This is a genomic window from Cobetia sp. 5-25-4-2 (assembly GCF_013374075.1).
GTDB classification, from domain to species: Bacteria; Pseudomonadota; Gammaproteobacteria; order Pseudomonadales; family Halomonadaceae; genus Cobetia; species Cobetia marina.
Map to the genome: position 1 here is coordinate 401893 of NZ_BLWK01000001.1, position 712985 is coordinate 1114877.

Sequence of the window (712985 nt, forward strand, 5' to 3'; positions counted from 1 at the left end):
TCGCCGATGGGATGATCGCGCGTGGCGAGGGCAAGGCCCTTGATCAGTTCGCCAATCAGGACAATCCCCTGGCGCACTACCGCACCACCGGACCGGAGCTCTGGCAACAGACTCAGGGACGCATCACGCATTTCGTCTCCTCCATGGGCACGACCGGCACCATCATGGGCACCTCGCGCTATCTCAAGGAGCAGAATCCCGCCATCGAGATCGTGGGACTGCAACCGGCGGACGGCGCCAGCATCGCCGGCATCCGTCGTTGGCCCGAGGCCTATCTGCCACGCATCTTCGATGCCTCGCGCATCGACCGCACCCTGGATATCGCTCAGCGGGACGCCGAAGTCTGCATGCGCCGTCTGGCGCGTGAGGAAGGCATTCTGGCGGGCGTGTCCTCCGGCGGCGCCCTGGCAGGGGCGCTCACGGTGGCGGAGCAGGTCGAGAACGCGGTGATCGTATTCATCGTCTGTGACCGTGGCGACCGCTATCTGTCGACCGGCCTCTACACCCACGGAGATGACCTCTGATGGCACTGCTCGGACAGAAACGCCCAGCGCGCAAACCGACGCGTCGTGAGAAGGAAGTGGCCAGTCGCGAGACGCGCAACGTCAGTGATGCCGACAGCCAATGGCTGACGGTGGAACGTCTGGCGCATGATGGGCGAGGCGTCGCGCATGACGAGAACGGCAAGACCCAGTTCATCGACCAGGCCTTGCCCGGTGAGCGGGTCACGCTGGCCATCCACCGAACTCACAAGCGCTTCAACGAGGCGCATGTGCGCTCGCGGGACAATGCTGCCGAGAGTCGCGTGACGCCGCCGTGTGCGCACTTCGGCACCTGTGGTGGTTGTGATCTCCAGCACATGGCATTGCCGGCCCAGCGCACCCACAAGGTGCAGGTGCTCAGTGAGCATGCACAGCGCAATGGCGTGGCGCTGGCGGATATCCAGCCACTGGGCGAGGACGAGCATCGTTATCGTCGGCGTGCACGCCTCGGGGTGCGCGTCACGGACAGCGGCGAGATCCAGCTGGGCTTCCGCGGCCGTGGCAGCAATCAGCTGGTGGATATCCAGAGCTGCAGCGTGCTGGTGCCGGCGCTGGATCGACTGATCACGCCGCTGCGCGAGCTGATCAATACGCTGGAAGCGCCCAAGCGTCTGGGGCATCTGGAGCTGACGGCCGCGGATGACCAAGTCATCCTGGTGATTCGACAGCTCAAGGCCGTGCCGCGTGATGCCGAGCGCTGGCAGGCCTTTGCCGAACAGCATGGGCTGGTGGTCGGCTGGCGAGTCGGGCGTGATCCGGTGGTGCTGGAATGGCTGGCCGGCACGCCGGACGCCGCCTACTCCGTGCGCGTCGGCGAGCGGACACTGCGTCTCGCCTTCTCGCCGGGTGACTTCGTGCAGGTCAATGCCGCGCTCAATCAGCGCCTGGTGGATACGGCGCTGGACTGGCTGGGCGACGTCAGTGGCCTTGCGGTCATGGACCTCTATGCCGGAGTCGGCAATCTCACGCTGGCCGTGGCGGCAGCGGGGGCCGCGAAGGTAACCGGCATCGAAGGCAGCCAGGGCATGGTGGATCAGCTGATCGCCAATGCCGAGCACAACGCGCTGCCTCAGGTGAGTGCTCGACGCGCCGACCTCAGTCGTGCGCTGCCATCACTCGAGGGTATCGACCTTCTGGTACTGGACCCGCCGCGCGATGGCGCTCAGCCTCTATGCGATGAGCTGGCACGTCACCTGCATGCCGGGAAGGTCTCCCATGCACCCGCACGGGTGCTGTACATCGCCTGTGACCCGACCACGTTGATGCGTGACGTGAAGATGCTCACCGACGCCGGCTATCGTGTCACGCGTGCGCTGATGGCGGACATGTTCGTTCACACGGCACATCTGGAATCGATGCTGCTGCTGGAGCGGATGGAAGACTGAGACGGCGCCCTCGGGCGCTGTCATCAAGATGGCAAGATATTCAAGGACATAGGGTCATGGTCAAGGTGCGCGAAGATCAGCCGCTGACCGATAGCGGTGGTGTGGACATCCCGGTGTGGGTCGCGCGACTGCGCGAGGAAGTCCCGTCGGTGAATGCCGAGGTCATGGTGCGAGCCTGTGAAGTCGCATTGAAGGTGGCGCGTGAGGCGGATGCGCGTGGCGACAAGCCCTGGCGTGAGCCGCTGGTCAGTTTCCGCTTCAGTCTCGAGATGGCGGATATCCTCTCGGAGCTGAAACTCGACCAGCCTGCGCTGGTGGCGGCAGTGCTCTATCGCGCGGTGCGTGAGGGGCACCTGGGGCTTGAGGCCATCGACAAGCACTTCGGTGCCGAGGTGGCACGCCTGATCGAGGGCGTGCTCAACATGGCCGCCATCAGTCAGTTGCAGGCGCCCAGTCATGGCATGGCGCAGCACGATCAACAGGACAACCTGCGCAAGATGCTGGTGTCGATGATCGATGACGTGCGCATCGCGCTGATCAAGATCGCCGAGCGCACCGTCGCCCTGCGTCACGTCAAGGATGCGCCGCGTGAGAAGCGCATGCGGGTCGCCAATGAGGTCTTCGACATCTATGGTCCGCTGGCTCATCGTCTTGGCATCGGTCAGCTCAAGTGGGAGCTGGAGGATCTGTCCTTCCGCTACCGCGAGGAGACCGAGTACAAGAACATCGCCAAGCAGCTGGCCGAGAAGCGTCTGGAGCGCGAGCATTACATCGCCGATCTGCTGGTCGAGATGCGCAGTCTGATGCGCGATCAGGGCATCAAGCACTTCGATGTCGCCGGCCGCGCCAAGCACATCTACTCCATCTGGCGGAAGATGAAGATCAAGCGCATCGCCTTCTCGCAGGTGTATGACGTGCGTGCGGTGCGGATTCTCGTCGGCACCGTCAGTGACTGCTATACGGCATTGGGCATCGTCCACTCGCGCTGGCACCACGTGCCTCACGAGTTCGATGACTACATCGCCAACCCGAAGAAGAATGGCTATCAGTCGCTGCACACCGCAGTGGTCGGGCCCAGCAACAAGGTCATCGAGATCCAGATCCGCACCTTCGACATGCACGAGGAGGCGGAGCTGGGCGTGTGTGCCCACTGGCGTTACAAGGGCCACGACGTCGGCCACAAGAGTCGCAGCTACGAGGACAAGATCGCCTGGTTGCGTCAGGTGCTCGAATGGCAGGACGAGGTCGGCGAGAGCGGAGGACAGGAGTCCATCCGTCAGGGCCTGAGTTCCGACGTGGCACCTGACCGTATCTATGTCTTCACGCCGGAAGGGCACGTCATCGACCTGCCCAAGATCGCCACGCCCATCGACTTCGCCTATCGCGTGCACACCGAGGTGGGGCATCGCTGTCGTGGTGCCAAGGTTGACGGCCGTATCGTGCCGCTGACCTACAAGCTCAAGACCGGCCAGCAGGTCGAGATCCTGACGGCCACCAAGGGCGGGCCGAGTCGTGACTGGCTCAACCCCAATCTGGGCTATGTGCGCACCTCGCGCGCTCGCGCCAAGATCCAGACCTGGTTCAAGCTCCAGGCGCGGGATCAGAACGTCGACGAGGGCAAGGCGCTGCTCGAGAAGGAATTCTCGCGTCTGGCGCTGGAGAACCTTGATCGCGACAAGCTGGCCAACGCCGTCAACTATCCGACACGTGATGACATGTACGCCGCCATCGGCGCGGGGGACCTGCGGGTCGGCCAGGTGCTGCATCAGGCGCAGCAGCTGTTCGGCGACACCGATGATCAGGAGCAGCTCGAGCGCCTGCTGCGTCAGCGCAAGCCGCAGGGCAAGGAGAAGCCGGACGCCGTCATGGTGCTGGGGGTCGGCAACCTGAAGACCACCATGGCCAACTGCTGCCATCCGGTGCCAGGGGATCAGATCGCCGGTTTCATCACCCAGGGGCGTGGCGTGACGGTGCATCGTCAGGACTGCCCGAACCTGATCCAGCTGCGCTCGGACGAGCCGCGGCGCATCGTCGATGTCGACTGGGGCCAGCGGTCACGCAGCCAGTATCCGGTGGATATCGAGATCCAGGCCTGGGACCGCTCGGGGCTCCTGCGCGATGTCACCAATGTGCTCAGTGGCGACAAGGTCAATGTGCTGTCGGTCAATACGCGCACCGACCAGCTCGACAACATCGCCACGCTCAGGATCACGCTGGAGGTCGAGAACCTCGATGTGCTGGGACGCGTGTTCGCACGTATCCAGCAGCTGCCCAACATCATCGACGTCAAGCGCCTGCGGGTCGGTGGCAACAAGTCATGAGTGCCGCAACTCCCCCCGGACGCCATGGCCTTGAGGACCTGCTGACCCTGATGGCCGTGCTGCGTGACCCGCAGTACGGCTGTCCGTGGGATCTGAAGCAGGACTACGCGAGCCTGGTGCCGCACACCCTGGAGGAGGCCTATGAAGTCGCCGACGTGATCGAGCGGGCCGCGGCAGATGCCGAGGTGCTCGACGAGCTGCCGGCGGAGCTGGGCGACCTGCTCTTTCAGGGCGTGTTCTACGCCCAGATCGCCAGCGAGCAGCAGCGTTTCGACTTCCATGACGTCATCCATGTGCTCACCGAGAAGATGCTGCGCCGCCATCCGCATGTCTTCCCGGATGGCACCCTGGCTTCGCGCCGTGAGGGCGTCGCCACGCATGAGGTGGACGAAGGGTCGCTGAATGCCCAGTGGGAGACCCTCAAGCAGCAGGAGTCCGGCGAGCCATCTGCCAGCCAGGCCGCTGACGTCAGCGTGCTGGATGGCGTGCCGCTGGGCCTGCCGGCGCTGACGCGGGCGGCCAAGCTCTCGAAGAAGGCCTCACGTTCGGGCTTTGACTGGCCGGACACTGCCGGTGTGCTGGACAAGATCCGCGAGGAACTCGGCGAGGTCGAGGAAGCGCTGGCCGAGGGCGATGAGGCCCATGCGCGTGAGGAGGTGGGGGATCTGCTGTTCGCGGTGGTCAACCTGGCGCGGACGCTCAAGGCGGACCCGGAACAGCAGCTGCGGGCGACCAATGCCCGTTTCGCGTCCCGGTTCCGTCATGTGGAAGCCGCGATTGCGGCAGAGGGGCGTTCGCTGAAGGAGGCCAGTCTCGCCGAGATGGATGCGCACTGGGATGAGGCCAAGCGCCGGGAGCGGGCGGCCAGACAGTCCGAGAGCCTCGAGGATGGCTCGTCGAACGCGCGTGCGGTGACTCCGCTTGTCAGGTGATGTGATGCCGTCGTCGGGCGGCAGAAAGAAAATGTAGTAAGTTTACGCGATAGTCGGATTGTGGAGCCAAGGCCCGCGGTCGTATGCTGATGGTAAGCGATCAGGGCAAGTGCCTTGTCCTGCTTTCCGGTCTGCTGCGCCGCGGGCCTTTCGTTTGGGGCATGCGTCAGATCTCTGTGCCAGTCTCCGTGTCAGGTGGCGCAGGGCTTGCGACGGGCCGCGAGCCCGTCATGGATCTGTCAACTGAATGCCCCTGATGACAGGGGATGATTCCCGCGGCGGCACCGTCACTCCCAAGGAGGGTTGCATGAGTCACGACCTGCATGAATCGTTGCGCGACAATGTGCGCATTCTCGGGGACAACCTCGGCCAGACCATCGCGGCCGATCTCGGCGATGACTTCGTCGAGCGTATCGAACGCATTCGCGCCCTGGCCAAGAAAGGCCAGCAAGGCGACCTCGCGGCCCGTCGCGAGTTGATCGATTACCTGCGCGACCTTCCCGACAGCGATCTGCTGCCGGTCACCCGCGCCTTCAATCAGTTTCTGAATCTTTCCAACATCGCCGAGCAGCACTACCGCGGCCGCTTCAAGCGTGTCGAGGATTATCGTCCCGGCAGTCAGCCGGATCTGGGCGAGCTGATCACGCGTATCCGTGAGCGTGGCTTCAGTGCCCAGAAGATCGTCGAGGAGCTGTCGGCGATGCGCGTCGAGCTGGTGCTGACGGCCCACCCGACGGAAGTCATCCGCCGTACCCTGATCCAGAAGTACGATGCCATCGAAGGCTGCCTGACCCAGATGGAAGGTGCCTGTGATCGCCCGGAACAGGCGACGCTCGCGCGTGCACGCCTCTCTGAGCTGATCAGCCAGGCCTGGCATACCGACGAGATCCGTCACGAGCGCCCGACCCCGGTGGACGAGGCCAAGTGGGGCTTTGCCACCATCGAGAATTCGCTGTGGCAGGCGGTGCCTGACTTCCATCGTCAGCTGGACGAGATGACGCTGGAGGCGGCCGGCGAGCGTCTGCCGCTGGACGCCGCGCCGCTGCGCTTCGCCTCCTGGATGGGGGGCGACCGCGATGGCAACCCGAATGTCACCGCGCGGGTCACCCGCACCGTGCTGCTGCTGGGTCGCTGGATGGCGGCGGATCTCTACCTGCGGGATCTCGAGCAGCTCAAGTCCGAGCTCTCCATGTGGAAGTGCTCCGCGGCGCTGCGTGCCGAGGCCGGCGACGTGGCGGAACCTTACCGCGAGATCCTGCGGCGTCTGATCCTGCGCATGGAAAGCACCCGTGACTGGGCCAAGGCTGGCCTGGACGGCAAGCGTCACGAGGGGCTCGACATCATCGAGACGCGTGAGCAGCTCTATGCACCGCTGCTGGCCTGCTACCGCTCGCTGTGTGACGTGGGACTGGATACCATCGCCAATGGCGCCTTGCTCGACACGCTGCGCCGCGTGGCCTGTTTCGGCGTGACTCTCACCAAGCTCGACATCCGTCAGGAAAGTACGCGCCACGCCCAGGTGCTCGACGAGCTGACCCAGTCGCTGGGCATGGGCAGCTACTTCGAGTGGGATGAGCAGAAGCGCTGTGAATTCCTCGCCAGGGAGCTGGGCGGTCAGCGTCCCTTGATCCCGCGTCATTGGGAGTGCTCCACCGATACCCGCGAAGTGCTGGATACCTTCAAGGTCATCGCGCGTGAACACCGTGAGGCGCTGGGCACCTACATCATCTCGATGGCGGGCCAGGCCTCCGATGTACTGGCGGTGGCGCTGCTGATGAAGGAGGTGGGCGGTGATGTGCGCCTGCCCATCGCGCCGCTGTTCGAGACCCTGGACGACCTGGATCGCTCCGGCCCGGTCATCGACACGCTGCTGGGCATGCCGATCTATCGCAAGCACGCCGGCAATCGTCAGGAAGTGATGATCGGCTATTCCGACTCCGCCAAGGATGCCGGCCAGCTGGCGGCGGCCTGGGCACAGTATCGTGCTCAGGAGACGCTGGTGGATGTCACCAAGCGGCACGGCGTCGAACTGACACTGTTCCATGGTCGTGGCGGCACGGTGGGTCGCGGGGGCGGTCCGGCACATGCGGCGATCCTCTCGCAGCCGCCGGGCTCGGTGACCGGTTCCCTGCGCGTGACCGAGCAGGGCGAGATGATCCGCTTCAAGTTCGGCCTGCCGGACATCGCCAGCCGCTCGATGGAGATCTATGTCTGTGCGGTGCTCGAGGCCAGCCTGCTGCCGCCGCCCGCCCCGCGTCAGGAATGGCGCGACGAGATGAATCGTCTCGCGGACGTCGCGCACAAGGCCTATGTCGGAGTGGTGCGCGAGGACCCGAACTTCGTGCCTTACTTCCGCTCGGTCACGCCGGAGACGGCACTGGCGCGCCTGCCGCTGGGGTCACGCCCGGCCAAGCGTCGTCAGGATGGCGGTGTCGAGACGCTGCGGGCGATCCCGTGGATCTTCGCCTGGACCCAGATTCGTCTGATGCTGCCGGCGTGGCTTGGCAGTGGCGAAGCCTTCGCCAATCGGCTCGAGGAAGAGGGTGGGCTGGAAATCCTGCGCGAGATGATGAACGACTGGCCGTTCTTCTCCACCTATGTCGACATGCTGGAGATGCTGCTGTCCAAGGCGGATCTCTCGACGGCGGCCTACTACGAGCAACGTCTGGTGGATGAGCCGGCGCTCAAGGAGCTGGGGCAGTCGCTGCGTGATCGTCTCGAGCGTCTGGAGAAGGTGGTGCTGGAGATCCGCGATCAACAGACGCTGCTGGAGCACATGCCGCTGATCCGTCAGGCCATCGATGTGCGCAACCCCTACATCGACCCGCTGCATGGCCTGCAGGCCGAGCTTCTGCAGCGCAACCGGGACGCCGATGGCGCCATCTCCGCCGAGCTGTCGCGCGCCCTGATGGTGACCATGGCCGGTATCTCGGCCGGTCTGCGCAACACCGGCTGAGGCGGCGGCTGACGATATCGCGTCGGCCAGTCTTGAGTCACTGCATGAAAAAGCCCCGACAGGCATGCCTGTCGGGGCTTTTCGTTGTCATGAAGCTAACGGTGGTATCTGATTACAGCAGGCCGCTGGCGCGCTCTCCTACCCATGGCATCAGGAAACGTTCCCGCTGCCAGTCCTCATCCTGATTGAGCGCGACCAGGTGCAGCAGCTTGGTGAAGGCGGCCTCCAGCGTCATGTCATCACCGGACAGTACCCCGATGGTGGCAAGGCCCGCGCCTGCCGCATAGTGGCCGATGCTGACCGGGCCATGCGGACACTGGCTGATGCCGGCCAGCAGCTTGCCTTCGCCGCGCGCATCGGCCAGCACGCCCAGAAGCTCGGCGTCCGCCGGCAGATTGCCGCTGCCCCACAGTTCCAGCACCGCGCCCTTCACTTCGCTGCGCAGCAACTGCACTCGTACGCTCTCGGCGCTGATGCCGGGGTAGAGCGGCAGGCGGATGACGGCATCCTGGCCGAGGCAGGCGTAATCCGGCAATTCGAAGGCCGGCCCCTGGTCATCCATCAGGCGGCCTGGATAGACCACCACACGGTCATCGACCCACTCGCCCAGCAGGGGGGCATTGGGAGTGGTGAAGCCGCGGTGATCCTGGGTATACCACTTGCGGGTGCACACGCCGCGCAGCAGCTGACCGCCGAAGGCGACCACCACCTCATTGAGGGTCGGTTGGGCGGCGGCGGTGAGGGCCAGTTCGACATTGGCAAGAGCATCGCTGCCGTCGGCCTCCAATGGCAGCTGGGCACCACTGACGATCACCGGGCGGGCGGTGCCCTTGAGCTGGAAGGCGAGGCTTGACGCCGTCCAGGCGAGGGTGTCGGTGCCCTGCAGCACCACGAAGCCATCGAAACTGTCATAGGCATCGGCGATCTCGCCCGCGATCTGCTGCCAGTCAGCGGGCGTCGCCGAGGAGGAGTCGATCAGTTGCGGGAATTCGCGCAGGGTGAAGGCGGGCAGACGACCACGACGGCTGGGTGGCAGATCTTCCAGCGCTGCTCGCAGACGCGCATCGAAGTCTCCGGCCGGCACCAGGCCCTGCTCGCTTTCGACCATGCCCAGCGTACCGCCGGTATACAGCACCAGGATGTGTGTCTCGGGAGTCATCGTATCCACCTGCCAGAAATGGGAAAGCCGGCATTGTAACGCATGCCGGCTGGCGGGTGAGACGTGCTGCCAAGGGGATGGCCAGGTCAGCAGCGAGTGCGGTGGTGGCGGAAGGGCTAGCTGATGTTGCCACCGCCTATGCGCACATCCTGCTGATGGGTCATGGCGCTGATGCAGAGGACGCGCACGCCTTCCAGCAGGCTCTCCAGGCTCATGGTCGGCAGTCGGCCATCGAGGCTCTGCTCGGGGAGTGCCGGAATATGCACGAAGCCGGAGCGGATCGGACTGTGTGCCAGATGGCGTTGCACGCCGTAGAACAGATGGTTGCAGACGAAGGTGCCGGCGGTATAGGAGACGCTGGCCGGCAGTCCCGCTGCCTGCAGATCATTGACCATCGCCTTGATGGGCAGAGTCGTGAAGCAGGCATCCGGGCCACCGGTCTCGATGGGTTCATCCACCGGCTGGTGTCCGCCATTGTCCTTGATGCGGTAGTCATCCAGATTGATGGCGACGCGCTCCGGCGTGATGGCGCTGCGACCACTCGCCTGGCCCAGCATGATCACGGTATCGGGGGCGTGACGCTCGATGGCCTCCACCACGCTCTCGATCGCGGCGTAGCGTGTCACCGGCACGCGGCAGGTGCGTATCTCGACACTGTCCGATGAGCCATTCGACAGGGTCAGGGTCTGACCCTCCAGCTGCTCGATGATCTTGAGTGCCGGATTGACGCTGTCGTGGCCGAAGGGCTCGAAACCACAGAGAAGCAGACGGGACATGGGAGACTCCTTGACTGGCATCGATCACCGCAGGCCACTGCTGGCGGTGATCGATGCGCGGGTAAGCATGAGAACGAATCAGAAGGCCAGCAGCAGCATCAGGCTGATGTTGGCCATCAGCATCACCAGCGCCGGAATGATCTGGGCGCGGATGATGTGATAGCGATCATCCAGCTCCAGCAGCGCCGCCGGCACGATGTTGAAATTGGCGGCCATGGGCGTCATCAGCGTGCCGCAATAGCCCGACAGCATCCCCAGCACGCCGACGATGGCGGGATTGCCACCATGCAGGGCGATGACCAGCGGATAGCCGATCCCGGAGGTGATGACGGCGAAGGCGGCGAAGCCGTTGCCCATCAGCATGGTGAACACGGCCATGCCGACACAGTAGGCGATCACGCAGGCGATGAGACTGGTATCGGGAACCACGCTTGAGACCAGCCCCGCGATGGTCTGGCCGACACCGGCCTGATCGAACAGCAGACCGAGCGCGGCCAGGAACTGCGGCAGGATGGCGGCCCAGCCGATGGCATCCGCCAGGCGACGACCTTCCTGCATGCCGGTGCCGGGGCGCTCACGCAGCAGCAGCAGGGCAACGGCAAACGCCAGCACGGTCGCAAGCCCCAGCCCGACCAGTGCGCTCTGCCCGGTGGTGAGGGTGTAGAGGAAGGTGCCGATGGGAATCACCAGTGCCGGAATGAACAGCCGAGACCCCAGACGTTGGCGGCGCTGCTGGCGGGCTTCATCGCTGAGCTGTCCGTAATTGCCGAAGCCGAGCTGACCGGTGGCGGCCAGCAGCGCCATGGCGAGCATGGCGAGGCCGACCACGACATTGGGCAGCCACTGGCCGAAGGCCAGGCTGATCCCGAAGATCATCCAGAAGGCGCTGGTGCCAAGGCGACGCGGATGGTCGCGGTCGGTCAGGGTCAGAAGGGCAAACACCATGACGGCGAAGCCGGTGATCAGGTAAAGGGCATCGATACCGCTCATGAGTGGCTCTCCGTCACGGGAGTGGTGTAGCTGTCAGGGGCTGACGCGGAGGTTGGCTGCGAAGGGGCGGCGGGATACTCCTCGCGCAGCAGTCGATGCTCCTGCTGGATGCGCTTGTCCAGCCGGCGACACAGGATGAAGACCACGACCAGCGAGACGAGTGCGGTAGGAATGGCATAGAGCGCCATGTCCGCGAGACTGACGCTGGTGCCGCTCTTGTCCAGCACGCTCTTGATCAGCAGCAGGCCGCCCGAGGCGACGAAGATCAGCTGACTGAAGAAGTTGCCGAAGTTCTCGCTGACGGCATTGAGTACCCGGATGCGCTGGCTCAGGGTCTTGAAGCGGGGGGAGGCCACGGCTTCCTCGGAGAGGTCGCGCTCGGCGGCACCGACCGACATCGGCGCGACCAGCGGACGGATCATCGCCGGGTGCCCACCCAGCTGCAGCCCGAAGGCGTTGGTCACCTTGCGCAGCAGCAGGTAGCTCAGGGTGATGCGGCCGGCACTGGCGGCACGCAGCTTCTGCACGAGATGCTCGGCCTGGTCACGCAGGCCATTGCGCTCCAGCAGGCCAATGACCGGCAGGGTGATGATGAAAAGTGACACGGCGCGGTTGTCGGTAAAGGCCTGGCCGAGGGCGCCGAGGATCTCGGTGGGCGTCATGCCGGCCACGAGTCCCGAGGCAAAGCCTGCCACCAGGACCACCAGCAGAGCGTTCAAGCGCAGTGCCAGACCGACCACGATGATGGCGACGCCGATCAATGACAACATGTGATATCTCCCGAGCCTGAGGAGGACAGTCTGTTGCGGGGGCAGGACATGGGCTTTCACCTCTGAGTGTGAGCTTGTTGTTGTGAAGTACGTGCCGCGAAGTAGGTACCGTGAAGTACGTTGTTTTACTACGCGAGTTCAGAGGGTAGGGTCAGGCAGGAATAATCCAAATGAGACATTCGGAATATATAAATTAATCGTAATTGTTGAATCGATAGAATCTATCACTTGGAGGTGCATGACAGGTCTGGTCGATATCAGGCAGGCTGACATCAGCACGTCAGCGTGTGAATGCCGGAGCGGGACGCTCGCGTCAACAGGCCTCGCCGGGCGCACGCTCGAACATCACGTCAGCGCGTGCAACCGCTTGGGCAAAAGGGCGGGGCAGGGAAGAGATGAAGAATGCGCAGCATAGGACTCAGCCGTCGATGACCTCGGGGCTTCCATCATCGCGCAGACAGATGCGCTGACGTCTCCCGACCTTGAGACCCAGCGCTGCGGCGGCGATGAGAATCAGCGCGAACAGCGAGGCGATCACGTCAAGGTCATTGGTGAATTCAAGCAGTATGCCCACCGCCAGCGGGCCGAGCGCCGCCAGCATGTAGCCGGTGCCTTGCGCCATTCCCGACAGCGCCCCGGCCAGGCGAGCGTCGTTGCTGCGCAGTACCAGCAAGGTCAGCGCCATCGAGAAGCTGCCTCCTTGACCAAAGCCCAGCAGTACGGCGAACAGCCAGCGCAGTGACAGCGGGCCGACCATCAGGCCGAGCAAGCCGACCGCCGAACAGGCAAGCAGCAGCAGGATGGCGGGACGCTGATCCCGTCCCATGCGCCCGATCACCGGCGCCAGCAGGGCAGTGAGTACCTGGGCCATCACCGAGGCGGCCATCAGCCAGCCGGCCTCGACATCGCTCAAGCCACGTTGTTGCAACAGAAACGGAAGCCAGCCGAAGACGATATACGCCAGTGATGACTGGCAGCCCATGAAGAAGGTGATCTGTCGTGCCAGTGGCAGGTGCCACAGGCGTGGCGCGTCATGTTGGCCGGCCGGCAGGCGCCGAGGCCAGGGGTGCGGCATGCTCAGACGCCAGACCGGTAGGGCGATCACCACCAGCAATGCCCAGCAGCTCAAAGAGGCCTGCCAGCTGTCCAGCCAGTTGGCCAGCGGCACACTGAGCCCTGCGGCAAGGGCGGCGCCAAGGCATAGCGCCATGGTGTAGACACCGGTGAACAGGTCAGCGCGCTCGGGATGTTCGCGCTTGACGATGGCGGGCAACAGGGTGCCCGCGATACCGATACTGCCGCCGCACAGCAAGGTCCCCAGATAGAGAAGGAGAGTCAGGTCGCTGGCACGCAGCCACAAGGCGATTCCCAGGGTGACAAGCGCCAGGCTCAAGGTACGCTCCGCCCCCAGTCGCCCCGCCAGGCGGGGTGCCAGTGGCGCGAACAGTCCCAGGCATATCACCGGCAGAGTCGTCAGCAGGCCGGCGGCCAGTGTGCTCAGGCCAAGGTCCTGCGTGATGCGATCCAGCAGGGGGGCCAGCGAGGACAGCGCCGGTCGTAGATTGAGGGCGACCAGTATCAGGATGAGCAGAAACAGCGGGACGGACATTCGGCGCATGAGGCAGGCCTATCCTGAAGTGAAGGAGAGTCATGAATACGCGGGCGGACAGGGGCAGTGAACCTCCTGAACGCTTGGACAGTTCTGCGAGAATACCGTCATCCTCCGGCACTGTCTTGCGGGTTCCGACCAATATGCAATACCCATGATGCAAGGCACGCCGTGCAATGAACGACCTGCCATTCACGATCTGGCATCCACGACGCAAGACGCCCAGCAGGGGCTGGGCGTCTTGTGAGATAAGGCGGGTTGCAGAGAGGGGCTCAGTATTTCGGCTCGAGCTCCAGCTCGCGAGCCCCGGGGTAGAGCTCAAGCGGTGTCTTGCGTGGCGTGGTGCCAGCTCCCTGCCCTTGCTGCCCGGTACGTGACCTGGTGTCACCGTTGCGCCATGAGGAAAGCGGCGACGTGCGATCAGGCGAGACGCTGCTGGTTGACGAGGCAGCGGGACGACGCAGCGCCTTGGCACGAATCAGGGACATGTCCTCGGTACTCAGCAGCAGGCCCTGCTGGGTACGCTCGATCTTCAACAGGCCCTTGAAGTGCCAGCAGCGCATCGGGGTATGGGCGACGCGGTAGCGGTGGCCCTCCACCTCCAGCGATACGGCTTCCCTGGGACGGCAGCCCCGGGGGTGAAGCTGTACCTCTTCCAGCAACACCAGACGATTGAAGTCCTGGGGGTGAAGGACCTGGTTGCCTTCATGCATGCGCACCGGGAAGGCGTGGTTGTCGCGGGACAGTTCACGTCGCTTGTGGTTGACGCTGCCAGACCCTTCCAGGACACCCACGCCACAGACGTGCAACAGTTCGCCGTCGATCTGCTTGATGACAAGCACCTCGACGTGGCGTTGCTTGAACAGTTGATTACGCAATGAGCTCAAGGGCATGGCGGGAATCCTCTCTGGCAGCTTCTGGCCTCTTTTCAGTGGCGGGTCGCCAGACGGGTTGGATGGCGTTGAAGCGATATCTGTCGACTATATCATACGCCGTCCTGTCGAGGATTTCCTGAATCCAGCGCCCTGGCGCAGTGATCTATGCAACCTGTCGCTGGATTCATGGGCGTCTTTGATGACAAGGGCTGAGGCGTCTGGTGCCAAGTGCTCATGTCACTCGTACTTGCCAAGTGCTCATGTCACTCGTACTTGCCAAGTACCGCCCGGCAGATGTCGGCAAAGCTGCGGGCTTCCGGGGGATGCTCAAGGTGGAGCCCGAGGGCCTGCCCGACACGAGATGCCGCGATCAAACCACGGATGCAGGGGTGGCCATCGCTGTCCTCTTCCGTGACCAGCAGGTGGGATTCTCCGCTCTGACGCAGGGTCTCGACCAGATCGCCCACCCTGGCGCGCTTGAGCACTGACAGGGCAATGCCATGCAGCTCGGCGCGTGGCACCTGCACCATGTCGACGGTGACTTCATCACGCTGCACATCGAAGCGTGTCATGGCTCGCATCACCACGCGCCCGCCCTGCAGCTCGCGGGAGGTGACGACGCCGGTGAAGGTGCCGTCGTGATCATGCACCAGCAGAAGACGCACGCCTGCCTGTTTCATGGTCGCCAGCGCCTGACCGATGGAGGCGCTCCCCTGGATGCTGCGACCCGCGGTCACCGAGAAATCGGTCAGCAGTTCGCTGGCGGGGCTGTCCATGTTGATGTCGCCCAGAGGCTGGAGAGGCAGGCGTGAGGTGGTGACCTGTTCAAGCGGTTTCACTTCGAGGGTGTGATAGGCAGATGGGGCGATGGCATTCATGGAATGACTCCGATACTTGATGAACGATGAGCGTCTGCAAGATGAGAGTCACGCTGATCAAGGGAGTTTCCTGCACCGGGAGTAACGGCTTGTTGCTGTTGTCGCAACCACTGATGCAAGGCCCCGCTCGAGAGGCGGGCGTGTGACTGGCGCGCGGAAAGACGCTGTCTGGCAGCAGACCGGCAGGATGGGACAGAGGCGAAGTGACTAGCGAGAAAGCCGGATGGGGCGGGGGGTGTGAAAGATTCTGTGCTGGATGACAGCCGGATGTGGCAAGGCACGGCGTCCTCCCGGATCAGGAATCACGTCGTGCCTTGTTCATGCAGAGGGCAGTGAGCTCATCACCGCGTCAGCAGGCCCCGCTGTTGTTCCGGATTGGCAACAATGCGCCGCCGGCTCCGTTTCAGAGCCCTCATGTCGAAGTCCTTATGCCAGAGCTCTTATGCCAGGGCTCTTATGCCAGGGCCCTTATGCCAAGCCCTCATGTCAGAGCCCTGATGCCAGCATGCTCACGGCATCACAGCCACTCTTTCAAGTCGCCGCGCACCGAGTCCAGGAAGGTGATGAAGTCCGTCTGACCCTCGCCATCGCAGCGATCGACCTTGCAGGCGAGCTTCATGCGAGTCCCGGCAACGATCTCGTCATAGACCTCCAGCGTCAGCTTCTCCACCTCGGCATCGGCAGGCTCCCGCTCGCCATCTGCCAGACTGAAGGTGGTGATCAGCGTGCCACGCAGACGGGTAGTGCCGCCTTCGGCGACGATACGGCGGACTTTCAGCCAACCTTCGCGCACCAGGACATCCCCCTGGGCATCCTTGTGCTTGTAGATCGTGCGGTAGCAGGCATTTTCCGAGGCACCCTTGGCCGCCATGCTCTGGTAGGCCTGAATCATGCGGGTCGCCATGGTGCCGGCTTCGGCAATCTTGCGACGGGCAGCACGGTGTTCGCGCTCGAGACGATCCTGCTTGGAGAAACGCTGCCACAGGTGGAAATCGCGCGTCAGAGTGGTCGCGTCCATTGAATACTCTCTTGTTGCATGAAGGCCGTTGCCCCCTGGCGGGGGAAACGGACAAGGATGGTGGCGGGAGGCAGGACCTTGTGGTCGTGTTGCTCCGGCCCGGCAGTCAGGCGTATCACTGATGGCCCTCATCATCCCTAATCCGAAGGGCGCTGCCAAGGCAAGCGTCGCCGCGCATGAGCGTCGAGCATTGCGCGGCCCCGTGGCATCCACCGTGGTTGATGCGCCATGCAGCCTCACCGGATAATGGGCCGCATTCGATGCGCGGCCAGGTCATGTCGAGGGGGATGGACATCGTGCGGAAGGGGGATGGACATCGTGCGGAAGAGGGATGGCATTTGAGGTGGGCGGCATCGGATTGCGGCGCCTGTCGGCGAGACGTGATCAGGCTGGCTGTCATGCAGGAGTATCAGGCTGCCATTTGCAGGTGATGGCACCTCACTCACACTCTTGCCTGAAATCTTCTACGAGATGTGGCCCCTGGCACAAACGCCAACAACGAAGACTTGGCACGTCCATATGCCTTTTCCGCGTCAAACGGCGACGTTATGTCACGTTATGCCCCCTTTCCTGCATGCCTTGAATGACGCGCATGGACTGTCGCCATCACGTTTCACACTCGAACGTGAGGTAGACTGGGAGCATTCAGACGGTATGAGATTCTCACACGGGACACATGGAAGGTGTCAGTTCAAAGAGGAAGGAATCATGGCGAAACCTGATCGCCGTCGGGCCGGGGAGAGGACCGGTCTGGCTGGGGTGAAGTGGCGTTGGCCGGCTCCAGGAGGGCTGGCTGAGCGGCATGCCGGGCTATATCAATTGTTCATGTGGTGCTACATCAGTGCGCTGGGTTGCCACATCGGCTATTTCGCCCTGCTCAGCATGCAGCCCTACCCGCAGCCCGTCGTCGCCCAGGTGGTCGGGACCTTGCTCACCGTGGCTTCCATCATCCTGCATCGCAGGGGACACCTGCAGACCGCGTTGCTGCTGCTGGTCGTGCCGGTATCGCTCAAGGCGTCATGGTGGGAACACCAGTTCGGCGTGGGTGCGGGATTCGAGTACTACCACATCCTGTCGATCTTCTTCATCTGCATCGCGCCGATGGCGCGGATCACACGTCTCCTGACCAGTGGCGGCCTGCTGATCTTCTATCTGATCGCCCAATCCCTGCCGGGGCCTGTCTACATCGGCTCCTATGAGTTCATGGCCACGGCCAGCATCGTCAATCTTGTGATCTGTGTCACCTTCATCGGCCTGGTGGCCATCGAGATGGGGTGGGAATCCGAGCGGCGCGAGAAGCGCTATCTGCGGGAGTTGCGCCATGATCAGCTGACGGGGGCCCTCTCGCGGCTTGCGCTCAGGGAGGAGGGCGCACGCATGCTTCAGGAGGACGGATTGGGGGTGTTGATGATCGACGTGGATCACTTCAAGACGATCAATGACACGCATGGGCACGCCAGCGGTGACGATGTGCTGGTGGAGCTGACACGGCGTCTGAGTCATCACCTGCGCGGCAGTGATCTGCTCTGTCGCCAGGGGGGCGAGGAGTTCGTGGCATTGTGCCCCAGCAATGATCGCCAAGGGTTGCGACACGCGGCCGACCGGCTGCTGCAGTCCATCAATGGACGCGCCTTCGTGTTGAACAATGGCAAGCTGCTGCGGGTCACGGTCAGTATCGGCGTGGCCCAGGGAGGGCCGGCCACGGCAGCCGAGTCCTTGCTGCCGGAGCTGATCCGTCGTGCGGACCAGGCGATGTATCGCGCCAAGCGTACCGGTCGCAATCGGGTGGTGACGGCCTGGGACATGCTGGATGAACCCCGCAGCCAGACCGACGCGGCCGATATCCCGGCGACAGCACAAGCCACCGCCCCGATGCCGAGTCCTGCGTCATCCTCGTCAGAGATGCGTCTCTGTGTGGAGGGCTCCCAGCGCGAGACGCGACAGCAGGACACTCACGGCGAAGGTAGCTCCCATGTCGCCGGGACTGGATGCTATGGCTACAAACGTCCTTGAATCGCACCGCTCCCGATGACGGTCGCGCCACTTCCATGGCCGTGCCCGGGCAGCCCGGTGGCAAGACCCTTTCTGCGTATTCCGGAGATTGAGATTGATGATCGATACGAGTGGTGGACGCGCGGGGCGTCTCTGGCAGTGCCTGTTCGTGACCGCAGCCTTGTTGACGGCAGAGATGACACTGGCGGCTCCTGCAACGACGCAGGACGGTGATGTGAATGCCGGCCAGGCCAGTGCCGCCGCGCCAGCTGTGGCGCCGGCCCTGCCAACGGCTGCCAAGGCCGGCAACAGCATCTATCGCTGCATGCTCGACGGTGTCCCCACCTGGCAGCAGCAGCCCTGTCATCAAGGGGATGCGCCGGTGGCGCTGGATGACTCCCTGACGGTGGTACCCGCTGCGCAAGGCGGGCCGGCAGATCTGGAGGAAGACGCCACCGCGGAGCGTCTCGAGCGCGAAAAGCAGCGGACTCTGGCGGCCCGTCAGGAGAGTCAGCGCCAATACCGGATTCGCTCGGCCATCGATGATGGCTATCTGGTGGAAGGCATGAGTGAGTCTCAGGCGGTGTCCTTGCTGGGCAAGCCCAGTGATGTCAGTGAGACCATCGCCGACAACCAGTCATGCCGCCTGCTCAGCTGGTGGGGAGATGTTCGTGTCCAGTTCTGCAATGACGAGGCTGTCTCCATCACCGCGACGCAGCGGGACTGACGACCTGAATCCCTGCTGGAAGGAGGCCGAGCATGCCTGGCTGCTTGCGTCATTCGAATCGGGCCCCGGATATTCAATTGTTTAGAATATTTGCATAATAGAGGCATCTTCTAGCGTCGATATGCCGTTATCGGGCTGGTTGTTGCTTTCTTGAGACAGCCGGGTGGTGAAGTTGCCACATTACCGAGTTTATCGAACAGTGTTAGATTACTCTCCGAACGCAGCGGCACGCCCCTCAAGTGTTATCCAGGGGCATGGCTGACTGGCCGACGAGCCAGGCTGCAACACTATTCGGTGAGGAGAACACGCATGAACAAGTCCATCCTGATTGGCGCGATCGTTGCTGCACTGGGCATTGGTGGTGGAGTGGCGATCGGCAGCTATACGGCCAGCAACTCAGGCCCTGAATACGCCGATATCGTGGCGGTGGATGCGGTGACGGAAACCGTGACCACCCCGCGTCAGGTATGCCACAACGAGACCGTGACCCATCAGGCGCCCAGCAAGGATACCCACAATGTCGTCGGCACTGCCGTCGGTGCGATCGTCGGAGGCGTGGTGGGCAATCAATTCGGCGGTGGCAACGGCAAGAAGGTATTGACCGCCGCGGGTGCCGTGGGTGGCGGCTATGCCGGCAATCAGATCCAGGGACAGATGAAGAAGGGCGATACCTACACCACGACCGAGCAGCGCTGCGAGACAGTGCAGGATGCCAGCGACAAGGTGGTGGGTTATGACGTCAAGGTCGACATGGGCGACGAGACTCGCACCGTGCGTCTTGAAGACAAGCCGGACGTGAAGCGCTTCGAGATTCGTGACGGTGAGCTGGTACTGCCACAGCAGGGCTGAGGCCAGATAGCCGAGCGGTCAGGCGGAGACGAAGAGCGTCGACAGGCGCGGCTCGATGAGTTCTCTCAAACGTTTCCCTCGATCGCTCTGCGCAATAGTCGCCAGACCAGAAGACCCCCGACGGAATCCGTCGGGGGTCTTCTGGTTTCTGGACATCCAGCTCTCTGGGCATCCAGCCGTACCCTGTTTAGTCAGTCTGTCAGACCGTCAGGTTCTCTGGTCGTCAGCTGGCATCCGCTGTGGAGGGCAATGCCTTGGCGATCTCACGTGCCAACTGCTCGCCGGTCACACGCCAGCCTTCGCCCAGGCTGTTGACCAGTGCCGGATAGCCGTCATCCGTCAGGGGAGTCAGCGTCTGGATGTCGCCTTCCTCCAGCACGCTGCCATCCACGCCGCGCAGGCGCCAGCGACCGGTGATGACGGACTGGCCATCATGGCGGCCGATGAAGCGATCCAGGCTGACGCTCAGGCGGGCACCCTTCAATCCGCTCAGGCTGGTATCCGCGATACGGTACTGGCTCAGCGGCTGGGCGGGGCTGGCTTTCAGCTGGTTCAGCAGCTGGCGGGTCAGCATGTCCTGCAGGTCATCGGCCCACAGGTTCTGGCTGGCCTGTACCAGGGTGATGTCGTCCGTCTGATAGACCAGACTGCCGCCTTCCAGATAGCTGGCCAGTTGCACCGGCATCACTTCCAGCAGGGGTGCATCGGCGGCAACGCTGCGCTGGGCAGCGGTCTGTGTCGTCTGTGGCAGCAGGTAAGCGCCACCAGTGGCGGCGGTCGTGCAACCCGCCAGTGTGCCGAGCATCAGCAAACCTGCCATCAGGCCGCCGAAGCGGCCCTTGCGCGACGTTGAAGTGCGCGGTGAGGCAGACGCGCTGCACGCTTGCGGCATGGCTGCCGTGCGGGTCGAGAGACTCATGGCTGTTGTCATCATTGGGCCCTCGGAATCGGATCACGGGTCGTCGGTTTGTCGAAGATCAGGCTTGAGGGATTCTTCTCCAGCGTGTCGAGCAGCGGCTCGGCCTTCTTGAGCACGCGGTCCAGGCGCTCGAGATCTCCCTCCAGCTTGCGATAGGCGGAAGACTCCGGTGTCAGGCCATCCAGGGTGCGATTGAGGTTGTCGATACTGGTGCTGATGTCGCTCGGCAGCTTCTGCACCTCATCGGAACCCAACAGGGCATCGACATGGCCGGCGGTCTTGTCGAGACGCTTCACCAGGCTCTCGGAGGCCGACAGGGTCTTGTTGAGATTGCCCAGCACCGGCTCGATGTCCAGGCCATTGAGCTTGTCGAGCAGCGCATTGAGCTTGGCTTCCATCTGCGCGAGGCCGCCTGACACGCTGGGCATGACCTCGATGTCATCGAAGGTATCGGTCTTGTACGGCGGTGGATTGTCATAGAAGTCCAGGTCGACGAACAAGGCACCGGTCAGCAGGTTGCCGGACTTGAGCGTCGCGCGCAGACCACGCTTGAACAGTCGCTCCAGTCGCTTCTCCCACTGCTTGACGCCTTCATCATCGACCTGACCCTCGAGGCGTTCCGGTTCGATGCGAATCAGCACGGGAATCTCGAAGCTGGAGAGCGTGCGTACCCGCTGATGGGTCAGGCGGTAGGGCACGCTGACCACCGTGCCCAGTCGCACGCCGCGGAATTCCACCGGTGCGCCACGCGACAGGCCGCGCACGGTGTCGTCGACCATGATCACGTAGTCGATGGCCTGATGGAAGCTGCCTTCACGGGCCTCTTCCTGATCGGAATACAGGGTGAAGGAGGTGTTCTCCACCACCGGACGGCCACGCGGCAGGTCCTCGGGGATGCCGAAGGCGACGCCACCGCTCAGTACGCTTTCCAGTGATCCGACATCGACCTGCAAGCCCTGGGAGTCCAGGCGCAGGCTGACCCCGCTGGTGGACCAGAAGCGCGTGGTCGAGGTCACCAGCTCGTTGTAGGGCGAGTCGATGTACAGGGTGTAATGCATTTCCTTCTCGCTGGGGCGGAACTCGCTGGATTCCACGCGCCCCACGACGAAGCCCTCGTAGGTCACGGGGTCGCCATCGGACAGCACGCTGCCATCATTGCTGGTCAGGTCGATGCGCAGCCCCTTGGCGTCCTGGGTCGTGACCGGAGGTTGCTCCAGCGCCACGAAGTGGTCGGCTTCCTCGCGACTGTCGCCGGGCTGCAGCTGGATGTAGGCGCCTGACAGCACGGTATTCAGACCACTGATGCCTTCGCGTCCGATACGCGGCTTGACCACCCACAGACGCGTGTCCTCATTGAGCATGCGCTCGCTGTCCTTGGACATGCGTGCCGTGACGATGGTCTTGTCGAGGTTGTCCGACAGGCGTACGGATTCGACCTTGCCGACCTCGACGTTACGGGTCTTGATCAAGGTCTTGCCGGCCTCGATACCTTCTGCCGTCTCCATCTCGATGGTGATCTGCGGGCCACGGCTGGCGATGTTGTGCCACACCATCCAGGCACCGATCAGCAATGCCACGATCGGGACGATCCAGATCGGCGAAAGACGGCGTCGGCTTTCACGACGCGCACGAGAGTCATCACTCATAGGTCATCCTGTGACGGTGAATCGATAGGGGAGGAAGCGGGGGAGACCTCACGTTCCTTGCTTGCCTGGAGAAGGCCGCTGGTCGCGACTCGCGCCTCCTGTGGCGTATCCCAGACAAGACGTGGATCAAAGCTCTGGGCGGACAGCATCGTGAGCACCACCACGCTGGCAAAGGACAGCGCTGCCGGCCCCGGGTGCACGGACATCAGGGCGCCCAGCTGGATCAATGCCGCCAGCAGCGCCACCACGAAGACGTCGACCATCGACCAGCGGCCGATGTACTCGGTGATGCGATAGAGCGTGACGCGCGCGCGGGCATGCTGGACCTGCGGGCGTTGCGCACTGAGACACAGCCAGGCGATGGCGATCATCTTGGAGGCCGGCACCAGGATGCTGGCAATGAAGATGACCATCGCGATGGGCCAGTCTCCGTGGGACCACAGCACCACGATACCGCCGGCGATGGTCTGCGGGTCGCTCTCGCCCAGACTCACGGTACTCATGATCGGGAAGAGGTTGGCCGGCAGATACAGTATCAGCGCCGCGATCAACCACGCCCAGGTACGTTGCAGACTATGTGTCTTGCGCTGATGGACCGGGTCGCCGCAGCGCCGGCAGTTGACGTGCTGGTCCTGCGTGCATTCATTGATCAACCCGCAGCTGTGACAGCTGCCCAGCCCCTGCAGCGCGGCCCCCAGCCCCGGTCTGGCTGTCTCCGGGGCCGGCGGCTCGCCCGCCAGAGCGAACCACATGCGATCACCGTCGATGCTGGCCAGGGTCTTGGTCATCAGCAGGGCGAAGGCACAGAAGGCCCAGAACGACGGGCCGAAGCTGATATCGGCCATGCCGGCGATCTTGACCAGACTCACCATCACGCCCACAAGGAAGACATCGGCCATCATCCAGGGGCGCAGATGGCTGAGCGTTCTGGCAATGCCGCGAATGCCGGGCAACGCCACCTTCAGGCCGATGGCCGTGTGGGTGTAGATCACCCCGATCAGGTAGAGCGCCGGCAGCAGCACGATGGTCAGAATCAGCAGCACCGCCAGCGAAGGATACGACTCTGCCGTCAGCGCCGCTGGCGTGTCCACCAGACTGAGGCTGGCGGAGATGCCGCGGGTGGCAAAGGCGATGAACTCGAAGGGCAGCGTCAGCCCCAGCATCACCAGGCACGCCGTCGCCAGTGCCAGGGTGCGCTGGACGGAATGGGCGTGGCGTTGGGCGAAGAGATGATCACAGCGTGGGCAGCGCGCCCGCTCGCCGGTCTTGAGCGCCGGAAGGGCCACGACCAGGTCACAGCATTCGCATGCGCGAAGTCGCCGCCGTGAGACGCTGCGCGTGACAGGCGCGAACAGTGTCGGCGGGTCACGTCTTTCCAGGGTATGGCGCGCAAGACGACGCAAGGCAGCTAGAGGACGAGGCATGTCTCTCCTGAATGAAGGGGCGCGTTGGCGCCATGCCGGATGAAGGCGAGTGGCGAGAATGACGAGGGCGAAGTCCGGGTGACTGGCGCCTGCCCCGGCGGCAGGCAAACACTGTTCGATACCTGCATGATGCCGCAAAACTCGCCTCGCACTCAATGCCCGCCAATGCGAAGCATCGCTCACGAGACATCACGGGCACCCGTGCCGTCATCGATCCACCGGACGCATGAACCGACACGCCGCCCGGAGAGGGCGGCGTGCAGGGCCATCACGCGAGGTGACGGCAATGAGGAAGCGTGCGATCAATGCTCAGACAAGATCGTCTTCCTGGCTTGCGGCTTCATGGGCCCGCTTGAGCTCTTTCGGCTCCCCGAACACGCGGCGAACCACCACATAGCAGACCGGCACCAGGAAGATCGCCAGTACCGTGGCCGAGATCATCCCGCCGATCACGCCGTTGCCGATGGCATGACGGCTGGCCGCACCGGCACCGGTCGAGATGGCCAGTGGCACGGCCCCCAGGGTGAAGGCCATGGAGGTCATCAGGATCGGGCGCAGACGCATGCGTACCGCTTCCATGGTGGCGTCGATCAGTGAGCGGCCCTGGACCTCGAGGTCCTTGGCGAATTCGACGATCAGGATCGCATTCTTCGCCGAGAGCCCGATGGTGGTCACCAGGCCGACCTGGAAGTAGACGTCATTGTCCAAGCCACGCAGCCAGGTGGCGAGCAGGGCGCCGAGGACCCCCAGCGGGACGACCAGCATGACGGAGAACGGAATGCTCCAGCTCTCGTAGAGCGCGGCCAGACACAGGAAGACGAAGACCAGCGAGATGGCATACAGATAAGGAGCCATGCCGCCACTCTGGGATTCCTGCAGTGAAATGCCCGTCCATTCCAGCGCGACGCCATTATCGAGCTGGCCGACCATGTCTTCCATGGCCTGCATGGCCTGACCGGTGGAGTAACCCGGTGCCGCCTGACCCAACAGTTCCATCGAGGAGACGCCATTGTAGCGTTCCAGCTGCGGAGACCCATAGGTCCACTCACCGTGGATGAAGGCGTTCAGTGGCACCATCTCACCAGAGGTGTTGCGGACGTACCACTTCTTGAGATCTTCCGGCTGCATGCGTGCGCTGGCTTCTGCCTGCACGTAGACCTTCTTGGTGCGGCCGTTGTCGAGGAAGTCATTGACATAGCTCGAGCCCCACGCCGTGGAGAGAGTCGAGTAGACCTCTGACAACGAGACGCCCATCGCTGTCGCCTTGAGCTCGTCGATGTTGAGCGTGAACTGCGGGCTGTCCTCCAGACCATTGGGACGCAGGCCGGTCACTGCTGGATTCTGAGCTGCCATTCCCAGCAGTTGATTGCGTGCATTGGTCAGCGCTTCATGGCCGATACCACCTCGGTCCACCAGCATCATGTCGAAACCGCTGGCGTTGCCCAGTTCCATGATCGGTGGCGGGTTGATGGCGAAGACCACGGCTTCCTTCAAGGTGTTGAAGTAGCTCTGAGCTTGTCCGACCACGCTGAAGGAGTCACGAGTACGTTCATCCCAGGGTTTGAGGTTGATGAACGCCAGGCCCATGTTCTGGCCTCGGCCAGCGAAACTGAAGCCGGCGACGTCGAACATTTCCTGAACGGCATCTTCCTGATCGACGAGGAAGTGATGCTCGACCTTTTCCAGCGTCTCGAGCGTCTGTTCCTGAGTGGAGCCCACCGGCAGGATGACCTGATTGAACAGATAGCCCTGGTCTTCATCGGGCAGGAAGCCCGTGGAGATGCGAGTGAACAGTACCCCGCAGCCGACCACGATCAAGGCGTAGACCAGCATGGAACGGCCAGTGCGCTTGAGCATGCCACTGACGCCTTTCTGGTAGCGCGCGTTGGAGCGGTCGAAGACCCGGTTGAACAGCCCGAAGAAGCCGGTGGTCTTCTCCTTGGTCGGCTTCAGCAACGTGGCGCACAGGGCCGGTGTCAGGATCAACGCCACCAGCACGGACAACGTCATGGCCGAGACGATGGTCACCGAGAATTGACGGAAGATTGCCCCTGTGGTGCCGGGGAAGAAGGCCATCGGGATGAACACGGAAGACAGCACGAGACCGATGCCGACCAGAGCGCCGGTGATCTGTCCCATTGACTTGCGCGTCGCCTCGAGCGGCGAGAGCTTTTCCTCATGCATCACGCGCTCGACGTTCTCCACCACCACGATCGCATCGTCGACCAGCAGCCCAATCGCCAACACCATGGCGAACATCGTCAGGGTATTGATGGAGAAGCCCATCACTTCCAGCACCCCGAAGGTGCCCAGCAGAACGACCGGGACAGCGATGGTGGGGATAAGCGTGGCACGGAAGTTCTGCAGGAACAGAAGCATTACCAGGAAGACCAGCGCCACGGCTTCCAGCAGCGTCATCACCACTTCTTCAATGGAAATCTTGACGAAGGGCGAGGTGTCGTAAGGTACCTTGAAGCTCATGCCCGGGGGGAAGTAGTCGGACAGCTCACCGAGACGATCCTTGACGGCTTGTACGGTGTCCAGTGCGTTGGCACCCGAGGCGAGCTTGATGCCCAGCCCTGCAGCAGGCTTGCCATTGTAGCGGCTGACGGTGCTGTAGCTTTCCGCCCCTTTCTCGACACGGCCGACATCGCGCAGATAGACCTGAGAGCCATCTTCCTGTGTCTTGAGCAGAATGTTGCCGAACTGTTCCGGTGTCTCGAAGAGTGTCTGAGCCACGATGGTAGCGTTGAGCTGCTGACCCTTCACCGCCGGCAGGTTGCCAAGCTGGCCCGAGGCGATCTGGTTGTTCTGCGTGCTGATGGCCGTGGTGACATCGCTGGTGGTCAGCTTGAAGTTGTTGAGCTTCTGCGGGTCAAGCCAGACGCGCATGGCCCCCGGTGCGCCGAACAGTTGAGTTTCGCCCACGCCCTGAACGCGAGCTACCTCGTCCTGAATATCGGAGGCGACATAGTCGGTCAATTGCTGTTTGGTCATGCTGCCATCGTCAGAGACGAAAGCTGCCACCATCAGAAAGCTACCGGACGATTTGGTGACCGAGACACCCTGGTTCTGGACGGATTGCGGCAGGCGCGGGGTAGCCAGCTGCAGCTTGTTCTGCACCTGCACCTGAGCGATGTCGGGATCGGTGCCAGTGTCAAAGCTCAGCTCGATGCTGGCATTGCCCTGGGAGTCTGAACTCGAACTCATGTACAGCAGATTGTCGATGCCGTTCATCTGCTGCTCGATGACCTGAGTCACCGTATCTTCTACCGTCTGGGCTGAAGCGCCGGAGTAGGTGGCCTGAATGGTAATGCTGGTCGGGGCCAGCGAGGGATATTGCTCGATCGGCAGCTTGAGGATACTGAAGATACCCCCCAGCATCACGATGATGGCGAGCACCCAGGCGAAGATAGGGCGATCGATGAAGAATCTGACCATGACGTTTGAGGCTCCTGGAACGTCGTTCGGGACGTGCCGCCAGTCAGGCGTGATACGCATAGCTCAGTGACTGGCGACAGTGGCGCGAAAAGAGGCGGCAGGCTTACTGGCGATTGCCAGTCCCGGCCGGTTCACTTTCCGAGGAGTCGCTGACCGCAGTCTCGGACTGAGCCGAGCCATTCTGGTCAGTGCTCGTCTCGTTGGCAGCGATCTCGACCGTGGCACCCGGCTTGATCTTCTGCAGTCCGCTGACAATGACCTTGTCATTGTTGTCGAGGCCATTGGTCACCAGCCACTGATTGTCGATGGCCTGACCGATCACTACCTGCTTGGCTTCGACCTTGTTGTCAGCATTGACCGTCATCACGCTCGCATTGCCTTTGCTGTCACGACTCACGGCTTTCTGCGGAACCAGAATGGCATCCCTGGCCACCGTCTCCGTCAGGCGGGCGCGCACGAACATGCCGGGCAACAACAGCTCGTCCTCGTTGGGGAACAGAGCGCGCAGCGTGACCATGCCGGTACCTTCATCGACGGTGATATCCGCAAACTGCAACTTGCCCTGAGTGCCGTATACGCTGCCATCTTCCATTACCAGTTCCACCGATGCTTGAGCCGGTGCTGCGGCGGCATCGCGATTCTCGGCCAATTCACGCTTGAGGCGCAGAACTTCGGTAGCGGACTGGGTCACGTCAACATAGATGGGGTCGAGCCGCTGGACCGTTGCCAGGCTGGTGTCCTGGCTTGCCGTGACCAATGCGCCCTTGGTGACGCTCGACTTGCCGATACGACCGCTGATGGGGGCCTTCACCACGCTGTAATCCAGATTGATCTGGGCGCTGGTTAGGGCAGCCTTGGCAGAGGCGACATCGGCGCGATCCTCGCCGACGGTCGCCACGGCATCATCATAATCCTGTTGGCTGACCATCTTGCGTGCCACGAGGTTCTTGAAGCGCTTGGCCTTGAGGCTGGAGGTGTTGAGGCTCGCCTCGGCACGCGCCAGACTCGCCTTGGCGCTCTCGACATCGGCGCGATAGGTGCGTGAATCAATGTGATAAAGCGCCTGCCCCTCCTTGACGTCACTGCCTTCGGTGAAGTCACGCGATTCGATGATGCCTCCCACCTGCGGACGTACTTCAGCGATCTGATAGGCGCGCGTGCGGCCCGGCAGCTCGGTGGTGATAGGCACATCCTGCGTGGTGACGGTAATGACATCGACCTGAGCGGCCTGGCTTGCACCTGCGGAGGGGCCTTGGGCAGCCTCTTCCTTGTCGCCGCTACAACCGGCCAACAGGGCACCGATCAGCAGCAGGCTTGCCGGAAGCAAGCCAAGGCGGCGGGCATTGACGGCCAAGGGTTGTCTCTGCAGGCGGGGTAGACGGAGGGAAGTCGGGGCCATGGAGCGTCCTTTACGAAGTTCAGGGGCTGAGGTGCGTTTCAATCGTCACACCCTGGCCCGCCGCGGGTGCGGCACGCCAAGGCAATGGTGTCATGATGAGAAAAATATTTAGCCAGCTATTCTATCGGAATGGCGAGGTGGCTGTATGGTTGTTTTGTGCAGTTATTGCGCATCGTGCTGCAACAGATTGTTGCCAGGTGATCAGCACCTTATGTTCAGGCTTGCATGATCCTGGCAATACCTTTCTCTTGCCATCATGTGGATCGTTCTCATGCATTGCCCCACTCTAGCTTCGTGAGACATGAGGCGGTGACAGCCCATCCTATGCGTCAATGGTGCATAAGTTAGCAGATAGAGGTGTATGAATGCTGAACCACTGCGCACCGGGAAGAAATTTTGCCCGAAGGGCGTGGCGCGGTGATCGAGCATCTCATTCAGGGAGGCAGTGCCAGGAAGGTGTCGATGAGGAGTTGTGAGACCACGGGCGGAACGACGAGAGTGCCGTGATCAGGGGACCGAGGCTCTCCCTGTCTTCCGGCAGGCGTGACTGACGTGACAGGCGCAGGCAGGGGCGATCAGCGAAGGCGTCCTCCAGTCTGGCCGCCCACTGGTACTGCTGCTCACGCCAGCTCGTGATCCAGTCGGCCTGTGCTTCCCCGGAGGAGGGCGAGCTTGCGCCCGACACCTCTGACGGGGCATCCGGCAGGCATTGATTGATGATCAGGCCGCCGACGCAGAGCCCATGGCTTTCCAGTGCCTCGCGCGTACGGAGCGTCTCCAGACAGGGCAGCTTCTCTGGCGTACTGACCAGGATGACGCGCGCCCGGCTGGCATCCGTCAGGCACCGACGCAGCGCTTTGTAGCGGGTACGACGTTGCTCCAGCGCTTCGCTGATCGGGTCTTCGGGGGCAGAAGATCCGGTCTCGCTGGCGGTGGCTGTCTGCTGGCTGTCCAGCCACAGGCTGCGCTCCGCGACGGCTCGCCGGCGCTGGCCCAGCATGCCTTCCAGCCAGCCGCCCAGCACCTCCGGCAAGCTCAGCAGTCGGATGGTGTGCCCGCTGGGAGCCGTATCGAACAGGATGTGTCGATACGATGAGCTGTCCGGTGTCAGTGGGGCAGGCGGGGTAAGGATGATCTCGACCAGCGCATCGAAGAGCGCCGCTTCACTGGTGCCCGGTGCATGGCGTGCGAGTGCCAGCTGGCGCATCACCGTGGCGCTGCGCTCTCCGCTGACCAGTGGCGAGATGCGTTGGCGTACCTCCTCGAGATAGCGCTCGCACTCCTGTTCGGGGTCCAGCTCCATCACATCCAGGCAGGCCGCGATGGCGCGCGGTCTGCCTCCCAGATCTCCGAACAGATCGCCCAGATTGTGCGCCGGGTCCGTCGACACCAGCAGTGTCGGCTCGCCTTTCTCTGCCAGCGCCAATGCCTGCGCCGCCGCGCAGCTGGTCTTGCCGACACCGCCCTTGCCACCGAAGAACCAGATCTCGGGGCGGGGGGCGGCGCCTTCCTCTTGCGTATCACGCACCCTGCCGAGGTCGGAGCGGCCTTCGGCTGCATGCGTGCGTCGAGTCCCATCCTGTCGGCGACGCCGCCTGAGCCAGTTCAGCAGCATTTGATCCCTTCCAGCGGTGAATGCTCAAGCCCCTGGCGCAGGTGCCAGTCGTGCATGCGCTCCAGCATCAGCGGCAGCATCTCCAGTGAGACGGCGGGTGCCGGATTGGGGATGCCCATCAGCTCGGCGAAGCTCATCATCATGAAGATGTCTTCCTCCTCGCGGGCGAGCTGCGCCAGGTCACGCTGCTGATTGACGCGCAGCATGGCCTCCCAGCCATCCCGCAGCCCTGCGGCACCTGTCAGCAGGCGCTTCATCATTCCGGGTTGTCGTGGCGAGCGCGCCACGCGGGAGTCGTCATCAGCTCTCATGGGCGCTCACCTGGGCGGGTGCCTTCAGGCTGCGGCTGGCCTCCAGCAGAATCCACAGCGCGAATACCATGATCAGGCTGCCGAAGGTGAACAGCAGCCATTGCGGGTCGTTGCTGCCCATGCCGGACCAGTCCAGGACTACCTGCTGCACCATCGCCCACAGGGTCATGATCATCAGGAAGACCATCGGAGCCAGGGTGTAGATCACCGGGCGTCCCTGACGCTTGAGCCAGACCGAGATCAGCATCAGCGAGATCCCTGCCAGCAGCTGGTTGCTGGTCCCGAACAGCGGCCACAGCAGATAGCCGCCGGAACCGAAGCCCTTGGGCCCCTGCGGCAGGATGACCAGCGCGGCGCTGGAGATGACCGCGATGCTGGTCGCGACGTGCTTGTGGCTGAGTGCCGGCATGCCGTACTCGCTGCCCAGCTCCGCGATGATGTAGCGCATCAGACGTACCGCGGAATCCAGTGTGGTGGCCGCGAAACTCACCACGATGACCGCCACCAGGGTACTGCCGATGCTGGCCGGCAGGCCAAGGTGCGAGATCAGCTGTCCTGCACCCTCCACGAAGCTGGAGAGCCCGTTGGCACCGGCGGCGGCGAAGCTTGAATAGGTGGCGGTGAAATCGGCCTGGGTCCCGAAGAGGGTCGCTACCGCGATGATGGAAATCAGCGCCAGCATGCCTTCGCCCAGTGCGCCGGTGTAGCCGATCATGCGTGCATCCGGCTCATGGGCAAGCTGCTTGGAGGTGGTCCCCGAGGCGACCAGTCCATGGAAGCCCGAGATCGCGCCGCAGGCGATGGTGATGAACAGCAGCGGATAGAAGGACATCTCGGCTTCGGTGTTGTAGGCCGGCGCCGTCAGATGTGGGCCGCCCACGGCGAGCCCCAGATACAGCAGCACCAGCCCGACCACCAGCTGATGGGAATTGATGGTGTCGCGCGGTTGCAGCAGCTTCCACACCGGCAGCACCGAGGCGATGTAGACATAGGCCATCAGCACGACGATCCACACCAGGAAGGCACTGGAGATCGGTGAGAGGCCGAACAGCAAGGTGCCATCCTCGCCGCCTGCCATGGCGGTGAAGGTGCCGGCCAGATCAATCTGCAAGAATTCGTACTGGCCGGCCAGCAGGGCAGCGGCATACATCACCAGCAGCGCCAGTATCGAGGGCAACAGCATCTTGCCGCCACGCCGATAGACACGATGGCCGATCCAGACCGCCAGCGGAATCTGGATGAGCACCGACAGCACGCTGGCCGGGAAGTTGATGAACAGGTTGGCGATCACCCAGGCGAACACCGCGTTCAGCATCAGCACCAGAATCAGGATGATGAACAGGAACAACAGCTTGGCGCGCTTGCCGATCAGCTTGTCCGCCAGCGTGCCGATGGACTGGCCTCGGTGACGCGCCGATAGCGTCAAGGTACCGAAGTCATGGACTCCCGCGGCAAACAGGCTGCCCAGCACGACCCACAGCACCGCCGGCAGCCAACCCCAGTAGACGGCGATCGCCGGCCCGACGATGGGCGCTGCACCGGCGACCGAGGTGAAGTGGTGGCCCCAGAGTATCCAGCGATTGGTCGGCAGGTAGTCGGTGTCATCGCGCAGCGCATGGGCGGGAGTCACGTAATCGGGGTCGAGACGGAAGATGCGTTCCGCCAGAAAGCGCGAGTAGAAGCGATAACCGATGGCAAAGGCGAGACAGCCGAACAGGGCGAGCCAGATGGCGTTCATGAGGCGTTCCAGTAGGCGTGTGAGTGGGGCGACGGCAATGCATGGCGTGTAATCGGCGTGACGCTAACATCTATATTTGCGCATATAACTTCGCCATTAGTCGCCCCGGGCTGACCCGACGTGGCCCCTGTCTGCAAGCGCAGGTAAGCAGGTGGAATGCACGCGGTGCGTGGAGACATCGCGGAAGTCGCCCGGGGCCCTGCCGGCGCTTGTCTGGTGGAACCGCGTAGCCGTTGTTGCACTTCCTCGCCTTGCGACCAAGGAGTATCAGTGGGTTGATCCACGCGACCTTGTGTTCCGCCCAGCTCTTCTATACTCCAAGCAAGTCGGAGCACAGGGAGTCGCTCATTGCCGTCATCCGGATGAGGCTCTCGATAACAATGACAAGGAGGCGCCGATGTCGTGGATCGCGGAATGCCTTTCCCGTGTCACCGCACTCCGGTGGCGGCGCTCGTGGCGCCCGTTGACGGCGGTGTCACTGATGGGGCTCGTTCCCGCGGCATGGGGAGTCGAATACAACATGCCGGTCGGCGTCACGGCCGTCAGTCGCGAGATCCACTCCCTGCACATGATCATCTTCTGGATCTGTGTGGTCATCGGGATCGTGGTGTTCGGTGTGATGGGGTACGCGATGGTCAAGCATCGCAAGTCACGTGGTGCGGTCGCGGCCAGCTTCCACGAGAACACCCGCATCGAGATTCTATGGACCGCCATCCCGTTGCTGATCCTGGTGGTGATGGCAGTCCCCGCCACCGCCACCCTCAAGGACATGTACGACGCCTCCGAATCGGCGCTTGACGTGAAGATCACCGGGCACCAATGGCGCTGGCAATATGAGTATCTGGGCGAGGATGTCGCCTTCACCTCAAGTCTCGCGACCCCCCGCGAGCAGATCAACAACACCGCCGCCAAGGGCGAGCATTACCTGCTGGAAGTCGACAATCCGCTGGTGCTGCCCATCAATCGCAAGGTGCGCTTCCTGACGACGTCCTCCGATGTCATCCACTCCTGGTGGGTGCCGGACTTCGGCGTCAAGAAGGACGCCATCCCCGGCTTCATCAACGAGGCCTGGACCCGCATCGAGACACCCGGCACCTATCGCGGCCAATGCACCGAGCTGTGCGGCAAGGACCACGGTTTCATGCCGGTGGTGGTCGAGGCGCTGCCGGAGGCCGAATTCGACGAGTGGCTGATCGCACGCAAGGCCGAGGCCGAAGCGTCACGCAATGATGCCGGACGCGACTGGAGTCTCGAGGAGTTGATGGAGAAGGGCGAGAAGACCTACGCCACCATCTGCTCCGCCTGCCACCAGCCGGATGGCCAGGGCATGCCCCCGGCATTCCCCTCATTGGTGGGGAGTGCCATCGTCACGCAGGACATGCAGGCGCACATCGATATCGTGGTGAACGGCAAGGCAGGCACGCCCATGGCGGCCTTCGCCGATGTGCTCAGTCCGGTCGAGCTTGCGGCTGTCATCACCTATGAGCGCAATGCCTGGGGCAACGATACCGGCGAGCTGGTACAGCCAGCCGTCATCAAGGAACAACTGTCTCAATAGCGTGCAAGCGACGCATTCAGGAGGCGTGTCATGGCCAGTGAACAGCCACGCAAGGCGGTACTTCAGGCCAGCGAGAGCGAGGGGGCCGCCGGCGGCTATTCCGCAGGCGGCTCCCGTGCGGGAGGAGGCCATGGCACCGCGCCGCGCGGCATGCTGCGCTGGCTATTGACCACCAACCACAAGGATATCGGCACGCTCTATCTGATCTTCTCGCTGAGCATGCTGTTCATCGGCGGCATCATGGCACTGGTGATCCGTACCGAGCTCTTTCAGCCCGGCCTGCAGATGGTGCAGCCGGAGTTCTTCAACCAGATGACCACCATGCATGGGCTGATCATGGTGTTCGGTGCCATCATGCCGGCCTTCACGGGACTGGCCAACTGGATGATTCCGTTGCAGATCGGCGCCCCTGACATGGCGCTTCCGCGTCTCAACAACTTCAGCTTCTGGCTGTTGCCGGTCGCCTTCCTGCTGTTGCTTTCCACCCTGTTGATGGAGGGCGGGGGTCCCAACTTCGGCTGGACCTTCTACGCACCGCTTTCCACCACCTATGCGCCGCCCTCGACCAGCTTCTTCATCTTCTCGCTGCACATCGCCGGCATCAGCTCGATTCTCGGCGCCATCAACATCATCGCCACCATCCTCAATCTGCGTGCGCCGGGCATGCGCCTGATGGACATGCCGCTGTTCGTCTGGACCTGGTTGATCACCGCTTTCCTGCTGATCGCGGTGATGCCGGTGCTGGCGGGTGCCATCACCATGATGCTGTTCGACATCAATTTCGGCACCAGTTACTTCAATGCCGCAGGCGGGGGAGACCCGGTGCTGTTCCAGCATCTGTTCTGGTTCTTCGGCCATCCCGAGGTCTACATCATGATCCTGCCGGCCTTTGGCATCGTGTCCGCCATCGTGCCGACCTTCTCGCGCAAGCGATTGTTCGGCTACGCCTCGATGGTCTACGCCACCGGCTCCATCGCCATCATGTCCTTCCTGGTCTGGGCGCATCACATGTTCGCCGTCGGCCTGCCATTGGTGGCGGAACTGTTCTTCATGTACACGACGATGCTGATCGCGGTGCCGACCGGCGTGAAGGTCTTCAACTGGATCGCCACCATGTTCCGTGGATCCATTAGCTTCGAGCCCCCGATGCTGTTTGCCATCGCCTTCATCGTCCAGTTCACCATCGGCGGCTTCTCGGGGTTGATGCTGGCCATCGCGCCAGCGGATTTCCAGTATCACGACACCTATTTCGTGGTGGCCCATTTCCATTACGTGCTGGTGCCCGGCGCGTTGTTCGCGATTCTCGCCGGGGCCTATTACTGGCTACCCAAGTGGACCGGCTTCTATCCCCACGAGGGGCTCTCGAAATGGCATTTCTGGATGTCGGTCATCGGCGTCAATCTCACCTTCTTCCCGATGCACTTCTCGGGGCTGGCCGGCATGCCACGGCGCATTCCGGATTACGCGCTGCAATTCGCCGACTTCAACATGCTGTCCAGTATCGGGGCCTTCCTGTTCGGTATCTCGCAGCTGCTGTTCCTGGTCGTGATCATCAAGTGCGCGCGCGGCGGTGTCAGGGCGCCAGCCAAGGCCTGGGAAGGGGCGGTGGATCTTGAGTGGAGCGTGCCAAGCCCGGCACCGCTGCATACCTTCGAGATACCGCCGCAGACCCGCGATGGTCAGATCATCCGCTGAGCGATAGCCAGCGGCCAGGAGAGTGACATGTCCTCACGCGATCACGCAGCACAGCAACAGGCGGTGGCACGTACCGTGCGGCGCACGCTGCTGGCGCTGGTCGGGATGCTGGGCTTCGCCTTCGCGCTGGTGCCGCTCTATGACGTCTTCTGCAATCTCACGGGCCTCAATGGCAAGGCCGCCAGTCAGGCCAGGGCTGCGGTGGCCATGGAGATCGACGAGAGCCGTTGGGTCTCGGTGCGCTTCATCACCCAGCAGGGACAGGGTCTGCCCTGGACACTCGAGGCGCTGGATGAGCAGTTCCGCATCCACCCCGGTGGCCAGTACCGCGCACGCTTCGTGTTTACCAATCACGCCGATCATCCGGTGCGTGGTCGTGCGGTCCCCAGCGTCAGTCCTGCCGAGGGATCGCTGCATCTGCGCAAGATCATGTGTTTCTGCTTTCAGGAACAGACGCTGGCGGCGGGAGAGCGGCGTGAGTTGCCGCTGGTCTTCCAGGTGGACCCGGATCTCCCCGAGGGCATTCGCGACCTGACGCTGGCCTATACCCTTTACCCGGTCACGATGCCGTCGATGCCGGCGGGCGACCTGGCAGAGAACTCTGCAGGAGGTGAACGATGAGCGGTGGCAGCTATTACGTTCCGGCACACAGTGCCTGGCCCATCCTCGGTGTGCTGGCCGTGGGTGGGATGATGATCGGCACGGGAATCTGGATGGTGCATGGCAGCGCCGCCTGGTTGTCAGGCATCGGCATGCTGGCCGTGGTGCTGGTGATGGCAGGATGGTTTCGCGATGTCGTTCGCGAGTCGATGGGCGGCCTTTACGACGATCAGATGGACCGCTCGTTTCGTTGGGGCATGGCGTGGTTCATCTTCTCTGAACTGATGTTCTTCGCTGCCTTCTTCGGCGCGTTGTTCTACGTACGAACTTTCGCGTTGCCATGGCTGGATGGTGAGGGTGCCAAGGGCGTGACGGCGCTGTTGTGGCCTGATTTCACGGCCAGCTGGCCCTTGATGAATCCGCCGGATGCCAGCATTGCCGGACCGAAGGAAGTGCTGTCCCCCTGGCAGTTGCCGCTGGCCAATACGCTGCTGCTGGTCAGCTCCAGTGTCACCCTGACGGTGGCCCATGAGGCGCTGAAGATGGGATATCGCCGCACGGCGCGCAACTGGCTGGCGGGTACCGTGACGCTTGGGGTGTGCTTCCTGCTGTTGCAGGGGCTCGAATATTACGAGGCCTGGCATCACCTGGGGCTGACGCTTCAAGCCGGTGTCTATGGCGGTACCTTCTTCCTGCTGACCGGCTTTCATGGCCTGCATGTCACCATCGGCACCGTGATCCTGATCGTGATGCTGGTTCGGGTGATTCGCGGTCATTTTTCCCGCGAGCGCCATTTCGCCTTCGAGGCGGCTGCCTGGTATTGGCACTTCGTCGATGCGGTGTGGATCGGCCTGTTTCTGTTCGTCTACGTGTTCTGAGGCAGGCCGAAGAGCGTCGAGCGCGAGTCAGTTCAGCATTCCGGTGGAGAAGCCCATGACCAGCAGAATCACCAGACAGACCGCCAGGCCCACTCGCCACTTGAGAGACGTCAGCAGGCGTCGACTGCGGCTGCCGTCGTGCAACAGAAAGCCGGCTCCGGCGATGAGACTTGCCAGCATGCCGACGAAGACCAGCGCGATCAGCGATTTGAGCAGCATGTCACCTCCCGGGGCGCAGACGTTGTCAGGCGAGGGCAAGGCTCTCGCTCGCCCCGTATCTGACAGTCGAGCCCATCCGACGGACAAGCGCAAGTCGGCGATGACAGCGCTGGCGTCACCGGAGGCGCCGCAGGAGCGATGTGTCGGGCGAGGCTGGTGGCTGTTCTGGGGATGCCTGATCGTGCTGGGCCTGTGTCTGTGCAGTTGGCAGGTGATGCGTGGCCAGGCGCGAGCCCAGCATCTGGAAGATACGGCCAGTGCGCCGGAACTGGTGATGCCGACGGCACCGCCAGCGAGTGCCAGCCTGATCGAGCTGCAGGGCGAGTGGCTCGCGGAGCACAGCCTGTTGCTGGATAACCGTACGTTGGACAAGCGCCATGGCGTGGCGGTGCTCACGCCTTTCAGGTCCCGGGATGGCCGCTGGTGGCTGGTGGAGCGGGGCTTCGTGGCATCGCCAGCGCCACGCGCGAACCCGGAGTTCACCACCCCTGAAGGCTCTCTGGTGATCAGGGGTCGCTGGCAGTGGTTGAACGGCCAGGGGACCAGCGGTGGGCCACTGTTCGGCCCCAACCGGGAGGGGCAGCGGTTGCAGCAGGTGGATCTGAGTGCCTGGAAGGCGCTTGGTGCTCCGGCGTTTGCCGGCATCGTGCACCAGACCGGCGGTGCGGGAAGGTTCTTGCCCTGGTGGCAGCCGAGCAACATGACGCCTGAGCGCCATTACGCCTATGCCCTGCAGTGGCTGGGGCTCAGTCTCGGTGCGGCGGTGGTGATGATCGTGGGCGCGCGCCGCCAACGACAGGCCGCGCTGCGTCAGCGCCAGGTCTAGCGAGTCAAGGGACGTCTTGCTCTGGAGGAGGTGGTATGACACACGTGATGCGACAGCGTCTGAAACTCGTGGCATTGCTGGGGCTGCTGTCTGCCCCGTTGCCATTGGCGTGGGCCATGCTGAGTGTGCAGGTGGGGATACCCGAAGGGCGGGTGGCGAACGGCGCCTTGCTGCCGGACGTGATGCCGCTGCAGGACTGGTCACTGGAGTATCTCGTGAGTGCATCAGCCCCGCGACAGTCCGGGGATGACAGTGGCATGCCGCCCAGAGCCGCTCAGGGCGCGGATGAGCAGCGCTTCTGGCTCAGCTGGCCGGAGCCGAGTCGGTCGGAGCTGGCCACGGCGCAGGCCGAACGTTGGTGGCGTCTGCACCGCGCCCTTGGCAAGGAGGCGCCGCGGCTGGGGCGTCTGGTGGTGGCCGAGCAGTCCTTTCAGCATCCCCAAGTACCGGGGGAGCAGCGTGCGCTGGGCCATTGGCCCTCGGCGAATGGTGCCGGGGCCTCGCCACAGCCGTTGCGCTTGATCGACCCACAGGGGCGAGTCGTGGTGGCATATGGCCCCGAGATCACACCGCAGGCCGTCATGAAGGATGTGCGCCGATTGCTCAAGCGCAATCCGGCTGCGCCGCGCTGAGCTGAGCGTGTGATGCGTCGATCACTCGCTCGCCCCTAGCTCTCTCCAGCAGGGAGATACGCCATGTCTCGCCTTGTCTCGCACCCGCGCTACCCTCTGCGTCCCCGTGTCAGCGCGCGCGCCCGTCAGCGCGGTGCCGCGCTGATACCCCCGCCACCGTTCCTGCGTCCCTCAGCCTCTGCCACTTCGCTGACAGGGCATCCTTTGCCTGGGAGTGTGCCGGGAATCACACCGCTGACCGCTGCTGATGACTCGATGACCCGGCAGGCAGTCAGTCAGACAGACATCCTGCGTGTGTGGCGGATGGCTCGGCATCTGGTCGCCGGCATGCTGGGACTGGTCATTCTCGTGATCGGCCTCGGGGCCTGGACGCGCCTGGTGGATGCCGGCCTGGGATGCCCCGATTGGCCTGGCTGTTATGGCGCCCTGGTGGTGCCGGATGCGCACACGGCAAGCTTGCATAGTCCTCACCACCCGCTGGAGGGCTACAAGGCATGGGCAGAGATGATTCACCGCTATGCGGCGAGCCTGCTCGGCCTGGCGTCACTGGCATTGCTCGTGCTGGGCTGGCGTGTCCGGCGGCGTGAGCGCCGTCTGCGGCTCGCCCGGTCGGCGGCAGGCATGCGTCATCGGGCGCTGGACATGGCTACCTGTTTCCCGCTGGCAGGGTGCTGGCTGTTGCTGGCGGCATTGCTGATACAAGGTGCCTTCGGCGCCTTTACCGTCACGCTGAAGCTCTGGCCACAGGTGGTGACGTTGCATCTGTTGGGCGGCCTGGGCGTGGCGAGTCTGCTGCTGTTGCTGTGGTTGTCACTGACGCGACGATTGGCGGCGCGTGACGCGAGAGCAACGCTTCCCAAGGCGGCGGACGATCACGGGCATCGTGTCTTGCGTCAGCCGTGGCTGGCCACGCTGGCAGCGGCACTGTTGCTTGGACAGCTGGCATTGGGAGGCTGGACCTCGAGCAATTATGCCGGACTCGCCTGCGAGGGTTTCCCCACCTGCAATGGCTCGCTATGGCCGGCGATGGATTGGGGAGAGGGCTTCCATCTGTCTCAGGATGTCGGCCCGAGCTATCTGCACGGACAGCTGCATGGGGAGGCGCGTACCGCCATCCATCTGGCGCATCGCGGTGGAGCGGTGTTGCTGGGCGCAGTGCTGCTGATGCTCTACTGGCGCCAGCGGCGTCATGTGCAATCCGGGCATCCCGAGGCCGTCCTTCCATCGCGACCTTCCTCTTCACTGGCACGCCCGCTGGCGAGGCTGGCGGGCAATAGGCGCTTCATGTCCACGGGGACGCTCAATCCCTGGGGCTGGGCGCTGGCAGCCTGGGGGCTGCAGGCCGCGCTGGGGATCGCCAATGTGCTGTGGTGGCTGCCACTGGACCTGGCGCTGGCGCACACCCTGGGGGCCGTCATGCTGACATTGGCGATGGTGTGGGCGATGGATCGGATGAGCCAGGCTCACCGGGCTAAGCGGACGGGAATGTGTCAGACGCTGGCCTGAACGGCATGCTGATGACTGTCCCGCTGACGCAACGACGCCGCTCATGAGAGCGGCGTCGTTTTGTTTGCCAAGGCGCACCTCGGGCGGTCTCGAGACTTGCGAGAGTCTCAGGCGGCGCGACCGAAGCGTTCCTGCAGATAGGCATTGATGGTGTCGGATTCGTACATCCATTCCTCGCGGCCATCGTCATGGGTGATCAGCAGGCACGGTACCTTGACGCGACCGCCACCCTGTTCGAGGGCCTGGCGGTGAGTGGCGTTGTGCTGGGTGTCGCGCTGCTCGATGTTCAGGTTCAGCTGATGCATGCGTTTGCGCACCTTGATGCAGAACGGGCAGGTCGAGAATTGATACAGCGCCAGCCTGGCGGTCTCGGCATCGACTTCAGCCTGCTGGGCAGGACTGCGCTCCAGTGCACTGCCACGGGTCAGCTTTTCGCTGATCAGCATGAAGGGGGCCAGTACCAGTCGCAGAGTGCGGAAGAACAGGCGGATGATGGGGCGCATGGAAATACCTCGTGTACAGGCGGATGGTGATATGAGGTGAGTGCTTGCGCGTCGGGCCAAGCCCTGGTGACGGGCTGGACGACGCTTGCACTGCGCTTGCGATCAGTGCTCTCGATCAGGGCTCTTGATCAGCACCCTCGGTCAGCGCTCGCAAAAGCGGTGGGTTGCAGAGTGTGCGGCCATTCTAGTGTTCGTCGGCGGCTGCGTCTGCCCCATGGGCGTTGCGAATGTGGGTCATCAGCGATTGACGCAGCCAGCGATGGCCCGGGTCCTGCTCGTGGCTGGCATGCCAGATGAGGCGATAACTCAGGGCCGGCAGTTTCAGCGGCAGTTCGCGAATGACCAGTCCGTGTTGCTGGCGGCTGGCCTGGGCGAAGCTTCTGGGTGCGCAGAAGATGAGCTCACTGTGCGCGACGATGCTCAAGGCATCCCGGAAGTCCGGCACCAGTACCTTGATGCGACGCGGAGCACCATGCCGTTCGAGCCGCTCATCCAGCGACCAGCGAGAGCGGCCCTCGCAGGTGGCCTGGACATGATCGAGCGTGGCGAACTCCTCGAGAGTCAGCGGCACCGAACGCTCGAGCAGTGGATGGCCGTCGCGCAGCAACATCACGTGATCATCGCGCCACAGGGTGTGCGAGTGGAAGCCTCTCGGTAGCGCCGGGGGCTCGCTTGGCGTGTCGGTCGGATGGTCGTGTGCCCCGAGGCCGATATCCAGCAGGCCTCTTTCCATCAGATTGAGACAGTCGGCCTGCCAGCGACTGATCTCGAGACTGCCGAGCGGGAGGGCCTGGGTGAGGGCGCGGGTACAGGAGGGCATCAGCGTCGCCCAGGCGCTCTCCAGCACGGCCAGCTGGAAGCGTCGGCGACTGGTGGCGGGCGTGAAGGTCGGCGGTGCGCTGAGATGCTCGAGACGCGAGAGCAGCTCGGCAAGCTCACCCCTGAGCCCGAGCGCACGTGGCGTGGGCCGCAGGCCATGACGCTCTCGAATGAAGAGGGGGTCATCGAACATCGCTCTCAGGCGAGCCAGGCTCTTGCTGACGGCCGACTGGGAAAGGTGCAGACGGCCCGCGGCCCGCGTGACGCTGCATTCTTCCAGAAGCACCTGCAATACCTGCAGGAGATTGAGGTCCAGGCGCGGATTGAGGGGGCCGGGTGACCGGATGCCAGCATTGGAGGGAGCATGGCGGGAAGTCGAGGTCATGAATTTCGCCAGTGGAATATCAGGGCTGAAATAATATCATTTTGCAGCATAAGTCACAGGCGCTAGTCTCTGCAGCTTCCGACTCGCTCGCCATTCGCCGCTGAGCTGCCTTCCGACTCCATGAGAGACTCCATGTCCGCGTCTTCCTCCGCTACCGCACGGCCCCTGCCGAGTGCCCGACAACTGCTGCTGCTATTGGTCGGCTGCGTGATGTTCTCGCCGCTGGCGATCGATATCTATCTCCCATCGCTGCCGGCGATGGCGCGCGAGTTTGCGCAGCCCACCGACGTGATGCAGATGACGGTGACCCTGTTTCTCGGTGCGGTGGGGGTCGGCCAGATTCTGGTCGGGCCGCTGACGGACCTCTATGGCCGTCGTCCCGCCTTGCTGGGCGGTGCGCTGGTCTATCTGGCAGGTGCCGTGGTCGCGACGCTGGCCCAGGACATCGGCATGTTGTATGTCGGGCGCATCCTGCAGGGGTTGGGGGCCTGTGCCACCGTCACGGTGGCCTTCGCGGCGGTGCGTGACTGCTATACGCCGGAGCAGGGTGCCAGGATGTACAGCTACCTCAACGGCGCGTTGTGCATCATTCCGGCGTTGGCGCCGGTTCTGGGCGGCCTGCTGGCGGTGCAGTTCGGGTGGCGATCCAACTTCCTGTTCATGGGGTTCTTCGCGCTGTGCGTCGGGTCAGCCGCCTGGCGGCTGTTCGCCGAGACGCGCCCCGCCAACACGGTGGTGGAGCGTCCGCTCTACAATTGGGCGCGGTATCGCCCAGTGCTGACCAGCTGGCGCTTCCTGTATCAGGCGCTGGTGGCCATGTCGGCGATGAGTGCGATCCTGCTGTATGTCTCCTCCTCTTCCGAGTTGCTGGTGGAAACGCTCGGCCATTCCGAGCTTGCCTTCAGTGCGATGTTTGGGGGCAACGCCGTGATCAATATCCTGACGTTCTTCTTCGCACCGCGCGTGATCACCCGGCTGGGACGCCAGCCGACGGTTCGGCTGGGACTGGCGATCATCCTGGTCTCCGGGCTGATGCAAGGGGCCGCCATGGCCTGGTTGCCGTTGTCGGCGGCAGCCTTCATGGTGCCGGTGGGAGTGCTGTCAGTCGGTTTCTCGCTGGCCCTGGGCGCCGCTTCCAGTCTGGCGCTGGAAGCCTTCGGTGAGCGTGCTGGTACGGCGGCGGCGCTGTTGGGCAGTATTCAGCTGGGGGGCTCGGCCATCGTGGCCACCGCGCTGCTCAGTACCCCGCTGGCGCCGCAACAGGGATTGCTCCTGATCAGCGTGGTGATGACTCTTCCCTTGCTGTTGCTGGGCGCGCGCCGTCAGCCGGGGCTTGGCGTCGATGAGACACCTCAGGGCAGCTAACCGATGTGGGCTCGCGTGGGTGGTTCATTCCTGAGGCCTGACGGGAGTATGCTTGTCGCTCGATCCGCATGTCGCCAAGGAGACACCACATGGAATCAGCGGCGCGTGTGCGCGTGATACTCAACGGTGAGAAGGCACAGCAGCCTGAGCTGCGTGATGCCTTGTTCGCCCAGCGTGAGCGCACCCAGGGGTTGGAGATACGTCTGACCTTCGAAGCACAGGATGTCGCGAGGTTGGTGGATGAAGCGATCGCGGAAGGCGTCACACGCCTGATTGCCGGGGGCGGGGATGGCACGCTCAACCTGCTGGCCAATGCGCTGATGACGCATCCGCGGGCTCAACGTCCGGAACTGGCCATTCTTCCGCTGGGGACGGCCAATGACCTGGCGACCTCGCTCGGGATACCGCCCGGTATCTCCGAGGCGCTGGCACTGGCCTGTGAAGGGCAATCACGAGCGGTGGATCTGGTGCAGCTCGATGATGCCTACTTCCTCAATGTCGCCTCGGCCGGTTTCGGAGCGGAGGTGACCCGCTCGACCCCGGCCGGACTCAAGAAGCTGTTCGGGGGTGGGGCCTATTCGCTGATGGGCGTGCTCAAGGCGTGGGATTTCCGTCCCTATCGAGGACGTCTCACGCTCGATGGGGTCGAGGAAGAGCTTGCGCTGTTCGTGCTGGCCATCGGCAATGGTCGGCAGGCCGGTGGCGGGCAGGAGCTGGCGCCACGGGCCTTGCTCGATGATGCCGGTTTCGATGTGCTGGTGATTCGTGATTTCCCCATCGCGCGCATCGGTGAGGTGGTGGAAGAGTTGGAATCCCTGCCTGAGAACGGTCATTTCGTGCGTTATGTGCGTACCGATACGCTGCGCTATCGAGGGGAGCCGCTGCCGGTCAATCTGGACGGCGAGAGTCATCTGATCGAGGACAGCGAGTTCAGTATCGCGCCACAGGCACTGCAACTGGTGGCGCCGGCGGATACCGAGCTGTTGCAGGCGAATCGCTAGCGCTCCTCTCATCATCGATGCCAGTCTGGTACACGAGCGCAGTCTGAGGTTTACTCGGGCTGCGCTCGTGGCATTTTCAGCACGAGATTTCTTCAGTCTCTTGACCGCAATGGACGAGAGAAACGCTTGGGAGAACGATGGCATGACAGGTGTGGCAGCGTGGCATCTCTGGGTCATTCTCGGGTTGATTCTGGCGGGGCTTGAGTTGCTGGGAGCGCAATTCGTGCTGCTGGCGTTGGGGGTCAGTGCGCTGAGTGGCGCTCTGGCATCCGTTCTCGGGGCGGGGCTCAACGTCCAGCTGATCAGCGTGGCCATCACGGCGCTGGTGGTCGTGCCGTTGTTCGTCCGCAAGATCCATCCCTATCTGTTGCCCAAGACGCCCTACGGTACCCTGGGCAGTGGCGCGGAGACCGGCCAGCTGGCCAAGGTGATCATCGGCAACGGCGGCAAACTTGCCGTGCGCGTGTCAGGCAATGAGTATCCGCTACGCTGGGAGGGGGAGACGAAGCCGGCAGCGGGGGACACGGTCAGGATCCTCAGCGTCGAAGGCATCACGCTCTGCGTGGAGCGCGTCGAGTAATCTGTCTCAAGGTCCGTCTCGCCGTCCTGGCGGTCGGACAAGTGGTGATATCACCATTCATTCGGGCGGCAGGAAGCTGCCCAGTTCAAGGGAGTTGAGCAACATGATCATCAGTCCGGGTCTCATCATCATTCTCTTCATCGTGGCGCTTGTCGTCATTCTGCTGGCCAAGGGATTGATGATCGTCCAGCAGTCCGAAGCCGTCGTGATAGAACGGCTCGGCAGCTACAGCCGTACTCTGGAATCCGGTATCAATCTGGTCGTGCCTTTCATCGACAAGCCGCGCTCGATTACCATTCGCCGCTATCGCCAGATCAAGGGCGACAACCTGCCGCTGGTGGTCGAGGAGACGCGCATCGACCGTCGTGAGACGGTGATGGACTTTCCGGGGCAGAGCGTGGTGACGACGGACAACGTGACGGTGACCGTCAATGGCGCTCTCTATTTCCAGATCGTCGACCCCAAGCGCGCGGTCTATGAAGTGGAGAACTTCACCCAGGCCATCGAGGTGCTCGCCAAGACCAGCCTGCGTTCCGAGATCGGACGAATGGAGCTCGACAAGCTGTTCGAGAGTCGCAAGGAAGTGAATGATGCCTTGCAGGTCACCATGGATGAGGTCGGTGACAAGTGGGGCGTCAAGGTCACCCGAGTCGAGATCCAGGACATCAGCATGCCCGATGAAGTCGAGGATGCGATGCGTCTGCAGATGGCGGCCGAGCGCCGGCGTCGTGCCACCGTCACCGAGGCCAATGGTCAGCGCGAGGCGGCCATCGCCACGGCGGAAGGTGAGAAGCAGTCCGCGGTGTTGCGCGCCGAGGGCGACAAGCAGGCCTCCATCCTGCGTGCCGAGGGTGAGCGCCAGGCCATCTACCAGCTGCGTGATGCCATCGGGGCGGAAGATCCGCAGCTGGTGGTGGGCTACATGCTGGGACAGAAATACCTGCAGATGCTGCCGGACATGGCCCGTGACGGTGATCGAGTCTTCATCCCCTATGAAGCCTCGGCGCTGCTCGGTGCGATGGGCAGCTTCCGCGAGCTTGCCAATGAAGTCGGTGAGCCCACCAATGCGGGCAATGAAGGGCTGAGACGAGCCCGTCAGATGATGACAGGGGAAGCGGGACTCGGGTGATGCTCGCCGTTCACGCCAGGTTCGCTCACAGGGGCGTGCCTGCAGGGTGGCCTCCCCATGTCGTCATCGCCGATGTTTCATGACTGAACCCCCTTACTGAATATTCAGGAGCAAGACCATGTCAGCGCAGACTCAGGATCACGAAGGTTTCCTGCAAGCGGCCATCGAGGAGGCCGAGAAAGGCCATGCCGCAGGTGGCGTACCGATCGGCTCGGTACTGGTCCACGATGGCAAGATCATCGGGCGTGGCCACAACCAGCGTCAGCAGAAGGGCAGCACGGTACTGCACGGTGAGATGGATGCGCTGGAGAATGCCGGACGTCTGCCGGCGAAGGTCTATCGCGAGTGCGTGCTCTACACTACCTTGTCACCGTGCCCGATGTGCAGTGGCGCCATCCAGCTCTACGGGATTCCCCATGTCGTCGTGGGGGAGAACAGGACCTTCATGGGTGCGGAAGACCATCTGCGCGCTCAAGGCATCAAGGTGGATGTCGTGGACAATGCGCGTTGTCGGGAGCTGATGGAGACATTCATCCGTGAACAGCCGGAAGTATGGAACGAAGATATCGGAGAGTGATCAGAGAGTCGTCAGAGAAAAGAAATGGTGTTCGTTAACATTTTCATGCTACTGAAAGGGCGATTTGCTTGAAAAGCTGCCAAGCGAGCACCATGTTGAAGTCATCCAAGCGTTTGAACACGCTTTCGCTTGCATGAATACTCGACCTTTGTTGCAATGCTTTGCGCAGGAAACAAGGGGCTGATGACTCCCCACCTATCAAGGAGAAGACGATGAAGCTCAAGCAATGGATGATTCCCGCACTGGCCGCTGGCCTGTCCCTGGCCATCGCCGGTTGTGACAATGGCGATACCGACAAGGCCGCCCAGCAAGCCGAGACGTCTGCAGAGCAAAGCGCAGAGCAGGCTGAGCAGAGTGCCGATCAGGCTGCTGAAGCCGCTGCTGCCGAGATGGACCAGGCTGCAGATGAAGCTGCTGCTGAAATGGACGACGCGGCTGACAAGGCTGACAACATGGCCGATGACGCAGCGCAGTCCGCTGACGCCATGGGTGACGAAGCTGCCGCCGAGAGCGATGATGCCCTCGATGCGACCAAGAACGCCGCCAGCGAGACTTACGAGTCCGCCAAGCAGGGTGTGAACGATGCCGCTGACGCCACCGCCGATGCTGCCAAGAACGCCTACGACTCCACCAAGGAGCAGGCTGCTGAACTGACCAACTCCGCTGAACAGCAGGGTGATGACGCTGCGGCAGAAGCCAACGCCGAGATCAATGAAGCTCAGAAGGCGGCCAACGAATCCGTTGATGACGCTCAGCAGTGATCGTTTGAGGCAATGCCATCACTCACGTGAGTGAATGTCCTGCCTGCAACGCCGCGGCCCCGTGCTGCGGCGTTGTGCGTTTTGCTCTCATGCCGTCCTGAAGCGATGTAGAGCCATCGCTCTGGCGGAGGCAGCGGACACAGAAACGCCCGCCAATAGGCGGGCGTTTCTGTGTCTTGCCATCATCAGGCCACCGATGAGGATGGACTGACCGGAATGATCAGACCGGCTTGATGTTTGCGGCCTGAAGGCCTTTCTTGCCCTGGGTGACGTCGAAGGAAACCTTCTGGCCGTCCTGCAGGGACTTGAAGCCTTCTGCCTGAATTTCAGAGAAGTGCGCGAACAGGTCGTCGCCGCCGTCGTCCGGAGAAATGAAGCCGAAACCTTTGGTGTCGTTAAACCACTTGACTGTGCCAGTTGCCATGATTCTTTCCTTGCTTACGTGATGATGTTGGTGGTCTGCCCATCAGACCGGATTGCGTTGGTGCGGCTAGGGGGAATTCCACCAGAGAGACGCGTTACGTCCTGCGACGACATCCTTTCCTGCTTGACCTACGCCTGCAGTAGAAACTGCACATGTTCGCATCTTGACCGAATAGTCAGTCGTCGTATTGGCGACGTCTGCCTGCTCAAGTAGGATGCGTACACAGAGCCAACATAGATGGAAATGCCATGAAGGTCCAGAACGTAGATTACCGCTCGGCCGATGCTGCCGAAAAATTTGTCGAATCCCTGCGCACGACAGGCTTCGGCGTGATTCGCAATCATCCGATTTCTCATGAATTGGTCGAGAAGATCTACGCTGAATGGGCGGAATTCTTCGCGAGTGCCGACAAGCTGGAGTGGCGCTACGACCCGAAGACCCAGGATGGTCTCTTCCCGGCGGATGTCTCCGAGACCGCCAAGGGGCATACGGCGCGGGACCTCAAGGAGTACTACCACATCTATCCGTGGGGAAAGATTCCGGACAGCCTGCGCGAGAATGCCATGGAGTACTACCGTCAGGCAGAAGCCTTCGCCGCGGAGCTCCTGAGCTGGGTGGAAGCGCATTCGCCCGCTGAAGTGGCCGAGCTCTATCGTGAGCCGCTCTCCAACATGATCAAGGACAGTGGGCAGACGCTCTTGCGCGTCCTGCACTATCCGCCGATGACCGGTTCGGAAGAGCCGGGTGCCGTGCGTGCCGCTGCCCATGAGGACATCAACCTGCTGACCGTGCTGCCTGCCGCCAATGAGCCGGGACTGCAGGTGATGGACGTCGATGGTGAATGGATGGACGTGCCCTGTGATCCGGGCCAGCTGGTCATCAATGTCGGCGACATGCTCCAGGAAGCCAGTGGCGGCTATTTCCCGTCCACCACGCATCGCGTGATCAATCCGACGGGGGAAGGGTGCAGTCAGTCGCGTCTGTCCCTGCCGCTTTTCCTGCATCCGCGTCCACAAGTGGTGCTGTCTGACAAGCACACCGCGGATTCCTATCTCAAGGAACGTCTGCGCGAACTGGGCGTGATCTAGGCTTCGGTGACGACACGACAGGCTTCAACGCCACCCGCGCGGCTGCGTGGGTGGCGTTGTCGCGTCTGGACAGGGCTTGCGGGCACGAGAGGCTTGATTCCCGCCCGCCAAGACCGCATTGACTGTATTCGCAATCATGATCTGCCGTTTCACGGCTAAGGCTTTACAGATGACCGCATCGCCCGTCGTACAGGACACGCACTCCAAGACCATGGGCTATCTGCTGTGGATCTTCGGTTTCCTCGGCGCCCATCGTTTCTACTATGGCAAACCGGTCACCGGCACCATCTGGCTGTTCACCTTCGGCCTGCTGGGGATCGGCTGGCTGATCGACCTGTTCCTGATTCCCGCCATGGACCGCGAGGCGGATTTCCGATTTCGTGAAGGGCCAATCAACTACTCGCTGAGCTGGATTCTGCTCACCTTCCTGGGCGTATTCGGCGTCCATCGCATGTACATGGGCAAGTGGCTGACCGGGTTGATCTATCTGTGTACCGGTGGGCTGTTCTTCATCGGCGTGCTCTATGATTTCTGGACGCTCAACGAGCAGATCTCCCAGGAACAGGCCCGCTGATCCACCTTCGGCAAGCGTCAGTGCCGCATCGGTCCCGGGAGATGGCTCCGGGGCTGTCCGGACGCCGCCGCCCTTCAGTGCAGGCGGCCTCAATCACAAGGATGTTCACATGATCTGGCTCAAGGCTTTCGTGGCGGCTTTTCTGGCGACCCTGATCTTCCATCAAGGGCTGTTCGGGCTCTTCTATCTGGCCGATATCCTGCCCAAGGCGCCCTACAACATGACCCCTGTCGGGCCGCTGGGCGTTCCGTCAGTGCTCTCGTTGGCCTTCTGGGGCGGGTTATGGGGACTGCCGCTATGGGCGCTGGTACGCCGCAGCACCGGCATGAGCCACTGGCTGATCAGTCTGGCATTCGGTGCCGTCGGTCCGACGGCAGTGGCCATGCTGGTCGTCTTCCCGCTCAAGGGCATCGCCGTGGTGCCGATGATGATCATCGGCGGGCTGATTCTCAATGGTGCCTGGGGGCTCGGTACCAGCCTGCTGATGCGCGTGCTGGGTGAACGTCCGGCCCCTGGTGGCCGCCCGGCAGCATGATGGCAGACCTCCCCTGGGAAATGTTGGCAATGGCCTGGGCGGCCGGGTTGTGCATCCCGCTGGGCGGGGTGATCGCGCAACTGGAGCGTAGCCACGAAACCCACGTCAAGCGCAGCTGGTTGGCTGGCATCACGGCGCTGGGGGGAGGCATCCTGCTGGCAGCGGTCGCGTTGGTGCTGGTGCCTCGCGCCATGGAATCCCTGTCCGTCCTGCCTCTGCTCGGGCTGTTTCTGCTCGGGGCGCTCGTCTTCATGCAGCTGGATCGCTGGCTGGCCCGCAGCGGCGACGCCAGGGGACAGCTGCTGGCGATGTTGATGGACTTCATCCCCGAGGCGATCGCTCTCGGGGCCCTGGCATCCGCCTCACCTGCGGCGGCCATGCTGATGGCGCTGTTCATCGCCGTGCAGAACCTGCCAGAAGGTTTCAATGCCTATTGGGAGCTGGAAGGCGCTGGCCTCACCGCGCGACAGGGACTGGGCGCCTTCCTGCTGCTGTCATTGCTCGGTCCGCTGGCGGCCTTCTCCGGCCATCTGTGGTTGGCGGATGCCCCCCGGCTGCTGGGCGGGCTGATGGCCTTCGCGGCGGGAGGCATCCTGTATCTGATCTTTCAGGACATCGCCCCCCAGGCGCGAGTGGTGCATCACTGGTCTCCACCGCTGGGGGCCACGCTGGGATTCATGATCGGCATGCTCGGTGAACGTCTGGTCGGCTGATGGCAGGCGATCCGCTTGCCGACAGCAGGACTGACCGACATCGGTATTGCCATGTGTCTGCTCTTTCTTCCCTGTCACGTCTCACCACGGATATCTCATGAGCGAACACGCCAAGGACAGCGGTCTCACCGCATTGCTGGAAGAGCTGGACCGCGAGATAGAAGGCGACATCTCGCTGGGTGCCATACTGGAACATTTCAATTCACGCGGCTTCGGCCCCTTGCTGGTGTTGCCGGCGCTGCTGGTTCTGCTGCCGACCGGAGCCATTCCGGGCGTGCCGACCACCTGTGCGCTGTTCATCGGGCTGATCGCCTTCCAGCTGTTGCTGGGCCATCGCACTCCCTGGTTGCCCAGACGGCTGGCCAGCTTCAGTTTCGAGCATGAGCGCCTCACCCATGGCGTGCAGCGAGCGCGTCCCTGGACACGGCGCATCGACCGATTGCTCAAGCCGCGGCTCGGTTTCATGACACGTGGCATCGCCTATCGTCTGATCGCTGCACTGGCCATTCTGCTGGCGGCCACCATGGTGCCGCTGGAGCTGGTGCCGTTTGCCTCGGCACTGCCCGCCGCGACGCTGTTGCTGCTCGGGCTGGGGCTGATCGGTGAGGATGGCGTCGTCATTCTGTTGGCATTGGCGGTGCTGCTTGCCGATGTGGTGGCGGGATTGTGGCTGGTCGGTTGAAGGTACTGCCCCTGCGGCGCCTCCCTCGAAGGCATGAGTGAGTCTCAGTGGAAGGGATCACGCCGAGGTGGGGGCGAGGGCGGCAGTTGAGCGATGAGGATGGGCTGGCGGTCTGAAGGTTGTCAGCGATGACTTTTCAGGCTCGCATCCCTCGCTTAGACTGGACATCCGTTCATGCCGCAGGGCGTGGAGAAGTCCGTCACAAGGATATGCGGCATGTTTGACTTCATTCAGTTCGATACCGCGTTCTGGTCATTCGTGGTGGCCATCACGCTGCTCACCGTGACCCCCGGAGTGGACACCCTGCTGGTGATTCGCAACACCCTGCGTGGCGGCCTGCGCGACGGGGTGCTCACCAGTGTTGCCATCTGTGCCGGACTCTTCGTGCATGCCCTGGTGTCGTCGGCGGGGATCTCGCTGATTCTTCTGCAATCCGCCTGGGCCTTCTCGGCACTCAAGCTGGTCGGTGCTGCCTATCTCGTATGGCTGGGGATCAAGAGTCTGCTCAGTGCGCGCCGCACTCGCGGGCTGAATATCCAGGCCGATGTCGCGCGTCAGCGAGTCTCTCTCTGGCAACCGTTGCGCGAAGGCTTCCTCTCCAACGTGCTCAACCCCAAGACCGTCGTCTTCTACATGGCGTTCCTGCCGCAGTTCATCGCACCGACCGACCCGGCCATTCTCAAGTCGCTGTGGCTGGCAGGTGTCCACTTCGTGATCGCCAACCTGTGGCAGATCGGTGTGGCGGTGATGGTGGGCGGTGCCGGGCGCTGGCTGGCTCGACCCCGTGTCGCCAGCTGGATGGAAGGCATCACCGGCACCGTGATGGTGGCACTCGGCGCGCGCCTGGCCCTGAGCCGCTGACGGCGGCGTCTGACATCTGCACGCGGCCCTTTGCGGGCACGAGAGCACTCACTGCGACGGAGAAGCCGGGGATGAACGCCTTATCCCTCACGCCACATGGATCCTGCTACGCTGACCCTTGCCTCCTTCCTCAAGATCGTGACCCATCTTGAGTCTCGTGATATCAGCGATGTCTACGATTCGCGTGTCCAGCAGGTACAGGTGCTCTATCACGGCTACACCGTCGACTTCCGTCATCAGTTGTGGCGTATCCAGGAGGAGTCGGTATGTGCCCGGCTGAGCAAGACCGGCAGCGCGGCGGAGCAACGTGATTGCTCACGCATGGCCAGCCGTCTGTTCGTCGAGACCTGTCACGCCCTGCAGCAGAGGGGGCGTGCTGCCCATCTCGACACTCGCACCATGTATTGCAAGGCGGCCGCCACCTACAAGCCCCTGCGCGACCCCTATGCCGGGATGACACCTGCCCAGCGTGAGGCGCGCAAGGCGCTGGAAGCTGCCCAGAAACGTGCGGAACGCGCCTGCAATCGTTATGTGCTGGATGCGCTGTCGAGCAACTCACTTGAGGTGCTGCGTCTGCGTCAGCGCTACTGTCGTGAAAGTGAGCGTCTGTCCTCGCGACTCAAGGGCCCTTGAGTCCGGACGCTCACCGCTGTCGCGTGGCCGGCCGAGTGTGGAAAGGCCGCGTGAGTGGATGAGGTATGCTGTCGTGAAGATCACGATGGTTCGTGTCGTCATTACATCAAGACCGGCCGCACGTCAGGCTGGCAGAAGCAGGGAATGCTAACCAATGAGTCCTTCCTACACCTTGCGTCGCCGGCTGGCCGGGGCGAGTATCGTCGTCTTGCTGCTCGTGGGGCTGGCGGCCTGGCTGTTTGCCTTCGAAGAGGGGCGCTGGGTGGGCCGTGTCACGTCCCGGCCTGAGACCTTGAACCTGGAAGCCGTCGAACAGGGCAATCTACCGGTCAATCAGTTCGTGTCGCTACGCGATCACTGGGCCGTCTATCGCGAACATGCCGAGACCTTTCGTCTGGATGCGGCTGCCGAAGGTGGGCAGCGAATCGAGACGCTCTATTACCCGGTGATCTCGGACATGAACCCCTATCTGCTGGAGCTGGCAGGATTGTCACGCGCCTTCGGTGGCATCGATGGCATTCCCTCGGACGAGTGGCCGCGCATCGAGCGCATGGGCGTGCTGGTGCGTACCGATTCCGTCCAGAGTCTGAAGAACGTCCCGCCGCTCATCGAGTTCCCGGATGGCCTGTTCGGTACCGTGCTGCATGCCGAGACCGACCTGCCCGGCGATGAGCGCGCTCTGTTGAGTGAACGCTGGCCGGACATCGACCTGTCGCGGGTGATCATCATCAATGCGGGCCATCGTCCCGGCAATGTCTGGAGCATGATCGCCTACGGGCTGCTGGGGAGCGTCAGCTGGGCAGGGGGGCTGATACTGGCCTGGCGCCTGTGGCGCCGCCCTCGCGTCAGCCATTCGGCTCGTCACTCGGATGGGGCTCGCCAGATACCCCATGAGACCTCGCCCTCGACATTTCCCGCGACTCCCTCTCTCGCCCGCAAGGACGAGAACTGGAAGGGCAGTCAGCGCGACAGCGGTGATGGGCGTCCGCTGAGCTATGCCGAGGCGCTGAATCGCTACGCTCCCCAGCATGAGGAAGCCCCCCGACAGGGCGACGGCCAGACGCCACCGCTATCGGGAATCCATGCCCGACGCGATGATTGAGCCGTAGCGGAGACGCACGACGACAACGCCAGCCCTGAGGCTGGCGTTGTCGTGTGTGACGTCACGATTGGTCTGTCAGCGCGTGCGCTGGACGTTCGGCATGACTCTCTTCAGCGGCGGTCCACCAGCGCGGTGGTGTAGGGCTGATTGACCTCGCGCTCACTGACCACTCTGACGCCGTCGCTCGTGCCCTTGGCCAGCGACTCGAAGATGACGCGATACGCCAGTACTGCCTTGACGTACTCACGGGTTTCCTTGAAGGGAATGCGCTCGACGAAGCGGTCATATTCGCGCGGGGTATCGGCCAGCCAGCGATCCACGCGGCCCGGGCCTGCGTTGTAGGCCGCCGCTGCCGCAAGGCGATTGCCGGAGTAGCGGTCCAGCATCTCGCGGATATAGGTGCTGCCGAGGCGGATGTTGGTGTCCGGGTCACCGAGCGCGGCATGGCTGGGCGTGGCAAGCCCCAGGTCACGACTGACCTTGGCCGCCGTGCCCGGCATCAGCTGCATCAGCCCACGGGCACCCACGGGCGAGGTGGCGGTAGGATTGAAGGCACTCTCGCGACGCGCCAGTGCCATCAGCATCCAGGGGTCCACGCCGGCGTTGGCCCCATAGCGCTGGAAGTCCTGCTGCCAGGCGGGCGGGAAGCGCCAGGACAGGCCATCCCACAGCTTGCCGCGAATGGTCGCGAACACGGTCAGGTCATACCACTGCTGCTTGAGGGCGTAAGCCGCCAGGCGACGCGCGCCGGCGTCATCGGCCTGGCTCACGGCATTGAACCATTCCGAACGCGCCAGACCGATCTCATCGATCTCCATCAGCGCCCTGACACGCCTGACGGCCGGGGTGCGGGCAATCTCTGCCAGTTGCGCATCATCGAAGGTCTGGTCATCGCGATTGAGCGAATAGGCCTTGCCGATCCGGTCCGAGGCGAGGAAACCATAGAAGTTGCGTTCGCCACTGGCGCGTGCCCAGGCGGCGCGTGCCTCATCCCGGCGTCCCAGGCTGTCATCCGCACGGCCCAGCCAGTACTGGTATCGGGCTTCGCCACTGAAGCGTTCCGGCATCTTGAGGACCCATTCGCGTACCTCGCCCCAGGCGCCATCGCGAATGGCATTGCGCATGCGCAGGTCGAACAGCTCCTCATCATCGAGCATGGCCAGGCGCTCATCCACCCAGCCCTGGTTGTTGGGAATGTCACGTACCAGGGAATACCAGGCCAGATCACGCTCGACCTCATGACGCTGCTCATCGCTCAGCGGCATGTGCGGGCTGACCTTGCGCCAGGCCTCCAGGGCTGCCTCGGTATCCGCGCGCACGAAGCCATGCATGGCAGCGACACTGAGCGCGGCAAAGGCATGCCCACCGTGACCCAGATCGGTCGGAATCCGGGTAATGGCGGCAAAGTTGCCGTCCAGCTGCTCACGTGCGGCGATGGCCTGCTGCCAGTTGCCCGACAGCTGGCGTTCCAGGTAGCTGACCATGCTGCCCTGACCGGCGGCCCAGGCGAGCATCATGCGTTCCCAGACGGCCTGATCATCGATCACGCCACGTTCGCGCAGCGTCGAGAACAGCGGGTCACAGGCGGAATCCTGCGAGCCCGAGACATGCCAGAGTTTCAGGCCGCCTTGCGAGGCGCTGGCGAAATCATTGTTCAGCTGTGCCGTGTAGTAATGGCACTGACGGCTGGCGCCGGCCGGCACGCCATCGCTGACCTCGAGCAGAGCGTCATGGCGTCCGGTGCGTCCGTAGGCCGAGATGGCCTGGCCGCGCATCCACTCCGCCAGGGGGGAATCGGCGTGACGCTCCATGAAGGACAGGACTTCCGCCGGCGTTGCGTAGGGCAGGCGTGCCTTGAGCTGGTGATATTCGATATAGCCTTCCAGCACATGGCCATTGACGGCGACCTGCTGGATATCCTGGAAGCGCTTGGCTCGGGCATCCTCCAGCGCAGCGCGGAAGCTCTGATCACTGGGAGTGGCCGCTTGCAGCGGCAGGCTGAGGCCCAGCAGCAGACCCAGGCTTGTCAAATGGCGCAACGATGTGAAGCGGCGCATGGCGCGGGCGCCGCGGCCCGATGGGGGAACGAACTTGCCTAGTGTCACCTGGAGACTCCTGCGATGAACGAGGTGAAGAGGGCTGAGGCGTCGCCCGCATCTTGCGTAGACGCCCCAGTGCCCCGATGTCGTGTATCAGGGGTTGCAGAGATAGCACCCATTGAGGGCTATCGTGGCAGCCGATGACGAGGAATGACAGTGTCGATGGATGCTGACAGTCACAATACATGCAATACCTGCGATACAGGCAATATACGAGGAGTGTTCCCATGGGCAAGGCAATGTGGTTGACCCGCCTGTTTGGTCGCCGACACGTATTGGGCAAGGCCGGAGCGGCATTGCGTACACTCGTTCCGCTGTGCCGTGACGTGATCAGTGGACGTTATCGCCCGGTGCCGTGGAAGGCGCTGGGACTGGCCGCAGGTGCGTTGCTCTATCTGGTCTCGCCGCTGGACCTGATCCCCGACATGCTGGTGGGGCTGGGGATTCTGGATGATCTGGTGATCGTGACCTGGTTGCTCGGCAAGCTCGATGATGCGCTGGCCGACTATCGCCTGTGGCGCGGCGAGGTCCCTGACCCCGAGCCTTCCGATCCCTCGGCACCCTGACGGCGCTGGCGGATCATGCGGTGGCAGGGCACTGCCCATTGGCCGCATGGCGGCGATGAGGATCACCTGTCATGCTCGTGAGGGATCATCAAACACCAGTTTGAACCGCGTCGTGCCGGTGACATGCACACGCGCCCTGGCGGACGATGCCTTTCATGACGAGTCTCGAGGAAATCCTGCATGCTGATCTATGCCTGTCTGCTGTTCGCGGCGCTGATGCTGGTGCTGACCAAGGCGCCCGTCGCCTGGGCCCAGCAACGTACCGGACGCTATGACAACCATGACCCCCGCGCGCAGCAGCGCGAACTCACGGGCTTCGGGGCGCGTGCGCTCGCCGCGCATCAGAACAGCAACGAGGCGTTCCCGCTGTTTGCCGCCGGGGTGCTGGTGAGTGTCATCGTCGCGCCCGGCGCGCCGATCGCCACCACTCTGGCGGTGATCTTCGTGCTGGCGCGTCTGGGGTACTGGGGCTGCTATCTGGCGAATATCGCGCTCTTGCGCTCCCTGCTGTGGGGCGTCGGCTATCTGGTCTCCCTCGCGCTGATCGCGATACCGCTATGGATGTAACGGTGACGGCGTCGGAGGCGACGAAAGACGGGCCGCACAGTCTGCTGGGGCTGGCCGTCAATCGCGCTGACGTGCCGGCGGCGGGAGGAGGGCTGGATGACGCCAGCTGGGTGAGGGCGCTGACGGGGTTCGTGAGCTTCATTCCGCATACCGCGAGATTGCAGGTCAGTGTCGATGAGGTCGCCGCGCCGGCCGTGCGCATGACGTTACCCTGGCAGGCGGCACTGGTGGGGGACCCGCATCGCCACCTGGTGCACGGCGGTGTACTGACGATGTTCGCCGACACTCTGTGCGGCAGTGCCGTCCTGACGGGCCTTGAGCGTCCGGAAGTCTGCCCGACGCTGGATCTGCGTCTCGATCATTATCGTCCCGGGGTGGAAGGCATGGCGTTGATCGGCGAGGCACGCGTCCTGCGTGTCACCGAGTCGATGGTCTTCACCGAAGCGCAGATCTGGCAGCAACCGGGAAAGCTTCTGTGTCGCGCCATCGGCAACTTCGTTCGCCTGGGGGCGCGCAATACGCCTCCGGGATTTGGCGAGGCGCTGATGGCCGCCGCGCAGGGTCGCCCATCGGCGAGGGCGGCCGACTCTGTCATCGATGGCCCGCAGAAGACCGCTGACGACGAGGCGCTCCCTGTCGTGTCGCAGCCGGTCGTCAGCCGTCCGGGGGACGGGCTGCAGCATGCCCGGCGTTTCGTCGAAGGCCAGCGCACCCGAGGGGATCTTGCAGACCTGCTGGCAAGCCTGCCCTACGCCAGAGCCATCGGACTGGGCCTGTGCTCCCTGGCGCCCTCCTCGTCGGCAGAGGATGACCCGCTGCCGACCACCCCGCTTCGCTATGCGATGGCCGCCATGCCCGAGAACGTCGGCAACCCCATGTTGCCCGCCGTGCATGGAGGCGTGCTGGCGGCCGCGATGGAGACGGCCGCCACGCTCGAGGTGCTGCGCTTGAATGGCCGTGGAGGGCGTCAGGCGCGTCTGCCCAAGTTGATCGATTTCTCCATCGATTATCTGGCCACGGCGCGGGGTGACAGTGTCACGCGCATCGATTGTGAGGTGCTGCGCGAGGGGCGGCGCATGGCCAACGTGCGCGTCAGTGCCTGGCAGCACTCCAGTCAACGGCCGGTCGCCAGTGCGCGCATGCATTTCGTGCTGGAACCTCTGGCAAGAGATGAAGAGGCCTGATCCTCAGCCACCTTCGTCAGCGACACCCCAGGGCACCCCGCGCGGGTGCCCTGTCGTCTCACGCCTGGCCTGACGGAACCTACTGAAGGAATCAGCGCGACGCCGAGCGCAATATGCTGCCTCTAGTGCCTTGAAATCGTTCATCCTTGCCCCATATCTGGTCCACGAGAGCGTGACTCGACCCGTCCCCGAGAATGACGGGCGAGCCTTCGCCACCACCTTGCAGCGGTGACGCAGGTTGCCGCCGGTTTCCACATCAGGCACAGACATAGAGGGGTCCTTCACGATGACCACCGCCACCCACACCGAAACACATGGCTTCCAGACAGAAGTGAAGCAGCTGCTTCACCTCATGATCCACTCGCTGTACTCCAACCGCGAGATCTTCCTGCGCGAGCTGGTCTCCAATGCCGCGGATGCCTGCGACAAGCTGCGCTACCAGGCGCTGGACAACGATGCCCTCTACGGCAACGACAGCGAGCTGCGCATCGAGATCAAGCACGATGCCGACGCGAAGACCATCACCCTGCGTGACAACGGCATCGGCATGAGCCGCGATGACGTGGTGGCCAATCTGGGCACCATCGCGCGCTCCGGCACCGCCGAGTTCATGAAGAACCTGTCAGGTGACCAGCAGAAGGATTCGCGTCTGATCGGCCAGTTCGGTGTCGGCTTCTATTCCGGCTTCATCGTCGCCGACGAGATCACCGTGCGCACCCGTCGCGCCGACCTCGATGCCGACCAGGGTGTCGAGTGGAAGTCCCGTGGCGAGGGCGAGTTCAGCGTGGCGGACATCGCGCGCGCCGAGCGCGGTACCGAGATCGTGCTGCACCTCAAGGACGATGCCCTCGAGTTCGCCGATGAGCATCGCCTGCGCAACCTGGTCACCAAGTACTCCGATCACATCGAACTGCCGGTGCGCATGCAGCGTGTCGAGAAGGACGAGGAAGGCAACGAGCAGATCCACTGGGAAACCGCCAACTCCGCCACTGCGCTGTGGGTGCGCTCCAAGTCCGAGGTCAGCGACGAGGAGTACAAGAACTTCTACAAGCACGTCTCTCACGACTTCTCCGACCCGCTCAGCTGGAGCCACAACAAGGTCGAGGGCAAGCTCGAGTACACCAGCCTGCTGTTCGTGCCGGGTCGTGCGCCGTTCGACCTCTACCAGCGTGATGCCGCGCGTGGCCTGAAGCTCTACGTGCAGCGCGTCTTCATCATGGACGACGCCGAACAGTTCTTGCCGCTGTACCTGCGCTTCATCAAGGGCGTGCTGGACACCAATGACCTGTCCTTGAACGTCTCGCGTGAGCTGCTGCAGCAGGACCCGCAGGTCGACAAGCTCAAGTCCGCGCTGACCAAGCGTGGCCTGGACATGCTCAAGAAGCTGGCCAAGGACGCCGAGCAGTACCAGATCTTCTGGAACCAGTTCGGCTCCGTGCTCAAGGAAGGCCCGGCGGAAGACTACGCCAACCGCGAGAAGATCGCCGAGCTGCTGCGCTTCTCCACCACGCATACTGACAGCGCCACTCAGGATCAGTCGCTGGCCCAGTACGTCGAGCGCATGAAGGAAGGTCAGAGCAAGATCTACTATCTTGTCGCCGACAGCTTCAACGCCGCCAAGTCCAGCCCGCATCTCGAGATCTTCCGCAAGAAGGGTATCGAGGTTCTGCTGCTGACCGACCGTATCGATGAGTGGCTGATGAGCCACCTCACCGAGTTCGACGGCAAGTCCTTCGCCGACGTCGCCAAGGGCGATCTCGATCTCGGCGATGTCGAGAACGAGGAAGAGAAGAAGGCCCAGGAAGAGACTGCCAAGGCCAAGGAAGATCTGGTCAAGCGTGTCAAGGAAGCGCTGTCTGATAGCGTTCAGGAAGTGCGTATCACGCACCGCCTGACTGATTCCCCGGCCTGCGTGGTGCTGCCGGAGCACGAGATGGGCTACCAGATGCGCAAGATGATGGAAGCCGCTGGCCAGCCGCTGCCGGAAGTGAAGCCGATTCTCGAGCTGAACCCGGAGCACGCCCTGGTCTCGCGTCTGGAAGGCGGCGAAGGCGACTACTTCACTGACCTCGCTCACGTGCTGCTCGATCAGGCCATCATCGCCGAAGGTGGCGCGCTGGAAGACCCGGCCGCCTACGTGCGTCGCCTGAACGGCATGCTCAGCGCCTGAGACGACTGACCGGACACGTCACGTGGAGGCTCGAGTGCCCGTCGTGACAGGTCGTTCGTGACCGGCCATGCTTGACGTGATGCCCCCGCAGCCTCGGCTGCGGGGGCATCATGCGTTTCAGGCATCGTGTATTTCAGCAACCGTGCCTGTCAGCCTGTCAGTCTTTCGTGTCGCTGGCGATGAGATGGGCTTCTCCAGACGGCATTTTTGGGGTTTCATGCAGCCTCATGAGATACGCTGCCAGTGATTATGCGTCTTGGATGTGTCCATTCTCATCACATGTCTCATCACATGAGCGCCGCGCATGACCTACCTGCTTTCCTGTCGACTCCCGAACCGCCGCCAGTCCCTGCAGCCTCTCGCGATGGCTCGTGGCCTGCTGGCCGCCGGCGAGCGACTCCTGCGCCGTTTTGCCAGGTCACGCATGCAATGTCGATCCGGCCTCTGCCTTTTGATGGTGGTGATGGCCGTGTGCTCGGTCGCCGAGGCGGCACGCCTGGATGACGAGCTGCTGGTCAGGGACACCACCCATCAGATGCCGGACCTGCGTGTCCTTGCTGCCGGCAATCCACGCAAGGTCGCCTTCTTCGAGCTGATGATCCCGCTGGTGGTGGCCCAGAATCAGCGTCTTTCGGAGCAGCGTGACTGGCTGCAGGCGATGCGTCGGCGAGCAGGCGAGGCCGGCAGAGACTACAGCGAGCGTGAGCAGGAGCGATTGAATGCCCTGTGCGAGCAGGCGCAGCAGCGCTGCAGCGTCAGCGCCGCGGACATCGGCATTCCCTGGGACGACCTGCTGGCGAGCATCGATACCCTGCCACTGGACATGGTAATGGTACAGGCCATCGAGGAGTCCGGCTGGGGGACGTCCGGTCACGCCCGCAACGCCAACAATCTGTTCGGCATGCGCTGCTTCACCTCCGGCTGCGGTACCGGCCGGGCAGGGCGTGAATATCAGCGCTTCGAGAGTCTGGAGGCGGGGCTGGCCGCCTATTACCAGAACCTCAATGCCAACCCGCGTTATGCCAGGATGCGCCAGCTGCGGGCCCGCCTGCGCAATGCCGGTGAACGGGTGCGCGCCGAGGATCTCATCCCGATGCTGGGCGCCTATTCGACCCGGGGCGAGGCCTACTTCGCGACGCTCAATGAGCTGTTGCGCTGGAATCGCGGCCTGATCCGTACCGTGCGTGAGCGCCTGGCGGCCAATGGTGTCTTGTCGTGAGCCCTGGTGCTGGATATCGTCCTGCGTGAATCGCTTGTCCCACGGTCTGACAGAAGGGATCATGCCCCGATGCATCTGAGCAATGATCAACGGCGGATTCTCGCCCACCCCTTTCCCTCGCGACTGCGCGATCGCACGCCGGCCACCAGTGCCGAGAACAGCGATTGCGTGGTGGTGCGAGCCTGTGCCGGCAGCGGCAAGACCGTCCTGATGGTGGAGCTGGCGCGGACCTATGCCGATGAGATCCTCATCTATACCTCACTCAACCCGGCGGTCGCGGGACGTACGGCCAGCCAGCTGCCGGCCAATGTCCAGTCCCTGTCGTTGCACCAGCTGGCGCGTCAGGCGCTGCAGGAAGAGTACGGCGACAAGCTCAAGCGGCAGCCGGACATCACGCGCCGACTGTCGCCCCAGAGCCTCAACTGGCTGGGCAGCCTGTCCAGTCAGTCGCGCAGCCTGATCGCCCAGGGACTCAATACCTTCTTCACGCTGAGTGATGCCGTGCCCATGCCGGAGCATCTGCCGGAGGGCTGCGCCGACCGCTTGAGCGCCAATGAGCTGCGCCAGCTGGTCGAGAGCATGCGACTGGTGTGGGAGTGCCTGCTGGACCCGGCGGACCATCAGCAGGCGCTGTCCTTCAATGCCTTGCTCAAGCTGTGGTCCCAGCATGGTCAGTCGCTCGATGCCGATCTGGTCATGCTGGATGAGGCCCAGGACGCCACGCCGGCGCTGCTGGCCATGCTGAGACGTCAGCGCTGTGATCTGCTGCTGATCGGCGACCCACACCAGAGTCTGGCACGCCAGGCCGAGGGGCTGAGCTCGCTGGATTCGCCGCTGCTTGGCGATGCCACCGTCTACTCCCTGCCGGGGGCCTGGCGATTCGGGCCGTCACTGGCCGCGCTGGGAACGCGTCTGGCGGCCTGTTCCCCGACCTCGCGCGAGCAGGCCATGAGCGGTCTCGGGCCTGCCACGCGTCTGGCGGCACCGGGTGTGCGTGAGGCCTTGCTGACCGCCGGCGCGCGACATGCCGTGATCAGTGCCGGGCCCATCGCGGCGCTGGGTGAAGCGCTGGCACTGCATCAGCGTGGCATCGCGGTGGCATGGCTGGACGGCATCGAAGGCTATCCGCTGGCGGGTCTGCTGGACCACTGGCGCCTGTGGCGCTGCCACCAGCTGGCGGAGCAGGGCGACAGGCACGAGCAGCAGCAATGGTGGCGTCAGTTGCCGCCAGCACTGACGCGGCTTGGCCAGACCCCGGCACAGGTGCTGGGGGCTCTCGCGCGTCTCGATGATCATCAGGCGCGCAGCCTGCACGAGCTGGCCTCCTGGTACGCGCAGGCGCCGCTGGACCAATGGATCGGTGAGCTGCGCAGGCAGGATGGTGATCTGCAGGCCGCCATCCTGGCCGACCAGACCGTCACGCTGCCTTGCGTCATGCTCGGGACCGTCTTCCGCGCCAAGGGCCTGGAGTTCGATTGCGTCGTGCTGGCGGATGACCTGATGTTGCCCGGTGAACGACAGCAGCTTGCCAATCAGGTGCTGGTCACCAATCTGACCTACACCGCAGCCACGCGGGCACGACAGCTGCTGGTGCTCAACGAACGGCTGAGCCACTGGTGGCAGGCGCAGGCCGAGAGTGAGCGCTTCCCTCTGATCCAGGAGTTGCCCGCCGAGATGCTGGCGATGTGGCGTCCGGCCGCGGGGGGGCAGGCGGCGGGGGCTGCCCATGGCAGCCGTGCCCCTCACCCCTGGTGGGGGCGCGCGCGGCTGGCCGAACTCGCCCTGACGCCCCGCAAGCGTCTGATGCTCAAGCGGACTCATCAGGCCGTCGACGAACCAGTGCGACCGACTCGGGCCGCCGCCGAGCACCGACAGACCGGTGCCGAGCTGGCCCCCGACGTGCAGACCCGGCCTCGTCACGACGACGGCCTCCAGGCGCTGGAGCGTCAGGCACACAGGGACAGCACGGCGCGCAAGCTGTATGACATGGCCAGCCAGTTGCCGCCGGGGCGTCCGCCAGGGGGGCTGCGTAGCCTGTTGACCCCTGAAGTGCCCCCCGCGACAGCCCCTGGGACTGGCCGTGACGAGGAGCGTGGCTCCCGTGAATCCCCGGATGGGGCCGTCACGCCCCCGCGTCCGCGCGACCCGCTTTCCGATGAATGAATCCAGCGAAGACAGCCCGGCTGTCGGAGATAACGTGCCTGATCTGATGTCATTGAGCTTCAACAACCGCTACGCCCGTCTGCCGGAGCACTTCTACAGTCGTGTTGCGCCGCAGCCACGTCAAGGCACTCGCCTGGCCGATGTGAGTCCTGACTGCGCCCGGCTGCTGGGCCTGGACTCGCTGGTGGCGGAAATGGCGTCAAGCCGGGAGGATCGCGAGTCACTTCGCCTGCTGATGGCAGGGGAGCGCCTGCTGCCGGGCATGGACGCGCTGGCCCAGAAGTACACCGGGCACCAGTTCGGTCATTACAACCCGCAGCTGGGCGATGGGCGCGGCATGCTGCTCGGTGAGCTTCAGACCGAGAACGGCAGCGTCTTCGACCTGCATCTCAAGGGAGCCGGGCGTACGCCATATTCCCGCTTCGGTGATGGGCAGGCGGTGGTGCGCTCCAGCGTGCGCGAGTATCTGGCCAGTGAGTACATGGCGGCGCTGGGCATCCCGACCAGTCGCGCGCTGGCATTGGCGGTGAATGCCGAGCAGGTCCAGCGCGAGACGCTCGAGCCCGGTGCCACCGTGCTGCGGGTCTGCGAGAGTCATCTGCGCTTCGGACATTTCGAGTGGCTGGCGCACTCCGGCCGTCACGCCGACCTCAAGACGCTGATCGACCACGCCCTGCGTGAGCACTTCCCGGAGTGTCTGCCCGACACGGAGAAAGGGGCATCGCGCGCAGGTGAAGCGCCGAGCGCGCCGCTGGCGGATGAGACGCGCATCGCCGCCGCGCTTTTGATGTTCGAGACAGTGATCACTCGTACCGCGAAGCTGATCGCGGCCTGGCAGGCGTATGGCTTCGTGCATGCCGTGATGAACACCGACAACATGTCGCTGTTGGGGCTGACCTTCGATTATGGCCCCTATGCCTTCCTCGATGGCTACGAAGAGAATCTGATCCCCAACCATACCGACCAGGCCGGGCGCTATGGGTTTGCCCAGCAGCCGGGCATCGGGCTCTGGAACTTGGAGCGCCTCGGGATTGCGCTGTCCCCGCTGATCGATGTGGAAGCGCTATCCGCCGCGCTGGGCGCCTATGAAGGCGAGTTGCAGCGCGAATATGCTCGCCTGATGCGCGCGCGTCTCGGGCTGCCGGATTCCCGGGATGAGGACATGACACTGGTGCAGCAATGGCGTGAGCTGCTGGCGGCCGGCAAGGTGGATCACACCCACGCCTATCGTCTGCTCAGCCATTGGGATGTCACGCAGGCCGCGCCGGAAGCGCTGGTCGTGCGCCTGGCGGGCGAGCGTGGGCCGTACGGCAACTCGGCACAGGCGCGCGATGAAGCCTCGGCCTGGCTTGCACGCTATCAGACACGTGTCATGGCCATCGGGCTCTCCGCCGATGATGAGCGCCAGCGGCGCCTCGCCATGCTGGGTGTGAACCCGCTCTACGTGCCGCGCACGCATCTGTTGTTGGAAGTGATCGCGCGGGTCGAGCAGGGCGATGACACGACGCTCGAAGCGTTCCGTGAGCGCCTGAGTGCTCCGTTCCATCGTCCTGAAGAGGACAGTCTCGAGGCGGCGCAGGCACTCGGTCAGGCGCAGGGTGTCGAGGCGGAACTCGTCGATGACTGGACACGCCCGCCGGCGGCGAATGCCGCGCCGATCTGCATGAGCTGCTCTTCCTGAGCCGCGCCTGGCGAGAGGGCTGGACCGCTTTCTGACAGTGCAAGCGCTGGCCGAGCATCCGCTGGGCGCAATGCCGGGATCATGCACTGGTACTCACCTCGGCGCCATCACGAGGGGAGGCTGCTTCGGTGGCATCCCGTTTCCCGTGGCAATGGCGGCAACAGCCATAAGCTCGAGATTATGCGATGCATAACACAAAGCTGAGCTATTCTTGGAAGGGCCTGATTCACAAACTCATTGGAAATCAGTCGCTTGGCGAGATGTGGAGTGTCGTTCAGGCATAAGCTCACTGTTATGTCGCGCATAACGTTAGCTTTATGATTGATTTTATTGCCTTTTTTGCAATGCAGCGCTTGACCCTGATACACCGACGAGAAAAGACTGATACTGGACACTCATCGTGTCACAGGGGATGTCAGGCCTCTTGGCCGTGCGTGACCCGCGGCTTGCGATTCCGGCACGCCTCACCTGTGACAGACAATAACGTCGCTGAAAGCGCATCGGGCAGGCAGGGATGACGCGAATCAGCGCTCAACAGGAACGACGCCATGAACCTTTCAAGGCTGGCAGCCTCTGGCATGAACATGGATGTGAAACGAGGTGCGCGATGCTGAATATTCTTGTCGTGCGTGAAATGCGTGCGCCCGATACTGTCTCGCAGGCCGCAGACGGACAGCAGGGCAGCGCAGATCCCACCCTGGCGCGCGGAGAATGTCGTGTCGCGCTGGACCCGGTGACGGCCGGCAAGCTGGCGCGTCATCTGGACAGCGCCATCGCTGACTCCGGCGACGCCATCGTGCACGTGGAGAGCGGCGCCGGGCGCCATGCGCACTTCGATGATGCCGCCTATGCCGAGCAGGCCGGAGTCGCCATCGTCGCCGAGCAGGACATCCCGGCGGCACGTGCCGCGGCGGACCTCATCCTCTGCGTGCGCACGCCCAGCGAGTCCCAGATCAACGACTTCCGTGAGGGTGCGGTCATCGTTGCCCTGATGACGCCGTATCAGAATCCGCAATTGATCCAGACGCTTGCCCAGCGCGGGTTGACCAGCCTGTGCATGGAGTTCGTGCCGCGCATCTCGCGTGCCCAGAGCATGGATGCCCTGTCCTCCCAGGCCGCCGTGGCCGGCTATCATGCCGCACTGCTGGCGGCCAACGAGTCCTCGGTATTCTTCCCGATGCTGACCACCGCTGCCGGCACCGTGCGTCCGGCACGTGTCGTGGTGGTCGGGGCCGGTGTCGCGGGGCTGCAGGCCATCGCCACCGCCAAGCGTCTCGGCGCGCAGGTCTGGGCCTATGATATTCGCGCAGCCGCCCGTGAGCAGGTCGAGTCGCTGGGGGCCAAGATGATCGATACCGGCGTCGATGCCTCCGGTGAGGGTGGTTACGCCCGTGAGCTGACCGATGAGGAGCGCGCCCAGCAGGCCGAGGCACTGGCGCGTCACATGGGCGATGCCCATGTGGTGATCTCCACCGCGGCGATTCCGGGGCGTCCGTCGCCGCGCATCATCAGCCGCGAGATGGTCGAGGGCATGAAGCCCGGCGCCGTGCTGGTGGATCTGGCGGCGGAAGGGGGCGGCAACTGTGAGCTGACCCAGCCCGGTGCCCGGGTCGAACATGGCGGCGTCACGGTGCTCGGCCCGCTGGACATGGCCTCCAGCCTGTCGGTCAATGCCAGCGAGATGTACGCCAAGAATCTCTTCAACCTGCTGACACCCTTCATGAAGGATGGCGAACTGTCGCTGGACTTCGAGGATGCGGTGCTCGGCCCGATGCGCCTGACCGAAGCGGGCCGCATCACCCACGATGACGTACGCGCTCGCGCGGAGGACGCCGCATGATCGAAGGACTCTCAGCCATATACATCCTGATGCTGGCGGCCTTCGTCGGCTACGAGGTCATCTCCCGGGTACCGGTGATCCTGCATACGCCGCTGATGTCCGGTTCCAACTTCATCCATGGCATCGTGCTGGTCGGGGCGATGATCGCCCTGGGCCAGGCCGAGACCGGCATGCAGCAGTTCATCGGCTTCATCGCCGTGTTGCTGGGTGCGGGGAATGCGGTGGGCGGCTACGTCGTCACCGAGCGCATGCTGGAAATGTTCAAGGCCAGTGATCGCAGCAAGGGCGCTGACGCGGCCAACGCCATCAACGACAAGGAGGCTCGCTGATGAACTGGCTGGTCGAAACAGGATATTTCGCCGCGGCGGTGGTCTTCATTCTGGGCCTCAAGCGCATGTCGCACCCCACCACGGCGCGCAGCGGCATCCACTGGGCCGGGATCGCGATGGTCGTGGCCACGCTGCTGACCTTCCTGCACCCGCAGATTGAAGGGCGCTACGGGCTGATGCTGCTGGCCATCGTGATCGGTGGCGGCATTGCCTGGTACTCGGGCAAGAAGGTCGCGATGACCGACATGCCGCAGATGATCGCCATCTACAACGGCATGGGCGGCGGCGCGGCGGCGGCGATCGCCGCGGTCGAGCTGATGCGCATGAGCGACAACCCGGGACTGATCGAGCAGCACGGCTCGCTGGCCCTGTGGCTGGGCGTTCTCGGCGCCTTGATCGGTGCGGTGGCCTTCTCCGGCTCCATCATCGCCTGGGCCAAGCTGGACGGGCGCATCAAGAAGGCTGTCCATTTCCAGAATCAGCAGCTGATCAACATGATCGTGCTGGGCCTGGCGATCTATCTCGGGGTGGTGATCGCGGCGGTGGAGCCGTCAAGCTCGCTGGTGATCGTGTTCTTCGTGCTGGCACTGCTGTTCGGCGCCATGCTGGCACTGCCCATCGGCGGCGCGGACATGCCGGTGATCATCTCGCTGTTCAATGCGCTGACGGGCCTTGCGGTGGCAATGGAAGGTTTCGTGCTGGGCAATGCCGCGATGATCATCGCCGGTACCGTGGTCGGGGCGGCGGGTACGCTGCTGACCCAGCTGATGGCCAAGGCGATGAACCGACCGATCCGCAACGTGCTGTTCAAGCAGTTCGGTGGCGCAAGCGGCGCGGAGCAGGGCGAGATCGAAGGCAGCATGAAGGCTTCTGATCCGATGGACGCTGCCGTGCAGCTGGCCTTCGCCGAGCGCGTCATCATCGTGCCGGGCTATGGTCTGGCGGTGGCCCAGGCGCAGCACAAGGTCTGGGAGATGGTCGAGCTACTGGGCGAGCGTGGAGTGGAAGTGCGCTTCGCGATCCACCCGGTCGCCGGTCGCATGCCGGGCCACATGAACGTGCTGCTGGCGGAAGCCGGGGTGCCCTACGACATGATCGCGGACCTGGACGAGATCAACAACGACTTCGAGAACACCGACGTGACGCTGGTCATCGGCGCCAATGACGTGGTCAATCCGGTCGCCAAGAACGATCCCTCTAGCCCGCTGTACGGCATGCCGATCCTCAATGCCGATCAGTCACGCAACGTGCTGGTGATCAAGCGTGGCCAGGGAGCAGGCTTCTCGGGTGTCGAGAATCACCTGTTCTATCTGGACCACACGCGCATGGTCTATGGCGATGGTCAGAAGGTGGTGGGCGACATGATCACGGCGCTCAAGACACTCTGAACTGACTGCCGGGCGGTGATCGCTGCCTGATGCAAGACGCGATGGCCATCGGCCTTCGTGACGACGCCGGCAACTTCCGGGCTCCTGCCTTGAGAGTTGCCGGCGTTTTCGTGTTCGCCATTCCTCATCAAGGAGAGTTGAATATGACGTCATCGCCACCACTGTCAGGATGTCATCGCCCACGCAGGCTTTGGCTTGCGAGGGCAGCCCGACAGGTGCCGACGACAGGCACTGACTAGAGGTACAATGCGCGACAGTTGCCGAATCCGCCTTTCTTTCTCCTTCTTACGCCACTACCAGGAGTCTTCATGTCTGCCTCTTCACCCGCTCCTCGTCGCGCCATCCGTGATCGCGAGCTTTCGGAAAGTGCACCGCAGGCAGCCGGCTTGAATGTCTGTGTGCTGGGCGGCGGCAGCTTCGGCACCGCGATCGCCTCGATCGCCGCCGACAATGGTGCCAATGTCACCCAGTGGATGCGTGATGCAATCCAGGCCGAAGAGGTCAACACCGAGCACCGCAATTCGGGCTATCTGCCGGATTTCGTCATCAACTCGGCCGTGCGGGCCACCACCGACATGGCAGAGGCCCTCAAGGAGGCGGAACTGGTGTGCGTGGCGATTCCCTCCAAGGCGTTTCGCAGTGTGGTGCGTCAAGCGCGCCCGCATCTGCGCGAGGAGCAGATTCTGGTCGCGACCACCAAGGGGATCGAGAGCGAAGGCTTCACCCTGATGAGCGAGGTGCTGGAAGAGGAAACCGGCTTCTCCCACATCGGCGTGCTCTCCGGCCCCAATCTGGCCAGTGAGATCGCTCAGCGTCAGCTGACCGCGACGGTGATCGCCTCGGATGACCCCTACACCCGCGCACGCGTACAGACGGCCTTCGGCTGTGATTACTTCCGGGTCTATGCCAGCAATGATCGCTACGGGGTGGAGCTGGGCGGGGCGCTGAAGAACATCTACGCCATCGCCGCGGGCATGGCGGCGGCCCTGGGCATGGGGGAGAACACGCGTGCCATGCTGATGACACGGGCGCTGGCCGAGATGAGCCGTTTCGCCGTGGCCAAGGGCGCCAATCCGATGACCTTCCTCGGCCTGGCCGGCGTGGGGGATCTCATCGTCACCTGCTCGTCGCCATTGTCGCGCAACTATCGGGTCGGCTACGCCCTCGGGGAGGGGCGTACTCTGGATCAGGCCGTGGAGGTGCTGGGGCAGGTCGCGGAAGGTGTCAATACGGTGCGACTGGTGCAGGATGAGTCAGAGCGTCTGGAGATCTACATGCCGCTGGTGAATGGCATGGCCAAGGTGCTCTTCGAGGATGTCGATCCTCACCACATGGCCCGCGCCCTGATGGGCGGTGAGCAATCCACGGATGTGGAGTTCGTGCTTTCGCGCGAGTCCGTCAAGCAGGCGCGTCAATTGGAACCTGATGGCTCCTGAAGACTCTCAATTCCATGGCGTGGCATCGGCTGAGTGGTGCCATCCCGTTCCTCGCTCGGCGCTCCGGCCGTGCGAGCACTGTCATCGACCGGCGAGGGCGGATCTTCGTCCCGCGCGGTAGTCACCCTTCAGGAGAAAGCCATGAGTGTATTGATCATGCGTCACGGGGAGGCAAGCTCCGGCTCGCCGGACGCCAGCAGGGAATTGAGCGCCCGAGGGCGTGAAGAAGCCCGCCGCATGGGGCAATGGCTGGCGCATCAGTTGCCCGCGGAACGCCGTGCCCGCCTGACCCTCGTCGTCAGCCCCTTCACCCGTGCCCAGCAGACGGCGCAGGAAGTCTCCTCGGCGCTCAAGCTTGCCGGTGAGCAACAGACGACTCTGGAAATCATCACCCCGGATGACCCGCTCACGCCGGTGCTGGATTGGCTGCAGACCCACGTCCCGCCCTGCAGCGAGGCGCGTGAGCCGCGTGACTGGCTGATCATCAGCCACAACCCGCTGGTGTCGAGCCTGGCCAGTGCGCTGGTGGATGGCCCCGGCAGCACTCAGCTGGCCTTTGCCACCGCGAGTCTGGCGTGGCTGGATGCCGATATCTGGGCGGCAGGTCTGGCGGACCTGCACCACTTCGTCAGCCCGGCGGAGCTTGACTGAACACGCGCAGGCGCGTGCCCGGGACCGGGACCGGGACCGGGACATGAGCTTCAGACGCAAGCGCCCCCGTCAGCCATTCGCTGTCGGGGGCGCTTGCGTTGCGTCATCCGAAAGGTGCTAGACCAATCCGCTCAGCTTGAGGAGGAAGATGCCCAGGGTGATGGTGAGCGCGGCCATCAGGGTGCTGATGGCGATGATGTTGGCGGCGAGGCGATCATTGCCGCCCATGGCCCGCACCATCACGAAGCTTGCCGCCGCCGTCGGTGAGGCGAAGAACAGGAACAGCACGCCAAGTTCCGTGCCGCGAAAGCCCAGCAGCACGGCGAAGGCCGTGGCCACCAGTGGCACGCTGACCATCTTCATCAGGCTGGCACTCAGCGCCAGCTGGCGGCCTTCACGCAGTGAGCGCATCGAGAGGGTGCCGCCGATGCAGATCAGCGCCAGCGGCAACGTCATGCGCGCGAAGTAGTCACCGGAGGTTTCCAGCCACTGTGGCAGCTGCCAGCTGAACGCCGCGAAGGGCAGCGCCGCCAGGACACCGAGAATCAGCGGGTTGGTGATGATGCCGCGCGCGATGGCACTCCAGCTGGTGCGGCCATCGCCCAGATAACTCGATAGCACCACCACTGACAGCATGTTGTAGGACAGGATGACGACGCCCATCAGGATGCCGCCCATCGACAGGCCGAGATCGCCATAGAGGTTGGCTGCCAGTGCCAGCCCGACGATGGCACAGTTGCCACGAAACGCCCCCTGGACGATCTCGCCGCGCTCCTTCAGCGGAATGCGCCAGATGGCCCAGCCCCACAGCAGCAGGAAGGTCCCAAGCGTGGCGCAGGCGAAGTAGAGCAGCATGCCGGGGCGCAGGGCGTGATCGAGGTCCGCTCGCACGATGGACAGAAACACCAGTGCGGGCATGGTGCCCTTGAAGACCAGGGAAGAGGCGGTGCCGATGAAGGTGTCATCGATCCAGCCGAGACGCTTGAGACCCAGTCCCAGAAATACCATCGCGAAGACCGGCACGGTGATGTTGAGTGTCGCGACGAACAGCGCCAGCATGTCATTCATTCCAGTCTCTCGCTCATGTCAGTCTCTCGCTCATGTCAGTCCGCCCTCAGATCAGCCAGAAGCCGGTGATCAATGCTGCCGCCAGCAGTGCCCAGAACAGGCGATTGCGCAGGCGTGTGTCACGCTGCGGGCGCCTGGTCGAGCGCTCGTCCGTGGAAGACTCCAGGTCCTCGGGTGTCGGTGAGGCGTTCGAACGGGAGCCGCAAGAGGGCGAGTTGACGTGCGGATCGGGCATGGGAACTCCTGAAAGGGTGAGCGCGTGGTCCCGGCGCCTCACGGATGTCCGGCGCCTCGCCTTGCGGCAGAATAGCGCCAGCATATCAGGATTTTTCAGCGCAGCAGACTGGAAGGCGCGCGCCCGGCTTGGCGAGCGCAGGCTGTCCGCTTACCCTGTGCTGCAATCTTTCGGGCGCAGGCCCCACATCATCACAAGGAGCGGGTAACTTGCAGGACCCATACGCGACCTCTGCCGCATCGTCTTCCGTGCCCTTGCCCCATCAGCCTGCGCCTGTGCCACTGCTGGCAAGCCGGGGGCTGGGGCGTCAATTCGGCCTTCACCAGGCCGTGTCCGGACTTTCCTTCAAGGCCTTTCGCGGCGAAGTGATCGGTCTGCTGGGGCCCAATGGCGCCGGCAAGACCACCAGTCTGCGCATGCTGGCAGGCACCCTGGCGGCAACCGATGGCGAACTGACGCTCGAGGGAGAGGCCTTCGATGGGCGAGCCGGTCAGCGTCAGCTCAATCGCCTGAAGCGACGGATCGGCTATCTGCCGGAAGGGGCACCATTGTGGCCGCAGCTTACCGTGCGCGAGACGCTCGAGTGCGTCGCGGGCCTGCATGGTCTGTCGCGCAGGACTCGCAAGGAGCGCCTGCCTGCCTTGATGGATCGCCTCGACATCACGCCGTTCGCCAATCAATTGTGCGCCGTGTTATCCAAAGGCTATCGCCGGCGCGTGGCACTGGCGATGGCGCTGACCCATGACCCGGACATCCTGCTGCTGGATGAGCCCACCGATGGGTTGGACCCGCTGCAGAAGGACAGCGTGCGCGCCTTCATTCGCGAGCTGGGGCGCGAGCGCCTGATCATCGTCTCCACTCATCTGCTGGAAGAGGTGCCGCGGATCTGTGATCGCGTGCTGGTCATGGCCAACGGCCAGCTGGGCTTCGATGACACGCCGGCGGCGCTGGCGGCCCTGTCCGTCAGCGAGGCGGTGCCCAGTGCCTATCGTGAGCGACTCGGCGCCGCTCATGGCGGCACGTCGCCCCTGCCGGTGTGGCGGGTGATCCTGAGCCGTGAACTCAGCGAGCTGGAACTGGCCAGCGTCTCGCGGCTGCCCGGTGTCGCGGCCATCACCGCCGTGTCACCCGAGGGCGCCGAGCGAGTGTCCCGTTCAGGGCGACGCCTGATGGCGGACCCGGCCTATCGACTGGTGGGCAGGCCCGGGCAGGACCCGCGCTCCGCGCTGGCGCGGTGGTGCAGCTACATGCAGATACGGCTCGACGAGTGCGTGCATGAGCGGGGGGACATCGAGGTGGCATTCCGTCAGCTGGTGGCGCGCATGGCCGAGCAGCCCGCGCCATTGCCGCGCGTGAAGCGCCCCCTGGATGCGGATCAGGAGGTATCGTCATGAGGGCGATGATGGCGCTGGTGCGGCGTGACCTGCATCAGGCAATGACCCAGGGGGCCAGCTGGTCTCTGCTGGTGGTGATGGCGGTGCTGGCCCCGCTGGGGGCCTTCGAGGTCGGTGATCTTCTGGCACGTGATCGTGCGGACCTGGGAGCGCTGTGGCAGGTATTGCCATGGCTGCTGGTGCTATGGACACCGTTGCTGGCCCTGCGTGGCTGGCCGGAAGAGCGCGCCAATGGCCTGCTTGAATGGCTGTCAGGGCTCGGGCTTGGTCCATGGCGGCTGGCGGGCGCCCGCCTGGCAAGCGCCTGTGTGCTGGGCTGGCTGGGCCTGGCGATGACGGCACCGTTGCTGGTGCTGATCCACTGGCTGGGCGATCCCGATCTCGGCCTTGTGCTCAGCGGGTATCTTGGCATGGCGCTGTTGGTGATGGCACTGGCAAGTCTCGGTCAGGCGCTGGCGGTCCGTGCGCCCTCGGCGCTCTCGGCCTGGCTGGGGGCACTGGTGCTGGGGCTGGCGTTGATGCTGCCGGGCACGCCGGCGGTGACTGCTCAGCTGGCGCGTCATCTGGCGCCACACTGGGTGCAGCTGCTGGATCTGATCAGTCTGCCGGCCCATCTCACGCCCTTCAGCGAAGGGCGCCCCGCGCTGCTGGATGTCGGCTACTTCCTGTCGTTGACCCTGGCCGGTCTGGTGCTGCAGGTGCGTGGCCTCAAGCAGGAGCGCAACACGCGTCGGCAGGCGCCCCAGTGGCTGGTCGCCCTGGCCGTGGCATCAAGTGTCACGGCCGTGCTGCTGGCCGCCCAGCGTCTGCCCGCCATGGTATCCCCGAACGCGTCCAATCCGCTGATCACGGCGCATGATCTCACCGATACCCGCCAGCACAGCCTGAGCCCTGCCAGCCGGGAGCTGCTGTCGCGGCTGACATCCCCCGTGACGCTGACCTTCGCCTACAGCGAGCGCTTTGCCGCGGACCTCCCGCAGCTGCGGGAGCTGGCGACACGTATCGAGACGCGCCTGGGCGCCTTCGCGCGTGAGCCTCAGGTGCGCCTGAAGCGAGTGGACCCGCAGCCGGACAGTGCCGATTTCACGGATCTCGAGGCCCAGGGACTCACGGCGCTTTCGCTACCTGGCGGTGAAAGAATGCTGTTCGGTCTGATCATCGATGGTCCCTATTCCGAGCGCCGTGCGATCCCGATGCTCAAGGCCTCCGATCTCGGCGGACTGGAAGCGCAGGTCGCGCGTCAGATCCAGGAAGTCTCGCGCACCCAGCCACCCCGTCTGGGCGTGATCTCCAGCCTGCCGGTGATGGGTCAGCCGAGCATGGAGCAGGGCCGGGCACTGGGCAGCTGGGGGCTGATGGAGCGTCTCAATGCCCGCCTGCGCATCGACTGGCTGTCCGGCGGGGATGACCCGGCGCGCCCGATCGCCGATCAGGATGCGCTGCTGGTGATCGCCCCGCGCCTGTTGCCGACGGCGACGCTGACGGCGATCCGTGACTATCTGGATCGTGGTGGGCGAGTGCTGATGATGCTGGACCCGCTCCCCGAGATGCTGGATCAGCCAGCCCCGGCCTCCGAGGCTCTGAGCGCCTTGCTGGCCCATGCAGGACTTGAGTCACGTTCGGGCGAGGTGGTGGCGGACACCCGACTTGCCTTGCCGATCGGTCTGCTGGACGGCACGCGCGCCCTCAGTCCGACGCTGCTTGGCATCGGCCCGGACCGTCTGTCGGATGCCTTGCTGAACCAGAATGTCGATCAGCTGGTGATGTCCAGCGCTGGTTGGCTGGCCCCGCGTGAGGAGACGGCGGAGACACCGCCAGCGACCTCGCGGCAGTGGCTGATCCGAGGGGCCGACACCACGCGCCTGCTGCCGGCCGACAAGGTGTACGCCAATCGCATGGACCCGCGGCCGTTGACCGGCCTGCCTGGACAGGGCGTCGAGGAGGGTGGGCTGGCGGTGCTGACCCACTGGCCGGCGCCAGTGGATCAGGGGGCGCGTGACGACGGGCATGAAGACGGGCGTGAGGGCCAGCTGCTGGTGGTCAGCGATGTCGACATGGCCAGTGATCGCCTGTGGCGGCGCAGCGCGGCGGACGGCAGTGAGCGCGAGCTGAATGCCAATGCCCGTTGGCTGGAGAACGCGGTGGATGTGCTGGCGGGCAGCCCGGAGCTGGTGGCGCTGCGTGCCGGTGCCCATCAGGTGCGCGAGCTGACGCGACTGCATCTGCTGGCGGATCGCCAGGCGGCCGAGGAAACCCGTCTGCGCAATGACTGGCAGTCGCGCCTGAGTGCACTGGGGGCTGCCCCGGTGGCCGACAAGACGGAGGCGACACGCCAGCGAACGGCATTGGATGACATGCAACAGGCGTTCGAGAGCGCACTCGCGCGCCAGCAGCGCGCGGCGAATGCCGAGCGTGATGACCTGCATCGCAGGCTTCGTCTCTGGACCTTGCTGGCGCTGCCGGTGTTGCTGGGCCTGTTGGGTGAGCTGATCTGCTGGCGGCGCTATCACGCGAGCCGTCGAGCGGGCTATCGCCCTGCCGGGCGACTGTCCGGCCATCGTCAGCCCGGTCGTCATCGCCTCGGTGGCGGGGGACTGTCCGCGTCCACCAGCGCCGAGACGGCGTCGGCATCCGACAGGCCGGCCTCATCCAGCACGTCTGACCGAGCCGCTGAGGATCATCGCGGTGAGCGCCGCAGGGGAGGTGACGCATGAGTCGCTTCAATCGCGCCGGATGGGCGCTGACAGCACTGGCCTCGTTGCTGGCGATCGGGGCTCTGACGCTCGGCCCGCGTGAGTCGGGCTCGTTTCCGGATGCCGGGCCAGGCGCTCCGCTTCAGGAGGGCGAGGCCTCAAGCGCCATCCTGACACCGCTGCCGGCGTTGTCGCATGTCGCCGCGACGGCGCAGAGAATCGGCATTCGTCGCCATCCCGATGAGGCGCAGGACTGGCTGAGTCTGACGCGAGACCCGAAGGGGGATTGGCAGCTGGCATCACTGGGCAACTGGCCGGCGCGTCAGGACAAGGTGACCGGGCTGCTGCACCAGCTGAACGAGGCACGCCTGCGCACGCGCAAGCCCGCGACTGACCAGGCGCTTCAGGCGCTGGGCCTGGCGGGGCAGTCTCCGGTAGTGAATGTCACCGGCAGTGATGGTGAGGTGAGTCTGCAACTGGGCGGCACGCCGTCGGCTGCCCGCAGTGGTGCTGATGCCTTGCCGGGGCGTTACGTGCGCTGGCTTTCGCTGCCGGATTCGCCGGTGCTGGAACTGTCTCGCGACATCGGCTTGCCGGACTGGCGGGGCGGCCTGGCGGCAAGCGAGGTGCTGGATCTGTCCGCATTGCTGCACGAGATGCAGGGGCCGCCCGCGCTGAGTCGTGTGGAGGTGCGTCTGGCGCCTCATCCGCAGGCATCCCATACCCCGCATACGCGGGGGCTTGCCCCCGACAGCGCGGCGGCCGAGGCCCTCATGGCGGCGCTCTCGCCCCTGAACCAGAACGATCTGCGCCTGCGTGTCGCGCAGGCGGACTGGCAGCCGGCGGTCACGCTGACCCTGAACTGGTCCCACGCCGCGCGGCAGTATCGCCAGCCGCCATCGCGGGATGATCACCTGCAGCTGACGCTGTCCATCGCATCCGGCAGCAAGCCCTGGGCGCGTCTGACCCTGGAGGGCACGCGCTGGCCGGCGGCTCTGGTACGGCGTCTCGCGGCGGTGGAGATCCAGGTCAACGGTGCGCTGCGCGAGCGCTTGATCGGGCTGGGCAAGGTCATCGAGACCCATACCGGGCCTCATCCTGGCGTGTCCGCTGGCTCGGCAGAGGCGGGCGGTGGCCTCGAGGCGGGCAGACTGTCGCCAACGGCGATTCAGGCCGCTCTGCAGGCGGCTTCCCAAGCGAGCGAAGAGGTGGCTTCGACGGCGGATGCCAGGTCTGCCGCGCAAGGTGAGACATTAGGCGAGTAGCGTGGTGGCGGTGGGGCTGGCATGCTGGGAGACTGGGTCAAACGACCGTTTGCTCTGTGGCATCCGGCGACACCGCCACGCAAGGTGAGGAGACTTCATGATGACAGTGCCATCCCGCAATGCCTCATCAGCATCCGCTGGGCAAGCCGCCGTGGCGGGGGCCGTAGAGGTCACGCCGCAAGCGGAGCCTCGGGAGGTGTCCGAGCCGCGAGAGTCACGTCCGCTGCTGGCGTTTGCCCATGCCAATGGCTTCACCGGCGCCTGTTACAACAGCCTGCTGGCCCCGTTGGCCGAGTCGTTCGATCTGCTGCCGGTGGACAGGCTGGCGCATGACCCCGCCTATCCGGTGGGGCGCAATCTGATCGCGTTGCGGGACGAATGGCTGGCCTGTCTGGACACGGCGCTGGGGCCGGTGGGCACGCCGGACAGTCGCAAGGTCATCGGGGTAGGGCATTCGCTGGGAGGCGTGGTCAACTACATGGCCGCGCTCAAGCAGCCGGCGCGTTTCCACTGCGTCATCCTGCTTGACCCGCCCTTGATGCTGGGACGTGATGCCATCGGCCTCAAGATCGCCAAGCGCTTCGGTTTCATCGACCGTGTCACGCCGGCAGGGCGCACGCGTGGGCGGCGCGCCCGCTGGGATTCGCCTCAGGCGATGCATGATTACCTGCGTCGCCGCTCGCTGTTCGCCAACTTCACGCCCCGGGCACTTGCGGACTACATCGAGCATGCCACGCATCGCCACGGCGATGGCAGCCTGTCGCTGAGCTTCGATACGCGTCACGAGGTGGAGATCTTCCGGCATCTGAGTGATCACCTCACGGGCTCCGTGGCCAGGCTCAAGGTACCGGTGAAGATACTGGCAGGTGAGCAGTCGGACCTCTTGACGCCACCGCGCATCGCCAGGCTCCAACGGGCCGGGCTTGAGGTTGCCACGGTGCCGGGCGGACACATGTATCCCTTTGAGCATCCTGATCTGACGCGTGAGGCGCTGCTGGCGACCCTCACGCAATTGGCACCGGAGTTGATGGCATGAATTCCACGACGGGCACATCACGCCCATCCCCTCGTCCCTTGACGTTCACGCGTCGCTGCGGCGGCGAGATAGCGGCGCTGGAGTGGCGCTCCGAGCAGGCCAGCGCTGACGCCCCGGTATGGCTGGCGCTGCACGGCTGGCTTGACAATGCCGCCAGCTTCACGCGCCTGGCACCTCTGCTGTGTGAGCGACTGGGCATCCGGATCGTGGCCATCGACCTGGTCGGGCATGGTCGCTCGAGTCCCCAGGGGCCGGATGGCGACTATGCGGTGTGGGATTATTGTCACGATGTCATCGAAGCGCTGGAAGGGTTGCGAGGCGAGGGCATGTCGGAGGCACCGGTCACCTTGCTGGCGCACTCGCTTGGCGCTGCCGTCGCCGGACAAGTTGCAGCGGCCCTGCCGGAGCATGTCGCCCGACTGGTGCTGATCGACGGTATCGGGGCGCTGGCGACACCGGCTGACCAGGTGGTGGGGCAGTTGCGCCGTGGCCTGCTGGCGCGTCATGCGCGTCCGCTCTCGCGAGAGGCCTCAGGGAGCCAGCCGTCGCGTCGTGCGCACTATCGTGGCATCGAGGAGGCGGTGGCGGCGCGTGTGGCCGGTGGCGTCACGCCCGTGGATGCCGAGACGATACGCCCGGTGGTCGAGCGCAACCTCGAACCCCTCGAAGAGGGCTGGCGGCTGTGCAGTGATCGTCGTCTGCTCAGACCCTCGGTGATGCGCTATACCCCGGAGCAGGTACTGGCGCTGCTGGCCGCCGTCAATCAGCCGGTGCTGCTGATCGAGGGGGAGCAGGGTATCCTGAGGGAGCGGCCCGAAGCGCAGCTGGCGCGAGCGGCCGTGCGCGGGCTGGAGCGTTGCGTCCTGCACGGCGGCCATCACCTGCATCTGGAGCCGGGACATGTCGCGGCGGTCGCGGCACGGATCATCGACTGGACCGTCGCGGGCGAGTAGTCCGTCGCGCCAAGGTCATCCTTCATCATCGTCATCGGGAGACATGCCATGGCCAAGCGCAAGACCATCGCCCTGGCACTGGGGAGTGGCGGGGCACGCGGTTATGCCCATATCGGTGTCATCGAGGAAGTGCTGGCGCGGGGCTACGACATTCGCGCCATCTCCGGCTGCTCCATGGGCGCGCTGGTGGGCGGCATCTATGCCGCCGGTCAGCTCGACGCCTATCGGGACTGGGTGTGCAAGCTGGATTATTTCGATGTGCTGCGACTGGTGGACGTGACCTGGAGCCCGATGGGCGCCATTCGCGCCCGTCGCATCATGGAAGAGCTGGAGGCCCTGATCGGGGATACGCGCATCGAGGACCTGCCGATACCGCTCACCACCGTCGCCACGGACCTGATCGCCCAGAAGGAGGTCTGGTTCCAGAGCGGCAATCTGCTCGAGGCGATCCGGGCCTCCATCGCCGTGCCGGGGGTGATCACGCCGGTGCAGCGCGATCGCAAGATGCTGGTGGATGGTGGCTTGATGAATCCGTTGCCCATCACGCCGCTGGTGGCCGCGCATGTGGATCTGGTGCTGGCGGTGAATGCCACCGCGCACTCGCCGCGCAACCAGACGTTGGAGCAGATGCTGCCCCCGGCGGAGGCGGCCGAAGAGGAAGCACGCGAGGCCGCGCTGCAGGCGCAGGAGGGCGGATTCGGTGACTGGCTGCGTGGCGTGCGCCGCAGTGCCGAGCGCATGTTCTCGGCCGAGCGTGAGGCGACGCAGCCTCCTGAGCTCGCCGAGCCACCGCCATCCTCCACCTCGGCGGTGAGCCCCCTGGGCGGCGTGCCGCTGCCGCCGGGAGGCAGTCTCGCCCCGCCCTTCACGGCCTTGTCGGAGGCGCCGGAGACGGAGCCCGTCACCAGCACGGGCGCGACCCTGAACGATGTGCTGAATCAGGCCGTGAAGGAGGGCCGGGACGACGCTGATCCGCGCGAGGCGCAGGGGCGTCAGAGCGAGAATCGGGAGTCGCGGCGCCTCGCGGAGATCGAGGAGGGAGTCGACGACGACAATTCGCCGGAGCAGGCCTGGGGCAAGCTCGACATGATGATGCGCTCCTTCGATATCACCCAGGCGACACTGGCCAAGTACAAGATCGCCGGGTATCCGCCGGACATTCTGGTCGAGATCCCCAAGACGGTGTGTGGCGCCTACGAATTCCATCGGGCCGAAGGCCTGATCAAGCTGGGCCGTCACCTGGCCGCCGAGGCGCTGGATCGTTACGAGAAGGGGCTGGATGGCTAGGAGGTCGATGAGCACGCGGCAATGACGCAAGCCCCCGCCAAACGAGATTGGCGGGGGCTTATGGCATGTGGCTCAGGCTGACGCTGAGGCGCTGGTTCAGCCCTTGATCCATTTCTCGAAGATGGCGGCCTGCTCGCCGGTGCCCTGCATCTGGGTCAGCCACTGATCCACATAGGCTTTCCAGAGGTTGTCACCCAGCGGCAGCAGATAGCCCTTCTGGGAGAAGGTGAATGGCGCATCAGGATGCACGCTGCACAGCGCCGGGTGACGGCTGGCCTGCAGCTGGGTCTCGATGGCATCCGTCACCATCACGTCGGCGCGGTCTTCGATGATGTTGTTGAAGATGGTGCGGTTGTCGTTATGCGCGACGCGCGTGGCATCGCTCAGGAATTCATTGGCGAAGCGCTCGTTGGTGCCGCCCGGATTGACGGTGATGCGCACGCTCGGCTGATTGATCTGGGCGACGGTCTGGTACTTGTCGACATCTTCACAGCGCACGATGGGCGTCTTGCCGCCGGTCTGGTAGGGCAGGCTGAAGTAGGCCTGTGCCTGACGATCCAGCTTGATCGAGATACCGGACATGGCGATGTCGCACTTGCCGGAGGTGAAGTCTTCCATCAGCGTCGGCCAGCTGGTCGGAACCGTCTCGACGCTTGCGCCCAGGCTTGCGGCCAGCGAGGCGGCCATGTCGAGGTCGATGCCCTCGAACTCGCCGTCGTCTTCACGATGGCTGAAGGGGGCATAGTCACCGGTGGTGCAGACCTTCAGCACCTGAGTGTCCTTCACGCGGGAAAGCGTGCTGTCGGCCAGGGAATCGCTGGCGGCAGCGGGCATGGCAAGCGTCAGTGACAGGGTGGCTGCGGTCACGCCGCTGAAGATGGCGGTGGAGCGTGCGCGGCGTGAGGGCTGGCGTGTGGTGTGTTCAGCGTTGGGTGTCATCGGGGTGTTCCCTTGTCGTTATGGTGGCAGGCTCGGCGTGAGGCCTGCTTCAGATGTTCAGATCGTCAATTTGTCGGCGGCGTGACGACCGAGGGGGCGCTCAGTCCATCAGCGGATCACGGCCCTTGCTGCGCAACAATACATAAACTGCGCCGCTGCCGCCGTCCAGCTCCAGCGCCGAGGTGAAGGCCAGCACGTCCGGCCACTGGCGCAGCCAGGCGTTGACGTGGCTCTTGATGATCGGGTGATCCGCCATGCCGGTCCACGCCTTGCCATGCACGACCAGCACACAGCGTGAGCGCCGCGCGATGGCGTCATCGATGAAGGATTCCAGCTCGCTGCGCGCCTGCTCCAGTGTGTAGCCGTGCAGATCGAGACCGGCTTCCCAGGCGATCTCGCCGCGCTTGAGGCGCTGGCGCTGGCGGTAGGGGAGGTCCGGTACCGCGAAGTCGAGCAGCTGGCTGGGCGTGACCGGTTCGACCTGGCCGTCCGTGGTGCGCGATGGCGTGCCGAGAGAGTCGGTCGAGGCTTCGCTGGCGGCAGCGCGACGCGCGGCCAGTCGGGCCTGCTCGTCACGGCTGAGCGGCTTGCGGCCGGGGTCTGCCCGGTTGCTGGTGATCTTGCGCACGCCGGCCTGTTTGAGGGCGGCGCGGAAGGCGTTGAAATCGTCGCCGTCATCCGAGCTGTCGTCGTGTCGGGGGGGCATGGCTGAGGGCTCCGCAAGCGGTGAATGGCAAGGGGCGCAGTATAGCGTGGCTGTCGGTGCTGTGAAGCACCGCGCCGTGCCGTGCAAGGTCAGTGGCGTCCCATGATGTCGCGCACGTCACGCGCGGTGACCATGGCGCGTGCAAGGGTCGCCGCCACGCCTCGTGAACGCTACAATGCCTGCGCGAGACGCCACCGACGCATCATGACTGGCGGCGCTCGTTGTCCATCTGTCCGCTTACAGGAATCACCGTGTCCACTACTTCCGCGTCCGACCTGCGCCATCCTTCCAGCCTCAGTGAGCCGGATTCCCGTCTCGTCGAGGAGCTGGTGACTCTGCGCGACCTGATTCGCTGGGCGACCAGCGAGTTCCACGCGCACCGTCTGCACTTCGCCCACGGCACCGACTCTGCCTGGGACGAGGCGGTGGCGCTGGTGCTGGGTGCGCTGCATCTGCCGTGGGACACGGACCCCGCCGTGATCGACGCCCGTCTGCTGACCATGGAGCGTGCGCGCATCGTGGCGCTGGTGCGTGAACGCATCACCACCCGCAAGCCGCTGCCGTATCTGCTCGGTGAAGCCTTCTTCACCGGCGTTCCCTTCGATGTCGATGAGCGCGTGCTGATTCCGCGCTCGCCGATCGCCGAACTGATCGAGAGCGGCTTCTCGGCCTGGTTCCCGGAACTGCCGCCGACCCGGGTGCTGGACATGTGCACCGGTTCCGGCTGCATCGGGATCGCCACGGCGCTGGTGATGCCGACCGCCGAGGTCGACCTGGTCGATATCAGCAGCGAGGCGCTGGAAGTCGCGCGTCGCAACATCGAACGTCACGACGTGGCAGGGCGGGTCATCGCCGTGCAGTCGGACCTGTTCGCGGGCGTGGCCGGCAAGCGCTATGACCTGATCGTCTCCAATCCGCCCTACGTGGACAGTTTCGATCTCTCCCACATGCCGCAGGAATTCGGCCATGAGCCGGCGCTGGCGCTGGGCGCCGGTGATGACGGCCTGGATATCGTGCGCCGTATCCTGCGCGAGGCGCGTGACTACCTGACCGACGACGGCGTGCTGATCGTCGAGGTCGGCAACTCCGAGCGCCACCTGATGGACGCGTTCCCGGACGTGCCCTTCATGTGGCTGGAGTTCGAGCGTGGCGGCAACGGCGTCTTCGCCATCGATGCCCAGACACTGGACGTCTGCGCCCCCGAATTCGCCTGAAGACAGGCTCGTCTGGTGCCTTCGCTTCAGCGCCAGACCTGAAAAAGCTCACGACAACTATTATCAGAACGCCGTCGGCCATGACCGGCGGCATCGCCTGAGGACCCCCTGAATGTCCGGAAATACCTTCGGCAAGCTGTTCACTGTCACCACCTTCGGCGAAAGCCATGGCCCGGCGCTGGGCGCCATCATCGATGGTTGCCCGCCGGGCATCGAGATCAGCGAAGCGGATCTGCAGATCGATCTGGACCGCCGCCGTCCCGGTACCTCGCGTCACACCACCCAGCGGCGCGAGCCGGACCAGGTGCGCATTCTCTCGGGCGTGTTCGAGGGCCGCACCACCGGCACGGCCATCGGCCTGATGATCGAGAACACCGATCAGCGCTCCAAGGACTACGGCAAGATCAAGGACCAGTTCCGTCCGGCCCACGCCGACTACACCTATCACCACAAGTATGGTGAGCGTGACTACCGTGGCGGTGGCCGCAGCTCCGCGCGCGAGACTGCCATGCGCGTCGCCGCCGGTGCCATCGCCAAGAAGTATCTGGCGAGCCTGGGCGTGCAGGTGCGTGGCTATCTGTCCCAGCTCGGTCCCATCGAGCTTGAGGTCAAGGACTGGTCGCTGGTCGACACCAATCCGTTCTTCTGTGGCGATGCGGACCGCCTCGAGGAGCTGGAGCAGTACATGGACGCCCTGCGCAAGGAAGGCGATTCCGTGGGCGCCAAGGTCACCGTCGAGGCGACTGGCGTGCCGGTGGGTCTCGGTGAGCCGATCTTCGATCGCATCGATGCCGAGCTGGCCCATGGCCTGATGAGCATCAACGCCGTCAAGGGCGTCGAGATCGGGGACGGGTTCGCCGTGGTCAGCCAGAAGGGCACCGAGCACCGTGACGAGATGACGCCGGAAGGTTTCCTCTCCAATCATGCCGGCGGCATCCTGGGCGGCATCACCAGCGGCCAGACCCTGCGTGCCAGCATCGCGCTCAAGCCGACCTCCAGCCTGCGCCTGCCGGGTCGCAGCATCGACGTCAACGGCGAGGCGGTCGAGGTGATCACCACCGGCCGTCATGATCCGTGTGTCGGCATCCGTGCCACGCCGATTGCCGAGGCGATGGTCGCGCTGACGCTGATGGACCACCTGCTGCGCCATCGTGGCCAGAATGCCGACGTCAAGGTCGACACACCGGTGCTGCGCGAGGTGTAAGCCGCTTGCGGCGCGGCTGAACTGCTGGCGCTGCCCAGCTGTTGAACTTGTAACGCTGCCAAGCTGCTGAACTTTTAGTGAGAAAGAGACGCCCCAGCCGTGGAGTGATGCCCTGCATCCTTCGTGGCTGGGGCGTCTTGCGTGATGGGTTGGCTTGCACAAAGTAAATAAGAAAAGGCGTAAGTAGCAGGCTGCCCCCGTGTCATTCTCGCTGCTAGACTCGAATGGCAAGCATGCCAGCGGACTCGCGCACCACGCCGTGCGCGGGCAGACAACACAAGGACACTGCCATGAAGATCAATGTCGAATTCGACCTGACGCCTCAGGAGTTTCGCCAGGCGATGGGCCTGCCGGATGTGGAAGCCTTTCAACAGGAATTGATGGAGCGCTTTCGTCGTCAGATGGAAGCGGGCGTCGAGGGCTATGATCCGATGAGCCTGCTCAAGCCGCTGATGACACCGGGGGCGGGCACGCCGTTTGCCCGGTTCATGCCGCCGGGGATGGCGGAAGGCATGGCGGGGATGGGCGGCGCGTCAGCGGCCGATTCCCCGGGGGCCTCATCCAACGAGATGGGCGACAGCATGGCCAAGGGCATGGCGGCTTTCCAGCAGTACCAGAAGATGATGCTGGATACCTTGCAGCAGTTCGGTCAGCAGGGCACAGGCAACGCCAGTGGTGGCGACAGTGAGCCCGCAGGGAATGACCCGCATGCGGGAGCTGCGCAGAAGGCGGCCGCTGAGGACAGACCCAAGGCCGCCAGCGCGCGCTCACGCAGTCAGCGTGACTGATGGATGACGAGGGAAGCTGAAGGCATTGCGGTGCAGGATTATCGTCATGGGATTGCAACCGCTTCGGGAGCAGACTAGTCTTTGTGCAGTGCAGCATAATGCTGCGCTCAAAAGATGGCGCAGAGTCTTCTGCGCGCTCTTCCGGTACGGAATCCATGGGAGGAACCGTCATGCAACAGGATCAGATGTTCAACGCCTTTGCCGAGCAGGCCCGCAGCTTCTATCAGCCGATGCGCAAGCTCAACAGCCTGGTGCTCGACCACATGAGCAAGGTGGCCGAGTTCCAGATGGATGCCGCCAAGCGCTATGCCGATACCGGTTTCGAGCGTGCCCGCGCCGCGACGGAAGTGAAGAGTGTCGAGCAGCTCAGCGAATTCGGCAATCGTCAGCTGGAAGTGGCCACCGAGCTGTCCCAGCAGATGATGGACGATTCCCTGAAACTGGCGGAAATGGGCAACGAGATGCGCAGCCAGATGGAACAGGCCTATTCCGATGCGGGCAAGGAAGCCACGGACAAGGCATCTTCCGCTGCCAGCAAGGCGTCTTCCGCCACGGCGGATGCCGCGAAAGACAGCACCAGCAAGCCGGCAAGTGCCACCAGCCGCGCCAAACAGAGCTGAAGAATCATCGAGAGGGCTGGCGCACGCGCCAGCCCTTTTTTTGGCGAGGTCAGGCATTGCCCCCATCACGGCCCGGGTGCATGCTGAGAGTCGCCCCCCCCGAGGCGGCAAGACGACAGATGAGAGGTCTCAGCCGGCTTTCCGTCGTATTCGCGCCTCTGGCATGAATGCGACGGAAAGCGGACTGCAAGGCTCTGGCTTGCCAGAGTGACGCCAGAGTGAAGAGAGTCGGTGCAAGGTGCCAGTGACGGCGCCGCGAACGCCTTTCGAGGGCATTGCACTGCAGAGGTACGGAAGGATTCGGTTCGATGAAATCGTGCATGTCGGCGTTCGTTCGACAGCCATGCTTCGATAGCCAATGACAAGGAGGACGGGCGATATGGTTTCAGCCCAGCAGCAGGCACTTTCTCAGGCATTCTCTCAGGCCTTTTCCCATCTGTTTCCCGATGGCGTCGACGGCGGCGAATGGGCCGGCGTGGTACAGGAAGCCAGCACCCAGTATCAGGCTCTGATGAGTGACATGCTGGAGCGCCTGTGGCCAAGTGCTGCTGCCTCCACCATCTACGACGAGATGGGACGTTGCTTCCAGGCAGGCGCGGAGGCGCTGGCACGTGACCCCCAATTGCTGATTTCCACGCAGACCCGCCTCTTCCAGGACCAGATGGCCCTGATGCAAGGCACGCTGCGCGAGATGAGCGGTGAGAGTGTCGAGCCCGTGATCAGCCCCGCACGCTCTGATCGTCGCTTCCGCGATGAGGCCTGGCAGAGCGAACCGTATTATCACTTCCTCGTGCAGCAATATCTGCTGTTCTCGCGCGCCGTGGATGAGATGCTGGCGGGCATCAAGGGATTGCCAGAGAGCCAGAAGCGCAATCTCGAGTTCTACGCGCGCCAGTACGTCAGTGCCTTCTCGCCCTCCAACTTCGCCTCCACCAACCCGGAAGTGCAGCGGGTGACCCGCGAAACCGGCGGCCAGAATCTGCTCGACGGCTTGAAGCGTCTGCGGGAAGACCTTGCCAACTCCGCCGAAGGCATCAATGTCGCGATGACCGACACCGAAGCCTTCCGTCTCGGCGACAACATCGCCGTCACGCCGGGGGATGTGGTGTTCGAGAATGAGCTGATCCAGCTGATCCAGTATCGCCCGGCGACGGAAAAGGCCTTCAGTACGCCGTTGCTGGTCGTGCCGCCGTGGATCAACAAGTACTACATTCTCGATCTGCGTCAGGACAATTCGATGATGCGCTGGCTGGTGGAGCAGGGGCACACCGTGTTCCTGATCTCCTGGCGCAATCCCGGGCCGGAGCAGAGCGATCTCACCTGGGCCGATTACATGCAGATGGGGCCGCTTGCCGCGATGGATGCCATCGAGCAGGCCACCGGCGAGAAGCAGGTCAATATCCTGTCCTACTGCATCGGCGGCACGCTGACGGCCAGCACCATGGCCTATCTCACGGCCAGGAAACAGGCGGATCGCGTGCGCTCGGTCAGTTACATGGCGACGTTGCAGGACTTCTCCGATCCCGGCGAGATCGGTGTCTTCCTCAACGAGCCGGTACTGCAGGGCCTTGAGAAGCAGATGGCGCAGGACGGCTACCTGGATGGCCGCGTGATGGCGTTCTCCTTCAACCTGCTGCGCGAGAATGACCTCTTCTGGTCGTTCTACGTCTCCAACTATCTCAAGGGCGAAGCGCCGACCGCGTTCGACCTGCTGTACTGGAATACCGACGGCACCAACCTGCCGGCCGGTACCCATGCCTGGTATCTGCGTCACATGTATCTGGAGAACCGCCTTGTGCAGCCCGGCGGTATCGAGCTGGACGGTGTGCCGATCGACCTCTCGCAGATCGAGATTCCCAGCTATTGGGTCTCCGCCCGCGAGGATCACATCGCCAAGTGGCAGACCACCTACAACGGCACCCAGCTGCCCAAGGCTTCCATCAAGCGCTTCGTGCTGGGTGGCTCAGGCCATATCGCGGGTATCGTCAATCCGCCGCACAAGAACAAGTACGGCTACGTCACCAATGACGAGCTGCCGGCGACACCGGATGCCTGGCTTGAAGGCACCGAGGCGCATGAAGGCTCCTGGTGGAATGACTGGCAGGCATGGATGTCCGGCAATGGTTTCGTCGAGCCGGAACCGGAAGTCTCTGCGCGCACGCCGGGTGAGGGCAAGCTCGACGTGATCGAAGCGGCGCCGGGGCGTTATGCGCGCCAGACCATCCCCGAAGTACTCGGCCAGACTGTGCCGGAAGAGATCACCTCAGCCGCACAGGCGCAGCTCAAGACCGTGCGTGATGTGCAGGAGACGGTCGAGAAGCGCATGAATGACGCGCTCAAGCAGGTCACGCTGCCACTGGAAGAGATGGTGTCGGCAATGACAGGGAGCGCGGCGGGCAAGGCGAGCAATGATGCCAGCGACGCGAAGGGCAGCAGCTCGTCCGGTGCCTCCAGGGCGCAAGGCGCCAGCACCGGGCCTGCCGCTTCCAAGGCAGCATCAGCGGCTACTGAGTCAGCAGCGCCGGCAAGCAAGCCCGCCGCGCGCAAACGTGCTGCACCCAAGAGCACGGCTTCCAAGAGCACTGTTGCCAAGAGCACTGCTTCCAAGAGCGCAACGCCCACCAGCAGCACGGCCAGCGACAGCACTGCAAAACAGAGCACGGCAAAACCGAGCACTGCGAGCACGGCTGCCAGCAGTACAGGTAGCTCAGCGGCGAAGACCACCACGGCGAGAAAGACCTCCACGCCGCGCAAGACAGCTGCCAGCAAGACGACTGCCAACAAGACGACCGCGAACAAGACAACTGCGGCCAAGACGACGGCGAGCAAGTCAGCCTCTGACAGCAAGCCGTCAGCGGCCGGCACCTCAACCGGCGGCGCTGCTTCCACTGCCTCGGGCTCCAGCAGCACGGCGACATCGCCCGCTGCCAAGCAGCCTGCGACACAGAGCAAGGCGGCGGCCAGTGCTCCCAAGAGCACCGCGGCAAGCAAGCCGGCGGCCAGTGCTCCCAAGAGCACCGCGGCAAGCAAGCCGGCGGCCTCCAGCAAGACGACAGCCAGCACCACCAAGCGCGCTGCGGCCAGCAAGTCGGTCGCCAGTTCGACGGGGAGTGCGAGCACTGGAAGCACTACCAAGACCGCCAGCAGCACAGGTGCTGGAAGCACTGCCAAGGCTGCTGGATCTACCGCCAAGAGTGACACTGGCAGTGCGGCGGGTGCAGATGCCAAGAGTGATACCGGCAGCGCCGCGCCCAAGCCGCGCCGTGGCCGTCCCTCCAACGCCAGCAAGGCCGCCGCCGTCAAGGCAGCGGAAGAGGCCAAGAAGGACGATGCCAAGCCTGCGGCCAGCAAGACGGATGGCTCATCGGGCAATGACAAGGACACTGGCAAGCGCTGATCAGCGGCACCACCAGCAGGACGTTCTACAGCAACGCCAGCCCTCAGGGCTGGCGTTGTGCTTTCGAAATTCGTCAGCGGTGTCTCGAGGCCGCATCCCTTGCCCCTTCCAGCAGCTCGATCATGGCGCTGGCGGCGTTCGAGAGGGTGCGGTTGTTGTGATAGAGATAGCCGAGCTGGCGCTCGATGGGGCGGTGGTCGATGGGCAGGATCTCGATCTCGTCGTCGATCATGCTTTCCGGCAGCACGCTCCAGCCCAGGCCGATGGCGACCATCATCTTGAGGGTCTCGAGGTAGTTGGTGGACATCGAGACTTCCACCGAGAGGCCGTCACGCGCGAAGGTGTCGATGACGATGCCGCGCGTGAAGGTCAGGTGGCCCGGCAGCACGGCGTCGTGCTGTGAGAGGGCGGCCAGTGGCAACGCCTTGTGTCCCGCCAGCGGGTGATCCCGTCCGCACACGAAGCGCATCTCGTCCAGCCACACCGGTACCACCGTCAGATTGGGATCGCGATGCGGTGCCAGAGTGACGACGGCCAGTTCCAGCTCCCCATCCAGTACGCCCTGATAGGCCTGTTCTGAATCCAGGAAGCGCATGTCCATGCGTACTTCGGGGTGGGACATGGTAAAGGCCTTGAGCAGTGGCGGCAGACGGTGCAGGCCCACATGGTGGCTGGTCGCCATTGTCAGACTGCCTTTTACCTCGCCGGACAGATTGCGCAGCGCGCGCCGCGTGTCATCGTGCATCACCAGAATGGCACGGGCCCGCGGCAGCAGGATGTTGCCGGCCTCCGTCAGGGTGACGCGCCGCCCGATGCGATCAAACAGCCGCGCGCCGTGGAGCTGTTCCAGCTGCGCGATGCGCTTGGAGACAGCGGGTTGTGTCAGGTGCAGCTGCTCGGCCGCCAGCGAGAAGGAGGCGGTTTCCGCGACGGCAACGAAGGCCTGAAGAGAGGGAGTGTCCATGTGAGGCAGCTATCCTGTCATGAGGGCGTTCAGAAGAATGATCTTCCGTGCGATCAGGGGGAATGTCGGCTGAGGCAATGGTATTCCTTTTGGGAATCCAAAGCATGAAAAACATGAATTGCTTTTATTCATCGCCGCCGAGTACTCTTGATGACACAGGACGCGGCGGCGATGCTCGAGCCTCTGGTGGCAAGCCACCTGCGACATGGCTCGCACGACCGCCCCGCCATCAACACTGGACGACACACCTCATCAAGGGGCCGCCACGAGCCCCGAGGCAGCAAGCGCTCTTACCGTAGGGCGCCACGAGGAGACACGACATGGCCAGCCAGACCCTTTATGACAAGTTGTGGGACCAGCATCTGGTCAAGCAACGTGAAGACGGTACTGCACTCATCTACATCGACCGTCACCTGCTGCACGAAGTGACGTCGCCGCAGGCCTTCGAAGGGCTGCGTCTGGCCGGTCGCAAGCCGTGGCGTCTGGATGCCAACCTGGCAACGCCGGACCACAACGTGCCGACCTCTCTCAAGGAGCGCGCTGCCGGTATCGCGGGGATCGAGGATGAAACCTCTCGCATCCAGGTGCAGACCCTCGACGACAACTGCAACAGCTTCAACATCGAGCAGTTCACCATCAATGATGCGCGTCAGGGCATCGTGCACGTGGTCGGGCCGGAGCAGGGCGCAACCCTGCCGGGCATGACCGTGGTGTGTGGCGATTCCCACACCGCGACCCACGGTGCCTTCGCGGCACTCGCTCACGGTATCGGCACCTCCGAGGTCGAGCACGTGCTCGCCACCCAGTGTCTGATCCAGCGCAAGATGAAGAACATGCTGGTGCGCGTCGATGGTCGTCTCGGCACTGGCGTCACCGCCAAGGATGTCGTGCTCGCCATCATCGGTGAGATCGGCACCGCCGGCGGTACCGGCTATGCCATCGAATTCGGCGGCTCCGCCATCCAGGACATCTCCATGGAAGGCCGCATGACCATCTGCAACATGGCCATCGAAGCCGGTGCACGGGTCGGTCTGGTCGGGGTCGATGACATCACCATCGATTACCTGCGCGACCGTCCCTATGCGCCGAACGCCCAGCAGTGGGAAGCGGCCGTGGCCGACTGGCGCAATCTGGTCTCCGATGCAGACGCCGAATTCGACAAGGTCGTCGTGCTCAAGGCCGAGGACATCGCCCCGCAGGTCACCTGGGGCACCAGCCCGGAGCAGGTCACCAGCGTCAATGGCGTGGTGCCGGACCCGGCAGCCGCCAACGATGACACCGAAGCGCGTGGCATCACCCGTGCGCTCGAGTACATGGGCCTCAGCGCTCAGCAGAAGATCACCGACATCAAGCTGGACCGCGTGTTCATCGGCTCCTGCACCAACTCGCGTATCGAGGACTTGCGTGAAGCGGCGCGCGTGGCCGAAGGCCGTACGGTCGCCAAGAGCCTCAAGCAGGCGATGGTCGTGCCGGGCTCTGGCCTGGTGAAGGCACAGGCGGAAGCCGAAGGACTGCACGAGATCTTCCTCGCCGCGGGCTTTGAATGGCGCGAGCCGGGCTGCTCCATGTGTCTGGCGATGAACGCCGACAAGTTGGGCGCCGGCGAGCATTGTGCTTCCACCTCCAACCGCAACTTCGAAGGCCGTCAGGGCTTCGGTGGGCGTACGCACCTCGTCAGCCCGGCCATGGCCGCCGCTGCCGCGATTGCGGGTCACTTCGTTGATGTTCGTGACTTTGCCCCCATTCCTACTTCCGATACCCACGCAGCCTGAGGAGGCCCGACATGGAAAAGTTCATTCGCCAGCAGGGCCTCGTGGCACCGCTCGATCGCGCCAACGTCGATACTGACCTGATCATCCCGAAGCAGTTTCTGAAGTCGATCAAGCGTACCGGCTTCGGCCCGAACCTCTTCGATGAGCTGCGTTATCTCGATGAGGGCTATATCGGACAGGACATCAGCAAGCGTCCGCTGAATCCGGATTTCGTGCTCAATCAGCCGCGTTACTCAGGCGCAAGCGTGCTGCTGGCACGTCGCAACTTCGGTTGCGGCTCCTCGCGGGAGCACGCGCCCTGGGCACTGACCGATTTCGGCTTCCGTGTCGTCATCGCGCCGAGCTTCGCCGATATCTTCTACAACAACTCGTTCAAGAACGGCCTGTTGTTGATCACCCTCGACGAGGGCACGGTGGATCGCCTGTTCAAGGAAGCCGAAGCGGTGGAAGGGTATCGTCTGGATATCGATCTCGAGGCGCAGGCCGTCATCACGCCGTCCGGTGAGTCGATCCCCTTCGAGGTGGACAGCTTCCGCAAGCATTGCCTCATGGAAGGCCTGGATGACATCGGTCTGACCCTCAAGGATCAGGACGCCATCGACAGCTTCGAGACGCGTCATCGCGCCGAGCGTCCTTGGCTGTTCCGCGATGGCAAGACGGCCTGATCTGTCCAGCGTCACGCCAGTCAGCGCCGCAGTCGCAACACATTCGTCATGGCTCGCCGTCCAGAGTGGCAGCGAGCCCAGTCTCAGCACCGGCGGTGAACCGTCGGTCTTGCCGGATGCTCTCCGGCCCAAGGAGTTCCAGATGAGCCGCAATATCCTGATTCTGCCCGGTGATGGCATTGGCCCGGAAATCACGGCCGAAGCCGTGAAGATCCTTGAAGCCGCACGCAGCGAAGGGCTGGACATCACGCTGAGCGAAGGCAAGGTCGGTGGTGCAGGGTATGACGCGGCGGGCCATCCGCTGCCGAAGGACACGCTGGACGCCGCCAAGGCGGCAGACGCCATCCTGCTCGGCGCGGTCGGTGGCCCGCAGTGGGACAAGCTCGAGGACATCTCGCTGCGGCCCGAGCGTGGCCTGCTGGGGCTGCGCAAGGAGCTTGAACTCTTCGCCAACCTGCGCCCGGCAATTCTCTACCCGCAGCTGGCCGAGGCCTCCAGCCTCAAGCCGGAAGTGGTGTCCGGTCTGGACATCATGATCGTGCGTGAGCTGACCGGTGGCATCTACTTCGGCCAGCCGCGTGGCATCGAGACGCGCGACGGACAGCAGGTCGGCTACAACACCTACGTCTACTCAGAATCCGAGATCGAGCGTATCGGCCGCACCGCCTTCGAGATGGCCCAGAAGCGCAACAAGAAGCTGTGCAGTGTCGACAAGGCCAACGTGCTGGAAGTCACCATGCTGTGGCGTGACGTGATGGAGCGCATCTCCGCCGACTACCCGGATGTCGAGCTGTCGCACATGTACGTCGACAACGCCGCCATGCAGCTGGTGCGCGCACCGAAGCAGTTCGACGTGGTGGTCACCGGCAACATGTTTGGCGACATCCTCTCGGATGAAGCCGCGATGTTGACCGGTTCCATCGGCATGCTGCCGTCCGCCTCGCTGAATGCCAGCGGCCAGGGCATGTATGAGCCGTGCCACGGCAGCGCGCCGGACATCGCGGGTCAGGGCATCGCCAACCCGCTGGCGACCATCCTGTCAGTGGCGATGATGCTGCGCTACTCGCTGAATGAAGCGGCGTGGGCCGAGCGTATCGAGAAGGCCGTCGGTGTGGTGCTGGATGAAGGTCTGCGTACCGCCGATATCGCCTACGCCGGCACTCGCAAGGTCTCCACCTCTGAGATGGGCGATGCCGTGCTGGCCGCCTTCAAGGCCCAGGCGTAAGGCAAGACCCGCGTGAACGCCGCTCGTGAGTGGCGTTCACGCGAGATGATCATGAGGAAGCCTGGCGTGCGTCGCTGGGCTTTCGTGTCAGGACCTGCGGCTGGAGCGTTGGGCAAGGCTCACATTGGGTGAGTTGCCTGTGCTCGCTGCGGGTCATTCCTGTGCCGGGAGCTTCGGTGTCTTCCGTGTTCCCGGCCGTGCATGAACAAGGAGAACAAGCATGTTGAAAGTCGGATTTGTCGGTTGGCGTGGCATGGTCGGTTCCGTGCTGATGCAACGCATGCGTGATGACAACGATTTCGCCGGTATCGAGCCGGTATTCTTCTCCACCTCCCAGGTCGGTCAGGCCGGCCCGGACGTGGGCACGCCGGTGCCGGCGCTCAAGGATGCCAATGACATCAATGAGCTGAAGGCGCTGGACGTCATCGTTACCTGTCAGGGTGGCGACTACACCAAGCAGGTGTTCGGCCCGCTGCGTGAAGCCGGCTGGAAGGGCGACTGGATCGATGCGGCCTCCACCCTGCGCATGGAGAAGGATGCCGTGCTGGTGCTGGACCCGGTCAATCGTCACGTGATCGATGAGAAGATCGGTGCCGGTGCCAACACCTTCGTCGGCGGCAACTGCACCGTCAGCCTGATGCTGATGGGTCTGGGTGGCCTGTTCGAGGCCGGCATGGTCGAGTGGATGACTTCCATGAGCTACCAGGCGGCGTCCGGCAGTGGTGCGCGCCACATGCGTGAGCTGCTGACCCAGATGGGCCAGCTCAATGGCAGCGTGGCCTCGGAGCTTGCAGACCCGGCCAGCGCGATTCTGGATATCGACCGCAAGGTGACCGCCACCATGCGCGGCGATGATTTCGCGACCCAGCAGTTCGGTGCGCCGCTGGCCGGCTCGCTGCTGCCGTGGATCGATTCCCCGATGGAATCCGGTCAGACCCGCGAGGAGTGGAAGGCCGGTGTCGAGGCCAACAAGATTCTCGACAGCCAAGGCAACCCGATCATGATCGATGGGCTGTGCGTGCGGATCGGTGCGATGCGCTCCCACTCCCAGGCCTTCACCGTCAAGCTCAAGCAGGACGTGCCGCTGGACGAGATCGAAGACCGCCTGGCCAAGCACAATGACTGGGTCAAGGTCGTCGCCAACACCAAGGAAGACAGCCTCAAGCACCTGACACCGGCTGCTGCTACCGGCACCCTGACCGTTCCGGTCGGCCGTCTGCGCAAGCTGGCGATGGGTGGTGAATACCTGTCTGCCTTCAGCGTGGGTGACCAGCTGCTGTGGGGGGCCGCGGAGCCGCTCAAGCGCATGCTGACCATTCTGCGGGAACATCGCGCCGCCTGATCATCACGATGGCTGGCCCTCGCGGTTGAGTGCCATGGCGTGATGCAAGACGTCGCCCCCGACTCCTCGGAGCCGGGGGCGACTTTTTTGCGCTCGAAAATTCTGCAATCGAAAATCCTGCAATCGAATATCCATGCACTCGAACGTCCCTGACGAATGTCCTAGCGAATGTCCTGGCGGACCATGTCCGGGTTCCCGGTCATGTCCCGAATGCCCAATGAAGGGTGATTGCGATGGTCGGTCGTGCCGATGATCGGCAGTGCCATGGGCATCAGATGACCGGCATGTCATTCCAATGACTGACCGGCTTCATTCCGGCTTGCGCATTTTTTGCGAATTTGGCTGGCGATGTTGATGCATGATGGCATCTCGTATGCATATTTGAGTATCGTGTCAGCCGGATGAGGTGGAGCTGGTCACTCCTGTCATCCGGGGAGCAGGTGGGCTATCAGAGGGGACGACGCCCGCTAGCGTTGAAATTTTTCTGGCTGAGTCGCGCCTTGCCTGAATCATGAGGCGGACTCTCTGGTATCTTATATGTAAGAATACGTAACATAATGCGCCGGCCGGACACTGAATCGGTCGCATACGAAGGGACACTCAATGGGACGCAAGCTTCCTCTCGCACTGGCGATCTCCTTCGCCATCTATAGTGCTCAGGCCTTGGCGGTCGGCATGGAATCGCCGCGATTGCGCTCGAATCTGAATCAACCGCTGGATGCCCGCATCGGCCTGACAGATACCTCCGGGCTTGATAGCAGCCTGATCAAGGCGAACGTCTCCGATGCCGCCGCCTTTGCGCGTGCCGGTGTGGACCGCAGCTATGTCAGTGATGACGTCAAGGTGGCCATCAAGCAGCAGGGCAGCCGCTATTATCTTCAGCTGACCACCAACGGGGCGGTACGTGAGCCCTATGTGGATCTTCTGCTGGACGTCGAGTGGCCCAATGGCAAGCTGCAGCGTCAGGTCACGCTGCTGTTCGATCCGGCGGGCTATTCCAGTCAACCGGCACTGGTGACGCCTTCTGGTGCGCGCTCACGTCCGTTGGCCGACACGGGGTCGACACCCTCGCGTTCCGTGGTCTTCCGTGACAGTGGTCAGTCGTCCTCGGCAAGCGCTGCGCCCGCGGCGGGCGAAACGCCGTCAAGCATCAAGGTACGCAGTGGCGATTCCCTGTGGACCATCGCACGACGCGTGCGGCCGGATGCCGGGGTCAGCATCCGTCAGGCCATGCTGGCGATTCAGGAAGCCAATCCCAGTGCCTTCCCGGGCGGCAACATCAACAAGCTGAGGGCGGGGGTAGTCCTGAGCGTTCCCGATCGCGCCACCATGCTGGGCCGCTCGCGCACGGCGGCCGATCGCGAAGTGCGTGAGCAATATCAGCAGTGGGTCGCGGGGGCGCAAGGCAAGACCATTCCTGCTCCGGCCAGCAAGAAGACGACGTCCGCGTCTCCGAAGGATACCGCCACGGCCAGTGAGACGCCCGCTGCAGCTCCCGCTCCCAGCGGCCCCGCCAGTGCGGGTGCTGACGGCAAGCCGCGCCTGACGCTGATCGATGAAGAGGCCACGCCGGCGAGCAAGGCGGCCGCCAGTACGCAGATTTCCGCGGGCAGCCAGCAGGCCATCGATGAGCTGTCGGATCGCCTCGAATCGCTGGAAGACCAGTTGCTGACCAACCAGCAGCGTCTGGATCAACTGGAGCAGGAGCGTGACGACCTGCGCAGTGAAGTCGCTTCATTGCGCAGTGAAGTCGGTGAACTGCGTGCTTCCCTGGCCGAGCGTACCGAGCAGCTGGAAACGGCCAAGGTATTGCTGGCCAAGCAGAACCGTCTGCTGGTCAACAGCGGCATCACTCCCTTGACGCTACCCGAGAGTCTGGTCGCTGCCGGGGTGGATCTGGGCCAGCCGCGTGATGGTGAAGGCAATCTCGTGTTGCCCAGCCAGCCCTGGCCGCAGGCGACGTGGAAGTGGGTACAGGACAATCTGATGATGGTGGGCGGCGCGGCGGGAGCATTGCTGTTGCTGCTGTTGCTGTTGCTGCGTCGTCGCTCGGGGCCGAAGGATGACTCCAGCATGAGCTTCGCGGATGCCGTGCGTCACAACGACCAGGACCTGCAGGACCCGTCACGGGGTGCCTTTGGAGCTGCAGCGGGTACCGCTGACAGACAGGTCCCGGAAGAGACGTCTGCAGTGGCAAGTCGTGGCTCTCACACTCTTGAGCCTCTGGCCCAGCCTGAGGCCGCTGCCATCAGCGAGGCGGATATCTTCATCGCCTATGGACGCTTCGATCAGGCGCAAGCCCTGCTGGAAACCGGTCTTGCAGACGATGAGAGTCGTCAGGACCTGCGTCTCAAGCTGATGGGAGTACATGGAGAACTTGGCAATCTCGAGGCGCTGAATCACGAAAGCGAGAAGGTATTGGCGGCGGGCAATGCAGAAGAGCGTGAAGAGGCTCAGGCGCTGCTCAACCGTTATGCCGGGATGGGTAGCCCCATGCGTGCTGCCATGGGTGGCGCGGTGGCCGCAAGCAACGTGACGCATCTCTCCGGTGTCGTCAGTCAATATGCCCAGTCCCTGCGTGTGCCATCCTCGGCCAGCGCAGCTTCTGAAAGGCTGGCGGCAGGTGGCGCGAACCTGCAGGACGATGAGCGCGAGCCGGAGGGTGACGTGTCTGACTCTTCAGGCGTAGGGCAGGACAGTGGCTCGTTCGAGGATGACTTGCACGCTGATGCCGCCGTCACGAATGACACTCCGGCAGACGTGGGAGTCGCATTCGAGCCCGGCCTCAAGGGCAAGAGTCCCGAGCACGGAAAAGCGGCACCCGATACCAGTTTCTTCAGTGACAACGTGATCGATTACCAGGCGCCGGAACTGACGCTTGATGACGGTGTGGAGCCTGCGGCAGTGGCAAGTGCCGAGAAGGCGGACGAGGCGCTCAAGGGTGAGGCGGTCGAATTTACCTCCGCCTCCATCGATGAGGAAGGCGAGTCTGCGAAATCCAGTGCACCTTCAGGCGACGAGGTGGCGCCTGCAAGCGCCTTTGCAGCAGCCGACGAGTTGCCGTCGCTGGATAGCATGACGCTGGAAGAGGTGGATGTCCCTCGTCGTGATATCTCGCAATTCGAGGTGGAGGAAGTGGCGTTCGAGTCCGGGGATCAGGATAATGCCTATCCCTCTGTCGGCATGGCAGGGGCAGGGGCTGGCGCCCAGGACAGCGTGGCTTTCCAGCAGCTCGAGGAAGCCCGCCAGTTGCTGGTGGATGGTGAGGATGATCAAGCGGCAGCGCTGCTTGAGCCGCTCGCCTCCGCCAGTGACGGGATGATCCGTGAAGAGGCGCTGGCGTTGATGGAGCGCTTTGGTCTGACCTGATGCCCTTTTTTACACCGCTTGATGATAATGAAAGACGCCCGGGGCGCATCGCTCTGGGCGTCGAGTATGATGGCAGCCGCTATTGCGGTTGGCAGCGCCTCAGCCACGCACCTTCCGTGCAGGAAACGCTTGAAAAGGCGCTTTCCAAGGTGGCTTCCACTCCCATCACCGTCCACTGCAGCGGGCGCACCGATTCAGGTGTGCACGCCGTGCGTCAGGTCGTGCACTTCGATACCCCCGTGGGCCGCAGCCGCAAGGCATGGCGCATGGGCGGCAACGTCAATCTTCCCCCGGATATCGGCATCCATTGGGCGGTCCCCGTTCCCGATGACTTCCATGCCCGATTCAGCGCCATCGCGCGTCGTTATCGCTACATGATCATCAATCAGCCTTTTCGGCCGGTGATGGAGCGTCACAACGCCACCTGGTGTCGTGAACCCCTGAATGTCGCCGACATGCAGGCGGCGGCCACCCATCTGGTAGGGGAGCTGGACTTCTCGGCCTTCCGTGCGGCAGGTTGTCAATCGCGCTCGCCACGACGCCACGTGCATTTCATCGAGGTGAGTCGTCACGGCCAGCTGGTCATGATCGACATCCAGGCGAATGCCTTCCTGCACCACATGGTGCGCAATATCGCCGGTACCTTGATGGCCATCGGGCGTGGCGAGAAGCCTGTCGAGTGGATCGTCGAGCTGATGCGCGGGGGAGATCGCACGCGCTCGAGTGCCACGGCAGCAGCCACGGGACTTCACTTCGTCGACGTCATCTATCCGCCGCGCTATGAGCTGCCCAGGGAGCCGCTCGGGCCTGGTCTGGTGGCCCATCTCGGGGAGTGGACGGGAGAGCGTCCCTTGCCGGATTGCCCGATGGTACGCTCACGCCTGGCCCGTGCCGAAGCCGAGGGTGCCGAAGAGGCTCGGGCGGCAGGCAAGCTCAGTGAAAAGGAAGCCATTCGGCTGGCAAGCGTTGCCCGTGAGGCCGAGCGTCTCAGTCGGGAACATGAACAAGCGATTCCTGCCGCACAGAATGAATCCTCACGTTGAACGGAGTGATCCCATGACCGAGATGAGCGCTCGAGCGAGCCAGCGTACCCGAATCAAGATCTGCGGATTGACACGTGAACAGGATATCGCCGGCGCCGTGGCGGCAGGTGCCGATGCGCTGGGATTCGTGCTGTGGGCGGGCAGCAAGCGGGCGGTGGACGTTGCTCGCCTGGCGGAGCTTTCGCGCCTGGTGCCGGCATTCGTGATGCGTGTCGGATTGTTCGTCGATGCCAGTGAGGCTGAAGTGGCCGCCGCTGCCCCGCATCTCGATCTGCTGCAATTCCATGGCAACGAAACGCCCGAGCAATGCCGCGCCGCTGGCCGCCCCTATATCAAGGCGTTGCGCATGCGTGACGGGATCGACCTGGCGGCAGAGGCAGAACGCTTCCATGACGCACGCGGGCTGCTGCTGGATGCCTATCGTCCCGGTGTCCCCGGTGGCACGGGCGAGACCTTTGACTGGTCGCGCATCCCTCGAGAATTGCCCCTGCCGGTGATCCTGGCGGGCGGGCTCGAGGCCGGCAACGTGACGGAGGCGGTCAGGCAGGTAGCGCCCCACGCGGTCGATGTCTCGGGAGGGGTAGAGTCTGCCCCAGGCGAGAAGTCATGGGAGCGCCTCCAGGCGTTCTGTCAGGCAGTACGAGCCGCCGACTGACTCCACTGATGCCCTGCGCGGCATGCCGCAAGGCCTGCGCGGGGCAGGCGCAACACTGGACTCCACAAGGCAATTGGCATCTCGCACTACCCGCAAGGGGGGCGAAGCCGCTACAATGTTTGCCAGAATCTGGAAAAGGGGCCGTACGACCAATGGGTTGCACGGTCTTTTCCTTTGGCGCCACTGACTTCCTCCAGCGTCCCGAGACAAGGGGGCGAAGAGGGTGTCAGTCGTTGCCCGCCACGTCCTTGCCTCCTGGAGAGGTGGGCGTGTGCCAACTCGCATGGCCGCCGACAGTCGTCGAGCGGTGCCCAGAACAGCAGCAAAACGGAAGCCTCCCCACCATGAGCTGGCTTGACAAGATTGTGCCGTCAATGAGCCGTATCCAACGCAAGGATCGGCGCACCTCCATTCCTGATGGCCTGTGGCGTAAATGCCCCAAGTGCGAAGCAGTCCTGTACCTTCCGGAGCTGACCAAGCACGACAACGTCTGCCCGAAGTGTGACCACCACCTGCGTCTCACTGCGCGTGCCCGTCTGTCCTGGTTCCTCGACAGCGAGGGTCGCGAGGAGATCGCGGCAGATCTGGAGCCGGTCGATCGCCTCAAGTTCCGCGATTCCAAGAAGTACAAGGATCGCCTGAGCGCCGCCCAGAAGCAGACGTCCGAGAAGGATGCGCTGGTCGCCATGCGCGGCACGCTTTCCGGACAGCCTGTCGTGGCCGTTGCCTTCGAATTCAGCTTCATGGGCGGCTCCATGGGGGCCATCGTCGGTGAGAAGTTCGTGCGTGCAGCCGAACTCGCGCTGGCGGAAGAAGTGCCGCTGGTATGCTTCGCGGCCTCCGGTGGCGCGCGCATGCAGGAAGCACTGTTCTCCCTGATGCAGATGGCCAAGACCTCCGCTGCGCTCGAGAAGCTCAAACAGGCAGGCGTACCGTACATCAGCGTGCTGACGGATCCGGTCTTCGGTGGCGTATCGGCATCGCTTGCCATGCTGGGCGACCTGAACGTTGCCGAGCCGAATGCCCTGATCGGCTTCGCTGGCCCGCGTGTCATCGAGCAGACCGTGCGCGAGAAACTGCCGGAAGGCTTCCAGCGTTCAGAGTTCCTGCTCGAGCATGGCGCGGTCGACATGATCATCCACCGTCGCGACATGCGTGAGCGTCTATCCAGCATCCTGCTCAAGCTGCAGGGTCTGCCGGTCAAGGCTGACGTGCAGGCACCGGTGGTAGATGCCACGGAAGTCGTCGTCGAAGGTGAGGCTGTCGAGGCTGCACCGAGCGAGCCGCAGCCTGCAGAGCCGCGCTCCGCGGTTGACAGCGTGCTTGACGAGACATTCTCCGCCGACAAGCCGCAAGGCGATCGTCGCGATGGCTGAGCAGGCCAATGCGCCGGGCCACTGCAGCACCCGAGAGGTGCTGCAGTCCCGTGAGCGGCCTCCGCTGAGCGTTGCTGCCCTGCATGAGGCCGTGCCACGCGAGCTGTCACTGCAAGACTGGCTTTCGCGTCTGGAGCGCCAGCATCCCGTCAGCATCGACATGGGGCTCGCCCGCGTGCAATGCGTGGCTGAGCGTCTGGGGCTTGTCGGCCCCGGGGCTCGTCGCATTGGCGAGCGGGTCATCACCGTGGCCGGTACCAACGGCAAGGGCTCCACGGTCGCCATGCTCGAGGCGCTCGGGCGTGCGCATGGTCTGACGACCGCGACTTACACCTCTCCGCACCTGCTGCATTACAACGAGCGCGTGACCCTCGATGGGCAGCACGCCAGTGATGCCGAGCTGATCACTGCCTTCGAGCAGGTGGATTCGGCGCGTCATTCGGATGCGGGAGATGGGCAGGGCGTGATCAGCCTGACCTACTTCGAGGCCGGCACGCTCGCTGGCCTGTGGTTGATCGCTCAGCGACAGCCACGGTTGGCGATTCTGGAGGTCGGTCTCGGCGGGCGTCTGGATGCCGTCAACATCATCGACTGCGATGTGGCGATGATCACCACCGTGGCACAGGATCATGCTGCCTTCCTGGGCACGGACCTCGAGAACATCGGCTTCGAGAAGGCGGGTATCCTGCGTGCAGGGCGCCCGGCCATCTTCGGCTCCGATCACTTGCCGAGCAGCTGCGCCGAGCACGCCCGCTCGCTGGGTGTGACGCCTCAGGTGCTGTGGCAGGACTTTGTCTGGCAGGACGCCTGCGAGCAGGACCTCGCCTCCCCGGCAAGGTCGTCAGCGGATGGGCTCTGGCGCTGGCAGCGACTGAGCGACCCCGTCATGACCCTCGAGGCACTTCCGGACCCCGGTCTGCCACGCGACAACGCGGCCAGTGCGCTGAATGCGCTCGTCGCGGCCGGTGTGGCGCTTGAGGTGTCATGCGTGCGCCATGCCATGGCCAATGTCCAGCTCAAGGGGCGCATGCAATGGGTCCAGCGTCATGGGCGTGACTGGTGTCTGGATGTGGGGCACAACCCGCATGCGGCAGGTTATTTGGCCAGTCGTCTGGCGGCGCGCGAGCGTTCCGCTCGACCGCGTCTGGTGCTGTTGGCCATGCTGGGAGACAAGGACGCACGAGGCGTGATCGAGGCGCTGTCGCCCGTGGTGGATGGCTTCGTCGTGGCGACACTGGGCGGCGAGCGTGCTCGCCAGGCCAGTGAGCTGGCTGCCGTGGTGCGTGCCTGCCAGGGGACCGTGCTGGCGGAATGTGATTCGGTCGCTGAGGCGGCGGATTGGCTGGTGGAGCATGCCACTGCGGGGGAGGTGCTGGTCTGCGGCTCCTTCTTCACGGTTGGCGAAGCGCTGGCATGGCTTGACGACGAGGATGCCTGAGGTGAAGCAGGACCGCGGTCATTGGAATCCGGGTGCAAGGGAGATGGCACGATGAAATATGGCAAGCGAGAACGGATCAGCGGCGCAGTCATCCTATTGGCCCTGGGCGTGATCTTCATCCCGATGTTGTTTGATGAGCCGCCGGCCCGTGATGAGCGTCCCAGTCCGGTGATGACATTGGGCAAGCCGGTGGATATCGACCGTTCGACGGTGGATGCACCGCAGCCCCCCAGCGAGCTGAAGATTGGTACCGATGTCCCCATCACCTTCGTGGATGGCAATGGCAAGGTGCGTGACAGTGATCCCGGACCCGGCATCGAAAACGCCTCCGAGTCGCGAGCTCGCGTGGCGGAGGCGCAGCAGCTGTCGCCGACCAGGTCCGTGTCCAGCAGCGAGCCGAAGGCTGCGCCGACACCGCAGCCTAAGCCGGCCCCGACGCCCAAGCCAGAGCCCAAACCGGCGCCTGAGCCCAAGCCTGCCGTTGCCGCCAGCGCGCCATCTTCTTCCGCCGGTGGCTGGGCGGTGCAGGTCGGCAGCTTCGGCAAGCCGGCCAACGCCGAGCGACTCCAGAAGGACCTGCAGAGCAAGGGATTCGCGGCCTATCGCGTCGCGCGGGATGGCAATCTGACCGTGGTATTCGTCGGTCCCTACAAATCTTCCGAGATTGGTGAGTCCGCGCGCTCTCGCCTTCAGGAGCAGGTCAATATCAAGGGCCTTCTGGTACGCCGGAAGGAGGGTGAGTGAACGCGCTGGTCTGGATCGATTGGTTGTGTCTGGGGCTGCTGATCATCTCCGTGTTGCTGGGGTTGATGCGTGGTCTGCTCAGCGAGGCGCTGGGACTGGCAGGCTGGCTGGTGGCCCTGGTGGCGGCACGCCAGTTCGGGGCGGAAGCCGGGGCCCTGCTCGACGAGGTGATCCTGTCTCCGGGCATTCGCACCGCGGTCGGCTTCGTGCTGGTGGTACTGGGCACGGTGCTGGTCTGGGGCCTGATGCTGCGTCTGCTCGAACGCCTGGTCCAGGCGGTCGGCATGGGGGGCTTCAATCGCCTGCTGGGGGGTGTCTTCGGCGCGCTTCGGGCGGCGGTGATCCTGGTACTGGTGACGGCTGTCGTCGGCCTGACACCTCTGCGTGACAGTGCGGACTGGCAGGCGGCGCAGCTGCGCCCGACGCTGGAGCAGCTGCGCGACTGGTCGCTGGCACGCTACCGTGAGTGGGACACGGGAGGGGATTGGCAGTTGCCGCAGGACGGGACGGCTCCATCCTCACAGACTGCCGGTTTCCAGCAGCAGGCGAGTGGCCTGCTCGAGCGTGCCCGCCACGAAGGCCGCACGCTGAGTGAAGGCGTCAGTCAGCAGGTCGCCGAGCAGTTCATGCGTCAGCAGCATCAGCAGCGTGATGGTGACACCGCAGCACCTTGAGACGACAAAAGCGCCGGGCATTCTTGCTCGGCGCTTTTGTTTTGTCTGCTCGACCCCCCGAGCAGGTCAGCGCGTCGAGGTGCAGCAAGCATCGTGGTACCGATTGACCCATCGGTCAGGTGTTGCCTGTGGTGTGGGCAGGCCTGACAATTGCGGCATGTGAGCACTCATATTGCCATGTGGAGGCGCGCTGATGATGGCTGGCGCCTCCCTCTCCTAGTGTGTATCAGTGAGGTAATGACGGGATGTGCGGGATTGTAGGTTTGATGGCCAACGCCTCGGTAAACCAGGCGCTGTATGACGCGCTGACCGTATTGCAGCATCGTGGGCAGGATGCCGCGGGGATGATGACCTGGCACGAGGGTCGTTTCCTGCTGCGCAAGAGCAATGGCCTGGTGCGTGATGTTTTCCGCACTCGTCACATGCAGCGACTCAAGGGCAACATGGGCATCGGCCATGTTCGCTATCCGACCGCTGGCTCTTCCAGCGAGGCGGAATCGCAGCCGTTCTACGTCAATTCGCCCTACGGCATCACCCTGGCGCACAACGGCAACCTGACCAACTCCGAGCAGCTCAAGCAGGAGCTCTTCTCCTCCGACCTGCGTCACATCAACACCAGCTCCGATTCCGAAGTGCTGCTCAATGTCTTCGCTCACGAGCTGGGCAAGCAGGGCATGCGTCTGGGCGCGGGTGATGTCTTTGATGCGGTACGTCGTGTGCACCGTCGCTGCAAGGGTGGCTATGCCGCCGTGTCGATCATCAACGGCACCGGCCTGGTCGCCTTCCGTGATCCGCACGGGATTCGTCCGGCCTGCTTCGGCAAGCGCGAGGCTGCTGAAGGTACCGAGTACATGATCGCTTCCGAATCCGTGGCGCTGGACGTCGCCGGTTTCGAGCTGATCCGTGACCTGGCACCGGGGGAAGCCGTCTTCATCGACATGGAGCGTCAGCTTCATACCCTGCAGTGCGCTGATGACCCGGTACTCAAGCCGTGCATCTTCGAGCACGTCTATCTGGCGCGTCCGGACTCCCTGCTGGACGGTGCCTATGTCTACGGCACCCGCATGCGCATGGGGGAGAAGCTGGCCGACAAGATCGTGCGGGAATGGCCGGAGCAGGACATCGATGTCGTCATCCCGATTCCGGATACCTCGCGCACGTCCGCTCTCGAGCTGGCTCAGCATCTGGGAGTGACTTACCGCGAAGGCTTCATGAAGAACCGTTACATCGGCCGTACCTTCATCATGCCGGGGCAGACGCTGCGCAAGAAGTCCGTGCGTCAGAAGCTCAACGCCATCGATATCGAGTTTGCCGGCAAGAACGTGCTGCTGGTGGATGATTCCATCGTGCGTGGCACCACCTGCAACGAGATCATCCAGATGGCCCGTGAGGCGGGCGCGAAGAATGTCTACTTCGCCTCAGCGGCGCCAGCGGTTCGCTATCCCAATGTGTACGGTATCGACATGCCGGCCGCGGAAGAGCTGATCGCCCATGGTCGTACCGAGAAGGAAATCGCGGATCTGATCGGCGCGGATCGTCTGTTCTATCAGGATCTCGATGACCTGAAGGATGCCTGTCGCGAGGTCAATCCTGCCCTCGACGAGTTCGACTGCTCCGTGTTCGATGGCATCTACGTGACCGGCGATATCGATGAGGCCTACCTCAACGACCTGCAGGCCTCACGCAACGATGGTGCCAAGAACGCAGGCGAGACCCACGCGGTCGTGGATCTGCACAACGATTCCGAAGACATCGACTGACCCCATGACCTGTCTCGCGTGACAGGTCATGGCAGGGTGAGTGATTCGCAACGGGCTCCGGAGAAATCCGGGGCCCGTTGCGCGTTCAAAACCGGTAACATTGACCGACAGCTTTCTGCTCTGTTTCCCGGCTCATGAAAGAAGCGCCTGCGGCGCGTTACCTGACAATCCCGTGAGCCACGTCATCCGAGACAGAGATCAGCGGATTCCATCAGTAGAGGTACTGGACACCATGCACGACGACAATCTTTCCCGCGCCGACCTTTCCCGCGATGAGCTGGGACTGGAGACGCTCGCCATCCGCGCCGGTCACTTGCGTGGCGGTGAGCAGGAGCACGGCGAGCCCATCTACACCACGTCCAGCTTCGTCTATGGCAGTGCGGCCGAGGCGGCAGCCAAGTTCGGTGGTGACGAAGCCGGCAACATCTACTCGCGCTTCACCAACCCGACGGTGCGCTTCTTCGAGGAGCGACTGGCGGCAATGGAGGGCGGTGAGCGCTGCGTGGCCACCAGCTCCGGCATGGCCGCGATCATGTCCACCGTGCTGGCCCTTCTGGAAGCCGGGGATGAGATCGTCGCCTCGCGTTCCATCTTCGGCTCCAGTGTGAGCCTGTTCACCAAGTACTTCGGCAAGCTGGGCATCACCACGCGCTTCGTCGAACTGGGGGATCTCGAGGCCTGGCGCGCGGCCATCACACCGTCCACCAAGCTGCTGTTCGCCGAGACACCCTCCAACCCGTTGTCCGAGATCGGTGACATCAAGGCGCTGGCAGCGCTGGCACATGAGCATGATGCATGGCTGGCCATCGACAACTGCTTCTGCACCCCGGCATTGCAGCGTCCGCTGACCCTGGGTGCGGATATCGTCATCCACTCCGCCACCAAGTATCTGGATGGGCAGGGGCGGACTCTGGGCGGGGCAGTGGTCGGCAGCAGCGCGTTGATGGAAGAGGTCTTCGGCGTGGTGCGGACGTGCGGGCCCTGCCTGAGTCCCTTCAATGCCTGGGTCTTCCTCAAGGGACTGGAGACGCTCAACATTCGCATGGAGGCCCACTGTGCACGTGCGCTGGAGCTGGCGCACTGGCTGGAAGCGCATCCTGCGGTCGAGCGCGTCCACTATTCAGGCCTCGAGAGTCATCCGCAGCATGCGCTCGCCAAGACTCAGCAGAAGGCCTTCGGTGCCGTGCTGGGGGTGGTCATCAAGGGAGGTCGTGAAGGGGCCTGGTCGGTCATCGATGCCACGCGCATCCTGTCGATCACCGGCAACCTCGGTGATGTGAAGACCACCATCACGCATCCTGCCACCACCACGCATGGCCGCTTGAGCGATGAGCAGAAAGCGGCCGCCGGTATCGTGGACGGCATGGTGCGCATCGCAGTGGGCCTGGAAGATCTCGATGACATCAAGCGTGATCTGGCGCTTGGGTTGGATCGCCTGGCGTCTGCATGAGTCGACCAGCACTGTCGTGAGGGAACGCCCGGCCATGCCGGGCGTTTCTGCATCTGCTCGGCCGTGACGGTGGCCGGTGTCTCGGGAAGAGAGCGCTCAGCGCCGGCATGGCTGGCGCGGCATGATGAGAAAGGGGTGGGACTATCGCTTGGCGCGTGGCAGGCCAGTGGGTAAGCTGGCAGCCATGGGAAGGCATCATCACGATACGGTGTCGTATCGCGGTTCAGAGCGTCGATCACGGCAGGTGGGCTCACGCTCGGCGCGTTGGATGACAGGACAGGGAGACAAGCATGTGGCGCAATAGTCGTCGGGGGTGGGGCTGGCCCGTCATCGTGATGCACTGGCTGTCGGCGCTGGCCATCATCGGGCTCTTCGCCCTCGGGTGGTGGATGACATCACTTGGCTATTATGATCGCTGGTATCAGCTGGGGCCCTGGTGGCATCGCTCCGTGGGCGTGGTGCTGTTCGTGGTCACGTTGCTGCGCCTTGTCTGGCGAGCCATGCAGCCGACGCCACAGGCGCATGGCTCCCGCATCGAGCAGCGGGCGGCGCGCATCGGGCATGCCTTGCTGTATGCATTGCTGTTGCTGGTGATGATCTCGGGGTATCTGATCTCGACGGCGGATGGACGAGCCATCAGCGTATTCGGGCTGTTTGACGTGCCTGCCCTGCTCAGCGGGATGAAGGATCAGGCGACGTTGGCAGGAGACGTTCACTGGTACGCGGCCTGGGCGCTCGTCATCCTGTCGCTTGGTCACGCCGCTGCCGCCTTCAAGCATCATCTGCTGGAGGGCCAGGACACGTTGCGACGTATGCTCTGGCCGCTGCGCTGAAAGGAATTGCCGGCCACCAAGGCGGCACCATGCATGACGAATCCTCAAGGAGCTAGGACATGAACGACACATCCCTGACACCCAAGGCCTTCTCGCTGGGCAAGACGTTCGCTGGCGGCCTTCTGGCAGCGGCACTCCCCTTGATGGCGGGCCAGGCTCAGGCCTCGGACTATGTCATTGACACCAAGGGCCAGCACGCCTTCATCCAGTTCAAGATCAGCCATCTCGGCTACTCCTACGTCCTGGGTGAGTTCAAGGACTTCACGGGGACCTTCCGCTATGACGAGGGTCAGCCCGAGGCGTCAAGCGTCAAGGTCGAAGTCGATGTCGACAGCCTGGACAGCGCCCACGCCGAGCGAGACAAGCACATCAAGTCCGCTGATTTCCTGGATGCTTCCGAGTACCCGACGGCGTCTTTCGTCTCCACCGGGTTCACCTCTTCCGGTGATGGTGCCGGCAAGCTGACGGGGGATCTGACACTGCATGGCGAGACGCAGCCGATCACCATCGATGTCGATCACATCGGCGGTGGCGAAGACCCCTGGGGCGGCTATCGTCAGGGCTTCGAGGGCACCACCACGCTCAAGCTCGCCGACTATGGCATCGACACCTCCAAGCTTGGGCCAGCGGCCGCGACGGTCGACATGTACCTGGTGGTAGAAGGTATCCGTCAGTAACGGTGCCATCCGTTGCATGACCTGAGCGAATTGCCTCAGTGATCGAAGAGAACGCCCCTGTCATGTGATTGACAGGGGCGTTCTCGTATCGGCGGCCAGACTGGCGCAGGAGGCCGGTGCTCAACCACGCAGTGCGAGGTAGCTGCCGGCACCGATCATCAGGCTGGCAGCACTGCGGTTGAGGCGTCTGACGGCTCGCGTCGAGCGCAGATGGCGACGAATGCGGCCTGCGGCGTAACCGACAGGGACGACCCCGATCAGCAAGGCACTGAGATTGAGAGCGGCCGCGATCACGATATCGCCACCACTCAGGCGGGTGATGTCCATGAAGGTCGGCAGAAAGGCGATGTAGAACAGGATGACCTTGGGGTTGGAGGCCGAGATCAGGAAGCCTTGCAGGAAGCCACGCCACCAGCTTCCGCGTATGTCGGGAATTTCCGTGTCTTCCGGGCTGGGTCGGCAGGTCCAGAGTTTGTACCCCAGGTAGATCAGATAGGCGGCCCCCAGCAGGCGGATGACCAGAAAGAGCTCGCTCCAATGGGTCGCCAGTGCCGAGAGACCGAAGACGGCCGCCAGCATGTAGCAGACGTCACTGAGGCTCATGCCGACGGCCATCGGGACACAGGCATTGCCTCCCTGGCTCATGCCACGCGCCATCAGGGCGAGGATTCCGGGGCCGGGAGTGATCCCGAAGAGGAAGATGGCAAGGAAGAAGGTCAGTCCCGATTCAAGCGTCATGAGGATTTCCTGTCGTGGAAGGCGCATCGTGGGCAACGCCTCTGTCATGAGTCGAGTATATCGCCTGTACATGGCGCGCGGACAATGAAACCGATGCGCTTGGCATGCAGGCGGAAGCCGTTGGCGGGGCTGTTGCAGGAGGGGGCAGGTCGCGATCAGGCTGTGGCCTTCGGGCCAGTCAGGAGTGGCACGCCAGGCCAGCCGGTTGCCCGGCTGGTTCCTCGTGTCGTGCTCAGGTAGCGTGCTGCGACGCTTGAGTGCAGGTCAGGTGGGGAGGCCTCGGAAGCTACCGATCCCCCAGGATGAGATGAGGAAAGCTGTCGTCGAGGCAGTTGTGCGGGCGATGCCCGGACACCGGGTTGCCAGTCTGCTCAGTGGAGTCGAATGGCTTCACTCGCAGTCGTTCAGGACTGCCCCCGGGAAGTGACGACGCAGCATGCGGTTCTGGAACTCATCGATGAATGAGCAGTTGATGATGATGATGAAGCGCTCGAAGTGCTGGCCCGCGTTATCCTGAGTGATGGAGCTGACGCTGTGGAACAGCTGGTCATCATGGATGTGCAGAACCTCTCCCGGTGCCAGCTCGGTGGTCGCCAGCAACTCGCTGCCGGCCTTGTCGCGGTAGAGGGTATTGATGGCACCACTGACGTTCTCGCGATTGAGTACCAGAATGCTCAAGTACTTGCAGCCGTCGGCGTGAATGCCTTGTCCCTGGAGAGGGTCGATGGTGCCGTCGCCGCGGACACCCGTGATCTGCATCAGGATCGGCTCACGCGGCCCGATGCCCCACATGTCGGCCCAGGCCTTGACGAAGGCGCGCACGTCGTCGCGCTCAGTGAACGCCGCTTCCAGCGGATCGTAGTATCTCAGGCGGTCCGCCATGCTGGCAGCATCATTGAAGCGTCCACCCTGTGCCATCGGGCACTCGCCAAGGGTTTCGACTTCCATCTGGTCATTCAGGTGCAGCCAGGACATGCGCTTCCAGCGTGTGTTGACGTAAGGGTCACGGGGAAGGTTGTCCAGGAAACCCTGCCAGGCGTTCAAGTCAATGTGTGGAGTGATCGTTGCCTTGCTCCAGTGCTGACGAGCCAGCTCCTCATGCACGCTTGTCGGCCAGTACTCAGAGATCCTGGGCAGCGAGAGAGCGCTATCCTCTGATGACGTTGCCGGGTAGCGATCGTTGAGAGCGCTCTGGTCCAGAGTGAGTTTACGGGAAGCATCGGCCAGCTGACGTACACCACGGTTTACGATGTTCATGCAAGAATTCCTCGATGTTTCGGCATTTAGCGCCTGTTGGAAGGTGTTGCGTTCGCAACGTCGAGGAGAATGGGAAGATGCATGAGAGAGAGTCAAACCAAGCGCGCGGCTTAGAGCGTTAATCTTGCGTAAGTATCATCAATATGGGCGTCTGGGCGATGGAGGGGTATTAGAGGTCTGATCTCCTGGCATCATGTCAGTCATGAGCGGTATTCTTTGTCGCCTTTCGGCGAAAAACGGCATGGGCAATGCGTGACACACGTGCTGGTAGCGTTGAGAGGAGGCGTGTGTCACGGCGGGTTTGGCACTGTGTTTATGCGAGGCAGACACTTAGACTGCTATTGGCTCCAGTGATGTATATCGCGATAACTCAGCGGATTCAGGCAACGTGCGTGTCCCCGCCGAGCACCGGTCGGTAGACAAGATGGTAGGGGAGGTATCCTGGATCATGGCAGATGGGTCTCGTCAGACCGGAAGAGCGACTGGGATTGCGCTCTTTGGAACAGTGGTCGCTGCCATCGCGATCGGCCTGCTGGTGGGGGTCGTGGCAGTGCAGGACATCATCGGCCGCTGGCCTTCAGCGCTGCTGATGGTGATTATTGGCGCAACTGCGGGCATCATGCTGATTCGTCATCGTCAGATGGCATATCAACAGCACACGCAGGAGGCGGTCATGCAGACTAGTGTTGTTGGCCCCTCGGCCAGCATGGGACTCCCCGCCAGTGACCAGCGCTTTCGCGAATTGCTGGAAAGCCTGCCACGTGTGGCAGTGCAGGGGTACGACAGCCAGCGCCGAGTGATCTATTGGAATGAGGCCAGCGAGCGACTGTATGGTTTCAGCGAGCAGGAAGCTCGAGGGCGTTGTCTTGAAGCCTTGCTGATACCGGATGAAATGGCGGACATCGTGGTGGATGCCCACCACGCGTGGGTCAATCACGGCACCCAGATCCCGGCGAGCGAGCTTGAGCTGAAGCACAAGTCAGGCGCACCGGTGCCGGTGTTCTCTCACCACGTCATGTTGGGTGAGCGGTCGGACAATCCATTGATGTTCTGCATCGACATCGATCTGGCGGGCGAGCGCAAGGTTCAGCGTGAGCTGGACTACATGACGCGATTCGATCCGCTGACCGAACTGCCCAATCGGCAGACGTTCGAGACTGAGCTCGAGAACATGCTCGGGGAGTGTCAGCGTCACGGCGATACCTTGATGGTGCTGTTTCTGGATATCGACCACTTCACCGAGATCAACGATACCCAGGGCTATGAGATGGGGGACCTCGTGATTCGCAGTGTCGCGTCGCGCTTGCAGGGGTTCCAGCGGAGTCAGGATCTACTGTCACGTTTCGGCGGCGATGAATTCGTCATGGCGATGCCGCGCCTGGATTATGAAAGTGATGCCTTGTCGGTCGTGCAGCGGATCCGCGAAGATTTCCAGCGCCCCTTCCAGATAGAAGGGCGTGAGTTGTTGCTGCGTCTGAGCATCGGCGTCAGCCTCTATCCCGAGAATGGCAATGATGCGCCGGAACTGGTGCGCAATGCGGACGTCGCCAAGCACCGAGCGAAGCAGGCCGGGCGTGATGGATATCAGTTCTTCAACCAGGAAGTGCGCGATGCCATGCTGCATCAGCATCATCTGGCGGGGCGCCTTCAGACGCTGCTGAGCGAGGATGGGGGTGGCGAGCTGTTCCTCCACTTCCAGCCTCAGGTCGCGGCGCGCAGTGAGCGTATCGAGTCGGTAGAGGCGCTGATGCGCTGGCATGCGCCCGAGGGGCCCATTCCCCCGACTGACTTCATCAAGGTGGCAGAGCGCACCAATCTGATCGAGCGCCTGGGTGACTGGGTGATTCGCCAGGCATGTCGCCAGCAGGCCGAGTGGCATGCCATGGGGATCAAGGGCTATCGGATCGATATCAATATCTCCGGGCGTCAGGCGATCAACAGCGACGTCTTCCAGCGTCTTGAGGCATGCGTGGCGGAATATGGCCTGACGCCACGGGACATCGGCATCGAGCTGACCGAGAACGTGTTGATCGATGCTGACGTCAAGGTGCGCGATAGCCTGCGTGCCCTGCACGACAGAGGCTACAAGATCGCGATCGATGATTTCGGGACCGGCTACTCCTCGATGAGCTACCTCAAGATGCTGCCGGTGACGGCGCTCAAGATCGATCGCTCCTTCGTGATCGAATGTGCTCAGGAACCCAAGGATCGCGCCATCATGGAAGCGACGGTCTTCCTCGGGCATCGACTGGGGCTGGAGGTGGTGGCCGAGGGGGTGGAGAATATCCAGCAACTCGAGCTGTTGCGCGAAATGCGCTGTGATCTCATTCAGGGGTACTACTTCTACAAGCCCATGGCGGCGGCGGATATCCAGCGGCTGCTGTCCGGGGGCAACAACCCGCCTCATCCTGGCGCCCATCGCCCGTCCAGTGATCCAACCAGTGCATCCAACGGTTGCCATTGAGTCAGCGTTGATCCGGTGCCGTTGTGGCATGGGACTGTTGCTGTGGATCGGCTTTTTAGTTTGCGGGCTAAAAGATATGATGCTGACAGTTGAAGCGGATGGACTGTCATCATCATCGATGAATCTGGGCATTCCTTCCTGACACCTGCGGGTCGAGCATCTCATGCTCCCCGCAGGTGTTTGCCGAGAGTGGCTGCGTCGTTCAATGCGCAGAGCTGTTCGCCCACTCTCGCTTCCTGCCTGCATTGCAGGTTGCGATGGTTCCTTGAGCGGGTTTCACGACCCTTCCGGCGATACCCTTGGGGTATCGATGACCGGACAAGCCAGTCCTTGTGACTGGCTTTTTTTATGCCTGTCATCCGTCCGTCAAGGTTGCCAGTCAGGCGCGGCACCCTCTCAGAACAGCCCCAGCTGTTGCGTCTCTTCGTGGGCCTTGAGTCGGACACCGACTCCCAGCAGGCGCACCGGTCGATGGCCACGTTGCCAGGCTTGCTCCATCAGCAGTGCGAAACTCCTGGCGTCCGGCAATGAGAGGGTGGAGGCGGGGAGGAGGCTTTCCAGCGTGGTGCTGGTGAAGTCGTTGAAGCGTACCTTGACGAACTGCTTGGCCAGCACCGGCTGTTCCTGGCGTGCGTGACGCTCCCCGAGGCGCTCCATCAGCATGGGAAGCTTGGCGAGGCAGGCGGAGAGATCCGGAAGATCCTGATCGAAAGTGCGTTCGACACTGATGGACTTTCGCTCTCTCTCGACCTTGACGGGGCGGTCATCAATGCCATGAGAGAGTTCATGCAGGCGATGTCCGAATTTGCCGAAGTGTTCGACCAGTGTGGTCAGTGGTGTCGTGCGGATGTCATCGCAGGTGGTAATCTCCAGCCGATTGAGGCGGGCCAGCGTGGCCGGGCCGACGCCATGCAGCTTGCCGACGGGCAGCTTACGAATGAAGGCGTCGCTGGACTCTGGCGTGATCACCGTCAGGCCATCGGGTTTCTCCCAATCACTCGCGATCTTGGCCAGGAACTTGTTGGCGGCCACGCCGATCGACAGCGTGATCCCGGTGCGCTTCAGGGCTTCTTCCTTCAGCCAGCGCGCCATCCAGGTCGCGCTTCCCTGAAATTCCTCGATGTCGCTGACGTCCAGGTAGGCTTCGTCCAGCGATAGAGGTTCCACCAGTGGTGTCAGTTCGTGAAACAGTGCCTGGATCTCCTGCGAGACGGCACGGTAGCGCTCGAAGTCGGGGGGGACGAGTATCAGTTGCGGACACAGGCGCAGGGCGCGCGCTGTGGACATCGCAGAGCGGACGCCGAAGGCGCGAGCCGGATAATTGCAGGTGGCGATCACGCCACGTTGCTCGGTGCGGCCACCGATGGCGATGGGCACCTCGCGCCACTCTGGGTGACGAAGCATCTCGACGGCGGCGTAGAAACAATCGCAGTCAGCATGAAGGATCTTGCGCATTCGCGCATCATCCTAAAAGACTGGATGGCTGTCCAGTATCAGGCGACGTGTCGCCTCATTCTTCGCCCAGAGACGACAACGCCCGGCAGACGTGATGCCTGCCGGGCGTTGTCATATCTTCTGTTGCCGTTGCCAGGCTACCCTGGCCGGCGGATTACAGCGTCATCGCCGCCACCCAGCCGAAGACGATCAACGGGATGTTGTAGTGGATGAAGGTCGGCACCACGCTGTCCCAGATATGATCATGCTGTTGATCGACATTCAGGCCTGCCGTCGGGCCGAGCGTGGAGTCAGAGGCGGGGGAGCCAGCATCGCCCAGTGCGGCCGCGGTGCCGATCAAGGCGACGGTCGCCAGAGGGGAAAATCCGAACTGCAGGGCCAGCGGGACATAGATCGCCGCGATGATCGGGATGGTGGAAAAGCTGGAGCCGATGCCCAGCGTGATGAACAGACCGACCATCAGCATGACGAGCGCGGCCAACGGCTTGTTGTCTCCGATGATGTGGAAGGAGGCATCCACCAGGGTCTGGATATCACCCGTGGCTTTCATGACGGAGGCGAAGCCGGCTGCCGAGATCATGATGAAGCCGATCAGTGCCATCATGCGCATGCCGGAGGTGAACAGGTCGTCGGCTTCGTTCCACTTGAACAGGCCACCCAGGGAAAGAATGGCGAAGCCGACCAGGCCGCCCAGGATCATCGAACCGGAATAGAGCTGGATGCCCAGGGCGGCGATGATGGCGACCCCAGCCATGATCAGGCCGCTGCGGGATGGTGCATGCACTGGAGTATGGTGCGGGACGTTGGTCGACTTGATCTCGCGATTGGCGTAGTCACGCGGCTTGCGATAGGAGACGAAGACCGCAGTCAGCAGTCCCAGGAACATGCCGCCTACCGGAATGGCCATCGCCATCGGTACCATGCCGCGGGTGACTTCCAGCCCCATTGCCTGGCCCGCTTCATTGATGTTGGCCAGCAGGATGTCATTGAGGAAGATGGAACCGAAGCCCACCGGCAGCAGCATGTAGGGAGCCGTCAGACCAAAGGTCAGGGCACAGGCGACGGCGCGGCGATCCAGGCGCAGGCGGTTCATGGCCACCAGCAGTGGCGGAATCAGGATCGGAATGAAGGCGATGTGGACAGGAATCAGGTTCTGGGACGAGATCGCCACCAATGTCACGCTGCCCAGCAAGCCGTACTTGATGGCGGTCTGACGGCGAGGGGTGCTCTCTCCATTGAGCATGCCGATCAGGCGTGCGGCAAGGAGATCCGGCAGGCCGGAGCGAGACAGGGCCACGGCAAAGGCACCGAGCGTGGCATAGGCCAGGGCGACCTTGGCACCACCGCCGACGCCGTCGTTGAAGGCGCCGAGAGTGTCAGTCAGAGACAGGCCACTGAACAGGCCGCCGACCAAGGCGCCGGCCACCAGAGCGAAGACGACCGAGACTCGGGCCAGTGACAGGCCGACCATGACCAGAACGGCCAGTATTACCGCATTCATGCGAGTACCTCATTAAGGGAGATGTGCCAATGGAGCGGGGGTTGCAGGTGTGCGCGGCCACCCGATCCCGGGCAATACCTCGCAAGTCGTGCTGATCGCTTACGTCAGGCGGTTTCGTCCTGAAACTGCCAGAAAACGGCGCGTTATCATACCAGAGCGAGGTCCCAAGCTGAATGGCCGATGAATGACCTCATGGAACGCGGCCGCCGGCGGCACGGTTGGCGCAAGGGAAGGGCTTTTTGTAGAATGCCACGCTGCCCGGCGGCTGCAGTCGCAGGCGTTATTCAACAGGAGAGCGCATGCTGGAGCTTGAAAATGCCCGTGTCATCGGCATGGGCAATGATCGCCGTGTCTATCAGGACCCCCGTGATCCTCGGCGCTGCATCAAGGTACCGCGCTATCCCGACAAAGGAAGCCGCCAGAATCAGCGCGAGCAGCGCTACTTCGAAGGGCTCGTGAGGCGAGGTGTGCACGACTGGTCCTACGTGCCTGCCTATCATGGCAGCGTGGCGACCCGAGAGGGCCTCGGGCTGGTCTTCGATCTGATACTCGACGATGACGGCACGACCTCGCGCCGTCTGCGAGAGGTCTGTCATGAAACTCCCGAGCGGGTGGGGGAGGAGGCATTGATGGATGAGCTGGCCAACCTCTATCGCTATCTCGACAAGCGTTGGCTGATACCGTCCGACCTCAATGATCGCAACATCGTGGTCCAGTTTCGCGAGCATCAATCCCCGCGCCTGTGGTTGATCGATGGCATCTCCAATCCGGACTTCATCCCCCTCGCCACCGGTATCGCCTGGTTGGCGCGCCGCAAGATCGCCCGCCGCTATCGTCATTTTCTCAAGAAACTGATGAAGGGCGGGATGCTGACGGCAGATGCACATGCGCGCCTCGAGCGGCGTCTCTGGGGAGATTGAGCGCTTCCGACCGCATTCCCCTGCCGGGAGATGGGCCTCGAATCTCGGCGTTGAGAGAAGAGAGAAGATAGGAGTTGAGAGAAGAGTGAAGGAAGAAAGAAGAGGGGAGTGATGAGGGCGATCGTCACTCTCAGTCACTCCCCGTCAGCCGACAGGCAGCCGAGCAGATCCCTGTCCTGACGTCTTGCCTCAGAGATTGTCGGTAAAGTGACTCTTCATGGCATGCGTGATCTTGCGCAAGTCGTCGTGTGAGGTGATATAAGCCGGCATGGTATAGAGCCAGCGGCCGAAGGGTCGCAACCAGACCCCTTGCTGACGAGCGTGAGCCTGAGCCCCTTCAAGACTTGCTGCATCGTGAACCTCTATCACGGCAGTGGCTCCCAATACGCGTATGTCGCCAATGGCGGGATGTGAGAAATCCGCGAGTTCCTCTCGTAGTACCTGATTGAGGCTGGCGATCTTGCCGAGATAATCGTCTTCCTCGAAAACCTTGAGGCTTTCCAGTGCCACTCGGCAAGCTAATGGGTTGCCCATGAACGTCGGGCCATGCATGAAGGCAGTATTGGCATCCTTGCCATCGAAGGCATGAAAGATATGGCTCTGGGCGAGGGTGGCAGCATGTCCCAGATACCCTCCCGTCAGTCCTTTTGACAGCACCATGATATCGGGCGTCACATCTGCATGCTCACAGGCAAACAGTTTTCCGGTACGTCCGAATCCTGTCGCGACCTCATCGAAGATCAACACCACACCGAACTCGTCACATAAATCACGTGCCGCTTTCAGGTAGTGAGGCGAGTACATGTTGAGGCCGCCGGCTGCCTGGAGCAGCGGCTCCATCAGCAGGGCGGCGATGTCATCATGCGTCTCGAGCTCTCTGCGCAGCGCTGCGATGTCACCGAGGACCTCTTCATATGGCGCCGTGAATCCCGCCGTCGGTGCCGGCGCGAAATGATGTCTGGGCAGGAAGTCGGCAAACAGTGAGTGCATGCCCTCTTCCGGGTCGCAGACCGCCATGCAGCCTGCCGTGTCCCCGTGGTAGGCCTTCATCAACGACAGCATTCGCGTCCGCCCGTGAGTGTCATCACGATCCTGACGCTGTTGCTGGTATTGCACTGCCATCTTCATGGCGACTTCCATGCCGACAGAGCCACTGTCCGAGAAGAACACGTGGTTCAGCCCCTCCGGGGTGATGCGCACCAGTGCCTCGGCCAGCGCCACTGCCGGTTGGTGCCGAATGCCCCCGAGCATCACATGACACAATTGAGCCGCTTGCTGCTGAATCGCGGAGACGAGTCGAGGATGGCCGTAGCCATGGATCATGCACCACCAGGAGCAGGTTGCGTCCAGCAGGGTCTCGCCGTCACTCAGTGTCATGCGCGGCCCGACTCCGCCCACGACCTCAAGCGGGGCAGGCATCGCGTTCATCTGCGTATACGGATGCCAAAGCGCTTGCGGCTGATCGGCATGTGAGGCGGTCTGGGGGTAGGACATGATGTTCTCCATCGACGCTGACGGCAATTGAGCCTCTTTGTTAACCTTGGCCACTTTATCAGGTTGACATGATTTGTGAAGTGTCACTTTCTGGAGGGGGTGATGTCTCTAATATTGCCGGCGGAAATAGTGCTGGGGGATTGGTGGAGCAGAAGCGAAGGTTTACTTTCCTCTGTGTCTGCATGCTTTTGAGGATACGCTCAAGAACGAGAGGGACTCGGAGTGATGATGTGTGATGAAAGAGCTACTGAAAAAGTCACAATATGAATACTTCATGAAAGCTGCGGCTTGCCAGCGAGAGAATTTACCTGCCTGTGATGTCGATGTGATTTTACAATACCGCCTGACGGCCGCTGACGCCCGCCATATAGGGACTCCAGGCTCATGTCGATTCTAATTAACGATATTTGCAGGCAGAGACTATTTTGAATTCACATATCTTTTCGAGTGCCAGCTATTGCATTCCAGAGAGCGCTTGATTAACTTGTCGTTAGTTGATTAGTGCTTCACGGCGTGGACATGCTTGGTCTATAATCCCTTCAGCTTCTGTAGGGTCTTACTGTCCCAAGTCCCTGCGTGAGCCAAATCCAGGAAGCAGCTGTTATTTGTTGATCGGCGAATTCTTTCGCAGCACCTGTTTCCGGAAGTGAATTTCTGACTGTCCCGATACCCTTGGAGAACCCCATGTCCCTGTTGACTGATTTCATGCAGAAAGAACAAGAGCTCAAGAAACTTCAAGAGCAACTGGAAAGCCTGCGCAACGATGATCGCCTGAAGAATGAGCTGGAATTCAAGGACAAGCTTGATTCCCTGATGAGTGAATACGGCAAGTCCACTCGCGACGTGATTGGCCTGCTGGATCCGAAAGCCAGCCAGACGCCGGCAGCTGCCGCGAGCGCGGAAACCAAGGCTGGCGGCGTTCGTCGCAAGCGCAAGCTGAAGGTTTACAAGAACCCGAATACCGGTGAAGTGATCGAGACCCGTGGTGGCAATCACAAGCAGCTGAAAGAGTGGAAGGAAGAGCACGGTGCCGAAACCGTCGAATCCTGGCTCGAGCGTACCGAGAGCTGAGTTGACACTTTCCTTGAGCATCTGCTGAAGAGACGGTTGACCAGACACGAAGAAGCCCCGCCATGGCGGGGCTTCTTCGTGTCTGGCGTTCGTGTCTGGCGCTGATGTTGCCATTGCGCTGACCTTGCTCCCCATGGCCTGGGGGGACCTCCGAGAGCATGGCGCCTCCCGCCCTGCACGGCGAGCCTCTGATGAGAAGGCATGCCGTGGCAGGGCGGGCGAGCCTGGGCAGAGAGTGCTCCCGTCAGCTGTCGATCTGTCCCAGGTTGACCAGGCGGCCGATGGCCAGCACCTTGCCGGTCGGTTTGCCGGTCGGCGAACCACCGCTGGGCTCCAGTGTCATCTCGAGCAACTGGCCCGGACTCATTCGGCCGATCTGTTCGGCGCTCAACTCGATACCTGCCACCGGGTCCACCAGACCCAGCGAACGCGGGCCCTCCGCTGGATCGGTCAGGGTCCAGAGTTCGATGGCGCGATCCGTCGGACGCTCGATAGTGACCTTGGGTGTCAGCTGAAGTCCGCCACCGGCCGTGACACTGGCGACCCAGGTCGGCGTGGCAGGGTCCTCGAGAGTCTGCAGCACCGCGACCATGCGCTGCGCGGATGACTCGGGCACTTCGGTCGCCACTGGCGGGGTGCCATCTTGTGGTGATTGAGGCGCGAAGGGCCCCACCTGCATCGCCAGAGCAAGGGCGAGTCCGGCGCCCAGCCCCAGACCCAGCCCGCCTCCCAGCCAGCGCCACAGCCAGGGGGCTTGCGGAGCAGGAGCGCCACCCGTGTCATTGGCTGGCGTCGGAGTCTGCTTGAGGCGCGTCAGGCTGGCATCGATGCGTTTCCACAGCGAATCGGAGGCCGGTTCCGGCGGCAGGCGATCACTGACGCTCAGCCAGTGCTGCTGCCAGCGAAGTGCCATGCGGGCGGCCTCATCGTCGCGCTCTATCCAGGCGCGCACCTCGGCTTCACGTTCGGGGTCCAGCAGGCCCAGGGTGTGTTCACCCAGCAACAGATTCTGCTCTTGTGGAGATTCGGGGATCGGGGAATGGTTCATCGTGACAGGCACTCCTGCAGTCGCTTGAGTCCGGCACGGATGCGACCCTTGATGGTGCCGAGCGGGGCGCTGAGTTTTTCGGCGATCTGCTCGTGGGTCAGGCCCTTGAAGAATGCCAGCAGAATGGGTTCGCGTCGTGGGGCTTCCAGCTCACCCAGACAATCGCTCAGCTGATGGGCTGTCTGACTGTCGTGTGCTGCCGCTTCCGGGTTGGCGAGCAAGTCGGCGAGGCTGTCGAGCGCCTCGCTGTCACCGCGGGGCGTCCGTCCCTGGGCCCGCAGCTGATCCAGTGCACGATAGCGCAGGATGGTGAACAGCCAGGCGCGGCCATTGCCGAGTTCACGGCGATATTGGCCGGCATTGGACCACAGCTTGATGAAGGCATCGTGGACGGCGTCCTCGGCCTGATCCCGGCTGCCGAGCAGGCGCATGGCAAGTGCCAGCATGCGGCCGGACTCAAGGTCATAGAGGCGACGAAAGGCGGTTTCATCACCGAGCGCACAGGCCTCTATAGCACTGGCGTGGTCAAAGTCGTCCGGGTCTTGCGAACTGACGGGTGTCGTGTGTGCTGGCATCGGGGGCCCGACTCCATTGGCTGGGAATCCATCGTTCAGCTGACGGTAGTCGCCCCATGAGAGGTTGGCAAGTGACATGGAGAGAGCTCCAGAGTCGTGTGAACCCCTCGGCTGTGACATTGATGGAGCACGTCGAGGAGGCATGAAGGTGATTTGATGGCGAGACATGCAGAGCATGGCGTGCTGGTCCGGTCCCGTTGAGTCGCTGTCTGTCACACGCGGGCGTGGACCGGGACAATGTCTTGCGATATGCCTGAACTAACGCGCCATTCAGGCAATTGGATGTGCTGATATCGCCAAGGGTGGGTAGTGGCTTGATGCAGCAACGGAAAATGCAGGTGCATTGCCGCTGGTGAAGGGAGTCCGCATAATGTTCTGCATGACAGCCCGGGAGGCGTGATGAAGCAGCAATTCAATACGATCGGCGTGATTGGTCGACTGGGCAGTGCTCAGGTAGTGGACACGCTCAAGCGCTTGATTCGCTTTCTTGAGGCTCGCCAGCTGGCGATGATCATCGAGGAGCGCACGGCGACGCTGTTGCTTGACCATGGCCTTGAGGTGGCGAGCCGTCGTCAGATGGGCGAGCGCTGTGATCTGGTGATCGTGGTGGGCGGTGATGGAAGCCTGCTGGGCGCGGCGCGTGCATTGTGTCGCAGTGGCACGCCGGTACTGGGCGTCAATCGCGGCCGGCTGGGCTTTCTCACCGACATCCGTCCAGATGAGCTGGAGGAAAAGGTCGCCGAGGTGCTCGAGGGTGACTACCTCAGTGAGCAGCGGTTCCTGCTGGAGGCGGAAGTCTTTCGGGACGGCGAGAAGATAGGCGCGGCGGACGGCCTCAACGATGTCGTGCTGCATCCTGGCAAGGCGGCGCGGATGATCGAGTTCGAGCTGTTCATCGATGGCCAGTTCGTCTATTCCCAGCGCTCCGACGGCTTGATCGTGGCCACTCCGACTGGCTCGACCGCCTATGCGCTCTCCGGCGGCGGGCCGATCGTCCACCCGCGCCTGGAGGCCATCACGCTGGTGCCGATGTTCCCGCATACGCTGTCCAGTCGTCCGATCGTGATCGACGCGGCCAGCGAGATACTCCTGCACATCAGCGCCAGCAACACGACCTATCCCCACATCAGCTGCGATGGCCAGACTCAGGTCGTGGCCAAGCCCGGCGATGTGCTCAAGATTCGTCGCAAGCGCGAACGTCTGACGCTGATCCATCCGCTGGAGCACAACTATTTCGAGATCTGTCGCACCAAGCTCGGCTGGAGCAACCGCCTCGGCGAATGACATCAAGGCAAGCAGCATGAACGCATTCGTGGCGCCACGGGATGGCTATGATCTGATCGGTGATGTGCACGGCTGTGGCGCCACGCTGGCGGCGCTGCTGGAGAAGCTCGGCTATCACCTGAAGGATGGCGTGTATCGTCATGCCACGCGCAAGGTGATCTTTCTTGGTGACATCATCGATCGTGGGCCTCGTATCCGACTGGCCGTCCAGTTGGCCAGCCGGATGGTGGAAGCCGGTGAGGCGTTGATCGTGATGGGCAACCATGAATACAACGCGCTGGCCTATTGCCGGCGTGCACGCCTGCGGGAGAGTGGCGATCACCGTGATTTTCTGCGCCCGCATACCTCACGGCACAATCGCATCATTCGCGAGACGCTCGATCAGTATCAGCATCATCCCGATGAGTGGGATGACGCATTGAGCTGGTTCATGCGCATGCCGCTGTGTCTTGAACTGCCGTCGCTGGGAGAGGGCAAGAGTGGTCTGCGCGTGGTCCACGCCTGTTGGGATGAAGCGCTGGTGCGTCCGTTTCTGGCGCGCTTTCCGGATGGCTGCATCGATGAAGCCTTCCTGCAGGACTCCGTCGACCCCTCGAGCTTTGCCTATCGGGTGCTGGATCGCCTGACTCGGGGGACCAGTCTGCGCTTGCCGGAGGGCGTCGAGATCCACTCGGGGGATGGCTTCACGCGCCGCAGTTTCCGGGCACATTTCTGGGCGCGCGAGCCGCGCACCTATGGCGATGTGGTGTTCCAGCCCGACAATCTGCCGGGAGAGCTGGAGTCGCGCTGGTTGAGCGAGGGCGAGCTCGAGAAATTGCCGTATTACGGACCAGAGCAATTGCCATTGTTCCTGGGGCATTACTGGTGTGAAGGGGTGCCTGCGCTCCCGGCGACCAATATCGCCTGTCTCGATTACAGCGCCGTCAAGTGCGGTCGCCTGGTCGCCTATCGCTTCAGTGGCGAAGCGACGCTGGATGCCGCCAATTTCGTCTGGGTGCCGGTGCCGCGCGAACCCTCGAGTCGTCCACTGCCGGAAGAGTTGCCGGCCGAGGAGTTGTCGGGGCGCGGTGAGATGAGGGGATAGCGTGCTGGGCCATAGTCATACCTGCCGGACTTTTCTCATCGCCATTGTTTTTTTCAATAAGCAGCCAGTGAACCAAAGCGCCATCCCGGACTCAGAGTAAGTGTTCCCTTGAATGATCCCTTGCTCAGTCCGGTGCCCCCCACCGGACTTTTTTTATGCCTGTCAGTTTGTCATCGCCGCCACCGCGGCTCTCCAGACAAGTCCCTATCCAGAGTGGCATCAGCTGGATCTGCCACCGACCGCCCATCGGCGCTCTCGACGTCGGGCTACTGTCGAGAGATGCCATCACGCTGACTTGTCACTGCAAGGACACTGCATGTTCCAGGTTCTGACCTTAGACGACTCCTTCGATACGCTCGCACTGCGTCAGGCGCTGTGGGCGGAGAAGATCGGCCACCAGATCACCTCCGAGCGCGTCTCGACCCCTGACGGGGAGGCGGTGCGTCAGATGCTGTGGCTGGCGGACCCCGAGCAGCTCCCCCGCGTGATCGCGATGCTGGAGCGCCACTCACGCGGAGAGCCGCTGCGCGATGAGGCTACGGAGGCGTCGGGTTTCTCAAGCGGCGCATCGGGCGGTCTCTGGCAGCTCGTCAGACAGACCCCGCTGACATGGCTGGTCGGGCTCGCCTGTTGCCTCACCGTACTCTGTCAGTACGTGCTGGGTCAGGCGGCGGTGTTCGAATGGCTGGCCATCGTGCCCTTTGAGCTGGTGGGCAGTCAGCACATTGCACCGGCGCCGTTATCCACGACACTGGCGGGGGAGTGGTGGCGGCTGTGGTCACCCTCCTTGATGCATTTCGGCATTCTGCATCTGGTCTTCAATCTGCTGTGGCTTTGGGTGTTCGGGCGCCAGATCGAGGCCATCGATGGCGCCTGGCGCTTCGCGCTGGTGGTGCTGGTGAGCGGGGTGGCTGCCAACCTGGCGCAGTACGCCACCGGCAGTGTGCTGTTCGGCGGGCTCTCGGGAATCGATTTCGCCGTGATCGGCTATGTCTTCATCGCGGCTCGTCGACGGCCGATGCTGGGCTATCAGATGCAGCGCTCGCTGATGATCTTCATGTTGATCTATCTGGTGCTGTGCATGACACCGTTATCGAGTGCCATCGGCCTTGGGGCCATCGCCAATGAGGCGCATCTCGGTGGGCTGCTGGCAGGGCTGGTGCTGGGATTCGTGCTGCCGCGCCGCGCACCGGGCACCACGTCATGACAGCCAGGCGGATGACAATGATAGAATGGGCGCATTTTGCACGGCGTGGCGTCACGTTGCCCGCGTGGCGCTGCCCCCGCGCCGTGCTCCAGCATCAGGAGAACCCCCATGAGTGACATGACTTTCGACGGGATGGTCGAACAGATGACCCCGGCCATCTACGAGAGCCTCAAGCAGTCCATGCAGCTGCGCAAATGGCCGGACGGCCGGGTGCTGACCTCGGAGCAGGTCGAGCTGTGCATGGAAGCCGTCATCAAGTACGAGGTCCACAACAACGTGCCTGCCGAGTCACGTGTCGGCTTCATCGACAACGGTACCTGCGGTCCACGTGATGGTGACGACACAGCTTCACGCGATGAGCCGGAGCAGATCAAGTGGGTCAACTGACACTGGATGATGCATTGGACGTCGATGGCGCACCTCAGCCCGCCGTGGAGTCGGTGACCCTGAGAGGAGACATCCGCAAGATGTCCATCGTGCCTGCCGGTGAGGCGCTTGCGATCGATACCTCGGCGGATGCGCAGTCAGTATCGCGTGAGCCGCTGGCGGCCAGCTATGGCCTGCGACTGGGCGAGATCACCCAGCCGCTGAACGCCTATATTGGCCATAAGGTACGCCTGGACTTCACCGGTCAGATCCACTGCAGCCATTGCGGGCGCAAGACCAAGAAGAGCTTCGCGCAGGGGCATTGCTATCCCTGCTTTCGCAAGCTGCCACAGTGTGATGGCTGCATCATGAAGCCGGAGACCTGTCACTTCGCGGAAGGAACCTGTCGTGATCCTCAGTGGGGTGAGGAGCATTGCTTCCAGCCGCATATCGTCTACCTGGCCAACTCCTCCGGCCTCAAGGTCGGTATCACCCGCAAGACCCAGATGCCGACGCGCTGGTTCGATCAGGGTGCCATCCAGGCCTTGCCCATCGTCGAGGTCTCCAATCGTCTGCAGTCAGGGCTGGTCGAGGTGCTGTTCAAGCAGGCACTCAATGACCGCACCAACTGGCGCGCGATGCTCAAGGGCGATGTGGCCGAGCTGGATCTGGAAGCCGAGCGTGATGCACTGCTCGAGCAGATGGCCGAGGGTCTGGCGGCGCTGCAGGCGCATTGCGGTGAAGACGCCATCCGGGTACTGGATACCACGGCATTGGCCTTCGAGTTTCCGGTGCGTACCGCGCCGACCAAGGTCACCTCGTTCAACTTCGACAAGACACCCGTGGTGGAAGGCGTTCTCGAAGGGCTCAAGGGTCAGTATCTGATCCTCGACAGCGGGGTGATCAATCTGCGCAAGTTCACGGGGTATGAGGTCGAGGTCCAGCTCGGCGAATGACATCGTCCCGTGTTGCGAAATAAGCTCAAGGCTAATGACGATGACAACGCCCGCGCTCCCTTCAAGGAGTGCGGGCGTTGTCGTATGGCCTGGGGATATCGAAGAAAGATGCCGGCCCGACTGGTTCAGACTGCGGATTCAGCCGGGGGATTCAGCCGGGGGATTCAGCCGAGCACGGGCTGGCGGCGCGCCTGCATGCGCTCCAGGAAGACCTGCATCACTCGGTGGTAGAGCTCGCGTCCCAGCACGACATCCTCGACCCCCGCATCCAGATTGGGGTTGTCATTGACCTCGATGACCACCACGCGATCCTCGAGCTGTTTGAGGTCAACTCCATAGAGCCCATCACCGATCAGACGTGTCGCCTTGAGAGCCGCCTTGATCACGGCGGGGGGCACATCACTCGGGTCAACGGTGGCAAAGCCGCCGGAGCGGGTGCGGGCGCCGCTGTGGTCATAGATCTGCCAATGGCCACGCGCCATGTAGTAACGGCTGGCGAACAGCACCTTGCCGTCGAGCACGCCGATACGCCAGTCGAACTCGGTTGGGAGCCATTCCTGCAGCAGCAGCAGAGCGGAGTCATGGAACAGTCGCTCGGCTTCACGCACCAGTGTCTCCGGCCCGTCAATCTTGACGATGCCGCGCGAGAAGGCACCATCCGGCACCTTCATCACCAGCGGATAGCGCATGTGCTGTCCGCGTTCGGCCAGCTGGCGCAGTTCGCCGCGATGAATCAGGCGCCCCTGTGGGGCGCTGAGGCCGCGAGCCTTCAGGAGCTCATGCAGGAAGACCTTGTTGGTACAGCGCAGAATCGACTGACTGTCGTCGATCACCACCAGCCCTTCGTGTTCGGCTCGCTTGGCCATGCGGTAGGTATGGTGGTCCAGGCTTGTGGTCTCGCGGATGAACAGCCCATCGAATTCGGCCAGACGTCCCTCGTCACGCTTGGTGATCAGACTGACATCGATGCCCAGGCGGCGTCCCTCGCGGATGAAGTGCTTGAGCGCCGTACGATTGGACGGTGGCAGTGCCTCATTCGGGTCCACCAGCATCGCCAGGTCGAAACGGTAGTGGCGGCGAGCCTTCGGGGTGCGCCAGACCTTGCGTGAATGGCGGTTGAGCGCCTGGGCAAAGCGATCCTCGTCCGTTTCCGCCAGATGACTCAAGGATTGCGGGCGCACTCGCTTGAGGGTCCAGCGCTCGCCACGCGCCTCGAGTCGTACCTCGAGCAACGGGCAGGGCAGTCGCTCGAACAGCTTGCGACCGAGACGTGCCAGTGCGGGGTCATCGCTCTCACCGAAGGTCAGCAGCAGGTCGAGATGCGCATACTTGCCGGTCTCGTGGGGGACTGTCTGCGGGGTGGGCAGGGCGCTCTTGCGCGTCAGCTCCTCAAGCAGCACACGGATGCTGCCCAGTTCCATGTCGATCAGTGACTTGCGCGACAGCTGGTTGAGCGTTTCCACCGACGGCAGGGCTTTCTGTCCGCGCGCCTGTGCCAGCAGCGAGACGTAATAGCCGATCCCGAGGTAATCGAGCCCGCCGCAGAGATTGATGACGTGGGTCGCGGGCTGCGGAGCGTCCTGGTCTGCCCGGGCCGTGGGCACGGAGCTGTCGTGGGAGAGCTCGGACAGAAAGTCGTGGGCGCTGATGACATCATCACTGGGATAGAAGGCGCGCCAGTCACTGACACGGTCAACCACGATACGCAGGCGGGACATTGAGTAGCCTCGAAGGGCGGGCACCGAAGCGGTGCCGAATGCAGCGCATCATGAAAAACAATCTCCGTCATCGCAATAGGCAACAAGATGAAATAATTTCATGCAAATAGGTCGAGACAAGACGTGCCTGCATGCCCAGAATGCAGCGGATTGCTACCGCCCCACGACACCTTGATTTCAGGGCTGCCTCAGGGCGCTGACAGGCGGGAGAGCCTGCATCATGACCCCCATTCTGCGTCCGGCGATCCGGGCCGATCTCGATGCTCTGGTAGAGCTCGAGGAAGTCAGTTTCGATAGCGACTGGTTCAGTCGTCGTCAGCTGTCTCATCTGATTCTGCGTGCCAATGCACGCACTCTCGTCATCATCCAGCCAGAAGGCGATGGCTCGGACGCCCTGCCGGCGGCAGGCAATGCGATGGCCGCACTGTGGCCGGTGGGCAGCGTGGCGCAGGATGACGCCACCCCGCTGCGCAGCGTGCTGGGCTATGGCACCGTGCTGTTCCGACGCAATTCACGCCGGGCACGACTCTATTCCTTCTGTCTGCATCCCGAGGCGCGCGGACGCGGTCTCGCCCAGCGTCTGCTCATCGCGCTCGAGCAGCTGGCCATCGAGCAGGGCTGTGAGCAGTTCGATCTGGAAGTGCATACCGGCAACGGTGCAGCGATCACCCTCTATGAGCGCCACGGCTTTGCCAGGAATGGTCGCCTGCGCGATTACTACGCCGACGGCGCGGCGGCCTGGAAGATGCGCAAGTCACTGGTGATTCCCTCATCAAACCCGCCCGCCAGCAGCAGCGACATCAGGGCTGAGGGGATCTCGACGTGGGGAGATGCGGGCGCTGCCTGACGGCCGGGCATGGCGCGCGTCGCCCCCATGGGCTAGGATGCGCTGTTTATTCTTCATGGCTTCAAAGGAATCGCTCCCATGCCGTCATTCGATATTGTCTCCGAACTCGACAAGCACGAAGTTCAGAACGCCGTCGATCAGGCCAATCGCGAACTTGCGACACGCTTTGATTTCAAGGGCGTGACTGCCGGCTTCGAACTCGAGAAGGAAGAGACCGTCAATCTGGAAGCCGACGCCGATTTCCAGCTGCGTCAGATGATCGAGCTGCTCAAGGGTCGCTTGATCGCGCGTGGCATCGACGTGCGTTGCCTGGAAGAGAAGGACGCCGACACCGGCGGTGTGCGTGCCCGCCAGCAGCTGGTGCTGCGTCAGGGGCTGGACCAGCCGACCGCCAAGAAGATCGTCAAGGCGCTCAAGGATGCCAAGCTCAAGGTCCAGGCCCAGATCCAGGGTGAGAAGGTGCGCGTCACTGGCAAGAAGCGTGATGATCTCCAGGGGGCCATGGCCTTGCTGAAAGGTGACGAGAGCATCGAGCTGCCGCTGCAGTTCAACAACTTCCGCGACTGATCTTCCTCGCGCGCCTGGCGCTCATGTCACGGCTGACCGCTGTCAGCGGCAAATGTCGTCGACAAGTGTCAGGGGCGCCACTCTCAGCACCGTTCGCTCTCGGCGAGCGGTGCTGTGTTCGTTTGAATCGCTTTGAAAGCGTCACGTACCCATTTCAGGCGCTGCGCTCTCAAAGCGTTTCACCATCTTCGTTCGTCATATTCGCGTGACGCTCGCCCCGGGTGGGTCGGGCTGCGCAAAGAGAGGTTACATGTCTGCTCCGCTCGCTATCGGCCAGCGCAATACCCTGACCATCACCAAGCGGGTCGGCTTCGGCGTCTTCCTCGACGGCGGTGACCGCGGTGAAATCCTGCTGCCGACTCCCTTCATTCCTGCCGGTGCCGATATCGGTGATGCGGTGGAAGTCTTCGTGAGTCTTGATGATGAAGACCGCCTGCTGGCCACCACGCGCTATCCGCGCGCCATGGTCGGTGAGTTCGCCGCCCTCAAGGTGGTCGAGGTCAACGACATCGGCACCTTCCTCGACAATGGCCTTGGCAAGGACCTGCTGCTGCCCTACGGCGAGCGCAAGCGTGAGCTCAAGGCGGGCCAATTCGCCATGGTGCACGTGGGGCTCGACAAGCACAGCGATCGCATGGTCGCGTCGATGCGCTTGGATCGCTGGCTGGACAAGACTCCGGCCGAGTACACCGTCGGTCAGGAAATCTCCGGCCTGGTGGCGGCGAAGACCGAATTGGGCATGAAGATCATCATCGACAATGCCCATTGGGGGCTGGTGCACCATGATCGCATCTTCACCCGCCTGCATATCGGCAATCGTCTGCGTCTGTGGGTGCTCAAGAATGATGGCAACGGCAACATCGACCTGACCCCGCAGGCACCGGGCCCTGCAGGCCATCAACAGCTGGCGGACCGCATCCTTGCACGTCTGGAAGCCAACGCCGGGGTGCTGCCGCTGGGTGACAAGAGCGACCCCCAGGCCATCAGCGACGCCTTCGGCGCCAGCAAGGCCAACTTCAAGCGTGCCATCGGCCACCTGAAGCGCGAGGGCAAGGTGACACTGGCCCCCACCGAGACGCGCCTGGTCAAGTGAGGCGCCGGTGATGCGTCGCGCATCGCCCGAGCGGCTTCTGCCGCGCCAGCATCACAAGCTTCCCGTCGGCAATTTCGCTGCCACTCGTCGGTTCTCCGGCGGGTGGCAGTTGCGTTTGTGGGCAGCGCATGGCACCAATGAGCGTCAGGACCCTGCGGACCATGAGTCGCCCTGCGTGTCCATGACGCGCCGTGCGTGCCGTGGCGTCATCCAGCGCATGCCTGATCACGCAGGAGCACCTGAGATCATCCCCACCATTGACAACAAGGATCGTCAGCCAATGTCTCCCGTTACCACTTCCTCCTCTCGTTCGGCGTTGCGTATCCTGCTGGCCCCTGACAGCTACAAGGAGGCGCTGCCTGCGCTGGAGGCTGCTGAGGCAATGGCGAGCGGCATCCGGCGCGTATTGCCCGAGGCCGAGCTCGACCTGTGCCCGTTGGGAGATGGCGGAGAGGGCACCCTGGCGGCACTGTTGGCCGCTGCAAGCGACGCAGATCCCATCGAGGCGCGCAGCGCTCAGGTACGTGATCCGCTGGGGCGCGAGGTCACTGCGCAATGGGGCTGGCAAGCGGATAGCCGCACGGCCATCGTCGAGCTCGCCGAGGCCAGTGGTCTGCACCTGCTCAGCCCCGATGAGCGTGATGCGCGCATCGCCAGTACCTACGGCGTCGGACAGCTGGTGCTTGCCGCGCTGGAGGCCGGTGCCGAGCGCCTGATCGTCACGCTGGGCGGCAGCGCGACCAACGATGGCGGCAGCGGCATGTTGCGTGCACTCGGTCTGCGTCTGCTGGATGAGGCGGGTGACGAACTGCCGGACGGAGGGGCGGCGCTGGCACGATTGGCGCGGCTGGATGCCAGTGGTCTGGACCCGCGGCTGGCGACTCTCAAGGTGTCCGCGGCGGTGGACGTCGACAACCCGCTGTGTGGCCCGCGTGGCGCGACGGCCGTGTTCGGGCCCCAGAAGGGCGCGGATGAGGCGGTGGTCGAGGAGCTGGACGTCGCGCTGGGGCGTTTCGCGCGGATGAGTGCCGAGGTGCTGGGGGAGGACCATCAGCAGCTGCCGGGCACTGGTGCCGCAGGTGGCATGGGCTACGCAGTGGCGGCCTGGCTCACGGGGGAGCTGCGTCCGGGCATCGAGCTTGTGATGGAACGACTGAACGTGGCGCAGCGCCTGGAAGGGTGTGACCTGCTGATCACCGGCGAGGGCGGGCTGGATGGGCAGAGCCTGGGAGGCAAGACGCCCATCGGCGCGGCGCGTGCCGCCCGAGCGGCCGGAGTGCCGGCCATCGTGCTGGCAGGGCGTCTCGCGGATGGCTGGCAGGCTGCGCATGACGAAGGCGTCAGCGCCGTCTTCACCCTGTGTGACGCTGCCATGCCGCTGGAGCAGGCCCTGACACGCACCGCTGAACTGCTGGCGGACCGCTGTGAAGCCATCATGCGCCTCTGGCAGGTGGCGCACAGCGACTGAATGTCGCCTGCACCGCAACCCCGTTCGCCTTTCGTGTCACGGGCAAGCCCGTTACCATGCACGCAGCAGCTATGGGAAAGATAGCCAGAATGCACTTCCCTCGGGAGGCATCTGGCGCTTGACTGGTAGCAGGTGGCACGCGGTGTGCGCCCGATGGTTGAGGGGACCTTGAGATGATGATTTTTCGGCGCATGAAGCGGATCTGCTGGCTGGGGCTGGCCTGGCTGTTCTTCGCGATCGGGTTTGCCGGCATGTTCCTGCCCCTGTTGCCGACGACCGTCTTCATGCTGCTGGCGCTGGCTTGCGCCAGTCGCGGCTCCCCTCGCTTCGCGCGCTACATTCGCGAACACCCCCAGATCGGGCCTCCCCTGATCTCCTGGGAGCGCGAGCGTGCCATCCCGCTGCGTGCACGCATCCTGGCGGTCGGCATGCTGGTGGTCTCGATGCTGATCATTCTCTTCACCGTTTCCGTGATGGCGGTCAAGGTCTCGTTGCTGATCTTCCTTTCCCTGTTGGCCATCTGGCTGGGCACGCGCCCCGAGCCGCGCGGGGGATACGAGGAACTCGCGCCTGCGCCTTCCCCGGCCGAGCCCTTCGATGAGCCCTCCCGACCCGTCAGCGGCGAACGCCTGCAGAACGACTAGTCATTCGCGTGTCCTGCCCCTCCCGTGAGGGGCCATTCATCGCGGGCGCGGTGGCAGGCTGCCATCGCTGCCCGATGTTTTCCTGCCGTGTGGCATCGTCCGCGCGGCGTTGATCGTGGAGTCCTTCATGTCACAACCTGCCGCCATTCATCTTGATGATTATCAAGCGCCGGCCTGGCGCATTCTCAGCACTCGGTTGACGTTCGACCTGGCGCCGTCCGCGACCCGCGTGACGGCCGTGCTGACCCTCGAGGCCAATCCCGATGCCGCCGTGGGCAGTGACGCGACGCCACCGCTGGTGCTCAATGGCGAGCACCTGACGCTGGAATCCGTGCGTGTCGATGGGCGAGCGCTCGCCAGTGATGAATACAAGGTCGACGAGACGCATCTCACCCTCGCGGCGCTGCCGGCCAGCTGTGAGCTCGAGACGGTCGTGCTGATCGACCCGGCGGCCAACACGGCACTGGAAGGGCTCTATGTGTCCTCCGGCATGTTCTGCACCCAGTGCGAGGCCGAGGGCTTCCGCCGTATCACCTATTACCCGGATCGTCCGGACGTGATGTCGGTATTCACGACGACCGTCATCGCGGACAAGGCGAACTACCCGATCCTGCTCTCCAACGGCAATCCCGTCGAGCGTGGCGAGCTGGACGGCGGCCGTCACTTCGTCACCTGGCAGGACCCGCACCTCAAGCCGTGCTACCTGTTCGCGCTGGTGGCGGGGGATCTGGTCAAGCATGCCGACAGCTTCACCACCATGAGCGGGCGTGATGTTGCCCTGGAGATCTGGGTCGAGCCGGAGAATCTCGACAAGACCCAGCACGCCATGAACTCTCTCAAGGCCTCCATGAAGTGGGATGAGGAGGTCTATGGGCGCGAGTATGACCTCGATATCTTCATGATCGTCGCGGTCAATGACTTCAACATGGGCGCGATGGAGAACAAGGGTCTCAACATCTTCAACAGCGCCTGTGTGCTGGCCAATCCCGATACCACCACCGACGCCGCCTTCCAGCGCGTCGAAGGGGTGGTGGCACACGAGTACTTCCACAACTGGTCCGGCAATCGCGTCACCTGCCGTGACTGGTTCCAGCTGTCCCTGAAGGAAGGCTTCACCGTCTATCGTGACCAGACCTTCTCCGCCGACATGAATTCGGCGCCGGTCAAGCGCATCGAAGACGTCGCCATGCTGCGCACCGCGCAGTTCGCGGAAGATGCCGGTCCCACCGCGCATCCGGTGCGCCCGGCGTCCTATATCGAGATTTCCAACTTCTACACCCTGACCATCTACGAGAAGGGGTCCGAAGTGGTGCGCATGGTCGCCAACCTGCTGGGCGAAGAGGCCTTCCGCCGCGGCAGTGACCTCTACTTCGCGCGCAACGATGGCAGCGCCGCCACCATCGAGGATTTCATCAGTGCGATGAGCGAAGCCTCCGGGCGTGACTTCACCCAGTTCATGCGCTGGTACTCTCAGGCGGGGACGCCGGAAATCAGTGCCCGTGGCAACTTCGATGCCGAGACGGGCCGCTATTCCCTGACGCTGCATCAGTCCACGCCGGCGACACCGGGGCAGGCTGAGAAGCTGCCGCTGGTGATCCCGGTACGCATGGGCCTGGTGGGTGCGGATGGCAGTGATCTGGCGCTCACGCTCGACGGCGAGGCGCTGGGCACGGAAACGGTGCTGGAGCTGACCGAGGCCGAGCAGACCTTCGTCTTCACTGGCCTCGAGGCCGGTGCCGACCCCGTGCCGTCGCTGCTGCGCGGCTTCTCGGCGCCGGTCAAGCTGTCCTTCGCCTACAGCCGTGAGCAGCTGGCCTTCCTGATGCAGCATGACAGCGATGGCTTCAACCGCTGGGATGCCGGTCAGCGTCTGGCGCTGGCAGCGCTCGAGGATCTGATGGCCGCCTGGCAGCAGGGCGACACCCAGGCATCACTCGATGCGCGTCTGCTGGCCGCCTATCGCTTCCTGCTCCAGAGCGAGCCGTCCGATCGTGCCGTGCTGGCCGAGATGCTGACCCTGCCGTCGGAGGCCTATATCGCCGAGCAGCAGACTGTCGTCGATGTCGATGCCATCCACTGGGCGCGCAAGACCGCCAAGGCGCAGCTGGCCACGGCACTGCGCGATGATTTCGTCGCGCTCTATCACGCCAATGAGCAGCAGGGCGACTACGCGCCGACCTTCGAGCAGATGGCGCGCCGCAGCCTCAAGAATGCCGCGCTCAGCTATCTGATGAGCATCGAGGACGAGGAGGGCGTGCGTCTGGCCCAGGCTCAGCTGGCAGCGGCGCACAACATGACTGACGTACGCGCGGCATTGACGTTGCTGGTGCACTCCTCACGCACGGAGCTGGGCGATCCGGCCCTCAAGGCCTTCGCCGAGCGCTGGTCACATGATCCGCTGGTGATGGATCAGTGGTTCTCGATCCAGGTCACGCGTCCGCAGGCCGACGTGCTGGATCGCGTGCGCTTCTTGATGGAGCACCCGGCGTTCTCGTTGACCAACCCCAACAAGGTGCGCGCCTTGATCGGCGCCTTCGCCGGCCAGAACCGCGTCAACTTCCATCGCCTCGATGGCGAAGGCTATCGCCTGCTGGCGGATGTGGTCATCGATCTCAATCGCCTGAATCCGGAAATCGCGGCGCGCATCATCACGCCGCTGACGCGCTACAAGCGTTTTGATGCCAAGCGTCAGGCGCTGATGAAGGCTGAGCTCGAGCGTATCCGGGCCGAGAAGCTGTCGCGCAATCTCTACGAGGTCGTGGAGAAGGCGCTGGCCTGATCCGCCGGATCACGTCCTCGCCCCGTCAGTTCGACTGACATGAAAAACCCCCACCCGTCTGTGACGGGTGGGGGTTTTCGTGGTGCTTGCGAACCAGGCCTTGAAGAGAGGCGTCAGTCGCGCACGTTCAGCTCTCGGTCAGTGACAGCAGGATCTTCTTGTAGCTGTCAAAGCGCACGCGGCCTATCTCGCCGCTGTCGACCGCCTGAAGCAGGGCGCAGCCCGGCTCCTTCTCGTGCTTGCAGTCACGGAAGCGGCATAGCCCCAGGTAGTCGTGGAATTCACGGAAGCCATCGGTGACCTGCTCCGGCGTCAGGTGGACCAGGCCGAATTCACGGATACCGGGTGAGTCGATCAGATCACCGCCGTCCGGCATGTGATAGAGCCAGGCCGTGGTGGTGGTGTGCATGCCCTGGCGTGATTCGGTGGAGAGCGGGCCGACACGTATCTCTTCTCGGGGCAGCAGCATGCCGACCAGTGACGACTTGCCGACGCCACTCTGACCGACGAACACCGAGGTGCGATCGCTCAGCTGTGCCTTCAGGGCGTCCAGGCCCGACTCGCCACGCGTGGTGCAGGCGACGACGTCGTAGCCGAGTGCCTCGTAGCGTGCCAGCAGGTCACGCAGCACACCACCGCTCTCGGGCAGGAGGTCAACCTTGTTGAGCACCAGCACTGGCGTGATGCCGGTGGCTTCCGCAGCGATCAGGTAGCGGTCGATCAGATTGGGTTGTGGCGCGGGTTCGGCGGCGAACACGATCATGATCTGGTCGATGTTGGCGGCCACCGGCTTGAGCACCCCCCGCATGTCCGGGCGTTCAAGCTCGGTAGTGCGGGCACCGCGTGCCACCACCACACCCGTGGCATCGCTGGCTTCACGCCAGATCACGCGGTCACCGGTGACCAGCGTTTCCAGGTTGGCGCGCAGGTGGCAGCGATGCAGGCTGCCGGATTCACTTTCGACTTCCAGGCTGCGCCCGTAGTGGGCAATGACACGGCCGTGCTGTTCCGGGCCGTATTCGCCGGCGTCGAGCTTGTCGCGGTCCTGCGTCTCGCGCTTTTCGGCGCGCTTGGTACGCTCGGCCTGGACCTTCTCGATGCGCCATTGTTGCTGGCGGCTTAGCTTGCGTTTGCTCATGCTTGGCTGGTGACTCCGGTCGCCGTTCGTTCGCCAGGGATGGGAGCGTCTTCCCCCCTCTGCGGCGCGATTGTACCCTTTGCGCCCTCGGGTGTCGTGCGACACCCCGGGATGGCGTGTGATACTGCCGTCACAGGCGGATCCTCAGCGTCTTCCCATTCCCCGTTCAGCAAGGAGTGAACCATGGCAAATCCCACCGCGCAGGCCGATCGACTCATCTGGATCGACCTGGAAATGACCGGGCTGGACCCCGCGCGTGAGCGCATCATCGAGGTGGCCACGCTGGTCACCGACGGAGATCTCAACCTGATTGCCGAAGGGCCGGTGCTGGCCGTGCATCAGCCGGACAGCCTGCTGGAGGCGATGGATGAATGGAACACGCGCACCCACGGTGAGTCCGGGCTGGTGACGCGCGTCAAGGAAAGTCAGATCGATACCGCCGAAGCCGAACGTCAGACTCTCGAGTTCCTGGCCCGCCACGTGGCGGCAGGCGCCTCGCCGATGTGCGGCAACAGCGTGCATCAGGACCGCCGTTTCCTGCAGCATGAGATGCCGTTGCTGGAAGCGTTCTTCCATTACCGCAACATCGATGTCTCGACCCTCAAGGAACTCGCCAAGCGCTGGAATCCGGCCGCGCTGGACGGTTTCAAGAAGCGGGCGACTCACCAGGCGATGGATGATATCCGCGAGTCACTGGCGGAGCTTGCGCATTACCGCAAGACCTTCCTCAAGCTGACCCAGCAGGGCATCGTCTGAACGACGCAGCGTGAGAGTCTCAGAGCGCGGTGGCCAGACGGGCGCCGCGCTTGATGGCTTGCTCCTTCAGTGCCCAGCGCACGTGCTCGCGCAGTGGCTCGCTGGGATAGGGCAGGCGGGCACGCAGGACATGCTCGACCTGCTCCGACCAGGGCGCATTGCCCAGTCCGATGGCGATGTTGGAGAGCCACTTCTCATAGCCGATACGCCGGATGGGGCTGCCTTGCGTCTTGTCGAGGAACTCCTGCTCCCCCCAGCAGAACAGCCGGATCAACTCGATGCGATCCAGATCATGGCGTGGCGAGAAATCCGCCTCCTGGGTCGCCTTGGCAAAGCGCGTGAAGGGACAGAACAGCTGGCAGTCGTCGCAGCCATAGATGCGGTTGCCCATGGCACGGCGGAATTCTTCGGGGATGGCGCCATCCAGCTCGATGGTCAGGTAGGAGATGCAGCGGCGTGCATCGACGACCTTGTCCTCGACGATGGCATCCGTCGGGCAGGCGACCTTGCAGGCGTTGCAGCTGCCACAGTGTTCCTTCTCGAAGGGGGCATCCACCGGCAGAGGCAGGTCGGTGTAGAGTTCGCCCAGGAAGAACAGGCAGCCGGCCTGCTGGTTCATCAGCATGGCGTTCTTGCCGAACCAGCCGATACCGGCCTTCTGGGCCAGCGCGCGCTCCATGACCGGGGCGGAGTCGACGAAGGCGCGGTAGCCGAACGTGCCGACTTCCTTCTCTATCTGCTTGGCCAGGTTGGCCAGCCGCTTGCGCATCAGCTTGTGGTAATCGCGTCCCAGCGCGTAGCGTGAGACGTAGGCGCGCTCGGGCTGACTGAGTACCTGGGTGGTCTCGACCTCGGGCGGCAGGTAGTCGAGGCGCACGCTGATGACGCGCAGCGTGCCGGGCACCAGCTCCTCCGGGCGCGTGCGCCTGGTGCCGTGCTTGGCCATGAAGTTCATCTCGCCGTGATGACCATTGGCCAGCCAACGTTCCAGGTAGGCCTCGTGTTCCGAGAGGTCGACATCGGTGATCCCGACCTGCTGAAACCCCAGTTCGCGCCCCCATGTCTTGATGCGGGCTGCCAGTTCCGCCATGGCCTGAGGGTCGGCGACGCGCGAGTCATCACCGGATGTCTCGTCGGGAGAGCTTCCGGCTGCGTCGGCGGGCAGGGGCATGGTGGCGGATGAAGCAGGCATGGGCATTCCAGCTGGACAGGATGTTCAGGAGCATGGTGCACGCTGGCGTCTCACGGCGAGGAGTCGGCGGTGCGTGCGAAAGGGCGCCACCTTAGCGTAACTTGCCGATCAGCCCAAGCGGCATGTGAGGTGTGCGCTACCCAGTATTTCAGGGCGTGCGGCGCCGCTTTTCCAGGGCGCGGGCACGACTCAGTTTATCAGACATGGAGTGTGGGCATGGCCGTGAGCGATTCCTCTAACCCCTGCGATGTGACGTCGGTCTCATCCGCCACTCAAGCCTTGTGGCGTTCGGTCAATTGCCTGTGGCCCATCGCGGCGCTGCGTGACCTCGAGCATTGGCTGCTGGCGGAAGAGACCGTCTCGATGACCAACGGCTTGCCTGAAGCGTCGGTGGACAAGCGTCTGATGGGGCGGGCGGCGCAGTCAGCCTTCGACCTGCTGCGGCAGCGATGGCCCGAGACGCGCAGATTGTGTGTCCTGTGTGGTGGCGGCAACAATGCGGGCGACGGCTATCTGGTGGCGCGTCTTGCCCAGCTGGCGGGGTTCGAGGTGCGCATCATCGCTTTGAAGGATGAGGCGCAATTGACGGGCGATGCCCAGCTGGCCGCGATTGCCGCGCGGGAAGCCGGGGGCGAGCGTCACCCCTGGCCACAAGATACCGCCACGGCAGAATCATTGGTGAAGGGCTGGCCATTGCTGCTGGACGCCCTGACCGGTATCGGTCTGCGCGAGGCGCCCCGCGGCGCGGTCGCCCACGCCATCGAGCTGATCAACCAACGTCACCGGGAGGGCGCGCATGTCATGGCGCTGGATGTGCCCTCGGGGCTTGATGCCGCCACGGGGGCGGTGGCCGGTGTCGCCGTGGAGGCGGATGTCACGCTGACATTTCTGGTCGACAAGCCGGGTCTGCACACCGGGCGCGCCGAGCTGCATGCCGGACACGTCAGTCTGGCGCGGCTTGGTGCGGCTCGGGTGCTGCCGGAGGTGGTCAAGCAGACCCGAACGGCAGCGTTGCTGGCGTGCGAGTCCGTGCAGCGCCTCACGCCGCGCTGGCTGGAGACCGAGCTGGTGCCGCGCTCTCCGCTGGCGCACAAGGGGGATGCCGGCAGCGTGCTGGTCTTTGGCGGCGGGCCGGGGCTTGGCGGCTCCGTTCTGCTGGCCAGTGAAGCCGCCGCGCGTGCCGGTGCCGGCAAGGTGGCGCTGCTTACCGCGCCGGCGCATGTCAGCGCCAGCCTGACACGCTGCCCGGAAGTCATGGTGCGTGGTCTCAAGAGCGGGCCGGAGGGCAGCAGTCACGACGGGTTTGCCGTACTGGAAGCCCAGATGGCACAGGCCAGCGTGACACTGGTCGGCCCCGGCATGGGGACGGAGCCGCTGGAGAGCCTGTTGTGGGGCTGGGGAGGACTGTCTCGCGTGCTCGCGGCCGACCAGCCGCTGGTGGTGGATGCCGACGCCCTGAGCCTGCTGGCCTGGCGAGCCGGTGAAGGTGAGGTGATCCGACGCGACGATTGGGTGTTGACGCCGCATCCCGGAGAGGCGGCGCGCCTGCTGGGCTGCTCGGTGGCACAGGTCGAGCAGGACCGGCCCGGCGCCGTGCGCGCCCTGCAGCAAAGATATGGCGGTAGTGTGGTGCTCAAGGGGGCCGGCAGTCTGATTGCCAGTCCCGCCGGCGTACTGGAAGGGCCAGACGTGGCGCTGTGTCCCTATGGCAATCCCGGCATGGCCAGTGGCGGCATGGGGGACGTGCTGGGCGGCATCATCGCGGGGCTGGCGGCCCAGGCGCTCAATGGTGGCTTCGATGCACGCCAGTCACGCACCCATGAGCAGGGCACGGCACAGGCGGCGCATGTCACGCGTTGCATGGCGCAGGCGGCACGGGTCGGCGTGCTGGTGCACGCCCTGGCCGCCGACCGTGCGGTGCAGGAGCGCGGCGAGCGTGGCCTGCTCGCGGGTGATCTGGCATCCTATATGCATTTATTGCTCAATCCACGGGCCCGAAATGCGCATACTCCTGTCTGATGAAAATGCCCAGGTTGCCTTTGGCAGCCAGCTGGGCGACGTCCTTGCCGGCCGCGGGCTGGTGTTCCTGGAAGGTGAGCTGGGGGCCGGCAAGACGACTCTCACGCGTGGCGTGCTGCGTGCCTACGGGCATGAGGGGGCGGTGAAGAGTCCGACCTATACCCTGGTGGAGCCCTATGTGCTGCCACGTCCCGAGGGCGGCGAATGGCACATCAATCATTTTGATCTCTACCGGCTGGCTGACCCGGAGGAGCTTGAGTTCATCGGCGGGCGAGACCTGCTTGCCGATGACAGCCTGGCGCTGATCGAGTGGCCAAGCTGTGGTCAGGGCTTCCTGCCGGTGCCGGACCTGCGCGTGACGTTGTCCGTCGCCGAGCAGGGCCGCGAGGCCGAGTTGCATGCCCTCACACCGCGAGGAGAGGGTTGGCTTGAGGCACTGGCCGAGCGACGCGCCTCTCAGGCATGATGGCGCCTGACGTGCCGTATCATCTTCGTGGCTGCGTCTGGTCATCCTTCGCTATATTCATCCATGTTCCTTCTGTTCGAGTCACCCTTTCCGATGCCTGAAACTGCGCCCCAATCCTCTCGCCTGCGCATGATGCGCGGTCTACGTCGCTGCCTGGCGGGGGGGGTGATGTGCTCGCTGGCAAGTCTCGCGCTCGCTCCCCAGGCGCTGGCCGCCAAGGTCGAGAATCTGCGGTTGTGGACCGCGCCGGACCACACGCGGCTGGTGTTCGATCTCGATAGCGCAGCCAGTGCCAACATCTTCAGCCTCGACAATCCTCGGCGTCTGGTGATCGACCTCGCGGCAAGCGAGGTGGCCAGCAACGCGGTGAAGCGCAAGCTCGATGCGCTGGATCTGGAAGGCAGTGCCATCAAGGCGATCCGTACCGGACGACAGGACGATGCCCTGCGGGTCGTGCTGGATCTGACGCGCCAGGTCAATCCCAAGGACTTCACGCTGGCGCCGAACGACAAGTACGGCAACCGTCTGGTGGTGGATCTCGAGTTCCCGGGCGAGTCCGCGGTCGAGAATCCCATTGACCCGATCGAAGCCCGTATCCGCGAGCAGGAGCAGGCGGCAGCCAAGCGCAAGCTGAAGGGCGAGCCTGCCGCGCCGCTGCCGAGCAGCAAGGCGGCGACGCATCCCAAGCGCGATATCATCATCGCCATTGACCCCGGTCACGGCGGTGAGGACCCGGGCGCCAGCGGCCCGAGTGGTACCAAGGAGAAGGATGTGGTGCTCAAGATCGGCAAGCGCCTCAAGCGCATGTTCGACGAGCAGCCCGGCTTCAAGGCCATCCTGACCCGCAACAGCGATTACTACATCCCGCTGCGCAAGCGTACCGAGATCGCGCGTGAGCAGAAGGCAGACTTCTTCGTCTCGGTGCACGCCGACGCCTTCAACAGTCCGCGGCCGCATGGCAGCTCGGTCTTTGCGCTTTCCAGCCGTGGCGCCACCTCAGAGACTGCCCGCTGGCTGGCGGCCACCGAGAACCGTGCTGACCTGATCGGTGGCGTGGATGGCAACCTCAGCCTGAATGACAAGGATGAGATGCTGCGCGGCGTGCTGCTGGATCTGACCATGACCGCCACGCTCAATGATTCATTGGCGGCAGGCAGCGGCGTGCTGGCCAATCTGGGCCGCATCAACTCGCTGCACAAGCGTCAGGTGGAGCAGGCCGGGTTCGTGGTGCTCAAGTCGCCGGACATCCCGTCTCTGCTGGTGGAAACGGGCTTCATCTCCAATCCCCAGGAAGAGCGCAACCTCAACAGTGGCGCCTATCAGGAAAAGCTGGCGCGCTCGATCTTCTCGGGTATCCAGAGTCACTTCGAGCGCAATCCGCCGCCTGCCAGTCTGCTGGCATGGCGACGCAGCCAGGCACGAGGCGGCAACGGTGGCGAGTATCGCGTCAAGAGTGGCGATACGCTGTCGGAAGTCGCACAGCGTCACAACGTGAGCATGGCCGCGCTGAAGCAGGCCAATGGCATGAGCGGGGACACGGTCCGCGTCGGTCAGGTGCTCAAGATTCCACGCGGCTGAGTGTCAGGCCGCCTGCTCCTTCGACGTGGCGGCAGGCGGGTGTGGCAGCCCGAGCACGCTATCCACCGGGCATGAAGCCCGTCGACTGTCCGCAGCCCCGGCTCTTGCGTGCTCGCCGCACGAAGAGGCCGGGTCGGCGGGCAGTGTCGTTTTCAGAGAGACGCCCTCTACGCATGCATAATCAGGAGTTCTTCCATGTCCGTCGAGCCATCTGATACGGATGTCGCTGAAACACGTGAGCGGCGTATCCGCATCCTCAATCCGCGTCTTGCCAACCAGATCGCGGCGGGCGAGGTGGTGGAGCGACCGGCCTCCGTGGTCAAGGAGCTGGTCGAGAACGCCATCGATGCCGGCAGTACGCGCATCGAGCTGGAACTGGAAGGCGGCGGTGCGCGGCTGATTCGCGTGCGTGACAACGGCTGCGGCATCACCGAGGAGGATCTGCCGCTGGCCCTGTCACGTCACGCGACCAGCAAGATCGAGAGCCTTGATGACCTGGAGGGTGTGGCGAGTCTCGGCTTTCGGGGGGAGGCATTGGCCTCGATCAGCTCGGTCTCGCGCCTGGAGCTGTTCTCGAACGTCTCGGATGAGCCCGCCAATGGCTGGCGGGTGGTGGCGGAAGGCCGTGAGATGTCGCCACGCGTCTCGCCGGCACCCCATCCGCGTGGCACCAGCGTGGCCGTGCGTGACCTGTTCTTCAATACGCCGGCGCGTCGCAAGTTCATGCGTACCGAGAAGACCGAATTCGGCCATGTCGAGGAAAGCTTCCGGCGTCTCGCGCTGTCGCGTCACGACATCGGCTGGACGTTGCGCCACAACCAGAAGGTGGTGCATCAGCTGCGTGCCGGCGAGGACACGCTGACGGTGGAGCGACGGATCGGCGCACTGCTGGGTCGCAACTTCCTCGAGCATGCGCTGCATCTGGATATCGAGGCCTCCGGCTTGCGTCTCTCCGGCTGGGTCGGCTTGCCGACGCATTCGCGTGCCCAGGCGGACCAGCAGTATTTCTTCGTCAATGGCCGCGTGGTGCGTGACCGTCTGGTCGCGCATGCTGTGCGTCAGGCCTATCGCGACGTGCTGTTCCACGGCCGGCATCCGGTGTTCGTGCTCTATCTGGAGCTGGACCCCACGGTGGTGGATGTCAACGTTCACCCCACCAAGCACGAAGTGCGCTTCCGCGACGGACGCCTGGTGCACGACTTCCTGTTCTCCAGCCTGCACAAGGCACTGGCCGAGGTGCGCCCCGGTGACAACAGCGCCGCGCCCACCGGTATCGAGGGCCAGGAGAAGGAGGAGGATCCCGGCTGGCAGCAGCAGGGCATGCGTCTCGGGCGTCAGGAGCAGGATGCGCAGGAGCATGGTGCGTCAGCGCAGTCATCCCCTGGTGGTGGTGCGTCGGCCGTGAAGGATCAGTCAGCCGCTGCAGGTGAGCCGTCAGGCGCTGCCGCGCCCTGGAAGCCATCGTCACAGCTGCCGCCGGCCGGAGATGGCCGCTCCAGCGAGCGCCTGAGTGCTGAGCGGGTGCGTCAGTTCATGGCCGGCTATCGTGCGTTGCATCCCAGCGAAGACCATCTGCTGACGCCGGGTGGCGGGCCTGCGGGCACGACGCCTGAGCATGGCGCTGCTCGCGACCCTGCCGCCATCGCCAGTGCCGAGCGCGAGGCGCGGCGCGCCCCGCGTGTCACCCTGGGCGAAGGGATGCGCCAAGGTGAGGATGACGCACCGGCCGGTATCAGCGAATCTGCCGCCGGTTGGCAGGTCTCGGCACCGTCAGCGGAGCCATCGTCGGGAGTCCCGGCAGAGAATGTGTCCGCTGACGGCCCCACGCCTGTCGCCTCTGACATCGTGATGCGTGGCCTGCCAGCCCAGAGCGCCGAGGATGATACGCCACCGCTGGGCTACGCCATCGCGCAGCTGCACGGGGTCTACATCCTGTCGCAGACCTCGCGTGGACTGGTGATGGTCGACATGCACGCCGCCCACGAGCGCATCACCTACGAGCGCATGAAGCGCCATGTGCATGGCGGCGGTCATCTGGAGGCCCAGCCGCTGCTGGTGCCGGTGTCACTTGCCGTCAGTTCGCGCGAGATGGGGACCTTCGAGCGCGAATCGGAGGCATTCACGCGTCTTGGCGTCGAACTGGACGCCGCCGGACCGGAAACCCTGCTGGTGCGGCAGGTGCCGGTGGTGCTCGGCAATGCCGATGTCGAGCCACTGGTGCGCGGCATGCTGGAGGATCTCGAGCGTTACGGTCGCAGCGATCGCATGGAAGCTCACATGAATGAGCTGCTCGCGGACATGGCCTGTCGGGGCAGCGTGCGGGCCAATCGTCGCCTGACGGTTCCCGAGATGAATGCCCTGCTGCGAGACATGGAGCGCACCGAGCGCTCCGGTCAGTGCAATCATGGCCGTCCTACCTGGACCGAACTTTCCATGAATGAACTCGACAAGCTGTTCCTGCGTGGGCAGTAAGCCTGCCCGGCAACGGCAGTGGTTCACCCTTGATTCACCTCCTAGCCCAGACAATAGGTCATGACCCAGACGCAATCCCCCGACATTTCCCCCCGTGCCGCGCATGAGCTGGCTGACAAACCGCCCGTCATGCTGTTGATGGGGCCGACAGCCTCCGGCAAGACGGACCTGGCCATCCGCTGGCACGAGGAGCAGGGGGCGGAGCTGGTGAGCGTCGATTCCGCGCTGATCTATCGTGGCATGGACATCGGGACCGCCAAGCCCAGCGCCGAAGAGCTGGCGCGGGCGCCGCACCGGTTGATCGACTTCCTGGACCCGCTGGAGAGCTATTCGGCAGCGGAGTTTCGTCGCGATGCACTGGCGCATATCGCCGAGATCCAGTCCCGCGGCAAGATGCCGCTGCTGGTCGGTGGCACCATGATGTATTTCAAGCGGCTGCTGGAAGGTGTGGCGGAGCTGCCGGCGGCGGATCCCGCGCTGCGTGAACAGCTGGAAGCACGCGCCAGAGACGAAGGGCTGCCGGCGCTGCATGCGCAGCTTGCCAGGCTGGATCCGGCGAGCGCCGAGAGAATTCGGCCCTCGGACCCGCAGCGTCTGACACGTGCGCTGGAAGTCTGTCTGTTGAGCGGGCGATCGATGACGGAGCTGCTCGCGGAGCAGCCGGAAGCCGAGCTTCCGTTCCGGCCGATCCCGATCGCACTGGCGCCCCATGACAGAGCCGTGTTACATGAACGTATCGAGACGCGTTTTGACCAGATGCTGGAACAGGGCCTGATTGGCGAGGTCGAAGCGCTGAAGGCTCGCCCGGAGCTGCACCCCGGGCTGCCCTCGATACGCTGTGTCGGCTATCGTCAGGTGTGGGATTATCTGGAGGGGCATCTGACGCGTGACGAGATGCGTGAGCGTGGCATCATTGCCACCCGCCAGCTCGCCAAGCGTCAATTGACCTGGCTGCGTAGCTGGAAGGGGATTCACCACGTGGATTCCATGGGTGTAAATCCTTACAGTGAAACCTTGAAAATCGTGCGCCAGACCAGCACTTAGCGTAACATGAGCTGTCACGACCCGCGCCCGTGAAGCCCCCCAAAGAGGGCAACCCGGAGCGCTGGCGAACATAACCATACTTGCCTCGAACGAGACATTTTTTACGGAGAGTCACATGTCCAAAGGTCAATCACTCCAGGACCCGTACCTGAACATCCTGCGCAAGGAACGTATTCCGGTCTCGATCTTCCTGGTCAACGGCATCAAGCTGCAGGGCCAGATCGAATCCTTCGATCAATTCGTCATCCTGCTGCGCAATACCGTCTCCCAGATGGTTTACAAGCACGCTATCTCAACCGTGGTGCCCTCGCGCAATGTGCGCCTGCCGGCCCAGGATGCGACCGTGCCCTCCACAGAAAGCTGAAATCCGAGGCGCTGATTGTTCTTCGAACGACCCGAAGCCGGTGAAACGGCCGTCCTGGTCCATGTCAATTTCCGGGACGAAAAAGAACGCGAGGATGCCGGTGAGCTCCTCGAACTCGTACGTTCGGCAGACGCCGTGCCGGCCACCCTCATCGAGGGTAGCCGGCCCCGCCCTGACTCCCGTACGTTCATCGGAGAAGGCAAGCTTGAGGAAGTGCGTGAGGCCCTGGCCGAGCACCAAGCCGAGCTTGTGATCTTCAACCATTCATTGAGCCCTTCCCAGCAGCGTAACCTTGAAGGTTCGCTCCAGTGTCGCGTGATCGACCGCACCGGTCTGATCCTCGACATCTTTGCCCAGCGCGCGCGTACCCACGAGGGCAAGCTGCAGGTGGAGCTCGCTCAGCTCGAGTACATGTCCACCCGCCTGGTGCGTGGCTGGACCCACCTTGAGCGTCAGAAGGGCGGTATCGGTCTGCGTGGCCCGGGGGAAACCCAGCTCGAGACCGACCGTCGTCTGCTGCGTGCCCGGATCAAGTCGATCCACAAGCGGCTCGAGAAGGTGCACAAGCAGCGCGATCAGAACCGCCGTGCTCGGGCACGTGCCGAGATCCCCAGCCTGTCACTGGTCGGCTATACCAACGCCGGCAAGTCGACGCTGTTCAATGCGCTGACCACCTCTGAGGTCTACGCGGCGGATCAGCTGTTCGCCACGCTCGACCCGACGCTGCGCCGTCTGGAGCTGGAAGACGTGGGCCCTGCGGTGCTTGCGGATACCGTCGGCTTCATTCGGCACCTGCCGCACAAGCTGGTGGAAGCGTTCCAGGCCACCCTGCAGGAAGCCGCCGAGGCGGACCTGCTGGTGCACGTCATCGATGCGGCTGACCCGGAAAATGATCGCAATACCGAGCAGGTCAACGAGGTGCTCAACGAGATTGAGGCCGGTGACGTGCCACGCCTGCTGGTCATGAACAAGGTCGATCGCCTCGACATGGCGCCGCGCATAGAGCGCGACGGCTTCGGGCGTCCGCTGGTCGTATGGTTGTCGGCGCGTGACGGCAAGGGGCTGGATCTGCTGATGCAGGCCTTCTCCGAGCTGCTGTCAGACAATGTCATCTCGACCCGTCTGACGCTGGGGCCGGAGAAGTCACGCCTGCGTGCCGGTCTGCATGAGCTGGATGCCGTCAAGAGTGAAGCGTATGACGAGCAGGGCAATGCGTTGATGGACATTCGTCTCGAGAAGCGCGACTTTCTCCAGTTGTTGTCGCATCTTGGGGAATCTCCCGAGGCCTACCTCGGGGGCGAGCATGACGATCGTGAGGCCTGGCAGCGTGAGCTGTCTGCCGAGCGCGCCGAGAAGCATCGCCTCTCGGTGACGCACAAGTCCTGACGCAGTGATTGCGTCATCTGGCATCTGCAGGTACCTGATGCAGATGCCCTTGCACGGATAGTGACGTGCAGCGAGCAACAGGCATTCGACGTGAAGGGATTGTCGGATGCCGCCTGGCAGAGGATGGTTGTCAGGCAGGGCCATGGCCTTCTCCCGCAAGGGGCGCGCCGCCGTGTCATAGCAAAGAACCGGTCATCAATTGCCGGGGACGATTCCCGGCAACGAAAGCCGGCATGGGCGGCGTCATCATAATGACGAGCGGAACATCGACTGAGTGGAGACGACGTATGGCTTGGAATGAGCCGGGTGGCGGCAACCAGCATGACCCCTGGAGTGGCGGTGGCCGCAACGGGGACAAGAAAGGGGGTGGAGGCAACGGCGGTGGCAACGGTGGACCGCCCGACCTCGACGAAGCGCTGAAGAAGTTCCAGGACAAGCTCAACGGCATGCTGGGCAACGGCCGCAAGCGTCGTGGCGGCAGCGGGGGCGGCAACGGCGGCAGTGGTGGCAGCACCAATGCCTTTGCCCTGCCGGGCATCATCGGGGTGGTGCTGGTCGCCATCTGGGCGGCTTCCGGTTTCTATCTGGTCGATCAGTCCGAACGTGGCGTGGTGCTTCGCTTCGGCAAGTACAACGACATCGTCGGCCCGGGTCTGCACTGGAATCCGCCGATCATCGATGACGTTCGCGAGATCAACGTCACCAAGGTGCGCTCGCTCTCCCAGACCAAGTCGATGCTGACGCAGGACGAGAACATCGTCGAAGTGCAGATGTCCGTCCAGTATCAGGTATCCAACCCGCGTGACTTCCTGCTCAATGTGCGTGCTCCCGAGGTCAGCCTCGAGAACGCCATGGACTCTGCATTGCGTCACGAAGTCGGCAGCGCCGACATGAACGACATTCTGACCTCCGGGCGTGAGCTGCTGGCCAGCAACGTCAAGTCGCGTCTGCAGTCCTACCTGGACAACTATGGCGTGGGTCTGACATTGCAGACCATCAACGTCGAGTCCACGTCGGCGCCGGCAGCGGTCCAGGATTCCTTCGATGACGTCATCAAGGCTCGTGAGGATCGTCAGCGCACGATCAACCAGGCATTGGCCTACGAGAACTCGATTCTCCCGGCGGCTCAAGGTCAGGCGCAGCGCATCATCGAGGAAGCCGAAGGGTACAAGGAGTCGGTGGTGGCCAAGTCCCAGGGTGAGGCCAATCGCTTCACTTCCCTGCTGACCGAGTACCAGAAGGCACCGGAGATCATCCGCGAGCGCATGTACCTCGAGACCATGGGGGAAGTGCTCGGCAAGACCAACAAGGTGCTGGTGGATGTCGAGAACGGCAACTCCCTCATGTACCTGCCGTTGGACAAGCTGGCTGGCAAGTCCAATGCCACGTCCGAGGATGCCAGTGGCATGAGTCGCAGTGAGTTGGATCGCGTGTCCCGACAGGCGAGCGACGCTCTCGGCCGCAGCAGCCAGAGCAGCAATGACAGCAGCAACAGCATTCGTCGGGAGGGTCGTCAATGATCAACAATCGCTCACTGATGGCCGTGGCGGGTCTGGCCGTCGTTGCCTGGTTCGCCAGCAACAGCCTCTACACGATCGATGAGACCCAGCGCGCCATCAAGCTCAAGTTTGGTGAGGTGGTGGAAGACAACATCCAGCCGGGCCTGCATTTCAAGTTGCCGGTCTACAACACGATTCGTACCTTCGATACGCGCGTGTTGACACTGGATGCCCAGGCGAGCCGTTATCTGACACGCGAGAAGAAGGCGGTCATCGTCGACTCCTTCGTCAAGTGGAAGATCATCGACCCGAAGCGCTACTACGAGGCGACGTCCGGTGATGAGCAGATGGCAGAGCGTCTGATCGCGCCGCGTGTCGACGAGAGTCTGCGTAACGAGTTCGGCAAGCTCGAGCTGGTGCAGATCATCTCCGAACAGCGTGATGCGCTGATGAAGAAGCCCACCGAAGAGCTCGACGCGGTGATGCGCAAGGAGCTGGGGGTGTCGATTCTCGATATCCGCGTCAAGCGCATCGACCTGCCGGACGAAGTCTCTCAGGCGGTCTATGAGCGCATGAAGACCGAGCGTCAGCGTGAGGCACGTGAATATCGTGCCCAGGGTCAGGAGCAGGCCGAGAAGATCCAGGCCAATGCGGACCGCCGTCGTTCGGTACTGCTTGCACAGGCTGAAGAGCAGGCGCAGACCCTGCGTGGTGAGGGGGACGCATCAGCGGCCGCCATCTACGCTGCGGCCTACGGGGCGGATCTGGAGTTCTTCCGCTTCTATCGCTCGCTGCAGGCCTATCGCGACAGCTTCAAGGGTGATGGCAACATGATGGTCATCCAGCCGGATAGCGAATTCTTCCGCTTCTTCAAGGATTCGCAGGGCGGCTCTCAGTAACGGCTGACCGTCCGCATCGTCATCAGGCGAACAGATGACGATGCCGCGGATGAACCCCGCACGAAGTCTCGTGTGGGGTTCATCCCGAAAGGATTCATGCTAGACTCCTGCAACCGGGCACCGCCCGGTTTTTTTGTGGCCGTTTTTCCTCTATCGACGACGTTCCCACGAAGTCCCGATGGGCCCCGGACAGGCGCTGTCAGCGTGGCAGTCCTTGCTCGCGAAGCCGCCTCAAGGCGCGGCTCGAGCCTGTCTCACGCCGTGTTTCAAGGGCGTTGCCGTCGAGTGTCCAGCGTGTTGCGCGGGTGTTTCGTCACTGAGTTGCAGCGGCATGTCCCTGCACTGACGGCACGCGCGATACGCGCCACTCCTTGTCAAAAATTTCTCGCAGGATAGCGCAATGACCATCGCAGATCGCTGGCTCCTCCCGGATGGCATGGATGAGGTACTGCCGCCTCAGGCAACCCGTATGGAGGCGCTGCGCCGCGCGCTGCTCGACCTCTATCATCGCTTCGGCTATGACCTGGTGCTGCCGCCTCCCGTCGAATTCCTTGATTCCCTGCTGACCGGCACCGGTACCGAGCTTGACCTTCAGACCTTCAAGCTGACAGATCAGATGACCGGGCGCATGATGGGAGCCAGTGCCGATGTCACCCCGCAGGTGGCACGCATGGATGCCCACTCCCTGCATCGTGAAGGGCCGGTGCGTCTGTGCTACTGCGCCAACGTGCTGCGTACCAAGGCGGACAAGCATCAGGGCGGACGCAGCCCGGTGCAGGTCGGTGCCGAGCTGTTCGGTCATGCTGGCCTTGAGGCCGACCACGAGATCCTGCACCTGGCACTGACCAGCCTCGAGCAGGCCGGTGCTGGCGAGCTGCACCTGGCGCTGGGGCATATCGGCATCTATCGTGCCTTGATCGCCGAAGCCGGCATGAGCGACGAGCACGAGCGCGAGCTGTTCGCCGCCATCGAACGCAAGCAGTATTCCGCTCTCGATGCATTGATCGATCGCGTGGTGGGTGACAAGGTGGTGGCGGGCATGCTCAAGACCCTGCCGCACCTGCACGGGGATGAAGAGATTCTTGCCCAGGCCCGGACCGCCTTTGCCGGTGCGCCCGCTGCCGTCGCCGGCGCACTGGATCAGCTTGCCGCCCTCAGTCAGGTCGTGCGTGAGCGTCATCCGCAGGTCACGTTGTACTTCGATCTCGCCGAACTGCGCGGCTATGAATATCACACCGGCATGGTGTTCGCGGCCTATGTGCCGGGCTATGGTCAGGCGCTGGCCAAGGGCGGGCGCTACGACGATACTGGGCGTGCCTTCGGACGTGCGCGTCCGGCCACCGGCTTCTCGATGGACCTGAAGCAGCTGGCGTCGCTCGCCGTGCAGCCTCCGGCCTGCGATGGCATCTGGGCACCGGCACTCAATGACAGCGCGCTGCGCGAGTGTGTCGATCAACTGCGCGCCGACGGCGAGCGTGTCATCGCCGCGCTACCGGGCCAGACCACCGGTGCCGATGCGCACCGTTGCAACCGCGAGCTTGTCCAGGTCGATGGCGCCTGGCAGGTCGTGACGCTGCAGTCGTGATCCGCTGACGGCCATGCGTGCCAGCCAGCAGAACAGCAGGGGCCACCAGGTCCCGAGGTGCAGCTGCCCTTGAGGTGGCTGCACTTGTGAGTGGGTTTTCACCGACGGTTATTCACCGAAAGAGACTAGGAATCATGGGCAAGAATGTAGTCGTGCTCGGCACCCAATGGGGTGATGAAGGCAAGGGCAAGGTCGTTGACCTGCTGACCGAATCCGCCAGCGCCGTCGTGCGCTTCCAGGGTGGCCACAACGCCGGCCATACACTGGTGCTGGATGGCAAGAAGACCGTTCTTCACCTGATCCCGTCCGGTATCCTGCACCCGGGCAAGACCTGCGTCATCGGCAACGGCGTCGTGCTGTCTCCAGAAGCGCTGATCAAGGAGATCCGCGAGCTGGAAGCCAACGACGTGCCGGTACGTGACCGTCTGCGTCTGTCGCCGGCTTGCCCGCTGATCCTGTCCTATCACGTGCGCCTGGATCAGGCGCGTGAGAAGGCGCGTGGTGTCGCCAAGATCGGCACCACGGGTCGTGGCATCGGGCCGGCCTACGAAGACAAGGTCGCGCGTCGTGGCCTGCGTCTGGGTGACATGCTCCACCGTGAGCGTTTCGCCTCCAAGCTGGGCGAAGTGCTGGATTACCACAACTTCGTGCTGCAGCACTATCACGGTGAAGCGCCGGTCGACTTCCAGCAGGTGCTGGACGAAGCCATGGAAATGGCCGAAGAGCTGCGTCCGATGGTCTGCGACACCGTGGATCTGGTCCACTCCGTGCGCAAGGCCAACGAGAACATCCTCTTCGAGGGTGCTCAAGGCTCACTGCTCGACATCGACCACGGTACCTACCCGTACGTCACCAGCTCCAACACCACTGCCGGCGGCACCGCCACCGGTTCCGGTGTCGGCCCGCTGTATCTCGACTACGTGCTGGGCATCACCAAGGCCTACACCACCCGTGTCGGTTCCGGCCCGTTCCCGACCGAGCTGTTCGATGAGTTCGGCCGTCACCTGGCCGAGCGTGGCCACGAATTCGGTGCCACCACCGGTCGTGCGCGTCGTTGTGGCTGGTTCGATGCCGTCGCCCTGCGTCACGCCGTGCAGATCAACTCGGTCAGCGGCATCTGCCTGACCAAGCTGGACGTGCTGGATGGTCTCGAGAACATCCGGGTCTGCATCGGCTATCGCAGCAAGGATGGCGACGTGCTGGACAACCCGGTGGATTCCGAAGGCTATGAAGCCATCGAGCCGCTCTACCAGGACCTGCCGGGCTGGAGCGACTCCACCATCGGCGTGCGTGAAGTCGAGAAGCTGCCGGCCAATGCCCGTGCCTACATCAGCTTCCTGGAAGAGCAGGTCGGCGTGCCGATCGACATCATCTCCACCGGCCCGGATCGCAACGAGACCATCGTGCTGCGCAATCCGTTCCACGACTGATCATGACCACGTCGCTCTCCTGAGTGGCGCGTGATGTCGAGATGATGCAAGACCAAGACACCCCGTCGGGATTTCCCGGCGGGGTGTCTTGCGTTCCAAGGCTGGCAGCAGAAGGTCTTGTACAGTCTTGAGAGTGGCAGGGTGGGGTGGTCAGTAGAAATTTTAAATGGGAATGATTGTTATTTTTGTTGTGATCGGCGGCTATCTTGTCGGCAAACTGGTTGCCCAGGCCGCAATTTGGCGTTTTCGCAGGGTGCTTGGCTTCACATCGTTCTGATACAGGACTAAAATGGTCCCCAATTGATAACCCCGCAGTGGAGGCAAGATGCTGAAGCTTTCCAGAATGACCGATTATGCCGCCGTGGTGATGGCGCGCATCGCTCGCGAGCCGGAGTCGGCCCATGCAGCGATCGATCTCGCGGAAAGCGTTCAGTTGCCGCATCCCACCGTCAGCAAGACCTTGAAGGCGCTGGTACGCGCCGGATTGCTGGAGTCACGTCGTGGGGCGCAGGGGGGCTACCGTCTGGCGCGACCCGCCAGTGACATCACGGCCAGTGACATCATCAGCGCCATCGAAGGTCCGGTGGCCGTCACGGAATGCAGCCACGCCGATGGCGATTGCGAGCTGGTCAACACCTGTGGCGTGGCCGACAACTGGCAGAGAGTCTCGCGCGCCATCGGTGAACTGCTGGGCAGCGTGACGCTGGCACATCTGGCATCCACCGCACCGCTGCGGATGCCGATCCAGTTGCCCATTCAGGCCGTCAGTCTCTACAGCGATGAAGAGGCTGACGGGGGAGCCCCCGACAAGGACAGCAGTGCAGGAAGCGTCGTCAACGGCATGTCCGGGCGCTGAATGCTCAGCCCCACGGTAGCGGGACAGGCATCAGAAATATTCGAATATTCGAGCTTCGCCGCAGTTGAGGCGGGGTGATCAGGAATCTGAACAGACCCGGAGCTTCTCCGGGAGAGGAGACCAGCATGGCGAGCCAGGAGATGGAGCAGCTTGTACAGCGAGAGTACAAGCAGGGCTTCGTGACCGACATCGAGAGCGACACCATTCCGCCGGGACTGGATGAGAGCGTGATTCGCTTCATCTCGGCCAAGAAGGGTGAGCCGGAGTGGATGCTGGAGTGGCGTCTGGATGCCTATCATCAGTGGCTGAAGATGAAGGCGCCGTCCTGGGCACACCTGGATTACCCCGAGATCGACTACCAGGCGATTTCCTATTTCAGCGCCCCGAAGAAGCCGGAAGATCGTCCGCAGAGTCTGGATGAGGTGGACCCCAAGCTGCTGGAGACCTACGAGAAGCTGGGTATCCCGCTGCACGAGCGCGCCGCGCTGGCTGGCGTGGCGGTGGATGCGGTATTCGACTCCGTATCGGTGACCACTACCTTCAAGAAGGAACTGTCCGAGGCGGGCGTGATCTTCTGCTCCATCTCGGAAGCCATCCAGGACTACCCGGAGCTGATCAAGCAGTATCTGGGGACCGTCGTGCCCAAGGCAGACAACTACTTCACCGCGCTGAACGCGGCCGTCTTCACCGATGGCTCCTTCGTGTTCGTGCCGGAAGGCGTGACCTGCCCGATGGAGCTTTCCACCTACTTCCGCATCAACGCCGCCAACACCGGCCAGTTCGAGCGCACCCTGATCATCTGCGAGAAGCAGGCTCAGGTCTCGTATCTGGAAGGCTGCACCGCACCGCAGCGTGATGAGAACCAGCTGCACGCCGCCGTGGTCGAGCTGGTCGCGCTGGAAGATGCCTACATCAAGTACTCCACCGTCCAGAACTGGTATCCGGGCGATGAAGACGGCAAGGGTGGCATCTACAATTTCGTCACCAAGCGCGCCGATTGCCGCGGTGATCGTTCCAAGGTGTCCTGGACCCAGGTCGAGACCGGCTCCGCGATCACCTGGAAGTACCCGTCATGCATCCTGCGTGGCAAGGACAGTGTCGGGGAGTTCTACTCCGTCGCCGTCACCAATGGTCGCCAGCAGGCGGACACCGGTACCAAGATGATCCACATCGGTGAGGGCACCAAGTCCACCATCGTCTCCAAGGGCATCTCGGCGGGCAACTCCGAGCAGTCCTATCGTGGCCTGGTCAAGATCGGTCCACGGGCCAAGGGCGCGCGCAATTTCACCCAGTGTGACTCGCTGTTGATCGGCGATCGCTGTGGTGCGCACACCTTCCCGTATCAGGAGATCGGCAATGCCACCGCTACCGTCGAGCACGAGGCGACGACGTCCAAGATCGGCGAGGATCAGCTGTTCTACTGCCGTCAGCGCGGCATCAGCGAGGAAGATGCGGTCAACATGATCGTCAACGGTTTCTGCAAGGACGTCTTCCAGGAGCTGCCGATGGAGTTCGCCGTCGAGGCCGAGGCGCTGCTCAACGTCACCCTCGAAGGCGCCGTCGGCTAACGCCACAGCCTGTTTCGCATTCATCCCCATTCTTGAGGGCCGCTTGCGGGCGGCCTGTCAGCCAAAGGTATCATCATGCTCGTAGTCAAAGATCTGCACGTCTCGGTGGAAGGCAAGGAAATCCTCAAGGGGCTCGACCTGACCATCAACAAGGGTGAAGTCCACGCCATCATGGGGCCGAACGGTGCGGGCAAGTCCACGCTGTCCTCCGTGATCGCCGGCAAGGACGGTTATGAAGTGACCTCGGGCACCATCACCTATGAAGGCGAGGACGTGCTGGAGATGGAAGTCGAGGAGCGCGCGCGTGCCGGCCTGCTGCTGGGCTTCCAGTACCCGGTGGAGATCCCGGGGGTCAAGAATGTCTACCTGCTCAAGGCGGCGCTGAACGCCAAGCGTGAAGCCGAAGGCCTGGGCGAGATTCCGGCCCCGGAATTCATGAAGCTGATCCGCGAGAAGCTTGCCTTCATGCAGATGGATGCCAGCTTCCTGCAGCGTGCCGTCAACGAAGGCTTCTCCGGTGGCGAGAAGAAGCGCAACGAGATCCTGCAGATGCTGGTGCTGGAACCGAAGCTCGCCATGCTCGACGAGATCGACTCCGGTCTCGACATCGATGCGTTGAAGATCGTCGCCAAGGGCGTCAATTCCCTTCGCAACGAGAACCGTGCCGTACTGATGGTCACGCACTACCAGCGTCTGCTCGAGCACATCGTGCCGGACCACATCCACGTGCTGATGGATGGTCGCATCGTCAAGTCCGGCGACAAGTCGCTGGCCCTCGAACTCGAAGCCCAGGGCTATGACTGGCTGCAGGAGGAAACCGCGTAATGACAGCACTTGCTACCGCGTCCGTCCCCGGCAGCGAAGCCTTCGCCAGCGAATTCGCCGCGCGCAAGGCTCGCTTCGCGGCTGACCCGAGCTGGATGGCGGCGCGCCGTCAGGCCGGCATCGCCCGCTTTGAAGCGCTGGGTCTGCCGACTCGCAAGGTCGAGGCCTGGAAGTACACCGACACCCAGGCGCTGGGTCGCCAGCAATACCGTCTCGCCGACGATGCCCATCTCTCGGCGGCGGTGAAGGACGAGCTGGCGCTCGCCGTCGATGCTTACCGCCTGGTGTTCGTCGATGGTCTCTACAACGCCGAGCTCTCCGATGTCGCGGGCCTGCCGGACACCGTGCGTGTCGTGCCGCTGTCCCAGGCCATCATCGATCAGCCGGAAGTGATCGGCGGCTCGCTGAATCGCCTGACCGGCATCGACTTCACGCCCTTCGTGGCGCTGAACTCCGCCTTCACTGAAGAGGGTGCGGTGATTCAGGTCGGCCCGCGGACGGTGCTCGACAAGCCGGTCTATGCGCTGTTCCTGTCGCGCGCCGCCGTCGAAGGCGAGCCCGTGACCATGAGCCATCCGCGCCTGTTGGTGCAGCTGGGCAGCCGTGCCGAAGCCAGCGTGATCGAGCATCACATCGGCGAGACCGGCGCGACCAACTTCACCAACATGGTCAGCGAAGTGATGCTGGAGCGCGGCGCCGTGCTCAATCACTACAAGCTGGGTGAGGCCGCCACCGGCGAGACGCATATCGCCTCACTGCAGGTCGAGCAGCCGCGTGACAGCCAGTACCGCTCCATCAACCTGAATACCGGTGGTGGTCTGGTACGCAACGACATCGTCTGCGATCTCAACGGCAGCAATGCCCATGCACGCCTCGATGGCCTGTTCTTCGGTCGTGATCGTCAGCACGTGGATACCCACTCGCTGGTCAATCACAACGAGGCTCTGACCTTCTCGGATGAGAACTACAAGGGCATCCTGGCCGACCGCGCACGTGGCGTCTTCAATGGGCGCGTACTGGTCAAGCGTGACAGTCAGAAGATCGAGGCGCATCAGAACAACGCCAACCTGCTGCTGTCGGACCGCGCCGAGATCAATACCAAGCCGGAACTCGAGATCTATGCCGACGACGTCAAGTGCTCCCACGGCACCACGACCGGCCAGCTCGACGAGACGGCTGTCTTCGCACTGCGTGCGCGTGGCATCGATGAGCAGACGGCACGCGGCCTGCTGACCCTGGCCTTCGCCAATGAGGTCATGTCCGGTCTGGGCATCGACGCCATCGCCGAGCGTATCGAGCGCAGCGTCGCGGGTCGCCTGCCGTCACGCTTCCACCTAGATGAGCTGGTGGATCTGAGTGTCGAGCTGGGCGGTGGGGCAGTGGCGGTGGCGCGTGATGAGGACTTCGCATGAGCGCACTCGACAATCTGATGCTCGATGTCGTGCGGGTCCGCGAGGATTTCCCGATCCTCGAGCGTCGCGTGCATGGTGACGTGCCGCTGATCTATCTCGACAGCGCCGCCACCAGCCAGACGCCGACTGCCGTCATCGACGCGATGAGCGATTATTACCGCAACACCAATGCCAATATCCACCGTGGCCTGCACAGCCTGGCGGACGAGGCGACGGCCGCTTACGAAGGGACGCGCGAGAAGGTACGTGCCTTCATCAATGCGCGCCTGACGCGTGAAGTCATCTTCACGCGCGGCACCACCGAGGCGATCAACCTGGTCGCCAACAGCTGGGGGGCCAACTGGCTGAATGCCGGTGATGAAGTGCTGATCTCGGTGATGGAGCATCACGCCAACATCGTGCCCTGGCAGATGCTGGCGGAACGCCTGGATATCGTCATCAAGGTGATTCCGTGTGACGACGATGGCGTGCTCGACATGGCGGCCTACCGTGACCTGCTGGGCGAGAAGACGCGCCTGGTCTGCGTCAATCAGGTCTCCAACGCCCTGGGCAGCATCAACCCGGTGGCCGAGATGGCCAGGTTGGCGCATGCTCACGACGCGCTGATTCTGGTCGATGGCGCCCAGGCGGTGCCGCATCAGCAGGTCGATGTACGCGAGATCGACGCCGACTTCTATGTCTTCTCGGGCCACAAGATGTATGGCCCGACCGGCATCGGCGTGCTCTACGGCAAGGAAGCGCTGCTCGATGCCATGCCACCGTGGCAGGGCGGCGGCGAGATGATCCGCACGGTCTCGTTCGAGAACGGCACCCTGTTCGCGGATCTGCCGCACAAGTTCGAGGCTGGCACGCCGCCCATCGCCGAGGTCATCGGGCTGGGCAAGGCCATCGACTGGCTGGACTGCACCCACATGGCGCTGATCACGCGCTGGGAGCAGCAGCTGATGCGCCATGCCACCGAGCGCATGCGCGAAGTGGACGGGCTGCGCATCATCGGCAACTCGCCCGAGAAGGCCGGCGCGATCTCCTTCGTGGTCGACGGTGCCCACGCCCAGGACATCGGTCTGCTGATCGATCAGCTGGGGGTCGCCATCCGGACCGGTCATCACTGCGCTCAGCCGGTGCTGCGACGTTTCGGTGTCGATGCCACCTGTCGCACCTCCTTCGCGGCCTACAATACGCCGGAGGAGATCGACCTGTTCGTCGAGGCTCTGCAGCGCGTGCTGACCATGGTGCGCTGAGCATCCCCTGCGGTGGCCCTGACGGGCGCTGATCAATGAGGCTCGCGCATGGCGAGCCTCATTGCTATCGGCGCTTGCCAGGGGATGTTGTGACCCGCACATCCTGAGTGAACCCACAGTATTCTTGATCCGCATGGCTGTCATGCGGTTCGGCAAGGAGAGGGCATGAGCCACACTGAAGACCAGCTGGCCAGCCTCGGCAAGGGCCAGAAGATGCCGTTGCAGCGTGACGTGGAAGGTATCTCGGTACCCTTCGGCAAGTCGGTGACCCTGCATGAGGACTCGGTGGTCGAAGTCATGCAGGCCAAGGGCGGCACCGTCAGCGTGGCGTACGAGGGCCGCATGTACCTGATCGAGAGCTTCAGCCTCGATGCACTGGGACTGGACGCCGTGCCGCGCCCGCATCTGCCGGCCGGGCAGAGCGACGCCGAGATAGAGGCCTTCGTCTGGGCGCAGCTGCGCACCTGTTTCGACCCCGAGATCCCGGTGGACATCGTCGAGCTCGGGCTGGTCTATGGCTGTCGTATCGACACCCTGATCAGCGGCGAGAAGATGGTCAATCTGAAGATGACGCTGACGGCGCCGGGCTGCGGCATGGGCAACGTGATCGCCGAGGATGCCAAGCGCAAGATCCTGGGCGCGGAGGATGTCTCCAAGGTTCACGTCGAGATCGTGTTCTCGCCCCCCTGGTCGCGGGAGATGATGAGTGAAGAGGCGCGCCTGGAACTTGGCATGTTCTGACGCTGCGTGTCGCTCGGGCGCAATCGCGCAACGGGCGGCACGGCCGTCTTGACGGAACCTCTCGCGCCAACCGCTTTCCAAGCCGTGCCAAGGACTGCACCATGGCGCCGTCGTTGCGTCATGTGGCGTCGAAGATCGTGATTCTCTGCCAGCAAGGAATATCCCAATGCGCTACCCGACAGCCTTACGTGTCCTGACCGCCAGCCTGATCATGAGTACTGCCGTCAGTGCACAGGCGTCATGGACACTGGACAGCGATGCCTCGCAACTGAATTTCCAGTCCACCAAGATGAGCAAGAACGGTGCCAGCACCGTCGAGCAGCACGCCTTCGATTCCTGGCGTGCTCGCGTCAATGATGCGGGCCAGTTGTCGGTCGAGATTGACCTGGACTCCGCCGATACCGGTATCGAGATCCGTGATCAGCGTGTCAGCGAGAAACTCTTTGAGGCCGGTGACTATCCCCTGGCCGTGCTGACCGCGTCACTGGACATGCCGACGCTCAAGGTCATGGAGCCGGGCGATACCCAGCATGTCAGCCTGGAAGGGCAGCTGACGCTGCATGACAGTACCCAGACCCTGCCGGTGAGCCTGCAGGTGACACGTCTGCAGGGGGAGCGCTGGCTGGTGCAGACGGACGCGCCGGTGATGGTCGATGCCAGCCAGTTCTCGCTGGTGGATGGCATCCGTACCCTGCGTGACCTGGCGGGACTGGGCAACATCGCGACCCAGGTGCCGGTCAGCGTCAAGGCGATCATGACGCAGGAAGAGTGAGCCGACAGGCGTCTGCCCTGACCCCGTGGCCCTCGAGCCTGCAGGCGTCATCCCGCTGGTGTCGTGTGCATGGCTTGGGTAGGCTGGGCGCTCATGCTTGCATGATGCAGTGAATGGCGATATTCGGTAGTGACAGGCAAGGATGGGTGCGGGGAGCAGATGCGACGAGTGATCAAGCGGGCCGTGATGGCCATGATTGGCCTGTTGGTCGTGAGCCTGATGATAGTGGTCGGGCTCAATCTCTGGGTCGTGATGTCGACCCGTGATCGCATCGCGTCTTCCCCGCTGACCTGCGAAAGCCGTGAAGTGGGAATCGTCTTCGGGACCTCCCATGGCCTGGTGGGCGGAGGACGCAACCCGCACTATCAGGCTCGTCTCGACACCGCAGCCCAGCTCTACCGGCTGCATCGAGTGAGCAACCTGCTGCTGTCAGGGGACAATCGTACGCGTTATTACAATGAGCCGATGACCATGTGGCGTGACCTGCGTGATCGCAATGTGCCACAGCAGTTCATGACGCTGGATTACGCCGGATTCTCGACCTTCGATACGCTGGTGCGTGCGCACAAGGTCTTCGGTGTCGATCAGGCGGTGCTGGTCACGCAGCCCTGGCATCTGCCACGGGCACTGTTCATCGCTGACGTGCTGGGGTTGGATGCCGTCGGCTGTCCGGCGGTTTCCGAGCGTCGGCCTGCGGGGCTGCGGCTGATGCTGCGCGAATGGCTGGCGCGTGCCGCCACGGTGGGGGATCTTTACCTGTGGGGCCGCAAGCCGCGTTTCCTGGGGCCGGCGGAGCGACTGCCGACACCGGTATTGCCCGCCGTACCGGCCGTGTCAGGCAGTTGACGACAGCGGCTCAGCGTACCGGCCGGCCAACACGAAAAGCCCCCGTCTTCCGATAGGAAGCGGGGGCTTTTCGTGTCTGCTCGAGGCTTTTTCCGCTGAGCGGGCCCGAGATCAGCCGGCGCGGCGGCGTGCCGCGATGCCGGTCTGGTGACGATAGAGCTCGCGAATCAATTGGCGGCAGTTGTGGAAGCACGCTTCCAGCACCTTCTCCATGCTGTCCGGGAGAGGATGCGTGAAGGCCGTCGAGCAGGCCTGCATCAGCACGCGCTCCTGTTCGAGCAGTTCGTTGATCAGAACCTGATTGTCGTTGCTGACGATGCTCTTCAGGCGACTCCACAGCCACATGTAGTCATCACGCTCGACATCAGCGTCTCGCGGCATCAGGCTCAGATGCTTGCGCGTCTCGACTTCCAGCGCCTGCTTGAGCTCCACGCGCCGGGCATAGAAGGGTTCAAAGGCCTTCAGCAGCCCGGGACGCAGCCGTTCGGCGTTGTCCTCGAAATAATCAAGACTGTCTGCCAGGGCTTCCTGGACGCTATCCATCGCCACCTGGCGATTGTCGAGAAACATGGGCGGTCACCTCCTCCGTCAGGAGAGATTGTGCGGGTGAAAACAGTGTTTTTCTACCCCTGATGTGCAGAAAGTCCTGATATTTCTTCCCGTAGCGTCAATCCACTCATTTTACGACAGTTCGATGACGTTATCGTGACGTCCGACAGTGTCACGGCTGTCCGTGATCAGCGTCATGTCTCCCAGAATGCTCTGGCAAGCCGGCGGCATCTCACCCCTTGGGCTTGGGCGGGATCTTCCTGGCGGGTGCGGCGGACTTGGCGATGTGGTCGATGATCATCCCCGCGATGTCCTTGCCGGTTGCCGTTTCAATACCCTGCAGACCCGGTGAGGAGTTCACTTCCATGATCACCGGACCATGGTTGGCGCGCAGCAGGTCGACACCGGCGACGGCCAGGCCCATGGCCTTGGCGGCGCGGATGGCGGTGGAGCGCTCTTCCGGCGTGATGCGAATCTCGCTCGCGGTGCCGCCACGATGCAGGTTGGAGCGGAACTCGCCATCAGCCGCCTGACGTTTCATGGAGGCCACCACCTTGTCACCCACCACCAGGCAGCGGATGTCGGCGCCGCGCGCTTCCTTGATGTATTCCTGCACCATGATGTTGGCTTTCATGCCCATGAAGGCCTGGATCACGCTCTCGGCGGCCTGATTGGTCTCGGCGAGCACCACGCCGATGCCCTGGGTGCCTTCCAGCAGCTTGATGACCAGCGGCGCGCCCTTGACCATGGTGATCAGGTCGGGGATGTCATCGGGGGAGTGAGCGAAGCCGGTGACCGGCAGGCCCAGTCCCTTGCGCGACAGCAGCTGCAGCGAGCGCAGCTTGTCACGCGAGCGCGCGATGGCCACGGAGTCGTTGACCACGTAGGTACCCATCATCTCGAACTGGCGCAGTACCGCACAGCCATAGAAGGTGACGGAGGCGCCGATGCGCGGCACCACGGCGTCGAAATGCTCGATCTCGGCACCCTTGTAATGGATGGAGGGGCGGTGCGAGGCGATGTTCATGTAGCAGCGCAGCGTGTCCACGACGCGTGCGGTATGCCCGCGGGCTTCGGCTGCCTCGATCAGGCGGCGAGTGGAGTAGAGGCGGGAATTGCGCGACAGGATACCGATATGCATGAAATCCTCCAGAGCCGAAAGGGCCGTCAGGAATGAGAAGGTGGCGAAAGGATGAAAGAGGTGCGTCAGGAGGCGTCTTGCGCGAGCGCCGCGAAGGCGGCGTGCCCGTTCGAGTCATGCCGGGGGCGAGTCTTGCGCAATGTGAAGGTCGTCAGGGCTCGCCATGCAGATAGGCGGCACCCGGTGCCACCAGCAGGCGACGCAGTGCACGGCGCCCCAGCAGGATGGGGTGGCGCATCTGGGAGCGATCGACCAGTGTCATGTCGATGTCGTAGTCGAGCCCGGCGAGCTGCATGCGGGAGCGAATCACGTAGCGCCACTGTGCCTGACCGTTGGAAGACCTGACCCGACGCCGGTCGTGGACCCGTGTCTCGACATCATGGGGCGGAGAATCACTGCCGCCACTGCGCGTGATGAAGCGTACCCACAGGTCTTCATCCTTCTCGAAGACCTCGATGTTCTCTGCGTGCAGTGCGCTCGAGTGCGCGCCAGTGTCGATCTTGGCGTTGAGGTGCAGATGCAGCTCCGGCAGCTCGATCAGTTCACGCCGCCCGACGACGGCTCGCGGCCGAAAGCCGAGCAGATCGTGGTTCAGGGATCTGAGATCCAGAGGCGGTGCCTTGTAAGCGTGATGACGAGCAGGGGTCTTGGAATGCGGCATGTTTCATCCTGAATCAGAGGGCATGACCTGGCCTGGAGGTCGGGTCACGGCATGCAAGGCACCGTGGTGATCGCAATGGCGCGTGGCAGACAGCGGGATTGCGACCAGACGGGCGCGCAGCATAGTCACTTACCGTATCAGCAGCAATCCTTGTTGGCATATCTTTGGCTGCGAGCAGCGCCGCTCCCGTGCCTGGCGCCTTGCAGAGCGCTTTCACCGGGCAGTTCTCGCGCACGATGATCAGGCCTCTCCCAAGTGTCGTGGGTTATGCGCATGATCTCAAGGACTGTGATGCTCACCTGTCGCTTGCGCTGGCGACCACCGGGCAAGGTGCTGGGCCTAGAGCTAGGCATAGGGCTGGGCCTGGGGCCGAACGAGGTACGTGGCGCAGTGCCGGGCACGAGCCGAGAGGAGAGATTGGCCAGGACGGGCCGGCAGGGGATTGGCCATCAGGACCGGCGAGGGCGGCGGGTCCTGATGGCAGGGCTGGCTCAGAGGCTCAGTAATTCAGAGGCTCAGTAATTCAGAGGCTCAGTAATTCAGAGGCTCAGTGGCGTTGCGTCGGCGCCACCGTCCGGCCGGTGAGCGACGCCAGGGCGAGCCCCAGGGCGCTGTCGGGTTCGGCGTTGCGCAGCGTCATCAGTACCGGCAGACGCAGACGCGGAATCAGCGCCAGATCACGGGCGAGAGCCTGGAAGCTGGCCTGCGGGCAGTTGGCCAGTCGCACGAGGAAGGTCGGCAGGCGCTCGGCATCTTCCAGATGGGCATAACCGCGTGCGGCGATCGCGACCAGCACATCCACGCTGGCGGCGCTCTCGTCCGCCAATAGCATATCCAGCCATTCGGCGGCCGCTGGCAGGGGGCTGGCAGCCGCTGCACGCAGGCAGGCGCACAAGGTTTCCAGGTCTCCCAGCTCCCGTGCCGTCTGACCGCGGCGAATCAGACTGTCGAGCAGCTCCGCCTCCAGACTGTCCGTCAGCGGACTGGCCAGCTGCGGATGGGCCGGGGGAGCCTGCTCCAGGCATAGGGCGAGCGCGCGCAGCGGCGTGTCGGGAAGATAGCCGATCCGTTCGATCATCGCCTCGGCAAGTTCATTGGTGAACTCACCGCGACGCGTCAGCCCATCGGCGATGCCCTGCAGGCCAACGCTGGGCCAGTCATCAAGGGGCAGTTGCGCGGCGAGATAGCGTTCCGCCTGTTCATAGTACTGGCTGGCAGGGCGATCACAGTCGATGCTGGCGCGGGCATGCAGCATGGCGCGCAGGCTGTCATCTGGAGTGAAGGCCAGGGGATTGTCCTGCATCAGGTTGTCGATCTTGCCTGCCTCGGCCTGCAACAGGTCAGAACGACCGACGCTCAGTGCCGTCTGGCCGAGTGTGGTCAGCAGGCGTTCGAGGAATGCATCTCGTTGCGGCGGAGAAAGCCGGCCTTCTTCATCCAGCGGCAGGGCCAGAAACCACACCAGTGGATCGTCGATGCCGGCGGGTCGGAAGACGCACGCCAGCCGGGCCTGTCCCTTGAAAGGTTGCGACCACGGCTGTTGCTGGGTCTCGAAGGCTTCCAGCTCTTCAAGGCTCAAGGGGGACAGGATGCGCCCCAGGTGATAGAGGTGCACGTCAGCGCCGGTGCGCTGGAAGAAGTTGCTCAGGGAGGAGAGTGGAGTCATGAGGCTCACCGCTGCGGTTGGGCTCCCCGGACGCAGTGCGCGTCCGGGACGACCTGAGATTGGGCGTGATATCGGCAAGGATACGCCATGAATGGCTGAGACTTTAGCGATTCGCCTCTTGGCATGCCACCCGCGAAGGCTGTCGCGCATTGTCGCAACACCTTGATTGCAGAAGGATTGCCGGCTATGGGGTCTTTGGGAGACGTCCTGGTGACTCGCTGATGAAAATTTGATCAATTTTCTCCTGCCCAGGTCTGGCGCGGCTTGCAGCGAGGAAGCACAAGGTTATCCACAGTATCGTCCACGGAAGACGTGAATAACTGTCATCCTGATGACCTCAGCCTGTCATCGTTAGCCGCTACCCGGTGGCGTGCTCTTGAGAGGGCACACTCAATCCGAGTGGCAGCGGTCGTTGCGCCCGCCGGGACGCCTCGGCGCATGGCTGGTCAGCAGGGGCAGGCATGCTAGAATCTCATCATTGCTCGCGCATGTAGCGTTATTCCTTTTCGTTCTTACCAAAGTGGAGGAAATGTTTGGGAATGCGCGACAGGCTCGTTATTCTATAAAACTAAATCACATATAAATGCTGTCGCTTATGCCTGATTCGTTGCTGTCATGTGCTCGCTGCGTGTGGGACGGTGGATGACGTCTGCACTTCGACACATGCCCTGCCCGCATAAGTCTGCCACCATCGAGGATTTCCGATGCGCCATTCACGTTCACTTGCTGCCGTCTTCTCTGCCACTGCTCTCAAGGGCACCGTGATGGCGGCGGCATTGGGGGCTGCTGCCATGGGCAGCCTGGCCGCTCACGCCGACACCCTGAAGGTCGGCATGTCCGGAGGCTACTTCCCGTTCACCTTCGTCAAGCAGGACAAGCTGCAGGGCTTTGAGGTGGATGTCCTGAATGCCGTGGGCGAGATCACCGGCGACGATGTCGAATTCGTCACCATGAGCTTCTCCGGTCTGATCGGTGCACTGGAAGCGGGTCGTATCGATACCGTGGCCAACCAGATCACCATCACCGATGCGCGCAAGGCCAAGTTTGCCTTCACCCAGCCGTACGTCTATGACGGGGCGCAAGTGGTCAAGCGTCGTGGCAATGACGAGATCACCGGCGTCGAGTCCCTCAAGGGGCACAGCGTGGCGGTCAATCTGGGGTCCAACTACGAAGCGCTGATGAAGGAGCTGCCGTACGCCGACCAGATCGACATCAAGACCTATGAATCCAACATCGAGCAGGACACCGCCCTGGGCCGTGTCGATGCCTTCGTGATGGACCGCGTCAGCGCAAGCCAGGTGATCCAGAAGACACCGTTGCCGCTGGAGCTGGCAGGCACGCCGTTCTCACGTCTCGAGAACGCGCTGCCGTTCCGCAAGGATGCCGAGGGTGAAGCCAAGCGTGACGCGGTGGATGCCGCGCTGACCGAGCTCAAGGAAAATGGTCGTCTGGCCGAGATTTCCAACAAGTGGTTCGGCAATGACATCACCACGCCTTGAACATTGACGGGCGCGCCCTGATACAGGGGGCACCCGTGGACGAGCCTGACGCATGACGGTGTGTCACGTGCAGGCGCGTCAATCGATGTCGTGAGCAAACGGGGTGACGGCACAACCGTCACCCCGTTGCCGTGATGATGCTCCACGTGTCGCCGGGTTATTGCCGTCATCACGTCGATGGGCGTCTTCCGTGAGACTCTCAGCCAAGCCCTCAGCCTGTCCGGATAACGAATGGATACTCTCAATATCGATTACATGCTTGGCCTGCTGCCGGTCATGCTCAAATACCTGCCACTGACACTCAAGATGGCCTGTATCGGCATGGTGGCCGCGCTGGTACTGGCCTCGCTGTTGGCGGTAGTGCGGGTGCTGAAGGTGCCGGTGCTCAACGCGCTGACCGTGGTGTTCATCTCCTTCTTCCGCGGTACGCCGCTGCTGGTGCAGCTGTTCCTGTTCTACTACGGCCTGCCGCAGGTGATGTCGTTCCTCACCCAGATCGATGGCGTGACCGCGACGATTCTGGGCCTGACGCTGCACTTCTCTGCCTACATGGCCGAGTCGATCCGTGCGGCCATCGTCGGCGTCGATCGCAGCCAGACCGAGGCGGCGCTGTCCATCGGCATGACCAATGTCCAGTTGATGCGTCGCATCGTGCTGCCACAGGCAGCCCGTGTGGCGGCTCCCACGCTGATGAACTACTTCGTGGACATGATCAAGTCCACGTCGCTGGCCTTCACGCTGGGGGTGACCGAACTGATGGGCGCGACCCAGAAGGAAGCGGCCAGCAGCTTCCTGTACTTTGAATCCTTCATCATGGTGGCCATCGTCTACTGGGTGATGGTGGAAGGGCTGTCCTTCGTGCAGCGCTGGATGGAGAAACGTCTCAACAAGGCCTATCAGCGATGATTGCAGTCAGAAATCTGATCAAGAAATTCGGCGGGCAGGCCGTACTCGATGGCATCACGCTGGAAGTGAAGCAGGGCGAGATCATCGTCGTCATCGGCCCGTCGGGTACCGGCAAGTCCACCTTGCTGCGTTGCATCAACTTCCTGGAACAACCCGATGACGGGGAAATCCAGATCGGCGAGCACAAGGTCGCGGCCACACGCGCCAGTCGCCATGACATTCTTGCCCTGCGTCGCAACAGTGCCTTCGTGTTCCAGAACTATGCGCTGTTCGCCAACAAGACGGCGCTTGAGAACATTGCCGAGGGCCTGATCGTCGTCAATGGCTGGCCCAAGGCCAAGGCGCATCAACGCGCCCGCGAGATTCTCGAGCGCATCGGCATGAGCGAGAAGGCGGATGCCTTCCCGGCGGCGCTTTCCGGTGGACAGCAGCAGCGAATCGGCATCGGGCGTGCCATGGCGGCCCAGGCCGAGGTCATCCTGTTTGATGAGCCGACCTCGGCGCTCGACCCGGAATGGGTCGACGAAGTGCTGGAGCTGATGAAGCAGCTGGCGGTGGAGCGTCAGACCATGATCGTGGTCACCCACGAGATGCAGTTTGCGCGGGAAGTCGCTGACCGCGTCATCTTCATGGAAGGCGGGCGTATCGTCGAGCAGGGGCCACCGAGTCAGCTGTTCAGCGCGCCGAAGGATGACCGCACCCGCGCCTTCCTGCGCAAGGTGCTCGATGAAGTCCCGCCGCAGGGAGCGGCAGGTATCTGAGCGGCTGCCATCTCAAGGGCAACCCTCATCACGACGGCCCACCTGCCTGCGCAGGTGGGCCGTCGTGATGAGGGTTGCCGTGATTGATGGCGAGCATCGTGATTGCCCGGGCGCATCCCCGCGATGCGCCCGGGGCAGAAGAGGGCGGCGACTAGCTGCGTCGCGGCATGCTGTGCACCCTGGCCACCGCATCATCAAGAGCCAGGGCCACACGCTCTTCCAGCAGCTCCTGTTCGGCAGGGGTCATGTAGAAGGCCATGTCCACATCATGACGGATGTAGCGCGGTGCCAGCTGATTGAGCGCGATGCAGGCGACATCCTCGCGGCTGTCGCCATCCATGCCGCTGGCCGTGGCATGCAGGCGTATGCCATCGAACACCAGCTGCTCCATGTAATTGTGGACGCCCATCGACTGTGGGCTCCCCTGGGTCGAGCAAGACGTTGCGTGCTGTCCGTGCATGATGAGTCTCCCTTGTGACGTGACGAAGGCGGTCATTGCCTGCTGTCGAAAGGCCGGTCTCCTGTGCCCGTCCGACGGGCAGAGCCTCAGCCCGACAACAGACGCGCTTCTGCCTCTTCAATATGATCAGCCAGCCCGGACAATACCAGCGTATCGCCACACGCGAGACGAAGATCACCCGTGGGCTCCTCGATGCAGTCCCCGTTGGCGCGCACGATGCGGGAGATCAGGATACCGCTGCGCTCCGGCAGGGAGATCTCGTCCAGTCGGCGCTCACAGGCCCAGGTACTCTCGGTCAGGGTCACAGGATGGCGTCTCAGCAGCGGGTTGCCACGCTTGTCGGTCAGCTGGGACTGCTGGCCGTGGAAGTAGCCATGCAGCAGACTGTAGCGGGCCTCGCGGGCCTTCTGGATCGAACGCGCCACACGGCGAAATGGCACCTCGAGATTGACCAGCACATGCGAGACCAGCATCAATGAGCCTTCCAGTACCTCCGGGATCACCTCGGTCGCGCCGGCGGCCTTGTAGGTGTCCAGGTCGGCATCATCCTGGGTGCGCACCAGCACCTTGAGCTCGGGGAGCTGCAGCGGCTGGATGGCATGCAGGATGGCCAGTGCATGCGGCAGCTGGTTGACGGTGATCACCACCTGGCGGGCGCGCTCGATGCCCAGTGCGCGCAGAATGTCCTGACGCTGGGCATCACCGAAGACCACCGGTTCACCCGCGCTGGCGGCTTCATGCACGCGGATGGGGTCGGCATCGATGGCGATCCACTGGAGCTTCTCCTGGGTCAGGAAGCGCCCGACCGTCTGACCGACACGCCCGAAGCCGCACACGATGACGTGGTCGTGCAGCGGGGCCGTGGCCTCGCTCAACTGCGCCGTGGTGTGCGGATTTTCCTGGGTGGGGGTATGTGAGCGGCAGGCACGTTGCGACAGATGCTGGTTGTGACGAATGAGCGAGGGCGTGACGACCAGCGAGCCGATGATGATCGCCACCACCAGTCCCACGGTATCGGTGTCCATCAGCTGTTGTTGACTGGCCAGTGCCAGCAGGGCAAACCCGAACTCTCCGCCCTGTGACAGCACCAGGCCGGTGCGCATGGCCGAATCCAGTGGTCGTCCGGAGAGTCTGGCAAGCCCCGTGATCAACAGTGCCTTGGTGGTCAGCAGGCAGATCACGCCGATCACCACCCAGTACCATTGTGCCAGCAGGACATGCGGGTCGAGCAGCATGCCGACCGAGACGAAGAACAGGCCCAGCAGGATGTCCCGGAACGGGCGAATGTCCGCCTCAATCTGATGCCGGTAATGGCTTTCACCGAGCATCATGCCCGCCAGGAAGGCGCCGAGCGCCATCGAAAGGTGCAGGCTATGGGTCAGCCAGGCCGAGAACAGGGCCACCAGCAACACGGTGAGCACGAACAGCTCTTCCGAGCGTGAGCGCGCGACTTCCTGAAAGACCAGTGGCAGCACCCATTTGCCGATGGCCATCATCACCACCACCAGGCCGATGCCCTTGGCCAGCATCACGCCCAGATCGCTGAGCAGCTGGCTGCCATCTCCCGCCATGGCCGGAATCAGGATCAGGAACAGCAGGGCGGCAAGGTCCTGAAACAGCAACACTCCCACCGCGGCATGGCCGTGGGGGCTGTCCAGCTCGTTCCAGCGCGCCAGCTCCCGCGTCACGATGGCCGTGGAAGAAAGTCCCAGTGCGCCGGCCGCGACCAGCGCCGCGGCAGGGGTCAGCCCCAGTGCGCAGCCCAGCGCCCAGAAGAGTCCGCTGCAGACCACCACCTGGGAGGCTCCCAGTCCGAAGACGGTGGTCTTGAGGGCTCGCATGCGGGGCATCGAGAATTCCAATCCCAGCGAGAACAACAGAAAGACCAGGCCGAACTCCGACAGAAAGGCCAGCTCTTCCGGACGGCCTATCCAGCCTGCCAGATGCGGGCCGACCAGAAAGCCCACCGCCAGATAGGCCAGTACCGGTGGCAGGTGCAGGCGTCGGAACAGCGCCGCCGCGACCACCGAGGCCCCCAGCAGGATCATCACGTCATTGAACAGGCTATCTGCCATCTGGCCCTCCTGGCCTTCCAAGCGTATGAACGGGATAATACCGTGAACGCATCATGCATGAATTGACGGAGGTGTCATGAACCCGACCGAAATACCCCAGGACGGCGAACTCGCCGGCAACGCGCATGACGAATTGCGTGACCTGCTGGCACGCCTGGAAGCGACGATGAAAGCGGCGGATCTGTGGCGCATGGAGACACCGACCCCAGAGGCCTTCATGAGCGTGGAGCCCTTCTGCGTGGACCGCATGGACATGGGGCAGTGGCTGCGTTTTGTGTTCATCGCGCGTCTCGAGGCACTGTGTGACGCACGTGGCAGCTTCCCGGTGAAGTGTGACGTGGCGCCTGCCATCGAGGCCTGGTTGAAGGATGCGCGTCCGGAGCGCCGCGTGGCGATGACGGAAGTCGTGCGCGAGATCGATACGCTGATCACCGACAACTGAGTCGTCGCGGTTCACACGGGAGACGGGTATGCCGTACTACTTCGCCTACGGAAGCAACATGAATCCGGCGCGTGTCGCGGCACGCATCGGTGACACGCGTCGTGCCCTGCATGGCTGGCTGGAGGAGCATCGGCTGAGTTTCGACAAGGCGTCGCGTGTTCCGGGGATCGCACATGCCAATGTGCAACCGGCGCGGGGTGAGCGTGTCGAAGGGGTGCTCTACGAGCTGCGCGACCCTGAGCAGATCACCCTGATGGACCCCTACGAGGGGCGCCCACATGAATATGAGCGCTTTCGTCATGCCATCGTGACACGTGACGGTGTCATCGAGGCCTGGGTGTACATCGCCTTGCCGGAGCGCACCGGTCAGGGACTCAAGCCGGCCCGTGAGTATCTCGAGCACCTGCTGGGCGGGCGTGACTTCCTGACCCCGGACTATTTCACGGCATTGGCAGACGTGGAAGCGGTGCACTCGCTGGATGATGACACGCTCGCACGGCTGGGGCTGTCACGCAGCACGCCGCGCTGAGACGCCAGAGACGACAGCCGTGACGAAAAAAGCCCGCCCCTCATCACGAGGGGCGGGCTTTTTCATGGCAACGCCCTGGCAACATCATGCCACCAGGGGAGGGCCGAGGGGCGCTCAGCGTTGCTCGGTCAGTACCGGGTCCAGATTCGTCTGGTCACGACGGCTGGTCAGCATGCCGATGATCAGGCCCGCCAGTGCAGGTGCCAGCCAGCCCAGATTCATGGAGGCCAGCGGCAGCAGCGGCTCGATTCGGTGCGAGATGGCCATCAGGGAATCGATGCCACTGGCTTCGAAGCCATCGAGCAGGCTGACCAGCAGGGTCAGGCCCAGGCTCCAGCCGAATACGCGTGGCGCATCATGCAGGCGCGGGCGCAGGTAGGAGAGCAGCGTCAGCACGAGTACCAGCGGATAGAGCGTGACCAGCACCGGAATCGAGACGCTGATCAGGGTCGAGAGGCCCAGGTTGGCGATCAACGCCGAGGCCACGGCCATCACGATCACCAGCAGACGGTAGGGCACGCTCGGCAGCAAGCGATGGAAGAACTCGCCGCAGGAAGTCAGCAGGCCCACCGCGGTGGTCAGACACGCCAGAGTGATGACCAGCGCCAGGATCAGCTTGCCGGCATCCCCGAACAAGGCCTCGACGTAGACCGGAATCAGTTCGCCCTTGGCGGCTTCCGTCACCAGAGCATGGCTGGTGGCGCCCATGTAGGTCAGCGGCAGATAGACGGCGGCCAGACAGATCGCGGCGATCGCGCCGGCCCACAGGGTGTAGCGCGTCACGTCAGCGGTGGCGGTGATGCCACGCGCCTTGATCGCGGAGACGATCAGAATGCCGAACACCATCGAGGCCAGCGCATCCATGGTCAGGTAGCCCTGCTGGAAGCCGGTCATGAAGGGCGCTTCGGCCCACTCGGGGCTCACCGGGCCCAGCGGCCCCTGCGGGTCGATGATGGTGAACAGCGCGATCAGTGCCAGCAGCGCGATCAACAGCGGGGTCAGCCACTTGCCGACCACGTCCATCAGCTTGCCGGGGCTCAGGGCGATCAGGGTGGCAATGCCGAAGAACACCACCGAGTGCAATGCCAGGCCTGACTCGGGCGTCATGTCGATGAACGGACGCATGCCCATCTCGAAGGCGACGGTACCGGTACGCGGGATGGCGAACATTGGCCCGATGGACAGGTAGATGGCGACGCCGAAGGCCGCTGCCGCCCACTTGGGCAGCGGGGAGGTGATCTTGTCGAGCCCGCCGCCGATCACGGCGACCGCGACGATTCCGGCCAGCGGCATGCCGACACCGGTGGTTAGAAAGCCCAGTGCCGCCGGCCAGAACTCGGCCCCTGCGCCCTGACCTACCTGAGGCGGGAAGATGATGTTGCCAGCGCCAAGGAAGAGCGCAAATGTCATGAAGCCCAGCGCCACGATATCGAGGCTGGAAAGTCGTGTTTTCAAGATGACGTCCTACGGATTCAGCGGATGCGTTGCGGCAGCAGGATGTCGGAGTCGACACGCTGCCGGGAAGCCGTTGGCCAGCGACAGGGGTGAGGTCACCAGCAGACTCGGGCTCGCGGGGTAGTGCGAAGCCCGCGTCTCATGGCGAGAAACAGGCCAACCTGTGAGTCGCCTGAATCTGACGCGGCGCATTATCGTTGATTTCACGCATCAAGACAAAGTGAGTACTCCCTCCCGAGCAGTCCGCTTGCCGGCCTGATCGCGACGTGAGTCGTCAGGTGGGGGAAGCCGGGGGCAGCGGGATGAAGTGAGGCCATCCATCCGGCACCACGAATACCCGCCATTGAGAGGGGGTGTCGTGTCGCGAGTCCAAGGGCCGGTGCGGCGCGCGTTCCAGCCATAGCTGACGCGGATGCTGGGGCGGCGCCTGCCGGGGAGTGCCCGTTGGCGGGTTCGCTTCCCCGTCAGAGGGCGCGAAATAGTCCTCGAGCCAGAGTTGCAGCTCGCGCCACCCGGTCAGTGATTGCGCAGGGGGAGGGGCCAGCCAGGCGGGCTTTTCCCTGAGACAGCCCAGCAGCGGCGCGGTATCCATCGCGGTACTGTCGAGGCTCTGGCAGAAGGCGGCAAACTGGCTCACGGGGACCCACCAGCCAGCCTGCGTCGCGCTTGAAGGATGGCAGTGACGCGGTGGCGGCAGCTGCTCATCGGCAGGTGTCTCCGGCTGCCAGGGGCGAAACAGACCGCCGGGCATGGCCAGGCATTGGCCCGCGAGCCACCCGGGGGCCGAGTCTCCCGTCGCCTCGGCGGCGTCGCACACGGGTAGACCAAGCGCCTGACGAATCGTCTGTTGCCCCCGCTCGCTGAGCGCCAGTGGCAGCTGGTGCGCAAGACTGCGTCGCGTCTTGATGGCGAGACTGTCGGCACCGCCCGGGCCGATCCAGCGCTCCAGGCCATCCGCCGGACCCGGACCTTGTGGCAATCCCAGATAGAACTTGATCGCGACTTCCAGGTGGGTGGGGGTCGTGTCGCCTGCTGCTAGGTACAGCATGTCCAGCTCGCCCAGCGTGATCTTGCCTTCCATGATCCTGAGATTGTGGGCCAACAGTCGGCTGCCCGGGGCGTGGGCCAGCACGAACCGCCACAGCAGCTCGTGATAGAGACCGAGCCGATGGTGGCGACGCTCATCCACCGCGGATTCCAGTGCCTCGGGGGTCTGCTCAAGCTCGCTCAGCCAGCGATGGCGAGCGATGACGTCGCCCAGTCCCAACGCCTCGAGAGCCGGGCGCTGATAAGGGCGCAGTGTCAGCAGGTCCGGGGCACTCAACAGCCAGGCGATATCCCTGACGCGCGGATGCGTATAGCGCTCGCATTCGCCACGCAGGGTCTGCCCGGCAGTCTTCGGCCAGCGGGTGGGAGGGGCCTGAAAAGGCGCATCATTGTCAGGAATCGGTGGCGGGTTGGGCATGTCGCCAGTGTAACGCTCACTCACCCACGCGGCCATTCGTGCCAGAGGGACCCGCGACCTCTGCTGACGGCGTTGGCGAGGGCATCGTCTTTGAGGATTGATTCCTCATGAGAACCAACCCGTGATGGTCAGGCCGGTACTCCACGCGCTGCACGTCTCTCGGCGTGTTCAACAAAGAATGTACGCAACATGCAGACAAGATGCAGGCAATGTGCGCGTGTCTCTTGAGGTCTGAATGCCCCCTTGTCACCTGACCAGGACGGAGCCGTCATCTGACGAGCGCGCCCAGGCAGCGTGCTTGAGCCAGGGCCCCCGGCGATGGTGGAAGCGACCTTCGGCGTACTCGGTGGGTGAGGAACAATTCGGGCGACCGGGGTGAACAATCCTCTGCTCTGCAAGGGAGTTATCCGGCTTCCTGTCGCTGGCCGACAGAAAAATAAACGCATTATTTCTCTTTCTACTGCATCCAGTCTCAAGGCCTTGGCGTATGTCTCATCAGAACATGACGACACACTTCACCGCTGGCGACATGTTTTCCCGAGGGGAGTCTCGAGACAGGGATTTCTCTCGAACACCGAAGGATTCTGCCAGGGCAAGGCGTCAGTCAGATGGCTGACTCGGCACGGAATCAGGAAGTTTCTGCACCATTATAGTTATACAAGAGTTGTTCATGACTCTGACGTGAATTGTCGATCTCGAGGGGCGCGCGGAAGATGCTGGCCCCGGAATCGACAGCCTACCGCGAGTTTGTTGCTCAAGGCGAAACAGTGAGCTTCCAATGGCACGGCTAGTTAGAAAGCGGAATAAAGATTAGTCTGTTAATAATCGAAGCGAAGCACGACCCACAGCCAATGGAGGACGGAGCCCGGACAGGGGCTACTCGCCAGATCCTTCACTCGCTGACAACGACTTCACGCGGAATCATCCGCTACCCAGGACCAGGAGATAGACCATGAAGAACACCACACTGAAGACATTGATCGCCGCCGCCGTCATCGCCACTGCCAGCACGTCCGCCCTTGCCGCTGATGACAGCCCTGCCGCTCTGCGCGTCCAGAATGCGCTGAACAGCCAGCAGATCATCGGCCAGTCCCAGCCGGCAGCCACCAGCCAGCAGAGCTTCGCGGAGACTGGAATGAGCGTTGCCGCCGGACGTGTCGAGCAATCACTCAATGCCGAGCACATTCGTGGCCAGCAGACCGCTGCCGTATCCCGGGCCAATGACACCGTTTCCGAGCAGGGCAAGAGTGTCGCAGCCAGCCGAGTCCAGCAGAGCATCAGCGACAACGCCTGAGCCGACGCAACGCTGAGTCGTCAACGGGTCGCAAGACACGGCCTCTCGGCGCGTCGCTCTCAAGCACTCTGTCTTTCCCTACCTCTTTCGTCAGTGTCATTTCCAGGAGTCACATCATGAAGACCTTCAATGCCCTCATCGCCGCCGCCGTTCTCTCCGTCACCACCGCAGGCGTTGCCAACGCTGATAGCGTTGCCGACCAGCAGATTCGCGCCACCATCAGCGAATCCGTGATCCACGGTCAGGCCCAGCAGGCAGCGACTCAGCCGCTGCACTTCAACGACGCCGGCAAGAGTGTTGCGGCCAGTCGTGTCGAGCAGGCGCTGAACAACCAGAGCGTCAATGGTCAGCAGGCGCAGATCACTCGTGATTCCCGCCAGTACGTCAATGATGCCGGCAAGAGCGTTTCCGCTACCCGCGTCCAGCATGCCCTGAGCGAAAGCGTCTGAGGACAGGGGATCGCATTGGTGGATGGTCTTGGCTACCGCCACCGGGTGGGTCGTCTCTGCGCATGGTATGTGCTGGATGTCGACAAGGTGTTAGAGGATTTTCTTGAGTCTTCGTGAGGCATTCTTGCCAAAATTTACGCCGGTTGGATGCTGATATCTGCGATGTATCATTGGACAGATTTGAGACGATTTCTGGGGCGCAAGGCGTGATAGGCGCTCGAGAATGACAAACCAGTCAGCCCTCGCAAGGAAGGATGATTCATCTGGATAATTGCAGATATTTTCCGCGTTTTTCGTGAAGATTCATCGCCAGTTCATGGTGAGAGTGTCATGATGATTTACGGTGATTAAACGTTGTTGATTGCCGAGCGGCATGCCGGAAATGTCGAGGCCGGATGCCATGATATCGATCAAGTGGAGACGCATGATGGTGCGCGGAAAACTCAAGAAGGTGGCAGGTTCAGTGTTGTTGGGTATCGGCCTGATGTCGGGGAATGCGATGGCGGATGATGTCGTCAATAAGCCCAAGGTGCTCATCTTCGATGTCAATGAAACGCTGTTGGACCTGACCTCGATGCGCAGTTCGGTCGGTGAGGCACTGGGGGGAAGAGAAGACCTGCTGCCCCTGTGGTTCTCGACCATGCTGCATTACTCCCTGGTGTCTACCGTGACCCGGGACTATCACGACTTCGGGCAGATCGGTGTCGCCTCGTTGCTGGTGGTCGCGCAGAACAACGGTGTCGAACTGACGGATGAGCAGGCGAAGAAGGCCATCATCACACCGTTGCTGACACTCCCGCCTCACCCTGATGTCAAGGAAGGTCTGGCCAGGCTCAAGGCCGAAGGCTACAAGATCGTCAGTCTGACCAACTCGTCCAACAAGGGCGTCAAGGCCCAGTTCGAGAACGCGGGACTGCTGCCGTATTTTGATGCTCGCTACAGCATTGAAGATATCCAGATCTACAAGCCGGACCTGCGTTCCTATGAGTGGGTGCTGGACAAGCTCGATGTCGAACCTGAAGAAGCCATGATGGTCGCTGCACATGGTTGGGATGTCGCGGGTGCCAAGGAAGCGGGCTTGCAGACCACCTTCATCGCCCGCCCGGGCAAGGCACTCTTCCCGCTGTCAAAGGCGCCGGATCATGTCGTGAAGGATGTGAACGAACTGGCCGACATTCTGGAGTAATTTCCTTGATTGGCGGGGGCTATCGAGATCCTGTCACCCTGAAGTCCGCGGTATCGGTGGGGCTGGCGAATCTCCTTTGACAGAAATCATATCCTGTCAATCGGGAGGCTGCCGGTCCCATCGCCTGGCAGATTCATCGTGAATACTCCGCAAGTATTCTGGCGATATTGTCGAGATTTCGTGATGGTGGTTCGCTGTCATGCGCTGTATTTCGTTGATGTTGATCGATGGTGCGTGATGATGGAATGGCGCGCTGACAGGTCGCATCGAGGTGGCGTGACAGTCCCCAGGCGATCTCGAGAAGGATGTTCGTCAGAAAGACCCAGAGTGCTTGAGAAAGCCCCCCGCAGGCACGGTTTCTCAAGCGCTTTCCTGTCCTGGGTGTCGCTGTCCCGACATTCATTGCCCGCCCGATTGGCGGGTTTTTTTATGTCTCGCGTCCAGAGGCAGTGTCATGGTGAGGGCGCGCCAGAAGAGGGGGAGCGCAGGCCGAGCAGGCGTGCTGCATCGCGCGGTCGGGGTCTGAGCGAGGGGAGCGCAGGTGGCAGAAACCAATGTCAATGGTAGGCTGGGCGGCATTCCCCTTTTCCAGACAGGAGCGCAGAGATGAACGACGCATCACCCCAGCATGGCCACCGTAGTCCGCAGATCATCGAGCCTCAGGGCCAGGCGGATGCCTGTGTCATCTGGTTGCATGGGCTGGGGGCGGACGGCAGTGATTTCGTGCCCGTGGTGCCGGCGCTGGGATTGCCGGCTGATCACGGCGTGCGTTTCGTATTCCCGCACGCGCGTGAGCTGGCCGTGACCGTCAATGGCGGCATGCGCATGCCGGCCTGGTACGACATTCTCGAGATGAATCTTGGGCGGCGTGTCGATGAAGTGCAGCTGCGCGAGTCCGCGGCTTACGTGCATGCCTTGATCGAGGAGCAGGTCGCGCAGGGGATCGCCAGTGAGCGCATCCTGCTGGCAGGCTTTTCTCAAGGCGGTGCCGTGGTCTACGAGGCGGCGTTGAGCTGTGAGCGGCCGTTGGGTGGGTTGCTGGCGCTCTCCACCTATTTCGCCACCAGCGCGACCATCACGCCGTCAACCGCCAATCAGGGGCTGGCCATCAGTGTCCATCACGGCACCCAGGATGACATCGTGCCGCTGGCACTGGGGGAGGCTGGCGCCGAGAGTGCTCGCGCCCTCGGGCATCCGCTTGAATGGCACACCTGGCCGATGGCGCACGCCGTGTGTCTCGAGGAGATCGAGGCGATCGGCGAATGGTTCACGGCACGCCTGCTGGCCTGATCGGCCGCCAGTCCCACAACGCCGCTGACGGAGTGATTCGTCAGCGGCGTTTTCATGTGCCGGCAGCGCGGGTCACGTTCAGCAGCGATAGCGATAGGCGAGATGTTCATCCTTGCGCGGGCCGGTGATGCGCCAGTCGAGGTCGAAGCCGCAGGGCTTGTCATCCGTATCGCGCACGATGACGAGGGTGGCGGAATAGAGGTCATCGATGCACAGATGTGCCTCGCGGCTGATGAAGTGGTCACCATCGCCTGCGGGAGCCTCGATCAGGTCGAACAGGAAGACCGCCGCATCGCGGCCGCGGCGCTCATGGCTCAGTGACAGGGCCGTGCCGTCGGGGCTCAGTCGCCAGCGATAGCGATTGCTGAACGTGACACTGCTGGCCTGGCCCTCCAGTCGGAACTGCCCCTGTTCATTGAAGAGGATGTCCCATGAGTCTTCCGCCCCAGTCCTGCCGGCCCCATCAGGCATCTCCTTCTCGAGGCGCACTTCACCGCTGCCATGGCCGGACCAGGCGTTGCGTGAGGCAGGCCCTGAGCGTGACGAAAATTCCAGGTGGCGTATCTGCTCAAGCAGCGCGTGGAGGGTTACAATGCCTGTCAACTTTCTCTGCCTAACGGGTTTACTCGTCATGTCCTACCTGATCGGTGTCACGGCCCTGTGGGCCTTCTCGTTTTCCCTGATCGGCGTCTACCTGTCCGGTCAGGTCGATAGCTATCTGGCCGTGCTGACACGCATCGTGCTGGCCAGCCTGATCTTTGCTCCCTTTCTGCGCCCACGGGCGATCAGTGGCCGCATCCGCTGGCAGCTGATGGCCATCGGTGCGGTGCAGCTGGGGCTGATGTACATCTTCTTCTACCGCTCCTTCCTGCTGTTGCCCGTCCCGGAAGTGCTGCTGTTCACGATCTTCACGCCCATCTACATCACCCTCCTGGATGACATGATGAAACGTCGGCTGTCGCCATTCTACCTGCTCACGGCGATGGTGGCGGTCATCGGTGCGGCGATCATTCGCTACGACGGGGTCACCGAGGGCTTCTGGCTCGGCTTTGCCGTCGTTCAGGGGGCCAATCTGTGCTTTGCCATCGGCCAGGTCGCCTATCGTCATCTCTCGCCCCAGCTGCCTGAAGGTGTCGCGCACCGTCATGTGTTCGGCTGGTTCTATCTTGGCGCCCTGGCGCTGGTGGTCGTGATGTTCCTGCTGTTCGGCAATACCGACAAGCTGCCTTCGCAGCCGGTGCACTTCGTGGTGCTGGGCTGGTTGGGCATCGTGGCGTCCGGGATGGGCTACTTCCTGTGGAACAAGGGAGCGACGCGCGTCGATGCCGGTACCCTGGCGATCATGAACAATGCGCTGGTACCGGCGGGACTGCTGGTCAATCTGCTGATCTGGAATCGCGACGCGGACCTACCGCGTCTCGCGCTGGGCGGGGCGGTCATCGTGCTGGCGCTGTTGATCAATCAGTTCTGGGCGCGCCAGCGTGAGCAGCGCGCGCGTGAGGCGCAGAGCGTTCGCTAGGCATCGGCTCCGTGCAGCGCGTTGCGCAGGGTCGTGGTCAATCGTGCGAGGGTCTCATCGTCCTGCAGCTGGGCCGCATTGAGGCGCAGGCCGGGGCTGACCGCCTTGAACAGGTAGCCGGGCAGAGTGGCGATGCCAGCCTCGAGCAGCTCGCGGTGCAGGCGGGAAAGGGCCGCGCCATCGAGTCCCGGCAGGCCGCACCACTGCAGATAGCCACCACTGACACCGGGCAGCCAGACGCCATCGCCGAGAGCAGAGGCAAGCGTCTCGCGCAGCAGTTGCAGGCGCTTCGCGTAGCAGCGGCGCATGCGGTGGACATGGCGCCCGTAATCGCCGCTGGCGATCAGCTCCGCGAGGGCGGCGTGCATCCATGGCATGTCGCCCATGCCATCGGCCCAGCGTGCGCGAATCAGCCCCTGCATGCCCAGCTCGGCGTCAGGTGCCACGCTTTCGGACCGTGGGAGCCACACCCAGCCACAGCGTGCTCGCGGGTCGAGCGTCTTGGACAGCGAGCCCACCGTGATCACGCCGGGTGCCTGTTCCGGTGACATTGTCTGTCCCAGTGGCGTTGTCTGCGCCGGTGACGGTGCCTGACGCTGATGGAGGTCCATCAGCCAGGGCAGGCGGGTGTCGAAGCTCAGTTCCGCGAAGGTGGCATTCTCGATGATCTGTACCCCGTGGCGTTGGGCCAGCTTGAGCAGGCGATCTCGATCCGTCAGGCTCAGCTGGCCACCCAGCGGGTTGTGGCAATCCGGTGAGACGATCAGCGCGTCGAGGGCGGCCTTGCCGTGTCGGTGCCCGGCCGTGGGCGGCATCTCTGGCCGCGTCTTGCCTGCACACGTCTGCCGCCTGTCCATCTGCCTTGCCTCTCCTTCCTCCAGCAGTCTGGCCAATGCCTCGATATCCAGTCCGCTTCCGGCATGTGTCGGCAGGGCAATGGCTTCGTGACCATTGGCTTCCACCGCCGCAAGCACACCGAAATAGCCGGGGGCCTCGATGCCGATGCGACAGCGTCCCCGGCTTGCGCGCCATTGTCGGAGAATCAGCGACATGCCTTGCTGAGCCCCCTGACACAGCAACAGGGTGTCACCGTGACAGTGATGGCCATGGTGGCTGAGGTGAGAGGCAATGGCCTCGCGCAGGGCGGGGGAGCCCGGGGGCAGCGCGTAGGCGCTGGGGGATTCGGCGTGATGCTTGAGCTTCTGGCGCACCAGCCGATAGAGGCGCCGCACGGCGGGCGCATCCAGCTCGGGATGCGCCGCGCCCAGCGGAGCCAGCGCCGGGTCGCTGGCATGTGCCATGGCCTGCCAGGCCGGGTCATCGATGGCCAGTGACGGAGTGGCAAGAGGGGTGCAGCGTGACGGGGCGGCATCGTGATCGCGGCTGGCGGAAGAGGGAGGCGCCGCTGCGGCCGCGACCTGAAATCCCCGGCGCGGGACAGCCACGAGGAAGCCGGCGGATTCCAGCTCGCCATAGGCGCGGATCACGCTGTTGAGTCCCAGCCCTGACAGGGCCGCCTGGCGGCGCAATGAGGGCAGCCGTTGTCCGGGGACGAGTTGCCCCGTGGCCATCTCGGCTTTCAAGCGCGTCGCCAGCTGTTGGTAGCGCGGCGTTGATGGAAGGTCTTGAGTGCCACTCATGCGGACTGTATCCCCTGAAAAAGCCATTCTCTGTATCTTGTATCCCCTGGTGCCTTCGCGGCAAGCTCATGTCACATCACGCCGGCGATGCCTGACGCGCTCGGTGTGAGCGCTCCTCGGGACAGTGAGGTCCCGTCTCTCGTGCTCTGGAGTCAATCTGATGTGGATGCCGTTGACCTTCGTCTTCCTGTTCGCCACCGGGTTCATCGCCGCACGTTTCGGCACCCTGGATGCTGAGCCTTTCACGCTGCTGCTGGTGCGTAGCCTGCTGGTACTGCCGGTGCTGGGGCTGATCCTGTGGATACGCCGCAAGCCGCGCCAGTGGGGGCAGCGCCATGACAAGCTGGCTCAGATGGGCATCGGCATGCTGTTGCACGGCGCCTATCTGGGTGGCGTGTTCGCGGCGGTCAAGGCCGGGCTGCCCGCGGGGCTGACGGCCTTGCTGGTCAGCCTGCACCCTCTGGTGACGGCGGCGCTGTCACTGCCGCTGTTCGGTATCCGTCTGGGCGCCAGGCAGTGGCTGGGGCTGGGGTGTGGCGCGATTGGCGTCAGTCTGGTGCTGGGGGCGGGCGTGCTTCAGGGGGCAGGCGCCGCAAGCGCCACGCTCGAGTGGCCGATGATCGGCCTGCTGTGGTGTCTGGTGGCGCTCATCGGCGTGTCCAGCTCGACGCTGTGGCAGAAGCGTGTCGGTGGTCGGATGGGGCTGGTGGAGGGGCTGGTATTCCAGTATCTGGGAGCGGGCTGTGTCTTCCTCATCGCAGCCAGCAGCGTAGGTAGCTTCGCCTTCGACCCGACGCCTCGTCTGCTGCTGACCCTCGCCTGGCTGGTGATCGCCATCTCGGTGGGTGCCATCTGGTTGCTGATGCTGATGCTCGAACGTGGCGAGGCCCACCAGGTCGCACGTACCTTCTTCCTGGTGCCACCGTGTGCCGCGCTGATGGCCTGGTGGCTGTTCGATGAGCAGTGGACCGCCTTGATGGTGATGGGAGCGGCGCTGGTCGTGCTGGGACTGGTGCTGGATCGCCCCCGTCCGGGCAAGGTAGCCAGGGCGCCGGCTGACGACACGTCGCCGTCAGCGCCCGAGACGTCGGCACCGAGCAGCGGGCAGGCCGCCTCGCGCTGATTCGCCCTGAAAGCACAACGCCCCGCCGGCCCGTGATGGGCTGGCGGGGCGTTGTCGTCAGTGGTCAGTCAGATGCGCGACTCAGAAGCGATAGCTGATACCGGCCATGGTCACGATCGGGTCGATCTCGACCTTGTCGTTGACGCTGCCCGCCACGGTGACATCGGAATCGATATCCAGATACCAGGCAGCGACGTTGGCCGCCCAATGCTCATTGATGACCAGGTCGACACCGATCTGTGCGGCCGCGCCCCAGCTGTCATCCATCTCGAGCTTGGTGCCGTCATCGAGGGTTTCATCGGAGAAGTGGGTGTAATTGACGCCTGCACCGATGTACGGCTGGATGCGGGAGTCGCGTCCACCGAGAGGGTAGTACTGCAGTGTCAGGGTCGGTGGCAGATGATCGACGGAGCCGGCCTTCTGGCCATTCAGTGAGATGTCATGCTCGAAATTCTGCGCGGCCAGCAGCTCGATCCCCAGGGTATCGGTGAAGCGATACCCCAGAGTGAAGGCGAAGGCGCTGTCATCATCGACGTCCACGTCGGCACCGATGGCATCGATGCGACCGTTGTCGCTCTTAGGCGAGACCTTGGCGACACCCGCACGCGTCCAGAACTGGCCGGCACCATAATCGAGGTTCTCGAGGCCTGAGTCAGTCGACGAGAACGGCGCAGCGACAGCCGACGTGGCAGTCAGCGTGAGTGCGGCCGTGATCGCCGCCATGCGCAGCGGGCGTGAAGAGGACCGGCAGAAGGAGAAGGGCAAGAAGGACTGTGCGGCTGACATGTTCGCTCCCGAAGTGACAGGGGGTGAGAAAGGAGATGTCAGTCTAGGAGCTCATGTCGACGAAAAATTGATCCATGACAAGGGTTTGCCGTCATGTCCGACAAGGGTCCGTCACACTTGATTCAAATCAAGTTCCGTCTGTCTCGCCGACTGTCCGCGCATGCAAGAACGCCGCAGGCCCTGAGGCCTGCGGCGTTCTTGTGCGTCGTCAATGAGGCAAGGGGATCACCCCTGATGCGTCATGGCTCGGCGCGGCTCGTCAGTGCGTGTTTCAGCACTTAGAAGCGGTAGGTGACACCGGCACCGACGGTGACCGGGTCCAGCTCGGTGTCGTTCACGTCCTGGCCGTTGATCTTGGTGTCGGCCTTGACGTCAGCGTAACGAGCGAAGCCATTGACGGCCCAGGATTCGTTGATGTTGAGGTCAACACCCAGCTCGGCAGCAGCGCCGTAGCTGTCGTCGATGTCCATGCTCTGGCCACCGGCAGACTCACCGGAGAAGTGGGTGTAGTTCAGGCCGACGCCAGCGTAAGGCTGAACGCGAGCTTCGGTACCGCCCAGCGGGTAGTACTGCAGCATCAGGTTGATCGGCATCTGATCGAAGCCACCGTCGCTGTTTTTCCAGTCGGTGCTGAATGCTTCAGTGGACTGCAGAGCAACTGCCAGGTTGTCGTGGAACATGTAGCCCACGGAGCCGGCGAAACCGGATTCATCCTTGGCGATCAGGCCATTGCCGTTGTTGCTCTTGCCGTCGACCTTGGCAACGCCGCCGCGCAGGAAGATGTCGCCCTTGCCGTAGGCCAGTGCAGATTGTGCACCCATTGCCATGGTGCCGGCGATGACGGTAGCAGTCAGGATCTTGATGGTTTTCATGTGATGTTCTCCTTGAAGCTTGTGGCCTCGGGGGCTTCCTGTCGGCGGTGCCTGGCGAACTCGGGGGATGTACCGAGTGTGGCAAGGCTGCCTTGTTCAGGGGACGAGATGAACTATAAAAAACACTGTTCTTTTTGGCAAGCATTTTTTTAGAACAATGTTTGAAAACATATTTGACGTCTTGTTAGCGGATGTTACCGATTATTTCAGAAAAGGTGCATGTCTCGAGGATGAGACTGGAGGTGGCGCAGGACAGCGACAGAGCCGTTCATTTTCACGACAGATTCATGAGACGTTGGTCGTAGGCGGCTCGTGAGGTGAGCGCATGCTACGCAATGCGTGATGCGCCCACCAGTGTGGGAATTCAGCGACGCTTGCGCTGGGCACGTGCTTCAAGCTCGTTGAGCCATCGACTGACCTCGTCACTCTGCGCGGGACAGTCGAGGTAGACGGCCAGAAACTCTCGCCACTCCGCTGCCTGCCAGGCCTTGAGGCGGCGCCACAACACGTAGAGGTCGCGCTGGCACTCGTGACGGCGCAGCACGAAGCGTCGGGTCTTCTCCAGGTCGATGATGACGGCATCCATCTGTTCCTGCATGGCGCTGGTACCGTCGGCGAGGGGCTGTGGGCGGCTGAGGAACAGATGCTTGGGGAACAGGCAGCCGTGCATCATGCCGGCCTGATGAATCTGTCGCACGAGACGTGCGCTGGCAGTGATGACTTGCGTGCGTCGGGTATCGTCCAGCGCCGGCCAGCGTGCATGCCAGTGGTCCAGATCATCGCGGCCGTCGAGATCGAAGGTGATCAGGATGGCGCGCCACTCCTTGCCGGTGCGGCGCTCGCCATACCAGCCGGCATCCACCGAAGGAATGCCCAGCGCGTGATAGTGGCGGATGGCACGCCACTCGCGCGAGAAGGTCGGCTCGCCCAGTGGGCGTGACAGGCTGCGGCCCAGATGGTTGGTCTGGCGCTTGAGGTAGAGGCGATGTGTCTGGCCCTGCTCGTCCTCGAGAGTGAGCAGCGAGACCGTCGAGATGCCTCCGCGCTCACGGTTAGGGGCATCGACGTCCTGGGCGGCCACGTGCCACAGGGCCTCGAACCGGTTCAGGCCGTGGTAATCCAGCAGATTCCCCAGGGCGGGGTCACAGTAGTCGGCATGGCCACGGGGCGCCGTGGCACGTGGGCCCCGAGAGGCGCTGGACAGGGAGTGGCAGGAAAAGGAGGTCATGGCAAGTTCACGAGCGAAAGAGGGGAGGTGGGTCACGGGCAATCCCTGCCGCAGGACCCAGCGATGGATCGCCCTATGATAGTTAGCCTGCTGGTGAAGTGATAGTCGCTGATCGGCAACTCCTGTGTCTGCGCATTCAACACGCGTCGCAGGATTGTCCGAGCCGTGCATGGCTGCTGTCGTGCAGGCCCGCGCGCTGTGGCGTGTGGTGGAAGGTCGCAGGTGTCGTGCAGGTGCGCGAGGTTAGAGCGTTGAGAGGCCGCTGGCGGTCCACTGCGCGCCAGCCCAGCAATGATGCGGGCCATGGACGTTTTCGCTGTCAGCTCATGGGCTTGCGATCCCCGCAGGCGGCGCTTGCCGGAGTGCGGCTGCGACAACCTGTCATCTGGAGCCTGTCGCGAGAGGGCAGAGAATGTCCGACCAAGGTCTTGGTACCACGGTGCCATTGCCTGTGCGCTTGCCGGCGGGAGTCGGGGGGAGACTGCCCCCGACGTCGGTGGCAAGCGCATGCAGAGACGGCAGTCTGGCCGTTCGTCTTATCGCAAAGGGGTTAGACATGATCTCCGATACCGTAGTGGAGCTGTCGCGGTTCCAGTTTGGCATGACCGCGCTCTATCACTTCCTGTTCGTCCCGTTGACCATCGGCATGGCCTTCCTGCTGGCCATCATGGAATCCCTGTATGTGATGACCGGCAAGCAGGTCTACCAGGACATGACCAAGTTCTGGGGCAAGCTGTTCGGCATCAACTTCGCGCTCGGTGTCGCCACCGGCCTGACGATGGAGTTCCAGTTCGGCACCAACTGGGCCTATTACTCGCATTACGTCGGCGACATCTTCGGTGCGCCGCTGGCCATCGAGGGCCTGGTGGCCTTCTTCCTCGAATCCACCTTCGTCGGGCTGTTCTTCTTCGGCTGGGACCGCCTGAGCAAGCGTCAGCACCTGATGGTGACCTGGCTTGTCGCCTTCGGCTCCAACTTCTCGGCGCTGTGGATCCTGATCGCCAATGGCTGGATGCAGAATCCGGTCGGGGCGGCCTTCAATTTCGAGACCATGCGCATGGAGCTGACCAGCTTCGCGGATGTCATCTTCAATCCGGTCGCCCAGGCCAAGTTCGTGCATACCGTGTCGGCAGGCTACGTGACCGGCGCCATGTTCGTGCTCGGCATCAGTGCCTTCTATCTTCTCAAGGGGCGGGATCTGGGCTTTGCCAAGCGCAGCTTCGCCATCGCCGCGGCCTTCGGACTGTTCTCGGTGGCCTCGGTCATCGTGCTGGGCGATGAGTCCGGTTATGAGGTGGGCGACGTGCAGAAGGCCAAGATGGCCGCCATCGAGGCGATGTGGGAGACCGAGCCGGCGCCAGCGTCATTCACGCTGATCGGTCTACCCAACGAGGAGACCCAGCACACCGATTACGGCATCCACATTCCCTATGTGATGGGACTGATCGGTACGCGCTCGCTGGATACCGAGATTCCGGGCATCAAGGAGCTGACCGAGGAGCACCGCGGACGCATTGTCAATGGCATGCAGGCCTATGATCTGCTCCAGCAGCTGCGGGAGGGTCAGGACGATATCGCGACCCGCAAGGCCTTCGATGCCGTCAAGCAGGATCTCGGTTACGGCATGCTGCTCAAGCGCTATGTCGAGACGCCCTCCGATGCCACGCCGGAGATGATCGACAAGGCCGCGGCCGACTCGATCCCCCCGGTGGCACCGATGTTCTTCTCGTTCCGGATCATGGTCGCCTGTGGCATGGCGATGCTCGCGATCTTCATCGTCGCGGTTTGGATGAGTGCCAAGCATCGCTTCGATGTGCGTCCGTTCCTGTGGATCTGCCTGCTGTCGATCCCGCTGCCGTTCATCGCGGTGGAAACCGGCTGGTTCGTGGCCGAATTCGGGCGTCAGCCCTGGGCGGTCGGAGAGATTCTGCCGACCTTCATGGCGGCCTCGAGCCTGGATGAGTCGGATCTGTGGTGGTCCATCGGTGGCTTCCTGGCCTTCTACAGCCTGTTCTTCGTGATCGAGATGTGGCTGATGTTCCACTTCGCGCGCAAGGGACCCTCTTCCCTGCATACCGGCCGCTATCACTTCGAGCGCGGCGCCCTGCGAGACGACGAGGGCATGTCGCTCAATCCTTCGCTGTCATTCAAGGAGTAATGGATCATGTGGGATTACGAGATCCTCAAGCTGTTCTGGTGGGTGGCGGTGGGTCTGCTGCTGATCGGCTTCGTCATCACCGATGGCATGGACATGGGCGCGGCGATGCTGATGCCGCTGGTCAGTCGCAGTGACAGCGAACGGCGCGTGGTGATCAACACGCTGGCACCGCACTGGGATGGCAATCAGGTATGGCTGGTCACCGCCATCGGTGCCGTCTTCGCGGTGTGGCCGGTGGTCTATGGCGCGGCGTTCTCCAGCTTCTATTTCGCGATGCTGACCATCCTGTTCTCGCTGTTCTTCCGCCCGCTGGGCTTTGACTATCGCTCCAAGCTCGAGAGCCCCCAATGGCGGGGCTGGTGGGACCGTGGCATCGTCGCCGGCAGCCTGATTCCCACTGCCTTCTTCGGCCTCATCTTCGGCAATCTGCTGCAGGGCGTGCCACTGGAAGTCGATCAGTACATGCGTGCCAGCTACGACGGCAGCTATCTCGGGCTGTTCAATCCCTTCGCGTTGCTGTGTGCGGCGCTGTCCGTCGTGATGGTGATGCTGCATGGCGGTACCTGGCTGGTGGCGCGTGCCGATGACGCCGTGGCGGCGCGCAGTGCGCGTCTGGTGCAGCCGCTGGGACTGCTTTCGCTCGGGCTGTTTGGCCTGGGCGGACTGTGGGTGTGGTTGTCCGGCATGGGCTACAGCATCGACCAGATGGGCGATACCGGCACGGCGCTAAAGCTGCTGGACAAGCAGGTCGGTCCCGGCAGCTGGATGGATGTCTACGCGCGTGAGCCGCTGACGTTGCTCGCGCCCTTGGGCGCCGTGGCGGGTATCGTCACCGCGATGTGGCTCTCGGCCAGACGTCAGGGCGGGGCAGCCTTCACGGCCAGTTCCGTCGGGGTCGGCGGTGTGGTCGCCACCGCAGGCATCAGCATGTTCCCGTTCATCGTGCCGTCCTCGCGCATGGGCGAGGCCAGCCTGACGCTGTGGGATTCGGTCTCCAGCGAGCTGACACTGTCCATCGTCACCGTGGCGGGGCTGGTGATGGTGCCGACCATCATCCTCTACACCACCTGGTGCTACGTGAAGATGTGGCGGCGCGTCACGGTGAGTCACGTCGAGCAGGACGGACACAGTCTGTACTGAGGCAGGCAGCCGACGCTGCAACCGCTTTTCCCGTACGCTTCATAACTGCATCATTGGGCGAGGGCGCCGCCCTCGCCGGGAGACGACTTCATGTGGTATTTCGCCTGGATTCTCGGTGTACTGCTGGCCTGCTTCGCGGGCATCATCAATGCATTGTGGCTTGAGCAGACTCACACCTTTGACGATGATTGAGGCAGGCGGCCTCAACGATGCTTCTGCGCCGCCGACCGTTCTGATCAAGGAGAGCTCGATGTCACGACCCTGGTACGCCTCACGACCACCGGCCTGGTGCCGAACTCGCCCTGCCCATCTGGCCTCGCTGCTGCTGTCTGCCATGGTGGCCATCTGGATGCTGCTGGGCCCGGATGCCATTGCCTCGATGGCCACCGGGCCGCGCTATCTGATGCTGCTGATTGCGCTGTGGGGGCTGGGGGCCGGCTTCACGCATGGGGTCGGTCTGGTGCCGCGTCATGCCACGCGCGCCTGGCTGCTGGGCGCACCGCTGAGCTGGTGTCTGCTGCTGATCACCCTGATCGCCCTGAGCATGAGCTAGCCACTGCGATGCCTTGAAAGTCCCGAGAGGGGTCACTCCATGAGTGGCCCCTCTTGCGTTGGGGGGGGCGGCGCGAGAAGTGTCACCGAGGAGGCAAGCGAGCCCTTCTTGAGCGGCAGCGACATGCGATATCGCTTTACATCCCGCCAGTCCGCGCCCTATAACGCCAGTGCAACCGCGTGAGAGGGGGCCTGGAGGTCACCGCGATTCGCTCATGCCCTTGGCCCATGCCCTGGGCTTGTGCATCCGGGCGTGGTGAGCGAGGCGTCATTGCAATCCCTCCTGCGAGCCCCACCTAACACAAGAGACCCCCTGTGCGCCCGAGCGTGCTGTCGTGGGGGTATGGCTGGGCGACCGATATCAACAACAATGGTTCACGAGCGATATCCAGACCGCTCTTCGAGGAGGAAGGCATGCGATCATCCGTTGACTCTGCCCGCGGTTCGGCCCGCGGACCCGAGGGAAGCAGGCCGTCCACGGCGTCTGCAGGTTATATCCCGCGCGACATGACACGGCGCCAATCAGGCGACTGGGTGCTGTCGCTGGTGGTGCCGGTGATGAATGAAGAGGAGACGATCGCGCCGTTTCTTGCCGCCATCGATGCCACCCTGGCAGCGCAGGTACCGCACCTGGAAATCCTGTTCGTCGACGATGGCTCCAGCGATGCCACCCTGGCGCGCCTGGACGCTGCAGCGGCCGATGATTCACGCATTCGTTATCTGAGCCTGACACGCAACTTCGGCAAGGAAGCGGCCATGAGCGCCGGCATCGAGCAGGCGCGAGGCGATGCCATCGTGCCGATGGATGTCGACCTGCAGGACCCGCCCGAGGTGATACTCGAATTCATCACCCAGTGGCAGGCCGGCTACGACATGGTCTATGGCGTTCGCGCCGCGCGTGATGAAGACACCGCCACCAAGCGCAAGACGGCAGGATGGTTCTATCGCATCTTCAATCGCCTGACATTTACCGAGATTCCACGGGACGCCGGGGATTTCCGACTGCTGGATCGTCGGGTCGTCGAGGCGTTGCGCCGCATGCCGGAGCGCAACCGTTTCATGAAGGGACTGTTCTCCTGGCCCGGTTACCGCTCGGTTGGCGTCACCTATCAGCGCCCGGCGCGGACCGCCGGCACGACCAAGTTCAACTACTGGAAGCTGTGGAACTTCGCCCTGGACGGCGTGGTGAGCTTCTCGACCTGGCCGCTGCGGGTCTGGACCTACCTCGGCGCGTGCATCGCGGGGCTGTCCTTCCTCTACATCCTCGTCATCATCAGCAAGACGGTGCTGTTCGGCATTGATGCCCCGGGGTATGCGTCCCTGATGATCGCGGTGCTGTTCTTCGGCGGCATGCAGCTGATTTCCATCGGCGTGCTGGGCGAATATCTCGGGCGCCTGTTCATGGAGACCAAGCAGCGGCCGCTGTATCTGATCGATCACGACAGCCTGCAGGATGGCCCCGGTGGCGCTACCTCGCCGGACAGCGGGCTGGACAGCGGCCTCAGCACGGCGCGGGTCTTGCGCGGACAGCGTGACCGTGAGGCCAGTCGCCGCCGTGAATCCTGTCAGAGTGCCGAGCCTGACATGACGCGAGGAGACTCGCGTGAGGGATGATGCCACGTCACGCCAGACGTCCAGCACCGCAGAGCGGGCACGACAGGAAGCCGGCACCGCCACCCGTTTCGGTCTGGTGGGGCTGGCCGCCACGGGGGTGCACCTCGCGGTCGCCGCGTTGATGCTGTTTCTCTGGCCACCGCTCAATGAATTCATCGCCAATATCGTGGCCTTCTGTGTGGCCTTCCAGGTCTCGCTGGTGGGGCATCGACGTCTGACCTTCAAGCGACAGGGCAGCGCCTGGCGGTTCGCGCTGGTGGCGGCCAGCGGCTTCGCGCTCAACAACGGGCTGCTGGCCGTGCTGATCCAGGGGCTCGGCATGAGCGGCTTCGTGGCCATCGCGATCGCGACGCTCTCGGTACCTGTCGTGACCTATCTGGCATCACGACTCTGGGCCTTCAAGGAATGAGCCTCATGAACGACAGCACTGCCATGAAGGCCGAGCGGATGGGCAAGGGGCGGCTGGCGGCCCTGGGGGCCGCGCTGGTCGCCGAGACGCCATCGCCGAGCGAGGCGCTGGTGCGCGCACGCACCGCCAGCATTCCCTGGGCACATATCCTGCTGACACTGGTGATCACGCGGCTTGCGTGGCTGGCCATCGCCGCCCATGGCGATCAAAGCTACCTGCATGCCATGGCCCAGTTCGATGGCAGCTGGTTCAAGGGCATCATGACCCGTGGCTACGATGTCGAAGCCCGGGGCATGAGCGACGGTGATGCCGCCAACTGGGCCTTCTTTCCGCTCTATCCTGCCCTGTTGTGGCTGGTGACGCTGGGCGGCCAGCTCGACCCGGAGCTGATGGGCGTACTGCTGAGCAATGTGCTGCTGGCGGCGGCCCTGGGGCTGGGGTGTCGCTATCTTGCCATCACGCGCCCTGATGCCTCGCCGCTGCTGTTCGTGTGGCTGGTCGCCAGCATGCCGTACAGCTTCTATTTCAGTGCGCTGTACTCGGAATCGCTGTTCTGGCTGTTGTGTCTCGCGTCCCTGATCGACTGGCGCTGTCAGCGCACCGGACGGGTGATGCTGTGGACGTTGCTGCTGTCGATGACACGGGCCACCGGGGTGTTCTGGGTCATCGCCATGGGCATCGAGCTGCTGGCGCGCCTGCGTCTGGCGGCCTTCGCCGAGCTGTGGCGCCGCCCCGACTGGCTGTTGATCGGCGTGATGGGGCCGCTGGGGCTGTTTCTGTTCATGGCGGTGCTCTACCACCAGACGGGCGATGCGCTGGCCTTCAGTCACGTGCAGATCTCCTGGGGCCGCGAGATGGGCAATCCCATCGTCAATCTGGTGCAGGGGCTGGGGTACTGGTTCACGGCGCCGGAAACGCTCCGGCCCGCCTGGCAGGCCAGCATGGCGCTGATCGGCATCGCGTTGATCGGCTGGCTGGGCCTGCAGCGGCGTTGGCTGGAGATGGGCCTGGCGGCGTTCACCCTGTTCATTCCGCTGGCCACGGGGCTGGATGCCATCCCGCGCTACCTGATCGGCATGCCGGTGTTCGTGCTGGCGCTGCTGGATCTGCTCACGCGCCTCCCGAGCCGACTTGCCTGGGGGCTAGTCGCCCTGGGCGCGCTTTTCAACCTCTGGCTGGTGGAGAACTGGTATGACGCCGCATTCTGGCTCGTCTGATGTGAGTGCGGACCTCTCCGTCACTTCGGGAGGGCGCGCCGACGCGCGTTACGGCGTGCCGACCCGCTTGAGCCGGCGGCGTCTCTGGCTATTGCTGGCGACGGCCGCCGTGCTGGCCTTCGAACTCTGCATGCTGTGGCTGGCACGCACCCCTCAGGTGGATGACCACTACCGACGCTACTTCATCGAACACGCCACCACCTGCTATCGCCCGATGGGCGAGGTACCGGTTCTCGCCTTGGGCGAGCGCTATCCCGTGCGCAAGGGGGAGCCGCTTGGGAACTGCGGCGTGCTGTGGGAAGGATTTTATTCGCCCAAGGAGGATCGGCCGGTCAGTGCACGCCAGGCGCAGGTGGGTCTGCGTCTGAAGGTCACGCCGGGCCTCAGGCAGCCGGTCGTGGTGGCACTCGCGCTGTCACGCTATCCCGATGACGCCGAACCCCGCCCGGTGGAGGTGTGGGGGGAAGGCGAGCTGTTGGCCCGCTGGCCGGTGGGCGGTCGTCAGGCCAGCCACGAGGTGGAGGTGCCGGAGCGGTTGATCCAGCCGGACGGCAGCCTGCATCTGACGCTCAAGGGGCCGCCGCCCATTGCCCCGCGGGATGTCGGGATCGATGGCAACAAGTTTCCCGTTGGCCTGCGCCTGGATAGCGTGATGTTGCGCTCGACCCTGGGGCTGACGCCGCCCGACAGTGCTCCATGACCCTGACCGGCGGCGCGCGATGACACTGACGCGGCGGCGATAGTCAGGTAAATTGTGCGCGCGGCAACGTGAATGATCCGTCCGACCGAGCGGCAGTTCGCCTGATGGTGAACGGCTCGCGTCCTATCAAGAGAAAGCGCCCGGTAGTCAGTGACTGTCATCGCAAGGGGCTTACAAGGAGTTAGTGTGGATTTTCTGAATGCCATTCCCATGGAAACCGACCAGTTGTTCGAGCTGGCGTTGTGGTGGGGCGGGACCCTGTTGTCAGCACTGGCCGTGCTGGTGTTCGGGATGTGGGTGGCCAAGCGTCTGACCCGGTGGGTCACCTCGCTGTTGCAGCGCAAGAGCATGGACGAGGCGGCGGCAGGCTTCGTCGGTCAGATCGCCTACGCGATTCTGGTGGTCATGGTGCTGCTGACCGCGCTGGATCAGGTGGGGGTCGATACCACGTCGATGATCGCGGCGCTGGGTGCGGCGGGTCTGGCCATCGGTCTGGCACTGCAGAGCTCACTGTCCAATCTGGCCTCGGGCTTCCTGCTGGTGACGCTGCGTCCGTTCAAGAAGGGCGATTACATCGAGGCCGCCGGGACGTCCGGCAGCGTCGACCAGATCACCATGCTACAGACTCGTCTGGTGACGCCGGACAATCGCAAGGTCACCGTGCCCAACTCCAGCGTGATGTCCCAGACCATCACCAATTATTCGGCACTGCCGACACGTCGTCTGGATCTGGTGGTCGGGGTCAGCTATGATGACGACATCCGTCAGGTCAAGGCGGTGCTCGAGGAGCTGGTCAACAGCGACGAGCGCATCATGAAGGAGCCGTCCTACCTGATCGCCGTGGCGGAACTGGCCGACAGCTCGGTCAACTTCAACTTCCGCATGTGGTGCCAGGCCTCCGACTACTGGGCACTGAAGTGGGACATGACCGAGCGCATCAAGCTGACCTTCGATGAGCGCGGCATCAGCATCCCCTATCCGCAGCGCGATGTGCATATCCATCAGCCGGGCAGGGCGGCCGAGTAAGCCATCTGTCCTCGCGTGATGGCATGCCATGACATGCCGTGATATGACACAAAAGAACGTCACCTTCGGGTGGCGTTTTTTTGTGGCGCGAGTCAGCTACTCTCGAGTGTGGCAGTGGTTCATCCTCCAGGACCGGGAGTGTCGTCTCTTGTACATGATCATGGATCTGACTCGTCGCCAACGTCGCCAGGCGTGGCGCCTTCTGCTTGCCAGCCTGGCCGTGCTCGGCATCGGGCTCGTGCCGCTGTTAAGCCAGCAGGCCCTCTATCTGGATGACATGAGTCGTACCCTGGATGGCTACTTCGGATGGGGGCTGAATGCCCGGCCGGCCGCGGAAGGCGTGATGCGCCTGCTGGGCTTCGGGGGAGAGCTTGTCAATGTCGCGCCCTTGCCGCAGCTGGCGGCCTGGGGCATCGCGGCCGGTATGGCGCTGGTCTGGTGGCGCCGGGTGCCGGGGCTCTCGCCGGGCGTCTGCGTGCTGGGCAATGCGCTCATCTGGCTGACACCCTTCACGCTGCAGAACTTCAGTTATGCCTACGACAGCCTGCCGATGAGTCTCGGGCTTGCCAGCGCGATGCTGGCCAGCCTGATCCTGCGCCCGGGTGTCCACGGGCCGGGGCAACGTTCGCAGCGCCGCTGGCAACCTTCATTGATGGCGCTGGGATTGCTGCTGCTGGCCCTGTGCTGCTACCAGCCGGCGCTGAACGCCTTTCTGGTACTGAGCCTGCTGGACGCCCTGATGGGGTCGCGCCCGCGCGGGGTCGAAAGGAGAGAGGCTGAAGAGAGAAATACCGAAGAGAGGAAGTTCGAAGAGGGAAAGACCGAACAGAGTGAATCGGTATGGCGCGCCTGGCTTGCGCTGCTGCAGCGCGGCGGACTGGTGCTGGCTGCCTTGCTGCTCTACCTGCCGCTGTCACGACTGCTGGTGGCGGGCGACTACAGCCAGCAGCACGGCGAGATGCTGTCGCTGGGCGATCTCCCGGCGCTGCTGGCCGCCTTGGAGCAGCATCTCGCCCAGGCACTTGCCGCCCTGCGTGGCGGACTGGATCTCGTCAGCGGGGCACTGAGTGGCAGCCTGCTGGTGGTAGCGCTGGGGGCGGCGCTGATGACAGCAGGCCGGCGGCATGGCGCTCGCCAGGTATCCTCGCGCAAGCTGACGCTGGAGCGTCTGAGTCGTCTGCTGTGGGCGCTGCTGCTGATGCCTGCACTGTGGGGGCCGATGCTGATGCTGGCGGAGCCGGTCTTTCACTCGCGCACCCTGGTGGGCTGGGGGGCACTGCTGGGCGGTGCCCTGATGCTGAGCCTGGCGGGCCGGCAGGCGAGAGCCTCCGAGCGTTTCACGCTGCGGCGCTGTCTGCTGGCGGTGGCGGCACTGCTGTTGCTGCGTCACTGGTTGATCTTCGCGGCCTGGAGCAATGCGCTGGCCGCCCAGCAGGCCCATGAGACCCAGCTGGCGCGTGAGATCGTCACCCAGGCACGTGAGCTGGGACTGCCGATCACTTCACCACGTGACCGCGACACCTATCGGCCCGATGACGAGCTGGCGGTGCAGGTGCTGGGGAAGGCGCCGCTGGCACCGCTGGCGCGGGTCGCTGAGCGTCAGGTGCCCGCCGTGCGCCAGAACCTGATCGCCGCCTTCACGCCTGACAACTATTGGGCTGTGGTGAGATTGCGCATGGCCGGTGCCAGTGCGGCGACCCTGCTGCGCGATGATGAGCGCAAGGCCAGTATCAAGGAGCCGCCTGTCTGTGACGAGCGCGCGTCAGTGGATGCCCCGGGAGATGAGGGGGGATCGCCGAGAATCTTCACCCAGACCTTGCAGGAGGGTGTCTGGGTGATCGACTTTCGCACCGCCGAGAACTGTCGCTGAGCAGACGTGAGACCCTGACGTTCGTCCAGACGCTTATCCAGACACGACAACGCCGCCCCTCGGGGCGGCGTTGTCGTGTCTCACGGCAGATCATGCTGCCGAGTTCGATCAGGCGTGGTTCTCGACCTGTTCGAATTCGTCGGTGATCTCATCGCTCGGCGCTGCGGTCATGATGCTGACCACGTAGATGGCGATGTAGGCGAAGATGACGCCCGGCACGATCTCGTAGAGGTCGAAGATGCCACCGGACAGCTGCTTCCAGACCACCACGGTCACGCCACCAACGATGATGCCGGCCAGGGCGCCGAAGCGGTTCATGCGACGCCAGTACAGCGACATGATCAGCGCCGGACCGAAGGCCGCGCCGAAGCCGGCCCAGGCGTAGGACACCAGGCCCAGTACGCTGGAGTTCGGGTCCAGTGCCAGCACCCACGCGATGATGGCGATGCCGATCACGGCGAAGCGACCGACCCACACCAGCTCGGACTGGGTCGCGTCCTTCTTGAACAGCGCCTTGTAGAAGTCATCGGCCAGCGCAGAGGATGACACCAGCAGCTGGGAGTCGGCAGTGGACATCACGGCAGCCAGGATGGCGGCCAGCAGCACGCCGGCGACCGCCGGGTGGAAGATGAAGTTCACCATGACCATGAAGATCTTCTCGCTGTCGGCCAGATCCTTCGGCACGTAGACGAGACCCAGCAGGCCGATGCAGATGGCGGCGAACAGCCCCAGGGCTGACCAGATGACGGCGATGGTGCGTGCGGTGCCGACATCCTTCTCGCTGCGGATGGCCGCGAAGCGCGCCAGGATGTGCGGCTGACCGAAGTAGCCCAGACCCCAGGCCAGTGACGAGATGATGCCGACCAGTGTCAGGGCTTCACCGGTGGAGGCGTCACGGAACCATTCCAGCAGCAGCGGGTTCTCGGCGGTGATGCGCGAGCTCGCTTCTGCCACGCCACCCATGTCGGTGAGCGCGACGATGGGCACCACGATCAGCGCGGCGGCCATCATCAGGCCCTGGATGAGGTCGGTCCACGACACGGCGAGGAAGCCGCCGAAGAAGGTGTAGGACACGATGGCGATGGTGCCGACGGTCACGGCGATGGTGTAGTCGAGGCCGAAGACGGTCTCGAACAGCTTGCCGCCCGCCACCAGACCGGAGCTGGTGTAGAAGAGGAAGAACAGCAGGATGAAGACGGCCGAGATGACACGCAGCATCTTGGAGTTGTCACGGAAGCGCTTCTCGAAGTAATCCGGCAGCGTCAGGGAGTCGCTGGCGACGAAGCTGTAGATACGCAGGCGCTTGGCGACGATCAGCCAGTTGAGCCAGGTACCGGCCAGCAGGCCGATGCCGATCCAGGCAGCGGACAGACCACTGAGGTAGGCCGCACCCGGCAGGCCCAGCAGCAGCCAGCCGGACATGTCAGAGGCGCCGGCGGAAATCGCAGAGGTCCAGGGGCCCAGTGAGCGGCCGCCCAGGATGTAGTCCGACATGTTGGAGGTGCGCTTGTAGGCCAGCAGGCCGATGCCAAGCATCACCGCCAGATAGACGGCAAACGTGATGAGAATTGTGGGGCTATTTTCGACCATCGTGGAGTAAATCCTTTGCATTTATTGTTGTCGGACGTCGAGCGTTCCGATAATCCCGGAGGAGATGGCACCGCCTGGTGCATCACCGCCATGGCCCTGAGCACCTACCGAATGTCACCGTCCTGCAAGGGCTGGTGCCATTCTGTATATGTTCAGACTAGCGCATAAACGAATCATCTGAAGCCTCTCCGTCCCCGCATGTCGCCGTCGAATCAAGCAGGAGAACGGCAACGGACACCGCAGGGCACCTGGCGGGCAGGCCAGTCAATCGGCCTGCCTGCAAGTGGCATCCCTGTCGGTGTCCGAAGCACACCCCCCCGTGCTGCAGAGAGGGTGTGCCAGGCATCGTCCTGATGCCCGTTGCCTGACTACTTCATGCACGTCCGGCATGCAGTCCTCTGTCAGGCGGGACCGATGCTACTCGTCGTGCAGGCCCGTCATGCCGAGCCCGTCACCGGCGATAGCGCCGATCATTCGTCGCCCATGGCCAGAAGAGACGCGTTGCCGCCGAGTGCCGTGGTGTTGATGGTACGGGTCTTCTCGGTGGCGAAACGGTGCAGGTAGTGGGGGCCGCCGGCTTTCGGACCGGTACCGGAGAAGCCCTGACCACCAAACGGCTGTACACCCACCACTGCGCCGATGATATTCCTGTTGACGTAGACATTACCAACACGAATTTTCTGTGCAACTGCATTAGCAAAACTTTCGTTTCGGGAATGCACACCGAAGGTCAGGCCATAGCCCAGGCCATTGATGGTATCGATGACCTTGTCGATATCGCCGCCTTTCCAGGTGGCGATGTGCAGGATCGGCCCGAACTGCTCGCTTTCCAGGCTGTCGATGCCGTCGATGCGCAGCGCGATCGGCGCGACGAAGGTGCCTTCGGCGGTGTGCGCCGGGTCCATGCGGGCTTCCGCCACCACGCGGCCCTGGGCACGATATTCCTCGATGTGCTTGAGCAGACCGGCGCGTGCCTCTTCATCGATGACCGGGCCGACATCAGTGCCCAGATCGCGCGGATCGCCGATCTTCAGCTCATCCATCGCGCCCTTGAGCAGGCCGATGACGCGCTCGGCGACATCTTCCTGGACGTAGAGCACACGCAGGGCGGAACAGCGCTGCCCGGCGCTCTGGAAGGCGGACTGCACCACGTCATTGACGACCTGCTCCGGCAGGGCGGTGGAGTCGACGATCATGGCGTTGAGGCCACCGGTCTCGGCGATCAGGCTCGGCAGCGGGGCATTCTCACGTGCCGCCAGAGAGCGGTTGATGATCTGAGCCGTCTGGGTGGAGCCGGTGAAGCAGACACCGGTGATGCGCGGGTCGCTGGAGAGCACGCTGCCCACGGTCGGGCCATCGCCCGGCAGCAGCTGCACGACATCCCGCGGCATGCCGGCTTCACGCAGCAGCTCGACGACACGGTGCGCGACCAGCGAGGTCTGCTCGGCCGGTTTGGCGACCACGGTGTTGCCGGTGACGGCCGCGGCGACCATCTGACCGCAGAAGATCGCGACCGGGAAGTTCCACGGGCTGATGCAGGCGAACACGCCCTTGCCGCCCAGCACGATCTCGTTGTGCTCACCGGTCGGGCCACGCAGGACGGTGGGGGCACCGAAGTCGGCACGCGCGCGGTTGGCGTAGTAGCGGCAGAAGTCGACGGCTTCGCGAATCTCGGCGATGCCATCGGTCAGAAGCTTGCCGCCCTCGCGGGAGCACAGGGTCATCAGCTCCGCGGTATGGGCTTCCATCAGATCGCCAAAGCGCTCGAGGATGGCAGCACGCTCCTCGACCGGGGTCATCTCCCAGCGCGGGAAGGCGGCCCAGGCGGCGTCGATGGCGCGGGAGGCTTCATCGGCGCTGGTCCACTGCACGTGGCCCACGGTGACGCGGCGATCGAACGGGCAGGTCACGACCTGACGGCGTTCGGCATTGGCATCGACATCGAAGGCCAGCTGCGGACGTACGTCGTAGGTGCTGTCCATGAACCTGGCCATCTCGTCCATCAGCGGCTGGTACTGGCTGTTGATGTTCAGATTGATGCCGCGTGAGTTGCGACGGCCCTCGCCATAGATATGCGGCGGCAGGGCGATACGCGGATTGTGGTAGCTCTTGAACTGGGACAGCGTGGTGACCGGGTGAACGCACAGGCTCTCGACCGGCACGCGCGGGTCGACCAGCTGGTGGACGAACGAGGAGTTGGCACCGTTCTCCAGCAGGCGACGCACCAGGTAGGGGAGCAGGTCCTTGTGGGCACCGACCGGCGCATAGATACGGCACCAGGTCCCTTCGGGAGCGCGCTTGAGGGCGGCGTCGTACAGCGCCTCGCCCATGCCGTGCAGACGCTGGAATTCGAACTGGCGCGTCTCGCCTGAGTTGGCCACGTCCAGAATGGTGCTGATGGTGTGAGCGTTGTGGGTCGCGAACTGCGGATAGATGCGGCCACGGGTGTTCTCGGACAGCAGGAAGCGCACGCAGGCCAGATAGCTGACATCGGTGGAGGCCTTGCGGGTGAAGACCGGATAACCGTCGACCCCCAGCTCCTGGGATTCCTTGATTTCGCTGTCCCAGTAGGCGCCCTTGACCAGGCGCAGCGGGATCTCGTCACCCTGCAGGTCGGCGATGCGATTCAGATACTGAAGCGTCGGCAGAGCGCGGGTGGAGTAGGCCTGCACCACCAGACCGAACTTGCCCCAGCCGCGGCAGGTGTCGCTCTCGTAGACGGCGCGGAAGACTTCCAGCGACAGCTCGAGGCGATCGACCTCTTCGGCATCGATGGTGATGGCGACTTCCAGTTCGCGCGCGATGCTGACCAGTTCGCGCACGCTGGCGACCAGCTCTTCCAGAATCTGCTCGCGACGGCCGAATTCATAGCGCGGGTGCAGGGCGGACAGCTTGATGGAGACCGACGGTGACGGCGTCGTGGCCTTCAGCTTGCGAGAGGTCTCGCCCACGGTGCGAATGGCGCGCGCGTAGTCATCGAAGTAGCCCTTGGCATCGGCACGCGTGCAGGCGGCTTCGCCGAGCATGTCGTAGGAGTAGGTGTAGCCCTTCTCGAACTGCGGCTGGGAGCGCTTGAGCGCTTCCTTGATGTCACGGCCCAGCACGAACTGCTTGCCCATGATCTTCATGGCCTGATACATGGCGCGACGGATGACCGGCTCGCCCATGCGGTTGACCATGCGATTGATGAAGGTCGCCGGCTTGCCGTCATTCTTGGGCAGATCCATCTTGATGACGTTGCCGGTCATCAGAAGGCCCCAGGTGGAGGCATTGACGAACCAGGACTCGCTCTGGCCGAGGTGGGATTTCCAGTCGGCCACGCCCAGCTTGTCCTCGATCAGCGCATCGGCGGTGTCCTTGTCCGGAATGCGCAGCAGCGCCTCGGCCAGGCACATCAGCAGCACGCCTTCCTGGGTGTCGAGGCTGTATTGCTGCAGCAGCTCGTCGATGGAATCGACGGCGGTGTCCATGGTGCGAATCTCGCGGACAAGCTCCGCGGCCTTGTCACCGACACGCTTGATGTCGGCATCGTTGACGTCCAGCAGCTTGACCAGCTCAGCCACGAAACCATCTTCGTCGACCAGATAGTGGTCGCTGACCCGTGAGAACAGCTTGCTCGGATCGCGTTGCCAGGTATTCGGCGCCAGAATCTCGTCGGCACGCAGCACCGTCTCGCCCAGCGGGCAAGCGGTACGCGGCGTTTCCTTGAGGGAATCGGACGGCTGGGTAGTGGCCGGAACGGCCGGAGTGACGGTGGTCATTGAGCAAACCCCCTGCTGCTGGGTGGCATTACGCCAGATAGGATTGCCGGGCACGATGCGCGAAGGTGATGCGAGGCGCATCCGGGCGGGACATCGGCACGTCTTGTTGGATACCGGTGAATGTAGGGTGGTGCAGGGGGGCGGGTCTTTCCAATTTCTCGGCTGCGCGTGTCAAATCCACGGGCGTGGCATGAAACCTGCCGCCATCTGCGACCTTCGTCGAAAAGCATGACGTCAATTGCTGTGAACTTGTTAGACCAAGGTCGGGGTGTCCTGTGTCAGATCCCTGCCGGTCACGCTCTAAGGACAGCGCCCCTGGCCGGGGCTTGCGTTCAGGGCTTTTGTTCAGCGCTGGCGTTCAGGGCTTGTGATCAGCGCTGGCGCTCAGCGCTTGTGGTCAGAGCTTGCGATCGGGAGACGCTGGGTGGGGGCGTTCAGGACTTGCGCAGTGCGGAAGGCGGGAAACCGAGGTGCTTGCGGAAGGCGTGCGAGAGTGCGCTCTGATTCGCGAAGCCGCAGCGCTCGGCAATCTGCGACAGGGAGAGGTCGCTGCTGTCCAGCAGATGGCGCGCTTCGTCCAGGCGGCGGCGCAGCAGGTACTGATAGGGCGAAAGCCCCGTCAACACGCGAAAGCGCTCACTGAAATGCTGTTCGGACAGGTGGGACTGACGTGCCAGATCCGCCACGCTCAATCGGCGATGCAGGTTGGCATCGATGAAGCGGTTCAGGGCGACCAGATCCAGCTGGCGGCCGGTGCCGTTCAGGGCGCTCATCGGCTCGGCGATACGCGAGTTGAGACAGGCGAGGAAGGTGGCAGCCAGCAGGTCGCCGGGGGCCTGCTGATAATCATTGACCTCGGCGAGCATGAATTCCAGATAGCCGCGCAGCCGGGTATCCAGCGTGAAGAAGCGCGGGCGCTCGAACAGACGCTTCAGGTCACGATGCTGACCGGTCAGATAGGGCGCGTCATCCGGCAGGTCCAGAATCAACTGGCGATTCTCGCCGATGCCCGCGTAATAGTGCACGTGGTCTGCTGGCACGATACAGCCGGTCAGGGGGCGAATCTCGCCGCCCTGGCCTTCGATCTCGAATTCGGCCAGCCCATCCAGCCCTATCACCAGCTGGTGGTAGCTGTGATCATGGTGTTCCCGCAGGTTGGAAAGCGGGATCAGGCGCATCTCGCTGTTGACCATCAGGCGCGGGTCTCCGCCACGCCCGTGCGGGCGCGCAGGTGTCCCAGCAGGACGTTGAGTTCCTCACGGCCCTCGCGGGAGAACAGCGCGCCGCCCTGCGCCAGTTGCCAGGGTCTGGCGTGCTTGTCGAAGATGCCCTGACAGCGGCGGCGCAGGCTTTCCAGATATTCGTCATGACGAATCGGGTAGCCGATCACGCTATGCCACTCGTTCTCGTTGATCTCGCCGCTGACCGCCTGATCCAGCACGCGGGCGATATCACTGAAATCGGTACGAAATCGCGGTGTGCGCGACATCATGAGCAGAGCGACAGTGCCGACGCTGACGATCAGGCAGACCACGAAGGTAATGATGAAGATGGTCATGAGCGAACCTTGTGCGGGCAGAGCCGAGGGAATGATGGGGCATTCTAACACGCCTGTCCGGCGCCATCGTCAGTCCGGCGTGTCGGGTAATGTTCTGTCTGGCAGAACGATATGGCATGATTCTCGCGACATCCGCAGGGTCATGAGTGACCCGTCCATCCAAGGGGAATGCCGAATCATGGCCAATCAACGCGTGGAAGCGGTCGAGCGTGCCTTGACCCTGCTGGAAGCCTTCACCCCCGAGACGCCTCGTCTGACGCTCAACGAGCTGGCCCAGGCCAGCGGTTTCTACAAGAGCACGATTCTGCGTCTGATGGGCTCGCTCGAGCATTTCGGCTACGTGACGCGTGACAGCCATGGAATCTATGCCATCGGCGCGGCGCTTGGGCGCTTCGCCGAGCTGGCACCCGGACTCGATGCCCGCGAGACCCTGCAGCGTGGCTGGCTGGCACGCCTGCATGCGGCCAGTGGTGAGACGGCCAGCCTGCTGCTGGTCGAGCATGGCCCGGCTGCGCAGGCGCGTCCCGTCGAGGGGCTGACCCGCCCCCGGCAGGCGATCTGTCGCTATGTTCGCGTCAGTGAGGCGCCGCTGCGCCATCAGCTGGAGGAGGGGGAATGGATCGAGGAGGCGCTATCCGCCTTGCTGCATCACTGCATCGACAGTGGCGAGATCGAGGTCGGTGAGGCTGCGGGGCTGACGGTGGCAGCCCTGGCCGTGAGCGTCGCCCCGCATCACGATGAGGGCTTGGCCCCGGCGGAAGTCATCATGCTCAGCGGCCCATCGGCTCGCCTGACGCCCGGTCAGGCACGGCAGCTGATGCAGGAGTGGCAGCAGAGCGCCAGGTGAAGAGGAGGGCTGGATGACACGACGCCCCCGCCGGTTACCCGGCGGGGGCGTCGTGTGGTTGGCCGTCTTCCCTTTGCAGGAAGCGCTTGCCTCAGGCGTCGGTGGCGGCCTTGGCGGCCCCCATGCGGCGACGCAGGATGGGGCCGACGATCACCGGCAGCAGCAGGCCGGCGATGGCGATGCACCACAGGGTCACGGCCAAGGGGCTGCCGATCAGGATGGTCCAGTCGCCGTCGGACAGCTGCATGGCGTGACGCAGGTTCTTCTCCATCTCCGGGCCCAGCAGCATGCCCAGGATGACCGGTACCAGCGGGATGTCCAGCTTGCGCAGGAAGTAGCCGGCGACCCCGAAGGCGACCATGAAGTACAGGTCGAAGGCGGAGTGGCTGATGGAGTAGATGCCGACGAAGGCGACCATCGTCACCACCGGCAGCAGGTACTTGGGCGGCACGGACAGCAGCTTGACGAAGATGCCGACCATCGGAATGTTCATCAGCAGCAGGATGACGTTGCCGATCAGCAGTGCCGCGATCACGCCCCACACGATGTCACCGTGCTGGGAGAACATCAGCGGTCCCGGGGTGATGTTGAGCGAGATCAGCATCGCCAGCAGTACCGCAGTGGTACCGGAACCGGGCACGCCCAGTGTCAGCATCGGCACCAGGGCACCGGAGGCCGCCCCGTTGTTGCCGGCTTCCGGTGCGGCGACCCCACGCGGGTCCCCTTCACCGAAGTGACCTTTCTTGCCGATGATCTTCTTTTCCAGGGTGTAGCTGATGAAGCTGCCCAGCGAGGCCCCGGCGCCCGGCAACACGCCGGAAATGAAGCCCAGCACCCCGCCACGGAAGGCGGTCGGCAGGATGGCCACGATGTCCTTGAGCTTCAGGGTCATCTTGTTCATCGCGATCATCGCCTTGCCTTCCCCGGCGTGCTGCTCGATGAAGAACAGCAGTTCCGAGATGGCGAACAGACCGACGATGGCGATGATGAAGTCGATGCCTTCATACAGCTCGAGAATGTCGTAGGTGTAGCGCTGGGTGCCGGTGGAGGCATCGATGCCGACGGTGGCGATCATCAGGCCGATGGCCGCCGCCATCAGGGTCTTGACCGGGTTCTTGCCGGTGATGCCACCCAGGGTGGCGAAGGCCAGCACGAACAGCGCGAAGTACTCCGCCGGGCCGAAGGTCAGCGCGAAGCTGGCCAGCCACGGTGCCATCACGATCAGGCCGATGGTGGCGATCAGGCTGCCGATGAAGGAGGCGATCGCCGAGATGGCCATCGCTTCGGCGGCCTTGCCCTTCTGGGCCATCGGATAGCCATCGAGACAGGTCATCATCGCCGGCTCATCGCCCGGGATGTTGAGCAGGATCGAGGAGATGCGCCCGCCGTACATGGCACCGGCGTAGACCGAGGTCAGCAGGATCAGCGACGTCTCCGGGCTCAGGCCCAGGGTGAAGGCCAGCGGAATCAGGATGGCCACGCCATTGGCCGGGCCCAGACCCGGCAGGGCGCCGATCAAGGTACCGAGGAAGGCACCCAGCACGGCAAACATCAGATTTTCTGGCTGCAGGGCGATGCCGAAGCCCTGCATCAAGAAGCCAAGACTTTCCATTACGCCACCTCCAGAATGCCCAGCGGCAGTGGTAGCTCAAGCACGAAATTGAACAGGGCGAAGACGACGATGCCGCCGACCAGCCCCGTGGCATAGGCCTTGAGCGGCGTGGCCCCCATGCGCCAGCACAGGGTGCCGACCGCAGCGGTGGTCGTGACGATGAAGCCCAGCGGCTCCAGCAGCGCGGTGTAGAGGCACAGGATCACGATCGCCAGCACCATCTCGGCGCCGGTGCGGCTCCACGGCCAGTGCTGGTCAGGGTCAGGCCGCAGGATCAGGTACAGACTGCTCAGGCCCAGCACGATGGACAGCACGGTAGGGAAGGTTTCAGGACCGATGGACTCGGCCCCACCGAAGGGTTCGGGGAACTGCTGGGCACCCCAGCCGTACGCGACGGCCAGGGTGAGCATCAGCAGACCAAAGATGCGGTCATTCATCAGCGAATCAGCCCAATGTCCTTGGAGAGCGTCTGGATGTCCTTGATCTGTGCCTTCACGAAGGCATCAAACTCGGCACCCGATTTGTGGAACGGCATCAGGCCGCTCTTGGTCATCACGTCCTTCCATTCATCGCTGGTGTAGACGTTGTCCAATGTCGTGGTCCAGTACTGCTCGGCGTCATCGCTGATGTCGGCCGGCATGTAGAAGCCACGCCAGTTGGGCGCGACGGCATCGATCCCCTGCTCGCGTGCGGTGGGGACGTCAGCCAGCTTGCCCGGCAGGCGCTCTTCGGAGAGCACGGCCAGTACCTTCAGATCACCGGACTCCATGAAGCCCTGGATCTCGGAGATGTCACCGGTGAAGGCCTGCACGTGGCCGCCGACGACCTGGGTAATCGCCTCACCGCCGTTGTTGTAGGACAGGTAGGAGACCTTGGGCAGGTTCTCGACACCGGCTGCCTGGGCGGCGATCAGTACCTTGAGGTGATCCCAGCCGCCTGCCGCACTGCCGCCGGCGAACTTGACGGATTTCGGGTCTTTCTTCAGCGCCTCCATCACCTCGCTCAAGGTGTTGTAGGGCGAGTCCTTGGAGACGGCGATGGCGCCGTAATCCGCGCCCAGTGCGCCGATCCAGTTGACCTGATCCTGATTCATGCCCGGGAACTGACCCTGAGCCAGACGCGTGGTGGTCGCGGTGGACGCGGCCACCAGCAGCTGCTCATCACCGGCGCGCTTGGAGACGGTATGGGCGAAGGCGACGCCACCACCGGCACCGGCCATGTTGATGGTCTGGACGTTGCCCGGCACGTATTCGAGATCAGACAGCAGCTTGCCGACGCTGCGGCAGGTGAAATCCCAGCCGCCGCCCGGGTCTGCCGGTGCGATGCAGTCGACCTTGCCCTTGGGCTCGAAGGCGAGGGCCTGGGCGGACATGGCGGTGACCACCGCGGCGGTCAGGAGTTTGAGAGACAGATGGCGTGTCATGGCGACCTCTGATGTCGTTGAGCTTGTTATTGGTATGCACTCTTTGCGCTGGCAGGACAGTGGCGGGCTTCGTCTCCCGGTTTCCTGTCAGCAACCTTACAGTTCTGTAAGGCAGAACTTTATTCTGTATGGTGAAATTAGTCCCCTCGGCCCTGCCTCGCAAGATCACCATTCGTCGCACCGACCTTGGTCGAAAGACGCCTCCCTGCACCAGGGCGGTGCATCGAAGGGACTTCGACGTTGTCCTGCGGTCGGTCATGACGGCATGGCATGTCGTGAATGAGACCTCATGCGGCGTTGCAGCAACTGCAGCGCCGGCTGGCGAGGGCTAGCGTGTAGCCGAAGCCCGCCATCGCCTGACGACGAGCGAGGGGCAAGGAACAGGAGGCGTCATGGTCAAGGTACTGGGGGGAGTGTGGGCGTTGTTGCTGGGGATCGTGCTGATCATGCTCGGCAACGGCATGCACTTCACGCTGATCGGCCTGCGTGGCGCCATCGAGGGGTTCTCCTCGGCGGAGCTGGCGATCGTCACCTCGGGCTACTTCGTGGGGTTTCTCTCCGGGGCACGTTATACCCCGGTGCTGATCCAGCGGGTCGGACATGTGCGGGTGTTCGCCGCGCTGGGCAGTTTCATCTCGGCGGCACTGATCGCCTTGCCACTGCTCACCGAGCCCTGGGCCTGGACCCTGCTGCGCATGTTGATCGGCTTCTGCATGTCCGGCATCTATGTGACGGCGGAAAGCTGGCTGAACGCGGCGGCCAGCAACGAGACCCGTGGCAAGGTGCTCTCGGCCTACATGATGGCGCAGACCCTGGGCATCATCGGGGCCCAGGGCCTGCTGACGCTGGGAGATGCCGCGACTTCCGTGCTGTTCATCTGCGCCTCCATTCTCGTGTCGGTCTCCTTCGGCCCCATCCTGTTGTCGGCGGTCGTGGCGCCCGTGGTGGAAGTCTCGCGGGCCATGTCATTCGGTCAGCTGTTCCGGGCCTCGCCGCTGGGGGCCATCGGCATCTTTTTGCTCGGTAGCGTCTACGCCACCCAGTCGGGGATGGGCGCGGTATTCGGCACCCAGATCGGCCTCTCGGGGGCACAGATCGCGCTGTTCATCGCCACGCTGTTCGCCGGCGCGCTGGTTCTGCAGACCCCCATCGGCTGGTTGTCGGACCGCATGGATCGCCGAGTGCTGATCGGAATTCTGGCCGCCGCCGGTGCAGCGTCCTGCGCGCTGGGCTGGATGGCGGGAGATGCCCTGTGGCCGTTGATCGCCGCCGCGTTCCTCGCCGGTGGGGTGGCCACGCCGCTGTATGCCCTGCTGCTGGCCTTCACCAATGACTCGCTGTCTGCCGAGGAGATGCCGGGCGCCTCGGGCGGGCTGGTCTTTTCCTTCGGACTCGGTGCCATCCTCGGGCCGCTGGCGGCAGGGGGCGCGATGGAGATGCTCGACCCCCATGCCTTCTGGCTGGTGCTGGCCGTCACCTTCGTGGCCATCTCGCTATATGCGCTCTATCAGGTCACCCAGAAGGCGAGGGTGCCGCTGGAGGACACCGACAGCTATCTGAATATCCTGCCGACGGCGTCACCGATGGCGATGGAAGTGGCGGTGGAGTGGGCGCATGAACATGCCGAGGACGAGCAGGAAGCGCTGGCGGCAGCTGAAGCGGCCGCACAGGAAGAGGCCTTCGAACATGAACTGGAGGAAACTTTCGAGGAGGCGCTGGAAGAGGCTCTCGATGAGGCCTTTGCGGCCAATGAGACGCCAGTGGACGTTCAGGGCGCTGCTGATCAGAGCGCCATTGATCAGAGCGGTATTGATCAAAGCACTATTGATCAGAGCATTATTGATCAGAGAGACGGCAGAAAAACCCCCGCCGCAGTGAAGTCAGATAGGACAGACTCCGCCGCGGCGGGGGGATCAGACGAGCCGGCGTGGCAGACATCTACGTCTCACGATGCGCTCAAGGCCCAGTGGCCGCCGTCCACGCCTTGAGATCCGCTCAGTGAGGGGCGCGTCTCACGCTTATCTGCGACGACAGGCCGTCACAGCAGGCCCAGCTCACGCGACAGTTGCTCCACATCGCTCACCTGGCGGGTGATGAAGGTCTCCAGCGCCTTGCCGGACTTGTGGAAGGGCATCAGGCCGTTGTCCTGCATCACCTGCTGCCACTCGGGCGTATCCGCCATGCGATTGAGGGTCTGCTCCCACCAGGCAAAGGCGGCATCGGAGACGCCACCCGGCAGGTAGAAGCCCCGCCAGTTGGGGGCTACCACGTCGATGCCCTGTTCGCGTGCGGTGGGAATGTCGCCGTACTGGCCGGGCAGGCGCTCTTCGCTGAACACGGCCAGCAGGCGCAGATGGCCTGACTCGACGAAGCCGCGGGCTTCGGTCATGTCGCCGGTGAAGGCCTCCAGGTGGCCGCCCATGACCTGGGTGATGGCCACGGAGCCGGAGTCATAGGCCAGATAGGGCAGGGCACGCAGATTCTCGATTCCCGCCTCGCGTGCGGCCATCAGCACCTTGAGGTGATCAAAGCCGCCCGCGACATCTCCCCCGGCAAAGCGGATTGATTTGGGGTCTGCCTGCATGACGCTCATCAGGTCGCCGAGGGTCTGGTAGGGGGAATCCGCGGCCACCGCGATCACGCCGTAATCCGCGCCCAGCGTCACCAGCCAGCGCACGTCGTCCACCTTGCCGTCCTGATAGGCGTGCTGCCCCAGGCGAGTGGTGGTGGCGCTGGAGGCCGCCACGATGACCTGCTCATCGTCATGGCGTTTTGACTTCACGTGCGCGAAGGCAACACCCCCGCTGGCACCGGGCACATTCAGTGTCTGCATGCCGGCGGGAATCAGATTCTGCTCATCGAGAAGGCGTGCCACGCTACGACAGGTGAAGTCCCAGCCGCCACCGGGCTTGGCGGGGGCGATACATTCTGTCTTGCCCCTGGGGGCAACGTCATCGGCCGCGCTTTCCTCGGCGGAGGCGCTCAATGGTGTCATCAGGCCAAGACTCAGCAGCAGGGCAGCGGGCAGGGCGCCGGCACGATGAGGTGCAACAAGGCGAGAATGCAGGCGGCGCAGCAAGGTGCGGCGGGCAGGCAAGGTGGCGTACATGGCAGGGTGTCCTTGGGTGTTCAGCGTCGATCGTTATGGTTATGTCAGCCAGGGCGGCGTGTCTTCTGCGGCTGGCTTGCGTACTCGCGGGTTCTGGCATGGTGAGTCATTGCGAGAGTACGAATGAACGAAAATAGCCTATTTCGGCGCGCAGCGGAAAGGCGCAGGGCTGAGGCGTCCTGGCAGGAATCGGCATTTCCCCAAGCCTCTCTCCTCAAGGTGGTCCCGGGATTGCTAGAATTGCGCCATCAGGCTGTGATGAACGTTTCGCGATCTCCCAGCCGCCGCCTTTCATTGAGGAGACGGGCCATGACCCTTACCCCGCGCATGCATGACTTTCTCGCCCGCCTGCCCAAGGTGGAGCTGCACCTGCATATCGAGGGCTCGCTGACCCCTGCGCTGATGTTCGAGCTGGCGGCGGAGCAGGGCATCGCCTTGCCCTATGCCACTCTGGAGGAAGTCGAGACGGCCTATGACTTCGCGGATCTTCCCGCCTTCCTCGCGCTCTACTATCAGGGCATGGGCGTGCTGAATGACGAGTCGCATTTCTACCGATTGGCGCAGGACTATTTCCGCCGCGCGAGTGCCGATGGCGTCAAGCATCTGGAGCTGTTCTTCGACCCACAGGCGCATCTGTCACGTGGCGTGAGCCTGGCCACCCAGTTCGCGGGGCTGGAGCGCGCCTGTCGTGAGGCAGTGAAGGAATTCGATATCACCTCGGCCCTGGTGCCGAGCTTCCTGCGTTGCCACTCCGCGCAATCTGCACGCGAACTGTTCGAGGCGCTGATTCCCTTCGAGTCACGCTTCGTGGGGGTCGGGCTGGACAGCGCCGAGATCGGCAACCCGCCGGAGAAGTTCACCGAGGTCTTCCAGCTTGCGGGGGAGCGCGGCTGGCACCGTGTCGCTCACGCCGGCGAAGAGGGGCCGGCTGCGTACATTCGTACCGCGCTTGAGGTGCTGGGGGTGGAGCGTATCGACCACGGCGTGCGCTGCCTGGAAGACCCGGCGCTGGTCGCGGAACTCGCCGAGCGGCGTATCCCGCTGACGGTGTGTCCGCTCTCCAATGTCGCGCTCAAGGTGGTGGAGCGCATGGACGACCACCCGCTGCCCAAGCTGATCGAGGCCGGGCTCAATATCACCCTCAACTCGGATGACCCGGCCTATTTCGGTGGCGGCATGCTCGACAACTTCATCGCCGTGCAGCAGGCGCTGGATCTCAGCGAGACGCAGTGGCTCACCCTGTGTCGCAATGCCATCGATGCCGCCTTCCCGCAGCGCGCCGAAGGCCTCGGCATGAGTGACACTCGCCGTGATGTGCTGCTGGCGCAACTCGATAGCTGCGTGGCGTGACGCAATTAACACTGACGCTTGAATACTGAATGTAATCAACGGCTTGGCCACCAACATCGCCAGCATGACGCCGCCTGCGGCAAGCGCTCCATCAGATGTTGCTTGACCGTGCTAAGTCGTTGAGTACAATGCAGTTCTGGCGTGCGCAATGCACCGCCCTGCGGGTGTAGCTCAATGGTAGAGCAGAAGCTTCCCAAGCTTAAGACGAGGGTTCGATTCCCTTCACCCGCTCCAGATTCTTCAAAAAGCCTCCCGAATGGGAGGCTTTTTTGTGTTTGGGGTATGAGTTGTTTGTTTGTTATTGAATGATTTCTATATTGTGCGCACATTCGAAATGTTCTTGTTAGGTCTTCTTAGGTTGAGCAGCTAATTGAGCGTCATATAGTTTGTTGTTGATTATGGGAATGCTCTTTATCCCTTTTGCAGGGAATTTATTTCTAGTAGATCGTCTTAATCGAAATTTTGGTTTTGTTCTATTTTGAATGAGCGAAGAATGCCCAGTATAATAGTATGCAAATACAAAACCATCATACATCATGTAGTAATATCGAGTTTGCGAATTGTCATCATCAAGTCTAGGTGTTATAATGATTTTTCTAATGGACTCGTCAGTTAAATGGGGGTATTCATTTTTTATTTTTATTATTGATATGGAGATAAGATCTTCTAGATGAATTTTTTGCCACGTCAATTTATTTTCAAGTAAGCAATTTCTCATTAGCTCTAGAAAAGGTAACCCCAGCCGCACTGTAGAAAACTCCCTGTGATTGGTTAGTCCTGCGCGCCACAGTATGCTAATTAGATATAGATAGTATTTTTTAAAGTCTACTTTAAATACTACCAGGTCATCACCTTTTCTCTTTATAAGATTATTATTTATAGTTACATTTGTGCCATATTTTTCATATTTGCATAAAATTTGTTCGCAGTCCCAGCAAAGCATAGGTTCAACGTAATTAAAGTTGCTGTTTTCAGCTTTCGGATGCCGATTATTTGTAATTACTATCGTTTGCCCATTGTTTTTTATACGCTTTGCTATTGAGTTCGGTAGTATGTGTGACTCTTGAAGGACACTTTCTTTGAGGCATAGCTTACATTTATCCACGTGATTACCTCTAGAGTTCAAGTTAATACTTTTGTCATTCTGATGTTTATAGTGAATATGTGCTCTGCTAGTACCATTATATAAGTAAAATTATAGCCTTTAGCGTGATTTTTCTGCGGAAACTACTTCGTATCATGTTGAAATATCTTCCTTGCCAGCTTTGACAAATTTTCGTCAGTCTCACGCGGGCCATCCGCGCTGACGATGTAGCCATCATATTCGACCATGTAGTACTTCATCTTCGAGTGTCTGGCCTGCCATCCGCCTGGCTGGGTGCCATGTAATGGGATGAGTTTGGCGTGCAGGTGGTTGACGCCGTAGCCCTCGAAGATGATGGCGGTACGTGCTGTCCCGAAGTAGGCGTCTAGCTTGCGCGCCACGCCACGCGTGAAACGCATCAGGCCGAGAATCACCTCGTCGTCCTGTTCATACACGCAGCTGCCCAGATGGCGTTTGGGAATGACGACCGTGTTGCCCAGGGTAGAGGGGAAGATAGAGAGGAAGGCCAGGAAGTGCTCATCTTCGGCCACGATATGGCTTTGACTCTGGCCGGTAACGATCTGACAAAATACGCAGTCACTCATGATCCTTCCCTGGTAGTTAAGTGTCGCCAGATTCGTCCTGATTCTGGGTCACAGTGATCAGAGCTCTTGTGAACAGAGCCCTTGTAAAGAGAGCTTGGGAGTCTCCTTGTATGAGTGAAGTTTGATGGAGTCTGGTTGTCAATGCTTGGCAGTTCCCGCAGAAGGGGTTACGGCAGCTGCCTGCTCGATGAAGTGCCACGTGACTGTCTTGCCGAGCCGATCGAAGCGAAAATTGTTGCTGACGCGGCGGAGAGCCGCGATATTGGCAGGTCACCTTTCAGCAGTTCGTCATTCGTTGAACGACAAGGAACCCCAGTGGAACTCACCGTCTGGTTGGCATATGTCAGCGTCATCACCGCCTTGATCACCTTTCCCGGACCGTTTGCGTTGCTGTGCATGGATCATGGCCTGCGCCACGGTCGACGCCGCTCGTTCGCGACGGTGGCGGGCGGAGCGGCGGCGTCACTGGTGTTGATGGCCTTGTCGTCGCTGGGCCTCGGCGCGGCCTTGGCGGCGTCGGAGACGGGGTTTCTGGTGCTGAAGATCGTCGGGGCGCTCTATCTCATCTATCTGGGCATTCAGGCCTGGCGGGCGCCATCCCAGCCGGTGGTGTTCGATGCCGTGGGGGAGGAGGGCCAGACCCGCGCCAAAGCCACGCGTTGGCAACTGTGCCGCAAGGGCTTCGGTATCGGGATCAGCAACCCGAAGGACCTGCTGTTCTTCGGCGCGCTGTTCCCCAACTTCATCGACATGGCCCAGCCGCAGCTGCCCCAGTTCGTGGTGCTGGCGCTGACCTGGCTGGTGGTGGACCTGCTGACGATGAGCACCTACGCCCATGCGGGTTCCAGCATCAGTCGCTGGTTTGATAGCCACCGGCGCGTGCGGCTGTTCAATCGCACCACGGGCAGTCTGTTCGTCGTGGCCGGCGCGGGACTGGCGGCGTCGCATCGGTGAGCCGAGCCTTGGCTGCCATTGCACAAGACGTGAAGCGCACGAAGACGACAACGGCACCCTAGGGTGCCGTTGTCGTGTCTGGAGCCTGTCGATCATCAGTGCTTTAAGGCTCAGCGTTCAGGGCGTGATTCCAGATACTCTTCGAGCAGGTTGCCGTCCTGGCGTGACACCTTCTGCTTCCAGCTATCGAAGACATGCTGGCTGGCGGCTTCCAGGTCACGGTGGAGTGCCGGCGGTGCAGGGGTGATCAGGCGTGCGCCATTGGCTTGCAAGGTGGTATAGGCCTCGGCGAGCACGGCTTCAGCAGATGCCCAGGCGTTTTCTTCCGTTGCCTTCGCGGCAGCGAGCAGTGCCGTCTGCTGGCGCTTGTCGAGACGATCGAAGCTGTCACGATTCATGTGAACGATATTGAGCGGCATGGCGTAGTTGAGCGTCGTGAAATTGGGCATGTACCGGTAGAGCTCCGCGCTGACACCCCCCATGGCGGAGGTGAGGGCGCCGTGGATGCTGCCGGCTTCGAGCAGGGGCTTGAGTTCCCCCCAGCTCATGACACGCGGGTCGGCCCCCAGATTGAGCAGGATACGCTGTGTGTTGCGGTCATAGGTGCGAATCGGCATGTCCTTGAGGTCATCACCATCGGCGATGGGCCGAGTGCTCCACAGGCCGCTTGGGGGCCATGGCAGCGCGAACAGCAGTATCTGGTGGTGGTCCTCGAGCAGCTCGCGATAGCGGGGCTTGGCGAGCTGATAGAGACGGTTCGCTTCCTTGAGGTTGTAGGCGATGGCCGGCAACGACGAGATGCCGAAGAAGGGAATCTCCTCGGCGAGGGCACCGCTCAGCGTCGCGGCAATGTCGATGACGCCGGCGGAAGTGGCCTGCAGGTGACTGGCCGAGCGAATGTCCGAGCGCAGCGTCAGGGCCAGATCACCATCGGACTGCCTGGTGACTTCCTGGCTGAATTCTGCCGCGCGTTGGCCCATCAGGGTATCGGGCTCGTAGTCGCTGCTCATGCTGAGCGTCGTCTGGGCCTGGGCAAGGGGGGTCGTCAACAGCGCGGTGAGCGCCATGAGCGAACGGAATCGGCGCAGAGGAGAGGATGGCGTCATGGAGGGGGCCTTTCTCGTTGTTGTCATTCCGGGTGTCCGGCATCGGGACACTCGAGGGCGCTCCCACGGCCCTCGGCTCGGAGCTGATCCGCCAGACCGAATGGCTCGCGCTTCATGCCCGGGTGTCGCGAGACACCCGGGCGGACTGGAGAGCGTGGGCGGCGCTAGAGCGTGGAGCGCACGTCAAGATAGTGATCCAGCAATTCGTTTTCCTTCGGGCCTACCTTGCTGCGCCAGCTTTCGATCACGCTGATGCTGGCGCGGGAAAGTGACTGCTTGAGATCAGGCGTGAGGGGATTGCGGACAGTCACGCCCGCGTGTTCAAGCTGGGCGTGCGTCTCTTCCAGGATGCCGGCGATGGCGTCCCAGCTGGTATCTTCAATCTCTGCCGCGGCGGTGAGCAGCGCCTCGCGCTGGGGGGCGTCGAGGGCCTCGAATCTCGCCTGGCTCATGTGCACGATATTGAGCGGCATGGCGTATTGCAGGGCGGTGTAGTGATCCAGCGTGCGGTTGAGCTCGGCTGTCAGACCGCCCAATGCCGAGGTCATCACGGCCTCGATGCGGCCTTCGGCCAGTTGCTGTTGCATCGGCTCCCAGCTCAGCACGCTGGCGATGGCGCCGAGGTTCAGCAGCACGCGCTGGGTATTGCGGTCATAGGCACGCACAGTCAGCCCCTGGAGGTCCTGGCGCTCGGCGATCGGCTTGCGTGACCAGAGTCCGCTGGGAGGCCAGGGCAGGGCGTAGAGCAGAATCTGATCATGGCGCGCCAGCAGTGCCTCGTAACTCGGGCGAGCCAGGCGATAGAGCTCTCGGGCCTGGCGCGGATTGTCGACCAGCGCGGGCAGTGAGCTGATGCTGAACAGCGGCATGCTGGTGGCGAGGGCGCCGCTGTGGGAGTCCGCCAGTTGAATGATATCGGCGTTGATGGCTTCAAGATGATTCACTGACCGCAGGCGAGTCAGCGGGCCTTCACCAAAATGGATCACCAGTTCTCCCTCGCTGAGCGAGGCCACCTTCTCGACGAATGCCTGGGCACGCTGCCCCATCATGGTCTGGGGGCCATACTCCCGGCTCATGGTCAGCTCGACCGAGTCAGCCCGGGCGTCCGCGCCCATTGGCGCCAGACCCAGGGCAAGGATCACTCCGAGCACTCTCTTCATGCTTGAGCGCTGTCCAGTTGGCATGTGTCGTCATCCATCCGTTGTGTCTGATACATCCAGTATCTCTCATTCGCGCCTCCCTTGCCGTTGGTGTTTCGGTCAACGCAAGCCGCCGCTCTCCTTCCCCCTGCACCAACGCAGGGTTCAGGGCGGCGCAACGGGCGTTGAACTGCCAGTTGACGCAATGTGGTCTACGCTCAGAACAAGGCCGTGCAACTGCCCTGACACGAATTCCGCGCCGGGACCGCATGACCGGATTGTCGACGACTGTCAACGGGAGGTAGACCACATGCTGACCCACGTATGGGGCTTGATGGCACATCCGCAACGGGAATGGCAGACCATCCGCAAGGAACACGAATCCATCACCCACCTCTACGCACATCATGTGCTGCTCATGGCGCTGGTGCCTGTCATCTGCGCTTACATCGGTACCACCCAGGTCGGCTGGAGCCTGACGGAAGGCCACGCCATCCTGCTGGAACCCCTCGATGCCTTCTATGCCGGTATCGCCTTCTACATCGCCATCCTGACGGCGATCGCCTTCATGGGCACCGTCATACACCTGCTGTCGCAGCGCTTCTCGGGACACCCCAGTCGTCGTCGCTGCATCATCTTCGCAGGCTATGTGGCCACGCCGATGTTCTTGGCAGGCCTGGTGGCGCTGTATCCCATCATCTGGCTGTGCATTCTCGCCGGTACCATCGGCCTGTGTTACAGCGCCTATCTGCTGTATCTGGGCATCCCGCCACTGCTGGACATCTCCAACAAGGAAGGCTTTCTGGTCACCGGCTCCACGCTCGGGATCGGGGTGCTGGTGCTGGAAGGACTGCTGGCGGTGACCGTGCTGCTGTGGGGGTACGGCGCACGCTGGTTCATGTAGCCCCGTGAGGCAACGACCCCGATGTCAGTGACGTGATGCCATCTGCTCTAGAAAACACACCTTCGACGCCTCGCCTTCACCGGCGGGGCGTCGCCGTTTCGTGACCGTGTTGGTCCGTGGCCCTTGTGCTCGGCGGCAGCGGCGTGGAAAGTGTTGGACTCAATAGACAGTGTGGAAGAAAGCGCATGGACAAGTTTGAGCTGAGACTGGAGCAGGCTGCGCGTGCCGCATGGTTGTCCTATGTGGGAGGGCGAACCCAGGATGAGATTGCCACCCAGCTTGGGGTCTCTCGCCCGGGAATACAGCGCCTGCTGTCGCTGGCGCGTCAGGAACGCCTGGTCAAGATCTCCATCGATCACCCCGTGGCCAGCAGCATGGCGCTGTCGGATGCGCTGGTGGAGCGATTCGGTCTGAGCTTCTGCGATGTGGTGCCCTCGGACACCCAGTCGCCGGAAAGCATTGCGGAGTATCTCGCGGTGGCCGGTGCCGAGCGCCTGTCGTTCTATCTCGGCCGACAGCAGCCACAAACCATCTCGTTGAGTACCGGACGCGCGGTACGTGCGGCGGTGGAAGCCCTGAGCCGCAGTGAGCGGCCCCAGCACCGTATCGTGTCGCTGGTTGGCAATGTCGCTCTGAATGGCTCCTCGAACCGCTATGACGGCGTGATGCTGCTGGCGGACAAGATCGGCGCGGACCGCTTTCTGCTGCCTGCACCGGTGGTGGCGGCCAGTGTCGAGGAGAAGGAGTCACTGCTCAGTCAGAGTCTGGTCAAGGCGGTGTTCAGCGTCGCCTGCGAGGCCGATGTGGGCATGATCGGCATCGGGCGACTCGATGCCCAGGCGACCTTGTTCCAGGATCAGTTCATCAGCGCCGCCGAGCGCGATGAGTTGATGGAAGTCGGTGCCGTGGGCGAGTTGATGGGCTGGCCGCTGGACATGAATGGACAGCTGATCGATTGCCCGCTGGCGCAGCGCATCACCAGCGTGCCGCTGACCTCGCTCAAGGCACAGCCGCTGATCGGGCTGGCGGGCGGGCACGACAAGGTGCCGGCCATTCTGAGTGCATTGCGCGGTGGCTGGCTGCAGGGGCTGATCATCGATGAGGTGGCCGCCCAGCGGGTCTGCGCGGTACTCAAGGACTGAGCAGGGGACGGCTGCCTTCGAATGGCTTCAGAGTGATGGGGGCATTCTGATGGCGTTCTGCTGACGGCTTGCGCTCGACGACAGGCTCCCGATGACAGGCTCTCGTGAATAGACGCCGTACAAGGCGCCGGGCGAGTCATCGGGAGCAGGGCGGGGGCAGTGTCTGGCGTTGTCTTGCTGGCGCGATGCCTGGGATATGCACATAACATCGGCCGCCATGTCTGTTCTTTTTCTCCCTCTTATTTCTCACCTTCTTTTCTCTTTCTTTCTCTCTCTCCTTCCTTCGTCTGGCCCACGGCTTTTGCTGCGAAACCTGCCATCTCTTGTCAGACATTTCGGCAGGATTGTTCGACTCAATGGCGGCGGATTTCCGCCTCGATCAAGGGCTGCGTTGTTTCGTTTAACGCTAATATCTGTATAGGCTGATCGGGTCGCAAGCTCAGAGGTCATGCCGGCTATCGGTCTACACCCAAAGGATCAGATCCCAAGGTGGTATAGCCCAAGGTATAGCGCTTCAGAGTTTGCTTTTTCAAAGGTCTGATCCGATCATTTGTTCACTGAATGACGTTTTGATCGAACGTATTTGTGCCGAGATGTCTCGCCAGGACATTCGAGCACCAGACCGGTAGATGGGAAGGTATCGGTGCCTCAGGTGCCGCTACCCTCGAAAAGAACAATGCCAATAACGCCCGATGGAGTGCCCTCATGCGCCTACCTCACATCACCAAGCCCCGCCGTCATCTGCTCACGCTCGCCAGCGTCGCCGCCATCGCGCCGCTCAGCGCACAGGTGAGTGCCGAGACCATCACCGTGGCGACCGTCAACAACGCCGACATGGTGGTCATGCAGAGCCTGACCAGCGAATTCGAGAAGGCGCATCCGGATATCACTCTCGACTGGGTGGTGCTGGAAGAGAACGTGTTGCGTCAGCGCCTGACCACCGATGTCGCGACCCAGGGTGGCCAGTTCGATGTCATGACCATCGGTACCTATGAAGTGCCTATCTGGGCCAAGCACGGCTGGCTGACCAAGCTCGACAATCTGCCGGACGACTATCAGGTCGATGACCTGATCAAGCCGGTGCGTGATGGTCTGAGTCTGACCGAAGGCGAGAACCAGGGCCTCTACGCGCTGCCGTTCTATGGCGAGAGCTCCATGCTCTACTACCGCAAGGACCTCTTCGAGAAGGCCGGTATCGAGATGCCGGAGCAGCCGACCTGGACACAGGTCAACGACTGGGCCGCCAAGCTCAACTCCGCGGATGAAGGTGTCTACGGGATCTGCCTGCGTGGCAAGCCGGGCTGGGGCGAGAACATGGCGGTGCTGGGCACGATGGTCAACAGCTTCGGTGGCCGCTGGTTCAATGAGGAGTGGGAGCCGCAGCTGGACTCGCCGGCCTGGAGCGAGGCCATCAACTTCTACGTCGACATGATGGGCAAGTATGGCCCGCCGGGGGCGACCTCCAACGGCTTCAACGAGAACCTGGCGCTGTTCTCCAGCGGCAAGTGCGGCATGTGGGTCGATGCCACGTCCGCAGCCGGCAAGCTCTACAACCCGAAGGAATCTTCCGTGGCTGACAAGCTGGGCTTCGCGCCGGCGCCGATCGCCAAGACGGAGAAGGGCTCGCATTGGCTGTGGTCCTGGGCACTGGCCATTCCTGAGTCTTCCAAGTCCAAGGATGCCGCCCAGACCTTCATCACCTGGGCCACATCCCAGGAATACGTGAATCTGGTCGGCGAGCGTGAAGGCTGGGCCAGCATTCCGCCGGGCACCCGTGTCTCCACCTACGAGAATCAGTCCTACAAGGACGCCGCCCCCTTCGCCGGCTTCGTGATGGACGCCATCACCAGTGCCGACCCGACCGATCCGACGCTTGAGCCGGTGCCGTATGTCGGCGTGCAGATGGTGACCATTCCGGAATTCCAGTCCATCGGTACCCAGGTGGGTCAGATGATCGCCGCGGCGCTGGCGGGCCAGATGTCGGTCGAGCAGGCGCTGTCCTCCGCCCAGCGTTCCACCGAGCGCACCATGCGCCAGTCGGGCTATTGATCTGATCTCAACGGCTGTGATCTCAAAGGATCTGGTCTGATCTGACCTGAATGTTCCAACGGCCTCCCGCCTTGCCTTGAGCCTCAACACGAATTGACTCGAAGCACGGCGGGAGCCCGTCCGGCACCCGCGGCAACCTCTTCCTCTCGAGACTCCTGCAACGCCCTCGCGGCGTGGCATGGGGAGCCTCGGCCTGAAGCCCACCGCATTGCCGGACTTCCTCACCGTATCGAAGGACTCACCATGCGCACGAGAGCATCCGGACGCACCGTCGGGGGATTGCGAACCCTGTCGCTGCAAGCCCCAGCCGTAAGCCTGTTGTTGATGTGGATGCTGGTACCACTGGTCATGACCCTGTGGTTCTCCTTCCAGCGTTACAACCTGATGATGCCGTCGGTGTCCGGTTTTGCCGGCGTCGACAACTATTACTATCTGCTGACCGATCCGTCCCTGTGGACGGCCATGGGCAATACCCTGCTGCTGGTGGGCTGGGTGCTGGTGGCCACCGTGGTCGGCGGCACGCTGCTGGCGGTATTGCTGCAGCAGGAATTCTTCGGGCGTGGCGTCGCGCGTCTGTTCGTGATCGCGCCGTTCTTCATCATGCCCACCGTGAGTGCACTGGTGTGGAAGAACATGATGATGCACCCGGTCAACGGCATTCTGGCCTGGGTCGCCGGGCTGTTCGGTCTGCCGGCCATCGACTGGTTCGCCAGCCTGCCGCTGACCTCCATCGTGATCATCGTCACCTGGCAGTGGCTGCCGTTCGCGGTGTTGATCCTGCTGACCGCCATCCAGTCACTGGATGACGACCAGGTCGAGGCGGCACGCATGGACGGGGCAGGGCCGGTGGCGATCTTCTTCTACATCACCTTGCCGCACTTGAAGCGTGCCATCAGCGTGGTGGTGATGATCGAGATGATCTTCCTGCTGACCATCTTCGCCGAGATCTTCGTCACCACCTCCGGTGGTCCGGGGCTGGCCTCGACCAACCTGGCGTACCTGATCTACATCCGCGCCCTGCTGGACTTCGATGTAGGGGGTGCCTCCGCCGGTGGCGTGATCGCCATTATCCTGGCCAATATCGTGGCCTTCTTCCTGGTGCGTACCGTCGCCAAGAATCTCGAGAACTGATGACAAGCGCTCAGCACAGGGAGACTCAATGATGTCGACTTCAACTTCCAATTCCGTGGCCGCCGCCAGCGCAGCAGTGAGCGCCAGTCGTGCGCGCCGCAGCGTGATCAACAAGAAACTTGTCCTGACCCTGGTGGCCTGGACCATCGCGCTGGTGATGTTCTTCCCGATCTTCTGGATGATCCTCACCAGCTTCAAGACCGAGGCCGAGGCGATCGCCACGCCGCCGAGCCTGTTCTTCAGGCCCAGCATCGAGGGCTATATCGAGATCCAGGCGCGTGCGGACTACTTCAAGTATGCCCTCAACAGCGTGGTGATCTCGCTGGGTGCCACGCTGCTGGCGCTGCTGATCGCGATTCCGTCCGCCTACTCGATGGCCTTCCTGCCCACCAAGCGCACCCAGGGCACGCTGCTGTGGATGCTCTCCACCAAGATGCTGCCGTCCGTGGGCGTGCTGCTGCCGGTCTATCTGATCTTCCGCGATCTGGGACTGCTGGATAGCCGTACCGGCCTGATCATCATCTACATGCTGATGAACCTGCCGATCGTGGTCTGGATGCTCTACACCTTCTTCAAGGACATTCCCAAGGACATCCTGGAGGCCGGACGCATGGACGGCGCCAGCACCCTGCAGGAGATCTTCCATCTGCTGCTGCCGCTGACCCTGCCGGGCATCGCCTCCACCGGCCTGCTGTGCGTGATCCTGAGCTGGAACGAGGCGTTCTGGAGCCTGAATCTGACCACCTCCAACGCCGCACCGCTGACCGCCTACATCGCCTCCTTCTCCAGTCCTGAAGGGTTGTTCTGGGCCAAGCTCTCCGCGGCTTCCACGCTCGCCATCGCGCCGATCCTGATCTTCGGCTGGATGACCCAGAAGCAGATGGTTCGCGGCCTGACCTTCGGTGCCGTCAAGTAACGGCGCGCCATACGCATGTCGCCTCGATGCCATGCCACCCCAATTTGCCATCACCTGCCCGAGGGCAGGTGCGGATAAGGAAACCTCCCATGTCCACACTCACGCTCAAGAACATCGTCAAGGAATTCACCTCCGGCAGTGGCGCCAGCGCCACGACGACCCAGGTCATCAAGGGGGTCGATCTGGAAGTGAAGGACCAGGAATTCGTGGTCTTCGTCGGCCCGTCCGGCTGCGGCAAGTCCACGCTGATGCGCATGATCGCCGGACTCGAGAACGCGACGTCCGGTGACATCCTGATCGACGGCAATCGCATGAACGATGTCGGCCCGGCCGAGCGCGGCCTGGCGATGGTCTTCCAGAGCTATGCGCTCTACCCGCACATGACGGTGGGCGAGAACATGGGCTTCAGCCTCAAGCTCGCCGGCGTCTCCAAGGAAGAGCGTGCCGAGAAGGTCAATGCGGCCGCCGAGGTGCTGCAACTGGGTCCGCTGCTGGATCGCAAGCCCAAGGCACTGTCCGGTGGCCAGCGTCAGCGTGTCGCCATCGGGCGTGCCATCGTGCGCAACCCGAGCATCTTCCTGTTCGATGAGCCGCTCTCCAACCTGGACGCCGCGCTGCGCGTGCAGATGCGCATCGAGCTGGCGCGCCTGCATGCCGAGCTCAAGGCGACCATGATCTACGTGACCCACGACCAGGTCGAGGCCATGACCATGGCTGACAAGATCGTCGTGCTGCAGGGCGGTGTGGTCGAGCAGGTCGGCTCGCCGATGGAGCTCTACCATCACCCGCGCAATCGCTTCGTGGCCGGTTTCATCGGCTCACCGAAGATGAACTTCCTCGACCTCACCGTTACCTCCGTGGCGGTCGAAGGGGTCACGGTGCGTCTGCCGGATGGCAGTGAGCACCTGATTCCGGTCGTGAGTCAGACGGAAGACGGTGCCTCGGTGTGTGTCGGCGATACCCTGACGCTGGGCGTGCGGCCGGAGCATCTGGTGCTCGACGAGAATGGCCCGTTCACGGGTCAGATTCAGGTCATCGAGCGTCTGGGTGGGGTGACGTCGCTCTATCTGGCGACCCCGGACGGCTCCGGCGATGCGCCGATCGGCGGCCTCAAGTCTGACGAGCAGTCCGACAGCGGCTGGATCCTGATGGCGGATGGCGACGTCGACAGCCGTGTGGGAGACCGCATCCGCTACGGCTTCGAGACCGAGCGTGCGCATCTGTTCACCGCCGCGGGCCTAGCATTGCAGAATCTCAACCGTCACCCGCTGACCAGCCTGACGCGTCAGGACAATTCACTGTCCAGTGCCGGTGCCGCACAGGCAGCCCGCGCATGAACGGGAAGCCCGAGGAGGAGGCCGACATGAGTACACCCTTGCAGCAGGTGATCTTCGATTGTGATGGCGTGCTGGTGGACAGCGAGATACTGGCGGAGGAGGTGCTGTCACGTCAGCTGGGGGAATGGCTGCCGGACCTGGATACCGAGGCGGAGCTGCGTGCGGCGCTGGGCATGACCACTGATGCCATTCTGGGGGATCTGGAGGCCATGAGCGCACACACGCTGCCGCCGCGGGCGATGGAGCGCATCGATCACGCCATCGAGTCGCGTCTGGCCAGTGAGCTTGCGCCCATCCAGGGCATGGCGGAACTGCTGGGCGAGCTGATGACCCGAGGTCTGGCGGTGGCGATCGTCTCCAACAGCGCCGAGCGACGAGTGCGTGCCTCGCTGGCCGCCACGGGTCTGGATCGCTGGTTGGGAAAGGTGCCGCTGTTCACGGCCGAGCAGGTCGCACGCCCGAAACCTGCGCCGGATGTCTATCAGTTGGCACTGCGTCAGCTGGGGCGTGATGTCGAGGAATGCGTGGTGGTCGAGGACAGCCTGGCCGGTGTCAGCGCGGCGGTCGCGGCCGGTCTGCGCGTGATCGGCTTTACCGGTGCCGGACATATTCCGCCGGGGCATGCGCAGCGTCAGCAGGAGGCGGGTGCCTGGCAGAGCTGTGCGACCATGGAAGAGGTCAACGGTCTGATTCGCCAGCTGCATGCTGGACAGGCCAGCGACCTGAGCGCCACATGAGCACCGTCAGGGGGTGACACATGCACATGGCTTCTGGACGCGCTGACAGTGACTCCGTGACGTCGCCGGTGTCCCGCAGTGCAAGGCTCAAGGGCAAGGTGGCCGTGGTCACGGGCGGTGCGGGAGGCATCGGTCTGGCCATCGCCACCCGGTATGTCGCGGAAGGTGCCTATGTGGCATTGGCGGACATCAATGGCGAGGCGGCCGAGCGTGCCGCGAAGCGACTGCGTGCACAGGCCGGGCCGCAGGCGCGGGTGCTGGCGGTGACGCTGGACGTGACCTCCAGCGTCTCGCGTCAGAGCATGCTGGAGTGCGTGCAGGCCCAGCTGGGCCCGATCGACATTCTGGTCAACAATGCGGCCGTCTTCGCCATGGCGCCGGTGCTTGAGGTCAGCGAAGGCATGTTGCGCCACCAGCTGGCGGTCAATGTCGAAGGGCTGTTCTTCACCCTGCAGGCGGTGGCCAGAACAATGGTCGAGCGCGGGCAGGGCGGCAAGATCATCAACATGGCCTCGCAGGCAGGGCGGCGGGGTGAGGCGCTGGTCAGCGCCTATTGCGCCTCCAAGGCGGCGGTGATCAGTCTCACCCAGTCCTGCGGGCTTGATCTCATCCGCCATGGCATCAATGTCAATGGCATCGCGCCGGGCGTGGTGGATACGCCGATGTGGGATCAGGTCGATGCGCTGTTTGCCCATCACGAACAGCGCCCGCTGGGAGAGAAGAAGCGGTTGGTCGGGGAGGCCGTGCCCTATGGGCGCATGGGGCTGCCGGATGACCACGCCGGCGCTGCGGTATTCCTGGCCTGTGAAGACAGCGATTTCGTCGTCGCCCAGACACTCAATGTCGACGGTGGCAACTGGATGAGCTAAGGATGAAAGACACCTTCCGTCCTGCTGCAAGCGGTGTGCATCCATGAATGAGGTAGTCACGTGACATCTTTACCCGATTCTCGCCTGGCCCACATGTCGCCCTCACTGGACGACATGGCCAGCCGTGTGCTGGCGGAACATGCCTCCAGTCAGCGCACACGTACCATCGTGGCCCTCGCCGGTCCGCCGGCGGCGGGCAAGTCGACGCTGTCGGAATCCCTGTGCGAGACCCTCAACGCGCTGGAACCCGGCATCGCCGTGGTGGTGCCGATGGATGGCTATCACTACGACAACGCCGTGCTGGCCCCTCTGGGGCTGCTCTACGTCAAGGGCGCTCCGGAGACCTTCGATGCGCGCGGGCTCTATCACGACCTCGTCAGGGTGCGCGCCGATGATGGCCCGGTGGCCGTGCCGGTGTTCGACCGCCCGCTGGATCTGGCGCGTGCCGGAGGCCGCGTGGTCGAACCCCGTCATCGCATCGTGCTGGTCGAGGGCAACTATCTGCTGCTGCGCCACGCGCCCTGGGATGCATTGCTGGAATTGTTCGATATCCGCATCTTCCTGGACATCGAGGATGAGGTCCTGGTGCCGCGCCTGCTGCATCGCTGGCGCGAGATGGGCCAGGATGCGCGGGGTGCCCATGAGCGTACCCATCACAAGGACATGCTCAATGCGCATCTGATCAAGCAGGACTCGCTCAACGCCGACTGGCGCTGGCGTCTGGCGAACGACCCCATCGGCCCCGACGCGGATGACAGATGAATGATGGATGGCAAGGAGAGCCGCATGTGGGTTGGCGTTGACTGTGGAACCCAGAGCACCAAGGTGGTGATTCTCGACCCGGACTCCGGGCGGATAGTGGCCCAGGGCCAGCGCAGTCAGGCGCTGCAGGAAGGGGCCAACGGGCGCCGTGAGCAGGACCCGCTCGACTGGGTCGCCGCGCTGGAAGGTGCCTTCGATGAGGCACTGACCACCTCGCGGCTGGACCCGCTGCGCATCGAGGCGATCGGGGTGTCCGGTCAGCAGCATGGCATGGTGGTGTTGGATGAGGCGGGCGTGCCCCTTTATCCGGCCAAGCTGTGGTGTGATACCGAGACCCGCGAGCATAACGCCGCGTTGGTCGAGGCGCTGGGAGGAGAGGCGGGCTGTCTGGAGGCATTGGGACTGGTGCTGCAGACCGGTTACACCGCCTCCAAGCTCGCCTGGCTGCGTGAGCAGCATCCCGAGCGCTATCAGCGCATCGCCAGCATCCTGCTGCCGCATGACTATCTCAATTTCTGGCTGACCGGGGAGCATGTCGCCGAATACGGCGACGCCTCGGGCACCGGCTATTTCGATACCCGGCGCCGCTGCTGGCATCAGGATGTCTTCGCGCAGATCGCCCCGGAGCTTGATGCCCGGCGCGTGTTGCCCAGACTCATCGAATCCCATGAGCCCGCCGGGTATATCCGGCCCGAGATCGCCGCGCGCTTCGGGCTGCGCCCGGATGTCGTCGTCTCCAGTGGTGGTGGGGACAACATGATGAGTGCTATCGGGACCGGCAACATCGCGCCGGGGCGCGTCACGCTGAGCATGGGCACCTCCGGCACGGTATGTGCGTGGTCAGCTCAGTATCCCGAGAGCTGTGACTCTCAGGTGGCTGCCTTCAGCGCCAGCGATGGCGGCTGGTTGCCGCTGGTGTGCACCATGAATGTCACCTCTGCCACCACGCGGGTGCGCGAGATGTTCGGCTTCGACATCGATACCTTCTCCGCTCAGGTGGCAAGCGCGCCTCCCGGGGCCGAGGGCGTGCAGATCCTGCCGTTCTTCAATGGCGAGCGCGTGCCGATGCTGCCGCGTGCCCAGGCCAGTTTCCATGGGCTGGACAGCCGCAACACCACCCCGGCCAACCTGTGCCGCGCGACCATGGAAGGCGCAAGCTACGGCCTGCGCTTCGCGCTTGAGTGCATGGGGCCGCTGGGCAGTGCGGCGCGCCAGATTCGGCTGGTGGGGGGAGGTGCCAAGAGCCCGCTGTGGCGTCAGATGCTGGCGGACATTCTCGACCTCGAGGTGGTCTGCCCGCAGGTGACCGAGGCCGCCGCATTGGGCGCCGCCATTCAGGCCGGCTGGTGTCTGTGCCAGCGGGACGCGCAGGGAGAGGGGCAACGCAGCGAGACGCTGAAGGCGCTGTGTGATCGGCTGGTGGCGCTGGACCTGACGACCCACACCCAGCCCCAGCCCGAGGGAGTGGCCGCCTACCGCAAGGGCTATGCCGATTACCGCGCGCTGCTGGCCAGCGAGCACGGCATCCCCACCGGCGGCTGAATTCCTGCCATCAGCGCTTCAAGCCAGACAACATCGCCCCCGACGAGACTCACTCGGCGGGGGCGATGTGTTTCAGGCACTTCACTGCATCAATCGCAGCTCATGCGTACGCTATCAGGCTCTAGATTGCGTGCTTGAGCGAGAACTTGGATGCGAGCTTATGCACGAGCTTAGGCATTGGACGAGCGCGCCCATAGATTGACGCCACCATCGACGGCGTAGCGGTCGATCTCGTCGAGTTCGGCCTGGGTGAAGTCGAGGTGATCCAGCGCCTTGACGCAATCACTGACCTGCTGCGGACGGCTGGCGCCGATCAGTGCGGTGGTGACGCGGTTGCCGCGCAGTGCCCAGGCGAGCGCCATCTGCGCCAGCGACTGGCCACGCCGCTCGGCGATGGCATTGAGGGCGCGCACCCGCTCCAGGTTGTCCTCGGTGAGGTGGTCTTCCTTGATCGCCCCGCCACGTGCCAGGCGGCTGTCCTGTGGCACGCCGCCCAGATACTTGTCGGTCAGCACGCCCTGGGCCAGCGGCGAGAACACGATGGAGCCGATGCCCTCGTCATCGAGGGTGTCGAGCAGGCCGTCTTCCTCGATCCAGCGATTGATCATCGAGTAGCTGGGCTGATGGATGATGCACGGCGTGCCCAGCTCGCGCAGGATGGCGGCCGCTTCACGGGTGCGCTGGGCATTGTAGGAGGAGATGCCCGCATAGAGCGCCTTGCCGGAACGCACGGCGCTGTCCAGCGCCCCCATCGTCTCTTCCAGCGGCGTGTCGGGGTCGAAGCGGTGCGAGTAGAAGATGTCGACGTAATCGAGATCCATGCGCTTGAGACTCTGATCCAGACTCGAGAGCAGGTACTTGCGGCTGCCCCATTCGCCGTAGGGGCCAGGCCACATGTGATAGCCCGCCTTGGTGGAGATCACCATCTCATCGCGATAGCCGGCGAAGTCGCGCTTGAGCATGCGGCCGAACATTTCCTCGGCGCTGCCCGGGGGCGGCCCGTAGTTGTTGGCCAGATCAAAGTGGGTGATGCCCAGATCGAAGGCGGTGTGGCAGATGGCGCGCGCATTGTCTTCATGGGCGTTGTTGCCGAAGTTGTGCCAAAGCCCCAGTGACAGGCGGGGCAGTTTGAGGCCGCTCTTGCCGCAGCGCTGGTATTGCATGCGTTCGTAGCGATCTTCAGCCGGGGTATAGCGCATGGCGGAGTCCTTTCGCGAGTGAAGGCGGGGATGTCTCAGGGAGGAAATGACCTCGGATGACGCCTTCAGTCTAGGTCGCGTCTGTCGGTCTGATAAGTACATGCGAACGAATAGATTGTTCGCCATAGCGCACAATGCTGTGGCAGGCTCGATCACTGAAATCTCGGGTAGCTGGCATGAGGAGCAGGCTGGATGCAGCATCACAAGCAGGTAGAGCGCCTGATGTTGTTCGCTCAGGTGGCGGAATCGCTCAGCTTCACGCAGGCGGCCAGGGTGCTGGGCATCTCGCGCGCCCATCTCTCCGAGCAGGTGCGGCGGCTTGAGCACGATATCGGGGCGCCCTTGCTGATTCGTACCACGCGGGCGGTGCGCCTGACCGAGGAGGGCGAGCGTATCCGCCAGCGCATGCAAGGCGTGCGCAGCGAGCTGCTGGCACTGGAGCGTGACCTCGAGCACGACCTCGAGCATGGGAGGGAGCACCCGCGACAGGGGTTCAGCGGCGTATTGCGCATCACGGCGCCGGTGCTGTTTGCCGAGCGCTATCTGATCGGGGTCTGCAATGACTTCCAGACCCGCCACCCGGCGGTCGAGCTGCGCCTGGACGTCAGTTACGAGAGTCATGATCTGACGCGCGAACCGTTTGACGTGGCGTTTCGCGCCACGCGCACGCCACCGGACAACCTGATCGCGCGGCGCCTGCTGGATTACGTCCACTGTTGCTGTGCCTCGCCCGAGTACCTTGCGGCGCAGGGCACCCCTCACACGGCCGCAGCACTTGCCGACCACCGTTGTCACCGCTGGGCCGGGCAATCCGGCTGGCCGCTGGCCAGTGGTGAGGTAAGCCCCGCTGGCGGACTGGCGATCAATGATCATCGTCTGCTCAAGCAGCAGGCGCTGGATCACGCCGGCATCATCCGGGTCGCTCATTACCTGGTGGATCGTGAGCTGGCCGAGGGGCGTCTGGTGCGTCTGCTGGCGCACGAGGAGGGCGAGCCCAACAGCATCTACATGCTCTATCCCCAGCGCCTGCCGCAGTCGGGCAAGCTGCGCGCCTTCATGGCGGCGGTGGAAGCCGCCATGCCACCTCGCAGTGCGTGACCGAAAGGCACAGACGCAAGAGTGGCGTATGCAAAAAGACCGCCGTGCCCTGATGGGCGCGGCGGTCTTTTTAATCGCCTTTTATTCAGACCGGTGAGGCCTCTTGACCAGACTGGCGGTCTCTCAGAGACCCAGTGCGGCGACCCCGGCCTTGGCGATCTGGGCATCCTGCTCCGGCTTGACGCCGGACACGCCGATGCTGCCGGCGATCTGGCCCTCGACCATCACCGGCACGCCGCCGCCCAGCATGCCTTCCAGCTCCGGCGCTGACAGGAAGGCGGTGCGTCCGCCGTTGATGGAGTCCTCGAACAGTTGCGTCTCGCGGCGCCCCAGGGCAGCGCTCTTGGCCTTTTGCTGAGCGAAGTAACCGGTCATCGCCGGCGTGTCGTCCAGGCGACGCAGGCCCAGCGGGTGGCCGCCATCGTCGGCAACGGCGATGGAAACGGCCCAGCCGTTGGTCTCGGCTTCCTTCTGGGCGGCGTCCAGCATCTGATTGACGTCAGCGAGGGTCAGTACGTGGCGAGTGATCATCGGGCTTCCTTGGCAAGTGGTGCGAGTGAGTGAGAGTACCAGTAACAGTAACGGTGAATCGTCATGCCTGCGGCAGCGTCTCGGGCAGGGCGTCATCCACCAGTTCGATCCAGTGACTTACCGGCGTGCGTCCGGCGCTCGAGAGATGCGTCTGACAGCCGATGTTGGCAGTGGCGATGCGCGCAGGCCCGTTGGCCTCCAGCGCCTCAAGCTTGCGGTCTCGCAGCTGGCGTGACAACTCCGGTTGCGTGATCGAGTAGGTGCCGGCGGAACCGCAGCACAGATGCCCCTCGGCGACCGGGGTCAGGGTGAAGCCCAGCGCGCGCAATATCTTCTCCACTTCACCGCCCAGACCCTGGGCATGTTGCAGGGTGCACGGGCAGTGGAAGGCCAGCGGCTGCGGGTCGGGGGAGGCGGCGGAAAGCGTCGGTCGGTCATCGCGGGCGATCTCCTCACCGAGCACCTCGACGATGTCACGCGCCAGGGCACTGACGCGCGCGGCGCGCTCAGCATAGTCCGGGTCATCGGCCAGCATCTCGCCATATTCCTTGACGAAGGCGCCGCAGCCACTGGCGGTCTGCACGATCGCCTCCGCTCCCGCCTCGATGGCCGGCCACCAGGCATCGATGTTGGCACGCATGCGCGCGCGCCCTGCCTGCTGGGCGTTGAGATGATAGTCGATGGCGCCGCAGCAGCCGGCCTCGCGGATCGGCGTGACGCCGATGCCGAAGCGCGCCAGCACGCGGGCGGTGGCGGCGTTGATGTTGGGAGCCAGGCCCGGTTGCACGCAGCCCTCCAGCATCAGCACCTGGCGCGAAAGCGCCTGATCAGAAGGCGTCGCGGTGACGGGGACGGCCGGGTGCTCAGCGTGACGGTCGTGCTCGCGGGCCAGCGGGATCTTGTCGGCCAGCGCGCCCGGCGCGAGCGGGCGGAAGCGCACCCCGAGTGCCAGCAAGGCCTTGAAGCGAGCAGGCTCGACCAGCGCATGGCGCAGCCCGGCGCGCAGCAGGCGCTCACGCCAGGGGCGTCCGACGCGGCGTTCCAGTTCCTGACGGCCGATATCCAGCAGGGTGTGATATTGCACGCCTGACGGGCAGGTGGTCTCGCAGCTGCGACAGCTCAGGCAGCGATCCAGATGCTGCTGGGTCTCGCGGGTGATCTGCGTTGCCTGCTCGCGAACTGCCTCGTCGGGACTTTCGGGATCGCTTTCCAGCAGCTGCTTGATCAGATAGATGCGTCCACGCGGTCCATCGCGCTCATCGCCCAGCAGCTGATAGGTCGGGCAGGTGGCATTGCAGAAGCCGCAATGTACACAGCTGCGCAGAACCTTGTCGGCTCGCTGGATGTGCGGCCTGGCAAGTGCGGCGTCACTGAAGTGGGTCTGCATTCAGGTGCGTCTCCCGTCATGAAGTGAATCACATCTCGGCATATAGACGACCGGGATTGAGGATGCCGTGAGGATCCAGCTGCTGCTTGAGCTGGAGGTGATAGCGGGCATTGATGGCGGCCAGTGGCATCAGTGGACTGTCCTCGGCAGCGACGGCTCCCGGGGTGTAGCAGATGGCATGGCCACCCAGCCGGCTGGCCAGCGAGCGAACCCTGTCAGCGGGGGCGTCGCTGTAAAGCCAGCGCTGGGCGCCCGCCCAGTCACACAGCAGGTCGGCGTCCTCAAGATGACCCAGCAGCTCGCTGACGGCGGCTTGCCATTCAACGTGATCCAGTGCCAGCGGCAAGGACAGTCGCCACAGGGCCTGATGTGGCGCACGCGCGGTGAAGAAGGGCAGGCGGTGCTCACGCAGCTCAGTCCAGTGCGCCGATGCCTGATCAGGCATCAACACCTCGCCACCCAATTGCTCGCGCCCGGCCTGGACCGAACGCTCGCCCCCTTCCAGGCGCAGGGTGAGGCGACCGTCATGCCAGCTGGTCGCGGTGACCGGCAGCGGCGTGCGCCCCCAGGCATCCAGGCGAGTCAGCGCCTCGGCGAGACTTAGCTCCAGGCACAGCGATTCGCTCGCCACCGGGCGCGGCATCACCTTGAGCGAGACTTCGCTGATCACGCCCAGCGTGCCCTGGGCACCGCACATCAGGCGCGAGAGGTCGTAGCCCGCTACGTTCTTCATCACTTCGCCGCCGAAGCGCAGCGCCTTGCCGTCGGCGCTGATGATGCGCGTGCCCAGCACCAGGTCGCGCAGGCTGCCGCTCCAGGGGCGGCGTGGGCCGCTGAGTCCAGAGGCGAGAGTGCCGCCGACGGTCGCTTCGGGGCCGAAGTGGGGCGGCTCGCAGCTCAGATGCTGGCCTTGTTCGGCGAGCACGGCCTCCAGCGTCGCCAGTTGTGTGCCGGCACGTACCGAGACCATCAGCTCCACGGGGTCATAGTGGGTGATGCCGTGGTGCGTGCGCATGTCCAGGACACCTTCGGCCTCGACATTACGCCCGAGAAAGGCCTTGCTGCCACTGCCGGCGATGCGCAGCGGGCGTCTCGCCTCATGGGCGGCGCGGACCTGCTCGCAAAGTGCCTCACTGGCATCGTGTTCCTGCGTGTGCTGGCTGGCGGCAGGTGTGGCGCACTCGGCATGGCTTGGCACCTGATCCTGGAGCGAATCATCTGGCTCTGGCATGGCATATCTCTATGAAGTGGCGATGAAGTGGCTATGAAGTGGCGATGAAGTGGCGAAAATCAGGTGGCAGAAGGTCTGGTGGCGGCAAATGTGCGAGCTGTCCAGAACCGAGAAAAACCGTCCAGACGCGCGCAAGCTGTCCAGAAATGCGGCAGCTGTCTAGAAACGCGGAAGCTCCGGATGCGGCAGCTGGTTGTGATGCACATGCATGGCACCGAATTCGGCACAGCGCGCCAGCGTCGGGATGTTCTTGCCGGGATTGAGCAGCCCGGTGGGGTCGAAGGCGGCCTTCACGGCATGGAAGACGCTGATCTCCTCGTGATTGAATTGCGCACACATCTGGTTGATCTTCTCGCGGCCCACGCCATGTTCACCGGTGATGCTGCCGCCGGCGGCCACGCAAAGTTCCAGAATCCTGCCGCCGACCTCCTCGGCCAGCTCAAGCTCCCCGGGCTTGTTGGCATCGAACAGGATCAGCGGGTGCATGTTGCCGTCACCGGCATGGAAGACATTGGCCACCGCGAGCCCCGATTGGCGCGAGAGTTCGGCGATACCGTTGAGCACGGCGGGCAGTTCGCGGCGCGGAATGGTGCCATCCATGCAGTAATAATCGGGCGACATGCGGCCCACGGCAGGGAAGGCATTCTTGCGTCCGGCCCAGAAGCGCGCGCGCTCGGCCTCATCACGGGCGAGCCGGATCTCGGTGGCACCGGCGCGTTCCAGCACCTCGCGAACCCGTGCGCAATCATCAACGACATCGGCCTCGGCACCATCCAGCTCGCAGAGCAGGATGGCAGCGGCCTCCACCGGATAGCCCGCGTGGATGAAATCTTCAGCGGCGCGGATGGCGAGGTTGTCCATCATCTCGAGCCCGCCGGGGATGATGCCGCAGGCGATGATGTCGCCCACCGCACGGCCGGCCTTGTCGATATCGGCGAAGCTTGCCATCAGCACCTTGGCCGTCTCGGGGCGGGGCAGCAGACGCACCGTGACTTCCGTGACCACGCCTAGCATGCCTTCGGAGCCTGTCATCAGCGCCAGCAGGTCCAGTCCGGGGGAGTCGAGGCTGTCGGCGCCGATCGTCATCGCCTCGCCCTCGATGGTCAGCACCTCGAGCTTGAGCAGGTTGTGCACGGTGAGGCCGTACTTGAGACAGTGCACACCGCCGGCATTCTCGGCCACGTTGCCGCCGATGGAGCAGGCGATCTGCGAGGAGGGGTCCGGCGCGTAGTAGAGCCCGTATGGGGCGGCAGCTTCTGAAATGGCCAGGTTGCGCACCCCGGGTTGCAGGCGCGCGGTACGCGCATCGGGGTCGATTTCGAGAATGCGCGCCATGCGCGACATCACCAGCAGCACGCCTTGTTCCAGCGGCAGGGCGCCGCCGGAAAGGCCAGTGCCAGCACCGCGCGTGACCACCGGTACCCCCAGCGAGTGGCATTCGCGCAGCAGGGCGGCGACCTGTTCGACATGCTCGGGCAGCGCGACCAGCATCGGCATGACGCGATAGGCCGCCAGTCCATCACATTCGAAGGGATGCAGATCCTCTTCGCGATGCAACAGGGTGAGGTCGGGCAACAGCGTGGTGAGGTGCGCCAGTACCCGGGACTTGTCGTGCTGGGGGAGAGGGCCATCCAGCGTCGGGTCATACAGGATATTCATGCCATGCCTCCAGGAGAGTCCGGTACTCGCGATGCCGTGTCAGGTGTCCATTGCGCCGGTGATGCATGCGGCGTGTCGGGTGTGCAGGTCACGACGCGCGGGTGTGTCTCCAATCTGGCAGTGAGGGCTGCGCCTTGTCCATGCGAAGCCACAGTGGTCTGACCAGACATTCGTCTAGTTCATGTCATCGGGTGTCGCTGGCGACAGGAGAGCTCGCTAGGGTAGAGAGCGTGGTCTGACCAGTGAGAAGGGCGGCAGTCTCCTTGCCGCATGTGGGCAGGCGAGCGGCAGACGAGAGACGAGTACCCCGGGAGAGGCCAGCCGGGCTGGCTCGGCCGGTTCATCAGGGGAGGGGCAGGGATGCAGGTATCAGAGAGAATGGCGTGCGGTGAGCAGCGTGCGCCGGAGCATGCGGCGGCGCGCCTCGAGCAGTTGATACTGGATGGTGTGCTCAAGCCGGGGCAGATGATTCCTTCGGAACGCAGGCTCTGTGAGCGACTGGGTATCTCACGCGCCTCGCTTCGCGAAGGGCTGAGGCTGTTGCGTGGCAAGGGCATCATCGAGACTCGCCACGGCAAGGGCTCCAGCGTCGCTCAGCTGTTGCCGAGCGGCGATATCAGTCCGTTGATGCACCTGTTTCGGGACCAGCCGCGCACCTTGTATGACCTGCTCGAGGTGCGCGCGCTGCTGGAGGGGCAGTCGGCGCGACTGGCCGCCCAGCGGGGCACGCCGGCGGATAGAGTACTGATCCGGCGTCATTACGAGGCAATGGCGGCCTGCGTGCGCGAGTATCCGCCGGACTTCCCGTCCTCAGCCCAGGGCGATGAGGTGCTGCCGGATGCCCAGCAGCTGGCGCGTCACGACCACGCCTTTCACCACGCCATCTGTGAGGCGTCCCACAATCCGGTGCTGGTGCATACGCTCAAGGGCATCAATGACCTGCTGCTCAGCTCGGTGTTCGCCTCGCTGCGCAATCTCTATCATCGGCCGATTCCCCGCGGCCAGATCAATGCTCAGCACACGGCCATCTATCGTGCGGTGATGGACCAGCAGCCGGACGCTGCCGAAAGCGCGGCGCTGGACCACCTGCACGGCATTCGCGACAGTCTGCGTGAGCTGGAAGCGGAAGATGAGCGGCTCATCCGCTCTGCCATGCGTCTGGAAGGCTTCGAGTAGCGCGCAGGGTTTGAGAGCTGGCCTTGAGAGCTGATCTTGAGAACAGGCTTCGAGGTCAGGCGTGTGGCTAGGCGTGTGGCCAGGCTGGCAAGCGGGGCGGACTCAAGGCAAAGTGGTCAGCTCATCATTCAGGACAACGTGCTGCCTTCATGTGGAAACTCTCTTCCGCGAGTGATTGGCTCGACCGCCTCAATCAATCCCGCCACGCCATGCTGTGGCTGTTCATCGCCTCGATGCTGGAAACCCTTTTGATCCCGATTCCCATCGAGGTCATCCTGATCCCGTGGATGCTGCGCCATCCCGAGCGCCGCTGGCGAGTGGCCGCGGTGGCATTGGCCGGCAACCTCACCGCGGCGCTGCTGGGGTTCTATCTCGGGGCCTATGCACTGGCGGCGTGGGGCGATGGGTTGATCAGCTTCTTCGGCGGCCAGCAGGCCTTCGAAGCCTTCCAGCAGCGCTTCAGCGAGCAGGGCTTCCTCGCCATCATGCTGATCGGCATCGTGCCGATTCCCTTTCAGAGCGCCATGCTGGTCGCCGGTGCCAGCGGGTATCCGGTCGGGCTGTTCCTGCTGGCGGCACTGGTCGGGCGCGGGGTGCGCTATTTCGGACTGGCGGCCCTGGTGGCACTGGTCGAGGATCAGGCGATGGCCCTCTGGCAACGCTATTCACGCCCACTGGGCGTGATCGGGCTGACCCTGACGGGCGTGTGGTTATGGCAGGCGTTCATCGCTTGATCTGCCGGCAGTCGCCAGCAACGCCTTGCCACGCTGATAGTCGGCCTGCCAGATCTCATCGGGCACCATGCTGCCGCCGGTGGCCCATATGACATGGGTGGTGTTGGCCTGCACTTCGCCGTCATCCAGCCCGACAGCCGCTCGCCAGGCGTGCCACTCGGGGGCGTCATTGCGCAGCACGCGGATGATGCCGGGCACCCCGGCCAGCGCCGACGGCTCAAGCTTGAGCCCTTCGCTGTCATGCGCCAGCGCCAGCCATTCGAGCATGCTGTCATCCGACAGGGTGTAGATGCCACTGAGCAGCGGTGCCATCACCTGTCCGACGAAGGCCGAGGCGCGCCCCACCGCCAGGCCATCGGCACAGGTGCGATTGTCCAGCCCGATATCCTCCACCGCGATGCCGTCATGCTTCCCGGTCAACATGCCCAGCAGCATGCAGGGGGAATTGACCGGCTCGGCGAAGAAGCAGTGCACGGCGTCACCGAAGACCTGCTTGAGGCCGTAGGCCACGCCGCCCGGGCCGCCGCCGACGCCACACGGCAGGTAGACGCACAGCGGATGGCGGGCATCCACGGCAATCCCCTGATCCTCGAGCTGCCGCGCGAGGCGGCTGGCTGCCGTGGCGTAGCCCATGAACAGATCCCGCGAGCTTTCATCATCGATGAAGTGGGCGTCTGGCTGCTGCGCCTCCCGGCGTCCAGCCTCGACCGCCTTGCTGTAATCGCCGCTGTGCTCCACGACCTCTGCGCCACGCGAGCGCAGCAGATCCTTCTTCCACTGCTTGGCATCCGCCGACATGTGGACGGTGACGCGAAAGCCGAGTCGGGCACTCATGATCCCGATGCTGAGTCCAAGGTTGCCGGTGGAGCCCACCAGTATCCGCTGGTTGGCCAGCAGTGCCTGAATCGCGGGGTGTTCGAAGGTGCGATAGTCGTCATCAAGACGCACAAGCCCTGCGTCAATGGCGAGACGCTCGGCATGCTTGAGCACCTCATGGATGCCACCACGTGCCTTGATGGACCCTGAGATCGGCAGTTGATGGTCACACTTGATCATCAGGCGGCCGGGGAGTGTCTGCCCGGAGGCATGGGAGGTATCAGGCGTGGCAAGGGACTCGCCCAGCGCCTGCTGCAAGCTGGGCGCTGCCACCAGCGGTGATTCGATGCGCCCTGACGCGGCGGCCGTCTCAGGAAAGGCCTCGGCAATCCAGGGCGCGAAACGTGCCAGGCGCGCCTCGGCAGCCTCGATATCCTGTTCGCCCACGCCACTTGCCTGCAATGCCGGCGAGGCCTGCGCTTGCGTGATGTCGAGTCGTTCGGGGTTCAGCCAGCTGATTTCCCGGCGAGCCCTCAGAGTGGCAATTTCCGGATGATGCAGGGTGAGGGCACTCAGATCATGGGGCGTGGCAGACATGCGATGTCCTTGTGATGGGGGGCTCGATTGCGCAGCAATGGGGAACAGGCCTCAGGCTAGCGCGTCCTTGCCCGACATGTCTCGTGATCACTCGGGCCTGCACATGATGCGAGCCGACTCATGCGTCTTCATCAGGCAACGCACGTAGCCCAGCTTTCACATCTGGTAAAGGTCTGTGACAAAAAAGGCCGATTTTTTTGGCCACCCTCGGGATAGAAATGCCAAAGCTGCAGTCATAGTTGGCAAGGACATGATGTTATCGCGATGTTATGTCTGGCTTTAACTGTTCTTATCCACCGCCATGCACTGCCTGGCGGTTTTTTTTGGTCACGAGGGCGTGGTCATCGAGTCAATACTACGGCGTCATTGCCCGAGAGAACGTCATGACTTGCGTTCGCAAGCGCTTTTCCGTCCTGGCGTGACGCTCCAGAGATCATGACCCGTACATGAATGGGTTAGCTGGCAGGTAATCATGTGAGGCAAGGCCTCGCACATCGGATGGTCAAAGAGACAAGAAAAAGCCCGCGCAGACAGGATGTCTGCGCGGGCTTTTTCATGGGCGCTGCATGCTTCTGCATGCTTCTTCATGCGGCGCCATGTCTGGCCAGCGTCGTCAGGCAATCACGCGCCGGATGTCAGTTCAGCAACCCGCCTGCATGGTGAGCAGGGCACTCAGGACATCACGACGTGTCACCACACCGATCAGGCGCCCCTGCTCCACCACCGGATAGACCTTGGGCTGATGACCATTCATGCGCTGTGCAAGGTCGGTGATGCTGTCATTGGGGCCGACACTCAGGACCTCGTGACGCATGAGGTCACCGACCTGTGCGTGTTGGCCGCAGTGATAGGCGCTGTCGAGCAGCTTGCCGAGGATGTCCTGCTCCGAGATGAAACCGACCAGGCGATCCAGGTCATCGACCACAGGCGCGCCCGGCAGACGGTGATGGGTCAGGCCGTGGGCGAATTCCAGGATGCTGGTGCGTGCCTTCACCCGATAACAGTCGCGGGACATGATGTCGCGAAGGGTCGAAGGGACCTTCAGTTGTGTGGCTTTCATGGGCAGGTCTCCTGCTTCGCCGCTGACGACGCCCGGGCAGGGAGTCGTTCGATGGATGTCGGCTACCCGCCAGGCGGTAGCCGACGGCATGTCGACGTCTCGTTCAGAGCATAGAGCATCCCATCGTGAGCTGCCCGACGCCGCTTGTCGCCTTGTCTCGGGGAGTCCGATCGCCAGTGGCCATCAGACTCCCCGAGCGTAGTGCGGCGAGATCAGTCGCCCGGGCCGCACTCCATGCAGCGTTCGACCACGGCCGGCCCCAGCTGCAGGTTGGCATTGAGATCCCGCAGCGCGGTGCGCAGACCTTCCTCGATCACCGGGTGATAGAAGGGCATTTCCAGCATCTGCTCGATGGTCATGCGCTGCTGATGGGACCAGGCCAGCAGGTGGGCGAGGTGCTCGGCACGGGGACCGAAGATCTCGGCACCCAGCAGCAGGCCAGTGCCTTGCTCGCCATAGACGCGCAGCATGCCCTTGTTCATGCGCATCACGCGGGAGCGGCCCTGGCCGGTGAAGTCGACTTCACCCACCGCGTAGCAGTCGCAGGCACCGTAGCGCTGTTCGATCTCGGCGGTGGAGAGGCCGATGGTCGCCATCTGCGGATCGCTGAAGACGACGGCGATGGTGCTCTTGCGGTGACCGGCACGCACCTCGGGGAAGCGACCGGCGTTGTCACCGGCGATACGGCCCTCGTCGGAGGCCTCGTGCAGCAGCGGCAGGTCGTTGTTGGCGTCGCCGGCGATGAAGACATGGCTCGGGGTGTCATCGCCCAGGCGAGTCTGCAGGGTGTGGCGATTGAAGATCGGCACGCCGCGCTCGTCCAGCTTCAGCCCGAGGGCGTCGATATTGAGACGATCGACATTCGGGCGACGACCGGTGGCCGCGAGCAGATAGTCGAAACGTTCGGTCAGGCGAGCTTCGCTGCCACGCTCGATGAAGGTGATCTCGACACCGGCACCGTTCTCGTCCTCGACACGTTCGATCTTCTCGACCTTGGCGTCCGGGTCCAGATAGAACTCCTCGTTGAAGACGCGATCGGCATTGGCACGCAGCTTCTCGTCACGCAGCGGGCCGATGGCGCCGCCGACGCCGAACATGCGGATGCGCACGCCGAGACGCGTGAGCGCCTGGCCCAGCTCCAGCCCGATGACGCCCGGGCCGAAGACGGCGACGGATTCCGGCAGGTCGTCCCACTCGAAGACGTTGTCATTGATGATCAGGCGATCACCGGCATTCTCGAAGAAGCCCGGGTAGCTGGGGCGTGAGCCGGTGGCGATCACGACACGCTCGAAGGTCACGCGGGTCTCGTTGTCGCCGATGATCAGGCTGTTGGCGGTCTCGAAGCGTGCATTGCCGCGCAGCTTGTCCTGCGGCGGGATGCCTTCCACGGACTCGACCACGAAACCGACGAAGCGGTCGCGCTCCCGCTTGACGCGATCCATCACGGCGCGGCCATCCACCTTGACCTCGCCTTCGATATTGATGCCGAACGGTGCGGTATCACGGGCGTGATGCGCGGCTTCCGCCGCACTGATCAAGAGCTTGGAGGGCATGCAGCCGACACGGGCACAGGTGGTGCCGTAGGGGCCGCCCTCGATCATGACCACGGAATCGGTGTGGGCCTTGGCGGCGCGATAGGCGCCGAGTCCTGCACTGCCTGCGCCGATGATGGCGACTTCAACCTGGCGTTCGTTCACGTCGTACTCCTCAAGGTGCGCCAGCGGCGCACCTGACTGAATGGGGTCTCAGGCGCGGGGTGACCCGCGCATGATGAAACGAGATGGCGATGGGGTTACGTCAGCGTGAAGCGCTCAGGCGCTGGTCAGGCTGCCGAAGTAGCGGGCGACTTCATCGCTGCCGCCGACGTGCTCACCGTCGATCCAGACCTGAGGCACGGTGGCCTGGCCGGTCATGGCGCGCAGGGTGCGAGAGGTCACGCCACGGGTGCCGACTTCGATGACTTCGTAGCTGATGCGGGCTTCATCAAGCATCTGCTTGGCACGTGCGCAGTACGGGCAGCCCGGCTTGCTGAACAGGGTGGCGAAGCTGGGACGGCCGGCTTCCGGGTCCAGATAATCCAGCATGGTGTCGGCGTCGGAGACTTCAAAGGGGTCGCCCGGTTTCTGCGGCTCGATGAACTGCTTCTCGACCACGCCGTTGCGCACCAGCATGGAGTAGCGCCAGCTGCGCTTGCCGAAGCCGATATCGCTCTTGTCGACCAGCATGCCCATGCCCTGTGCGAAGTCACCGTTGCCATCGGCGATCAGGCTCAGGTTCTCGGCTTCCTGATGCTCGCCCCAGGATTCCATGACGAAGGCGTCGTTGACCGACAGGCAGACGATCTCGTCGATCCCGACCGCATAGAAACGATCGGCCAGTTCGTTGTAACGCGGCAGGTGGGTGGAAGAGCAGGTCGGGGTGAAGGCACCCGGCAGGGCGAAGACCACCACGTTGCGACCCGAGAAGATCTCCTCGCTGGTGCGCTCGACCAGACGGCCGTCGCGGCGAATCTTGAAGCTGACGTTGGGGACTTGCTGGCCTTCGTGTGACTCGAGTTGCATGAAATTGGCTCCGATCTCGACAAGAGAATGCTGAATGGGTTGGCAGGCGATGAAGACTTCGAAAAGGAAAGCAGGACCTCGAAGAATCAGTGCCTTGCGAAACTGGAGCCAGTCTATGCAGATGCCGGGGTCGGGTGAATTTGATTGCATCAAGCGATGCGATAGCTTTTCTTGATGACGTGAGCCTGGACGACTGAACGTTTGCGGAGTTTTTTGTTCGAAAGCGGTGTGCAGGCTTGATATTGCTCGGTGTCAGCCGCAGGTAGTGGGTAAGTCACAGCATCGTCAGGTTTCGCGCCTGACAAGCGAGGCAGCAGATGAACGCAAGAGAGTACATGGCAAAGCACGGCCTGGATGGCGACAAGGACAAGGAAGAGGACAAGCCTCAGAGTCTGGAAGAACACGCCTGGGCACGTGCACGTGAGTCGGGCAGTCACCGCCCCCGCAGTGGCACGCCACATGACTGGGAGGACTGGGAGCGCTATCACGAGCAACTGGCAGCGGAGTCCGAGTCGCTTGCACAGAAGGTCAATCGTGACTCCCGGGTCAAGTCGCAGGACTCGACAGATGAGGACGAACCGCCACGGAAGCCATGAGTGCGTCATTCGTGTGTCACGCTGCAGGTAGACGTTGGACGAGAGGATCAGGTCACCCAATTCCACCCGCAAGGAGCAAACTATGGATATCATTCGCATCATTCTGGCCATCATCCTTCCGCCGCTGGGCGTACTGATGCAGGTGGGGGTCGCCAACAAGCATTTCTGGATCAACATCATCCTGACCTGTTTCGGCTTCCTGCCGGGGATCATCCACGCCGTGTGGGTCATCACCAAGTTCTGACCCGGTCCGGGCGACCCGGTCCGGGTCCCGTGTGGCGGGTTCGCATCCCGTGAGGCATTGCGAACTTGACCGGCTGATTCGACCGGCTGACATGATCGGTGCCGCCACCTGGCCTGGAAAGTTGAAAGATCTGAGGCCCCGTCTGACATTCGTGCAGGCGGGGCTTTCTAGTGGGCGCTCGCCGGGCAAGGCCCTTGCCCCGTGAGTCCCGCGAGAGAGGTTCGCGGCGGGAAGCAACGTGCTCATAGTCCAATGTTCAGACTTTCGCATAGCCTGCTTTCAACGCTATTCAGCGGGAGTGCCGCTTGTCGCCTTTGGTCTGCCACCGTAGGGTCAAATGGGAGTGAGAGCAGTGATCACGGGGCGGGTGAAGCCCGGTCGATCGCGGGCTTCGCGATAACAACAACATGATGGATACCACGCATGGTCATGACTGCAGAGCCCGACGCGCCGCAGGAGACCAGCTCCTGCTTCGCGATCTTCAATGATGTGCAAAAGAGCTATGACGGCGAAACGCTGGTGGTCAAGGGCTTCAATCTTGAAGTTCGGCGCGGCGAGTTCGTCACCCTGCTGGGGCCGTCCGGTTCCGGCAAGACCACCTGCCTGATGATGATGGCGGGTTTCGAAACGCCGACTCATGGCGACATCCTTCTCGACGGTACCCCCATCAACGACTTGCCACCGCACAAGCGCGGCATCGGCATGGTCTTCCAGAATTACGCCCTGTTTCCGCACATGAGCGTGGCCGAGAACCTGGCATTTCCGCTGGAAGTGCGCGGCATGAGCAAGGAAGAGATTTCCACCAAGGTGGCCAATGCACTGGACATGGTGCGGCTCGGCGAATTCGGGGATCGCCGCCCGGGGCAACTCTCCGGCGGACAGCAACAGCGGGTCGCCCTGGCGCGCGCGCTGGTCTTCGAGCCGGAACTGGTGCTGATGGATGAGCCGCTGGGGGCGCTTGACAAGAATCTGCGTGAAGAGATGCAGTTCGAGATCAAGCGCATCCACCAGCGTCTCGGCGTCACCATGCTCTACGTGACCCATGATCAGACGGAAGCGCTGACCATGTCGGACCGCATCGCGGTCTTCAATGATGGCATCGTCCAGCAGCTGGCGACCCCCGAGGCGCTATATGAAGCGCCGGAGAATGCCTTCGTCGCCTATTTCATCGGCGAGAACAACCGCCTCAACGGGCAGGTCACACAGCTGGTAGCACAAGACGCGCATTGCACCGTGACCCTCGACAGTGGCGAGCAGGTGCGGGCACTCAAGGTCGCCGTCAATGAGATTGGCGAGCGTACCCAGCTGTCGCTCCGCCCGGAGCGGGTGCGTCTGCTGTCCAGCGAAGAGGCAGGTGTTTCATCCCCTCCCGACAATGTCTTTACCGCCGAGGTGCTTGAGGTGATCTATCTTGGAGATCATCTGCGCACGCGAGTGGCGGTATGTGGCAGTGACGAATTCATCATCAAGACACCCAATGCCGAAGGCTATCCACCCTTGCGGCCCGGACAGACATTGCAGGTCGGGTGGGATGCCTGCGATTGCCGAGCACTGGATGCCTGACGACAGCACAGGAGACGAACGCAGGCCTTACCCGAGAGAGCAACAGCACGATTCGCGACAAGAGTGCAGTACAACAACAAGAATTCAGGGAGATTCACCCATGTCAGTGATCAATCGATTCATCTCTTCACGTCGCATCGCCCAGGTGTCGCGTTCCTGCGCAGGGGCCAGCATGCCACTGCGTGCCGCTCTGGTCGTGGCGGTCGCCACGGCAAGCCTTGGCGCCACCGCAGCTCAGGCCGAGACACTCAATATCGTCTCGTGGGGCGGGGCGTACAGTGAAAGCCAGCTCAAGGCCTATCACGAGCCATGGGAAGAGAAGAGCGGCGATACCGTCGTCAATATCGACAAGTCGTCCAATGCGCTCTCGGGGCTGCGTGCCCAGGTACAGGCAGGCAACGTCACCTGGGATCTGGTCGACATGTTGCCCAGCGACGCGCTGATCGCCTGCTCCGAAGGGCTGATCGAGCCGCTGGACCCGGACACCCTGTTCGCGGCAGCGCCGGATGGAACACCGGCCAGTGAGGATTTCATCGAAGGCTCGCTCAGTGAGTGCTTCGTGCCGCAGATCGTCTATTCCAACATCGTGGCCTTCAATACCGAGATGTTCCCCGAGGACAAGCAGCCGGATTCCATCGATGATGTCTTCAATCTCGAGGAGTTCCCCGGCAAGCGTGCGTTGCAGAAGAAGCCGATCAACAACATGGAATGGGCACTGGTCGCTGATGGTGTGGCACCGGAAGAGGTCTACGACATGCTGGAGACCGATGAAGGCATCGAGCGTGCCTTCGCCAAGCTCGATACCATCAAGGACAGCGTCATCTGGTGGGAGGAGGGTGCCCAGCCGCCGCAGCTGCTGGCGGACAAGGAAGTGGCCTTCGCCTCTGCTTACAACGGCCGTATCTTCAATGCCGAGGTCAACGAGAAGCAGCCCTTCGCCATCGTCTGGGATGCTCAGGTGTTCGAGCTGGACGGCTGGGTCGTCCCGACCGGCAAGCTCGACAAGGTCAAGGATTACCTGATGTTTGCCACCGACACCCAGCGTCTGGCGGATCAGGCCAAGTACATCTCCTACGGCCCGGCACGTACCTCGTCTGCGGCGCTGGTCTCGACCCACGCCGATACGGGCATCGACATGAAGCCGCACATGCCGACCTACGGCCCCAACTTCGAGACCGCCATTCCCAAGGATGACGAGTTCTGGGCCGACAACCTCGATGAGCTGAGCCAGCGCTTCAACGCCTGGCTGGCACGCTGATTCCGCACTGACCCGATGGCCCCGGTGGCGTACGACCGCGCGCCGGGGCCTTTTTGATCATGCCTGATCGCCCGGCAGTTCGTGCTCGTCCCCGCCTTCACGTGCGGGAAGCGGCTGACGGCTCAGGCATCCTCGGATAGCCGATCAAGGAGTGCAGGATGAGCGATTCCTCCGCCCCGGCCACGTCCGGAAGCGCAGAACATGACCCCAATGGAGCCCCCGGCGCGGCACTGACCACCGCCGACGGCGTGCCCCTGAAACAGAGTCTCAATCGTGCCATCCGCCGCAGCCGTCTCAAGGCGTTGCTGCTGGTGGCACCGCTGTTGATCTTCATCGGGCTGGCCTTCGTCATGCCCATCTTCGACATGCTGTCGCGCAGTGTCGACAACCCGGAAGTCTCCACCTATCTGCCGCGCACCAGTCAGGCGCTGGTTGACTGGGACGGCGAGGGATTGCCGGATGAGGCTACCTACGCCGCGCTGGCAGATGACCTTGCCGCGGGCCTCAAGGCGCGCAATCTCGGGCGTGTCGCCTCACGTCTCAACTATGAAATGTCGGGCATGCGCTCACTGTTCATGAAGAGTGCACGCAAGGCCGCTCGCATGGAGGCCCCTTACAAGGCGGCATTGATCGAGGCCGATGAGGACTGGCAGGACCCGGACATCTGGCGCTTGATCAAGCGCGAGTCCACGCCTTACACGGCTTCCTACTATCTGGCGGCGGTGGATCGTCAGTTCTCTCCCACTGGCGAGATCGTCGAGAAGCCGGAATATCTGCAGATCCATGTCTCGCTGTTCATCCGGACCTTCTGGATGAGCGCCGCGATCACCGGGCTATGTCTGTTGCTGGCCTATCCGGTGGCCTGGCTGCTGGCGACCCTGCCTGCCGGGCGCGGCAATCTGCTGATGATTCTGGTGTTGCTGCCGTTCTGGACTTCGCTTCTGGTACGCACCACGACATGGATCGCGATCCTGCAGCAGCAGGGGGTGCTCAACGACATGCTGGTGGGCGTCGGGATACTCGCCGAGGAGGCGCGCATCCAGATGATCTACAACAAGACCGGCACCATCATCGCGATGACCCATATCCTGCTGCCCTTCATGATCCTGCCGCTGTACTCGGTGATGAAGACCATTCCGCCCAGCTACATGCACGCGGCGCGCTCGCTGGGTGCCGGGCCGATCACCGCCTTCCGACGCGTCTACTTCCCGCAGACCCTGCCGGGTATCGGAGCAGGCTCGATTCTGGTCTTCATCCTCTCCATCGGCTACTACATCACGCCGGCACTGGTGGGCGGGCAGTCGGGCCGCTTCATCACCAACTTCATCGCCTATCACATGCAGACCTCGCTCAACTGGGGACTGGCAGCGGCCATTGGCTCGATCCTGCTGGTCGTGGTGATCCTCTTCTATCTCGTCTACAACCGCCTGATCGGTGTCGACAAGGTCAAACTGGGGTGACAGATGGCCATACCTTCCTATGCAACACGTGGTGAGCGGATCTGGCATTGGGTGTTCTGCGCACTCTGTGCGCTGATCTTCCTGTTCCTGATCGGGCCGATCCTGGTGATCATTCCGCTCTCGTTCAATGCCGAACCCTACTTCACCTTCTCGGAGAAGATGCTGTCGCTGGACCCGGAGGGTTACTCGCTGCGCTGGTATCAGGAGTTCTTCACGTCGGATGAGTGGATGCGCTCGATCAAGAACAGCATCTTCGTCGCGGTGTGTGCCACGGTGCTGGCCACGGTACTGGGCACGCTTGCCGCGCTTGGGCTTTCGAGTCGCTTCATGCCGTTTCGCAACACCATCATGGCGATCCTGATCTCGCCGATGATCGTGCCATTGATCATCAGTGCCGCGGCGATGTTCTTCTTCTTCTCGAAGCTGGGGCTGACGCAGACCTATCTGGGCGTGATTCTGGCGCACACCGCGCTTGGCATTCCCTTCGTGGTGATCACGGTGACGGCGACGCTGTCCGGATTCGATCACTCTCTGACGCGTGCGGCGCACTCGCTGGGGGCAAGTCCGAGTCGCACCTTCTTCCGCATCATCCTGCCGCTGGTGACGCCGGGCGTGGTGTCCGGTGCGCTGTTCGCCTTCATCACCTCGTTCGATGAAGTCGTGGTGGTGCTGTTCATCGCCGGGCCGGCGCAGACCACCATCCCGATCCAGATGTGGTCCGGTATCCGCGAGGAGATCAGTCCGACGATTCTGGCGGTGGCCACGCTCCTGGTGCTGGTCTCGATCCTGCTGCTGACGACACTGGAGCTGATTCGCCGTCGCAATGAGCGCCTGCGCGGCCTGACGCCGAGCTGACTCCCTGTCCTTGAGTGCTGAGTGTAAGGTGCTTGGTAGCGGTAATAAATGTGAGTCGTGTGAAACGCCCGTGCCCCCGCAGAGTCTGTCTGCGGGGGCACGGGCGTTTCAGGGCCGGGGCTTGAGGAGAAGCCTGCTGCGTCAGGCCGCGCCGAGTCGCTTGTAGAGCGTGGTGCGACTGATGCCCAGCTCCCGAGCGAGACGCGAGACGTTGCCGCCCAGCGCGTCCAGCGCGCTCTGCAGTTCCTCGGCACTGGAGAGATCATGCAGCGAGGGCAGGGGAGGCTTCTCGGGCGGCAGCATGGCGCAATGTTGTGCATGCGATGCGCTGCTGAATTCGCCCGACAGCATCACGTGGCACGCTTCAAGAGACGGTCCATCGCACAGCGCCAGCGCCAGACGCAGCACATTGTCCAGTTCGCGCACGTTGCCGGGCCAGTCATGCCGGGTGAGGCGATCGAGGAAGGCGGGCGTGATGCGCGGCAGCTCACGTTGCTGCTCTCGACACAGCCGTGTCAGCAGGGCATGGCTCAATCCAGCCATGTCCTGGCGTTCGCGCAGTGGCGGCAGGGCGATGCTGGCGCCACACAGGCGGTAGTAGAGGTCCGCCCGGAAGTGACCTGCCTTGACCAGCTCGCAGAGAGGCTGATGGGTGGCGGCCACCAGTTCGAAATCGACCCGCTGCGGCTTGCCGCCGCCCAGCGGGGTGACTTCACGCTCCTGCAGCACGCGCAGCAGACGCGCTTGGACATGCAGTGGCATATCGCCGATCTCATCCAGAAACAGGCGTCCGCCATTGGCCTCGATCAGTCGGCCCTCGCGCCCCGCAGGGTCGGCACCGGTGAAGGCGCCGCGCCGATACCCGAACAGCTCAGCCTCGACCAGCTCATCGGGCAATGCCGCGCAATTGATGGCGACCAGTGGCTGATGGGCGCGATGACTGGCCTGATGCAGCGCCTTGACCACCTCTTCCTTGCCGACACCTGTCTCGCCCTGCAGCAGCAGTGGCAGGCGAGCGTTCACCAGCCGTGCCAGCAGCTCGCAGACTCGGGCCCAGCCGGCATCGCCATGATGCAGGCGCGCAAGGCTCGGATGGCAGGCAGCGGCCTGAGTGGCCAGCGGGCCAGTTCGCTCATCGGTGGGGTGAGTGGCTGGAGCGCGTGCCTGAATGCGTGGCCTGGGCAGGACACCGCACAAGGCGTAGCCCGTGAAATGCGGGTGTTGCGTGAGCGTCAGGCACTCCGCGTCGTCAAGCTGGGCTAGCGGTGCCCAGTCCAGCTGCCAGCGAGCCAGGGGCTGGCCCAGCAACAGATGGAGGTCATCGCGCGTGGCGCAGCTGTCGTTGTCCGCCGGGTGTTCCGCGCAATCTGGCGATGGCGGGAGCTCAAGGTGCGCTGCCAGAAGTTGCAGTCCTCTGCGACTGGCGGCCGCGACCTGGCCCTGCGGCGTGATGGCCAGCAGGGCGGCGCTGGGCGAGTCCAGCTGAGAACGGTTGAGATGCAGGCGCAACAGATGATGATCATGCCCGAGCGCCTCGCCCAGACGGCGTTGTTCGATGTCATCCGCCAGTACGCCGAGCATGCCGAGACTGTACTGGCGGACGCGATAGGGATCACAGATCAGTCCCAGGCAGCCCTCGCAGGCACCGGGGGTCAGCCCGCGGCGGCTGCTCCAGCTGGCGGGCGCCAGCAGGGCGGCACTGGCACTGGCCAGCCCCTTGAGGCATTCGGCGTCATGCGCGTCGAGCGCGATGCGTGCCAGGCGATTGGCGCGCGGCGCATTCAGCGTCTCGGCGATGGCGTTATGCCCCAGCGATTCCTCGCGCCAGCGCGCGCCGGGGCGCAGCAGGGTGGCGTCATTGCCCAGCAGCTGTTGATGGCCGTAGCTTGCCAGCACCACGCCGTCGCGGTCGGTCAGTACCAGACACGCCTGCCAGTGATCGAGCAGGTTAAGGGTATGACCGGCCACCGCTGACGCCACCGTCGCCATCAGGCTGGCGGCCTGACGCTGACGCCAGACGAGCTCTTCCGGCGGACACACCAGTGAGGAATGCTGAAGTGCCACGGGAGCAACGGCGGGATGGGGCGTGGAGTGAGCTGGGGTGGCGGCGGTGTGGTTATCGACGTGGTTATCGACGTGGTTATCGACGTGGCTGGCGGAATGATGGCGTGCTGTCATGAGACATCCCTTGTGCGGCGGGCCTTTCAGGCCTCTGTTGTTATTGATGCTGTTATCGGTCTGGGGGAGTGTTCACGGCAATGTTCACTTGTGCGTGGCGAGTGTTCAGTTCCGAGGACTCCAGTGTTCAGACACTGTTCATCAGAGTAGCGGGAGACGGGGTGGTTGACGGGCTAGACCATGGTCTGCCCCTGCCTTGGTCGCATCTGGCAAGTGACTGAATGATCAACGAAAGAGGGCGATCTGGCGGTATCCGAGGGCTGGCAGAGGGTGTCGGTGGGCACGGGGTTGCGCGCGGCTGGCACAGGGTTCGCTAGATGAGAGTCACCAGGTGGGTATGAACACTCGGCAGTGGTTGGCCGTGTCCCTGCCCCGATGACTTTCACCAGACGAGACAGCGCCATGTCCTTGAGCCTTGAGGCGGTCACCCGCCGGGTTGGCCGCGAGACCCATATCGACAGGGTGGACCTGACCTTCGAGCCCGGCTCCTTCAATGTGCTGCTGGGACGCACCTTGTCCGGCAAGACCTCACTGATGCGCCTGATGGCAGGCCTCGATGTGCCCAGTGATGGGCGAATCGTGATGAACGGCGAGGACGTGACCGGCCGCCCGGTGCGCGAGCGCAACATCTCGATGGTCTATCAGCAGTTCATCAACTACCCGAGTCTGAGCGTCTACGACAACATCGCCTCGCCGCTGAAGCTGGCGCGCATGGCGCCGGAGGAAATCCGTCGCCGCGTGCACGAGATCGCCGAGATGCTGCATATCGAGCAGTTCCTCGCGCGTCAGCCGGCGGAGCTCTCCGGCGGTCAGCAGCAGCGTACGGCCATGGCGCGGGCGCTGGTCAAGGATGCTGACCTGGTGCTGTTCGATGAGCCGCTGGTCAATCTTGATTACAAGCTACGCGAAGAGCTGCGCCACGAGATGCGCAGCCTGTTCGCGACCCGCAACACCATCGCCGTCTACGCCACCACCGAACCCGGTGAGGCGCTGGCGCTCGGTGGCACCACCACCCTGATGCATGAAGGGCGGGTGTTGCAGTCCGGGCCTACCGAGGCCGTCTACCATCATCCGGTGAGTGTCGAGGCGGCGAAGCTCTACTCCGAGCCGCAGATCAATCTGTTCGAGGCCGAGGTGCGTGGGCGTGAACTGGCGTTCTCCGGTGCCGCCAGTGCCGGCGAGCAGGGCAGCCGGTTCGTGCTGCCCACACCACTGGTGGGGCTCGAGAGCGGGGCCTATCGCTTCGGTATCCGTCCCAGTCATCTGGGGTTGGCGCCGCTGGCCGACGATGATCTCGAGTTCGCCGTCACGGTGGATATCGCCGAGATCTCCGGCTCCGAAACCTTCCTGCATGTCAGCAATGACGATCACTCCCTGGTGCTGCACCTGTCCGGTATCCACGACTTCGCCGTGGATGATGCCATCCGGGTCTATGCCCCCGCGCACAAGTTGTTCGTCTTCGCGGATGACAAGGGCCGCGCTGGCGGCGACGGGGCACTGATCCGCTCGCCCGAGCGACCCACCACGACTGGCGGAGGGCTGGCCTGATGGCGGAAATACACCTCAATGATCTGGCGCACAGCTACCTGGCGGCGCCTGCGGCTGACAGTGACTACGCCATCCGGCGCATGAACCATGTCTGGCAGCAGGGCGGTGCCTATGCGCTGCTCGGCCCGTCGGGCTGTGGCAAGAGCACGCTGCTCAACATCATCTCCGGGCTGCTGGCCCCCTCCGAGGGCGAGGTGCGCTTCGATGATCGCGTGGTCAATCGGCTGCCGCCGGAAGAGCGCAACATCGCTCAGGTGTTCCAGTTCCCGGTGGTCTACGACACCATGACGGTCTTCGACAATCTGGCCTTCCCACTGCGCAATCAGCGCCAGCCGGAGCACAAGGTGCAGTCTCGGGTACGTGAGATCGCCCAGGTGCTGGAGCTGGAAGACCTGCTGACGCGGCGTGCCAGCAACCTGACGGCTGACGAGAAGCAGAAGGTCTCGATGGGCCGCGGGCTGGTCCGCGATGACGTGGCCGCCATCCTGTTCGATGAACCGCTGACGGTCATCGACCCCCACCTCAAGTGGAAGCTGCGGCGCAAGCTCAAGCAGATCCATGAGCAGTTCAACATCACCATGGTCTACGTCACCCATGATCAGCTGGAGGCCTCGACCTTCGCCGACAAGATCGCGGTGATGTATGAAGGCCGCATCGTGCAGTTCGGTACCCCGCGCGAGCTGTTCGAGGACCCCGCTCACACCTTCGTGGGCTACTTCATCGGCTCGCCGGGCATGAATCTGGCCAGCATCACGTTGGAATCAGAGGGCGTGCGGCTCGGGACGGGGGAGGACGCGCCCTTGCTGCACCTTCCACGGGCGCTGCTGGCGACGCTTGAGGAGCGCAAGGGCGAACTGAAACTGGGCATCCGGCCGGAATTCGTCGAGCTCGAGGCCAGCGACAGCTCACCCGCTGCGGCGGTTTCCGACACCCGCGAGCATTGGCTCAGTGGTCAGGTCACGCTGGTGCAGGATCTTGGCACCTACAAGGTAGTGGATCTCGACATCGGCGGTGGCTGCATCTTCAAGGCACGTATCGAGGAAGATGCGCCTATCCCTGTCGGGGGTGTGCGGCTGCGGCTACCGGCCCGCTGGCAGCGCTTCTATCTCGATGAGCATCTGCTGGATCTGTCACAGGCCGGCGCGCCCGACAGCGGCGAGGCGGACAGCTTTGCCAGAGGGGAAAGTGGAGAGCAGCCGGGAGGAAACGCCTGATGCAACGCACACACAACAATCGCGCCTGGTGGCTGGTGCTGCCGGTGGTCATCGTGGTGGCGTTCTCGGCCATCATCCCGATGATGACGGTGGTCAACTACTCGGTGCAGGACATCTTCGATCCCTCCACACGCTTCTTCGTGGGGACCGAATGGTATCGCGAGATCCTGCGCGACGAGCGCCTGCACGACTCGCTGGTTCGCCAGTTCGTCTATTCCTTCGCGGTTCTCGCCATCGAGATTCCGCTGGGGATCGCCGTGGCGCTCTCGATGCCGCGCAAGGGCTTCATGGTCTCGCTGTGCATGATCCTGCTGGCCCTGCCGCTGCTGATTCCCTGGAACGTGGTCGGCACCATCTGGCAGATCATCGGGCGTGAGGATATCGGGCTCTATGGCTGGGCGCTGGGACAACTGGGCATCGATTACAACTACGCCTCCAACCCGGCCGATGCCTGGGTGACGGTGCTGGTGATGGATGTCTGGCACTGGACGTCGCTGGTGGCACTGCTGTGCTACTCGGGGCTACGCGCCATTCCCGATGTCTACTATCAGGCTGCGCGCATCGACCGTGCCTCACCTTGGGCCGTGTTCCGCTACATCCAGCTGCCCAAGCTCAAGAGCGTGCTGCTGATCGGCATCATGCTGCGCTTCATGGACAGCTTCATGATCTACACCGAGCCCTTCGTCCTCACCGGTGGCGGGCCGGGTACCACCACGACCTTCCTGTCCCAGACCTTGACCCAGATGGCGATCGGCCAGTTCGATCTCGGACGCGCCGCTGCCTTCTCGCTGATCTACTTCCTCATCATCCTGCTGGTCTCGTGGCTGTTCTATACCGCCATGACCCACCAGGACAGTGACGACGCCTGAGGAGACGAGTGATGAAAACACGCAAGCGTCTGGTAATGACGATCTACCTGCTGTTCCTGCTGGTGCCGATTTACTGGCTGTTGATCATGTCGTTCAAGTCGAATCAGGAGATTCTCGGCGGCCTGACCCTGTGGCCCGAGAACTTCACCTTCGACAACTATCGGGTGATCTTCACTGACCCCAGCTGGTACATGGGCTATGTGAACTCGATGAGCTATGTGGTGCTCAACATGGCCATCTCGCTGACGGTGGCACTGCCGGCGGCCTATGCCTTCTCGCGCTATCGCTTCCTGGGTGACAAGCATCTGTTCTTCTGGCTCTTGACCAATCGAATGGCACCGCCGGCGGTCTTCCTGCTGCCGTTCTTCCAGCTCTACTCCTCGGTGGGACTGTTCGATACTCCGCTGGCGGTGGCACTCGCGCACTGTCTGTTCAACGTGCCGCTGGCGGTCTGGATTCTGGAAGGCTTCATGTCCGGCGTGCCCAAGGAGATCGATGAGACGGCGTATATCGATGGCTACAGTTTTCCGCGCTTCTTCCTGACGCTGTTCATTCCGATGATTCGCCCGGGCATCGGGGTGACCGCCTTCTTCTGCTTCATGTTCTCGTGGGTGGAGCTGTTGCTGGCGCGAACCCTGACCTCGACGGAGGCGAAGCCGATCGCGGCGGTAATGACGCGAACTGTCTCGGCCTCGGGCATCGACTGGGGCGTGCTGGCCGCCGCCGGCGCCCTGACGCTGATTCCCGGCATTCTGGTGATCTACTTCGTGCGCAATCACGTCGCCAAGGGCTTCGCCCTGGGTCGGGTGTGAGCGGCGGCCAGACGAGCGCCGCTGTCATTGCCGCCAGCGAGTCGCTGCTGACGGCCTACAAGAGGACATGATGATGGAATGGATGGCCTGGACACTGCCCACGTCACTCTTCTTTGCCGGTATCGGCACCCTGCTGCTGGGCATGACCGCCTGGCAGTTCGTGACCCCGACGCTGAGTCGTCAGGGCTTTCTGCCCATCGCGACCACGCGGGGCGACAGACTGTTCATCGGCCTGCTCTCCAGCGGCTGGCTGCATCTGCTGTGGCTGGGCTTCACTGATCAGGTGCTGTGGATGATCAGCATCGTCTGTGTCGTCTGGATGCTGGTGTTGATGAAGTGGGGATGAGGTGAGGGTGAAGTGAGGGGGGATGTGGGGATGAGAAGAAACGAGAAGTGAAGAAACGAGAGGTGAAGTGAGATGTGGGAATGGGGTGTGAGCGTTGACGACGGGCAGCGTCGCCTTGTGGCAACAGGGAACCCGAGGTGCTGACAGGAGTCCCAAGCGGTTCTGACTGGCCAAGCCAGTGTCATCTGTCATCGCTCTGGAACCCTGCTGCATGTCGTCTACCGAATCCTCGCGTCATTCGTCTACCACTGACTCTGTTTCTTCCGGCAGGAAAAGCCGTCGTGTCATTCGTGCCGGGCTGACAGGACTGGGCCTCGTCTGTGTCGTTGCCATCGGCTGGTGGGTCACGACTCCCGTGTCGGTGGAGGATCAGCAGGGCGGAGCTGGCGAGGGCCATTCTTCAGAGGGCCATACTGCAAGTGGCGGGCAGCAGGACAAAGGGCAACCCCCCTTGTGGCAGGCGTATCAGCGAGTGTGGCAGGCCAATCAGGCGCTGCCGGCAGACAAGCGCGAGCCGCTGCCCTTGCCGGACTTCTCGCAAGCTGGCTATCACCAGGGAGGAGAACTCCCGGCGGCGTTGGCGACGGGAGCCAATGCACAAGAGGCGCGGAAGCGGGAATCAGAGTCTCGCAGCGTCAGGCGCTTCGATGTCACGGATTATGGCGCTGATGGCACGGACGACGTGAGTGACCGAGATGCGGTACTGCGCGCCCATGCCGCGATGCGTCGTTGGCAGCAGCAGGGCGAGCATGATGCGGACAGTCCTCAGCGCCATGGGGTGCTCTATTTCCCTGCCGGTGACTATGTATTGTTCGGCCCCGCGGAGCGCGACTGGTTCTATGCACGGATGATCGCGCTCAAGGCGGCAGTCCCGGATGAGGCGCGCCAGCAGACGCTGCGCGAGGCATTGCTCAAGATGCAGGGGCTGAGCCTGGCCGGCAGTCATTGGACACTGGCGGGAGACGGAAGCGACAGGACCCGTCTCAAGCAGACCCGACCGATGCTGCCGTTGCACGCCAGCTGGTACTGGAGCACGCCCTGGTTGCTGCATCTTGGCAATCTGGAGGAAGGCAGGACGCTGGCCGAGGGCGGGAGTCAGGAAGCCTGGCAGCCGATCGCCGCGACGGCTCGCGTGCAGCCTGCCGATACGCAGGACACGGTGACACTGGCGGGCGTGGCACAGGCGTCATCGCTCAAGGCGGGGGATGAGGTATTGCTGGAGAGCATCGACAAGCGCCCGCAAGCGGTAGCGCGTGCTCTGGCACCCTATCAGATGGAAAAGGAGGCCAGAACCGGCAAGTCGCGCTGGCTGATCGAGCGGGATGGGGTGGTCAAGCGCGCTCGCTACCGTGTGCTGGCACGAGAAGGCAATCGGCTGACGCTGTCGTTGCCCGTGGTGCACGAGCGCTTCCCCGGTGAGCAGTGGCGTATCGCGCGCATCCATCCGGCGCATGAGGTCGGGGTCGAAGGCATCACGCTCAAGGGCAACTGGCGAGGGCGCTTCAAGCATCATCGCAGCGCCGAGGACGACAGCGGCTTCGGCCTGCTGGATCTCGATGGCATCACCGATGGCTGGGTGCGTGATGTCCGGCTCGACAGTTTCAATCAGGGAGTGAAGGTGCGCCACAGCTCCCAGGTGACGCTCGAGGACGTGAGGATGACCGGCAAGCCGGGGCATATCGCGATGACGATCAGTGACAGCAATCAGGTGCTGGCAAGGCAGGTGGTCGACCAAAGTCATGCCTGGCATGCGCCCGGCGTGGCCCGCTACGCGACCCATAACGTCTACCTTGAACTGGAGCATGGCGGTGACAGTGGGATCGAACTGCATGGTCAGCAGCCGCGGGACAATCTCTTCGACCGCAAGCGAGGCGGCCATGTACGCGACCGCTGGGGCGCCAGTGTCGGCCATCAGCCCAATCATCTGCGCGGGCTGGTGCTGTGGAATCCGGTCAATACCGGCAAGCCGCACGATGCCTGGCCCTTCATGCGCGCCGACTCACACTTCGGCAAGGTGATCATGCCGACGGTAGTGGGCGCCACCGGCCGCGCGCTGGGCATCGCCAGTCGCCATGATTACGAGCGGGTGATGAACGCCAAGGGCGTGACGGACTACCCGCAGCTTGAGGCGCTGGACAAGTTGCAGGCGCGAGTGGAATCCCCCGGCGAGGCCGTTGAGCCAGCTTCGCTCTATCGTGCTCAACGCGCGCTGCTTCGCGAGACGCACCCGTGACCCGGAAAGCTTGAATCCGTCGGGCATCTGGCAGACGGACTGACAGTCAGATGCCCGGCCAGCCGAGCAGCAACGCAGCAAAGGCAAGACAGCGTACCCGGAACGACAGGAGGACAAGCAGTACCGGCAGGAGACACGCGCGGCATATCGCGCCGCGCGACACGTGATTGACGGAAGTGGTTGTTGGACGACGCGACACAACAATAACGCCAATGAAGGGACATCCCATGAGTCAGCACATCATTCGACCCGCACGCCTGCGTTACGCCATCGCCTTCGCCACGGCGGCGGGGCTCGCGGGTCTTTCCAGTCAGGCCATGGCCGATCAGTATCAGGATGCGGCAAGGAAGTGGATCGACCAGGAATTCTCACCCTCCACGCTGAGCAAGGACGAGCAGATGTCCGAGCTCGAGTGGTTCATCAAGGCCGCCGAGCCGCTGCGCGGCATGGAAATCAAGGTGGCCTCGGAAACCCTGACCACCCATGAATACGAGTCCAAGGTGCTGGCCAAGGCCTTCAGCGAGATTACCGGCATCAAGCTGACCCACGACTTGATCCAGGAAGGCGACGTCATCGAGAAACTGCAGACCCAGATGCAGTCCGGGCGCAACATCTACGATGGCTACGTCAATGACTCCGACCTGATCGGCACGCACTTCCGCTATGGCAAGGTCGTGCCGATCAGCGACATGATGGAAGGCGACGGCAAGGCCTTCACCTCGCCGACCCTGGATCTGGATGACTTCATCGGGCTGGATTTCACCACCGGCCCGGATGACAAGCTCTATCAGCTGCCGGACCAGCAGTTTGCCAACCTGTACTGGTTCCGCGCCGACTGGTTCGAGCGTGAAGACTTGAAGAAGCAGTTCAAGGACAAGTACGGCTACGAGCTGGGCGTACCGGTCAACTGGTCAGCCTATGAAGACATCGCCGATTTCTTCACCAATGACGTCAAGGAAATCGACGGCAAGCGGGTCTATGGCCACATGGATTACGGCAAGAAGGACCCGTCACTCGGCTGGCGCTTCACCGATGCCTGGTTCTCCATGGCGGGTGCCGGCGACAAGGGCCTGCCCAACGGCCTGCCGGTAGATGAGTGGGGCATTCGTGTCGAGGAATGTCAGCCGGTGGGTTCCTCGGTGACGCGTGGCGGCGCGGCCAATGGCCCGGCGGCCGTCTATGCCACCACCAAGTACGTCGACTGGCTGGGCAAGTACGCACCGCCGGAAGCTCAGGGCATGACCTTCTCCGAGTCCGGCCCGGTGCCGTCCCAGGGCAACATCGCCCAGCAGATCTTCTGGTACACCGCCTTCACGGCTGACATGACAAGAGATGGTCTGCCGGTGGTCAACGACGACGGCACGCCTAAGTGGCGCATGGCGCCGTCACCGCATGGCCCGTACTGGGAAGAGGGCATGAAGCTTGGCTATCAGGACGTGGGTGCCTGGACCTTCTTCGACTCCACGCCGGAGAAGAATCGTCACGCCGCCTGGCTATATGCGCAGTTCGTGACCGCCAAGACCGTCTCGCTCAAGAAGACCCTGGAAGGCCTGACGCCGATCCGCGAGTCGGATATCCAGTCCCAGGCGATGACCGATGCCGCGCCGAAGCTGGGCGGTCTGGTCGAGTTCTATCGCAGCCCGGCACGGGTGCAGTGGTCGCCGACCGGCACCAACGTGCCGGATTATCCGAAACTGGCCCAGCTGTGGTGGCAGTACATCTCCCAGGCCGCCAGTGGTGAAGCCACGCCGCAGGAAGCGCTTGATGGCCTGGCCAAGGCGCAGGACCGCATTCTCGAGCGTCTCGAGCGCGCCAAGGTGATGGACAACTGTGGGCCGAAGCTCAACGAGGAACGTGATGCGGAGTACTGGTTCGCCCAGCCGGGTGCGCCGAAGGCCAAGCTGGACAATGAGAAGCCCAAGGGCGAGACCATCGCCTATGACGAGCTGCTCAAGAGCTGGAAGGAGTGATCTCGGCTGGCGCGTCATTGCGCCACTGAGCAGGCTCCTGAATGACCGCTGCAACGACAACGCCCCTGCCGGTTACCCGGCAGGGGCGTTTTTTTGCCAGAGCGATCAGCGACAGCGTTTCAACACTGCCTCATTGCTGGCTCTCAATCGAGACTCTCAATCACGGTAGAGGTCGATGCTTGGGCAGGAGCAGATCAACTGGCGATCGCCATGCACGTTGTCGACCCGGTTGACGGCCGGCCACTGCTTGGCCGCCTTGACGTGCTCGCTGGGGAAGGCACCGATCTCGCGGGAATACCCACGGTTCCATTCGGCGTCCATCAGGTCCGCCTGGGTGTGCGGCGCGTGCACCAGCGGGTTGTCTTCCAGGGTCCATTCGCCTTGCTCGACACGGGCGATCTCGGCGCGAATCGCGATCATCGCCTCACAGAAACGGTCGATCTCGTAGAGCGACTCGGACTCGGTGGGCTCGACCATCAGCGTGCCCGCCACCGGGAACGACATGGTTGGGGCGTGGAAGCCGTAGTCGATCAGGCGCTTGGCGATGTCTTCCTCGCTGATGCCGGAAGCGGCCTTCAGCGGGCGGATATCGATGATGCACTCATGCGCCACGGTGCCGTTCTTGCCGCGATAGAGCACCGGATAGTGCCCATCGAGACGCGTGGCGATGTAGTTGGCGTTGAGGATCGCAAGCTCGGTGGCCTCACGCAGCCCCTGCGCACCCATCATCTTGATGTAGGCCCAGGAGATCGGCAGGATCGCCGCGGAACCAAAGGCGGCGGCGGAGACGGCGGTACATTCCGGCTTCACGCCTTCCAGCGGGGTGACCACGTGGTTGGAGACGAAGGGTGCCAGGTGTGACTTGACGCCGATGGGGCCCATGCCCGGTCCGCCGCCACCGTGGGGAATGCAGAAGGTCTTGTGCAGGTTGAGGTGCGAGACATCGCCGCCGAAGTCACCCGGACGGCAGATGCCGACCTGGGCGTTCATGTTGGCGCCGTCGATGTAGACCTGACCGCCGTGATCGTGAACGACCTGACAGGCCTCGCGCACGGTTTCCTCGAACACGCCGTGGGTGGACGGGTAGGTGATCATGATCGCGGACAGCTTGTCGCTGTGCTGCTCGGCCTTGGCGCGCAGGTCATTGATGTCGATGTTGCCGCTGGCATCACACTCGACCACCACCACCTTCATGGCGGCCATCGCGGCGGAGGCCGGATTGGTGCCGTGGGCGGAGCTGGGGATCAGGCAGATGTCGCGCGCACCTTCACCGATGGAGGCCTGGTAGCGACGGATCGCGACCAGTCCCGCATATTCCCCCTGAGCGCCGGAGTTCGGCTGCATGGAGATGGCGTCGTAGCCGGTGATCTCGACCAGGAAGGCCGACAGCTCGTCGATCATCTGCTTGTAGCCGACCACCTGATCCGAGGGCGCAAACGGGTGGACGTTGGCGAATTCGGGCCAGGTGACCGGAATCATCTCGGTGGTGGCGTTGAGTTTCATGGTGCAGCTGCCCAGCGGAATCATCGCGTGGGTCAGCGACAGGTCCTTGTTCTCCAGGCGCTTCAGGTAGCGCAGCATCTCGGTTTCCGAGTGGTAGCGGCTGAAGGTCGGGTGGGTCAGGAAGTCGCTGTCACGCTGACAGGCCGCCGGGATCGCGCTTGCGCCCTTGGCCAGCAGGTCCTGGTCCAGCGCGGCGACGGACAGGCCGTGCTCCTCGCCGAGCAGCACGTCGAACAGCACGCCGACGTCAGCGGCGGTGGTGGTCTCGTCGAGATTGATGGTGATGCGGCCGTCGCCGTGGTGGCGCAGGTTGATCTCGTGGGTCAGCTCGCGACCATGGATCTTGCCGGCATCCACGCCGGTGACGGTGATGGCATCGAACCAGCTGTCGTGGGCCAGTGTCATGCCGCAGCGCGTGACGCCCTCGGCGAGAATGCTGGTCAGGCGATGCACCCGGGTGGCGATGCGCTTGAGGCCTTCGGCGCCGTGATAGACGGCGTAGAAGCCGGCGATGTTGGCCAGCAGCGCCTGGGCGGTGCAGATGTTGGAGGTCGCCTTCTCGCGGCGGATGTGCTGCTCGCGGGTCTGCATCGCCATGCGCAGCGCCGGATTGCCGCGCGAGTCCTTGGAGACCCCGATGATGCGGCCCGGAATCGAGCGCTTGAGCTTGTCGGTGGTGGCGAAGAAGGCGGCGTGCGGGCCGCCGAAGCCCATCGGCACGCCGAAGCGCTGGGAGGTGCCGACGACGATATCGGCACCGAGGCTGCCCGGCGACTTGAGCAGCACCAGGCTCAGCAGGTCGGCGGCCACCACGGTCATCGCGCCATTGGCGCGTGCCGCGTCCAGCAGCGGTGCGAGATCGCGTACCTGACCGGTATTGCCCGGATACTGGAACAGGGCGCCGAAGATGTCGTGCTCACCGACCTTCTCGGCAGCATCGATGACCAGCTCGAAGCCGAAGTAATCGGCACGCGTGCGCATGACGTCCAGCGTCTGGGGCAGGACATCGTCGGCGATGAAGAAGCGATTGCTCTTGTTCTTCTTGTTGCCACGCTGACACAGCGCCATGGCTTCGGCCGCGGCGGTGGCCTCATCCAGCAGGCTGGCATTGGCCAGTTCCATGCCGGTCAGGTCCATCACCGCCTGCTGGAAGTTGAGCAGCCCTTCGAGACGGCCCTGGGCGATTTCCGGCTGGTACGGCGTATACGCGGTATACCAGCCCGGATTCTCCAGCACGTTGCGCTGGATGACCGCCGGCAGGTGGGTGTTGTGATATCCCTGGCCGATATAGGTCTTGAATACCTTGTTCTGACGCGCCAGGCGCTTGAGATAGTCCAGTGCCTCGGATTCCGTGCGCGGCCCTTCGAGGTCCAGCTCGCGTCCCAGACGGATGGCCGCCGGCACGGTGCGGTCAATCAGCGTCTCGATGCTGTCTTCACCCAGTGTCGCCAGCATGCGCGTGACATTGGCGGCAGTCGGGCCATTGTGACGGGAAATGAAATCATCGTGCCCGGCCAGCTGGGCCAGGGTAAGCGTCTCGTGAGCCATGCAAGGAATCCTGTGCTGCAACGGGAACTGCAAGTGACAGTCCGCGGGAGGAACATCGCCTTGCCGGCGCAGGAGGGCGGGCAGGGCGTCGGGAATCGTGAAGCCTCGGCTGGGGGCGCCGAGCCAGCGTACTACCGGGTGAGACGGGCAAGCGGCCTCCAGCCATGTGACAGCGCTGTCTCGGACAGCGGCTGGAGGCCAACCGTGATCAGGCTTCGCTTTCCACCAGCTGGGTGTAGGCGTCCGCGTCGAGGAGTTTTTCCAGCTCGGCGCTGTCAGCGACCTTCATCTTCAGAATCCAGGCATCGTCATAGGGGCTTTCGTTGACGGATTCCGGCGCGTCTTCGAGGCTCTCGTTGACGGCGATGACTTCGCCGGCCAGCGGCGCGTACAGATCAGAGGCCGCCTTGACGGACTCGATGACACCGAACTCTTCTTCCAGCGCCAGTTCGCGACCGATTTCCGGCAATTCGACGAAGACGACGTCGCCCAGCGCTTCCTGAGCGTGGTCGGTGATGCCGATGGTCACGGTACCGTCACCGTTGTCCTGAACCCACTCGTGACTCTCGGTGTACTTAAGCGTGGCAGGAATGTTGCTCATGAGTGTTTTCCTATGTGAAAAGATTTTCTGATTCAGGGAATCGTTGCGCCATTATGCACGAAGGTCTCGACACGTGGCAGTAGCTGAGCGCGGCGTGCCTCTACGACTTTTGGCGAGTGGCAAGCGAGTTGCCCTCTTCATCGTGGTCCGTCGTGCTCCGGGCGTCCAGTGTCTCGCCTTGCCACGCCCGGTCTATCTGCGCCATGGCGCGAAGGTATCAGCGCACAAGGCCCATGAGTGCAGGGTACAGACCGTTTTTTCTCCGCTGGAAGTCAGTTCTCCAGGTCCTCATCCTCTGACGGGAGGTGGGTTTCCAGCGAGAATCTGATGCCACTTTCCTGCGCTTGCGAGCCCTGTTGAGTCGAGGTAGAGTGTCGCCTGTTTCGTATTGGAAACTTGTTTCCCATGTTGTGTCTAGATTCGCGTGCTGTCAATGGTGTCTCAGGCAGGGACACCCACATTCACTGAGAGAAGCTCCTTCACGCTCTGATGATCAGGCGTGTCCTGATGGCAGGCATCCCCGAGCGCCGCCGGAGCGTGCCTGTCGTCACGGGACTGCCCGCGAGAGGTGTGGGGGAAGACCCGGGAGAGGCTCAGGTTGCCGGCACAAGGGAAAGAGATATCCACTGAGTGACGCCCATCAACGGGCTGAATCCCTCAGGCGATTGACACATTTTCATGATTTTTGCGTGACGTTTTGCTCACATTCCAGCGTAAAGCCCTGTTGGGGTAGTGAAGACTGGAAGCTTCCGCTAATGTGAGCTGTCCGTTTGGCGTGCTGGCCGGTTGACCGGCTGGCCAGACGGGATTTCCGATGTGTCTCTCCTCGCATCGAGTCATAACAACAATTCAGCGGAGGAAATCTGCGTGGAAATGATCAGTTCTCTCTTTACCGCCATCAATGGCGTGGTGTGGGGCCCGGTGATGTTGATCCTGCTGCTCGGGGTCGGCTTCTATCTTCAGGCGGGCCTCAAGGGCATGCCGATCCGCAAGTTGGGTACCGGCTTCAAGCTGCTCTGGAGCGGGCGCGCGCCCGGCAAGGATGGCGATGGTGAAATGTCGCCGTTCAATGCCCTCATGACATCACTCTCCGCTACCATCGGTACCGGCAACATCGCGGGTGTGGCGACGGCGATCGCGCTGGGTGGACCGGGGGCGATCTTCTGGATGTGGATCACGGCGCTGGTCGGCATGGCGACCAAGTACGCCGAGGCCGTCTGTGCGGTGCGTTATCGCGAAGTGGATGACAACGGCAACCACGTCGGTGGTCCGATGTACTACATCCGCAACGGACTGGGGGCCAAGTGGGGTTGGCTGGGGGGCGCCTTTGCCTTCTTCGGCTGCTTCGCGGCCTTTGGCATCGGCAATACCGTGCAGTCCAACTCCGTGGCGGATGCCCTGGAAACCTCGTTTGCCATTCCGCACTGGGCCTCCGGTGTCGTGATGATGGTGCTGGCGGGTGCGGTCATTCTGGGTGGCATCAAGCGCATCTCCAGCGTGGCGGGCAAGCTGGTGCCGTTCATGGCGATTGCCTACTTCCTGTCGGGCATCGTCATTCTGGTGATCAATGCTGACCAGATCGGTCACGCCTTCGGCCTCATCTTCACCTACGCCTTCAATCCAGTCGCGGCGACTGGCGGCTTTGCCGGTGCGGCGGTGATGGCGGCCATCCGTTTCGGTGTGGCGCGCGGTATCTTCTCCAATGAAGCCGGCCTGGGCAGTGCGCCCATCGCCCACGCTGCCGCGCAGACCAAGAACCCGGTACGTCAGGGGCTGGTCGCCATGCTGGGCACCTTCATCGATACCATCGTCATCTGCACCATCACCGCGCTGGCCATCATCACCTCCGGCCTGTGGTCTTCCGGTGAGACGGGGGCGGCGCTGACCTCCATGTCCTTTGATCAGGCCCTGCCGGGTGTCGGCAACCATCTGGTCGCGATCGCGCTGGCCGTGTTTGCCTTCACCACCATCCTTGGCTGGTCCTTCTATGGCGAGAAGTGCTTCCAGTACCTGTTCGGTACGCGCGCCATCATGCTGTATCGCATCGTGTTCGTGATCGCGATTCCGGTGGGCGCGATGGCCAAGCTGGATCTCATCTGGCTGATGGCGGATACCTTCAATGCCTTGATGGCGATTCCGAACCTGATTGGTCTGGCGCTGCTGTCGCCGGTGGTCTTCAAGCTGACCCGCGACTACTTTGACGGCAAGGAAGTGCTGGCGGGCGAAGACCGCTGATCGCATCAGGAGCCCCCCGTCGCTGGCAGGCGCGGTGGGGTGAGCCCCCTCAGATTGTCCTATCTCGATCACTAGCCTCCGGCAGCACAGGGCCAGATTCACCTGGCTGTCGGAGAGATGTTGCATGCCACTCTGGAGAATGATGATGTCCGATTCCGCCGCTGTCACCGGTCTCAAGCAGACCGCGCTTCACGACCTGCACGTCGAGCAGGGAGCGAAGATGGTCGAGTTTGCAGGCTATTCCATGCCCGTCCAGTATCCGCTGGGCGTCAAGAAGGAGCACGAGCATACGCGTGCCAAGGCGGGGCTGTTCGATGTCTCGCACATGGGGCAGCTGATCCTGCGCGGAGAGAACGTGCAGGCGGCGCTGGAGACGCTGGTACCGACGGACATCGTCGATCTTCCGGTGGGCATGCAGCGTTACGGACTCTTTACCAGTGATACCGGCGGTATTCTCGATGACCTGATGATCGTCAATGGTGGCGATCACCTCTATGTGGTGGTGAATGCTGCCTGCAAGGATCAGGACGTCGCGCATCTGCGTGTGGGGCTGCCGATGGAGATCGAGCTTGAGGTGCTGGAGGATCGGGCGCTGCTCGCCCTGCAGGGGCCGCTGGCTCACGCGGTCATGCAGCGTCTGTCGCCCGAGGCCTGCGAGCTGACCTTCATGCATCATGCCCATGTCACCATCGATGGCATCGAGTGTTGGGTCAGTCGCAGCGGGTATACCGGTGAAGATGGTTTCGAGATCTCCGTCCCCGATGCTGAGGCGGAGCGCTTCGCGCGTCTGCTGCTGGCGGCGGAAGAGGTGGAGTTCATCGGTCTCGGGGCGCGGGATTCACTGCGTCTCGAGGCTGGCCTGTGCCTGTATGGTCATGATCTGGACACCACGACGTCGCCGGTGGAAGCCAGCCTGATCTGGGCGCTGGGCAAGGTGCGTCGTCAGGGCGGTGCACGTGAAGGCGGCTTCCCGGGGGCGGACGTCATCCTGACCCAGATCGCCAACAAGGATCACACCCGCAAGCGAGTCGGTCTGGTGGCTGAAGGGCGTGCTCCGATTCGCGAAGGTGCCGAGCTCTTCGACGGCGAGGGCAACCGCATCGGTGTCGTGACTTCGGGCAGCTTCGGCCCGAGCTACGGCAAGCCGGTCGCCATGGGCTATGTGGCGATCGCGCACAGCGTGCTGGACACTCAGGTCTTCGCGGACGTACGCGGCAAGCGACTGCCGATGACCGTGACGAAGATGCCCTTCGTCGAGCAGCGCTATTACCGCGGCTGATGATGGGCTGAAGACAGGCAAGGCTGGACGGGAAAGGGGCTGCTTCGGCGGTCCCTTTTTCGTTGCCTGTGACAGGCGTCAGGCGTCAGGCTCGGCTCTGGTCCGGGAGACCTGGATCGTGTCGTGCGCTGCAGGCAAGTGGCGCTGAGGCACGACGGAACTGGCTGGCAGGGGAGGGGCCGTCACGGCTTTCGAGGCAATCTCCAGACGCAGAAAAGCCCGCCGAAGCGGGCTTTTCCGTGGAAAGAGAGGTTAGTCTCTTTCAGCTAACTCATGATCAGTCGATGATCTTGATGTTAGCGGCCTGGAGGCCTTTCTTGCCCTGGGTGACGTCGAAGGAAACCTTCTGACCGTCTTGCAGAGACTTGAAGCCTTCAGCCTGGATTTCGGAGAAGTGTGCGAACAGGTCGTCACCGTTGTCGTCCGGAGAAATGAAGCCGAAACCTTTGGTGTCGTTGAACCACTTGACTGTACCAGTTGCCATGATCGTAATTCCTTACTGATGATATTGCCGGGAGTTACCCGATATACGTGGGTAAAACAAGGAGGATATGCACCAGGTACCGAAGTGTTTCGATCACGACTGACGATATACGACTTGCTAACCAACGAGATCAATACTGCGCTGCCGCGCCTCCAAGGTCAAATGAAATATCAAAAACTTCGCCTTTGGTCGGGTGTCTCGTGAGCAGATTCTTCTCGAATGGACGGCATTGCGCCAGTCAGTTTTCCAGATTTCGCAAGGATTGACAGTGACTTGCTTTTATCCCGTTATCCTGGTTTCTGGTCGGTGTGGAACCTCGCCGTATATCGCCCCGCTTGAGAGGTTGCCAAGGTGAGTCATCGTCGTGGGGATTGGGCGTGCGTGCGGGCTTTCAAGGCAGTGGGCAGCTCCTCGCGAAGGATCCGCCAGGTCGTCATGCTTGGTGAGGGAAAGAGACAAAAAAACCGGCAGCGATGGCAGCGCTGCCGGTGGATGGTCTTGCAACCATCAAGACTCTCGGAGAGCGGCGATGATGCGCCCATCATCGCCGGAGAGATGGAGTGTCAAGCGATGCATCTGGGCCGTCTCAGGCGTCCAGCTGCATCTCGGGGACGTTGTCGGGCACGATGAGCTTGCCTGCGGTCAGGCGCTGTATCTCCTCGACACTGACGCCTGGCGCGCGTTCCAGCAGGTGGAAGGCACCGTCCTTGATCTCGAGGAAGGCCAGGTCGGTCAGGACACGGCGAATGCAGCCGGCACCGGTCAGTGGCAGCTCACACTGGCTGAGCAGCTTGGACTCACCATGCTTGGAGGCGTGGGTCATGGTGCAGATGATGTTCTCGGCACCCGCCACCAGGTCCATGGCGCCGCCCATGCCTTTCACCAGCTTGCCGGGGATCATCCAGCTGGCGATGTTGCCGTTCACGTCCACCTCGAAGGCGCCGAGTACCGTCAGATCGACGTGCCCGCCGCGAATCATCGCGAAGGATTCGGCGGAGTCGAAGATGGCGGCGCCATCGATGGCGGTCACGGTTTCCTTGCCGGCATTGATCATGTCGGCGTCGACCTCGTCGTCATAGGGATAGCGTCCCATGCCAAGCAGGCCGTTCTCGGACTGCAGCATCACGTCGATGCCATCCGGGATGTAGTTGGCGACCAGGGTCGGAATGCCGATGCCCAGATTGACGTAGGAGCCGTCCTGGATTTCCTGTGCCACTCGCTGGGCCATCTGTTCGCGTGTCAAAGCCATGATGTATTCCTTGTCTGAAGCGCCATCGAGGTGACGCCTTGCCGTGTCGGGGAGTGTCGTCGCGAGAAAACGGATGCAGGCGGAGCCTTGGCTCAACGCGAGCGAACGGTCCGTTTCTCGATGCGCTTCTCGAAGCTGCCCTTGATGACGCGGTCGACATAGATGCCCGGAGTGTGGATCTCGGCCGGGTCCAGCTCGCCGGGTTCCACCAGCTCTTCGACTTCGACCACGGTGATCTTGCCTGCGGTTGCGGCCAGCGGGTTGAAGTTGCGTGCCGTGTGACGGTAGACGACATTGCCGTAGCGGTCGGCCTTCCACGCCTTGACGATGGCGAAGTCACCCTTGATGGCTTCCTCGAGAATATAAGGGCGACCGTCGAATTCGCGGACTTCCTTGCCTTCTCCGATGGGCGTCCCGTAGCCGGTCGCGGTGAAGAAGGCGGGGATGCCGGCCCCGGCGGCGCGCATCTTCTCGGCCAGCGTGCCCTGGGGGGTCAGGATGACCTCGAGCTCTCCGTCCAGCAGCTGCCGTTCGAACAGGGCGTTCTCGCCGACGTAGGAGGCGATCATGGTCTTGATCTGGCGATCTTCCAGCAAGATGCCCAACCCGAAGCCGTCCACGCCGCAGTTGTTGGAGACGACGGTCAGGTCCTTCACGCCACGACGCTTGATCTCCTGGATCAGGTTCTCGGGAATACCGCAGAGTCCGAATCCGCCGGCGATCACCGTCATGCCGTCTTCCAGGCCCGCCATGGCATCGGCGTAGCGGGTCACTACCTTGTTGAATCCTGCCATGAAGTTCTCCTTGAGCATCTTGTGTAGTCGTTTTGACGGTGATGAGTCGCTGCTCATCTTCCGTGGCCGGCGCCTGGGGCAGGCGTCTGGCAAAGGCTTGAGTTCATCATTGCCGACAATCTGGTGGCTGTATATATTTGATAAGTTTGTTTTTTCTATCTATTGATAAGTTTTCATGAAGAGTCTCGGGGCAGTACGATATCGCCTTGCCCGCTCGTTTCCTGCACAGATCCGCCTGTGGTGCGGGCCAGCGGCGGATATGCACGACAGGGCTGGACGACTCGCGGTGCAAGGCTGTGCAAGCGGCTCTGGCCACCTTGGACCAATGGTGTAGAGGCCGACGGGTCTCCCGGCGACGGGTTGAGCCTGTTACCCCGAATGTCATCTCAAGGCGCGTCCCCCAGGGACCCCACAGGAAGGAAGCCGCATGACCTTGAAACAGTTGAAAGCCTTTGTCGCAGTGGCCAGAACCCTGTCCTTCGTGGAAGCGGGCACGTTGGTGCATCTTTCCCAGCCGGCATTGTCGCTGGCCGTCAAGAATCTGGAGGAGTCGTTGGGTGGGCGTCTGTTCCAGCGTTCCACTCGACAGGTCAGCCTGACGCCGGAAGGACGGGCCTTCTTCCCGCTGGCTCGCAGGATACTGTCGGATTGGGAGCATGCTGAGGACGAGATGCGCCAGCGATTCAGTCTCGGACGCGGGCGTGTGGCATTGGCTGCCATGCCGACCTTCGCCGGGAATCTGCTGCCAGGAGTACTGGCGGATTTTCGACGGCAGTTCCCGGAGATCACCATCGAGGTCAATGACGTGATCGCCGAGGAAGTCGTGGAGCGTGTCACCGATGGGCGCGTGGAACTGGGGATCTGTTTTGATCCCGGGGTACGCGAGGACCTTGTCTTCGAATCACTCTTCGAGGATCGCTACATCGCGATCATTCCCGAGGGGCACGCCCTGTTGCAGGGCGCTCCCGAGACCATCCATTGGGATCAGCTGCTGGAAGAGGATTTCATCACCCTGCAACGTCCCTCGGGCGTGCGACACATGCTGGAGCGGCGCCTGGCAGAGGCGGGACTCAAGCTCACCGTCGCCTTCGAGACCCATCAGCTGGTGACCTGCGGACGTATGGTGGCAGAGGGACTTGGCGTCAGCGCGGTACCGGCGATGAGCGCCGATCAGATGTCAGCGCTGGGATGTCGGTGCCTGGGGCTGGAAGGGCCGGTCATCGAGCAACGTGTCGGCGTGATTCGCCGCGGCCGTCATGAGCTGTCGGTCGCGGTCCAGGCGATGCTGGACACTCTGCGGGCCCGCTATCCCGTCTCGCCGCCGCCCGTGCCTGATGAGGATCTAGCGTGACGCCGTCAATAGCCGTCGGTAGGTCAGGCTGATGCGCACGCCCTCGAGCTTGCGTGGCGGCAGGGCGTGATGCAGTCGGTCCTGACAGCCGCGCCCCATCACCAGCAATGAGCCATGGGGCAGCCACAGGTTGAAGGCGGGGTCCTGTGCGTAGGGGCTGCGGGGATGTCCCTTGAAGCGCAGGGGCCGCTCTCGTCCCAGTGACAGGGCCAGCACGATGGGGCGGTCGCCAAGCTCCGGTTCATTGTCACTATGCCAGCCCATGCGGTCATTGCCATCGGCGTAGCGATTGGCCAGCAGGCTGTTGAAGTGCTGGTCGATATGGCGTTCCTGCCCCGGCTGCGCGCTCAGCTCGCGGTTGATGGCGTGACGGGCAAGCTCCCCCAGATGCCAGGCCATCGGACGCCAGGGTGCTGGCTCGAACAGGCTGCCGGAATAGCGATAGCGAGCCCCGGCGTCCCCCATCCATACCTGACGGCGAGGGATGGGATGCGTCTTGCCATGCACGCTCAAGCTCGGCCGCTGCCAGTCGAGCGTGGTATCCAGCGTGACCAGTGCCTGGTCGGCCTGCAGGGGAGTCAGAGCGGCTGGCTTGAGATAGAGCGGGTGCAGCGGATGGCGATACCAGCCATGGGCCAGTGTCTGCCAGTCGTCCGGCAGGCCAACAGGTCGCTGTCCGCTTGGCGGGGTGCGGGAAGGGGCGTGTTGAGGATGCGTGGCGAACAGGTCGCCGGCCTCGGAGGATATCGTCATGAGGTGAGCTTGCCAGAGCGAATTGACTGTCGGCAAGTCGAAGGTGGCCTGCCGCCGACAGGGCGTGCACCGGGCTCAGAGTCCTGTCAGGGACTCAAGACTCAGGATGGCCACTTCAGCCAGCCCGAATCCCAGCAGCGCCCCCGCCAGCACGTCACTGACGTAGTGCAGTCCCAGGATCACGCGGGAAAGCGCGATCAACATGGCAAGCGGCGTGACGAGAATGGCCAGTTCCGGTAGCTGCTGAGCCGTCAGGCTGGCAAACAGCACCGCATGCAGTGTATGGCCACTTGGAAAGCTGTAGCGATCCAGCGGTGGCATGGTGCATTGGATGGTCGTGAAGGTGATGAAGGGGCGTTCCCGGCACAGCCGGGTCTTGAGGGCGCGATACAAAAGGGCGCCGGCCCCCGCCGCCAGTCCGAATTCCAGCATCAACCAGCCACCTTGCACGTGATGGAAGGGCAGGCTGAGTGTCAGCAGCAACCAGACGGGCCAGTCACCGAGGCGCGAGACCACGCGAAAGAGGGTCAGGATCGGCCGATACAGCGCCAGACGTGCCACCTGGCGACACAGCCGCCACTCCAGCAGGTCGAGTCGCTCAAAGACGGGAAGGCTGCGATCGTGCATCGGGCTTCTCCTCGGCGAGGCGTAGACAGGCAAGAAAATGCTCGGCGACCTGGCTCCAGGCCATGGGCTCGACGCGTACACGGGCCGCTCTTCCGAGACGTGCGATACGCGCTGGTCGCTGGCAGACTTCCACTGCCTGTTCGATGAATCTGTCCGGCTGGGTGCAGGGGGCCAGCAACCCCTGGTGGTCATCGCGGATCACTTCCGCAGCGGCCGCGTAGTCGAAGGCCACCACGGCCAATCCACTGGCCATGGCTTCCAGTACCACGTTGCCGAAGGTCTCCGACAGCGAGGGGAACAGGAACAGGTCGGCACTGGCGTAATGGGCAGCCAGCGCCTCGCCGGTCTGGAAGCCGGCGAAGATCGCCTCCGGCAGGCGTTGCTCAAGGCGTTCGCGCAGCGGGCCATCGCCCACCAGTACCAGCGCGATATCCGGCTGCACGGCCTGCATGGCCTCGTAGCTGCGAATCAACAGCTCGATGTTCTTTTCCGCCGCCAGGCGGCCGACATGCAGCGCGACGGGCTGCTGAGGGCCGACGCCCCACTGGCGACGCAGCGCTTCACTGCGATGAACGGGCGAGAAGCGCTGACAATCCAGCCCGCGTCCCACGACCCGGACATGCTTGAAACCCTGTTGCGCGAGAGTGGCGGCCTGGGTGCGTGTCGGGACCAGTGTCAGGTTGGCGGCATTGTGGAAGTGCTTCAGCCCCTGACGTACCAGGGGGCGTAATGCCCTGAGATGATAGTGGGTGCTGTACTGGTCGAAATTGGTATGAAAGCCTGCCACCACGGGCACGCCGAGGCGACGCGCGACCATCAGGGCACTGACCCCCAGCGGTCCTTCGGTGGCGATGTAGATGACGGAGGGCGGATGCTGGCGCCACAGGGCCGTCAGCCGTCTCAGGGCAGGGGCGCCGATCTGAACGGTGTCATAGCCCGGAAGACGGAAGCCGCGTACCTGAAGCTCCTGCGCGACTCGTGGTTCATGGCTGCCGTCGCGGGGTGCGGGCCGCACGAGCTGCAGCTCGCAGCCCCGCGTGATGAGTTGATCGCACAGATGGCTCAGCGTGTGAGCCACGCCATTGATTTCCGGGTGCCAGGTTTCACTGACAAAGGCGATACGCTCCATGACGGCTCCTGATGACCTTTGAACGAAGTATCGGCCATGGGAGTGACGCCTGCATAACAGCGAGGTGACGAAGTGATGACACCCCACGCAGGTGTCGTTGCAGCCGCGGTCACTCCAGCGGGCAATCTCCAGCAGGCAATGCTGCCAGGAGGCAGCGGATTCAAGGCGGTCACAGGTCACAGGTCACAGCTCAAAGATCAATCACGCTGGCCGAAACTGACGCGGGGGCGACAGGCGCGGCATGAAGGACGCCGTGGGCGAGGCATGCCCGACGCTCGTTTGGCAAGGCGAGCCCCTAAAGGGCTCGCCAGTGAGGCCGGCAGCCCCAGTTTCAGCGTTTCTCGAGCAGCTCGCGTGGATTGATCGGCTTGCCGCCATGGCGCACGTCGAAGAGCAGTTCAGGCTGACCGTCATTGCGACGTGCCACGCGACACAGCGGGGTGCCCGGCGTGACCTGCTGACCGACCTTGACCAGTATCTCTCCGCACTGCGCCAATACGCTCTGCAGATTGCCTGAATGGTGAAGGATGACCACATTGCCCAATTGCCGCATGTTGTCGGCAAAGCGGACTTCCCCGCTGGCCGGCGCGCTGGCGACCCCATTGCTGGCCGTGCGAATCCGCATCGGGGCCAGTTGGCCATTGCGGTTGGTGCCGAATTCGCTGATGACTTCGCCGGCGGCAGGCCAGCGCCACGATTGACGCGGTTTCTTCAGCGGACCCGGATCCGGGCGTGCCACGAGACTGCCGCCGCTGGCACGCGCATTGGAAGCGCTTCGGCTGGGGCCACCATTGAGGGGAACCGAGATCAGGGTGCCGACTTTCAGGTCATTGGGGGGAAGCCCCGGATTGGCGGTCTGGATGCGCTGAGGATTGGCTCCGAAGTAACGGCCTATCTTCGAGTAGGTGTCCCCGGGGCGCAGCTGATAGCGATAGGGGCCACCGGAGGGGGCACGCTCACGCGCGGTGGGCACCAGGATGCGCTGCCCGACCTTGAGGTCACGGATCTTGACGCCGGGGTTGAAGCGGGTGAGGCGCAACAGGGGAATGTCAGCGTCGCGTGCGATCTGCCCCAGGGTGTCGCCCTTCTGGATCGTGATCCATTGGCCTGCCGGTGAGCCGGAGTAGCTGCCGGTGGCGCAGCCTGTCAGCCACAGTGCCAGGCTCAGCCACGCCAGTCGCCGCAGCGGCGCGCGAGATGTCCTGTGGAGAAATGTCGAGATGGCGCCCACGGTCAGGCGCACAGCGCCCAGCGGCTCGTGGGGCATGTCAGAGTTGTTCAATGTCGTGTCCTGCACGTGACAGTCGGGCATCCTTGTCCTTCCAGACCTGATTGAGCCATTGCTGAAACCGTTCGCGGTAGGCAGCGTCCGCGTGATAATCCCCGTTCAGCATCCAGGGTTCCACCGGGCGTTGCACGATATCCAGATGGATATCTCCCCCCTTGCCACACAGAAACTCCCAGAAGCTCGCGCTGGCGTGACGATAGTCCAGCGTGGCGTCGAGTATGCCTGACAGGCGGTCGCCGAGAATGCTGATCACCTGAGCGCTGCCGCCGGCGCGCGGCCTGAGCAGATGAGTGTACGGGCTTTGCTGTTGATCATGCTTGCCTGACGTGAAGCGCGTGCCTTCCACGAAGTTGAAGATCGACATGGGCGACTGGCCCGCTCGCTCACAGATGCGGCGTGTCGCGGCACGGTCGCGTTCCGCCAGGCGCGGGTCATTGGCCAGCCGTTCCCTGCTGTAGCGGCGCATGAAGGGGAACTCCAGCGCCCACCAGGCCAGGCCGATGACGGGGACCCAGATCAACTCGCGCTTGAGAAAGAACTTGGGCATGGGCGTGCGATGATGCAATGCATACTGCAGCACGAAGATATCCGTCCAGCTGCGGTGGTTGGAGATCACCAGCCACCAGCGTCGCCTGGCGGAGCCATCCTTCAGGGCGTCCGGCACGTTGACCTGCCAATGGGGGCGTATCCAGGCGCGAATCCACAGATTGTTGGTGCCGATCCACCCCATGGCGAGACGGTTCAGCCCTTCGAGAAGATGAAGCTGCAGACGACGGGACGGGCTGAGCAGCTTGAGCAATGCCAGCAGGTACAGCGGTACCGACCAGAACAGAGTATTGATGATCAGAAACAACAGGCTGATGACGCCTCTGATACTCGACATGAACGACTCCTTCAGCAGATCGCGCCATCCTAATTCACCCGTGACAGGAAACCCACCCCGCTTGCGTGGAGGACAGCAACTCGACGTTGCGCAAACCGTACGCATCTGATGTCGAATGGTGGCGGTTCGTGAGCTGTGGTGTCATTCGCGCGCCGACTTTCCTGTCGGCCGGTGCAAGGGAAGGCCGGACATGGCACTCGGCCATCGTCGTGAGCATGCACCGCCACTCGACGTCCTCTCACGAGATGGACGCCCTTTCAGGGAGCAGAGCGACATGTGGTTGCAGGGAGTGTTGGTGGGGCTGGCGATCGGGGCCTTCGTGTTGATCGCCATCGAGGACGTGATTCATCTCAACAAGGCCAAGACGACCTTGTTGCTGGGGACGTTCAGCTGGTTGCTGCTGTTCATCTTCGGCCCCGGTGCGTTGGGAGTCGATGACGTCGGTGAGTCGCTCAACGAGAATCTGCTGGAAATCGCCACCTTGTGGCTGTTTCTGATGGCGGCGATGACCTTCGTGGCGTTTCTCAATGCCAAGGGACTGATCGCCAATCTCATCTATCGATTGCTGCCGGGCCGCATCGGTGAGCGAGGCCTGCTGTATCTGACCGGCACCTTCGCCTTTGCCTTCTCCTCTCTGGCCGACAACATCACCGCTACGCTGGTGTCGTTGACGCTGGTGCTGTCTCTGGGATTGCCGCCGAAGAAGACGCTGCGTTTCGCGGTGCTGGCGGTGTTTGCCGTCAATTCCGGCGGGGTGGCGTTGATCACCGGTGATGTGACCACACTGATGATCTTCCTCGCCGACAAGGTGCGTATCAGTGAGCTGATGCTGCTGGCCATCCCGGCCTTCGTCAGCGTGATGCTGCTGGCGACGCTGCTGCTGCCCGGGCTTGGGGGAGAAGTCCATCTGTCGCGTGAACGCCGTCCCACCCGGCGTCTGGACCGCTTCGTGGCCTGGCTGTTTCTCGCCACCATCCTCTCCACGCTGGGCCTGAACGTGCTGTTCGGTATCCCGCCCTTGCTGACCTTCCTGTTCGGGATGTCGATCATGTTCCTGCTCGGGCATGTGGCCGAGCGACGCAGTGACAGCGAAGAGCGCAGAATTCTTGATTACATCAGGATAATTGAATTCGACACTCTGCTATTCTTCCTCGGCATCCTGCTGATGGTGGGAGCGCTCAAGGAAGCCCGCCTGCTGGAAGGGCTGGCACAGCTCTATGACGTGATGCCTGCCATGCAGGCCAATTATCTGATCGGCCTGTTGTCGGCATTGGTCGACAACGTGCCGTTGACGGCTGCGGTGCTCAAGGCGGATGTCGGCATGAACGATGCTGAGTGGTTGGCGCTGACCTACGCCGCTGGCGTGGGCGGATCACTGCTGATCATCGGGTCGGCCGCTGGAGTGATTGCGCTCTCCAAGGTGCGCGAGGTGACCTTCATGAGCTACCTGCGCTTCTTCCCGGCGCTGCTGCTGGCGTACAGCGTCGGATACGTCGGCGCCTACTGGCTGGGGGGCCAGGTCACCGACACGCCGATGGACCTGGGAGTGGCGCTCACGTCACTGGGCTCATTGCTGCGCTAGGCGAGGTGGTTTCGGAGGCTTTTTCCGTGACAGTCAGGCGCTCAGCGGTGAAGTGGTGAATTTTTGATCAATCTGACATCGGTCGCCAGATCGCGAAGCCGATGAGTGGATGTACAGAGATTCTTCACAGCTTTTTCCACAGCTTCTGTTGATAACCTGCTTGCGACCAACGTATTACGGCTCTGAGCCACCAGCAGACCTCATGGGGCACCCGAGCATGGCGCACGACAGCCAGTGGCTCGCGAGGGGAGCCCCATGGCGGTGAGTCATGACATGGCTTGCCAATGAAAACGCCCCTGGCGCCAGAGGCGTCAGGGGCGGTGCGGCACTACTGCTTGCGAATCTGGCTCGTGAATCTTGTCCGTCAGGCACTCAGCTGGCAGAGCGTGTGCTCTGGCAGCAGTTGCTCGGCGGCACGCTGATGCTGGCCACTGTCGGCCGTCGCCAGCAGGGCCAGCCCTCCCAGCACCACCATGTGCTCATCACCTTCGGCGAATACCATGCGTTGTGCGTGCGCGGGATAGTAGTGGTATTGCAGCTTGGGGTTGATGGGGAGTACGGCATGGTGGCGCCCGCTCTGCGGCGACATGCCGTGCATCAGCATGCCTTCGCAGACAGCTTCAAGCGTTTCTCCCAGCTCGTCGGCGTTGAAGCCCACGTGATGCAGGCGCGGGCCCATCACCGATAGCCATGCCGCCAGCGGGTTGGCTTCCAGCAGACGCTCGAAGGTGGGCCAGTCCGGCATGTCCCATGGGCGGCACGGCGCCAGCAGGTTCTGTCCCTTGCAGTCGTCACGGTGACTCTGGCTGATGAGCGTCTTCAGCAGGTCTCGGTGAAGGGGAGGCAGGCTATTGGCCTGAAGTTCGGCCAGCATGACTGCCGAGCCGCCATCCGGCGGCAGCAGCAGATCCACCAGTAGGCCACGGTCGGCCATGGCGTACTGCTTCACGCGTCGATAGCCCTGATGATAGAGGCTGGGACGCAGTTTCTCGCTGCGAAATGGCCCCTGATCCAGTGTCACGAACATCAGATATTCGGGCCTGATGCCATCCGGCCAGATGTCCAGCGCTCCGATATCCGGATGGCGGTGAACGAAGTCCAGCCATAGCTGTTGTAGAAATTCCTCGCGTTGCATGAAGCCTCCTTGACGGGATATCGGCACCCTGTGCTGGAGCGATTATAGGTACCTGCCAGATAAGGCCATTCAACGACATTGTCCTTTTTTTCTGACCGACTGTTCGGAGTGTGAAAATGCCAGTGCTGGTGGCGTATTGCGTGGTTCTCATGGTGTGGTCAACCACACCGCTGGCGATTTCATGGAGTGCTTCCGGGTGGCTGCCGGCCTGGTCTGCCATGGGGAGAATGTTAATTGCCGCATGTATCGGTTACCCATTGTTACGCATGCTCGGGCTGAAAATGGATTTCGGTCGCGTGGCAATTCGCAGCTACGTGGCGGCTGCACTGGGGATATGGGGTGGGATGTACTTCGCCTATATTGCTGCCGGTTGGTTACCAAGCGGTATCATGTCGTTACTTTTCGGCTTAGCTCCTCTGCTATCAGGACTTTACGCGCGCTGGTGGTTGAAAAGTGCGCCTCTTGACAAGCTGCAATGGTTAGGTTTCGCATTGGCATTGGGCGGACTGGCCATCGCCGTCTCGGACTCGCTGGCGCTACCACCGGGCAGCTGGAAGGGGGTGGTGACCATGTTGCTGGCGGTCAACTGCTTTGCCGCTTCCGGCGTGCTGGTCCAGCGAGAGCGAGCAGGGCTTCATCCGCTGGTGCAGACCGAGGGCGCGCTGCTCGTCTCGCTTCCGCTCTATCTTCTCGCGGCCCTGCTGGTCGATGGTGTGCCGCAGGCATGGCCGACACAGCGCCCGCTGGGGGCGATCGTCTACCTGGGTATCTTCGGCTCGTTGATCGGGTATCTGTGCTATTACTTCGTGCTGGCACGCCTGTCCGCCAGTACCGTGGCATTGGCCACTCTGATCACGCCGATATTCGCCATGAGTCTCGGCGCTGCCCTGAATGGCGAGATAGTCTCCAGCCGCGTGCTGGCGGGGGCGCTCTTCATCGTCGTGGGCCTGTGTGCCTATCTCTTCGGGCCGCAGTGGCGCGCTCGCCTGCGCGGGGGAGCCGTGACTCGCAGCTGAATGGCACGCCAGTGGATGCCAGAACCGAAAACGCCGCCCCGAGAGGGCGGCGTTTTCGGTTCTGGAGCGACAGCAGCTGGCGAGAGTGGACATCAGCCCTTGGTCTGGAACAGGCGCTTGAGCTCTTCCATGGCGCTCTTGGCGCTGGTGACCAGCGCCTCGGGGTCATGGCGGTTCTCGAAATCGCTCTTGAGCATGGTGTCATCCATCTCGCGGAAGGCGCGGACCACTTCGGCGGCACGTGCGCTTGGATAGCCCATGGCAACCAGCAGTTCGTTGCCCATTTCCAGGCTGCTGGCGTAGGTCTCGCGGATCACGTGTTCCACGCCCAGCTCCATCAGCTCCCAGGCATGGTGGCGATTGCGGGCCCGCACGAACAGCTTGAGCTGCGGGAACTGTTGTCGAACGGTACGCACGATCTGGGTGGTCATCCTGGCGTCATCGACCGCCACCAGCATGATCTGTGCGTGCTCGGCGCCAGCCGCTCGCAGCAGCTCCGATCGGCTGGCGTCGGCGTAGAAGATGCGCGAGCCGAACTGACGCACGAACTCGACCTGGGTGATGTTGGGGTCGAGGGCGGTGAAATTGATGCCCTGGGTCTTGAGAATGCGCGCGCTCATCTGACCGAAACGTCCGAAACCGGCAATCAATACCGGCGGCGCCTCCTGGCCGAAGTCTTCATCGTAGGGACGCTTGGCTTCGCGCGCGGCACCGAACTTGCGCGCATAGCGATACAGGAAGGGCGTAGCGGCCATGGACAGCGTCACGGCGCTGATGACCAGACTGGTAAGCGTCTGATCGAAGATGCCAGCGGCCATGCCAGCGGTCAGCAACACGAAGTCGAATTCTCCGCCCTGAGCCAGTACGGCGGCCAGTGGCAGTGCCTCGGCAAGCTTCAGGCGTGCGACGCGGCCCACCAGCGTGATGACCAGCACCTTGCCGACCATCAGCGCCAGTGTCAGGCCCAGCACCGTCAGCGGGCGTTCCATGACCAGCGAGACGTCCACCGACATCCCGACCGCCATGAAGAACAGCCCCAGCAGCAGGCCCTTGAAGGGGTCGATGTTGGCTTCGAGCTCGTGGCGATAGACGGTATCCGCCAGCAGCACCCCGGCGAGGAAGGCCCCCAGTGCCATGGAAAGCCCGACCCATTCCATCAGCAGAGCGGTACTGATCACCACGAACAGTGCCGCGGCAGTGAAGATCTCGTGGATCTCGCTGCGTGCCACCATCTTCAACAGGCGCGGAACGACGAAGCGGCCAACGATGATGACCGCCGCCACCATGCCGATGCCCTTGGCGACACCGGCCCAGCCGGAGCCGGTGGAGGCGTCGAAGTTGTCGGCGAACAGCGGCAGCAGCGCCAGCAGCGGAATCACGGCCAGGTCCTGGAACAGCAGGATGGCGAAGGTTGACTGGCCATGGGGTGTCGCCAGTTGTTGATTCTCGCTGAGCACCTGCAGCGCAAAGGCGGTAGAGGACAGCGCCAGAATCAGGCCCAGCAAGGCGGCGGCCGGCAGTTCAAGGCCCAGCCATAACCCGACGGGCGTCAGCAGCGCTCCGCATAGCAGCATCTGTGCGCTGCCAAGCCCGGCAAGCTTGAGGCGCATGTCCCACAGGCGCTTGGGTTCGAGTTCCAGTCCGATCATGAACAGCAGCATGACCACGCCGAACTCCGCAAAGTGCAGCACCTCGGTCGGTTCCGAGATGAAGCCGATCAATGACGGCCCCAGCAGCACCCCGATCGCCAGATACCCCAGGATGGACCCCAGCCCCAGGCGCTGAAAGAGCGGCACGGCAACCACGGCGCAGCCCAGCAGCACGGCGCCTTCCATCAACATGTTCATGTTTGCTTCCTTGTCCAGCTACGTGCGAAGAAAGGCGAATTGTCGCCGCAGCTTGCAAGCGCCGCAAGCGCTCCGCTGCGTACTTTCCCGTTGCCGTGAGTGGCTGCCCTGAGGGAGGCACGAGTCAAGGCACTGGCGAGAGGTGGGAAGCTTGCCCCTTGATTGACGGCGCGCGTGCCAAGGCATCAGCTGAGCAACTGGCATGCCGGCTGCAAAAAAAAAGCCCCCGCCATGGGCGAGGGCTTTTCAGGATCAGACAGAAGTCGAGGCGATGATCAGGCCTGCGGCATCAGTGCCTCGTCCTGGACGTACTGGTTGAACTCGGTGAAGCCACCGATGTGGGTCTGATCGACGAAGATCTGCGGCACGGTTTCCACCGGCTTGCCGATGGTCTTTTCCATGTCGGCCTTGGTGATGCCCTCGGCGTGGATGTCGATGTAACGGAAATCGAAATCATCGCGCTTGGCGGTAAGTTCTTCCGCGAGTTCCTTGGCGCGGACGCAGAACGGGCAACCCGGACGACCGAAGATGACTGCCAGCATGAGATTCTCCTTGGAGGGTACGTGATACTCGTCAAGCCCACTGTGACGTGATGTTCGTGGGCTTCCGGCAGAACCGGTGAGTCAATGGATGGATGCCATTGTGCTTGAGCCTCACCGGGTTTGCCAATTGAGCGGCGCTAATTGGGTGATTGCGACACTCAATCATTGCCGACGTGTATCACCCCATCAACAGCAGGTTGGCCCCGAAGCCGCCGACCATGAGCAACACGAACAGGATCAGTGCCAGCAGGAAGGGCTTCATGCCCAGTGAGCGCAGGCGATCCATGCGTGTCTCGACCCCGAGTCCCGCCATCGCCATGGTCAGGGCGACGCTCCCCAGCACGGACAGGTTGGCGTGCAGGGCGGCAGGAATCTCGCCGGTGCTGTTGATCCCGGCCATGGCGATGAAACCGAGGGCGAACCAGGGAATGGTCATGCTGCCGCCGGCATCACGGTCATCCCCCTCGCTGCGGCTGCGCATGGCCCACAGCTTGGGCAGCAGGAGCAGGAAGGGGACCAACATCATCACGCGCATCAGCTTGACGATCAGGGCATTGGCCAGGGCGTCCGGACCTACCGCCTCACCTGCCGCCACGACCTGAGCGACCTCGTGAATGGTCGAGCCGATGTAGATGCCGAACAGCCCCTCATGCATGCCGGTCAGCGGGTAGAGCAAGGGGTAGGCCAGCATGGCCAGCGAGCCGAACAGTACCACCGTGGCCACGGCCATGGCGGTGGCTGCCGGGCGTGCCTTGATCATGGATTCCGTCGCCAGCACGGCCGCGGCGCCGCAGATGGCAGAGCCGGCACTGGTCAGCAAGGCGGTATCGCGATCCAGGCCCAGCCAGCGCGTGCCCAGGAAATAGCCGCAGCTCAACACGGCGGCGATGACGATGACATCCAGCACGACCACGCTCCACCCCAGGCCGAGAATCTGCTGCAAGGTGATCGACAGTCCGAACAGGATGATGCCGAGTCGCAGCAGCTTCTTGGTCGCGACATGCAGCCCTGGTGCCAGTACCCGGGCATGGCGGCTGGTGATGGGCAGGTTGCCGACCACGATGCCGCACAGCAGCGCGAAGACCAGCGGACTGACGCCGGTCGCGGCGAGGGTCGGAATGGCGTGCAGCCCCAGCCCCGCCAGTGTCAGCCCGCCGCACAGCGCGAGTCCCGGCACCATTCGGCGCAGCCGTTCCGTGACAGGGGGGGCAGTCAGCGTCTGTGCGTCCATTGGCTTTCTCCTTGGTGGGCGTGTCGGGTCAGGTCTTGTCGCGTGAAGGTCTTGAGTGCTTGTGAGGGCGTTGCATGCTTAGTGCTTCTGGTTTGATGAATAGTTTATGCAGGAATATTATTGGGCAGTTAGTCGATTATTCCTTTACCACTTACCGGAAAAACCGATATGCAGATCCATATCACCCTGCGCCAATTACAGGTCTTCGTCGCCGTGACTCGCCAGGGCTCGGTCAGTGGTGCCGCCCGAGAGATAGGGCTTTCGCAATCGGCGGCGAGCCAGGCGCTTTCAGAGCTGGAGCGCCATCTTGACGTCGCGCTGTTCGAGCGGCTCGGGCGACGGTTGGCCCTCAATGCCAATGGCCGTCGTCTGCTGGCGCGTGCCGAACAGCTGCTGGAACAGACCCATGCACTGGAGCTGGAGGCCCGTGAGCCCGGGCTGGAGGAGGGGTTCCTGCGAGGCGAGCTGGAAATCGCCGCCAGCGCGACCATCGGGACCTGGCTGTTGCCCGGCCTGGCAGGGGCCTTCATGCGTGAAAACCCCGGGACCGAGCTCAACCTGCGCCTGCGCAATACCCATCAGGTGGTGGAGGCGGTGCTCAACTACGATGCCGAGCTGGGGCTGATCGAAGGGGATTGTCACGCGCCACGCCTGATGAGCCAGACCTGGCGTGAGGATGAACTGGTGGTGGTGGCGCCGCCGTCCCACCCGCTGGCGATACGTGCAACGGCACTCGATGACGAGGATCTGGCCAATGCCGACTGGATTCTGCGCGAGGGAGGGTCGGGCACGCGGGCGGTCTTCGAACGTGCACTGCATGGGCGAATCGAGCGTCTCAAGGTGCGCATGGAGCTGGGGCAGCATGAGGCCATCAAGCAGGCTGTATTTGCCGGCCTCGGGCTGGGCTGCCTTTCACGCCTGTCTGTGGATGCGGAGCTGTCCCGCGGGGAGCTGGTCGTGCTGGAGACGCCCCAGCTCAACCTCAAGCGGCATTTTTCCATGCTCTGGCATCCGGAGCGCTATCGAAGCCCCCTGTGGCAGGCGGTCAAGGTCTATCTGGAAGCCAGTCCGCGGTGAGCCGCGCGGCGGCTTGATAGTCTGCTAACATGAGCGTTTTCTGACACTCGGCCACGAGGTTGCCGCTTCGCACTGGCGCGTGCCATCGCGGGCGATGCGTGAGGGTCGGGAGCGTCTGAGGGTCTGTCTAGCGTCCATGGAGATGATGATGAGCACTGCGACAAGCACGACGGTCGAGCTTTTCTACAACGAGAGTGATGCCCGTGAAGCAGCACAGGGCAATGAGGCGGGTGAGCAGGATGCGACGCCGCTGGTGATTCTGCATGGTCTGTTCGGGAGCGCGGACAACTGGCGCTCGCATATCAAGTTCTGGTCGCAGTCGCGTCGCGTCATCGCGGTGGATCTGCGCAATCATGGTCGCAGCCCGCATGTGGCGGGCATGAGCTACCCGGAGCAGGCCGCTGACGTGATCGCTCTGCTCGATCAGCTCGATATCCCCACCTGTGATCTCATGGGGCACTCCATGGGGGGCAAGGTGGCCATGCAGGTCGCACTGCAGGCACCTGAACGACTGCGCAGTCTCGTGGTGGCGGATATCGCGCCCATCGCCTATGGACACGGGCACGATGAGATATTCGCTGCCTTCGAGGCCGTGCGTGAGGCGCGTCCTGCCTCGCGCAAGGACGCTGACAACGTGATGGCACGCCATGTGGAAACGCCGGTTATCCGTCAGTTCCTCGCCACCAACCTGGTGCGCGATGAGGACGGCAGCATGGGCTGGCGAGTCGGGCTCGATCACATCGCGGCGGGTTACCCCCAGATCGTCGAGGCGCCTCAGGCACACGGCGAGGTGGAACTGCCGGCCCTGCTGCTGTGGGGCGAACGTTCCAGTTACGTGCAGGCCGACGGGCTCCAGGCAATGCGCGAGCACTTCCCGCGCCTGGAAGATGCCTCGCTGGATGCCGGCCACTGGCTGCATGCCGAGCGAGCAAGCGAGTTCCAGCAGGCCGTCGAGACGTTTCTTGAACGCGTCGCACGCGCTTGAGCAGCTCACGTCATGCGCCTGCGCCGCTGGCGGCGCCCCGCGTGCCTGACGAAGACGGCACGATACCGGTGACGCGTCACGAGCGTCTGGTGATCGCGCTGGTCACGCTGCTGCAGTTCGCCGTCATCATGGGCTTCACCATGGTGATGGCATTGGGGCCGGATTTCGCGCAGTCGCTGGACATTCCGCTGGACCACCTGGGCTACATCGTCGGCAGCTACCCGCTGGCAGCGGCGGTGGGTACCTTGCTGTGGACGCGGCATGCGGATCGTTTCGATCGTCGCTGGGCCGTGCTGGGCTTTCTGTTCGGTGCCGCGCTGTGTCATCTGATCGCGAGCTTCGCCACCGGATTCGAGACGCTGCTGGCCGCGCGCATGCTGGGCGGGCTGTTCGGTGGGCCGGCGGCGGCCACGGCACTGGCCATCGTGATCGATGTCGTGCCGGGAATCCGGCGTGGGCGTGCCATGGGGATGGTGATGGGGGCCTTCTCGGTGGCCTCGGTGCTGGGGCTGCCCTTCGCGCTGTGGTTGTCCGAAGGCTTTGGCTGGCAGGCGCCATTCCGGGCCGTCGCGCTGCTGGCGTTGCTGGTCTGCGGGTTGCTGGCCTGGGTGCTGCCGCCGATCCGGGGGCATCTGGACAATCCTCGCAGTCGCGCCGGTACCTCCATCGCCACCATTCTCGCGCAGCCGAATCACCGGCTCGGGCTGGCGCTGATCGCCACCGCGATGTTCAGCAACTTCCTGGTGATTCCCAATCTCTCCAGCTATCTGCTGTTCAATCTCGATCTGCCTCGCGAGGATCTCGGCGGGCTCTACATGATCGGAGGCGGACTGTCGCTGGTGGGCATGCAGCTGACCGGGCGGCTGTGTGATCGCTTCGGCAGTGTCTGGCCCGGCACCATTACCTGTCTGCTGACGGCGCTGGTGGGCTGGGCCTTCCTGCTTCATTCGCCGGGGCCGTCGCTGGTGTGGGTGGGGTTTGGTGCCTACATGCTGTTCTCCTCGGCGCGGCGGGTGGCACAGAACACGCTCAACAGCTTCATTCCTGCCGAGCACGAGCGGGCCGCCTTCACCAGCACCCAGAGCGCCGTTCAGCACCTGAGTTCTGCCGCGGGCAGTTATCTCGGGGCGGCGCTGCTGGTCAGCTCGCCGGGTGGCGCCCTTGAGGGCATGCCACTGCTCGTGGCGGTGCTGGTGGTCGCGCTGGTGATCCAGCCTGTGCTGATGGCGTGGCTGGCGCGGCGTCTGGCCAGGCGGGCGTCAGCCGGCAGTCCGGTGGATGGCAGGCGCTGACAGGAAGGTCTCTGGAGGCAAGGGGCGGGGGCATCCTCGCGTCATCTGGCAGAAAGCAAACGACGCCCTGTCGGGAAACCGGCAGGGCGTCGTCGTGTCTGTCATCGGCCGTCTATTCAGGGCGCGTTGACGTCGATGGCCAGGTGGTCGAGTGACTGGCGCTGCTTGATCATGCCGCGCTCGTACAGGAAGTTCTCGAAGTCACGGTAGCGGCCGGCATCCAGTGCGGCCGGACGCAGGGCGAAGCGCGGCAAGGTGGCATACCAGGCTTTCTTGTTGAGCGCGGTATCGAGTGCCGGGTCGGACTCGCGGAACAGCTTCCAGCCCTTGTCAGGGTGGTTGATCATCCAGGCGGTGGCTTCACCGACGGCGGACAGGAAGGCGGCGTACTGCTCGTGCTTGCGAGAATAGCTGTCGCTGTTGGCGACGAAGATCAGTTCGTCATACGTCGGCACGCCTTCTTCCTCGATGTAGAAGGCGCGGCCCTTGACGCCTTCCTGTGCCATCTGGGCGAGTTCGAAGTTGCGGAATGCCCCGGTGACGGCGTCGACCTTGCGGGTCAGCAGTGACGGCGTCAGCGAGAAGTTGACGTTGGTCAGGGTGATGTCATCCAGTGTCAGGCCGCTGTTCTGGAGCATGGTGGACAGCAGGACTTCCTCCACGCCACCGACGGAATAGCCGACACGCTTGCCCTTGAGGTCGGCCATCGACTGGATGTCACTGTCTGCGCGCACGACCACCACGTTGAGCGGGGTGGCCACCAGCGTGCCGATGCGCACCAGCGGCAGCCCTTGATCCACCTGCAGGTGCAGCTGGGGCTGATAGCTGATGGCGATGTCGACGCGCTCCGCTGCGGCAAGCTTGGGGGGGACGCTGGGGTCTGCCGGAGCTATCAGCTCGACGTCCAGACCATGTTGCTTGAACAGGCCCAGTTCCTGAGCCAGCACCAGCGGCCCGTGGCCGGGATTGGTGTACCAGTCGAGCATGACCTTGAGGTGCGTGAGGGGCTTGGCATCGGTGGCGGCCGCTTGCGGGTCCTGCACATCGCCAGCGGCGGGGCGGGTCTGTTGCTCGGTCTCGGCAGCCTGCTTGGCAGAAGCGTCTGGCTCGAGGGTGGCACCGTCCTGCCCGGTCTTGGTGACCGCTGCCGCTGCACTGTCACTGGCGGTCGGGGCCTGGGGCTCGGCGCTGGCGCCAGTCTCGGCTGACAGGGCGAAGGTGCTCAGGCTGAGGGTTGTCAGCAGCGTCGCGAAGAGGCAGGACAGCTTGCCGGAACGGCGGATCGCCGATGGCGAGAATGGCATGGCGGTATTCCTTGTGGTGTCGAGAATGTGAGGCCGTCAGGACATCGCCTGACAGCCGGAAGCGCTCAGTTCAAACGGGTCAGGCGATCCCGATGCCAGGGCATCAGGCGACGCAGCAGGGCATCCAGCGTGAAATACAGCAGCAGCGAAAAGGCGACCAGCACCAGCAGAGCGGCGAACATCAGGTCGATTTCCATGCGGGCATTGGCATTGAGCATCAGATAGCCGAGGCCCTGGCTTGCGCCGGCCCACTCACCGATGACGGCCCCGATGGGAGCGGCTGTCGCTGCCATGCGCACGCCGGAAGCCAATGCCGGCAGCGCGGCGGGCAGTTGGACATGCAGCAGCAGCCGCCACGGGCTGGCACCCAGGGTGTGGGCGAGATCCAGCCAGCCCTGAGGGGTCTGGCGCAGGCCGTCGTAGCCGGTGGAGGCCACGGGGAAATAGATGATCAGCGTGGCCATCACGACCTTGGAGAGCATGTCATAGCCCAGCCACAGCACCAGCAGTGGGGCGATCGCGAACAGCGGAATCACCTGGCTGATCAGCAGCAATGGCAGCAGGGTGCGCCGCAGACGAGGGATGAACGCCAGTGCCAGCGCGGTGCTCAGTCCGAGAAGGACCCCCAGTACCAGCCCGCCAAGAATCTCGGCGAAGGTGATGCCGGCGTGGTGTGCCAGCATCGGGGCCTGACGGACCAGCACCTCCGCGACTGCCAGTGGCGCTGGCAGGATGTAGGGCGGCACGGCCGTGGTGATGATCACCAGTTGCCAGAGTCCCAGCAGGACGGCGGCGCTGATGGCGAGATGACGCAGGGCATGCAGGCGTTTCATGGCGTCTCCTCGCCGTCGCGCAGGCGTGTGATCAATTCGGACTGGGCCTGCTGCAGGGCGGGCAGGTCCAGCGGCACCGGGCGAGGCGGCGAGAGCCCCGGCAAGCGGTCGAGCACTGCCCCCTGCTGGCTGTCGCGGCCCGGACGCAGCACCAGCAGTTGGTCGGCCAGGCGCAGCGCCTCGAGCGGGTCATGCGTGACCATCAACACGGTGCGTCCGTCCAGCAGCCGGCTGGCGAGATCATGCAGTTCGAGTCGCGTGATGGCGTCCACTGCGGAGAAGGGCTCATCCATCATCACCACCGGAGCCTGCTGGTAGAGCGTTCGCGCCAATGCGACGCGTTGGCGTTGCCCGCCGGAGAGGGCGTCTGGCCAGGCCTGCTCGCGCCCCTCCAGACCCACCGCTGCCAGCAGTTCGCGAGCCCGCTCGGTATCGCGAGGGCGACGATGGAGATCATCTCCCAGACACAGGTTGTCCAGCACCCGGCGCCAGGGCAGCAGCAGGTCCTGCTGCGCCATCCAGGCGACGCGACCCGCCAGTGGCTTGCCATCATCGGTGGTGAGTTCCAGCGTGTGATGGTCGGGCATCTCGAGGCCGGCCAGCAGGCGCAGCAGTGAGCTCTTGCCGCAGCCTGAGCGGCCCAGCAAGGCCGTCCAGCTTCCGGCATCCAGACGCGCCGACAGATCACGAAACAGCGTATGGCTGGCGTAATCGATGCGAGCGTTGTTGAGGGAGAGTCCCAGCGACACAGTGTCATCCGTGGTCAGGCGGCATGCCGAGGGGAGGAAGCACGCAGGGCGCCTGACGCTTGGGCAGGTGACCGGAATTCCCTCCGCCGGTATCAACCGGATCAGGTTCCAGGGGTTGCCATGCGACGTGACGCATCGGCTCTCAGCCCACTTTCGGGCACCCCCATCCAGGCCGACAGTGTACCGTCACCTGCCCGCCGGTTGCATCCCTGCCATCGTCGGGGTGGCTGTCGTGTGGCTATGCTGCATGGCCCGGTGTTGGGTATGCTATCGAGGTATCGCAGCCTCAAGGAGATCAACATGCCTGATACCCCGGATCTCTCGACCTGCTCCAGCGGTTATCCCGTGCCACCGCGGCGACCCGTGATGCCAGACGCGACATCCGTGCCCAATGGCTGGCCGGAGGATGCGCTGACTCGCCGTCTTTCCACCTATCTGGGGCATGCGCTGGAGCCGCTGGCACTTGCCTGGCCGGATAGTGCCAACTGGTTGTGGCGACAGCGTGGCGGCACCCCCGGCCTGATCAAGCTGGCGCGGACCGGCCCGGATCACGACCCCTTCTGGCGAGCGATGCGCGGTGTCTTCGGCGCCGATCGCTGGGCGCAACCTGAGGCCCTGACACGGCTGGCGGGCGCGTTGCCGGCGCGTTTGCCCATCCCTCCGCTGCCGCTGACCTATCTGGGACGTCTCGATGGCGCGCCCGTCTGGCATCTGCCGTGGTCCAGCGGTCAGCCCAGTGATCTCAGTGACACCTTCTGTGAGTTGCTGGGAGATCAGGTCGGGCGGCTGCATCAGGACACCGTGTCCGGCTTTGGTCAGCCCCTTGCCCAGCCCATGCCGTTGCTGCATTGGAATGCCCGCGTGACGCGTTTTCTCGCGCGCCATCCCCTGTCCCACGAGCTGGGGGACCTGCCATCACGCACCTTCTCGCATCCCGCTCGCGCCGTCTGGAGTCTGCCGGACCTGCGCGCGGACCAATATCTGTGCGCCGCCACCGGCTGGGTATGGAGCGACTGGGAGGCACTGGTGTGGGCTCCGATCGAGTTCGACTGGGCACTGATCGAGTTGTTGCTGGAGACGCCGAGTCAGCGTGAGGCCTTCCTCGCCGGTTATTCGCGTCATGGGCGCATGGTCGATATCGACGGTCAGCGTGAGCTGTGCCGAGCCCTGTTGTGGGCGATGGAAGCCTTCGGTCCGACCCGCTACGCCGAGCTGGCGGCAGCCCCGGCCTGGGTGTCGCCGAGAAGCCTGACATGTTGATCGCAAGTCCATGAATATTTGAGAAATTTCTCTGCAGCCTCGTCGCTGACATGGAATACTGTCTCTGGGCCGTCGCAGACGTGATTCGAGACTTGGTGCCGGGAATGGCGGGGGAGCACACGTGGTAGAGAATCTGAACTATTACTTCTTGCTGGCGGGCATGCTCATCGCCTTGAGCGTGCTGGCAAGTCGGGTCTCGGCTCGTCTCGGCATGCCCCTGCTGTTGCTGTTCCTGGGACTCGGCATGCTGGCGGGGGAGGATGGCGTGCTCGGCATCCAGTTCGATGATGCCTCTACCGCGTACCTGATCGGCAATCTGGCGTTGGCACTCATTCTGCTCGATGGCGGTCTGCGCACCCGCCTCTCGACCTTCCGTGCGGGTCTCAAGCCGGCATTGGTGCTGGCGACCGTCGGGGTCTTCATGACCAGCGGGCTGGTGGGGCTGCTGGCCATGTGGCTGTTTGACCTGACCTTGATCGAAGGCCTGCTGGTCGGGGCCATCGTCGGCTCCACCGATGCCGCCGCCGTGTTCTCGCTGCTGGGCGGGCAGGGGGTGCACCTCAACGAGCGGGTCGGGGCGACGCTGGAGATCGAGTCCGGTACCAACGACCCGATGGCCATCTTCCTCACCATCACTCTGGCCGAGATACTGACCGGACAGCTGTCGGGGGTCGCCGCCGGACTCATGAGCTTCGCGCTGCAGTTCGGGGTCGGCGCGGGCATGGGGATCGCCGGTGGCTGGTTGATCGCCCGTCTGATGCGCTATCTGGATCTGGCGCCCGGCCTCTATTCCCTGCTGGCGCTGGCGCTGGGCCTGAGCCTGTTCGCGACGACCAATGAGCTCGGTGGCAGTGGCTTCCTGGCCATCTATCTGTGTGGCCTGATGATCGGCAATCATCCGGGGCGCCACCTCGAACACATCCTGCCGGTGCATGATGGACTGGCCCACCTGTCCCAGATCGTGCTGTTCCTGATGCTGGGTCTGCTGGTCTCACCCTCCACGATGCTGCAGTTCGCGCTGCCAGCCGCCATTCTGAGCGTGGCGCTGATCCTGTTCGTGCGCCCCCTGGCCGTGATCCTGTGTCTCAAGCCTTTCTTCCGCTTCCGCTGGCGAGAGCTGTGGTTCATCAGCTGGGTCGGGTTGAGGGGGGCGGTGCCGATCGTGCTGGCGATCTTCCCGGTGATCACCGGGGTCGAGAATGCCGGTGTCTACTTCAATGTCGCCTTCTTCGTGGTGATCATCTCGCTGCTGGTGCAGGGCTCGTCGCTGGCTCCCATGGCGCGCAAGCTCAGGGTGGTGGTGCCGCCGGGTGCACAGCCCAGCCGCCGCAATCTGCTGGGCATCATGCCCGTCAACGATTACGAGATGCTGGTCTACCGGGTCGACAACACGGCGCTGGAAGGCGTGGCATTGCGCATGCTGCGCTTCCCCTCCGGGGCCAAGGTCGGGGCGCTATTCCGCAACAAGGTGCTGATCCATCCCAAGGGCAGCACCTGTCTGCATCAGAAGGACGTGCTGTGCGTCGTCGGGCGCTCCTGCGATGTGCCAAGCCTCAATCGCATGTTCAATGGCGAGAGTCTGCAGCATGAACAGCGCGCCTTCTTCGGCACCTTCACCCTGGAAGGGGATGCCAACATGCAGGATATCGCCGATGTCTACGGACTGACGCTCTCTCAGGGCGAGCAGCACCTGACCATCGCCGAGTTCATCACCCGCAGAGTCGGCGGGGTGCCGGTGGTCGGGGATGATGTCGACTGGCATGGCATTCACTGGGTGGTGAATGAGGTCGAGGGCAATCGCATCACCAAGGTGGGGCTGCGCCTGCATTGACGCGGTTCTTTGCGGCGTGGCCCGGTTCTGCCTGTCGTGACGCCAGACTGGCACGGCGCTTGGTGGCGGGTTTATGCATTGCGTGTAATGTGCTGATCTCCTTTCGACTGAGGGATGACGTACCCTTGGCTCGTCAGGCCTTTACCCGCCTGGTCTGGCTGGCCACGAATGGTGGTCAGCAGCCAAGGAGATAGTCTCATGGGCAGTCCACATCCACACCTTGCGCGCTGGCTGTTGCGATTCGAGGATTTCCCACCAGGCCTCACCGAGGACGAGAAGACCTTCCACGCCACCTTCAATGTGGTGTATGTGCTCGCGATAGCGAGTCACCTGCTGTATGCCGGTCTGATGCTCTGGCTGGGAGAGATGGGCATTCTGGCGCTGGATCTGGGCATGCTGGTGGTGGACCTTGTCTGTCTACAGCTGCATCGCGCGCGCCGAGAGGTACTGGCCGCCAACCTGCTGGCATTGGGTACCTGTGCCCAGATAAGTCTGTCCCTGGGCTATTTCGGTCCAGCCCCCGGTTTCGATTATTTCTATTTCGGTGCGCTGCTGTGCATCTACTGCATTCGCATGCCCTTCACACGCCGCCTGCTGCTGTGTCTCATCTGCCTGAGCATGCCGCTGCTGGCCTATGTCGTGCTGATGTTCCAGGGGGTGGCCAATCCGCTGCCGCCCGGGTGGGCATTCGCGTTCCGACTGATCAATCTCTGCGTTCTGACCGTGTTCTTCACCCTCGTGCTGGTACAGATGGGGTGGTCGGCGGATCGCTTGCGCCAGCGTTTCGAGTCACGCGAGCGGTTCGATGAGTTGACCGGGGCGCTGAGTCGCGCGGAACTGATCGACAAGGGGCGTGAGATGTTGATGGGAACACAGCCCATCAGCGTGATGATGGTGGATGTCGACCACCTGGGGCTGATCAACGAGACCTGGGGACGCGCGGCGGGCGACCAGGTGCTCAAGGAGCTGGTGAAGCGCATGCGCAGTATCCTGCGCGGAGAGGATCTGATCGGTCGCTATGGCGGGGAGGAGTTCGTGCTGCTGAGTCCGCGGCTGCATGGTGAGCGCGCCGACCAGGTGGCGGAGCGTCTGTGCAAGGGGGCCTCGGCATTGCCCTTCGTCATCAATGACGGCATCAACAGTCTCGATGTCAGTCTCTCGATCGGCGTCGCCCAACGCCAGTCCGGGGACAAGGATCTGGAAAGCCTGATCGCCAAGGCGGACGTCAACCTGTTCCGCGCCAAGCGCGAAGGCTGCAATCGTTTCGTCAGCGACAACCAGCTGGGGCCGGTATCGCGCAGCAGCGAATCTCACGGCAGCAGGTCGTGAGGCGGTGATCAGCAGTGAGAGCGACAGTGGAGGAGGTTCCACTGTCGCGGTGTCGCGTACGGTGCGCGAATGGCTCAGCGCTTGCCGGCAGGTCGGCGGCGAGCGCGGGCCGGCTTGCGTGGCAGCGGGTCCATCGTCGAGGCGGGCACGGCGAGTCCGGGCTCGAACCCTTCGATCACCACACGCTCGATGAAGTTGCCCAGATGCTGCTCGATGGCGCACAGGTTGCGGAAATCATCACGCGATACCAGTGAGATGGCTTCACCGCTTGCCCCGGCGCGTCCGGTGCGTCCGATACGGTGCACATAGTTCTCTGCCTCATCCGGCAGGTCATAGTTGACCACCCGCTGCAGGTCATCGATGTCGATGCCGCGCGCCGCGACGCCCGTCGCCACCAGAAATGGCACCTTGCCTGCCTTGAAGTCTGCCAGCAGCTGCTCGCGGACCGCCTGGCTGCGTCCGCTGTGGAAGGATTCGGCGCCAATGCCGCGCTTCTCCAGCTGGCTGACCAGCTTGGCCGCACCGCGCTTGGTCTCGATGAAGATCAGCGCCTGCTGCCACTCGCCACTCTGGATCAGGTGGCTGAGCAGCGCGGATTTGAATTCCTTGTCGACCGTGATCAGGCTCTGGGTGATCTCGGGAGCGCTGGTGTTTTCCGGCGCGATGGAAATCTCCACGGCGTCCGTCACCGCCGTTCTGGCCAGCATGCGTACCTGGGTCGACAGGGTGGCGGAGAACAGCAGATTCTGACGTAGGCTGGGCAGTTTCTCGACGATCTTGTTGATGTCGGCGATGAAGCCCATGTCGAGCATGCGATCAGCTTCATCGATGACGAGGGTGCGTGTCTCGTCGAGATGGATCGCGCGTCGGGTCAACATGTCGAGAAGACGCCCTGGCGTCGCGACCAGAATGTCCACGCCTTCGATCAGACGCTGTTGCTGCGGGGCGATGTCCACGCCGCCATACATCGCCATGGAGCTGAGCGTGAGATGTGCGGCATATTGGCGGATGTTGTCTTCCACCTGGATGGCCAGCTCACGCGTCGGCGTCAGGATGACGGCATGCACTCGCTTGGCGCGAACCTCGGGGGCGTCTATCAGTTGTTGCAGCAGGGGCAGCACGAAGCTTGCCGTCTTGCCGGTGCCTGTCTGCGCGGCGGCAATCAGGTTGTCGCCGGCCAGCACGACGGGAATCGCCTGCGCCTGAATCGGGGTCGGGGTCTGATAACCCTGCTCGGTAACAGCCTTGACGATGGGGTCGCTCAATCCAAGGGCGGAAAATGGCATGGTGTCTCGATTTTTCAAGGGGAGGAGGGATTGTACGACCACGGGGTGTCGCAAGGCGTTGAGTGATCCATTGTACCTCCCCGGGAGGATGTCATGAGGAATGGCCACTGCAGGCAGGTGTGCAATGAAAAAGCCCCGTCTACCTGAAGTAGACGGGGCTTTCGGAATTCAAGGTGGTGGAGGGACAGGGATTCGAACCCTGGGTAGGCTATTAACCTACGCCGGTTTTCAAGACCGGTGCATTCAACCGCTCTGCCATCCCTCCGACTCACGGAGCGAAATACTACCGAAACTGATGAGAATAGCAAGAGGTGGGCGAAGAAAAATCTTGGGAAAAGCCATCGCGGACAATCACTTGCGGTGATCATCAAACGCCTCTTGAGCGCTGCCGGCTGCCAGGCGACAGGGCGAGCACGAAAAAGCCCCGCCTACCTGAAGTAGACGGGGCTTTCGGAATCAAGGTGGTGGAGGGACAGGGATTCGAACCCTGGGTAGGCTATTAACCTACGCCGGTTTTCAAGACCGGTGCATTCAACCGCTCTGCCATCCCTCCGACTCACGGGATGAAATACTACGGATTTCTCTGGCCGCGTCAAGGACTTGGGGTAAATTTCCTTTCCGTTCAGATGCTTGAAAGGTAGCGAGTGCCACACTGTGCAGGGAGAGCGAGGATGAGGTTGCCTTTTGCGCGCTGGATAGTTGCATGAAACGGGCTTTTCATCGTCCTGTCTCTTGATTAGGGAAACCCCGACGGGCATGCTGGGGTCAATTCGATGCATCCATCGTAGCAACCTGAGGATAGACACCATGGCTAACAGCTCCTGGCAGGTCTCGCAGGATACCGCGAGCCGCTCACTCAGTACCCACCGGGTACTGCGCAACACTTACATGATGCTGGCGATGACGCTGCTGTTCTCTGCGCTCACCGCTGGCGTGGCGATGAGCATGGGCGTGGGCCGCATGAACATCTTCGTGCTGCTGATCGGTGCCTACGGTCTGATGTTCCTGGTCCACAAGACCGCGAATTCCACCGCCGGCATCTTCGCGACCTTCGCCTTCACCGGCTTCATGGGCTTCACGCTCGGCCCGGTGCTCAATGCCTACCTGAGCATGCCCAACGGCGCTCAGCTGGTGATGACGGCACTCGGCATGACAGGCATCACCTTTGCCGGTCTGTCCGCGGTCGCACTGGTGACGCGCAAGGACTTCTCGTTCCTTGGCAACTTCCTGTTCGCGGGTGCCATAGTGCTGATTCTGGCGATGCTGGCGGCGATGATCTTCAACATCAGTGGTCTGGCGCTGGCAGTATCGGCCGGCTTCGTGCTGTTCGCCTCCGCGGCGATCCTGTTCGAGACCAGCCAGATCATCCATGGCGGGCAGACCAACTATCTGCTGGCGACGGTCAGTCTGTACGTCTCCATCTACAACATGTTCGTCAGCCTGCTGGCGCTGCTGGGCTTTGCATCCGACGATTGATCGTCAGACGCTATCCCGCAAGCCTTGCATCAACGACCCCGCCTCGGCGGGGTCGTTGCGTTGTGTGGCATGGACACGGCGCGGCGGCAGGGAACGGCGGTACGTCGCGGTGGCGGTGGTGGCGTTGCGGGGCTCTGACAGATGCCACCACTCGCGCTAGAATGTCGCCCTCAATGCGCAGCCGACTCGAGGTTCACATGCGTTACGCTCTGGCCGTCTACGGCGGTCCCTACAGTCAGCAGGCCAGTCATTCGGCCCTGCGCTTCGCCGAGGCGTTGCTGGCCCGCGGGCATCGTCTGAGCACGGTGTTCTTCTATCACGACGGCGTCTACAACGCGGCGACGATGATGGCACCTCCTCAGGATGAGCCACATCTGCGGGACCGCTGGATCGCGCTGGCGGAGCAGGGCGAGACCCGTCTGCAGGTGTGCGTGGCAGCAGGGCTCAGGCGTGGCATGCTCGATGAGCGTGAAGCCGCGCGACACGGCAAGCAGGGGGCGACCCTCGAGGCGCCCTTCGAGTTGACCGGACTCGGGCAGCTGGTGGAAGCCACGCTCGAGAATGACCACCTGATCACCTTCGCCTGAGGAGAGCACCATGAGTGATGCGATGTCACAGACAGCGACGCACGCTGCCGACCTTGGGCAGGTGAGCGATGACCTCGCGCCGGGCGATCTGTTGATCCTGTTGCGTCACGCGCCGCATGGCAGCAGCTGGCTGCGCGAGGGGCTGGAGGCGGCGATGGTCGCGGCGGCCTTCGGGCGCGAGGTCGGGTTGCTGTTCAGTGGGGATGGCGTATTGGCCCTGCTGGAAGGCCAGCAACCGGGCGCGCTGGGGCAGAAGGGCAGTGACAATCTCCTGGCAGCGCTGGACATGTACGATGTCCAGCGCTGTTATGTGGATGCCGCCGCCCTGCGCGCACGGGGCCTGAGCGTCGAGGATATCGCCTTGTTGCCGGTGACCCTGATGGAGCACGACGATATCGTGGTGCTGACCGGCGCCTTCTCGCGGGTCTTGAGCTTCTGAGGCCTGCCTGACGCCCGGGCGTGCGGCTGGTATGCTCCGCCATCATCACCCTCGCGCTCTCGCTTCGGGCGCAAGATCGCACTGGCGGGCGTGCGGCTCACGTCTTTCGCGGGCGCGTCTCTGTCCCGCGCACTCCTGCCTCCCTTGACTGGATAATTGCATGAATCTTCATCTTCTCAATCGCTCGCCATTTTCCAGTCGCATTCTGGATGATGCGCTCAATGCCATGGGACCCGAGGACCAGCTGCTGCTGATCGAGGATGGTGTCAACGGCGCATTGGCTGGCGCGGAGCACTATTTCGTCGGCCTGGAGGGGCGTCTGTTCGCCTTGCGTGAGGATCTCGAGTCACGTGGCCTGTCGGGCCGTTGTAGCGCGAGCGTGATCGTGGTGGACGTGGATGGCTTCGTCGCGCTGACCGAGGCCGCGGACAAGACGATCTCCTGGTTCTGAGCGGCGCGGCGCGAGGTGCCACACCGGCCGGACAGGCATGTCGCATGTCATTTCTTGAGTGGAACGAAACATCAGGATGAGCAATGGCCAGCAGTGAAACGGTACGTACGCTTTCTCTCGACGGACGTGAGATCGGTCTGGATGCCGAGGGGTATCTGGTGGATCTCGAGGACTGGAGCCCTGCGCTTGCCGAGCGGCTGGCGGCGGAAGAAGGCCGTGAGTTGACCCCCGAACACTGGGAGGTCATCGAGGTATTGCGGGATTTCTATCAGCGTTTCTCGCTTTCCCCGGCCATGCGGCCGCTGACCAAGGCGATGACCCAGCGCTTCGGGCCGGAAAAGGGGCGCTCGCTGCATCTGATGCGCCTGTTTCCTGACAGTCCTCCCAAGGTGGGCGCGCGCCTGGCAGGACTGCCCAAGCCGACCAACTGCCTGTGAGGCAGTGCCTTGCCGCGCCGACAATCGCGCCGGGCACATGCACACAACCCTCAAGTCCGCGCCGAGCAGGGCGGCGCGATGGCGACGCAGAGCGCGGTCTGCGTTACTATTCCCTGCAGCAATGCATCGCGGCCAGCTGGCGGCGGTGCATCAGGTCCCGCGACACGATCGCAAGGGCATTTGAATTCAGGCGGACAAGAGTCGACTTGCATGGGAAGAGCATTCCAGAACCGTAAAGAGTCAATGGCGCGTACTTCACTCAACAAGGCGCGCGTATATTCACGCTACGGACGCGAGATCTACGTCTCGGCCAAGAGCGGTGGTGTCGACCCCAACGGTAACCTGAGCCTGCGTCGTCTGATCGAGAAGGCCAAGAAGGATCAGGTGCCGACTCACGTCATCGACAAGGCCATCGACAAGGCCAAGGGCGCCGGCGGTGAAGATTTCGCGCTGGCCCGCTATGAAGGTTTCGGTCCGGGCAATGTCATGGTCATCGTCGATTGCCTGACCGACAACAACAACCGTACCTTCGGTGAAGTGCGTACCTGCTTCAACAAGGGCAAGGGCAAGCTGGGCGCCCAGGGTTCGGTCTCGCACATGTTCGATCACCGCGCCATCCTGTCCTTCAAGGGTGCGGAAGACGACGAGGAGAAGGTGCTCGAGGCACTGATGGAAGCTGACGTCGATGTCAGCGACATCGAGCTGGATGACGGCATCATCACCGTGTTGACGCCGACCACCGAGCACTTCAAGGCCAAGGGCGCACTGACCGATCTCTTCGGGGAAGACCTTGATTTCGAAGTCGACGAGATCAGCTTCATCCCGCAGATCCACACCGAGGTCAGCGGTGACGACGCCGAGCTGCTCAACAAGATGCTCGAGATGCTGGACGATTGCGAAGACGTGCAGCAGGTCCATCACAATGGCGAGTTCGTCTGATCGAGCTGTGCATCAAGGCAGGTCCCGTGGCATGAGCCATTGAGACGATAGCCCGCAAGGCCCCGCCGGTTTCCCCGGCGGGGCCTTTTCATGTCTGCTCTTTCAAGAAGGCGGTACGTTCAAGGAAGCGGTACGTTCAAGAAAGCGAGGCGAGATCGTCGCAAGAGCAGCACGAGGAAAGCGTGAGGGCAGTGCAGACCAAGCCACCATCACGGCGACTGGCTCAGCAGTGCGCGTGATGCTGGGCATGCGGGTCCGTCTCGCGTGGGTCGGCCATGCCTCCCTTGATGCCACGCTTCACCAGCCAGACATTGACGGGCCAGGCGGCGAGCAGGCCAAGGCTCAGCGAGATGACCATCGAATTCCAGAACAGGGCGTCATGCATGCCTGATCTGCCTCCCAGCCACAGGTCGACCGAGATGGCCACCAGCTCCATGACGAAGATCGAGGCGGTCTCGCTTCTGAACGCATCCTGGATGACCTTGCGCTTGTCATCGCTGCCGGCCTGAAGCATCGGGCCGACGGTCAGCAGGAAGCCGAACAGGTAGGCGAAGAGGAAGGTGATGATCGCCGTCGCGAAGTTGCCCAGTGCCAGCAGACCCACCGCCAGCACAACCCCCACGAACTCCCCGAGTCCACAGCCCGAATAGCAGTGCGCGACGCTTCTCAGTCCCTTGCGTGCATCACGGTTGTCCGCGATCTGGCGGCGCCCGGCAAAGCGATAGACGAGAAGGCCCACTATTCCGGAGTACAGCGTGGTCAGCCCCCAGACCCACTTCATCATCGGCGCCAGATGGGCATTGCTGGTCGTCAGGTCACGCAGGACCCAGACCAGTGACGGCAGCATGAGCAGTAACCAGCCGAGAAACAGGCTCCAGTCGGAAAGTAGATCACGTAGCGCGGATTGCATGGGACCTCCTGTCGTATCGGGCATTCTGATGGGATGGCACGGATGGCCCGGCGCCGGTGTTCCTGCAGTGATGACATGGCGCTGATCTCAGCAAGGCGATCTCAGCAAGGCGATCTCAGCGAGGCGATCTCAGCGAGGCAATGCCCGGGCACTCAGTGATACCTGATGGACAAGGCGCGCGAGATCAAGGGAGCACAAACGCAACGTAGCGGCGCGATGACATGTCATGTGGTGCTCTCATGGCTTGTTAACCTTGGTGCAAACCTCCATGGTGAAAGATGTTGGACGTTGCGCTGGCAATGTCGCCACCTTTATCAGGAGTCACGATGTCGAGACACGCTGCTACCTTTCTTTCACGTTCTCTTTCACGCTCTCTTTCGCGCGTCACCCGTCAATTTGCCGGGGCTGCCGGGCTCGGGCTGATCGCCTCGCTGGCATTGCCAACGGCGGCTCAGGCCGAGGAGGACAAGGTCTTCGGCTGGGTGGAGAAGGCGACCATCGAGCCCTGGGGCGTGCTGGTCAAGGCCAAGCTGGACAGCGGCGCGCTGACGTCCTCGATGCACGCCGAGAACATCGAGACGTTCACGCGTGACGACGAGGAATGGGTGCGCTTTGACGTGGAGGTCGAGGATGAGGCCAGCGGCGACATGGTCGAGAATTCCTTCGAGCGCCCGCTCTATCGTGACCTGACCGTCTCCGGTGCCGGCGGACGTGATACGCGCCCGGTGGTCCTGATGACCCTGTGCATGGGGGGCGAACGTTACGAGGAGCAGTTCAGTCTGCGGGATCGTGATGGCATGAATTACCCGGTACTGCTGGGGCGTCGCACCATCCAGAGCCTGGGCGTGCTCGACGTGCGCAAGACCTTCCAGACCACGCCGGACTGTGGCGAGGATGCGCCGCTGCATCGCTATGAAGACAAGCAGTATTCCGAGCGGATCGGCGCGGCTTCCTGAGCCGTGGCCCTGCGCCAGCTCTGATCAGCAGCCCTGATGGCCAGACGCTGACATTCATCCCCCGGAGAGCCAGAGCATGTCGGATTCCGCCCGGCCGCCGTCTCGGGCGGCCCTCAAGGTCTACTACGATGCACGCTGTCCCGTATGTCGGCGTGAGCGTGCACGCTATGAGCGACTGTCGCGCCACGATGCTGGCGTCGAGTGGTGGGATGCGACGGAGCATGCCGAGCGTCTCGCCGCGCGGGGCATTCCCCTGCAGCGCGCGCTGCTGTCATTGCATGTCGAGACGGCCGATGAGCGGATCTGCGATGGCATGCCGGCGTACCGTCTGCTGCTGGCCCGTCTCCCCGGCCTTGCCTGGCTGGGGTGGTTGATCACTCGTCCGCTGGTCGAGCCGACCTTGACCCGTCTCTATGATGCCTGGGTCAGGCGTCGGCTATGCCGGGATGGCAGGCTCTGACGGGCGGCAGGCTTGACGAGAGAGGGAAGACACGCCTGAGGTCCATCACGCTTTTTTGATATGCAAATGCTAATAGTTTTCGTTAGTATGTGAGGCACCGTCCGTCTCCTCATGTCTGCGAGCCTACCGATGATCGACGCGCTTTCCCCGCTCTTTGCCGGTCCGATGGTTGCCTATCGGGACCTGATCACTACCAGCGCTCAGGCGCAGGCAGGTGGCGAGTCATCGCTGGACCGTGTCGTGCCGGCACGTGATGTGCTCAGCCCCGGCTGGCTTTCGGCCTGCATCGCCGCACATGGCATGCAGTACGAGGGGCAGCCGGGCGCGGAGGCACCGGATGAGCGGGCACTGCTTTCCCAGTGGTCCAAGTACCTGTTGTCCTCGATGGTATCGCTGCCGCTGGCGGCCAATCTGCTGCTCGATCATCAACTGCCGCTGGAGCTGCGCCATCTCTCGCTGCGCCTTGGCGAGCATGGTGTGGTCACCCAGCTGATACTCGATGACGCGGCAGGTCAGGGCGTCAGCCTCACGGCGGATATCGCGGCGGCAGAGGAGGAGGCGCGGCTGCAGGTGCGCTTCCAGGGCTATCTGGCACATCTCGAGGCCGTCATTGAGCGCCTCGTGCCGCATACCCCGCTGGGTCCCAAGGTCTTCTGGAGCAACGCGGCACATTACTTCGTGTACATCGTCGGCATGCTGGAGGAGCAGGGGTGGGTCGCGCAGGCCGCGCCGGCACGTCAGCTGATGGCGACCAGGGTGCTGGCGGACGGGCGGCGCAATCCGTTGTATCAGCCGGTCAGCGAGGTGATGGACCGTCATGGCGAACGGCATGTGCCCCGCAAGGTATGCTGCGTGCGTTACCGTATCGAATGCCTTGGCTATTGCAGCAATTGCCCGCTGGCCATCGAGCGTCCCGCGGCACGCCGGGCCCAGGCGCGCCGAGTCGACCAACGTGCCAACGCGCGTGGGGCACTGATCGGCAGTGACCTTGGTTGAGCAAAGCCCCTGGCTGAGCCGCGTCTCGTCTGGCGGGCCTTGGCTTATCGCACTTGTGGCTCTCGCAGCTCTCGCTGCTCCCGCCGGATGGTGGTGAGTTCTCGCCGTGGACGTCCTCCCATGGGTGTTTTCCAAGCACAGGACGTCTGCGGTGGGCAAAGTTGCCCGAGGGTAGCCGCCTGTCACTGCGCCCTCTGGTAAGATGGCGGGCCCCGTCATTGCCTGGTATGTCGTCATGTCCTCCTCTTCGCGCCGCCCACGCGGTGCTTCCCCGTCCAAGTCCGATGCCTCTTCCCGACACGATTCGCCCGCCAGGCGGCAGTCGGCCTCCCGAGGGAAGCCCGCCACCTCCAGCGCGGCGCCCGTCAAGGTGATGCCGGCCCGCAAGGGAGAGCTGCACCCGCGCAATCCCCACCGGGGGCGTTATGACATGTCGGCGCTGACTCGGGTCAGCCCGGAACTGGCGGCCTTTCTCATCACGACACCGGGCGGCAACGCCTCGATCGATTTCTCGGACCCGATGGCCGTCAAGGCCCTCAATCGCGCCTTGCTCCGTCATCACTACGGGGTGAGCGACTGGGACATTCCCGCGGGCTATCTATGTCCGCCGATTCCCGGCCGGGCCGACTATCTGCACTATCTGGCGGACCTGCTGGTCGAGGCCAGCGGGCGGGGGCAGTTGCCCCCGGGGGAGCGAGTCAGGGCGCTGGATGTCGGTGTCGGTGCGAATGTCATCTATCCGTTGCTGGCCAATCGCAGCTTCGGCTGGCAGATGGTCGGCAGTGACATCAGCGCCACGGCGCTGGAATCGGCCCACCGCAACGTGATGGCCAATGTGGTGCTGCGTGGTCAGATCGAGCTGCGTCTGCAACGGGATCGGCGTGCGCTCTTCGCCGGGCTCTGGGGGCAGGCGGAACGCTTCGATCTGGTGCTGTGCAATCCACCATTCCATGCCAGCGAAGCTGACATGGCGCGTGAAGCGCAGCGCAAATGGCGGGGGCTGGACAAGTCGCGCCAGCAGCGCGGCAATGCCTCACGCAAGGGCAGGACTCGCCAGGAGCGGGCTGGTGACGACAGATCCAGGGTCGACAGGACTCGCCGACACAGCGCCCAGTCGGCACCCGCGCTGAATTTCGCAGGTCAGGCGGCCGAACTCTGGTGTCCGGGAGGAGAGGAAGCCTTCGTGACGCGCATGGTCAGCGAGAGTCGTGATGTGGCGTCGCGCTGTCTGTGGTTCAGCTCGCTGGTGGCGCATGCCAGCAGTCTGCCGGGGATCAAGCAGGCATTGGCGGCAAGCGGTGCCAGCGAGGTGCGGGTGATCGAGATGTCCCAGGGACAGAAGATCAGTCGCTGTGTGGTCTGGACCTTCTTGACGCCCGCCGAGCGCCGGCAGTGGGGGCGGGACCACTGGCAGAAACACGACTGACCTTGACGCCGGCTCTCGCCGAGGCCTTTGCAGCACAGTCTCCGGCAGCATCATGGACCCTTGAGGAAGCCCTCGTCGCCCCGCGCGACGGGGGCTTTCTGCATTGGCGGGTGTCATCTGAGCCTCACTTAATGCTGTCTTAATGGTTCGCGCGCAGTCTCTGCTGCAACGCGCGGCCTGCCTGCCCAGATCAACAGGGGCATCGGCAACTGGCCGTCATGTTCTCCGCCCCATCCTCGCCAGGAGCCGTGCCATGCCATCCTCAACCGCAATGCCCACCCCCAGCTCACCGCATGTGTCAGCGCAGGAGGATTCCTCGAGCGAGGGGATTTCGGTGCTGATACCCGGGCGTGATGAGCGAGACAACCTGCCGAAGCTGATCGCCGAGGTGCATGCGGCACTCGCCGGTCGGCGTTACGAGATCATCGTGGTCGATGATGGCTCCAGCGATGACAGCTGGCGCTGGCTCACGCAGGCAGCCCTGGAAGATTCGCGGCTGCGTCCCTATCACCATGACACCAGTTTCGGGCAGAGCACCTCTTTGTGGCAGGCCGCACGTCTGGCGCGTGGCGAATGGCTGGCGACCCTGGATGGCGATGGCCAGAACGACCCGGCAGACCTGCCGGACATGCTGTCACTGGCCAGTCTCGAGGGGCTGGACATGGTGGCGGGGCATCGCACCGAACGCCGCGATGACGCCGTCAAGCGAGTGTCCTCCCGCCTGGCCAATGCCATCCGCCAGGCGCTGCTGCATGACGATACGCCGGATACCGGCTGCGGCATCAAGGTCACACGTCGTGACATCTTCCTGCGTCTGCCGTATTTCGATCACATGCACCGTTTCCTGCCTGCGTTGGTGCGGGCACAGGGCGGCAAGGTGCAGTCCTTGCCGGTACGCCATCGTGAGCGTGTCGCCGGGATTTCCAAGTACGGCTTCTTCGATCGATTGTGGGTCGGCATCAGCGACATCATCGGCGTGATGTGGCTGGTGCGTCGCTCGCGCCTGCCCTCGCCGCTGCAGAATCTCTCCGGCAATGCCGTCAGTGAGACGCTGTCGCCGCTGGAGGTCGCGCTCCATCCCGCCTGCAGAAGTCGCGATGTACCGGAAGTCGGCGAACATGCCGCCAGAGACGTGTCGGGGATCGATACCGGCAGGGCGACTGGGGCGGTCGATCTCTCTGGCATCGCCACACCTCACGCCGGCGTGGCGCGGGGAGCACACTGATGGATGTCAATTCGTGGTGGGTGGCCATCGGCTTCGGTGGTCAGGCGCTGTTCTCGGCGCGCTTCATCATCCAGTGGCTGGCCAGCGAGAAGGCGCGTCGTTCCATCGTGCCGCGCGCCTTCTGGTGGTTCTCGCTGGCAGGCGGCATGACCTTGCTGGCGTATGCCATCCATCGCCAGGACCCGGTGTTCATCGCCGGCCAGGGGGCAGGACTCCTCATCTATCTGCGTAACCTGAGCCTGATCAAGCGGGACCGCGCCTCACGCCAGCAGGCGGCCAGTGACGATGCACCGAGCGTCGAGAAGCCCACCGCTTCCTCAAAGGCCTGCGAGCCGGAGGGCTCACCCCTCGCGGCAGGCGATAGTCGGCTGCGGGCCGAGCACGCTCGACTCGCGGAGGAGAATGCCCGACTCACCCATGAGGTGGCGCGACTCGAGGCACTAAGTGCTCGGCACAAGGCATCGTGCGCATGACGACGATGCTTCAAGCCCGTCTCTATCAACGCCTCGCCCGCCACCCCTGGTGGAGCCTTGCGCTGCTGTATCTGCTGGTGTCGGCCATCGGGCTCGGCATGCGCATGCCCTGGCCGGCGGATGAGCCACGCTTCGCGCTCAACGGTCTCGAGATGTGGGTCACCGGCCACTGGTGGCTGCCGCATCGCGGGGGAGAGCTGTATCCCGACAAGCCGCCGATCTTCATGTGGCTCAGTGGCCTGGCCACCGGCGTGAGTGGCGACATTCGCATCGGCTTCGCCTTGCCGTCGCTGGTCGCCGGGGTGGTGACGCTGGCGCTGAGCGTGGACCTGATCCGTCGCCTGCACGGGAAGCGCGTCGCCTTCATCGCCGGCCTGTGGCTGATCGCCACGCTGCAGTTCGTGCTGCAGGCACGTACCGCGCAGATCGACATGCTGGTCACCGCCTTCATCATGCTCGGCTGCTGGGGGATGCTGCGCCATGCACTGCTCGATGATGGTGTGCGCTACTTCCATCTTGGCTGTTTCGCGATGGGACTGGGCATCATCACCAAGGGAGTCGGCTTCCTGCCGCTCCTGATGTTGCCGTTCTGGCTGCTGGCCATGCACCGAGCGTCGCGCTGGCGCAGTGGTGGCCAGCGTGCCGGTCAGCTGTCCTGGCGTGAGCTGTTGATCGGGCTCTGCTGGTTGCTGGCAGCACCACTGGTCTGGGTCGGGCCGATGCTGGTGATGTCGCTGCTCTCTGCCGACCCGGAGCTGGCAGCCTATCGCGACAACATTCTGCTCAAGCAGACCGCCGAGCGCTACGCCGACAGCTGGCACCACCTCAAGCCCTGGCACTACTTCCTGACCCAGGTGATTCCCTGGGCGTGGATGCCGCTGCTGTTGACGCTGCCCTGGTGGCCGAAGGCTCTCGCCACCCGCTTGTGGCGTCGTGATCTACGCGTCTGGCTGCCGTTGAGCGGTGCGGTCTTGATCGTGGTGTTCTTCTCGCTGTCCCCCGGCAAGCGGGGCGTCTACCTCCTGCCGGCGCTGCCGCTGCTGGTGGTCGGCCTGGCGCCCTTGTTGCCCGGCCTGTCCAGAAAGCGGCATGTCGCCTGGCTGGCCTTCGCGCTGTGCGCGGGACTTGCCGGCATCTTTCTGGGCGCGGCACTGCTGGGGGCCGCTGGACTTCCGGCATTGACGAGGCTTGCCGAGCAGGAAGGCCTGGTGCCCTGGGGATGGTGGGGGCTTCTGGGAGGGGCTGGCGTGGCGCTGTGCGCGTGGTGGAAACCGCGCGGTGGCCTGCTCGCGCTGGGCAGCTGGCTGGTGGTCTTCTGGGTCCTGTGGGGGACCTGGGGCGCGCGACTGATGGACCCGGTGCGCAATCCGGCGGCACTGATGGCTCAGGTCGCCGAGCAAAGTGATCACCAGGCGCTGGCGATCCCTGACTTCCGGGAGCAGTACCTCCTGCAGGCGCGCCAGCCGCTATGGCACTTCGGCTACAAGACGTCGGAGGCGGACCAGTTCTCGCGGCTGTATGCCTGGCTGCAAGCGGCGCCGCAGCATCGCTGGGCCCTGATGACTCCCGGGATGCTCAAGCGGCATGCCTGCCTGGAGGCAGCGCAGGCCATCACGCTGAGTGAACCGGATGAACATTGGGCCCTGCTGCCCGGAGGAGCGGCGCTGGCGTGTCGTGGCGATGCCGATGCCGCGCCGATGTATCTGGCGCCGACCTCGGTCTCCGAGGAGGCGGCGCGGTTGATCGGTCTCCCCGGGCGCCATGACGTGATGACGGAGGCCCGCCCATGAAACGCCAGACACCCCGCTCACGTGTGATCAAGCGCAGCGAGACGGAGCCCGCCACCCGGGCTGGCCGCTGGCGCAAGGCGATGGCGCTGGCCGGAAGCGCCGTCAGCTCAGGCGCCAACCTGTGTGCCAGCGAGCGGCTGTGCTGGGCACTGTGGCTGACCCTGCTGATGGCAGGAGCGCTGGCGCGACCCTATCTGCCCATCGATGAAACCCGCTATGTCTCGGTGGCGTGGGAGATGTGGCATTCCGGTCACTGGTTCGTCTCGAGCATGAATGGCGCTCCCTACGCGGACAAGCCGGTGCTGTTGTTCTGGTTGATCCACGCTGGCTGGGCGGTCTTCGGGGTCAATGAAGTCTGGCCGAAAGTGCTGATGCCGCTGGTCAGTCTGCTGGGGATCTGGCAGCTGGGACGCGTCGCTCGCACCCTGTGTCCGGTGGCCGCGGGGGAGGGCGATGAATGGCAGATGCGTGAGCAGTGGGTCTCTCTGACCCGCTGGACGCTCGCCGGTTGCCTGATGTGGATGCTCTACAGCCAGGCCTTGATGTTCGATGTACTGCTGACCACCTGTCTGCTGGGGGCGCTGCGGCCCTGGTGTTCGCCACAGGGGGCTCAGCCCTTGCCTTGGAAGGCGGTGGCGGAGAGTGGGCTGTGGCTGGGACTTGCCCTGCTGGCCAAGGGGCCGGTGGCGCTGTTGTGGTTTGCTGTGGTGGTCGGCTCGCGCCCCTGGTGGACTCAGGCGAAGGCCCGCCAGGTCTGGGCCGGCGAGTGGCGCGGCTGGGGAATGAGTCTGCTGCTGGGGCTCGTGGTGCTGTGCGTGTGGTTGCTGCCCGCCGTCATCACCGGGCCGGCCAGCTACGTGGAGGACCTGCTGTGGGGGCAGACGGCGCATCGGGTCGTCTCCGCGCAGGATCATGCGCGGCCACTGTGGTGGTATCTGCCATGGCTTGTGGTGTTGATCTTCCCGTTCAGCCTGCGCCCGCGTCTGCTGCTGGAAGGCTTTCTGGCCTCGATTGCCCAGCGGCCGACGGCCGAGCAGCCATTGCTGAGGCTGGGACGCGTCTGGGCGCTGAGTGGCCTGCTGATCTTCTCGCTCATCTCCGGCAAGCAGGTGCATTACCTGATGCCGCTGCTGGTGCCGCTGAGCCTGTTGCTGGCCTGGGCGGCGCTTCGTCAGCCACCGGCTCATGGGGCGCTGCGGTTGCTGGCGATGACAAGCGGTGGATTGGGCGTTGCCAGTCTGGCACTGGCGGTCATCGTGATGCCGTCACTGGCGCCGACAGGCCTTGCACGATGGTCGGCGGACTCTGCACTGGTGGCCTCAAGCAGTGCCAGCCTGTCGAGTTTCCTGGCTGGCGCGGGCTTGCTGGCATTGATGTCAGGCCTGTGGCCGTCCAGCGCGACGTCAGGGGCAATCAGTGCGCGTCAGGTGTCGGGTGTGCAGGCCCGCCACGACGGTGTCCTGAATGCGCAGCGCCGCCTGGTGCTGGGCAGCGTGTTGCTGGTGACCTGTCTGTTGAGTCTGACATTGCGCCCGCTGTGGCCGCATCTGGATCAGACCGCCATCGCGCAATGGATCAATGGCCGACAGCAGGCTGGCCAGCAGGTGGCTGTCGTCGGCTGGGACTATCAAGCGACATGGCAATTCACCGGCCGTCTGACTCGGCCACTGGAGACGCTCACGCGGGATGCGGGGTCGCTTAGCGCCTGGCAGGCGGCGCATCCGGATGGCTGGCTGGTGATCGAGGCGGAGAAGTGTCTGCGTCTGCCAGGCACGCAAGGCCCGCTGGCCGGCATGCGCGACTGGTGTCAGGCGGCAGCGGATGGCAAGGCGGATACCTCACGGATCTTCCATCAGGGACGCCATCGAGTGATGACGATTCCCGCAGCGGCGTTGGGCGGCTTGCCGTCCGTGTCATCAAAGCGGGACATGTCCGCGCAGGAGAGACAATGAGCATGAAGATTCTGGTCACGGGAGCCGCAGGCTTCATCGGCGCCGCGCTGTGCGAGCGCCTTTTGCAGGAAGGCATGCAGGTCGTCGGACTCGACAACCTCAATCCCTATTATCCGCTGGCGCTGAAGAGGCATCGTCTGGCGCGCCTCGAGACGTTGGCCAGCCAGTGTGCGGGAGAGTGCGGCGATGGCCGCCGTCCGGGCAGTTTCCGCTTCGTGCCGCTGGATCTGGTCGAGCGCGAGGCGTTGCTCGCCTTGATGAAGGACGAGGGCTTCGAGGTGGTCGTCAACCTGGCCGCCCAGGCCGGGGTGCGGCATTCCATCAGCCAGCCCTTCGATTACGTCGACAGCAATCTGGTCGGCTTCGTCAACCTTCTCGAGGCGTGCCGTGCCGCGCGTCCGAGTCATCTGCTCTACGCCTCCAGCAGCTCCGTCTACGGGGATGACGCCGCTCAGCCTCTGCAGGAAGCCCAGGTGGGGGAGCGGCCGCTGTCGCTGTATGCCGCCACCAAGCGAGCCAATGAGCTGATGGCCTACAGTTACTCGCACCTCTATGGCATGCCGGTGACGGGGCTGCGTTTCTTCACCGTCTATGGCGCGCGCGGCCGACCGGACATGGCGCCGCTGCGATTCGCGCGCAAGCTGCTGGCCGGTGAGGTGATCGATGTCTACAACCGGGGGCAGATGGCACGTGACTTCACCCATGTCAGTGACATCGTGGAGGGCATCTTCCGTCTCATGCCGCTGCCACCCGCTCAGGTGTCCAGCGCGGCACCGTCACGGGTGCTCAATCTCGGCCGTGGCGAGCCCATCGCGCTGGGAGACTTCATCAACGGATTGGAAGCGGCGCTGTGCATCACGGCCCGCAGACGTCTGCTGCCGATGCAGCCGGGCGATGTCGAGCGCACCTGGGCTGACACCTCGGCACTCCAGGCGCTGACCGGCTTTCGGCCAGTGGTCAGTCTTGCCATGGGGCTTGAGGAGCTGGCCGAGTGGGCGCGGCACTATCCGTCGCTGCTGAGCGAGACGCAGGATGAGCGAGAGCACGAGGCGTCGGAAGCCGCGAGGGGACTGACGGCGCAGCACTTGAGCACCTTGCGCGGCATGACGAGCATCAGGCCGCCGGCATCGGCGGGGCTGGCCTTCAGTGCAGAAGCGCCCTTCAAGGCTTGACGGGTTTCCAACGCAGCGGGCCCCGCCACTGAGTGGCGGGGCCCGCTGCGTCCTGCTTCAGTCTGCCGACATCAGCAGCGACCTTCGCAGTTGGCCGGCTTGTCGTTGGCGATGCGCCAGTCTTCCTCGTTGGCCAGGGTGGCCAATGGAGACAGCATCGCGAAGTCGAAGGGCGTCAGGCAGGTGTCGCGTTTCACGCGCTTGGGCCAGTCGTGATTGGCCAGTGCCGAACGCCCGATCGCGACCAGGTCGGCGTGCTCAAGCGCCGCCACTGCCTTCTCGGGGCTGTCCACGCCGCCATTGGTGATCAGCGTGATGTCTGACTCCAGTGCCTTGCGCGATTGGTCGGCCAGCGCCGTCAGGCTCAGCGAGCGCTCGTCAGCATTCGCTGCCTCGGGGAAGGCGGGCGCGGCGACATCGCCACCCGTCAGGTGCAGGAAGTCCAGGCCAGCCTCGATCAGGTGCGAGAAGCGCGCACGAGCCGCGTCAGGCCCACCGGTCCAGCTGAGGTCCGGCTCGGTCACGGTGCCCTGCGACAGCCGCATGCCGAGTGGGAAGTCGTCGCCGACGGCCTCACGCACACTGCGGATCACCGCGAGCGGGAAGGCCAGCCGGGCAGTGGCATCGCCGCCCCAGGCATCGTCGCGCTGATTGAAGCGCTCACTGATGAACTGGTGGATCAGGTAGCCGTTGGCACCGTGCAGCTCGACCCCGTCAAAGCCAGCTTCCCTGGCCAGGCGAGCACTGGTGGCAAAGCCGGCGATGGCCTCGTGAATCTCCGATTCGCTGATCTCGCGAGCCAGCGGGAAGGGGCCGGAGCCGCCGTAGAAGCTGAGCATCTCGCCACTGGCCCGGCTCTCTGAGGGCGCGACCACCTCATCCTTGAAGCGGTTGTGCTGAGTCTGGGCGCCGGCATGCATCAACTGGGCGATGAGTCGGCCGCCTTGTTGATGCACGGCCTCGACCACCGGGCGCCAGCTGTCCTGCTGGGCCTGAGTGGCCAGTCCCGGCTGGTTGGCGTAGCCCTGGCTGAAGGCCTCATCGGTGTACAGGCCCTCGGTGACCAACAACGAGAAATCGCCGCGCGCGAAATCGCGGTAGTAATCGACCATGTCGAAGTGGACCAGGCCATCCTCCTGGGCGCTGGTACGGGTCATCGGCGCGAGCACCAGGCGATTGCGAAGCTCAAGCTCGCCAAGCGTGTGGGCGGTGAACAGTGACTTGGTGTCTGTCATGCGTAACTCTCCTGCGGAGATGACTCCGCTGTCGTATCCGGTCGTGGGACCTGCACTGACTGCGTACTGAACAAGACGGAAATCGATGCAGTGCTGGCGTCATGCAGACGCCGTGCAGTGGCCTTGAGGGATGATCGACGGATCATCTGTATGCGATATATCGTGCCTGCCGAGGTGGGGTGTCACAAGCGGGATCGCTGGAAGGAGAGTGTTGTCGTTTCGACAACTTGATTGCGTAATTGCTTGAATATCAAGGGATTTTCGTAATCACTTCACGGTTGCTGCATATTGTGGCAACGGTGTACTGCTTTCCATGCACATGCCCTGCACCCACGCATGTGCATGCAACGAAACAGGCCCCGCAACCCAGGGTTGCGGGGCCTGTTTCATCCGCGGGAATCGTGTCTAGGGCGAGGGCTCAGCCCGGGCGATCACTTGCCGTCACATTGGGCAGTCTGCTTGCCGCCGGAAGGTGGGCAGCCGAACCAGTTCTCGGTCGGCTTGGCCTGGCCAGTATTGGCATGTCGTCCCCCCTGGCTTCCGATATCCCCGCCATCGAGGCTTTTCTGTACCTGACGCTTGGCCTCATCCTTGGATTGCTGGTTGGCCTCGGGCTGCTGGTGCTGCTGGTAGTTCGCCCCATTGTCGCGGGAATCATCAGCGGTACGCGTGGAGTGGCTGGTGGTCGGCTCGCCGTTCGAGGAGTGCTGGGAGGCAGCGGCACCACTGACTCCCGTCTCGGTATTCATCTCGTCGAAGGCATAGGCCGGTGACAGGCTCAGGCAGCCCAGCATCACGGCGGCGATGCCGACACCGTAGCGCGTCTTGCGTGAAGCGCCTGCTCGGAAGGGGGAGGGGGTCGTGAATGACATGTCGAGTGCTCCTTTGGGGAAACGGCGTGGAGCATGGGCCAGGCCATTCCGTGAGCAAGTCAATGAGTGCTTGCTCGTTGTGCAAGAGACATCCAGACGTTGCGCTGTACTGGACGCTGATGGAAGAGAGATCGGGGCAGATGACGAGAAATCAACTCTCGCTGACGTTCCTGCATCGCTGGCAGGTGAGGTGGCTTGCGTATCCGGTGGTCAGGGCGGTTATCTGGTGTCGGGCCCTTGAAGTCGTCGCCTGGCATGACAATGTGATGGGGAGAGGGCAACGGCCCCCTGAGAGTTCACCCAGTCAAGGAGACACGCATGACGATCAAGAAAACCGGTTCCGCGCATTGGGAAGGTAGCGTCAAGCAGGGTAAAGGTACCGTCAGCAGTGAAAGCGGCGCCCTCAAGGATCAGCCCTATGGTTTCAATACGCGTTTCGAAGACGGCGCGGGTACCAATCCTGAAGAGCTGATCGGCGCAGCACATGCCAGCTGCTTCTCCATGGCGCTGTCGATGATGCTGGGAGAGGCAGGCCATGAGCCGAGCGCCATCGATACCCGCGCGACCGTGCATCTGGACAAGGATGACAGCGGTTTCAGCGTCACCAGGATCGCACTGGTGACCAAGGCCAAGGTGCCGGGTATCAGTGACGCGGACTTCCAGGCGACCGCCGAGAAGGCCAAGGCCGGCTGCCCGATCTCCAAGCTGTTCACTGCCGAGATCACCCTTGAGGCGTCTCTCGACAGCTGAGACGCTCGCCAGCTGCCCTCGGCTCTTTCGGGTGAGGCAGCTATGGTGTGAAGGCGCATCCCCTCAGCAGGGGGGGGGCGCCAATGAAAAAACCGCCCTGAGGGGCGGTTTTTTGCGTGGTATCTCTCTTTTTTCTCTTTCTTTTTTTCTCTCTCTTTTTCCTAACACTCTATCTCTCTATCTCTCTATCTCTCTATCTCTCTATCTCTCTATCTCTCTATCTCTCTATCTCTCTATCTCTCTATCTCTCTATCTCTCTTTCCATTTCTCTCTAGCCTTATCTCTATCCGCTTCCATTCCGGTCAGCGTTCGTCGGGCCTTTTCGCGTCATCTGGCTCATCGGGTGGCAGTTCCTCTTCGCTGATCGCCCCGGCATGTTGCATGGCGTTGCGACGGGATTGCAGACGCGTCAGAGGGGTACGGCTGGGCGTGCGGTACCAGCGGATGTTCTCGCGTGAGCATTGCTCGAGTTCCGCGATCACCTGAGCGCCAAGCAGCAGGATGATGGCGCCAACCTCCAGGCCCAGCAGCAACACGATCAAGGTGGCCAGCGAGCCATAGATGGCGCCCACGAAGGACAGGTGAGTGAAGTACCAGCTCAGCGCCAGACGTGTCAGCTCCCACAGGGTCGCCGCGACCAGCCCGCCGACCAGTGCACGGCGAGTGGAGACGCGTGTCTGGGGCAGGATCTTGTAGATGGCGCTGAACAGCCCGAACATGCCGACGATGCTGATCAGGTAGATCACTTCACTGCCCGCCTCGCCGAGCGTGACCTCGATACCCGTCAGCAGGGTCAGGGCATCATTCATCGCCGAGGCCAGTGCCACCAGCAGGGTCAGTGCCAGCAGGCCGGCCCCCAGTACCATCACGAAGGCATAGGGCAGCAGGGCCGAGATCCAGGCACTGCGTTTGCGAATCACCGGGTGCTGATGAAAAATCAGCGCGATGGCATCCTCCAGCATGCGAAAGGCCAGCCCGGCGAAGAACAGCAAGCCCCCCATCCCGATCCAGCTGATCACGTCACGGTTGTCCAGCAGCTTGCGCACGGCATCCAGCAGCACGTCTTCCTGCCCGGGTCCCAGATGCTGGACCTGGATGGCGATGATGCTCATCAGACGTGACTCATCGACCAGATGCGTCAGCAATACGCAGCTCAGGGCGAACAACGGCACGCTGGAGAGCAGGATGTTGTAGCCCACTCCCCCCGCCAGCAGTACGCCACGATTGGCGATGAACTGGCCCAGCACCCGCCAGGCGAAGGCGATCAGGCGGGGGAGAAAGCGCAGCAGTCGCGCGCGCCAGGTATCGTCAGCCGTGTCCGGCATCAATGGCCTCCTGGAGAGTCGGTGGACTGGCAAGGCGTCACGAGGTGCCGCCCTTGAGTGCCCGTCGGCTGCGGCTTTCGGCGCGATGTGCCAGCAGGGTCGAGGTCGAATAGAGCGCCAGCCCTGACCATATCAACACGAAGGTGAGCAGCATCGAGGGCTGCAAGGTCTCGTGGAATACCAGCAACGCGATGGCGAACTGCATGCTCGGGTTGATGTACATCAGAAAGCCGACGGTGGCGAGGCGCAGGCGGCGTGCCGCGCCGGCAAAGGCCAGCAGCGGAAGCGCCGTCAGGATACCGCTGGACATCAGCAGCACGCTGGCGGGCAGCTTCAGCGGGCCGATGCCCGTGGCCAGAAAGCGTGACTCGCCTGTCTGCCACAGACCCGCGATCAACAGCAGGGCGAGGGGCGCCAGCATCAGCGTCTCGACGAACAGCCCCGACAGGCCATCCAGCGCGACACGCTTGCGCAGCAGCCCGTAGGTGCCGAAGGACAGCGCCAGCGAGAGGGTGATCCAGGGCAGCTCGGAGAGATTGAGAAACTGCAGGCTCAGGCCCAGCGCCGCCAGCCCCAGCGCCACGCCCTGCAGGCGAGTCAGGCGTTCCTTGAGCACCAGCATGCCCAGTGCCACGTTGACCAATGGCGTCAGGAAGTAGCCGAGGCTTGCCTGCAGCACTTCATGCTGCTCCACCGCGAAGATGTAGATCCCCCAGTTGGCCGCGATCAACAAGGCGCACGCCAGCCCCGGCCATAGTTGCCGTGGCCTGGACAATGCGCTGCGAATCGGTGACCAGCGCTTCAGCAGGCTGATCAGGAGGATGAGAAACACGCAGCTCCACAGGATGCGGTGCAGCAACACCTCCCAGGCGGGGATGCCGGAAAACAGCGCGAAGTACAGCGGAAAGCAGCCCCACATGGCATAGGCCGTCAGGCCGTAGCCGACCCCCTTGAGGCCTTCGCGACGGGCCAGGGCTGCCGCTTCATCGCTCTCGGGCGTGCTCTGCGCCTGGCTCATCGCGAGTCACTCTCGCCATCCTGAGCCAGTGGCTTGCCCGCGATGTAGTAGCCCGAGGGGCTCAGCGCGAGGAAGAAGGTCTCGGCCTCGGGGTAGCCGGCTTCGCGCATTGCCTGGTGGATGGCCTCGCCACAGACGTCTCGGACCTGCTGGCCGCGTTCGAACCACAGCACCTCGACGAAGGGAAAGGCATCCACCGTCTGGCCGTCGAAGACATATTGCGTGCTGATGCACTCCAGCGTGAACTCATCGCGCGGCGTCGCCGTGGCCTCACTGAGCTGGTCGACAAGCGTGCGCGAGACGGGGGCGAGACGGGCGGGGGTAACGCCATGGAAGCGAAGCTGAGGCATGCAGGGCTCCTGGAGCACGAATGGGTGGGGGTGACAGCGCGCGTGGTCGACAGGCGGACCGAGGTCCATGCGCCGAGCTTCATCAGCCGGCGCTGACGGAGCCGGCATCAAGCCCCGCGCAACATCAGCATAAGGGGAAGCGATGGCCTGCGTCGCGCCTTCAGGCCGCGGCAGCATGTCGATGGTCAATATATCATCGGCGACTCATGCACACATCCGCTGGCTGAGCCGCGCGGAGTTGTCGGCCAGTTCCCGCATTGCCTCTCACATCTGAGCGCCACAGACGGTAGAATGGGCGCATTCATGCTCGCGATGGCATGCAGGCCTCACGCCCTCCATCACCCGCAAGGCGTGTCCCGGGAGGGCGGCATGAGGGCAAGATGACCGAGGATCAGGGAGACGGCATGACAGTGACGAATCCATCAGCAACGTGGGAAGACGCAGGCAAGTTGCGTGTCAGCCTGGTGCAGGCCGATCTGCGCTGGGAAGACCCGGCAGAGAACTGTCGCCTGCTGGGCGAGCAGCTGGACGCCGCTGGCCTGACGACCGGCCCTGACGGCCACAATGCCCTGACCGACCTCATCGTGCTGCCCGAGATGTTCGCCACCGGCTTCACCATGAATTCCCGTGAGATGGCCGAGCCGATGGAGACCAGCGAGAGTGTCGCCTGGCTCAAGGCGCAGGCTGTCGCGCGCGGTTGCGTGATGACGGGCAGCATTGCGGTACTCGAGGGAGACGAGTGCTACAACCGCATGCTGTGGGCCACGCCGAGTGGTGAGCTGAGACATTACGACAAGCGCCATCTGTTTCGCATGGCAGGCGAGCATGAGCGTTATGGCATGGGCAATGAGCGGGTGATCGTCGAGCTCAACGGCTTCCGGATCCAGCTGTCCGTCTGCTATGACCTGCGCTTCCCGACCTGGCTGCGTCAACGCCCCGTGATTGGCGGCATGAGCGCGGCGGAGTGTGCCACCGGCAGCGCCTTCGAATATGACCTGCTGCTGTGCGTGGCCAATTGGCCGGGCGTGCGGCGGCATCCGTGGCGCACCCTGCTTCAGGCACGCGCCATCGAGAATCTGGCCTATGTGGTGGGCGTCAACCGAGTGGGTGACGATGCCAACGGGCTGCACTATACCGGCGATTCCATGGTCTGCGATTACAAGGGCGAGCCCATCCTCGACCCCGCGCCAGACCAACCCTTCATCGAGACGGTGACGCTTGAACGCGGCGCCCTCGACGAGTTTCGAACCAAGTTTCCGGCGTGGATGGACGCCGATCATTTCACTCTGGAGGCCTGATGCGCCTGGACAAATTCCTTACCGAAACCACGGATCTCAGCCGCAGCGATGCCAAGAAGGTCGTGCATCGCGGCGATGTCACCGTGGATGGTGAGGTAGTCAAGAACACCGCGCGTGCCGTCAAGGATGGCATGCGCGTCGAATGGAACGGCGAGCACCTGGAACTGATGGGCCTGCGCTATCTGATGCTCCACAAGCCGGCCAATGTCGAATGCACCACCAAGCCGGGCCTGTACGAGCGCGCGCACGACCTGATCGAGCTGCCCAATGTCGAGCGCCTGAGCATCGTCGGGCGTCTCGATGTCGACACCACCGGTCTGGTGTTGATGACGGATGACGGCCAGTGGAACCACCGCGTCACCTCACCCAAGAAAGCCTGTGCCAAGCGTTATCGCGTGACCTTGGCGCGCCCGCTGGAAGGGGATGAGCTGGCGCGTGCGGTGGAAGATTTCGAACACGGCCTGATGCTGGATGGCGAAGAGAAGCCGACGCGTCCGGCACGCCTGGAGATGGAAACGGCCACCGTGGGTCTGCTGTGGATCACCGAAGGCCGCTATCATCAGGTCAAGCGCATGTTCGCGGCCATCGGCAATCATGTCGAAGCCCTGCACCGCGAAGCCATCGGCGACGTGGAGCTGGACCCGGAGCTGGAACCCGGCGAATGTCGCTTCCTGCGTCCGGAAGAGATCGCCAGCTTCTGATCATCAGCGCCATATCGTCATGAAAAGCCCCCGTCAATTTTCCTCAATGGCGGGGGCTTTTTCATGCGCGTCGTTGGCCGCCGAGCCTTGTATCGATCCAACGATCGCGCTTAAGGTAAGCGTTGTCTGCTCGTATTGTGAATTCTTTGCGGGAAGCGCGTTTTGCAGAAGTGAAATTTATACTGAGATCTTCTTCAATCAAACGCTTGTTTCCAGTATTTTCATGACAATGGCGTCTCCATAACAACAACGAGGAAAATCCACTATGTCGTCCCCCTTCACCAAGTCCCACCTGATGAAACCCCTGCCGCTGCGCATGGCGCTGGCGGGCAGTGGCCTGCTGCTGGCGACCCTCTCGGCACCGGCAAGCGCCGCGGAAGATGCCAGTGTGGTATTCGCGGCGCCGCCGTGGCCGGGCGTGACCATGAAGACCGAAATCGCCTCCGAGATCTTCGAGGCGCTGGGCTATTCCCCCACCACGCGTCAGCTGGGCGCGCAGATCACCTATGAAGGCATCTCGCTCGGGGAAGTGGATGTCTACCTGGCCGCCTGGCTGCCGGGGCAGAGCACCATGTACAACGCGGCGATGGAAAAAGGCGCCATGGTCGATCTGGGCAACAACGTGAACGGCGCGCGAGCCAATTTCGCCGTACCGCGTTATGTGGCCGAAGCCGGCGTCACCTCACTGAACGATGTCGACAAGCCGGAATTCGCCGACAAGTTCGAGAAGACCATCTACTCCATCGAGATCGGCTCGGGCTCCAGCGAGATCGCCAACCGTGCCGTCGACGAAGACATCTACGGCCTGGGTGACTGGGACCTCAAGGAATCCTCCACCGCCGGCATGCTGGGGACGGTGGCCAATGCCATCAAGCGCGATGAGTGGGTCATGTTCGTCGGCTGGACCCCGCACTGGATGGGAGTCGAATACGACATGGTCTTCCTGGAGGACCCCAAGGACCTGTGGGGCCCGGGTGGCGGCGCCAGTGACGTGAAGACCCTGGCCAACAAGGCATGGTCGCAAGCGCATCCCAACGCCACCGTCTTCCTGGACCAGATCGCCTTCACCTCCGAGGAGCAGAGCGAGCTGATCTATGGCTTTGGCAAGGAAGAGCGCCCGCAGGAAGAGGTGGCTGGCACCTGGATGAAGGCCAATCCCGCCAAGGTCAAGGGCTGGCTGGAAGGGGTGACCACTCGAGATGGCGAACCCGCCTGGCCTGCCGTGCAGAAAGCGCTTGGCCTGCCGGACGCCTGACGTGTCGATTCCGAACCTGTCACTTCCGCCTGCACGGCTGAACACTCGGTCTTGAAACTCGGTCTTTAAACTCGGTCTTGAAACTCGGCGACACTGGATGACACGGCCTGCGTGCCTGTTGTCGCCGGCAATGTCTGATCAGAACCCCGCTCCTGGAGCGGGGTTCTTGCATTTCTGGCACCTTCTCACTGCCCGTCGAGCCCCATCGCGGCATCGTCATGCAAATCTTGCATGGAAAATCAAAATAAAGAATTGGTCGGACCTGTTCGCGCTGTATCACCATGTCTCCGCATTCTGCGTCGCTTCAACGCGCAGCAAACAACAATGACAAGCAGGGTTTACCTCATGGCTGATACTGATTCGTTCGCCGAGCGCGATTCGCGCACCCCCGGTCCCGTCGCGCGCTTGCTGTCCCCGTGGACAGGCTTGCCGCTCTGGAAACAGATCTTCATTGCACTGGTGTTGGGCCTTGGGCTGGGCATCCTGCTCAACCAGACCGGCCGCGCCGATATCGCCGCCGACATCAAGCCGCTGGGGGATCTGTTCATCCGCGCGATCAAGATGCTGATCGTGCCGCTGGTCTTCGTCTCGCTGGTCACCGGTGTGGCATCACTCGACAACCTTTCCCGCCTGGGGCGATTGAGCCTCAAGACACTGGGGCTGTATCTGGGCATGACGGCGGTGGCGATCACCATCGGCCTGGGGCTGGCGGCTCTCTTCCAGCCGGGCGTGGGTATCGACCTGGGCAGCGCCGCCGGTGTCGAGGTGAGGGAAGCGCCGACCGCCGTCGAGACATTGCTTGGCCTGGTGCCGACCAATGCCGTCGAGGCCTTCGCCGAGGGCAATGTGCTGCAGATCATCGTGTTCGCGATCCTGTTCGGCCTCTCCATCACGCTGGTCGGGGAGAAGGCGCGTCCGGTACGGGTATTCTTCGAATCCGCGGCGGAAATCATCTACCGCATGACCAGCATCGTCATCGCCTTCACGCCCTACGGTGTCTTCGCGCTGATGGCCTGGGTCGCCGGAACCTACGGGCTGGCGATGCTCGCGCCGCTGGCCAAGGTGATCGCCATCGTCTATCTGGGCTGCATCGTGCACGCCGTGGTGGTGTATGGCGGCCTGCTGCGCTTCGTCGCGCGCCTCAATCCCATGCGGTATTTCCAGGGCAGTGTCGAGCCGATCATGCTCGCCTTCACCAGCACCTCAAGCTCCGGCACCCTGCCGGTGACCATGATGGCCGCCGAGCAGAATCTGGGCGTCAAGCGCAGCGTCTCGAGCTTCGTGCTGCCGCTGGGCGCGACCATCAACATGGATGGCACCGCGCTGTATCAGGGTGTCTGCGCGCTGTTCATCGCCCAGGCCTACGGTGTCGATCTGGGCATGACCGAGTACGTCACCATCATCATGACCGCCACCCTGGGCTCCATCGGCACGGCGGGCGTGCCGGGGGCGGGGCTGATCATGCTCTCGCTGGTGCTGACCTCCGTCGGCCTGCCGCTGGAAGGGGTCGCCATCATCGCCGGGGTCGACCGTGTGCTCGACATGGCACGTACCGGGCTGAACGTGGCCGGTGACTGCGCCGTCAGCTGTCTGGTCGCCAAGAGCGAGAAGGCACTCGATGAAGAGGTCTTCAACACCCCGCACGTAATGCGTTCGACCTTGAGCTGAGCGTCGCGCTGATGGAGGGAAGTGGCCTTCACTTCCCACTGACCGGCAGCCAGGAGGTGCTGCCGGTCGTCCTTCCCCAGGAATCTGTCGCCCTCAGGCCGACAGGCATGTCAAAGATGGTCAGGAGAATCGCGCCATGGAAGCGTCTGCCACACGGCTTTCTGTCAATCGGCTTTCTGCGGCTGGACTCGCTGCTGGCGGGCCCCGCAACGCGCCGGACACCGTCACCCGCTACGGTGTGGTCGGCGGGCTCGGAGCGCTGGGCAGCGCGGATGTATTGCTCAAGACCGTGCGAGCGGCCCAGTACTGCAAGCCCCCGCGCCGAGTGGACATCGCCTTCGAACAACGTCACTTCGAGGATGGCCCCGGCATCGCGGAAGAGGGCTATGACCCGCTGCGCCGCAAGTTCTATGTCTACAACGTGCTCAAGGACATGCAGGGCAAGGTCGAGAATGCGCTGGTGCCATGCTTTCTCTCGCATACCTTCCTGGCCGAGATCACCCCGGAAATCAGCGTGAACGTGGTGGATATCTTCGAGGCACTGCAGGACCGCATTCGCCGCGAGTACCCTGACGTTCGCAAGATCGGTGTGCTGACCTCAAGCTACGTGCGCGCCTCTGGCATCTTCACGCGTCGTCTGTCCGGGCCCGTATCCGAGCCCATGACCCGACCGGAAGGTGCCGAGCCCGGCGCGGAGCTCGAGGTGCTCTATCCGGAGGCGCGCGTGCAGCGCGAGGCATTGATGGAGGCCATCTATGGCCCGACGGGCATCAAGAGCGGCCATCATGGCGGTGAATGTCTGCAGCAGCTGATAGAAGCCTGCGATGATCTCATTCGTCAGGGAGCCGAGATCATCGTGCCGGGCCTGAGCGAGATCCCGGTGATGATGGCCTCGCTGCAGCCTCTGATTCCGGTGCCGTTGCTGGATTCCAATCGAATCTACGCCGAGTACGCGCTGGGACATGACCGCGAGCAGGAAGGGCGGCAGTTCAAGCTGGGCGTGCTGGGCGGCGTCGGGCCCGCCGCGACGGTGGACTTCATGCGCAAGGTGGTGGCGCTGACACGCGCCGAGCGCGATCAGGATCACCTCAAGATGGTGGTGGAGCAGAATCCGCAGATTCCCGATCGCACCGCCAATCTGATTGGCAACGGGGAAGACCCGAGCATCCCGATGCTCGCCACCTGTCAGCGACTGGAAGCGGATGGTGCCAATGCCATCGCGATTCCCTGCAATACCGCGCATGCCTTCGTGGCGCGTATCCAGCCCTATATCAACATCCCCATCGTCAACATGCTCGATGCGGTGGTGGAGGATATCGCCGCGCGGGAGACGCCGGTGGCGCGGGTCGGGCTGCTCGCGACCAGTGGCACCGTGGCCAGTCGGGTCTACCACGACATCCTCGAGGCCTCGAGGCGTGAGACGCTGGTGCCGGACGCCTCCCATCAGGCTTGCGTGATGGACGCCATCTACGGACAGCAGGGCGTCAAGGCGGGTCACACCTCAGGCGAATGCAGTCTGATGCTGGAAGCTGCCATCGAGCACCTGCTGGCCCAGGGGGCAGAGGTGGTCATTCTGGGCTGTACGGAACTGCCGTTGATCGAGTTGCCGACGGCGCTGCGTGAGCGCGTGGACTTGCTGGACCCCTCGGAGATACTGGCCCGCCGCTGCATCGCCCTGGCGCAATAGCCCGATGACCTCGTGCCGCTTACCTCGTGCCGATGACGTCGAGGTGGAGAATATGGCGCTGTGAAAACAGCGAGGGAAACAGATAGCACCGCCTTCGCGGAAGGAAGGAAAGAAGGAAGGAGGGCATGCAAGAGGACATGAAGACCAGCCACGCTATACTGCGGCGCTACATGCCTCACTCCAGGAAATCGCTGTGGAAATGAACTGGCTGGAAGACTTCCTCACGCTGGCCGTCACGCGCAATTTCTCGCGCGCGGCTGAGTTGCGCAACGTGACTCAGCCGGCCTTCAGCCGCCGGATACGCAATCTGGAATACTGGGTGGGCGCGACCCTGATTGATCGCAGCCTGTTTCCGGTAGGGCTGACACCGGCCGGCGAGTCCTTCCAGCGGACGGCGCAGGATGCGCTCTCGGTATTGCGGGTCGGGCGGGAAGAAGCACTGGGCTTCGTGCCCAAGATCGAAGAGGTGGTGTCGATCTCGGCCTCCCACACGCTGGCGGTCAGCTTCTTCGTCGACTGGCATGAACAACTCCAGACTCGACTGGGCAAGCTCAAGGCGCGTATCGTGCCGGACCACGTCGCCGGCTGTGTCGATGCGCTGATCAGCGGCAACTGTGATCTGATGCTCGCCTACAACAGCCCACTGCTGCCGACACTCACCGACATGGTGCGCTATCCCTCCATCGTGCTGGAGTCCGAGCGTCTGGTGCCGGTGAGTGCAGTGGATGGGGCAGGGCAGGCGTTGTTCTCGCTGGAAAGCGACACTCCGCAACCGTACCTCTGCTACTCCAGTGACAGCTATCTCGGGCGACTCACCGCGCTGATCCTCAATCGGGAATCCCTCTCGGCACGCCTCAACTTCTGCTACGAATGCTCGATGTCAGACGTGCTCAAGCGCGGAGCCCTGGCCGGCAGCGGTATCGCCTGGGTACCGGAGCGCGCCGTACGGGATGAACTCAACGCCGGTCGCCTGCGCATCGTCGGGGATGACCGCCACACCGCTCCGCTGGATATCTGCCTGTTTCGGCATGCCGAGCACGAACAACAAGTCGCGGAGCGCATCTGGCAAGCCTGCCTGGACACGCAAGCCAGCCGCACAGCCACCTCCGCCACTCAAGGGTGACCTCTCGCCCATAACGCCAGTGGCGGTGAGCGTCATCCGCCCACCGCCACTGATCTTCGCTCTCATCCATCATCTCGCCAGGCTCGCGCAAGGGTATCGCAGACTTACGACAGGCGCCGTGAATTGGCCGTCGTGCGCTTGTGCAGCGGCTTGATGAACTGCGTACCCGTCGTCCACCACGGCACGACCTTGCCACCCGACATCGCGTTCATCCACGCCTTCTGCATCACGAACCACATCTCCCAGCTGGCGGCGATCTTCTCCGACACCATCTTCTGGTTCTCCGCGATCATCTTCGGATCCAGCGGCGACTGCGTCCCCCACAGCTGCGTGCGCGACATGATGGTCGACATCGCCGTCGACCACATCTCCACCGATGTCGTCCCCAGCTTCCAGACATCGAACATCGCAGCAGGTGTCGTCGGGACCAACTCAGACCAGGCAGGTTGTTGAGTCATTGTGCTCTCCACGTAAAGGAACCTCATGACAGTCTTACGCCTGTTGATGCTGCAGTGCAACATTAGTTTTTTATATCCCTGAATGTGAGCGTGAAGCAGAGCCTCCCTTATCACCACTTTCTATGTAAATCAGTAAGTTATAGGTGACGTGGATCGGAAAAGCTGGAATTTTCCGTGCTGAGGCGGAAATTTCCCATGGGGCTGGGGAAAGTGGATTTTTGGGATTGTTGGCAATGTCTTACGTAGGCGTATGAATTACCTGAAGCTCGGTATCAGTTCAGTAAGACAAGGAGCGTAAGCGTTGGCGAATGGGGCGGAAATTTCCGGCGTGAAGCAGGACGCGATAGAGGGGAGGGTGCAGCGAGGTGCGCTGGGGGACCGAGACAGCGTACCGTTCAGGCGACGCAGGATGTCGCATTGAACTGACGATCTATACCCGAAGTGCACCAAGTCAGCTACTATTAGGTTTCATGAAATTTCACATATTCGGGTTTACGATTGTTGACTGACTCAACAGGACGTTGGGTCGTATGATCCCTTGACGGAGCTTGCCCTGATGCAGCGCCGTGCGGTAGCCGTGTGAAGAGATGAGGCAAGCGATACACACCACCAATGAGCACCGCAACTGGGATGCTGGTTTACAACAACCTCGAGATACAATTCATTGGTGATATCCAGATCAATGTGAGCATTAAGGCCAACAAGATGAGGTGCCACGTAAACTAAGCCGTAATTCGCCGCACAACGAGGTGGCTTCTTGGGTTACTCTTTGCGCTATCACGATAGCTGCTTTCCATGATGAGGGGATATACACTCCTGCAGAGTGGCTCTGAATTACAACCTGCCGTTGACGAATCACTAAGTGAGTTTCATCCTCACTGGAATCTTTAATTGTTTTCTTTAGGTATAAATAAAATATTAAAGTATTCTTGAGATATCGTATAGCATCGGGGTTTTATAACATTTGGTTTTGAATTGATTTTTTTTGTGTTATGATTGACAAGTTTTGCTTCTGGGTTGCCGTAAGGCTTGTTATTCCTTAAATATATATGGCTCAATGAATAAGACTGTTGTTGATTTATGTTGCGGTGCAGGTGGCTTTTCCTTGGGAGCGCACCTTGCAGGTTTTTCTACGCTTGCAGCAGTGGATATTGACCAAGATCTTACTTCTAGCTGGCGAATGAACTTCCCTGGTACAAAAGTTCTGCATGCTGATATACAGAAATTAGATGAGAGATTTTGGCAAGTAGTTCTTGATGGCAGACAGCCTGATGGTGTGATAGGAGGTCCCCCTTGCCAAGGATTTAGTAGGATAGGCAAGCGTGACAGTTCTGATCCTAGAAATAGTCTTGTTGTAGCCTTTGCTAACCAAGTTAATATTATATCCCCGTTATTTTTCGTCATGGAAAATGTTGAAGGGATCTTAGATAGTCAGAATAAGAAGTCACTCGATGCTGCTTTGGAAGTGTTCAAAAAGCAATACGTAGTTTTAAAACCTATGGTACTTAATGCAAGTGATTACGGTGTGCCTACAAACAGGAAACGAGTAGTAGTTGTTGGTTATAAGTCTCATAGTGGATTGTCTTTAAAAGAAGCTGATTTTTCGAGTACAGTTGATAGGAAAGTAACTGTTCGATCTGCTATATCAGATCTACCTTCTCCATCCATAGCTGTTTTGAAAGGGGAAGAAGGATTTCATGTGGGGAAGTACCCCCGAACTATAGTACTCAGTGATTATGCATCTTTCTTGAGATCATTGCCCAATGATGAATTAGGCGATCAATATTTTAAAAATAAAATAACCCAAGGTTACGTCACTGGTTTAAATTTCACTAAGCATACACTAGAAGTACAGAATCGGTTCAAAAAAGTTGTACCGGGAAAAGTGGACAGTGTAAGTAGATTTCCAAGATTAAAATGGGATGCACAAGCTCCTACCTTAAGGGCGGGTACAGGGAAAGATAAAGGGAGCTTTCAATCTGTCAGGCCCATTCACCCTGAGCAGCCCAGAGTGATAACTATAAGAGAAGCAGCTAGGATTCAAGGGTTTCCAGATTGGTTTGTATTTCATCCAACCATTTGGCATAGCTTTAGGATGATTGGCAATAGTGTTTCTCCTATCTTTGCGGAAAATGTATTAAATGTGATTTTAAAAAAATTAAATACAGAAAGAGAGCTTGGAAAAGGATAAGGAAAATATGATAAAAGAAGACAAAGGCGATGATGCAATAGTTAATGCCGCCCCAACAAAAAGATTTTTTGTAGAAATGCTAACGAGAGATATAGATTTAAAAGATGCTATTCTAGATCTTCTCGATAACTGTGTGGATGGTATTGCACGAACGATTATGGGGAGTGAAATCTCCGCTGCGGATAGGCCTTATGAAGGTTTTTTTTGCAAGATAAGTTTCGATGAGAATTCATTTATAATATATGATAACTGTGGAGGTATACCATCTAAAACTGCTAAAGAATATGCTTTTAGGATGGGTAGGCCTGATGATAGGGAGGAAGATCTAAGTACTGTAGGTATTTACGGAATAGGCATGAAGCGTGCTATTTTTAAAATGGGGCGTCAGGCCTCAGTTATTTCAAAACATGGCACAGATTCGTACGTTGTAAATATCTCCCCTGAATGGCTTAAAGATACAAATAATTGGGATTTGGGTTTAAGCCAGCCAGAAGAAGCTTTAGATCATGATGGAACTAAAATAATCATAAGTAAACTTGTTCAAACAGTTGCTAATGAGTTTTCAGAAGAACAGCATGATTGGTTCCAAGATCAACTATATGAGCTAATCTCGACACATTATACATATATTATAAAAAAAGGATTTAAAATTACTCTTTCTGGTAAGGTTGTAAGCCCAAAGCCGTTGACTGTAATGGCATCTTCATTTGAAGATTATGAGAATAAGAAAGGCGTGTTGCCATATATTTACGAAGGTGAAATTAACAATGTTAATGTGCGGCTTGTTGTCGGTTTTCTAGCAGAGCCACCGTCCGAGTCAGAACTAGATGAGTGGAATGAGTCCCCTAAACGATCAAGTGAAGAAGCAGGTTGGACCATTATAGCGAACGAGCGCGTTGTACTCTATAAAGATAAAAGTAGATTAACCGGTTGGGGGGTTGCAAAAGTTCCTAATTATCATAATCAATTTATAACCATCTCGGGAGTTGTTGAATTTACATGTAATAATGCTAATAAACTTCCGATAAATACAACGAAGAGAGGCTTAGAAGCTAGTGATGATCTTTATCTACAAGTAAAAGACTACATGATGGAGGGTATGAGGTTATTTACTCAGCATACTAATCACTGGAAACAGTATAAAGAGGAAGAAAAGCAACTCTTCAAGACTTCTGCAATGAAAAGCGTTAGAGATGTTTCTGATGTTATTCCGCACGATAAGTGGGTGAATCCTAGGAAAAATCAAAAAGAGAAGAAATTTATTCCTGAGTTGCCTAGGCCAGCTTCTTCTAGAACCTCCTCTAAGCAGATTAGGTACTCTAAACCTCAACTAGAGATAAATCAAGTTTCTCAGTTTTTATTTGGTGACTCAAATCGTGAACCAAAGGAGGTTGGCGAAGAGTGCTTTAATATTATCCTCAGGGATGCCAAGGAGGAGCTATGAGCGGTGGCTTTATTCCTTACCACCTAAGGCCAGGAAAGGCTGTTGATAGAAAACTTTTCATAGAGTCTTTGCAGATTATGTCTAGGCATTTTTTAATGAAAAAATATACTTATATTGGTTTTGGAGGCCCATTTCTAGAGGATTTTAAACAAATCCATTCTGAGCTTTATGTTGAAAAAATGATAAGTTTAGAGGAAGATGAAAGTGTAATTGAAAGACAAAGGAAGAATCTTCCTTTTGGATGTATTGACTGTAAAAATCAAACTGCAGAAGATTTTATTGATAGTTTTTCTATCGAAAGCAATGTCATCTTTTGGCTTGACTATGCATCCTCCAAAAAAATAGGTGCTCAACTCCAAGAGTTTAGACAACTACTATCGAAGCTCCAAGAAGGGGATGTTGTAAAAATAACCCTTAATGCTAATATCGATACCTTAGGCTCGCATAGTGAGAAAAGCAGACAAGAGCTTAAAAGAGCTAGGCTACAATGCCTAAAAAGTAAGCTAAACGATTATCTTGCTTTTGATATTAGTGAAGAGCAGTTAACCTCTAAGAACTACCCCAAAATTTTATTAGATGCTGTTATTAAGGCAGCTTATCTTGCTTTGCAAGGTAAAAATGTTTCTTTTTGCCCAATTGTTGCATGTACTTACCAAGATACTCATAGAATGGTTACTGTTTCTGGAGTCTTGGTCTCTAGCGAGGAGAAGAGTTGCTTGCTAAGCGATAGGGTCTTCGGAATGTGGCCTTTTTTGTATGATAAAAATGATTCGATTTTAGATGTTAGGGTTCCAGTGCTCTCTCTGAAGGAGCGACTAGAAATAGATGCGACAATGCCTTCTGATGATGCGGCTGCTGTACAAAGTCAACTTGGATTTCTATTTGATTCTAGTGAAGAGAAATCACTAAATATGATTGAAAGCTACCTAAAGTTCTATCGACAGTATCCTCATTTTAGTCGTATAGTTATATAGTTGTATTATGTGCTGATGCTTTAAAATTCTGGTCCGAATGAAAGTCATGACAGGGAAAATTATAGGTTCTGTACGAAAAGTCGGCTCGTAGACAGCGGCGTATGTAAGCTACGTATACGATCGCACAAAAGCTACGGGCCAACCTTTCATATCGCGTCGCAATACGATGGAACTCTTTCAACCAACTGAAAGAGCGCTCCACGATATTTCGCTGACGGTACATGGGTTTATCGAAATCCCGTAGGACCTGGACGGGGTATTCGCTTCATCTTTCGTTGAGCGATGATCGGCTTGATTCGAACGCGGTCGCAGTAACGGTGCAACTCATCACTGTCATAGCCTTTGTATGCCACGATGTAGCGGCAACGCTTTCGTGGCCGGCCACGACACCCCGGTAGATGAACCTTTTCCAGAGTGGGCATGAAGTACCGCGTATCCGATTCTTGCCCCGCCGACAGCGTGAAGTCGATGGACCAACCAAAGCGATAACAGATCAAATGGATTTTGGTCGTGATGCTGCCACAACCCCGGCCCAACGCATGGTCTAAGGATTCTTCAGATCCCCCTTTGTGCCTCCAACAGCGGAGCCGCGTGTTGCACGAACGGCGGTTGAGTCGATCATCCAGGTCTCGAGATCCATCAGGCCATCTTCGCGAAGCCGCAGTTGAAGCCGCGACAAGACTGCCTCAAAGGTACCGTCCTCACGCCATTGTCGAACCTTGGGTAGATAGTGCTCCAAGGGCCATAACATTCGGGAAGGGTCGCGCCACTTGGTACCAGAATAGAGGGCCCAAAAGATGCCGTTCAGTATTTGTCTGTCGTCTTTCCTGGGCCTGCCCACCGATTGAGCCGGTGAAACAATGTCTTCGCTCAACTGCCATTGGCTATCCGAGATTTCGTAGCGTCCTGTCATACCGCACCTATGCTGGATGTTCATGGGTTACATTAGCAAAAATGACTTTTCGTACAATACCTAGCAGGTGAAGTTGATCGGTTCGTCCTCGACCTAGATGGTAATTAGCTTGATCCTCGGGGCGAGATAGCTGGTGACTTCACGGAAACTTGCGAGTTTGGTGGTAACATTATAGCTCGATATATCAGTTCTAGTAAGATTGAGATTTAGTTAAGGCCTGCCTTGAGTAAGGCGTTGAAATGTTACAGATCACCATGCGATAAAGCATCTAAAACAATTAATGCGATTATTTTATTTTGTTGGGTTTTATTTGGGTGTTATTTGATTTACATAATCCATAGTAAGGTTTGCAATGAATTACAACTCTAGATTTATGGCTGCAGTGAAATATACGGAAAGCTTGGGTCTAAATGCTAAAGAGATGCCAGCTGCATTCACTGAAAAATTGAGTCATTCAACTCTTCAAGAGATATTTCAATTATGTGGTGATGCTCTATATCACTATGGTTTTAATGACTCTACAGATCTTGCTTCACAATGTGTGCGTGTTCACTCATTAATCAAGCAGCATTTGAAAGATGATATGGGAATAGATAGTTATATTACCATTGGTGATAGATATTGGGATGATTATATTTATTGTGAGATGAGCCGTACTGCGATAGAACAAGAATTAACTAGTCCTGAGGTTGATCAACCAATAAAAGCACATGTTTGGCTGACTTTAAGTGATGGAGCGATAATTGATTGTACGGCCGAAGCGCATGCCGATATAATATTTGGAAGAGATGTTCATCCCTCTCATCAGTGTATCATGCTGATTACTCCGGATCAGGAGGAAGATGCTAAAGTCGGTTATCACCGTCCTTACCTTGTAGGGGAAGATTTTATCAACAAAACAGGTATGGTAAGAGTTTTTGCTATGTAGGTCAAAAACTGCTTGAGTCTATGAGGATAATTTAAAATATTCAATTAAGTGGAGTTTTGATAACGGCTATGGTGATATTATCTGAGTTACCATGGATTATATAAGCTTTGTTTTCTATCCGTTGTACTGAGGCTGCTATCGACTAGATAGCAGCCAATCCAAGTATTACTACTTAACTCCAGCCAAGCCCCCATACTTCCCCTTGAAATACAACAATGGCCGCGCCGTCCCTGCAACATCCAGATTCAGTCCTTTCACTTCCCCGATCACGATCAGGTGATCACCTGCTGGGTGCTCTGCGTGAATCTTGCAGTCGAGCCAGTGCAGGCTGTCATTGATGACCGGGTTGCCGAGGGGAGAGAGCTGCCAGTCGATGCCTTGCCATTTATCCGCACCGCGCATGGCGAACTGGTTGGAGACATGGCTTTGCGCGCTGGACAGGATATTGACGGCGAAGCGCTCTGCCTGACGAATCTTCGGATAGCTGAAGGAGCTTGCCTTGACGCTGAACGAGACCAGCGGCGGGTTCATCGAGACGCTGTAGAACGACTGGCAGGTGAAGCCGATCGGTTCGTCGTCGACCTGGGTGGTGATGATCGTGATGCCTGAGGCGAAGTGGCCGAGGGCTTCACGGAAACTGGTGGGGTCGATAATGGTGTCAGCTTTGGTGTCGGTATCGGAGAGTGACATGACAGGTCCTGCAAGATTGGGGAGGTGGTAATGATCAGCCGTGGGGGTAGGGCTGCAGCGATAGCGCTGGACTGGGCGCTTGAGTGACAGGGGTGAGAGTGATGAAAAAATGGCCGTCGTGAATTCTTCACGATGGCCATTTTTGTTTGCGGCGGTGTCAGCCGCAGCGGCTTCCACTCTCGAGCACTATCGTCGAGCCAACTCGGTTCGGAACTAGCCTGGCGCTATCTGATCAGTGCTGTGTCCTGCCCCGCGCTGTACTTTGGCCAGTTCAGAGTTTCGCCAAGCGATCAGCGTTGTGCTTCGAGTTCCTTGCGAACGATGGCGGCGCCAGCGCTCAGTGCCTGCAACTTGCCGCGGGCGACTTCACGGGAGAGCGGGGCCATGCCGCAGTTGGTGCAGGGGTAGAGCTTGTCGGCATCCACGAATTGCAGCGCCTTGCGCAGGGTCTCGGCGACTTCTTCCGGCGTCTCGATGGTGTTGTTGGCGACATCGATGGCACCAACCATGACCTTCTTGCCACGGATCAGCTCGATCAGCTCCATCGGCACGTGGGAGTTGTGGCATTCCAGCGAGACGATATCGATGTTGGATTGCTGAAGCTTCGGGAAGGCCTCTTCGTACTGACGCCACTCGGAGCCCAGGGTGTTCTTCCAGTCAGTGTTGGCCTTGATGCCGTAGCCGTAACAGATATGGATGGCGGTCTCGCACTTGAGGCCTTCGATCGCACGCTCCAGCGTGGCGATACCCCATTCATTTACTTCATCGAAGAACACGTTGAAGGCCGGTTCATCGAACTGGATGATGTCGACGCCTGCTGCTTCGAGCTCCTTGGCTTCCTCGTTGAGGATCTTGGCGAATTCCCAGGCCAGCTTCTCGCGGCTCTTGTAATGGCCATCGAAGAGGGTGTCGACCATGGTCATCGGTCCCGGCAGTGCCCACTTGATCGGTTGATCGGTCTGCGAGCGCAGGAACTTGGCATCCTCGACGAACACCGGCTTCTGGCGGGAGACCGGGCCGACCACGGACGGCACGCTGGCTTCGTAGCGATCCCGGATCTTGACGGTTTCGCGCTTCTCGAAATCCACACCATTCAGGTGTTCGATGAAGGTGGTGACGAAGTGCTGACGCGATTGCTCGCCATCGCTGACGATATCGATCCCGGCATGCTGCTGCTCCTGCAGGGAGACGCGCAGGGCATCCTGCTTGCCCGCGATCAGTGCCTCACCTTCGAGTTTCCAGGGGGACCAGAGGACCTCCGGTTCGGCGAGCCAGGACGGTTTCGGCAGGCTGCCAGCGGTGGAGGTCGGGAGTAATCTCGTCATGATGAATAACCTTGTCCTTGGAATGGTTCAGATAGCGAATGTCGTTCGTCGATCAGCGCGCGCTGTTTGCGGATCAGTGAGCTGACCGATGATGGATTTATTTGTTGGCTGACCAGTTGGCGGACCACTGCTCGAGCAGGCTCTGGTAGGGCTTGATGAAGCTCTCTTCCACGAACTTGCCTTGCTCGATGGCGAGCTGGCTGCGCTCTTCGCGGTCGTACACGATGCGCGTCAGTGAATGGTCCTGTTGCTTCAGGCTCGCCTGATAGGATTTACCGGCCACGGAATTGGCGTTGTAGACCTCGGGACGATAGATCTTCTGGAAGGTGTCCATGGTGCTGATGGTGCTGATCAGTTCCAGATTGCTGTAATCGTTGAGCAGGTCGCCGGTGTGATAGAAGGCCAGCGGCGCAACGCTGCCCGGCGGCATGAAGTAACGCACCTTCAGGCCCATCTTGCTGAAGTACGCATCGGTCAGGGAATCATCATCCTGGCGATATTCCACCCCGAGGATCGGGTGCACGTTCTCGGTCTGCTGATAGGTCTTGGTGGTGGAGACGCTGATGCAGATGACCGGCGGCTTCTTGAAGCATTCCTTGTAGGCGGGGGAAGCCACGAAGGCTTGGAACAGATTGCCGTGCAGTACACCGAACTGCTCCGGCACGCTGAAGGACTCCTTGCCCTTGTTGTGCTCCAACAGACGCACGCTGAAGTCATAATCGCGCACGTAGGACGAGAAGTTGTTGCCGGTCACGCCGTCAATGCGCTGATTCGTCTGGTGGTCGACGATGGTGGTCTGCAGGATCTCGATGATCGGCAGGGCATTGTCGGAACGCGCCGCATCGATGTTCAGCTCGACGGAGATGATGTCCAGCTCGACGGAGTAACGGTCGCCCTTGGGGTTGTCCCAGTTGGCCAGCGCATTGAATCGGTTGTTGATCATGTTCAGCGTGCTGCGCAGGTTCTGCTGACGGCTCTCACCACGCGCCAGGTTGGCGAAGTTGGTGGTCAGGCGGGTGTTTTCCGCCGGAACGTAGTTCTCGTCGAAGCGCAGACTCTTGATGCTGAAACCGAATTCGTTGCTCATGGCGTTCACCTTGATCCTGAGAGAGATAATTCACTGTGTCGTCGACATCTTCCCGTGATCTTTCAGGCGTCTCGTGAGCGGGTTGCTCTCTATGAGAATGCATCCATGCCGGGAGAGGCACGCTGCTCGCCATCACGTTCCGTGTGAAGGCTCTGGCGGCGGTGAAGTGCAGCGCCATGGGAAGTCTTCATCAACGATCTGATGCAGGTGAGTATCCATTTCCCAGCTCCATGAGACAAACTGGATTTTTTCATTATCAAAATGAGTAGGATTCATGAAAAGGTGTGTGTCGTTCTTTGTTACGGGAAAGCAGGTGAAACGAGCGTGTGGGAGAAGGGCCTGGTACGTGCGCAACTCGAGCGCCAGAGAAGCTGAAGTGGGGAGGGGCAAATAGGATGGAGAGGAGGAGAGAGGATAGAAAAATACACACGCTGGCTCGAACTTCTGTTCAGGCCAGCGTGTGTGCCCACTCTATAATGCTCCAGATGTGTTTCGATCTCACATGATGCGATACCTTCGATACTCGTCAAAGGCCCCTGACAAGACTTCATCGATCCAACAGGTCGACCGTCAAGCCCTGTCAGGTAGGCTGGCTATCGCGTCAGATCAGATGAGGCAATATTGTCTCACGCTGACTCCGGGCTATCCTGCGTCTTGGGGGATGTCTTGGAGGATATAGCCGGAGCGTTCACAGCAAGCGAAGAAGCCATGGCAAGTAGGTGCTCGTCAGCCCAGCGGTCCGCAATCAACTGTACCCCGATAGGCATACCAGCACTGCCCTTGCCGATGGGTAGGTTGAGACAGGGAACTCCCAGAAGCGTCCAGCCTCGACAGTAGAGCGAGTCACCCGTGGCCTTGATCCCCAGTGGCGCCTCTCCCGTTGCACTGGCCGCAAGTATGGCGTCTACCTGGGTCGCGAATACCTGCGATAGTGACTGGCGAGCCTTGGCAACTGCTCGCATCGCGTCACAATAGCGCCGCCAGCCGATGGTATGTCCTTCCTCGATCAACTCGACCAACTTGGGTCCCATCTGATCGGAAAATTTCTTGTACTCACTGGCCAGTGTCCTTGCAGCCTCGTAGGCCATGACCACCTGCTGTTGCTCGACCAGGCATTCGATATCGTCGCCTAGATCCAGCGATACGATTTCGGCGCCAGCTTGGCTTGCGACTTGCTCAGCCTCGGCGAGTACTCGCTGAACATCAGCGTCCATCATTGTATTGGAGGGCAGGCTGAAGACGCCGATGCGAATACCCGCAAGGCTATCCAATGGCTGGATGTCCTCCGCTCCTGTCAGGCTCGAGAATACTGTAGCAATGTCCTCGACGCTGCGGGCGAACCAGCCAATGGTATCCAGCGAAGGCGCAAAGCCACGCACTCCGCCGGCGCTGAGCGTATTGTATGTCGGTTTGAAGCCAAAGACTCCGCAGTAGCTGGCTGGGCGAATCATGCTGCCGGCTGTCTGTGTACCGAACGCGATCGGTACCATACCGGCGGCCACAGCGGCAGCCGAGCCGCTGGACGAGCCACCAGGGGTGCGCTCGATATCATGAGGATTGCGGGTCTTGCCGGGGGTGTAGTAGGCGAATTCGGTCGATACTGTCTTGCCCATGATGAGTGCGCCTCGCTGCTTGAGCAGCGTCACCAGTGAGGCGTCGACCAGCGAGGTGGATGAACGCAGATACCCCCCAGTGCCCCACATGGTGGGGTGATCCACGGTATCGATGATGTCCTTGATACCGATTGGCACGCCATACAGAGGTTGATCCGCTAGCGTCTTGTCCAGTCTCGGGGGCTCAGTGGCAAGTGCCTCCCATGCGCTCACGTCAGGTTCGAGTTGCTGGATCTGATCGGCGCACTGGTGCCACCAGGTCAGTACATCCATCTGCGATGTTTTGAGACGCTGGTGAAACGAGGTGATAGTACCCGGTTCTGCCGGCATGGCATGTTCCTCAATAGTGTCAAGTTTGTTGTAGAGTCATCAGAAGATCAGCGTGATACCGACAATCAGCATCACGAGAGCGAACAGCTGACGAAGCCGCTCGGGAGGTAGATGGTGCGCGAGTCGAGCACCTATCCTGGCAGCGGGAATACTGAAAATGGCCACGCCGAAGAAGGCCGGCCAGTAGAGGTAACCGGTGCTTCCCGCTGGCAGATCGGCATGCCCAAGGCCAGTGAACATGAACGTCAGGGCGCCGGCGGCGGCAATCGGCAGGCCACAGGCAGAGGAGGTGCCAATTGCGTGTGTGACTCCGGCCCCATTGCGCGCAAGCCAAGGCACACTGAGAACGCCACCTCCCACGCCAAATAGTGCAGAGAAGGTGCCAATGGCGGTACTGGCGACAAACATGACCGGTCTGCCTGCGCGGTGTTCCTCCTTGTTTCTCCCTGATGAGACCAACATGTTCAAGGCGAGTAACAGCATGAAGATGCCGAAATAGCGCTCCAGCTGTTGCCCATCCAGCTGCTCGGCCACCAGTCCTCCGAGCACTGCACCGCACCGCATATCAGTCCAGGTAGCATGCGCGTGAGTAGATCGAGAGACACCGCTCCCTTTTTCCAATGACCAAACGCCGAAGAGGCTCCGGTCACCACGATGATCGCAAGCGAGGTTCCGATCGCAAGATGCATGATGGAGGCCGCATCCACGCCCAGGTACGCCAGTGCCATGGAAAGGGCTGGGACGATGATGACTCCGCCACCGATACCAAAAAGCCCGGCAGCAAGACCCGCCATACCCCCCACCACGCTAAAGAAGACGATAGCCACCAGCATTTCCATTCCTCCGCCATCAATCGCTGGTGGGGCAGAGGCCTTTCCTGCCCCTATAGGTGCTGGTGTTTCTTATCTCACTGCCTTGATGGAAAAGGAGTCATCGACAATATCGTCGTAGTACATCTCACTTTTGATATTGCCTACGAACTGCTGCATTTCGATGGCGTTGGTAAAGGCTTCTTTGGTAATCATCACATCTTTCGGGTAGACATTGTTCTCAATCATGCGCTGAACCGCCGCATCGACTACTTCCCCAGAAAGATCACCGAACTCTTCTCGAGCGACAGCCTTTGCGACGTCTGAATCTGTATGGATCAAGGCCAGTGAATCATTGATGGCATTTACGAAGCGCAAGACAAGATCAGGATTGTTGTCGATCATCTCTTGAGAGGTGTTGATGGTCGAGAAGGCATACTCGGGATAGTCGTCGGTGAAAGCATGAATGATTTTGAGGCCTTGGGAGATCCCTTGCTCTACCTGGGGTTGATAGGTCACGGCGATGTCTCCACGGCCGGACAGTACCGGGCCTAGTTCAGAGCCGTTCTGAACTTCTGTCAGTGTCACGTCACCTTCAAGCCCTGCTTCCTCTATGAGTCGTTTGATCAGTGTATTGGAGGTCCCGGGGGCAAGTCCTACGACCACTTCCTTACCCGCTAAATCCGCCGGCGAAGTATAGTCGAGATCAGGGCGCGCCAGTGCCCATACGGGAGCACTGTTAGCGACTGCACTGATTGCCTTCCCACTACCACCTTGCTCTTGAGCGAAGCCCACGTGCTCTGGCCCATGGACGGAAAACTGTGACTCTCCCGCCAACACCGATGCTAATGCTGCAGGGCCCGAACCAGCAGAGCGTACGACGGGAACCTCGATATCATAGTCATTGAAAATACCTTCATGCTTGGCGACGTAGACTGGTAGATAGAGGAGAGAATGGAATGCTTCATTGATAAGAATAGTATCCATGTCCTTGGCTTGCGCTTGAAAGGGGATCACGCTAACTGCCAACCCGAGACCAATCATCATCTTGCGTAGGGAATGAAGAGCTTTCATATTTTTTCGTTCCTTTTTTGTTGTATTGAAGCAGAGGTCTATCTTTGGATGAAATTGAAATATCCATCGTTCCAGGCGATACATCGGTTTACAGAGTTGTTCACGCCGAGCGTTGTATGGCTGTTTCTGTCTTTTTGATAAAGGTTATTGTGATTTGTCTTTCAAGTGTTTTCTCCCCAAGGGATCAGCCGTTTCTCTACTTTTGATACCACGACGTAAAGTGCGATAGCGACTATCATCAACACGAAGACACCAACCCAGACGACATTGAGGTTGAACAAGTTACCTGCGACAAATATCATTCGGCCCAGTCCGCGGTCCGAGGATATGAATTCCCCACCAATTTCCGCTATCAGTGCAAAGCCTATGTTCAATCGGAAGGCAGAGATGATCCATGGCAATGTCGCAGGTGCGACGACCTTGGTAAAAATCTCACGTCGAGATCCACCCAATGATTTCATCAAGTTGATCATGTTTTTATCGATTTGATGCGTGCCTTGATAGGCAGACAGCAATGCGACGACGAAGGTAGCGACAAAGGCTAGCATCACCTTGGAAAACATGCCTGAGCCAAACCAGATAATGATCATTGGGGCGAGAGCAATCTTTGGAAGGCCATTCAATGCCACCATGAATGGATCGAGAATGCGTGCTGTCGTGCGGGAAAACCATAAGAGCAGACCACAGATCGAGCCGAGTACACTACCGAGTAGAAATCCAGCGATGGTGGCGGAAACTGTCGCCAGAGTATCATCCATGAGCTGGCCGGATTGCAGTAGCCGCCATGCCTCTCCAGCGACTCCGACTGGTGAGCCCATCAGGAAAGGATTGATCCAGCCGATATTGACTCCTACTTGCCACAACACCACCATCAATGCGATACCGGCTCCGCGCCAGAGGTTATCGGTTAACAGCGGCGAGTGTCTGGGCGTTTCGCTGTTCTCCTTATTGCTTCCCGCTTGGATTGTATGGGTATAGGTCTGCACTTCGCTCATGCCGCTCCTCCCGCAACCTGGATATCCAAGTCATCCCATATCTGGTCGAAGAATGTCTGATATCGAGGATCACTACGTGCTTTTAGACAAGAGCCCAGCTCTCGGGAGAGGCCCACGTCATAGACCTTTTTCACCGAGGTGGGTCGTTTGGTCATGACGGCCACTCGGTCAGACATAGCGATCGCCTCACCAATATCATGGGTAATCAACACCACCGTTTTCTTGTGTTCTTTTAGAATAGAGACAATCTCCTCCTCGAGGACCAGTCGTGTCTGATAATCGAGAGCCGAAAAAGGCTCATCGAGAAGTATCAGGTCTGGTTCGGTAATCAGGGTTCTGATCAATGCCACCCGTTGACGCATTCCCCCAGACAATGTGTTGGGATATTGATGTGCAAAGTCGGAGAGGCCATAGCGTGATAACTGGTCTTTTGCCATCTCATAGCGTCGGGATTTTGCTATCCCTTGGACCTCAAGGCCGAGGCACACATTGTCGATGATGGTACGCCATGGGAAAAGCATATCGCGCTGAAGCATATATCCAATCCGTGCACCACAGACTGGATCACTACCCCGCAACGTGATGGTGCCATCTGTGGGTTCAAGAAGACTGGAAATAATATTGAACATGGTACTTTTCCCACATCCACTAGGGCCTACAATGCTGACAAATTCCTCTTCCTTGATATCAAGGGTGATATCCCTGATAACCTCGATACAGTCACTTCCTGGACTGCCAAAGGTCTTTCTCACGCCATCGAGGGAAATGACACTCGATCGTTTCAGCTCTATGACATTAGGAGGTTGTGTGGGAGTAGGATGGATTACTGGTACATTCATTTCGTATCTCCTTATCGATGAAATAAAGTGGAATCCGTGATTCATGTGTTAGCATTACCGGTGCCATGAATTCAAATTCTCTTTTCAATCAACGCAATAACGAGACAATCTCACATTCAGCGGTATTTGTTAGCGTGCTAAACCTTTCCCGGTGGTGCAATAAATCATGGTGCATGCACCAACATGGCCTTCTTGCAGAAGTGCCAGGTGTCTACGACTGAATTTCCTTCGTCGCTCTGGCTTGAGACGACTGACGTACCAGCCTGTCAACAGATCATGCCTGTCGCCTACCTGCCGTTTCACGATCTTTCTCTGACATTTGTGTTCCGACGAGTGATACCCAAGTCTCGGGATCGTCTATTATCATCCGAGCGAGCTGCTCGTCTGAGGTGAGTGATATCACGTCGCTTTCATGTCAGGTCATCATCCTTGCTGTAGTCGGTCTTCGGTTTTGGCAGCGACATGCTCACATGAGGGGAAATTGTCGCTGCCACCATGATCGTTCAAGAGCAAACTCGGCCTCAGAGATACTCTTGGCAGAGCCGTTTTTCCAGTCGTGAAAAGATCCATCAGAGCCAGTGATGAGTGAGGTCATTCTGATGATGTAATCAGCACCATGGTAGCAGCACCGCATTGTCAGGATTCAAGGACGATTCGGCCGACGACACATACCGCTGAACGACAAGGTGGTACTGCTGACAGACGGTGGATGGGGTATCGGCGTGATCCCATCGCTTGGGCGCGTATCCAGAAGAGTCTGCTGCCCCAAGGGATCGGTCAGCTACTGAGAGTATGGGCCCCAGGGATGCCTATATTGCCAAGGCCGAACACGTGACAGGGCAGGCCATCGCCGTGGATAATGGCTTCATGCGGTGAGTTGGCATCGAGTCAGGCGTAGGCGAAAGGGGAATCTCAGTGGTTGCAGGCATCACAACAGCGCCGCCTCCCATCGCTGAGAGGCGGCGCTGTTGTATCTGTCGCTGTTGCGGGGGGGGAGGGGGCAGCTCAGCTTCAAGCTATTGCGAGAAGCCACAGGGGGCCATCAGTACAGGTGAACGGCTTCCAGGCGGGCGCGCGATGCCCCTTGTTCATCCAGCAGCGTCAATGTCTTGCCGTCTATCTGCCAGCCCGACACATCATTGAGTGTCGCGAGGAAAGCGCGTTCGAGTGATTCGGCCTCACCGGGGCATGCCATGCGCGTGGTGGCCAGACGATCGAAGCTGAGTTCGTGCTCGTCATGGTGGTATTCCCCCATCAGGCGATTGCAACCGGTGGAACCGGCCACCCGCGAGTTCTGTGTCGAAGCGTCAGGGGTATGCAAGACGATATGGGCTTCACGTTTGCCTTCCACCACAGGTGTCGGCTGGTCATCTAGTGTCACCAGCTTCCAGTAAGTGTTCTCCAGCGGCTCGTCGACCGCGTGATTGTCGTCAGAGGATTTAGCGCCCGCGCAGCCGCCCAGGGTGAGTGCTGCGCTCATCACGGCGGCGTATGTCATCACTTGAGTCGGTTTCATTCGGTGTCTCCCTCCAATGTCATGGGGCAGATTACGCTATCACGTTGATTGCTGTGAGGTAGAGGCTCTCGGGGATGACTTGGGCGCTATCGGTGGTGACTGTCAGTGAGGGCGAGCGCACAGCCCTGTTCATGGGTTCCTGAAAAGCAGGCAGACAACTGATGCCTAAAAGTGATCTATCAAGATAAATATTAATCGCTTTTTTGGATTTTTTCTCGATGCATACTCGAATGGAGCCCACAGATTGGAGTAGATCATGATTGCGTCTTCGGTAGATTCCGGCATTCCCGCCCTGGCAGATCCCGCTCATATCGAGGCCCTGCGCAACATCGTGACGCCGCACCTGAGCGATAACCTGGATCGCCTGAGTGGTATTCGCGGCCTGACGCCTTATCACGACGGCACCAAATTGGTCGGCACCGCATTCACCGTCAAATGCCGCGCTGGTGACAACCTGTATATCTACCAGGCACTGACGATGTTGCGTCCGGGACATGTGCTGGTGATCGACGGCAGTGGCCATCTGGACAACGCGCTGGTGGGTGAGCTCATCAAGTGTTACGCCCAGCAGCGCGGTTGCGTGGGATTGGTGGTGGACGGCGCCATTCGCGACATCAAGGCATTCGCGGAAGATAGCTTCCCTTGCTATGGCCGCGGCAGCATTCATCGTGGCCCTTACAAGAATGGGCCGGGTGCGCTCAATGTCCCCGTCTGTGTCGGCGGGCAGGTCGTGAATCCGGGCGACATCGTGGTGGGAGATGAAGATGGGCTGGTCACCTTCGCTCAGTCCGAGGCGCCCGCGTTGATCGAGGCTGCCAAGGCCAGTTTCCGGAAAGAGGCCGGCATCATGGAGGAAATCTCGAGCGGCCAGCATTACCAGCACTGGCTGGATGCGGTACTCATCTCCAAAGGCCTTGAATACGGGGAAGCACACGCATGACAGCGATCCTGTTGGCCGACCGTCTCAAGCGCATTCAACCTTCCCCCAGTGTCCAGGCCAATGATCGCGTGGCAGCGCTGCGTGCCGAGGGCAAGGACATCATCAACTTCACCATCGGTGAGCCTGACTTCGACACGCCGGCCCACATCATCGATGCCGCTGTCACCGCGATGAGGCAGGGCGATACGCATTACACGCCGTCAGAGGGAACCCCTGCATTGCGTCAGGCGATTGTCGAGAAGCTCGCTCGGGACAATGCATTGGAGTATCACTTCGACGAGATTGTCGTGGGGGCCGGCGGCAAGCACATCCTCTATCACGTGATGGCAGCGACGCTGAATCCTGGCGATGAGGTCATCGTGCCAGCGCCGTATTGGGTGTCTTATCCCGATATCGCGTTGCTCAATGAGGGAGTGCCGCGTGTCGTCACTTGCGACGCCTCCTGTGGCTTCAAGTTGACACCTCAGGCGCTGATCGAGGCGATCACCGACAAGACACGCTGGTTGGTGCTCAATACGCCGTCCAACCCGACCGGTGCCGTGTACTCTGAATCGGAGCTGCTCGCGCTCGCTCAGGTGCTGCGTGATTATCCTCATGTCGGCATCATCTCCGACGAGATATACGAGCATTTCGTCTACGCCCCGGCGCGCCATCTCTCGCTGATCAATGTGGCGCCAGACCTCAAGTCGCGCACCTTGATCGTCAATGGCGCCTCCAAGGGGTATGCCATGACGGGCTGGCGGATCGGCTTCGGTGCCGGCCCTCGAGACTTGATCCAGGCCATCGTGAAACTGATCTCCCAGACCACGACCTGCCCCAGCTCGATCAGTCAGGCCGGCGCGGTTGCAGCCTTCATCGGTGATCAGGCCCCTGTGCGCGCCATGGCGGAACGCTACACGCAGCGTCGTCAATTGATGCTCGAGGGACTGCAATCGATAGCAGGCGTCAATTGCACTGCCCCCGATGGCGCCTTCTATGTCTATCTCGATGTCAGCGAGCTATTGGGGAAGATGACACCAGAGGGCCAGCGTCTCGTGCGTGATGGTGACGTGGTGCTGTACTGGCTCGATGCCGGTGTTGCGGCAGTCAGTGGTGAAGCCTATGGCTTGTCACCCTACGTCCGGCTGTCCTTTGCCATCGGGGATGAGGCCATCCAGGAAGGCTGTCGGCGTCTACGCGAGGCCTGCCTGGCATTGACGTGAAACTTGTCGCAACGAACAAGACTCACCTCCCGTAATTCACAATGACAATAATGAGGTTCTCATGACACTTACCTTGCGAGGTTCACGGGGGTTACCCGTGCGTATTTTCATCGGCTTCATGCTGGGTATCAGCTGCGGCTTGCTGTTTCAGGATTTCTCAATGGCGATCAAGCCACTGGGCGACGCGTTCATCAATGCCATCAAGATGCTCATCGTACCGATCATCTTCTTCTCCGTGGCGGGTGGTATCGCCAACATGGGGGACGTGCAGCAGCTGAAGCGTGTGGGCGGCAAGACATTGCTGGTGTATGTCGGCATGACCCTCATCGCGGGCATCATCGGACTGGTCGTCGCCTCCATCATCCAGCCGGGCAAAGGGCTTGATGTCCAGATGAGTGCCCCGGTAGAGGCGGTCTCGAGCGGCCTGGACATCGGTCAATTCCTGTTGCAGATGATTCCCAGCAACCCCGTGGCAGCGATGGCCAGTGGCAACGTGATCCAATTGATCGTCTTCACCATTCTGGTCGGGGTGGCCATGGTCATGCTGGGAGAGCGTGTCGCCCGACTGCGTGCCTTGTTCGATGAGGGGGCTGCGGTGTCATTTCGTATTCTGGACATGGTCATGGCGACGTCGCCTATCGGTATCTTTGCCCTGATGGCGTATGCCGTCGCCAACTACGGCATTGATATCTTTGGACAGATCGGCAAGTTCATCCTCGCGGACTATGCCGCTCTGCTGGTGATATGGGCAGTGGTCTCCATTCTGCTGGTCCTGTTCACGCGAATTTCCTATCCGCGCTTGATACGCAAGATGGTGCCTATCTGGCTCATGACGCTGTCGACCACCAGCAGCAATGCCACCTTGCCCGTGACGATGAAGGTCACCCATCGTGATCTCGGTGTGCCGGAATGGCTGTGCTCGTTCATGCTGCCGCTGGGCGCGACGATCAACCTGATGGGGGCCGCTGCGTATCTGTCCGTGCTGGTCGTGTTCGCGGCAGACTTCTATGACCTTTCGCTGAGTTTCTCGCAGATGGTCAACGTGATCTTCATCGGCACCATCCTGTCGATGGCAGCTCCGGGCATTCCCGGCGGCGGGATCGTCATGGGCACCCTGATCCTGCAATTGATGAATCTGCCGTTCGAGCTGGTCGGGCTGATCGCCGGCATTTATCGCATCGTGGATATGGGGCACACCACACTCAATGTTTCCGGTGATGTGGTGGGTGCATTGCTGGTGGCCAAGAGTGAAAACCTGCTCTCGACGGCAAAGGTCGCTTCTCCCACCACGACGCCTGCCACACCGCCCACATCATCCACACCGGCAGTGAGTGTGGATTGAGGCATGTGATGGCCAGTTCATCGCCCTGACAGCATCAGTCTCCTGACAATCCGTGTGTCCTTGTCTCTCACGCGGCTGGCTTCACTGTCATCCAGGCCCCCGACACCTCGTGTCGGGGGCTTTCTGTATCGGAAGGAATGCCGCAGCGGTTGTGCTCAGGCAGACATGGACACCGCCCCCTCGTCATTCTGTCGTCGGCAGGCGATCAAAATACAGTTGATTGAAATTGCAGGTGTTTTCAGCCAGTTCCGCGATGGTCGCCGTCAATCCGGCCTGACGGTCGGCGCGATAGAATGCACTGTATTGCACCAGCGGGAGGCTTTCGGTGGTGGGCAAGATCTGCAGCATCTTGCGGTCGACCAGAAATTGCATGCAGTGACGGGGGAGGTAACTGATACCCGCTCCCGACAGGGTCAGGCCGACCTGCGCCAGCAGGTAATTGCTGACCAGCGTATTTCGCATTCGCGCCCCGTGTTGCAACAGCCACCGCTCGCAGATCAACCCCGTGCCCGAGTGACTTCCTTGAGACAGCACCGTGAGTTCGGTCAGCTCCTGAAGGGTCAGCGTACGGCCCTCCGGCACAGTGCCATGCGCTGCCATCCAGACGTTTTCCACGCTTTTCAGTGGCTGAGAGATGAAGCGCGCGTCTGAAAACACATCGGGCACGATGATCATGTCCAGTTGGTCGTGCTCCAGCTTGCTGTAAAGCTCACTGCTGAGCTCGATCGAGGGCTCGATCTTGAGGCGGGGAAAGCGCTCTCGAATCCGCGCGATTAACTGTGGCAGCCAGGTGATGCCGGTCAATTCGGTCACGCCGATCCGAAACTGACTCTGGATGACGGACTCGTCACTGATGCGCTCGACGAGATGATCGCGGCGTTCCAGCAGGTCCTTGCCCAGTGCCAGCACCTCGAATCCCTTGTCCGTCAGGCGGGCCGTGCGTCGGCTGCGATCAAATAGCGGCACACCAAAGGTTTCTTCCAGCTCCTGAATCCGCTTGGATATTGCAGACTGCGTCGTATGGAGCTTGTTGGCTGCTGCGTCGAAACTGCCAAGTTCACTGACCCAGTAGATCGCGTCGAGCTGCTTGAAGGTGATCATGGGGAGAACCCTCGGCTTTGGATTGGCAGATAATATGCCAAAAAGGAATGGTTTTAGCCGAAAATATATCGCTAAAAATAAATGTTACCTATCCCATAGGATAGGAAATAGACCTGAATACAAAATCAACAAGCGACGCCGATGCAGGCGCGCAACAGGAGAGTACATGTCCCATGTAGCCAGTGAGGCCGCAGTCGCGGCACGCTTAGATGGTCTTCCCGTCGGCCGTTTTCACTACCGCATGATCTTCCTGATAGGTGCAGGCCTGTTTCTGGATTCCTTTGAGATCGCTCTCGCCGCCAGCGTACTGGCTGCCCTGCTTAGCGATGGCTGGAGCACACTGTCGCTCAATTCGCTATTCATCTCCGTCACCTTTGCCGGATTCATCGTCGGCGCCTGGTTCTCGGGCATTCTGGGCGACCGTCTTGGACGCCGGTTCTGTTATCAGATCAATCTAGCCCTGTTCGGGTTCGCTTCGCTAGCAGCAGCATTTATGCCCAACATGGAGCTGCTCATCGCGCTGCGTTTCCTCATGGGTATCGGCATGGGCGGGGAACTGGTACTCGGTTTCGCCACGCTCAGCGAGTTTGTGCCGCCTAACAAGCGAGGGCGGCTGGTGGCACTGCTTTCTTTAATCGCTCAGTCCGCGGTCTTTGTGTGTGCACTGCTGGCGTTATGGGTGATCCCCAACCTGGGCTGGCGTTGGATGTTCGGACTGGTCGGCGTGGCCGCTATCGCTATTTGGCTGGCGCGCAAGAACATGGCGGAATCGCCGCGCTGGCTGGCGTCCAGAGGGCGACACGAAGAGGCCCATGCAATCATCGACGATATTGAACGCCAGTTGGGCGTCGGCGGCCAGGACTCGGAGAGAAAAGCGACACCGATCAGCGCACCGCTCACGCGCTCGTCGGTCACTGACCTGATGCTTCCCGGGAGGCGTCGTGTGCTTGGTGTGGGTATCGCCATTATGGTGATCATCCAGACCTGTCTCTACGGCTTCGTCAGTTGGATCCCGACACTATTGGTTCAGCAGGGTATGGACATCGTTAAGTCGCTGCACTGGAACATGGTGATGACGCTCGGTGGGCCCGCCGGCGGTATTCTTGCGTTGTTGCTAGTCGATCGTGTCGGACGCAAAGGCATTCTTGTTGTCGCGGCGATTATTGCCGCCGCGCTGGGGATGCTTTATCCGCGCTTAGACGTTGAGTCCTGGGTGATGATGACGGGTTTCCTACTGCTGACCGCCATTTACGTTATCGTGGTAGTAGGACAAGCAATCTATTTGTCCGAGCTGTTTCCCACTAGGCTTCGTATGCGTGGTACCGGCGTCTGCAATACCGTGGCACGAATCATCGCTACCTTTATTCCTTTCATTGTACCTGCGCTCTATGCGGCTGGTGGCATGCAGCTCGTTACTAGCGTGCTGTCGGGATGCCTATTGGCGTTTGCTCTCATCGTGGCGTTTGCCGGACATGAAACTCGTAAACGCTCTTTAGAAGAGAGCAGCTCATGAACTTGGCCGAGCGCTACGCCGGCTTCGGTCCGATATTGCATCGTTACGGCAGCGATAGCCTCCTGATCGATCTTGCCGATGGGCCATCGCCCGATCTGGCCCGACAGAAATGCATCTGGTATTTGGATGAAGTGATCGCGACCTGGCCTGATGTGATCGAAACAGTGCCGGCGGTCAATAACTTGCTATTGGTTTGTCGCGACGCAGGCTCGGTCTTACGCGTCAGAGACCGGCTGCGGCGTGGAGAACTTGAAGGTGATGTCGGTACCGCGCCGGGCCGAGACATCGTGATCCCCGTCCGCTACGGCGGAGCTGGCGGGCCCGACCTGATTGCAGTTGCTGAACATTGCGGCCTGAGCGTGGCTGCACTGGTCAAGGCGCATTCGGACGCTGTATATAGTGTGCTGTGCCTTGGCGCGCATCCGGGCTTTGGTTATCTCGCAGGCTTGCCATCTGCGCTAAGCGTGCCGCGGCACGCTTCTCCACGGACTCGTGTCGAAGCTGGGTCGGTAGCTATCGGCGGCAGTCAGGCCGGCGTGATTGCCGCCCCAACGCCTAGTGGCTGGAACCTGATCGGGCACACCGATCTCACGTTTTTCGATCTGCACGCACAGCCGCCGAATCTGCTGCGATCGGGCGATCGACTGCGCTTCGAAATTGAGGACATTCTCTCATGATGGAAATTCTACAGAGTGGCGGGCTAACCACGGTGCAGGATATTGGCCGCCGTGGCCAGGCTCGCCTCGGCATCAGCCGCGCCGGGGCTCTCGATCGTCTAGCGTTGAGGGTGGGCAATCGCTTACTGGGTAACCCGCCGGAGACCGCAGGACTCGAGATATTGCTGCCCCCATTTCGTGCACGGTTCGAAGTTGATACCGATATCGCGGTGACCGGTGCTGGTGCGCGGCTGCATGCGGGGAGGAAGCGCTTGCCGCCGTGGTCGCGGGTCAAGCTGGCTGCGGGAGAGGAATTACGATTGGAAGCGCCGATGCGCGGACAGGCGGTCTATCTCTGCGTGCGATTTGGCATATCGGTACCGACGGTGCTCGGGTCCCGCAGTACCGATCTTAAGTTCGCCTTTGGAGGATACGAGGGGCGTCCGCTCAGCCGCGGCGATCGTCTCGATGTACAGGCATCTTCCAGGCCTTTACTGGCCTGCGCGGTAGCACCGCCGGAGATGCAGGAGCTAGCGGCTTCTGATTTGCCTGCCACCAACTTGGCGACTCCGCTACGGTTTCTTCCGAGCATGGAGTGGTCGCACTTGGGTACCGAACGTCAGCATATGTTGACAACCAGCAAGTGGCGAGTTTCCCGCCAGAGTAACCGGATCGGTTTTCGTCTGGAGGGCGACCCGATACTATTCGAACGACCGATTGAGATGCTCTCCTATGGCGTACTGCCGGGGTTGATTCAACTCCCGCCGGCGGGCGAGCCGATCGTATTGCTTAGCGATGCGCAGACAGTTGGCGGCTATCCCCGATTGGGTGTCGTGATCGAGCAGGATCTGCGCCGCCTGGCTCAGACGCCTGCGGGGCAGGACGTAAGATTCCAGCCTTGTACGCTGGCGGAGGCTGCGGAGGCTGAAGAGAAAGAGCAACGATGGTTCGCTGAGCTTTGCCGTTGGCTGGAGGTGTTTGACTCATGAAGTATGAAGAGTTGCAGTCATTGTGTCGCTCGTTCGGGAAAAGCGGGTTGGCGATACTCGATTGGCAGGCACCGGGGTATCGCGTGAGTTTGATCGCTTCCAGATCTTATATGCAGTGCTCTTCCGCGTTACCGCGGACTGCGACTACCCCTAGTGTTGTGGCGTTGTATTCGGCTACCCACGTCGAAGCCGGCCCACACGTTGTAAAGAGCCCCGGCGTGGGCTGGGTTCGGCTATCGCACCCGTTGATGGAAGGTTCACTGGCCAGGCTCGGCGAAGCGGTCGGCGCCAACGACATTGTTGCACTGATCCAAGTCGGGCCACTGATGCTGCCTGTCCATGCCAGCAGTGACGGTACGATTACGGTGTTGCTCGTTAACGAGGGGGATACCGTCGATTTCGACGCGCCGCTGCTCCACCTGCAATCCTCACCACCAGCATGATTAGGTCGAGAAACATGATGCACAACGGTTCAGGAGACAGAAAATGAAAACGATTGATCTCAATGCCGATATGGGGGAGGGCTTCGGCCGTTGGAAAATGGGCGACGACGCTAGGCTGATGCAGATTATTACCTCGGCCAACATTGCCTGCGGTTTCCATGCCGGGGATCCCGCTATCATGACTGAGACCGTGGCCATGGCACATGAAAGGGGGGTCGGCGTCGGGGCGCATCCCGGCTTCAACGATTTGGCGGGTTTCGGCCGGCGGCGGATTCTCGATATTGGCTACGACGAGCTCAAGGCGATGATGCTCTATCAGATTGGAGCGCTATCGGCGATCGCGCGGAATCAGGGTAGCCGCATCACGCACTTCAAGGCACATGGCGCGTTGGGCAACATGTCGGCGACGGATGAAACACTATCGCGGGCACTCGTCGATGCCGTGCTCGCCTTTGATCCAGCGCTGGTGTTCGTTATCCCGCCGTTCACTGTGACCGAAACGCTGGCCGTCGAGGCTGGCCTGCAGGTCGCACGGGAAGTGTTCGCCGACCGCACCTATGCCGACGACGGCTATCTTCAGCCACGACGATTGTCGGGTGCCGTGATTCACGACGTCAATATCGCGGCGCGTCGCGCGGTGGAAATGGTCGAGACCCAGTCGATCACTACGCTCTCAGGCAAGCGCCTGGAGACGCCGATCGACACGATCTGTGTCCATGGCGACTCGCCCGAGTCTGTGGCGATGGCCTGCGGCGTGCGCGCGGCGCTTGAAGCCGCTGGTTGGTCCCTTGTTAATTTTAATGGGAAGTAGTGGATATTCCCCTTTGTCAGACTAGTTGTCTAGTTGGCGATTTTGCCTAAATCCACATTAGAGTGGGAAGCTATTTTCGCTTTATAACCACAGTGTGGCGTCGGTAGCCGCTGAGGAATGCATATCGGATACAACCCTGTATGGCTGGGTGAAAAAATGTCGCCGACAAGGAGTGCCTTTGCTAGGGAACTGTAAGGTTCGGGATGGCTGGCCAGCTGACGCCAAGCTAGCTGTGGTGATTGAAACGACCTCTTAATCAGAAACCGAACTTGGCACGTATTGCCGAGGAAGAGGCTTATATCCTGAAAAGGTCCAACGCTAGAAAGAGGCCTGCCTCCAGGATGCCGACATGCAGGAGAACCTAGATAAGGCTGCTCAGAAACAGCAGCGCGATGGCCGCCGTATAACCAGGAAGCTCAAGGCCGATGTTCGTTGCAAGGACCGAAGCTTTAGCAGAAACGATTTTGTTACTGGTGGTGTCGAAAAAGCTCGAAGCCTTTTACGGCGAAGCACCGAGCAACGAGGGCGGCTTACATCGTTGAACAAACGCATAAGGCTCTTGATGCACTTTGATGAGACGGTAGCTGGTGGCGCGGCACGCTATAAGGCCGCTGGGGTGGTGGGGCTGAGTCAACGCACCTTAAAACGTTGGCGATAAATCAATGGCGGCGTTGCTATGGATCAACGTCCATACGCTGTGCGTGTTGTGTAGCCTCATCAGCTCACTCCGACGGAAGAAGAGACAATTCTGGATACCTGTGGCAATCCGTGTATCAGAGCTTTTCGAAAGGCCTGCCTAACCTCTTTGCTGCGTAGTCGCTCATCAACGTGATGCCCGACGATTCTACGCGAGTAGGCGTCGGTCACCAGGCTCACATAGCTCATCCCTGTACGAGTTGGCATGTACACGATATCGACGACTCATGCCTGATTGGGGACGGCTTGCAATCACTTGTTCAGGGCTCGCTTTTAGCAGATGGGATGACGATAAAACGGTGATGGCTCAAGGTTGTCTTGTGGTAAGCCCGACGTCGAGTAACCAGAAGTCGTTGAGCGCGCAATAACTGAAACAGAGGGTCACGTCCCAGATGAAGTGCCGGGGCAGGTTGTTCATGTAGCAGATAATGCAGCTTGCGAACGCCGATTCGCGGTTGGCTGCAGCGTATCCCAAACACGAAGCTGACCACGCGCCGCTCTCGCAAAGCCCACACTTTATACGTACGCAATGCCCGGTACCAAGCTTGGCGGCTGATATCGAGAAACCGGTACACCTAGCTGACGGTGAGCCCTGTTACTTGCTCTTGCTCGAAGGTCTGCCTGACGGATTTTTACCGAGATTCCGTAATCCTTTTCCAGCACATTGACGACTGCTTCGAAGAATTGTGCTTTTTGCTGCGAGAACTCCAGCTGTTTCTCTAGCTCTTGGATGTGCTGCTCTGGCGTCGGATGAAGAGCTTTCATTGCATGGCTCTCAGTATATCGACTGCCTCGGGGCCCAATTATAGTTGGAGTTGGGACATCAGCTACTGCCCCTCTTCGGTGCGTGGGCAGCATTAGTATCTCTGTACCTGATCCTGGACAGCTACAGGTGCAAGATTATTGCCGAGGAAGTGCATGACTACGAGTCTGGATACTTGTTAAAACAACTGATTGGGCGTGCGCTGCTGCGTGAGAGTTACCGGCAAGCGCCGCCGGTTCTGTACTCGGATAAAGGCACCCCGATGACCTCTTACATCCTGCGTGCGAGATTGGCAGAGCTGGACATGTTGATGTCCCATAGCTGACCATGCGTAAGCAACGATAATCCCTATTCAGAGGCGCTGTTTTACTGTCCAGTATGGCCAAGAGGTCTTTACCTCGCTAGTCGCCGTTCGAGCACGCCTACAACGAACACTACCTTCATAGTGGTATCAACTTCGTTACGCCTGCCGACCGGCATCGTGGCACGGATACTAAACGCTTGGCGAAGCGAAAAGCGGTATATGAACGTGCAAAGCGCCTAAACCCCAAGCGGGTCTGACAATGTTTGGTGCTGGGAAGCCATCGGAAGTGGATAGTGGCATGATCTGTCACGCTGAGTGACGCGAGTGCAATACTTGGCATAGTACTTCAGGCGCTGTACTCATCATCTCAGAACGAGAACCTCCAAGGAGTTGTCATGCCAGCCACCCGCACGCCCTCGTCCGCCAGGGAGCGGATACATCTGTGGTGGGATTTGTTCATCATCGTGCTCGTGATCGCCAATCTGACATTGCTGCTGTTCGATAGCCTCTTCCTGATCCCCCCGCTGAACACGGCCTTCGAGGCCGTAACACCCGGGTTGCATGCGGCCTATGAGCAGAACATCCACGCCAACTTCCTCTCCATCGACCTGGCGTTCGTCGCCGTCTTCCTGCTCGATGTGCTAGCGGGGTGGGCAGTGGCCATCGCGGAGCGGCGCTACCACCGCTGGTTCTTCTATCCCTTCGTGCACTGGTATGACGTGCTGGGGTGTATCCCGCTGAGCGGTTTCCGCCTGTTGCGTGTGCTGCGTGTGGTCTCGTTATTGTTCCGTCTGCAACGCCTCGGTTTGATTGATGTTCGCCGCTGGTACCTCTACGGAGTGGCAGCCAAGTATCTCGATATATTGCTGGAGGAGCTGACGGACCGTATCTCCCTGCGCATGCTCGATAACGTGCAGCAGCAGTTGCGCGACAGCGATGACCTCTCGTCCTCTGTGATCGAGCGTGTCGTGGAGCCTCGCAAGCAGGCCTTGATCCAGGAGATCAGCCTACGACTCGAGACCATGGCAGGGGATATCTATACCCAGAACCGCGACGATACCCTGCGCTATGTGAGGGGGCTGGTCAGTCGCACCCTGGCGGAGAGCCCGGAGCTCCAGCGTGTCTCGCGCCTGCCCATGGGCACCCAGCTGACGAAAGGGCTGGAAAGCTCGCTGTCGGATCTGGCCTGTCACCTTGTCGATGAAGCCTTGGCGGGCCTGCGCTCCAAGGAGTTCTCGGCGCTGGTGGGGCATCTGGCAGAGAGTGGTTTCGATGCCTGGGCGCGCACTGACCCGAGAACTGAGCAGATCACCGAGCAGGTGCTGATCGACATGCTGGAGCTGCTCAAGGAGCGCATCGCCGTGAAGAGTTGGCAGAAGAAATACGAGTGAAGACAGGTGTGCCTGCAGGGTCATGTCGCGACTGGCCAGCGGGCAGGGCAACTCTCTGCACAGGGCAGCCCCTTGAAAGTCGGTCACGACCTCCCGACATCAGTATCTCGGCAATGGATCTGTAACACCCAAAAGGACGTCTCGATGTCATATGCACCGCAACCCTCAAGCGACACTCACGACCTCGAGCAGGCGAAGACGTGGCTACGTACCTACCAGCGAGTGCGAGCTGCCACCGAAGCGATCTGTGCGCCGCTGCACAAGGAAGACTACATGGTGCAGAGCATGGCGGATGTCAGCCCGCCCAAATGGCACATCGCCCATGTCAGCTGGTTCTTCGAGGCCTTCATCCTGAAGCCGTTCCAGCCCGGCTATCAGACGCTCGATCCCGCCTACGATCACCTCTTCAACTCCTACTACGAGACCCATGGCGTGCCGTTCCCGCGCGCCGAGCGTGGCGCAATCTCGCGCCCGACCGTCGACGATGTCTATTGCTATCGCGCACACGTCGATCAGGCCATGCAGGCCTTGCTGGAGAATCCGCCTGAGGAACATCTGCCGGAGATTCTGCGCCGTCTGGAGCTGGGTCTGCCGCATGAGCAGCAGCATCAGGAGCTGCTGTTGATGGACATCAAGCACATCCTGGCGCAGAACCCGCTGTGCCCGGCCTATCGGGATGATCTGGCGCCTGGCTTGGCACCGACACCGGAGCAGGAGGTGCCGCCGTTGGGGTGGATTGCCTATCCTGCCGGGATTCGCGAGATCGGCCATGATGCCTCTAGAGGCGGCTTCGCCTACGACAACGAGATGGGCCGCCACCGTCAGTTCGTCGAGGCATTCGAGATCGCTGACCGTCCGGTGACCAACGGCGAGTTTCTTGCCTTCATGCAGGACGGTGGATACGCCACTCCCGAGCACTGGCTGGCGGATGGCTGGGCGACGGTCAAGGCGGAAGGCTGGCAGGCGCCGCTTTACTGGGTTGAGCGTGACGGCGTCTGGCATCACTACACCCTCGGCGGCCTGGTGCCGGTGGATCTGAGCGCGCCGGTCTGCCACGTCAGCTTCTTCGAGGCCGATGCCTATGCGCAGTGGGCGGGTGCGCGCCTGCCCACCGAGGCCGAGTGGGAAACGGTGGCCCAGGATGTCCCTCTCTCGGGTAACTTCGTCGATCAGGATCATCTGCAGCCAATCGCAGCCGCGAAAGCCGAAGGCACACCGAGTCAGATGTTCGGCGATGTTTGGGAGTGGACGGGTAGCGCCTATCGTCCGTATCCGGGCTTTCGCAAGCTGCCGGGCAGCCTGGGCGAATACAACGGCAAGTTCATGTCCGGTCAGATGGTGTTGCGCGGAGGCTGTTGTGCCACGCCGGCAGACCACATCCGCGCGACCTATCGCAACTTCTTCCCGCCCGAGGCGCGCTGGGCATTCTCCGGCTTCCGGCTCGCCAGGGACAGTGGGGCATGATGGGCTGACGCCCTGCATGACGCGCCTCCGAGCACCTTCATCTGCTGCTTTCATCTGCCGCTTCTATCTTCCAACCCGTAAAGGAGTGTTCATGGCCGACAATCCCGAACCGCGTATTACCTTGCACCCGCTATCCTCGCGGGTGCGAATCCTGGTCGGTGAGACAGTGATCGCCGACACTGGCGACGCGCTGGAATTGCGCGAGAAGGGCTATCCGCCGAGGCGCTACCTGCCGCGCGACGATGTGGCGATGGCGAAGCTCTCGGTCTCTCACACCGTCACCCATTGCCCCTTCAAGGGCGACAGTACCTATTACTCGCTGCCGGATCTTTCCGACATCGCCTGGAGCTACGATCACCCCATCGAGGAGATGCAGGCGATCGCCGGGCGGCTGGCGTTTGATGGCGACAAGGTCACGTTGGAGATGGAGTGATTCAGGTGAATGACTCGCGGCCAACGTGATTCTCTTGTCGGCGCATAAGGTCCCACCGTGCTCTGCTTCAGAGATAAACCGATAGAGAACAGTGGCTTGGCGTTTGTCAGATAGTTAGAATCCTGCAGTTTGCTGCACCGCGCTCAGCCATCGGGTGCGGTGTAGCCTTACCTTTCCCTTATCCAGACTCAGTACTCCGGTTGGACGAATCACCTCGCTTGATTCCTTTCCGTACAGGCTGCACCAGGAGTCAAGACGGTGGTTGTCCCTTCGAACATTGCGCCAGTGATGAGTGTACTGCTATGCCTCGTGCTGGCCTCCTGCATCAGTCGTTACCTCAAGTCCCCCCGCATGAAAGGCCGCATCGGCGAGTGGCGAGTGCGCTGGATGGCGCGCCGACTCGGCAAGCAGGGCTATCGTGCCGTGCACAATGTCACCCTCAAGACGCCGGACGGCACCACTCAGATCGATCACGTCCTGCTCTCGCCGTATGGGTGCTTCGTGCTGGAAACCAAGCACATGAAAGGGTGGATCTTCGGCAGCGAGAAGCAGGCGCGCTGGACACAGAAGCTTCATCGCCGTTCCTTCAGTTTCCAGAACCCGTTGCGCCAGAACTACAAGCACCTCAAGGCGCTGGAGGCGACGCTCGGCGTGCCTTCCGAGCACCTGCATTCGGTGATCATCTTCGTGGGCAGCGCGATCCTGAAGACCGAGATGCCGCCCAATGTGACGCGTGGCACTGGCTTCGTGTCGTATATCCGCTCTTTCGCGACGCCCGTCTTCAGCGAGGCACAGGTCGAGGCCATGCACGAGGCATTGTTGACGGGGCGCCTGGCACCGACCTTGGCCACGCATCGCGCTCATGTGAAGCATCTCAAGCAGCGCAATGAGTCCCTGGCGACACGTCAGTGCCCGAAATGCGGCAGTGCGATGGTGGTTCGCGTGGTCAAGTCAGGCCCGAAGCAGGGCCAGCAGTTTCTGGGTTGCTCGACCTTCCCTCAATGTCGTGTCACTCAGGCGTTGTGATCTCGGGATGGCATGATTGTGGCCCCCGCATGCCGTCACCTGCCTACGGGGCCGCCACGCCATAGACTGCTGCTGGCGTACATCAATGCTAGACCGAGCGCTGATTCTCGCTTGAACGCTGACAGCTCCTTCACTTCCTTGTCGCGTCCCTCCTGGAGCATGCCGGTCAGCACACCGTGAACCGTACATCACCCATCAGGGGGAAGTCGCCAGGCGGAAGACGCCTGTCATGATCCGTGACGGATACCGTGTCACGGCGCGATCCAGTGGATGCTGGGCGTCATCCCGCTCAAGCAGATTTCGAGAGGGCCGGCTTGCGCCCGCACACAAGGTGAGGCTCAGCTTGTCGCTGACAGGGGAATGGTGCCGAAGTCTTTCGAGAGTGCGGCGATTTCACGGCCATCCTTGTGCAGCAATCGGTCGACGCTGACGTGGCAGCTCACTTCGCAGACCCCACTTTCGGCATCGACGTAACTCCTTATGCTTTTCTTCATGGCACCTTCAATGATGACTTGCTTGAGTTCTCCCTCAAGCAGAAGCGAGATGGGCAGTCGAAGGGTCGCGCCATCGTGAGGGATATCCTGCGTGCTCGCGATGGGGAACCAGTGTGAGTAGGGGGGGCTGCCTTCGGGAACATACTTCATGAGGTTCTGATAGACAGTGCCGCCCGATAACAGGAAATCAAGAAAGTACTTCATGGTGTCCCTCCCGGGAGATGTGCATCGATTCGAGGTGATGAAGGCTCATGACACTGGTTCCTTTAGCATGTCGGGGGAAGGGCGGGCCGGTATCATCAGCTTCAGGTGGTGATGTCCGCCATCCAGAGGCAAGTGGACTTCGCCTGCTTCACACAGGGTGGTGTCCCCATTGAGGTGTGCCTCTGTCAGGGTGAGGTCTTCCAGGGTGGAGTGCTTGATTTCCACGGTGTAGTGAGTCGATAGCATGCTGATGGTGGCCGTGAATCCCGGCCAGCTGGCAGGCAGGTTCGGGGCAATGATCAGCACGTCCCCTTCGCGACGGATGCCCAGGATGCCTTCCAGTCCCGCCCGATACATCCAGCCAGCGGATCCCGTATACCAGGTCCAGCCGCCACGACCCTCATGGGGGGCGATGGAATACACATCGGCAGCCACGACGTAGGGTTCTACCTTGTAGCGTGCCGTGTCCTGTCGAGACAGCGCATGATTGATGGGGTTGAGCAGCGAGAACAACCGAACGGCGTTGTCGCCCTGTCCCAGCTGTGCGTAGGCCAAAATGGCCCACATCGAGGCGTGGCTGTACTGGCTGCCGTTTTCCCGCAGTCCAGGGGGGTATCCGCTGATGTATCCCGGATCTCGCTCGGGATGATCGAAGGGCGGCCAGAACAGCAGTGCCAACCCGGGGTCGTGGCGAATCAGCTCCTCATCCAGCGATTGCATGGCCTGCAGGGCATGGCGTGGGTCAGCGGCTCCGGACAGGACTGCCCAGGACTGGGCTATCGAGTCGATACGACACTCCTCACTCTCCCGAGTGCCAAGCCAGCTTCCGTCGTCGTAGGTCGCGCGCCGGTACCATGCTCCGTCCCAGGCATGCTGTTCGATGGCCTCACGCACCGAGATGGCATGGGCACGCCAGCGTGCCGCTCGACTCGCTTCCCCCTCACGGCGTTCCGCATGAGGGGCGAAGAGGTCCAGGGTGCGAATCAGCAACCATCCCAACCAGACGCTTTCTCCCTTGCCGGCTTCTCCCACTCGATTCATGCCATCGTTCCAGTCCCCGCCGCCGATCAATGGCAGGCCGTGCTCCCCCGTCAGTGTCAGGCATTGATCAAGGCCACGCGCACAGTGTTCATACAGCGTCGCCGCCGTATCCGCGATCATGGGCTGGAAGAAGGCGTCGTGTTCATCACTGCCCAGCAGGGGGCCTTCCAGGAAATTGACGGACTCATCCAGCACCTCGATATCCCCTGATGTCAGGACATACTGGGCGCAGGCATGCGCCAGCCATACGCGGTCGTCGGATATGCGGGTGCGGACGCCCTGGCCTGAATGCGGCAACCACCAGTGCTGCACATCGCCCTGCACGAACTGGCGTGATGCGGCCCGCAGCAGGTGATGGCGTGTGGTGTCTGGACTGGCGAAGGACAGCGCCATGCCATCCTGCAGCTGATCACGGAACCCATAGGCGCCACTGGCCTGATAGAAGGCAGAGCGAGCCATGATCCGGCAGGCCAGGGTCTGATAGAGCAACCAGCCGTTGAGCATGATGTCCATGGCGCGATCCGGGGTGGAGACCTGCACGGCTTCCAGTCGATCCTGCCAATACGCGGTGACGGCGGCGAGCTCGGCATCAAGATCAGCCTGTCGGTACTGATGTATGAGGTGCCTGGCGTCTTCACGTGAATGACTCTGCCCCAGCAACGAGACGATCTCGACACTTTCTCCGGGGGCCAGTTCGATCAGGCACTGGAGTGCCGCACAGGGATCCCAGCCAGCCCCGATGGCACCGGACAGGGGAGTGTTCCCGGTGAGAGCGGCGGGAGCGGCGTGGTGCCCCCCATGCCCCAGGAACTCGCAGCGGTCTGTCGTGAATGACGTCTGCAGGCCACAGAGATCAGCGAAGGCGATGCGCCCGGCAAAGTTCATGCTCCAGGGATTGCTGGTCAGCAGTGCGCCAGTGTCATCATCCTTGCACGAGACGACGAAGGGAGCGGATGTGCCGCGGGCGAGTCCCAGTGCCCATTCGGCATAGGCGGTGACAGAGAGTCTGCGCGACCGATCAGAGCGATTCTCCAGGGTCATGCGCGAGATGCGGAGGGGGTCGTTCAGCGGGACGAAATGTATCAGGTCCACGGCAATACCCTGTGCTTCGTGTTCGAAACGGCTATAACCAAATCCGTGGCGCGCGACGTAACGTCCGTTGTCGTTGATCGGCGAGGCCGTTGCCGTCCACACCGCCAGGCTGTCTTCATCGCGTAGATAGATAGCATCACCGCAAGGATTCATCACGGGGTCATTGGACCAGGGCGTGAGGGGGTTCTCGCGGCTGTTGTCCGCCCATGTGTAGCCCGCCCCTTCTGCCGATACCTGAAAACCGAAGCCTTCATTGGCGATGACGTTGAGCCACGGAGCGGGTGTGGTGCATCCCTGCTCCAGAATCGTCACGTATTCCTTGCCGTGCTTGTCGAAGCCGCCCAGGCCATTGAAGTACTCAAGCGCTGCGGACTCGTCCTGTCGGGTGGCGGTGTGCTGCGCGGTGGGAGGCGTGGCCACCTCGGGGGATGCCGGGACGGGTGCGGGGAGCTGTATCGGCGGTATCAAGGCCAGTTGATCGGCGAGCGGCCCACGCTGAGCCAGCAGCATCACTCTGGCCACGGACTGCAGCAACAGGCGGGAGGCAAGGTTCATCAGGTCCGCACGCAGGACGATGACGGAGCCTTGATCGTGCCCTTCATGGATGCGCGGGCGTGTCTGGCTACTGTTGACGGCCGCCTCGATCGCTTGCTGGAGATCCTGGACGTAGGAAGAGGCACGCTCATTGACGATCACCAGATCGACCCCGAGACGCTTCATTCGCCAGTACTCATGAGCGCGCAGCAGCTGACGCACCTGTGCCATGTCGTCGATGGCATCGATGCGCACCAGCACGATTGGCAGGTCTCCGGAAATGGCCAATGGCCAGAGTGCGGATTGTGGCCCTGCTCCGCGGGCCATGGTGTCTCGTGAGGCCCTGAAGCGCGCGTCGGCATACAGGATCGGCGCGGTCAGGCGCTGGAAGTCCGTCGCTTCTTCCGGCGAGATGCCCAGGTGATGGAGCTGAACCTGAGCCTGGGTCCAGGCCAGTGTCTTGGCTCGTTCGTAGGCACTGCGGTCATGGTGCTTGTCGACGAGATCCAGCAAGGCCTCACGGGTGTCCGCGACCACCGTCCAGAACGCGATCCGGGTGATCTTGCCCGGCGGGACCTTCAGACAATGTCGCAGGGAGAATACCGGGTCCAGCACGGTGCCCGTGGTGTTGGTCAGGGGGTGCTCGGCCTGCAGAGCGGTCGCTGTGCGTACCGTGCGACCCCTGCCGATGAAATGCGCCCGGTCCGTCTCGTACTGGAGGTCGCTGAGGGTCTCGCCTTCCACGACCGCGAAGTGCGCTGCCCAGATTTCATCATCATCCGGACTGCGACGGCGACGTGTCGCGACCAGCGCCGCGTATTCTTCCAGGTACTCGGTGACCACGAACAACTTGGCAAACGCCGGATGGGCGTTCTCGGTCGCGGGCGCCGTCAGGACCAGCTCCGCATAGGAGGTCACGTCAATCTCGCGGGCCGTTCGCCCGCTGTTGATGAGTGAGATGCGCCGGACTTCGCTGTCGTCCTCGCCAGAGACGAGGATATCCAGATGCGTGGTCAGGTTGTCCTGGCGATGGGTATAGCGAACGTAATCCTCGGCAAAGGTGGCTTCGTGATCTGCCGGGGCGAGCGCCTCCTCATTTGTCTCGCTCGGCAGGGAGTCACTGGCCGTCCAGAGGGCTTTCGTCTTGCGGTCGCGCAGGAAGACGAAACTGCCCAGATGATCGCAGGTGGCATCCTCCAGCCAGCGACTGATGGCGATATGCTGCCAGCGGCTATAGCCCGCTCCACTGGCCGTCAGCATGATGCAATAGCGCCCATTGGAGAGGAGATGGGTGAGATGCGCGCCCACCAGACGCTGTGTGACATGGCGGATGGCACGGCTTTCACCGAGCGTCTCGTTCGGGGCCGACGCGACCTCCTCGGCGCGAGGGTGGGTGATCGACATGTCGCGCGGGACACGCTCCTGCAGCAGCAATTCGCAGGCCTGGATGATCGGTTCTCGATGGAAGCGTTCGCGCATGTTCCCGTCGTGAAGCGCGTTGGCAATGGCGACGATCGTCATGCCTTGATGGTGGGCCATGTAACTGCGAATGATCGCGAAGCGCTCGCCTGCGGAGACGTGGGTGAGAGTGAAATCGAGCGCCTCATAGAACCCGTGTCGTCCCTGGGCGCCCATTTCCTGCAGCGACAGGAAGTTCCGGTATGCCCCGACAGCGTCCACCATCGTGGCGAGGGCAGTGGCATAGGGCGCGATGACCAGATTGGCGGACAGACCCCGTTTCAGCCCCAGGCCCGGGACGCCGAAGTTGGTGTACTGATAGGTGAAGTGGCCATCGCGTACGTTGTACGCCGATTCGGAAATCCCCCATGGCACCTTCAATGCGCTGGCATAGGCGACCTGTCTGGCGACGGCCAGACGGTTGCTCTGTTCCAGAAGGCTGCCTGCCGGCGCGCGCATCACCAGCGACGGCATCAGATATTCGAACATCGAACCCGACCAGGAGATCAGCGCCGAGCCATTTTCCAGCGGAGTGGCCGTGCGCCCGAGGCGGAACCAGTGACGTGTCGGGGCATCCCCCTTGGCGATCACGAACAGACTGGCGAGGCGGGCTTCAGACGCGAGCAGGTCATAGCAGCTGCTGTCGAGGATGTTGCCCTCTACCGAGTATCCGATTGACAGCAACTGACGTTCCGGTGCGAGCAGGAACGTGAAATCCATCTCCAGCGCCATGTGTCTGGCAGTGGAGGCAATCTCGTGGAAACGTGCCATCAGGCGTTCACGAGGGTCGGGGTGGTGGATCATTCTTGCATCATGGCAATGTTCGGCAATCGAGGTGCGCATGGCACCGATCCAGTACAGCAGGTCCTCGGCCCAGGGGGCGTGGACGTGTCGCAGCACCTCATGAGCCAGGTGGGTGGCGTGATCCGCAAGAGGATGCAAGGCGGGCAGCTGTTCCATGAATCCTTCGGAGGAGGTCGCCTGCAAGTGGGCTTCCATCGCGGCGATGCCGGGGCGCAGGCGCGTCATCTGCTGAGCATGGGCCGAGGGGGCCTGTGCGAGGCATTCATGTACCAGACTCAAGTGGTCCATGATGCCCTGGTGAAGATTCTCCGATGGCAAGGTCTTCGCCCAGACGTCGCAGGCATTGGCGACGACCAGCAGATGTCCGGCCAGATTGCCGCTATCGACCGATGAGACATATTTCGGGTCCAGCGGCCTGAGATCTCGAGTGTCATACCAGTTGAAGAGATGTCCGCGATGCTTTGCCAGCGACTGCATCACCTTCAACGAGGTGTCCAGACGTTCCGCACTCTTGTTGGCCCCCAGCCAGCCGAAATCCCGGGCGGCCAGAATGGAGATGAGATACAGGCCCATGTTGGTAGGCGAGGTGCGGTGCGCGATGACGGGCTGAGGCGTTTCCTGGAAATTGTCCGGCGGAAGCCAGTTGTCGCGCGCGGTGACGAAGGTTTCAAAGAAGCGCCAGGTCCGGCGAGCGATCAAGCGTAGCTCGCGGTTTTCCTCAAAGGACAAGGCGGCCTGCGGGGCAAGACTTCTTGAGCCGCTGACCCATTGCGCTATCGCCGGGGCGGCGAGCCACAAGGCGGCGAACATCACCACCACCGGCCAGGTCTGTGGGGACTGGCTGAGCACACCGGCAGCGGCGCACAGCGCAAACAATGTCCCCGGCGCCATGCTGCGATAAGCGCCACCCAGTGACAGTCGCGGCTGCCCGGAAGTCTGAGCTGCGGTGGTCCACTCGAGAAGGTGGCGGCGAGTGATCGTCAGGCGCAGCAAGGTGCGCCCGATGGCATCCAGCATTCGCCAGGCCTGGTCTGGCAGGAAGGCAATCCACAGCAGCGTCTGGGAGGCGGCAAGCGTCAGGTCATAGCCCCATTGCTGGAAATAGTGCCGCAGATTGATGCCGGAGCGCATTGGCACAAGCGACAGCACGAGAGGGATCAGCGGCGGGGCGGCAATCACGATCATCACACACAGCGTGCCCAGCAGAGCGGCGGAGAGAGGCAATCCCCAACTGACGACCAGAAACGACAGCAGTAGCGGCGCCAGCAGTGAGCGCCGCAGGTTGTCCATGAGCTTCAGTCGTCCGGTCCATGGCATCTTGCGTGACACGATCCATGGCAGCAGCTGCCAGTCACCACGGGTCCAGCGGTGGGTGCGCTTGGCCGAGACCTCATAGCGGCACGGGAAGTCCTCGATGACCTCGATGTCTGACGCAAGACCGGCGCGCGCGAAGACCCCTTCGAACAGATCATGGCTGAGCACGCGGTTGTCCGGGACGCGCCCCTTGAGGGCTGCCTCGAACGCATCGATCTGATAGATGCCCTTGCCGGCGAAGGACCCCTCGCCCAACAGATCCTGATAAAGATCCGAGGTGGCGGCCGCATAAGGGTCTACCCCGCCGGGTGCCGAGAACAGGCGCTGGAAGAGGGAGCCCTGCCTGCCCATCGGCAGGGACGGCGTGACACGGGGCTGAAGGATGCCATACCCCTCCACGATGCATTGGCGGTGCTTGTCGAACCGGGGATGATTCAAGGGATGCGCCATCTTGGCGATCAGCTTGCTTGCGGCCCCGCGAGGGAGGCGAGTGTCCGCATCCAGCGTGATCACATAGCGTACCCCGGCCGGTATGCGTTCAGTGGGCAGGAAGGTGGTGTCGTCTGCACCGCGCAGCAGGCGATTGAGCTCATGTAGCTTGCCGCGCTTGCGCTCCCACCCCATCCAGCAGTGTTCGCTGTCATTGAAGACTCGGCGACGATGCAAGACGAGGAAGCGGGGAAATCCCTCATTGTCGCCATGGCGCAGATTCAGGTCCGCAATGGCTGCGTTGGCGAACGATAGCAGTCGAGTGTCTTCTGGCATGACGTCATGCGCCGCATCCACGCCATCGGTCAACAGGGCATAGAAGATTGAGCCTCCACCGCTGGCCAGATAGTGCACTTCCAGGCGCTCTATCTGCTCCTGGAGATCAGCCTCGCGGGTCAGCAGGGTCGGCACGGCGATCAGGGTGCGCAAGTCAGGTGGTACGCCCTCGGACAGGTCGAGACTGGGCAATGGCTGCGGTCCGACACAGAAGATGATGAGACGACTGACCAGCAAGGTCGCAAGCTCAGTGGCAGGCAGCAGCCCCAGCAGGCCGAGCAGCCACATCCATCCAGCGCTGAATGCCTCCGAGGACAGTGACGCGATGCCCTGCAAGGCCATCCACAGCAGCGCCGCGGTGGTCAGGACGATCAGGCCGACATAGCCACTGATGCCTCCTGCGATGCACCAGTGGCGAAGGTGTTGGCGCCCTGTACGTTGATATCCGAGGGTGTCTTCAAATGCCTTGCGTCCCGCCGCGATCAGCACATACCCCGGGTCACCTCGTCGCGCTGACTCATTGGCATCCTCGGTGGCACTTGCCGCCTCGCGAGCCGCCACCAGCGCGCATTGCGTGATGTGAAGTTCACTGTGCTCAGAGCCACGTGCCAATTGCTCGATGGCACTTCGATAGCTGTTGCGGGTCGGGAAGTCGAGCGTGGAGAAACGCGGAGCGTCCATGAGGCGAGCATTGACCAGGCTGAGGCTTTCAAAGACATCGGCCCAGTCAATGCTCGAGACGAAGTGCATGCTGGTAATGATATTGCGGACGGTGACGTTGGCGGCGCCCTGACGCTGCTGAGCCCGTTGTACCAACTCATCGATGGAGGAGCCCTGCAGACGGACTCGACGCTCCAGCCAGCTCATCATGGGATGAGTGCGCGTATCGATACCGCGCAAGCGCTTGGCCAGCTGGGCGACGAAAGGTGCCGTCAGCGGTGTCTTGCCCTGAGGCAGGGTGGTGGGGTCCAGGGTGTGATGCTGGCTTTCGGGAATCAACCACTGACTTGCCAGAGTGTCGGCGTCATTGCGTGCCGTCTGTTCATTGACGATCTGCTCGGCAAGCCGGCGAAGGTTCTCGATCAGCACGATGCGCAGCGTGATGGCCACCGCCCATAGCTCACCGATCGTCAGGGGTTGAACACGCTGGTAGGCCTGGATGAAGCCATGAAGCGTGTCGAGGTCGAGATGGCTGTCAGTGTGGACCACAAAGGCCCAGGCAATCCCGAAGACACGGGGGTATCCCGTGAAAGGGCCCTCGGCCAGCTTGGGCAGCTGGCGATAGTAACCGGGTGGCAGGTCATCGCGGATCTCACGTACCTGCGCCTCGATCAGATGATAATTGTCGAGTAGCCAGGTGGCGGCAGGGACGATATCGCGGTCTTCCGCGACTTCCTTTGCACTGGCGCGATACGCTTTCAACAGTACCTTGGCGTTGTCTTCAAGGCGTCTCGACAGTGGCAGGACGCGAGAGGGGGTTTCCGTCACGTTCTGTGCCAGCGCAAGGCTTGAGGCGTGCTGTTCGAGACGCTCGATGCTGAACAGCTCGCCTCGCACCGGAGCAGTGTCATGCCAGGGGGATGTCGGGGGATAAGCGCGGAATATCCTGCCTGAAAAAAGGGTCACGAGCGCTGTCCTGGTCGATGCGCGAGTCCCGGTAGGGCGCGCGGAAATCCATCACCAGACAGTATGCGATAGCCTTGTGCTTTCGTCGGTTCGCTAGCGCACACAACCCCGGTCCCGGATCCGGTCTCGGTCCCGGCTCCGGTCTCGGACTCGGCCAGCCGTCGCATGAGAGCGCAGTGCTCACAGGGAAGGGGTGTCGTCTCCTGAAGAGTCTGTCATCGGCAGTGTCATGGAATAGGGCATCAGGCGATCACTTTCCTTCTTTACCACCGCGTAGCACTCGCAGCAGAGCTGCTCCAGCCTGGGGCGGTCGAGTACCGTGATATGCCCTCGGTGGTATTCGATGACACCTTGCCTGTGCAGTTTTCCTGCGGCTTCCGTGACCCCCTCACGGCGCACCCCGAGCATGTTGGCGATCAATTCCTGCGTCATGTCCAGCTGATCGCCTGGCAGACGGTCCAGCGACAGCAATAACCAGCGACATAGCTGTTGATCGATCGAATGGTGTCGGTTGCAGACGGCTGTCTGGGACATCTGGGTGATGAGGGATTGCGTGTAGCGCAGCAGGAGGTGAAGCATTTCTCCATGCCGGTTGAATTCCGCCTTCAGGTGATGCACCGGCAGTCGCAGCGCCTTGCCTGCGCTTTGCACGATGGCACGGCTGGTAGTGCTTTCGCCGCCCATGAACACCGCAATTCCCACCAGGCCTTCGTTGCCGACGACCGCGATCTCGGCGGATGCGCCATTCTCGGTCACGTAAAGCAGTGACACGATGGCATCAATCGGGAAGTACACGTGGCTCAAGGCACTCCCCGCGGTATACAGCACCTGGCCAAGCGACAGATGGATCGGCTCCAGATGCGCTGCCAGGCGTTGGGTCGTCTCGGCGGACAATCCCGCTAGCAGATGATTCTGTTCATGCGACAACTGATCCGTCATGCATTTTCCTCCCCGAGGAAACCTGTCCCTGATGTGGGCAGGTGTTGGGGGATGGGCAGGGCACGTCTCCCTGTGCCACCCGCGTCTGTCACCTTTTGCAGCCTCCTTCTTCGGCTACCTTGTGCTGCTGTCTTCTGCTGCGATCGCCCGTTGCTGCCTACCTCTTGCGTCGATGGCGCGACAGGGTGTGCGAGGGGCTCTCGCCAAACAGGCGGCGATAGTCCTGCGCGAACTGGCCCAGATGATAGAAGCCCCAGTCGCTGGCGATCTGTCCTATCGTACTCGTTGCCTGAGGTTCACACAGCCGTCGCCGCACCTGGTTGAGGCGATTCAGGCGGATGAACTGCATCGGGCTGATACCGAGAATGCTGGTGAAACTGTTGTGCAGCGTTCGCTGGCTGACATGAGCGATGCCGCAGAGCATGTCGATGCTGATCGGGGCAGGCACTGCGCCGTTCACATGCTCTCGCACCCGCTCTACCACCTGTCGTCGGTGGTGGTAGCTGGGATAGCGGTCGGTGAGAGGTGTCCATTCCTCGAGAATGGCGGTCACGGCCAGTGACAGGATGCCCTGATGCACCTGAACTTCGAACCCCTGACGCTGCCGCTTGAGCAGTCTTTCCATCAGGAAGGTGACCGCTCGGCGAGTCTTCTGCGATACCCCGAGGCGCATCGTGTGTTGCGGGTCACTCTCCAGCAGTGTCAGCGCCGATTCCCCCACCACCGTGAGCAGCCAGTCACGCCGCAGCACGAGACAGTGGATCGCGAAAGTGTCCGGCGTGGTCAGCGCGAAATCATGCCCGCCCGGCTGACACATGATATCGCCTGCCTCAAGCGCGTAGCCATTGATCCGGCAGGGCTGGCGTTCAGCCGGAATACCGATCCACAGCGAATCCGGCCAGACATGACATTGCTGGTCCAATGCCTGGCTGGTGTATTCCTTGAATACCTGCATTCCCGGCAGATGGAGTTCATCGATACGTCCGTAGAAGGCGCCCTGACCGTACTGATCGTAGTGTTGCGACCAGTCGGTCAGGTTATGCGCCTGTTCATTGACGTCCCATGCCTCCCGTGTGCACTTGCCTGGTGCATGCTCGAAAATCCCGTGCTGCCAGGTGGCATCACTGTCGTCCGTTCGTGATACATCTTCGTGCATTTATCAATCAACTCATTGTTCTTGTTGGTATTTTCAGCTTTGCCGGATGCTGATAACGCATCACCTCGCGCTGTCGTTAGTCTGAGTCATGCAACTTTCGCGCACAGAGTCATGCCGTGAGCCAGATCGTGGGTCATGAGATTGGCCATTGGCTTCTGACCGCAGACGAAGTGTGACACCGAGACCGCAAGATCCCCGGTCTTCCCATGTCAGCGAGGTGGTGAGATGTATACGGAAACTCTGATAAATCAAACAAGACACGAGTTGGTCACTTGCCTGGAAAAATGGCACATGGCGGAAACATCGCGGATCTCGCTGCTGACCATGTCAGAGAACGCGACCTTTCTGGCCGAGGACGACGAGGAGGGGCGCAGGATCATCATTCGGGTCCACCGCCCGGACTATCACTGCCGGGAGGAGATCGAGTCCGAGCTGGCCTGGATCGATGACCTGCGCACGACGGCACGGATCAATACGCCGGCCCCGGTCATGACCACGACAGGCAGCCCTGTGTTGAGCATCTCCGCCGGTGGGCAATCCCTGCACGTGGTGGCCTTCGAGCATGTGGTCGGCAGTGAGCCGGATATCGGCGATGACTTGCCGCAGTGGTTTGAACGCCTGGGCGCGATGAATGCCACGCTGCACGAACACAGCCGTCGCTGGCAGCCCCCTGAAGGCTTCGTGCGCAAGCGTTGGGACCTGGAGAGCATGATCTCGCCCCGTGGGCTGTGGGGCGATTGGCGAAATGCGCCGGGCATGACGGTGGAAGAGGCCCAGGCCATCAATGCTGCCATCCCCTATCTCAAGTCGGAAATCGCGCTTTATGGCACGGCACCACAGCAGTTCGGTCTGGTCCATGCCGACCTGCGCTTGACCAACCTGCTGGTGTCACGGGACAGCATGGCGATCATCGACTTCGATGACTGCGGCTTCTGCTGGTATGCCTATGACTTCGCTGCGGCGATCAGCTTCCACGAGACGGATCCGTGCGTCCCGCAGCTGCGCGATGCCTGGATCAAGGGGTACCGCTCGGTGGCCGAGTTCTCGGCGGCAGATGAGGCAATGCTGGATACCTTCATCATGCTGCGTCGCATTCTGCTGTGTGCCTGGCTGGCCACGCATCAGGAAAGCAAGGAAGGCAAGACATTGAGTGATGGTTTCAGCCGGGATACGGCCATCATGGCGCGGCACTATGTTCAGCAACGAGGGGGCCAGTCACGAGAGGGCCAGCAAGGTGTCGTGCAGACACTGGGCGTGCAGACACCGGGCATGCAGGAACACGACGATCAGGCGGATGTTGATCGGACGAGTACTGTTCGGACAGGTACAGATCGGACAATCAATGACAAGGTGAGGATGGCGTGATGGAAAAGGTACGCGGGATTCTGGATCAGAACGCCTTCAGCATGGCGCACATCGACAAGGCAGATGCGCGAATCGGCGCACTGGTGCGCAAGCGGCTGGAAACGGTAGGGCCGACGTCCATGCTCTTCTATGAGGAGCCGCTGCACATCGTACGAGGGGAACGGGTCTGGTTGTTCGATGATCAAGGCAAGCGCTACCTGGATGTCTACAACAATGTGCCGTCCATCGGCCACTGCCATCCTCGCGTGGTCCAGGCGGTCGCCGAACAGATGGGGACCCTCAACGTGCACAACCGCTATCTGCACGAAGGCATCCATCGCTATGCCGAGCGCCTGCTGGACACGCTGCCGCGCACGCTCAATCGACTGGTGATGATGTGTACCGGCAGTGAAAGCAATGACATGGCGCTGAGGCTGGCGCGTGGCTGGACGGGCCGGCAGGGGATCATCGTCACCGAGGCGGCCTATCACGGCAACACGGCCGCCGTGACGGAAGTTTCACCGTCTTCCTACAAGCAGGGAACGCCGCCGGATCACGTACATATCCTGCCGATCTCCCGGATGAGTGAGCAGGCAGACCCAGCCGCCTGGTTCGCCGAGCAGGTGCGGTACGGCATCGAACAGCTGGAGGCGAGGGGTCATGGATGCGCGGCGCTGCTGGTCGACTCCATCTTCTCGAGCGATGGCATCTATGCCGACCCCGCAGGTTTCCTGAAGCCCGCGGTCGAACTCCTGCAGTCCCGGGGCGGCCTGTTCATCTCCGATGAAGTCCAGCCCGGCTTCGGGCGCACGGGACAGGGGATGTGGGGCTTCTCGCGCCACGGCGTGACGCCGGATGTGGTGACCATGGGCAAACCGATGGGCAATGGCTTCCCGATGTCGGGGCTGGCGGCACGTGAGGAGTTGCTGGCGGTGCTGAACGCCGATGTGGGCTACTTCAATACCTTCGGCGGCTCACCGGTGGCCGTGGCGGCGGGCACGGCGGTGCTGGACGTGATCGCCGAGGAAGACCTGATGGCCAATGCCACACGTCAAGGCGAGTACTTCAAGCGACAGCTCCAAGATATTCAGGCACGTTTCGAGGAGGTGAGCGATGTGCGAGGCGCCGGGCTGTTCCTGGGGCTGGATCTCTGTGACCCGACGCGTGACGGAGCGCCGGACGCCCAGCGCACCACGGCGTTGATCAACGACCTCAAGCGCAATGGCGTGTTGATCGGCGGGGCCGGCAAGTCCGGCAGTACGTTAAAGATTCGCCCGCCACTGTGCATCGAACGCTCGGAAGCCGACCTCTTCCTGGACAGGTTCGAGCAATCCTTGAGAACGACTGCCAGGTAACCCACTCGCAATACGTCATGGATCATCGATGAATAACTCCGCTTCGGAGTGGCAGGTTGCAATTGATAAGCAGGGTATTGCACTGGCTCGTGCGGTAATGGCTCACGATGTAATTGCTTGAAGGCGTCTGGTGAGACTTTTCGATGAGGTAATATGCGCGTCTTCCTTGGCCTATTACGTGATTCATCGGCCTGGGGGCAACGCTTGCCAAGGTGCAAGCCTTTCGCGAGTGGTTGCTGGAGGAAAGTGGCAGCGAGTCTCGTGGATCTGATGGAAGCTGCTGATGAAGACACCGGCCTCCATGACTGACGTCTTGTTTTGAAACCATGAGCTGCAATGCATCAAGGGGAGCCTCGGCTCCCCTTGATGCGCAAGCATGAGTGGATCTGGTCGAGGGTCAGAAGTCCATGGTCAGCCCAAGGTTCAACCGGCGGCCATCCAGCACCACGCCGTAGGTGTCATTGGTGACTTCCTTGTCAGCGATGTTGTAGAGGCCAGCCTTGACGCGAGCGCTCTCGTTCAAGGCATAGACGACACCCACATCGAAGAAGGTATAGCTCGGCGTGCCTTCGCTCATGCTGGTACGTGACAGGTAATCACTGGTTTCGCCACGGTAGTTCCCCTGTGCCCACAGGTTGAGGTCGTGAGTGGCTTGCCAGTCCAGCGCCACGTTGAGCATATGTTCCGGGATCTTGTTCAAGGGCTCGCCCTTGAATTCACCACTTTTCTGCTCGGAGTCGGTGTAGGTGTAGCTGGAGCTAAGGTTCACGCTTGGCGTGATGGCATAGTCCAGTGACAGCTCGATGCCCTGCATGACAGCTTCGTCGATGTTGCGGTAGGTGCTGACGAAATAGTAGTCAGTGCCGGCATAGCTGCACTCGCGGAAGGCGGGATCGGAGAAACCTTCATCCGGACCCTGGCAGAGGCGGTCTTCTGAGATCTTGTCCTTGAACTGGGTGTAGAACAGGGTGGCGCCGGCGCTGAGCGTGCCAGACTGGTTCTGGAAGACGGTGCCCAGCTCGTAGTTGGTGCTGGTTTCCGGATCCAGCTCCTCGTTGCCGATGATGATGGCACTGCCCTGGCCAGTTCGACGACCGAAGCCCTCTGTTGCAGCGGATAGACTCGGTTGGCTGTAGCCCGTGGAGACCCCGCCCTTGAGCGTCCATTGTGGATCAAGGTGATAATTGGCATAGACGCGTGGCGAGAGATGTCCGCCAAACAGCTCGTCATCGTCGTAGCGCAAGCCGGTGGTGACGTTGAGGTCCTCGGTCAGACTCCACTCCATCTCGACGAATAGTGCGGCAATCCAGCGATCGACGTTATCAACAGCCCCCGGGACATTTGAGGCCAGCAAGCCATTGGTCTCATCCGTCAGCTGCTCGAATTTGTACTGACCGCCGAAGGTCAGCATATGATCGCCCCAGAAGTATGTGGTCTGGTTGTTGAACGTGGTGACTTCTTCACGCTTTTCGTCATCGGAATCCAGCACGTTCTCCGAAATGTCATGCTGTAGATAGGTGTCCGTGAGGAAGCTGCCGTAACTCCCCTTGTGGCCGAGGGTGTAGACGTCCTTGTCATAGCGATAGCGACTGGTTTCGGAATCATCCGCAATGCTCACGCCGGCATTGTGGGTATATTCCTGCTTGGACGCGGTATAGCCGAGCGTGAACGCATTGTCCTCATCCGGCGTCAGCGTGAATTCGGCCCCCCCTTGACGAATGTCGCTGTCAGGCGTGCTTTCGGCATTGTCATCACTGCCCTGGTAATCGCTTTCTTCATAACCGGTCCAGTTGCCGTGAACCTTGAGCCCGAGCAGGCCTTCGATGAGCGGCCCGCTGGTATAGAAACTCAGCTGCTGCCCGTCGTTGCTGATGTCGTTGAGCGAGTGGGTATATTCCGTCGTGACAGATCCCGACCAATCATCCGCCACCTTCTTGGTGATGATGTTGATGACGCCGCCCATGGCTTGTGAGCCGTACAGCGATGACATCGGTCCGCGAATCACTTCCACTCGCTCGATCATCGAGATCGGGGGGAGGCCAATCTGCTTGCCTTCATCATTGCCATTGGTATTGACGGAGCGGCCAGCCGAGAGCGGGCGGCCATCGATCATGTAAAGCGTGTAGCTATTGTCCATCCCTCGAATACTGATGTCCTGAGAATTCCCGCCCCCCGTAACATAGACGCCAGGCACATTATCCATGGCATCAGTGATATCCGTGTACGACTGCTTGTTGAGCTGCTCGCCGGTAATGACCGAGATACTGGCAGGGGCATCCGAGATCACCTGTTCGTAGCCGGAAGCTGTCACCACCACAGGTTCCAACTGGCTGGATTCGTCAGCCTGTACGCCAGCAGGTAGGCAAGCGGCGGCGATACCGATAGCCAAGGCCGATCGAGCAAAGGGGAGTGCGGGGACTGTCATGTTCCTGGATCCTTGAGGTCGCGATTATGTCGTTATTGAGCCACGAGGTTTTTTAGGGTTGTGGGCCACTGAGCGCTCTGTTGACGTCGACTTCGGGTAGGGAATGCGACAGGCGCTATCGCTTCAATGTCGATCTTTTTTTCGTATTTACGAAAACAAATGATAAACATTCGTATTTTTTAGTTCAGGTGTGTTTCTCTGCTGTCAGAGTTGCGTTTTTCGCAACTCTCGGTAGTGGCATGGGGTTGCTCGTAAATTGCGGGTTGTGCAACGCACAGTTGCATGATTTTGGGGAAGCAGTCGTGCTAGTATCGCAAATACAAATGATATTAATTATTATTCAATAAAAGAGAATGTCGATGAACGTCGCTGGGCTCACCCTGTCTGTCTCTACTCTGTTGTTGGCTGCTTTACCTTTTAGTGCTCAGGCACACGAAGTCGCCGGGGAAGAGCATGGCCCTTCCGTCGTGAGTTTGGACTGGGGCGCTGCCGATACGCTGGATGAGCTGGGATTAGCTGAGCACCTCGTCGGGGTTCCACATCAGTCTGCGCCCGCCTATGTGTCACATCTGGTCAAAGGTCGGGCAGATATCGGCGGGCTCAAGGAGCCTGATGTCGAGGCGATCGCGGGATTGGAGCCGGACCTGATTTTGATCACCGGTCGTCAATCTGGATCACTTGAGGCGCTAAAGGCTGTGGCGGAGACGCGTGATGTCACTCTCGAAGAAGGCAACTACTTCGAAGCACTGAGCGGCAAGGTACTGAGCTTGGCGTCCCCGTATCATGTCGAGGAAAAGGCACGTGAGAAGCTGGCAGTGCTCAAGTTGGATATTGCGACGGCGCGTGAAGGGCTGGCGGAAGATCTTGACGCGTTGGTCGTGACCCATAACGACGGTCGTTATGTTCTGCGCCAGGAGCCGATTGTCACTGAGCTGCTGCAGATCGATCAGCCGGCGCTGCCGAACTCCGTAGAGCCGGTTAGCCGTGGTGAGCGTACTTTCTACCCGCTGACGCCAGCGAATATTGTCGAGATGGCGCCGGATGTTCTGTATGTGGTTGATCGCAGTGCTGCCATTGGCCAGACCCCGATGGATGCTGACGCGCTTAAGGCCGCGCTGGCCGATGCTGGCGGTGCGGACATTGGTGTTATCGTGCTATCCCCGGGGCTTTGGTATCTCTCCGGCAATGGCTTGCAGAGTGTGCGTGCCCAGATGAATGAGATTCTCGAAGGGCTGTAAAGGCCGGGGCACACGGTTTCTTGTCAGACACACGAAGGCCAGGCAGATGCCTGGCCTTCGTGTGTCTGACGGATATGCATCAGGCGATGTTGTCTGATCAGAGGCTTAGCGCTGCTTGAGCTGATCGCGCAGGCCGGTCGGGACCTGTTTGATGATCAGACGGTCACTGGCTTCATCGTATTCCACCGAGTCACCCAGCAGGTGCGAATCAAAGCTGATCGAGACGCCCGCGGCGCGCCCGGTGAAACGCTTGAACTGGTTGAGCGTCTTCTTGTCCGGCGGGATTTCCGGTGACAGCCCATAGTCGCTGTTGCGAATGTGGTCGTAGAAGGCCTGCGGGTGCTCTTCATCGATCAGCTCAGACAGCTGGTCCAGCGTGATCGGCTCGCCGAGCTTGGCCTGGTCGGTGGCGTAATCGACCAGGGTATCGGTCTTTTCGCGGCTGACTTCCTCGGCCATGTCTTCCTTCTCGACATAGTCGCTGAACGCCTTGAGCAGGGTGCGGGTTTCCTGCCCGGCATCCCGCTGCTCCTGTGCACCCAGCGTTTCGGCGAAGGCCTCGGCGAGCTTGGTGCGCCCGCGATCACGCGCCCAGGACAGATAGGGGTGAGAGGTCGAGCTGCCTTGCCACTGACTGATATCCAGTCGCGCGGCCAGTGACATCTGGGTCAGGTTGAGCTGGCGGGCAGGCGTCACCGCAAGGGTCTCGTCGATCGCGAAGCCATCACGATGGTGCAGCAACGCCATGAACAGATGACGCGTCTCGCCCTGTTGGTGATCCACCACCAGCAGATGGCCGCCTGTCGGGAGGTTGTCATCGATCAACGGCATGAGACGACTGGCAAGCGTCTGGGTCAGGCTCGCGAAATCGCTATCACCTGCGAGGAAGGCCGCCAGTTCCGTGGGGAAGGCAGCAGGCGCGTCTTCATTGAAACGGCCCCAGTTCTTGGCCTTGCCGTGGTAGGCATCATTGAGCCCGGACACCAGATCCTCCAGTGCATCGGATGCCGCCAGGGTGGTGGCGGCAGGCACCAGCTGGGCCGGCGTCTCGCTGTTGCCCTTGTCGATACGGTGAATGATGCTGTGCAGGATCGGCATGGGAACCTCCCTCGGCTGCGATGAACGGGCTGGGGATGATACCTGCCACGCCCCATAGCGTCACTCTCCGCGAGGTCTCTTCACGGACAGGTTTCACCCTGGATCAGTCGAGTCGTGAGCAGGCGAGGCGAGGCGGGTTCCAGCCCCAGAATCATTCGCGCGGCAAGGCGGCCTTTCTCGGTACTGTCCTGCTGGACCGTGGTCAGGCGAGGTGAGCGATATTGCCCTTCCTCGATACCATCAAAGCCGGTGATACGCAGGTCTTCGGGAATCCGGATGCCGCGTTGTTCGGCCAGAGTCACGGCGGTCAACGCGATGCGGTCGGACATGCACAGCAGGAGGTCTGGCCGTTCACTGGCCGGAAGATCCAGAATCTCTGCCAGCACCGGCGCGCAGACCTCGTAGGTGTTTTCCTCGATGTTCCACATCGTCACAGAATCGGGGGAGATATCCCGCTCAGCCAGCGCACGATGAAAACCCGCCAGTCGCGAGCGGGTGATGGTTCGACCCGCCGGGAGCAGCGCGTGGGCCTCGGTGATGCGGCCGTTGCAGGCTGTTTCGGTCAGGCGCAGGTTGACGATGCCGATGCGACTGGCGGGTGTCTTCAGGGCATGTTGCGCGATGGCGTAGCAGGCGGGCTCATCATCCACGTGGATGGCGGGGTGATCGCCCAGATCGAAGTCGACCGCCACGATGGGCTTGTGCCCCGCGCTCTGGAGTTCTTCCACCAGCGCCATGCTGGCCATCAGCCCGTAGACGATGAAGCCATCGGCAATGCTGGAAGACCCCGGCACCTGAGAGGCATCCTGGCGACCCGAGAGCAGCAGCAGGGTATGGCCGTGGGCGTCCAGCACTTCGGCGATGCCCGATAACAGCTCGCTGGCGACCGCGTCCTTGAGGCTGTAGGTCAATGTCTCCGCGAGTACCACGGCGATGATCCGTGAGCGCCCCGTACGCAGGCTTCGCGCCTTGGCGTCCGGACCACGATAGCCCAGCCGTTTTGCCTCCTCGAGAATCCGCTCGCGCAATGCAGGCGAGAGCTGGTCGGGGCGGTTGAAGGCGTTGGAGACACTGGCGGTGGAGACGCCCAGTTCTGCGGCTAGCTCCTTGAGAGTGATACGGCGAGGCGATGACACAGGCGTCGGGTTCCTGGAGTAAAGACTGATTCGGTCAAGAGAAATTCAGGATATCGGTCAGTCTGATGAATGCCTAGTCCAGCGTATGAGATTGAAGCCACAGCAGGGGCTGGCCTGCCGGTTGCCATCGGGACGGGAGCTTGGATGAGTGGAGAGGGCACTCAGCTCTGCGTGAGCCAATAGACATCACGCAGAGCCGTTTCTCAAGATGGCGTGTCCTCTTGATGAGGGCAGTTCAGGCTGCCTGGCGTTGCCGGGTCAGGCTCAGCGCACGATCCTGGCTGTCGAACAGATGCACGTGCTCCAGGTCCGGCACCAGTGCGACGCGCTGGCCGATCTTCCACTGACTGGGAGCTTCGCTGCGGTGGATCAGCAGGCTGTCGCCGTCTTTCGGGTCGAGATAGACGTAGACTTCGTTGCCCAGGTACTCGACGTTGACGATCTCGAAGGCATTGTCGCCGCGGGCCTCTTCCAGGCAGAGGTGTTCGGGACGAATCCCCAGCGTCAGACGGCTGCCGGCACGCTCGTCGCCGGCATCGCGAGGCAGCTCCAGCTCGCCGATCCCGGCTGTCGTGATGCGACAGCCATTGCCCTCGCTCCGCAGCAGCTCCGCCGGCAGGAAGTTCATGGTCGGGGAGCCGATGAAGCCGGCCACGAAGCGGGTCGCCGGCGCCTGATAGAGCGTCTGGGGGCTGCCGACCTGCTCGATACGCCCATCACGCAGTACCACGATCTTGTCGGCCAGCGTCATGGCTTCGACCTGGTCGTGGGTGACGTAGACCATGGTGGAGCCCAGGCGGTGGTGCAGGCGGGCGATCTCATTGCGCATCTGCACCCGCAGCGAGGCATCCAGGTTGGAGAGCGGCTCATCGAACAACAGGATCTTCGGCTCACGCGCCATGGCGCGCCCCATGGCGACGCGCTGTCGCTGGCCGCCGGAAAGCGCCTTGGGCTTGCGGTGCAGCAACTCCTCGAGCTGAAGGATGCGTGCCGTCTCCATCACGCGTTGTTCGACGCTTTCCTTGTCGGTCTTGGCAAGCTTGAGGCCGAAGGCCATGTTCTCGTACACCGTCATGTGCGGGTAGAGGGCATAGGACTGGAAGACCATGCCCACGCCACGCTCACGCGGGGGAAGGTCATTGACCAGATCGCCGGCGATATGCATCTCACCGTCGGTGATCGATTCCAGTCCGGCGATCAGGCGCAACAGGGTCGACTTGCCACAGCCAGACGGCCCGACGAAGACCACGAATTCGCCGCTGCCGATCTTGAGATCCAGATCCTTGATGATGTGCGTGCTGCCGAAGGTCTTGTTGATCTTGGAGAGGGTTACGCTTGTCATCTTGCGACTCCCAGCCGGTGCTCGGCACCGGCTTTCGAAAGAAGGTTAGTCGAGTGCCAGGAAGGCAGCCTGATAGGCCGGAAGCACCAGCCGCGCTGCCCGGGGCTGAGCCGTGTCCAGCTCGGCAGTAAAGCCTGTGCCTTCGAGCAGACGCGCGCTGCCGGCGTAGGCTTGCGACAGTGCGGTGACCTGTTCAGCGCCCGTGAGATTGAAGAGGCACAGCATGCGCTTGCCGTCATGCTCGCGCAGGAAGCCCAGCAGCTCGTCCCCCACGTCCACCAGCTGAATGTCCCCCTCACGCAATACCGGATGCTGACGGCGGAAATTCAGCAGGGCGCGGGTGGCATGCAAGACCGAGTTGGCGTCGTCTTCCTGATTGGCCACGGCCAGGGGGAGGTGGCGTTCATCGACCGGCAGCCAGGGCTCGACACTCGAGAAGTCCCCCTGGTCCGTCTGACGCCAGGGCATGGGGGTCCGGCAACCGTCGCGGCCCTTGAATTCCGGCCACAGCACCTTGCCGTAGGGGTCCTGAATGCGCTCGAAGGGCACGTCGGCTTCCGGCAGGCCCAGCTCCTCACCCTGGTAGAGGCAGACGCTGCCGCGCAGTGACAGCACCATGGCCAGAGCGACCTTGGGGTAGGCCACCGGGTCTTCGTCGGCGCCCCAGCGTGTGGCGCTGCGCACGACGTCGTGGTTCGACAGCGCCCAGCACGGCCAGGCATCGCCGGCCAGACGCTGGAAGCGCTCGATGACTTCGCGGAGATAGCCTGCAGAGTGCGGCGCATTGAGCAGATCAAACCCGTAGGCCATGTGCAGCTTGTCGCCCCCGGCGGTGTACTCCGCCATGCGCTCCAGCGGCTTGTCATCACCGATTTCGCCCACCGTGGTGGTGCCGGGGTATTCATCCATCAGGGCGCGTAGCGCTTTCAGGAAGTCGAGGTTTTCCGGACGGCTCAGGTCATAGACGTGTCGCTGCCAGGTATAGGGGTTGGAATCCGGCGCGCCCAGGGTCTTGGCCTCGCCCGCCGGCACCGGCGGATTGTCGCGCAGGGCCTGATCGTGAAAGTAGAAGTTGACGGTATCCAGGCGGAAGCCATCGACGCCGAGTTCCAGCCAGAAGCGCATGTTGTCGAGCTGAGCCTGTCGGGCCTCCGGGTGATGGAAGTTCACGTCGGGCTGGCTGGTCAGAAAGTTGTGCAGGTAATACTGCTGGCGACGCGAGTCGAAGGTCCAGGCCGAGCCGCCGAAGATCGACAGCCAGTTGTTGGGCGGCGTCCCATCGGGCTTGGGATCTGCCCACACGAACCAGTCGGCCTTGTCATTCGTGCGGTCCTGACGGCTCTGCTGGAACCAGGGGTGCTGGTCGGAGGTGTGGCTGATCACCTGGTCGATCATGATCTTCAGGCCCAGGGAATGGGCGCGCTCCAGCAGGGTCTTGAAGTCCTCCAGGGTGCCGAACATCGGGTCGACATCCCGGTAGTCGCTGATGTCATACCCGAAGTCGAGCATCGGGGAGGTGAAGAAGGGCGACAGCCAGATGCCATCCACGCCCAGCGATGCCACGTAATCGAGTCTGGCGGTGATGCCCGGCAGATCGCCGATGCCATCGCCGTTGCTGTCCAGGAAGCTGCGCGGGTAGATCTGGTAGATGACGCCACCGCGCCACCAGCTGGAGGAGGTCTGCATTTGGGCTTCGAGCAATGACATGACGATTATCCTTTGACGGCGCCGGCGGTCAGGCCGGAGACGATGCGGCGCTGGAAGATCATCACCAGGATGACCAGCGGTATGGTGACGGTGACGGAGGCGGCCATGATCGGGCCCCAGGGGAGCTCATGCTGGCTGCCGCCGGAGATCAGGGCGATGGCGACCGGCACGGTGCGTTCGCTGTCGGTCAGCGTGAAGGTCAAGGCGAACAGGAACTCGTTCCAGGCCGCGATGAAGGCGAGCAACCCGGTGGTGGCCATGGCCGGCCACATCAGGGGCAGGAAGACCTTGGTGATGGTTTCCCACGGTGTGGCGCCGTCCATGATCGCGGCCTCTTCCAGTTCCATGGGCAGCTGACGCATGAAGGTCGTCAGTACCCAGACGGTGAAGGGCAGCGTGAAGATGGTGTAACTGAGAATCAGGCCACCGGGGTTGTTGTAGAGATTCAGGCTGCGAATCACCTCGAACAGCCCGGAGAGCACTGCGACCTGAGGGAACATCGAGACCCCGAGGATGATCAGCATCACGGTGGAGCGACCGCGAAAGCGCACGCGTCCCAGCGCATAGGAGGCGGTGATGCCCAGCAGCAGCGCGATCAACACGACGCTCAAGGCGATCAGGATCGAGTTGCCGATCGCCTGCAGGAAACTCTTCTGCGCAAAGATCTGGGCATAGTTGCTGAAGTCCAGCGAGGTCAGCCAGTAGTTGACCTCGAACAGCTCACTGGACGGTTTCAGTGAGGTGATCACCGCGTAATAGAAGGGGAACACGGCGTAGACGATGATGATGGCGATCAAGGCCCATTTGCCGACATGCTTGGCGAGTCGGGTCAGCTGGTAGCGATTCATCGGAGTCTGATTCATTTCTCCACTCCCAGTTGGCGGCGGCCAAGGTAGAGGTAGACCACGACGGCCAGCGCGATGATCAGGAACAGCATCGTGGAGGCGGCACTGCCGTAGCCCACATCCTGGAACTCCACCAGTTGCTGGCGGGCGTAGATGGACATGGTCATGGTGCTCGACGAGTTGGAGGTCAGCACATAGATGACATCGAAGACGCGCAGTGCATCGAGAAGGCGGAAGATCACGGCCACCAGCAGGGCCGGGGTGATCAATGGCAGGGTGACACGGAAGAACACCTTCACCGGGTGGATGCCATCGACCTCGGCGGCCTCATAGCAGTCCTTGGGCAGCATCTGCAGCGCGGCGAGTACCAGCAGTGCCACAAAGGGGATGGTCTTCCAGACATCGACCATGATCACGGCCCACATCGACAGATCGGCATCCGCCGTCCAGGCCAGGGGCGCATCGATCAGCCCCAGCCCCATCAGCAGGTGGTTGATGATTCCGAACTGGTCATTGAGCATCCAGGCCCACATCTTGGCGGAGACGATGGTCGGGATGGCCCAGGGAATCAGCACCGCAGCCCGGACCAGCATGCGTCCCTTGAATTCGGCATTCAGGAGCAGCGCCACGATGATGCCGAAGACGACTTCCAGCGACACCGAGATGACGCTGAAGTAGACGGTGTTCCAGACGGAGTTCCACCACACCGGGTCAGCCAGCAGGCCGTACCAGACGCCGTCGTCCTTCACGAGATAGTTCTCGAAGCCGATGAAGGCGGCACCGGTCGTGTCCGAGAGCGAGGCATCGGTCAGGCTGAGATAGAAGGTTCTCAGCAGGGGCCAGCCGGCCACCAGCGCCAGTGCGACCAGCATCGGGGCGAGATAGGTCCAGGCCGCGCGTACCCGCTGGCGTCTGACCTTGGTGCCGCGTTTGCGAGTCCTGGCCGAGGGCGAGCCCGTTGACACTGACTCATTGAGCGTGGTTGTCATGCGAAACCTCCCGGGTTACCAGCGACGACGTTTGATGCGTGACAGTTCGCTCTTGAGCTGGGCAACCGCCTGGGCACCGCTCTGCTCGCCGCTCAGCACGCTATGGGTCGCGTTGAAGAAGGCATTGCTCACCTGGCCGTAGTTGTCTCCGGTGACGGCTGACGGACGGGCCACGGCATTGGTGAAGGTGTCGTAGAGCGTGCCGAAGAAGGGCACGGCGGTGAGCACCTCCTCGTCCTGATACAGCGCCGTGAGGGTCGGGTTGTAGGCGGCCTGGATGGCTCGGCGTTTCTGCTCGGGTTCACCGGTGAGGAAGGCCACCAGCTGAGAGGCGAGCTCGGGATTCTCGCTGTACTTCGAGACCGCCAGGTTCCAGCCGCCCAGCGCCGCGGCACTCTCGCCCTCGGCGCCATGGGGCAGCTTGACCACCCCGACCTTGCCGGCCACCTTGCTGTCATCGCTCTGGGTCAGCGACCAGGCGTAGGGCCAGTTGCGCATGAAGACGGCGTTGCCGGACTGGAAGATGCCGCGGGCTTCTTCCTCGGAATAATTGAGTGCGCCCTGCGGGGTGATCTCGCCGATCCAGCTGGCGGCCAGGTCGAGTGCAGTGGCCGTGTTGGGGTTGTCGATGGTGATCTCGCCATCGGCATCGACAATGGCGCCGCCGTCATTGCTGGCGACCCACTCCAGGGCGTTGCAGGTCAGGCCCTCATAGGCACGTCCCTGGAAGACGTACCCCCACATCTTCTCGCTGCCGGCCTCACGCTCCTTCGCCTGGATCTGCGTGGCGGTCTCTGTCAATTCCTGCCATGTCTCGGGAGGTGCGAACCCGTACTTCTCCAGCAGGTCCTTGCGGTAGTAGAGCACCCCGGCATCCGTGAACCAGGGCATGGCCACCAGGCGGCCATCCACCGTGTTGTTGTCGACGATGGTCGCGAAGTGGCCCTGCGCCGCCTTTTCGCCGAGCGTCTGGTGCAGATCAAGCAGGTGATTGGCGAGCAGCCCCGGCCAGACCACATCGATCTGCAGGACGTCGATATCCCCGGACTGGGCCGACAGAATCTGCTGGTAGAGCGAGAGGCGTTCCGTCGAGGAATTGGGCGTGGAGACGATGTCGACTTCATGGCCGGTCTTTTCCTCCCAGGCCGCGACGCCCTGTTCACAGAGTTCCAGCTCGGCCCCGACCGCGCCGCAGGAGATGGTCAGGTCCGCGGCCATGGCGGGGGCGGTGGTGGCCACTCCCAGCAGGGCGACGCTTGAGGCGATCAGTGTCTTGCGTTGCATGGCAAATCCTCGTCACTTGTTGTTGTTGGGCATTCATCGGCCATCTGGCGGGGGAGAATCCTGAGGTTGTCCGATGGTACTTCTTAAACGATTAAGACGTGATCACAGTCAAGCGATTGGCGTCGATATCCGCAACCTGAACTTTGGTCTTGCTGTCGCTGATATGTCGCCAGAAATGGGAGTTTTACGCGGTGATCGCTCCCCTTTGGTCGAATTTCGACATAGGTCGTGTGTCTGAGAGGCCAGATTGCCACTAGGGTCTTAAACGATTAAGTGAATATGGCGCCTACGACAACGCCAATGACGAAGGCGCCACTTCGCTGATCATCGCCAAGCGAGTGATTCGTCAACAACAACAAAGGCTCTCTCCAACATGACTACTTCCCCCCAGCGCCCGCTCAAGGCCCCTCTGGCCATGGCTGTTGCCATTGCCATCATGAGTACCAGTGGTCTCGCCACTGCCGACAGCACGGGCGACATCGAGGCGCGGCTCGCAGAGCTGGAGCAGCGCATCAATGACGCCGAACAGCGGGCCAGAGCGGCTGAGCGTCGCGCCGCCGAGGCAGAGCAGGCGATGGCCGTTCAGCGCCGAACGAATGAGACTGATCAACCCGCGCGCGTGACCGCGCAGACCGAGGACCTCGAAGAGCGTCTGGCCGCCGTGGAGCGTCAGGCCAGTGGCGAGGAAGGTTTCTCCTTCAATGCCTATGCCCGCTCAGGTCTCCTGATCGGGGAAGGGGGCAAGAGCATTGACGGCGGCCCCTATCTCACCCCGGCGGGGTCGGTGGGGGGAGCGGTCGGGCGGCTGGGGAACGAGCCCGATACCTATGTCGAGACGGTGCTCAACTACAAGACGCGCTACGACAACGGGGCAAAGGCGCACTACCGCACCATGATTGCCGACGGGGTGGAGACCAGCAACGACTGGACCTCGGACGAGTCCAGCCTGAACGTACGACAGGTCTACGTGGAGTTGAGCGATCTGCCGAGCTTCACTGGCGCCTTCGAGAATTCCGCCATCTGGGCCGGCAAGCGCTTCGATCGGGACAACTTCGACATCCACTGGCTCGACAGTGACTTCATCTTCCTTGCCGGCACCGGCGCGGGTATCTACGACGTCCAGCTCACCGATGATTGGAAAGCCAACTTCTCGGTCTACGGACGCAGTTACAGTGAATATCCGACCGAGGATTCCGACACTGGCGGCGATACCGACAACCTGACCTTCACGATGAACAACTACGTCGGCAACTGGCAGTGGATGGTCAGTGCATTGTCTGCCGCAGACAACGAAGAGCGCGCCATGGACACGGGCGCCACAGCCGCGGATTCCGGGTTCCATACCATGCTGGCCTATCATGGCGACAGCTTCTTTGGTCTCGCCGACGGCAGCTTCAAGGCCGCCGTGCTGCATGGCCGAGGGCTTGGCGCGGAGACGAAGGTCATCGGGGGGGACGGGAATCTGACAGATGACGCGACCTCGACTCGACTCGGCCTTTATGGCACGACCTATCTCGCGCCCAAGTGGCGTCTGGCACCGGCCGTGCTGGCGGAAGTCAGTGAAGACCGTTATGCCGAAGGCGACGAATACTCATGGGCGACGTTCAATGCGCGTCTGGCCAATGAGCTGACGTCGAATTTCGAGATGCAATACGAACTCAGCTATCAATGGATGGATCTTGACCCCGGTGCCTCAGGCACTGCCGTGGAAGGGAGCTATCGAAAATTCACCATCGCGCCGACCTTCAAGCCTGAAGTTGGTGGCTTCTGGAAACGTCCGGAAATCCGCCTGTTCGCGTCCTGGAGTGACTGGGATGAGGAGCTCAATGACTTCTCGGATGAAGATGCGCTCGGGAGTGCAGGTTTCACGGGAGGTGAATGGGCCTTCGGCGTCCAGAGCGAGGTATGGTTCTAGGAGCAGGATGCCAAGCCAGTCATCGCCTGCCAGTGTTTCGATCTTGCCCGCGGTTAGCCGCGGGTTTTTTGTAACGCTAGCGCTGGATGGTTGAGACGCTGACCCCAAGCTGACCAGCGATATCTTTTCTCCGTAATGCTGGAAGGAGCTGCTTGGGAAGTCGGCATGAATTTTCGGTGTCGTTATCCCTTGCTTATGCAGCTTGATAACCATGATGATTTTCCTGTATGAATTACTTGATGCGTTTACGAGAGGCTAATAAAGGATAAATTCGTTGTAAAAATAGATCATCCGGCACCCTACAGTGAGTTGTCGATGAGTTATGCTGAACGTTTTTTCCTATACATTTAATGACGGTTTTTATATTAATTGTTGGGAGTCGGTAAATGACGATATGCCACGGAAAGATGAAGGGAACTTTTTGTCGATGATGTTGTATCGGATTTGCTGGCTCGCGCTATATTTCATTTCAAGTCAATGGCAGCGCCACCAATGAGTTGAAGCGGTAGGGCTGTTGTTGACCACTAATATCTGTGCTAGCTTATATTCGTGGCCTGCCATGAGGCTCAATCACAGCATGTGACGGGTCATTGGTTGATTTTTATTTGTTGCATTACTTGTTTTATTTAGGAGGCTGCCATGAATAGCGATATCGCCGAAGGTAAGTGGAAGCAACTCAAAGGTAAGGTGCGCGAAGGTTGGGGAGAGCTTACCGATGAAGATGTCGACGAAATTGCGGGTCGCAAGGAGCACTTTGTCGGGAAGGTTCAAGAGCGTTATGGCATGAAGAAAGAAGATGCTGAAAAAGAATGGGATAAACTGTCCGATTCGTGAAGTTTTTTAATATATATATTTCATGTTACCGATGCTTGCATTTTGCAGGCATCGGTTTTTTGTGTCTGAGCTCCAACAACAAGAGCAGCACGCATGGCATGCAGGGTTTTAAAATATTTTCTCGAGAATACCTGGGATGGCTATTCGACAGCAGAGGCGTTGTCGGGAATGGTCATTCGGTTTCTCGACGCATCTTGCGTAGCTCAGCTGTACTGACATTCTTGGAGACTGCTCTCTGGAGAAGTACTGCCGTGCCAAGCCATTGATGTGCTCATTGGCCCATTGCCAGGAGGGGGCTATAGGGGCATAGAAACACATCTACTGCCAAAGCCCTTTGCAATATCTTCGTGATCGGCGACCTCCAAGTCGTATCCAAGGTCATCGTCTGGGTGTACCACGACGAGGCTTCAGTAACCGATGCATCGTCTGTTGCGTCAGTTCTACTGTGGTCCTGAGCACTCATGCTGCTAGAGATAGTCGCCAGGGTCGTGTTATCGAAAGGAGGATATTGACTCTCTGGTGGCACACGTCAAAGCCAACGTGATACGGCTGTATCCTTCATCATGTGCCTGCTGCATGCTTGCGTGATCCGCGATATGGTCGGCCAATGATTATCCAATGTGGGGTGGGATGCCTTGATGAGATATTGGGCATTGAGCCTCGTTAGGGAGAGAGCATGAAAAAAACTGACAGCGCACCTGCCACCAAGCGCGTCACCATCACGGATGTGGCCAGAGAGGCCAATGTCTCGATAGCGGCGGTCTCGCGTGCCATGAATCCGGAAGGGAGCAGTTCACCCGAGATGCGCCGTCGTATTCTGGCGGTAGCAGAGCGCCTGGGATACAAGCCGAATCGGTTGGCGAGAGGCATCAAGTCACAGTCCAGCTTGATCGGCATTCTCGTGACGAATTTCGAGAATCCGGTCTATCTGGCGATTCTCAGCGAGTTTTCGGCGGCCATACAACGACACAACTGCCATACGTTGCTGATCAACGTGAACACCGAGAAAAGCATTTCGGAAGCCGTCTCGTTGGTGATGGAGTATCACGTCGATGCACTGATCGTCACGTCGGCCTCTGTCCCTCCTGAGCTGGTCGAAGCCTGTGCTAGGCAGAACACGCCGGTCGCGATCTTTGGGCGTGATGGCGAAGACTCCGGTGCAAGCGTCGTCACCTGTGACGATGTCGAGATGGGCCGAATGGCGGCGGATCATCTCATTGATCATGGCTATCGTCGCCTGGCGTATGTGGGAGCATCGACCAAGGAACAGGCCACGCTGGACAGAAAGCGTGGTTTCATCGAGCGCCTGGAGCAGCGCGGACTCACGCTGCATGGCGTGGGCGAGGGGCATCGTCACAGCTACGACGCAGGATATGAAGCGACCTGTGAGTTGCTCGCTGCCGCCGAGGTCATTCCTGACAGTATCTTCTACTTCGATGACATCATGGCCTGTGGTGGCATGGATGCGATTCGCCACGAATTCTCTCACCGGATTCCGCAGGACATCGGCATCGTCGGGGTGGATGACATCCGCTTTGCCTCAAGCAAATCCTATGATCTGACGACGATTTGCCAGCCCTTCACGGAAATGGTCAACAAGACGGTGTCGTTGTTGTTCGTGCGCATCAAGCAAGGGGATACGGCGCCAGATCGCATCATCATGCCATGTCATATCACCCAGCGCGGCACGACCCAGCACGTCGGCTGAGACCCACTCTCGACGAAACCTGCTCTGGATACGTCTCACTCTGGATGAAGCCTCAGAGGATTCTCTCTGGACTTCGCGCCTGTCTTCCAGCGCTTGCACAGCGGCTACATCTTTCAGGTGCTCATCTTCCAGATGGCATGCGCTGAACCCCAACGGATCACCTGGTTTTCTCCCGTCTCGTCCCTTGGTCTAAATGGCTTTGAAAACATTTTCAAAGCCGGTTTGGCTGCGCTAGGCTGCTCGGTATGCCGCGCACCGACGCCAAGAGGTTCACGACGGTGGTGCGCGAGAAAACAACAATGCCATTCATGCCTGAAGCCGGGATGCACCATGACTCAGCCGACCACAACCGCTTGCGCCGAACGCCTCCAGACCCAGTCTCATGACGAGACTCCACAGATATTGCGTCTGGGGATGATAGGGGGCGGTGTCCAGTCCTTCATCGGTCAGGTCCATCGTGCAGCGGCACAGATGGATGGGCGGTATCGCGTCGTGGCAGGGGCGCTGTCCTCAAATCCTGAGCGCGCACGCCAGCAGGCGGAGCAACTCAACATCGCACGTGGTTATGGCGATGGTGAGTCACTGCTGCGCGAGGAAGCCGCTCGCGAAGATGGGGCTGAGGTCATCGCCATTCTCACGCCCAATGACAGTCACTTCGCCCTGGCCAGATTGGCTCTGGAGCTGGGCTTTCATGTCGTCTGTGAAAAGCCGCTGGTCAATGATCCGGCTCAGGCGAAAGAGCTTGAAGCGATCGCCGAGCGGGCAGGGCTGCGCTTCTGCATGGCCTATGGCTATACCGGCTATCCGATGGTGCGTCAGGCACGCGCCATGATCGAGAACGGGGAACTGGGCGAGATTCGTCAGCTGCAATGTGACTACGTCCAGGGGCATCTGGCGAGCCTGACGGATGCCGAGAAGGCGGGACATGACTGGCACATGGATCCGGCCATCGCGGGAGAATCGATGATTCTCAATGACATCGCGACCCATGCCTTCCATATGCTCGAGTATGTTTCCGGACTTGAGACAAGTGAATTGAGTGCCGATGTCACGGCCAGCGTGGCCGGACGTGACGCTCACGATAACGCCAACGTACTGTTGCGCTATGCCAATGGCGCCCGCGGATTGATGTGGATTACCCAGGCGGCGGCCGGCGCAGAACATGGCCTGAGCTTCCGGATCTTCGGCAGTCTCGGCGGCCTTGAGTGGCACCAGGAAACCCCCAATCAGCTCCTGTTCCGACGGCTCGATGGCGCCCCTTTACTGCTCTCCAAGGGAGCGGCCGGCCTGCATGATGCCTCCACGCGTATCTCGCGAGTGGCCTTTGGACATCCCGAGGGGTATCGCGAAGCCTTTTCCTCGCTGTACAGCGATCTTCATGAAGACATCACGGCCAGCCAGCAGGGCATCCCTGTCGATCCGCTTGCCCTCTGGTACCCCGACATCCGTAGCGGGGTCCGCGGTGTCGAATTCGCCGCCACCGCGCTCGACTCAAGTCGGCGCAATGGTGACTGGGTGTCTTTGCCCTCGCGGCGGGACAGTCAATTGGCGCGCTGATTCGATGGTTCCATTGAGATAGCCAACGCCACTTCATTCAGGAATGACGCAATGACGGGTCGCCCTCGCGGCAGCCGGTGCGGGTTCTGCTACGCCATTGTTCGGTCAATCACGTTGCAAGGAGTACGGGATGAACAGGAAAGGGGTCGACGATCTGCGCAGTAATCGCTGGTTCAAGCAGGATGATCTGCGCTCTTTCGGGCATCGCTCCCGCGTCAAGCAGATGGGCTATTGGGGAGAGGAGTTCGTCGGCAAGCCGGTGATCGCGATCATCAATACCTGGAATGACCTCAATACCTGCCATTCCCACTTCCCTGAGCGGGTCAAGGATATCAAGCGTGGCATCACGGCGGCGGGGGGCTTTGCTGTCGAATTGCCTGCCATGTCACTGGGTGAGCAATTGATGAAGCCCAGCGCCATGATGTATCGCAACATGCTGGCCATGGAAGTCGAGGAACTGCTGCGCAGCTACCCCGTGGATGGTGCCGTGGTCATGGGCGGGTGTGACAAGACCACGCCGGGCGTACTCATGGGCGCGATCTCCATGAATCTGCCGACCATCTATGTGCCGGCCGGCGCCATGCTGCGCGGCAACTATCGTGGTCAGGTATTGGGGAGCGGGACGGATGTCTGGAAGTACTGGGATGAACGGCGTATCGGCAACGTCAGTCAGAGTGACTGGAACGAGATCGAGAACGGTATTGCCCGCTCTCCGGGCACCTGCATGACCATGGGCACGGCCGCGACACTGATGTCGATCGGGGAATCGCTGGGCATGAGCCTGCCGGGGGCCTCGAGCATTCCCGCGGTGGACGCCAATCACAACCGGATGTGCTACGCCAGCGGCAAGCGAGCGGTGGAAATGGTCTGGGAAGATCTCAAGCCGACCGATGTCATGAGCGAGGCATCCTTTGATAACGCGATTGCCGTCGACATGGCGATCGGGGGCTCGACCAACGCCATCATCCACATCGTGGCCATGGCGCGGCGTCTCGGAATCACGCTGCCGATGGAGCGCTTCAACGAGATATCGCGTCGTGTGCCGCTGGTGCTGAACCTCAAGCCTTCCGGCGAATATCTGATGGAAGACTTCTTCTATGCCGGAGGGCTTCCGGCCTTGATGACGAACATCGGCAGTGAGCTGAAGCTCTCCGCCATGACCGTGACCGGCCGTACCCTGGGCGACAACATCGAGGGTGCCAAGGTCTGGCGCCCGGACGTCATTCTCCCGCTGGACAGTCCGGTCAATGCCTCGGGCGGGACTGCCGTGCTGACCGGCAGCCTGGCGCCTAAGGGCGCCATCATCAAACCGACCGCGGCGGACCCTCGCCTGCATGTCCATCAAGGGCCTGCCTATGTGTTCGAGAACATCGCCGACCTCAAGGCACGTATCGATGATGAGGACCTCCCGGTCACGGCCGACAGCATCATCGTGCTCAAGAATGGCGGGCCGGTGGGCGGCCCCGGCATGCCGGAATGGGGCATGATGCCGATTCCGGCCAAGCTGCTGAAACAAGGCGTGCGCGACATGCTGCGGATCTCCGACTCGCGCATGAGCGGCACCAGCTATGGCAGCTGCATTCTGCATGTGGCGCCGGAAGCCGCCGTCGGCGGGCCGCTGGCCATCGTTCAGACCGGTGACATCATCGCGGTCGATGTCCCCAATCGTCGGCTGGACCTGATGGTCGACGAAGAGGAGATCCAGCGCCGACTGGCGGATTGGCAGCCGCCCAGGGATCGGCACCCTCACGGCTATGCCTCTCTCTACAAGGCACATGTCACCCAGGCGGATGAAGGCTGTGACTTCGACTTTGCCAATGGCGCGCCTGGCAGTACCCCTGAACCCGATATCTATTGAGCGTCGCTGTGTGAAGCAGGGAGATGAGGTCGAGGGTATCGGAGCAGGGGTATGGAAGGCGTGCGCGCACGCAGGTGCCATGGCCATCGTCGACGGGAGTCCAGGAAATGGCGGAAATCGAACTGCTGATAGAGGCCCGGGCGGAACTGGGGGAATCCCCGGTCTGGGATGCCAGTGGCAACAGCCTGTTCTGGGCAGACCTTTATGCCCCGGCGATCGAGCGCTACTGCCTGAGTGATGGCAAGCGAGAGCGTCGCGTGCTGCCAGAGACCTTGGGTGCCTTCGGGCGCTGTGCCGATGGGCGTCTGATCGTTGCCATGCGCTCCGGCATCTATTTGCTTGATTTTGATACTGGCGCCCTGGCGTTTCTGGCCTGCCCACCCGGAGAGCCGTTGGCTGGCACGCGCTTCAATGACGGCAAGGTCGCGCCGAATGGACACTTCGTGATCGGCACCATGGATGAGGCGAGTCGTTCACGGCCGCTGGGGCATTTTTATGATGTCGCTCCCACTGGACAGACCCAACGGCTGCAGCCAGGTCTCATCGTCGCCAATGGCCTGGCCTGGAGCGCTGATGGACGGCGCATGATTTTTGCGGATACGCGACGCGACACCATCCATGTCGCGGACTACTGCCCGGAAAGTGGTGTCATGGGCACACCGCGGGTATTCGCCGAGACCCAGCCTGCACTGCACGGCCGCCCCGATGGCGGAGCGATGGATATGGCGGGAGGCTACTGGAGTGCAGGCGTCTTTGGCGGAGTGCTCAATTACTGGGATGCCGAGGGACGTCTGGCGCGCCAGGTCCACCTGCCATGTCCCGGCCCGACCATGCCGTGCTTCGGCGGGGCCGACATGACAACGCTTTACGTGACCACCTTGCGCAAGGGCATGAGCCCTGAGGCGCTGGCCGCGGCCCCGTTGTCCGGCAGCGTCTTCGCGCTGGAGGTCGAAGTGCCGGGCGTCCCCGTCGCCGCCTTTGCCTCTCGCTCTCCAGCATCACCCGACATGCCGAGTGGGGAACGCTCACCCTCCCGGGTCACGATTCGTGAGCCTCACGAGTGACCTGTCCCTTGTGACTTCCACCATTGATGAACTCCAGAGGGAGACCCCATGCGCCTCAATCGCCTCAAGCAACGCGTTGCCCAAAAGGAGGGCGTCGTGAATGGCTGGCTCTCCATGCCGTGTGCCTTCTCGGCAGAGATCATGGCCCATCAGGGCTGGGACAGTCTGACCATCGACCTGCAGCACGGGGTGATCGATTACAGCGATCTGCTGCCGATGCTGACGGCCATCTCCACCACTGACACTGTTCCGCTGGTGCGAGTGCCGAGCCTGGAACCCGGTTTGATCATGAAGGTGCTGGATGCGGGGGCCTATGGCGTGATCGCGCCTTTGATCAACACGGCCGATGACGCCCGGGCACTGGTGGCTGCCTGCCGCTATCCCCCGCTGGGGATGCGCAGCTTCGGCCCTCATCGCGCCATGCTGTATGGCGGTGCGGATTATGCGAAGCATGCCAATGACGAGATGCTGGTGCTGGGCATGATCGAGACCCGTGAAGGTGTGGCGAACCTGGAAGAGATTCTTGCCGTGGAGGGGCTGGATGGCCTCTATATCGGTCCCGCGGATCTGGCGCTCTCTCATGGCCATGCTCCGGGGTTCGATCACGGGGATGGCCCGATGGATACCTTGATCGGTCAGCTCATCGAGCGGGCTCGTCTGCATGACAAGATCGTCGGTATCCACAATGGGGGGGCAGCGCATGCGAAGCGAATGCTGGCACGTGGCTGTGACCTCGTCACCGTCGGGTCAGATACTCGTCTGCTGATGGCAGGGGCCCGCGAGTTGTTGAGTGCCATGGAGCGCGAGACGGATCACCGCGAAGGGTATTGATCGATGCGTGCGTTACCTGCAAGTCACGAACCCGCGATAGGAGAGGAGAGGCAACATGAGTCAATTTGCACGTTATCCGAGTCTTGAGGGGCGACATGTCTTCATCAGTGGGGGCGCGAGTGGCATTGGCGCCACGCTGGTCGAGCATTTCTGCAAGCAACAGGCCTGTGTGAGCTTCGTCGATATCGATGATGCGTCAGGCGAAGCGCTGGTGGAGCAGCTCTCTGGCACAGGTGGGAAGGTACGCTATCAGCATTGTGACGTGACCGATATTACACAGCTTCGTGCTGTCATCTGTGCCGCCGCTGATGAGTTCGGGACGATTGAAGTACTGATCAACAATGCGGCTCGGGATACGCGTGTGCCTTTGTCGGAGTTGGATGTCGAGACATGGGACAACCTGCAGGCCACCAACCTGCGACATGTGGTCTTCGCAAGCCAGGCGGTGTTTGCTGGCATGCAGGCAGCGGGCGGCGGATCGATCATCAACTTCAGCTCTCCCAGTTTCTTGCGGCGTTCGCGTGATATCACGGGCTACTCGAGCGCCAAGGCCGCTACCATCGGCCTGACGCGGACACTGTCGCGTGACATGGGAGACGCCGGAATTCGCGTCAATACGGTCTTGCCGGGATGGGTCATCACCGAGCGCCAGAAAGCCTTGTGGTGGGACCCGGAGCTTGAGCGCCAGGTGCTGGAAAATCAGAGTCTGCATCAACGTGTGCAGCCGGAGGATGTCGCACGGATGGTGCTGTTCCTGGCCGCGGACGATAGCCGGATGATCACCGCGCAGACCTATATCGTGGATGGTGGACTGGTCTAGAGGGACTGGTCTAGATGGACGGGTCTAGAGGGACGGGTCTGTATGGGCTGTGTCGTGGGGAAGAGGGCCGGGGCAAGGCGACGTTGCTGATACGCCTCTCGATAGGTGAAACGTGTCTTTTCTGCCTGTCGGATAGGCCACTTCAATCATGCATGAATGACCTTATTGAACTTTGATCCAAGGCGGGGCCTTTTTTTTGAAATTTGGATGAAAACGTTTTCAAGCACTGCTAGTGTCTTTCCAAACGGTGAAGAATTCAGCGCTGACCATCATTTTCCTGCGTCATGATCACTGAGCTTCAGGTGCCGATTTTTCGACCTGAATGCACACAATAAAACAACGCCATATGCTCGTCGGGAGAGAGGAATGAAAACGATAAAATTGACCGTCTCCGAAGCCATCGCCAGATATCTGGCGGCGCAGAAAATCGATATCGACGATAAGGTCGAGACCTTGTTCGGTTGCGGGTTCGCCATCTTCGGTCACGGCAATGTGACCTGCCTGGGGCAACAACTTCACAACATCCAGGACACCATCCCGATCTGGCGCGGCCAGAATGAGCAATCCATGGCGGTTGCTGCCGTTGCCTACGCCAAGGCCAACAAGCGTCAGCGGATCGGGATCGCGAGCACCTCCATCGGGCCGGGTGCCACCAACATGATCACGGCGGCGGGTATCGCGCATACCAACCGACTGCCGTTGCTGATGTTTGCCGGCGATGCGCATGTCTCGCGCCTGCCGGACCCGGTGCTGCAGCAGGTCGAGCATGCCCATCAGCCCAGCCTGAGCGTCAATGATGCCTTCAAGCCCGTCACTCGTTTTTGGGATCGCATCACTCACCCCGCACAGCTCATGCAGTCCTTGCCGACCGCGATCGCGACCCTGACGGATCCCGCCAATTGCGGCCCGGTCATGATTTCATTGCCTCAGGATATCCAGGGCGTGGCTTATGACTATCCAGAGGCGCTCTTCGAAGAATGCATTCACCATATTCGTCGCCCGGAAGCTGACACACGTTCGATTGAAGCGGCTATTTCTCTGCTGGAAAAGGCCGAGAAGCCGCTGATTATCGCTGGCGGTGGTGTGCATTATTCCGAAGCCAATCAGTTGTTGGCGGAGTTTGCTCAGCGTCGCAATATCCCGGTGGTCGAGACCATCGCAGGGCGTTCTTCCCTGCTGCAATCTCACCCTTGCAATATGGGCCCCATCGGCGTGACTGGATCGAATTCCGCCAATGCCATGGCAGCACAATGTGATGTGCTGGTGGCCATCGGCACACGTCTGCAGGACTTCACCACCGGATCCTGGTCGGTATTTCGCAATCCGGCGGTGAAGATCGTATCCGTCAACGTGGCGCATATGGATGCCATCAAGCATCGCGCCATGGCGGTCATCGGCGATGCTCGTCACACGCTGGTGCGTCTTGATTCAGGGTTGGGTGAATGGCAGGCCGATCAGCGCTGGCTGGAAAAGGGCCAGGCTGAAGTCGCCGAGTGGAAATCCCTGTGCGCCAACCGCGGGGAGATCGTCGCGGGGCAGATGGCGTCCTACGCCCAGGTCATTGCCAGCGTCAATGCGGTGCAGGAGCCCGGTGATACCGTGCTGACGGCCGCCGGTGGCCTGCCGGCAGAACTGAACATGAACTGGCAGAGCAAGCAGCTCGGCAAGTTCGACATCGAGTTCGGCTTCTCCTGCATGGGCTATGAAGTGGCCGGTGGCTGGGGTGCCAAGATCGCCAACCCCGACAACGAGGTCGTGGTCCTGGTCGGCGACGGCTCCTACATGATGATGAATTCCGATATCTACAGCTCGGTACTGACTGGCCACAAGATGATCGTTGTCGTCTGTGACAATGCTGGTTTCGCGGTCATCAACAAGCTGCAGAACAACAGCGGTAATCCTTCCTTCAACAACATGCTGGCCGATTGTCGTAGCCAGGCCGACGAGCTGGTACGCGTCGACTTCCTCCAGCATGCCCAGTCGCAAGGTGCCTACGGTGAGCACCTGAGTGACATCAGTGATTTCCGGGCCGCTTACCAGCGCGCCAAGGAGAGCCCACGTACCTACGTCATCGTGGTGGATATCGATTCCACCAAGTGGTCTTCCTGTGACTGCTGGTGGGATGTGGGGCTACCGGAAGTCGTCCGCGAGGACGTGGATGAAGCGCAGGTGGCCGCCATGAATGCCGGCCGTGTCCATCAGCGCCGCGGGCTTTGATTCTGCGTGAGTCGTGAGGCCGGGCGCACGCAGCAACGGGCCTCATGAACACCTCTGCAATGACAACGCCAATTATCAGCACCCATGCATTTGCCAGGAGAATCTCTGATGTTCAATGAAGAACACAATCTCGCGCCGCTGCGCTGGGCCATGGTCGGTGGTGGCCGTGGCAGTGAAATCGGCCACGCCCATCGTGCTGCTGCCCATCGTGACAACTTGTTCCAGCTGGTCGCCGGTGCCTTCGATCTCGACGCGGAACGCGGTCGTGAATTCGGCACCAACCTGGGGCTCGATCCAGAGCGTTGCTACCCGGATTACGCCAGCCTGTTCGAGGCCGAAGCTGCCCGCGACGATGGCATTCAGGCCGTCAGCATCGCCACACCCAACAGTACCCACCATGCCATCAGCCTGGCGGCGCTCAAGGCTGGCCTGCATGTGATCTGTGAAAAGCCGGTGACCTTCACGGTTGCCGAGGCAGAGGAGCTCAAGGCTGAAGCACAGGCGCGCGGTCTGGTCTTCGGTGTCATGTATGGCTACAGCGGCTATCAGATGCTGCATCAGGCACGTGCCATGGTGCAGTCGGGTGAGCTGGGGCAGGTGCGCATGGTCAACATGCAATTTGCCCATGGCTTCCATAGCCAGCCGGTCGAACAGGTCAGCAGCGGCGCCAAGTGGCGTACCAGTCCTGCCGTTTCCGGGCCGACCTATGTGCTGGGGGATCTCGGGACGCACATCTTCTATGCCGGCCAGTTCATCACCGGACTCAAGGTCGAACGCCTGATGTGCCACCGCCAGAGCTTCGTGGCCTCGCGGGCACCGCTGGAAGACAACGCCCAGGTGTTGCTCCAGTACCAGAACGGCGCGGTGGGATCACTGTGGGCCAGTGCGGTGAATGCGGGATCCATGCATCAGCAGAAGATTCGTGTAGTGGGAGAGAAGGCCAGTATCGAATGGTGGGATGAATATCCCAACCAGCTGCGCTACGAGGTCCAGGGCGAACCGGTACGGATTCTGGAACGTGGCATGGGCTATCTGGCCGAGGGCGACAACGCCGTGAACAGCAATCGCATCGGCGGCGGCCACGCGGAAGGCTTCTTCGAATCCTGGGCCAATGTCTATCACCGTTATGGCCTCGCCATGCAGGGCGCTGAAGCACGCCGGAATGGCACAGGTACTCAACACCTTGGCCTGTCGGAGCAGGAGCTGGAGTCTCTCTGGTTCCCCAATATCGATGCAGGCATCGAAGGCGTGCGGTTGCTGGAGTGCTGTGTGGAATCCTCTGACAACGAGAATCGCTGGGTCGCGTTCTGATCTGACTGCGACATCAGGAGCGCCTCATGTCGGCTCCACCGTTGCCACTCGGTCGGCACCCGATGTGAGGCCTCATTTCCACGTCACTGACGATGGTCATCCCGAAAGACAACGACAACGCCAATAAGAAGGACATCATCATGCACATCAAGCTTTCCAACGCACCGTGTTCCTGGGGTATCGAGTTCGCCGACAACCCCGCCAATCCCAGCTGGCAGACCGTGCTCGACGAAATCGCCGGCGCCGGTTTCAAGGCGACGGAGCTTGGCCCGCTCAATTACCTGCCGACCGAGCAGGCCGCACTGGCGTCCGCGTTGGACAGTCGAGGGCTCGAGCTGATCGCCGGTACCATCTTCAAGCATCTGCACGATGCGTCACGCCGTCAGGAAATCCTGGATTACACCCGCGCGACCTGTGAAGTGCTCAAGCCTCAGCAGGGCAACTACATGGTCATCATCGACCATGTCAGCTCGCCACGTACTGATGAAGCCGGCCAGCAGGAAACCGCGACCCGTCTCGATGATGCGCAGTGGCGCGAGATGATGGTCACTATCCGTCAGGTGGCGGAAATCTGTCAGGAATATGCGGTCACACCGGTGCTGCATCCGCATGCCGGCACCTACATCGAGTATCGCGATGAAGTGGACCGTGCGATGGCTGAGCTGGATGCTGATCTGGTCAAGCTGTGCATCGATACCGGGCACTGCACCTATGCAGGCATCGATCCGGCGGAACTGATTCGCACCTACGGCGAGCGCGTCGCCTATATCCACTTCAAGGATATTCAGGCGCCAGTACTCGAAAGCGTGGTGAAGGATGGCATCGACTTCTATACCGCCATCGGCCAGGGCGTGTTCTGCCCGCTGGGACAGGGCTGTGTGGACTTTGACGCGGTCCGCGAGAGTCTGGATTCCATCGGCTATCAAGGCTGGATCACCGTCGAGCAGGACGTGGACCCGACCAAGGACAACAGTGCGCTGGAAAACGCCCGCGAAAGCCGCGAATTCATCGAACGCAGCATACTGGAGAAAGGGCTGGCCGAAGCCTGATCCGCAAGAAGCCCTGCCGTCATCACGCCAGAAGACGGCAGGGCATGGAAGGTACCGCAATGACTTGTCTCGCCAGCGTGGTCCGTCACGGGCCATGAATGCACGAGCCACATCTGCTTCAGCAGTTCTCGTAATACTATAACAATCGATCACGAGAGGTCGTCATGCCCACTTCACACCCTGGCCGCGAAACCGCTGCCTCTTCAGCCAACTCACCCACATCACTTGCACAAGAGCGTCTCACGCCAACCCAGCTCGTCTTTCTGATCAAGATCATTCTGGTGGCTGCCCTGGGCGGCCTGCTGTTCGGTTATGACACGGGGGTCATCTCCGGGGCCATCGGGCCGATCGCAGAATATTTCGACCTGTCCGCCGCAGAGAAGGGCTGGGCGGTCTCCTCGGTGGTCATCGGCTGCATCGGTGGTGCCCTCATCGCCGGTCGCCTGTCCATCGCCTATGGTCGCAAGGCCGTGTTCATGCTGTCAGCCGTGATGTTCACGGCTTCCGCGTTGGGCTCTGGCCTGGCGGGCTCCTTCGATGCCTATATCTGGTGGCGGATTCTGGGGGGGCTGGCGGTCGGAATGGCCAGCGTCATGGCACCGATGTACATCTCCGAGATGTCACCGGGCTACATGCGTGGGCGCACCGTCAGCCTGTTCCAGCAATCCGTGGTGTTTGGCCAGATGGTGGTGTTCTTCGTGAACTACTTCATCGCCAAGGGCATGGCCGAGACCTGGATCCTGAATCATGGCTGGCGCTGGATGCTGGGATCGGAAGCCATCATCTCGATCCTGTTCGCGGTACTGATTCCCTTCGTACCGGAATCCCCGCGCTGGCTGGTGTTGAAAGGACGTCTGGATGATGCGCGGCGGGTACTGGCGCGCTTCTATCACGCCGATGCCATCGAGCGCACCCTGGGCGAGATCCAGAAATCCTTCCAGCACAACGAGAGCAAACGCCACGCGTCTCTGCGCACCAAGGGAATGTTGGGGCTGGTGGCCATCGGTGTCTTTATCGCCGCCGCCCAACAGCTGACTGGCATCAATGTGGTGATGTATTACGCGCCTGATGTCCTGTCGACGGTGACATCCAGCAATGAAGACGCCTTGCTGCAGACTTCCATCATGGGCGTCACCTTCGTCGCCGGTAACCTGCTGGGCATGCTGCTGATCGACAAGGTCGGGCGCCGTCCGCTGCTGATCGCCGGGAGCCTTGGCAGCATCGTCGGCATGACCTTCCTGGGTGTCGTGATCGGCAATGGCGAACCGGGCATCAGCGCCTTGATCGCCCTGATCGTCTATGTCGTCTCGTTTGCCATCTCCTGGGGCTGTGTCTGCTGGACACTGGTCTCCGAGATATTCCCCAATGCCATCCGCGCACGCGCCATGTCGCTGGCCGTCGCCGCACAGTGGCTGCTCGGCTTCATCGTCACCCAGACCTTCCCGATGATGCGCCAGAGCGACTTCCTCAATGAGTTGGTCGGTGGCGGTTTCAGCTTCTGGCTCTATGCGGTGCTGACCTTCCTCAGTCTGCTGATCGTGCTGCGGTACGTGCCGGAAACCAAGGGCAAGACCCTGGAAGAGCTGGAAGGCATCACCGGGACTCGTCTCAGCAAACGTCGTCGCCGGTTGGCGCGTCAAGGCTTGCCGCTGACAACGGAGTAAAACAGCAGCGCTCAAGGCTTGCCATCACTCTGTTGCGCGACGCTCCCGCTGGCAATCTTCATGCGCCGGCGGGAGCGTATTCTTGTGAAAGCGACATCGTCCTGCCTTGTCATCGGTGGCATGCTCAAGAGACCCCGAGCTGCTTCCAGAGGACACTCCAGAGGACACAGGGATGAAGCATAACGTCGCACGGTATGGCCTGATATTGAATACAGAGCGGTTCGATGAGTGTGTCGCATTCTACCAGGGCCTTTTTGAACTGCCGCTTCTTTTCAACAAGGAAGATGGCGGTTTCAGGCTGACCTGCCTGGCCTATGGAGACGGATATTTGATGATCGAGCAGGGCGGAAGGGCGATTGAGGGAGGCAAGAGTCCCGAGCAAGGTAGCGCCAAGCTGCGCTTCAATGTCAGCGACATCGAAAAGGCCTTGGCGGAGGTCAGGGCATGGGGGATCGAGGCCGAGATCGAAGAGACGCCCTGGGGGAGGACGATCCATCTGCATGACCAGGATGGTAATCGAGTAGGGATTCGAGATGAGGCCGGATTCGTGGGGCAGATGGCGTATTGAGCGCATGTGCAATGCCAGGAGGGTGCCCTGTGCTGTACTGCTGAATTTTCCCCACCCGGGCTCCCTACAGGAAAGCTCCTTGCCAAGGCCACGTGATCAGGTGGTCGGCAAGGAGCTCATGTGGCATGCAGCTCATGTGTCATGCAACTCATGTGGCATGCAACTCATGTGTCATTGGGCACATGGGTCATGATGCCCAGACGACGCTGGGCGTCACCAATCGCCGTCAGCTGCTCAAGCTTGTGCTGGCGAGCGCCCGCCGACGTTTGCTGAGGCGAGTGCCTGTGATGTTCTCAAGCTCTTCCAGGGTCTTGCCCTTGGTTTCCGGCACATAGCGCAATACCACCAGCAGGCTCATCAGCGTCAGCACGGCATAGAGCCAGAAGCTGAAACCGCTGCCAAACAGGTGGTTGAGCCAGTCACTCTCGCGCAGCATCGGGAAGGTCTGCGTGACCATGAAACCCGCGAACCATTGGCCAGCCACGGCCAGCGCCATGGCGCGTCCGCGAATCGCGTTGGGGAAGATTTCCGACAATAGTGTCCAGCAGACACAGCCCCAGGAAATGGCGAAGGACACCACGTAGACGATCAGCGCGAACAGCGCGCCATAGCCCACCGCATCTCGCCCGATGATGATGCCCAATGCACACATGCCGATCATGCTGCCGATACTGCCGGCAATCAGCAGTGGGCGACGCCCGACCTTGTCGATCAGCAACATCCCCAGCAGGTTGCCGCCCACGAAGGTGACACCCATGATCGAGGTCTGCAGCAGGGCATCCTCGCTGCTGGCGGTCACCGAGGACAATACGTCCGGCGCGTAATACATGACGACATTGATGCCGGTCAGTTGCTGGGCACTGGCGATGAAGACACCCAGTATCACCAGCCCCAGCAGGCCGCGCTCACGCAGACTGATGAGATTGTCCCGCGAGGAGTCACGATAGGAGGTGATGATGCTGTTGAGTGTCTGGTCCAGGTCTTCGGCAGGAGTGAAGCGGCTCAGTATGCTGCGGGCTTGCTCGGGACGACCTCTCAGCACCAGCCAGCGTGGCGATTCCGGAATGAAGAACAGCAATGCGCCGAACAGCAAGGCGGGCAAGGCCTCGGACCCGAGCATCCAGCGCCAGCCATGGTCGATCATCCAGTGTTCGGCCATGCCCTTGGCGATGAAGTAGTTCACGAAGAACACCACCATCTGTCCGAAGACGATCGACTGCTGGAACAGGCTGACGGTACGACCTCGCAGATGCCCGGGGGACATTTCAGAGATGTACATCGGCGCGACCACACTGGCCAGCCCCACCGCCATCCCGCCGATGATGCGCCACAGGGTGTAATAGTGGAAATCAGTCGCCGTGGCAGAGCCGATGGCGGAGAGCAGGAACAAGATGGCGGCAATCAGGAAGGCCTTGCGTCGGCCGAATCGGATGGAGATCCAGCCGGCGCTGATGGCCCCTGCGATACAGCCGATGACGACGGAGGACACCGCCCAGCCTTTTTCGGCGGGTGTCAGTTGGAAATATTCAGCGATAGGGCCGATGGCTCCGGAGATGACGCCGGTGTCATAACCGAAGAGCAACCCGCCTAGAGTGGCGATCAGCGTGATACGTATCAGATAGCCGAGTTGCTGACGTGACAGGGAATGTCCGGCCCTGTCGGGCGAGAGCTTGGCAGTCATGTGAAATCTCCAGCGTTGGGACGTGAAGGCGTCCCGCGCAGATGGCAACAGGCAGACGAGTGGGTTGGCGTGACTCGCTGCCCGCGATGTTGTTATGCCCATGCAGGTGATGAGGTATCACTCCATGGGAGGTAAGGCGCCTGAAGGCTCAGGCAGGTACGTCAAGCGCGAAATGTTGGCGAAGCGCCGAGACACTGCGTGACAACTGATCTTCCAGTGTTGTCAGATAATCGCCCGTCTTGACCGGCGTGAAGGGGTCAGGACCCATGGCCGGTGCCTCGACGATGATCGGGCCGGCGTATTGCATGGCCCGCAGCTGGGTGAATTGATCCGCCAGCTGACTATGCCCCTGACCGATACCGCCGCGATTGGAGTCGGCGACGTGATAAAGCCCCAGGTGATCGCCAGTCTCGGCCAGCGCTCGCACGGGGTCAGGCTCTTCGATATTCATGTGGTAGGCATCCAGCAATACCTTGAGCTGGGGAGAACCGATGTCCTGGATGAGCCTGCGACACTGGGCTGCAGTGTTGATGAGGTGGGATTCGTAGCGATTGAGGACTTCATAGACCAAGGGCACACTGCGTTCGGCGGCGTACTCACAGAGTGGTTTCAGTGCCTCGACCAAGTGGCGATATTCGCTGTCTTGATCGCTGCCATCCGCGGGACGGATTCGCCCCACGAGTCCGTGCAGTGAGACTCGCGCGCCGCCGAGCGCCTGGGCAAAGTCGATCAGCTGTCGATAGTAGGTCTCGGCAGCCTCGCGATCCGACGCGTCGGGGGAGGCGGGATCGCAATCTCCCGGCGTGAGTGAGAACACTTCCAGCCCATGCGTTTGGCAAAGGGCGCGGATCATGTCTGGTGTGAAGGCGTCGAGATCCCCATGCAGTTCCACCCCGTCAAATCCCAGGCGTGCGGTCCGCGCGAAGATATCCTCGATCGGCAGCGGGCCGAAGGTCCAGGTACAGACACCCACTTTCATGTTGTGCGTCATGACGTGCCTCCATGGCGGTCATGTGCCTTGCCGGTCTGGCAAGGCGCGATGAAAAGCGGTCGGGCATGACGCTGTCATGCCCGACCCTGAGAGTGGTGGATCAGAGTGTCGGCATGGTGAAGTGGCTGGCTTCACTGCGCAGACCGTCAGGCCAGCGGGTGGTGACGGCTTTCATGCGGGTATAGAAGCGCACGCCATCCGGGCCATGCATGTGAAGCGGGCCAAAGAGAGAGCGCTTCCAGCCGCCAAAGCTGTGGAATGCCATCGGTACAGGAATCGGCACGTTCACGCCGACCATGCCGACCTGGATGCGAGTGGTGTATTGGCGGGCAGCATCACCGTCGCGAGTGAAGATGGCCGTGCCATTGCCATACTCGTGGGCATTGATGAGCGCGATCGCCTCATCGAGTGACTCCTGACGAACCAGACACAGGACCGGTCCGAAGATTTCCTCGGCATAGATGCGCATGTCTGGGCGGACATGATCAAACAGGGTCGCGCCCACGAAATAGCCGTTCTCGTGTCCGGGCACCGTGATGTCACGGCCATCCACGACCAGCTCCGCACCTTGCTCAACACCGCTGTCGATGAACTCGATGACCTTGTCAGCATGTACGCGGGAGATCAGCGGTCCCATGTCATTTTCCTGACCCTCGACTTCGCCGGGGCCGACTCGCAGGGTGGCCATCCGCTCGAGGATCTTGTCGCGCAGTCGCTCTGCGGTCTGCTCGCCGATCGGGACTGCCACCGAGATGGCCATGCAGCGCTCACCGGCACTGCCGTACGCCGCGCCCATCAGGGCATCCGCTGCCTGATCCAGATCAGCATCCGGCATCACGACCATGTGATTCTTCGCCCCGCCCAGGGCCTGGACTCGCTTGCCGTGTGCCGAGGCAGTGGAATAGATGTACTCGGCGATCGGGGTGGAGCCGACAAAGGACACGGCCTCGACGCGCTCATCGGTCAGCAGGACATCGACGGCTTCCTTGTCACCATTGACGATGTTGAACACGCCCGGCGGCAGGCCGGCCTCTGTCAGCAGTTCTGCCATGCGCAGCGGGGCAGAGGGATCTTTCTCGGACGGCTTCATGATGAAGGTATTCCCGGTGGCCAGGGCGATGGGGAACATCCACATCGGCACCATGGCCGGGAAATTGAAGGGAGCGATGCCCGCACACACCCCCAGCGGTTGCATCAGAGAGTGGCTGTCCACCCCGGTGCCCACGTTCAGCGAGTGCTCGCCTTTCTGCAGGTGGGGCATGCCGCAGGCGAATTCGACGACTTCCATGCCGCGAGTCACCTCGCCAAGCGCATCTGAGTGCACCTTGCCGTGCTCGCGGGAGATCAGCGTGGCGAGTTCGTCGCTGTGCTTTTCCAGCAGCGCCTTGAAACGGAACAGGATGCGTGAGCGCTTGAGCGCCGAGGTATTCGACCAGCCAGGGAAGGCGGCGCTGGCGGCCGCGATGGCACTGCGAGTTTCCTCGGCGCTGGCCAGCGCGACACTGGCGGACTGCTCACCGGTCGCAGGATTGAAGACCGCCGCATTGCGACCACTGTCGCCGGGTTGGATCTGACCGTTGATGAAGTGATGTAACTGTTGCATGAGGCATCCTTTGCGTCTTGTTCAGGAGGTGTGGCGATGTCTGAAAAGGGGGAAATCAGTTGATGAGGCCTGCGTCCCGGGCAAGCCGGGAGAGGTTTTGGTAGCCCAGAGTGGCGTAGGTCAGCGGGTCGGCAACGGAGGGATCCTGCTCGGCCTCCACGACCAGCCAGCGCTCTGTATCCTTGCCGTAGCCTTTGCGTGCCAGTACGGCGAACAGCGCGGCGAAGTCGATCCCGCCATCCCCCGGCACGGTGAACACGCCATCGAGTACGGCATCCAGAAAGGACTTGTCACGGTTGATGGCGTTATCCATGACGGCGAGACGAATGTCCTTGCAGTGCACATGGCTGATGCGGTCCGCATGGCGCTCGGCGATGGTGACGGGGTCTCCACCGGCATAGGTCAGGTGGCCGGCGTCCAGCAGCAGTCGTACCTGTGTGGTGGAGGCCATCAACCGTTCAATGTCGGCCTGGCTCTCGATGACGGTACCCATATGGTGGTGATAGGTCATCTCCACGCCCTGGTCTGCCATGTGGCGTGCCACGGCATCCAGCCCGGTGGTCAGTCGTTGCCAATCGGCATCGTTCATGACCGGGCGCCGCGAGACAGGCATGTCCTGGTCACCGTGCACGCAACGACTGACCTCGCAGTACACCATGACTGTCGCGCCGCAGGCTTTCAGTAGCTGGAGGTGGTCATCCAGCGCGGCAATTTCCTCGTCAATGCTGCGTTCCAGCAGGCGGCTGGAATACCAGCCGGAAACGAGTGCCAGATCGTGCGCGCCGAGTGCGCGAGACAGGGCCTGCGCCTCGCGCGGGAACTTGTTGCCCAGCTCGAAGCCTGCGAAACCGGCCTGACGCCCCTCGGCAAGACAGACCTCCAGCGGGGTATCCGCGCCGAGGCTTGGCAGGTCGTCGTTGGTCCAGGTCAGCGGGTTGATGCCCAGGCGAATGCTCATGGCGGTATCCTTCTTCGAGATATTGAGATATTGAGATATTGAGATATCGAGAGTGCAGGGAGGCACGGTGGCCTCCGAGAGATGGCGTATCGTCCAGGCCGGCCAACGGATGTCGCAATGGCGGTTGGCCGGCCCTGAAATGCGTCAGCGAGCTTGCTGGCGTTTGTGCGACAGATAGCCCTGATAGGCGTCGCGGACGGCTTCGCGTTCGCTGACTTCGGGAATGGCGACTTCCCACCAGTGCCCGCCTTCCTGGGTGGAGGGCAATGGATCCGTGTCGAGCGCGATGACGTAGGTCGTCGATGAGGACCGAGCACGCTCGAGCGCGGCGTCCAGTTCGCCAATCCCCGTGACCTGTTCGGCCTGACAACCCAGTGCACGAGCGTGCGCCGCAAAGTCCACCTTGGGAGCGCCTTCCGGAACGGTGCGACAGTCCTTGAGCAGGTTGTTGAAGCCGGCGCCGCCGGTGGCATGTTGCAGGCGATTGATGCAGCCGTAGCCTCGGTTGTCGAGGACCACCACGGTCAGCTTGTGGCCGAGCATCACGGAGGTGGCAAGCTCAGAGTTGAGCATCAGGTAGCTGCCATCGCCGACCACAACCACGACGTCCCGCTCCGGGCGTGCCATCTTGACGCCCATCCCGCCGGCCAGTTCATAGCCCATGCATGAGAAGCCATATTCCACGTGATAACTGCCGGGGACACTGGCTGCCCATAGCTTGTGAAGCTCACCTGGCAAGCCGCCGGCAGCACAGACCACCGTGGTGTCATCTGTCGCTTGACGATTCACGGCCCCGAGCACCTGGGCATCGGTTGGCAGCGAGAGCCCCTGATCAGCCATGACACTCTCGCGGACCGCTTCCCATTCCTGCTTGAGCCCGGATTGGCGTTGCACCCAGCTGTCTGGCGCGCTCCAGTCACCCAGCTCTGCCGTCAAGGCCTCAAGCCCCCGCAGGGCATCGCACTGCAGTTGCCGTGCGCCATGCTTGACGGCGTCGAAGCGACCGACATTGAGGTTGATGAGTGTCTGGCCGGCGGCTTCAAAGAGCGTGCGAGAGCCGCTGGTGAAATCCTGAAGCCGTGATCCGATGGCCATGATGACGTCGGCTTCACGTGCCAGCTGGTTGGCGCTGGCCGCGCCGGTGACACCGATTGCGCCCATGTTGCGAGCGTGGTCCCAGGGCAGGGCGCCCTTGCCTGCCTGTGTCTCGACCACTGGAATGCCGTGTTGCTGGGCAAAGGCGGCGAGGGCCTCGCACGCCTCGCTGTAATGCACGCCACCCCCGGCAATCAGCAGTGGCCGCTTGGCTGTGCGCAGTGTGTCCAGGGCTGCCACCAGCTCTTCCTGGGCGACGGGAGCGCGACGGATGTGATGCACCCGACGGGTGAAGAAGTCTTCCGGCCATTCAAACGCAAGCGTCTGGACATCCTGTGGCAGACACAGGGTGGCAGGGCCACAATCCACGGGGTCCAGCAGCGTGGCCAGCGCCTGGGGCAGGCTGGTCAGCAATTGTTCCGGTCGCGTGATGCGGTCAAAGAAGCGTGACACGGGGCGGAAGCAGTCATTGACGCTCAGGCCCGGGTCATTGAAGTGCTCGACCTGTTGGAGCACCGGGTCCGGTGCGCGGCTGGCGAAGGTATCGCCGGGCAGGAACAGCACCGGTAACCGATTGACATGAGCAAGCCCGGCAGACGTCACCATGTTGGTGGCACCAGGCCCGATGGACGAGGTACACGCCATGATGCGACGGCGATTGTTGGCCTTGGCGTAGGCAATGGCCGCATTGGCCATGCCTTGTTCGTTGTGGGCGCGATAGGTGGGAAAATCATCGCCCGCGGCGTGCAAGGCCTCGCCGAGACCCGCCACGTTGCCGTGGCCGAAGATGGCGAAGCAGCCACCGAACAAGGGGACTTCCTGTCCATGTTGTTCGATATATTGCCGGCTCAGGTAGCGCACCAGTGCCTGGGCGACGGTCAGACGCACGGTACCCGGCGCCGCCGCCGAGTGGAAAACGGGGCTCATTGCAGGACTCCTTCTGCGAGCGATGTGGCAGGACTGACATCCGCTGCGCCGCAATGGGCATCACGCAGTTGCTGCCAATGGGTGATCAAGTCGAGATAGTTGTCAGCGGCCTGACGAATCAGGGTCGCATCGTCAATGCTGCCTGACAGCCAGGCCTGGCTGGGGGCAGTGAACAAGGTGCGCCCGACGGTGAACCCCTTGCAGATCGGGAAACGCGCTGCCTGCTCGAAACCGCGTTTGACCTCTTCGATCGGCGCATCAAGCCCCAGCAGCACGACACCATGACACCAGGCGTCGCGAGCGCTGATGATTCGGCTGACGCGTTCCCAACCTTGCGTCGTCAGAGCGGGCAGTTTCCACCAGTCCGGGCGAATGCCAAGGTTGTAGAGACGCTCCAGGCTACGGGGAACGGTGGTCTCATCACAGGCGGGTGCGTCTGCCTGACGTGGCGGGATGACTTCGATGAGCAACTCATGCCCCGACATGCAGCAGGCGTCATACAGCTGGCGCAGGCGGGCTTCCTGATCGAGGCGCAGCGTGGCCTCATCGTCCGGGTGATAGAACACGAGGCACTTCACGATGTGGTGGCGCGGCCAGCGTCGCAACTGGCTACCGATGTCATCTCCATGCTGGAAGCGCAAAGGCCGCGAGCTTGGGAGCTCGACCGGACGGCCTACCCACCAGTCCAGTGCTGCCGTGTCATTGAGCGCATCCTGTCCCAGGACATCATCACAGAGAATGGCAGGGCGCTGGATACCGGCCTGTTGCGCCGCGCTGCGGGTGGCCTCTACCAGTAGCTGCTTGAGGCGTGGCAGGCGCTCGGGGTCGCCTTCGACATCGCGTGCCATGTCCAGGAATTGGCGACGGTGATCGAATGCCAGCCCCAGCACGCTCTCCCAGTGCGCTACCCGACGAGTGGTGACGCGATGCAGGTGGGTCAGATGATCATCAAGGTCCGGGCGTGGCACGGACTCGCGGCGGCTCAGGTAATCGAACAGTTCCGCTTCCGTGGGCATGGCAGGTGCACATCCATGGCGAGACACGACCAATGCGCCACATGCGTTGGCGTAATGACCGCAAGTGTCCCAGCTTTCATCGCGAAGATAGCCACGCAGGAAGCCACTCATGAAGGCATCACCAGCGCCAAGCACGTTCATGACCTCGACCTTGACGCCCTCGACCAGAATGCCGTCTTCCAGATGTCGTGGGATGTCGCCCTCGAAGATGACGCAGCCGCGTGCCCCTATCTTGCACACGAGCACGGCATCGCTGTGACGGCGAACCTCGCGCAGCGCGTCCAGCGTGTCGGTACTGTTGCCCGCGATATGAAACTCTTCTTCCGTGCCGACGATCAGGTCGAAGTCACCCAGCCAACGGGCCATGTGCTGACTGACACTCTCGTCCGCGACAAAGCGCGTCTCGCCATCCCCGATGCTGGTCAGCCCCCAGAGTACGGGGCGGTAGTCGATATCCAGCACGCGCTTCACGCCAGCCTCGCGTGCGGCATCCAGTGCCTTGCGGGCGGCACGTTGGGTGCGGGGAGTGGAAAGGTGGGTGCCGGTGATCGCCAGGGCGCGGGCTCGAGCGATGAACGCCGGGTCCACATCATCTTCATCAATGGCCATGTCGGCACAGTCGTTGCGTACGAAGAGCAGCGGGAACTGGTCCTTGTCCTTGATGCCCAGAAGCACCAGTCCGGTCAGACGTTCGGGGTCACGTTTGAGATGGCTGACATCGCAGCCGACCGAGGCGAGTTCCTCGCGCAGGAATTCGCCCATCTGCTCATTGCCGACGCGACCCAGCATCGAGGAGTTGAGTCCGAGGCGTGCCGTGCCATACGCCATGTTGCCGGAGCTGCCGCCCAGATATTTCTTGAAGCTGGTGGCGTCTTCGAGGCGCGCACCGATCTGTTCGGCATAGAGGTCGACGGCGACGCGGCCGAGGCAGATGACATCCAGGTCAGGTGAGTGAGGTGAGTGGCGCGTCATTGGCATGTCCCTTGATATAGGCCGGTGATGACCGGCATTGACAGTAATCGGTGCACGTCGAGGCGTTGGAGCAGCCTCGACGTCTCTGCTGCAGCGTGACCGGCGCGATGATGCCGTGTCAGGCCACCGTGGCGGCGTCCATCCGCTGGAATTCCGCCAGTTCCGCATCCAGGCTGGCCATTTCCTCGCCGCCGGCCATCATGTTGAGCACTTCCTCACGTGTGATGTCTTCCTTGCGCCAGCTACCCAGAGAGGTACCGCGCTTGAGCAGGGTGAACGCATCGCCGATGGGATAGGCATGATGAACGTTGTGCGTGATGAAGATGACCCCGAGCCCTCGATTGCGAGCCTGTGCGATATAGCGCAGCACCTTGGACGCCTGCTTGACCCCCAGTGCCGAGGTCGGCTCGTCAAGAATGAGCACCTTGGCACCGAAGTAGACGGCCCTTGCGATCGCCACGCACTGACGCTCACCACCGGACAGGGTACCCACCGGCTGGGACGGATCGCGGACATCGATCCCGATCTTGGCCATTTCCTCCCGCGCGACACGGTCAGCGAATGCCCAGTCGACACGTTTGAAGAGGCCAACCCCCTTGGTGGGCTCACGTCCCATGAAGAAGTTGCGGGTGATCGACATCAGGGGAATCATCGCCAGATCCTGAAAGACCGTCGCGATGCCGGCATCAAGCGCCTGACCTGGTGTCGTGAAGTTGGCAGGGGTGCCCTCGAGCAGCAGCTCACCGTGGGTCGGGGCATGTACCCCTGACAGGGTCTTGATGAGGGTGGACTTGCCGGCGCCATTGTCGCCCAGCAGGCACATGACTTCGCCTGCGTACACTTTCAGCGAAATGTCGGAGAGAGCGACCACATTGCCGAAGTGCTTGTCGACGGCCTGCATCTCGATCAATGGCGTGCGAGTGTCAACGGCTTTCGGGGTGTTACCTCTGGCGCGGTCTGCGGCGGTCGTGGTCTGTTCCGGCGCCTGTTGCAGGTTGGCATTGGCAGTCATCACTTGGCCTCCAGGGCTTTCTTGCGCACGTAGTTGTTGAACAGCACCGCGATCAGGAGCATGGCGCCGAGAAAGACCTTGAACCAGTCAGTGTTGACCCCGGTGTAGAAGATGCCCATCTGGACCGTGCCGAAGATAAGCGCACCGAAGACGGCCCCTACGGCAGACCCATAGCCGCCGGTAAGGAGAGCGCCGCCGATGACCACGGCAATGATGGCTTCCAGTTCCTTGAGCAGTCCGCGCGTCGTGTCAGCCGACCCCGTATCCATCACCTGCAGGCAGGCAAAGATGGTGGCGGCGACAGCCGTGAAGATGAACAGCACGATCTTGACCTTCATGACCGGGACGCCGACGTTGCGAGCGGCATTCACGTCGCCGCCACACGCGAAGATCCAGTTGCCGAATCGCGTGTAGAGCAGCAGCCAGGTCGCGGCGATGGCCAGCACGATCCACCAGACGATGGAGATCGGTACACCCGTGACGCTAGGGTTGCCCGCGAAGTTGGTCGCGATCCAGCCCTGCGCCGCCATCCAGCTGAAGAGGCCGGTGAATACCTCGCCGGAGAAGAGCGGGGCCAGCCAATCGTGATCCGCCAGTTCCTGAATGCCCCCGACTTGAGTGCGGCCGGTCGTCCAGCGCGTCAGGCCAATGGCCAGGCCACGAAGAATGAACAGGAACCCCAGGGTCACGATGAAGGAGGGCAGGCCGGTGCGCATCACCAGATAGCCGTTGATCCAGCCGATCAGCACGGCGCTGGCAAAGGCGAAGGTGATGGCCAACCAGAGTGGCCAACCGTATTGCACGGCAGGGATGGCGATCAGGATGCCGGCAAAGCCGATCATGGAGCCAAGGGAAAGATCGAACTCCCCTCCGATCATCAGCAATGATGCCGCGATGGCCAGGATCCCCAGCTGAGCGGAGACCTCCAGAAAGTTGAGTATGCCTGCCAGGCTGAACATCCCGGTCCCTGAGGCCGCGGCAGAGAAGAAGGCAAATACCAGGATAGTGCCGGCAATGGCACCGAATTCGGGGCGTTTCAGTGCGGCTTTCAAGGGGTGAACGCGGCGGAGGCGCTCGTCATCCGTCTCTGAAACAGCGCTCATGGCGTGATCGGTCATGATGTTCTCTCCTGGCGCCTCCTCGAGGAAGGCGCCATCTCACGGAAATGAAAGTGTTGCCAGATGGGAGAGCTCAGCGAATGCCTTGCTCTGACAGCTCGATGACCTGACCGGCATTCTCGGCGGTGACAAATCCCGGCCCTGTGGCGACATCGCCAGCCGGCATCAGACCGTGAAGGTGGTACTGATGCATGAAGACCACCGGCAGATAGCCCTGCAGGTACTGTTGCTGATCAATGGCAAAGTTCATTTCCCCGGCCTGGACGGCAGCGAGAATGTCGGGAGAGAGATCGAAGGTACCCAGCTGGAATTTCTGGGTGGCACCGGCTTCCTGCATGGCCTTGAGCATGGGTTCAGAGCTGAGGGGCCCCAGAGCCAGGATCGAGTCGATCTCGCTGTGTTGATTGAGATATGCCACCAGGGAATTCTTGATCTCGGTCGGATCGGTACTGGTCGCCAGCTCGTCTGCACTGCCGTCAAACCCCTCGATGAAGCCTGCACAGCGGGCATCCAGCCCCACGTTGCCCTGTTCCTGGTTGATGCACAGGCCGTGCTTGGCACCACTGTCCATCATGCGCTCAGCCGCAGCACGCCCAGCCTCATACTCGCTCTGTCCGATATGCAGGCGAGCACCGACGTCCTTGGATTTGTCGCCACCGGAATTGATGGTGATGACGGGGATCTTCTGGTCCACCGCATTCTTGATGCCCTTGCCCAGTGCATCGGCATCGGTCAATGAAATGATCAGGCCATCGGGCTGAGAGGCCACTGCGGCATCCAGCAATTGCGCCATCTTCGCCATGTCAAAGGTAGAAGGTGCGCGGTACTCGACTTTGACACCAAGCTCTTCAGCCGCATCGTCAGTGCCACGCTTGACGACAGACCAGAAGGGGTCGGAGTTCTGTCCATGGGTGATCATGACATAGCGCTCGGAGTCCGCGGCCCACACGGCATTGGCGGCTGAGGCTGCCAGCAGAGCCGTGACGATGCCGGCGGTGATGCGACGAAAGCGGGACGTTTCGTGGCGGGGCTTTCCGGTACGGGGATGGGCTGGAACTGGATGAGCGTGTGAATTGGCGTGGTTCATCGATGACTCCTGACGTCTCTGATTATTGTCGTTGTCAGTACGGGCTGCCGGATTGGCGTCTCGGCATCCCGTTTCAGTGCCTCTATGGGCGCAAGCAGGATCATTTCATTGTGTGAGGTGGTGTGCCGTCACGGTGGTGCCTGTCACTCAGTGGGCGCCCTGACACAAGGCAGGAACATGGCGTTCCGTTTTGATCTGCTTATGGAATGTAGATTCCAGAATTGGGGAATGCAACAGGAATATTCGATTTATTTTTGTATTGGAATTTTCATTCCATATGCCTACACTGCCAATCATCGCTCACTCGAGGTACGGCCGCTCCGACGCCGCATTGGCAGGTGAGCCGCGACAGGAGTTCCCATGGCTGAGATAACCCCCTTGCAGACGACTGCACGCCAATTGCAGTCATTTGAATCTCTCGAAGCGCATATCACGCAGCAGTATCCGCATCTGTCGCGCCGTCTTCAGCAAAGCGCGCGCTTTTTGCTGGATCACCCCCAGGAGGTGGCTTTCGGCACGGTGGCGGGGCTTGCCGAGAAGGCTGATGTCACTCCCTCGACGCTTATTCGATTCGCGAACGCGCTGGGGTTTTCGGGCTTTTCAGAGATGCAGAAGCTGTTTCGGGCTCGCCTGGTCGAAGCGGAGCCCAGTTATAGTGAGCGCATCAGGGTCGCCCGCGAGGTGACCGGCGAGAGTCCTGGCGCTCACGAGCTGTTGAGAAGTTTCTCGGCCGCCAATCAGCAGGCACTTGGCGAACTGCCAGGACGTATCGCGCCCAAGGATATCGAGCGAGCTCTCGATCTGCTGGAAGCCGCGGAGGCTGTTCACCTTCTGGGAGCACGGCGAAGTTTCGTCGTCTCAAGCTACCTGGCCTACTCATTGCGGCATATCGCCAAACGCGCCTTCCTGATGGATGGCATGGGGGCGATGTATCGCGAGCAGGCAGAAGCGATCTCCCGCCAGGACTGTCTGCTGGTCACCAGCTTCGCGCCCTATGCAGAAGAGGTGCAGTCTGCCGTCCATGTGGCGCGTGAGCGCGGTACCCCCACGATACTCATTACCGACTCTTCCCTGAGCCCACTGACTCACCACGCAGATGTCGTGTTGGTGGTGAACGAAGCCGAAGTGCAAGGCTTCCGAGGCCTGACGTCCACGCTATGCCTGGCCCAGGCACTTGCCATCGGACTGGGCGTTCGCCAGCAGGGCAGCGAGGAAGTGCAGGGCACCACACCGCACGACATCTCATTGCAGGAAGAGGGCGCTGCCAACCTTCGAGGCTGAAGTACGGCAAAGGCGAGCACTACAGGAGGTAGTGCTTGCCGACAATCTCTCTCAATTCGTTCGAGACGCAACAACAACAAACGCCATAGATATGGAGGACGCTTCACATGAAAATCGCTCTGCTGGGCGCCGGTCGCATCGGCCGTGTTCACGCTCGCGCCATCTCTGATCACCCCCTGGCGCAACTGGCATGTGTCAGTGATGCCTTCCCGGAGGCTGCCAATTCACTCGCTGCGGAATATGGTGTGCCGGTGATGACGGCGGAGGACATCTTCGCGTCAGCGGAGATTGATGGCGTTCTGATCGCCTCCTCCACTCCGACTCACTGTGACTTCCTTGAGCGTGCGGCCCGTGCGGGCAAGGCGGTACTTTGCGAGAAGCCGATCGATCTGGATCTTGCGCGAACGCGTCACTGTCTTGGTGTGCTGGCGGAGTACCCCGTGACCTGTGCTCTGGGGTTCAATCGTCGCCATGACCCTCAGTTCTCGGCGCTCAAGCAGGCGCTGGAAGCGGGACGAATCGGCGAACTCGAGATGATCACCATCACCAGCCGTGATCCAGAGCCGCCGCCCGCAGAATATGTGGCAGCCTCGGGAGGACTCTTCCGTGACATGAGCATTCATGATCTGGACATGGCGGTCTGGCTGCTGGGCGAGCCGGTCACGGAGGTGACGGTCAGTGGCAGCTGCCTCGTGGATCCAGCCATCGGTGAAGCGGGAGATCTGGATAGCGCACTCATCAATCTGAAGAGTGCTTCCGGCAAGTTGGTCTCCATCAGCAACTCGCGTCGTGCCTGTTACGGCTATGACCAGCGGATCGAGGTCTTTGGCAGCCAGGGCATGCTGGAGGCGCGCAACGAGACGGATACGCGCCTGCGCTTCACCGGCGTGGAAGGTGTGGTGGAAGAGCGTCCACAGTGGTTCTTCCTCGAGCGTTACGCGCAGGCCTATGTGCGTGAAGTGGGAGATTTCGTCACTGCCTGGCAAGAAGGTCGTGCCCCGCTGGCCGGCGCGCAGGATGGACTCGCCGCGCTTGAACTGGCCGAAGCGGCGTTGATTTCCTATCGCGAAGGGCGCCGGGTACTGCTCAGTGAGATTCGTTGAGCCCACTTCTCCCTGCTGCTGAAAAGGACAAGAACATGACACTTCTCGTGAGACCGCATGCCCCTGGTGAAGATGGAACGCTACTGGAAGTCACTCCGGAATCTGCAGGCTGGACACACGTAGGCTTTCGCGTACATCGCCTGAAACAAGGTGAGCGTTTCGAGCGCCACACCGAGAGTCGCGAACAGTGCCTCGTGCTGCTCTCGGGACGAGCAACCGTGCGTACCGGTGACCAGACGTTCGAGAACATCGGTGAACGCATGAGCGTGTTTGAACACCTGCCGCCGTACTCGGTGTATCTTCCGGACGGGATAGCCTATTCAGTGGAAGCACTGACGGAGCTGGAGATAGCCGTCTGCAGTGCTCCGGGGCATGGCAATCATGCCGCTCGCCTGATTCGCCCCGAGCAGGTGGCCTGTTCGACACGTGGCGAGGGGACCAACACACGTCACGTGCAGGACATTCTTCCCCAGACGGAGCCCGCCGATAGTCTGTTGGTGGTGGAGGTCTATACGCCCCCTGGCAACTGGTCCAGCTACCCTCCGCACAAGCACTGTGCCGACAATCTGCCGGAAGAGTCTTTCCTGGAGGAGACGTACTACCACAAGCTCAATCCGTCACAAGGGTTTGCGTTCCAGCGCGTCTATACCGATGACCGATCCCTGGATGAAACCATGGCGGTGGAAGATGGCTGCTGTGTGATGGTACCGGAGGGGTATCATCCCGCCGCCGCTCCACACGGCTATGAGCTTTATTATCTCAATGTCATGGCTGGCCCCAAGCGGGTCTGGAAATTCAAGAATGACCCCGCGCATGAGTGGATCGTCGACATGAAATGATGCCCGAGCCGCATGATGAGAGCTGCCTCACTGTCGACACTCTCATGAAAACGCCCTGCACAATGTGCAGGGCGTTTTCGTTGTGACGCATCAATCGCAGTCTACTGCGAGGTTGCCGACGATTTGCGTGTGCTCTCCCAGCGTTGGTGGGCCTCCGGGGAGTAACTGCGGGAAGGCGTGTGCTCGAGACCGATCTTGGCGGTACCGATCGACACCAGGCGCAGCAGGGAGGTTGTCGCGACAATCACGATGAACAGCGCCGGGACACCGCCGAGGTTGGAGAGCATCTTGATGCCATCGATCCCGACGAATGCGGTCATGATCCAGGCGACGGCACCGATGGTGCAGCCCCAGATGATCTTCATGAGCAGGCGGTCATTGGTATTTTCATCGCTGTCTCCGGCCATGGCAGCCTGACTGTCGGTGCTGCACAGCTGACTGATCGCTTCGGTATTGGAGTCAGCCGCCGTCACGAAGGACAGGAAGGCGATGATCAGGAAGACGATGCCGACCAGGCCGCTCATCGGAAGCTCATCGAACAGGGCATAGATGACGGAACCGGCACCTGAATCATTCAGCAATTGATACAGCGCGCCGCCGCTCTGCATATCGAATTCGATGGTGGAGCTTGCGAAGACACTGACATAGGTAATCGAGAACAGGGCGGGTGCGACCAGGTTGATCAGCATGAACTGACGCACGGTATAGCCACGGGAGATCTTGCCGAGGAACAGGGCGGAAATCGGTGCCCATGCCATCCAGTTGGCCCAGTAGAAGATGCTCCAGCTCTTCGGCCACGGATCACCATCAAAGGCACCGGTGAACAGGCTTTTCTGCATGAAATTGTTGAAATACTCGCCAGCCGCTTCCGTGCCGTAGCCGAGAATGGTCTGGGTCGGGCCACACAGGAAGACAAAGGCCATGAAGACGAAGAAGGCCTTGGCATTGATGGCGGATAGACGCGCGATGCCTTTCTGCAGACCGCTGGCCGCGGAGGCGGTAAAGCAGGCCACGATGGCGAGAGTCACCAGACCCAGCATCATGGTGCCGGTACCGGTGCCCAGGAAGCGATCCAGGCCGCCGGCAAGCGTCATGGCACCGGTTCCCAGCGAAGATGCCATGCCGCAGACCAGCGCAAACAACGCCAATGCATCCAGCGCACGCCCCTTGCGACCGATCAGCCTGTCACCGATCAATGGCACGAAAAGCGTCCCCAGAGAGAAGGGTTTTCCCAGGTTGTAATGCATCAGGGCAAACAGCAAGGCGGGGACGGTATAGATGGCATACGGCGTGAATGACCAGTGAAGGAACATGGTCGATAGTGCGAATCTGGCAGCCTCAGGCGTATTGGCAGCCACATCCAGTGAACCTGGCGGAGTATGCAGATGATAGAGCGGTTCTGCGGTTGACCAGAACATGATGCCAACGGCCAGGGTGGTACACAGCGTGATGGAGAACCAGCGCCATGGTGTCAGAATCCGACTGGCATTTTCTCCGCCGATTCGCGTGCGTCCCAATGGTGAAAGGTATGTCACCAGGCACGTTACCACCATGGCAAGCGCCGTGATCGAGAACAGCCAACCGAACTTGTCGAGCACCCAGTCATTCAGGGTGGTGGTGGTCGCGAGGAATCCTTCAAGATTGATGAGGCTCGCGGCCACCGCAACCATCAGCAGGATGAACGGTGGCCAGAAGACGAGTGGGCGGACGGATGAACCAAACATGCGCATTCCTATAATTTCTTATGAGGATGCGGATGCTAACTCATAAATTTCTGTTTTGTCAGCGTTGAGATTCGCTCCTCAACGGCGTATATACGCGCGCGTTCATGTAATGCGCTGGCAGGATTTGCGGAAAGTTCTGTCAAAACTTACTCCAGAAGTGCGCGCGTTCTGACCGCCACGCGGACCGCAGGGTCTACGCCACCGTGCGGGCCATGACGCTCAAGAGAAAACCACGACACCCCCGTCGCCTCTCGGCCCGGGGGTGTCGTGGTTTCTCCTTGAGGACTGCAGTATCACGCCATCTCGAGTTGGCTCAGATGGACTGGGAAGATTGCCAACGCTGATGGGCTTCTGCCGAATAACTGCGTGACGGCGTGTGCTCGAGGCCGATCTTGGCGGTACCGATGGAGACCAGTCGAATCAACGAGGCAGTCGCGCCGATGACGATGAACAGCGCCGGCACGCCGCCGAGATTGGAGAGCATCTTGATGCCGTCGATGCCGACGAAGGAGGTCATGATCCAGGCGACGGCGCCGATGGTCGAGCCCCAGATGATCTTCATCATCAGTCGGCCCTTGCTGCGGTCTTCGCTTTCGTTGCCTGCCAGAGCCTCCTGGCTATCCGAGCTGCAGAGTTGGCTGATGGCGTCGGTATTGGAGTCGGCCGCTGTCACGAAGGACAGGAAGGCGATGACCAGGAAGATCCCCCCCACCAGAGAGCTCATCGGTAGCTCATCGAAGAGTGCGTAGATCACCGAGCCCGCGCCGGAATCCGAGAGGATGCCATACAGGGCGCCGCCACTTTCCATATCCAGCTTGATCGTGGTGCTGCTGAACACCGCGACATAGATGATCGAGAAGAGCGAGGGCGCCACCATGTTGATCAGCATGAACTGCCGCACGGTATAGCCCCGCGAGATCTTGCCCAGGAACAGGGCGGAAATCGGTGCCCATGCCATCCAGTTGGCCCAGTAGAAGATGGTCCAGCTCTGTGGCCAGGGGTCATTGTCGAAGGCCCCGGTGAACAGATTCTTGCTCATGAAGTTGGTGAAGTACTCGCCAGCCGCTTCCGTGCCGTAGCCGAGGATGGTCAGCGTCGGACCGAAGGCGAACACGAAGATGAGAAAGGCGAAGAAGGCCTTGGCGTTGATGGCGGACAGGCGTGCGATGCCCTTCTGCAGACCACTGGCCGCTGAAGCGGTGAAACACAGCACGATCGCGAGGGTGACGATGCCCAGCATCAGCGGACCCGAGCCAGTGCCGAGGAAGCGGTCGATGCCGCCTGCCAGGGTCATGGCCCCTGTGCCGAGGGACGACGCCATGCCACAGACCAGGGCGAAGAGCGCGAGTGCATCGAGCACACGTCCCTTGCGACCGATCAGTCGGTCTCCCAGCAGCGGCACGAACAGGGTGCCGAGCGAGAAGGGCTTGCCGAGGTTGTAATGCATCAGGGCAAAGATCAGCGCAGGGACGGTGTAGATCGCATAGGGCGTGAACGACCAGTGCAGGAACATGGTCGAGAGCGCGAACCGCGCGGCTTCCGGGCTATTGGCGGCAATGTCCAGCGAAGTGGGCGGCGAGTGAAGATGATAAAGCGGCTCTGCGGTCGACCAGAACATGATGCCTACGGCCAACGTGGTGCATAACGTGATGGAGAACCAACGCCATGGGGACAACAGTCGCGTCGTGTTCTCGCCGCCGATACGGGTACGGCCCAGTGGCGAAAGATAGGCGATGAGGCAGGCCACCACCATGCTAAGCGCCGTGATGGAAAACAACCAGCCTAACTTGCTGAGTACCTGGTTGTTGAGATTGGTGGTGACAGCCAGAAAGCTGTCCAGATCGATCAAGCTCGCCAATACGGAGGCGAACAGCAGAATGAAAGGTGGCCAGAAGACCAGTGGACGCACGGATGCTCCGAACATGTGAGTTTCCTCGTTCTTGTTGTCGTGTCTTGCGATGTTGCCGGGGAGGGCGCCAGTCGATCAGGGGCATGCAGTGAACTGCCGTGCAGCGTAGGGCAGTGGTAAGAGAAAAATCTTCTCGGCTGTCGTCAATGGATGCGTGGAGGGCGTATTCGGGATAGTGAAAATTCGTGCATAAGCAGCAAGACCGCATGGGCGGCACCTTCTCGCCTCAGGTCTGAGCCTCGTCTCGCAACAATTCGCGAATCATCTCCGCACAGGTATCGAATATCGGGTGCGTCAGGCTAGGGGAGCGATGAAGTTCGATCTCCGCGGTAGGCAGCGTTGGCAGACCCATGTCCTCACCCAGTTCATACCAGTCTTCAGGCAACGAGCGTCGATCTGCCACCGTGATGGCATGGCCCTGATTGACGATGACCCTCAACCCGCTGGGACTCTGGCTGGTGGAATCGATACGCCAACCACGCTCGGCCTGCGTCAGGGCGGACAAGGCCCGTTCGCGATAGATGCATTGCTCAGGGAACAGTGCCAATGGCAGCGGAGCGCCGGGGTCCAGCACGAAGCGTTGATGCGCCGCCCACACCACAGGCTCGCGAGACAGCAACTCCCCCTGGCGTTGTGGGTTGTGACTGACCGCGATGACCAGATCCAGCTGACCGGCATCGAGCTGTTCCAGCAGTTCCGTGGACATCCGGCAGTGGATGTGTGGCCGGATCTGGGGATGACGCTCACTGATCTGTGCCAATAGCTGCGGCAGCCAGGTGGTGGCGTAGTCCTCCGGCAAGCCGAGGCGCAACGTGATCGGGTGGTCGTTTTCGCCAAGGGCAGCCACGGCTTCACGTTGCAGTTGCAGGATGCGGCGTGCGTAGCGCAGAAAGGTTCGGCCGGCATCGGTCAATTCCATATGCCGACTGGTGCGTATCAGCAGTCGGTAGCCGAGCCGTTCCTCGAGGGTGCTGATGCGCAGACTGACGGTGGACTGGGTACGGTGCAGATGGCGTGACGCCTGAGTGAAGCTCCCGCTGTCGGCCACCGTCACGAATGCCAGCAGCAGATCCGTATCCAGCGAAGGCAAGGGGCGAGGGGCGTTCACGCTTGATGTATCGGGTCTGCCGATGGATTTCATTGGAATGACTCGTTTCTCAAATGCATGGATTCTGGCCAGCATAGTGCCTGACCCACGAGCTGTCTTGCCCCCCAGCCCCATGACGTGAGGATACCTCCGTGACTGACCTGACTTCCGCGATGCCCCCGCCATTGGCCGATGCCGAGACCGTCGATCTCTCCGCGTTGGTCGATACCGAGCGTTACCCCCTGCATGACCCCCGATCTCCAGCGCTTGAGGCCACGATCGCCAAGGCGCGTGAAGATCTCGAGCGTGAGGGATGCGCCGTATTGAGAGGTTTTCTGCGTCCGGAGCGCCTGGCGCAGATGCAGGCGGAAACGGCTCGTCTCGCCGAGTGCGCGTTCTTCAACACTCGCGAGGTGAATGCCTATTTCACGGCCGATGACGACCGCTTGCCCCACCAGGATCCGCGTCGCCTGTTCATGACCCGCACCAGTGGCTTCGTGACGCGCGACATGATTCCTGCCGATAGCCTGATGCAGCGGCTGTACGTCTCGCAGGCCATGAAGCAACTGGTGTCGGCCTGTCTTGGGCGCGAGCGGGTGTACGAGTATGCCGACCCCTTTGCCGGGCTCGTGCTCAACGTGCTGCCAGAGGGCACCGAGCAACCCTGGCACTACGACACCAACGAATTCATCGTCACCATGATGACCCAACGGCCCGAAAGCGGTGGTCAGTTCGAGTATTGTCCCGGCATCCGCACCCCCAACGATGAGCATTACGCTGCCGTGGGCGAAGTGATCCGGGGAGAGTCGCGTGAAGCGGTGAAGACCCTGAGTCTCAACCCGGGGGATCTGCAGTTGTTCAAGGGGCGGTTCAGTCTGCACCGCGTCACGCAGGTGTCGGGTGAGGTGCCCCGACTGACGGCGATCTTCGCCTATTCCGAAACGCCGGGAGTGGTGGGGCGACTGGAACGCACGCGCCAGCTGTATGGGCGCGTCTCGGAGCAGCACATTCTGGCGGAAGCCCGATACGTCCAGCGCGCCGACGGTCTGCTCGACTGATCGATGTCCGGTATACCCGTGACGCCTTCTCAACTTGCATGCGCCTTTCGGGCGCTTGATCGAACACTCCCCACAGGGCATCCCACATGAAAATGGACCTGACGGCGATGGGCATCCTCGCTCCGACCCATGCACTGGAAGACTGCGAACCGACGTCGGAAGAGATTGCGCAGATCCAATGTGACCGACTCGCGCGTGTTCGCCAGGAGTTGGCCCGACGCGATATCACGGCGGCAGTCCTGTTCGACCCGGCACATGTCCGCTATGCCACCGGGTCTCGCAACATGCAGGTATACAGTTCGCGCAATCCCGCTCGCTACGTATTCGTCCCCGTGGCAGGGCCGGTCGTGTTGTTCGAGTTCTCGGGATGCGAACACCTGGCCAGCCATCTACCGACCGTGGACGAGATTCGCCCGGCCAAGGCGATTTCCTATTACTTCAACGAGAAGAATACACAAGCCGTCACCAGAGCCTGGGCGGATGAAATCATCGATCTGGTGCGTCAGTGCGGCGGAGGTGAGCGGATCGCCATCGAGAGCGCGACCGCGGAAGCCGCTTTCATGCTCGAGCAGCGAGGCTATCAAGTGCTGGATGCTCAGGAGTCTCTGGAGCAGGCGCGAGCCTTCAAGGTGCCCAACGAGATAAAGATGATTCGCTCCTCGCTGAGAGCGGTCGAGGAGGGAGTGCGCAAACTGGAGGCCTCCATACGGCCTGGGGTCACCGAGAATCACGTCTGGTCCCGACTGCATCAGCACATCATCGAGACAGACGCCGACTTCATCGAGACACGCCTCATGAATTCCGGGCCGCGCACCAATCCCTGGTTCCAGGAATGTTCCGACCGGATCATCCAGGCGGGAGAACTGGTCGCGCTGGATACCGATGTGGTCGGGCGTTATGGGTACTACGCGGATTTCTCGAGAACCTTCCTGTGTGGCACGGGGGAGGCCAGCGCCGAGCAGAAATCGCTCTATCGCATGGCGTATGACCAGATCCAGACCAACATGGAAAATCTCAAGCCGGGGGTCAGCTTCAAGGAGTACGCCGAACGTGCCTGGCGAATCCCTCCCGGCTATCGCGCGCGTCGTTACTTTGCCCTGGCGCATGGTGTCGGGATGAACGGTGAGTATCCCTACATCGTTCATCGCGAGGATATCGAGGACAAGGGCTACGACGGCATCCTCCAACCGGGGATGACACTATGCGTGGAGAGCTATATCGGACATGAGTCCGGCGGCGAAGGCGTCAAGCTCGAAGAGCAGCTGTACATTCGTGACGATGGTCAGGTGGAGCTGTTGTCGGACTATCCCTTCGATGAGCGCCTGCTGAGCCAGGCCGTCTGAGTCAGGCCGGTTGAGTCAGGCCGGCTGAGCCGGGCCCAGGTAGCTTGCCGACGCGCATCGGCATTACGCGGCATGGCGGCTTTGGTAACATGAGGTCAATTGTGCGGGTGGCTGTCAGCGACGGTCACCCGCTTTGCCATTGTCTCATGGCGAAAGAAGGCCAGAGGGCGGCCATGTGCCGTGAACGGGAGAGAGCGTCGAGAACGTCTATCGTTCATGGGTACCGGTTGCTTCCTGCTCGCCTTTCGCCTTTCGTGAGTGTCGTCTATGCCAACCCCTCTGCCACTGCAGAAACTGCCGCCCTTGAGTTCGCTGAAAGGATTTGAAGCGGCTGCGCGTCTGCTGAGTCTCCGCGCGGCTGCCGAGGAGCTGAACCTGACGCATCCGGCCATCGCCAACCAGATTCAGCGTCTCGAAGAGAGTCTGGAGGTGAAACTGTTTGCCCGTGAAGGCCGTCATGTGGTGCTGACGGCGGCTGGCGAGCGTTTCTATCCGGTGGTGCGTGAAGCGCTGGCGGGTCTGGTGCAAGGCGCCGAGTCCCTGCGCCAGATGCAGCATGCCCAGCCGCTGACGATTCAGGTCTATTTGACGACCTCGATTCGCTGGTTGGCACCTCGCTTGTCGCATTTCCAGGCCATGCATCCTGAAGTCGAGCTCAAGCTGATGACGTGCAGTCTCGGCTGGGAGTTCGATGAGGCCAATGCCGATGTCGGTATCGTGTTCCGCGATGCGCCGCTGGCGGATCACCTCCACTGGCAGCCGTTGTTCGAGTCACGCCTCTTCCCGGTCTGCAGCCCCCAGCTGCTGGGCGACGATGCACGCCCGGTCCCCGCCGATGTCTTGAAGACGCTGCCGTTGATCGGGGTCTACACCGAGGGCTGGAATTGGGAGAGTTACTTCGAGGCATTGTCGCTAGGCCCTTGTCCTACCCGCAATTGCATCGTGGTCGACACCCTGGCTGTCGCCCTGGAGATGGCGGCGCGGGGGGAGGGCGTGGCATTGGTCAACGGGCCCTTTGCCGACGATGACCTGGCGAACGGTCGACTCATCAACCCGACCGGGCAGGTGACGACAGGGCGCGGTGAATGGGGTGCTGTCTGTCACCGCGAGCTGGAGCGGGATCCGCGCGTCGCGACCCTCCTTGGCTGGCTGGCGTCGCAGAGTCGCAGCGTGCCTACCTGATCCGCCAGAGCGAGAGCGATTACGTGACAACGCCACCTTCGGGTGGCGTTCTTGTTTCCGACATCTGGTTCTGGGTTCTGGCGCATGAGGCTATGACGTTTGTGGGCGGATCGCGGATCGCTGTTCGAAGGCGCGGGGTCTGGGCGGGTTCACAAAAATTGTTACCAATCGCCAAATTCTTATGAATTGTTGGCAGGCAGGTCGGCCAGTAGGGTGAGCCTCAAGATGACATGGGCCACACTGGACAGGATTCCCCTCCGTCCCGAGCGGCCCTGTGCAGTACACCGGACAGCCAGCAGGCAGACAGCAGAGAGGACAGCACATGAAAGTCGGATTCATCGGTCTCGGTAACGTGGGTGGCAAGCTGGCAGGTAGCCTGCTGCGCAATGGGCATGACGTCACCGTGCGTGACCTTGACCCGGAAGCCGCCAAGCCTTTCCTCGCGCAGGGTGCCAAGTGGGCGGATTCTTCCAAGGAACTCGCCGAAGCCAACGACATGGTCATCACCTGCCTGCCATCTCCGGCTGCCTGCAGCGCCGTGATGGAAAGCGATGACGGCATCATTGCCGGTCTGTGCGAAGGCAAGATCTGGCTCGAGATGAGTACCACCGATGACGGCGAACTGCGTCGCATCGCCGACAAGGTGCTGGCCACCGGTGCCAAGGCACTGGAAGCCCCGGTCTCTGGCGGCTGCCACCGCGCCGCCACTGGCAACATCTCCATCTTTGTCGGCGGTGACCGCGAATCCTTCGAGCAGGTGCTGCCGGTGCTGACCAACCTGGGTCGCCGTGTCCTGCACACCGGTGAACTGGGCACCGCCTCGGTGCTCAAGGTGATGACCAACTACCTGGCCACCGCCAACCTGTGCGCCGTCGCCGAAGCCCTGACCGTCTGCAAGAAGGCCGGCATGGACATGAATACCACCTACGAGGCGATCAAGATTTCCTCTGGCAACTCCTTCGTCCACGAGACCGAGTCCCAAGTCATCCTGAACGGTAGCCGCAACATCAGCTTCACCATGGATCTGGTGCTCAAGGATGTCGGCCTGTTCGACACCCTGGCCAGGAACCTTGACGTGCCGCTGGAAATCTCCCCGATGCTGATGGACATCTTCCGCGATGGTCAGGAACGCTTCGGTCCGCGTGAGTGGTCCTCCAACATCATCCGTCGTCTCGAGGAAGCCGCCGATGTCCGTGTGCTCGGCACCGGCTTCCCGGCAGAGCTGACCGATGACGAGCCGGAAGAAGTCGGCTACGAGGTCGGCGTTACCGGCCGCAGCTGAGCCGTGAAGACTGCCCCGGAGCGCCGTGCGAATGGCCTCCGGGGCATTTGCGTTTGAGACTCACCCTCAGGGAAAGTGTTATCTCCCACCAGCAACGAGAGGTCTGGCATGCAACATCACGACAACTTCTACATCAATGGCCACTGGCAGGCACCCTTCGGGCGCGAGCGCATGGAGGTCATCAATCCGGCCACCGGCGAGCTGTGTGCCAGTGTGCCGCGCGCCGGTGAGCAGGATGTGGAGGCTGCCATCATGGCAGCACGTCAGGCGCTGCCTGCCTGGTCCACGACATCCGCGCAGGAACGCCACGACATCCTGATGGCGGCAGCGGATGAGATGCAGCGTCGCTTCGATGAGCTGCGCGACGTCCAGGTGCTCACCATGGGTTGCCCGGTGCAACTGGCCGGCGCGCTGCACGTGGAAGGCCCCATCGAGGGAATGCGTTACTACGCTGAACGCGCCTTCCAGATGGAAGAGGACGAGCGCAAGGGCGATGTGACGCTGATGCGCGAGCCCATCGGCGTCTGCTCGCTGATCAATCCGTGGAACTATCCGCTGCATCAGTTGATCGGCAAGCTGGCCCCGGCGCTGGCGGCAGGCTGCACCGTGATCGCCAAGCCGGCGGAGCAGACCCCGCTGCAGGACTTCATCATGGCCGAGATCTTCGAGAAGGTCGGTCTGCCTGCAGGTGTCTTCAATGTGGTGACGGGCGAGGGCAGCGAGATCGGTCCGGTGATGTCCGGCCATCCGCAAGTGGACATGGTGTCCTTCACTGGCTCCACCATTGCCGGTAGCAAGGTCGCCGAGAGTGCCGCGCCCACCGTCAAGCGGGTCTGTCAGGAACTGGGCGGCAAGTCGCCGCTGCTGGTGACCGAAGATGCCGACCTGGCCGCGGCCGTGCGCTTGAATGTCGAGAACATCATGGCCAACACCGGCCAGACCTGCGACGCCTTCACTCGCTTGCTGGTGCCGCGTTCGCGACTGGAAGAGGCGACCCGCCTGGCAGTCGAGATCGCCAATGAGCAGGTGGTGGGTGACCCGAACGACCCGGCGACCACCATGGGGCCGCTGGTCTCCGAGCGTCAGCGCGAACGTGTCCTGCATCTGGTGCAGCGTGCCATCGATGATGGTGTCGAGCTGGCGCTCGGTGGCGTCGAGCCGCCCGAAGGGCTCGAGAAGGGCTGCTATGTGCGTCCGACCATCTTCACCAATGTCAGCAATGAAATGGAGATCGCCCGCGAGGAGATCTTTGGCCCGGTGCTGTGCATCCTGCCCTACGACGATGTGAAGCAGGGGATCGCCATCGCCAATGACAGCGTCTATGGCCTGTCATCTGCGGTCTATGCGCGTGACGCCGAGGCAGCATTGCCCATCGCCCGCTGCATGCAGGCAGGGCAATGCTATCTGCAAGGGGCAGAGTTCTCCTTCGATGCCCCCTTCGGTGGCTACAAGCGTTCCGGCAATGGCCGTGAATGGGGTGACGAAGGCCTGGCGGAATATGTCGAGGTCAAGGCACTGCTCGGCGCGCCGGCCATCGCCTGACAGAAGGCGAATGACGCAGCCGTGATGCCACGCAAGATACCCGTGATTCGTGAGGCCAGAGTGGCCCGTGAATCACGGGTATCTTGCATTCGCGCCATGGACAAAAGGCGCCCTCAAGGTGCTTGTCGGCTGTCGCAGCCGCGTTTCGCCATCAGCGCAACACCGATAACGTCTGTCAGATCGCTGAGTGCTGAAAAATACCTATATTGGGCGCTGAAAATACCTATATATAGTGGCAAGACTTTGTGCGGTGCAGCATGACGGGCTCGCCAGGCAACGTTTTCGGCCTCAGATGATGCGCGAGGACAGCTGACGCGCTGCCTGGACCAGATGCTTGGAGTAGGCGCGTGCCTGCTGCGGATTCAGCCAGTCCTGGCTGATGACGGCGCTGATGGCGGCGATGGGCTCATTGCGCATGTTCAGTACAGGCGCGGCGATACAGCTCAATTGTCCCTCGGCATCGCCACTGGACACGGCATACCCGAGGCGTTGCGCACGCTCAAGCTCGGCATCCATCTCGTCACGGCGTTCGGCCAGTTCGGGCGTGATACGCGTGGCAGCCTCCAGGTACAGCTGACGCGAGCTCTCGGGGCGCATGGCAAGAATCGCCTTGCCGGCGGCGCAGGCGTGCTGGGTCATGGTCTTGCCGATATAGAGGTTGTAGCTGCCACTGCCGGAGGCATCGACCTTCGAGATCACCACCACCTGGTCCCCGATGGGGATGCACAGGAAGATCGAGCGGTGAATCTCGTTCTTGAGAATCTCCGCGATGGGGTAGAAGACCGGGATCAGGCTCTGCTTGTTGTAGATCGTCGAGGAGATCTGGAAGATGCGCGAGCCGATGCAGTAGGACTTCTTGCGACCGGGATCGTGAGCGACCAGCTGATGGTGCAGCAGGGAATTGATCACGCGGTGACCGGTAGCGGGTGAGATGCCGGTGGACTCACAGATTTCCGAGAGCGTCAGCGGGTAGGAGGCTGCCGCAAGCAGATCCAGAATCATGACACTGTGGTCGACGGCAGGGGCTTTGGTCTTCTCGTGATTCATGAACGCGGGGTCACTCCGAAACGCGAATCTCGGTCACAGGCGGTTTCTGACCGAAGGCTGTGACACTGTGACGACGGATGGGCGATGCCTCGGGCTGCATCGCCCATCCGTGGAAAGGGGAACGGCCCATAGGGTACCAGACCCATGGGCCGTTCGTGGGGTTGGCGGCTATCCGCCGGGTCAGTCTGCGTGGTCGGCCAGCACCAGATCCGCGCCTTTTTCCGCCACCATCATCACCGGCGCATTCAGGTTGCCGGAGGTGATATTGGGGAAGATGGCGGCATCGATGACCCGCAGCCCCGCCACACCATGTACCTTCAGCCGGCTGTCGACCACGGCGTTCGCCCTGTCCGGCCCCATCGCGCAGGAACCGCACAGGTGGTAGATGGAGCCACCCTGAGAGCGGAAGTACGCAAGCATGCTGTCCTCATCGTGGACCGTCTCGGCTGGGGCGACCTCGCACTCGGTGATGGCCTTGAGAGCGGGCGCGCCCATCAGCTTGCGCACCAGACGACTGCCCTGAATCACCTCATCGATGTCCTTCTGGGTACTGAGGTAGTTGGGGCAGATCGTCGCCGGGTCTGCCGGGTCTGCCGAGGACAGTGAAATGCTGCCACGGCTGGTCGGTCGGCAGGAATTGAAGGCCAGCAGGAAGCCGGAATATGGCTCCGGTGTCAGCTTGGCTCTCGGGTCGTTGGGAATCTGATAGGACATCGGGTTGAAGTAGAGCTGGATGTTCGGCTCTGACTCCGCCTCGCTGCCCCGGAAGAACCCTCCGGCCTGATTCACGCTCATGCCCAGCGGCCCGCTGCGGTTGATCAGGTACTGCAGTCCCGCCTTGGCCTGGCCCCAGAAGGACGCGAAGTCATCATTCAGTGTGGTGCGATTGGCGCGGTAGTAGTAGCTGGCGCACAGGTGGTCCTGCAGATTCTGACCGACGGCCGGCAGGTCTACCTGTGTCTCGATACCATGCGTGGCCAGCGCCTCACGCCCGCCGATCCCCGAAAGCTGCAGCAGCTTCGGGGAGTCCACCGCGCCAGCGCAGAGAATGACTTCGCGACGCGCCGTCACCTCGATGACTTCGTCATCAAGCCGGTAGGCAACACCCGTGGCACGCTTGCCGCCATCGGGCGTCTCTTCCAGCGTCACGCGCTCCACCCGACAGATATGCTTGAGCGTGAGGTTGTCGCGTGACAGTGCCGGCTTCAGGTAGGCGGTATTGCTGGAATCCCGCTGTCCCTTGCGGATGTTGGCCTCATAGATGCCAGCCCCCTCGAAGTGTTCGCCATTGAAATCATCATTGAGCGTGTACCCCAGCTCGCGGGCACCTTCCAGCCACGACTGACAGATCGGGTGCGCGCCATGTTTGAGTGGCGTGATGCCGATCAGGCCCTGGCCGGAGCGATACTCGGTATCGCCTCCCGGGTGGCATTCAAGACGCTTGAAGTAGGGCAGTACCTCGCGATAGGACCAGCCGTCGTTGCCGGCGCGCGCCCAGTCATCGAAGTCCGAGGCCTGACCCCGGACATAGATCATCGCATTGATGGAACCGGAGCCACCCTGCACCTTGCCACGGGGGGTATAGATCTTGCGCCCCCCCATCGCGGCTTCTTCCTTGCTGTAATACATGTAGTTGTAGGCCGGGTTGTAGTAGGTCTTGGCGAACCCGACCGGCACCTTGATCCAGGGCGAGGTGTCCTTGCCGCCGGCCTCCAGCAGCAACACCTTGTGGCGACCGTTGGCGCTCAGCCGGTTGGCGAGGATGCACCCCGCCGACCCGGCACCGACAATGATGAAATCGTATTGCATCGGCGTTACGCCTCCGGCTTGCGCTTCCAGTCGGTGCTGGACTGTTCCTTCACGTCATAGGGACGCGGGTCCATGCTCAGGTGCAGTGTCCGGCCGGTGTAAGGCGAATTGGCCTTGACCACGTCCATGTCCAGCTCGACCCCAAGCCCCGGCTTGGTGGAGGGGATGATGTAGCCATCACGCCACTCGATCTTCTCCTTGAGCACATCGGCGTGGAAGCCATCCCAGGTGCCGATGCTTTCCTGAATCAGGAAGTTGGGCGTGGCGGTCGCCAGCTGGATACTGGCCGCGGCGCCGACCGGGCCGTTGTAGAGATGCGGCGCGATCTGGGCGTAATAGACTTCTGCCAGCGCCGCGATCTTCTTGCCTTCCAGAATGCCGCCGACGCGCCCCAGGTTCATCTGCAGGATGGAGGCCGCGTTGTTCTTGAGCACATCGTGGAATTCGTACTTGGTGGTCAGGCGCTCACCGGTCGCGACCGGAATGGAGGTGTGGTCTGCCACGCGCGCCATGGCTTCGCTCTGCCCCGGTGGTACCGGCTCTTCCAGCCACAGCGGGTCATAGGGCTCGAGATACCTGGCGAGACGAATGGCAGACGCCGGTGTCATCTGGCCGTGGGTGCCGAACAACAGATCACAGCTGTTGCCGACCGCTTCGCGGATGCGGCGGCAGAAGGTGGCGCTCTTGTCCATGCCTTCCAGAGACAGCATCTGACCGGAGTAGGCGGTGTAGGGGCCAGCCGGATCGAACTTCAATGCGGTGAAGCCCTTCTCGCGGTTTTCCAGTGCGCATTCGACGGCCAGCTCGACGTTGTCATAGTCGTAGTTGCCGCGTGCATCCTTGGGGTACAGGTAGGTGTAGGAACGCAGCTTGTCGTGGACCTTGCCACCGATCAGTTCATAGACCGGCAGGCCAGCCGCCTTGCCGACGATGTCCCAGCAGGCCATCTCAAGACCACTCAGCACGCCCATCATGGTGAGATCAGGGCGTTGGGTGAAGCCACTGGAGAAGGCTTCGCGGTACAGGCGTTCAATATGATGCGGGTTCTTGCCTTCCAGATAACGCGAGAAGACATCGGCGATCGCCTTGCTCATGACTTCCGGATGGAAGGTGGCGGCATAGACTTCTCCCACCCCTTCAATGCCGCAAGCGGTACGTAGCTGAACGAAGATCCAGTACATGCCGCCGACGTGGGGCGGCGGAGTGGCGACGATGTGTGTCTCGCAACTGACAACTTTCATGGTGGCAGGCCTTTCAGTGGTCACTGGCTAGCAGGATGGTGTGGGAGCGCACTGCCTGGCATGCCGTCATTCGACGCCAACAGCGCGCTTCCGGAAAGAAATGGGGTAGGGCGTCAGCGCCTCCGGGGAGAGGGCTCCCCGGAGGCGTGACAGGCAAGACGGAATGGCGTGATCAGTAGTTCATCACGACCAGACGGGTCTGGGTGTAGTCGAGCATGCCGTGCTTGCCATCATCACCGCCCAGACCAGAGCGCTTCCAGCCGGCGTGGTAGCCCTGGTAAGGGTCCGCCGGGGTGCGGTTGATGTAGAGCTCGCCGGCTTCGATGTTGTTGGCGACCTTCATGGCAGTGCGATAGTTCTCGGTGAAGACCACGGAGGCCAGGCCGAACTGGTGATCGTTGGCCAGCTCCAGGGCTTCATCGATATCGCGGTAGGTCAGCACTGGCAGCACCGGACCGAAGATCTCTTCCTGCACGATCTCCATGTCCTGACGGCAACCGGTCAGCAGGGTCGGCGGGTAGAAGTGACCCTTGCCCTCGGGGATGTAGCCGCCGATTTCCAGAGTGGCGCCGTCATCGATGGCGCGTTCCACCATCTGATGGATGTTGAGACGCGAATTCTCGTTGATCAGCGGCCCCATCAGGCTGGCATCGTCCAGACGGTTGCCGAACTTGACGCCTTCCATCTGCTGCTTCAGCTGGGCGACGAAATCGTCATAGACGGATTCGTGCACATAGACACGCTCGATGGCGGTGCATAGCTGGCCACAGTTGGTGAGGGTAGAGGCCGCGATCTGTGCCGCTGCCTTGGCCAGATCGGCATCCGGCTCGACGATGGCCGGTGACTTGCCGCCCAGCTCCAACGAGGACTTGGCGATGTTGACCTGGGAATATTCCAGCACCTTGCGACCGGCGCCGACGCTGCCGGTCAGGGTGATCATGCCCACCTTGGGGTGTGTGCAGACGGCTTCCGCGGTGCCGTGGTCCATCGCCAGGATGTTGACGATGCCTGCCGGAATGCCGGCATCCTGGATCGCCTTGGCGATCTCGAAGGCGGAGGTCGGGGTGTTGTTGCTCGGACGCACGACCACGGCATTGCCGGTGATCAGCGCCGGGGCAATCTTGCGCAGCAGGGTGAACACCGGGTAGTTGAACGGAATTAGGCAGGCCACGACGCCGATGGGCTCACGCTGCAGCAGCAGGCTTTCATTGGGGGTGTCGCTGGGGACGATCTCGCCCTCGATACGACGTGCCCACTCGGCGTGGTAGCGCGTGATGTCGGCGGCGTAGACGGCTTCATTGGTGGCGTCTTCCAGGCTCTTGCCCGACTCATCTGCCAATGCCTGGCCGATGGCATCCTTGCGCGCCATCAGGGCCTCGGCAAGCTTGTGCATGTAGCCGGCACGCTCGGTGCTGGTCTTGGCACGCCAGTCCTTTTGAGCCTTGGCCGCAATGCTCACCGCTTCAAGCGCTTCGTCAGTGGTTGCTGCCTGCACCTGACCTACCAGTGCTTCGGTGGCCGGGTTGTAGACCGAAATCATCTCGCCCTGGGATGAGGCGACGAATTCGTTGTTGATGAAGTTCTTGTCAGTGCGCATGCATCACTCCTCCTGAATTTGGCTTACAGGCTATGAAGCGGTGCCAAGACTGTCAAACTGTTTTTCACATACGGAAGTTAAATTCCTTATATGGAATTCTTGATCGGGACTACCTTGATCGTCATGTCTTCCAGGGCTGTTATGCCTGCCTGTGGCGGCGGCCATGCCATCGAGAGATTTCCGCTGGCATCCTGGGGCATGTCCTGTTCAGCGATGTCATCTGCCATGGCAGTGCTTCACGCTACATGCTGCCGGCGAAAAGAGAGTGGGAAAGCCGTTGGTTCTGACACGATGTCATGACGCGCGTGCAGGAATGTCAGGCGAGAATTCCCACATTCGAGTTGCCTCTTTCTGGCCCTTCATGGCGCATCTTTCGCTGGAATTAACGCGCTTTCAGCGTAAGTGTTCACTCTGTTCAGTCATTAACTAAATGAGAGCATTCCTATATGCTGTGCCACCTGATCGAGAGCCAGGGACGGGCCAGTGACCTCAGGCCATCGTCTACGTCAATTGCCAGGGATGCAGAACATGTCAGATTCATGGGTACTCGACGCCTTGCTGTCGTCGTTTGATGTCTCACTGAGCCAGAACGAGCGCCTGCTCACGCTTGAGATGAGTGGCGCGGACTTCATCCCTCATCGCCTGGTGGGGGAAGAGCGTATGTCGCGTCCCTTCGCTTATACCCTCGACTGCATCTCCCAGAACGGCGATATCGAGCTCAAGACCCTGATGGCACAGCCGGCGGCGCTCTCGGTGCGTCAGGCCGATGGCAGTTACCGCAAGCTCTCGGGACTGGTCGAGTCCGCCGCGCTGCTCGGTGAGGACGGTGGCGTCTTCTATTACCAGCTGACGCTGGTGCCGTGGATGGCGATGCTCAAGCTCGGGCGTGACAGCCGCATCTTCCAGGACCTCACCGCGGTCGAGGTCATCGAGTCGGTGTTCTCGAATCACGCCATCGCGCAAGGTGAAGCCCAGGGCGGCTGGCGGCTGGATCTGCGCCGCGAGTATCCGGCGCGCAGCTACTGCGTGCAGTATCGCGAGAGCGATTTCCAGTTCGTCAATCGCCTGATGGAGCAGGAAGGGCTGTTCTACTACTTCGAACACGCCTCTGACGACAGCGACTTCAATGGCCACCGCCTCGTCATCACCGACGATGTCGCGACCTGCGCACCCGTCGAGCCACAGGTGATTCGCTTCCACCGTCAGGATGCCACTGAACTGGAAGACTCCATCACCCAGTGGAGCGGCCGCCGTCAGCAGCAACCGACGCGCGTCAGCCTCGGCACCTTCGATTACAAGCAGCCGGGCCTGGAAAAACGCTCCGGCCAGGACACGCGCAGCGATCAGGGCAACCTCAGCGAGCAGGAAGTCTACGACTACCCCGGCGAGTACTATTTCGACGATCACTCGCGCGGCGAACGACTGACCGTCAATCGCCTCGAAGCCCATGAATCCCGCGCCAAGCGCTTCTACGGCGCCGGGGGCACCCGCCAGTTGAAGGTCGGCCGCTGGTTCGAGCTCAGCCAGCACGCCCGCCATGAAGACGGCGACTCGAGTGAGCGCGAATTCCTCGTGCTGGGCCTGACCGTCTGCGCCGAGAATGCGCTACCGGTGTCGGCACACCTCAAGGCGCTGCCGGGCAGCCTGCAGGCGCGCATGGCCGAGGCGCGCCAGGCGCACGGTCTCAATGAGAGTGCTCATGAGGATTACGCCGATGTCGGCACCGGTCAGTACTTGATCGACTTCGAATCCCAGCGGCTCAGTCAGCCGTATCGTCCGTCTCTCGATCATCCGCGCCCCAACCTGGGTGGCCCGCAGACGGCGATCGTCGTCGGGCCCGCGAATGAAGAGATCCACACCGATTCGCTCAACCGCGTGCGTGTTCAGTTCCACTGGGACCGCAGCGAGAAGGGCGCCGCCGACGCCAGCTGCTGGCTACGTGTCGCGCAGCCCAACGCCGGTGCCGGCTGGGGCAGTGTGTTCGTGCCGCGTATCGGCCAGGAAGTCATCGTCGATTTCCTCGAAGGCGACGTGGATCGTCCGCTGATCACCGGGCGGGTCTACAACGGCGACCAGACGCCGCAATGGCACTCCAACGGCCTGCTCTCGGGCCTCAAGAGCAAGACTTACCGCGGCAACAAGTACAACGAGCTGGTCTTCGATGACGCCACCGATCAGGAGCGTGTGCGCCTGAACTCGGAGCACGAGAAATCCCAGCTCAATCTCGGCTATCTGATCCACCAGCAGGGCAACACACGCGGCAGCTTCCGCGGTACCGGCTTCGAATTGCGCTCGGACGCCTATGGGGCGATTCGTGCCAACAGCGGCCTGATGCTCAGTAGCTGGGGGCAAATCGCGGCCAGTGGCGAACAGCTGGATCTCTCTCCTGCGCATCAGCAGCTCGCCAGCGCCTATCAGCTTGCCAATACGCTCAGCGACAGCGCCACCAGCCACAACGCCGAGGCGCTTGCGGCGCGCACGCAGATCAAGCAGGCCAGCGACGATACCCAAGGCACTTATGGCGCCGATGACAGCGGTAGCCGCTTCGACGGTAGTTCAGCCCAGAGCGCTACCAATGGCGGGCGGGGGCGGGCGGCGCGCCTGAATGCACCCTGGCTGCATCTCACATCCCCCGCCGGCATCGCCACCAGTACGCCGGAATCGACGCACCTGACACAGGGCCGCTCGCTCAGCGTCACCAGCGGCGAAGATATCAACCTGGCCACCGGACGCAGCCTGGTAGGCGCCGTGGTCGAGAAGTTCTCGCTGTTCGTGCAGCGCTCCGGCATCAAGCTGTTTGCCGGCAAGGGCAAGGTCGAAGTTCAAGCGCAAAGCGATGCGATGGACCTGACGGCGGAAAAGGACGTCACCATCACCTCCACCGAGAACGACATCGATATCAATGCCGCCAAGGAGATTCTGCTCACCTGTGGTGGTGCCTACGTCCGCCTCAAGGACGGCAATATCGAACTGCACGCGCCGGGCAAGATTGATGTCAAAGGCGCGCAGCACAGCTTCGGTGGGCCGACGAGTCTGAATGCCGCGATGACGGAATTGCCGGAAGGCGAAGACTTGCTGTGTCCGAGCAAAGGACAAAGCGCTGCCGCCAATGGCGACGGTGTGGTGGAGTCCTGATATGGCCATGCTGGATGAGGCGGAATTCCTGCAGGTGGCAAGACAAGCGGCTACCGAGTCACGCCTATATCGCGTGGTAGATCCGAGCAATACGCCGCAGCGCGCATTGAGTGCGAAGGACCAGAAATCCGTGGGCCTGGTACGCAACGGATTCTATGCCCAGACGCCATCGCAGAAACTCTATCTACAACCGGTGCCGCCAGAAACGCACCTGGGCAAAGAGCTGGAGAAGGAGAGGCAGCAACGCTCTGCAAGCCTCACCACTCCGGTCGCGTTCGGTGGCTGGGTCATCACAGCCCAGCCGCTCTCCAGCGTGGTGTCATATATCCAGCGCCAACTTGAGCAGACGACCCCGGAAGGCAAGAAGGCGCTGCTGCGTTTTCATGACCCCCGAGTATTGGAGCGCCTCGAGGCCATTCTTGACCGCGAGCAGCTATCGGCACTGCTGGGACCTATCGATCAGTGGATCTACCTGGATAACGCCCACGCACTGCAGAGCATCGCACCACACAGTGAGCAGCGTCGCCTCGGGAGATTGAACCTGACATTGCCGCAGTGGTCTGCCATTAGACGGATAGGGATGCTGAACCATTGTCTGGAGCTCTATCGCACGCTGCCGGAAGAGAGCAAGGCAGGTTCTGTGGATGCCGCAACTGCCGATGCGTTATTGGTCGCCGCAAAGGAGTGTGGTCTGGAAGAGCGACAGGATATCTCGGTCTTCGTGCTCCACGGGCTGGTCACAACCCCGATGTTCTATCAGCATCCGATCATGCGCCAGTTACTGAGCGCTAGAGCGACACCTGATTCACGCAGCACTCACAGCTATATCAGCTTGACCAGCAAGCTTGAGAGCGCCGATTGGGACAAGATCATGGAAAGCAGGGAAAAGGTATAACCTCATGTCAGGTCAAATAGTAAATCAGCATGTCGCTTTGAGTGTCGTGAATGGCGAATGTCGTTTCTGCAAGCGTACTGGCTTTCCGATCCTGCCTGTTCGATATGCTGTCTGCCAACGTAATGATGCCAATCAGCAAATCCCTGAATTGTCAGAAGACAGGGTGAAGGCTTTTACTGATATAAAGCTGGACCAGACACTTGAAAACGGTAAGCGCACCACGCGCGTGGTTCCCTCTGAGGTCAAGGAAGAGATAGCTCATAGCACCTCCAGTCAGGTCAATAAATATATCCTGCGCCAATTGCGCAGCGGTTATCTTTACTTGTTCGATAAAGACAACCCCGATGGCATGTATTGGTCTGCGTTTGCGATTACCGCCGATGGTAAATATTACCAGTTCCCTGTCAAGCAGCCCCCATCTCTGGACAAGATGGCGATGCCGTGTACGCTCGAGTCAGCCAATAGAGATGGCGAGAGTGATGAAGAAAAAGTCACACGCGTCAAGAATGAATCGTTACAAGCCTCTCTGGTCACTATCACGACTCCTGACAAGAGCGGTGATGTGTATTATGCCTACACGGAACATGCATGGCCTGAAGGGTTTCTGGATGAGGTGAAATCCAGAATTCTCAGCGGTGATCCCTGGTGTGACAAGTATCTGCAGAAATTCAATGTTACTGACTGGAAAGCAGGGGTAGCACAAGATCATGCTTTCAGCTTGGAAGAGCTGGATCAGGTCGCTGAATATAGTCCCGGTGCAGCAGGGCTGGATGAGCAATTCTGGTCCAGTGGACCAAAGCGTGATCTCTATAGCCCAGAAGAAATGAAGCAGACGATGAGCGAGCGTCTCAGATATGCCTCGACGGACTACGAGGGCAGAGGCTTGATCCTCGCGGTCAATGACGAAATAGGTATTATCCAAGAGCTCAACGCTTATCGTCACCAGGCGCTTGCTGCAATTGATGAATATTTTGATCCTGAGAAAGGAAATGAAGAGCGTCGTAGGATGAAGTTGTGTAGCAATGCTATTAAGGAATTCAAGGATAGTTTTGCTACATCATATAAACTTGTGGATGAAAATCGTCCTAAGGTGACTGGTCCTGCTTCTGTAGCAAAACAAATAGATTATGACATACTGAAGTCTAGGCAGGAGAGCACCCATGAGAACTTTAACGAACAGATTGATAGAATATATGACTCTAAAGCGCTGATAGAGTTTGATAGAAAGTATAAAGATCATACTCGGAAATGTGATTTTTTGATGCGTGTGCATGATGATGATTATGCGCAGTGGTTGTACAAATATTCACAATCCTTAGTTCCAGGGTGTTTTTTCAATAACTTGGAGATTGGAGGGTTATACACAGATATAGTCTCACGGCTAATCAAGGGTGGGATATTGTCACCTGCCAGTGCATCCTGTTGGAAAGAGCTAACGGAAGATGTACTGAAAGATGATTCGTTTGTTATATCTGTCCTTTTCATGTTCGATAAGGATCTGATCGCTGATGCCTCGTTGGATACTTCGCAGCTGAGTGACGGTACCTACTTGGATGAAAGTAAGCTCCTGAAATGGCTTGCAGTCTTCGATGCTATCTTTGAAAGTTGTTCATATCAGACAAAAAATAAAGAAGAATTATACGAGACGATTATCAATTCTCAAGTTTTAAATATCCAATCTATTGGGTATTCGTTTGTCTATTTTCTGCAGCACTCTGTTAACGTTAATCTCTTTAATTCGAATGCTAATCAAACAGTAGAAGAAAAAGCACTTGATAAATTCATGAAGTTAGTGCAAATGTCATGTATGGCAGGAGGAAATGCCTCTTCGAAAGAAGTTTCGTTTATTCTTCTTGAGCGTAAGACGGTGACACTATCAAACTATGAAGAATGGTTGCATGATTATCAGGATAAGATTATAAATAGTTCGAAAAGGAAAGCTGAGAATTTTAAATCAGAACCAGCTAGCAATGGTGGAAAGTCTAATATTCCTCTTCTGAGATGTATGTCTGGTACAAGTAAGTGTATAGAAGTAGTAATTCCAACCCATACGCTTAAACAGAAAGATAATATCAATCAGGCCTATAGCCTATCTAATGATACAGGAAATTATATTGAATATGCAGGGGCTGCGGCCACTGTATTAGAAGGCATAACAGAAGAAAAAATAACCTCTAGTAGCTATGGCAAAATTGTACCTGCTGTACTCGCTATGGCCGGAGTAGCATTATCTGTCAGTAAGAATAAGGTGGAAGGTGAAGAAATAAAGTTTCACGCGATAGTATCAAACATAGCCTCAATAGGTGCTGCATCAATAAAGTTGGCAGAAGGTGTTTCGGCCCATATTCCTGCTAATTCTTGGGCCAGCTTCTCATTGAGTACACGATGGACTGTACTTGGGAATTTTTTAGGGCGTGTTTCTGGTTTGATTGCTCTTTATGATATAGTCGATAAATTTGATCAAGCCAACTCCGATAAACATAATGGCAGAGCTATTAGCGAAGAAAATAATAATATGATGGCTTCAGTAACCGCAAGCGCTACAGCTGTCGGTTTAATTGCAGGCTATCTCATCGCTGGAGTTATGGCAAGTTTGCTCGTAGGGGCTGTAATAGCGTTCGCGGTTATTGCCATCGGTATTAATTGGTATAAGACCTATGTCCCTGGTGCTGTTGAGACTTGGATTAGTAGAAGCTTCATCGGGTATGATACCGGCGGTATTCAGAAGTATGAGAACGCAAGTTCTGAGCTAAACGGATTGAATATGGTGTTTAGTGGTATTGAAATCGAGTTCTACATAAAAGATATATCATCAGACATAGATGAAGATGTGAGAGATCAACTAGCCGTTACATTGGGTGGCGAGTTATCGGTTTATTATATTGTTGAGTTTGTGATCAAAACTCCTGATATGAACGATTCTACCCTGAGTATTCAATACATTTCTTTAGATAAAGCTAAAACTTATGCAAGTATAAATCTTGATTACACTGAGGATGCGATCGAGGAAGTAAAAGGTCATAACAATAGAGTCTTAACTCCAAATAGTAGATCATCTACAGATAATGGTATAAAGGTAGATGTTTCTAATAGTAACAATCGATATGTGATTGGCTCTAAATCTATATATAGTCAGTTAGATGCTCAAGATCTAGCTCTTAGAGTAGTGTTATCACAGGGTGAATCCCAGCTAGAAGATACAATCTATATTAAAAGAGAGGAGCTCTAAGCGATGCTTAAAGTGGCTGTGTCAATTTTTATATTATTGGCTGGTATTAATTGTGCTAAAGCCGATATTCTTTATCAAGATAATTTGTCTGACAGCTTTGGACAAGAATATTCATCTTATAATTACTATCAGCTCATCGATAAAGGTTCAAAGAGAACCCCTAGAGAAGAGTATTTTCTAGCATTTGCGTACTTGATAAACGAAAATAATGTGCTTAAAGAAACTAATGTATGTAAAGCTTTTCATGGTTTTGAAAGCGCATCAAAAAGTGGAATTGTTGATGCGACCTTTAATGTTGCAATAATGTATTATAATGGACAGTGTGTTGAGCGTAACTTAGATAAAACACGTAGTTTCCTAACTCGTGCAGCAGAACAACAGTATGTTCAAGCCCAAGCGCTACTTGGGCGTGCTTATTGGGGAGAGGATGTTGAAGATCTTTATGAAACTGACAATGCAGCGGCCAGAAAATGGCTTGAAAAAGCAGCGAATAATGGCGATGCTCCTTCAGCTATAGGGCTTTCCTATTTATATGAACATGCTTTGGGAGGGAGTGAAAATCCGGAGTTAGCTTTCAAATGGAGACTCAAAGCTTCTAGTTTACCCTATGGTGAATTTGCTATGGGTTATTTTCTCCCTTTGGCCCGTTACTATGAAAATGGTTACGGTACTGAAATCGACTTGATTCAAGCCTATAAGTATTATGATTTAAGCGGTAGTGTCGGAGGCGCAGGACTTTCTCGAGTCTCTAAAAAAATGACCAGTGAGCAGATAGCTGATGCCAGGCAACAATCTAGACACTGGCAAGAAGAAAATCGTCGTTTTAATCCCGGCTATAATGGCCTTCAGCGTCAATCTGACGGTAGCTACCGCTAGTGGACTAATTCCATTTTAGTGTTGTACATAAAGCCCGAGTTTATCTAGGCCTCGGGCTTTTATAGATGCTATATTTTAAGATCATTGGTGATATTGTGACAAAGTTCATACAATATTATCTTGAAAACATATAATTCAACTTATTTTGCGCAGGTTATAGTGAAACTATTCATTTCTATTGTGCTTTTGACGCTATTGTTAGGATGTTCAAACGATATAGAAAATAAAAGTTCAACAGCCGAAAAAATGATCCATGAGCCTTTTGTGGTTCAAATTGATAATACAGGGCCTTCTTTTTTTAAAAACGATAAATTGAGAGATATTGAATACGTAAGAAAGGAATACCTTAGCGGAAATATGGTTAAGGGTTATTTTTATGCGTTACTTTTGCTTCAAAGCAAAAATGACATAGATGAGAAAAAAAAGGGCCTAAAAGTACTTAGAGACGTGTGGGAAAATGGGTTGGTAGATGCGGGGTTTAATTTATTTAACATATACTATCAAGGTGAGTTAGTGGATGAGAACAAGCAAAAAGCTTTATCTTACCTGATTAAGTCAGCTGAGTTAGGGTATTTTGCATCTCAAAGGAAATTAGGCTTGTTATATTCGGGAGATGATACGTATATAGATGATCTATTGAATAAAGATTCAGAAAAAGCTTTTGCATGGTTCGTTAGAGCTGCAAAAAATAATGATAAGTTATCAGCGGTCAATGTTGCTTATATGTTATATAACGGAGTGGGTGTAAAGAAGAGTGATAAAAAAGCCTTTGAATGGCTCCTTAAGGCTACTAAGATGCCAGCAGGTAGTAATACTAGTGTCTATATGGCCATAGGTAGATATTATGAAAAAGGAATCGGTACTAATATTGATCTAGTGCAAGCATATAAGTATTATGACCAATTGCAGCCTGCTAAAGATAAAGATAAAATTAGAATAATGAAAAGCATGACTAATGAAGAAATAGCTATAGCAAAGCGACTATCTTTAGAGCTGCAGGAAGAAACTAATACTTACGTTATGCCTAGGTAGTAAATTATTATTTTAAAGTAAGGGGGCATATCGAATGTGCCCTTCTACTGAGTTACTTGTGATGAATTAAAATTCAATTACTAATACTCTTCAATACTTGAAAGGGTTAGTTTTTGGAACCTAGGTGTAATGTTTTAGCTAACTTGTAGAGTATTGAGCTTATTTTATGCTCATAACTCAATGTTACGGATTATTCTACTATCAGGTTTATTGATAATTTAATTTTAAGTACCAATATATTTTATAGGAGTGACAGTTTTATGAGGCTAGTGATTTGATTGTCAAATATATTGTCTTTTCTATTTGCATTATTTTGTTTAGCGTGAATCCCGCTAGCGCAAAGGTTTACTATCAGACTAATAATGTGAAAGCTTTTAGTGAAGAGTATGCATCCTATAACTATAACGACCTGATTGAAAAAGGGGAGGCAAGGACAGCTAGAGAAGAATATTTCTTATCTTATGCATATCTTAGAAATAAAAATAATGTCTTTGATGATATAGATTATTGCAAGGCGATGGATGGGTTTAAAATTGCTTCAAAAAATGATGTTGCAGATGCCTCTTATGTTGTGGCTATTATGTACTACGATGGATTGTGTGTTGATCGGAATTTAGAGAAAGCTAGAGAGTTTCTAATACTATCAGGAAGTAGTGGTTATGTGCAGGCTCAAGCATTACTAGGTCGAGCATATTGGGGAGAGAATGCCAGAGACCTTTTTGCGAAGGATACTGTAAAAGCCAGGCATTGGCTGGAGAAAGCCGCTAATAATGGTGACGCTCCTTCTGCTATAGGACTTTCCTATTTGTATGAGCATGGCTTAGGTGGAGATGAAAACCCAGAGTTAGCTTTCAAATGGAGACGAAAAGCAAGTAGTCTTCTATATGGTGAATTTGCAATGGCATACTTTCAACCCTTGGCTCGTTATTATGAAAAGGGTTACGGTACTGAAGCCGACTTGATTCAAGCCTATAAGTATTATGATTTAAGCGGTAGTGTCGGTGGCGCAGGACGTTCTCGAGTTTCTAAAAAAATGAGCAATGAGCAGATAGCCGAAGCCAGGCAACAATCTAGACACTGGCAAGAAGAAAATCGTCGCTTCAATTCCGGCTACAACAGCCTTCAGCGTCAATCTGACGGTAGCTACCGTTAGTAGATTAAGTCCACCCTAGCGTTGTACATAAAGCCCGAGTCTATCTAGATCTCGGGCTTTTATAGATGCTATATTTTCTAAGGTCGTTGGTGCATTTATGTCAAAGTTCAGTCGCTGTTGGTTTATATAAAATATTTTGCATCAATTTTCGCGGATAGAGTCATAGGTGGTATATTAATCATATGTTAAAATTTGGTAGAGTAATAAATGAATAGATCAATATGGTGTTTGTTGTTGCTAATTTTTATTAGCTGCGCCACACAAGCAGATGTGCTTCATCAAGACAATGATACTGAAAGCTTTAATGATGACTATAGTTCTTTTGATTATATTTCTCTATCTATGAAAGATATTAGGACGCCTATAGAAAGTTATTATCTTGGGATTGCTTACCTCAGAAACTATGATCATGTCTTGGAAGCAACAAATAATTGCAAAGCGTTTGAGAATTTTGAATTTGCAGCCGATAATTATATTGCAGATGCGATCTTTGTGCTTGGGACTATGTATTATAATGGTGCTTGCGTAAAGAGGGATGTAGATAAGGCCGGTGAGTTGTTTATCGAAGCCGGTAGCAAAGGTTATGTACAAGCCCAGGCTTTATTAGCAAGAGCATACTGGAGGGAGAATACTCGAGATCTATTTGTCACTGATCTTGCTGAGGCGAAGAAGTGGTTGAAAAAGGCTGCTGAAAATGGCGATGCCCCATCTGCAATAGGTTTAGCTTATTTTTATGAACATGGACTAGCGGGTGATGAAAATCCTAGCTTGGCTTTCAAGTGGAGGTTAAAAGCTAGTAGTTTGCCTTACGGTGAATTCAGTTTGGGATATTTTCAACCACTTGGTAGGTATTATGAAAAGGGTTACGGCACTGAAGTCGACTTGATCCAAGCCTATAAGTATTATGATTTAAGCGGTAGTATCGGTGGTGCAGGGCGTTCACGACTCTCTAAAAAAATGACTAATGAACAGATCGCTGAAGCCAGGCAGCAGTCTAGGCAGTGGCAAGAAGAGCATCGCCACTTCAATCCTGGCTATAACGGCCTCCAACGCCAGTCTGATGGCAGTTACCGCTAATCGACTCAGTTGATTTCAGTGTTGTGCAGAAAGCCCGAGTCCTTCCAAGGCTCGGGCTTTTTTCGTGCTTGGGGCTCTAGATGCTGGCAGGCGGTCGAGGTTCAGGCTCGCTGGAAGGGTGGAGGTGTCATCAGGCTGTAGCAGGGAAAGGCGGTCAGGCTAGCCTTCGATGGCATACGGCGAGTAGGGCCTGGCTCTGGGTCTGCAGGTATTACCGTGAGGGGGCAAGTCAAGGAGTCGCATCGGTACAAGTCAAGAATTATAGCCATATGCCATCCATGAATATTCTGCGGTGCAGGTTGCCATCGGCCCAGCCTGTTCATTGAAAGAGCAGTGGGAGTTATTATATTAGGCGGTGCTGTTTTTAAGGTTAAAGGGCAAAATCTTGTCAGCAATCTTCCGACACGAGATTTGTTACCCAATTTTTACGAATACGTAACAGTTCTGTTATCCCAGAGGATTCAGGGAATGTCCTTGAGTTCTCATCCTTCATGGAGGTATTGCATGCTCGGCAATCCAGGCTCGGGTGACGGGTGAGGATTGAGTCTTCACTCCCGCTGTGGCGCGCTTGGTGTCCCATTGTTCTGCAAACTTCGTGAGCCACGATAGAAGCTCATGAGCAGCGCTAGCAAGCGGCAACAACGCGATTAATCGATGCTTAAACGATAGCGGGATTGCGTTTCTTGCTGGAATCTGCAACTGCAATATGTTTCCATATTCGCGTGTGCGATAGAATAAATATACTGAAACACGATAGACGTTGAGCCTGTGCTTGACGCTTTGAATGCCTGCCGTCGGACGCCTTCCATTTATCCTTTTCGGGCACTTTCATCTGAAGGTGGCAGGAGTATGCAACACACTTGATTTATCTGACAGGGAAGCAGATTGATGTCAAGAACTGGTGTCGAGCCCTCACTGCGCGGCGAATCATTCCACCTGCCATCTTTCAGGATCGCGGGTCTGCTCATGGCAGGCTTGCTGTCATTGCTGGCTGGGTGCAGCTCGACACCGGAGCAGGGGCCCACTGATTATGTCCCCCCGCCCATCGAGCGTTTCGTCGGCACGCTTCCCTGCCAGGATTGCCGCCTCATCCGTGCGGATCTGACCCTGCATCGTGATCCCGAAAGTGGCGAGCCCACGGCGTTCTTCCTGCAGGAAGCGCATGTAGATGCCGTGGGTGGAGACTTCGTGACCACGCAGTGGGGCGACTTCGAGGCCGAGACATCCGACAGCACCACCTATCTGCATCTCGAGCGGGATACGCCCTTGAACCTGAAGATGCAGGAGGGCGGCGATACCCTGGAGTTGATGGGGCAGAAGGGCGCTGACAGCGATTACCAGTTCACCCGTGCCGAGCCGCTTGGCTGAGGTTCACCACGCGTTGCGCAGGACCTGCGCACGGAGAGTATCTGACATGGATTCGTCCTTTGACATTGAAGCCTTCATTCGACAGCGCAAGCAGACGCGTGTGGTCAGTGACCTGTTGTATGAGAACGCCTCGGATTATCTGACGACCCTGGGGGCCTTGATTCGCCCGCAGATGATCTTTGGCGAATACCTGCAAGGGGCACCGCGCGGTAGCGGCCGTGAGGCACAGCATGCCTTCAAGGAATTTACCGCCCTCTATGACTCCACGGCCAATGCCGAGCCTTTCCGCTTGCTGCAGGAGCTGGATGTGCCGCTGGAGCTTCTGAGCACGGCCCCGCGTCTCTATCCGCATGAATATGATGTACGTCTCGAGTCCACTGGCAAGGTGATTCGCGTCACCAGCCCGACCCGCTGGGTGGTGGGTTTCGATGGCTTCTCGCTGCAACGCTTCCGTCACATCATCAAGGACCCCAATCGCAGCACCGCCGAGCTGCTGCGCTACGTGGTGCACTATCTGATGCTGTTCTATTGCGTCAATCGTGCCCCGGGCCTCGGGCGACTGTTGCTGGGGCTGCGCTTCCCGGTCAGTTTCGAGAAGCTCGGCGAGTTCGGCAGCATGCCGTTCTGCGTGGTGGGGTCGCCCATCACCTCGCACCTGCCGGAGCAGGACACCATCCTGCGCAGTACCGAAATCGCCGGCAATGACACCTTTGAAGAACTGATCGATGTCGCGGACATCGAGTCAATGGATGACGCCGTCAAGCAGCGGCTGCTCAGGGCGATCGCCGCTGTCTGAGTGGCGTGTCAGCGGCGATGTTCCGGCTGATTCAGCGGGACCCCATTTTTGCTTCGCGCAACCACTTCACAACTGCACATAAGGAAATGCCCCATGGCGGAGAGGGATAGCACACAACACAAGCTGGGACGCATTCGCGCACCCCGTGTCCAGATCACCTACGACGTCGAGATCGGTGACAGCCAGGAGCAGAAGGAACTGCCGTTTGTGGTCGGTGCCGTCGGTGATTACACCGGCAACCCGCTCAGCCCGCCGCCCAAGCTCAAGGACCGCAAGTTCGTCGCCATCGACCGCGACAACTTCAACGGCGTCCTCAAGGGCTTGAAGCCGCGCCTTGCCTATCGCGTCGACAACACGCTGAGCAAGGATGGTACCCAGCTGCCGGTCGAGCTGAACTTCAACTCGCTGGAAGACTTCGAGCCGCAGAATGTCGTCAAGCAGGTCGAGCCGCTGCGCAAGCTTCTGGATGTGCGCAACAAGCTCGCCGATCTGCGCAACAAGATGGGCGGCAATGACAAGCTGGAAGAGCTGCTGATGGACGTGCTGCAGAACAGCGAGAAGCTCAAGACGCTGGGCGACGAGTTCGGTCGCGAGCAAGCCGTGCGCAAAGACGACAACTGATTGCGGAGTCAGACCATGAGTGACAATCGTAGTGAATCAGCAGTGGCACCGCAGGCACAGGATACCGTCTTCGCGCCGCAGTCTTCCTTGCTCGACAGCATCATCTCCGAGAGCCGCGTGGCGCGCTCCGAGACCGAGCGCACCCGTGCACGCGACCTGATCGAAGAGCTGGTCGCCCAGGTGCTGGATGGCGAAGTCATGCCCAGCAAGGACCTCATCGCCGTGCTGGATGCGCGTATCGCCGAGATCGACGCGATGCTCTCCGAGCAGATGAATGAAGTCATGCACGCCAGTGAGTTCCAGAAGCTGGAATCCTCCTGGCGCGGTCTGCGCTATCTGGTCGATCAGACCGAGACCGGCAGCAACATGAAGATCCAGATGCTCAACGCCACCAAGAAGGAATTGGTGCGTGACCTGAAATCGGCGCCGGAATTCGATCAGAGCGCGCTGTTCAAGAAGGTCTACGAGGAAGAGTACGGCACCTTCGGTGGCGCGCCCTTCGGCATGCTGGTCGGCGATTACGAATTCTCGCGCAGCCCGGAAGACATCTATCTGCTGGAGCAGATCTCCCACGTGGCCGCCTCGGCGCACGCTCCCTTCATCTCCGCGGCGTCTCCGGAGCTGTTCGGCTGGGACTCCTTCACCGAGATGAGCGGTCCGCGTGATCTGTCCAAGATCTTCGACACCGTCGAATACGCCAAGTGGAAGTCCTTCCGCAACTCCGAAGATGCGCGCTATGTCGGTCTGACGCTGCCGCACGTGCTGGGCCGTCTGCCGTATGGCCCGGACACCACGCCGGTCGAGGAATTCAACTTCGTCGAGAACGTCGATGGCCGTGAGCACAACAAGTATCTGTGGATGAACGCGGCGTATGCCATGGGCTCTCGCGTGACTGACGCCTTCGCCAACTATGGCTGGTGTGTCGCCATTCGCGGTGTCGAGGGCGGCGGCCTGGTCGAGAACCTGCCGACCCACACCTTCCAGACCGACGATGGTGAAGTGGCGCTGAAGTGCCCGACCGAGATCGCCGTGACCGACCGTCGCGAGAAGGAGCTGGCAGACCTGGGCTTCATCCCGCTGGTGCACTGCAAGGGCACGGACTACGCCGCCTTCTTCGGCACCCAGTCCGCCCAGAAGCAGAAGACGTACAACACCGACGTGGCCAACGCCAACGCGCGGCTGTCCTCGCAGATGCAGTACATCTTCGCCACCTCACGCATCGCGCATTACATGAAGGCGATCATGCGTGACAAGGTCGGCAGCTTCGCCTCGCGCACCAGTGTCGAGCGCTACCTGAACGACTGGCTGTCCCAGTACGTGCTGCTGGACGACAACGCCAGCCAGGAAGCCAAGGCGCAGTTCCCGCTGCGTGAAGCACGTGTCGAAGTCGCGGAAGTCCCGGGCAAGCCGGGTGTCTTCAAGGCCGTGACCTTCCTGCGGCCGCACTACCAGCTGGATGAACTGACCGCCTCGCTGCGCCTGGTCGCAGAGCTGCCGCAGTCCACTCGTAGCTGATGACGTCTCGTCACTGAAGACCCCTCGCTCTTTTCCCTGCGTGTCCTGCACGCCCGCATCGTCAGACTGGCCAACGCCGGCCTGACGGTGCGGCTTATCGCCATGAAGGAGGCGACATGCGCATGAATGGCACCCGCCGCCTCATTCCCACCCTGTGGGATCGGTTGCAGGACGATGCTCCGCATCAGGGAGAAGCCGCGGAGGAGCAACGCTTCGTCAGTCTCGACGAGTACAAGCGCACCATCGTGCGTGACCTCGAGATTCTGGTGAACACGCGCAGCGAATTGCTGGGAGGGCGCTTGAATGACTTTCCCGGGTTGCGCGGCACGGTGCTGGGCTTCGGTCTGCCGGACTTTCTCGGCCGAGGCCTGCACAGCAGTGAAGACCGCCGCTTGATCCAGCGTCAGCTGGAGTACGCCATCGAAAGCAATGACCGTCGCTTTCGCAACGTGCAGGTCAAGCTGCTTGACCAGGACGGTCAGGATCGACTCCTGCGCTTTCGCGTCGAGACGCTCCTCGTCCTCAAGGATGCAACGCGGCAAGTGGCCTTCGATGCCGTGCTGCATGCCGACACTCAGCAATACAAAGTGCAGAACCTTTCCTGATGCTTGATGAACTGCTGCCTTACTACGAACAAGAGATCTCGCACCTGCGCTTTCTGGGCCGGGAGTTCGCTCGTGAGTACCCCAAGATTGCCGCGCGGCTGCAATTGGAAGGCGACCACTGCGAAGACCCGCACACCGAGCGCCTGGTCGAGTCCTTCGCGTTCCTGTCGGCACGGGTTCACAAGAAGCTGGATGATGATCTGCCGGAAATCGTCGAGGCCTTCCTCGATGTGCTCTACCCCCATTACCTGCGACCGACGCCGTCGCTGTCGATCGCCCAGCTCGACCCCGGTGAGCAGACCTCGCTGACCGGGCGCTATCAGGTCGCGCGGCATACCGAGATGTTCTCGCGCCCGGTGGAAGGCGTGGCGTGCCGTTTCCGTACCTGCTATCCGGTGGATGTGTGGCCGCTGCGCGTGGAAAGCGCCGGCTTCTCACTGCTGGAACGCTCGGCCTTCAATGGTCGCGACAAGGACAGCGTCGCGCGACTGGACCTGGCCTTCGAGGCCTTGAATGACCAGTCGGTGGGCAGCTTCGGGATCGACCGCCTGCGCCTGTTCCTGGACGGCGAGGGTGCCTTGATGCACCCGATGTACGAACTGCTGTTCAACAACCTGACTCGCCTGAGCGTCAGCTTCGATGAAGGCGGGCAGCGTCGTGAAGTCTCGCTGCCGACGGATTCGCTCAAGCCGGTCGGGTTCGCGCCCGAGGAAGGATTGATCGATTACCCCGAGCGCTCCTTCCTCGGCTATCGCTTGCTGCACGAGTACTTCACCTTCCCCGACAAGTTCATGTTCTTCGATGTCGAAGGGCTGACACGTCTGTTGGCGCGCGCCAGCGGCACGCGTTTCGAGCTGCACTTCCACTTCGCGGACTATGCGCTGGACGAGCGTCTGTCGCGGCTGTCCCAGAGTCTGGGGCGCAATCATTTCCGCCTCGGCTGCACGCCGGTGATCAACCTGTTCGAGCGACAGGCCGAGCCGATCCTGCTCACCCATACCCAGGCGGAATATCCGGTGGTGGCCGATGTGCGCAATCCGCACGGCGCCGAGGTGATCTCGATCGACCGCGTCACGCGCGTACAGAAGACCGCCGAACGCGATCACGTGCGCTATTGCCCGCCGTTCTTCGAGCCGCAGGGCAGTGCGCCGTCACGCGAGACCAGCTACTGGCTGTCGCGGCGGGTGCCGTCCGCCCGTGAGCGGGATGCCGGCACCGAGCTGCTGCTGCGCCTGGCGGATCGTGAGCTCAATGCCATCGACGCCACCAGTGACGTGCTTAGCCTCAAGCTGACCTGCAGCAATCGTGACCTGCCGCAGCGACTGAGCTTCGGCCATCCGCGCGGTGACTTCACGCTGCCGCGCGAGCAGGTGGTCAAGGCTATCCGCTGCCTGCGCAAGCCCACGCCCTCGGCGCGGCCGCCGATGGGCAAGGGCGTCATCTGGCGCCTGATCTCGCATCTCTCGCTCAACCATCTGTCGCTGGTGGAGCGTGGCCGCGATGTGCTGCTGGAAATGCTCTCGCTCTACAACTATCGCGACCTCGAGGCCACGCGTCGCCAGATCAACGGCATCGCCAGCATCCAGAGCGCACCGGCGATGACACGGATCGGGCATCCTCGCCCGGCCTTCGTGCGCGGTACCGGCATCACGCTGGAGCTGGATGAACAGGAGTTCATCGGCAGCGGCATCTTCGTGTTCGGCATGGTGCTGGATCACTTCTTCGGGCAGTACTGCTCGCTCAACAGTTTCACTCGGCTGACATTGCGCAGCCGCCAGCGCGAAAAGGACGTCGTGACATGGCCCGCCAGAACCGGCACTCAGCCCCTGGTCTGATCGACCAGGCGCGCGCTGAGCCTTACCGGTTCAGCTTCTTTCAGCTGGTGCGATTGCTCCGGCTGCACTACAGCCGTGCCGGACGCCTCGAACCCGAGCTGCGTCCCCACGAGGACCCGCTGCGCTTTCGCAGCCAGCTGTCGCTGAACTTCCCGGCCAGCGAAGTGAGTGACCTCGTGTTCGAGAGCGAGACATCGCGCTCTCCGACCGACCAGCCGCTGACCCAGGTGCAGGTCACCTTCATGGGGCTGGTGGGCCCGTCCGGTGTCCTGCCGCGTCCGTACACCGAGACGCTGATCGACCGCCACGTGCAGCTGCGCGATGACGGGGCTCATGCCTTCTTCGATCTGTTCTCTCACCGCATGACGGCGCTGTTCTATCAGGCGTGGCAGAAGTATCGCTTCCACATCGAGTATGAGCGTCGCGGCGAGACGGACTTCGAGCGCCAGCTGCTCGCGCTCAGCGGTGTCTCCGGGCGCTCCGCGCAGCTGCTGTTCGCGGGGGACGATGCCCTTGTCGACGAGAATCGCGACAACGCGGCACCCAGCCGGGGGCTCGGCAATCAGGACGGCCGAGAACTGCCGCGCGAGCTGTTCTCCTTCTTCGCCGGGCTGCTCGGTCAGCGGCCCCGCAATCAGCAGAACCTGACCACCTTGCTGGGCAGCTTCTTCGGCGTGCCGTGTGAGGTGAAGCCCTTCCAGGGGCGTTGGCTCGAGATCAGCGAGCCGGAGCTGACGCGCCTGGGGCAGGCCAATGCCCGGCTGGGACAGAGCGCCGTGGCCGGCAAGCGCGCCTGGGATTACCAATCCTGCGTGCGTATCGCGGTCGGCCCCTTGCGCCTGGCGGACTTCCGCCGCTTTCTGCACGGCGGTGAGGACCATCTGCGCATGACGGAACTGATCCGTTTCTATGTCGGGCCGGAGCTCGATTTCGAGCTGGAGCTGCAGCTCGAGCCCAGTGAAGTGCCGCCGGCCCGCCTGGGAGGTGCCGGTGGCATCTCGCTGGGCCGCCTGGGCTGGCTGGGCCAGACACCCCGCAGTACCACAGGCAATGTGCTGCTACGAATCCCCTTCGATGGAGTGACCCCGTGAGTCTCAAGACGCTATTCGCCAAGCTCAATGATGTCAGCCGCGGTGCCATGGAAGAGGCCGCTGGCCTGTGCCTTGCCAAGCGCCAGTATGAAGTCGATGTCGAGCATCTGCTGATCAAGCTGCTGGACGGTGACGACAACGACCTGCTGCGCATCGTGCGTCACTACTCGCTGGGGCTGGATCAACTCGCCGATCAGCTGGACCGCTCGCTGGAGCGTCTGAAGACGGGCAGCACCGCGACGCCGGCACTCTCACCGCATATCACGCGGCTGATCGAGAAGGCCTGGTTGATCGCCTCCATCGACCACGAAGTCGCGCATATCCGCAGCGGACACCTGCTGCTGGCCCTGCTGGAAGACCCGGAACTGGCCCAGCGCGCAGGCCTGGGAGCTTCCGCGCTGGAGCGTTCGTTCGAGCCACGTCACGACACTCCGCTGGCGCGTATCGATGCCGCAGACCTGCGCCTGCATTTCACCAGCCTCTTGGCCGCAAGTCCCGAGGCCGAGCGCTCGCAGCCGACGCCATCCGCCGCCAGCAGCGGCGAGCAGACGGCAGGCGAGGGCGGTGGCGCTGCACGCCCGGGCAGCCACAAGACCCCGGCGCTGGATCAATACACCATCGACCTGACCGCCAGTGCGCGCGCCGGCAACATCGACCCGATTCTGGGGCGCGATGACGAAGTGCGCCAGATGATCGACATCCTGACGCGTCGTCGTCAGAACAACCCGATCCTCACCGGTGAGGCGGGGGTCGGCAAGACCGCCGTGGTCGAAGGACTGGCACAGAAGATCGTCGCCGGGGAAGTGCCTGCGCCGCTGGCACGTGTCGAGCTGCGCACCCTGGATCTCGGCCTGCTGCAGGCCGGCGCCAGCGTGAAGGGCGAATTCGAGCAGCGCCTCAAGGACGTGATCGAGGAAGTGAAGCGCAGCCTGCACCCGATCATCCTGTTCATCGATGAAGCCCACACCCTGATCGGCAGTGGCGGTCAGGCGGGCCAGAACGATGCCGCCAACCTGCTCAAGCCGGCGCTGGCGCGTGGCGAGCTGCGCACCATCGCCGCCACCACCTGGGCCGAGTACAAGAAGTACTTCGAGAAGGACGCCGCCCTGGCGCGTCGCTTCCAGGTGATCAAGGTCGAGGAGCCGGCCGAGCCGCAGGCCATCGACATGCTGCGCGGGCTGGCGACGCGCATGCGCGATCACCACAAGGTCGAGATTCTCGATGACGCCATCGTGCAGGCGGTGCGTCTCTCCAGCCGCTACATCACCGGCCGTCAGCTGCCGGACAAGGCGGTCAGCGTGCTGGATACCGCCTGTGCGCGTGTCGCGCTGGGCCAGCAGACCACGCCGGCACCGCTGGAAGATGCCCGTCAGCGCCTGCGCGATCTCGAGGCCGAACGTGCGGCACTGGCTCGCGAGCACGAGCGCGGCGATGACCGCCATGCTCCGCGTCTGGACGAGATTGACAGCGAAGTGCTGGCGATCACCGCGCAGGTGACGGCGCTGGAAGCCGACTGGACACGTCAGCGTGAGGCCGTCGAGGCGGTGCTCAAGGCTGACGCCGCCCTGAGCGCGGCCAACGAATCCGATGATGCCACCGGGCGTGACGCCGCGCTGGCCGAGCTGCGTGCCGCGCGTGAGGTGCTGGAAGCCGCCGGTGGCGAGGCGCCGCTGGTGCACGCCTGTGTCGATGGCAACGCCATCGGTGAGGTCGTCGCCGCCTGGACCGGCATTCCGCTGGGCAAGATGCAGCGTGACGAGATCGACACCGTGCGTCGTCTGCCGGCGCTGTTGGGCGAGCGCGTGCTCGGGCAGGACCACGCCCTGGAAGAGATCGGCCAGCGCATCAGCCTGTCGCGCGCCAGGCTCGAAGACCCCGACAAGCCGATCGGTGTCTTCATGCTGCTCGGCCCGAGCGGGGTCGGCAAGACCGAAACCGCGCTGGCTCTCGCCGACAGCCTGTACGGCGGTGAGCGCAATCTCATCACCATCAACATGTCCGAGTACCAGGAAGCCCACACCGTCTCCTCGCTGAAAGGCTCGCCGCCCGGCTATGTCGGTTACGGGGAGGGCGGTGTGCTGACCGAGGCCGTGCGTCGCAAGCCGTACAGCGTGGTGCTGCTCGATGAGGTCGAGAAGGCGCATCCGGACGTGCTGGAAGTCTTCTTCCAGGTGTTCGACAAGGGCGTGATGGAGGATGGCGAAGGGCGCGAGATCGACTTCCGCAACTGCGTCATCCTGCTGACCTCCAACGTCGGCACCGACGAGATCATGAACCGCTGCCTGGGCGTGGCGACGCCGCCGGCACCGGAAGCGCTGGTCGAGGAGCTGCGCGACACCCTCAATGGCGTCTTCAAGCCGGCCTTCCTCGGCCGCCTCAAGGTCGTGCCGTACTACCCGGTCCACAGCGACATCCTGGCGCGCATCGTCGACCTCAAGCTGTCGCGTCTGGCGGAACGCTTCACGCGCAACCACGGCGCCCACCTGAGCTTCGCCCCGTCGCTGGCGACGCATATCGCCGAGCGCTGCACCCAGACCGACAGCGGTGCGCGCAGCATCGATCACCTGCTGAGTGGCTCGCTGATGCCGCCGCTGGTGGAGTGGGTGCTGGAACGCATGGCCGATCAGCAGCCGGTGGGCGATGTCAGCATCGCGCTGGATGACGCCGGCCAGTTCACCTACGAGATGCAGTGAGGAAGCCCACATGTCATTCCGGGGATATCACGTGAAGGCTGAGCGGCGCACCACGTCTCTGCGTCCGCGCCATTGGCTGCCCGTCATGTTGTGCGCCAGCCTGCTGCTCGGCGGCTGCGGGGTCGGCAGCCGTCTTGGCCAGCAGATGGATGGCACGGTGGGGGACATCCTGTTCCGTCAGGACGAGACGGTCGCCTTCACCCTCGATGCCGATGACTCGCTCAATCCGGATGTCGATGAGGCGTCACTGTCGGTGGTGGTTCGCATCTATCAACTGGATGCGAGTGAGGCCTTTACCAGCGCCTCGCCCGATGGCCTCTGGGATCACGCCGACAAGGTACTGGGCGACTCCCTGCTGGATACCCGCGAAGTGGTGATGGTGCCGGGCGGGCATGTCGTCGATGAGGCGCCGCTGAAGCCGGGCGCGCGGTACGTGGCGGTCGCGGCCTATTTCCGCCAGACCCCGGACGCGCGCTGGCGCGTGCTGTTCGATGCCGATGCGATGCGCAAGGACGGCCTGTTCACCTCACCGGACGGCGTCGAACTGACGCTGGCCGATCACTACATCACGGTGGCGCCCGACAGCGAAGACCTGCTGGCGACGACGACACCGCCATGAGGCGTGAGCCATTCCGCCTGACGGGCGGCACGTCACTGGCGACACCGGACGGACTTTATAAAGGATGGATTCGTGAGCAAGCATAATCGCGTGAGGTGGTCCGAGGGCATGTTCCTGCTGCCCCAGCACTTCCAGTATCAGGACGAATATCACCAGTGGCAGCTCGGCGAGGCCAGCACGCGCAGCGGGCCCTTCGCCTTCGGCGTGCAGCAGCTTGAGATCGATGAAAGCGCGCTGGCCCAGGGCCGCCTGCAGCTCAGCCGCCTCAAACTGGTCTTCCCGGATGGCACGCTGTTCGATGCCCCCCAGCACGATAGTCTGCCGCGGGCGCGTGACCTGGGAGAGCTGGCCGGTCACAGCGAGATCAAGGTGCATGCTGCGCTGAGCCTGGTACAACCCTACGCCGGCAATGTGCAGGAAGATGAGCAGCAGCGCGGTGCCCGTCGTCGCTTCCGTCAGCGCTTCGATTCCCTGCCGGACCTGCTGGACGGCGATGGCGAGAACGAGCTGAGCCTGCTGGAACTCAATGTGCGTCTGTTGCTGGAAGGCGATGACCTGGAGGGCAGCACGCATTGTCCGCTGGCCGTGCTGACGCGCAATGCCGCCGGTGGCTTCTCGGTCTCGCCGCGCTTCGTGCCGCCTGCGCTGCACCTCTCGAGCAGCGAGACACTGATGGCTATGGGCCAGCGCCTGGCCGGCATGCTGCAGGCCAAGCACGAGACCTTGTCAGGCCGTCGCCGCGAGCGCGCCGATCAGGTCGCGGAATTCGGCTCAAGCGACGTGGCGCTGTTCTGGCTGCTGCATACGGTCAACCGTGCCTACCCGGCCCTGGCGCATCTGCTGCAACACCCGCAGCAGCATCCCGAGAAGCTCTACACCTTCCTGTCGGATCTGGTCGCCAGCCTGATGACCTTCTCGATGGATTACCGCCTGAGTGACCTGCCGCCGTACCGCCATGAAGACCCGGTCCAGTCATTGACGACGCTGGAAACCATGGCGCGCGAGCTGCTGGACACCGTGGTGCCCAACCAGTACATCCCCATCGCGCTGGAACAGACCAAGCCGTCCTACTACATCGCTCACCTGCACGATGCGCGTCTGGTGGACGCCGACTTCTACATCAGCGTGCATGCCGACATGCCCGGCGCCAAGTTGCTGGAGCTGGTGCCGCGTGCCTTCAAGGTCGGCTCGCCGGATGACATCGAGGTGGTGGTCAACAGCGCCATGCCCGGCGGCTCGCTGGTACACGCCTCGCGTCTGCCCACCGCGATTCCCTCGCGCCTCGATAACCACTATTTCGCGCTGGAACCCCAGGGCCGCATGTATGAACGCATGATGGCCGCGCAGGCCATCGCCTTCTACGTGCCCGGCGGTTTCCACAACCTCAAGATTGAATTGATGGCGGTGCTGAAATGACCCAGACCACGGCAACCCAGCCGAGCGACACGGCGGCACATCATCCTTCCCGGGCGCCTTCCCAGGGAAGTGGCGGCGCGGGTAGATCCGGCGCATCGGTCCCGGCGGACACGCGTCTGCGCACGCTGTCCCAGGATTTCTTCTCGCTGATCCTGATGATTCGTCGCGGCAGTGAAGCGCGCAACGTCGATGAGTTCCTGACCCGGGTCGCCGACTACTTCCGCGAGCTGGAAGCCCAGGCACTGGCGGTCGGCTACAGCATGGATCAGGTGCGTGACGCCCAGTACGCGCTGTGCGCCTTCCTCGATGAAAGCGTGCTGGGGGCCGGTGCCAGCAACATTCGCCAGCATCTGGAGCTGCATCCGCTGCAGTACACCTACTTCGGCGTGCATCTGGCGGGTGAGGGCTTCTTCGAGCGTCTCGAGGCACTGCGCACCGACGTCAAGGCCAACCTGGATGTGCTGGAGGTCTATCACCTGTGTCTGGCGCTGGGCTTCGAGGGCAAGTTCCGCCTCGAACACCGTGATCAGCTGCGCTACGTGGCCAGCACGCTGGGCCAGGACATCGCGCGCTACCGTCAGACATCCGACGTGCTGGCACCGGGCTGGCAATTGCCGGACCAGGTCGGTCAGCTGCTGCGTTATGAAATTCCGGTCTGGGTCTATCTGCTGGTGATCGCGCTGTGCTGCGGGGCGGTCTATCTGGTGCTCGACAACCTGCTGGATACTCAGGTCACGGCGCTCATCGAGCGACTGTCGTCCCTGTTCGCAACGACATGAGGCGTGACGGAATGAAACGGGTGCTGGGGTTCCTCAAGAGTTTCTGGTTGGCGTCGTCACTGCTGTGGCTGGCCGGTGTCGTGCTGTGCGTCTGGTGGGTGCCACGTCTGGGTGGCTCGCTGGAACGCCTGGCCATCGCCGTGGCGCTGCTGACCGCGGTGTGGCTGCTGGCCATCGTGCTGCGCAAGTATCGCAAGGTGCGCGCCGAGCGGGATCTGGAAGACCTCGTCCAGCTGGAAGTGGACCGCGAAGCCGCGGATGCTGCCACCGAAGCCGGCGATTACGAAGTGCTGCGTGAGCGTCTCAAGTCGGCGCTGCGCATGCTGCGTGCCCAGCGTGGTCTGCACAAGGGTGGCAGTGCCTCGCTCAGCGATCTGCCCTGGTATCTGGTGCTGGGTCTATCGTCCTCCGGCAAGACCTCGCTGCTGACGCGCTCCGGCCTGAGCTCCAGCGTGGCGGGGCTGGGCGGGGATTCCGGCACCCAGTACTGCGACTGGTACTTCGGCAACGACGCCCTGATGATCGACACCGCCGGGCGTTATGTGGCCGAAGAGCAGCCGGCGCGTGCCTTCGCCGACTTCCTGCGTCTGCTGGCACGCCGTCGACGGAGTGCGCCCATCAATGGTCTGGTGGTGGTAGTGGATCTGCCGGCACTGCTGCATGCGCCGCGTGACGAAAATCATGCGCTGGCACGCCAGCTGATCGAGCGCATCAATGACTTCCGTGATGCGCTGGATGCCTCGCCGCCGGTCTATCTGATGTTCACCAAGGCTGATCAGCTGCCGGGCTTCACCGCCGCGTTCAATACGCTGGACAGCGATGCCCGCCATGCGCCGTGGGGCATGACGTTCTCGGTGGCCGAGGCGCGTCGCGAGGGTGTCGTGGCGGCCTTCTCCCGGCATTTCCCCAAGATGGTGGCGGGGCTGCGTGGTCATGTGGAAGCCGCCCTGCGTGAGCGTGGCCAGCAGGCGGACAGCGAGCTTTTGCACTTCCCGGAATATATCGCCGAGATGGAAGGCCTGCTGGCCGACTTCCTGGAGCCCTTCGATCTGCGTCGCAACAGTGCCCGCGGGCCGCTGACGCGTGGCGTCTATTTCACCAGTGCACTGCAGGACGGCAGTGCGATGCCGGCGATTCTCGATGAGCAGGTCCGTCAGGGCTTTGCGCTCAAGGAACCGGCGGGCACCCAGGCGGCGACGCCAGCCTCAGCGACGGCGACGGTCAGTGATCGCCCCTATTTCGTCGGCGGTGTCTTCCGTGACGTGATGATTCCGGACCGCAACCTGGTGCGTCACTACGCGCGCGATGGTCAGCGGCGTTCCCTGAACCCGCTGTTGATCGGCGTAGGCGGGGTGGCAGGTGCGGTGACGCTGGGCCTGCTCGGCAACGCCTATTACCAGAGTCGCACCAGTCTCGAGGCCGTCGATGCGCAGCTGACATCGCTTGATGGCGCCGTGACCCCCAGCGTGCAGCTGGACCTGCTCCACGCTGAGCTGTCGCGTGTGCGTCAGGCCCGCGAAGAGGGCGGTCTGCCCTGGTATCAGCACATGGGACTGGATGGCGGAGAGCGTCTGAGCGCGACGCTTGAAGCACAGTACTTCGCGACGCTCAAGCAGCAGATTCTGGCACCGCTGGCGGAAGATCTCGACGCTCGCCTTCGGGCGGTCGGGCGTCTGGCGGTCTCGCTGGGCATCGTCTCCGAGTCCGCTTCGCGGCGCACCCGTGGCGAGGACGTCGGTGAGGGCGCTGGACCCGGGGGCGATGCCTCGCGGACATTGGCCGCCGATGGCAAGTCACTGCTGACCTCGAGCGGCGAGCGCCTGCGTCAGCGTCTCACCGAGCGCCCGACGCTGGGCAGCGTGCCGCGCTCACCGGGCGAACTGGCCAGTCAGCTCAAGGGCGAGGCGGATTACCGCCTGCGCGGCGGCGTCAATGACGCCTACTGGAGCACCCGACAGCAGGGGCGTGAAGCGCTGCGTGACAAGGCCGAGAATTTCCGTGGCTCGTCCGCGGGACTGGGCGGCGATGGCACCGTGGCGGGTGAGGGGGGCATCCCGGACGGCGGCATGCCGGGCGGTCCGGCCTTCTCCAGTGAAGTGCTCAACCAGCTGACGCCGGAGCAGGTCGCCGGGCTGATCGATGCCTACGATGCGCTCAAGCTGTATCTGATCCTGAGCGAGCCTGCGGAACATCCGGACGTCGCCTTCGTGCGCGAAGCCCTGCCGCGCGCCTGGCATCAGCTGGCGGACAGTCACCGCCGTGTGCCGGGGGGAGATCAACGCATCGCCGACAATGTCGCGCTCTACAGCGAATATCTGGCGCAGGGCAAGGCACCTGCCCTGGTGCGGGATGAGGATCGCGTCGCGCGTTCCCGCCGTGACCTCAAGGCCTTCCTGCTCGACAACTCGCCGGCGGAGCGGGAATACCTGCGTCTGCGTCTGGCGGCCGAAGCCCGTTTCCCGTCGATGACGCTCTCGGTGATGCTGCCCGAAGAGGGCGCACGTGGCTTGCTGTACGCCGGCGAATCCGTGCCGGCCTTCTTCACGCGTCGCGTGTGGGAAGAGTTCGTGCGTCCCGAGTTGCTCAAGACGCTGAGTTCTGACCTGCCGGTGGAGCATGACTGGGTGCTGGAAGACGAGAACCCGGATGCCGAGCAGGGCAAGACCGAATTCGCCGAGGCGATTCTGGCGCATTACAAGCGTGACTATGCCGAGGCCTGGGAGCGCTTCCTGGCCGATGTCGGCGTGCGTCGCTTCGAAGGTCTGGCGCTCTCGCGTCAGCGTCTGGCGCGCTTCAGCGACTATCAGCGCTCACCGCTCAAGACGCTGCTGGCCGTGGTGGATGACAACACCCGCTGGGACAGCCGCGATGCCGAGGCCCGCAAGACGCCTCAGCCACGCGAAGCCGAGGGTGACGCTCCGGCCCCGGCGGCCGAGTCGACGGGCCTGTGGGATCAGGCGCTGGCGTGGGTCGAGGAGGATGGCAGTCAGCTGGCACAGCGTACCGGCGCATTGCAGGGCCTGCCGCACGTGCACGATGGGAAGCTGGCGGACCACTTCGCGCCGGTCGCCAGCCTGTTTGCCCAGGATGAGGGGCAGGATGGCGATGCCTCGGTCATGAATCGCTACCAGCTGCGCCTGCGTCAGCTCAAGGTACGTCTCGACGGACTGGAGCGTGGCGATGTCGGCAAGCGTACCAAGCAGCTGCTGGCGGAGATGATCGGCGGCAAGCCCAATGAGATCTCGGCGGCGCGTGATTATGTGGCCGCCAATGTCGATACCTCGCAGGAACCGCTGGTGCAGTCGCTGCAGCGTCTGTTCCGTGCGCCCATCGATTACTCCGTGGCCAGTCTGCAGGGGCCGGTGGCGTCACAGCTGGCCGCCGCCTGGGGCGAGCAGGTCGTCTCACCCTGGCATCGCATGGTCAGTGGCCGCTATCCGGTCAGCGATTCCGCCAACGAGACCTCGGTGCGTGACCTACGTCAGTTCATCGACCCCGATAGCGGTCTGCTGACCCGCTTCGACAATGAAGAAGTCGGCAACCTGGAAGAGGGTGAGCAGGACGGTACGCCGCTGGTGGACCCCAAGATCACCGCCACCATCACCAAGGGCACGGCAGTGGGCCGAGTGCTGGAGAGTCTGGCGGATGTGGAGAACGGCTTCGAGATCATGATCCGGCCTTCCTCCCGGCTGATCTCGATCCAGCTGACACTGGATGGCCAGCAGCAGGTGTACCGCAATGGTCGTCAACACTGGCAGCGCTTCGTCTGGCCGGGTGATCCGGAAGTCTCCGGCGCCCGACTGGAGGTGGTGACACGTGACGGCCGCCGCATCACCGTCTTCAACTTCCCCAATCGCTGGAGTCTGTTGAAGCTGATCGAATCCGCGGACGTGACCGATCTGGATACCGCCCGTCAGCGCTTCACCTGGTACACCCCGGTCGGCCCGGTGAGCTTCGAGGCGCGCAACTTCGGCGGCGTGAAGCTGACGGATCTCAAGCAGGTGCGCAACCTGTCGATGCCTTCGGTCGCCGGGAGATGACCGCATGATCGGCTTCTTCGGCAAGCTGCCCGGCAGCGCTGACTTCATCGCCCATCACGCGGGCCACAAGGACATCCGGGAACTGGATGGCTGGTGGCAGCGGGCGCTGAATCGCATGGCCGAGCGCGACGAAGACTGGCAGGCACGTTTCGATGCCTTGCCGCTGTGCTTCTTTCACTACCGCGCCAGCGGTGGGGCCTGGTTGATGGGCGCCATGTCACCGTCGCAGGACGCCTCCGGGCGACGCTACCCGCTGCTGGTCTTCCAGCGGCTGGCCGTCTCGCCGGTGGTGGAGGGCAGTGTCGGGGTGCATACCCTCGGCGAGACCTTCGCCGGGCAGGTGCGGGAGTTGCTGCGCGATGTGATGCATTGCGCAGATCCCCAGAAGGCACAGGAGCGTCTGCTCACGGGAATCGAGGCGCTACGCCCGCTGGATGATTCCGATCTCAAGCTGCATCGGCGTCTGTTCGCGCGCTTTCTGGAAGACGTGCGCTATGGGGACCTCACGCGGGCGCTGGCCAGTGGCTTCCCCGACGTGAGCGCCCAGCGACTGACGCAGGACATGCAGGCATCGCGCCGGCAGCTGGCGACAGGGGGCGCGCGTGATGACACCCGGGGGCAGGCGGCATTGCCACTGCCACCGGAGCGCGCGCTGAAGCGTCCCGCAGCGGACCTGTGGCTGCACTGGCTGGAGCATGACAATGGCGCGCCGGGGCAGATCAGCGTGATCGTCGATGACTTCATGCGCCCGACATTGATGCGCTTCACGCGTGACGATCATGACGCACTGCGCATTCTGGCAGGCTCCGCCTTCGAGGTGCTCGGGCCCTGGCGCCTGCTCGGCAGCGGGGAGCCTCACGCTGGCCCGCTGGATGCGTCTCACGCCTCGACACTGGGCATGGGAGCCTACATCGCCGCTCTGTCAGATGACCGGAAAGATGACCCGGGGCCGCAGGGGACAAGGGCGGGCAGTGACGACACGGTATTCGGCGACATACCCAAGGATGAATCGGCACCGACATGAACAAGTTCAAGCTTCACGTTCTCAAGTACTACCTCCTCAAGTACCGCCCGTATTGGTTGGGCGTGCTGTTCTTCCTGGGCATCTTCGTGGTCTGGGGCGCCGGTGTCGGGCTCGGCTTCTCGTCACTGGACAGTCTGCTGGTCGGCATTCTGGCGTTTCTGGTGGCCTCTGCCCTGTATCTGCTGCTGCTCTATCGCGGGGTGGGAGAGCGCAAGGATGTCGAGTCGTTGCTGATCCAGAACGCCGATGACGCCGTGCTCAGCGCCGCACCCCAGGACCGCGAGGAAGTCAGCCTGCTGCGCGAGCGCCTGCTGGCCGCGCTGGATCGCATGCGCAAGAGTGCCAGCGAGAAACGCGGTGGCTGGTTCACTCGTCAGGGTGATCTGCTCTATACGCTGCCCTGGTATCTGGTGATCGGTCAGCCGGCCGTGGGCAAGAGCACGCTGGTGTCGCGCTCCGGACTCGATTTCCCCTTCGCGGAGCGGGAAAGCGCACGTGTCGCGGGCATCGGTGGCACCCGTCACTGTGACTGGTTCTTCAGCAGTGAGGCCGTGCTGCTGGATACCGCGGGGCGTTATGTCAGCTCCGAGGAGGAAGTCGGCAAGTGGCGTGCCTTCCTCGACATGCTGCGTCGCTATCGTCCGCGTCAGCCGCTCAATGGGTTGATCGTCGCGGTCAGCATCGATGAGGTGCTCCAGAACCGCTATGACGTCGAGGCACTGGCCCATCAGCTGCGCGAGCGTATCCAGGAAAGCTACGAGCGTCTGGGCGCCGCGCTGCCCATCTATCTGGTGTTCACCAAGAGTGACCACATCCCGGGCTTTCGCGAGTTCCATGCCCAGCTGGCACCGGCGCAGCGCGATGAAGTGCTGGGCATGAGCTTCCCGCACCAGGGCTATGCCGAGGCGGATTGGCGTACACGGTTCAGTGAGGCGATGACTCGCCTGGTGGCACGTTGCTCGGGTACCGGGGAGCGCTGTCTGGTCGAGGGTGACATCGTGCGCACCCGCGAGGCCCCGGCGGCGGTGGAATTCCCGCGTGAGCTTGAAGCGCTGGCACCGCATCTGACCGATTTCGTCACCGAGCTGCTCAAGGTCAATCCCTATCAGGCAGCGCCGCTGCTGCGCGGGTTCTACTTCACCAGCGCGCTCTCCGAGGGGCAGGCCAGCACGGCAGCCCATGGGCGTAACGTGGCGTCACGCTTTGCCGTCACCGAGCGTCATGCGCCGGGCCATCAGGATGGCAAGCCGCTGTTCGTCTCGGGGCTGTTCTCGCGGGTATTGCTGCCGGATCAGCATCTGGTCGGCCTGTATGGCGGCGCCAACCTGCAGCGTCGGCGTCAGCTGCGCTGGGTGTGGCTGGCGCTGGCACTTGCCGGAGCGATGTGTCTGGCCTGGGCGGTGTCCTTCACCGCCAACACCCGCGAGCTCGGCGCGCTGGATCAGGCATTGGATGCCGCCTACGAGGAAGACGCCGGCGAGCCCGATGCCTATGCCCAGTGGGCGACGCTGGATGCCCTGCGTGACAGCGCGGCCCGCTACGATGCTCGCCATCACGAGCATGGCGTGCCCTGGTCGCTCGGTTTCGGGCTCTATGAAGGCGAGACGCTGGAACCTGAGCTGCGTGATGTCTATTTCGGCGCGCTGCGTCAGACGATGCTGGTGCCGATCGCCAGCAACCTCAACCAGTCGCTGTTCATGCTGCCGACCATCAGCGTGCATGACCGCGAGGATGGCCCGCGCGAGACGGATATCCATGTTCCGGGTGTCGAGGATCACGCCCAGCCGCGTGACAACTCGGCCCAGGCGCTGGCGGACTTCGGCAACAACACCCTGAAGACCTACCTGTCCCTGTCGCGTACGCCGCGCGAGGACATCGAGGCGGACTGGCTGCGTAGCGAGATGCCGGTCTACTGGTATCCGGCCATCACCCAGGGGGAGGATGTGCCGCGCGACAGTCGTGATCTGGAATATGCCAGCCGTCAGGTCAATTTCTATGCCGAGCAGGTCGTGCGCCCGGACGTGCCGCGTCTGGAAGACAACACCTTCCTGGTGTCATCCAGTCGCAACTACATCGATGGCCTGCTGGACCGCTCCCTGAGCACCGTCGAGACCATCACGCTGGAATCCGACACCCTGTTCGCCTTCGGGCGTGCGGATTACTCGGGCCTGCAGGGCGAGGGGCAGCGTCAGCTGAATGCCATCGCCGAGCGGCTTTCCAACACGCTGAATCTGGGGCGCATCACCATCACCGGCCACGCCGACCCGATCGGCTCGGCCGTGGTCAATCGCCAGCTCTCGCTGCAACGTGCCGAGACCGTGCGCACCTATCTGGTGGGCAAGGGGCTGCCGGGTGAGCTGATCGGTGCGGAAGGGGCCGGCAGCGATCGTCCGCTGGTCAAGTGCGATGGCCAGATGTCACGAGCGGAGAGAATCGCCTGTCTGGCGCCCAATCGTCGTGTTGAGATTGAAGTGCGTGCACTGAACTGACCTGAACAGAACACAGCACAACAGAACTGACGGGCAGCGCCCAACCGGATTCATTTTGCCGACTCACGGAGGAGTCGAGCTCTTGGATGACAGGCCTGAAGGCAGGCCCGGCGCAAGAGAGCGGAGAAGCATGGACATACGCAGTGGGGGTGCCTGGATGGCATCTCCTGGCGGTAGCGTGTCCGAACACGCGTTGCAGGTAGCAGCCAGGGAGGGCTGCTACCCGTGATGCCCACCCATCACATGACGGAAATGGAGTTTTACCATGGCTTTTGACGCCTACCTCAAGATCGACGGCATCCCGGGCGAGAGTCTGGATACCAACCACAAGGACTGGATCGAGCTGCTGAGCTTCGAATTCGGCGCCAGCCAGGCGACTTCCGCGACGGCCAGCTCCGCCGGTGGTGCGTCTGCCGAGCGGGTCAACCTGAGTGAGTTCGCGATCAAGAAGTTCATCGACAAGGCTTCTCCGAAGCTGTTCGAAGCTTGCTGCCGCGGTCAGCACATCAAGGAAATCACCCTGCAGGTTCACCGTGCCGGTGGCGAGCAGGTGCGTTACATGGAAGTGAAGCTTGAGGAAGTCATCGTGTCTTCCGTGGACCTGGAAGGCATGGCGTCCTTCTCCCAGGCCGGCGGTGGCGGTGCGACCGATTCCGTGCACGATGCGCGTCACGATCTGCCGTCTGAAGAGATCAAGCTGAACTTCGCACGTATCAAGGTCACCTACACCCAGCAGAAGCGCAGCGATGGCCAGGGTGGCGGCAACATCACCGGTGGTTGGGATCGCACGCGCAACCGCGTCTACTCCTGAGTATCGGCTCATGGCGCGGCGGCGTGAGTCGCCGTCCATGAACAGGAGAGTGGCATCCCGGGGCTTGGCCAGCGTGCTGGCGTGAGCTCGTCTTCAGGGGATATCACGTCCGGGTAGAAGGCATGCCGGGGGAGCGAAAGGCTCTCCCGGCATGTCTGTTTTCCCCTTGCGCATCCCCGTTTGTTTCGATGAGCGCCTGCGAAATCATTGTGCTGTCAGTTCTGTGCCAACAGCTCTTTGCCAACAGCTCTCTGCCAACAGGGTCTGTGCCAATAGCTCTGTACCGATAGCACTGTGCTAACTGGCTCTGACACAACAGCACTGCGCCACAGTGATTTCGCAGGCGTTGCCTCGCAACGCGATCAACACGTGATTCAGGAGAGACAAGATGGCCGACGAATGGGACCGCGACGAACTGCTCGCGCCAATCGGCGCTCATGGGACAGGAGAGGACCTGGGCTTTTCGCTGCTCTTTGACGAGATCAAGGAAGCGCGTCGCGCAGACCCGGCCTACCTCAGTCAGGGCGAATGGCAGGCCGATCTCAAGAAGTCCGACTGGAATGCCGTCATCTCGTTGACTGCCGACGGTCTGGCCGAGCAGAGCAAGGACCTGTCGCTGGCGGGCTGGCTCTGCGAAGGCCTGGCGCACCGGGATCATTTCATGGGTCTGGCCTGGGGGCTGGCGCTGATGACGGCGCTGTGTGAGCAGTACTGGGAGACGCTTTACCCGACGCTCGAGGAAGGTGATGAAGAGCGTGTCGCCCGTCTGACCTGGCTGGATGACACCCTCGCCGGCATGATCGGCACCTTGCCGCTGGTGGAAGGGCAGCTCTACGGGCTCGACCGCTATGAGGAGTCGCGTCAGGTCGAGAACCTGGCACGTACCGACGTGGATGCCATGGAAAGCGCGCTGGCGGATGGCAAGATCAACGCCGATATCTTCCAGCGTTCCGTGGTGCTGACCGAGACGGCGACCTTCCGCGAGCGTCACCAGCAGATCGTCAAGTGCCAGCAGGCGCTGGCCGGTCTGGTGGCGCAGCTCAATGCGCAGCTGGGGGTGAGCGCGCCGACCTTCAGCCAGCTGCAGCGTGGTCTGGCGGATTGCACCCAGTTGATCGAGCGACTGCTGGGCGAGCGCGGGGTCAGCCTGGACGATGAGGCCCAGGCATCCGCCGAGAGCGATGCAGAAGTGACGGACGCCGCAAGTGGCGATGCCTCCACTGGGGATGCGAGTGTCACGCCATCCGCTCAGGCGGGCATGGCGCCGGCGGCACTGCGCACCACGCCGCAGACCCGTGAGGAAGCCTTCGACATGCTCAATGGCGTCGCCCAGTACTTCAAGGGCAGCGAGCCGCACAGCCCGGTACCGTATCTGGTCGAACGCGCCGTGCGCTGGGGCCGCATGCCGCTGGAGGAATGGCTGCGTGATGTCATCCGCGAGGAACATGTCGTCGACGGCATCCGTGAAACCCTGGGCACTCAGCGGCGTGATGATCACTGATGATGTTCAAGAGCTCGATCTATGACCGCCTGCAGCAGGTGCGCCCGGCAGAGCCCGAGGCGCCGGTCGTCAAGGTGCGCAGCGACTACCGCACCGACACCCTGTGTCTGCTGGATGGCGTGGCGCTGACCTCGGCAGGGGCGGTGGCCAAGGGGCAGTTGCCGTCATCGGCGGCGGCCGAGATCTCCGCGACCCTGCGTGGCCCGGATGGCTATGGCCTGCTGGTACACGAAATCGCGCTGGGGCAGGCGGGCGCATCGCCTGCCTCCGGCGAGCAGGTGGCACGCCTCGATCGCCGCCATCAGCGGCTCGAGACCTTGATCCAGGCCCTGATCATCGACGCGCTGCTGATGCTGGAAGCGCTGCCGGAGGGCGCGCCCTTCGATATCGTGCTGAGTGCGCCGATCCGTCATGCCAGCCTGGTGGAGGGGTTCATCGCACGCCTGCGCGAGACGGTGGCGGCCACGCCCTTCGCCGACGCGCTGGGCAGCGTCACGCATCGCGCGGCGGCCGAGCAGGACCTGCATGAACTGCTGGCCGCCGAAGCGTCGGGTGGCATGCCGCATGTCATCTGGCTCAGCGTCGACTCGCTGTTGTTCGACAGCAGCGTCTCGGAGCTGTCGCGATGCGGTCAGCTGGCGTATGCCTCCCGCCCGAGCGGTCTGTTTCCCGGTGAGGCTGTCGCGGCGCTGCTCTTCGAGCGTCTCGCGTCTGACTCATCGGCTCCCTTGCAGGGCTGGCAGGTGCCGCTGGCGGCAACGCTGACCCATCCGGCGCGGGGTAGCCGCGAGCTGCGCCGCTCGCCGGCACCGCTGATGCAGCTGATCGAGCGCCAGTGGCCCGTGCAGGCGGAAAATGACGAGCATGCCTCTACCCGCGAGCCGTTCGAGCCCATGCGTCTGGTGATGGATAGCCTCGGGCTGCCCGGTCGCGCGGTGGAAGCCGGCACCAGCCTGATGAATCGCTGGCCGGGGCTGGACATGATCGAGGACGGCACCACGCTCGACAGTTTCTGCGGCTGGCCGGGAGACGCCTGGCTGGCATTGGCGCTGGTGCTGGCAATCGCGGAACTGGAAGACAACGACAGCGCCCTGGTCGTATCGCTGCGAGACGATACTCAGACTCAGGTACTGGCACTCATGCCCTGTGCCGGTTAGCGCTGACGGCGCTGCATTTGCCCTGTGCTGACTGTGCTCGTCCTGTGTTGACTGTGCTCGTCCTATGTTGACTGTGCTCGTCCTATGTTGCACATCGCTGCGTCTTGAGACGCATGACCCGAACTGAACAAGCCGGTGCACTCGCTTGCCGAGCGAAGAAGCGCGCGCACCGTGAGGATGTTAAGGATGGCAGAGAATTCCTGGCTGGATAGCCTGCTGGAGTCGTTCGAGATTTCACTGGATCAGAACGAGCGCCTGCTCACGCTTGAGATGAGTGGTGCGGACTTCATCCCGCATCGCCTGGTGGGGGAAGAGCGCATGTCGCGTCCCTTTGCCTATACCCTCGACTGCATCTCCCAGAACGGTGATATCGAACTCAAGACCCTGATGGCGCAGCCGGCGGCGCTCTCGGTGCGTCAGGCCGATGGCAGTTACCGCAAGCTCTCGGGGCTGGTCGAGTCGGCCGCACTGCTCGGTGAGGATGGCGGCGTCTTCTATTACCAGCTGACGCTGGTGCCGTGGATGGCGATGCTCAAGCTCGGCCGCGACAGCCGCATCTTCCAGGACCTCACCGCGGTTGAGGTGATCGAGTCGGTGTTCTCGAAGCACGCCATCGCGCAAGGCGAAGCCCAGGGCGGCTGGCGGCTGGATCTGCGCCGCGAGTATCCGGCGCGCAGCTACTGCGTGCAGTATCGCGAGAGCGACTTTCAGTTCGTCAATCGCCTGATGGAGCAGGAAGGGCTGTTCTACTACTTCGAACATGCCACTGACGATAGCGACTTCAATGGCCACCGCCTCGTCATCACCGACGATGTCGCGACCTGCGCACCGGTCGAGCCGCAGGTGATTCGCTTCCACCGTCAGGATGCCACCGAACTGGAAGACTCCATCACCCAGTGGAGCGGCCGCCGTCAGCAGCAACCGACGCGCGTCAGCCTCGGCACCTTCGATTACAAGCAGCCGGGCCTGGAGAAGCGCTCCGGCCAGGACACGCGCAGCGATCAAGGCAACCTCAGCGAGCAGGAAGTCTACGACTACCCCGGCGAGTACTATTTCGACGATCACTCGCGCGGCGAACGCCTGACCGTCAATCGCCTCGAGGCGCATGAATCCCGCGCCAAGCGTTTCTATGGCGCCGGGGGCACCCGCCAGTTGAAGGTCGGCCGCTGGTTCGAACTCAGTCAGCACGCCCGCCATGAAGACGGCGACTCAAGTGAACGCGAATTCCTCGTGCTGGGCCTGACCGTCTGCGCCGAGAACGCGCTGCCGGTCTCCGCGCACCTCAAGGCGCTGCCGGGCAGCCTGCAGACGCGCATGGCCGAGGCACGCAAGGCGCATGGCCTCAATGAAAGCGCTCACGAAGACTACGCCGATGTCGGCACCGGCCAGTACCTGATCGACTTCGAGAGCCAGCGCCTCAGTCAGCCGTACCGTCCGTCTCTCGATCATCCGCGCCCCAATCTGGGTGGCCCGCAGACCGCGATCGTCGTCGGCCCCGCGAATGAAGAGATCCACACCGACTCGCTCAACCGCGTGCGCGTGCAGTTCCATTGGGACCGCAGCGAGAAGGGCGCCGCCGACGCCAGCTGCTGGCTGCGTGTCGCGCAACCCAACGCCGGTGCCGGCTGGGGCAGTGTCTTCGTGCCGCGCATTGGTCAGGAGGTCATCGTCGACTTCCTCGAAGGCGACGTGGATCGCCCGCTGATCACCGGGCGCGTCTACAACGGCGACCAGGCCCCGCAATGGCACTCCAACGGTCTGCTCTCCGGCCTCAAGAGCAAGACCTACCGCGGCAACAAGTACAACGAGCTGGTGTTCGATGACGCCACCGATCAGGAGCGCGTGCGCCTGAACTCGGAGCACGAGAAGTCCCAGCTCAACCTCGGCTATCTGATCCACCAGCAGGGCAACACACGCGGCAGCTTCCGTGGTACCGGCTTCGAGCTGCGCTCGGACGCCTACGGCGCAATCCGCGCGCATCAGGGCCTGCTGTTGACCAGCTGGGGCCAGATCGCCGCCAGTGGCGAGCAGCTCGATCTCACGCCCGCTCAGCAACAATTGGCCAGCGCCTATCAGCTCTCCAATACGCTCAGTGACAGCGCCACCAGCCACAACGCTGAGGCGCTCGAGTCGCGCGCGAACCTCAAGCAGGCCAGTGACGATGCCCAGGGGCGTTACGGTGCGGCAGACAGCGGCACCAACTTCGATGGCAGTTCCGCCGCAAGCGCCAGCGCGGGCGGGCGCGGTGAAGCCGCTCGTCTCGATGCCCCCTGGCTGCATGTCAGCTCACCGGCGGGCATCGCGTTGAGTACGCCGGAATCCACCCATCTGGCCCAGGGCAAGTCACTCAGCATCACCAGCGGCGAAGACATCAATCTGGCTACCGGCCGCAGCCTGATCGCCTCGCTCTCCGAGAAGTTCTCGCTGTTCGTGCAACGTGCCGGCATCAAGCTATTCGCCGCCAAGGGCAAGGTGGAAGTGCAGGCGCAGAGTGACGCGATGGAACTCACGTCCGAGAAGGACATGACCATCACCTCCACCGAAGGCACCGTTACCCTCCAGGCCAAGAACGAGATTCTGCTCACCAGCGGCGGCGGTTATATCCGTCTGAGCGGCGGCAATATCGAAGTGCACGGGCCGGGTAAGGTCGATGTCAAAGGTGCGCAACATAGTTTTGGCGGGCCTGCGAGTCTGGAGGCGACGTTGGGCGAGCTACCGGAGGGTACTACTGATTGTGAAACCAAGCATAAAGGCGCTGCAGGTCGCGGCTCGGCATTGGTCGATGGGTGAGGTCACAGAATGACAAATTGGCTGATTCACGATCATCTGAATGGACCGCTGACACTTGAGGGTGTCGAGTTTGTCGGTGCGTTCCAGCCACGGCGTCGATTGGATCTGCACGCGCTGACACCACATCTTTATCGCATCACTGAGTCGGCGGCAGCTCAAGTCAAAGAGCAAGCAGAGGCGATGTCGCGCCATGAAATGCCACCTTCGCATTGTGCGCTATTGCAGGCAGATGTCGATGCGAGCGCCTTGTTGGATCAATTGAGCCGTTTCTGCCTGGTAGCCACTCCAACGGCAAAGTGGATGTATTGCCGTTTTTTCGACCCTCGAGTCATGACTCATCTGCGATGGATTTTGACACCCCATCAGCTCCAATCTCTGTTGGGTAAAATTGAACGATGGGAGTTTTTGGATTCACGCGCGCAATGGGTTGTATTGAATAGTGCCCCACAATCTAAGTATCAATTGAGGTTGGTATTCGATAAAAATCAGGAGCGTACCTTGTCCGTCTTGCCATTGCTGCGGGACTGCCTGAAACAGTGGCGGCTTCATGACCCACTGGCCCCGCAAGATGACGCACAAGCTGGCGCTCGTGTTGCCGACTGCCTGAATCGCGCACGCGAGCACGGATTGAGGGATGAACGTGATCAAATCGCACTGACTCTGCATGAATTACTGATCCATCCAGATATCTGCCAGCACCCTGACATCAAGAACGCGATTGTTCTGGCGAAGGGTGGCGAGGGCTATCGACACGTGACGGCGGGCTGGTCAGCGGCACGTTGGGAATCTATTCAGATACAATTAACCAATCGGGAAATGACGTAGTATGAGCGCGATTCCGAACATCAACGAAGTGGTGGCAGCTGCTACTGCAAACGCTTCCAGTCAAAGTAACGATGCCTCTTCCGATACAGGAGGCTGCAGCGATTGTCAGATGTGCCAGAAATCCCCAGGGCTGGTCATACTCCCGGTACGTTACGCGGCAATTGCTGAAAGCCACGCTCACGGTATTGATGGACTCGTCCCGATAACAAGTGGAGGGAACTTCGGTGATGGCGTCCTCGACAAGTCGATGCAGAAAGCCAGCTATATTCTGCGGTGCATGCGATTCGGATACTTTTATCTGCACTTTCCGAATGGCGATGCGGACGGTGTCAAATGGCGCAAGTATCGTGTCACCAGTGACAGCAATTTCATTCCTCTTCCGATCGATGGTCTAGCAGCACCTGGTATAGAGAAAACCGTAGCTTGTCGCAGTGGCAGCGATTGGCAGATGGCCCGTTGTGTCACGATCAGCCAGCCGGAGAAGGTGACACAGGCATGGTTGGCATTTTCAGACACTGACTGGGATAACACGGTGCGGGATCAGGTTGCACAGAATCCCTCCCAGCGTATGCAGTTTCTTGACCCTTCTCTTTGTATCTCCCCGGCAACGAGTCAGCCCCACACCGCACCGCTTTCGACAGTGACCAATTGGGTAAGTGAATATCGCCATAATACGGCCCAAAGCTTCAGCAGTACCGTGGCTGACAAGGATGATCAACAAAATACCGCTACCTTCGAATCCGTCTACCCCTATCACTGGCGCGCCTTTGAAGCAGATGATCTGATCGGTACAGCCGAGCGAGCATCGCAGGGGCGGTCCATTCTCTTTGCGACTCATGACCCGCGGGGTATCACCGTTGAGCTCAATGCCGAGCAGATACAGGCAGTATCCGCGTCGTTGCAGCGGTATAGTTGGGTGCTTTCCTCGACTCACGGTATTCGTAGTATACGTGCCGCCGTAGAAGGGGATGCTGAAAGAGATTACAGAGATAGCATTCTTGGTAGAGAGCAAAATAACCTTGATTATACGAATAGTCAGATCGAGGAAATAAATAGTCGGTACGATAATGTCGAAGATCATGAAGAAATACTTAACCGCAGAACCATGCTCGAAGAGAATCGCAATAGAATTCAATATCGTCTCGAATATCTGGAGAAAAACAAGATTGATGAAGCTCGCCTTACGCGCATCCGCCGGCAAGCTTGGAATGATACGAGAGATGGGGATACCTATCTACGCAAAAGTGATGAAGCCATTGATGAGGCATACAATCAGGCGCTCGATAATATACAAAAGGCCGCAAAAAAATGTAGTGATCTCTTGTCGATCGATCATGCTACATGGCTGAAGTCCGAAAGTTTATCTAAAGTATTTAGCACCGACTATGTCACGAATCGTCTAGATTCAGGGGTTGAATATGTCGAGGACTTCATAGAATGCATCGAGGATGCAGCTGATCGTCATGAATGCGCTGAGGTCCTTCAGCAGTGGGTCAGTGCGGGTGATATTTTTGAATCGTCTAATGTTTATTTGCGCTGTCTTGGTCATAATCAAGACAGTCATATATCTTCCATACAAGAGACTTCCTCTCCTGTTACTCTTCAGAACGCAGCCAATGTGTTGGACGGATATCGACGAGTATGGGAAAGTAGCAGAGAAAAAATCTTTTTATCTGATAATGTGGAAAATGCTGCACGCAATGCATATGCACGCCTGATACACCAAAGTGGAGCACCAATAGCCCGCTTTTTATCGAATAAGCTTGACCAAGCTGTCACGCGTACATTCATGGCAGCTTCCATGCTTTCGACCGACCGTATTCTGATACAACGAGATCTTAAAGGCACCTCTGCTCAACATATTGCCATGATGGCCAATCAAAGTCGGGAGTTGATACCGGCCAATAAACGCCCAACTCAGAAACAGATGCAAAAAATAATCAGAGAATGGCTGAAAAAGTCAGGTATCAATTCAGATATGAAGGTACCTCATTTCTTCTATCTGGATAAAGCGATGTTGACTGCCACCGCAGAAGGGCACGGCTCAAGAGGTGAGGCGACATTACGCTTGCTTCGCTCATCAGAAGATATACTTTTGACTCCCAAGAGTATGCGTGAATCAATCTTACCCAACTTCCGAAAAATAATAGATAGTGACGTGAGAATGAGTAGTATTGGGCTCTTTTTCTCCGCTATCTCTGTTTACTATGCCAATAGCGCACTAGACAAAGCTAGTCCTTTTAAGAATAAAGAGATGCAGTGGCGTTTTAATTCATCAATCATTACAATAATAGGAGGTATAAGCGAACTGACCTCCAAGGGCCTCAATGCGATAAAAGTAGGCGGTTACCTAAGGGTAAGGCGTGGATTCGTCGTTACTTTTGATATTTTCGGCCGTGTCTTTGGGGCCATAGGAGCGTGGATTTTAGCGGGGTGGGATGGCATGAATGCTTTAAATGAGGCTAAACGAGGAAATGGCTGGCTTTCGTTTTTATATTTCCTGTCTACACTTTCCGGAATTGGCTTAGGCTTTGCTCTGATAATGGTCTCTCTTGAAGCTATTGCATTCCTTTTTGCCGTTGGTCTTCTGTTGTCTATATTAATCTCAGTCTTCTCTATTGAAGATACCCAGAATTGGTTAAATCACTGCTTGTATGGACAAGCGGATAGGTTCAAAAGTATATCAGCTTCTGATAAAGAACTTTCTAACGTGCTGGAGTAATGTGATGAATATCGAAAAGTATCTTCGTGTTACGGGTATGATAAAAAAAGGTGAGTATCCTGATATTGAAATTCCAGTATTTAAGGAAGGAGAAGGAATTAAATCACCGCCTCAATCAATATTTTATATTGGTAAGAGTCATATGATTCTTGGGGATACTGATTTTAGAGAAAGAGGAAGGCTACTTGGAGCAAGTTTTCTATATGTTCCAGTTATTGTGACACTTTGTTCGATTTTTGCTTATTTTATGTTTTCGGCTCAAGAATACTTCTACGCAGTTTTTTCGTTTTTTTTTGCTATATTTGTATTTCATCCATTTATTTTAGGTGCATGGTTTGAAGTGAAAAAAGACTCAGTCTATCCCGTAGTCTTTAATCGTGAAACTAGTAAAGTCTATTTTTTCAGCAATAAAGATTACCAGCCCAAGGAAATGCCTTGGCAAGATTGTTTGTATGCTGTTGCTTATAAAGGAAGGTCTATTATGGCCTGCCAATATGAGTTGCGTGGATTTTTAATGGACGGACATCGTGTCGAGGATAGTTTTTCCTTCGGTGATACTGTTCTTGAAATGAAAGAAGCCCCCAAGAATGAGGTTTTTTATCTTTTTTATTATATACAAGCATTCATGGAGTATGATGATCAGTTTGAACAACCGCCTAAACTCATGTCTTGGCGACCATCGTTATCTGAATCCGCTCGACATACGATACCCAGGCTCATCACAGATAACTCGACTATAAATTTCCTTTCTACCGTTTTTTATCGCTCTATGTGTGTCTTTTTCTCATGGCAAATACTTGGGCATTATCTCATCTGTCGATATGGTAAGATTCCACAATGGTCACAGGAAATTATCGATGAGTGCGGTGAAGATATAGTTTTAAAATAGCTATATCTTTTTTGAATGCAATCATGGAATACAACACACTTATCAGACCAGGTAGAGAAATTATCCATGTTCAGTTCAGGCGATGGCGTTATCGTGCTCGGTGATAGCACGACACATGGCGGCAAGGTGGTGTCTGCCCAGTCCAACTATCTGCTGGAGGGCAAGCCGGTGGCAGTGGTGGGAGACATGGTGACGTGCCCCAAGGATGGCCACAGCACCTGCAGCATCATCGAGGGGCATCCCACCATCAGCTTGAATGGCAAGCCGGTAGCGTTCCACGGCTGCCATACGGCATGTGGGGCGGCGTTGATCTCTGCGGCGAGTGGCAAGCACGGCCTGGGATAAGGGCGTGAGCTAATCCACGTGGTATCTGTGTTCGATGATCCCGTAGCCTTGGCTGCGGGATTTTTCGTCAGGAACCCATGTGAACTTACCAAGTAGGTATATCTGTGAGGACGCGTAGGCCTGACCGTTATCCTGGATAACGGCCCGGAATTCGCGACCATGAAGCTGTCGCGAAGGCCTTGCCAGCAAAGATATATTTCTGTGACCCCTACTGCTCGGGCCAGCGAGGGGCTAACGAAAACACCAATGGCTTGATACGTCTGTACTTTCCTAAGGGAACGGACTATCGACAGGTCAGCAATGCAGAGCTATGCAACTTGGTCGAGAAGCTGAATGATTATCTCCCGAAAAATACCTCGGCAATCGAACACCAGCGCAAATATTTTGGGGGGAGTGTTCAGGATCTTTGGTGACTGTAGATGCTGTACTCGTTACTTGAGTGTAAGGAATGTTTTAAGCTTTATTGAAGTTGGAGATTATCTCTGGGAGTTGCTGTGGATTTCAAAGGTCTAACTCAAGGTAAGCTTCTTAGATACTCCGTAAATAGGAAGTTGACTGAAGATGAAAAAGTAAGGCAATTAAATCCTAAGCATAAAATTCAATGCCTGCCGAAAGATCTTTTATCGGTTGTCAAAATGAATAATAGATATTTGGAAGTAGTGGATCGTTGGTATTCTCATAAAGGACATTCATTAATATATGCTTTCGGGATGTTGGTTCTATTTTTCTTTACATCAATTGCATTGTTATTAGCTACTATTGATAAAGAAGAATCTGGGGCATGGATCGTTCTTATGGGTATGTTGGTGATTCTATCGCCGCTCGGTTATATTGGATATAAATACTTAAGGTTGGAATCTTTTCAAAAAACGTACTATCCAGTCAGGTTTGACCGAGTGGAGCATAAAGTGTATGCAATTTTACCTAGAGGTAAATTCGTAAGCGAAAACTGGGATGACTTGTTTATTTACATCGAGGCTAACAACATACCCTTTTCTAGCGAAGATTATTATGAAATAAAAGCACATGTGTTGGCTGAAGATAAAGAGACTGTTCTAGAAACATTCTCTTTAGGTTATCCCGCCTGGGGTGATGAAAATGATACATATGCAATTTGGGAGTTTATCAGGAAATACATGGAGGAGCCTGCAGGGTATAATGAGAATTCGAAACTTATAGATATATGCATGCCGATAGATAATAAAAGAGAGGGTTTTTTATTTTGTATCTTCAGAGCAATGCTTTTGACATCCATCAACCCTGTGCTGCAATTTATAACTTCTCCTTTTATGGCAGTTCTAGCTTGGTGTCGTCTCTTCGCGGTGTATACAAGTAAAACACCCGAATGGCCCACTTATATTAAGGAGAAATACGAAAATGTGAGTGTAGATAAATTTAGTAAAAGCTCTGAAAATAATGTCCAATTGAAGTTTGTTGAAGGTACTTGGCCTATCATATGTTTCGTTGTAGGCAGCATTATATCAAGCGCCTTGATTTATATTGGGTGCTATAGTTTAGTGGGGTTGTTATAAGCTATGTTCAGTTCCGGAGATGGCGTCATCGTGCTCGGAGATAGCACCACTCATGGTGGCAAGGTGGTGTCTGCCCAGTCCAATTATCTGTTGGAGGGCAAGCCGGTGGCAGTGGTGGGGGACATGGTGACGTGCCCCAAGGATGGCCACAGCACCTGCAGTATCATCGAGGGGCATCCTACTATCAGCTTGAATGGTAAACCAGTAGCGTTTCATGGCTGCCATACGGCATGTGGGGCGGCGCTGATCTCTGCAGCAAGTGGCAAGCACAGCCTGGGATGAGGGCGTGAGCTTGTCCATGAGGTATCCGTATTCGATGATCCCGTAGCCTTGGCTGCGGGATTTTTAGCAGAGATTTTGTAGTGTCCTCTTTATCGCACTTATGCTGGATATGTATGGATCATAGGAGTAAAAATAACTTTTCGTATAAAATTTAACAAAGGATAGCCCTGTTGTAAAATCAGCACATCATGTATAAACCCCTAAGCCTTATTTATCATAAAGAGTAATTTTATGAGTAAGTTCATAAGCTCAAGAGATTTGAGTTACTTTATAACATGCTATAATGATAAATATATCGAATTGGTTGGGACTATAAATGACATTAGGGGGCGAAATACTTCGCTAGCTTTAATGTTTATTCTGTTTATATCTGGCATGATTTTTTTATCGACTTATTTTCTCGTTAATGGAGGGCCAAATTACCTAATGTGGACTTGTAGTATCGGCCTCATTTTTTGTTTTATTTTTTTAGTTTTTTTATTAAAATCGCTAATGTTTGATGCTTTCAGACTAACGCAATATGCTGTTAGAGTGAATAGGGAGTCGCAGTGTATTTATATATTCAGGCATAATAAATCCTGCGTAAAATGGTCTTGGGAAAATGTAAGATTTACTATTGTATCTTCTACAGGTCAAGAACGAGCTCTTAATGGAGCAATGGCATCCATGTGGGCCAATTTAATTGATAAAGATTCTAATGAAATTATTGATTCAGCCCCCATAGCAAGTGATTCATTAAATCGTCGTGAGCTTTTGGAAAGGTTGCTGCTTGAGATTAGTAATTTTATGGACTACAGAAATAATTTAAATTCTGTAGATCTCGATTTCTGTTCACCAGGATCGACAAGACGTGAAGGGCTTATGTTTGGGATCATCCATGCTTTTTCGGTTATCCATACTGCGGCTTTAAAATTAATTGGCTCGCCTATTATTTCTGCTATAGTATTAGGTAGATGGTTTGCTATCTACACATCCAAGCTTCCTAAGTGGTCTAATGAGGCAAAAAGTGATTGTAGATTAGAAGACGACGAAATGTATATGGATTGGAGCAATAATAAAGTAGATAATTTTTGGATAGGTGCTTGGCCTGTTGTTTGTTTCTTTATTGGCTTTTTTGTGGATGTTGTCGCCTTGCTATATTTTTATAAATCTCTAGTGACATAGCACTATAGGTGATGTCGATTTTTTATGACTTCTAATGCGTTTCATGGAGAAGAGTAATATGTTCAGTTCAGGCGACGGTGTCATCGTGCTCGGAGACAGCACAACACATGGCGGCAAGGTGGTGTCTGCCCAGTCCAACTATCTGCTGGAGGGCAAGCCGGTGGCAGTGGTGGGGGACATGGTGACGTGCCCCAAGGATGGCCACAGCACCTGCAGCATCATCGAGGGGCATCCCACCATCAGCTTGAATGGCAAGCCGGTAGCGTTTCATGGCTGCCATACGGCATGTGGAGCGGCGCTGATCTCTACAGCCAGTGGCAAGCACGGCCTGGGATGAGGACGTGGGCTGGTCGATGAGTTATCTGTATTCGATGATCCCGTAGCCCTGGCTGCGGGATTTTTCGTTCTGGATCTGCGTGAGCGCCGCGGTCTCATGTTTCAAGCGGCGCATTGCTGTGGCGGGGGCTGCATTCACGTTCAAGGTTTCATTGAAAGTCTTTCTCCGTGCCGCGGGTTTTTCAGCCAGGCAGCGAAAGATAGTGTCAGTCACTTCCCGAGACAGAGCTGCTGCCACGTGACGCAGCAGATCTTGCCGTTGGGCCGATGACAACCATTGACTATAAGGGGCATCTCCATGCTCACCTTGATCGTGAAATTTGACGTCAAGCCCGAACAACTCGATACCTTCAAGCAGGCCTTGGCTGACAATAAGCTGGGCTCAGCGGCTGAACCGGGGATGCTGGAAATGCGTTTCTTCGCGGCCAAGGATTCTCCCACCACCATCTTCGCCTACGAGCGCTGGGCAAGCGCCGAAGCGCATCAGGCACATGTGAATCAGCCCTACGCGCAAGCCCTACTGAAACTAGCTGACACGGTGTTGGCATCGCCATTCGAGGTGATGCCCTTGAACGATACTGACCCGGCGCCATTGCATGAGGCGAACCCCAGGCACGTGCAGCCGGAAGATGAGGTATTCAGTATCTTCTTCATCTTCAAGATCAAGGAAGAATATCGCGCTCGGTTGCTGCAGCAATTCACCACGCATGTGGCGAAGACGCGCAGTGAGGAGCCGGGCAATCTCGTGTTTGATCTGTATACCATCGAAGGCCAGGTCGACACGCTGGTGATATACGAGCATTGGCGCACGGAATCAGACCTGTGGGACATTCATTTCCAGCAGCCCTATGCCATCGAGACAGGCAAACTGTTGGAGCAGGCCATGGTTGGTGATATGCAGCAGTACCTGAACATCGTCAGCGAGTTCTGAGCTGACTGGCAGGACATACTCTCTCTACACCTCCATCTTGAAGACAAGGCGCAGCCACCTCGGGCTGCGCCTTGTCTATTTCAGTGGTTTCCAGTCGACATGAGCGTCAGCGTGCCATCCAGCCGCCATCGACCGTCAGAACGGTGCCATGCACATAGTCCGAGGCAGATGATGCGAGGAATACTACCGGGCCCTTGAGGTCGTCTGGTGAGCCCCAGCGCCCGGCGGGGATGCGTGCGAGGATATCGCGGGAGCGCTGTGCATCCTGTCGCAGGGCTTCGGTATTGTCGGTAGCGATATAGCCCGGTGCGATGGCGTTGACGTTGACGCCGTGAGCGGCCCACTCATTGGCGAAAGCCTTGGTGAGCTGAGCGATGCCGCCCTTGCTGGCCGCGTAGCCCGGCACGGTGATGCCGCCCTGGAAGGAGAGCAGTGAGGCGGTGAAGATGATCTTGCCGCTGCCGTGCGCGACCATCTGTTTGCCGATCTCGCGGGTCAGGATGAACGGGGCGGAGAGGTTGGTATCAATGACGCGATCCCATTGCGCGTCCGTGTGCTTGGTGGGCGGGGCGCGCTCGATGGTGCCGGCGTTGTTGATCAGGATATCCACCTGAGTCGAACTCAACTGCACAGCCAGCTGCTGGATGGCGCTGCGGTCGGAAACGTCGCATGCGATGCCCTGGAAGGTGCGCCCGAGGGCGCGGATGCGTTCACCTACATCACCACCGTCGGCGGTCATGCTGGCACTGATGGCAATGATATCGGCGCCGGCCTCGGCGAGGGCGATCGCCATGGCGGCCCCGATACCGCGACTGGCACCGGTCACCACGGCGGTCTGATGACTGAGGTCGAAGGGTTTGACGTCATGCATGTCGCGGCTCCTATATCAGTAAGGTCTCACGCAAGCCTACTGCAGAAAGAGGGCGACCACGAATGCCCGCGGGGGAGCGCTTGCTAGGCGAGCCAGAAAGCCGTGAGGCCAAGCTATGCCCGATCAGTGCGAACCTTGCGAATGTGATAGCGTCTTGGCAAATCCAACTCCTCGGCGGCCCGATGCCCCCAGTACGCCGCAGCTGAAGGCTGGTAACGCACTCTGGCTGGTGACCTTGCCTGATGATGGCTCGCGCTGGTGTCTTCCGCGATCACCTGTCCACTGCCTGGGGACGAGCTGTGCTGACGGCATTCCGTCAGCAAGCGCTTCATCCTTGCCGTCACGTGGGAGCCAGTCTCTGCGAGCTGATGGCGTTTTTCTCGTACAAGGAAGAAGACATGCGTAATCATAATCGCCGCCTGGCTTGCCGCTCACGTCACAGTGTTCAGGCGATGACCCATGCCAGGGGAATCCTGAACGCAATGCGTGTCTCATGAGTTCATTGGCTTTGGGACTCATCCTGATCTCGGTCTGTCTGCATGCCGGCTGGAACCTGCTGGGCAAGGGCCGAGCGCCGTCGCTGGCCTTCTTCATGCTAGCCATGGGCAGTGGGGCGTTGATCTTTGCACCGTTGCTGGCACTGGGGCCGGCGTTCAACGAGCTGCCGGATGAGTTCTGGGGTTGGCTGGTGGCCACGGGGCTGTGTCAGGCGCTCTACATGGGCGGGCTCGCCTGGGCGTATGCGCGCGGCGAGGTCAGTGTGCTATATCCCATCGCGCGTGCCTTGCCCGTGGTGCTGGTGCCGCTGGTCTCCTTGAGCCTGCTGGATAGCCAGGCGCTGACAGTGTCGGATTTCACCGGCATGGGGCTGATCGTGCTCGGTGCGCTCATGTTGCCCTTGAGCAGTCCGCAGGGCTTGCGAACGAGAACCTATCTGACCCCCGCGCTGGGGTTCGCGTTGCTGGCAGCGCTGGGGACCACCGGCTATTCGCTGATCGACAAGCAGGCGCTCGACATCATGCTGAGTGTCGGCTATTCGCCGACGTCTGCAGGCGCTGTCTTTCTGGTGTTGCAGGCCATGATGACGGTCGCCTGGGGCGCACCTCTGGTGATGCTGTTGCCGACTGAGCGTCGTCGCCTTCCGATGCTGTGGCGGGGCGAGCGGGGCAGCATGTTGCTGACCGGCGTGATGGTGATGGCGACCTATGGGCTGGTATTGATCGCCATGACGCTGACGGAAGAGGTCAGCCTTGTGGTCGCCATGCGTCAGTTGTCGATCCCGCTTGGGGTGGTACTCGGCGTGGTCTGGTTGCGCGAGCGTGCGGCCATGGTCAAGTGGGTCGGCATCGGCGTCATGCTGGCAGGGTTGTGGACCGTCGCGCTGGTGTGAGGAAAGGCGTGGCATGAGGCACAAAAAAAGCGAGACAGGCGGTGGCCTGTCTCGCTTTTTGTCTTTCTGCTGACGCCTGTGGGGGATGACAGTCTCGTCATCCCCCACAGGCCAGTTCACTTCGCGTGAAGCTTACTTGGCGTCTGCCACCAGCATTTCCAGCGTGGCGCGGGCACCGTTGTCGTGCAGGCTCTTCAGGGCCTTGAGGTAGGCATCGCGGAAGCGCGGCTGATCGACCAGATCACCGAACAGTTCGCGGTTGTCCAGGAAAGCGGTCGGCTCTTCGCGCTGACGGTTGGCGCGTTCCATCAGCTCGTCCTTCAGCGGGTCGACCACGTCGATGGTCTCGCCTTGCTCGTCCACGCCTTCGGCATAACGTGCCCAGCTGGCCACGACGGCTGCAGTACGACGCAGTTCGCCGTCGGTCTTGAGCTGTGCGTGGGCCACCGGGATCAGGAACTTCGGAATGCGGTCGGAGGTCTCGGCGCACAGACGCGCGAGGGTGTCCTTGACTTCCGGGTTGGCGAAACGCTCGATCAGCGTGCGGCAGTGGGCGTCGAGATCGATACCCGGCAGCTGGGCCAGCGTCGGGCGAGCTTCCTCATTCATGTAGCCGAGCAGGAAGTCGACGATCAGCGGGTCGTTGCAGGCTTCATGGGCGTAGCGATAGCCGGCCAGATAGCCGAAGTAGCACAGCGCCTGGTGACCGGCGTTGAGCAGACGCAGCTTCATCAGCTCATAGGGCTCGACATCTTCCACCGGCTGCACGCCGGCATCTTCGAAGGCCGGGCGGCCATTGGCGAAGTGGTCTTCCAGCACCCACTGGGTGAAGGGCTCGCAGACCACCGGCCAGGCGTCTTCCACGCCGAAGCGTGAGGACAGCTCTTCGATGTCATCCGGGGTGGTCACCGGCGTGATGCGGTCGACCATGGAGTTGGGGAAGGGCACTTCGGCTTCGATCCAGGCGGCCAGTTCGGCATCGCGTGCACGCGCGTAGGCGGTGAACATCTTGTGAGCGACGTTGCCGTTGCCTTCGATGTTGTCACAGGACATCACGGTGAACGGGGCAACGCCGAGCTGGCGACGACGTGCCAGGGCTTCGGTGATCAGGCCAAAGCTGGTCTTGGCCTCACCCGGGTTGGCCAGGTCGTGCTGGACGTCGGCGTTCTCGAGATTGAATTCGCCGCTGACCGGGTGGAAGTTGTAGCCACCTTCGGTGACGGTCAGCGAGACGATGCGGATCGCCGGGTCGGCCATCAGCTCGATTACGGCATCCGGGGAGTCCGGGGCAAAGCGATAATCGATGATGGAGCCCACCACGCGCGGCTCGTAGTTGCCGTCCGGGTGCTTGAGCACGACGGTGTAGAGGTGGTCCTGAGAGGACAGGGCTTCCTGCATGCGGCGATCGCCCGGCATCACGCCGACACCGACGATGCCCCAGTCCAGTGCCTTGCCCTGGTTCATCAGCTCGTCGAGGTACATGGCCTGGTGTGCACGATGGAAGCCGCCCACGCCGAAGTGGACGATGCCGGCGCTGACCGCCGCACGATCATAGTTCGGGGTGGCAACCTTGGCGTCCAGCTGAGTCAGACTGGCATTGGAGAGACGAGTCATGGGGGGAGGTCTCCTGCCGCATATCGCGGTCGGGTCAAGATGGGTAAAGAAAGGGTAGGTCGTAACGGCCAGCGGCGAAGGTTGCCCTCGTGAGTCAGGCTACCTTCGCCGCGGACCAGGCAGGGGACTTGCGTGTCCCCTGCCGACTCAGCCAGCGGTGGCCGCTTGCTTCGGGGACTGCTTGTTGAACAGCGCCTTGCTGCGCTGCAGTTCCCAGTACGCGAAGATGAAGTAGATGATCGTCGACCAGATGGTCACGTCATAGAACAGCTCGCGGTTCGCTTCGTAGCTTGCCAGGTCCGGGCTGCCGAACAGCACGCGCAGCGCCAGCACCAGGGGAATGACGAGACCGATCACCATCCAGATGGCTCGGATGACCTTGGTCAGACCAGACGTGTCCTTGACCGGGGCATGATTGGTCGTGTCGGCCTGCTTGGCGTGGAAGGCATCGACTCGCTCCTGGAAGTGCTTTTCGGTGGCTTCCGCTTCCGGATAGGACTCAGCGGCGCCGGCGGACTTGGCCATCAGGGTGTAGAGAATGATGGAGACGAACCAGGTCGGCAGGAACAGATAATAGAACGGGATCACGTCGACCATCTCGAGACCGAAGCCGAAGATCAGAGACAGCGCCCAGGTCGCCAGCGCCGGCGTGTTGTGCTTCACCCCCTTGTAGCGCGCCCAGTAACGGCTGAAGCCGAGTTTCGGGAACAGGTGATGCTCAGCGAAGATGATCCCGCCGACCGGCACCAGTACCAGACCGGCGTAGGTCAGCAGCGGCAGCATGCTGCGATAGACGAACGGGAAGCAGCTGAGTACCGCAACGCAGATACCCACGGCCAGCGTCGCCTTGTTGCGCGACAGGTTCGGCATGGCTGACTGTGCGGCAAGGCCCGCGCGATACAGGTTGGCGTTGGCGGTGGTCCAGCCTGCGACGACCACGATCACGAAGCCGGCGGCGCCAAGGGCGTGCAGTGCCACTTCACCCGGCTCCAGCACATCGATGCTGATACCCGCGACGGCAGCGGTAGCGGCGCCCATCAGACCGGCGGAGATCCAGGCGACGTAGTGACCGAACATCATGCCGGTGCTGGTCGCAAGGCCGGAGCGCATGCGCTTGGCATAACGCAGCAGCGCCATGTCGATCAGACCGAAGTGGGAGAAGGTGTTGGCCGCCCAGGAGAAGCCGATGACTTCCCAGATACCGATGCCTGCCTCGCCCTGGGAATTGATCCCGGTGAAGACGGTACTGCCTGCGACATCAATGAAACTCGAGAAACTGTCCAGGCTGGTGTTGCCGGTGACGGACTCGGCCAGTTCCGGCAGCAGCACCAGGCCGCCGACGGTGAACATCAGCATCAGCCAGGGAGCGCAGATGCTGGCAAATTCCGTCAGGGCATTGAAGCCATAGACGGCAACCAGTACCACGATGGCGGCAACGGCCAGCGCCAGCAGGATGAACTCGAAGCTGGTGGGGTAGGCCTGGGTCTGGGCGGGTATGTCGAACAACAGCCTGACCGCCGTGGCGGAGACGGTGATCATGGCCGCCGAGATGGCGGTGAATATGATCACGTTGGCCCAGTTGTACAGCCGTGACATCGAATCACCGGCGATGCGGTGGAGATAGGTGAAGAGGCTGAGGCGAGTCTCGATGGCGATCGGTGTGGTGATCAACCAGAAACTGAGTACCGCCAGACCATTACCGATCAGCAGGCCCAGCAGGATATCCCAGATACCGGCACCGAGTGCCACGAAGGTGGCACCGATGACGAACTCGGTCGCGGCAACGTGCTCGGCGGCATAGAGACCGGCAAAGTGCGGCCACCGGTGCAGTTTGTGACGTGGTACCGGCAGTAGCTCGTCGTCCATATGGGCGATCTGCCGATCCAAATCTGGCGCAGTACTGGCCATGATTGGCTCCTGTTTTTTTACGGCTTGTCTTGCTGCTCCTACCCGAGGTGTCACGCAGCCGCCTTGGCGTTCCTATCGGCGATGACAGGGGTAGATCGTCTTTTATCGATCAAATGACTCAGGTGTGGTGCAAATGATCGATGAATGGTCATCAAAACGCAAAGCCCGCGTGCTTGAACTTTGGGCTATGTCCCCGGGTGATCTCGGAGATTCTGGTCTCGAAGGGGCTGAAGGCCGCATGAAACGTGAGGTTACGGGGAAATGTCGGTGTTCAATGACACGATTCAGCAAAGTGGATTTTTCCGTTCTCACGCTCTGTCCGGCGATGGAAACCTGGTGTCCTGGCGAAACCTGCCTATAGAGAAGGTGATGAAAGACCGAGTCGAGCATGGTTTGGGTGAACCAATGTGGTGCATGACTCGCTATCGATTTCCTGACAGGTACTCGGGCACTGAGGAGGCAATGGGGGAGGCAATGGAGGAGCGAGCGAAGTGCGCAAGGCAGGCATGGCGGTACCGTGACCGCTCACCGAGAGAGATGGTGCAAGGCAGCAGGGTGTTGGGTAGAAGCGACATCAACTTCGGCGCCAGGCGACGTAATATGCATGAAATAACGACAAAGATCGCGAAAATTGAGACATCTTGCGGCCTCCTCGGGATGTCGATAAGGTTATGCAACACTGTTTCCTAATCAGGAAATGCCCTTATTGACACCCGGCGCCGACAGGGCGGCGGGGCACTGCGAGGAGGCCAGCCATGCGAACACGCACACTGACCATTCTGATGATGATCGTTTCCCTGATGGGCGCTCCCCTGGCGCAGGCCGGGCCGCATGATCGTGGTCATGGCCATGGACATGGTCATCACGACAAGCATCATCACAAGAAGCACTACAAGAAACACCACAAGCATCAAGAACGCCGCCACGAGGCGCGCCGTGATCATCATTGGCGTCGTGGCGACCACCTGCCGCGTCACTATTATTCCGATCAGCGTTATTGGGTAAAGGACTGGCATCACCGTCACCTGTCCAAGCCGCCGCGCGGACATCGGTGGTTGAACATCGATGGGCGTTATGTGCTGGCGGCCGTTGCCGGGGGCGCGATCACTGCGATCATCCTCAATCGCTGATCACTCGGATCGTTGTTCTCGGCTGCTCAAGCCAGCTTCAAGAAAAGGGCCTCTCATGAGGCCCTTTTTGCATGCGCCGTTTGCCGGCAGTGGCTTCAGGCGTAGGCGCTGCATACCCAGGTCATGGTCGCCGGGGTGTCGCCGTTGTAGGTGATGGCGTGTCCGAGGGTACTGTCAAAGGCCAGGCTATCGCCGACCTTGAGCTGGATGGGGTCGTAGAGTTCGGTCCAGACCGTCACCTCGCCGCTGGTCACGATGATCTGTTCCTGGCCGGAGTGTTTCTGCAGGCCGCCGAATTCCTCGAGACTGCGATTGAGCACCGTGGTCTCCAATACCATGTACTCCTTGGACGCCACATTGTTGCAAAGCGGCCGATACCGATAGTTGGGCGTCTCGATGACGTCTCCCTCCTGCGCTCGCGTCAGGGCGAGCCACCCCCGAAATGACGTGTCTTCCGTGTGATAGAACAGCTCGCTGACATCCACCTTCAGGCCCTTGGCGAGATTCACGATCGCCTCGAAGGTCGGTGAGATACGTCCATTCTCGATTCTCGACACGCTGGCCGCCGAGATTCCTGACGCGCTGGCCACGGCCGCGATGGTCAGTCCCTTCTCCTTGCGTAGCGCCTTGAGGTTGTCACCAATGGCGCCTGCCTTGCGTTCTCGGTGCTTCAGAGCGATCGGCGTTTCCTGGTGAGATGTCATGTCAGCGTGCTCCATCGTGATCGTCTGCAATTGTCGGGTCCCTGAGCGTTGTCAGTGCGCAGCGCCTGTCGGCTGAAAAGCGCTTGCCACCGCGTGCCGAGTCATGGGGAAGCGGCGTGCTCGTAGGTCTTGATAGGGTTCATTTAGAGCTTCCTCGTGCAAAATGTCGAGCCAATATTCACATTTGACGCAATGTTGCGTATATGCAACTCTGGTTCCTGAAGTGAAATTGCTGGTGGTGGATCTGCTCGCCTTCGTGGACGTCATGTCGCGCCCGGTGGAGGTCTTCCAGCGAGAGAATGTGTGATCGCGGGCATCGTGAGATGGGGGATGCCCGCACTGCGGTGCAAGACGCTCAGAGACGGAATCACCTTCGACTGGAACAATACGAGGAAAACAAGAATGCATAGCCTCACGAAAAATGTGCTCGGCATGGGCATCGCAGCCGGTCTGCTGGTCACCGCGACCACCCAGGCCGCCGATATCGAGTGGAAGATGGCAACTCCCTGGGGGGGCGGCCCCTGGCTTGAGCGAGATGCCAAGACGTTTGCCGATTATGCCAATGAGCTGACCAATGGTGACGTGAGCATTCAGGTGTTCCCGGGCGGTACGCTGGGTGGCGCGCTGCGCGTGACCAATACCGTGAAGTCCGGTGTCGCGCAGGTCAGCCACAACTACATCAACTATGACTACGGGACGGACCCGACGGCGGCGCTGTTGGCTGGGCACTCCAGTGGCCTGACGCCGGAAGAGTTCATGCTGTGGATGTACGAGGGTGGCGGTGTCGAGCTCTATGAAGCGTTCCGTCGTGAAGTCTTCGGCGTCGTGGCCTTCCCGTGCTCCACCCTGGGCACCGAGATATTCCTGCACTCAAGCAAGAAGGTACAGACGCTGGAAGACTTCCAGGGACTGAGACTGAGAACATCCGGTGCCTGGGCGGAAATCGCCTCGCGCCTGGGGGCCTCTACCGTGGTGATGGCGGGCAGTGACATCTACACGGCGCTGGATCGTGGCGTCATCGATGCCGCGGAGTGGGGCAGCCCGGAGCTCAACAAGCCGACCGGCTTCCAGGACGTGGCGCAGTACGTCATCCTGCCCGGCGTCCACCAGTCCGGTGGCATCCTCGAGTGCGAAGTGAATGTCGATGCCTGGGATGGCCTGAGCGAAGCCCAGCAGAGTCAGTTGCGTCTTGCCGGCAAGTTGAGCGTGTTCGAATCCTGGCTCGACAGCTCCTATGCCGACCTCAAGGCCTTCAAGGAGCTGGAAGAGGGGCCCAACGAAATCGTGCAGCTGGATCAATCCTTCATCGATGCCATCTACGAAGAGACACGTGCCTGGGAAGATGAGAAGGCGGGTGAGAACGAGTGGTTCGCGCGCGTGCTCGAGTCACAACGTGCCTTCAAGGACAGCATGACCACCTGGCAGGATTACCGTCTGCCGATCGGGGAAATGGGGCGCTGACCCCCGCAGGAACTGACGTTTCCGGCACAGGCAAGGCCCTTGCCTGTGCTTCCCCCTGGCTGTCATTCGGTAGGTTGTCATGAAAATAGTCGATGCCATTGAGCGTCAAACCCGTTGGGCGGGGTATCTGGGGGCTGTCCTGATACTGCCGCTGGTGCTTGCGCTGGTCTATGAGGTCTTCAGTCGCTATGTGCTGGGAAGGCCCACCCTGTGGGCGTTCGAGGTCAGCTACATGGTGATGGGCGCCATCTTCATGTTTGGCATGGCGAATGCACTTCGCGTGGGCCAGCACGTCAGTGTGGATGTGTTGAGTCAGAATTTTTCGCCACGTCTGAAAGCCGGGGTGCATCTGGCCTGTTATGGCGTATTGCTCCCCGTACTGGGCTGGCTGGTCTGGGAGCTTTCGTTCTATGCGATCGAGGCCTTCTCCAGCAATGAGCGCTCTGGTCGCTCGGCCTGGAATCCGGTGATCTGGCCGGTCTTCGGGGTGTGGTGGCTGGGCTTTGTCTATCTGACGCTGCAGGTGATCGCGGAGATGTTCAAACTCTGGAGCACGTTGCTGGGTCATGATCATGGCGCGGAGGTGTCCTCATGAGCGATTTCCTTGCCCTGATCATGTTCCCGGCCCTCATCGCGCTGATCGTGCTCGGCTTCCCGATCGCCTTCTCGATGATCGTCGTCGCGACGGTCTTCGGCGTCGCCCAGTTCGGTGATGCTGCGGCCTATCAGTTGTTGACCAAGATCGAAGACACGGCGTCCAACTCCATTCTGGCGGCCGTGCCGCTGTTCATCTTCATGGGCGCGATGCTCGAGAATTCCGGCATCGCCGAGCGGCTGTTCGGTGCCATCCATCTGTGGACGCGCCGGTTGCCCGGTGGGCTGGGGGTCGGCGCGGTCATCATGGGGACCATCTTCGCGGCTGCCAGCGGCGTGGTGGGTGCGACCGAGGCAGTGATCGGTATGCTGGCAGTGCCGGTCATGCTCAAGCATCAGTATGACAAGTCACTCATCTCCGGCACCATCTGCGCCAGTGGCTCATTGGGCACGGCGATTCCGCCTTCCATCACCGTCGTCATTCTCGGGCCTGTCGCGGGTGTCTCCGTCGGATCACTGTTCAGTGGTCTGCTGATTCCGGGGCTTCTGATGGCGCTGTTGTTCCTCGTCTACATCGTCGTGGTCTGTGCGCTGAAGCCTGCACTTGCGCCGCGACTCAAGGAAGATGAGCAACATCCGGGCTGGGGCAAGCTGCTCACCATCACCCTGAGTGCATTGCTGCCGACCATGAGTCTGATCATGGTGGTGTTGGGCACGATTCTGATGGGCATCGCCACGCCGACGGAAGCGGCAGCCTGTGGTGCGCTAGGCTCCGTCTTGCTGGCACTGGGCTATCGCAATCTCACGCTGTCCATCCTGTGGAATGCCGCGATACGCACGCTCAACATCACCGCCATGATTCTGCTCATCGTGCTGGGTGGCAACATGTTCGCCGGTGTCTTCTTCGCCTCCGGTGGCATGGCGACCGTTCAGTCGCTGCTGCTGGATACCGGCATGAGCCCATGGTTCATTCTCGGTGCCATCCTGCTGATCGCCTTCCTGGCCGGTTTCGTGCTCGACATGATCTCGGTGGTGCTGATCGTCATCCCCGTGGCCATGCCGGTCATCGGTCTGCTCGGGTTTGATGAGATCTGGTTCTGCGTGGCCTTCCTCATCGTGATGCAGACGAGCTATCTGACCCCGCCGCTTGCCCCCTCCATCTTCTATCTACGCGCCATCACGCCTGCCGAAGTGACGCTCAAGCACATGTACAAGGGGGTCGTGCCTTTCATCGTCCTGCAGCTGGTGGTACTGGCGTTGATTCTCACATTCCCGGGGCTTGCGCTGTGGTTGCCTGATGCCATCAGCGGGCCGTCCTGGAAATGATGGTCGCCTTATCGAAAAGGAACGCGTTCGCATGAGTGATGCAAAGCACGAAGATACTGAAATGGACATCAATCTCGATCGAGAGGCGCTCACCTCGCTATGCCACAAGGTGCTGACACGCCATGGCTTCAGCGAATCGAATGTCGAGGCCATGAGTGATGCGCTGGTCGCAGCCGAGATGGATGGCTGTCGCTCCCATGGGCTCTATCGCCTGATGGGGTTCGTGGCCACGCTGAACAATGGAGGAGTGGTGCCGGACGCCGTGCCGGTGGTCGAGGATACGGCGCCCTCCATCGTCAAGGTGGATGCCAAGGGTGGCTTCTCGTCGCTGGCCTTCCAGCAGGGCGTGCCTGAGCTGCTCAGCAAGGCGAGAGCCAATGGGATCGCCATTCTGGCCATCAACCATTGCGTGCATGGCACGGCATTGTGGGTCGAGATCGAGCGCCTGACCCGTGAAGGGCTGGTAGCCATCGCCTGCAACCCGACCCAGTCGTACATGGCGCCTCATGGCGGCAGCCAGCCCCTGCTGGGCACCAACCCCATTGCCTTCGGCTGGCCGCGCGGGGATGGCAATCCCTACGTGTTCGACTTCGCGACCAGTGCCATCGCACGTGGCGATATCGAGCTGCATCGTCGTCAGGGCGATGAGATCCCGCTGGGCTGGGGGGTTGATCGAGACGGTGCGCCGTCCCGTGACCCGGCCGAGGTGCTGGATCATGGCGCGATGCTGCCGTTCGGTGAGCACAAGGGCTCTGCGCTGGCGATCATGATCGAGTTGATCGCAGGGCCGCTGATCGGTGACATGCTCAGTATCGAATCCAGCGAGCATGATCAAGGCAAGGGCAGCCTGCCGTATCATGGGGAGATGATCATCGCGATGGACCCGGCGCGTCTCACGGGGGGCAGCCCCCAGCAGCACATGTTGCGCTCTGAACGGCTGTTCGACCTGGTCAAGCAGCAGGGCGCGCGTCTTTCCTCCGAGCGTCGCTATCAGGCTCGCCAGAAGCATCTGGATGAGGGCGTCACACTCTCCCGGGCGCTGTATGACGACATTCTCGAGCTTGCCTCCTGAGAATTTGCCTGCGCCGAGCAGCCGAGTCATCGCTGACAGGCACGCGGCAGGACGTCATGAGGGCATGACGGCATGAGGTCATGACTGCAGCAAGAAGAACGGCCGCCCCTGGGCGGCCGTTCTTCTATATAAGGTGGCCATCGTCGCCGCTATCATCCTCAGTGCTCACCGATACTGGGCGCCCATCCAGTTCTGCCTGATTATGTGCACCACCGGATGTGGGCGTTTTTCCGCAAAGGTGCCGTTGCTGCTAGCGTAATCCGTGTTGAGGGTCGTTGATGCCATCTTGATGGCCATTGAAGGGGAAAGGGACATGACGCTTGAGACGACATCGCGGTTTCGGGGTTGCCTGTTGGGTGGTGCGGTGGGAGATGCGCTGGGGGCGGCAGTGGAGTTCCTGTCGCACGAGGAGATCCAGGCGCGCTTCGGAAGTGAAGGAATACGCGATTACGCACCGGCCTATGGCGGGCTGGGGCGGATTACCGATGATACGCAGATGACACTGTTTACCGCCGAGGGTCTGTTGCGTAGCCACGTGCGCGGCTGTCTGAGAGGCATCACGACGCAAGGTAGCCTGGTCAACAGTGCCTATGAACGTTGGCTGTACACCCAAGGGGAACGCACGCAAAAGGCAACGGAACAGGAATGGCTGGACAGTGGCTGGTTGATCAAGCAGCCGGCACTGCATTCGCGCCGCGCCCCGGGCATGACGTGTCTGTCCGCGCTCAAGCATGTGCGCACCTACAGTGACACGGCGCAGAACGACAGCAAGGGCTGTGGGGGTGTGATGCGCGTGGCCCCCGTCGGCTTGTTCGCGCATGTGATGGGGGCTTCCCATGAGATGTGCTTCTCGCTCGGGGAAGAGGTCTGCGCGCTGACCCATGGCCACGTGACCGGTCAGCTGACGGGCGGGGTGCTGGCGGTGATGACCCAATGCCTGGTGGCGGGTGACTCGATGGCACAGGCACTTGCGCACGCCATGCGCATTCTCGAGCGCAAATCAGGCTGCGAAGAGACCATGCAGGCCCTGAAGCAAGCCTGCGAGCTTGCCGAGTCCGACACTGCGCCGCAGGTGGCTGTAGTGATGCTGGGGTTGGGATGGATCGCGGAAGAGGCCCTGGCGATGTCCGTGTATTGCGCACTCACCGCGCGGGATTTCCGCTCCGCGATCCAGATCGCGGTCAATCATGATGGGGATTCGGATTCCACGGGGGCCATCACGGGCAACCTGCTCGGGGCGCAATGGGGAGAAGAGGCGATACCTGCTGATTGGCTGGAGCCGCTTGAACTGCGAGAGGTCATCGGCGAGGTCGCCCAGGACCTGCACGATTGCGCTCGCTGGGAGCTCTATACCGACGGGGGTGGCAAGGACGAGCGGTGGGTCTGGGAGAAATACCCGGGCTATTGAGATACGCGCAACGCTAGCTGACTGAACGCGGGGCAATCCTTGGATTGCCCCGCGTTTTCGTGTCTGACGATGCCTTTTTGCCGGCTGTCACGAAACGTCGGTAGCGCAAAGGTGAGGGCATGCCTCAAGTGGGCGATCCGAGGACAACATCAGAGGATTTCGTAAGCGATTGATAACGCTGCGGTTATTACCAAAGTCGTAGACTGCTGCCTGACCAGACGTTCAATACAGGCTTTTATTGGTTCGCTAGTGGAATCAATGCTGTTCCAGTGGGGGGATATGTGCCGATGCGGGATTCGTCCACAATGCGCTCACTCCACATTGCACGAAACGGCAGTCTGGATCTGGTCGACGGCCGGCACCTGTCAAGACGCCTGCGACTTTTTTGAAGATGGCATGCATCCAACCCGTTTGCTCAAGCGTAATACTCATCAAGCACAACGGTGAGGGTTTCAGCAGGGTAAGAGGACAAGTTGCTGATGAATGCCTTTCTGATGATTGCGACCAAAGTTTAAACGTCATACGGCAGTGTCCTGGACAGTGCCAAGCATCTGATCCGCTCTCGATCATGGGATGTCCGCACCTTCAAGGTTGTACAGAAGTGATGCAGAAGAGGATTGAAGGTTGTACCTCTTGAGGTTCACCAACAATCCTCAGGAGCAGGGCAATGCCCAGGCAACGCAATCTGGTTCTTTGATGGAAACAGTGAGCTGCCAGCAGCACGGCTAGTGTGATAGCGCAATAATCATTAGTCTGTTAACAAGCTAGACGGATGCAGCCAAGACTGCATACGACATCACAAGGGCAATATTGCCCAGGACATAGAAAGGAAAACCCAATGAAAACTCTGAATCTCAAGACTCTGATCGCCGCCGCCGCTCTCGCCACCGTCAGCACCGCCACCTTCGCGGCGGATGACAGCCCGGCCGCCCAGCGTGTCCAGCAGTCCGTCAGCCAGGACGTCGTCGTCGGCACCGCCCAGCAGGCCCCGACGGCTCAGGCCACCTTCGCGGAGACCGGCAAGAGCGTCGCGGCAGGTCGTGTCGAGACCGCCCTGACCCAGTCCTCCATTGAAGGGCAAGGCAGCGCTACCGCCAGTCGTGAACAGGCCTTCGACAATGACGCTGGCAAGAGCGTCGCCGCGACCCGCGTTCAGCACGCCCTGAGCGACAGCAACGTCTGATTGACCATCATCCCTGACCTGCATTTCCAGGACTGATCATCACTTCATCTTCATCGAGGAAATCATCATGAACACCATCAAGACCCTGATCGCCGCCGCCGCACTCGCCACCGTCAGCACCGCCACCTTCGCGGCGGATGACAGCCCGGCCGCCCAGCGTGTCCAGCAGTCCGTCAGCCAGGACGTCGTCGTCGGCACCGCCCAGCAGGCCCCGACGGCTCAGGCCACCTTCGCGGAAACCGGCAAGAGCGTCGCGGCAGGTCGTGTCGAGACCGCCCTGACCCAGTCCTCCATTGAAGGGCAAGGCAGCGCTACCGCCAGCCGTGAACAGGCCTTCGACAATGACGCTGGCAAGAGTGTCGCCGCTACCCGCGTTCAGCACGCCCTGAGCGACAGCAACGTCTGATTGACCATCATCCCTGACCTGCATTCCAGGTCTGATCATCACTTCATCTTCATCGAGGAAATCATCATGAACACTATCAAGACCCTGATCGCCGCTGCCGCTCTCGCCACCGTCAGCACCGCCACCTTCGCGGCGGATGACAGCCCGGCCGCCCAGCGTGTCCAGCAGTCCGTCAGCCAGGACGTCGTCGTCGGCATCGCCCAGCAGGCCCCGACGGCTCAGGCCACCTTCGCGGAAACCGGCAAGAGCGTCGCGGCAGGTCGTGTCGAGTCTGCTCTGACCCAGTCCTCCATTGAAGGGCACGGCAGCGCTACCGCCAGCCGTGAACAGGCCTTCGACAATGACGCTGGCAAGAGTGTCGCCGCTACCCGCGTTCAGCACGCCCTGAGCGATAGCAACGTCTGATTGACCATCATCCCCGACCTGCATTTCCAGGCCTGATCATCACATCATCTTCATCGAGGAAATCATCATGAACACTCTCAAGACCCTGATCGCCGCTGCCGCTCTCGCCACCGTCAGCACCGCCACCTTCGCGGCGGATGACAGCCCGGCCGCCCAGCGTGTCCAGCACAACGTCAGTGAAAGTGTCATCCATGGTGCCGCTCAGCAGGCACCGACAGGCCAGGCGACCTTCGCGGAAACCGGCATGAGCACTTCTGCAGGCCGTTTCCAGATTGCCTCCGGTGACGACGAGATCCGTGGTCATGACCGCTCCATCCATCTGCAGGAATTCGATGTCGCCAATGATTCAGGCGATAGCGTTGCCGGCACCCGTGTTCGTCACGCCGTGAGCGACGTCAACGTCTGAGACGCCCGATGTCTGCGTCAGGCGCTTGCAGGCCAGGTGTCTGCACTGACATGACCTTTTTCAATAGGAGAACCCCCATGCAATCTCTCAAGTCTCTATTCGCCATTGCCGCATTGTCCGTTGCCGCCACTGGCGTGGCCTCTGCCAATGACAGCGAAGCCGATGCCCGCGTACGTGCCACCCTCAGTGATCGCGTGATCATGGGTCAGGCACAGCCGGTCACTCAGCAAGCCACACTGCACCATGATGATGTCGTGAAAACCGGCATGAGTGTCGCTGCCAGCCGCGTCCAGACATCCATCAGCAACGCCGGCATCCAGGGCACCACCCGTGCACTGGCAAGCGATTCGGCGGATTACGTCAACGATGCCGGCAAGAGTGTCTCTGCCACACGCGTCGAACATGCCTTGAACGAGAGCGCGTAACCGCTCGCGGCAACGCAATAGTCCCCGACTCTGCAAGACAGCCAAGGACGCCGATATGCCATCGACCTACCTCTGTCAGTTGCTGAATGGACCCACTGACCATCACGTTGTCTCCTGATGGTCAGTGCTCCAGAGAACAACTCGTGAGAGAGAAGAACGCTTGAGCAAGTGTTTTGACCCGAACGCAAGACCGCACTCGTCGTCAATGGCAGAACCCTTGCTCAAACGCTTTCCTGTCCTGAATGTCCTGTCCCGACATTCCCTGCCCGCCATTGGCGGGCTTTTTTTTGGCTTATCGACGCTTCATGTGGATATGACTTCATCCAGCACACGACCCACGGGGCTGCTGATCAGCGAGATCATCGCAATGAGGTCCCGTGAGAGAAAGGGCGCCGTGTGGTCGTGGTGACTCGCCTTGCATGAGAAACGCCCGCCATTCGGCGGGCGTTTCTCATGCAAGGATTTTCTCTTGCATGGCGCTCGGATCAGTGAGCGCGAGTCAGGCGCGTGGCCAGCCACCAGCCCAGTAGCATTGTCAGTAGAAAACCCGCCAATGGCAGAGTCATGGCGCTGCTGGAGACGATGGCAGGCCCGGGGCAGTATCCGCTCAGGCCCCAGCCGGTACCGAACAGGGCCGCGCCGAGCAGCAGGCGGCCATCGATATCGCGGCGCGTAGGCAGTTGGAAGCGCTCACCCAACAGGGGAGTGCTGCGTCGCCAGGCGAGGCGATAACCGAGGAAGGTGGTGATGACCGCCCCGCCAAGCACGAAGATCAGCGTGGGGTCCCAGTCTCCAGCCACGTCGAGAAAGCCGACGACACGCGCGGGGTCGGTCATGCCGCTGAGTGTCAGGCCGAGGCTGAAGACCAGCCCGGTAATGAAGCCGGTGACAGCTTTCATGGTGACTCTCCCAGTAGATGTCGGGTCACGAAGACCGTCAGCATGGCGATGGCCACGAATACCCCCGTGGCCACCAGCGAGCGGGGGGAGAGACGCGCGATGCCGCAGACGCCGTGGCCACTGGTGCAGCCGCCGCCGATGCCTGTTCCCAGGCCCACCAGCAGGCCGGCGAACATCATGCTCAGTACCCCGCTGGTGGGATCGCCGATCAGCGCATCCGTGCCCTCGGCCACATTGCCCCAGTCAAGATTGAACAGCACAAGGAGCAGCGGGCCGCTGATCAACCCGAGCACGAAGGCGATACGCCAGCGGCGGTCCGGGCCTGATTCCAGCAGCGCGCCCCGCGTGATACCACTGATACCGGCGATACGTCCCAGAAAGGCCATCAGCATCACTGCCGAAAGACCGATCAGAACGCCGCCGGCGAGTCCTTTCATGCTGCTCATCATGTCCATGTGGTTCGTCCTCGTGTCGCGGTCATCCTGCGTTGCGACGATGATATGCTCGTGCCTGGCGAGCGCCAACCGTCATCGCCCACCGACTGCTGAGTCTGCTGGTCATGACATCTGCCCATCGGGTGGCCTGAGTGGATCAGTTTGACCCGACAGCCACGGAAAGGCCCGCCCCGAGATGCTCGAGGCGGGCCTTTCCGTGGCTGTTCTACGTGTGGGCAAGGTCAGACCAGCTCGCGGTGCTCCTTGCGAGCGCGACGGCTGTCACGCACCACGGCGCCGCAGATCACGGCGAGTACGCCAAGGGCCGCCGGGGCGCTTGTGGCAAGCATCCCGATCAGGTCAGGGACTCGTCGTAATGGCCGACCTTGTCGGTGATGGTGGTGAAGTCAAAGCGCGGCTGGCGGCTGGCGAGACTCCAGGCCGATGCTCAAGCGCTGGAAGATCGCCTGAGTCACGCCGCTCATCTTCTGTGACGTGCGGGCCCGTCTTCAGCGAAATCGTCGCGCCTTCGGCTCAGGACTGGGGGAAGTCCCAGTAAGGCGGGCTACCGAAGTACTCGGAGAAGTAGTCCAGGAACGCCCGGATCTTGGGGGCCAGTTGTCGGGAGCTTGAATAGATCGCCCAGATACCGGTCTCGTTGACCAGCGGTGTCTCGGGCAGCACTTCCACCAGCTCGCCCCTCGCCAGATGACGATAGAGACTCCAGGTCGAGGAGAGGGTGATGCCCAGGCCCGCGGCGCAGGCATCGCGCACCGCTTCGCCATTGTCGGTCCGTATGCGGCCCTTGATGCGTATCACCTCGACGCGATTCTCGTGCTGGAAACTCCATTGATCCATCCCGATCAGCGTCAGGCATTCATGGTGTTTCAGTTCCGCAGGGCGGGTCGGAGTGCCATGGCGCTGCAGGTATTGCGGAGAAGCACATAGGATACGCTTGTCGGGGGCCAGGCGCCGCGCGATCAGACTCGAATCCTTGAGAGCGGAGTTGCGGATGGCGATGTCGAAGCCGCCTTCCACCAGATCGACGATGGTATCCGTCAGGCGCAGATCCAGCTCGAGGTCCGGGTAGCGTGCCAGAAAGCCGGCCAGCCCGGGGATCAGATGCATGCGTCCGAAGGAGGCCGATGCCGTGATGCGCAAGGTGCCGGTGGGGGTGGTGGTGCCGGCACCGACGGCAGCCCGCGCCGCCTCGGCACTGGCCAGCACCTCCTCTGCGTGGGGGAGAAAGGCGCGACCTTCTTCGCTCAGTGCCACATGACGCGTGGTGCGATGCAACAGGCGTACCCCCAGACTGTCCTCGAGCTTGCGCAGGTGAGAGCTGGCGACGGCGGGCGACAGTCCCAGGTCCTCGCCGGCCTGACTGATGCTGTTCACGGCGGCGAGACGGACGAACAGCTTCAGGTGCTCAAGATTCATGTCATCTCCCCCCGAGGCGATGGTGTTGTGGACTGATATTCAACAAAATATAGAAACTGATTGTATCAACTCGCCGTTTATTGTTCATGCCGAAGATAATTACCATGGCATGAACATTCACGCAGGAGTCAGACTCATGAAAGCGATGCTGGTGACGTCATTCGGTGGTCCCGAAGTGTTCGAAGCGGCGGAAATCGCCAAGCCCCAAGCGGCGGCAGGTCAGGTACTGGTGCGTATCGCCGCCACCAGCATCAATACCGTCGACACCATGATTCGCGAGATGGGCGCAGAGCTTCCGCTGTCTCCGGCACTGCCGGCGCTGCTGGGCATGGACTTCGCCGGTACTGTCGAAGCCGTGGGCGAGGGCGTCGAAGGCTACGCCATCGGGGATGAAGTCTATGGCTGTGCTGGTGGCCTGGCCGACCTGCCGGGTACGCTGGCCGAGTACATCGCCGCCGATGTTCGCCTGATCGCCCACAAGCCGAAGTCCCTGAGCATGGTGGAAGCCGCGGCGCTGCCGCTGGTCGGCATCACGGCCTATGAAGGCCTCAAGCGCGCCAACATCCAGGCCGGTCAGAAGGTGCTGGTTCACGGTGGTGCGGGGGGTGTGGGTCACATCGCCATCCAGCTGGCCCGTCACTTCGGTGCCGATGTCGCCTCTACCGTCGGTCGTGATGAGCACGAGACGCTGGTCGAAGGGCTGGGTGCCAGTGCCATCAATTACCGCAATGAGCAGGTCGCCGACTATGTGGCCAAGCACACCGACGGCAAGGGCTTCGACATCGTGTTCGACTCCGTCGGCGGCGCCAACCTGCCGACCTCCTTCGAGGCTGCCGCGCTCAATGGCCATGTCTCGACGACCGTGTCCTTCATGGACATCGATCTGACCACCGCGCACTTCAAGGGCCTGTCACTGCATGTCGTCTTCATGCTGATCCCGATGCTGCATGACTTCCGTCGTCAGGAGCACCACGAGATTCTGGCCGACATGGCGCGTATCGCCGATGCCGGCGCACTCAAGCCGATCATCGATGATCAGGTCTTCCCGCTCGCGGAAGTGGGCCAGGCCCACGCGCGGCTGGGCAGCGGTCAGGCAACCGGCAAGGTCATCGTCGAGGTCTGATACCGTAACCGAAAGCCACATTGGCAGGATCATCCTGACACTGCGCTGGCACAGACAAACGACAGGGTGTGGCCATACGGCACACCCTGTCGTTCGCGTCTCAAGCGTCGTGGGACATATCAAGGAGAGAGCGCATGAAAACCATTCTTATCACCGGTTCCACCGATGGCATCGGCCTGGTCACGGCCAAGGCCCTGCTGGAGCGCGGCCATCGCGTGCTGATCCACGGGCGTAGCGAGCAGAAGGTCAATGGTGTCGTCGCCGAACTTGCGACGCTGGCAGGGGCTGAGCGTGTCGCCGGTTTCGTGGCCGACCTGTCCGACCTGGTCGCCATCGACTCACTGGCAAGCGACGTGCTGGCGGCCAATGCCAGTCTGGATGTCCTGATCAACAATGCCGGTGTCTTCCAGGCCCCCAGCGTCGTGACGGCGGACGGTCTCGACCTGCGCTTCGTGGTCAATACCCTTGCCCCCTATCTGCTCACCCAGAAACTGGCGCCGGCACTGCGTCCGGCTGGGCGGGTCGTCAATCTGTCCTCGGCGGCTCAATCCCCCGTGGACCTGAAGGCCCTGACCGGCGAGGTCGCGTTCAACGACCACTACGCGGCCTATGCCCAGAGCAAGCTCGCGATCACCATGTGGACCCGCATGCTTGCCCAGGACTGGGAAGGTCAGGGGCCTATCCTGATCGCGGTCAACCCGGGCTCTCTGCTGGCCAGCAAGATGGTCAAGGAAGGCTTCGGCGTACCGGGCAAGGATCTTGGCATCGGTGCCGATATCCTGGTACGTGCGGCACTGGATGAGGAATTCGCCGGCGCCAATGGTCAGTACTTCGACAACGACGCCCAGCGTTTCGCACCGCCGCACGCCGACGCACTCGATGATGCGCTGTGCCGTCAAGTGGTCGCGACGATGGAGAGAATGCTTGACCGGATTGGCCGCTGAGTGACTCCGACCAGAGGGCAGCGAGCTGGAGTGCCCTGTCTGAAGACGAAACGCCCACCCCGAGAGTCTCGAGGCGGGCGTTTCGGCTTCTGCGCGCGGACCGATCAGACCAGCTCGCGGTGCTCCTTGCGAGCGCGACGACTGTCACGCACCACGGCGCCGCAGATCACGGCGAGTACGCCAAGGGTCAGCAATGGCCAGATGAGGACATAGGTGGCAAACAGGAATGTCATGGGCGTGTGTCTCCTGAAATGTGCAGTAGGAAAGTCCCCGGCGACGCCAAGGGCCGCCGGGGCGCTTGTGGCAAGCATCCCGATCAGGTCAGGGACTCGTCGTAATGGCCGACCTTGTCGGTGATGGTGGTGAAGTCAAAGCGCGGCTGGCGGCTGGCGAGACTCATGATCACACAGACCAGGGTGCTGGTGCCGTAGGCCGTGAGCGAGGCCAGCAGCACGGTGTAGTCACGCAGTTCGCCGGTCGCGAAGATGACCATGGCCAGCATGGCCAGCACGCCGGCGACCAGTCCGGCGATGCGACCGAGGAAGCCGAAGACCATCAGGCCGATGATGACGCCGCCGCCGATGCTGGCGAGCAGCTCGAAGATCAGCCCACTGATACCCTCCAGCGGCACCCACTCGAAGCGTGCCATGCAGAACACCACCATGGCGACCAGGACGGAACTGGTGAAGGCCAGATTGGTGATGCGATCCCAGAAGCAGCTGGCGATCACCGGGAAGACGATGGCGCCCCAGAGTGCGCCGACGAAGACCAGCATCACCAGAATATCCAGGGAGAAGCTGGCGAAGACGATCCCCAGCACGGTGGCGATGATCATCGTCAGACGCCCGACCAGCAACATGCGGCGAGGGTCGGCCTTGCCACGGGCGATGTTCTTGCCGTAGACGTCCGCCATCATGATCGCCGAGAGTGCCGAGAGATCGGAGTCAGCGGTGGAGGACAGCGAGCCGATCACCAGGATGAAGAACAGGGCGATGAAGAAGGGCGGCAGGTACTCCGACACCATCTGCGGAATCAGGTTGTTCATGTCGCCATTGAGCGGCTCGACCCCGAGGGTCAGCGCCATCAGACCGATCATCCCCAGACCGATCACGATGGCACCGTAGCCGACGGTAGCCGTGATGAAGGTCGGCTTGATGTGATCTTCATTGACCGCGAACAGGCGCTGGGAAATCGTCTGATTGCCGATGGCATACGCCAGCACGGCCACGAAGAAGGGCGCCCCCTGATTGAGGATGGCATCCGTCGAGAAGAAGTCGGCTTGTTGCGGCGTGACATGCTTGAGCCCTTCCACCAGCTCCGAAGGGCCACCCATGGCAAAGAACACGGCCGGAATGATGACGATGGCGATGGCCATCAGTGCCACCAGCTGGGCGAAATCCGTCAATACCGAGGCGCGGAAGCCCGACCAGAGCGTATAGCAGAGCACCCCGACCCCCGCCAGGATGACGCCTGTCTGGAAGGACAGCGGCGACAGCACCGAGACAAGCGCACCGGCGGCCGTGAAGTTGACCATCAGGCTGATGATGCTGCCCAGCACGTTGGAGAAGGCCAGAATCAGCTGGCTGCTCGAACCGTGGCGTGCATGGATCAGCTCGCCCAGCGTATGGGCGTTGGGGGCCAGCTTGCGGAAGCGGCGGCCGAAGGGATAGATGAACAGGATCATCAGCGCGCCCCAGAATCCATAGTGGATCGGGCCTGACACGCCATAGGTATAGCCGGAGGTGGCAGCGGCATAGAAGGAGGCGGCCCAGATCCAGGTGGCGGTCATGCTGGCGGCGCCCATGCCGAAGCCGACACGGTGGTTGGACACCATGAACTCGTCAGCATCTTCCTTTTTCTTGCGAATGGTGAGAGTGATCAGGTAGGTACCGCCATAGAAGGCGATCAGCAGGAGAAGAACGGTAATGGTCGAGAATTGATAGAGAGAGTCGTTGTTCAAGTACGGAGCCTCCAATGGATGACAGAACACCTGTTGACCTGAGCAGCGAGCTGTTCAGGAGTGCGGTGATGAGAGTCATGAAAGGAAGGTTCTGAGCCGTCTTGCCTTGAGATGGTTGTCGTGTCCAAGGCGTCTTCGTCTGGTGAACAGGCAGACCCTGTCACACTTGCGAGCTACGAGGTGTCAGCACTTTCCAGGGAAGAAAGTGCGGGGTGGCGGGCGTCGTGGCATGCACTTGCCCTCATCAGCGTAATGCTGCGTCATGGATTCCCTCTCTTATCGATAATGTCGAGGTTTCGACAGTCTTTCGAAAATACTGGTGATCCAGTGGGTCGCGAGTCCTGGTGCTTTCGGTGAGCGTTAAGATTGAGTTAATGAAGGCTGCATACCTTAGTGTCTGGTTTGCGACATGTCCACCCTTGACAGATTCCAGCAGATCGCTCTCAGGTATTGCCTGAACTCCAGGTCCATAAAGATGGCGTCATGCCCAGAGGTATCTGGCGTTTTATTGAATCTTCATTCAATATAAATCAAGTGTAATTCTTGGTGTTTCAGGGCGTCAAAGTCTGTCATTTAATGTCATTGAACTGTGTTAATTCCCCTTATTTTTCTCGTGATGCCTCTCGGATCTTTGAGGGATTTTCTCTGCCTCATCGTGGGGTTTCATGTTGATGGATATTCAATGATTTCACGCAAGTGATTGTTTTAAAGGTTATTTGTCTATTATTGCTCAGCGTTCGGCCAGTTCTCATGAATACTGTGATGACGAGGAGGGCGCGAGAGGAGTACGAAGAGAGGGCGAGAAGAGTGCAAGGAGAGGGCGAGAGGAAAACATGGAAAAAAGGGAAGGCTGTCTCGACGGTTGTACGCCACCTTGCTGGCCGATGAGTCAAAAAAACCGCCCCCTGAACGGGAGCGGCAAGATGATGTTCTCAGTGCAGAGCACGTCACTGAGGGGCGTCTTCAGCCCGCCGGGCTCAGGATGCGGATATCGCCATCGGCAATCCAGTCACCGGCGTTGTCGCGGAAGCGCTGCATATGTTCGGTCTCACGGTGGGCCTGCAGGGCATCGTGGGATTCCCAGGCTTCTACCACGGTGATGGTGTCGGGGCGTGGGTCGTTGTCCTTGTCGGCGGCGCGCTCGGAGTCCAGGCACGGGTGGTAGGCGTGGCAGCCATCTTCCTCGCGCACGGTGGGCGCGACGGCGCAGAGTTCATTGAAGACATCCTGAACGTGACCTTCCTTGGCGGTAACGGTGGCGATTACCCAGATCATCCTGGCTCCTTGTGACGGTGTTGACCGCAGTTGTGGCAGGGATTCTCGTGATGAGATGTCCTGACTATGTGGAGTCGTTTCTGGCCACTGCAAGGGGCGGCGGCTGACTGCCGGCATGATCTCGCGTGATGCGCACACCAAAGCGCCGGACAGCAGGGCTGTCCGGCGCAGTTGTCACCAGGCAATGATCCGTGATCGTGAGGGATCAGGCCGGGAAGGCGATCGATCAGGACGGGAAGGCGAACTGGGCGCCTTCACGCAGACCAGCGGAAGGCCAGCGCTGGGTGATGGTCTTGCGGCGAGTATAGAAGCGCACCGCGTCCGGGCCGTAGGCGGACAGATCGCCGAACAGCGAGCGCTTCCAGCCACCGAAGCTGTGATAGGCGACCGGCACCGGCAGCGGCACATTGATGCCGACCATGCCGACCTGGATGTGATCACTGAAGTAGCGGGCGGCTTCGCCATCTCGGGTATAGATGCAGGTGCCATTGCCGTATTCGTGATCATTGATCAGCTGCATGGCGGCTTCCATCGAATCGGCGCGCACGACCAGCAGCACCGGGCCGAAGATCTCTTCCTGATAGCAGGTCATCTCCGGGGTGACGCCATCGATCAGGGTGCCGCCGACGAAGAAGCCGTTCTCGCCGCCTTCGACCTGCGGATTGCGGCCATCGACCACCACCTTTGCGCCTTGCTGCTCGGCGCTGTCGATGTAGCCCACCACCTTGTCGCGATGCGCCGCGGTGATCAGCGGGCCGAAATCATTGCCCTTGTCGCTGTAGATACCGACCTTGAGGCCTTCCATCTGCTGCTTCATCTGCGCGATCAGCTTGTCGGCGGCGTCATCGCCCACGGCCACCGCGACGGACAGCGCCATGCAGCGCTCACCGGAGGAACCGAAGGCGGCGCCATTCAGTGAGTTGGCCACGTATTCCATGTCGGCATCCGGCATCACGATGGCGTGGTTCTTGGCGCCACCGAGGGCCTGACAGCGCTTGCCGTTGGCGGCGGCGCGGCTGTAGATGTACTCGGCGATCGGCGTGGAGCCCACGAAGCTGACCGCCTGGATGCGCGGGTCATCCAGCAGCGTATCGACGGCTTCCTTGTCGCCATTGACGACATTCATGACGCCGGCCGGCAGGCCAGCCTCCATCAGCAGCTCGGCGATGAACAGCGTGGAGGTCGGGTCGCGCTCGGAGGGCTTGAGGACGAAGGTGTTGCCGCAGGCGATCGCCATCGGGTACATCCACAGCGGCACCATGGCCGGAAAGTTGAACGGCGTGATGCCGGCAACGACGCCCAGTGGCTGGAATTCGCTCCAGGAGTCGATGCCCGGGCCGGTATTGCGGCTGTGCTCACCCTTGAGCAGTTCCGGGGCGCTGCAGGCATATTCGACATTCTCGATGCCGCGCTGGAGTTCCCCCAGCGCATCGTGACAGATCTTGCCGTGTTCCTGGCCGATCAGGCGAGCGATCTCGTCGGCGTGCTCTTCCAGCAGCTGCTTGAAGCGGAACATCACTCGGGCGCGCTTGATCGGCGGCGTGTTGCGCCATTCCGGGAAGGCGGCGGCGGCGGCCGCGATGGCTTCCTCGACGGTCGCCTTGCTGGCCAGGCGCACCTGACCGCCGACCTCACCGGTGGAGGGATTGAAGATGTCCTGGGTACGGCCTTCGCTGTGATCGAGGTTGCCGTTGATGAGGTGACCGAGCGTTTTCATTGTTGTGGGCTCCATGAAATGACTTGCAAGAAAAAGGGCAGTGATGGGGCTGGCGTCGATCGCCAGTCCGAACGTGATTGTCAGTCCTGAACGTGATTGTCAGTCTTAAGCGTCGATCATCAGTCCTGTGCGGCGAAGGCATCGCCCAGGGCATTGATCAGACGATCCAGTTCATCGTGCTCGGTGATGAACGGCAGACCCAGCTGGATGGTGTCGCCGCCGTAACGCACATAGAAGCCGGCCTTCCAGCAATGCATGGCGATCTCGTAGGGACGCCGCGCCGGCTCGCCGGGATAGGCCTCGACCTGCAGAGCACCGGCCAGGCCGTAGTTGCGGATGTCACTGATATAGCGAGTGCCCTTGAGCTCGTGCAGCTTCTTCTCGAAGACCGGGCTCAGTTCACGGACACGGGGGATGAGCTGGTCATTCTCGAGCACGTCGAGGGCCGCCAGTGCCGCGGCACACGCCACAGGGTGGCCGGAGTAGGTGTAGCCGTGGGGAATCTCCATCATGTAATCGGCGCCGCCGTTGTCCATGAAGGTCTGGTAGATATCGCCCTTGACGACCACGGCACCCATCGGCACCGCGCCATTGGTAAGCTGCTTGGCGACATTGAGGATGTCCGGTGTGACACCGAATTCCTCGGCGCCGCTCATGGCGCCCATGCGCCCGAAGCCGGTGATGACCTCATCGAAGATCAACAGGATATCGTGCTGGTCACACAGCTCGCGCAGTCGCTTGAGGTAGCCCACTGGCGGCGGCAGCACGCCGGCGGAGCCTGCCATCGGCTCGACGATGACGGCCGCGATGTTGGAGGCATCATGCAGCGCGATCAGCTCCAGCAGCTCATCGGCGCGCTCGGCACCGGTCTGGGGCATGCCGGGGGTGAAGACATTTTCCTTGAGCAGGGTATGCGGCAGATGGTCGGCATCGACCCCCTGGCCATAGAGCGTGCGGTTGGCGCCGATGCCGCCGACGCTGAAGCCCCCGAAGTTGACGCCGTGATAGCCCTTGCTACGACCGATCAGCTTGGTCTTGGTCGGCTTGCCTTTCTTGCGCCAGTAGGCGCGCGCGATCTTCAGTGAGGTATCGGCGCTTTCGGAACCCGAGCCGGTGAAGAAGACGTGATCCAGCCCCTCGGGCATCAGTCCCGTGATGCGATGTGCCAGCTCGAAGGCCTTGGGGTGGCCGTACTGGAAGGATGGCGCGTAATCCAGCTCGCGCAGCTGTGCGCTGACCGCTTCGGCGATCTCCGGGCGGCAATGGCCGGCACCGCAGGTCCAGAGACCCGACAGGCCATCGAAGATCTGGCGTCCCCGGGAATCCGTGAAGTAGGCACCCTGCGCCTTGGTGATGATGCGCGGGTCCTGCTTGAACTGCCGATTGGCCGTGTAGGGCATCCAGTAGGCGTCAAGTTGTTCCTTGCTCAATCCTGCCTGGGCGGAAGGGGATGTGTCGAAGGCGGTCATGATGTCTCCCGAAGAGTGCTGTTGTTGTTGGATCTCGGTTCCTGTCTGGCTAGATTAGAAAGCCCTTTTGATAAGATAAATGCCGTTGTCTTTATCTTCAGGAAAGCATTTACTTAACTTTCCATGTCGTGGAACTCAGGAGGGCAGACCATGCGCAAGGACGGCATGAGAGGACAGCTTGGCGATGCCGATCTGCGCTTGCTGCGCATCTTTCGCAAGGTGGTGGAATGCGGCGGCTTCTCGGCGGCCGAGATCGAGCTCAACATCAGTCGCTCCGCCATCAGCATGGCGATGAGTGACCTGGAGACGCGGCTTGGCCTCAAGCTCTGCCAGCGGGGTCGCAGTGGTTTCGCGCTCACCAATGAGGGAAGAGACGTCCATGAAGCCGCGATGCAGATGCTGGCAGCGGCGGAAGGCTTTCGCACGCGCATCAACGGACTGCACGCCTGGCTCAAGGGCGAGCTGAACATCGGCATCACCGACAACCTGGTCACCATGCCGGAGATGCACATCACTCACGCCCTGAGCGCACTCAAGAAGCACGGTCCGGAAGTGAAGATCAACATCCGCATGATCCCGCCCAATGAGATCGAACGTGCCGTACTGGATGGGCGATTGCATACCGGCGTGATCCCGACGCTCAAGACGCTGCCGGGACTCGAGTATCGCTCGCTCTACGAGGAAACCTCCTGCCTTTACTGCGCGCGGGGCCATGTGCTGTTTCGCGAGCCCCGGGAAGGCGACACTCGCGCGCGCGGACGCCCGGTGGGGCAGGAGGAAATACGCCAGCATGATGCCGTGCTGCCTGCCTACGCGCAGACACCCACGATCAAGACGCTGCATGAGCCACTCAGGGCATCCGCCTCGGCGACCGACCGCGAGGGCATCGCCTTTCTGGTGCTCTCCGGGCGTTATCTCGGCTATCTGCCCACCCACTATGCCGAGCGCTGGGTGCGCGATGGCCAGATGCAGGCGCTCAGCCCGGTGGCCAACTCCTATGTCACCTATTACAGCGCCATCACGCGCAAGAGCCGCGCGCCCAATCTGGTGCTGGAGCGTTATCTGACCGAGCTGGACGCCCTGCGCCAGGCGACACCGACACGGAAAGCGCCATCTACCCAGGAGGGCCGGTCATGAACCACCATCAGGGGAAGTGGGCCATCCAGGGGCGGGGAGACTGTCGGGGTCATCAGGCGCGGTGAAGCGGGTGACCTATTCGTTGTCGTCGTAGTGAATGATCGACAGCAGCTGAATCGGGACCTCGTTCAACTTCTCGGGGCCATGCGGAACGCCGGCATCGAAGGCCAGGCTGTCGCCGGGGCCCATCTGATAGAACTTGTCACCGTGGCGATAGGTGAGATGTCCTGACAGCAGATAGATGAACTCATGCCCGGCATGGCAGAAGTTGGGGAAGACTTCGCTGGCATCATCCATGGTGATCAGGAAGGGTTCGTAGCGCTTCTTGGGGCCCTGCTTGTAGCTCAACAGTTGATAGGCATGGCCGACTTCCGTGCCGGTGCGTACCACCTGCATGCCTTGCCCGGCCTTGATGTGCTGGGCACCACGCCCATTGACATCGTAATCGCTGAACAGCTTCGAGATCGGCAGACTCAAGGCATTGCACAGCTTGTTTAGGGTATCGAGACTGGTGGATACCTGGGCGTTCTCCACCTTGCTGATCATGCCCTGGCTGACACCGGCGATACGCGAGACGTCGGAAATCTTGTAGCCCTGCGAGACACGCTGCTGCTTGAGCGCGCGCGCGATGTGCTGCTCAAGTCCGAGACGCGTCTCGTCAGCTGCCGCCGTGATGGTGTCTTTCCTCTCTGACTGCGCAGCGGGGTCGGTCGCTGGTTCACGGGGCAGAGTGTCGGAGCTGTCCTGTTCCGACTTCTCGGAGGGAGCGGGGGATTTTCGCGGCATGATGACTCCTGTAGCGGAGAGGGTGGCAATGGGAAGGGGATGGCCGGCGAGGACGCGGCATGCCCTTGTGAGGCATGCGGCGCATCGGCTCGCGAGCGGGGTATGGCGTGACATTACCAACTTTGCCGTCAACCCTCATCCTTGATGTCTGCCAAGGGGGCGGGAGTACCTTTCGAGAGTCCTTCTCAATCACCTGGACTGGGTGTGAGGCAAGAGGCCTCCTCGACGTCACGTCGAGGAGGCCTCTTGCGTCTTGCGTTCGCAATGCGTCCTGCCACTTCACCCGGTTGTCACTGCAGGTCTTGCAGTGCCCGACATGGTGCGTGTGCTCAGCCGCGCGCCAGTCGCTTGGCCTTTTCCGGGTCATCGAAGGGCAGGGAATGGCTGATGGCCGAGAGGCTGGTCTCTCCGTCAGTGCCGGTCTTGAGGGTCAGCGGGGTGCCATGCTCGGCATAGCCGGGTTCGAGACGTGCCAGCGCCATGGAGCGATCGCTCAGGCGCGAGTACATGCCTTGGGTGATGACACCGACACACTTGCCGTCGGCGTAGATCTTGTCACCGATCTGGGCGACGTCTTTCGAGTCCAACAGCACGCCATAGACCTTGACGCGCTCCTTGCCCTGCAGCGCGAAGTGTTCGCTGGCGCCACGGAATTCGGTCTTGCCCGGCGAGACGGTGAAGTCCAGGCCCAGCTCCCACAGGGTATCGCCCACCGGCTGGTCGGGATACGGGTAGGTTTCGGAATTGTCCGCCGGGTAGAACAGCAGGTGGCTCTCGACCCGCAGCCAGTCAAGGGTGCCGAAGCTGCACGGCTTGATGCCCATGTCGGCGCCATCTTCGAGAATCTGTTCCCACAGAGAGGGAGCGTCCTTGGCCTTGCAGAAGATCTCGTAGCCACGCTCGCCGGTGTAGCCGGTGCGCGAGATCATCACGTGGTAGCCGAACAGCTGGGTCTGCAGATGGTGGAAGTAACGCAGCTCACGGATGCCCGGCACATGACGCTCCAGAAAATCCACCGCGACCGGCCCCTGCAGTGACATGTCATGCATGTCGTCATCGAAGGTCAGGCTGACGGCGCGCCCCAGGGCACTCTTGGCCAGCATTTCATTCGCGGTGCCCGTGCCGTGCACCACGAGGTAGGAGTTCGGCGCCAGGCAATAGACGATGCAGTCGTCGACGAACTTGCCGGCCTCATTCAAGACGCTGGCATACACCGATTTGCCCGGATACAGCTTGGACATGTCCCGCGTGGTGACGTAATCCAGCACGGCCTGGGCGTGCGGGCCATTGCAGTGGATCTTCTTGAGTCCCGAGACATCCATCAGACCGGCGCGGGTGCGGATGGTCTCGTGGTCATCGGCCGTGTCCGAGACGGCGTAATTCCAGGCAGTGCCCATGCCATTCCAGTCTTCCAGCTCCGCGCCCAGCTTGCGGTGTTGTTCGGCCAATGCCGAGATGCGCCATGAATTCGCCATGCGTCCCTTTCTCCTGTGAGTCGTGCTGCCTAGCGTAAGTGGGTGGTGCCGTAGTCCTGCTGGTGCTGGCGGAGATGGCGCGCAAGACGCGCATCCGCCGCAGGAGGTGTTGTTGTTCTGTTGCCTCTTCAGGCGCCTCTTCAGGCGCTTCACAAGGGCTTGTGCCTGCTGCTTGCCTTGCCTGATCGCATGAGCGTCGATTCTTGAAAGGAAAGAAACATTCCTCATGGTTAAGCAAGGGGCTTGCCAATTCCGTCAAAGGCCATGGCCACGGCAACCCTGGAGCGAGTCAGGCGGCGATTGGCAGCACGAATTCGGGCGTGAATATCAGCGCTTTGCGTCATGCTGGTGCGAAGAGGGGGCTTTGGGCACCGAAATGATGCCTATTTCGAGAAACCGGCAGGATTTCACTCAGAATCACCTGAAGTTTCCTGTGGGGTAAAACGCCTATGGAAAATAAATTTCCATGCAAAACAGTAGGTTGATGAAAAGTTCAGGGCGACAGCTGACGAAATGGCATGCTGCATGCTTTTCTTTGGGGGAAATAAAGTTGACCAGCAGGAATCACAAAAACTCGTTTCATCCGCTATCTTGGCGTGGCGTGTCACCACAAGGGGTCAGGTTTCCCGGGGTGGCAGACAGTGTCGAGGGAGATGGAACCCGGTCCGCTCTCAGAGGAAACCCAGATGTCACCCGAAAAGGCGCAACAGTTCATCAAGGATCACGATATTCGCTACTTGCTGGCGCAGTTCGTGGATATTCATGGCGCTGCCAAGACCAAGTCCGTGCCGGCCAATTGCCTGATGGATGTGGTCGAGAAGGGCGCCGGCTTTGCCGGCTTCGCCGTCAGTGGTCTCGGCATGTCGCCGGAGGGGCCGGACTTCATGGCGCGTGGCGATCTGGACTCGCTGTGCCTGGTGCCGTGGCAGCCGGGCTATGCGCGCTTGGCCTGTGATGGCTACGTCAATGGGCAACCGTTCGCCAACGACAGCCGTGTGGTACTGCTCAAGCAGCTGGAGCGCATGAAGGAGAAGGGCTGGACACTCAATAGCGGGCTGGAGCCGGAATTCTCACTGTTCCGCCGGGGGGAAGCGGGTGAGCTGTTGCCGGTGGATGAGAGCGATACCCTCGCCAAGCCCTGCTACGACTACAAGGGCCTGTCACGTTCGCGTGAATTCCTCGAGCGTCTGGTCGAATCGCTGCAGGCGGTGGACTTCGACGTCTATCAGATCGATCACGAGGACGCCAACGGCCAGTTCGAGATCAATTACACCTACAGCGATGCGCTGACCTCGGCAGACCGCTTCACCTTCGTGCGCATGGCCGCCGGCGAGATCGCCAATGACCTGGGCATGGTGTGCTCCTTCATGCCCAAGCCCCTGGCGGACCGCCCGGGCAACGGCATGCACTTCCACCTGTCCGTGTGTGATGACACCGGCCGCAACCTGTTCGGCGATGACTCCGATTCCCAGGGCATGGGCCTGTCGCCGCTGGCGTATCACTTCCTCGGCGGTCTGCTGGCGCATGCCCCGGCGCTGTGTGCCTTTGCCGCGCCGACCGTCAATTCCTACAAGCGTCTGGTCGGCGGCGGCAGCACCAGCGGCGCGACCTGGGCGCCGGTCTTCATCGCCTACGGTGACAACAACCGCTCGGCCATGGTGCGTGTGCCCTACGGTCGCCTCGAGTTCCGCCTGCCGGACGCCGGCTGCAACCCCTATCTCGTGCACGCCGCCATCATCGCGGCGGGGCTGGATGGCGTGGCGCGCAAGCTGGACCCGGGCACGCCCCACAACATCAATCTCTACTCGCTGACCCCGAGCGAATGCGCCGAGAAGGGCATCGAGAAGCTGCCGCAGAATCTGGCCCTGGCCATCGATGCGCTCGAGGCGGACAGCATTCTGCGCGAGAGCCTGGGCGAGGGGATCTGCGCCGAGTTCATGCGCCTCAAGCGCGAGGAATGGCTGGATTACAACGCGCAGGTCAGTGCCTGGGAAGTCCAGCGCTACGCCGAATTCTTCTGATCTCATCCGGCGGCGCTCGCGGATCTCGCGGGTCATGTCAGACGAGGGTCGCCACTGTCACCACCACGCTCAAGACATCAGGCAGGAGACGCCTCCTGCCCGTGAGAGGACATCACCATGTGTGGAATCGTAGGGCTTTATCTCAAGAACCCGGCGCTGGAATCGCGCCTGGGGGAGCTGTTCGAGCCGATGTTGATCGCGATGACCGATCGCGGCCCGGACAGCGCTGGCTTCGCCATCTATGGCGACGAATTTGACGCTGGCATCAAGCTGACGCTGCAGAGCGATGGTGTCGATGAGGATTGGGACGCGATCGCCAAGGGCCTGGGCGAGCAGGTCGGCACGGTGGCGGACTGGTTCAGCAATGCCAGTGTCGCGGTATTCAAGATCGCCGGGGAAGAGAGTGCCGTGCGCAGCTGGCTTGCCGACAGTGCCCCGCAGATTCGCGTATTGAGCGTGGGGCAGAGCATCGAGATCCTCAAGGCGGTGGGCCTGCCGGCCCATATCGCCAGCCTCTATGGTCTCAAGGGCATGCAGGGCAGTCACATCATCGGCCATACCCGCATGGCGACCGAAAGCGCCGTGACCCTGCAGGGCAGCCACCCGTTCTCCACCGGGCGTGACCTGTGCCTGGTCCACAATGGCTCGCTGTCCAACCACAACTGGCTGCGCACCAAGCTCAAGCGTGAGGGCATCAGCTTCGAGACCGACAACGATTCCGAAGTCGCCGCTGGCTATCTGACCTGGCGTCTGGAGCAGGGCGACAGCCTGGAAGCCGCGATCACCGGCGCCCTGAAGGACCTTGATGGCTTCTTCACCTTCACCATCGGCACCCGTGATGGCTTCGCCGTGGTGCGTGACCCGATCGCCTGCAAGCCTGCCGTGATCGCCGAGACCGATGACTACGTGGCCATGGCCTCGGAATACCGTGCCCTGGCCAGTCTGCCGGGCATCAAGGATGCCCGCGTGTGGGAGCCGGAACCCGGCCGCCTGTACCTGTGGGAAAAAGACACCGCCCGTTCGGAGGCCGCGTAATGATGAAGACTCACGATCTGGCCGTTGATGGGCTTCGCGAATTGAACCAGGCCCTGCACGATGCCGACATCCTGAAGGACGCGCGTGAGTGGCGAGTGGTCAATTCCGACGGCGCCCACAACATCGCCTGCGGCATCAATGACGACATCAGTGTCGATATCGATGGCCACGCGGGCTACTACTGCGCGGGCATGAATCAGAAGGCCAGCGTCACCATCCACGGCAACACCGGGGTCGGGGTGGCGGAAAACATGATGTCCGGCTGCGTGCGGGTCAAGGGCGATGCCTCCCAGTCCGCGGGCGCGACCGCCCACGGCGGCCTGCTGATCATCGAAGGCAATGCCTCGGCGCGCTGCGGCATCTCGATGAAGGGCGTGGATATCGTCGTCAAGGGCAACATCGGGGCCATGAGTGCCTTCATGGGCCAGGCGGGACGCATGGTGGTCTGCGGCGACGCCGGTGAAGGCCTCGGCGATTCGCTCTATGAAGCGCGACTCTACGTGAAGGGCACGGTCGCATCGCTGGGCGCGGACTGCATCGCCAAGGACATGCGTGCCGAGCACCTGGAAGAACTGGCGGAGCTGCTGGCAAGTGCCGGTATCGATGAAGACCCGGCCAGCTTCACGCGCTACGGATCTGCGCGTCAGCTCTATCACTTCAAGGTCGACAACGCCTCAGCCTACTGATCAGGATGCCCAACATGACCGACGAGACTCAAACACAGCCCTACAACCCGGCACTGCGCGAATCCGCGACCTTCGGCCGCGATGTCATCCACGAGATCCAGCGCGCGGCGGAAACAGGGATCTACGATATCCGTGGCTGGGGCGCCAAGCGCAAGGTGCCGCATTTCGACGACCTGCTGTTCCTCGGCGCCAGCATGTCGCGCTACCCGCTGGAAGGCTATCGCGAGAAGTGCGAGACCGAAGTCGTGCTTGGCACGCGCCATGGCAAGAAGCCGGTGGTGATCAGCACGCCGGTGACCATCGCCGGCATGAGCTTCGGTGCCCTGTCCGCCCAGGCCAAGGAAGCGCTGGGGCGTGGTGCCTCGGAAATCGGCACCTCCACCACCACCGGCGATGGCGGCATGACCCCGGAAGAGCGCGGCCAGTCCTCGCGCCTCGTCTATCAGTACTTGCCGTCGCGCTACGGCATGAACCCGGATGACCTGCGCAAGGCCGATGCCATCGAAGTCGTGCTCGGGCAGGGCGCCAAGCCCGGTGGTGGCGGCATGCTGCTGGGGCAGAAGATTTCCGAGCGAGTCGCGGGCATGCGCACTCTGCCGCAGGGCATCGACCAGCGCAGCGCCTGTCGCCACCCGGACTGGACCGGCCCGGATGACCTGGCGATCAAGATTGCCGAGCTGCGCGAGATCACCGACTGGCAGGTGCCGATCTACGTCAAGATCGGCGCGACCCGCACCTACTACGACGTCAAGCTGGCGGTGAAGGCGGGCGCGGATGTCATCGTGCTGGATGGCATGCAGGGCGGCACCGCCGCCACCCAGGATGTCTTCATCGAGCATGTCGGCATTCCGACCATGGCCGCCATCCCCCAGGCCACTCAGGCACTGCAGGAAATGGGCCTGCATCGTGAAGTGCAGCTGATCGTCTCCGGCGGGATTCGCAACGGCGCCGATGTCGCCAAGGCGATCGCGCTGGGTGCCGACGCCGTGGCCATCGGTACCGCCGCCTTGATCGCGCTGGGCGACAACCATCCGCGTTACGCCGAGGAGTATCAGAAGCTGGGGTCCGCCGCCGGTTTCTATGACGATTTCCAGGATGGCAAGTGTCCGGCCGGTATCTCCACCCAGGACCCGGAGCTGAGCCAGCGACTGGACCCGGTCGCGGCCGGCAAGCGTCTGGCCAACTACCTGCGCGTGCTGACGCTGGAAGCCCAGACCCTGGCACGTGCCTGTGGCAAGTCACACCTGCATCATCTGGAGCCGGAAGATCTGGTCGCCCTGAATGTGGAAGCGGCCGCCATGGCACGTGTTCCGTTGGCGGGCACCAACTGGGTGCCGGGCCAGGGCGGTTACTGATGGCACGATCTCTATCGTGCGTGTGCCATTGCGCATGAGAGCGATCGTGCATGGCTGCCATTGCGCATGATTGTCATGGCAAAGCTGCGAAGCCTTTTGTCAGCAAGATCGCCGCAATGTTGTCCAGGCAAAATGTCGCAATGACAAGAACTCTGCTCCGGTTGATGTAGAAAAATATGACCTGACGATATTGAGTTATCAAAGCGCCTCACCCTTCGGTGAGGCGCTTTCTTTGGTGGTGAGTACAATCAAGGAAAAAGGCCAATATCATGCAAGCGAAAGTGCATCAGAATGCTGACGGTGGAGAAGCGCGTAGTGTCGTGTCGATTGTGAGATCGTGATTCTCCCAAGATAAAGTTTTTCCATTCTTTCAGCATCTTGAAGACATTAAATGAGAAATATGTCAGGCGTAGAGATTGGCTTATGAGGTCAGGTTGGGTCAGGGCAATAATGGTGAATGCAAGCCGATATTCATGAGCTTTGTGTTCTGTTTTGGTGCGTGAATACCTCTATTGATTGTTCATATGTGAAATGGGGTTTTCAGACGATTTTGCCGGGCATTCGGGGTAATGATTTTGCCGTCAATGGCACGAAATATGCTCAAGAAATGGAGTGGTAGTCGGATGCACGTCATCGTCAAGACGGCGGCATTACAACAAGGACAATTTCTCAGAGCAGGGTCGTGTCATGAAAAGCCCGCAATCATCCTCTGTCACTGCCGGGATTCGAAGTCGGCAACACTATCCACGCATCGAGGCGCTGCCCGATGCCCAACGGTATCTGGTGGCCTGTCAGTCTCCCGAGAGCCTACCAGGCACTGGAGAGGCGGCGGGCAACGCCCGTCAGCAACTGCAGATGCATTGTCAGCTGATCAGTACGCTGCTGGGGCAGCTCGGTAGCCGCGAGGTGGGAGACGCCGTGCAATCCGCTCCGGCAACAGAGGCGTTACCCACGGGGCCCGCCGACAGCGCCCGCCTGCATCGCTGGTACGACGTCGATGACCGCCCGAAGGCCTGCGACGCACTGGTCGGCGCCATCAGCGAGATCGGTGTCGCGGGGTGTCTGGTCATCATCGGCAGTGAGCATTTCGTGTGGCAGGTCGCCAATCTGGCTCAGCAGCAGGGTCTGTTGCTGGATGACATGGTGATGCTGCCGGTGGCTGCCCTGGGGCGGCATGTGTTCTGCGTGCACTGTCAGCAGGTCAGTGAGCACGTCATCCACTCACCGGCGGCCTGTGATGGCTGTGGTTTGATGCTGGAAGTGCGTGATCATTTTTCCAAGCGTCTCGGCGCCTACATGGGCGTGCGAATCGATGCGGAAGCCCCGGGAGAGATTCCCCCACAGGAGGAGGTGGCACCATGTCTCGCTTCATGAAGGCGCGGGTCGCCGCGGTCGATCAGCTCAGCAGCAGCGTGCGCCGTCTCACTCTGGTGCCTGCCGATGAGGCCTCACCCTTCACGCCGTTCTCACCGGGCAGTCATGTGGTGCTGGGCATTCCAGGAGAAGGGCGGGTGTGTCGCAACGCCTATTCATTGATCAGCCCGCCGGATGATCCCTCGCAGTACTGCATCGCGGTGCGTCGTCAGCCGATCTCGCGTGGGGGCTCCGAAGCCATCCATTCACGCGTGCAGGTCGGCGACGAGCTGGAGCTCAGCCCGCCGGCCAACCTGTTTCTGCCGCACTGGCAGGCGCGTCACCACCTGATGCTGGCAGGCGGCATCGGCATCACGCCGTTTCTCTCCTACCTGCCGGAGCTGGAGAGTCGTGGCGCCAGCTGGGAGCTGCACCTGCGCAGCCAGGACCTCGACGTCGCCCGCTTCCCGGAGGCCGCGCCCTATCTGGCGAGTGGCAACATCACCCAGCACCGTCTCGAGCGTCCGAATCTGAAGGCCCTGCTGGCGCGTCAGCCCGCCGGCACGCACGTCTACCTCTGCGGCCCGCAGGCCATGATCGATGCCGTGAAGGACGCGGCGCGCGAGCTGCACTGGAGTCTCGCGCGCATTCATCACGAGGTCTTTGCCGCCCCGGAACCGGGGACCCCCTTCACGGCCGTGGCGCGTGGCAGCGGCGTGGAAGTGGCGGTCGGTGCCCAGGAATCCCTGCTGGAAGCGCTGGAGCGCAGCGGTGTCGAGGTGACAAGCCTGTGTCGTGGCGGCGTCTGCGGACAGTGTCGGGTCGAGATGCTGGAGGGGGAGGCGGAGCACCGTGATGCCTTCCTCGATGAACAGGAGCGGGCCAGTCAGCGCTGCGTGATGCCCTGCGTTTCCCGGGCACGCAGCCAGCGGCTGGTGCTGGATCTCTGAAACCGTCTTTCGCGAGATGGACCCCCAAGGAGCAGGAACATGCAATTTTCCCCGCGAGATGACCAGGCGTTCCATGGTCAGTTCACCTTCAAGAATTCCGACTACGCCATCCAGCGTTTTCCCTTCCCGTTCCCGGAAGATGAGTACCGTTACTCGGTCAATATCGAGCCGCATGTCTTGCCGGGCAAGCCGGGCTCCATCACCGAGCACATGCTGGATATCGATGAGCACTACCTGAGCGAGATCGCCGAGCGTGAGCGGGTGCTGGCCAAGGACCCCAGACGCTGCCTGGTGATGCCACACATGCAGCCGGCAGCCTGGGACTTTCTCGAATTCGTGATGACGCACTACGCCCGGGACTATCCGCAGGCCTTCAGTTTCGAGCGCGAGGGCGATGACTGCGTGTGGCGCAACCATCTGCTGGGGCTGGAGCAGGCCTTTTGCATGGGCGATGACACCAGCCTGCCACTGCCGCCACTGGACTATATCGGTCGGCAGATGCAGGGCGATATCGCGCTGCTCGACCAGCGCGACGGTGACCTCTTCATGGACGCCGGCATGATCACCTGTCCGGCGGACTGGTCACTGGCCTTCGATGCCGGCATGAGCTTCAAGCAGTGGCATGGCCCGGTGCCGCTGGCGCATGAGATGGGCGTGTTCGATCGCGCGCTCAAATACCTGTGCGCCATCCAGGTCGGCGGGCCGGTGCGACGCCTCAACTGGACCATGACCATCCATCCGCGCATGGACAGCTCCCCGGAGACCTATGCCGAGTGGGGCAGTGATCGCACCACCATCACCGCCGAAAACGCCGGTCGTGATGTGCATCTGCGCGTCGAGCTGCAGACGCTGGTGCGCATGCCGCGCAGTCATGCGCTGTTTTTCGGTATCCGCACCTATCTGATCAGCCTCGAGGACCTGTGTACCAACCCGGTCTGGCAGACGCGTCTGCTGAAGGTGCTCAAGACCCTGCCGGCAGAGCTGATCGACTACAAGGGGCTGACGCGCTATCTGCCCAGCGTGCTCGAGTGGCTGGAAGCCCGCGAGGCAAGCGTTGCGGCCAAGGCCGAAGCACCGGCGCAGGCAGCGGTCTAGACCACGCTCTCGGCAAGCTGCTTTTGGCAGACAGCTCCTGATAAAGAGCTCTCGGCAAACCGCTCTCGGCGCCGAGGGCGTGATAGGGAATGGATCGCAAGCCACTGACCACAGCGCTTGCGGATAACAACAAAGGGGAAACGCTGGTGAATATTGATGTGCTGCAACTCAGCTACGCGCTGGATACGTTCTACTTCCTGATGTGTACCGCGCTGGTCATGTTCATGGCCTGCGGCTTCGCGATGCTGGAATCCGGGCTGGTGCGCTCCAAGAATACCGTCGAGATCCTGACCAAGAATGCGCTGCTCTACGGCATCGCCTGTCTGGTGTTCCTGGTGGTGGGCTACAACGTGATGTATCCCGGTGACAACGCCATCAGCAGCGTGATTCCGGGGCTGTCGTTCATGCTCGGCGCTGACAATACCCTCAGCGACATCAGTGCTGGCGAAGGGGCGGCCTATTACTCCAGCATGGCGGACTTCATCTTCCAGGCGGTGTTTGCCGCCGCGACCATGTCCATCGTCTCGGGGGCCGTGGCGGAACGCATGCGCCTGTGGCCGTTTCTGATCTTCGCGGTGGTGATGGTCGCGGTCATCTATCCGGTGGAAGGCTACTGGAAGTGGGGCGGCGGTTTCCTGGATGCGATGGGCTATCAGGACTTCGCAGGCTCGGTGGTCGTGCACATGGCGGGCGCGGCGGCGGCATTGGCGGCGGTGCTGCTGGTCGGTCCGCGCAAGGGGCGCTATGGCGCGGACGGCAAGGTACGTGCCATCCCGGGTGCCAATCTGCCGATCGCCATGCTGGGCATGTTCATTCTGTGGATGGGCTGGTTCGGTTTCAATGGCGGCTCGATGCTCAAGATCGCCAGTCTCGATGATGCCAACAGCGTGGCGCGTATCTTCGTCAACACCAATGCCGCGGCCTCGGCAGGGATGGTGGCCGCGGCACTGCTGTCACGCGCCATGTTCGGCAAGACCGACATGACCATGGTGATGAACGGTGCCCTGGCCGGTCTGGTCTCGATCACCGCGGAACCGCTGCTGCCGTCTGCCGGCCTTGCGGTGCTGGTCGGTGCGGTAGGCGGCATCATCGTGGTGCTGTCGGTGGTGGGACTGGACCGTCTCAAGATCGATGACCCGGTCGGTGCGATTTCCGTGCATGGTTCCGCAGGCCTGTGGGGCATCATGGCGGTGCTGTTCTCCAATCCGGATGCGGCCTTCGGCACCCAGATCCTGGGCACGCTGATCATCTTCGCCTGGATGTTCGGCGCAAGCTTGGTGGCGCTGCTGGTGATCAAGAAGGTCTGCGGTGGCCTGCGTGTCAGCGAGGAAGAGGAACTGGAAGGCATGGACATGCACGAATGTGGCATGGGGGCCTACCCGGAATTCGTGAACATGTCCTCCCCGTCACAGGGAGAAGGCACTGCGTCCGGGCATGCCGGCAAGGCGAGCGCTGCAGTTCCGGCTGCGGTGCTCAAGGGGGCGGCGCGTTGAGTCTGCCCCCCAAGTGCTGGATTCCCCGAGTGAGGTGAGTCCTGTCAGCGTGTGATACGAGAAGGCCCGCCAATTGGCGGGCCTTCTCGTGTTCCAGGGGGAGCGTAAGGGGAAAGGGTGGGCAAGGGATAGGGAAAGGAGGGGGAAACAAGAGGGAAACAAGAGGGATGATGGACGTCCCGGGAGAACAAGCAGCGACCAGACGGAAACTGCCTGTCAGCGGCGGTGCAGTCCCCCCAGCTCATGATTGATATGGCGGGCGCAGTCCATCAGCGCGCCGCGCAACAGCAGGCGCCGGCGCTCGTCGGCCATCATCGCATCGGGGCCCGAGATATTGATGGCGCCCACCAGAAGGCCGGTGTGGTCATAAAGCCCCGTGGCGATGGCGGTGGCGTAGTCCGAGCGACTTTCCACCCATCCCTGGCGGCGAGCTTCCTCGATGGCATCCTTCAAGGCCGGCAGGTTCTGGGGCGCCGGCGGTGGGTAGTCATCCAGGCGGATCTGGCGGTAGAGCTGCTGCAGTTCATCCTCGCCCAGCACCGTGAGCAGGATGCGCCCCATGGCGCTGACATGACACGGCAGACGGGAGCCGATGGGGATGTTGACCGACATGCGCTGTGCGGCGAAGGCGCGGTAGAGATAGATGGCATCCGTGCCCTCACGCACGCTCAGGTGACATGACATGGTGGTCTGATCGCGCAGGGTGTCCAGGTGGGGTGCCACCACCTCGACCAGGTCACGACTGGCCAGATAGCTGAAGCCCAGCGAGATGACCTGTGGCCCCAGTTCATAGGTGTTGCGAGCGATCTTCTTGAGATAGCCCATGTCAGTGAGGGTGATGACGATACGATAGATGGCCGAATTGGTGGTGCCCAGTTCCTCGGCGAAGTCATTGGTGGTCAGCACCTTGCGCCTGCTGCTGAACATCTCGAGGATTCTCAGCCCGCGAAACAGCGCCGGCACGGTGTAATCATTCTCGCGAGCAGGCGCGGTCGAGAGCGATGGGTCATCGGTCACGACATCCTGCCCGGAAGGGAGCGAGGCGTGGGAATCGGGCATACCTGGTTCCTTTTGCTGCGTATGGCGAGCCGTAGGTGAAACGCAGTCTCCCCGTCGCTGCCTGGAAGTCAGACAACGACGGGGAGCGGGTGACAACGTGAGAGGCATGCGCGAGCGGATGCCAAGGTTGCGTCGCAATCGCTAGCCGTGATGATGGGCCAGCAGGGCAGCGGCTGTCACGGTCTGCCCCGAGTATTCGCGCATGGCATCGAGCATGACGCCCCACAGATAGTGGCTGGAGGCGATGTCGAACAGCAGGTGGAAGCAGGGGCACGGATGGCTTCCCACGTTGACGATGATCGCGTTGGTGCGTGCCACTGACGTCTGGGCGACGCTCCCGGGCGGGAAGGCCTCACTGCGCAGATCCACCCCGCACAGCTTGGCCATCAGCGTCGGTACGCTGCTGCCACTCAGGCTGAACCAGGCGTGGGAATCCCGCCGTGGGAGGGAATGCACGCGCCTGCCCTGGGACAGTGCGTCATCCGCCTGCGCGATGAGCGGCAGCTCGGCCACGCCCGCATCGGGGGTGATGGCCGGCGTCAGTTGCAGAAACTCGCCCACTGACAGCCTGACCAGCCAGCTGCCATCCGTCTGGAGCCTTGCCGTATTGGGCGTATCCGGCACCGTGAAGCCCAGCGAGGCCAGCCAGTCGGCGGCCTCGCGGCCGCGAACGCCTGCGCGTCCCAGGGCGCTCATGTCGGCGAGCGCACAGTGGCTGAGAACGGTTGCCGTCACCGAATCACTTGATGCGTCGGTTGTCGACGCGCCGGTGAGGCTTGCCGGCAGTGCACAGCGCGCCAACGCCGTGGCGCCATCCAGGTGGTCCGTCATTGATGTCGTCATTTCACAGCTCCTGGCGGGCAGACTTGGGATCAAAGAAGGGCAATGCCACGACCTCGGCCTGGACCAGTACGTCGCCCTGGGTGCGGATGGTAATCTTGCTGCCGGGCGTACTGCTGTCGATTCCGGCGTAGGCCAGGCCGATGATGGCACCCAGCGTCGCGCTGTATTCACACGAGGTCACGTTGCCGGTGATGTCGCCACCGGGTTTGGCGGCGTCGGCGCTCTGCTCCCCGCCGCTGAGCACCAGCTGACCTTCCAGCGGTTGCGGGCTGTCCTTGGGCAGCATGAAGCCGACCAGCTTGCGGGTCTGGGGCTGGGCGGCAAGAATCTCGATCGCACGACGGCCGACACAGAAGGGCTTCTTGTGGCTGACTGCCCACTCAAGGCCGATCTCGCCGGGATGGCTCATGCCATCGGTATCCTGACCGATGATGATGTGACCTTTTTCGAGACGCAGCAGACGCTGGGCCTCGACGCCGAAGGGGCGGATGTCGGCCTGCTCGCCTGCCAGCATCAGCAGGTCCCACAGCGCTTCGCCGAAACGGCTCGGCACGTGGATCTCGTAGCCCAGTTCACCGACGAAGCCGACCCGCAGCAGGCGGGCGGGAATCCTGCCCTGCGTGCCCAGCAGCTCGGTCTCGAGATGGCCGGTGCGCAGCTCCAGATAGGGGAAGGCCTGGGGGCTCAGGTCGATGTCGCGGCACACCTTGCTCAGCACCTCGCGGGCCTTGGGCCCGGCCAGATTGACGGCGCAGTAAGCGGCGGTGACGTTGGTGATATCGACATCGAGTCGCCACTGGGCATTCCACTTCAGCATCTGCTGGTAGACCCGGTCCACGCCGCTGGTGGTGGCGGTGACATAGAAGTGTTCCTCACCGAGGCGGCACGAGACGCCATCGTCGATGATCACGCCTTGCTCGTTGGCCATGGTGGCGTAGCGCGTGCGACCCACCGGCTGCTTGAGGAAGGCGAAGGTGTAGAGGCGGTTGAGCAGCTCGGCGGCATCCGGCCCGCGCAGCTCGATGCCACCGAGGGTCGAGACATCGATCAGGCCCACGCCATTGCGCACGGCCAGCGCCTCGGTCTGCATGGCGTCATTGCGCTGCTCGGGGCGGCCATAGAAGGCCGGGCGCGCCCAGTGGCCGGCCGGCATCATGCTGGCACCGAGAGCCAGATGGCGCTGATGCATCGGTGTCTGGCGGTAGGGGTCGAAACTGCGACCGGCCAGCAGCGGCAGCGGTTCGGCCACGAAGGGCGGGCGCGCGGTGGTCACGCCGGTCTCGCTGACGCTGCGCTGTGTGGCCTCCGCGACCAGACGCGCGGCCGGCAGTGCCGAGTGACGGCCCTGGGACGGACCCATGCCCAGTGTCGAGAAGCGCTTGACCAGCTGGATGTCGCGATAGCCATGGCGGGTGGCATTGAGGATGTCGCGAATCTGCAGGTCTTCGTCCAGATCAACGAACTCCTTGCCCTTGGGGTGCGCGAACAGCGGCCAGCCATGCTGACGGAAGGGGCGTGACGGCGTGACGGCCGCCGTCTCATTCGCCTCAAGCGTGGCATCCACGATCTTGCCTGCCGCGGCAAGCCCGTTCAGGGCGGCGCTCGCGGCACGCTGACCATCGGCGATCACGTCCTTGAGGTGATAGAGGCCATTGGCGGAGCCTGCCATGTGCAGGTGTGCCGGCAGGCCGCTGAGGCTGAAGCGTGCATCATCATCCAGATAGGAGAGCTTGGCACCCGCCTGGCAGGCCAGCTGATAGACCGGCATGTAGCCCGCCGTCATGCAGACCAGATCACAGGGGATCACCTCTCCCTCGGTGGCCAGTTCGCCGCGCGCGATGATCTTGCGTACCTCGACGCCCGTGACGTGATGCAGCGACTTCTCCGCCTGCGCCTCGAAGATGGCGTGCTCGAGCTTCAGGGCGATGCCGCAGTGGCGCACCGCATCGGCAAGGCTTGCCTCATCGGGCTGGGCGCGCATGTCGAGCAGCGCGACGATGTTGACGCCGTGCTCCATCAGGTCCAGTGCCGCCAGATAGCCATCATCGCTGCCGGTGATCACCACCCCTTGCTTGCCCGGCAACACGCCATAGTGCTGCATCAGGCGCTGGGCGGCACTGGCGAGCATGATGCCCGGCAGGTCGTTGTTGCGAAATACCACCGGTTGATCGAAGGCGCCGCTGGCGAGAATGCATTCCTTGGCGCGCACCTTGTAGAGGCGCTTGCCGCGGATCACCGGCAGGTAGTTGTCGGTGAACCAGGCATTGCAGGTCGCTTCGGTCATCACGTCGATGCGCGGATGCGCCGTGACGGCCGCGCTCAGCGTCTGCAGTGTCTGGTTGGCCTCATGGCCTTCGGCGTCGAAGCGCGCATAGGTCAAGGCGCCGCCGAGCAGACGGCCCTGTTCGACCAGCAGCACGTTGGCGCCACCCTCGGCAGCCCCAAGCGCCGCCGTCATGCCGGCCGGGCCGGCGCCCACCACCACCACGTCGTGGAACAGATAGGCCTTGTCGTGATAGTGGCCGCGCACGTCCAGATTCAGGGTCCCGAGCCCGGCCTTGCGGCGAATCAGCGGCTCCCAGTACTTCCAGACGCCCTTGGGCTTGTAGAAGGCGCGGTAATAGAAGCCCACTGGCATGAATTTCGAGAACTTGCCCAGTCGCATGTCGCGGTCATTGTCCAGGCTGCCATTCACGTTCTGAGCTGTGACCTGCAAGCCGCTGCTGATCTGGCGCTCATCGCCCAGCACGTTGGGCTCATCCGGCAATTGCACCAGGGTGTTGGCATCCTGGCCGGCGAAGGTCAGGGCGCCACGCGGGCGGTGATACTTGAAGGAGCGCGACAGCAGCCAGCGGCCATTGGCGGCCAGGGCACTGGCGATGGTGTCGCCGGCAAAGCCCTGATAGCTCACACCATCGAAGCTGAAGGTCACCGGCGTGTCACGGTCGATCAGTCGGCCCAGCGGGGCTGGCAGACGTGCGCCTCGGGTCATGGGGACTCTGGCGTTCATGCGCGTTCTCCCGAGCTATCCGTGGTGTGCAGTGGAAACTCCACGCGCTGGGTGAAGCGCTCGGAGGGATCGAAGGTGCGCAGGATCTCGTCGGTCACGGTGTGACGCTCGGCGAGAAACCAGTAGCTGGAGGCGGCGTGCATCCACCATTCGGTGACGACACCGGCGGTGTTGTCGCTGAAGAAGACGTAGTCGGCCCACTCGCGATCACTGCAGGTATCGGGGTCTGGCATGTCGGCAAGCTCGCCGCCATACACGAATTCGCTGATATTTCGGGGCCCATTGAGTGGGCAGGGCATGATCTTCATCGCGGAAATCCTTGACCGTTGTTCTTGTACAACCAGCGTGGGGTGCGCATTCCCGGGCAGTCATCGAGCCTTGTAGGTCGAGCCGTCGCGAGGCATCAGTGGCTGGCGGCAGTCGCGCCCATCTCGTTGACCTGACGGAAGCGCGCGAAGCGTTCCAGCGCAAAGGGGGCGATCAGGTCCGGGGTCTTGCCGCCGGAGGCGACTAGTTCGGCCATGGTCTTGCCGCAGATCGGCGTCGCCTTGAAGCCCCAGGTGCCCCAGCCGGCGTCCAGGTAGTAATTCTCGACGGGGCTTTCGCCCATGATCGGGCTGTAGTCCGGGGTCATGTCGGTCGTGCCTGCCCATTGGCGCATCAGGCGGGCCTGGGACAGGAAGGGGAACATCTCCAGCGCCGCGGCGATCAGGCTCTCCTTGAGGTCCAGCGTCGAGCGGGTGTTGTAGAGCGGGTAGGGGTCGGAGCCACCGCCGAACACCACCTCGCCACGGCTGGTCTGCTGCACGTAGCAGTGCAGGGCCGAGGAGCTGACCAGCGGATCGAGAAACGGCTTGAACGGCTGGGTGACCATTGCCTGCAGCGGGTAGCTGATGATGGGCATGGTGAAGCCGGCCTTGCTGGCGAGCACCGAGCTGTGCCCGGCCACCGCCTGCACCACGCAGCCACATTGCACGGTGCCGCGATTGGTCTTCACCGCGCGGATCTTGCCGCCTTCGACCACGAGGTCCTGTACCTCGGTGAGCTGGTGGATCTCGACACCGCGCTTGGCGGCCTCCTTGGCGTATCCCCAGGCGACGGCATCGTGCCGCGCAGTGGCACCATCGATATGCCACAGGCCCGCCATGACCGGCAGGTGGCCGGGGTCCAGGTTCAGGCTCGGTACCAGCTCGCGGATCTGCTGGCGATCCAGCATCTCGGTGCGCCCACCGAAGTGGGTGTTGACCTCGGCGCGCTGACGGAAGGCCCGCACGGTGGAATCGGTATGCGCGAGGGTCAGCTGGCCACGCTCCGAGTACATGATGTTGTAGTCGAACTCGTTGGACAGTCCCTGGAACATGCGCACCGATTCGCTGTAGAAGCGCACGCCTTCCGGCGTCAGATAGTTGGAGCGAATCACCGCGGTGTTGCGCGCGGTGTTGCCGCTGCCCAGGTAGGCCTTTTCCAGCACGGCGATATTGGTGATGCCGTGATACTTGGCCAGATAGTAGGCGGTGGCCAGGCCGTGTCCGCCGCCGCCGATGATGACCACATCGTAGCGGGACTTCAGCTCCGTGGGCGGTGGGAGGTCGACTTCGGCCGGATACTCGGAGGACAGGCCGTACTTGAGCAGGGAAAAGGGCATCATTCACTCCCGGTACGCGCAGGCGTACCTCTAGTGGTTCAGGCCGACTGGCGACGCGCGGCAGTCAGGGTGTTGGCAAGCAGGCAGGCGATGGTCATCGGGCCGACGCCCCCCGGGACAGGCGTGATGGCACCCGCGATCTTGCTGACCGCAGCGAAGTCCACGTCCCCGACCAGGCGCGTGCGCGCCTTGCCGGTAGGGCTTTGCTCGGCGGACTGCGCGATGCGATTGATGCCCACATCGATGACCACGGCGCCGGGCTTGATCCAGTCGGCGCTGACCATGTTCGGGCGCCCGACCGCAGCCACCACGATATCGGCCTGACGACAGAGCGCGGCAGGATTCTGACTGCGCGAGTGCAGCTGGGTGACGCTGCAGTTGGCGGCCAGCAGCAGGCTGGCCATCGGCTTGCCGACGATGTTGGAGCGTCCGATGATCACCGCATGCAGGCCAGAAAGATCCCCACCGCGCTCGGCAAAGGTGTCACGCAGCAGGCGCATGCAGCCGGTGGGGGTGCAGGGCGCCAGGGCATCGGCCCCCTGCACCAGTGCGCCGACGTTCATGCGATGGAAGCCGTCGACGTCCTTGGCAGGGTCGATGGCCTCCAGCACCGCGTCTTCCTGGATATGCGACGGCAGCGGCAGCTGGACGAGGATGCCGTGCACATCAGCGTCGGCATTGAGTCTGGCGACCAGCGCCAGCAGCTCGGCCTCGCGGGTCTCGCTGGGCAGGATGTGCTCGAAGGACTGCATGCCACACTCGACGGTACGCTTGAGCTTGTTGCGCACGTAGACCTGACTTGCCGGGTCTTCGCCGACCAGCACGACGGCAAGCCCCGGTATCACGCCTTGCTGCGCGAGGCTTGCGACCTCTGCCGTGACTTCCTCCAGCAGTCGCGTCGAGGCGGCCTTGCCATCGATCACGGCGGCGGTGGGCTGTGCGAGTGTCTCGTCCGCGATCGCGGTGGGTGTCGCTTGGCTATTCATGACTGCGCTTCCTCCCTTGGGTGACGGCCGATGATTCACGCGTGGTCTGTCTTGAAGACTTGCTTTAAGACTTGTTTGACGCCTTGTTTGAAGACTTATTTGACGCCTTACTTGAAAATCACGGTGCGATCATTGGCGAGGAAGACGCGGTGTTCGATGTGATAGCGCACGGCATTGGTCAGCGCCTGGGTCTCGGTATTGCGGCCGGCGGCGACCAGGTCATCCGGAGCGAAGTTGTGCTCGACCCGCTGTACGGCCTGATCGATGATCGGCCCTTCGTCGAGGTCTGCCGTGACGTAGTGGGCGGTGGCACCGATCAGCTTGACCCCGCGGGCGTGTGCCTGGTGGTAGGGCTTGGCGCCCTTGAAGCCGGGCAGGAAGGAGTGGTGGATGTTGATGGCGCGCCCGGCCAGCTTCTGGCACAGCTCATCGGAGAGAATCTGCATGTAGCGCGCCAGTACCACCAGTTGAGTGCTGGTTTCCTCGACGATGTCCATCAAGGCCGCTTCCTGGCGCGCCTTGGTGTCCTTGGTGATCGGCAGGTAGACGAAGCGGATGCCTTCGCGCTCGACCATCGGGCGCAGGTCCAGGTGGTTGGAGACGACCGCGGTGATCTGCATGTCCAGCTCACCCTTGCGATAGTGGTAGAGCAGATCATCCAGGCAATGGTCGAACTTGGAGACCATGATCAGCACCGGCATCTTGTCCTTGCCACCGTGGATCTGCCACTGCATCTCGAAGGGCGCCGCCACATCTTCAAAGGCCTGACGCATACGCTCGATATCGCCTTCGATGCCCGTGTTGAAACGGAAGCGTGCGCGCAGGAAGAACTGCCCCTTGTCCTCATCATCGTACTGCGCCAGCTCACTGATGTAGCACTCGTGAGTGGTCAGGAAGGTGGTGATGGCCGCCACGATGCCGGACGTCGCCGGGCAGCTGATGGTGAGGATGAAGTGATCGTCTGAGGTGCAGGTCGCGTGAGGCATTCTGGGCTCCGATGTCGGCAGAAAGGCATTGTTGTTGTGATATGAAGAACTTCATTCACTGACGTGGTTTCAATTCGGTTATTTCCTGTCAGTGACTTAATTTTCTTCTCAAGTAAATAACAATGTTTTTCTGGCGCTGGGTCAAGCCTGATCGACACGTCGACCGGTGTTAGTGTCCATGAAATGAAGATAATGATTCACTGATGAATTTTTACCGCTTTGGCGGATCGCGGAGTAGGGTAAAGCCATGAGGCGGGCGAGGGTGGGACATGTGCCTGATGAGACACGCTCGTCTCGAGTTGGCTACAGCCTGCGAGCAACGTGAAAGGAATCGTCATATCCCGGTTGGGCAATTGCTGGCTGCAATATCAACACGTTAGTGTGCACTCATTGTATGCCTTGAGGTGTGACCTCTTGAGCCGGTATTCCTGCAAGACAATGAGGTAGACACGATGCGCACATTGACGATCGCGGCACTGATGGTGGCCAGCATGGCCGGTTCCAGCGTGGCGATGGCCGGCAACCCGGCTGATGATGGCCACGCTGCCAAGTCCCAGTACACCCAGCACAAGGACAGCGTCAGGACCTCTGCTCAATCCCACAAGGCGGCCGCTTCCGGGCAGGTGGCTGACAAGTCCTCTCACGTTGCCAGCAAGGCTCACGATGCCAAGTCCAAGGTGAGCAATGCCAGGTCCAAAGCGAGCGATGCCAGGTCCAAGGCGAGCAACAAGGCGAGCGATACCAATTCCCGCTACCAGAAGAAGAACTATGCTGACGTGCTCAAGAACGAGCGCCACTGATGGCATGACGCTTTTGCTCGCCACGGCTTGAGTCGGGCAGTTGCCCGCTGTTGACAAGACCCCCTGAAGCCTCCGGTTGCAGGGGGTCTTTGCATGCCGGGCACGCTCCTTGAGATCCGCGCCCGTCTGGCGCGGCAGGCGATGTGCCTCTGGTGTGCGTCATCAGACGCTGACGTCGCGTGTTTCATACGCTCGCCTCGACAAGATGCAAGCATTCGTCAAGCGAGCCTGACTGGCTTGCGAACATAAATATCAAGGAGTTAGTGTGCCACCACCCTGTCTCCCTGGACTCTGGTCTTCAGGTCAGGAAGGGGACAATTCGCGAGTAGAGAGGAGTAGGTACGATGCGCAGGATGACGATTGCAGCACTCATGGTAATGGGCATGGCTGGCTCCTCAGTGGCAATGGCAAATTCCTACACTGATGCGGCGAAGGACAGTGCCAAGTCCCAGTACACCACAGCCAAGGACAACGCCAGTTCCAAGGTGACTTCCCGGACTGACAGTGCCTCTTCCAAGGTCAGCTCTGCCAAGCACAAGGCAAGTGACAAGGCCAGCTCTGCCAAGACCAAGGCAAGTGACAAGGCCAGCTCTGCCAAGACCAAGACAAGTGACAAGGTCAGCTCTGCCAAGACCAAGACAAGTGACAAGGTCAGCTCTGCCAAGACCAAGGCGAGTGACAAGGTCAGCTCTGCAAAGTCCACCAAGTCCAGCTACGAAGACAAGTTCAAGTGATCTGATCCCCCTGGATTCGGGGGAGTCATGTGACACCCAGTCCCCGTCAGCCTCAGGCTGGCGGGGGCTTTTTCGTGGGGGGATCCCCAAGGCCGCGCAGGAGTCGCCTCTCGCCGGGAAGTGCGTTCTGCCCGGCACGTCATGAGGAGAATGGGCGAGCCGAGACGGGCATTGGCAGATCAGTGGTCCGAAAAGGTCTCGACCAGATGCTGGGCGAAGGCCTGCACGCGGCGTGGTTGAGCGCGGGCGGGCGGGAACAGCAGCTGAAGCGGTGAGGGCGGAGCAGCGTGCTCCGGCAGCAGCTCCACGAGGCGACCCTCGCGCAAGTCGTCCGCCACGTCGACTTCCGATTTCAGGGCGATACCAAACCCTTCCAGACACCATTGACGCACCAGCTCCCCATCATTGGCGATGCGATTGCCGCTGACGGTGACGATCTGTGGCACCTTGTGGTTGCCGAAGTGCCATTCATTGTCGAGGCTCTTGCCAAAGCGCATCACCAGACAGTTGTGGTGCTTGAGATCGGCCGGCGTCAGCGGTGCGGGGTGCTGCGCCAGATAGGCGGGAGAGGCACACAGCAGGCGACGTTTCTGGCCCAGATGCCGCACGCGCAGCGTGCTGTCCATGATGGTGCCGAAACGCAGCGCAAGATCGATCCCCTGACTGACGATATCGATGTAACTGTCCGACAGCAGCAGCTCTATCTCGATGGTGGGGTGCTGACGCTGAAATTCGGTGATGGCGCGAGACAGGGCGTTGCGACCCAGATCGCTCGGTGCGCTGATGCGAATTCGACCGGTGAGTGTCTGGGCACCCAGGCGGATACGGGTCTCAAGCTCCGAGACACTGTCGAGCAGACCACGGGCTTCTTCGATCAGCGTGCGGCCCTCTTCGGTCAGGCTGATGGCACGTGTGGTGCGGTTGAGCAGCACCACCCCGTAGTGCGCCTCCAGTGAAGCCAGACGCTCCGATACCGTCGTCGGCGACAGTCCCGTCTCGCGCCCCGCGGCGGTCAGGCTGCCTTTCTCGACGATGGTCAGAAACAGCGCGATGTTGTCCAGTAGCATTGTGCGGTTTTTCCGAATTATCTTTGCGAAAAGGGGATGTTTATACGGACAAGGCTTGTGACTAGGATGATCACATCGCTTGAGCAACTCAAGCCTTCCTGACACATCACGGAGTTCCTTCCATGTCCCAGTTGACCATCATCGCCAATATCCACGCCAAGCCGGACCAGATCGAGAAGGTCAAGGCGGCGCTTATCAAGCTGGTGCCGATCACCCGCGCTGAAGAAGGCTGTCTCACTTACACCCTGCATCAGAACAACGAGAATCCGGCACATTTCACCTTTCACGAGAACTGGGTCTCGCGTGAGCTGTGGCAGCAGCACATGCAGGCACCGCATCTGGAAGAGTACGTGGCAGCGACAGAAGGCGCGGTCACTGAGTTCACCTTGCAAGAGATGACGGCTTTCGCCTGAGGTGTGGCCTCCGGGTGATAGTTGGTCCTGATATTCCACGCAGGCAATACAGGCTTGCTCGCCAGCTCATCGGCGCCGCGGCGCTCAAGGATCTCTCCCAGCACTACATCGGCAATCCGCGTCTCAGTGAACTGGAAGATGAACTGCGCCGTCGCGCCTGATTCTTTGCGCCTGATTCGTCGCACCTGAATCTCTACAACCCCCGGGCGATGACCACGTCATCGTCCAGTCTCTCTATCTCATCTTCATCGACCCTGCCGGCCCGGCGCACAGCGCCAACCGGCGGGCAAGGAGCCCCCATGCCGTTTTCTCGCCTCAAGACTGCCATCTTCATCGCCTCGCTGGGCGTCAGCGCTGCCTCTGCCGTGCAGGCTGATGCCACAACGGCTGAAGCCTCCGCCGACAACCACCAGAGCGCCGCAGCCAGTGCCTGGAGCCACGCGACCCTCAGTACCTTTGCCGAGTATTCGGACACCCGCCCCGGCAACATCACCTTCACGCCGGAAGGCCGCTTGATCATGTCCCAGCAGCCACTCGATGCTCCGGCGCTGCGCGTGGTCGAGATCACTCAGGACGGCAAGCGTGTGCCATTCCCGACCCTGGATTGGGCCGATGGCCCGGCAGAAGGCGAGGTCGGCATCGCGTCAATCATCGGCGTACATTCCGACCGTCAGGGCGTGGTGTGGATGCTCGACATGGGCAGTCAGGACAGTGCGCCCAAGCTGGTGGGTTGGGATACCCGCAGTGATTCGCTCAAGAAGGTGATCCCGCTTGGGGGAGACAGCGTGCTGCCGATCTCCTTCCTGCAGGATTTCGTCATCGATGAAAGGCGCGGCAAGATCTATATCGCGGACATGACCTTCACTGCCCCCGCCTCCCACATGAAACCGGCCTTCGTGGTGGTGGATATCGCCAGTGGCAAGACGCGCCGTGTGCTGCAGAGCGATGAAAGGCTGATGCCGGTGGCGCATGACATGGTCATCAATGGGCGTCTGATGGCGGCCAAGGGCGATGGTGATGGCGAGGGAGAGCAGAGTGGCGGGCCGAAGCCCTGGTACCTGGGCTTGAACGCCATCGCCTTCGATCCGGAAGATGACGTCGTCTATTTCGGTGGCGTGAACGGCAGTGATATCTATCGTCTGCCGGCGGCTGAGCTGGCCGATGACACTGCCACGCAGGCGGAGCTGTCGCGCGCCATCACCCATTACGCCGCTAAGCGTCCCAATGATGGCTTCATCTTCGACGCCAGTCGCGGCGGCATCATCTCCGGTGACGCAGAGCACAATGCGCTGACCTTCTCCTCTCCCGAAGGCATGTCGGTCATTGCCCAGGATGATGGGCGTCTGCGCTGGCCGGATGGCTTCGCCTTCGCGCCCGATGGCAGCCTCTACCTCACCACCAATCAGCTGAATGCTCACCCGGCGCTCAATCAGCGTGTCGATGGCAGCGACAAGCATTACTACCTGCTCAAGCTGACACCCGCCAACTGACAGGCTCTGCTTGCGGCAGGCGAAGGGCTTGTCTGGCCAGTCCTTCGCCCTGTCTTGCCTGTCAGCGTATTTCCCCAACGCAGGACGTGTCTGATGACCGTCCTGCGTTGTCGTCTCTTGTCCCTCGCCTCTGTAGCCGACGACCCGCTGGTGTCTCCCTGGAGGCAACCCGCAAACTCGCTGCTCATTATCCGCTTTATCCGGATTAACTTTGCGGATATGGGTCGTTTTTACGCTCAGCCCATGGAGTTAGCATGGTGTCATCGCTTCACGGCAAAGCCATTCAGCGCTGCCGTGACTGACATGATCTCAGGAGAGACTCTGATGAAAGCCATTGGTTACTACGCTGCCGGTTCCATCGATCGTGATGATGCCCTGGTCGATATCGAACTCGAGACACCGGTCGCGACCGGTCACGACCTGCTGGTCAAGGTTGCCGCTGTCTCGGTCAACCCGGTGGACTACAAGATCCGCGAGAGCCGCGAGCCGGCCGAAGGCGAACCTGCCGTCATCGGGTGGGACGCCGTAGGGGAAGTCGTCGCCATCGGTGACAAGGTCACTTCCTTCGCCGCAGGTGACAAGGTCTGGTATGCCGGCGATATCACCCGCGCCGGTACCAACAGCGAATTCCATCTGGTGGATGAGTGCATCGTCGGTCATGCCCCCAGGTCCGTTGAGGTCCATGAGGCGGCTGCGCTGCCGCTGACTACGCTGACCGGCTTCGAGATGCTCTTCGATCGCCTGCGTGTCACCGAGCCGGTACCCGGCGCTGCACGTGCCATCCTGATCATCGGCGGGGCCGGTGGCGTGGGCTCCATCACCATCCAGCTGCTGCGCGCACTGACGGATCTGACCATCATTGCCACCGCGTCACGTCCAGAAACCCAAGCGTGGGTCATGTCGCTGGGCGCGCATCACGTCATCGACCACAGCCAGCCGTTGCCGGCGCAGATCGAGGCATTGGGCATCGGTGCACCGGCCTTCGTGTTCTCGACCAATTTCTCCGAGCACTACGCACCGCAAGTGGCTGAGTTGATCGCGCCGCAGGGGCGTTTCGGCATGATCGATGATCCGCAGACCCTCGATGTGGTGCCGTTCAAGGGCAAGGCCGTGTCCATCCACTGGGAGCTGATGTTCACTCGCTCACTGTTCACCACCGCTGATATCGCGCGTCAGGGCGAGATCCTCACCAAGGTGGCGGGTCTGCTGGACACTGGCAAGATCACCTCCACGGCAACGGAGACCTTCGGCACCATCAATGCCGAAAATCTCAAGCGCGCACATGCCTTGCTGGAAAGCGGCAAGGCCAGGGGCAAGATCGTGCTTGAAGGCTTCTGATCGAACCCACTGCTGAGGCGGTGACGTGAAAGGCGTGCGGCCGGGCAACCGGTCGCACGCCTGTGTCCGGGAGAGGGGCTGCCAATATCCTGGTCAGCGACGAGCGCCGGGCATCGCTGGCGCATGAAGGCGCGCAGGCCATCGTACACGGCAACCCTTGGCTCCCTGACCGCCTCACGGGGTGAGTCGAGACGGTGGCGGCAGTACGTTGCCGAGATCCCGGGGATCACCTCTCATCTGGGTCAGATGGGCGATATCTGGCGTCAAGTGCTTGTCAGGCATATAAAAGATCGTTCCGATGAGAGTTATCCGACCGCACATTGCGCTGCTGACGCGTTATGCTGAGAGGGGAGAACAGGGGGCCTGACATCGCTTCCCGAGACCACTCATGGTTGTCTGAGCCGGGCTCAGGGCGCCAGAGGCATACAGCCTGACGAGGAGACAAGACATGAACAGGTGGTCATTGACGGGGCTGACTCTGGCGTTGGCGTTGTTGGGTGCCTCGGTGGTGCAGGCCGAGGCCGCGGATGACGGCAAGAGTCATGAAGAGCAGCTCAAGAAGAAGCACGAAGCGCTAGAAGGGCAGGCCAAGGCTGAACGCGTTCAGGCCGAGCAGATGCATGAGCTGAAGCAGATTCAGAAACAACGCCAGGCTGCAGAAGCGCAGGCGGACAAGGCGGTTGCGGACAAGGGTGCCCCGGCCAAGGCGGTTGCGGACAAGGCTGTCCCGACCAAGGCCATTGCGGACAAGGCCGCCCCGGAGACTCCTCCGGCAGGAAAGTCCGATGCGAAGGCAGCGTCACCTGGGCCTCTGCTCAGACGTGGCGGTCAGTTGCCCGATGCCTTGGCGTCTGACAAGGCGCTCTGGGTGGAGGACTGGCAGCGACATCAGCTACCCGAACCTGGCGCAGGTCAGCGCTGGCTCCAGCTTCGCAGCGGATTCGTCCTGACGGATATTCAGAGCGGCACCATTGAAGAGATACTGCTTGGGCCGTGAACCGCACTTCTGACATGACACCCGTGACAGGATCTCGTCGTGTTTCGTGGTATTGCTGTCGGTAAGTCGCGACATCCTTGGGTATCTTGGCGACAACTTCGGTCACATTGTCGGGAAACGTGAAGAAACCTGCGCAGACTTGCAGAGTGCAGCGTAAGTCATCAGAATTAGGGAACAGTGTTTTCTAATTCCCGGTGTTGAACGTGCCCGGGCATGACGAGGAGATCGAAGATGCGCAACCGCACCCTGACAGTCTGCAGCATGGTGATTGCCCTGATGAGCGCCTCCGTCGCGCAGGCGGCTCCTGATGATCGTGATGATCGTGGGCAAGGCCAGCATCAGCAGCAACAGCAACGCAAGCACTCTCAAGGCAATCAGCAAGGCAACCATCAAGGCAATCAGCAAGGTCAGAAGCACCAGGCCAAGCAGCAACATGCAGCGCAAGGACACGGCAAGGCCCGTGCGGGGCATCATTCCGCTGGGCCCCAGCACTGGAAGCGGGGCGACCACGTCTCGCGCGATTATTACGGCAACAAGCGTTACTGGGTAAGTGACTGGAAGGCACACCACCTGTCCCGGCCGCCGGAAGGGCATCGCTGGTTGAATGTGGATGGCCGCTACGTTCTGACGGCCGTCGCGACCGGTGTGATCACGGCGATCATTCTCAATCAGTGATGCCGCCTGGACTGACAGTCCATTGACCACGCCATGGCATCGCACAATGAAAACCGTGTCATCAGAACCGTGTCATGAAAAAGGGGCCTCCCGATGGAGGCCCCTTTTTTCGTCTTGCGGTCAGCCGTCGCTGCGGTCAGCCGTCGCTGCGGTCAGCCGTCGCTGCGGTCAGCCGGGACAGCATCATCGGGCCAGCAGTGTCTCCAGCGCCTGGGCGACGCGCAGCAGCGCCACATCCTGGCCCTGGGGGCGTGACAGCATCAGGCCCAGCGGTTCCTCGTTCTGTGGTGCCGGCGCGGGAATCGAGATCGAGCTGGCATCCAGATAGTTGAAGACGCTGGTGTTGCGCAGCGCACGCTTGTTGAGCTGGGCAAACAGCGCGCCATCCTGCTCCAGCAGGTCACGACGCGGGGCGAGCATGGCCACGGTCGGCATCAGCACCGCATCGACATCCTGCACCTGCTGAGCGAAGCGTTGCTGGATGGCGGTGCGCGGCCACAGGCGTGCCAGATACTCGCTGGCCGTGATGTCACGCCCGCCATTCAGGCGTTCGGCGATCAGCGGATCATACTGATCTTCATGGGCAGCCAGCAGTTCGTGATGCACGGCGGCCGCTTCCGGAATGACCAGGCCGCCGCGCTGATTGATGGCGTAAGCGGCCTCGATGGCTTCGACCGGCGCGCGCTGGAGACGAACACCCAGACCCTCGAGCCGTTCCAGCAGGGCGGCGAAGTCGGCGGCTACATCGGCGTCCACTTCACTGACCAGCTCGCTCTCCGGCACCAGCAGCGTCAGCGGGCGAGTGAGCGGCGTCGGGTCAGCGACCTCACCGCTCAGGACTTCCCACAGCGTGCGACAGCAGGCGACGCTGGGCGCGATGGGGCCGATACAGTCCAGGCTCGGTGACAGCGGAAAGGCGCCATCTCCCGGCACGCTGGCCTGTGACGGCTTGAAGCCCGTCAGCCCACAGAAGGCCGCCGGAATCCGCAGCGAGCCGCCGGTATCGCTGCCCAGGGTCGCCGCGGCCAGCCCGAAGGCGACGGAGGCCGCCCCGCCGGAGGTCGAACCGCCGGTGATGCGCTCGCCATCGAAGGGATTGGGCGGCGTGCCGACGTGCGGGTTGAGGCCAAGGCCAGAAAACGCGAACTCGCTCATGCTGGTGCGACCGGCGTGCAGAATGCCGGCGGCTTTCAGGCGGGCCAGCGCCGGGGCATCCTGGCTTGCCGGGTGACTCTCTGCCAGTGCGCGAGAGCCTGCCAGAGTCGTCATGCCGGCCTCATCGAAGAGATCCTTGATCGAGACAGGGACCCCTCCCAGCGGCAACGACGTCGCAGCCGCCTGCAGTTGCTGCTGGGCCGCTGCCTGCGCGCTCATGACCGCGTCATCGCGGCTGATGATGCTGTGGCAGGCGGTCTCGCCCAGGGCCTGATGGCGCTCGGCAAGCACCGTGGCAGTCTGCTCGGGACCGAAACTGCCTGCCTGATAGGCGGCCAGCAGCTGCGTCAACGTACGCTGGCGGGGCGAGCGCGCCCAGAATTCACGGGCGTTGTCCATCTTCACGCGCTCAGCGCTCATGCCTTCATCACTCATGCCACCACCTCAAGTTCTTCCACCTCGTAACGGTGCTCGATGCGACGACCCGTCTGCGGGTCGATCAGGCGCATGGTAAAGCTCGGGCTGGGACGGATGCCACCGATCGCCGGCACGGTACCGCACAGCAGCACGCTGTTGGGGGCCAGGCTGCCATCCTTGGCGATGGCGGCGGGCAGGCGCATCATCAGGGTGGCGACCGGCAGCAGCTCGGCGAGGGTGCCCTGCTGGTAGCGCACGGTCTTGCCGGCGTCCTCGATCTCGCTTTCGATCTCGAGGCTGTCCCAGTGGTCGATGACCTCACTGAGCTTCCAGGCATGGCGGGCAATCGGCTTGGCGCACAGCTGCTTGGATTCGGCGACGCCGACGGCCTCGAGCTTGCGGTCGGTGTGATCCGAGGCAATCGTCACCCACAGGGTGCCCTCGGCATCGCTGACCAGACAGGTCTCGACCTCACCGGAGCCTTCGCCGCCGAGCATCGCGACCTGAGAGGCCTGGGTCAGCGTCTCGCGGCTCACGCGGTAGAACAGCGGAGTCTGGGAGGGCGGTGCCACACCCAGCAGCTTGAGCTCGTCGATATGGTGCTGCACGCCCGCCTGGTCGCGTCCGGCCCAGCCGGCAATCGCGACGCGCTGGATATCAAGGGTGAATTCGCCGTTGTCATGGGTAAAGGTCAGCATGGTTTATCGCTCCGTTATCGGGGTTGTCGTTGTTCTTTGAAAAATTCTTGAATGAACGGTGGGGCGTCAATGGCACCTGCCGGCTTGCCAGCAGGTGCCACACAAAAGCGGCTTTACAGCGCCGAAGGCAGCCACAGCGCGATCTGCGGGAAGGCCACCAGCAGCGCTGCCATCACCAGCATCGCGCCCAGATACGGCAGGGTGCCGATGATGACATCGGCGAAGGCTTCGCCACGCCGTGAGGCCTGCACGATGTAAAGATTCAAGCCGACTGGCGGGGTGATCAGCGCCAGCTCGACGAACAGGATCATCACGATGCCGAACCACACCTTGTCGTAACCGGCCGCGACGATCAGCGGGGTGACGATGGGAATGGTGATGACCATCAGCGACAGGGTCTCGATGAAGAAGCCGAGCACGATGAACAGCGCGATCACCGCCATCAGCAGCGCGAAGGGGCCCAGGTCATAGGCCTCGAGCAGGCCGGTGACCTGCTGGACCATGCCGGAGGAGGCCAGCGCGAAGTTGAGGAAGGAGGCCGCCATGATGATGAACAGGATCATCGAGGTGGTCTTGACGGTGCCGTCCAGCGCGCGGCTGATCATCGACAGGTTCAGCGAGCGGTTGATGGCGGCGAGGCCCAGTGAGGCCAGCACGCCGATGGCGGCGGCTTCGGTGGGCGTCGCCCAGCCCAGATAGATGGAGCCGACGATGACGATGAACAGCACCAGCAGCGGCAGCAGGAACGACAGGCTCTTGAGGCGGGTGCTCCAGCTCGCGCTCTTGCGCGGGCCGCCCAGTGATGGCTTCCAGACGCACAGCAGCAGCGAAGCCAGCATGAACAGCGCCGCCAGACCGAGGCCCGGCACCAGACCGGCCATGAACAGCTTCGGGATGGAGGTCTCGGTCAGGAAGCCATAGACGATCAGGTTGATCGACGGCGGAATCAGGATGCCGAGGGTGCCGCCCGCGGCGATGCTGCCGCAGAACAGCTTGGGGTCGTAGCCGAGCTTCTTGCCCTGAGGGAGCGCCACGGTCGAGACCGTCGCCGCTGTGGCTACCGAGGAGCCGGAGGTCGCCGAGAACAGCGCCGAGGTAGTGATGTTGGCGTGCAGCAGACCGCCCGGCAGCCACGACAGCCAGTGGTCCATGGCGCGGTAGGCCTTCTCGGCGATGCCGGCGCGCACGATGATCTCGCCCATCAGCACGAACAGCGGAATCGCGATCAGCAGGAAGGAGTCCGCGGCAGACCACAGGTTCTGGCCCAGCGCCTTGGTCAGCGGGAAGAAGGAATAGAACTGGTCGATCCCGAAGGCGAGCAGGAAGAGGGTGACCGCAACGGGAATGCCGGCCAGCAGCAGGGTGAGGATACCTACCGAAAGAAAGCCCAACATCAGCGTGTCTCCTTGGTCGTGGAGGCCGCCTGGGCCAGAGCCCCTTCGCTTTCTCCGTGATCGGGGCCGGCCAGTGTCTCCAGCGTGGTGGTATCACGCAGACAGGCGGCAACGAGAACGCGCAGTCCCAGCACGCTGGTGGTGATCGCGAACCAGGCGTAACCGGACAGCCACAGCAGCTGCGGAATCCACAGCGGCGTCGCCAGCGGGGTATTGGCGGTGGAGCCGTTGCTCAACGACTTGCCGAGCACCGGCCAGGCATTGATCAGGATCACCCAGGCCACCAGGTTCAGCGCCAGCATCGCGAGGATATCCAGGGTGTGGCGCGAGAAGGCCGGCAGCTTGCCATGCACGACATCGATACGGATGTGGGCACGCTCCATCAGGGTATGGGACAGACCCCACGCCGAGAGCATCGCCAGCACATAGCCGGCATATTCGTGCACGCCGGGCAGCGGATGATTGAACAGTTGGCGCATGAGGATTTCCGCGCCGATGAAGACCACGACGGCCAGCAACAGCAGGCCCATCAGGCGTGCGGCGTGGCGCGATATCGCGCGTGTCAGGGACACGAGGACATCGAGTGCGTGAAGGAAGGAGTTCATGAGTCGGGTCCTGCTGGGGCGGTGAACGACGCTGATCCGTGCCAATCAGGCGAGGTGCGGGCGTTCAGCGCCGTGTCTCTGGGGAGCATGTCTGCCATATCCGGGCAGGGCGGGGCTATCGGCCCCTGCTCACGAACAGCCCTTCGCGAGCAGGGGCCGTTGGATCACTCCGCGGTGGCGGTCAGGCCGACGACCTTGCCGACACTCTCGTTCCAGGCCGTGCGCGTCTCGGCATCGACACGTGCCGCCCAGGCAGGCAGAACGGTGTCCTCGAGCGCCGCACGTGCGCGTTTGGCATCGTCATCGCTGAAGTCGACCAGCGTCATGTCGGCGCTCTTGCCCAGCGGGCAATCGCCTTCGCCGGTCAGACAGGCCACGCCACGCGCGGTCTCGCCACGCGCGTTTTCCCACACCGGCGCGGTGAATTCGCTGTCCACCTGTTGCTGGATCAGCGTCTGGCTATCAGCGCTCAGGCTCTGCCACTTGTCCTGATTGATGGCGGTGATCACGTAATCCCAGCCGCCCAGCGGCAGCGGCATAAGATGGCTGGAGACTTCGTGCCAGCCGGCGCTGTAGCCGGAGAGCGAACCGGTGACGGCGCAGTCGATCACGCCACGTTCCAGGGAGCCCGGCACCTCGTTGAAGGCGATGTTGAGGCTCTGCGCGCCCAGCGCCTCGATGAACTCACCGGTGGAGCGGCCGCTGGCACGTACCTTCTTGTCCTTCAGACCATCGAGCCCTTCGATCGGGGTATTGCAGAACAGCACCTGGGCCGGATACGGCACGATCGCCAGCACATGGCTGTTGAAGCGCTTGTTCATGGCGGATTCGGCCAGTGGGCGGAAGGCTTCGGCCACCTTCTGGGCCTCCTCGGCCGTCGGGGCCATCATCGGCAGATCCAGACCTTCGAGTTCCGGCGCGTCCGACACGGTGTAATCAGCCACGGTCATGCCGACATCGAAGACGCCATCGCCCAGGTAGCGATAGACGTCGGAGCCGGGGATGCCCATCTGGTCGAAGGTGGTCACCTGGGTGCTGAGTTCACCGCTGCTGGCCGCTGGCAGCGTCTCGCTCCAGAAGGGCTTCTCGAACTGACGGTTGAGCTCAAGGCTGCTCCAGCTGCCTACCACGTTGAGGGTGTCGGCAGCATTGGCGCTACCGGCAGCGGCGAGCGCGAGACCAAGGGCGGAGAGGGCAAAACGTGTCTTCATGGGAGTCACCATTGTTGTTGTGCATCTGGTGTTATCGAAAGAATCTGACGGTCTTGTCTGTTGCGGAGCAGGTCCGTGGCTCCCACAAGCGGTCATCCGTATTTGAGACGATGATTGGGGATATCGGTGATCAGCATGTGGCCCGGGCTGTGTGCGATGGCCAACGGCAGGCGCGCATTCTCCAGCGCCAGTTGCGGCGTGACGCCACAGGCCCAGAACACCGGCAGGTCGCCTGTCTCAAGCGTAGGTGCATCGCCGAAATCAGGGGTGTTGATATCGGAAATGCCGATCAAGGCGGGGTCACCCAGATGGACGGGCGCGCCGTGGACGCGGGGCATGTCGGTGGTGATCTGGATCGCGCGAATGGCATGCGCCGCCGACATCGGACGCAGGGACACCACCAGGTTGCCGTGGAAGCGTCCGGCACTGATCAGCGGGATATTGGTGCGATACATCGGCACATTGCGCTTCAGGCGCGCATGGCGAACCTCGACGCCTTCGTTGAGCAGCGCCTCTTCAAACGAGAACGAGCAGCCGATGGAAAACGCCACGAAATCGTCCTGCCACAGGGCGGCGATATCCGTGCGCGTTTCTTCAAGCTTGCCGTGACGGTAGATGTGATAGGCGGGCAGGTCGTGGCGCAGGTCGATGTGCTCACCGAGCCCTGTCGGGGCGGGAGAACCGACGGCCGTGACATCCAGCAACGGGCAGGCCTTGGGATTGGCCTGGCAGAATTGCAGAAATTCGCCGGCAGCCTCGGCTGGCAGGATGATCAGGTTGGTCTGGGCAAAGCCTGCAGCGATACCGCTGGTGTGGCTGGCCCAATGACCGCTGCGGATCTGCTCGCGCGCCTCGCGGGGGGACGACGCGGCACTGAGAAGTGTCTGGGGCATCGTGGGGGCTTCTTGTGAAGTTGTTGTTGTCTGTCTTCACCATAAGAAGCACGCCCAGATAAATCCAATCGATTTTTATCGAGTCAAGCCATCGGAAATTCCTTTCATGTGGTGTATGAAATGGCCCGTCGCAGGCCCGCGAGACGTGAGCGAGACAGGAAACGTGGGAGCAGGAACATGGGGAATGCGAGAGCGTCGTTGGCAGACAGCGATGCTCAGGACAGGCGTGAATGCGCCTCCTGATCCTGGCGGGCGATCTCGATGGCAAGCTCGCAGACCCCTTCGGCGAGGGCGCTTTCCATATGGGTCGGCCAGGAGGCGGTGAAGGTCAGCTCGGGCAGGTCGCAGGGCAGGCTGAGCAGGGTGCCCTGGCGGATTTCCTCGGCGACGATGCGCGGCGGGATGGCGCCGACGCCCAGGCCATCCAGCGTCATGCGCACGATGGTCCACAAGGAGCTTGAGCAATGCAGCTTCACGTCATCGAGTCCCATCTGATGCAGCATGGAGCCAAGTTCATGGTGCGGCCGGCTGTTGCGGGCAAACGAGATCAGCGGCAGAGCATTCAGGCGCCGCAAGGAGAAGTTGTCTTCGGTGAAGCCAAGAGACGGGCTGGTCACGAAGCCCATCGTGTAGTTGCACAGAAAGCGGTTGAGCACGTTCTCCGCCGTGACCGGCCCCATCAGGAAGGCGAGATCGATATCGCCGGCGGTGAGCATGGCGGCAAGCCCCGGGGAGCTGTCGACTTCCAGTTCCAGGGTGAGATCCGGGTAGCGGCGCGCCAGTTCGGCCAGAAAGTCGGGCAGCCAGCTGTGCGCCACGGTCTCCACGACGCCCAGTCGCAACACGCCCTGGAAGGGCGTGCTCAACGCCATCATGGACAGCGCTTTCTGGCGCGCTTCCAGCAGCGCCTCGGCGTGGCGATAGAATTCGCGCCCCTTGAGAGTGGGCTGTACCGGTCGGCGAGTGCGCTCCAGCAGGCGGGTTTCCAGGGTGGTTTCCAGCTTGTTGATACGTTCGGAAATCGACGGCTGGGTCAGATGCAGATGCTGGGCAGCCAGTCGGAACGACCCCAGGCGGGTGATCCACACGAAGGCTTCCACTTCCTTGAAATCGAACATGGCCAGATCCTGTCGTGATTGATGCCGCAAGCTTGGGGCTCACATTACCACTCGTTGAGAAATTGCGTTCTCGATGGCATGCATTCCGGTACGATGTGGAGCATCGAGAAATGTGTATTTTCAAGAAAGGAAATGATGATGCAGTCTAGCGTGCGAGTTGTCAGCCTTGTGATGCTGAGCACCTTTTTCATGGCGGGGTGCAGTTATACGCCGGCGCGAATCGATGCCGAGGCTATCATCGAAATCGGTGATGGACATCATGATCACAAGCGTGGAGGCGGCGACTTCTGTCCGCCGGGGCAGGCCAAGAAAGGCAACTGCTGATCACGTCGAACCACAAGGAGCCGCTCATGCGGCTCCTTTTTCGTTGTCGCTCGCTTCCTGATATGGGCCTCTGGAGTCGCTTGATCTGCAAGGATATCCTGAGTGATCCGAGTCTTGCCTCTTCCTCCACTGCTGCTGGCGGGTACCGTATTCCATGCTCAATCCCAAGGCGCTGACGGCGCTGAATGAAATCATCCGTCGCGGCTCACTGCGCCGTGCGGCACGGCACCTGAATCTCGACCCTTCCGCGGTCAGCCGCCAGATCAAGCAGCTGGAAGAAGAGGTGGGTGTCGCGCTGTGCGAGCGCAGCGAGACGGGCATGCGTGCGACCCAGGCCGGGGTGTTGCTGCTGGATCATTTCCATCGTCAGCAGGCGGCGGAGGCCGCAGCGCTCTCGCAGCTGAGTGCCCTGCAGGGGCTGCGTAGCGGTGAGGTGCGAATCGCGGTGGGCGAGGGCTTCATCGCCGATCTGATCTCGCTGCCCTTGCAGAGCTTCATGGCACGTCATCCCGGCATCGAGGTGGTGGTACGCATGGCCGGCGTGAATGAGGCGACCGAGCTGTTGCGCGACTTCGAGGTGGATATCGCGCTTCTCTACGCCCCGCCGGTAGACCCGATTCTCTGCTGTCATGTGGAGACCTGTCAGCCGTTGGATCTGATCGTGCCGGCGGCACATCCGCTGCTCGAGATCGGCAAGCCATTGACGCTTGCACAGGTGGCGGATTGGCCACTGGCATTGATCGACGAGTGCACCGGCATGCGCCAGATGGTGAATCAGGCGGCGCAGCAGGAGCGGGTCTCGCTGCGCGCGCAATTGCGCACCAATTCCGTCTCGGTGCTCAAGAACTTCGTGCGCTCGGGAATCGGTGTCACCTTCATGCCCGAGCTCAGCGTGGTGGAGGAGTTGCGGCGTGGCGATATCTGCCTGCTGCCGATGCAGCATCCGGCCCTAGCACAGACCCGCGCGCAGATGTGTACGCGGCGCGGGCGTGAGATGACGGTGGCCGTCGAGGCCTGCCTTACCCACCTGCAGCAGGGATTGCGGTTCTTCACCGCAGATGCGCCGCGACTGCTCGGCAAGTGACACCCGCTGGACAGCGCCGCGAGTGGGTCAATCCTCGGCGCATCCAGTCTTGACGGCTTCTCGTATCAGAGTCTGGGCATAGTGATATCTCACGACAACAACACCTGATGCGAGGATTTCCTCCGATGCTGAGCCCCCTCAAGACACTACTGGCGCTGGCAGCGCTTCCTTTCAGTCTGCAGGCCCAGGCCTATGAGATAGAACCTCTCGGAGAGGGGCTCTATCGCTTCATCGATGATCGCCATCGCTCCGTGTTCATGATCACCGATCAGGGCGCGCTGGTGACGGACCCGATGAATCACGCCGCAGCGAGCTGGTTGAACAACGAGATCAAGCAGCGCTTCGATACTCCGGTTCGCTATGTGGTGTATAGCCACAACCACAGTGATCACATCTATGGCGGCGAGGTCTTCGACACCCCGGACACCACCTTCATCGCGCACCGGCTGGCGGCACAGGATATCGCCAATACCCGGGCGAAGGCCGTACCGCCGGATCTCGTCTTCGAGGATGAAATGACCTTGCGACTGGGCGGCAAGGAAGTCCAGCTGCGGTATCACGGCCCGAATGACGGGCGGGGGTCGATCAGCATGTACTTCAAGGACCATGCCACGATGTTCGTGGTCGACTGGATCGTCATCGGACGCATGCCGTGGCAGAAGCTCTGGAGCTATGACATCCAGGGCATGATCAACTCGACGCGTGAAGTGCTGGAATATGACTTCGACACCTTTGTTGGCGGGCATGCCGAGATCGGTGATCACGCCGATGTCGAACGCTACCTGACCTATCTGGAGTCACTGTATTCTCAGGTGACGGAGGGCATTCTCGCCGGCAAGTCACTGGAGCAGATCCAGCAGGAGGTCGATCTCTCCGAGTACAGTGATCTGGCTCAGTTTGAGGAGTGGGTCGGTCTCAACATCGAAGGCGTGCATGAACGTCTGATGGAAGAGTCCGGCATGGGCTGGCGCAGTGATCTCAAGGGTGAGCATACCCACTGACGATGTAGCGCCTCGTTCAGCCCTGCTTCGCTCAACACTGCCTCGTTCAGCACGGCCTCGCCATGTCATTGAAATGGCCCCGAAAACTCCGGTTTTCGGGGCCATTCTGGTCTTTGGGTACGTCAGGTCTTGGGGTACGTCAGGTCTTTGGATATGTCAGGTCTGTGGGAACGCCAAGCCAGAGATGGGCTTGTCAGGTCCAGTAGGTGTGGACGAAAAAACAACACCTGCACGATTGATTAGTCTACAGCGACAACGCTACTTTCGATGCGTGGGAGCAACGCCCGACGTCTGGCTGGCCACAGTGCCATACCACCAAGACGGCGTTTCTCCGGCCGCATATAACAGATATCTACAACAACAAAAGGGAATCCACATGTCCTTGTCCAAGACATCTCTGCTGCGCAAGACGCTTACCGGTTCCACTCTGGCGCTCAGCCTGCTGGCGGCCAGCGTGCAGGCCCAGACCATCAATCTCAGCTACAACGGCGCACCGGATGCCGACAAGAATGCCGTGCACGTCTTTGCCAGCAACCTGAAGACGCTGGTGGAAGAGAAGACTGATGGTGAGCTGGAGCTCAAGCTCTACCCCAACAGCATGTTGGGAGAGGAGCAGGAACGCATGGAACAGGTCATCAGCGCGCCGAGCCTGAACATCGCCTCCTTCGCGGGCATGGCCCCCATCGTGCCGGAAGTCTATGTCAGCGCCACGCCGTTCATGTTCGACGGCTTTGATGAGGCGCGTCGTTTCTTCGATGAAGGTCAGTACTGGCAGCAGGTGCAGCAACTGTTCAGTGAGCGCACCAACGGCGCCGAGATTCTGGCCGTCGTGGAGGAGGGGGGCTTTCTGGCCTTTACCAACGACAAACGTCCGATCACCAGCCCCGATGACTTCGAGGGGCTTCGCTTCCGCGCGATGGACCCAAGCCAGGTAGCGCTCTACGAGGCCTTCGGCGCCTCGGGCACGCCAATTCCGTGGACGGAAGTCTACATGGCGCTGCGCACCGGGGTGGCGGATGGTCAGATGAACCCGCCGATGTACATCCTGCTGGGCAGTCTGCAGGAGGTGCAGAAGTACCTGACGCTGGCCAACATCCAGTACTCGGATCAGTTCCTGGTCGCCAATGGTCAGCTGCTCGAGAGCCTGTCTGATGAAGAGCGCACCGCACTGCTCGAATCAGTCAAGGAAGCCAATGCTCAGGCCCGTCAGGACAACCAGAGCCAGGTCGAGTCACGCATCGCCTTGCTTGAAGAGCAGGGCATGCAAGTGATCCGCCCGAGCGAGGCAGACCTCGAGGCATTTCGCAGCAAGGGCCAGCCAGCCTATCTGGAATGGCTCAAGAGCCAGGACATCGCGCCAGAGCTGATCGACACCGCCATGAAGGATGCTGGCCTGACCTCGTGATGGTCTGTTGCGATGGTCTTTCGAGATGACCTGACACGCTGACTCGGTGAAAGGCGAGTGACGCTCAGGCATCAGCGAGCATCCCGCTGCGGTACCCGGTGCCCGGACAATGACAGTCCGGGCATCGAGGCTCTGAATTTCCCTCCTTGCTGGTGGATTGCGGTAAATGACTTCCATGACTCCTTCACGACAGCCTTCCCTGCGGGAAGGCCTGCTGCTTGCCTGTGGCCGCGTGACACTGGCGATAGCGGCGGTACTGCTGGCTTCCACGGTGCTGATCATGCTTTACGGCGTGGTGATGCGCTATGTACTGGGCGGCGCGCCCATCTGGGTCGATGAGCTGACCCGCTATCTCATCATCGCCAGTGTCATGCTGGCGATCGGCGTCGTCTGGGCGGAAGGGGCGCATATGCGCGTGGCGCTGCTGGAACGGCGTCTGCCTCCGCGCATGGCCAGGGGGCTGATCCATTACCAATGGTGGCTGACGCTCGTATTGATGGCCGGCGCGACCTGGATGACCTGGCACTACGCCATGTCGGCGAGCATGTTCCGCACCATGGGGCTGGGCATCAGCCGCAGCGTGCCGATGCTGTCGATGCCGATCGGTTTCGCGTTGATCACGGCCCAGGTGCTGTTGCATGGCCCACGGCCGCTGAGATCCCAGACACTGGAGATCGCACCGGACGAGGAGCTCGCCGACCTTCCGGCGCATGATGACAAGACAGGAGGGCCGCGCACATGATCTGGGCAATGCTGGCCATCTTCGTGGTGCACGTCCTGCTGGGCCTGCCGCTGTTTCTCTCCCTGCTCGCCACCGCCGTGACCGGCTTTCTGTTCATCGATATCTCGATGCTGGAACGTCTCGGACCACAGCAGTTCTTCGGTGGCATCAATGCTTTCTCGCTGATGGCGATTCCGCTGTTCATCCTTGCCGGCAACCTGATGAACAACAGTGGTCTGACCGAGCGCCTGATGCGCCTGGCGCGGCTGATGGTCGGGCATCTTCGCGGTGGCATGGGCCACGTGAACGTCGTCTCCAGCGTCTTCTTCGCCGGCGTCAATGGCTCGGCGGTCGCCGATACCTCCGCACTCGGCTCGTTGCTGGTGCCCGCGATGCGCAAGGAGGGCTATTCGACGTCCTTCGCCGCAGGCCTGACCGCAGGCAGCTCGTTGATCGGCCCGATCATTCCCCCCAGCATCTTCATGATTCTCTACGCCTCGCTGACCAATACCTCCGTGGGCAGCCTGTTCCTGGCCGGGGTCGTGCCAGGACTGGTATTGGCGGTGGCGTTCATGGCGATGAATGCCTGGTATGCCCGTCGGCATGGCCTGCAGGCGCGCGGTCAGGCACCGGCACGCAGTGAAGTGATCTCGGCAATCATCGGCGCGCTGCCGGCACTGGTAGCACCGGTGATCATCGTCTCCGGTATCGTGCTGGGCATCGTGACCCCGACGGAATCCGGCGCCTTGATCGTCGCTTACGTGCTGCTCTGCGGGTTGTGTCAGGGGCCGCTCAAGCTTGTCGAGGTATGGGGTGCCATCAAGGATACGGCGCGTCTGACCAGTGCCATCTTCGTGATCATGGCGGTGTCGTCCATCGTCAGCTGGCTGCTGTCCTATGCCCAGGTGCCCAATCAGTTCGTGGCCTTGCTGACGCCCTACATCGACAGCCCGATCCTGATCCTGTTGCTGCTCAGCGCCATCACCTTCGTCACCGGCATGTTCATGGAAGAGGTCTCGGCGCTGATGCTGCTGACGCCGATCTTCGTGCCCGTGGCCATGGCCGCCGGCATCGACCCCGTGCATCTGGGTGTCATCATCACGCTCAATATCACCATCGCGCTGATCACGCCGCCGATGGGGGCCTGCGTCTTCGTGGCCGCCGCGGTCAGCAAGCTCGAGATCACCTCACTGTTTCGCACCATCTGGCCCTTCGTGCTGGTGGCGGTCGCGGTACTGCTGATGCTGATCGTCTTCCCGCCCTTAACTCTGTGGTTGCCGACCCTGTCTGGATAACACCTCATGACGTCATCACTGACTTTTACGCCTCCTGCCATCCCGAGTCATGACGAGCCGGATTGGTCGCAGGTGACCTGCATCCCCGTGAAGGGCTGTGACAGTCCACTGGTGCCGACCAGCCTCGGGCCGTCATGCCTGAAGGTCTATCCCGCCTACGCACGCCTCGGCATTCCCGGGGCGGTCAATGAATGTCTGGTGCGGCGTGCGGTGTATCAGCGCCTGCTGCAGGCCGCACGCGCCTTGCCGGAAGGGCTGTCGCTGGTGGTGATGGATGGCTGGCGACCCTGGCGGGTACAGCAGTATCTGTTCGAGACGCTGTATCAGTCGCTCAAGACGCATGACCCCTCGCTTAGCGAGGCCCAGCTGCTGGCGCGTACGCGGGAATTCGTCTCCTTGCCCAGCCGTGATCCTGACGCGCCGAGCCCGCACCTCACAGGCGGTGCCGTGGATGTCACGATCTGCGATGCCGATGGCTTGCTGCTCGAGATGGGGACGCTGTTCGATGAGGCGACACCTGAGTCCCACGCGGACTATTTCGAACGTCATCCGCCTGGCGCAGACACGCCCCAGGCTGCGGCACGCGACAACCGGCGGCTGCTCTATCACGTCATGACCCAGGCCGGTTTCACCAACCTGCCCAGCGAATGGTGGCACTTCGACTTCGGGGATCAGCTCTGGGCCTGGTACCGGGGCGAGCCCGAGGCACTCTTCGGTCCGGCGGAGATGGACAGTATCGAGAGTCTCTGGAAGCGGTCTCTGCAATAGCGACTCATGGCGGGTCGCACGGATTGGCCATGCACAGCGCCAGACACAAGACGCCCCGCTCGATGACCTCTCGAGCGGGGCGTCTTGTCACCCTGTGCAAGGGAAATCACGCCTCAGCTGACGATCTCGGCCTGATCCAGCATGGCGTGGAAGAGCACGTTGCAGCCGGCGTGCAGGTCCTTGGGGGCGGCATTCTCGATCTCGTTGTGGCTGATGCCGCCTTCGCAGGGGACGAAGATCATGCCGGCGGGGGCGATACGGCCCATGAAGATGGCGTCGTGGCCGGCGCCGCTGACGATGTCGAGATGCGAGTAGCCGAGCTGGCTGGCGGCATTGCGCACCGCGTTCACGCAGTTGTCGGCAAAGTGCTCGGGGACGAAGTCGGCGGTAGGGGTGAGCTCGAAGGCCAGACGGTGACGTTGGCTGACGGCTTCGACCACCTCTTTCAGCTCCGCGACCATCGCGGTGAGGGAGTCGGGCTCCAGCGAGCGCAGGTCGATGGTCATGTTGACCTGACCCGGGATGACGTTGCGAGAGCCCGGATGGACCTGCATCACGCCCACGGTGCCGCGACCGTGCGGTGCATGCTCGATGGCGATGCGGTTGACGGCGACGGTGATCTCGGCCGCCCCGAGCATGGCGTCCTGGCGCAGCGACATGGGTGTGGGGCCCGCATGGGCTTCCTGGCCGGTCAGCGACAGATCGAACCAGCGCTGGCCCAGCGCGCCCATCACCACGCCGATGGTGGTCTCTTCATCTTCCAGGATCGGGCCCTGCTCGATATGGCTCTCGAAGAAGGCGCGCACGTTCTCGCGGGGGATCTCATCGCTGCCCCGATAGCCGATGGCATCCAGCGCTTCGCCGGCGGTCACGCCATCCGTGTCCTTCTGGGCCAGCATCTCGTGCAATGACAGTTGGCCGGTATGCACGCCGGACCCCATCATGCAGGGCGCGAAGCGACAGCCTTCCTCGTTGGTCCAGACCACCACCTCCACCGGGCAGCGGGTCTTGATGTCGTGCTGATTGAGGCTGCGCAGCACTTCCAGTCCCGCCATCACCCCGAAGCAGCCATCGAACTTGCCGCCCGTGGGCTGGGTATCGATGTGGCTGCCGGTCATCACCGCCGGGGCGTCCGGGTCGGTGCCGGCGCGGCGCGCGAAGATGTTGCCGATGGCATCGATACGGATCGTGCAGCCTTCGGCCTTGCACCATTGAATGAAGAGGTCGCGCGCCTGGCGGTCCAGTTCGGTCAGCGCCTGGCGGTTGACGCCGCCCTTGGGCGTGGCGCCCAGCTCGGCCAGGGTCATCAGGGATTGCCACAGGCGATCACTGTCGGTGCGCAGCTCGCTCAGGGTGCTGACGGGGGAGGTATCCATCTGGGCAGTGGTCATCGATTTCCTTCCTCTCGTGAATATTGTTCTTGTGATGTGTCGTGCGGTTTCAGGCTCTGCTGTCGGCCATCAGCTGCGCCGGAGTGACGAGCAGCTGGTCGGCCATTTCCACCTCGAGGGCCGTCATATGGTGCTCGGCATCCTGCATGTGCTCCGTCATGAGCTGACGGACCTGCTCATGGTCCTGCTGGCGGAACGCCGTAATCAGGCCGGTGTGGTAATGCTGATTGGCGGCATCGAACTGCTTGCGCTCCGGGAGATAGGCCTTCTTGATGACGACAAGCTCGTGCAGCATGTCGTTGAGGAACTGGCACATGAAGCTGAGCAGCGGGTTGGGACAGGCGCGCGCCAGTACCTGATGGAACTCGATTTCCAGAAAACGCTGGCGACGCTGGTCCTCGTCCTGTGGCTGATGGCAACTGCAGTCACTGACATTGTGCTCGAGCGCGACCAGATCCTCTTCGCTGAGCAGGCCCACCACCGATACCGCCATCTCGACTTCCAGCAGCCGGCGCAGCTGATAGACCTGGGCGCCATTGAGCGTCTTGAAGTGCAGGAAGCTTCTCAGCATGCGACTGGCGGGCTCCATGCTCGGCGCATTCAGCACGGCGCCGCCATTGGGGCCCGTCTTCAGCGTGATCAAGCCTTCGACTTCCAGAATCTTGAGGGCTTCACGCAGCGTGCCCTTGGCGCAGCCGTACTGGGCCATCAGCGCCTTCTCGTTGGGTAGCCGGTCACCTTCGCTCAACCCGTCACGCACGATGCTGCGCCTCAGATCATCGCTGATCAGCTCGGCCAGTTTCTGGCGTTTGGGAGCGCCAGAGCCATTGCTGGTGCGTGACGTGATCAGTGGTGGAGGCGATGTCGGCATGCGATGTCCTGAGCGGAGGCGAGTCATTCATATTTATTCGTATAAATAAGCTTTAGTCGCGGACTCGAGCGCTGTCAAACCCGCAATGTGAACGTGAGCGTCGCGAATTCGATCAAGGACATGACGCGTCGCATCAAAGGCTGCGCATTGGCGAAGTTCCGGGTGGCAGTCTTGAAAAGCGCCTGGTCTGACATAAGGTTTCTCTCTTCGACCCCGCGAAAGGAGGCCCTATGGAAACGCATGACTCTCAGCGAACGCGTGACGCCGATATCGTCATCGTCGGTGGCGGTGCCGGCGGACTGGAACTGGCGGTCCGCCTGGCCAAGGCAGGCCACAAGGACGTGTTGCTGATCGATCGCGACACCAGTCACGTGTGGAAGCCGCGCCTGCATGAGATCGCGGCGGGCCTCGGGCGGCGTCAGGTCGATGAGTTGGGGTATGCCGGTCTGGCGGAGCAGTGGGGATTTCGCTTCGAGTGCGGCACCCTCGAAGGCGTGGACCCAACACGGCACCAGATCACCCTTGCGGCCATACCGGGCAGGGAAGATGACGCGACCGCCGAGGTGCCGGTCCGCGTCAGAGGTTATCGCCAGCTGGTACTGGCCCTGGGAGGGGTGACGCCTGACATGGGCGTCGAGGGCGTGCTGGAGCATGCCTGTCTGCTTGACTCGCCCGAAGACGCCGAACGTATTGCCGAGCGCTTCTCGCGTGGCTTGCTGGCCAATCATGTGGCGATGGAAACAGCACCGACAGGGGATTCAGGCGCGTCAGCCACCCAGGATGGCGCTCAGGATGGCGCCAAGGGTGGCGCTCAAGAGTCTCCGGGGCGGCCGTATCAGGTGGTGATCGTCGGCTCCGGTGCCACCGGTGTCGAGCTCGCGGCGTATCTGCATGAGGCACGTGGCAGACATGATGCGCCTGCGCCGAAGGACTCGCGGGTCGAGATCACGATCCTCGAGGCCACCGAGACCTTCATGCCGGGGGTCTCCGAGGAACTGCGCGAGGCGATCCATCAGCGACTCGAGGCGCAGGGCATCAATATCGAGCTGTCTCGTCAGGTCGCCAAGGTGTCACCCGGCAGCGTCGAGATCAGCGAAGGTGACGAGTCCGTGAGACGCGAGGCAGACCTGGTGGTCTGGGCGGCGGGTCGTGTGGGGCCTGCCATCGTCGAGGAGATCGAAGGTCTGGCCAGCAACAAGAAGCGTCAATGGAAGGTGACGCCCGGACTGCAATGCCTTGAGCAGGAAGCCATCTTCGCGCTGGGCGACTGTGCCTGCATCGATGAGGCACCCCTGCCACCCACGGCACAGGTGGCCAGCGAACAGGCCGAGTTCCTGGCGGAAGAACTCCCGCGTCGCCAGCAGAGCGAGGCGGCTCAGGTCTTCGAGTTCAAGGATCGCGGCACGCTGTTGTCGCTGGCCAGGGCGGGCAGCGTCGGTGAGCTCGGTGGCAAGCTCAGCGGCAAGCTGAGCCATGCACAAGGCAACGATGGGCATGAGGATCTGCAGGTGAGAGGGCGCTTTGCACGCGCGGCCTATCAAGGACTGCAGCGTCAGCATCAGTTCCTGCTGCTGGGGCCGCTCAAGGGCTCAGCCGAGGTGGTCAGTGACGTGTTGCGCCATGCCATGGGGCCGCGACTCAAGGTGCATTGAGGTTTTTGTTAGTAATAAGATATATTCTTTATTGGTTTGGCTATTATGCTACGCATACAAAATACAATTTGTATGCGTAGTATTCTCATGACAATTCATTTCCCATGGCAGCGTTTATATTTATTCCCAGAACCGCAGGGGCAAGCTTCATTTCGTCCAACTTTTTTTGAGTTGTTGGCGATATTCAGGGTGTCATGATTCATTATGGATAAATTATTCTTCTGACGTGTTGGAGTCTGTTTTATACATGCTTCTCGAAGCAGTTTTTCAGAAATTCCATCAGGGCTTAAACTCTGCGCGGATATAATGTGGGCGATTTCTGATATTCTTGCTTGCTTATTTTTACAGGGCGTGAAGCTCTCGTTGAATAAGCATGATGCTATTATATCCGCGAGCTCAAGTTCGCTATCTGGTCCATTTTCACTCAATCTGTCGCGCAATGTTGAAACAATTACTTTTGATGTATCTAGGCAGCTTCTTTTCAGCATTTGTGTGTCATTATCACTATTAATATGTTCGTAGCAAATTTGTAAATAATTTGCTGCTTTCATCAGGTCCTCTGTAGTAATGTTTCTTTTGCTTTGTATTATTTTGGCTAATGCAAGTGATGATCTACATATGAAATTGTCATGATCAAGAAGTTTCATGTATATAGAGACTGCATCTTCAATGGTGTGATTTTCGACTAATCCATTAGAGATATATTCAGCAAAGGAGTATTCAGCATCAGGATAATTTTGTTCTGCTGCTTCTTTTAGCCATTTTAGTGCTTTAATATCACTTTTCTCTAAGCCAGAACCATCTCTATATAGTATAAATAGGTTATATTGTGCTCGAGGATAACCATGTTTAGCTGCGCCTAATATAAGTGCCGCTGCGAGTTCGCTATCTTTTTCTCCGCCAGTCCCTGTTGCATACATTTCGCCCAGCATAGACATTGCTTTAGGCTGTTGAAGCTTTGCTCCACGCTGTAATAATTCTCGAGCATATTGAGGGTCGTTGTCAGTGACGGCTTTGCTCGCACAGTACAATATTGCCTCTTGGTGATCTTCATCAGCTGCTTTAAATATATAGTGTTCGCCAATTAATTTTTTTTCGTTATCCCTGAGATTGGCAATATAAATACCGTATTCGTACATGCAGTTAACATGCCCAGATTCTGCCCCTTGCTTAAATAAAAAAACAGCTTGTTCGATATCCTTTTGAGCAGACCAACCATAACCATTTTCTAAAAAAACGTTATCTTGTTCTGTCAGTTTGTTTGCCTTCTCCTTGAAGTATACCCCTGCCTTATTGATCATTTCTTCATTTCTATCAATCATGGCCCCTTTACACATTTCTGCAAATGCATTAGTTTCTAATGTTTCTATGACATAAACAGGTTTTATAGAGTGTTTCAAGGAGTAAAGGTACTCTATTAAACTTCTGGCAGACTCTAAAGATTCTACAGTTAATGTAGAAAAATCCAGTTTCTTTTTCTTTGGTAAATAGTCTTCTGGGTGTGCAGCTTTATTACCATTTCGTTGTAGTATTTTTAAATGCTTGGTCAGTGACTGGCTTAGCATACTATTTTCTTTAAGATAATGGATTTTACTAGAAAGATTATGTTTTTCTAAATCATTATCCAGTGCATCACAAAACACGGAAGCAAGGCTTCTAAGGTAGGTGATAGATAGTGCGGGCGCAGTTGAGCTAAATTCTTTAGCAGTTTTGTATAAGTCTCCTATGCTAGGTGAAACATTGTTTGCTAACTCTATATCATTCATATTTTGGCCGCTGATGTATATTGTATTGGTATGGTTATTGTCAGGCGCAGTTGACCTTTTATAAGGGTTCAAAAGCGCCCTTTTATTGGCTCGATATATCTGGCAAGAGCTGTTTTGACTGCTCTTGCCTAGAGATATGGTGATTTACGACTCTACTTTTGTCAGTAAAAGTGTATCTTGTAAAGCTCATGAGATTTAATATCGAAGAGTAAACTATCCCTTTGCCACCGGATAGGTGCCGGGCCTGAGAATCCGCGTATCCACGTCATGGATATCACGCAATCCACACAGGGCCAGCGTCGTGTCGAGCTCCTTGTGGATGATCTCCAGGGTCTTCGTCACGCCTTGCTCGCCCATGGCGCCGAGTCCATACAGGAAGGCGCGTCCCAGATAGACGCCCTTGGCGCCCATCGCCACCGCCTTGAGCACATCCTGGCCAGAGCGAATCCCGCCATCCATGTGGACCTCTGTCCTGTCGCCGACCGCCGCGAGAATGTCCGGCAGAGCGGAGATGGAGGAGGCCGCACCATCGAGCTGACGTCCACCGTGGTTGGAGACGATCACGGCGTCGGCGCCTGCCTGAACGGCCATCTCGGCATCCTCCGGCTCCATGATGCCCTTGATGATCAACTTGCCGCCCCAGCGATCCTTGATCCATTTGATGTCATCCCAGCTCAGGCTGGGGTCGAACTGACTGGCGGTCCATTTCGACAGGGAGCTGAGGTTGTCGGCGTCCTTCACGTGACCGGCGATGTTGCCGAAGCTGTGGCGCTTCGTCTTCAGCATGCCGGCGCACCAGCGCCACTTGGTCGCCAGGTTTAGCGCGGTGGCCACGGTGGGGCGAGGAGGGACGCTCAGGCCATTGATCAGGTCCTTGTGGCGCTGGCCGATGATCTGCAGGTCAGCGGTGAGCACCAGCGCGGAACATTCCACCGCCTTGGCGCGATCGATCAGCCGCCCGATGTAATCCTTGTCGCGCATCACGTAGAGCTGGAACCAGAAGGGGCGTGTGCTGACGGATGCGACATCCTCGATGGAGCAGATGCTCATGGTCGAGAGCGTGAAGGGCACGCCGAAGTCACTCGCCGCGCGCGCGGCCAGCATCTCGCCATCGGCATGCTGCATGCCGGTGAGGCCAGTGGGCGCGATCGCCACCGGCATGGCCACATCCTCTCCCAGCATCTGCGTGCGCAGGGTGCGATTGTCCATGTCGACCATCACCCGTTGACGCAGTCCGATGGCGGCAAAATCAGCCTCGTTGGCGCGATAGGTGGTTTCCGTCCATGAGCCGGAGTCGGCATAGTCGTAGAACATCTTCGGCACACGGCGTTTCGCCAGGCGTTGCAGATCATTGATGCAGGTGATGGTCATGCAGAACTCCATCCAAGGAGAGAAGGCGGATCGTTCGAGGTCCAGGGACATCGCCAAGGGGATGCTGGGCTTACTGTCTCCGATGGATGGGGGGTTCACCATTGGCGATACGTCTATCTGTCGAGGACGCCTGTGCCATAGCATCATGGCAATGATGCAACCGACCTGCTGCACGACGTCTGCAGACGGACACGTTGACTGCGCGGCCTGAGGTGTCAGGTCGCGCCCCCATGAAAGGTGATGGACCCATGAGATTTGCCTGTAGCGCCTCAGCCGATGGTCGGCGCCCGACAACGCCGCGCGATCCGGCCAGGCCCCAAGGCGCGGCAAGGGCAAGAGTCCTGCGTCGTGGGCGTGACGCGATGCTGGCGTGCTGCCTGTCATGGCTGATGATCAGTCCGGCTCACGCAGCGTCCGTGATCGCTTCCGAGGCGGAGCGTGAGGGACTTGTGGTCGCCAATCTGCAGGAAATAGAGCAGCGGGTCGGCGCGCGCCTTGGTGTGACGGTACTGGATACTGCCGATGGCAGACGTGTCAGCTGGCGGGGTGATGAGCGTTTCCCCATGAGCAGCACCTTCAAGGTGCTGGCATGCGGCAATCTGCTCTCGCGGGTGGATGCCCGTCAGGAGTCGCTGTCACGCAAGGTGGAGATTCGCCCGGCGGATCTCGTGTCCTATTCCCCCGTTACCGAACGTCAGGTGGAGGGCGATGGCATGACACTGGCGGCGTTGTGCCGCGCCACCATCACCACCAGCGACAATACCGCCGGCAACCTGATTCTCGATGCCATCGGTGGGCCTGTCGGGCTGACGAATTATCTGCGGACTCTGAAGGATGACAGCACACGTCTGGATCGTCGTGAAACGGCGCTCAATGAGGCCACTCCGGGAGATCCCCGTGATACCACCACTCCCGACGCGATGGCGTCCACCCTTCAGCGGCTGCTGCTGGGGGAGGCGCTGAGCGAGGCGTCGCGTCTCACGTTGCAGGGCTGGATGCTGGCCAATACCACGGGAAGTGACAAGCTGCGTGCCGCCTTGCCGGATGACTGGCAGATCGCTGACAAGACCGGGGGCGGGGGGCATGGCACCAACAATGATATCGCCATCATCTGGCCGCCGAATCACGCCCCGTTGATCGTGGCGGTCTATCTGACCGAGAGCGAGGCCGAGCGTGCGGTGCGTGACGCCGCGATTGCCGATGTCGGGCGTCTGCTGGTGTCTGAGGTACTGGCCATCGAGGGACTGGCCAACGAGGGTGTGGACACGCACGCTGACAATTGATCGCGTGACGCGTGAGAGCACGTGCTGAAAGAGCGTGCCTGAAGGAGCGTACCTGAGAAAGCCTGCGTGAAGCCTGGGCAACTCAGCGTTGCCGGCCCTGATGCCATCCTTTGCTTGTGACTCCTGCCTCTCGCCCGCATTGTGCCTGAACTATGTCCGCAATGGTTTGCCGGGGGAGATGGAACCCGTTCCCCCTGTCATGTCCGCTCATGAGCCTTGCCCAACCTGTTCCTGCACGTGTCTGGAGGATATCCATGTCCACACTGTTTTCCCCGCTGAAGCTCGGCCCGCTCACGCTGGACAATCGCATCATCATTGCACCGATGTGCCAGTACTCCGCCCAGGATGGCCGGATGCAAGCCTGGCATGACCAGCATCTCGGCAATCTGGCCCAGTCAGGTGCCGGCCTGCTGATCTTCGAGGCCAGTGCCGTCTCCCCCGAAGGGCGTATCACCCATGGCGATGTGGGGCTCTTTGACGAGGCAACGCGTGATGCGATGCAAGGTGTCGTCGAGCGTATCCGTCGTTATTCGCCGATGCCGTTGGCCGTGCAGATCGGTCACGCGGGCCGCAAGGCCTCATGCGAGAAGCCCTGGGAGGGCGGAACTGCCATTGCTCCGGGACAACCCAACGGCTGGCAGACTCTGGCACCCAGCGCGATTCCCTTCAGTGAAGGGGGGCCGCTTCCAGAGGCGATGAGCGCCGAGCAGATCGCCCAGACTATCGACGCCTTCGTGGAAGCGGCCCGGCGTGCCGTCGTGATCGGTCTCGACGGGATCGAGCTGCACGCGGCGCATGGTTATCTGCTGCATCAATTCCTGTCACCGTTGAGCAATCAGCGCGAGGACGACTATGGCGGTTCACTGGAGAATCGCATGCGGCTGACGCTTGAGGTGTTCGACGCCGTTCGCGCCGCGATTCCTGACGAGGTCATGCTGGGCATCCGGATCAGCGCGACGGACTGGGTCGAGGGTGGCTGGGATCTCGCACAGAGCATCGAACTCGCCAAGGCGCTTGACCGCCGTGGCTGCCACTATCTGCATGTCTCAAGCGGCGGGCTCAGCGAGCAGCAGCAGATTCCGGTGGAACCCAACTATCAGGTGCCGCACGCCGAGGCCCTGAAGGCGCAGGTGGTCATGCCCGTCATCGCGGTGGGCTTGATCACCGAGCCGCAGCAGGCCGAAGACCTGCTGGTGAACGAGCGTGCCGATGCCATCGCGCTGGCGCGTGGCATCCTCTACGACCCGCGCTGGCCCTGGCATGCGGCCGCCGCGCTGGGAGATACCGTCAAGGTCTCGCCCCAGTATCTGCGTTGCCAGCCGCATGGTCTGAAGTCATTGCTGGAGAATCAGCAGGACTGAAGTCCGTGAAAGGACATCGATGATTGACGCCCGCGTTCATGAGCCCTTGCTCGATGATCGCGGGCGTTATTGTTTGCTCAATCCCCTTTGCTCAATCCCCCTGGCGGCGCGAAGCCTCGATTTTAGGGAGAGAGTGGAGAGGCGTTTGCGCCTCTCCTTGTGGCTCAAGGCGTCGCTGCGCCAGCAGGGCGATGAAGGCTCGGGGGAGTACAGGATGGCTGGCAGTAATTATACGAGTGTGCAATAGTGGCGGAAGATCCACCGCAATCCATTCGCTGCCAGTCGTGACACAAGGAGAGCCAATGCCAAGCCAAGCCCCGATTCTGGGTGTCTACCTGAGTGAATCCCTGGACCTGGACAGCCTCTACGGTGAGGTGCTGCGCCAGCTGGGCGAGGATGTCGTGCTGCAGAACCCGCAGGAGATCGAAGACCCCACGGAGGTCGCGTTCGCCATCTGCTGGCAGCCGGGAGAAGACGCCTTCACGCCGTACCCCAATCTCATGCTTGCCATGTCGATCGCGGCGGGGGTGGATGCTCTGCTCAGTCATCCGGGGCTGTCAGATGAGGTTCAGGTGGCACGGGTACGAGATCCGCATCAGGCATTTCTGATGGCCGGGTTTGCCGCGCATGAAGTGCTGCATCAAGAGCGCGAGTTTGCCGTCATGGCAGACAATGCCACGCGCCGTGAGTGGCAGCCCTTGCCGATGCGTGCGCCCGAGAAGGCGCAGGTGGCGGTGCTGGGCCACGGCAGCATGGGGCGCGCGGTGGTCACTTCGCTGTCGGCACTGGGATTCTCGGTGACGGTCGCCTGTCGCAGTGAACCTGTCGCACCAGTGCAAGGCGTGTGCTATCTGACGGGCGACAATGCGGTGATGGCCGCGGCTCAGGGGGCGGATTACCTGATCAACATCCTGCCGCTGACTCCGGTCACCGAGAATGTGCTGAATGCGACCCTGTTCGCCCAGCTGCGGCCGGGGGCCTGGCTTGTGCAGATCGGCCGCGGCGAGCACCTGGTGGAAGCCGATCTCGATGCGGCACTGGCGTCCGGTCAGCTGGCGGGCGCGACGCTGGACGTCTTCCGCGAGGAGCCATTGGCGCCCACTCATCGCTGGTGGCAGGACGCGCGCCTGCGCATCACGCCGCATGTCGCCAGTGACTCGCTCCCCGAGGTGGTCGCCGAGCAGGTGGTGGCCACGGCGCGCGAGTTGCGCGATGGCCTGCCGCTCACGTTGGGCGTGGATCGCCAGCGCGGCTATTGAGGCCCTGGTCTATTGAGGACCTTGGCTATTGTGGCCCTCGGCTATTGAGGACCGGAAGGTGGAGGCGTCAAGGCTTTTCAGGGCTCTGCGGAGCCTTTCTCGACCCCAGACAGCGACATCTTGATCACAGGAGACAGCGACATGCAGGCATCAACCATGAGTGACGCGGAATGGCAGGCACGCCTGGACCTGGCAGCCTGCTATCGGTTGGCGGCGCACTACCGCATGACCGACCTGATCTATACCCACATCACGGCGCGAGTGCCGGGTGAGGAAGGGCACTTCCTGATCAATCCCTATGGTTGGCGCTGGGAGGAGATCACCGCATCCTCGCTGGTCAAGATCGACGTCAACGGCGAGAAGGTCGATGACAGCGCCGCGCGGGTCAATCCAGCCGGCTTCACCATTCACTCGGCGATTCATGCGGCAAGCCACTCTGCCAGCTGGATCATGCATACCCATACGCGCGCCGGCGTGGCGGTATCGAGCCTGGAAGAAGGACTGCTGCCGCTGAATCAGATCGCCCTGCAGTTCCATGGTCGCGTCTCCTACCACGACTACGAAGGCATCGCGCTGGATCTGGATGAGCGCGAACGCATCGTGGCAAGCCTTGGCGACAATCCGGCGCTGATCCTGCGCAATCATGGCCTGCTGACCACGGGTGCCTCTGCCGCCGAGATGTTCAACAACATGTTCTACCTCGAGCGCAGCTGCGAGATTCAGGTCGCGACCCTGTCCATGGGCCAGCCGGTGCGCCGTCTCTCGCCCGAGATCTGTGCGCATGTGGTCGGCCAGTACGACATGGCCATCCATGAGGATGGCGATCTGGCACTGGAATGGGATTCCCACCTGCGTCTGCTGGAGAGCCTTGGCAGTGACTATCGTCGATAAGCCTTCCCTCGATGCGTGGCCGCTGTCACCTGAGAGTGAGGCAAGTGCGGCAATCCCGGCGTTGAGTGAAGGAGAGGGGCCCAGATGAGTCGCAAGGTGTTCCAGCGCCTTTCCCAGGATCAGCGTCGGCGCGACCTGCTGGAAGCCACGCTGAGCTGTGTCGCGCAGCATGGTCTGGCCGGCGCCAGCGTGCGCCGCGTGGCGGAGGCAGCCGGTGTCTCCCCCGGGCTGATTCGCCACCATTTCGGTACCAAGGACGACATGGTGCGGGCCGCCTATGCCTACATGATGGGCCAGCTGACCTCCGATATCGCCGATGCCAGCCCGGCCAGTGATGAATCCTCGGCGTGTCGTCTGGCACGCTTCATCGCGGCGAGTCTCACGCAGCCCAATCTGGCCGCCCACAAGGTCTCCCTGTGGGCGACCTTCATCGGTCGGGTACATCACGATGCCACCTACTCGGCGGTCCATCAGGAAACCTATCGCGAGTTTCTCGATCTGCTGCGGTTACTGATCCAACCCGTTCTGAGCGCCAATGATCTGCCCGCTGATGACGCCATCTGTGAGGAGCAGGCGATCGCCCTCAATGGCTTGATCGATGGGCTGTGGCTGGAAGGTGGGCTGGAACATGGCCTCTATCCGGTCGAGCGCCTGCCCGCGATCGCGATACGGGCGGCAGAGGGCATCCTGCGGCTGCCCCAGGGCACCTTGCTTGAGCATGTCGAGATGACAACAACACCCCCACCTCACAGGAGTTGAGCATGCGCTACGCCACCATCACCGAACGATTGAGCGAACTGGGCGGTGACAAATGGGCCGTCCACAGTGCCGCTCGTCAGCGAATTCTGGCGGGAGAGCCGATCATCGAGCTGACCATCGGGGAACCCGACATCGCCACACACCCGGCGCTGGTCGAGCGCTGTGTCGAGGCGCTGCGCGCCGGGCGTACCCGCTACTCCGATGGCCGTGGCGAACCGGGGCTGGTCGCGGCACTGGCCGAGCGCTACTCAGCGCGCATGCCCGAGATCAGCGCAGACAACGTGCTGTGTTTCCCCGGCACTCAGACGGCGCTGTTTGCGGTGATGCTGGCGCTGGTGGAAGAGGGATGCGGCGTACTGACCGGCGACCCCTATTACGCCACCTATGAAGGCGTGATCCGGGGTGCCGGCGGTGACCTGCAGCCGGTACCGCTGCGCATGGAGCATGGCTTCGTGTTGCAGCCGGAAGATCTGGCCGCGGCCATCACGCCGCAGAGTCGCGTATTGCTGCTCAATACGCCGCACAATCCGACGGGCGCGGTGATGGACCGTACGACGCTCGAGCGCATCGGTGAGCTGTGTCGCGAGCATGACCTGTGGATCGTCTGTGATGAGGTCTATGAAGCGCTGATCTTCGCGGGCGAATTCGTCTCGCCGCTGGAGATCGAGGCACTGCGTGAGCGCACCGTGGTGGTGTCCTCCATCTCCAAGAGCCATGCTGCCACCGGCTTTCGCAGTGGCTGGGCCATCGGCTCAGCGGAATTCTGCCGCCGGCTGTTGCCTGTCTCCGAGACCATGCTGTTCGGCAACCAGCCCTTCATCGCCGACATGACCGAGGCCGCTCTGCGCGGGGATTTCGATACCACCGAGCGTCTTCGCGAATCACTCGGGCGCCGCGCGCGTCTGGTCCATGAGGCGCTGGCGGCCATCCCGCAGCTGTCCTCCAGCCTGCCCCAGGGCGGCATGTTCCTGATGGTCGATGTCTCACGCACCGGCCTGGACGGTGAGCAGTTCGCCTGGCGGCTGCTGGAACGGCAGCAGGTCGCGGTAATGCCCGGCAGTGTCTTCGGCGACTGCGGAAGGCCACTGGTACGTGTTGCCCTCACCGTGCCGGATGACACCCTGCTGGAAGCCGTGCAGCGCATGGCGACACTGTGTGATCAGCTGGAAGGGGAAGTCATCGTCTGAGGCGCGACTTCGGCTATGCACAGTCTTTCGCTCAATTTCGTGCAGGTTCACGCACAAACGCCGCTCATGAGCGGCGTTTGTGCGTTCAGCGATGCTCATTTCAGGAAATCATTTCCAGCCCATCTGCCAGACATCGTCCTGCTTCAGCTCACGCCAGCCCAGCACGTGATCGCGATGTGTCAGCACCGCCTGCAACACGACCTCGACCACATGCTCATCCTGATCATCACGAATCACGCGCGTGACGATGAAATGTCGCTCACGATTCCTGGGTGTCACGGCGGTCCATTTGCTCTGCAACAGCTTTTCGGGGTTGATGCGGTTCATGCAATGTCTCGTCGGTAAAAAGGAAAAGGGAAAATGAGGAACAGGGGAGGGTATCTGAACTGGGGTAACGTGAGGATGAATCTGACCCTCAAGTCACTTCTTGAGGCCGCTCACTGCCCGAGCGGCGTTGCTCGCGCTCCTGCAGGTAGCGGGCAGGCGTGGTGCCGAGCAGTTTCTTGAACATGCTGATGAAGGCGTTGACGGACTGATAGCCGACGTCTTCCGAGACGCGCTGCACGCTCATGCCTTCGGCCAGCAGGCGAATCGCCACCACCAGGTGCAGTTGCTGACGCCAGCGGCTGAAGCTCAAGCCGGTGTCACGCTGGATAAGCCGGGCGAGGGTGCGTTCGCTCATCGCCAGTTCGCTCGCCCACTCGGCCAGGGTACGCCGATCATCCGGTGTCTTGATCAGGGCATCGCTGATGCGGGTCAGCCGCGGATCTTCAGGCAAGGGCAGATGCAGACGTTCGCTGGGCATGCAGGCCAGTTCTTCCAGCAGGACATCGACCAGCCGCGCTGTCGGCCCCTGTTCAGGATATGGCTGGGGCAGCTCCGCCAGACGCAGCACCAGCTCGCGTAGCAGGGGCGAGATCGACAGCGTACAGCTGTGGCTCGGCATCTCGAGCGCTCCGGGCTCGATGAACAGGTGGCACACGCGGCCGCCACGGGTCAGGTGGTTGCTGTGGGGCAGGTTGCCGGGAATCCAGACGCCGCTGTGCGGCGGCACCATCCACAGCCCTTCCGGCACGCGGCTGGTCACGACGCCATGCAGGGCGATGACCAGCTGTCCCTTGCGATGCTGGTGGATCGGGACTTCCATCACCTGTTGTCCGGTATCCACATGCAGGGCACTGGCCGGAATCTCGTAGATGTCCGGGTCATGTTCGCAGACGCTGCTGGAGAAGGGCACGGAGGAGTGACCGCTGACGACTCCCGACGATGAGGTTGCGTCTCGCGTGGCAAGGGAAATCGGCGTCGCGGAGGTCCTAGAGGAGGTGGCTGACATGTCGGCTCGCAGATTGTCTGATTTCAGGTATCTGATGTCATGATGGCTCAATTCTGCAGCGATATTGGCGATTACGCTATCGTTAATCTGCGCGGGAATTCACCTTTGATGTGTCGTCCCGCTATCTGTCCGTTCCAAGTTCGCTGCGAGCGTCTCATGACTGAACTCTGCCACTCTTCTCCTGTTCGGCGATTGAGCCATCCTGCCGTGTTGATCGCCGGCATCCTGATGATTGCCATGAATCTGCGTGCGCCCTTTACCAGTATCGCGCCGTTGCTTGAGCGTCTGCAGGCGGCGCTGGGCTTCAATGCCACGGCGGCAGGGTTGCTGATGATTCTGCCGCTGTTGGCGTTCGTCGTGGTGTCCCCCTGGGTACCCCGTCTTGCACGGCATGTGGGGCTTGAGCGCAGTGTCTTCCTTGCCTTGCTGGCGATCGCCGCCGGCATCGTGCTGCGGGTGCAGGGCAACACGCTGGCGCTCTATGTGGGGATCGCCTTGATCGGGGCGGGCATCGCGGTGGGCAATGTGCTGTTGCCCAGTCTGGTCAAACGCAGCTTTCCCCGACACATCGCGCTGCTGACCTCCTGCTATGTGCTGACCATGGGCATCATGGCCGCCATCGCCTCGGCGGTGATGGTGCCGCTGGCGCAGGATAGTGCGGACGGCTGGCAGTTCGCGATGCTCATCGTGGTCATCCTGCCAGTGGTGACGATGGTGGTGTGGTGGCCACAGTTGTCGCATCGCTCCCTACCGACGGCGGCGAAGGTAGCCGAGAAGGTAGCCGAGAAGGGTGCCGCGCGGCCGGTGCGTCAGGCAGCGGTGTGGCACTCGCCACTGGCCTGGCAGGTGACGCTGTTCATGGGGATCAATTCGCTGCTGTTCTATACCGTCAACAGCTGGCTGCCGAGCATGCTGGCGGACAATGGCTTCTCGCCGGAAAAGGCGGGATCGTTGCACGGCCTGCTGCAGCTGGCCTCGGCCTTGCCGGGGCTGATTCTGGTGCCTCTGATGCCGCGCCTGAAGGATCAACGCCTGATCGCCTTCGCGACGCCTTGCATGTCGCTGGCAGGGTTCATCGGGCTGTGGCTGATGCCGGGGTGGGCGCTGGTGTGGGTCTTACTGCTCGGTGCGGGGTCCGGGGCCAGCTTCATTCTCGCCCTGTCGTTCATGGGGCTCAGAGCGCGCGATGCCATGCAATCGGCGTCGCTGTCGAGCATGGCGCAGACCCTGGGCTATCTGCTCGCGGCCATGGGGCCGCCGTTGATCGGCGCGCTCTACGATCGGCAGGGTGACTGGCAGCTGGCATTGATGGTGTGTGCCTCCCTCAGTGTGCTGATGGCGGGGATCGGCTGGCTGGCGGGCAGGGACCGCCAGTTGCCTGAGGCGTCGGCATCTGAATAATGGAGCGATGCCCTGAAGGGCCACAGGAACATCCCCCCATGACAAGGAAGTGAGAGATGGCGAATGCATCATCCGGAAGAAAAGGTCAGCCGGCCTCTGGTACCAAAGAGGCTGCGGGGGACACCCGGCGTCCGCGTGCAATGCGTCGCCTGCGGGCAGCCATCCTCGGTCTGGCCAGCATTGGGGGTGTCGTGATGATCGCTCAGCCAGCCAATGCCGCGACGCTGTCACTGCGGGTGATCGAGACCACCGACATCCACGCCAACGTGATGGATTACGACTATTACAAGGATCGTCCCAGCGTGCGCATCGGCCTGGTGCGTACGGCGAGCCTGATCAAGCAGGCGCGTTCCGAGGTGGTCAACAGCGTACTGCTCGACAATGGCGACCTCATCCAGGGCAGCCCGATGGGCGATTACATGGCGGCGGAGGGTCTCGAGGAGGGTGATGTCTTCCCGGCCTACAAGGTCATGAATCAGCTGGATTACGATGTCGGCAACATCGGCAATCATGAGTTCAATTACGGGCTCGAGTATCTCGAACGGGCGCTTTCCGGCGCGCAGTTCCCCTATGTGAACGCCAACCTGCTGGATGCCACGACCGGCGAGCCGTACTTCACGCCGTATCAGATCACCCCCCATGCCTTCACCGACAGTGAGGGCAACGCTCAGACGTTGAAGGTCGGCTATATCGGCTTCGCGCCGCCGCAGGTGTTGACCTGGGACCGCAAGCACCTCAAGGGCCGCCTGACGGCCGAGGACATCACCGAGAGCGCCAGGCGCTGGGTGCCCGAGATGCGCCGGGCGGGCGCGGATGTGGTGATCGCCATCCCACACTCCGGCATCTCGACTGACCCTTACCGGGTGATGGCCGAGAATTCGGTGTATTACCTTTCGCAGGTGGAAGGCATCGATGGCATCGCCTTCGGGCATGCCCATGCGGTCTTCCCCAGCGAGGAATTTGCTGAGGTGCCGGGGGCCGATATCGCCAAGGGCACCCTCAATGGGGTGCCGGCGATGATGCCGGGGCATTGGGGCAGCCATGTGGGCGTGATGGATCTCGAACTGAGCAATGACTCGGGCCAGTGGCGGGTGGTAAGTGGCCAGACAGAGGCACGCCCGATTCAGGTGGGTGGCGAGGCGCAGGTGGGGGAAGATGCCGAACTGGCGGCGTTGGTCGAGCATGAGCACGACGCCACGCGGGAGTACGTCAATCGCAGCATCGGCCGCGCCAGTGCGGCGATGAAGAGCTATCTGGCGCTGGTGCAGGACGACCCGACGATCCAGATCGTCAATCGTGCCCAGGCTGATTACGTTAAACGCTTCGTCGAAGGCGACCCGGATCTGGAAGGCTTGCCGATTCTCTCGGCGGCCGCGCCGTTCAAGGTCGGTGGCCGTCACAATGATCCGACCCAGTTCACCGAGATGGAGGCCGGCGAGCTGAGCTTCCGCAATGCCGCCGACCTCTATCTCTATCCGAATACGCTGGTGGCGCTCAAGGTTACCGGCAAGGAAGTGCGGGAATGGCTCGAGTGCAGTGCCGGGCAGTTCCATCGCATTGACCCGGATCTCGCCACGCCCCAGCCCCTGATCAACTGGGAAGGTTTCCGCAGCTACAACTTCGATGTGATCGACGGCGTCGAGTATCAGGTGGATGTCACGCAGCCGGCGCGTTATGACGGCAATTGCGCGCTGATCGACGCCGATGCCCACCGTATCCAGGGCCTCACTTACCAGGGCGAGCCGGTCAAGGACGACGATGTCTTCCTGCTCGCGACCAACAACTATCGCGCCTACGGCGAGGCCTTCCCCGGTACCGGAGAGTCGCATGTCGCCTTTGCGTCACCGGACGAGAATCGCAGCATTCTGGCCCAGTACATCTCGCGACAGACACAGCAGCAGGGCGCGGTGGACCCTGCGGCGGATCACAACTGGCGGCTGGCCGCGATCGACACCGATACCCCGCTGGACATTCGCTTCACCACCGCCCCCGGCGAGGATGCGCAGCAGTTCATTGATGCTCAGGCCGTCTACCCGATGACACTGGTGGATCAGGACGAGATGGGCTTTGCCCGTTATCGCGTCGGGCTGGACCGGATGAAATAGCCAAGGCAGCACATTGTCGAGCACGTAGTTATTGGCCTTGATTCAGGTGGGAAAAAACGCCAGTCAGCGATTGCTGACTGGCGTTTTTCTGTCGCCAGCCGTTACCCGCTATCTGTTTCACTATCCGCTTTCACTTCACGACTCTCGATCGCAGGCTCACTGCGGATCAGCGCCAGGGCGCGTGCAAGGCGATGCTCAACAGCACACGTTTGCCGCGCTCGATGCGGCTGACGCTGTGTTCGTGAAGGTCGGGGCGGAAGAACACCACGCGGTCCGTGAGGCAAAAAATGCTGCCATCGGTCTCGAAGACACCGCCCTGGCGGGGCTTCTTGAGCACGATATTGAGCTTGTAGTAGCTGCCGCTACCCATCGGGTCGTTATGACGCATCACGCTGTGGCCCTCGGGGTAGGTCACCAGATTGATGGTCAGGCGGCGAAGATCGAGCAGACTACGGTTGATGACACGGGCCATTGGGCTTTCCCTTTGAAGATTGCGGCTATTGAAACGTATTTTGAGCAATCAATCAAAATCGTGCTTGAGTGATCGCTCAGGAATCCGTAAGGTGACACCACGTTCACGGCGCACAAGGTTCGGCAATCGAGATCGCCGAGGCCGTGATTGAGAATCGAGCAAGCAAGGAGGTCAGCAATGAGCCACGACAACGTGACAATGGAAGCCCTGGAAACCCGTTATGCGATGATCGAAGGTCACCGCATTGCCTACAAGGAAATGGGGGAAGGTCAGCCGCTGTTGTTGATTCACGGCATTCCGACCAACAAGCTGATGTGGCGCGATGTGATGCCGGAATTGGCCAGACATTACCGGGTCATCGCCCCGGACATGCTCAACTATGGCGAGTCGGACATGCCGGTGGATGCTGATGTTTCCATCAATGCCCAGACACGCATCTTCATCAAGCTGATGGATTCACTGGGTGTGGCGAGTGCGGATGTCGTCTCGCATGATATCGGTGGGGGTATCGGTCAGCTGATGGCGGTCAACCACCCCGAGCGCGTTCGTCGCCAGGTGCTGATCGACAGCGTGTGCTTCGATTCCTGGCCGATTCCGGAGTTCAAGCAGCTGCTGGAGCCGGGCGTCGAGGAAGCCACCAGCGTCGAGGAATTCATCAGCACCATGCGCGGCTTCATGCCCAGTGGTGTGCATGATCCGGCGGTGGCGACCGAAGAGATGGTCGAGCGCTACGTGTCCCAGTGGAACAGCGAGCAAGGCAAGGCAGCCTTCTTCCGCAACATGCGTCGTCTCAACAAGGAATACACCCAGGCCATTGCCGGTGAGCTCAAGAATATCGAGATCAAGACTCTGGTGCTGTGGGGCGACAAGGACAACTTCCAGAAGCCGGATTACGCCCCGATGCTCACAGATGCCATCCCGGGTGCCGAGCTGATCTGGGTGAAGGACGCCGGTCACTGGGTGACGGATGAAAAGCCGCAGGATACCGTGCGCTATATCCTGGACTTCCTCGCACGCTGAGAGATGGCCAGCCCCGATGCCCAAGCGGGGTGTCGGGCGCCATCCCAGAGAGCAAACAAAACCGCCCGGTCATGAGACCGGGCGGTTTTGTCGTCATTGCAGAGACGCTGCCGAGCTTTCTGCCATGGCGTCATGGCGAAGAGGGTGCAAAGACATCTCACTGGATGTCATGGCCCTGGCCCCCGTCTTGACCTTGCGCTGCATGGCGATGATGCCTCCCGCGCGCGTCGGGGTGAAGGGCTCCTCGAGTCTCACGAATCCATGGCGTTCATACAGGGCGATGGCCGGGCTGTCGGAGAAGGCCCGAAGCCGCAGGAGGGTGTCGTGGGGCTGACGCTTGCTGAGGCAATCGATCAACCAGCTCAGACAGGTGGAGCCGATACCGCGTCCCTGCCACTGGGCCACCAGCTGCAGGTCACGCAGATACACCATGTCTTTCAGCGACTTGAGGCTGATGAAGCCGATCCATTCGCCATTGAGGCGCACGGCGAAGTTCTTGTTGTCCTGCCATTTTTCCTCGAATTGCTCTGCATCCCAATGGAAACCATGACGCTTGTAGGTCGCGAGCATGTTGCCACAACTCAGCCGTTGCGCCGCTGCATTCAGGTAGCGGTTGGCAGGTGTGTCGTAGATGGGGGAAATGCTGAGATCATCCATGATCCTTCCGATTCTTTTGAGAGTTATGTCAGGGAGTAGCATCCGTCACGTTGCAATTTCTGCAGGCCGACCATCCAGTCAGTTAGTGAGTGCTAATTCAAGCGCACTATCTTCAGGTTTTCAGGACAGCCTGACAAGTGAATGCCTGTCCAGTACCAGATGCCGCTCGGGATTGCCAACGCTGGTTCGTTATACTATAACATTGCGCTTTTCTCACGCTGTCTAACGGCAGCGAACATGTCTTTTTGACAGGATGCGCAATGACGATGGTCCACCCTCTGAGCAGGCTCAGGCCTCCTGACGCTGAACGGCGATGGTACAAGTCGCTTTTCCGCTCTCTGACAGCTCCCGTGTCGGCTGATCTTTCCCGATCTGCAAGGCATTCCCGGCCCGTGGGTGAGCAGATCACGTGCTGGCTGGGAATGACGCTCATGATGCTCGGTCTTGGCATGCCTCAGGCCGTCAAGGCATCCGCTCAGTCTTCGGGCGATGAGCAGGCGACGTCGCGTCGTCTGGAGATCGTCGCGCCCTTTGACATCAAGGGGGCGGACCCGCTGCTCAGCGGCATTCTCTTCCAGCGCATGCAGATCGTCGAGACACTGGTCGAGGTGGATGCCACGGGAGAGCTACAGCCGGGGTTGGCGACCGTTTGGAAGGTCTCGGATGATGGCCTGGAGTGGCGCTTCACGCTGCGCTCCGGCGTGCAGTTCCATGATGGCAGCCGTCTGGATGCCGAAGTCGCGCGTCAGAGTCTCGAGATCGCCCGTGCCAAGCCGGGTCTGTTGAAGTCGGTGCTGATCGAGCGGATCGTCGCGGAAGATCAAAGGACCCTGTTGATCAAACTCAGCGAGCCCTTCGCCGCGTTGCCCGCCTATCTGGCCGATTATCGCCAGCAGATTCTGGCACCGGCGTCCTTCGATGAGTCAGGCACTGCCCAGCAGGTCATTGGTACCGGCCCTTATCGCATGCTGCGCATGACGCCGCCGCTGAGCCTGGAAGTCACCGCCTTCGAGGACTACTGGGGCCCGCAGCCCGAGGTGCGTCAGGCGCGCTATCAGGCGGTCAGTCGCGCCGAGGGCAGGGCATTGATCGCCGAGAGCGGAGATGCCGACTTCACCTATGGGCTGGACCCCGCCAGTCGTCAGCGTCTCTCTAAGTCGCCGCGCGTGACCCTGGCGGCGGCCGCGACGCCGCGCACGATGCTGTTGAAGGTCAACGCCAATCATCCGGCCTTCCAGGACCCTGATGTGCGGCGTGCCTTGAGCCTGGCGATCGATCGCACCGCCATCGCGCAGGTCGTGCTGCGATATCCGCGCGGGGCCAGCCAGCTGTTCCCGCCGATGGTGGAAGGCTGGCATGACCCCGCGCTGCCCGAGCTCCATCAGGATGTCTTTGAAGCGCGTACATTGCTGGACGCCGCTGGCTGGACCGTCGGCGAGGATGGCGTTCGTCAAAAGGACGGTCAGCGCCTCGCGATCAGCTTGATCACCTTCTCGGACCGTCCGGAGCTGCCACTGGTGGCCACGGTGCTGGAGCGTCAGTTCCACGCCATCGGCATCCAGACGCGCCTCGATATCACCAACTTCTCGGCGATTCCGGCCGGCCACCACGACGGCAGCCTCGACATGGCGCTGTTCGCGCGCAATCTGGCCATGGTGCCGGACCCCATCGGCAACGTGCTGAGCGATTACGCGGGAACGCCTGAAGCCCCCGGTGGCGACTGGGGCGCGATGGGCTGGTTCGATGCAGACTTCACCGCAGAGCTTGAGCGCATGGCACGCGAGGGCTACGAGCCCACGCCTGAAGGGCAGGACCCGCGAGCGCAGGCCAGTGGCGTGATCCAGCAGGCATTACCCGTGATCCCCATCGCCTGGTACTACCAGAACCTGGCGATCTCTCATCGACTGCAACGCGCTCAGGTAGACCCCTGGGAGCGTAGTTTCGGCCTTTCAGAATTGCGGTGGGCACCATGAATCTCCCTTCACGTCTGTTGCAGCTATTGATGGTGGTGCTGATGGTCGGCGGCGCCAGCTATCTGATGATGCAGAGTTTGCCCGGCGATGCCGCCTGGCGCATTGCGGCCGGTCGCTATGGTTATGACGCGCTGGATGCGGCCGCTGCGGCCTCGGTACGCGCCGAACTGGGTCTCGAGGCACAGGGCGGCTTGCACTTCCTTTACTGGCTGGGCGATATCCTGCGCCTGGAGCTGGGCACCTCGCTGATTTCCGGGGAATCGGTGTGGGTGGAGATTCGTCATCAGCTGGGCAACTCCCTGTCGCTCGCCGGCGCGGCATTGGGCATCTCGCTGTTGATCGGCCCGCCGCTGGGGCTGCTGGCCGGTCTGCGTGCCGGTGGCTGGCTGGACCGAAGCCTGCTGGCCGTCTGCAGTCTGCTGCGCGCCACGCCGCAGTTCTTGCTGGCGCTGGTGCTGATCCTGCTGATCTCGGTGGAGATGGGCCTGCTGCCGGCCGCCGGTCACGGTGAGCCGCAGCACTTCATTCTGCCGGCGATGACGCTGGCGCTCGGGCTGGCAGCGGTATCGGCACGTCTGGCACGCGATGCCATGGCCGCCGTCACCCAGACGGCCTTCCATGATTTCGCGCGCTGGAAGGGCCTCAGCAATGCGCAGACCTTCTGGCGTCACGGCCTGCGCCATGTGGCCTTGCCGCTGGTGACCTACCTGGGGCTGCAGTTCGTGACCCTGGTGGAAGGGGTGGTGGTGATCGAGAGCATCTTCGGCTGGCCGGGTATCGGCCATGCGCTGGTGCACGCCATCTTCTCGCGCGATGTGCCGATGGTGCAGGGCACCGCCCTGGTGCTGGGCGTCGGTTTTGTCGTGATCAATCTGCTGGTCGATCTGCTGGGTCGCCAACTGGACCCACGGGGTGTGAAATGAATCAGGTGGTGGAAGGGCTTGCGCCGCAGCGCGTGGACGCCGTGCGTCGTCCACGTCTTGACTGGCCGTTGCGTCGGGTGATCGGGGCCGCAATGGTCGCGAGTCTCGTGCTGCTGGCTCTGCTGGGCAATCTGGTGATACCGGGGGACCCGCTGGAACAGCATCTCTATCGTGCGCTGCAGGGCGCGGACGCCGTCGGTGTCTCTGATGCCGGTGAGGTGATCACCAGCGCCCCGCTGGGCTATGACCATCTGGGGCGCTCCCTGTATCACCGTCTGGTGGCGGCGCTCGGGCTGTCGCTGTCCATCGCTGCGGGGGCGGTGATTCTGGCGGCGTTTTCAGGCATCTCGCTGGGCCTGCTGGCCGCGGGACGCGGTGGCTGGGCCGAGCGCCTGTTGAGCCTGGTGGCAGATAGCCTGCTGGCATTGCCGGGGCTGCTGCTGGTGCTGATGGTCAGCGTCATCCTGCCGTCGACGCCGCTGGCATTGTGGTTGGGCCTGTCGCTGGTGCTGTGGGTGGAATTCTTCCGCCTGGCACGTGCCACCGGTCGCAGCGTGCTGGCGAGTCCCGGCGTCGAGGCCAGCCGTCTGCTGGGCTTCGGGGCCTGGTACCGTTTTCGTCATCACCTGTGGCCGGAAATGGCGCCCGTGATGATGACGGCGATGGCCTTCGGCATGGCCAACGCCCTGATGGCGATTGCCGCGCTGGGTTTCGTGCACGTCGGCATTCCGGAGCCTACGCCGGAGCTGGGCACCATGATGGTCGAGCTGTTGCCGTATTGGCGTGAAGCGCCGTTCGCGCTGCTGACGCCGGTGCTGGTCACCTTCCTGCTGTTGCTGGGGCTGTTGCTGATGTCCGGCAGCAAGGCCAGAACGTCAACCGCCGCAGACACCCTCGAAGGAGCGCGCCCATGAATGTCGCGACAATGACCACGCCTGCCTCTCATTCGCAGCATGGGGTAACGACGGATGATGCGGTGCTTAGCGCCGAGGACGTGAGCGTGCGGGTTCAGGGCGCGCAGACGGCGCTGCTGGCGCCTGTCTCGCTTGCGCTCAAGGCGGGCGAGCCACTAGTGGTGATCGGTGAGACGGGGTCCGGCAAGAGTCTGCTGGCTCAGGCCCTGCTGGGCACGCTGCCTCCGGAGCTTGTGGCCTCCGGCAGCCTGTGGCTCGACGGCGAGCAATATCCTCTGCACACGCCAGAGAATCGTCGCCCGCTCTGGGGTCGCCGCCTGGCGGTATTGCCCCAGGAGCCCTGGCTGGCGCTGGACCCGCTGATGAAGGTGATTCGTCAGGTCAGTGAGGCATATCGTCTGGTCGCGAGGCGTTCGGCGCAGGCCTCTCATGGGGCCGCGCGCAGTGACCTGGAGCAGCTCGGCGTCGCTGCCGCCAGCGAGCAGTTGCCGGGCAAGCTGTCCGGCGGCATGGCGCAACGTGTGGCCTTCGCGGCCGCCCGCGCCGGCGGCGCGCCGCTGTTGATCGCCGACGAGCCGACCAAGGGGCTGGACGCCGCCCGCGTCAGCGAGATCGGCGAGCTGCTGCTCAAGTCACTGGCCGAGACACCGCGTGCCGGCTTGATGGTCATCACCCATGACATGGCGCTGGCGCACCAGATCGGCGGCCGCCTGATGGTGGTACGCAAGGGCGAAGTGATCGAGCAGGGCGCGACGCGTGACGTGCTGGCCGCGCCGACACATGCCTATACCCAGCGCCTGGTGAATGCCGCGCCGCAGGCCTGGCCGGAGGCCGCCTTCAAGCCGGCAGCGGACAGTGCAAGCCGTGATGGCAAGGCGGCAGGCGATACCATCCTCCGCGCCGAGAATCTGACCATCGCGCGCGGGGGCACCTCGCTGCTGCGTGACGTGGAGCTCAGCGTGAAGGGCGGTGAGATCATCGGCATCCAGGGCGCGTCAGGTTGCGGCAAGTCATCGCTGGGGGATGCGCTGCTCGGCCTGCTGGCTCCGTATTCAGGGAAAGTGGTGCGCAGCGCCGAGATGCTTGAGTATCAGAAGCTCTATCAGGACCCCGTGGCGACCTTCCCGCCACGCCGGACACTGGGCCGCCTGCTGAAGGATCTCAGTGCACGCCATCGTCTCGATGACAGCCAGCTTGCGCAGCTGATGGCGCAACTGAGCCTGGCGCCGGAATTGCTCTCGCGTCTGCCGGGACAGGTCTCGGGTGGCGAGCTGCAGCGTTTCGCGCTGTTGCGTCTGATGCTGATCAAGCCGCGCTTCGTGTTCGCCGATGAGCCGACCTCACGCCTCGATCCGCTGGTCCAGCAGGAGGTGATCGCCTGCATGGTGAAGATGGTGCGGGAGCAGGGTACGGCGCTGGTGCTGGTCAGTCATGATGCGGCGCTGCTGCGCAAGGTCGCGGATCGCGTGCTGGTGGTGGAGGAAGGTCGCTTGAAGGCGCGTCAGCAGCTCTGATCACTCATCAGAGCCCATGGCGGCAGGGTCGCGACAGCAAGAGGACGATTCAAAAGACAGTGCTTCATACGCCAACGCCCGGCCGAGACTCCTGCAGAGTGTCGGCCGGGCGTTGGCGTATCTGGTGTGTTCGTCAGGGCGAGAGGCTCACGGTGCGCAGCGCTCAGCTCCCCAGCAAGGCGGGATTGGCTTGCCAGACGGACCAGGTCAGCGCACTGGCCAGCGTCACCCATGCCAGATAGGGCAGCATCAACAGCCCGGCGAAGCGATTGATGCGCCAGAAAGTGAACATGGTGATGGCGATCAGCGTCCACAGCACCAGCACATCGATGAAGGCCGCCTGACCGAGATGCCAGGCAAAGAACAGCCAGCTCCACAGGGCATTGACGATCAGTTGCACCACGAAGAGTCCGAGCGCCAGACGATGGCGCGAGCGGAAACCGTTGCTGGCATGCAGACCGTCGCGCGCGACCCGCCAGGCGGCGAGTGCCATCATCACGAAGAGCGCCGTCCAGACTGGTCCGAAGGCGCCTGCCGGAGGTGCCCATGCCGGCTGGGTGAGGCTTGCGTAGAAGGCCTTGGCATCTACCGAAGCCAGTGCACCGATGGCGGCAGTGAGAAAGCTCAGCCCGAACCAGATTCCCATCTGCACGGTGGCGCGCAGGGCGGTGGGGGGTGAGGACGGTGAACGCTGCAAGGTCATCGGCTGCCTCCTGCTTTCATGGGACGTGATGAAGGAAAGAACGATATACCACGCTGGGCCATGAGAAACGACCATGACTCACACGTTGTTCAGTCCGGTATCGGGGCGTCGAAGACGTCCGTGCGGCGACCGGTCAGCGTCGTGCCAACCGAGGCGGTGATCACCAGTCCAATGGCAAGCCATTGAAGTAGGCCCAGTGTCTGGCCGAGGAACAGTAGCCCGGACAGCGCCGCCACGGCCGGCTCCAGACTCATCAGGGTGCCGAAGGTATGGGTGGGCAGGCGCGGTAGAGCGATCATCTCGAGCGTATAGGGCAGGGCGGTCGAGAGCACGGCGACGGCCAAGGCCAGCGGCAATATCTCGAGTGAGAACATGGCGCTGCCCGCCTCCATCACGCCGATGGGTGCGACCACCACCGCCGCGATCGTGATGCCCAACGCAGCACTCTGAGTACCGTTGCCTGCCCCGGCCTTCTGGCCGAACAGGATGTAGAGCGCCCAGCACACGCCGGCGCCGAGGGCGAAGGCGGCTCCGGCGGGATCGATCGGCGCGGCGGTGTCCTCACCCAGCAACAACAGCAGTACCAGTCCGATGATGGCCAGCGCGACCCAGCCCAGGTCGAGCCAACGACGCGAGCTCAACAATGCCACGGCCAGCGGGCCGGTGAATTCGAGTGCCACGGCGATACCCAGCGGCACCGTCTTGAGGGCCTGGTAGAACAGCAGGTTCATCACGCCCAGCGCCACGCCATAGAGGGTGATGGACTTCCAGGCCTTGCGTGTCACTGCCTTGCGCCATGGGCGCAGAATGGCCAGCAGCAGAACGGAGGCGATGATCAGACGAATCGCCGTCGCGCCCGCCGCGCCGATCATCGGGAACAGGGAAGTGGCCAGCGAAGCACCGCTCTGGATCGAGCACATGGCGACCAGCAGCATGGCGACGGGCCACAGACGAGAAGAGGAGGCTGCGACAGCAACGGACATGGGGGTCTCCTTGAGTGATCCAGTGGGTGATGGGCATGGTCAGTCAGCAACACATGCGGCATGATTCGTGGACAATGAGGTAGCAAGGGAGGAGGCGGGCCGGGCGTTATGCCCCCACTTCCTCGTCGTCGGCAAGATTGTACGGATGCGCATTATATTGCACAACGAAAATCAGAGACCTGATGTACTGGTTCACGTCGCGGCCAACGTCCGCCGCCTGCGGCTGGCGGCCGAGCTGAGCCAGCAGGCACTCGCGGATCAGGCCGAGATCAGTCGGCGGATGCTGGTGAACATCGAGAAGGGTGACGTAAATGTGAGCCTCGGCACGCTCGACAAGCTCGCCGAGGCGCTCGGGGTGCTCTTCTACGCGCTGGTGCAGCCGCCGGAAAGCGAGGATTCGGCACGTATCAATGAGGTGGCCTGGGTCGGGAAGGCACCTGAGAGCCGAGCCGTACTGCTGGCCAGCAAGCCGGCCACACAGGAAGTCGAGTTATGGAGCTGGACTCTGGCCCCCGGCGAGCGTTACGACTCCGCCCCGGATGATGCCGGCTGGCACGAGATGCTGGTGGTCACCCAGGGAGAGCTGACATTGACGCTAGAACGCGAGGACATCGTCATTCGCGCCGGCGATTTTCATGTCTATCCCAGTGACCAGGCTTATGCCTACCGCAACACCGGCACTGACATGCTGCGCTTCATTCGCAATGTGATGCATTGATTGCTGCCGGGCCATGTCCTCTCAAGCTTGCAGTATTCGCCCCGAACTCAATCCAGCCTGGCCTGTCCCATTGTCATGATGTTTCGTTTCGAGGAGCAACGGATGGCGAAGGTACGTATCACGCAACAGGGCACGATCCATTGTTTTCCGGCAGGCTTGAAGGATGAGGATGGCAAGCTGGTGAATGCCGAGATTTCCGCCGTGGCCTATGACGGTGAGCGATTGTTGATGGCGAGTGACAAGCCGATTCCGGGCGAGGGGCGTTCAGCCGTCTTCTCATTGCCGCTGGATTCCAGTGGGCCGGATGATAGCCAGCTTGAGTATCTGACCACCCCGCTGATCCGTCAGGCGGTCAAGTATGAAGACTTCGCGCTGACTACCGATGGGCGTCACATGTTGGCGACTACCGGGTTTGATCGCATCGACAGCGAGAGCCATGCCCTCAATGCCTACAACCACCTGTTGATCTGGCCGCTGGGCGAACCCGACAAGGTACAGGTGGTCAACCCGGACCCGCGTGACGGGGTCGAGGGCTCACTGGAGTTTCGTCAGAAGCTGGAAACGGCCATTGGCCAGCCGTACTACAAGATCGAAGGGCTGGCGGTCGTCCCGAGTGACAGGGGCGATGGGTTGATCCTGTTCGGGGTGCGGGAACAAGGCAATTCGCATGATGATTTCGCGTATGTGCGTCGGGTCATCGGGGCGCGCTATGCCATGACCGACAGCGACAACATCGAGTTCATCGAGGAGCTTCACGACGTCTATGCCTTCGACCCGGCCGAGTATGACGGCGTGGATCACGAGTGTGGTCTTTCTAGCCTGGAATATGATCCCTATCACGCACGCCTCTATCTGGTGACCAGCTTCGAGACCGAGCAGGGCAGTGAGGAGGTGATCGGGGGATATCTGTGGGTGCTGTCGCTGGCGGACTTCCACGCCGGGAAACCTCCGACGCTGGTGACGCATGAGGATGGTCGCGTGCTGGAGTTCGAGCACAAGGCGGAGGGGCTTGCGGTACTGGATCGCGAACGGCTGTTCGTGGTCTATGACAATGATCGCAACCATGAGCTGGGCAGCGTGGATGAACGGGATGAGCGCCACTCCTGTGAAGCGCCCTATACGATGCTGGCGCTGGTCTGACGGCAGCTCGCCGGCTCAGAAGCTTTCTCACTGCCCGGGAGAATCAGACTCACGGCTTTGCACTTGAATGGCAGACTGTCTGTCTTCGCCATGGCGCCGTTGTCGCCAGACGAGACTGATCAAAAAATCCAGGCGAAATCATCCATCTCCTGTCGGGATTGATGACGATAAAGCCCCGACATGCTTCTGCATGTCGGGGCTTTTCATGATCGCACCTTCCCTGTGTCAATGCGCTCTGTCACACGACATCGAGTGGTGAATCTTCTTTATCTCTGGCTCAAGATTACATGGCCTTGTAGAACAGATAATCGGCCTGGTACATCACGATTTCGACCTTGTCCTTGTGGGCGTCATCACAGGCCATGTCAGGAGCGGCACCGCCCTGGGTATTGAGGCGCTGTACATAGGTGACGCCCTGCATATGCCCTTCACCTTCGGCCGGATTGGCCTCGACCAGCTGCAGCGGAATATTGCCCTTGCCGTTGGGCTCTACCGCCAGCTGTGTGCCGGTGATCTTGGAGCCATCCATGGATTCCCAGGTGGCGGGCGGACCATAGTATTTGCCGACCTGCTTGCCATCAGCATCATTCAGCGCGGCATCCGGCCCCTTGAAGACCCAGCCCATGGTGCCATCATCCTTTGCTTCACAGGCCCATTTGATCTTGCCGACGCCAACAGTTTCCATGGCGACGTCATTGCCTTTCGGCACCGTGACGCTTTCGGGAATTTCCATGGCTTGAGCCATCGGGCTCATTGCGAGGGCAGCGAAAATACCAGAGATACAGGCGATTGTTTTCATCTTGACGACTCCGTAGACAGATAAGGTTCAGCTAGCGGTTGCAGGTGTGTCGTTGTCTCCCTTGCACTGCTCATAACGCTGGCCTTTCCCGTCTGGATGTCACGGGATCAAGATTTTTTCGTGCTTTCTATTCGAGGTGCGTTTCTGGCTTGTCAGGCGGAGTGAGGCAAGGACAGATTGAGGTAAGAGCGGGATGATCAAAGAAGGGAGGGGGAAGGAGAGAGTGGTGAAAGGAAGACGAAAGGAAGCCGAAAGAAAGAGGAAAGAGTGATGAACGATACAGGGCAGGTTTGAAGGCCCTGATACAAAGCCGCCCCGCAGCACCAAGGCTGCGGGGCGACTTTCCTGCGCGACCTGAACCCTGAAAGGTTCAGCCGTAATCGCGGGTGCCGCGAATCGGGTAGTGGTTGTCCGGCTTGCGGATGAACTCGATACCCCCGATGAGCGTGTCCAGGTCAGGACGCACGAAGGGCGCATTGGCGACTTCTTCGATCTGGACCTTGCCTTCGCCATTGACGATGAAGAAGGCCGGCTCCGGGAAATCGTGATCGGTTTCCTTCTCGCTGCGTGGCGTGGAGATGAACAGCCCCAGCGTTTCCATCTGCTCTACCGTCAGGCCACCGGCAATCGGGAAATTGAGATCCAGAGATTCGAGGTGCTCGTTCAGCTGCTGCTGGCTGTCGGCAGAGACGGCGACGAGATCCACGCCTTGTGCGCTGAAGCGCTCACGATATTCCGTCAGCTTGTTGAGGAACTTGGTGCAGATCGGGCAATGCTTGCCGCGATAGACGACCACCAGTTGCCAATCATGCTCGCCCTGGGGCTTGCCGAGCGTCAGGGTTTCGCCATCGTGGCGCTGGACCTGGATGGCCGGAAATTCACTACCTGGATGAAGCTTGCGTGTATACATGCAATCTGGCTCCCCTGTTGGATATCAAGATGTGCGATACGCCACATCTCCCTCTTGAATGACGCCATTGTCAGGGTTTTCAAGGGACCCTTGGCGGAACGCGGAGATGCATCCATCGCCAGGGGCAGGGACTGGTCGGGCCAGAGCCCCCTTGCCGGGGGCTCTGGCCTGCTGGGGAAAGCCTTAGCCAAGATAGCCGGTGTGTTCCAGCAGGATGGTCGTGCCGATGCCGATCAACACCAGGCCACCGATGATTTCCGCGCGCTTGCCGACCATCTTGCCCAATACGCCCCCGAGCATCACACCGGTGGTGGCCATCACGAAGGTGGCGGTGCCGATCGCCAGCGCAGTGGTGATGATATTCACGCCAGCAAAGGCAAGCCCGGCACCGACGGCCATGGCATCGATGCTGGTGGAAAGGCCAGTCAGCATCAGGCGGGGCAACGATTGCGGCGTGCTGCAATCCTCATCTTCCTCGTCCTTGGAGAGCCCCTCATGAATCATGTGGAGACCGAGCAGCAACAGCAGAGCGAAGGCGATCCAGTGGTCCCACTGTTCGACGTAGACGGCCAATGAGCGACCGATCAGCCACCCGATCATGGGGGTGATGGCTTCGATGACGCCAAAGATGAGGCCGATGCGCAGGGCATCTTTCAGGGACGGCCGTCGAATGGCCGCACCCTTGCACAAGGCAGCAGCGAAGGCGTCGCAGGACATGGAAAAGGCGAGCAGGAATGTCGATAGCAAAGGCATGTGTCAGGAAGTTCCAGGCCGGTTACGAGTCAATAACAGCGAGACACCACCGGCCGGAAGCGTCTGACTGTCATTGGTCTCGCCGAACCTTGTCCTGACCGATCATGGGCATGATCTGGATAGGTGGGTCCTCGGTGCCACGGCAATGCCTGCCGACCATGTTGACAACCGAGACTCTCGTTGGGTAACGAGAGCGGGCTACTCCCCAAAAACTGGTGGCATGTTAGCAACAAACTTTCGTCGTTTCATCCCCTTGTGTCACAAGCGTCTGACCGTCATAACTGGGCTACCGAGTCAGAGCGCCACAACACCGACGTTTCTGACGCCATCGAAGTCTTGAAGCTTCAACAGGATGCCAAGGAGTCAAGGGTATGAGCGACAGCTATCAGCCACCCAAGGTCTGGACATGGGAAAGTGAAAGTGGCGGCAAGTTTGCCAGCACCAATCGGCCTATTGCCGGACCGACGCATGACCAGGAGCTGCCGGTCGGGGAGCATCCCTTCCAGCTCTACTCCATGGCGACACCGAACGGTGTGAAGGCCACCATCATGTTCGAGGAGCTGCTGGCGCTCGGACATTCCGGTGCGGAATATGATGCCTGGCCGATCCGCATCGGTGATGGCGATCAGTTCGGCAGTGACTTCGTCGCGATCAATCCCAATTCGAAGATTCCCGCGCTGATGGATAGAAGTGGCGACACGCCTGTGCGTGTCTTCGAGTCCGGTTCCATCCTGCTGCATCTTGCGGACAAGTTCGGCGCGCTCATCCCCAAGGAGCCGGCCAAGCGGGTCGAGGTCATGAACTGGCTGTTCTGGCAGATGGGCTCCGCGCCGTATCTGGGTGGAGGCTTTGGCCACTTCTATGCCTACGCCCCGGAGAAGATGGAGTATCCGATCAACCGTTTCGCGATGGAGACCAAGCGTCAACTGGACGTGCTGGATCGTCAGCTGGCCGACAACGCCTATATCGCCGGTGACGAATACAGCATCGCGGATATCGCCATCTATGCCTGGTATGGCGCGCTTGTCGAAGGCAAGCTCTATGACGCTGCCGAGTTCCTTTCCGTGCAGGACTACCCCCATGTGCAGCGCTGGGCCAAGTCGATTGCCGAGCGTCCTGCGGTCAAGCGTGGTCGCATGGTCAATCGTTTCTGGGGGGAGCCGCATGAGCAGCTGATCGAACGCCATTCGGCGAGTGACTTCGACACCAATACCGAAGACAAGCGCGCCGACTGACCCTCAAGACACAATGTCTAATGTCTTGTGAAGTTGCCGCTGTCTGGCAATCAAAAAGGGCTACCCATCGGGTAGCCCTTTTGCATTCTGGCCATCAGTCCCTGAGGAAACTGACTCAGTCCTGGCAAACCTTGAGCACGACCTTGCCCACATGACCTTTCTGCTGGAAGACGGCCTGGGCAGCGACTCTGCCTTGGCAGCGCTGGTGATGGCGATCACATGAGCACCACGTGCCTTGGCGAGCTGAACGGCTGCAGAGCCGACGCCCCCTGAGGCGCCGGTGATCAACACGCGTTCCCCCTTGGCAAGCTGCGTGCGTGTCAGCAGGTTCTCGGCGGTGGAGTAGGAACATGGGAATGAGGCCAGTTCCACATCGCTCAGTGCGCTCTTGATGGGGTGTGCATGGCGTGCTGCCACCTTGGTGTATTCGGCGAAGCCGCCATCGCCCTTGGAGTACCACGCCAGGCGTGTGTTGATGTCGGTGTTGTTGATGCCAGCAGCCCCGACGCGCACCAGTACGTCGCGCGGGCCGGGAACCGGACGGGGGATGTCGTCGCGCACTTCCAGCACCTCCGGGCCGCCGTGGCCGGTCAGATAGATATCGGCATGGTGTCATGGCGTGTGGATACAGCGCTCATTTACGAGACTCTCCCAGGAGGGTGAGGGTGGTGGAAAGTGCCGCTTCGATCGCTGTGTCGCCCAGTACCAGCCAGGCCGAGGATGCCCCTTCATGAATCAGGAACAATTCGTTGGCGAGATCTTCCCGGCGACTGCGCGTGCCAAGCCAATGGAGGGTTTCCCGCTTGTGACGGGTGACGGCATCACTGACGTCACGATTGTCAGGGAAGGCCGCCAACGCATTGATCGACATGCAGCCATTGGGGGCTTCGTGCTTCATCCAGTGGCCCAGTCGTCGGTAAAGATGACTGAGCGCAGCGGCGCCATCGCTGGGCACCTCGTCCTCAAGAAAGGCGAGGTAGCGCTCATGGCGATGCTGGAGGGCACCGATGACCATGCTTTCCTTGGAAGGAAAATGTCGGTAGAGGGTGCGTAGGCTCACGCCAGAGGCAGCCTTGAGCTCTGACACACTGGGTTCTGCGAAGCCACGCTGGCTGAAGAGGGCTTCCAGGCGAGCGGCGATGTCGTGCTGAATCATGGAAGGACCATCGTCGAAGATTTCAGGGAGAGCGTTTGTTCTACCTCTGCAGGGTAGAGCGTTCATTCTCCCTGTGTCAATGTCCTGCAGCATTGTCCCGCTCGTCACCCCCCCCTTTGATGGCTCGGCGACCCACGTGCGGTCCTCAATGAGGAACGACATCCTGTCCCCAGAGCGCAAGAGACTGCTTTCATCACGACCAATGGCGATGATTTCGGCCACCTGCTGGCTGGATTCTCGAGATAACGTTGCGACACTTTATGGTAAAGATTATCATTCGCGCTCAATTTGCTGGCGCAGGGGGCGTCAGTCATGGCCATGCTCTGTCGAATACAGGGCGAGATGTTGATTCAGCAGGACGCTGGCACATCACATAGAAGGGTTCCAGGTGCCAAGTCATTCTCGTAACCACGTCGTCAACAAGAATACCGTCAGCAAGAGCACCGTCAGCAAGAGCAAGGGGCCATTTTCCTGTCTGGTCTTCAGCCTCATGGCATTGCCGAGTACCACACTGGCGGCAGGTGAGTCGGCACAGGACGCCTCGGCAGTCGCAAGCTCGGTGATGGTGGTCACCGGCCAGCGGGAATCGGAAGTGGCGCCGGGCAGTTACCGTGCAGAGGCCTCAAGCCTTGCCAACAAGCAGTCGGTGGAGTTTCTCGAGCAGGCCCGCACCATCAATGTGGTGACCCGGCAGGTCATGCACGACTTCAATCTCGATGACTTGGAAGAGTCGCTGCAGCCGGTGGCTGGCATTCAGCTGGGCAATACGCTGGGGGGCACCGAGGATGGCTTCGTCAAGCGAGGCTTCGGCAGCAACAGCGATGGCTCGATGCTGATCGATGGCATCCGTCAGCCGCGCCGTACCTACACCACGGCGACGGTGGACCGCGTCGAAGTCCTCAAGGGGCCGTCATCGCTCTTCCAGGGCCAGCAGAACCCCGGCGGCGTGATCAACATGGTCACCAAGCGTCCGCAGTACGAGACGCACACCGAGATCAGCGGTGAAGTCAGCTCCTTCGGCGGTGGCAATACCACCCTGGACACTACCGGTCCCATCGAGGATACCGGCCTGGCCTATCGCTTCATCCTGTCGCATGAGGATGAGGACTCCTGGCGCGAGTACGGCAATGACCGCCGCACCACCATCGCCCCGTCCTTGCGTTGGGAGGGCGAGCACAGCAGCGCCCAGATCAGCTACGAGTATCAGGACTACGAGCTGGATATCGATCGTGGCACCGTCTTCTACAACGGCAGCGCCGCCAACGTCACGCGTGGCACGCGTTTCGATGAATCCTGGAACCGCGTCTATGGCCATGACGAGTCCGTCAATGCCTGGTGGAAGCAGGAAGTCACCGACAACTGGGACATGAAGCTGACCTACGGCTGGACGCGTCGTCAGTACAGCGATGCGCGCGCCAACGTCACGAATGTCAGCGACAGCGGTGATGTGACCGTGCGCGCCGAAGAGAACCAGGGCTATGAACGCAGCGAGCACTACACGGCGCTGGACGCCATGGGTGATGTCGAGATCGCGGGGCAGCGTCACCAGCTGGTCATCGGTGCCGATTACGAGACCACCCGCGACTATCTGGATGAGCGCTATTTCGGCGACTCCGTCACGGTCTCCACCGTCACCGACGTGAATCACGGCCAGCTGGCTCAGGTGACCTCCGACGACATCAACACCTCGCGCAGCAATCGTCTCGACGAGAGTCAGGCCATCGGGGTCTATGTCAGCGACCGCTGGTATCTGAGTGACAAGTGGATTCTGGGCCTTGGCGGGCGCTACACCTGGTTTGATCAGCAGAGCGGGCAGGGCGAGGACTTCGTGTCTGACCCCGATTACAGCGATGACCTGTTCCTGCCCTCCGCGAACCTGCTGTATCGCATCGACGATGCCAGCTCCGCGTACCTCAGCTACAGCGAATCCTTCGTGCCCAACGGCAGCGACAGCGACAGTGGCGAGAGCCTCGACCCTGAGCTCGGCAAGGGCTATGAGATCGGTTACAAGCGTCAGTGGAATCCGCGTCTGGCGACGTCTGTGGCGCTCTACCAGATCCGTAAGGAAAACGTCGCAGTCACTGACAATGGGGTGACTCGCACCATCGGTGAAGCCGGCTCGCAAGGCCTGGAATTCAGCCTCGAAGGCGCCCTGACGGATCGTACTTCCTTGCTGTTCAGCTATGCCTACACCGATACCGAAGTGCTGGAGGATACCGAAGGCACCGAGGGCAATCGTCTGCCGAACGCGGCGCTCAACGCGGCCAGCCTCTATCTGGCACATGATCTGGCGATTGATCCATCCTACGGCGAGTGGCGTGTCGGCGGTGGCGTGCGCTACGTCGGTGAGCGTGAAGGTGACGACGACAACAGCTTCTCGATGGATGCCTACACCGTGGCGGATGCCTTCGTCGGCTGGCGTCACGACATCTTCGGGCCAGACACAGAATTCAAGCTGAATGCGAAGAATCTGTTCGATACCGCCTATTACTACGGCAGTGGCGGTGACACGCGCGTACTGGTGGGCGATCCGATGGGAATTACCCTGTCGGCCAGCGTGGGCTGGTAACACCGCTGATTGCTCTTTATGAGCTGATTGCTCTTTATGAAGAGGGGACGACAGGCAACTGTCGTGGACCAGGGGCGCTCCAATGCGCCCCTGATGCGTTGCGACGACTCGACATCGGGGCCTGACGTATCGGGTCCTGCCGCTGATTCAATCGGATTGGCTGATAGACTGACGTCTCGAGGGTCTCTTCCTTCATTCGATGTCACTACTGTCCGGAGAGCTTCACATGCTCGACTCGCTTCCCCTTGCCGATATCCGTGCCTTTGTCATGACAGCGGATCACGGCAGTTTCACCCGGGCCGCCGAGACGTTGGGCGTATCGCGTTCACAGGTGTCCAAGCAGGTCACCGCGCTGGAGAAGCTGCTGGGCGTTACTTTGATGCAGCGTTCCACTCGCTCGTTGCGGCTCACCGAGAGTGGTCATCTTCTCCACGCGCAATGTCGTAGTGCGCTGGGCGACATGGCGCAGATCGTGACGCTGGTGCGTGAAGAGCGTAACGCCATGCGCGGTCGGATTCGGCTCAACAGTGTCGGGGGCCCCATCGGCGAGCGTCTGCTGGGGCCAGCCGTTCACGCCTTCATGCAGGCCTGGCCGGAGGTCGAGATCGAACTGGATTTCAGCAGTCATCGCGTGAATCTGATTCGCGATGACTTCGATATCGCCCTGCGCATGGGTGCACTCGAGGATGCCGATTTCATTGCTCGTCCGCTGGCGACTCTGTCCTATGTGGTCGTGGCGAGTCCTGACTATCTTTCGCGGCATGGCTCACCGCAAACTCCCGGTGGCCTGCAGGCTCACCGCTGCCTGGTGGGCTCGGTCGCGCGCTGGAGCTTTCGCGCCCGACATGACCCGAAAAGCGAGACACAGGTGGATATCAGTGCCCAGTTGCAGTGTCGCAACGGGCATGTGCTGGTCAGTGGTGCCCTGGCCGGCAACGGCATCATTCGCGTGCCCAGACTCTACTGTGATGACGCCATCGCAAGCGGAGAGCTCAAGGAAATCCTGCAGGATTGGCAGCCGGCGGATGTGCCGTTGTCATTGATCTACCATCGTGAGCGCCATCGTCCGCTGCGTACCATGCGTCTGATCGAACATCTGGTCACCTGGTTTGATGAGCGCAATGCCTGATTGTGTGCTTCATTACCAAGTGAGTCATGCTGAGTTGATTAGGAGCACGATGCTCCTGTGAATGTCGGCCTTCAGTGGGAAACCGCTGGGGATTCACGCATTGCGTGCGCGATGTGCTGGCGGCAAGTCACGGAGTTTCCAGGTGGGATCAATCTGACAGGGAGTCGCTCATGAACCTGATCGCTGCATTGGCCAGTGCGTTGTCAGTCTGAATGCGCCACTTGCCGAATTACCTTCATCAACCGCCCTACGGTGTGGCGACGCTCGCGTCGGAGGCGCTTGACCTGTTGGAACGGCTGTACCGACATGACGCTGACACCCTGGCGCATTCCTGGCGGGTGGCAGGGCTTTCGGCCTCGCTCTATGCCAGGCTGCTCGACCCGCAGGCGCGCAGTCTTTCCTTGCAGGCACTGCACCATGCGGCGCTGCTGCATGATATCGGCAAGCTCTCTATCCCTCGCGAGTTACTGCAGGCGCCACGAGCGCTGATACCAGAGGAGCGCTGCCTGATGCAGTGCCATGCGAGTGAAGGTGGCCTGCTGCTCGACACGCTAGGGGAGCCGCTGCGTACGCTGAGTATCGAGATTGCGGTAGGGCATCACGAATGCTGGGATGGCTCTGGCTACCCTGGCCAGATCATGACGCAGGCACTGCCCTTGCATTGCCGAGTGGTCGGGCTCATGGATGTCTTTGATGCATTGGCGTCTCCTCGGGCCTACAAGGCGGGATGGCCGCTGGACAGATTGATCGCCTTGTTCGTTGCCCAGGCCGGGCGTCAGTTCGATCCGCAGTTGATCGGTCGCCTCTCACCCCTCTGGAAGGAACTGCTCGCGGTGCATCATCAGTTGCTTGATCAGACACGAAGTGATTGAGCGTGGTGATGTCTCTTCGGGACATTCAAAGGCCCCTGTCATGAACATCGACAGGGGCCTTTGAAGTTTAAGTGCCATGCGAGCAATGCGTCATCAACAGCAGCGCTCACGCTTGATGGCGGCCCAATCGGTGGCGGGGTGCTGGCGGCCGTGGTTGCCGGCATAGGCCGCGATCTTGGGCGACTCCCAGTCTGCGAGAACATCACCTTCCAGCCGGTAGATCTCCACACCGAGCGGGTTGCAGGTCTCCAGCGGGTCACGCGCATCAGGGCCCCACAGGTCCACTGACAGATCGCCACCCGGACAACAGGACATCGCGCACAGCAGATCTGTCTCGGCGAAGAACTCCAGATAATCGCCCTTGCGTGCCGGGCAGGCCTTCATGAAGTACTTGTCTTCGTTGTTGAGGCCGGTGCACTGGAAGATGTTGAGCACATCGTGGATATCGAATTCGGTCAGGCCCCAGGGCGCCACCGCGCGGACCAGATTGGAGTGGCAGTGGTGATCGAAGTCCTCGCCGGTCAGCAGGCGATTGACGTAAGGGTCGCAGCGCGTGCCCAGCAGGTCATGCACGCGACCGCCTTCTGCATCGACACCATAGTCGGCGAGGGTGTCATCGATGATGGTCGCCATCGGGCGCAGGTAGGGCAGTGTGGACCACAGGCGATCATAGGTGCTGACATGCGCGCGCTGCAGCTGGCGGGTGCGAGACGCCCACATGCGTTCACGCGGATTGTGCAGATTCCACATGTTGAAATCACCGACCTGTGATCCCTCGGTGATCTTGATGCGCAGCACGTGGCCGGCCGGCACTTCCCATGCCAGGCCATCGCGCAGCGGCACGGTATGGGTCGCGACCAGTGTGCGCTCGGCCTTGCCTTCGGTGAGGCTGTCGTAGAAGTCGCGATCGATGTCCAGAATCGACCCCTTGCTGGCTTGATAGGCGGCAGGTACATCACTCATGACAGGACTCCCGGGGTTGTTAGGTCTGGTCTCTCATTGAGGATCGATGGCGGCATTGTCGGATAATGAAATCGAGCAAGGACGACGTCCACTGTCAGATTGCCACGTCAGGCGCTTCAGTACATTTTTCGGCGACAATGAAACCTTCGGGAGGATGAAACAGAACTGGCGCAGGGATTGCTCCCTGCGCCAGTTCTGTTTCATTCCTGAGTCCAATGTTGCCCTCAGGCCAAGGGTGTCTCTTGGCCGACAGCAGATCTGATCAGCCATTGAGCACGCCCAGCCAGGCCCACAGGCCGAGCAGGGTGGCGATCAGCACCGGCGGCGTAAGGATCAGGCCGACCTTCATGTATTGCCCCCAGCTGATGTGATGGCCTTTCTGATCGAGCACATGCAGCCACAGCAGTGTGGCGAGACTGCCGATCGGGGTGAACTTGGGGCCCAGATCATTGCCGATCACGTTGGCGTAGACCATCAGCTCACGCGTCGCGTCGCTGACCTGCTGCGCGGTGAGGTGGTCGATGGCCAGCGCGCCGATCAGCGTGGCCGGCATGTTGTTCATCACCGAGGCGGTGGCGGCAGCCAGCACGCCGGTACCGAGGGTGGCGATCAGACTGCCCTGGCTGGCAAGCCAGGCGAGGATGTCGCTGGCGTGGTCGGTCAAGCCGGCATTGCCCAGCCCGTAGACCACCAGGTACATGCCGACCGAGAACAGCACGATCTGCCACGGCGCACCGCGCAGCACCGGGCCGAGTTCGATCACGGCATCACCGCTGCCCAGCCAGCGCCCGGCGATGGCCAGCAGCATCAGCGCGGCGCTGCCGGTGACGACGGCGAGCGGGATGCCCAAGGGCGCGGTCACGAAGTAGGACACCAGCAGCACCCCCAGCAGCGGAAAGGCCGCGCGGAAGACCTGGGGGTCCTTGATGGCGCTCGACGGTGCCTCGAGTTTCTCCAGCGCATAGTCTGACGGTAGTTCCTTGCGGAACATCAGCCACAGCACGATCAGCGTGGCGGCCAGTGCGATCAGATCCACCGGTACCATCACCGCGGCGTAATGCGTGAAGGAGATATCGAAGTAGTTGGCACTGACGATGTTGACCAGATTCGAGATCACCAGCGGCAGGCTGGTGGAATCCGCCACGAACCCTGTGGCGATGATGAAGGCCAGCGAGGCCGCCGCCGAGAATTCCAGGCGTACCAGAATCGCGATCACGATCGGTGTCAGCAAAAGGGCCGCGCCATCATTGGCGAAGAAGGCCGCGATCACCGCGCCTAGCAGCACGATGAGCGGGAACAGCCTGCGTCCGTTGCCGCCGCCCCAGCGTGCGACATGCAGTGCCGCCCAGCTGAAGAAGCCCGCTTCATCGAGAATCAGCGAGATGATGATCAGCGCCACGAAGGTGAAGGTGGCGTCCCAGACGATGTCCCACACCACCAGTACGTCCGGCAGCGTGACCACGCCGCAGACCAGTGCGATCACGGCGCCGCCCAGTGCACTGGTGCCGATGCCCAGACCGCGTGGTTGCCAGATCACCAGTGCCAGCGTGATGACGAAGATTGCCAAGGCAAGCATGACGTCTCCTTGTCGAGGGGGAAGAGCAAGAGAAGCACGACGTGTGCGAACACGGACAGCGTCAGATCGTGCTCTGATTGACGCGTTTCGAGACCTCTTCGGCACTCTCGACACGCTCGGAATAGCGCTCGGTCAGATAGTCACTGCGCTCGCGGTTCATCCAGGTGAACTTCATCAGCTCTTCACAGACATCGACGATGCGCAGATACAGCGGTGACATGCGCATGCGGCCGTTTTCATCGAATTCATTGAAGGCGCGCGGCACGGACGACTGGTTGGGGATGGTCAGCATGCGCATCCAGCGCCCCAGAATGCGCATCTGGTTGACGCTGTTGAAGCTCTGGCTGCCGCCGCTGACCTGAAGGATGGCAAGTGTCTTGCCCTGGGTAGGACGTACGCCGCCCAGTGACAGCGGAATCCAGTCGATCTGCGCCTTCATGATCGAGGTCATCGCGCCATGACGTTCAGGGCTGGCCCAGAGCATGCCCTCGGACCACTGAGCCAGCTCGCGCAGCTCCTGCACCTTGGGGTGATCGGCCTCGCAGTCATCCGGCAATGGCAGGCCGGCCGGCGAGTACAGGCGCACCTCGGCACCGAAGGCGCGCAGCAGGCGCGCCGCTTCCTCGGCGGCAAAGCGCGAGAAGGAACGCTCACGCAGGGAGCCGTACAGCACCAGTATGCGCGGCGCATGACGTGGAGCATCCGGGCCGACCAGGCGGTCGATTTCCAGCGGTCGCCAGTGTTCGGCATCGATATTGGGCAGGTCGGCCAGTGCCGCTTTCATCGCGTCGGTCATATTGTCTTCTGTCAGCAGGTGAGACGTGTCGGGAGTGTGTGCGTTCATGATTCAGGTCCTGGGGGCGTGGACGACGTCGCCGTCTTCCTTGGTGTATTGCGCGACCGGATTGTCCAGAAGCTCCAGTACCGTCTCCGACGGGCGGCACAGGCGCGTGGCTGCGGGCGTGACCACGATGGGGCGATTGATCAGGATCGGGTGGGCCATCATGGCGTCGATCAGCTCGGCATCGCTCATGGACGGGTCATCCAGATTGAGCTCCTCAAAAGGCGTACCCTTGCGGCGCAGCAGCGGGCGCGGTCCACCGCCCATGGCGTCGATCAATGCTTCCAGCGTCTCGCGCGTCGGGGGTGTGACCAGATACTCGATGACTTCCGGTGTCTCACCGGAGGCCTTGAGCATGGCCAGCACATTGCGTGACGTGCCGCAGGCCGGGTTGTGGTAGATCGTGATCGTGTGGGAAGAGCGAGTGGATTCAGTCATCGTTTCCGGGCTCCTGCGACGTACCGGGAGTGTGGGCGTTACCGCAGCTGGGCAGGGTGAGAGAGGCCAGCAACGGATCGCAGACCACCGAGGAGCCAGCACAGCAGTCGCGTACCAGAAACTGCACGGTGGCGAGCATGTGCTCGAGGTTGGCGCGGTAGATCAGCGAACGGCCCTCGCGCTGGGAGTGGATCAGCCCCGCGCGACTCAACACGCCCAGATGAGTCGAGAGCGTGTTGTGCGGCACCTCGAGACGACGGGCGATCTCGCCGGCCGGTAGTCCCTCTGGTTCATGGCGTACCAGAAGGCGAAACGTGTCCAGACGCGTGGCCTGGGATAGCGCCGCGAAGGTGTCCAGCGTGGCCTGCGGGTCGGGCAGGCTGTCAGTATCATTCATATCATCTTGTCCATATGTCGAGACTTATCGAAATGACGATGGTGCGATGATAGATCAGCGTGCCGCATATGGGAAGGTGCCCGGAGGAAAGAATGGGTGCAGATAGCCCTTGGCCATTCTCGAGGATTTGTGAGGGCGCGTATTCCGGTCAGGCAAAGCCCGCACAGTCTTGGTAGCATGTGCGCCATTGATTACCGGACAAGGGAAGATGGCACGATGATGATGGTATTGCAGATTCTGGGGGGCTTCGTGCTGGCGGCGGGGGTGCTGCTTGCGGCAGTGCCGGAGCTGGTCAATCGCTTCAAGGGCTCGGATGACACGCCCTTGACCGTGCCCAGACAAACGGGCGCGGCGATCTCTCGCCGGATTCGCTGGGGCTGGGTCATCGCGGTAGGGTACCTGCTGATGTATCCGCCGATCGGTCTGGGAGTGTTGCCGGTGCTGGTGACACTCGCCGTGGCGGGTATCGCCGGCATCATGACGGCACGCCTGATGGGGTTGATGCTGGATGGCATCGACATGCGTCATCTGTTCCGCTTTGCTGCCGAGTCGCTGATTCTCGGCGGCCTGTGGACCTGGTTCGTCAAGCTGTCCGCTTGAGAGGGGGCTCCCAGGCAGAGAGCGATTCCCGCTGTTTTCCCCTTCCCTGAGGCCTCTCCATGCCGCTCAATGACAATACGCTAGCCGCATTGGCTCATCTGGACAGGTCGCACCCCGTTCTGGTGACAGGAGCGACGGGGTATGTGGCGGGACAGCTGATCCGTCGCTTGCTGCAGGAGGGTCTGACAGTGCATGCCGCCGTGCGGGATCCAGGTAACACCGAGCGTCTGGCGGCACTCAAGGCACTGGAAGACAGCATGTCGGGCAAGCTGCGCGTCTTCGCCAGTGATCTGCTCGAGCAGGGCTCTTACGCCGAGGCGATGGCGGGGTGTGCGGTGGTCTTTCACACCGCCTCGCCTTTTGTCGTCAGTGTCGAGGATGCACAGCGAGATCTGGTGCGGCCAGCAGTGGAGGGCACGCGTAACGTGCTCCAGGAAGCCAATCGTCAGAGCAGTGTCGAACGCGTGGTGCTGACCAGCAGTTGTGCTGCCATCTACAGTGACAATGCCGATGCGCTGGACACCCCGCGTGGCTGTTTCGACGAGAGTGTCTGGAATACTACGGCGTCGCTGACACACCAGGCCTACTCCCACTCCAAGACGCTGGCGGAACAGGCCGCCTGGCAGATCGCCGAGCAGCAGTCGCGCTGGCGGCTGGTGGTGATCAATCCCTCGCTGGTGCTCGGCCCCGCGATCAGCGATGACACGCACGGCGAATCCTTCAGCCTGATGACGCAGCTATGTGACGTCACGCTCAGGATAGGCGCGCCGGATTACGGCATGGGCGTGGTGGATGTGCGGGATGTCGCCGAGGCGCATCTGGCGGCGGGATTCTTGCCCACGGCCACCGGGCGTCATCTGGTCGCCGGGCACTCCTCAAGCTTCATCGCGCTGGGGCGCCTGTTGAGTCATCACGCCGGCCCGCAATATGCGATTCCCATTCGCCAGCTGCCCAGATGGCTGGTGTGGCTGGCGGGTCCGCTGGCCAACAGGGCGGTGACCCGCAAGATCGTCTCACGCAACGTGGGGCATGCCTTCGTGTTCGACAATACCCGCAGCCGTGAGCAGCTGGGGCTGATCTACCGGCCCCTCGAGACGACGCTGCACGACATGTTCGATCAACTGGAGGCCAGCGGCCGCCTGTCGTGAACCTCATCTTCTGCATGTCAGCGACGTCGCAGCGGCTCCAACAGGGCATTCAACCCGTTGTGATCTATCTCGTGCATCAGCGCCAGCAAGCGACCTATCTCGCCTTGCGGAAATCCCTTGCGCGCAAACCAGCCCAGGTAATCGCCGGGCAGGTCGGCAATCAAGCGTCCGGCGTACTTGCCATAGGGCATCTGGCGGGTCGTCAGTTTCTGCAGATCTTCGGGGCTCATCCAGTGACTCTCATTCCACTCGGTTAAGGACGGTCTGGTCAGTTGCAGGTGCCATTCTGGCACAGCTGTGATGCAACGGTTGGGTTTTGCTCCGGCACCGCCATGTCCTGATCATACTCATGATACGGAGTGACTCATGTCCCGCGACTATCAGAACCTCGAGCAGCTACCCCTCGCCGGAGAATGGCGTAACGGCCGAGCCGGCAGGACGCTTGAGGTGGTGGATCCCTTCGATCAGAGCTCGCTGCTCTCGATTCCCATGGCCAATGCCGAGGATCTCGATGCCAGCTATCGCAGGGCGCGTGATGTCCAGCCTGACTGGGCTCTAACACCGGCGAGCGAGCGCGCTGGCGTGATGCACAAGGTGGTGGAGCTGATGGACGAGCGACGCGAGGAGTTGCTCGGCTGGCTGGTGCGTGAGTCGGGCAGTACCCGCCTCAAGGCTCAGGCGGAACTGGCGGCGGCCCGTGCGATCACGCTGGAGTCCGCCGCGATGGCCAATCGCGTGGCCGGGATGGTGATGGAGGCTCAGGTACCGGGCAAGGAGAGCCGTGTCTTCCGCAAGCCGCTGGGTGTCATCGGCATCATCAGCCCGTGGAATTTCCCGCTGCATCTGACCCAGCGTTCCCTGGCGCCGGCACTGGCACTCGGCAACAGCGTCGTCATAAAGCCGGCCAGTGATACCCCGCTGACCGGCGGCCTGCTGCTGGCCAGATTGTTCGAGGAGGCGGGGCTGCCTGCCGGCGTCTTGAGCGTGGTGGTCGGTGCCGGCAGCGAGATCGGCGATGCCTTCGTGGATCACGAGGTACCGAGGCTGATCTCCTTCACTGGTTCCACCCAGGTGGGCAAGGGTATCGGTAGTCGCGCCGTCGGTGGTGATCATCTCAAGCAGGTTGCCTTGGAGCTGGGCGGCAACAGCCCCTTCGTGGTGCTTGACGATGCGAACATCGAGCAGGCGGTGGACGCCGCGCTGGTCGGCAAGTTCCTGCATCAAGGGCAGATCTGCATGGCCATCAACCGCATCATCGTCGATGCGTCGGTCCATGACGCCTTCGTCGATCGCTTCGTGGCGCGTGCCCGTGAGCTGAAGGTCGGCAACCCCGCCCAGGACGATACCGTCATCGGGCCGATCATCAATGCCAAGCAGCGTAATGGTCTGCTCGAGATGATCGAGACGGCCAAGGGCGAGGGCGCCAAGGTGATGCTTGAGGGCGAGGCGCAGGGTCAGCTGGTGCCGCCGCATGTGTTCACCGATGTCACCAATGACATGAGCCTGGCGCAGAACGAGATCTTCGGCCCGGTGGTCGGCATCCAGAAAGCCCGTGATGAAGCGCATGCGCTGGAACTTGCCAATGGCACCGAATATGGCCTCTCGGCCTCCGTCTTCACCGCGGATATCGCACGCGGCGAGCGCTTCGCGCTTAAGGTCGAGGCGGGCATGGTGCACGTCAATGACATGCCGGTGAATGATGATCCACGCGCGCCCTTTGGCGGCGAGAAGAATTCAGGCCTTGGGCGCTTCAATGGCGACTGGGTGCTGGAGGAATTCACCACCGATCAATGGGTCAGTCTGCAGGTCGAGCCACGTCAGTATCCGTTCTGATCCCTCTTATCTGTAGTTGCGCATGACAAACAACGCCCCGCTCAGCCTTCTGGCTGAGCGGGGCGTTTTTGATGGTGAGTAATGCAGACATGTCATGGTGATGATGCAGGCAAGAAGGCCTAGGGATCTTGACAGCAAGGGCGGCGCTGTAGAGAGGACAGAGACGCAAGCTGCGATCATCAGTAGGGATCGAGGGCGGAAAGCGTCACGACCAGCCCCAGTACCAGCGCCGCCAACATCACTTCCAGTCGCGTCATCCACTCAAGGGCTCGTGTGGTGCCGCCCTGGCCGGAAAGCTTCGGCACAAGCCAATAGCGATTGAAGAGGGCGATACTGACCATGCTGAGCACCAGCCCGATCTTGATGGCCAGCAGTCCTTGATAAGGGTGTGACCAGTCCAGCGGGGGTGTCCCGAGAATCAGCCCGGTATTGAGGGCCCCCGTCACGACCACCAGAGCGACCGCGAGGTGGCCCATGCGGGAGAAGCGTATCAAGGCAGCTCTGGCGGCTTGGCACAAAGTTTCGGCATGCAATGCACGCAGGGTGGACACCACCGGGAACAACGCCCCGATCCAGAAGCCACCACTGAGTAGGTGCAGCCATTGATTGGCGCGGTGAATACCTCCCAGCCAGCCACCGTGCATGGCGGCGTGACCGGAGAACGCAAGGCTTGCCAACATTGCCATGCTCGCAAGCGCCAGGACCACCAGGCGATGTGCGGGAATCACCATCAGCGCCAGCAGTGCCATCGACAGGATGCCTGCCTTGCCTGCCCAGGCAAGCCCCGAGGTCGTCTGGGTCATGACGCTCCATGCCAGGGAGACATTGGAGAGATCTCCCCAGCCAGCCCCGATGATGGCAGTCTGGAGTGGCAGTTGGCAGGCAGTGGCGATCACGGCCAATGCCAGTGCCAGGCGCAAGGCCCCCGACCAGCGCTCCTCAAGCCAGAGGCGCAGCTCGCGCGATGACGATGTCAGCAGGAATCCGCTGACGCCCCAAAGGAACACGACCGCTCCGTCAAGGACGAAGCGGCTCGCGGCAAGGGCGTTATCGGGGCCGATCACGGCGTGACGGTGAACTGATACTGGCCTTCGGTCTTGTGACCATCGGTGGAAAGCACATGCCATTTGACGGCATATTTTCCTGCCTCGAGCGTCTTGCTGACCGGAGCGTTCAACGTCTTGCCGCCATTGTCGAGAGTGGCATCCCCCAGGGAGACGGGGTTGCCATCGACTCTGCTGAGACCCAGGCCACTGAAGGGCAACTCCAGCCCTTCGCTGAAGGTGAGGCTGATGCGAGTCGGCGAGGCGATTCTGGCGCCGTCCGCGGGATTGGCACTGCTGACATGGGCGTGAGCGAATGCCTGGCCACTGAACAGCAGGCTGCCAGCGACGAGTGTGGTGAGCCAATGTCTTGCATGCGTCATCTTGATGTCCTCTGGACTTCGGTCGCGTTGACTTGTGCATGGTCCAGCCATGGGGATTCACACCCTCTGGCCAGAGGTATGCACTTGCAGAAGGGGCACGTTACCTCAGCCAGCACTGTGGTGTCCCCCGCAATAATGTCGCACCCCGAGTTCCGCCTGGTGGCGGATCAATGACTGATCAGAGAGACGCTACCCAGCCAGGCAAGCCTGAGCGCCAGCAACGACAGCGCCCATTTGAACAGGCCATCGAAGTGCCGGTTGGAGACACGATCCAAAAAACGCAGTCCGAGGCGGGTACCGATCAGGCCCGCACCGATCATCAGCACGATCAGGGGCAACCACTCATGGAAGAGAAACCCTGCCATGCCGAAGATGAAGGCCTTGGTGAGGTGCTGCGCGACCATGCAGGCCGCGAAGGTCGCCACCTTGGTGTGACGCTCGCCGCCGCCTTGCTTGATGAAGCTTGCGACCAGTGGGCCGCTGGCCCCGATCAGACTCGAAAGGAACGTCGTGATGGCACCGGCGATCAAGGTGCCTGTGCGGCTCAATGCCCGCTTGGGCAGCGGCGGCCCCCAGCAGGTGAACAGCACGAACAGCGCGATGGAAAGCTCCAGTACCCCTTCAGGCAAGCGGATCAACACCCAGGCTGCCACCAGCGCACCCAGCGCCACACCCGGCAGAAAGGCCAACAGACGGCGCATGTCGATATGGCGCCAGGTCATCGCCATGCGCCCGCCGTTGGAACCCAGCTGTACCATCCCATGGACAGGAATCAATGCAGCGGCAGGCATCAACTGCGCCATGATCATGATCAGCAACGTCCCACCGCCAACCCCGACAGCAGCGGACAAGGCTGACGTCAGCAGGGCAAGTAGCAGCAACGCGCAGACGATAGGCAGCGAGAGCGGGAAATGCTGCGCGAGGCCATCGAGCAGGCTTGCGAGGTAGGGAATATCGGCGGAATTGGCGGGCATTGCAGGCATCCTGTGCAGATAGCCAATAAAGATGGATAGGGTCTCAGGCAGACGACATGATGCATGACCTGCCTGACAAGCGTGCAAGGCTACCGTGACAGAGAGGCTCTGCCCAGTATCTCAGGTGTCACCTGAGGGTGTTGCAGGCCCCCCTGGAAGATTCATCCGCTGATGAGCTGGCAAGTGTCGGCTGACTTGGACATCAGAGAGGTGCTTTCCAAAGGCAATGGTGTAGTGTCCGGTGCCTGTCATTGCCGTGGCTGGCGCTTTTCAGCCAGCACTCAGCATATACCTGCAGGATGGGGGCTTTTCTGCAGATGTTGCGCTTGTCATGGGAGCGGTGTTCAGTGAAGGTCAGTGGGATAAAGGAGGGTAGGCATGAAGCTGTTGTTGCTTGAGGATGATGACCTGCTGGCAGAAAGCCTCGCTGAACTGCTGGAAGATAATGGCTATCGACTGGATGTCTCCACGAGTCTGCATGAAGCACAGGCTTTCATAGCGACGGAACAGTATGCATTGGTCGTTCTGGATCTCGGGCTTCCGGATGGTTCGGGGTTGGAGTTGCTGAAACGCTGGCGACAGTCTCACGTGGATATTCCCGTGCTGATTCTTACGGCACGTGATACCTGGGAGGACAAGGTTGTGGGGTTGCGCAGCGGGGCAGATGATTATCTGACCAAGCCATTTCATGAAGCCGAGTTGCTGGCGCGACTTCATGCGCTGCTTCGGCGTCGCCAAGGGGGAGGCCATACGTATCTTGAGGTCAGCGGGATTCAGCTGGATGAGGAGTCGCAACGTGTCCGTTGCGACGGCGAGGATTGGTCGACCTTGACGGCTACCGAATTCCGTTTGCTGCGCTACCTCATGCATCATCCAGACAGAGTGCATTCCAAAGTGCAGTTGCTGGATCAGCTCTATGCACTGGAGCAGGATGCCGCTGCACCCAATCTGGTGGAAGTCTATATCGCTCGTCTTCGCCGCCGCGTGGGCAAGGACTTGATACAGACCCGTCGCGGACAGGGGTACCTGCTTGTTTCACATCGATCGTCGTAGCCTTCGTTTTCGTCTGCTGACACGCCTGGGAGGGGCATCCCTCGCTGTAGTGTTGTTTGCCTGGTATCTGCATGGGGTCTTTCTGCACGAGCTGGCGAAGGATTTTCTTGGTGAGCGTCTCAAGGATGAGGCATCTCACATCGTCACCTTGCTCAAGAAAGATGAGCATCCTGTTGCCCAGCTAATGGTAGCGGCACGCGAGGAGTCTCTGAGCTTTCATCATTTCTATGTGTTGCGAGTCGGGAACGAGGTCAGTACTTCGCTTCCTGCCATGCCGACGGAGATGCTTCCCTTGCTTGAGGGCAAGGGGGATGCGTTGTTCATGCATCAGCTGCAGCAGCAGCCTATGTTGGCCTATCGGTATGGCTTTGATCTGCGCGGGCAACGGGTGCAATTGTTGATTGCCGAGAATTTCTCGCCAGTGGAGAAGGGCTTGACCCGAATTCATTGGTGGATTGGTGCCAGCGCCTTGTTGTTGTGGGGAATTCTCGTGTCACTCAATCTGCTGGCGGTAAGACGGGGTCTCAAGCCCTTGAGTGGCTTGCGTCATCAGTTGAGTGAACTCCAAACCGGCCATCGAAAGCGGATTGCCCTCACGGTGCCGTCGGAGCTGGATACGCTGGTGTCGCAGCTCAATAAGCTACTGGATGAATTTGATCGCCGTCTGACTCGCTCACGAGAGTCCGTCGCCAACCTGTCCCATGCTCTAAAGACACCTCTGGCGGCATTGACGCAGGTGTTGCGGGGCACACGCCCGATCAATGAAGTACGTCGTGGCAAGATGCTGCAACGTGTCGAAGCGATACACTCCCAGCTGGAGGCCGAACTCAGGCGAGCCCGTATTGCTGGCCCACGTACGGGCCAGACCACGCGCCCTGCTGAAGAGGCCAGGCGATTGATCGAGATGTTCCAGGGACTCTATCCGCAGCGCACCTTCTTGCTGGAATGTCTGAACTTGCCTGTTGAGCATGCTGATGGCTGGGTGAGTGTCGAGACACAGGATTTCACCGAAATGCTCGGGATATTGCTGGATAATGCGGGCAAGTGGTCTGTCAATCAGGTGCAATGCCGAGTGACGATAGAGAGTGACCAGGTCGTACTCTGTATTGAGGATGATGGTCCTGGGGTGCCGCAGGAACAACTGGCCCATCTTGGCGAGCGTGGATGGCGACAGGACGAAACTTACCCAGGTTATGGGTTGGGGCTCTCCATTCTTTCGCATCTCGTCAAGCAATACGCGGGTTGCGTGAGCTACTCATCAGGAGCAGCAGGGGGATTGAGAGTCAACGTGCATCTGCCAACACGTAAATAGTCTCTTCATTCAGGTTCGTTTCAGCTTGCCGTGGCTTCATCCATGTCATGACTTATCATTCATGACCCGGGGGCAACAATGGCCATGGCATCAGGAACGTCTGATTTCTCTGTATCTCGTCGTCAATTGCTGAAGGGAGGTTCTGCCCTGGGGCTAGGTACAATGGCGCTGGGAATGGCACCTGCCTGGGCCAATCCCTGGGGGCGAACATCGACGTATTCTCAAGGGGTTGTGCATGGCCCCGAAGTCTCGCTTGTCATTCGTCGTGAAGATTTCGACATCGACGGGCAGTTCGCGCGTCCCATCACGATCAATGGCAGCAGCCCCGGCCCCATGGTGCGTTTGAAAGAGGGGCAGGATGCTGTCATCAAGGTGACGAACCTGATGGATGAGCCGACCTCCATCCATTGGCATGGCATCATACTTCCCCCGGAAATGGACGGCGTGCCGGGTATCAGCTTCGCGGGAATCGCACCAGGCGAGACCTTTACCTATCGGTTTCCTGTCAAGCAGAGCGGTACCTACTGGTATCACAGCCATTCAGGCCTTCAGGAGCAGGAAGGCCATGCTGGGCCCCTGATCATCGATTCAGCGACTCCCGAAGCCTTCACATATGATCGTGAGCATGTCCTGCTGCTCACTGACTGGACGTTTGAAGATCCCAAGACAGTCTTTCGCAATCTCAAGACCATGGAGGGGTATTACAACTTCCAGGAGCGGACTGTCGATGATTTCTTTGCGGATGCTCGGCGTAGAGGGCTGGTAGAGACGATCGAGGCACGCAGCATGTGGGCTGAGATGCGCATGAGTTCGCGGGATATCGCGGATGTCACCGGCAGCACCTATACGTATCTACTCAATGGTCAATCGCCTGAGGAAAATTGGACCGCGCTCTTCAAGCGTGGGGAAACCGTACGTCTGCGTGTCGTCAATGGCTCGGCAATGAGTTACTTCGATTTACGTATTCCAGGTTTGAAGATGACCGTGGTCGCTGCAGATGGCCAGCCAGTGCAACCGGTAGAAGTGGATGAGTTCCGCATTGCCGTGGCGGAAGCCTACGATGTGCTGGTGACACCGGAAGACGACAAGGCGTACACCATCTTCGCCGAAGCCATGGACCGCAGTGGCTATGCGCGAGCCACGCTGGCACCTCGCCCCGGGATGGAGGCGCCCGTACCTGAACGACGACAGATCGCTGATCGCGGGATGGAGGCCATGGGCGCTCATGCGGGTATGGATCATTCGCAGATGGCCGGCATGGACCATTCGCAGATGGCCGGTATGGATCATTCGAAGATGGCCGGTATGGACCATTCGCAGATGGCAGGCATGGATCATTCGAAGATGACGGGCCTGCAAGCCGATGTAGCCAAGGATGGCATGCTGATGGCGGGTGCTGTTCAGCAGGGGGCTCGTTACGACCAGGCAGGCATCGGTCTGGATCAATCGCTGCGTCGTGTATTGGTCTATCAGGACCTCAAGGCCCATGCGCCCTGGCCGGACAGACGTGGCCCCACGCGCGAGATGGAGCTGCATCTGACCGGCAACATGGAGCGCTATATGTGGTCCTTCGATGGCAAGAAGTTCAGTGAAGTCAATGGCCCGATTCACTTCAAGAAAGATGAGCGACTTCGGCTCATCCTGATCAATGACACCATGATGGAACATCCCATACATCTGCACGGCATGTGGATGGAGTTGGAGAATGGTCAAGGAGATCTGATTCCTCGCAAACATACCTTGAATGTCAAACCGGGTGAGCGAGTGTCAGCGTTGATCACTGCAGATGCAGAAGGTAGCTGGGCTTTCCATTGCCATCTTCTGTATCACATGGACGCAGGTATGTTCCGTGTCGTAAAGGTTTCTTGAGGAGTCATCATGTCAATAAGTCATCATTCATTTCGTCTTGCCAGCGTGACGGCGTTTCTGTTCTCCAGTGCTGGTGTCTCTCAAGCGTTCGCTCAGGATGACTATGATGCCCCGCAGTCATGGCCATCACCCATGGCAGAACATCTCCAGTGGAGTGCCGCATTCGAGCGCCTGGAATATAGCCTTCCGAATAAGGGCGAGGACTCACTGGTATGGGATTTTCAGGCCTGGTATGGCGGAGATACCCATCGTGTCTATCTCAAGTCAGAAGGGGAAAATACCCAGGGCGATGGCGAAGACGCCGAGTTTGAGTCACTTGAGCTTCTTTATAGTCGCCTGATTGCCGATTTCTGGGAGTTTCAGATTGGAGGTGGCTATCAGGGCGGCGTACTCAGCGATGATCATGATGAAAGCGTGTATGGGGTCTTCGGGCTTCAAGGGACTGCACCCTACAGAATCGAGACGGATGCAGCAGTCCAATATCGAGAGGGAGGCGTAGTCACTGCCAGTCTGGAACTTGAACATGATATACACCTGACACAGCGTTGGTATCTACAGCCACGTAGTGAAATTGTCCTTGCTGCCAATGAATCCAGACAACAGTCTATCGGAGCGGGTCTCAATTCTGTACGTATTGGCTTGCGTGCTCGCTATGAGGTGACTCGTCGAGTAGCTCCTTATGTAGGTGTTTATTGGCAGCGAGAGTATGGCGAAACTGCTGATATGCGGCGTGAGGGAAATGAGGCAGTAGAAGATACGGGTGTCGTGTTTGGTATGCGCATGATGTTCTAGAGGAGTCAAGATGGCAGTGACATTTTTCAATTGAAGAGCGGTGGTGTAGCTGCGTGATCATGTTTTACATGAATATGCAGAATGGCCTTTTGATTAGGAGGTTATGTCTTATGGTTTTGCACAATGTGATGATAATTCATTTAATTTTCAGCATGTTTTCAGATTGTGTTGCCATGATGATAAGTGAACCCATCAAGAGATAATTTCCATGAAAACATCAACGCTGTTACTTGCTGCGACCATGACTTTTTTTACCGCTGTGACGCAGGCCAATGATGAGCATAGCCGACTTCCGACTCTTTCAGCTGGAGCTTCAGAAACATATGGACTTGTGGCTGGAAAGCCATTGCATTTCCAAATAGACGTTGAACATGATGCAGTTCTGAAGATCAGTAGCCGACATTTTGCAGCTGATTCGAGTCAGAACAACCTGATCAATGCTGTGTTGCGAGACCCGCAAGGAAATATCGTGGCGACAGCTTCTGACGATGATGGTCATTTCCTACTGGAACAGAATGTCAAAGAAGGATATTACCAACTGGAGGTCTCAGGTAATTCAATCAGTGGTTCTGCAGACGAGAGTGGGCGTGGATATTCTCTGAACGTTGCCTTTGAATAAGAGATGTCCATGGTAAGTCATGATAAATAAAGCGTCACTCTAGATCGTATTGATGGTCGGCATTTGTCGGCCTTTTTTGCACGTTGAATGGCAGCCTTGTCATTGAATATTCTTGTCGTCTCAAGGGGTATGACATGAAGAAGATACTGTTGGGGGTGTGGCTGACATTGATGATGCTGGCAACACTTGGTGTTGGGGCAGTGTATTCCGGGGTCATCAGTGTGGCCGCGGATGACCCGCACTGGGGTTGGGTGTACGAAGTATTTGAAACGGCGCGTGATCGCTCCATCGAGTTCCACTCCAATGCTATCCAGGCTCCCCTGCTTGATGATGAAGCCATGATTGTCGCCGGTGCAGGCAATTATGCCTCGATGTGCGCCTCCTGCCATCTGGCACCTGGTATGTCAGAGACAGAACTCAGTAGGGGGCTTTATCCCAGTCCCCCGAATTTCGCAGCATCTACCATGAGCAGTGAGCCTCATGAGCGTTTCTGGGTCATCAAGCATGGGATAAAAGCCAGCGGAATGCCGGCATGGGGTCAGAGCATGCAGGATGAGTACATCTGGCAGATGGTCGCCTTCATGGAAGAACTTCCTGACATGAGTGCTGCGCGTTATACGGCCCTTGTGGCAGCAAGTGATGGTCATCAACATGGCGGAGGTGAGACTACGCTATCGCAGTCATCGCACCATGCTGATGGGGTTGGAGAGTTACCCCATGATGATGGACATCATGATGCTTTGCAGGTAAGCCCTGCTCAGGAAAGTCATGATCTGAAAAGCAACGGTGATGCAGATCGTCATTCTCACGCCGCGCATGATCAGGAGCATCAACATTGAAATCGCGTGCGATACTGGGCAGCCCCAGGCTTGTATGGAAACTTTCGGGGCTGCCATTTCTTTACGCCATCTTGATGTTCGAGTATCAGACCGTAGGCGTTGCCTCGACCCGCTCCGCGCGCTCGGCACGCTTGAGCATGCGATAGCGAGAGCGCACCTCGTCACGCTCCAGGTAGCAGCCCTGCAGCCAGCGGCTGCCGCTGTCGCCTTCGAAGGCATCGCGGGCGTGCAGAAGGCGGCGATTGTCGAAGATGACAAGGTCACCTGGCGCGTAGGTGAAGCGCAGGGCGAAGCGCGGCTCACGCAGCATGCGCTGCAGTGTCATCAGGGCATCGTAGGCGATTTCGGTCTGCTCGAACGGTGCCATCATCGGGCCCCGCAGGAAGTCGGCGATCCGCACTTCCAGCAGCTCTCCCGCCTGGCCCAACACGATCATTGGTGAATGCCAGACGTGATCGGTATTGCGCGAGGTATTGGCGTAACGCCAGTGCACCGTGATGAGGGTCTCATAGGCCTCTGGGTGTTCTTCCTTCAGTGACGTGGCGATGGCGAAGCCATCCATCATCACCGCCATGCCGCCTTCCACGCTGTTCTCGATGCAATGCAGACACTGCAGGCCCGGCTGGTATTCCCGGGTCGGCAAGTCTACATGCGGTGGCAGCGCGATGGAGGTGTAGGCGTTGGAGTCCGGGTTCTGGATCGCGCGGACATTGAAGAGGTGACCGAAGTTGGTGGTGCGGATCGAGCCGATGCGCTCGGCGACCTTCTCCAGGGCGCCGGACTCCGCCGGCAGATTACGCAGACGCACCAGCCCCTTGCCGAGCAGCTCGTGCAGGGCCGGATTGAGGATCTCGGACTCCTGCTGGCTGCCATGCTCGGCACTGGCCAGGCGGGCGGCGTCGATGGTCGGGGGCTGTTCCAGCTGTTCACCATGCCAGAGAGCAAGCGGCGGCAGTTCTGGCGGCAAGACACTCTGGTTGTCGTAATCATTGGCACGCAGGAAGCCCGGGTGGAAGCGCAGGCGGCGGTCTTCCGGCGTGAACAGCACTCTGAGCGCACCGTCCTCATCGATGCTGGCCTTGGCGATCTCCGGCCATGCTGGCAGCTGGGAGAGATCCAGTATGCGTTCGCGTGTCGCTGGATTGATGGTGGTGTCATCCGCGGCGTTCTCGCGCAACCAGACACTGTGGAAACGACTGACGCGCCCGTCGCTCCAGCTCACGCTGAGATAGCGCGCTTCGTGGGTGACCTTCACGAGAGTCTCGTCAATCGGCCAGCTGTCGTAGTCGGGTGTCATCGGGAGCGCCATGGAGAGTCCTTCCTTCTGTCGGTGATCAGTTCCCCGACAGAATGGCAGTCCATGCAGGTGTCTTCTGTGCCCAATTCGACGCCATCTGTGCCCAATTCGACATCTGGTGCGCGCGTGGCGTGTCAGCTCATGAGACGGGACGCGGTGGCTGGCGTCGTGCCTGTGTCGGGGTGATCCCGAAGCGGCGACGAAAGGCGCGGGTGAAGCTCGAGTGCGATGTGAATCCGCAGGCCAGGGCGATATCGGTGATGCCGTGGCGGGTGTCATGAAGCAGACTGCGCGCATGCAGCAGGCGACGTTCTCCCTGATAGGCCTGAGGCGTGCATCCCAGCCCTTGCTGGAAGCGCCGCTCCAACTGACGCCATGAGAGCCCGAGCTCCTCGGCCAGTGCCTCGATGCTGAGTGGCGCCTCCAGGGTGTTTTCCATGCGCGTGATGGCACGTCTGAGCAGCGGATCTGCCAGGTCTGCCGATTGTTGACTGAGGCCGCGCTGCCGGCTGGCGGGCAGTCGTCCCTGATCGAGAATCAACTGTTCGCGTACCGCCTGATAGAGCGTCTGGCCATGCTGGCGGCGGATCAGCTCCAGGCTCATGTCCAGCGGGGCGCTGCCTCCGGCGCAGAAGAAACCGTCATCACTGATTTCATAGAGAGACTCCACGGCATCCACCTCATCGAAGCGTTGGGTGAATTCCGGCAGGCTCTCCCAGTGCAATGTGACCGTCTTGCCCGTCAGCAGGCCTGCACGTGCCAGCACGAAGCAGCCGGTGTCCACGCCCCCGAGCTGGCAGCCGCTGCGGGAGCGCTGCTCAAGCCATTGGAGAGTGCGATCTTCCAGATAGGCTTCCGGGGCAAAGCTGGTACATACGACCAGCTTGTCCACCGAAGGGAGCTCGTCACGTGCCGTGTCCACCGGCAGGACCATGCCGTTGGAGGCCTTGACCGGTGCGCCATCCTGACTGGCGAGTGTCCACTGATACAGGCGTGTCCCGCGCAGGCGATTGGCGATGCGCAGCGGTTCGATCATCGAGAACAGCGCGACCATCGCGAAACCCGGCAGAAGTAAGATGCCCAATTGGTGGCGCTCGTGCTGAGTCGGCGAGGCGAGCGCTGCCGTCAGGGGCGCGATGCCGGTGGGCTGCGCTGACAGAACGCCATCTTCCGCCAGGCCGACGGCGCTGCGGGAATCAGGGGAGGAGGCATGGGAGTCGTGTGATGACATGAACGCTCTGGCAATGAAGGCGTCGGGTGGCTTGGCATCGAGTCGAAGCCCATGACATTAGCCTGTTCGCTGGCAGAGCGCGAGGCGTCAGCCAATCCCCGCTCGATCGCTCGCGGGTCATCAGGGGGAGGGCGGTTGGCGGGAAACAAGAGGCCCGAGTGTGATCTCGGGCCCGTTTGGCGTGAAGGCAGACAGCAAGACTTTCTGTCACACCATCCTGAGGCAGTTCCGCCCATCTTCCTTGGCGGCATACATGGCCTCGTCCGCGCGAGCGATGAGCTGCTCGCGCGTGGCACGCTCGCTGGGTGCAAGACAGGTAAGTCCGATGCTCAATGACAGTGGCAGGCGTTGTCCAGCGTGCTCCAGGACACTGTCCTTCATGCGCTGACGCAGCGTATTGATGCGTGTGGCAGAGTCGCTGAGCAGTGAATTGGGCAGGATGGCCAGAAATTCCTCACCTCCCCAGCGGGCGAGAGTATCCCCGGGCAGCAGAATGTCCTCGGCGAGGACACTCAGCTGCTGCAAGGCAAGGTCACCGGCGTCATGGCCGTAGTTGTCGTTGATCTTCTTGAAGTGATCGAAGTCCAGCAATGCGACGCACAATGGTTGGTCGACCTGGGAAGTCGACAGCGCGGTGATGCTCTCCTCCAGCACTTTCTGAGCATGACGTCGGTTGTAAAGGCCGGTCAGCGGGTCAGTGATCGCGACCTTCTCGAGCGCCTGATGGGCTTCCTTCAGAGCATTGATGTCATTGGCACGCGCGACTTCATGTCCGGCCCACAGTGCGATGAGGCGCACCAGCTCGATATCCTGCGAAGTGAAGGGTTTCACCGGATCGGGGCTCGAGAAGTTGAAGGTACCGTAGCGTTCACCATCCACGATCACCGGCGCGCCGATGTAGGCTTCCAGATTGAAGTTGGAGTAGCAGGGATGGTTTCTGATCTCGCTGCTTGCCACATGGTGGAAGGCTTGTACGCTATCGGCCTTGTAGACATGATCACAGTAGGTATCGCTGAGGGAGAAACTCAGTCCCGGTGCCAGCAGGTCTTCCGGATGGCAGGCACGCTGGACGACGTAATCACCATCCGTGATGCGGCTGAAGATACCGATGGGCAGGCCAAAGTGGGCACATCCCAGTTTCAGGAGTTCATCAATGCGATCATTGAAGGACAGCTGGCGAGAAGAGGTGATGGCGTGGAGTCGGTGCAGGGTGTGCTCTGCTGTCACGCGACGAGAGACATCGCGAATCAGGCCGAACATGAAGGTGTTGTCGCTGGAGGGGTCCTTGATGGGGCCGCCGAGTGTCTCGCCATAGAAGAAGCTGCCATCCTGACGTCGATAGCGAATGACCCGCCCCTCCCTGGGGGGCAGGGCATCGGTGCGGAATTGTCTCGTGCCCTGGCGCTCGAATTCATCGTTGGAGGCATACAGTATGCGTGTCTGCTGGCCGATCAGCACGTCACGCGGATAGCCGAATGCCTTTACCGCGCTGTCGTTCATGTAGGTGATGTGTCGCTGATCATCCGCAAGCAAGATGATATCGTCGATCTGGCCAAGCATCTGGCCCAGCAGGGTTTGAATCATCTCAAAGCGTTGCATGACGCATGCTCCTTGAGTCGTGCCGGTATCTTGGGAGGGGCATTCCTTGCCGCAGTCGTCATTCACATCGCTGGGAAGGCACGGACGTTACCGTCATCAAGCAGTGGCGTCGCGACGGCTGTTGCACGTTACTGAATTCATCTTAACGTATGGGGATGCAGTCGCGTCTTGATCTCATCCTGCTCGGCATTCGTATATTCAACGTAAGGGTATTGCAGTGCCAGAGGCCGTATCGTCAGGTTTCCCCCAACCGTCCACTCGCCAGGATGACCTCGAGCCGGACACAGGCGTGAAAGCGACTCCCACCACGGCTCATCAGGGCTTCGTGATGACGCGACACTGGCGGGATACGTCGGAAGGTGTCGTGATCAGCGTCTGGATTCGCACCGAGGATGGCGGGATGCGAGTCCAGACCCAGCCCCAGGAGGTGGTCGCTTTCCTGCCAGCTGAACAGCAGGTGCTGGCGCAGACTCTGGTCCGCTTCCAGCCCGGGGCCGAGCTGCGCCCGTTGACACTGGAAGACTTTCATCATCGTCCGGTGGTGGGGCTTTACTGTCGCGAATACCGCACGTTGGGGCAGCTGGCACGTCGTTTGAAAGCGATCAGTGTCGACGTCTATGAGGCGGATGTCCGTCCGCCTGATCGCTATCTGATGGAGCGTTTCATCACGGCGGGCGTCACGGCGCGTGGTGAGCGTCACGCCGATGGCAGTCTGCACAATGCACGCCTCATGCCGCTTGACGGCTACCGTCCTCCCCTGCGCTGGGCATCGCTGGACATCGAGACCGATGCCCGGGGCAACCTGTATTCCATCGCGCTTGAAGGCTGCGGCCAGCGTCAGGTCTACATGCTGGGCCCGGCGAACGGTGAGACGACTGCCCGATGCGACTTCGGGCTCGAGTATCGGGACAGCCGGCGTGAATTGCTGCAGTGCCTGATCGACTGGGTGGCACGCCACGATCCGGACGTCATCATCGGCTGGAATGTCATCCAGTTCGATCTGCGCATGTTGGTGCGGCTCTCGGAGGCCGAGAATCTGCCTCTGCGCCTGGGGCGCGATGGCAGCACGATGCAGTGGCGAGCGCATTCGCGTCAGGCGGAGCATTATTTCGCCGAGATTCCCGGCCGGTGGGTGGTGGACGGCATCGAGGCGCTCAAGTCGGCCTTCTGGCATTTCGAGTCGTTCAGCCTCGAGAATGTCTCGCGTGAGCTGTTGCAGGAAGGCAAGGCCATCGATGATCCCTATTCCCGTCTGGACGAGATCCTGCGCATGTTCGCCGAGGACAAGCCGTCGCTGGCGCGCTACAACCTCAAGGATTGCGAGCTGGTCACGCGTATCTTCGAGCAGACGCGGCTGATGGAATTTCTGCTGGCGCGGGCCAGTGTCACCGGACTTGAAGCCGACCGCAGCGGTGGCTCGGTGGCGGCCTTCACCCACCTTTATCTGCCGCGCCTGCATCGCCTCGGCAAGGTCGCGCCCAATCTGGGAGATGTGGTGGGGGAGGACAGTCCCGGCGGCTTCGTGATGGACTCCCAGCCCGGACTCTACGACTCGGTACTGGTGCTGGATTTCAAGAGCCTGTATCCCTCCATCATCCGGACCTTCCTGATCGATCCGCTGGGGCTCATCGAAGGGTTGCGTGAGTCGGATGATGTGTCGTTGGGCCAAAGCGTCCCGGGGTTTCTCGGTGCGCGGTTCTCGCGTGACAAGCATTGTCTGCCCGCCATCGTCGCGGAGATATGGCAGGCGCGGGACGCCGCCCGGGCGGCAGGCGATGTGCCGCTGACGCAAGCGCTCAAGATCATCATGAACGCCTTCTATGGCGTGCTGGGCTCACGCGGTTGCCGATTCTTCGACCCGCGTCTGGCCTCCTCGATCACACGGCGTGGCCATCAGATCATCCAGCAGACGGTGGCGTTGATCGAAGCACGCGGCTACACCGTGATCTACGGTGACACCGACTCCACCTTCGTCTGGCTTGGCGAGGCGCACACGGAGGAGGAGGCCGGTGAGATCGGCCGTGAACTGGCCGCCCATGTCACCGCCTGGTGGCAGCGACATCTCAAGGACAGTCTGGGGCTCGACAGTGCTCTGGAGCTCCAGTTCGAGACCCATTATCAGCGTTTTCTGATGCCCACCATCCGGGGAGCAGAGGAGGGCAGCAAGAAGCGCTATGCAGGCCTCCGGCAGACGGGGGAGGAAGGTGGGAGCGAGCTGGTGTTCAAGGGGCTCGAGTCCGTGCGCTCCGACTGGACGCCGCTGGCCAAGGTATTCCAGCAAGGCCTGTACCGTCGCATCTTCGAGGGAAGCCCCTACCAGGAGTATCTCAAGCGCTACGTGCAGGAGTCTCTGCAGCGCCATGCTCAAGGGACTGACAGCCACTCTGACGTGGATGCGCTGATCTATCGCAAGCGCCTGCGGCGACGTCTGGATGACTATCAGCGCAACGTGCCCCCGCATGTGCGGGCAGCGCGTCTGGCGGATGACGAGAATCGTAGGCGCGGCCTGCCGTTGCGTTACCAGCGTGGCGGCTGGATTCGCTACGTGATGACCACTGCCGGGCCGGAGCCTGTCGAGTACCTGCGCTCTCCCATCGATGTGGAGCATTATCTGAGTCGTCAGCTCAAGCCCGTTGCCGATGGCATTCTTCCGTTCGTGAAGGATGATTTCGATCGTCTGTTGGATCGCCAGATGACGCTATGGTGAGATTCACGGCCACTTGAGTGGCCCGTGACCGCCGAGCGCCATGAGCGGGGGCGGTCCTCGCGGGGACAGGTGCAGAGAGCAGGATCGCGCGACGGCACCTACCGCTGTCATTTCGTAGTGATAATATTTCTCATTATTTCTTGCATTAAAGTATGCGCGCCGTAAGATTCCTGTCGGCGCAGTCACATGAGCTGCGTCGCCGCCTTCTGGTGGCGGTCTGATTGCCATGGTGCCCGGGAGCAGGTGTGACGTTACTGAAAGTGGTTCTTGCCCATTATCGCTGGTCCTTTCTTGGTGTGATCTTTCTGAGCCTTGTCAGTGCAGGGCTGGGAATCGGTGTCATTGCCTATATCAACCAGCGACTCATCGCGCATTCTGCCACCGTCCCCCTGGACGAGGGGCTTGCGGCCCATGTCGGGGTGCTTCCGGAGTTTCTCGGACTGATTCTGCTGTTGTTGGCGATCACGCTGGGGGCACAACTGGCGTTGACGACGCTGGGGCATCATTTCGTGCACGGACTGCGCGGGCGTCTGGTCAAGCAGATCCTCGATACCGATATCGAGCGGCTCGAGCAGCTCGGCAGTGCCAATCTGCTGGCGAGTCTGTCGAGTGACATCCGCAACATCACCCTGGCGTTCGTGCGCCTGCCGGAACTGGTGCAGGGCATCGTGCTGACTCTGGGGGCCGTGTTCTATCTTGGCTGGCTATCCCCCGGCATGATGCTGGTCACCGCCATCTGGGTGACCTTGACCATCATGGGGGGCAGCTGGCTGGTCACGCGAGTCTATCGCCACCTGGCCGAGGTGCGTGAAGCGGAGAGTCGCCTTTACGCCGACTATGAGGCGGTCATCGATGGGCGCAAGGAGCTGGCGCTCAATCGACCCCGTGCGCGTGACTATTTCGACACCCGCTATAGCGTTAATGCCCGTGAGTATCGCCATCACGTCGTGCGCGCGGATACCTACCACCTGAGCGCCGTCAACTTCTCCAACATCATGATGCTGGGCGCCATCGGCATCGTCTTCTATCTGGCCAATGGCCTGGGCTGGGCCAGCGGTGAGGTCGCCGCGACCTTTTCCCTGACGCTGCTGTTTCTGCGCACGCCCTTGATCCAGGCCGTGGGGGCATTGCCGACTCTGCTGGGGGCGGATGTGGCCTTTGCCAAACTGCGCAAGCTGGCATTGGCACCGGTCAACGCCGACTTCGCGTCTCCTCAAGATGCACCGCCGCAGGGACATGCGTCAGCCGCAGACACGTCGGCCGGGTCTGACTGGCAGACCCTGAGTCTGCAGGGTGTCTGTTTCCGCTACGCCGGCCGCGAGACCCTGGGACAGGACATTGCGCACAACGACGCGCAGCCCTTCTGCGTCGGCCCGCTGGATCTTACCCTCAGGCGTGGAGAGCTGGTCTTCCTGATCGGTGGCAATGGCAGCGGCAAGTCGACCCTGGCCAAACTCTTGACCGGCCTCTATCGGCCGACATCAGGCTCCCTTCTGCGGGACGGGCACCCGATAGGAGAAGACGAGCGGGAAGCCTGGCGTCAGCAGTTCTCGGCGGTCTTCACTGATTTCCATCAGTTCGATCGCCTGCTGGGTCCGACCGGTGAGCCGGCAGATCCGGCATTGATCGCACAGTGGATCGACTACCTGCAGATGCGCGAGAAGCTGGTGCTCGAGGAGAACCGTGTGATCAACACCGAGCTGTCTCAAGGGCAGCGCAAGCGACTGGCGCTGTTGATGGCCGTGGCAGAGCGTCGCGACATCGTGTTGCTGGATGAATGGGCGGCAGATCAGGACCCGCAGTTCCGCCGTATCTTCTATCGCGATCTGTTGCCGCGTCTGCGCGAGATGGGCAAGACGGTCTTCGCCATCAGTCACGATGATCATTATTTCGCGCAGGCAGACAGGTTGTTCGAGATGCGCGCCGGCACGTTGCAGGAGTTGTCGGGCGCCCAGCGTGATCGCATCAGCCAGGATGCCGTCGCGCGTCTGGATGAGGCCTGAAACAACCCGTTCGGGCTGGCGGCGGGGGCGGCCGCGGGATGCCGCGGTCGCTCATTTCCCCCGACATCACCAGACAGGCAGTGGCAGGACGTGAGCCCCGGAGGCGGTCTCATGTGATGTATCAGGGATGATGCCCGGCTGCAGCGTGAATCGCCCCTCGGGGTGCTGCAGTCGGTCAGACGCGCCATTTTCGGGATTGCATGCTGGTGCATGCAGAACGGTGTGTCACCACGGTTCACATTAGATGAATACGAATCATCCTGATTCCATTCCGTATTCGCCATGAGCGTGCCAGTGAGAGACGCCACGAGACGGAAGGGGAGATTGACCACAAAACGATCGTTGCAAGGGAACACGACATGTCCAGACATCCAACATCACGGCAGACACCTGTCCGGCCGGCACTCGCCCCTCTGTCGCATGCCATACGGCTCTGTATCGCGGCGGGACTCCTGTCACAGTCGGCCAGCGCGCTGGCCGCCGAGACCGATGACACCATGGTCGTGGTCGGCACGGCACTGAAAGTCGATGCGCCACTGGTGGAGACGCCGCGTCCGGTCTCGACGGTCAATCGCGAAGAGCTCGACACGCGCAACGTCCAGCAGCTCGATGAAACCTTCCGTTACCGTGCCGGCGTCCTGTCTGGCCATTATGGGTCCGACAACAATACCGACTGGTTCAAGGTGCGTGGCTTTGATCAATCCACCTATCAGGATGGCCTGCGCATCTACCGTGAAGGCTTCTATCAGTGGTTGCCGGAGACCTGGGGGCTGGAGCGGGTCGATCTGTTCAAGGGGCCTTCCTCCATCCTCTATGGTGAGGCGCCTCCCGGCGGGTTGATCAACGCCATCAGCAAGCGCCCCACCGATGAGCCGCAGAGCGAGATTCAGATTCAGGTCGGCAATCGCGGTCTGCGCCAGACGGGGCTTGATACCAGTGGGTATCTGAGCGAGTACGGGGATGTGCGCTATCGTCTGGTCGGGCTGTATCGCGAACGTGATGGGGATCTGGATCATACCGAGAACGAGCGCTACTACTTCGCGCCGAGTCTGACCTGGGACATCTCGGAGGCAACCCAGCTGACGCTGCTCGCCAGCCTCCAGAAGGATGATGGCGTCCCCACCAATGCCTTCAAGCTGGCCTATGGCACCCATGATGATACGCCGTTCGGCAAGGTGGACCCGCAGACCAACTACAGCGAACCGGGGTATGACAAGGATGAGCGTACCCAGACCTCCCTGGGCTATGAGCTGAGCCACCAGCTGAACGACACCTGGGCGCTGGAGCAGGATTTCCGCTATAGCCAGCTGGATCTCGACCTGATCAGCAGCTACATCCTCTATCAGTCCTCGGCGCGCGAAGGACAGCGGGGGCTGCTGTACCGCGAGGGCACCATCGACAGCTATACCGTCGACAATCGGGCCATCGGCAAGTGGTATGGCGAGCGCACCGAGAACACCTTGCTGCTGGGCGTGGATTATCAGAATCTGAGCCTGTCGGGCAAGGAAGCGGATGACTATGCCTTCGGCGATCCGATCGATCTGTTTGACCCGCAATACGGCAATTACACCGCCTTGAGCGATGACCAGGTCACGCGGCGCGATATCGACAAGGAGCAGATCGGCCTCTACGTGCAGGATCAGCTGCGCATCGACGACAAGTGGGTACTGCTGGCGGGGGTGCGCTACGACCAGGCCGAGACCGAGAACGTCAATCAGACGACGGGATCACGTGAGCGCTCCGATGATGACGAGATCAGCTGGTCGGGCGGGGTGATGTACCTGAGTGACTTCGGTCTCAACCCCTATCTGAGCTATACCGAATCCTTCGAGCCGATCAGCGCGACCGATGATCGCGGTTCGCTCTATGAGCCTCGCGAAGGTCGCCAGTGGGAGCTGGGCGCCAAGTATCAGCCCGCCGGCTGGGACGGCTACGTGACGGCGGCTGTCTTTGACCTCACCGAAGACAATACGCTGGTCACCACCGGCGGAATCCAGGTGCAGGAGGGCGAGCGTCAGTCGCGTGGCTTCGAGCTGGAAATGGTCGGTTATCTGACGGACCATCTCAAGCTGACCTCGGCGTATACCTATACCGATGCGCGTCTGGAAGACGATGTGCGTGCCCCGTTGATACCGCGCCATCAGGCCTCCAGCTGGCTGGATTACGCCTTCGAGCGTGGTGCCCTGGAGGGGCTGCGTCTTGGGGCGGGTGCCCGTTATGTCGGTGAATCGGTGGATGGGGATACCACCGTGTCCGACTATCTGCTGTTCGATGCGATGGTCGGCTATGACTTCACCCGCGAGCTGAGCGCTCAGGTCAATGTCAGCAACCTCACCGACAAGGAATATGTCGCCAGCTGCAGCTACTGGTGCTACTACGGGGAATCCCGCAGCATCATTGGCAGTCTGAGCTATCGCTTCTGATTCCTTGCGCCTTTGTATCATGTCCTTTTGAACGACAACGCCCCGCAGGCATCCGCCTGCGGGGCGTTGTCGTTTCCTGCCGCGTGCCACACTCTCGCCCGCGACCTGGAGCAGTGGTCATCCCGTGATGCGCCGTCTACATCAACGCCAGATGGTTGTCCCAGTGGGTATTGGCCAGGCGCACCGGCCCCAGCGCCGGCAGCCCGTCCTCATCGATCAGCAGCCATTCTCCGCGACCATTGCTGACCACGAACCCCGCGGGAGTCTCCTGAGTGGCCGGTACTGCCAGCGCCCCCGCACAGTCGGCGAAGTCCAGTGTCGTCTCAAGCTCGCCGGTCTCGAGGTTCCACAGCGTGATCAGGTTGCCCCTGGGGGCAGTGGCCACCGCCAGGTGGCCCTCGGGGGCGATGGCGATGCTCGCGATGTACTGCTTGAACTGAGGGACGTATTCCAGCGGTAGCGGCAATTCCTGCAAGGTCTCGCTGGCGGGGCGTTTCATCACCACCAGGGGGTGATGGTCCGAGGCAGGTCCCTGATACTGATACCCCGCGACGATGGTGCCATCGCGGCTGACATCCAGATGACGCAATGACAGCTGATGATGCGATGGTTCGCCTTGCCAGTGAATCTCGCCCGAGACGCGATCCAGCAGCGTCAGATTGGACTGCATCGACTCCAGATTGAGCTTCACGCGACCGGTCTCCGGGCGCGTGAGAATTCCGCCATTGGCGATGATCAGCTGCCGACCGTCCGGATGCAGACGGATCTCATGCGGGCCGATCCCGCCACTGGCAAACTCGCCAAGTCGCGCGAAATCGCGATGCATGTCGTAGATCCCGATACGGCCTTCCCCGGAGGTGATGGCGTTCTCGGTGGTGTAGAGCAGACCGCCATCCGGGCTGAACACGCCATGCCCATAGAAGTGGCGGTCCGGCGCGGCTTCGATGCGCGTGATCCGCTCACCGGTCTCGAGATCGAAGACATTGATTTCGGTGCCGGGGCGCCGGGCGAAGATCAGTGCCCACGGCTTGTGAGGATGGCGGGTGGCGCCATGGGCGCGTTCCTTGATGGGCTGACGCCAGCGTTCCTGTCCCTGGTAACTGGTACAGCTGGCAAAGTGCTGCCCCGTGTCATCGTCACAGGCCGAGATGGCCACCCCGGCTGGCACATGGCCTCGAGCACTGGCGGCATTGTTGCCACCGGCCAGTGCCGCGCCGCCGGGTAACCCCAGCAGCGGGGTGCAGGCCAATGCCTTGAGCAGTCGCCGGCGCTGACGTGCCTCCGTTGGATGGGTTTCCAGCATGCCATGTCCTGTCTTGCTCACGTGCTTCACTCCCGAATCAATCGCCATCGGTACTGTTGAAGCCCAGAGACAGCCCGAGTGCCGGGTTGAGGGTATCGGCAAAGCCTGCCTGCAGGGTCTCGAGGTGGATCATGGCCTGCTGCAGATCGCCATTGCGCGGGTCGTCGCGCAACATGCCAGCAAGATCCGCCGGCAGGGCGGCGAAGGCGTCACGCGCATCGGCAAAGTCTCCGGTGGTGGAGGCCACCATGCGCGGGTCGACCTGCTGATTCAGGTAGCCCTGAATGCCTGCGACCTCGTCATTGCCGAGCCAGAGCGTCTCCATCACCGCAAGCGTCGCCCCGATGTTGGCAAGTCCCATGCCGCCACGCCAGGACTCTGCCGCGTAGGGGTTGGCCGTGCCGCCGTTGTCGAGCCCGATCGGGCGGCGCAGCTTGCGGTCCTTGATGGCCTCAAGCTGCACGGTCATCGCGCGTACCAGGGAAAGCACGGCGTCACGTGGATCGCTGAAGGCGCCAGTGCCATCGGCCAGTTGTGGTGCGAACTGCTGCCACTCTTCGAGCAGCGTCTTGCCGGTGCTGGCGGCGTAGGCGGTGTTGGCCGTCATCAGCTCACACCGCCGCGTGTTGGCGGTGAGGGGCGAGTCGGCATAGCGGGCATCGAACAGTTGAAATTCCACACTGCCCAGCCCCTGCATGACGATGGATTGCTCCGCCAGGCCGTCGGCCGTGATCGGGGCATCGCCAGCGAGCAGGGCACGTGTCTTGCCTGACACCAGGTCCTTCTTGTCCGGCCAGAAATACAGCTGCCATTGGCGAGAATTCTGCAGGATGGGCCCCATCTCGACCCAGTTGACCTGATTCAGACCCAGCATGGCGCTGCGCCAATCCTCCTTGAGCGTCTCGAGCGTCACGTCACCCTCGGCGGAGCAGAACGCCTGGCTGTGCTGCGAGAGTTGCGCCAGGCGGTTGGCGAGCTGCTGGTGGGCTTCGCTCAAAGTGTCAGCGGCAAACTGGCTGACGGCGTCCGCGCTGGTGGTGTTGGCGCTAGAAGAGTCCGATGCCGCCAGTGTGCTCGTCGACAGCAGTGCGGTGCCCAGCAGGGTCATGGCGGAGGTCATCAGCGCCAGGGGCGAGGGCTTGCGCGTGAAAGGTTTCATCGGGATGGCAGCAGAGGTGAAGGTGTCACGGGACATGTCGCGGGATTCCTTGTCAGAACGGCACGCCAGGCGAAAGTCGGGGGCGTGCCAGAGTCGGCTGGCGGGTAGAGGCTGAGAGGAGATCAGAGCGATTCCAGGAAGCGCAGCAGCGCCTGCCGCTGGTCAGTCGGCAACGCCACGACCTTGTCTCGACTGGCCCTGGCTTCCCCGCCATGCCAGAGCACGGCTTCAAGCAGGGTGCGGGCGCGTCCATCATGCAGGAAGCCCGTCGCGGGATTGACCGTCTGCGCCAGGCCGATCCCCCAGAGTGGCGGTGTGCGCCACTCATTGCCGGTCGCCTCGAATTCGCGGCGATCATCTGACAGGCCATCGCCCATGTCATGCAGCAGCATGTCGCTGTAGGGCCAGATCGTCTGGTCAGCCAGTTGGGCGGCCACACCACCGGACGCGGTCGTCAGGCGTGGTCGGTGGCAGCTGGCGCATTCAAGCTCCCGGAACAGTTGCTCGCCTTCGCGCACCGTCGGGTCATCGAGGTCACGTCGTGTCGGCACGGCGAGATTGCGCGAATAGAACGCCACATTGTCCATGACGTTGTCTTCCACCTCGATGGTGCCCCCGTTGGGCAGGTCTGCGCATTTCTGGACCGGCGTGCAATCGGTGGAGCTGACCAGATTCGATGTCAGGCCCATGTCGCCGGCGAACGCCTTGGCGCTTTGCTGGCGAACGTCGGGTTGGCCGGCCTTCCAGCCAAAACGCCCCATGACCTCGTGCTGCTCGGTCAGTGACCAGACGGTATTGGCGCGACCGCTGATGCCATCGCCATCCGCATCCTGCGGGTCGGCCCACTCGAGCAAGGTCTCCTCGCTGACCGCCTCGAGCAGCCCGAGGCCTACCATGCCCGGGGCAAGGCGCGGTGAGAGTGCAATGGGGCCAGGGTCGCCGAAGCCAGCCTCGACCAGGGAATAGCGCGGTTTGCGCAGCAGAACGACCTCTCCATCCGCCAACGGGACGGGCATCTCTTCATGGACGACCTGCATGCGGCCTTCGCGCTCGATACCGGGCACCGCGGCATTCTGCAGCTGAGTGCCATAGACGGGGTGCGGCATCACTCCAGCGATGCGGCGGAATTCACGCTCCTCATCGCTCCAGCTGTCCTCGTGGCTGTCCGGCATGCCCAGGCGCAGGAAGAGGCCCACCGAGGGGTCGCCCTCGGCCGGCAGACTGCCGCGACCATCCTTGACGTGGCAGTTCTGGCAGGCATTGGTGTTGAACAGCGGGCCGAGGCCATCGCGAGCGGTGGTGCTGGCGGGCGCGATCACCCAGGGGCTCTTGAAGAAGCTGTTGCCGACGCTGAAGGACAGACGTTGATCGAAGCTCAGGTTCTTGGCCGGCAGGGAGTAGGCATTGGTATCGTGCTTGCGCACGCTGCCCTCGCCACCACTCTTCGCGGTGTCCTGCAGTGGCAATGCGGCCAGATAGGCGCTGACGGTCAGCGGTGTCTGGGCGGCCTGTGCCACGCCCTGGGGCAGGGCGGTCAGTGCGATGGCAAGCGACAACGCGTGAAGGGTCGGGTGTTTCGGGATGACGTGTGGCATCGATGTAGGTCCTGGCTTGCGCGGTCAGGCTGCGAGTCCATCAGTGGCCTTCGGGCAAGGCACTCTGAAGAATTAGCAGGCGCGCATAAAATGCTGGCACGAAAGCATCAACGCCCGAACCTGTACGAGACAGGTTCGGGCGAGGGGGCTGCGCGGCCATGGGCGGTTTCATCACCGCCCATGGCCTGGCAATCTCGGGTGAGTGCCTAGAATTCGTGATCTGCGGTATCGGCCTTCAGTCCGCTGATGCCGACGTCGTTGGCAATCTCTTCGATCAGGCGCGTCTGCGCGACCAGGTCTTCGATGCTGGCATTGATGATCTCGGCGCCCTCGACATTGCCCGGGGCGATCATCTGATCAAACTTCATGCCGTCTTCGGCGTCTGCCGTATCGACCATCACCTGCAGCTGGCCCATGGTGGTGTCCAGCGCCTCGTGCATCTTCTCGGCCAGCTCCGGGTCATTCTGGGCGACGAGCGCGTGCAATGACGGGCCTTCGAAGGTACGGCCATCCAGCGTCACGTACGTGCCTTCATAGACGTTCTGGATGCCCTTGGCATTGTAGAAGTGCGAGTAGTGGGTGTTGTCGGAGAAGCAGTCGTGCTCGTCCTCGAAGGAATTGGCTTCCAGCGCGACCTTCATGCGCTCACCGGCCAGCTCGCCCAGTGACAGGGAGCCCATGCCGAACAGCATCTTCTCGAGGCCTTCACCGGCCGGCAGGGAGGTCAGCTCGGCGCGATAGTTGTCCTTGTCGCCCTGTGCCCACTGGCCGACCATGTATTCCAGGTCATTGATCAGCAGGTCATTGGCCGCCAGCAGGTAGGCGCCACGGCGGTCACAGTTGCCGCCGGTGCAGTCCTCTCCCTTGGCATAGTCCGACGCCGGACGCTCGCCTGCGCCAGACTCGAAGCCATGCATGTCCTGGCCCCAGAGCAGGAATTCGATGGCGTGGTAGCCGCTGGCCACGTTGGCCTCGAATCCGCCCAGCTCGTTCAGGGAGGCCAGCAGCTCCGGGGTGATCTCGGTAGTGTCGATCTTGTCGGCACCGATCTGCACGCTGTCGTTGGCGATGATGTTGGCGCTGGCGCCCGGGTTGCCCAGTTCCGCCTGATAGCCGTCGCCTTCGACGTAGTCGATCAGGCCTTCATCCAGCGGCCAGGCATTCAGCTGACCTTCCCAGTCATCGACGATGGCATTGCCGAAGCGGAAGACTTCACTCTGCTGGTACGCCACGCGCGCCTGTTTCCAGGCAGTGCGAGCCGCGGCAAGCGTCGCCTCGGACGGGGCTTCGATCAGCGCGGCGTTGGCGGCGCGCAGGGCATTGGCGCTGGCCAGGGCATCGCTGTAGGTGGCATGGGCCACGTTGGCGTACTGGTCAACGACGGCTTCAGCGCTCACCTTGCGATCATCGTGTGCATGGCCTTCATGTGCCTGGGCGGCAGAGCCGATCAGTGCCACGGAGAGCGCGATGGCGGCAGCCAGCGGCTTGCGAGCGATAGGGCGGAAATGTGCGGACATGAGGTTCCCTTGAACAGTCTTTTATTATGCAGATCGCGTGACGCGATGTCGTGAAGGCTCGACGCGACGGTGACAGGTGTCATGTCGTGCTTAGTGTCGCGTGGCCCACCTCTGACGGAATCATATTGAGAACCTTTATTATTTGCAATCGTCCAGAGTCAGTCAGGCAACTCAGCAGTGCGTTCAGTGCAATGCAGGATGCCTGTCTTCTCGAGACTCGCCACATGAGGGACGAGGCCTCTGCTGCCTTGGTGGCGGGCGCGCCCTTGAGTGGCAAGCGGGATTGTCACGTCAGTCCTGCCGCCTGGATCAGGGCCCGCGTGTAGTCCTCCCTCGGATTGCCCAGTACCTCGGCAGTCGTCCCGCTCTCCACCAGCTTGCCTTCGCGCAACACCATCACGCGGTGGGCCAGGGCCCTCACCACGGCCAGATCATGACTGATGAACAGGTAGCTGAGGCCATGACGCGCCTGCAGATCGCGCAGCAGAGCGATGAGTTGCTTCTGGACGCTGCGATCCAGCGCCGAGGTGGGTTCATCCAGCACCAGCAGGTGAGGTTCGAGAATCAGGGCGCGGGCCAGCGAGATGCGTTGGCGTTGGCCGCCGGAGAACTCGTGAGGGTAGCGGTCGGCGCACTCGGCAGGCAGCTCGACCTCGCGCATGACCTGCGTCACGCGCTGGCGTACCTCGTCCTCTGAGAGCTCAGGCTGATGAAAGCGCAGGCCTTCACTGATGATGTCCGTGACGGGCATGCGCGGCGAGAGCGAGCCATAGGGGTCCTGGAAGACGATCTGCATCTGGCGTCGCTTGTGACGCAGGGCGTTGCGATCCAGCGTATCGATACGGGCATTCTCCAGACGAATCTCACCGCGTGCGGCCTGCAGCTTCAAGAGCGCCAGGGCGAGGGTGGTCTTGCCGGAGCCCGACTCGCCCACGATCCCGAGGGTCTCCCCGCGCGCGAGGGTCAGGTCCAGCGGCTGAAGCGCGATGAAATCCGCTGGACGTTTCTGGAACAGCTTGCGAGGACGCGAGAAGCGCACCTCCAGATCACGTGCTTCCAGAACGGGCGTACCCGCATCCTCAGTATCGAGTGGCGCGGCCACCCCTTCAGGCTCGGCGGCCAGCAGTTCGCGGGTATACGGGTGGCTGGGAGAATCGAAGACCTCTGACACCGGCCCTTGCTCGATGCATTCGCCTTCCCGCATCACGATGACGCGGTCTGCATGGCGGCGGACCAGATTGAGGTCATGGCTGATCAGGATCATGGCCATGCCCTGGTCTCGCCGCAGCCTGTCGAGCAGAGCGAGGATGTCCTGCTGCACCGTGACGTCCAGCGCCGTGGTGGGCTCGTCGGCGATCATCAAAGGCGGCTGATTGGCCATCGCCATGGCGATCATCACGCGTTGGCGCTGACCGCCAGAGAGCTGATGCGGCCAGGCCTCGAGGAGTTCTTCCGGGCGAGGCAGCTGAACCTGCTTGAGCAGCTCGATCACTCGCTGGCGTGCCGCATGGCCACGCAGGCCCTGATGCAGCCGCAGGCTCTCGCTGATCTGGTCGCCGACTCGGGCCAGGGGGTTGAGGGATGTCATCGGTTCCTGGAACACGAAGCCGATCCGGTTGCCGCGCACGCATTGCCATTGGCGGCTCGTCAGGGCTGACAGATCCAGCCTCTCTCCCTCGAGCGTGGTGAACTCCCGCGTGCCGGTGACATGGGCATGCCCCGGCAGCAGGCCGAGACTTGCCAGCAGGCTCACTGACTTGCCCGAGCCGGATTCGCCGACGATGGCCAGACATTCGCCGCGTTTCACGTCCAGCGACAGATGCCTGACGACAGGTGTCTTGCCAAAGCGGATGCAGAGATCGTCCAGCCGCAGCACGCAGTGATCCCGGGGGCGCGGCTCGGCGTTGGCTGCTGTCGTGGCTTCATGCATTGACTGACTCATGCGTCCTGCTCCCGGGCACTGATATGACGTGGGTCGAAGGCATCGCGCAGCCCTTCACCGATGAAGACCAGCAGGGTCAGCATGATGCCGAGACTGAGAAATGCCGTCATGCCAAGCCAGGGGGCCTGGAGATTGTTCTTGCCCTGCGCGACCAGTTCGCCCAGCGACGGGGAGCCTGCCGGCAACCCGAAGCCCAGGAAGTCCAGCGCGGTCAGGGTCGTGATGGCGCCCGTGAACAGGAAGGGGATGAAGGTCAGGGTGGCGACCATCGCATTGGGCAGTACATGACGCCACATGATGAGACGTGAGGGCAGGCCCATGGCGCGGGCCGCGCGCACATACTCCAGATTTCGCGCACGCAGGAATTCTGCGCGCACGATATCGACGATCCCCAGCCACGAGAACAGCAGCATGATGCCGGTCAGCCACCAGAGATTGGGTTCCACGATGCTGGCCAGGATGATCAACAGGAACAGCACCGGCAGTCCAGACCAGATCTCGATCAAGCGCTGCCCGATCAGATCGACCTTGCCGCCGAAATAGCCCTGAACGCCACCGATCAGCACGCCCAGCACGATGGAACCGGCGGTTAGCACCAGAGCGAAGAGGACCGACAGGCGGAAGCCGTAGATCACGCGCGCCAGCACGTCTCGTCCCTGGTCATCCGTGCCCAGCCAATGACGGGCATTGGGAGCCGAAGGCGCGGGAGACCCCAGGTTGAGATCCAGGGTGTCATAGGAATACGGGATCAGGGTGTTGAGCATGAAGCCCTGCGCCGCGATGGCGTCGATCACATAGGGGTCGCGATAATCCGTGGCGGTCGGCAGGAAGCCGCCGAAGGTCGTTTCCGGATACTCCTTGAGCATCGGCAGGTAGAGCTCGTCCTGATAGGAGACCAGCAGTGGGCGGTCATTGGCGATCAGTTCCGCCCCGAGCGACAGAACGAACAGCACGCCGAAGATCAGCAGTGACCACCAGGCGCGCCGGTTGTCACGAAACGCCGTGACACGCCGCCGCGTGATGGGCGACAGGCGCGAGCGGTGCAGGCGTTCCGGCACGTCCTGGACGACGTTGGTCTCCCCTTGAAGGGGTGTGTCGTGACGCATCTCAAGCCTCCCGGGTCGCGAAGTCGATGCGCGGGTCGATCCACACATACATCAGGTCTGATACCAGTTTCAGGATCAGGCCAATCAAGGTGTACAGGTACAGGGTGCCGAAGATCAGCGGATAGTCGCGCTGCAGTACCGCCTCGAAGCCCAGCAGGCCCAGGCCATCGAGAGAGAAGATGACCTCGATCAGCAGCGAGCCGGTGAAGAAGATGCCGACCAGCGCCGCCGGCAGCCCCGCGATGATGATCAGCATGGCGTTGCGGAAGACATGCCCGTAGAGAATGCGGTTCTCGCTGGCCCCCTTGGCGCGCGCCGTCAGCACGTACTGCTTGTGGATCTCATCCAGGAAGCTGTTCTTGGTCAGCATCGTCAGGGTGGCGAAGCTGCCGATGGCGGAGGCCAGCACGGGAAGGGCGATGTGATGGAAATAATCGAGGACCTTGCCAAGCGTCGAGAGCTCCTCGAAATCCGGGGAGGTCAGTCCCCTGAGCGGGAACCAGTCGAGATAGCTGCCGCCGGCGAACACCACGATCAACAGGATCGCGAACAGGAAGCCCGGAATCGCGTAGCCGACGATGACGACACCCGAGGTCCAGACATCGAAGCGTGAGCCATGCACCAGTGCCTTGCGAATGCCCAGTGGAATCGACACCAGATAGACCAGCAGCGTCGTCCACAGGCCCAGGGAAATCGAGACGGGGAGTCGCTCCAGCATCAGGTCGATCACCGGGCGGTCGCGGAAGAAGCTGTCGCCGAAATCGAACTGCGCGTAGTCGACCACCATGTCGCGGAAGCGCTCCCAGGCGGGCTTGTCGAAGCCGAATTGCTGCTCCAGCTCGGCGATCAGGGCCGGGTCGACTCCCGAGGCTCCGCGATAGGTGGAACTGGTGCCGGAGCCGCTGGTGACGCCATCGCCACCCCCACTGTTCAGCCGTGTGCTGGCCCCGGCGCTGAGGCCGTCAAGACGCGACATCAGCTGCTCGATGGGCCCGCCGGGAGCCGCCTGGACGATCAGGAAATTCAGCAACAGGATTCCAAGCAGTGTCGGAATCATCAACAGGACTCGGCGCAGAATATAGGCACCCAAGAGCAATCTCCCTGCGTGTCATGCGGCCGCCTTGTGCGGGGCGGTCCGGATGGCATCGTGTTCATTCATGGTTGAGCAATCGCCGGGGCGGGCCTTGCAGACGCCCCATGTCGGTCGTGCTGGCCAATGCCGAGGGATGCGCGGCAGTTGGCCAGCTTCACGCGAGTGTTTCAGTCGTCTGACTCGTCATCAGCCTCAGCCCCGGGGACGATCCACCAGCTGTCCAGGCTCAGCAGATACTCCGGGAACGGCTGCGGATAGCCGAACTTGTCCCACAGCGCGATGCGAGTCGCCGCGAGATGCCACTGCGGCACGACATGGAAGCCCCAGCGCAGCACGCGATCCAGTGCTCGTGTGGCGCTCAGCAGATCTTCGCGGGTCTGGGCCTGGATCAGGGCATCGGTGAGTGCATCGATGACCGGACTCTTCAGGCCGATCAGGTTGCGCGAGCCGGCGACATCGGCGTAGTCACTCGTCCAGTACTCGCGCTGTTCGCTGCCGGGGCTGTTGGACTGGGGGTAACTGCCGACCACGACATCGAAATCGAAGCTTCGCCGACGATTGATGTACTGGTTGACGTCGACGGTGCGGATACGCGCCTGGATGCCGATGCGTGCCAGATTGCGAATCCACGGCTGGATGACCCGTTCGAACTGGGTGTCGTAGTTGAGGACTTCCAGTGTCAGCGGCTTGCCCGTCTCGTGATTGACCAGCTGGCCATCCGCGACGCGATAGCCAGCGTCCCGAAGCAGGTTGAGTGCCTTGCGCAGCCGCGGGCGCAGTTCCGTGGGCTCATCGATGGGCAGCGGGTCGCGGAAGACGGCGGCGGGCAACTGGTCCTTGAACGGCTCAAGCAGGGCCAGTTCCCGTCCTTCAGGCAGGCCATTCGCGGCCATGTCCGAATTCTCGAAATAGCTGTGGGTCTGCTGGTAGGCGCCGTAGAAGAGATTGCGGTTGACCCAGTCGAAATCGAAGACCAGTGCCAGGGCTTCGCGTACCCGCGGGTCCTGGAAGCGCGCGCGGCGTTCATTGAGCACGAAGCCCTGCATGCCGGCAGGATTGCTGTCCGGCACCTCCAGCTTCTTCAGACGCCCGTCTCTGAGCGCAGGCGTGTCATAGGCCGTCGCCCAGTTCTTGGCGCTGCTCTCCACATGCAGGTCAATGCTGCCGGCCTTGAAGGCCTCCAGCGACACGCTCTGGTCGCGGTAATAGTCATAGACCAGTGTCTGGATGTTATGGCGTCCCTTGTTGACGGGCAGGTCCTTGCCCCAGTAATCCGCGACACGCTCATAGCGTACCTGGCGTCCGGCATCCAGCGAGGCCATGCGGTAAGGCCCTGAGCCAAGCGGCAGTTCCAGCGTGGCGCGGGTGAAATCACGTGTCTTCCAGTAATGCTCGGGCAGGACCGGCAGCTGACCGATGATCAAGGGCAGCTCGCGGGCGGCGTCAGGGGCCATGTCAAAGCGAACGGTATCGGTGTCGATCAGGCTGACGCGAGTGACATCGTGGTAGTAGCTCTTGAAGAAGGGCAGGCCATCCTTCATCAGCAGACGATAGGTGAAGACGACATCCTCGGCGGTGACGGGTTCCCCATCATGAAAGCGTGCGCGGGGATCGATATCGAATTCGATGGCACTGCGGTCTTCTGCCAGTCGGATCCCGCTGGCCAGCAGGCCATATTCAGTGAAGGGTTCATCGGCAGACTGGGTGAGCAGGGTGTCATAGATCAACCCGCCGAAATAATTGAGCCCTGCCACCGAGTTGCCCTTGAGGATGAAGGGGTTGGTGGAGTCGAAGCTGCCGATGGCGGCGCGAGTCATGCGTCCGCCGGTGGGGGCGTCAGGATTCACGTAGGGGAAGTGCGTGAAGCCTGCCGGATGTGCCGGTTCGCCATAGATGGCCAGTCCGTGCACGGTCGGCACGTCCAGGGGGGCCACGGGAGTCTTCTGATCAGTGGTCCGCGATGAGGATGCATGCGCCGGTGCAATGGCGGAGAGAATCAGAGCCCCGAGGCACAGTGCACGAAGTAGGCGTGCATGCCGAGGGATAAGAGAAGCAGCCTGCATCAAAGGACATCCTTGAATGGGGGATCATGGCGCGAAGGGCCAGGTGACAATGTCGGGCGGTACTGGTGGACACAAGGCCGGCAGGTCAACTCACTGCCAGGGGGTCCGCAAGCATCGACCTCGCCAAGAGTATCGAAGTTCCCCGTTATCGACCATTGTTCGGCCACGACGAGGGCGACTGACTGGTGTCAGTGCCGGCGTTTCAGTGTCTGTTGTTGCCTCGCGGTGCCGGTCACCGGGTGTCGGCCACCGAGTGTCGGTCACCGAGTGCCGGCTACCGAGTGCTGGAGGAGTCCAGGCTGACAGGTGCCTGATATCAAGACGCCCCCGCCATGGAGCATGGCGGGGGCGTCTTGATGTTGCGTACGTGCTGCGTAGGTGCTGCGTAGGCGATGGCGCTCAGTTGGCGCTGTAGAGCGTCAGCATCTGGCCCGGACGCAGATAATCGGCGGAAGAGAGCTTGTTCCAACGCGCGATCTGGCGGGTGGTGACATTGTGACGCGCCGCAATCACCGACAGCGAATCGCCACGCTTGACGCGCACCTTCTTGAGGCCGTTGGCTTCTGCGAGTTGCGCCGCTGCCACGCCGCGAGTGGCGTCAGGCACCAACAGAGGCTGACCGACCCGGATGGTGTTGCCGCTCAGGCGATTCTTCTGCTTGAGCTCTGCCAGTGTCAGTCCACTGCGACGGGCGATGACCGACAGGCTGTCGCCACGCTGGACACGGTACTCCGCCCAGCTTTCGCGGGTCTCTTGCGGCAGGGTCTCAAGCTTGCTGAGGAAGGTGTCACGTGCCGTGGCCGGAATCACCAGCGAGCTGTCTCCCGGGCTTGTCGCCCACCGCTTGTACGCGGGATTCAGGGTGCGCAGCTCGCTTTCGCTGATGCCAGCCAGTCTGGCGGCAACGGAAAGGTCAAGCTGGCCCCGGGTATCGACAGCGGCGATTTCCGGGGTGTCCGGAATCGCCGGCAGATTCAGGCCGTACTCTTCGGGTTCACGGATCACCGCAGCCAGCGCCAGCAGCTTGGGCACGTACTCCATGGTCTCGCTGGGCAGCTTGATGTTCCAGTAATCCTCATCCCCTGAGCCGGCACGTCGGCGCGCGCGGTTCACGGTGCCGGCGCCGGCGTTGTAGGCGGCCAGCGCAAGTTCCCAGTCTCCGTCGTACCAGCGCTCGCCCTGGGACTGCAGATAATCCAGTGCGGCATCGGTGGCCATCAGGACGTCCTTGCGGCCGTCGTACCAGCGGTTGCGGGTCAGGCCCATGGCATCGCCGGTCTGGGGCATGAACTGCCACATGCCGGTGGCGCCGCCGGGGTGGGCGGCATCCGGATCATAGGCACTCTCGATGAAAGGCAGCAGGGCAAGTTCGGCCGGAAGGCCGCGCGCCTCGGTGCGACGCGTCACGTAACGCAGCCAGGGGCGAGCCTGTTCGGCGATACGCTCCACGTGCTCCGGGTGCTCTTCATACCAGTCGATCCATTTGCGTACTCGAGGGCGTCCGGTGTCCTGCTGCAGCTGATAGCCGGCACGCAGGCGCTCCCACACATCATCGTAGCGCGCGGGCACCGCATCGATGGCTTGCATGAAATTCAGAGGAGCGCTCTGATGCACGCTGGTGGGTGTCAGGTCGTCGAGCGCCCGGGAGCTTGCGTTGGCAGGGGTCGCCATCAGCGGCAGGCACAGGCCGGCTCCGAGGGAGGCGAGGCGAATCAGGTAACGCAGACGTTCAGCAGTCAGTGGCAGGCGGGCCGGCGTGTCGGCGGCAGATGTCTTGATGACAGAGGTGTCGTCGGTACGGAGGTCTTGCTGATGCATTGACGGAGTACTCTTTGGCGAGCCTGCGTCGGATGGGCACGACACGGGCTCAGCATGCCGGACATTCCGGCGCAAACTGTGACTGCGGGGGCTGATCGGGATCACGAGAACCCGACCCGCTGTCACGCGAGACGCCTGCCCATCTTCAGGTCGTGGGCAGGTGCGCGGTCAACGGGTCTAGAAGCTGTCCTTCCACTGGCGCAGTGCCGTGAAGGCTGCCAGTGACGTGAGGGGCTGGTCCTCTGAGGCAGTGAGACGTCCTTGCTGGAGCAAGCGTTGTTGCAAGGTGGGGTCATCACTGCGCAGGAAGGGGTTGATCTGTCTTTCACGCGCGATGCGACTCGGGAGGGTCGGGCGGCCGGTCTCGCGGGCGCGCTCACACTCGGCGATCACCTGATCGCGTTGCGTGTTGTCAGGCTCCGCCGCGCGGGAAAATGCCAGGTTGGCCAGGGTGTACTCGTGAGCCGGGAAGACGAGGGTGTCTTCCGGGAGTGATGCCAGGCGCGTGAGTGACTGGTGCATCTGCTCTGGTGTGCCTTCGAACAGACGGCCACAGCCCGCGCTGAAGAGGGTGTCCCCGCAGAACAGCAACCCCGGCATGCCGGCACTCACGAACGCGATGTGGTCCAGTGTGTGGCCAGGCACTTCCAGGACATCGAACAAGCGTCCCTGCACGCGCACGCTGTCACCATCGGCGACACGCACATCGATCCCCTCGATGGCCGGGTTGTGCGGGCCGACCACGCGAGGGCGGTAGCGCTTGATCAGCTCGGGGAGGCCGCCGGTGTGATCCTGATGGTGGTGAGTGATCAGAATCGTGTCCAGAGTCAGGCCGCGGGTTTCCAGGACCTCGATCACCGGCGTGGCATCACCCGGATCGACGACGGCAACCGTGTCGCTGTCGTCGCTCTGGATCAGCCAGATATAGTTGTCCTGAAAGGCCGCTATGGGCGTAACGCTCATCATGGTGGTCAGGTACTCTTGTCGTGTCGGTATCCCATTGCGTGACGGGGGAGGCTGCCGGTGACGTGACCGAATGAAAGAACTTGGCAGTTCCGTCCCGCTGGCGATTGGCGCAAGCCTTCGCCAGGCATATGGTGGATACGATGTCTTCAAGTGATGTCGAGGCCATTGCTCACGGAGGTTTTGGCGTGGCATCGACGATGCGATTTCTCATCGGACAGCCCGGGGCGTTCATCGCCGCTCTTTTCCGGGGTGTCTGGCGTTGGCAGCGCGCAAGCGGCTGGCGTATCGCCATGCAAAGGCGTAAAGCCTGCCGAGCAAGCGGGTAAGTGTCAAACCTCTTGTGGTGTGAGAATGTAGAAGTGTGTGACATCTTGCTTGCGCGTGGGGCGCTCCCCCATGAAAGAGACGGGAGATGCAGGGATGTGGAAAAGTCGCTCACGCGGGGCGGATTCCGCTGCGCAACTCACCCCGGAAGCGCGTCGCCGACAGCACGCGCGGCTGCTGGGCGCCCACGTGCGAGCGATGCGCGCCTTTCTTGAAGGGGCGGACGGCAAGGACATTCTCATCGCCGAGCGCGAGATGTTGACGCCACTGTTCGAGCGTTGCTTCGGCTTCCACAGTCTGTGTCTGGGGCCGGGAGACAATGACCTGCTCTCCTTGTCTCCCATCCGGCATGCCATCCATTGGGCGCCGGAGCCCGCCCTGGCCCAGTCGCCATCGACCCTCATCTGCCCGCTCACTCAGCTGGCCCTGCCAGATGAAAGCATGGACATGGTGATGATCCATCATCTGCTGGAGGTCGCACCGGAGCCCCATCGCCTCTTGCGCGAAGCGGCGCGTGTCCTGCGCTCCAGCGGTTGCCTGATCATCGTCGCCTGGCAGCCGATGTCCGGGGAGGGGCTGCTGCGCCTCGACCCCCGGCGGCGACACATCACTCCCTGGGAAGGCAGCTGGCGAACCCCGGCGGCGCTCAGGGACTGGTTGGCCTTCGTGGACTTCGAGATCGAGCGTATCGACTACGCGGGGTTTCACCTGCCTGGCTTGCGCCTGCGCCATGGTTGGCTCGAGCGGATGGGACGCCGTTACAACCTGCCTCTGGGCAGCCTGATGCTGATACGGGCCCGTCGCAATGTCGGGTACGTGCAGCCTCTGAATGCCAAGCGCTCACGCGTGGCGATTCCCGGTGTCGCCATCGGGCAGGTGACCCGCCTGCATTCACGCGACAATCATGACTCCCGTTCGTCGGGTGACTCGGGCAAGGTGTGACCCGTGCAGGGCATGCCGACACGCCGTCCGTGTCGCCAGGTGGGCTGACATGGACTGTAAGGACACACAGGTCGCTTTGCCGCTATCCGGCATGAGCGGTTAGAATGTTGCCCTGGCAGCAAGCCTGCGTCGAAGTGACGTCGCGTCGTGTCATTGCCTGTGTCCTGTCCTTTCTCCAAGAGTGTTCCCCTGTGAGTCACAGTATCTCCTCGTCCGATCTCGCCAATGATGCCTCTTCAACCGCCCCCAGCCCTCGGGTGATCATCCACACCGATGGTGCCTGCCGGGGAAATCCCGGCCCGGGAGGGTGGGGAGCCATTCTCGTCAGTGGCAAGCATCGCAAGGAACTCAAGGGCAGCGAACAGGACACCACCAACAATCGCATGGAGCTGATGGCCGCCATCGAGGCCCTGAAGGCGTTGACCCGGCGCTGTGACGTGGTGCTGTGGACGGACTCCGAATACGTCAAGAATGGCATCACCAAGTGGGTCCATGGCTGGGTCAAGCGCGGCTGGAAGACGGCTGCCAAGCAACCGGTCAAGAATGAGGCGCTGTGGAAGGCGTTGCTGGAACAGAGTCAGCGTCATGATATCGAGTGGCGCTGGGTCAAGGGCCACAGTGGCGACGAAGGCAATGAACGTGCCGATAGCCTTGCCAATGAAGCGATCGATGAGATGCAGTCACGCCGTTGAGCATGCGGCCACTGGCCCGGCAGCTCAGAGTCAGGTGCCACCGAGTCACAAACCTCAGCGTCAGAAGCACCAGCGTCGGATACATCAGGACCAGTGTCTTCAGAGCCAAGTTCACCCGGACCCGTTCACCAGGTCCCGTTCACCAAGAGGTCTGAGATGCGTCAGATTATTCTCGATACCGAAACGACCGGTATCGACCCGAAGGAAGGCCACCGTCTGATCGAGATCGGTGCGGTGGAGATGATCAATCGCCGTTTGACGGGGCGCACTTATCACCAGTACATCAATCCGGAACGATTGATCGATGAAGAGGCGATCGGCGTCCACGGCATCACCGATGAACGGGTCGCCAATGAGCCGGTCTTCGCGGACGTGGCGGATGCCTTCTGGGAGTTCATCAAGGGCGCCCAGCTCGTCATTCACAACGCGCCCTTTGACGTCGGCTTCATTGATCATGAATTCGGCCTGATCAATCCACGGCGTAGCCAGCCGCTGGGGCCGGTGGCGGAACACTGCGCGATCCTCGATACCCTGAAGCTCGCCCGTGAGAAGCACCCCGGTCAGCGCAACAACCTGGATGCGCTGTGCAAGCGCTACGATATCGACAATGGGCACCGCGTGCTGCACGGTGCCTTGCTGGATGCGGAGATCCTCGGCGACGTCTATCTGGCGATGACCGGCGGGCAGACGGCGCTCGGGCTGGACGACATAGACGATGGCGATGAGGGAGAAGGCGGCATTGTCGGGGTACGTCGCCTTCGGGCGGACCGCCCGCGTCTGGTCACGCCCGGGCTCTCGGCGCTGGAGCTTGAGCGCCATGCTGCCTGGTGCGAGGAGATTCGTGCCAAGACAGAATGTGCCTTCGACAAGGTGGCGATCGACGCGCTGGGCAGCCTTGACGGCAGAGGCAACCCGGGAGGCGCTGTCTGATGCTGATACGTGATCTGTCACGAGTGAACCAGCGTCAGGGGTACCTGATTCGCATCGGGCGCGACGGGGTCGCCCCGGCGCCCGATGGCGGCATCATTCAACCGCCATGCGACTGGCCATCCGGCGCGATTGCACTGGGAGAGTGGCAGGGGGCGCCGATCGCCGTGCTTGGCGAGAATGGGTCTTCCGAGTGGCCAGGCGCTCGGCAATGGTTGCATTCACTGCCCAGAGAGCAGTTCCCGCTGCTCTCAAGTGCCCTGCAGGTGCTCAAGTGGGCGCGGGACCATCGTTTCTGTGGACGTTGTGGCAAGCGAATGAAACGTCTGGAACATGAGTTCGCGATGCACTGTACCGGTTGTCAGCATCGCAGCTATCCGCGAATCTCACCCTGCATCATCACGCTGATCACGCGTGGGCGTGAGTTGCTGCTGGCACGCAGTCCGCGTTTCGGGCCCGGCATGTACTCGACCCTGGCCGGCTTCATCGAAGCCGGGGAAAGCGCCGAGGAAGCGGTGAGGCGCGAGGTCCTGGAAGAAGTGGGTGTCGAGGTCGGGCGCGTGAGTTACTTCCAGAGCCAATCCTGGCCATTTCCTCACTCCTTCATGTTGGGATACTACGCCGAATATGCGGGCGGGGAGATCGCCATTGATGGCCATGAGATAGAGGATGCCCAGTGGTTCACACCTGAATCCTTGCCTGGCTTGCCGCCGAAGTTCTCGATCTCGCATGCCTTGATCGACAACTTCCTGCGCTCGGTGGCCAGCGGCCGCTGACGCCTGGCACTCCGGGCTGTCAATGAAAACGCCCCTGCCAATGGCAGGGGCGTTTTCATTGGCGGTATCGCTCATCGAGCGATACCGATCAGCAGAGGTCACATCCGCTGTTCTGCCGTCACTTGTTCGGGAAGAGAGAGGTCAGCTTGGTGGCCAGCATGATGTTGCCGGTCGCTTTCAGGCGGCCCGTCATGAAGGCCTGCATGCCGTCGACTTCGCCCTTCATCACGCCCTTGAGGGTATCGCTGTCAGTGGACAGCGTGACGGACGGATCGTCGTGCTCCCCTTCGCCCACGTCCAGGGTGCCATCCTTGACGACCATGTAGTAGTCATCACTGTCGGTGATGTTGAACTGGAAGACGTCGTTCATGCCCTTGGCGGCGTCCGGGTTGAAGCGACTTTTCAGCATCTCGATGACGGCGTTGGCGTCTGCCATGGCAATATTCCTTTTCAATGGTGAAGGCTGGGAAAGTGGATATGGGGTTCAGCACTTTCAAGGCTGTGCATCAGACTATTTCAAACGATCGTTCCAATCAAGCGCCGAAGATGATCTCCTCCGTTGCAGTGGCCCTTGCGCTGACCGGATCAACCGGCGTTGTGCCACCCTGCCTCGCAGCGCCGTGCTCGCCTTGCAGAGAGGGTCATTTGCCCCCATGTAGCAGGAATCTCACAGCTGGCCTGGTGGCCGCTAAAGTCGTTGTCCGTCAGACAGATCCGTGCAGGTCGCGGTGTCCGACGACACCCATGTCGTTCAGGAGCAAGTGCATGCAATGGTTATCGGAATATGGCCTCTTTCTCGCCGAGGCAGTCACGGTGGTGGTGGCCATTGGGGCGATCATCCTCATGATCGTGCGTGCCCGTCACGGGGATAGTGGTGAGCGCGAGGCTCGCCTCAAGATTCGTCCCTGGCATGAGCGCATGCAGCACCTCCAGCGGGAATTGGGACAGGCCGGGTTGGAAGATGCCGAGCGCACCGCCAATGCCAAGGCACGCGCCAAGAAGGAAAAGCAGGAGGCCAAGTCTCTCAAGAAGGCGCTCAAGGCCAAGGCGAAGCGCAAGCCTTCCGATGACGTTCAGGAACAGGACTCCACTGCCGGGCGTCGGGTGTTCGTGCTCGACTTCGTCGGCGATATCAAGGCGACGGGAGTGGAAAGCCTCGCCGAGCAGGTCACCGCGCTGGAAGGCGTGCTGACCGACAAGGATGAAGTGGTACTGCGACTGGAATCTGGTGGTGGCCTGGTGCACGCCTACGGTCTGGCCGCCGCACAGCTGGATCGTCTGCGTGCGGCAGGCGCGCGTCTGACGATTACCGTCGACAAGGTGGCCGCGAGTGGCGGGTACATGATGGCGTGTGCCGCTGATCATGTCGTGGCGGCGCCGTTTGCCGTGATAGGGTCCATCGGCGTCGTGGCACAGGTGCCCAATGTGCACCGTCTTCTCAAGAAGCACGATGTCGATGTGGAGATCCTGACGGCTGGGCGTTACAAGCGAACGCTGACGATGCTGGGGGAGAATACGGAAGAAGGGCGTGAAAAGTTCCTGTCTGACCTGGCCCGCACCCATGACCTGTTCAAGCAGCACGTCGGTAGCCGTCGTCCGCAACTGGATGTGGAGGCCGTGTCACAAGGGGACATCTGGTATGGCAGCGAGGCGATCGCGATCGGTCTGATCGATGAGGTAGGCACAAGTCAGGCGCTGCTGGCCGGCTATCTCAAGCAGGATCTCAAGATATTCGAAGTCAGTCTTGAAAAGCCGCGTCGCATGATGGATCGATTCGGGAAGGGGGTGACGCTGAGTCTGGATCGTGTGCTTGACCGCGTGCTGGAGCGCAATGTCGAGTCACGCTGGCAGCAGCACTGAGACCTTCGCGAATCGAGACCTGCGGAAAACAGGATCTGCGCGAATCGTGATCTGCAGGCGCCAGGCCCTGCACGAATGCAAGTCTGCGGGCAATGGCGGCCATTCCCTGGCCATCCGTCAATCGAGGAGTGAGGAAGGTGCGAGAGACCCGGTGATGTTGCGGGTCTGGCTCAGCCTGGTCATGGCACCACGTCACGACAGGGCGTGACCGGATGACCCGATGGCTTCCCTCAAGGGCGTCAGTCTTCGACTGGCGCCCTTTTTCAGCGATAGAGTTGTTGAAGCGTGCGGATCACGCCTGCAGCGTTGGGGCCCAGCAGTGAGTAGTAGATGGTCTGTGACGCCCGGCGAGTCCGCACCATGCCTTCGCGACGCAGAATGGCCAGATGCTGCGACAGGGCTGACTGGGAAAGTTCGAGACGTGAATTCAGTTCACTGACCGACATTTCGCTTTCACTGAGCAGGCAGAGAATTCGCAAGCGATTTTCGTTGCCCATCGCCTTCAACAGGGCAGTGGCTTCCTCGATCACGCGATCACCTGCCTGGTGTAACGTGATGACATCATCTTGCGCAGGCATGGCGGGTTTCCTCGCGGTTGAGACCTTGGCATTCATTGGTGAGCTCCGGTGCTGTCTGGGGGATTCCATCATCAGATTGGCCGTCCTTGTGGTGTCAGGCATGAAGTATCCTTGTTTTAGTGAATCATCAATAACTCCACGTGCTACGTCCAAGGCAATATTAAACGATAAATCATCGAGGGTGGTCTGATCAGGGGTGGACTTTTCCTTTTCCTGACGCTGGTCGACATACGGTCGTTCGTTTCACTGCGTGTCGATGACGTCATACGACGAACTGACCAGAGTTGGATGCCTCATCTGACATTCACACGGTCGGGTTTTGGCCTAAGGTTCTGATAGTGCGCATGCGCGTCACCTGCCATCAGCGTGGTGGGACACTTGGGGTCGCCAGCTGCCGGCATCTTCCAGGCGCAGTCCCCGAGTCGAAGGCGCGTAAGGCGTGATACTGCTTGCTGATGGCAACGCCATGCCATGAACCCCGTGCCAGCATCGTCAACGAGGTAAGCCATGCCTGAGACCGCCAAGCGATCCGCACGCGAGCACTACGAATCACTTGTCTCGCGTGCCAATCAAGCGCCAGAGGACTTCTGGGCTGAGCAGGCCAGGCGCATCGTCTGGTTCCGTGATCCAGCGACCATCCTGGCCTGGGATGCCCAGGAGCACGCCCGTTGGTTCATTGATGGCGAGATGAATATCTGTCATGCCGCGCTGGACCATCACGTGGCCAATGGCCGCGGGGATCAGGTGGCGCTCTACTGGGACTCTCCCGTCACTGACAGCAAGTGCCAGTACACCTATCGAGAGCTTCGCGACGAAGTGGCCAGGCTGGCGGGTGCCCTGCGTGACAAGGGGGTCGAGAAGGGTGATCGCGTGATCATCTACATGCCGATGGTGGCGGAGGCCGCGATGGCGATGCTGGCCTGCGCACGCCTGGGGGCGGTGCATTCCGTGGTCTTCGGAGGATTCTCCCCCAAGGAGCTGGCCGTACGGATCGATGATGCGACGCCCAAGGTCATCCTGGCGGCCTCCTGTGGCATCGAGGTCGACCGTGTCATTCCCTACAAGCCGTGGCTGGATGAGGCGATCGAACTTGCGACGCATACGCCAGAGGCCTGCCTGATCCTGCAGCGTGAGCAGCAACGAGCCACCCTGGGGCCGCGAGACCACGATTGGCAGGAATGTCTGGCGCATGCCCAGGCCACGGAAGCGGTCAGCATGCTGGGAAGCGAGCCGCTCTATATCCTCTATACCTCAGGCACCACCGGGACGCCCAAGGGTGTGGTGCGCGATCACGCCGGCTACGCCGTGGCACTGCATTACTCCATGGAAATTCTCTACGGGACCCGCCCGGGGGACACCTTCATGGCAGCCTCCGATATCGGCTGGGTCGTGGGGCATTCCTATATCGTCTATGGCCCGTTGCTGATGGGAGCCTCGACGGTCATGTATGAAGGCAAGCCGGTCAGGACGCCGGATGCCGGAGCCTTCTGGCGCTTGATCGAGGAGTATCGGATCAACTGCTTCTTCACGGCACCGACCGCCTTCAGAGCCATCAAGAAGGAAGACCCCGACGCCAGCCTGATGGCCGGGCGTGACCTGTCCAGTCTGCGCAGCCTGTTCCTGGCGGGGGAGCGACTCGATCCTCCCACCTATCACTGGTTGAATGACCTGCTGCCAGTGCCGATCGTGGATCACTGGTGGCAGACGGAAACCGGCTGGCCGGTCGCGGGAAATCTGCTCGGTCTCGACATGATCACTCGGCAGGCGAGTGGTCCCCGAGCGCCGGTCGAGGCACGCGCGGGCAGTGCGACCTGGCCATTGCCCGGTTTCAATGTGCAGGTGCTCGATGGTCTGGGGGATGAGGTCGAACCCGGAGTGCAGGGCAATGTGGTCATTCAGCAGCCGCTGCCGCCCGGGTGTCTCACGGGGCTCTATCACAATCCCGCGCGTTTCCACGCCGCCTACCTGGCGGCGTACCCCGGCTACTATCTGACGGGAGACGGCGGCTATCTTGACGAGGACGGCTACCTCTTCGTGATGGGGCGCATCGATGACGTCATCAATGTGGCAGGGCATCGCCTGTCCACCGGGGAAATGGAACAGGTCCTCGGCTCACACGAGGCAGTGGCGGAATGTGCGGTGATCGGCATCGAGGATTCGCTCAAGGGCGAGATGCCGCTGGGACTGGTGATCATCAAGGATGCCTGGCGCGGTGACGAATCTGCTCTTCGTCAGGCGCTGGCGCAGCGTGTGCGCGATGAGATAGGGGCGATCGCCTCGCTCAAGGACGTACTGATCGTCGAGCGGCTGCCCAAGACACGCTCCGGCAAGATTCTGCGCAAGATGATCCGTCAGATCGCCGCGGGAGAGCAGTACCAGATTCCCTCGACCATCGATGACCCGGCGAGTCTGGAGGATGTGCTTGAGGCATTGAGCGAGGCAGGCGTCGGTCTGGCCGGGCAGGCGCGCAGTGCTTGAGTGACGTGAGCATTGCGGGTGAGTGAACGCTTGGGCGTAGATCGCGCCTGCCGCAAACACAAGGCCCCCGTCATGAACCATGACGGGGGCCTTGTGTTCTTGCGTGGAGCGATCAGTCCATCAGGTGCGTGCGACCACGGGGTTGGCGCGTTCCCGACGGGCAAGCCAGGCGATGCTGACGACCAGCAGCCCTGCCAGACTCAGCCAGCCGAACAGCGTGCTGTCGGTCAGGCCCATCACCAGGTACGCCAGCAACGAGATGCAGGCGCCCAGCAGCGCGTAGGGCAACTGGGTCATGACGTGATCGATGTGATGGCAGCTCGCGCCCGTCGAGGACAGGATGGTGGTGTCGGAAATCGGTGAGCAGTGGTCACCGAAAACCGAGCCCGCCAGTACGGCACCCATCATCGGCAGCATCATCGCGATCTCGGTGGCTGCCGCCATGTCTCCGGCGATCGGCAGCATGATGCCAAAGGTGCCCCAGCTGGTGCCGGTGGCGAAGGCCATCAGGCCGGACAGCACGAACAGCAACATCGGAAGCCAGGTGGGGGAGACCACGCCATCCACCAGCGTCGCCAGGTATTCGCCCGTGCCGAGTGAGCCGATGATGCCGGTCAGCATCCAGGCGAACACCAGGATATAGACGGCCGGCAGCATCGAGCGCGCGCCCTGGACGATGGCACCGATGCTGCGGCCAGTGCCCATGCGGTGACGCAGCAGCATCATCACGGCGGCGAGCAGGCCGATGGCACCGCCGATGATCAGCGATCCTGCGACATCAGTCAGCTCGAAGGCACGCACCAGGCCGAATGCCTCGCCCTTGGCGGCCAGCGCACTGGCGCCGGTCTGCACGATCATGAAGAAGGTGGCGATCACCAGCACGATGATCGGAATCAGCAGATCCACGGGGCGGCCACGTTCCGACTCTTCGACATGGGTGTTGCCGGGAGGATTGCCACGGCTGGCGTCAAACAGCTCGCCATCACGCGCGGCGATGGCATGTCGGCGCATGGCACCGAAGTTGATGTCGAACCAGGCCGAGGCGATCACCAGCACCAGCGCCGCAATCGCGTAATAGTTGAGCGCGGAAAGCTCCAGGAAGGCACCGAAGGGGCTGACATCGGTGATGTGGTGCGTGGCCAGGATTCCAGCGATCAAGCTGATGATGTAGGCGCCCCAGCTGGAGATGGGGGTCAGCACGCATACCGGTGCGGCGGTGGAGTCGATCAGATAGGCCAGACGAGCCCGCGACAGGCCCTGGCGATCCGTCAGGGGGCGGCAGATGTTGCCGACCGCCAGGCTGTTGAAGTAGTCATCGATGAAGATGAAGACTCCCAACAGGACGGTCATCAGCTGCGAGCCGCGACGGGTAGTGACCCGTTCACGCGCCCAGTTGCCGAAGGCGCGCGTGCCGCCGGCCAGAGTGATGACACCGACCATCGCCCCGAGAGCGAGCAGAAACAGCAGGATATAGACATTCCAGCTGTTGAGCGTGACATCGGCCAGTTGACCGCTGTCCGGCAGCTCGACGAAGACCGCGACCAGCTGGCGCCAGAGATAATCCAGCGTGGTGAGCGGTGAGAAATCATTCAGCAGCAGAGCGCCAGAGACAATACCCAGCCCAAGGGAGAGCATGACGCGACGTGTCAGTATTGCGAGACCGATGGCTATGATCGGGGCGAGCAGCGAAAGCGGGGACGCCGCGTAGCTGGTCAGTTCCATGTATCACCTGTTTTCAAAGGCAGGCGCCGGGACAATGCGCGCTGCCGGGTGCCGTAATGGCTGTTAGGGTGCGTGGGCGTCAGGGAAGAGCACCGTCCTGATGTGGCGCATCCGACCGGCCGCAGTCGTGGTGTCGCAACTGGGGGAGGGCGTCGCTGATGCGCCGAACACGTCCTGCAGCATCAGGCTGACCGATGCCTGCAGGTGGGAAGGGGGCGCATTATGCCCGAGAGGATCAGACAGCGAAACATTGCCTTGTGCATCTAAAGTCTAGGATGCAGTGAAAAAGACCGACATTTCGCCGGTTCCCCACTAGAATCCCGCTGTGAAACGCCAATGTTCAGTATGCTCTTCTTGCTAATCCGTGTCGGATATGAAGAATGGCGCTCACCAAAGCATGTCGAGCAACCCTTTCGTAGTGGTTGCTCGCTGCCAGCGGCAGGAAGGCCATGGCTTTTCACGCCGCCTGGCAGCGTCGACAAGATCAAAAACCCGCCAAAGCGAGACCGACATGTCGGAAACAACGTCCATCATTCCAGCGCCGATTCTGGCGTTGATCGATGCAGGCAATGGCCTGCTGTGGGGCAGCGTATTGATCTACCTGCTCATCGGAGCGGGTCTTTTCTTCACGGTCATGACCAAGGGCATCCAGTTCCGCTACTTCGGGCACATGTGGAAACTGCTGGCCACCTCACGTCAGGGTAGCGAAGGCGGGATCTCCTCCTTCCAGGCGCTGGCCACCTCCCTGGCGGCACGTGTCGGTACCGGTAACCTGGCCGGTGTCGCCGTGGCGATTTCCCTGGGTGGCCCGGGTGCCATCTTCTGGATGTGGATGACGGCACTGGTCGGCATGTCCACCAGTTTCATCGAGTCCACCCTGGCCCAGGCCTACAAGGTGTCACACGATGACAATACCTTCCGTGGTGGCCCGGCCTACTACATCGAGAAGGGCCTGGGACAGCGCTGGATGGCGATCCTGTTCTCCGTGTGTCTGATCATCGCCTTCGGTCTGGCCTTCAACTCCGTGCAGTCCAACTCCATCGCGCTGGCCATGGAGCAGGCCTTCAGCGTGCCGCCGTGGATCATGGGCGTGATTCTGGTCGTGGTGATGGTGCCGATCATCTTCGGTGGCATGAAGCGCATCACGCGGACCGCCGAGCTGATCGTGCCGATCATGGCGCTGCTCTATCTGCTGCTGGCCATCTTCGTCGTGGCGATCAACATCACCGAGCTTCCGGCGGCACTGGGCACCATCTTCCGCAGCGCCTTCGGTCTTGAGCAGGCAGCAGGTGGTGCACTGGGCTACACCATCGCGCAGGCGATGATGAACGGCATCAAGCGCGGTCTGTTCTCCAATGAAGCCGGCATGGGCTCTGCGCCGAATGCCGCGGCGATGGCGACCACCCGGCACCCGGCTTCCCAGGGCTTCGTCCAGATGCTGGGCGTCTTCATCGATACTCTGGTCATCTGCACCGCAACCGCTGCCATCATCATCATGAGTGGCACGCTGGGCAACGATGGCGGCAATGATGGTATCCAGATCACCCAGGCGGCGTTGACCTCGCAGGTCGGCAGCTGGGGGGGTGGCTTCGTGGCGATCGCCATTCTGCTGTTCGCCTTCACCTCGCTGGTGGCGAACTACTCCTATGGCGAGTCCAACATCGAGTACATCTCGGGCAAGAAGAACGCCAAGCCGGTCATCATGCTCTATCGCTTTGCGGTGCTGGGCATGGTGATGCTGGGCGCAGTCGCCAGTCTCAAGAACATCTGGAACTTCGCTGATCTGTCGATGGGGGCGATGGCGCTGATCAACCTGATCGCCATCCTGCTGCTGTCGCCGCTGGCCTTCCGGATCTTCAAGGACTACGACCGTCAGCACAAGGCCGGTCAGGAGCCGACCTTCGACCCCGAGAAGTTCCCGGAGCTCAAGGGCAAGGTCGACCCCGCCATCTGGAAGAAATGAGCGTCACCCATGAAAGCCCGCGGTGCGGAATGAGGCGTCCCCCTCTCCCTGACCGCCCGGTCAGAATCTCCGTGAGTTGACATGCCAATGGCCGCGCATCGTGATACGATGCGCGGCCATTCTGGTTCTCGACGGCGAGATATCGCGCGAGATACCGTCAATCGTCAGCTGTTATGCCGTCTGTCAGGGTTCCCTCACCCCTGCTGTTGGCCTGGAACCAAAAAGGACCTCAGATGCTCCTCCTCACCGCGAGTCAATCGCGTCGTGCGCTCGTCGCACTGTCCCTGTTTCATATCCTGATCATCACGGCCAGCAACTACCTGGTGCAGTTGCCGATGACATTGTTCGGCTTCCATACCACCTGGGGTGCCTTCAGCTTCCCGTTCATCTTCCTGGCCACTGACCTGACCGTCCGGCTGTTCGGCAAGGTACATGCTCGTCGCATCATCGCGCTGGTCATGCTGCCGGCATTGCTGGTCAGCTACATGATCTCGGTGATCTTCCATGGCGGCAGCCTTGCCGGGATCGAGGCGTTGGGCGAGTTCAATCTGGTCGTGGCACGCATTGCGCTGGCGAGCTTCATCGCCTATGTGATCGGCCAGCTGCTGGATATTCAGGTCTTTGATCGTCTGCGTCGCAATGCTCACTGGTGGGTCGCGCCCATGGCATCGACGCTCTTCGGCAATCTCGCCGATACCTTCGCCTTCTTTTCGGTGGCATTTCGCAATGGCCCGGACGTCTTCATGGCGGCGCATTGGGTCGAGATCGCCTGGGTGGACTACGCCATCAAGTTGATCATTTCGCTGCTGCTCTTCCTCCCGATGTACGGTCTGTTGCTTGGCTGGTTGACGCGTCAACTGCTGGCGAGAGGCTTCATCGCCGGGCGTGAAGGCGCCTGATCAGTCCGACATCTCCCTGTACTCGAATTGCCGCCACGATGTGGTAGCCTTGAGAAAAACAGGGAGTTGATCTGCAATGAAAATCGCGGCGGTGTACAGCATCAAGGGCGGTGTCGGCAAGACGGCTTCTGCCATCAACCTCGCGTATGTCGCTGCCAACAGTGGTCTCAGAGTGCTGTTGTGGGATCTGGACCCTCAAGCCGCAGCGACTTTCTATGTGCGGACCAAGCCCAAGCTCAAGGGCGGCGTCGAGAAGCTGATCAGCGGCAAGCAGGACCTGTCACGCGTGATCCGGGCGACCGACTATCGCAATCTGGATGTCCTGCCGGCCGAGTTCTCCTATCGCAATCTCGATCACATTCTCGAGGAAGAGAAGCGCTCTCGCCTGCGCAAGGTATTGAAGCCGGTGCGTGACGATTACGACCTCGTCATCCTGGATTGCCCCCCGAGTATCTCGACTCTCTCCGAGCAGGTCTTCGCGGCCGCTGATACGTTGCTGGTCCCGATGATTCCGACGGTGTTGTCACTGCGCACGCTGGAGCAGCTCAATGCCTATCTGGCCGAGATCGATCTCGATGTGCCTGTCTGGCCATTCTTCACGCTGGTCGATCGTCGCAAGACCTTGCACAAGGATGTGATGGAGTCCCTCAAGCAGGACCATCCGCTGCAGCTCAGTGGGCATATTCCTTACTCCAGCATCGTCGAGCGCATGGGAATCGAGCGCAAGCCGGTGCCGGTCTTCTCACGCAACAGTGCTCCGGCGGCAAGCTACCGAGAGTTGTGGAAGGAAGTCGGCCAGCGTCTCGGGCTGCTCAAGGAGCCGGCAGCTGGTGAGGGGAAGGCAGACGCAGACGCGAGCACGCCTGAGACGAGCACGACCGCTGGCACGTCCACTGCCAATCAGTCCGCTCAGCCCTCGGACAAGCCGGAGGTCAGCACCGACTCCAAGGCCAGGACAGCCAAGTCGTCCACCGCGAAATCGTCTGGCAAGCCTTCTGACAAGTCTTCCGGCAAGCCCTCCGGGAAGTCGGGAGCCAAGCGCAGCAAGAAGGGCGGCAACCTCGGCGATTGATGCCCAGCGTCTCGCTGAGGGATGCCCACAATGCAAGAAGCCCCGCACTGGCGGGGCTTCTTGCATTGTGGGGGAGGGTGACTCAAAGCCCGGGCAGGCCGGAACTGGCATCGGCATCTTCCAGCAGGCGCTTGAGCGGTGCATGCAGGGCCGGTGAGGCTACCACGATATTCTCGCCATACAGCTCCTCGGGGATGCCGTCCGGGCAACGATAGAGGTGACCGGTACGTGCGCCGGCTTCGCGGGCAATCAGCAGGCCCGCCGCAAAGTCCCAGGGAGAGACGCTCTCATAGTAGGCATCCAGGCGGCCGCAGGCGACATCGCAAAGATCCAGCGCGGCACTGCCGTTGCGCCGGACATCCTGACACACCAGCAACATGGCGGAGAGACGTTTGAGCAGGGGAGGACGGCTGTCCCGGTTATAGGGAAAGCCGGTCGCGACCAGTGCGCGGCTCATGTCTTCGGTCTCGCTGACCGTGATGCTCTCGCCATTCATCCAGGCTCCCTTGCCGCGAATGGCGGTGAAGGTCTCGCCGAGGAAGGGCGCGTGAACCACTCCCATCTGGATCTTGCCACGCTCGCACCAGGCGATGGAGACGGCCACATGGCGCAGCCCGTGAGCAAAGTTGACGGTGCCGTCGATGGGGTCGATCACCCACAGGCCTCCCTTGGTGCCGATGACGTCGCGCTCAGGCGATAGTTCCTCGGTCAGGCGTGCATCTTCAGGGAATTCGTCCTCGAGCGCCTCGGCAAGGAAGGTGTCGATCGCCACATCGATGTCCGTGACCAGCTCATCGCCTTTCTTGTAGTGGTGCGCGAACCCTTGCTCCTCGCGCGCTTGCACCATGCGTTCTCCCGCGTCTCTGGCCAATTGCGTTGCACGTTCCAGGCGTTGTTCCAGCGTCATGTGGCTCTCCAGCAGCGATGATCAGGTCAGATGAGTTGACGCTCATCCCTCCGGTGACCTCCTGTATAACAGACTCATGTGGTGAGTTCAGCCTCGAGGGAGGGAGCGGGCGCACGAAAGGTGTGCTCAAGCATCCGATTCAGGCGTTGCATGCCCCTTCATGGTGCTTTCCCTGCAAGGCGTGCACTGCCAGCGGGAGGTGGCGAGGATCGCTTCAACGGTTATCCCGTTATCTTGATGGGACGTTTTCTCGTCACGCTTCCTGAGGCATCCCGCTTGAGGCCCTGACGAAGACCCGGCCAGCCCCGGCCAGTAGCGGAGAGCCTGTCCCCTGGCCGGCATGACGTGTCTGACCGGGGCTTCGTCAGGACAGGCCGGTGGGATCTGGGGATTCAACATCCGTTTCATTTTTTGATTTCTGGCGCACTTGTTGCAGTAGTCTGGTCATGGCGTTCGGCAAGCCGCCGAACCTTCCCGCATTCAATGCCCTGAAGCACAAGGAGCGAACGTGACACCGATCCCTGACCAGATTCATCCCCCGCAGCGCCTCCTGATGGGCCCGGGCCCGATCAACGCGGACCCACGTGTGTTGCGTGCGCTGTCAGCGCCATTGATCGGCCAGTACGACCCCGCGATGACGCATTACATGAACGAGACGATGCAGCTCTATCGCGGCGTCTTCGAGACCCGGAACGCGGCGACCCTGTTGATCGATGGCACATCACGGGCCGGGATCGAGGCGGTGCTGGTCTCGTTGATCCAGCCGGGGGAGCGTGTACTGGTGCCGATCTTCGGCCGTTTCGGTCATCTGCTGCGCGAGATTGCCGAGCGCTGCGGTGCCCAGGTGCACACGCTGGAATGTGAGTGGGGCGAGGTCTTTCGTCCCGAGCAGATCGAAGCCGCCATTCGCGAGGTGCAGCCAACGCTTCTCGCGCTGGTACAGGGCGATACCTCGACCACCATGTGCCAACCGCTCGAGGAGATCGGTGCCATCTGTCGCCGCGAAGGCGTGCTGTTCTACAGCGATGCCACGGCCTCGCTGGCGGGCAATCCGCTCAAGACGGACGAGTGGGGACTGGATGCCGTCACCGCAGGCCTGCAGAAATGTCTCGCCGGTCCGTCTGGCAGTTCGCCGCTGACGCTGTCGCCGCGTGCGGTGGAGGTGGTGCATGCACGTCGGCACGTCGAGGCCGGGATCAGCAGTGGGGGCGATCGACTGGCGGAGCCGGGCGCGCGTATTCGCTCCAACTATTTCGATCTTTCCATGGTGCTCGATTACTGGGGAGAGCTGCGCCTCAATCACCACACGGAGGCCACTAGCATGCTGTATGGCGCGCGCGAGTGTGCGCGACTGCTGGTCAACGAGGGCATGGACAACGCCATCGCGCGACATGCGTTGCACGGTCAGGCGATGGTCGAGGGACTCAAGGGGCTGGGGCTTGCGCTGTTCGGTGACCAGGCGCATCGCATGAACAACGTCAGCGCGGTGAGGATTCCGGATGGCCTGGATGGCGAGGGGTTGCGTCGCAGCATGCTGGAGGATTTCGGCATCGAGATAGGCACCAGCTTCGGGCCGCTGCACGGCAAGGTCTGGCGCCTCGGCGTGATGGGCTACAACGCGCGTCGCGACACGGTACTCACCACGCTGGCGGCGCTGGAGCAGACTCTGCGACGCGGTGGCGTCCAGTGTGTCGCCGGCGGTGGTGTCGGCGCGGCGCTGGACTTTTATCAAGAGCATCAGGACCAGCCGGCGGGAGAGCGGCCATGACCATTGATGTGTCCCGAGCGCGCACGACAGCGGGCATCGCCCCGCTGGAAACCGCGGCGGACGTGCTGGCAGCCTGCGATGCCCTGGCGGCGATTTCACGCAGTGACAGCGGGATCGATCGCCGTTATCTGACGCCTGAGCATGCGGCGGCCAATGCCACCACGGCGGCCTGGCTCAAGGCGGCAGGACTTCACAGCTGGCAGGACGGGGCGGGCAATCAGTGGGGGCGATGGTGCCCGAAAACGCTCTCCAGCGAGAGCGAGGCGCCGCGGCTGGTGATCGGCTCCCATCTGGACAGCGTACCGGACGCCGGTCGTTATGACGGGATTCTGGGCGTGCTTCTGGGCGTCGCGGCGCTGACCCACTTCCAGCAGCGTGCTGAACGGGAGGGTGCCGGCTTGCCGTTTGCGCTCGAGGTGGTCGGCTTTGGCGATGAGGAAGGCACGCGCTTCGGCGCGACCCTGCTCGGCAGCCATGCCATCGCGGGCAGCTGGCAACCGGGATGGGAGCTTCTGGAAGATGAGGAGGGTATCAGCCTGGGGGAGGCGCTGACCGCCTTCGGGCTCTCGGGGCAATCGGCGGCCAGTGCCAGCCTGCAAGCGACTCCGCCGCTGGGCTATCTGGAAGTGCACATCGAGCAGGGGCCGGTGCTGGAAGCCGAGAATCTGGCACTGGGTACCGTGACGGGTATCGCTGGCGCGCGTCGTTTTGCCGTCAACTTCGCCGGTCAGGCCGGCCATGCCGGCACCACACCGATGGCACTGCGTCAGGATGCGCTATGTGCCGCGGCAGAGTGGACACTGGCCGTCGAGACTCTGGCGCGAGAGGTCCAGACAGGCAAGCGCGCTGACATGCCGGATCACTCACTGGTGGCCACCGTGGGCTGTTGCGAGTTGCGTCCCGGTGCGGTGAATGTCATTCCCGGCGCCGCGGCGTTGAGTCTGGATATCCGTGCCCTGGACGATGCACAACGTGACCGGGCGCTGGAGGAGCTGCTGCAACAGGCCCATCAGATCGCCGAGCGTCGCGGCGTCACCTTCCGTTGCGAGCAGACCCACGCCGCGAATGCCGTCGCCTGTGATGAAGGGTTGATGCAGGCAGTGGATCTCGGTATCGCCGCTACCGGACAGGCGCCTTTCCGGCTGCCCAGCGGTGCCGGCCATGACGCCATGGCGGTGAGTCACCTGTGCCCGGTGGGCATGCTGTTCCTGCGCTGTGAGCGGGGGATCAGTCACCACCCTGCGGAGGCGGTGACGGAGGCGGATGTCGCCAGAGCACTGGCGGCCTTGATTGCCAGCATCGAGGCAGTGGCCGCCAGATATTCGTGTTGATCATCGGCGGCCAGAAGGCGGCTGCCTAGCTCGCGTCCAGCAGGCCCGGCAGTCGCACTGCGGCAATGGCATCGATCTGATTCAGGGCTTCCTGAAATTCCGTCTCGGTGGATTGCGGAAGGCGTCGTTCCAGTTCGGCGAGGATGCTTGAGGCGCTATGGCCCTTCACGCAGATGATGAAGGGGATTCCGTGACGGGCCTGATAGTCGGCGTTGGCCTTGAGGAAGCGTTCGCGGGTGGCGTCATCGAGCTGGTCCAGCCCCGCGCCACGCTGTTCGCCTTGAGAGGCGGGCGTCAGACTCTCAAGCTTGCCGGCCGCCAATTCCGGGTGGGCGTCGATCAACTGGCGGCGCTCGGTCTCGCTTGCTCGGCGTACCGCCTCGGCACAGGCGCTCAGCAGGGCTTCGGTACTGGCAAAGGGGCGCTCTGCAGCGGCGCGTTCCACTACCCAGTCGGAGTGCTCATAGAGGCCGCTCAAGCGACGAGCAAGCGCTTCTGGTGGCAGGGCGTTGAGGGTGTCCAGCATTGCCAGATATTCCATCGGGGTTTCGATTGGCATGTGCCTTGCTCCAGAGAAGAAAAGAGAAAAAGACGTGAAGAATCCATTGCTTGCAAGGCACATGCCGCCGCCAGACAAGCCGGGACTCGCCCTCGAGGCAGTGCGCCTGCCGGGGAGACGTGTCCCCTGCACCTTGACCGTCAGGTCAGATTAGGCGAGTGCACTCCTGCGGTGCAATGCCACCAAAGCCCTGAGCCGTGACATGCCGAGCGCCATGCATCATTGATCGGATCAGCGGCTGCATCACGGACAACGCGTCAATGTCACACGCTACCCATCACAAGGAAATGACCGTGCCCAGACTTACCACGCATGTGCTCAACCAGGCTGAAGGCATCGCCGCCAGTGGCGTCACCATTCTCCTGGAGCGCCAGGATGCGCAGGGCAACTTCCAGCAGATTGCCCGAAGCATCACCAATCAGGATGGCCGTGTCGAGGCGCCATTGCTGGAGAACGCGCCATCGAGTGACGACGATCACTCCGGCGTCTACCGCCTGACGTTCCAGATAGGGGACTACTTTGCCGGGCGTCCGGTGGGCAAGGGCATGCTCGGGCGGGTGCCGGTCGAGTTCACGCTGGAGGCCAACGGCCACTATCACATTCCGCTGCTGGTCACTCCGTGGGCCTACAGCGTCTACCGCGGCAGCTAAGGAGCCGGCATGAGCGCATATCTCCTCGATTGGGCAATGCTGCTGACACGTTGGCTGCATGTCATGGCGGGTATCGCCTGGATTGGCGCCTCGTTCTTCTTCATCTGGCTCGACAATCGCCGCGAGCCTGCCCGTCATGCCCTGGATGGTCGTCCGGGGGGCGAGCTCTGGGCAGTGCACGGCGGTGGCCTCTACCATCTGTTTCGCCATGACGGCGTCAGTGAGACGCTGCCCAGCGAGATCCACTGGTTCAAGTGGGAGGCCTACGTCACCTGGCTGTCCGGGATGGGGCTGTTCACGCTGATCTACCTGCTGCAGCCGCAGGCCTATCTGATTGATCCGCGCGTGTTCGAGATGAGCGGCAGCATGGCCGTCGGTAGCGCACTGGGACTGCTCCTCGCAGGCTGGCTGGGCTACGAGGCGCTGTGTCGCAGCCCCCTCAAGCGCAGCGCTGCGGCGCTGTTCGTCGCGGTCGGTGTCTGGCTGACGCTGGCGGCCTGGTTCGCGACGGAGCTGTTCTCCGGGCGCGCCGCCTTCCTGCTGATGGGCGCGCTGATGGGCAGCATCATGGCGGGCAATGTCTTCAACGTGATCATCCCGGGTCAGAAGGCGCTGCTTGCCGCCGCGCAGCGTGGCGAGACCCCGGACCCGATCCACGGGCAGCGCGCCAAGCAGCGCTCGGTGCATAACACCTTCATCACGCTGCCGGCGGTCCTGATGATGATCAGCAACCATTACCCGCTGCTGTACGCCAATGACTATCGTCTCGGCGTCATCCTGCTGCTGCTGGTGACGGGGGGGCTGATTCGCATCGCCACGGTGGATCACCACAAGGGTGTCAAGCGACGTTGGGTGCCGGTGGGAGCCGTAGCGGCGCTGATCGGCGTGATCGTGCTGTGTGCACCACGCGCTCAGCCCGTTCCGGCAATGGCCGGAAGCGCCGCGTCTTCACCGTCCGTGGCGGCCAGCAACACCGCTGACAATGCGGTGATGGGAGAGAATGAGGCTCTGCGCGAGAAGGTCCGCCATATCGTCGAGCAACGCTGCGCCGGCTGTCACAGTGATTCGCCGACGTTGATCGGGCTTACCGCGCCGGCCGCAGGGGTCGCCTTCAATGGCTGGGAGGACATCCAGCGTCAGGCACTGCGCATCCACCAGCGCACGGTGGTCGACAAGAGCATGCCGCTGGCCAACATGACCCAGATGACCGATGCCGAGCGTCAGATGCTGGACGACTGGTGGCAGGCGACACAGTAGTCAACCATCCCCTTTCCATCATTGCTATGCTGTCGCCCTCGATAAGCCCTCGCCGATATCTTACTGGCGGGGGCTTTGCCGTTTCAGCCTGGATGACGCGCCGCGAAGCGCGCCAGATCATGTGGCTGGCAGGGTTCACCCACGAAGATTTCCACGTAGTCAGCGACGCGCCCGATGCGCTCCGCGACGCTTTCCCGGGTGCGCATCGAAAGGTAGCCGATCTGGGTCAGGTAGATGGTGCGCGCTCGGACATCGGCCTGGGATTCAGACTGGCCATGACGCATCAGCATCGCGGTCAGTGCCTGAATGCGTGTCTGATCCGCCTGGTCGACGACGGCGGCAACGTCCTCGTTCTGCAAGCCCCAGTTGCGGATCGCCAGCTCGAAGCGAGAGTCGAACAGTGACTCATCCAGCCAGCAATCGAAGACATTGAGCATGGCCTCCACCACCGTGGCGGCGTATTGCTCGCAGCGCCCGATCAGCCTGGCGGTATTGTGGGCATCCCAACGGGCGAGCAAGGCGGCGAGCAGGGCATCGCGGTCCTTGAAGCTCCAGTAGAAACTGGTGCGAGACAGTCCCAATGTCTTGGCCAGCGTCAGAACGCGTACCGAGTCCACTCCTCCGAGCAACAGCTGCTGATAGGCGGCCTCCAGCCAATCCTCGGCCTTGCCACGTCCTTCCGTTCTGGCGCTCGCATTCTCGGGTCGTGTGGCGGTGGTCTCTGACATGGGCGGGCTCCTGAAGGGGCTGACAGGCGGGGGATGCAGTCGTCGGCTCGAAGATCCAAGCGTGACACCAGCACGGGGGGAGTGGCGTGGCTCGAGCATGCTGTCTGCGACAGCGATGATTCTGTCTGCGCCAGCGGGACAAGAATGCCATTTCCAGCGACGCACGATCTGGATTCTAGGGCTATAGTCAGCTCATGTACACATGTGTACACGATCAAGGCATCTCTGTTTGTGATGTCTTATGACCTGACGTTCAGGAGGCCGCATGGCTCAGGATCCGCTGCTCACACCGTTCACGCTCAAGCACCTCACCCTCAAGAATCGCTTGATGATGACCTCCCACGAGCCCGCCTATCCCGAAGATGGCATGCCCAAGGCACGTTATCGCGCCTATCACGAGGAGCGTGCGCGCGCCGGTATCGCCTTGACCATGACAGCAGGCTCCGCCTCGGTCGCCCGGGATAGTCCGCCGGTATTCAACAATATTCTCGCCTGGCGTGATGAGGTGGTGCCCTGGCTGAGCGAGCTGACCGATGCCTGCCATGAGCACGGCACCGCAGTGATGATCCAGCTCACCCACCTGGGGCGTCGAACGCGCTGGGACAAGGCCGACTGGCTACCTGCCGTGTCGGCGTCGCATCGTCGCGAGGCGGCTCATCGCGCCTTTCCCAAGCGGGTCGAGGACTGGGACATCAGGCGCCTGATCCAGGACTATGCGGACGCCGCAGAACGCATGAAAGCGGCGGGTCTTGATGGTATCGAGCTGCAGGCCTACGGGCATCTGATGGATCAGTTCTGGTCACCACTAACCAACACCCTGGAGGGGCCCTACGGCGGCAGTCTCGAGAATCGACTGCGCTTCACCATGGAAGTGTTGAGCGCGATTCGTGCCCGGGTGGGCAACGAGTTCATCGTCGGGGTGCGCTACACCGGGGATGAATGCCTGAGTGGCGGTCTGGATGCCAGTGATGGCCTTGCGGTCTCGCGCCTGCTGCGCGATAGCGGACAGGTCGATTTTCTCAATGTGGTACGCGGCCATATCGATACTGATGCAGGCCTCACCGATGTCATCCCGATTCAGGGCATGGCCAGTGCGCCGCATCTCGACTTTGCCGGACAGATTCGTGAGGCGATGGATTTCCCGACCTTCCATGGTGCCAAGATTCAGGACATCGCCACCGCGCGCCATGCCATCGCCACCGGCAAGGTCGACATGGTCGGCATGACGCGTGCCCACATGGCGGACCCGCATATCGTGCGCAAGCTGTTGGCCGGCAAGGAAGAGGATATTCGCCCCTGTGTCGGGGCCAACTATTGTCTCGATCGCATCTATCAGGGTGGCTCCGCCTACTGCATCCACAACGCCGCCACCGGGCGTGAGCTGGAGCAACCCCATGACATCGCACCGGCCGAGGTCGCCAGGAAGGTGGTGATCATCGGGGCGGGGCCGGCAGGGCTTGAGGCGGCACGTGTCGCCGGTGAGCGCGGCCATCAGGTGGTGGTGCTGGAAGCGGCGGACCAACCCGGTGGCCAGATCCGCCTGACCGCGCAGAGCGAGCGGCGTCGCGAGATGATCGGCATCATCGATTGGCGCATCAGTCGCTGCGAGGCGCTGGGCGTCGAGATTCGCTACAACGTCTTCGCCGAGGCCGATGACGTGCTGGCGGAGCAGCCGGATGTGGTCATCGTCGCCACGGGCGGCTACCCCGAGGAAGACATGCCGCAGGTTGGCAGTGAGCTGGTCGTCTCCAGCTGGGACATTCTCTCCGGCCATGTCACGCCTGGCCGCAACGTGCTGCTGTTTGATGACGCGGGAGATCACGCCGCACTTCAGGCCGCCGAGATGATCGCCAACACCGGTGCCAGGCTCGAGATGATGACGCCAGACCGCACCTTCGCGCCGGAAATCATGGCCATGAACCTGGTGCCTTACATGCGCAGCCTGCAACGTCTCGCCGTCACCTTCACGCCGACCTATCGCCTCGGCAGCGTCACGCGCAGTGAGGATGGCCAGCTGATCGCCCATATCGGCAGTGATTATCTGGATGACGCCGTGGCGCAGGGGAAGGGCACCGGTGCCTACGCGGATCAGCGCCTCGTCGATCAGGTAGTGGTCAACTACGGCGCCCGCCCGATGGAAGATCTCTACTTCGAGCTCAAGCCTCACTCACGCAATGGCGGGGCAGTGGACTACGACGCCCTGATCGACGGACTCGCCCAACCCGCAGACGGCCCGAGCCCGGAACACACCCAACGCACAGCAGATGGCAAGTTCCAGCTCTACCGCATCGGCGACGCCGTCGCGACCCGCAATACCCATGCGGCAATCTATGACGCGCTGAGGCTGATGAAGGTGGTGTGAGGGTGAGCAGAGAGGTGGGATATCACAGGGGAGTCATGGCAAGTGGCAAAGAAAGGCTCACGGAGAGTCTTGAGAGAAGGTGTGGATTATCCGCCCCTTGACCAGGTGACAAGACAACAAGCCCATCTTTTCAGTCGAGGTACTGTCAGGATGGGTGCCTTCCAGCCATAGCATGCCGTCTGGTTGTATCGCGCGGATGCGCTTGATGATGCGGCCATAGTGGGGGTGCCGTGCCACCACGATATCGCCGATACGATAGCGTGATTTCCAGCGTTTCAGCGTCACGACATAATCTCCCGGCGCAAGGGCTGGAGGGATGCTGAGTCTCTATAGACGCCTGACTAACTATGAGGTGGCCTAACTTGGCCGCTTTGTATCCAGCCGTGTTCGATGGCCTGGTGAAGACGAGCTGGGACAGTCAGGTGATAGAAGGCAGTACGCTCGATAAGTGCGAGAAGACACTCGAATGAGCTCGTAATAGATGGAATATGATATTGATAATACTGATATTCCTGGCCATGGGGCACTGTTGACCAATATACTATATGGCGATTCGGTCGCTTATCTTCTGAATTAAAGCCGTGTATCGTGACGATGTCAGCATTGATAGTCACGATACACGGGATGGCTTCAGAGGCTATCGTGTACAGGATAGAGTCATTGTTATGCTTTAAGCATGATATGGCAATAAAGATAGTAGTGTCTTGGACGTGACAAATGGCATTGGTATATAAAGTAGATCGTGATGACTGTCTTATCATTCTATCTGGATGATAGCAGTGATCATGATGATATTTTATCAAATGGATGTGATAAAAGGTTTTATATGTATTTCTTGATGCAAATGTTGGCGATAGTCTTTGAGCTAGCGGCGATACTCCTGATTGGCTTTCTTCTGCGGAATATGATTCGTAAGGCACTCTTGTCACTCAATCCGAAGAATGTCGATAAGAAAATTGAAGCTTTAGATGCCTCCATGATCGTGTTGGCGATAGTATTTCCTGTCGTCTTGATATTGGTCAGTTTATTCTGGTTGCCAGATGAGGGGGAGTTCAATACCAAAATGGCACATTGGACAGGCTATCCAGTGACTCACCTGACATTCGATACCACAGCAGAGTCGGATCTTGACAAGAAAAGATTGATACACACACTGACGCCAATGATGCAAAAGTATCGAAACAATCTTGACTATCATGTTGGCGGAGGAAGAGGGGATTGGGGGGGTGGGCATACTGTGAGAGTCACGATCCCGAGCCGCTATCGTTTCACCGGTACGCGTCTCGAAATCATTACGGGAAGCCCGATCAGCAAGTCTGAAAACTCCATGTTGATTGCGACACTGGAAGCGGCTGCAATGGGCGAGCATCCGTTACCGGAGAGGTTGATGTCTGATATGCAAGCTGATGGTCTGGATGATATGGAAATTGCCTTGGACCCGACCACTGCCCAGATATTGTCGCGCAGAATCATCGCTGATGAACGTTTGCAATGGAAGCGTGATCAATGCTTCCTGTCGGTCAAAGGGCTGTTGGAGCCTGAAAAGGTATTGAAACTCTACGCAAAATCCACGCAATCAAAGGATGCTGTGGGTCAATTACGCGTGCGTGATTCATCAATACTCGAAAATACAGAGTTTACCGTTGTCGCTGTCGATGCCGATGCCAGGAGAAGGTCGTTACCACAGTTAATCAAGGACTTTCAGGGTAACAAACCGACTATCTATATATCTTTGTCACTGGTGCCGACTGGCGTCGATACCATAGGCGAAGGATGTGATAAGGCGTTGGTCTCGGCAATTGGTCCCAAGTGGGTAGCATCTGCAGTAAATCATGATACTCCAGTGCTTTCTCATTTCATTACAACAACCAGGATCGAGAGTATCAGCCGCTTTTCGCCCGGTGACATGGGGGAGGGATGGACCGAGGTTGCCGACAATAGATGAGTCGCCGGGTAGTTTGAGTGATTGCTATCGCGCGAGGGTGCCTTTGCTCGGGCCACTGACTTTGGTGATCACTCGCCCCTTGACCAGCCGACAAGACAGCAAGCCCATCTTTTCGGTCGAGGTACTGTCCGGATGGGTACCTTCCAGCCATAGCATGCCGTCTGGTTGTATCTCGCAGATACGCTTGATGATGTGGCCGAAGTGGGGGTGCCGTGCCACCACGATATCCCCGACGCGATAGCGCGATCTCCAGCGTTTCAGCGTGACGACATAATCTCCCGGCGCAAGGCCGGGAGACATGCTGAGTCCATTGACGCGATAGAGTCCGAAGGGCATCCGTTCACTCTTGATCAATTCACTCTTCATCAGTTCTTTGGCGCATCATGTCGCTGAATCAGTCCAGCTTCGGATACACGACAGTTTCAGACGGCGGATAGGGGCAGGTGGCGGTAAAGGTGGTGAGACCCTTGGTATCCCAGAACGCCGCGGCGAATTCATTGATGAGGGTCAGCAGTTTCTCGCCCTTGTCGCGCTCGATGCCCTGTTTGCAGGCAGAGCCGGCCAGCATGATGCTGTGGACCAGTGCATCGATGTCCGGATAGGCGTCACGCTGCGGCTGCTTGATGTAGTCGCCCCAGATGATGCGGATCTCATGCTTGGCTTTCTCGGCGTGGCTTTCCTTCTGCTCCACCAGACGGGCGAGCAAGGCCTGGTCTGCCAGCGTCAGGCTGTCCTTCTGGCCCAGCTCATTGATGAGGTCCATGAAGCGGATCACGCTGAGTGCGGCGATCTGCGCAGCGGACGGGTCATAGATCTTGCAGGGAATATCACAGTGCGCGGAGGCCGCAGGGAGTGAGACCAGTCGGTCAACGGTGCGGAGCAGGGCATGAAGCATGTTCAATCCTCCTTTTGCTGAGTGGCCTGACGTTTGTGACGCGACTGACGAATGACAAAGAACGCGGTTCCGATGACGGCTGCGATGGCGCCATAGAACAGGGTGTGAACGAGGGGGCTGCTCCAGTCACTGTGGTCATGTCCCGGGTGGGCCAGTGCCGTATTGGCGGCGGTCAACAACAGCAGTCCACTCGCGATGAGGGGTTTCTTCATGCCATATCTCCTGTGGGGGTGAGGATCAGTGATGGACCCGCGTCGCCGCATGACGCGCGGGGGTTGGCCGATAAGTCCGCTGACGAGAGACGCCCAGCCATTGCACGGTATTCATGATGTCCATTCGCACCTGGCCACTGCCGCGCAGCAAGGCTTGCTGGTGGGCATGGCACAGGCCCGGGGCGGAAAGCGCATGGGAGAGGCGGGCATGGGCAGCCTGCAGGGCGCTCATTGCCTGCGGGTGCTGCCCTTGGGCGCGATAGAGCTCCGCCAGGTTCTGATAGCTCACCACCAGCGCCGCGACGCCGCCTTCCGGGTCTGCACCGGGCATCAGAAAGATGTCTGCCAGGTGGCAGGCACTGAGATAGTGCTGCTCTGCCATGACGTAGTCGCCCTGTTCGAACAACGCATTGCCTGAGCGGGTTTCACGCTTCCATTGGTCCATGAGGCCCTCCTGTGACCAGGTGTCGTCAGCATGCCAATCTTCATGATTATGATAATCATTATCATTCAATGATGGTGCAATACCTCGACTGCTGCAAGGGCTCAGGGAGAAACCGTCAGGGACGTCCTGTGATACGTCTCAGGCTGGCTGGGCCAGGCAGGTGATGTCAGCGAAGCACCGAGCTTGAATGGGAGGGCTCATTGACGACTGGCAGTCGCCGGGGACGATTGGGGAAGACGGTCGCTGCCGCCATCAGACCCGGGTGAGGCAGAGGGTGTCGGACATTCAGGTGTCAGCGGCGCTGTCGGGGCTGAGGCATAGCGCTGTCTGGCCGTGTGCATGATGGTCTCCATGCTGGCGTAGACCATGTAGAGCTCTCCCAGATGCTTGTCTGTCCTTAGCGTGGCATCGTGAAGCGGCAACAGACCGAAGCGCTTGAAGATCTTCATGTTGGCGCGCTTGCACAACGCCAGAATCCCATCACCATTTCTGGATTTCACATGGCGTGCCGCTGCTGCCATCAACAGATTGCCATGGGCGAAACGTTTGGCCTCCGGGGCCATCACCAGACGGCTGAATTCATAGATGGCACCTTCTGGGATGGAAACGACATCACTGTCGTCAAAGAGGGTGCGCGACTCGAGACCGCCAGGTGTGATGCGAATGCTGCCCAGCAAGGTATCGTGCTGTGTGTCCATCAGGCAGATATGCTGACTGTTGCTGTCGATCACGTCATCGTGGTCCGTGTGCTTCTTGAGATATGCCTTGGCGACACCATGGTGTTGGTCACGCAGCTTGAGGACCTGCTGGAAGAGTGGATGGCGACGACCGAAGAATGACACCGTCTCTCGATGGGTCTGATGCGTGAAAGAAGAGGTGAACTGCGTGATGACGGCGACGTCGTGACTGTCTTTCATTCCCTTGCTGACTCCTCGTTTCCTGAGGTGGATGAGATATCTCATGCTTGTGGGATGGTAAAGCTAGCACTTTATTAGTTTTAGTGCATGTTTGTTGCGTCGCCATGACAGGTTCAGGATGGGGGAAGCCGGATGTCGGTCTGTGCGAGACTTTGCCCTGCGGGATCACGCCAGGACTGAAGCGCGAAGAGGGCATGGTCGGATATTTGGCGATATCATTGGCAAAAATGTCGCGAAAATTGGGTTGATGGCATGATTCTGGGTGGTTCGGCGGACGCGGTCATCCATCGTGAGCCATCTTTCCGCCTTGCCAGTGGCGGGGGGGATCGTCGTCCATCGTCAGCAAGGAAATGGCGCAACCTCGAATATGCCATAACGCTACCCAAGGCTCATTGCTGGCGGAGATGTGCTGAGGAAACGGTGATGTGGCGTATCGTTTCTTATTGAGGAATTCGTCGAGAGGGATCACGAGTTCGCGAGGTTAGCCTTGGGTGACGGGCCAAAATGGCGAAGACATCGAGTCTGATGTGTCGCTTCCGATCACGAGATGCCACGAAGGGGGTTGTGGTCAATCTGCCAATCGGCCGAGATGGCAATGGAGCATGGTGGGAATGCGTGATTCAGGGGTGATGCGCTGCCAGAATCACCTTACATGACACACTTGAAGGAGTTGACAATGGCGCTCAAGATTCTGGTCTTTCTGGGGTCGGTACGGACAAGTTCCCCCCCATCCCCCGCACGTCTGGGAGAGCGGGTCGCCAGATGTTGCATGGCCAAGCTTGAGGAAAGTGGTCATGAAGCGGTGTTGATCGACCCTCTGGATTACGATCTCTCGGACCCCTTCAAGCCGCTGTTTTCCTATGCACAACGCAATGCCCCGCAGGACTTGCTCAATCTCGCCCAGGAAATTGAAGCGGCGGATGGCTATGTGATGGTCAGCCCCGAGTACAACCATTCCATGAGTCCGGCACTGGCGAATCTCCTGAATCACTTCGGCAGCTCGCTCTACTCCTACAAGCCGTCGGTGATCGCGACCTATTCTGCAGGCCAATGGGGCGGCGTGCGGGCGGCGGTCAACATGCGCACCTTCCTCTCGGAGCTGGGCTGCCTCCCGGTCTCGGCGATGATCCACGTGCCCCGGGCCCAGGACGTGCTCGATGAGGATGGCAGCTACACCGAGACTCAAGATGCCCAGAAATGGAGCGGCTATCTCGAGCGGGCCTTCGAACAACTTGCCTGGTGGGCGAATGCGGCCAAGCGTCATCACGAGAGTGAAGAGGGTGAAAAACGCCCCGGCGCCTTCACGCGCAGCCCCTCGCAGCGCAACGCGCCTGAATGAATCACTGAGTGTGGAAAAGCAACAAGGGACTGCCGTGGCAGTCCCTTGTTGCTTTGCGGGTCACTCTCACGCCGCGTCATGCCATCTGGTGGATGGCTTACTCGAAGTAGGCGCGCAAGGTGTCCATGTCATCGGTTTCGGTCAGCGCCAACGAGAGCAGAATGCGCGCTTTCTGAGGGTTGAGTGCGCCGCTGCCGATACCTTCTTCCTTGGCCGTCACGATGCCGTTGCCGGTACGCGTGCTGCGAACGACAGGCAGGCCATCCTCCGTCGCCTGCTTCACCAATGGCTTCAGAGTGTCCGGAATGGAGCCATTGCCGCTGCCGGCTATCACGATACCCTTGGCGCCATTGTCGAGTGCAGCGGTGAACAGCGCCGGGTCCATGTCCTGATGGGCGTAGATGATATCGACCTTGGGCAGGCCATCGAGGGACGTCACGTCAAAATGTGGCTTGTCGGTCGGGGTTGCCGGTGTGTAGTAGAAGTGCGGCTTGCCGCTGATGAAGGCACCCAGATAGCCCTGCTCGGTCGCCTTGAAGGTGTCCATCATGATGGCATTGGTCTTGGTGGTGTAATACGCCGAACCGATGCGGTCGTTGAGCACGATCATCGCCCCACGACCCTCCGCGCCTTCATCGGCGGCCAGCGTGACCGCCTCCAGCAGATTGAAGGGGCCATCGGCACTGATGGCGGTCGCCGGACGCATGGCACCCACCATCACCACCGGTTTGTCGCTTTCGACCGTGAGATCCAGGAAGAAGCCGGTCTCCTCCAGCGTATCGGTCCCATGCGTGATCACCACGCCATGTGTGGCATCGGTGGCCAGCGCCTCATTGATCGATTTCGACAGCTTTAGCAGGATTTCCTGATCGATGTTGCTGCTGCCGGTATTGGCGATCTGCTCGCCCGTCACCTCTGCCACGTCTGCCAGTTCCGGTACGGCATCCAGCAGTGCCTGCACGCCGATGCTGCCGGATTTGTAGTTGGTGGTGTCCGTGGAGGAGGCTGAACTGCCCGCTATCGTGCCGCCGGTCGCGTAGATCTTGACGCCCGGGTGATCCGCCGCATTGGCCTGAATGCCATAGGCCAGTGAACAGGCGGCGATCGAGATGGCAGCTACAAGGCGGCGAGGAGTCATGAAGGAAGCTGTGGTCATTGTGGTGAGTCGCTCTTTGTCGTTGTTGTCGGAGTTATCGATGCCAATGGCCTGTCGATACCGTGCTGGCCAATGATCATCCGATGCGTCTGTGCAGAGGCAGGCGGTTTGCCTCATGGTTTCCTCAATCATGAATAAGGAAAGTTTCATGTCATGACGAGGTCTCATCCCTGCCCCCCGGGGTCTGACGGGGGGAGGGAGAGGGTTGAACCATACTATTGCCAGCATCAATCTGAGCAGCAATATCTCGGCCAGCTCGTGACGCTGAGCTGGCCGGATTTCATCAGGTCAGCGCCGCACCACCATCACTGCGCGGATCGTGCGCCGCCTCGACCTGGCCATCGGGGTGACGCATCACCGCACCGGCGTGACCCAGCGTATCGCTATAGGCGTCTTCCAGCACCTCTACTTCATGCCCCAGCTCCCTGAGTGCCTCCGCCATGTCACCCTCAAGGCGCGATTCGAGCTTGAGGCTGGTGCTGACATCGCCCCAGGTGCGACCCAGCAGCCAGCGTGGAGCACTGATCGCGGCCTGCAATGACATGCCGTGGCGGGCGATGCGGGTGAAGACAGCGGCCTGAGTCTGCGGCTGGCCTTCACCGCCCATGGTGCCGAAGGCCATCACGCGGCCATCATCGAAACACGCCAGTGAGGGATTGAGGGTGTGGAAGGGCTTGCGGCCCGGCGCCAGGCTGCGCAGTCTGTCGGGCGCCAGATCGAACGCCAGCCCGCGGTTCTGCCACATCACGCCACTGCTCGGCAGTACCATGCCACTGCCGAACTCCCAGTAGACGCTCTGGATGAAGCTGACGGTAGTGCCCTCGCTGTCCGTGGCGCCCATCCAGATGGTGTCGCCCTCGGCGGGCTCGTGGGGCCATTCCAGGGCGGCCTGCATGTCGATCATTGCCGCCTGCTGAGTCAGGGCATCCTGTGAAAGATGCGCCTGTTGCGTAGCGATGCCGCTTTCCAGCCCGCCCTCGAGGCAGTCTGGTGAGGTGATCAGGCTGTCGCGCACCAGGAAGGCGCGTTTGGTGGCCTCGATCAGCGCATGCAGGTGACGCAGTGTATTGCCCTCCGCTTCGCTGATGCCGTGCCTGGCGCTCAATTCATCGTAGAGCCCCAGAATCATCAATGTCGCCAGACCCTGGGTCGGGGCGGGCAGGTTGTATACCTCACTGTCGCGCAGACGCACCTTGAGCGGCGTGACGCGTTGGGCGCGATAGCCGTTGAGGTCCTCCAGGCGCAGCGGACTGCCGGCGGACTGCAGTTCCTGCGCCATGTGCGCCGCCAGCTCGCCTCGGTAGAAATCGTCCAGCCCGGCATCCGCCAGGCGGGCGAGGGTCATGGCAAGCGCCGGCTGACGCAGGCGGGCGCCTTCCTCGAGCGCCATCGGCTCCCCTGACTCGCTCTGACCCAGATAGCGCTGCGCAAACCCGGGTTGCCGTGACAGCACGGCCAGGTGCTTCTCGCTCAAGGCTTGCTGGCTGGCGCTGACCGCGACCCCGTCATTGGCATGCCGGATGGCCTGGCGCAACAGCGTCGCGAGAGGCAATGGCGCGCGCTCGGCGTCGGAGGTGTCTGCCGAGAAGGCCAGTGCCTCCTGCCAGCCGCCGATGGTCCCGGCCACCGTCAAGGCGGACAGCGGCCCACGGGTGGGGATGCTGTCGCCATTCACCAGGGGAGCGCCTGTCTCGTCATCGGCGACACCGTAGCCTTGCGCGGCGTAGAACTCTCGGCTGGCCAGCGCCGCGGCCGGCCCACAGGCATCGATGGCGATGGGGGCGAGGCCGGGTCGCTTGATCAGCCAGAAGCCATCACCGCCGATACCATTCATGTGCGGATAGACCACGGCGATGGTCGCGGCCATCGCGACCATCGCCTCGATGGCATTGCCGCCGTCACGCAGGATGTCACGGCCGGCCTCTGCTGCCAGATGATGGGGGGCAGCGCAGGCTCCGCCGAATCCTCGTCGGGTATGCATCATGGCGTCTTGCTCCTGTGAATGTCGTTGTTGTTATTGCGCCGTTGTCAGTGCGCTGAGGGCGGAGATCAGCTGCCGGTGAACAGGTCGTAGAACATGCGCAGTGCCGTGAACATCAGGAAGATGGCGAAGACCTTCTTGAGCTTGGCGGCATCCATCGCATGGGCCAGCTTGGCACCGATCGGCGCACACAGCATGGTCGCCGGCACGATGGCGGCGAAACCGAGCAGATTGACGTAGCCGATGGAGCCCGGCAGCAGGTTCGGCTCCCCGATGCCATTGAGCAGGAAGCTGGCGGTGCCCGGCAGGCTGATCACCAGCCCGAGCGCTGCGCCCGTGCCCACGGCCAGGTGCATCGGAGTGCCCAGGGTGCTGAGGGTCGGCACGCTCAGGGTGCCGCCGCCGATGCCCATCAGGGTCGAGACGCCACCGATGAAGGTACCCAGCGCACCACTGCCCAGCGGGCCCGGCAGGCCAGTGCCCAGCACGGTGGACTGACGACGGAACATGTTGAGCGCCACGAGGAAGGCGACGGTGGCGAACAGCCCCATCAGGACCGCGCCGCTGAACAGGTTGGACAGCAGGCCGCCGATGATCACGCCGATGATCACCCCCGGCAGCAGACGCTTGAGTATCGCCGGGTCAAGATTGCCCTTGGCGTAGTGGGCCCTGGCCGACATGATCGAGGTGGGAATGATGGTCGCAAGCGAGGTGCCGACCGCCTGGTGCATGCGGACCGCCTCATCGACACCCAGCAGGCTGAAGAGGTGAAAGAGCACGGGCACGATGACGATACCGCCGCCGACCCCCAGCAAGCCGGCCATCACGCCGGCAATCATGCCAGTGACGATGAGTGCGGCGATCAGACCGAGAATCCAGTGCAGTGGATAGGCTGAGAACAGTTCCATGGTGTTTCCTTGTAGTACCCGTATGGCGCGGGGTCATTCATTGCTGGTGAAAGTTGCCGACAGACGACATCGGCAGTCGAGGCATCTCCCTGGAGCGCTTTCTCTCGCGCTGTCTCCGAGGGGGTGCGAGCGGGTTGGCGAGCCAAGACATTACGCGTTGCTGAATTATCTTTTCAATGCCCTTGTGATGGCCAGGCCCCGTTGGTGGCGTCAAGTCGCCTGTCAGGCTGGCCATCGTGACCGGGTTACCAGCCGATGGCGTCCGGCAGCCAGGTGGCAAGACCCGGGAAGCAGAACAGCAGCACGACGGCCATGGCCTGCAGTCCCACGAAGGGGAGTACGCCGAGATACAGGTGGCGTGTCGTGACTTCCGGTGGCGCGACCCCCTTGAGGAAGAACAATGCCCAGCCGAAGGGAGGCGTCAGGAATGACATCTGCAGATTCATCGCCACCAGTACGCCCAGCCATACCATGTCGGTGCCATAGCCGATGAAGACCGGCAGGAACATCGGCAGTGCGATATAGCTGATCTCGATCCACTCCAGGAAAAAGCCGAGCACGAACAGTATCACCATCAGGAAGATGAGAGCGCCCAGTTCTCCCCCCGGCAGCAGATTGAACAGGTCATGCACCATGTTCTCGCCGCCCAGACCGCGGAAGGCTAGTGAGAACGGCTGCGCGCACAACAGGATGAAATAGACCATGGCGGTGATGGTCAGGGTCGAGTGCAGGCAAGCCTTGAGCATCGGGAAATCGAGGCGCCGCGCCAGCAGTGCGATCACGAGACTGCCCAGTGCGCCCATCGAGGCCGCCTCGGTGGGGGCGGCCACGCCACCCAGAATCGAGCCCAGTACCGCGAAGACCAGCATCAGCGGCGGAATCACGCTGCGCGCCAGATCCCTCAGCAATTCCTTCATGCCGCCAGCGGCGGCGCGTTCCTCTTCTGGAATGGCCGGGACGAGTTCCGGCTTCCACCAGCCCAGCACCAGCAGGTAGACGATGTAGATGACCGCGATCGCCAGGCCCGGCACGAAGGCCGCGGCGAACAGGGTACCGACGGACTCGCCGAGAATCTCCGACAGCAGGATCAACACGAGGCTCGGCGGAATGATCTGCCCCAGGGTGCCTGAGGCGCAGATGGTGGCCGAGGCCACGCCCGGGTGATAGCCGCGGCGCAGCAGGGTCGGCAATGTCAGCATGCCGACGGTGACCACAGTCGCACCGACGATCCCGGTGGAGGCGCCCATCAGCACGCCGACCAGAATGATCGCGATGCCCATGCCGCCGTTCACGCCACCCATGGCGCGTCCGATGGTCTCGAGCATGTCCTCGGCGACCCGCGATTTCTCGAGCATGACCCCCATGAACACGAACAGCGGTATCGCCAGCAACGTGTAATTGGTGACCACACCATAGAGACGTGCCGGCATCAGGCTGAACAGCAGCGGGCCGAAGCCTGCCAGACCCGCCACGAAACCGGCCACCGCCAATGAGATCGCGACCGGAATCCCGATCAGCATCAGGATCAGGAAGCCGCCGATCATGCTGAGGGCAATCCACTCATTCGGACTCATGAAGGCACCTTGGTGTTGGATGACGTGGTGGAAGAGGCGTCGGGCATGCGGTTCGTCAATGTCAGCAAGGCGCGCAGGCAATCCGCCACGCCCTGCAGGGCAAGCGCGGCGAAACCGATGGGGATGAAGGCCTTGAGCAGGTAGCGATAGGGCAGGCCGCCGGGGTCGGGTGAGCCTTCCATCAGCTGATACGACTGCTCGGTATAGCTCAGGCCGAGCCAGGCAATGGCCGTGCCGATGGCGATGGTCATCAGTGCGCCGAGCAGATCCACCAGCGCACGCCCCTTGGGGGAAAATCGATCATAGAAGACATCGACGCGAACGTCGGCGCGATGCTTGAGGGCATAGGAAATGCCCAGCAGCGCGATGGGGGAAATCAGGTGCCATTCGAATTCCTGGAGTGGCACGGGACTGATGCTGAAGAAGTAACGCAACAGTACGTTACTGGCGACCAGCACCACGAGTGCCAACAGCGAGTAACGGGCAATGATGCCCAGCCGCTCGATGATGCCCTCGAGACAGTGGATGACATGCAGCATGACATGACCTCACGAACGCCACGACGGGACAGGCCGTGGCGTAGACAGGGGGAGCAGGGATGACACCAGCGGTGATCCGTTCTGGCACTGGGGGCGTGAGCCACAGGTACCGCCACGGGGGAGGTTCGATGTCAGCCGTCAGAGTGCCAGGAAGGTCTTCTCGCTGACGGCGGCCCATTCCTTGTGTTGATCGCGGAAGGCCATGAACGACTCGTGCACACGTGCAGTGTCCGGATCGGCGGCCGCCATGTCGGTCAGCGTCTTCTCGGTGACTTCCTTCAGGCGCGCCACCACGGAATCGGGCAACGGCTGAGCGGTGACGCCCTCGTTTTCCACCAGATCATTGAGCGCTTCGGCGTTCACTGACTCACACCAGGCCTGGCTCTCGACATTGCACGCCTGAGCGGCGGCCTTGACGATGGCCTGCAGGTCTTCCGGCAGACTCTCCCAGGCGGCCTTGTTGATCATCAGCTCGGTCACGTTGGTCGGCTCGTGCCAGCCGGTGGTGTAGTAGTACTTGGCAGCCTTCTGAAGCCCCAGACGGCGGTCCTGATAGGGGCCGACGAATTCGGCGGCATCGATGACACCGCGCTCCAGCGCCGGGAATATTTCGCCGCCCGGCAACAGGCGCACGGCGACGCCCAGCTCGGCATAGACCTTGCCGGCAAGCCCCGGGATACGCATCTTCAGGCCTTTCAAGTCCTCCACCGTGTTAATCGGCTTGCGGAACCAGCCGGTCATCTGCACGCCGGTATTGCCCATCGGGAAGGCGATCAGTCCCTTGGGGGCGTACAGCTCATGCCATAGCTCCAGGCCGCCACCGTGATACAGCCAGGCATTCATGCCCTGGGTATTCATGCCGAAGGGGACGGTAGTGAAGTACTGGGCAGCGGGAATCTTGCCGGCCCAGAAATAGGCATTGCCGGCGTTCATCTCCACCACGCCACTGGCGACGGCATTGAAGCCTTCCAGTGCCGGAATCAGCTCACCGGCCGCGAAGTGCTGGATCTTCATGCGCCCGCCCGACATGGCTTCCACCTTGCGGCAGAAGTCGGTCGGGCTACCGGGGCCCTCGACATAGAAGGGCGATCCCGGGCCGTAGGCATTGGTCATCTTCCATTGATAGGTCTTGCTGGATTCCGCGCGCACGATGGCGGGCGCACCCATCACGAGTCCAGCGGTTGAGGTTGCCAGAGCGGCACCCAGGAACTTGCGACGATCGAATGTCATGGGAGGTTCTCCTGCGGACGGATGACCAGTAGTGCCCCTGCGGCGGTGGATGTGCGGATGCGGCAAGGGGAGCCTGTACGGCGTGCTGACATCGAGGTCAGCGATCTTGTTGTGTCGGTGTTTCTGCATGCTCTTGAGTAGCGATGTCTTTCATTTGTCAGTTTTGAGGCTGTCATTTGTCATCGCGCTACGAGGATGACTCTGCAAGCCGTGTGCCATTTCGCCGCCTGAGAAATTTTTCCAATTATTTCAATGAAATATGTACAGGCAGAGGGCGCTGCTTTCCGTTGAGAATGCGCGCATGCGTCTCCGGAGTTGCACATGTGAGACCGTGGAGCCGCTGATGTGCGGAGTTCAGTGCCTGACAAATGTCAGAAGATCACGCCAATCGCGGCATTTGTTCATCGATAGCATCACGGAAGGTGACATCTGGCTCGCGAATGTGGGGTGGTGATGACCAATTGTCATGCTTGCCGCATTACGGTGCGCTTGAGTCATCGCGGTGCATTACCTCTGAGCGAGGCTGTCAGGAAAGGGCTTGGCACGAGAGGGCTGAGCGGTGCGTGGGCTGATAGGGACGGGGGGCAGGGAGAAGAGAGAGCTGGGCGGAGAGAGCCGACAGGGACATGAACGGGGCCGGTGATTGCCGGGCGATGACGACAGTCAGCAAGCCCGGTGGCATCATGCGGCTTTGCCCTGTTGGAGCCTTGCATGTCACCTCATGATTCTGACGATTCCGCTTCTCCCACGCCGGCCACGTCTGCCGTCTCCTCCACGCCTTTCGCGAGACATGCTGGCGTGCGCCTGCCTGCCGCCCCCGGCGCACCCACTGACGCGCGAATACCCCGCGCCTTCCTGATCGCCATCCTGCTGGTAATGGCAGTGCTTGCCTGGTGGGAGTTGCCCCAGCAGTGGGCACGCGATGTCATCGATGCCACCCTGGGGCAGGCCTTCAGTGCCTTCGCCATCGCCAAGGGCCTGAACGCGACCATCTCGGTGCTGCAGTCCTCGACCATCGACCTGCAGGTATTTCAGGTCTCGCCCGGGGAGGCGCTGGACCCCGCCAATGACATGATCGAGCGCTTCTCGTGGGTGATGTTCGCGGCCACCGGCTCATTGGCGCTGCAGAAATTGCTGCTGGGCATCTCCGGTTCCGTGATCATCAAGAGCATGACCACCGTGGCCTGTCTGCTGGCGGTGTTCGGCCTGCTGGCCGAGGGCAGGCGGGCAGACAGCGAAGCCGGGCGCGTCCCTCCCTGGTGGCAGCAGGCACTCGTGCGCCTGGCGCTATGGGGCATCGCGCTGCGCTTTGCCGTGCTCAGTGTCGCGCTGGCCAGTGGTGTGGCAGGCCAGGCCTTTCTCGATGACAGCCGAGATGCGCAGATGGCGCAGCTGAGCGTGACGCAGCAGCAGCTGGCGGAAGTGGCGGACAAGCAGGTGGGAGGCGAGCACGAAGAGCGCAGCTGGTGGCAGCAGTTCAAGGGCAGCATGGAAGGCTGGGTCGGTGGGCCGATCACCAGTGTCACCGAGGGCTTTGATGCCATGACCGACAAGGTGATCGATCTCACCATGCTGTTCATCACCCAGACGGTGCTGTTTCCGTTGGGCTTTCTGTGGGTCACCATGCGCTTGCTGCGTGGGTTGGGTCGCATGCACTGATTCGCGACCCCGGTGCGTGCCTATAGCCGCGCGCCGCCACGACGATGCTTGACGCGTGTCATCAGCGACTTGCAGTCGACGGAGAGAATCTCGTCACGATTGAAGATATGTTCGCGCACGAAGCTGTCGAAGGCTTCGTAGCTGTCGGTGAGGGTGTGGATGTGCAGGCTTTTCAGGTCGCTCATGATGTAGAGGCTGACCACCTCGACACAGGCGGAAAGCTCCTCGGCGATGCGCTCGATGGCGCTGGGCGCGACGGTCAGGTCCACGAAGGTGGAGATACCCTTGCCGAGCTTGTCCGGGTTGATGACGGCGGTGAACTGCTCGATCACGCCACTCTCGACCAATGCCTGGACGCGTGAGCGGGCGTGAGCACGCGAGATGCCCAGCTTGCGGGCGATGTCGGCATAGGACATGCGGCCGTCCTTGATCAGCAGGTTGAGCAGTTCGCTGTCGGTGCGGTTGAGGTTCATGGGCCAGGGTCTCGACGGTCTTAGTGGTGGTGGTGCGCATGGCTTATCAAACCTGTGCGATCCGCACTTGTATAGTCCGACGTCAGCCTCTGATGAGGATATCCCGGCTCTGGAAACGACTACGGGACGCCTTGGCGTCCCGTAGTGGTCTATCTCATTCGATCACATCGCGTCGCGAACGCGTTGAGCGTCACTGATAGACGATCTCGCCCTTCGGGGCGTACGCCGAGACATCGATCGGGCTCTGCTCGGCAAGGTAGGCCTTGAGCACATCGGCATCGACGAAGCCGGTATCCAGGTAGCCCGGCAGGTCGGTGACCTTCGGATAGCCATCCCCGCCGGCAGCATTGAAGCTCGGGACGGTAAAGCGATATTGCGCGCTTCTGTCCAGTGGCTGGCCCTGGATCATCACGTCTGAGACGCTGCCCTCGGCCCGGTCGACCTGCATGCTGATACCGGCGAACTGGGCATAGGCGCCGGAGTCCACCGGCTGGGTCGCCACGGCATTTAGGTAGTCGAGCACCTCGCTGCCCGACATGCTGACGACCCCCACGGTGTTGCCGAAGGGCAGTACGGTCAGCACATCCTTGTAGGTGATCTCTCCTTCAGGCAATGAGGCGCGCACGCCACCTGAGTTCATCACGCCGAAGTCTGCCTTGCCGGCCTGCATGGCGGCGGTGGCGATCAGGCGGCCCAGATTGGTCTGGGCAAAGCGCACCACGTCGCGATCCCCCTCCAGCTTGCCGTTGCTCTGCGCGACGGTGACATTGAGCTGCGCCTGACCCTTCTCCTGATAGGGGCGCAGGAACTCGAGCAGCTCACTGTCCTCGGCGATTTCCTCCTTGACCAGCACCTTGTGACGCTCGCCGTTCACTTCGACGGTCTTCTTGAGGTTCACCGGGATCAACTGATAGTTGAGCATGGTCAGCTCGCCATTGCGGAACTCATAATCGGCACGCCCCACGTACTTGCCCCACTCGTGTGCCTGCACGATGTAGGTGCCGTTCTGGCGGTCCGGCTGGCAATCATCGCCGGGCGAAAAGTCCGCCATCCGGTTGACGCCCTCCATGCACACCGGCTCCTGGGAGTGCCCTCCGACGATCATGTCCAGCGCACCGGTGGGCAGGTAGCGCGCAAGCGCGACGTCGCCCGGCGCGTTGATGCCATGCTCGGCATTCTGATAATGCCCCATGTGGGTGACGGCGAAGATCAGGTCCGGCTGCTCATGCTCGTTCAGTTGCTCGATGACCTTGCGTGCCTCTTCCTTGGGATCGCGAAACTCGAGATTGCTGAAGTACTCGGGATTGCCGATGCGCACGGTGTCTTCGGTGGTCAGGCCGATCACCGCGATATGGACGCCGTCTTCATCGAAGATCCTGTAGGGCGCGAACAGACGCTCGCCGGTGGCCTTGTCGTAGATGTTGGCGGCCAGCATCGGGAAATCGGCCCAGTCGCGCTGCTTGAGCAGCACGTCCAGCGGGTTGTCGAATTCATGATTGCCCACCGCCATGGCGTCATAGCCGATGCGATTCATGCCCTTGAAGTCGGGTTCGGCATGCTGCAGATCGGACTCCGGCACGCCGGTATTGATGTCTCCGCCGGACAGCAGCAGCACGCTGCCACCCTCGGATTCCACTTCGGCGCGGATACGGTCGACCAGCGTCTTGCGTGCCGACATGCCGTATTCGCCATCGCTGCTGCGCCAGAAGCGACCGTGATGATCATTGGTGTGCAGCACCGTCAGGTGATAGGACGTGTCTGCCTGCCATTCATGGTCCTGATGGCTGGCGCAGGCGCTGAGCGTGCTCAGCAATGCAGCCCCCAGCAGGGTCTTCAGCGCCAGGCGCGAGCGGGGGGATGCGCGCAAGCCCGGCGCGTTTGATGAGGTGAGTCGTGTGTTCAGCATGAGCGATACGTTCCTTGTGTCTGGCTCCGAGGCGCTATGGCGCCTTCCAGCCTGAAAGTGCTGATTGTCAGGGTGCCGATTGCAAGACTGTTGATGAGAAAGCGCTTATGTGTAGTGGGTGAAGGGTAACCGATGGCAAGGCACACCGCTGTAAGAGTCTGTCTTGCCATTGTGGAGATTGGATGACCTGCTCAGGAAGTGCGAGGTGTACGCCGTTTGCGTGCGTCAGCGAATGGCGTGAAGAAGTGTGGCTGACCTGTAGAAGCGCGACTGGCCTCAAGAGGCGACCGACATGAAAAAACCGGCCAATGATGCGCCGGTTTTTTCATGTCTCATTGCGGCGTCTGCGGCTCAGGCGTGTTCCTGCTCCGCGCTGATGCTGTCGGTGGACTCACGCTCACTCGCTCTGGGATTGAACACCTCGGCATCTTCCATCTTCGGCAGCAGCAACTCGGCGAGGATGGCGGTCAGGCCGCCCATGGTGATCGGCGAGCGCAAGGCATCGGCGAAGGCCCCCGGAATCGCGTTCAGCACATCCGGTACCATGCCGACGCCCAGACCAAGCCCCAGGGCCAGCGCGATGATCATCATCTCGCGACGCCCGATGGGCTGCGCCATCAGGATGCGGATGCCGGAGACGGCGATCAGCGCGAACATCAGCGTGGTGGTGGCACCGAGCACCGGGCGCGGCATCTGCGTGAGCAGGGTGGCGATGAAGGGCGACAGGCCCAGCAACAGCAGGAAGCCCGCCACGTAGCGGCCCACATGGCGGCTGGCGATACCGGTCAGCTGGATCACGCCGGTGTTCTGACTGAAGGTGGTGTTGGGGAAGGTGCCGGCCAGCGCGCCGAGTGCGGAATTCAGGCCATCCCCTAGCACGCCGCCGCGCAGACGCTTCTGATGCGTGTCGTCATCCACGGCAAGCCCCGAGGCGCGTGCGCTGCCGGTGAGATCGCCGACGGTCTCGATGGCGGTGATAATGAAGATGAAGGCCACCGGCAGGAAGGCGGCCAGCGAGAAGTCGAAGCCGGTATTCAGCGTCGCCGGGTGCGGCAGAGCGATCAGTGCGGCATCCGCCAGTTGTGGCGCATCGTACATGCCGCCCAGCGCCGCGATGATGCAGCCGACGGCCATGCCGATGAAGATGGAGGCGATTCTCAGCCACGGGTGACGCGAGACCTGACAGGCCAGTACCGTGATCAGCACGCAGCCGGCCAGCGCCAGATTGGCGGGGGCGCCGAAGTCCGCGGCACCGAAGCCGCCACCGATATCCGTCATGCCGACCTCGATCAGACTCAACCCGATCAGCATCACCACTACGCCCGTCACCACCGGTGTGATGACGCGCTTGAGCCATGGCAGCACCGTGCCCAATGCCATCTCGATCAGGCTGCCGGCCAGACAGGTGCCGAACAGTACCGCCAGCACCTGTTCGTCACTGGCATTCTGGCTGCGCGCGATCAGGCCGGCGGTGATCAAGGCCGACACGAAGCTGAAGCTGGTGCCCTGGATGCTCAACAGCCCCGAACCGAATGGCCCCAGGCGCTGGGATTGAATCCAGGTGGCGATACCGGAGACCACCAGCGCCATCGATAGCAGACTGGCGGTGTAGGCCCCGAGCGATAGCGCACTGGTGATGATCAATGTCGGTGCAATGATGCCCGCCAGACTGGCCAGCAGATGCTGGGCCCCGGCGAGCGCCGAGATGGGAACGGAGGGGCAGCTCTCGAGGCCGAGCAGTGGCTCGTCGATCCCCTTGTGCTGGGAGGAAGCTTGGGTCATGGGACGCTCCTTGTCGGCTCGCGGCAAATGCGGGAGGAATGGGCTGATGATCGAGGATGACGATGCGTGATCACGCCATGCGATTCGCGGGCGGGCAATTATAAGCAAGAAGTGAACCAATATCAGGTGTCTTTTGCTGTCACGACGTCTTGTCGCCGAGGCACTCGATGACTGGCCGGATAACGCAGGACCCCGCCGAGCGTGACTCGGCGGGGTCCTGGAATTGACGTCCTTGTGGCCCGGGCAAGCGGGCGCAGGGTCAAGCGGCTGGCGTCAGACTGTCAGCAGACGCTGGATCTTGAGGCCGATCTCGCCTTCCGCGAAGGCCCCCAGGAAGCCCTGGAAGTGCTCGGATGCCACGTGGGCTTCCAGCGCTTCTTCATCCCACCATTCCTCCAGTACCACGAAGTCGCCTTCCGGTACCGGCTCGCCTTCCTCGACCTGCTTGTCTACCGCGAAGAGTTCATATTGCAGACAGCCCTTGTCGGACTGACTCTTCTCGACCAGGTCGGCGAGAATGTCACGGGCCTTTTCCTGCTGGTCGGCGGGGAAGGTCAGAGTCGCGATAAGCTTGAGAGACATGGCATGAATCCTTTCGTGAACGAAAATGATGACGCGTGAAGCGGATGCCCCACGTGACCGGCAGACGATGGGACATGAGGAGAAACGGTGTCATGTCCGATGGGCGGATGCAATGCGGCAGGCACGGAGCCCCGTGGGGGAATGCGCTGCCCGCCGCTCGATGTCCCCTGCGCTTACAGGCGAGTGAAGAGTTCGTCTGCCGGCAGACGGGACTTGGGCAGTTCCGCATTGAAGTCGTCAGCGGCGCGATAGCCAAGGCTCACGGCGACCAGGGCGTTGAAGCCTTTCTCGCGCAGCCCGAATTCGGCGTCCAGCGCCACCGGGTCGATGCCTTCCAGCGGCACGGTGTCGATGTTCAGGCTGGAGGCGGCATACAGCAGGCTGCCGTAATTGAGGTAAACCTGCTTGTCCATCCAGTGCTGCATGTCCTTGAGATCATGACGATGCAGGTCGATGAACAGACGACGCGCGCCGTCCATCATGGCGCTGAACTCGTCATCCTTCTTGAAGCGACCATCAGAGGCTTCGGTATCCAGCAGATGGTTCAGGTAGTCGTCGTCCAGGGTAGTGCGGGTGCAGAACAGCACGACGTGAGACGCATTGGTGATCTTCGGCGAGTTGAAGGCGTACTTGTCATCCGTACCGGCGCGTGCGAAGCGCTGCTTGGCATCGTCAGACTCCAGCACCAGGAAGTGCCACGGTTGGGAATTGACGCTGGAAGCGCTCAGGCGCATCACGTTTTCCAGTTCCTGCCAGTCGGCGGCGCTGATCTTGCGCGCCGGATCGAAGGCCTTGGTGGAATAACGACGTTGCATGATGGCAGTGGGAGTCATGATGACGGACCTCGTAATGCGTCGACACCTCTGAGGGTGCCCAGGACGTTGGAAGAAGATGGCGCCATCATAACGAGTGGACTCAGCGTTGAGTATCCATGTCTCACGCACCTTTATGATGAAAAAATGGCACCAATTCTATAAATTGGCACCATTTGTCAGCATGTTGTCACACCTGTGATGCCCTCAGGGCATTAATGCTTCCGCCCTTGGGCGTGTCTTCGCAGCGGTGTGATCACTCAGCAGCATGCCGTGCCGTTTGCGGCAGCGGCCCGCCACATGCACCTCGCGAATCGCGCGGTCATCCCCGAGCATCATCAGGGCGAACAGCACCTCCCCCAGCGGTACCTGCTGTGGCTGTCCCCAGCGGGTACGCCGCGCCAGCAAGTGAGTCGCCGTGGGGTCGAGCACGATCACGTCCGCCTCCATCCCCGGACGCAGGTTGCCGACCTTGTCCTCCAGCCGCATGGCGCGCGCATTGCCCAGCGTCAATTGATAGAAGCCCTGCCAGGGCGTCAGTGGCTGGTTGGCACGTGACGCAAGCCCCGCCACATCATGGGCGACCGCACCGTGCAACTGACCGACCTGATAGGCAGCCTTGAGGCTCTCCAGCTGACACAGGCTGGAGCCACCGCCGACATCGGTGGCGATGCTGATGTTCATGCCCATGGCGCGGGCACTGGCGCGATCGAAGAGTCCGCTGCCGAGAAACAGGTTGGAGGTCGGGCAGAAGGCGATGCTGGCGCCCTGATCCGCGATGCGCTGGCGCATGCCATCGTCCAGGTGGATGCCGTGGGCGAAGGTGGTGCGCTCGTGACTCAGGCCGACATCCTCATAGACCGCCAGATAATCCCGAGCCTCGGGGAACAGTTCCGCCACCCACTTCACCTCATCGAGGTTCTCGGCCAGATGGGTCTGCAGGTGCAGGTCCGGCTGGCACTTGAGCAGTTGACCGGCGGCCTTGAGCTGCTCGGGGGTGGAGGTCGGGGCGAAGCGCGGGGTCAGCACATAGCCGAGGCGATCACGCCCGTGCCAGTCCGCGATCAGCCGCTCATCGTCCTTGAGCGCGGTGACGCCTGAATCGAGCAGTGCCGGCGGCGCATTGCGATCCATCATCACGCGACCGGCATGCACACGCATGTCGCGGGTCCGCGCGGCCCGGAAAAGGGCATCGGCACTGCTGGCATGCGAGGTGGCAAACACCTGGGCACTGGTGGAGCCATGACGCAGCAGCTCATCGAGGAAGATCTCGGCGACCTCGGCGGCGTGCGCGGGGTCGGCAAAGCGCTGCTCGGCGGGGAAGGTGTAGGTAGTCAGCCAGTCGATCAGGCAGTGACCATAGCTTGCGATGATATCCAGCTGCGGGAAGTGCACGTGGGTATCGATGAAGCCTGGCATCATCAGACCGGTGACGCTGTGCGGCGGGCTCAGGCGGACAAGCTCGTGCATGTCGCTGTGCGCGACAAGGGCGGAGCAGTCGCCCAGCGCCACCACCTTGCCGGCGTGCATCACCAGCAGGGCATCCGCGTAGTACTCGATGGCGGGGTCCCGCTCGCCTGACGCAAGCGTTCCTTGCGAGTCGTCCAGAGGCTCATCCAGGAAGTGCAGCAGGGCGCCACGCAACAGACTGACGCTTTCTGGGGCCTTTGCGGCCGAGCGCAGCGCCGCCGTCAGTCGGCGGTCATCCAGGTGGCAGGCCACAGATAGCGGGGTGTCTTGGTCAGTCATCATTCGGCCTTCCGTGTCGGTTCTGTCTGGTGCATCGCGTCAGGGGCAAGGCGGGCGCGCAGCTGGCGGGCACCCTTGCGCGTCAGACCATTGCCATCCAGTGATGGGGGGTGTGACGAGGTTGGGGAGTTCGCGTCGTCGGTCTGCTGGGCGGCTCGGCTGGCCTGCAACTGAAGCAGTTCGGCCACCACCGCGATCGCGATCTCCTCGGGGCGTTTGCCCGGAATCCCCGACACACCGATCGGGCAACGAATGCGGGCGACCTCGTGCTCGTCGAGATCGCCGAGCAGGCGCTGGCGAAAACGCGCCCACTTGCTGCTGGAGCCGATCAGCCCCAGCGAGGCCAGGTCATCGCGCGGTGCAAGAGCCGCCACCAGCGCCTGGTCCTCGACGTGATCATGGGTCAATACCAGCACATGACTGCCCGCCCTCACTGGCAGCGAATCGGAGGCCGGCGCCGCTTTCGTGAGCGGCAGGTCCGTCAGGATATTGAATGTCTGGCGCTGCACACGGCCCTCACTGCCCGCAGGAATCGTGGCGGACTCGAGCTGCTCGGCGCGTGAATCCCGCCAGTCGATCTGCCAGTCCAGCGGCGCCAGCAGGTGGACGATGGCCTGACCGACATGGCCGGCGCCGAACAGGGTCAGCCGTGGCGCAAGCGCCGGGTACAGCTCGATCAACACCTGCACGTGGCCACCACAGCATTGTTGAGCATGCTGGCCCAGCGCGATCTCCTCGAGATGACAGCCCGACTGTCCCTGCGCCAGCATCGCTCGGGCGCGCTCCACCACCAGCTGCTCCAGCCGACCGCCGCCGAGGCTGTCGTGCAGCGTATCCATGGTGATCAGCATCTTGCTGCCGGCACCTCGCGGGGCGGAGCCCGCCACCGTCACCACGGTGGCCAGGGCATGGGCCGTCAGCGCTGCCTGTGCCTCGGCGAGCGCCTGATACCAGCGGCCCGTCGCGGCACTCTTGATTGCCCTCTTGATTGCCCTCTTGATTGCACTCTTGATTGCACTCATGACGGCACCTGCGTTGGCTCTGCGCCGGCAGTGGCGTGCTGCTCCTGCCAGTCACGCTGCTCACGCGCCGCCAGCATCACGCGTTCCGGCGTGGCCGGGGTATCCAGGCGCACTGCGCGGCGGTAGTCGGTCAACGAGGCCAGCGCATCGCGCAGCGCCGCCCACACGCTGATGGCGAGCATGAAGGGTGGCTCACCCACCGCCTTGGAGCGATAGATGCTGGCGGCCGAGTTGGGATGTCCTTCCAGCAGGCGTACCGTGATCGCGCCGTCGGGTACGTCGCTGATGGCGGGTATCTTGTAGGTGGCCGGGCCATCGGTCAGCAGGCGACCCTCCTCGTTCCACTTGAGTTCCTCCGTCGTCAGCCAGCCCATGCCCTGCACGAAGCCGCCTTCTATCTGACCGATGTCGATGGCCGGATTGAGCGAATCTCCCACGTCGTGCAGGATCTCGGCGCTTTCCAGGCGGTATTCGCCGCTCAAGGTATCGACGACCACTTCACACAGCGCGGCGCCGAAGGCGTAGTAGTAGAAGGGGTGTCCGGTGCCACTTTCGCGGTCGTAGTGGATGTCCGGGGTGGCATAGAAGCCCTTCTCGGAGAGCGAGATGCGTTCCAGATACGCCGCCTGGATCAGCTCCCCCCATGTCATCAGTACGCCGCTCGGGCCATGCAGTTCGCCATTGTCGAGGCTCAGGCTGGCGCGTGGCTGGGCGAGATGTTCGGCGGCGAAGTCGAGCAGGCGCGCCTTGAGGCGCAGGCAGGCATCACGTGTGGCCATGCCGTTGAGGTCCGCTCCCGAACTTGCCGCGGTCGGTGAGGTGTTGGGTACCTTGTCGGTGCGCGTGGCGGTGATGCGCACCCTGTCCACGCTTAGGCCCAGCTCACGGGCCGCGACCTGAGTGATCTTGGTGTGCAGGCCCTGGCCCATCTCGGTGCCGCCATGATTCACCTGCACGCTGCCATCGGTATAGACATGCACCAGGGCGCCGGCCTGATTGAGGTGCTTGGCGGTAAAGGAGATGCCGAACTTCACCGGCGTCAGCGCCAGCCCCTTCTTCACCACCGGATTGGCGGCATTGAAGGCGCGAATCTCGGCACGACGCGCCCAGTAGTCGCCCTGCGCCTCGAGCTGGTCGATCAGCGTGGTGAGCAGTGGGTACTGATTGACGTGCTGGCCATAATGCGTGGTCTCACGGCCCTCGCAGTAGAGGTTGCGCTTGCGGATCTCCAGCGGGTCGCGCCCCAGACGCCTTGCGATATCCTCCATGGCCGCCTCGATGGCGAGCATGCCCTGCGGACCACCGAAGCCGCGGAAGGCGGTGTTGGACGCCACGTTGGTGCGGGCACGGATACCGCGCACATGGGCATTGCCGAGGTAATAGGCGTTGTCGGCATGGAACATGGCGCGATCGACGATGGCATCTGACAGATCCGGTGAATGGCCGCAGTCGCCGGTCAGCTCGATGATGGCGGTGTCGATGCGCCCGCTGTCATCGACACCGATCTGGTAGCGGTGATGGAAGGGATGGCGCTTGCCGGTCAGGCGCATGTCGTCATTGCGGGGCAGTCGCAGTCTGGCGGCCCGCCCCGTACGACGCGCCACCAGGGCTGCCAGACATGCCACCGGCGCGGCCTGGGTTTCCTTGCCGCCGAAGCCGCCTCCCATGCGACGGGTTTCCACCGTGATGGCATGGAAGGGCACGCCCAGCACCTCGGCGATCAGCTTCTGGACTTCACTGGGGTGCTGGGACGAGCTGTGCACCAGCATCTCGTCGTCTTCACCCGGCAAGGCCAGCGCTGCCTGGCTCTCCAGATAGAAGTGTTCCTGTCCACCGCTCTCAAGCTCGCCGTCCAATTGCCAGGCGGATCTGGCAAGTCGTTCGCTGACGCTTTCGCGTGTCGCTGCCCGGCCGTTGGCCAGACGTGCCTGGGTATGGGTCGGGCGCACCAGATCACCGCGACTGGCGGCCTGGCAGGGATCAAGCGTCAGTGGCAAGGGGGTAACCGCCACCTTGGCCAGTCGCGCCGCCTGACGCGCCGCCCGCTCGCTCTCGGCGGCAACCACGAACAGCGCCTGACCATGATGACTGATGCGATCACTGACCAGCAGCGGGTCGCCGGGGAAGACCGGGCCGACATCGCGGTGGCCGGGGATGTCTGAAGCGCTGAGCACACAGACGACGCCGGGGGCGGCCCGCACCGCATCAAGAGCCAGGGAATCCAGAGTGGCATGCGCGACCTCGCTCATGCCGATGGCCAGGTGCAGCGTGCCTGCGGGGAGTGGCAGGTCGTCGACGTAGCGTGCCGTGCCACTGACGTGACGCTCGGCGCTCTCATGCTGATGTGACGGCGAAGCGTTCGTGGCCGGAGTGGCACTGGGGTCGGACTCAAGACTGTGCAAGGTACGCATCGAGGCTCTCCAGTGGCATGAGGGGGGCAGTCGCGTGACGTTCATTGTGGATTCGCTGCGCCACTCGGGGGACCAGATGGCTGGCGGCCAGCAGACGATACTCGCGGGAGCCACGCACGTCCGAGAGAGGCGAGAAATCGGCCTGGATGGCCTGCTCGATCCTGTGGCGAGTGAGGGTGTCGAGCTGGGCGGGCGTGAGCGATTCCAGCGTTTCACGGCTCAGGAGTGCCTCGAGATGCGGTGCACGTGTCGGAATGCCGGCCATGCCGCCGAAGGCGACTCGCCAGTGCTGAGCATGGCCACTGGCATCGCGCCGCCAGGCGAAGACCCCCAGCAGCGTGGAGATGTCATCATCTCGCCGTTTGGAAAGCTTGTGGACCGCCAGCCGCTGATTGTGAACCGGCCGCGGCAGGAAGAGAGAATGGATGATCTCGTCCGGCATCAATTGGGTGCGCTTGTAGTCGAGGAAGAAGTCCTCAAGCTTGAGGATGCGCTCCCCATCGACACTCATCAGCTGGAGATAGGCCTCCAGCGCGATCAACAGCGGCGGCATGTCCCCGATGGGTGAGGCGTTGCCGATGTTGCCGCCCAGCGTGCCGCGATTGCGGATCTGTTCACTGCCCAGGCGAGTGAGCAGCTCCGCGCCCTCGGGATAGTGTTCACGCAGCAGTGGCATCAGCTGGCGGTAGGTCACCGCAGCGCCGATCCACCAGCCTGCCTGGCCGGCGTGTTCCCCTTCCTCGATGGTGCCAAGTGCCGCGACACGCGTGGTATCGATCAGTGCCGGGAAGTCACGCAGGCGTTGCGTGTATTCGAGCATCAGATCCGTGCCCCCCGCGATCAAGGGCGCCTGGGGATGTGCGGCGCGCAGCGCCAGCAAATCTTCAAGACGGGTGGGACGATGGAAGGTGCCCGAGGCTTCCAGTTCGCTATCTCGCTCGCGACGGGACGCTGAATTCGTCTCGCCAGTGGCGGGCTGACAAGCTGCCTGCCCGGATGACAGCAGGGTGGCCGGCCCGAATTCTCCCTGCAGCAGGCGATGGGCAGCCTCGCGTATCGGTCGATAGCCTGTGCAGCGGCACAGATTGCCGCCCAGCGCATGGTCGATCATCTGATCGCGCCGCGCGGCATCGAGACTCTCGCCCTCTGCGCTGCGCAGCTGATGATCGGCGTGCAGCACCGCCAGGCTCATGGCGATGCCCGGGGTACAGAAGCCACATTGGCTGGCGTGGGTCGTCACCAGCGCTTGCTGCACCGGGGAGAGCGAGGAGGTGGCGGCCTCGTACCCCAGTCCCTCGATGGTGATCAACTCGCAATCCTGCAGCTGGTGGGCGGGCATCAGGCAGGCATTGACCGTCGTCATGGGCTGGCCCGGCACCTGCAAGGCAATCGTGCAGGCGCCGCAGTCACCGGACGCGCAGCCTTCCTTGGTGCCGGTATGTCCCAGAGAGGTGCGAAGGGCTTCAAGCGTTGTCGTTCCCGGTGCAGGCGCGGGCAGCTGACGCGCGTGTCCGTTCAAGGTGAAGTCGATCATGCAGGCATCCCGTCAGGTCGTCTTGTCATTGTGGTGCCTTCAGGCGTATGGCACAGCCGAATCTGGGCATTGCGGGCCCGATTGGCGTCTTCGAGTGTCAATGTAACAGCTCATGTTGTATTTCTAGCAAGAATCTGACCAAATGGTCAGCCCATGGTGTGGTATTTTTGCGTGGGTGGCGCAAGTGCGCGTCAGGAGCGCGACGCATCGAGCGTATCGCGCCTGCCCGGGGTGAGCATTCTGACCACAGCATCGTGACGTGAGGCCGAAATCGAAGGTCATGTTCCGGTGCTGTGGTCAAGATGCTCGAACGATAACGTCTATTTGATGAGTGATGCTGATGCCTGCAGATTCTCCTTCTTCCCTGTATGCCGAAGTTCGTCGTTCCCGAAGTGCGGAATTCAGTCCGACACCGACCAGCTCTCCCCGTGAGCAGGCGGAAAGTCGAATCATGGAAGCTGCCGAGTGTGTCTTTGCCTGTCACGGCTATCGTGGCAGCACACTCAAGCAGATCGCGGACGTGGCCGAGTTGCCCAAGGCCAATCTGCTGTATTACTTCGGTTCCAAGGAAAAGCTCTATGTGCATCTGCTGGAGCAGACGCTGACGCGCTGGAATGCGTCACTTGAGGACATCACGGCCGATGATGACCCGCGCGAGGTGCTGGAGGCGCTGGTGCGCGTCAAGCTCAAGCTGGCACGCCAGGCCCCACAGGCATCGCGCCTGTTCGCGGCGGAGGTGATCAGCGGCGCGCCGTTTCTGCGTGACTATCTCAGCGGAGAGTTGCGTCAGTGGGTCCAGGCGCGCTGCGAGGTGATGAAGGCGTGGATGGCAGCTGGCAAGCTGCGCGAGGCGGAGCCGATGTGGGTCATCTATCTGATCTGGTCTACCACGCAGCACTACGCGGACTTCGCCGCCCAGATCGACCAGCTGGGCGGTGCGCCGCGCACGGATGAGGACTGGGAACAGCTGGCGGACTTCGTGGCCAGCACGCTGTGTGATGGTCTCTGTCCGCGCTGAGCCATCGGTTCGGCGAGATGGGTCATGGCAGACACGACAACGCCCGCTCCGGTGTTCCCGGCGCGGGCGTTGTCGTGTCTGCTGGTGCGTGTCATCGGAATGTCGTCGAGATGAGGGAAGGGGGAGCCGGAACAGGAGGCTCAGCTGGCCAGCTCAAGTGCATTCGCGGCCTTGCTCGTCAGGTGGGCGCCGTTGCGTTGCTCCGGCTCACAATGCTGATGCATCTGCCAGCCATCGCGGGCGTCCTGCGCCAGATAGATCAGTGCGGCATCGGCAGTGAGCCAGAGTCTGGCAAGATCACGTTGATGTCGGGTGCGGTTGGCAATCGGCAGAGCATCCGCACACACGATGACCACCGGCGCCTTGAGCAGCCAGCGTGGCGCATGGCTTGGCCAGCTGTGGTGCACGGCGTCCAGCCAAGGCGCCTTGGGGCTGGCGGGGGAGGTCTGCCAGCGCCAGCCACGGCCGACTTCCAGGATGCCGCGTGAGGTCCACAGGAGGCTGCGACGTGGCAGCTGGGTTTCCAGGCTTGCCAGCAGCGCGTTGTCACTGTCAGCCAGTGACTGGATGGCGCCCCGCTCGAGCGCCAGGCGCTCGCCGGCATGCAGTCCGGCGCTGATGTCGAAGGTCACGCGCATCACGGGTTCGGCGTTCACTGCGCAGTTTTCCAGCGGGATGTGCATGCCGCATTCCATGCCGATGGTATAGACACTCATGCCAGCATGCCCCGACGGACCATGCTGTGACGCAACAGGGTCTGATGACGATGCTCGGCTTCCCAATCCGCGTGCACCTTGTGGTTGATGTTCGGGTCAAAGACGGCCTGTTGCTGGGCGACGCGTGATGCGTCGATATCACCGACCGCACGGGTGTCGCTCACCTGCGAGGACATCAGCAGGGGCGGAGCTTCGTAGCCCATTGCCATCACGCCCAGCAGTTGTGAGGCGCAAGCGGGGGTATCAGCGGCTTTCTCTGCGCCCACTGTCAGAGGAGTGAAGGTCTGTGCGGCAAGCTTGTGAGTCATGGCCCGACAGGTATCGAGCAGAGTGGTCATCGTAGAGGTGGCCATGAGACAACTCCTTGCGCCACGCGAGCGCTTGATCGGTAAATTTGCCATCTTGGTGTTCGGTGGGTGTCCTGTCGGGTGGCGCATTGCCTGTGCCCGCTGGGTGCCCACTTCATGTTTAGCGATCTGCATGCCGCTCCAGGGAGAATTACGCCAAAACAATCACTTGGTGAACACGTGCTGAGGCCGTGCCTGTCATCGCCCGCCCTGCAGCTCATGTGATGGGCCGAATTCCCGGGTCAACCGCCACCCGAGAGGGCAATTGATGCACTGTCACCTTGCCGCTGGCCCGACGCTTGCACTGTGATGAGGCACAATGACGTCTGGGGCATCCTTGAGCCCCGGGCGCGACGCCAGTCCCCCGTTGCCATATCAGACCCTGAGTGGCGGCCCACGGGGTGCCATGACACCAGAGAGACCCTTCGCCATGACTCAAGCCACGCGTGATGACTCCAGTGCTTCAGCCACTGACTCCGAGATGCCTTCTCGCGCTGCGGCAGCGTCGCTGGCAGGCCAGAGCCTGCATCAGCGCCTGACTCACCACCTTGAGCGATTGACCCCCAACGAGCAGCGTATCGCGCGTTTTCTGCTCGCGCATCAGGATGAGCTGGCGCTCTACAATGCCGCCGAGCTCTCACGGCTGACGCATGTCTCCAAGGCTACCGTCAGTCGCCTGTTTCGCCGCCTCGGCTATCAGGACTTCCGGGAGGCACGTGATCAGGCGCGCAGCCTGCGTCATGCGGGCGTGCCTGTCGTCTCGAGCACGCCCACGCCAGACCACCATCAGCGCCACTATGAGCAGGAGTGTCGCAACCTGCGTCAGGCACTGGCGGCGCTGGACATGCTCGACATGGAAGCGCTGGGCCGCACCCTGGCCAATGCCGAACGCTTGCAGATCATCGGCTTTCGCAACGCCTATCCGCTGGCACTGCATCTGCGCCAGCAACTGCTGCAATTGAGAGGGCAGGTGGCGGTCCTGCCCCAGCCGGGCCAGTCACTCGGGGAGGAGGTCGCGCGGCTGAGCGCCAATGACGCCGTGGTGATATTCGCCATGCGCCGGCGCCCGCAGGGGCTGGCACGCCTGCTGGGGTGGCTGGGCCAGGCCCCCTGCACGGTACTGCTGGTTTGCGATGACAGCCTGAGCGAGATCCCTGCCGGTATCGAGCATGTGCTGCGCTGCCCGCTGGACAGTGTCAGCGCCTTCGACAGCTATGCCGCCGCCATGAGCCAGATCAACCTGCTGGCCACACGCCTGCTGCATGACGACCTCGTCGCTGGTCGCAGCCAGATTCGCCGGGTGACGGACACCTTCGAGTCACTCGAGGAGCTGGGAGACGGCTAGCAGTGTCCTGGCGGTTGCCTGCGCTGCCGCCCATTCCATCACGATGCTTCTCGCCCTGCGGGTTGCGCGCACCCGCAGGGCGCATGGGCTGCCTGATTGCACCAACAGTGTCCCTTTTCATGTCGATGACGCCCGGACACTGTGCGTTCGAAGAAGCGTCATCGAGGGCGTGCAACGCAACTTCTCTCCCTCGCACTGCCTTTCCGCTCGTGTTCAAGCTCGGCCTCTAGCCCGCCTTCTAGCCCGCCCCAGGCTCTCTGAGGCCCGTCATCTGGCCTGTCTTCACGCCTGCACTTCATCACCTGAACCATTGTCAGGCGAGCGCTTCGTGCACGTTCGGGCCGTGCTGGCGTGGCGTTGGCACACTCGTTGCAAAGATGGATAAGGGAATCACTTGTTTCATTGGTCAGGATTTGAGTTTCACGTTGCCCGCCAATGCGACGAGGAGTCAGCGGACAGGACTCGTCCGATAGGGCCCATCAGACAGGGCTTGTTGAAGAGGGATTGCCAGACAAGCCCTCGCGAAACACCACTGCGATAACCACCAACAACAATGAAACGCCCCAGGGCGCCGAGCGCATGATGAGTCGTTCTCCTCAGCGCTCGGAATTGACTGACACCGGAGTTGACCGATGAGCAAGCGTCACGAGAGCAAGGCCTTCAAGCACGCATCACGCACAGGCAACACGCAACGTCTTGGCAACTGGTTGCGCAAGGGGATTCTGCTGGCTGTCTGGGGCACGCTGGCCGCCACGGCCCTGACGGCCCGTGCGGATGCGCTGAGCGATATCACCGACAGCGGAGTGCTGAAGGTGGCGGTGCCCCAGGACTTCCCGCCGTTCGGCTCAGTCGGGCCGGACCTTGAACCACGCGGCTACGATATCGACATGGCGCGTTATCTGGCGGATGAGATGAACGTGAAGCTGGAGCTGGTGCCGGTCACTTCGGCCAATCGCATCCCTTACCTGCAGACCCGCAAGGTCGATCTGGTGATCTCGAGTCTGGGCAAGAATCCGGAGCGTGAGAAGGCGATCGATTTCTCCGATGCCTATGCACCGTTCTTCCTTGGCGTGTTCGGTGAGAAGGGCAGTGAGGTGGACTCCGCCCAGGGGCTGAGCGAGAAGACCATCGGCGTGACACGTGGCTCGGTGGAAGACATGGAGCTCAGCAAGGTGGTGCCGGAATCGACCACCGTGAAGCGCTTCGAAGACAACAACACGACGTTGTCGGCCTTCCTGTCAGGGCAGGTCGAGATGATCGCCACCGGCAACCTGGTCACCGCCGCCATCGCCGAACGCAATCCCTCCCGCGTACCGGTCAGTGTACTGCCGCTCAAGAATTCTCCCTGCTATGTGGGCATGCGGCATGACACGCCGGCGCTCAAGGCGCGCGTGAACGAGCTGATCGCCCAGGGGATCGAGGACGGCACGCTCAACGCGCTCTCCGAGACCTGGTTCAAGGCGCCGCTGCCGTCACTGGATGCCTGAATCGAGCTGTCGCACGCCTGGCTCCCTTTTCCCGTGAGGCTTGATCGATGAACTATCTCCCGGATTTCTCGCGCCTGCTGCCGTATCTGCCCGACCTGCTGGCCGGGCTGATGACGACGGTCTGGTTGACCATTCTGACCACCACGCTGGGGATACTCGGTGCGGTGATGTGTGTCTGGCAGCGCCATCGTGCGCCGAGCAGCGTCTTCAGCCGGCTGCTGGGCATGCTGGTGGAGCTGCTGCGCAACACGCCCTTCATCGTCCAGCTGTTCTTCATCTTCTTCGGCCTGCCGGCGCTGGGGCTGTCACTCAGCGCCGAGATGGCCGCGGTGATCGCGATGACACTCAACCTGGCGGCCTACAGCAGCGAGATTCTGCGTGCCGGTGTCGATGCCACCGGTCGCGGCCAGTGGGAGGCTGGGCGTGCGCTGGGTCTCACGCCTTGGCAGCGCTATCGCCATGTGGTGCTGATGCCGGCGCTGGAACGCATGTATCCGGCGCTGACCAGCCAGTGCGTGATCGTGATGCTGGGCTCCGCCGTGGTCTCCCAGATCAGCGTGGCGGACCTGACCTTCGCGGCCAACTTCATCCAGTCACGTACCTTCCTGAGCTTTGAAAGCTACGTGGTGACGGCAGGCATGTACCTGCTGCTGGCCATCGCGATGCGCGCCTTGCTCAACCGCATCGGGCGTCGTCTGTTCGGCTTTCGCCACCTGACGCCAGCCCCGCGCCGCCGTCTGTCTTCCCATGTGCTGAGAGAGGCCCACTCATGATCGACTTCACGCTGTGGGACATCCTGCGCAACCTGCTGCTGGCGGCGCGCTGGACGCTGGCGCTGTCTCTGATCGCCTTCATCGGCGGCAGTCTGGTGGGGCTGGCGCTGACCTTTCTGCGCCTGACCCGCTGGCCGGGGGCGGCGCTCTTCTGTCGCCTCTACACGGAGCTGTTTCAGGGCACGCCGCTGTTGATGCAGCTGTTTCTGGCCTTCTTCGGCGTGGCGGTCTTCGGGCTGGATGTCTCGGCCTGGACGGCGGCGGCGGTCGCGCTGACGCTGTTCAGCAGTGCCTTCCTGCACGACATCTGGCGTGGCTGTGTCGAGGCGGTGCCCAAGGGGCAGTGGGAAGGGGCGCGAGTGCTGGGGCTCGGTTATCTGAAGACCATGCGTCACATCATCCTGCCGCAGGCGCTGCGCATGGCCATCGCACCGACCGTCGGCTTCTCGGTGCAGATCATCAAGGGCACCGCGCTTGCCTCGGTGATCGGCTTCGTCGAACTGACCAAGGCCGGCACCATGCTCAACAACGCCACCCTGGAACCCTTCACCGTCTTTGCGCTGGTCGCGTTGCTGTATTTCGCCATGTGCTATCCGCTCTCGCGGCTGGCTCGCCACCTGGAGGCACGTCTCAATGTCACTGCTCGCTGAAGTTTCCCCGCTGGACACCGTCTCATCCGATTCCTCGGTCACCGAGAGTGCTGCCGTCTCCGAGAAGGCAAAGGCGCCGCTGGTCAGCCTGTCGGCGCTCACCAAGTCCTTCGGCGATCTGACGGTGCTCAAGGGCATCGATCTTGAAGTGTGCCCGGGCGAGGTGGTCTCGATCATCGGTCGCAGCGGCTCCGGCAAGAGCACCTTGCTGCGCTGTATCAACCAGCTGGAACAGCATGACGGCGGTGCCATCCACGTCGCCGGCAATCTGCTGGACGGTAGCGAGATGGACGCCGCCGCTCTGGCGCAGGATGTCGGCATGGTGTTCCAGAGCTTCAATCTGTTCCCCCACAAGCGCGTCGGCGAGAACGTGATGCTGGCGCCGATGCTGGTCAAGGGCGTTGCACGGGATGTCGCGGAGCGCGAGGCCCGCGAGATGCTGGCCAAGGTCGGGCTGGGGGAGAAATTCGATGCCTGGCCGAGCCAGCTCTCCGGTGGCCAGCAGCAGCGGGTGGCGATCGCGCGCGCCCTGGCGATGCACCCCAAGGTGTTGCTGTGTGACGAGATCACCTCGGCGCTGGACCCGGAGCTGGTCGGCGATGTGCTCAAGGTGCTGGAGCAGCTCAAGCGTGAGGGCATGACGTTGATTCTGGTGACCCATGAGATGAATTTCGCCCGCGATGTGGGGGATCGCGTGATCTTCATGCACCAGGGGCGTGTGCATGAATCAGGCGACCCCGCGACGCTGTTTGCCAATCCGGCCACGGAAGAGCTGCGCCAGTTTCTTGGCGCGGTGCTGTGATCACACCGCACCGCACCGCGCCACGCCACGAAGGCGAACCCCCTGATGAGTCGAAAGGAGTCGGTCCCGATGGACAAGCGTATCTATGTTGCCCCGGCGCGTTTCTCCGGGCCGAAGGGAGAGGGGTCTCTTGAGGGTAAGCGACTGGTGGTGAAGGATCTGTTCGCGATCAAGGGCGAGCGCACCGGACAGGGCAATCCTGACCTGCTGGCGAGCGCTCCCATCGAGCGGGAGACGGCGCCCAGCGTGTTGGCGCTTCAGAAGGCGGGGGCCGATTATCGGGCGCGCACCACGACCGATGAGCTGGCCTACAGCCTCAATGGCACCAATGCCCATTACGGCACGCCGCAGAACCCGCGTGCGCCGCTTAGGTTGCCGGGAGGCTCAAGCGTAGGCTCTGCAGTAGCGGTGGCGCGCGGTGAGGCGGAGATCGGGCTGGGAACCGATACCGGTGGCTCCATCCGCGTGCCGTCCAGCTACTGTGGGCTCTACGGGCTGCGGCCGACCCATGGCCGCATTGACATGTCAGGCCTCAAGCCGCTGGCGCCGCGCTTCGATACCATTGGCTGGATGACGCGGGATCTCGCGACGCTGACGCAGGTCAGTGAGGTGTTGATGCCGCCAACGACAGCGACTCGTTTGCCGGCAAGACTCATCCTGCTGGTGCCGGAAGGGCTGGCGGCGGGGCCTTATCAGCGCCTGCTGGGGCCGCTGGCGCGTCGCCTTGAATCACTCGGTTTTCGCTGCGAGCGGCGAATGTTGAGCCAGGCCTTCATGGCGAGGGCCAGTGAGGCCTTTCGGATTCTGCAGGGCTGCGAGATTCGTCGTACGCACCAGGCATGGTTGAGTACGCCGGAGCAGGGCCCCGACTCTCGCTGGCCGCAGCTGAATCCGGATATCGCGGCGCGCCTCAAATGGTGCATGACCCTGAGTGATGCCGACGAGCAGGCAGCAGAAGCCAAGGCAGACACCGTGCGCCGCTGGTACCGCCAGCAGCTGGCAGCCAGTCATGAGGGCGGCGAGAGTGCCTGCGACGATGGCAGTGCGGCTGCCCATGCCCAGGCGGAGGCCACCAGCGAGGCGGTGTTCGTGCTGCCCACCACGCCGGGCGCTTCACCGCTGCTGGGCGCAAGCCTCGAGGAGATGGAGGCCTATCGTCATCGCCTGATGGGACTCACCGCACTGGCCGGCTTGAATGGCGCACCGCAATTGAGTCTGCCGTGGCTGACCGATGACGCAGCGCGCCTGCCTGAGGAGGCTGCACCACCGCCCTGGGGCGTCTCGTTGCTGGGCCTGCCAGGTCGTGATGAGAGCCTGCTGGCATTGGCCTGCATGTTGGAAGACTGACTGGCGCAGCCTTGAAGGTGCGATCGCTGACCTTCTCTGGATTCAACCACAAACGCCGCATCCCGAAAGGGCTGCGGCGTTCTTTTTGCGATGTCAGCTGGCGGGGGTATAGGGATGCTCGCGCTGCCAGTGCTCGGCGATATCGATGCGACGGGTGATCCATACCCTGTCGTGGGACTGGACGTAATCGAGGAAGCGTTTCAGCGCCGCGAAGCGTCCCGGTCGTCCGGCGATCCGACAGTGCAACCCGATGGAGAGCATCTTGGGCGCTGTCTCGCCCTCGGCATAGAGTACGTCGAAGGCGTCACGCAGGTACTGGAAGAAGTCCTCACCGTTGTTGAAGCCCTGGGCGCTGGCGAAGCGCATGTCATTGGTGTCCAGGGTGTAGGGGACGACGAGATGCGGCACCTGCTCGCCATTGGCGGTGGTCACCTCCATCCATAGCGGCAGGTCATCGCCGTAGTAATCGCTGTCATAGGTGAAGCCGCCGTGCTCCACCACCAGTCGGCGGGTGTTGGGGCTGTCGCGCCCGGTGTACCAGCCTCGTGGCGCATGACCGACCAGTTCGCGATAGCTTTCCACCGCGCGTTCCAGATGGGCGCGCTCATGGGCTTCATCCATGTGCTGGTAATGAATCCAGCGCCAGCCGTGACTGGCGATCTCATGGCCATCCTCCAGGAAGCGTGCGACCAGGTCCGGATGCCGCGCCAGCGCCATGCCGACACCGAAGACCGTCAGCGGCAACTCCCGGCGCTTGAATTCATCAAGAATCCGCCACACGCCACTGCGCGAGCCATATTCGTAGATCGACTCCATGCTCATGTGCCGCGCGGGGTAGGCCTCGGCACCGATGATCTCGGAGAGAAACTTCTCGCTCTCGCTGTCACCGTGCAGCAAGCAATTCTCGCCGCCTTCCTCATAGTTGAGCACGAACTGCACGGCGATCCTGGCACCACCCGGCCAGTTGGCATGGGGGGGATTGGCACCATAACCGATCAGATCACGCGGATAGTCGTCGCCCCACAGGGCATTGTCGTTGTCTGGCATCGTTCGGCTTCCTTGCGACCGGGGAGCGGAAAGGGGATGAGGCACTGTTCTATTGCCCATTGACGTGCAGGCTTTGTGCCATCTCGGGGCAAAGGCACGCTTGGCGTCATCCTGCTCGCGTCAGTCTGTCGGCGTCCACCAGCGCGGCAGCAGTCGTGCGACTTCCGGGCGCAGGAAGCGGTCATCGATCAGGTGGATCACGCCCTGATCCTGTTCGTTGCGAATCACGCGGCCGGCAGCCTGCACCACTCTGGTGAGCCCCGGGTACAGATAGGTGCAGTCATCGGCATTCAAGGGCTGGATGACAGGGCGCGGTGCACGGGTATCGTCGGGAGACTCGCTCGCTGGACCCTCCATCTGTTCCGGCTGGCTACGACGCAGGGCATCGCTTTGGAGCCACTGGGCCAGGCGCTGCTTGAGCGCTTCATTCTCCGGGCTGAAGCCGGCAAGCCCCAGGGTGGCGATGAAGGCCCCGATCAGACGCGACCCCGGGAGATCGATCCCTTCGCCGAAGGCACCGCCCAGCACCGCGAAACCGATGCCCTGGCCGTCGGGGGTGAAGCGCTGAATGAAGGTGGTGCGCTCCGCTTCCGTCATGGCACGGGTCTGGCGCCATTGGGGAATCTCCGGCGTCAGCTGTTGCAGGGTGCTGGCGACCTGCTCGAGATAGGCGAAGCTCGAGAAGAATGCCAGATAGTTGCCCGGGCGCTGCTGGTATTGACGGGCCATCAGTTCGGCGATGGGTCGGCAGGAGGCCTCGCGGTCCCGCAGGCGGGTCGAGAGCCGATGGCGACTGACCTGCACCTGCGTCGCCCTGAACGGCGACTCGACACTCAACCAGACTGCATTGTCCGCCAGTCCCAGCAGGCGGTGATGATAGGCCGGTGGATTGAGCGTGGCCGAGAACAATAGGGTGGCGTGGCTGGCGCGCAGGCGGGGGGCCAGCCACGGCGCCGGGCTGACGCAGCGCAGTCGCGGCTGTATCTGGCGCACGCTTCGCCCTCGGGGCTTGCGAGGCCGGGCTGCTGCTCCTGCTTCTGCTCCTGCAGCCGATGCTGCGCCGGAGCGTGAGCTTGAATCGCTGGTGAGCGTTGCCTGACGCGCCGGATTCATAGCGGCGAGTTCGACCTCGAACAGCGAGTGATCGCCAAAGCCTTCCGCGAGTCGCGTGAGCGTCAGCGCCGCGAAATAGGCCTCCATCATCTCGCCGTCAGGCTCCACGCGACGGCTGGCCGCGGTGGATCTCGGACTGGAGTCTGATGGGGTGGTGCTTGAGGCCAGGGGAACGGCATCGCTCGCGATCAGGCCCAGCTGTTCGGGGGCTTGTGTGGCCGTTGCTCGCGCTGCCTGTTGTCTGGCCGCAGGAGGGGTTGCGGCCTTGTCAGGTTCCGCCAACCAGTCGCCCATCGCGCCCGTCCATTGCGTCAGCGCCTTGAGGAAGTCGCCGGGCAACGTCTCCAGCGCAAGACGTGCCTGTTGACTGCCGTCATCGGTGCTGCCGTTCCCGCTGCTTGGATTCCCTGAGCTGCCGTTTTCCGGCCCGAGCTGCTCCAGCGCTCGCCACTGCCGGGCCAGCGTGCGGGAGGCCGAGCGCAGCGGGGCCGGATGGCCCGTGCGACTCAACTGCTTGAGCAGGAAGTGGAACTGTCGGGCATCGAGTTCGATGCTGTACATGCCGCGGGCGCGTTCGATGAGGTTGTGGCTTTCATCGACGAGCACCACGGAGCGCCAGTCATTGGCCTGGGTCAGGGCGAACAGCAGCGCATGACTGTCGAAGTAGTGGTTGTGATCCCCGATGATCACATCCGCCCAGCGCGAGAGCTCCTGGGCGAGAAAGTAGGGGCAGATCTCATGGGCCAGGGCGTGTCGGCGTGTCGTCGCCAGCGTCAGTGGCTGGTGGTCGGCAAGCGCGGCAGAGCGTGCCGCAGGCAGGCGATCATGGAAGCCGCGTGCCAGCGGGCAGGACTCACCATGACAGGCGAGAGTCGGGTGCTCACAGGTCTTGCTGCGCGCGCCGAGTTCCAGAATGCGCAGCGCTGCGGCAGGCGTGTCCGGTGATTCCGTGTGCTCGACCACCTCTGGCACCAGGGTGGTCAGCGCGTCCAGCGCCAAGGCCCGGCCCGGAGTGCGGGCGGTGAGGTAGAAGAGTCTGTCCGTGCCGTTTCTGGGCATTGCACGCAGCGCAGGATACAGCGTCGCCAGCGTCTTGCCGGTGCCGGTCGGCGCCTCGGCCAGCAGCTCGCGTCCGGTCATCACCGCCTTGTAGGCATGCTCGGCCAGCTGGCGTTGACCGGGGCGCCAGGCAGGCCAGGGGAAGGCAAGCGTGCCAAGGGCGCTGTCACGGGCGCGGCGATGCGCCAGTTCATTGGCGGCGAACTCGCTGAAGCGTGCGGCCAGACGTGCAAGCTCCGCTTCCAGCGCCTCGCGGCTCCACCAGGCTTCCAGGCGTTGTTCATCCTGTGAAGCCCCGATGGAGTCACCGCCGGATTCCGGTTCATCCTTGGCAGCGCTGGCTGGTGCGTCCGCGGCGATATCCAGATACACCAGCGCCAGCGTGATGCCCTCGAGATCGCGACTGCGGCACATCAGGGCACCGTAGACACGCGCCTGGGCCCAGTGCAGGGCGCGGTGATTCGCGGGCTGACGGGACAGGTCACCACGGTGGGTCTTGATCTCCTCGAGACAGTTGCGCCTGGGATCATAGCCATCGGCGCGGCCGCGAATCTCGAGATTGTCGATGCAGCCGGAGAGTGATATCTCGCTTTCGTAGTCCTTGCCACGCCGACGCACGATGCGCTGATGGCCGCGAATGCCCTGTTGAGCGGTGGGCGAGGGCGTGAAGCGCAGATCCAGATCGCCCTCGCGTGCGGCGAAGGCGCACAGCTCGCGTACCGCGATCCGATAGCGCTCGGGTGCGCTGCTTGAGGTGTCGGCGGTGATCATCGCGCAGTCGGTGCCTTGCGTGCCGTGGCCTCGTCCTCGACGGACGCATCAGAGGCGATTACGGTCTGCCATTCGACACGGCACTCCAGCGCCGGAATCGCATGGCGGGCGAACAGGGCCAGCCACTGGCGCTGGTTGTCCTGCAGGCGGTCGGTGGGTGCCTTGACCTCGATCATCCGGTAACGCTCGCGGCTGTTCTCGGGGAAGAACTGGATCAGGTCCGGCAGGCCAGCGCGATGCTCGCGGGGATTGGCCAGCAGGTGTCGGAAGCAGGCCTCCAGATGTGCCGGGGGAATGCAGTCCAGTGCGTGGGACAGCAGCTCCTCGCTCAACAGCGGCCAATGCACGAAGGGCGCTTGAATACCCTGTTTCTGCTGATGACGCTCACGAATCGTCTCTCGGTAGCGGCCATCGGACAGGCGCGCGAAGCAGTCCTCGAAAGCGGCCTGGCGACGGTTGACGAAGTCAGGGCGGTAGAGGTCCGCCGGACCGGTATGAAAGGCGTGGAAGAAGGCTCCCGGCAAGGGCGCGAACAGCACGTCCCAGCACAACAGGGTGAAGAGCGCGGGGAGCAGACCATTCTCGACGTAGAAGACCGGTGCCTCGGGCGTGGCCAGTGCATGGGCGGCCGCGCGCTCGACCCCATGGATGCCGGCGGCGGCCGAGGTGGCAAGGTCCGGCACCGTAAGGGTGATCTGCGGCGTGGCCGGCGCCTTGGCGCGTCTGGGCGCGGGCAAGCCAAGGCCACGGCACAGGCGAGGCAGGGCGCGCTCTAGTGCCAGTTGCTCATCCAGCGTGATGTCAGCACGCGCCAGACGCTCGCAGGCAAGTGCGTGGGCTGCGCTGATATCGCCGGAAAGCTCCAGCGCTCTCACTCGGCGCGGCATGGCACGCGGCGCGTAGGCGGAGTTCTCGAGGCAGGCGTACTGCAGTGCGGCTGCGTGATGCCAGCCCTGACGCTCGGCATCGCGCGCCAGCGAGAAACGCAGCCGGTCACGTCGCTGTGCCAGCCAGGCATTGGCGCGATTCGCCTCTGTCGCGTCGGCTTCTGACGATGTCGGCTCGTCCAGGGCCGAGATGATGCGCTGCCAATGCGGCTCCAGTTCCGCATGCGCCGTCTCACGATTCAGACGCTCCCTGGCCGCCTGCCAGCCCTCACGCAGCTGCTCCAGGGCCAGATAACGATCCACCTCCCAACGCTGGGTGAAGGCGCGCGAGTCTGGGGAAAGCGCGACCGCCTCGCAGCGCAGCAGGCCCAGTTCACTGAGCACGAAGTCCGACAGAGTCTGGCGCAGGTTGCCGAAGAACATCAGGCTCAGGCGTCGCGACAGCTCACCAAGCCCAACACTCAGCGTGTTGGCGGTGGGGTCATTCAGCCACTCGGGCAGTGACCGTGGCGTGGTATCTACCAGCAGCTCGCTGAGGGCATCCGGCATCCGGCGTTTGGGCGTGCTTCTTGGCAGCTCGGGGAAGGCGTCCTTCAAGCGCGGCAGTGTCACAAGTGACAGCATTTCCTCCAGGCTCAGGTCAGCGTTCAGGCGGCACAGCCCATCAGGCGTGGCACTGCCGGCGATCGGTGTGATCAGAGGCTTGCTTGCGGCCTCGATAGCGCCGATTTCGACATAATGGAGCTGCGTGACCTCGAAATGATCGCCCTTGCGCATCAGCAGGCGGACCAGCAGGGCCCGCGAGGCGTCCGGCAGGCGCGTGATGGCGTCCACCGTGGCACGCTCCGTCTCTGTCAGCAGATCGGCATGGCACTGGCAGACCCAATCGAGCAGGGTATCGAAATTGGCCAGGTAGTAGCGCGGATTGTCGAGGGGAGCGGCTTGCATGGTGACCTGTCGAAGTGGCGGGCAGTGCAGCGGTTTGCCCGAAAGCATGGGGTTATATACAGTATATGGCCATCTGTCGGGCTGCAAACTCTTGCAAAGCCTGTCACGAGTCACCATCTGCCTGTCAGCAAGTGGTAAAATCCCGTGATCGACGTGTCATGGCAGCCTCATGGCACGTCTGCTGGACAGGCTTGAAAGCGTGTCACCCTTGATTCCTCCCCTCGGAGGCATTTCCGCGATGGTTCAGGACGGGCCATCGATCATCATTCAAGCAGGGCAGGAAGGCAGTCCATGTTTCTTGATCAGTTTCACCGGGTCGAAGATGGCCGCGTGCGGATCACCGCCGAGCAGGCCAGTCGCTTCGCCAAGCAGATGGCGGGGGATTACAACCCCATTCATGACCCGGATGCGCGACGCTTCTGTGTGCCCGGCGACCTGCTGTTCTCCCTGTTGCTGGCGAAATTCGGCCTTTCACAGTGCATGACCATCCGTTTCTGCGGCATGGTCGGCAATGATGTGCCCTTGATCTTCGAAGCGCTGGAAGAACCCGACGAGAATGGCGTGTCCCTGCTGGTGCGCGATGAAGCCGGCAAGGTCTATCTGACGGTCGAGCGCAGCGGTGATACCACCCATGACGAGGAAGTGGTCGCCAATTTCACTCGCCAGTATATCGCCTTCTCCGGGCGCAACTTCCCGCACTTCCTGCAGCCGCTGATGCTGGAGAAGGGGGTGATGTTCAATCCGGCACGCCCGCTGGTGATCTATGACAGCATGGGCTTCTGTTTCGAACGGCTCGATATCGCCGATCTGCATCTCGATTTCGTGCGCTCCTCGCTTGAGGTCAACGGCAAGCGTGGTGATACCCTGCTCGAATTCGGCATCCATGATGGCGAGCAGTGCATCGGCAGTGGCTCCAAGAAGCTGGTCGTCAGTGGGCTGCGGGATTACTGTGCCGAGACGATGGATGCCTTCGTTGAATCCTTCGAGGCGCTCAAGCGCGAAGCCGAAGCCTGAGCCGGGCGAACCGAGATGGCCGAACTGAGCCAGTCGAAGGTGAGATGGCCGAAGTGAGCTAGCCCTCGGACTTGCGTGCTGCAGAGATCAAGACGCCCGCCAGAGAGATCTGGCGGGCGTCTTGTCGTGGGGGGCAAAAGACCAGCGGCAAGGGGGCGGCTGACGTCGTCGGTGAGTTGTCTCGCCGCGTTCAGCGCTTGATGCTGATCGGCGCCAGCGCATCACCCTGTGGCAGGATGCGCCCGATGATGGCGCTGGCGTGATAGCCGGCGGCCTTGAGCGCGGCCAGGCAGGACTCGGCCTCACCGGCCGGCACACTGGCCAGCAGGCCGCCGGCAGTCTGTGGATCGAACAGCAGCGGATAGCGCGGATGATCAATGACGCCGGCCTGATCCTTCAGGGCCCGCTTGAGACGCAGGTTGGCCGGTTGCAGTGAGCTGACCACCCCGCGGGCGACGCAGTCCTCGGCGCCGTCCAGTATCGGCAGGGCGTCGATCTCGAGTTCGGCATCCACGCCGCTGGCGCGGGTCATCTCCACAAGGTGGCCGAGCAGGCCGAAGCCGGTGACATCGGTGGAGGCGCTCGCCTGATGGGCGCGCAGGATATTCGCTGCCTGCTGACTGGATTGCTGCATGCTGTCCAGTGCGGCGTCGATCCAGCGGCCTCGCGCTTCCAGGCGTGCGTGCGCTGCCAGCAGGGTGCCGGTGCCGATGGCCTTGGTGAGGATCAGCACCTCGCCTGGCTGCATGCCGCCCTTGCAGGTGACGCCGGCCAGACTCTCCTCCACCAGGCCATTGAGGGCGAAGCCCAGCGCCAGTTCCTGCCCCTCGCCGGTATGTCCGCCGACCAGTGTACAGCCTGCCTCGTTGAGCACCTCGGTGGCGCCTTGCATCAGCTCGCGCACCAGCGGTTCGACCTTGCGCTCGATCCCCTGCGGCACCGTGGCGACGGCGGTCGCGGTGTGGGGCGTCGCGCCCATGGCGTAGAGATCGCCCAGGGCGTGATTGGCGGCGATGCGCCCGAACAGGTAAGGGTCATCGATGAAGGCGCGGAAGAAGTCGACGCTGTGTACCAGTGCCTGACCCTCGGGCACTCGCACGATGGCGGCATCATCCGGGGCATGCAGCCCGACCAGCACGTCCGGGTTCTCGCGCGGGGCAAGGCTCTGCAGCGCTCGCGACAGCACGCTGGCACCGACCTTGGCGCCACAGCCGCCACAGCGCATTGCCAGTGCGGACAGGGCCTGATGCGCTTCCTGCTCATCCAGCTCGGCGGTCAGGCGCGGGTGGAGCCTGCCATCGCCGCCCTTGAGCGCCTGCCAGGCAGCGCTGATGCGCTGTTGCAATCCTGACAGGCCGCCGGTGTCCGCGGCGTCCTGCATGCTGGGCAGTTCATTGAAGCGTGCCATGAACTGGCGGTCGATATGGTCTTTCCAGCGCCACAGCCACGGACGCAGGCACGGCGACACCAGCCCAAGATTGCCGCGTGAGGCAATGGCATCACGATCCCCGGTGCTGATCAGGGCCAGCCAGCGGGACTGTGGAATATAGGGATGTAGTGACTCTCCGCGCACGGCGCGGCGCAGGTTGTCAGCCAGCGGCCGTGACTGGCGCACGGCGAAGACGCCGGCCTTTTCACGCGGATGATTGACCTGATGCGCGATATCGCCCGCGGCGAAGATGGCATCATCCTCGAGTGTCTGCAGGGTATCGCGCACCTTGAGAAAGCCATCCTCATCCAGGCTCAGTCCTGTCTTCTCCAGCCAGCGTGCCCCCCCGGCGCGTGTCACCCAGATGGCCTCGTCGGCCGGATGGCGGCTGCCGCTGGCACTGATCAGCTGGCGTTGGGATGACGTCGTGGACGATTCAACAGCGGTGATCTCCTCACCGAAATGCACCCGGATACCGCGTTCATGCAAGGTGGTGGCGAGTGCAGCGCTGACCTCAGGAGAATGGGTCGGCAACAGGCGCTGTCCGCGGGTGATCAGCGTCAGGTTCGGCGCGAGAGCAGCGGGCAACTCGGCGGCGAGGCGCTGCTGGATGGCCAGCAGCAGCTCGACCCCGCCGGCACCGCCGCCGACCAGCACGATGTCGAGAGGCCGCTCGGCGCTTCTGGCGCGCTCAAGCAGTCTCAGCCAGCGTTGCTGGAAGGTGCTGATCGGTTTGACCGCCACCACGGGGGCATCAGCCGCTTCGGGATCACCGATACCGTCGATGTGGGACAGGCGAGGCGTGGAGCCGATATTGATCGACAGCAGGTCATAGTCCACCGCCGGGCGCTCGGCGCAGATCACGCGGCGCTGGCCGCGGTCGATATCGATCACCTGATCCCGATAGAAGCGTGCGCCGGCGAACTGACACAGCCGACGCAGGTCGATATGCACATCATCAAAGGTGTAATGCCCCGCCACGTAACCGGGTAGCATGCCGGAGTAGGGCGTGTCGGTGTCGCGACAGATGACGGTGAGGCGTACGCCAGGCTCAGGCTGCATGGCGAAACGCATCAACACGCCAACATGGCTATGTCCCCCGCCGATCAGGACGATATCGCGCACGATGGGCGCCTTGGCAGGCATGGACGCAGATGGCATCAGAGGTCTCGATAGTCAGAAGAGGACGGGGATATTGAATAATGGGTAATGATATCAGGAGTCTAGCAACTTGAACTTTCTTGGTCATGCGCACCTGAGTCTGGCGGGCAGCGATAACTTCCTGTTTGGCAACCTGATTGCCGACGGCGTGCGCGGCAGTGACCTGAGCGGCTGGTCGCCTGAGATAGAAGCCGGCATCCGTTTCCATCGCCGCTGTGATGCGGTGATCGATGCCCATCCCGAAACTCGCTGGCTGTTGACTCAGGTACCGCCCGCGTCACGTCGTGTGGCCGGCATCGCCTTTGACATGATGTGGGATCACCTGCTGGCTGGTGAGATGCACGATGACGATATCGAGCGCCTCTATCGCCTGTTGGCGCGTGAGGAGGTGCCGTCACGCCTGACGAGCCTCATCGAGTGGATTCAGGTGCGCGATGCGCTCAGGCGCTATCAGGAGCTGGAGTTCACGCTCTCGACCATTGCCAGCATCGGCGAGCGCATGACGGCCAGACGCCGGTTACGCCAGACAAGTGATCCTCGCCAGCAAAGTGATTCACGAAGGCAAAGTGATACGCGAAGCGGAAGGCGTACGCACAAGGTGGGGGATCTGGAAGCAGGCGCCAATCCGCTGGCGGACATGACGCCGTGGCTGGCGGATAACCGCGCGATGCTTGAGGACAGCTTCGCGCGGTTGTGGCCGGACATGCTGGCATTGCGCCAGACGCCCGTTATCTGATGATCAGGCTTGCGCTCAGCGCAGCTCCAGACGCGTGAAGGGCCTCAGGAGATACGAGAGTACGCTGCGCTCGCCGGTCTCGATGTCCACCGTGGCGACCATGCCCGGCTTGATCGGCAGCGTCTCGCCATTGTGCTCAAGCGCCGCGGTCTCGCTGCTGACCAGCACGCGATAGTAGCTTTCCTCACCCCGCGGCGTTTCCTCTTCCAGGGTGTCAGAGCTGATGCGCTCCACCTTGCCCTCCAGCGTGCCGTAGACCGCATAGTCGTAGGCGCTGATGCGAATCGTGGCCGGCATACCCGGGGCGATGAAGGCGACATCCTGCGGGCGGATGCGCGTCTCGAACACCAGGGTGTCCTCCAGCGGGGTGATCTGCATGATCTCCTCGCCGGGCGGGATGACGCCGCCACGCGTGGTGATGGCGATGTTGTTGACCACGCCACGCACCGGCGAGAGCAGCCGGGTGCGATCCAGCTGATCACGCCGCTGCACGGTAGTCTCTTCCAGTGTCGCCAGTTCGGACTTCTTGTCGGCAAGCTCGGCGTAGGCATCCTGCAGATAGGTATTGCGGATCTCGGCCTGACGGCCCTTGAGTTCGGCGATCTCGCGATCCAGCTTGAGCATCTCCATCTCGCCCACGGCACGTCGCTTGACCAGCGGGCGGATCACTGCGAGCTGACGCTGGGCCGCAGTGATCTCCTTGCTGACCGCATTCAAGGCGCTATCACGCTTCTTGCGCCGCGCCGTGAACAGCTCACGCTCGGTGGCCGTCAGCGCCTCGTTGTCACGCACCTCCTCCGGAAACTCGATGCTGGCCTTGTCCAGTACCTCGGCTTCCAGACGTCCGATGGTCGCCCTCAGCGCCTGGGCCTGGCTCAGCGATTCCATGTAGGCCGAGCGGAAGCGGGTTTCATCGATGGCGGCCAGCAGCTGACCGGCCTCGACGATTTCCCCCTCCCGAACCATGATCTCGTCGAGAATGCCGCCTTCCAGGCTCTGGATGGTCTGCTGGCGCGAGGAGGGGACTACCTTGGCTTCACCGCGGGCCACTTCATTGACTTCTGCCCAGCTGGACCACGCCACGAAGAGCGCTATCACCAGCAGGCTGGCCCACAGCAGCGGACGTGACCAGTGGCTTTCCAGTCTCTGGTCCGGGGCGCCCAGCTCACGTTTGATGAGTTCGGGGTCAAAACGCTGGCTCATGAGGCCTCCTGGCGCTGGCGAGATGAGGAGGTGGCCGGTGTCTTGCCGGCGGACTGTCTGGCCATGATCTGATCCAGCGGGCCATCCATGACGCGCTTGCCATGGCGCAGTACCAGCGCGCGCTCGACCCAGCTGAGCAGCGACTTGCGGTGGGTGGCGAGTACCAGGGTGCGGCCGGCAAGCCACGGGCCAAGTGTCTTGATGACGTGCTGCTCGGTGGCCTGATCCAGCGAGGCCGTGGGTTCATCCAGCAGCACCACGACCGGGTCCTGCAGGATCAGGCGGGCAAGACCGAGGCTCTGACGTTGGCCGCCGGACAGGCTGTGGCGATCATGCAGCATCATGTCCAGCCCCAGCGGATGACGACGCACGAAGTCGCCCAGACCGGTCATCTCGAGGACCTCCAGCAGACGCATGTCGCTGACATCCCGTCCGTCGATGCACAGATTGTCGCGCAGGGTACCGCTGAACAGACTGATGTCCTGTGGCAGGTAGCCGATGGCACGCTGGCGGTCGGCAGGGTCGATCTGACTCAGGGCGAGGTGATCGAGGGTCAGTTCACCGCTGGTAGGCGTGAAATAGCCGGCCAGCAGTCGCAGCAGGGTGCTCTTGCCGGCGCCATTGCCCCCCAGCAGCGCGATGTGTTCACCGGGCGCGATGCTCAGGCGATCCAGTGCCAGAGCCTCCGGCGCTTCCTCGTCATAGCGCCAATGCAGATTCTCGGCATGATAGTGACCGCGAGCCTGGGCGAGTCGCGCGAAGCGGCGATCACCGGGTCGCTCGATATCGGTCTCCATCAGCGCATCCAGGCCTTCCTTGGCCACCTTGACGTGCTGCCAGCGACTCAGCAGTGCGCTGATCTGCAGGGTCGGGCCGATGGCGCGCGACGACAGGATCGAGCAGGCGATCAGGGCACCGACGCTCAACTCGCCAGCCATGATCAGATAGACACCGGCAATGATGACGCCGACGTAGGCCAGCTGCTGCATGCCGGTGCCCCAGCTGGTCAGCCAGGCGACGGCATGGCGGAAGGTGACGCCACGGTGGGTCTGCTCGGAGGTCAGGCGCTGCCATTGGCGACTGGCATGGCCTTCGGCGCGGCAGGCCTTGAGGTTCTCGAGGTTGTCGAGGGTCTCGAGCAATACGCCATTCTTGACCGCGGATTCGCGCATGCCCTCACGGGACAGGCGTGACAGCCAGGGTTGCGCCAGCAGCACGGGAATCAGCATCAACACGATGGCGGCCACCGGTACCCAGACCACCGGGCCGCCCAGCAGGGCGATCAGGCCCAGGAACAGCAGGGCGAAGGGCAGATCACCACAGGCCCCGAGGGTCGAGGCGGTGAAGAATTCGCGGATGGCATCGAAGTCTCGAATCTGGCTGGTCATCGCGCCGGTGGAGCGCGGCTTCGAGGCCAGGCGCATCTGCACGGCGTGGCGGAAGATGTGATCGTTGAGCTCGAGATCGATCTTCTTGCCTGAGTTCTCGATCAATTGTGCCCGCAGTGCGCGCAACAGCGCTTCCAGCGCGATGGCGAGAATCACGCCGATACCCAGCGCCCACAGCGTATCGACGGCACCGGTCGGCACCACACGGTCATAGACCTGCATCGCGAACAGGGCCGTGGCCACGGCCAGCAGAGCAGCGAGCGACGAGGACAGTGCGACTTCGGCGAAGACTCGCCAATGGGACTTGAGGCGTGATGTCAGCCAATGACCCTGGCGGGTCTGGCTGTAACCTTCTGCGCGATCCAGCGAGATCTCGCCATGTGCGAACAGCGCGATGCCGGCGTATGCGGCGTCCAGCTCGGCCTGTGGCTGCCAGTACTCTCCCCCGGACAGCGGGTCGAGCAACTGATAGGCGGGGCCGCTGGGGGCTGCTTCCGTATCATCGTCTGTCGGGGTGTCGCTCGTGTCGGCACTCGACTCGGTGCTCGACTCGCCGCTCGATTCGATGCTCGACGTTTCAGGCCACTGATGCGACGACTCATGGGCCAGCAGTACGCGGCTGCTGCCGTCTTCCAGCAACACGACGCAGGGCATCAGGCTGGCAGGAATCTCGTCGAGGGGAGCCTGACTCAGACGTGCGGCAATGCCCTGGCGTGACAGGGCCTGCTCCAGATCCTGTGGCGCGAGCTGCCCCTTGGTCAGTGGCATGCCATGGCGCAGGCGTTCGAGGTCGATGCCGTGGCCCTGCAGGCGCAGCAACTGGCGAACGCTCTCCAGCAGCGGGTCGGGTCGGGAGGCCACCGGGGTATCGGCAGCAGACTGTACGGAGCTCATTGGCTGACTCCCTGGCTGACAGGCTGATGGGAATGGGACAGGTGAGCACTCGTCATCTCGGTTGTCGCGGCAGTGGTGGATGGCGCGCGAAGGGGTGAGGTGACCAGTGGCAGGGCGCCCAGTTGGGTCGCGAGTTCATATTGATCGGTGAGCAGCTGGGTGTTGAGCTCGATCATCTGACGACGCGCCGCGAAGATCTCGCTTTCGATGGTCAGCAGATCCTCGATATTGCGTGAGCCGGTGATGAACTGGTCCCGATAGCTGCTGCGCAGGCGCTCTCCGCTGCGTGCCTGCTGATCCAGTGCCTTGATGCGTGCCTCGACCGCTGGCTGACTGGCAGACAGTCGCTGGATCTGGCGGCGCAGCTCACGGGCCGTGGAGGCGGTCTCGAACTGGGCGGCGGTCAGGCGTGCGCGATCCGCTTCGGGCTGACGGAGGGGTGTCAGGCCCTGAAAGACCGGTGCCTCGATGCGCAGGCCGATACTGGAGTCGCTGACCATGTCGTCGTTCGACTCATAACGTGAGCTTGTCGCCTCCAGTCGCAATTCCGGCCAGCGCTCGGCCTCGCTCAGGCTCAAGGCGTGGCGCGCGGCATTCTGCTGGCTGACATGACTGCGATAGGCCGGCGCGTTGGTGATGGCGGCATCGGTAGTGGCAGGGTCGCGGGCCAGGTCCGCCACGATCGGCAGTGGCTTCGGGGCGCTCAAGGCCACGCCCTGGAAGGGGCGTCCACTGAGAATCTCGAGTTCCTGTCGGGCGGTATCAGCATCGCCCTGAAGGCGTGCCAGCCATTCACGCGCACTGGCAAGGTCGACGGCGGCTCGGTCCAGCTCGACCCGGTCACCATAGCCCGAGAAGGTGCGATCATTGGCCAGCGTCTCGAGGCTTTCGAGCTTCTCGATGTAATCACGTACGCGGCGCATCATGGCGCGGTTGGCCCCGAGATCGATATAGGCGGTGATCGCCTCCTGGGCGATCTCCATGCGGGTCTGATCCAGGGTGTCACGCTCGACATCCCGCTCGGCCTTGCGTTGTTCGATCTCGGCTTCCACCTGACCCCAGTCATAGAGCATCTGGCTCAGCGTGATGCGATACCCGCCTTCCGTGAAATTGTCCTCGGTGCCGACGCTGCTTTCCAGACGTGGCCAGTAGCCATCCTCGGCAATCTCGATATCCGTCCCTGCGGCCCGGACATTGGCCTGGGCGGCGTCGATGCGAGGGTCATGCCTGAGCACATCGCTCAATACTTCGGCGAGATCACGTGTCGTCTGAGCACTGGCCGGTAGCGAACTCGCCAGACCGGCTGAGACGACACAGATGGCGATGGAAAGCCTCTTCATTCGTATGTGCAGAGTTGTTGCCTGTCCGATGGCGGACGGACAACGAAATAGGGTGGGCATCATGTCACTCCTTGGCCCCAGGGTGATCCCTGAAGTTGCGTCATCCTGACGCTTTATTCGTGTTCAGTGTGTACTTGTTCATCGGGAAGGCGCCTCCTGAGAGGCGCATCCCGGGACTAGCCGTTATTAGTATTCACGGTAACGTCCTGGTCGATATAGAGCGTTGCGTCACCCAGTTGATAAGTATCATAGGTGGTGCCGTTGAACTCGGCAGTGGCGCCTGTTGTGGTCGCCCCATCAGCTTCCACGCTGTCGCCCTCATCGCCATCGATATACAGCTCGTTATCGTCATCCGTGAGGTTCAATACCGTAACTTCGTCCAGCGTCAGCGTGGTCGCCAAATCGCTGCTGGCGGAAATATCCAACACTTCGATATTGACGGCAGTGTTCACGGAAGCATCCGCATCCAGCAGCGCAGTCAGATCAATGCTCTCCCCGGTATTGTCGAAGCTCAAGGTATCAATGCCTGCGCCGCCGTCGACCTCGAAGGTGAGGGTGGATGTCACGAGGGTGTCATCGCCATCACCGCCATCGAAGATATTGCTGCCAGCGCCGCCTAAGAGGTAATCATCGCCTAGATTCCCGATCAGAGTGTCATCGCCATCACCTCCCTGGAGAACATCACTTGCGCTACCGCCGGTCAAAACATCATTTCCCGCAAAGCCGTAGAGATAGACACTGGTAGCGCTGTCGCTTTCATCAAAAATATCGGCTTCTGCGCCTCCAACAAGAATGGAGGAAGCATCAAGCCCGCTGAATACCGAGCTGCTGTCTAGAAGGTCAACGTCAACCAGTGACGACAGTGTACCTGTCGTTTCTGCGTCATAAACATCTGTGGCAGTAATGCTCAAAGCATCAAAGAGCTCCACATCTATGAGATTGATACCTCCTTGATCCAGTGTGACCGTCGCGAGAAGTTGATTTAGCGCTTCGTTGTCAATATCACCGCCATCAGCTGCAGTGATAGTGACCTGAGCATTCGCAGCGACGGTGCCAAGTACACCCTCAAACTCGGCACCTGTGTCTTGAACACTGAGCCCTAGAGCGATAGCCAAATCGTCATTCCAGGTGAAATCTGGAGCAGTAATGAGTGAGTCCACGTCAATTGTGACTAGCGCACTATAATCAATTACCACGGATCGCAGGTTGTTGTCATAATCTGCAACAAAGACATTGCTATCGTAAAGATCAATAAGGCCTAATGCTTCCAGTCCCACTAGTCCGAGAAGTTCATCATCATCTGCAGTCACGGTAGGAGCGACATTACTTACCGAGTCCAGGCTCTCCTCGCCAATGAAGGTGATATCTCCAGTTTTCGTATCACCATCACCATCCACGACCGTGACGCTGACATCCGTTTCATTGACCTCCGTGCCCACCAACAACTGTTCACCGCTGATGAGGGAGTCGATGACCTCACTGCTCGTCAAGGTGCCACCGTCGGTCAGATCGAGTCCATCGATATTGATGACCTGGTTGGCGGATGTGGCAGGGGAAGCCGTCAATCCACCCTCTGTGTTGATATAGAGGACGGTCGTACCAGTTGCCGAGACATATTCGGCACTGATATAGCTGGCAAGATTGTTGGTGGTGCTATCGACGTAATAGGCTCCATTGAGCATGTCGCGCAGATCAAGAATGTCTCCTGATCCGACGCCACCATTATTGAAGTTGAGCACGGTGTCTGTTGCCGCAGCAGCGACAGTACCCTCATCACCGGACTCCCAACGAAGGACGTCGACTCCGTCACCACCATTCAGGGTGTCGTTTTCCGCGCCGCCGATCAGCAGGTCAGTCGCACCACCTCCGTTCAGTTCGTCATTGCCGCTGCCGCCGCGCAAGATGTCATTACCATTACCACCAGTTAGCAGATCATTTCCAGCGTAACCGTATAGCCCTTCTCCATCGGAATTTGCATTTAGTGAATTAGATGTATCATCACCTTCCTTTACTGCTGGCTGATAATCTGTGCTCAACACATTAAGATTGATTAGAGTGGCATCTGCATCGGGAGTAGATGTCGCATTCAGTGCATCAGTGGCAGTTATTACTGTGCTGCTTGTTATATTGAGCAGTAGAGTATCAAGATCAAGTAGGTTTAAAGCAGTATTGAGTGCAGCACCCAGGCCTGTAGGTGACTCAAGTGTTAACTCAACCGTACTCAATATTTCGTTGACTTTGAGGTTTGATATAGAACCTTCAGATACTGATATATCTAAGACGACTTCACCAGCAGTGTTTGTGTTCTGCTCAACATTCAATCCTAGTTCAGTAGCTAATTGTTCGCTCCAGGACCAGGATACAGCGCCAACCAATGCTGATACTAAGCCCCCTAAAAGAGTGACATTTTGTACAAGGCTAACTAAGCCATTCGTGCTGATGGTTACAGAAGTCAGGTTTTCATCAACATCATAGGCATTGAATAATTGATCATTATTGAGATCGATAACATCCAATGCATTGAGACCGACAATACCTAATACGTCACTGGTCTCATTGGCTAATACTACAGGCCGCGTATTGGCCTCCTCTGTTGCGCTGAACTGGCCCTGATGGCTGTAGCTATAGTCCCCTGAGTCGATATTCAGGCTGAAGGATTCACCGGACAGCGTTTCGGCCGCCAGAATACCATCGACGATGCTGACAGTATCGCCAGCCTCCAGACCAATCTCGGTTGAGGTGCCGGTCACATCCGCGTAGGTGCCATCATCAGAGACAGTGAATGTCAGGCCCTTGAACGTGAAGGACTGCACCTGCCCATTTGCCGCATCAGCTCCAAACCCGAAGTCACCCTCACCATCGAAGATGGAGCCGGTGTAATCCGTATTCGAGCTCAGAGTCTCCACGACGGTACTTGCCGCAATCGTCGGTACATCATCAGCGATATCGATATTCAAGGTACTGCTGGTGCTCGACGCGCCGTCGGTCAGAGTGACAAGCACATCCACCGTGGATGACTCGGCATTCACCTGATCAATGTTGCCGAGCAGTTCTGCGCTGTAGACAACTTCCGAGCCATCCTCGGTGACGGAAACGACCATGACGGCCGTCGCTGCAGCGTTGTCGACATCACTCGCTAGTGTGAGCGTACGTCCTTCATCCGTGACAACCCAATCAAGCGCTTGGCCGTTGCTGGTGAGCGACTCGGTGGAGCTGAGAGAGAGAGTTGCCTCACCGCTGGTATCGGCGAATGCCTGAGTGCTCGCAACAGCGCCTGCCACAGAGACAATATCCTCTTCCGAGATCGTGAGACTGTTGGCATTGCCCAGATCGAGGAAAACGTCACTCAGCTTGGTCGCCGTATCGGTCACGGCGTCAACATTCTCATTTCCCGCCTCATCTGTAACGGTCATGGTCACGGTCAGCAGTCCCTCTGCCAGACCGGTGAGGTCGACGCCTGACACAGTCACTTCGCCCGCCGCCGAGACAGTGATGTTCTCGGTAGGGACGGTGACGGAGCCATTGTCGGTATCGGTGATCACGATCGTGAGATTGCTGCTGGTCAAGCCGGCTTCGACAGTGCCTTCGAATGTCACATCAGTCGCTTCAGCAGCATTGAGAGCGTCCCCATCAGCATCCGTGAAGTTGATGACACTCCCTATCGGAGCAGTCGTGTCGATGGTCACTGTACCCAGATTGACCTCATTGCTGACATTGCCTGCGGCGTCGGTAATGACAGCTGAGGCGTTGTAGCTACTGCCGTCGGTAAGATTGTCGGCGGGTACCGTCACTGCCACGCTTCCGGCGGTGATATCCGAATCAACCAGCTTCACACCGGCAGTTATCACATTGTCTACATCATTGGTGTCCACCAAGATGACGGTAGCTGTATCCCCAGCGACGGTATCAGCACTGAGCGCGACTTCAGCTTGCAGCCCATCCGTCAGCTCATCGAGGTTCACGCCATTGAGGGCTTCACCAATCACTAGTGACGGCGGTGCGCCTGGGGCTGTTGTATCGACTGTGATGGCGATGGCGTTGGACAGCACGCTGTCATTGCCGGCGGCATCGGTGGCAATGGCGGTGAAGGCGTAATCGCCCTCGTCCAATGCGGTGATTGGCGTGATGCTCCAGTTGCCGTCGGAATCTGCCGTGTCGGTGCCCAGCACGGTTTCCCCGTTGTAGAGCGTGNGCGCGGTGGTATCGACCGTGATGGCGATGGCGTTGGACAGCACGCTGTCATTGCCGGCGGCATCGGTGGCAATGGCGGTGAAGGCGTAATCGCCCTCGTCCAATGCGGTGATCGGCGTGATGCTCCAGTTGCCGTCGGAATCTGCCGTGTCGGTACCCAGCGCGGTTTCCCCGTTGTAGAGCGTGACCGTGCTGTCGGCTTCCGCGGTACCGGAGACGGTCGGGGTGGTGTCATCGGTACTGTCACCGTCGACCAGGTCGGCGGTCAGATCGCCAACGTTGTCACTGATGGTGGTGATAACCGGCGCGGATGGGTCCGTAGTATCCACGGTCACGGCGCCCAGGTTCACGGCGTCGCTGACGTTACCAGCCACATCGGTCTGACGGATCTGCACAACGCCATCGGCGTAGCTGCCTTCGTCCAGCGTGAAGGTGGTGCCAGTGCCAGCATCCCAGCTGGTGCCGCCGTCGAGGGAGACTTCCCAGGTGGCATCGGTCTCGAGACCACTGACGNCCCAGCACGGTTTCCCCGTTGTAGAGCGTGACCGTGCTGTCGGCTTCCGCGGTACCGGAGACGGTCGGGGTGGTGTCATCGGTGCTGTCACCGTCGACCAGGGCGGCGGCCAGATCGCCAACGTTGTCACTGATGGTAGTGATGACCGGCGCGGTCGGCGCAGTGATGTCGATGGCGACGTCGATACTGTTCGAGGCAGCAGAGCGATTTCCCGCCACATCGATGATCACGGCTGTCGCGGCGTAACTGCTGCCATCGGTCAGGGCGTCGGCGGCAATGGTGACCGCCACGCTGTCGGCGGTGATGTCAGCCTCTTCCAGCACGACTGAAGCGGTGATCACGTTC

597 protein-coding genes, 3 tRNA genes, 1 pseudogene and 1 riboswitch (1 of these 602 running past the window's edge) are annotated in these 712985 nt (G+C 61.6%); of the genes and pseudogenes, 357 read left to right on the top strand and 244 right to left on the bottom strand.

Features of this window, described 5'->3' with window-relative positions; all coding sequences use genetic code 11:
* The 5 genes from cysM to ppc all read left to right on the top strand — a co-directional run.
* On the top strand, window positions 1-524 hold the 3' portion of the coding sequence (cysM, locus tag HXS65_RS01775; protein WP_077372185.1) for a cysteine synthase CysM. It extends 406 nt beyond the left edge of the window; only the last 524 of its 930 coding nucleotides appear in the window; the start codon falls outside the window, past its left edge; its stop codon occupies window positions 522-524.
* Window positions 524-1927, top strand: coding sequence for a 23S rRNA (uracil(1939)-C(5))-methyltransferase RlmD (rlmD, locus tag HXS65_RS01780; RefSeq protein WP_176492962.1), 1404 nt, complete (start codon window positions 524-526; stop codon window positions 1925-1927). Before cysM ends, rlmD begins: the two co-directional genes overlap by 1 nt.
* Before the next feature lie 56 nt (window positions 1928-1983).
* The gene (relA, locus tag HXS65_RS01785; protein ID WP_077372191.1) at window positions 1984-4248 is read left to right on the top strand and encodes a GTP diphosphokinase; all 2265 of its coding nucleotides are present in this window, start codon (window positions 1984-1986) and stop codon (window positions 4246-4248) included.
* A complete protein-coding gene (gene mazG / locus HXS65_RS01790) occupies window positions 4245-5180 on the top strand; it encodes a nucleoside triphosphate pyrophosphohydrolase (protein ID WP_176492963.1) in 936 nt (311 codons plus the stop codon). The genes relA and mazG overlap by 4 nt, the downstream gene beginning before the upstream one ends.
* Before the next feature lie 307 nt (window positions 5181-5487).
* Window positions 5488-8136, top strand: a complete 2649-nt coding sequence (gene ppc, locus HXS65_RS01795; RefSeq protein WP_077372197.1) for a phosphoenolpyruvate carboxylase — start codon at window positions 5488-5490, stop codon at window positions 8134-8136.
* Window positions 8137-8248: 112 nt separating this feature from the next.
* Here the strand turns inward: ppc and HXS65_RS01800 are convergent, their stop codons facing one another.
* The 8 genes from HXS65_RS01800 to HXS65_RS01835 form a co-directional block, all read right to left on the bottom strand.
* Window positions 8249-9295, bottom strand: a complete 1047-nt coding sequence (locus HXS65_RS01800; RefSeq protein ID WP_084209113.1) for an asparaginase — start codon at window positions 9293-9295, stop codon at window positions 8249-8251.
* Window positions 9296-9411: 116 nt separating this feature from the next.
* On the bottom strand, window positions 9412-10071 hold the full coding sequence (pcp, locus tag HXS65_RS01805) for a pyroglutamyl-peptidase I (RefSeq protein WP_176492964.1): 660 nt from the start codon (window positions 10069-10071) through the stop codon (window positions 9412-9414).
* Window positions 10072-10149: 78 nt separating this feature from the next.
* Complete coding sequence (locus HXS65_RS01810; protein ID WP_077372207.1) at window positions 10150-11061, bottom strand: DUF979 domain-containing protein; 912 nt, start codon at window positions 11059-11061, stop codon at window positions 10150-10152.
* Window positions 11058-11831, bottom strand: coding sequence for a DUF969 domain-containing protein (locus HXS65_RS01815; RefSeq protein ID WP_176492965.1), 774 nt, complete (start codon window positions 11829-11831; stop codon window positions 11058-11060). The genes HXS65_RS01810 and HXS65_RS01815 overlap by 4 nt, the downstream gene beginning before the upstream one ends.
* Before the next feature lie 418 nt (window positions 11832-12249).
* On the bottom strand, window positions 12250-13449 hold the full coding sequence (locus HXS65_RS01820) for an MFS transporter (protein ID WP_176492966.1): 1200 nt from the start codon (window positions 13447-13449) through the stop codon (window positions 12250-12252).
* A gap of 263 nt (window positions 13450-13712) precedes the next feature.
* Window positions 13713-14333: a hypothetical protein gene (locus HXS65_RS01825; protein ID WP_176492967.1), complete on the bottom strand. Its 621-nt coding sequence runs from the start codon at window positions 14331-14333 to the stop codon at window positions 13713-13715.
* A 245-nt stretch (window positions 14334-14578) separates the two neighbouring features.
* On the bottom strand, window positions 14579-15193 hold the full coding sequence (locus HXS65_RS01830; RefSeq protein WP_065392490.1) for a CBS domain-containing protein: 615 nt from the start codon (window positions 15191-15193) through the stop codon (window positions 14579-14581).
* 517 nt (window positions 15194-15710) lie between these two features.
* On the bottom strand, window positions 15711-16211 hold the full coding sequence (locus tag HXS65_RS01835) for a hypothetical protein (protein WP_077372220.1): 501 nt from the start codon (window positions 16209-16211) through the stop codon (window positions 15711-15713).
* 825 nt (window positions 16212-17036) lie between these two features.
* On the opposite strand from HXS65_RS01835, the gene HXS65_RS01840 reads away from it, so the two are divergent.
* The 3 genes from HXS65_RS01840 (at window position 17037) to HXS65_RS01850 (ending at window position 19779) form a co-directional block, all read left to right on the top strand.
* Window positions 17037-18224, top strand: a complete 1188-nt coding sequence (locus HXS65_RS01840; RefSeq protein WP_176492968.1) for a GGDEF domain-containing protein — start codon at window positions 17037-17039, stop codon at window positions 18222-18224.
* Between the two features lie 97 nt (window positions 18225-18321).
* Window positions 18322-18930: a hypothetical protein gene (locus tag HXS65_RS01845; RefSeq protein ID WP_176492969.1), complete on the top strand. Its 609-nt coding sequence runs from the start codon at window positions 18322-18324 to the stop codon at window positions 18928-18930.
* Window positions 18931-19239: 309 nt separating this feature from the next.
* Window positions 19240-19779 (top strand): glycine zipper 2TM domain-containing protein, encoded by a 540-nt coding sequence (locus tag HXS65_RS01850; protein ID WP_084209110.1) that lies wholly within the window; start codon window positions 19240-19242, stop codon window positions 19777-19779.
* 223 nt (window positions 19780-20002) lie between these two features.
* Here the strand turns inward: HXS65_RS01850 and HXS65_RS01855 are convergent, their stop codons facing one another.
* The 8 genes from HXS65_RS01855 to HXS65_RS01890 form a co-directional block, all read right to left on the bottom strand.
* Window positions 20003-20698, bottom strand: coding sequence for a membrane integrity-associated transporter subunit PqiC (locus HXS65_RS01855; protein WP_170877344.1), 696 nt, complete (start codon window positions 20696-20698; stop codon window positions 20003-20005).
* Window positions 20699-20709: 11 nt separating this feature from the next.
* A complete protein-coding gene (pqiB, locus tag HXS65_RS01860; protein ID WP_176492970.1) occupies window positions 20710-22344 on the bottom strand; it encodes an intermembrane transport protein PqiB in 1635 nt (544 codons plus the stop codon).
* Window positions 22341-23768 carry a paraquat-inducible protein A gene (locus HXS65_RS01865; protein WP_084209107.1) on the bottom strand — a complete coding sequence of 476 codons (1428 nt, stop codon included), beginning with the start codon at window positions 23766-23768 and terminating at the stop codon, window positions 22341-22343. The genes pqiB and HXS65_RS01865 overlap by 4 nt, the downstream gene beginning before the upstream one ends.
* Window positions 23769-24077: 309 nt before the next feature.
* Entirely contained in the window at window positions 24078-27209 is a 3132-nt protein-coding gene (locus HXS65_RS01870; RefSeq protein ID WP_176492971.1) for an efflux RND transporter permease subunit, read from the bottom strand.
* A gap of 103 nt (window positions 27210-27312) precedes the next feature.
* Window positions 27313-28608, bottom strand: coding sequence for an efflux RND transporter periplasmic adaptor subunit (locus HXS65_RS01875; protein WP_176492972.1), 1296 nt, complete (start codon window positions 28606-28608; stop codon window positions 27313-27315).
* Between the two features lie 430 nt (window positions 28609-29038).
* Window positions 29039-30223 (bottom strand): ArsA family ATPase, encoded by a 1185-nt coding sequence (locus tag HXS65_RS01880; RefSeq protein WP_176492973.1) that lies wholly within the window; start codon window positions 30221-30223, stop codon window positions 29039-29041.
* A complete protein-coding gene (locus tag HXS65_RS01885; protein WP_218015032.1) occupies window positions 30214-30534 on the bottom strand; it encodes a cory-CC-star protein in 321 nt (106 codons plus the stop codon). The genes HXS65_RS01880 and HXS65_RS01885 overlap by 10 nt, the downstream gene beginning before the upstream one ends.
* Entirely contained in the window at window positions 30524-32272 is a 1749-nt protein-coding gene (locus HXS65_RS01890) for a carbon starvation protein A (RefSeq protein ID WP_077372250.1), read from the bottom strand. The genes HXS65_RS01885 and HXS65_RS01890 overlap by 11 nt, the downstream gene beginning before the upstream one ends.
* Window positions 32273-32669: 397 nt before the next feature.
* Between HXS65_RS01890 and coxB the strand changes: the two genes are divergently transcribed.
* The 4 genes from coxB to HXS65_RS01910 are packed head-to-tail and all read left to right on the top strand — an operon-like array spanning window position 32670 to window position 37003.
* On the top strand, window positions 32670-33830 hold the full coding sequence (gene coxB / locus HXS65_RS01895; RefSeq protein WP_373996112.1) for a cytochrome c oxidase subunit II: 1161 nt from the start codon (window positions 32670-32672) through the stop codon (window positions 33828-33830).
* A 30-nt stretch (window positions 33831-33860) separates the two neighbouring features.
* Window positions 33861-35525 carry a cytochrome c oxidase subunit I gene (gene ctaD, locus HXS65_RS01900; RefSeq protein ID WP_176492974.1) on the top strand — a complete coding sequence of 555 codons (1665 nt, stop codon included), beginning with the start codon at window positions 33861-33863 and terminating at the stop codon, window positions 35523-35525.
* 27 nt (window positions 35526-35552) lie between these two features.
* Window positions 35553-36146, top strand: coding sequence for a cytochrome c oxidase assembly protein (locus tag HXS65_RS01905; protein WP_077372256.1), 594 nt, complete (start codon window positions 35553-35555; stop codon window positions 36144-36146).
* Complete coding sequence (locus tag HXS65_RS01910) at window positions 36143-37003, top strand: cytochrome c oxidase subunit 3 (RefSeq protein ID WP_077372259.1); 861 nt, start codon at window positions 36143-36145, stop codon at window positions 37001-37003. The genes HXS65_RS01905 and HXS65_RS01910 overlap by 4 nt, the downstream gene beginning before the upstream one ends.
* A gap of 27 nt (window positions 37004-37030) precedes the next feature.
* Here the strand turns inward: HXS65_RS01910 and HXS65_RS01915 are convergent, their stop codons facing one another.
* On the bottom strand, window positions 37031-37222 hold the full coding sequence (locus HXS65_RS01915) for a DUF2909 domain-containing protein (protein WP_077372262.1): 192 nt from the start codon (window positions 37220-37222) through the stop codon (window positions 37031-37033).
* Here HXS65_RS01915 and HXS65_RS01920 point away from each other — a divergent pair.
* The 3 genes from HXS65_RS01920 (at window position 37221) to HXS65_RS01930 (ending at window position 40186) form a co-directional block, all read left to right on the top strand.
* The gene (locus HXS65_RS01920; RefSeq protein ID WP_255304390.1) at window positions 37221-38048 is read left to right on the top strand and encodes an SURF1 family protein; all 828 of its coding nucleotides are present in this window, start codon (window positions 37221-37223) and stop codon (window positions 38046-38048) included. The genes HXS65_RS01915 and HXS65_RS01920 overlap by 2 nt on opposite strands.
* Before the next feature lie 35 nt (window positions 38049-38083).
* Complete coding sequence (locus HXS65_RS01925) at window positions 38084-38680, top strand: hypothetical protein (protein ID WP_176492975.1); 597 nt, start codon at window positions 38084-38086, stop codon at window positions 38678-38680.
* Window positions 38681-38983: 303 nt separating this feature from the next.
* The gene (locus HXS65_RS01930; RefSeq protein WP_176493287.1) at window positions 38984-40186 is read left to right on the top strand and encodes a heme A synthase; all 1203 of its coding nucleotides are present in this window, start codon (window positions 38984-38986) and stop codon (window positions 40184-40186) included.
* A 107-nt stretch (window positions 40187-40293) separates the two neighbouring features.
* Here the strand turns inward: HXS65_RS01930 and HXS65_RS01935 are convergent, their stop codons facing one another.
* Both HXS65_RS01935 and HXS65_RS01940 read right to left on the bottom strand, forming a co-directional pair.
* Window positions 40294-40689: a glutathione S-transferase N-terminal domain-containing protein gene (locus tag HXS65_RS01935; protein WP_176492976.1), complete on the bottom strand. Its 396-nt coding sequence runs from the start codon at window positions 40687-40689 to the stop codon at window positions 40294-40296.
* Between the two features lie 184 nt (window positions 40690-40873).
* Window positions 40874-41893 (bottom strand): LysR family transcriptional regulator, encoded by a 1020-nt coding sequence (locus tag HXS65_RS01940; protein ID WP_084209098.1) that lies wholly within the window; start codon window positions 41891-41893, stop codon window positions 40874-40876.
* Window positions 41894-42025: 132 nt separating this feature from the next.
* Between HXS65_RS01940 and HXS65_RS01945 the strand changes: the two genes are divergently transcribed.
* From HXS65_RS01945 to HXS65_RS01970, 6 genes are all read left to right on the top strand, one after another.
* Window positions 42026-43258, top strand: a complete 1233-nt coding sequence (locus tag HXS65_RS01945) for a multidrug effflux MFS transporter (RefSeq protein ID WP_176492977.1) — start codon at window positions 42026-42028, stop codon at window positions 43256-43258.
* A gap of 89 nt (window positions 43259-43347) precedes the next feature.
* Window positions 43348-44259 (top strand): lipid kinase YegS, encoded by a 912-nt coding sequence (yegS, locus tag HXS65_RS01950; protein WP_084209096.1) that lies wholly within the window; start codon window positions 43348-43350, stop codon window positions 44257-44259.
* A gap of 142 nt (window positions 44260-44401) precedes the next feature.
* Window positions 44402-44839, top strand: a complete 438-nt coding sequence (locus HXS65_RS01955; protein WP_141392150.1) for an NfeD family protein — start codon at window positions 44402-44404, stop codon at window positions 44837-44839.
* A 103-nt stretch (window positions 44840-44942) separates the two neighbouring features.
* Window positions 44943-45968: an SPFH domain-containing protein gene (locus tag HXS65_RS01960; RefSeq protein ID WP_077372286.1), complete on the top strand. Its 1026-nt coding sequence runs from the start codon at window positions 44943-44945 to the stop codon at window positions 45966-45968.
* 118 nt (window positions 45969-46086) lie between these two features.
* On the top strand, window positions 46087-46545 hold the full coding sequence (locus HXS65_RS01965; protein WP_176492978.1) for a nucleoside deaminase: 459 nt from the start codon (window positions 46087-46089) through the stop codon (window positions 46543-46545).
* A 212-nt stretch (window positions 46546-46757) separates the two neighbouring features.
* Window positions 46758-47306 carry a hypothetical protein gene (locus tag HXS65_RS01970; protein ID WP_065392582.1) on the top strand — a complete coding sequence of 183 codons (549 nt, stop codon included), beginning with the start codon at window positions 46758-46760 and terminating at the stop codon, window positions 47304-47306.
* 220 nt (window positions 47307-47526) lie between these two features.
* On the opposite strand, the gene HXS65_RS01975 is transcribed toward HXS65_RS01970, so the two are convergent.
* Window positions 47527-47730: a cold-shock protein gene (locus HXS65_RS01975; protein ID WP_043335501.1), complete on the bottom strand. Its 204-nt coding sequence runs from the start codon at window positions 47728-47730 to the stop codon at window positions 47527-47529.
* Window positions 47731-47978: 248 nt separating this feature from the next.
* On the opposite strand from HXS65_RS01975, the gene HXS65_RS01980 reads away from it, so the two are divergent.
* From HXS65_RS01980 to HXS65_RS02015, 8 genes are all read left to right on the top strand, one after another.
* The gene (locus tag HXS65_RS01980; RefSeq protein ID WP_077372292.1) at window positions 47979-48818 is read left to right on the top strand and encodes an isopenicillin N synthase family oxygenase; all 840 of its coding nucleotides are present in this window, start codon (window positions 47979-47981) and stop codon (window positions 48816-48818) included.
* A 169-nt stretch (window positions 48819-48987) separates the two neighbouring features.
* On the top strand, window positions 48988-49392 hold the full coding sequence (locus HXS65_RS01985) for a TM2 domain-containing protein (protein ID WP_077372295.1): 405 nt from the start codon (window positions 48988-48990) through the stop codon (window positions 49390-49392).
* 109 nt (window positions 49393-49501) lie between these two features.
* Complete coding sequence (locus tag HXS65_RS01990; protein WP_176492979.1) at window positions 49502-49927, top strand: hypothetical protein; 426 nt, start codon at window positions 49502-49504, stop codon at window positions 49925-49927.
* Entirely contained in the window at window positions 49927-50640 is a 714-nt protein-coding gene (locus HXS65_RS01995) for a ZIP family metal transporter (RefSeq protein WP_176492980.1), read from the top strand. The genes HXS65_RS01990 and HXS65_RS01995 overlap by 1 nt, the downstream gene beginning before the upstream one ends.
* A 97-nt stretch (window positions 50641-50737) precedes the next feature.
* Window positions 50738-51322: an exopolysaccharide biosynthesis protein gene (locus HXS65_RS02000; RefSeq protein ID WP_084209094.1), complete on the top strand. Its 585-nt coding sequence runs from the start codon at window positions 50738-50740 to the stop codon at window positions 51320-51322.
* A 216-nt stretch (window positions 51323-51538) separates the two neighbouring features.
* Entirely contained in the window at window positions 51539-52183 is a 645-nt protein-coding gene (locus HXS65_RS02005; protein ID WP_176492981.1) for a LysE family translocator, read from the top strand.
* Between the two features lie 96 nt (window positions 52184-52279).
* Window positions 52280-52816, top strand: a complete 537-nt coding sequence (locus HXS65_RS02010; RefSeq protein WP_077372307.1) for a hypothetical protein — start codon at window positions 52280-52282, stop codon at window positions 52814-52816.
* A gap of 154 nt (window positions 52817-52970) precedes the next feature.
* Complete coding sequence (locus HXS65_RS02015; RefSeq protein WP_176492982.1) at window positions 52971-53918, top strand: hypothetical protein; 948 nt, start codon at window positions 52971-52973, stop codon at window positions 53916-53918.
* Between the two features lie 110 nt (window positions 53919-54028).
* On the opposite strand, the gene HXS65_RS02020 is transcribed toward HXS65_RS02015, so the two are convergent.
* Entirely contained in the window at window positions 54029-56023 is a 1995-nt protein-coding gene (locus HXS65_RS02020) for a transglycosylase SLT domain-containing protein (protein WP_240499570.1), read from the bottom strand.
* Between the two features lie 221 nt (window positions 56024-56244).
* Here HXS65_RS02020 and HXS65_RS02025 point away from each other — a divergent pair, with 221 nt between their 5' ends.
* The 12 genes from HXS65_RS02025 to sixA all read left to right on the top strand — a co-directional run bounded on the left by HXS65_RS02025 (window position 56245) and on the right by sixA (window position 71211).
* Window positions 56245-56583 carry a YkvA family protein gene (locus tag HXS65_RS02025; protein ID WP_077372313.1) on the top strand — a complete coding sequence of 113 codons (339 nt, stop codon included), beginning with the start codon at window positions 56245-56247 and terminating at the stop codon, window positions 56581-56583.
* Window positions 56584-56763: 180 nt separating this feature from the next.
* A complete protein-coding gene (locus HXS65_RS02030; RefSeq protein ID WP_084209092.1) occupies window positions 56764-57150 on the top strand; it encodes an MAPEG family protein in 387 nt (128 codons plus the stop codon).
* A 2-nt stretch (window positions 57151-57152) separates the two neighbouring features.
* Window positions 57153-58334, top strand: coding sequence for a PaaI family thioesterase (locus HXS65_RS17510; RefSeq protein WP_255304391.1), 1182 nt, complete (start codon window positions 57153-57155; stop codon window positions 58332-58334).
* A gap of 286 nt (window positions 58335-58620) precedes the next feature.
* Window positions 58621-60504, top strand: coding sequence for a molecular chaperone HtpG (htpG, locus tag HXS65_RS02045; RefSeq protein WP_176492983.1), 1884 nt, complete (start codon window positions 58621-58623; stop codon window positions 60502-60504).
* Between the two features lie 304 nt (window positions 60505-60808).
* A complete protein-coding gene (locus HXS65_RS02050; RefSeq protein ID WP_176492984.1) occupies window positions 60809-61723 on the top strand; it encodes a glucosaminidase domain-containing protein in 915 nt (304 codons plus the stop codon).
* Window positions 61724-61792: 69 nt separating this feature from the next.
* Window positions 61793-63886 (top strand): AAA family ATPase, encoded by a 2094-nt coding sequence (locus HXS65_RS02055; RefSeq protein WP_176492985.1) that lies wholly within the window; start codon window positions 61793-61795, stop codon window positions 63884-63886.
* A gap of 34 nt (window positions 63887-63920) precedes the next feature.
* On the top strand, window positions 63921-65567 hold the full coding sequence (locus HXS65_RS02060; protein WP_176492986.1) for a YdiU family protein: 1647 nt from the start codon (window positions 63921-63923) through the stop codon (window positions 65565-65567).
* A gap of 607 nt (window positions 65568-66174) precedes the next feature.
* Window positions 66175-67407, top strand: coding sequence for an NAD(P) transhydrogenase subunit alpha (locus HXS65_RS02065; protein ID WP_205632706.1), 1233 nt, complete (start codon window positions 66175-66177; stop codon window positions 67405-67407).
* Entirely contained in the window at window positions 67404-67736 is a 333-nt protein-coding gene (locus HXS65_RS02070; RefSeq protein ID WP_077372330.1) for an NAD(P) transhydrogenase subunit alpha, read from the top strand. Before HXS65_RS02065 ends, HXS65_RS02070 begins: the two co-directional genes overlap by 4 nt.
* A complete protein-coding gene (locus HXS65_RS02075) occupies window positions 67736-69124 on the top strand; it encodes an NAD(P)(+) transhydrogenase (Re/Si-specific) subunit beta (protein ID WP_176492987.1) in 1389 nt (462 codons plus the stop codon). Before HXS65_RS02070 ends, HXS65_RS02075 begins: the two co-directional genes overlap by 1 nt.
* Window positions 69125-69432: 308 nt before the next feature.
* Window positions 69433-70560: an NAD(P)H-dependent glycerol-3-phosphate dehydrogenase gene (locus HXS65_RS02080; RefSeq protein WP_176492988.1), complete on the top strand. Its 1128-nt coding sequence runs from the start codon at window positions 69433-69435 to the stop codon at window positions 70558-70560.
* A gap of 141 nt (window positions 70561-70701) precedes the next feature.
* Window positions 70702-71211: a phosphohistidine phosphatase SixA gene (gene sixA, locus HXS65_RS02085; protein WP_077372339.1), complete on the top strand. Its 510-nt coding sequence runs from the start codon at window positions 70702-70704 to the stop codon at window positions 71209-71211.
* A gap of 117 nt (window positions 71212-71328) precedes the next feature.
* On the opposite strand, the gene HXS65_RS02090 is transcribed toward sixA, so the two are convergent.
* Together HXS65_RS02090 and HXS65_RS02095 are read right to left on the bottom strand one after the other, a co-directional pair.
* A complete protein-coding gene (locus tag HXS65_RS02090; protein WP_176492989.1) occupies window positions 71329-72279 on the bottom strand; it encodes an AEC family transporter in 951 nt (316 codons plus the stop codon).
* Window positions 72280-72325: 46 nt separating this feature from the next.
* Window positions 72326-72514 carry a hypothetical protein gene (locus HXS65_RS02095; RefSeq protein ID WP_176492849.1) on the bottom strand — a complete coding sequence of 63 codons (189 nt, stop codon included), beginning with the start codon at window positions 72512-72514 and terminating at the stop codon, window positions 72326-72328.
* A gap of 209 nt (window positions 72515-72723) precedes the next feature.
* Between HXS65_RS02095 and HXS65_RS02100 the strand changes: the two genes are divergently transcribed.
* The 6 genes from HXS65_RS02100 (at window position 72724) to HXS65_RS17525 (ending at window position 81142) form a co-directional block, all read left to right on the top strand.
* Window positions 72724-73908 carry an ABC transporter ATP-binding protein gene (locus HXS65_RS02100; protein ID WP_167593040.1) on the top strand — a complete coding sequence of 395 codons (1185 nt, stop codon included), beginning with the start codon at window positions 72724-72726 and terminating at the stop codon, window positions 73906-73908.
* Window positions 73905-76622 (top strand): GldG family protein, encoded by a 2718-nt coding sequence (locus HXS65_RS17630; RefSeq protein WP_176492990.1) that lies wholly within the window; start codon window positions 73905-73907, stop codon window positions 76620-76622. Before HXS65_RS02100 ends, HXS65_RS17630 begins: the two co-directional genes overlap by 4 nt.
* Window positions 76619-77866, top strand: coding sequence for a DUF4340 domain-containing protein (locus tag HXS65_RS02110; protein ID WP_176492991.1), 1248 nt, complete (start codon window positions 76619-76621; stop codon window positions 77864-77866). The genes HXS65_RS17630 and HXS65_RS02110 overlap by 4 nt, the downstream gene beginning before the upstream one ends.
* Before the next feature lie 100 nt (window positions 77867-77966).
* Complete coding sequence (locus tag HXS65_RS02115; RefSeq protein ID WP_084209780.1) at window positions 77967-78902, top strand: alpha/beta fold hydrolase; 936 nt, start codon at window positions 77967-77969, stop codon at window positions 78900-78902.
* The gene (locus tag HXS65_RS02120) at window positions 78899-79855 is read left to right on the top strand and encodes an alpha/beta fold hydrolase (RefSeq protein ID WP_176492992.1); all 957 of its coding nucleotides are present in this window, start codon (window positions 78899-78901) and stop codon (window positions 79853-79855) included. The genes HXS65_RS02115 and HXS65_RS02120 overlap by 4 nt, the downstream gene beginning before the upstream one ends.
* A 48-nt stretch (window positions 79856-79903) precedes the next feature.
* On the top strand, window positions 79904-81142 hold the full coding sequence (locus HXS65_RS17525) for a patatin-like phospholipase family protein (protein ID WP_240704166.1): 1239 nt from the start codon (window positions 79904-79906) through the stop codon (window positions 81140-81142).
* Window positions 81143-81238: 96 nt separating this feature from the next.
* On the opposite strand, the gene HXS65_RS02135 is transcribed toward HXS65_RS17525, so the two are convergent.
* Both HXS65_RS02135 and HXS65_RS02140 read right to left on the bottom strand, forming a co-directional pair.
* Window positions 81239-82081 carry a transporter substrate-binding domain-containing protein gene (locus HXS65_RS02135; protein WP_176492993.1) on the bottom strand — a complete coding sequence of 281 codons (843 nt, stop codon included), beginning with the start codon at window positions 82079-82081 and terminating at the stop codon, window positions 81239-81241.
* A gap of 100 nt (window positions 82082-82181) precedes the next feature.
* Window positions 82182-82787, bottom strand: a complete 606-nt coding sequence (locus HXS65_RS02140; protein ID WP_136938208.1) for a Smr/MutS family protein — start codon at window positions 82785-82787, stop codon at window positions 82182-82184.
* 251 nt (window positions 82788-83038) lie between these two features.
* Here HXS65_RS02140 and prmB point away from each other — a divergent pair, with 251 nt between their 5' ends.
* The 5 genes and pseudogenes from prmB to phaC all read left to right on the top strand — a co-directional run.
* Window positions 83039-84001 (top strand): 50S ribosomal protein L3 N(5)-glutamine methyltransferase, encoded by a 963-nt coding sequence (gene prmB / locus HXS65_RS02145; protein WP_054554939.1) that lies wholly within the window; start codon window positions 83039-83041, stop codon window positions 83999-84001.
* Between the two features lie 112 nt (window positions 84002-84113).
* A complete protein-coding gene (gene aroC, locus HXS65_RS02150) occupies window positions 84114-85205 on the top strand; it encodes a chorismate synthase (RefSeq protein WP_176492994.1) in 1092 nt (363 codons plus the stop codon).
* 290 nt (window positions 85206-85495) lie between these two features.
* On the top strand, window positions 85496-85993 hold the full coding sequence (locus HXS65_RS02155; protein ID WP_054554937.1) for a DUF6489 family protein: 498 nt from the start codon (window positions 85496-85498) through the stop codon (window positions 85991-85993).
* A 170-nt stretch (window positions 85994-86163) separates the two neighbouring features.
* Window positions 86164-86613, top strand: a complete 450-nt coding sequence (locus HXS65_RS02160) for a phasin family protein (protein ID WP_167593039.1) — start codon at window positions 86164-86166, stop codon at window positions 86611-86613.
* A 511-nt stretch (window positions 86614-87124) separates the two neighbouring features.
* Window positions 87125-88855: pseudogene (gene phaC, locus HXS65_RS17530) on the top strand (class I poly(R)-hydroxyalkanoic acid synthase); the annotation flags it as partial.
* Window positions 88856-90083: 1228 nt separating this feature from the next.
* Here the strand turns inward: phaC and HXS65_RS02170 are convergent.
* Complete coding sequence (locus HXS65_RS02170; protein ID WP_077372378.1) at window positions 90084-90974, bottom strand: LysR family transcriptional regulator; 891 nt, start codon at window positions 90972-90974, stop codon at window positions 90084-90086.
* Window positions 90975-91294: 320 nt separating this feature from the next.
* On the opposite strand from HXS65_RS02170, the gene leuC reads away from it, so the two are divergent.
* The 15 genes from leuC to HXS65_RS02245 all read left to right on the top strand — a co-directional run bounded on the left by leuC (window position 91295) and on the right by HXS65_RS02245 (window position 109997).
* The gene (leuC, locus tag HXS65_RS02175; RefSeq protein WP_141392273.1) at window positions 91295-92746 is read left to right on the top strand and encodes a 3-isopropylmalate dehydratase large subunit; all 1452 of its coding nucleotides are present in this window, start codon (window positions 91295-91297) and stop codon (window positions 92744-92746) included.
* 11 nt (window positions 92747-92757) lie between these two features.
* A complete protein-coding gene (leuD, locus tag HXS65_RS02180) occupies window positions 92758-93411 on the top strand; it encodes a 3-isopropylmalate dehydratase small subunit (protein ID WP_077372384.1) in 654 nt (217 codons plus the stop codon).
* 142 nt (window positions 93412-93553) lie between these two features.
* Entirely contained in the window at window positions 93554-94636 is a 1083-nt protein-coding gene (gene leuB, locus HXS65_RS02185; RefSeq protein WP_084209076.1) for a 3-isopropylmalate dehydrogenase, read from the top strand.
* A gap of 220 nt (window positions 94637-94856) precedes the next feature.
* Complete coding sequence (gene asd, locus HXS65_RS02190) at window positions 94857-95978, top strand: aspartate-semialdehyde dehydrogenase (protein WP_084209075.1); 1122 nt, start codon at window positions 94857-94859, stop codon at window positions 95976-95978.
* Window positions 95979-96581: 603 nt separating this feature from the next.
* The gene (locus tag HXS65_RS02195; RefSeq protein ID WP_176492996.1) at window positions 96582-99347 is read left to right on the top strand and encodes a FimV family protein; all 2766 of its coding nucleotides are present in this window, start codon (window positions 96582-96584) and stop codon (window positions 99345-99347) included.
* A complete protein-coding gene (gene truA, locus HXS65_RS02200) occupies window positions 99347-100390 on the top strand; it encodes a tRNA pseudouridine(38-40) synthase TruA (RefSeq protein WP_176492997.1) in 1044 nt (347 codons plus the stop codon). Before HXS65_RS02195 ends, truA begins: the two co-directional genes overlap by 1 nt.
* Before the next feature lie 22 nt (window positions 100391-100412).
* Window positions 100413-101045, top strand: a complete 633-nt coding sequence (locus HXS65_RS02205) for a phosphoribosylanthranilate isomerase (protein WP_103751383.1) — start codon at window positions 100413-100415, stop codon at window positions 101043-101045.
* 344 nt (window positions 101046-101389) lie between these two features.
* Window positions 101390-102421 carry an acetyl-CoA carboxylase, carboxyltransferase subunit beta gene (accD, locus tag HXS65_RS02210; protein WP_077372401.1) on the top strand — a complete coding sequence of 344 codons (1032 nt, stop codon included), beginning with the start codon at window positions 101390-101392 and terminating at the stop codon, window positions 102419-102421.
* Complete coding sequence (locus tag HXS65_RS02215) at window positions 102414-103859, top strand: folylpolyglutamate synthase/dihydrofolate synthase family protein (protein ID WP_176492998.1); 1446 nt, start codon at window positions 102414-102416, stop codon at window positions 103857-103859. Before accD ends, HXS65_RS02215 begins: the two co-directional genes overlap by 8 nt.
* Window positions 103860-103910: 51 nt before the next feature.
* Complete coding sequence (locus tag HXS65_RS02220) at window positions 103911-104603, top strand: SPOR domain-containing protein (protein ID WP_084209070.1); 693 nt, start codon at window positions 103911-103913, stop codon at window positions 104601-104603.
* The gene (locus HXS65_RS02225) at window positions 104600-105277 is read left to right on the top strand and encodes a CvpA family protein (RefSeq protein ID WP_084209069.1); all 678 of its coding nucleotides are present in this window, start codon (window positions 104600-104602) and stop codon (window positions 105275-105277) included. Before HXS65_RS02220 ends, HXS65_RS02225 begins: the two co-directional genes overlap by 4 nt.
* A gap of 245 nt (window positions 105278-105522) precedes the next feature.
* Window positions 105523-107037 carry an amidophosphoribosyltransferase gene (gene purF / locus HXS65_RS02230; RefSeq protein WP_136938195.1) on the top strand — a complete coding sequence of 505 codons (1515 nt, stop codon included), beginning with the start codon at window positions 105523-105525 and terminating at the stop codon, window positions 107035-107037.
* Window positions 107038-107269: 232 nt separating this feature from the next.
* On the top strand, window positions 107270-108487 hold the full coding sequence (locus HXS65_RS02235) for an O-succinylhomoserine sulfhydrylase (RefSeq protein WP_176492999.1): 1218 nt from the start codon (window positions 107270-107272) through the stop codon (window positions 108485-108487).
* A 290-nt stretch (window positions 108488-108777) separates the two neighbouring features.
* Complete coding sequence (locus HXS65_RS02240; RefSeq protein WP_136938193.1) at window positions 108778-109320, top strand: cytochrome b; 543 nt, start codon at window positions 108778-108780, stop codon at window positions 109318-109320.
* 59 nt (window positions 109321-109379) lie between these two features.
* Window positions 109380-109997 carry a YceI family protein gene (locus HXS65_RS02245; RefSeq protein ID WP_077372421.1) on the top strand — a complete coding sequence of 206 codons (618 nt, stop codon included), beginning with the start codon at window positions 109380-109382 and terminating at the stop codon, window positions 109995-109997.
* A gap of 120 nt (window positions 109998-110117) precedes the next feature.
* Here the strand turns inward: HXS65_RS02245 and HXS65_RS02250 are convergent, their stop codons facing one another.
* Both HXS65_RS02250 and HXS65_RS02255 read right to left on the bottom strand, forming a co-directional pair.
* Complete coding sequence (locus HXS65_RS02250; RefSeq protein ID WP_176493000.1) at window positions 110118-110735, bottom strand: LysE family translocator; 618 nt, start codon at window positions 110733-110735, stop codon at window positions 110118-110120.
* A 390-nt stretch (window positions 110736-111125) separates the two neighbouring features.
* Window positions 111126-111992, bottom strand: a complete 867-nt coding sequence (locus HXS65_RS02255; RefSeq protein ID WP_077372427.1) for a 2OG-Fe dioxygenase family protein — start codon at window positions 111990-111992, stop codon at window positions 111126-111128.
* A gap of 673 nt (window positions 111993-112665) precedes the next feature.
* Here HXS65_RS02255 and HXS65_RS02260 point away from each other — a divergent pair.
* Window positions 112666-114456, top strand: coding sequence for a bifunctional diguanylate cyclase/phosphodiesterase (locus HXS65_RS02260; protein ID WP_254696435.1), 1791 nt, complete (start codon window positions 112666-112668; stop codon window positions 114454-114456).
* A 396-nt stretch (window positions 114457-114852) separates the two neighbouring features.
* Here HXS65_RS02260 and dinB read toward each other — a convergent pair whose 3' ends face one another.
* Together dinB and HXS65_RS02270 are read right to left on the bottom strand one after the other, a co-directional pair.
* Window positions 114853-115911 carry a DNA polymerase IV gene (gene dinB / locus HXS65_RS02265; protein WP_084209067.1) on the bottom strand — a complete coding sequence of 353 codons (1059 nt, stop codon included), beginning with the start codon at window positions 115909-115911 and terminating at the stop codon, window positions 114853-114855.
* A gap of 154 nt (window positions 115912-116065) precedes the next feature.
* Window positions 116066-117412, bottom strand: coding sequence for a Na+/H+ antiporter family protein (locus HXS65_RS02270; RefSeq protein WP_077372432.1), 1347 nt, complete (start codon window positions 117410-117412; stop codon window positions 116066-116068).
* 299 nt (window positions 117413-117711) lie between these two features.
* Between HXS65_RS02270 and HXS65_RS02275 the strand changes: the two genes are divergently transcribed.
* Window positions 117712-118332: a YrbL family protein gene (locus HXS65_RS02275; protein ID WP_077372434.1), complete on the top strand. Its 621-nt coding sequence runs from the start codon at window positions 117712-117714 to the stop codon at window positions 118330-118332.
* Between the two features lie 189 nt (window positions 118333-118521).
* On the opposite strand, the gene bioA is transcribed toward HXS65_RS02275, so the two are convergent.
* Complete coding sequence (gene bioA, locus HXS65_RS02280; protein WP_176493001.1) at window positions 118522-119826, bottom strand: adenosylmethionine--8-amino-7-oxononanoate transaminase; 1305 nt, start codon at window positions 119824-119826, stop codon at window positions 118522-118524.
* Window positions 119827-120510: 684 nt separating this feature from the next.
* Here bioA and HXS65_RS02285 point away from each other — a divergent pair.
* Window positions 120511-120897, top strand: a complete 387-nt coding sequence (locus HXS65_RS02285) for a histone-like nucleoid-structuring protein, MvaT/MvaU family (RefSeq protein ID WP_077372437.1) — start codon at window positions 120511-120513, stop codon at window positions 120895-120897.
* A gap of 244 nt (window positions 120898-121141) precedes the next feature.
* Here HXS65_RS02285 and HXS65_RS02290 read toward each other — a convergent pair whose 3' ends face one another.
* Together HXS65_RS02290 and HXS65_RS02295 are read right to left on the bottom strand one after the other, a co-directional pair.
* Window positions 121142-121945 carry an anti-sigma factor domain-containing protein gene (locus tag HXS65_RS02290; RefSeq protein ID WP_141392284.1) on the bottom strand — a complete coding sequence of 268 codons (804 nt, stop codon included), beginning with the start codon at window positions 121943-121945 and terminating at the stop codon, window positions 121142-121144.
* A complete protein-coding gene (locus tag HXS65_RS02295; protein WP_205700458.1) occupies window positions 121942-122598 on the bottom strand; it encodes an RNA polymerase sigma factor in 657 nt (218 codons plus the stop codon). The genes HXS65_RS02290 and HXS65_RS02295 overlap by 4 nt, the downstream gene beginning before the upstream one ends.
* A gap of 321 nt (window positions 122599-122919) precedes the next feature.
* Between HXS65_RS02295 and HXS65_RS02300 the strand changes: the two genes are divergently transcribed.
* From HXS65_RS02300 to HXS65_RS02320, 5 genes are all read left to right on the top strand, one after another.
* Window positions 122920-123804, top strand: a complete 885-nt coding sequence (locus HXS65_RS02300; RefSeq protein ID WP_077372443.1) for an NAD(+) kinase — start codon at window positions 122920-122922, stop codon at window positions 123802-123804.
* Between the two features lie 16 nt (window positions 123805-123820).
* Complete coding sequence (locus HXS65_RS02305; protein ID WP_077372446.1) at window positions 123821-124888, top strand: metallophosphoesterase; 1068 nt, start codon at window positions 123821-123823, stop codon at window positions 124886-124888.
* A gap of 316 nt (window positions 124889-125204) precedes the next feature.
* On the top strand, window positions 125205-126095 hold the full coding sequence (locus HXS65_RS02310) for a rhomboid family intramembrane serine protease (RefSeq protein WP_176493002.1): 891 nt from the start codon (window positions 125205-125207) through the stop codon (window positions 126093-126095).
* 108 nt (window positions 126096-126203) lie between these two features.
* Window positions 126204-126482 carry a YeaC family protein gene (locus HXS65_RS02315; RefSeq protein WP_176493003.1) on the top strand — a complete coding sequence of 93 codons (279 nt, stop codon included), beginning with the start codon at window positions 126204-126206 and terminating at the stop codon, window positions 126480-126482.
* The gene (locus HXS65_RS02320) at window positions 126470-127417 is read left to right on the top strand and encodes a DUF2797 domain-containing protein (protein WP_254696436.1); all 948 of its coding nucleotides are present in this window, start codon (window positions 126470-126472) and stop codon (window positions 127415-127417) included. The genes HXS65_RS02315 and HXS65_RS02320 overlap by 13 nt, the downstream gene beginning before the upstream one ends.
* Window positions 127418-127581: 164 nt before the next feature.
* Here the strand turns inward: HXS65_RS02320 and HXS65_RS02325 are convergent, their stop codons facing one another.
* Entirely contained in the window at window positions 127582-129135 is a 1554-nt protein-coding gene (locus tag HXS65_RS02325) for a RimK family protein (RefSeq protein ID WP_176493004.1), read from the bottom strand.
* A gap of 220 nt (window positions 129136-129355) precedes the next feature.
* Here HXS65_RS02325 and HXS65_RS02330 point away from each other — a divergent pair, with 220 nt between their 5' ends.
* From HXS65_RS02330 to pepN, 6 genes are all read left to right on the top strand, one after another.
* Complete coding sequence (locus tag HXS65_RS02330; protein ID WP_176493005.1) at window positions 129356-129982, top strand: N-acetyltransferase; 627 nt, start codon at window positions 129356-129358, stop codon at window positions 129980-129982.
* 78 nt (window positions 129983-130060) lie between these two features.
* Complete coding sequence (locus HXS65_RS02335; protein ID WP_077372461.1) at window positions 130061-130549, top strand: YajQ family cyclic di-GMP-binding protein; 489 nt, start codon at window positions 130061-130063, stop codon at window positions 130547-130549.
* Between the two features lie 250 nt (window positions 130550-130799).
* Window positions 130800-131642, top strand: coding sequence for a S1 RNA-binding domain-containing protein (locus tag HXS65_RS02340; protein ID WP_077372464.1), 843 nt, complete (start codon window positions 130800-130802; stop codon window positions 131640-131642).
* A 316-nt stretch (window positions 131643-131958) separates the two neighbouring features.
* Entirely contained in the window at window positions 131959-133110 is a 1152-nt protein-coding gene (locus tag HXS65_RS02345) for a glycerate kinase (protein WP_176493289.1), read from the top strand.
* A gap of 173 nt (window positions 133111-133283) precedes the next feature.
* Window positions 133284-133754: a YbaN family protein gene (locus HXS65_RS02350; RefSeq protein WP_240704164.1), complete on the top strand. Its 471-nt coding sequence runs from the start codon at window positions 133284-133286 to the stop codon at window positions 133752-133754.
* A gap of 127 nt (window positions 133755-133881) precedes the next feature.
* Entirely contained in the window at window positions 133882-136533 is a 2652-nt protein-coding gene (gene pepN / locus HXS65_RS02355) for an aminopeptidase N (RefSeq protein WP_176493006.1), read from the top strand.
* A 127-nt stretch (window positions 136534-136660) separates the two neighbouring features.
* Here pepN and rsgA read toward each other — a convergent pair whose 3' ends face one another.
* The gene (gene rsgA, locus HXS65_RS02360; protein WP_176493007.1) at window positions 136661-137671 is read right to left on the bottom strand and encodes a small ribosomal subunit biogenesis GTPase RsgA; all 1011 of its coding nucleotides are present in this window, start codon (window positions 137669-137671) and stop codon (window positions 136661-136663) included.
* Window positions 137672-137854: 183 nt separating this feature from the next.
* Here rsgA and orn point away from each other — a divergent pair, with 183 nt between their 5' ends.
* Window positions 137855-138427 (top strand): oligoribonuclease, encoded by a 573-nt coding sequence (gene orn, locus HXS65_RS02365; protein WP_084209058.1) that lies wholly within the window; start codon window positions 137855-137857, stop codon window positions 138425-138427.
* Window positions 138428-138446: 19 nt separating this feature from the next.
* Here the strand turns inward: orn and queG are convergent, their stop codons facing one another.
* The gene (gene queG, locus HXS65_RS02370) at window positions 138447-139517 is read right to left on the bottom strand and encodes a tRNA epoxyqueuosine(34) reductase QueG (RefSeq protein ID WP_176493290.1); all 1071 of its coding nucleotides are present in this window, start codon (window positions 139515-139517) and stop codon (window positions 138447-138449) included.
* A 324-nt stretch (window positions 139518-139841) separates the two neighbouring features.
* Between queG and HXS65_RS02375 the strand changes: the two genes are divergently transcribed.
* The 19 genes from HXS65_RS02375 to HXS65_RS02465 all read left to right on the top strand — a co-directional run bounded on the left by HXS65_RS02375 (window position 139842) and on the right by HXS65_RS02465 (window position 162622).
* Window positions 139842-141638 (top strand): NAD(P)H-hydrate dehydratase, encoded by a 1797-nt coding sequence (locus HXS65_RS02375; protein ID WP_176493008.1) that lies wholly within the window; start codon window positions 139842-139844, stop codon window positions 141636-141638.
* Complete coding sequence (tsaE, locus tag HXS65_RS02380) at window positions 141619-142104, top strand: tRNA (adenosine(37)-N6)-threonylcarbamoyltransferase complex ATPase subunit type 1 TsaE (protein ID WP_136938177.1); 486 nt, start codon at window positions 141619-141621, stop codon at window positions 142102-142104. The genes HXS65_RS02375 and tsaE overlap by 20 nt, the downstream gene beginning before the upstream one ends.
* Window positions 142105-142197: 93 nt before the next feature.
* Window positions 142198-143682 carry an N-acetylmuramoyl-L-alanine amidase gene (locus tag HXS65_RS02385; RefSeq protein WP_371861104.1) on the top strand — a complete coding sequence of 495 codons (1485 nt, stop codon included), beginning with the start codon at window positions 142198-142200 and terminating at the stop codon, window positions 143680-143682.
* 195 nt (window positions 143683-143877) lie between these two features.
* A complete protein-coding gene (gene mutL / locus HXS65_RS02390; protein ID WP_176493009.1) occupies window positions 143878-146154 on the top strand; it encodes a DNA mismatch repair endonuclease MutL in 2277 nt (758 codons plus the stop codon).
* A gap of 60 nt (window positions 146155-146214) precedes the next feature.
* The gene (gene miaA, locus HXS65_RS02395; protein WP_240704163.1) at window positions 146215-147198 is read left to right on the top strand and encodes a tRNA (adenosine(37)-N6)-dimethylallyltransferase MiaA; all 984 of its coding nucleotides are present in this window, start codon (window positions 146215-146217) and stop codon (window positions 147196-147198) included.
* 115 nt (window positions 147199-147313) lie between these two features.
* On the top strand, window positions 147314-147562 hold the full coding sequence (gene hfq, locus HXS65_RS02400) for an RNA chaperone Hfq (protein WP_065392483.1): 249 nt from the start codon (window positions 147314-147316) through the stop codon (window positions 147560-147562).
* 15 nt (window positions 147563-147577) lie between these two features.
* The gene (hflX, locus tag HXS65_RS02405) at window positions 147578-148948 is read left to right on the top strand and encodes a ribosome rescue GTPase HflX (RefSeq protein ID WP_176493010.1); all 1371 of its coding nucleotides are present in this window, start codon (window positions 147578-147580) and stop codon (window positions 148946-148948) included.
* Between the two features lie 287 nt (window positions 148949-149235).
* Window positions 149236-150468, top strand: a complete 1233-nt coding sequence (hflK, locus tag HXS65_RS02410; RefSeq protein WP_077372495.1) for an FtsH protease activity modulator HflK — start codon at window positions 149236-149238, stop codon at window positions 150466-150468.
* Complete coding sequence (gene hflC / locus HXS65_RS02415; RefSeq protein WP_077372498.1) at window positions 150465-151346, top strand: protease modulator HflC; 882 nt, start codon at window positions 150465-150467, stop codon at window positions 151344-151346. Before hflK ends, hflC begins: the two co-directional genes overlap by 4 nt.
* A gap of 400 nt (window positions 151347-151746) precedes the next feature.
* Entirely contained in the window at window positions 151747-152931 is a 1185-nt protein-coding gene (locus HXS65_RS02420; RefSeq protein ID WP_077372501.1) for an ATP phosphoribosyltransferase regulatory subunit, read from the top strand.
* Between the two features lie 134 nt (window positions 152932-153065).
* Window positions 153066-154361: an adenylosuccinate synthase gene (locus tag HXS65_RS02425; RefSeq protein ID WP_077372504.1), complete on the top strand. Its 1296-nt coding sequence runs from the start codon at window positions 153066-153068 to the stop codon at window positions 154359-154361.
* A gap of 325 nt (window positions 154362-154686) precedes the next feature.
* On the top strand, window positions 154687-155217 hold the full coding sequence (locus tag HXS65_RS02430; protein ID WP_084209053.1) for an SUF system Fe-S cluster assembly regulator: 531 nt from the start codon (window positions 154687-154689) through the stop codon (window positions 155215-155217).
* Between the two features lie 125 nt (window positions 155218-155342).
* Window positions 155343-156785, top strand: a complete 1443-nt coding sequence (gene sufB / locus HXS65_RS02435; protein ID WP_077372510.1) for a Fe-S cluster assembly protein SufB — start codon at window positions 155343-155345, stop codon at window positions 156783-156785.
* A gap of 75 nt (window positions 156786-156860) precedes the next feature.
* On the top strand, window positions 156861-157610 hold the full coding sequence (gene sufC, locus HXS65_RS02440) for a Fe-S cluster assembly ATPase SufC (RefSeq protein WP_077372513.1): 750 nt from the start codon (window positions 156861-156863) through the stop codon (window positions 157608-157610).
* Window positions 157610-159022 carry a Fe-S cluster assembly protein SufD gene (gene sufD, locus HXS65_RS02445; RefSeq protein ID WP_176493011.1) on the top strand — a complete coding sequence of 471 codons (1413 nt, stop codon included), beginning with the start codon at window positions 157610-157612 and terminating at the stop codon, window positions 159020-159022. The genes sufC and sufD overlap by 1 nt, the downstream gene beginning before the upstream one ends.
* On the top strand, window positions 159019-160263 hold the full coding sequence (locus HXS65_RS02450) for a cysteine desulfurase (protein WP_176493012.1): 1245 nt from the start codon (window positions 159019-159021) through the stop codon (window positions 160261-160263). Before sufD ends, HXS65_RS02450 begins: the two co-directional genes overlap by 4 nt.
* Window positions 160264-160428: 165 nt before the next feature.
* Window positions 160429-161004, top strand: a complete 576-nt coding sequence (sufT, locus tag HXS65_RS02455; protein ID WP_077372522.1) for a putative Fe-S cluster assembly protein SufT — start codon at window positions 160429-160431, stop codon at window positions 161002-161004.
* Between the two features lie 166 nt (window positions 161005-161170).
* Window positions 161171-161776: a YceI family protein gene (locus tag HXS65_RS02460; protein WP_084209049.1), complete on the top strand. Its 606-nt coding sequence runs from the start codon at window positions 161171-161173 to the stop codon at window positions 161774-161776.
* Window positions 161777-161995: 219 nt separating this feature from the next.
* On the top strand, window positions 161996-162622 hold the full coding sequence (locus tag HXS65_RS02465; protein WP_240499750.1) for a vancomycin high temperature exclusion protein: 627 nt from the start codon (window positions 161996-161998) through the stop codon (window positions 162620-162622).
* 111 nt (window positions 162623-162733) lie between these two features.
* Here HXS65_RS02465 and HXS65_RS02470 read toward each other — a convergent pair whose 3' ends face one another.
* The 4 genes from HXS65_RS02470 to HXS65_RS02485 all read right to left on the bottom strand — a co-directional run bounded on the left by HXS65_RS02470 (window position 162734) and on the right by HXS65_RS02485 (window position 166639).
* Window positions 162734-163192 (bottom strand): hypothetical protein, encoded by a 459-nt coding sequence (locus HXS65_RS02470; protein WP_077372529.1) that lies wholly within the window; start codon window positions 163190-163192, stop codon window positions 162734-162736.
* A 211-nt stretch (window positions 163193-163403) separates the two neighbouring features.
* Window positions 163404-164312 carry a 30S ribosomal protein S6--L-glutamate ligase gene (gene rimK / locus HXS65_RS02475; protein WP_077372532.1) on the bottom strand — a complete coding sequence of 303 codons (909 nt, stop codon included), beginning with the start codon at window positions 164310-164312 and terminating at the stop codon, window positions 163404-163406.
* A gap of 151 nt (window positions 164313-164463) precedes the next feature.
* Window positions 164464-164973 (bottom strand): RimK/LysX family protein, encoded by a 510-nt coding sequence (locus HXS65_RS02480; RefSeq protein WP_176493013.1) that lies wholly within the window; start codon window positions 164971-164973, stop codon window positions 164464-164466.
* A 547-nt stretch (window positions 164974-165520) separates the two neighbouring features.
* A complete protein-coding gene (locus HXS65_RS02485) occupies window positions 165521-166639 on the bottom strand; it encodes a DUF3549 family protein (RefSeq protein WP_176493014.1) in 1119 nt (372 codons plus the stop codon).
* A gap of 764 nt (window positions 166640-167403) precedes the next feature.
* Here HXS65_RS02485 and HXS65_RS02490 point away from each other — a divergent pair.
* From HXS65_RS02490 to HXS65_RS02500, 3 genes are all read left to right on the top strand, one after another.
* The gene (locus tag HXS65_RS02490) at window positions 167404-168138 is read left to right on the top strand and encodes an amino acid ABC transporter substrate-binding protein (protein ID WP_103751385.1); all 735 of its coding nucleotides are present in this window, start codon (window positions 167404-167406) and stop codon (window positions 168136-168138) included.
* A 231-nt stretch (window positions 168139-168369) separates the two neighbouring features.
* Window positions 168370-169044 (top strand): amino acid ABC transporter permease, encoded by a 675-nt coding sequence (locus tag HXS65_RS02495; RefSeq protein ID WP_077372544.1) that lies wholly within the window; start codon window positions 168370-168372, stop codon window positions 169042-169044.
* Window positions 169041-169805: an amino acid ABC transporter ATP-binding protein gene (locus tag HXS65_RS02500; protein ID WP_077372546.1), complete on the top strand. Its 765-nt coding sequence runs from the start codon at window positions 169041-169043 to the stop codon at window positions 169803-169805. Before HXS65_RS02495 ends, HXS65_RS02500 begins: the two co-directional genes overlap by 4 nt.
* 151 nt (window positions 169806-169956) lie before the next feature.
* On the opposite strand, the gene HXS65_RS02505 is transcribed toward HXS65_RS02500, so the two are convergent.
* Both HXS65_RS02505 and HXS65_RS02510 read right to left on the bottom strand, forming a co-directional pair.
* Entirely contained in the window at window positions 169957-170214 is a 258-nt protein-coding gene (locus tag HXS65_RS02505) for a late competence development ComFB family protein (protein WP_084209043.1), read from the bottom strand.
* Between the two features lie 137 nt (window positions 170215-170351).
* Entirely contained in the window at window positions 170352-172340 is a 1989-nt protein-coding gene (locus HXS65_RS02510; RefSeq protein WP_084209042.1) for a cation:proton antiporter, read from the bottom strand.
* A gap of 76 nt (window positions 172341-172416) precedes the next feature.
* On the opposite strand from HXS65_RS02510, the gene HXS65_RS02515 reads away from it, so the two are divergent.
* Entirely contained in the window at window positions 172417-172782 is a 366-nt protein-coding gene (locus HXS65_RS02515) for a YqcC family protein (RefSeq protein ID WP_084209041.1), read from the top strand.
* A gap of 28 nt (window positions 172783-172810) precedes the next feature.
* Window positions 172811-173311, top strand: coding sequence for a gamma-glutamylcyclotransferase family protein (locus HXS65_RS02520; protein ID WP_077372558.1), 501 nt, complete (start codon window positions 172811-172813; stop codon window positions 173309-173311).
* A gap of 114 nt (window positions 173312-173425) precedes the next feature.
* Here HXS65_RS02520 and brnQ read toward each other — a convergent pair whose 3' ends face one another.
* Together brnQ and HXS65_RS02530 are read right to left on the bottom strand one after the other, a co-directional pair.
* Window positions 173426-174766: a branched-chain amino acid transport system II carrier protein gene (gene brnQ, locus HXS65_RS02525; protein ID WP_205700456.1), complete on the bottom strand. Its 1341-nt coding sequence runs from the start codon at window positions 174764-174766 to the stop codon at window positions 173426-173428.
* 274 nt (window positions 174767-175040) lie between these two features.
* Entirely contained in the window at window positions 175041-176255 is a 1215-nt protein-coding gene (locus HXS65_RS02530; protein ID WP_255304392.1) for a DUF1853 family protein, read from the bottom strand.
* Window positions 176256-177183: 928 nt separating this feature from the next.
* Here HXS65_RS02530 and HXS65_RS02535 point away from each other — a divergent pair.
* The 4 genes from HXS65_RS02535 to HXS65_RS02550 all read left to right on the top strand — a co-directional run bounded on the left by HXS65_RS02535 (window position 177184) and on the right by HXS65_RS02550 (window position 180450).
* Window positions 177184-177525 (top strand): hypothetical protein, encoded by a 342-nt coding sequence (locus tag HXS65_RS02535; RefSeq protein WP_084209039.1) that lies wholly within the window; start codon window positions 177184-177186, stop codon window positions 177523-177525.
* Window positions 177526-177641: 116 nt separating this feature from the next.
* On the top strand, window positions 177642-177974 hold the full coding sequence (locus HXS65_RS02540) for a hypothetical protein (RefSeq protein ID WP_176493015.1): 333 nt from the start codon (window positions 177642-177644) through the stop codon (window positions 177972-177974).
* A gap of 424 nt (window positions 177975-178398) precedes the next feature.
* Window positions 178399-179160 carry a haloacid dehalogenase type II gene (locus tag HXS65_RS02545; protein ID WP_255304393.1) on the top strand — a complete coding sequence of 254 codons (762 nt, stop codon included), beginning with the start codon at window positions 178399-178401 and terminating at the stop codon, window positions 179158-179160.
* Window positions 179161-179766: 606 nt separating this feature from the next.
* Complete coding sequence (locus HXS65_RS02550; protein WP_136938164.1) at window positions 179767-180450, top strand: alpha/beta hydrolase; 684 nt, start codon at window positions 179767-179769, stop codon at window positions 180448-180450.
* 78 nt (window positions 180451-180528) lie between these two features.
* Here the strand turns inward: HXS65_RS02550 and HXS65_RS02555 are convergent, their stop codons facing one another.
* Window positions 180529-181053: a DUF6314 family protein gene (locus HXS65_RS02555; RefSeq protein WP_176493016.1), complete on the bottom strand. Its 525-nt coding sequence runs from the start codon at window positions 181051-181053 to the stop codon at window positions 180529-180531.
* Window positions 181054-181081: 28 nt separating this feature from the next.
* On the opposite strand from HXS65_RS02555, the gene HXS65_RS02560 reads away from it, so the two are divergent.
* Window positions 181082-181969, top strand: a complete 888-nt coding sequence (locus HXS65_RS02560) for a carboxylate/amino acid/amine transporter (protein ID WP_084209035.1) — start codon at window positions 181082-181084, stop codon at window positions 181967-181969.
* Here the strand turns inward: HXS65_RS02560 and HXS65_RS02565 are convergent.
* Window positions 181966-183609, bottom strand: coding sequence for a PLP-dependent aminotransferase family protein (locus HXS65_RS02565; protein ID WP_176493017.1), 1644 nt, complete (start codon window positions 183607-183609; stop codon window positions 181966-181968). The genes HXS65_RS02560 and HXS65_RS02565 overlap by 4 nt on opposite strands.
* A 160-nt stretch (window positions 183610-183769) precedes the next feature.
* Here HXS65_RS02565 and HXS65_RS02570 point away from each other — a divergent pair, with 160 nt between their 5' ends.
* Window positions 183770-184732, top strand: a complete 963-nt coding sequence (locus tag HXS65_RS02570) for a DMT family transporter (protein ID WP_136938160.1) — start codon at window positions 183770-183772, stop codon at window positions 184730-184732.
* A gap of 81 nt (window positions 184733-184813) precedes the next feature.
* Here the strand turns inward: HXS65_RS02570 and HXS65_RS02575 are convergent, their stop codons facing one another.
* From HXS65_RS02575 to HXS65_RS02585, 3 genes are all read right to left on the bottom strand, one after another.
* The gene (locus tag HXS65_RS02575) at window positions 184814-185518 is read right to left on the bottom strand and encodes an OmpW family protein (RefSeq protein WP_240499562.1); all 705 of its coding nucleotides are present in this window, start codon (window positions 185516-185518) and stop codon (window positions 184814-184816) included.
* A gap of 278 nt (window positions 185519-185796) precedes the next feature.
* Entirely contained in the window at window positions 185797-186390 is a 594-nt protein-coding gene (locus HXS65_RS02580; RefSeq protein ID WP_065392614.1) for an OmpW family protein, read from the bottom strand.
* A 364-nt stretch (window positions 186391-186754) separates the two neighbouring features.
* Window positions 186755-187618, bottom strand: a complete 864-nt coding sequence (locus tag HXS65_RS02585; RefSeq protein ID WP_176493018.1) for a lipopolysaccharide kinase InaA family protein — start codon at window positions 187616-187618, stop codon at window positions 186755-186757.
* A gap of 556 nt (window positions 187619-188174) precedes the next feature.
* Here HXS65_RS02585 and HXS65_RS02590 point away from each other — a divergent pair.
* The 10 genes from HXS65_RS02590 (at window position 188175) to HXS65_RS02635 (ending at window position 198304) form a co-directional block, all read left to right on the top strand.
* Complete coding sequence (locus HXS65_RS02590) at window positions 188175-189776, top strand: cytochrome ubiquinol oxidase subunit I (RefSeq protein WP_084209032.1); 1602 nt, start codon at window positions 188175-188177, stop codon at window positions 189774-189776.
* A gap of 6 nt (window positions 189777-189782) precedes the next feature.
* Window positions 189783-190916 carry a cytochrome d ubiquinol oxidase subunit II gene (gene cydB / locus HXS65_RS02595; protein WP_077372590.1) on the top strand — a complete coding sequence of 378 codons (1134 nt, stop codon included), beginning with the start codon at window positions 189783-189785 and terminating at the stop codon, window positions 190914-190916.
* Between the two features lie 90 nt (window positions 190917-191006).
* Window positions 191007-191108 carry a cytochrome bd-I oxidase subunit CydX gene (gene cydX, locus HXS65_RS02600; protein ID WP_024951692.1) on the top strand — a complete coding sequence of 34 codons (102 nt, stop codon included), beginning with the start codon at window positions 191007-191009 and terminating at the stop codon, window positions 191106-191108.
* Window positions 191109-191166: 58 nt separating this feature from the next.
* The gene (locus tag HXS65_RS02605; protein WP_167593034.1) at window positions 191167-191469 is read left to right on the top strand and encodes a cyd operon YbgE family protein; all 303 of its coding nucleotides are present in this window, start codon (window positions 191167-191169) and stop codon (window positions 191467-191469) included.
* Between the two features lie 506 nt (window positions 191470-191975).
* Window positions 191976-193082, top strand: a complete 1107-nt coding sequence (locus tag HXS65_RS02610; RefSeq protein ID WP_136938157.1) for a glycosyltransferase family 2 protein — start codon at window positions 191976-191978, stop codon at window positions 193080-193082.
* Window positions 193072-193491 (top strand): GtrA family protein, encoded by a 420-nt coding sequence (locus HXS65_RS02615; RefSeq protein ID WP_084209029.1) that lies wholly within the window; start codon window positions 193072-193074, stop codon window positions 193489-193491. The genes HXS65_RS02610 and HXS65_RS02615 overlap by 11 nt, the downstream gene beginning before the upstream one ends.
* 5 nt (window positions 193492-193496) lie before the next feature.
* Window positions 193497-194708, top strand: coding sequence for a hypothetical protein (locus HXS65_RS02620; RefSeq protein WP_176493019.1), 1212 nt, complete (start codon window positions 193497-193499; stop codon window positions 194706-194708).
* Window positions 194683-195408, top strand: coding sequence for a hypothetical protein (locus tag HXS65_RS02625; protein ID WP_176493020.1), 726 nt, complete (start codon window positions 194683-194685; stop codon window positions 195406-195408). The genes HXS65_RS02620 and HXS65_RS02625 overlap by 26 nt, the downstream gene beginning before the upstream one ends.
* Window positions 195409-195594: 186 nt before the next feature.
* On the top strand, window positions 195595-196434 hold the full coding sequence (locus HXS65_RS02630) for a mechanosensitive ion channel family protein (protein WP_240499561.1): 840 nt from the start codon (window positions 195595-195597) through the stop codon (window positions 196432-196434).
* 154 nt (window positions 196435-196588) lie between these two features.
* On the top strand, window positions 196589-198304 hold the full coding sequence (locus HXS65_RS02635; RefSeq protein ID WP_255304422.1) for a glucosyltransferase domain-containing protein: 1716 nt from the start codon (window positions 196589-196591) through the stop codon (window positions 198302-198304).
* Window positions 198305-198412: 108 nt separating this feature from the next.
* Here HXS65_RS02635 and putP read toward each other — a convergent pair whose 3' ends face one another.
* The 4 genes from putP to HXS65_RS02655 form a co-directional block, all read right to left on the bottom strand.
* Window positions 198413-199894: a sodium/proline symporter PutP gene (putP, locus tag HXS65_RS02640; RefSeq protein WP_077372611.1), complete on the bottom strand. Its 1482-nt coding sequence runs from the start codon at window positions 199892-199894 to the stop codon at window positions 198413-198415.
* Window positions 199895-200364: 470 nt separating this feature from the next.
* Window positions 200365-203655 (bottom strand): bifunctional proline dehydrogenase/L-glutamate gamma-semialdehyde dehydrogenase PutA, encoded by a 3291-nt coding sequence (gene putA, locus HXS65_RS02645; protein WP_176493022.1) that lies wholly within the window; start codon window positions 203653-203655, stop codon window positions 200365-200367.
* 434 nt (window positions 203656-204089) lie between these two features.
* Window positions 204090-204848, bottom strand: coding sequence for an AraC family transcriptional regulator (locus HXS65_RS02650; RefSeq protein ID WP_077372614.1), 759 nt, complete (start codon window positions 204846-204848; stop codon window positions 204090-204092).
* Window positions 204848-205213 (bottom strand): hypothetical protein, encoded by a 366-nt coding sequence (locus HXS65_RS02655; protein ID WP_077372617.1) that lies wholly within the window; start codon window positions 205211-205213, stop codon window positions 204848-204850. The genes HXS65_RS02650 and HXS65_RS02655 overlap by 1 nt, the downstream gene beginning before the upstream one ends.
* A 178-nt stretch (window positions 205214-205391) precedes the next feature.
* On the opposite strand from HXS65_RS02655, the gene HXS65_RS02660 reads away from it, so the two are divergent.
* Window positions 205392-206060, top strand: coding sequence for a helix-turn-helix domain-containing protein (locus HXS65_RS02660; protein ID WP_176493023.1), 669 nt, complete (start codon window positions 205392-205394; stop codon window positions 206058-206060).
* Between the two features lie 91 nt (window positions 206061-206151).
* On the opposite strand, the gene HXS65_RS02665 is transcribed toward HXS65_RS02660, so the two are convergent.
* Genes HXS65_RS02665 through HXS65_RS02675 form a run of 3 tightly spaced genes read right to left on the bottom strand, consistent with a single transcriptional unit; the run spans window position 206152 to window position 209095 of the window.
* Window positions 206152-207672, bottom strand: coding sequence for a tripartite tricarboxylate transporter permease (locus HXS65_RS02665; protein WP_077372623.1), 1521 nt, complete (start codon window positions 207670-207672; stop codon window positions 206152-206154).
* Window positions 207672-208109: a tripartite tricarboxylate transporter TctB family protein gene (locus HXS65_RS02670; protein WP_077372626.1), complete on the bottom strand. Its 438-nt coding sequence runs from the start codon at window positions 208107-208109 to the stop codon at window positions 207672-207674. Before HXS65_RS02670 ends, HXS65_RS02665 begins: the two co-directional genes overlap by 1 nt.
* Window positions 208109-209095, bottom strand: a complete 987-nt coding sequence (locus HXS65_RS02675) for a tripartite tricarboxylate transporter substrate binding protein (RefSeq protein ID WP_084209024.1) — start codon at window positions 209093-209095, stop codon at window positions 208109-208111. The genes HXS65_RS02670 and HXS65_RS02675 overlap by 1 nt, the downstream gene beginning before the upstream one ends.
* Before the next feature lie 392 nt (window positions 209096-209487).
* Between HXS65_RS02675 and HXS65_RS02680 the strand changes: the two genes are divergently transcribed.
* Complete coding sequence (locus HXS65_RS02680) at window positions 209488-211083, top strand: MFS transporter (RefSeq protein ID WP_176493024.1); 1596 nt, start codon at window positions 209488-209490, stop codon at window positions 211081-211083.
* A gap of 50 nt (window positions 211084-211133) precedes the next feature.
* On the opposite strand, the gene HXS65_RS02685 is transcribed toward HXS65_RS02680, so the two are convergent.
* Window positions 211134-212204, bottom strand: a complete 1071-nt coding sequence (locus HXS65_RS02685; protein WP_176493025.1) for a tripartite tricarboxylate transporter substrate binding protein — start codon at window positions 212202-212204, stop codon at window positions 211134-211136.
* A gap of 309 nt (window positions 212205-212513) precedes the next feature.
* Here HXS65_RS02685 and HXS65_RS02690 point away from each other — a divergent pair, with 309 nt between their 5' ends.
* Window positions 212514-213554 carry an adenosine deaminase gene (locus HXS65_RS02690; RefSeq protein ID WP_308483169.1) on the top strand — a complete coding sequence of 347 codons (1041 nt, stop codon included), beginning with the start codon at window positions 212514-212516 and terminating at the stop codon, window positions 213552-213554.
* A 160-nt stretch (window positions 213555-213714) separates the two neighbouring features.
* A tRNA-Gly gene (locus HXS65_RS02695) sits at window positions 213715-213788 on the top strand.
* Window positions 213789-213897: 109 nt separating this feature from the next.
* Here the strand turns inward: HXS65_RS02695 and HXS65_RS02700 are convergent.
* Window positions 213898-214659 (bottom strand): hypothetical protein, encoded by a 762-nt coding sequence (locus tag HXS65_RS02700; protein ID WP_176493026.1) that lies wholly within the window; start codon window positions 214657-214659, stop codon window positions 213898-213900.
* A gap of 122 nt (window positions 214660-214781) precedes the next feature.
* On the bottom strand, window positions 214782-215243 hold the full coding sequence (locus tag HXS65_RS02705; protein WP_176493027.1) for an HIT family protein: 462 nt from the start codon (window positions 215241-215243) through the stop codon (window positions 214782-214784).
* A 315-nt stretch (window positions 215244-215558) separates the two neighbouring features.
* Here HXS65_RS02705 and HXS65_RS02710 point away from each other — a divergent pair, with 315 nt between their 5' ends.
* Entirely contained in the window at window positions 215559-216197 is a 639-nt protein-coding gene (locus tag HXS65_RS02710) for a LysE family translocator (RefSeq protein ID WP_176493028.1), read from the top strand.
* Window positions 216198-216307: 110 nt separating this feature from the next.
* Here the strand turns inward: HXS65_RS02710 and HXS65_RS02715 are convergent, their stop codons facing one another.
* On the bottom strand, window positions 216308-217303 hold the full coding sequence (locus HXS65_RS02715; RefSeq protein ID WP_170877354.1) for a TRAP transporter substrate-binding protein: 996 nt from the start codon (window positions 217301-217303) through the stop codon (window positions 216308-216310).
* Window positions 217304-217467: 164 nt separating this feature from the next.
* Window positions 217468-218463 carry a TRAP transporter substrate-binding protein DctP gene (gene dctP, locus HXS65_RS02720; RefSeq protein WP_176493029.1) on the bottom strand — a complete coding sequence of 332 codons (996 nt, stop codon included), beginning with the start codon at window positions 218461-218463 and terminating at the stop codon, window positions 217468-217470.
* 289 nt (window positions 218464-218752) lie between these two features.
* Here dctP (HXS65_RS02720) and HXS65_RS02725 point away from each other — a divergent pair, with 289 nt between their 5' ends.
* The 10 genes from HXS65_RS02725 (at window position 218753) to xylB (ending at window position 229831) form a co-directional block, all read left to right on the top strand.
* Window positions 218753-219346 carry a Yip1 family protein gene (locus HXS65_RS02725; RefSeq protein WP_077372653.1) on the top strand — a complete coding sequence of 198 codons (594 nt, stop codon included), beginning with the start codon at window positions 218753-218755 and terminating at the stop codon, window positions 219344-219346.
* A 185-nt stretch (window positions 219347-219531) separates the two neighbouring features.
* A complete protein-coding gene (locus HXS65_RS02730) occupies window positions 219532-220488 on the top strand; it encodes a sugar-binding transcriptional regulator (RefSeq protein ID WP_176493030.1) in 957 nt (318 codons plus the stop codon).
* A 705-nt stretch (window positions 220489-221193) separates the two neighbouring features.
* Window positions 221194-222537: a sugar ABC transporter substrate-binding protein gene (locus HXS65_RS02735; protein WP_077372660.1), complete on the top strand. Its 1344-nt coding sequence runs from the start codon at window positions 221194-221196 to the stop codon at window positions 222535-222537.
* A gap of 243 nt (window positions 222538-222780) precedes the next feature.
* Window positions 222781-223668 (top strand): carbohydrate ABC transporter permease, encoded by an 888-nt coding sequence (locus HXS65_RS02740; RefSeq protein ID WP_043334545.1) that lies wholly within the window; start codon window positions 222781-222783, stop codon window positions 223666-223668.
* Window positions 223669-223699: 31 nt separating this feature from the next.
* Window positions 223700-224584, top strand: coding sequence for a carbohydrate ABC transporter permease (locus tag HXS65_RS02745; protein ID WP_176493031.1), 885 nt, complete (start codon window positions 223700-223702; stop codon window positions 224582-224584).
* 89 nt (window positions 224585-224673) lie between these two features.
* Window positions 224674-225921: an ABC transporter ATP-binding protein gene (locus HXS65_RS02750; RefSeq protein WP_077372662.1), complete on the top strand. Its 1248-nt coding sequence runs from the start codon at window positions 224674-224676 to the stop codon at window positions 225919-225921.
* A gap of 26 nt (window positions 225922-225947) precedes the next feature.
* Window positions 225948-226658, top strand: a complete 711-nt coding sequence (locus HXS65_RS02755) for an HAD family phosphatase (RefSeq protein WP_255304394.1) — start codon at window positions 225948-225950, stop codon at window positions 226656-226658.
* 26 nt (window positions 226659-226684) lie between these two features.
* A complete protein-coding gene (locus HXS65_RS02760) occupies window positions 226685-227527 on the top strand; it encodes an L-iditol 2-dehydrogenase (protein ID WP_141392384.1) in 843 nt (280 codons plus the stop codon).
* Between the two features lie 60 nt (window positions 227528-227587).
* Complete coding sequence (locus HXS65_RS02765; protein ID WP_308477988.1) at window positions 227588-228289, top strand: nucleoside/nucleotide kinase family protein; 702 nt, start codon at window positions 227588-227590, stop codon at window positions 228287-228289.
* A gap of 24 nt (window positions 228290-228313) precedes the next feature.
* Window positions 228314-229831, top strand: coding sequence for a xylulokinase (xylB, locus tag HXS65_RS02770; RefSeq protein WP_176493032.1), 1518 nt, complete (start codon window positions 228314-228316; stop codon window positions 229829-229831).
* 170 nt (window positions 229832-230001) lie between these two features.
* On the opposite strand, the gene mgrA is transcribed toward xylB, so the two are convergent.
* A complete protein-coding gene (gene mgrA, locus HXS65_RS02775) occupies window positions 230002-231030 on the bottom strand; it encodes an L-glyceraldehyde 3-phosphate reductase (protein WP_054556771.1) in 1029 nt (342 codons plus the stop codon).
* A 192-nt stretch (window positions 231031-231222) separates the two neighbouring features.
* Here mgrA and HXS65_RS02780 point away from each other — a divergent pair, with 192 nt between their 5' ends.
* A complete protein-coding gene (locus HXS65_RS02780) occupies window positions 231223-232128 on the top strand; it encodes a LysR family transcriptional regulator (RefSeq protein ID WP_176493033.1) in 906 nt (301 codons plus the stop codon).
* Between the two features lie 123 nt (window positions 232129-232251).
* Here the strand turns inward: HXS65_RS02780 and HXS65_RS02785 are convergent, their stop codons facing one another.
* From HXS65_RS02785 to glcD, 4 genes are all read right to left on the bottom strand, one after another.
* On the bottom strand, window positions 232252-232659 hold the full coding sequence (locus HXS65_RS02785; protein ID WP_077372671.1) for a heme-binding protein: 408 nt from the start codon (window positions 232657-232659) through the stop codon (window positions 232252-232254).
* A gap of 61 nt (window positions 232660-232720) precedes the next feature.
* Window positions 232721-234046 (bottom strand): glycolate oxidase subunit GlcF, encoded by a 1326-nt coding sequence (gene glcF, locus HXS65_RS02790; RefSeq protein WP_176493034.1) that lies wholly within the window; start codon window positions 234044-234046, stop codon window positions 232721-232723.
* Between the two features lie 28 nt (window positions 234047-234074).
* A complete protein-coding gene (gene glcE / locus HXS65_RS02795; RefSeq protein WP_176493035.1) occupies window positions 234075-235277 on the bottom strand; it encodes a glycolate oxidase subunit GlcE in 1203 nt (400 codons plus the stop codon).
* Window positions 235278-235436: 159 nt separating this feature from the next.
* A complete protein-coding gene (gene glcD / locus HXS65_RS02800; protein ID WP_176493036.1) occupies window positions 235437-236936 on the bottom strand; it encodes a glycolate oxidase subunit GlcD in 1500 nt (499 codons plus the stop codon).
* A gap of 360 nt (window positions 236937-237296) precedes the next feature.
* Between glcD and glcC the strand changes: the two genes are divergently transcribed.
* The gene (glcC, locus tag HXS65_RS02805) at window positions 237297-238112 is read left to right on the top strand and encodes a transcriptional regulator GlcC (protein ID WP_218015034.1); all 816 of its coding nucleotides are present in this window, start codon (window positions 237297-237299) and stop codon (window positions 238110-238112) included.
* 149 nt (window positions 238113-238261) lie between these two features.
* Window positions 238262-238846: a YqaA family protein gene (locus HXS65_RS02810; protein ID WP_084209012.1), complete on the top strand. Its 585-nt coding sequence runs from the start codon at window positions 238262-238264 to the stop codon at window positions 238844-238846.
* On the opposite strand, the gene HXS65_RS02815 is transcribed toward HXS65_RS02810, so the two are convergent.
* The 4 genes from HXS65_RS02815 to HXS65_RS02830 all read right to left on the bottom strand — a co-directional run bounded on the left by HXS65_RS02815 (window position 238823) and on the right by HXS65_RS02830 (window position 243880).
* Window positions 238823-240259 (bottom strand): D-serine ammonia-lyase, encoded by a 1437-nt coding sequence (locus HXS65_RS02815; RefSeq protein WP_176493037.1) that lies wholly within the window; start codon window positions 240257-240259, stop codon window positions 238823-238825. The two genes, HXS65_RS02810 and HXS65_RS02815, sit on opposite strands and share 24 nt — an antisense overlap.
* A 640-nt stretch (window positions 240260-240899) precedes the next feature.
* Window positions 240900-241319 (bottom strand): CBS domain-containing protein, encoded by a 420-nt coding sequence (locus tag HXS65_RS02820; RefSeq protein WP_084209010.1) that lies wholly within the window; start codon window positions 241317-241319, stop codon window positions 240900-240902.
* Between the two features lie 212 nt (window positions 241320-241531).
* Window positions 241532-243016, bottom strand: coding sequence for a dihydrolipoyl dehydrogenase (locus HXS65_RS02825; RefSeq protein ID WP_176493038.1), 1485 nt, complete (start codon window positions 243014-243016; stop codon window positions 241532-241534).
* Window positions 243017-243130: 114 nt separating this feature from the next.
* The gene (locus HXS65_RS02830; protein ID WP_077372697.1) at window positions 243131-243880 is read right to left on the bottom strand and encodes a glutathione peroxidase; all 750 of its coding nucleotides are present in this window, start codon (window positions 243878-243880) and stop codon (window positions 243131-243133) included.
* 335 nt (window positions 243881-244215) lie between these two features.
* On the opposite strand from HXS65_RS02830, the gene HXS65_RS02835 reads away from it, so the two are divergent.
* The 6 genes from HXS65_RS02835 to HXS65_RS02860 all read left to right on the top strand — a co-directional run bounded on the left by HXS65_RS02835 (window position 244216) and on the right by HXS65_RS02860 (window position 249856).
* Window positions 244216-244476: a hypothetical protein gene (locus tag HXS65_RS02835; protein WP_240499559.1), complete on the top strand. Its 261-nt coding sequence runs from the start codon at window positions 244216-244218 to the stop codon at window positions 244474-244476.
* 82 nt (window positions 244477-244558) lie between these two features.
* A complete protein-coding gene (locus HXS65_RS02840; protein ID WP_043334518.1) occupies window positions 244559-244720 on the top strand; it encodes a YqaE/Pmp3 family membrane protein in 162 nt (53 codons plus the stop codon).
* A gap of 423 nt (window positions 244721-245143) precedes the next feature.
* Complete coding sequence (locus tag HXS65_RS02845; RefSeq protein WP_308483170.1) at window positions 245144-246283, top strand: ABC transporter ATP-binding protein; 1140 nt, start codon at window positions 245144-245146, stop codon at window positions 246281-246283.
* Between the two features lie 100 nt (window positions 246284-246383).
* Window positions 246384-247541, top strand: a complete 1158-nt coding sequence (locus HXS65_RS02850) for an extracellular solute-binding protein (RefSeq protein ID WP_240499558.1) — start codon at window positions 246384-246386, stop codon at window positions 247539-247541.
* A 158-nt stretch (window positions 247542-247699) separates the two neighbouring features.
* Window positions 247700-249001: an ABC transporter permease gene (locus HXS65_RS02855; RefSeq protein WP_084209009.1), complete on the top strand. Its 1302-nt coding sequence runs from the start codon at window positions 247700-247702 to the stop codon at window positions 248999-249001.
* Window positions 249002-249004: 3 nt separating this feature from the next.
* Window positions 249005-249856: an ABC transporter permease gene (locus HXS65_RS02860; RefSeq protein ID WP_077372706.1), complete on the top strand. Its 852-nt coding sequence runs from the start codon at window positions 249005-249007 to the stop codon at window positions 249854-249856.
* A 141-nt stretch (window positions 249857-249997) separates the two neighbouring features.
* On the opposite strand, the gene HXS65_RS02865 is transcribed toward HXS65_RS02860, so the two are convergent.
* Entirely contained in the window at window positions 249998-252034 is a 2037-nt protein-coding gene (locus tag HXS65_RS02865) for a sigma-54-dependent Fis family transcriptional regulator (protein ID WP_176493039.1), read from the bottom strand.
* 402 nt (window positions 252035-252436) lie between these two features.
* On the opposite strand from HXS65_RS02865, the gene HXS65_RS02870 reads away from it, so the two are divergent.
* The 7 genes from HXS65_RS02870 (at window position 252437) to HXS65_RS02900 (ending at window position 261026) form a co-directional block, all read left to right on the top strand.
* Entirely contained in the window at window positions 252437-253582 is a 1146-nt protein-coding gene (locus tag HXS65_RS02870; RefSeq protein ID WP_176493040.1) for an ABC transporter ATP-binding protein, read from the top strand.
* Window positions 253582-254796, top strand: coding sequence for an ABC transporter ATP-binding protein (locus tag HXS65_RS02875; protein WP_136938132.1), 1215 nt, complete (start codon window positions 253582-253584; stop codon window positions 254794-254796). Before HXS65_RS02870 ends, HXS65_RS02875 begins: the two co-directional genes overlap by 1 nt.
* Window positions 254796-255665, top strand: coding sequence for a carbohydrate ABC transporter permease (locus HXS65_RS02880; protein ID WP_077372715.1), 870 nt, complete (start codon window positions 254796-254798; stop codon window positions 255663-255665). The genes HXS65_RS02875 and HXS65_RS02880 overlap by 1 nt, the downstream gene beginning before the upstream one ends.
* Window positions 255666-255676: 11 nt before the next feature.
* A complete protein-coding gene (locus tag HXS65_RS02885; RefSeq protein WP_077372718.1) occupies window positions 255677-256477 on the top strand; it encodes a carbohydrate ABC transporter permease in 801 nt (266 codons plus the stop codon).
* Window positions 256478-256550: 73 nt separating this feature from the next.
* Window positions 256551-256823, top strand: a complete 273-nt coding sequence (locus tag HXS65_RS02890) for a DUF2160 domain-containing protein (RefSeq protein WP_043334560.1) — start codon at window positions 256551-256553, stop codon at window positions 256821-256823.
* A 211-nt stretch (window positions 256824-257034) separates the two neighbouring features.
* Complete coding sequence (locus HXS65_RS02895) at window positions 257035-259056, top strand: DUF4955 domain-containing protein (protein ID WP_176493041.1); 2022 nt, start codon at window positions 257035-257037, stop codon at window positions 259054-259056.
* 317 nt (window positions 259057-259373) lie between these two features.
* Window positions 259374-261026: an ABC transporter substrate-binding protein gene (locus HXS65_RS02900; RefSeq protein WP_240499748.1), complete on the top strand. Its 1653-nt coding sequence runs from the start codon at window positions 259374-259376 to the stop codon at window positions 261024-261026.
* Between the two features lie 156 nt (window positions 261027-261182).
* On the opposite strand, the gene gcvP is transcribed toward HXS65_RS02900, so the two are convergent.
* The gene (gene gcvP, locus HXS65_RS02905) at window positions 261183-264077 is read right to left on the bottom strand and encodes an aminomethyl-transferring glycine dehydrogenase (RefSeq protein WP_084209003.1); all 2895 of its coding nucleotides are present in this window, start codon (window positions 264075-264077) and stop codon (window positions 261183-261185) included.
* A gap of 208 nt (window positions 264078-264285) precedes the next feature.
* Complete coding sequence (gene gcvH / locus HXS65_RS02910) at window positions 264286-264678, bottom strand: glycine cleavage system protein GcvH (RefSeq protein WP_077372729.1); 393 nt, start codon at window positions 264676-264678, stop codon at window positions 264286-264288.
* Between the two features lie 873 nt (window positions 264679-265551).
* On the opposite strand from gcvH, the gene HXS65_RS02915 reads away from it, so the two are divergent.
* Together HXS65_RS02915 and gcvT are read left to right on the top strand one after the other, a co-directional pair.
* Window positions 265552-266913 (top strand): alanine/glycine:cation symporter family protein, encoded by a 1362-nt coding sequence (locus HXS65_RS02915; protein WP_373996116.1) that lies wholly within the window; start codon window positions 265552-265554, stop codon window positions 266911-266913.
* Between the two features lie 145 nt (window positions 266914-267058).
* Entirely contained in the window at window positions 267059-268192 is a 1134-nt protein-coding gene (gene gcvT, locus HXS65_RS02920; RefSeq protein WP_077372734.1) for a glycine cleavage system aminomethyltransferase GcvT, read from the top strand.
* Window positions 268193-268469: 277 nt separating this feature from the next.
* On the opposite strand, the gene HXS65_RS02925 is transcribed toward gcvT, so the two are convergent.
* The 3 genes from HXS65_RS02925 to HXS65_RS02935 all read right to left on the bottom strand — a co-directional run bounded on the left by HXS65_RS02925 (window position 268470) and on the right by HXS65_RS02935 (window position 270719).
* Entirely contained in the window at window positions 268470-268676 is a 207-nt protein-coding gene (locus HXS65_RS02925; RefSeq protein ID WP_077372737.1) for a cold-shock protein, read from the bottom strand.
* A gap of 586 nt (window positions 268677-269262) precedes the next feature.
* Complete coding sequence (locus tag HXS65_RS02930; RefSeq protein WP_084209001.1) at window positions 269263-269925, bottom strand: 3-oxoacid CoA-transferase subunit B; 663 nt, start codon at window positions 269923-269925, stop codon at window positions 269263-269265.
* 92 nt (window positions 269926-270017) lie between these two features.
* Window positions 270018-270719, bottom strand: coding sequence for a CoA transferase subunit A (locus HXS65_RS02935; protein WP_077373240.1), 702 nt, complete (start codon window positions 270717-270719; stop codon window positions 270018-270020).
* 427 nt (window positions 270720-271146) lie between these two features.
* Between HXS65_RS02935 and HXS65_RS02940 the strand changes: the two genes are divergently transcribed.
* Window positions 271147-272070: a LysR family transcriptional regulator gene (locus HXS65_RS02940; RefSeq protein ID WP_141392355.1), complete on the top strand. Its 924-nt coding sequence runs from the start codon at window positions 271147-271149 to the stop codon at window positions 272068-272070.
* On the opposite strand, the gene HXS65_RS02945 is transcribed toward HXS65_RS02940, so the two are convergent.
* The 5 genes from HXS65_RS02945 to HXS65_RS02965 form a co-directional block, all read right to left on the bottom strand.
* The gene (locus HXS65_RS02945; RefSeq protein ID WP_176493042.1) at window positions 272062-272823 is read right to left on the bottom strand and encodes an alpha-ketoglutarate-dependent dioxygenase AlkB; all 762 of its coding nucleotides are present in this window, start codon (window positions 272821-272823) and stop codon (window positions 272062-272064) included. The two genes, HXS65_RS02940 and HXS65_RS02945, sit on opposite strands and share 9 nt — an antisense overlap.
* A 75-nt stretch (window positions 272824-272898) precedes the next feature.
* Entirely contained in the window at window positions 272899-273450 is a 552-nt protein-coding gene (locus HXS65_RS02950) for a phosphatase PAP2 family protein (RefSeq protein ID WP_176493043.1), read from the bottom strand.
* A complete protein-coding gene (locus HXS65_RS02955) occupies window positions 273422-274579 on the bottom strand; it encodes a glycosyltransferase family 1 protein (RefSeq protein WP_084208998.1) in 1158 nt (385 codons plus the stop codon). The genes HXS65_RS02950 and HXS65_RS02955 overlap by 29 nt, the downstream gene beginning before the upstream one ends.
* A 331-nt stretch (window positions 274580-274910) precedes the next feature.
* Window positions 274911-275861 carry a LysM peptidoglycan-binding domain-containing protein gene (locus HXS65_RS02960; RefSeq protein WP_255304395.1) on the bottom strand — a complete coding sequence of 317 codons (951 nt, stop codon included), beginning with the start codon at window positions 275859-275861 and terminating at the stop codon, window positions 274911-274913.
* The gene (locus tag HXS65_RS02965) at window positions 275848-276750 is read right to left on the bottom strand and encodes an acyltransferase (RefSeq protein ID WP_176493044.1); all 903 of its coding nucleotides are present in this window, start codon (window positions 276748-276750) and stop codon (window positions 275848-275850) included. Before HXS65_RS02965 ends, HXS65_RS02960 begins: the two co-directional genes overlap by 14 nt.
* A gap of 274 nt (window positions 276751-277024) precedes the next feature.
* Here HXS65_RS02965 and nhaD point away from each other — a divergent pair, with 274 nt between their 5' ends.
* The gene (gene nhaD / locus HXS65_RS02970; RefSeq protein WP_077373243.1) at window positions 277025-278332 is read left to right on the top strand and encodes a sodium:proton antiporter NhaD; all 1308 of its coding nucleotides are present in this window, start codon (window positions 277025-277027) and stop codon (window positions 278330-278332) included.
* Window positions 278333-278696: 364 nt separating this feature from the next.
* On the opposite strand, the gene HXS65_RS02975 is transcribed toward nhaD, so the two are convergent.
* Window positions 278697-279467: a DUF1338 family protein gene (locus HXS65_RS02975; RefSeq protein ID WP_077372760.1), complete on the bottom strand. Its 771-nt coding sequence runs from the start codon at window positions 279465-279467 to the stop codon at window positions 278697-278699.
* A gap of 149 nt (window positions 279468-279616) precedes the next feature.
* Between HXS65_RS02975 and HXS65_RS02980 the strand changes: the two genes are divergently transcribed.
* Entirely contained in the window at window positions 279617-280483 is an 867-nt protein-coding gene (locus HXS65_RS02980) for a DMT family transporter (RefSeq protein WP_169477155.1), read from the top strand.
* 92 nt (window positions 280484-280575) lie between these two features.
* Here HXS65_RS02980 and HXS65_RS02985 read toward each other — a convergent pair whose 3' ends face one another.
* The 3 genes from HXS65_RS02985 to HXS65_RS02995 form a co-directional block, all read right to left on the bottom strand.
* The gene (locus HXS65_RS02985) at window positions 280576-282330 is read right to left on the bottom strand and encodes a monovalent cation:proton antiporter-2 (CPA2) family protein (protein WP_176493045.1); all 1755 of its coding nucleotides are present in this window, start codon (window positions 282328-282330) and stop codon (window positions 280576-280578) included.
* A gap of 275 nt (window positions 282331-282605) precedes the next feature.
* Complete coding sequence (locus HXS65_RS02990) at window positions 282606-282872, bottom strand: GrxA family glutaredoxin (RefSeq protein WP_077372769.1); 267 nt, start codon at window positions 282870-282872, stop codon at window positions 282606-282608.
* A 178-nt stretch (window positions 282873-283050) separates the two neighbouring features.
* Window positions 283051-284103, bottom strand: coding sequence for a YeiH family protein (locus HXS65_RS02995; RefSeq protein ID WP_255304396.1), 1053 nt, complete (start codon window positions 284101-284103; stop codon window positions 283051-283053).
* Between the two features lie 168 nt (window positions 284104-284271).
* On the opposite strand from HXS65_RS02995, the gene HXS65_RS03000 reads away from it, so the two are divergent.
* The 3 genes from HXS65_RS03000 to HXS65_RS03010 all read left to right on the top strand — a co-directional run bounded on the left by HXS65_RS03000 (window position 284272) and on the right by HXS65_RS03010 (window position 287457).
* Complete coding sequence (locus HXS65_RS03000) at window positions 284272-285180, top strand: LysR substrate-binding domain-containing protein (protein WP_077372772.1); 909 nt, start codon at window positions 284272-284274, stop codon at window positions 285178-285180.
* A gap of 148 nt (window positions 285181-285328) precedes the next feature.
* Window positions 285329-286165 carry an alpha/beta fold hydrolase gene (locus tag HXS65_RS03005; RefSeq protein ID WP_176493046.1) on the top strand — a complete coding sequence of 279 codons (837 nt, stop codon included), beginning with the start codon at window positions 285329-285331 and terminating at the stop codon, window positions 286163-286165.
* Window positions 286162-287457, top strand: a complete 1296-nt coding sequence (locus HXS65_RS03010) for an MFS transporter (protein WP_176493047.1) — start codon at window positions 286162-286164, stop codon at window positions 287455-287457. Before HXS65_RS03005 ends, HXS65_RS03010 begins: the two co-directional genes overlap by 4 nt.
* A gap of 116 nt (window positions 287458-287573) precedes the next feature.
* On the opposite strand, the gene HXS65_RS03015 is transcribed toward HXS65_RS03010, so the two are convergent.
* The 3 genes from HXS65_RS03015 to HXS65_RS03025 form a co-directional block, all read right to left on the bottom strand.
* Window positions 287574-288761, bottom strand: coding sequence for an ABC transporter substrate-binding protein (locus tag HXS65_RS03015; RefSeq protein ID WP_255303024.1), 1188 nt, complete (start codon window positions 288759-288761; stop codon window positions 287574-287576).
* Window positions 288762-288826: 65 nt separating this feature from the next.
* Window positions 288827-289594, bottom strand: a complete 768-nt coding sequence (locus HXS65_RS03020; protein WP_077372781.1) for an ABC transporter permease — start codon at window positions 289592-289594, stop codon at window positions 288827-288829.
* Window positions 289591-290343, bottom strand: coding sequence for an ABC transporter ATP-binding protein (locus tag HXS65_RS03025; protein ID WP_205700454.1), 753 nt, complete (start codon window positions 290341-290343; stop codon window positions 289591-289593). The genes HXS65_RS03020 and HXS65_RS03025 overlap by 4 nt, the downstream gene beginning before the upstream one ends.
* A gap of 61 nt (window positions 290344-290404) precedes the next feature.
* A riboswitch (TPP riboswitch) is annotated at window positions 290405-290518 on the bottom strand.
* Window positions 290519-290643: 125 nt separating this feature from the next.
* On the opposite strand from HXS65_RS03025, the gene HXS65_RS03030 reads away from it, so the two are divergent.
* The 3 genes from HXS65_RS03030 to HXS65_RS03040 all read left to right on the top strand — a co-directional run bounded on the left by HXS65_RS03030 (window position 290644) and on the right by HXS65_RS03040 (window position 294763).
* The gene (locus HXS65_RS03030; RefSeq protein ID WP_084208992.1) at window positions 290644-291603 is read left to right on the top strand and encodes a hypothetical protein; all 960 of its coding nucleotides are present in this window, start codon (window positions 290644-290646) and stop codon (window positions 291601-291603) included.
* A 121-nt stretch (window positions 291604-291724) separates the two neighbouring features.
* Window positions 291725-293434 (top strand): potassium/proton antiporter, encoded by a 1710-nt coding sequence (locus HXS65_RS03035; protein WP_255303023.1) that lies wholly within the window; start codon window positions 291725-291727, stop codon window positions 293432-293434.
* A gap of 198 nt (window positions 293435-293632) precedes the next feature.
* The gene (locus tag HXS65_RS03040) at window positions 293633-294763 is read left to right on the top strand and encodes a GGDEF domain-containing protein (RefSeq protein ID WP_167593029.1); all 1131 of its coding nucleotides are present in this window, start codon (window positions 293633-293635) and stop codon (window positions 294761-294763) included.
* A 74-nt stretch (window positions 294764-294837) separates the two neighbouring features.
* Here the strand turns inward: HXS65_RS03040 and HXS65_RS03045 are convergent, their stop codons facing one another.
* The 3 genes from HXS65_RS03045 to HXS65_RS03055 all read right to left on the bottom strand — a co-directional run bounded on the left by HXS65_RS03045 (window position 294838) and on the right by HXS65_RS03055 (window position 296602).
* Window positions 294838-296049: a DEAD/DEAH box helicase gene (locus HXS65_RS03045; protein ID WP_176493048.1), complete on the bottom strand. Its 1212-nt coding sequence runs from the start codon at window positions 296047-296049 to the stop codon at window positions 294838-294840.
* Window positions 296050-296223: 174 nt separating this feature from the next.
* Window positions 296224-296314 (bottom strand) — tRNA-Ser (locus HXS65_RS03050).
* 197 nt (window positions 296315-296511) lie between these two features.
* A tRNA-Ser gene (locus HXS65_RS03055) sits at window positions 296512-296602 on the bottom strand.
* A 254-nt stretch (window positions 296603-296856) separates the two neighbouring features.
* On the opposite strand from HXS65_RS03055, the gene HXS65_RS03060 reads away from it, so the two are divergent.
* The 6 genes from HXS65_RS03060 (at window position 296857) to HXS65_RS03085 (ending at window position 300378) form a co-directional block, all read left to right on the top strand.
* On the top strand, window positions 296857-297525 hold the full coding sequence (locus HXS65_RS03060) for a Bax inhibitor-1/YccA family protein (protein WP_065392578.1): 669 nt from the start codon (window positions 296857-296859) through the stop codon (window positions 297523-297525).
* A 197-nt stretch (window positions 297526-297722) separates the two neighbouring features.
* Window positions 297723-298112, top strand: coding sequence for a sulfurtransferase complex subunit TusD (gene tusD, locus HXS65_RS03065; RefSeq protein ID WP_077372797.1), 390 nt, complete (start codon window positions 297723-297725; stop codon window positions 298110-298112).
* A 10-nt stretch (window positions 298113-298122) separates the two neighbouring features.
* Window positions 298123-298551, top strand: a complete 429-nt coding sequence (gene tusC, locus HXS65_RS03070) for a sulfurtransferase complex subunit TusC (RefSeq protein ID WP_255303022.1) — start codon at window positions 298123-298125, stop codon at window positions 298549-298551.
* Window positions 298552-298711: 160 nt separating this feature from the next.
* Window positions 298712-299002 carry a sulfurtransferase complex subunit TusB gene (gene tusB / locus HXS65_RS03075; RefSeq protein ID WP_084208989.1) on the top strand — a complete coding sequence of 97 codons (291 nt, stop codon included), beginning with the start codon at window positions 298712-298714 and terminating at the stop codon, window positions 299000-299002.
* A gap of 83 nt (window positions 299003-299085) precedes the next feature.
* The gene (locus HXS65_RS03080; RefSeq protein WP_077372803.1) at window positions 299086-299439 is read left to right on the top strand and encodes a TusE/DsrC/DsvC family sulfur relay protein; all 354 of its coding nucleotides are present in this window, start codon (window positions 299086-299088) and stop codon (window positions 299437-299439) included.
* A 210-nt stretch (window positions 299440-299649) separates the two neighbouring features.
* Entirely contained in the window at window positions 299650-300378 is a 729-nt protein-coding gene (locus HXS65_RS03085; protein WP_077372806.1) for a YebC/PmpR family DNA-binding transcriptional regulator, read from the top strand.
* A 223-nt stretch (window positions 300379-300601) separates the two neighbouring features.
* Here HXS65_RS03085 and HXS65_RS03090 read toward each other — a convergent pair whose 3' ends face one another.
* On the bottom strand, window positions 300602-301288 hold the full coding sequence (locus HXS65_RS03090; RefSeq protein WP_084208988.1) for a DUF4396 domain-containing protein: 687 nt from the start codon (window positions 301286-301288) through the stop codon (window positions 300602-300604).
* Between the two features lie 326 nt (window positions 301289-301614).
* Between HXS65_RS03090 and HXS65_RS03095 the strand changes: the two genes are divergently transcribed.
* The 9 genes from HXS65_RS03095 to HXS65_RS03135 all read left to right on the top strand — a co-directional run bounded on the left by HXS65_RS03095 (window position 301615) and on the right by HXS65_RS03135 (window position 311738).
* Window positions 301615-302244 (top strand): RimK/LysX family protein, encoded by a 630-nt coding sequence (locus HXS65_RS03095; RefSeq protein ID WP_084208987.1) that lies wholly within the window; start codon window positions 301615-301617, stop codon window positions 302242-302244.
* A 76-nt stretch (window positions 302245-302320) separates the two neighbouring features.
* Window positions 302321-302704, top strand: coding sequence for a thiol-disulfide oxidoreductase DCC family protein (locus tag HXS65_RS03100; protein ID WP_176493049.1), 384 nt, complete (start codon window positions 302321-302323; stop codon window positions 302702-302704).
* Between the two features lie 129 nt (window positions 302705-302833).
* Complete coding sequence (fhuF, locus tag HXS65_RS03105) at window positions 302834-303700, top strand: siderophore-iron reductase FhuF (protein WP_169477153.1); 867 nt, start codon at window positions 302834-302836, stop codon at window positions 303698-303700.
* A gap of 235 nt (window positions 303701-303935) precedes the next feature.
* Window positions 303936-305126 carry a 23S rRNA (adenine(1618)-N(6))-methyltransferase RlmF gene (rlmF, locus tag HXS65_RS03110; RefSeq protein WP_176493050.1) on the top strand — a complete coding sequence of 397 codons (1191 nt, stop codon included), beginning with the start codon at window positions 303936-303938 and terminating at the stop codon, window positions 305124-305126.
* A 253-nt stretch (window positions 305127-305379) separates the two neighbouring features.
* Entirely contained in the window at window positions 305380-306351 is a 972-nt protein-coding gene (locus tag HXS65_RS03115) for a glycosyltransferase family 2 protein (RefSeq protein ID WP_255304397.1), read from the top strand.
* Window positions 306351-306824, top strand: coding sequence for a lipid-A-disaccharide synthase N-terminal domain-containing protein (locus tag HXS65_RS03120; protein WP_176493051.1), 474 nt, complete (start codon window positions 306351-306353; stop codon window positions 306822-306824). Before HXS65_RS03115 ends, HXS65_RS03120 begins: the two co-directional genes overlap by 1 nt.
* A complete protein-coding gene (locus HXS65_RS03125) occupies window positions 306821-308614 on the top strand; it encodes a glycosyltransferase family 39 protein (protein ID WP_176493052.1) in 1794 nt (597 codons plus the stop codon). Before HXS65_RS03120 ends, HXS65_RS03125 begins: the two co-directional genes overlap by 4 nt.
* Window positions 308611-310566: a glycosyltransferase family 39 protein gene (locus tag HXS65_RS03130; protein WP_176493053.1), complete on the top strand. Its 1956-nt coding sequence runs from the start codon at window positions 308611-308613 to the stop codon at window positions 310564-310566. Before HXS65_RS03125 ends, HXS65_RS03130 begins: the two co-directional genes overlap by 4 nt.
* Window positions 310563-311738, top strand: coding sequence for an NAD-dependent epimerase/dehydratase family protein (locus tag HXS65_RS03135; RefSeq protein WP_308483171.1), 1176 nt, complete (start codon window positions 310563-310565; stop codon window positions 311736-311738). The genes HXS65_RS03130 and HXS65_RS03135 overlap by 4 nt, the downstream gene beginning before the upstream one ends.
* Before the next feature lie 71 nt (window positions 311739-311809).
* On the opposite strand, the gene HXS65_RS03140 is transcribed toward HXS65_RS03135, so the two are convergent.
* Window positions 311810-312973, bottom strand: coding sequence for an NADH:flavin oxidoreductase (locus HXS65_RS03140; RefSeq protein WP_176493054.1), 1164 nt, complete (start codon window positions 312971-312973; stop codon window positions 311810-311812).
* A gap of 431 nt (window positions 312974-313404) precedes the next feature.
* Window positions 313405-313845 (bottom strand): hypothetical protein, encoded by a 441-nt coding sequence (locus HXS65_RS03145; protein WP_176493055.1) that lies wholly within the window; start codon window positions 313843-313845, stop codon window positions 313405-313407.
* Between the two features lie 318 nt (window positions 313846-314163).
* Here HXS65_RS03145 and HXS65_RS03150 point away from each other — a divergent pair, with 318 nt between their 5' ends.
* Complete coding sequence (locus HXS65_RS03150) at window positions 314164-314595, top strand: OsmC family protein (protein WP_077372838.1); 432 nt, start codon at window positions 314164-314166, stop codon at window positions 314593-314595.
* A 302-nt stretch (window positions 314596-314897) separates the two neighbouring features.
* Here HXS65_RS03150 and HXS65_RS03155 read toward each other — a convergent pair whose 3' ends face one another.
* Genes HXS65_RS03155 through HXS65_RS03165 form a run of 3 tightly spaced genes read right to left on the bottom strand, consistent with a single transcriptional unit; the run spans window position 314898 to window position 317288 of the window.
* Window positions 314898-315920 carry a YihY/virulence factor BrkB family protein gene (locus tag HXS65_RS03155; RefSeq protein ID WP_077372841.1) on the bottom strand — a complete coding sequence of 341 codons (1023 nt, stop codon included), beginning with the start codon at window positions 315918-315920 and terminating at the stop codon, window positions 314898-314900.
* A 37-nt stretch (window positions 315921-315957) separates the two neighbouring features.
* Complete coding sequence (gene rarD / locus HXS65_RS03160; RefSeq protein ID WP_176493056.1) at window positions 315958-316938, bottom strand: EamA family transporter RarD; 981 nt, start codon at window positions 316936-316938, stop codon at window positions 315958-315960.
* Window positions 316935-317288, bottom strand: a complete 354-nt coding sequence (locus tag HXS65_RS03165) for a DUF1904 family protein (RefSeq protein WP_169477152.1) — start codon at window positions 317286-317288, stop codon at window positions 316935-316937. The genes rarD and HXS65_RS03165 overlap by 4 nt, the downstream gene beginning before the upstream one ends.
* Window positions 317289-317692: 404 nt before the next feature.
* Between HXS65_RS03165 and HXS65_RS03170 the strand changes: the two genes are divergently transcribed.
* From HXS65_RS03170 to HXS65_RS03195, 6 genes are all read left to right on the top strand, one after another.
* Window positions 317693-318586: a nitrilase family protein gene (locus HXS65_RS03170; RefSeq protein ID WP_176493057.1), complete on the top strand. Its 894-nt coding sequence runs from the start codon at window positions 317693-317695 to the stop codon at window positions 318584-318586.
* Entirely contained in the window at window positions 318586-319287 is a 702-nt protein-coding gene (locus HXS65_RS03175) for a pseudouridine synthase (protein ID WP_077372850.1), read from the top strand. The genes HXS65_RS03170 and HXS65_RS03175 overlap by 1 nt, the downstream gene beginning before the upstream one ends.
* Before the next feature lie 265 nt (window positions 319288-319552).
* A complete protein-coding gene (locus tag HXS65_RS03180; protein ID WP_255304398.1) occupies window positions 319553-320542 on the top strand; it encodes an ABC transporter substrate-binding protein in 990 nt (329 codons plus the stop codon).
* 345 nt (window positions 320543-320887) lie between these two features.
* Window positions 320888-322210: a dicarboxylate/amino acid:cation symporter gene (locus HXS65_RS03185; RefSeq protein ID WP_176493058.1), complete on the top strand. Its 1323-nt coding sequence runs from the start codon at window positions 320888-320890 to the stop codon at window positions 322208-322210.
* 136 nt (window positions 322211-322346) lie between these two features.
* Complete coding sequence (locus HXS65_RS03190; protein ID WP_176493059.1) at window positions 322347-323897, top strand: amino acid racemase; 1551 nt, start codon at window positions 322347-322349, stop codon at window positions 323895-323897.
* A gap of 199 nt (window positions 323898-324096) precedes the next feature.
* Window positions 324097-325020: a LysR substrate-binding domain-containing protein gene (locus HXS65_RS03195; RefSeq protein WP_255304424.1), complete on the top strand. Its 924-nt coding sequence runs from the start codon at window positions 324097-324099 to the stop codon at window positions 325018-325020.
* Between the two features lie 104 nt (window positions 325021-325124).
* Here HXS65_RS03195 and HXS65_RS03200 read toward each other — a convergent pair whose 3' ends face one another.
* On the bottom strand, window positions 325125-325478 hold the full coding sequence (locus HXS65_RS03200; protein ID WP_240499551.1) for a hypothetical protein: 354 nt from the start codon (window positions 325476-325478) through the stop codon (window positions 325125-325127).
* A 1057-nt stretch (window positions 325479-326535) separates the two neighbouring features.
* Between HXS65_RS03200 and HXS65_RS03205 the strand changes: the two genes are divergently transcribed.
* From HXS65_RS03205 to HXS65_RS03215, 3 genes are read left to right on the top strand one after another with little or no spacing between them, the layout of a single operon-like run.
* A complete protein-coding gene (locus HXS65_RS03205; protein WP_176493061.1) occupies window positions 326536-327669 on the top strand; it encodes a DNA cytosine methyltransferase in 1134 nt (377 codons plus the stop codon).
* Window positions 327656-329113, top strand: a complete 1458-nt coding sequence (locus HXS65_RS03210) for an ATP-binding protein (protein WP_176493062.1) — start codon at window positions 327656-327658, stop codon at window positions 329111-329113. The genes HXS65_RS03205 and HXS65_RS03210 overlap by 14 nt, the downstream gene beginning before the upstream one ends.
* The gene (locus HXS65_RS03215; protein ID WP_176493063.1) at window positions 329110-330087 is read left to right on the top strand and encodes an O-methyltransferase; all 978 of its coding nucleotides are present in this window, start codon (window positions 329110-329112) and stop codon (window positions 330085-330087) included. Before HXS65_RS03210 ends, HXS65_RS03215 begins: the two co-directional genes overlap by 4 nt.
* On the opposite strand, the gene HXS65_RS17670 is transcribed toward HXS65_RS03215, so the two are convergent.
* Together HXS65_RS17670 and HXS65_RS17675 are read right to left on the bottom strand one after the other, a co-directional pair.
* A complete protein-coding gene (locus tag HXS65_RS17670; RefSeq protein WP_375782200.1) occupies window positions 330080-330310 on the bottom strand; it encodes a transposase in 231 nt (76 codons plus the stop codon). The two genes, HXS65_RS03215 and HXS65_RS17670, sit on opposite strands and share 8 nt — an antisense overlap.
* A gap of 321 nt (window positions 330311-330631) precedes the next feature.
* Entirely contained in the window at window positions 330632-331024 is a 393-nt protein-coding gene (locus HXS65_RS17675; RefSeq protein ID WP_375782201.1) for a transposase, read from the bottom strand.
* A 328-nt stretch (window positions 331025-331352) separates the two neighbouring features.
* On the opposite strand from HXS65_RS17675, the gene HXS65_RS03225 reads away from it, so the two are divergent.
* Window positions 331353-331928 (top strand): hypothetical protein, encoded by a 576-nt coding sequence (locus HXS65_RS03225; protein ID WP_176493064.1) that lies wholly within the window; start codon window positions 331353-331355, stop codon window positions 331926-331928.
* 168 nt (window positions 331929-332096) lie between these two features.
* On the opposite strand, the gene HXS65_RS03230 is transcribed toward HXS65_RS03225, so the two are convergent.
* The 10 genes from HXS65_RS03230 to HXS65_RS03270 all read right to left on the bottom strand — a co-directional run bounded on the left by HXS65_RS03230 (window position 332097) and on the right by HXS65_RS03270 (window position 342206).
* Window positions 332097-332795, bottom strand: a complete 699-nt coding sequence (locus HXS65_RS03230; protein WP_218015035.1) for a flavin reductase family protein — start codon at window positions 332793-332795, stop codon at window positions 332097-332099.
* 113 nt (window positions 332796-332908) lie between these two features.
* Window positions 332909-333943: a methionine synthase gene (locus HXS65_RS03235; RefSeq protein WP_054555785.1), complete on the bottom strand. Its 1035-nt coding sequence runs from the start codon at window positions 333941-333943 to the stop codon at window positions 332909-332911.
* A gap of 97 nt (window positions 333944-334040) precedes the next feature.
* Entirely contained in the window at window positions 334041-335030 is a 990-nt protein-coding gene (locus HXS65_RS03240; RefSeq protein WP_176493065.1) for a DUF1852 domain-containing protein, read from the bottom strand.
* A 626-nt stretch (window positions 335031-335656) separates the two neighbouring features.
* Window positions 335657-336973 (bottom strand): amidase, encoded by a 1317-nt coding sequence (locus HXS65_RS03245; protein WP_176493066.1) that lies wholly within the window; start codon window positions 336971-336973, stop codon window positions 335657-335659.
* Window positions 336974-337012: 39 nt separating this feature from the next.
* Entirely contained in the window at window positions 337013-337507 is a 495-nt protein-coding gene (locus tag HXS65_RS17535; protein WP_255304399.1) for a sulfite exporter TauE/SafE family protein, read from the bottom strand.
* Window positions 337438-337812, bottom strand: a complete 375-nt coding sequence (locus HXS65_RS17540) for a sulfite exporter TauE/SafE family protein (protein WP_255304400.1) — start codon at window positions 337810-337812, stop codon at window positions 337438-337440. Before HXS65_RS17540 ends, HXS65_RS17535 begins: the two co-directional genes overlap by 70 nt.
* A 63-nt stretch (window positions 337813-337875) precedes the next feature.
* The gene (locus tag HXS65_RS03255) at window positions 337876-338856 is read right to left on the bottom strand and encodes an ABC transporter substrate-binding protein (protein WP_218015036.1); all 981 of its coding nucleotides are present in this window, start codon (window positions 338854-338856) and stop codon (window positions 337876-337878) included.
* Window positions 338857-339017: 161 nt separating this feature from the next.
* Window positions 339018-339851: an ABC transporter permease gene (locus tag HXS65_RS03260; RefSeq protein WP_176493067.1), complete on the bottom strand. Its 834-nt coding sequence runs from the start codon at window positions 339849-339851 to the stop codon at window positions 339018-339020.
* Window positions 339848-340690, bottom strand: a complete 843-nt coding sequence (locus HXS65_RS03265) for an ABC transporter ATP-binding protein (protein ID WP_176493068.1) — start codon at window positions 340688-340690, stop codon at window positions 339848-339850. Before HXS65_RS03265 ends, HXS65_RS03260 begins: the two co-directional genes overlap by 4 nt.
* A gap of 1042 nt (window positions 340691-341732) precedes the next feature.
* A complete protein-coding gene (locus HXS65_RS03270) occupies window positions 341733-342206 on the bottom strand; it encodes an META domain-containing protein (RefSeq protein WP_255304401.1) in 474 nt (157 codons plus the stop codon).
* Between the two features lie 256 nt (window positions 342207-342462).
* Between HXS65_RS03270 and HXS65_RS03275 the strand changes: the two genes are divergently transcribed.
* The 3 genes from HXS65_RS03275 to HXS65_RS03285 all read left to right on the top strand — a co-directional run bounded on the left by HXS65_RS03275 (window position 342463) and on the right by HXS65_RS03285 (window position 345690).
* Complete coding sequence (locus HXS65_RS03275) at window positions 342463-343146, top strand: RraA family protein (RefSeq protein WP_176493069.1); 684 nt, start codon at window positions 342463-342465, stop codon at window positions 343144-343146.
* On the top strand, window positions 343143-344348 hold the full coding sequence (locus HXS65_RS03280) for a pyridoxal phosphate-dependent aminotransferase (protein ID WP_176493070.1): 1206 nt from the start codon (window positions 343143-343145) through the stop codon (window positions 344346-344348). The genes HXS65_RS03275 and HXS65_RS03280 overlap by 4 nt, the downstream gene beginning before the upstream one ends.
* A 61-nt stretch (window positions 344349-344409) precedes the next feature.
* Window positions 344410-345690 (top strand): dicarboxylate/amino acid:cation symporter, encoded by a 1281-nt coding sequence (locus HXS65_RS03285; RefSeq protein WP_084208956.1) that lies wholly within the window; start codon window positions 344410-344412, stop codon window positions 345688-345690.
* Between the two features lie 183 nt (window positions 345691-345873).
* On the opposite strand, the gene HXS65_RS03290 is transcribed toward HXS65_RS03285, so the two are convergent.
* On the bottom strand, window positions 345874-346791 hold the full coding sequence (locus HXS65_RS03290) for a LysR family transcriptional regulator (RefSeq protein ID WP_176493071.1): 918 nt from the start codon (window positions 346789-346791) through the stop codon (window positions 345874-345876).
* A 166-nt stretch (window positions 346792-346957) separates the two neighbouring features.
* Between HXS65_RS03290 and HXS65_RS03295 the strand changes: the two genes are divergently transcribed.
* The 6 genes from HXS65_RS03295 to HXS65_RS03320 all read left to right on the top strand — a co-directional run bounded on the left by HXS65_RS03295 (window position 346958) and on the right by HXS65_RS03320 (window position 351861).
* Window positions 346958-348304 (top strand): MFS transporter, encoded by a 1347-nt coding sequence (locus tag HXS65_RS03295; RefSeq protein WP_176493072.1) that lies wholly within the window; start codon window positions 346958-346960, stop codon window positions 348302-348304.
* Window positions 348301-348981 (top strand): 5-oxoprolinase subunit PxpB, encoded by a 681-nt coding sequence (pxpB, locus tag HXS65_RS03300; RefSeq protein ID WP_176493073.1) that lies wholly within the window; start codon window positions 348301-348303, stop codon window positions 348979-348981. Before HXS65_RS03295 ends, pxpB begins: the two co-directional genes overlap by 4 nt.
* Window positions 348978-349949 (top strand): biotin-dependent carboxyltransferase family protein, encoded by a 972-nt coding sequence (locus tag HXS65_RS03305; RefSeq protein WP_176493074.1) that lies wholly within the window; start codon window positions 348978-348980, stop codon window positions 349947-349949. Before pxpB ends, HXS65_RS03305 begins: the two co-directional genes overlap by 4 nt.
* 110 nt (window positions 349950-350059) lie before the next feature.
* Window positions 350060-350392: a biotin/lipoyl-containing protein gene (locus HXS65_RS03310; RefSeq protein ID WP_255304425.1), complete on the top strand. Its 333-nt coding sequence runs from the start codon at window positions 350060-350062 to the stop codon at window positions 350390-350392.
* Window positions 350393-350435: 43 nt separating this feature from the next.
* A complete protein-coding gene (locus HXS65_RS03315) occupies window positions 350436-351203 on the top strand; it encodes a LamB/YcsF family protein (protein WP_176493076.1) in 768 nt (255 codons plus the stop codon).
* 349 nt (window positions 351204-351552) lie between these two features.
* Complete coding sequence (locus HXS65_RS03320; RefSeq protein ID WP_176493077.1) at window positions 351553-351861, top strand: hypothetical protein; 309 nt, start codon at window positions 351553-351555, stop codon at window positions 351859-351861.
* Between the two features lie 554 nt (window positions 351862-352415).
* On the opposite strand, the gene HXS65_RS03325 is transcribed toward HXS65_RS03320, so the two are convergent.
* Entirely contained in the window at window positions 352416-352664 is a 249-nt protein-coding gene (locus HXS65_RS03325; protein ID WP_176493078.1) for a hypothetical protein, read from the bottom strand.
* Window positions 352665-353361: 697 nt separating this feature from the next.
* Between HXS65_RS03325 and HXS65_RS03330 the strand changes: the two genes are divergently transcribed.
* The 4 genes from HXS65_RS03330 to HXS65_RS03345 all read left to right on the top strand — a co-directional run bounded on the left by HXS65_RS03330 (window position 353362) and on the right by HXS65_RS03345 (window position 357280).
* Window positions 353362-354357: an ion transporter gene (locus HXS65_RS03330; RefSeq protein ID WP_176493079.1), complete on the top strand. Its 996-nt coding sequence runs from the start codon at window positions 353362-353364 to the stop codon at window positions 354355-354357.
* A 144-nt stretch (window positions 354358-354501) separates the two neighbouring features.
* Window positions 354502-355821, top strand: a complete 1320-nt coding sequence (egtB, locus tag HXS65_RS03335) for an ergothioneine biosynthesis protein EgtB (protein WP_176493080.1) — start codon at window positions 354502-354504, stop codon at window positions 355819-355821.
* Between the two features lie 91 nt (window positions 355822-355912).
* On the top strand, window positions 355913-356254 hold the full coding sequence (locus HXS65_RS03340) for a DUF427 domain-containing protein (RefSeq protein WP_176493081.1): 342 nt from the start codon (window positions 355913-355915) through the stop codon (window positions 356252-356254).
* A gap of 288 nt (window positions 356255-356542) precedes the next feature.
* Window positions 356543-357280 (top strand): nuclease-related domain-containing protein, encoded by a 738-nt coding sequence (locus HXS65_RS03345; protein WP_176493082.1) that lies wholly within the window; start codon window positions 356543-356545, stop codon window positions 357278-357280.
* Between the two features lie 338 nt (window positions 357281-357618).
* Here HXS65_RS03345 and HXS65_RS03350 read toward each other — a convergent pair whose 3' ends face one another.
* The 4 genes from HXS65_RS03350 to HXS65_RS03365 form a co-directional block, all read right to left on the bottom strand.
* On the bottom strand, window positions 357619-357978 hold the full coding sequence (locus HXS65_RS03350) for a hypothetical protein (RefSeq protein ID WP_084208949.1): 360 nt from the start codon (window positions 357976-357978) through the stop codon (window positions 357619-357621).
* Between the two features lie 45 nt (window positions 357979-358023).
* Complete coding sequence (locus HXS65_RS03355) at window positions 358024-366612, bottom strand: GH36-type glycosyl hydrolase domain-containing protein (protein ID WP_176493083.1); 8589 nt, start codon at window positions 366610-366612, stop codon at window positions 358024-358026.
* Between the two features lie 180 nt (window positions 366613-366792).
* Window positions 366793-367551 (bottom strand): Crp/Fnr family transcriptional regulator, encoded by a 759-nt coding sequence (locus HXS65_RS03360; RefSeq protein ID WP_141391901.1) that lies wholly within the window; start codon window positions 367549-367551, stop codon window positions 366793-366795.
* A 157-nt stretch (window positions 367552-367708) separates the two neighbouring features.
* Entirely contained in the window at window positions 367709-368707 is a 999-nt protein-coding gene (locus tag HXS65_RS03365; RefSeq protein ID WP_176493084.1) for a helix-turn-helix domain-containing protein, read from the bottom strand.
* Window positions 368708-368998: 291 nt separating this feature from the next.
* Between HXS65_RS03365 and HXS65_RS03370 the strand changes: the two genes are divergently transcribed.
* Both HXS65_RS03370 and HXS65_RS03375 read left to right on the top strand, forming a co-directional pair.
* Entirely contained in the window at window positions 368999-370072 is a 1074-nt protein-coding gene (locus HXS65_RS03370) for a phosphotransferase enzyme family protein (protein WP_255304402.1), read from the top strand.
* Complete coding sequence (locus HXS65_RS03375) at window positions 370072-371406, top strand: aspartate aminotransferase family protein (protein WP_176493086.1); 1335 nt, start codon at window positions 370072-370074, stop codon at window positions 371404-371406. The genes HXS65_RS03370 and HXS65_RS03375 overlap by 1 nt, the downstream gene beginning before the upstream one ends.
* A 397-nt stretch (window positions 371407-371803) precedes the next feature.
* On the opposite strand, the gene HXS65_RS03380 is transcribed toward HXS65_RS03375, so the two are convergent.
* The gene (locus HXS65_RS03380) at window positions 371804-373831 is read right to left on the bottom strand and encodes a TonB-dependent receptor domain-containing protein (RefSeq protein ID WP_176493087.1); all 2028 of its coding nucleotides are present in this window, start codon (window positions 373829-373831) and stop codon (window positions 371804-371806) included.
* Between the two features lie 359 nt (window positions 373832-374190).
* Between HXS65_RS03380 and HXS65_RS03385 the strand changes: the two genes are divergently transcribed.
* Entirely contained in the window at window positions 374191-375069 is an 879-nt protein-coding gene (locus HXS65_RS03385) for an ABC transporter substrate-binding protein (protein ID WP_176493088.1), read from the top strand.
* Window positions 375070-375174: 105 nt separating this feature from the next.
* On the opposite strand, the gene HXS65_RS03390 is transcribed toward HXS65_RS03385, so the two are convergent.
* The 7 genes from HXS65_RS03390 to HXS65_RS03420 all read right to left on the bottom strand — a co-directional run bounded on the left by HXS65_RS03390 (window position 375175) and on the right by HXS65_RS03420 (window position 383470).
* Window positions 375175-376167, bottom strand: coding sequence for a nucleoid-associated protein (locus HXS65_RS03390; protein WP_176493089.1), 993 nt, complete (start codon window positions 376165-376167; stop codon window positions 375175-375177).
* An 80-nt stretch (window positions 376168-376247) separates the two neighbouring features.
* Entirely contained in the window at window positions 376248-377303 is a 1056-nt protein-coding gene (locus HXS65_RS03395) for a LacI family DNA-binding transcriptional regulator (protein ID WP_176493090.1), read from the bottom strand.
* A 235-nt stretch (window positions 377304-377538) separates the two neighbouring features.
* Window positions 377539-378645 (bottom strand): ABC transporter ATP-binding protein, encoded by a 1107-nt coding sequence (locus HXS65_RS03400; protein ID WP_176493091.1) that lies wholly within the window; start codon window positions 378643-378645, stop codon window positions 377539-377541.
* A gap of 45 nt (window positions 378646-378690) precedes the next feature.
* Complete coding sequence (locus HXS65_RS03405) at window positions 378691-380331, bottom strand: alpha-glucosidase family protein (protein ID WP_176493308.1); 1641 nt, start codon at window positions 380329-380331, stop codon at window positions 378691-378693.
* Window positions 380332-380357: 26 nt separating this feature from the next.
* Window positions 380358-381200, bottom strand: coding sequence for a carbohydrate ABC transporter permease (locus HXS65_RS03410; RefSeq protein ID WP_084208934.1), 843 nt, complete (start codon window positions 381198-381200; stop codon window positions 380358-380360).
* 11 nt (window positions 381201-381211) lie between these two features.
* Window positions 381212-382186: a carbohydrate ABC transporter permease gene (locus HXS65_RS03415; RefSeq protein ID WP_176493092.1), complete on the bottom strand. Its 975-nt coding sequence runs from the start codon at window positions 382184-382186 to the stop codon at window positions 381212-381214.
* Window positions 382187-382201: 15 nt separating this feature from the next.
* Window positions 382202-383470 carry an ABC transporter substrate-binding protein gene (locus tag HXS65_RS03420; protein WP_176493093.1) on the bottom strand — a complete coding sequence of 423 codons (1269 nt, stop codon included), beginning with the start codon at window positions 383468-383470 and terminating at the stop codon, window positions 382202-382204.
* A 373-nt stretch (window positions 383471-383843) separates the two neighbouring features.
* Between HXS65_RS03420 and HXS65_RS03425 the strand changes: the two genes are divergently transcribed.
* The 13 genes from HXS65_RS03425 to HXS65_RS03485 all read left to right on the top strand — a co-directional run bounded on the left by HXS65_RS03425 (window position 383844) and on the right by HXS65_RS03485 (window position 400866).
* A complete protein-coding gene (locus tag HXS65_RS03425; RefSeq protein WP_255304403.1) occupies window positions 383844-385385 on the top strand; it encodes a carbohydrate porin in 1542 nt (513 codons plus the stop codon).
* A gap of 639 nt (window positions 385386-386024) precedes the next feature.
* The gene (locus HXS65_RS03430) at window positions 386025-386219 is read left to right on the top strand and encodes a CsbD family protein (protein WP_054555838.1); all 195 of its coding nucleotides are present in this window, start codon (window positions 386025-386027) and stop codon (window positions 386217-386219) included.
* A gap of 676 nt (window positions 386220-386895) precedes the next feature.
* The gene (locus tag HXS65_RS03435; protein WP_084208930.1) at window positions 386896-387927 is read left to right on the top strand and encodes a LacI family DNA-binding transcriptional regulator; all 1032 of its coding nucleotides are present in this window, start codon (window positions 386896-386898) and stop codon (window positions 387925-387927) included.
* Window positions 387928-388257: 330 nt separating this feature from the next.
* Complete coding sequence (locus HXS65_RS03440) at window positions 388258-389484, top strand: Gfo/Idh/MocA family protein (RefSeq protein WP_176493094.1); 1227 nt, start codon at window positions 388258-388260, stop codon at window positions 389482-389484.
* Window positions 389485-389614: 130 nt separating this feature from the next.
* Window positions 389615-391342 carry an L-arabinonate dehydratase gene (araD, locus tag HXS65_RS03445; protein WP_176493095.1) on the top strand — a complete coding sequence of 576 codons (1728 nt, stop codon included), beginning with the start codon at window positions 389615-389617 and terminating at the stop codon, window positions 391340-391342.
* A gap of 107 nt (window positions 391343-391449) precedes the next feature.
* Complete coding sequence (locus HXS65_RS03450) at window positions 391450-392406, top strand: SMP-30/gluconolactonase/LRE family protein (protein WP_176493096.1); 957 nt, start codon at window positions 391450-391452, stop codon at window positions 392404-392406.
* A gap of 48 nt (window positions 392407-392454) precedes the next feature.
* Complete coding sequence (locus tag HXS65_RS03455; RefSeq protein WP_176493097.1) at window positions 392455-393237, top strand: HpcH/HpaI aldolase/citrate lyase family protein; 783 nt, start codon at window positions 392455-392457, stop codon at window positions 393235-393237.
* A 55-nt stretch (window positions 393238-393292) separates the two neighbouring features.
* The gene (locus HXS65_RS03460; RefSeq protein WP_176493098.1) at window positions 393293-394057 is read left to right on the top strand and encodes an SDR family NAD(P)-dependent oxidoreductase; all 765 of its coding nucleotides are present in this window, start codon (window positions 393293-393295) and stop codon (window positions 394055-394057) included.
* Window positions 394058-394423: 366 nt separating this feature from the next.
* Window positions 394424-396274: a 3D-(3,5/4)-trihydroxycyclohexane-1,2-dione acylhydrolase (decyclizing) gene (gene iolD / locus HXS65_RS03465; protein ID WP_176493099.1), complete on the top strand. Its 1851-nt coding sequence runs from the start codon at window positions 394424-394426 to the stop codon at window positions 396272-396274.
* 108 nt (window positions 396275-396382) lie between these two features.
* Window positions 396383-397585, top strand: coding sequence for a Gfo/Idh/MocA family protein (locus HXS65_RS03470; protein WP_176493100.1), 1203 nt, complete (start codon window positions 396383-396385; stop codon window positions 397583-397585).
* Between the two features lie 140 nt (window positions 397586-397725).
* Entirely contained in the window at window positions 397726-398634 is a 909-nt protein-coding gene (locus tag HXS65_RS03475; RefSeq protein ID WP_176493101.1) for a TIM barrel protein, read from the top strand.
* A gap of 164 nt (window positions 398635-398798) precedes the next feature.
* Window positions 398799-400298: a sugar porter family MFS transporter gene (locus HXS65_RS03480; protein WP_084208921.1), complete on the top strand. Its 1500-nt coding sequence runs from the start codon at window positions 398799-398801 to the stop codon at window positions 400296-400298.
* A gap of 172 nt (window positions 400299-400470) precedes the next feature.
* Entirely contained in the window at window positions 400471-400866 is a 396-nt protein-coding gene (locus HXS65_RS03485; protein ID WP_176493102.1) for a VOC family protein, read from the top strand.
* Window positions 400867-401092: 226 nt separating this feature from the next.
* On the opposite strand, the gene HXS65_RS03490 is transcribed toward HXS65_RS03485, so the two are convergent.
* The 9 genes from HXS65_RS03490 to HXS65_RS03530 form a co-directional block, all read right to left on the bottom strand.
* Window positions 401093-402547 (bottom strand): sugar porter family MFS transporter, encoded by a 1455-nt coding sequence (locus HXS65_RS03490; protein ID WP_176493103.1) that lies wholly within the window; start codon window positions 402545-402547, stop codon window positions 401093-401095.
* Between the two features lie 148 nt (window positions 402548-402695).
* Window positions 402696-403538, bottom strand: coding sequence for a sugar phosphate isomerase/epimerase (locus HXS65_RS03495; RefSeq protein ID WP_218015037.1), 843 nt, complete (start codon window positions 403536-403538; stop codon window positions 402696-402698).
* 100 nt (window positions 403539-403638) lie between these two features.
* Complete coding sequence (locus tag HXS65_RS03500) at window positions 403639-405141, bottom strand: CoA-acylating methylmalonate-semialdehyde dehydrogenase (protein WP_176493104.1); 1503 nt, start codon at window positions 405139-405141, stop codon at window positions 403639-403641.
* 55 nt (window positions 405142-405196) lie between these two features.
* Window positions 405197-406099 carry a myo-inosose-2 dehydratase gene (iolE, locus tag HXS65_RS03505; protein WP_176493105.1) on the bottom strand — a complete coding sequence of 301 codons (903 nt, stop codon included), beginning with the start codon at window positions 406097-406099 and terminating at the stop codon, window positions 405197-405199.
* Between the two features lie 144 nt (window positions 406100-406243).
* Window positions 406244-408121, bottom strand: a complete 1878-nt coding sequence (gene iolD, locus HXS65_RS03510) for a 3D-(3,5/4)-trihydroxycyclohexane-1,2-dione acylhydrolase (decyclizing) (RefSeq protein WP_176493106.1) — start codon at window positions 408119-408121, stop codon at window positions 406244-406246.
* Window positions 408118-410109, bottom strand: coding sequence for a 5-dehydro-2-deoxygluconokinase (iolC, locus tag HXS65_RS03515; RefSeq protein ID WP_176493107.1), 1992 nt, complete (start codon window positions 410107-410109; stop codon window positions 408118-408120). Before iolC ends, iolD (HXS65_RS03510) begins: the two co-directional genes overlap by 4 nt.
* 118 nt (window positions 410110-410227) lie before the next feature.
* Window positions 410228-411010 (bottom strand): ATP-binding cassette domain-containing protein, encoded by a 783-nt coding sequence (locus HXS65_RS03520; RefSeq protein ID WP_084209753.1) that lies wholly within the window; start codon window positions 411008-411010, stop codon window positions 410228-410230.
* 110 nt (window positions 411011-411120) lie between these two features.
* The gene (locus HXS65_RS03525; RefSeq protein ID WP_176426449.1) at window positions 411121-412239 is read right to left on the bottom strand and encodes an ABC transporter permease; all 1119 of its coding nucleotides are present in this window, start codon (window positions 412237-412239) and stop codon (window positions 411121-411123) included.
* 73 nt (window positions 412240-412312) lie between these two features.
* Window positions 412313-413326, bottom strand: a complete 1014-nt coding sequence (locus HXS65_RS03530; RefSeq protein ID WP_176493109.1) for a sugar ABC transporter substrate-binding protein — start codon at window positions 413324-413326, stop codon at window positions 412313-412315.
* A gap of 360 nt (window positions 413327-413686) precedes the next feature.
* On the opposite strand from HXS65_RS03530, the gene HXS65_RS03535 reads away from it, so the two are divergent.
* From HXS65_RS03535 to iolB, 3 genes are all read left to right on the top strand, one after another.
* The gene (locus HXS65_RS03535; protein ID WP_176493110.1) at window positions 413687-414607 is read left to right on the top strand and encodes a MurR/RpiR family transcriptional regulator; all 921 of its coding nucleotides are present in this window, start codon (window positions 413687-413689) and stop codon (window positions 414605-414607) included.
* Window positions 414608-414714: 107 nt separating this feature from the next.
* Entirely contained in the window at window positions 414715-415710 is a 996-nt protein-coding gene (iolG, locus tag HXS65_RS03540) for an inositol 2-dehydrogenase (RefSeq protein ID WP_176493111.1), read from the top strand.
* 35 nt (window positions 415711-415745) lie between these two features.
* On the top strand, window positions 415746-416549 hold the full coding sequence (gene iolB / locus HXS65_RS03545; protein ID WP_084208911.1) for a 5-deoxy-glucuronate isomerase: 804 nt from the start codon (window positions 415746-415748) through the stop codon (window positions 416547-416549).
* Between the two features lie 101 nt (window positions 416550-416650).
* Here iolB and HXS65_RS03550 read toward each other — a convergent pair whose 3' ends face one another.
* From HXS65_RS03550 to HXS65_RS03560, 3 genes are all read right to left on the bottom strand, one after another.
* Window positions 416651-418273, bottom strand: coding sequence for a BCCT family transporter (locus HXS65_RS03550; protein WP_176493112.1), 1623 nt, complete (start codon window positions 418271-418273; stop codon window positions 416651-416653).
* A gap of 313 nt (window positions 418274-418586) precedes the next feature.
* A complete protein-coding gene (locus HXS65_RS03555) occupies window positions 418587-420197 on the bottom strand; it encodes a BCCT family transporter (protein ID WP_176493113.1) in 1611 nt (536 codons plus the stop codon).
* A gap of 211 nt (window positions 420198-420408) precedes the next feature.
* On the bottom strand, window positions 420409-421290 hold the full coding sequence (locus HXS65_RS03560) for a LysR substrate-binding domain-containing protein (RefSeq protein WP_255304404.1): 882 nt from the start codon (window positions 421288-421290) through the stop codon (window positions 420409-420411).
* A 131-nt stretch (window positions 421291-421421) separates the two neighbouring features.
* Here HXS65_RS03560 and HXS65_RS03565 point away from each other — a divergent pair, with 131 nt between their 5' ends.
* The 5 genes from HXS65_RS03565 to HXS65_RS03585 all read left to right on the top strand — a co-directional run bounded on the left by HXS65_RS03565 (window position 421422) and on the right by HXS65_RS03585 (window position 427676).
* Window positions 421422-422327 (top strand): phytanoyl-CoA dioxygenase family protein, encoded by a 906-nt coding sequence (locus HXS65_RS03565; RefSeq protein ID WP_308483172.1) that lies wholly within the window; start codon window positions 421422-421424, stop codon window positions 422325-422327.
* 86 nt (window positions 422328-422413) lie between these two features.
* Window positions 422414-423670, top strand: a complete 1257-nt coding sequence (locus HXS65_RS03570) for a Xaa-Pro peptidase family protein (RefSeq protein WP_176493115.1) — start codon at window positions 422414-422416, stop codon at window positions 423668-423670.
* A 267-nt stretch (window positions 423671-423937) separates the two neighbouring features.
* Entirely contained in the window at window positions 423938-424852 is a 915-nt protein-coding gene (locus HXS65_RS03575) for a LysR substrate-binding domain-containing protein (RefSeq protein WP_176493116.1), read from the top strand.
* Between the two features lie 322 nt (window positions 424853-425174).
* Window positions 425175-426134, top strand: coding sequence for an NAD(P)-dependent oxidoreductase (locus HXS65_RS03580; protein WP_136938016.1), 960 nt, complete (start codon window positions 425175-425177; stop codon window positions 426132-426134).
* Between the two features lie 108 nt (window positions 426135-426242).
* Complete coding sequence (locus HXS65_RS03585; protein WP_176493117.1) at window positions 426243-427676, top strand: aldehyde dehydrogenase family protein; 1434 nt, start codon at window positions 426243-426245, stop codon at window positions 427674-427676.
* A 288-nt stretch (window positions 427677-427964) separates the two neighbouring features.
* Here the strand turns inward: HXS65_RS03585 and HXS65_RS03590 are convergent, their stop codons facing one another.
* The 4 genes from HXS65_RS03590 to aldA all read right to left on the bottom strand — a co-directional run bounded on the left by HXS65_RS03590 (window position 427965) and on the right by aldA (window position 433370).
* Window positions 427965-428723, bottom strand: coding sequence for an IclR family transcriptional regulator (locus HXS65_RS03590; protein WP_054555863.1), 759 nt, complete (start codon window positions 428721-428723; stop codon window positions 427965-427967).
* Window positions 428724-428903: 180 nt separating this feature from the next.
* Window positions 428904-430532, bottom strand: a complete 1629-nt coding sequence (locus HXS65_RS03595) for a GMC family oxidoreductase (protein WP_176493118.1) — start codon at window positions 430530-430532, stop codon at window positions 428904-428906.
* Window positions 430533-430537: 5 nt separating this feature from the next.
* The gene (locus HXS65_RS03600; protein WP_176493119.1) at window positions 430538-431773 is read right to left on the bottom strand and encodes a mandelate racemase/muconate lactonizing enzyme family protein; all 1236 of its coding nucleotides are present in this window, start codon (window positions 431771-431773) and stop codon (window positions 430538-430540) included.
* A 172-nt stretch (window positions 431774-431945) separates the two neighbouring features.
* Window positions 431946-433370: an aldehyde dehydrogenase gene (gene aldA / locus HXS65_RS03605; protein ID WP_136938011.1), complete on the bottom strand. Its 1425-nt coding sequence runs from the start codon at window positions 433368-433370 to the stop codon at window positions 431946-431948.
* Window positions 433371-433898: 528 nt separating this feature from the next.
* Between aldA and HXS65_RS03610 the strand changes: the two genes are divergently transcribed.
* The 34 genes from HXS65_RS03610 (at window position 433899) to HXS65_RS03780 (ending at window position 480943) form a co-directional block, all read left to right on the top strand.
* On the top strand, window positions 433899-436505 hold the full coding sequence (locus HXS65_RS03610; RefSeq protein WP_176493120.1) for a type VI secretion system Vgr family protein: 2607 nt from the start codon (window positions 433899-433901) through the stop codon (window positions 436503-436505).
* Window position 436506: 1 nt separating this feature from the next.
* Window positions 436507-437400 carry a DUF4123 domain-containing protein gene (locus tag HXS65_RS03615; protein WP_176493121.1) on the top strand — a complete coding sequence of 298 codons (894 nt, stop codon included), beginning with the start codon at window positions 436507-436509 and terminating at the stop codon, window positions 437398-437400.
* A 4-nt stretch (window positions 437401-437404) separates the two neighbouring features.
* A complete protein-coding gene (locus tag HXS65_RS03620) occupies window positions 437405-440629 on the top strand; it encodes a T6SS effector BTH_I2691 family protein (RefSeq protein WP_176493122.1) in 3225 nt (1074 codons plus the stop codon).
* 3 nt (window positions 440630-440632) lie between these two features.
* On the top strand, window positions 440633-441505 hold the full coding sequence (locus HXS65_RS03625; RefSeq protein ID WP_176493123.1) for a tetratricopeptide repeat protein: 873 nt from the start codon (window positions 440633-440635) through the stop codon (window positions 441503-441505).
* 159 nt (window positions 441506-441664) lie between these two features.
* Window positions 441665-442537 carry a tetratricopeptide repeat protein gene (locus HXS65_RS03630; RefSeq protein ID WP_176493124.1) on the top strand — a complete coding sequence of 291 codons (873 nt, stop codon included), beginning with the start codon at window positions 441665-441667 and terminating at the stop codon, window positions 442535-442537.
* Window positions 442538-442811: 274 nt separating this feature from the next.
* Complete coding sequence (locus HXS65_RS03635) at window positions 442812-443690, top strand: tetratricopeptide repeat protein (RefSeq protein WP_176493125.1); 879 nt, start codon at window positions 442812-442814, stop codon at window positions 443688-443690.
* 207 nt (window positions 443691-443897) lie between these two features.
* A complete protein-coding gene (locus HXS65_RS03640) occupies window positions 443898-444767 on the top strand; it encodes a tetratricopeptide repeat protein (RefSeq protein WP_176493126.1) in 870 nt (289 codons plus the stop codon).
* 966 nt (window positions 444768-445733) lie between these two features.
* On the top strand, window positions 445734-446135 hold the full coding sequence (locus HXS65_RS03645) for a copper resistance protein NlpE N-terminal domain-containing protein (protein ID WP_176493127.1): 402 nt from the start codon (window positions 445734-445736) through the stop codon (window positions 446133-446135).
* 46 nt (window positions 446136-446181) lie between these two features.
* Window positions 446182-446931 (top strand): hypothetical protein, encoded by a 750-nt coding sequence (locus HXS65_RS03650; protein ID WP_084208888.1) that lies wholly within the window; start codon window positions 446182-446184, stop codon window positions 446929-446931.
* Window positions 446932-447024: 93 nt separating this feature from the next.
* On the top strand, window positions 447025-447552 hold the full coding sequence (gene tssB, locus HXS65_RS03655) for a type VI secretion system contractile sheath small subunit (protein WP_077377258.1): 528 nt from the start codon (window positions 447025-447027) through the stop codon (window positions 447550-447552).
* A 15-nt stretch (window positions 447553-447567) separates the two neighbouring features.
* On the top strand, window positions 447568-449067 hold the full coding sequence (tssC, locus tag HXS65_RS03660) for a type VI secretion system contractile sheath large subunit (RefSeq protein WP_077377255.1): 1500 nt from the start codon (window positions 447568-447570) through the stop codon (window positions 449065-449067).
* Between the two features lie 116 nt (window positions 449068-449183).
* Window positions 449184-449672, top strand: coding sequence for a type VI secretion system baseplate subunit TssE (gene tssE, locus HXS65_RS03665; protein ID WP_233593521.1), 489 nt, complete (start codon window positions 449184-449186; stop codon window positions 449670-449672).
* Window positions 449672-451507, top strand: coding sequence for a type VI secretion system baseplate subunit TssF (gene tssF, locus HXS65_RS03670; protein ID WP_176493128.1), 1836 nt, complete (start codon window positions 449672-449674; stop codon window positions 451505-451507). Before tssE ends, tssF begins: the two co-directional genes overlap by 1 nt.
* Complete coding sequence (tssG, locus tag HXS65_RS03675) at window positions 451471-452598, top strand: type VI secretion system baseplate subunit TssG (protein ID WP_176493129.1); 1128 nt, start codon at window positions 451471-451473, stop codon at window positions 452596-452598. Before tssF ends, tssG begins: the two co-directional genes overlap by 37 nt.
* Window positions 452595-455291, top strand: a complete 2697-nt coding sequence (gene tssH / locus HXS65_RS03680) for a type VI secretion system ATPase TssH (RefSeq protein ID WP_176493130.1) — start codon at window positions 452595-452597, stop codon at window positions 455289-455291. Before tssG ends, tssH begins: the two co-directional genes overlap by 4 nt.
* Window positions 455292-455301: 10 nt before the next feature.
* Window positions 455302-455910 (top strand): type VI secretion system lipoprotein TssJ, encoded by a 609-nt coding sequence (gene tssJ, locus HXS65_RS03685; protein WP_164850341.1) that lies wholly within the window; start codon window positions 455302-455304, stop codon window positions 455908-455910.
* Between the two features lie 72 nt (window positions 455911-455982).
* The gene (gene tssK / locus HXS65_RS03690; RefSeq protein WP_136938001.1) at window positions 455983-457326 is read left to right on the top strand and encodes a type VI secretion system baseplate subunit TssK; all 1344 of its coding nucleotides are present in this window, start codon (window positions 455983-455985) and stop codon (window positions 457324-457326) included.
* Window positions 457323-458105 carry a type IVB secretion system protein IcmH/DotU gene (gene icmH / locus HXS65_RS03695; RefSeq protein ID WP_176493131.1) on the top strand — a complete coding sequence of 261 codons (783 nt, stop codon included), beginning with the start codon at window positions 457323-457325 and terminating at the stop codon, window positions 458103-458105. The genes tssK and icmH overlap by 4 nt, the downstream gene beginning before the upstream one ends.
* 11 nt (window positions 458106-458116) lie before the next feature.
* The gene (locus tag HXS65_RS03700; protein WP_176493132.1) at window positions 458117-462145 is read left to right on the top strand and encodes a type VI secretion protein IcmF/TssM N-terminal domain-containing protein; all 4029 of its coding nucleotides are present in this window, start codon (window positions 458117-458119) and stop codon (window positions 462143-462145) included.
* 4 nt (window positions 462146-462149) lie between these two features.
* A complete protein-coding gene (gene tagF, locus HXS65_RS03705) occupies window positions 462150-463169 on the top strand; it encodes a type VI secretion system-associated protein TagF (protein ID WP_176493133.1) in 1020 nt (339 codons plus the stop codon).
* Window positions 463166-465658 carry a type VI secretion system membrane subunit TssM gene (gene tssM / locus HXS65_RS03710; RefSeq protein WP_176493134.1) on the top strand — a complete coding sequence of 831 codons (2493 nt, stop codon included), beginning with the start codon at window positions 463166-463168 and terminating at the stop codon, window positions 465656-465658. The genes tagF and tssM overlap by 4 nt, the downstream gene beginning before the upstream one ends.
* Before the next feature lie 265 nt (window positions 465659-465923).
* Window positions 465924-466469 carry a type VI secretion system tube protein Hcp gene (locus tag HXS65_RS03715; RefSeq protein ID WP_084208878.1) on the top strand — a complete coding sequence of 182 codons (546 nt, stop codon included), beginning with the start codon at window positions 465924-465926 and terminating at the stop codon, window positions 466467-466469.
* A gap of 388 nt (window positions 466470-466857) precedes the next feature.
* Complete coding sequence (tssA, locus tag HXS65_RS03720) at window positions 466858-467970, top strand: type VI secretion system protein TssA (protein WP_176493135.1); 1113 nt, start codon at window positions 466858-466860, stop codon at window positions 467968-467970.
* A 2-nt stretch (window positions 467971-467972) separates the two neighbouring features.
* Window positions 467973-469127, top strand: coding sequence for a hypothetical protein (locus HXS65_RS03725; protein WP_176493136.1), 1155 nt, complete (start codon window positions 467973-467975; stop codon window positions 469125-469127).
* Between the two features lie 186 nt (window positions 469128-469313).
* A complete protein-coding gene (locus tag HXS65_RS03730; RefSeq protein WP_176493137.1) occupies window positions 469314-471917 on the top strand; it encodes a type VI secretion system Vgr family protein in 2604 nt (867 codons plus the stop codon).
* Window positions 471918-471926: 9 nt separating this feature from the next.
* Complete coding sequence (locus HXS65_RS03735; protein WP_176493138.1) at window positions 471927-472742, top strand: DUF4123 domain-containing protein; 816 nt, start codon at window positions 471927-471929, stop codon at window positions 472740-472742.
* Window position 472743: 1 nt separating this feature from the next.
* Complete coding sequence (locus tag HXS65_RS03740) at window positions 472744-475464, top strand: T6SS effector BTH_I2691 family protein (protein ID WP_176493139.1); 2721 nt, start codon at window positions 472744-472746, stop codon at window positions 475462-475464.
* 4 nt (window positions 475465-475468) lie between these two features.
* On the top strand, window positions 475469-476353 hold the full coding sequence (locus HXS65_RS03745; protein WP_176493140.1) for a DUF6708 domain-containing protein: 885 nt from the start codon (window positions 475469-475471) through the stop codon (window positions 476351-476353).
* Window positions 476354-476419: 66 nt separating this feature from the next.
* Window positions 476420-476698: a PAAR domain-containing protein gene (locus tag HXS65_RS03750; protein ID WP_077377206.1), complete on the top strand. Its 279-nt coding sequence runs from the start codon at window positions 476420-476422 to the stop codon at window positions 476696-476698.
* A gap of 494 nt (window positions 476699-477192) precedes the next feature.
* Window positions 477193-478230 carry a DUF6708 domain-containing protein gene (locus HXS65_RS03760; protein WP_176493141.1) on the top strand — a complete coding sequence of 346 codons (1038 nt, stop codon included), beginning with the start codon at window positions 477193-477195 and terminating at the stop codon, window positions 478228-478230.
* Window positions 478231-478233: 3 nt separating this feature from the next.
* Complete coding sequence (locus HXS65_RS03765) at window positions 478234-478512, top strand: PAAR domain-containing protein (RefSeq protein ID WP_176493142.1); 279 nt, start codon at window positions 478234-478236, stop codon at window positions 478510-478512.
* A gap of 231 nt (window positions 478513-478743) precedes the next feature.
* Complete coding sequence (locus HXS65_RS03770) at window positions 478744-479676, top strand: DUF6708 domain-containing protein (protein ID WP_176493143.1); 933 nt, start codon at window positions 478744-478746, stop codon at window positions 479674-479676.
* 58 nt (window positions 479677-479734) lie between these two features.
* Window positions 479735-480013, top strand: coding sequence for a PAAR domain-containing protein (locus HXS65_RS03775; protein WP_176493144.1), 279 nt, complete (start codon window positions 479735-479737; stop codon window positions 480011-480013).
* Between the two features lie 297 nt (window positions 480014-480310).
* Window positions 480311-480943 carry a putative quinol monooxygenase gene (locus tag HXS65_RS03780; protein WP_176493145.1) on the top strand — a complete coding sequence of 211 codons (633 nt, stop codon included), beginning with the start codon at window positions 480311-480313 and terminating at the stop codon, window positions 480941-480943.
* Between the two features lie 106 nt (window positions 480944-481049).
* Here HXS65_RS03780 and HXS65_RS03785 read toward each other — a convergent pair whose 3' ends face one another.
* On the bottom strand, window positions 481050-481814 hold the full coding sequence (locus tag HXS65_RS03785; protein ID WP_176493146.1) for an SDR family NAD(P)-dependent oxidoreductase: 765 nt from the start codon (window positions 481812-481814) through the stop codon (window positions 481050-481052).
* 493 nt (window positions 481815-482307) lie between these two features.
* Between HXS65_RS03785 and HXS65_RS03790 the strand changes: the two genes are divergently transcribed.
* The gene (locus HXS65_RS03790) at window positions 482308-483204 is read left to right on the top strand and encodes a drug/metabolite transporter (RefSeq protein ID WP_176493147.1); all 897 of its coding nucleotides are present in this window, start codon (window positions 482308-482310) and stop codon (window positions 483202-483204) included.
* Between the two features lie 132 nt (window positions 483205-483336).
* Here the strand turns inward: HXS65_RS03790 and HXS65_RS03795 are convergent, their stop codons facing one another.
* Window positions 483337-484818 (bottom strand): mannitol dehydrogenase family protein, encoded by a 1482-nt coding sequence (locus HXS65_RS03795; RefSeq protein WP_176493148.1) that lies wholly within the window; start codon window positions 484816-484818, stop codon window positions 483337-483339.
* 147 nt (window positions 484819-484965) lie between these two features.
* Entirely contained in the window at window positions 484966-486726 is a 1761-nt protein-coding gene (locus HXS65_RS03800; RefSeq protein WP_084208867.1) for a cytosine permease, read from the bottom strand.
* Window positions 486727-487481: 755 nt separating this feature from the next.
* On the opposite strand from HXS65_RS03800, the gene HXS65_RS03805 reads away from it, so the two are divergent.
* A complete protein-coding gene (locus HXS65_RS03805) occupies window positions 487482-487856 on the top strand; it encodes an RcnB family protein (protein WP_084208865.1) in 375 nt (124 codons plus the stop codon).
* A 95-nt stretch (window positions 487857-487951) separates the two neighbouring features.
* Here the strand turns inward: HXS65_RS03805 and HXS65_RS03810 are convergent, their stop codons facing one another.
* Window positions 487952-488560 carry a helix-turn-helix domain-containing protein gene (locus HXS65_RS03810; RefSeq protein WP_164850339.1) on the bottom strand — a complete coding sequence of 203 codons (609 nt, stop codon included), beginning with the start codon at window positions 488558-488560 and terminating at the stop codon, window positions 487952-487954.
* A gap of 402 nt (window positions 488561-488962) precedes the next feature.
* Here HXS65_RS03810 and HXS65_RS03815 point away from each other — a divergent pair, with 402 nt between their 5' ends.
* The 10 genes from HXS65_RS03815 (at window position 488963) to HXS65_RS03860 (ending at window position 497246) form a co-directional block, all read left to right on the top strand.
* On the top strand, window positions 488963-490021 hold the full coding sequence (locus tag HXS65_RS03815) for a C4-dicarboxylate ABC transporter substrate-binding protein (protein WP_176493149.1): 1059 nt from the start codon (window positions 488963-488965) through the stop codon (window positions 490019-490021).
* A gap of 79 nt (window positions 490022-490100) precedes the next feature.
* Window positions 490101-490616, top strand: coding sequence for a TRAP transporter small permease subunit (locus HXS65_RS03820; RefSeq protein WP_084208863.1), 516 nt, complete (start codon window positions 490101-490103; stop codon window positions 490614-490616).
* A complete protein-coding gene (locus HXS65_RS03825; protein WP_084208862.1) occupies window positions 490613-491941 on the top strand; it encodes a TRAP transporter large permease subunit in 1329 nt (442 codons plus the stop codon). Before HXS65_RS03820 ends, HXS65_RS03825 begins: the two co-directional genes overlap by 4 nt.
* A 31-nt stretch (window positions 491942-491972) precedes the next feature.
* A complete protein-coding gene (locus HXS65_RS03830; RefSeq protein ID WP_255304406.1) occupies window positions 491973-493013 on the top strand; it encodes an Ldh family oxidoreductase in 1041 nt (346 codons plus the stop codon).
* A 313-nt stretch (window positions 493014-493326) separates the two neighbouring features.
* The gene (locus HXS65_RS03835; RefSeq protein ID WP_255304407.1) at window positions 493327-494421 is read left to right on the top strand and encodes an ADP-ribosylglycohydrolase family protein; all 1095 of its coding nucleotides are present in this window, start codon (window positions 493327-493329) and stop codon (window positions 494419-494421) included.
* 838 nt (window positions 494422-495259) lie between these two features.
* A complete protein-coding gene (locus HXS65_RS03840; RefSeq protein WP_084208860.1) occupies window positions 495260-495604 on the top strand; it encodes a hypothetical protein in 345 nt (114 codons plus the stop codon).
* A gap of 67 nt (window positions 495605-495671) precedes the next feature.
* Entirely contained in the window at window positions 495672-496010 is a 339-nt protein-coding gene (locus HXS65_RS03845; RefSeq protein WP_176493150.1) for a hypothetical protein, read from the top strand.
* A gap of 66 nt (window positions 496011-496076) precedes the next feature.
* The gene (locus HXS65_RS03850; protein WP_176493151.1) at window positions 496077-496415 is read left to right on the top strand and encodes a hypothetical protein; all 339 of its coding nucleotides are present in this window, start codon (window positions 496077-496079) and stop codon (window positions 496413-496415) included.
* Window positions 496416-496482: 67 nt separating this feature from the next.
* A complete protein-coding gene (locus HXS65_RS03855) occupies window positions 496483-496821 on the top strand; it encodes a hypothetical protein (protein ID WP_077377126.1) in 339 nt (112 codons plus the stop codon).
* A 77-nt stretch (window positions 496822-496898) separates the two neighbouring features.
* Window positions 496899-497246, top strand: a complete 348-nt coding sequence (locus HXS65_RS03860; RefSeq protein ID WP_077377123.1) for a hypothetical protein — start codon at window positions 496899-496901, stop codon at window positions 497244-497246.
* 485 nt (window positions 497247-497731) lie between these two features.
* Here the strand turns inward: HXS65_RS03860 and HXS65_RS03865 are convergent, their stop codons facing one another.
* The 3 genes from HXS65_RS03865 to HXS65_RS03875 form a co-directional block, all read right to left on the bottom strand.
* Window positions 497732-498145 carry a DUF6691 family protein gene (locus HXS65_RS03865; RefSeq protein WP_176493152.1) on the bottom strand — a complete coding sequence of 138 codons (414 nt, stop codon included), beginning with the start codon at window positions 498143-498145 and terminating at the stop codon, window positions 497732-497734.
* Window positions 498142-498642, bottom strand: a complete 501-nt coding sequence (locus tag HXS65_RS03870) for a YeeE/YedE family protein (protein WP_375782202.1) — start codon at window positions 498640-498642, stop codon at window positions 498142-498144. The genes HXS65_RS03865 and HXS65_RS03870 overlap by 4 nt, the downstream gene beginning before the upstream one ends.
* A 471-nt stretch (window positions 498643-499113) precedes the next feature.
* Window positions 499114-500016, bottom strand: a complete 903-nt coding sequence (locus tag HXS65_RS03875) for a LysR family transcriptional regulator (RefSeq protein ID WP_084208856.1) — start codon at window positions 500014-500016, stop codon at window positions 499114-499116.
* A gap of 136 nt (window positions 500017-500152) precedes the next feature.
* Here HXS65_RS03875 and HXS65_RS03880 point away from each other — a divergent pair, with 136 nt between their 5' ends.
* Together HXS65_RS03880 and HXS65_RS03885 are read left to right on the top strand one after the other, a co-directional pair.
* Window positions 500153-501139, top strand: a complete 987-nt coding sequence (locus HXS65_RS03880; RefSeq protein WP_176493154.1) for a zinc-dependent alcohol dehydrogenase family protein — start codon at window positions 500153-500155, stop codon at window positions 501137-501139.
* Window positions 501140-501273: 134 nt separating this feature from the next.
* Window positions 501274-502083, top strand: a complete 810-nt coding sequence (locus HXS65_RS03885) for an SDR family NAD(P)-dependent oxidoreductase (RefSeq protein ID WP_176493155.1) — start codon at window positions 501274-501276, stop codon at window positions 502081-502083.
* Window positions 502084-502187: 104 nt separating this feature from the next.
* On the opposite strand, the gene HXS65_RS17460 is transcribed toward HXS65_RS03885, so the two are convergent.
* The 5 genes from HXS65_RS17460 to HXS65_RS03905 form a co-directional block, all read right to left on the bottom strand.
* Window positions 502188-502316: a putative transporter small subunit gene (locus HXS65_RS17460; RefSeq protein ID WP_218015038.1), complete on the bottom strand. Its 129-nt coding sequence runs from the start codon at window positions 502314-502316 to the stop codon at window positions 502188-502190.
* 83 nt (window positions 502317-502399) lie between these two features.
* The gene (locus HXS65_RS03890; protein ID WP_084209745.1) at window positions 502400-504043 is read right to left on the bottom strand and encodes a sodium:solute symporter family protein; all 1644 of its coding nucleotides are present in this window, start codon (window positions 504041-504043) and stop codon (window positions 502400-502402) included.
* A 963-nt stretch (window positions 504044-505006) separates the two neighbouring features.
* Window positions 505007-505318: a putative quinol monooxygenase gene (locus HXS65_RS03895; protein ID WP_043332154.1), complete on the bottom strand. Its 312-nt coding sequence runs from the start codon at window positions 505316-505318 to the stop codon at window positions 505007-505009.
* Window positions 505319-505544: 226 nt separating this feature from the next.
* Complete coding sequence (locus tag HXS65_RS03900) at window positions 505545-507035, bottom strand: CoA-acylating methylmalonate-semialdehyde dehydrogenase (RefSeq protein WP_077377102.1); 1491 nt, start codon at window positions 507033-507035, stop codon at window positions 505545-505547.
* A gap of 119 nt (window positions 507036-507154) precedes the next feature.
* Complete coding sequence (locus HXS65_RS03905; protein WP_077377099.1) at window positions 507155-508504, bottom strand: aspartate aminotransferase family protein; 1350 nt, start codon at window positions 508502-508504, stop codon at window positions 507155-507157.
* A gap of 150 nt (window positions 508505-508654) precedes the next feature.
* Between HXS65_RS03905 and HXS65_RS03910 the strand changes: the two genes are divergently transcribed.
* Window positions 508655-509641 (top strand): LysR family transcriptional regulator, encoded by a 987-nt coding sequence (locus HXS65_RS03910; RefSeq protein WP_176493156.1) that lies wholly within the window; start codon window positions 508655-508657, stop codon window positions 509639-509641.
* Window positions 509642-509716: 75 nt separating this feature from the next.
* On the opposite strand, the gene HXS65_RS03915 is transcribed toward HXS65_RS03910, so the two are convergent.
* A complete protein-coding gene (locus HXS65_RS03915) occupies window positions 509717-510427 on the bottom strand; it encodes an XRE family transcriptional regulator (RefSeq protein WP_176493157.1) in 711 nt (236 codons plus the stop codon).
* A 329-nt stretch (window positions 510428-510756) separates the two neighbouring features.
* Window positions 510757-511902 (bottom strand): aminomethyltransferase family protein, encoded by a 1146-nt coding sequence (locus HXS65_RS03920; RefSeq protein ID WP_084208848.1) that lies wholly within the window; start codon window positions 511900-511902, stop codon window positions 510757-510759.
* Between the two features lie 686 nt (window positions 511903-512588).
* On the opposite strand from HXS65_RS03920, the gene glnT reads away from it, so the two are divergent.
* The 8 genes from glnT to amt all read left to right on the top strand — a co-directional run bounded on the left by glnT (window position 512589) and on the right by amt (window position 521890).
* Window positions 512589-513923 carry a type III glutamate--ammonia ligase gene (gene glnT / locus HXS65_RS03925; protein WP_176493158.1) on the top strand — a complete coding sequence of 445 codons (1335 nt, stop codon included), beginning with the start codon at window positions 512589-512591 and terminating at the stop codon, window positions 513921-513923.
* A gap of 117 nt (window positions 513924-514040) precedes the next feature.
* Window positions 514041-514958, top strand: coding sequence for a glutamine amidotransferase family protein (locus HXS65_RS03930; RefSeq protein ID WP_136937971.1), 918 nt, complete (start codon window positions 514041-514043; stop codon window positions 514956-514958).
* Window positions 514958-515644, top strand: a complete 687-nt coding sequence (locus tag HXS65_RS03935; protein WP_255304408.1) for a protein glxC — start codon at window positions 514958-514960, stop codon at window positions 515642-515644. Before HXS65_RS03930 ends, HXS65_RS03935 begins: the two co-directional genes overlap by 1 nt.
* Window positions 515645-515658: 14 nt before the next feature.
* On the top strand, window positions 515659-516999 hold the full coding sequence (locus tag HXS65_RS03940) for an FMN-binding glutamate synthase family protein (RefSeq protein WP_176493159.1): 1341 nt from the start codon (window positions 515659-515661) through the stop codon (window positions 516997-516999).
* Window positions 517000-517686: 687 nt separating this feature from the next.
* On the top strand, window positions 517687-518373 hold the full coding sequence (locus tag HXS65_RS03945; RefSeq protein ID WP_176493160.1) for a dimethylamine monooxygenase subunit DmmA family protein: 687 nt from the start codon (window positions 517687-517689) through the stop codon (window positions 518371-518373).
* On the top strand, window positions 518358-519302 hold the full coding sequence (locus HXS65_RS03950; protein ID WP_176493161.1) for a PDR/VanB family oxidoreductase: 945 nt from the start codon (window positions 518358-518360) through the stop codon (window positions 519300-519302). Before HXS65_RS03945 ends, HXS65_RS03950 begins: the two co-directional genes overlap by 16 nt.
* 39 nt (window positions 519303-519341) lie before the next feature.
* Window positions 519342-520397: a DUF3445 domain-containing protein gene (locus HXS65_RS03955; protein ID WP_176493162.1), complete on the top strand. Its 1056-nt coding sequence runs from the start codon at window positions 519342-519344 to the stop codon at window positions 520395-520397.
* A 146-nt stretch (window positions 520398-520543) separates the two neighbouring features.
* On the top strand, window positions 520544-521890 hold the full coding sequence (gene amt, locus HXS65_RS03960; protein WP_176493163.1) for an ammonium transporter: 1347 nt from the start codon (window positions 520544-520546) through the stop codon (window positions 521888-521890).
* 216 nt (window positions 521891-522106) lie between these two features.
* Here amt and HXS65_RS03965 read toward each other — a convergent pair whose 3' ends face one another.
* The 7 genes from HXS65_RS03965 to purU all read right to left on the bottom strand — a co-directional run bounded on the left by HXS65_RS03965 (window position 522107) and on the right by purU (window position 530419).
* A complete protein-coding gene (locus HXS65_RS03965) occupies window positions 522107-522949 on the bottom strand; it encodes an IclR family transcriptional regulator (RefSeq protein WP_176493164.1) in 843 nt (280 codons plus the stop codon).
* Between the two features lie 141 nt (window positions 522950-523090).
* A complete protein-coding gene (locus tag HXS65_RS03970) occupies window positions 523091-523792 on the bottom strand; it encodes a hypothetical protein (protein WP_218015039.1) in 702 nt (233 codons plus the stop codon).
* 1 nt (window position 523793) lies between these two features.
* Window positions 523794-526802, bottom strand: coding sequence for a 2Fe-2S iron-sulfur cluster-binding protein (locus HXS65_RS03975; protein WP_255304409.1), 3009 nt, complete (start codon window positions 526800-526802; stop codon window positions 523794-523796).
* A complete protein-coding gene (locus HXS65_RS03980; protein WP_054555966.1) occupies window positions 526799-527110 on the bottom strand; it encodes a sarcosine oxidase subunit delta in 312 nt (103 codons plus the stop codon). Before HXS65_RS03980 ends, HXS65_RS03975 begins: the two co-directional genes overlap by 4 nt.
* A 95-nt stretch (window positions 527111-527205) precedes the next feature.
* Window positions 527206-528447 (bottom strand): FAD-dependent oxidoreductase, encoded by a 1242-nt coding sequence (locus tag HXS65_RS03985; RefSeq protein WP_084208837.1) that lies wholly within the window; start codon window positions 528445-528447, stop codon window positions 527206-527208.
* 38 nt (window positions 528448-528485) lie between these two features.
* On the bottom strand, window positions 528486-529433 hold the full coding sequence (gene folD / locus HXS65_RS03990; RefSeq protein ID WP_176493165.1) for a bifunctional methylenetetrahydrofolate dehydrogenase/methenyltetrahydrofolate cyclohydrolase FolD: 948 nt from the start codon (window positions 529431-529433) through the stop codon (window positions 528486-528488).
* Between the two features lie 107 nt (window positions 529434-529540).
* On the bottom strand, window positions 529541-530419 hold the full coding sequence (gene purU / locus HXS65_RS03995) for a formyltetrahydrofolate deformylase (RefSeq protein WP_176493166.1): 879 nt from the start codon (window positions 530417-530419) through the stop codon (window positions 529541-529543).
* 452 nt (window positions 530420-530871) lie between these two features.
* Between purU and HXS65_RS04000 the strand changes: the two genes are divergently transcribed.
* Together HXS65_RS04000 and HXS65_RS04005 are read left to right on the top strand one after the other, a co-directional pair.
* Entirely contained in the window at window positions 530872-531219 is a 348-nt protein-coding gene (locus HXS65_RS04000) for a hypothetical protein (protein WP_176493167.1), read from the top strand.
* 383 nt (window positions 531220-531602) lie between these two features.
* Window positions 531603-531953, top strand: coding sequence for a hypothetical protein (locus tag HXS65_RS04005; protein ID WP_176493168.1), 351 nt, complete (start codon window positions 531603-531605; stop codon window positions 531951-531953).
* Window positions 531954-532132: 179 nt separating this feature from the next.
* Here the strand turns inward: HXS65_RS04005 and HXS65_RS04010 are convergent, their stop codons facing one another.
* A complete protein-coding gene (locus tag HXS65_RS04010) occupies window positions 532133-533020 on the bottom strand; it encodes a LysR family transcriptional regulator (RefSeq protein ID WP_176493169.1) in 888 nt (295 codons plus the stop codon).
* Between the two features lie 122 nt (window positions 533021-533142).
* Here HXS65_RS04010 and HXS65_RS04015 point away from each other — a divergent pair, with 122 nt between their 5' ends.
* From HXS65_RS04015 to HXS65_RS04040, 6 genes are all read left to right on the top strand, one after another.
* Window positions 533143-533433, top strand: coding sequence for a putative quinol monooxygenase (locus tag HXS65_RS04015; RefSeq protein WP_176493170.1), 291 nt, complete (start codon window positions 533143-533145; stop codon window positions 533431-533433).
* A 14-nt stretch (window positions 533434-533447) separates the two neighbouring features.
* The gene (locus tag HXS65_RS04020; protein ID WP_176493171.1) at window positions 533448-533594 is read left to right on the top strand and encodes a hypothetical protein; all 147 of its coding nucleotides are present in this window, start codon (window positions 533448-533450) and stop codon (window positions 533592-533594) included.
* 138 nt (window positions 533595-533732) lie between these two features.
* On the top strand, window positions 533733-534923 hold the full coding sequence (locus HXS65_RS04025) for an L-dopachrome tautomerase-related protein (protein WP_176493172.1): 1191 nt from the start codon (window positions 533733-533735) through the stop codon (window positions 534921-534923).
* A 324-nt stretch (window positions 534924-535247) separates the two neighbouring features.
* Window positions 535248-536261, top strand: a complete 1014-nt coding sequence (locus tag HXS65_RS04030; protein WP_176493173.1) for a zinc-binding alcohol dehydrogenase family protein — start codon at window positions 535248-535250, stop codon at window positions 536259-536261.
* A gap of 448 nt (window positions 536262-536709) precedes the next feature.
* Window positions 536710-537258, top strand: coding sequence for an RcnB family protein (locus HXS65_RS04035; RefSeq protein ID WP_176493174.1), 549 nt, complete (start codon window positions 536710-536712; stop codon window positions 537256-537258).
* Between the two features lie 231 nt (window positions 537259-537489).
* Entirely contained in the window at window positions 537490-537933 is a 444-nt protein-coding gene (locus tag HXS65_RS04040; protein WP_176493175.1) for an RcnB family protein, read from the top strand.
* 183 nt (window positions 537934-538116) lie between these two features.
* Here the strand turns inward: HXS65_RS04040 and HXS65_RS04045 are convergent, their stop codons facing one another.
* From HXS65_RS04045 to HXS65_RS04075, 7 genes are all read right to left on the bottom strand, one after another.
* Window positions 538117-539523: an amidase gene (locus HXS65_RS04045; protein ID WP_176493176.1), complete on the bottom strand. Its 1407-nt coding sequence runs from the start codon at window positions 539521-539523 to the stop codon at window positions 538117-538119.
* On the bottom strand, window positions 539520-540203 hold the full coding sequence (locus HXS65_RS04050) for a DUF2848 domain-containing protein (RefSeq protein WP_176493177.1): 684 nt from the start codon (window positions 540201-540203) through the stop codon (window positions 539520-539522). Before HXS65_RS04050 ends, HXS65_RS04045 begins: the two co-directional genes overlap by 4 nt.
* Before the next feature lie 113 nt (window positions 540204-540316).
* On the bottom strand, window positions 540317-541597 hold the full coding sequence (locus HXS65_RS04055) for a TRAP transporter large permease (RefSeq protein WP_077377031.1): 1281 nt from the start codon (window positions 541595-541597) through the stop codon (window positions 540317-540319).
* The gene (locus HXS65_RS04060; protein WP_054555982.1) at window positions 541597-542202 is read right to left on the bottom strand and encodes a TRAP transporter small permease subunit; all 606 of its coding nucleotides are present in this window, start codon (window positions 542200-542202) and stop codon (window positions 541597-541599) included. Before HXS65_RS04060 ends, HXS65_RS04055 begins: the two co-directional genes overlap by 1 nt.
* Before the next feature lie 164 nt (window positions 542203-542366).
* Entirely contained in the window at window positions 542367-543413 is a 1047-nt protein-coding gene (locus HXS65_RS04065) for a TRAP transporter substrate-binding protein (RefSeq protein WP_240704140.1), read from the bottom strand.
* Between the two features lie 92 nt (window positions 543414-543505).
* A complete protein-coding gene (locus HXS65_RS04070; RefSeq protein ID WP_176493178.1) occupies window positions 543506-544306 on the bottom strand; it encodes a putative hydro-lyase in 801 nt (266 codons plus the stop codon).
* A 215-nt stretch (window positions 544307-544521) separates the two neighbouring features.
* A complete protein-coding gene (locus tag HXS65_RS04075) occupies window positions 544522-545424 on the bottom strand; it encodes a LysR family transcriptional regulator (protein WP_176493179.1) in 903 nt (300 codons plus the stop codon).
* A 138-nt stretch (window positions 545425-545562) separates the two neighbouring features.
* Here HXS65_RS04075 and HXS65_RS04080 point away from each other — a divergent pair, with 138 nt between their 5' ends.
* From HXS65_RS04080 to HXS65_RS04110, 7 genes are all read left to right on the top strand, one after another.
* Entirely contained in the window at window positions 545563-545748 is a 186-nt protein-coding gene (locus HXS65_RS04080; RefSeq protein WP_176493180.1) for a hypothetical protein, read from the top strand.
* Window positions 545749-545902: 154 nt separating this feature from the next.
* Entirely contained in the window at window positions 545903-546832 is a 930-nt protein-coding gene (locus tag HXS65_RS04085) for a LysR family transcriptional regulator (protein WP_136937949.1), read from the top strand.
* Window positions 546833-546957: 125 nt separating this feature from the next.
* Window positions 546958-547833: an MBL fold metallo-hydrolase gene (locus tag HXS65_RS04090; RefSeq protein WP_176493181.1), complete on the top strand. Its 876-nt coding sequence runs from the start codon at window positions 546958-546960 to the stop codon at window positions 547831-547833.
* Window positions 547834-548209: 376 nt separating this feature from the next.
* Complete coding sequence (gene dctP / locus HXS65_RS04095) at window positions 548210-549238, top strand: TRAP transporter substrate-binding protein DctP (protein WP_176493182.1); 1029 nt, start codon at window positions 548210-548212, stop codon at window positions 549236-549238.
* A 166-nt stretch (window positions 549239-549404) separates the two neighbouring features.
* Complete coding sequence (locus tag HXS65_RS04100) at window positions 549405-549980, top strand: TRAP transporter small permease (RefSeq protein ID WP_255304410.1); 576 nt, start codon at window positions 549405-549407, stop codon at window positions 549978-549980.
* A complete protein-coding gene (locus HXS65_RS04105; RefSeq protein WP_176493183.1) occupies window positions 549977-551254 on the top strand; it encodes a TRAP transporter large permease in 1278 nt (425 codons plus the stop codon). The genes HXS65_RS04100 and HXS65_RS04105 overlap by 4 nt, the downstream gene beginning before the upstream one ends.
* A gap of 6 nt (window positions 551255-551260) precedes the next feature.
* Window positions 551261-552022: a M15 family metallopeptidase gene (locus HXS65_RS04110; protein ID WP_176493184.1), complete on the top strand. Its 762-nt coding sequence runs from the start codon at window positions 551261-551263 to the stop codon at window positions 552020-552022.
* Between the two features lie 113 nt (window positions 552023-552135).
* Here HXS65_RS04110 and HXS65_RS04115 read toward each other — a convergent pair whose 3' ends face one another.
* Both HXS65_RS04115 and HXS65_RS04120 read right to left on the bottom strand, forming a co-directional pair.
* Window positions 552136-553413 carry a Zn-dependent hydrolase gene (locus HXS65_RS04115; protein WP_254627160.1) on the bottom strand — a complete coding sequence of 426 codons (1278 nt, stop codon included), beginning with the start codon at window positions 553411-553413 and terminating at the stop codon, window positions 552136-552138.
* A gap of 49 nt (window positions 553414-553462) precedes the next feature.
* Complete coding sequence (locus HXS65_RS04120) at window positions 553463-554284, bottom strand: FadR/GntR family transcriptional regulator (protein ID WP_176493185.1); 822 nt, start codon at window positions 554282-554284, stop codon at window positions 553463-553465.
* 230 nt (window positions 554285-554514) lie between these two features.
* Here HXS65_RS04120 and HXS65_RS04125 point away from each other — a divergent pair, with 230 nt between their 5' ends.
* Complete coding sequence (locus HXS65_RS04125; RefSeq protein ID WP_176493186.1) at window positions 554515-555936, top strand: NAD(P)/FAD-dependent oxidoreductase; 1422 nt, start codon at window positions 554515-554517, stop codon at window positions 555934-555936.
* Window positions 555937-556031: 95 nt separating this feature from the next.
* Here the strand turns inward: HXS65_RS04125 and HXS65_RS04130 are convergent, their stop codons facing one another.
* Entirely contained in the window at window positions 556032-557702 is a 1671-nt protein-coding gene (locus HXS65_RS04130; protein ID WP_176493187.1) for a tetratricopeptide repeat protein, read from the bottom strand.
* Window positions 557703-557915: 213 nt separating this feature from the next.
* Window positions 557916-559073 (bottom strand): alpha-hydroxy acid oxidase, encoded by a 1158-nt coding sequence (locus HXS65_RS04135; protein WP_176493188.1) that lies wholly within the window; start codon window positions 559071-559073, stop codon window positions 557916-557918.
* 416 nt (window positions 559074-559489) lie between these two features.
* Between HXS65_RS04135 and bla the strand changes: the two genes are divergently transcribed.
* From bla to HXS65_RS04165, 6 genes are all read left to right on the top strand, one after another.
* On the top strand, window positions 559490-560356 hold the full coding sequence (gene bla / locus HXS65_RS04140; RefSeq protein ID WP_255304411.1) for a class A beta-lactamase: 867 nt from the start codon (window positions 559490-559492) through the stop codon (window positions 560354-560356).
* Between the two features lie 254 nt (window positions 560357-560610).
* Entirely contained in the window at window positions 560611-561717 is a 1107-nt protein-coding gene (locus HXS65_RS04145) for an NADH:flavin oxidoreductase/NADH oxidase (RefSeq protein ID WP_176493189.1), read from the top strand.
* Between the two features lie 302 nt (window positions 561718-562019).
* Window positions 562020-562976 carry an NAD(P)-dependent oxidoreductase gene (locus HXS65_RS04150; protein ID WP_176493190.1) on the top strand — a complete coding sequence of 319 codons (957 nt, stop codon included), beginning with the start codon at window positions 562020-562022 and terminating at the stop codon, window positions 562974-562976.
* A 141-nt stretch (window positions 562977-563117) separates the two neighbouring features.
* Window positions 563118-563867 (top strand): class II aldolase/adducin family protein, encoded by a 750-nt coding sequence (locus HXS65_RS04155; protein WP_205632697.1) that lies wholly within the window; start codon window positions 563118-563120, stop codon window positions 563865-563867.
* Window positions 563868-563951: 84 nt separating this feature from the next.
* Window positions 563952-564626, top strand: a complete 675-nt coding sequence (locus tag HXS65_RS04160) for a TetR/AcrR family transcriptional regulator (RefSeq protein ID WP_176493192.1) — start codon at window positions 563952-563954, stop codon at window positions 564624-564626.
* 2 nt (window positions 564627-564628) lie between these two features.
* Entirely contained in the window at window positions 564629-565813 is a 1185-nt protein-coding gene (locus HXS65_RS04165; protein ID WP_176493193.1) for a pyridoxal phosphate-dependent aminotransferase, read from the top strand.
* Between the two features lie 108 nt (window positions 565814-565921).
* Here the strand turns inward: HXS65_RS04165 and HXS65_RS04170 are convergent, their stop codons facing one another.
* Window positions 565922-566140, bottom strand: a complete 219-nt coding sequence (locus HXS65_RS04170; RefSeq protein WP_077376973.1) for a TIGR02450 family Trp-rich protein — start codon at window positions 566138-566140, stop codon at window positions 565922-565924.
* Between the two features lie 88 nt (window positions 566141-566228).
* On the bottom strand, window positions 566229-567146 hold the full coding sequence (locus HXS65_RS04175) for a helix-turn-helix domain-containing protein (RefSeq protein ID WP_176493194.1): 918 nt from the start codon (window positions 567144-567146) through the stop codon (window positions 566229-566231).
* Between the two features lie 156 nt (window positions 567147-567302).
* Between HXS65_RS04175 and HXS65_RS04180 the strand changes: the two genes are divergently transcribed.
* On the top strand, window positions 567303-568547 hold the full coding sequence (locus tag HXS65_RS04180) for an MFS transporter (protein WP_176493197.1): 1245 nt from the start codon (window positions 567303-567305) through the stop codon (window positions 568545-568547).
* 56 nt (window positions 568548-568603) lie between these two features.
* The gene (locus tag HXS65_RS04185; RefSeq protein WP_218015040.1) at window positions 568604-570652 is read left to right on the top strand and encodes a bifunctional 2',3'-cyclic-nucleotide 2'-phosphodiesterase/3'-nucleotidase; all 2049 of its coding nucleotides are present in this window, start codon (window positions 568604-568606) and stop codon (window positions 570650-570652) included.
* A 166-nt stretch (window positions 570653-570818) separates the two neighbouring features.
* On the opposite strand, the gene HXS65_RS04190 is transcribed toward HXS65_RS04185, so the two are convergent.
* Window positions 570819-571124 carry a hypothetical protein gene (locus tag HXS65_RS04190; protein ID WP_077376944.1) on the bottom strand — a complete coding sequence of 102 codons (306 nt, stop codon included), beginning with the start codon at window positions 571122-571124 and terminating at the stop codon, window positions 570819-570821.
* A gap of 177 nt (window positions 571125-571301) precedes the next feature.
* Here HXS65_RS04190 and HXS65_RS04195 point away from each other — a divergent pair, with 177 nt between their 5' ends.
* Window positions 571302-572144: an alpha/beta fold hydrolase gene (locus HXS65_RS04195; RefSeq protein WP_225347979.1), complete on the top strand. Its 843-nt coding sequence runs from the start codon at window positions 571302-571304 to the stop codon at window positions 572142-572144.
* A 93-nt stretch (window positions 572145-572237) separates the two neighbouring features.
* Here the strand turns inward: HXS65_RS04195 and HXS65_RS04200 are convergent, their stop codons facing one another.
* Window positions 572238-572801, bottom strand: a complete 564-nt coding sequence (locus tag HXS65_RS04200) for a GNAT family N-acetyltransferase (RefSeq protein ID WP_176493199.1) — start codon at window positions 572799-572801, stop codon at window positions 572238-572240.
* Window positions 572802-573232: 431 nt separating this feature from the next.
* Here HXS65_RS04200 and HXS65_RS04205 point away from each other — a divergent pair, with 431 nt between their 5' ends.
* From HXS65_RS04205 to HXS65_RS04220, 4 genes are read left to right on the top strand one after another with little or no spacing between them, the layout of a single operon-like run.
* Entirely contained in the window at window positions 573233-574774 is a 1542-nt protein-coding gene (locus tag HXS65_RS04205) for an ABC transporter substrate-binding protein (protein ID WP_176493201.1), read from the top strand.
* Entirely contained in the window at window positions 574771-575697 is a 927-nt protein-coding gene (locus HXS65_RS04210; RefSeq protein ID WP_176493202.1) for an ABC transporter permease, read from the top strand. Before HXS65_RS04205 ends, HXS65_RS04210 begins: the two co-directional genes overlap by 4 nt.
* A complete protein-coding gene (locus HXS65_RS04215; RefSeq protein ID WP_218015041.1) occupies window positions 575694-576611 on the top strand; it encodes an ABC transporter permease in 918 nt (305 codons plus the stop codon). The genes HXS65_RS04210 and HXS65_RS04215 overlap by 4 nt, the downstream gene beginning before the upstream one ends.
* On the top strand, window positions 576608-578125 hold the full coding sequence (locus HXS65_RS04220; RefSeq protein WP_240499535.1) for an ABC transporter ATP-binding protein: 1518 nt from the start codon (window positions 576608-576610) through the stop codon (window positions 578123-578125). The genes HXS65_RS04215 and HXS65_RS04220 overlap by 4 nt, the downstream gene beginning before the upstream one ends.
* Before the next feature lie 163 nt (window positions 578126-578288).
* Here the strand turns inward: HXS65_RS04220 and HXS65_RS04225 are convergent, their stop codons facing one another.
* Both HXS65_RS04225 and rhtA read right to left on the bottom strand, forming a co-directional pair.
* Window positions 578289-578828: a TspO/MBR family protein gene (locus tag HXS65_RS04225; protein ID WP_077376912.1), complete on the bottom strand. Its 540-nt coding sequence runs from the start codon at window positions 578826-578828 to the stop codon at window positions 578289-578291.
* An 89-nt stretch (window positions 578829-578917) separates the two neighbouring features.
* Window positions 578918-579811: a threonine/homoserine exporter RhtA gene (rhtA, locus tag HXS65_RS04230; protein WP_084208804.1), complete on the bottom strand. Its 894-nt coding sequence runs from the start codon at window positions 579809-579811 to the stop codon at window positions 578918-578920.
* A 145-nt stretch (window positions 579812-579956) separates the two neighbouring features.
* Here rhtA and HXS65_RS04235 point away from each other — a divergent pair, with 145 nt between their 5' ends.
* Window positions 579957-580529 (top strand): helix-turn-helix domain-containing protein, encoded by a 573-nt coding sequence (locus HXS65_RS04235; protein WP_077376906.1) that lies wholly within the window; start codon window positions 579957-579959, stop codon window positions 580527-580529.
* A 102-nt stretch (window positions 580530-580631) separates the two neighbouring features.
* Window positions 580632-581669, top strand: a complete 1038-nt coding sequence (locus HXS65_RS04240; RefSeq protein ID WP_176493203.1) for a hypothetical protein — start codon at window positions 580632-580634, stop codon at window positions 581667-581669.
* Between the two features lie 283 nt (window positions 581670-581952).
* On the opposite strand, the gene HXS65_RS04245 is transcribed toward HXS65_RS04240, so the two are convergent.
* The 3 genes from HXS65_RS04245 to HXS65_RS04255 form a co-directional block, all read right to left on the bottom strand.
* Window positions 581953-582402: a DUF3455 domain-containing protein gene (locus HXS65_RS04245; protein WP_255303242.1), complete on the bottom strand. Its 450-nt coding sequence runs from the start codon at window positions 582400-582402 to the stop codon at window positions 581953-581955.
* A 436-nt stretch (window positions 582403-582838) separates the two neighbouring features.
* Window positions 582839-583378: a redoxin domain-containing protein gene (locus HXS65_RS04250; RefSeq protein ID WP_077376894.1), complete on the bottom strand. Its 540-nt coding sequence runs from the start codon at window positions 583376-583378 to the stop codon at window positions 582839-582841.
* 183 nt (window positions 583379-583561) lie between these two features.
* Window positions 583562-584131 (bottom strand): manganese efflux pump MntP family protein, encoded by a 570-nt coding sequence (locus HXS65_RS04255; protein WP_077376891.1) that lies wholly within the window; start codon window positions 584129-584131, stop codon window positions 583562-583564.
* Window positions 584132-584502: 371 nt separating this feature from the next.
* Between HXS65_RS04255 and yghU the strand changes: the two genes are divergently transcribed.
* The gene (gene yghU / locus HXS65_RS04260; RefSeq protein ID WP_084208800.1) at window positions 584503-585366 is read left to right on the top strand and encodes a glutathione-dependent disulfide-bond oxidoreductase; all 864 of its coding nucleotides are present in this window, start codon (window positions 584503-584505) and stop codon (window positions 585364-585366) included.
* A gap of 60 nt (window positions 585367-585426) precedes the next feature.
* On the opposite strand, the gene HXS65_RS04265 is transcribed toward yghU, so the two are convergent.
* Both HXS65_RS04265 and HXS65_RS04270 read right to left on the bottom strand, forming a co-directional pair.
* Window positions 585427-585927, bottom strand: a complete 501-nt coding sequence (locus HXS65_RS04265) for a hypothetical protein (protein WP_255304412.1) — start codon at window positions 585925-585927, stop codon at window positions 585427-585429.
* A 73-nt stretch (window positions 585928-586000) separates the two neighbouring features.
* Entirely contained in the window at window positions 586001-586522 is a 522-nt protein-coding gene (locus HXS65_RS04270; protein WP_176493204.1) for a TetR/AcrR family transcriptional regulator, read from the bottom strand.
* Window positions 586523-586910: 388 nt separating this feature from the next.
* On the opposite strand from HXS65_RS04270, the gene HXS65_RS04275 reads away from it, so the two are divergent.
* The 3 genes from HXS65_RS04275 (at window position 586911) to HXS65_RS04285 (ending at window position 591092) form a co-directional block, all read left to right on the top strand.
* Window positions 586911-589091 (top strand): TonB-dependent siderophore receptor, encoded by a 2181-nt coding sequence (locus HXS65_RS04275; protein WP_255304413.1) that lies wholly within the window; start codon window positions 586911-586913, stop codon window positions 589089-589091.
* A 226-nt stretch (window positions 589092-589317) separates the two neighbouring features.
* The gene (locus tag HXS65_RS04280; RefSeq protein ID WP_077376882.1) at window positions 589318-590220 is read left to right on the top strand and encodes a LysR family transcriptional regulator; all 903 of its coding nucleotides are present in this window, start codon (window positions 589318-589320) and stop codon (window positions 590218-590220) included.
* Between the two features lie 221 nt (window positions 590221-590441).
* Window positions 590442-591092: an HD-GYP domain-containing protein gene (locus HXS65_RS04285; protein ID WP_176493205.1), complete on the top strand. Its 651-nt coding sequence runs from the start codon at window positions 590442-590444 to the stop codon at window positions 591090-591092.
* Between the two features lie 93 nt (window positions 591093-591185).
* Here HXS65_RS04285 and HXS65_RS04290 read toward each other — a convergent pair whose 3' ends face one another.
* From HXS65_RS04290 to HXS65_RS04315, 6 genes are all read right to left on the bottom strand, one after another.
* Window positions 591186-592055, bottom strand: coding sequence for a DUF1989 domain-containing protein (locus HXS65_RS04290; protein WP_176493207.1), 870 nt, complete (start codon window positions 592053-592055; stop codon window positions 591186-591188).
* A gap of 33 nt (window positions 592056-592088) precedes the next feature.
* The gene (locus HXS65_RS04295; protein ID WP_176493208.1) at window positions 592089-592259 is read right to left on the bottom strand and encodes a hypothetical protein; all 171 of its coding nucleotides are present in this window, start codon (window positions 592257-592259) and stop codon (window positions 592089-592091) included.
* Window positions 592260-592317: 58 nt separating this feature from the next.
* Window positions 592318-593631: an arsenic transporter gene (locus HXS65_RS04300; RefSeq protein WP_176493210.1), complete on the bottom strand. Its 1314-nt coding sequence runs from the start codon at window positions 593629-593631 to the stop codon at window positions 592318-592320.
* Between the two features lie 61 nt (window positions 593632-593692).
* The gene (gene arsH, locus HXS65_RS04305; RefSeq protein ID WP_375782203.1) at window positions 593693-594415 is read right to left on the bottom strand and encodes an arsenical resistance protein ArsH; all 723 of its coding nucleotides are present in this window, start codon (window positions 594413-594415) and stop codon (window positions 593693-593695) included.
* Window positions 594416-594478: 63 nt separating this feature from the next.
* Window positions 594479-594910 (bottom strand): arsenate reductase (glutaredoxin), encoded by a 432-nt coding sequence (gene arsC, locus HXS65_RS04310; protein ID WP_176493212.1) that lies wholly within the window; start codon window positions 594908-594910, stop codon window positions 594479-594481.
* Window positions 594903-595307: a helix-turn-helix transcriptional regulator gene (locus HXS65_RS04315; RefSeq protein WP_176493213.1), complete on the bottom strand. Its 405-nt coding sequence runs from the start codon at window positions 595305-595307 to the stop codon at window positions 594903-594905. The genes arsC and HXS65_RS04315 overlap by 8 nt, the downstream gene beginning before the upstream one ends.
* A 216-nt stretch (window positions 595308-595523) precedes the next feature.
* On the opposite strand from HXS65_RS04315, the gene HXS65_RS04320 reads away from it, so the two are divergent.
* The gene (locus HXS65_RS04320; RefSeq protein WP_176493214.1) at window positions 595524-595907 is read left to right on the top strand and encodes a hypothetical protein; all 384 of its coding nucleotides are present in this window, start codon (window positions 595524-595526) and stop codon (window positions 595905-595907) included.
* A gap of 59 nt (window positions 595908-595966) precedes the next feature.
* A complete protein-coding gene (locus HXS65_RS04325; RefSeq protein WP_176493215.1) occupies window positions 595967-597055 on the top strand; it encodes an NAD-dependent epimerase/dehydratase family protein in 1089 nt (362 codons plus the stop codon).
* Window positions 597056-597072: 17 nt separating this feature from the next.
* Here the strand turns inward: HXS65_RS04325 and HXS65_RS04330 are convergent, their stop codons facing one another.
* A complete protein-coding gene (locus HXS65_RS04330; protein ID WP_052384432.1) occupies window positions 597073-597285 on the bottom strand; it encodes a DUF3820 family protein in 213 nt (70 codons plus the stop codon).
* A gap of 136 nt (window positions 597286-597421) precedes the next feature.
* On the opposite strand from HXS65_RS04330, the gene HXS65_RS04335 reads away from it, so the two are divergent.
* Window positions 597422-598888 carry an aldehyde dehydrogenase family protein gene (locus tag HXS65_RS04335; RefSeq protein WP_176493216.1) on the top strand — a complete coding sequence of 489 codons (1467 nt, stop codon included), beginning with the start codon at window positions 597422-597424 and terminating at the stop codon, window positions 598886-598888.
* 179 nt (window positions 598889-599067) lie between these two features.
* Here HXS65_RS04335 and copD read toward each other — a convergent pair whose 3' ends face one another.
* From copD to HXS65_RS04350, 3 genes are all read right to left on the bottom strand, one after another.
* The gene (gene copD / locus HXS65_RS04340; RefSeq protein WP_141392086.1) at window positions 599068-600015 is read right to left on the bottom strand and encodes a copper homeostasis membrane protein CopD; all 948 of its coding nucleotides are present in this window, start codon (window positions 600013-600015) and stop codon (window positions 599068-599070) included.
* On the bottom strand, window positions 599949-600314 hold the full coding sequence (gene copC / locus HXS65_RS04345) for a copper homeostasis periplasmic binding protein CopC (RefSeq protein WP_176493217.1): 366 nt from the start codon (window positions 600312-600314) through the stop codon (window positions 599949-599951). The genes copD and copC overlap by 67 nt, the downstream gene beginning before the upstream one ends.
* Before the next feature lie 167 nt (window positions 600315-600481).
* Complete coding sequence (locus HXS65_RS04350) at window positions 600482-601288, bottom strand: sulfite exporter TauE/SafE family protein (RefSeq protein WP_176493218.1); 807 nt, start codon at window positions 601286-601288, stop codon at window positions 600482-600484.
* A gap of 378 nt (window positions 601289-601666) precedes the next feature.
* Between HXS65_RS04350 and HXS65_RS04355 the strand changes: the two genes are divergently transcribed.
* The 6 genes from HXS65_RS04355 to HXS65_RS04380 all read left to right on the top strand — a co-directional run bounded on the left by HXS65_RS04355 (window position 601667) and on the right by HXS65_RS04380 (window position 607772).
* A complete protein-coding gene (locus tag HXS65_RS04355; protein ID WP_176493219.1) occupies window positions 601667-602341 on the top strand; it encodes a response regulator in 675 nt (224 codons plus the stop codon).
* Window positions 602319-603653 (top strand): ATP-binding protein, encoded by a 1335-nt coding sequence (locus HXS65_RS04360; protein ID WP_176493220.1) that lies wholly within the window; start codon window positions 602319-602321, stop codon window positions 603651-603653. Before HXS65_RS04355 ends, HXS65_RS04360 begins: the two co-directional genes overlap by 23 nt.
* Before the next feature lie 78 nt (window positions 603654-603731).
* A complete protein-coding gene (locus HXS65_RS04365; protein ID WP_304363414.1) occupies window positions 603732-605522 on the top strand; it encodes a copper resistance system multicopper oxidase in 1791 nt (596 codons plus the stop codon).
* A gap of 9 nt (window positions 605523-605531) precedes the next feature.
* On the top strand, window positions 605532-606314 hold the full coding sequence (locus HXS65_RS04370; RefSeq protein WP_176493221.1) for a copper resistance protein B: 783 nt from the start codon (window positions 605532-605534) through the stop codon (window positions 606312-606314).
* A gap of 208 nt (window positions 606315-606522) precedes the next feature.
* The gene (locus HXS65_RS04375; protein WP_176493222.1) at window positions 606523-606933 is read left to right on the top strand and encodes a hypothetical protein; all 411 of its coding nucleotides are present in this window, start codon (window positions 606523-606525) and stop codon (window positions 606931-606933) included.
* Between the two features lie 134 nt (window positions 606934-607067).
* On the top strand, window positions 607068-607772 hold the full coding sequence (locus tag HXS65_RS04380; RefSeq protein ID WP_176493223.1) for a cytochrome c: 705 nt from the start codon (window positions 607068-607070) through the stop codon (window positions 607770-607772).
* Window positions 607773-607857: 85 nt separating this feature from the next.
* On the opposite strand, the gene HXS65_RS04385 is transcribed toward HXS65_RS04380, so the two are convergent.
* The 3 genes from HXS65_RS04385 to HXS65_RS04395 form a co-directional block, all read right to left on the bottom strand.
* Entirely contained in the window at window positions 607858-609081 is a 1224-nt protein-coding gene (locus HXS65_RS04385) for a TauD/TfdA family dioxygenase (RefSeq protein ID WP_176493224.1), read from the bottom strand.
* A 127-nt stretch (window positions 609082-609208) separates the two neighbouring features.
* Complete coding sequence (locus HXS65_RS04390) at window positions 609209-610300, bottom strand: GlxA family transcriptional regulator (RefSeq protein WP_255304414.1); 1092 nt, start codon at window positions 610298-610300, stop codon at window positions 609209-609211.
* Window positions 610301-610507: 207 nt separating this feature from the next.
* Entirely contained in the window at window positions 610508-611899 is a 1392-nt protein-coding gene (locus HXS65_RS04395) for a diguanylate cyclase (protein ID WP_176493225.1), read from the bottom strand.
* A gap of 289 nt (window positions 611900-612188) precedes the next feature.
* Here HXS65_RS04395 and HXS65_RS04400 point away from each other — a divergent pair, with 289 nt between their 5' ends.
* The 3 genes from HXS65_RS04400 (at window position 612189) to HXS65_RS04410 (ending at window position 619032) form a co-directional block, all read left to right on the top strand.
* Window positions 612189-614606, top strand: a complete 2418-nt coding sequence (locus tag HXS65_RS04400; protein WP_255304415.1) for a DNA polymerase II — start codon at window positions 612189-612191, stop codon at window positions 614604-614606.
* A gap of 245 nt (window positions 614607-614851) precedes the next feature.
* Window positions 614852-616609 (top strand): multidrug ABC transporter permease/ATP-binding protein, encoded by a 1758-nt coding sequence (locus HXS65_RS04405; RefSeq protein WP_176493226.1) that lies wholly within the window; start codon window positions 614852-614854, stop codon window positions 616607-616609.
* Between the two features lie 359 nt (window positions 616610-616968).
* A complete protein-coding gene (locus HXS65_RS04410) occupies window positions 616969-619032 on the top strand; it encodes a TonB-dependent siderophore receptor (protein ID WP_176493227.1) in 2064 nt (687 codons plus the stop codon).
* Window positions 619033-619168: 136 nt separating this feature from the next.
* Here HXS65_RS04410 and HXS65_RS04415 read toward each other — a convergent pair whose 3' ends face one another.
* The 10 genes from HXS65_RS04415 to gloB form a co-directional block, all read right to left on the bottom strand.
* Window positions 619169-620356: a DUF1513 domain-containing protein gene (locus tag HXS65_RS04415; protein ID WP_176493228.1), complete on the bottom strand. Its 1188-nt coding sequence runs from the start codon at window positions 620354-620356 to the stop codon at window positions 619169-619171.
* A 16-nt stretch (window positions 620357-620372) separates the two neighbouring features.
* Window positions 620373-621530 carry an imelysin family protein gene (locus tag HXS65_RS04420; RefSeq protein WP_176493229.1) on the bottom strand — a complete coding sequence of 386 codons (1158 nt, stop codon included), beginning with the start codon at window positions 621528-621530 and terminating at the stop codon, window positions 620373-620375.
* Window positions 621531-621616: 86 nt separating this feature from the next.
* Complete coding sequence (locus HXS65_RS04425; RefSeq protein WP_176493230.1) at window positions 621617-623089, bottom strand: di-heme oxidoredictase family protein; 1473 nt, start codon at window positions 623087-623089, stop codon at window positions 621617-621619.
* Window positions 623090-623295: 206 nt separating this feature from the next.
* The gene (locus HXS65_RS04430) at window positions 623296-624606 is read right to left on the bottom strand and encodes an imelysin family protein (RefSeq protein WP_176493231.1); all 1311 of its coding nucleotides are present in this window, start codon (window positions 624604-624606) and stop codon (window positions 623296-623298) included.
* Window positions 624607-624892: 286 nt separating this feature from the next.
* On the bottom strand, window positions 624893-626536 hold the full coding sequence (locus tag HXS65_RS04435) for an ABC transporter ATP-binding protein (RefSeq protein ID WP_218015053.1): 1644 nt from the start codon (window positions 626534-626536) through the stop codon (window positions 624893-624895).
* A gap of 8 nt (window positions 626537-626544) precedes the next feature.
* Window positions 626545-627654 (bottom strand): ABC transporter permease, encoded by a 1110-nt coding sequence (locus tag HXS65_RS04440; protein ID WP_136937888.1) that lies wholly within the window; start codon window positions 627652-627654, stop codon window positions 626545-626547.
* Window position 627655: 1 nt separating this feature from the next.
* Window positions 627656-628744, bottom strand: a complete 1089-nt coding sequence (locus tag HXS65_RS04445) for a microcin C ABC transporter permease YejB (protein ID WP_084208776.1) — start codon at window positions 628742-628744, stop codon at window positions 627656-627658.
* Between the two features lie 170 nt (window positions 628745-628914).
* Window positions 628915-630810 carry an extracellular solute-binding protein gene (locus tag HXS65_RS04450; RefSeq protein WP_176493233.1) on the bottom strand — a complete coding sequence of 632 codons (1896 nt, stop codon included), beginning with the start codon at window positions 630808-630810 and terminating at the stop codon, window positions 628915-628917.
* Between the two features lie 399 nt (window positions 630811-631209).
* A complete protein-coding gene (locus HXS65_RS04455) occupies window positions 631210-632628 on the bottom strand; it encodes a LysM peptidoglycan-binding domain-containing protein (RefSeq protein ID WP_176493234.1) in 1419 nt (472 codons plus the stop codon).
* 177 nt (window positions 632629-632805) lie between these two features.
* Complete coding sequence (gloB, locus tag HXS65_RS04460; RefSeq protein ID WP_176493235.1) at window positions 632806-633594, bottom strand: hydroxyacylglutathione hydrolase; 789 nt, start codon at window positions 633592-633594, stop codon at window positions 632806-632808.
* A 420-nt stretch (window positions 633595-634014) separates the two neighbouring features.
* Here gloB and HXS65_RS04465 point away from each other — a divergent pair, with 420 nt between their 5' ends.
* The 4 genes from HXS65_RS04465 (at window position 634015) to nudC (ending at window position 637255) form a co-directional block, all read left to right on the top strand.
* Entirely contained in the window at window positions 634015-634860 is an 846-nt protein-coding gene (locus HXS65_RS04465; RefSeq protein WP_176493236.1) for a methyltransferase domain-containing protein, read from the top strand.
* A gap of 191 nt (window positions 634861-635051) precedes the next feature.
* Window positions 635052-635552 (top strand): ribonuclease HI, encoded by a 501-nt coding sequence (gene rnhA, locus HXS65_RS04470; protein ID WP_255304416.1) that lies wholly within the window; start codon window positions 635052-635054, stop codon window positions 635550-635552.
* 156 nt (window positions 635553-635708) lie between these two features.
* Window positions 635709-636482: a DNA polymerase III subunit epsilon gene (dnaQ, locus tag HXS65_RS04475; protein ID WP_077376774.1), complete on the top strand. Its 774-nt coding sequence runs from the start codon at window positions 635709-635711 to the stop codon at window positions 636480-636482.
* Window positions 636482-637255 (top strand): NAD(+) diphosphatase, encoded by a 774-nt coding sequence (gene nudC, locus HXS65_RS04480; protein ID WP_077376771.1) that lies wholly within the window; start codon window positions 636482-636484, stop codon window positions 637253-637255. Before dnaQ ends, nudC begins: the two co-directional genes overlap by 1 nt.
* 118 nt (window positions 637256-637373) lie before the next feature.
* Here nudC and HXS65_RS04485 read toward each other — a convergent pair whose 3' ends face one another.
* A complete protein-coding gene (locus HXS65_RS04485; RefSeq protein WP_077376768.1) occupies window positions 637374-637691 on the bottom strand; it encodes an SCP2 sterol-binding domain-containing protein in 318 nt (105 codons plus the stop codon).
* A gap of 329 nt (window positions 637692-638020) precedes the next feature.
* Here HXS65_RS04485 and sohB point away from each other — a divergent pair, with 329 nt between their 5' ends.
* On the top strand, window positions 638021-639115 hold the full coding sequence (sohB, locus tag HXS65_RS04490) for a protease SohB (protein ID WP_077376765.1): 1095 nt from the start codon (window positions 638021-638023) through the stop codon (window positions 639113-639115).
* Window positions 639116-639378: 263 nt separating this feature from the next.
* Here sohB and HXS65_RS04495 read toward each other — a convergent pair whose 3' ends face one another.
* Complete coding sequence (locus HXS65_RS04495) at window positions 639379-639693, bottom strand: helix-turn-helix transcriptional regulator (RefSeq protein WP_077376763.1); 315 nt, start codon at window positions 639691-639693, stop codon at window positions 639379-639381.
* Between the two features lie 507 nt (window positions 639694-640200).
* On the opposite strand from HXS65_RS04495, the gene HXS65_RS04500 reads away from it, so the two are divergent.
* Window positions 640201-642171, top strand: coding sequence for an AMP-binding protein (locus HXS65_RS04500; RefSeq protein ID WP_176493238.1), 1971 nt, complete (start codon window positions 640201-640203; stop codon window positions 642169-642171).
* Window positions 642172-642291: 120 nt separating this feature from the next.
* Here the strand turns inward: HXS65_RS04500 and HXS65_RS04505 are convergent, their stop codons facing one another.
* Window positions 642292-643893, bottom strand: a complete 1602-nt coding sequence (locus HXS65_RS04505; RefSeq protein ID WP_084208769.1) for a Na+/H+ antiporter NhaC family protein — start codon at window positions 643891-643893, stop codon at window positions 642292-642294.
* Window positions 643894-644404: 511 nt separating this feature from the next.
* On the opposite strand from HXS65_RS04505, the gene HXS65_RS04510 reads away from it, so the two are divergent.
* The 3 genes from HXS65_RS04510 (at window position 644405) to HXS65_RS04520 (ending at window position 647827) form a co-directional block, all read left to right on the top strand.
* Window positions 644405-645856, top strand: a complete 1452-nt coding sequence (locus tag HXS65_RS04510) for a sodium:alanine symporter family protein (RefSeq protein WP_136937883.1) — start codon at window positions 644405-644407, stop codon at window positions 645854-645856.
* A 233-nt stretch (window positions 645857-646089) separates the two neighbouring features.
* Window positions 646090-646755: a 7-cyano-7-deazaguanine/7-aminomethyl-7-deazaguanine transporter gene (locus tag HXS65_RS04515; protein WP_077376751.1), complete on the top strand. Its 666-nt coding sequence runs from the start codon at window positions 646090-646092 to the stop codon at window positions 646753-646755.
* Between the two features lie 76 nt (window positions 646756-646831).
* A complete protein-coding gene (locus HXS65_RS04520) occupies window positions 646832-647827 on the top strand; it encodes a ParA family protein (protein WP_176493239.1) in 996 nt (331 codons plus the stop codon).
* Window positions 647828-647909: 82 nt separating this feature from the next.
* Here HXS65_RS04520 and HXS65_RS04525 read toward each other — a convergent pair whose 3' ends face one another.
* Window positions 647910-648734 carry an inositol monophosphatase family protein gene (locus HXS65_RS04525; RefSeq protein WP_176493240.1) on the bottom strand — a complete coding sequence of 275 codons (825 nt, stop codon included), beginning with the start codon at window positions 648732-648734 and terminating at the stop codon, window positions 647910-647912.
* Between the two features lie 508 nt (window positions 648735-649242).
* On the opposite strand from HXS65_RS04525, the gene HXS65_RS04530 reads away from it, so the two are divergent.
* Both HXS65_RS04530 and HXS65_RS04535 read left to right on the top strand, forming a co-directional pair.
* Window positions 649243-650502: an alanine--glyoxylate aminotransferase family protein gene (locus HXS65_RS04530; protein ID WP_255304417.1), complete on the top strand. Its 1260-nt coding sequence runs from the start codon at window positions 649243-649245 to the stop codon at window positions 650500-650502.
* Window positions 650499-651833, top strand: a complete 1335-nt coding sequence (locus HXS65_RS04535) for an allantoate amidohydrolase (RefSeq protein ID WP_084208766.1) — start codon at window positions 650499-650501, stop codon at window positions 651831-651833. Before HXS65_RS04530 ends, HXS65_RS04535 begins: the two co-directional genes overlap by 4 nt.
* Before the next feature lie 25 nt (window positions 651834-651858).
* Here HXS65_RS04535 and uraD read toward each other — a convergent pair whose 3' ends face one another.
* Window positions 651859-652392: a 2-oxo-4-hydroxy-4-carboxy-5-ureidoimidazoline decarboxylase gene (gene uraD / locus HXS65_RS04540; protein WP_170877430.1), complete on the bottom strand. Its 534-nt coding sequence runs from the start codon at window positions 652390-652392 to the stop codon at window positions 651859-651861.
* 293 nt (window positions 652393-652685) lie between these two features.
* On the opposite strand from uraD, the gene uraH reads away from it, so the two are divergent.
* Together uraH and HXS65_RS04550 are read left to right on the top strand one after the other, a co-directional pair.
* Window positions 652686-653042: a hydroxyisourate hydrolase gene (gene uraH, locus HXS65_RS04545; protein ID WP_077377409.1), complete on the top strand. Its 357-nt coding sequence runs from the start codon at window positions 652686-652688 to the stop codon at window positions 653040-653042.
* Between the two features lie 9 nt (window positions 653043-653051).
* Entirely contained in the window at window positions 653052-654299 is a 1248-nt protein-coding gene (locus HXS65_RS04550) for a urate hydroxylase PuuD (protein ID WP_176493241.1), read from the top strand.
* Between the two features lie 83 nt (window positions 654300-654382).
* Here the strand turns inward: HXS65_RS04550 and HXS65_RS04555 are convergent, their stop codons facing one another.
* Complete coding sequence (locus HXS65_RS04555; RefSeq protein WP_176493242.1) at window positions 654383-655027, bottom strand: TetR/AcrR family transcriptional regulator; 645 nt, start codon at window positions 655025-655027, stop codon at window positions 654383-654385.
* Window positions 655028-655292: 265 nt separating this feature from the next.
* Here HXS65_RS04555 and HXS65_RS04560 point away from each other — a divergent pair, with 265 nt between their 5' ends.
* A complete protein-coding gene (locus tag HXS65_RS04560) occupies window positions 655293-657389 on the top strand; it encodes an NADH:flavin oxidoreductase (RefSeq protein WP_176493243.1) in 2097 nt (698 codons plus the stop codon).
* Window positions 657390-657446: 57 nt separating this feature from the next.
* Here HXS65_RS04560 and HXS65_RS04565 read toward each other — a convergent pair whose 3' ends face one another.
* Window positions 657447-657674 carry a S24/S26 family peptidase gene (locus HXS65_RS04565; RefSeq protein WP_176493244.1) on the bottom strand — a complete coding sequence of 76 codons (228 nt, stop codon included), beginning with the start codon at window positions 657672-657674 and terminating at the stop codon, window positions 657447-657449.
* Window positions 657675-658134: 460 nt separating this feature from the next.
* Here HXS65_RS04565 and HXS65_RS04570 point away from each other — a divergent pair, with 460 nt between their 5' ends.
* Window positions 658135-659334, top strand: coding sequence for a hypothetical protein (locus HXS65_RS04570; RefSeq protein ID WP_176493245.1), 1200 nt, complete (start codon window positions 658135-658137; stop codon window positions 659332-659334).
* 24 nt (window positions 659335-659358) lie between these two features.
* Here the strand turns inward: HXS65_RS04570 and HXS65_RS04575 are convergent, their stop codons facing one another.
* The 5 genes from HXS65_RS04575 to HXS65_RS04595 form a co-directional block, all read right to left on the bottom strand.
* The gene (locus HXS65_RS04575; protein WP_176493246.1) at window positions 659359-659700 is read right to left on the bottom strand and encodes a S26 family signal peptidase; all 342 of its coding nucleotides are present in this window, start codon (window positions 659698-659700) and stop codon (window positions 659359-659361) included.
* A 28-nt stretch (window positions 659701-659728) separates the two neighbouring features.
* Window positions 659729-660229: a superoxide dismutase, Ni gene (sodN, locus tag HXS65_RS04580; protein WP_176493247.1), complete on the bottom strand. Its 501-nt coding sequence runs from the start codon at window positions 660227-660229 to the stop codon at window positions 659729-659731.
* A gap of 2 nt (window positions 660230-660231) precedes the next feature.
* A complete protein-coding gene (locus HXS65_RS04585) occupies window positions 660232-660441 on the bottom strand; it encodes a hypothetical protein (protein ID WP_176493248.1) in 210 nt (69 codons plus the stop codon).
* A 25-nt stretch (window positions 660442-660466) separates the two neighbouring features.
* Entirely contained in the window at window positions 660467-660886 is a 420-nt protein-coding gene (locus HXS65_RS04590) for a hypothetical protein (protein WP_077376712.1), read from the bottom strand.
* A 197-nt stretch (window positions 660887-661083) separates the two neighbouring features.
* The gene (locus HXS65_RS04595; RefSeq protein WP_141392070.1) at window positions 661084-661803 is read right to left on the bottom strand and encodes a hypothetical protein; all 720 of its coding nucleotides are present in this window, start codon (window positions 661801-661803) and stop codon (window positions 661084-661086) included.
* A 676-nt stretch (window positions 661804-662479) separates the two neighbouring features.
* Here HXS65_RS04595 and HXS65_RS04600 point away from each other — a divergent pair.
* Window positions 662480-663142 (top strand): NADPH-dependent FMN reductase, encoded by a 663-nt coding sequence (locus HXS65_RS04600; RefSeq protein ID WP_176493249.1) that lies wholly within the window; start codon window positions 662480-662482, stop codon window positions 663140-663142.
* A gap of 97 nt (window positions 663143-663239) precedes the next feature.
* On the opposite strand, the gene HXS65_RS04605 is transcribed toward HXS65_RS04600, so the two are convergent.
* The 6 genes from HXS65_RS04605 to HXS65_RS04630 form a co-directional block, all read right to left on the bottom strand.
* Window positions 663240-664298 (bottom strand): type II asparaginase, encoded by a 1059-nt coding sequence (locus HXS65_RS04605; protein WP_218015042.1) that lies wholly within the window; start codon window positions 664296-664298, stop codon window positions 663240-663242.
* A 283-nt stretch (window positions 664299-664581) separates the two neighbouring features.
* A complete protein-coding gene (locus HXS65_RS04610; protein ID WP_176493250.1) occupies window positions 664582-666282 on the bottom strand; it encodes a gamma-glutamyltransferase family protein in 1701 nt (566 codons plus the stop codon).
* Between the two features lie 65 nt (window positions 666283-666347).
* On the bottom strand, window positions 666348-667187 hold the full coding sequence (locus HXS65_RS04615; protein WP_054556070.1) for a sulfite exporter TauE/SafE family protein: 840 nt from the start codon (window positions 667185-667187) through the stop codon (window positions 666348-666350).
* A 245-nt stretch (window positions 667188-667432) separates the two neighbouring features.
* On the bottom strand, window positions 667433-668761 hold the full coding sequence (locus HXS65_RS04620; RefSeq protein ID WP_136937865.1) for a TRAP transporter large permease subunit: 1329 nt from the start codon (window positions 668759-668761) through the stop codon (window positions 667433-667435).
* Entirely contained in the window at window positions 668758-669300 is a 543-nt protein-coding gene (locus tag HXS65_RS04625; RefSeq protein ID WP_084208754.1) for a TRAP transporter small permease subunit, read from the bottom strand. The genes HXS65_RS04620 and HXS65_RS04625 overlap by 4 nt, the downstream gene beginning before the upstream one ends.
* Window positions 669301-669438: 138 nt before the next feature.
* On the bottom strand, window positions 669439-670530 hold the full coding sequence (locus HXS65_RS04630) for a TRAP transporter substrate-binding protein (RefSeq protein WP_077376697.1): 1092 nt from the start codon (window positions 670528-670530) through the stop codon (window positions 669439-669441).
* A 711-nt stretch (window positions 670531-671241) separates the two neighbouring features.
* On the opposite strand from HXS65_RS04630, the gene HXS65_RS04635 reads away from it, so the two are divergent.
* Window positions 671242-672189, top strand: coding sequence for a hypothetical protein (locus tag HXS65_RS04635; protein WP_157109471.1), 948 nt, complete (start codon window positions 671242-671244; stop codon window positions 672187-672189).
* A gap of 20 nt (window positions 672190-672209) precedes the next feature.
* Here HXS65_RS04635 and HXS65_RS04640 read toward each other — a convergent pair whose 3' ends face one another.
* From HXS65_RS04640 to HXS65_RS04680, 9 genes are all read right to left on the bottom strand, one after another.
* Window positions 672210-672662 (bottom strand): Lrp/AsnC family transcriptional regulator, encoded by a 453-nt coding sequence (locus HXS65_RS04640; protein WP_077376692.1) that lies wholly within the window; start codon window positions 672660-672662, stop codon window positions 672210-672212.
* A 190-nt stretch (window positions 672663-672852) separates the two neighbouring features.
* A complete protein-coding gene (gene ushA / locus HXS65_RS04645) occupies window positions 672853-674568 on the bottom strand; it encodes a bifunctional UDP-sugar hydrolase/5'-nucleotidase UshA (protein WP_176493251.1) in 1716 nt (571 codons plus the stop codon).
* A gap of 351 nt (window positions 674569-674919) precedes the next feature.
* Window positions 674920-676350 carry a uracil-xanthine permease family protein gene (locus HXS65_RS04650; protein ID WP_176493252.1) on the bottom strand — a complete coding sequence of 477 codons (1431 nt, stop codon included), beginning with the start codon at window positions 676348-676350 and terminating at the stop codon, window positions 674920-674922.
* A 273-nt stretch (window positions 676351-676623) separates the two neighbouring features.
* A complete protein-coding gene (locus HXS65_RS04655) occupies window positions 676624-676932 on the bottom strand; it encodes a putative quinol monooxygenase (RefSeq protein ID WP_084208749.1) in 309 nt (102 codons plus the stop codon).
* A 173-nt stretch (window positions 676933-677105) separates the two neighbouring features.
* Entirely contained in the window at window positions 677106-677765 is a 660-nt protein-coding gene (gene nfsB, locus HXS65_RS04660; protein ID WP_077376681.1) for an oxygen-insensitive NAD(P)H nitroreductase, read from the bottom strand.
* A gap of 186 nt (window positions 677766-677951) precedes the next feature.
* Window positions 677952-679496, bottom strand: a complete 1545-nt coding sequence (guaD, locus tag HXS65_RS04665) for a guanine deaminase (RefSeq protein WP_255304418.1) — start codon at window positions 679494-679496, stop codon at window positions 677952-677954.
* Entirely contained in the window at window positions 679493-680515 is a 1023-nt protein-coding gene (gene xdhC, locus HXS65_RS04670; RefSeq protein ID WP_176493253.1) for a xanthine dehydrogenase accessory protein XdhC, read from the bottom strand. The genes guaD and xdhC overlap by 4 nt, the downstream gene beginning before the upstream one ends.
* Complete coding sequence (xdhB, locus tag HXS65_RS04675; RefSeq protein ID WP_176493254.1) at window positions 680512-682926, bottom strand: xanthine dehydrogenase molybdopterin binding subunit; 2415 nt, start codon at window positions 682924-682926, stop codon at window positions 680512-680514. The genes xdhC and xdhB overlap by 4 nt, the downstream gene beginning before the upstream one ends.
* Window positions 682904-684460 (bottom strand): xanthine dehydrogenase small subunit, encoded by a 1557-nt coding sequence (locus HXS65_RS04680; RefSeq protein ID WP_176493255.1) that lies wholly within the window; start codon window positions 684458-684460, stop codon window positions 682904-682906. Before HXS65_RS04680 ends, xdhB begins: the two co-directional genes overlap by 23 nt.
* A gap of 340 nt (window positions 684461-684800) precedes the next feature.
* Here HXS65_RS04680 and HXS65_RS04685 point away from each other — a divergent pair, with 340 nt between their 5' ends.
* Window positions 684801-685478 (top strand): TetR family transcriptional regulator C-terminal domain-containing protein, encoded by a 678-nt coding sequence (locus tag HXS65_RS04685; RefSeq protein WP_084209727.1) that lies wholly within the window; start codon window positions 684801-684803, stop codon window positions 685476-685478.
* 140 nt (window positions 685479-685618) lie between these two features.
* Here HXS65_RS04685 and HXS65_RS04690 read toward each other — a convergent pair whose 3' ends face one another.
* A complete protein-coding gene (locus tag HXS65_RS04690; protein WP_176493256.1) occupies window positions 685619-686194 on the bottom strand; it encodes a hypothetical protein in 576 nt (191 codons plus the stop codon).
* Window positions 686191-686547: a hypothetical protein gene (locus tag HXS65_RS04695; RefSeq protein WP_077376667.1), complete on the bottom strand. Its 357-nt coding sequence runs from the start codon at window positions 686545-686547 to the stop codon at window positions 686191-686193. The genes HXS65_RS04690 and HXS65_RS04695 overlap by 4 nt, the downstream gene beginning before the upstream one ends.
* A 424-nt stretch (window positions 686548-686971) precedes the next feature.
* Here HXS65_RS04695 and HXS65_RS04700 point away from each other — a divergent pair, with 424 nt between their 5' ends.
* The 6 genes from HXS65_RS04700 to HXS65_RS04725 all read left to right on the top strand — a co-directional run bounded on the left by HXS65_RS04700 (window position 686972) and on the right by HXS65_RS04725 (window position 692945).
* A complete protein-coding gene (locus HXS65_RS04700) occupies window positions 686972-687886 on the top strand; it encodes a MurR/RpiR family transcriptional regulator (RefSeq protein WP_205632693.1) in 915 nt (304 codons plus the stop codon).
* 632 nt (window positions 687887-688518) lie between these two features.
* Window positions 688519-689373 carry a transporter substrate-binding domain-containing protein gene (locus HXS65_RS04705; RefSeq protein WP_176493257.1) on the top strand — a complete coding sequence of 285 codons (855 nt, stop codon included), beginning with the start codon at window positions 688519-688521 and terminating at the stop codon, window positions 689371-689373.
* 47 nt (window positions 689374-689420) lie between these two features.
* Window positions 689421-690146 (top strand): amino acid ABC transporter permease, encoded by a 726-nt coding sequence (locus tag HXS65_RS04710; RefSeq protein ID WP_084208742.1) that lies wholly within the window; start codon window positions 689421-689423, stop codon window positions 690144-690146.
* Window positions 690143-690796, top strand: coding sequence for an amino acid ABC transporter permease (locus HXS65_RS04715; protein WP_077376658.1), 654 nt, complete (start codon window positions 690143-690145; stop codon window positions 690794-690796). Before HXS65_RS04710 ends, HXS65_RS04715 begins: the two co-directional genes overlap by 4 nt.
* Window positions 690780-691598, top strand: a complete 819-nt coding sequence (locus tag HXS65_RS04720; protein ID WP_077376655.1) for an amino acid ABC transporter ATP-binding protein — start codon at window positions 690780-690782, stop codon at window positions 691596-691598. The genes HXS65_RS04715 and HXS65_RS04720 overlap by 17 nt, the downstream gene beginning before the upstream one ends.
* A gap of 69 nt (window positions 691599-691667) precedes the next feature.
* Entirely contained in the window at window positions 691668-692945 is a 1278-nt protein-coding gene (locus tag HXS65_RS04725) for an amidase family protein (protein ID WP_176493258.1), read from the top strand.
* 93 nt (window positions 692946-693038) lie between these two features.
* On the opposite strand, the gene puuE is transcribed toward HXS65_RS04725, so the two are convergent.
* The 3 genes from puuE to HXS65_RS04740 all read right to left on the bottom strand — a co-directional run bounded on the left by puuE (window position 693039) and on the right by HXS65_RS04740 (window position 698770).
* Window positions 693039-693992: an allantoinase PuuE gene (puuE, locus tag HXS65_RS04730; RefSeq protein ID WP_176493259.1), complete on the bottom strand. Its 954-nt coding sequence runs from the start codon at window positions 693990-693992 to the stop codon at window positions 693039-693041.
* A 120-nt stretch (window positions 693993-694112) separates the two neighbouring features.
* Window positions 694113-696935, bottom strand: coding sequence for an ATP-dependent DNA helicase (locus tag HXS65_RS17545; RefSeq protein ID WP_176493260.1), 2823 nt, complete (start codon window positions 696933-696935; stop codon window positions 694113-694115).
* On the bottom strand, window positions 696932-698770 hold the full coding sequence (locus HXS65_RS04740; protein WP_176493261.1) for a VRR-NUC domain-containing protein: 1839 nt from the start codon (window positions 698768-698770) through the stop codon (window positions 696932-696934). The genes HXS65_RS17545 and HXS65_RS04740 overlap by 4 nt, the downstream gene beginning before the upstream one ends.
* Window positions 698771-699061: 291 nt before the next feature.
* On the opposite strand from HXS65_RS04740, the gene HXS65_RS04745 reads away from it, so the two are divergent.
* Window positions 699062-699784 (top strand): DUF3581 family protein, encoded by a 723-nt coding sequence (locus tag HXS65_RS04745; protein WP_077376644.1) that lies wholly within the window; start codon window positions 699062-699064, stop codon window positions 699782-699784.
* Window positions 699785-699974: 190 nt separating this feature from the next.
* On the opposite strand, the gene selD is transcribed toward HXS65_RS04745, so the two are convergent.
* The gene (gene selD / locus HXS65_RS04750; protein WP_218015043.1) at window positions 699975-702374 is read right to left on the bottom strand and encodes a selenide, water dikinase SelD; all 2400 of its coding nucleotides are present in this window, start codon (window positions 702372-702374) and stop codon (window positions 699975-699977) included.
* A 70-nt stretch (window positions 702375-702444) separates the two neighbouring features.
* On the opposite strand from selD, the gene HXS65_RS04755 reads away from it, so the two are divergent.
* Window positions 702445-703110 (top strand): ACP phosphodiesterase, encoded by a 666-nt coding sequence (locus tag HXS65_RS04755; RefSeq protein ID WP_176493262.1) that lies wholly within the window; start codon window positions 702445-702447, stop codon window positions 703108-703110.
* A 15-nt stretch (window positions 703111-703125) separates the two neighbouring features.
* Here the strand turns inward: HXS65_RS04755 and HXS65_RS04760 are convergent, their stop codons facing one another.
* From HXS65_RS04760 to HXS65_RS04775, 4 genes are all read right to left on the bottom strand, one after another.
* Complete coding sequence (locus tag HXS65_RS04760; protein ID WP_084208736.1) at window positions 703126-704313, bottom strand: HlyD family efflux transporter periplasmic adaptor subunit; 1188 nt, start codon at window positions 704311-704313, stop codon at window positions 703126-703128.
* Window positions 704310-706595, bottom strand: coding sequence for a type I secretion system permease/ATPase (locus tag HXS65_RS04765; RefSeq protein ID WP_176493263.1), 2286 nt, complete (start codon window positions 706593-706595; stop codon window positions 704310-704312). Before HXS65_RS04765 ends, HXS65_RS04760 begins: the two co-directional genes overlap by 4 nt.
* Complete coding sequence (locus HXS65_RS04770) at window positions 706592-707935, bottom strand: TolC family protein (RefSeq protein WP_176493264.1); 1344 nt, start codon at window positions 707933-707935, stop codon at window positions 706592-706594. The genes HXS65_RS04765 and HXS65_RS04770 overlap by 4 nt, the downstream gene beginning before the upstream one ends.
* Before the next feature lie 176 nt (window positions 707936-708111).
* Window positions 708112-712461, bottom strand: a complete 4350-nt coding sequence (locus tag HXS65_RS04775) for an Ig-like domain-containing protein (protein WP_176493265.1) — start codon at window positions 712459-712461, stop codon at window positions 708112-708114.
* Window positions 712462-712985: the final 524 nt, after the last annotated feature.

What these genes read in the sequence shown, in the direction of transcription:
- rlmD (WP_176492962.1), top strand. Translation starts at nt 524, where the DNA reads ATGGCACTGCTCGGACAGAAACGCCCAGCGCGCAAACCGACGCGTCGT.
- relA (WP_077372191.1), top strand. Translation starts at nt 1,984, where the DNA reads ATGGTCAAGGTGCGCGAAGATCAGCCGCTGACCGATAGCGGTGGTGTG.
- mazG (WP_176492963.1), top strand. Translation starts at nt 4,245, where the DNA reads ATGAGTGCCGCAACTCCCCCCGGACGCCATGGCCTTGAGGACCTGCTG.
- ppc (WP_077372197.1), top strand. Translation starts at nt 5,488, where the DNA reads ATGAGTCACGACCTGCATGAATCGTTGCGCGACAATGTGCGCATTCTC.
- HXS65_RS01800 (WP_084209113.1), bottom strand. Translation starts at nt 9,295, where the DNA reads ATGACTCCCGAGACACACATCCTGGTGCTGTATACCGGCGGTACGCTG.
- pcp (WP_176492964.1), bottom strand. Translation starts at nt 10,071, where the DNA reads ATGTCCCGTCTGCTTCTCTGTGGTTTCGAGCCCTTCGGCCACGACAGC.
- HXS65_RS01810 (WP_077372207.1), bottom strand. Translation starts at nt 11,061, where the DNA reads ATGAGCGGTATCGATGCCCTTTACCTGATCACCGGCTTCGCCGTCATG.
- HXS65_RS01815 (WP_176492965.1), bottom strand. Translation starts at nt 11,831, where the DNA reads ATGTTGTCATTGATCGGCGTCGCCATCATCGTGGTCGGTCTGGCACTG.
- HXS65_RS01820 (WP_176492966.1), bottom strand. Translation starts at nt 13,449, where the DNA reads ATGCGCCGAATGTCCGTCCCGCTGTTTCTGCTCATCCTGATACTGGTC.
- HXS65_RS01825 (WP_176492967.1), bottom strand. Translation starts at nt 14,333, where the DNA reads ATGCCCTTGAGCTCATTGCGTAATCAACTGTTCAAGCAACGCCACGTC.
- HXS65_RS01830 (WP_065392490.1), bottom strand. Translation starts at nt 15,193, where the DNA reads ATGAATGCCATCGCCCCATCTGCCTATCACACCCTCGAAGTGAAACCG.
- HXS65_RS01835 (WP_077372220.1), bottom strand. Translation starts at nt 16,211, where the DNA reads ATGGACGCGACCACTCTGACGCGCGATTTCCACCTGTGGCAGCGTTTC.
- HXS65_RS01840 (WP_176492968.1), top strand. Translation starts at nt 17,037, where the DNA reads ATGTGGTGCTACATCAGTGCGCTGGGTTGCCACATCGGCTATTTCGCC.
- HXS65_RS01845 (WP_176492969.1), top strand. Translation starts at nt 18,322, where the DNA reads ATGATCGATACGAGTGGTGGACGCGCGGGGCGTCTCTGGCAGTGCCTG.
- HXS65_RS01850 (WP_084209110.1), top strand. Translation starts at nt 19,240, where the DNA reads ATGAACAAGTCCATCCTGATTGGCGCGATCGTTGCTGCACTGGGCATT.
- HXS65_RS01855 (WP_170877344.1), bottom strand. Translation starts at nt 20,698, where the DNA reads ATGAGTCTCTCGACCCGCACGGCAGCCATGCCGCAAGCGTGCAGCGCG.
- pqiB (WP_176492970.1), bottom strand. Translation starts at nt 22,344, where the DNA reads ATGAGTGATGACTCTCGTGCGCGTCGTGAAAGCCGACGCCGTCTTTCG.
- HXS65_RS01865 (WP_084209107.1), bottom strand. Translation starts at nt 23,768, where the DNA reads ATGCCTCGTCCTCTAGCTGCCTTGCGTCGTCTTGCGCGCCATACCCTG.
- HXS65_RS01870 (WP_176492971.1), bottom strand. Translation starts at nt 27,209, where the DNA reads ATGGTCAGATTCTTCATCGATCGCCCTATCTTCGCCTGGGTGCTCGCC.
- HXS65_RS01875 (WP_176492972.1), bottom strand. Translation starts at nt 28,608, where the DNA reads ATGGCCCCGACTTCCCTCCGTCTACCCCGCCTGCAGAGACAACCCTTG.
- HXS65_RS01880 (WP_176492973.1), bottom strand. Translation starts at nt 30,223, where the DNA reads ATGCTGCTGAACTGGCTCAGGCGGCGTCGCCGACAGGATGGGACTCGA.
- HXS65_RS01885 (WP_218015032.1), bottom strand. Translation starts at nt 30,534, where the DNA reads ATGAGAGCTGATGACGACTCCCGCGTGGCGCGCTCGCCACGACAACCC.
- HXS65_RS01890 (WP_077372250.1), bottom strand. Translation starts at nt 32,272, where the DNA reads ATGAACGCCATCTGGCTCGCCCTGTTCGGCTGTCTCGCCTTTGCCATC.
- coxB (WP_373996112.1), top strand. Translation starts at nt 32,670, where the DNA reads ATGTCGTGGATCGCGGAATGCCTTTCCCGTGTCACCGCACTCCGGTGG.
- ctaD (WP_176492974.1), top strand. Translation starts at nt 33,861, where the DNA reads ATGGCCAGTGAACAGCCACGCAAGGCGGTACTTCAGGCCAGCGAGAGC.
- HXS65_RS01905 (WP_077372256.1), top strand. Translation starts at nt 35,553, where the DNA reads ATGTCCTCACGCGATCACGCAGCACAGCAACAGGCGGTGGCACGTACC.
- HXS65_RS01910 (WP_077372259.1), top strand. Translation starts at nt 36,143, where the DNA reads ATGAGCGGTGGCAGCTATTACGTTCCGGCACACAGTGCCTGGCCCATC.
- HXS65_RS01920 (WP_255304390.1), top strand. Translation starts at nt 37,221, where the DNA reads ATGTCACCTCCCGGGGCGCAGACGTTGTCAGGCGAGGGCAAGGCTCTC.
- HXS65_RS01915 (WP_077372262.1), bottom strand. Translation starts at nt 37,222, where the DNA reads ATGCTGCTCAAATCGCTGATCGCGCTGGTCTTCGTCGGCATGCTGGCA.
- HXS65_RS01925 (WP_176492975.1), top strand. Translation starts at nt 38,084, where the DNA reads ATGACACACGTGATGCGACAGCGTCTGAAACTCGTGGCATTGCTGGGG.
- HXS65_RS01930 (WP_176493287.1), top strand. Translation starts at nt 38,984, where the DNA reads ATGGCTCGGCATCTGGTCGCCGGCATGCTGGGACTGGTCATTCTCGTG.
- HXS65_RS01935 (WP_176492976.1), bottom strand. Translation starts at nt 40,689, where the DNA reads ATGCGCCCCATCATCCGCCTGTTCTTCCGCACTCTGCGACTGGTACTG.
- HXS65_RS01940 (WP_084209098.1), bottom strand. Translation starts at nt 41,893, where the DNA reads ATGACCTCGACTTCCCGCCATGCTCCCTCCAATGCTGGCATCCGGTCA.
- HXS65_RS01945 (WP_176492977.1), top strand. Translation starts at nt 42,026, where the DNA reads ATGTCCGCGTCTTCCTCCGCTACCGCACGGCCCCTGCCGAGTGCCCGA.
- yegS (WP_084209096.1), top strand. Translation starts at nt 43,348, where the DNA reads ATGGAATCAGCGGCGCGTGTGCGCGTGATACTCAACGGTGAGAAGGCA.
- HXS65_RS01955 (WP_141392150.1), top strand. Translation starts at nt 44,402, where the DNA reads ATGACAGGTGTGGCAGCGTGGCATCTCTGGGTCATTCTCGGGTTGATT.
- HXS65_RS01960 (WP_077372286.1), top strand. Translation starts at nt 44,943, where the DNA reads ATGATCATCAGTCCGGGTCTCATCATCATTCTCTTCATCGTGGCGCTT.
- HXS65_RS01965 (WP_176492978.1), top strand. Translation starts at nt 46,087, where the DNA reads ATGTCAGCGCAGACTCAGGATCACGAAGGTTTCCTGCAAGCGGCCATC.
- HXS65_RS01970 (WP_065392582.1), top strand. Translation starts at nt 46,758, where the DNA reads ATGAAGCTCAAGCAATGGATGATTCCCGCACTGGCCGCTGGCCTGTCC.
- HXS65_RS01975 (WP_043335501.1), bottom strand. Translation starts at nt 47,730, where the DNA reads ATGGCAACTGGCACAGTCAAGTGGTTTAACGACACCAAAGGTTTCGGC.
- HXS65_RS01980 (WP_077372292.1), top strand. Translation starts at nt 47,979, where the DNA reads ATGAAGGTCCAGAACGTAGATTACCGCTCGGCCGATGCTGCCGAAAAA.
- HXS65_RS01985 (WP_077372295.1), top strand. Translation starts at nt 48,988, where the DNA reads ATGACCGCATCGCCCGTCGTACAGGACACGCACTCCAAGACCATGGGC.
- HXS65_RS01990 (WP_176492979.1), top strand. Translation starts at nt 49,502, where the DNA reads ATGATCTGGCTCAAGGCTTTCGTGGCGGCTTTTCTGGCGACCCTGATC.
- HXS65_RS01995 (WP_176492980.1), top strand. Translation starts at nt 49,927, where the DNA reads ATGGCAGACCTCCCCTGGGAAATGTTGGCAATGGCCTGGGCGGCCGGG.
- HXS65_RS02000 (WP_084209094.1), top strand. Translation starts at nt 50,738, where the DNA reads ATGAGCGAACACGCCAAGGACAGCGGTCTCACCGCATTGCTGGAAGAG.
- HXS65_RS02005 (WP_176492981.1), top strand. Translation starts at nt 51,539, where the DNA reads ATGTTTGACTTCATTCAGTTCGATACCGCGTTCTGGTCATTCGTGGTG.
- HXS65_RS02010 (WP_077372307.1), top strand. Translation starts at nt 52,280, where the DNA reads ATGGATCCTGCTACGCTGACCCTTGCCTCCTTCCTCAAGATCGTGACC.
- HXS65_RS02015 (WP_176492982.1), top strand. Translation starts at nt 52,971, where the DNA reads ATGAGTCCTTCCTACACCTTGCGTCGCCGGCTGGCCGGGGCGAGTATC.
- HXS65_RS02025 (WP_077372313.1), top strand. Translation starts at nt 56,245, where the DNA reads ATGGGCAAGGCAATGTGGTTGACCCGCCTGTTTGGTCGCCGACACGTA.
- HXS65_RS02030 (WP_084209092.1), top strand. Translation starts at nt 56,764, where the DNA reads ATGCTGATCTATGCCTGTCTGCTGTTCGCGGCGCTGATGCTGGTGCTG.
- htpG (WP_176492983.1), top strand. Translation starts at nt 58,621, where the DNA reads ATGACCACCGCCACCCACACCGAAACACATGGCTTCCAGACAGAAGTG.
- HXS65_RS02050 (WP_176492984.1), top strand. Translation starts at nt 60,809, where the DNA reads ATGACCTACCTGCTTTCCTGTCGACTCCCGAACCGCCGCCAGTCCCTG.
- HXS65_RS02055 (WP_176492985.1), top strand. Translation starts at nt 61,793, where the DNA reads ATGCATCTGAGCAATGATCAACGGCGGATTCTCGCCCACCCCTTTCCC.
- HXS65_RS02065 (WP_205632706.1), top strand. Translation starts at nt 66,175, where the DNA reads ATGCTGAATATTCTTGTCGTGCGTGAAATGCGTGCGCCCGATACTGTC.
- HXS65_RS02070 (WP_077372330.1), top strand. Translation starts at nt 67,404, where the DNA reads ATGATCGAAGGACTCTCAGCCATATACATCCTGATGCTGGCGGCCTTC.
- HXS65_RS02075 (WP_176492987.1), top strand. Translation starts at nt 67,736, where the DNA reads ATGAACTGGCTGGTCGAAACAGGATATTTCGCCGCGGCGGTGGTCTTC.
- HXS65_RS02080 (WP_176492988.1), top strand. Translation starts at nt 69,433, where the DNA reads ATGTCTGCCTCTTCACCCGCTCCTCGTCGCGCCATCCGTGATCGCGAG.
- sixA (WP_077372339.1), top strand. Translation starts at nt 70,702, where the DNA reads ATGAGTGTATTGATCATGCGTCACGGGGAGGCAAGCTCCGGCTCGCCG.
- HXS65_RS02090 (WP_176492989.1), bottom strand. Translation starts at nt 72,279, where the DNA reads ATGAATGACATGCTGGCGCTGTTCGTCGCGACACTCAACATCACCGTG.
- HXS65_RS02095 (WP_176492849.1), bottom strand. Translation starts at nt 72,514, where the DNA reads ATGCCCGATCCGCACGTCAACTCGCCCTCTTGCGGCTCCCGTTCGAAC.
- HXS65_RS17630 (WP_176492990.1), top strand. Translation starts at nt 73,905, where the DNA reads ATGAGGGCGATGATGGCGCTGGTGCGGCGTGACCTGCATCAGGCAATG.
- HXS65_RS02110 (WP_176492991.1), top strand. Translation starts at nt 76,619, where the DNA reads ATGAGTCGCTTCAATCGCGCCGGATGGGCGCTGACAGCACTGGCCTCG.
- HXS65_RS02115 (WP_084209780.1), top strand. Translation starts at nt 77,967, where the DNA reads ATGACAGTGCCATCCCGCAATGCCTCATCAGCATCCGCTGGGCAAGCC.
- HXS65_RS02120 (WP_176492992.1), top strand. Translation starts at nt 78,899, where the DNA reads ATGAATTCCACGACGGGCACATCACGCCCATCCCCTCGTCCCTTGACG.
- HXS65_RS17525 (WP_240704166.1), top strand. Translation starts at nt 79,904, where the DNA reads ATGGCCAAGCGCAAGACCATCGCCCTGGCACTGGGGAGTGGCGGGGCA.
- HXS65_RS02135 (WP_176492993.1), bottom strand. Translation starts at nt 82,081, where the DNA reads ATGACACCCAACGCTGAACACACCACACGCCAGCCCTCACGCCGCGCA.
- HXS65_RS02140 (WP_136938208.1), bottom strand. Translation starts at nt 82,787, where the DNA reads ATGCCCCCCCGACACGACGACAGCTCGGATGACGGCGACGATTTCAAC.
- aroC (WP_176492994.1), top strand. Translation starts at nt 84,114, where the DNA reads ATGTCCGGAAATACCTTCGGCAAGCTGTTCACTGTCACCACCTTCGGC.
- HXS65_RS02155 (WP_054554937.1), top strand. Translation starts at nt 85,496, where the DNA reads ATGAAGATCAATGTCGAATTCGACCTGACGCCTCAGGAGTTTCGCCAG.
- HXS65_RS02160 (WP_167593039.1), top strand. Translation starts at nt 86,164, where the DNA reads ATGCAACAGGATCAGATGTTCAACGCCTTTGCCGAGCAGGCCCGCAGC.
- HXS65_RS02170 (WP_077372378.1), bottom strand. Translation starts at nt 90,974, where the DNA reads ATGGACACTCCCTCTCTTCAGGCCTTCGTTGCCGTCGCGGAAACCGCC.
- leuC (WP_141392273.1), top strand. Translation starts at nt 91,295, where the DNA reads ATGGCCAGCCAGACCCTTTATGACAAGTTGTGGGACCAGCATCTGGTC.
- leuD (WP_077372384.1), top strand. Translation starts at nt 92,758, where the DNA reads ATGGAAAAGTTCATTCGCCAGCAGGGCCTCGTGGCACCGCTCGATCGC.
- leuB (WP_084209076.1), top strand. Translation starts at nt 93,554, where the DNA reads ATGAGCCGCAATATCCTGATTCTGCCCGGTGATGGCATTGGCCCGGAA.
- asd (WP_084209075.1), top strand. Translation starts at nt 94,857, where the DNA reads ATGTTGAAAGTCGGATTTGTCGGTTGGCGTGGCATGGTCGGTTCCGTG.
- HXS65_RS02195 (WP_176492996.1), top strand. Translation starts at nt 96,582, where the DNA reads ATGGGACGCAAGCTTCCTCTCGCACTGGCGATCTCCTTCGCCATCTAT.
- truA (WP_176492997.1), top strand. Translation starts at nt 99,347, where the DNA reads ATGCCCTTTTTTACACCGCTTGATGATAATGAAAGACGCCCGGGGCGC.
- HXS65_RS02205 (WP_103751383.1), top strand. Translation starts at nt 100,413, where the DNA reads ATGAGCGCTCGAGCGAGCCAGCGTACCCGAATCAAGATCTGCGGATTG.
- accD (WP_077372401.1), top strand. Translation starts at nt 101,390, where the DNA reads ATGAGCTGGCTTGACAAGATTGTGCCGTCAATGAGCCGTATCCAACGC.
- HXS65_RS02215 (WP_176492998.1), top strand. Translation starts at nt 102,414, where the DNA reads ATGGCTGAGCAGGCCAATGCGCCGGGCCACTGCAGCACCCGAGAGGTG.
- HXS65_RS02220 (WP_084209070.1), top strand. Translation starts at nt 103,911, where the DNA reads ATGAAATATGGCAAGCGAGAACGGATCAGCGGCGCAGTCATCCTATTG.
- purF (WP_136938195.1), top strand. Translation starts at nt 105,523, where the DNA reads ATGTGCGGGATTGTAGGTTTGATGGCCAACGCCTCGGTAAACCAGGCG.
- HXS65_RS02235 (WP_176492999.1), top strand. Translation starts at nt 107,270, where the DNA reads ATGCACGACGACAATCTTTCCCGCGCCGACCTTTCCCGCGATGAGCTG.
- HXS65_RS02240 (WP_136938193.1), top strand. Translation starts at nt 108,778, where the DNA reads ATGTGGCGCAATAGTCGTCGGGGGTGGGGCTGGCCCGTCATCGTGATG.
- HXS65_RS02245 (WP_077372421.1), top strand. Translation starts at nt 109,380, where the DNA reads ATGAACGACACATCCCTGACACCCAAGGCCTTCTCGCTGGGCAAGACG.
- HXS65_RS02250 (WP_176493000.1), bottom strand. Translation starts at nt 110,735, where the DNA reads ATGACGCTTGAATCGGGACTGACCTTCTTCCTTGCCATCTTCCTCTTC.
- HXS65_RS02255 (WP_077372427.1), bottom strand. Translation starts at nt 111,992, where the DNA reads ATGAACATCGTAAACCGTGGTGTACGTCAGCTGGCCGATGCTTCCCGT.
- HXS65_RS02260 (WP_254696435.1), top strand. Translation starts at nt 112,666, where the DNA reads ATGCAGACTAGTGTTGTTGGCCCCTCGGCCAGCATGGGACTCCCCGCC.
- dinB (WP_084209067.1), bottom strand. Translation starts at nt 115,911, where the DNA reads ATGCGCAAGATCCTTCATGCTGACTGCGATTGTTTCTACGCCGCCGTC.
- HXS65_RS02270 (WP_077372432.1), bottom strand. Translation starts at nt 117,412, where the DNA reads ATGAATGCGGTAATACTGGCCGTTCTGGTCATGGTCGGCCTGTCACTG.
- HXS65_RS02275 (WP_077372434.1), top strand. Translation starts at nt 117,712, where the DNA reads ATGCTGGAGCTTGAAAATGCCCGTGTCATCGGCATGGGCAATGATCGC.
- bioA (WP_176493001.1), bottom strand. Translation starts at nt 119,826, where the DNA reads ATGTCCTACCCCCAGACCGCCTCACATGCCGATCAGCCGCAAGCGCTT.
- HXS65_RS02285 (WP_077372437.1), top strand. Translation starts at nt 120,511, where the DNA reads ATGTCCCTGTTGACTGATTTCATGCAGAAAGAACAAGAGCTCAAGAAA.
- HXS65_RS02290 (WP_141392284.1), bottom strand. Translation starts at nt 121,945, where the DNA reads ATGAACCATTCCCCGATCCCCGAATCTCCACAAGAGCAGAATCTGTTG.
- HXS65_RS02295 (WP_205700458.1), bottom strand. Translation starts at nt 122,598, where the DNA reads ATGTCACTTGCCAACCTCTCATGGGGCGACTACCGTCAGCTGAACGAT.
- HXS65_RS02300 (WP_077372443.1), top strand. Translation starts at nt 122,920, where the DNA reads ATGAAGCAGCAATTCAATACGATCGGCGTGATTGGTCGACTGGGCAGT.
- HXS65_RS02305 (WP_077372446.1), top strand. Translation starts at nt 123,821, where the DNA reads ATGAACGCATTCGTGGCGCCACGGGATGGCTATGATCTGATCGGTGAT.
- HXS65_RS02310 (WP_176493002.1), top strand. Translation starts at nt 125,205, where the DNA reads ATGTTCCAGGTTCTGACCTTAGACGACTCCTTCGATACGCTCGCACTG.
- HXS65_RS02315 (WP_176493003.1), top strand. Translation starts at nt 126,204, where the DNA reads ATGAGTGACATGACTTTCGACGGGATGGTCGAACAGATGACCCCGGCC.
- HXS65_RS02325 (WP_176493004.1), bottom strand. Translation starts at nt 129,135, where the DNA reads ATGTCCCGCCTGCGTATCGTGGTTGACCGTGTCAGTGACTGGCGCGCC.
- HXS65_RS02330 (WP_176493005.1), top strand. Translation starts at nt 129,356, where the DNA reads ATGACCCCCATTCTGCGTCCGGCGATCCGGGCCGATCTCGATGCTCTG.
- HXS65_RS02335 (WP_077372461.1), top strand. Translation starts at nt 130,061, where the DNA reads ATGCCGTCATTCGATATTGTCTCCGAACTCGACAAGCACGAAGTTCAG.
- HXS65_RS02340 (WP_077372464.1), top strand. Translation starts at nt 130,800, where the DNA reads ATGTCTGCTCCGCTCGCTATCGGCCAGCGCAATACCCTGACCATCACC.
- HXS65_RS02350 (WP_240704164.1), top strand. Translation starts at nt 133,284, where the DNA reads ATGATGATTTTTCGGCGCATGAAGCGGATCTGCTGGCTGGGGCTGGCC.
- pepN (WP_176493006.1), top strand. Translation starts at nt 133,882, where the DNA reads ATGTCACAACCTGCCGCCATTCATCTTGATGATTATCAAGCGCCGGCC.
- rsgA (WP_176493007.1), bottom strand. Translation starts at nt 137,671, where the DNA reads ATGAGCAAACGCAAGCTAAGCCGCCAGCAACAATGGCGCATCGAGAAG.
- orn (WP_084209058.1), top strand. Translation starts at nt 137,855, where the DNA reads ATGGCAAATCCCACCGCGCAGGCCGATCGACTCATCTGGATCGACCTG.
- queG (WP_176493290.1), bottom strand. Translation starts at nt 139,517, where the DNA reads ATGGCGGAACTGGCAGCCCGCATCAAGACATGGGGGCGCGAACTGGGG.
- tsaE (WP_136938177.1), top strand. Translation starts at nt 141,619, where the DNA reads ATGCGCATACTCCTGTCTGATGAAAATGCCCAGGTTGCCTTTGGCAGC.
- HXS65_RS02385 (WP_371861104.1), top strand. Translation starts at nt 142,198, where the DNA reads ATGCCTGAAACTGCGCCCCAATCCTCTCGCCTGCGCATGATGCGCGGT.
- mutL (WP_176493009.1), top strand. Translation starts at nt 143,878, where the DNA reads ATGTCCGTCGAGCCATCTGATACGGATGTCGCTGAAACACGTGAGCGG.
- miaA (WP_240704163.1), top strand. Translation starts at nt 146,215, where the DNA reads ATGACCCAGACGCAATCCCCCGACATTTCCCCCCGTGCCGCGCATGAG.
- hfq (WP_065392483.1), top strand. Translation starts at nt 147,314, where the DNA reads ATGTCCAAAGGTCAATCACTCCAGGACCCGTACCTGAACATCCTGCGC.
- hflK (WP_077372495.1), top strand. Translation starts at nt 149,236, where the DNA reads ATGGCTTGGAATGAGCCGGGTGGCGGCAACCAGCATGACCCCTGGAGT.
- hflC (WP_077372498.1), top strand. Translation starts at nt 150,465, where the DNA reads ATGATCAACAATCGCTCACTGATGGCCGTGGCGGGTCTGGCCGTCGTT.
- HXS65_RS02420 (WP_077372501.1), top strand. Translation starts at nt 151,747, where the DNA reads ATGACCATCGCAGATCGCTGGCTCCTCCCGGATGGCATGGATGAGGTA.
- HXS65_RS02425 (WP_077372504.1), top strand. Translation starts at nt 153,066, where the DNA reads ATGGGCAAGAATGTAGTCGTGCTCGGCACCCAATGGGGTGATGAAGGC.
- HXS65_RS02430 (WP_084209053.1), top strand. Translation starts at nt 154,687, where the DNA reads ATGCTGAAGCTTTCCAGAATGACCGATTATGCCGCCGTGGTGATGGCG.
- sufB (WP_077372510.1), top strand. Translation starts at nt 155,343, where the DNA reads ATGGCGAGCCAGGAGATGGAGCAGCTTGTACAGCGAGAGTACAAGCAG.
- sufC (WP_077372513.1), top strand. Translation starts at nt 156,861, where the DNA reads ATGCTCGTAGTCAAAGATCTGCACGTCTCGGTGGAAGGCAAGGAAATC.
- sufD (WP_176493011.1), top strand. Translation starts at nt 157,610, where the DNA reads ATGACAGCACTTGCTACCGCGTCCGTCCCCGGCAGCGAAGCCTTCGCC.
- HXS65_RS02450 (WP_176493012.1), top strand. Translation starts at nt 159,019, where the DNA reads ATGAGCGCACTCGACAATCTGATGCTCGATGTCGTGCGGGTCCGCGAG.
- sufT (WP_077372522.1), top strand. Translation starts at nt 160,429, where the DNA reads ATGAGCCACACTGAAGACCAGCTGGCCAGCCTCGGCAAGGGCCAGAAG.
- HXS65_RS02460 (WP_084209049.1), top strand. Translation starts at nt 161,171, where the DNA reads ATGCGCTACCCGACAGCCTTACGTGTCCTGACCGCCAGCCTGATCATG.
- HXS65_RS02465 (WP_240499750.1), top strand. Translation starts at nt 161,996, where the DNA reads ATGATAGTGGTCGGGCTCAATCTCTGGGTCGTGATGTCGACCCGTGAT.
- HXS65_RS02470 (WP_077372529.1), bottom strand. Translation starts at nt 163,192, where the DNA reads ATGTTTCTCGACAATCGCCAGGTGGCGATGGATAGCGTCCAGGAAGCC.
- rimK (WP_077372532.1), bottom strand. Translation starts at nt 164,312, where the DNA reads ATGCATATCGGTATCCTGTCGCGCAATTCCCGCCTCTACTCCACTCGC.
- HXS65_RS02480 (WP_176493013.1), bottom strand. Translation starts at nt 164,973, where the DNA reads ATGCCGCATTCCAAGACCCCTGCTCGTCATCACGCTTACAAGGCACCG.
- HXS65_RS02485 (WP_176493014.1), bottom strand. Translation starts at nt 166,639, where the DNA reads ATGACTCCACTCTCCTCCCTGAGCAACTTCTTCCAGCGCACCGGCGCT.
- HXS65_RS02490 (WP_103751385.1), top strand. Translation starts at nt 167,404, where the DNA reads ATGGCGGCGGCATTGGGGGCTGCTGCCATGGGCAGCCTGGCCGCTCAC.
- HXS65_RS02495 (WP_077372544.1), top strand. Translation starts at nt 168,370, where the DNA reads ATGGATACTCTCAATATCGATTACATGCTTGGCCTGCTGCCGGTCATG.
- HXS65_RS02500 (WP_077372546.1), top strand. Translation starts at nt 169,041, where the DNA reads ATGATTGCAGTCAGAAATCTGATCAAGAAATTCGGCGGGCAGGCCGTA.
- HXS65_RS02505 (WP_084209043.1), bottom strand. Translation starts at nt 170,214, where the DNA reads ATGGGCGTCCACAATTACATGGAGCAGCTGGTGTTCGATGGCATACGC.
- HXS65_RS02510 (WP_084209042.1), bottom strand. Translation starts at nt 172,340, where the DNA reads ATGGCAGATAGCCTGTTCAATGACGTGATGATCCTGCTGGGGGCCTCG.
- HXS65_RS02515 (WP_084209041.1), top strand. Translation starts at nt 172,417, where the DNA reads ATGAACCCGACCGAAATACCCCAGGACGGCGAACTCGCCGGCAACGCG.
- HXS65_RS02520 (WP_077372558.1), top strand. Translation starts at nt 172,811, where the DNA reads ATGCCGTACTACTTCGCCTACGGAAGCAACATGAATCCGGCGCGTGTC.
- HXS65_RS02535 (WP_084209039.1), top strand. Translation starts at nt 177,184, where the DNA reads ATGAAGAACACCACACTGAAGACATTGATCGCCGCCGCCGTCATCGCC.
- HXS65_RS02540 (WP_176493015.1), top strand. Translation starts at nt 177,642, where the DNA reads ATGAAGACCTTCAATGCCCTCATCGCCGCCGCCGTTCTCTCCGTCACC.
- HXS65_RS02545 (WP_255304393.1), top strand. Translation starts at nt 178,399, where the DNA reads ATGATGGTGCGCGGAAAACTCAAGAAGGTGGCAGGTTCAGTGTTGTTG.
- HXS65_RS02550 (WP_136938164.1), top strand. Translation starts at nt 179,767, where the DNA reads ATGAACGACGCATCACCCCAGCATGGCCACCGTAGTCCGCAGATCATC.
- HXS65_RS02560 (WP_084209035.1), top strand. Translation starts at nt 181,082, where the DNA reads ATGTCCTACCTGATCGGTGTCACGGCCCTGTGGGCCTTCTCGTTTTCC.
- HXS65_RS02565 (WP_176493017.1), bottom strand. Translation starts at nt 183,609, where the DNA reads ATGAGTGGCACTCAAGACCTTCCATCAACGCCGCGCTACCAACAGCTG.
- HXS65_RS02570 (WP_136938160.1), top strand. Translation starts at nt 183,770, where the DNA reads ATGTGGATGCCGTTGACCTTCGTCTTCCTGTTCGCCACCGGGTTCATC.
- HXS65_RS02575 (WP_240499562.1), bottom strand. Translation starts at nt 185,518, where the DNA reads ATGTCAGCCGCACAGTCCTTCTTGCCCTTCTCCTTCTGCCGGTCCTCT.
- HXS65_RS02580 (WP_065392614.1), bottom strand. Translation starts at nt 186,390, where the DNA reads ATGAAAACCATCAAGATCCTGACTGCTACCGTCATCGCCGGCACCATG.
- HXS65_RS02585 (WP_176493018.1), bottom strand. Translation starts at nt 187,618, where the DNA reads ATGACCTCCTTTTCCTGCCACTCCCTGTCCAGCGCCTCTCGGGGCCCA.
- HXS65_RS02590 (WP_084209032.1), top strand. Translation starts at nt 188,175, where the DNA reads ATGATCTCCGATACCGTAGTGGAGCTGTCGCGGTTCCAGTTTGGCATG.
- cydB (WP_077372590.1), top strand. Translation starts at nt 189,783, where the DNA reads ATGTGGGATTACGAGATCCTCAAGCTGTTCTGGTGGGTGGCGGTGGGT.
- cydX (WP_024951692.1), top strand. Translation starts at nt 191,007, where the DNA reads ATGTGGTATTTCGCCTGGATTCTCGGTGTACTGCTGGCCTGCTTCGCG.
- HXS65_RS02605 (WP_167593034.1), top strand. Translation starts at nt 191,167, where the DNA reads ATGTCACGACCCTGGTACGCCTCACGACCACCGGCCTGGTGCCGAACT.
- HXS65_RS02610 (WP_136938157.1), top strand. Translation starts at nt 191,976, where the DNA reads ATGACACGGCGCCAATCAGGCGACTGGGTGCTGTCGCTGGTGGTGCCG.
- HXS65_RS02620 (WP_176493019.1), top strand. Translation starts at nt 193,497, where the DNA reads ATGAACGACAGCACTGCCATGAAGGCCGAGCGGATGGGCAAGGGGCGG.
- HXS65_RS02625 (WP_176493020.1), top strand. Translation starts at nt 194,683, where the DNA reads ATGACGCCGCATTCTGGCTCGTCTGATGTGAGTGCGGACCTCTCCGTC.
- HXS65_RS02635 (WP_255304422.1), top strand. Translation starts at nt 196,589, where the DNA reads ATGATCATGGATCTGACTCGTCGCCAACGTCGCCAGGCGTGGCGCCTT.
- putP (WP_077372611.1), bottom strand. Translation starts at nt 199,894, where the DNA reads ATGGTCGAAAATAGCCCCACAATTCTCATCACGTTTGCCGTCTATCTG.
- putA (WP_176493022.1), bottom strand. Translation starts at nt 203,655, where the DNA reads ATGACCACCGTCACTCCGGCCGTTCCGGCCACTACCCAGCCGTCCGAT.
- HXS65_RS02650 (WP_077372614.1), bottom strand. Translation starts at nt 204,848, where the DNA reads ATGGTCAACAGCGAGATGCGCCTGATCCCGCTTTCCAACCTGCGGGAA.
- HXS65_RS02655 (WP_077372617.1), bottom strand. Translation starts at nt 205,213, where the DNA reads ATGACCATCTTCATCATTACCTTCGTGGTCTGCCTGATCGTCAGCGTC.
- HXS65_RS02660 (WP_176493023.1), top strand. Translation starts at nt 205,392, where the DNA reads ATGGCCAATCAACGCGTGGAAGCGGTCGAGCGTGCCTTGACCCTGCTG.
- HXS65_RS02665 (WP_077372623.1), bottom strand. Translation starts at nt 207,672, where the DNA reads ATGGAAAGTCTTGGCTTCTTGATGCAGGGCTTCGGCATCGCCCTGCAG.
- HXS65_RS02670 (WP_077372626.1), bottom strand. Translation starts at nt 208,109, where the DNA reads ATGAATGACCGCATCTTTGGTCTGCTGATGCTCACCCTGGCCGTCGCG.
- HXS65_RS02675 (WP_084209024.1), bottom strand. Translation starts at nt 209,095, where the DNA reads ATGACACGCCATCTGTCTCTCAAACTCCTGACCGCCGCGGTGGTCACC.
- HXS65_RS02680 (WP_176493024.1), top strand. Translation starts at nt 209,488, where the DNA reads ATGGTCAAGGTACTGGGGGGAGTGTGGGCGTTGTTGCTGGGGATCGTG.
- HXS65_RS02685 (WP_176493025.1), bottom strand. Translation starts at nt 212,204, where the DNA reads ATGTACGCCACCTTGCCTGCCCGCCGCACCTTGCTGCGCCGCCTGCAT.
- HXS65_RS02690 (WP_308483169.1), top strand. Translation starts at nt 212,514, where the DNA reads ATGACCCTTACCCCGCGCATGCATGACTTTCTCGCCCGCCTGCCCAAG.
- HXS65_RS02705 (WP_176493027.1), bottom strand. Translation starts at nt 215,243, where the DNA reads ATGAGTGACTGCGTATTTTGTCAGATCGTTACCGGCCAGAGTCAAAGC.
- HXS65_RS02715 (WP_170877354.1), bottom strand. Translation starts at nt 217,303, where the DNA reads ATGACGCCATCCTCTCCTCTGCGCCGATTCCGTTCGCTCATGGCGCTC.
- dctP (WP_176493029.1), bottom strand. Translation starts at nt 218,463, where the DNA reads ATGAAGAGAGTGCTCGGAGTGATCCTTGCCCTGGGTCTGGCGCCAATG.
- HXS65_RS02725 (WP_077372653.1), top strand. Translation starts at nt 218,753, where the DNA reads ATGCTGACCCACGTATGGGGCTTGATGGCACATCCGCAACGGGAATGG.
- HXS65_RS02730 (WP_176493030.1), top strand. Translation starts at nt 219,532, where the DNA reads ATGGACAAGTTTGAGCTGAGACTGGAGCAGGCTGCGCGTGCCGCATGG.
- HXS65_RS02735 (WP_077372660.1), top strand. Translation starts at nt 221,194, where the DNA reads ATGCGCCTACCTCACATCACCAAGCCCCGCCGTCATCTGCTCACGCTC.
- HXS65_RS02740 (WP_043334545.1), top strand. Translation starts at nt 222,781, where the DNA reads ATGCGCACGAGAGCATCCGGACGCACCGTCGGGGGATTGCGAACCCTG.
- HXS65_RS02745 (WP_176493031.1), top strand. Translation starts at nt 223,700, where the DNA reads ATGTCGACTTCAACTTCCAATTCCGTGGCCGCCGCCAGCGCAGCAGTG.
- HXS65_RS02750 (WP_077372662.1), top strand. Translation starts at nt 224,674, where the DNA reads ATGTCCACACTCACGCTCAAGAACATCGTCAAGGAATTCACCTCCGGC.
- HXS65_RS02755 (WP_255304394.1), top strand. Translation starts at nt 225,948, where the DNA reads ATGAGTACACCCTTGCAGCAGGTGATCTTCGATTGTGATGGCGTGCTG.
- HXS65_RS02760 (WP_141392384.1), top strand. Translation starts at nt 226,685, where the DNA reads ATGGCTTCTGGACGCGCTGACAGTGACTCCGTGACGTCGCCGGTGTCC.
- xylB (WP_176493032.1), top strand. Translation starts at nt 228,314, where the DNA reads ATGTGGGTTGGCGTTGACTGTGGAACCCAGAGCACCAAGGTGGTGATT.
- mgrA (WP_054556771.1), bottom strand. Translation starts at nt 231,030, where the DNA reads ATGCGCTATACCCCGGCTGAAGATCGCTACGAACGCATGCAATACCAG.
- HXS65_RS02780 (WP_176493033.1), top strand. Translation starts at nt 231,223, where the DNA reads ATGCAGCATCACAAGCAGGTAGAGCGCCTGATGTTGTTCGCTCAGGTG.
- HXS65_RS02785 (WP_077372671.1), bottom strand. Translation starts at nt 232,659, where the DNA reads ATGATCACTCGCCACGTACTGACCCTCGCTGACGTCAATCAGATGCTG.
- glcF (WP_176493034.1), bottom strand. Translation starts at nt 234,046, where the DNA reads ATGCAGACCCACTTCAGTGACGCCGCACTTGCCAGGCCGCACATCCAG.
- glcE (WP_176493035.1), bottom strand. Translation starts at nt 235,277, where the DNA reads ATGCCAGAGCCAGATGATTCGCTCCAGGATCAGGTGCCAAGCCATGCC.
- glcD (WP_176493036.1), bottom strand. Translation starts at nt 236,936, where the DNA reads ATGAATATCCTGTATGACCCGACGCTGGATGGCCCTCTCCCCCAGCAC.
- glcC (WP_218015034.1), top strand. Translation starts at nt 237,297, where the DNA reads ATGCAGGTATCAGAGAGAATGGCGTGCGGTGAGCAGCGTGCGCCGGAG.
- HXS65_RS02810 (WP_084209012.1), top strand. Translation starts at nt 238,262, where the DNA reads ATGTGGAAACTCTCTTCCGCGAGTGATTGGCTCGACCGCCTCAATCAA.
- HXS65_RS02815 (WP_176493037.1), bottom strand. Translation starts at nt 240,259, where the DNA reads ATGTCTGCCACGCCCCATGATCTGAGTGCCCTCACCCTGCATCATCCG.
- HXS65_RS02820 (WP_084209010.1), bottom strand. Translation starts at nt 241,319, where the DNA reads ATGAAAGCCACACAACTGAAGGTCCCTTCGACCCTTCGCGACATCATG.
- HXS65_RS02830 (WP_077372697.1), bottom strand. Translation starts at nt 243,880, where the DNA reads ATGCAACTCGAGTCACACGAAGGCCAGCAAGTCCCCAACGTCAGCTTC.
- HXS65_RS02835 (WP_240499559.1), top strand. Translation starts at nt 244,216, where the DNA reads ATGGCAAAGCACGGCCTGGATGGCGACAAGGACAAGGAAGAGGACAAG.
- HXS65_RS02840 (WP_043334518.1), top strand. Translation starts at nt 244,559, where the DNA reads ATGGATATCATTCGCATCATTCTGGCCATCATCCTTCCGCCGCTGGGC.
- HXS65_RS02845 (WP_308483170.1), top strand. Translation starts at nt 245,144, where the DNA reads ATGGTCATGACTGCAGAGCCCGACGCGCCGCAGGAGACCAGCTCCTGC.
- HXS65_RS02850 (WP_240499558.1), top strand. Translation starts at nt 246,384, where the DNA reads ATGTCAGTGATCAATCGATTCATCTCTTCACGTCGCATCGCCCAGGTG.
- HXS65_RS02855 (WP_084209009.1), top strand. Translation starts at nt 247,700, where the DNA reads ATGAGCGATTCCTCCGCCCCGGCCACGTCCGGAAGCGCAGAACATGAC.
- HXS65_RS02860 (WP_077372706.1), top strand. Translation starts at nt 249,005, where the DNA reads ATGGCCATACCTTCCTATGCAACACGTGGTGAGCGGATCTGGCATTGG.
- HXS65_RS02865 (WP_176493039.1), bottom strand. Translation starts at nt 252,034, where the DNA reads ATGACAGCACGCCATCATTCCGCCAGCCACGTCGATAACCACGTCGAT.
- HXS65_RS02870 (WP_176493040.1), top strand. Translation starts at nt 252,437, where the DNA reads ATGTCCTTGAGCCTTGAGGCGGTCACCCGCCGGGTTGGCCGCGAGACC.
- HXS65_RS02875 (WP_136938132.1), top strand. Translation starts at nt 253,582, where the DNA reads ATGGCGGAAATACACCTCAATGATCTGGCGCACAGCTACCTGGCGGCG.
- HXS65_RS02880 (WP_077372715.1), top strand. Translation starts at nt 254,796, where the DNA reads ATGCAACGCACACACAACAATCGCGCCTGGTGGCTGGTGCTGCCGGTG.
- HXS65_RS02885 (WP_077372718.1), top strand. Translation starts at nt 255,677, where the DNA reads ATGAAAACACGCAAGCGTCTGGTAATGACGATCTACCTGCTGTTCCTG.
- HXS65_RS02890 (WP_043334560.1), top strand. Translation starts at nt 256,551, where the DNA reads ATGGAATGGATGGCCTGGACACTGCCCACGTCACTCTTCTTTGCCGGT.
- HXS65_RS02895 (WP_176493041.1), top strand. Translation starts at nt 257,035, where the DNA reads ATGTCGTCTACCGAATCCTCGCGTCATTCGTCTACCACTGACTCTGTT.
- HXS65_RS02900 (WP_240499748.1), top strand. Translation starts at nt 259,374, where the DNA reads ATGGCCGATCAGTATCAGGATGCGGCAAGGAAGTGGATCGACCAGGAA.
- gcvP (WP_084209003.1), bottom strand. Translation starts at nt 264,077, where the DNA reads ATGGCTCACGAGACGCTTACCCTGGCCCAGCTGGCCGGGCACGATGAT.
- gcvH (WP_077372729.1), bottom strand. Translation starts at nt 264,678, where the DNA reads ATGAGCAACATTCCTGCCACGCTTAAGTACACCGAGAGTCACGAGTGG.
- HXS65_RS02915 (WP_373996116.1), top strand. Translation starts at nt 265,552, where the DNA reads ATGATCAGTTCTCTCTTTACCGCCATCAATGGCGTGGTGTGGGGCCCG.
- gcvT (WP_077372734.1), top strand. Translation starts at nt 267,059, where the DNA reads ATGTCCGATTCCGCCGCTGTCACCGGTCTCAAGCAGACCGCGCTTCAC.
- HXS65_RS02925 (WP_077372737.1), bottom strand. Translation starts at nt 268,676, where the DNA reads ATGGCAACTGGTACAGTCAAGTGGTTCAACGACACCAAAGGTTTCGGC.
- HXS65_RS02930 (WP_084209001.1), bottom strand. Translation starts at nt 269,925, where the DNA reads ATGGCTTTGACACGCGAACAGATGGCCCAGCGAGTGGCACAGGAAATC.
- HXS65_RS02935 (WP_077373240.1), bottom strand. Translation starts at nt 270,719, where the DNA reads ATGGCAGGATTCAACAAGGTAGTGACCCGCTACGCCGATGCCATGGCG.
- HXS65_RS02940 (WP_141392355.1), top strand. Translation starts at nt 271,147, where the DNA reads ATGACCTTGAAACAGTTGAAAGCCTTTGTCGCAGTGGCCAGAACCCTG.
- HXS65_RS02945 (WP_176493042.1), bottom strand. Translation starts at nt 272,823, where the DNA reads ATGACGATATCCTCCGAGGCCGGCGACCTGTTCGCCACGCATCCTCAA.
- HXS65_RS02950 (WP_176493043.1), bottom strand. Translation starts at nt 273,450, where the DNA reads ATGCACGATCGCAGCCTTCCCGTCTTTGAGCGACTCGACCTGCTGGAG.
- HXS65_RS02955 (WP_084208998.1), bottom strand. Translation starts at nt 274,579, where the DNA reads ATGGAGCGTATCGCCTTTGTCAGTGAAACCTGGCACCCGGAAATCAAT.
- HXS65_RS02965 (WP_176493044.1), bottom strand. Translation starts at nt 276,750, where the DNA reads ATGTCGAGTATCAGAGGCGTCATCAGCCTGTTGTTTCTGATCATCAAT.
- nhaD (WP_077373243.1), top strand. Translation starts at nt 277,025, where the DNA reads ATGTGGTTGCAGGGAGTGTTGGTGGGGCTGGCGATCGGGGCCTTCGTG.
- HXS65_RS02975 (WP_077372760.1), bottom strand. Translation starts at nt 279,467, where the DNA reads ATGCAACGCGAGGAATTTCTACAACAGCTATGGCTGGACTTCGTTCAC.
- HXS65_RS02980 (WP_169477155.1), top strand. Translation starts at nt 279,617, where the DNA reads ATGGTGTGGTCAACCACACCGCTGGCGATTTCATGGAGTGCTTCCGGG.
- HXS65_RS02985 (WP_176493045.1), bottom strand. Translation starts at nt 282,330, where the DNA reads ATGAACATGTTGATGGAAGGCGCCGTGCTGCTGGGCTGCGCCGTGGTT.
- HXS65_RS02990 (WP_077372769.1), bottom strand. Translation starts at nt 282,872, where the DNA reads ATGCTGGCAGTCATCTTCGGTCGTCCGGGTTGCCCGTTCTGCGTCCGC.
- HXS65_RS02995 (WP_255304396.1), bottom strand. Translation starts at nt 284,103, where the DNA reads ATGGACGCACAGACGCTGACTGCCCCCCCTGTCACGGAACGGCTGCGC.
- HXS65_RS03000 (WP_077372772.1), top strand. Translation starts at nt 284,272, where the DNA reads ATGCAGATCCATATCACCCTGCGCCAATTACAGGTCTTCGTCGCCGTG.
- HXS65_RS03005 (WP_176493046.1), top strand. Translation starts at nt 285,329, where the DNA reads ATGAGCACTGCGACAAGCACGACGGTCGAGCTTTTCTACAACGAGAGT.
- HXS65_RS03015 (WP_255303024.1), bottom strand. Translation starts at nt 288,761, where the DNA reads ATGCCATTCTCGCCATCGGCGATCCGCCGTTCCGGCAAGCTGTCCTGC.
- HXS65_RS03020 (WP_077372781.1), bottom strand. Translation starts at nt 289,594, where the DNA reads ATGAAACGCCTGCATGCCCTGCGTCATCTCGCCATCAGCGCCGCCGTC.
- HXS65_RS03030 (WP_084208992.1), top strand. Translation starts at nt 290,644, where the DNA reads ATGCCTGATACCCCGGATCTCTCGACCTGCTCCAGCGGTTATCCCGTG.
- HXS65_RS03040 (WP_167593029.1), top strand. Translation starts at nt 293,633, where the DNA reads ATGGGCAGTCCACATCCACACCTTGCGCGCTGGCTGTTGCGATTCGAG.
- HXS65_RS03045 (WP_176493048.1), bottom strand. Translation starts at nt 296,049, where the DNA reads ATGCCATTTTCCGCCCTTGGATTGAGCGACCCCATCGTCAAGGCTGTT.
- HXS65_RS03060 (WP_065392578.1), top strand. Translation starts at nt 296,857, where the DNA reads ATGGCTAACAGCTCCTGGCAGGTCTCGCAGGATACCGCGAGCCGCTCA.
- tusD (WP_077372797.1), top strand. Translation starts at nt 297,723, where the DNA reads ATGCGTTACGCTCTGGCCGTCTACGGCGGTCCCTACAGTCAGCAGGCC.
- tusC (WP_255303022.1), top strand. Translation starts at nt 298,123, where the DNA reads ATGAGTGATGCGATGTCACAGACAGCGACGCACGCTGCCGACCTTGGG.
- tusB (WP_084208989.1), top strand. Translation starts at nt 298,712, where the DNA reads ATGAATCTTCATCTTCTCAATCGCTCGCCATTTTCCAGTCGCATTCTG.
- HXS65_RS03080 (WP_077372803.1), top strand. Translation starts at nt 299,086, where the DNA reads ATGGCCAGCAGTGAAACGGTACGTACGCTTTCTCTCGACGGACGTGAG.
- HXS65_RS03085 (WP_077372806.1), top strand. Translation starts at nt 299,650, where the DNA reads ATGGGAAGAGCATTCCAGAACCGTAAAGAGTCAATGGCGCGTACTTCA.
- HXS65_RS03090 (WP_084208988.1), bottom strand. Translation starts at nt 301,288, where the DNA reads ATGCAATCCGCGCTACGTGATCTACTTTCCGACTGGAGCCTGTTTCTC.
- HXS65_RS03095 (WP_084208987.1), top strand. Translation starts at nt 301,615, where the DNA reads ATGTCGAGACACGCTGCTACCTTTCTTTCACGTTCTCTTTCACGCTCT.
- HXS65_RS03100 (WP_176493049.1), top strand. Translation starts at nt 302,321, where the DNA reads ATGTCGGATTCCGCCCGGCCGCCGTCTCGGGCGGCCCTCAAGGTCTAC.
- fhuF (WP_169477153.1), top strand. Translation starts at nt 302,834, where the DNA reads ATGATCGACGCGCTTTCCCCGCTCTTTGCCGGTCCGATGGTTGCCTAT.
- rlmF (WP_176493050.1), top strand. Translation starts at nt 303,936, where the DNA reads ATGTCCTCCTCTTCGCGCCGCCCACGCGGTGCTTCCCCGTCCAAGTCC.
- HXS65_RS03115 (WP_255304397.1), top strand. Translation starts at nt 305,380, where the DNA reads ATGCCATCCTCAACCGCAATGCCCACCCCCAGCTCACCGCATGTGTCA.
- HXS65_RS03120 (WP_176493051.1), top strand. Translation starts at nt 306,351, where the DNA reads ATGGATGTCAATTCGTGGTGGGTGGCCATCGGCTTCGGTGGTCAGGCG.
- HXS65_RS03125 (WP_176493052.1), top strand. Translation starts at nt 306,821, where the DNA reads ATGACGACGATGCTTCAAGCCCGTCTCTATCAACGCCTCGCCCGCCAC.
- HXS65_RS03130 (WP_176493053.1), top strand. Translation starts at nt 308,611, where the DNA reads ATGAAACGCCAGACACCCCGCTCACGTGTGATCAAGCGCAGCGAGACG.
- HXS65_RS03135 (WP_308483171.1), top strand. Translation starts at nt 310,563, where the DNA reads ATGAGCATGAAGATTCTGGTCACGGGAGCCGCAGGCTTCATCGGCGCC.
- HXS65_RS03140 (WP_176493054.1), bottom strand. Translation starts at nt 312,973, where the DNA reads ATGACAGACACCAAGTCACTGTTCACCGCCCACACGCTTGGCGAGCTT.
- HXS65_RS03145 (WP_176493055.1), bottom strand. Translation starts at nt 313,845, where the DNA reads ATGTCATTCACGACCCCCTCCCCCTTCCGAGCAGGCGCTTCACGCAAG.
- HXS65_RS03150 (WP_077372838.1), top strand. Translation starts at nt 314,164, where the DNA reads ATGACGATCAAGAAAACCGGTTCCGCGCATTGGGAAGGTAGCGTCAAG.
- HXS65_RS03155 (WP_077372841.1), bottom strand. Translation starts at nt 315,920, where the DNA reads ATGCCGGACACGGCTGACGATACCTGGCGCGCGCGACTGCTGCGCTTT.
- rarD (WP_176493056.1), bottom strand. Translation starts at nt 316,938, where the DNA reads ATGAGCCAGGCGCAGAGCACGCCCGAGAGCGATGAAGCGGCAGCCCTG.
- HXS65_RS03165 (WP_169477152.1), bottom strand. Translation starts at nt 317,288, where the DNA reads ATGCCTCAGCTTCGCTTCCATGGCGTTACCCCCGCCCGTCTCGCCCCC.
- HXS65_RS03170 (WP_176493057.1), top strand. Translation starts at nt 317,693, where the DNA reads ATGACAGTGACGAATCCATCAGCAACGTGGGAAGACGCAGGCAAGTTG.
- HXS65_RS03175 (WP_077372850.1), top strand. Translation starts at nt 318,586, where the DNA reads ATGCGCCTGGACAAATTCCTTACCGAAACCACGGATCTCAGCCGCAGC.
- HXS65_RS03180 (WP_255304398.1), top strand. Translation starts at nt 319,553, where the DNA reads ATGTCGTCCCCCTTCACCAAGTCCCACCTGATGAAACCCCTGCCGCTG.
- HXS65_RS03185 (WP_176493058.1), top strand. Translation starts at nt 320,888, where the DNA reads ATGGCTGATACTGATTCGTTCGCCGAGCGCGATTCGCGCACCCCCGGT.
- HXS65_RS03190 (WP_176493059.1), top strand. Translation starts at nt 322,347, where the DNA reads ATGGAAGCGTCTGCCACACGGCTTTCTGTCAATCGGCTTTCTGCGGCT.
- HXS65_RS03195 (WP_255304424.1), top strand. Translation starts at nt 324,097, where the DNA reads ATGAACTGGCTGGAAGACTTCCTCACGCTGGCCGTCACGCGCAATTTC.
- HXS65_RS03200 (WP_240499551.1), bottom strand. Translation starts at nt 325,478, where the DNA reads ATGACTCAACAACCTGCCTGGTCTGAGTTGGTCCCGACGACACCTGCT.
- HXS65_RS03205 (WP_176493061.1), top strand. Translation starts at nt 326,536, where the DNA reads ATGAATAAGACTGTTGTTGATTTATGTTGCGGTGCAGGTGGCTTTTCC.
- HXS65_RS03215 (WP_176493063.1), top strand. Translation starts at nt 329,110, where the DNA reads ATGAGCGGTGGCTTTATTCCTTACCACCTAAGGCCAGGAAAGGCTGTT.
- HXS65_RS17670 (WP_375782200.1), bottom strand. Translation starts at nt 330,310, where the DNA reads ATGTACCGTCAGCGAAATATCGTGGAGCGCTCTTTCAGTTGGTTGAAA.
- HXS65_RS17675 (WP_375782201.1), bottom strand. Translation starts at nt 331,024, where the DNA reads ATGAACATCCAGCATAGGTGCGGTATGACAGGACGCTACGAAATCTCG.
- HXS65_RS03225 (WP_176493064.1), top strand. Translation starts at nt 331,353, where the DNA reads ATGAATTACAACTCTAGATTTATGGCTGCAGTGAAATATACGGAAAGC.
- HXS65_RS03235 (WP_054555785.1), bottom strand. Translation starts at nt 333,943, where the DNA reads ATGACGAGATTACTCCCGACCTCCACCGCTGGCAGCCTGCCGAAACCG.
- HXS65_RS03240 (WP_176493065.1), bottom strand. Translation starts at nt 335,030, where the DNA reads ATGAGCAACGAATTCGGTTTCAGCATCAAGAGTCTGCGCTTCGACGAG.
- HXS65_RS03245 (WP_176493066.1), bottom strand. Translation starts at nt 336,973, where the DNA reads ATGCCGGCAGAACCGGGTACTATCACCTCGTTTCACCAGCGTCTCAAA.
- HXS65_RS17540 (WP_255304400.1), bottom strand. Translation starts at nt 337,812, where the DNA reads ATGGAAATGCTGGTGGCTATCGTCTTCTTTAGCGTGGTGGGGGGTATG.
- HXS65_RS03255 (WP_218015036.1), bottom strand. Translation starts at nt 338,856, where the DNA reads ATGAAAGCTCTTCATTCCCTACGCAAGATGATGATTGGTCTCGGGTTG.
- HXS65_RS03260 (WP_176493067.1), bottom strand. Translation starts at nt 339,851, where the DNA reads ATGAGCGAAGTGCAGACCTATACCCATACAATCCAAGCGGGAAGCAAT.
- HXS65_RS03265 (WP_176493068.1), bottom strand. Translation starts at nt 340,690, where the DNA reads ATGAATGTACCAGTAATCCATCCTACTCCCACACAACCTCCTAATGTC.
- HXS65_RS03270 (WP_255304401.1), bottom strand. Translation starts at nt 342,206, where the DNA reads ATGAAACCGACTCAAGTGATGACATACGCCGCCGTGATGAGCGCAGCA.
- HXS65_RS03275 (WP_176493069.1), top strand. Translation starts at nt 342,463, where the DNA reads ATGATTGCGTCTTCGGTAGATTCCGGCATTCCCGCCCTGGCAGATCCC.
- HXS65_RS03280 (WP_176493070.1), top strand. Translation starts at nt 343,143, where the DNA reads ATGACAGCGATCCTGTTGGCCGACCGTCTCAAGCGCATTCAACCTTCC.
- HXS65_RS03285 (WP_084208956.1), top strand. Translation starts at nt 344,410, where the DNA reads ATGACACTTACCTTGCGAGGTTCACGGGGGTTACCCGTGCGTATTTTC.
- HXS65_RS03290 (WP_176493071.1), bottom strand. Translation starts at nt 346,791, where the DNA reads ATGATCACCTTCAAGCAGCTCGACGCGATCTACTGGGTCAGTGAACTT.
- HXS65_RS03295 (WP_176493072.1), top strand. Translation starts at nt 346,958, where the DNA reads ATGTCCCATGTAGCCAGTGAGGCCGCAGTCGCGGCACGCTTAGATGGT.
- pxpB (WP_176493073.1), top strand. Translation starts at nt 348,301, where the DNA reads ATGAACTTGGCCGAGCGCTACGCCGGCTTCGGTCCGATATTGCATCGT.
- HXS65_RS03305 (WP_176493074.1), top strand. Translation starts at nt 348,978, where the DNA reads ATGATGGAAATTCTACAGAGTGGCGGGCTAACCACGGTGCAGGATATT.
- HXS65_RS03310 (WP_255304425.1), top strand. Translation starts at nt 350,060, where the DNA reads ATGCAGTGCTCTTCCGCGTTACCGCGGACTGCGACTACCCCTAGTGTT.
- HXS65_RS03315 (WP_176493076.1), top strand. Translation starts at nt 350,436, where the DNA reads ATGAAAACGATTGATCTCAATGCCGATATGGGGGAGGGCTTCGGCCGT.
- HXS65_RS03320 (WP_176493077.1), top strand. Translation starts at nt 351,553, where the DNA reads ATGCAGGAGAACCTAGATAAGGCTGCTCAGAAACAGCAGCGCGATGGC.
- HXS65_RS03325 (WP_176493078.1), bottom strand. Translation starts at nt 352,664, where the DNA reads ATGAAAGCTCTTCATCCGACGCCAGAGCAGCACATCCAAGAGCTAGAG.
- HXS65_RS03330 (WP_176493079.1), top strand. Translation starts at nt 353,362, where the DNA reads ATGCCAGCCACCCGCACGCCCTCGTCCGCCAGGGAGCGGATACATCTG.
- egtB (WP_176493080.1), top strand. Translation starts at nt 354,502, where the DNA reads ATGTCATATGCACCGCAACCCTCAAGCGACACTCACGACCTCGAGCAG.
- HXS65_RS03340 (WP_176493081.1), top strand. Translation starts at nt 355,913, where the DNA reads ATGGCCGACAATCCCGAACCGCGTATTACCTTGCACCCGCTATCCTCG.
- HXS65_RS03345 (WP_176493082.1), top strand. Translation starts at nt 356,543, where the DNA reads ATGAGTGTACTGCTATGCCTCGTGCTGGCCTCCTGCATCAGTCGTTAC.
- HXS65_RS03350 (WP_084208949.1), bottom strand. Translation starts at nt 357,978, where the DNA reads ATGAAGTACTTTCTTGATTTCCTGTTATCGGGCGGCACTGTCTATCAG.
- HXS65_RS03360 (WP_141391901.1), bottom strand. Translation starts at nt 367,551, where the DNA reads ATGACGGATCAGTTGTCGCATGAACAGAATCATCTGCTAGCGGGATTG.
- HXS65_RS03365 (WP_176493084.1), bottom strand. Translation starts at nt 368,707, where the DNA reads ATGCACGAAGATGTATCACGAACGGACGACAGTGATGCCACCTGGCAG.
- HXS65_RS03370 (WP_255304402.1), top strand. Translation starts at nt 368,999, where the DNA reads ATGGCGGAAACATCGCGGATCTCGCTGCTGACCATGTCAGAGAACGCG.
- HXS65_RS03375 (WP_176493086.1), top strand. Translation starts at nt 370,072, where the DNA reads ATGGAAAAGGTACGCGGGATTCTGGATCAGAACGCCTTCAGCATGGCG.
- HXS65_RS03380 (WP_176493087.1), bottom strand. Translation starts at nt 373,831, where the DNA reads ATGACAGTCCCCGCACTCCCCTTTGCTCGATCGGCCTTGGCTATCGGT.
- HXS65_RS03385 (WP_176493088.1), top strand. Translation starts at nt 374,191, where the DNA reads ATGAACGTCGCTGGGCTCACCCTGTCTGTCTCTACTCTGTTGTTGGCT.
- HXS65_RS03390 (WP_176493089.1), bottom strand. Translation starts at nt 376,167, where the DNA reads ATGCCGATCCTGCACAGCATCATTCACCGTATCGACAAGGGCAACAGC.
- HXS65_RS03400 (WP_176493091.1), bottom strand. Translation starts at nt 378,645, where the DNA reads ATGACAAGCGTAACCCTCTCCAAGATCAACAAGACCTTCGGCAGCACG.
- HXS65_RS03405 (WP_176493308.1), bottom strand. Translation starts at nt 380,331, where the DNA reads ATGCAGACCTCCTCCAGCTGGTGGCGCGGTGGCGTCATCTACCAGATC.
- HXS65_RS03410 (WP_084208934.1), bottom strand. Translation starts at nt 381,200, where the DNA reads ATGAATCGCTACCAGCTGACCCGACTCGCCAAGCATGTCGGCAAATGG.
- HXS65_RS03415 (WP_176493092.1), bottom strand. Translation starts at nt 382,186, where the DNA reads ATGACAACCACGCTCAATGAGTCAGTGTCAACGGGCTCGCCCTCGGCC.
- HXS65_RS03420 (WP_176493093.1), bottom strand. Translation starts at nt 383,470, where the DNA reads ATGCAACGCAAGACACTGATCGCCTCAAGCGTCGCCCTGCTGGGAGTG.
- HXS65_RS03425 (WP_255304403.1), top strand. Translation starts at nt 383,844, where the DNA reads ATGACTACTTCCCCCCAGCGCCCGCTCAAGGCCCCTCTGGCCATGGCT.
- HXS65_RS03430 (WP_054555838.1), top strand. Translation starts at nt 386,025, where the DNA reads ATGAATAGCGATATCGCCGAAGGTAAGTGGAAGCAACTCAAAGGTAAG.
- HXS65_RS03435 (WP_084208930.1), top strand. Translation starts at nt 386,896, where the DNA reads ATGAAAAAAACTGACAGCGCACCTGCCACCAAGCGCGTCACCATCACG.
- HXS65_RS03440 (WP_176493094.1), top strand. Translation starts at nt 388,258, where the DNA reads ATGACTCAGCCGACCACAACCGCTTGCGCCGAACGCCTCCAGACCCAG.
- araD (WP_176493095.1), top strand. Translation starts at nt 389,615, where the DNA reads ATGAACAGGAAAGGGGTCGACGATCTGCGCAGTAATCGCTGGTTCAAG.
- HXS65_RS03450 (WP_176493096.1), top strand. Translation starts at nt 391,450, where the DNA reads ATGGCGGAAATCGAACTGCTGATAGAGGCCCGGGCGGAACTGGGGGAA.
- HXS65_RS03455 (WP_176493097.1), top strand. Translation starts at nt 392,455, where the DNA reads ATGCGCCTCAATCGCCTCAAGCAACGCGTTGCCCAAAAGGAGGGCGTC.
- HXS65_RS03460 (WP_176493098.1), top strand. Translation starts at nt 393,293, where the DNA reads ATGAGTCAATTTGCACGTTATCCGAGTCTTGAGGGGCGACATGTCTTC.
- iolD (WP_176493099.1), top strand. Translation starts at nt 394,424, where the DNA reads ATGAAAACGATAAAATTGACCGTCTCCGAAGCCATCGCCAGATATCTG.
- HXS65_RS03470 (WP_176493100.1), top strand. Translation starts at nt 396,383, where the DNA reads ATGTTCAATGAAGAACACAATCTCGCGCCGCTGCGCTGGGCCATGGTC.
- HXS65_RS03475 (WP_176493101.1), top strand. Translation starts at nt 397,726, where the DNA reads ATGCACATCAAGCTTTCCAACGCACCGTGTTCCTGGGGTATCGAGTTC.
- HXS65_RS03480 (WP_084208921.1), top strand. Translation starts at nt 398,799, where the DNA reads ATGCCCACTTCACACCCTGGCCGCGAAACCGCTGCCTCTTCAGCCAAC.
- HXS65_RS03485 (WP_176493102.1), top strand. Translation starts at nt 400,471, where the DNA reads ATGAAGCATAACGTCGCACGGTATGGCCTGATATTGAATACAGAGCGG.
- HXS65_RS03490 (WP_176493103.1), bottom strand. Translation starts at nt 402,547, where the DNA reads ATGACTGCCAAGCTCTCGCCCGACAGGGCCGGACATTCCCTGTCACGT.
- HXS65_RS03495 (WP_218015037.1), bottom strand. Translation starts at nt 403,538, where the DNA reads ATGACGCACAACATGAAAGTGGGTGTCTGTACCTGGACCTTCGGCCCG.
- HXS65_RS03500 (WP_176493104.1), bottom strand. Translation starts at nt 405,141, where the DNA reads ATGCAACAGTTACATCACTTCATCAACGGTCAGATCCAACCCGGCGAC.
- iolE (WP_176493105.1), bottom strand. Translation starts at nt 406,099, where the DNA reads ATGAGCATTCGCCTGGGCATCAACCCGCTGACCTGGACCAACGACGAC.
- iolD (WP_176493106.1), bottom strand. Translation starts at nt 408,121, where the DNA reads ATGAGCCCCGTTTTCCACTCGGCGGCGGCGCCGGGTACCGTGCGTCTG.
- iolC (WP_176493107.1), bottom strand. Translation starts at nt 410,109, where the DNA reads ATGACGCGCCACTCACCTCACTCACCTGACCTGGATGTCATCTGCCTC.
- HXS65_RS03520 (WP_084209753.1), bottom strand. Translation starts at nt 411,010, where the DNA reads ATGCAGGCCGTCGACAAGCACTTCGGCAATGTGGTCGCTCTCTCCGAC.
- HXS65_RS03525 (WP_176426449.1), bottom strand. Translation starts at nt 412,239, where the DNA reads ATGACCGATCACGCCATGAGCGCTGTTTCAGAGACGGATGACGAGCGC.
- HXS65_RS03530 (WP_176493109.1), bottom strand. Translation starts at nt 413,326, where the DNA reads ATGAACCACGCCAATTCACACGCTCATCCAGTTCCAGCCCATCCCCGT.
- HXS65_RS03535 (WP_176493110.1), top strand. Translation starts at nt 413,687, where the DNA reads ATGGCTGAGATAACCCCCTTGCAGACGACTGCACGCCAATTGCAGTCA.
- iolG (WP_176493111.1), top strand. Translation starts at nt 414,715, where the DNA reads ATGAAAATCGCTCTGCTGGGCGCCGGTCGCATCGGCCGTGTTCACGCT.
- iolB (WP_084208911.1), top strand. Translation starts at nt 415,746, where the DNA reads ATGACACTTCTCGTGAGACCGCATGCCCCTGGTGAAGATGGAACGCTA.
- HXS65_RS03550 (WP_176493112.1), bottom strand. Translation starts at nt 418,273, where the DNA reads ATGTTTGGTTCATCCGTCCGCCCACTCGTCTTCTGGCCACCGTTCATC.
- HXS65_RS03555 (WP_176493113.1), bottom strand. Translation starts at nt 420,197, where the DNA reads ATGTTCGGAGCATCCGTGCGTCCACTGGTCTTCTGGCCACCTTTCATT.
- HXS65_RS03570 (WP_176493115.1), top strand. Translation starts at nt 422,414, where the DNA reads ATGAAAATGGACCTGACGGCGATGGGCATCCTCGCTCCGACCCATGCA.
- HXS65_RS03575 (WP_176493116.1), top strand. Translation starts at nt 423,938, where the DNA reads ATGCCAACCCCTCTGCCACTGCAGAAACTGCCGCCCTTGAGTTCGCTG.
- HXS65_RS03580 (WP_136938016.1), top strand. Translation starts at nt 425,175, where the DNA reads ATGAAAGTCGGATTCATCGGTCTCGGTAACGTGGGTGGCAAGCTGGCA.
- HXS65_RS03585 (WP_176493117.1), top strand. Translation starts at nt 426,243, where the DNA reads ATGCAACATCACGACAACTTCTACATCAATGGCCACTGGCAGGCACCC.
- HXS65_RS03590 (WP_054555863.1), bottom strand. Translation starts at nt 428,723, where the DNA reads ATGAATCACGAGAAGACCAAAGCCCCTGCCGTCGACCACAGTGTCATG.
- HXS65_RS03595 (WP_176493118.1), bottom strand. Translation starts at nt 430,532, where the DNA reads ATGCAATACGATTTCATCATTGTCGGTGCCGGGTCGGCGGGGTGCATC.
- HXS65_RS03600 (WP_176493119.1), bottom strand. Translation starts at nt 431,773, where the DNA reads ATGAAAGTTGTCAGTTGCGAGACACACATCGTCGCCACTCCGCCGCCC.
- aldA (WP_136938011.1), bottom strand. Translation starts at nt 433,370, where the DNA reads ATGCGCACTGACAAGAACTTCATCAACAACGAATTCGTCGCCTCATCC.
- HXS65_RS03610 (WP_176493120.1), top strand. Translation starts at nt 433,899, where the DNA reads ATGTCAGATTCATGGGTACTCGACGCCTTGCTGTCGTCGTTTGATGTC.
- HXS65_RS03615 (WP_176493121.1), top strand. Translation starts at nt 436,507, where the DNA reads ATGGCCATGCTGGATGAGGCGGAATTCCTGCAGGTGGCAAGACAAGCG.
- HXS65_RS03620 (WP_176493122.1), top strand. Translation starts at nt 437,405, where the DNA reads ATGTCAGGTCAAATAGTAAATCAGCATGTCGCTTTGAGTGTCGTGAAT.
- HXS65_RS03625 (WP_176493123.1), top strand. Translation starts at nt 440,633, where the DNA reads ATGCTTAAAGTGGCTGTGTCAATTTTTATATTATTGGCTGGTATTAAT.
- HXS65_RS03640 (WP_176493126.1), top strand. Translation starts at nt 443,898, where the DNA reads ATGAATAGATCAATATGGTGTTTGTTGTTGCTAATTTTTATTAGCTGC.
- HXS65_RS03645 (WP_176493127.1), top strand. Translation starts at nt 445,734, where the DNA reads ATGGCAGGCTTGCTGTCATTGCTGGCTGGGTGCAGCTCGACACCGGAG.
- HXS65_RS03650 (WP_084208888.1), top strand. Translation starts at nt 446,182, where the DNA reads ATGGATTCGTCCTTTGACATTGAAGCCTTCATTCGACAGCGCAAGCAG.
- tssB (WP_077377258.1), top strand. Translation starts at nt 447,025, where the DNA reads ATGGCGGAGAGGGATAGCACACAACACAAGCTGGGACGCATTCGCGCA.
- tssC (WP_077377255.1), top strand. Translation starts at nt 447,568, where the DNA reads ATGAGTGACAATCGTAGTGAATCAGCAGTGGCACCGCAGGCACAGGAT.
- tssE (WP_233593521.1), top strand. Translation starts at nt 449,184, where the DNA reads ATGCGCATGAATGGCACCCGCCGCCTCATTCCCACCCTGTGGGATCGG.
- tssF (WP_176493128.1), top strand. Translation starts at nt 449,672, where the DNA reads ATGCTTGATGAACTGCTGCCTTACTACGAACAAGAGATCTCGCACCTG.
- tssG (WP_176493129.1), top strand. Translation starts at nt 451,471, where the DNA reads ATGGCCCGCCAGAACCGGCACTCAGCCCCTGGTCTGATCGACCAGGCG.
- tssJ (WP_164850341.1), top strand. Translation starts at nt 455,302, where the DNA reads ATGTCATTCCGGGGATATCACGTGAAGGCTGAGCGGCGCACCACGTCT.
- icmH (WP_176493131.1), top strand. Translation starts at nt 457,323, where the DNA reads ATGACCCAGACCACGGCAACCCAGCCGAGCGACACGGCGGCACATCAT.
- HXS65_RS03700 (WP_176493132.1), top strand. Translation starts at nt 458,117, where the DNA reads ATGAAACGGGTGCTGGGGTTCCTCAAGAGTTTCTGGTTGGCGTCGTCA.
- tagF (WP_176493133.1), top strand. Translation starts at nt 462,150, where the DNA reads ATGATCGGCTTCTTCGGCAAGCTGCCCGGCAGCGCTGACTTCATCGCC.
- tssM (WP_176493134.1), top strand. Translation starts at nt 463,166, where the DNA reads ATGAACAAGTTCAAGCTTCACGTTCTCAAGTACTACCTCCTCAAGTAC.
- HXS65_RS03715 (WP_084208878.1), top strand. Translation starts at nt 465,924, where the DNA reads ATGGCTTTTGACGCCTACCTCAAGATCGACGGCATCCCGGGCGAGAGT.
- tssA (WP_176493135.1), top strand. Translation starts at nt 466,858, where the DNA reads ATGGCCGACGAATGGGACCGCGACGAACTGCTCGCGCCAATCGGCGCT.
- HXS65_RS03725 (WP_176493136.1), top strand. Translation starts at nt 467,973, where the DNA reads ATGTTCAAGAGCTCGATCTATGACCGCCTGCAGCAGGTGCGCCCGGCA.
- HXS65_RS03730 (WP_176493137.1), top strand. Translation starts at nt 469,314, where the DNA reads ATGGCAGAGAATTCCTGGCTGGATAGCCTGCTGGAGTCGTTCGAGATT.
- HXS65_RS03735 (WP_176493138.1), top strand. Translation starts at nt 471,927, where the DNA reads ATGACAAATTGGCTGATTCACGATCATCTGAATGGACCGCTGACACTT.
- HXS65_RS03740 (WP_176493139.1), top strand. Translation starts at nt 472,744, where the DNA reads ATGAGCGCGATTCCGAACATCAACGAAGTGGTGGCAGCTGCTACTGCA.
- HXS65_RS03745 (WP_176493140.1), top strand. Translation starts at nt 475,469, where the DNA reads ATGAATATCGAAAAGTATCTTCGTGTTACGGGTATGATAAAAAAAGGT.
- HXS65_RS03750 (WP_077377206.1), top strand. Translation starts at nt 476,420, where the DNA reads ATGTTCAGTTCAGGCGATGGCGTTATCGTGCTCGGTGATAGCACGACA.
- HXS65_RS03765 (WP_176493142.1), top strand. Translation starts at nt 478,234, where the DNA reads ATGTTCAGTTCCGGAGATGGCGTCATCGTGCTCGGAGATAGCACCACT.
- HXS65_RS03770 (WP_176493143.1), top strand. Translation starts at nt 478,744, where the DNA reads ATGAGTAAGTTCATAAGCTCAAGAGATTTGAGTTACTTTATAACATGC.
- HXS65_RS03775 (WP_176493144.1), top strand. Translation starts at nt 479,735, where the DNA reads ATGTTCAGTTCAGGCGACGGTGTCATCGTGCTCGGAGACAGCACAACA.
- HXS65_RS03780 (WP_176493145.1), top strand. Translation starts at nt 480,311, where the DNA reads ATGCTCACCTTGATCGTGAAATTTGACGTCAAGCCCGAACAACTCGAT.
- HXS65_RS03785 (WP_176493146.1), bottom strand. Translation starts at nt 481,814, where the DNA reads ATGCATGACGTCAAACCCTTCGACCTCAGTCATCAGACCGCCGTGGTG.
- HXS65_RS03790 (WP_176493147.1), top strand. Translation starts at nt 482,308, where the DNA reads ATGAGTTCATTGGCTTTGGGACTCATCCTGATCTCGGTCTGTCTGCAT.
- HXS65_RS03795 (WP_176493148.1), bottom strand. Translation starts at nt 484,818, where the DNA reads ATGACTCGTCTCTCCAATGCCAGTCTGACTCAGCTGGACGCCAAGGTT.
- HXS65_RS03800 (WP_084208867.1), bottom strand. Translation starts at nt 486,726, where the DNA reads ATGGCCAGTACTGCGCCAGATTTGGATCGGCAGATCGCCCATATGGAC.
- HXS65_RS03805 (WP_084208865.1), top strand. Translation starts at nt 487,482, where the DNA reads ATGCGAACACGCACACTGACCATTCTGATGATGATCGTTTCCCTGATG.
- HXS65_RS03810 (WP_164850339.1), bottom strand. Translation starts at nt 488,560, where the DNA reads ATGACATCTCACCAGGAAACGCCGATCGCTCTGAAGCACCGAGAACGC.
- HXS65_RS03815 (WP_176493149.1), top strand. Translation starts at nt 488,963, where the DNA reads ATGCATAGCCTCACGAAAAATGTGCTCGGCATGGGCATCGCAGCCGGT.
- HXS65_RS03820 (WP_084208863.1), top strand. Translation starts at nt 490,101, where the DNA reads ATGAAAATAGTCGATGCCATTGAGCGTCAAACCCGTTGGGCGGGGTAT.
- HXS65_RS03825 (WP_084208862.1), top strand. Translation starts at nt 490,613, where the DNA reads ATGAGCGATTTCCTTGCCCTGATCATGTTCCCGGCCCTCATCGCGCTG.
- HXS65_RS03830 (WP_255304406.1), top strand. Translation starts at nt 491,973, where the DNA reads ATGAGTGATGCAAAGCACGAAGATACTGAAATGGACATCAATCTCGAT.
- HXS65_RS03835 (WP_255304407.1), top strand. Translation starts at nt 493,327, where the DNA reads ATGACGCTTGAGACGACATCGCGGTTTCGGGGTTGCCTGTTGGGTGGT.
- HXS65_RS03840 (WP_084208860.1), top strand. Translation starts at nt 495,260, where the DNA reads ATGAAAACTCTGAATCTCAAGACTCTGATCGCCGCCGCCGCTCTCGCC.
- HXS65_RS03845 (WP_176493150.1), top strand. Translation starts at nt 495,672, where the DNA reads ATGAACACCATCAAGACCCTGATCGCCGCCGCCGCACTCGCCACCGTC.
- HXS65_RS03850 (WP_176493151.1), top strand. Translation starts at nt 496,077, where the DNA reads ATGAACACTATCAAGACCCTGATCGCCGCTGCCGCTCTCGCCACCGTC.
- HXS65_RS03855 (WP_077377126.1), top strand. Translation starts at nt 496,483, where the DNA reads ATGAACACTCTCAAGACCCTGATCGCCGCTGCCGCTCTCGCCACCGTC.
- HXS65_RS03860 (WP_077377123.1), top strand. Translation starts at nt 496,899, where the DNA reads ATGCAATCTCTCAAGTCTCTATTCGCCATTGCCGCATTGTCCGTTGCC.
- HXS65_RS03865 (WP_176493152.1), bottom strand. Translation starts at nt 498,145, where the DNA reads ATGAAAGCTGTCACCGGCTTCATTACCGGGCTGGTCTTCAGCCTCGGC.
- HXS65_RS03875 (WP_084208856.1), bottom strand. Translation starts at nt 500,016, where the DNA reads ATGAATCTTGAGCACCTGAAGCTGTTCGTCCGTCTCGCCGCCGTGAAC.
- HXS65_RS03880 (WP_176493154.1), top strand. Translation starts at nt 500,153, where the DNA reads ATGAAAGCGATGCTGGTGACGTCATTCGGTGGTCCCGAAGTGTTCGAA.
- HXS65_RS03885 (WP_176493155.1), top strand. Translation starts at nt 501,274, where the DNA reads ATGAAAACCATTCTTATCACCGGTTCCACCGATGGCATCGGCCTGGTC.
- HXS65_RS17460 (WP_218015038.1), bottom strand. Translation starts at nt 502,316, where the DNA reads ATGACATTCCTGTTTGCCACCTATGTCCTCATCTGGCCATTGCTGACC.
- HXS65_RS03895 (WP_043332154.1), bottom strand. Translation starts at nt 505,318, where the DNA reads ATGATCTGGGTAATCGCCACCGTTACCGCCAAGGAAGGTCACGTTCAG.
- HXS65_RS03900 (WP_077377102.1), bottom strand. Translation starts at nt 507,035, where the DNA reads ATGAAAACGCTCGGTCACCTCATCAACGGCAACCTCGATCACAGCGAA.
- HXS65_RS03905 (WP_077377099.1), bottom strand. Translation starts at nt 508,504, where the DNA reads ATGACCGCCTTCGACACATCCCCTTCCGCCCAGGCAGGATTGAGCAAG.
- HXS65_RS03910 (WP_176493156.1), top strand. Translation starts at nt 508,655, where the DNA reads ATGCGCAAGGACGGCATGAGAGGACAGCTTGGCGATGCCGATCTGCGC.
- HXS65_RS03915 (WP_176493157.1), bottom strand. Translation starts at nt 510,427, where the DNA reads ATGCCGCGAAAATCCCCCGCTCCCTCCGAGAAGTCGGAACAGGACAGC.
- HXS65_RS03920 (WP_084208848.1), bottom strand. Translation starts at nt 511,902, where the DNA reads ATGGCGAATTCATGGCGCATCTCGGCATTGGCCGAACAACACCGCAAG.
- glnT (WP_176493158.1), top strand. Translation starts at nt 512,589, where the DNA reads ATGTCACCCGAAAAGGCGCAACAGTTCATCAAGGATCACGATATTCGC.
- HXS65_RS03930 (WP_136937971.1), top strand. Translation starts at nt 514,041, where the DNA reads ATGTGTGGAATCGTAGGGCTTTATCTCAAGAACCCGGCGCTGGAATCG.
- HXS65_RS03935 (WP_255304408.1), top strand. Translation starts at nt 514,958, where the DNA reads ATGATGAAGACTCACGATCTGGCCGTTGATGGGCTTCGCGAATTGAAC.
- HXS65_RS03940 (WP_176493159.1), top strand. Translation starts at nt 515,659, where the DNA reads ATGACCGACGAGACTCAAACACAGCCCTACAACCCGGCACTGCGCGAA.
- HXS65_RS03945 (WP_176493160.1), top strand. Translation starts at nt 517,687, where the DNA reads ATGAAAAGCCCGCAATCATCCTCTGTCACTGCCGGGATTCGAAGTCGG.
- HXS65_RS03950 (WP_176493161.1), top strand. Translation starts at nt 518,358, where the DNA reads ATGTCTCGCTTCATGAAGGCGCGGGTCGCCGCGGTCGATCAGCTCAGC.
- HXS65_RS03955 (WP_176493162.1), top strand. Translation starts at nt 519,342, where the DNA reads ATGCAATTTTCCCCGCGAGATGACCAGGCGTTCCATGGTCAGTTCACC.
- HXS65_RS03965 (WP_176493164.1), bottom strand. Translation starts at nt 522,949, where the DNA reads ATGCCCGATTCCCACGCCTCGCTCCCTTCCGGGCAGGATGTCGTGACC.
- HXS65_RS03970 (WP_218015039.1), bottom strand. Translation starts at nt 523,792, where the DNA reads ATGACGACATCAATGACGGACCACCTGGATGGCGCCACGGCGTTGGCG.
- HXS65_RS03975 (WP_255304409.1), bottom strand. Translation starts at nt 526,802, where the DNA reads ATGAACGCCAGAGTCCCCATGACCCGAGGCGCACGTCTGCCAGCCCCG.
- HXS65_RS03980 (WP_054555966.1), bottom strand. Translation starts at nt 527,110, where the DNA reads ATGAAGATCATGCCCTGCCCACTCAATGGGCCCCGAAATATCAGCGAA.
- HXS65_RS03985 (WP_084208837.1), bottom strand. Translation starts at nt 528,447, where the DNA reads ATGCCCTTTTCCCTGCTCAAGTACGGCCTGTCCTCCGAGTATCCGGCC.
- folD (WP_176493165.1), bottom strand. Translation starts at nt 529,433, where the DNA reads ATGAATAGCCAAGCGACACCCACCGCGATCGCGGACGAGACACTCGCA.
- purU (WP_176493166.1), bottom strand. Translation starts at nt 530,419, where the DNA reads ATGCCTCACGCGACCTGCACCTCAGACGATCACTTCATCCTCACCATC.
- HXS65_RS04000 (WP_176493167.1), top strand. Translation starts at nt 530,872, where the DNA reads ATGCGCACATTGACGATCGCGGCACTGATGGTGGCCAGCATGGCCGGT.
- HXS65_RS04005 (WP_176493168.1), top strand. Translation starts at nt 531,603, where the DNA reads ATGGCTGGCTCCTCAGTGGCAATGGCAAATTCCTACACTGATGCGGCG.
- HXS65_RS04010 (WP_176493169.1), bottom strand. Translation starts at nt 533,020, where the DNA reads ATGCTACTGGACAACATCGCGCTGTTTCTGACCATCGTCGAGAAAGGC.
- HXS65_RS04015 (WP_176493170.1), top strand. Translation starts at nt 533,143, where the DNA reads ATGTCCCAGTTGACCATCATCGCCAATATCCACGCCAAGCCGGACCAG.
- HXS65_RS04025 (WP_176493172.1), top strand. Translation starts at nt 533,733, where the DNA reads ATGCCGTTTTCTCGCCTCAAGACTGCCATCTTCATCGCCTCGCTGGGC.
- HXS65_RS04030 (WP_176493173.1), top strand. Translation starts at nt 535,248, where the DNA reads ATGAAAGCCATTGGTTACTACGCTGCCGGTTCCATCGATCGTGATGAT.
- HXS65_RS04035 (WP_176493174.1), top strand. Translation starts at nt 536,710, where the DNA reads ATGAACAGGTGGTCATTGACGGGGCTGACTCTGGCGTTGGCGTTGTTG.
- HXS65_RS04040 (WP_176493175.1), top strand. Translation starts at nt 537,490, where the DNA reads ATGCGCAACCGCACCCTGACAGTCTGCAGCATGGTGATTGCCCTGATG.
- HXS65_RS04045 (WP_176493176.1), bottom strand. Translation starts at nt 539,523, where the DNA reads ATGAGTGATGAAGGCATGAGCGCTGAGCGCGTGAAGATGGACAACGCC.
- HXS65_RS04050 (WP_176493177.1), bottom strand. Translation starts at nt 540,203, where the DNA reads ATGCTGACCTTTACCCATGACAACGGCGAATTCACCCTTGATATCCAG.
- HXS65_RS04055 (WP_077377031.1), bottom strand. Translation starts at nt 541,597, where the DNA reads ATGTTGGGCTTTCTTTCGGTAGGTATCCTCACCCTGCTGCTGGCCGGC.
- HXS65_RS04060 (WP_054555982.1), bottom strand. Translation starts at nt 542,202, where the DNA reads ATGAACTCCTTCCTTCACGCACTCGATGTCCTCGTGTCCCTGACACGC.
- HXS65_RS04065 (WP_240704140.1), bottom strand. Translation starts at nt 543,413, where the DNA reads ATGAAGACACGTTTTGCCCTCTCCGCCCTTGGTCTCGCGCTCGCCGCT.
- HXS65_RS04070 (WP_176493178.1), bottom strand. Translation starts at nt 544,306, where the DNA reads ATGCCCCAGACACTTCTCAGTGCCGCGTCGTCCCCCCGCGAGGCGCGC.
- HXS65_RS04075 (WP_176493179.1), bottom strand. Translation starts at nt 545,424, where the DNA reads ATGTTCGATTTCAAGGAAGTGGAAGCCTTCGTGTGGATCACCCGCCTG.
- HXS65_RS04080 (WP_176493180.1), top strand. Translation starts at nt 545,563, where the DNA reads ATGCAGTCTAGCGTGCGAGTTGTCAGCCTTGTGATGCTGAGCACCTTT.
- HXS65_RS04085 (WP_136937949.1), top strand. Translation starts at nt 545,903, where the DNA reads ATGCTCAATCCCAAGGCGCTGACGGCGCTGAATGAAATCATCCGTCGC.
- HXS65_RS04090 (WP_176493181.1), top strand. Translation starts at nt 546,958, where the DNA reads ATGCTGAGCCCCCTCAAGACACTACTGGCGCTGGCAGCGCTTCCTTTC.
- dctP (WP_176493182.1), top strand. Translation starts at nt 548,210, where the DNA reads ATGTCCTTGTCCAAGACATCTCTGCTGCGCAAGACGCTTACCGGTTCC.
- HXS65_RS04100 (WP_255304410.1), top strand. Translation starts at nt 549,405, where the DNA reads ATGACTTCCATGACTCCTTCACGACAGCCTTCCCTGCGGGAAGGCCTG.
- HXS65_RS04105 (WP_176493183.1), top strand. Translation starts at nt 549,977, where the DNA reads ATGATCTGGGCAATGCTGGCCATCTTCGTGGTGCACGTCCTGCTGGGC.
- HXS65_RS04110 (WP_176493184.1), top strand. Translation starts at nt 551,261, where the DNA reads ATGACGTCATCACTGACTTTTACGCCTCCTGCCATCCCGAGTCATGAC.
- HXS65_RS04115 (WP_254627160.1), bottom strand. Translation starts at nt 553,413, where the DNA reads ATGACCACTGCCCAGATGGATACCTCCCCCGTCAGCACCCTGAGCGAG.
- HXS65_RS04120 (WP_176493185.1), bottom strand. Translation starts at nt 554,284, where the DNA reads ATGCCGACATCGCCTCCACCACTGATCACGTCACGCACCAGCAATGGC.
- HXS65_RS04125 (WP_176493186.1), top strand. Translation starts at nt 554,515, where the DNA reads ATGGAAACGCATGACTCTCAGCGAACGCGTGACGCCGATATCGTCATC.
- HXS65_RS04130 (WP_176493187.1), bottom strand. Translation starts at nt 557,702, where the DNA reads ATGAATGATATAGAGTTAGCAAACAATGTTTCACCTAGCATAGGAGAC.
- HXS65_RS04135 (WP_176493188.1), bottom strand. Translation starts at nt 559,073, where the DNA reads ATGACCATCACCTGCATCAATGATCTGCAACGCCTGGCGAAACGCCGT.
- HXS65_RS04145 (WP_176493189.1), top strand. Translation starts at nt 560,611, where the DNA reads ATGTCCACACTGTTTTCCCCGCTGAAGCTCGGCCCGCTCACGCTGGAC.
- HXS65_RS04150 (WP_176493190.1), top strand. Translation starts at nt 562,020, where the DNA reads ATGCCAAGCCAAGCCCCGATTCTGGGTGTCTACCTGAGTGAATCCCTG.
- HXS65_RS04155 (WP_205632697.1), top strand. Translation starts at nt 563,118, where the DNA reads ATGCAGGCATCAACCATGAGTGACGCGGAATGGCAGGCACGCCTGGAC.
- HXS65_RS04160 (WP_176493192.1), top strand. Translation starts at nt 563,952, where the DNA reads ATGAGTCGCAAGGTGTTCCAGCGCCTTTCCCAGGATCAGCGTCGGCGC.
- HXS65_RS04165 (WP_176493193.1), top strand. Translation starts at nt 564,629, where the DNA reads ATGCGCTACGCCACCATCACCGAACGATTGAGCGAACTGGGCGGTGAC.
- HXS65_RS04170 (WP_077376973.1), bottom strand. Translation starts at nt 566,140, where the DNA reads ATGAACCGCATCAACCCCGAAAAGCTGTTGCAGAGCAAATGGACCGCC.
- HXS65_RS04175 (WP_176493194.1), bottom strand. Translation starts at nt 567,146, where the DNA reads ATGTCAGCCACCTCCTCTAGGACCTCCGCGACGCCGATTTCCCTTGCC.
- HXS65_RS04180 (WP_176493197.1), top strand. Translation starts at nt 567,303, where the DNA reads ATGACTGAACTCTGCCACTCTTCTCCTGTTCGGCGATTGAGCCATCCT.
- HXS65_RS04185 (WP_218015040.1), top strand. Translation starts at nt 568,604, where the DNA reads ATGGCGAATGCATCATCCGGAAGAAAAGGTCAGCCGGCCTCTGGTACC.
- HXS65_RS04190 (WP_077376944.1), bottom strand. Translation starts at nt 571,124, where the DNA reads ATGGCCCGTGTCATCAACCGTAGTCTGCTCGATCTTCGCCGCCTGACC.
- HXS65_RS04195 (WP_225347979.1), top strand. Translation starts at nt 571,302, where the DNA reads ATGAGCCACGACAACGTGACAATGGAAGCCCTGGAAACCCGTTATGCG.
- HXS65_RS04200 (WP_176493199.1), bottom strand. Translation starts at nt 572,801, where the DNA reads ATGGATGATCTCAGCATTTCCCCCATCTACGACACACCTGCCAACCGC.
- HXS65_RS04205 (WP_176493201.1), top strand. Translation starts at nt 573,233, where the DNA reads ATGATGCTCGGTCTTGGCATGCCTCAGGCCGTCAAGGCATCCGCTCAG.
- HXS65_RS04210 (WP_176493202.1), top strand. Translation starts at nt 574,771, where the DNA reads ATGAATCTCCCTTCACGTCTGTTGCAGCTATTGATGGTGGTGCTGATG.
- HXS65_RS04215 (WP_218015041.1), top strand. Translation starts at nt 575,694, where the DNA reads ATGAATCAGGTGGTGGAAGGGCTTGCGCCGCAGCGCGTGGACGCCGTG.
- HXS65_RS04220 (WP_240499535.1), top strand. Translation starts at nt 576,608, where the DNA reads ATGAATGTCGCGACAATGACCACGCCTGCCTCTCATTCGCAGCATGGG.
- HXS65_RS04225 (WP_077376912.1), bottom strand. Translation starts at nt 578,828, where the DNA reads ATGACCTTGCAGCGTTCACCGTCCTCACCCCCCACCGCCCTGCGCGCC.
- rhtA (WP_084208804.1), bottom strand. Translation starts at nt 579,811, where the DNA reads ATGTCCGTTGCTGTCGCAGCCTCCTCTTCTCGTCTGTGGCCCGTCGCC.
- HXS65_RS04235 (WP_077376906.1), top strand. Translation starts at nt 579,957, where the DNA reads ATGCGCATTATATTGCACAACGAAAATCAGAGACCTGATGTACTGGTT.
- HXS65_RS04240 (WP_176493203.1), top strand. Translation starts at nt 580,632, where the DNA reads ATGGCGAAGGTACGTATCACGCAACAGGGCACGATCCATTGTTTTCCG.
- HXS65_RS04245 (WP_255303242.1), bottom strand. Translation starts at nt 582,402, where the DNA reads ATGGAAATTCCCGAAAGCGTCACGGTGCCGAAAGGCAATGACGTCGCC.
- HXS65_RS04250 (WP_077376894.1), bottom strand. Translation starts at nt 583,378, where the DNA reads ATGTATACACGCAAGCTTCATCCAGGTAGTGAATTTCCGGCCATCCAG.
- HXS65_RS04255 (WP_077376891.1), bottom strand. Translation starts at nt 584,131, where the DNA reads ATGCCTTTGCTATCGACATTCCTGCTCGCCTTTTCCATGTCCTGCGAC.
- yghU (WP_084208800.1), top strand. Translation starts at nt 584,503, where the DNA reads ATGAGCGACAGCTATCAGCCACCCAAGGTCTGGACATGGGAAAGTGAA.
- HXS65_RS04270 (WP_176493204.1), bottom strand. Translation starts at nt 586,522, where the DNA reads ATGATTCAGCACGACATCGCCGCTCGCCTGGAAGCCCTCTTCAGCCAG.
- HXS65_RS04280 (WP_077376882.1), top strand. Translation starts at nt 589,318, where the DNA reads ATGCTCGACTCGCTTCCCCTTGCCGATATCCGTGCCTTTGTCATGACA.
- HXS65_RS04290 (WP_176493207.1), bottom strand. Translation starts at nt 592,055, where the DNA reads ATGAGTGATGTACCTGCCGCCTATCAAGCCAGCAAGGGGTCGATTCTG.
- HXS65_RS04295 (WP_176493208.1), bottom strand. Translation starts at nt 592,259, where the DNA reads ATGAAACAGAACTGGCGCAGGGAGCAATCCCTGCGCCAGTTCTGTTTC.
- HXS65_RS04300 (WP_176493210.1), bottom strand. Translation starts at nt 593,631, where the DNA reads ATGCTTGCCTTGGCAATCTTCGTCATCACGCTGGCACTGGTGATCTGG.
- arsH (WP_375782203.1), bottom strand. Translation starts at nt 594,415, where the DNA reads ATGAAAGCGGCACTGGCCGACCTGCCCAATATCGATGCCGAACACTGG.
- arsC (WP_176493212.1), bottom strand. Translation starts at nt 594,910, where the DNA reads ATGACTGAATCCACTCGCTCTTCCCACACGATCACGATCTACCACAAC.
- HXS65_RS04315 (WP_176493213.1), bottom strand. Translation starts at nt 595,307, where the DNA reads ATGAATGATACTGACAGCCTGCCCGACCCGCAGGCCACGCTGGACACC.
- HXS65_RS04320 (WP_176493214.1), top strand. Translation starts at nt 595,524, where the DNA reads ATGATGATGGTATTGCAGATTCTGGGGGGCTTCGTGCTGGCGGCGGGG.
- HXS65_RS04325 (WP_176493215.1), top strand. Translation starts at nt 595,967, where the DNA reads ATGCCGCTCAATGACAATACGCTAGCCGCATTGGCTCATCTGGACAGG.
- HXS65_RS04330 (WP_052384432.1), bottom strand. Translation starts at nt 597,285, where the DNA reads ATGAGCCCCGAAGATCTGCAGAAACTGACGACCCGCCAGATGCCCTAT.
- HXS65_RS04335 (WP_176493216.1), top strand. Translation starts at nt 597,422, where the DNA reads ATGTCCCGCGACTATCAGAACCTCGAGCAGCTACCCCTCGCCGGAGAA.
- copD (WP_141392086.1), bottom strand. Translation starts at nt 600,015, where the DNA reads ATGGCATGTGCTTTCCACCGATGGTCACAAGACCGAAGGCCAGTATCA.
- copC (WP_176493217.1), bottom strand. Translation starts at nt 600,314, where the DNA reads ATGACGCATGCAAGACATTGGCTCACCACACTCGTCGCTGGCAGCCTG.
- HXS65_RS04350 (WP_176493218.1), bottom strand. Translation starts at nt 601,288, where the DNA reads ATGCCCGCCAATTCCGCCGATATTCCCTACCTCGCAAGCCTGCTCGAT.
- HXS65_RS04355 (WP_176493219.1), top strand. Translation starts at nt 601,667, where the DNA reads ATGAAGCTGTTGTTGCTTGAGGATGATGACCTGCTGGCAGAAAGCCTC.
- HXS65_RS04365 (WP_304363414.1), top strand. Translation starts at nt 603,732, where the DNA reads ATGGCCATGGCATCAGGAACGTCTGATTTCTCTGTATCTCGTCGTCAA.
- HXS65_RS04370 (WP_176493221.1), top strand. Translation starts at nt 605,532, where the DNA reads ATGTCAATAAGTCATCATTCATTTCGTCTTGCCAGCGTGACGGCGTTT.
- HXS65_RS04375 (WP_176493222.1), top strand. Translation starts at nt 606,523, where the DNA reads ATGAAAACATCAACGCTGTTACTTGCTGCGACCATGACTTTTTTTACC.
- HXS65_RS04380 (WP_176493223.1), top strand. Translation starts at nt 607,068, where the DNA reads ATGAAGAAGATACTGTTGGGGGTGTGGCTGACATTGATGATGCTGGCA.
- HXS65_RS04385 (WP_176493224.1), bottom strand. Translation starts at nt 609,081, where the DNA reads ATGGCGCTCCCGATGACACCCGACTACGACAGCTGGCCGATTGACGAG.
- HXS65_RS04390 (WP_255304414.1), bottom strand. Translation starts at nt 610,300, where the DNA reads ATGTCATCACACGACTCCCATGCCTCCTCCCCTGATTCCCGCAGCGCC.
- HXS65_RS04395 (WP_176493225.1), bottom strand. Translation starts at nt 611,899, where the DNA reads ATGCAACGCTTTGAGATGATTCAAACCCTGCTGGGCCAGATGCTTGGC.
- HXS65_RS04410 (WP_176493227.1), top strand. Translation starts at nt 616,969, where the DNA reads ATGTCCAGACATCCAACATCACGGCAGACACCTGTCCGGCCGGCACTC.
- HXS65_RS04420 (WP_176493229.1), bottom strand. Translation starts at nt 621,530, where the DNA reads ATGTCCCGTGACACCTTCACCTCTGCTGCCATCCCGATGAAACCTTTC.
- HXS65_RS04425 (WP_176493230.1), bottom strand. Translation starts at nt 623,089, where the DNA reads ATGCCACACGTCATCCCGAAACACCCGACCCTTCACGCGTTGTCGCTT.
- HXS65_RS04430 (WP_176493231.1), bottom strand. Translation starts at nt 624,606, where the DNA reads ATGTCCGCACATTTCCGCCCTATCGCTCGCAAGCCGCTGGCTGCCGCC.
- HXS65_RS04435 (WP_218015053.1), bottom strand. Translation starts at nt 626,536, where the DNA reads ATGCATGAAGCCACGACAGCAGCCAACGCCGAGCCGCGCCCCCGGGAT.
- HXS65_RS04440 (WP_136937888.1), bottom strand. Translation starts at nt 627,654, where the DNA reads ATGCGTCACGACACACCCCTTCAAGGGGAGACCAACGTCGTCCAGGAC.
- HXS65_RS04450 (WP_176493233.1), bottom strand. Translation starts at nt 630,810, where the DNA reads ATGCAGGCTGCTTCTCTTATCCCTCGGCATGCACGCCTACTTCGTGCA.
- HXS65_RS04455 (WP_176493234.1), bottom strand. Translation starts at nt 632,628, where the DNA reads ATGCATCAGCAAGACCTCCGTACCGACGACACCTCTGTCATCAAGACA.
- gloB (WP_176493235.1), bottom strand. Translation starts at nt 633,594, where the DNA reads ATGATGAGCGTTACGCCCATAGCGGCCTTTCAGGACAACTATATCTGG.
- HXS65_RS04465 (WP_176493236.1), top strand. Translation starts at nt 634,015, where the DNA reads ATGTGGAAAAGTCGCTCACGCGGGGCGGATTCCGCTGCGCAACTCACC.
- dnaQ (WP_077376774.1), top strand. Translation starts at nt 635,709, where the DNA reads ATGCGTCAGATTATTCTCGATACCGAAACGACCGGTATCGACCCGAAG.
- nudC (WP_077376771.1), top strand. Translation starts at nt 636,482, where the DNA reads ATGCTGATACGTGATCTGTCACGAGTGAACCAGCGTCAGGGGTACCTG.
- HXS65_RS04485 (WP_077376768.1), bottom strand. Translation starts at nt 637,691, where the DNA reads ATGGCAGACGCCAACGCCGTCATCGAGATGCTGAAAAGTCGCTTCAAC.
- sohB (WP_077376765.1), top strand. Translation starts at nt 638,021, where the DNA reads ATGCAATGGTTATCGGAATATGGCCTCTTTCTCGCCGAGGCAGTCACG.
- HXS65_RS04495 (WP_077376763.1), bottom strand. Translation starts at nt 639,693, where the DNA reads ATGCCTGCGCAAGATGATGTCATCACGTTACACCAGGCAGGTGATCGC.
- HXS65_RS04500 (WP_176493238.1), top strand. Translation starts at nt 640,201, where the DNA reads ATGCCTGAGACCGCCAAGCGATCCGCACGCGAGCACTACGAATCACTT.
- HXS65_RS04505 (WP_084208769.1), bottom strand. Translation starts at nt 643,893, where the DNA reads ATGGAACTGACCAGCTACGCGGCGTCCCCGCTTTCGCTGCTCGCCCCG.
- HXS65_RS04510 (WP_136937883.1), top strand. Translation starts at nt 644,405, where the DNA reads ATGTCGGAAACAACGTCCATCATTCCAGCGCCGATTCTGGCGTTGATC.
- HXS65_RS04515 (WP_077376751.1), top strand. Translation starts at nt 646,090, where the DNA reads ATGCTCCTCCTCACCGCGAGTCAATCGCGTCGTGCGCTCGTCGCACTG.
- HXS65_RS04520 (WP_176493239.1), top strand. Translation starts at nt 646,832, where the DNA reads ATGAAAATCGCGGCGGTGTACAGCATCAAGGGCGGTGTCGGCAAGACG.
- HXS65_RS04525 (WP_176493240.1), bottom strand. Translation starts at nt 648,734, where the DNA reads ATGACGCTGGAACAACGCCTGGAACGTGCAACGCAATTGGCCAGAGAC.
- HXS65_RS04535 (WP_084208766.1), top strand. Translation starts at nt 650,499, where the DNA reads ATGACCATTGATGTGTCCCGAGCGCGCACGACAGCGGGCATCGCCCCG.
- uraD (WP_170877430.1), bottom strand. Translation starts at nt 652,392, where the DNA reads ATGCCAATCGAAACCCCGATGGAATATCTGGCAATGCTGGACACCCTC.
- HXS65_RS04550 (WP_176493241.1), top strand. Translation starts at nt 653,052, where the DNA reads ATGAGCGCATATCTCCTCGATTGGGCAATGCTGCTGACACGTTGGCTG.
- HXS65_RS04555 (WP_176493242.1), bottom strand. Translation starts at nt 655,027, where the DNA reads ATGTCAGAGACCACCGCCACACGACCCGAGAATGCGAGCGCCAGAACG.
- HXS65_RS04560 (WP_176493243.1), top strand. Translation starts at nt 655,293, where the DNA reads ATGGCTCAGGATCCGCTGCTCACACCGTTCACGCTCAAGCACCTCACC.
- HXS65_RS04570 (WP_176493245.1), top strand. Translation starts at nt 658,135, where the DNA reads ATGACTGTCTTATCATTCTATCTGGATGATAGCAGTGATCATGATGAT.
- HXS65_RS04575 (WP_176493246.1), bottom strand. Translation starts at nt 659,700, where the DNA reads ATGAAGAGTGAATTGATCAAGAGTGAACGGATGCCCTTCGGACTCTAT.
- sodN (WP_176493247.1), bottom strand. Translation starts at nt 660,229, where the DNA reads ATGCTTCATGCCCTGCTCCGCACCGTTGACCGACTGGTCTCACTCCCT.
- HXS65_RS04585 (WP_176493248.1), bottom strand. Translation starts at nt 660,441, where the DNA reads ATGAAGAAACCCCTCATCGCGAGTGGACTGCTGTTGTTGACCGCCGCC.
- HXS65_RS04590 (WP_077376712.1), bottom strand. Translation starts at nt 660,886, where the DNA reads ATGGACCAATGGAAGCGTGAAACCCGCTCAGGCAATGCGTTGTTCGAA.
- HXS65_RS04595 (WP_141392070.1), bottom strand. Translation starts at nt 661,803, where the DNA reads ATGAAAGACAGTCACGACGTCGCCGTCATCACGCAGTTCACCTCTTCT.
- HXS65_RS04600 (WP_176493249.1), top strand. Translation starts at nt 662,480, where the DNA reads ATGGCGCTCAAGATTCTGGTCTTTCTGGGGTCGGTACGGACAAGTTCC.
- HXS65_RS04605 (WP_218015042.1), bottom strand. Translation starts at nt 664,298, where the DNA reads ATGACCACAGCTTCCTTCATGACTCCTCGCCGCCTTGTAGCTGCCATC.
- HXS65_RS04610 (WP_176493250.1), bottom strand. Translation starts at nt 666,282, where the DNA reads ATGATGCATACCCGACGAGGATTCGGCGGAGCCTGCGCTGCCCCCCAT.
- HXS65_RS04615 (WP_054556070.1), bottom strand. Translation starts at nt 667,187, where the DNA reads ATGGAACTGTTCTCAGCCTATCCACTGCACTGGATTCTCGGTCTGATC.
- HXS65_RS04620 (WP_136937865.1), bottom strand. Translation starts at nt 668,761, where the DNA reads ATGAGTCCGAATGAGTGGATTGCCCTCAGCATGATCGGCGGCTTCCTG.
- HXS65_RS04625 (WP_084208754.1), bottom strand. Translation starts at nt 669,300, where the DNA reads ATGCTGCATGTCATCCACTGTCTCGAGGGCATCATCGAGCGGCTGGGC.
- HXS65_RS04630 (WP_077376697.1), bottom strand. Translation starts at nt 670,530, where the DNA reads ATGACATTCGATCGTCGCAAGTTCCTGGGTGCCGCTCTGGCAACCTCA.
- HXS65_RS04635 (WP_157109471.1), top strand. Translation starts at nt 671,242, where the DNA reads ATGTCACCTCATGATTCTGACGATTCCGCTTCTCCCACGCCGGCCACG.
- HXS65_RS04640 (WP_077376692.1), bottom strand. Translation starts at nt 672,662, where the DNA reads ATGAACCTCAACCGCACCGACAGCGAACTGCTCAACCTGCTGATCAAG.
- ushA (WP_176493251.1), bottom strand. Translation starts at nt 674,568, where the DNA reads ATGCTGAACACACGACTCACCTCATCAAACGCGCCGGGCTTGCGCGCA.
- HXS65_RS04650 (WP_176493252.1), bottom strand. Translation starts at nt 676,350, where the DNA reads ATGACCCAAGCTTCCTCCCAGCACAAGGGGATCGACGAGCCACTGCTC.
- HXS65_RS04655 (WP_084208749.1), bottom strand. Translation starts at nt 676,932, where the DNA reads ATGTCTCTCAAGCTTATCGCGACTCTGACCTTCCCCGCCGACCAGCAG.
- nfsB (WP_077376681.1), bottom strand. Translation starts at nt 677,765, where the DNA reads ATGACTCCCACTGCCATCATGCAACGTCGTTATTCCACCAAGGCCTTC.
- guaD (WP_255304418.1), bottom strand. Translation starts at nt 679,496, where the DNA reads ATGATGACTGACCAAGACACCCCGCTATCTGTGGCCTGCCACCTGGAT.
- xdhC (WP_176493253.1), bottom strand. Translation starts at nt 680,515, where the DNA reads ATGAGTGCAATCAAGAGTGCAATCAAGAGGGCAATCAAGAGGGCAATC.
- xdhB (WP_176493254.1), bottom strand. Translation starts at nt 682,926, where the DNA reads ATGCGTACCTTGCACAGTCTTGAGTCCGACCCCAGTGCCACTCCGGCC.
- HXS65_RS04680 (WP_176493255.1), bottom strand. Translation starts at nt 684,460, where the DNA reads ATGATCGACTTCACCTTGAACGGACACGCGCGTCAGCTGCCCGCGCCT.
- HXS65_RS04685 (WP_084209727.1), top strand. Translation starts at nt 684,801, where the DNA reads ATGCCTGCAGATTCTCCTTCTTCCCTGTATGCCGAAGTTCGTCGTTCC.
- HXS65_RS04690 (WP_176493256.1), bottom strand. Translation starts at nt 686,194, where the DNA reads ATGAGTGTCTATACCATCGGCATGGAATGCGGCATGCACATCCCGCTG.
- HXS65_RS04695 (WP_077376667.1), bottom strand. Translation starts at nt 686,547, where the DNA reads ATGGCCACCTCTACGATGACCACTCTGCTCGATACCTGTCGGGCCATG.
- HXS65_RS04700 (WP_205632693.1), top strand. Translation starts at nt 686,972, where the DNA reads ATGACTCAAGCCACGCGTGATGACTCCAGTGCTTCAGCCACTGACTCC.
- HXS65_RS04705 (WP_176493257.1), top strand. Translation starts at nt 688,519, where the DNA reads ATGAGCAAGCGTCACGAGAGCAAGGCCTTCAAGCACGCATCACGCACA.
- HXS65_RS04710 (WP_084208742.1), top strand. Translation starts at nt 689,421, where the DNA reads ATGAACTATCTCCCGGATTTCTCGCGCCTGCTGCCGTATCTGCCCGAC.
- HXS65_RS04715 (WP_077376658.1), top strand. Translation starts at nt 690,143, where the DNA reads ATGATCGACTTCACGCTGTGGGACATCCTGCGCAACCTGCTGCTGGCG.
- HXS65_RS04720 (WP_077376655.1), top strand. Translation starts at nt 690,780, where the DNA reads ATGTCACTGCTCGCTGAAGTTTCCCCGCTGGACACCGTCTCATCCGAT.
- HXS65_RS04725 (WP_176493258.1), top strand. Translation starts at nt 691,668, where the DNA reads ATGGACAAGCGTATCTATGTTGCCCCGGCGCGTTTCTCCGGGCCGAAG.
- puuE (WP_176493259.1), bottom strand. Translation starts at nt 693,992, where the DNA reads ATGCCAGACAACGACAATGCCCTGTGGGGCGACGACTATCCGCGTGAT.
- HXS65_RS17545 (WP_176493260.1), bottom strand. Translation starts at nt 696,935, where the DNA reads ATGATCACCGCCGACACCTCAAGCAGCGCACCCGAGCGCTATCGGATC.
- HXS65_RS04740 (WP_176493261.1), bottom strand. Translation starts at nt 698,770, where the DNA reads ATGCAAGCCGCTCCCCTCGACAATCCGCGCTACTACCTGGCCAATTTC.
- HXS65_RS04745 (WP_077376644.1), top strand. Translation starts at nt 699,062, where the DNA reads ATGTTTCTTGATCAGTTTCACCGGGTCGAAGATGGCCGCGTGCGGATC.
- selD (WP_218015043.1), bottom strand. Translation starts at nt 702,374, where the DNA reads ATGCCATCTGCGTCCATGCCTGCCAAGGCGCCCATCGTGCGCGATATC.
- HXS65_RS04760 (WP_084208736.1), bottom strand. Translation starts at nt 704,313, where the DNA reads ATGAGCCAGCGTTTTGACCCCGAACTCATCAAACGTGAGCTGGGCGCC.
- HXS65_RS04765 (WP_176493263.1), bottom strand. Translation starts at nt 706,595, where the DNA reads ATGAGCTCCGTACAGTCTGCTGCCGATACCCCGGTGGCCTCCCGACCC.
- HXS65_RS04770 (WP_176493264.1), bottom strand. Translation starts at nt 707,935, where the DNA reads ATGAAGAGGCTTTCCATCGCCATCTGTGTCGTCTCAGCCGGTCTGGCG.